Genomic DNA, 695724 nt, shown 5'->3' with positions numbered 1-695724 from the left:
TCAATTAATGGAAAACGGACATGTTGTTAAAATTTATACAACGTCTAAAGTGTTGCAGTAAAGAAAAAGGGAGGGAAGCTAGTGGCAGGGGATGTATTATCACAAAATGAAATTGACGCCCTATTATCCGCGTTATCAACCGGAGAGATGGATGCGGATGAGCTAAAAAAGGAAAATAAAAAACAGCGTATTCGTACATATGATTTTAAACGCGCCCTGCGTTTTTCAAAAGATCAGATTCGCAGTTTGACGCGAATTCATGAAAATTATGCGCGCATGTTAATCAACGTCTTTTCGGCGCAGCTTCGTAACGTTGTACAAGTGTCCGTTGTATCAGTGGATCAAATTCCATATGAGGAGTTCATTCGCTCTGTTCCGAAAGTAACCATCTTAAACGTGATAGCCGTCCCTCCTTTAGAAGGGCATATCATTATGGAAGTCAATCCGAACATTGCCTATGCGATGCTTGATCGCTTGCTTGGGGGACAAGGCGAGAGCGGTGGGAAAATTAGTAACTTAACGGAGATTGAAACGAGCTTGGTTCGAAACTTGTTAGAGAAAACGTTAGACAGTATGAGAGAAGCTTGGAGTTCTATTGCGGAAATTGAACCTGAAACATCAGAGTTTGAAGTGAATCCTCAGTTTTTGCAGGTAATTTCACCAAATGAAATTGTCATCGTCATTTCATTAAACGTACAAATTGGAGATGAAACGGGCATGATCAATCTATGTATTCCGCACGTGACGCTTGAGCCGATTGTGTCCAAACTGTCCGTTCATTACTGGATGCAATCTTCGAAAAAAGAACCTAACGTACAAGAGGTTGAGCAGCTAAAGGAACAAATCAATGATGCGGAATTGCAGGTTGTAGCCGAGCTAGGAAAAGCGGATATTTCAATTGAAGATTTCCTAGCATTAGATGCGGGAGATGTTATTCGACTGCAAACAAGCGTTCATAATCCGTTAACTATTTACGTCGGAGAACAACCTAAATTTATTGCACAGCCTGGAAAAGTCAGTCGGAAAGTCGCTGTGCAAATTCTAGATGATGTTAAGAGGAGGAACGAAAGGAATGAACGATGACATGCTTTCGCAAGATGAAATTGATGCGTTGTTAAAAGGAACTTCTTCACTTGACGGGTTTTCAGAGCCGAATAAGTCAAGTCAAGTAGATGATTACTTTACGGAAATGGAAAAAGACGCGCTTGGCGAAATTGGAAATATTTCGTTTGGCAGTTCAGCAACAGCGCTATCGGCTTTATTGAATCAAAAAGTCGATATTACCACACCGTTTGTATCGCTTGTATATAAAGAAGAGCTGACGGATGAATTTCCAAATCCTCATGTCGCTGTGCAAGTTCAGTATACAGAAGGCTTTTCTGGTACGAATTTGTTAGTTATTAAACATGAAGATGCAGCTGTTATTTCAGATTTGATGCTTGGTGGAACGGGTGAGAATCCGACGGAAATCATGGATGAAATTAAGCTGAGTGCAGTGCAGGAAGCGATGAATCAAATGATGGGTTCTGCAGCGACGTCTATGTCTACGGTATTTCAAAAGAAAATTGATATCTCTCCGCCGAGCTTAGATATTTTAAATATTCAAAAAGGGGAAGGCACAGAGTTGATTCCCCAAGATGACGTCTTTGTAAAGGTCTCTTTTAATTTGAAGGTAGGCACATTAATCGATTCGAATATTATGCAGCTTTTATCGATATCTTTTGCCAAAAGCTTGGTGGAAGAGCTCTTAGTTCCAAGCGCAGAAGATATGGCAGCTTCTATTGAAAAAGAATCAGACCTTAACGAAAAGCAAACAGAACCGCCGGCAGCTGAATACATACAGCATGAAGAAACACAGCAGGCAGAATCTGTTCATGTACCAGTTGATATTCAGCCCGCATCGTTTTCAGAGTTCGAGCACGTGTCTTCTCCTCAAGGAGATTCACGAAATTTAGACATGCTGCTTGATATCCCGCTTCAAGTTACCGTGGAGCTTGGAAGAACTAAGCGAACGGTTCAAGAGATTTTAGCATTATCTTCTGGTGCAATCATTGAACTTGATAAACTAGCAGGCGAACCAGTAGATATCTTGATTAATAGCAAATTAATTGCAAAAGGTGAAGTGGTCGTCATTGACGAGAATTTTGGCGTTCGCGTAACCGATATTATTAGTCAAAGAGACCGTATTAACAAACTAAAGTGATGATTTTTAGGAGGAGTAGAGATGGGAAACCGAATTTTAATTGTAGATGATGCTGCATTCATGCGCATGATGATCAAAGATATTTTAACGAAAAATGGATATGAAGTAGTAGCGGAAGCGGCAGACGGCCAGCAGGCTGTGGAGTTATTTAAAGAGCATGCACCAGATCTTGTCACAATGGATATTACGATGCCTGAAATGGATGGAATTACGGCCTTAAAAGAAATTAAAAGCATAAAAAGTGATGCTAAGGTGATTATGTGTTCAGCCATGGGCCAGCAGGCAATGGTAATTGATGCGATTCAAGCAGGGGCAAAAGATTTTATCGTTAAGCCTTTTCAAGCAGATCGAGTATTAGAGGCAATTTCAAAAGCAATTGGATAAACAACAGATTGGCGGGGCTTTCCCGCTAATCTTACACTATGTTGAAGTAAGAGGTGGCAGACATTGCTGCGAAAGTTCGTAATTGCTGCGCTGTTAATAAGCGTATTAGCAGGATCAAATCAAATCGTCTATGCAGAAAGTGGATCTGCATCGGTAAAAGAATGTTTGGAAAAAACGGAGAAGTGTTCAGAGAGTGAGAGTACTGATTCAAAAGAAAAAACTGCACTCCAGGGGACGCCTACGCTTTCAGCTGGAGATATTATGAAGATGATATTCGCGTTTTTACTTGTAATTGGGCTGCTTTTTGCACTCTTAAAATTTGTCAATAAAAAAGGAAGACTGCTGCAAAAAAATAAAATAGTACAAAACTTGGGGGGTACAAATGTTGGAAGCAGCAAATCTGTACAAGTAGTCAAAGTTGGAGATCAGCTTTTAATCATTGGAGTCGGTGAAAATGTGCAGCTTCTTTCAGAAATTACAGGGCAAGAGAAACAGCAGCTGCTCACGCAGTATGAGGAACAACAGAAAAACGAGAGCGAATATAAAGTCGTACTACCGTCTTTTTTAGAAAAATTGACTTCTAAAAAAGAAGAGAAATCCAGCCATTCTTTTCAACAGCTTTTTCAGCGAGAAATGAATGAAATGAAAATAAAAAGGAAAAACGTACTAAAAGAGTTAGAAAGGAACAAAAAGAACGATGAATGAAGTGATGAACCTCTTTAACTCGAGCAGTCCTACAAATATTTCCACGTCTGTCCAGCTTTTGTTGCTGCTGACGGTGTTTTCGGTAGCTCCTGGAATTTTAATTATGATGACCTGCTTTACACGCATTGTCATTGTGCTGTCATTTGTACGTACATCGCTCGGGACACAGCAAATGCCTCCTAATCAAATATTAGTTGGTTTATCGCTGTTTTTAACGTTTTTTATTATGGCGCCAACTTTTTCTCAGGTAAATGAACAGGCGCTTCAGCCGCTTTTAAAAGAAAAAATCACGCTGAATCAAGCCTATGAAAAAGCAGCTGAACCAATGAAAGAATTTATGAGTGCTCATACAAGACAAAAAGATTTAGCTCTTTTTTTAGAATATGCGGATATAGATAAGCCATCCTCTGTTCAAGATATTCCCTTAACTGCGCTCGTTCCGGCTTATGCAATCAGTGAGCTAAAGACAGCATTTCAAATTGGATTTATGATTTTTATTCCTTTTCTCATTATCGATATGATTATAGCAAGCGTGCTGATGTCTATGGGAATGATGATGCTTCCTCCCGTTATGATTTCGCTCCCGTTTAAAATTTTACTATTTGTACTGGTTGACGGCTGGAATTTAGTTGTTAAATCATTATTAATAAGTTTTCAATAGGTGATAGACAATGAATGGAGAATTTGTCATTTCGTTAGCAGAAAAAGGCGTGTATACAATCCTAATTGTATCTGGCCCTTTATTACTGCTGGCCCTTGTAGTTGGGCTCATTATTAGTATTTTTCAAGCAACTACCCAGATTCAAGAGCAAACTCTTGCTTTTGTTCCTAAGATTGTAGCGGTCTTAGTAGGTATTGTATTTTTTGGTCCGTGGATGTTATCAAAAATGATTTCCTTTACATATGAAATTTTTTCAAATCTGTATCGGTACGTAGGATAGCTATGAGTCAGTTGATCTTATCCTATCCCGCGTTTTTACTAGTGCTAGTGCGGGTAACGTCTTTTTTTATTACGGTTCCGCTATTTTCATACAAAACGATTCCCGCAGTTCATAAGGTAGGTTTGTCTGCCTCGCTATCCGTTATTATTGCGACAACAATTGATTTACCCGTCGTTTCGTTAGATGCACAGTTTGTACTTTTAGTAGTAAAAGAATGTGCTGTTGGGTTGTTTATTGGTTTGACTGCGTATGTATTTATTATGGCTATTCAAATTGCCGGAGGTCTCATCGATTTTCAAGTTGGGTTTGCGATTGCCAACGTAATAGATCCGCAGACAGGGGCGCAAAGTCCGATACTAGGTCAATATTTATATGTATTTGCTCTCCTATTTTTATTATCGACCAATGGACATCATTTATTAATAGACGGCATCTATAATAGTTATTTAATTATTCCGTTAGACAAAGTAGCTTTCCCTGTGGGAAGCCAAGCATTTGCTACACACATCATAACTGTTTTTTCATCGATGTTTTTAGTAGCTGTTCAAATGTCCTTGCCTTTAGTAGGTTCATTATTTTTAGTCGATATCGCGCTTGGAATTGTCGCGAGAACCGTTCCGCAGTTAAATATTTTCGTAGTGGGGTTTCCGGTAAAAATTATTGTTGCCTTTATTTTGCTGATTGTCGTGATGGGGAGCATGTTTTATATGATGCAAATCATATTTGAACAAATGATAGAAGCGATGCGCGCGATGATTCGCATATTAGGAGGGGTGTAGCTTTGTTTTTAGTAAAAGTTGATTTGCAATTTTTCGCGGGAGAAAAAACGGAAAAAGCTACACCTAAAAAAAAGCAAGACTCTAGAAAAAAAGGACAGGTAGCTAAAAGTCAAGACGTTACAACTGCGCTCATCCTTTTAATGGTTTTTCTTTATTTTTTGTTTGGAGCCAAACAGTTTTTACAGCAAATGATGAAGTTGTTAAGAGAAGCTTTTCAAACGTATATGCTTGAGGAAGTGACGGCAGAGCGCGTATTTGCAATGTTTAAGCACCTTCTTCCTTCAATAGCTCTTGCAGCAGGTCCTGTTATGCTCGCAGCTTTTATTGCTGCGCTCGGAGCGAATTATATGCAGGTTGGTATTCTTTTTTCCACGGAGGCTCTTCAGCCTAAGTTAGAAAAGATTAACCCTATTAGCGGAGCCAAACGGATTTTTGCCATGAGAGCGCTGGTAGAACTAATCAAGTCAACGCTGAAAATTATGTGTATCGGAGCCGTCACGTTTTTTATCTTATGGATTCACATAGAAGACGTATTAAATTTATCTCAAAAAAGTATAGGGGACTCGCTGATTGTTCTGTCTAAGCTTGTTTTTCAAATGGGACTTGCAGCCTCGCTTATGCTTTTATTTTTATCGCTGCTTGATTATTTGTACCAAAAGTTTGATTTCGAGAAAAATATTCGAATGTCAAAGCAAGATATCAAAGATGAGCATAAAAACATTGAAGGGGATCCTCTAATCAAATCAAAAATAAAGCAAAAGCAGCGGGAAATGGCAATGTCTCGCATGATGCAAGAAGTTCCAAAAGCGGATGTCATCATTACAAACCCCACTCATTATGCCATTGCTTTAAAATATGATGAAGAAAAAATGGATGCTCCCTATGTTGTAGCCAGCGGCGTAGATTTTATTGCTCAAAAGATTAAAGGAATTGCCAAAAGCCATGAAATCATTATGGTAGAGAACCGTCCGCTGGCAAGAGCACTTTTTGACCAAACCAAAGTAGGAGATGCAGTACCCGAAGAGTTTTTTAAAGCGGTGGCTGAAATATTAGCTTACGTATACCGCATTCAAAATAAAATGTAACGTTACGCTATTGTAAGGAGAGAAAAATTAATGTCTGCAAGAGAACTGCCAGTTGTTATAGGTGTTGTACTCATTATCGTTATGCTTGTTATTCCGTTGCCTTCATGGTTATTAAGTATTTTAATCATGATTAACATTTCTCTTGCGCTGCTTGTACTGCTCGTTTCCATGAATATGAAAGAACCTTTAGAGCTGTCGGTATTTCCGTCTTTGCTGCTGGTTCTTACGCTGTTTCGATTAGGTTTGAATGTATCGACGACACGTTCAATCTTAGGAACAGGAGAAGCAGGCGGAGTGGTGGAAACATTTGGCCACTTCGTTATTGGAGGCAATCCTTTAGTGGGCTTTGTTGTCTTCATTATTTTAATTATCATTCAGTTTCTCGTTATTACAAAAGGAGCGGAGCGTGTTTCTGAAGTAGCCGCCCGCTTTACCTTGGATGCGATGCCGGGTAAACAAATGAGTATTGATGCAGATTTAAATGCAGGTATGATTTCAGAAAAGCAAGCAATTGACCGCCGTGAAAAAATTCAGCGCGAAGCAGATTTTTACGGAGCAATGGATGGAGCCAGTAAATTCGTCAAAGGTGACGCCATTGCAGGGATTGTCATCACCCTTATTAATATCTTATTTGGGATTATTATCGGCATGCTGCAAATGGGAATGTCCATCACGGAAGCATCCCAAACCTTTACTTTGTTAACAGTAGGCGATGGGTTAGTGAGTCAAATTCCAGCCCTTATGATTTCAACAGCGACAGGTATTATCGTCACTAGAGCTGCTTCAACAGGTAATTTGAGCGAAGATATTACACAGCAGCTGTTTGCTTTTCCAGTTATGCTTTATGTCACTGGAGGAACGATTGCGGCTCTTGGTTTAATTACGCCAATTAATGATGTTATTACAATGCCTATTGCTATTTTGTTAGAAGTGGGAGGTTATTATTTGTCTCGGGCTAAGCATCAGGCGGTTCGTGAAGAAATGGCGCCTACTGAAGAAGAGATGGAAGACAATGAAATGAAAAGTCCGGAGAGTGTTGTCAATCTATTAAGCGTTGATCCAATTGAATTTGAATTTGGGTATGCATTAATTCCGCTTGCTGATACGAATCAAGGAGGCGATCTGCTCGATCGAATTGTGATGATTAGGCGACAGCTGGCACTTGAGCTAGGATTAGTCATTCCGGTTGTTCGCATCAGAGATAACATTCAGCTTCAGCCCAACGAATACTGTCTTAAAATAAAGGGCAATGAAGTGGCAAAAGGGGAGCTGCTGCTCGATCACTATTTAGCAATCAGTCCGGGAATGGATGATGATTTGATTGAAGGAATTGATACGTTAGAGCCAGCTTTTAAGATGCCTGCAAAATGGATTAGTGAGTCGGTGAAGGAGCAGGCTGAGATGTTCGGGTATACCGTTGTTGACCCGCCCTCGGTTGTGTCTACGCACATAACAGAAGTTATAAAATCGTATGCGCATGAGCTGATTGGAAGGCAGGAGACAAAGCAACTAATCGATCACACAAAAGAAACGTATCCTATTTTAATTGAGGAAGTAACGCCTAATCCTCTTTCCGTTGGAGACATTCAAAGGGTACTGGCAAAGCTTTTAAAAGAAAGCGTCTCAATTCGAAATTTACCCATTATTTTTGAGGTGCTGGCCGACTACGGAAAAATGACGTCAGACACCGATTTGTTAACTGAATATGTCCGGCAAGGGCTCGCAAGACAAATTACCAGTCAATATACGGTCCAAGAAGATCTGCTTCGAGTTCTTACCCTTTCAGGAAAAGTTGAAAAAACGATGGCGGAAGCTGTTCAACAAACGGAGCATGGGAATTATTTATCACTAGACCCTAACGTTTCACAAGCTATCGTAGAAAGTATAGCCAAGCAAACAGAAACACTTTCTTTTCAAGAACAGTCTCCAATTGTGTTATGTTCTCCTGCGGTGAGGATGTACGTGCGCCAAATCACTGAGCGGTATTTTCCCCATATGGCAGTTTTATCATATAACGAGCTAGAAGCAAATGTTGAAGTTCAAAGTGTTGGAGTGGTGGATATCTGATGAAAGTAAAAAAATACGTAGTAGCATCTATGCCGCAAGCTATGAAAGCCATTCGTTCAGATTTAGGTGAGGAAGCGGTTATTTTACATTCAAAACAAATTCGAACAGGAGGGTTTCTTGGCTTATTTACTAAGGCAAAAATAGAAGTATTGGCAGCTGTCGATTCCGTAGAAAAGCTGAGCGTAAAGAAGAATTCGTCGCCGCCAGAACCCAGTACGGAAGATAATCAATCTTTTATGAAGCAGCAGCTCAGTGAGTTAAATACTCTTGTTTCACAAATGAATCAAATGCCAAAGGTTTCTTCAGGTTCATATCCAAAAGCAGTGGAGGATGTGCTTGCCTATTTGCATTTGCAAGAAATAGACGAAGCTATTTTAAAAAGCATAGAGGCTCCTATGCTAGAGTACTACTACTTACATCGCCCTAACTCAAATCAACTTATGGAGTGGACGAAGAGCTGGTTTGTCAATCAGTTTAAAGCAAGTGAATGGAGCGGTCCTTTCAAAAAATATGTAAGTGTAGTAGGACCAACAGGTGTCGGTAAAACAACAACTCTTGCTAAATTGGCCGCAAAATGTGTCCTGGAACACAATCAAAAAATAGCATTTATTACAACTGACACGTATAGAATTTCAGCGATTGAGCAGCTCAAGACGTACGCTTCGATCTTAAATGCTCCTTTAACGATTTGTTATAACGGAGCAGATTTTAAAAAAGCTTTGCTAGAAACGGAAGCATACGATGTGATTTTTATTGACACAGCAGGCCGTAACTTTTTGGAACAGCAATATGTAAATGATTTAAAGAAAATTATTACGTTTCAAGAAAATTTGCAAACGTTTCTTGTTTTAGCCCTAACGTCAAAAGTATCAGATATGAAAGCTGTATATGAACGTTTTGCTAGTTTGCCTGTTGATCACTTGATTTTTACGAAGCAAGATGAAACCATCCGCAAAGGCTCACTTTTAAATATGTTATATCATTACGGCCAGCGAGCTGCTTTTACAACAAACGGGCAGGATGTACCAGAAGATGTTTCGGCATTTAAAATAAAAGAGTTTATTGACGATGTGTTTGGAGATTGGAAAGATGAATGATCAAGCAGCAGTTTTAAGAGAAAAAGTGTTAAAGAAGCATCAAAACTCTTTAAGGAATTGTAAAACACTAGCCGTGTTAAGCGGAAAAGGGGGAGTTGGAAAGTCGAATCTATCATTAAACTTATCTCTTGCGCTAACGAAGCAAAAGCAAAGAGTTCTTCTTTTTGACATGGATATAGGGATGGGAAATATTGATATTTTGATTGGGCAAACTGCTTCATATACGATGGTCGATTTGCTAGAAAAAAAGCTTTCCATCCAGCAAATTATTAAAAAAGGTCCTCAGAATTTAGCTTATGTGGCTGGTGGAACAGGAATTTCCTCTGTATTTGAATGGTCTCCATTAGACCTTGCTCATTTAATACAAGAATTGAATTCGTTAACAAATCAATATGATTATATGATTTTTGATATGGGAGCGGGCATGTCAGAGAGTGTGCTTAAGTTTTTAAAAGCTGTAGATGAAATGATCGTGGTCACAACACCAGAACCTACATCTATAACAGATGCCTACGCTGCTATTAAGCTAGCAGCTTCCTATTCTGTATCAGCACCGGTTCGTCTTATTATTAACAAAACGCTTTCTGACAAAGAAGGAAATGAGACGTATGAACGATTTAACCGAGCTGTTCAGCAGTTTTTGAACATATCTATTTCTCTATTAGGTATTGTCCCAAACGATCAAGCTGTTCAGAAAGCGGTCAATCGCCAAATACCTTTTTTGCTTCAAAATCCAGCATCTAAAGCGAGTATATCACTAATAGAAATGGTGAATATTCTTATTCCTCAAGACAATAGGATAACGGCTAAAAACGAGGGAATGTTTATTCGGCGCCTCAAACGATTTTTTCTTGAAAGGTAGGAAATTAGAGTGAATGAAATAAAGGTGCTTATTGTAGATGATTCTGCATTTATGCGAAAGCTAATCGGCGATTTTTTAGCATGTGACAGTCGTTTTCACGTTGTGGGTACCGCGCGTAACGGTGAAGAAGGGTTGAAAAAAGTGTTCGAGCTGTCGCCGGATATTGTGACACTGGATATTGAAATGCCCAAAATGAATGGCTTAGATATGTTAAAACAGCTCATGCGTGTGAAGCCCCTTCCTGTTGTCATGTTATCGAGTACAACAATAAAAGGTGCTGAAAATACGTTGGCCGCTATGCAGTACGGCGCAGTTGATTTTGTTGCTAAACCTTCGGGAGCTATTTCGCTGGACTTACATAAAGTGAAAGGTGAGCTTATCTCTAAACTTTTGCTTGCTAGCAAAGCCAACATATCTTCAAGCAGTCATCAGCACGTGCAAAACAGCAGTGTATATAACCTCCCAATGGGGACGAAAGTGAACAAAATGATTTGTATTGGTACTTCTACTGGAGGACCGCGTGCGCTGCAAGAAGTATTATCAACTGTTTCAAAAGACATAAACGCACCTATTTTTATTGTGCAGCATATGCCTCCAAATTTCACAAAATCATTAGCGGTTAGACTAAATCAGCTAGCTGATATTGAAGTGAAAGAAGCAAAAGACAATGAAATCGTTCGCTCAGGATGTGCTTATATTGCGCCTGGAGGTTTTCACATGACGGTTGTAGAGAAAAAAGGACAGCTCAGCATTTGTTTAGACACTTCTTCACCTGTAAAGGGACATCGCCCCTCAGTGGATCGTTTGTTTCAGTCGATTAGTAAAATTTCAGGTTATCAAAAACTTGCTATTGTGTTGACAGGAATGGGAGCGGATGGAACGGAAGGTGTTATTGATTTAAAGAAAAATAAAGACGCGCTTATATTAGCTGAATCTGAAGAAACAGCTGTCATTTATGGGATGCCCAAATCAGCCGTTTCTACAAAACTTGTTGATTATATTGAACCGCTGCGAAACGTTGGAAGCTTTATTTCTCGCTACGCACAGAAATAGGAGGGAAAGTTACGATGGATATGAATCAATATCTAGAAGTGTTTATTGAAGAAAGCAGGGAACATCTTCAAAACGTTAATGACCAGCTAATGCGTTTTGAAAAAAATACCGATGATCTTGGCTATGTAAATGAAATTTTTCGGTCTGCTCATACGTTAAAAGGTATGTCTGCAACAATGGGATTTGATGATTTAGCACAATTAACTCACAAAATGGAAAACGTGTTAGATGCTGTTCGAAATCACCAACTCGACGTTCATACGGAAGTTCTTGATGCTTTGTTTGAATCAGTCGATGCGCTAGAAATAATGGTTCAATCTATTTCTGAAGGCGGCGATGGTCAGCTTGATGTCAAATTGCTTGTTCAAAAGCTGCAGCGTATTGTGGCAGAGGAACCCGTAGCACATCATGCAGCTTCTTCGATAGAGTACGATGAATTAGTACAAACGCTGCTCAGCCAAACGGCAGACCAAGGATTTAACGCGTTTGAAATAACCGTACAGCTTGAACGCACCTGCTTATTAAAAGCTGCACGCGCTTATATGGTGTTTGATGTGTTAGAGCAAGCAGGAGACGTTATTAAGTCAGCGCCAACTGTTCAAGATATCGAACAAGAAAAATTCGAATCATCTTTTATCGTTATATTAGTAACAAACGAATCGCAAGAAAAGCTGCAGGCGAGCATTATGGAAGTCTCTGAAGTAGAAAGTGTGAAAATTGCGGCGGTCCCCGTAAAAAAGGAGACAGAAATGGAGGAGCTTGTCTCACCAGAAGTAGCAGCAGCCATACAGGAAGTTACTGTGTCAGCACCTTCTACATCGCCTGTTGAAGAGAAAAGACAGCCCTCAAATAACAAGACGATTCGAGTTAATATTGACCGTTTGGACAGTCTCATGAACTTGTTTGAAGAACTAGTTATTGATAGAGGCAGGTTAGAACAAATATCAAAAGAATTGAATAATAGCGAATTAGACGAAACGGTAGAGCGGATGTCTCGTATTTCTGGAGATTTGCAAACGATTATTTTAAATATGCGTATGGTGCCTGTAGAAACCGTTTTTAATCGTTTTCCCCGTATGGTGAGACAGCTTTCAAAAGATTTAGGGAAACAAATTGAACTTCAAATTGTCGGAGCTGATACAGAGCTGGACCGAACCGTCATTGATGAAATTGGAGATCCGCTTGTTCACTTATTAAGAAATGCCGTTGACCACGGAATTGAAATGCCTCAAGTACGCTTAGAGAACGGAAAGAATGAAAAGGGAACGATTCGCCTTAAAGCTTATCATAGCGGAAATCATGTCTTTATTGATTTAGAAGATGACGGGGCGGGCATCAATCGTGAAAAGGTACTGCAAAAAGCGTTAGATCGAGGAATTATTGATGGGAAAACAGCTGAAACGCTGACGGATAAACAAGTGTATGAGCTCATTTTCGCTTCGGGCTTTTCCACGGCTGAACAAATTTCAGATGTTTCCGGACGAGGAGTAGGTTTAGATGTTGTGAAAAACACGATTGAATCGCTAGGGGGTTCTGTAACGATCGATTCTAACGAAGGATACGGTTCGCGTTTTTCTATTCAACTGCCGCTCACTCTTTCTATCATTTCTGCTTTACTCGTGCAAATGAGTGAAGAGCGCTATGCCTTGCCGCTTTCTTCGATTATTGAAACAGCTATTGTTCAGCCCAAAGAGGTCATGCATGTACACGGTCAAAAGGTTATTGACTTTCGAGGAGCCATTATTCCTCTTATTGATTTAAAAGAACTATTCACTGTGCCTAACTCAGTACAAGGCGATCATTATTCAGTAGTCATCGTGAAAAAAGGAGAAAAGACTGCCGGGCTAATTGTTGATTCATTTATCGGTCAGCAGGAAATTGTTTTAAAATCTTTAGGGCATTATCTGCCGGGTGTGTTTGCTATTTCAGGAGCCACGATTTTAGGCGATGGACAAGTAGCACTTATCATTGATTGCAACGCTTTGATCAAATAACAAATGCTGTAAAAAGAAAGGGAGAAAGGCATGAAAATTATTGTGTTTCAATTGGGAGACGAGGAGTACGGAATCTCAGTAGAAGAAGTGCAGTCGATTGAAAAGATTCAGCACATAACACGCGTTCCTGGAGTGAAAGAATATGTAAAAGGTGTTATTAATCTTCGCGGTGTTATTACACCGATTATTGATTTGCGCACTCGTTTTAACTTGCAAGAACAGCTTAACCATGAGCTGACACGTATTATTATGGTTCGTCTTAATGATGTAGAAGCAGGTTTGATTGTCGATGCGGCAAATGATGTAGTGGATATTGATGAGAAAACGATTGCTTCAGTGCCTGAAACAGTTGAAGGAACAGCTGTAGAATATTTAAACGGAGTCGTTAAAGTAGATAGCCGTTTAATTGTTCTTCTAAATTTACCTAAAGTGCTCTCTTTAGAAGACCACCTCCAGTGAGCCAAACGAATAATGGATATCACGCTGAAGGTTCTAGGAGTTGAAGAATCGTGAGAAATGATAAACAAGTGATTAAGGTAGGAATTGCCGAGATGAATGTTACACATGCACCTGCAGTGCTTCGAACAGCGGGATTAGGGTCATGTGTAGGAGTTGTCGTTTATGACTCTGTTCACTCAGTAGCTGGGCTCGCTCATGTGATGCTTCCGGATTCAAGCGGGGCTAAATGTCCTTTTAATAGAGCTAAATATGTAGATACAGCCATTTTTGATTTGATAAAAATGTTGATTAAACAAGGCGCACATAGAAAATTGTTAAAAGCAAAAATAGCAGGAGGCGCGCAGATGTTTCAATTTGAACCAAGAAATGATGTCATGCGAATTGGTCTTCGAAATGTTCAAGCAGTAGAGAGAGAGCTGCATAGAAACAGTGTAGACATTGCAGCAAAAGCTACAGGAGGACACAACGGACGCACAATTGAATTTGATCCTCAGACGGCTATTTTAAAGGTTCGTACGATTAACGAAGGGATAAAAACGATATAAAGCGCGCTCTGACCGTTTAATAGCGCTATAAAAAGGAGTTGAAAGACCCTTGAAAAGTATACAAGAAGTTGAAGAACATAAAATTTGGCAGGAATGGATAGAGACGAGAGACTCACATGCAGGAAACATGCTTGTTAAAAAGTACATGTCGCTCGTTAACTATCACGTTCAGCGGATTAGCGTGGGGCTGCCGAAGAATATTCATAAAGAAGAGCTTCGTAGTTTAGGGTTAATCGGCCTTTACGATGCTTTGGAAAAGTTTGATTACGGTAGAGACTTAAAGTTTGATACATATGCGTCTTTTCGAATTCGAGGGGCGATAATAGACGGGCTTCGCAAAGAAGATTGGTTATCAAGAAGCGCAAGGGAAAAGACGAAAAGGATTGAGCAAGCAACAGAAGCACTTGAACAAAGATACTTGCGCAGAGTTGCACCAAGTGAGGTTGCAAAAGAAGTAGGTATGACAGAAGCAGACGTTGTTCATACAATGAACGAAGGCTTTTTAGCCAACGTGTTATCAATGGAAGAACAGCCGAAAGAGTATGAAGATGGAGAGCAAAAATATACGATTAAAGATGAAAAAACGCTCTCTCCTGAAGAGGAGCTAATTAACGACGAACGATATCAAGAGCTTGCTGAAGTTATCGAGCAGCTAAATGAAAAAGAGCAGCTCGTGGTTTCATTATTCTATAAAGAAGAGCTGACTTTCACAGAAATCGCACAGCTGTTAGGGCTATCTACTTCACGTATTTCTCAAATTCATTCGAAAGCGCTGTTTAAAATGCGTACGAGTTTAAGCAAAATAATTTAGCAAAGAGGTAGAAGGATGGGGTTTTTACTCACAGTTAGTTTTTTAATTCATGGTCTATCACTGTTTTGCATTATTCTTTTATATATGCAAGTGACCAAAGTGAAAAGGATTGAACGCTTGCACCAGCAAAATATAAATAAAATGGAAGCTGCAATGAGTTCGTATCTTGCTGAATTTCAGGAACAAAACGAGCAGTTTTTAAGTCAGCTTCGAGAGCGTTCCACTTCGCTTTCTTCGGAAGTGGAAAAAAGCAGCGTAAAATCACCTTTGGTAGATGAAGAAGACGTGCCTGTTCAAAGGGTGGATCTAAAAAGTGAGCCTTCCCAGTCGCTGCATGAACTTCTTTCTATAGAAGAAAATCAGAAGCGTATACGCACACCTTTTGATGAATTAACTACAGACCAAATTCAAGATTTGTCAGGTGAAGAGATAAAAGAATTTTCCGTTTATTTAAAGGGAAAAGGTTTAACAATCGAAGAAATTGCAAAACATTTACACAGAGGGAAAACTGAAATTGAATTATTATTGAAATTTCATCAATAAACTTAATGAAACGCTTGCTTGTGAAAAAGGAGTGTGCTATATTTGTTTTTGGTGTTATTACACACGCTTGTTGATTCGGTTGATGGTGCTACTTTTTGTAGTTTCGGCTGAAGATGAAATGAGCGGAGGAGACTTAAAACCATTAGGAGGAAAAACACATGTCAGTAATTTCAATGAAACAATTACTAGAAGCTGGTGTACATTTCGGTCACCAAACTCGCCGTTGGAACCCAAAGATGAAGAAATACATCTTCACTGAGCGTAACGGCATCTACATTATCGATCTTCAAAAAACAGTTAAGAAAGTAGAAGAAGCGTACAAATTCGTTAAAGAATTAGCTGCAGACGGCGGTACTGTTTTATTCGTAGGTACGAAAAAACAAGCTCAAGATTCTGTTAAAGAAGAAGCAGCTCGCGCTGGTATGTACTTTGTTAACCAACGTTGGTTAGGTGGTACATTAACTAACTTCTCAACTATCCAAAAACGTATCAAACGTTTAAAAGATATCGAAAAAATGCAAGAAGACGGTACTTTCGAAGTACTACCTAAGAAAGAAGTAGTTCAACTTAAAAAAGAGTTAGAGCGTCTTGAAAAATTCTTAGGCGGCATTAAAGATATGAAACAACTTCCAGATGCATTATTCATCATTGACCCTCGTAAAGAGCGTATTGCAGTAGCGGAAGCTAAAAAATTACACATTCCAATCGTTGGTATCGTAGACACTAACTGTGATCCAGACGAAATTGATTATGTAATCCCTGCAAACGATGATGCAATTCGTGCTGTTAAACTTTTAACTTCTAAAGTTGCTGATGCTATTCTAGAAGCTAAACAAGGTGAAGAAACAGCAGTTGAAACTGAAACAACTACTGCTTAATTCCGTGAAAGGTGATAAGAGGGAATAGCCTTTTATCACCTTTTTTTGAAAAGATTTAACCCATTTATATACATTAATTACATACCCAAACAAGGAGGCTACACATTATGGCAATTACTGCTCAAATGGTAAAAGAACTACGTGAAAAAACTGGCGCTGGTATGATGGATTGTAAAAAAGCGTTAACTGAAACTAACGGTGATATGGAGCAAGCAATCGATTTCTTACGTGAAAAAGGTATTGCAAAAGCTGCTAAAAAATCAGACCGTATTGCTGCTGAAGGTCTAACTTACATCGAAACTCAAGGTAACGAAGCTGTTATCTTAGAAGTTAACTCTGAAACTGATTTCGTTGCGAAAAACGAAGGTTTCCAAAAATTAACAAAAGAATTAGCTGCTCACATCTTAGCTAACAAACCAGCTGACGCTGCTGAAGCTGCTACTCAAAAAATGGAAAACGGTGCAACTGTTGAAGAACACATCAACTCTGCAATCGCTACAATCGGAGAAAAATTATCTCTACGTCGTTTCGCTGTAGCAACAAAAACTGATGCTGATGCATTCGGTGCTTACCTACATGCTGGCGGACGTATCGGTGTGTTAACAGTATTATCTGGTACAACTGAAGAAGCTGTTGCAAAAGACGTTGCTATGCACATCGCTGCAATCAACCCTAAATACATCTCTCGTGACCAAGTTTCTGCTGAAGAAGCTGAGCGTGAGCGCGAAGTATTAACTCAACAAGCATTAAACGAAGGCAAACCAGAAAAAATCGTTGCAAAAATGGTTGAAGGTCGCCTTGGCAAATTCTTTGAAGATATTTGCTTACTAGATCAAACATTTGTTAAAAATCCTGATCAAAAAGTACGTCAGTTCGTTGAGAGCAAAGGCGCTACTGTTGAAAGCTTCGTTCGTTTTGAAGTAGGAGAAGGTATTGAGAAACGTCAAGACAACTTCGCTGAAGAAGTAATGAACCAAGTTAAAAAGTAAGGGTTTGACCGTATAGGGAACACTGTGTGTTCCCTTTTTTACAAAAGAGATCTCACCGTTAACGATGGAGGTAAGCATGAGTCAAGCAAAATATAATCGTATCGTATTAAAGTTAAGTGGAGAAGCATTAGCTGGTGAAGAGGGTTTTGGTATTAACCCATCCATCATCAAATCTGTTGCTGAACAAGTAAAAGCCGTTTATGAATTAGGTGTGGAAATTGCTGTAGTCGTTGGTGGTGGAAACATTTGGCGTGGTAAAATTGGCAGTGAAATGGGTATGGATCGTGCCGCTGCTGATTATATGGGAATGCTAGCAACAGTAATGAACTCTTTGGCCCTTCAAGATAGCTTAGAGAACATCGGTGTGCAAACACGAGTTCAGACTTCTATCGAGATGAGACAAGTAGCAGAGCCTTATATTAGAAGAAAAGCTGTTCGTCATCTTGAGAAAAAACGCGTTGTTATTTTCGCCGCGGGTACAGGAAACCCTTATTTCTCTACAGATACAACAGCAGCTTTGCGTGCAGCTGAAATCGAAGCTGACGTGATCTTAATGGCTAAAAACAACGTAGATGGCGTTTATAATGCAGATCCTAAGCTTGTACCTGATGCTGTAAAATACGAAACATTAACGTATATTGATGTTTTAAAAGATGGACTAGCTGTTATGGATTCTACAGCTTCTTCATTATGTATGGACAATGATATTCCGCTAATTGTTTTTTCAATTACGGAAGAAGGTAATATTAAACGTGCCGTTACAGGCGAAAACATTGGAACAATTGTAAAGGGGAAATAAACATGCCAAAACAAGTGTTGCAAAACGCAAAAGAAAGAATGGAAAAAGCAATTCAATCATTTAGCCGCGAACTAGCATCAATTCGTGCTGGACGTGCAAGCGCGTCACTTCTTGACCGCGTAACGGTAGAATACTACGGTGCACCAACACCAATTAACCAATTGGCGCAAGTAAGCGTGCCTGAAGCTCGTATGCTTGTTATTCAGCCTTATGACAAATCACAAATTGGTGAAGTTGAAAAAGCTATTTTAAAATCTGACTTAGGGTTAACACCTACAAGCGATGGAACTATTATCCGTTTATCGATTCCTGCTTTAACGGAAGAGCGTCGTCGTGAGTTAGTGAAAATGGTGAAAAAATATGCTGAAGAAGCAAAAGTTGCGGTTCGTAACGTACGCCGTGATGCAAACGATGATTTCAAAAAGTTAGAGAAAAAAGGTGAAATTACTGAAGACGATTTACGCGGCTACAGTGATGACATTCAAAAACTAACAGATGATCATATCGTAAAAGTGGATAAAGTGGCGAAAGATAAAGAAGAAGAAATTATGGCAGTTTAAGTCATTTCAAGGTAAAATATATTGTAAAAGACCCTCTATTGTTTACAGGGGGTTTTTTTGTTAATAATGTGTAGTAAGAAAAAACTCACATAAGCCACACGTTTATGTGAGAGCGTACAACGGGGGACCTTTGCATGTTAAGAAAATTTCAAGCATGGAAGAAAAGTCAAGATTTAAATACACTGTCTTTGTCAGAACGAAAAGATCAAGTGAAACAGCACCCTGTTCCTGAACATATTGCAATTATTATGGATGGGAACGGTCGTTGGGCGCAAAAACGAGCTCTTCCTCGCATGATGGGCCATCATGAAGGAATGAAGGTAGTGCGTCATGTGACCAGATTGGCCAATGAATTAGGTGTTAAAGTATTAACTTTATATGCATTTTCCACTGAAAATTGGAAGCGCCCCAAAACTGAAGTCGAGTTTTTAATGAAACTGCCAGAGGAATTTTTAACAACCTTTCTGCCTGAGCTAATTGAAAAAAATGTGCAAGTTCGTATTATGGGGGATAAAAGTGAGCTCCCTGCCCATACGATTCGAGCCGTGGATAACGCAATTGAAAAAACAAAGCATAACACAGGGCTGATTTTAAACTTCGCGCTCAATTACGGTAGCCGTCACGAAATCATGGGCGCTATTCAGTCATTGGTAGAAGATGTAGAACAGGGAAAAGTAGCTTCCTCTTCTATTTCAGAAAATTTATTTTCTTCCTATTTAATGAGCAAAAGCCTTCCAGATCCGGATTTGCTTATTCGTACAAGCGGTGAGCTTCGCTTAAGTAATTTTATGCTTTGGCAGCTAGCTTACACAGAGTTTTGGTTTACAGAAGTATTATGGCCAGATTTTAAAGAAAATCATTTAATCGAAGCAGTCGAGGCGTTTCAAAAGCGCGGTCGCCGCTTTGGTGGTGTATAAGAAGGTGTGGAAAACAAGATGAAACAGCGCATTATCACCGCGATTGTAGCACTTGCGGTATTTGTGCCGATTGTTTTAATTGGAGGGTTACCTTTTACCCTTATTATGTATGTAATCGGAACAGTTGGTGTAATTGAGCTTTTAAAAATGAAACATTTGAAAGCAATGTCTTTTCCAAGTATCATTAGTTTATTGCTAACCTGGGTGTTTTTACTACCAAATGGAAGAGATGTTGCATTTCAATTCTTAAGTGAACATAAGATAGAAGTAGCGCTTGCTGCTGTCCTTCTTTTATTAATGTACACGGTTGTAGTTAAAAATAAATTTACCTTCGATGACGTTGGGTTTATTTTATTAACGACAGTATATGTTGGCTTTGGCTTTCATTATTTTATCGAGGTTCGTCAAGAGTTCGGGTTAGCTTATTTGTTCTTTGCTTTTCTTATTATTTGGGCGACGGATTCCGGAGCTTATTTTATTGGACGAGCAATGGGGAAACGAAAGCTATGGCCGGAAATCAGTCCCAATAAAACCATTGAAGGTTTTGTTGGTGGCGTCGTATGCGCTATTGTAGTAGCCATTGTATTTAAGCTGTTAGCAAATATTGATCAAACTATGATTGAACTACTCGTAATTGGTATTATCGTATCGTTATTTGGACAGATGGGTGATCTTGTACAATCAGCGTTCAAACGTCACTATGGCGTAAAAGATTCAGGAAAGATTTTACCGGGTCATGGTGGGATTTTAGACCGTTTTGACAGTTTGATGTTCATCATGCCAATTTTAGCTTTTTTATTATCTCTATAAAAAAGATGTCTTTGTTTTAATAGGAGTGAATATACTTGAAGAAAATTTCCTTGTTAGGAGCTACAGGTTCAATCGGTACTCAAACCGTGGATATTGTTCGAGCGCATCCGGAGCATTTTGAGCTCTCAGCAATCTCTGTAGGTCGAAATATTAATGAAGCAAGAAAGATTATTCAGCAGTGTAAGCCAGCCCTTGTTTCTGTGATGAAGCAAGAAGATTGTCTGTCACTGCAAGCAGAATTCCCTTCTATTCGATTTGTTTATGGAGAAGAAGGGCTTGTGGAAGTGGCAACTCATCCATCCACAGAAGTTTTAGTAAATGCGGTTCTTGGAAGTGTAGGGTTGACTCCTACGCTAGAAGCAATCAAAATGAGAAAAACGATTGCTATTGCAAATAAGGAGACACTTGTTACCGCTGGTCACCTTGTCATGGAAGCAGCCAAGGAATATGGAGCTGATATTTTACCGGTAGACAGTGAGCACTCAGCTATTTTTCAAAGTTTGCAAGGGCAAGACCAAAAAGCAATAGACCGTTTAATTTTAACGGCTTCTGGAGGGAGCTTTCGAGATAAAACGAGAGCAGAACTACAGGGAGTAACGGTTGAAGATGCGTTAAATCATCCAAACTGGTCGATGGGAGCTAAAATTACAATTGATTCGGCAACGATGATGAATAAGGGACTAGAAGTGATTGAAGCACATTGGCTTTTTGATCTTCCCTATGAGAAAATTGATGTATTGTTACATAAAGAAAGCATCATTCATTCTATGGTAGAGTATTCTGATACAAGCGTTATTGCTCAGCTTGGAACGCCTGATATGCGCGTGCCAATTCAATACGCGTTAACGTATCCAAAACGCATGTCTTTACCTAACACCAAGCGTTTAAGTTTGGCGGATATTGGTCAGCTTCACTTTGCTAAAATGGATGAAGAGCGTTTTCGCTGTTTAGCTTTTGCATTTGAGGCGGGCAAAGCGGGTGGAACACTTCCGACTGTTTTAAATGCAGCTAATGAAGAAGCTGTTCAAGCCTTTTTAGATGGTCACATTACATTTTTACAAATTGAAGATGTGATTGAAAAAGCAATGAATGAACATACTGTAATACAGAAACCTTGTTTATCTACTATTAAAGAAGTAGATTTAGAAGCAAGAGAGTTTGTTAGATCCGCCATCTCTCGATAATGTGCGTGCGAGAGAAGCCACTCACTTATTTCTGATGGGTGGAGGTTTGACTCTATTACATGAAGGGGGTAATACCCATTGAACACAGTCATTGCGTTTGTCGTCATTTTTGGAGCTCTTGTATTCTTTCATGAGCTTGGTCATTTAGTTTTTGCAAAGCGTGCAGGCATCTTATGCCGTGAGTTTGCCATTGGGTTTGGTCCCAAAATCTTTTCATTTAAACGAGATGAAACAGTTTATACCATTCGTTTGCTGCCTCTAGGTGGATTTGTTCGAATGGCTGGAGAAGACCCAGAAATGATCGAAGTTAAGCCTGGTCAAATGGTGGGCCTCATGTTTGATAAGGAAGACAAAGTAAATAAAGTCATTATTAACAACAAGGAACAGCATCCAAATGCAAAAGTTATTGAGGTAGAGCAAGCAGACTTAGAGCATAATCTATTTATTTCAGGTTATGAAGAAGGTGAAGATGAACGTCTGCAAAAATTTGAGGTAGCAGAAGAATCTTACTTCGTTATGGACGGAGAAGAAATTCAAATTGCACCTTACAGCCGTCAGTTTGCTTCCAAAACTCTTGGTCAGCGTGCGCTAGCCATTTTCGCTGGTCCGCTAATGAACTTTATATTAGCCTTTGTTATTTTTATCGTTCTTGGGATTTCTCAAGGATATGTTGTTGACAAACCTGTGATGGGCAAATTAACATCAGATGGAGTAGCCGTTGACGCGGGACTTAAACAAGGAGATAAAGTTCAAGCAATTGATGGACAAAGTGTTTCAACGTGGGATGATGTCGTAAAAGTAATTCAAAAACATCCTGAACAGCAAATTACATTCACGGTTCAGCGCGGCAGCAAAACGCTAGATATTCCGATTACACCTGAAAGTCGCAAAGTTGGGGAACAAACAATTGGACTAATTGGCGTATATGCACCGGTTGAAAAGTCATTCATTGGTTCGATCACGCACGGAGCTACTGAAACATATACGTGGATGAAAGAAATCTTAACGGGTCTAGGGAAGCTTGTGACAGGACAATTCAAACTGGATATGCTTTCTGGTCCTGTAGGTATTTACGCAGCAACCGATCAAGTAGCACAGTCAGGCATTTATTATCTAATGAAATGGGCAGCCGTTTTAAGTATTAACTTAGGGATTGTCAATTTGCTTCCACTTCCTGCTTTAGACGGAGGACGACTATTGTTCTTCGCTGTAGAAGGAATTCGCGGTAAGCCAATTGATCGTCAAAAAGAAGGCATTGTTCATTTTATCGGTTTTGCTTTATTAATGCTGCTGATGCTCGTTGTAACGTGGAACGATATTCAAAAGTTCTTTTTATAAGACATACGCTCAGCGAGGGATATTCCCTCGCTGATTATATGAAAATTGCGGCATGGTCCGCCTTAAAAAATAAGATAGAGAAGTAAGCGAAGAGGTGCGAGGTTATGAGACAAAGTTCTACATTGATTCCTACATTAAGAGAAGTGCCAGCTGATGCGGATATAAAAAGCCATCAGCTTCTATTGCGCGCAGGTTACATGCGTCAAAATGCAAGCGGTGTGTACAGCTTTTTACCGCTTGGTAAGCGCGTATTGCAAAAGGTTGAACAAATTGTTCGTGAAGAGATGGACCGTGCAGGTTCTGTCGAATTATTAATGCCTGCTTTACAACAAGCTGAATTGTGGCAAGAGTCTGGCCGCTGGTATTCATACGGACCTGAGTTAATGCGTATGAAAGATCGTCACGGCCGTGAATTTGCTTTGGGAGCAACACACGAAGAAGTTATCACAAGCTTGCTTCGTGACGAAGTGAAGTCATACAAACGTTTACCGCTAAATTTATATCAAATTCAAACGAAGTTCCGCGATGAAAAACGTCCACGCTTTGGCTTATTACGCGGTCGTGAATTTATTATGAAAGATGCATATTCGTTCCATGCTTCTCAAGAAAGTTTAGATGAAGTATATGACAAAATGTTTGCTGCCTACAGCCGCATCTTTGAGCGCTGCGGATTAAATTTCCGTGCGGTTATCGCTGATTCAGGTGCAATGGGCGGAAAAGATACGCATGAATTTATGGTTCTTTCTGAAATCGGGGAAGATACAATTGCTTATTCAGATACATCTTCTTATGCAGCAAATGTTGAAATGGCACCGGTTGTAAATACCTATGAAAAATCAACTGAAGCTGAAAAAGAATTAACAAAGGTAGAAACACCAAATCAGCATAGCATTGAAGACGTAGCTGCTTTCTTAAATGTTGAAGCGACTTCTTGTATCAAGTCACTTTTATTTAAAGTAGATGATCGTTTTGTGCTTGTACTTGTTCGCGGGGACCACGAAGTAAACGATATTAAAGTGAAAAATTATTTTGAAGCTTCCGTTGTTGAACTGGCAACTCCAGAAGAAACAAAAGAAGTATTAAAATGCGCAGTTGGTTCAGTAGGACCGATTGGAGTAAGTGATTCAGTAGAAGTGGTAGCTGACCATGCTGTAAAAGCAATTGCTAACGGTGTATGCGGAGCAAATGAAGAAGGTTATCACTACACAAATGTGAATGAACGTAACTTTAATGCAACTTACGAAGATTTCCGCTTCATCCAAGAAGGGGATCAGTCACCGGATGGACAAGGCGTTATCAAGTTCGCTAAAGGTATTGAAGTGGGCCACGTCTTTAAGCTAGGAACTCGTTACAGTGAAGCGATGGGAGCAACGTATCTAGATGAGAACGGACGCAGCCAGCCAATGATTATGGGCTGCTATGGTATCGGTGTTTCTCGTACAGTAGCTGCGATTGCAGAACAATTTAATGATGAAAACGGTCTTCTATGGCCAGAAGCTGTTACGCCTTATCAAGTGCACGTTATTCCAGTTAACGTGAAAAATGATGAACAGCGTGAACTAGGTGAGAAATTATATAATGAGTTATTAGATAATCGCTTTGAAGTGCTGTTAGATGACCGCCAAGAGCGTGCAGGAGTAAAATTTGCAGATTCAGATCTAATTGGTCTTCCTGTTCGAGTAACAGTTGGTAAACGTGCATCTGAAGGAATTGTAGAAGTAAAAGTACGCAAAACTGGGGAGTCATTAGAAGTGTCAGTTGACAATCTTGTTTCAACAGTGAAAGAACTGCTAGCGAAGTAATGAAGCAGCGGGGATTTGTATCCCTGCTGTTTTTATGTTTATAAACAGAACATATGACAGAATAGAAGTCATTTATGTTAAAATAGATTGCACTCATTTATAAAAGGAGGCAGAAAACTTGGAAGCACAAACGCTAGGAAAAAAAGAGCGTTTTAAGTTGCTGCTGCAGCAGTTAGAGCTGACGAGTGATCAAATTGTTCCTTACTTTGAAAACGCAGCGATTGAAAAGCTCGTCATTCAGAAAGAACAAAAAAAATGGCATTTCCATTTTTCTTTAGAAGGGTTATTACCTTTTGAGATTTATGAGTTATTCCATGCTCGCATGTCTTCAGCTTTTTCTCATATTGCGAGTGTTTCTTTTTCTATTCAAACCGTTAATAAACAATGTACGGAAGAGCATGTACAGTCATATTGGAAGCATTGTATTGGAGAAATGCAGGGCATATCTCCGCTTTTACAGTCGCTTTTACAAGATCAAATGCCGAGGTTGAACGGCGCCAAATTGATTGTGAACGCACGACATGATGCAGAAGGAACGGCTTTACGTAAAAAGTATAGTCAGTTAATTGCTGATCAGTATGCGTCCTATGGGTTTCCGAACCTTCAGCTAATGACGGAAGTTGTACATTCAGAAGAAGCATTTCAGCAGTTTGTAGAGCAACGAAAACAAGAAGATACAGAAAAAGTATTACAAGCCATCACAGAAATGCAAAATAAAGAAAATGAAAAAAGTGATGGACCAGACCTACCAAAAGGTCCGCTTACAATTGGATATATGATTAAAGACGAGACGGTTCGCCTGGATTCCATTGTGGATGAAGAAAAGCGAATTGCCGTTGAAGGCTACGTATTTGATGCAGAAACGAGAGAATTACGAAGCGGACGTACGCTTCTTATTTTTAAAGTGACAGATTATACAAACTCTATTATGGTTAAAATGTTTTCACGTGATAAAGAAGATATTCCTTTACTTCAAGCGATTAAAAAAGGAATGTGGGTAAAGGTTCGGGGAAGTGTACAAAACGATACATTTGTTCGTGATCTAGTTATGATTGGAAATGATGTTAACGAGATTACCGGTCCTGCTAGACAGGATACAGCGCCTGAAGATGAAAAGCGTGTGGAACTTCACTTGCATACGCCAATGAGTCAAATGGATGCCGTTTCATCTGTTGGAGCTTTAGTCGGACAAGCCAAAAAATGGGGACATCCGGCTGTAGCGATAACTGATCACGCGGTTGCACAGTCGTTTCCTGAAGCGTATGGAGCCGGGAAAAAGAACGGCATTAAAATACTGTACGGAGTGGAAGTCAATTTAGTAGACGACGGCGTGCCGATTGCCTATAATCCACAGCATGTGGATTTGACAGAAGCAACTTACGTCGTATTTGACGTCGAAACAACCGGTTTGTCAGCCGTATACGATACCATTATTGAACTTGCTGCCGTGAAGATGAAAGAAGGCGAAATCATCGATCGATTTGAACGGTTTGCAAATCCTCATCATCCTCTGTCTGCAACAACAATTGAGCTGACGGGTATTACAGATGATATGGTCCAAAATGCGCCTGAAATCTCAGAAGTACTTCGGGATTTTCACGAGTGGATGGGAGACAGTATTTTAGTCGCTCATAATGCAAGCTTTGATATGGGATTTTTAAATATGGGACTGCAAAAAATCGGATTAGAAAAAGCAGCTAACGGCGTTATTGATACGCTTGAACTCGGAAGATTTTTGTATCCGCATATGAAAAACCATCGTTTAAATACTCTTGCTAAAAAGTTTGATATTGAACTTGTGCAGCATCACCGCGCGATTTACGATGCGGAAACAACCGGCTATTTGTTAAATAAAATGCTGAAAGATGCATTTGAACGCGAAATTACGATGCACGATCGCTTAAATGATTATATGGGAGAAGGGAATGCATATCAGCGGGCCCGTCCTTATCATGCGACGCTTTTAGCACAAAACGACGTAGGTTTAAAAAATCTATTTAAACTCGTTTCTATTTCTCATTTAAATTACTTTTATCGAGTTCCGCGAATTCCGAGATCTCAGCTCGACAAATATCGAGAAGGTATCTTGATTGGAACCGCATGTGACCGAGGCGAAGTATTCGAAGGCATGATGCAAAAAGGAATTGATGAAGTAGAAGGAGCAGCTGAATTTTATGATTACATCGAAGTGCAGCCCCCTGACAACTACAAGCACTTAATTGAACTGGATTTAGTGCGGGATGAGAAAGCCTTAAAAGATATTATCAGCAATATTGTGAAGCTCGGTGAAAAGATTGGAAAGCCGGTTGTAGCAACAGGAAATGTGCACTATCTCAATCCGGAAGACAAAATTTACCGAAAAATTTTAATTGGTTCACAAGGCGGGGCTAACCCGTTAAACCGTCATCAGCTGCCGGATGTTCATTTTAGATCAACGGATGAGATGCTGAATTGTTTTTCATTTTTAGACGGGGACAAAGCGAAAGAAATTGTTGTTCATAATACGCAAAAAATAGCGGATATGATTGACGATATTAAACCAATTAAAGATGATTTATATACGCCTAAAATTGAAGGTGCAGACGAAGAAATGCGTGAAATGAGCTATGCGATGGCACGCAGCATCTACGGTGAAGAGCTGCCTGAAGTAGTAGAAGCTCGCCTAGAGAAAGAGTTGAAAAGTATTATCGGGCACGGGTTTGCCGTTATTTACTTGATCTCGCATAAACTCGTTAAAAAATCCTTGAATGATGGTTACTTAGTTGGTTCACGTGGTTCCGTAGGGTCTTCATTCGTTGCGACGATGACAGAAATTACAGAAGTAAACCCACTGCCGCCGCATTATGTTTGTCCAAAATGTAAGAAATCTGAGTTTTTTAATGACGGTTCCGTTGGTTCTGGATTCGACTTGCCGGATAAAAGCTGCGACGATTGTGGCGTACCATTTATTAAAGACGGACACGATATTCCGTTTGAAACGTTCTTAGGATTCAAAGGAGATAAAGTTCCCGATATCGATTTGAACTTCTCCGGAGAGTATCAGCCGCGAGCTCATAACTATACAAAAGTACTGTTTGGACAAGATAATGTATACCGCGCGGGAACAATCGGTACAGTAGCCGAAAAAACAGCTTATGGCTATGTAAAAGGCTATGCCGGTGACCGTGATTTACATTTGCGAAACGCAGAAGTGGATCGTTTAGTAGCAGGATGTACGGGCGTAAAACGTACAACGGGTCAGCATCCAGGGGGGATTATCGTTGTACCGGACTATATGGATATTTTCGATTTTTCACCGATCCAGTTTCCAGCTGATGACCGTAATTCCGAATGGAGAACAACTCATTTTGACTTCCATTCGATTCATGATAATTTATTAAAACTTGATATACTTGGACACGATGATCCGACCGTGATTCGCATGCTTCAAGATTTAAGTGGAATTGATCCAAAAACAATTCCGACAGATGATCCTGAAGTGATGAAAATTTTTAGCGGAACGGAATCACTTGGCGTAACAGAAGAGCAAATTATGTGTAAAACAGGAACGCTTGGCATACCTGAGTTTGGAACGCGCTTTGTGCGTCAAATGTTAGAAGATACGAAGCCAACGACGTTTTCAGAGCTTGTTCAAATCTCAGGACTGTCGCACGGTACGGACGTATGGCTTGGTAATGCGCAGGAGCTAATTCGCAATGATATTTGCAACTTAAGTGAAGTAATCGGCTGTCGTGATGACATCATGGTGTATCTGATTTATCAAGGTCTTGAACCTTCCCTTGCCTTTAAAATTATGGAGTCTGTACGTAAAGGGAAAGGGCTAACACCTGAATTTGAAGAGGAAATGATCAAAAATGGTGTTCCGGACTGGTATATTGATTCTTGTAAAAAGATTAAGTATATGTTCCCTAAAGCCCATGCGGCTGCTTATGTATTGATGGCCGTGCGTATTGCTTATTTCAAAGTGCACCACGCGCTTCTTTATTACGCAGCATACTTTACGGTTCGTGCAGATGACTTTGATATTGATACGATGATCAAAGGCTCAACTGCCATTCGAGCGAAGATGGAAGAAATCAATGCCAAAGGTTTAGATGCATCTCCTAAAGAGAAAAACTTATTAACGGTGCTTGAGCTTTCTTTAGAAATGTGCGAACGAGGCTATTCGTTTAAAAAAGTAGATTTATATGAATCTAGCGCAGACGAATTTTTAATTGACGGTACGTCTTTAGTTCCACCGTTTAATGCCATTCCCGGTCTTGGCACAAATGCAGCGCTGAACATTGTAAAAGCTCGTGAAACGGGAGAGTTTTTATCGAAAGAAGACTTGCAGCAGCGAGGCAAAGTATCGAAAACGATTTTAGAGTATCTAGACAACCATGGATGCCTTGAATCATTACCTGATCAGAACCAGCTTTCTCTTTTCTAACATTTGCATAAAATAAGCGGTTATGATATAGTAATTGTGGAAATGCTAAGGATACGGACGAGAAAGAGTGGGGAAACCCGCTCTTTCTTATTGATATGAACTTACTGACATAGTAAGTAGTATGGAGAACGAATCGGCTTCTAGCATGATTCGTTTTTTCTGTAGATTTTCAATCACCATGATTGATTTATTATGTGACGTTTAAAATCCTGCAACACAAATGACAACATTTCCACTCTAGTAGGTTAGACCTCTTATAGAGTGCAAAATAAAAATAGCAAATAAACCACTCTTTTTTGATATAAGAGACATAAAAAACGCGTAACCTAAACATACCATGCAATGTCTCGAAGGGAGGATTAGAATGAGTAAAAATGTAAAACAAACAGTGGAAGAAATGGTTTCCCCTATCTTAGAGGAAATGAATTTAGAGCTTGTTGAAATTGAATACGTAAAAGAAGGAAAAGATTGGTTTTTACGTGTGTTTATCGACTCTGATACCGGCGTGGATATCGAAGACTGCGGAGCAGTAAGTGAAAAATTGAGTGAGAAAATGGATGCAGTAGATCCAATCCCTCATAACTATTTTTTAGAAGTATCATCGCCTGGTGCGGAACGCCCATTAAAAAAAGATAAAGATTTTGAACGTGCAATTGGTAAGCATGTATACATAAAAACATATGAACCAATTGAAGACGCAAAAGAATTTGAAGGCGAATTACAATCATTTGACGGAGAAACTGTCACATTATCTATTCGTATCAAAACACGCACAAAAACGGTGGTTTTACCATATGACAAAGTCGCTTTTGCTCGATTAGCGATTGTATTTTAATGTGTAGGGGCCAATATTAAAGGGGGATTATCCAACGATGAGCAGTGAGTTATTTGATGCCTTAGTCATTCTTGAAAAAGAGAAAGGCATTAGCAAAGATATAATTATTGAAGCAATTGAAGCAGCGCTAATTTCTGCTTACAAACGCAACTTTAACCAAGCGCAAAACGTACGCGTTGATTTAAATTTAGAAAGAGGTTCAATGCGCGTGTTTGCTCGCAAAGATGTGGTTGATGAAGTATATGATCCACGCCTGGAAATTTCGGTTGAAGAAGCACAAACAATCAACCCTAACTTTCAGCTAGACGATGTGGTTGAAATCGAAGTAACGCCAAAAGACTTTGGACGCATCGCGGCTCAAACGGCAAAACAAGTTGTTACACAGCGTGTTCGTGAGGCGGAACGAGGCGTTATCTATTCAGAGTTCAGCGATCGCGAAGAAGATATTATGACAGGTATTGTTCAGCGTCAAGATTCTCGCTTCATCTATGTGAGCCTTGGCAAAATTGAAGCATTGCTTCCTCAAAGCGAGCAAATGCCAAATGAGCAGTATAAACCTCATGATCGTATTAAAGTGTATATTACGAAAGTAGAAAAAACAACAAAAGGCCCACAAATCTATGTTTCACGTACGCACCCAGGTCTTTTAAAACGTCTTTTCGAAAAAGAAGTACCGGAAATCTATGACGGTACAGTTGAATTAAAATCAGTAGCTCGCGAAGCTGGAGACCGTTCAAAAATCTCTGTTCATTCTGAGTATGCTGAAGTAGATCCGGTCGGTTCTTGCGTTGGGCCAAAAGGTCAGCGCGTACAGGCTGTTGTAAATGAACTAAAAGGTGAAAAAATTGACATCGTTCGCTGGTCAAATGATCCAGTTGAATTTGTTGCCAATGCTTTAAGTCCATCTAAGGTAGTAGATGTGATTGTAGATGAAAATGAAAAAGCAACAACTGTTATCGTTCCTGACTATCAGCTGTCACTTGCAATTGGTAAACGTGGACAAAATGCACGTCTAGCTGCTAAGCTGACAGGCTGGAAAATTGATATTAAAAGTCAATCAGAAGCTGAACAAGAAGGTATGGTTGTAAAAAACAGCGATGATATGCTAGTAAGTCAACATGCATTTGATTCAGATGAAGATATGGAATAAGAGGTGAGCCAAGGTGAACAATCGTAAAAAAGTCCCGATGCGAAAATGTGTGGCCACTGGAGAAATGAAGCCTAAAAAAGAGCTAGTACGCGTTGTACGCTCAAAAGAAGGCGACGTTTCAGTTGATGTAACGGGTAAAAAGTCCGGGCGCGGAGCTTATGTAAGCAAGGATAAAGAAGCAATTTTATTGGCAAAAAAGAAAAATGTGCTTTCGACACATTTAGGCGCGTCAATAGATGAAGCGGTTTATGAAGAGTTGCTAGCGCTTGTAGAAAAGGAGAAACAGTCACGCTAATGAATGAACAATGGATCTCCTTTTTAGGGCTTGCAAACCGTGCACGCAAATTGATTTCTGGAGAAGAACTTGTGGTTAGAGAAGTTCGGAAACAAAAAGCAAAGTTAGTACTTTTAGCAAGCGATGCGTCTGAAAACACAAAGAAAAAAGTAACGGATAAATGTTCTTACTATAACGTTTCGGTTAAAATCGTTCCCGATCGCTATACGCTAGGTCAAGCGATTGGTAAAGATGCTCGAGTCGTGGTAGCCGTTATGGACGAGGGGTTTGCTAAAAAGCTAGCAACGATGCTCGGTTAATTTTATGGGGGTGAAAGTATTGAATAAAAATACAAAATCAACAGCTAACAAAGGAAACAATAAAGGTAACAAAAAGCCACAGGCACAAAAGTCACAGGCACCAAAAGGTAGACCGGCTCCAGCAGCTGCAAAAGAGTTACCGGAAAAAGTAACGTTTGTCGGAAGCTTAACGGTTTCTGAGTTAGCAAAAGAATTAGGCAAAGAGCCTTCTGAAATTATTAAAAAATTATTTATGCTTGGTGTAATGGCAACAATTAACCAAGAGTTAGATAAAGATTCTATCGAACTAATTGCCGGAGAATACGGTGTAGAAGTTGAAGAAGAAGTAGTGGTAGATGACAATGCTTTTGAATCATTAGAAATCATTGATGACGAAAAAGACCTTCAAGTGCGTCCTCCAGTTGTTACAATCATGGGTCACGTTGACCACGGTAAAACGACGCTTCTTGACTCTATCCGTAACACAAAAGTAACGGCTGCAGAAGCAGGCGGTATCACGCAGCACATCGGTGCTTATCAAGTTGTGGTTGACGAAAAGAAAATTACATTCCTTGATACACCAGGGCATGCTGCATTTACAACGATGCGTGCTCGCGGTGCGCAAGTAACGGATATTACAATCCTTGTTGTGGCAGCAGACGATGGTGTAATGCCTCAAACAATTGAAGCGATTAACCATGCAAAAGCGGCAGAAGTGCCAATTATTGTTGCGGTTAACAAAATGGATAAAGAAGCAGCAAATCCAGATCGCGTTATGCAAGAACTAATGGAGCACGGCCTTGTAGCTGAAGAGTGGGGCGGAGAAACAATCTTCTGTAAGCTTTCAGCCATTTCGGGTGAAGGGATCGATCAATTGCTTGAAATGATTTTACTTGTAAGTGAAGTAGAAGAGTTAAAAGCAAATCCTAACCGTCGTGCAGCAGGTACAGTTGTAGAAGCACAGCTAGATAAAGGCCGTGGGTCTGTAGCAACGCTTCTTGTTCAAACTGGTACACTACGCGTAGGTGATCCAATCGTAGTCGGAAATACGTTTGGCCGCGTTCGCGCAATGGTAAATGATATCGGCCGCCGTGTGAAGGAAGTAGGACCATCTACTCCGGTTGAGATTACTGGCTTAAACGAAGTTCCGTTAGCTGGAGATCGTTTCTTAGTGTTTGAAGATGAGAAAACAGCTCGTCAAATCGGAGAAGCTCGTGCTCAAAAGCAGCTTGAACAACAGCGCGGTGAAAAATCTCGCGTAAGCTTAGATGATTTATTTGAAAAAATTAAACAAGGTGAAATGAAAGACTTAAACCTTATCGTAAAAGCAGACGTACAAGGTTCTGTAGAAGCATTGGCTGCTGCTCTTCAAAAGATTGATGTAGAGGGTGTAAATGTTCGTATTATCCATACGGGTGTAGGTGCGATTACAGAATCTGATATCATTCTTGCAACTGCTTCTAACGCAATCGTTATCGGCTTTAACGTGCGTCCGGATGCTGGAGCAAAACGTACAGCTGACGTAGAAAACGTAGATATTCGTCTTCACCGCATTATTTACAAAGTAATTGAAGAAATTGAATCTGCGATGAAAGGAATGCTTGATCCTGAGTTTGCTGAAAAAATCATCGGTCAAGTGGAAGTACGTCAAACATTCAAAGTATCAAAAGTTGGTACAATCGCAGGAAGTTACGTAACAGACGGTAAAATTACACGTAACAGTGGAATTCGTTTAATCCGTGACGGAATTGTTATCTTTGAAGGTGAAGTAGATGTGCTAAAACGCTTTAAAGACGATGCAAAAGAAGTCGCTCAAGGATATGAGTGTGGTATTACAATTAAAAACTTCAATGATATTAAAGAAGGAGATATTATTGAAGCGTATGTAATGGAGCAAATTGATCCTAAATGATTGGACTAGTGGAGTGTGAATGCTTAATTTACGATGCTGCTTCTCTTAAAGAAAAACGTGCCGTGCTTCAGCGCATCTTGATGCGCTTGAAGCAGCGGTTTAACGTATCAGTTTCTGAAACTGATTTTCAAGATATGTGGCAGCGAACAAAAATTAGCATTGTCGCAGTCTCATCTAGCCGTGTCACAACGGAACAAGAACTGCAAAAAGCGCTAAGCTTGATTGATTCTTTTCCAGAGATTGAACGTACCATTACAACTTTTGATTGGTTATAAAAGGGGTGACACAGATGAACATAAGAGCAACTAGAGTCGGAGAACAAATGAAAAAAGAGATGGGCGAGATTTTAAATCGTAAAATCAAGGATCCGCGCATTGGTTTTGTGACTGTAACAGATGTTCAAGTATCAGGCGATTTACAGCAAGCGAAAGTTTATATCTCTGTTTTAGGAGATGCTGAACAGCGTGAGAATACGTTAAAAGGCCTTGCGAAAGCAAAAGGATTTATCCGCTCAGAAATCGGTCAGCGCATTCGCTTACGTAAAACACCTGAAATTACGTTTGAATTTGATGAATCAATTGATTATGGTAATCGAATTGAATCATTGCTTCATGAAATTAAAAAAGAAAGCGATGACCATCAAGAGAACGAATAAGATCAGTGAATGTAGAAACAAAAAAGGGTGTCTCAAAAGTGGTTTTTGCTTCTGAGACGCCCTTTTTTAAATGAAAAGGAGATGAAGAATGAGTGGACGGTGTTTTAGTTTTACATAAACCAGCTGGCCTGACTTCGCACGACTGTGTGTTTAAAGTCCGAAAGCTGCTTCGCACTAAAAAAGTAGGGCATACAGGCACATTAGACCCAGACGTTACAGGGGTATTGCCTATTTGTATCGGTAGAGCTACCAAAATTGTAGAGTATCTAACAGGAGCTACTAAAACTTATGAGGGAGAAGTTACACTCGGATTTTCTACAACAACAGAAGATTCTTCCGGAGAGATTGTAGAAGAAAAGAAAGTAGCGGATTCTTTTTCGCGTGCTCAAATCGAAGAAGTGCTGTCTTCGATGACAGGAGAACTTCAGCAAGTGCCTCCAATGTACTCCGCGGTAAAAGTCAAAGGTAAAAAGCTATATGAATATGCAAGGCAAGGAATCGAAGTAGAGCGCCCTGTTAGAACCATTCATATTTATAGCTTTGAACTGCTGGACGATCGCGCTACATTTGAGGGAGAACAAATTTCCTTCAAATTCCGCGTAACGTGCAGCAAAGGTACATATGTGCGAACGCTTGCTGTGATGATTGGAGAAGCTCTTGGCTATCCGTCTCATATGTCTTATTTGCAGCGAACGGGTTCAGGGCAGTTTTCACTAGAAGATTGTGTGACATTTGAAGATATTGAACGGGCGGTAGAAGAAGAAACGATTAATGAGAAACTGCATTCGATCGAAGAAGCTCTTAATCATTTGCCGAAACTTCAAATTAGTGATACATTAGCAGAGAAAGTGAAAAATGGCGCGGTATTGCCGTGCACAGAAGATGAAGAGTTAAAAAAGGAACCATTCTTTTTAATGATAAATTCTGCAGGCAAGTGCTTAGCAATTTATGCTCAGCACCCAACGAAAAAACATTTAATGAAGCCGGTTAAAGTGTTGGCAATCGACTAGACCGGTTAGGGAAAAGGTGAACTGTGTTTTGGAAACGATTGAAATTCGACATCCACACCACTTTCAACGAGAAGCTGTTCAACAATCAGTGTTAGCGCTTGGTTATTTTGATGGTGTGCATTTAGGGCATCAGCAAGTGATAAATTCAGCAAAACGGTTAGCCGATGAAAAAGGCATAGCTAGTGCTGTGATGACGTTTACTCCTCACCCTTCTGTGGTGCTCGGGCGCAACGTGCAGCACATTGATATGATCACACCACTTCAAGAAAAAAAGAAACTCATTGAGGAAATGGGAATTGACTTTTTATATATCGTTCATTTTGATAAACAGTTTGCAGCACTATTGCCTCAAGAGTTTGTGGATCAGTATATTATTGGCCTGAATGTGCAGCATGTGGTAGCTGGATTTGACTATACGTATGGAAAGTTAGGTAAAGGAACAATGGAAATACTACCATTTCATTCTCGATCAAAATTCACTCAAACAACAATTGATAAGTTAACAAATGGCGAAGAAAAAATTAGTTCAACGCTTATTCGCGAAAATTTAGCAAATGGAGACATGCATCGAGTAAAAGAGCTGCTTGGGCGCTATTATGAAGTGTCAGGCACAGTAACTCACGGAGAAAAGCGAGGCAGGCAAATAGGTTTTCCAACTGCTAACATCGCCTTAGACGATGAGTATTTACTTCCGCGCATCGGCGTGTATGCTGTTGAGCTTCAGCTCCACGGCAAGTGGTATGCAGGAGTATGCAACGTGGGCTATAAGCCGACTTTTCACGAAAATTTAGAAAAGCCAACAATCGAAGTGCACTTATTATCATTTGACGAACAAATCTACGATCAGCACGTAACGGTGAAATGGCACCGAATGATTCGGTCAGAAAAAAAGTTCAGCGGCATCGAAGAGCTTGTCGGTCAGATCTCAAAGGACAAGGAAGAAGCCCTTGCTTATTTTGAAGGAATTCAAAAGCATAAGAAATAAAAAAATATATATAAATAGCTGCTACGACTTGCTTTTTGCTTCAATAAGTAGTAACATAACACTTGTATGTAAAACAACCATTGCTTGGCATTACGATTCACCAACGTTTTGCTCGGTAACTGGGGTTTAATAATAAGGAGGTGAATAGGATGGCTATCACACAAGAGCGTAAAAATGAAATCATTAGTGAGTACAAAACTCATGCGAACGACACTGGTTCTCCAGAAGTTCAAATCGCTGTCCTAACAGAGCAAATTAACAATCTAAACGGTCACTTACGTACTCATAAAAAGGATCACCATTCACGTCGTGGTCTTTTAAAAATGGTAGGTCGACGTCGTAACTTACTTAACTACCTACGTAACAAAGACGTTACTCGTTATCGTGAGTTAATCAACAAACTTGGTTTACGTCGATAATAAGAAGAAAGCGGGAGCATTCCCGCTTTTTTAGTATGTACATTTAAGAAACATTAAAGATGCTACATAATGTGAAAAAAGCTATTGTTTTTGGATATTTCGTTTATAATAAAACTATCACATTTGATTACATACATATTTTATATGTAGAGAGGGGTACTCGTCGATATGGAACAAGAAAAACGAGTGTTCTCCGTAGATCTAGCTGGACGAAAGCTAGAAGTTGAAGTTGGCCAGTTGGCAAAACAAGCAAATGGCGCAGCATTAATCCGCTATGGAGACACAGTTGTATTAAGTACAGCAACGGCTTCAAAAGAGCCTAAAAATGTAGATTTCTTCCCGTTAACAGTAAACTATGAAGAGCGTTTATATGCAGTCGGTAAAATCCCAGGTGGATTCATTAAGCGTGAAGGCAGACCAAGTGAAAAAGCAATCTTGGCTAGCCGTTTAATCGACCGTCCGATTCGTCCTTTATTCGCAGATGGTTTCCGAAACGAAGTTCAAGTTGTCAGCGTTGTAATGAGCGTAGATCAAAACTGTTCTTCAGAAATCGCGGCAATGTTCGGTTCTTCATTAGCATTATCAGTATCTGATATTCCATTTGAAGGTCCTATTGCAGGCGTAATCGTAGGCCGTGTAGACAATGAATTTGTTGTAAACCCAACGGTAGATGAGCTTGAAAAAAGCGATATTCATCTGACGGTTGCTGGTACAAAAGACGCGATCAACATGGTTGAAGCAGGCGCTGATGAAGTACCGGAAGAAGTAATGCTAGAAGCAATTATGTTTGGACACGAGCAAATTAAAAAATTAATTGCGTTCCAAGAAGAAATTGTAGCAGCAGTAGGCAAAGAAAAAGTAGAAGTTGCGCTTTATACTGTGGATGCTGACCTTGAGCGTCAAGTTCGCGAAATTGCAGAAGGTGACATGAACCGTGCGGTTCAAGTTCAAGAAAAGCATGCGCGCGAAAATGCGATTAAAGAAGTGAAAAGCGCCGTAGCTGCAAAATTTGAAGAGCAAGATGTAGAAGAAGAAGTACTAAATCAAGTGAATGAAATTTTATCAAAGCTTGTTAAAAGTGAAGTGCGTCGCTTGATCACAGAAGAAAAAGTGCGTCCTGATGGCCGTAGTATTGACGAAATTCGTCCACTTTCTTCTGAAACAAACTTGCTTCCTCGTACACACGGATCTGGATTATTTACGCGTGGACAAACTCAAGCGCTTAGCATCTGTACATTAGGTGCACTGGGCGATGTGCAAATTTTAGATGGTTTAAGTGTAGAAGAATCTAAACGCTTCATGCATCACTATAACTTCCCTTCATTTAGTGTTGGTGAAACTAGACCGATGCGCGGACCGGGTCGTCGTGAAATTGGACATGGTGCGCTAGGTGAACGTGCACTTGAGCCTGTTATTCCAAATGAAAAAGATTTCCCTTATACAATTCGTCTTGTATCTGAAGTATTAGAGTCAAACGGTTCTACTTCACAAGCGAGTATTTGTGCAAGTACGCTTGCAATGATGGATGCTGGGGTTCCAATTAAAGCACCTGTAGCAGGGATTGCCATGGGTCTGATCAAATCAGGTGAACACTATTCGATTCTAACGGACATTCAAGGAATGGAAGATCACCTAGGAGATATGGACTTTAAAGTAGCAGGTACGGAAAATGGCGTAACTGCGCTTCAAATGGATATTAAAATTGACGGGTTATCTCGTGAAATTTTAGACGAAGCCCTTCAACAAGCAAAAAAAGGCCGTATGCAGATCTTAAATCATATGATGTCAACGATTGCTACGCCTCGTCAAGAGCTTTCTCAATATGCGCCTAAGATCCTTACAATGGCGATTAACCCTGATAAAATTCGTGATGTTATTGGACCAAGCGGCAAGCAAATCAATAAAATCATCGAAGAAACAGGCGTTAAAATTGATATCGAACAAGATGGTACAATCTTCATTTCTTCTATTGATCAGCCAATGAATGAAAAAGCGAAGAAAATTATTGAAGATCTTGTACGCGAAGTTGAAGTCGGCCAAATGTACTTAGGAAAAGTAAAACGAATTGAAAAATTCGGTGCATTTGTAGAAATCTTCAGCGGAAAAGATGGGCTTGTTCATATTTCAGAGCTTGCAGAAGAGCGTATTGGAAAAGTGGAAGACGTTGTAGCGATTGGTGACGAGCTTTTAGTTAAGGTTATGGAAATTGATAAACAAGGCCGCGTTAACTTATCTCGTAAAGCAATTTTAAAAGAACAAAAAGAAAAAGAAGAAAAAGCAAAAGAAACAAAATAATCTTCTTTTACTACTATATAGATATTGTGAAATCGTCCATACATGAAGAAAATCCATGTGTAGGGCGATTTTATCGTTTGTAGATGTTTGTTCTACCTTGTCCTCTTTATACATATTTTAAATGGTAAAGGGGGAAGGATAAGTGAAGAGAACCATTGTGCAATTTACAGCATTTCTATTTTTACTGGCAATTACATATAAATCTATTTATAATCCTTTTGCTGAAGCATATATAGAAGCACTTAAATCCGATGTACAACTTGTATCAGCTCAGCATGATGCGTTATATCAAAAGATTGAAGAAAAAGCAAAAGATTTTGAAAAGCCGGCAGCGAATGCACGAATCGATCCCGTATGGAAACGGGTTCCTGGCTATAACGGCATAAAAGTTGATCTTGCTGCTTCTTATAAAAATATGAAACCTGCGGGTAAATTTGATGAAAAAAAACTAGTGTACAAACAGGTTAGACCAAAGGTTCACTTGAAGGATTTACCACAGGAACCTATCTACCGTGGACACGATGAAAAGCCTATGGTATCGTTTACAGTGAACGTAGCATGGGGGAACGAGTATTTGCCTAAAATGTTAGAAGTGCTAAAAAAGCACCATGCTAAAGCAACTTTCTTTTTAGAAGGAAAATGGGTTAAAAATAATCCAGATATGGCAAAAATGATTGTAGACGCAGGGCATGAAGTAGGAAACCACTCTTATTCTCATCCTGATATGGCCACTTTATCGGCTAGTCAAATCAATCAGCAGCTTAAAAAAACGAATGATATTATTACGTCTACTACGGGACAAAAAGTAAAATGGTTTGCTCCGCCGAGCGGCAGTTTTCGCCCCGAAGTAGTAACGCTTGCTTCTCAGTTAAAAATGAGTACCATCATGTGGACAGTTGATACAATCGATTGGCAAAAGCCAAGTTCAGAAGTGTTAATTAATCGAGTAATGAAAAAGATTCACCCAGGGGCTATTGTACTGATGCACCCGACTGAATCAACGGCCGAATCGCTTGACCAATTGTTAACCGATATTGAACGCAAAGGCCTGAAAGTTAGCGATGTGTCAACAATGCTAGATGAAGAACGAATGATGAAAATACCTTCTTCTACTAAGAAGTAAGTGAGATAAGCAAAAGGGAGGCACTAGCTTGATAAAACGATATACGTGCAAAAATGGTGTAAGAATTGTATTGGAAAATATCCCAACTGTTCGATCCGTGGCCATTGGGGTTTGGATCGGAACGGGTTCTCGAAGTGAACACCCTGAAATTAATGGTGTATCACATTTTCTTGAACATATGTTTTTTAAAGGAACAAAAACAAGATCTGCTCGTGAAATTGCAGAAAGCTTCGACCGCATTGGGGGACAAGTAAATGCATTCACTTCTAAAGAATACACGTGCTACTATGCAAAAGTATTAGACGAACACGCAGATCAAGCACTAGATGTGCTGGCAGATATGTTCTTTAATTCTTCATTTGATGAAGAGGAATTAGCTCGTGAAAAAAATGTTGTATATGAAGAAATTAAAATGTATGAAGATACACCTGATGATATTGTACACGATTTATTAGGCAAAGCCGTATATGGCAATCATCCATTAGGCTATCCAATTTTAGGAACGGAAGATACGTTAAAAACATTTAACGGTGATTCGCTTCGTCAGTATATGGAGCAAATGTATATTCCCGAAAACATTGTTATTTCAGTAGCTGGAAACATTGATGAAAGTTTTATTCAGCAGGTGGAAAACTATTTTGGTACATATACGTCAAGTCATTCCGCTCATCAATATGTTCAGCCAGAGTTTCATACAAATCATATTGCGCGCAAAAAGGAAACAGAACAAGCTCATCTTTGCCTTGGCTTTAAAGGTTTGCCAATCGGCGGAGAAGATGTATATAGCTTAATTGTATTAAATAACGTGCTTGGCGGAAGTATGAGCAGTCGTTTGTTCCAAGAAGTCCGCGAACAGCGCGGCTTGGCTTATTCTGTTTTCTCTTATCATTCTTCTTATCGAGACAGCGGTCTTGTCACGATTTATGGGGGGACGGGAAGCCATCAGCTCGACGTATTATATGATACGGTTCAAGAAACGCTTTATGATCTGAAAGACAAAGGGATTACAGATAAAGAACTTTCTAACAGCAAAGAGCAGCTGAAAGGAAACTTAATGCTGAGCCTTGAAAGTACAAATAGCCGTATGAGCAGAAACGGAAAAAATGAGTTAATGCTAGGCTATCACCGTTCATTAGATGAGATTCTAGACCTTGTTAATGCCGTGACTAAAGATAGTGTAAATGGTCTTGCACGAGATATTTTCAAAGATGAATTTGCTCTTTCGCTAATAAGCCCGAGTGGAGATTTACCTAAAGGTTTTAAAGGAAAGTAAACAGTAAAAGTAAGGTTGGCTAAAATAATTGAGCCAGCCTTATTTTTTTGTCATTTTTTGTATGGTTGTTCAATAAATTAGATGAAAGGAGGGATTCTATGAGATTAAGCGAACTGAGTGGAAAAGAAATTGTAGATGTTAAGCGAGCAGAACGTTTGGGTATTTTAGGGCAAACGGATCTTGAAATTAATGAACATACGGGACAAATTAATGCGCTGATTATTCCATCTGTGAAGTGGTTTGGGTTTCGAAAGCAAGGAGATGAAGTGCGAGTGCCGTGGGGAAATATCGAAAAAATTGGTACAGATATGGTGATTGTAAATGTCCAGCAGCTAGAAGACATAAACAATGAGTCAACAAAATAAGAAACGAGATGCTTCCTGCATCTCGTTTCTTTTATTTTCAGGGATAAAGATTCACCGATTCCTGTGTGTTTACATAGTATGTTGAAGAAAAGCAATAGGCATTCTAGGGCGTAATGATAGCACTTTACATCTCGATGGTTTAAGCGAAAGATACATCTATTTAATGTTAAAGAAGGTGAAAATGAAACATGTTAACGGATTTGCACATAGCTGTAATTGGCGGTGATGCTAGGCAGCTTGAAGTCATTCGAAAATTAATTCAATTAGATGCAAAAACCTCTCTTATTGGTTTTGATCAGCTAGATCATGGTTTTACAGGTGCGACGAAATATCAGATAGAGGAGCTGGATTTTTCAGATGTTGACGCCATCATCCTTCCAGTGCCTGGAACAAATCACGAAGGGCAAGTAGATACTATTTTTTCAAATGAAAAAGTAGTGCTGACTGAAGAAATACTTAAAAAAACGCCTGAGCACTGCATTATTTATTCTGGTATTAGCAATGGGTATTTAAACGAATTAGTCAAAACGACAAACCGTAAACTCGTTCAGCTATTTGAGCGTGATGATGTAGCAATTTATAACTCTATTCCTACTGTTGAAGGTACCATCATGCTTGTTATTCAACATACGGATTTTACCATTCACGGTTCAAATATTTCTGTCCTAGGTTTAGGAAGAGTAGGAATGAGCGTGGCGAGGTCCTTTGCTGCACTCGGTGCCAATGTAAAAGTAGGAGCTAGAAAATCTGAACATTTAGCACGTATTGCTGAAATGGGTTTGCAACCTTTCTATCTTTCTGAACTCGATAAAGAAATTGCTGATAGTGATATATGTATTAACACCATTCCATACCCCATCTTAACGGCTAAGACATTATCTAATGTCCCGACCCATGCACTCATTATTGATTTAGCTTCAAAGCCTGGAGGAACCGATTTCCGCTATGCGGAAAAACGAGGAATTAAAGCTATTTTAGCACCAGGTCTTCCAGGAATTGTGGCTCCAAAAACAGCAGGTCAGATTGTCGCTAATGTATTAGTGAATTTATTAAAAGAAGCTGCGGATGCGAGAGAGGAGAAAAAATAATGTCATTAAAAGGTAAAAGAATAGGGTTCGGCTTGACCGGGTCTCACTGTACGTATGATGCGGTTATGCCGGAAATTGAAAAGCTTGTTAATTTGGGAGCAGAAGTGTTACCGGTCGTTTCTTACACTGTACAATCCACAAATACTCGTTTTGGAGATGGAGAAGACTGGGTGAAGAAAATTGAGGAATTAACGGGTCACGCCGTCATCAATACAATTGTAAAAGCAGAGCCTTTAGGACCAAAGATTCCGCTTGATTGTATGGTGGTTGCCCCAATCACTGGGAATACGATGAGTAAGTTTGCAAATGCAATGACTGAATCTCCGGTACTCATGGCAGCTAAAGCAACGCTTCGTAATAATAAGCCGGTGGTACTGGGAATTTCGACTAATGACGCACTAGGGCTAAATGGTGTAAACTTAATGAGGCTAATGGCGACTAAAAATATTTATTTTATTCCATTTGGTCAAGATGACCCGGTGCTTAAGCCGAATTCAATGGTAGCGCGTATGACGATGTTATCAGACACGGTGTACGCAGCGCTTGAAGATAAACAGATTCAGCCTGTTATTGTCGAAAGGTTCCGCGACGGTCAAGAGTCATAGGACATATATGCCTCTTGCTGTTGCATGAATCTATTCAATACTGCGGCTGTAAGAGAACTCTCAATCTCAAAGAAGAGAAGATTTTAAAAATCTTCTCTTCTTTGACGCAATGAAGCATAATAATATGTTAAAATAGTCAGTATATGCAGATAAATGTTGAGTAGTTGAAAATTGTTGGAGGCGGTATTAAAATGACAAGAGAATTACATGTAGCAGTAGTAGGAGCAACAGGTGCAGTAGGACAACAAATGATTAAAACCCTACAGGAGCGTAATTTTCCAGTTGGTAAATTAACGTTATTATCTTCAGCTCGTTCAGCTGGTAAAAAAGTGTTGTTTAACGGAGAAGAAGTTGTTGTGCAAGAAGCAACTCCTGATAGCTTTGAAGGCGTAGATATTGCTTTATTCAGTGCAGGCGGGAGTATTTCAAAAGCACTTGCACCAGAGGCAGTAAAACGCGGAGCAATCGTTGTAGACAACACAAGCGCTTATCGAATGGATGAAAATGTCCCGTTAGTTGTGCCGGAAGTGAATGAAGACGCATTACACGCACATAACGGAATCATTGCTAATCCAAACTGCTCCACAATTCAAATGGTTGCAGCATTACAGCCGTTGCGTGAAACATATGGCTTATCTAAAGTACTAGTATCAACGTATCAAGCCGTTTCTGGAGCAGGCGCTGCTGCAATTAATGAATTAAAAGAACAAGCTAAAGCTATTTTAGAAGAAAAAGAGTTTACACCGGAAATTTTACCGGTTGGTGGAGATAAAAAACATTATCAAATTGCTTTTAATGCCATTCCGCAAATTGATAAATTTCAAGATAACGGTTTTACATTTGAAGAAATGAAAATGATTAATGAAACGAAGAAAATTATGAGCATGCCTGAATTGCCAGTAGCTGCTACTTGTGTTCGTCTACCGGTTGTAACAGGTCATTCAGAGTCAGTGTACATTGAAATTGAAAAAGACGGTGTAACGGTAGCTGATGTGAAAAATTTATTGGCTGATGCACCTGGTATCGTATTGCAAGATGATCCAGAAAATCAAGTATATCCAATGCCAGCAGATTGTGTAGGTAAACGAGATGTGTTTGTCGGCCGTATTCGTAAAGATTTAGATCGCGATAACGGTTTCCATATGTGGATCGTTTCTGATAACTTGTTAAAAGGTGCAGCTTGGAATTCTGTACAAATTGCAGAATCACTTATTAAGCTTAGCTTAGTAAAATAAGCGCAACCAGAGTGTCTCGGAACATGATGAGGTGTAAGTATGAAAATAATCGTCCAAAAATTTGGAGGAACTTCCGTTCGTAACGAAGAAGGAAGAGCGAGAGCAATCTATCATTTAAATAATGCATTAAGTGAGGGTTACAAAGTAGTCGTTGTTGTATCGGCAATGGGACGAAAAGGTGAGCCGTATGCAACGGATACATTGCTTTCACTTGTTGATGGAAATAAAGCGTCTCTTAATAAACGTGAGCTTGATATGCTTATGGCATGCGGAGAATTAATTTCATCGGTTGTGTTTACGAATTTATTAAACGAAAATGGTATTAAAGCTACAGCGTTAAACGGTGCACAGGCCGGGTTTGTGACGAATGATGATTTTACCAATGCCAAGATACTAGAAATGAAATGCGATCGTTTGTTAAAAGAATTAGAAGAATATGATGTCGTTGTTGTAACAGGCTTTCAAGGCGCAACTACTGAAGGTGATACAACAACGCTTGGACGCGGAGGCAGCGATACATCTGCTTCAGCTTTAGGTGCAGCCCTTATGGCTGATTACATTGACATTTTCACAGATGTAGAAGGTGTGATGACAGCGGACCCGCGTATTGTAGAAGATGCAAGACCGCTATCCGTTGTCACATATAACGAAATATGCAACATGGCTTATCAAGGTGCAAAAGTAGTTCACCCACGTGCCGTAGAAATTGCCATGCAAGCAAAAGTACCGATGCGCGTCCGTTCCACGTATGCTGATTCAACAGGTACGCTTGTTACATCTCAAGGTGAAGCACAGCAGCGTGGAAGCGATGTACAAGAACGCCTTGTAACAGGCATCGCGCACGTATCCAACGTCACTCAAATTAAAGTTTTTAGTAAAGAAGGCCATTATGATACGCAAGCAGAAGTATTCAAAGCAATGGCACAAGAAAAAATCAGCGTAGATTTTATCAATATTTCACCGAAGGGTGTTGTATATACGGTAACAGATGAAGCAACTGACAAAGCGATTGATGTGCTTCATGCGCTGGGGTATGAGCCGGCTGTTATTCGCAACTGTGCCAAAGTGTCAACGGTTGGAGCAGGAATTGCAGGGGTGCCTGGTGTTACATCTAAAATTGTTACAGCCCTTTCTGGCGAAGGTATTCAGATTTTACAATCTGCTGACAGCCATACGACGATTTGGGTGCTTGTAAAAGAAGAGGATTTAAAGAAAGCCGTTAATGCTCTTCATGGTGCCTTTGACTTGTCAAAAGCACCGCAAAAGAGATAAACTACATGTTCCGTTAGCTATAAGCTAACGGTTCATTACATGAATAGGGATAATGCAATTTCAAGGAGTGAAAACATGATTGATTTTGGGAAAGTCGCAACAGCGATGGTAACGCCTTTTGATCATAAAGGAAATATTGATTTTGAAAAAACAACGCAGCTTATTAACTATTTAATCAGCAACGGTTCGGATGCGTTGGTTATTGCAGGAACAACGGGTGAATCTCCTACGCTTTCAACAGAAGAAAAGCTGGCGCTGTTCCGCCACTCAGTAAAGGTAGTAGATGGCCGTGTACCTGTTGTGGCTGGTACAGGAAGCAACAATACGTATGCATCAATTGAATTAACAAAAAAGGCAGAAGAAATCGGCGTAGATGCGATTATGATTGTAGCACCTTATTACAACAAGCCGAATCAGGATGGCTTATATCAGCATTTTAAAACAATTGCTGAAAGTACAGAGCTGCCTGTCATGTTATACAATATTCCAGGGCGATCTGTGATCAATATGTCTGTTGATACAATTGTACGCCTAGCTGAACTGCCAAATGTTGTAGCGTTAAAAGATGCAAGCGGAGATCTTGACGCAATGACAGCTATTATCGCACAAACAAGCGATGATTTTGCTTTATACAGCGGTGATGATGGTTTAACACTACCGGTACTAGCAGTTGGAGGAACTGGTATTATTTCTGTTGCCTCTCACGTTATTGGGAATGAAATGCAAGAGATGGTTAAGCTGTATGAGTCGGGAAATCCGAAGGAAGCAGCAAAAATTCATCAGCGTATTGTACCTGTTATGAAATCTCTTTTTGCGGCTCCAAGTCCAACGCCTGTTAAAACAGCTTTACAGCTAAAAGGGTTAGACGTAGGATCGGTACGATTACCTTTAGTTCCGTTAACGGAAGAAGAACGCCAAACGTTAGTCAGCACATTAAATACGCTATAAGCTATAAGTATGTTTTTTAAACGTCTCTTCATTGACCGTATATACGAGTCGATGAAGAGACGTTTTTTTCTTATAAGATAATAGAAGAGCAGATGACGGAAATAGACGAATGAAATTTCTTGTATTCCAATTCTTACTTCAGTTATAATGTAAGCAAATGAAATTGAACGGGTGAAAGTAAGTAGGAGGAGCTTATGGTACTAGAAAAGACAGAAAATATTAAAATTTCAGCCTTGGGTGGAGTCGGAGAACTTGGAAAAAACATGTATGTGGTGGAAATCAATGAAAACATATATGTGTTAGATGCAGGATCAAAGTTTCCGGGAGGGGAAATGTTAGGAATTGATATTGTCATTCCGGACATTACATATTTAGTAGAAAATCAGCAGAACGTAAAAGGCATATTTGTTACTCATGGACACGAAGAACAAATTGGCGCTATTCCCTTTATACTTCAAAAATTGGATGTGCCTGTATATGGTACAGAATTAACGCTAGCACTTATCAAAGAAAAGTTAAAAGAATATGGAATTAAAAAATATGAAGCTTTACATCCTATCACTTCGTCAACGGTTTTATCGTTTGAAGGAGTAGATATTTCATTTTTCAGAACGCAGCACAGCATCCAAGATTCAGTCGGTATTTGTTTACAAACAAATCAAGGTGCGATTGTATATACAGGTGATTTTAAATTTGATCAAAATTCAGTCAGCATTCAAAGCGCTGATATTGGAAAAATGGCTGCCATTGGGGAACAAGGCGTTCTGTGTTTGCTTTCAGACAGTACAAATGCGGATAAGCCGGGCTATACAGTTTCCGAAGCGGTTATCGGACAAAATATTACCGACGCTTTTTATAAAAGCAAAGGTCGAATCATTGTGGCTGCATACAGTTCCAATCTGCACCGCATTCAGCAAATCATTCATGCCGCATATCAGCATGGCCGCAATCTGATCGTTATGGAAAAAAGTATGCTGAAAATCATTGATATTGCAGCAAAACTTGGACATTTGCAGCTGCCTGAGGATTTAATTGTTCCTGTGCAAAAGCTAAAAGATCTTTCAGAACATGAAACGGTTATTTTAACAACAGGTCATCACGGAGAGCCGATTTTAGGTCTTACTCGAATGGCTAAACAGTCCCATAAATTTATTCAAATCAAACAAGATGATACGGTCCTGCTGGCTGCTACACCTGTGGCGGGGCACGAAACGACCTTTTCAAAAACAATTGACGTCATCTTTCGTTTAGGAGCAAGCGTAGTGTTTGCTCAGAAGAAAGTGCAGGCTTCCGGACACGGCAGTCAAGAAGAATTAAAATTTATGATTAACTTAACAAAGCCGAAATATGTCATGCCTGTGAATGGAGAGTATCGAAAACAAAAAGCTTATGCAAAGCTGGCCGGTCAATTAGGAATATCAGAAGATCATATTTGTTTGCTTGAAAAAGGTGAGCGAGTTGAGTTTAAAGATGCTCGCATGTACCCTAGCGGTTCTATTCAAGCAGGAAATACACTTATTGATGGACTAGGCGTCGGTGATATTGGAAATATCGTTCTGAGAGACCGCAGGCTGCTGTCACAGGACGGAATCTTAACGGTAGTAGTTACGATTAATAAACGCCAAAAAACGGTAGTAGCGGGGCCAGAAATCATCTCCCGCGGATTCGTCTATGTAAGAGAATCAGAAAAGCTTTTAGAAGAAGCAACGAAGATTGTTCAGCAAATTTTAGAAAAGTGTATGGAAGACAAAGTGATCGAGTGGTCTTCATTAAAATTAAAAATGAGAGAAAGTTTAAATCAATTTCTATATGAAAAAACCCGTCGTAAACCGATGATTTTACCGATTATTATGGAAATCTAATGTGAAGCCTTCCCGCTGGGAAGGCTTTTTATTTGCAGCTGATGCGGATGTAATAACTATGAGAAGTTCATACTACTACTATCAATAAGTGAAAGGAGCTAGAATATGTTTGAAAATAACGAAAGATTACATTCTGATGAAGCGCCTCAGCAGCCTAATAAAAATGAAGAAAGCAAGGGCGGGATATTAGATAAAATTCAACAATTAGGACAGACCAACGTGGCTCAGCTTCCTCAGGATTCTAATATTCACTGTTTAACGATTGTAGGACAAATAGAAGGGCACATGCAGCTGCCTCCTCAAAACAAAACGACAAAATATGAGCATGTCATCCCGCAAATTGTGGCGATCGAACAAAATCCAAAAATTGAAGGATTGCTTATTATTTTGAATACAGTAGGTGGAGATGTAGAAGCGGGTCTTGCAATTGCTGAAATGATTGCTTCGTTATCCAAGCCTTCTGTGTCCATTGTGTTAGGAGGCGGACATTCAATCGGTGTTCCAATTGCGGTTTCAACTGATTATTCGTATATTGCCGGTACAGCGACCATGACCATTCACCCTATTCGCTTAACAGGTCTTGTTATTGGTGTACCGCAAACATTTGAATACTTAGATAAAATGCAAGAGCGCGTGATTAACTTTGTGAGAGAACACTCTCATATTTCAGAAGAAAAGTTTAAAGAACTAATGTTTTCAAAAGGGAACTTAACGCGTGATATCGGGACAAATGTAGTTGGCGGAGATGCTGTTTCATACGGGTTAATTAACGAAGTAGGCGGAGTTGCTCAAGCGATCAAAAAGTTGAATGAACTGATTGAGCAAGGACGTCAGAATGAGGAGCAGCTGCTGCAATGATTTTGTATACAATGATGCCGCAAGAACTAATCTTTCAGCAGTCTTATCAACAAGAACAATCTCAGCCAAAGCTTATTAGCCATAATGGAATCCCGGTTATTGTTGAAGAAAATGAACAAAAGCAACAGCAAATTGTGAGGATTTTAAGCACGAATCCTCAAGATTATTTGAATGAAAATTATTATCCTGGTCAAATTTTGTCGTAAGGATTTCAGTATAATTATGGTGAATATGGTATAATGAATATGACGAAGAAGGCAGCCGCTGTATTGGCTGCTTTTTTATTCAACTGATAAAAGAAACAAAATCAACATAGAGCGTTGGACGTTGATTGGAGTGGAAAAATGGCAAAGAAAAAACGAAGAGGTCAAATAAAAAAGGATGAATGGAAACGCATATTGCGCTTTGAGCTTATTGGCTTATTTTTATTAGCATTAACGTTAATTGCCATGGCAGGACTTGGTGCTGTAGGACAGGCCCTTGTACTAGTGGTCCGCTTATTTATTGGCGAATGGTATATGCTGTGTTTAATCGGAATGGCTATTCTATCTGTTTATATTATTTGGAAAAGGGAAATGCCTCCTTTAGTGACGCGGCAGCTTATCGGTACATATCTCATTATTTTATCTATTTTACTGTTTAGTCATGTTACGTTATTTGAAAATTTATCAAAAAACGGAACGTTTACAGATCCGTCTGTCATTATGAACACGTGGGATTTGTATATGCTCGAAGCAACGGGCCAATCGAATCACAGTGATTTAGGCGGAGGGATGATAGGAGCTATTATGTTTGCCATGTTCTACTATCTATTTGATAGCTTAGGAACAGAACTTATCGCTGCCTTGCTTATTGTGATTGGAGTACTGCTTATTACCGGACGTTCGCTTCACGAAACGGTATTAAAACTTTTGTCACCTCTAGTGAATTTTTTAACAACGGAGTTAAAAGAAGGCTGGCAAGATATTCAGACGTGGAAACATAAAAAGAAAAAAGCTCCCAAAACAACAAAAAAGAGACGCCAAGAAAAAGCTGTTCAAGAGCCTGAAGAAAGCATGGACATAGAAGTAGAAGCACCTTCGCCTCCAATTATTGAACACTTTGACTACGGAGAGGAAGAGTCTAGTCAACCTCCTGCTGCTCCTATAGCTCCGGTGCCGCCGGTTGTGGAATCGAAGCCTGTAGCTGCTGCACCGCAACAGCCAAGGCCGCAAAAGGAACAGGAAGAAGAAAAAGCTCCTATGATTACATTTACTGAAACGGAAAATAAAGAGTATGAGCTTCCTCCTATCAAGCTATTAACGATGCCAAAGAAAAGCAACCAGGCAAAAGAGCATAAAAACATTTATAAAAATGCCGAAAAACTTGAAAAAACGTTTCAAAGCTTCGGCGTAAAAGCAAAAGTGGCAAAAGTTCACCTTGGACCAGCTGTTACAAAATATGAAGTATATCCTGATGTAGGAGTAAAAGTAAGTAAGATTGTTAATTTAAGTGATGATCTAGCACTTGCATTAGCTGCCAAAGATATTCGGATTGAAGCTCCAATTCCCGGGAAATCAGCGGTAGGAATTGAAGTGCCGAATGAAGAAGTAGCGATGGTTTCACTTAGAGAAGTACTTGAAGCAACTGAAAATAACCGACCGGATAAAAAGCTATTAGTTGGTTTAGGAAGAGATATTTCAGGTGAAGCTGTGCTAGCAGAGCTTAATAAAATGCCTCATATGCTTGTAGCAGGGGCAACCGGAAGCGGAAAAAGTGTATGTATCAACGGTATTATTATTAGTATTTTAATGAGGACAAAGCCTCATGAAGTAAAATTAATGATGATTGACCCTAAAATGGTTGAGCTCAATATGTACAATGGTATTCCGCATTTATTGGCTCCTGTTGTAACGGATCCGAAAAAAGCTTCTCAAGCCTTAAAGAAAGTTGTAAATGAAATGGAGCGACGTTATGAGCTGTTTTCACACAGCGGAACGAGAAACATTGAAGGATATAACGATTTAGTAAAACGTATGAATGACGATGGAGACGCCGATGCAAAACAGCCGACTCTTCCTTATATTGTGGTGATTGTCGATGAGTTGGCTGACTTGATGATGGTTGCTTCATCTGATGTAGAAGATTCGATCACACGTCTTGCTCAAATGGCTCGTGCTGCCGGCATTCATTTGATTATTGCTACACAGCGACCATCAGTAGATGTTATTACGGGAGTTATTAAAGCTAACATTCCTTCCCGAATCGCTTTTAGTGTATCTTCACAAACTGACTCTCGTACGATCTTAGATATGGGAGGAGCTGAAAAGCTTCTAGGAAGAGGAGATATGCTGTTCATGCCTGTTGGAGCTTCAAAACCTGTGCGTGTGCAAGGTGCCTTTTTATCAGATGAAGAAGTAGAAGAGATTGTTGATTTTGTAATTGCACAGCAAAAAGCGCAGTATCAAGAAGAAATGATTCCAACCGATGCTCCTGAACAAGTTGATGATTTTGCAGATGAGCTATATGACGAAGCGGTACAGCTTGTAGCAGAAATGCAAACAGCTTCTGTTTCTATGCTGCAGCGACGCTTTCGAATTGGCTATAACCGGGCTGCGCGCTTAATCGATGCAATGGAAGAGCGTGGAGTGGTGGGACCTTATGAAGGAAGTAAGCCGCGTTCCGTCCTGATTTCTCAGCAGAATGAGGATGTTGGATCTTAATAATGTTACTAGAAAAGATGACTTGCATATGTGCAAGTCATCTTTTTTATGAAACGACAGAGAGGAAGAATAGTATCATACAAAAATATGTCATGCTAAATAAATGAAATAAAAACGAATATTAAAAAATTTAATGACTAAAATGTTTGGTTTTTATCTAATATTAGAAGAAAAGCAGGTTGTTAGGTATGCTGACATTAAAAAATAACAAAAATTCATTTTTTTTAAAAAATATTAAAAATTTTAATAAAAAATTAATATAACCTATTTATTTATCTGTCGAAAAATGATATATTATTTTCGATTAAGTAGTCGAACATCAGAGGTCTGATGACTTTTTAATATGGAGGAAGAGTGATGTCTATACGTGCGGATAATCGGCACTTGTATTTACAAGTGATTGATAAAATTAAACAAAATATAGAAAAAGGAATTTTTAAAGAAAAGGAAAGGCTCCCTTCAGAGTTTGATTTATCAAAGCAGCTAGGGGTTAGCCGCGCAACGCTACGTGAGGCACTTCGCATATTAGAAGAAGAGAATATTATTGTTCGCAGACACGGCGTGGGAACATTTGTCAACACGAAACCTACTTTTTTGTCAGGGATTGAGCAACTAAATAGTATAACACATATGATTGAACAAGCCGGTATGAAGGCTGGAACAATCTTCTTATCTTCTCAAATACAAGAGTTGTCTGAAAATGATTTAACACGTTTTGCATGCGGGGAAGACGAACAAATTTTATTTGTTGAACGGGTGAGAACGGCAAACGGAGAGCCGGTTGTATATTGCATGGACAAGGTTCCTCAAAGAATATTGCCTGAAAATTTTGAATATAAACAAGAGTCTTTGCTAGAAATTCTTGAAAAACAAGCAGGAAAGCACATTGCATACGCCGTGGCAAACATTGAGCCTCTAGGCTATCATGAAAAAGTTTCTCCTATTTTACAATGCGAGCCAGAAACCGCGTTGCTTGTACTGAAACAAATGCATTATGACCAGCATGATGACCCCATTTTATATTCCATCAATTATTTTAAAGCAGATCAATTTAGTTTCCAAGTACTGCGTAAACGCGTCTAGTTTTTTTTGTGGTTAAATGTCAGAAAATTTCCAACTGTTTAACATTGTCCTTTTAAGGAGGTGTCAAATGTAGGTCACAAGGACGAAATAGAAAATTGGCTTTATACTTTTAAAACTATTCAGGGGGTTAAAACATGTTAAAACGTAAAACGGGACTTGCATTATCACTAGTATTAGCGGCAGGAACACTTTTAAGTGCGTGTGGCTCAGACGACGCAGGTAAGAGCGGCGGAGATAAAAAAGCGGCAGATTTTAAAGTGGGAATGGTAACAGATACGGGCGGGGTAGACGATAAATCGTTTAACCAATCTGCTTGGGAAGGTCTGACAAAGTTTGGGAAAGATAACGGACTTGATGAAGGGACTGGATATAAGTATTTGCAGTCTACAAAAGCGTCTGAATACGAGAGCAATCTTTCTAAATTTGCTGAGAGTGGCTACAACTTGACGTATGGAATTGGCTTTTTGTTAAAAGAAGATATTAAAAAAGCAGCAAAGCAGTATCCAGACGCTAACTTTGCATTAGTAGACGATACGCTAAAGTCAGAGAACTTAGATAACGTGGCAAGCATTCTATTTAAAGAAGAGCAAGGCTCTTTCTTAGTAGGTGTAGTAGCAGCTAAACAAACGAAAACGAACAAAATCGGCTTTATCGGAGGTGTTGAATCTCCATTAATCAAGAAGTTTGAAAACGGATTTAAAGCAGGTGTTAAATCTGTAAACCCAGATGCTGAAGTTATCTCTCAATACGCAGAAAGTTTTAACTCTCCAGAAAAAGGTTCAGCTATTGCTTCTACTATTTACAGCAAAGGAGCCGATATTATTTATCAAGCGGCTGGCGGTACTGGAAACGGCGTATTTACAGAAGCTAAAAACCGTTCAAAAGGCGGTAAAGATAAAAAGGTTTGGGTAATTGGAGTTGACCGCGATCAGCATGAAGAAGGTATGCCTGAAAACGTAACGTTAACGTCGATGGTTAAACGCGTTGACTTGGCTGTAGAAGATGTTGCAAAAAAAGCAATGGACGATAAATTCCCAGGTGGTAAAGAAGTTGTGTTTGGCTTAAAAGAAGACGGAGTAGGAATTGCCCCATCACAAGATAATGTAAGTAAAGATGCGTTAAAAGCAGTTGATGAGTATAAGCAAAAGATTCTAGACGGTGACATTACAGTGCCTCAAACGGATAAAGAATTTAAAGAGTTTGAAAAAACGCTAAAAAAATAAGCTGACGTCTGTTAAGCAATGATTATATGAGTATAAAAGGCTAGTGAAAACTAGCCTTTTTCATAGCCAAAAAACCGAAGACAGAATCCTGTAGCAGGCAGGAATAGGGAGTGAAAGCAGTGGAATATGTTATTGAAATGCTAGATATTCGCAAAGAGTTTCCCGGTATTGTCGCTAATGACAATATTACACTCCAAGTGAAAAAGGGAGAAATTCATGCTTTGTTAGGGGAAAATGGTGCAGGTAAGTCAACGCTGATGAACGTTTTATTTGGACTTTATCAGCCTGAAAAAGGGCAGATTCGTGTAAACGGCCAAGAAGTCAAAATCACGGACCCTAACGTAGCGAACGACTTAGGAATTGGGATGGTTCATCAGCACTTCATGCTTGTTCAAAACTTTACAGTAACAGAAAATATTATTCTTGGGAACGAACCGACGCGAACGGGGAAAATCAACATTAAAAAAGCAGCTCAAGATATTCAAGAGCTTTCAAATCAATATGGATTATCGGTAGATCCATATGCGAAGATTCAAGATATCTCAGTTGGCATGCAGCAGCGAGTGGAAATTTTAAAAACGCTTTACAGAGGAGCCGATATTCTTATTTTTGATGAACCTACTGCCGCCTTAACACCTCAAGAAATTACGGAATTAATTCAAATTATGAAAAAGTTAATTCAAGAAGGAAAGTCAATTATTTTAATTACGCATAAATTAAAAGAAATTATGTCAGTGTGCGACCGCTGTACAATTATTCGAAAAGGTGTGGGAGTTGGCACGGTAAATGTGCAAGAAACGAACCCTGATGAACTTGCCGCTTTAATGGTAGGAAGAGAAGTTCATTTTAAAACTGAAAAGAAAACAGCGACTCCAAAAGAAGCTGTGTTAACAATAAAAGAATTAGTAGTAGAAGACAGCCGAGGAGTAGAGGCTGTAAGTTCACTTAATCTAAGCGTTCGAGCAGGCGAAATTGTAGGCATCGCGGGTGTAGATGGAAATGGTCAAACAGAGCTGATTGAGGCAATTACGGGTCTGAGAAAAATAAAGTCGGGTTCGATCACATTAAAAAATCAAGAGCTGTCTACGTTATCCACTCGTAAAATTACGGAGTCAGGAGTAGGACATATTCCGCAGGATCGCCATAAGCACGGACTGGTATTAGATTATACAATTGGTGAAAATATCGGTCTTCAAACGTATTATCAAAAGCCGATGTCTAAATCAGGTATTTTGAATTATAAAGAGCTGTATAAAAAAGCAAAAGAGTTAATTGCAGAATATGATGTGCGAACGCCTAGTGAATATACGCAAGCGCGGTCGCTATCGGGCGGAAATCAGCAAAAAGCCATTATTGCCCGTGAAGTAGACCGCAGTCCGGAACTATTAATTGCAGCTCAGCCAACGAGGGGGCTTGATGTAGGAGCCATTGAATTTATTCATAAAAAGCTGATTGAAGAACGAGATAAAGGACGGGCAGTGCTGCTCGTTTCGCTAGAACTAGATGAAGTAATGAATCTAAGCGATCGCATTGCGGTTATTTATGAAGGGGAAATAGTCGACATTGTAGATCCAAAAGAAACCAATGAACAAGAGTTAGGATTATTAATGGCAGGCGGTACGCGTGAGAAAGCGGGTGGAACAGCATGAATAAACTTGTGAAAAATGAACGTGTAATGATGATTTTGATTCCTGTTGTATCGGCCATATTAGGACTCATTGCCGGAGCGGTTATTATGTTACTAGGCGGCTATGATCCGATGCTTGGCTATCAATCTCTTTTTGACGGGATGTTTGGAACGCCAAAAGCCATTGGAGAAACGATTCGTGCCATGACTCCTCTTGCTCTGGCTGGTATTGCGGTTGCGTTTGCTTATAAAACCGGTCTCTTTAACATTGGAGTAGAAGGACAGCTTTTAGTTGGCTGGTTGGCTTCAGTATGGGTTGGGTATGCGTTTGATTTACCAGCAGTCATTCATATTCCTTTAGCTGTATTAGCAGCAGCTGCAGCTGGAGCAGTTTGGGCGTTTATTCCAGGGTTTTTAAAAGCAAAATTTCATGTTCATGAAGTAATTGTTTCCATCATGATGAACTATATTGCCCTTTATACAACGAGCAGCTTAATCCGTACGTATTTATACGCGGGTAATGAAAAATCGTATGATATTAAAGAATCGGCATCTTTAGCATCAAGCTTTTTAGCACAGTTAACCAATAACTCTCGCCTTCATTACGGCATTCTTATTACCATCGCTGCAGCCGTCGTAATGTGGTTTATTTTGAATAAAACAGCTAAGGGCTTCGAGCTAAGAGCTGTTGGTTTTAATCAACATGCTTCACAGTATGCAGGAATGAATGTAGGCCGAAACATTGTGTTATCCATGGCGATTTCAGGCGCTTTTGCCGGGCTTGCCGGGGCAATGGAAGGGCTTGGAACATTTCAGTATATGGGTACATTCACTGCGTTTACAGGTACGGGATTTGACGGTATCGCCGTAGCCCTTTTAGGAGCTAACAGTGCAATTGGAATTTTATTAGCTTCATTCTTTTTCGGAGGATTGCAAACTGCGGCTCCTCAAATGAACTTTATGACAGGCGTACCGTCTGAATTAATTCAAATTGTCATTGCGCTTATTATCTTTTTTGTTGCATCTAGTTATTTAATTCGCTGGGTGCTTGGCCGTGCAGGCAAGGGGGGAGCAAAATGAACTTCTTAGAGGTGTTAGCCATTATTATTCCAGCGGCGCTTTATTCAGCTGCACCGCTGATCTTTACCGCGCTCGGAGGGATATTTAGTGAACGTTCCGGGGTCGTGAACATCGGATTAGAAGGGCTGATGATGTTTGGCGCGTTCACAGGTATTGTTTCAACCCTTTTACTTCAGGATTCATTAGGTGCTTGGGCCCCGTGGGTAGCGATAGTAATTGCGGCTGTTGTTTGCGCTGTGTTCTCGCTGATTCATGCTGTTGCAAGTATTACATTAAAAGCAGATCAAACTGTAAGCGGGGTAGCGCTGAATTTTCTAGCTGCGGGTCTTTCAATCTTTTTAATCAAAAAGATTTTTGGGAAAGGACAAACAGATTTTATCCAATTCCGTATCGATAAAGTAAGTATTCCAGGTCTATCAGACATTCCAGTAATCGGTAAAATTCTGTTTTCGAATGTTCCTATTACGTCTTATATTGCAATTGTGCTAGCTTTTGCTGTATGGTACATCATTTATAAAACGCCGTTTGGTCTTCGTCTTCGTTCAGTTGGTGAACACCCAATGGCAGCAGACACAATGGGGATCAAAGTTGTGAGAATGCGTTACGTTGGGGTTATGATTTCTGGCATGTTCGCTGGAATCGGCGGAGCCGTGTATGCTACGTCTATCGCTACAAACTTTGCAGCAGGAACGATTGCTGGACAAGGGTTCCTTGCTATTGCAGCTATGATTTTTGGGAAATGGCATCCTATTGGTGCTTTAGGTGCAGCCATGTTTTTCGGATTAGCACAGTCTTTGAGTATCACGGGAGCTCAGATTCCGGTTATTCAAGATATCCCATCCGTCCTTTTAACTATTGCACCGTACGTATTAACAATCTTAGCACTTACTGGTTTTGTAGGACGTGCTGAGGCTCCTAAAGCGCTAGGCGTTCCTTACGAAAAAGGCCGCCGCTAATAAATCCACTATATAAGGTCTAACAATGACTAAAGTTGGATAAATATAAGAAGGTGGAGACAAAGAAATCATATTCTTTTCTCCGCCTTTTTTTCATTGAGAGAAAGAATATGAAAAGAAATGAGGAAGCGCGCGGCAAGTTACTTGAAAATGTTTCCTTGAATTCGATATAGTGGTTATAAGACTAAAATTAGCGTTAAAGATTCAAAATAGAAGTATTGTCTAGTTAATACATCAAAGTTTAAAAGGAGGTTTATATATGAAATTATTGACTGAACAAAAACATGAACTAGAAGGATTGACTGTTCATACCATTCAAACAGCTAAGTACAAAACAAACACGTTCATTTTAAAACTAAATGCCCCTTTAGATAAGAAAACGGTGACAATGCGTGCCCTTTTACCTTATGTACTTCAAAGCGCTACCGAGTCGCTGCCGTCTACGACAAAGCTTCGTACATATTTAGATGAGCTTTATGGTGCTACTTTACAAGTAGACTTAACAAAAAAAGGTGATAACCACGATATTACGATTCGCATTGATATAGCGAACGAAAAATATTTGAAAGATTCAACTCCGCTTTTGCAAAAAGCGTTAGCGCTTCTTGGCGATATTTTATTAAAGCCAGCAGTTGAAGGGGACTCTTTTTTAAAGGATATTATGACAAAAGAAAAGCGTTCGCTTCGTCAGAGAATTCAAGCCGTATTTGATGATAAAATGCGCTATGCTAATTTAAGACTAGTTGAAGAAATGTGTAAAGAAGAACCTTACTCTTTACATGTAAACGGTCAAATTGACGACGTGGAAGAAATTACAGGTGAAAGTTTGTACGCCTATTATCAGCAGGTGTTAAAAGAAGATGCCATTCACCTTTATGCTATTGGAGATTTGCAAGTCGAAGAGGTTTTACAAACAGTAAAAGAAACATTTACGTTACCAAAGCGCGAGCAAAAAGACATTGAAGATTCTATTACGTCTAAAGATATCTCAAAAGTAAATGAAGTAGTGGAAAAACAAGAAGTAAAACAAGGGAAATTAAATATTGGCTACCGCACAAATGTTGTATACGGAGATAGGCAGTATTTTGCTCTGCAAGTATTTAACGGTATATTCGGAGGTTTCTCACATTCTAAGCTATTTATCAATGTGCGTGAAAAAGCAAGCTTAGCCTATTATGCCGCTTCAAGGGTAGAAAGTCATAAGGGGTTACTGATGGTGATGTCGGGTATTGATGCTAAAAATTACGACCAAGCCGTGACCATTATTAAAGAACAAATGCAGGAGATGAAGCAAGGGTCGTTCACAGACGGCGAAATCGCTCAAACAAAAGCCGTCATTCACAATCAGCTGCTTGAAACGGTGGATACTCCACGAGGACTAGTAGAGGTTATGTATCATAATGAATTAACAGGCAAAGACATTTCAATTGACGAATACTTAAAGCATATTGATGCGGTATCTAAGCAGGAAATTATTAAAGTGGCTGAGAAAATTGAAATGGATACAATTTATTTCTTAACAGGAACGGGCGGTGAAGAAAATGGAGAAAATTGAATTTTCGCAGCTTCAGGAACAGCTGTATCATGAAAAAATGGATAACGGGCTACAGGTATATATTTTGCCAAAGCCGGAGTTTAACAAAACGTTTGCTACCTTTACAACGAACTACGGATCGATTGACAATCAATTCGTACCGCTAAATGAAAATGAAATGACAAAAGTTCCGGACGGAATCGCACACTTTTTAGAGCATAAATTATTTGAAAAAGAAGACGGGGATGTCTTTCAGCAGTTTAGTAAACAAGGCGCTTCGGCCAATGCATTTACTTCTTTTACCCGCACAGCTTACTTATTCAGCTGTACGTCAAATTTTGAAGAAAACCTTGAAACATTAGTGGACTTTGTACAAGAGCCGTACTTCTCAGAAAAAACGGTCGAAAAAGAAAAAGGCATTATCGGTCAAGAAATTACAATGTATGACGACAATCCGGACTGGCGCTTGTATTTTGGCACCATTCAAAATATGTACAAAAACCACCCTGTTAAAATTGATATTGCCGGCACGATTGAATCGATTTCACATATTAATAAAGATTTGCTGTATACATGCTATGAAACATTCTACCATCCAAGCAACATGCTGTTGTTCATTGTAGGTCCTGTTGATGCGGAAAAGGTAATGAAGCAAGTTCGAGACAATCAGCAGAAAAAAGATTATAAAGAAATCTCTGACATACAGCGTCATTTTGACGAAGAGCCTGAAACGGTGGATCAAGAAAAACAAGTACTAAAAATGCCGGTGCAGTCTTCTAAATGTATGGTGGGTCTAAAAGCGAAAAACCCGCAGCGTTCAGGTGGAGAAATGCTTAAATATGAGTTAGCAATGAATATTATTTTAGATTACGCATTTGGTAAAAGCTCTTCGTACTATGAGGAGTTATATGCAGACGGGCTCATTGATGAAACATTTGCTTATGATTATACGGAGGAAAGAGGATTTGGTTTTGCTCTTATCGGAGGAGATACGGACCAACCGGAGCAGCTGTATGATCGAGTTAAACAAATTTTACTTGAAATGAAAACAAAATCACTAACAGAAGAAGAACTTGAGCGTATCCGTAAAAAGAAAATCGGCGGGTTTTTACGTTCATTAAACTCACCTGAGTTTATCGCTAATCAGTTTACACGCTATGCATTTAATGATATGAATTTATTTGATATTGTTGAAACGCTGGAAAAACTGAAGGTGAACGAAATAAAAGATGTGCTAAACGAGATTATTGATGAAAAGAACTTTACGGTTTGTGAAGTAGTACCTAAATAAAGATGATTGTTGCCAAAAAAGCTGATGTTCATCAGCTTTTTTGCATGTAAAGGAGAGAAGGTTATGGAGAAATTTGCCCTTGTGACAGGTGCAAGCGGAGGAATTGGCACAGCGATTGCCAAGCAATTGGCTAAGGAAGGATATTCGCTTATTTTGCATTACCATCAACGAAGAGACAGAATAGAGGCGCTTGCACATGAGCTTGCGGAAAAGGTAAAAACCGTGTTTACGGTACAAGCGGATTTATCATGCAAAGAGGGAGTGGAGAAGTTTTTAGAGGAAATTATTGTTCCGGTAGAAGTTATTATTCATAACAGCGGACGAAGCGTTAGCGGGTTAATGACAGATACTTCGGCAAAAGAAACTGAAGAAATGATCTATCTTCACATCACGGCTCCCTTTGTTATTACCAAAGCTTTATTACCTAAAATGATTAGTGCTAAAAGCGGACAAATCATCATGATTTCTTCCATTTGGGGACTTACAGGAGCTTCATTTGAAGTCCTTTATTCCATGGTAAAAGGTGCACAAAATACGTTTGTAAAAGCTTTGGCAAAAGAGGTTGCACTAAGTGGGGTTCGAGTAAATGGAGTTGCCCCCGGAGCGATTGAAACGGATATGATGGCCAGCTATTCAAAAGAAGAGGTTAAAGAGCTGGCTGAAGAGATCCCTTTAGGAAGAATAGGATATCCAAAAGAAGTGGCAGATGCCGTTTCATATTTAATATCTTCACGAGCTTCCTACATAACGGGACAAATATTATCGGTTAATGGCGGTTGGTACATATAAAGTGTGCATAAAATCAAAAACACGGTACAAACTATGATATGAATAAACCTTAAGGAGGGCTACTCATGTCAGTATTAGAAAGCTGGGATAGCTGGAAAGATTTTTTAGGCGACCGTTTACATCATGCGCAAAACGAAGGAATGCAAGAAGAAGTTATTCATGATCTTGCTTATCAAATTGGTGGATATTTAGCAAACCAAGTTGATGCAAAAAATGATCAAGAGCGAATTTTAGCAGACCTTTGGAGCGTTGCTTCTAAAGAAGAGCAGCATGCGATTGCGAGCAGCATGGTGAAATTAGTTCAAAATAACGGATCAGTAAAATAAGTTATCGTTTCTAAAAAGGAGCTAATTCACCGCGTGTGAAAGCTCCTTTTTTCTTAGAATTAAATAGTACAAATAAATAAGCGCTTACATACATAACAAATGTAGAACTACTTGTCTTTAGGGTTTATAATATAATGGAAATCATTTATAGTTAAACTAGGTGAAAAAAAGGGGGCACCTCTCGAAGGCCAGCCAAGAAATGGGAGGGGTTTGATGGAGAAAATTGAGTGGTATTTAGAATATCAAATACAAAAAAATCGTCCGGGTCTTTTAGGTGATATTTCATCGCTTCTTGGAATGTTGTCAATTAACATTGTCACAATTAATGGAGTGGATGATATTCGCCGTGGATTATTGCTGCGCTGTGATTCACATGAGCAAATAGACAGGCTTGAATCTATTTTGAAAACAATGGATAATATCATTGTGACAAAAATGAGACCGCCTAAATTGCGTGATAAGTTAGCAGTGCGTCACGGTCGCTATATTCAGCGGGACGCAGATGATAAAAAGACGTTTCGTTTCGTAAGAGATGAATTAGGTTTGCTCGTAGATTTTATGGCGGAACTGTTTAAACAAGACGGTCATAAGCTTATCGGCATTCGAGGTATGCCGCGAGTAGGCAAAACCGAATCCATTGTAGCAGCTAGCGTATGTGCGAACAAAAGGTGGCTTTTTGTGTCTTCTACACTCTTAAAACAAACGATTCGCAGTCAGCTTATTGCTGACGAATACAACGCTGATAATATTTTTATTATTGACGGGATTGTATCGACAAAACGAGCGAATGAAAAGCACTGGCAGCTTGTTCGAGAAGTAATGAATGTACCCGCGACAAAAATTGTGGAGCATCCGGATGTATTTGTACAAAATACCGAGTATTCGTTAGATGATTTTGCCTACATTATTGAAATAAGAAACGACCCCAATGAGAAAATTACATATGAAATAATGGAAGGTCCTCAAATGTTTCAAGACGGTGGATTATCGATGTTTGATTTTTAGCATAATTGGTAGGTGTTAGCATTGACAGAGTTAGGACAAAGGTTAAGACAAGAACGAGAAAGCAAAGGATTGTCGTTAGAGGATTTACAAAAACTAACGAAAATTCAAAAACGCTATTTACTTGGCATTGAAGAAGGCAATTATGAGGTTATGCCTGGGAAATTTTACGTACGAGCGTTTATTAAGCAATACTGCGAAGCAATTGGGTTGGACACAGATGCTATTTTTGAAGAATACAAATCAGACATTCCTTCAACTCAAACAGAAGACATGCCGCAGCAGCTTTCGCGCGTTCGCAGCCGCAAAGAAATTCCTCAGCATACAAAAGGAGTTTCAAAAGCATATGACTACCTTCCAACTGTTCTAGTGGTGGCGGGAGTTGTAGTTGTTGGGATTATTATTTGGGTAATCGCTCAAAATATCGTCTCGGATAAAAACAAGGAGCAGGCTAACCAAGAAGCTCCAAACAGTGAAGTTCAGCAGTCTAACACGCAGGAAGAAACGAATGAAACTACTGCAAAAAATGACAATAGCAAGTCAGAAGATGAACAAAGTGCTGCTGATAAGAAAGAACAAGAAAAAGAAAAAGCTGAAAAAGAAAAAGCCGCAAAAGAAAAAGCTGAGAAAGAAAAAGCGGAAAAAGAAAAGAAAGACAGCGGTAAACAAGAATACAAGGAAGTTCAAAAAACAGGCAGAAGTGCTACGTATGCTCTTTCCGGTACAGATGCATTTAATCTAGAAGTAACATCCACTCAAGCAGATACTTGGTTAGATGTGAAAAATGGAAAAGGGAATGCTTTCTTTAGCTCCATTCTAAAAAAAGGTGAAACAAAAGAATTTGATTTAACGAAAGAAACTGAAGCTCGTGTCAACATCGGTTATTCACCTGGAGTAGAGTTAAAAGTAAATGGAAAAGCGGTTGACTTGCCGTTTGATTCATCCAAGCAAGTTCGACAAGTTGTAACGATTCAATATCAGCCGGCAGAAGCACAGTAAACAGCCTGTTTTAAAAAGTGATCAGGGTGTAAATAAAGATAATATGTGAATTAATTACTCATTCACGCTATAATAAAACCAAAGCCGTGCAAACAACTTCGTTTGCACGCTTTCAGTTTGTAACAGTAATTGGAGGCAGAAGAAGTGAATTTACCAAACAAGATTACCATTTCGCGAATTTTTCTAATTCCCGTATTCCTCATTTTTATGATGGTGCCGCTACCATTCGGTACAGTGGAGGCAGCAGGAAAAGAGATCCCGATCGCTCACCTATTAGGGGCAGCATTATTTATTATTGCATCTACAACAGACTGGATAGACGGATACTATGCTCGAAAGTACGATTTAGTCACGAACTTGGGCAAATTTTTAGATCCACTAGCAGACAAGCTATTGGTTTCAGCTGCGCTTGTAGCTATTGTTGACTTAGATTTAATTGCAGGTGCAGGATGGGCTGCTATCATCATTATTAGCCGTGAATTTGCTATCACAGGTTTAAGACTTGTACTAGCAGGGGAAGGGGAAGTTGTAGCAGCAAATATGTTAGGTAAAATTAAAACATGGACTCAAATTTTAGCTATTTCAGCTATTCTGTTGTATAACTTGCCTTTTGAATGGGTTTCCATTCCATTTGCTAGCGTAATGCTTTGGATCTCAGTGATTTTTACGGTTATTTCAGGCTGGGACTACTTTGCTAAAAACAAACAGGCTTTTGTTAACTCAAAATAAGTAAGATGGAGATGATATGATGAACGCTGAAATTATTGGAGTCGGCTCTGAGCTGCTGCTTGGACAAATTGCCAATACAAACGCTCAGTATTTATCGAAAAAATTAGCCGAACTTGGAATTAATGTTTACTATCATACGGTAGTAGGAGATAATGCACAGCGCTTAAAAGAAGTGATTGCTACAGCTCAAACGCGTGCGGAGTTAATTATTTTCACAGGCGGGCTTGGTCCTACAAAAGATGATTTAACAAAAGAAACAATTGCGAGTGTGCTAGGAGTAGAGCTGACAACAAATGCAGAAGCCCTTGAAAGTATTGAAGCCTATTTCAAACAGTCAAATCGTATCATGACACCTAACAATAAAAAACAGGCAATTGTGCTAGAAGGTTCGGCAGTGCTCCCTAACGATTACGGAATGGCTCCAGGTATGGGGCTTACAGTAGAGGGAAAACACTATATGCTATTTCCAGGGCCTCCAAAAGAGCTTTATCCAATGTATGAATCGTATGGCCAAGAATTTTTAGCTCAAAAGCTTGAATTAAAAGAAAGTATTGAATCACGCGTTCTTCGCTTTTTCGGAATAGGAGAATCACAGCTTGAGACGGAAATTGAAGATTTGCTTGATGCACAAACCAACCCGACGATTGCGCCGCTAGCAGGAGATGGAGAAGTGACGCTTCGCTTAACTGCTAAGCACGCTGATGCTGCTGAAGCACAGCGCATGTTAGACGAAGTGGAAAAAACCATTTCAGAGCGCGTAGGCGAGTATTTATATGGATACGAAGCAACTTCTTTACATAATGAATTGGTAAAAGAATTAACGGCACAAGGATTAACGATTGCTTCAGCCGAAAGTTTAACCGGCGGTTTATTCAGCGAACGTTTAACAACTGTTTCAGGTGCTGGAGAAGTTGTAAAAGGCAGCCTGGTCGCCTATCATTATGAAATCAAGCAAAATATTCTCGGAGTGAGCGAACACACGTTGAATCAGTACGGAGCCGTTAGCGAGCAGTGCGCGGCTGAAATGGCTCAGCGTATTCAACAGTTATACAAAACGGATATTGGCATCGGGTTTACAGGTGTAGCTGGACCCTCCAAACAAGAAGGACATCCTGTAGGAACAGTATATATAGGGGTAGCCTATAAAGATCAAGCTCCTCAAGTTTACAGCCTGCAGCTATCCGGAAGCCGCCAGGGGATTCGTTCACGAACGGTTAATTATGGCTGTCATTACGTATTAAAGATGATAAAGAAATAAAGAAAAAAGGCTGTTTGGTTTTTCAAAAACAGCCTTTTTTTTATAAAATAATAAACGAACATTTATTCGCTTTTTGCTTGTCAAACGACTCAAAAACTAGTATAGTAAGTTATAGAAAGTTGTTAATTCGACATTGCTACTACATCGTAGTAAGTTTGCAGTTTATAGATAATTTCAAAGAGATAGAGGAGGAAATTGAGTGAACGATCGTCAAGCAGCCCTTGATATGGCTTTAAAACAAATTGAAAAGCAATTTGGTAAAGGTTCAATTATGAAACTAGGTGAACAAACGGAAAAAAGAATTTCTACGATTCCAAGTGGTTCATTAGCGTTAGATATAGCTTTAGGTGTAGGTGGATATCCACGTGGACGTGTAGTTGAAGTATACGGTCCAGAAAGCTCAGGTAAAACAACAGTTGCTCTTCATGCCATTGCAGAAGTTCAACAGCAGGGCGGACAGGCTGCATTTATCGATGCGGAGCACGCGTTAGATCCTGTATATGCTCAAAAATTAGGTGTGAATATTGATGAGCTATTATTATCTCAGCCTGATACGGGAGAACAAGCTTTAGAAATCGCTGAAGCTTTAGTTCGAAGCGGTGCAGTAGATATTATTGTTGTTGACTCAGTAGCAGCATTAGTGCCAAAAGCGGAAATTGAAGGAGAAATGGGAGACTCTCACGTGGGTCTACAAGCTCGTTTAATGTCTCAAGCATTGCGTAAACTATCTGGAGCTATCAACAAGTCTAAAACAATCGCTATCTTTATTAACCAAATTCGTGAAAAAGTCGGCGTTATGTTTGGTAACCCTGAAACAACTCCTGGTGGACGTGCGCTTAAATTCTATTCTTCAGTGCGTCTAGAAGTGCGTCGTGCAGAGCAGTTAAAGCAAGGAAACGATATTGTAGGTAACAAAACAAGAATTAAAGTTGTGAAAAACAAAGTAGCTCCGCCTTTCCGTGCTGCTGAAGTAGATATTATGTACGGAGAAGGTATTTCAAAAGAGGGAGAAATTTTGGATATCGCTTCTGAACTAGATATTGTTCAAAAAAGTGGATCTTGGTATTCATATAATGACGAGCGTCTAGGTCAAGGTCGTGAAAATGCAAAACAATTCTTAAAAGAAAATACTGATATTCGTCAGGAAATTGCGGGACAAGTGCGTGAACATCATGGTTTAGATCAAGATGGAGAGCCAGCTCCTGAGGATGACGATCAAAGCGATTTAAATATTTAATTTGCTGCGAGATAAAAAAAGACTCCTCTATTTCAAAGAAGGGGTCTTTTTTTTGTAAAAATTGTTAATGCTAGAAAAGTAACATACGAAATTTCAATATATACTGTAGAGGCAGGCTTGACAATAAAAATGCACAGATTTACAATTAAGATGTATATTTTCCCTTTTTAAAACATTTTAGCGTTTAAAAGCCTTTGTGTGTATATTGAAAGGTGAATACGATGTACATGCCGACATGAAATTTAAAACTTACAAGTTTATAGCAAGGGGAGGTGAAATGATGGATACTAATACAATCATCTTCGCTTTGCTTGGCCTAATCGTCGGTGCAGTTGTTGGCTTTTTTGTTTGTAAATCGATTGCTGAAGCTAAAATTGCGGGAGCAAAGTCTAGTGCAGAACAAATTATTGATGAAGGAACCCGCGAGGCGGAAGCTTTGAAAAAAGAAGCTTTACTAGAAGCGAAGGATGAAATCCATCAGCTTCGTACAGAGGCAGAACAAGATATTCGTGATCGTCGAGCAGAACTTCAAAAACAAGAAAATCGATTAATGCAAAAAGAGGAAAATCTTGATCGTAAAGACGAATCACTTGATAAACGTGAAGCGTTACTTGAAAAGAAAGATGATTCTCTTACTGTTAAACAACAGCATATTGAAGAGATGGAAAGCAAAGTTGAAGAAGTAGTACGTGCACAGCAAACAGAGCTAGAGCGCATTTCAAGCTTAACAAGAGAAGATGCAAGAGCGATTATTTTAGATCGTGTTGAAAATGAACTTTCCCACGACATTGCAATAATGGTAAAAGAAACAGAAAACCGTGCAAAAGAAGACGCCGATAAAAAGGCGAAAGAAATTCTTTCACTTGCTATTCAGCGTTGCGCAGCAGATCATGTTGCTGAAACGACTGTCTCAGTTGTTAACTTGCCAAATGACGAAATGAAAGGCCGAATTATCGGTCGAGAAGGTCGAAACATCCGTACGCTTGAAACTTTGACAGGAATTGATCTTATTATTGATGATACGCCAGAAGCAGTTATTTTATCAGGATTTGACCCAATTCGTCGTGAAACAGCAAGAATTGCACTTGATAAACTCGTTCAAGATGGTCGTATCCATCCCGCGCGTATTGAAGAAATGGTTGAAAAATCTCGCCGTGAAGTGGACGAATATATTCGTGAAGTTGGTGAACAAACGACGTTTGAAGTCGGTGTTCACGGGTTGCACCCAGACTTGATGAAAATTCTTGGTCGCTTAAAATTCAGAACAAGCTATGGTCAAAATGTGCTGAAACATTCAATGGAAGTAGCGCATTTATCAGGACTTATGGCTGCTGAATTAGGTGAAGATGAAACGTTAGCCAAACGAGCAGGATTGTTACATGATATTGGTAAAGCGATTGATCATGAGGTAGAAGGAAGTCACGTAGAAATCGGTGTTGAATTAGCTACAAAGTATAAAGAACATCCGGTTGTTATTAACGCGATTGCTTCTCACCATGGAGATACAGAGCCAACATCAATCATTGCTGTACTAGTTGCAGCAGCGGATGCATTATCTGCTGCAAGACCAGGTGCTCGTAGTGAGACGTTAGAAAACTACATTCGTCGTCTTGAAAAGTTAGAAGAAATTTCAGAGTCTTATGAAGGCGTTGAAAAATCATTTGCGATTCAAGCAGGGCGTGAAGTTCGTATTATGGTGAAACCAGATACGATTGGTGATCTAGAAGCGCATCGACTTGCTCGAGATATCCGAAAACGAATTGAAGATGAGCTGGACTATCCTGGCCACATCAAAGTAACCGTTATTCGTGAAACAAGAGCAGTAGAGTATGCAAAATAAAAATGAAGTGGCGTTTCGCCACTTTATTTTTTTTCGTAGAGATGAAGATGCAGATTAAGAATGAAGTATAGGAGCTTTTACATGAGAATTTTATTTATTGGAGACGTAGTTGGTTCTCCAGGCCGTGAAATGGTTGAAGAATATTTACCAAGATTAAAAAGAAAATACTCTCCGGGACTTACAATTGTGAATGGAGAAAATGCAGCTTCAGGAAAAGGCATTACTGAAAAGATTTATCGTCAGTTCTTGCAAGCAGGAGCTAACATTATTACCCTTGGTAACCACGCGTGGGACAAACGTGAAATTTTTGATTTTATTGACGATGCAAAAAATCTTGTTCGTCCTGCTAATTTTCCTGAAGGTACACCGGGCAAGGGAATTACGTATTTTACGTATAATCAGCTTGAGGTAGCCGTGATTAATTTACAAGGGCGCACGTTTATGGCCCCGCTTGATTGTCCATTTCAAAAAGCAGATGAACTGATTGAAGAAGCACGTCAGCGCACTTCGCTTATTTTTATTGATTTTCATGCTGAAACAACAAGTGAAAAGCAAGCAATTAGCTGGTATGTGGACGGTCGTGTCAGCGCTGTTGTCGGCACTCATACGCACGTTCAAACAGCTGACAATCGTATATTGCCAAAAGGAACAGCTTACATCTCTGACGTAGGAATGACGGGACCATATGACGGCATTTTAGGAATGGAGCGCGAAGCTGTTATTAAGCGTTTTTTAACGTCTCTTCCTGTTCGATTTGAAGTGCCAAAAGAAGGAAGAACACAGCTTAGTGGAATCGTTATTGATATTGATCAAAAGACGGGGAAAGCAACAAAAACAGAGCGGATTTTAATTAACGAAGACCATCCGTTTTTTGAATAAAGGGAAAAAGTCAATGTGTCGAAAGACGATACGTTGGCTTTTTTATTTTGTCAAAAACGTAAAAAGAAAAAAGAAAGGTGTAGAAATATAAGTTTTTGAATATTTAGGAAAAACAAGCAGGAATACGTTTGACATATCGTGAATATAGTAACATTGAAATCAATTAAGTCATTGGTCTAATGATCTCTCATCATACATTGTAAAGAATAAGGAGGAGCTAGATATGGAAATATTAAAAGTTTCAGCAAAGTCTAATCCAAATTCAGTTGCTGGTGCCTTAGCAGGCGTACTGCGCGAACGCGGCGCAGCAGAAATTCAAGCCATTGGGGCCGGGGCGCTTAATCAAGCAGTAAAAGCTGTAGCAATCGCAAGAGGGTTCGTTGCACCAAGTGGGGTTGATTTAATCTGCATCCCAGCTTTTACAGATATTCAAATTGATGGAGAAGAGCGAACAGCCATTAAATTAATTGTAGAGCCGCGATAATTATAAAAAACCACGGACCTGTAAAGCATAGAAGCCAAACAGGTCCTTTTTGTATAGAGTTAAAGGGGTGTGGGTTGTGATATTTGATGCTCATTGTGATGTATTGATGAAGCTCTGGTTAAATAAACGTTTATCTTTTACATATGATTCAGCGCTGCATGTGACGTTAGAAGGAATAAAAAAAGCAAAAGGAAAAGTTCAGCTATTCGCTATTTATATTCCGGAAGCAGTTCCGGCAGCTCAGCGCTTTGATGTTGCGTTAGAAATGATCCAGCTGTTTCAGAGTCATATTTTATCGCTTCCCGGTATGAAATGGGTTCGTTCAAAGCGCGATATAGATAGTTTAAAAAAAGATGAAATAGGAGCAATGCTGACGCTTGAAGGGTGCGATGCCATTGATACAAGTTTAGTTCGCTTAAAGACGCTTTTTTCACTGGGTGTACGTTCAGTAGGTTTGACATGGAATTACAGCAATGCTGTGTGTGACGGGATTTTAGAACCTCGAGGCGCCGGATTATCTTCTTTTGGAAGAGAAGTTGTTGAATTGAATAATGAACATAAAGTGTGGACGGATGTCTCTCATTTATCGGTAAGAGGTTTTTGGGATGTGATTGAGCTAGCGCATTATGTAGTGGCTACTCATTCCAATTCACACGTATTGTGTTCTCATCCCCGGAATTTAAGAGACGATCAAATTCATGCTTTAATAAAGCGAAACGGCGTGATTGGCATTACGTTTGTCCCTGAATTTTTAACGAGTTCTGCCAAAGCGCAAATAGCGGATGTGATTCGTCATCTTGATTACATGTGTGAAAGAGGAGGCGAATACTCGGTTGGTTTTGGCTCTGACTTTGACGGCATTGACAAAACGGTTCATCGTCTCGGAAGCTATGAACAGTATACGAATTTAATCGAAGAACTTCTTAAGCATTACACTGAGGAGCAGGTAAAACGTTTTCTGTTTCAAAACTTTGCTGATCGTGTATGCAACTAATAAAAAAGAGCTTTTTCTTCTTGGAAAAGTTCTTTTTTATAGAAGTCATTTATATAATAATGCCTCATGTGAAGGCAGAAAAGATCATTAAAAAACTTCATCTTATTCATTAAATATAAATATAATTAAAACGATTGAGAATTCAATGGAAAGGGTTGCATTTTTCTGGCAATCGGAATAAAATTGAAAACGGATTATGGAGCTGTTCAAGTAGAAACGTATCCTGCACAGCGACAAGGTGCTGTGGGAGTTTTGCGGATGATTTTGGTTCGTGAAATGCAGAAGCAAATGAAATCGTTTGCTATTTTACTTTTTTCAGTTTTTATCAATAAAATAGATTTCTATATTAAGAGCAATTAAAGGAGTGGCGTTGATTTATGGTACAGCAACTTTCATGGAAAGTTGGCGGACAGCAGGGTGAGGGAATCGAAAGTACGGGAGAAATCTTTTCAACCGCTTTAAATCGATTAGGTTATTACTTATACGGCTATCGTCATTTTTCTTCTCGTATCAAAGGTGGACATACAAATAACAAGATCCGAGTGAGTACAACTCAGGTTCGATCTGTGTCAGATGATTTGGATATTTTAGTTGCGTTCGATCAGGAAACAATTGATGTAAACGTCCATGAGCTGCGCGTAGGAGGCGTTGTAATTGCAGATGCGAAATTCAATCCAAGTCTGCCTGAAACATGTACAACTGCTACGCTATATGCTGTTCCGTTTACGGAAATTGCAACGGAATTAGGAACGTCGCTAATGAAGAACATGGTTGCTGTAGGCGCTTCAAGTGCTGTGCTTCATATTGACACAGAAGTATTTGAAGAAGTAGTGCTTGAAATCTTCGGTAAAAAGGGCCAAAAAGTTGTACAAAAAAACATGGAAGCTATTAAAAAAGGTGCAGATTACATTCGTGAACAGCTAGGCGAACAATTAGAAACCATGAAACTAGATCCAGCGGATGGTAAAAAACGTATGTTTATGATTGGAAACGATGCGATTGCGCTAGGCGCTTTAGCCGGTGGAGCTCGTTTTATGCCAGCATATCCAATTACCCCTGCTTCGGAAATCATGGAATACTTAATTAAAAAGCTTCCTCAATTCGGTGGAACCGTTATTCAAACAGAAGATGAAATCGCGGCATGTACGATGGCTATCGGAGCTAACTATGCAGGCGTACGTGCGCTGACAGCATCAGCTGGACCTGGCCTATCATTAATGATGGAGTCGATTGGATTAGCGGGCATCACTGAGCAGCCTGTTGTGATTATCGATACGCAGCGCGGCGGTCCAAGTACAGGGCTTCCAACTAAGCAAGAACAGTCTGATTTAATGGCCATGATTTACGGTACGCACGGTGAAATTCCGAAGATCGTCATGGCGCCAAGTACGGTTGAAGAAGCATTCTACGATACGATTGAAGCGTTTAACTTAGCAGAAGAATATCAGTGTCCAGTTATTATGCTAACGGATTTACAGCTTTCACTTGGGAAGCAATCAGTAGAACCGCTTGACTATAACCGCGTTGAAATCCGCCGCGGTAAGCTTCAGCAAGGAGAGCTAGAAGAGCTGGAAGAAAAACAGTACTACAAGCGCTACCGCGTAACAGAAGATGGCGTATCACCACGCGTCATTCCAGGAATGAAGCATGGAATTCATCACGTAACGGGAGTAGAACATGATGAGACAGGAAAGCCATCTGAATCTCCAGTAAACCGCGATGATCAAATGAATAAGCGTCTTCGTAAAACAAAAGGAATTCGTTTTAATATGCCAATTCATGTTCACTCTCATGAAAAAGAGTCTGATATTTTATTTGTTGGATTTAATTCGACGCGTGGAGTTATTGAAGAGGCAATGGAACGTTTGGAACAGGACGGTATAAAAGTAAATCACGCTCACATTCGTTTAATTCATCCTTTCCCAGCTGACGAACTGCTTCCTTACGTACAAGGAGCTAAAAAAGTGGTCGTCGTTGAAAACAATGCTACTGGACAGCTTGCTAATATTTTAAAAATGAATATCGCAAGTCATGATAAAATTCAAAGCGTATTGAAGTACGATGGAAATCCATTTCTTCCGCAAGAAGTATACGCAAAAAGTAAGGAGATGTTTGTGTTAAATGGCAACGTTTAAAGATTTTCGTAACAGTGTAAAACCTAACTGGTGTCCGGGGTGTGGAGATTTCTCCGTACAAGCAGCCATTCAACGCGCATCTGCTAACGTAGGTTTAGAACCTCATGAGCTTGCTGTTATTTCAGGTATTGGATGTTCTGGACGTATCTCTGGTTATATTAATTCATATGGTTTTCATGGTATTCACGGGCGTGCGCTTCCAATCGCTCAAGGTGTAAAAATGGCTAATCGTGACTTAACCGTTATCGCATCTGGCGGTGATGGAGATGGGTTCGCTATCGGTATGGGACACACGGTACATGCGATTCGCCGAAACATCGATGTAACGTATATCGTAATGGATAACCAAATCTATGGTTTAACAAAAGGACAAACATCTCCTCGCAGTGAAGTAGGATTCAAGACAAAAAGTACGCCTGAAGGATCAATCGAGTCGTCTTTATCTGTCATGGAGCTTGCGTTAACTTCTGGAGCAACGTTTGTGGCGCAAAGCTTTTCAACGAATTTAAAAGAGTTAACAAGCTTAATTGAACAAGGCATCCAGCATAAAGGTTTTTCTTTAATTAACGTATTTAGCCCGTGCGTAACGTATAACAAAGTGAACACGTATGATTGGTTTAAAGAAAACCTAACTAGTCTTAGCACAATTGAAGGTTATGATGCAAACAATCGTATGCAAGCTATGCAGACGTTAATGGAGCATAACGGCTTAGTAACAGGGCTTATTTATCAAAATGCGCATCAGCCGTCGTATCAGCAGCTTGTTCACGGTTATAGTGAAGAGCCGCTGTCAAAAGCAGACTTAGGTATGACTGAGGAAAAATTTGATGAGCTAGTAGCTGAATTTATGTAAAAGAGGCTGCAATAAAAGCAGTTTAGTAGAGGGAAAATCCGAACGGTGAACTGAGATTCTTGATGGAGAATCCAACTCGTTCGGATTTTTTCATAGTGATAGCGAACGTAGGTTTCATATAGGTGGTGCCTTCTGGCTGTTGAGTGGAGAGTAAGGTGAAGGCCCTTGCGGGAAAAGGGAAATAGGTGAGAACTCGCGGGAGCGGAAGCGACAAGGAAGCTCATCGGCTGCTCGCGGAAAGCGAAGTCTTGCACGGAAATCAATAGGGGTGGAATAAGTGATTTACATGAACTCTTTTATACCATTTGTTCGTCTCTAAAATAGATTAATTTAGTTATGTATCAATCTCTTTTTGTGATTTAATAAATGTTTCGAAAGTCGAATGAAATTTTAACGAAACAGGTATAGAAAATAGGTATATGATTGTGTTCGCTACTTGAAAGTTATATACTATGTTAATGTGATGAGTTTTATGCATAAGCATATAGCTGTCACATTTTTTTGCGATTTACAGGTGCAACGTGACAATTGTCATGGCGAAAGGAGATTTTTTTATGAACGAAAAACAACGTTTAGAAAGCAACCAAGTTAATCCAGCGGACAAAAAATCCGAAAAGGATTACAGCAAATATTTTCAAACAGTATACATGCCACCTTCTTTAAAAGATGCGAAAAAACGAGGAAAAGAAGAAGTTTCCTATCACAATGATTTTGCAATCGATGAACAGTTTCACGGAATGGGACAAGGACGTAAGTTTTATATCCGTACGTACGGCTGTCAAATGAATGAGCACGATACAGAAGTAATGGCTGGTATTTTTCTAGGCCTTGGCTACGAGCCAACTGACTCTGTTGAAGATGCTCATGTTATTTTATTGAATACGTGTGCGATCCGTGAAAATGCGGAAAATAAAGTGTTTGGTGAATTAGGACACTTGAAGGCCTTAAAGCGCGAGCGCCCTGAGCTATTGATCGGCGTCTGCGGATGTATGTCTCAAGAAGAGTCAGTTGTAAATAAAATTTTACAAAAACATCAGCACGTGGATATGATTTTTGGTACACACAACATTCACCGTTTGCCTCACATTTTAAACGAAGCATACTTAGCAAAAGAAATGGTGATTGAAGTATGGTCTAAAGAAGGGGACGTTATTGAAAACCTTCCAAGAGCACGTAAAGGCAGCGTCAAAGCATGGGTTAACATCATGTACGGCTGTGACAAGTTCTGTACGTACTGTATCGTTCCGTATACGCGAGGAAAAGAACGAAGCCGCCGTCCAGAAGACATTATCCAAGAAGTACGTCATTTAGCTGCTCAAGGCTACAAAGAAATTACGCTTTTAGGTCAAAATGTTAATGCATACGGAAAAGATTTTGAAGACATCACATACGGCTTAGGCGACTTAATGGACGAAATCCGTAAAATTGACGTTGCTCGTATCCGTTTTACAACAAGTCATCCTCGCGACTTTGATGACCGTTTAATTGAAGTTCTTGCTAAAGGCGGAAATCTTGTCGACCACATTCACTTGCCTGTTCAATCAGGAAGCAGCGATATCTTAAAAATTATGGCACGAAAATATTCTCGTGAACATTATTTAGAGCTTGTTCGTAAAATTAAAGAAGCCATTCCAACAGCATCATTAACAACTGATATTATTGTGGGTTTCCCAAATGAAACGGATGAGCAGTTTGAAGAAACAATGTCACTATATCGTGAGGTTGAATTCGATAGTGCTTATACATTTATCTATTCACCTCGTGAAGGTACGCCAGCTGCTAAGATGCAAGACAACGTACCAATGGAAGTGAAAAAAGAGCGCCTTCAGCGCTTAAATGCTCTTGTAAATGAAATTTCTGCAAAGAAATTGAAGGAATATGAAGGTAAAGTTGTCGAAGTATTAGTAGAAGGTGAAAGTAAAAATAATCCGGAAGTATTAGCAGGCTACACGGAAAAAAGTAAGCTTGTAAACTTCAAAGCACCTAAGTCAGTGATTGGGCAACTTGTAAAAGTAAAAGTTACAAAAGCCAAAACATGGACGCTAAACGGGGAAATGGTAGAAGAAACAGCAGAGGTGAAGTAATATGGCGCAGTATAACAAGAGTGACGTAATTAAACGTGCTCAAGAGCTGGCAAAAATGATTGCTGAAACGGAAGAAGTAGATTTCTTCAAGCGTGCCGAAGCTCAGCTTAACGAAAATCAAAAAGTGCGTGAAACCATTGCAAGCATTAAAAGTTTGCAAAAACAAGCTGTTAATTTCCAACATTATGGTAAAACAGAAGCGTTAAAACAAGTGGAGGCAAAAATCGATCGCTTACAGGAAGAGCTGGACGAACTGCCGATTATTCAGCAGTTTCAAGAGTCTCAAATAAACGTGAATGATTTGCTTCAACTTGTTGCTAACACTATTTCAAACACAGTAACGGATGAAATTATTGTGTCAACAGATGGTGATTTACTGCGCGGTGAAACAGGTTCACAGGTGCGAAACAGCCCTGGATCTAGCTGCTCATAAAGAAAAAATGCCTCAGCAATTTGCTGAGGCATTTTTTTGTGCATCTCATGGCATGAAAATTGGGCAGATTTTCTCTCTAATAATTGTCACGTTTTTCTATATCCTTGCATACAATGGAACATAGGTTTTTTATGCCTTAAACCTAGTTTCTTAAAAATAATGTGCAAACAAGTGAATGAGCCTGCATAGGATGAAATGAAGATAGTTTGAGGAGGGTATGCTCACATGTCACAACACTATAGAGAAATTATTACAAAAGCAGTCGTAGGTAAAGGTCGCAAGTTTACACAATCGTCTCATACGCTTGCACCGAAAAATCGACCAACAAGCATCTTAGGGTGCTGGGTGATTAACCATGAGTACAAAGCAAAGAAAAGCGGCAGCAATGTAGAAGTTGACGGCAGATATGATATTAACATCTGGTATTCGTACAATAATAATACAAAAACCGAAGTTTGGACGGAAACCGTATCATACAAAGATAATATTAAGCTGCGCTATAAAGATGAAGATTCGATTGGAGACGATTACGAAGTAATTGTTCGCGTGTTGCAGCAGCCAAATTGCCTAGAGTGCACAATTTCACCAAATGGCAATAAAACGATTGTTCAAGTAGAGAGAGAATTGTTGGCGGAAGTGATTGGCGAAACCAAGGTTTGTGTTGCAGTAAATCCGAAAGGCTGCGATGATGAAGACGAATTTGATTTAGACGTAGATGACGATGAATTTGAAGATTTGGATCCTGATTTTATATTAGGGGACGATGAGTAACTAGGAAGAAGTTCTTCCTAGTTTTTTTATTTTTACTATTTTAAGAAAATTCTTATAAAAATAAAAAAATATATTGCTTTTTGTCGAATCCACAGTGTATAGTAAATCTAAAGAAAATAATGCATTAATTTTCAGAAAATTTAGTTATATCAGATAAGTATTTCTTGGGGGTTTACTATGAGCTTATTTCGTAAAAAATCAATTCAAACGTTAATTAGTGAAACCAACTCTAAAGGTGTTAAATTAAAAAAGGATTTAGGCGCTTTCGATTTAACAATGTTAGGAATTGGAGCTATTATCGGAACCGGAATTTTTGTATTAACGGGCGTAGCCGCCGCTGAACATGCCGGTCCAGCTTTAGTTATATCTTTCATTATGTCAGGACTTGCGTGTGTGTTTGCAGCTCTTTGTTATGCAGAGTTTGCCTCAACAGTTCCCGTTTCAGGAAGTGCATACACTTACAGTTATGCAACATTTGGTGAATTAATCGCTTGGATTTTAGGATGGGATCTTATCTTGGAATACGGTCTTGCTTCTTCTGCTGTAGCCAGCGGATGGTCCGGGTATTTCCAAGGATTACTAGCAGGGTTTGGCATACATTTTCCAAAAGCTTTAACGAGTGCATATAATCCTGCAAACGGCACGTATATTGATATTCCAGCAATTATGATCGTATTTTTAATCACATTACTTTTAACGCAAGGAGTAAAAAAATCTTCACGTTTTAATGCTATCATGGTTATTATTAAACTGGCTGTTGTACTTCTGTTTATCGGGGTAGGAGTTAGCTATGTTAAACCAGAAAACTGGACGCCGTTTATGCCGTTTGGTTTCTCGGGAGTAGCGACAGGAGCAGCAACTGTATTCTTCGCCTACATTGGGTTTGATGCTGTAGCAACAGCGGCCGAGGAAGTACGCAAGCCTCAGCGGGATATGCCAATCGGAATTATCGCATCTCTTGCGATTTGTACAGTCCTTTATATCGTCGTATCGCTTATCTTAACAGGAATCGTACCTTATACAGAATTAAATGTTAAAAACCCTGTAGCATTTGCTTTAAGCTACATTAACCAAGACTGGGTAGCAGGATTTATTTCATTAGGCGCAATTGTTGGTATTACAACGGTACTACTCGTTATGATGTATGGACAAACTCGTTTATTTTATGCGATCAGTCGAGATGGTCTATTGCCGAAGCCTTTTTCAAAAATCAGTGAGAAAAAACAAACGCCGGTAGTAAATACGTGGATTACATGTTTACTAGTATCCATCTTCTCTGGTTTAGTACCATTAGGAAGATTAGCAGAGTTAACAAACATCGGTACTCTTTTTGCTTTCATGACCGTATCAATTGGAATTTTATATTTACGTAAATCAAAACAAACTTCAGAATCGACTGGTTTCCGCGTACCGTTCGTGCCGGTGATTCCAATTTTAGCTTTTGTGTTCTGTTTATACTTAGCACTTCAGCTTCCAAAATTAACATGGATTAGTTTCGTAATTTGGCTTGTACTAGGGCTGGTGGTTTACTTCTTATACGGACGTAAGCATAGTCATTTGAACAGCAGTAAATAATGAAAAGCTTCGGACAAGCTTCTTCCTTCGTCCGAAGCTTTTTTATGTGTTTTATGAAAAGAAATTGAAGATTGTTCTATTTGAATAAATTAAGTTTAAGAAAGACTTATGTTATAATACGTGTAGCAAAAACGCACAACTAGATGTGGTATGGAGGAATAGTATGGCAGCGTATACGCCAATGATACAGCAATATTTGAGAATTAAGGCAGAGTATCAAGATGCCTTTTTGTTTTTTAGATTAGGTGATTTTTATGAAATGTTCTTTGAAGATGCTACGACAGCTTCTCAAGAACTTGAAATAACATTAACAAGCCGAGACGGAGGAGGACAAGAGAGAATTCCGATGTGCGGGGTTCCGTATCACTCTGCTCCTACGTATATCGAGCGTTTAATTGAAAAGGGATTTAAAGTAGCTATTTGTGAGCAAGTAGAAGACCCTAAGCATGCAAAAGGTGTTGTAAAGCGAGAAGTGGTGCAGGTGATTTCACCCGGAACACTGATGAACGAACGCGGACTGCATGACAAGGAAAATAACTATATTTGTTCTGTTACTGCGTTCGAGGATCAAACGTTTGGTCTTGCTCTTTCTGATTTGTCTACAGGAGAAAACAGCGTAACGATTGTTAGTGAGTTTCACGATATAGTCTCAGAGATTTATGCAAAAGAAGCAAAAGAAGTCGTTGTAAGCTCTGAGTTTCCTGCTGACTTATTACAAACACTAAAAGAGCGCATGACGATTACCGTTTCTTATGAGAATAGTACAGAGCAAGTAGAAGGACTAGATTATTTAGTAGAGTCGCTTCAGCAGCAAAAGCTTATCACAACGTTTGCGCGTATTCTTCAGTATTTAACTCGCACGCAGAAGCGTTCGCTTGAACACTTACAGCCCGTGCAGTTTTATCAAATCAATGAATATATGAAAATTGATTTGTTCTCTAAGCGAAACTTGGAGTTAACCGAAACGATTCGTTCAAAAGGAAAGAAAGGCTCGCTTCTATGGTTATTAGACCAGACCGTTACGGCAATGGGCGGCCGTTTATTAAAAAATTGGATTGACCGTCCGCTTTTAAAACAAGCGGATATTGATAATCGTTTGAATATGGTAGATGTCTTAATGAAACAGTTTTTTGAACGAGAAGAACTGCGTGAGTTGCTAAAAGACGTATATGATTTAGAACGCTTAGCTGGTCGAGTCGCTTTTGGTAATGTAAATGCTCGTGATTTAATTCAATTAAAAAAATCATTGCAAAATGTGCCTCATATCCAAGAGGTTGTGAATCGTTTGAATCATCCTTATGCGACAAAGCTTGTTGAAGACATTGATCCTTGTGAGCGATTAGCTAATCTTCTTGAAAGAGGATTAAAAGAGCACCCTCCTTTGTCAATTAAAGAAGGAGACATTATTAATGACGGCTATCATGAACAGCTTGATCAATACCGAGATGCAAGCCGAAACGGAAAAACGTGGATTGCGTCACTTGAACAGCAAGAGCGTGAGAAAACAGGGATTCGCTCACTGAAAATTGGTTATAATCGCGTGTTCGGCTATTATATAGAAGTAACGCGGGCAAATCTGCATCTTTTGCCTGAAGGAATGTATGAACGAAAACAGACGTTAACCAATGCAGAACGTTTTATTACTCCTGAGCTGAAAGAAAAAGAAGCGCTGATTTTAGAAGCGGAAGAGAAAATTGTAGAGCTGGAATATGAATTGTTTTTACAAATTCGTGAGGAAGTAAAAGCATATATCCCAAGGCTGCAAGAACTCGCTAAAAAAGTAAGTGAGCTTGACGTACTGCAGTGCTTTGCAAAAATCAGTGAAGAACGTCATTACACAAAGCCTATTTTTTCAAGTGAAGATATTTCGATTCAAAATGGACGCCATCCAGTAGTAGAAAAAGTAATGAATTCACAGGAATATGTGCCAAACGACTGTCAAATGACGGATGATAGTTCAATTTTACTGATTACAGGACCTAATATGTCTGGTAAAAGTACGTACATGCGTCAGGTCGCTTTAACGGCGATACTAGCTCAAATTGGCTGTTTTGTGCCAGCGGACGAAGCGGTTCTGCCGATTTTTGATCAAGTGTTTACACGTATCGGAGCAGCCGATGACTTAATTTCAGGGCAAAGTACGTTTATGGTCGAGATGCTAGAAACGAAAAATGCAGTGACAAATGCCACTCAGTCGAGTCTAATTCTGTTAGATGAAATTGGACGAGGTACGTCTACGTATGACGGAATGGCTCTTGCTCAAGCAATTATTGAATACGTTCATGAACATATTGGCTGTAAGACCCTATTTTCTACTCATTATCATGAATTAACCGTACTCGATGAGTCGCTTCCTGCGCTTAAAAATGTTCATGTAAGCGCGGTTGAAAAAAATGGAAAAGTCGTCTTTCTACACAAAATCAAAGATGGTGCCGCAGATAAAAGTTATGGTATTCACGTAGCGGAACTAGCAGAACTTCCAGATCCGCTTCTAGAGCGAGCTCGCGTCATCTTACACGACTTAGAACAATCTTCTGAGCGTGAACCTGTACGTCAGGCTCCAAAAAGAGAAGAGATGACACAGCAAGTTCCACAAGAAGGTGCTTCTTTGGTTCAAGAAGAACGTGCAGATGGTAAAAAAGCAGATGAAGCCAATCAGCTTTCGTTCTTTGAAATAGAAAAGAAAAAAGAAAAGCCTGCGCTTTCGAAACGTGAAAAAGCAATTATAGATCGTTTAAAAGAGCTGGATATTTTGGAAATGACGCCTTTAGACGCAATGAATGCGATGTATGAACTGCAAAAATCATTAAAGAAGAAATAGAGTGAGAGGAGTGAGTCTGTGGGTAAAATTGTGCAGCTTTCAGACGAACTTTCAAATAAAATTGCTGCCGGAGAGGTTGTTGAACGACCTGCTTCGGTGGTGAAAGAACTAGTCGAAAATGCTATTGATGCAAACAGTACAGTTATTGAAATTGAGCTAGAAGAAGCTGGGCTTTCAAAAATTCGTATATTGGATAATGGAGACGGCATTGCTTCTGAAGACTGCTTGACCGCTTTTAAAAGACATGCGACAAGTAAGATCAAAACAGAACAAGATTTATTTCGGATTCGAACGTTAGGATTTCGCGGTGAAGCTTTGCCAAGTATTGCTTCGGTTTCAATGCTTGAACTCAAAACGAGTACGGGAGAAGAAGCCGGCACTCATCTTAAACTTAGAGGCGGAGAAATCGTTCATCACGAATTAACGTCAAGCCGAAAAGGTACCGAACTTGTTATTGAAAACTTATTTTTCAATACACCTGCACGTTTAAAATATATGAAGACGGTAAACACGGAGCTTGGTAACGTAACGGATGTCGTCAATCGTCTTGCAATGTCTCATCCTGAAGTTTCAATTAGGCTGATGCATCAAGGAAGACAGCTTCTGTATACGAACGGAAGCGGAGATGTGCGCCAAGTGCTTGCCGCTATTTATGGAATGGCAGTAGCCAAAAAAATGATTCCGATTAACGTTCAGTCACTTGATTATGAAGTGAATGGTTACGTCGCTCTTCCTGAAATCACAAGAGCTTCTCGCAACTATATGTCCACCATTATTAACGGTCGGTTTGTTAAAAACTACGGGTTGTTAAAAGCGGTACAGCAGGGCTATCATACCCTTTTACCTATCGGTCGTTTTCCGATTGTGTTTTTAACCATTACAATGGACCCTTTATTAGTGGACGTGAATGTTCATCCAGCAAAATTAGAAGTGCGGTTGAGTAAAGAAGCGGAGCTGTTTGAGCTTATTGAACAAGGAGTGAAAGCTGCTTTTAAAAAGCAGCAGTTAATTCCAGATGCTGTAGTGCCAACTAAGTCAAAAGCAGCTGTGCAGCCAACTGAGCAGCAGACCTTTACATTTGATCATCAGTCTAAACCGTCTGGCTATCAGCCGTCTAATACGGTTCGTGAGCCTAGCTTTAAGGAGGCCCCCCCTCGTGTAGACGAGATCATGCCGCCTGTTAAAACAGAGGTCATACGTCAAGATGAAGAACTCCAACCAACGTTTCGAGAAATAGAACAATATGAAGAATCGGTGGAAGAGAAAGCTCCTATTCCAGAATCAAACCATTTAGCCAAAGAGCAGCCAGAACCGCGTGTTCCTGCGATGTACCCAATTGGCCAAATGCACGGAACGTATATTTTGGCACAAAATGAAAAAGGATTATTTATTATTGATCAGCACGCGGCGCAGGAGAGAATTAAGTACGAATATTTTAAGCGAAAGCTTGGAGAAGTAGATTCAGAAGTTCAAGAACTGCTTATGCCGCTTACGCTAGAGTTCTCGGGAAATGAAGCCTTGATTTTAGAAGAGTACAAAGACATGCTTGCTGAAGTAGGAGTCTTTTTAGAACCGTTTGGACAAAACTCCTATATAGTTCGTTCGCATCCGCAGTGGTTTCCAAAAGGAGAGGAACAGGAAACCATTGAAGAAATGATTCAGCAAATCTTTACGATGAAACGAGTCAATATCGAAAAGTTACGAGAAGAAGCGGCTATTATGATGAGCTGTAAAGGATCGATTAAAGCGAATCATCATTTGCGAAACGATGAGATTTTTGCTTTACTTGAGACGTTGAGAAAAACAACAGATCCATTTACGTGTCCGCACGGACGACCAATTATTATTCATCATTCGACGTATGAAATGGAAAAAATGTTTAAGCGAGTGATGTAGGCAATGCGGCTAGCTGCAGCTAGCCGTTTTGTTGAATAAATCATGGCCATTTGGATAAAATGGAATGATGTGAATGCCTATAGATGAAAGTAGTGTTGTTATGACGGGAGAGAAACCAAAACTTATTGTCATTATTGGACCAACTGCGGTTGGTAAAACAAAATTGAGCATTGAACTTGCCAAACAGTTAGACGGAGAAATTATTTCAGGTGATTCCATGCAAATTTATAAAGGGATGGATATCGGAACAGCAAAGGTATCAGAAGAAGAGATGCAGGGTATTCCCCATTACCTGATCGATATTAAGGAGCCGGATGAATCGTTTTCTGTGGCAGAATTTCAAGAGATTGTAAGAAAACAAATCGATGATATTCACGCTAGAGGAAAAATGCCGATGATTGTTGGAGGGACGGGTCTTTATATTCAATCCGTTATTTATGATTATCAGTTCACAGAAACTCCTAGTGATGAAAAAGTTCGTGAACGAATGGAAGTATTTATTAAAGCTCATGGCATTGATCCCCTGTATGAAAAGCTAAAAGAAATTGACCCGGACAGTGCAGCTGCTATCCATAAAAACAACCATCGCCGTGTAATCAGAGCGCTTGAAGTTTATGAAGTAACCGGCAAAAAATTCAGTGACTATACAAAAGAACAGTCGCAAGAGTTATTATATGACGTAAGCATTATTGGACTTACAATGGATAGAGACGTATTATATGAGAGAATTAATCACCGAGTCGATATGATGATGCAGGCTGGACTGCTTGATGAAGTCAAATCATTGTACGAAAGTGGTCTGCATGATGTACAATCAATTCAAGCTATCGGCTATAAAGAGCTGTATGCTTATTTTGAAGGACGCTGCACGCTCGAAGAAGCCGTTGAACAGTTGAAACAAAATTCACGCAGATATGCCAAGCGTCAGTTAACGTGGTTTCGAAATAAAATGCCTGTAAAATGGATAGAGATGGAAGTTGACAAATTTCCCGAAAAGTTTGCTGAAATTTTTACATATATTGCAGGAAAGCTGAAGAAAGAAGCGAATTAAGTAAACAGATAGAGAAACGAGGAGGCCGAATAATGAAACAATCAGTTAATATTCAAGACCAATTTTTAAATCAATTACGTAAAGAAAATATCTATGTGACGGTATTTCTTTTAAATGGTTTTCAATTAAGAGGACTAATTAAAGGATTTGATAACTTTACTGTGTTAATTGAATCTGAAGGAAAACAGCAGCTGATTTATAAACATGCGATTTCGACATTTGTACCAAATAAAAATATTACAGTAGAACTTGAATAGAGATTAAAGAGAAGCATCCGCATATTCGGATGCTTTTTTTATGCAAATAAAGGCTTAAAAAAGTTTCTTAACATTGTTTTTACTCATCGAACATAAACCTTATAATAGACGATTATTTCTTCGGTAATAAGAGATCATTGTCTTCGTATCGTTCATCGCATGCAGCTATGCGATACAGAGAAGTGGGATGAAACGAGAGGTGAACATGGTGGAGCAGCCGATAACTCTTAAAAATAATGGGCAAATTAATATCATTTTAAATAATGAAACAAAAAAGGAAAAATCGTATACGACATCAATTCCGCGTCCTGCCAAAAAAGCTGTCATAAATCATGAGCCGCTTCGGGAAATTGAACGAGAAATGAGCGGACTGGTTGGAATGGAAGAATTGAAAAAAATGATAAAAGAAATATATGCGTGGTTATATATTAACAAAAAAAGAGAGGAACAGGGCTTAAAAGCGGGAAAGCAGGCGCTGCATATGATGTTTAAAGGAAATCCAGGAACAGGGAAAACGACGGTAGCCCGCCTGCTAGGTAAATTATTTTTGAATATGAACATCTTGTCTAAAGGACATTTAATTGAAGCAGAGCGGGCTGATTTAGTTGGAGAATACATTGGCCATACCGCTCAGAAAACGAGAGATCTTGTAAAAAAAGCGCTTGGAGGTATTTTATTTATTGATGAGGCTTATTCCCTTGCAAGAGGGGGAGAAAAAGATTTTGGAAAAGAAGCGATTGATACATTGGTCAAACATATGGAAGATTCAAATGATAAGTTTGTATTGATTTTAGCTGGTTATCCAAGAGAAATGGAAAATTTTCTAAGTCTTAATCCAGGGCTGCGCTCTAGGTTTCCGTTTATTTTTGATTTTCCGGATTATGATGTAAATGAACTGATGGACATTGCCGGTCACATGATGAATGACAGGCAGTATCAGTTTAGTACAGAGGCCTATAAAAAGCTAAAAGATCATTTCATGGACGTGAAGTACAATCAGACGCCTAGGGATTTTAGTAACGGTCGATATGTGCGAAACATTATCGAACGTTCCATACGTACTCAATCCATGAGGCTTTTAGAAGAAGAAAGCTTTGAGCGCAACGAACTTCTAACTTTAACGTCAAGCGATATTCAGCTGTAGAAAAAAAGCCTTTCGTCACGAAAGGCTTTTTTTCTACATATTTGGTTGTCGAATCGTTTTGATCGGCAGGCGCCATTTGTAAATATATGAACACATCCGAAGACCTACAAGTAAGATAAATAACGTATAAAGTTCTATAGGCGTATTTGTAATATGCAGCCCTACGCTAAATCCTGCGATAATCGCCCATACCGCATAAATTTCATCTTTAAGAACAGTAGGCTTTCGGCGTGCTAATAAATCTCGGATAATCCCGCCGCCGCTTCCTGTTAAGACCGCAGCTACAATAACCGCGCTAAGCGGATGGTTCATATGAGTGGCATAAAGCGCTCCTTGAATCGCGAATGCTGCAAGGCCGATGGCGTCCGAAAAGTTTCCCCATCGCTTCCAATGTTTTAAGATATTGTTTGGAAATAAAAAAGTGGCAGTGATAGATAATAAAGCAATCTGAAAAAAGAGTCCTTGTTCCCAAAGGGCAGACACGGGTACACCGATAAGCAGGTTTCGAATGGCTCCTCCGCCAAAAGCCGTTACGATTCCCAATATGTAAACGCCTAAAATATCATATTCCTCTTCCATGGCAATGAAAGCTCCGCTGATTGCAAAAGCAATCGTTCCAATAATGCTAAGTACGTCCCAAGTCATGATGCTATCCCCTTTATTCTGTTTTCACCAAGTAGCGACTATTATTTTAAAATCAGGCAGCCTGATTCAAATTTCGATAAGTAAACCAACTCAAATTGTATACAGAATTTCGTGATATTTCAATGTTTTTTTAATCATCATTTTATAGATTTTAAAAAGGGTGTTAAACTAGTAAAAGACAATGTATTCTGTCTCTTTTGCAAAGATGGAGAAATGGGCATTTTTTTGATATGATATGAATGATTTGTCAATTTAATAGTAAGGGAAGGAAAAATCTTTGACAGCAGAAATGAATACTGAACTTGAACGCGTAATTTTAGTCGGATGTCAGCTTCATGACGATGACGAACGTTTTGAATATTCAATGGATGAGCTAGCATCTTTAACTGAGACTGCAAAAGGCGAAGTGCTGGTAAGGTTAACGCAAAAGCGCGATCGCATTCATCCAGCTACTTATATTGGAAAAGGGAAAGTAGAAGAACTTGTGGCTCTTGAAGAAGAGTTAGAGCCTGATTTAATTGTATTTAATGATGAATTGTCACCGAGTCAAATCCGCAATTTGTCAGCAGGGTTATCTGCGCGTGTTATTGACCGTACGCAGCTGATTTTGGATATCTTCGCACAGCGTGCTCAAACGCGAGAAGGAAAAATGCAGGTGGAACTTGCTCAATTAAATTATCTGCTACCTAGGTTAGTAGGACAAGGTACCGCTTTGTCACGTCTTGGAGGCGGAATTGGAACAAGAGGTCCTGGTGAAACGAAACTTGAAAGTGACCGCAGACATATTCGCCGTAAAATTGATGAAATTAAGCGTCAGCTAAAGACAGTGGTAAGTCACCGCGAACGTTATCGAGAAAGACGTAAGCGTAATCATGTCTATCAAATTGCAATTGTGGGCTATACGAACGCTGGTAAATCGACGATCTTTAACCGCTTAACAGAGGCGGGTATTTTTGAAGAAAATCAGCTGTTTGCAACTCTTGATCCAACGACAAGACAGTATACGCTTCCGTCAGGACTAACGGCTCTGTTAACGGATACGGTTGGATTTATTCAAGATCTTCCAACAACGTTAGTAGCCGCGTTCCGTTCAACACTTGAAGAAGTAACCGAAGCTGACCTTGTTCTGCACGTGGTAGATTCATCTAATCCAGATTACAACAACCACGAAAAAACAGTGCATCGCTTACTAGAAGAGCTGAACGTAACGGACATTCCGATGCTGACAGTTTACAATAAAGAAGATATGCAGCATGAACTATTTGTCCCATCCGCTTCGACATCTTTATCAATGAGCGCTTTTAAAGCTGCTGATTTAGTGAAGCTTGGGGAAAGAATTCAAGAAGAAATGAAAAAAGAAATGGCATTTTTTCATGTGCTGCTGCCGGCTTATGAAGGGAAAATGCTCGCTGAACTCAAAACGGTCTCTATTCTTGAGTCGTTAAAATTCAATGAAGAAACTGAGAAGTATCAGTGCAAAGGGTATATCGCAAAAGAGCATCCCCTTTACAAAAAGCTACAAACGCTTGAAGAAAGTTGAGGAACAAAGAAATGATGTTTGATCAGTTAAAAAACGGGGCACGCATTCGGGAACTTGCTGCAAAAGTAGAAAAACAAATTAAGCCCGTACATGAGAAAATTGACGAGCGCATTGAAGCAAATCAATTTCGGGTGCTGCAAAGCTTTCAGCAAAATCGAGTGAGTGATTCACATTTTAATCCGACAACGGGGTATGGATATGACGATCTAGGCCGCGATACGTTGGAGAAAGTATACGCGGATGTTTTTGGAACAGAAGCTTGCCTGGTGCGTCCGCAAATTATTTCAGGTACGCACGCAATTGGCATTTCGCTGTTTGGTGTACTGCGTCCTGGAGATGAACTATTATATATAACTGGAAAGCCTTATGACACTCTTGAAGAAATTGTTGGTATACGAGGAAGCGGCGTAGGCTCTTTAAAAGAATATAATATTAGCTATAAATCAGTAGATTTAACAGCGCAAGGTCAAGTGGATTTTGAAGAAGTGAAAGCGTCTATTCATGAGCACACAAAGATGATAGGCATTCAGCGCTCAAAAGGTTACGGCATTCGTCCTTCTTTTACAGTCGCGCAAATAAAAGAAATGATTTCTTTTGTAAAGAGTATTAAGCCTGACGTTATAGTATTTGTCGATAACTGCTACGGTGAATTTGTAGAAACAATCGAGCCAACGCATGTAGGAGCAGATTTGATGGCGGGGTCGCTTATTAAGAACCCTGGTGGAGGTCTTGCTAAAATCGGCGGCTATATTGCAGGACGAAAAGACCTAGTGGAAGCTTGTTCATACCGAATGACAACTCCTGGAATCGGTGCAGAAGCTGGAGCGACGCTGTATAGCTTGCAAGAAATGTATCAAGGTTTCTTTTTGGCTCCGCATGTAGTCGGTCAAGCATTAAAAGGAGCGGTTTTCTCATCCGCTATGTTCGAAGAGCTAGGGATGCAAAGTGAACCGAAGTGGAACAGTGAACGAACGGATTTAATTCAATCCGTGCAGTTCGATGACCGCGATAAAATGGTTTCTTTTTGTCAGGCTATTCAATTTGCTTCGCCAATTAATTCACACGTAACGGCCTATCCTGCTTATATGCCAGGGTACGAAGATGATGTGATTATGGCAGCTGGAACGTTTATACAAGGAGCAAGCCTTGAGCTGACGGCAGATGGACCTATCAGGCCTCCTTATGTCGCTTACGTGCAGGGCGGGTTAACGTATGCTCACGTAAAAGTAGCAATATGTATGGCAGTAGATCAAATGCTGACGAAAGAACTTTTATAAAATATAAGATAGAAAGACTATTTTCTCCCCGCTAAGAAAGAAAAGATAGGCTTATAAAAATAAACGAAATGCTATTTATTTGTATAGAAGAAATGTTCAGAAAAATTTATGTTAGAATTACTAACATTCGGTTGACAGGTGAACTAACATAGCATACAATGTAAATAGTTAATCCAAAGGAGGAACTGAAATGAGTGACAACATTCGAAGAAATACGCCACTTTTCCCAATTGGAATTGTGATGCAGTTAACTGAGTTGTCGGCTCGCCAAATTCGCTACTATGAAGAACATGAATTAGTTGCACCAGTAAGAACAGAGGGAAATCGACGATTATTCTCATTTAACGATGTTGATAAGCTGCTTGAAATCCGTGATCTTATTGAACAAGGTGTAAACTTAGCAGGTGTAAAACAGCTGTTTCATCTTCAAAAGGAGCAAAAAGGGCATAAGCAAGAAGAAAAAGTTGTGGCAGCAACAGCAAAGCCAGAATTAACGGACGATGAATTGCGAAAAATGCTTCGTGCAGAACTTATGCAAGCAGGCCGTTTTAATCGAGCAACTTTAAATCAAGGAGATATGTCCAGGTTCTTTCATTAATAAAGTTATCAATATTTATGCCGTTCGTATATGAGGGGTATAGATTATAAATATTATATAGAGATTTAGGGGAGGATCACACGATGGCAAAGTACACAAAAGAAGATATTTTCCGCAAAGTTCAAGAAGAGAATGTAAAGTATATTCGTCTTCAGTTCACTGACATTTTAGGAACAATTAAAAACGTTGAAATTCCAGTAAGTCAATTAGAAAAAGCGTTAGACAACAAAATGATGTTTGACGGTTCTTCTATTGAAGGGTTTGTACGTATTGAAGAATCAGATATGTACCTATTCCCGGACATTGATACATTTGTTATTTTCCCTTGGACATCTGAAAAAGGTAAAGTAGCACGTTTTATTTGTGACATCTACAATGCAGATAGAACTCCGTTTGATGGCGATCCACGTAATAACTTAAAACGTGTGTTAAAAGAGATGGAAGAGTTAGGATTTACTGATTTTAACCTTGGACCTGAGCCAGAGTTCTTCTTATTCAAATTAGACGAAAAAGGCGAACCTACATTAGAATTAAATGATAAAGGTGGCTACTTCGACTTAGCGCCAACTGACCTTGGTGAAAACTGCCGTCGTGACATCGTATTAGAGCTTGAAGAAATGGGCTTTGAAATTGAAGCATCTCACCATGAGGTAGCTCCTGGACAACACGAGATTGACTTCAAATATGCTGCTGCATTAAAAGCTTGTGATGATATCCAAACGTTCAAACTTGTTGTAAAAACAATTGCACGTAAACATGGCTTACATGCTACATTTATGCCAAAACCATTATTTGGTGTGAATGGTTCAGGTATGCACTGTAACGTTTCATTATTTAAAGATGGTCAAAACGCATTTTATGATGAAAACGGTAATCTAGAGCTAAGTGATACTGCTCGTCAATTTATCGCAGGTATCATCAAGCACGCACACAGCTTTACAGCAGTAACAAATCCTACTGTAAACTCTTATAAGCGTCTAGTGCCTGGATATGAGGCTCCTTGTTATGTTGCATGGTCTGCTCGTAACCGTAGCCCATTAATCCGTATCCCAGCTTCTCGCGGCGTAGGAACTCGTGTTGAGGTACGTAGCGTAGACCCAGCTGCTAATCCATATTTAGCAATGGCTGTTCTATTAAAAGCTGGTTTAGATGGAATCAAGAACAACCTTGAAGCTCCAAAACCTATCGATCGTAATATCTATGTAATGACAAAAGAAGAGCGTGTTGAAGAAGGTATCGTAGATTTACCTGCAACATTAGCTCAAGCTTTAGATAGCTTCCAATCAAACGAAGTTATGGTTTCTGCATTAGGTGAACACTTAGCAGAGCACTTCGTTGAAGCGAAAGAAATCGAATGGGATATGTTCCGTACACAAGTTCATCCTTGGGAACGTGACCAATACATGAGCCAATATTAATTCTTAAAAGTCCGAGAGATCGTTTATACGTTCTCTCGGACTTTTTTGTTTTCAAAATGAATAACATTGCGCATATTAAATATTGAACTAAACTGTTCATAAAATAAGTATAGCTGCCTGTCGTACAATTTACGGGAGGCTTTTTATTGTTTTGTTAGATACAGGAAAGAATTTAGTTATATGAATTAAAAAGGATAAGCTTTTTGTCTCATTGAATCTATATGTAAAAGTAGTGTATAACAGATAGAGAGATTGTTTATGTGTTCACTCTGCACTTCAGTATAACTTCAGAGAATTTTCAGCCAGTCGTAGTATCATTAGAAAATACTGTTGGAGAGGAATGGAATAAAAATGCAAGAAGGAAATTTTTTCAAAGGTTTAGTAATAGGCATATTAATAAGCATTCCAATTTGGATTATTCTCATTGTTATAGGCGTTCTGCTTTTTAAATAGGTCTTAACGTTATAAATAATAGACCCTCTTGATCTATACTTTAATCAACCAGAATAGAATCTGGACCAAAAATATGTTAGGGGGGAGAGAAGATCCGCACGATGAATTGTGCGGATTTTTTTATTGGTAGGGTGAACGTAGATTTCATCTATTTAGTTGCTTCTAGCAGTTGATTGGAGGGAAAGGCGAAGACTCCTGCGGGAAAAGCGGAATAGGTGAGACCCCGCAGGAGCGCACGCGACGAGGAGGCTCACCAGCCGCCCGCGAAAAGCGAAGCCTTGCACGGAAATCAACAGCGATGTAACAAGCCATCCATACTAGCGCATTTATCCCATTTGTTCGTTTTTAGGTTGAAGTGATTTCGTTATGTCTTAATCTCCTTTTTTAGTAATTTTTCACTAAGTAGGCTAGTATACGTAGCACTTTTTTCCCCCATGCATATGTTAAAAATAAGGAGGGACAAGTAATATGAAAAAAATCTATCTTGATGCAGGACATGGTGGGGCAGATGCAGGAGCGGTTGGAGCAAACGGACTGTATGAAAAAAACTTAGTTTTAAAAATCCAACAATATTTAATAAGCTATTTAAATAGCACGTACAGTGATTTTACAATTAAAACCACTCGTACCACAGATGTTTTTTTATCGTTATCTCAGCGCGCTTCTCAAGCTAATTCGTGGGGCGCAGATGCATTTATGTCTATTCACGTAAATGCCGGTGGAGGAACAGGGTACGAAGATTATGTTTATAGAAGCGCTAGCAATGCCAGTAAAACGTTTCAATCGATTGTCCACGGCCAAGTACAGCCAGCGCTGCTGTCGTATAATCACCCGAATCGCGGTCGGAAATCAGCCAATTACGCGGTGCTTCGCTTAACAAATATGCCCGCAGTACTCACTGAAATAGCTTTTATTGATAACAGTACAGATGCAGCACTTCTTCAAAATGAAGCTTTTTTAAAAAGCATGGGTGAATCGTATGCAAAAGGAATTGCCGTCTATTTAAATTTACCTCGTCGCGCAGTTCCAAACCCAAATCCAACACCAACACCAAATCCATCACCTTCTGAACCGGGTACAAAAACGTATACGATCAAGCAAGGAGATACGCTTTACAGTATTGCACAGAAGTACAGCATAACAGTACAGGCGCTTCAAGAAGCGAATACAGGGCTTTCTGATCCGTTAACACTGCAGGTTGGAAAAACAATCGTTATTCCTTCAGGAACTTCACCAACACCATCTCCAACACCACCTTCTGAACAATATCCACTTCCTAATGGAATTTTAAAACAAGGCGATTCTGGAGAAGCTGTGAAACAGCTTCAAAGAGCATTAAACGCGGTTAATTTTAAAGTAGGGTCATTAGACGGAATATATGGAGTTCAAACGAAAGATGCAGTCAGACGTTTTCAGCTTGTGTATCTTCCTTATGATGTAGATGGCATTTATGGTCCTCAAACGAAAAACAAGCTAGCAGCCGTTTTAAAAGCAAAAAGTTAACGCAAAAAGGTCTTCTGTAAGCGGGCAGAAGGCCTTTTGTTTTTCTGTTAAAAGCGCCTTAAGCACTATTTTATGGTTTACGTAAAATAATGCTTTACAAACCATTTGTACGGGAGTATATTATCTAAGAACAAAGGATAGTTATGAAAGAAACATGTTATCGATCATACTCTTTAACCGAAAATTATATTGACCTGTTATCGCTTAATTCGTCAGAAGTGGGGGACCCAAATTTGTGCATTGTCACTTGGGGTGAATCCTTTTAAAAGGTAGGGCTACTCTCATAGCCCGAATCCGACAGCTAACCCCATAAGCGTTTTGGAGAGGAGGTTTAAGCTGTGTAAAAACGCTGAGAACCCTTAGTGTTTTTTTTGTGCGCTTTTTTAACATAAAAAGGTATTTTTTAGGAATAATATCACTTATTCATGAACTTGTAACGGAGCTTAGCAACGGACGATCGATAGTAGCTAAGCAATCATCGGAGGGAAATTACGTGAACTATTCAGTTCTCAAAAGATTATTGATTGGAAAGCCGCTCAAAACAAAAGAGTTAGGCGATCAAAAGCTTAGTAAGCTTAAAGCACTGGCTATTTTATCATCAGATGCTTTATCTTCAGTAGCTTATGGAACAGAACAAATTTTGATTGTACTTGCAACAGTAGGCGTCCTTGCTTATTGGTATTCAATTCCAATTGCGATTGGGGTATTGGTGCTGCTGACGGCTTTAATTCTTTCATACCGTCAAATTATTTATGCGTATCCGCAAGGCGGAGGAGCTTATGTTGTTTCCAAAACCAATTTAGGAGAAAATCCTGGGCTTATCGCTGGAGGATCACTGTTGGTGGATTATATTTTAACAGTTGCTGTGAGTGTTTCAGCAGGAACCGATGCTTTAACTTCGGCTTTTCCAACGCTGCATCATTACAATGTAGTAATTGCGTGTTTGCTGGTGATTTTTATTACAGTCTTAAATTTACGCGGGGTAACAGAATCCGCTTCTGTATTAGCTTATCCGGTTTATTTATTTGTTATTGGTCTTATTTTGTTAATAGCGGTAGGCTTGTTTAAAATAGCGACAGGTCAAGTTTCACCTGAGCTTCATCCCTCTCTCGGTACAGTAGTGCCAGGTATTAGTTTGTTTTTATTATTAAAAGCTTTTTCGTCAGGCTGTTCGGCATTGACTGGTGTAGAAGCCATTTCAAATGCAGTGCCTAACTTCAAAGAGCCAGGTGCAAAAAATGCTGTTCATACACTAATGCTGATGGGCGGTATTTTAGCCGTTTTATTTTCTGGCATCACGTTTTTAGCTTATTGGCTTGGCATTTCTCCAAAAGCAGATGAAACGGTTGTATCACAAATTGCATCGAGTGTGTTTGGACGAAATGGATTTTATTATTTTATTCAAGGCACAACAGCTCTAATTCTAGTGCTAGCGGCGAACACGGGCTTTTCTGCTTTCCCTTTGCTGGCTGTCAACTTATCGTCTGATAAATACATGCCAAGAATGTTTCAAATTCGTGGCGATCGACTAGGCTATTCAAATGGAATTGTGACCCTTGGAATTGCTTCTATTGTCTTAATCGTAGCTTTTAAAGGAGCGACTGAACAATTAATTCCTCTTTATGCAGTCGGGGTGTTTATTCCATTTACGCTTTCTCAAACAGGAATGATTGTCAAATGGCTTAGAGAAAAGCCGGCCGGCTGGCAAGGGAAGCTAACCATTAACTTAATTGGTGCCCTCATTACTTTAACGGTGCTAATCATTTTGTTTACAACGAAGTTTTCACAAGTATGGTCCGTGCTCATTTTCTTGCCGGTTATTGTCTATATTTTTCATCGCATTCATACGCATTATGAAGCGGTAGGAGAACAGCTTCGCATTAAGCAAGGAGAAAAGATTGGAAAGCTTGAAGGAAGTGTGGTCATTGTTCCTGTAGCAGGAATGACAAAGGTAGTAGAAAATTCATTAAATTATGCAAGAACGATTGGTGATACCGTTATTGCAGTGCATGTGGCCTTTGATCGAGAAAGCGAAAAGAGAATGGAAGAGAAGTGGGAGAAGTGGCAGCCCGATATTCGTATTGTTACGTTTCATTCTCAATACCGCAGCTTAGTGCGGCCGCTGTTTCGATTCATCGATATGGCTGAGGAAAAAGCGCGGGAAAACAATATGGCTATTACGGTCGTTATTCCGCAATTCATTACGAAAAAAAGCTGGCAAAATATCCTTCACAATCAGTCCAGCCTACTGTTAAAAGCACATTTGCTTTACCGTAAAAACGTAATCGTTACAACTGTACCGTATCGTTTTAAAAAATAATGAAACATGACTAAAAACCTCCAACTTAGATGTTGGAGGTTTTTAATTTTTAAATTCACATACACTAACCGTAATCGAATCTCATCAAAGGCGCAAACGGAGGGATTGTATGAGTGAATTAATTAAATTGTTGCGAAAGGGAAATAAATCGGCCATCATGGCCGCTATAGTGAATACCATTATTTCCATTATTAAAGGGGTTGCATTCGCTTTAACAGGGAATGTAGCAATGTTTGCTGAAACGATGCACAGCTTAGGAGATGCAGCTAATCAGTTTTTTGTCTTTATAGGTTCGGCATTAAGTAAAAAAGCCCCGACCAAACGATTTCCAAATGGTTTCGGCCGATTGGTTAATCTTGTTCTATTAGGAGCGGTTCTTGTAGTAGGGATTATGGCGTTTGAAACGATTAAAGAAGGATATCACCATATTCTTCATCCAACGAAGTCTTCAGGCTTTATTTTAAATATTGCAGTACTTGGCATCTCGGTATTGCTTGAGATGTTTGTCTTATTTAAGGCAATGAAAGAAATTTTGCACGATGTCGGAATGAATACCGCAGAGGTCAATGTTTTTACGCACAGCTTTGTTCATTTAAAGAAAGCAAAGCCAGCAACCAAGCTGGTCTTTATGGAAGATCTGGTAGCTACTGGAGGAGGCGTATTGGCGTTAATAGCCGTTTTCATTTCACGGTTTACACCTTTTCACCAAGCTGAAGGAATTGCTTCTATTTTAATTGGGCTTATGATGTTTTTTGTAGTAGGACGAGTATTTTTAGATAATGCTGCGGGAGCCCTTGGTGAAGCAGATAAAGAAATGGAAATAAAAATTGGCTCGATTGTAATGCAAGATGTACAAGTGCGTGATATTCAAACGTTAATGGTGATGAAAGAAGGGGAAGAGCTTCACGTTGAATTAAAAGTAGAAATTGATCCTTCTTTAACAGTGGCAGAAGCTGATGATATTAAAGATCGTCTGGAAAATCGTATTTTACAGGAAAAAGGAGTAACGGATGTCATTATTGAATTTGATGAAGATAATGGAATTCCGGACTGGGCGCCAAGTGATTTACAGCTTCAAAAAGAATAAAAACAAGGAAGAAAACAACTGTTTTCTTCCTTGTTTTTTTAGCTATATACTTTTTCACGTACGTTTGGAGAATCTGTTGAAGCTTTCGAGAAGTTAATGGTTTCACGTACAACGTAAATAGGTCTATTTTTACTTTCATCGTAAATTCTTGCGATGTATTGTCCGACTAGACCTAAACCAAGTAGCTGAATACCGCTAAAGAAGGTGATAGCTACCATAATAGAAGTCCAGCCAGGCTGAATATTTTTACCTATCAGCCAAACAACAATCGAATAACTTAACACTAAAAATGATACAAAAACCGATAATAAGCCAATAACCATTACTAGACGCAAAGGCTTCGTTGAAAACCCAATAATTCCATCTGAAGCAAACTTGATCATCTTTTTTAAAGGATATTTTGTTTCACCAGCAAAGCGTTCATCACGCTCATATTCTACATATGTTTGCCTGAAGCCAATCCAAGACATCATTCCTCGTACAAAACGATTGCGTTCAGTCATTTTTTTGAATACATCCGCTACTTTTCGGTCGATAATACGAAAATCTCCCGTGTCTTTAGGGATTTCGATATCGGACATATAATTTAAAAAGCGATAAAAATATTTAGCCGTGGCTAATTTAAAAAAGGTCTCTCCGCTTCGTTTCTTGCGCTTTGCATATACAATTTCATAGCCTTGCTGCCATTTAGCAATTAATTCGGGAATCATTTCCGGCGGATCTTGTAAGTCCGCATCAATAATAACGATAGCATCACCCTGAGCATAATCAATGCCTGCTGTTACGGCAGTTTGGTGCCCGAAATTACGAGCAAAATCAATAACTTTTACGTTAGAATCCATAGCCGCTACGTCTTTCAAGATTTCAATTGTTCGGTCGGTGCTGCCGTCATTGACGAAAATGAATTCATAGTTAATGTGGTTTTTATGCATGACCGAAAGCAAGCGATTGTAGCATTCATTAGCTACTTCTTCTTCAAAATACATAGGTACCACGATTGAAATTAGTTCTTTCATGCTTTACCTCCTATCGAGCGATGGTTTGTGTGCTTAAACGTCCATATTTTATTAAGGAAAAAATTGATAAACATTCCTATACAAGTAGACAACAGTTGTCCGATTATTGGATTAGCAGGTGTATAGTGTACAAGAAGGAATAAGCAGCTTGTATTAATTGCTAAAGTAATAAGGTTTACGATGAAAAATTGAGCTAACATCCATTTATGTACAGTTGCTTGAAACACCCACGATTTGTTCCAATAGTAGCTGTTTATAACGCCAATAAAATAAGATAGTACGTTAGCCAATATATAATTCATATCAAAATGAATGAGTGCTAAGTAACTGATAATAGTGAGCAGGGTATTCATTATACCTACAAAACCGAATTTCAGGAATTTTATCACGGTTGTATAATCCCTTCCATTTAATTTATCTCTTCACATTTTGTCTTGGGCTTATTTTTAGTAAATCGTACTATTAAATAGGATAGAATCACTGAAATACCAAATCCTTCGAGCAGCATAAAGCTTGGAAAAATAAAGAATCGATAGCGAGTTTGAATTTCAATAAGCAAGTGAATAAGAACGTATCCTATGATTAGTAATAAAAACAGTGTATATGGATATTTATCCTGCTTCCTCACGAATAAACATATAAGGCCAATAATGGAAAGAATAGTAGTTGAAACGTAAATGATTCTTTCATAACTTTGAGCAGCACTAATTAATTTCTCTTTATTAAAAGGTACATCTTCTTGAGGAGTTAATGAAATGCTCCAAAATGTAGATGCATCCGTTCCTCCCCACATATTTAGGAATTTAATGTGAAAGAGATCTAAAAGCTGCTCTTTATCTGCTACCCGTTCTTTAATTACCTCTTTTTCTGCTTCAGCTCGTTTTTCTCCAATTGGCATACCCATAAAACGACTAGCATCCTCTGAAGAATAGGAACCGCTTGTTTCGTAATTAAAGCCAATGACGAATTTCCATAAAGGATCTCTGTTACTTAAAGGATATTTAGAAATGCCGCTAGCTACAAAAGAATAGTTGATCAGCGCATTTGCAATAAAAAAAGTAACCAGTATGCCTACGAGGTTTTTTCCTATTTTCTTTCGACGAGCTTTTAACTCAGCAGCATTCTTCGTTTTAATGTAAGGTTGAAGAATTTGCAAGATGAAATAAATGAAAACAGCGACGATAATAATGGGTCCTAGAGGACGCATTAAATTTCCTAACGACAATAGAAGGCCAATATAAAGCCAGCTAAACTTGTTATGAGCAAATCTTTTTATAATAAGGTAAAAAGCTGCATAAAATAAAAAAGTAGCTAAATGCTGATTAGTTAACACTGAGCTATAGAGAATGTTCGGAATGTAGAACGCATATAGAAAAGCTGCCATTCTCCCAGCAAGTTCGTTAAATACTTTCGCGCCAATTAAATAAATAAAAATAACGGTTCCAGTGGAATAAAAAATATTTAACAATTTTAATATGAAAATATTATCTCCAAAACAGCGAATAATAACAGATTCATAGAATGAAAAGCCTAGCTGATATACCCATGTAGTAAAATAAACGCTTTGGTTAAATTCATAATTTCCTTTTGCGATATTACGCGCGGCATCTAACATGACAAGAAAGTCAGATTTTACAGGCGTTTGAACAGAAAGCATCCATGCTAGTCGAATACCTAAGGTCAAAACGATCAGTGAAATAAAAAAAACAGTTTTGTTCATGTATCTACTTGCAATAGCTATTAGAAAAATGACAAGGAAAGTGATAAAGATTCCTTCAATAATAAATGAATTACTTAAAGCCAAGCCCTTTAATTCCAATGAATTTGTCATCGCATTATAACTGCCCCATAGAGACCATGTAAGAATAATGACACATAAAAAGATCAGGCTTTTGGATAAAAATGAGTTAAGCATATTACCTCCTGCAAATTATTTCAAAGATAAGGTACAAAATTCCTACCCTATGATACCATATTTTATTATTTTGTATATATTTTTCTTATAGAGTATAATGTTAGATTGTTCTGAAATTACGACAGCGGCATAACGTTTGATAAAAGGGTAAGCCGAGTAGGAAAACGATTTTGTAATAGAAAAAGCTGTTTGCATCCATACGTATGCGAACAGCTTTTATGTTTTAAACCGATCTTTTAATAAATTCCATAGGGAACTCACTCCGAGACTAATGCTGATCAGAATTCCTGACAGAGCTACTATTAAAGCGATATATTCAAAGATAGAAAACTGCTTCATGCTATCCCAATTGATGTTTCCCTTTAGTTTGCTAATAACTAAATTCATTCCGTAAATACCGGAAAGAACCGTATAAATCGTTAAAATTAATAATAAGTAATTGTGACGTTTGGCTGCGATTTTCTCTTGATTTTGGTACAAAGTACCAAGGGTTTCTTTGACTTCTTGATAAAGAGAATTGATGTGGAAGATTTTTTTAAAGAGCTCAGAAAACTCTTGACCTTCTGTGCGAGAGCTAATTTCTAAAAATAAATATTTACCTGAAAACACGGTAATAGAGCGGATTAGTCGTTCAATACCCTCTGAATTTTTATGAAACGTGAGCTGCGAATATTCATAAGATAATTTTAGCAACACGATTTTATAGAAAAAATGTAAAAATAAATTATAGTAATGCTGGCCAAATAGATGATTCATCAAAAGCTGATCCGTTTTAGAGTCTGTCGATTTAGAAATACACGAAAACACATGGTCTGTTATGACGTAATAGGTTTCAGGAGCCCACCTTTCATACACGTGTTTAGTATTATACGTTTTAATATACTCATGATTGTGTGCAGAAATAAACGCTTTCCCGTCAGGCGTATAGCTATTTAGCTGCCCAGTACGAAATAAAGTTGTGGAATTAATTTCTTGCTCTTGATTTACCGTTACATAACTTAACACAAACATCCGTTCATCGATAAAATAAGGAAGGCTCCCAACGTGCTGTTCACGCGTGGCTTCTTTCTTGATGTGTTCGTTCAAAAATGGCGCAAGCTGTGAAAAAATATAATCTTGCACTTTGCTATAGCGATGATGTTCATAGGTAATGGTGGATCCATGCTCTTCAGCAAGCTTCGGTTCTAGTACACGAAAATGATTCATGAATTCTAAAATATCATCATAGGTGTAATGATTATGGCTCATCTCAGTGCGAATGGTCATGACGCCAATTTCAAAAGGACATAAAAAAACATCCACAGACAGCACGTTGCTAGACACGGTGGTGGAGGAAGTGTGTAACGTAATAGTATGGTCTATTTTTTTGGAAAATCGAAGCAACCCTTCTTTTTCGCACGAGTCAGGGAATAGAATGCATTCAATGTAAGGAAGAAAATATTGATCCAGGCTATCATGAGATACGTAATACTGTTCTCCGTAGTATTCTTTTTCTAAATGTTTTTTTTGAATGGAAAAAAATTCGAACAAATTTTCTTTTAGTGCATGAACAAGCTGCTCTTTATTTCTTCGGTCAAAGGAAAAAGGAAAAAGAAACATGTTCATTGCTTTGGTAGGTACAATGGTTTGAAATGGTTCTGTTTTCCTTGGTGTATTGGTCATAAACTACATCCTTCTTATGGTCGGTTGTATTTCCTTGTAAGAGTCGAGGAACTGCAGATAGAAAGTAAAAGGTGAAACAAGCTTTACAAAAACCGTTCTACCTGCCTGCGGTGATTCAACGTATCATTTATAATATGCCAATTTTTTTAGAAAACAAACGTAAAAAAACCAACTAACATCATGATTAGTTGGTTTTACATACAGTGTCTGATTAGTGAATCGTGCGATATACACCAGTTACTTTTCCTAAAATCGTTACGTGGCGAAGAATAATAGGCGCCATCGTTGAATTTTCAGGCTGTAAACGAACGAAATTTTCTTCTTTAAAGAAACGTTTTACCGTTGCTTCGTTGTCCTCGGTCATAGCGACCACAATATCTCCATTATTAGCTGTTTGCTGCTGACGTACGATTACCATATCGCCATCTAGAATACCTGCTTCAATCATACTTTCTCCCATAATTTCAAGCATAAATACATGATCATCTGGAGAAACGAATTTATCTGGAAGAGGGAAATATTCTTCCACATTTTCAACGGCTGTTATAGGAAGACCCGCTGTTACTTTACCGATAACAGGAACATTAATGACATTGCTTTTAGGGATGTTTACTTCATCTAGTTGAAGAACTTCGATTGCTCTTGGTTTTGTTGGATCTCTGCGAATTAACCCTTTGCTTTCTAAACGAGCTAAATGCCCGTGTACAGTGGAGCTAGAGGCTAATCCTACCGCTTCCCCAATCTCGCGAACAGAAGGCGGATAACCTTTTAATTTTACTTCGTGCTTAATAAAATCTAGTATGTCTTGTTGACGTTTTGATAGCTTCATATTTTTCACCTCGATTTTAGCTATTCTTTAGGTGAATTATACCACGTGATGTGTCAATATACAAACATAAGTTCGAAGAATTCCATTGACAGAAACAAATGTTCTCAATAAAATAAGAACATATATTCTGATAGGGGGATCATAATATGCAACAATTCTTACATTCTATGAAACATTACGCTATTTTTTTTGCAGCAATCGCTGCACTTACATATGTATTGACGCTGGTTTTAGGAGCGGATAAAGTAGATTTAGACAAATATTCAACGGTTACTATTACAAAAGGAGATACGCTTTGGGACTTGTCCAACAAGTATCATAATCACCATCATTTGACCACCAATGAATTTGTCAAATGGGTTGAAGACGTCAATGATTTAAACTCAGACACTGCCCAGTCTTTATCTCCTGGAGATAAATTATATATTCCTGTTTTAAAACAAAAGTTACATAATCAAGTGGCAATTGAACAGTAGTGTGTAACGGCCGTTCCTGAATATTGTTAGAAGCCGAAAAGGTCGTGATAAAAGTGGACGCCATTATTTATTGCCGTGTCAGTACGGATAAAAAAACCCAAGAAACATCTTTACAGCGCCAGCAAGAAGAATTAAAAAAACTTGCTGGTCTTCACCATCTAGACGTAAAAAAAGTCGTGATGGAAAAAGCAAGCGGATATGACGTAGACAGAGAGGGTATTTTGGATGTTCTTCATACAATGAAAGAAGAGAAGATCTCTGTGCTGCTTATTCAAGACGAAACACGATTAGGCAGAGGAAATGCCCGAATTGCGCTGCTTCATGCTTTTCATAAAGAAAATGCTACCATCTATACGATTAGTCATCAAGGTCAGCTTCAGCTTTCAGAATCTGATTCAATGGTGTTAGATATTATTAGCTTAGTGGAAGAGCATCAGCGGAAATTACATAATGCTAAAATTAGAAGAGGAATGAAAAGAGCCGTAGAAAACGGTTATCGTCCGCAGAAAAATTTAAAAAATCAAGGAGTTAACTCGGGAAGGGAAAAAAAAGAAGCGCCTATTGAAGAAATTGTCCGCCTTCGTCATAACGGCTTAACCTTTGCTGAAATTTCAGTTACGCTAAAAGGTTTTGGCTATAATATTTCAAAAGCGACGGTACATCGCCGCTATCAAGAGTACCAAGAGAGTGCTCAATCTCTTGATAAAACGAAAGAGATTTAGTAAGATGACTACATGTTGCCGAAGCGGTTCGGTAATTTTAATTATTGATTATAAGGAGATAGGTTTTATATGCTATCAAAAGATAAACTTGCTCGTATTAATGCTCTTTCAAAAAAGGCAAAGGCTGAAGGTCTGACAGAATCTGAAGCGAAAGAACAGCAAGAGCTACGTCAGGAATATTTAAAAGTTTTCCGACAATCTATGACAAATCACCTTCATACGATTAAAGTTGTAGACGAAGAAGGTAAAGATGTTACGCCTAAGAAGTTAAAAGAGAGTAAAAAGAAGCGTCTTCACTAAGACGTTCTAGTAAAACTAGAGGGAGTGTTCCCTCTAGTTTTTTGTATATTTTTAATAAGGGGCACAAAAACTGTAAAAGTGGAAATTTTTTTGGTTCAAGTATTGTACAAATAAGCAAATCATTAGTATGATAACATATGTACATAGTTTTGAAAGGAATGAAGAGTATGACACAACGTATTGAAGATCTTTCGATTGCAACAATTCGTACTTTATCAATCGATGCGATTGAAAAAGCAAATTCAGGTCACCCAGGTATGCCAATGGGAGCTGCTCCAATGGCATATACATTGTGGACAAAATTTATGAACATCAATCCAAAGAATCCAAACTGGTTCAACCGTGACCGCTTTGTATTATCAGCAGGACACGGATCGGCACTATTATACAGCTTGCTTCATTTAGCTGGATATGACTTATCAATTGAAGACCTTAAAAACTTCCGTCAATGGGGAAGTAAAACACCAGGTCATCCAGAGTTCGGTCATACAGCAGGTGTTGATGCAACAACTGGTCCACTAGGACAAGGTATTGCAATGGCTGTTGGTAAAGCAATGGCAGAACGTCATTTAGCTGAAACATACAACAAAGAAGGTTTAGAAATTGTAGACCACTTTACGTATGGTATCTGTGGTGACGGAGACTTAATGGAAGGTGTATCTGCTGAAGCAGCTTCATTAGCGGCACACTTAAAATTAGGACGTTTAGTTGTTTTATACGATTCAAATGATATTTCTTTAGACGGAGATTTAGATCGCTCGTTCTCTGAGAACGTAGAAGATCGTTTCAAAGCTTACGGATGGCAAGTAATCCGCGTTGAAGACGGCAATGACTTGACAGCGATTGCAAACGCAATTGAAGAAGCAAAAGGCGATTTAACACGCCCAACGCTAATTGAAGTAAAAACAACAATCGGATTTGGTTCTCCAAACCACGCGGGTACTTCTGGCGTGCACGGTTCTCCATTAGGTTCCGATGAAACAAAATTAACAAAAGAAGCTTATGCATGGACATTTGAAGAAGATTTCTATGTGCCAGAAGAAGTGTATGCTCACTTCAAAGCTACAATTGCTGAAGATGGCCAAAAGAAAGAAAACGAATGGAACGATGTATTTGCACAGTATAAAGAAAAATATCCTGAACTAGGTCGTCAATTTGAACTAGCAGTAGAAGGAAAGTTACCGGAAGGCTGGGAAGAAACGCTTCCAGCATACGAAACGGGTTCAAGCTTAGCTAGCCGTGCTTCTTCTGGAGAAGTATTAAACGCAGTAGCACAAGCTGTACCTCAATTCTTCGGCGGTTCAGCTGACTTAGCTGGCTCAAATAAAACAATGATTAAAGGTTCAGAAGACTTCACTGCAGCTGATTACAGCGGACGTAATATCTGGTTCGGTGTACGTGAATTTGCAATGGGAGCTGCATTAAACGGTATGGCTCTACACGGCGGTGTAAAAGTATTTGGAGGAACATTCTTTGTATTCTCTGATTATCTTCGCCCAGCAATTCGCTTAGCAGCTTTAATGAAGCTTCCTGTAACATATGTATTCACACATGATAGTATCGCAGTTGGAGAAGACGGCCCAACACATGAGCCAATTGAACAATTGCCATCACTTCGTGCAATGCCAGGTCTTTCAGTGGTTCGTCCTGCAGATGCAAATGAAACAGCTGCTGCATGGCGCTTAGCATTAGAGTCAACTGACCGCCCAACGGCGCTTGTATTGACTCGTCAAAACTTGCCAACGCTTGAAGGTACAAAAGAAAATGCATACGAAGGCGTGTCTAAAGGTGCGTACGTTGTATCTAAAGCTGGTAAAGACCAAGCGGATGCATTAATACTTGCAACAGGCTCTGAAGTAAGCCTAGCAGTAGAAGCACAAAAAGCATTAGCTGCAGAAGGCATTGACGTATCTGTAGTAAGTATGCCTGCATGGGATCGTTTCGAAGAGCAATCTGCTGAGTACAAAGAAAGTGTTATCCCTAAATCAGTGAAAAAACGTTTAGGTATTGAAATGGCTTCTACACTTGGCTGGGAACGCTATGTTGGAGACGAGGGACAAGTTCTTGGTATTAATCACTTCGGTGCATCTGCTCCTGGTGAAACAATCATGAAAGAATTTGGTTTTACAGTTGAAAATGTAGTAGCAAAAGTGAAAAGCTTGCTTAATGCATAATTCTTTTTCATAAGAAAGAGCAGACTCCTGTGGTCTGCTCTTTTTTTTCGACAAAAAAACAAAGGAATTTTTTCATCGATAGACAAGCATTGCGTACACCATTCGGTATAATGGTACAAAAAAGAACGAGCCGAAAGGGAGGATGAATCGTGAGAACGTATGAAGTATATTTAATGGAGGAAGAAGTTGCATCATCCTATTTTCGAAGAGAAAAGCTCATTTATCAGCTGCTGATTGAATATAGAATGAAACGTCACTTGAAGGAAACGCACTTACAAAAACAAGTTCATTACATTACTCGTCAACTGCCCATTTCATTTATTCAACGAGAATTGCTTCAGGCGTTTTCTCATTATCCTCATTTTTTTACTCATCAAGAGACGTTTGTGCTGGAATATCCTCACAAAAAAAGTCGAGCATCTATAAAATTAACAAATCGCTGTATAACAATTGAAGGAGATGGCAATGTTGATGCTGAGACAGCTTTTTTTGAAGTATTACGCAAGCTAGATCCTTGTTTTTTAGCAGTGAATTATGGAACGGATGAATACGGCTGGCTGAGGCCTGTGAAAACAAGAAAATTTGTGTAATTATTTAAGGAAATTGGAACGGAAATATTGTATAATAGCGTATGGTCTAGTACACTGTAAGTTAGACAACACGAAGGAGGAAGTAATACCATGGGAATGTATATTCTAGTTGGTGTTCTAGCATTAATTGTTGGGATAGCGCTAGGATTTTTCATTGCTCGTAAATATATGATGAGCTATCTGAAGAAAAATCCACCAATTAATGAACAAATGTTAAAAATGATGATGATGCAAATGGGCATGAAACCATCGCAGAAAAAAATTAACCAAATGATGAAAGCAATGAACGGCCAAATTAAATAATGGTTAATTGGACAGACACTCTCTATTCAGAAGGGTGTCTTTTGTTTTATGATAGAGATAAGAAAATGGTTGTGGGGCTAGGGGGATACGATGAAAATTTTTCGAGAGTTATGGTGGTTTTTCAAACAGGAAAAAAAGTCTTACATAACGGGGGTAGCGCTGCTCATTATTGTCGCAGCATTAGAACTTCTCCCGCCTAAAATTATTGGTTTAACGGTAGATGGCATTAAAGAAGGGACGCTGAATGGAAAGCGCTTAATGCAGATGGTTGGCATTTTGCTAGGAGCTGCTGTTGTGGCCTATTTCACAAGATACATATGGCGTATTATGATATTTGGTTCATCTGTTAAACTAGCCAAGCAGCTGAGAAATACCCTCTACACTCATTTTACCAAGATGAATCAGGCCTTTTATCAAAGGCGGCGAATTGGGGATTTGATGGCCCATGCAACAAACGATATTCAAGCTATTCAACAAACTGCAGGTTCGGGCGTTTTGACACTCGTGGATTCCATTGTCACAGGAGGGCTTGTTCTATGCACAATGGCCCTCACAATCAGCTGGAAATTAACGCTTATTTGCCTTATTCCTATGCCGCTTATGGCCGTTTTAACAAGTTACTATGGTACATTACTTCATGCGCGGTTTCATCACGCACAAGCAGCATTTTCTACTTTAAATGATAAGGTTCAAGAAAGCATTAGCGGGATTAAAGTCATTAAGACGTTTGGGGAAGAAGCAGCTGATGTCGAAGAATTTCGCATCAAGTCTGCAGATGTTGTCCAAAAGAACATGAAAGTAGCCCGAATAGATGCATTGTTTGATCCGACCATTTCGATTATTGTAGCACTTTCTTTTTTACTTGCTCTTATTTTTGGCAGCAAGATGGTTATTAGTGAAGAGTTAACACTGGGGCAGCTTGTTACCTTTACAACTTATTTAGGCCTTCTTATTTGGCCGATGCTCGCATTTGGCTGGCTATTTAACATTATGGAACGTGGAAGAGCATCATATGACAGGGTATTTTCTTTATTAAAAGAAGAAAATTCGATTGAAGAAGCAGCGTATCCTAGTGTTGAAATGCCAACAGGAAATATTGAAGCTGTTATTCATAGGTTTTCGTATGGTAAAGAAGACGAATATACGTTAAACGAAATTTATTTTACACTTTCTCGCGGTCAAACGTTAGGTATTGTCGGAAAGACGGGTGCTGGGAAAACCACGCTTTTAAAGCTGCTGCTTCGTGAATTTGATGTAAGAGACGGAGCTGTTTTATGGGGAGGAAAAGATATTAAAGACTATGCTTTTGATTCATTGTACAAAAGCCTTGGATATGTTCCTCAAGATCACTTTTTGTTTTCAACAACAGTTGCTGATAATATCGCTTTTGGAAAAAGAGAAGCAAGCAATCATGAGATTGAAGAAGCGGCTAAAGTTGCCAATGTACATAGAGACATCCTTGATTTTACAGATGGCTATCAAACAATAGTAGGCGAAAAAGGCGTTTCGTTATCGGGTGGACAAAAACAGCGTATTTCGATTGCAAGAGCTCTTCTATTAGATCCTGAGCTTTTAATTTTAGACGACTCTCTATCAGCGGTAGATGGAAAAACGGAAGCGGGTATTTTACAAGCGCTGAAGCAGAAACGTCAAAATCGAACAACGATTATTACAGCGCATCGGCTGAGCTCGGTTACTCATGCAGACCTGATTCTTGTACTTGATAAAGGGAAAATTATTCAGCGAGGAACTCATGAGGAACTGCTTAGCGTGAGCGGCTGGTACCAGGATATGTACGATAGACAGCAGCTTGAACGTGCGGTAGAAGAAGGAGAGACGAAAAATGAAAATTGAGCATTCTTCGGTACATAAACGTCTGTTTCGCTATACAATTCCGCATAAAAACTCATTTTTTTTAGCGTTCACACTATTATTAATTGCTACGGCTGCGGATTTATTAGGGCCCATTTTGATTAAAATTTTCATTGACGATTATTTAACTCCTAAGTATTTGCCTCTTCAGCCTCTTGTGTGGCTTGCAAGCAGTTATTTGCTTTTACAGCTTTTAAAAATTGTCGTTCAATACTTTCAGCTTCTGCAGTTCCAAAAAATTGCGCTTCAAATTATTCAGCAGATTCGAATTGACGTTTTTTCTCATGTTCATCGCCTGGCTCTTCGCTTTTTTGACAACACGCCCACAGGAAGCCTGGTATCTCGAATTACAAATGACACGGAAGCCATGAAAGAAATGTTTGTGGAAGTCATCGCGGTTTTTATTCAAAATGGGGTGTTTTTGGTCGGTATTTTTATAGCCATGTTTATGCTAGATGTGAAACTGGCTTTTTATTGTTTAGTTCTTCTCCCGTTCATTTGGGGACTTATGAAGCTTTATCAGCATTTCAGCGCTATTTACTACGGACAGCTTCGAGAGAAACTAAGCCAATTAAATGCCAAGCTTCATGAGTCTTTGCAAGGCATGTCTATTATTCAGTTATTTCGTCAAGAAAAGCGGCTGCGCTCGGAATTTGAAGAAATCAATGATGAACATTACAAAGCGGGGATGCGCAATATTAAGTTGGATGGTTTGCTGCTAAGGCCGGCAGTCGAAATTCTTTACATTTTAGCCGTTATTCTTGTGCTCAGTTATTTTGGTATTTCCGTAGCTGACAGTCCTGTTAAAATTGGTGTTCTTTACGCATTTATCAACTACTTGGATCGTTTTTTTGAGCCTGTTAATGAAATGATGCAGCGTCTTTCTATGTATCAGCAAGCGATGGTATCAGCGTCTCGGGTATTTGACTTGATGGATGAAAAAGAAAAAAATCCAGTCATGACAGGAGAACAAAAGCAGGGGGTACAAAAAGGAACGGTAGAATTCAGAAACGTAACGTTTTCCTATGATGGTGTTCGAGATGTACTTTCTGATATATCGTTTACGGTAAATGAAGGAGAAATAGTGGCTTTAGTAGGCCATACGGGAAGCGGGAAAAGCTCCATCATTAATCTATTAATGCGTTTTTATGAGCAGCAAAAAGGAGACATTTTGATCGATAATAAACCGCTATCGTCTTTTTCAAATAAACAGCTTCGAGATGAGGTAGGGCTGGTGCTTCAAGATGCCTTTTTATTTGCAGATACCGTAAAACGAAATATTACGCTGCACGAAGACCATTTTTCTGATGAACAAGTAAAAGCAGCGGCGGAATTTGTGCAAGCTCATGCATTTATCGAAGCTCTTCCTAATAAGTATAATGAAGTGCTAGTCGAAAGAGGTTCCACTTTATCAAGCGGCCAGCGTCAGCTCTTAGCATTTGCAAGAACGGTCATCCGGAATCCTAAAATCCTTATTCTTGATGAAGCAACAGCACACATTGATACAGAAACAGAAGAAGCGATTCAAGAAGTGTTAAGAGATATGGGAAAAGGCCGTACAACAATTGCGATTGCTCATCGTTTATCCACTATTCAACACGCCGACTGTATTTTAGTACTGCATAAAGGAAAAATCGTCGAAAAAGGCACACATACTGAACTGCTAAACAAAGGCGGTTTGTACTATAATATGTATCAGCTTCAGCACAGTGAAAAAGAGGAGAATTTCAGCAAAGAAACAGGAGTAAAAGAGACTTATACAGAATTGATAGAGTGAAGGCAAAAAAAGAAACAACCTTCATGGAGAGGTTGTTTCTGTCGTTTGAGCAGGGAATTCATTGTAAACGTTTAATAAATGATCTAATTCTTGACTATGTTTAATAGCAGGTGGAGAGTTTAATCCACTTACTCGGACTATGCGGATGAGTTCTTCTCGTTTCTTTTCAATCGCTAATAGAATATCTTTTTTGGCCAATGCTATGTATCCCTTCTAACAAGTCGTTTACCTAATTATACAAGATAATGGTACTATTTGAAAGAAGTGAGATAAGACAATTTGGTTACAAAATGGTAACGAAAAAGAACAAAAAGAACAAAAAAGGGAAGTGTGAAATGTGGGAGATTTAAATTTGTTTTTGGCATTTGGCGCAGGTTTTTTATCGTTTATTTCACCTTGCTGTTTGCCTTTGTACCCAGCTTTTTTATCGTACATAACGGGAGTATCAGTTAGCGAGCTAAAGGAAGGAGCTAAGTCACATCAGCGAAAAGCTTTTATTCACACAGCTTTCTTTTTGCTTGGGTTTTCTGTCATTTTTATTATGATTGGTTTTGCGACGTCTTTTATTGGTCAGTGGTTTTTTAACTATAAGGATTTAATCCGGCAGATTGGCGCTATTCTTATTATTTTCTTTGGTCTAGTTGTACTAGGGATTTTTAAGCCTCGCATTCTTATGCAAGAACATAAGCTTAGATTCGCAAATAAGCCGGCTGGTCTCTTAGGTTCTTCTTTCATAGGCATGGCGTTTGCTGCGGGCTGGACTCCGTGCACGGGCCCTATTTTAGTATCGGTTATGGCGCTTGCAGCGACAAACCCAGGCTCTGGCCTTTTGTATATGATAGCTTATTCACTTGGATTTTCTATTCCATTTTTTATCATGACGTTTTTTATTGGGAAAATGAACTGGTTAAAAAAACATATGAATTCCATGATGAAAGTTGGCGGATACGCAATGATTGGCATGGGATTTATTTTGTATTTTGACTGGATGACAAAAATTATTATTTATACAACGAGCGTATTTGGAGGGTTTACGGGCTTTTAAAAAGGGAAAATGATACAAAAAGAATCTGAGAATTGGCAGATTCTTTTTATTTTTCAAAAGACAAAATAGTTACTTTCGCTCTTAGGAAATATACAAGAATATGGGGTGAAAAAATATATAGAAAAAATTTATTTTTACTATATCTTCTATAAATACGGAGTGATACAATGAAATCGTCATATTTTTAATTGTTAAAAAGAGGTGTATAAATTGAAAGATATTTTGTTAATCTTGCTTTTGCAACTGATCTATGTACCGATCTTGACGCTGCGCACAATTTTTTTAGTCAAAGGTATGAGTATGTATGCCTCGGTTTTTGGATTTGTTGAAGCGTTAATTTATGTATTCGGCTTATCTCTTGTATTTTCAGGAGATCAAAGCACGCTTGCTATGGTTGTATATGCAGTTGGGTTTGGAGTGGGAATTATCCTTGGAAGTTATATCGAATCTAGGCTTGCTATCGGATATACAACATTCTTAGTTAACCTTATGACCAAAAATGAAGAGTTGATTAACCGCCTTCGACAGGAAGGTTTTGGTGTTACTGTTTACCAAGGAGAAGGAAGAGACAGTGCACGCTATAGATTAGACATTTTAACAAAAAGAAGTAGAGAAGAAGAGCTATTAGCATTCATTGAAGAATATGAGCCTCGTGCTTTCATTATTTCATACGAGCCGCGTAAATTTAAAGGCGGGTTCTTACTAAAAGCAATGAAAAAGCAAAAACAAAAACAAAAAGCAAAAGCAGATATCACCTCTACTAAATAAAAACAGAAGAGATCCTCTTCTGTTTTTTTGTTGCACTTTTACTTCTGATGTTTTTTGGATTATAATATAAGTAAACACTAAACTATAGTAAAGGAAGGATTTCATTGGTTATTGCTTCAACACTTGTCGCAATTTTTATGGCTTCTTTCATATTAGTTGTTCGAATGAAAGCTGCTGATAAACCAACGAATGCAAAAAAAATTATACTTCCGCCTTTTTTTATGAGTACGGGAGCGTTAATGTTTATTTTTCCAATGTTTCGAGTAACGGGTGCAGAACTGCTTGAGGCGTTAATAGCAGGCATGATTTTCTCAATCCTGTTAATTAAAACGTCTAAATTTGAAATTCGTGACGATCATATTTACTTGAAGCGTTCAAAAGCTTTTGCATTCATTATTATTGGTTTGCTTATTATTCGAATTGCAATGAAAATATATTTAAGTTCTTCAATTGATGTTGGCCAGCTTGGCGGTATGTTCTGGATTTTAGCATTTGGTATGATTGTACCTTGGCGCATTGCGATGTACACATCGTACAAAAAGCTCGAACGAAAGCTGCATAATGATCGTCTTGCTAATACAACAATATTAAACTAAAAAAGGTGGCTACGCAGCCACCTTTTTTGATTTAAAATAAATGCTGATAGGGGAAGGCATCTATTTTTTGTTTTTTTAATGTTTTTAATAAAAATTTATGATCACGTTTAGGCGTAGCTAAAATGTATCCACGTACGATTAAGTCTTCCGTTATAGAGGCTGCTTGTTCCTCAATTGCGAGTTCCCCAATTTTCCCCGCGATTTTTTGTTTGGCTACATCGCGAAACAGTTCAGGTACTGGTTCAACAAGAACGTTTAATAGCTGCTTTTGATCAGCTGACCAAAGGTGGACGGTTTTGGAAAGATAGTGATCTTGCCAATCAAGCTCAGACATGCCGTCTTCTTTTGGTAAGCGCTTTAAAAACTTCCTGAACATAAAAAATCCGCCGATAGCAAACATGCTCATTAAAAAGACTACCCAAAATAAAATAACCCATAAAAACCAGCCCTCTAGCATATTTTTCACTCCTTTATAAAGAGGTCAATCCTGACATTACTATATTTATACATTTATTATAAAAGCCTTGTTCCTTTTATGGCAATATAAAATTCCTGTACTTTGTGCGAGAGGAAAGTCTTTTTTGACTCATCAATAAGTTTATATAGACTCATTAATGAGTGAATTATCGTTAGAATTGTCTAAAAATGCTTATTTTTCAGCTTTTTAAAAGTTGGCACGTTTTTTGCATATAAACTAATTGAAGAATTATTTAATATGAGAGGAAGATAAAAAATGAGTCAAACTTTTAGCAAAGTAGCAACAAATTTACCGGGAGAAAATGCAAAGCAATTATTAGATAGAAGACACCGTGCCATTCCGAAAGGTGTAAGTTATGGCATTCCGACATTTGCTGATACGGCTGAAGGGGCGATCGTTAAAGATGTCGATGGCAATACGTTTATTGATTTCGTAGGCGCAATTGGCACAATCAATGTAGGACACAGTCATCCAAAAGTAAAAGAAGCGCTTCACAAACAAGTAGACCGTTTTATTCACACAGGATTTAACGTAATGATGTATGAGTCATACGTAGAGCTTGCAGAAAGATTAGCAGCAATTGCGCCTGGTGAATTTGACAAGAAGGTATTACTTTTAAATAGCGGAGCAGAAGCTGTAGAAAACGCAGTGAAAATTGCTCGTAAATATACAAAGCGTCAAGGAATTATTTCCTTTAACCGCGGTTTCCATGGCCGTACATTAATGACAATGACAATGACAAGTAAAGTAAAACCATATAAATATGAATTTGGACCGTTTGCTCCTGAAGTATACAAAGCTCCATATCCTTATGAGTATCGCCGTCCACAAGGATTATCAGTTGAAGCATACGAAGATTTCATGATTACAGAATTTAAAAACTTCTTAAATACAGAAGTAGCACCGGAAACGATTGCAGCTGTTGTAATGGAGCCGATTCAAGGTGAAGGTGGCTTCATCGTTCCAGGTAAACGTTTTGTGCAAGAAGTGTATCAATTATGTAAAGAGCACGGAATTTTATTTGTATCAGATGAAATTCAAGCAGGATTTGCACGTACGGGCCGCTACTTCGGTATTGAACATTTTGACGTTGAGCCTGATTTAATTACGGTATCAAAATCACTAGGAGCTGGCGTACCAATCAGCGGTGTCATTGGCCGTGCTGAAATCATGGATGAATCTAATCCTGGTGAGCTTGGCGGAACGTACTGCGGAAGTCCTCTTGGATGTGAAGCAGCCTTAGCTGTACTTGATATCATTGAAGAAGAAAAGCTAAACGAACGCGGTGAGTACCTTGGAAAAGTAGTAACATCACGATTTGAAAAACTAGCAGAAAAATATGACTGTATCGGTGATATTCGCGGATTAGGTGCTATGTCTGCTATCGAGCTTGTAAAAGATCGTGAAACAAAAGAAGCGGACAAGGAGCTTACACAGCGTATCGTAAAAGAAGCAAACAAGCGTGGATTATTACTGCTTAGCGCAGGAGTATTTGGAAACGTTCTTCGTATCTTAATGCCAATTGTTATTACGGATGAGCAGCTGGAAGAAGGCTTAGCTATTTTTGAAGCAGCACTAGAAGCAAGCGTGCAGCAAACGGTTGAAGTATAAGAGAAATTGAGGCATGAGTGAAGAGAGGGCTCTTCACTCATTCTTCATGAATCACAAAGAATGGGTATGTTTGGACACTCTATTTATAGATTTTTCATTTTCTGATAAAATAAAATAATAATTATTTTTTGACGAAAAGGTGATTCAAATGACCATTCATAAAAAGCATATTCAGCAAATTAACGACGAACTTTACGATATATTTGAGTCATCATTTGATGAAATCTTTGTAACTGATGCGAATGGATATGTGTTAGTTGTAAATTCAGAGTGTGAAAAAAACTATGCTTTGAAAGTGGAAGATTTTATTGGAAAGCACGTAAAAGAACTGCAGGAAATGGGTATTTTTTATCCTTCGGCCACGTTAAAAGTGATTGAATCCAATCAAGCGATTGAATTGGTTCAAAAAACAAACTCCGGCAGGTATCTTCATGTGCGGACAAGGCCGGTATTTACAAACGACGGTCATTTAAAAAGCGTTATTAGCTATTCACGAGATCTCACAGACTTGATGGAATTAAAACGAAAAGTAGAAGAGATGGAAGAACAGCTTGAAAACTATAAAAAAGAGTTAAACGAAGCCGTCGATTTAGAAGGCATCGTGACAAAAAGCGAAGCGATGAAAAAAGTTTTTTCAACCATTCAACGAGTTGCTTCTGTAAATACAACCGTTCTTTTACTTGGAGAAACAGGAGTAGGAAAAAGCAGAGTAGCAAAACTGCTTCACCAGCTTAGTACAAGAAAACAGCAGCCGTATCATGAACTTAATTGTGCAGCGCTACCTGAACAGCTTATTGAATCAGAGCTATTTGGCTATGAAGGCGGCACGTTCACTGGAGCATTTCGAGAAGGCAAAAAAGGGATCATTGAGCTTTCCAACGAAGGCACGCTTTTTCTAGATGAGATTGGTGAACTTTCTCTTTCAGCACAAAGTAAGTTGCTCCACGTGCTGCAAGACCGTACAATTCGTCCCGTGGGCTCAACAAGAGCAGTATCAATAGACGTACGAATCATTGCTGCTACGAATCAAAATCTAGAACAAATGGTGGAAGAAGGAAAGTTTAGACGTGATTTGTACTATCGGCTGAACGTAGTGCCGATCACCATTCCTCCTTTACGAGAGCGAAAAGAAGATATTCTGCCGCTTGTCTATCAGTTTCTTCACCATTTTAATACAGTATACGAACGTAATGTACGTTTATCACCAAAGGCGTTAGATGCGTTTTTAGGACAAGAATGGAAAGGAAACGTTCGTGAAGTGGAAAATATCATTGAGCGTCTGGTTGTTACAGGGGAAGAAATGATTACGCTTAAAGATTTGCCTTTTGCAAAAGAGTTTGCTATCGATCCACCTGTCCATACGCTTCCTGAAATGATTGAACATGTGGAAAAAGAGATGGTCATAAAGGCGTTTGAACAACATAGGTCGTCTTACAAAGTAGCGGAACAGCTTGGTATTAGCCAATCACAAGCGAGTCGTAAAATTCGAAAGTACGTTTCGGACAGCACAGAACAGTGAGTAGATAAATTTAAGCAGGGAGTGAAGAAATATGAAGCAAGCAAACTTATATATTAACGGAGAATTTGTTTCAGCAAATGATACATACGAAGTGGTAAATCCAGCAACAAATGAAGTAGTGGCTACTGTTGCAAAAGGTGGAGAAAAAGAAGCGAAGCTAGCAGCAGATGCTGCCTATGAAGCGTTTCAAACATGGTCTAAAAAAACAGCAGAAGAGCGCGGTAAATTATTATTTAAATGGCATCAGCTGATCGAAGAACACACCGACGAACTTGCTGAAATAATGACAGTCGAGCAAGGCAAGCCTCTTAAAGAAGCAAAAGGTGAAATTGGCTATGCCAACGGATTCGTTTCATGGTACGCAGAAGAAGGAAAACGCATTTACGGAGAAACAATCCCAGCTTCTTCTCCTAATAAACGATTATTTGCTCATAAGCAGCCTGTGGGAGTCATGGCAGCTATTACACCTTGGAACTTCCCGGCAGCTATGATTACGCGTAAAGTAGCGCCAGCTTTAGCAGCAGGATGTACAGCGGTTATTAAACCGGCAGAACAAACGCCACTAACGGCTCTTCGACTAGCAGAGCTGGCACAGGAAGCGGGTATTCCAAAAGGCGTAATTAATGTAGTTACGGGAGATGCAAAAGCGATTGGAGAAGCGTGGCTTCAAGATGGACGCGTACGTAAACTATCGTTTACGGGCTCTACAGAAGTAGGTAAACTGCTAATGCGCGGAGCAGCTGATACGGTTAAAAAAGTGTCTTTAGAATTAGGCGGACACGCTCCGTTTATCGTAACAGCAAATGCTGATTTAGATAAAGCAGTAACAAATGCAATTGCTTCTAAATTCCGTAACGCTGGTCAAACATGCGTATGTACAAACCGCATCTACGTGCACGAATCTGTTGCTAAATCGTTCGCAGAGCAGTTTGCAGCGGCTGTTAGTCAGCTGAAAGTCGGAAACGGCTTAGAAGAAGGTACGGATATCGGACCTCTAATCGATGAAAAAGCGTTAGAAAAAGTAAAGCGCCACTTAGATGATGTTGTAGCAAAAGGAGGAAACGTCTTAACTGGAGGGGCTGTACGCGAAGAAGGAAGCGGACTTTTTGTTGAACCTACGGTTGTAGATGGTGCAACGGACGATATGCTTTGTATGTACGAAGAAACATTCGGGCCAATTGCTCCAATTGCGACGTATCAAACAGAAGAAGAAGTTATTCGCCGTGCAAATAACTCGCCTTATGGATTAGCAGCTTACGTGTTTACTGAAAATATTTCAGAAGCTATTCGTATTGCTGAAGCTCTAGAATATGGTATTGTAGGACTAAATGATGGACTACCTTCTACACCACAAGCGCCGTTTGGCGGCTTTAAAGAAAGTGGACTTGGACGTGAAGGCGGACATTACGGAATTGAAGAATATTTAGAAGTAAAATATATTTCTTTAGGCTTTTAACAAAAAGTGATTTCGCTTTCCTGCGAAATCACTTTTTTTAGTAATAGTACACGTGGGGAATTTGTGCATGGATTGATTGAAAATTCATGAATAAAAAACAAAATTCTTCTAGAGTACAGCATTCAAGATCTTCGCAATCGTGAGAGTTAAAAAAATCTTCAAGTATAGTTGCCTCAACGTCTTTAAATAACCAGTGGTGTTCAACATCCTCAAAATTGCCGCGATAAACCTCACTTAACCCATAGAAGTCGAATATATCTTCCAACTGCTTCTGTTGCATAGCCATCCCTCCTCTTCCTAGTATAAGAAAAAGAAAGAGATATTAAACAAGCCGTCATACTACTTTGTTTTTTTTATAAAATCTCGTATAGTTAATAGTAATGACAAGCAAAGGAGTTTCGGTATGTTTACATATATCACGTTATTTGGTTTTCTTGGATTCGCTGTGTATTCGAGTACGTGGATTTATTCTATTGTCAAAAAAGATGGAAGAGCAAAGAAAAATGGAAAGGGTACTCTTATTAGTTTTCTTGTGATGCTTATTGGGTTAGTCGGTCTGCAGCTTACGTAATCATAGATTATTTTGACATTTTTACCACCTTCACTTATAGTTAACGTTGGGCGAACATATGTGTGATTTTGTTCACAGTGCTTGCCTTAAGTTGAAAAAGAAAGAAGGTGGCATATTTGAGATATCACACACATATTGCAACATCGATTGCTGCCGGTGCCGGCGTGGCTATAACAGGAGACGCTTCGTTTACATTTCCTTATGTTGTAGGCATCGCGATTGGAGCACTGCTTCCTGATATTGATGAACCAAATTCATATATTGGTAGAAGATCTCTTGGTCTCGCAAAAATAATTAAATCTATTTTTGGACACCGAGGTATTACGCATTCTATTCTTGCAAGCGGACTTATTTTTTATTTACATACGATGTATGACAACGACTTTACATTAGGAATAGCCTATGGATACGCTTTTCATATTCTTGGAGATTTCTTTTCTAAACGAGGGGTACCTTTTTTCTCACCTCTTAGCAAGAAGAAGTTTAAGCCTCCTTTAACATATGAAACAGGTAGCGGAGCAGAGACGCTCATCTTTTACCTAGCAGTAATAGGAAGTTTCTATATGCTTTATAAGTATCAGCTGTACACTCAGCTGTTTTAAAGGAAGAAGAGGCTGGGACAACAGTATGTTAGCTGAGGTGAATGACGAACCATTGATCAAAATATTTGATCGGTGGTTCGTTTTTTATTGGAATGGTGAACGTAGGTCTTATCTGTTTAGTTGCTTCTAGCGGTTGATTGGAGGGCAAGGCGAAGACTCCTGCGGGAAAAGCAGACTAGATGAGACCCCGCAGGAGTCTAGCGGCGAGAAGGCTCATGGCCGCCCGCTGAAAGCGAAGCCTCGTACGGGTATCAGCAGTGGTGTAAAAAGCCATTTATACTAGAGCATTTATCTAATTTGTTTTAGACTTCCACTACGTAAAGTTCAGTCGTTTTTATAGGAAGGGTAATGGTAATACTTGTGCCGTCATTTTTTTCACTGGCTACATGAAAAAAACCATTATGTTCGTTAATAATTTTGTTGCAAATTGTTAGTCCTAGGCCTATTCCTCGTTCTTTTGTTGTATAAAAAGGCTCTCCTATATGAGGGATACGCTTTGAATCAATTCCACATCCATTGTCTTTTATCACAATACACAGCGTTTCTCTCGCTGATTTTTCAATCGATACCGCCAGCTTGCCGCCGCTTTCCATCGAATCAATGGCATTTTGTATAACATGAATAAATACTTGGGTTAGCTGTGTTTTTTGTCCACTAACGAGCAGGGGATGTTCTTTTGGATAATGACGAATGATGTGGATGTTTTTGACTCCAGTAGCCGGTTCAAATTGTTTTAATACCTCATCTAACAAGTCGGTAATAACAAGGTTGTCTGTATATACGTACTCTTGTTTAGCTAAACTCATAAACTCTGAGATGATATGTTCAATTTGTGAAAGCTCATGCTGAATGAGATCTCGATAAATCATTGTTTTTTTCGGCTGCTGTGTCTCACTGAACAGTTGTATAAACCCTTTAATGGTTGTTAAAGGATTTCTAACCTCGTGTGCGATACTTGCAGCAAGGTGACCAATGACAGAAAGTTTTTCTGAATTACGGATCTTTTTCTCTGCTTGTCTTTTTTCTGTTACGTCTCGTGAGACAAATACAAATCCTTCGATTTCTCCGGTGGATGTAATAATTGGAGCGCCTTTACATTCTAATAAAACGATTGTGCCGTTCACGTGAAACTTTCGATATTCAAATGTGGAAGCATCTTTTGTTTTGCTCATGTTAGCTAAAATAGTCGAGATTATGTGTTTATCTTCGGGATACGCATTGATAAGCACATGTTGTCCAATAAGCTCATCAGGATAAACGCCTAACGTTTTAGCGTAAGAAGGAGAAGCGTATTCATAAATGCCATCTTCAGTAATAGCACATACTAAATCATGGGTATGAGATAAAATAGCTTGATGCTTTGGTTCATTATCATCCGTAATGATTCGATCTTTTAATGGATAAAAAAGCTGATCTTCTTGGTTCGTGAAGGTGTGCCGAACTTGAGTGCCGCACATTCTGCAAAAATTATAATCTTCCTTATAGTTACAAGAAGGACAAACGGGCATCGAATCACTCCAATCAGATCTATGCAATGAGAGAGTTCTCAAGCATATATAATCATTATTATATATTCAAATTATAGGAAAAAATATGAAAAATCAAATGTGCTATATGGAGGGGAATAGGGCTTGAAAACCCTATAAAAAGATTTCAAATACATGTTTTTAGTTGTAAATAGATGAGAAAGGGAATTTTTTACACGTTTAAAAAATTCAGCACATCAAATAAGAGGCGTGATTTACCTCTTATTTGATATGCTGATAATGCTCTAGCGCTCGCTCTCTAGCTGCTTTATGATCGACAATTGGAGTCGGGTATGTTTTATTAAGTGTAACGTTTGCTTTTTCTAATACGTCTGCTGGGGCCTCCCAAGGTTTATGAATATAAGAAGAAGGAATATCCTTAAGCTCTGGAAGCCACTTTTTAATATATTCTCCTTCTTTATCAAATTTTTCTGATTGAGTAATTGGATTAAAAATACGAAAATATGGCGCGGCGTCTGCTCCTGAGCCTGCAACCCACTGCCAGCCCATTGTGTTATTAGCTAAATCTGCGTCTACTAAGGTATCAAAAAACCAATTGGCTCCGTGTTTCCAATGAATTAAAAGGTGCTTTACTAAAAAGGAAGCAGCTACCATTCGAACTCGATTGTGCATAAACCCTGTTTCCCACAGTTCCCGCATTCCGGCATCGACAAGGGGATAGCCGGTTTTTCCATTTTTCCAAGCTTGAAGCTCTTCATTGCCGTCAGCCCACTGAAATTGCTTGAATTTTTCATTAAGCGGTTCACTTATAGTGTGCGGGAAATGATAAAGCAGCTGATAAGCAAAATCTCTCCATATAAGTTGACGAATAAACATTTCAGCTTGCTGTTCAAAAGCATCGGAACCCACTTTTTCAGCTTTAGTTCTCAAATAATGATAAAGGACTCGAGCTGAGAGCTGTCCTGTAGCCAAATAAGGAGATAGAAACGAATTTAATGCTTCAGCAGGAAAATCTCGTCCTTTTTCATAATGAAGCATCTTATTCTTTAAAAACGTTTTGAACACATCAATAGCGCCTTTTTCCGTAGCTTCCCACGTCGACTTAATCGTTTCATCCCACGGTATACTTGGAAGCAAATCGAGATCTGAGACTGAAAGGGATTCAACCGGTTTAGAGGAGGCCTGTATGGAAGTAACTTTTTTTACAGAAGATGATACTGAATGTTTTTGAGAAGCTTTATAATAAGCTGTAAATACTTTATAAGGATCTCCATTTTCTTTTGTGATTTTCCAAGGTTCATGAAGGAGAAATCCCTCAAATGTGCGAATATTTATTTGTTGCTTTGAAAAAAAAGCTTGAAGCTCTTTATCTCTTTTTAGCGCATGTGGTTCATAGCGTCTATTCCAATAAATATCTTGTGCATTTGTTTCATGGAGTAATTTTTGCAACACATCTTTAGGGTTTCCTTTTTGTACAATCAGCGTTCCTTTTATTTTTTCGATCGAGGTTTTAAAGTCATTCAGCGCATGGTGAAGCCACCATTTACTTGCACTTCCCATTGAGCTTTCTTCATAGTCGTCATGGATATAAACAGGTACAACCATTCCTTCTTTAGCTGCTTGAAATAGAGCTGGGTTATCAACCAGCCGAAAATCTTTTCGAATCCATACGATAATGGTTTTATTCATCATGTGCCACCTTTCTATCTGCAATTTGCCTCGATTATAGCTTTTTTCTTATACGTTCTACAATTTTGAATGTGTAGAAGGCCTATTTTCTTATGGACGAATTTCAGATTGATGGTAAAAAGAATAACGTAAACAGAGTAAGAGAATGGGAAGGAGCCCTTAAAAATGAGAAATTCGTATGGAATGAAACAAACCGGACAACCGATATCCAATCCATATATGCAAGCAGCACCTAAACCTGCTAAAATGCCGCCTATGCCTTCTGCAAAAGAAATGCAGGCAATGCCAATGCCGGTGCAAGAAGGCGCAAATCAAATGCCAATGCACGGAGAAATGCCGCCGATGAAAGATGCAATGCCTTCGATGCATGGAGGAATGAATCAAATGCCAATGCAAGGCGGAATGCCGCCGATGCAAAAAGAAATGAATCAAATGCCAATGTACGGAGAGCTACCGCCAATGCATGAAGGAATGGGTCAAATGCCGATGCAAGGTGGAATGCCGCCAATGCATGGAGGAATGGGTCAAATGCCGATGCAAGATGGAATGCCGATGCATGGAGGAATGGGTCAAATGCCGATGCACGGAGGAATGCCGCCAATGCATGGAGGAATGGGTCAAATGCCGATGAAAGATGGAATGCCGATGCATGGAGGAATGGGTCAAATGCCGATGCAAGGAGGGATGCCGCCAATGCACGGAGGAATGTGCCAAATGCCGATGCACGGAGGAATGGGTCAAATGCCGATGCAAGGTGGAATGGCGCCAATGCACGGAGGAATGGGTCAAATGCCGATGCAAGGTGGAATGGCGCCAATGTACGGAGGAATGGGTCAAATGCCGATGCAAGGAGGAATGGCGCCAATGCACGGGGGAATGGGTCAGATGCCGATGCATGATTGCGGATGCCGCGATTTCTCAGCACCGGTTGGTCACCAGCCGCCTCATTCTTTAAATGATTGGATGTTCATGCAACAACCAAATCCACGTTCTTTTTAATAAACCCTTTACCCTAGATAAAAGGGATGTATTTTTGAATCTTTAGTATAAATATAGAATTTTATTAATTGAAACGTCATGAGAAAAAGAATAGTTCTTACTCTTTTTCCATGACATTCAATTTTTTGAAAATATTAATCACATCTTTTGGGTGTTTTCTTACATAAGAGAGTTTGGTAGAGTTTTTTAAGTATAAATACAGGGAAAAGAAGGCAAAAGCTCTATATTAAAGGGGAAAGGGTGTTTTTAGAATGATATTAGAAGTCACAGCTGCAACCTTACATGATGCTAAAGTTGCCCAGGAACATGGTGCCGATCGTATAAGCCTTGTAACTGGAATCGGTGAAGGCGGCTTAACCCCAAGCTACGGTTTGATGAAAAAAGTGAAAGAAACGATACATATTCCAATATTTGTGATGATTCGTCCACATAATCAATCTTTTCAATATGATGAAGACGATTTGCAAACAATGATTGAAGATATTCACTATGCAAGAGAAATTGGCATTGATGGAATTGAAATTGGCTGTTTAACGGAAGACAAAATTATTGATGAGCAAGCTTTAAAGCGACTGCTGGATGCGGCAGGAGAAATGAATGTAACGTTCCACTTGGCATTTGATGAAATCAGTGATCAAGAAAAGGCGCTTGAAACGCTTTTAAGCTATAAGCAAATTCAGCGTGTCATGACTTCAGGAGCGGATAAAAGTGCACTAAACGGTATTCCCCATATTAAAAAACTGTTACGAAGAATGAAAGATAAAGATATCATTTTAATCGGGACAAAAGGGCTGAAACCTGAAAATCTTCAAGCGTTCTTATCCGTTACTCCCGTGAAAGAAATTCGTATTGGTTCAGGGGTTCGAGTGAATTGTCAATATACGAAACCGCTTGATCCAAGGAGTGTAAAAGCTGCAAAAGAAACGATGAATAAGCAAAAGTAACAGAAGTGCTACAAGAAATTGTAGCACTTTTTTATTTGGAAATAGAAAGGGACTTATTACATAGTTTTCCCTAATTGGAAAACATCATAAAAACCTTTGAATCCTTGATACATAAGAGAAATGCTGTGTTTTCCCGACTTTAGAGTGAAGTAGGAATAATTTCATATTTTCAGAATAATCATTGACAGTGATAATCATTATCATTTATTGTTGTAATTGTTAATGAAAATCATTATCAATTGAAAAAACAGGAGGATATGATATGTCAACGTCAACGAAACAACTTACATCAAACGAAATGCTGCTTGCTATGCAAAATGAACGTGAATCCAATGCAAGGTCTTATCCTAGACGCCTTCCTATTGCAATTAAACAAGCAAAAGGCGCTGTGATTACGGATATGGATGGAAAAGAGTATATTGATTGTTTAGCCGGAGCCGGTACACTTGCTCTAGGTCATAACCATCCCGTAGTTCATGAAGCAATTCAAGACGTTTTAGCAAAATCTATTCCTTTACATACATTAGATTTAACAACGCCTGTGAAAGAAGCTTTTATCGATGAAGTATTCGCTAGTTTACCAGAAAACTTTGCAAATAAAGCGAAAATCCAATTTTGCGGTCCAACTGGAGGAGACGCGATTGAAGCGGCTTTGAAGCTTGTAAAAACAGCAACAGGCAACCGAACGATTTTATCTTTTCAAGGGGGATATCACGGCTCCACGCACGGCACGTTAAGCATCAGCGGTACAACGAGTCCCAAAAAACACATTCATGCGCTAGTACCCGATACACATTTTCTACCTTATCCATATGAATACCGCTGCCCATTTGGGGTAGGTGCTGAAGGTCACACGTACATTAGTACATACATTGAAAATATGCTGGATGATCCTGAAAGCGGAATTGTTACTCCGGCGGGTGTTGTAGTAGAAATTGTACAAGGAGAAGGAGGCTCTGTTCCGGCGCCGATTCCATGGTTAAAAGAGCTTCGCAGAATCACAAAAGAACGAAACATTCCGCTTATTGTAGATGAAGTTCAAACTGGAATTGGACGAACAGGAAAGCTGTATGCATTTGAGCACGCTGATATTGAACCGGATGTATTAGTACTATCTAAAGCAATTGGAGGCAGCCTTCCTTTATCAGTCGTTCTGTATGATAAAAGGCTGGATCAATGGGAAGCGGGTGCACATATCGGCACCTTTAGAGGAAATCAGCTTGCGATGGCTACAGGACAAGCCACTCTGCAATTTATAAAACAAGAAAACTTACCTGCACATGCTCATGAATTAGGAGCTTATATTCAGAGTCAGCTAAAACATATTCAAAAGCAAGTACTTTCAATTGGCGATGTACGCGGAAGAGGTTTAATGCTGGGCGTTGAAATCATAGACGCAACAAAGCCGGCTAATAAAATCGGCAGTCATCCTGCAAACGGTGAGTTAGCTAAGCTGATTCAAAAAGAATGTTTCGACAGAGGCGTCATTTTAGAAGTGGGCGGAAGACATGGTGCTGTTATTCGTCTGCTTCCTCCATTAATTTTAACGAAACAACAAACCGATGAAGTGTTAACGAGATTTGAAGAAGCGATAAAAGCAGCAGAAGAGAAGTGGGTGAATAAATAAAATGGCGCCGTTTGAAAAGTGGTTTTTATCATCATCCAAAGAAAGCCTCGAGAATTATGAAGCGATGATAGGGGGAATGACAGAGATGATTAAACGTCACTACCATACACTAAAAGCCCCTTATACTCACATAGACATTCACGAACTATCGAACTTAGTCAATCGCTCGGTCTATTTTAGCGAACACGAACAGCCGCTAGAAGATCTGTTTGATGACGTACAAGCTGTAGTGATGGATCATTCGCTTCATATTTCGCATCCCGGGGCAATGGCACACTTGCATTGCCCTCCGATTATACCGGCCCTTGCTGCGGAAGTGATGATTTCTGCTTTGAATCAATCTATGGACTCGTGGGATCAAAGTCCGGCAGCTACGTATATAGAAGATCAAGTGATTGATGAATTAACACAACAAATTGGTTATCCAAGCTCTGCTTCCGGCGCTTTTACAAGCGGAGGGACTCAGTCGAATTATATGGGACTTCTGCTTGCTCGTAATGAGTATTGTCATGCTGCATTTTCAATTGATGTTAGTGAAGAAGGTTTACCGCTCCAAGCTAAAAAACTGCGGATTTTCTGCTCGGAAAAAGCCCACTTTACGGTGCAGCAATCTGCAGCTCAGCTTGGACTGGGCATGAATGCAGTGGTGAGTGTAAAGTGCAATGAAAGGCACGAGATGGATATAGAAAATTTAGAAGAAGCAATACGGGAAGTCAAAGCACAGGGAAACCTTCCTTTTGCTGTTGTAGCAACGGCAGGTACGACGGATTTTGGAAGCATAGACCCTCTTTTTGAAATAAGTGCATTAGCTAAAAAAGAAGGGCTTTGGCTTCATGCTGACGCCGCTTATGGAGGAGCGCTGCTGTTTTCACATAAATATCGTAAACGCTTAAAAGCTCTTGAACGAGCAGATTCTATTACGATGGATTTTCATAAGTGGTTTTATCAGCCGGTAAGCTGCGGGGCATTTTTGCTGAAGAATTCAGCTATGTTCAAACACATTCAGCTTCATGCCGATTATCTAAATCCTGAAGAAGATGAGCATGTACATTTGGTAGATCGCAGTATTCAAACGACCAAACGATTTGACGCCTTGAAGCTATGGCTGACTTTCCGTGCAGTAGGTACAAATGAGTATGGAAAAATGGTTGATCATACGATTGAAACGGCTAAGCAAACAGCTGAACATTTACGAAAGCAAAGGAATATTGCGGTGTTAAATGATCCTTATCTGAACGCGGTTGTATTTCGCTATGTGCCAGATACTTTATATGGTGATTGTCAAAAACAGCAGCATTATGAAAATAAGTTGAATCAGCGTATTCAGCAGCACTTATACGAAAAAGGCACTTTTATCATGGCAAAAACAAAGCATAAAGAGCAGGCATATTTAAAGCTAACGATGTTAAATCCTATGATTACAGTTGATTCTGTTGCCACTCAGTTAGAGGAAGTCGTGGCTTTAGGAAAAGAGTTGGAGAAAAAGGAGGAACGATTACGTGAACGCTCAGTTATCGGCTAATTTTATTACGATGCAAAATATTATTAATTGCTATATTCGAGAAACAGGTAAGGGAGTATGGCAGTCCGTTTCAGAAATAAAAAGCGAGGAAACGCTCGTTCTTAGACTAGAAAAACAGCCGGTAACTCTTTACTTTCCAGTAAAGTACCGTTCAGCTACCGGACGTCACTTGTTCTTTCCGGTCTTTTATTATCGCATTCAGAAAGAGGAGCTCAAGGAGTTAGATGTCGTCACTCTTTTGGCCTTTCTTTTAAAAGAAGTAACAGATCATTTACTACAGGTAAATGAGCTAATTGTACGTGTGCTACTAAGCTATGAAAATATGAAATTGTTCATTGAAAAAAGACAGAAAGAGTTAGAAACGTGCTATAAATGGGACAAAACGTTCTTAGAATCTGAGCAGTCATTGCTTATTGGCCACCAGCTGCATCCGACACCTAAAAGCCGTCAAGGGATATTACCTGAAGAAGAAGAGGTGTTTGGGCCTGAAGTGAACGGCAAATTTCAGCTTCATTATTTTAAAGCACATAAATCGCTTGTTGCAGAACAGTCCGCCGGGAGTCAAACCACATCACAGCTTATTAAAGAGCAGTTGAAAAAAGATAAGAGGGTTTCTGAAGAATTTATACAGTCGCATTGCCAAGCGGACGACTATTCACTTATACCTATGCATCCGCTGCAAGCTCGTTATCTTTTAGGAAAAGAAGAAGTGTGTGAATGGATTCAAAAAGGCAGGCTTGCTTATCTAGGGCCACATGGTCAGCCGTTTTATCCGACTTCGTCTGTTCGAACCGTATACAGTGAAGATGCAGATGTAATGTACAAATTTTCTATTCCGGTGAAGATTACGAATTCACTGAGAGTGAATAAACGTAAAGAATTAAGCAGAGGTGTAGAAGTGAGTCGTTTATTGCAAAAGGGATTACAGGCTGAGCTTCAAGAAAATCATCCGGCTTTTCAAGTGATTGAAGACCCTGCTTACATCACGCTTGGAACAAAGGAGCTTGGGTTTGAAGTCATGGTTCGAAGCAACCCTTTTCAAGGTGAGCATGGGAACCGTACAACGCTCTTAGCAAGTTTGTGTCAAGATCACGTGTTTGGGAAAGCTTCTCAAATTGAAAATATTATTAATCATATTGTTTCAAATGAAAATAGCACGAATGAAGACATAAGCAAGCGCTGGTTTAAACGCTATTTAGATGTTTCTTTTCATCCTATGATGTGGCTTTACACTCAAAAAGGAATTGCGCTGGAAGCTCATCAGCAAAATTCCGTTATTAAACTTGATGAAAACGGATATCCATCGATGTTTTACTACCGTGACAACCAAGGCTATTACTTTATGAAATCAAAGGAACAAGAGCTTCGCAAGCTGCTTCCTTCCTTAAACGGAGAAAGCGATACGGTATGTGATGACGCTGTAGCAGAAGAAAGATTTCGTTATTACGTATTATTTAATCATATTTTAGGATTAGTTAATGCTTTTGGAGCAGCTGGCCTCGTTCAAGAGTCAGATCTGCTATTGATTCTGCGACAAGAAATCGAGATGTACACAGAAAAAGATCATACGGAGCTTGTTTCATCGATGTTAGAAGAGAAAGTGCTTCCTTGCAAAGCCAATTTCTTAACGCGCGTTCATGATATGGATGAGCTGGTAGGCTCTCTTGAAACGCAGTCTGTTTATGTAAATGTTGAAAATCCTCTGTACGAATCTGCAGGTGTACGGGTATGAAATCGGCATTACAAACGCAGTATCCTTTTATGATTCAGCAAAAGGAGCAGAGCATCACCTTTCGCTCTGTTTCTTTTGCAAAAGATTTCGAACGGCTGTACAAGTGGATGCATGAACCGCATGTTATTCCGTATTGGAATTTAAATATTTCAAAACAGGCGTATGAGCAGCATTTAAAAACATTTCTCGCTGATTCCCATCAAAAACTGCTAATTGGAGAAATTGACGGTGTACCTATGAGCTATTGGGAATCTTATACGGTTGAAGGCGATATTATCAGTAACTATTACCCTTATGAAAAAGGAGATCAAGGGATTCATTTATTAATTGGAGAACCTGATTTTTTAGGAAAAGGCTATATTTATCCGCTCCTTCTTAGTTTACTAAAGCACAAGTTCGAGGTAGCAGATACTGCTAAAGTAATAGCGGAACCAGATATACGTAATGAAAAGATGATTGCAGTATTTAAAAAATGCGGGTTTCAATTTATGAAAGAAGTGTCGCTTCCTGATAAAACAGGCGTACTGCTGAAATGTGAAAGAAAAGTATTGGAAAGAAGGTGGAGCGAATGGAACAACGGGACATTTTAGACGTAATTGGAGTAGGAGTTGGTCCATTTAATTTAGGATTAGCAGCTTTAATTGATAAAACAGATTGTACATATAAATGTTTTGAACAAAAAAATGAGTTTAATTGGCATCCAGGAATGCTTTTAGAAGGGACAACTCTTCAAGTTCCGTTTATGGCAGACGTGGTCACGATGGTGGATCCGAAAAGTCCATACACGTTCTTAAATTATTTGCATGAGCATGAGCGCTTATATCAGTTTTATTTCTTTGAGAAGTTTCATATCCCAAGAAACGAATACAATCACTATTGCCGCTGGGTAGCAAGCCAGCTGAGCGGGCTTGAATTTAACAGCACAGTAAAAGAAGTCAAAATGTATGAAGATGCTAAACCATACTACGAAGTAATAGTTGAAAAAGAAGGAAAGCTTCATACCTATTACAGCTATCATCTTGTAACCGGAGTAGGTACACAGCCCGTAGTGCCAAGAGACTTTCAATCAGTAGCCAGCGATACGTTCTATCACTCCGCTCATTATAAAATGAATCGTGAACAAACGCTGAAGGCTAAAAGTATAACCGTAATTGGCTCGGGTCAAAGCGCAGCTGAAATTGTCTATGAATTACTTCAACAGCAGCCTGAATTTGATTATAAGCTAAATTGGTATACGCGCTCAAAAGGGTTTTATCCGATGGAGTATTCAAAGCTTGGCCTTGAACATTTTTCACCGGATTATACCCGCTATTTTTATAGATTGCCTCAAGAGAAAAAAGAGAGCGTTTTACAAAATCAAGCTCTTCTGTATAAAGGAATAAGCTTTGAAACGATCGGTGATATTTATGAGTTGATTTACGAACGAACGATTGGCGGGAAAGAAGTGCCGCTAACAATGCGCGCGCTTACGGAACTTGCAGGCGTTGAAAAGACAAACGACACACATCTTCTTACTCTTCACCAATACGAGCAGGACTCGTTTGAAAAAGAAGAAAGTGAAATTGTCATTATGGCTACTGGCTATCATGCAAAAGAGCCTGCTTTTATGGAAGGTTTAAAAGAACATTTGCTATTCGATGAAAAAGGACAGCTGAAAATTAGTGAATCCTATCAAGTTGAGATGAAGAAAAAAGGCGCTCCGCTATTTGTTCAAAACGGAGAGCTTCATACACACGGGGTTGGAGCACCAGACTTAGGTTTAGGCGCTTATCGAAATGCTGTCTTGATTAATCAAATTGCAGGTGAAAACGTGTACAAAATATATAAAAATACTGTCTTCCAAAAGTTTGGATTTTAAGAGATGATTTCTCCGCGCTTTGTTTTTATCTGTTTGTTTATGACCATGACGTCGGAAGTGTTATTATCACCATTTTATCCACAATATTTTACAAATGCTTTCCATGTAGATGGAGTTGCAATGACGTCTTTTTTTATTATTTGCTGCCGGATTGTGGTCATTGTTATGACTCCTTTATGGGGAATGCTGCTTAAGAAGTGGAAAGTAAAACATATAACCGTAGCGTCACTTCTAATGACAGCCTTAATTAAAGTCATTCTGAGCGAAGTTTCTACTTTTTATGGATTTTTAGCCGCTTCGTTAGTATTACTTGTGTTTCAAAGCAGTTTATATCTTTTGTACCCATATTTAGTAGGCGGCATGAAAAATGGACAGAAAAAGGCAAGTGCTGCAACAACCTATGTATTTATTGTTCATACGGCTATTATTGTCGCTAGCTTGTTTGGAAGTACAATTATTGCTTGGGAAATGCCGCTTAAAGTATATCAGTACTTTGCTTTAGCTGATATGGTACTGGCCTTATGGCTTATAACAAGAAAAGCTTCATCTTTAAAAAAAGAAAAAACACCAGCATACATTCAAAGTATAAACGAGCCTATTTTTTTCTATTTGCTGGCTATTTTCTTTTTTCACCTTGGACACAATGTCATTCGCCCTTATTTTACATTGTTTACAAGTGACACATATGGCATGAGCAGTCAAGGCAGCGCTTTGTTATATGTGATGCCGAGCATTATGGCGATCATCTTAAAGCTTACGGTACCTACAAAGCTATTTAATGGCAAAGTTATACCGCTTTTTTATGGCGTAACGGGTGCTAGTGCTTTACTGCTATGTTTGCAAGCATATGCCGATCATCTCAGCATGTTTATTATAAGTCGAATTTTATATGGAGCCGGATTTTATCTCAGCATGGTTATACTTGATATCTATTTATTTCAAAAAAGCAAAGAAGGAGCTTCTTACTATTACAGCTGGCTTATTGCTGTTCAAAATATTGCCCTGCTGATTGCACCGCTTTTAGCACTAGAAATCAGCAAAGTGAATTTGGCGCTTCCTTTGGCAGCTGGTGCCGCTGCTTTGCTAGCTGCTAGCGCTGTAATGCCGCTGCGTAATAAAACAATCCCTATTCTAAGACAAGTAAAGGAGAATGAAGGATGAAAATCAAACAAACGAATCTTTCCGTATTTAATAAGCAATCATGGGAAAAAGCAAATCGACAGCTTTTAGCTAAAATGCTGCAGGAATTTATGTATGAACATATTATCGCACCGAAGGAACTGCAAAAGCAGGGGGAGATTTCCACCTACCAGTGGGAAGACCACCGGGGTGTTACGTATACATATCAAGCGAAACAGCGATTGTTTGACAGTTTTTCCGTACTGCCAGAAAGTATTAAGCTGACATCTAAAACGTCAACCCCTACATTTTCTGAGGCCTTGCAGCTGTTAATTAGCCTATCTGAAGACAAAGGAATGTCTAGCTCAACCGCAGGCCACTTAGCAAAAGAATATTTTCATACATTAATAGCAGACGTGCATTTGCAAAAACGAAAATCAGCTGATGAATTAGCAGATATGGATTATGCAGAGCTAGAAGGTGAAATGATGGGACATCCTTGGATTACATATAACAAAGGCCGCATCGGATTTGGCTATGATGATTATCTGCGGTTTGCACCTGAGCAAAAACAAAAAATTCAGCTTTCATGGATTGCTGTAGCGAAGCAAATTGCTTCGTTTCATTCATTAGATACCCTCGGCTTTGATGATGTTATGAAGCAGGAGCTAAGCGGTGAGAAGCTAGCTGAATTCGAAAAAGAATTAACAAGCCAAGACCTTTTAGCAGCCGACTATTACTATATTCCCGTCCATGAATGGCAGTGGATGAACGTGATTGTTCCTTTATTCGCTGAATACATTGCAAATAACTTAATTGTTCCGTTAGGAGAAGGTGAAGATCAATACTTGCCTCAGCAGTCGATTCGTACATTTGTGAATACAACAAATCGAGATAAATATCATGTAAAGCTTCCCATGAGTATATTAAATACGCTTGTGTACAGAGGCCTTCCAAGTGAGCGGACGGTAATTGCTCCTCAAGTAACTAAGCACATAAAAGGCATACGAGATCGCGATGCGTTTTTAAAAGATACGTGCAAAGTAGGACTTTTAGGTGAAGTGGCTACGTTAAACGTAACTCAGCCAACGTTTGCTTCTATTAAAAACGCGCCTTATCAGTATTTAGAAATGCTGGGAGTCGTTTGGCGTGAAAGCATCTATCAAGAGTTAGAAGAAGGAGAGCATGCGATTACGCTAGCTGCGCTTTTACATGTTGACAGTAAAGGGAAAGCTTTAGTTTCGTCGTATATAGAAAAGTCGGGCTTAACTCCTGCCGAGTGGATTGATGGGTTAACCAGCGCTGTATTGCCGCCGCTTCTTCATTATTTGTATCAATACGGTACTGTATTTTCCCCGCACGGTCAAAATACGGTACTGGTGCTTAAAAACAACAAGCCCGTTCGAATTATTATGAAAGATTTTGTAGACGACGTGAATATTAGCGATCAGCCGTTTGAAGAACTGCAGCAGCTATCTTTTGAATTGAAAGAAGTGCTGCGCAGCGAAGAGCCGGAAGGACTGACGCAGTTTATTTTAACAGGGTTATTTGTTTGTCACTTCCGCTATTTAGCGACTATTTTAGAAGAGCATGAAGGCGTAGAAGAAGCGGAATTTTGGAAAAGTGTACGAGCAGAAATTTTACATTATCAAGTATCGTTTCCACATTTGAAAAAACGATTTGAATTGTTTGATTTATTACGTCCAACCATTACGAAATTAACGTTAAATCGAAATCGAATGTTTGATTACGGATACGAAGATGACGGAGATCGTCCTCACGCAAGCGAATATGGCAAGGTACGGAATGCCTTGCATGAAGTTAGTGAAAAAGCTGTGCAATAATAAGGAAAAACCGCTGGTGTTGTGCTGGCGGCTTTTTTTATGTTTGATTCAAAAGCAGCAAGAGAATTGGATGAGCTGCAGCACTTTAGGAAACACTCATTTTAGGTATGTGTAGAACGTAAAGGTGAGTGAATAAACGATTTGATGGGAGTAGATGTTAGAACAACAAGTACACAAGCTGAAGCAAACGTTTCGGCTTTCTTTTGTCAAAGCCTTATTTCAATGTCGCATCGCTACAAGGATAATGGTACAATTGTCTGTATATTTAAAAAAAGAGAGGGAATTACATGAAATCGCATATTCAAAAACATTTAACTTCATATAAAGAGAAATATAAAAATCGCGGTCGGCTGCTAATTAGCTGCCCGGACAAACCCGGTATTGTAGCCGCTGTGTCTACGTTTTTACATGAGCACGGTGCAAATATTGTAGAATCAAGTCAGCATTCAACGAACCATGAAGGGGGTATGTTTTTTATCCGTTTCGAATTTGAATGTGAGGATTTATTAGCTAAAGAAGTAAAGCTAGAAGAAAGCTTCAAAAAAATTGCCGATACGTTTTCAATGAACTGGCAGTTTACATATGCTCATAATTTGAAAAAAACAGCTATTTTTGTGTCAAAAGAGCCTCATTGTCTACTAGAGCTGCTGTGGGCATGGGAAAGCGGAGATTTGATGACAGACATCGCTGTCGTTGTGAGCAATCACGAAGATGCGCGCGAAGTGGTTGAATCATTTGGTATACCGTTTAAGCATATACCGGCGACAAAAGACATTCGCCAAGAAGCAGAAGCCACACAGCTGCAGGTATTAAAAGATTATAATATTGACGTGATTATCTTGGCGCGTTATATGCAAATTTTAACGCCGACTTTTGTGGCTGAAAATCCGTATCGTATCATTAATATTCACCATTCATTCTTACCGGCATTCATTGGAGCACGTCCATATGAACGCGCATATCAACGAGGTGTAAAATTGATTGGTGCTACGTCTCACTATGTAACGGACGACTTGGATGAAGGACCAATTATTGAACAAGATATTGAACGCGTGAACCACCGTGATGATGCGGATGACTTAAAGAAAAAAGGCCGCTTAATTGAACGTACGGTGCTCGCACGTGCTGTGAAATGGCATTTAGAAGACCGCATTTTAGTGCATGAAAACCGCACAATCGTATTTAATTAACAAAGACTAGGCTATTAAAAAGTAGTTTAGCCGAAGGAAGATCCGAACGATGAATCGAGATTCTTGAAAGAGAATGAAATTCGTTCGGATTTTTTTATGGTCAGGGTAAACGTAGATTTAGTTGTTTACTTAGCTCGTGAACACTTATACAATAGAAAAGGACTTTTTAATAAAGGAAGTGTCGGAAGTGAAACAATATCTTGAACTTTGCGAGCATGTGTTAGCAAATGGAACAAAAAAAGAAGATCGGACAGGAACAGGTACAATTAGCACATTTGGCTATCAAATGCGTTTTAATTTACAAGAAGGTTTCCCGGTATTAACGACAAAAAAACTTCATTTGAAATCAATTATTCATGAACTGCTTTGGTTTTTACAAGGAGATACAAACGTTAAGTATTTACAAGATAACGGCGTGCGCATTTGGAATGAATGGGCGGATGAAAACGGCGAGCTTGGCCCTGTGTATGGTCATCAGTGGCGTTCATGGCCAACGCCGGACGGAGAAAAAATTGATCAAATTACAAATGTTATCAATCAAATTAAAAACAACCCTGATTCTCGCCGCTTAATGGTTAGCGCCTGGAATGTGTCTGATGTAGACAATATGGCTTTACCGCCGTGTCACTGCTTATTTCAGTTTTATGTAGCGGACGGCAAATTGTCTTGTCAATTGTATCAGCGCTCAGCTGATATTTTCCTAGGCGTACCGTTTAATATTGCTTCATATGCGCTGCTTACAATGATGGTGGCACAAGTGTGTGATTTAGAGCCAGGTGATTTTGTTCATACGTTTGGCGACGCGCATATTTACAGCAATCACATTGAACAAGTAAACCTGCAGTTAACGCGTGAGCCTCATGCTTTGCCAAAAATGAAAATTAATCCAGACGTAAAATCAATTTTTGACTTTAAATTTGAAGACTTTGAGCTAGTAGACTATAATGCGCATCCTCACATCAAAGGAGCTGTGAGCGTATGATTTCCCTCATTGTCGCAATGGATCAAAACAGGCTGATCGGTAAAGAGAATGATTTACCATGGCGTCTTCCGGAAGATTTAAAGTATTTCAAGCGCATCACAACGAGTCATACGATTGTAATGGGAAGAAAAACATTTGAATCAATTGGACGACCGCTCCCTAATCGCGAAAATGTGGTTCTTACGCGTCAAAAAGATTATCAGCAAGAAGGAGCAACCGTTATTCATTCAGTTGAGGAACTAGAAGCATTAGATGCTGAAAAAGAAGACGAGCTCTTCGTAATTGGCGGAGCTACTCTGTATGAGCAAACATTAGACGTTGCAAACCGACTTTATATTACGCATATTGAAGAATCCTTTGAAGGAGATACACATTTTCCTGCGATTGATTTGAGCGAATGGAAAGTTATTTCGAAGCAGCAAGGAATTAAAGATGAAAAAAATCCCTACACGTATTATTTTACCGTATACGAGCGAAGCTGATGGCTTTTGTTTATAAAAAACGCGAGTCTGGTACAAAAGTATGTTAGTTGAAGAAAGATCCGAACGTTGAATCGTTCGGATCTTTTCATTATGAGGGTGAAGGTAGATTTCATGTATGTAGGTGCTTTTAGCAGGTGATTGGAGGCTCACCGCCCACCCGCGGAAAGCGAAGCCTTGCATGGAAATCAACTGCGGTGTAACAAGCGCCCCCTACTAGCTAGCACCTATATTCCATTTATTCGTCTTTAGATTGATTTCGTTATGTTTCAATCTCTTTTTATATTGATTTTAATTGCTTCACCATTTCGTGGAAAGCCGCTGGGCTCACAAACTGTTCAGAGCTCCAGTTAGCTTCAATCCATTGAATCAGCTCGCTTGGTGTGTTAAAAACTTCTCCGCTCGTATCTGCTTTGCGAAGCATGTATCTACCGTTTTCTTCATCTGCAACTATTTCGCACGGAACGGCACTTTCATGACTTTGAAGCGAAAACTCCATTTATTCCACAACCTTTCTTGATTTATACCTGTTATCGCATCAGCTGCATGTAGAAAGTATGGGCAATTTTGTAAGTCTATTTAGCGTTTGCTAAACATATGTAAAGTATGTGGACAGTAAAATAGTTGGAAAAGTTTTTTTAGTTATTATTAATGAAAAATAATGATTTTTCTAAATTTTTTGTGATATAATGTACAAATTAATAATGGTAGAAGAGGAAGGAAGTTGGTTATGAAACAACAAGTAGATAATCGAACAAAACACGTACATTTAGAGGACATCATGATTGCAAATCAATTGATTAAAGATGTTGTTGTGCATACACCACTACAGCGTAATGACGTTTTGTCTGAACGATATGAATGTAATATCTATTTAAAACGTGAGGATTTACAGGTGGTGCGCTCATTTAAAATTCGTGGTGCGTACAATCGAATCAAAAAGTTATCCCCAGAAGAATTAGAAAATGGAATTGCCTGTGCAAGTGCAGGAAACCACGCACAAGGTGTAGCATATGCGTGCCGTCATTTAAATATCGATGGTAAAATCTTTATGCCGAGCACAACGCCGCGCCAAAAAATTAATCAAGTGAAATTTTTAGGCAAAGATAACGTAAAGGTCGTACTAATCGGAGATACGTTTGATGATTCTTATGAACAAGCTATTGCGTGCAGTGAAGAGGAACATCGAACATTTATTCACCCATTTAATGATGTAGACGTTATTGCAGGACAGGGTACAGTAGCCGTTGAAATGTTCAATGACTGTGAAGATGAAATTGACTACGTATTTGCGGGTATCGGCGGGGGCGGATTAATTTCCGGTGTCGGCACATACGTAAAAAGCATCTCGCCTCAAACAGCTGTGATTGGGGTAGAACCAGCAGGCGCGCCTGGCATGCAGACATCTTTAGCAAATGGAAATGTAGTGACGCTACCGGCAATCGATCCATTTGTAGACGGAGCAGCTGTTAAAACAGTTGGAACGCTTCCGTATGACATCAGTAAAGAACTTGTGGACGATATTGTAGTTGTTCCTGAAGGCAAGGTTTGTACAACCATTTTATCTCTATACAATGAAAATGCGATTGTAGCAGAACCAGCAGGAGCTCTTTCGATTGCTGCTCTTGACTCATACCGTGAGCAAATTAAAGGGAAAACGGTTGTTTGCGTCATCAGCGGAGGAAACAATGACATTGGACGCATGCAAGAAATCAAAGAACGTTCGATGATTTATGAAGGATTACAGCATTATTTTATCGTTAATTTTCCTCAGCGCGCAGGAGCTCTTCGTGAATTTCTAGACGAAGTGCTTGGACCGACAGACGATATTTCGCGCTTTGAGTATACGAAAAAGAATAACAAAGATAGCGGACCAGCACTCGTAGGAATCGAGCTTAAGCATAAAGAAGATTATTATCCACTGATTAATCGTATGGATAAAAAAGGATTCCCTTATACAGAAATTAATAAAGAAAGCAACTTGTTTCACTTATTTATTTAAATAGAAGGTCATTTTAAAAAGGAATGCTTCATCAACTGTCGAATAAGTTGATGAAGCATTTTTATTTTAAAAATATTTGTATTTTCTTTTTATTTTATCAAGACAGAAAGTGCCTCAAGCATTATAATAAAATAAACGGGTAAAAAGAGGGTTGATCGCCTTGCTATTAAAAAGCCTTGAATTTAAACATGTCAGTGGTCAAAAAGTAAAAATTACTGAAATTCCAGTTTTAGAGGAAAATAGCACGTTTCGGTTCATGTTATCTGCAAAACTTGATTTATTTATTAGACAAATCACGAACGAATCAGTTCCGAAGCAAACCTACTCGTTTCAAGAATATTTAAAACGCGTGTTGAAATGGAAAGATTACGAACAGCTCTTTAAGTCTCATGTATTAAAACATAATGCATAAACGTAAAAGTTGACTTTTCTGAATATTTCAGCAGAGTCAACTTTTTTTTGTTGATATAAAAGGTTGAAGATGCGTTTTATGAATTAGCAAAACTTGCATTCTATTATAACTATATTGTTGTAAGCGTTCATGTTATACTAGTCTGCAATGCATCTTATAGGGGTGAACACATGGCGAAAATTAAAGTGGTAACGGATTCAACAATTGATTTAACGTTGGAAGAAGCTGAAAAGTACGGTATTGAGATGATACCTTTATGTATTAACATTGATAATGAAACGTATTTAGATCGCGTGGAATTAACGCCGACAGATTTTATTGAAAAAATGAAAAATTCAAAAGAATTACCGAAAAGCTCTCAGCCAGCTATTGGTTCTTTTGTTGAAGTATATGAACGATTAGTTAGTGAAGGGTATGACGTCATTTCGATTCATATGACTGGGGGAATGAGTGGAACTGTTCGAGCAGCTGAAAGCGCGGCTCAAATGGTAGAAGGAAACATCACCGTTGTTGATTCTATGTACATTACAAAAGCTCTTTCGTTTCAAGTCTTTGAAGCGGTGAAAATGATTGAAGATGGGCATACAGTAGAAGAAATTGTCACGCGCTTGGAAGAGGTGCGTCAAAATACGAATCTTTTTGTCGTAGTTGATACGCTTGAAAATTTGGTTAAAGGTGGACGTATTGGACGAGGAAAAGGATTGATCGGTTCTCTTTTAAATATTAAGCCGATTGCTTCTCTAGCTGACGGAGTATATACTCCTGTTGCTAAAGTGCGCAGCCATTCTCAAGTTGTTAAGTTTTTAACAAAACAGTTCGAAGAGCATACAGAAGGAAAAAGTATTAAAGGAGTAGGGCTAGTACATGCAGATGGATTTGGACTCGCCTCTAAATTAAAAGAATCAATTGTGAAGGCAAGGGGCTATACGCAATTTTCAATTGAAGATACGACGCCTATTATCTCGACGCATACAGGTATTGGTGCAATTGGTTTTATGTATTTTGCTGAATAAAGTGGGTTGCTTTTTGCAAGTCACTTTTTTGGTTTTCTCTTTTTTGGAAAAAGGGGAAAGAGAAGTGGACGAACGTATGATATAATAGAATCAACTTTCTACCAGCGAATGCTGTGCTGGTTACTATTCTTTTGAATCCGGAGTATACCGATGAAAAAATATATTCGAAATTTGAGTGTGTTTAACAAAACGGTTTTATTTTCTACTTTAATTGTAGTTGCCCTTGGAGTCATTTCTTTAGCCATTAGCTATCAAGTTCAAAAAAAGATGGCAAAAGAGACACTAACGCAGCACGCGTTAATTATGGCTGATTTATGGAGGGAGTCTTTATCTAAACAAGACGTAATAGCAGCAGTGGATTCAAGGAACGGGACGATTCCTGAAAAAGACGAGCTAGAAAAGCAGTTTAGAAAGATTTATGAATTGCATCCGTCGTACTTGCAGGGATATATTATGACGACCGAAAAATTCAAGTCGCATGGAAATAAGATTATCGTAACAGCGAATAAGAAAATTAAGCAATCACTAGAGCCGTCCATGATTTATTATGGAGGAGAAGAATTTTACAAATCATTTAAGCAAGCAGAACAAGAAAAGAGGAATATAGTAACATCTACATACAAAGACGAATTCGGGACGTGGATAACCGTTTTATCGCCTATTACAAGCAGCTCTGGAAAAGTCGTGGCTATTCTTGGTGTAGATATAGATGCAAGCGCTATCTATATCTACCAAAAACGTTTAATTGTGGCTTTGATCGTTGCGTTTACGATTTTGTTTACCTTTATTATTGTTATTCAAGACTGGGGACTAAGGCGATTAATGTCGCCCCTAGGGGAATTAATAGAAGGAATTCAAGCAGTAAGTCAAGGGAAGTTTGATGTGAAGCTGACACATGAAAATGATTCTGAGTTAGGGAATGTACACACAAGATTTAATGAAATGACCGAGCGGCTTCAGCAGCTTTTTCAACAAGTGTCAGCAACAAAAGAACAGCTGAACGTAGAAACGAATTTCAGTCATTCAAAAGATGGAATTGCTAAAGCGATTGATGAATTAGAAGTTATTATGGAAAAAACGAGGATGCAAAAGGAATTGCAGCGAGCAGAGAAAATGAATGCAATTGGTCAATTAGCTGCTTCTGTAGCGCATGAAATTCGAAATCCTATGACGGTGGTAAAAGGGTTTTTGCAGCTGTTTCAAGATAACACAAAGCTTTCAAACACTGAATTAAGTTACATTCATCTTATGATTAACGAAATGGACAGAGCGGAAGCGATTATTCATGACTATTTATCTTTAGCCAAGCCGGATGTTCATCAGCATCGTTTTATTAACTGCTTAGAGTGTGTTACAAGCTTAGTAGACTTATTATCTTCTTATGCTTTGTTAACAAACAATATACTCATAGAATTAGACGCAAAAGAAGAGATGTATGTTCGCGGCAGCCGAAACGAATTGAATCAAGTTCTGCTTAATATTATGAAAAATGGGATTGAAGCTATGAGAGCTGGAGGAACGCTTCGAGTAGGACTTTACAAGCGAGAAGGGCATGTACATATTCAAATTGAAGATACTGGTATAGGCATGACCAGTGAACAAGTGAACCGGCTGGGAACAGCGTTTTATTCTTTAAAAGAAAAAGGAACAGGGATTGGTCTAATGGTTTCTTATCAGCTGGTCGAACAAATGAATGGAAGAATTGAAGTGGAAAGCATACCAGGAAAAGGTTCAACGTTTACCTTGATTTTCCCTAGCTATGACTAAACTTTAACCGTGCAGGAGGAACATATGAAAAGCTGGTCTTATAAATTGTTTTTTTTACTGTTCATTAGTTGTATGATGTTAGCAGCCTGTGGTTCCAAAATAGAAAATCCGCTTAATTGGAAGATGGACTCTTTTTCTTACGTTAACCAAGATCAAAAGAAAGTAGGGCTAAGTCAGCTGAAAGGGAGCGTTTGGATAGCTAACTTTATCTTCACAAGCTGCGAAACCGTATGTCCCCCAATGACGGCTCATATGGCTAAATTACAAAAAATGGCCAAGGATGAAGGGCTGAATGTTCGCTTTGTTTCATTTAGCGTAGACCCTGAAGTCGATACTCCACCAAAAATGAAGGACTATGCGACTAAATTTGGCGCTGATTTTTCGAATTGGGATTTCTTAACGGGGTATAAACAAGCAGAAATTGAGAAGTTTGCGCTGGACCAATTTAAAACGATTGTGAAAAAGCCGCAAGAAAATCCGCAGGTTATTCACGGTACAGATTTTTTTCTAATTGACAAAGATGGAGTCGTTCAAAAATCTTATCAGGGAGTGACTGACCCTCCTTATGAAGATATGTTAAAAGATATCAAAACCCTTCAGTAAGAGCTATAAATCCGTCAAAACTATCCGTCAAACACAGCTATCTTTATAGTGATGTGTTAGCGGATATTTTTATGAAAGAAACATGCTTATCCTTTTTTTTACATATACTATATATAAGAAACGTAGTAAAATATCAACTTGACATAGTATGATAAGATATAAAGATATAGTTATTCAGAGCGGTAAGCAGTATTGCTTGTGACAGCGAGAATACAGCATAGTTAGTAGGTGTTATGATGAGAAAATGGAAAAGTATAGTGATAAGCAGTATAAGTGCGGTGGTGTTAGCAAGCTGTTCGACGACGACTTTTTTGCCAACGGACAATAAAGAAGAAGCCGTTCAGAAAGAAGTGGATTTAACACCTAAAAAGCATATTCCGAAAGGATTTTTTCCTGTAGATTTAGATATTGTAGCCATTGGTGACTCATTAACAGAAGGAGTAGGAGATGAGTCTAAAAAAGGCGGTTATGTACCATACTTAACTAAATACCTTTCTAAACAAAATGAAGTGCAAAATGTACGAACAGAGAATCTAGGTAAAAGAGGAAATCGGACGGATCAGCTATTAGCGAGGTTAAATCAGCCGGGAGTAGCAGCTGAAGTATCAAGAGCAGACATCGTTTTCTTGACGATTGGCGGCAATGACGTGATGAAAGTGGTAAGAGATTACTTTTACAATATCTCAATTAAGACGTTTGAATCACAGCAGTCAAAATATGAAAAACGTCTAAATGACGTGTTTTCACGTATACGTAAGCTGAACCCTAATGCTCATATTTATTTAATCGGTTTTTATAATCCATTCTTTAAATCGTTAAGTGATGTGAAAGAAATTAATGTTGTTATTAATGAATGGAATGCGGCAAGCGAGAAAATTGCTTCTCAATATGATAATGTAAGTTATGTAAAAATTGATGACATTTTTTATGATTCTGACGTAAATTTATTAGGGAAAGACGAGTTTCACCCTAATAAAAAAGGGTACAAACTAATGGCTGAACGCATTAGTAAATCAATGGAGGAAGAAGATCCTCTCGTTGGAGACCAGAAAAAGGAAACAGCAGAAGAAGTTACATCTGATGAAAAAGAGAAAAACACGAAAGAGAGTGGGAACGAGTAAGGAGATTGTTATATGAAGAAGTGGAAAACCCTATTTATCGCGTTATTAGGGATTAATGTTCTAGGGGCTATCCTTATTATTGCGTTTATTTTTCAACCGGTTGACAAGGCCAATCCAACTCCCTCTGAAAAAGTAGAAGGAGACGCAGAACTAACAATTTTGGCTAAAAAAGCCGACTTAAATGTACTGATTGATAAATATTTAAAAAAAGAATTTAAGAATCAGCCGCTTAACTACAAAATTACTCTTACTGATGTAGTAAGAGTAGACGGTACGATTCAAGTATTCGGCGATGATATTAATATTCGAATGACATTTGATCCAATCGTACAAAAAAATGGAGATATTGTGCTTGAACAGCAGTCGCTTTCTGTTGGAAAGCTGCAGCTTCCTGTCCGCACAGTGCTTCGATACGTAAATAATAACTTTGCGCTACCAGAATGGGTAACGATCGATCCAAAGAATGAATCAGTATACGTAGCGTTACAGCAGATGAAGTTAGAGAGTGATTTTGCTGTAAAAGTACAAAAGTTTGATTTAAAAAATGATGATATTCGCGTACGTTTAATTTCGCGCAGTGAATAAAAAAACCTTCCAATTTGGAAGGTTTTTTTCGTTAACGATCTTGGGAAATCAGTGCTTCTAATGCAGGACGGTTCTTAGCAAATCCGACGGCATATACCGTATATGTTCGATTCGGACGAAGGTTCAGTGCCGGGATTTCGAGTACTACATTTTTGGTTCCTGCTATGCGCACACTAAGTTGAACATGCATGGGGGACAAAGGCAAATATTTTGTGACTTCTTTAAACTGAACTCCAGAAAAAATGACGTCTCCACCTCTAGCCGCAATATCCACAGCAGGAGCATCAGGAGAAAGGTGAACAAATCGAAGCTTTGTTTCTCCACTTGGCACATCCGTATTGTCATAGATAAATAATAAATCAAGCTTGTTTAGCTCATCTACCGCCGCTACCGTGTAATTCTGGTTTCCTTCAAATGTAAATGATTCCGTTAAAACAGGTCTTCCCGTTTCTCCAGCGGGATAAATAGAAATTGTATATCTTCCAGGTTCTTGTAATTCAATATAATCTGTTTCTTGTTTATAAGTTAAATTGCGAATCACTCGTTTGTTGTTAATATAAATATCTACAGATGGAGAATCTGGAGAAGCGTGAAGTATACGAATTTGCGGCGGATTTACGCGCAGATTCGTATTTTCAGAAGAAGTTAAGATGGCCTGCTGGATATAGTACAAATGCTTTTGATAATAATGAATATGCTTAGATGGATCACTATACTTATAGTAGTTAGCTAGAAAATCGTATTTCATTGCTTTTTTAATATATTGATCAAAGGAATAATTAGCCATATGTTCAGCTCCCTTATTGTCGGAGTATAAAAACATTTCCATACGTAACCAAACATATGCTCAAACTCATAATTTATGCCGATCACTGATCACTCCCGAGACCTCCAAGAAGAAACAATGAGCCAAATGCCCTCTATGTGCATATACTGAATCAAATTATTGACTGAAGGCTTATTGTACGACCGAATTTAGTATAGGAAAAAGGAGTGAGAGCATGGGCGATTTTTATGCTCGGATGCTACGGTTAATTATGTTAAGTTTTTTACTGCTGCTACTTTTAATTCAATTTACAGAGCGCTCTACTTCATTTAATCACATTACCCCCGTGCTAAATAAAGTAACCGAGCGAATTGAGCTGATTACCTATGATCAATAAATGTATGTTTTCCGCGTTTCGATATGTACTTGTTCTTTATGCAATTTGCTTTACATTTGTATTTGTTAGTACAGTTCCAAGCCTATTTGGTTTCACCGTGACCGTTCAAGAAACGGATTATCACCACCTGCATCGCGGAGATATAGTTGTCTTTAGAGACGAATCATCTTCTTCAAAAAATGAACTTGTACTGGCCCATAATCAAGAGCTTGATGTACTGGTTACAGCTCAAAGAGATTCTTTGCCTGCTTCTTTTAAAGTGATTGGAAGCTACGCATACCATCTCCCCTATATAGGGGTCATTATTGAGTTTATGAAAAATTTTACTACGTTACTGGTGATGGGAAGTATTTTACTTTTGTTGTTTTCGTATACGCTGCAGCCTAAAAGGCGAATATGGCGTAAGAGAAAGTGAAAAATGGGCGAATGCACATACAGGACAATCAACTAACGCATATAAAGTACAGTGTACGAAATGAAAAAAACAAGAGGAGAGATTGCTATGTATAACTACGATTGTTACGACCCATGCCATCACGGAGGCTATCACCACCTGTATGATACTTGCCATTATCCAATTAGCTATCCAATTGGCGGTTATCATCATTGTGGAACGGGCCAGTCATTTGCATTAATTGTTGTGCTATTTATTTTATTAATCATCATTGGCTGTACTTGTTTTTGCTGATTAGGCCTCATTTGCTCGCATGTGCGAGCTTTTTATAACAGATGGAAAAGGACAAACTTACATATAAATTGTTTAAATAATAAAAAAATTTTGCCAAATCAACATTTACCATATTATACTATAGCTAGTAACTCAATAAGCGAAGGTGAATATATGGAAAAGGAAAAAGTATTTCAACAGCTATTTTCAATGTCATTTACACCAATGCTCGTAATGAATATGGATGGAGATATCCAAATTTTAAATGAAGCGTGCTGCCACCTTTTTAAAACGACGGAGGAACGACTTCTTTCCTGTAATGTATTTGAAGAGCCAAATCGCTTTTTTATTGAAAAGCATGAAGTGGAACCGTTAAGAAAGCAAGAGGAAGAAGTTGTTTTACTTAAGAAAAAAGTAGATCAGCAGTTTCCGATGCACATCCATATTCAGCGCACGGAAGGGGATATTCCGCTCTTAGTTGTTCAGTGGAAAGAGTTTTCCTCAAGTATTGAAAAGCAAGAGGAAGTCATTCGGAAAATGAAGCAATATAAGCAGTTTGTCCAGCAAAGCCAAGATGCATTTATTGTAACAAGAGAAGGCAGAATTCAATATTTGAATCCCGCTGGTGTTAAACTTCTTGGCGGAGAGAAAAAAGAAGAGTATATCGGGCGTCCTTGGCTTCATTTTATTCATCCCGAACATTTAGAAATCGTAAAAGAACGAATGGTTCAGCTAATGAACGGAATGTCGGTGAGGCCGCGTGTTGATGTGAAACTATTGACTAAAAAAGGAGTCGTCATTATTGAATCTTCGGCAACCAAAATTAAGTTTGAAGGACAGGATGCCATTCAGTATATTATTCGCGACGTAACGGATCGAAAAAAATATGATGAAATGGCAAGCAAATCTGAAAAGCTTACAATGGTGAGCAAGTTAGCGGCAGGAGTAGCACATGAAATTCGTAATCCAATGACGGCGATTAAAGGGTTTATTCAGCTGTTAAAAGCATCAAAACAGTATAATGAAGAATACAATGATATTATGCTTGAAGAATTGAATCGCGTCGAATCCATTATTCAAGAATTTTTAACGCTGGCCAAGCCTAAAATTGAAAATTCATACCACCCAAAAAGTCTCAATCAAATCATCCGTCACGTGACATTACTATTAGATACACACGCCAATTATAAAAACTGTCGTATTATTAATGAAATTAGTGATGAGATTACAATCTTTTGTGAAGAAAATGCGCTTAAACAAGTTTTTATTAATTTAATTCAAAATGCGCTTGAGTCAATGAGCAAAGGTACAGTTAAAGTCACCGTTGAGAAAAGAAATGAATACGGCATGGTCATTATCGAGGATGAAGGCTGTGGAATTGATGAGCAATCTTTAGCCCGGCTAGGTGAACCGTTTTATTCTACGAAACAAACAGGAACGGGGCTAGGGTTAATGATTAGCTACCGAATAATCGAACAGCATCAAGGGCATATTTCATTTGCGAGTAAAGTAGGAGTAGGAACAAAAGTAGAAATTGCTCTTCCGTATATTAAAGAACCAGTGAACATTTCATAGCGCTTGCTATTCGTTCACTGGTTTTTATTTGATCGAAATAAAAGCGAATGTTTTTTTATTTTTTTATTTTAATGTTCGTGTATATTGTTGACTAAAGGGTTTGTTTTTGATATATTATCAAATGGCTAGAAAATAACCGAATGATAATAAAAAAAGAAAATTCGGTCAATAACTTTTATCTTTTACCCGAAGAAAAAAGATGATGGGAGAATGTACAATGAACTCAAATTATGATGTTATTGTGGTAGGGGCAGGACCCGCTGGGATTTTTACTTGCTATGAGTTAACGTTAAAATTACCGGAAGCAACTATTTTATTAATCGATAAAGGACACGATATCTATCGACGTAATTGTCCGATTCTTCAGAAAAAAATTGAAAAATGTCCGCCTGCGGTTGGCAAAAAAGAGTTTGCTGGCTGTTTGCCTGCTTGTTCTATCACAAATGGTTTCGGTGGAGCCGGCGCATATTCAGATGGAAAATTTAATATCACAAGTGAATTTGGAGGCTGGATGACGGATTATCTGTCTGAATCACAGGTGGTAGATTTAATTAAATACGTGGATGAAATTAATTTAAAACACGGAGCAACCGATACGATTACGGATCCGTTAACTGATAAAGTTCGTGAAATTGAAAAACGCGGATACGCAGCAGGATTAAAGCTATTGCGTGCCCAAGTGCGTCATTTAGGAACAGAGCAAAATTTAGAAATTTTAAAAAGCATTTATGAATATTTAAAAGAAAAAATTGATATGCAGTATAAAACGGAAGTAGCCGATTTAATAACAGAAAAAGAAGATGGTCAGCATATCGTGCGCGGTATTGAATTGAAAAATGGTGAAAGAATTACGGCTGATAAAGTGGTGGTTTCACCAGGTCGAGACGGCTCGAAGTGGATGAGCGACTTACTAAAAAAACGTCGTTTAAAAATGATTAACAATCAAGTGGACATCGGCGTTCGAGTAGAAACATCCAACGTTGTTATGGAAGAAATCAACAAGCACTTGTACGAAGGGAAATTCATTTACAATACGTCCGTAGGTACAAGAGTTAGAACGTTTTGCAGCAATCCTTCAGGACATGTGGTAGTAGAGAATCATTCAGGTATTATGTTAGCAAATGGACACGCATACAAAGATCCGAAGCTTGGAAGTCAAAATACGAACTTTGCGCTGCTTGTTTCTCATAAATTTTCGGATCCATTTGATCAGCCGAACGAATATGCGCACGAAGTATCAAGATTAGCTAATATGCTGTCAAACGGGGGCTTAGTTGTTCAAAAGTATGGAGATATTTTAAAGGGCCGTCGTTCAACAGCGACTCGAATTAAAGAGGGCTTTTTAGAACCAACGTTAAAAGAAGCTGTACCGGGTGACTTAGGCTTAGTGCTTCCTTACAATACGATGAAAAGCTTAATTGAAATGACAGAAGCACTGGATCATGTAACGCCTGGGTTAGCATCTGAACATACGCTGTTTTACGGTGTGGAAGCGAAATTTTACTCAGCCCGTCCGAAGTTAAATGATAAGTTTGAAACTGAAATTTCCGGTTTATACGTGGGAGGAGACGGAGCTGGTATTACGCGAGGACTCGCGCAGGCAAGTGCGTGCGGTGTGTGGGTAGCGCGTGACATTGTTGAAAAATTAAAGAATCGTAAAGCAAGTTCTGAACCTGTTACTGTATAAAAAAAGAGGCCGTCACGGCCTCTTTTTTTATATGTGTTAAATAACGAAAGCGAATAAGTAAAAAGTAAAGAACTTATACCCCTCCAACTCCGATAGTTTTATATGATAATTACTCGCTCTTTTTTAAAAGGTATTACGGCATCCATATTTCTATCGTGAGCAGAATTAAATAGAATAAGGCGAATTGACAATGTCCATTTATTTCTATCAACAAATTCAGTGAAATTTCAGAGAATTTATATCAAGCAATACAAGGATAAAATCAACAGTTGGAAAGAGTTATTTTTTGTTGAGTAAAATATTTATGAAAGCAGTAAAGTACGCGGATATTAGAATAATTATGCAAATTTATGAATGTGATTTAATGAAAAGAAAGTTCACTTTACAAACTATTTTTTGAATTAATTTTTTATCCATTAGATTTTAAGTCTTGTTAAATAACTGTTTGTGGTTTATTGGAATATGATGTAAATATTTTAAAATATAACAATGCTCAACTTTTTATGATAAAATCCTGCATTATTTTTGAATAAAAACTTGACAGAAACATATAAAATGAATTTTAATTAAAGTAAGAATTATTATCATGCAAAAATATTAAAGAAAATTATTTGCTTAATCTCTTTTGTTTTATAAGAGAACGGGGGACCCATATTTGTGCGTAGTGTACTTGGGGTGAATCTTGAATAAATCAAGTAGGGTAACTCACGTACCCGAATCCGACAGCTAACTCCGTAAGCATTCAGTGAGGGAATAACAGGTCTATGAAACCATGATATTCTCATGGTTTTTTGTATAGATAAAAATATTCTTAAACTATTAATCTGAAAATTTTTAATATATTGTATATTTTGAGTGTTACCGCTCTCAATGCATGGTAAAATAAGTATGGTAGTTAGAATCATTCTAATATAATTTATTTACGGGAGGTAAATCTATGAAGCTATCGACAAAGATTATTATCGCGCTAATTGCTGGTGCTGTTGTGGGAGTGTTGATCAATGCTTTTGCTCCAAGTGCTTTTGCTCCGCTGGACAAGTACTTGTTTACACCGCTTGGCCAAATTTTCTTAAGCTTAATTAAAATGCTTGTTGTACCAATTGTGTTTTTCTCTATCACGTTAGGTGTAGCAGGTTTAGGAGATCCTAAAAAACTAGGAAGAATCGGGGCTAAAACAGTTTCCTACTTCCTAGTTACAACAACCGTTGCTATTATTATTGGTTTAATTTTAGCGTATGCAATTAAACCGGGTACGTTTGGATCTTTTGATACAAAAAACGCTTCTTTTGAAGCCGAAAAAGCACCGCCGGTTGGAGAGACATTCTTAAATATGATTCCAGTCAACCCAATCCAAGCGATGGCTGAAGGGAATATGCTTCAACTTATCGTTTTCTCTATCTTTATCGGTTTTGGTATTACGATGCTTGGAAATAAAACAAAAGGGCTTTACAATTTACTTGAGCAAGGCAATGAATTGATGATGTATCTTGTAAATCTAGTGATGAAGTTTGCTCCTTACGGAACATTTGGACTTCTTGCAACCGCGGTTGGAAGTCAAGGCTGGGAGGCAATTAAAGCGATGGGGCTGTACATGATTGTAGTCGTGCTCGCACTGTTTATCCATTCGATTGTAACATATGGAGGATCAGTCGCTCTTATGGCGAGACGTAACCCTATTGAATTTTTTAAAGGTTTTGCTCCTGCGATGACAGTTGGATTCAGTACATCGAGCAGTAATGCAACGCTTCCGATTTCAATGAATGTGGCTCAAAAAAACCTTCGTGTCCCGGAGTCCATCAGCAGTTTTGTTCAGCCGTTAGGTGCTACCATTAACATGGACGGGACGGCAATTATGCAAGGTGTAGCGACTATTTTTATTGCACAAGTATACGGTGTTGACCTGTCGCTGGGTGCTCTTGTGACGGTTGTATTGACAGCGGTGCTTGCTAGTATTGGTACAGCAGGTGTGCCGGGAGTTGGTCTCATTATGCTAGCAATGGTATTGAGTTCGGTTGGCTTGCCTGTAGCAGGTATCGGATTGATTATTGGAATTGATCGCTTGCTTGACATGCTTCGTACATCTGTAAATATTACGGGAGACGCTGCGTGTGCCGTTATTGTGGCTGAGTCAGAAGCAAAGCGTATCGATAAATCTGTAACGCAATCAGCTTAATAAGCGTAAAAGCTCTAGCTATATGCTAGGGCTTTTTTTATTGGCAAGAAACTCTTCGTTTCAGCATACAGTTTAATAAGAGTGTATGTTTGAAAGGAGAGTGCGGAAATGAATAAAACTCATGTAATAAAGCCGCTGCTCGACGACGACTACCCGGTTATTTCATATGGAAAAGGAATTTATTTGTACGACCAAGATGGAAAAAGGTACATAGATGCTTCGTCGGGGGCAGTTACAGCAAGTATCGGACACGGCGTAAAAGAAATTATTGATGCGATGACCGATCAGGCACAGAAAGTTGCGTTTGTATATCGGTCGCAGTTTACAAGTGATCCAACAGAAGCCTTAGCTAAGAAACTATGTGAATTAAGCAGCAATCATTTCCAGTGGAGCTTTTTTGTTAACAGCGGGACAGAAGCGACTGAAACGGCTATGAAAACGGCCATTCAGCATTTTCAAGAGCAAGGAAAGCCAACCAAAACAAAGGTTTTGTCACGCTGGATGAGCTATCACGGTATTACAATAGGAGCTCTGTCTATGTCAGGGCACGTTGGAAGACGAAAACGCTTTTCGTCTTTGCTTGAAGATTATCCTTCGGTTTCGCCTCCTTATTGCTATCGATGTCCGTTTCATCAAACCTATCCATCCTGTAATCTTGCTTGTGCACACGAATTGGAAACAGTTATCAAACGAACCGGCCCTGAACATATTGCTGCTTTTATTACCGAGCCCATTGTAGGAGCAGCCGGAGCAGCCCTTACACCTCCTCCTGGCTATTATGAAGTGATAAGAGAAATTTGTGATAAATATGATGTGTTATGGATTGCGGATGAAGTCATGACGGGAGTTGGGCGTACAGGCGTGATGTTTGCATATGAGCACTGGGGAGTTAAACCAGACATTATGACGCTTGGAAAAGGAGTGGGAGCAGGATATACACCAATAGCCGTTACGTTAGCTAGCAGCAAAACGATTGAACCTATTATGAACGGATCCAAATTAATTATGAGCGGACATACGCTAAGCGCTAATCCGCTGTCATCCGCTGTAGGGATAGCTGTTTTAAGCTATATTGAAAAGCATGATCTTGTTCAAGAAGCAGCGCTGAAAGGAGACTATTTAGTAGGGAAATTGAAGAAACTTCAGCTTCTTTACCCTATCATTGGGGACATACGTGGTAAAGGCTTATTAGTTGGTCTTGAGCTTGTGCAAAATCCAAAAACGAAGGAGCCTTTTTCATCCTCTGAAAATATGACGGCGCGCGTAATAAGTAAAGCCCAAAAAAATGGTCTTCTCCTTTATCCTTCGCAAGCAGGAACAGACGGAGTCGAAGGAGACGGTATTATTATTGCGCCACCATTTACGATTACTCATCGTCAACTTGATGAAGCGGTCGATCTGCTTTCGAAAACATTGCATGAAGTGCAAAATGAAAAACAGGGAAATGAGGTGGAATGAGTGACAAAGGTCGAAAACTCATTTCAAAAGATTACAACTGTGGAACAAGCGATTGAATACGTGGATCATGCTGCTACGCTGATGATAGGAGGGTTTGGAGGAGTAGGCAGCCCGCCTTCTCTCATTGACGGTCTTATTGAAAGCGGAAAATCAAATTTTACATTGATATGTAATGATTCAGGCTTTCCTCATATTGGTGCGGGAAAATTGGTAAGCCAAGGAAGAATTCAAAAGCTGATCGCTTCTCATATTGGATCGAACCCAGTGGCTGGAACGCTGATGACAGAAGAAAAGCTGAAAGTTGAGTTTTCTCCTCAAGGAACGCTTGCTGAACGGATTCGAGCGGGAGGAGTTGGACTCGGAGGAGTACTGATTGATGTAGGAATTGAAAACGACATTATTCAATTTGGAAAAGAAAAAGTGGAAGTAGACGGCAAGACATTTTTAGTTGAAAAACCACTCACAGCCGATGTAGCTTTTGTATATGCAAAAAAAGCAGATCCATTCGGCAACTTGCTTTATGATAAAAGCGCTCGAAACACTAATCCATTAATGGCTATGGCAGGTCGTATCACTATTGCTGAAGTGGATGAAATTGTTCCTCTTGGGGACATTGACCCAGAGAACGTGATGACGTCAGGTGTATTTGTGGATTATATTGTCCCTTCAAAAGGAGTGAATTGGAAATGGGTTTGGGAATAGATATTCGTCATCGTATTGCAAAACGTGCTGCGGCTGAAATCAAAAACGGCATGATTGTTAATTTAGGGATTGGCATTCCTTCTCTTATTCCTAATTATGTACCAAGCGCTGTTCATGTGATGTTTCATGCTGAAAACGGAATTTTAGGGTTAGGATCTTCGCCTCCTTTGGGTGAAGAAGATGAGAATGTCTGCAATGCAGCAGGCTATCCAACAACTACCGTTCACGGGGCTTCATACTGTGATAGTGCTACAGCCTTCGCGATGATTCGAAAAGGATACGTCGATATGACCATTCTTGGCGCCTTAGAAGTGAGTGAAAAAGGGGATTTAGCTAATTGGATTGTGCCAGGTAAGCGAGTTCCTGGGATGGGAGGAGCGATGGAATTAGCTCAAAAAGCGAAAAAAGTCATTGTGCTAATGAATCATACGAGCAAGACAGGAGAACCGAAGCTGGTTAAGACGTGCTCTTTACCTCTGACTGCTTCGGGCTGCGTGGGATTAGTTATTACAGATAGGGCGGTTTTTAAAGTAGAAAAAGATGCGCTTCTTCTAACAGAGTTAATGTCTCCTTATACCGTAGAGGATATTTTGAGTTCAACAGAAGCGACAGTTCGCCTGAGTGATCAATTGATTACGATACCATAAGGAGGACCATTACATGAACATACAGCAATCTATTCATAACTGGATGACAGAGCATCGTCAAAGTGCAGTGCGTTTACTCAAGCGTTTCGTAGAAGAAGCAAGCGTACAAGGTTCTGAAAAGCATGCGCAGGCAATTGTCATTGAACGCCTTCGACAGCTGCAGTTAGATATTGATATATGGGAACCGGATGAAAAAATACTTCGCAGCCATGAAGCTTTTGCCTCCAACCGTTCTACTTTTCGAGATAGTCCAAATGTGGTAGGCGTGTTAAAAGGGAAAGGCGGAGGGAAATCCATCATTTTGAATGGGCACATTGATGTAGTACCACCCGGAGATCTTTCACAGTGGACGGAAGACCCTTATACGGCTGTTGTAAAAGATGGAAACTTATATGGACGCGGAGCAACGGATATGAAAGGAGGAAATGTGTCATTACTTTTAGCTATTCAAGCTTTGAAAGAGCTAGATATTTCACTAAAAGGAGATGTTATTTTTCAAAGCGTAGTAGAAGAGGAAAGCGGAGGTGCAGGAACACTTTCCTGTGTACTTAGAGGGTACAAAGCAGATGGTGCCATTATTCCAGAACCAACCAACATGAAGATCTTCCCTAAACAGCAAGGCTCCATGTGGTTTCGAGTCACCGTGCATGGAGTAGCAGCACATGGAGGGACTCGGTATGAAGGCGTGAGTGCGATTGAAAAAGCAGCTGTGGTGCTTAAACATATTGAGGGTCTTGAAAAAGAGAGAAACAGCCGAATTACCGATCCGCTCTATAATAAAATTCCCATTCCCGTGCCGATTAATATCGGAAATATACAAGGAGGAACGTGGCCTTCTTCAGTCGCTGATCAAGTAATATTAGAAGGCAGGATAGGAGTTGCTCCGCATGAAAAAATGAAAAATGTCAGAGCAGAAATGAAATCCTGGCTTGAACTTTTGCATCAGTGTGATGAGTGGTTTGCTGAGCACCCTGTCGACTTGGAATGGTTTGGGGCCCACTGGCTTCCCGGTGAAATTGAATTGGAGCATCCGCTTATGACCTCTCTTTCGTCCTCTTTTTATCAAGTGAAACAGAATCAGCCGATCATTGAAGCATCTCCTTGGGGAACGGACGGGGGGATACTGTCACAAGTAGGGGATATTCCAACAGTTGTTTTTGGACCGGGAGTAACAGAAGTGGCCCACTTTCCGAATGAGTATATTTGTATTCAAACGATGCTTGACGCAGCGGAAATTATTGCTCTCACTGTAGCAGACTGGTGCAGTATTGCAGACTAAGCTAAAAAGGGAGAGGATACAAACAAATGGGGAAACAAGAAAATGTTTGTCAGCCAACCTTTGCTATGACTCTTTTTTTAGATGAATATAACAAGCGTCTGAGAATAGATGATTACCGGGGAAATGTGAACGATATTTACAGCTATATATATAAAGAAATTGATAAGAAAACGTACGAAAAGTGGATTATAAAAGTACGTGCTGAACATCTGTTGGACTGGATAAGCTTGGGATTTTCTTTAGAAGCAACTGTTCCCTACTATTTTAACGGAAGCGACGCGTATCTTTTATGCTACTATACGTCTCAATCCCGCCGAGACAGCGGGAAGACGTTAAAAGAAACAGAGCTGCTTCAAGATGTGTTGAATTTGGCGACATCTGATTATTCTTCTTTATCGAATCAACTGATCATGCGCCAAGCCATTTCATCTGACGCTAAACAACTTTCTCAGCTCTACCGTCAAATCTTCACAGTGTATCCTACTCCCCTCTACGAAGAAGAGTATCTCTCTAATTTGCTTCAAGAAGATAGCTTGTTTTATATCATAGTTGACAAGAACGATATCGTTAGCGCTGCTTCTGCTGAAATTGACTATGTCTACCACAATGCTGAACTAACGGATTGTGCGACTCTCCCTGCTTATCGAAAGTATGGATTCATGAAGCATTTATTAAACGCACTAGAGGCGGAGCTAAAACAGCGGCATATTTTTTGTGCATACACAATAGCGAGAGCGCTTTCATTTGGAATGAATGCTGCTTTTCATCAGCTTGGGTATATCTATACGGGACGATTAACGAATAATTGTTACATTTATAAATCGTTAGAAGATATGAACGTATGGGTGAAGGATCTGTCAAAAAGTAAAGGGTGAGAAATAATTAACCAATTTATGGGCTGTAACATATAACAATAGTAAATCTTCATAAAGGAGCGATTGTATGTTATATGATTTATATAAGCCGTCCCGACATTGGAAAGACATTGAGTTATGGAAAGATGTTCCTGAAGAAAAATGGAATGACTGGATTTGGCAATTAACAAACACAATTCGAACGTTAGATGATTTAAAAAAGGTCATTAACTTAACTCCTGAAGAAGAAGAAGGAGTACGCATTTCAACCAAAACCATTCCGCTCAATATTACGCCTTATTATGCATCTTTGATGAATCCAGATGATCCTCGCTGCCCCGTCCGTATGCAGTCTGTTCCGGTTGGCAAAGAACTTCATAAAACAAAATATGATCTAGAAGATCCCCTAGATGAAGACGAAGATTCTCCAGTGCCAGGGTTGACTCATCGCTATCCTGATCGCGTTTTGTTCTTAGTCACCAATCAATGTTCCATGTACTGCAGGTACTGTACTCGAAGAAGGTTTTCAGGACAAATCGGAATGGGCGTTCCAAAAAAGCAGTTAGATGCTGCGATTGCTTATATCGCCAAAACACCTGAAGTACGAGATGTACTCATTTCAGGCGGTGATGGCTTGCTGATTAATGACAACATTTTAGAATATATTTTGAAGAATTTACGAGCTATTCCCCATGTGGAAATTATTCGGATTGGCACAAGAGCCCCCGTTGTGTTTCCGCAGCGAATAACAGAAAATTTATGTACCATTTTAAGGAAATATCATCCAGTATGGTTAAATACTCACTTTAATACATCCATTGAAATTACGGAAGAGACAAAAAAAGCATGTGAAATGCTTGTCGATGCAGGCGTTCCAGTTGGCAATCAAGCGGTTATTTTAGCTGGGATTAATGACAGCGTAGCTATCATGAAAAAGCTTATGCACGATTTAGTGAAAATACGCGTTCGTCCTTACTATATTTATCAATGTGATTTGTCAGAAGGAATTGGACATTTCCGCGCACCTGTTTCCAAAGGGCTTGAAATTATGGAAGGGCTGCGAGGTCATACGTCTGGCTATGCTGTTCCAACGTTTGTTATTGATGCGCCGGGAGGAGGAGGAAAGATTGCAGTTCAGCCAAACTATATTATTAGTCAAAGCGCAAGTAAAGTTGTTCTGCGAAACTTTGAAGGAGTGATTACGACGTATCCGGAGCCAGAAAGCTATGTGCCTGGGCGTGCAGATGATTATTTTCGCGCTGTTTATCCAGCATCGGATGCTAAAGATTCTTCCATCGGCATCTCGGGTCTTATGAATGATGCTCAATTCAACCTTGTACCGGAAGGGTTAGGGAGAGTAAAAAGACGTAAAACATATGAAAGTGACAGTGCTCACGAAAGTCTAAAAGATAAACGTGAAAAAAGAGATGAATTAAAAGATAAAAAGTTTAAAGCTCAATTGAAAAAAGACGTTAAAAGCGACGATGCTCCATCATCTTAAGGAGGTCCTGTAATATGACTGTTCAATGCGCATGGTGCGAAGAAGAAAAAGCGGTAGAAACAACCAATACCGCATACTGGGAATTGCCAGATGGAACGAGAAGTATTGAAATTACTCATATGCCATGTATCAGCTGTTCAGGTTGCGGGATGTCATATCAAGAAGAAGAGATCATAGAAGAAGTGGAAACACAGCTGCTTCTTGTCGATACAAAAAAACTTGATGAATCCATTCGGTATGATGAACTATTAAAAGTGCCAAGATTATTAAAGCGCAACTACTTTAAATTCTAAAAAGCCGCCCCTTATTTTGTAAGGGGCGGCTTTGCTTATTGATAAGCCTTTGTTCCAGCAGTGCGCAGGCTGTAGGCGTGTTTTAAAGCCACTGTAACAGGACGGAAAGTTGGAAGTTCGACTTCGTCTATTTTCGAAACGGGCAAGAGGCCAACAGACGTGCTCGTAATAAAAACTTCATCAGCGTCTTTTAAAAAGGAAGGAGTAATATTTTGTTCGCGGATTTGAATGGCTTGTTCCTGCGCACATTCCAGCACGTTAGCGCGCGTAATACCGGATAGAATTTTTCTTGTGGCAGGAGTCGTGAACAAGACGTTGTCTTTTATCGCAAATACATTGCTGCTCGACCCTTCGGTTATGTATCCGTCTTTTACTAAAATAGCTTCTTTACATCCTTTAGAAGCCGCAGCTTGTTTGGCCAGAAGGTTAGGAAGTAGGTTCAATGATTTGATATAGCAATTAGCCCATCGTTCGTCTTCCAAAAGAAGCGTGGAAATGCCTTTTTCATAGGCTTCTTCAGGTGTTTGGCGAGGGTGGCGTATTGTGAGTGCTAATTGTGCAGGTACATCGGGAAATAAATGATTTCGAGGAGCAATTCCGCGCGTAACTTGAATATAAATATCAGCGTCTTTTAACGTTGATTTTTCCATTGCTTGATGAATGATGTCCTTTAGCTCTTGTCTTGAAACCGGCAGCTCGATAAAGATTGCCTTTGCACTTCTTTCTAAGCGGTCTAAGTGACGTTCAATTGAAAACGGAACTCCTTTGTATACGCGAATAAATTCATAAACACCGTCTCCAAATTGGTGACCGCGTTCATCAATCGGAATAACAGCCTCATTAATATCTCTAAACTCTCCAGCATAATATGCTAATTCCATCTTGAAAAACTCCCTTCCTTTAGATATTAAAACGTTAACATAAAATTCAGCAAAATGAAATTATTTACTTGGTTTCTCCAAAGAAAATGAAAAAAGTCATACTCCTTTAGGAGTATGACTTTTATGAAAACGTACGTTTGAAAGCTAATGAAAATTTCTGAATGGCTTTTTTAGGTGTAACAAACTGAACGATGAGCTTAGTACCGGTGATGAACCAATCGACGATACGGCTGCCGAGAAGCATCGTTACTAAAATGGACAGGGCGATTAAGACGATAATTCCCCATGACGTTGGCTCCAGACTTTTTGAGAAGTCAGTTGTAAAGAACCATTTTAAAATGAAGCCGTGCAATAAATACACGTATAGGGATCGCTGTCCAATGCTTGTTAAAGCAAAACCGCGCGTTGGAATTAAAGCCATAAAGGCAAAAGATACAAGAAAAGCAATTCCATAGTGAGAAACGCGCATTAAAAATTCGGCCACATTGTCGTATGTGTTCGTTCCATACAGCATATCTGTGTAAGCCGTGTCGTCTAAGAAAGAATAGCTTCCAATTAATGTAACTAGTAATACGATGGATGCAATGATTCGATTTCGCGCTGTCAAAAGATTTGTAAAAGGCTCTTGTCGCTGTGACAAATAGTAGCCTAAAAGGAAAAACGGGAAGAAGACAAACATTCGGCTAATGCTTAGAATTTTATCAAATCCGTCAATATCAATGAAGCCCATTGCAAGTCCAAGCGAAATAGAGACAGTTAAGCTAATCCACATCGGGAATTTCGCAAAGAAAGGAAGCATTAATTTCCAAAAAATTAAGCTCAGTAGAAACCACATTGCCCATCTAGGAACCAAATATTGAAGCGTGTACGTTTCATCTGTATAAAGCACACTATAATATAGGGTATAGATAGTTTGGAAAGCTAAGTAAGGAAGAGCCACCTTTGTAAATATTTTTTTGTAATAGCCTTTTTTATGAAAATTTTTTGAGAAATAACCTGCTAGTAAAATAAAGACAGGCATATGGAAAATAAAGATAAAGTGATAAATGGACAGCATTCCGCTGCTATCTGTTCGGTACGGAGAAATCATGTGTCCAAATACAACCAAAAAAATTAATACAAATTTAGCATTATCAAAGTAAGCATTTCGAGTATTCATAGTATTATTTTTCCTCAACATATGCTGATGTAAACCTCCCACCAACAAGATTTATTTAAATGGCGATTATTGTTAGAATAACCTTTCACTACGGAATTAAAACATGAATTCTTCTTTTTTGCAATTACATAAAGGCTTGAGAAACCTGTCGAATCAATGTTTTTGTTATAAAAACGATGTGTTTTTGTTACAAATGTCTTTTTGAAAAAAGAAAAATATTGATATAACAATATTTATTCGTTACGCTAATAGTGAAATTTGTTTTGCAACTGTAACATGAATTTAATATTTTTTGTCCGGTAAACCACTTATATTGCAGTGTTCGACATCTACATATCGCAGAAGAAAGTTGTAGATTTCTTGAAAAAATGATAGAAAAGATACACATACCGCTGGAGGGGGAGTCCGATGAAATCCTTTTATCACTATATAATGAAATTCCGATCAAATAAAAAATATGATCGAATGGGAGAGTTTGCGCGAAGTGCTTATGATGATCATAGCTTCCCGAAATCTTCAACAGATTATGACGAACTGAGTTCTTATTTAGAACTCAACGGACATTATTTATCGAGTATGACCGTATTTGATGAAGCATGGGAGCTTTATCAAAATAATGCGTGAGAAATAAAAAAAGCAGGCTGATGGATATCCATCAGCCTGCTTTTTTTATTTCTTTAGCTCATGCACTAAGCAGGAGGGAAAATGATAGAAGGCAATAGATAATAAAGGCTTGGTTCTAAAGATGTTATACTTCCCCTTTTTTAGTTACTGCATATAATATTGTAACTTTTCAGTAGGTGTATGTTTACTAAGGAGGTGCGACGATGGCAGGGAAGAAAAAACCTAAATACGGAATTGGTGAAACAGTCGTTGTAACAATATACGGGACCGTTGGCACTATTACCGATATAAAAGTGATGGATGGGATTTTTGTATACGAAATCAACCATAGTGAAGGCCTTTTTTTAGAAGATACAATTGAGCTTCTAGAAGAATATGAAGGTCAAATATTAGTACAGGAAAGAGTAGAGCTTGAATATAAATTTTTCTTCGGCGATATCGTCCAGGTTTTTAATTATGGAAAAGAGTTATTTAAAATCATTGGTATTCGAACAGAAATATGGCGTTATAAAGAGGATTCATGGGAAGATATTGTCTATGAATTGTCACGTGTAACAGATGGAGAATGGCTTGAGGCTAGTGAAGAAGAACTCATTCTCGTAACTCCTCATGAGGAAACAGAAAATTACGCTCAAAGTGTTGATATGTTGTATTTAGGTAAAGAAATTAAAAAGACGGAGTTGCTACCAAAGATGAAAAAACAAAACGGTTCTGAAAAAGAAGAAGTGAGGTTAACTAAAGAAAAGCATGAGATTATAAACGGTCTTTTAGATGTGTACAATGATTATAAATTTTTGTATGAGCTTTTTGAAGATGAAGAATACGCTGAAGTCATGAACTTAGTGCTGAAACATTTAAAAAAGATAGCAAAATCCGAACAAGGAAAATAGCAGGTAGATGCCTAATAAATAAAAGATAGCCGAGATAGATCATTACATCTCTCTTAGCTATCTTTTATTGTGTATACGGCGATGGTAATGAAAAAAGAATGGGTATAATTACCTTTCTATTTAAACTGCTGAAATTTTAGACATACTATTGCCGAATTGTTCATAAATGTGTATAAGGTAAAACTTCAAGCAGAAGATGGAGTGAACCTATTTTTAAGAAAAATAAGGTACGCTAATCCGTTCAAACGGGATAAGGAGTGATATTGTGAAAGAAATCGAAGTGGTCATTGATACGGAAGAAATTGCGGAGTTCTTTTACAATGAACTAGTCAAGCGAGGCTATGTTCCCGCTGAAGAAGAGCTAGGCGAATTAGCGGATATAACTTTTGATTATCTCATTGATAAATGCATTATTGATGAGCAAGATGAAGAATAAAAAGATAGATACATCTGTAACGACGGGGAAACTCGTCGTTTTGTTTATGAGACAGCGGCTATGAAAAAGGGTTAGCAGCTTTAATAACAGATTGCACTTTTATATGATGCTGAAGAGGAATTTTTTTAACGGAAGAAGCGGGAATAGACTCAAGGAGAGAAAATATGCTTTCTTCTTCAAACCACTCATCTTTTCTTAAAAAAAGGTGTACGCGGTCTCCCCAGCTCATATTTAACGTCGGGCTATACAGCTTTTTGGAATGAGTTCTATTTTTTGTAAATATATCTGAATTATAATCGCTTCGAGACCCTGTGTGGGGGTGTTTAAGGCTAAATGTATAGATAGAATCATGCAAGTTTGAATAAAAAAGAAGAACGTATAAAGTTTTTCCCACTTCAATCCGTTTTAAGACAGACTCGAAATGATACACTTTTGTGCCACTTAAATCAATGTTATTACCTGAATAATAGGGAAAGACGATTTGAGTCATACCGAGAAAGTTTTGAGTGTGAAACTGCCAAGAGTGAAGAACATCCCGCTGAAACTCTTTTTTAAAGAGAACATTTTTTTCGATATGATACTGTTCGTTCACAATCAGAGCTATTGATAAGAGTGTTTTGTTTCTATGCTGCCAAAAGTCATTCCAAACAGTTTTCATAAAAGAAGATATGTGAAAAGCGGAGAGTAAATGAAACAGATTGCTGTTTTGTTCTTTGCTTTTTTCATAGAGTAACAGCTGAGCGTAAGCATCATGAAAAATGGCGGAATTGGAATGTTCTAAAAACAAGAAGTACGCGTGCTGTTTTTCTGGAGAAAGCAGGGATTTTATTAAGGTAGTGGAGAGATCTGTCATGTAATAGCCGCCGTTTCGTGAAACCAAGTGTGCTAAAAAAGCCCAGTGAATTTCGGGATGTTTTTGATAATAGTCTAAATAAGCTTGGGTACGTGTAACATTGTTTTGATTAGCTTTTTTTACTTTTTTTCGAATCTCTTTAATCAATTTTACGTCTTCTCCGATAAAAGACAGCGGGAGGGTAGCAGGAGGTTTGAGCTGCATCATCTGCTGCAGGCGAAGAATATCCTCCAATCTAATGAGGGGATTTGTGTTAGTAGAAGTCATGTTAAGCCTCCTTTGAAACGTTTAACTATATAAAAAAAGGGTAAGGGACTTTTTGAAACCTTTATAACATTTCGTACGTATAAAGGGTAACAAATGTTAAGAAAAGAGGTTTTCTTTATGTTCAGAAAAATTTTCGAATCGTTAACTGGATCTAAACATCGACGCTACAGCAGCAGCGATCGACACTATCGACGTCCTCGTCATTACAGCAGCAGTGATCATCATTACAGACGTCCTCGTCATCATAGCAGCAGTAGCGATTATAAGCGAAGCAAATATTATGACAGCCACAGTCATTCAAAATATGGACACCACCACTATAAGCGCAAACGTAAAAGCGGAAGTTTCTTCTCAAGCTTTTTCTCAAGTTGATTTATGGTGAAAAATCGAATGTTCAAACACCTTCATCGCTGGCTAATTGACCGTCCTTTTAAAAAAGGAAAAGTCATTTGCGGGCGCTATGAAATCATAGATGTACTGGGAATGGGAAGCTATGGTATAACATATGTTACTAACGACATTGTGCAACAAAAAAAGGTAGTCGTAAAGCAGCTCCGTAAAACGAAGCAGCGCACGTCCCAGGGGCTGAAGTCTTATCATTATGAAGCAAAATTGCTGTCTCAATTAAATCACCCTCAAATTCCTTCACTGTATGAAGCTATCGAAACAGATGAAGGCTGTTTCTTAGTGATGGAGTTGATTCAAGGGAAAACGTTTGAAGATTTAATTTTTGAAGAGAAGTGCGTGTATACGGAAGAACAAGCGCTTAACATTTTACTTAATATTCTAGACGTAGTTTCTGCTATTCATGAGCAAGGAATCGTTCACCGTGATCTTCGTATTCCAAATATTATTGATGTTAACGGAACCATCTGTGTTATTGACTTTGGTCTTGCTAGATTTTTAGGGGACCATGAAGAAACAAGCACCCTTATAGAAGAACAGCAGTTTATGAGACAAACATCCGCTGCAAGCGATATCTATGCACTTGGTCATTTTCTTTTATTTTTATTATATTCTGGTTATGAGCCGACGGAAAAACAAGAAAGAAGCTGGGAACAAGAGTTACATTTGTCGGCGCCTATTAAGACAATCATTCAAAAAATGCTGAGAGCAGATGAATCGTATGAAAGCATTAAAAGTTTACAAAAAGATATTTATGACTATATAAATAGTAAGAACTCAGGGAGGGGAAAGTATGGCGCTATTTAATAAAGCGTTAGCCCGCATTGGAATTGGTGCAGCGCGAGTGGACGCTAAGCTTGTCAATGATGAATTTCGTGCTGGTGAAAAGATTGAAGGGATTGTTGAAGTGTATGGAGGCAATGTTGAGCAGAAAATTGACAGCATCTATCTGCGTCTATTCACAACTTATGTAAAAGAAAGGGACGATAAAAAATACAAGCAGGATATTGAGCTCAATACGTTTAAGATTAACGACCCGTTCACGATTCAACCATCTGAAACGAAATCTATTCCTTTTACCTTTCAGCTGCCTGATGATACGCCTGTTACATTAGGGAGAACCCGGGTTTGGGTGGCGACGAGCCTCGATATTAAAGATGCCGTTGATCCGTCAGATATTGATCATGTAAAAGTGCTTCCTAACCTTATGGTAACAAGCGCAATTGAAGCTATGGAACAGCTTGGCTTTCGCTTGCGCCAAGTTGAGTGCGAAGAAGCCCCTCGCCGGATGAGAAAAAGACTTCCTTTTGTTCAAGAATTTGAATTTGTTCCAAGCGGTGGAGTGTACGCTGGGAAAGTAGATGAAATTGAAATCATCGTGCAGCCGAGCGGCTTGCATGACTACGATTTATTTATAGAAGTAGATCGACGTGCCAGAGGGTTTGGCGGCTTTCTATCTGAAATGCTGGATGCAGATGAGTCGCTCGTTCATGTTCATGTTTCTGAAAAAGAAATTCCTCAGTTGAAAAATAGATTAACCAATATTATTTCACGCTATAGCTAACGTGCATAGCTCTCCTTTATTTTTCGTATATTAAAGACAGTAAAAAGAAAGGAGAGAGGTATATGCCGCAATCAAAGCAAACGAAAAAAATAAACATAAAAGAGGAATTTTCGGCTGAATTTGTCGTTCATCAAGCTCCTAAGCCAGAAGACTATATTCAGCCAAAACGTGTGAATAAGTAAAGCATGTAGAACGCTACATGCTTTTTCTTTTAATAGGTTGGAGGAAATAAAAAATGGTAAATCGCACTACAAAATATTCTCTATTTATTGTATCGCTTTTAGCTTTCTTTTTACTCATTTTATTTACGTTTAATACACCTTGGGTGAAACAGCTTGACTTTAATGTACTTCATACCATTGAAGGGTGGAGGACGGACACGTTAACACCTATCATCATATTTATAACAACCGTAGGATCTTGGTATGTCACTGCGCCAATATGGTTTGCAATTATAGTATTTCTTCTTTATAAACGAAAAGGATTGCTCGCTTTATATATCACGCTCGTTTTTTGGGGAGTTCGCGCTTTAAATTGGGGATTGAAGGAGATTTTTGCAAGACCAAGACCTGATTGGAGTCAAGTCGTTCCCGCCTCTCACTATAGTTTTCCAAGCGGACATGCCATGAACTCAATGGCGTTTTACAGCGGAGTACTTTTGTTAATATGGATGTATACAAGAAGCAGAGCCGTTAAAACGGCAGCTGCATGCGTAATAGCTATTGTTATTTTATTAATTGGATTTAGCCGTTTGTATTTAGGCGTACACTTTTTAACGGATATACTAGCAGGATATTGTTTAGGACTTGCTTGGTCCTTAGGAGTCTATCTCTTTTCTAAACGCCTATATAACCAAAAATAGGAGCAATGGTTACATTTTTTTCGTTAATATTTCATTTTGTTTAAGTAGGCCTATTGATTCATCCATTCAAAAACAACTAATGATAAAATGGGAAACAAATATTTTATGTACATGTTTAATAAGAAAAAACTAGTAATTTCGACAAAAAACGTTTTGATTCGATAAAGGATTTTCGGATTTTATCACTAATTATATAAGAATACATGACGTAAAAGAGTAAATACTTGCTTTTGGGTGGAGGGAAGAATGTTGAGTGTGTGGACCACAATAAAAAAACAATTTAATATTAGCACAGAATATGATGTAACCATTATGCAAACAGAAGAAAAAGGCGAAAAGCGCGGATATAAGCCTGTCCATCGTCTAACGATTACAGCATTCGATCATCAAGACGCAGCAACACAAGTATTTCAGATGTTTAATATTGCTGATAATTTGCCAAAAGATTGTGATGCGAGGTTTATCAGCACAGGCGATATTTTATTAATTGATGAAGGTACTCGAGGAAAGTATTACTACAAGCTATGGACAGACGGCTGGCAAAAAGTGAACCGCCTGCACGTACGTTAAACATAAGGTAAAAGCGACCTATCTGGCCGCTTTTTATTTATATGTTGACCCTTAATAATCACGAGTATGATGGCCAGGGCCATTTTTTCGGTTTGTTGCTGAATATTCATCTCCATGGGCTTCATGTTCTGCTATAATTGCTTCTTTAGGAATATGATTATTCTTTTTAGGCGAATTAATTCGATTGCGATGCTTTTTCCCCATACATATCACCTCAGCTAACGTTAGTAAATCCCTTGCGCTATTAGCGTACCCTTATATAAAAAGACATACTACGCCATTTTTTGGGCCGTATGTCTTTTTATTTTTGACGCATAATGTTAGAAGTAAATAGACAAGCAAGGGATACAATATGGTATAGTGAAAGCGTAAGATTTTTTACATATAGGAGGTACGAAATGAGCGTACATATTGGGGCAAAACAAGGTGATATTGCAGAAACGATTTTACTTCCAGGTGATCCACTTCGTGCAAAATACATTGCAGAAACGTTTTTAGAAGATGTAACTTGCTATAACGAAGTGCGCGGTATGCTTGGATTTACAGGAACATATAAAGGAAAGCGCGTTTCTGTTCAAGGAACAGGAATGGGTGTACCATCAATTGCTATTTATGTAAATGAACTAATGAATGAATATGGTGTTCAAAACCTAATTCGCGTTGGTACATGCGGAGCAATTCAAAAAGATGTAAAAGTGCGTGACGTTATTTTAGCCATGTCTTCGTCAAGTGATTCACAAATGAACCGTGTTAAATTTGGTCCTATTGACTATGCACCGACAGCTAACTTTGATTTATTAAAGCGCGCTTACGATGCAGGTGTTGAAAAAGGCCTTCAGTTAAAAGTAGGAAGTGTATTTACATCTGATCAATTTTACAATGAAGACGGCCAGCTAGAAAAATTGGCAGCTCACGGCGTATTGGCAGTTGAAATGGAAACAACGGCTTTGTATACGCTAGCCGCTAAATACGGCCGTAATGCTTTATCGGTTTTAACAGTAAGTGATCACATTTTCACTGGTGAAGAAACAACGTCAGAAGAGCGTCAAACGACGTTTAACGATATGATTGTTGTTGCGCTTGAAGCAGCAATTAATGAATGAACATAATTTCATTTCGTTTATTTGCTGAATGGCAGCGAAAAGCTGCGGCATAACAAATGAAAAGACGAGAAGCAATCAAGCTTCTCGTCTTTTTATTTGTGAAAATTAATTGTTTCCAAACGGGAAATTGTATGGTACGATTTGATACGTTAAAAACGGCTTTGATTTTCGTGAAAGTCGAAAATCGTATAAAAAATTCATAAGAGGTGATAAACCATCATGATGGCAAGTATTAAACAGCAGTGGTTTTCAAACGTTCGAGCAGATATTTTGTCTGGGATGACAGTTGCTCTTGCGCTTATTCCAGAAGCCCTTGCTTTTTCCATTATCGCCGGTGTCGATCCCATGGTTGGCCTGTATGCATCTTTTTGTATGGCAATTGTGATTGCTTTTACAGGCGGAAGACCAGCTATGATTTCAGCTGCAACAGGAGCAATGTCTTTATTGATGATTAACTTAGTCAAAGATCACGGCATTGAGTATTTATTTGCAGCTACTGTTTTAACCGGAATTATTCAAATTTTACTTGGTGTTTTGAAAGTAGGAAGGTTTTTATCATTTCTTCCTCAAACAGTTATGATTGGATTTGTAAATGCGCTAGGTATTTTAATTTTTACAGCACAGCTTCCGCATTTTCAAGGAGCAAATTGGATGATGTACGCAATGGTAGCCGGAACGCTGCTCATCGTCTATTTGTTTCCGCTCATGACCAAAGCAATACCATCTCCGCTTGTTGCCATTGTCTTGATGACGATTGTAGCGATTGTCTTTCATTTAGATTTAAAAACGGTAGGAGATATGGGGAATATTACGCGTTCGCTGCCGGTTCTTCACTTTCCAAAGGTTGATTTATCAGTGGAGACACTGCTTATCATTTTACCTTATTCGCTTCCTTTGGCTATTGTAGGCCTACTTGAATCTATGCTAACGGCAACGGTACTGGACGAAATTACAGATACGCCTTCGAATAAAAATAAGGAAGCGCGCGGTCAAGGCATCGCTAATATTGTAACAGGATTCTTTGGAGGAATGGCTGGCTGTGCCATGATTGGACAATCTATGATTAATGTAAAATCAGGGGGACGTGGAAGGTTATCTACCTTAGTGGCCGGAGTCTTTTTATTGTTCTTAATTATGGTGCTTGGCGATGTTGTTAAACAAATTCCAATGGCTGCTCTTGTAGGCGTTATGTTTATGGTAGCCGCGGGTACATTTGATTGGCAGTCCCTTAAAGACTTAACGAAATATCCGCTATCGGATGCTATTGTAATGGTTGTTACGGTGGTTATCGTATTGTTTACACATAACTTAGCATTAGGAGTAATGGTAGGTATTGTTTTAAGCACCATTGTATTTGGCTGGAAGATGGCTAAAATCAAAACAACTTCACAAACACAAGGCAATATGAAGCAATACAGGGTTTCAGGGCAATTATTTTTTGCCACGATCAGCTTCTTCATGGATGAATTTCAGTATGAAACAGACCCGGATACCATCATTATTGATTTTAGTTCTTCTCATATATGGGATCAATCGGCCGTGATCGGCATCTCAAAAATTATCGATAAGTACGAGCGATTGAATAAAAAGGTTATTGTAAAAGGACTAAATGAAGACAGTAAAAAAATCGTAAGGCAAATTGGCATAACGTCGCTGTCGAACAAATAAAAGGTGTGCAGTAGCACACCTTTTTTACTTGTTTCGTTTTAGTAGCTGTACGAGCCAGGTGGAAAAAGAAGTTGTAGATGAAGGTACGGATGTCTGTTTTAACAAAATAGCATAGGCTTTGCGCCGATATTGGTAATCAAGCATGCATATCTACTCCTTTTAAAACAGGATTTGAAAGCGTTTTCTTTATTGTAGCATGCTTAATAGGGAGATAAAAGAAAAAAGAGAGACCATCGTCTCTCTTTAATCATTTCCAAACATATAGCGTTTGTGATGCCATGAGATTCCAAACATCAGACCCATTGCAAACATGTTCCCCATCAGTGAACTACCTCCATATGAAATAAAAGGAAGTGGAATTCCGGTAATAGGCAAGACTTGAATGGTCATACCGATATTTTGAAATACGTGGAACGTAAGCATTGAAATAACGCCTACACATAAGTAAGAATTGAATTCATTTTTTGTTTCAAGGCCTAGCTTGATCAAGTAATAAACGAGTACGAAGAAAAGACTAATAACAATGCTGGCGCCGATAAAGCCAAACTCTTCTCCAATAACCGCAAAAATAAAGTCGGTCTGTCCCTCTGGCAAATAGACAACTCCATTTCCGATTCCTTTACCGTTTACCATTCCTGATCCAATTGCATCTAACGATTTCTTTAAATGATAGCCCTCTCCCGAACTATATGACTCAGGATCAAGCCAAGAATAAATACGGCCAAATTGGTATTGCTTAACCCCTAGATACTTTTCTAATAGGCTAGGTGCATAAACAACAAGTCCCAAAATGACAGAACCAACCGCTGTAATACCTAAAAATGCAGGCGCGATGATTTTCCAGCTTACGCCTGAAACAAATACAAGTCCAACCGTGATTGCTAAGAACACAAGAGCGGTACCTAAGTCAGGCTGCTGCATGATTAATAATAAAGGTAAAGCAAGTACAGCACCCAGTTTACCAAGCAGTAAAAAGTCTTCTCTTACTGTCCGGATACGATATTTTTCATTGTGTTTAACAATGACCGTACTCAGTGTGATAATCAAAAACACTTTCATGAACTCTGATGGCTGTAACGAAAAGCCGGGAAGTGTGAACCAACTTTTTGCCCCGTTAATTTCTCTGGCAATGCTTGACGGAGCCACTAGTAAAAGAAGCAATAAAAAGTTCCCAAATCCATAAAAAACCCACGTTAGCTTTTGAAGCTGATCGGAGTCAAAACGCATGACAAACCCTATAATCACCATTCCGATTATATAAAAAACAACTTGTTGCGCTACGAAGTTCTTATCATACTGCCCAATTTTTTCAGCACTATGGATTGCCACAACGCTTACGCAAAACAATAGGAAGATTAGGAAAGCCAAGTTCCAGTCAAATCTACTAACATTTCTTTGATTTTCACCCATATTATTCACCTGTCACTATTAAATCTCATTCTTTCTTTATGATAAAAGAAAAATGCTGGTTTTTAATGCAAAGTCGATTAATGAAGAGTCGCACTAACCCCACTTTGCAGTTTTTGCTTTGAATATAGACTTGCTAAAAGTAAGAAAAGATATGTCGCAAGCTGCGTTACCATACAGCCTTTTATTATACATGAATTATTCTATAACATAAATAGGAGAAATGATAACAATTTCTTTTTTCTAAAAACTCTATTTGCAGGGATTTATTCAATTCATCTTCTTTATCTCCTTAAAGGTTAATATGAAAACATACTATAGGAATTTATCTTTTTTTGCACGTGAAAAGATAAAGAAACGTGTATATATATAACGAAAGAAAGGGCAAATAGTTTCATATGAACGACTGAAAAATTCTAAACTGCGAGGACTAAATCTAGCAAGCTATACATATGAATAATAGTAAAGATAAGAGAAAGTGTTCTACACTATCTTTTTCTACATGCAGACATTCAACTTCTTAGCACTCCCACAAGTAAACAGTTGAGACAAGAATATAATTATATTCGACTTTCTTGCTGATGAACGAACGTATGGAAGGTATATGGATAGATTACCGAATCAGAGACATAGGATATTAGAAAAATAATAGATAGAGATTAATAGAATCATAACGTAGAGAGGTGTGTTTATGATTATAGGGGCAAGTGTGACAGCATTTTTATTATTATGGTGGACAATTTTTTATAGCGGGCGCTACTATCATTATGTTTCAGAGCCTGTTGGCAAAAGAATTTCCCTTCACGTAGGAATACATGTCACCTTAGTGGTTGGAGTGAATGCATGTCTCTGGCTTGAGCAGCCGCTGCTTTTTTCTAGCATTTTAGCAGGGTGTGCAGGACTAGGAGCCGGATGGTTTGTAGGGATTCCTTTTTCGGTAAAAAGTATGTTAAGTGGAATAATGGGTGGCATAGGAACGGGTGTTAGTTTTTATATCTCTATGAGCATGTGGATGGAACAATTTAACTGGCTATCTTTTTTATTGATAGGAACGAGCGTTATTTTTAGCGGAAGTTCGTTATTTCAAGTGTTAAAATCGATTCCGTCATTTGAAAAGGTACTGGTAAAAATGTGGATTCAACATCCTTTTCTGATAGCTCCTATTTTGATTACCGTATTTTGGCTGTATAATTTTATTGAAAAATATTTTCCTCAAGCAGATCCAACACGCAAGTAGTTTCCGTGTTGGATTTATTATTTCCTCCGATAAGACTCCCCTTTAAGTTTACCAAGTTTAACATCGTTCAACTAGTCTATAGAAGGTAAAAGTAGACATTCACCTATCTTCATTATGATGCATATTGTAACGTACCAAGCATTATAAAGGGGGAGTGCGTATGTATCCATATCAATACGATCCACGTTTTCAAAATTTGTTTCCACCTGGAGGAGGCCAAGGGTTTCCATCGTTTCCACCTGGAGGAGGAGGCCAAGGGTTTCCATCGTTTCCACCTGGAGGAGGAGGCCAGGGGTTTCCATCGTTTCCACCTGGAGGAGGAGGTCAAGGATTTCCACCGCCGCCACCTGGAGGAGGGGGCCAAGGGTTTCCGCCACAGGGAGGGGCTCAGCCGCCTTCAAGTCCACCGCCAGCTTTTACACCTGCACCAAAGCTAGGTTCAGGAGGTCCATCACTTTATGCTGTTGACCCAGGCGCTATTTCAGGATGCTTATACCGATATACCTATATATGGCCGAGAAATGGTCGGCCTTACTGGTTTTACCCAACCTTTGTAGGCAGACGCTCAGTTGCAGGATATCGCTGGACAGGATCTTTCTGGGTGTATGCTGGGGTAGATGTAAATCAAATTCGAGAATTTCAATGTGTATAAAACTCCGCTTGCGGAGTTTTTTTTGTGCGAAAAGGTTGACGCATAAAAAATGACGTTATATAATAAATCTCGAATTAAAGATAATTTGTTTAGTAATATCTCGAATTAATAATAATATACACTTTTTAGGAGATGACATTTATGGCAAATGTATTATATGTAAAAGTAAATCCGCAGGTTGATGAAGCATCATTTTCAACTCGTTTAGCACAGGTTTTCTTAGATGAGTATAAAACAGCAAACCCTACTGATACAGTGACAACGCTTGATCTGTATAAAGAAACAGTTCCGTTCATTGATGGAGATGTTTTAGCAGCATGGGGAAAAGCTGGAGCTGGTGAAGAATTATCAGCTGTTGAATTAGAAAAAGTAACGCGTATGGGTGAATTAGTAGAGCAATTTTTACAAGCTGACAAAGTTATTTTCTCAGCTCCAATGTGGAACTTAAGCTTTCCTCCACTAATGAAAGCATATATTGATAACATTTTAATTGCAGGAAAAACGTTTAAATATACTGAAAATGGTCCAGTAGGATTAGCTTCAGATAAAAAAGTAGTGTTACTAGAAGCTCGTGGAGGGGTTTATTCAGAAGGCCCTGCAGCAGAGCTAGAATTTACTCAAAGCTATTTACGTACAGTGATGGGCTTCATTGGGGTTCAAGATTTCCAACTGGTTGTTGCAGAAGGTATGGCTTACACACCAGCAGAAGCAGACAATATTCTAGCAAAAGCATCTGAAAAAGCAAAAGAAGTTGCGTCAACGTTCTAATCTCAAAAGGCTGGGACAAAAGGATTTTAGACGAAGTGAAAAACGAACCACTGATCAAGATATTTGATTAGTGGTTCGTTTTTTTTGTTACGGTGAACGTAGGTTTCATGTTTGTAAGTCTTTCTAGCAGTTGATTGGAGGGCAAGCCGAAGACTCCTGCGGGAAAAGCGGAATAGGTGAGACCCCACAGGAGCGTATGCGGCGAGGAGGCTCAGCATCCCCCTCGGAAAGCGAAGTCTTGCACGGAAATCAAATGCGGTGTCAAAAGCGGTTCGGCCCATGTATACGAGTTGTTCGTCTTTAGATTGGATTCATTTGTTTATGTCTCAACCTCTTTTTTAGGTTTAAAATTCAATATCCACTCTTCAGAAGATGTATAAAGGGTTACATGAAGTGCGGCATAGAGAACGCACTTTTTATGAAAACGCTCATACATTTTTATTTACAAGACAAAAAAAGCATGGTTAAATAATGACCATGTTAACGTAACATCGGGATAGGGGAAGTTTTTCCGCAGAATCATTGGGGTATGCTACAAGTACAATCTAAAAAAGGGTGATTGAGATGTTTAAAAAATTATTTGGTAATAAGACAAAATCAAAAGAAACAACCGTTCTAGCTCCGCTTTCAGGTAATATCCTGCCAATCAGCGAAGTACCAGATCCAGTGTTCGCACAGAAGATGATGGGAGACGGTTTTGCAATCGAACCTTCAGAAGGACAAGTTGTTTCACCTGTTGCTGGGGAAGTTGTTCAGCTTTTCCATACAAAACACGCGGTAGGCTTAAAAACAGAAGCCGGTACGGAAGTATTAATACATATCGGCCTTGAAACAGTGGCAATGGAAGGCGAAGGATTCGAAGCTCACGTGGCACAAGGTGACAAAGTAAGCGTAGGAACACCTCTTATCACATTTGATTTAGCGCTTATTCAAGAAAAAGCGAAAAGCATTATCACACCAATCGTTATTACAAACAGTGATGCAAGTGAAAGTTTCGAAATTTTGGCTCAAGGGACAGTTCAAAAAGGCGAAACGGCTTGTGCAAAAGTAACGATGAAGTAATAAGCAAGGCCTTTTCCTTTAAGAAAGGAGAGCGCATTTGAAGATTTTAAAAGTATTAAATAACAATGCCGTTGTCTTTAAAGAAGGCGGAGTTGAAAAGATTGCGATGGGTCCCGGTATCGCTTTTCAAAAAGGCAAAAATGATCTTATTAATGCTGCGAAAGTGGAGAAAGTCTTTGTCATGAAAGAAGAACAGGAAAAGTTTCAAGAACTATTAAAAAACCTTCCTGAGGAGCATATTCAAGTGGCGGAAGAAATCATTTCGTATGCGGAGCAGCAGCTTTCTGCGACGCTAAGTCATCATGTGCATATTGCTTTGAGCGATCATTTGTCCTTTGCTGTCGAAAGGATAGCCCGCGGAATTTCCATACAAAATAAATTACTTAATGAAATTAAATCTCTCTATCAGCCTGAGTATGCAATAGGAGTATGGGCGCTTCAGCATATCAAAAAGAGACTAGATATCACGATGCCGATTGACGAAGCAGGGTATATTGCGCTTCATATTCATACGGCGAAACTGAATTCACCGGGCATGCAGCAGCTCATGATGAATACAACGATTATTAATGAAATGGTTACGATTATAAAAAAAGAGCTGAATATGGAGATTGATGAAAACAGCATGTCCTATCAGCGGCTGCTAACTCACTTGCGCTTTGCGTTAAACCGTTTAGCGCAAAATGAACCTTTTCATGAGATGGATGAAGAGATGCTTGACGTATTAAAAGTCAAATATAAAAAATCGTATCAGTGTGCTGAAACGATCAAGCAATTTGTCAAAGATGAGTACGAAATTAATTTTCCAGAAGCGGAGCTAGGATATATCACGCTTCACATTTGCCGAATAGAGCAAAGAATATAGAAAAAAACATTGACGAATATTGTTGCTTTGAGTACAATGAAAGCGTATTAATTGAATAATCGGGATTGTGACTGGTAAAGCAGGCAAGACCTAGAATGCGCATGAAGGACAACTATGTCTTTTATAAGCGTATTTTAGGTCTTGCTTTTTTTATGGTATACAACAAGGAGGAAGTAAGATGGACGTAAAAGAAATTGCTAAAAAGCTTGTTCCGCTTTTAGGAGGAAAAGAAAATATTGCTAGTGCTCAGCACTGTGCTACGCGTTTGCGCCTTGTTATTCGAGATGAAAGCAAAATCGATCAAAAAGGTTTAGATGAAATAGAAGATGTAAAAGGGGCTTTTTCAAATTCAGGGCAGTTTCAAATCATTTTTGGAACCGGTCTCGTTAATAAAATTCACGCTGCTTTTATGAAAGAACTAGGCGCTGAAGAAGCTGCTGTCCCAGCGGACCATCAAGAAGAAATGAAAAAGAAAATGAACCCATTTGCCCGTTTTGCCCGCATGCTTTCCAACATTTTTGTTCCGATTATTCCAGCCATTGTAGCCAGTGGTTTACTAATGGGGCTGCTCGGGATGATGAAAGCGTTCCACTGGGTCTCAGAAGATAGCGCGTTGTTTGTGTTGTTGGATATGTTCTCAGGCGCAGCATTTATCATTTTACCGATTTTAATCGGGTTTTCAGCTGCAAAAGAATTTGGTTCAAATCCTTATCTGGGAGCGGTTATCGGAGGGATCTTAACACATCCGATGTTATTAAATCCGTGGACATTAGCAGATGCTAAGCCAGAATATATGGATTTGTTTGGTTTAAGTATTCCGCTGATTGGCTATCAAGGTACGGTCGTTCCGATTTTATTGGCTATCTACGTTATGAGCAAAATTGAAAAGGGACTCCGGAAAATTGTGCCGAATTCGGTTGATTTACTTGTTACGCCTTTTTTAACTGTTATTATCACAGGCTTTGTGTCACTTGTGTTTATTGGTCCTTTCGGTCGCTATATTGGAGATTTAATTTCGATCAGCCTTCAGTCTCTATACGATGTAGCCGGAGTGTTTGCAGGAATTTTGTTTGGTGGCTTATATTCGACCATTGTATTAACAGGCTTGCAGCATAGTTTTCATGCTATTGAAGCAGGACTGCTTGCTAATCCGAAGATCGGCGTTAACTTCTTACTTCCTATTTGGGCCTGCGCGAATGTGGCGCAAGGAGGAGCAGGGCTGGCTGTTTACTTTAAGACGAAAAATGCCAAAACGAAAAAAATTGCGATTCCAGCGGCTATTTCTTCCTTCTTAGGAATTACAGAACCAATTATTTTCGGCGTCAATTTAAGACTTCGCAAGCCATTTATTGCTGCGGCTATAGGCGGAGCAGCCGGGGGAGGCTACGTTGTACTTATGCACGTAGTAGCCAACGCATACGGCCTCACAGGCATTCCAATGATGGCCATTGCTGCACCGCTTGGTATGAGTAATTTAATTCACTATATCATTGGTATGATTATTTCTGTAGGTGTAGCATTCGGCGTTACATGGTTCATGAAGCTAAAAGAAGACTGAGAACCATCGGTAAGCATAAGAGAATAGAGAACGGTATTAGATTTGCTCATCATATTTTATGGTGAGCAAATTTTGTGTCGTAAATATGAAACTTTTTAAAAAGTAATACGTAGAACAGTCAAAGAGATAAGTTGATGTTGTGTAACAGGAACGTAAATGCTACACTACATATATTGGATTGTACTATTATAGTCAGAAAGAGAGCTGGCACATGGAATTTTATCACGATCTTTTTCTATATGCGCCGTATTTATCTGCTTTCGTTTTATACATCCTTTGTTATTATATGCTTCGTGAAGCTAGGTTTACGGCTTTTCATGCGGAACCTGTCACCGACCATGTGAATGCAGGGATTGACCCTTCAGTATTAACAATATGGAAAAGACGAAATGTATTTATACATGTGTATAGAAAAACACCAGTTAAAGAGAAGAATAATGATGAAGAAGATCCTTTCCTTCTGAAAAACACTTCATACATTTAGTCATTATTAGGAGGAAAGAATATGAAAAGAAATAAAAAATTATTATTGCTTGGTTTAATGGGAGCGCTTCTTTTAGCTCTAGCCGGCTGTAGCAGCACGAAAACACCAGTAACCGCAACAAGCGGCGGGTTCTGGGATCATTATTTTGTTTACCCTTTATCTATGGCATTAACGAAAATTGCTGAATGGGCAGGCGGAAGCTATGGTCTTTCTATTATCATTGCGACGGTTATCATTCGTTTAGTTCTATTGCCGCTTATTTTAAAGCAGCAAAAGAGCACGATGGCTATGCAAGCACTTCGTCCAGAGATGGAAAAGATTCAAAAGAAATATGCTGGTAAAAAAGATCCTGAAACACAGCAAAAGCAGCAAAAAGAAATGATGCAGCTTTACCAAACGCATAAAATTAATCCGGTTGGCGGATGTTTGCCAATCTTTATTCAAATGCCTATTATTATCGCGTTTTATAATGCCATTGCAAGAACGCATGAAATTGCGCAGCATTCATTCTTATGGGTAAGTTTAGGGAAACCCGATCCTTACTTCATTTTACCGGTAGTTGCAGCGATTACGACATTCTTACAAATTCGTGTAAGTATGACGGATGAAATTCAACCTCCAATGAAAATGATGATGAACATTATGCCAATCTTCATCTTAGTAGCAGGGATTTCACTTCCATCTGCTCTTGCATTATACTGGGTAATCGGTAACTTATTCGGAATTGGACAAGGTTACTATTTGAAAAAACGTATGAGTTTATTGAAAGAAAAAGATGCGGCTAATAATACAGCACAAGCTAAAACAAAGCCATCACCAAAATCTAAGTCAAAATCATAATATACAAAAAGCGCAGCTATTCGCTGCGCTTTTTTATTTTTTAAAAAGAGGACGGGACAAAAGTAGTTTAGCCGAAGTGAAAAACAAACCAGTAATCAAAATATTTGATTACTGGTTTGTTTTTTTTATTATGGTGAACGGAGATTTCATCTATTTCGCTGCTTCGAGCAGTTGGTTGGAGGGCTAGACGAAGCCTTGCACGGAAATCAACTGTGGTGTCACAAGAGGTTCAGCTCATGTATCCCATTTGTTCGTCTTTCGATTAAATTCATTTCGTTATGTCTCAACCTCTTTTATTTTTTCAAAAATGTGATGAGATGAGGAGATTTGTGTAACGCTATAAAAAAAGACAGGAGTGAACATGGTGAAAAAAATAGCGTTATGTCTGCTTTTTCTTATGTTGTTCCCTATGCAAATAAATGCTGCCACTACAGTGAAGGTCAGTTTTATACGGCAAGGAAACCTATGGATATATGATAACGGTACCGAAAGGCAGTTATCCTATGCCCGTCATGCCTCTATGCCTCAATGGTCATCACATGGAGATATAGTTGCCTATTCAGAAAATGATTCTTTAATGATTGCACCGTTAAAAGGAAAACCGCTACTAGTTGAACATGATGTGACTCATTATCAATGGTCACCGGTTGCTGAGGAACTTGCGTATATTTCGAATGGAATCTTAGTATATTACAATGTTAAAACGCATGAAAAGAAGCGTGTAGCCGTAGGAGTTGATCAGTTTTCATGGTTTCCAGAAGGAGATCGATTTTTAATTACGTCAGCTGCTGCGCTGGCGCCCACGGGATGGGGACCGGTAAAGCTATATACAGTGAGCAAATATGCAGGGTTAGACGTAAAAAAAGTGGAGGCTTTTACGACGCTGCCAGCAGAAAATGATTCGTTTTTTGCGTATACAACAAGCAGCTTCAAATGGTCTCCTAACGGTCAATGGATTAGTTTTATCGCTATTCCAACGGCTTCGATGTCTGCAGATGCAAATAAGCTGTGCATCATTACAAAAGAAGGAAAAGCTTTTCAAGTAGTGGGAGATATGCTTAATGTATCTAATTGGTTTAAGTGGAGTAATGAAGAGCAAGTACTGGCATTTATTAATGGGGAAGGAAGATTTGCCACTGAAAATAAAAAGTTCACTTTAAAAGAGATGCCGGTTTTTAAAGAACATGTGTTTACTCCAAAAGGCTTCGCAGATTGGGATTTTACTTGGACAGAAAAAGATAACATCATCATTTCACGTGTGCCCGAAGCAGGGTGGTCGAATGATGAAAAAAAGAGGCCACTGCCTTTTTTGTATAGCATGAACGTAAAGACTAATAAGCAAAGTCAGTTCACATTTCCGCAAAAAGGCTTAGGAGATTATGCACCTGTTTATCATAAAGCAACGAATCAAACGATGTGGATTCGTACAAATCGAAAACAAGCAAATCTTTTAACACGCGTAAAAGATACGAAAAATGATAAGGTACTTATTTCAGGCTTAGACCTGCCGGGAAATTATTATGAGCTGTATCGGTGGAATGAAGTATTTAGCGTGTACAGCCCTTAATAGCTAATTAAAACATAAGAAACTAAGGTGAAAAAATGAATATACGTTTGTTGGTAAAAGAAGACGCTGACGTGTACTTTGAACTCCGTCTTCGTGCTTTAAAAGATCATCCCGAAAGTTTTATTTTAAGTTATGAAGAAGAATATGAAAAAGAAATTGCTGATATCCGAAATTATTTTCCAAGCAGCCAATCAGAATTTGTAGTAGGAGCTTTTATGGAAAAACAGCTTGTGGGGATCGTGGGGTTTCAGCAGCAAAAGCCTTTAAAAGTTCAGCATAAAGGAGATATTTGGGGGATGTACGTAGCCCCTGAAGCAAGGGGGAAAGGTCTTGGAAAGAAGCTGTTAAAAACCGCTGTTGAACAAGCTTTTTCCAAAACGAATGTTTTGCAAATCTACCTGGCCGTCGCTGCTAAAAATGAAGGAGCAAAAGCTCTATACAAAAGCCTCGGTTTTACTTCTTATGCGTATGAAAAAAGAGCTCTTCAAGTAGATGGTGAATTTATCGATGAAGAGCATATGGTATTGTCTATAAAAAGCCTTTGATCATATCAAAGGCTTTTTTGTACGGGAAAAATTTAGCTGAAACGTATAGAGATGGAAGCACATTCCCCATAAATATGCTATGATTTAACATATAGGATTATGGAGAGGCGAGGCAGCAGATGGAAAAACTGATTGAATTAAAAAATGTTGCAAAAGTATACAAAAAACATACCGTATTAGAAAACATTCACACGACCCTTTATAAAGGAGAGACTGTCGCGATTGTTGGGAAAAACGGTGCCGGAAAAAGTACGTTTTTAAAGTTAATTGGCGGATTATCGAAACCGACTAAAGGGACAATTCACCTTCATAAAGAAACCGGTACGCCTGGATTTGTGGTGGAACAATTTCCTCAGGAGCTCCGTTTTACGCTAGCAGGTTATTTGCAGCACATGGGACGAATTCAAGGATTGTCTAAGAAAAAGCGCACCTCTAGAATTGAAGAGCTGCTCGAAACTTTCGAAATGGTAGAGTTTAGGCATGAAGAAATCATTTCTTTTTCAAAAGGAATGAAGCAAAAAGTCAACATGATGCAAGCGCTGCTGAGTTCTTCTAAGCTGCTATTGCTTGATGAACCTCTATCAGGATTAGATGCTCGTGCTCAGCTAGAAGTAGAACGAATTTTTACAAAGCTCAAAGAACGAGGGATGACCATTGTATTTACGTGTCATGAAGAAAGGCTCATTCATGCTGTAGCGGATCGTGTTATCACCATTGGCTCACAGCGCATTTTAAAAAATGAGCGCGTTCAACTCATTGAGCATTTAACGGTCATTGAGGCAAATGTCATTCTCAATAAGCCGCTTCGTTTATTAAAAGAAAAGTGCACGAAAATTGAACAGCACGGAAACTACTGGATTTTTTATATAGATAAAAAATATGTAAATGAGTTTCTTGCAGAATTGCTTGCTGTTCAAGCTGAAGTTGTAAAGCTATATCATATGGAAAGGGAAGAAATTTAAGATGGGTGCATTGATTCGCTATCATTTTATTACATACATTAAATCGTATCGATATATTCCGCCGCTTGCACTTTATATTATTTCGCTGTGTATGAACTATACATATAGACCGAACCCGGTGCTTGATAGCTTTTTTAATACAGCACTTTTCCTCTTTTTTCTAACCACTTGGTTTACGATGTCTCTGTTTCACGCGGAAGATTCCAGTCAAGAAGTTATTACAAAACTTCATGTAGGGAAAAAGAACAAGTACTTTATAAGCAAGCTTATTAGCTGTATGCTGCTGTTTACATTTTTATCAGCGGTTTCCATTGCTTATCCCGTGCTGCTTGATATGTTTGAAGTGGATATATCCACTAAGCAAATGGTGTTCGGGTTTATTATTCACTGGACGTTTAGTTTGCTTGGTATGAGCATAGGCCTTGTTTTCACAAGAGATGTTGTAAGAGAAGGCAGCTTATCGTGGTTTGGACCTCTCTTTATTTTAATCGTTACGCTTGCAGCGGCAGGCGTTTCATTTCCGTATCAAGGAGGGGGACTGCTGCTGTATGTATTGCCGCCCGTATCTGCAATCATTCAATTTATTAACGAAGGATTAAACAAATTTTTGGTGTTTGGCTGGGCTTTGCTTTATGCCATAGCATTAATTAGCCTGTACTTGTGGAGAGCGAATAGAAGAGATGTATAAAGAATAAACACTTGCCGCGGCAAGTGTTTATTTATTATGAAGCACGTTATAAAGACGATCCGGGTAATTAGTAAACATGCCGGTTACGCCCCACTCGATAAGCATTCTCATTTGCTTTTCATCATTTACTGTATAAGGATGAACGTCTAAATCATATGAGCGAGCTTTTTGTACATATGACTTTGTCAGCGTGTTTGCATTAGGACCGATGCCGTCCGCGTACGTTTTGATTTGTCTGAACTGCTGATCTGTTAACATATTGGTTTGCTTAGAACGAATCAGTTGAATTAGTTTCATCGTAGGTCGGTATCGATGGACGGTTTTTAAGCTTTCAGGACTAAATGATTGTACAATGACGTGATTGGTATGAATGTTGTACTTAGCCATCAGCGTCAGCAATTCCTTTTCCATACCTGGATATTCATGAGGAGATTTTGTTTCAATATAATAGTTTGTTCGATTGCCAAACGTACGGAATATTTCTTCTAAAGTTGGAATGACGGCTTTTTTATTACCTTTTCCTGCGTTCAAACGCTGAAGCTGCTTCACTGTATACTGTTTTACATATCCTGTTCCATTTGTCGTTCGGTCAACTTTGTAGTCATGAATTGCTACCAGCTGCTGATCTTTAGACATATGAAGATCAAGTTCAATGTAATCCGCTTTTTGTTGAACGGCCGCGAGATAAGATTGCATCGTATGCTCTGGCTCATAACCTGATGCGCCTCGATGAGCAATAATGGCTACTTTTTCTGCTTGAGTAGAAGCTGCCTGCGTATGTATAAACATAAAAATACCGCATAAACAAAGAGTGAGTGAGCTTACAAACCACCATTTTCGTCTCATATCAAAACTCCTTTTTATTGAGGGGTCGTGCATTAGTTTACTAGTGAGATGTTGTGTTCATATTAAGGCTGTGTAAATATTTAAATAAAACGAACGAGTATGTAATTAAAAGTAATAAACGCCGATGTTTAGTGAGAAACATCGGCTGCTTTTTCCGGGCGAAGGCTTGTATAAATAACGAGCCTGCGCTCATGAGTTTTCTGTTTATGATCAAACGTTCCCGTACAGGTGATTAAATTAAGCTGGTGTTGAAAAGTTGGACCGAAAATCTCTCTGATAGGAGCAGAATCTCGGGGATAAGAAGCTTTATTGGTAACAACAAAGGTCAGCTGATCCCCTTGCTGATCGGTTACAAAAATTTCATCTCCTTTTGTGAGCTTGTCGAGATGATAGAAGATAGCGGGTCCTTTTTGATCATCAACATGTCCTGCAATGACCGCATTTCCTTCCTCTCCGGGTCTTGCTCCGAGCTTAAACCAAGCTACATCATGACCATTATCAGGAACGCTCATTTCACCTTGGTTAGTAAGGCCCATTCCTTTTATAAAAGCCTTGATATGAAGTTTCGGAATAATAAGCTGAGATGGAAGAGGCGTAGAAGCATTTCCTGAAGATTTCAAGGATTGAGCTGATTTTGTTTCAGCCATCTTCACAACAAAATCCGTCGAGCTGTTTGCAATTGCTGATTGGGCAAACCAGCTGCTCATGAATAGTATAAAAGAAAAGGTGAAAACCCCTCCTATCCATTTCATTCGCTTTCGTATCCTCTGTGACGACGAACAACAAATATAGCGACTGCTCCAATTCCTAATAAAGTAAGAACTGGCACAATTGAATTATAATTATTCTGTGAAGCACCGCCCATACCTGTTTTTGGCATTTCGGAAGGCATAGCCGTATTATCTTTTAATAAAAGCGTTTCAAGACTGTCGGCTTTGTTAATAGCGAGCACCGTGTAGACCGTGTTAGCTTCTAAATTAAGGTTTGGAATGTCCAGTACTTTTTTGTTGTCTTGACTAGTTGCAATGGTTAAATCATAGGTTCCGGCATCTACTTCAGAATAATTTGTCATTTGTTTAAAAGCAGTGTCTTTAAACAAAGTAGGGCCGTGATTAATACCTACATTAACAGCGGGAGCATCTGGAGAAAAGTGAGCAATTCGAATTTTACTCTTTCCTTTAGCTACGTTCATATCATCTTGAGCTACTTTTAATTCCAAGTGTGCAACTTGGTTAATAGCAGCAAGAGTATAGGCCTTGTTTGCTTCGACGGTTACATTAGTGGAAATGACAGGTTTTTCTTTTCCTTTTGTACCTATGGCATATACCTCTATTTTATGAGACCCCGCAGGTACTTTAAGGTAATCTGTCACATCTTTAAACGATGCGCCGACTACGATGCTTTGATTGTCCACATATATATCTACTTCAGGTGCATCAGGTGACGCATGCACAACTCGTATCATCGCCTCCTGCACAGCTGCAGAAGTGAAACTATCTGAAAAAGCTAGTAATAAAACTGCGAGTAAAGAAGCAGCAATAATCTTTACACGGTTCATAACGTTTTACTCTCCTTTTAATCTAAGTTTGTCCTGTTAGTCCCGTATGAAAAGTGGTGAGCATTCATTCACTTTTGAACGTACTCGGGCATTTATTCACTTGTTATCATCTACAATTTTATCCAATATATGCATAATTTATTTCATTAGATGAAATTTTTGTAAAAGGCCAGGTAAATAGTTTGAATTTTGTGATAATATTAAAAAAAGGGTTTGATTAGTAGTTGATGTCTCTATTACAAAAGGAGGGGAAGTTATGTGCTGCAAACGAATCATGAAATAAAAAAGGTTGTTCATCGTTCGCTATCAGCTAAAATGATTGTAAAGCGTATGCTGTTTATTTTAGTGGGAGCCCTTTTAATGGCCGTCGGGCTAGAATTTTTTCTTGTCCCTAATGAGGTTATTGACGGTGGAATTGTAGGTATATCTATTATTTTATCCCACTTAACGGATGTTCAAATCGGCTTTTATATCTTCGTATTAAATCTTCCATTCTTTTTTATTGGATACAAGCAAATTGGGAAAACATTTGCGCTATCTACGCTTTTAGGTGTTATCATTCTATCCATTGCTACCTCTATTTTTCACGACTTGCCGGTCTTAACAGGTGATCCTCTTTTAGCCACTGTGTTTGGCGGAATTGTTCTAGGTGTGGGAGTAGGAATTGTTATTCGGTACGGAGGTTCGCTAGACGGCACCGAGATATTAGCTATTTTATTTAATAAACGTACGCCTTTCTCCGTAGGTGAGACGATTATGTTTTTTAATTTATTTATTTTGGGAAGTGCCGGTTTTGTATTTGGCTGGGATCGCGCTATGTATTCTTTAATGGCTTATTTCATTGCTTTTAAAACAATTGATATTGTGATTCAAGGGTTAGATGAGTCTAAGTCAGCTTGGATTATCAGCGAACAATATGAACAAATTGGCGAAGCGATTCTTGCTCGTTTAGGGAGAGGCGTCACGTATTTAAATGGGGAAGGGGCGTATACGGGAGATGATAAAAAAGTCATTTTTTGTGTAATTACCAGGCTTGAAGAAGCAAAGCTAAAAGCGATTATCGATGAGATAGATCCATCTGCTTTTTTTGCCGTAGCAGCTATTGCTGAAGTTAGAGGAGGGAGATTTAAGAAACGAGATATTCATTAGTGAAGGTTGTCTGCTAATAAGGCTGTCCCGTTATTACATGCAGCAGCCTTTTTAATTTTCTCTTTTTGTTTCGAGTATATGGAGTGGTTTATGTCACTTCTGCTGCGTCCTGCTTTGGGCATATCGAACCTCTCTTTTTTCTTGTATATCTTTAAAACAAACATGTAAAATGTCTAAAAGATATAAAAAGAGTACATAGTAAAAAAACAGAAAGAGGGAGTGACATGAAAAAAACGTTAAAAATAGTAGGAGTCGGTCTTGCCGTTCTTGTTGCGGTAACCGTGGCTTTTTTTGTCATATGGTCAGGTTTTGATTATGAACCTTCAAAGCAGCTTCACTCACTAGTAGATGAGAAAAAAGTAGTGAAGAAAGACAATTATTACGTATTCAAGCCTCAAACGAACAAAGAGATAAAAGCCGGCTATATTATTTATCAAGGTGCTAAAGTAGAACCGTTAGCATATGGCTATTATGCTCAGCAAATTGCAAATGAAGGATATCTTGTTGCTGTTGTAGATTCTCCGTTTAATATGAGTTTTTTTAGTCAAAACAAAGCGACGGATATTGTGAAGAGCTATCCGAAGATTTCCGCATGGTTTATCGGAGGGCATTCCCTTGGAGGAGTGAGTGCAGCCTCTTATGCGTATGATCATCAAAACTCAATAAAAGGCTTAGTTCTTTTAGCATCGTATCCGATGAATAAAAATAATTTTTCAACTTCCACTTATCCTATTTTGTCTTTAACCGGTGAAAAAGATGGTTTGTCGACGCCTGAAAAAATTAAAGAAACCAAGCATTTACTTTCAAAAAATACGGAGCTGGTTCAAGTAAAAGGAGCTAATCACGCACAGTTTGGAATGTACGGAAAACAAAAAGGCGACAACAAAGCCAGTATTTCCCCTAAAGAGCAGCAGGATGAGCTAGTAAAAAGAACGGTCAAGTGGTTAAACAGTCAAATAAAAAAGTCCGCCAGTAACTAACTGACGGACTTTTTTATTTTTTTTGGAAATAAAACTTGAAAAAATAACCAGTTAGTTATATAGTTAGTTACATGAGTAATGAACCACTTAAGCGAGGTAGTCAAAATGAAACAATCATTAGATCATCAGCGACCAATTTTTCAACAAATCAAAGAAACCATCGAAGAGAATATTTTGAATGATGCTTTTCCAGAAGAAGAAAGAGTACCGTCTACGAATGAATTTGCCAAAATGTATCGCATTAACCCTGCAACAGCAGCTAAAGGGATTAATCAGCTAGTTGACCACGGAATATTGTATAAAAAGAGAGGGATAGGGATGTTTGTATGTGCGGGCGCCAAAGAAGTATTGCTTACACAAAGAAAAGAAGAATTTTATAACCGTTTTATCGTTCCCCTGAAAAAAGAAGCACAGCATTTGGGGATTACGGTAAACGAGTTAAAAGAGCTGTTAGATAAGGGGGAAATAAAATGAATATAGAAGCGCAGCTGTTAAATAAATGCTATGGATCTAAACAAGTGTTAAAAGACATTTCACTTACGCTAGCACAAAATAAAATATACGGGTTGCTAGGTAGAAACGGAGCGGGCAAAACGACTCTGATGCAAATTGTAGCCGGGCATATTCCAGTTACGACAGGAGAAGTAAAAGTAGGAAATCAATCTCCATTTGAAAACCGCTCTGTTTTGCAAAACATCTGCTTAATTAACGAAAGCGGAAATTTCAAAAAAACATTAAAAGTCAAAGACGTGCTAAAAATTGCGTCACTTTTTTATCCTTATTGGAGCCAAGAAGCTGCTGAGAGGCTGATGGAAGAGTTCGATTTAGATTGTAATATGAAAGTGAAAGCATTATCTAAAGGTATGGAATCAGCATTAGGAATTATTGTTGGGCTATCTTCTCGAACGAGCATCACAATCTTTGATGAACCTTATATTGGGCTTGATGCTGCGATGCGAGCGCGTTTTTATGAGCTTTTATTGGATGAATATGAAGAATATCCACGCACGTTCATTATCTCAACGCATTTAATTGATGAGGTAAGTAATTTATTTGAAGAAGTACTTATTATGCAAAAAGGAAAGCTGATTCTTCAAGATACGGCAGAAAATTTGCAGCAGCGCTGTGTAAGTGTGAAAGGACCTAAAAGTCAAATTGAAGAATATGAAAAAGGAAAGCAAGTAATCCATGAACAAGTATTCGGAGGAGAGAAAAAAATAGTGCTTTTTAACGAAGATATTTATGCTGAGGAGCTTATCGACAGTTCATTTCATGTAGAAGCTGTTCACATACAGGATATTATGATTTATCTTACAGCAAATCGTGGAGGTGTAGCGTAATGAAAGGACAGTTTGCCGCCATTAGTTATTCGCTCTACGTTGAACTAAAGTATTTAATGATTCGCTTTTGGACGATTCTGTTAGCTTTTGTTGTAGTAGATATTTTAGTTTTCAGTCAGGTGAATGAGCATCTCCTATTAGTAACAAGCATGCCGCAGTACATCTTTTCAGGTATTGTAAGTTTTATTATCATTCGAAAAAGTTTCTCCTTTTGCTTAAAGTTAGGAGCTACTCGTAAAGCATATCTTTTAACGATGACCTGTGTTTTTGCTTTATTTGCAATTGTAATGTCACTTATCAATGTTGTCATCATGAGCATTTCAATAAAGGTGATTAATAGTTTGAATTTAATGAATGTTCAGCTTTATTATGCGAGTGACTTTATCTTTCATGATCCTACTGTCGCTATTCATTTTTTAACGGACGCTGTATTTATCTTTTTTATTACAGCAGCAGCATGTTTGCTCGGCAGCATCGTTTACAAATTCGGGCAAACAGGAGGGATGATCACCGGTGCTGTTTTAATCTTACTATTTACCATTCCAGTGACAAAAGAACCGGTTATTCATTTTATAAAAAGCTTTTCGAACGGGTCGTTGTTACTTACATTCGGAACAATGGTTATCACAAGCTGCCTATTCTTTCTTATCAACTGGCTGTTTTTAAAAAAAGCGTCTCCTGTCCATCAAGCCTAATAAAAAAGCAATCATTCCTTTACTGAATGATTGCTTTTTTATTGTACTTTTTTTGAACAAGCTGCATCAATATCTAGAATCCAGTCGTGAAACTTTTGCTGAAGAAGTTGAAGAGAAGACTGATTGTTCGATACAATGTCCAGTCCGCGCTCGTCGTATAGGTGGAAGATGGTTTCTTTATTCAAATTCACAATGTAACACTCTTCTTCAATAGCCGGATGAATATGAAGATCACGGTTAGCAATTGATTGCAAAAGAAGCTTTTCTTTCACATCATTTGTTTTGCAGGCAATAATATACTCAGCGTTATTTAATAATGCTACGGATTGAACTTCTTGTTTCTTCAGGCGAGAGCGAATGAATTTTTTAATAGCTGTTTCTTTTTTCTTTTTTAAAAGTAAATCATCCTGTGCAGCATTCGCTTTGAAAACAAGTAACAGCTCATCATTTTTTTCATGGAGTGTCTCAAAAATTTCATAAGCGCGTGCGTACACATTTTTCATGTATTCTCGTTCCCATACGCCTTTTTGATTGGTAAGCGTAAAGCGGATGCCTGCCGGCGCGTTATAAAAAAGAGGTCTTTTCATTTGAACATTTGGAAACATTGTTGTTAAGTATGATTGAAGCCGCATTGTAGTCATACGCAACACCTCATTTAGTTTAGTCCTGACTTAATATGTTGAGTTTAGTCTATCACGTGATTAGCTAAATTTGTAAAGAAGTAATGTTATTTAATCAAAAGGTAACCAAACTGTTATATTTTGTTGATTTTGCATTATTTCTTTACACAACCTTTGCGGATGAACAGGTTTTTTCATACGCCTGTCGTATTACTTAACGTAGTAACGACGTGAAGAAAGGATGATAATACGGTGAAAAAACAGCTTGTTCTTATTTCAATTATTACAGCTGCTTTCTTTGTGCTCATTTTTCACAAAACGATCTTTCAAGAAGGTAATCCTCTTCCTATTGCATGGAGTATTGTAAAATTAAAATCTTCGGGTGAAGATGTTGTTCAAATATCCGATAAACCTAAAAGGTATCTCATTCATTCAAATGACTACTTAACGTTTATTAAGCAAATGAAAAAGAAGAAAGTGAATTTTCAATATCAAGATGATAAAAAATTTTATTTTAATAACGACAATGAACGCCAGCTGTTCGTCAGCAAAAACTATACCGATAAGTTCACGATTATGGAACTAAAGAAAAAAGAGCTGACTGAAGCTGGCGTTGAGTAATAAGAGCTAATCTCTGCCCTGTGTTCCAAAATCTTTAATTTGAACATGAACATGATAGTCGATTGTCGACTGGCTAAATATTTCATCCCATTCATGCTGATGTTTTTTCCAAAAATGAGGGTGATGAATTCGTACGTAATCATGCAGGTCAATCACATCAGCTTTGTAGTTGTTTTGCAATAAGCGGAGTGTTTTTTCTGCGTCTTTTCGAATAATTTTTTCTATTTTTTTTTCGGTGTTCTTTACATTAGAGGCGGCAAGAGCCTGTTTTGAAGTCTCCCAATCTTCTGATAGCCTGCCGCTTGTTTGAACGTTGATGTCAAAATGAACGGAGTGATTTGAATCAATGCGGGCCTTCACATCTTGCTGAACATCTCCAATTTCATAGGAAAAGGGGTATGGACCGTGTTTGCCGTAAATAATTCCGCCTTTAATATTCCCCGTTAACCACGTTAAAGCCTCCACTTGGTGCTGAGTTAAGGTGAATTTTGCTTTTTTATCTTTTATGATTGCCGCGCCGTCTATTTCAACGCTGTTTTTAATTTTAGAAAGCCGCTGTATTAAAAAGCTTTGATCTGTTTTTAACTTAGCCGATAGCTCTCCCATCGTTAGGGGATTTAGAATTTTATTCGTTTTGAATTTATTGTAAACAAGCTCGTAAATTAAGTTTACAGGCGGTACAGACATTCCTTGAATCGTTAAAACGTTTTTAGCATCGCCTTTTGTAACAAAGGCAAGGCTGCTGCGCCGTATTTCATTATCACGTACAAACTGATTGATAAGCGCATCAAGAGGGATGGTCTTGCTCGCTTTTTCTCCTATTAAAAGTGCTCGCTGATGCTGGCTGTATATAGGATCAGATTTCAGCGAAATATTTCGCGTGATTTCATGAATTGTAGGGCCAGCGGTTGTAATGTTTTTGTATGGAATGGAAGAGGACATATTTCCGGATTCCGTCTCGGTTAACGTTTGATGAGTCAGCACAAGCTGATTTTTTCCTGTTTTTGGTTCGATTTTCGATGTAATATCCATTGCCACTCCTATAACAAGAGCAAGTTGTTCAATGTTTCGATGATTTGTACAGCCGCACAATAAAAAAATGGTCATTATGACAGGAAGACATTTTTTCGTCATTTGAACACAACCTTTTTTATTTTCATTAACATGCTGAAAAAAAGAGGGATAACCAAAAATGTCACTAAAAATGCCCAGCCTAGAACAGTTGAATAATTCGACACGTCGCTTGCTGTTTTGGGCGCTAAAGAGCTCATAAATAAAACAGGCACAAGAAAGATAATATTAGTAGTTGATCGGTTTTTGAAAATCTTTTTAAATCCTGAAACAGCTAAAAAGAAATACATTACAAAGGTTAAAAAAAACTGAAGAAGCCAGACAATAAGTAAAAATAATTCAAGCCTCTCAAAGAAAATTCCTTTTACTTCATGCGTCTGAACAAATTCAATCGTAGGCCAGACGGTCGTTTTTACCTCCGGAACGGATAACGCGCCGACAACTAATACGTAAGTGATAATATATAAAAGTAAAGGAATAGAAAATCCGATGATAGAAACTTTTCGTAAATGATTTTTGTTTTTCATATGCTTTGGAAGAAATACAATCGTTTCAATCCCTAAAAAGGAAACAGAGACGGTTGTAAAAGCAGCAAGAAGCGGGCTGAATCCATCGGCTAACACGGGCTGTAAGTTTTTTAAATCGACCATTCCGATACTAAGAAGATATAAGATAAGAAGAATGATGACCGTGACAGGAAAACATAGGGCCATTACTTTTCCAATAGAATTAATACCGCCAGTGATTAAATAGACGCCTGTCAAAATAAACGAAAGGATAATTAACTCAATGGGCATCGTTTCCAGTAAATAGAAATGGATCATTTCTGCCATAGCTCTTACTTCAAAACTTGCTACAGATGTGAAATAAACGACTATAGCGAAGTTGAAGATATTTCCAATCAGCTTGCCGGTTACTTCTTGCGTGAAGTCAAACATACAGCTGATCGTAAAATATTTAACCATCCAGACTAAAAAAAGAACAATTCCAATAAACAAAAGGCCGTCCATAATAAGTACAATCCATCCGTCTGCATTATTTGTCTGGTTTGTAATGCTGCTTGGCAGTGTTAATAAACCGACGCCCAGCATGGTTGAAGAGATAATTGAAATGGCATAAAAGTCTGAAAGAAGCTTGCTTGATTGTGACTGTGATTGTTCCATATGGTCCTCCTTTTGTCAGTTTTATTTGGCTTTATTTTTAGACTGTTTTAGACTTTTGTTTGGGAGACGAATATAAGAATCTTTCCACGCTTTTTTATTTAACGCAAAAAACGGTTTGAAGTAAGCCATACCAAAACTTTCGAGCTTGGTTAGATGAATGACGAGAACAAGAAAAAACATGGTAACTCCGTATAATCCAAAGATTGCTGCAATCATCATAGATACGAAACGCAAAATTCGAAACGAAAGGCCAATTCCGTACTGAGGAACGGTAAAGGACGCAATTGCCGATACAGATACAACAATAATCATAACGGAGCTAACGATATGAGCTTCCACCGCTGCTTGACCAATCACAACCCCGCCTACAAGTCCAACTGTTTGTCCGACAGGAGTAGGGAGACGCAGCCCGGCTTCGCGTAATAATTCAAGCGTCACTTCCATGACCACTGCTTCGATAAAAGGAGAAAAAGGAACGTTTTCTCGTGTGGCAGCAATAGTAATAGCTAGTTCAGTCGGAAGCAGCCCTTGGTTAAACGAAACCAGTGAAATATAAATAGCTGAAAAGAATAGGGTAATAAAAATAGACAAGTACCTTAGTAGTCTTAGCAATGAACCAGCTATCCATCTTTCGTAATAATCATCGGGTGATTTCATAATCATATCGAAAGTTGTAGGCACTAAAAGAGCAAAAGGAGAGCCATCTACTAAAATGGCTACTCGCCCTTCATTCACCGCAGCGAGAACACGATCCGGTCTTTCTGTATTTTGTACTTGAGGGAACGGTGAGTAAGGTGCTTCTTCTAAAAATTCTTCAATCATTCCTGAATCTTGAATGTTATCTAAAGGAATGTCTAATAATTTCTCTCGGACTTGATTCACGATGTGAGTTTGACAGTGTTTATTATGAAAAACGATACTTGTTCGATGTTCCTTTGTATTTCCAATATAAATGTCTTCAATAACCATTTCTTCTTCGGTAGAACGCTGCCTTAAAAGACCAAGGTTTTCATCTAAGTTTTCGATAAGAGCAATTTTAGGGCCGCGCACTACTTTTTCTGTTGTAGGTTCACTTAAAGAGCGCTGTTTGGTCATAGACATATTCAGCGAGTATGCCGTGGTGCTTTCGCTAATGAACAGCAAGGGCTGACCTTTAAAAAAACACGAGATTGCTTGCTTGTATGTATAAACTTCTTTGTCTTTAATGACAGAAATAAACGAATCGATGTCATCGAGTGTTTGCGTTTCACTTTTTGCTTTTGTCTCAACAACATGCTGAGTAAGATTATCAAGTTTTTCTCCGTCTACTAATCCTTGGAGATAAATAATACATATATATTTTGTGGGAGACAGCCATAATTTTTTGGAACCAACATCTGTATTTTGACCCACCAAATCTAGAAACGTTTGAACGGTGTAGTCTGCATTGGGCTGAAATTTTGAATCGAGCATAAATAAACTCACCGCCTGTTGTGTTAATGAGCTTAGTGTTTACGATGTGAAAACGAGTTATGCGAAAAATGTGGAAGAATAGAAAAGATATGTTATGGTAAAGAAAAGAGGTGATGGTATGCTACATTCATTTACGTTAAAAACGAATAAGCGTGACGAAATGATTGACGTGACGAGTCAGGTACAAGAATTAATAAGAACAGAAGGATTAAAAGAAGGGGCTGTAGTTGTTTACTGTCCTCATACAACCGCTGGTATAACAATTAATGAAAATGCGGATCCGGATGTAAAAACCGATATGATCCGACGTTTCGATGAAGTATATCCTTGGGAACATAAGTTAGATCTTCATATGGAAGGAAATACGGCTGCGCATCTCAAAGCGAGCACCGTCGGCTCCTCTCAGCATATAATCATTCACGATGGGCAGCTGCTGCTAGGAACGTGGCAAGGAATTTATTTTTGCGAGTTTGATGGACCAAGGACTCGTACGTATTATGTGAAAATTTTATCCCTACAATAACTTTTTTTCATACTCATTGTCCAACTTTCTTTTTAAAGTTGTTATAAAACAAAGTTTAGTTAATATAAATGTTATATAACAGTTAAAGGGAGAGATTGAACAATGGAAAAGATCGGTGCAGAACAAGAAACAGTGAAAAAAGAAAACGAAAAAACAAATTTTACATGGGTGGAAGAATACCCAACTATTTTAGACATTGTCAATGAGTATTACAGTACGTGTCGATAAATAAAGTGAAGAGACAAAATTATTTTAATTGAAAGAAAATCCGAATGAGTTTGATTCTTGCTTGAGAATTTAACGCGTTCGGATTTTTTCATTGGTAGGGTGGACGTAGGTTTCGTGTAGGTAGACGAGCAGGCTCATCGGCCGCTGACGGAAAACGAAGTCTTACACTGAGATCAACAGCGATGCAACAAGCAGTCGAGATCATTTATCTCACTTGTTCGTCTTTAGGTTGGATTGATTTAGTTATGTCTTACTATCTTTTTTTATAAAAAAAGATATAATAGTAGCAATTTTCCTAAAAGGTTTAATATAATAAATATTAGGGTACTAAATTGTATGAAATAAAGATAAAACGCATCGTTTCATACTATTTCCTTTTTTACCGCTAGTATAGCCTTGAAGAAAAAGTTTCATTTGATATACTAACTATACGCTTAGTCTTTAAAAGAAAGATGAAGATTCATTGTCATTGTTACACGCAGTGAATGAGCTGCCTTTGCTTGGCGAAAACGTCGTACAAACAAAGACAGATAGCGAATTGTTTTGGGTGCGTTCATTTAGTTCAAAACAGGGAGGCGATTAGTCTATGTTACTTGTACGTATGGCCATGATTGGTTTCTTTTCATTAACAGCCATATCATTGTTTTCTTTTCAGTCCGTTGAAATTATCCATGCCATTATGGACTTTTTCTCATCAGCTGATAAGTACTAAAAAACTATATTTTTTTAAATAAAAAGCGGATAACCCTTAGGGGCTATCCGTCAAAAACCGCCCAAAAGGCGGTTTTTTTATGCTTATAGCTGTGCTAACAAACGCACTGCATTCATTCTCTGATGACAAAGTCCACGTGTTTTTTAGCTTAACATTCGTTAAAATAAGTATTTACGTACTGTTCAAACTGAAGCCAATCGTCCACGCGTGGGACATTTACTTCTTGGTTATACGGGTAGCTCATGGCAACAGCATGGCGACCTGTAGCTTGAAAAGCCTTCAAATTATGCGGTGCATCATCAAATAGCAAGTCTCCGTATATTTTATCTTTTTGGTGTGTAAACACGATATTATATTTTCCGATAAACGGAAGGTGTTTCTCAACCCACTGTTCTTTTTCTGTATAAGCATAGGTACGGCTGCTTGTGACAATTAAAATGGAAAACCTCTCATAAAGTCGTTTAAGAACCTCAACAGCATGAGGGAGAGGTTGTAAATGTAAAAAAAGCCCCGGCTGATCGAGGTAGTCATAAATTTTCGTGCCGCATTCCGGCTTTACATACTTTTCTGATTCCCAGCATTTTAACTTTTCAACCGATAAGCTGTCGCAATAATCTTGGTTATATTGGTTATGCCAATCCGTCATAAGATCACAAATGACAGAATCCATGTCAATTAAAAGGGTGTGCATTTATTCAACTTCCTTTACAGTATTCATCTACACGCTTGGTTTTGCAATGTAATGTGCTGTTTCTACTATACCAAATCTTTTACATGCATAAAAAGAGCAAGCCGCATCAAAATCGCACAGCTTGCCCTTTTTATAGAAACTACATTCTTTTAGCACCTAAATAGCGTTTGCTCCAATAGCTCTCTTTTAGAGAAGAGATGCTCACACCTTTAGATGAAGAGCAGTGAAGAAATTGGTTATTTCCTAAATAAATTCCTGCATGAGAAGGCCCTTTTGTATAAGTTTGGAAGAACACAATATCTCCAGCTTTTGGACTTGAGACGCGCGTTCCTTTTTGATAAATTTGAGCTACTGTTCGAGGAAGCTGAACCCCGCCGCCATGTTTGAACGCATAGCCAATAAAACCGCTGCAGTCAAAGCCGCTTGGCGTTGTTCCACCCCAGCGATATCGAACGCCCATATACTGTTTTCCTTTGTTAATCACTGCGTTAGGGTTATAGCGCGCTGAGCTAGAAGGCGATTTGCCCTTTGCTGAAACGCCTAGTTTAGCATACGTTCCTTTTCCGACAATACCATCTGCTGCTAGTCCATTTTTGCGCTGAAATGATTTTACAGCAGAAGTTGTAACAGTCCCAAAGTATGTAGTCGTATTTCCTTTAAAATAACCTTTATTTTTCAACGTTTGTTGTAGTTGTTTAACATCTTGGTGATTCATGCCTTGGCGAAGCGTTTGGTCGCCTAGAGCCGCTTGGCTGACAATCGGGCTAGTAGAAACAATAACGCCAGCAAGCGTAAGAGCTGCTATTACTTTTTTCATAAAACTAGTACCCCCTGAAAATTTTTCCTGATTTGAGTAAATTCATCATATCATCTTTCGACAGTGTTCTACGTTACAATTTCATTACATATATGAAAAAAATGAAATATAAAGGTGAATATAGTCTTATAAAAGCTGTAACTAAAAGGGTTCTTTAGATGTACAATATTGCTAGAAAAACTTTGAATATTTGACGGTAAATAACTAAAAGATATGAAAAAGTATGTACATTTAAAATTTAACAAAGAAATATGTTGTGAATTACTACACAAAAAGTTCGAACTCGGGTAAAATGTAGAACTATAATATAGTAGTCATGTATGTGACTTTGATGAGGTGAAAGTAATGAAAAGAATAGGTGTATTAACAAGCGGCGGAGATTCTCCAGGTATGAATCCTGCGGTTCGTGCTGTTGTGCGTAAAGCAATTCATGAAGGTATGGAAGTTTACGGTATCTATCAAGGATATCAAGGGTTAATAGAAGGAAATATTAAAAAGCTAGAAGTTGGAGATGTTGGTGACATCATTCAACGCGGTGGAACTATGCTTTATTCTGCAAGATGTCCAGAATTCAAAACAGAAGAAGGGCGTTTAAAAGGTATTGAAAACCTTAAGAAGCACGGTATTGAAGGCTTAGTAGTTATTGGTGGAGACGGATCATACATGGGAGCTGTAAAACTAACAGAGCTTGGTTTCCCTTGTATTGGTATTCCAGGAACAATTGATAACGACATTCCAGGAACAGATTTTACATTAGGATTTGATACGGCTCTTCATACGGTTATCGATGCAATTGATAAAATCCGTGACACGGCGACTTCTCATGAACGTACGTTTATTATTGAAGTTATGGGTCGTAATGCAGGAGACATTGCTCTTTGGTCAGGTCTTGCTGGCGGTGCGGAAACAATCCTTATTCCAGAAGCAAAAGATGAGTTCCAAGAAATGGTTGACCGTTTGAGAAAAGGACAAGAGCGCGGTAAAAAGCACAGCATTATCGTAGTAGCTGAAGGCGTAGCCAATGGTAATGAAGTAGCGAAGCAGCTGCATGAAGCTGCAGGTATTGAAACGCGTGTAACAGTATTAGGACACATTCAGCGCGGTGGTTCCCCAACTGCTCAAGATCGTGTGCTAGGAAGCCGTTTCGGCGGTCGTGCAGTCGAGCTTTTGCTAGAAGGTAAAGGCGGCCGTGCAATCGGTATCCGTAAAAATGAAATTGTAGATTATGATATTATGGAAATTTTAGGTGAACCTCACCATATCAATGCTGATATGTACCGTTTATCTAAAGAGCTTTCAATCTAATCACAGTATGGCTGAGGCGAAACTTCTTATATCGAAGGAGTTTCGTCTTTTTTTGATTGCATCCCTGTTCCTTCGCAGTGTTTGCATGTTTTCATGTAACCGATACCAGGAATAACGGCTAGCTTTCCGAGTCCTTTGCAAAAGGTGCAAATTAATTCAAAACCAAACATCGTTCCATCCCCTCTGTACAAGTTTTCTTTCAGTTTATCATAAAAGTAGACAAATAATTTTAAAAATTATAGAAATAATCAAAAAAATGATTACATTTGAACAGCGAGTGATATAGTAAAGAAAGAAGACCATTTTACAAAAGAGGAGAGGAAGCGTGATGTTTAAACGAATTTTACTTGCCTCAGATGGCTCAGAGCATGCAGCTAAAGCAACAGAAAAAGCTGTTCAGCTGGCTCAGCTGACGGAAAACAGTTTTATTCAGGTCATTTATGCAGTAGAGGGTGATTCAAGATTAAAATCACTTAGCCGCGATGAGGAACGTGAAAGCCGGATACATACAACAGATGAAATTTTAAAGCAAGGAAACGTGGAGTATGAGATTACGTTTATGCACGGAGACGCGGCTAAAACAGTGATTCAATTTGCTAATCAAAATTCATTTGACCTTGTAGTAATAGGAAGCAGAGGGTTAAATCCTGTAAAAGGCATGCTGCTTGGAAGCGTGAGTTCTAAGATTGCACAGCAAGTAACGATTCCTGTGCTAATTGTTAAATAGGAGAGAAATGCAATGGTAAAACAGTACAAAGAGTTAAAACAGCTCATTGATGATGCTAAACACATTTGTTTTTTTACGGGAGCAGGAATGAGCACAGAGTCGGGTATACCTGACTTTCGCTCTCAAAACGGCTTATATCGCCAAAACAAAAGCTTTGTGGACGTAGTAGCTGCTGACTTCTATGAACAGTATCCTCATGAATTTTGGCCGCTGTTTAAAGAAATTTTTCATGTTAAAATGCTGCATCAGTATAAAGCAAATACGGGCCATCGCTTTATTGCTGAACTAGAAGAAGCCAAAACCGTGCATGTAATTACGCAAAATATTGATGGCTTGCACCAAGATGCAGGAAGCACGAACGTTTTTGAAATTCATGGGTCCATTAAGAGAGCTCATTGTCCGAGCTGTAAAAAAGAGTATGACTTAGCGTATTTAAATCAGTCAGCTCTCCCGCAATGTACAGCGTGTGAGCGCCTTTTAAAGCCAAATGTTGTTCTCTTTGGAGATGCCATTCATCAGTTCGATGAAGCAGTTACAGCAGCGCTGTCATCTGATTTATTCATCGTGCTTGGTTCATCGCTTGAAGTAGCACCGATTAATCAGATTCCGCTGCTTGTGAGCCGGTACAATCGTACAAACATGGTGATGATTAATAAAGAACCTACGCATTATGATTATTTGTTTGATTTGGTTATCTATGATTCCATTGGACAAGTGGTCGCAAATTTATAAGCGTCTATGCATGGACATAGCGCTTTTTTAGCATTTAGTGATAAAGTGTAGGGATGTATCATATGGTGTAGTACATCATCCATTCGCTAATGGATAGAAGGGATGTTTGCGCATATGAGTGGAGGCTTGAGAGTTTGTCTCTTCATTGTTGGTATTGCACTCAAAGTGACGGCTGTTTTGACTTTGATTTTTGAAATGAATCTTGTCCCTATTCACGGAAGGAGTCTCACTTATTATGCTGAAGCGATAGGTATGAAACTTCCAATTATCTGTTTTGTCTTTGGTTTTTTTTGTGTAGCAGCAAGCTTTTATTTACCTGCTAAAAATCGCCGAACCAGTAAATAGCAAGGGCAGGAGACTAACTAAAACGTTTGACTGCAAAGTTTTTAACATTTAAAATAAAGTCAATAAGTCTAAAAAGAAATAGGATAATTATTCCTTAATCTTTTTAGATATACGGAAATAGAGGTGATTGGATGGGGCAGTGTACCACGTTGGCGAAGTAGCATTATATGCACCAGTGTCAAAGCGTACAATACAGTATTATACAAACCAACATTTGCTTCACGCATATCGCTCTTTATCACATAATCGCTCTTTTAAGACGTTAACAGACTTTAACTTTATAAAGATTGGAAACTACTAAATTTTTTATAAATGAATGGAAGAGAGAATCAGCGCTGAAGCAACATCATGAAATGAAGCGATGTGAGCCATTGCTTCACATCTAGAACAGCTGAATAAAGAATGACCTGCTACATTAACGAGTGAAACGTGAGATAAGGAAGAAAGACTGGCAGTTTTGCTCCATATAAAAATGTTTATACATTTATCATGTGATTCCTCCTTATATACACTTTTCCAAGTGATCAGTACAGGGATAGAGTTCTTTATCCAAATTTTTTATTTTTTAGGAGGTGAGTCCTTACTCGTTTTTAAACGAGCTAAGGAACTTGATTGGACATATTTAACTTGATTTTACTAGCGGTACTGATTGCATTAACTGCTTTTTTCGTTGCTACCGAGTTTGCGATTATTCGCGTGAGGAGTTCCAAAGTGGATCAGCTTATAGCAGAAGGGAGCAGCAATGCAAAAGCTGCGAAGCAAGTTATTTCAAATTTAGATGAATACTTATCTGCGTGTCAGCTTGGTATTACGATTACTGCGCTGGGAATTGGTTGGTTAGGAGAGCCTACACTTTCGCATCTCCTCTCCCCATTACTTGATCAACTAGGGATAAGCGGAGCTTTAACAAAAGTACTATCTGTTGCGATTTCTTTTGCGGTTGTTACATTTATAAATGTTGTGGTCGGAGAGCTTGCTCCGAAAACATTTGCAATTCAAAAAGCAGAGAAAGTCACTTTATTATTTGTTCGTCCGCTTATACTCTTTTATAAAGTAACCTATCCTTTCATTTGGCTATTAAACAGTTCTTCTCGTTTAATAACAGGGTTATTTGGTCTAAAGCCTGCTTCAGAAAATGAGCTTGCACACAGTGAAGAAGAGCTTCGCATCTTGTTATCAGAAAGCTATAAAAGCGGTGAAATCAATCAATCGGAGTTTAAATATGTAAGTAAAATTTTTGACTTTGATGATCGCGTTGCCAAGGAGATTATGGTGCCGCGTACGGAAGTCGTTTCGATTGACCAGGAAGATACGGTCGAATACATCCTTGAGATGGTCCAAGAAGAACGGTTTACCCGCTATCCGGTCATCGATGGAGATAAAGACCATATTATTGGAATGGTCAATATGAAAGAGATTTTAACCGAGATTGTCATGAACAACAGCAAGGAAAAAATAGATTTAAAACAGTATATCCGTCCCGTTATTGAAGTAATTGAATCGATTCCTATTCATGATTTATTGCTTAAGATGCAGCGTGAACGCATCCATATGGCTATTTTAATTGATGAATACGGTGGAACAGCAGGGATTGTAACAGTAGAGGATATTTTAGAGGAAATTGTCGGTGAAATTCGTGATGAATTTGATGCGGATGAACTTCCATTAATTCAGAAAGTCAAACCCGATCATTATATTGTAGATGGAAAATTATTAGTAAGTGAGCTTAACGAGCTGCTTGGCACAACAATTGATGATACGGATGTTGATACAATTGGAGGCTGGGTCTTGACGGAAAAATATGACGTCAAGCAAGGAGAAAGCCTTAGCTTTGATCAGTATGACTTTACCGTTACAAAAATGGAAGGCCATCACATTCAATATATTGATGTGATCAAAAAACGTCAGGTGCATCAAAGCACAGATGAAGCGGTTAATGTGGCGGACATGAACCAGTCACAGGCTTTATCTTCATAATAAGAAGGCGCATTGCGAAAGAGCAGTGCGTCTTTTTGTTATAGAAAAGTGTGCGGAGAAGATGACAAAGTCATATGATGGAACTATGGGATAATATTACCGCTATGAATCTTGAAATCAATTTGCTTTAATAAAAGTATGAAAACTCTATCAAAACTTTTATTAGTAACATTGTTGTCTGTCACTCTAGCTTTTGGTCTTAATAACACTGCGCAAGCAGCAACCGTACATACCGTTCAATCGGGAGATACGATGTGGAAAATAGCAGTAAAATATCAGGTTGGCGTTTCCGAGCTGATTGAAGCGAATTCTGCTATTAAAAATCCTAATTCAATCTACCCGGGACAAAAAATTACCATACCAACAGATAAAGCGGGAAGTTCATACGAAGAGCAAGTGGTTCAGCTAGTGAATCAAGAACGCGCTAAAGTAGGGCTTAAGCCTTTAAAATCTAATTGGGAAGTAGCTCGCGTTGCTCGCTATAAATCGCAGGATATGATTGATAAAAACTATTTCAGTCATACATCGCCTACATATGGAAGTCCGTTCGACATGATGAAGAAATTTGGTATTACATACAGTACAGCAGGTGAAAATATCGCTGCTGGACAAGCAACTCCAAAAGAAGTGGTTAACGCATGGATGAATAGCGAAGGTCACCGTAAAAACATACTATCGAGTCAATTTACCGAAATCGGAGTAGGTTACGCTAAAGGCGGAAGCTACGGCCATTACTGGACTCAAATGTTCATTTCAAACTAAAAAAGAAAGGAAAAAAAGCTGACTACTAAGTCAGCTTTTTTTAGCTTCGAGCACTTTCTAGAAATTCTTTTGGATTGCCAGAAAGCTTTCCATCCTGCTCAACGATGAGTGTGCGCGTAGGGAAAGCGAATTCTACGCCTTCTTCTTCAAGAATGTCCATAATTTCGAAGTTTATATTTTCTTTTACATCTAAATAATCAGCAAAAACGGTTGTATTTGTAAAGAAATACAGATAGATATTTAGACTAGATTCATAGAAGCCGTCAAAATTTACAAGAATCGTTTCATTGTGAATTTCTTCGTGTTCAGTCAGCATCTTTTTAATTCTTGCCACTACGGTTTCTAACTTTTCTTTTGGTGTATTATAATTCAAATTTAAATGAAAGGCAATTTGACGTTTCCCCATTTTAGCCCAGTTAATAATAGGTTCATTAGAAAGAGTAGCATTTGGAACCGTTACGACTGCTTGAGCGAACGTTCGAACTTTGGTGCTTCGAAACGTAATATCTTCTACAACGCCTTCAACACTAGGTGTTTTAATCCAATCTCCAATGGTAAAAGGCTTTTCGGTAATAATTACAATTCCGCCGAATAAATTACTAACGGTGTCTTTTGCGGCTAGGGCAAAAGCAAGACCACCTAATCCAAGACCCGCTACAAAGCCGTTTACGTTAAAACCCCATTCTTCTGCGATGATGGAGATAGAAAGCATAACCACAACGATGCGGATGAACTTTTCAATAAAAGGAATAATGATTCGATCCACTTGGATATCAAAATTTTTGGCAAACGTTGCAAAAAATAAATTGGTAGAAGCAGCTAAATTATACAAGCCCCATCCTGCAAGGCCAACAGAAGCTGAACGAACTAAATGTCTTTCCGTGTCGGCTGTTAAAACATCAAAGGGAAGATAGGGAAGAGCAAGCTTGAAACCAATAATCACAAAAATCCAGCGCAGCGGCTTTTCAAAAGCTTCTAAAACGCTCGTAATTAAATTGATTTTTTTATTTTTGACAAAACCAATAATAAACTTAAACAAATAAGTCGTGAAAAGCTTGCGAAGAATTAAAAAGATCAAAAAGATCCCAATCGCAATCACGATTTTTTTCCAATCATCTAACGATGACAGAGACTTCAAAAAATCCATACAATCCTCCTAGTTACCAAAACTGTGCTACAGTCCATTTATATCCGTCAATTGAAAGCATTTCTATGTAGAGTGTTCTTTACCCTAAATTCATGCTTTTTAAAAGCTTCTTCCCTATTAAAATAGCACAAAAATACCTGTAAATCTATTTAAGTGATAATTATGAATATATCTCTTTTTAGTAAAAGAGACAGGCAATAGTCTGAAAATAAGTTGTATAATAAATAGGTGATATTATAAACGTTAATTTATCTTATTATTTATTTAAAACGTGCGTTGGAGGGAGAAGCTTTGTTAAGTCAATTAAATAGAGTGCTAGAAAAATTGATGCCGTTTATTACGCCTGTCAGCTTGCTCATAGGAGTTCTTATCGGTTCGTCCTTAAGTCAGTATACCTTCTTAATTCCATGGCTTTTCGCATTAATGACGTTTGCCGGAAGTTTGAATTCAAACTTTCACCAGTTAAATGCCACGATACACCGTCCATTTCCAATCATTATGGCCCTGTTTGTTTTACATATTTTTATGCCAGCGTGGGCTTGGAGCGTTGGCCAAGTGATTTTTCCACATGATGTATTTACAAGCACGGGTCTTTTGCTAGCAGCGATTATTCCAACAGGAGTGACTAGTTTTATATGGGTCTCGATTTACAAAGGAAGCATTCCTCTTGCGCTATCCATTATTTTAATTGATACTCTTTTAGCCCCGCTTATCGTTCCTTATACGCTTTTATTGGTGGTTGGAGACACCGTGCATTTGGAAGCGCTAAAGTTAGTCAAAGATTTATGTTTTATGATTGTCCTTCCATCTTTGTTAGGCATGTGCTTAAATCAATATACAAAAGGAACAATTAAGCAGACATTAGGACCAAAGCTGGCGCCTGTTTCGAAAATAGGGCTAAGTGTGATGGTTATGATAAATGGAGGAGTGATTGCACCTTATTTAAAACATATTGATAAAAAACTGCTGTTTATTATCGTGATCGTCTTTTTAATGAGTTCAGCTGGTTATTTCTTCAGCTGGATGATTGGCAAATGGCTAAGATGGGACCGAGCAAAAGTTGTGACGCTTACGTTTTGTGGAGGCATGAGAAATATTAGCGCCGGAGCCGTGTTAGCCGTATCTTATTTTCCAGCTCCCGTTGCTGTACCGGTTGTGCTGGGGATGTTATTTCAGCAGGTATTAGCTGCTTTATCGGGGCGTTTAGTTCAAAACTATTACGAGAAAAAAGATGCTGAATTTGTTTCATTAAAATGAAGAAGCAAGAGACGAACCTAAAGTAAGCACTCTGTTTTAATGATAGGAGATAAGGTGCTTGTACGCTTGCTGCGTTCAAGATAACGAGATGATTAGAAAAAGGAACGGTGTGGCATACTAGAAACAAAAAGGTCGGATATTTTTGCTTATCAATATAGCGCTGGCGTTTGTTTTACCTTGGATTTTTGGAACACTCTATTTACATCCTAAAAATCGTCGTTTACTGCCTTTAGTAGGAACTGCTTTTTGCGTTTTAGCAATCGTTATTAATGAATTAGGGAGCTATTATGGTTTTTGGAAACTCGGCACTTCTTTAGAAAATGAAGCATTAGAAGCGCTGCCTTTTAATTTAGGCGTCTATCCTGTATTGGCCAGCTATATGATTTTTTTAATCCAGCGAATTGGAAAGCCTCATTTTTTTGTTTTTCTTATTGCGCTGTTTACAACATTTTTGGAAGGAACGTATGTGCATATGGAAAGAGTTACATACGGAAACGGATGGAATCTCGGCTGGACATTTTTTTCCTACTGGATTCCGTACGGCGTGATTTATTTATACTATAGGTATTTGGTTAGTCTTAGACTGCTTCACTAGAAGAAAGAAAAAGAAGTAAATTTGCACAATAAAAAAAGCCGTGAATATTCACGGCTTTTTTTATTAGATCGCTTCTTTCGAGCTAGATTTATCTTTTGAATGATCCCATGCATCAATATTATCAAGTCCAGAAATGCTGTCTTGGTAGAAGACAGGGTCTTTTCCAGCTTTCTTTTGAGCAAGATAATCTTTCAGTGCTGCAAAAGAAATTTTCGAGAGCAAGAGAATCGCGATTAAGTTGACCACTACCATCAAGCCCATAAACAGGTCTGCTAAATCCCATACAAGCTGAATTTGAGAAATAGAACCGAACACAATCATTGCAAGTACAGCAACACGATAAGTCATCAGCCAAGCTTTATTTGTGTTCAAGAACTCAATATTTGTTTCTCCGTAGTAGTAGTTACCAATTAATGTACTAAAAGCAAATAGGAAAATCATAATTGCAAGAGCACCTGTTGCCCAAGAACCAATGTGAGTGCTTAAAGCAGCTTGTGTTAACTCAATACCGCTTAAATTTTTATTTGTATAAGTACCTGAAAGCAAAATGATAAAGGCAGTACTACTACAAATAATAAGCGTATCTGTTAATACACCAAATGCTTGAATCAACCCTTGCTTTACCGGGTGGCTTGTTGTTGCAGCTGCGGCTGCATTCGGCGCACTACCCATACCCGCTTCGTTTGAGAATAATCCGCGTTTAATTCCTTGCATAAGAGCTGCTCCAAGAGAACCGCCGGCAATTTGATCGAAACCAAATGCATTTTTAACGATTAACGCAATAAGAGAAGGCATTTCTTGAATGTTCATGATAATAATGAAAAGTGCTACTGCAATATAGGCAACAGCTAGTACCACAACAATGTATTCTGACATTTTTGCAATACGCTTAACTCCGCCAAAAATAATGGCAGCGAAAGCCACTGTCATAATAATTCCTAACACTAAACGATTTGTTCCGAACGCATTTTCAAACGCAAGAGTAATCGTGTTTGATTGTACAGCATTAAAAATTAAGCCGAATGATAAAGTGATTAAGACAGCAAACAGTCCGCCCATCCAGCGCTTCTTTAACCCTTTTTCCATATAGTAAGCCGGTCCGCCTCGGAAGCCGCCGTCTTTGTCTTTTACTTTGTATATTTGTGCTAATGTACTTTCGATAAATGCTGAAGCTGAACCGATAACGGCAAGCACCCACATCCAAAATACAGCACCAGGTCCCCCTAAAGCGATCGCAATCGCAATACCTGTAATGTTCCCCGTACCAACGCGGGCTGCCATACTGATACAAAACGCTTGGAATGGCGAAATTCCGTCTTTAGAAGAGCTATCCGCACCTTCTTTTAATACACGAACCATTTCTTTTAATAACCGAATTTGTAAAAACTTTGACCTGAATGTAAAAAACAAACCAAATGCAATCAGCATCGCAATCAGTAAGTAGGACCAAAGAAATTCGTTGATTGAACTAACAAAACCTTGAACTACTTCTTGCATAGTTTCACCTCTTCATGAATTATAGTAGAATAATAATAAAAAACGTGAATTTATAGAATTTTCCCTCTATTTAGATAGATCTCCCTATTTCCCCGCTGTTTTTCTTCATTATCCTTGTCGAATCTTGTTGCTAAATCTGAACCTTATATATATATAAAATAATAATTTTGGTCTTTTGTCAACTAACCTCACATGGAAAAATAGGGTGATATGACAAATGAAGCGGGTATGAAAAGGCGATAACAGCAGGGATGAAAGAAATTTCAGTTTGTTTTACTTAATTGTTGCTAGAAAATAAAAGTTTTAGGCCAAGTACGCCAAAAACCGTTCCTTTTACATATTTTAATGTGTGCTGAAAGATACGGCTTTTTTTGACTTTTTTCCCAAGTCCAGAAGCAAATAGCGCAATAAGTGAAAAGATGATGAGCGTTTCGGCGATAAAGATGATACCAAACAAAATCATTTGCAAACTTACATGTCCAAGAGACGAATTAACAAACTGCGGTAAGAACGTAATGAAGAAAATGGCTACTTTTGGATTGGTTAAGTTGCTAACAAATCCTTTTCTAAAGTGATGGTGCTGCTGAACGTTTTCTGTTAATTCCAACGGACCGCTTTTCTCGCGAAACGATTGGTAGGCTAAAAACAGCAGGTACAGAACACCTACAACCTTTAGAATCGTAAAGGCAATAATTGATTTTTGAAAGATGATTGATAGCCCCACTGCGGCTAAAAGAGTATGTACAAATGTTCCCGTAATAGATCCTAATACGGTTTTGATGCCTGCTTTGACGCCTGAAGCAATACTTTGTGTCATTACGAAAATCATGTCTTGTCCTGGTATTAAGACAATGATAAGTGACACGGCTATGTAAGGTATAAGCCAAGAAAATGTCATGATGATTCCCTCCCAACAGAATTTTAACCATTTCGACAAAAAGTTCTCAAGAGTGTGTGCTAATGAATTAATAGATTAATGGAGTAAAGTTAAGAAGGTGTAAAAGCGTAAAAAGAGGTTATTCTCCTTAATAAAAATCAATAAAAGGTGTAGGAAAAAAATGGGTGGTTTTGTATAATAATTCGATATACTTAATTTTTATAGAAAGAGGGTAAAAATTTATGAAGTACTGTTTAGCACAGCCGGAGGACGCTGCTACAGTTCACGATCTTATGCTACAAGCCTTCTCCGTCTATCGCGATTCTGTCCCACCATCTAGTGCTCTTGATGAAACAATCGAATCTATTATGCAATCGTTAAAGCACGAAAAAGAAGCTGTCATTTTATACGTCGAAAATAAGCCGGTAGCGATGGCGCGTTTTACGCTAGAAGAAACGAGCTTATATTTTTACCGGTTGTCTGTTATTCCTGCTTTTCAAGGAAAAGGAATGGCTAAACAGCTTATTCAATGGTTAGAGATATATGCCAAAGAGTGTGGCAAGGAAAGTTTATCATGCAAGGTGAGAATGAGCGTTTCTCGTAATATAGCTTTGTATGAATCAATCGGCTTTTACATAGAGGAAAAAGAAATCGTACATAGAGACGGAGTGAATATTCCCGTAGTAAATATGAAAAAAGAGATTTTAAAAGGAGTCATGGCATGAATAAATCAACTCTTCCTTTACCGCCTCCTGTCTTTCTTTTAATCGGTGTATTAGCCGTTTCTTTTTCTTCTATTTTAATTAAATGGTCGGACGCGCCTGCTTCTATTTTAGGAATGTATAGACTGCTGTTTACGGTCCTTTTATTTTTACCGTTTTTACCATGGAGGAAAATGAAAATTCTTTTTAAAAACAGCACGGTAAAAGAATGGCTAATGCTAGCTGTATCAGGCGTGTTTTTAGGGCTTCACTTTCTGTTTTGGATGGAGTCTTTTTCACATACAACAGTTGCTAGTGCTATGATTTTGACTGCGCTTGAGCCGGTCTTCGTAGTGATAGGAGCTTATTTTTTATTTAAAGAAAAAACAAGCAAAGTAGGAATCATCAGCATTTTAATTGCTGTTAGCGGCTCGGTAATTATTGCATCGGAAGATATCGGAGTATCTAAAACGGCTCTTTACGGAGACTTACTTTCTATTTTAGGTACAGTAGCTGTTTCTGTTCATATGCTTGCGGGGCAAGAATTATGCAGGAAAATGCCTTCACTCATCTATAGCTTCGCCGTTTTTTTAATCGGTGGCCTGGTTCTATTTGTCTACAATATTTGTACAAATGTATCGCTGACTCAGTATGACCCAAAAGATTGGTGGATTTTTTTGCTTTTAGCGCTTATTCCTAATATTTTTGGTCATGCCTTATTTAACTGGCTTTTAAAGTACGTAGGTGCTACGACAATTTCAATGGCTATTTTAGGAGAGCCAATTGGTGCCATCATTCTCGCTTATTTCTTGCTTGGAGAAATGACAACTGTTTCTCAGCTAGTGGGAGGGATGATTGTGATGATTAGTGTGATGATCTTCTTAAAGTACAAAGCAGAAGAGCCAGAAAAAGTCATGGCTCTTCAAGAAAAGTCCAATATCAGCTAATTGGATAGGCAAGCAGCACCGAGTATGATACAGTTTATTTATCATTATTTACCATTTGATAAAGAGGCTTTTATTAAACTACATAAAGCGGGTGTAAATATGCTGAAAAAACTAACGGACCATGTTTATTACTTTCCTCATTCTCAAGAAACGGATCGGCCGGTGCTCGGGCTTATATGCGGGGAGAAGTATAGTTTCATCGTAGATGCCGGGAATTCTCCTGGTCATGCATCATTATTTTTAGAAGAAGTTGGAAAAATGGGCGTCCCTCCAATCAAAGGAGTAGCTATTACGCATTGGCACTGGGATCATACATTTGGCATTCATGCCATGAACAAGTATACAATCAGCCATCATCTAACGAAGAAAAAGCTGGCTTATTTAAAGACACTGCGCTGGGACGATGATGCCTTGGATAAACGTGTTCGGGAAGGTGAAGAAATCGAATTTTGCCGGGACATGATCAAGAAAGAAATGCCTAGTCGAGAGACGTTAATTTTACAGGAGCCGGACGTAACGTTTCATCATCATATGGAAGTTGACCTAGGTGGAATCACTTGTTGCATTCAGCATATTGGCGGAGTACACGCGCAGGACTCGTCCATTGTCTACATACCCCAAGAAAAAGTCCTGTTTTTAGGTGATTGTCTATGTCCAGATTTTTATAGCGGTGACTGGAGTTATGATAAAGAAGACTTTGAGCGGATTCAAAGAGAGCTTAAAAAATATGATGCGCAGTATTATCTCTCATCTCATTTTGACCCTGAAACTCCTGAGGAACTTTGGCGAGATTTAAACCAATTGAGTGCGATTGGAGAAATTGTAGGAAATGAAGTCGATTTAGAAAAAGCATGTTTTCAGTTTGAATGTGAAACGTACAAGAAGCCAACAAATGAGCAAAAAGAGAGAATACAGTATTTTGTTAATGGAAATGTCAAACGCAAAAGCAGAGAACTGTTTTGATAGTTTATGCCTAATGATAAATAAGCCCACCTGTTCATACTATGTTATGAGCAGGCGGGCTTATTCAATTGGTTGTGCAGTGATATAAGTTTTAAGTTATGATAGTAAAATAAATAACTTGACGAAATAAAGTTATAAAAATATAATAAGTTACATAAAGTAAGTTGATTAAAAAATGATATATTCAAAAGGAGAAATAATCATGAACTTTCACCGTGCACCTCATGTATTTGTTGGGAAAGTAAATTTAAAAGTAGAAAATTTAGAGCGTTCACTTGCTTTTTATCAGCAAATAATCGGGTTTAAACTTTTAGGGAGAAAAGAGAACAAAGCTCTGTTAACAGCTGATGGACGCACGGCGCTGTTATCGATTGAACAGCCGGAAAACGTTACAGCAAAACAGCCTCGTACAACAGGCTTATATCATTTTGCTCTATTGTTGCCCACTCGTTCTGATTTAGGAAGTATACTGCAGCATTTGTTAAATAGCGGTTATCCGCTTCAAGGGGCGTCTGATCATCTAGTGAGCGAAGCGCTGTACTTGGCAGATCCAGATGGAAACGGCATAGAGATTTATCGAGATCGTCCGTCAAGTACATGGGAATGGAATGACAGTGAAGTAGTAATGGCTACAAAACCTTTAGATGCAGAAGCGATATTAGCTGAAGGAAACGGTAAACCATGGACAGGATTACCTTCTGCTACCTTAATGGGACATATTCATCTTCACGTTTCTGAATTAGAGCAAACGGAAAACTTTTATCGAAATGGATTAGGTTTTGAGGTTGTGAGCAATTACCATAATCAAGCATTGTTTATTTCAACTGGGCGCTATCATCACCACATCGGACTAAACGTTTGGAATGGAATTGGAGCGCCTAGTCCTCTTGAAAGCAGCGTTGGTTTAGCGTCATTTACACTTGTTTTTCCAGCTGAAGAAGAAAGGGAGCAGGCAATAAATAAGCTTCGTGAAATCGGAGCAGCTGTGTCTAAAGAAAACCAAGATTTCATCACAAAAGATCCATCAGGCAATATAATTAGATTAGTCCTTTAACATAAAAGCTGCCGCAATTGGCAGCTTTTATTTATCGCAATGTTCGTCAAAATAGGAAAGAAATGTACACTTTTTTCTCAAATAGTAAGATGATAATGGCGAAAACGGTGTTATTTTCAGGGAAATAAACGAAGAGTCTTACGTTTAAAAAAGTTTGTAAACAAGCGGGCGTGGGAATAAAATACATATCAAGCATCATTTCTTATCGTTATTGAATTTTTATATAAAGTCTTTTCATATAAAACCTTGAAAGAAGGGAGCGGAAACCTGTGAGATATAAAGTGAAACATTGGCTTAGATTAACTTCAGACGAGCGCTATCTTGTATTGTTTGCTACTGCTGCTTTGCAAAAAGAAAAGCGATAAAAGAGTTGTTAATAGTAAGGAAAGTAGCTTTATATGCTAACGAAAAGGTAATAAAAGGCCTGAAAATAATATATTTATTTTCAGGCCTTTTATTGTTTTCAAACCTTTTTTAAGTCAACTGTTGAGAGATAGCTTCAGCCGTTTGTTTGCCGTTTGTTATACACGCTGCAATGCCTACTCCATAGTAAGAACAGCCAGCTAATATAATAGCGGGGTGCTTGTCATGGAATTTTTGAGTCAAGCTGCGTACAAGTTCACCGTGTTTAAGGTGATAGGTAGGCATCAATTTATCCCAATTGGTTACGTCGCTTTCAATAGGCTCCTCTTTGATTCCTAAGCTGTTTTCAATGTCCTTTTGTGCCACTGCTAGCAGCTCTTCTTTTGACATCGTCCGCAGGCTGTCAAAGTGGTGACTCGTACTTTTATAAAACAGGCGAACTAACAAATTCCCTCGCTTAGAAGTGTGAGCCCATTTTTTGCTCGTCCACGTGCAGGCATTGGCGATTAAGTTGCTTGATTGAGAGGCAATAAACCCGGTGCCTTCAGCGGGAAGGTATTCGTCTGGAACGTCATAGCCGATATATACGCTAATGAGAGAAGAATCTTTTAACTGCTCAAAGTCTTCGTTTAATTCGGGATCGTTCAACAGGTGCTGAGCAGCCGTGTGCGGTGTAGCTAACACCACATAATCTGCTGAATAGGCTTGCCCCGGCGTACTGATTTGGTAACGTTCACCGTTCCGTTTTATGCTGGTGGTTGGCGTATCTTTTAAAATTGTTACATCAGAAAGCTCTTCTTCTAAGCGGTGAATAATCGTTGATAAACCTTGTTTAAACGAAATGAATTTTTTATTTCCTGCCGTTTTAAATTTTTTTTCATTGGCTCCCATTCCCTTGATGATGCTGCCGTACGTGTTTTTATAGTCGAGCAGATACGGGAGAGTCGAAGAAATCGTGAGTTTGTCTAAATCGCCAGAGTAGACGCCCGATAAAATAGGTGCAATTTGCTTTTCTACTAGCTCTTCTCCTAAAAAATGTTTTAAAAAGAGTCCGATTGAGCTGTCTTTCGTAAACGTTGTATTTTTAGTAATTAAGTCTTTTAAAGCTGTAATTTTAGCTTTTGAAGAAATCAGCTCGCTTTTAAAAAGAGATTCCACGCTTGTTGGAATACCGAACATGGTATCTTCAGGAATTGGAAGCAGCTCATTAGCAGAGTAAATAAACGATTTGCCCGTTTCGTTATAGACTAAATCGTTTGTTAAGTACAGCTCTTCTAGCAGGGGCATAACGTTTTCTTTTCGAGCTACAATAGAATCCGCCCCTGTTTCCATAATAAATTCCCCAGCTTCACGCGTATTGATTTTCCCTCCTAGATGGGCATGTTTCTCTAGTAATAATAACTTAAGCGGGAGATTACGTTCTCGTTTTAGTTTCTGCAAATAGTACAGAGTGGTTAAGCCCGTAATTCCTCCTCCAATAACAGCGACCGTTTTCAAAATATTCACTCCTACATTTTCAACAATTAGTCTGTAATATACGAAAATCATACCACTATGACTAGGAAAAGTGTAATGAATTGATTGTGAACATAGTGTGTGCAAACACGAAAAGAAATATTGAAACTATACGATTAGATATTTTGAAATTACATAAAATAAAAGCTCATACACGTAGAGAAAATGACTGAGACGCAGCAGTGAAGAAAGGAGGAAGCATCATGCTCGGCGGTTTTATGGAAACGCTGAAAAAAGACTGGCTCGCTTTAGTATTAATAAGTGTTCTTATATGCGGTATTACCTTAAACGTACGAGCCGAAGAGAAGAGCGGACGAAGCGGATACATCGAACCAAAGCTAGTTTTTCCTGTGATCAGTGATGTTCATATTAAGGAAACAGGAACGCTTGATTTGCGTACTTTTCAACATGCATTAACGCAGTTAAATGAACAGGCACCGAAACAAGATGCATTTGTAGTAGTAGGAGATTTGGCTGATACCGGCGCGTTAAAAGAATACGACCGCTTTTTTTCTATTTATAATCAAAATAAACAGCCGCAGGCCGTATCTCTTTTTACGATTGGTAATCATGAATACCGGGACAGTGTAACCAATCAGCAAGCGCAGCAGCGTTTTTTATCTAAAACCAAAATGAAAGCTCTTTATTTTCATCAAGTGATAAAAGGATATCATTTTATCATGCTTGGAACAGAAAGCCGTCTGACCGCCGGTGATTATTCAGTCAAACAAATTAACTGGCTTGCTGAACAGCTGAAGATAGCAAAGCGAGATGATCCTAAAAAACCGATTTTTGTCTTTATTCATCAGCCTATTAACAATACACTGTACGGGAAAAACAGATGGGGGATAGAAGTGAATGAACAGCTTCTTTACAATACGTTAAAACCTTATCCGCAAGTCATTACATTTTCTGGTCATACCCACCATCCGTTGGACGATCCTCGTACTATTTTTCAAAGAGATTTTACATCTCTTGCAACGTCTTCTGTTCGGTATATATGGCCTGGTGCCGGATATTTACAAGGTGAACTTCCTCCTGGCTACCGAGATGTGAGTCAATGTCTTCTTGTAGAGGTTTATAATCGAAAAGTAGTCGTTAAAAGGCGGGATTTTCACGCAAATAAGTGGACGGGAGAAGCGTGGGAAATTAACATACCTGCAGATGCAAAAAAGTTTCACTACACGAATGAACGAGATTTAGTAAAACCGATTTTTCTTCCAAGCTCTACTATTTCTGTTATACAAGAAAAAGCTTCATCAAATCAGCTTTATATCCAGTTTACGCAAGCTGTGGATAATCTGATGGTTCACTCTTATCGCATTACCGTCAAAAATAAAGAAACTGGAGAAGTGGTCAAAACATATAATGCATTTTCTCAATATTACAGCGATCCTGTTCCGGATGTTCTAAGTCTTCCATTATCGGGTTTGGAGCCCCATACTGCGTATCAAATAGAAGTAGCGGCAGTGGATGCGTTTGACAATCAAAGCGACCAAAAATTAATCATTGAAGGCTCTACTAAATAGCTAAAAGAATCCCGATTTTTATTGATTCTTTTAGCTTTTTTTCATCTGTTTTTAATGTTATTTTCATTAGATTTTTAAGTGGAGTTGCTACACTGAAACTGTATTTAAAGTCATAATATGTAATTTTCATGAAAGTATTAAAATCAAAAGGAGTTTGTATGAAAGGATCTTTTGTACGTTTTTTAGTAGTAGGGCTGGTCAATACAGCAGTAGGTCTTTCCATTATGTATGTGCTGCTTCATATTTTTCATCACTACTGGGCAGCAACGTTTATCGGAAACGCAGCAGGAGCAGTCGTCAGCTACGTGTTAAATCGAATATTTACGTTTAAAAGCGGAGTTCATTTATCTACAAGCATACTGCGTTTTATTTTGGTTATTGGCGTTTGCTACGGCTTGTCTTACTATATTGGACTGCAGTTCTCCAGCTGGTTGTTGCATCAACTTCCTGCTGCTGTGCATCCGTTCAAAAAAGATGTCGGTATATTAATCGGAACAGGTCTGTATACGCTTTTAAATTATACGGGTCAAAAATACTTTGTATTTAATGCAAAAAGAGAAGCAGTCGTTGTACACGATTAGCTTTTAGTAATTATGAAATGGAAATAGGTGTTAACAGATGAAGAAAGAAACAGCTATGAATAAAGAAAAAACATTGCTTATTATCGCTTTCCTTTTACTGCTTGCGTATGTATCCCCTATGTTTTTGCTCGGGGAAAACTCACATATACGCGTGCATGATAATTTAGACTCAAATATTACGTGGTATAAAGTTCTGCATCGAAGCGGAGAGCTGTTTGGCTCCAGTCATGCCGTATTGCCTCAAATCATTAACGGATTGCCGAGGAATACGTTTGGAACAGAATTCAGCGGTATTCAGTGGCTGTATGGTTTGTTTCCTACCATGCTGGCGTACAGCCTCAGCCAAACGATTACGCGTGTATTTGCTTTAATTGGAATGTATTTATTATTAAAAAAGCACTTCATTAAAAGCGAGGATGCTTATGCGATTCGAGTGCTTGTATCACTTGCTTTTGCACTTACGCCTTTTTGGCCTTCGGGCATGCTGAGTACATTAGGACAGCCGCTGGCGCTGTGGGCATTTTTAACCATTCGAAACCGCGAAGGAACGTGGAAGGAATGGCTTACACTTTTACTGCTTCCGTTTTACTCGAGCTTTGTGCTAGGATTTTTCTTCTTTTTAACGGCGATGGGGCTGCTATGGCTAAGAGATGCGGTGAAAAAACGAACGTGGAATATTCCTTTTTTAAACAGTATTGCAGCGATGACCGCTGTCTTTCTGCTCATTGAATACCGGCTTGTTGATTCTCTTTTATTTCCAGAGGCCCCGACGAGTCGAAATGAATTTTTAAGCTCTACTCTAAGCTTTGGACATTCCGTTCGCCTTGCTTTTAAGAACTACACGCTTGGGCATACGCATGTAATGACGCTTCATACTTTTGTCATTTTGCCGCTTTCTTTTATTGTACTGTGGATTGTTGCTCGGAATCAGAAAGGAAAGCTTGAAAAAACGTTTTTGCAGTTATTTATTCTTAATCTACTACTGTCGATTTGGTATGCGTTTTGGTTTTATAAAGGATGGGAGCCGCTAAAAGAAAAATATCAGCTTTTTAATACATTTAACTTTGCTAGATTTCATTTTTTACGCCCGCTCATTATTTATTTGATGTTTGCCGTTGGCGGCTATGTTTTATGGAAAAGGGGCAAGGCGTGGAAAAAGTTTGTGTGGGTGTGTTTGATTTTACAGCTGCTTGTGTTGTTTATAGCGAATCCTGAACTTTATTATCGCTACAATCACGAGCCGTCAGTCAAAGAATTTTATGCTGTCCATCAATTCGATGAAATCAGCAGATATATAGGGAAACCTCAATCATCTTATCGGGTAGCAAGCATTGGGCTTCATCCATCAATTGCTCAGTATAACGGCTTTTATACGCTAGATACGTATAACAACTTCTATCCGTTAACGTATAAACATGAGTTTCGCAAAATCATTGCCAAAGAGCTTGATAAAAATAAAAAGTTAGAAAGTTACTATGATCACTGGGGCAACCGCTGCTATGTGTTTGTTAGCGAGCTAGGGAAAAAATATGATTACCGAAAAGACTCAACGAAAAAAATCCGTCATTTGCAGCTTAATATCAGCCAATTTAAAAAAATGGGCGGTCGCTATATCTTTTCAGCTGTGCCAATCGAAAATGCTGAAAGTGACGGTTTGCACTTTTTAAAAGCGTTTAACGATAAACAGTCCGCTTGGAAAGTGTATGTATATGAAGCAAAGTAAGGGGGCAATAACATGAACAGACCTATTTTAACAATTGTTGTTCCATGTTACAACGAAGAAGAAGTATTCACAGAAACATCTTTTCAATTAACTACTGTAATAAAAGAACTGATAAATGAACGTCTTGTATCAAGTGAAAGTACCATTTTATTTGTAGACGATGGAAGCAAAGACAGCACGTGGTCGCTTATTGAAAAAGAAAGCTGCAGCAATTTGTTTGTAAAAGGGTTAAAGCTAGCGCGGAATGTAGGACATCAAAATGCTTTGCTGGCAGGACTAGAAGCAGCCCATAAGCAATCTGACTGCGTCATTTCCATTGACGCAGATTTGCAAGATGATATCAGCGTTATTCGTACTTTTGTAGAGAAATATTGGCTCGGGTATGAAGTCGTATATGGTGTTCGAGACAGCAGAGAAACCGATACATTTTTTAAACGAACCACGGCAGTAGGGTTTTACCGTTTTATGAATAGGCTAGGAATTCAGCTCGTTCAAAATCACGCCGATTTTCGTCTCATGAGCAAACGTGCTCTTGGTGAACTTATGAAATATAAAGAAGGCAACGTCTTTTTACGAGGCCTTGTACCATTAGTAGGATTTCGCTCCACGGAAGTCACATATGACCGCAAAGAACGGACAGCGGGCGAATCAAAATATCCCCTAAAGAAAATGCTTGCTTTTGCATTCGACGGGATTACATCTTTTAGCGTAGCGCCGATACGCTTATTGACGCTGCTTGGAGGAGCTTCTTTTCTCTTTAGTATTGCGTTTGGTATTTATGCGCTGATTCAAAAATATTTAGATCATACGCAAATCGGCTGGACGTCTCTTATTTTATCGATTTGGCTTGTAGGCGGCCTGCAGCTAATGGGAATGGGTCTTGTCGGAGAATATATTGGCAAGATTTTTAACGAAGTGAAACAGCGTCCTAAATATGCGATTGAAAGAGATTTATATACAAAACACTCATTAGACAAACAAAAAGATTTGCTTATGCATTAATTTAAGAAGCTTCTCCTAAATGGAGAGGCTTTTTTGTTAAAGCGTTTATCATAATTTTTAAGTGAACAGGAAATGCTACTACTAAAATTTCTAAGGAGATCAGAATCTATGAAAAGACTATTTTATACAGTCAGCACTTTTTGTTTTGTTTGGCTTGCTTTTGCAGCCATTCATGTCAGCGCTCTTTCGATTGAGAAGCTTCCAATGAAGAAATCATCTGAACAATGGTCGGTTGAACTCACAAAAGCGAGCATGGCGGGAGATAATCAGCTAAAGTGGAAAAATAACGTCTATCATACATATGGATTAACCGTTGAAAACATTGGAAAAGACGTAGAGCGCGTGCAGGTCCAAGCTTTTCGGCACGAAGGAAAAAATAAGGCGAAATACAGCTTGTTTTCTCCTATTGAACGGTCTAACTTAAGCAAAAGCGGTCAGCGTTTTCGCTATGCGAATTTTGCTGTTCCTGGAAAAGCGGCAGGTTTAGATATTATGATTAACTGGACGGACGAACAAGGTAGTCATCAAGAACATTTTGAATTTAAATAAAAGTCTTCGCTTAGGCGAAGACTTTTTTTGCAGGAATTTATCCTCGTATGTGGAAAACGAACACGAAAGGAGAGATCGTAATGATTGCAAAAGCTACTGAAGAAGAAATACAAGAAATTCGGAAAAAATCTGCTGATGCGCTGTTTGAAGGAACAATGAAGCAGTTTCATCCGTCAGCAGAACGCGTAAATGAACTAGTTGGTAGTGCCCTTGAAAAAGGCTGTTATTATTTAGTTTCGAGACAAGAAAATAAACTCGCAGGCTGGGTTCTTATCGGCCCATCTGCCGACTTCTTTTCAAAAGAAGAAATGGGCTTTATCTACGAATTATATGTTGTACCGGAATACCGCGGGCAAGGTCTAGCCAAGCCGTTAATGCAAAAAGCAATTGATGAATTGTCTATCAAAGGATACCCTGAAATCAGACTCAGCGTTCATGCTGGGAATTTTGCACAGCATGTGTATCGTGAACTTGGCTTTGTAGATAAACAAATATCAATGAGCTTCCAAGTGGCAAAACGTCCGTAACGTTGATGAATGTCAGCGAGTCCATAAAACATAAGATGTTATACATGCGATGAGGTTCGGTAATGAAAGTAAAAGTAAATAAGTAGCCCAAACGGAACCTTTATCTAGTACTTCAACGGCTCCTCCACCTGTATTGTCTGAGGAGGGGGGATCTTCAAGCGCGTTCATAATCAAAGCCGCCGCTGCTAAAATAATCCCTCCAATACTTCCGGTTGTTTTGACAATTGCAATATGGAAAGTAGATGAAAAAGCAATAGTAAGAAGCAGCAGCAGGCTTCCCAAAAAAGCAGATAACAGATATCGTTTCATGTGCTCACCATCCTTTATGAAAGCATACCATATTTTACTTCTTTTTTCTTTTTATTGAAAAGCTATTGACGTAACCTACAAAACATATTAGAATAGTCAGAAATAATTTAAAAACGAAATATTCTTATCTAGAGAGGTGGAGGGACTGGCCCTTTGAAGCCTCAGCAACCACAATTATTGAATGGTGCTAATTCCAGCATAGCCTAGCTCTGACAGATAAGGAGAGGAATCTTTTTCTATGATGAAACCCTCTTCTTAGGAAGAAAAATTTCGTGTAGAAAAGGTGATGACATTGAACAATAGACAAACAGCGTTAAGCACTGATGATTATTTAGATTTATACTTATTAGCCAAAGAAATAAAAGACGAAACGTGGCAGCAGGAAATTTTAGCTGCGCTAAAAACGCAGCAAAATCGTTCATTTGAAGACAAACAATCCGCCCTCGTTCAAGAGATATGGGAAGATTTTAAACAGTTAAATGAAGATATTTCTTTTACGTATCGCTTGATTCAAGAAGAGCCAACTAACGAACAATTTCAGGCTAAATTAAGCCGCTTGAGAGAACGGCGGATCACGCTGAGCCGTGAGTTATATTTAGCTAAAAAACAGTATGTTGAACACACGCAATAAAAAGATCCGCTTGAGAAACAAGCGGTTTTTTTGCGTGTGAATGTTAGAAGCGCTATATTTCGGGTAGTAAATAGATAAGACAAGCAAAGGAGGGATAACAGTGGCCCAAGGTGTATTATGTGAAGTGAATGAGTGCATGTATTGGAAATCGGGAAACAAATGCAGTGCAGAGTCCATTTACGTTGTGAGTCCTGAAAGTAGTCACCATGTTTCTGATATGGAAGAACCTGGCTGTAAAACTTTTGAACCCGCGAGATAAATGCTAGTTTTTATAAAAAAGCATAAAATGAACGATGCGCTGACGGAGTTGAGTCGGCGTTTTTCTATTTTTTGAAAATACTATTACTTAAGTGCAATAATAAATACATAGTAAAAAAGCAGTGCCTATGTCTAATTGTGCGTTTAAACAAAATGATAAGATAATTTTTTTGTTTTTCGACAAAAGAAAAGTGAGAGAAAGGTGATAGAATACAAATATACAGCCTAGCTGTCTTTTAGCACAAACTTATATGAAAGCGCTAACAAAAAGGCTGTGTTCATCTCGTTTTGACAGATTGGAAAAAGGGGAGACGTTTATGCAGGGGAAAACTCAGGGGAAAGAATTGAAACGCGGGTTAGAAGAAAGGCATGTGACGCTGATGTCCTTAGGAGCAGCCATAGGGGTAGGGCTGTTTCTTGGATCTGCATCTGCTATTAAATTAGCAGGGCCAGGAATATTATTAGCGTACGGATTTAGCGGAATGATTATGTTTTTTATTATGAGAGCACTTGGAGAAATGGCGATTCAAAAACCTGTTGCAGGTTCATTCAGCAAGTACGCACGCGACTATTTAGGGCCGCTTGCTGGTTATTTAACAGGTTGGAACTACTGGTTTTTATGGGTTGTAACATGTATGGCTGAAATTACAGCCGTTGGTATTTATATGGGATATTGGTATCCGGATGTACCAAACTGGATTTGGGCGTTATCGGCGCTTGTCATCATGACAACGGTTAACTTCTTAGCTGTTAAGGCATATGGTGAACTGGAATTTTGGTTTGCACTTATTAAAATTTTAGCGATTGTGTTAATGATTGCCGTTGGATTATTAATGATTGTGTTTGGAATCGGCAACGGCGGCGTTGCGACTGGTATTAAAAATTTGTGGGACAACGGCGGACTGTTCCCGAACGGATTCAAAGGTATTTTGCTGTCGCTGCAAATGGTCATGTTTGCGTATTTAGGAATTGAAATGATCGGCGTTACCGCGGGAGAAGTGAAAAATCCGGAAAAATCTCTAGCAAGAGCGATTGATTCTGTCTTTTGGCGTATTCTGATTTTCTACGTCGGTGCGTTATTTGTCATTATGTCGATTTATCCGTGGCAAGAGATTGGTTCACAGGGAAGCCCGTTTGTATTAACATTTGAAAAAATCGGCATTCCAGCGGCGGCTGGTATCATTAACTTTGTTGTACTAACAGCAGCTCTTTCTTCTTGTAACAGCGGTATTTTTAGTACAGGCCGTATGCTGTTTAACTTAGCAGAACACGGAGAAGCGCCAAAAGGATACGGCCAGCTTACAAAAGGCGGCGTACCGGGAAAAGCTGTTTTAGCATCAGCCGGTGCGCTATTAGTCGGAGTAGCGTTAAACTACATTGTGCCTGCCAAGGTATTTACGTGGGTAACAAGCATTGCAACATTCGGTGCGATTTGGACATGGGGAATTATTTTGCTTTCTCAAATTAAGTATCGCAAAACGTTAAAAACAGGTGAAGAGGCAAAGCTGAAATATAAAATGCCTTTATTTCCGTTAACATCTTATGTGTCACTTGCGTTCCTAGCGCTGGTGGTGGTTCTTATGGCATATAATCCAGATACAAGAATTGCAGTTGTCATCGGACCATTATGGTTTATCGGTCTTATTATCGCGTACTACGCAAAAGGATTTCATAAACGAAGTCAAGGTTCAGCTGGGACTGAGCAAAAGCTAGTGAAATAAAAGAAAAGACCTCTTTCTTGGAAAGAGGTCTTTTTTCATTAGTTTATGTGCGAATGATTAGTTTATTTTAAGGGATCATTGGTACGGATAAATAATGTAGAAAATATTCTATTTATTCTGTACTATTTAGTTAGAGAATTCGTTAATGATTAAACGGTAATTGAAAGTGGATGAGTATGTTAGTTTTATGCTTTTTAACGCCACACAGAGCATCGAAAAGTTGGGAGGACATATGCAGAAATGATTGAAACATTTAGTGAAAAAGACATAAAAGGTTTGCTGCTGTTATCGCAGCTGGAAAAATGGGATTATAGTGAAGCAGATTTACATACGATTTTTTCATCTGGAGACGTATTTGGCCATAGAAATGAGAACGGAGACATCGTATCAAGTGTGGCCGTAATTTCGTACAAAAATCAGTCAGCTTTTATAGGAATGGTGATTGTGAGAAAAGATTACCGAAAACAAGGGTTAGCCGGGCAGCTCATGAAGCACTGTCTGCAAGTTCTTTCCCCTGAGATGAATGCCTACTTAATTGCGACAAAAGAAGGTAAGCACTTATATCAAACAGCAGGGTTTAAAACCGTGGACTATGTAAGTAAATACATAAGCAGTGAATACACACCAAGAGCCTTTAAAGTTTCAGGATTTTATACACGATCCTTAAAGAGAAGTGACTTCAAAGGGATTGTCAAGCTTGATGAAGCAGCATTTGGAGATAATAGAAAGCTATTTTTAAAAAGTAGAATTCAGCAAGCTGAAAAAGCAGTTGTTTTACAAAACGAACAAAATAAAATGACGGGCTATGGTTTAGCGGTTCGTACGCCGAGCAATATCGTGATTGGTCCCGTAGTTGCTCCAAACGCTGAAGCAGCGATGCTAGTCATTTATGAACTAGCGAAGAATTACAAAGAAAAGCTGAGAATTGACCTGTCTTCTCATGAGGAAACGTTAAAGAAACTTGTGGAAAATCACGGATTTCAGCTTCAAAATGAGCCTCCTGTTATGGCGTATGGTGTCAATCCTCTCCCTGCTAGACAGGGCAATCTTTTTGCTATAGCAGCTCAGGCGTTTGGATAAAAAGAAAGGAGAAGCTCCTTTCTTCGCCTCTACCGAATTCTCCCAATTTTAAACCCATTATCAATTTGATGAAAGCCGACTTTTGGATAGTAGTTCATAGCAGAAGGAGCTGAAAGTAAAATCAGCGCGGTCTCTTCGCCGATTTCTGATTGAACATGTTTGATGAGCTGTGTACCGATTCCTTGCTTTTGATAGTCTTTTACAACAGCTAAATCCGATAAATAGCAGCAGTAGCTAAAATCTGTTAACGCTCTGGCTATGCCAATGAGTTCGCTGTCGTTCCAAGCGGTAATAGTAAGAGAAGCGTGATCAAGCATTCTTTGAATACGATCAAGATTTTGTGCAGGACGTTCAATACCGGAATGTACAAATACTTCAGCAGCTTGTTCCGCACGGATTGAGACGTTGGTTTTATAAGTGATAGTCATTGCGTCATCTCCTTAATTTATAAGATATAGTCCAGTATATGAAGAATCTGAACTGAGAGTAAGTGTCAGAAACAGCGAATTTAATAGTATCAGTTAGAAAGGAAAGAACACTATGTTAGAGCTAACGCCTTTGCTTGATAAAAGAAAAGCAGATCCCTTGTACATGCAACTTTATATCTACATAAAACAACAAATTCAAAAAGGTACCATTCCGCCTCATGAAAAACTGCCTTCTAAACGAAAGCTAGCTCTTCATTTAAGCATTAGCCAAAATACGGTTGAAGCGGCTTATGTACAGTTAGAAGCTGAAGGCTATATCGAGATACTAGCCAGGAAAGGAGTATTTGTAAAAGAGATAAAAAATGAAGTTGTGCTTCAAGAACTGCCTCCAGCCTATGTCTCTTTACCGCAAGAAGACCGGAAATCAACTGTCATTGACTTTAGCCATGGAAAGGTAGACGTAGAAAAATTTCCGTATAACACGTGGAAAAAGCTAACGGTTCAAACTATTTATCATGATGAAAGCCAGCTTTTTTATAGCGGACATCCACAGGGCGAACATCTTCTTCGTCAAGAAATTGCAGCGTATCTTTATCATTCAAGAGGAGTGCGCTGTACGGCGGAGCAAATTGTGATAGGTGCAGGTACGCAGTATCTTATGTGGCTGCTTTCTGTCACGCTGGGGAAAGAAAAAATAATTGGGTTTGAAAATCCGGGTTTTCACCGAACGAGGCACGTTTTTCAAGAACAAGGCATGTCAGTTATCCCTATTTCTCTCGATAATTCTGGCTTGAAAGTGAAGGAACTGAAAGAAAGCGGAGCGGATGCGGTGTACATTACGCCGTCTCATCAATTTCCTATTGGGATGGTCATGCCGATTGCAAGAAGACTTGAACTACTAGAGTGGGCGGAAGAAACGAATGGCTATATTGTAGAAGATGACTATGACGGGGAATTTCGCTATAAAGGAAAACCGATTCCGGCGCTTCAAGGATTAGATCAAGACGATCGCGTTATTTATACGGGTACGTTTTCAAAATCGTTGATGCCTTCTCTTCGAATAAGCTATGCCGTGCTGCCACACCGGCTTCGCACAAGCTATATGAAGCACTGTGGACTTTTTAAACAGCCTGTTTCAAGACTTCATCAGCATACGCTTTTTCTGTTTATGAAAGAAGGCCACTGGGAACGTCACTTGAATAAAATGAGAACAGCATACCGCAAGAAACAAGCGCTGCTGCTAGATTGCTTAACTGCTACTATGGGAGAACGTATAAATGTTATTGGAGAACATTCTGGATTGCATATTCTTCTTAAGGTAAAAAACGGAATGAGTGAGCAGAAGCTAATTGAAGCAGCTGCCAAGCAAGAAGTAACGATTTATCCAACGTCTATTTATTATCATAGTGCCGGTGACAACAACACGCCTTATGTATTGCTTGGGTTTGCCGGACTGTCTGATGAAGAAATAAAAACAGGTGTAAACCTGCTGTTTAAAGCTTGGTTTGAACAGCAGGATTGAGAGATATGCTAGGGGGGTTTTTATGAAAGTAAAGCGAAAATTATTTGGTTTATGGACAGGAGAGCTTACGGCAGCTTTAGTGTTTGCTGCGCTGTGGGTAGGGTACTTAAATGAGTTTTCTTATCTAAGTTTTTATTTAACAACATTTTCTAGTGTGTATGCTTTTATCATACTTGAGTTTATCTTGTTTCAAGGAAGCTTGTACTGGTTTATGAAATGGAAGCGAGTGAGGCGAAAAGAAGATTCTCATTTGCCCTCTAGCTATATTCAATTGTTTCTGCTTTTTAAAAAAATGAATAAAATTCTTCTTGCGTTAGGTTTAGGTGTACTCATTTATCACTGTGTGCAGTTAGGGATTAACGGGCTTGCTTTTTTCTGGGCCTTTACGCGTTTGCTTGGCTTGAATATATTAACTACTATGTGATTAGGCTTTCTTATCAAAGTCCAAGTGAAATCAAGGAGTTTTTTGAGCTGAAAAGATTTAAACGGTCTATTTTAGCAAGAGAAATAGATAAGAACCAGCGCGTTTGATTACACAGACTGCGCTGGCTTTTTTGTCTGGAAATCAAGGAATAGGCAAGAGTTGATAAGTTAGTGAACTTGAAAGTAAAGGAAAGTTTGATAGGAAGAAGATGCTTCTTGTAAGGAAGATACGAATGTATAAAAAAGCGGCGTGACATTCATACGGTTGTTTCTGGACCAGTCATGGTTTGCGAAAAATGATTTCCTTAGTTCTGCTGTGAGTTCAAGCTGTACGCCGGCTTTTAGCAAATTATCATTCACAATATTTTGCTCGCTTGTTCCGGCTATATCAGAAGGGGCGTCACGGATGGTAAAGCCGCGTTTGCGCAGCGATTGCTTCACCAGCTCTTTATAAAGCTGATTTTTTCCGCCTACATATACGATAGGCTGGCTGCCGCTGTATCCGTGAATCGTCAAAACGGACATGCTTTGTTGAGCCATTCCTCTAGCAGTCGGTTCGTCAAAGTTTTCTGAGGTTATGTGCAGAACTCCGTTGTTAGTGGACTTGATGCCTTCGAATAAATAATAAGAAGCGGAAAAGCGATCAGCGAGTTCTTTGGCGACTTCTGATGTGCCCGGTTCAATTCCTCCGCCGTGAATGGCTATAATGGATAGGTAGCTAAAGCGCTGTTCGTAGCGAATATCGTAGTCTTGATGGAGAATCTCGTGCTGCTGCAGTTCTGCATAAGAGGAATAATAGTCACCGCTTGCATAAGAGGGAGGGAGAATCAAAAAGCAGCACATCAAAGGCAACAAAATGCTTGTACTCCATTTGAATAAACGGTTCATTAATAATCACCTCTATTTATCCTATGATAAATAGAGGTGATTATTAATATTTTCGCTTTTTGATAAAGTGCCAGTTTGTTTGAAATTCAATGGGCTCGCGTTCTAATCGTCCTCACTCAAGAAATATGCTGTAATAACTGATAATTTTATCTAATTTGATTAGCCTCCACTTCAAAAATTGGTTATAGTAAATTATAACAAAAATAGAAATAGTTAATAGGTCCATTTATAAAAAAGTGAAGAGAAAGGAGGGGGGAAATGACCGCAGCTTTTATTAGTCGTCTCGCGCTATCAGGTTTGTTAGGAGCTTTGGTTGGTTTAGAAAGAGAGTTTAGAGCAAAAGAAGCGGGTTTTCGCACTCATTTTTTAGTTGCTGTCGGTAGTACGCTCATTATGTTAATTTCCAAATATGGCTTTTCAGATGTGCTTCATCAAGATCATATGGCTCTTGATCCGAGCCGAGTTGCCGCACAAGTAGTAAGCGGTATTGGTTTTTTAGGAGCAGGTATGATTATTATTCAAAAGCAGCATGTTAGAGGGCTCACAACAGCCGCAGGCGTATGGGCAACGTCGGGAATTGGTTTAACCATTGGGGCGGGTATGTATACAGTCGGCATTAGCGCAACTATACTGGTGCTGATTGGCTTAGAAATATTGAACGTAATGTTTACATCTCTTTCTACTCATTCCCTTTTAATTAAGTTTCGTGCAGCGAATCAAGAGGATATTTATGAGCTCCTTGATAAGATTGAAAGGGGAAATATTATGATTTCATCCTATGAAATTCACCAGGATCATCATCAAGGTGAACTGCTTTATTTTGTTGAAATAAAAGGAAAAGCAAAAAAGAAAGGGAATAAAGTAGAATTGATTAAATCGATTCACTCTATGGCTCACGTGTTATTTATTGAAATTGAATAAGCACTTATTTATTTTTTGTCAAAGAGATTAAGACATAACTAAATTAATCTAAAATCGAACAAATGGATAAAGGGGCCAGTATGATCGTTTAGTACACCACGGCTGATTTCCGTGCAAGGCTTCGCTTTCCGCGGGCGGCCGGTGAGCCTCCTCGTCGCTTGCGCTCCTGCGGGGTCTCACTTATTCTGCTTTTCCCGCAGGACCTCCAATCAACCGCTAGAAGTACCTCCATATATGAAACCTACGTTTGGATCTTTCTTCAGCTAAAAAACTTTCGTTTCAGCCTCTTTATTCGTTCTCTATCTTGCTTAAATCGTTTCGCAGTGTTTTAGCATAGCAAAAAAAGGCTATTACCTAAATATAGAGAATTTTACTGGAGGTTATAAAATGAAAATTGGAGTCGTAGGTGCTACAGGAAAAGCAGGAAGTTTTATCGTGAAAGAAGCTTTAAATCGCGGCCATGATGTAACGGCAATCGTACGTGATGCGAGCAAAGTAGACGAACGAGATGTTCGTACACTGGAAAAAGACATCTTTGATATCACGGCAAAAGATATCGAAGGCTTGGATGCAGTAGTGAATGCGTTTGGAGCTCCTGAAGGAAAAGAACATCTGCATGTAGAAGCGGGACAGTCGTTAATTCGTGTATTTAAACAAGCTCCGGACGTTCGTCTTCTTGTTGTAGGAGGAGCAGGCAGTTTGTTTGTCGATGAAGAGAAAACGACGCGTCTAGCAGATACGCCTGATTTTCCAAAAGAGTATAAAGCGACAGCTGACAATCAAGCTCAAAATTTAAAAGATTTAGAAAGTACAAGCGATATTAATTGGACGTTTATTAGCCCAGCAGCATTTTTTAATCCTTCAGGAAAACGAACGGATGCTTATAAAACTGGGAAAGATCATGTTATTTTAAACTCAGAAGGAAACAGCCATGTCAGCTATGCTGATTATGCCATTGCTGTCATTGATGAAATTGAGCGAGGAGAGCATGTAAACGAACGCTTTACCGTTGTATCCGACGCTAGATAAAGGAAAAGCCGCTTTATGCGGCTTTTTTTGTGCATGTTATACTATGGGAAAAGGAGTAAGGTATAGAATGGATAATAAAGTAAACGTAGAACTAGCGTTTTATAGTGAAGCCTACGAGTCATCTATACATAGCTATACGCTGCCTGAAGCGCAGCTCATTTATACGGCACTTCCCGCTGAAGCCTTAGCTAAGTGTGAGCGGGAAAAGGACAGAACGCCTGTTTTGATTTTGGCAGAAAACAAACTAGCCGGCTTTTTCGTGCTCGACGCAGGGAAAGCTGTTAAAGAATATACTAAAAGCTCCGGCGCGCTTTTAATACGGTCGTATTCCATTCATCCTGATTATCAAGGAAAGGGAGTTGGCAAAAAGTCATTGAAACTTCTTCTTTCTTTTATCAACCAGCACTTTCCGACTAAAAATGAAGTGGTGCTAGGCGTGAACTATAAAAACACGGCCGCGCAGCAACTGTACAAAAGAAGCGGCTTTATCGACACAGGCGGGCATATTTTTGGAAGCCAAGGAAAGCAGTTTGTTTATGAGATGGACATAAAAAAAGCTTGAACAAGAGTTCAAGCTTTTTTCTTATATAACAAGTAGGAAGCTAGAGCAAATAGGCAGTGCTACAAGGGACGTTTTTAATACGGGAGCAGGGACGCGATTTGTGAATTTTGCTCCAATATATGAACCGACCATTGTGCCGACTACTACTTGGATCAACAGTGGAATATCTAAAAAGCCCTGCTGATAATAGCCCATTCCTCCGCCGATGGCAATCGGAATAATAACGAGCATTGTCGTTCCGGCTGACTGACGAATAGACAAGCCTAACACCATCATAAGGCCAAGCTGGATAAATGGAGTTGATCCAATTCCAAACATTCCTGATAGAGCGCCGGTTATTAAGCCAATTAGTAAAGAATAGACGACAAATTTAGCTCCTGTTGGAACAGTACGTTCTTTTTGCTGACGGGAAAATAAAAACATACGCAGCCAAAGTAAAACACCAGATAATAAAAGCATACCGGCTGTTAGCCATTTTAGCTCGCCTTCTGGGATAAAGGATGAAAGGTTAGACCCAATCCAAGCGCCTAATGCACCGAGGATACCAACAGAGATACCGGATTTTAAAGATACGTTACCTTCGCGGTAATGACTGACTGCGCCAGATAAAGAAGAGAAAATCATTGCGGTAAGAGCCGTTGCGAGTGCAACGTGTACAGATACGCCGTACAGCAGCGTTAAAATCGAAATAATAAAACCTGATCCGCCTGCTCCGACAAATCCTAAGATTAGTCCGACGGCTAACATTGTTAAAACAATTGAAACATCCATAAACTAATTCCTTCTTTCAACACTTATTCTATGCAGACACATAACATTTTTAGCAAGTGCTACGTTCTTCATTTAAACATGAATTTTTTATGACGTCCAATGTATAATTTATATAAAATTGATAGTATTATGTAATAAGTAAAGGATGTGAAAAAATGGAATGGCAGCAGCTCGAATATTTTAATATTGTAGCTCAAACGGAACATTTCACAAAGGCAGCGGAAAAATTATCAATCGCACAGCCTACGCTCAGCCGCTCAATTTCTAAATTAGAATCAGAGCTTGGCGTGCCGCTATTTGAACGAAAAGGAAGGCAAGTTATTTTAAATCGATATGGACGGCTTTTTTATGAACGAACGGTTAAAGTATTAAACGAAATGGAAGAAGCTAAACGTGAGCTTTCAGATTTGATTCATCCTCACCGCGGCAGTATTTCGTTTGCTTTTTTAAAATCATTAGGCGCTTCGTCCGTCCCAAAACTAGTTCATGCTTTTTTACAAGAGTATCCGAACGTTCAATTTCAAATTTTTGAGAACGCCACGAACATCATGCTTGATCAGCTTCAAACGGGTGAAATTGATTTTTGTATGTCTTCTGTAACGGAATCTAGGTCAGGCATTCAGTGGGAATATTTATGGAAAGACGAGCTGTACGCGTATGTCCCTGATACGCATTCTTTTGCCTCAAGGCAAGTGCTTTCGATTTCAGAGTTGGCTCATGAATCGTTTATCGCGTTAAAAAAAGGATACGGAAGTCGAACAATTTTTGATCAGCTGTTTGAAGAAGCGGAGATTGTCCCAAATATTACGTTTGAAGGAGAAGAATTTTTGACGGTGATTGGTTTTGTAGCGGCTCATTTAGGAGTTGCCTTGCTTCCTGAAATAAAGGGAGTGGACTTACGAGGCATTAAAAAAATAAAGCTCAAAGAAGACACAGCTTCAAGAGTAATTGGGATTGCGTGGAACAAGGATAAATATTTAACTCCTGTTGCGAAAAAGTTCCAGGAATTTTTAATTCAGTATTTCAAAGACCATCATACAGGAGGAAAACGATGAAGAAAATTGCTTGCCTGCACGCTCATCATTCGAACATCTCTTATATAGAAAAAGCGCTGCCGTTTGCGAACTGTATGCATTTCGTAGACCCCGGACTTGTACATCGAGTAACAACCGACCCTAAGTTTGCAGCGGAGTCAGCAGCTGCAGAAGTAGAAAAGCAGTTAAAGTGGATGGAAGAATGTTCAGCGGATGCCATTTTACTTACGTGTACGAATTACATTGCTCTTTTACCAGAAGCATTTACAAGCGATATTCCAATTATTAAAATCGATGAGCCTTATTTTCACCGAATATGTGAAATAGAAGAACCGCAGCTTATCGTGTTTACAAATCCGGAAACCGTAGAAGGAACAATGAAGCGTCTAGACGAATTTGCATTTTATCAAAATGTAAAGATAAAGGTTCGCCCTGTTGTGATAGAAGGTGCTTTTGAACTAGTAATGACTGGAAACCTAGAGAAGTATAAACAGAAGGTAAAACATGTCTTACATGAGCTAATAAAAGAGCATAATACCGTTGTTTCAGTAGCGCAGCTCTCGATGGTAGAAGCGGCGGAGGAGGTAAGCGACCGTATTATTACGCCTCTTCAACCGTTAGCGGAAGAAGTAAGAAAAACAATTATTAGGTCATAAGAAACGAAAAAAAGAAAAAATAAATGGTAAAATATTCACTTTATTTTGACAAAAATTTCATTTCCTTATATGATAAGTAGTGTTATAGAAACCACTTATTATATAGGGGAGGCATCGTTTTGTGAAGAAAGCAAATGCACGCGATAAGATTTTAGAAACAGCATCGCGGCTTTTTCAGCTGCAAGGCTATCATGCAACAGGATTAAATCAAATTATTAAAGAGAGTGGCTCGCCAAAAGGGTCTCTTTATTATTATTTTCCAAAAGGGAAAGAAGAACTGGCGATTCACGCTGTTCAATATACGAATAAATACGTCCAAATCCAAATTAAAGAAAGTTTAAATAAATCTTCTGACGCAGCCCAGGCTATTCAGTATTTTATTGAAGAATTGTCCAAGCAGTTTGAACACGAAGAAAGTATTGCTGGTATGCCTGTTGGACTGCTGGCTGGAGAAACGGCGCTTATTAATGAACCGCTGCGAGAAGTCTGCTACGCAGCGTTTCAAGATTGGGAAAAACTTTTTAGAGAAAAAATGATAGAGAGCGGATTTCAAGAAAAGCAGGCAGGAGAGCTTGCAGTTGTGATTAACTGTATGATCGAAGGAGGAATCTTGCGTTCGTTAACAGAGAAAACAAGCGCTCCTTTGCAGCAGATTCAGCAGCAGGTTCCAGTTCTTGTTCGTAAATAAAAAGTGAGGCTGGGACATCGCAAAATGAATCTAAAGACTAACAATCGGGATACATGAGCTGGACTGCTTGTGACCCTGCTGTTGATTTCCGTGCAAGGCTTTGCTTTCGGCGGGAGGCCGCTGAGCCTCCTCGTCGCTTGTGCTATTGCGGCGTCTCATCTGTGCCGTTTTTCCCACAGGAGTCTTCGCCTTGTCCTCCAATCAACAGCTAGAAGTAGCTACCTACATAAAACCTACGTTCACCATAATCATAAAAAACACGAACTATTCATCCTTTTTGATAGATAGTTCGTGTTTCACTTTAACTAGACTACTTTGTCCTCGACTCTTTTTTATAGATTGACGGAATTTGGCATATATTGATAAAATTTAAAGTATATTTTCTGAAAATTCCATTTCTTGCAAAGAGAAAGAAAGGAGTAGCTTGTGATTTTTACTATTATTCAAGCTGATGATACGTGGGCACTATGGGGAATTCTAGCGATTTGGGCTTCTGTTAGTATTTTTCTCGAACAAAAGTATAAGTGGGCTTCTTTTCTGTCAGGAGCTATTATTGCGCTAGCAGGAGCGCTTATCCTATCAAATTTAAAAATCATTCCAACAGAGTCTCCGGTTTATGATGCGGTTTGGGCGTATCTAGTACCGCTTGCCATTCCATTATTGTTATTTCAAGTCAATATGAAAGAATTATTTCAAGAAAGCCGGAAACTGCTTTTTATTTTCTTAATCTGTGCAGTAGGAACGGTTATAGGGAGCACGGCAGGCTTCTTGTTATTAAAAGATTATATTCCTGAACTAGCAAAAATTGCAGCAGCTATCGGCGCTTCTTATGTAGGCGGAGGGGTTAACTTTGCTACCGTTACGGCTAAATTTGAACCATCAAGTCAAATGGTTTCGGCGACGGTAGTTGCTGATAATATGGTCATGGCTTTACTGTTTGCCGTGTATATGTTCGTTCCTTCTATGAAGTTTTTTAGAAAACATTTTAAGACGCCTCATATTCAAGAAGTAGAGGCTGGGCAATATGGAGAAAATGATCGTCATACGCTTGCAGAAAAATATTGGGCAAAAAAAGAAATTTCGTTAAAAGACGTTGCGGCTTCAATTGGTACATCATTTTTTCTAGTGGTTGCATCGTTTAAATTAGCCGAATGGTTTGGAACAATCATTCCAACCGGTCCAAATGTTTCGGTAGTTCAAACATTATTACATACTATTTTGAGCGAAAAATACTTATTGCTTTCCACACTTACGTTTCTTGTTATTTATCTGTTCCCTTCTTATTTTAAAAACATTAGCGGAAGCCAAGAAATCGGCACGTACTTCATTTATATTTTCTTTGTTGTCATTGGAGTACCGGCGTCTATTCCATTAATTGTTGAAAAAGCACCTCTTTTGATTCTATTTGTGCTCATTGTGGGAATGAGTAATTTAATAGTGGGACTTATTCTAGGAAAAGTATTTAAAATTGATTTAGAACATATTTTACTAGCGAGCAATGCAACGGTAGGAGGGCCTACGACAGCAAGTGCAATGGCGATTGCTAAAGGATGGGGAAGTTTGGTTGGTCCTATCTTGGTAGTAGGAACGCTTGGCTATATTATTGGTAACTATATCGGTTTTGCACTTGGCTATTGGTACTTAACATTTTAAATAAAAAAGCGCCTCCTCTGATGACTGGGAGGAGGCGTTTTTTTATTTAGCATGCTTGGCTGCTGAAGATTGATAAAAGCGGCCTTTAAAGATATACGTAGCTGTAATAAATAAATAGATAGCTAGTGTAATAGTCGTAATAACAACGGAGGTTGTGCAGATAACGCCAATTAAAATAGCGCTTAGTGCAATTAGGGCAGCCCACGTCGTATAAGGAAACCATTTAACAGAGTAGCTGCTCGATGCTTCTGGCTGAACTTTGCGGGACTTTAAGTGTGCGATCGCAATAATCAACCAAATAAACAACACGGTATATCCTAAGGAGCCCATCAAATAATCAAATGTTTTACTTCCTGCAAATAAGGAAATCAACACGCCCACATAAAGAGATGATGTACACATTAAGATTGCATAGACAGGAACTCTGTTAACAGAAAGTTTCGAAAATATCTTCGGCACTCGACCGTCTACTGCTTGCGTATACAAAATACGTGATGAACCGTAAAGCCCTGAGTTCATTGAAGAAATGACGGCTAACAAGATCACGGCATTCATAATATGATCTGCTCCGGGAATTCCAATCATTTTAAATACCATTACAAAAGGGCTTTGAGAAACGCCGTTCACTTCATTCCAAGGAATCAAGCTCACGATGATAAAAAACGGGAACAGATAAAAAGCAATGATGCGCGTTAATGTGCTGCGCACGGCTTTTGGCACTACTTTTTCAGGGTTTTTTGTTTCAGCTAGCGTTACCCCGATGATTTCAGTTCCACCGTAAGAGTAGATGACAACTAGCATCGCTGTAATTAACCCAGTTGGTCCTTTAGGGAAGAAACCGCCGTGATCGCTCAAGTTTGAAAAGCCCGCTGCGGTATGGTGACCAAATGATACAAATAGTAACAGAAGTCCAGCGATGATAAAGATTACAATGACCGTAATTTTAATTAATGCTAGCCAGTATTCCGTTTCAGCAAATGCTTTGACCGAAAGCAAGTTAATAACTGTGACAATAACGGATACGCCTAAAGCAAGCATCCAAATTGGATAATCAGGAAGCCAGTACTGAATAAAAATAGCTGCTACAACAGCTTCAGCTGCAATGTTTAACACCCACATTTTCCAGTAAATCCAGTCTAAAAAATAAGCGGGGTAGCTTCCTAAAATTGACTGAACTAAATCACGAAACGTTCGTGCGTCACTGTTTCGAACCGCCATTTCAGCAAGACCTTGCATAATGAATAGTAAAATAATTCCGCCAATTAAATAAGCAATGATAACTGATGGTCCTGCCATATCAATAGCTGAGCTGCTTCCTTTAAATAAACCAGCGCCAATTGCTCCACCTAGCGCCATCATCATAATGTGACGTGAAGTCATTGTTCGCTGCAAACCTTGGTTGTCCTTCTTCATGACTTTTCCCTCCACTTTTTTATAAAATAAAAAAAGCTTATCGTCTCCTACCTCATTATCAAATGAGAGAAGAGACGATAAGCTTTAGCTAACCGCGGTACCACTCTTGTTGGCTCTTAAAGAACCCTGCTTAAAACCTGATAACGAAGGTTAGACGTTAAAACTTAAAGAATACTTCTGCATTCTTTCTGAATTACCACTCCTGGGCGAGTTCAAAGTATTATTGGACTACGTTACACCAACCCGTAGCTCTCTTGACCGAATAATAAGCTTCTACTACTCCCAATCGCTGTGTTTTTGATTAAAATCTGAAAGTTCTTGATGAATAACCATTACTATACGTGCTTCTTTTTTCTTTGTCAACAGCTATTTTCTAAAAAATAAAATGATGGAACTTTGTTTTTTATAGAACTCAGGACTGGTTATTTTGGTAAAAAAACCAGTCGTTTCACCTAATTTTCACCAACTCTGCTTACATTAAGAAATATGAAAAAGAGGTTGTTTTGACAAATACATAGCTGAGGAGAATGAATAGAGTGAAAAAGATGATGTACGTCCGATTCGGACTGGATCTTTTAATGGCCGTTACGTTTGTTTTATTTTTTAACAAACAAGTATTGGGAGGGTTAACGTTTCATGAAATTGCGGGGCTAGCGATTGCCGTCGCGTTTTTTACCCACGTGCTGCTAAACTGGCAGTGGGTAAAGAAAGTTACGGTTAAATTATTTGACCGCAAGCTTCCGCGCAGAACAAAGTTCGGTTACTTTTTAAATATCATGCTGTTGATTGCGATGTCATTTATTATGATTAGCGGTATTTTTATTTCAAGAGTAGTATTTCCGAATATTAATGTTGGCAATGAACAATGGTTTAAGGTTTCACATATTTCGGTATCGTTTTTAGTGTTAATTTTAGTAGCCGCTCACATAGGCCTTCATTGGCAATGGGTTATAAATGTATGCAAAAATATGACGAAATTCAAAAAAACAAAGAAAAGCTTGAGCATAGCTGCTAAGCTTGCAACCGTTGCCCTGTTAGTCGTTGGCATATACGAAATAAATGAGACGAGTTTTCTTGGAAAGCTTGGAGGAATAGTGAGAGTGCTGAATTTAAGTTCCTCAGATATACCGCAAAAAGGCAGTGGGAAGCCGGATTTTGATCGCCATTCATTTAGCGAAAACAAATCTCCTGCGACGGCATCTGCTGGTCACAAACGCCCGAACTTTGATCATGATGGCGAAGGTTTTGAAAGAGGGATGAAAGGAAAAGAAGGCGGTTTTGAAAGTCCGAATCCTTTTATTGTAATCGGTACTTATTTTGCTATTATGTCGGTTTTTATTATTGCTATTTATTATATTGAAAAAATATTGTCAGGAGTAAAAAGACGTAAAAAAATGGCGGGTCCGGCTGCGGAAATTTAAAATAAAAAAACTCTCTATTTCACTGTTTTTTCATCGTACAGAAGTAAAATCATTTATGTAAAAGCGAATGCTTTGCAAAATTGATATGAGATAAACTTAGGTGGTGGAAATGGTGAAACAACACACACAGCCTGAAACGGAACATAAGAGAAATTGGTTTATTAATGCGCTATTGAATTTTGGTATTTATAAAAAAGGAAATCGGCACCTATACGAACTGACACTTCAAGAGTTAGAAGCTCAATATGTAAAAGTAAAAGCATTCATGTATAATCAGGGACCTCTTTCGCAATGATAAAAAAGCACTCAGTATATGAGTGCTTTTTTATATGAGAAAGTCTTATTCTTTGACAGGCGAAACTGTACAGATTAAAATCACAGTATATTTTAAAGTTACAGTTTTAAATGACACATATTATAAGAAGGAAAAACAGTTTCTACCTATAATATGCCAATATTTTTGACCGTATCATTTTTGGAGGGAAACAAAATGACAAATAAAAAGTATGAGCCGCTTTTACAGCCGTTTACTTTTTCAAATGGCATCAAATTAGATAACCGCGTTATTCTTGCGCCTATGACAAATTTTTCATCAAATGAAGATGGAACAGTATCAAATGCAGAAGTAGACTACTATGTACGACGTTCAAACGGTGTTAGCATGGTCATTACAGCATGTACATACGGAACGCCGAACGGCAAAGGATTTCACGGAGAGTTTGCTGCAGACAGCGATGAAATGATTCCTAGCCTGCGCCGTTTAGCAACAGCCATTAAAGATCAAGGAGCAAAAGCAGTTCTTCAAATCTTTCACGGAGGCCGCATGTGTCCGCCTGAGCTTGTTCCAAATGGAGAGGTTGTTAGCGCAAGTGCTGTTGCTGCAGAACAAGAAGGAGCACCGGTGCCTCGAGAGTTAACAAATGAAGAAATCGACGGCATTATTCATGATTTTGGTGAGATGACGCGCCGTGCCATTGAAGCAGGATTTGACGGGGTTGAAATCCACGGAGCAAATAACTATTTAATTCAGCAGTTCTTTTCTCCGCATTCTAATCGCCGCGAAGATAAATGGGGCGGCAGCGTAGAAAAACGATTAACATTCCCGCTAGCAATCGTAGAAGAAGTAAAGCAAGCCGTTTCTAAACATGCAAAAGAGCCATTTTTAGTAGGCTATCGCTTCTCGCCAGAAGAGCCTGAAACGCCTGGAATTACAATGGCTGATACGTTGAAGTTAGTTGATGCACTAGCAGAAAAAGACCTTGATTACCTTCACGTATCGCTAATGGAATTCTGGTCAAAACCTCGCCGAGGCGTGGAAGATACTCGTTCACGTATTGAGATTATTCAAGAGCGCGTAGGAAGCCGCGTACCTGTGATGGGCGTAGGTTCTATTCATACAGCAGACGAAGCAGCAGCAGCTCTTGAAACCGGCATTCCACTGCTTGCGATTGGCCGTGAATTAATTATGGACCCAGACTGGGTTCAAAAAGTCAAAGAAGGCCGTGAAAATGAAATTGTGACAACATTAAGCAAAAAAGATCAGGAAAAGCTTGTGATTCCTGACCCGCTCTGGCAAGCCGTTATTAACACACCAGGCTGGTTTCCGGTTGAAGATTAAAAGAAAGACAGAAAAGCGCAAAGACGATGGGACTGACCCCGTGTCTTTGCGCTTTTTGCTTTTTCATGGAACAGAGCTTATGAACCATTAATTTACAAATAGACTTCTTTATGTTTGAATAATAATAGTTTTCTGAAAGTGAGGTGGAAAAATGAAAGCAGGCCCAATGGTAAAAATGATGGTTTCAATGAGTATTTTTGGTTCAATTGGCTTTTTCTCCACACAAACTGGACTTCCTTCTTTTGATTTAGTATTTGTTCGCTGTATTTGTGCAACGCTTTTTCTCGGAATGTGCTGGTTTGTAACCGGTGAATATAAAAGGGAGAAATGGAATGCCAAAGAAATAAAGCAGATTTTACTGTGCGGCATATTCCTTGTGTTTAACTGGGTGTTTCTATTTAAAGCATTTGAAATGATGTCCGTTACGGTAGCTATTTCTATTTATCATCTTGCACCCGTCTTAGTATTGCTTCTGGGAAGCTTTATCTTTAAGGAGAAATTAACAGTTCTTGGCGTTATGTCTATTTTCACTTGTTTTGTGGGAACACTTCTGATTATTGGGGTGAAGGAACTTACGATTGATGGCTTCATGTCTTCAGGAATACTGTGGGCGCTTTTAGCCGCTTTGTTTTATGCATGCACAACGCTGCTTGGCAAAGGAATTATTCATACGAGTGCTTACGCTGTTACATTTATTCAGACTTTTTTAGGGATTTTTTTATTATTGCCGTTTGTTCATTTTAGTGATTTTCATTTCTTAACAGCGGCCAATTGGACAGCTATTTTGGTAACGGGCTTTGTACATACTGGTTTAGTGTATTATTTGTTTTTCGACAGCTTGCGTTACTTAAAAACTCAGGTGATTTCGGCTCTAGTGTTTTTAGATCCAGCCGTTGCTATTTTATTAGATACAGCATTCACGGGATTTCGCCCGACGCTTTTTCAGCTGGCAGGCATTGTTTTGATCTTTTTAGGAATGCTTTTTACTTTGAAGCCAAAACCTTCATCTAAAAAAAGTATTTCCAATAGCAAGATTAAAAAAATCACATAGAATTTCTATTTCATCTGCAGGTCTTCATTTATTAGAAAAAGGGGAGCTAGTCATGAAAGTCAGTAAGCAAAACGCAGAACACTACGTGTGGGGAGGGAAATGCGATGGGTGGCACCTAGTGAAAAATAAAGACGTAAGTATTATTCATGAGCGCATGCCTCCTCATACGAAAGAGGTAAGGCATTATCACACGAGAGCACAGCAATTTTTCTTTGTGCTAAAAGGAACAGCTGCTCTAGAAGTAGACGGAATTATTTATGATGTAAAAGCACATGAAGGAATAGAAGTGCTTCCGTCCATTCTTCATCAAATGATGAATCGTTCGAGCGAAGAGATTGAGTTTCTAGTTATTTCACAGCCCTTTGCACACGGAGACCGCATAGCTGTTGATGAAGATAAAGACTAAGCATAGATCAGTCTATTTTTACTAGTCCTAACAGCAAGCGAAGAATAACGTCCAGTACAATAGTACCTTTTCATTCAGTATGTGAAATATTATGCCTAATAAAATAAAAATACTTTTATTGCAGAGCAGAAATGTGGTAAATTAATATGTATGCAATATAGGGAGAACAAAATTTACAAATTAACAATTGTGTAATATTAACATCACGATAAAAAATAAGAGATTACAAGTTGAAATGTAAATTTTGTAGATGACTAAAAAAAGAGATGAAGATGATATTGTTTGACAAATTGAATCATTTTCAGGTAATCTTTTGCAGGACGTAACCGTTACGATTTAATGTAGGGGACTTTCCTGAGGTTAGCTGAACATGAAATCTCTACTTTTTAGTGAAAGGAATTTGAAAATGAAAAAACTATTTTCAAAGCCGTTGTTTTACTTTTTTATAGCGGTTTTATTCATGTGGATCAAGTCTTACATGTCTTACAAAGTGGAGTTCAACTTAGATATAAGTGACTCAATGCAAAAAACGTTATTGTTTATTAATCCAATTAGTTCAACTTTGATCTTTTTAGGGTTAGCATTGTTTGCAAAAGGGAAAAGAGCCATCGTTTGGACGCTTATCCTTAGTACAATCATGACGGTCATTTTGTACAGCAATATTTTATATTATCGATTCTTCAATGACTTTGTGACATTGCCTACTTTAACGCAAACAAGCAATGCGGGTCATTTAGGAGGCAGTATCGCTGATTTAGTAAAAGCTCACGATATTTTTTACTTTGTAGATATCGTTTTACTGATTGCGCTATTGTTTGTTAGAAAAATCGAATGGCCAAAAGCACGCCTTAAATTCCGCTATACGTTCATGGTACTAGCGGCAGGAGCTATCGCTTTTGCAATTAACTTGCACTATGCTGAAAAAGATCGCCCTGAATTACTAACAAGAACATTTGATCGCAACTACCTAGTGAAATATTTAGGAGCATACAACTATACGGTGTATGATGCAGTTCAAACGTTTAAAAACTCAAAGCAGCGAGCATTCGCAAGCAGTGATGACTTAACAACAGTGAAAAACTTCAGTACAAGTCACTATGCAGCTCCAAATATTGAGTATGCCGGTAAAGCAAAAGGAAAAAACATTATTAAAATTCATCTAGAATCATTTCAGTCATTCCTGATTAACTACAAGTTAAACGGGCAAGAAGTAACGCCGTTTTTAAACTCATTAGCAAATGGAAATGAATTTATGTATTTTGATAACTTCTTCCATCAAACAGGACAAGGTAAAACAGCTGATGCAGAGCTTATGATGGATACATCATTATACGGCTTGCCTCAAGGATCAGCATTTAGCTTAAAAGGCCGCAACACGTACCAAGCAGCACCAGCGATCTTAGATCAAGAGGGCGGCTATACAAGTGCCGTTTTACACGGAGACTATAAAACGTTCTGGAACCGTAATGAAATTTATAAACAGTTCGGTGTGGATAAATTCTTTGACGCAAGTTATTACAATATGACTGGTGATAACAAAGTAAACTATGGATTAAAAGATAAGCCATTCTTCAAAGAATCTATGCCAATGCTACAGTCATTGAAGCAGCCTTTCTATGCGCATATGATTACATTAACAAACCATTTTCCATTTGTCCTTGATAAAGGCGATGCTAGCATTGAGCCGGCAAACACAGGAGATGGAACGGTAGACCGTTATTTCCAAACGGCTCGTTATTTGGATGAATCACTGCAAGAATTCTTTACAGAGCTAAAAGCTTCAGGCTTATATGACAACTCAGTTATTATGATTTACGGTGACCACTACGGTATTTCTGAAAATCATAACAAAGCAATGGAAAAAGTTCTTGGCGAGAAAATTACGCCATATAAAAACGCTCAGCTTCAACGCGTACCGTTCTTCCTTCACGTACCAGGCGTAAAAGGTGGAGTGAACCATACGTACGGCGGTGAAATTGACGTAGTACCTACGCTTCTTCACTTAGTGGGAATTGATAGTAAAGAGTATGTTCAATTCGGTACAGATTTATTATCAAAAGACCATGATCAGGTAGTAGCATTTAGAAACGGTGATTATGTTTCTCCGAAATACACGTCAATTGACGGCAAGTATTACGATACAAACACGGGAGAAAGAATCACAGCAACAGATGAAGCGAAGGCTTATAAAAAGAAAGTTGGAAGAGAGCTAGAACTTTCTGATAAAGTGTTATACGGTGATTTATTACGATTTAATAAATTAGATGACTTTAAACCGGTCGATCCATCAAAATACATGTATGGAAAAGACCAAGAAACAGAAAAGTAATGTAAGCTTTCACACCATACAATCCAAACAAGCAAGTAGAGGAGCTTTTTAAAAGCTTAGCTACTTGCTTGTTTTATGAGAACTTCATTGAAAAAGAAAGCTGGTGACAGAAACGTGGAGCGAACAAGACGCAAAAGAAGAAGAAGAGTTCGATGGGGCAGAGTGTTCTTTGCTTTGTTGTTTCTTTTTCTTATCATTGGAGGCATATACAGCTATTTCCAATATAAGCAAGGGCTATCGATGGCAAGCGATGGTAAATTTGCGGATGACGGCACGACATTTGAACAGTTTCAAGGCAGTCTCCCAAATAACGGAGAAGTAAATATGCTGCTGTTAGGAAGTGACTCGCGCGGGGAAAAGCATTCTCGTACAGACTCTATTTTAATTGCTCACTACGATTCTAAAAGCAAACACCCGAAAATTGTTTCCCTTATGAGGGATATGTACGTGGATATTCCAGGACACGGCAAGCAAAAGCTGAATGCTGCTTACGCGTTCGGAGGTCCTGAGCTGCTGCGTCAAACGATCAAACAAAATTTTGATATCGATATTAACTATTATGCAGTTGTGGACTTCGAAGGGTTTTCAAAAATTGTAGATACGATTGCACCTGATGGCATTAAAGTAACCGTGCCTCACGATATGTCTTCAGGAATTGGTATGACACTTCACAAAGGTACCCAAGTTTTACACGGTGAACAACTGCTTGGCTACGTGCGTTTTCGTCATGATAACATGAGTGATTTTGGACGCGTTCAACGTCAGCAAGAAGTCGTTTTAAAGCTTAAAGAAGAAGTAGCAAGCCTAAACAGCGTGTTTAAAATACCGAAGCTTCTCGGCGTAATGGATCCTTATATCGATACAAATTTAGATACAAAAAGCATGATGCTTCTGGCTAAAGATGTGGTAACAGGAAACATGAAAGATGTTCAAAGCCTGCGACTGCCGTTAGATGGATCGTTTGAAAACAAAACGTATAGCGGTGTGGGTATGGTGCTTGATATTGATTTAGACAAAAATAAAGAAGCGCTGCAAGAATTCTTAAATGACAAATAAAGAAAAGCCTCGAGATGCATTTCTCGAGGCTTTTTCCTTATACATAGACGATGATGCGTTTGAATGACGTAATTAAACTGGTCACTATACCGGAGCATACAACAATGAATAATGAATAAATAGCTGTATCGTTTTGAAGCAGTAAAATACCTGAAATAATAATAGATGCGTCAATCACTAAAATAATGATGCCGGGGTTTAAAGATAACCATTTCGCAAGTATCAGAGAAAATAAGTCGACCCCGCCTTGACTTGCGTGCTGCCGGAGCATGATGCCGGTTCCAATTCCGTTAAAAACACCTCCAAGGCAAGCGCTTAAGATAATGGGAAGGTGAAAAATCCCGTGAAGCGGAAACAACAAATCAATCATAACGGCTGAGAGAACCATGCCATAGATAGCATTTAAAAAATAAGAGCGGTTAAAACCTAGGGCGAGAAGGTAAATCGGCAAGTTCAAGCAAAAAATCATCACACCTACTTTATAGCCGAGTAAATAATTAATGATTAAACTAATTCCCGTAATGCCTCCTGTTACAAGCTGAAGCGGAAGAATAAAAACGTTAATTCCAATACTAACAAACACACTGCCAATTCCAATTGCAATCAATTTTTTATACATGCTGTCTCATCCTTGTCTATGAATCTCTTTATATGTATATGAAGACAAGCCGAGTTTCAGCACAAGGAACGCTTTAGAAACCATAATGAACGGATTAAATATATGCAAAGGAAGCTGTTTGAAAATGCAAATGTGTTGCATAAACATGGTTCACCATAGACAATAAGAACTAACGAAGAAGGTAAATGGAGGAGAAAAAATTGATCGTTCGAAAAGCTAGAGAAGAAGAAACATCATTTATTGAAACAGTGACGCTTGCTGCTTATGAGCAGTATGCAGCTGTAAAATCAGAAGCACACTGGAAAAGATATCGAAAGGGAATTTTACATACCCTGAGTGAAGAAAAGAAATTTGAGTGCATTGTAGCTGAAATCGATGGAGAAATGGCAGGAAGCGTTTTGTTTTATCCGCCGAATACGGATGTATACGGCGGATTGTTAAAGCCATTTCCATGGGCCGAAATTCGTCTGCTGGCAGTTGCTCCGTCTCATCGCCGAAAAGGAGTCGCCAACGCGCTTCTTGAAGCGTGTGAAAAAAAATCTCGGGAGCTAGGGTGTTCTTATTTAGGTTTACATACAGATCATTCAATGGAACATGCCATTAAGCTGTACACTAAAAGAGGTTACGTTCGCTTTCCTGATAACGATTTTTATCCGGTAAAAGATTTGCATGTTATGGCATTTAGAAAATCCGTTTAATAAAAAAGCCTTTGAAATCATTGATTTCAAAGGCTTTTTTGAGATTCTGAATTTAAAATGACAAAAGCGAGAAAAAGAATAGCAGAAGCTAGCCAAACTGCTTTTGTCCCCAGGGTAAAAGTAGAAATAGAACCTAACAATGCACCGCTCAAAAAAGAGAGGATAATGGCGGTAAAACGAAGGCACTGATAAGCAGCGTTTTCATCGCGTTTGAATATAGCATAGTATGCTGCTTGAGAAGCAGTACGAAGGTTTCCGGTTGTCATGGTTGTATTATATGACCATTTTATCAAAGTTCTAAATGAAGAAACTTGAAGAGCAGCAACAAATGAAATTGTTACTGTAACCAACATATTAGAAACACTAGACGGTAAAAAACCAACGATAATGAGTACGACAATTTCTAAAAGCAATACGATACGAGAAGTATCAGGGAGTACAGATACAAATCGCGGCTGCTTAAATGTTTCGGTTACAGCAACACCTAGGATAAAGGCTACAATAGGGGGGATATGAAGAAAAGCTTCTGTCCATTGACCTTGCGCTGCCTTTACACCTAATAAGACGATATTTCCACTTTGTGCATTTGCGAATACTCCGTTTCTGCTTATATACGTATAAGCATCAAGAAAACCTCCCACAATAGCTAACAAAATTCCAAGGATAACTGAATTTGCCGTTGCAGCTTTTTTGAATCGTTTCGTTAATTGTAAAAAGTAAGATGATTTATTTGTGAGCATGTCTTCTTTCTGCCTCCTGAAAATCTAAGGTGCATTATCTAGTATAAGCAAAAGAAAAGCTTTTCTTCAATTACTGCGATTTCATAGAAAAAAGATAGGGTAGGTCCCTATCTTTTTTGTTATTTATATAACGTGACGATTCCAGTGGCGGTGAGCTGAAATAGCTTCAATAAATTCATCTGTAAAGCGTGTAGTTTCTCCAGTTACGACACCGGGACTGCTATCTAAACCAGCAGCTTTTAGCCACTTAACACCTTCATCCGTCGCGCCAATTGGTTTAAAATGCTCGAATGCTTCTTGAGCAAACGTCAGTGCTTCTTTACGAAACTTCTCATCAGCCGAGGCGCTTCCGACAACATAAACCGCATCGAATAAAACAGAATCACTTGTTAAGAACGTGTGCTGTACTTCAAGTTCTGACCCGTCTGTTCCTTTTACGTTTTGGAGGGTCGTGCTTACAATTTCAGGCTGAATGCCCTGTTGTTTTAAACTGTTTAACACTTGTGGTAGGTCACTGCTAAAGTCATTCGCTACAATGACAGCTACTTTACGCGTATTCGGCTTTTTAATCGTCTGTTCCTGACTAAGAGCCGGAGATGACTTGGTCACTGGCGCGTCTGTTCCTGATGGAGGCGTTGCACCAATCGCTTGTGCTACTTGTTTAGCTAGCACTGTACTGACGTTGGCAAACATATCAACAACTTGCTGCTGAACAGACTTGCTTTTCACTTTTCCAAGCTCAAAGCTAAAAGCACTGATAATATGCTCTTTTTCAGTGTCGCTCATGCTATTCCAAAATAGCGTTGCCTGTGAAAAGTGGTCTTTAAAACTTTCGCTTCGGCTTCGAACTTTTCTTCCTTCCACTTTTTCTTGATAGTGAGCATAACCGCCCTCTGACTCTGGTACAGGAGCCGGGGTATTGGCTGCTAGAGAGTTTCTGTGATAGCTGACAGGCCCTTTGTTAATCGTTTGACGTCCGTAACCGTCTCGTTGATTGTTATGAAACGGGCATACTGGACGGTTGATTGGAAGTTCGTGAAAATTCGGACCGCCAAGACGAATAAGCTGGGTATCCGTGTATGAAAACAATCTTCCTTGTAAGAGAGGGTCATTGGAAAAATCAATTCCCGGTACCACATGCCCCGGATGGAATGCGACTTGTTCCGTTTCGGCAAATACGTTGTCTACATTTCGATTTAAGGTCATTTTTCCAACCAATTTGACGGGAATGTCTTCTTCTGGCCAAAGCTTAGTTGGATCGAGAATGTCAAAGTCGAACTTAAATTCATCTTCTTCATCTATGATTTGAATGCCTAGCTCATATTCAGGATAGTCTCCGTTTTCAATCGATTCCCATAAATCGCGGCGATGAAAATCAGGGTCTTTCCCAGAAATTGTTTGAGCCTCGTCCCAAACAAGGGAATGCGTTCCGAGCACAGGCTTCCAGTGGAATTTGACAAAATGAGCTTTTCCTTCTGCATTAACTAAGCGAAAAGTATGTACGCCGAAGCCTTCCATCATACGCAAACTGCGTGGAATTGCACGGTCTGACATTGACCACATGACCATGTGAGCAGACTCTTGGTTATTGGCGACAAAATCCCAAAACGTATCATGTGCTGAAGCTGCCTGCGGCATTTCATTGTGTGGCTCAGGCTTAACAGCGTGAATTAAATCTGGGAATTTGATCGCATCTTGGATAAAGAACACGGGAATGTTATTTCCAACTAAGTCATAGTTTCCTTCTTCTGTATAAAATTTTGTTGCAAAACCACGGGCGTCGCGCACCGTTTCAGCTGAACCTTTAGAACCTGCTACAGTAGAAAAACGGACAAATACAGGTGTTTTTACAGACGGATTCTGTAAAAATTTAGCTTTTGTATATTCACTGAGCGAGTCATACAGTTCAAATTCTCCGTGAGCAGCAAAGCCTCGTGCATGAACGATGCGTTCAGGAATGCGCTCGTGGTCAAAATGCGTCATTTTTTCACGGAAATGAAAGTCTTCCATAAGGGTTGGACCGCGTTCACCTGCTGTCAAAGAAAATTCATCTTCGGAAAGCTTTAACCCTTGATTGGTTGTGAGCGCTTGGTTTCGATCATCTGTTTTAAACTGCTCGAGCTGTTCTTGCTTGCTTTTTTCATTTACAGGGTGCTTTTTTGTCATACATGTCTTCCTCCTTGATCTTCAGTTAATAATCATTACAAAATGTGTACCCTATCAAAAGTTGAAGCAAACAGAAATGTTGGAATTTTTTCGTAGGAAATCCGTTATTTTCTTGTTATGATTATGAATAAGTATTCATAAATACAAAAATAAAAGGAGAGGGGATACATAGATGAAAACACGGGTAACAGATTTATTAGGGATTCAATATCCAATTGTACAAGGAGGTCTTGCGTATTTAGCGTACGCAGAACTTGCGGCTGCTGTCTCAAATGCAGGCGGGCTTGGACAAATTACGGCTATGACGCTCCGAACACCTGAGAAACTTCGAGCTGAAATTAAAAAAGTACGTTCTTTAACTTCGCGTCCTTTTGGCGTTAATTTTGCTGTTGGAGGTCAAACAGAAGGTTCTTATAAAGAACTTCTCGACGTAGCAGTAGGAGAAAGTGTGCCGGTTGTTTCCATAACAGGAGCAAATCCCGCACCTATTTTTGAGAGAATAAAAGGAACGGGAATTAAAACGCTCGTACTGGTAGCCAACGTGCGTCAAGCTCAAAAAGCTGAGAAGCTGGGAGCAGATGCTGTCATGGCAGTGGGGCAAGAAGCAGGAGGACATATCGGACGTGAGGATCTAGGCACAATGGTATTAATTCCTCGAGTAGCTGCGGCTGTGTCAATTCCGGTCCTAGCAAGCGGAGGGATTGGAAACGGACAAGGATTATTGGCAGCGCTATCATTAGGCGCTGAAGGGATAGAAATGGGAACACGTTTTATTGCGACAAAAGAATGTGTAGATGCCCATGATGCGTATAAACAAGCCATTATAGAAGCGAAAGAAACCGATACTGTGGTTATTAAACGTTCGTTCGGAGCACCTGGACGCGTATTGAAGTCCCACTACACTCTTGACATTATTAAGCGTGAGGAGCAAGGAGAGAGGTACGAAGAGTTAAAAGACGTCATTAGCGGAGGGGCAAACTGCAGGTATATTTATGAAAATAAAATTGATGAAGGCTATGGATGGGCAGGCCAAGTCGTTGGACTGATTGATAGTATCCCAACGGTGCAAGAGCTTTTTGACAGTATGAGAGAAGAAGTAGAAGCCGGTTCTGAACGACTGCTGAGTATCGTAGAAAAGAAGTAGAGATACAAGCCGTCATACTGCAGCAATTATTCGCATATTTATAATCTATATCTCTAAATGAGGTGAGAGAATGAAAAGGATGCGAGCATTTGCTATTATGACGTTTTTAGTAGTAGGTTCAGGGTATGCAGTTTTCACTAAAAAAGAAGAAGTTTTCAAGACTCAGCAAGCACAAGTGTACGAAGAAGCAAAGCCTGTTATTAAACAAATGGACAAACTGGATATTTGGCATAAAATCAGCAGCGGTTTAACTGAAGCGGGCTATGAATCAAGGGGCGTGAATTCTTCCCTTTATTCAAAAGACAGAGTAGAGCTGGATGTGTATATGGAGCCTTCCGTTTCAGCTGATGCCAAAACGCAAGAAACGATTAAACAAATGGTATATAAAATACTCGAAGAAAATAAGTTTCAGCAAAAGGCCTTTCATGTAACAATTAAATTCCTGCCCGAAAAACAAGCAAAATAGACTTGTCTCGGCCAGGAAATTTTTTTGTTAAATTGCTTTTTCATTGGCGGCTGGAATACTCTCTGGGAGAGAAATTTCAGCATTTTTGGGCTGATACGCAATTTTTCCGTCCAGCACATCATTTGCTTTTTGTAGATCTAATAAATTTTCCCATTGTGCGATAATAAAAGCAGCTACTGCATAACCAATAATATTAACTGTGGTCCGGTAATTACCCATAAAGCGATCAGGAGCGAGCATCAGAGCAACGGCTGCTACGGGAATGGATCCGGTTGCTGCTGCAGTAGCAGAGAGAGCAACAAAGGCTGAGCCTGGAATGCCAGCCATTCCTTTAGATGTAAGAAGAAGAACACCAAGCATTAAAAGCTGATCAGTGAGGCTCAAATCCACGCCCGTTGCTTGTGCTAAAAAGACGAGGGCAAGAGACAAGTAAATGGAAGCACCGTCTAGATTAAACGAATAGCCCGTAGGTACAACAAGGCCAACGACTGCTTTGTTGCATCCTGCTTGTTCGAATTTATCCATGAGCTGCGGCATAACGGCTTCAGTGGAACCCGTAGCAAATGCCAGCATAATTTCTTCTCGTATATATAGAATGACTTTCCACAAACTTAATTTTAAATAGATTCGTAAAATAACAGCTAAAACGAGAACAAATGCGAGACAAGCAATTGTCATAGCGATAAATAGCTTTCCGAATGCAGCAAGTGTTCCAAGACCGTACTGACTAACTGCAAATGCCATGGCACTAAACGTGGCAAGAGCCGTTAATTTCATAATGTATCCCATAATTTTAAACAACACATCATTTACTTTTTCCAATACATTTAAAAGGGTCTCTGCTGTTTTTCCACCTATATGGACAAGCGCGATGCCAAACAAACAAGAAATTAAAAGTACTTGAAGCATGGAGTTGCTTGAAAAAGCACCAACTGCACTGTCTGGAATCATATTAAGAAAAAAATCACCTTCACTCGGAAGTTCGGAGCCGTTAGTCTTCGCGTCTACTTCGCTTGTGCTTAAGCTTGAAGGATCAACATTCATACCGGTGCCGGGATTCATTACGTTTGCTACTAATAGACCGATCAATAGAGCGAATGTTGTGACAATTTCGAAGTAAAGAATGGTTTTTCCGCCGATACGCCCAACTGTTTTAATGTTTCCAACCTTGGCAATTCCAACAACGACTACTCCAAAAATAAGAGGAGCAATCAGCATTTTGATAAGCTTAATAAAACCGTCTCCAATCGGTTTCACAGCATTTCCAAAGCTTGGCCACAGATATCCTACAGCTATTCCAAGTACAATTGCCATCATAATTTGAAAGAAAAGACCTTTATAAAAAGGTTTTTGCTTACTTTTTGCCGCTGCTTGTGTCATGTGTTCTCCCTTCGTCGTACAATTTTTAAAATATCACAATAGATGTAATGTTTTTTTACATTTTAACGTAAGGTTGTTTGGAGTGTCATTGGTCTCTTTGACTAAAATTCAATAAAAATATTAGTTGAAGTGTATAAGAAGGGAAAGGAAGTGGTTTAAAACATTATTATTTTTAATGCAGATCTTTAAAAAAACTAATAAAAAGCACATGCAAAGGCATGTGCTTTTTATTAGTTAAATTAATTTAATTCCGCTAATTAGAATGATGGTTGCCATAATGGCTTGAAGCGGTCTTGAAGGCACTTTCGTTGATAAACGGCTTCCGATTAACACACCTGGAATAGATCCAGTTAATAGGTTAGCAGTCAACATGTAATCCACGCTTCCAAAGCTTGCATTTAAAATACCAGCCACCGTAACGAGAAGAAACGCGTGTGCAATATCAGTTCCAACCAGCTCAGATGTTTTGAGCTTAAATAAGTACAGCATCGCAATCGCAAATAATGAGCCCGAACCAATCGATGTTAGTCCGACAATGAATCCAAAGACTACGCCAATTCCGATTGTTAATCCTTTTTTCTGATTTAAGTCCATTTCCTGAAATCGATTTGGACGAATTAATTTATCGAAAAAGACGCGAAAGATAATTGAAATGGCAACCAGTGTCATGACGTATCCAAGAGCGTGCTTAATAATCGTTTCTTGATGCTCGTGAAAAGATGGAAATGCATGAAGTGTGACAATAGCCAGCACAGCGCTCGGAATACTTCCGAAGGCTAAATATTTTGCTAATTTAAAGTTAATGGTTCGCTGTTTGTAGTGCTGAGCGACTCCGAATAATTTTGTGATAGAATTGTAGACAAGATCTGTTCCTACGGCAATGGAAGGGTTAATGCCGAGAACAATCAGTAAAGGTGTTAATAAAGCGGCACCTCCAACCCCCGTTAAGCCTACAAGGGTTCCAACGAATAATCCCATTAAGGTAATTGATAGTTCCATATTTCGTCCTCCTACTCTCAAAACCAAGTACATTGATCTGATTATAGAGCATTGTAGCTCATATGTAAATAAAATTCTGAATATTTTTAGTGAAGTTGAAAAGGTTTTCTTAGCCTTCACTATTTTAGGGAACGGACGATAAAGTGATAGGAAGTTGTAAAAAAGTAAATAGAATACGTTTATTTATCTATGATTACGCTCTAATTTGTGTTACAAATGTAAATGCAATAAAAGAGTTTATTTTTATCTCATTTGAAAGACCGGTGAATGCATGAGTTTTGTCACGAAAGATTTGTTAATTAATTTTTTATTTATTTTATTGGCGCTGTTTTTAGTACAGATGTTTTATTTAATCAAGTATGCTAAAAAAATTCATTGGTGGAAAGATCGTTATATCGCGGTATTTCCGATTTTAGCTATTACCTTCTGCCTTTTGTTTCCGGTTAACGGAGCTTATGTCCCGGATGACTATCGAATGGATCTTCGAAGAATTCCTTATATTTTAGGAACGTTATATGGAGGCTGGCCGCTAGGAAGCTTGCTTTTTGTCTTTATTTTACTGCTGCGCTTGCTAATTGGCGGGTATGATGTAGGGTTTTTATCAACATTAATTGCTCTTCCGATTTTATCCATTCCTTTATTTTTCCTAACAAAATACTTTTTACATTTCTCATTAAAAAATAGAATTATCGTGAGCACCTGTCTTAGTATAATCGGTTCTTTATTAGCTATGCTTGTATCTATTTTTGTCTTGCACGTCACAAGCATTCCTATTAGCGTGTGGGTTCAATTCGCGATTTTAGATGTAGCAGGCATGTTTGTAATTACCATACTGTGGGAAGCGATACGGGCAAATTTACTAGTGCTGCAGCGCCTGATGAAAGCAGAGAAACTAGAAATTGTCAGTCATTTAGCTGCCAGCATCTCTCATGAAGTACGAAATCCTCTAACGGCAAGCAGAGGATTTATGCAAATGCTGCAAGAAGATGAAAAAGAACCTGCTAAAAAACGCTACATTTCCATTGCGATTAATGAACTAGACCGCGCAAAAGAAATCATTGATGATTACTTGCTGTTTGCCAATTCTGCACCAGAACGAAATGAAAAAATGAATATTTCAGAAGAGATTCATCACGTCACCCATATTATGACTCCTCTTGCTAATATGAATGGAGTCGCGATTGATTTTACATTTGATGAAGAAGTGAAGTGCTTCGTAATGGGAGAAAGAAGAAAGCTTCAGCAGTGTTTAATCAATTTATTTAAAAATAGTATTGAAGCGATGCAAGACGGAGGCACGTTAACTATTAAAGTAGGAAAAGAAGGCGGAGCTGTTATTGTGGATATTATTGATACGGGCTGCGGCATGACGCAAGAACAAATCAACCGGCTAGGTGAACCGTATTTTACAACAAAAGAAAAAGGTACGGGACTTGGAACGATGGTATCTTTCAGCATTATTCATTATATGAAGGGAAAAGTGAGTGTGTCTAGCGTAAAAGGAAAAGAAACGTGCTTTTCACTTGAGTTTCCACTTTGTGAATAAAAAGGTCGGGACAAAAGTTATTTAGTTGAAGGAAGATCCGAATGCGTTTGATTCTTGAGGGAGAATCAAACGCATTCGGATTTTTTCATTGGCAGGGTAAATGTAGGTTTCATCTATTTAGTCGCTTCTAGCGGTTGATGGGAGGGCAAGGCGAAGACTCTTGCAGGAAAAGCGGCACAGGTGAGAGCCCACAGGAGCGTACGCGACGAGGAGGCTTACCGGCCGCCCGCAGAAAGCGAAGTCTTGCACGGAAATTAACTGCGATTTCTCAAGCGATTCAGCTCATGTATCCCATTTATTCGACTTTAAATTGGAATGATTTAGTTACGTCTTAACCTCTTTTTAATGAAGTTCACTCACATACTGATCAATCATCGTCTGTAAATCCTCTAGCGTTGTCTTACTTTCGTCGACAGACAGCTGCTTTAACGATTGAAGGGCACTATCAACAACAAACTTGCGGGGATTTGATTGTTTAAACAGCTCTTCTTCAATAAAACTAATAAGCTCTGTGCATTTTTGACGTTCGAATTCATCCGTAAATTGTTTGTGAACCTGTTTTTTTAAATCGATAAGTGCTGCGGAAATGTCCTGTTCTATTTGATTTTTAGTATTGGGGCAAGATGGAAGCCATTCTTTAATCGTTTGCGGATCGAGCAAAATGTCTCTTGAATTTGCTACTTCGTCTACAAGAGGAAGCAGGCGCTTGACACTGTAGCTTATGATCTCATGTGGGTCAGTATTTGTGCCGTTAACCATAAAATTATAGTGAAAGTTGCGATGAAGCATGCCAAGAAACATAATTGCACAATCTAGCAGGTACGGTTTCTTTTCTTGTCCAAATAAATCAATGAACCGCTTGTAAAACCAGTTTACTTCAACAAACTGGGTTCTTTTTATGTATGCTTTTAAATCGGGATCATTGGAAACAAATACTTCTTCAAGTAATGTGAAAAATTTATGTTTATGATGGTTTTTCATCTGTGCATCAATCTGTTTAACAAATACATCTACATCGGTCAGGCTTTTACCAACCAGCAGCTGATTCCGCTCTTGTTCAATTGTTGTATGAAGCCAGGTAAAAACAGCGATTAATAATTCATTTTTTGAAGAAAAATAGTTGTAGAATGTTCCTTTCGAAATGCCGCTATAATCAATGATGTCTTGAATAGATGTAGCTTGAAATCCTTTTTCAACGAAGAGATGGTGTGCATTTTTTACAACTTGCTCTTTTCGGTTATTCATTATTATCACCTGAATGTAAAATTAGACTCATGGTCCAACTTTATGATACATGATTTAAAACGTTTACACAAATGTTCTTTTCAAAAAATGGACGATATCACGACAATATATTGATATAAAAGGATTATAGAACTGAAAAAGTCGATAAAATAAAGGACATGAACGCAAGATTTTTCGCTTGCATAAATTGAACTCACAGTATAATATACTCTATGTAGAACATATGTCTAAAAAAATGAACTTATAGTATAAGGAGGTACAATAATGAGTCAATCGATAAATCAAATGGAAAAGCCGCCTTATGGCATAATTGCTATTTTGTTAATTGGCGCTTTTATCTCATTGTTGAATGAAACGTTATTAAATGTGGCGCTTCCGTCTATTATGAAAGACTTAGATGTGACAACGTCAACTGTCCAGTGGCTTTCTACTGGTTATATGTTAGTGAATGGTATTATGATTCCAACTACCGCTTTTTTAATTCAGCGCTATTCTGTCAGAGGCTTATTTTTAACGGCGATGACTTTATTTACAGCAGGAACAATACTTGCCGGTGCTTCGCCCGTATTTTCGGTCTTGTTAACCGCTCGTATTATCCAAGCATCAGGCGCAGCCATTATGATGCCGCTTTTAATGAACGTATTGCTCACAAGTTTTCCGTTAGAAAAACGCGGAGCTGCGATGGGGATTTTCGGTTTAGTTATGATTTTTGCTCCGGCAATTGGCCCTACCTTATCAGGGTGGCTAATTGAACACTATGAATGGAGAATGCTGTTCCACCTTGTTACGCCAATCGCTGCAATTGTATTAATAGGGGCTTTCTTTCTATTAAAAGACAAAAAAGAAAAAGTGGAAATCAATTTGGATTTTTTATCTCTTTTGTTATCTACAATTGGATTTGGAGGACTTCTATACGGATTTAGCTCAGCAGGGGATAAAGGCTGGGATTCTGTGGAAGTGTACGGCACGATTATCGTAGGAGCTGTGGCTCTGATTTTATTTATTACGCGTCAGTTCAAGCTTAAAACACCTATGCTTGAATTCCGCATTTTTAAATATCCAATGTTTGCTTTATCATCAACGATTTCAATGGTGATCACAATGGCATTATTCTCAGCCATGCTGCTAATGCCAATTTATGTTCAAACGGTACGAGGCATTTCTCCGCTTCATTCAGGATTACTAATGCTTCCAGGTGCGCTGCTAATGGGCGTGATGTCACCGATAACCGGGAAATTATTTGATAAATTCGGAGCGCGTGCACTAGCTGTAACGGGTCTAACGATTACAGCCGTTACGACGTATTTCTTCAGTAACTTAGAGCTTGATACGACGTATACAACGCTTATTACGCTTTACACGCTTCGCATGTTCGGAATGTCTATGGTGATGATGCCGGTTATGACAAACGGATTAAATCAGCTGCCGCAGCGCTTTAATCCTCATGGTACTGCGATGAATAACACGCTTCAACAAGTATCGGGAGCTATTGGTTCGGCTCTTTTAGTAACGGTGATGTCAAACCGTACAGCTACGCATGCAAAAGAGCTCGCTCAAGATGCAATGAGCGGAGCGGGAGCAGCGAATGCAACCGCAGCCGGGGCAGCTCAAATGAAAGAACAGATTGGGATGCAGGCAATGGTACAAGGGATTAACGATGCGTTTGCCGTCTCAGTAGTACTAGTGGTGGTTGCCTTAATTCTTTCATTGTTTATGAAACGCGCAATGCCGGCAAGTGAAGATGAAGTGGTAAAGGAAAAAGCAGGACGCGAGCAGTTTGCTAAATGAAAAAGAAATCCCCGCTGAGACAGCGGGGATTTCTTTAGCTTGTATATCTAAAGCTTAAGCCCATTTTCTTTAATAATTTCCGGTAGCCGATGGACGTTTGATCAGCCATAATATGCGCTTCCATCTGCAGGTCTAAAGGCAAGTCCTCAGGTTTTTGGTTTTCAACCATTTCACGGTCTTCGTCAAAGACCCGAAGGTTAAAGTCATACACACCTTCAACGGGAGAATCTTTGTCAAAGTTTCGAGCGATTGGTGCGAATAAACGTGTTTCGCGGGCTGAAATAGGAGAGACTGCATTCATAATCCACAGCTCTGCGCCTTCTGGGAAGTATACTTTTAGCGTAGCTGTAAACGGCGGATAAACATCAAAGACGCGAAGCCATTTAAAATCAGGTGGATTTAAATGCTGCTGTTCTTTGGAATAATTGCTCACGGTGCTTGTATATTCTACATGAAGCCCATAATCTGTATCGCTTACTTTATATTTAGGCACAAAGGCGTTGTTTCGATCACCAAATGTGTCCGTGTGAACCCAGGCAAAATGAGCTACGTCTAAAAAGCCTTCCATTTGACGACCGGCCGAACCCATGATATCAAAGCTCGGACAAACAATCTGCTGAAAATCAGGATCCTCCCACGCATCGAAGTAAGGCAGGTTATCTTGTTCTCCTGTCAGGGAAGTCCACACTAATCCAAATCGTTCAATAACTGGATAGACGGCCATACACAAGCGGGGAGAAATGTTGGCATCAGGGTGAGCTGGAATCGACGTGCATGCGCCGTCCGTTGCATAGCGGAAGCCGTGGTAAGGACAGACAATTTCATCATCTTCCACCCAGCCCATGCTAAGCGGGGTGCCTCGGTGAACGCATAAATCACGAGCTGCTACTACTTTGCGTGTGGTACGGTATAGAACTAGATTTACATCTAGCAGTTTTACGGACGTTGGTTTCTCTGTTACATCACTGCAGCGTGCGACGGGGTACCAATACTTAGCGAGCGTCGTCCAATCTTCCAGGCTGAACGTGCAGTCTCTTGGGTAGGGAGTTGCCGTTTTTGATTTTGTCATGGTTGGTTGTTGTTCCATCTATTTTCTTCCCTTCTTTTGTAAGCTCTTTTACTAAGGGTAATATAAAAAAAGAAAATTCACACAATTTATGTAAGGAGTTCTAACATAAAATATGGAACTTTGTAGAAAGTGAGAATTTCAGAAGACGCAAATTAGAGAATATATCAATAAAAAAAATTAAAAAAGCGCTTCCTAAATGAATTTAAACGTGATATAATTTTCCAAGACGCTGGTGTAGCTCAGTAGGTAGAGCACTTGCATGGTAAGCAAGAGGTCGCAGGTTCGATCCCTGTCGCTAGCATACTAAAAAACCTTCTTTCTTGTTGAAAGAAGGTTTTTTTATTTGTGTCGGCTTTAAAATTATTCTCCAAATTATTCTTTCCTGCCTTGTGAAAACTTTAACAGTTTGATAGCCTTACTAGGAGGCTGTGAGAAAATATGTGTATCTTTCCCACTATGTCTTATGAATCATATTTAGAAATATTCTTAAAAGAATGTTTATTGCCTCTAAGTATTGGGTACACGAAACTAGGGCTTAAATTTCAACAGGGAGTGTGAACGATAATTTGATTACGTTTAAGAATGTGTCAAAGCAATATCCAGACGGTACGACCGCCGTGAAAAATATTAATCTAGAAATTAAAGAAGGAGAGTTTTTCGTTTTAATTGGTCCGAGTGGATGTGGGAAAACAACCACCTTAAAAATGATTAACCGTCTCCATGATATTACCGAAGGAGAACTATACATAAAAGATAAGCTCGTATCGGACCACAACATACATGAGCTGCGCTGGAACATTGGCTATGTCCTGCAGCAGATTGCTCTTTTTCCTCATATGACCATTGCTGAAAATATAGCCATTGTACCCGAGATGAAGCATTGGAAGAAAAACAAAATCAAAACGCGTATTGATGAACTGCTTACCTTGGTAGGACTAGACCCGAAGCAGTATCGAAACCGAAAGCCGTCTGAGCTCTCAGGTGGCCAGCAGCAACGTGTAGGTGTAGCACGTGCCCTCGCAGCTGATCCCCCCGTTATTTTAATGGACGAACCCTTTAGTGCCCTCGATCCGTTAAGCCGCGAACAGCTTCAGCAAGATGTTATTAGCTTAAAAGAAAAAATCAAAAAAACATTTGTGTTTGTTACGCACGATATGAGCGAAGCCATGACGCTTGGAGATCGTATCTGCCTAATGAAAGATGGGGAAATTGTTCAAGTTGGAACCCCTGAGGAATTCATTCAAAAGCCTAAAAATGAATTTGTAAAAACATTTATTGGGAATCAAGGAAATACTTTATTTGAGACATTGGATATGTTTGTCAAAGAAAGTGAACAGCCAGACGTAGAACCTACTGAAGAGCTAGCTTCAACCGCTACTGTTCAGCAGGCAATGGACGCCCTTTACGACCATGAAGCAATAGCCGTGAAAAAAGGGAGCAAACGTATTGGCGTTGTAACGCGCAAAACTCTATTAGCGTTTCTTTCTGATAAAACGAAAGAAGGAGGAACGCTGTAATGAATGCACTAAGCACATTATTAGATCAACGAGGAGATGCACTGTTTCAAGCTCTTCTTGAACACATTCAAATTTCAGTACTGGCTCTTGTTATCGCCGTATTAATTTCAGTGCCGCTCGGACTGTACTTAACGAGGCATGACCGCATTGCTGAACCGATCATTGGTGTAACAGCCGTACTGCAAACCATTCCTTCACTCGCTTTATTAGGATTACTGATTCCTCTTGTCGGAATTGGAACCTTTCCCGCGGTTATTGCACTGTTTTTATATTCGCTTCTTCCTATTGTACGAAATACATATACCGGAATTAAAGAAGTGGACCCATCTTTAATTGAAGCATCCAAAGCCATGGGGATGAACTCATGGAGACGATTAATTAAAGTAGAACTTCCTCTAGCGCTTCCTGTCATTATGGCCGGAATTCGCACAGCGATGGTACTCATTATTGGTACAGCAACAATCGTGGCTCTTATCGGAGCGGGCGGACTCGGAAGCTTAATTTTGCTTGGTATTGACCGAAGCGATAATAGTTTGATTTTATTAGGAGCCATTCCAGCAGCATTATTAGCGCTTATTTTTGATGGAATTCTGCGAACGATTGAACACTCAGCTAAAAAAGGGTCCAAAAAACGCTCGTTTATTATGATCCTCGTATTAATACTCATTCTTGTTTCTCCGTTTGCAGCGATGAGCGCAACAAAACCAGACCTTGTTATCGGAGGGAAAATTGGTGCAGAACAAGATATTTTAATTAATATGTACAAAGAATTAATTGAAGATCAAACCGATATGAAAGTAAATCTTCGTTCGTCGCTTGGGAAAACGGTATTTGTATTTGAGGCTCTGCGTAACAAGGAAATTGATTTGTACCCTGAATATACGGGTACAGCCATTGTGACGCATCTAAAGGAACAGCCGGACAGCAAAGATGAAACAGAGGTGTACAAGCAGGCAAAAGAAGGATTTCAAAAGAAATTCGGCCTTGTCTATTTAGATCCAATGAAGTTTAATAATACGTACACATTGACCGTGACAAAAGAATTTGCCAAAGAAAACAATCTAACGACTGTTTCAGATTTGGCAAATGCAACAGATAAAGTAAAAGCAGGATTTACGCTTGAGTTTAAAGATCGTGAAGACGGCTATGTAGGCATTCAAAAAGAATATGGTCTTACCTTCCCGAATATTAAAACGATGGAGCCGAAGCTTCGCTATCGCGCTGTAGAAAAAGGCGATATTAACATGCTTGATGCTTACGCAACGGACCCTGAAATCAAACAGTTTGGTTTAAAAGTCTTAAAAGACGATCAGCAGTTCTTCCCTCCGTATCAAGGAGCGCCTGTGCTTCGTGAAGATACGCTAAAAGAGCACCCTGAACTGAAAAAAATCTTAAATCAACTGGGCGGTAAAATCAGTGATGACGAAATGCGTGAAATGAACTATCAAGTAAATGCGAAAGGAAAAACGGCTGAAGAAGTTGCTCATCAATTCTTAGTGAAAAAAGGATTAATTAAAGAGTGAAAACGAAGAAAAAAGCTAGGACAACAGTATGTTAGTTGAAAGAAGATCCGAATGATGAATCGTTCGGATCTTTTTAGTTTAGTTGTTTGTAGCAGTTGATTCATATTCGATCATTTACACCATTGGTCCATCTTTAGATTGACGTGATTTCGTTATGTCTCAATCTCTTTTTAATGCGAGAGAAGCATTAATGAAAATGAGGTCTTATGAACAAGCTAAAGGTACCAAATTTGTTTTCTGATGGAAGGAAGGTGCTTTTATGAATTCATTTTTTAGGTGTCATCCTGTACAACATTCCTTTCAGCTTTTTTCAGTTGAACACCTTGTAACTTTAGCTATTATCGTGATCATAGGAGCATTTATTTTTTTGTGTCGAAAGCAGCTGCGAAAAAAGAGGTTTGTGTTTATTTTGCTTTCACTTATTCTAATTGCTTCAGAAACATCCTACCAGGCTTGGGAAATCGGATGTCATCGGTGGTCTGCTGAAACTTCCTTGCCTCTTCAGCTCAGTGATATAGTCGTGCTGCTGGCTGCTGTTATGCTGATAACCAAAAGCAGGTTTCTTTTTTATTTTGTGTACTTCGCCGGAATCAGCAGCTCTGTTCAAGCGATGATTACCCCAGACCTTGGCGGCTATGCGTATGCCCAGTTTTGCTATGTGCAGTTTTATGTATCGCATGGCGGTGTGGTACTTGCTTGCTGTATGCTAATTGCTGTCTGCAAATATGAGCCAACGTTTCGTTCTTTATGGGTAAGCGTAGTAGTTGTTAATCTGTACGGAGGTTTTATCTATGTCATGAATCGTTTACTCGGGGCGAATTATTTATACATGATGAAAAAGCCAGAGCACGCTTCCTTGCTGGATGTTCTTGGACCTCATCCTTGGTATTTAGTATGGATTGAAGGAATTATGATTCTTAGCTTTCTTGTCCTTTATCTGCCGTTTTGGGTACATAAAAAAATTAAAGGTGATAAAAGCAAAGTCAATTTTGTTGAAGCAAAATGATAATACTGGTAGTTTATAAGTGTAAACTAACTCGGATTTCCTGAAGTAAAAGGAAAGAATGACTGAATGAGCCGTGAGAGGCAAGCGTAAAAAATAGAAAAGAACAAAGCAAGCACAGACATCAGAAGGAGAGTATCAAAATGAAAACACTGGTTATTTTAGCGCATCCAAACTTAGCATCTTCTCGCATTAATAAAGCGTGGGCAGAGCGAGTAAAAAAAGAAGAGAATGTGTACGTTCATGATTTATACGCAAACTATCCCGATTTTAAAATTGATGTAGAAAAAGAGCAGGAGTTAGCTGTTCAATTCGATCGTATTGTTTTTCAATTTCCATTTTACTGGTACAGCTCACCAGCACTCTTAAAAGAGTGGCAAGATGTTGTCTTAACATACGGATGGGCTTATGGAAGCAAAGGTACTAAACTTCAGGGAAAAGAGTTTGTCGTAGCTACTTCGACAGGAGGACCTGCGGAAGCTTATCAAGAAGGGGGATACAACCGCTACCCAATGAATCATCTGCTTCTTCCGTTTCAAGCTACGGCAAATTTAACAGGTATGAAGTTCCAAACACCATTTCTATTTCAAGGAGCAGGCGGTGAGCTGAGCGAAAAAGTCATTCAAGATAGTGCTGAAAGCTACGCTCAATTACTAAGGTAATAAAAAAAGCCGCGTTAACGCGGCTTTTAATTTACATTTGTTCGTGAAAAAGAAGTAAGCAGCTTTTGAGGAGCGATATCTAATCCTTCAATTAGTAATCCTGTCATAGCCGTTAGACTCCCGACTTCAAATGATTCCCCCGCTCTCCAAAATGCGGATTCACCTTGTTTGATATAAATTTTCAGTCCGTTATCGCCAGCTACCCAGCCTTCCCCGTGAACGACTAGTAGAAGCTGTGGAATCGTAGCTTCTTGACGGGGGGTATAATCATTTTCTTGAAAAGATAAAAAGCTGATTTTGACATCTCCAGTATGAGAAAGCAATGGGTTTACTTTATAGGTAGAATGAAGAAAGGAACGCTCTTCTTCAGATTGAAAACCATATAATTTCATACGTTCATCTCCTTGAATCAAAAATATAAAAAAGAAGTCCTTCTCTTTTCATATACGCCTGTAACAGCAAAAATAGAACTTCAAAGAAATAGCTGTTTCCTGGAAAATGACTTCATTTTTTGTCGAAGCTGAAAATTTTTTGAAGGATAGGGAGGAAAAACAGAAGTTTTTTTGAATAGTATAAAAAAAGGTGTCCGCTAATGGACACCTTTTCCTAATTTAAAAATGACTGTAACGCTTGTTTGTTTTCTTCAAGGTCGATGCTTAAAACAGCACCAATACCGGATACTCGTTCATTTGAATAGGAACCTTCGACCGGTAAACGAAGAGATTTTAAATCTGGCTGATTCCCAACTAAGAAATCTTTTCCTATCACGATAAATGTTTTTGGCGGAATATTTGTATCCACATATGGATCAATGACGCCCCATAGCTTAGGAGCTTTCGCCAGCGTCTTTACTTGAAGAGCTTCATCCATTAATTTACCTATTACTTCTTGTTGACGCTTCACGCGCCCGAAATCACTTTGGCTATCATGTCGGAATCGCACGTATCCTAGTAATTTATCTCCGTGAAGAGTTTGTTTTCCAGGTTTTAGCGTCATGCCAATTCCTGATGACATTTCGTGCGGCACGGTAACCGTAATTCCCTCAGGGGCAATCGTATCGGCAACTTTAGAAAAACCTTTAAAATCAACAACGGCATAATAGTTTACATCTACGCCGAAATTTTCTTTAATTGTCTTACGCATTAATTCAGGCCCGCCAAATGCATAGGCTGAATTTAATTTGTTTTTGCCATGTCCAGGAATATCCACATATGAATCACGCATCAAAGAAATAATTTTAGGCTGATTGCTGTCTTTGTCATAATGAGCAATCATGATTGTATCGGCACGCGAATGTTCTTCACCTCGAGAGTCAATTCCAAGAAGCAGTACATTCATGCTATCTAAATTGGCACTTGCACCATTAAAATCAAATTGTCCATCTTTCCCAAAAGCTCCGTCTGCTTCTGCTAACCCTTGTTGGTATTGATAATACACATACGCACCAGCGGCGATTACAAGAATGAGAAAGAAAAGAAGTAGCTTTCTAAAGCGTTTCTTTTTTCTTTGCTTTTTTCTTTTATGTTGTTTACGTTCTGTACGTTCTTCCAAATGTCTCACCATCGCATTCAAAAATATTAATACTTTTTTGTTTGAAACCAATTATGCAAAAAATTATAAAACGACATAATAAAATTACCACTAAGGAATTAGATTAGCAAGTACGTTCACTAGTAAATCTGCGAAGACAGCTAAAATGAGAGAAGTGTACAAATAGAAGAAAGAGGAAATAAAGGTTATTTTTTTCAAGAATCTTTGTTATAATCTATCATAGTTAGGGGAAAAGTTCTGTCTTTTAAGAATGGAATAAGAGGAAAGTCTCTATTTGGGGAGAATCAAATATAGGTCTAAATGTAGAAAAAAGGAGTGAAGCGAATGAGTATATATGTGTCATCTTCGAACCTTGTGCTGATTCCAGAAACGGCGTTAAGTCATTGGAAACCTTATGGCGCGGGGGAATTGACCGGAGCTATTATTTCAGGTAAAGATAGTGCTGAAATAATTAAAGAGCTTAATCAATCGTCTATTCTGCCTTTTACAAGTTTTTTCTATCGAAAGCATTTTGTTATTCTGTTTGATAAAGAACAAGTAAAAAATCATTTTGAACAGCTGCTTTTATTATATAAATCTCAGGGTTATATTTTTTATTCTTCTACTTTATACGATGATCACTGGTCCCAGGTCCTTGAAGGAACGAAGCAGCTTCTAACGGTAAATGGACAAGTGGTGCCGGTGCTCGAGCTTGAACAAAACGGTGAATTTGATGTTGTGCGTGACGAATGCGGTCTGCACATTGTGATAGATGAGGACGAAGACGAAGAGAAGCAGCTAGAAAAAAAAGTTCATGAGCTTCCGCTTGAAGAAGGTACCTATTTTATTGGCGATCCGGGATTTGTTGAAAACCGGGACATGCTGGTAAAAGAATATTTTTCTAAAGGTACGTACGAATTTATTTATAGATACGGAGAAAATGGCTGGCTGATGAAAGTAAGTATTCAGCGAAAAGCGGTTAAAGAGCAGCTTACTACTCTTCACGCGGCTTTGTCTTAACCTCTATTCATTGTACAATATTGCTAAATAACTATGTTATAATAGTAATATTGCACAATGAAAGGGGTTTTTTTAATGGAAGCACGTTTAGAAAAAGTTGTATCGTGGCTGGAAGAAAAGAATGTAGAAACGGCCTTTATTTCGTCAACCGAAAACGTATTTTATTTAACTGGATTTCATACGGATCCGCATGAGCGTTTACTTGGCTTATTTGTGTTTAACGAAGCAGAGCCGATGCTTATTTGTCCATCAATGGAAGTGGGACAAGCAAAAGAAGCCGGCTGGAAGTTTGATGTGATTGGATATGAAGATCATCAAAATCCTTGGGAACTGATTAAAGAAGCTTTACATAAACGAAACGTAATAGATGTGAAAAAGGTTGCTGTAGAGAAAGAGCAGCTGCTGTATGCGAGAGCCGAAGAACTGCTTAGCCTATATCCAAACGCTGAGCTAGTCGGAGCAGAAGAGAAATTAAATCAGCTGCGTTTAATTAAAGATGAGCGTGAAGTTGAGATTCTGCAAAAGGCAGCTGATTTAGCTGATTTTGGTGTAGAAGTAGGCGTAGCGGCTTTAAAAGAAGGCGTTACGGAAATGGATGTTCTGGCTAAAATTGAATACGAGTTAAAGCGAAAAGGAATTCGTGAGATGTCGTTTTCAACGATGGTTTTATTTGGTGAAAAAACGGGAGAAGCGCACGGGAACCCAGGTCTTCGCACGTTAAAGCCAGGAGATATGGTTCTGTTCGATTTAGGTGTAGTGCTAGACGGATACTGTTCAGATATTACGCGTACAGTCGCTTACAAGTCTATTAATGATAAGCAAAAAGAAATTTATGAAACGGTACAGCGCGCTGAGCAGGCAGCTCTTGAAGCTTCCAAGCCCGGCACTCGCATTGGCGACTTGGACATGGTAGCACGCAATATTATTACAGAAGCAGGGTATGGAGAGTATTTCTTGCATCGTCTTGGTCATGGTCTTGGTATTAGCGTGCATGAGTTTCCTTCGATGAGCCGCAACAATGATGATGTGCTTCAAGAAGGCATGGTATATACAATTGAACCGGGTATCTATATTCCAGGACTTGGAGGCGTGCGTATCGAAGATGATGTAATCATTACAAAAGATGGATACGAAACGTTAACGAAGTACCCAAAAGAATTACAAATTATTTCATAATAATGTCATAAAAAATAGAGGCTGCCATGGTGCAGGCTCTATTTTTATGGGAAAAGAAAAAATTGGCCAAGGTTTCTTGTTTGCTTCTTGATACAATTTCATAGTATGTTACGAAACGATAACATTTCTATCACATTTTCTAAAAACTATATCGTAAGCGAGTGCAGTAGTATATGCTGTACAGTAGGGAGCTTTTTAAGGTCGCAAGCAAGGAGGTTTTTTATGAGTAATTTTACAAAAGATGAAGAATTAATTATACATAAAGCAATAGATGTATTTGGTCAAAAGGATCGAATTGAAGATTATTCAGATGAAAGAAAAAAGCATGGTATTCACGTTGTGGCGTGTGAAAATCATCCGCGTCAAGACGTAACCGCGTATGCAACGCTCGGTGGTCATCAATGTCCGACAGGCTATACAGTTGGGGGGATCCCGCTTCGAATTGAAATCGTTGGGGCTTGTCATGAGGAATTCGGTATTTATTCTGCTATTTTAGCAAACTGTATTTTCCATATGATGAAATCTCATGTGTCCATCTTCCCAGGAGCTATTTATAAAGACGTTATTGCAGTGCTTGATGACAGCTTTCATATGCAGCACATTTTGCTGATTCCGCCGTTTTTATGGGATAATTTTTCAACGATTGAACTATCTGATAAAAAAGTAACGTTCCTGCAGGCCGTTCCGATTTCAGAAAATGAACGTGCTTTTGCACTTGAGTATGGAGTAGATTCGTTGCTAAGCCGCTTTGATGCTGAGCAGGTGAATGTCTTCAATTTAGAAAGAAGATCTGTTGTATAAACAAAAAGAGCGCCGACTAAGACGCTCTTTTTTGTTATTAATTAGTAGGTCAATTCTTTTTGCGGTATAGCTTTTTTATGACTTGTTTGGTAGCTGTGAAGTACCATGCCTGCTATGATAACTCCCATTCCAACCCAAGAAAGAATCGATGGCAAAGGACTTGATAGAAGGAAGACCTCTCCTAGCAGGGCAAATAAAACTTCCATCGATTGTGTAGCTTCAACTGCACCTAGCTTTTGAGAATCTTTTTTAACAAGGTCGGTTGCTGCAAAAAATAGAACTGTTGCACATACTCCTGAAAGTAAAGCAACTAAACTGCTTTGATAAATCTGAGTTGTTTTTGGTAGTCCATCGGTCACGCAGGCATAGAAAGAAAGAATAATCCAAAACGGCAGGCTTGAAAGCGTCATTCCAAGCACGCGCTGAAACGTATTAAGTGACGACACTTCCATCATTTTACGGTTGCCAAGCGGGTACGCAAAAGAGGCAATTAAAATGGGAATGGTACAAAGCAAGGCAGTAGCGGCTGACAGTTCAGTCGCATGCTCAAGCTGCATGAGTACAACTCCTATTAAAATAATAAACGAAAAACCTAGCTGCTTGAAGGGAATGCCTCCTCGCTTCTTTCCTTCCTTGTAAAACAAAGGAGCTAGGAGAGACCCTGATAAAATTGTGATTTGCCAAGTTCCTGCAATAAGCCAGCCGGGACCGTAGGCTGAAGCAAAACAAAGAGGAGCGTAAAATAACCCAAATCCAACCGTGCTCCAAAGCAGCCATTTTTGAGGCTGGGCTTTTATTTCTGCCACCACAGGTTTAATACCACCCCAAAAATAAACGAGCACAAGTAAAAGAGGTACCATAAAAAAATAGCGCAGCGACGCGCTCCACGCCCAGCTGCCTCCGGATAAATCCATCGCTCTATTTAAAACGAATGTAAAAGCAAAAAAGAATGAGGCAGCAATGCCTAATAAAAGAGGCTTCACTTGAATTCCTCCTCACTTGTCAGCGCTTCACCTAACGTCAGCCAGTTCGTTTCGGCAAGCTGCGATGTCAGGGCGGAATCTTTTTGACCGCAAGCGTTTATGATTTCTTTGTGCTGATCAACAGAAGCTAGGCTAGCAAGAGACGAAAAGCGAGCGATTTCCAGACGCTGAATTTTGGCGCTTGTTTGTTTTACAACACGTTCTAGCTCTATATTGTTCGCCCGTTTTAAAAAGACGGAATGAAATGCTTCATCTGCTTCGATCGCTTTAAGGACATTTCTTGTTTTGATTGCATGTTCTAGAGATTGATTGTGTTTGATTAGTTCGCCCATATCTTCTTCTTGTAACGAAGTACAAGCCAGCTTAGCAGCAAGTGCATGAAGAGCTGCGACGACAATAAAAGATTGTTTTGCCTCCTCAAGGTTTAATGGAGCCACTTTTGTAGAAGAGCCAGGTGTCGTTTGGACAAGGCCTTCATCTTCAAGCCTTTTTAATGCTTCTCGAACAGGAGTGCGGCTAACTCCAAACTGCTCAGCCAGTTCTTTATCCTGAAGCTTTTGTTCGGGCTGAAATTCAAGCATGACAATATTGTGTTTAAGTGTTTGATAGACTTCTTCCCTTAAAGAAAGTCGTTTGAGAGGTTGAATGTTATTTTTCATAAAACCAATATATCGCATATTACATTAAATAACAATGTGAAAACTAAAAAAACTTCGTCTAAAAAGCAGACAGCTGCTTTTTAGATGAAGAGCTTAATTACTGCTGCGCAAAGATTTAGATAAAATGCTCGCAATCGCTTTGCTGTGCTCAACCTGCGTTTTTTTGGATTCTTTTCGTTCAAGAGCTACTTTTTGAAGGCTTTTTTCTTCTTCAGTTTGAGCAATAACTTGAGGAACGGAGGCAGGTTTCCCGTTTTCTAATGCAACAAAGGTGAGAAAAGAAGTAGCTGCGATACGCTTAATGCCCGTTAATAAATTTTCGGCAATCACTTTAACAAAAATAATCATGGAGCTTTTTCCTGTAACAACAACGAATGCTTCATATGAAATAAAATCTTCTTCGGTGACGGGTTCGATAAAATCAACGTGATCAATGGAAGCCGTAACACACGTCTTTCGTGAATGTTTAGCTGCTGAAAGAGAAGCCGTCATGTCCATGTCAGCGACAATTTTTCCTCCAAAAAGGGTGTGGTGATTGTTTAGGTCATTTGGAAAAATGTGCTGTGATTTGACTACTCGTGAGACGCTGCAAAGTACTGCTTTTTCACTCATTGAAAACACTCCTTCAAACTGTTTATATGGTTTAATGTATGTTGACTACTTGTTCTTATGTATACAAGTTATAGAGAGCCCTTTCGTAAAAAGCTCTTCAAAAGCTTCTATATGGTAAAATAGAACAAATATGAAAGAGAGGATGAGAGCATGAACTTAACTCAATTTTCTAGAAGAAAATATACAGATTCCCCTACACCTTTAGAAAAGCTATCGGTTTTATCTCAGCAGTTAAATGGACCTTCAATTTATATGAAGCGAGATGATATGCTTGGACTGACAGGTGGCGGAAATAAGACACGCAAGCTTGAATATTTAGTAGCTGATGCAAAGGCGCAAGGAGCAGACGTGCTTGTAACGTGCGGTGCGATACAATCCAATCACTGTCGTTTGACGCTCGCTGCGGCTGTAAAAGAACAAATGAAATGCGTGCTCGTATTAGAAGAAGGGGAAAATAAAGCAAGTGATCAGCCGACAGGGAACTATTTTCTTTATCATTTATTAGGCGCTCATGACATGCGGTTTGTCGCTGAAGGTTCTGATTTGACAGCCGAAATGAAAACAGTAGAGCGAGAGCTAATTGAAAAAGGTCATAAACCGTATTTAATTCCAGTAGGAGGTTCGAATGTTATCGGTGCAACCGGATACGCTGCCTGTGCACAAGAGCTGCTTATGCAAAGCTATGAGCAGCAAATAAAGCTTAGCCACGTGGTTTGCACAAGCGGCAGCGGAGGCATGCACGCAGGATTAGTGGCAGGCTTTCAAGGTCTTCAAAGTGACGTATCCGTTATTGGAATGAATGTTAGTCGTGCTAAAGAAGAACAAGAAGTAAAAGTTGCTAAGCTGACGAGTGAACTTTATGATCATTTACATAGTAAAACGCCTTTTAAAGAAGAAGAGATTGTGTGTATGGATGAATACGTAGGTCCAGGGTATGCTGTTCCGACAGAAGAGATGGTGGAAGCAGTCAAACTTGTGGCCAGTACGGAAGGGATTTTATTGGATCCTGTGTATACGGGAAAAGCGATGGCTGGTCTGATTGATTTAATTCGAAAAGGTTACTTTAATAAGGATGAAAATGTGGTGTTCGTCCACTCAGGCGGTTCACCGGCTCTTTATGCCTATACCTCAATTTTTTCATAAAAAAGCAAGGGATTCGGCTCCCTTGCTTTTTTAGTTTATATAGGGATAGTAAGTGAAAACGTTACTCCGGTGTCTGTATTTTCGGCCGTAATTGCTCCGTCGTGCATTGTAACAATACGCTTTACGATACTTAAGCCGATACCGAATTCACCGTTTGCGCCTTTTTTAAACGGTTCAAACAAGTGTTGAAGCACGCTTTGATCAATCGGCGGACCATCGTTGCTGATTGTACATTGAACGTTCGTTTGGTGTTTAGCAAGTGAAAGTGAAACCTTCGTCTCGGCATAGCGCAGCTGGTTGTCGAGTACATTTTCAAGAACTTTTGTCCACAGCTCTTTGTCTCCTTTAATCGTTGCGTTTGCGTCGTCAAATTCCCACTGTATTTCAGGGCGCCTCCACCGCAAGCGATCCACTACTTCATGAAGTAGTGCAGTAAAATCAAAGTCATCTTGTGCAAGCTGATGAGTGGACATATAGTCAAGCTTGGTTAAGTAAAGCAAATCGCGGATTTTTTTCTCGAGATTTTTGGATTCATCTTCAATAACTTTTACCGTTTGCGATAAATCACCTTTTGGATAAATGCCGTCTTGAATCGACTGAGCGTAGCTTTGAATCACCATAACCGGTGTTTTTAAATCATGTGAAATATTTTGAAGCAGCGTTTGCTGTGCTTCATCTTTAGATACGAGCCTTTTGCGCATTTGCTCAATGGACGCGCCTAGCTTGCCAATTTCATCTGAACGGTTCACTGTAACGGGCTCATGCCAATTTTGTTCGGCAATTTTTTTCACATCTTTTTCAAGCGATACAAGCGGCTTGCTTAAATATCTTGATAGCCAAATAGATGGAAGCCAGCTGAATAGAAATACAATTGAAATTACAAGAAGCAGCTGTTTAAACAGAGTAGAAGTGAGCGCGTTGCGATACGTATCCCACGAAAATGAAAGCAAAAAAGCAGGCTGTCCGTTTACACTTACTTTTCGTATTACATAAAAAAGCGTCCGGTTGCCAAGATCTTTTTCATAGCGAGCGACGATTTTTCGCTGATTGATTGCATCTTCCTGTGCTTTTCTCAAAAAGTCTTGAGGCAACACCCGTGATGAAAAATAAGAGATATCCGCATGTTCAGGCAATAAAATATGATCCACGGTTCGATTGCCAAGTGTTGGTTCACTGTCTTCATTGCTAAAGTAGTATTCACCTGAGCGGCTTGGCAGGCCGTATTCTTTTAAAATATGCTGTTCATTTTCAATAGTGGTATAAATTTCATTCGTGAAAAACTGCCTGAGCGTCGTTGGGAATAAAATAGCGAGCAAAATTGAAATAAGCAGTAAAATACCGGAGATGACGAGCCAAATTTGAAATGCAAGCGACTTGTTTTTCATGCTTTCATCATCCGGTATCCATATCCGTAAATCGTTTCAATTCGTGCTTGCGGCATTTTTTTACGCACGCGCCTTACTAAATCATCCACCACTCGGTCTGTGCCAAAATAATCTTCTCCCCAAATGAGATTCAGCAGCTGCTCCCGTGAAAAAGCCTGTCCAAGGTCTTTTGAGATAGTGACAAGAAAATCAAATTCTTTAGACGTTAAATCAATTGGCTTTCCATCTTCACTGACTGTACGGGTATGTAAATCGATCTCATAAGGAGTCAGCGTAATGGTATCGGTTTTCTTTTGATTGGAACCATATACGCGGTTTAGCAGTTTGTTTGCTCGAATAACTAGTTCACGAGGCAAAAAAGGCTTTGATAAATAGTCGTCGCTGCCCATTTCAAGCCCAAGAACCCGGTCAATATCGGCATCGCGGGCTGAGATAAAAATAACAGGCACTTGCGGCGTTTGCTGCTTGATTTCGCGAATGAGCTGATACCCGTCAATGTCAGGCAGCATAATATCTAAAATCCACAGATGCGGAGGAGTTGCAATCATTTCTTTGGCTTCCGTGCCGTTAAAAAATGAGCGAACGTCCCAGCCTTCTTTTTGAAGGTAAAGGGTTAAAACTTCGTTTAAATTTTGTTCATCCTCTACTAAATATAGTGTAAAGCTCAAATTTGACACCTTCCTCTGAATATATGAAAATTAAGGTAAATAAAGCATATTGCGCCATCTATGCGCGTGTCTTTAAAGGTCTATGTACCCGCTATTATACTACGTGTTTGCTGTTATAAAGAAATTTTTCACAATTTCACACATTGTTTTGATACTTATCCCAAACTTTTATTTTATAGTATAGATAACATAAAATTTGCTACGTTAAAAGGAGTGTTTTTCATGGATCCACGTGATTATGAAAGAGAGCAAGAACGAAAAGAAGAATACGAAAATCGCCAGCAGCGCTACGATCAGTATCAGCCTGCGTCATCATCACAGCCTCCAAGAAGACGCTTATTTCCAGTGATTGCATCTTCTATCGCCGGAGCAGTACTTGGAGGAGGAATTGTGTTATACGGTGCTCCCCAGCTGGGGTTAATGGATTCAGCTGATACGCAAACAGCGAATCAAACAACGCAGACTCAAACGGCAACAACAACGAGCACAACGCCTCGAACAGTAAGCACAACCGTCAATCAGTCAGATCTTGTTTCAGTTGTAAATAAAGTATCAGCTGCTGTTGTAGGCGTGAACAATATTCAGCAACAAACAAATCCATTTTCTGGAGATACCCAAACGCAAGAAGCAGGAACGGGTTCCGGTGTTATTTTCAAAAAAGAAAATGGAAAAGCATACGTTGTGACCAATAACCACGTTATTGACGGCGCAAGCGAAGTAGAAGTGTCACTTTCAAATGGACAAAAAGAAAAAGCTAAAATTGTCGGAGCTGACGCGCTAACGGATTTAGCGGTGCTTGAGATGTCTGACAAAAATGTTGAACAAGTGGCGAAGTTCGGGAAATCATCGGATTTAGTAGCGGGTGAAACGGTGCTTGCAATCGGAAATCCTCTTGGTGAACAATTTTCTCGTACGGTCACACAAGGTATTGTGAGCGCAGCAAAACGCTCTGTCCCTATTTCAGAAAATTGGAACGTAGATGCAATTCAAACGGATGCGGCGATTAATCCAGGGAACAGCGGCGGTGCCTTGATCAATTCTTCCGGTGAAGTAGTCGGCATCAACAGTATGAAAATTTCAGAAGACAATGTAGAAGGCATCGGCTTTGCTCTTCCAAGTGATGAAGTGCAGCCGACGATTGAACAGCTTATGAAAAATGGGAAAATAACGCGTCCATATATGGGGGTAGGTCTTCAAGATGTAGGTCAGCTTTCAGCTGCAACAAAACAAAACCAGCTAGGCCTAACAAGCGATACGTCTGAAGGAGTTGTCGTAACGACGGTTGAACCATTCTCTTCTGCTTCTGATGCAGGTTTACAATCAAAAGACGTGATTGTTGCCATCGATGGAAACGAAGTCAAAACATCCAGTGATTTACGTCAATATCTATACACAAAACGCAAAGTAGGAGACACGGTAAAATTAGACGTGTATCGAAATGGAAAAAAACAAACTATTTCTCTGAAGCTTTCAGAACAGCAGGATAACAATGGATGAGTTCAACACCGTTAAAGCTGCTGCTAGCAGTATTAACAGCGTTCGGATTTTTAACCGGCTGCGGAGGGAAGCATTCAAACACGATGTTTCCTTCTGTAGAAATTAGTCAGCTATCTTCTGCCAAAGAACTGGCAGCGTATGAGGGAGGCAAGGTGACAGGAGCTGAATTCAACCGTTTTTTAGCCGTTGAAGGGTTCTTAAATCCAGATGCTCCCCTAAATGATACAAGCTACCGCAAAGAGTTATTGCGGCAGCTTGTTATGCAAAAAATCTTAATTTCACATCTAAAGACAAGCGATAAAGTACAAAAACAAGTCGAGGATATGTGGAAGCAAATTAAACGCTCATATGACGAGGATACAAGAAAACAAGGTTATGAAGTGTTAAATATTCGTTCCAGTGATGTAACCAACCAGCTAACGAATGAGTTTAAATTAGAAGAATATTTCCGCAAACAAATTACGTCTGATGAACTAACTGCTTACTATAAACGTATTGAAAACGATCTGACGCGCGTATCTTTTACGCAGCTGGCTTTTTCCACTTTACATGATGCCGACGCCGCTGCGGCTGAACTGCAAAAGGGAACATCTCTTCAAGGCGTTCAAAAAAAATATGCTGAATTCCAGACAGTGAGCAAAATAGAGAATGCTGATAATCTAAAGCTTTCAAGTTTATCTCCTTCTTTTATAGATGTTTTAAAAAAACAGCACATCGGAGAGAGTAGTGAGCCCATTAAAATGGGTAAAGTCTATTATATTCTTATTTTAAAACAAAAAGATAAAAAAACGGAATTAGAAGTCAGAGAAGAAATGATGAAAGAACTTGTTTTGAATCATATCAACCGGTATATCCAGGATCAACTGCCAAGGTTTCACGTGACGTTCAGCCTTAGGTAGTTTCCTTTTATATAGATTGATTGTTTTCAAAAAACAAGCAGGTAAAAGAGCTTTCTATTAATAGAGAGCTCTTTTACATTTTTAAGTAGACAGAAATGTCGGCACCTGATAAAATGAAGTTGTAAAACTTTCATTATTCGGAAAATTTATACCCTCCAGCTTTGGAGGGTTATTTTTTATGCTGTTGGACGAATAAAAGAGGCTGGGACAAAAGTAGTTTAGTGGAAAGAAAATCCGAACGATCAATCCAATCGTTCGGATTTTTTCGTTACGTTTCAATCACTTTTCGTCTTTTAAATGACTTAATAATGCAGGAACCATCTCTACGTGAGAAAGGGCGATGTGTGAAATCGTTTTGGCATAAGGTGTAATTTCGTTAATAAATTGTTCGAGTACGTGCAGGTGAGGAAGCTGAAGCTTTGTAATAAAGCAGGCTTGCCCGGCGATGCGTTCACAGAATAAAGCGTAGGGATACTGAGAAATAAATCGTTTAAAACGCTCGTGCTCTCCGTTTTTCATCGTTACTTCAATAAAACACGACACGGGCAAATGCAGCTTTTCATAATCAATATCAATCGTATACCCTTTTATAACACCAAAGCTCTCTAGCTGCCTTACTCGCTCTGCCACCGAAGGAGGGGACAAGTTAATTTGTTTTCCTAGCTCTCGTAAGGAAAGGCGGCTGTTTTGCTGCAGCGCCTGCAAAATCGATAAATCAATTTCATCAATTTTCAATTGAAAACCTTCTTTCTCATTAACGTTTCATTTGATTAGTAATAGTAGATAAGATGTTTTATATGTAATCTGAAATTTCCATTTTTCTTACTATAATAATTAAAAAGGAGTGAGTAAAAAATGGCAAGAGTTTTGTTAGCAAACGAAGAGGGAACAAATTTTGAAAAAGCATTGAATTTAATTCCGCATGTAAAAAGATTATACGATGAGCTTTACGACACGCTTTGGAACAGCGATATAGTAGAAAAAGAGACTAAGGAAAAAATAAGGCTTTATCTAGCAGGTGTTAACGGCTGTGAGACGTGTATGAGCATGTCATATGTAGGCGATGAGACGCTTAATCAAAAAGTGTTAAGAGAAAAAGAGCTGGAAGAAAAAGATCGACTGCTGTTTCGATTTATTGATGTATACCGGGTGCGTCCAAGGGAGTTAACGGATGCTGATATGGATCAATTAAAGAAATTTTACAGTGATACGCAGCTGTTAGAGCTTTTAGCTGTTATTAATTTATTTGATCAATTTCACAAAATGATTGTCAGTTTAGATTTATATGATTTTTGCAGCTTGCAGCGCAAGTGAGGTCTTTGCTAAAAATATCTTGACAGACAAAATTCACAGGAGTAAGATAGCTTTCGTGAAGTGAAACGTATCATGAATCGAATCGATTATTCTAAAAAATAGATCATAGATATTTGAATAAAAATCGCTTAATCCATTACGGAGCGGAGGACCCATTATTTACGCACATATTGTGCTCTGGGGTGAATCCTTAAAAAGGTAGGGTTACTCTTAAAACCCGAACCCGACAGCTAACTTCGCAAGCGTTTTGAGGGGGAAGAGTGTGAAAAAACACAGGAGCCTTCCTGTGTTTTTTTGCGCTTTTTTTAAGAAAAAGATGTAATTTTTTAGAAAAAGTATAAGCTAAGAGAACACACAGCAGTTGAAGAAAGGAATAAATACATTATGAAAAAACAGTTTGCTGTATTGGGATTAGGTCGTTTTGGAGGCAGTTTGGTTGAAGAGTTTGCTAATCTGGATGTGGATGTGCTCGCTATTGACCGCAATCAGGAGGTAGTAAATAAATTTAGCAATTCAGCTACATATGTTGTGCAAGCAAACGCGATTGATGAAGCTAGCTTAAAGGGGCTAGGTATCCGCAATGTTGATCATGCTCTTATTTCGTTTGGGGATGATATCGAAGCAAGCGTTCTCGCAACGATGCTTTTAAAAGATATGGGCGTTAAGCAAGTATGGGTAAAAGCAGTGAATATGTATCATCAAAAAGTGCTGGAGAAAATAGGAGCAGACAAAGTCATTCATCCTGAGCGTGATATTGCTAAACGTATTGCTCATCACGTAGTGTCAGAAAAAATCATTGATTACATTGAATTATCAAAGGATTATAGTATTGTCGAAATTGTCGCCTCTAAGAAACTTCATAATAAAACGCTGTTTGATTTAAACATTCGTGCCAAGTACGGCTGCAACATTATTGGCTTTCAGCGAAAAGACGGGGAAATGGTGATTTCGCCTACCGCGCATGAAATAATTGAACAAGGAGATATGCTGATTGTTATCGGACATAACCGCGATTTGAACCGTTTTGAAGAAGAAGGAGTTTAACTCATGAAAAAACAAATCATTAAACTCACCCCTCCGCAGCTGCTTGTCTCCATTTTTGGCGGAGGAATTATTATGGGTGCTCTTCTATTGATGATGCCTTTTTCTACTACTGAGCCAATCCGATGGGTAGACGCCCTTTTTACATCTACTTCCGCTATGACAGTGACCGGCTTAGCCGTCGTAGATACAGGTACGCGTTTTACCGTCATCGGTCAAACGATCATTATGCTGTTAATTCAAATAGGCGGTCTTGGCATTATGTCATTTGCCGTGTTGATTTTTATGATGCTAGGTAAAAAAATTGGATTTAAAGAGCGTATGCTCGTTCAGCAGGCATTAAATCAAACAAGCGTCGGCGGAGTTGTCCTGCTAGTTAAAAGGCTGTTTATCTTTTCATTTTTAATTGAGTTTATTGCACTTGTTTTTTTAGCGATACGCTGGGTTCCGGAATTCGGATGGTCTAAGGGGCTGTTCTTTAGCTTGTTTCATTCAATTTCAGCTTTTAATAACGCAGGGTTTGGACTACTGTCTGATAACTTAGTACAGTATGTTGGAGATCCTATTATTAACATAACGATTTCTTTTTTATTCATCATTGGCGGGTTAGGGTTTACCGTTCTTGCTGATATGTGGGTGAAAAAATCGTATAAAAAACTAACGTTGCATTCAAAAATTATGATTATCAGCACGTTTGCGATTAATGTGATTGCCATGCTTTTTATTTTTTTCTTAGAGTACAGCAATTCGCATACGCTCGGAAATTTATCATTAGGAGACAAAGTATGGGCTTCTTATTTTCAAGCAGTAACGACAAGAACCGCTGGATTTAATACAATTGATTTAGCTCACCTGCATGATGCAACGGTCTTTTTAATGGTCTTATTAATGTTTATTGGTGCAGGAAGTGCGTCAACAGGAGGCGGTATTAAACTAACAACGTTTGTGGTGATTGTTTTTTCTGTATGGGCATTTTTACGAAGCCGGGAAGATATTGTGCTGTTAAAGAGACGACTTCTTCCTCTTCACGTGTTTAAGGCACTAGCCATCACGATGATTTCAATTATGTTTGTATTTGGGGCTATTTTCCTGTTAAATATTTCGGAAAACCTTCCGTTTGTAAAAATTATGTTTGAAGTTGTTTCAGCGTTTGGAACAGTAGGTTTATCAATGGGAGCAACTCCTGAACTTTCGTACTTTGGACGCGTAATTATTATCTTTATCATGTTTTTAGGAAAAGTGGGGCCATTAACGCTTGCGTTTTCATTATCTAAGCAAAAGCGCGAAGCTGTTCGTTATCCAAATGAAGATATAATGCTAGGGTAGAAAAATCGCCTTCGATAAGGCGATTTTTTTATATTATTTATACGTTCAAGACATATAAGAGGTTACGCACAAAACAGTTGCGATGAATAAAAAGAAGGCAAAGACAAGAACAATGGGCAATTTGGAATGTCGGCGCATTAAAGGTCCCCCTTTTTTATAGTAGAAAATCTCTTACTATATATAACGAAAGAAACAAAAATATGATTCACTTTTTTTGGCGAAATTTGAAGGTTTTTCTCATTAGAAAAATCCGCACCCCTGTCCTAAACATTTTGCCAAGCTGTTGCATACACTAAAAGCAGATAATAGGAAGTGAGGGATGGTACGTGGGAAAACAAAATTTTGCGTTAATCGTTGTGTTATTTGTTTTACTTGTTATTGTAGGTGCGTCTGGCTTTCGCTTTTAAACGTTAACTTTATTTGCGCATAGCCCCCGTCAAAAAGGGCATACTAGGCGGAAGTAAAAACCAAAAATTTTTTCAATATTGCCGAACAATGAGTTCCTCTACTCATTCATCTAATCGGTATGTAGCCATGCGAAAGCATGGTTTTTTTTTGAAATAGGAGAGGATGAATGATGTTCATCCCCTCTAAAAATTAGTAGTAGCAAGAACATCCTACGATTACTAATAGAATAAATAAAACAACGATAAATGAAAAACCAAAACCGCCTTTTGCGCCCATATGTGTACCCCCCTTTACTAAAATTCTCTATATCCTATGTACTAATTGGGTTAAGTGATTGAGAAATTTGCCTATTTTTGACGGTAACGATCTTTTGAGAAAAATGAAGAACACTTACTTTTTTCATTTTTGCAGAAATCCTTTATGATAAAGAGGAAAAGGAGGGCAAAGTGGTGGGAATACATGTAGAATACGTCATAAATCAGCTAGAAGAGGGTAAGTGGAAAGAGATCAAACGCGAAATTCAACAAGAAATGAAGAAAAAACCTCAAGCATCTGATTTGTACTGTTACTTAGCGGTTTGTTTAGCAAAGCAAATCGAAGAATCAATTATTTTCGAAAAAATGGTATTGAATTTAGAAATGGACCGAGCTCTTCATCAGGCACTAACATTAAATCCATCTTCAAGCTTGGCGCACTTCGTTCGAGGAATAAAATACCGGGAAACTCCGCTTATGTTTGGAGGGAATTACGAAAAATCGCTGTCTTATTTGCAGCGGGCGCAAGATCTTGGTTTTGAAGGGATTATGCTGCCGCTCGAACTCGCCAAAACCTATATTCAATTAAAAGAAATGGAAAAAGCGAAAGAACAAATCGCCTATGCCCGGGAAATCAATCCTACTCACGGAGATATTAAAAAAGTCGAAAACATGCTGCAAACAGGACGGTGAATCAAAAGTCCTGTTTTATTTTTGGTTTTGAGGAAACATATGCTGATTTTCATAAAGAATTGCTTTTTATATAACAATAAGAATATTTATAGAAATTTTAAGAAGTGCATGTAAGTCCAACGACTTCTTAACTGCTAGATTTTCTACATTATTAGAGCGTTCAGTCTACATAATTCCAAAAATAGTAAGAAACTATCAGCCTATGGATAAATTGTTGGAAAATATAGATAATTGTAAATGAATAGAGAAAAAGGTAAACATGCAATTAACTAAAAAAGCAAAGGTCTGATTTACTTTGCTTTTTATTTATACACATATGTAAAAAATATCATAATAAACCAATTTATTCTTTGTGAAATCCATCGTTTCAGACGATGTGAAATAATGTATTTGAAGGAGGAGACCCAGATGAAGGTTATGAAGATGTTGGTTATTGCATTATTTAGTTTAAGTTTAGTTGTCACACCAGCTGCTGCTGAAGTTCCGGGTGTCGACCATTCAATGAAACGAGGTGCTACACAAGGAATTGTAGCGGCATCTCACCCGCTGGCTGCTGAAGCGGGCAGGAAAGTTTTAGCTGGAGGCGGAAATGCTGTGGACGCGGCAGCTGCCATTCAATTATCTCTCAACGTTGTGGAACCGATGATGTCAGGTATCGGCGGCGGCGGCTTTATGATGATTTATGAAAAAAAGAAAGATAAAATTACGATGCTAGACAGCCGTGAAATGGCACCAGCTGATGTCACGCCTAAGCTGTTTTTAGATTCAAAAGGAAAAGTCATCCCTTTCAGCAAGCGTCACATAACAGGAAAGGCAGTTGGAGTTCCTGGTACGCTAAAAGGAGTAGAAACAGCCCTTGAAGATTATGGAACAATGGACTTATCAGATGTTATTAAACCAGCTATTACTCAAGCAGAACAAGGAATCAAAGTAAATTGGTCGATGGCTCAGTACATTGATGAAAATGTGGACAAGCTTGAAAGATACCAAACGGCCGGTAATGTATTCGTGCCGAATGGCAAGCCGTTAAAAGAAGGAGATAAGCTTGTTCAGCCGGATCTTGCTAAAACATTAAAGCTTATTCAAAAAGAAGGATCAGACGCTCTTTATAAAGGAGAAATTGGAAAAGCGCTTGTTAAAGAAGTTCAAAAACGCGATGGAAGCATGACCATGGATGATTTGAAAAATTACGTTGTAAAAGAACGTGAGCCGGTTAAAACAACTTACCGAGGCTACGATGTGGTTAGTGCGGCTCCTCCTAGCTCCGGCGGATTAACCGTTCAGCAGATTTTAAAGCTAATGGAAGGTTATGATGTAGAAAAAATGGGTTCCAATACGCCTCAGTATTTGCAGCATTTAACGGAAGCGATGCACTTAGCTTTCGCGGATCGCGCGGCGTATATGGCAGATGAAGACTTTTACGAAGTGCCGAAAAAAGGACTGTTAGATGAAGATTATATTAAAGAACGTCGTAAATTAATTAATCCAAACAAAGCAACGCCTAATGTCAAAGAAGGAGACCCTTGGAAATATGAAGGAAAAGAAAATCCAAATAAAGCAACAGTAAAGGAAGAAAATCCAATCGGCCAAACGACTCATTTCTCTGTTGTAGACAAATGGGGAAACATGGTTTCTTACACGACTACCATTGAACAAGTTTTTGGTTCAGGAATTATGGTTCCTGACTACGGATTTATGCTCAACAATGAAATGACGGATTTTGATGCCACTCCGGGAGGTGTGAACCAGGTTGAGCCTAAAAAACGTCCTCGAAGCAGCATGTCTCCAACGATGCTGTTAAAAGACGGAAAGCCGTTCATGGCAATTGGTTCACCGGGAGGCCCAACCATTATTGCGTCTGTAGCAGAAACGATTATAAATGTTATTGACCATAAGATGCCGATTCAAAAAGCGATTTTAACACCTCGTATTTATTCAGGCGGCTATCCAACCGTAAGATGGGAACCTGGCTTTAGCCAAGATACACTTCTTGAAATGATGGCTAAAGGACATGCGTTTGAAGAAAAGCCTGAGCATATTGGAAACGTTCAAGCGGTTATCTATGATTATGAAACGGGGAAAATGTACGGAGGCGCTGATAATACGCGCCAAGGCACGGTATTAGGAGTAGACGCAATTAAATATGTATCCAAACAGCCAAAACCAATTAAAGAAGAGAAAAAAGGAGAGTTTACAGTTGAAGTCAACCGTGCCGTTTATCCATTTACTGATAAGCAAGTGAAGCTGATTGATGGAAAGCCTTACGTTCAATCCGATCGCCTGCTGTTAGGCTTAGGCGTCATTGATTCGAGTGACTTAAAGCTGTATAAACCAAATCATCACTCGTATTTATCAGTTATCAAAGTAGCCAAATCACTTGGCTACAAAGTGAAATGGGATGAAGAAAAGAAAGTGGTCTCATTAGAAAAAGATCCTGGTGAAGACGATGCCGGCGATGATGAAGACGGAGACGTTATTACAAATTAAAAAAGAGACTGGGACAAAAGTATTTTAGGTGAAGAAAAATCCGAACGATGAATTGAGATTCTTGATGGAGAATCCAACTCGTTCGGATTTTTTTATTGGTATGGCAAACGTAGGTTTTCAGTGTGTAGTTACTTCTAGCTGTTGCACGTAAATCAACAGCGGTGTAACGAGCGATCCATACTCGCTCCTTTATTCCATTTGTTCATCTTTAAATTGAATGAATTTTGTTATGTCGCAATCTCTTTTTTATGAAAGCAAATAAAATTGGCGATTTTAAACCAAACGACAAAAAAATTTGCATAGTTTGCCAAAAAGTTGTAGAAATCGACAGTTTTTTTTGCATGTGTAAGAAAACCCGTGATAGAAAGACTGATAGAATGCTACAAACGAAGTTGGCATCATTTTTGCATAAGAAATAGATGAGGGGCTGTATCAATGAAAAAAATACATAGTTACATAAACACCTATGTTTACTTCACACAGAATAAAATGCAACGGAGGTATAGAAAATGAAAAAAGACATTTCAATTATCGGTGTACCAATGGATTACGGACAAACAAGAAGGGGTGTAGACATGGGGCCGAGCGCGATCCGCTATGCAGGCATGAATACACGCTTAGAAGCTCTTGGCTATACCGTACACGATGAAGGCGATATTAAAGTAGAAATTAAAGAGCGGGCAGACGTAGATAAAAATACGAATTTGAAAAACTTAGCGGCTGTAGCCAGCGGAAATGAACAGCTTGCTGCACGAGTTGAAGAAGTGAGAGAGCAAGACCGTTTTCCGTTAATATTAGGCGGAGACCACAGCATTGCAATTGGAACGCTTGCAGGAGTCGCAAAAGGTTCAGAAAATTTAGGCGTTATTTGGTATGATGCTCACGGTGATTTAAACACCGCTGAAACATCTCCATCAGGCAATATTCACGGCATGCCGTTAGCGGTGAGCCTTGGTATTGGACATCCTGTACTTTTAAATATTGGAGGGTATACCCCAAAAATTAAACCTGAAAATCTAGTTATTATCGGTGCACGCTCATTGGATGATGGTGAAAAAGAGTTAATTAAAGAAAAAGGAATTAAAGTGTATACCATGCATGAAATTGATCGTTTAGGTATGACGCAAGTGATGAAAGAAACGATTGATTATTTAAGCGGTACAGACGGCGTGCACCTGTCGCTGGACTTAGACGGCTTAGATCCGGATGATGCACCAGGCGTAGGTACACCTGTAAAAGGCGGCATCAGCTACCGAGAAAGTCATTTAGCAATGGAAATGCTAGCGGAAGCAGATATGGTGACATCTGCTGAATTTGTAGAAGTGAACCCTATTTTAGATCAGCATAACAAAACTGCAGAAGTAGCGGTTGCGTTAATGAGTTCATTGTTTGGCGATAAGCTTTTATAAGAAAGAGCTACTTAATAGGTATCGTGTAGAAGAAAATCTGTTATGATCCAATAAACGTTCATGCAGGGCTAAGCGGCTGCCATCCTCGCTACGGGGCTGGCGCCATTTGAAAAACATCCGGCATTAATGGACTTGAGCCATGAAGAGCTACCTAGTAAGCGGCTATAAAAACAAAATAAACCTAAAAAAATGAAAGCGATTTCATTTTTTGTGCAGCAAAGGGAGGAAATGGGATGAATATTCCACAGGGACAGCCAGGAGAATTAAAAAGAACGATGAAAACAAGGCATCTTTTTATGATATCACTAGGAGGATGTATTGGTACCGGTTTTTTTCTGGGTTCAGGTTATACCATCAATGAAGCAGGTCCGATGGGAGCAATGATTTCCTACTTAGTAGGAGGGATCATTATGTATCTAACGATGCTGTGTCTTGGAGAATTATCTGTTGCTATGCCAGTTGCAGGATCGTTTCAAACGTACTCCACTAAATTTATCGGCCCTGCAACCGGTTTTGCGATTGGATGGCTGTACTGGCTAGGATGGGCAGTAACGGTGGCGCTTGAGTTCTTAGCTGCCGGACAATTAATGCAAAGATGGTTCCCAGACTCGCCCGTTTGGTTATGGTGCGCCATTTTTGGAGCGTTAATTTTTTCACTAAATGCACTTTCAGCTAAAGCATTTGGTGAAACAGAATTTTGGTTTTCAAGCATTAAAATTTTCGCCATCATTATGTTTATTGTTGTAGGCGGAGCGGCGATGTTTGGACTCATTGATATGAAAAGCGGACAGGAAGCACCGCTTCTATCAAACTTCTTTGCCGAAGGGCTGTTTCCAAATGGCGTAACGGCTTTGCTGATTACAATGATTACGGTGAACTTTTCGTTTCAAGGAACAGAATTGATTGGAATTGCGGCAGGGGAAAGTGAAAATCCAGAAAAAACAATTCCAAAAGCGATTAAGCAAACGGTTTGGCGTACGCTTTTCTTTTTCGTCTTATCCGTGTTTGTCCTAGCAAGCATGATTCCTCGTGAAAAAGCAGGCGTCGTAGAAAGCCCATTTGTTGTTGTGTTAGACAGTGTAGGTGTACCTTACGCGGCGGATATTATGAACTTTATCATTTTAACAGCTCTTCTTTCAGTCGCAAACTCTGGATTTTACGCGGCTACACGTATGCTTTATTCTCTTTCAAGAGAAGGAATGGCAAGTCCTGCGCTTGGAAAAGTTAACAAAAGAGGAGTTCCGTTTAATGCACTATTAATTACGCTTGTGATTTCATGTTTTTCGCTGCTTTCAAGCGTAGTGGCAGCTAAAACCGTTTTTGTATGGCTGATTTCACTCGCTGGACTCGGTGCTCAAATTGGCTGGATTGCGATTACCGCTTCACTGCTTGCATTTCGTCGTGCTTACGTGGCTAAAGGTGGAAAAGTGGAAGATCTGAAATTTAGAACACCTCTTTATCCGGTTCTTCCTATCGTAGCGCTTATTACGAACTGTATCGTTATGATCAGTCTTGCGTTTGATCCCGAGCAGCGAATGGCGTTATACTGCGGAGGTATTTTCTTTATAGGCTGCTATGTTTATTATTATTTGAAAATTCGAAAACAAAATCAGTCAAAACAAGAGCAAGAAGTTCAGCTTGCGGAAAATAAACGAATGATTATTTAACATAAAAAACCCGGAAAATCGTGATTTTCCGGGTTTTTTATGTACTCGTTTTTAGCTATCTAGTGTTGTGTCTTCATTTTTACGGCGGCGGAGCCTCCATAGCGTGATAAGAGCAACCAGTGTAAGAACAATACCGCTGCCGAGCAGGATATGACTCACTGTTTTATCCTGCTTTTTTTGGCCTTGCTCAAAATATTTCTTGTACATTGCCACCGCAGCTTTATTTTGCTTGTATTTTCTGGGAACGCTCACTTCTTTTCCGAGTTTCCAGCCGTCTTTATAAGCTTTTTGCTGTAAAGATTTCACATCTTTATTCGAATAAAAACCTGCTTTGTACCATTTTTCTAGCTCGGGCTTGTCCTGAAGACTTTTAGGCGCTCTATAGGTCTGATAAGTGAAAGCTGAGTCGTATCCGTCTGCTTTTACGTCTTTTTGCTTTTGTTTCTGTCCTTTTTCATATCCTTGCTCAAAGGCTGTTTGCAATTCGCCTTCTGCTTCTGCGGGTACCTCGAGTGGAAGGTCGTGATAGCCTTGTACGTAGCCCTGCTTTTCAAACTGCTTTTTTTGGTGCTTCAGCACTTCGGCTTGAGCGGTTTCAAAGCCTTCTGTAAAAGCCTGACGTGTGACATCCTCATCATCATACATGCTCGGAACACTCATTGAATCATTTTCAAGACCTTGGTCATAGCCTTCTTTTTTTGCTTTAACAGATAAGTCCATTAAAGAAATAGCTTTTTTGTAGCCTTGAACATACCCTTTATTCCAGTCGGATGACTTAGAAGGAAAAGGGTCGATTTCTGACTGAACAGTAGCATGTTTGTAATCAAGGACGCCTTGCTGATAGCCTTCCTCTTCGCCGGCAGCCATTTCATTTTCTTGTTCAGTCTTGAGTTCTTCCTCTTTTTGCTGCTGTCCTTTTTTATATCCTACCGTATACCCCATCATAAACCACGTGAATTCTTCAGAAGATTTGTCCAGTCCTGTTGTTTGATCAAACTGTTCGAATTTTTTCTGTGCGTATCCATCTTCTTCTCCAAGCGAATAGCCTTCTTGATAGAGGGAGTCAAAAATTGCTTTTACATCTTCAGTTGTATCCACGTCTGTTGACTGGTCCAAAACGTCGGAAGAGGAGTCCGGGGAATCGGGAGTAGCATAAGAAGGGATGGGATCACTTGCAAGAATAAGTAAGCAAGCTGTACTGATAACGGCTAATTTTTTTTTCATCATTTCTTCACCTTTTAGTTCAAAGTCAATGTTTATTTTGTAGTTTAAGCGTACAGCTTTCCATGTAGAAAGGCGTGTAAAAGTTTTTCCAATTATGAAAATTATAACATTTAAATGAGAAGGAGAATAGGTGGTAAAAAGGAGAAATATGTGTTTTTTACAGAGTTTTATTTTTGTCGCTGTTTTGCTTTTTTCACTTTAAATGAACGATAAAATACTTCAGCTACAAAACAGAACAAAAGGAAAAAAAGGACAAATAGTTCAGCGAACTCCATAACCCGAAACGGACTGTAGGCATTTTGCAAGGCCATGGAAAAACTAAATCCTTGTATCATATCCACTCCGATAGAAAATCCCATTAAGCATCCTAACAGCAAAGCTGATATCCAAACGATTTTCATACGTCTCACTCTCCGGTTTTGTTTTTTTTCTTGAAAACATTCTACCGATAGTTTTTGTTATTTTTTTGTCTTACGCTTTGATTGCTCTATTAAAAATTGCATACAAAGCATTTATTTGGAAAAAGCTAAAAAAGAAAAGAAAGGTGTTTTTAATCGTGCCTTCTTTATTTAAAAATAAAAAAAACAAAGACAATAAAAAGGAAACAGAAGGTTCGGCGTCAGAGGAACAAGCGACAGTCCTTTATTTGTAATGAATGTGATGCTGATGCTGTTAATTATTTATACGGTGCACAAAGGATTTGAAGTAATAGCTAGAACGGCTGGACGTGTTTTTTATGATTGCATTAGTCATCGGAGGATTTGTTAAAATCAGCGTCTTTTTTTACGCTGTCATTGTTGGACTTTCCACATTGTTTAAGGTGAAACGACCTTCTGCGCTGACATATCCTGTGGGCACGGTGATTTTATTTTTTTCTTTGACGATTGCAAGTAATTTTCAAGAGCATTTAAAAGAAGGGCTAACGATTATGCCGGTATTGCTTTTTATCCCTTTTCACGTAGTGATTCCGTTTACGCTGCTCTGTATAGCATTTATTAAGCATCGTATGAAAAAAACAAACGCGCTGCAGCCATCCTAACGGCTGCAGCGCGTTCGTCTGCTATCTGCTACTGCACATGCAGCTGCTCCCGCTCTTTTTTTACCTGTTCTAGCTGTGAAATCGTAACAAGCTGATACCCTTGTGCGTGAAGCTGCTTCATAATTTCAACCGCTGCTTCGGCACTTGTTTGATAAATATCATGCATTAAAATAACTTTTCCGTCTCCGACTTGGCTCATAACTGCTTGAACGGAGTGAGGAACGTTTCTATATTTCCAGTCTTCGGGATCGATATCCCATAGAGTCACGCCAACATTTCCGATATAACGTCTTACATTTGCGTTCACGGCTCCATAAGGAGGGCGTACGTGCAGCGGTTCATAGCCGCTCACTTGTTTAATGAGCGCTTGGGTATCGCCTATTTGATGTTTGACCTGCGCTTCGTTCAACCGTGTGAGCTGAGGATGATCCCAAGAGTGATTTCCGACTTCGTTGCCTTCCTTGACCATACGTTCGATTGTTTCAGGATAATATTGAACGCGGCTTCCTAACACAAAAAAGGTAGCGTGCCCGTTCACTTCTTTTAATCCATCTAAAATCACATTGGTAGATGCAGGGTTAGGTCCATCATCAAAGGTCATCGCAACGACTTTTTTAGTTGGATCAATAGGCGCTCCTTGCTGCGGCATTTCGTTAACGATATGTTTTGGAGGCGTTTCTTTGACTTTATTTTTATTTGCTACTTCGTCTTTGTAAGCATCGCTCAGCATGTCTTTAAATAAATCTTTTTGGATAGCGATTGTTTTGGTTTTCGTTTGTTCAGCACCTAGCTGATAAGGTTTAAAATAGATCACAATACTGTTTTCAAGCAGCGCAAACTGACTGAAATTTTGATCAGCTGCCTGAGTTCCTTTTTGAAGGTCTGGGTCAAAATCAGCTGTTTTCATTTGTTTTTTTAATTCAGCATATGAAATAGCCGAAAGGCGATCTAAATAGTTTGCATCTTCTTTAAATAAATTCTTTAACGTCATTTGTTTTTGAGCAGGCAGGTCGAAGGTAAAGGTTTTGAGAGAAGACGTTCCTTTCTCTCCATTTACAGATTCATATTCATCAAAGACAACGCTTAGCGTTTGCTTGCTGTAATGAACAATTTTATATGTAATCGTTAATTCAGATTTTTTCTTTTTTGACTGCTTCTTCAGCTTTTTCTCATAGTGTGCGACTTGATCTGTTACGTAAGCTTGAATGGATTGATCGATTTCTTTTTTACCAAAGGAAGGGTAGCTAATGGCATAGCCTCCGTCGGTAAGGTCTTTAACTAGCGTTTGAATTTCAACGTTTGGATAGGTTTGATCTGTTTGAATGTTTGCCGTTTTTTTCTCTGTACTGTTTGCTTTGACGATATACCCTGCTGTACCAAGAAACAAAATACAGCATCCAAGCAGTGTCAAAATACGTTTGTAGCCCATGGTTTTCATGTGGTAATATTCCCCTTTTTGTATATATCTACCTAATAGACGCATGAGACGATCATTTAGTTTTACTTTTTTTAAAAAAACCAAACTATTTTTCTACTTATTCCGTCTACCTTATAGATGTACTTCAGCAAGAGAAAATAGAAGGGTATGAAAGATGATGAAAAAACATGATGCACATCAGATGCTCGTAGCGTGCATAACCGAGCACAAAGCGGATTTTTACCGGCTTGCTTTTAGCTATGTAAAAAATCAAGAAGATGCGCTTGATATTGTGCAAGAATCAATTAAAAAAGCACTCATTTCAATGGACAGTATCAAGGATATTCAATCGATTAAAAGCTGGCTTTATAAAATTGTTGTACGAACAGCAATCGATTTCCTGCGCAAGCATAAACGTTTAACGCTTATGGACGATGAAGCGCTTGAGTACTTGAGCAGCGGACGTGAAGATCAGTATGAAGATATCGATTTAAACCAAGCAATGGATCAGCTGCCGGTTAAATATAAAACCATTATTATTCTGCGTTTTTTCGAAGATTTAAAAATGGACGAAATTGCGGAAATTATTGAGGAAAATGTAAATACGGTCAAGACAAGGCTATACAGAGCGTTGAACCTGTTGCGGATTACGATGACGGAGGAGGACTTAGAACAATGAATGAAAAAATAGAAAAGTTAAAGAAGCAGTATCATGACATTCCTATTCCAGAGGAATTAGATGATGTTGTTGCAAAGGCACTTTCTTCATATTCTCGTAAAAAGAAATCCTATATTTGGCCGAGCGCAATTGCCGCAGCAGCGGTTGTTTTTATCACAACGGTGAATGTGAGTCCAGACGCGGCAAATGCAATGGCAAAAATTCCTGTGCTTGGAAAAGTAGTAGAAGTGATCACATTTGATGAACTAAAGCAAGAAGAAAAGCATTCTCGTATTGACGTGAAAACACCATCGATTTCAGGCTTGGAAAACAAAGGTCTCCAAACAAGCTTGAATGAAAAGTATATAAAAGAAAACGAGCAGCTGTATGAACAGTTTAAAAAAGAGATGAAAACATTACAAAAAGGAGAGAAAGGAAACGTGGCTGTCAGCAGCGGCTATGATATTATGACGGATACCGATGATTTGCTTGTGGTTCATCGATATGTGGAAGAATCGAGAGCTTCAACGTCGAGCGTCAATCAGTACGACACGATTGATAAAAAACACGAAGTGCTCGTTACGCTTCCAAGTTTGTTCAAAGATAAAAGCTATATAAAGGTCATTAGTGAAAATATTAAACAGCAAATGAAAGATCAAATGAAACATGAAGAAGGCAAAATCTACTGGCTGACTGAAGAAGATATGGATCCTTTTAAAGAGATTGATGAAAATCAAAGCTTCTACATTACGAAAGATCATAAGCTTAGAATTGTATTTGATAAATACAAAGTCGCCCCAGGATATATGGGAAACGTTGAGTTTGAAATTCCAACGGATGTTATTTCAAACCTTCTGGTTGGTAAACGGTATATTCATTAAAAAACAGGCGTGAACGCTGAACGTTCACGCCTGTTTTTTTACATAAAGAAACGTTTAAATTTATTTTTATGCAAAATAAGTTGAAATATATAAGCAATCATGTATAATGTTTTGTATATATTTTCATTCTTTTTGTTTATAAAGTCTTAGGGGAAAATGATGTGAACGGTTGCATTTCTAGAGAGGAAGTGAAGAGGTGAAACGCACGTTAAATCAAGATACAATTAAAGATGCCATGCTGTTTAATCAGCTTGTGATGCAAGTAAGTAAAGCTCTTTGGAAGTCTACTGAAAAGGATTGGGAGCAGTGGGTTAAGCCGTACGATCTGAGCATTAATGAGCATCACATTTTGGGGATTGCTTATCAGCTGGAAATCGCGTCGATGACCGACATTTCAAAGCTAGGCGTCATGCATTTATCCACAGCTTTTAACTTTGCAAAAAAATTGCACTTGCGGGGCTATCTTACCCTTTCTAAAAATGAGAAAGATAAGCGGAATACATACGTACAGCTCACAGAAGAAGGAAAAAAGATGTTTTTAAAAACGCTTGAGGATTATAACCCTCTTGAAAATCCTTTGTTTCAAGGAGCGATGCCGCTTCGAGATGTTTACGGAGAGCTGCCTGACTTTGTGGAGCTGACGGCTCTGATTCGAAGCATATACGGAGAGGATTTTGTCCAGTTTATCGAACGTTCTTCTCAAGAGCCCGCTAGCTTTAAAAAATAAAAAAAGCCTTCTTGTGCAAGCTGAGAAGGCTTTTTTGCATATCAACTTTTTTCAGTTAACCGTTCAAGTTCTTCTGAGGAATGGGCCATCTTCTCAATACGCAGAGACAGCTGCTTCATTACATCGGCTATTTTTTCAAGTTCTTTTTTTGTTAGAACGGTTTGCTGTTTGTTCTCGGTTGTTATGCTAAGAACGTTCGTGAAAAAAGAAGTAATGTTGTTCATATTGTCAGCCGTATCTTTTGTTAATGTAGCGACTTCTCCGCCTAGCGCCGAGACGCTTTCGATTTGTTTTTGAATGTCTCCGATAAAAGTGGAAATATTAGCAATCGATTTCTTCGTTTCTTCTGCAAGCTTCCGTACTTCCTGTGCCACCACTGCAAATCCTTTTCCATGCTCGCCCGCTCGAGCAGACTCAATTGAAGCGTTTAGTGCTAATAAATTCGTTTGCTCCGCAATAGAAGTAACAATTGAAACGATTTGATGAATTTGCTGTGATGTGTGTTCGAGCGTTTTCATTTTGTTTTGAATGAGCGACGTATTTTTTTGTATGCTTCCCAGCATGTTTTGTTCTTCTTTTAATTTTGCTTGACTTGTAACAGATTCTTTCTCAATGACTTCTGCTAGTTCAGAGCTTTTGTTTGCATAGGAAACGACGTCAGAAGACTGACTGTGCATTTGATTCATAAACGTTTTCGTTTCTTCAGATAACGAAGAAAGGATAGAGGATGTACGCGAGATTTCTAGCTGAATTTTCTCTTTTTGAGTCTGAAGTCCAGCGCGCCGCTCGTCATATTCAAGCTCATAGGCTTTTAACACAATTTGCTGTTCTAGACTAATAAGCTTTGTCATACTTGCAATAAAAGCCAGACATTCTTCTTTTGATTCCATCGTACGTTCACATACTGAAAGAAGCGAAGTAAATAAATTTTGAAATGCGCACAAATACCAGTTTGGCTCAAGTCCAATTTTGACGTGCATCTTGGAAATTTTTTGACGTTTTACCACAAAAGCATCGTCTATTTGTCCATCAAACATTTCTAAAATATGCCGTTTTAACGTTTGCTTTAATGCATGGACGCTGCTGTGCTTTTCGATAATCGCAACCAAATGAGGCTGTTCGCCAATAGCTTTGTAAAAATCGTTCACGATCTCTTCGATGGCATTCAGCGCGTGAACTTGAAATCTGGCAATCCGTTCGAGATCCTCTGCTGTTAAGGAAATCATGTTAATCTGCTTTTTTATCATCGGGTCCGATACATGAAGCTTTACAGTGATGGATTCGACAGCCGCTGCTTCGGCGTGCGCTTTGTTTCGTTTAAACCAATTCATGTTTATCACCTTTATTTGCTAGAATAGTTGTTTTTCTCTTCTTCTTATATTTCGGCGTTTTACATCCAAGAGTTGAGGCTGTTTAAGAAGATTGTTATCAAATTGTTATCTTCTATTAATTGAATTGTTATCCGCAGATGGTATGGTTGTACGGTGCTTAAAACATGATTCGGGAGGAAACGAAATGAAAAAAATGCTATCGGCGCTTCTTGTAGGAGGAGCTTTATTTGCAAGTCCGGCAATGGGACACGCTGCGTTTGGCGACACGGTTTTAAAACAAGGGATGACAAATGATGATGTTGAACAAGTTAAAACGGTGTTAAAAGATAAAGGATTTTTAAAAGGCGAAGTATCGCGTTATTTTAATTATGAAACAAAAAAAGCGGTTATGGCTTTTCAAGAGAAACATAACCTAGAAGCAGATGGAATTGTTGGAGAGAATACATACAATGCATTAGGTAAAGGCGGCGTTGTAGAAGGCGAATCAGAAGTGAATACGGATAAAGTAATCAGCAAAGCAAAATCTTTAATGGGCACGCCGTACAAATGGGGCGGCACTACACCTTCAGGATTTGACTGTAGCGGATATCTTCAATATGTATATAAAGAAAGTGTAGGCGTTGATATTCCCAGAACGGTTGAAGATATCTATAAAGCAGGTGAAAATGTAAGTGAACCGCAGGTAGGAGATCTTGTGTTTTTTGAAACGTACAAAGAAGGGCCTTCTCATGCAGGTATTTATCTTGGAGACGGAAAATTTATTAACGCATCGTCTTCTAAAGGCGTGACAATTAGCGATAAAAATTCAAGCTATTGGAAAGAGCGCTATATAGGAGCAAAGCGTATTGCAGCTAACTGATTTATCATTTAATAGATACAAAAAGGCAAAGTCTAAGGGCTTTGTCTTTTTTGTATTGGTTTCAGTAGTAGGTAGGAGGTAGGTAGGGGATTCCCCTATACAAAATGGACTAGTCAAGTGCGTATTTGTATGGAAATACGACAAAAGTTCTGTCACCTTTATGATACAGCTTGTATATATTGATAAAGTAATCTCTCAGGTTACGTCAATTGTTATAGGTAATTTGAAGGGATAACAGTATAAAAAGGAGGAACAAAATTTATGTTTTTTTGTTGTTACCGTCGCTATGTAGAAAAGATAAAACACCTTTTGTTTTCAAATCGATTTGCTGAATTTATTCAGGAAAACACAAAGAAAGCAGTAGAAGAAGTCGTTTATTCTGACACGTTCAAAGAGTACGTAATAAGTATTATTAAAGAATCTCAAGAATCACCTTTTAAAGAAATTGCCGAGCAGTATATCGGACAGGAAGTTGTGATCGAAACGACAGCTGGTCCACTTGAAGGTGTGGTCACGTTTGTGGGAGATGATTATTTGGAATTAGTAGAGTCTCCAACGTCAACGGTATTACTGCCATTTACAAGCATTGTGACTATTCAAAGCGCTTAAACGAAAGGAGGAAAAAAATATGTTTCAAGATGCATTACGAGAAAATGTAGGTTCATTTGTGCAAATCATCACAGCTATTGAGGTTATTAATGGAACACTGCTTGCTGTTACGGACGCAGCGGCTGTTGTACGTACATCAAGCTCATATGGCGAGCCTGCAGATGTAACCATTCCATTAGTATCCATTACGTATGTTCGAATTTTCAGCGGAGTTGAGTGAGTTTGAAAGTATCAGTGATTATTCCAGCCTGTAACGAAGCTGATTCTTTGTTACCTGTCATTAAAGAAGTTCAAAAAATGAAGCCGTTTGAGATTATGGTCGTCGTAAATGGATCCAGTGATACAACACAGGAAATCGCCGAGGGTGCAGGATGCCACGTTGTTTATTATGAAGAAGCTCTTGGTATTAATATTGGAAGGGCCATTGGGGCTAAAAAAGCAAAAGGAGATATTTTGCTTTTTTTGGACGGAGATATAGCGGTTCCTCATGAGGAGCTGATGAAATATACGAAGGCTATAGAAACCGGTCATGATATAGCGTTGAACAACCTTTCATGGACTATGAAGCGGAAAGTGCGTCCGCATCCGGTTTCCATTGCGAAATACATGCTGAACTTATGCTTGCAGCGTGAAGATTTATCCATTCAAGCATTAACAGCTATTCCCCATGCTATCAAGAAAACATCGGCAGCTAAAATTGGATACGAGAAATTAGCTCACCCGCCTCTTGCTCATACGATTGCTCTTTTAAAAGGAATGTCAATCGTTGCACCGTGTTCTTCAGACGTTATTTATACCAATAAGATTAGAACTACCCACAAAACCATTCCTACCAATTCTCCTTTCCCTATTTCCACTAACTATATTATTGGAGATCATATTAAAGCGTTAGCTCATCTTATCGAAGAAAAAGGAATAAGAGGCGGGCTCACAGATGGTAATCGAAACCGAGAAGTTGTTTCCGCTTATACACCGAATGTAAAACGGAAAACAGGAGTTAAGTACAGTGCTGTTATTCCAGCAGGTGAAGAAAAAGAGACGATTGCAAACGTGATTAAAGAAGTAAGAAAAGCCGGAGTGGAGGAAATCATTGTGGTTGCCAACGGAGCCGATGAAGTAACGGTCAAACGAGCGATTGAAGCCGGAGCTACTGTTCTTCATTATAAGCAGCGCCTTGGACACAATGTACCTCGAGCAATTGGTGCGATGTACAGCAGCGGTGAAGTTTGCTTGTTCGTAGATGGAGATATTGTGATTTCCGCGGAACATTTGCGTCCATATTTAGAAGCGGCTGACCAAGGAGTTGATGTAGCGCTTAATAATTTAGAGTGTCTGCTTGACGAAGTGCATCCCATCCACTCTGTAAGCGCGGCGAAATATTTTCTTAATATTGTTTGCAAACGTCCGGATTTAACCATTAATACGACGACGGCGATTCCGCATGCAATTAAACGGGGTGTAATGGAGAAAGTAGGCTACGAATCTCTTATTATTCCGCCTTTATTCCAATTACAAAGTATTATGTACGGCTTTAATGTCCAGCCTGTTCATTTTGTGGATGTCGCGCGAACAAACCGGATTCGAAAAGAGCATATGAAAGTCAAGGGTTTGGCAGCATCAACGCAGCGAATCCTAGGTGATTATGTAGAAGCCATGGCGTACTATATCAGCCAAACCAGCGAAAGAGGCGAATTTCTCCCGGACATACGAAGACATGATATTTTGTTTGAGGTGTTGAAGAATGAATAAAAAAGTTGCCGTTATTGGTCTTGGGTATGTGGGGCTGCCTCTTGCTCTTTTGTTTGCTAAGAAAAACTATACCGTGATTGGACTTGATATTGACAAGCGGAAAATTGAAGCGCTAGGACAAGGGAAAAGCTATATTCCAGACGTAAGTAATGATGTGATTCAAAAGGAGAAAAATTTTCAAGCATATGAATTAAAAAAAGGTATTTCGGCATTTCAAGCCTGCGAGTATGTAGTGGTGACCGTACCAACCCCAATTACAGAAACGCACAATCCAGATTTAGGACCAGTTATTAGCGCATCTACTTTCTTAAAAGAATACATGGTAAAAGGGCAAACGATTATTTATGAAAGCTCTACCTACCCAGGTACGCTTGAAGAAATTGTTTTGCCTATTTTGAAAGATTCTAACTTGCAAGCAGGAATAGATTTTTATTTAGCTTATTCTCCAGAGCGAGTTGATCCGGCAAACAAGTCGTATGACATTGAGCATATTCCAAAAGTGATCAGCGGCTACAGCAAAGAGTGCCTTCATCATATACAGACATTTTACGGAAGTATTTTCCATAAGGTTGTACCTGTTTCTTCTCCAAAAGTAGCGGAAATGTGCAAGCTGTTTGAAAATATTCAGCGTCTGGTCAATATTTCATTGGTGAATGAAACAAATGAACTGTGCGAGGAATTAGGAATAGATTTTTATGAGGTCTTACAAGCGGCATCTACCAAGCCGTTTGGGTTTACTCCTTATTATCCAGGTCCCGGAATAGGGGGGCACTGCATACCTGTTGATCCGCTTTATTTCTTATGGAAACTAAAGCAAAATGGATTAACGAGCGAACTTATTGAAGCGGCTCATCATATTAATGAAGAAATGCCAAATAAAGTGATTAAACGGGTTGAAAAGCAGCTTAACGCAAATGAAAAGCGCGTGCTCGTGGTGGGCGTTGCGTATAAAAAAGACGTAAATGACATACGTGAATCGCCAGCGCTAACCGTGTGTGAAGGTCTTTTAGAAAAAGGGTATGAATTAAAGTATCATGACCCGTATATTGACTCTGCCGTCTTTAATAAGCAAACGTACTTTTCTGTCCCGCTCACAAAAGAGGAAATCGAAAAAAGCGATGTTGTACTGGTATTAACTGACCATAGTCAGGTGGATTGGTCAATCGTAAAAAATGCAAAAAAAGTTGTAGATACAAGAGGTATTTTAAATGAATGAAGCCGCTGAGTTATTCAGTGGTTCTTTTTTTAGGGGTGATATTAATGAAAACTCTTTCTGTCGTGCTGCCTGTTTACAACGAAGAAGACACGCTAAAGACCGTGCTTAAACAAATTAAGAAAGTGAATGTGCTTGAGATTATTGTAATCGCAAATGGCTGTACCGATGCTTCAGTAAAAATAGCAAAAGAAGAAGGGTGCATAGTAAAAGTAGTGGAAAAACGCCTTTCTCCCCATGAAGCAAGAATGGAAGGAGCCAAAGCCGCCAAAGGAGAGGTCGTCTTATTTGTAGACGGAGACATTATTCTTTCGGCTTCTGAGATTGAACGTTTTGTGCAGGCGCTGTTATTCGGACATAGTGATGTTGTACTAAACAAGTGGGAAAAAACAAAGATGAATACTTTTAATCGCAGTGAACTGACGTGGAGTACGGTCCTGCATCATGCGCTTGGAAAGCCTCATCGTGCCAACGCTTATTTAAAAGCACCTTACGGCGTGCTGCTGAGCGTATTAAAGAACTACTGGGAGATGCCGCCTCTTTCTTTATTTGTGACGTTTTTAACACAGTATCGTGTAAGCACGCATATTACGATTGAGACAGAGGGAAAGGGAAGCTTTCGCCCGTTTGATCGTCCGCTGCGCAGAAAAGAGCGAATTCAATCTTATCAGCAGCTTCTTCAAACATACTATACGCTGTCGTCGAATCGTAAAAGGCGAGTGGATATGCTTGCGCAGCCCATTCCAGTTGTGGAGCACGGCTGGGGGAAACTATCTTCTTTTTATGGAGGAAAACAGCTCTCTGTTATTATTCCGGTTTGCAACGAAGAACAAACAATCAAACAAGTAATTGCAGAAGCAAGAAAACTTGAACCGTTGGAAATTATTGTTGTGATTAACGGCTCTACGGATCAGTCAGAGAAGTACGCCAAAGAACAGGGCGTCAAAACTATCGTCTACGATGAGCGGTTAGGGCATGACTGCGGAAGAGCTGCGGGGGCACTTGCAGCAACGGGAGATATTCTTCTCTTTATAGACGGGGATTTTGCTCTTTCAGCTCAAGAGTTGTATCCGTTTGCTTCAGCGGTAGCGAGCGGTGTTGATGTAGCTTTAAACGTATGTGAAGATGAAGCGAAGCTCACGCATGTTGTGCAGGGGTGGAAGTACGTATTGAACGAGACAATAGGAAGAAAAGATTTATTAATGAGCTCCATGACTGCTGTTCCTCATGCCATAAGTAGAGAGTGCCTGGAGAAAATTAGGCCCGAATCTCTTGCTGTACCGCCTTTTGCCCAAATAAAAGCCATCATAGAAGGTTGTCATGTGCAGGCCGTTCACCATGTTGATGTAAATAAATTTAACCGATTTCGATATTCTGAACACCTATTATTAAAGAGCCATTCTGCTACGGCAGAACTTATTATTCAGGATCATATTTTTGCATTTCTCTCGTATCTTCAGCGCGACTGAGTAGGGAGTGTGGGTGGGGGCTCATTTACAAAAGAAACGTTTAAGATAAGGAAAGAAATTTGCTGATATCTTGTTTTTCTGTTCTAACCCCTTGAATTTGTTCACAGTTGTAACTAAAATTGTTACATGTGCAGACAAAAGTAAAAAAGGAGGAAAAGAAATGAAAAGCTATCAGCTTGGAACGTTTTTACTTCGTCTTATGTTAGGGCTAACGTTTTTTATTCATGGCCTTGGCAAATTCCAAAGCGGTATTGATAATACGGTCGGTTTTTTCCACAGCATGGGCATTCCTGCGTTTTTCGCTTATGCGGTTGCGGTTATTGAATTCGTAGGGGGAGCCGCTATGATTCTTGGATTTCAAACGCGTTTAATCGGTGTCTTGTTTGCAATTGTGATGATTGGCGCTATTTTTACAGCGAAAAGCGGTGCTGGTTTTACAGGCGGCTATGAGCTTGAGGTTGCCCTTTTTGTCGTTTCGCTTCATATGATTCTAGCAGGAAGCGGCGCGTACGCGTTAGACAACCGGTTACACAAACCAGAAGAACATTATTCTTAAAAAGGTAGGCGCTATGCGCCTACCCTTTTTTGTAAAAAATATCCTTCTATCGATTCATTTTTACTAAAATATACAGCTATCATTTTTAAGAAAATTCGTATATATGGTACTATTTGGTCATAGATGACTGCACAGTCATTCTATTTGAACGATACGGGGAGGTTTTAACATGAAAACCGAAAGAGAAAACGGAATTGTCCGTCAGGTGAATACAATTCAAACAAAAGAAGAGCGCTTTAATCCTTTTTCATGGTATGAAGAGATGAGAAACACCGCGCCTGTGCAATGGGATGAAGAAAGGCAGGTATGGGATGTTTTTCACTATGACGGGGTCAAAGAAGTGCTGGAACAAAAGAATATTTTTTCTTCTGATCGAAGACCTCCACAAAACCAAAGACAAACTGCTCTGGGAACGAGTCTAATTAATATTGATCCGCCTAAGCATGCTGAAATGAGAGCGCTTGTTAATAAAGCTTTTACGCCTAAAGCAATGAAAGCATGGGAGCCTAAAATTGCGCGTATTACAGCTGAATTATTACAAGAAGTTGAGCATCTTGAAGATATTGATATAGTCGAGCATCTGTCCTATCCGCTTCCGGTTATGGTAATTGCCGATATTTTAGGCGTGCCGATAGAAGATCAGCGTCAGTTTAAAGATTGGTCGGATATTATCGTAGCCGGTCCTTCTAATAACGAACGTGAAACGCTCGAAAAATTGCAGCAAGAGAAAATGAAAGCAAATGATGAGCTAGAAACTTATTTTTATCGAATCATTGAAGAAAAACGCACGCGTCCAGGAGATGATATTATCTCCGTGCTTCTTCAGGCAAAAGAAGAAGGGAAACAGCTAACGGATGAAGAGATCGTCGGTTTTTCTATTTTGCTGCTGATTGCTGGAAACGAAACAACCACAAATTTAATTTCAAATACGATTTATTGTTTAATGGAAGATAAAGCTTCTTTTGAACGACTCAAACGAGAGAAAGAACTTTTGCCTTCTGCGATTGAAGAAGTTCTTCGCTATCGTTCACCCGTTCAGGCTCTTCACCGAATCGTAAAAGAAGATGTGACTCTTGCAGGCAAGAAACTAAAAGCGGGCGAACACGTGGTTCCATGGATGGGATCTGCGCATCGAGACGCGGAGTATTTTGAAGACCCGGATGTATTTAAAATCGATCGAAAGCCAAATGTGCACATGGCATTTGGAAGAGGCATTCATTTTTGCTTAGGAGCACCCCTTGCTCGAATAGAAGCAAAAATTATGCTGGCCGAGCTGATTGACCGCTATCCGCAGATGGACTGGAGCCCGTCATTTGAGTTAAAGCCGATTGAAAGCACGTTTGTGTACGGATTAAAAGAATTATTGATTCGTAAACATGTATAAAAAAAGCACGCTTTGCGTGCTTTTTACTCTTTCACTGCTTGAATTCTCGCTTCAGCAATTTTATCCGTATGATCATATCCCCATTTAAACATCAGCTCGATAATAGGGATGAGCGTTTCTCCAAAAGGTGTTAAATAATATTCTACTTTAGGCGGAACTTGTTTATAGACTTCGCGGTGGATAATTCCGTCGCGCTCGAGTTCGCGAAGCTGCAGTGTGAGCATTCGCTGCGTCACGCCGGGAATGAGTCTGCGCAGTTCATTAAAGCGCCGGCGTTCCTTTGATAATTGATATAAAATGACGCTTTTCCATTTGCCTCCGACTACATCAACGGCTGCTTCCACAGGGCAAGAATAGCCGTGAGGCTCCCATTTTGTTAAGTCGTATTTCATAGTGATTACTCCTTTTATCAGTGAGTTCAGCTGCATTTGTGCTGTTTATACTATAGCACGTCTTATTTGATAAAAACATGGAAATGATTCATGGAATTATTGACGGAAAATTAAAAAAGTAATGGAAATAATTATGAGTTTGTTGTATGATGAAACTATGAAAATAACTTTTCTATTAAAAAGCGAAATATTTTGAAAGCGCTTTATTTATAAAGGACGACAGGGGAAAGGGCGGAGGAATGATGAAAAGATTTATCAAAGTAGAAAAAAGAAATCACGTGGCGGTTGTACGAATGAATCAGTCAATGCTCAATCGTTTGAACAGTGAAGTCATGTATGAGCTGCAAGAAACGATGAATGAGCTTCAGCACGATGCGTCGGTTGGATCTATTGTATTTATGGGAGAGTACTATAAAATGAACGGAGATCATAGAACAACTTCTTTCCTACGTGAAGAAACAGGAAGGCTTTATCAGCCGATTCATGCAGTAGCAGCTCGGGCGATTTTTCAGCGTATTTCATGCAGCTCCAAACAAACGATTGCGCTTCTTACAAACTTTACATTTGGCGGAGGGTATGAGTTAGCTTTAGCGTGCGACGTACGAATTGCAGAAGAACCTGTACAGCTCAAGTTAACAAACGGCATGACCGTTAGTGCGCAAGAAGCATGTAATATGGGCAAAGTGCAGCACGTTGTGCAAAAAGGAAAAGGATTAGAATATTCACTTGCGCTGAACGCATTAGAAAAGGAAGCTTAAAAAACGCTTTCACTTTATTTTTATAAAGTGAAAGCGTTTTATTTTATTTTGTTGATAAAAAGGTATTGAAAATTCTGAAAAAAGGAGTAGAATGATAACAAATCTACTTATTTTAAATAAGCAAAGGAGCTGGTATCAATGCCATTCATTTTTAAAGAAGCGGTAGTCGGATTGTTTACAGCGGCAGCAGCAGGTTTACTGGCGTTTCAAGGGGTAGAAGTGGTGTCAGCCATCATTCATCTGCTAACTTTTTGGAAACAGTAGTAGCTAATAAGTAGAGGAACGACCTATAAAGATAAGGGGCTTGAGACTTTCTCAGCCCTTTTTGTTGTGGAGTTCATTATTTTTCAGTATACTAACGGTGGAAATTAAGACATAATATGGTTACATAGCAGGGATTTACGAACTCAGTAGGGAAGTATGTAGACTCTGAAAAAAATAAACAACGATCGCTTTTACCCGGTAACAAGTTTTGTTATCGGGTAACGTGTGTAAGGGGTGTGGATAAGTGAAAGACAAAAATTTAACAGAAGAACAGCAGCGAGTTGATTGGGTAGTAGAAGAAATTAGCCAAAAAGCTGAAAAAATAGGTAAAAGCGTAGGAAACGTAAAAGGCGAAATTGTCGATTTGCGAAGCACGTTTTGGGACGATGTTACGGTTAATATGGATGAGCCAGATGACGTGATTGAGACATTTACGAGCATTAAGCAGCAGGCAGAACTTTTAGCTGAGCGTGAAATTACCCATAGACAAGCGTATGATCAATTAAAAACATTGAAAAAATTAACGCAATCCCCTTATTTTGGACGTTTTGATTTTATAGAAAATGGTGAAAAAGAAGCAGAAGCTATTTATGTGGGCGTGGGCTCTTTAATGGATCAAAAAGATGAAGAGTTTTTAATTTATGATTGGCGGGCGCCTATTTCGAGTCTTTATTATGATTATTCACCGGGAAAAGCGCAGTACGAAACGCCAGGTGAAGCGATTAAAGGCGAGATGAAGCTAAAGCGTCAGTTTATTATCGAAAATAGCGTAATTAAAAGCATGTTTGATACAGGGATTACCATTCGCGACGAGCTGCTTCAAGAAGTGCTCGGACACAATGCAAGCAGTCAAATGAAAAGTATTGTAGCGACCATTCAAAAAGAACAAAACCAAATTATTCGAAATGAAAAAAATAAAGTGCTGATCGTTCAAGGAGTAGCAGGGAGCGGTAAAACGTCTGCGGCTCTTCAGCGCGTGGCTTATCTTCTCTATCATCACCGAAAGCAGCTGACTGCAGAAAACATGATGCTGTTTTCACCAAATCCGCTTTTTAACAGCTACGTCTCAACCGTTCTTCCAGAGCTTGGAGAAGACAATATGAAACAAACAACGTTTCAGCAATATGCCGATGGCCGGTTAGGAAACGAGTTTGAAGTGGAGGACTTGTTCGTTCAAATCGAATATTTGCTAACGGAAAAAGATGCTGCGGCAAAAAAGCAAAAAATGCAGGAAATTCGCTACAAGGCAAGCCGTGAATTTAAAAAGCAGGTAGATGCGTATATCAAAGAACTGTCTACTAAAGACATCATTTTTAAAAACATTAAGTTTCGCGGCGAAATCGTGTTATCTGCTCGGCGTTTGCTGTCTTATTTCTATTCGCTTGATACGGGAATTTCCATTCCTAACAGGATGCAGCTCGTAGCCGAGTGGGCGCTTAAACTCATTAATCAGCTTGAAAAACTTGAACGCAAAAAAGATTGGGTTCAAGAAGAAATTCAGCTCTTAGAAAAAGAAGATTATGTAGAGGCCTATCAGCATCTGCAGAAAAAGGAAGGCTATACGGAAAGCTCATTTGATGATTTCGACCGGGAACAAGCGTATTTAGCAAAGGCCGTTGTAGCTAAGAAAATGAAATTTATTAAGCAGGCGATCAAGCAGCTTAAATTTATCGACATTCGACGTATCTATATGCAGCTGTTTGAAAGGAGGCACCTTTTTCTACATGTAGAAGGATGGGAAGACACTGCTAAAAATACGGTGCAAAGAGTCATGAACATGAAGCTGTCTTATGAAGACGTAACGCCTTACTTATATATAAAAGATCAAATTGAAGGGCGCAAAGCTAATCCTGTCATTCGCTATTTGTTTATTGATGAAGCACAGGACTATTCACCGTTTCAGCTGGCGTTTTTAAAAGAGCTGTTTCCGCATGCCAGAATGACGCTGCTTGGAGACTTGAATCAAGCGATCTATGCGCACGCCTTGAACGCACCGACTATTCTTTCAAGCGAACTGTACGAAGAGAAAGAAGCAGAAACGCTGACTCTTACGAGAAGCTACCGATCAACACGTCAAATTGTCGAGTTTTCAAGGGATATGGTAGCAAACGGTCATTTAATCGAGCCGTTTAATCGAGACGGTGCGAAGCCAACCGTTACGGCTGCAGATAACGTCCAAGACCTTCATGAGGCAATCATACACAAAATTAATGAATTGAAGCAGCAAAACTATAAAACGATTGCCGTTATTGCCAAAACAGCTGAGGAAAGTCTTCAGGCATTCCAAGCACTTCCTGAAGCGATGTCTGCAAGGCTGCTGACAAAAGAAACAAGTTCATTTGAAAAAGGCATGCTTGTTCTGCCAGCTTACTTAGCAAAAGGAATTGAATTTGATGCTGTCATCATTTACAATGCGTCGAGTGAATGTTACCAAGATGAATACGAGCGTAATTTATTTTATACGGCATGCACAAGAGCGATGCATGAGCTGCACCTGTTCTCGCTTGGTGAAATCAGCCCGTTTATATCAAATAAAGAAACTTATGAATACCAAGCACAATAAAAAGAAGACGGCCGGTGTTCTGATTATCTGAGAAAGTAACAGTAGGATTAGTAAAGGAAATCGAGGATGAAATCGCAAAGGTTTTGTCCTCGTTTTTTTATTTAAACGGATTCAGCTTATTTTCATTGCTTAATTAAAAATTGTTTGGTTAAATTTCCGCTACTATAAAACGAATCAGAAGGACAGTAAAAGGAGGAGTTTTATATCCAATATTTACGAATAAATGTATTACTCATCCTTATAATAAGTTTATTTTTCTTCGGGATTGTTCTTTTTTCTTATAAGTTATTTGCTGCGGGAATGTTGCCCATCATAGGCATGCTTTTTATCTATGCTTTAACCTCTAAATATCGTTCAACAGTTTCTCTTTTTCTATTCTTCTTAATAGGAACATGTATGTTTCAAATAGGAAGCAATTATTTCATTGAATGGGATCTATCTAAAGAGATGAAAATCATTGTAAACAGAATTTTACTTCTGTTCATCATAGGTGGACTATTGCTTTCCATTTTGTTGTCCAAACAGAAGGTATTTCTTTTTGCCTCATTACCAGACTGGCAGAAACGTATAGTGATGCCATATCATTCGATTAAGCTAACGTACTTTTTAATGTTTGGTCTGATTGGTTCGGCTACAATCCTTGTACCGTTACTGTTCGTTGAAGATATAAGCTATACAAAATCATTCGTCATATACGGTATAGTATTCTCCGTTATAAACGCTATTTTAGAAGAGTTTCTTTGGAGAGGGATCATGTTATCTCATTTAAAGAGTAATCTTTCCACTTTTTATGCTGTTTTCATTACGAGTATTGGATTCGGTCTTTTGCACATATCAATAGGAATTCCTGTAATCATGAGTTTACTTTTTTCTTTTGGTGGACTTTTCTATGCATTTGTCGTTTTAAAGACGAAAAGCATATACCCGGCCATAGTTTTTCATTTTATTATTAATTTAGGTATGGTCTTTAACGGATGGATATTTTAGCATCTTGCACCAAGAAGCTCAGAGCTATATATCGCTCTGAGCTTTTTATGAGCTATTACTGTTGTATATTGCCTGAACTGTTTACAGTAGGCCGCCTTCTTTTTATTGACTTTCAAAATGCAGTAAATACTTCACTAAATAAAGGCCTGAGTTTGTTTTTTCTTGAAGAGGAATGGTCAGGCATGTGACGTAATAATACCCGTTTGGAATATCGTAGCTTAAAGTTTCAGATAAGACACTTTTGATTTCAATCCCGTCGCTTTCGACGTGAAAAGGAAGGCGAGTGGTCTTTTCAGCCCGTGATGCGTCTGGAGTTTCGTTTACCCACACTTCAATAATGGCTTTTGTGTTCGATACGGCTTCAAATGAAATAGCTTTATCGTCTGCGACATATCCTTTTTGAATATCTTCATCACTCCAGTCGTGATGGGGCTTTGGCTGTCCTTTTTGAAACAGCGTAAACTGATGATAAGACATGGTTAGCTCTTGTTCTTTCCATTTTGTTTTCATGATTTCACCTCTTCAAAGTAAAGCTTGTTCTGCTATTATTGAACGATAAATTGTACGCGTGTGCCATCTGGATACTGTTCTAACTGATTTCCAACCCATGAGCCGGCTCCGCGGTTATCAGAAGGTGAAATATAGCGAATGTCAGCTCCTGCTCCGCCTTCTTCGCACATAGCCATTGGCCATTCATCACGGTCATAGCCTGTTTTTGTTGGATATCCTTTCAGGGATTCTTCTCGGTTCGCTTCAGCACCTTCGCGATCAATTGTGCAAACGGCAGAGTGCCCAGCGGCAATTGCGTCACGAATATGATTACCCGTTTCAGGATATCGGTCTAACGGAAAATAAAGCGTCGCATCATAGTTTACTTCAGCTTCCGTTTTTTCAGGAGCTAAAAAAGCCGCATGTCCCATAAACCCTAAAATACATGCCATGATAATGAATAGACTTGCCATTAATTTTTTCCCGTATGCAGCCATCTCAAACCTCCAGTGTAAGTCGTTTTTACAGCTTAACTATACTCTCAGATTGCTAAGTTTAGATTACAGGACAATAAATACGGTGTAAACAAGTATTAACATTTATGTGAAAATGATCTTTTTTTCTTATCTGTAAGGAGTAGAAAAGCTCCTTAATATTCCGGGAATTATACTTTTTATTGTGAACCTGCTTACCAGTCAGGTTAAATGTAGTGTGAAGAGGTAGGTAACGAAAAGAAATCTCAGCAGTGCAAAAAAGAGTAAACTTCCTTTACTTGACATCATACCCTAATAGGTATAAAGTTGTGTATACATTTACTTCTTGCGTACAGCTTAAAAGCAAGAAACGCAATCATGTATGAGCGGAGGTAGTAGTATGATGGAATATGATAAGCAAGTTAAAAATCGTTTGAAACGTATTGAAGGTCAGTTAAAAGGTGTCTTAAATATGATGGAACAAGGAAAAGACTGCCGTGACATTGTGACACAGCTCTCAGCAGCCAGAAGCGCAATTGATCGCACGATGGGTGTTATTGTCAGCACCAATCTTGAACAATGTGTAAGAGAAAGCATTGAAAAAGGCGAGAATACCGAAAACTTAGTAAAAGAAGCAGTAGAGCTGTTAGTAAAAAGCAGATGAGACATTCGTTTCATCTGCTTTTTGTTTTTATTGTACGCTGCTCATAAGGATAAAAACCGCTGTTCCTAAACACAATACGGATAGGAACAGCGGTTTTTTAGGTTTATCTCGTTTTAAGAACAGGAAAGATATATGGAGAGAAAGGAGGAGGTCAAGGTGAGTGATGACAAAAAGTCACCAGCATATAATCATACGGAAATTCATCATAAAATTGAGGCTTCTCCAAAAGCGCCGGGAATCAAAGCTGCTTTTCGCTTTAACCACGCTTCTTCTCCTTGGGTAAGAGGAATTAGCTCAGGCTTGTCTTCAAGTTTACCGATTTTAATAGGGATTTTGTTTGATCATTTGCAGTACGGACTCATTGCAAGCATTGGCGGCTTTACATATTTATATACAAAAGATGAGCCTTATGCGCAGCGTGCCGTTAAGTTATTTTTAGCTTTGCTTGGCGTTACACTGTGCTTTACACTCGGCTCGTTATTTGCTGACATAGCTTGGATGAAAACTATTTTATTTGGTCTTATTGGAGCTGTATCGGTTTATGTTTTCGGAGCGTTAAAAATTCCAGGGCCTTCTGCCATGTTTTTTGTCCTTTCATTTGCTGTGAGTACGAGCATTCCAGCGCCGAATTTGCAGGCTGTTTTTTTGCACGCAGGACTCGTTTTTTTAGGAGGAGCACTATCTTGGTGTATTAGCATGAGCGGCTGGCTTATTAATCCGCGCGGACCTGAAACCGCTGCTGTGGCGAAAGCGTACAGGCAGCTAGCTTCATTTGTCGGGTCTCTTGGTACGGAATCGTTTCACGCCGAGCAGCATAAAACGGTTGTGGAGCTTCGGGCAGCGGAAACGGCGATGAAACAAGCGAAAATTAATCGGAAAAAATCATCGTTTGCGCATCGCCTGTTTTTATTAAATCAAAAAGCCGAAGGGCTGTTTATCTTTGTAATGGCCGCTGCGAACGATTTTAATCCGGCTGTTTCTAAAAAGGCACAAGCGGTGATTGAAACGTTCGCATCCGAAATGGCCACGTTAAAAAAACATAAAAAAATCCGAGACGTGCGTGAAGAAATTGAAGAGCTGTCCATCAAAGAAGAGCTGCGCACATTATTATTGGATGTAAATGACGTTCTTCAAATGAAGGAATTAAAAGAAACGGAGTACATTCAATTTTCACAAGGCAGCGTAAAAACACGGTTAAAAGCTGCTTTTCACAAACGTTCGTATGTGCTTAAAAACGCTTTGCGCTATGGAATTATTATGATCATTGCCGCAGCCGTTGCCTACACGACAAATATTCCTAGGTCTTACTGGATTCCGCTTACGTGCGCGGGAGTGATGCTTGGAGCAACCGTTCGTGCAACGGTTCAGCGAGGTATTCAGCGTTCGGTCGGAACGATTTTAGGTATTTTAATTGGGACCGGAATTTTAATGCTTGAGCCCACAGGAATCGTGATTGCACTCATTGTCTTTGTGCTTCAATCGACAATCGAGATTGTAATTGTTAAAAACTACGCTCTCGGCACGCTCTTTATCACGCCAAATGCTCTTTTAATCGCTGAAAGCGGTCATCCGGATAAAGCGATTAGCTACTTTACGTCTGCTCGGGTGATTGATATTGTTATTGGTTCTATTATCGGAGTGGTCGGTACGGTATTAGTTTTTAAACGAGCTTCTTCGCTTCGTTTGCCGTATTTGCTCGGAGATGTGATACGAAAAGAAGGACAGTTTTTAGAAATGCTAAGCACCGAACAAGATGAAGAAAGAATTAAACGAGAAAGAAATAAGCTTCAAGGGGAACTCGTTAATCTTCGGGCCCTGTACGATAATGTGATTGGAGAATATTCTAAAACGGCCGTCAAACTAGAAGGATTGTGGCCTGCCGTTGTCGCTACCCAGCAGTTAGGTTATATGCTTCTTGCGTCGTTTGAAGGATATGAGCTGTCAGAAACGGAGAAACGAGAGCTTAAGGAAACATTTGCTCAGCTAGCTGCAGCAGCTGAGCAAAAACGAGCGCCAAAGCTTTCAAGTGTTCCAGCCCTGAAACGATACCCAATTATTCAAGGAGAAATAGTCGCTTTATATGAAAGTCTGCAGGTGGAGATATAAAAAGCACGGAACCCAGGGGCTCCGTGCTTTTGTTTTTACATATCCACAACTTCATTTACCGTTTTATTTACATCGTCACGCGTCATTTTTTCTTTTCCTTTCATCAAGGCGTTTAATGTTCCATCAGCAAGCGCTAACGGAATTTTACAGAAATGAAGGATCGGAAGCGATTTGACATCTTCTAAATATTTCTTTCCTAGTGAAAGATTGCGGCGAGCGTAGGCAAACATATCTTCTCTGCTCCAATTGTTAGGAAAGAAGCTGACTCCGCGCTCTGAATCTTCCGAGGTATTACGCAGGATATTAACAGACTGCAAGCCGCGTCCGAACGCAATAGCTAATTCTTTGTCTGTCTCTGTGCCGTCATACCATTTCCAAATGTCATTAAGCATCACACCTACTAGACCAGCTACGTAGAACGTATAGTCATCTAAATCCGCTTCATTTTGAATATGCCAGTCTTTTTCTACCCAATCGGCCATTCCTTTGGCCATAATAGAAGTTGCATCTAATACTTGATCTGCAACTCCAGTCGGACAAAGCGCAATCCAGTTGCCGAGCTGAAGCGTTACGTCAGGTAAATCAGCTTGATAAGGACCTACTAATGCCATGTACTCGTCTTCGTTAAAAGACTTTTTTAACAGGTCACTAATGTCGTAAAGCAAGCGGCTTTTTACACCGGCTTCTAGCTCAGGGTGATCTTCAATTTCATCAATTGCCCTCATACATAAGTAAGCAGATCCTACTGCATCCTGCAATTCTGCCGGTAAGTGGCTAATTGGAATAAAAAATGTTCGGCTTGTCTCTTTTAACATCACCATTGCGTTGTCGCGTAATTTGTTGGGTACACTCATTGATAACTAGCTCCTTTTTACATATCCACATGTCAAATTAGTTTAAGTTTTCATCTTATATACTATAGTAACAAAAAATGAGCATTTAATGGAGTTTAAAGATTACTTATTAACGATATTGTCATTATTTTGTAGTATTTGAACAGAGAAACTTGTAACATATACAAGTTTACACTACGATAATACTCGTTCCTTCTTCGTTTTACAGAAATAAATGGTTTATTTTTAAGAAAATTGCTGTCATGCTAATGAATTAGATGAGCTTTTAAGAGAGTATTCAACAGTAGGTTATACATAATATATAGGACAATACAGAGGTGAATGTATGAAAATTTTAATTGTAGAAGACGATGATAAAATATATGAATTAGTGAAAGAGAAATTTGAACAGTGGTCATTTGAAGTGGCTGGAGTAGAAGACTTTCAAAAGGTAATGGAAGTATTTATTGCAGAAAGCCCAGAGCTTGTTATTTTAGACGTGAATTTGCCTGTATATGACGGGTTTTACTGGTGTCAGCAAATACGTGCAGTTTCAAAAACTCCTATCGTCTTTCTTTCCTCTCGTGAACATCCAATGGATATTGTTATGGCAATGAATGTTGGGGCAGATGACTATATTCAAAAGCCGTTTAACTTGGATGTTCTTGTTGCTAAAGTGCAGGCGCTTCTGCGCAGAACGTATTCATATGGAGATACGATTTCGGACGTTATCGAGTGGAACGGCGCGGTGCTAGACTTAAAAAAAGGAAGTTTGCATTACAACGACCAAGAAATTCATTTAACGAAAAATGAATTTTTTATTTTGCGGCTTCTTTTGGAAGAACGAGGCAAGATTGTATCGCGAGAAGAGCTTATGCGAAGGTTATGGGAAGATGAGAAATTTGTAAGTGACAATACGCTTTCTGTCAACATCACACGCATTCGCACCAAGCTGGAAGAAATCGGGCTGAATGATAAAATTGTGACTAAAAAAGGCCAAGGATATTTGGTGAATTAAGATGTGGAAAAGTTTTTTAAGAGAAAGACTAAGCTGGATTTTATTTGTTCTTATATGGCTGAGTGTAATCGATGCTCTGCTGCTGCTTGAGTATGATATTAAGGTGTCGTCCACTTCGTTTTGGTATTTAAATCTATTAACGCTGTGTCTGCTGATTCTGTTTCTTTTATGGAGAGGAATAAAAGAAAGAAGATTTCTAAAAAAGTTGAGCTTAATGATGCGGAATGATGCGTACGATTTGCAAGAAATGCAGCCATATGTTCGAACAAAAGCAGATGAAGACATGCTGAGTTTGCTGCAGCATATAGATCGTGTGTATCGCAGACAAACTCATGGTCTTCACGTACAGCAGAGAGAGCAGCAGGAATATGTAATGACTTGGGTTCATGAGATCAAGACGCCGCTTACTGCGATGAAGCTGCTTATTAATGCTCATCGTACAGAGCTTTATAAATGGCCTTGGCTAAAGGATATTGAAGATGAGTGGATGAAAATTGACGGATTAGTAGATCAGAATTTATATTCTGCACGCCTGCAGTACTTAGAAAAAGATTATCAGGTGCAGGCAGTGTCGCTAAGCGAACTTGTTTTTCCAAACGTTGCGTACTTCTCAAAATGGTGTATTGAAAAGAAACTGCATATTGATGAAAAAAAACTAGACATACTGGTACACACTGATTCAAAGTGGATGCAGTTTGTTGTGAGGCAAGTGCTGTCTAACGCCATTAAATATAGTCCTCTAGAAGGAAAGCTTTCTTTTTTTAGTGAAGAAACTCCAAAGTACGTAAAGCTATTTATCGCTGATCAAGGAAAAGGGATTCCAACTCAAGATCTTCCCCGGGTTTTTGAAAAAGGATTCACAGGAAATGCGGGAAGAAAAACGAAGGGAGCTACGGGGCTAGGGCTGTATTTTTCAAAAAAAATTACAGATGCTCTTGGCCATCGAATAGAAGTGAATTCACTTTTACACGAAGGCACCACGGTGATCTTGACCTTCTACAAACCGAATTCTTTTGATAACCTTTCAAAAATGTAAGATTGCACGCTGAGATTGTCATCTGCTTCAAACGAATCTTTCCTTGTTTCAAAGTAAGATAGAGCTATACACAAGGAGGGAACGTACATGAAGCGAAAGTGGATTAGCCTCTTAGCTCTGCTTTTGGTTGTAGGAGCAGGTATAGGAGGAATAAAGATTTATCAAAAAGCCGCAACGGAGCATCAATACGGGATTATCCCAAAAGAAGCAAAAAAAGTGGATGAGTATGGACGAGTTCAATATACCATTTCAGTGATAAACGAAAAAGGACAAACAACGTTTCAAACATTTACAACGATTAAACAGTTAAACGAAGGAACGGTTATTGACCTTTTTGTTCGAGGCAATGAAGTTCGAAAATATGACATTATAACAAAGAATGAGCTGCCGCAGCGAGTGAAAAGCGTGTGGCCTACAAAAGAACGAAAGGAGGAGGAAAAGTGAGCGTTGTTCTTGAAGGAAAAAATGTAACCAAAACGTTTGGATCAAGAGGAAATGTATACGAAGCGCTGAAAGGCATTGATTTTACAATCGAAGAAGGAGAGTTTGTCGGTATTATGGGACCATCTGGAGCGGGAAAAACGACGCTGATGAACATTCTTTCAACGATTGACCGTCCCACCGACGGCGAGATATGGATTCAAGGAGAAAACGTGGCGCTCATGAAAGATAAGAAGCTGTCTGCTTTCAGACGCAATCATTTAGGGTTTATTTTCCAAGATTATAATTTATTGGATACGTTAACGGTAAAAGAAAATATTCTTCTGCCGCTTACGGTTACAAAAATGTCTAAGAAAGAGATGGAAGCGAAGCTTAAAGACACCGCAACGCGACTAGGCATTTATGAGCTGGCGGATAAGTATCCGTATGAGATTTCTGGCGGACAAAAACAGCGCGTTGCAGCAGCGAGAGCAATGATTACGAATCCAGCTGTTATTTTCGCCGATGAACCTACCGGAGCTCTTGATTCCAAAGCTGCTTCAAGCCTGCTTGAAAAGCTGTCGCAATTAAATCAAGAAGACCGTGCCACGATTATTATGGTGACGCATGATCCGCTGGCTTCAAGCTACTGCAGCCGCGTGCTGTTTATTAAAGACGGACAAATTTACACGGAGCTGTTTAAAGGCGAACAAACGAGACAAGCATTTTTTAAACGAATTATGAACATTCAAGGCGCATTAGGCGGTGAAGGCTATGATCGTATTTGATCTTGTTAAAAAGAATATGCGCAAAAATATTAGCCGGTACAGCCTTTATTTCTTTTCAATGATTTTTAGTATTATTGTGTACTATGTGTTTGCTACGCTTCAGTACGACCAATCGATTTCAAAGGTTATTGGAGAAGAGCTGAGGCTGCAGGGCATTTTTAATGCTTCAAACTACGTTTTGCTTACCTTTATTGTTGTCTTTATTTGGTACACAAACTCATTTTTTATCAGGCAGCGTAAGAGAGAGCTCGGGCTGTATCATTTAGTCGGCATTGAAAAACGTACGATTGGAAAAATGATTTTTTATGAGAATATGCTGCTGGGGATTTTTTCTTTGGTGGTCGGTATTTTACTAGGTACCGTGTTTTCAAGGCTATTTGTGCTGTTTTTACTAAAGCTTATGGGACTGTCGCTTTCTATTACGCTCACATTTTCTTTTCAAGCGGTTTTAAAAACAGCCGTAGTGTTTTTGCTTGTTACCATTTTTATATCGTTTCAAGGCTATTTTATTATGTACCGCTATACGCTATTAGATCTGTTTCAAGCAGAAAGTAAAAGTGAACGCGTAAATAAAATGAATTCGAAACGCTCAATTGCAGTGGGAGGACTGGGTATCTTACTCGTTGGCTACGGATACTACCTTTCATCGGGAAACATTGTGACGCCTAAGTTTTTTCTAATTGTAGCCGTTGTACTGTTCTCGGTCATTTTTGGTACATTTTTACTTTTTAAAGCCACAATTGAGTGGCTGATGGGGCTTTACCGAGAGCATGCAAGCCGATATTATTCGTTTGCAAATATGCTAAGCGTTTCTACCATGATGTATCGAATTAAAGCAAATGCACGAGTGTTAACCCTAATTACGATTTTGTCGGCTACTACACTTGTAGCAGTTGGTGTGACGTATTCCTCGTACTATAATACAAAAGCCGACGCCAGAAGCATGCAGCCTTATGACTATACGCTGCACAGCAAAAAAGCAGCGCAAGAATTTATGGATGTACTGGATGAGCTAGATATCCAATCAAGTCGGTATGTCTATCATATCGTGAAGCACTCTGCTGATTTATCGGATTTTCGATTTATTACATCGGGCTACTATAAAGATAGGGAACAAATCAGTTTTTTAGATGAAGAAGAAGTGCGGAAAAATGGCGTTTCGGTTCCTGCGCTAAGCGCAAACGAAACTGTTATTTTTGATTCAATGGCAAAAGGAAAAGTGTTTAAGCCTAGTACAGGTAAAACCGCAGCTGTGCAGCTGAACAAATCAGAAGAGCTTACTTTAAAAGTCGTTAAATCCGAGCCTTTGCTCATTCTTGATTCTGACAGTGCCGGCTATCAGTTTGTAGTCCACCACGATACATTTAACAAGCTTTTAAAAGCTGGACAAAAGCAAGCGGTGTACGTATTTAATACCGATGATGGAAACAAACAGAATGAACTTGCTAAGAACTATCATCAAATCGCAAAAGAAGCTGGCGAAAGCCGTACTTCATACTATGATGTGTTTCAGGCAGGCTTAATGAGTAAAGGATTGTTTATTTTTATTGGAGGGTTTTTAGGGCTCGTCTTTTTGATGGCAACGGGCAGTATTATTTATTTTAAGCAAATCTCTGAAGCGGAACAAGAGCGCAAAAGATTTGAAGTTCTGCGTAAGCTTGGGTTTTCAGTGTCTCAAATGATGAGCGCCGTTCGAAAGCAGCAGCTGTTTACGTTTGGTTTGCCTTTAGTGATTGGCATCTTGCACAGTCTATTTGCGCTGAAGGTCATTACGAACCTAACCGGTGAAAGTCTGATAGTCCCTGTTTTAATAGCGGATGCAGTATACGGGATTATTTATTTCTTTTTCTACTGGCTGACAATGAATTACTACCGAATGGTAATAAAGCGACTATAAAGAAAAGACTGTTTCGATCAAAGAAACAGTCTTTTTTGGGTTGGGAAAATAAAAGGTATGGAGTAATGAAATCCTGAATATAAAAAAAGGGTATATAAAAAGTAGAGAGTTGTATTGGAGGGGAAAATGTGAAAGCAGATGCTGTATTTGAAGGGGGAGGCGTTCGAGCAATTGCATTCACGGGTGCGATTGAAGCGATGGAAGAAAGCAATGTAGAATGGCAGCGTCTAGCAGGTACGTCAGCGGGAGCGTTAATTGCGGCACTTTTAGCGAGCGGCTATAAAAGCGGTGAAATTCGCAGAGAGCTTCAAAACATGGACTATGCTAAGTTTCGCGGGAAAACGATCATTAACCGAATTCCTCTGATTGGAAACTTGATTGAACTGATGGTTCATTTAGGTTTTTATAAAAATGATTATTTGGAAAAATGGGTGTATGGTTTGCTGCGTGAAAAAGGAATCGAAACGTTTGCGGATTTGCCGGCAGATAGGCTGAAAATTATTGCCTCAGACATTTCGAACGGGCAGATGCTTGTGCTGCCTGACGACTTGCCTCGCTACGGAATGCAGCCAAGCGATATGAAGATTTCACAAGCCGTGATGATGAGTGCGTCCATTCCTTTTTTCTTTCGTCCGGTCATCTGGAAGTCCAAAGGGTTCAAGAGATCATACATTGTCGATGGAGCGCTTTTAAGCAATTTTCCGATTTGGCTGTTTGATACGGAGCATCCGCGTTTCCCGACATTTGGTTTTCGATTTGTCAAAGAAGAAATTGATACAGCCGCTATTATTCCGACGCCGGTCCATTTATTTAAAAGTATGTTTACGACGATGCTGCAAGCTCATGATTTGCGGTATTTGAACGCGGAGACAAAAGAACGAACGGTGCAAATTCCAACCGGTGTGATTACGGCAACGGATTTTGCCTTAAAGGAAGAAGAAATCGAATTTTTATATGAATCTGGTTATATATCAGCAAAGCGCTTTTTAGAAAAGTGGGATTTTGAACAGCATAAGATGAATCGGACCGGACGGCAGCTGACACGAAGAAAGCTCCCGTAACAGGAGCTTTTCTACGGCTGTTTTAAAATGTTGACTTCAACAGATTCGCCTTTTGCCGGAACGGAATACTGAACGCTTTTGTCTTTTTTGAGCCATGCTTTAACGAGCTGTCCTTTTTTGTACGTTTGATCATCCGAAACTTTTACATAAATAGGCTGTACATCGCTAGAACCAAGTATTTCTTTTGTTGTATAGTCAAGCGCGGTATCTCGCGGAATGACGTTTGCAATAAGAATTTCATCCTGTTTCACTTCTAAAATGCGCCCTTGAACTAAATAGCCGGCCGGCTTTTTTGACTGCTCGGCGTTATCAGAACAGCCGCTTAAACAAATAAAAAAGAGAAGAAAAAGTGCAGTTGATTGAACGGTAAACTTCATAAAATCTCCTTTCCGTTTCAACATGACTACCATTATAACGCGTTTGACCATTTCTTTTCCAGTTTTCGGAGAAAGCAAGAGGTAATCGTTGACGTTATTTCAGCACGCATGATATGTTTTAACTCATAAACGCTATTTTTACTAGAAGTCACGCTTAGTACGGGAGGTCCTTATATGGATGTTACCTTTTTAACCAATGTTATTCGACATATATTAGAACGAGATAATTTTGTCATTGACTTTGAAGAATCAGATGAACAAAATATTCACTTTTGGCATCGAGACGAGCCGTTTCGCCTTTTTATTTCAGAGCAAACGGAAAGTTATTTAGTATGGACCGTTTTTGAAGATGAAAAGGAACAGTGGAGCGGAAAAACATTTCTCCAAGAAGTGACGAATACGTGTAAAGACTGCAGTGAGCCAATTGCGCACTGGATTTATAAAGATGGAGGCAAAGCAGGTTATTGCGATCATTGTCTTCAAACGTTTGGAAATGCGTATTTTACAAATGCTGACGATATCAAGCAAAACCTTCATTTAATTGACGGTTCTATTTGTTTTATTACCGATGAAACCGGAAGCGATTGGTGGATTGCATATGAAGGATTCAAACGAGTAATTGCAAGATTAGAAGAAAATCCCGATCAGAAAGTCGAAATGTACAAGCCCGAATATCCGGTCTTTAAATGGGAAATACATTTTCTAACGGAAAACAATTCTGCTAGCTTTAAGTTCAAAGATGACTTTGCATCTGGAATTTTACCGAAGGGAAGAATACTCTAACATCCTTGTTATAAGGGTGTTTTTTCTTATAATGGGAAGTTTTTTTGAAAAAAATAATTAATTTAGGTTAAAAAGAAGGAATTAAAGGGTAAAGAGTAGAAGATATATCACTATAGGAAGAATGGGGGAAATAATTATGACAACTACAACAAATTTAACACTGGGGTACAAAATGTACACGATTGATTTTAGCCGTCCAACGCAGTCTAACGAGGCACTGCTTGATTTCTTTAAAGATGTGCAGCATAGACAGGGAAATAATGCAGGAAGCTTTTCTAAAACATTAATGGAAATCGAAGAAATCAAAACAAAATATGTAGATCATGAAATCGTACTGCTGGCTAAATCGCTTGAACAGCAAATAAGCCGCTCAAATGCAGAAAAACTTGAGGTCTGATAATCACCAGAAATGGTCGATTTATCAGACCTTTTTTATTTCTATCGATGCAGCATTTTGGGGTGAAGTCAAGGGGACAGGATATCTGGTAGTATAGGTTTTTGGTCGAAGATAAAATTCTGTACATGTCAACGGATGTTTGATTTCATCAAAAGTTGTAGATGAATAGACTATCAAGTCGTTGGAGGCGTTGTATGGTTGGAATTTGCAGCTGGAAGTGTGCAGTGAGTGGAATAAGTATTGCCAGTGTCTACAGTAAGCAGCCGTCATGGCAGCGGGAGTGTTATTTGGTGACACCTGGTAAAGTTTATTATGAGTCGTGCTATCAGGGGTACGGAGAGTTTGCGGGAATGGATATTTTTTGTATGATAAGAGAAAGCAGAGCGGGGAAAGAAGACAGTGAAGAGGTAGTGGCTTTTAAGCCTAAGATTGTGCTGGCGAAATATTACAGCGGACAGCGTTATGAAGAACTGCCGGAATCAGAGCCGTGTCCGTACGGAGGCTATTTTTTTGAAGGGTGGAAGGAAGGGTAGCGAATATACATAAAAGCTGTAGAGATATCTCTACAGCTTGTTATTAACGTCTTGTTTCATCGACAGATTGTTCTAAGTCACTTACTTCTTGCGTAATTGTATTTAATTCTTCTTGCACCGCTTCAGCTTCAAGAACAGGATCTTGAACGATTTCTGTCGTTTCAAGCTCTTCTGCTGCAGCCGTTTCTGCAAGCGGCTGTTCTTTAGCAGTGCGCAGAGATTTCACTTTGTTGACAACTTGCGAAGACTGTTCGGAGACTTTTTGTGAAAGACGAGCCGTGCGCTGTTTGAGATCTTGGCCTTTTGCATATACCGTTTCTTTCACTTGACCTGTTTTAGCAAGTGCTTGATTCGCTCCATCTTGAATAGAAGCACGCAGCTCTTTTCCTGACTTTGGCGCTACTAGTAAAGCTGTTGTTACACCCACTACGCTACCTACTAACGTGCCGACTAATAACTCTTTGCTTCCACCTTTTGTTTCTTTACCCACTGTTTCTTTTACGTTTTCTTTTGTCATGACATTTCCTCCTTTTATAATATGTAATATGAAGGGTTTACCATTTTGTTGAATACTTCCTGCAAAACGCAAATGATTCGCTAAAAAAATCTGCAAGTGCCGTCGGACGCTCGTACAGGCTGGTGAAATTTGATTGTATATAGTATTCAACCACCTGACAGAAAAACCTTCTTTTCTGCTATAAAAACAAAAAAAAACTTATCTATAAAATCCGACACAAGAAAACGACAACATTCGTTCTTTGGTAGCATTTTCACTTGAAATTTTATATCATAGAGGGCAAGGAGAATACGTTCTCTTTTTTTAGATGCTGGAGGGATTGAAGAAATGGCTGAATCGAAGTACAGAACGATTTTAGAAGCAAAATCTGGAGAGTTAGAAGCATTAAAAGACAAAGCAATCAAAGACAGCTGGCAGCCGATTTATCATATTCATCCACAGTACGGGCTGATGAATGATCCAAACGGATTGGTTCAATTAAACGGTGAATATCACGTGTTTTATCAGTGGTATCCGTACGGCGCGATGCATGGAATGAAGCACTGGGCTCATGTGAAATCTACGGATTTAGTAACGTGGGAACGCCTTCCGGTTGCGTTAACGCCAACGGAAGAATATGAATCGCACGGCGCATACTCAGGCGGCGCGATTGAAAAAGATGGTCAAGGGCTGCTGTTTTATACGGGGAATGTAAAATACGAAGACGGCTCACGTTCAGCTAATCAGTGTATCGCGATGCTAAACAGGGATGGAAGTGTAGAAAAATACACGAATAATCCAGCGGTACGAGGCGTTCCTGACGGGTATACAGGACATGTGCGCGATCCGAAAGTATGGAAAGAAAATGATACATATTATATGCTGCTAGGCGCTCAGCGTGAAAACGAAACGGGCGCGTTAATTGTGTATGAATCAAGCGATGCGCTTCAGTGGTCATTTAAAGGTGAAGTTAAAACATCGCTTCCTGACTTTGGCTATATGTGGGAGTGCCCGGATTACTTTAAACTGGACGGAAAAGATGTGTTTGTCTTTTCGCCGCAAGGAATCAAAGCGGATGGCCACGATTTTCATAATATTTATAATGTGATTTACGCGGTGGGAACATTTGATATGGAAAGTTTAACGTTTGAAATGGAGTATTACCGTGAAATTGATAAGGGGTTTGACTTTTATGCACCGCAAACGTTCCAAGATGAAAGCGGACGTCGCTTGCTGTTTGCATGGATTGGAAACCCGGACGTTGACTATCCGTCAGACGAATACGGATGGGCCCATGCCTTAACGCTTCCTCGTGAGCTTTCGCTTGAAGGAAATGAACTTGTTCAAAAGCCTGTAGAAGAGTTAAATAAGCTTCGAGATCAAGCGGTTCATTTTAGAGGAACGCTAAAAAATGAAGAAGTGATCATTGATGAAGCAACAAACAATGCATATGAAATCAATATGACGTTCCGCGAGATAGAGGCCAAACAGTTTGGTTTAGAGCTGTTTAATAGTAAAGAAGAAGAGCTTCGCCTCGTGTTTGATACAGGAAAGCAAGAAGTGCGACTCGACCGTTCTTCATTCCACCATCAATATGCAACGGAATACGGTGTGGTTCGCTCTGAAAAATGGACAGCGTCAAATGAAGTCGATGTTCGCGTATTTGTCGACAAAAGCATCGTCGAAATTTATATAAACGGCGGCAAAATTGTCTTCACTTCCCGGGTATTCCCGAAAAAAGATTCCAAATCAGCTGTAAATGTATTTGCAGAAGGGGCCGTGGACTACCGTATTGATTATTACGGCATGTCCCGCGGTATTTAATATAATAAATGAGAAAAGCCAATGAATATCATTCATTGGCTTTTTGGTTTCTATAAAAATAAAATACAAATACATGAAGCAACTAAGTGAGGAACAGCTGCAATAATAAAACGTTTCATCCACTCTGTATCCTCTCGCTGCCGGACGGGTGTAAAGTAAGGACCTCTCGTTTCAAATCGAAATGCGTCGAGAAGCGTAACGAGTGCAATCGCTGTAAGTAATATGCCAAGAGGACCTGAAATATAGTAAATATACTGCCAGTTGCCTGCTGTAATAGAAATGATAATCACAATAATTAAAGATATAATGCCAGATATTAATCCTGTTTTCAAACTCAAAATCTCCTTACATCCAGTTTTTGCTTATCTATTTTACCATAACCGAATGAAGGTTTGTATATACGGCTCGGGGCGGATATTTACTTCTTAATTGACCTTCTATGTAAGTATCTTCTCGTATAAAATGAGTTTCCTAGCAAAAGCAGTGTCCCTAGAATCCAGCCAGCTGCAGGGGAATAAGGAAAGATACTTTTTAAAGCCATCCCAAAAGAAATAGAGGCTGCTCCGAGTATAAATAAAAGCAGCGTGATTCCTTGACGTTTTTTCATATGTACCACCTCTCTTACTAATTTTACCATAAAATGTGAGTGTAGTAGAATAAAATGTAAGGTGTCATACAAAAAAAAGAAGTATATGGTAAAATTTAAGGAGTAGGAAGGGAAGAGGAATGCAGTGATTAAAAAAGGATTGATAGCAGGTATCGTGATGGTCGGGATTGTTCTTGCTCTTGCTGCTTTTACAGGGAAGTGGAGCTATCTCTATTTTGTGTCAGGCACAATGGGAGCAGTGTCACTGGTTTTAGCTTTGGCATACCTTATTGACAGTATCGTGCTAGGAAGTACAGGCACATTCTTTTCAGTCAAAAAGACGCGCAGGGTGAGCCGAGTTGAAGATGCAAAACGATTTGGAGCTATTGCAGTACCGAACGTATTAGCTGCTTTGATTTATGTAGCCGCTGGTTGATGAACAGAAGTCTATAAAAGCAGCTTGAGGTGTAACCTCAAGCTGTTTTTTATGCGTCAATCTGAACGTTTCTTTCCAGTTTATCACGCAGAGGCATCAGCATACTCACAAATCCAACGCTTACAATGATGATTGCCGCCGTTAAAAAAGTTGTCTGAGCACCTGCAAGCTTTACAACCATGCCTCCAAGAAGAGGAGCAGTAAGTAAAACGGCACTCGTTAAGGTGTTGATGAATCCGTACACTTTTCCGAGGTGTTCCTTGTCGCTGTATGTTTGAACGATATAGTTAAACAGCAGTAAATTAAGCCCAACTCCGGCTCCTCCAATAGGTGCAGCAATCAAAATGAAATAGCGTGACATAACGGCTGGATTAAAGCAGCTAATGAAAAATAAAGCCCCTCCAAATAGAAGCAGTCCAAGTGATAACAGTCTAAATGGATGGTGAACCTGTTTTTTTCTATTAAGATACATTCCTGTTGCTAGCGCCCCCAGTCCGATTCCAGAAAGCAGCCAGCCGAGCATTTCCGGATGATGAGGCAGCACATCTCGTAGGAAGATGCTGATTTGAGCGTCAACAAGCATCACTACAAAATACGAAAGGTGAAACAAAATAACGGCGCGTAAAAGGATTGAGTGCTGAAAAACGATTTTCCAGCCGTTTGAGTACGTTTCTTTCAGTTGATGGGAAGAACGAGCAGCTTGCCCTTGAATGTTTTTACGTGCTTTTTTAAGTGAAAACAGCACGCCAATAGAAATCATACAAGCTGCGGCATTAGCTAAAATGCATGCTTTTGGCGTTGTAATCGTCAGCGCGGCGGCTCCGAGAAACGGCCCCACAACTTTGGCAATTTGAAACATAATGTTTTGTAAAGTAGAGGCCTGCAGCAGCTGATCTTCTTTGACCACTTCTCGAACGTAAGAGAGCTGTGCGGGCACTTTCATAACAGAACTCATAGAGCGCAGCATCAGCACCCCAAGTGCCAAAAGCGGTTCATTTGTAAAAAATAACAGACATGTGAACAGAAGACGGACTAGTTCAGACAGAAACATCAGCTGTACTTTATCATAGCGGTCGGCTAAACTTCCTGCTGCTTGACTTAGCAGGATGCTAGGTAAAGCGTACGCGACAGGAATAAGCGTAATCCAGAGGGAATTTGCGTGCCACACGTATGTAAAAAGCGTCATCACCGCAAACATATCAAATAAATCTCCGAAGCTTGCTGCAGTGCTTGAAATAAATAATTTTTTATAAGAAGAATTAGCAAACAGCTTTTCTTTTTTCAATACCTTCATTCCTTTATGTGTTGTTCGTAAAAAATAATCGCATCTTCAATAAATTGAAGGACTTCGCTGTCAATAGGGTAGAGATTAAGTGAACTTGATGCCTCAGGAGATTTGCGAACATCCCAAAAGGCTTTTTCTAAAGCCGCATGAGGGCCAAATAGCTCACTCGATAAAAACAGTATATCAGCTGCAATCAGCTGTCCATCTTCAGATTGAGGTGCACGCTGGTGCTTTAAGCAAAGCTGAACTCGTTTTATGATGTTAATCCATTTATCGGCACTCGCATTCTCCATTTTAGGCAAATCATGCTGCAGAATCTCACTTTCTTCTATTGAAAGCGAAAGGAGATCCGTCCAGCTGCTCTTGGCATTAGTTTCATTGTCAACTAAAGGAAGGAGCTGCTTCCAGTTTAATTCACCTTCTATTTTTATACTGTTGCGAAGCGTGTGAGTATGTTCTAAAGCTTGTTGAATTTCCATCGCTTTTTGCTGAAGCTTTTGCTGATGAATCGCTAGAAGTTCATCGATACTCACTTTGTGAAGAATAAGTTCAATATCTCGCAAAGGAACGGCTAAGTTTTTTAAAAGAGTAATTTTCTCTAGTGTGACTAAATCCGTTTCTGAGTAGGACCGCTTTCCGCTTTCGGCTTTTGACGATGGATGAAGCAAGCCGATTTGATCGTAGTAACGAAGCGTACGCACCGTAAGGCCTAGTTTTTTAGCGGCTTGCCCAGTAGAAAAATAAATCATTTTTAACCCCTCCAAAAAAATGCTTGCAGGTAACGTTACGTCACCTTTTACACTGAATATATGTAAAAGGGAGGCGAAGTAAATTGAAACAAAAAAATCAAGGATTATGGACAATAAAATCATTCGTAATTATGCTGGGCGTCACGTTTGTTGGTGTGCCTATCTTAATTGAAGGCATATTGCAGGATGCTTTACATTCCCTGTTTAAAAATGACCTTTATGCTGGAACAGCTACTGGATTTGTTATGGCAGCTGTGTTTTTATCAGCTCTGTATGTGCTGATGGTTCAGGCTGGTGATAGAAAAATTGGTTTTCAATCGTTTTCAAAACGGCACTGGCCGCTCATTCTTTTTTGGCTTTTTGTGCTGATCTTAGGAAGTGTGGGGATTGTTGTACTCATGGAATGGCTTGGTATAACACATGAAAATAAAAAAACAGCTAGTTTGCAACAAGATCTGTCGCTGTTTTCATTTATACTTGCTTTTGTTTCAGCCGCTGTAATCTCACCTTTTTATGAAGAGATTATCTACCGAGGATTTTTTTATACGTGGCTGAAACGTAAAGGAGGAATTGTGTTTGGATTAGTGGGAAGTTCGTTTATTTTTATGCTGGTGCATATTCCAACGTACAATACCTTGCCCGTTAACTTTTTATCAGGTCTCGTGGTTGCGTGGGTGTACGAAAAAACAAAGTCGCTGCTTCCAAGTATGATCATTCACGCTTGTTTTAATGGAATCGCCGTTATTTTAACAGCGGCAGCTTAATGTAGTTTCGGTGACAAGTAAGCTATGATTTATCTTACCATATTATGTCTACTGGAGAAGCGAATTGCAAAAAAATAAGTGGAAAATGAACCCGGAAACTGCTAGAAGCACTGCTTGTTCCTAGCCGTTTTTTGTATATGCATGCACGCTTAAGGCTTGTCTTAAAGTGGACGTTAAGGTGTATGATAAGAGAGAGTAGAGACAGCTATAAAAAGGAGAGGGTATCGATGCAATATCGAAAGCTTGGAACAACAGGTCTGGAAGTATCAAATTTATGTCTAGGTACCATGGCGTTTGGACGATGGATTGACGAAAAAGCGTCCGCAGCTATTTTACATAGCGCCATTGAAAACGGAATTAACTTCATTGACACAGCCAACTATTACGGAAAAGGGCAGGATGAAGAGTTTAGATATGGCACAGGGGAATCTGAAGAAATTATTGGACGTGCGTTAAAAGGAAAACGGGATGATGTTGTACTTGCAACAAAAGTCGGCATTGCCGTAGGAAAAGGCAAAAATGATAAAGGCCTTTCACGCACACACATTATGAGAGAAGTGGATAATCAGCTGCGACGACTGCAGACAGACTACATTGATCTTTATCAAGTTCATCTTTTTGACCACCATACACCTATGGAAGAAACGCTTCGCACGCTAGATGATTTAGTTCGTCAAGGTAAAGTTCGTTATATTGGCTGCTCTAATTATGCTGCGTGGCAAATCGCAAAGTCTCATCATATTAGTGACAAAATGAATCTTGAAAAATTCATTTCCGTTCAGCCCCAGTATAATCTTCTCTCTCGTGAAATTGAACAAGAGCTGCTGCCGTTTAGTCAATCTGAAGGTGTAGGCGTCATGGTATACAGTCCGTTAGCGCGCGGCATGCTTTCAGGCAAATATAAAACACCAAATGACGTGCCGCCAGAAAGTCGCGCTGCGCATGGTGAAAAGCTGCTGCGAAACTACTTTACAGACCAAAATTTTCAGCTGGTGGAGCAGTATCGCAAGTTAGCAGAACAAAATGAAGTAAGCTTGTCTCAGTTTGCTCTTTCATGGGTATTGAATCAGCCCGCTGTAACGTCAAGCATTATTGGAGCTAGTAAATTGCACCACGTAACAGATGCAGTTGAAATCAGCGATTGGACATGGTCAGAAGAGCTGTTGAATACCGTGAATTCACTGTATTAATAAAAAATCCGCAGGTGAACCTGCGGATTTTTGTGTTTAAATTTTAATTTCCTTTTGCGTTAATTTTGCTTCTAGTGAGTCGTACAAAGCGAGCTTATAGTTGATTTGTTCAAGGTATTTAAAAGTTTTGGCCATTTCTTCTTCTACCGCTTCTTTGTGCTGAAGCATCATGTTTTTTCGTTCTTTAATCGTGTTTTCGCCTTGTTTATAGAGCTCTACATAGCGCTTGATTTCTGCAAGCGGCATGCCTGTTGAGCGCAGAGCTAAGATAAAACGGATCCATTCAATATTCGTCTCATTATAGAGGCGTTTTCCATGTTCATCACGCTCTACAAAAGGAAGGATTCCTTCTTTTTCATAGTAGCGTAAAGTCGGTGCGGAAAGCCCGGTTTTTTCATTCATTTCTTTCATGCTATAAGACAAGATTGTTCACTCCCACTTATGAATCGTATAGCTTACTTTAAGGTATATGATAATCGATAGTTGAACGTTTTATCAAATTCTTTTTCGTTTTTTGAAAAAAATGGAACTTTTATACAGTTTGTCCGTAATAACAAGTAGACAATAAGAAACTTACTGTAAAAGGTTAAGTAAAGGGGATAGAGTAATGAAAAAAGTAAAATGGATTAGTTTTATCCTGCTGCTGATTTCAAGCGGAGTGTTTTTTATCAATCATCAGTACGCCATTTTACTAGCGGCTTGGACTGTGTACGGAATGGCTTTATCAATCCTGGTTTATTTCTTTTCATACGATATGAGTGATTCAAACAAAGAGTAAAAAGCGTATACGCGTTTCTTATTGTCTTCAACATAAAAGCAGAAAATGAAAGGGTGGAAGAAATGGGAGAACTTTTTTGGATGATTTTGTTCGGAGCGTGTATTTGGGTGCCGCTAATTTGGAATAAAATTGCGATTGGCAAGCGCATCGCACACGAAGAAAAGAAAGCAGGACGTGATTTAACAGGGGAAATCAATCCGTTTACCGGAGGAAGAATGTAAATAGAGATTAAGACATATCTAAATTAATCCCATTGAAAGACGAACAAATAGGATAAATGAGCTCATATGAATTGCTTGTGACACCGCTGTTGATTTCCGTGCAAGGCTTCGCTTTCCGCGGGCGGCCGGTGAGCCTCCTCGTCGCTTACGCTTCTGCGGGGTCTCACCTGTTCCGCTTTTCCCGCAGGAGTCTTCGCCTTGCCCTCCAATCAACCGATAGAAGCAGCTACCTACATAAAACTTACATTCAGCCTATCCATAAAAAATCCAAACGAATATAATTTTCTACCAAGAATCTCAATGCATCGTTCAAATTTCCCTACCACTAAAATACGTTTGTCTCAGCCTCTTCATTAGTAAAGAAAACAATAGTTTAATTTTGTTATTAATAGTATAATTAACCATATTTCTTTTAGATAGAAAGGCTGATGAAAAGGTGTTCATATTCTTTTTAGCCGGCATGGTACTTGTGCTGGCGATGATTATTTTTTCGCGTACGCTGTGGGTGCCCGGCGGAATGGTAGAACGTCTTAGCAAGAAAAAGTGGTTTCAAAACCATTGGCTGAGCGGAGGCTATTTGTTTGGCATTAATGCTTTATATTTTGGTACTACAATATTTTTACTCTATCTTCTTATGTTTACAGATATCCCTTATCTACATATTGTTCTTATGTTTTTAGCGACGATTGTAAGTGTTTTCACGTGGAGCGCCTTTAGTGCCGCATGGACAGGGTCATTTAAAAACCGTCTTAAAATGGCTTTAACGGGAAGCAGCTTTTATTTAATATTGGCATTGATTATGGTGATCCAGTGGTTAAACGTTAAGCCTCTGTATCCCAATGAAGATACGTTTATGCGAGCTTTAGGGTGGATGCTTGGCTTTTTCGTTTCAGCCGTCGCTTTTAGTGTATGTTTTATCTTCACGGCGTTTCTTGGAAAACGTTCAGCACGTGTGTAAGGATATCATCCGTTTTTTTCTAGTTAACTACTATTCACGAAAGCAGGGATAAACGTGATTCGAGAAATTTTAGCTTCCGATGCAGCCGCTTTTTTAGCGTTAAATAAAGAGCTTGATCGAGAAACAGCATATATGCTGTACGAGGAAAATGAGCGTGCGACTACGCTTGAACAGCAGAAAAAAATGATTACAACTTTTTTAAAGATGCCGAACTCGACCATTTTAGTGGCGGAACAAGACGGACAGCTCGTCGGACATCTATCTGTGATTGGCGGAAGCGTTAACCGAAAAAAACACAGCGCATACTTAGCTGTTGGCGTGCTTCAATCTTACGGAAACCGAGGTATCGGCACTTCGTTGTTTAAAGAAATGGAGAGATGGGCAGCACAGAGCGGCATTAAACGAGTGGAGCTAACGGTGATGACCCACAATGAACCGGCCATTTCGCTGTATAAAAAGATGGGTTTTGAAATAGAAGGGAAAAAAGTATGTTCGCTCGTTGTAGATGAAAAATCAGTCGATGAATATTATATGGGGAAAGTTTTTGAAAAAACGTGCTTAAAGGAGAAATGAACATGGAAACGACGATTGCTCAGTTAGATGAATGGGTGATAAAGCTCCCTAAAAAGCTTGAAGTATTCTCTGAAGCAGCGGCGTCAAACCGTCCTGCTCCTAAGAAGTGGTCACCGAAAGAAATTGTAGGGCACTTATGTGACTCAGCCATTCACAATTTGCAGCGGTTTATCAATGTGCAGCATGAAAAAACACCTTTGGCCCTGACGCCTTACAAACAAGATGAATGGGTAGAACTGCAGCACTATCAAGATACGTCGATGGAAGAAATAGTTGCCCTATGGCGCAGTTTAAATAAGCAAATTGCTTCCGTTCTTTCGCATATACCAACAGAAAAGCATATGTATCAATTCGAATTAGAAGATGGAAAATTCGTTTCGCTCCATTGGTTGGCTAAAGATTATATTGCTCATTTAGAGCATCATATTAAGCAAATTGACGCTCAACTGCCGCTAGGAGGCAAAGAGGATGAAAAAAGAACATAAAAAAGAAAAATCTCAGGTGAAAGTCGATTTTAGAACAGGCCGCGCCTATGGTGATCATGAATACATAGGAAGTTCAAAAAAAGGCGTGCTTCTTGCTTTATTACCAGTTCTAATCATTGCCGGAGGTATACTGTTTCTGATGGTAAAATGACAAAAGCCGCATTATAGCGGCTTTTTTTCATAGAGATGCTGAGTTTTGCTTTCTTCGGGATTGTTGCGGCTTTCTAGGGTGGAAAAGCCTGCGTGCTCTGCGACAATTTTAGCTGCGGAAGGAAGCGTTTCGACTCTTTCCCAAGATGCTGGATCCCACAGCTTTGATCGCTTGAACGCTTTGTTGCAGTGGAGAAAGCATTCTTGTACTTCAACGCCGATAGCGAGCAGCGGAGTTTTATTGTGAACCGCCATTGTTTCAAGCAGCGCTTTTTCTTTTACAATGCAAGCTTTGCCATTAATCCGCAGCGTTTCTTCTATGCCTGGAATTAAAAAAAGCAGCCCTATTTGAGGATTAGATAAAATATTTTCCAATGAATCTACTTTTTGATTGCCGCGCCTCTCTGGAATCAATAGTCTTTTCTCATCGACGACTTGTACAAAACCAGGGTGATCCCCCCGCGGAGAACTGTCGCAAATTCCTTTATAATCAGCTGTAGCGATGATAACAAAAGGGGAATGTTTAATAAATTCCCGGCAGTGTCGATCTAAATAAGAAATTATTTTTTGATGCGCCAATTTGTTAGGCGCTCCGACTATACGGCGAAGCTCTTCCTTCGTTTTTACTTGTTCTTTAAAGTGACTGTTTTCCATTCCTTTTTTCACTCCTACTTTTTGCGTATACTGAAAATACCATTTTTACATGTGAAATACTATGTTTTTATATTTAAAAAACAGAAAAATCAGTATATTAAAAAGAAGTAGAAGCATTGTAACGCTAATTTCGGTCTTTTTTTAAGTTTTTGATTGCGTTATCAAATATGTCATTAACCGTTTTCATATGTTCACTGACAAGATGGTCGGAGTCTTTTTCTCTCTGGCGCATGTCTTTTAACAAATCATCCATATCATCTAGCAAACTTTGAAAATACTCATCTTTTTGTTCTTCTTTCATTGTGGAATCGTCCATTTCATCAAGCTTATCGAGCTTATCTTCAATTTTTTTGAAGTATTCATCTCTCAAGAATCTCACCTCATTTATAAAGTAGCTTTCTGCTTATTGTATGCACAATGTTTGTTTGCATGAGTAAGAAGTAGAAAGTACATAAATAAAAGAAGAGTCTGAAAAGCTCATTTACTCCTTAGTAGGTTACTTTTTAGTTCCCATATTACTTTGAAGTGCGTACTTTTTTTTATTGTGTATATGCTTCATAATAAATTTTGTCAGGGGATAATAATCACATTTAATGAATAGATCAGTCATTGAGTTTACCTTCATACTGATCAATTTCTAAAATAGAGTTGTAAAAATTTCAGGAGGTTTTATGAATATGAGAGAAATACTGCAGGGAAAACTAGGGTTTGGAACAGCACCACTGGGCAATATGTATCGTAATATTCCAGAAGAAGAGGCCATCGCAACGGTCGATGCTGCTTGGGAAAGCGGAATTCGCTACTTTGACGCAGCCCCTCTTTACGGAGCTGGTTTAGCCGAGATGCGCCTTGGTGAAGCCCTGTCAAAAAGAAATCGCGATGAGTATGTGCTAAGTACGAAAGTAGGTCGCGTTATTTCAGATGAACTAGAAGACACATCTTCACGTGATATGGGAGAAAAAGGCGGACTTTTTGAATTTGGCCGTAAAAATAAAATTATTAATGACTATAGCGCGGATGCAACTCTTCGTTCGATCGAGCAAAGCTTAAACCGTTTAAAAACAGATCGCTTGGACTTTGTGTATATTCATGATGTTGCGCAAGATTTTTATGGAGATGAGTGGGTAGGACAATTTGAGTCTGCTCGAACGGGCGCATTTCGTGTGCTTACACGTTTGCGTGAAGAAGGAGTTATTAAAGGATGGGGACTTGGAGTAAACCGAGTAGAGCCAATTGAAATCATGCTGGAGCTGGAAGAAGCAAAGCCGGATGTCTCGTTGCTAGCTGGCCGTTACACGTTATTAGATCATGAGCGTGCGCTGCAGCGAGTAATGCCCGAAGCCGTAAAGCATAATATGGACATTGTGGTCGGCGGACCATATAGCTCAGGCGTTCTTGCTGGAGGTACGCACTTTGAATATCAAAAAGCATCTTCAGACATTATGGCAAAAGTAGAAAAAATCAAAGCTATTGCAGATCGTCATCAGATCAGCATTAAGGCTGCTGCTGTCCAATTTTCACTGGCTAATCCAGCGGTTGCTGCTGTTATTCCAGGCGCTAGTCGTCCAGAGCGTATTGCCGAAGACAAAGCAGCATTAAACACCGCAATTCCAGCAGCCTTCTGGGAAGAAATGGGTGAACAGAAGCTTGTAGCTCCTCATGCACCGCTGCCAATTAACGTGAAGTGAAAGTAGAACGATAAATATAGGCTTTCAGTAAGCATAAAAAGTGTCTCGAAGTTTCGGTTTTGAGACACTTTTTTTGTATTGAGATAAAAATTAACAAAAGATTCAGTAGGTTTCAATCATAAAAACGAACGTTTGAACAATTTTTTAATTAAAATATTCGTCTATGTATTGAATAACCATTTTGTATTTGATACATTTAGAAAGTGAAAAATATTGCTCGTATATGCTTGGAAATATGGTCTGAGTGTCTCTACCTGGTTCCCATTCAAAGAACTGGACTACGAGTTAAAGTGTAAAAACGTTCGGTTTATCAATATATAAATGTTATTCCGTGCTTAACTTCTTATACTTTGACTCTAAAAAGCTTAGAAAATCAAAAGTGTTCTAGGTTTTTTCTTTTGTCCAATCATCGAGTGTATGAAACAACAAAACGAAATGGAGTGAAAGTAACAATCTATGAAAAACAAGGTGTTAAAATCAGGAATTTTATTGGGTATTAGTATGATTCTATTACTATCTGTACTTGCCGGGTGTAATTCAGCTTCAAAAAAGGAAGCCGGAGATAAACAGAAGCAGAAGCCTGTTATTGTTCAAGGGCCGATGCCGATAGAAGCGCAGAAATTCGCTAAAAAATTAGAAAATGTAAAAGAAGAAAAGTCAGGGAATTTTGTTTTTTACAAAGGAACTGTCGATAATTATCCGGTTATTGTAGTTAAAACGGGAAAAGGAATGGAAAACACGGCAGCTGCTACAGCGGTAGCTATAGAAAAATACCATCCTAGAGCAATTATCAATCAAGGAACATCAGGCGGACATGATGAAAATCTGAACGTGTTTGATATTGTATTAGGAAAGAGAACAACAAATATAGGCTCTTTAAAAACAGAAGATAAAAAAGAAGGCGAAGGAATGGATCCTGCTGCGTGGAAGCCGATGGATTTAATGGCTTCTGAAGGAAGCGCTGGTGAAGATCCTGATGCTGAAAAAGCTCGCTATTATGAAGGAGATAAGAAGTTACTGGCGGCTGCAAACGCAGTAAAAGATACATATAAAAAAGGAAAAGTGGTGGAAGGAACGATAGGATCAGCGGACACGTGGAATAACGAAGTGGATCGAATTAAGTGGTTCCATACTAAGTACGGGACGTCTGTAGAAGAAATGGAAGGCGCAGCGGCAGCATAAATTGCAGGAAGCTATGACGTTCCATTCTTAGGTATTAGAGTGCTATCTAACAACAAAGTAAACGGTGGAAAATATAATCCAAACACAGCAGCAGCTTGCCAAGACTATGTTTATGAAGTAATTAAACATTATATTAGCACAAACGCTAAGTAAATCTTTCTTTAAAAAAGCATCAAAGATTTTGTTTCTCTAACAAAAGGCTTTGATGCTTTTTTTGATGGCAAATTTAAAGTTTGTATAACCCTTCATATTTTTTCGTCAAATAATTAATTAACGGCTGAGCATCAATTCTAGCTATAGAAAGGCTCGTTAAGATCTCTTTTGGCGTTTTTAGTTTTCCATACTGGTGGATATGCTGTTTTTGCCAGTCTGCTATAAGCGATAGATTTTGACTCGAAATGATTTCATCAAAGTCAGGATGGTCTTTGATCATGGATTCTCTTAGCTGAGCTGCATAAATAAAGCCTAAATTGTAGGAAGGGAAGTAGCCAAACGCTCCACCGTACCAGTGGCCGTCCTGCAATACCCCGTCACGGTCTGTTTCCGGTTTGATCCCCAAGTACGCTTCATATTTTGTATTCCATGCCGAAGGAAGATCCGAAACGCGAAGCTTGTCAGCGAATAAATCTCTTTCTAGTTCGTAGCGAATGATAATATGGAGCAGATAGGTAAGGTCATCTGCTTGCAAACGAATGAGAGAAGGTGTGACTTCATTTAAGGCAAAGTAAAGAGTTTCAAATGAAATATCACCGTAGATCGCAGGTTCTAACTCTTTGAATAAGTGAGCGTGATTTCTCCAGAAGCCTTCGTGTTTTCCAATGATACGTTCCCAAAAAAGAGACTGAGATTCATGCAGTCCCATAGACGTGTACGCGCCTAACCCTGTGTCAAGTAAGTCAGAGCTAATTTGTTGGTTATAGATAGAATGTCCGCCTTCATGTAAAAACATAAAAGCTGCCAGTTTTACATTGTGTTCGTCGTATCTTACTGCAAGCCGTGCGTCTTGCGAGTGAATGCCTGCACTGAACGGGTGGGTCGTGATACCGATTTGGCCAGACTTAAAGTTATAGCCAATAGCAGTGAGAAGGTGTTTTCCGAGCTTCTGCTGATTTTCGATTGAAAACGGCTTGCTGATAAATGATGTATCATGTGTAATCGAAGAGCGTTTAATTTTTGTCAGTAAAGGAAGAATAGCATCTTTAATTTGTTGAAAAAGCGAATCGATGGTTTCACTAGAAACGTCGGGCTCATATTCTTCTAAAAGCTGTTCGTAAGGAGCGAGGTGAGGATTACGGTACTCCGCAAATCTTTTATGCATATGAATCATCTGCTGCAGGTTGTCTTTGACGAGTTTAAATTCATTTTGCTCTCTAGCCTGTGACCAAAGAGCATGAGTAGCAGCTTTTAAAACGGAAAATTGATGATAGTCTTCCAGTGGTACAGCGGAAAGTTTTTGATAGATGTTCCAATAGTGCTGTACTTGTTTTTGCTGTAGTTGATTTAGATTGTGTTCTTGAAGATACTGCAATTCTTTTGCAAAGGCTGGATCTGTTTGCAGCAGGTAAAGCTCTTTTGAAAGCGTGCCTTGAATGGTTGCATGCTGCTTTTGGCTATTAAGAGGGGCGGATGTTTTTGCGTCCCACGATAGAAGAGATAAAGCTTGTTTGTAGTGTTCGATCGTTGCAATATATTCTTTAATATGAAGACGGATGGCAGAGTTCATAATATCCTCCTTTAGATAAAATACTTTACTTATAAACATACTAAGAATTAAGAATTGGAACAAGATAAATTGAATCAGTAATTGCAAATAAATAGTTTAATTTTTCTAATTTCACAAACAAATGGAAAGGTGGTAGGATGGTTTATATTCCTACTAACCTTACAAAAATAGTAGGTTTTTAAGAAGCGATTTTAACTATTGGGGGAATGACGTTGAAAAAGGTTAAGGTGAAATGGTTATTATTTATTGTGATTGCTTTATTTGCTGCCGGGTGCAGTAATAATCAAGCAAGCTCAGGCGATCAAAGCACCAGTGCCGCTTCAAAAGACGGAGGTACGCTAAACATTGCGTTTCAAAGCGAGCCAACAACTTTAGATCCTCAGATTACTGGGAATTCTTCGGTTAAAGATGCGGCGCGAAATATTTACGAAGGACTCGTTATTTTTGATAGTAAAGGTAATGTAGAACCTGATTTAGCAGAAAAAATTGATATCAGCGATGATAAAAAAGTCTATACGTTTCAGCTGCGAAAAGGCGTAAAGTTTCATAATGGAAAGGAAATGACAGCAGACGATGTAGAAGCTTCGATTAACCGCTGGATTAAGCTGTCTTCACTTGGCAAAACAAACTTTGTTGGTGCACAAGTCAAAAAAACAGGAGACTACACGGTTGAGCTTCATTTGAAAACACCAAATGTGAATACGCTGGCCTTGCTAGCAGACCCAATTCCAGCGGCCGCTATTTTTCCAAAAGAAATCATCGAAAAAGCACCTGCTGAAGGAGCTACTGAGTTCGTTGGCACAGGTCCATTTAAAGTGAAGGAATGGAAAAAGAATCAATATATCACGCTAGAGAGGTTTAAAGATTATTCTTCAAAAGGACGAAAAATTAAAAAGACTCCTCACGTAGATGAAATTAAAATTAGCTTTTTAAGCGATGAATCTACTAGAATTTCAGGTATTACAGCCGGACAGTTTGATATTGCCTTAGGTGTTTCAAGCGACAACGCGGCTCAAATTGAAAGTACGCAAAACGTTAAGAACAAGCTGGCTCCAGGCGGATTTATTGGTTTATTTTATAATACGCAAGAAGGGTTCTTTAGCGATTTAAATGCTAGAAAAGCCGTAAATGCCGCGATTAATGCAAAAGATATTTTATCAAGTTCATACGGGGGTTCTGATTATTATGAACTGACTTCATCGATTGTGAATAAAAAGTTTCCGAACTATTACAGTGAAGCAGGAAAAGAAGAGTACAATCAGCATGATGAAAAGAAAGCAAAAAGCTATTTAAAAAAGGCTGGATACAGCGGGCAGGAACTGCGCCTTTTAACGTCACGCGATTATCAAGATCAGTACAATACGGCTGTTATCGTGCAGCAAGAGCTTGAAAAAATCGGTGTGAAAGTAAAGCTGGAAGTGTATGACTGGGCAACGTTTACAGATAAAGTAAGTGACCCTAAAGCATGGGATATTTACCCCGTAGACTGGGCGGCGCGTTCAACCATTTTCCAAGGCTTTTGGACGTCAGGAGGAGCTCCGGTTGAAAAGTCAACGAAATACTTAGATAAAATCAAAGCCGCTGCTTCTGTAGAAGATGCACGACCAGCTATTGATGCTACGCAAAAATACGTATGGGATGAGCTTCCGTTTACGTTAATTGGCCATAAAGTCAATATTAACGCCGTGTCTACACATGTAAAAGGCTATGATTTTAACTTAGGTCCTGTATTTTATAACGTGAGCGTGAATAAATAAAATACGCTAAGTTTAAACAAAAAGCGGTTTTATACGAAGAAAGTTAGGAAAGAAGCTGGGACAAAGGTAGTTTAGTTGAAGGAAGATCCGAACGATGAATTGAGATTCTTAATGGGGAATCCAACGCGTTCGGATTTTTTTATGGTTACGGTGAAAATAGGTTTCATTTATCTATTCCTCACGCCGCTCATCAGTAAAAACAAAGGAATACGCATTCGACGCTCGTAAGTTTCAGCGCTGTCGAAACGTTCTTTTTGAGGACAAGCTTCTTTTAAATTTGTAACGGTGAATCCGCTTTGCTGCATCAAAGAAAAGTACTCTTCAAGCGTGCGATGATACTTTTGAACGTATCCGCCCATCCAGTGCTGCTGACGGAATCCCATTGAGAAGTAGTTATCCACGGTCCAGTTTGTGCGCAGAGCAGAAGGCTGCAAAGTGGAAGTAATGACTGGGTGTTCAACGGAAAAAATAAATCTTCCTTCAGGTTTGAGTGCTTGATTCACTTTAGTGAAAATGGAGGCTAAGGCTTCCACGTAGTGGAGGGACAGTCTTGCAGTAACCAAATCGTATTCGGTGCGTGGTGGAGTATAATGCTCCATCGATTCATGAAGCACTCTTGCATTTGGATAATTTAAAAGCTGTTGCTGAGCCGCGTTTATCATATTGATCGAGCCGTCTACTCCGGTATAAGAGAAACATCCTTGTTCAAGAAGCTCCACGCCAAATCGGGCGTTTCCGCACCCTAAGTCTAAAACGGTTGCATCTGTAACATCACCTAGAAGCTGTAAAATGGCCGGTTTTTCAATCGTATCGTTAGCATTTTCTTTTTGCTGCCGGCGTTTTGTATAGGCCAAAAACGTCTCGTCATTATCGTAAAATTCAGCTCCTGTTGGGATCTTCAACTAAATCAGCCTCCTCCATGCAAAGTACCTTATTATAATCATATATTCAAATTATTTACAATAATTTTGATGGATATGGAAATTTTGTTTTATTTTGGAGATGGTGCTATCATGTGGAGTAAAAGGCTTGTAAACGTTTATGGAAGATAAGTCTAAAAGCTAAGAGTTGAGTATAGAAAGGGTCAGTCTATGCGTAACTCTTAGCTTTTGCTTTGAAGCCGTAGGAAACCATTTGTTTTTGGCGTCGTTCTTATTTCGGTAATTTCTCAATAATTGCTGCATCTATTTGCTGAGATAATACGCTGCTAATCTCTTTTTCATTCTCCACTTTTTCTAAAATGAGCTGCTTATTACCTGTCTTGACTTTTAACATCGTACCTGAGTGGATGGAGAAATCATCTCGCAGCTTTTTAGGAATAGTAAGTCGAAAACGGTCATCAATTTTTCGAGATTGAGCCGTAAATGTTAAAGTCGTTTTCTTACCAAAATTCATTTCATATTTTTGAATTACAATGTTATTTTCTTTGTTAATAAAAAATTGAACCTCCATGTTTGCATCCAATTCGACGGACGTTAAAAGTTCAGAAGTGAGCTGAATCTGCCGGCCGGTTAATGTTGCATAATAAAGAGGAGCCACCGCAGGTTTTTGTGAAAGCGCTATCGATTTTTCGTCTCTTTTTTTCATAACAATTTGCTGTTCTACCATGTATAGTTCTACATAATCAAAGGGCTTAAGTTCATAGTCATCTCGCAGGGATCTTGGAATGACTATTCTACCCATATGGTCAATTGTTCGAATGAAGATATGAGAAGGAACCGGGACATTTTCATCATGATGATCGATAATAATCCAATCATCACAGCTCCGCAAAAAAACTTTGTCGTTTGTCTCGAGTTTTGTTAGTTGCATAAACAAAGAAGGAAGGGATACTCTTCCCATTTCGTCAATTATACACTCTTCTTTTTTTGTACGCATCTTGCTACTTAATCCTTTCTAAAAACATTTTAGATGGGGTATGTTACTTAAATTACACAGCATTTATTTCTTTGTCAAATGAAGCAAATGAGTATTTATTCATCCTACAGATTGAGAAATACAGGAAGTTTGACCTCATTCAGTAGATGCACAGCTGTCCCATGTAAAAGGTCATCATCTGAAGAAAACAGTTAATCTGTTAATTAGAAAAGCATAGAATAAAAGCGTTTTTCTTTCTTTTGATTTTATTGTCAGAAACAAAGGTTTAAAAAGGAGCTTCCTTCCTTTTCTAAAGAGTAGGTTTTTTATTAACAAAATGCAGCCGGATTTACGCTGAATGATGAATAGATTTATGCATATTAAGTCGAGAAAAAAATTTCAAGCGGAGCTTTTTTTACTTGTTTTGAAGAGCAGTTATAGTCGAAGGATAAAGAAAAAAGCTCAAAGCAATGAGCTTTGAGCTTTTTTCTTTATCGTTTTTCAACCAGTAGTAAGATGAAGGTAGCAAGCGGTCCTAAAGCAAGAGATAATAAGAACCAGTTCAGACCCGTTCGATTTTTACCTTGCGCTAATCCGGCATTAATTAAAGCCAGCGTTCCCCATCCTACAACGTATTGATTATCCATATGACACCCCGCTAATAATTGTTTCTTTATTTGATTAACAAAACCTATATTAGCATAAATATCCATATTTTTGATTGGGATTCCTGAATTAGGGTAGAGAAACGGTGAATTTCTTCAAGAAGCAAAATGTTTATTCTCCTCAACTTAGTGAAGGTAGTAGTGAATAAGAGAAGGGTGCACGTAGTAGACGTGAACATATTGAGGCCGATGATAGTGAAGCTGATGCATATATTGATTCATAAGCCTTTGAATGGCGTCATACACATTGGGCGGATAGCCATAATAGCCGTGATGAATACCAACTCGAAACAAGGAAACGGGCGTCGTGTTATTGGCTCTGCACATTGTTCTACACTCTTCTGCGCTTTTAACCTTGCGTAGCTGCTCCACCCGCTGGTGCAGCTTTTCGCTGTCCTAGTTCTTGATCGAGTATAAAAATAGCTGCAGGGTTATTTTGGGCAATTTTTAGACGGTCTACAATCGTTTGAGCTTGGGCTTCTTCGTCGACTTGCTCTCGTAAAAAGTCCTGCACGATGACTAATGTTTGAGGGTCATTCGCTTGGCTTATAAATTGAAACGCTTGACGATAAGAATTCGTGACGAACTTCTCATGCTCCAATACTTTTTGAAACGTTTCTAACGGTGTCCCAAACTCACTTGGCTGAGCAGGCAAAGAGCTTAATTCTACCGTTCCGCCGCGGTCAACTAAGTAGTCAATAAGTTTTAGCATATGAGTGCGCTCTTCTTCAGACTGCAGACGCAGCCAGCTGCCCATTCCTTTATAGTTTAATCGGTTCATGTAGTTAGACATAGCTAGGTATAAAGTCGAAGAGACGTGTTCAAGTTGAATTAAGTTATTGAGCAGCTTTTGAATTTGTTCGTTCATATTCGTTATTCCTCCTTAGGGAAAGGTATACTACCTATCACGCTTTTAATCTACACAGATACTATATGTTACTTCTTTAAGTAGGTAACTTGCCCATCCTTTATTGGTGCTTCTTACTTACATATAAGGTTTGTATAATATAGGAATAAAAGTAGTTTAAAAGTATCTTTTTTTAGATGGTTAAAATTACTATGTTCTATTTAACCAATTTAGTGATAAAATTGTCACTCTGTGCAATTTTAATTGGTGTGAAGGAGTCAGAAAAATGAATATGCAACACGTATTAATACCTGGATTTGAAAAGCTTGCGAGCTTTGTTTTCTGGTATCCATTTATCATGTCCTTATTTTGGATTGCGGGCACGCTTATTTACATACGCTATCGCGACCGAGATCCTAAAGTTGATTTTTCAACAGTGGACTGGCCGTTAGTTAGCTTTTTAGTGCCTTGCTATAATGAAGAAGAGACGATTGAAGAAACGCTTAAGCACCTTTTGGCGTTAGATTATCCGTCTAAAGAAATTATTCTTATTAACGATGGAAGCACGGATGGAACAGCTGATATATTAAAGAACATCAGCAGAAATCACCCTGAAGTTCGTGTGATTCAGCTTTATGAAAATAAAGGAAAAGCCAACGCGTTACATTTAGGTGCGCACGCATCTAAAGCAGAGTTTTTAATCTGCTTAGATTCCGACGCTATTTTAGATCAAAACGCTCCGTATTATCTAATCCATCATTTTCTTCATAAAGGGGAACGGCTGGGAGCCGTTACCGGAAATCCGCGTATTCGAAACCGTAACACACTGCTGAGTCGCATTCAGCTAGTTGAGTATTCTTCTATTATCGGTTCTATCAAACGAACACAGCGAATTTTAGGAAAAGTAATGACGGTCTCAGGCGTAGTGGTGGCTTTTCGAAAGAAAGCACTTGTGGACGTCGGACTGTGGGATCGTGACATGATTACGGAAGATATCGCCGTGAGCTGGAAGCTGCAGCAGCGCTTTTGGGATATCCGCTATGAACCGCGCGCATTGTGCTGGATGCTTGTGCCCGAAACCTTAAAAGGAATTTGGAAGCAACGAGTACGCTGGGCTCAAGGCGGACAAGAGGTAATGCTTCGCCACTGGAAAGTGTTATTAAAATGGAAGCAGCGCAGAATTTGGATTGTATACCTAGAGCAGTGGATCAGTACCCTTTGGTCATTTGCATGGCTATTTGTGACTATCATGCTGCTTGTTACGGCGAGCAGCCCTCAAGACTTGCTGTTTTGGTTTACGTTTACTTCATTTTCCCTTGTATTTATGAGCTTAATTCAGCTGTTTATTGCGCTGAAAATTGATTCAAAATACGACAACGTGAAGCGGTATTACGTATGGGCTGCATGGTACCCAGCGCTTTACTGGATTATGAATACGATTGTGGTAGTGGGCGCATTTCCTCGTGCTATCAGATCTAGAGTGAAAGGAGGCTATGCTACATGGAGCAGTCCAGACCGCGGCTTAACGAAGAGCAAATCATGATTCAAGCCAAACAGCCTCTTGCCCGATTAGTGATAAGCATCATTATTTCATCTGTTTTTTGGCTGTATTGTGCCCTTGTTCTTTGGTTTTTCCTTTCAGCTGTTATCGGCGTAAATGACCGTTACAGCGGGGTATTAAAAATTGCGTTCAAAACGACGAACGGCGAAATTCGAACATTTTTAGTAATTGGACTCGCTATTTTTTGCTTCTTTTTCCTGGCTCTGTTTTTATGGAGATCCTACAACAAAAAGAGATTTGGAAGCTTAAACCGACGAAAAGAGCCGGCGTATACGAGTATTAAAGATTTAGAGCGTCTTGAGCTTTTATCCAAGGATCAAATTCAAGAGCTTCAGCGTGCACAGTACATCGAGTTTGATGTTAATCCGTTAAAACATACTGAAGAGAGGAAGCACGCATGAAGAAATATGTATTCTTTCTTTTGATTGCGGCATCGGTAGTTGGTTTTGTTTTTTTTAAAGTAGTGAACTGGGAAGACAAGGCGAAAGCAACAACAACCGTGGAGCCAGCGCTTGAGACGAACGGATGCTTAGGCTTAAATTATCATCGCGTGCGCAAGCATAATTGGTTTAACCGAATTGTCAGCTCAGTTACAAAGTCTGACGAACTAACAGAGTACAGCGTCTACAGCAATGATTTTGAACATCAGTTAAAAAAGCTGAAGGAAATTGACGCTACGTTTGTTACGCCAAAAGATATTGAAACGTATCAGCAAAAAGGTACGTTTCCAAAACGCTGCGTATGGATTTCATTTGATGATATCGACCGTACTGTTTATCAAAACGCGTTTCCAATTTTGAAAAAGGAAAACATTCCGTTTACGCTATATGTAATCGCAGGACAAGTGGGAGCAGAGGACTTTCAAAATTTAAACATGGCTTCGTGGAGTCAGCTAAAAGAAATGAAAGACAGCGGCCTTGCGACAGTCGGTTCGCATACATATGATATGCACCGTTTAGAAGAAGACAAGTCTTTATTTCTGACGCCTGCTAAATACAGCGCGTTTGCTGAAGATTTACGAAAAAGCAAAGAAACGATTAAGCAACATTTAGGAGTAGACCCTGTTTACTTTGCGTATCCATACGGCAATACAAATGATGACGTAGCTAAAATTGTAAAAAATGCTGGTTTTCACCAAGCAGCTATCCTAGCGCCGCACCTTATTACAAAAGATAACGATCCGTATTATCTTAATCGAATTGTTGTATACAATAAAACCTTTCAAGACCTTATTCTTCCGTGGCTGAACCGTACAAGCTCGTAAGAAGAAAGTGAAAAAAGCCTCTGTTTAAAGCAGGGGCTTTTTTCTTTTTACCATCAAAATGTATGTCAATTACGTGAAGAAAGTACACTTTCATTTCTATAAAAATCATTTTAATGGTACCATAGAAAAGTTGTGATAACAGATATGGATAAACGAAACTATCTATCAATCCTTTTACAAACTGCGTGTAAGAAGTTTGTAAAGGTGTAAAGAGGAAAAGCGGCAATTGTACGCTTACTATTTTACGAATGTAAGGCAATCGGACAAACTAATTCGCTGTCCATTGCTAATTAAATTGTATTCATTATTCACGATTCCTCTCTATCATTTCGTCATGGGTTTTGTTTTATCGTTAAAATTTTGATAAAGGTGTATAGGATATGGAAAACAGGCATTTTGAATATAAATTTAAAGAGGCGCTGAAAAAACTAAATGATATTGAACTTGCGTTAAATGAATCATCAATCGTAGCGATTACGGATAGTCGTGGATTCATCAATCACGTGAACGATAAATTCTGTGAAATTTCTAAGTATGAAAGACATGAGCTTCTCGGGCAGGACCATCGTATTATTAATTCGAAACATCATTCAAGCTTGTTTTTTAAAGAGTTATGGAGCACGATCAGATCCGGTAAGGTATGGCACGGAGAAATAAAAAACAAGGCAAAAGACGGCTCGTACTACTGGGTGGATACAACCATCGTTCCTTTTTTAGATGAGCGGGGTAAGCCGTATCAGTACGTATCGATTCGTAATGATATTACAAAACGAAAAGCATATGAAGAAAAAATTAAGCAAATGGCTTATTATGATCCGTTAACCAATTTGCCTAACCGCTATTGGTTAAACAAGCAGCTGAAAAAACTGTTTATAGATGAGGAATCTCCAGAACTGCTGGCTATTTTATTTTTAGATTTAGACCGCTTTAAATCAATAAATGATACGCTTGGCCATCATCACGGCGATGTGCTGCTGAGGCGCGTAGCAGAAAGGTTAAAAAAATGTATTCCGTCCTCTGATTTTATCTCGCGGCACGGGGGCGATGAGTTTATTTTAGTGCTGCATACACTAAAAACTGTTGAGGAAATTGAAGAAATGACCGAGCAGATTGTAAAAGAAATGTCTCTTCCTTTTTATATAGACGGTGATAAAGTGCTAACCTCTACAAGCGTTGGCATCAGCTTGTTTTCAAAGGAATGTCAGCAGCAAATTGTCCCAAAAGACGCAGATGAACTAATTGATCGGCTGATCAAGCAAGCAGATATTGCGATGTATGTAGCAAAACGAAATGGACGAAACACATATGAAATGAGTTCGTCTTCATCAAATGAACGAATAATTAAAACCATCAGCATGGAGAATGAGTTAAAGTATGCGTTAGAAAGACATGAGTTTCAGCTTGTTTATCAGCCGTTAATCGATTTGAAAACGTCTGATGTGATAGGGGCAGAAGCGCTTATCCGCTGGAATAGCGCAAAATTTGGTACCGTCTATCCAAATGAATTTTTGCCTATTTTAGAAGAAGTGGGTCTGATTGTGCCGGTTGGCAAGTGGGTGTTAGAAGAAGCGTGTAAGCAAATGAAAGCATGGACAGAGCTGAATTCAAAAGCGAGCAAAATAGGAGTGAACGTATCACCTATTCAGCTGAAGTCCTCACGATTCGTAGCGGAGATTGAACAAATCTTGCAAAAAACAGGCCTTGAGCCGCACTTTCTGGAACTTGAAATCACCGAAAGCGTTATTCAAAACAGTCAAGAATCGAAAAAAGTGCTAAACCGCCTGCGGAGTCTAGGGATAAAAGTGGCGATGGATGATTTCGGAACGTGCTATTCTTCTCTTAGCTATCTGAAACACTTGCCGATTAATACGTTAAAAATTGATAAATCATTTATTGACGACTTAGACGAAGTTGGAAAAGTGCTGGTTGAAACGATTATTCAAATGGGAAAGAAACTTAACTTTGATCTCACTGCAGAAGGAATCGAAAACGAAGAACAGCTGCAGTTTGTGACAGAACAAGGCTGTCATATCGGTCAAGGCTATCTATTTGATAAGCCGCTTTCTCCCGAGGAAATGAGCCGTTTGTTGAAATGAAGGAAAATCCTATGTACGGAAAGAAGCTCTTTAATAGAGCTTTTTTTTTATGGTTTTTAATCGTATGTAAGGAGTGAGAAAGTCGTGAAAGAGTACGTTGGAATCTGCACAGTATGTCAAAAGAACGTATACTGTTTAGAGGGATTTTTAAATGGTGTGGTTGTTGAAGGGAAGCTGGTGTGCTTTGCGTGTGAAGAAGAGGAGAAGCGTGACTCTCATAAAAACAAAAACTAGCTACCTGGGGTAGCTAGTTTTTGTTTACTGCGCATTCACTTTTTCAGCTTGCCAGTAATACTCGCTGAACACATCAGAAAAAGCTTTGACGGTATTTGTGAGTTCTTCCATATTGTTATCGACGCCCCCTACTTCGATTAAAATGGAGCGGTCGGATAAGTCTTGATTATATAGCCCGTTATTGCCGCTTGTTTTCTTTTTGCTTAACACTCCGCGGCTAAGGCCTGGATATTTTTCTTCTAGTTTTTCATGAATCGCTTTAGCCATTTTCACGTTTTCATCAAATTTCGGATTCGCTTCACCTAATACAATCATCATTTTAGCGTATGATTTGCCGTTAATAGCAGCCGTTGTTTTTTCTTGGCGCAGTGAATCACGATGAATATCAATTAAATAATCGACGTCTTTGTTTTGCTGAAGAGCTGTTTCCACTACGCTGCGAGACATCATATAGGCTCGTCCTGTACCCCAGCCTTTTTCATTCAGCTTTTGCGTCATATTGGTTGTATCTACTTCCGAACCGATTCCGTCTGCTTTTAATTCCATTCCTAGCATTTGACCAACGAGCGTGATGTTGGTTTTGTTATCAACTGCTTTATTTTCGTTCGCTTCACCTTGCATACCAAGTAAAGGGAAATAAGATTCCCAGCTGTGCGTGTGGTAGATGTACACAACTTTTCTGTCTCCCGTACTTTGCTTGGCCTGTGTTTGAGACTGTTTTTTGCTTTCTTCGTACGTTTTGCTTTCAGCAGGATCCAAATCACGCTCGCCTGAAATGCTTTCGAGCGGAGGAGCCGATTCATGAGGAATCGTGGTATAATCCGTTCCTTCACCGGCTAATAGAATATGGGAATCAAAAATAGAAAAGCCGGGCAGTTCTGATCCAAATAGACTTCTTGTATCTGCCACGCGAATATTCGTCGCCAGCTGAAGGGCGACAGAAGAGAGAGGAGGCGGAGAGAAATCTTCTTCAAAGGCATGAGAGAAATGATGGTTTTCCGTATGCATGAAGTAGAACAAGCTTTGTGCTTTATAATTTGATAGTGCTTGATAGACAACGTTCGAGCGCAGCGTATGCTGAAGAGTTGAATACGTGACGGTAAAAATAGCGGCTGATGTTAAAAGAACAAATAGTATAGCGATAATTAATGATTTATAAGAAAGGATCCAAAAAAGCTTTTTAGGCTTTTCAGTAAACTTGTTTTTCATAGAGTAAACCTCCTCTAATAAAATTTTGAAATCAGCGGATGAGAACTCTAAGAGGAGAATGTTATGTATCTACTATTTACTCTATTAAAAAGAAATAGAAATATGATAGAAACTATGATATTTAACACAACATAAAAAAGTTTATATTAGGGCATACTGTAAAAAAACGGTGCGTATTGGAGCTGGTTAGATGAACGACTCATGGGTTTATCATCATTTTATTAATACATTTTTATTTCCTTTAACAATGTTTGGCGTGGCATTTTGTGTGCTGGGACTGTTGCTGTACATGCCGTGGAAAGAAAAGCAAAAAGAAGGACCAAAAGAAAACAAGAGCTCTTAAATAAGAGCTCTTGTTTTGTCTAATATTCAGTTAGAAAAAGGGAGATTCACTCTCTCTAAGAACTCCATTCGGTTGCCGAAAGGATCAGCCACGTAAATTCTTTCGACACCGGGAATGTTTTTGTCTTCCATAAAAGAAATACCGAAGCTAGTCAAATGATCTTTGAACTCAGGGAGATTTTTGACGTGAAAGCCTGGATGCGCTTTTTTTGCGGGTGAAAAGGCAGGTTCAACACCAATATGCAGCTGATAACAACCAAATTCAAACCACACGCCGCCGCGCTTTTTTAGACTTTCCGGTTTTTCGACTTCTGTTAATCCAAGAACAGTTCCGAAAAAGTGCCGTGCTTTGCTTTCTGAATTCGGTGGTGCAGCTAGCTGAATATGATCAATATGCGTCAGTGTAAAAGTCATAAACATTCCTCCTTAAACAGTAGAGTACTAGTTAAGTTTACGTGATGTATACGTGTAAATAAATGTAAAAAATATGATACTTTTCATAAGAAAAACTTATTATTCTATATACATATAACACCAAATGAGGTATATTTTATTTTGTTGTTATTTAGGAGAATTGGAGATTAATATGGAATATCACTATACGTTAACAAAAGAGGATTACGTAGCTTTTAACATGCATCACGCTCAACATTCGGAAAGAGTACAAAAAGTGCTGAGAGTTCAGCGATGGATGTCGCTTATTTTTCTTCTTATTCCTTTGCTTGTTTCGTGGGTTGAAGGAGAATTTTTACTCGGCATGTTCGTAGCGTTTGCACTGCTTGCGGTGCTGTGGTTTTTATTTTATCCGAAGTACTTTTACGGAAGTATTAAAAAGAACATTGTAAAGGTAATAAATGAAGGAGATAACAGCAGTCTGACGGGTGAGCATACTATGATGGTTACGGAAGATGGCTTGGTAGAGAAAAGCTCAAAAGGAGAAGTGAAGACTCCTTGGTCAAGCATCATTCAAATTAGAGAAACCGATGAACATATCTTTATCCTTGTTAGTGCAATGAGCGGATATGTTATTCCTACAAGCGCATTTACAGATGTAAAAGCGCTACAGCAGTTTAAAGAAACGCTGAATGCTGCAAGAGACGCAAAAACAGGCTGAGTAGTAAATAATAATAATGTAAAAAACGCCCTCCTAGACACTTTTCTAAGAGGGCGTTTTTTTAACAGCAGTCCCAGTTGTATAAAACATCTCTAAAGTTACGGTGGCGAAGGTCTTCTTCTTTAATAAAGAAATTGGCCACTCCCGCATCACCAAACATAATATCCGCTTCGTCGTCCATGGCGAATTGAAGAAGCAGAACATCGTATGCTCGCAGCGCTTCATCGTAGTCTCGAGGATCGCTTTGAGTGAAAAAAGCGTATCCGCCCATTTTATGATACTCGCCCGTAAGCTCATCCCAGTAGATTTCTTCCGTTTCTTCATCTTCAAATAAATCTGATTCTATATCATTATATCGATAGTCAGTAGGGGAAACGGGTTCAATTTTTATTTCAAACTGTAAGCCTACTTCTTGAGGAATAGGGAACATATCCCGGTCAATGTCTTCAAGATACGTAAAATCGGTTGTTAACTTTTTTTCATCTGTGGTTACGTCTTCATAAAAAACGATGCGAAAGTCTTTTTGAGCCGTAGGATGGTCAAAATCAAGACCGTACATATCGCCGGTGCTTTCGTTATCAGCTCCGCAAATGAAAAATTGAAGCATGCCTTGAAAGGGCATATTTTCATAGGAAGGAACTTCAGAAAAATTGATTTGTGCCATCAGGAGCATCGGCTTGCCCTGAGAATCAAGAGGATGACTTGCTTCTAAAGGAAGATAAGGGTTGCCGCCGAACTTGCTTTCATATAATTTTGGAATGTTCATGACCGTATGGAGGTGGATATAAGGCTTACATGTTTGTTCGATTTCTTTTCGGTAAGGTTCTAGCTTAGGAGGCAGTTCTAATTTTGATAGAGGATTCATATGTATTCTCCTTTTTGTTTGGAATAAAAAGAACGTTTGTTCGTATTTATATTTTAGCGTAATACACACGAAAAGGGAAGAGAAATCGTATAAAAAATCCCTTTGCAGAAGCATCCGCAAAGGGCACAAAGAGATGATAGCGTTTTCATTATGGAACTTACTAAATCAATGCTTATTTAGAAAAGAAACCTTTTAAAGCAAATGCGACGTTTTGCGGTCTTTCCGCTAAGCGGCGCATAAAGTAGCCAAACCAGTCGTTGCCAAAGGGAACGTATACGCGCATTGTATAGCCTTCTTTTGCAAGGCTAAGCTGCATATCTGTGCGGAATCCGTACAGCATTTGAAATTCAAACTGCGTGCGCGGGATGTTGTTTTTGTGAGCGAACTCTTTTACTTTTGCAATAATATTGTGGTCGTGAGATGCGATAGCCGTGTATGTCCCGCTCAGCAGATGCTCTTCAATAATTCGCATATAGTTCTCGTCAATTTGGGCTTTATCTTGAAACGCCACGGTTGGTGATTCTTGATACGCGCCTTTTACCAATCGAAGAGGAATGCCTTTTAGCTCTTTTACGTCTTGTTCAGCGCGGAACAGGTAAGCTTGAATAACCGTTCCAACATTATCAAACGTCTCGCGAAGCTCTCGTAAAATATCCAGCGTCATTTGACAGTGAGCATAGTCTTCCATGTCGATTCGGACGAAGTTATCGTATTTTTTCGCTGTTTCAAGAATGCGGCGCATGTTCTCAACGCAAAAACTGCGGTCAATATCCAAACCAAGCTGCGTCATTTTGACAGATAAGTTGCACGTTACACCGGCTTGCCCCATAGCTTCCAGCGTTCTGACATTATATTGAGTCGCTTCGATAGCTTCTTCTCTGCTTGAAACAAATTCCCCTAAATGATCAAGCGTACAAACAAGTCCTTTTTCATTCAGTTCCCGTACTTTTTTGATCGCATGTTCAATCGTGTCGCCAGCTACCACTTGAGCTGCCCCAAAGCGAAGACCCCATTTTTTCGCCGCTTTGTTTAGCGCTTTATTTTGGGAAGCGTGAAGAAACACATTTTTAGATACCTCTGCTAACATAAATATCTCCCCCTATAGAAAAAATCCCTTGTTGTTTTAAGATAGAGCAGCCTAAGGCTGCTCTACTGAGTATTAAAGCGTCGTGCTTGTTGTTTTTGCTTGTAGGTGCAGAATCAAGTAATCAGGACCGCCAGCTTTTGAATCTGTTCCTGACATATTAAATCCGCCAAACGGCTGGTACCCAACGATGGCACCTGTACAACCGCGGTTGAAGTAAAGGTTTCCGACGTGGAACTCTTCTTTTGCACGCTCGATGTGCTCAGGCGTATTTGAAAGAAGGGCACCTGTTAAGCCGTAGTCTGTGTTGTTCGCAATTTCCATCATATGATCGAAGTCGCGCGCTTTGCAGAATGCTACGACTGGGCCGAAGATTTCTTCTTGCATTAAACGTGCTTTTTCATCTACATCTGCAATGATCGTAGGCTGAATGAAGTAGCCTTTTGAATCATCTGCTTCTCCGCCCGTCATTAAACGGCCTTCTTCTTTACCGATTTCAATGTACTTTGTAATTTTGTTGAAAGAAGCCTGATCAATAACAGGTCCCATATACGTGTTCACATCTTCAGGGCTGCCCATTGTTAATGTTTTTGTCAGCGCAACTGCTTTTTGAAGAACGATATCGTACACGTCTTGGTGAACAACCGCACGAGAGCCTGCTGAACACTTTTGTCCAGAGAAGCCAAACGCTGAATACACGATAGAAGAAGCAGCTAAATCTAAATCAGCATCTTTGTCTACAACGACCGTGTCTTTACCGCCCATTTCAGCAATAACGCGTTTTAGCCAGATTTGACCAGGCTGTACTTTTGCTGCGCGTTCATAGATGCGGCAGCCTACTTCACGAGAGCCTGTAAATGAAACAAAGCGTGTTTTTGGATGATCTACTAAATAGTCACCAATTTCGCTTCCGCTTCCCGGCACGTAGTTCAGTACGCCGTCTGGAAGGCCGGCTTCTTTCATTACTTCTACAAATTTTGCTGCGATAACCGGTGTGTTATTAGCCGGTTTTAATAGAACCGTATTTCCTGCTACGATTGCTGCTGCAGCTGTTCCTGCCATGATCGCTAACGGGAAGTTAAACGGTGAAATAATAACGCCGACACCAAGCGGAATGTAGTTGAATTTATTTTCTTCACCTTCGCGGCTCTCAACAGGCGCGCCGTCTTTTAGCTGCACCATTTGGCGAGCGTAGTATTCAAGGAAGTCAATTGCTTCTGCTGTATCAGCATCTGCTTCATTCCAAGGCTTTCCTGCTTCTTTTACAAGATAAGCTGAAAATTCATGCTTGCGGCGGCGAATGATGTCCGCTGCGCGGAAAAGAATATCTGCTCGTGCTTCCGGCGCTTCTTTTTTCCACGTATTAAAGGTAGAAAGTGCTGCTTGCATAGCTTTTTCAGCCAAGTCTTGATCTGCTTTTGACACGCGGCCGATAACTTCTGTTTTATTTGCTGGGTTAATGGACTGAATTTGATCTTCTGTTGTAATTAATTCTCCGCCAATTACAAGAGGATAGTCCTTGCCAAGCTCTGATTGTACAAGTTCCAATGCAGATTCAAATGCATCTTTGTTTTGTGCAATCGTAAAGTCCGTGAAAGGCTCGTGTTTGTATTGTTTGATTTCGTTGATATTCATTGTGTTCATTTTCATTACCCCTTTTTTTAGAAAATTTTAAACATAATTAATATTCCAACACCCTATACCTGTATTATAATCACCTTATTATCGTTTTGTACATAGTTTTTTAACAAAAATGTTCAATAATTTTTATAAATAAACACTTTTGTTTAAATAAACAATCAATTCTTCGTTTTTATAGTGATTTTGAACAAAAAGCACAATAAAGGACAGAGGTAAGCAGAAGTAAAGATGTTTTGAACTAAAGAATTACGATAAAAGAAAGAGTTTATCGTTAGTAAATGAAAATGATCTTCCTTTCAAAAAAACAATAGACAAAGTTGTTCAAAATAAATTATCATATAATTCGAAAAGTAATTTTTGTCGAATGAAGCTGTCTTTTTCGTCAAGTGAAGGCTTCATTTGAATGTACAGATAGAGGGAGGGTAGGAAAACGGCAGTTAGTTGTCCACAGTATTGAAAGGGCTTACATATTTAACGCGCGATGCGAAGAACGTGTAATTCTTTAAATGACGGTTTTTATGAGGAGGATTTTAACATGAGTCATCAACCGCCTGAGTTAAAAAAAGAATTAAAAATTCGACACATAACCATGATTTCTTTAGGAGGAATCATTGGTGCCGGTTTGTTCATTGGAAGCGGATCACTCATTAACGCAGCAGGTCCTGGTTCCATTTTTTCGTACGCGTTTGCCGGTTTGCTGGTGATTTTAGTGATGCGAATGCTGGGGGAAATGTCTACGGCTAATCCTTCAAGCGGCTCGTTCGCGACCTATGCCAGAGAAGCACTTGGACCGTGGGCTGGCTACACAATCGGCTGGCTATACTGGTTTTTCTGGGTAATTGTTATTGCTGTTGAAGCGATTGCCGGGTCAACAATTATTCAATATTGGTTTCCGTCCTTACCGTCTTGGGGCGTTAGTCTCATCCTGACGTTTTTATTAACGTTAACGAACTTATACTCTGTTAAATCATTTGGTGAATTTGAATACTGGTTTTCACTTATTAAAGTAGTTAGTTTAGTGCTGTTTTTACTTTTAGGAGGAGCGATCATCCTCGGTTTAATACCGGGAGTAGAGTCTCCGGGAGCATCGAACCTTCTTCATAGAGGCGGATTTCTTCCAAATGGAATCAGCTCCGTCTTTTTAGGAGTGGCGATTGTCATGTTTTCTTTTATGGGAACAGAAATTGTCGCAACAGCCGCTGGAGAATCGGCTCAGCCTGAGCGAGCAATCACCATCGCAACAAATACCGTTATTTATCGTATTTTATTTTTTTATCTTGGGTCTATTTTAATCTTAGTAACGATCCTTCCGTGGGATTCTTCAAGCTTGATGAAAAGTCCGTTTGTTTCGATATTAGAGCTGGTAAACGTTCCGGCAGCGGCTCAAATTATGAACTTTATCGTACTGACTGCTGTTTTGTCTTGCTTAAATTCAGGTCTATACACGAGTTCTCGTATGCTGTACTCAATGGCGCAAAAAGGAGACGCGCCGCGCATGTTTTTGAAGGTGAGTAAAAAAGGCATTCCGTTTAATGCCATTGTAGGATGTACCGTGATCTCTTACATCAGCGTTGGTTTTAACTATCTTTCACCTGATAAAATCTTTTTATTTTTAGTAAACGCATCGGGAGGCGTAGCGCTTCTTGTGTACCTTGTTATTGCTTTTTCACAGCTTCGCATGAGAAAGAAATACGAAAAAGAAAAGCCGGAAGCATTAAAAATCAGAATGTGGCTGTATCCTTATTTAACGTATGGAACGATTGCGGCAATCACAAGTATCTTTATTGCGATGGCATTTATTGATTCACTTCGCACTCAGTTTTATCTCACGCTGCTGATTGCTGTATTTGTGGTATGTTCATACTTCTTTGTGAAAAAGAAAAAAGATGATAGTTCCCTATCAGGACAGGGGAATAAAAGAATTTCTTAATAGAAGAGAAAATCATCACGAGGGGCTAGGGGGAAGTAAATTGGCAAACAAAGAGTTAAAAAGAGGGCTTGAATCTCGTCATATCCAAATGATTGCTCTTGGAGGAACGATTGGGGTAGGGTTATTCATGGGTTCAGCAAGCACTATTAAATGGACGGGGCCATCCGTCCTGCTTGCATATGCTATTTGCGGCGTTTTTATTTTCTTTATTATGCGTGCAATGGGTGAGATGCTTTATTTAGAGCCAAGTACGGGTTCGTTTGCGACATTCGGTCATAAATATATTCATCCGTTAGCGGGTTATATCACGGCTTGGAGCAACTGGTTTCAATGGGTGATTGTGGGCATGGCAGAGATTATTGCAGTCGGAGCTTATATGCAGTACTGGTTCCCGCATTTACCGGCGTGGGTTCCGGGAATTGTCGCCATGGTCATTCTTGGTGGGGCCAATTTAATTTCGGTGAAATCGTTTGGAGAGTTTGAATTTTGGTTTGCAATGATTAAAATTGTCACGATTGTTCTCATGATTATTGCCGGTCTTGGCCTTATTTTTTTCGGTCTTGGAAACGGCGGCGAAGCGCTTGGCCTGTCGAATTTGTGGGCAAACGGCGGTTTCTTTACAGGCGGATGGTCCGGCTTTTTCTTTGCCTTGTCGCTTGTTATTGCTGCCTATCAAGGAGTAGAGCTTATTGGAATTACAGCAGGAGAAGCAAAAGATCCTAAAAAAACGTTAACAAGTGCAATTCAAAGCTTAATTTGGCGTATTTTAATTTTTTATATCGGCGCCATCTTTGTGATTGTAACGGTGTATCCGTGGAACGAGCTGGATTCACTCGGCAGTCCGTTTGTTTCTACGTTCGCTAAAGTAGGAATTACAGCAGCGGCGGGCATTATCAACTTTGTTGTCATCACAGCGGCCATGTCTGGGTGCAACAGCGGAATTTTCAGTGCGGGACGTATGCTTTACACGCTAGGTGTAAACGGTCAGGCTCCGGCTTTTTTTACAAAGGTTTCTCGAAACGGTGTGCCTATTTATAGTACCGTGGCGGTGATGCTTGGCTTAGCTGCGGGCGTTGTCTTAAATTATATTGCACCGCCAAACGTTTTTGTGTATGTGTACAGTGCGAGCGTGCTTCCAGGTATGATTCCGTGGTTTGTGATTCTTATCAGTCAAATTCGTTTTCGAAAAGCAAAAGGAGCGGCGATGGACCAACATCCATTTAAAATGCCTTTTGCTCCCGTGACGAACTACGTAACAATCGCGTTTTTATTGATGGTGCTTGTAGGCATGTGGTTTAATGATGAAACGCGCATATCGCTGATTGTCGGCATTATCTTTTTAGCTATTGTTGTGCTGAGCTACTATGTACTAGGTATCGGTAAACGTACGGAAGTACGGTCTTCTGAAAGACGTAAGCTAGTGAAATAAATGATTTTGTAAGAGAGCTGAAAAGCACTTTAGTTTAAGGAGAAGATCCGAACGATGAATGAAACGCGTTCGGATTTTTTTATTGATATGGTGAACGTAAGTTTCAGCTTATGTATCTCATTTGTTCGTCTTTAGATTGAATTGATTTCGTTATGCCTTAATCTCTTTTGGACAGAGGAGAAGAACCGAAGTCAGCGCTTTTCTTAGGCTGTTTTCTTCTTTTATTAATGAGGTGCATGGCAAGAAAGAAAAAGAAAAAAGAAAAAACCAGAGTCAAAAGGGCGCGTTTAGGCATAAGATAATCCAACTCAAGTGAAATGCAAGCGGCGTTTTTCTTGAGGAAAGAGTATTTAAAGAAAAGGAAGTGTTCGTATGTCTGGAAACCCTGGATATGGTCATGGATCTGGTTTTGCTTTATTAGTTGTATTGTTTATTTTATTAGTGATCATCGGCTGCAGCTGCTACGGCGGAGGCTTTGGCTGGTAATTCACTCATTTCAAAAGCCCTATAAGGGCTTTTTCTATGCTTATAAATAACGCTTTTTTCCGTTTTGATAAATGTTGACGTGAAAGCCGTTTACTTCACCCATAAAGATTTTAGAAGGAAATCCTGCTGCTTTGACAGATGAAGTGATTTCGACAGTTTGATACGTTTTTGGTTCCAACGTAACAGTATGAAGCTTAGGTTTATTCATCATCACTAAAAAAGGGGTATCTTCTTTAAAATAGGAGCGTTCATCCAGTGCTACTTCAAACGTAACGGGTTTTGAGCTGTGATTTTCAAATGAAAGGTCACAGGTGCCTGTTAATACGGTTTCTTTTTTATTTCTCTCAAATGTACAAATGCTGTTTTCCACATCGTAAGAAACGGCATACATACCTGGTAATACGGTCTTTTGCATCGCTTCAACCATATGACCAGGACCCGATATGACAATAAACGCAGCAAACATCGTTAGTTTCAAACGATGCCTATTTAAACTTTTGTAAAGGGCAAAAAGACCAAGTAAAAGTATAATTCCCCACGCATTGCTAGCATATTGAATTCCCGTCATTGTTTCTTCATCTCCATAGAGGGGAAGACCTAAAAAAGAAAAGACAGAATGACTGAGCGGCGTTGAGTTAGGAAAAGGGATGTTTAAAATAAAAACGGCTAGTAAAAAGGTGAGTCCTTTTATCAAAAGTGATCGTTCACGAATCATGTTGTTCCTCCTTAGCTATAAATCACGTATCATTATATACTATTATTATCTTATTTTGTAATTAATGGTTATTTTACTACGCCTGGAGGGAAGATGAATGAAAACTTTTTTATTAGTTAGGCATTGTGAAGCAGAAGGGCAAGAAGCAAAAGCATCACTGACGGAACAAGGCATACAGCAAGCCCAGCAGTTAATGTATTATTTGAACAAGCTGAGTTATCCCATTGATAAAATTATTTCAAGCCCGTACAAACGAGCCGTTCAAACAATTGAACCTTATGCAAAAGATACCGGTCTGTCTCTTCATATAGATAAAAGGCTAGAAGAAAGGCGTTTAAGCGGACAGCCTCTTTTCAACTGGATAGAAGTATTGAAAAGAACTTTTGATGACATAGACTTTAAGGTAGACGGAGGAGAATCGACCAAAGAAGCCACGGTACGTGTTTTAGAGCTGTTTAAAGAAGTAATGAATGAAAAACAGAAAACAACTCTGTTTGTTACGCACGGCAATTTGATGACGTTAATCCTCAGATATTTTGATCCGAAATTTGGGTTTGGTGAATGGTCGCGTTTAACAAATCCTGATGTATATCAAATCGATCTTCAAAAGAAGAACGTTTCCATTACAAGGCTTTGGAGTGAGCAGAAAACAAATTAATGAAATAAAAGATTTTTTGTACATTTGTGCAGATGATAAGTTTAGCTCAATACAAGAACCTCATGCCCCATCTCAATCCAGAAATGTTGGTAGCCTCAAAGCTGTCCTGTAGGCTTTTAGCAGATACATAATTAGGTTGAAGTCTGTCTTAGAACAGGAGCTTGCTATTTCTAAATTGATATGTTACACTAAGGTTAATTATTTTTGTTCGGTATGAAATTGAAAGAAGAGAAATATTCTTCAATAGAAATTTTTATCTGGAAATAGTACGATTGAGCAAGGGTAGTAATATATGCGTGGAGTAATTCCACCACTGGAGGAAATAGTATGACTGAAGGTACAGTAAAATGGTTTAATGCAGAAAAAGGTTTCGGTTTCATCGAAATTGAAGGCGGAGAAGATGTATTCGTACATTTCAGCGCAATTCAAGGCGACGGATTCAAATCTTTAGATGAAGGTCAAAAAGTGACTTTCGACATCGAGCAAGGTCAACGCGGTGCACAAGCTGCTAACGTTGTAAAAGCATAATTTTATGCAATCCAAAAAAGACTCCGACTTTGGACGGGGTCTTTTTTTATTGTAACAAACACGCAGGTAACGGAGGAATACGTATGAGTAAAGCAAAAGGTAAAGGCGGCACGGGGCGAGGCACCGGCAAAAAAGGGTGGAACCGCTGGCAGGCGAGTGCAAAAAAGAAGAAAAATGCAAAGCCTTATAAAAGCAAGGGAACAAAAAATGCTGATAAGCCGGAAGGCAACTAATCCTATATGCGCAGTATCATCTGCAACTTCGACTTACTCTGCTTGAGTAAGTTTATTTCATATGGAATTATTTTTTTATTGCTTTTTTGACAGATTGCTGTCACTATATGAAATAATAAAGTGATTTGTGTGAATTTTCTATAAAAATTGATTTTTTTTGCAAACACTTTCATATTTCGACAACCTTTTTGATTTTTATCGGTTATACTTCTTTATAATAGATTATAGAAAGATGCAGGGGAGCATAAAGTGAGAGAGGAAAGCGACAGTTTACCTGTACGCTTTTTACGTTTCTGGACCGTATTGCAGTAGCGTCGTAACAAGTAGATCATGCATCAGTTTAGAACACATCAAAACTCAACTAAGTGTAACGGGGGGATATGAGTGAGCGTAGGCATCGTAATTGAAAAAGTTCAAAATTATGCTATGTTAGAAGATCATGTTTTGGTTGAAATGGTTCACAGCGGAGATGAAAAATCATTGGAGTATTTAATCAATAAGTATCAAAATCTTGTGAGGGGTAAAGCAAGAAAATACTTTTTGATTGGTGCTGAAAAAGAAGATATCGTCCAAGAAGGAATGATTGGACTGTACAAAGCAATTCGCGACTTTAACGAAGACAAGCTAACATCTTTTAAAGGGTTTGCGGAGTTATGTATCACAAGACAAATCATTACGGCGATTAAAACGGCTACTCGTCAAAAGCACGGTCCGTTAAATTCGTACATTTCATTGGACAAGCCTCTGTATGATGAAGAATCAAACTATACGCTGATGGATATGATTCCTGGCGATCAAATTGCTAATCCGGAAGCGGTGCTGATTCATCAAGAAAAAGTGGAAGACCGCGAGTTAAAAATTGCGGAAACACTTAGTGAATTGGAAAGAAAAGCATTGACGCTGTATATGGACGGCCATTCATACGCTGAAATTTCGAAAGAATTAAATACGCACGTCAAGTCAATTGACAACGCGCTGCAGCGTATCAAAAGAAAGTTAGGTCGAGACGTAGAAAGCAGACAAGCTATTTCATAATAGGTAAAAAACAGCCGGACCTCAAAGGGGTTTCGGCTCTTTTTCACGGTCTTTTAAAATGTCTTGAATAATTTCAATATGAACAGAAGCCCACGATTGTTCACGGAAATGAAGAAACACGCTTGGAATGAGAATAAAAACATACAGCACCACAAAAATAATCCAAAGCCAGCTGCCGTCTTTAAATAAAAATTGCTGCAGCCGCTGCGAAAATAAAAAAAAGAGCCAAGGCAAAGCAGAAACAAGGATGGGAATGACGCCGGAGCCGTTTTTTTCTTTAGTCATTCGGTAATACACTTTTCGCAAAGTAGCGCTTTCGAGCGTAAGGTAAAGCTGCCGGATTTCTTCCATTTCCGCTAATTCATCAATTTCTTCTGCGTTTTGGTTTTGATGAGCTGCTTTTTTCAGTTTAAGGTAGACTTTATGAGCATCGCCGCGCAGTGAAAACATATACCAGCCTCCCGCATAGTGTTTCGTCTTCTTTAACAGAGTTTGCAGGTGCATGTAAATATATACAAAAAATTTCGTGATACGAAAGAATAAGAAAACAGAAGTGAAAGCGTAAATCATTAGTAGAAAAAGAAAGAAAACAGCTGATTTTCGCCCTTTTTAGCCGCCTTTACACATCAAGTAGCAGCACATATACTAATAAAAGAACAATTAGTTACCTAGGTAAATAAAATGAAAAGGTGAGGTGGGAAAAAGTGAATAACTTGGTGTTTCATGAGCTTCATCAAAAGTCGAGATTGTCTATTAAAGAAGTAAATGAAGTGTTAAAAGCGTACGGGCTATACAGCTCACAGTATTCAATTTTATTTTGTTTAAAGCGATTCGGCTCGATGACGCAAACGGAGATTTGGCAGTATTTAAATGTCGAAGCGCCAACGGTTACCCGCACGTTAACAAGGCTTGAAAAAAGCGGATGGATCGTTCGAAAAGCAGGCAGTGATAAACGAGAGCGCATCGTTTATTTATCTCCTCAAGCGAAGAAAAAACTTCCGGAAATTCAGCAAGAAATTGAACGTTTAGAAGAAAATTTGCTGATTGCTTTATCCGACAGCGAACAAGATCAGCTTATTTCGTTATTAAAGAAAATTTGTAAATCTACAGAAAAGGGTGAAATGAATGACGAACCAGCAGGAGCCAATCTGGACTAAAAGTTTTATCAGCATTGCGATTACCAACTTTTTTATTTTTGTTGTGTTTTATGCATTGCTGACGCTGCTGCCGATTTATGTATTAGACGCCTTAGAAGGCACGAGTACGCAGGCAGGGCTTGTTGTTACCATCTTTTTATTATCTGCGATTATTGTTAGACCGTTTTCAGGGAAAGTCATTGAAAACATTGGAAAGAAAAAAACGCTTGTATTTAGTACCCTCATTTTTGCGCTTTCTTCCTTCTTATATATGTTTATCCACCATTTTAACGTGCTTTTATTATTGCGCTTCTTTCAAGGGATTTCATTCAGCTTAGCGACAACCGTCACCGGAGCGATCGCAGCGGATTTAGTTCCCGCTAAACGACGAGGAGAAGGGCTTGGCTACTTCGGAATGTCAATGAACTTAGCCGTTGTTGCAGGGCCGTTTTTAGCACTAACGCTTCATCAATACATGGCATACAACATTATTTTCTTTGTATTTGGCGTGATTATGCTCGTTGGCTGGCTCTGCGGAATGATGGTCAAAAATCTTCAAGAAAACGCTGCTCCGTCAGTAAAGAAATCATTTTCACTGAGCGATTTATTTGAAAAGAAATCCATGCCGATTTCATCTGTAGGTATTCTCGTTTCTTTTTCGTATGCAAGTATTATTTCTTTTATTTCTGTGTACGCACAGTCGCTTGGATTGATTAAAACAGCAAGCTTTTTCTTTGTCGTGTTCGCAGCTGCGATGCTGATTTCACGACCGTTTACAGGAAGATTATTTGATAAATCTGGCCCAAACATTGTGATTATTCCATCATGTATTGTTTTTGCGATTGGTCTATTTAGCTTAAGCCTTACACATTCTTCTTGGATGCTGCTGTTTTCAGGTGCATTAGTAGGACTAGGCTACGGAACGCTGCTTCCTAGCTTCCAAACGCTTGCTATCCAAGCGGCGCCTGCTCACCGAAGCGCGTATGCAACTGCCACGTTCTTTACGTTTTATGATAGCGGCATTGCGGTTGGTTCATTTGTATTAGGAATTGCAGCAGGTGCTTTAGGATATTCAAAACTGTACTTTGCGCTTGGTATTTTTGTTCTTTTGATTACACTTTACTACAAGTGGATTGCAAATTTACGTCAAAAACAAAAAGCAGCAAATATCCAGGTGGGCATGAAATAAAAAAGCTCGGCGTAATATGCGCCGAGTTTTTTCTGGATTTTTTACAGGACTTTGGAAGGGAAGCATATTTAAGTCAAAAGGTACTAGCCAATTCCTATCCATCTGCACCATACTTTAACAGAGGAACCATTTACATATAAAACTTCTTGGATGAAATAAAAAACAAAGGAGAACAAAGATGAAAGTAATGAAACCTCTTATTGTCACAGCGCTAGGGCTTAGTCTTGCCACTTTTTATGAAGGCGCTTTTCCTGTAGAAAAAGCTGTGCAAGTACAGGCTGCTACAGATGAAAATGTGATTGCTGACAAAGCAAAAACGTATGAAGGAGCGGATTATACGTCTGGAGGAGAGACGCTAAGCGAAGGGTTTGACAGCTCTGGCTTCGTTCAATATGTGTTTAAGCAAGCGCTCGATACAACGCTGCCTCGTTCCGTGAAAGAACAGTCAGAGCTTGGAACAGCCGTCGATAAAAACGAGCTGCAAGCGGGCGATGTATTGTTTTTTGACACCAATGAAAACGGTGAAGTGAACGTAGCTGCTATTTATATCGGAGACGATGAGATGATTTATGCATCTTCTTCAGACGGAAAAGTTGTGGTGAAAAACATTTCAAGCAGCGCGTATTGGTCATCACATTTCGCCAAAGCAAAGCGCATTACAGGAGCACCGGAAATTGCAAAAGATAATGAAGTTATTGCAGAAGCGCTAAAACATCTCGGCACACCATATGTATTTGGAGGCGAGTCGCCAACGGACGGTTTTGATTGTTCCGCATTTGTTGCATATGTATTTCAACACGCATCGGACGTCTATCTTCCGAGATCAACGGATCAGCAGTGGCAAGTTGGAGAAGAAGTTGCTCGCGCAGATTTAAAGCCAGGAGACGTTATCTTTTTTAAAGACACGTATCGTGAAGGGATTTCACACGTCGGTATCTATGCAGGCGGCAATCAGTTTATTCATGCCAAGCGCAGCGAAAATGTGACGGTGGATTACCTGACAAGCAGCTACTGGACGTCTAAGTACGCAGGAGCAAGGCGCTACGATGACTTATCGCTGTCAAAAGACAACCCATTTGTGACCGAATCTCTTAAATATGTAGGAGAAGTACCTTATGCACAAGGTGGGACAAGTCCTTCTACAGGCTTTGATACGGCTGGTTTTGTTCAATATATTTATAAAGAAGCAGCTGGAAAAGACATTCCGCGCTATGCGAGTCAGCAGTGGGAAGCAGGAGAAACCATTTCACAATCTGACTTGAAGCCGGGAGATCTCGTCTTTTTTGAAGGAAGTTCACTTATTCCATCTATCTATATTGGAAATGACTATGTCGTTCACGTATCCACATCTGAGGGCGTGAAAATTACAAACTATAAAGTAGACAGCTACTGGGCTCCTAAATACTACGGAGCAAAGCGCATGCCATAAAGGTAAAAACCAAGACAGTCTGGGGCTGTCTTGGTTTTTTAATAGGTAGTCAATTGTTTTTGTATGTCTTTAATTCGCTCTAGCGTTACCCCTTCCCGCTGCTCGACGGCTAAAGGGTGATTCGTTGGCTCTAACTCGATGAGTGGTCTTGTTCCAACAGATCTTGTATGCACATTTGTTTTTAAATTTAACGTTTCCGGATAGCCTGGAATTGAAACTGAAAACCAGCCGAAATAAGGCGGTTCATTTTCTCTTTTGTCACTTTCCCATAAATCGATCATTCGGCGGAAATTTTCTTCGCTTAAAGAAACCCATATGTTCCAAGTGAAAAATTCTTCTTCATTAAAAACAGGAATTTCAACACAGCCTCTTACGAAAAAATGTTCTTGATTCATGATACAAATCTCTGAATATAGTTCAAAGTCGTTTTGTCTTTCATCGTCTGACGCGTCATAATAGTAAAAAGGAGCTTCACTTGTATAGCTCATAGGCAAAGCAGGCTGAGGGTGTTCACAGGTTAAGTCTTTAAAGTGAAGTTTGTTCGTTTTCTTCTTGCCATATAATCTTCTTCTTCGCATATTATTTTAGACTCCTCAGATAAAGGTATCTTCATTATAATACAAAAAAATGGCTGCTTAAGCGTATAATGTGTAAAAAGTTTGATCCCCCGTATCTTTTGAACTTCCTTTAATCGTTTAGTAAATAGAGAGTGCAAAAGGAGTGAAAATCATGTCACATTCAAAAAAAATCGAAACACAAACAGAAAGCTTTGACGATGCATGCTGGAACGAGCATTACCCAAAATTGCAGCAGTACTGCCGTTTTTTAGCGCAAAATGCGTGGGACGGAGACGATATTGCCCAAGAAACGTTTTTAAAAGCTCAGCGATATAAAGGTGAAGAGCACAAGCTGTCTTCCGCGCTGTTAAATAAAATTGCGTATCATCACTGGATTGATCTGCTGAGAAAACGAAAGCGTGAAGTAATAGCTGAAGAAAAGGGTTTGGAGCAGCAAGCCGACAAGCAGGCGTTTGATAGTAAGGAACACTCGGTCGAGCTGCTGCTTAGTCAGTTTACGCCGAAGCAAGCGGTTATCTTTTTCTTAAAAGAAGGATTCCGCTATCAGCTGAAAGAAATCGCTTCGATTTTACAAACGTCAGAAACAGCGGTGAAAAGCAATTTACATCGTGCTAAGCAGCGGTTAGAAAAAGGCGGTGAGCCGTTTTCTACAGATTCTTTTTGGGATGAAAAAGAACGAAAAGAGCTGTCAGAACTGTTTTATAAAACGTTAGAAGCGCAGGATCCAGCACTTTTGATTCAGGCTTTGCCTTCCTTAAAAAGCGTCATTCAAAAACCAACGTATACTCCGACGTGCACTCTCTGCATGGCTGCATAGCCATATTACATGTGATAAGGAGGATATATATGAGTACGATTCCATATGTAATTGAACAAAGCAACCGCGGTGAACGTTCGTATGATATTTATTCGAGACTTTTAAAAGACCGAATTATTTTAATTGGTGATGAAATCAATGATCATATTGCTAACAGCGTGGTCGCGCAGCTGCTGTTTCTTGCGGCAGATGATCCTAAAAAAGATATTTCACTTTATATTAACAGCCCCGGAGGTTCGACTTCAGCAGGGTTTGCGATTTATGATACGATGCAGTATATCAAGCCAGATGTTCAAACGATTTGCACGGGCATGGCCGCTTCTTTTGGCGCACTGCTTCTCCTAGCAGGAGCAAAAGGAAAGCGCTATGCACTTCCGAACAGTGAAGTTATGATTCATCAGCCGCTAGGAGGGGCTAGAGGGCAGGCGACTGAAATTGAAATTAGCGCCCGGCGAATTTTAAAATTGAAGCAGCATATTAATGAAATCATATCAACACGAACGGGGCAGCCGGTTGAAAAAGTGGCACATGATACGGAACGAGATTATTTTATGAGTGCTGAAGAAGCAAAAACTTACGGAATTATTGACGGTATTCTGTTGCCGAAATAAAGGTATAATAAGGAAGCATAGACAGCAGTGTCTATGCTTCCTTTCTATAAAAATAAGAAAAAAGACCTTATTATTATCTTTATTTTTCTTGAAAAGGTAGGTAATATATAAAATATAACAGATTTTAGAAAGAAGGTTTTACACATGCAAGAAGTGATTGGAGTAGAGCAGCGGTCTCTGTTTCAAAAAGTATTAGTAACATTTATTTTTTCGTTATTTATTTCAACAGTTGGCTTATATGTAGGTCAATATGTGCCTCCGGCTTATTTCCTTCCGTTAGCGATTGCTGAGCTTGTGATGCTGGTTGCGGCATTTATGTTACGAAAGAAAAAAAGCGTAGGATACGGTTTTACATATGCGTTTTCATTTATATCAGGCATCACGCTCTTTCCAATTGTTAGCCACTATGCGTCAGTAGCGGGAGCACAAGTCGTTCTTTATGCGTTTGGAAGCACGTTCGTTATTTTTACGGTGATGGGTGTAATTGGCGCAAAAACGAAAAAAGATTTAGGGTTTTTAGGCAGCTTTTTATTAGTAGCGCTGTTAGCATTAGTCTGTATCAGCATTTTCTCGTTGTTTAGTCCATTAACAACGCCTGGACTCATGGCATTCTCAGTGATTGGTACCATCGTTTTCTCACTTTACGTGCTGTATGATTTTAACAAAATGAAGCACGGTGAAATCACAGAAGAGCTTGTTCCACTGCTGGCACTATCTCTTTATTTAGACTTTATTAATCTATTCATCAACTTGCTTCGCTTTTTTGGTATTTTAGGCAGCGATGATTAATAAGAAAGAGGCTGGGACAAAAGTGTTTTAGCTGAAGGAAGATCCGAACGATGAAGATTCTTGATGGAGAATCAACTTCGTTCGGATTTTTTATTGGTAGGATGAGCGTAGATTTCATCTATTTAGCTGCTTCTAGCTGTTGAGTGGAGGGCAAGGCGGAGACTCCTGCGGAGAAAGCGGAACAGGTGAGACCCCGCAGAAGCGGAAGCGACGAGGAGGCTTACCGGCCGCCCGCGGAAAGCGAAGCCTTGCACGGAAATCAGCAGCGGTGTAATAAGTAGTACAGCTCATGTATCCAACCTGTTGATCTTTAGATGGGATTGATGTAGTTATGTTACAATCTCTTTTTTGTTTTAGTTATTCTCCGCCGTCCCCATCTCCATCTCCATCCTCTGTTTTTTCATAGTTTGGTCCGGTAGCGTAAGGATCTTTAAAAAACTTTTCAAGCCACGTGGAACTTGTAGCGACCGCGCCGTTTTTAGCGTGAATAAATTCACTGATTGTATATATTTCAACGACTTGCTTTCGATATTTCCGAAATAAAAATGCGCTGGCAACGACGCCAATGCTGATGATTATATACGTATTCATGAAATCCTCCTTATAAAAGGGTTAGTGTTATGTATGCCAGATAAGAAAAGGATATGCGAATCTAAAACAAGTTCGTTTAGTGGTGCGGGTCTTTGGAAAAGTGGTAGTATAGAGCTGGTACATAGAGAACGTAAACTTTTTTGGAAGGATGCATGTTAGTGGTGAATTTTAAAGAGTTTTTTACTATTTCTTCGTATGAAGTAATGGAGCATTTGAGTCGAAAAGAAAACGGAAAGAATATAGATGAATACGAAGTGATGTTATATAACGAAAACGTTAGTCAAACAGAAAATGTGATGATTAAGTTTAAAAAGGTGAGCGATGAAATAGCAGTGGAAAAGGTCCAAACGTTCTCTTACTTTGATCAACAGAGTCCCAAACATCCCTGTAAGATTTGCGGCAGTGAAGTGATGGTAAAAGAGAACAGCACTGAAGAACTAAATGTTTACGCACATAATTGTTCATTTAACTATGAAGAAATAGAGTGCTGTTTAGAAGAACTAGTACAAAATGAACTTTTACAGGATAGATTTACTCAAGAAGAATTTGACCGGAACTATGGAGTTAACTATCGTGATGACGCTAACCAGCAATATAGCTTTTACGATGCCCAGCAAAGAGATACTTTCTACACCATCTTTAACGATAGTGTTTATCACACCTCTTACGCAGGACCACAAGAGCTCCGCTGCAAGTTTTGCGGGATGGATGAAGAGCTGCTTGTTGTAGACGGAGCCTTCTACCAAAAGTGCACAGTGCTAACTCCACATACAAATCAAATTATTAATATGATTGAAGCAAGAAAACAAAACGAACCAGACGTAACAAAACGTTGAGGAGAGAAAAGGGGACGAAGTCTCAGAAGAACATAAAAAAAGAAGCTTCCTTTTGAGCGAAAGGAAGCTTATCAAGTTTGTACCTATAGGGTTGAGTGGTGCATAATTAAATAGCTACCGGAATAACCGATGAATCATTAAAGTAAACAACTTCTGAAAGAATGGTGCAGCCTTTCAGGTTTTTGAGCTGAGAAAGGGCTTCTTCTTTGCTATCAAACTCGTACATTCTCATTTCACCTTTTCCTACATAACACGTAATTACATACATTTTAGAAGTACCTCCACCTATCATTTATCAATTTATTAATAAAGAGCCATAACGGCTTTTATTCCTATTAAAATAGCGATAGTGCGCCTGTGACAATAGCAAGGACAATGAGAACAAGAGACGTTAAAATGGCCCATTTAAATGCAAATCGCTGATGTTCACCAAGATCAACACCTACCATACCTACAAGTAAGAAAGTAGACGCAACGAGCGGGCTTAACAGATGAACAGGTTGTCCGAGCACTGAAGCTCGCGCAATTTCCATCGGATCAATTCCGTAAGAAGCAGCTGTTTCAGCGAATATTGGTAAAACACCGAAGTAATAAGCGTCGTTACTCATCACGAATGTAAACGGCATGCTTGTTAAAGCAACGATCGTCGGTAAAAATGAACCGAGTGAATCAGGAACTAAATGAATTAACAGGCTTGCCATTTCATCAACCATTTTAGTGCCGGATAGTATTCCTGTAAAAATACCGGCTGCAAAAACAAGTGCTGCCACGGTCAGTGCGTTGCCTGCATGAGCCATTAAACGTTCTTTTTGATCCTCAAGTTTTGGATAGTTAATCATAAGAGCAAGCGCAAAGCCAATCATAAATAAAACAGAAACTGACCAAATGCCTGAAACCAATACGACCATGAGTGCAATGGTTAAAGCTAAGTTGATCCAGATTTTTTTAGGCTGTGTAATATCTTCTTGAGAAGTTAAAGATGCGTCTTCAGCAAACGCAAGCGAGCTTTTTAATTCAAACTGCTCGATGTCAATAGCACCAAGTCGTCTGCGCTCTTTTTTTCCAAGAATATAGCCTGTAAAAACAACCCACAAAGCTCCGCCAATTAGCGTTGGAAGAAGTGGAATAAAGAACTCTGATGCATCAAGGTGAAGGGCGACAATCGCACGAGTAGCCGGGCCTCCCCAAGGCGTCATGCTGCTCATAATACTAAGAGAAAGCATCGCAACTGTCGTTAACACTAACGGACTCATATTCAGGCGTTTATAAAGTGGAAGAAGAGCAGAAACCGTAATCATATAAGTGGTTGTACCGTCTCCGTCTAGTGCAACTAAAAGCGATAGAAGAGCCGTTCCGATGACGATTTTAAGCGGATCGCCTTTTACGATTTTTAACAGCTGCTTAATTAATGGATTAAACAGTCCGGCATCAATCATAACCCCAAAATATAAGATGGCGAACAGCAGCATCGCAGCTGACGGAGCTACTTGTTTTAGACCTTCTAGCATCATGTCTCCGACGCCTTTGCCAAACCCTCCAATCACTGCAAAAAGAAGTGGAATGACCATTAAAGCTACGATAGGAGACATCCTTTTTGACATAATGAGATACGTAAAGACAATAATCATTGTAAAACCTAGTAGTGCTAGCATTCAAACAACCTCCTTTATTTTCCCTCTTTTCTCTGAAAGCGTTTTCTTTTAGAGTAAAAAAACGTGACTAACACCTCTCATCCCCATGTATGAGTCGTAGTTTGATTATTAAGAATTTTTAAAGCCGCTCTTTACTCCCGCTGATGTTTCTTGTTTTCATGTTAGTACATTTTTAAAAATAAAGGAAATATAGGTTTTTTTAGAAAGTTCATAAAAAATTTTTATAATGGTAGTCTAGAAAAAAGCTTGGTCTAAAAGAGAGATTCTTCCAAGACGCAAACTTTTTAGCTTTGGCTTTATTTTTCACTTAGCTTTAAAAAGTCAATAAACGCTTTCACGACCGATAGATTCAAGTAAGAAGGATCATACATGAGCCACGTGTTTCGAAGCAAAGGTGATTCATCTCGGTACGAAAGTCCGTATGTATATAAGTTGTCGCTGGAGTGAAGGCAAATTTCAGGTAAAATGGCAAAGCCTAAATCATTTTTGACCATTTCTTTGGCTGTTTCTTGCCGGTCAACTTCCATTGCCACAAACGGAGGTTCTGAAAACTTGTCATGCCACCAGTCTTGAATGAGATCTTTTAGCGACGTATCGGTTTTATAGTTAATATAAGGCAGGTTCGGCAAGTCATCGATCGCAATTTCTTTTTTCGAAATTAAGCATAGCCGTTCTTTCGTCAGCAGTGATTTCTCTCCGTTCCACGGGTAATTGCCTCGTAAAATGCCAACGTGCACACGCGAAGAGTCTAATAGATTCATAACTTGCGTACTCCAGCCCGTATTGACGCTGAACTGTACATTTGGGTAGTGAAGAGAGAACTGTTTTAAAATTTTAGGAAGCTTATGCTGTGCAAAGTTACTCGATACCCCTAAGCGAAGCGTTCCCGTAACGGTTTCGCTCATATTACGCATGCTGTCTTTTGTTTCCTGCAGCTGCTTCCACATATTTTCCGCATAGCGAACAAGATGCTCACCTTCAGATGTAAACTCAATTCCTTTTTTCGTTTTGAAAAAAAGCGACACGCCAAATTCTTCCTCAAGATTTTTAAGGCGGTAGCTTAAAGAAGGCTGCGATACGTAGAGCCTTTCAGCCGTTCGCGTAATGTTCTTTTCTTCGTGAAGAGTTTTAATTAATATCCAATCTTTTTGATCCATCCCGATTCCCCCTTGTATTTAGATTATAAAAAAATTTTTAAAAAGACAATAAATTTTATGTATTTTACTTATGACCACCTCTATTATACGATAAATGGCAAATGAACCGGTTCTAAATAGTAAAAAAATAAAATGGTTTGATGAACGCCTCGGCGTTTGTTAGTAGGGGAGAAAGGTGATTAATATGACGCGTATTCCTGTAACGGTTATGAGAGGTGGAACAAGTAAAGGGGTTTTTATCAATCATGAAGAAATGCCTGTGAACAAATCGGATTGGGAACCGTTTTTGCTAGATATAATGGGAAGTCCGGATCAACGTCAAATTGACGGACTCGGCGGAGCTAATTCGCTGACAAGTAAAATCGCGATTATAAAAAAATCAGATTTAGAGAAAGCTGACGTAGATTACACGTTTGCGCAGGTTAGCATCAGCGAATCTCTCGTTGATTTTAAAGGAAACTGCGGCAATATCTCTTCAGCGGTCGGACCTTATGCAATCGAACAAGGACTTGTACAAGCTGTGGAACCGGTGACTAAAGTGCGGATCTATAATACAAATACCAAAAAAGTAATCGTAGCGGAAGTAGAAGTAGAAAACGGGAAAGTGAAAACAGAAGGATCCTGTATGATTCCTGGAGTGCCAGGTACGGGTTCACCCATTTATCTTTCGTTTGAAAACGGAGAAGGAGCCGTTACTGGAAAACTGCTTCCAACCGGGAACGCTATCGATCTTCTGCAAACATCCATTGGGACGATAAAAGCATCAATTGTTGATGTAGGAAATCCGCTTGTATTTGTTAAAGCAGAGGATATTGGCCTAAAGGGAGCAGAACTTCCGCATGAATACACGGACAAACAGCTGAAGCTATTTGAAGAAATTCGCTCCATTGCAGCGGAAAAAGCGGGGCTCGCACCTCAAGACAAAGCAACTAAACTATCACCAGCGGTTCCAAAAATGACGATTATTTCTCCTCCTATGGACCATCGCGACGGGACTGGCAGAGAAAAAGCTGCTTCTCAAATGGACGTATTAATCCGTATGATGTCGATGCAAAAACCACATCAAACGCTTGCGATTACAGGAGCAATTTGTACAACGGCGGCTATCTATACAAAAGGCACACTTCCGTCAGAAATGGTTCAATTAAAAGGCGATACCGTTCGACTTGCTCATCCAATGGGAATTATGGAAACCAGTGTGGATCTAAAAGGTGGACAGGTTAACGGAATCAAAGTAGTGCGTACAGCCCGTCTTATTTTTGAAGGATTTGTTTATACAAAGCATACGTATGATGTATGTTTATCAAGTTAATAATGTTCTCTAAAAAAAGCTCTTTCTAGGAAACTAGGAAGAGCTTTTTTATGTTAGAATATTTTTACTGAATATTGAAAAAGTTGGTGGAGGTATGAAAAAAAGAACGTATATTGATCTAAGCCACATCATTGAAGACGGAGTTATCACACATAAAGGCTTGCCGGCACCGATCATTTGCGACTATTTAAGCCGAGAAGAGTCTAGAAAGCTTTATGAATCAGGCACTGAATTTCAAATCGGTAAAATTGAAATGGTCACGAATACCGGTACGTATATTGATGTGCCGTTTCACAGATACAAAGACGGAGCGGATTTAGCTCAAACGGCTATTGATAAAACAGCCGGGTTAGAAGGAATAGTCGTTTCAGTTGATCCGACTTTAAAAGCGATTGATGAATCTCATTTTCAACATGTAGATGTAAAAGACAAAGCGGTATTAATTCATACAGGATGGGATCGCTACTGGAATACAGACGATTATTTAGAAAATCATCCATACTTAACAGAAAGCGCGGCAGCTTATTTAGTGTCTCAACAGCCCGCTCTTGTTGGAATTGATTCGATGAATATTGATGATACAAAAGGAAAAGCAAGACCAGCTCATACGCTGCTGTTAGGGGCGGACATTGTGATTGCTGAGCACTTATGTCACTTAGATCAACTAACGGCGAAGTCCTTTTTATTTTACGCCGTGCCTCCTAAAATAAAAGGAGTTGGAACGTTTCCGGTAAGAGCATTTGCGGAGGTAGAAAGAAAATGATCCAGTTACATAGATATAGAGAAGTGCAGGAATTTAAAAACCAAGTAGAGCCGCTTTTATCAAAGAATGAAGTTCTTCATAACTTAGCGCTCGGCATTTTACACAGCTTGCAGGAAAACAGCAAACCAAATTTTATGGGTGTTATTTTAAAAGACAGCCGTGCTGCGCTTGTGTTGCTGCAAACCCATCCTAAGCAAATCATACTGTCTCACATACAGAAGCTAACGGAGGGTGAACTAAGCGAAGCGGCAGAGCTGCTACAAGAAATCGATATACCGGGCTTAGTTGGAGAAAGACAAATGGTTTTATATCTTTCTCAAAAGCTAGCAGATTTAAAAAATCAAGAAGCTTCTTTAAAAATGGATCAGCGCATTTATCGGTTAGACAAAGTAAAAAAAGCAGCGGATGCTGACGGAGTGCTGGTAAAAGCAAGCTTGGAGCATCTTCCGCTCGTGACAGAATGGATTTGGGAGTTTATGGGCGTCATTGGAGAGCCTGTATCAAAAGAACAAGCTGCCAAAACAGGAGAAGCTTTTATTAAAGCAGGAAGGTTATTCCTATGGGAAGTGAATGGCAAGTATGTGTCGATTGCCAATGCTACGCGTCCAACGGCCCATAACATTACGATTAACTATGTGTACACACCTCTTGAAGAACGTAAAAAAGGCTATGCCTCAAGCTGTGTATCCACGCTTTCTCAGCTTATGCTAGACGAAGGATTTCAAACAACAAGTTTATACACAGATATGACAAATCCTACGTCTAACAAGATTTATATGGAGATTGGGTATGAACACGTAGCGGATTCAGCATTGGTTTTATTTCATGAAAAAAAGTAGCAGACAGCCTGCTACTTTTTCTATTACTTAAGGTTTTTTAACTAAATTAACGTGATTTAACGTTTTGCTATCATCAAAAATGAATTCAAGATCATAGGCGCCGGCGTGATAGGTGTACTTCGTTTGAGTAGTACCATCACCTTTTACTTTGCCTATAAAGTTCGGCTGACCTAATTCTTTCTTTAAGTTAGCTTGGGTGATGGAGCCTAGATTTGTTTGACGCTCTACATTTGTACCAAAATAGCGGATTTCGTTAATGATGTTATTTTGATCATAGCCAAATGCGTATCCAGGGTGACCCATTTCCGCGTGATAGTAGTCAAAGTTGTTTGATGAACCTTCAGGCGGGGGACCGAACTGATCGCGAACGTCTTGACGCAGTGTTTTGCCAATTTTGAAGTCTGCCGTTAAGCGTGGCACTTCACCTTTTACTGCGGCGTTGTAAATTTCATTAATGTTTTTTACAGCTGTTTGACTTTGACTGCTTGTTTCTTGAGATGTAGCTGCATGTGCTGGTGTATCAAGCTGAGCGACAGGAGCAAATCCAAACGCAGCAATTCCTGTAATCGTTGCAGCCGCCGCTGCTTTTGATAGTCGTTGTTTCATTTTCATGATTTTTTCCTCCTATATATAACGATTTAGCAACCTCAGTCTACCTAAAAGAGCAGGTAGGCCAGAATAGTCAAGGAGTCTTAGTTGAGTTGGTAACTGATATATATAATGTAACACGTCTTTTAAAATGTAAACGTCAGGTAAAGTAAAAAGCAAAAAACGATTCATTTATCATAGGTTAAAAGATTGGTTTATATTCCTTTATTAGGTAAAAAACGTAATATAGAGAGGGTTCTAATGTTTTATAAAAAACTAGATAATAATTGTAAGTATGATACAATAAATCAAGTATTTGTTAAAAATACAATATTTATTTCTGGGGTTTTGATGTATGGAAAAAAATTTGATGAGAGGTACGCTTTTGTTAACAGCGTCTTCTTTGCTAACAAAAATTTTAGGTTTTATTTATATTATTCCGTTTACGGCCTTGGTGGGAACGTCAGGATACGCGCTTTATAAGTATGCATACGGTCCATACACCTTGATGCTAAGCTTGTCGACGATGGGTCTTCCGCTTGCTGTTTCAAAGTATATATCAAAATATAACGGTCTTGGAAACTACCGTGCTGGACAAGATCTATTAAAAGCAGGACTTCTATTAATGACGATAACGGGCATCATAGGCTTCTTAGTCCTCTATACGATGGCGCCGTGGCTTTCTGAGCTAGTGATTAACGGAAAAGATTCCTCAGGAAATAGTCAAAAAGACGTAGTATACGTGATTCGAATGGTGAGCTTTGCTTTAATTATTATCCCGCCTATGAGTCTACTACGAGGCTACTTTCAAGGTAACCAGTCCATGGGACCATCCGCGCTAAGTACAATTATTGAACAAATAGTGCGCGTGCTGTTTATTTTAGCAGGAGCATACGCTGTTATTCACCTTTTTCATAGCACGATGACAAAAGCTGTTGGAATCGGTACGTTTGGAGCGTTTATTGGAGGCGTAGGGGGTATAGGAATTCTCGGTGCGACTTATCTAAAACGCAAGCGGCTGATTATGAAGGAAGTAAACAGCGGAAAGAATAATAAATTCATTTCGTTCTCTTCAATGTTCAAAGAGCTTGTGACGTACGCTGTTCCGTTTGTCTTAGTTGGTTTAGCGATTCCAATCTATCAAAATATTGATACGTTTACGATTAACATCCTTTTTCAATCAATAGGGTATGGACAAGCTAAAGCCGAAATAATCAACTCTGTCATTGGATTAGCTCAGATTTTAGTGATGGTGCCGATATCGCTAGCCACCGCCTTCAGCATGTCGCTGATTCCCGGCATTACATCTTCTTTTGTGCAGGGAAATTTACGAGAAGTAAAAGGAAAGATTACAAAAACGCTGCAACTGCTGTTATTTTTTACTCTTCCTGCTGCTGTGGGGCTTTGTTTATTAGGCAAGCCGGTATATATGATGATTTTTGGAGCAAAAAACAGTCCTGAAATCGGTGGAGTTGTTTTACAATGGTACGCGCCTGCTGCCGTTTTATTTGCTCTTTTTACAGTAACAGCCGCAATTCTCCAAGGAATTAATCAGCAAAAGAAGCTAATTTTAGGCTTGGGCTTAGGAATTGTTGTGAAGCTAGTATTAAACGTACTGTTGGTTTCAAGCTTAAAAGAAATTGGACCGGTTGTCGCGACTTACGGAGGGTATGGTGTATCGGTTATATATAACTTTTATTTAATTGAAAAATCCATTTCTTACCGAGTTCAATCACTGGGACAAGCTGCGTTGACACCTGTTTTATTAGTAAGTGTGATGTCAGCCGCTGTGATTATCGGCAATTATACTTCTCACTATTTTTTAGAAAATAAGCTGTCTGCATCTTCACTTGCAATTAGTACATCTTGTATTTCAATTGCTTTAGGTGCTGCCGTGTATCTAGGACTTGGCGTAAAAACAAGTTTAGGGCAATCCATTGTATTAAATAGAAGAAAAAGAATGTAAAGGAGAGAAAGTAGTGTCAAAACGATTTGTACTAACCGTAGCGGCTGGAGGATGTATAATAATTTCCGGCGCGCTGCTGCTATTAAATTGGGAAAGAGTGTTTGGAGATTATCGTCCCATTCAAACAGCAACAGCTGTATTCAAGTTAGAAGTGGGAAGTCAAGATGTAGCAAACACTACGGATTCAGATGATGCTCTTCACTATATGGTTAAAAAAGGGCATTTAGATGAATATATTCAACTGATGAATGAAAAAGGCTATGTGTTAAAAGAAAAAGATATTAATCATAACCGACTTGTTTTTAACGATGGACAAGAGGATGAGCAAATTTACTACAAGCGCTTTGCTAGGAAGTATACGATGATTGATAGAGAAGGGTAAAAGCATTCACTGAGAATAACTACATACTAAAATCATTAAAAGAAAACACCACCTTGCGAATAAAAGGTGGTGTTTTTTAGTTAGGTTATCTTATCTTAGTTTCGCTCTTGTTATACCTGTTACGACCATACTAGTAATAAAAATAACTACAATTCCAATATTGGTCGGGGTATCAAAAAAGATTTTTGAAACCGCCAAAGCGATAATGAGTCCAATAGCTACTCCAGATAATTCTTTCATCAATTTCAACGTTAACACCTCTTAAAAAATATCGCTCAGGAAAAGTCTAACATTCTTGGTAAAGTGTTTTCAATCGATAGTGGATTAACAAAAGAGATGTAATAAAAGTGCTCTGCTACACATGATCCTTCTAGAAGACTAGCAGACTTACCATAAGCGCTTTGCTAGGAGGCATACGATGATTAATTTAGAAGGTTGATCTGTATTTTAGTAGACTAAAACCGTATAATCCTATCTGTTTTTAAAGTTTTTTTGCGTAAAAAAGAAAAATAATATTGACAATTGTTAAAAAACTATTAATATTGACTATATTACATAAAACAAATAGCTATTGTTTTCCTTATCAAGAGAGGTGGAGGGACTGGCCCTGTGAAACCCGGCAACCGCTGTCTATGACAGAATGGTGCCAAATCCTTAAGAACAGTATGTTCTTGAAGATGAGGAAGAGACGTTTGGTTAACGAGCTCTTCCTTTATATAAAGGAAGAGCTTTTTTTATATTATAGGGGGAGTAAGTTAAATGAAGAAGTTTCTTATTTTAGCCGTTGCGCTTGTACTACTCGTAACTGGCTGTCAGTCAAAAAGCACAAAAAGCAGCGGAAGTGAAGAGAAAGGAAAGAAGCGAATTGCTCTTGTTTTACCTGAAAAGATTGGAGTTAACCCGTTTTTTCAACAAATGGATGATGGAGCAAAACGCGCTGGAAAGAAGTATAACATTGATATAAAGACAATTGAATCCACGGACCAAGCAGCCATTGAAAGTAATTTGCGTGCTGCCGTAGCAGAAAATTATGATTTGATTATTACATCTTCTTTTGAATCCGAAGATGCGTTGAAAAAAGTAGCTCAAGAAAACCCGCAGCGTCAATTTGCGATTATTGATACAGTGGTCGATTTACCAAATGTAAGAAGCGTTGTATTCCGTGAACAAGAAGCTTCATATTTATTAGGAGCAGCAGCAGGATTGGTTACAAAAACGAATAAAGTAGGAATGGTTGCAGCAGATGATATTCCATTATTAAAAAAATGGACGGTAAGCTTTAAAGAAGGGTTACAATCAACAAATCCAAAAGCAGAGTTTCTAGTAAACTATGTTGGAAGCTTCTCTGATCCAGCTAAAGCAAAAGAGCTTGCTATTTTACAGGCTTCAAAAGGAGCTGACTTTATTGCCGGAGCTTCAGCGGTAGGCGACTTGGGTGTATTTGAAGCAGCAAAAGAAAAAGGTTTTTATACGGCTGGCCAAGATATTGACCGTACGGAAGTAGATCCTGAGCATATCGTTTTATCGCAGTTAAAAGGATCTGATGCGGCTGCTTATGAAACGGTAGAAGCACTCGCAAATGACAAATTTAAATCGGGCGTAGTAACATACGGCTTAAAAGAAAAAGGTGTTGGGTTAACGTATGTGACTCAAGACAGCAAGACACCTCTTAATGACTTTGTAGGGCAAGATGTAATTGATCAATTAAAAGAAATTAAAGATTCGATTATTGATGGAAAAACCGTAGTAAAAGATCCGTTAGCCAAGTGAGTTGAAAAGAGAAGTCGAGTAAGGCTGGCTTCTCTTTCTTATTTTTGAAAAAATCCTAAAGTGGAAAGGAGCAATGAATGGAATGAGTGAGCTGCTGCAGTTAACGAATTTGACGAAAAAATACGGTTCGTTTTTAGCGAATGATAACGTGTCTTTTACACTGAAAAAAGGCGAGGTTCACGCGCTGGTTGGAGAAAATGGCGCTGGAAAAACGACGTTAATGAGGATGCTTTACGGAATGGAAAAGCCGAGTTCAGGAAGTATTCAGCTACATGGGAAAACCGTCTCGTTTTCATCTCCTGCAGATGCCATTAAAAACGGAATAGGCATGGTGCATCAGCATTTTATGGTTTTTCCTCATTTTACAGTGGCTGAAAACATTGTCTTGGGGCATGAGCCAAAGAAAGGCCTCTTTTTTAATAGAAGGCAGGCGAAAGCAGATGTACAGAAATTAACCGAAACGTATCAAATTTCAGTAGATGTTCATAAAAAAGTAAAGCATTGCTCGATTGGAGAACAGCAAAAAATTGAAATTTTAAAAGTGCTGTATCAAGGAGCAGAAATCATTATTTTAGACGAGCCTACCGCCGTTCTTACTCCTCATGAAGTGAAGGAACTATTAAAAACAATCCGTTTTTTAGCTTCTCAAGGTAAAAGTATCGTTATTATTACACATAAGCTGCAAGAAGTGATGGAAGTAGCGGACCGCATTACGGTTCTTCGAAATGGTAAAGTAGTCGGCGTCACAAGTAAAGAAGATACCAATGCTCACCACCTAGCCAGGCTGATGGTAGGGCGAGAATTAAAAGAGCGTCCTGCAAGAATACCATCACAAGGTACCTCTCATTTAAACGTACAAAATCTCTTTTTAAAAGGAAAAGGACAAAAAAACGTATTGCAAAATGTGTCTCTTCACGTTTCTGCAGGCGAAATTGTCGGTATTGCAGGCGTGTCGGGAAATGGACAATCAGAGCTGCTTCAAGCCATTGCTGGATTAATAGAAACAGATAGTGGCAGTATCAAACTTGGCGATGAGCACCTTACAGGGCGATCTGTGCGTGAAAGAAGAGAAGCAGGCATCGCTCATATTCCAGAAGACCGCTATATGTGGGGAGCCTCCAAAGACGATACGATTGAAGAAAATGCACTGATGGGCTATCAGTATAAACCTTCATTTTCAAAAATGGGCTGGTTAAAAAGAAAGATATTCAGTTCTAGTGTGAATGAATGGATAAACGAATTTTCGATTAAAGCCACTTCATCTAAGCAAAAAGCAGGAGAGCTGTCAGGGGGAAATCTGCAAAAATTGATTGTTGCCAGAGAGCTTGGGCAAAACACTTCTTTTCTACTTGCTGCTGAACCAACGCGAGGAGTAGATATTGGGGCAATGGAACGTATTCATGATGCCTTGATTCAAAAACGGAATAATGGCTCCGCTATTTTACTTGTGTCTTCCGAACTGTCGGAGATTATCTCCCTATCAGATCGAATTTTAGTTATGTACGAAGGCAGCGTTGTCGGAGAGCTTACAAGGGAAGAAGCAACGGAAGAGAAACTAAGCATATTAATGGCAGGAGGAACGGTAGAAGGTGATACAGTTGCAGAAACTTCTTAAATCATTAATCCAGCCGGTTATTGCAGTCATTTTTGGCTTAGCAGTAGGAGGCATTATTATTTCCTTAACTGGTGGTTCGGTTCTTCAAACATATACAGAGCTCTGGAATGGAGCGTTTGGTAATTTTTATTTCTTCACCACTACGCTGGCTCGCGCTACGCCTATTCTTTTAATTGCGTTAGGTGTCGGGTTTGCTTTTAGAGCAGGTGTGTTTAATTTAGGGGGAGAAGGACAGATGGTCGTTGGAGCGATTAGCGCAGCGATTGTCGCTTATTACCTGCCGGCTCCGGGGATAGTCAAGCTTATAGCGGCTATTGCAGCTGCCGTTGTGGCAGGAGGTTTGCTTTCTGTTTTAGCAGGCTGGATGGAAGCTGCGTTTAAAATTCAGCTCGTCATTTCAACACTTTTGTTAAATTATATCGCTGTTTTATTTGCAAGCTATTTAGCAGGCCATCCGTTTCAAGACAAAACAGGCTCAGCAGCTCTCGCTCAAACGCCTATGATTGAGCAATCGGCGTGGCTTGGAAAAGTGTTTCAAGGAATGCCTCTTCATATCGGGTTTATCATTGCTCTAGTAGGTGCGCTTCTGCTGTGGACGGTGCTTCGCTACTCTGTGTTTGGATACGAAGTGAACGCATCCGGAAAAAATTCGTTGTTCGGGGCGTATGGAGGTATTCATCAAGTAAAAGTCATGCTGCTTAGTATGTTTATTAGCGGGAGCTTGGCTGGATTAGCTGGAGGATTTGAAGTTCTTGGTTCACAGTACCGTTTTGTAGACGGTGCGCTCACTGTTCCTGGATATGCGTGGACTGGAGTGATGGCTGCCTTGTTAGCAAACTCGAATCCGATCGGCATTGTTTTTACGTCTCTGTTACTTGCCGCTTTGCAAACAGGAGCGATGGGGCTGGAGCGTAATACAGAAATTCCGTTAGAAATTGCGAGTATTATGCAAGCTGTGCTTATTCTATTTATCTCAGCAAAATTCACAAAGCAGTGGTGGAGAGCAAAAAAGAAAGGAGCTGATATTCGTGGAGCTGCTTGATTGGTCACTGTTAAATGCAACGTTGCGAATGGTTGCACCGATTTTATTAGCGGCGCTGGGCGGAATGCTTTGCGCGCGCGTAGGCATATTTAATGTAGGGCTAGAAGGTCTGATTTTGATTGGAGCTTTTAGCGGGATTGCCGGTAACTATTATACTCATAATGTCTTTTTTGCGATCATGATTGCAGCTGGAGCAAGCTTACTTTTTGCTTTGCTGTTTGGAATGATGATCGTGGTGTTTAAAGCGAACGAAATTGTTGTTGGGGTCTCCATTAATTTTTTAGCACTAGGCTTAACGACCTTTTTACTCCGGACAATTTTTCATACAAAAGGTGCTTATTACGATAAAAACATGCACGGAATAGGCACATGGGATATTCCTTTGATCAAAGACATACCTGTAATCGGCGACATTATTTCAGGACAGTCGCCGCTTGTCTATTTTGCTTTTATAGCAGCTATTGCTTTTTATATCTTCTTTTATCGAACGATTTTCGGTTTTCGGCTCCTAGCAGTAGGCTACAATCAAGTAGCAGCAAGTACGCTTGGCTTAAAAGCAATCAGATATCAGCTGTTTGCGATTGCAGCATGCGGAATTCTGTGTGGGATTGCCGGAGCACAGCTTTCATTAGGACAAGTGACGATGTTCTCAGAAGGTATGACTTCAGGGCGTGGATTTATTGCACTTGTTGCGATGATGCTCGGTCAGTCTCATCCGCTCGGTATTTTAGCATCAAGTATACTTTTTGGCTTAATGGATGCGGTGAGCACACGACTGCAAGGTTTTTCAATACCGACCGAGTTTACGATGATGGTCCCTTACGTGCTGACATTAGCGGCGATGTTTTTCTTGCGGGATAAAGGCGTCGAAACGAATCAAACAAGTCAGCAAAGTGCACGCTGATAAAAAAATAAAGAGGTGGTACCTATGAACAAAGCAGACCGTATCAAACGAATGAAAACACCAGAAATTGACCCAAAGTATGAAGGACGAGTGCCTCCGGGGCAAGTAGTAACGGAGCGCTTTCCGATTTTACATGAAGGCGACGTGCCGGAGTATAACCTAGAGGAGTGGACGCTTCGAGTGTTTGGATTAGTAAACAAGGAAGTAACGCTTTCGTACCAAGATATATTGGATATGCCGCAAACAACGGTGAAATGCGATATTCACTGCGTTACGAGATGGACAAGGCTTGATAATGAATTTACAGGCGTGCTGTTTACAGACTTCTTAAAAGCAATCGGCGTGGAGTTAAAAAGTAAATACATCATGCTGCACGGAGATAATGACTATACGTCAAATATTGAAGTGAAAGATTTACTGAAAGACGATATTCTTCTCGCTCATTCCTTTAACGGAGAGCCGCTTACAGCTAAGCACGGATATCCGCTGCGATTGGTTGTTCCGCATTTGTACTTTTGGAAAAGTGTTAAATGGCTTCGAGGCTTTGAAGCCATTGATGAAAACCATCCTGGCTTTTGGGAGCAAAACGGCTTTCATCTTAGAGGAGATCCGTTTAAAGAAGAGCGTTTTTCTGGAGAAGATTTAGGCATTCCAGAAGATGAGTGGGTACATAAAGACTATGATTAATGAAAATGCCTATGCGTGTGCATAGGCATTTTGTCAGCGCTGGCGGTTTAATTCCCACACAACGTGGCGAAGTTCAGGCAAAATCAGCTTGGTCATCGCTAGACGAACAGCACCGCTTGATCCTGGTGTAGAAAAAACGGCTTTTTCGTTAATCGTCCCGGCAATTGCCCGGCTCATAATCGCTGCGCTGCCAATGTCTTCGGTGTAGCTCAGCATGCGAAACAGCTCGCCGAATCCAACGATTTCTTTATGAATCAGCGCTTGAACGGCTTCAATCGTAACGTCTCGTTTTGTAATGCCGGTCCCGCCGTTTGTGAGAACAACGTCAATGTCCTCATCACTGCATCCGGCAAGTATCGCTTGTTGAATCGACGTTTGGTCGTCTTTTACAATTTCATAGGAAGCGACCTGCACGTCGTGTTCTTTTAGAAGTTGGATCATTAGCGCGCCGCTTTTATCGGTTTCTTTTGTACGTGTATCGGATACCGTAATGATTTTGCAGCGAACGGGCTGCGTTGCTTTGGATTTATGTTCATGTACGCTCATTATGTACCTCCTTTACGCTTCCGTGCGCTTGTAGTCACCATTTTTGCCGCCAGATTTTTCAAGCAGATACGTTTCGCCGATAATCATGCCTTTATCAATGGCTTTGCACATATCATAAACAGTTAGAGCGCAGGCAGAAGCGGCAGTTAAAGCTTCCATTTCAACGCCCGTTGAGCCTTCGGTTTTAACAGTTGCTTCTATTAATAAACGGTACTGATCATTGCTTGTATCCCAGTCAAATGAAAGGTTTACGCCTTTTAATAAAAGAGGGTGACACATCGGAATAATGTCAGACGTGCGTTTTGCTGCCATGATTCCCGCTACTTGGGCGACAGCAAGGACGTCGCCTTTTCCGATTTTATGTTCTACAATGGCTTCGTGAATTTCTTTGTTAACAAGTATGCTTGAACGAGCCGTTGCAACGCGGCGAGTGATAGATTTTTCGCTAATATCGACCATGTTGGCACGGCCTTGGTCATTAAAATGTGTAAAAGAAGACATCGGTGTTTTCATCCTTTTTCAGTAAATTTTGTTGTATGATAGAAATAGTGAGATATGCTATGATTTTACACCATAGCATAAAAAGTGAACAGACATAAAGGAAGTGAAGAATGTATGTTAGAAAGCAGAACACCTATTTCAATTCCTGAAGCAATTGAAATAGTTATGACATATAAAAGAAAAGGCAGCATCGAACGCGTATCGATCACAGAAAGCTACGGGCGCTATTTAGGAGAAGATATTATCGCCGACCAAAACGTTCCTCATTTTAATAAATCTCTTTATGACGGCTTTGCGGTTCGAGCGCAAGACTGCGTAGAAGTCTCAAATGAACATCCTGTGGAGTTCGAAGTTGTGGGTGAAATCGGTGCAGGCTCTGTTTTTGAAGGAGAAGTAAAGCCGTTTCAAGCGGTGCGTATTATGACAGGAGCGCAGGTCCCTCATTCGTGTGATGCGGTTGTGATGCTTGAAGTCACAACTTCGTATGAAAAAGACGGGAAAACATATATGGCGTTAAGCAGGCGGGCTTCAAAGTGGGAACACATTGCGTTAAAAGGAGAAGAAACAAAAAAAGGAGACGTGCTTGTTTCCAAAGGGACGCGAATCAATCCGGGCGTCACGGCTTTTTTAGCTACGTTTGGCTATGCGGACGTCGCTGTCGTGAAGCAGCCGGTTGTTGGCGTGTTAACAACAGGAAGCGAACTGCTTGATGTGAACGAGCCGTTAGAGCCAGGAAAAATCCGCAACAGTAACTCCTATATGGCACTTGCACAAATCGTAAGAAGCGGGGGAGTTCCGAAATATTTAGGGAAACTTGAAGATGATTTTGACCGTTGCTATGAAGCGGTAGAAAAAGCGCTTGAAGAAGTGGACATTCTACTAACGACCGGCGGGGTATCCGTTGGCGACTATGATTATTTGCCGGCTATTTATGAAAAGCTTGGTGCGAACGTGCTGTTTAACAAAATTGCGATGCGCCCAGGAAGCGTCACAACAGTTGCAGAACGAAATGGGCAGCTGCTGTTTGGACTATCAGGAAATCCATCTGCTTGCTATGTCGGGTTTGAACTGTTTGTTCGTCCGATTGTTCGCAGCTTTTTGTATTCACCAGCGCCTCATTTACATAAAACAAAAGCGATGTTAAACGGCCGTTTCAAAGAACCGAACGCTTTTACGCGAATGGTGCGAGGAGAGATTTCAGATGAAGGCGGAAAGCTTGTCGTGACGCCTGTTGGCATGGACAAGTCAGGTGCTATTTCATCATTAGCTGCAGCAAACGCGCTGATTGTTCTTCCAGGAGGAGAGCATGGATATGACAAAGGAACAGAAGTGAACGTACTGCATCTTGAAAACGAAGGCACGAGCTCGCTTTGGGTATAAAAATAGCAGTCTGCTTATTGCTTGTCCTTTTTTTCAATAAGAACTTGAAGCAGCCTCGGCATTGGCAAGCGAGGCTGCTTTTTTGTAAGGATTCATTTATACGTATCTCAGCATAAATGACTACTAGATTTTAACATGTTTTTAAATGTAAATACTACTTTTGATGTGCTTTAACGGGTGTATAAAAGGTTTTCTTTTTATACAGGAGTTCTTCATTCCTATCGAAATGAAATATTGTTAAATCAGGGGTGTATAAAAAAGCCCATAAAACGAATAACACCCTATCGAAAACCTCTTGTGCGCCAAGGGTTCTTTTTTTGATGTGTACCGGAAAGAGTGTTTATGTAAACCAGGAATGAATATAATATACATTTTTATCCTTAATTTACATTGGATGTGTTAACATAAAACTAGATATTATTAGGAGGATTTAAATTTGAACTTTAGACAACTCAGTTTAGTCATCGTATTTAGTTGTATATTGATTCTTCTTGCTAGCTGTAGTGAAGAAGATAAGAGTTTACGCTTTGAAGGGGAAAGTGAGAATTGGAAGTCTCAGTATTTTTTAACTCAAGATAAAGATAAGGAAAATGGTGAAGGAAGCATTATTTATAAAGGACCCAATAAAGATAATATTGGAGAAGTTACATATAAAATTGAAGGTAGTTATGGCAGTATCCATGTGAATTCAACACCAGTGGATGGCAAAATGGGTATCAATGATGCTTGTGAAGGGTGTGCAAAACAAGATAGTTCTGATCCCTTTCATGTAACTATCAACTGGGACGGTAAAACAGAAGAATTTGATTTAAAAGCAAAATAAAAGGTGGTGAAAGAGAAACTTCTTTCACCACCTTTTATTTTTACTACCTAGAATGGTAATTACGGTAACTACTGGAAATGAGACGTTAGATTATTTACTATTTAGAAGTATTGAATATCTTGAGGATGAAGCGTATAAAGATATGTAAAAAAAGTTCAAGATAAAATTAATCATCACTTTTTTTAATGCAGAAAAAGCTCCCTATTTCCGTAGGGAGCTTTTCTGCTAGGAGAATTATTCTCACATAGTCGATACGTTGCGGTATCTTGAGTAGTTTAAACAAAAAGTGGAATATTATTCGTTCTTTAACTAACAGCTTTTAGTTTTGATTTAGAGTTCAAGCTCCATAAGCTAAATAGTACGGTTATTAACCCAAGTATGATGCTAGATTGAGGTGTGTTGAATATCCTTCAACGCCTGTTGAGATTTTTTCAACTTTTAATATAGGAACAAGCACTTCTGTTGATGAGTTCTCATAAGATGTTTCAAAATCAAATATAAGAAAGAGAGTGGAAAACGAATGTACTATTGCGTTACTTGCTGCAGATTGCAAAATGAAAATGTTATTAAGAGTACGCTGTTTGAAAATGGATTTTATATAGATCCATTTTTAGGAGAGAAAATTCCTTTAGGTATGTGCGCGCATAGATGTAAATATGAGTCATGCAAGCCATGTGAAAAAGAAAAAATCATCAAAAAGATTGTGCCAAAGGAATTATTTAAATTAAAGAAAGCAATAGAGTATTTACCTGCTCATCGTTCAGAAAAAGTTCCGTTTTCACAATAAATAAGGGCATACGGCGTTCAGTTCCCTTAATAAAACTCAGTTTTTATTCCGTAAGTTGATTCATTACCAGTTGTACAGCTATTGCATCGTCTAAATAGCCGATTGGAAAGACATAGTCTGGGATAATATCGGTAGGCAAAATAAAATACAGTAGCGCACTTCCCAATATCGAGCGCTTGGCAGCTGATGTTTTTTCATCACAATATTCAAGATACATTTGCTTTAATTGATCAATAAAGGTTCCGACGCTGCCGACTTGCTCTATTTTGGTTTGAAAGTTATTACAAATCATGCTGTGTCCTTCGTCTGTCTGTGCATATTGTTTGTATTTTGTTAGTTCTTGTTCGACACGCTCAATCGTAAAGTTTGTATCTACTATATTAAAAGATTTAAGTATTTCTTGAATTTTATCAATGGAGTAATGAATGCCTGTTTCTACTTCATTTTCTGTATTGTTTGAAGCAGCTCCAGCAGGATCAATCAATGCTTCAAGAGGAGTATTTAAATAGTGCGCAAATTGTTTTAAATGATGTAGATTTGCTTGCTGTTTTCCATTTATAATCCGTGAGATAGTTGCCGTATCAATCCCCGTAAGTGAGCTAAGTTTCCGCATAGATAAAGCATTTTCCTTTAATAAAGACCTCAATAACAAACCAAGGCTTTGATCATTTTGGATGTTAGACATAGCGGTTCACCTCTTTCTATTTTTCAACGTGCAGTAATCATTTTATTGAAGGTTTATCAACAATATATGCAACAAGGAAGCAAATCTCCTCAATATTATGAACAAAAGGAGAATACAAAATGGAATGGTTATTCATAGTAGGTTTTGCATTATCATCGAGTATAGATAACTTCGGTGTAGGAATATCATACGGAGTTCGAAAGGTAAGGATAAAATGGCTTTCTAATTTACTGATAGCGGCTATTTGTTTCCTCTTTAGCATGGTGGGGATTACGTTTGGCAGGTGGATTTCAACCATCTTGCCGGGGGTGTTCCATGTTATTGTAGCCGTCGTATTATTAACGCTAATTGGGATTCGCATTATTTTATTAGTTGGATCTCAAAGAAATAACGGAAGTGATGAATTAGATAGTAGTGGTCAAGAAAACGTACGATATATTGGGTGGATCGAAAGCAGTGTCCTAGGTGTTGCACTTTCAGCAAATGCACTCACAAACGGTCTGGGAGCAGGCTTACTGGGTTTATCGCCTTTAGCTATTTCGCTTACATCAGCCTTTGGCAGTTTTATAACAGTATGGCTAGGAGTAATGGTGGGGAAAAAAGCCGCAAATGTGCAAATCGGGAAATTTACATTGAGTCAATTTGGAACGTTAATAAGCGGGATTACAATTTTAATTGTAGCTTTTACTCAAATATTTTAAAAGAAAAGGCGCCACTTACTAAAGCAAGTGGTGTTTTTTCTTTGTGTTTTGTAGTAACTAGTTTTCCATAGGTTATACAAAGTGAAAAACAGATGTCTAATGCTCTTATCAATGCTACATAAGAATTTATCGAATAAACGGATAAATGAACTTAATTCTTTCATTCTTTCTTATTAAGTTTTAATCGCATTTGAGAAGGGTAAAGTATTCTTTAGTCAAATCGCCAGAATAACTGTCGCAACTGTTATCTCGTTTGCAATTAACTTAGAGATACTATTCTAAAGACTAGCTTTACACCCTAAAACAAAGAGGAAAATATCTAGTTTTGACAGACAAGAATGCAAAGCGTAGAATTGTTCTAATGAATAGACAATTTACTATTTTAAGAGTCTTAAAATTTAGGTTGATTTTATATAAGGGAGCGTACACACTTGAAAAATCAGTTTGCTCAATTGATAGAGAATAATGAAAGCGTTCATATTTACTATAATATTGACGATATGAGAAGTTACTTAGATAACCTTGTGTCTTATATTGTGTCGGGGATTGAACAGGAGAGACATACTTTAGTTATAGAAAGTGAAAGACTAATTCCGCTGATTTTCAAAAGGTTAGAAGGGATTTTAACTAAAGATCAATTAACATATATACATACCATTAATAATTTTGATTATTACTGTTCAAGTGGCAGTTTTCAGCCTGCCATAATTTTTGAGCATCTTTCTAAACATTTAGATCCTTTCTATAAAAACAATATGTCTTTTCAAATATGGGCTCATGTAGAATGGGGACAGCAAGAAGGAATAGTCCCTATTTTAGAGGAGTTTGAAAATGAAGCAGACACATTAGTAACGGAAGGCGGATTATATTTAGTATGCGCGTATGATGAAGAGAGAGTACCAGAAGCTCTGAAACTCGCTTTAATGAAATGTCATCCATACTTAATTTTAGAAAACAAAATTACTCCATCTAATTTATATGTAATGACAGATGCTGTGTAATTAGTAGTGTGCTTGGGCTTTTATTCTTAAAAGACAAAGGTAAATAGAGAACAAATAAGGAGCCTTATTTAAGGCTCTTTATTTGTTGTTTCCACAGAGTATGGATACCATATACCGAATCTTCAATTAAAATCTCTATCCCTTAAAATGAAGTTTTTTCGTATCTGCTCTGTTTCATTTTCCATAACTTCTGGATAGTGCCTAGATAAGACATTAGCTAAACTTTCTTCTTTAGGTATATGCAAAAAACGTGAATATACTTCCGTACCACTTGGTAACTCATCTTCTTCACACAAGAGAAAGGCATCTAAACTCTCAATCAATTGGAAGTTCACAGTCTGGTCATAAACGTTGGTATAGCTGTCTTCACATTCTTTTGCTTTCTTTTCTGCAATTTCATAGGCTTGATCAAATGATTGGGCTTTAATTAATAAAATACTTTCTTCAAATATCTGATGTTCTTCATAATTTTCGTCAATCTTTTCTGTATTAGGTTTACCCACTATTAAGTACTTATAAAGAACCTTTACGCCATACCACTGGACGTCTAACTCTTCGCTATTAGTTGTTTTCATCTCAACTCTCCATTCTTACTAAAGGAATCGCCATACTTAATTTTATCATTCTATTTTTTATTGTCTTTCTTACTTGTATAACCCGATTTGTATATCGTGTCTATTTACTAATATGTGATAAAATGGAAATATAATCAAGGTGTTTCTATATATTAGGGGGATGTAAAATGGAATATATTGATCAAATAACAAATGCTGCAGTGAATGGAGAAAGTGAAGAGATAAAAGCTTTATTAAATAAAGAGCCATCTTTACTTAACGCTTTTAATTCAGATGGGTGGACGCCTTTACATTTAGCTTGTTATTTTGGGCAAGTGGATAGCGCCAAGTTATTGTTGTCGTTAGGGGCTGATATTCATATTAAGGCTAAAAATTCGAATGAGAACATGCCTCTTCATGCAGCAGTAGCAAATAAGCAAATTCGAGCTGCAGACTTGCTGCTTACAAAAGGCGCAGATGTAAATGCAAAACAAAGCGGTGGATGGACGAGCCTTCATGAAGCCTCGTTGCTAGGAGATGCAAATATGATTAAACTTCTCATCGAAAAAGGTGCAGATATTGAGATACAAAAAGATGACGGGAAAACACCTTTAGAGGTTGCAGTAGAGAAAAAACAAGAGAGCGCAGTTCATTTGCTTACTCAGTATTTAAATAATAAAGCTTAATATAGAGTAGGAAATTCTATATTAAATAAATTAGCGGAAGTTTACATGAAGGAGAGGAAACGCCTATCATCATTTGGTTTCGCCACTTGCCACAAATAAGCATGAACTTTTCTGAATGGACGCCTTTTATCCAGAATACGTGGTATCGAAAACACTATATGAAGTTTGTATATTTACTTCAAATTATTATTCTATTGATACCTTATTTCTTTGGAGCAGGCTTTACTCACACAAATCTATTTTATCTCATCATAATAGGTATCGTTGTCTTTGTTATTCACGAAGGGCTACACGTGTTAGTCATCCATCAAAAAGGTGATATTAGCTTAACATTTAGCGGAATATTTTTCTGGCTCAATACAAATGCCGTTCTATCCAAAACGAGATATTGGATCTTTATGAGCTTGCCTTTTCTTGTATTATCGGTAGTTCCAGCTGTTACGTCGTTCTATGTATCAGGAAACATCAAATCCATCCTATTATGTGTATGCTGGATAAATGCATTCATTTCTGGCTCGGATATCTATAATTCATTTTTAATTGCGATTAAACCGAAGAACTCCGTTTTTTGCAGAGGTTATTATCACGTGAAATAGTAGTAGATTGGTTTATTTGTATTCACATCTAGAAAAGGAGCACCTGTAGTAATTAGGTGCTTTTTTTGTGCTGATAAAACGAGCCGGTATTCCAAAATAAAAGTAAGGATTGTAGTGTTTACTGTAATAGGTAAACTAGACGATGTTTTCTAAAGGTGCTGTCTTTGGAGTTACTAATACCATAAAGTAATTCAATAATTTTGTAAAAGGTGTTTGACATTATGAAATTTTTACCATAAACTATATATGTAAAAGATGTTTTACATTAATCATTTTTCTGAATACTTGTTAAGTCTTCAGAAAAATGATTAATGTTGTTGAGATTATTAAGTATGACTTCAGTTAAGTTCTAGCTTTTTTATTGACAGAGAACTTTTATGTAAGTGTTGACGAAGTATTTTTTATGGAAACGGGAGGGATTCATGGTGAATAAGGGGAGAAGAAACAATGTAGTTGGAGGTATTATATTAGGGATTATTACTTTAGGGCTGCTTACTTTATACATAACGGATTTTATAAATGACAAGAAATTAAATCTAAATAGTATTCTAGGAATTGTCCTTTTATTAATTGCTTGGTTGCAATTTAGTACATGGGGATCTGATAAAAAAGTACAAAAAGATGAAATGGGAAAGAAAGTTGCTGCTATCAGTGCAAAGACAAGCTATCATATCCTAACAATAGCTCTTTTTATTCTTTGGGTACTAGATCGAATTATTTTCGTCAGAAGAAATGATTTTGGCAACATATCTTTATTTGTAGCGATATGTCTTTCTTTAATTATTTTTCCGATTGTCCAATTCTTTTCAGCAAGGCGATATAGATAAAAATCAAAAAGTTTAGAACCACTGTGGTTCTAAACTTTTTGATTTTTATAAGAAGCTAGAAGGATGTACACTATTTATTTACTAAAAAAATTCTTTTTTACTCTAACTTTCAACAAGATAGAGCAAATTCCAAACGGCACTGAGCAACTAAGAGAAAAAAAGAGGAATGGTTTAAATAAACTCAAGTTTATAAAAAACTTGTTATCATCTATTGAGATAAGTAGTGAAATAAGTATGGAGCTAATGGCTGCAGTTATAACACCGAACACAACATACCATGCTAGTTCAACTGTATGCTTATGCCTCTCTTGATTCTTTATAATGGCATCAATTATGAAAGAAGAAGGAATTCCTAATATAATTACAAACGGTGCAATATACATAAACCCAAACATTATTTGGTCTAGAAAATGGTTTAAGCTCATTTGCTCGTAACCATCAGAAAAAGATAGTCTAGAAAGAACTAAGCTACCGCACAAGGTAGAAATCAAAAACGATATAACTTTTTTCATGATTCTATAATCTCCCTGCTTATTAATAAGTATATTTTAACATTTAAAAGTAAAACAAGTGTAATTATGTTAAAATATAACTATATTTACTTTTTTGGTGGTGAAATAGATGGATAATCGAAACTTGGGATTAGTTCTAGTCGGTACAGGAACAGTCTTTTTGATTTTGACTTTAACATTACATATTACGGGATTACTATATGGTTTTATTTTAGGTAGCAGCATCGTATTAAATGTTTCAGGTGCAGGTATACTTATGAAGTTTATAGCTGATAAAAAGCTGGCTAATCTGTAGAGGCCTTATAAAGTAAGGTCTCTTTTTTATGAATTTTATGATGGGATTTATTTTATGGGAATGTTTGGGGGTATCCTACTTTGGAAATGAACTTTTTTTGGTTAGCGTTAGGATTAGCTGCCCTTGGTTATTTTATAGGCGATGGTTTAAAGAATTTCAGCAAACCTCAAAGAAAATCAAAATATCCTTATTTGATTAAAGAAAAAGATCTACACTATCATTTTCACTTAAGCAAAGGTGAAATTGAAGAACTGTTAACTAAATATCCCGGAGCTCCAAAGATAGAGCTGAAAGGGACTACCTATTATCCGTATCATCAATTCGTTGACTGGCTGTCGTCTAATGAAATTTATAAGGTGTAAAGGAGAGGAAGCATTTAGTCTTTAAAGGCTAGATGCTTCTTTTTTGAAGGTTGGATTCTAATGACATCGTCACTAAAAATAAACGCTATATCAATAAAAACACTAATAAAGAGAAACTTTGTTTTATTAGTGTTTTTAATTTTATTAAAAAATACTTTAACTTTATTAAAGTCCATGGTATATTAAAAAAGGAAGAGGTGGTTATATATGGATAATAAAGATGTTCCTTCGTGGATACTGTCGTTAGAAAGTGATGATGTAGAATTCATAAGAAAATTTGTATTAAATTCAGGTTCTTTAAAACAGCTTGCAAAAGACTACGAAGTGTCCTATCCAACTGTTCGTATACGTTTGGATCGTTTAATACAAAAGATCGAGATAAATGAAGAACATGATAAAGAAGAATTAATTAGCCTTGTTAAAAAGCTTGCTATTGAAGAGCGCATTAGCTTAGAAGATGCCAAGCTGATCATAGAGAAATATAAAGGTGAAATGGGGATTAAGTAATGTCTAATTGGATTACTATTGCAGTTATTGCCATTGCAATTTTAAGCCCTCATTTTTTATTTACTAGAGCAGGTGTTTATGGGGGATCATTACAGCAAAATGAAATAAATAAGATGAAAACTCAGCATATATAAAATAACCTTTGAAAGGGAGACTCAATTATGCCTCATGTTTTAATTTTTGCACTCATATTTGCAGTTCATTATTTTTTATCTACTAGAACGAGCGTATACTGGGGAGCTATTATTCCGGTAGCTTATCTAGCATATTGCGGGTGGATATTTACAGCTCATCAAGTGAAACACCCCATAAAATTAACTTTATTACTTTTGTTTGGTCTAGGTATGTTTCTTATCGAATGGGAAGAAGGAAGAAAGATATTTAAAAAGAAGCAGCAAAATGAATTAAACAAAATGAAAACTCAAGATATATAAATTAGCATAAAGACAAAAAAAGCAAAGAGAACATTCTCTCTGCTTTTTTTCTTTATCAAGGTTCACCACTATAAAATGCAACAGTAGAACCGTTTAGAAATATACGTATGTCATCCTTAGCTGGTTTATCTTTGCTTGAAATTATTGCAGCATTACATAAACTTTCAATTTTAGGTAATAATATTTCCGAAACTATAGTTTGAGGAGAAAATTCATGCGTAAGTACAAAAGAAAATTGATCATTTCTTTAAGCGTGCTAATCATTCCATGGTTAACCGCGCCTTTTATAGGAACAAAATCCTTTGTCCGCTTTTTGCCTGTAGCTACTTTCGCTAATTTATTCATCATTGTGTTTACCGTCATTGCCAATCAGAAAAAATGGTTTAGAAACAACAATCCTTTATTTCCTAAAGCTCCGATAGATTTCACTTATATTTTAGGTCCGCACTTAATAGGAACGCTTTGGATATTTAAGCTAACGTACGGCTCTTTTCTAAAATACATACTTGCCAATACGGTGTTAGACTGGTTTAATATTTTTCCTTTTGGCGGTGCCTTGAAAAAAGCGGGTATATTTAAAATGAAAAGGATGTCGCCAAGCATGTACTGGGGAATGACTACGGTTTTAGCCGTTGTTTTATATGGATATCAGTACATCGTGGAAAAAGTAATTAGACAAACCAACGATTCTCAATCAAGATTACAAGCGCTTAAAGCAAATATCCAAAAAAGACCTTCCAATAGCTGAAGGTCTTCTTTTATTTCTGTGGGGGGTTATGATGTATTTATTTAGCTCTTTTTATTTTCCATAATAAGTTTGCAAGGAAGGCACTAAAAAAGCCAATAGAAATTAAACAAAAACCAATTTGATACAAGATAAAATTCCAGCTGTCTTCAAAAGAAAAAAGTGTAATTCTTCCTGATTCTATAATATCAACACTAATAAATAAGGAAACGGTAATAAAATATATTAAAAAGAACTTTTTGTAGAAATAGCTTTTATAATCACTGCTCAATTTACTCACCTCAACTTAATTTTACGGCAAGTTTATCTATATGTTTATTGTTTTAATTAAAAGCGGCCTAATTTAGGGGGAAATTATCATAAATTATAGCAAAGGCAGGTCTTTGTGTTGCGGAGAATGTACATGATGGTAACTGAAAGTACACAGCGTATTTATAAATTATAATTTTTTATCTATATTTAATTCTGAATATTTAAATTTTTTACATTTAAAATTGCTATAATAGATAGTAATAAAAATAGAAAGAGAGGACAAAATATGTTTAATCAATATCCTATTGGGAAATTTACTGTGAAAGAAAATATTCAGAAAGAAGATATTCAAGGGTGGATTCATGACATTGGAGATGCCCCAAAGCAGTTAGCTGATGCTGTAGAAGGGCTGACAAAAGAACAATTAGCCACGCCTTACCGAGAAGGCGGTTGGACATTAAGTCAAGTTGTCCATCATTTAGCTGACTCACATATGAATGCTTATACTCGTTTTAAACTAGGCTTAACAGAGCAAGCGCCTACTATTAAGGCTTATGATGAAGTGGCTTGGTCAACTCTGCCTGATAATGATTTACCGATAGAAGTTTCTCTTCAACTTTTTTCAGCTTTACATAAGCGGCTTCATAAAGTGTTGAACTCACTTGATGAAATAGATCTAAAGAAAACGATCCACCACCCTGAAAACGGGGAAGTGACGATTGAGCAATTAATAGCTACTTACGCTTGGCATGGAAAGCATCATATTGCTCATATTACGACATTAAGAAATCAAAGAGGTTGGTAGAATGGGATTTAATTAACATATGTTAGAACCAAAAAAGCTCTTTTTAAAAGCTTTTTTGGTTCTAATAAATGACATTATATTAACTAAAGATATACAGCTTAAAAACAGAAAAACTCCCTCAATGCGTTAAGGAAGTTATCTCTAATCCTGAATAGTAATTTATTCATCCTGTATCTGGTCATTATATTGTACGATGATGACTTATTTTTATAAGCCATCAGATCGGACTTTTGAAACACCTAAGGCAAGGTTTTTCCACAAAGTTTGTTCAACAACTCCGGCGTCCACCGTACGACAATCAACAATGAGTATGACTTCCGAATGTTTGCCGCGTAAAAGCCGTTGGTTTTTCCTGATTACTTTAAACATAAATAGTTTAATTCCTAGTCCTAAGATAAATCCGATAAAAGCACTAATTATTCCCCAGTAGATAGGGCCCCAGCTTAGTTTAAACCCAATGCTTGCACCGATGACTGAAAAGGCTGTGGCTAGAGCCATTCCTAGATCAATAAGAGAAACTCCATCGGCTCGATGGAGGCTATCAAAAATCCGTCGATCTTCCGTTCGATTATTAAGCGGGACAATAAATATATCTTCTTTTTTTATCCCTTTTTTTTCTAGCTCTGAAACAGCTAATTCTATGTAACTGGAGTATTCAAATGTAGAAAAGACCTGCATGTTTTCACTCCACCTTTTTTCCTTTCGCAATACAAAAGCTTGGATGTTGATATGTTTTTTCAAAGAAGTTTTTCTGCACTCTTTCAGCAAGTTTATTATTCTCAACCGTATTTATATAGGAATCGAAGGTAGCAAAACCATATAGGGAAGGGAAAAATAACAGCCATTCTTTATTTAAAACGGAAGTAGCCTGTTTTATTTCTCCTAAAAATAGAAGAGAAATTCCTTCAAGCAAGTGAGAATAATAAAAGAAAACAACTGCCCAAATGATGACAAAGAAAGCACCAATGATGCGATGAATATAGAGTTGTCCTAGACCTGGCATCACCAAGGACCAGAAAACGGACAGGATGGGATTCCGTTTATCTAAATAGTTTATTTCCATGGCTCCTATACTAAAGGTGTTGAACCGATGATTTTCTCGTTCAGCTAACACGTATATTCTATTTAAATCAACGGTTGTTCGGTAACTATCCCATATAGCAAAAATATAAACGGGAATATAAATAAGAAGCCACCTTGTATTAAGCACGTCTTTGGCCATATCAATGTTTCCTTGAAAAGAATAAATCATAGCTAAATTTACATGAGATTTAAGGTTTATGACGACTTCCCATACAAATAAAACAAAGCCGCGAAGGTATTTAGAAAGTAGTAGGTGCCCAAAGCCTGGAAAAGCTGCTGACCACCAAGCGATAATATAGGGGTTTCTTAAATGGATTTGAGTCGTTCCAAATATACTGACATGAGCAATATAGCGTCTTGCAGTATTGTCATTTTTATAATTATTCATCTACGATCTCCTATGGATTCGAAAAAAATATACTTTTCATACCTATCACCGATATTTAATATGGTCTTGTTCATTTATTTTATGCAGTTCATTGATATACACCTAATCTTTATCAAAATGAAGAGTTCTGTGACAAAAAAAGCTCTTTATTTTTCCATAAAGAGGTGGTTAGATGCTTCACGGCGTCTTGACTCATTTGTTCAAGGTATAGAAATATCTTCAACTTAGTTTTTATTTCATGAATCAAGAACTCTTTTCTGCTTTTTCATCTAATGCTCTTATAGCTCCGATCATTAACCTGTTTAATACTGATTTGACTGTAAGACTAAGTAAAGTATGATACCATTTCCAAGGTCTTCTCCATCTAATTAAATTTGTCTTTTTTTCTGCCCAGAGTTCGATTAAAAACATTGGAAAGATGAATAAAATAATTTTATATATGATAACTAAGGGTTTATCGTTTTTTGTTAGTTTGTTGATGATAACGGAGACAGTTGGATATAGCAAAAAGTCAAATAGAACATGTATCTTAAACTCTTTTCGAAAATAGCGTACAGGATATTTAATCAGCTTATGAGTAATAACAAATCTGTCAACTATGCCGTTGGTATACCCATTAAGTAGAAAAGTCAATATTGAGTCTTTCACAGGAGGCTTTCTTAATAAAAAAGGCAAACCCGATAGAGTTAAAATAAAGAGAACCCTCAAAAAACGCTTTTCAAATTTATTATTCAATTGGTTTTATCTCCTTAACTATACTGGAAGTATCTTTTTGTACATTGTTAGTAGTTTCTCTTAAAAGATTATTGTGTATTCCAGAATTAATTTGGTACTGCTTATAAACGTAGATTATGTTCGCGATCTTTTTCTATTCTCTACAGTATCAAAATGGAAAAAACTACTGCTTCTGTGCAGTAGTTTTCCTAGTCGTTGAAATATAGATGTTATTATATTGATAATGCTCTACTGCATCTTGAGTAGTTTGCTCTCATTAGTGCTCTTTATTCGAGAAAGAATTACTAATGTGGAATGAATCAGCAGTTCTTTCTTATAGCGTGCTGTGGGGTTGACTTAATGTGAAATCTTCACGTTTTATACGAATTTTACGATTAACAATCCGTGTTTTTTGACTTGTGAAGAGGTGGTGGAACTAACCAGCCTTTTTCTTTGTTAAGTCGCAAAAACTTTCCACCAAGAGCTACTTTTTGCATGTGAATTTGACCAAACATTGCTGCAATATCTTCGCGAATAGATTGGCCAATCAGTTGACTGCAAGCAACTAGACCAGCAGCTATATCCAGTGAAATAGCCGCAGCAACTTCGGGGTCTTGAACACGTGCACCTACTGGAATATCATCTAAACAAGCTTCTGGACGTTCAGGCGGAGTTGGAGGTAAAGCCACTCCATTTTCTTTTAATAGCTTTTCTACACCTTTCATTTCCTGCTGACATTGTTCAATCGTTTCTTGTACCAACTTATGTAGATCCTTGTCTCCTACATGATTTAGAAACGTTTGATAACCAGCTACTAATCCTTTTGAAGCAGAAAGAAACGACCATGTTCCAAACACTTCACCGTAATGCATCGGTTCATCTGTAGGATTTCCACTTAAAATACCCATTGTTAGCCTCCTTAACATATTCATAGCAATGTGCCACCTTTCTTACTATGCACACACTTAACGTCTCCATATCATGTTTGATTATTCTTCTAGATATAAAAAAGGAATTTTATCAGTGAATACAATCTACTATTTTACACATACTATTCAAGATGCCTATAAGGGCATCAGTCACAATACCCTTGTTATAAAGAGAGCTGCCTTCTTTGGCAGTTTTTTGTTTTGTCGTGCTTTATGTGGTTTTCTGCTTGTGATGTTCAATAGAAAATGTCCATAATAAAAGGAAGAGTGGATAACCACTCTTCCTTCAGCCATCAATTATAAAGTTGTCTTAGAAGCGTCCGCCGCCAAGTTGTTGCTCAGCTAATTGCACAAGACGTTTTGTGATTTCGCCACCTACTGATCCGTTTGCACGTGCAGTTGTATCAGCACCAAGGTTTACACCAAACTCGCTCGCGATTTCATATTTCATTTGATCGATTGCTTGTTCAGCCCCGTATACTAATAATTCATTGTTGTTGCTGCTTTTGTTGTTTGCCATGTTGTGTCACCTCCTTGTTTTTCTTAAGTTTCCTAGAGGCCAAGAGGTATATGCGTGGTAAATGATGGATGTTTATTTTGTTTTCAGGATGACATACTAGTTTTTAGAAACAATCGACACTGTAAAAAGTGGAATTAGATGTTTCATTTCCTTGTGACTAAAAATTAAACGCTTGCCATGTGTAGGAGAAAGAATGACATTTCGTTTGTCATTCTTTTTTCATGTTCATGTGTATACCATTTAAATGACAAATGACTAACATCTTTTGGTGATCCATGAGATGTCCTCCTCGTCATGTAAAAGGATAAAGTGATCAAGCTTATTTATTTTCTCTTCCTTCTTGCTGATTCTGTCCTTTTTCAATTCCAGTGTTTGACTGAAATCCGACTCGATAAGTTCCTGATTTTTGTTGCTTTACTGACTCTGGCATTTGATACTGCTTTAAATCATCCTGAAACTATCTTGTGTTTGGATTTCTTTCCACTTATATTCCTTCTCAGTAAAGTGAGTTTTGACGTTTTAGTTTCCCCAGTTCGTAAAACAATTAAGTATGTTGTACATGTCTCTTAGCAACCCGTATCTAATTAATTCTCGGGAAATAAAAATATAACTTAACCTTCCACTTATTTTATCTTCAAATTTTCAAACAATAGGGCTAGGAGGTGTTTTTATGCCAAAGAAAGACTTTACAGGCGTTGATAATTCAGGAATTGCAGAAAGAGTTGATTATAACAACTATAAAAATAAAGATAGCAATAATGATCCTACGCTTAACCGTATTGTCGAAGAAGATGGGCGTGCTCTCGACCCGAGGGAAACCTTAGAAAATTTCTTTACTGACCTTGAAGGTGAAGAGCCACAAGAAATTACAACTTAATAAAAAAAGTAGAAAATGACGGATCTTTTTTAGCGAAAAGACCTATGAAACGCAGATATTTTCATTAAAGAACCTGCTGTAAACGAGTTAACAGGATTTGAAAAAATGAGGGCTATTAATAGAGGTGAAGTTAATGTCGCACACAGAAACTGAACAAAAAACGTATATGTATGATCCTTTCACTATACAAGGTCTTGAAATGAATATACCTAAAGAAGGCGAAGGCAGCCAACCGCTAATAAATCGTTCAGGACTGAGTACCTCTACGTTCAAAACAAACATGAATAGAAAACATTTTGAACGTTATATGTATTAGCAGGAATATCCTGCAGCTTTTTATCTTATAAAAAGATCCTTCTATTTTATACGCTAGAAGGGTCTTTCCACTAAATATTCTCATTTCAGTATAGTAATCAATTGCTTGTGCCTAACGTATTGGGAAATTCACCTTCGTGTTAGGTTTGGAGAGGTAATAAAAGTGGTTAGTGTTTTTTTATATATTGTCTGTACATCCATTGTAGAAAGGATTTAACGAAATGCAGAAGCAAACCTTACTTTTTAATTTAGACGATACGCTTGTTCACTGTAATAAATATTTTAGAGACACCATAAATGCTTTTGTGGCTCAATTGCAGGAGTGGTTTGAGAATCTGACTAAGGAAGAAATAAAACAAAAGCAGTTAGAGATAGATTTAAAAAGTATTGAAAAGTATGGCCTTCATTCTTCCCGTTTTCCAGAATCATTAGTAGCTACTTATTTATTTTTTAGTGAACAAAATTATCAAGATATCCATGAAGATAGAGTCGAACGAGTGAAAAAAATTGGTCAAAGTGTATTTGAAGTACCGATAGAGCCTTTGCCAAATATGTATGAAGTATTAGATAAGCTAAAAGAACAAGGACATAATCTCTACTTACATACAGGTGGAGACGAGGAAAATCAAGGTAGAAAAATTGTTCAGCTAGAGCTAGCTAAATACTTTGAAAAAAGAGTGTTCATTTCTGAACAGAAAGATACATCTGCATTAAAAGAGATACTAAACCAAATTAAGTACGATCCAAAAAAGACTTGGATGATTGGCAATTCATTAAAAACCGATATAAGACCGGCAGTAGAAGCTGGAATACATGCGATTCACGTGCCTTCTGAACTGGAGTGGAGCTACAACGAAGTTAAAATTGATATTGCGCCAAAAGGTAAATTGATAACCGTTAATTCGTTGCTGGAAGTTCCAGAAATCATCCAAAAGCATGTTCAAGAAACGGTTGTGTCCACCTAATATTAGGTGGACACAATATACAGAAACAGCCAACCGTTGATTAAACCTTACCCAACAGTAGCCAGATAAAGTTCTTATGTTTTTTCTAATCAACTCACATACTATACAGAGGAGGTGACTGATATGGCGGATCAATCCAAAGAATCAGAAAAAATGATATGTGAAGATCATAATTCTCCAGTTGATGAAAGAAGCTACGATTTATACAAAGCGACGCGTAATTCACTTTTACGTAATGAATTAGATGATAAAAACAAAACCATTTTAAATAATATTGATAACGCAGCGATGGATGTTAATCTTGAGGAATAATGGACATTAAAAAACCTTCTATTTCTTAGTCTCATAGCTATGTTACTAAGGATACACGTTTCTTTTTCTCTTGGTAAAGAAGACCCTAAATCATTAGGGTCTTTTTTAGGTATTTGTCCAAACATTCTATGATTGTTTCACATACAGTAATAGGAGTCTACTAACAGAAAGGAGAAGATTTTTAATATGAGAAACAACTATCCTTATCAGCACTCTAATTACGGTGGTTATCAAGGGGCTATGTATCCTCAGCAAAGTAATTGCGGTTATCCTCCAGCTAAACCATGTGGTCAATTGCCTCCTCAAACCATGCCTGCTCAGTATGACCCAGTTAAACAAAATACATCTTTTACTGGTCAAAATGTGTTTGTACCAGTGGTGCATCCTAGTCATACCACAAATGTTTATCAAAAAAATTATAAATATATGCACTCATTCCCGCATACAGAATCCGTTGTATGTCAGGAAACGCATCAACATTTTTGTGCTCCAAGCTGTCCTCCTAGACCTCGTCCTTGGTGCTGATAGCAAAAAAAGCCCCTTCATTTTAGCAATGAAGGGTTTTTACTATGTGAAATTTAGGATGTTATTTAGCTATTGTTAAACAAAGTAGCCTATTTTTGACCAAAATCCAATCGATATGAGCTATGTCTACATATAATACCTTAACCCATGTATATTTAAAGTTTTTTCCTTTAGTTAAATACCACGAAAAGAGGTGTTTGTATGTCTAGTTATGGTGGAGCTGGTTCTGGTTTTGCTTTATTAGTTGTCTTGTTTATTCTTCTTGTCATTATTGGATGCAGCTGTTACGGCCGCGGATTTGGCTATTAATAACAATAAAAAAGTCTTTCTCTAATGTGAGAAAGACTTTTTTATTCTAGGTTGTGCGGGGGTGCTTTTATATGCAATAGAACTGATCGGGCGGAATTCAAGCAATCTATTGCAGAGGGAGTCAAGCTCATATATGGGATCTGAGGATGCTTCATTGTATGTAAAAGAAACTAAAAGGTTATTATTTTTTTATTTATAGTGATATAAAACGTAGTCTATCCACTTCGTGGAGCAAATTTCGTTTTTCATCATATGCTAAATGTATGAACGAGAAGGAGGTGAAGTTTATGTTCTTTGGCGGTTATGGCGGAGGTTGTGGCTATGGTTATGGCGGAGGCTGCGGTTACGGCGGTGGCAGTGGTTTTGCTTTAATTATCGTGCTGTTTATCTTATTAATCATTATTGGCTGTGCTTGTTGGGGAGGATTTGGCGGTTGCTAATTATTAGCCTGCCTTTCTCTCTAACTTAAAAAAGTTAGCTTTATGCTAGCTTTTTTTATTTGTTAAATGAGGACATGTATAGTGATTAGTACTAATACCTGCTGTGTTAACCAATGGTTTACAGCTTGTTACTAAGCGTTTATGGAATTTTTTACATATTTATTGTAAGCTGAGCCTTAGAGGTGATGAAGGTGAATTTAGGGGAACAGCTGCAGAAGTTAAGAGAAGAGAAAAAGATGTCCAGGGAAGAATTAGCTGGGGAAATGAATGTATCTAGACAAGCTGTATACAAGTGGGAGAACAACAAAGGGTATCCGGATATTGAAAACCTTATTAAGTTAAGTGAGTTATATGATGTGACGTTGGATGAATTGATTAAAGGGGATCAGAAGTTTCAAAAGAAAATTGCAATAGATGAAGAGGAAGAGGAGCCATCTACTCCAGGGTTTGTCATAGGGATTATCATTGTATTTATAGGAATATTTTTTGACTGGGGTAAATTTTCATTTTGTGTTTCGATACTAGGGTTTGCAATTATGCTTTTTTATAACGAATTAAAACAAACGTTTTGGAATATAAAAAAGGATTTTAAGGAAGAAAGGTAAGTAAACAGGCTTTAAGTTCTCTTAAAGCCTGTTTTTGTAACTTCAGTTTTCATTAAGAATCCTGCCAAGATAATAAAGGCAGCAGATAAAAGTAATGCGGTTAATCCCTGTTTTAAAATAAATCCAAAAATCGTTATAGAAAATGATCCTAAAAAGAACGTTAATTTGACCAAAATATTTCTCTTACTCATTTATAACATCTCAATTCTACATACAGATCATCTATAAAGTTACTGATATTGCCTTCTTTGTCCAACGCTCCAAGCCAAACCTAGTACAGAAACAGTTACAACTATCGCGGTCAACATGACTATATTCACCTCTTCTTCCTTATAATTACATTGTAACATAGCCTCAGCATGCTGTTTTAAAAGAGATGTGAGAATGACCAATATATTATACTCAGCATAAGAACCATGAATATTTGAAATAAGTTTAATTAAAAATTCACCTCTTTGTTTTGGGGAAATCATGTAAAATGATGATAAGAGGAGGGATGGAAATGAATGGAACAGATGCAATAGTATTAAATATAAAAGAGATTAGAAGAAGAAGTATAAAGGTTTGGCAAGCAATTCCTGATGATAAACTCGATTGGAAGCCAGATAAAGAAGCTATGACATGTATAGAAATGGTTCGTCATGTCTTGGAGTCAGAATACTATTATCATCTAGCTATCAAAAATGTAGGCAGCTTAAAGGAATTTGATTCTCCTTTTGAAAAAAGACCCTTACAATCTATAAAGGATGAATTGGAGTTTGCAGCATCATACCACCAACAATTTTTAGACATGATTACTGCTTTTTCTGAAGAAGATTTAACTAACATTCAAATAGACCGTTCAGATGTTGGTTATATTCGTTCTTTAGGGGATATGTTGATGCGGATAGGCTATCATGAATCCGTACACGCTGGACAACTCTTGCAGTATTTGAGAATCATGGAGGTTGATCGACCTAGAATATGGGATTAAATCAATTAACTATGGATCTATTGTTAATAAGGGGAGAGTAGCGGGTACATAAAAAGTAAGGAGAAAAGATCTTAATGAAGGAGGAAAGCTCCATGAGTAAAAGTATTATAGGCGTATATGAGTCACCGGAAGAAACATTAACTAGAATTGAGAAATTAAGAATGATAGGGTATGAGGATAATGAAATTACAGTTTTAACTAATCAAGAGACCGCAGCGGGCAATCTAGCTTATCGAACGAATGTAAACGTGGATAAGCTATCTGCTGTTGACCAAGATAAAGTCACTCAGGAAGATATGACTGGAGGGGCCCAGCCGGATTCTTTTTTAGATAAATTAAAGAAATTTTTTGTGGTGCAAAATTACTCAAATGAAGAAGATCGTGCAACAAATTTAGGTATTCCCACAGAGGAGCTAACCTCTCATAAAAAAGATTTGGATGATGGAAAGTTTGTAATTGCTGTGACTTCTCATAAATTGAATGAAAAAGGGTTAGACCTAGAGTGATATATTTGATTTAAAAATCGAACCAAAAGGGGGTGTACGCGTTAGCGTACACCCCCTTTTGATATATAGAATTCAAAATAAAAATATTTAAAGGAAGATTATTTATTACGATAACCTTCCTTTAAATATTTTCGTAGGTGGAAATCATGCACTAATTTAATCGTTGGACGAATGAGCAATTGCACGCTCCCAAGAATAAATAACCAAATCCCTATATTTTTTAAGGAATCATAGAAGAATAAAATACTGCCAATTAGGAACCAGATGCCTATCAAGAAGTCATTAATCGTATTTATAACTTTATAACTCTTTTTAAAGAACAATTCGTATTTACCTATTTCAATCTCCCCGTAGTCTTCTTTTCTTCCCATTTCTGACATTGTAACTCCCTCTTTTTCTTGAATTACTTTTTTAATTCCCTTAGCAAGTCATAAAAAAACGTCTTTTGTGATAGGTATATGATAGTAAGGGAATAAGCGTAACTTTAGTGTATTTTTCCATCTTAAATCTCCATTTTTTATCTATTATGTAAGCATTGACTAGAATAGATTTCTGCTCTTCATAGATGTAATAAAAGAAAACAAAGGGATCCTGCATAGGGACCCAAAAAGAAAGCTGCGTTGATGTGTTATTTTGAAAGTCGACTTACAGGACGGTGCATGTAGCTTCTTGGTAAAATAAATAATACGCTCAATACTAACGACAAGATCCCCACTAGTACGACGTATTCTGTACCCATTCCTGATATAAATAGTCCACCTACAGCTGTACCAATCGTTGTTCCTAAGTTAACGGATGCTAAAAATAGTCCGTTTGCGAAATCAGGAGCTTCTGGAGCTGCTGATGAAATCCAATATTGATTAATATTCGTTCCTATACCAGCGAATATTCCCCAAACTAAAGTCGTGAGAGCCATAGGCCAAGTGAACTGTCCGGTGAAGAATAAAATAATGTAAACGACTCCCAATGCGAAAGGGAAAACTACTACCGTTTTGATGGCATTTTTCGTAAGCAGCTTCCCTGCGATAATGTTTCCAATAATATTGGCCGCACCGAATAGAATCAACATGAAGCTAATTAATTTTCCAGAGATGTTCGTAACGCTTTTAAGATACTCAGCAAGATAGCTGTATACCCCAAATACTGCTGAATTCAGTAAAAGGACGGCCATAATAGAAAGCCAAGTAACGGGGTTTTTTAATACGCTGAGCTGCGCTCCGTAGGAAAGTCTTTCTTTAACAGGCATAGAAGGGAAGAATGTCCATGTAGCAATAAATACTATAGCGTTAATGACAGCGAAAAATGTCATTGATAGTTGAAACGAAACTGTGCTTGCAAGAAAGCTTGCGATTGGTACACCAAGTACCATACCTGCAGATACGCCAATAAAGACTTTTGAAACAGCTTTTGGAGCGTCTTCCTTGCTGACTAAGTTTGCAGCCATTGTAAAAGCTGCTGAAAAATAAATTGGATGAAAGATAGCTGGAATCACACGCGCAATTATGGCAACAGCAAAGTTAGTGGTGAATATAGAGATAATGTTACCTAAAACGAAAATACCAAGTACAAGCAACATCGCTTTCTTACGATTGACTCGTGAAAATAATAACGGCATAGTTGGACCGGATATTGATACAGTAAGAGCAAAGAGACTCACCAGCCACCCGGCCTTTGATACACTGATATGAAAGTGATCCGCAATGTAGGGCAGTATCCCTATAACTCCCATTTCGGTATTTATAATCCCGAAAGCTCCTAAGGTTAAGACAAATATAAGTAGCTTATGTTGTTTAGACATAAAATCAAATTCCTTCTTTCTAAAAAGCGTTCTGTTCTAGCTGCTTCAAAGCGGGCTGTTTAACGAGCAACCGTCATGTTTTTACTTAGTCACTTTTTTAATGGTAACTGTAAAATCACCATGAATATTTTCAACGTTTTCTTTTCCAGACTCAATTTGACCTAGCATGATAAGGTCATTTGTGGCATCCTCAAAACCTTTATAAAAAATCGCTATATTTCCCCAAGGAGCGTAATAAGCAAAGTCGCCTTTCTTTGATGGATCTCCAGCTTGTCCATCATCTGCTGATAATCTTTTTTGTAAAATACTAATTTTCTCTTTACCTATATAATCTTCAAAAGTGACTTTTAAAGGCAATTGAGCTAGAAAAGCCATACTTGCTGAGTTATCGTACATCCTAATCAAGACTTCTTTATCGTTAAACGTTAATTTGATTCTTGTAGCTGAAATAGAATCTTCTTTTAGCTGTTCTGATGCTTGCTTTAAAGGGTTATTTGTATTACGATCTCTGTCCGCTGCAGATGAATTATTGTTGCTGCAAGCAGCGAGGCCAAAGCTTGTTACTAAGATAGAAGACAGACATAAGAATTTTTTCATTTTAAGCTCCTTTCAATTTTGAATATTTAAAAGTGTTGTTTTCGTGATATGAACTTTGTTGCTATTTATTTTAATGGCTCCTTTTAAATATAGAAAATACTTATATCTTATATCGTGGTATGCTTGATAAGCATTTCTGAGACGTATACACTAAAAATTGTGAAAGGAGGAGCGGTATATGGAATTTCGAGTTTTACGCTATTTTCTTACGGTTGCAAGAGAAGGAAACATCACGAGAGCTGCTGATTTTTTGCATGTGACACAACCAACTTTGTCGAGACAATTAAAAGATCTTGAACAAGAGTTAGGTAAAAAACTATTTATTCGCAGCAGTCACAGTGTCATTCTGACAGATGAAGGAATGCTTCTGCGAAACAGGGCAGAGGAAATCGTTAATATGATGGATAAATTAGAGGCAGAATTTAGTTCGATGGAAGAAACAATAGGTGGTGATGTCTATATAGGCGGCGGGGAAACTGAAGCGATGAAACACATTGCACGAGTAGCAAAAGATGTACAGGTACGTTATCCCAATATACGATATCACCTCTACAGCGGAAACGAAGAAGATATAACGGAACGGCTAGACAAGGGTCTGCTTGATTTTGGTATTTTAATTCAGCCAGCCGATATTTCAAAATACAATTATCTTAATATGCCTGCCAAAGATGTCTGGGGCGTCGTTATGAAAAAAGACAGCTCTCTTGCCGTCAAAGAAAGCATTCAAGCTGCGGATTTAGTAAACGTTCCACTGATTTGTTCACGACAGGCCGTGAAACAGACTTTTTCAAAAAATGAATTTGCGGATTGGTTTGGCGAAGATTTTCATAAATTGAACATTGTCACTACATACAATCTTGCCTATAATGCGGGCATTATGGTTGAAGAAGGCGTTGGATATGCCATAACACTTGATAAAATCGTCAACACGTCTACGACTAGCCGTCTTTGTTTCAAGCCGTTACAGCCAAGGCTTGAATCAGATTTAAATATCGTGTGGAAAAAGCATCATGTTCTTTCAGCTGCGGCGGCTGCGTTTTTAAAAGAACTACAGGAGGAATTTTCACACATTCGAAACTAACAGGGTATCGGTCTAGCTCAAACAAGTGGAGTAAAACAGCTGTAATTGCCCGGGACATGTTAAATAGAGTGAAAGTTGAAAAACGAGGATAGTAAAAGGGCGTATCTATGCGGTATGATAGATACGCCTTTTTGCTGCTGATATAGAGGTGATGTTAAGATCCTTGGAATGGTTTATTATATAGCAGCTCCCATTCGCCAGGATTCGTATCATCTGGAGATAAACCGTTCATAATGTCAAGATAGTGATTTGCTTTCTCTTCCATATATTTTACAGTTTTTTTCGCTTTCTCTAACTGAGCTTGAGCGATCTCTTTTTGCTTTAAAATGATCTCATAGCGCTCACGGATGGTACTTCCACCTTCTAAACACAAATTTACATAGGTTTTAATGTCTTCTACTGTCATTCCACATTGTTTTAAAAATTTTACACCTGTAAGATTTGCAGAAGGCCAGAATAATATCTTTCAAAATGAATTACTTTCCGGTATTGGGGCGAAATACGGAAAAACAGTCGCACAAGTTATTTTGCGCTGGCATATTCAACGCGGTGTTGCGACCATTCCAAAATCTGTTCGCAAAGAACGTATTGCGGAAAACTTTGACTTCTGGGATTTCACTTTAAGTGAGGAAGACATAGCCGCAATTACTGCTATGGACAGCGGGAAAAGTGAAATCATTGATCATTTTACCGCGGATACGGCTAAAGCCTTGAATGGATGGAAGATTCATCGATAACTAATAATGAGAAATTTGCATAGCTGCATATCTAATACGGGTAGCTATTGAAAATAAAAGAGACGAAGCGAAAAAGAGCGGGATTGAACGAGTAAGCGATGATTAGAGACCGGTTAACTTTCATATATCTTAATGGAATATAGATGTATAAAAGCGTGGACTGTCACGAGTTCATGCTTTTATAGTGAGAGCTTAAAACGTAGATTTCATTTTTAAAAGAAGAAATTTTTGAAAGATAAGTGTGACGAACATTTTACCAATTTTTCACTATTAGATGCTAGTATATATATCAGTAATGCAATACCACATTTTCTATAAAACTCCCCTATTTAGGCTGACCTTTTAAGGTGAGCTTTTTTTGTGTCTGCAATCTCCATAGAATATTGTACATACAGGAAATAAAACAAACGACTAACATTCATATTAGTCGTTTGTTTTAGGAGAGGAGCCTACTTGTTTGGGTTTAATATATAGTATATCTTTCTGCTATTTATTTATTTATTCATATAGAGCAACAGTCATTAAGGAATATGCTACTTTTGTTGACTAGAGTAGACAAAATCACTAATAACTTTGATGAACAATCCAATGGGGTAGACGGTTATAAATGCCTTCCATGTATTCCAATGATTCAAATCATACAAATGGAAAAAAGTAAATATAGGAACTCCAATAAAAGCAATAAAAGCGGAAGCAATAAGAGAAGCGATCCAATAGAACTTCCATTTGCTAAAGAATTGGTATAATAATGTAAGAATAATCGGGATAACTGCAAAATCAACGGAATTAAACCGATGGGTAAAGATTAAGAATTGGTGAGGGTAGCTCCACTTCCCAAAGAACTTCCCGAATTCATCCACAGTACCGACTAAAACAAAGCTAATGAAAAATACTAAGAGAATAAATACCATTCGCTGTCGGTCAATGAGCAGATAAAAAACGAATAGAAAGAGCGCACTTAGAATTACAATTAGCCACCATTGAATACTAAATAAATCGTGATGAAGCCAGTAATCGTATTGTTTATCATTGACATGCTGGCTAAGAATTTCTAATTGATTAACCATAAACACCACCTCGCTACGAGTATGTGCGAAAAAGAGGGAATTCATGCAATCAGTCACTTCATTAGATTATTTCTTTTTATGAATTTTATAATGTATTAAATAAAAAAGAAAACCTACAGCGCTTGTTCTGAGCTTACGTTATTTTGTGTAAATGTCGTATAAATCATAAAGGCAATAAGAATAGAAGCTAGGACTAGAGAAGAGCCTGTCGTACCCAAGTCTAAACCACCTTTTTCATGTGGCTTTGTCAAAAGATCTCCAAATGTTGCTCCGAAAGGGCGAGTCAAAACGAATGCTATCCAAAATAAAAATACACGAGAAATCTTTGTATAGTAGATACATATAACGATGAATGCTAGTAAGCTGCCGATTAAAATAGCTCCACCTATATATCCAAGGCCAGACGTATCAGACAAAAAATCTCCTAAAGCTGTACCTAATGTGTTTGAGAAAAGGATGGCAATCCAATAAAGTACTTCAGCCTTGCGGCTTCTAATATAATTGATATTTAATGAACGCTCGCTAAAATACCAATATGCAAATATCGACAACAATATAGTGATTAATATCATCGAGCCTTTTGCGTAACCTAATGCCAGTGTACGATCCATAAAATCAGACATAGTTGTGCCAGCTACGCTAGTTGACAGAATAACAGTCCAATAAAGGGCCGGAATATACCTCTTAGAGCTTAGTTGAGCTCCAAGTGTAATTAAAAATATGCTAAAAAAGATCAGCGTACTAACTGCATATCCAACCCCTAATGTTTGTGCTAATAAGTCACCTGCGGTTTCACCCAATGTCGTAGCAGAAATCTTCATAATCCAAAAAACAAGTGTAATTTGTGCAATTTTATTCATTGGCGAAGATGCTTGCATTTTTAATTTTTCTCTCCTTCTTGTGCTAACTGTTTATTCTCTTAAATAAACGGCACACTTGCCTAACGTTTTTCTTAAAGAAATTCTTTAAAAGCTTCATCGCTGCAATTCAAACTGTACAGTCTTTTTCTAAAATCAAAATGAAAAATAAATAAGAATTTAATGAGATTTTTATAAAAAACTTTTTATTAATGTTTTAATTAAATGTTTTATCAACTCTGTTGCACCATGATGTTTTTATAAAAATAAAATATTTATTTTTTATCGAATTCTCGTTTTAATTTCATTTAAATTTCATTACACAGTATTAAATTTAAATTATGTGAGCCAAGTTTTTTAAACATAACGTTATGCCTTCAGCTTTTGAAACTAGAAAATAAGTACAATTCATTAAAAGAAGGAGAACGTTGAACAGTTGTTAAGAGGTCAAAGATGATGATACTTAAGAAATTTTTAAGAAACAGCTAGTAATATTATAAATAGCATGACTATTGGTAGGAAGGTGCCATTTTGATACGTTTTCAAAGAAAGAAGAAAAGACATACATATATTTTGATAGGAGGGATTCTTACTGTAGGAGGACTTATTTTTGTTGGAACCTTGTACAAAGGTAGCTTACCTTCTTTAGACAAGCTTTCTTGGAGTGTACCTCAACAAGTGAGTCAATTATTTTCCACTTACAAAGAAAACTCTATCTTAAAGAATAAGCTAGCCACTGAAAACCAGGAGGAAGCAAATACTTATAAGTGGGAATATGAAAATAAAGTATTGAAAGAAATTTTAAAAGCAGAAGATAAGGTGAAAGCCTATAACCCTTTAACAGCTACTGTAATTGGCCGCTCAACGAATAATTGGAACAATGAAATAACAATTGACAAGGGAAAGAAGCAGGGGATGAAAGTAGACATGAATGTGCTTGGAACAAATGGAGTTATTGGGAAGGTATCGAAAGTTTTTTCGTCAACCTCTATTGTAGAACTAATTAGCTCAAACCTTAGGACAAATCGTATGGCGGTAATGTTAAAGGATAGGAAAAGCGTGAATGGAACATTAGAAGGCTACGATGATAAAAAAGGTAATTTAATTATTAGAAACATCCCTAGTGAGGCTGAGGTTAATGTAGGGGATAAAGTTCAAACCTCTCCTATCAGCTCGATCTTTCAAGGGAAATTAGCCTTAGGAAAAGTCATCAAAGTAAAGCCTGATGAATATGGACTAACGCAATTGGCCGTTGTGAAACCCTCATCCAATTTTAATGATATTAGTGAAGTAATTGTTATTAAAGCACGGAACAATGGGTAGGGAATTTAATATCATACCTTAATAGAAATAGAAGTCTTTTACCTTATATTTTTATGTCCAGCACTTAAAATTTCTTATTGTCCACTGAGATGTTGGTTTGTGATAGCTATACACTTCTCTTTATTATTGGAAAGAGCGATCGATATGGAAAGCAAAAATATAGAGATTGAAAAAAGGGGTTAGTTAGATGAAAGAAAGTATTTTAATTGTGGAAGATGAAGTAGAAATAGGCAATATATTAAAAATGGAACTTGAACATGAAGGTTACCAAGTGAAGATTAAAAACAATGGAAGAGATGGTCTCGAAATGGCCTTATCAAATATGTTTGATTTAATTTTACTTGACATTATGCTACCGGAAATGAGTGGTATAGAGGTCTTGCGTAAAGTAAGAAAGAGAGAAAATTACGTGCCTATTATTCTTTTGACAGCTCGCAATTCAACTCTAGACAAAATACTGGGGTTAGATCAGGGCGCAAATGATTATATAACTAAACCATTTAAAACTGAAGAATTGCTGGCTCGAATACGTTCTTTACTACGTTATAAGCACCTTGTTATTAGGAATAAGGTAGAAAAAGACTCGTTATTATTAATTAAAGATATGGTTATAAATACTGAATCAAGAGAAGTAACTAGAGCTGGGCAAAAAATCAGCTTAACCCCTAAAGAGTATGATTTATTAATTTACTTAGTCATCCATAAAAATAAGACGGTTACTCGTGAAGGAATCTTACTAAATGTATGGGGATATGAATACGAAGGAGATACAAATATACTTGATGTTTATATAAGTTATTTGAGAAAGAAAATTGAAGAAGGATTTAGTCCCTCACTTATTGAGACTGTTCGAGGTATAGGATACAGTATTAAAGAAAGTTAAAGGAACAAGGAAAGCAATTTTATATGATTCATTAAAGAAGATTAAGAAATAAATTCATTTATTCTTAATCTCTTTTTTATTCAAATCTAATTTTTATTTGATAAATTGAAGAAAAGCCTATAAAGAAGAAAGTCATAGAAAACTTATTTCATATTTTTTCTTATTATCTTTCGAAATTGAGGGATATAGTATTAGTATTCATATTCATTTGTAGAAGAAGTTTCTACGTTTTTAATTTTTAAACAAAGGAGAGTACTTTATATGCAAAAGGTACTAATTGTAGAGGATGAAGAAGGATTAGTAGAATTTTTAGAATTAGAACTAAAATATGAAGGATATTTAGTTGACGTAGCTTACGATGGTCGTACTGGTTTAGATAAAGCAACCAAGCAGGATTATGACATTATATTACTTGATTTAATGATGCCCGGACTAAATGGAATCGAAGTATGTAGAAGGCTAAGAACAACTAAGAATACCCCTGTTATTATGTTAACGGCCAAGGATAGTGTTATGGACAGAGTAATGGGTCTTGATAATGGCGCTGATGATTATTTGTCTAAGCCATTTGCGATCGAAGAGTTATTTGCAAGGATGCGAGTCATTTTTAGACGCCAAGAGAACAACAAGGTACTGGATCAAAAACGAATATTAGCATTTAAAGAGATTGAGCTTGATATGGAATCAAGAATAGTGATAAAAGAAAAAAATCTGATTGAACTCACGAATAAGGAATTTGAACTTCTAGCCATTTTTATGCGTAACATTAATAAAGTATTGACAAGAGATATACTCCTAGAGAAAGTATGGGGGTACGATTCAGTTGTTGAAACGAATGTTGTAGATGTATATGTCAGATATTTAAGAAATAAATTAAGTGCAGAGGACAAAGAGTTATATATTCAAACTATCAGAGGGGTTGGGTACGTGATGCGTGATGTTTAAATGAGAAAATGGATAAAATATATGAAAGATTTACCTATAAGGTGGAAGATAACTTTATGGTCTTCCATGTTTTTATTTTTTCTTTTTCTCTCTTATAACTTCTTTCAATATATTGTGATTGATAACGGTATTTTAAATTATGAGAAGCAAAATGGTATTCATCAATTAAAAGAAGTTCTCGCTTTTATTCAATCTGATGATGAGCCTTTATCTTTAAAACAAATTGAAAATAGTGAAGGATATTTATCAAAAATTAATGAAAAGAATCAGTTGATTCGTATTCTTGATAGGAAAGGGAACATCATAACCAGTACTTCAAATAATGTTTCACCAAACTGGCAGCAACCGAAAACAGTGAAGCACCAAGAGTATAAAGTGATTCGAAACCACGATGAACGTCTACTCGTTCTTCGTTCTCCAATTGTCACCGACAACTTCACTGGAACTGTTGAAATTGTTAGAAATATGGAGATGTCGGATGCTTTTATGGACAAGGTTTTTTTGTTAATGCTTGTTGCAGGAGTAGGCTCACTAATCTTTAGTATTCTAGGTGGAACCATTCTAGCAAAAAAAATACTATCCAACATTCAAGCGTTAACATTAACGATGAAAAAAATAAAAACAAATGGGCTTGAGGAACGGGTTCCAGTTAATGAAAAAAACGATGAGTTTGCTCAATTAGGCAGTTTATTTAATGAGTTAATGGATAGCCTAGAAGACTCCTTTTTACAGCAAAAACAGTTTGTAGAGGATGCTTCACATGAATTAAGGACTCCGTTAGCCATTATCCAAGGACATTTAATGCTGTTAAACCGCTGGGGGAAAAATGATGCGGCAGTACTGGATAAATCCTTGAAATCTAGTCTGAAAGAAGTAGAGCGTTTAACGAATCTTGTGCAAGAATTATTAGAGCTATCCCGAGCTGAAAATAGTCTGATAAACCCTGTAGATGCTGAACCTATCAACGTATGGACGACTGTCCAACATGTTGTAAGAAATTTTGAAGTAGTGTATAGCGATTATGAGTTTAAAATAAAACATTTCCATGAAAATCTTTATGTGAATATTTCTTCTCGCCATCTAGAACAAATATTAATCATTTTGTTAGATAATGCAGTCAAATATTCTAAGAAGGAAGAGAAAGAGGTAGTTATAGACTGTTCTCTAATTAATGAAAAGGTATCTCTTAAAGTAATGGATAAAGGAATTGGAATTCCAAAAGAAGATATACCCTATATTTTAAATAGATTTTACCGAGTAGATAAGGCAAGGAGCAGAAAGCAAGGGGGACTTGGCTTAGGACTGGCTATAGCCAAACGATGGGTTGAAAAGTACCACGGCACCATTAACATCGAAAGTAAAGAAGGCGAAGGAACAAATGTAACAATTGTACTCCCTCTGTTTGATAACTCTTTGTAAATGTGGGTATAAAACAAGCTCTTTATTTTTAATGCTCCTAAGTTTAAAAGCAAAGAAGCATCAAAATCTAAAAATAAAAAAACTTTATCACACTTCATCAAAGTTAGCTTGATAAAGGACAGAAATTAGAGGTATCTAGTATGAAGTTGAAATTTCAATTTACACTTGCTTTTATGTTAAGCGTGTTGTCTCTGGTTTGTTTTAGTGGGATGGCTATTTTAATTAATGGATCAAAAATTGCGGCATTTGATCATTCTATTATAATGTTTATTCAAGGATTCGAATCTCCTGGCTTAACGACTATTATGAAGTGCTTTACTTTCATTGGCTCTACACCATCCGTTGCAGTTATCTCTCTCTTTAGTTTATTTTTTCTTTATAAAGTATTAAAACATCGAACGGAGCTTATTTTATTTATCGCGATTATTGTAGGGTCTCCAATCCTCAATAAGCTGCTAAAACTAATTTTTCATCGTGCACGTCCTGATTTCCATCGATTAATCCAAATCAATGGTTATAGTTTTCCAAGTGGACATGCCATGAGTGCCTTTGCTGTTTACGGCGTCCTTTCATTCTTGATCTGGCGTCATATCCCGGCTCGCTGGGGACGGACACTTTTAATGGTTATTAGCATTACAATGATTCTAGCAATAGGTATTAGTCGTATTTACTTAGGTGTACATTATCCTAGCGACGTTATTGGAGGATATTTTGCTAGTGGTTGCTGGCTAGCTATTGCTATTTGGTTCTATCAACGCTATCAGGAGAAGAAGTTTGAACAAAGAAGATCTACTCAAAGTAAAGAATGAATACGATGATATATCAACGCGGAAATAATCATATAGGCTAAGGATGCAAGTGACTGGCTTCATAATTAAGTGTGGATTATCAAAAGTACTGATATGAACAGCCAGCATTGATTTATGGACGTTTTTTCAGTAGGGGGAATAAAAAACGAATCTATAAAAACTGCATTTTTTATAAAGATGATACACCACCTAGGAAATTAAATTTTTGATAGCATTCTACTTAAAACAGTCATAAAATTGACTGTTTTTATTATTAGAAAATGTAAAATAACGGTTACTTTTTTCTTGAATTTATTACAAAAAAATCAAATAAAACTGATCCATTTCTATCAATTGTAGCGGAAACTGTTAAATTTTATCTTTAAAAAGTGATATTGTTACAGGAATTCAATAAATATACTTTCAAAGCTATTTGTGGATTTAATTTTTACAGTATAAAAAATATTGAGAGTCATGATTACTGTATTACTCTGAGAGTAAGGATGAGCAACGTATGAACAAACTTACGATACCAGCCATATTAGTTATCTTCGCTTTATGGATCTTATTACAATTGGTTTTAGGCGGTAATATCTTTAAAAACCCGCTAAATTATTTTATCTTAATTACGGTTTTCTTTTTATTTATCAAGCAAGCAAAAGAAAAATAGCCTAGAATGTTCGCTACTGAGTAGTCTATAGCTATAGGCGCTTTTTCTTTTGGGTACGTTTAAATAATTTTATCTACAAGCTAATTAGAAAAGAAGGTTGAACCTTGCTTTATAAAAAACACCTTACGACTGTAAAAATGCTTAAAATTTGAAAAAATATTAAACAGTACCTTGCAATAAACAATAGTTGGTGATATATTGTAATTATTAGGAAATCATTGTGAATCAGTACTATACAATAAACAGTAGTGAACTGTGAAAAGAAAAGGGTGAAGAACAGTGAACGTACAATTTAAAAAAGGAGTTTTAGAGCTTTGTGTCCTTGTGTTGCTTGATAAAAAAGACCGCTATGGATATGAACTAGTTCAAAAAATCTCCGATCAAATTGAAATATCAGAAGGGTCCGTATATCCTTTGCTGCGCCGGTTAACCAAAGAAGAATACTTTACAACGTATTTAAAAGAATCTACAGAAGGTCCTTCAAGAAAGTATTATCAGCTCACAGATAAAGGAAGAGATTATTTATATGAACTTGTCGATGAGTGGAACGAGTTTTCAAGAGGTGTTAATCAATTAATTAAAGAAGGTGTGAACAATGTCAAAGAGTAGCTTTTTACAGCAATTAAATGAATCCTTAAAACCATTGTCTTCAAAAGAACGAGCAGATATTTTACAAGATTATGAAGAACATTTTTCCATCGGCTTAGAAGAAGGAAAAACGGAAGAAGAAATTGTAACGTCGCTAGGTTCTCCGAATCAAATAGCTAAAGAACTGCTGGCAGATTATCATGTTGAGCAAGCAACAGCTAAGGCAACAACTCAAAATATCTTAAGAGCCACGTGGGCCGTAATTGGTTTAGCTTTTTTTAATGTAGTGATTGTTCTTGGACCCGCCGTCGCATTAGCTGGCTTTATTTTGTCAGCTTGGGCCATAGGTCTATGTTTCTTGCTATCTCCGATTCTAGTTCTTGGTGAGGCTATTGTACATTCGAGCGGCTTTTTTCTCTTTAATCTTTTTATGTCTTTAGCATTTTGCGGAATTGGATATTTTATTATGTTAGGTATGTTAGTTGTAACGAAGCTAGCTATAAAAGGCTTTGTACGTTATCTAAAATACAATGTATCACTCGTGAAAGGCGGTTTAAAACGTGCTGAATAAAAAGAAACTCTCCATTCTTGCAGGTATTCTCATCCTTGTTGGGATTATAGGAGGCCTCCTTACGTATCGTGCTATTGATCCTGAACCTATTTCAAAAGAAAAAACGATCAACAGCAATCAAGTATCAAAGGTAAACATCGATACGGATAATACTCGTGTTCATGTATACCCTAGTAAAGGCAATGATATCAAAGTAACATTAAAAGGCGAAACATCTCCTAATATAAAAAGAGACTTCACTACTGCCGTTAGAAATTCAACGCTTTTTATCTCTTATAGTGAACGACAGCGCAGCTGGGTCAATTTTGACATTGTTAGTGTATTAAAACCGCTATCCATCAACGTTTATCTGCCTGAAAAACAGTATAATTCATTGGGGATTTCCAGCAACAATGGGTATGTGTCTGTTAAAAAATTAAGCGCAGCAGATGTTTCCATTCGCGCAAACAACGGACGTGTAGAATTAGAGAACATTGATTCACAAAACTTGAACACCAGCGTACACAATGGACTTACAAGCATAAAAAATACTGCAGCAAAAGCGGTTCAAGTAAAAGGAAATAATGGAAAAATAACGCTGAGTAACGTGGAAGGTAGTTTAGAAGGCGAAACGCATAACGGAAGCATCGCTCTTGAAACAGAAGAACTTGATCGAGATATTGACTTTAAAACGCACAATGGAAAGATTAAGATTACGACGGAAAAAGAACCAAGTAACGTTCAATTTAATGTTTCTGTCGACAACGGGAAAGTAGATATCTTGAATAAATATGATGGGGACGCTGTTATTGGAAAAGGAAAGAATATCATTAAACTAGCTACTCATAACGGCAGTATTTCAGTAATAAAGTAGCCTGTTAGCTATACGGCACAAAGCTCACCTGCAAAAAAACAGAGGCACAGCTAGCCGCAGATACTCAAAAAAGGGTTTCACTCATTGAACGTTGATGAGTGGAACCTTTTTTAATTTAGTTTATGGTGAAGTAATAGTGGCAGCTAAAAATGAGCCGTATACAAATCTCTTTTGGTTCTTGTAATTTGAGCATGGAAGGTCTACAAAAAATATATCTTCTTTTATCTTTTCTTCAAAAAAGGAATATTTCTGTAAATAAAACGATACTATTTTCTGATACAACCTATTCCTGCGAAAGGAGCAAAAATAAATGAAACGATATATTGCATACGGTTTGTTACTCACAGTGTCTTTAGTATTTGCGGTTTTTTTAATTGTTGATTGGCGCCAATACGAAACTGGGTTAGAACACGCTATTAAGCCTGCTGCTAATAACTATGAGAACAGCGAAAGCTATGTTTCTGACAAACGTATGATAGATGTCATTGTGAAGCTAACGGCAGAAAGTCCTGCAACATTTGGAACAAGATTAAAAAGTGCGCAAAGAATAGATGAGAAACGTGTCCATGTGAATACCAATAAGCTAGAAGGCATTATCGAGTTAAAAGATATAGAAGGTAAGACCTTGGTATGGCGTGTGCTAGACATCACATCAACTCATTTAATTATAGAAAGCAAGAACTGGGGAAATGAATAAGGGACCTGGTGATGGTTTCTTTCTCAATTAAAAGAGGCTGAGATAAAAATATGTTAGTGATGTCTCAACCTCTTTATGTCTTTCTTATAAGCTGTCGTTACCGATTGTTCTTAAAAAATTTAGTCAAAACAGAGGATGAAAGATATTTTTGATTTAATACTCATTAAAACATTCTTGAATCTTTTTAGGGTCCTTTGTTTTTGTTAAAGCAAGCATTAAAAGAATACGGGCTTTTTGTGGGTTTAGCGAATCGGATGTCACAAACGTATCTTTATCATCTGATTTTTCATGTGTCACAACTCCGCTTCCTACCCGGCTAGATCTCACAATAACTACGCCTTTTTTTACCGCATCTCTAGCACCTGTTAGGGCAGCATCAGATAGCAGTCCATTTCCTGCTCCTGCAACGACGATTCCTTTTGCTCCAGCTTTTACGGCTGTGTCATAAAAATTCCTAGAATCGTTTTGATACCCGTATATGATGTCTACTTGAGGAAGCTTATCTAATTTTGATACGTCGAATATTGATTGTGTTGTATGTTTGCGAGTTGGTTTGTTATAAAATATTACCTTATCTCCAGCTATTTCCCCTACATATCCTTGTTCAGGGGATTTAAACGTATCTACTGCCGTTGTATGTGTTTTTGTTATATAACGAGCTGCACCAATTCGATCGTTGAGCGCTACTAAAACACCGGTATTTCGTGCTTCTTTTGTAGAAGCAATTTTCACTGCATTATACAAGTTTAGCGGTCCATCTGCACTTATAGCGGTAGCTGGTCTCATTGAACCAACCACAACCACAGGTTTGTCACTCTTTACTACTAAATTTAGAAAATAAGCCGTTTCCTCCATCGTATCAGATCCGTGCGTCACGACAATTCCGTCAACATTCTTAGAAGCTAATAGTGTATTAATTCGCTTCGCTAACTTTAACAAAATGCTGTTATCTATATTTTGACTTCCGATATTTACGACCTGTTCTCCGCTTACATTCGCTACTTTTTTTAACTCAGGAACAGCTTTAATGATGGCTTTAACATCAAGAGCTCCTGATTCATATCCAGTTGTGTCTGTGCTGCTTTCAGAAGAGCCTGCAATCGTACCTCCAGTGGCCAAAATTTTTATATTGGGCAGCTCTTCTTTCACTGAATGTTTTACAGTCATTTTAGAATCATTTACCGATGCATTGACCAATGATAAAGGTCCCGAAAATAAGATAACGCTTGATAAAAAGGTAAGGCCTACTATTCTTTTCAGTTCCATCATTACTTAGCTCCTTTTAGGCAAAAGACATGTAACGGTATTATTGGTAATTTGAATTTAAAATATCCAATCATTTGTCCGCACGAAGAATAAATGGATAAACGCATTATTCTTATGAGATCCTTCTTGTTTTTTCTGCTTTTTAAGATACATGATATAAACGTAAAACGGATTTCAGAAAGGGGTAAAGCAGTCTAGTAGCATCCTCTTCCTGTCGGAATATTAGGTATTGGAGAACCACTTGGTTATGGAATTATTCTTCCATTAGAGCGCCCGTTCATTACGGCTTGTATCGGTGGAGGAATTGGAGGAGCCGTAATTGGAATGTTCGGAAACGTTGATTCCATCGCTATCGGTCCATCTGGTTTCGCTTTAATTCCATTAATTGCTCACGGTTTATGGCTGAAATATATCATTGCCTTACTTGCAGGATATGCTGGAGGGTTCATCTGCACATATTTATTTGGCATACCAAAAGAGGCTATTACAGAAGGCTCTAATAACAAAGAAGTACCTGAAGCGAAGACAAAAACTAAAGTTGCTGCAACAGGTGAGCAAAAAGAAATGAACGATACAACTTTAGGAAGCGCATTCAAACTTCCGTTTGACGGATATATTGTGCCTCTAGAAGACGTCCCTGATGCTGTTTTTTTCTTCAAAGATGATGGGAGACGGTTTTGTCATCGAACCAACTAATAATATTCTTGTTTCTTCTATCAATGGGGAGGTTGTTAGCATCTTTCCTACAAAACATGCCATAGGTCTAAAAACAGATCAAGATCTAGAGTTATTAATTCACGTAGGGTTAGAAACAGTGAACTTGAACGGGAAAGAGTTTACATGTCTAATTAAAGAGGGAGAAAAGGTTACACAAGGAACCCCGCTTTTAAAAATAGACCTAAACTACATTAAAGAAAATGCTAAATCACTTGTTACACCAATCATCTTTACAAATTTATCTGAACATAATCAAATACAGTTATTAAAAACAGGGTACAATGAGCAAGGTATAACAAATATTATTGAGCTAGTTTCTAAAAAACAGTAAGTTAATTAAATCTAATTGATTATTTAAGGGTACTTTTCTAAATAGAAGAGTACCCTTTTTTACTGGCGGCAATTCATCACCTCTAGAGAGTAACCAGGGCTGGATTGGCTATTGGTTCGTTTTTGTAATATTAAACATTAAGCAATGATAGGTTACTTTTACGCCATTTTCGTCACGATGATTATTTTCATATAAATTGATCAACTGACGAAAAAAGGAAGGGCGCTGACAGTAGCTTTCCTCGTTACTGTTACTTGCTCCAATCTTTTTTATTGATGTAAAAAATGCCTGGACCGTCGGAAAGTATTGAATCTCTAGGTTCTCCATTTTTAATAGTTTAAATGGATGCTCCCCCAATGAAAGTAATGCTTGTTCACAAATTTGAGACAACTCTTCAAGAGAAAAAAACAATTGGCCAGGTGAACTGTTACTGAAAAGACCAAGCTTTTGTTTCGCATGACTGTAGCATGAATGAAGCTCTTGAAATGTACGATTTCCAAAGGTTGAAAATAGCAAGCTGCCTGTAGGCTTGAGTTGTTTATACAATTTTTTGATTGTCGTATGAAGACTATTAAACCACTGAAATGTTGCATTCGAAATAATAAGGTCATAACCTCTTTCTATACTTATCTCCTCGATATCTCCGCATATAAAAGAAACTCGATTTTCCCTTATTTTTTTCTTTGCTAACCCAATCATTCCTGATGACAAATCAATTGCTGTAATAGCGGCCTTAGGAAATTTTTTGCACAATAATTGTGTTAAATAACCCGTGCCGCACCCAACTTCAAGAATAGCTATTTTCTGGTTAAAGAAATTAGTGGGAAGCTGATCTATTAACTGGTTTGCCATGCTTTTTTGTACATCGGCATAAGCATCATAAGTTTTAGCATGATTATTGAACCTTTTCTTTAAAAGTTGCTTATTAATCATAAATGAGCTCCTTTTCGAGAAATTTTTCTATAAGTTGCGTACAGTGCTGAGGCTTTGTAAAAAAAGGAATATGGCCAGCTTTTTCTAAAATACACAGCTGCGCTTTTCCACCAATTCTTTCAGCTATGAAAGAAGAAGACTCAGGTAAACATATTTGATCATCTTTTCCATGGATCAACAAACAAGGAGTTTGAATTTGGTTAAGTTGCATTCTAACATCTTTTTGGAGTAAATAATCCAGCCCTGTAAGGAGGGAGTACATACTGTCTCCTTGATAATCACGCTGAACAACTTCCATAAATTGATGATGAAATTCTTCTTCTTTTTCAGATTTAGTGAACATAGCGTTATAAAATGAAGTAAGGGTTTTTTCTTTATTACGCTGTAGCTGTTTTTTCATACGTTCAACGATACGTTGTTCCCATCCAAATGTATTATGCATGCCGTTTGTAAAGCGACTAGTTCCGCCGATTAATATGAGTCCTTCTATCTTGCTAGGGTATAAACTAGCAAGTTCAAGCGTTACAAGGGAACCTAATGACCAACCCATTAAATAAACAGTACCTGGAGTAGAAGTAAGCAATTGGATTGCTCGTTCTCTAAAGTCACTTAGTTCTTTTACGCTTCGCCAGTCTCTAAACAAAACGTTACATATAGCAGACAATGATTTTATGATTGGGTGAAACGCTGCTTTTTCCATTCCCCATCCGGGAAATATTATAATAGTGGATGGTTTCATTGAATCACGCTCATTTCTTTTCCAATTATAGAAATTCTCTTTATGGCCCAATCTAAATCTTCTCGAGTATGATCGGCTGTTACAGTAAAACGAATTCTTGCTTTATTTTCAGGAACAGTAGGGGGCCTAACTGCAATAGCAGCAATTCCTTCTTTCTGTAAACGCTCTGCAAACTGCATTGTTCTTTTGTTTTCTCCCGTTAAAATTGGAATGATTTGAGATTGACTATTGCATGTGTTAAATCCTTCGTATGTAAGTGCCTTCCTAAAAAATAGTGCATGTTGTTGAAGAAGTGCGCGACGCTCTGTGTCTTGTTGCACCTTTTCAATCGCAGCCGTTATTGCACCGAGTATAGCAGGGGGAAGAGCAGTTGAATAAATGAATCCTCGCATTCTATTTTTTAAATAATCTATGACCCACTGTTTTCCGGTAACATAAGCTCCAAATGACCCTAGCGCTTTACTAAACGTTCCCATTTGAATATCAATTTTATCTTGCAGATTAAGAAAATGCGCATATCCTTCACCATTTTTTCCGTATACACCGCTTGCGTGAGCTTCATCAACCATTAACATTGCGTTATATTGCTCTTTTAATTTAACAAGATCCTCGAGCTTGGCAAAATCACCATCCATGCTGAAAACAGTATCTGTTACAATTAACTTCCGTGACTCCATGGGAACTTTTTTTAATGAATTTTCTAGGTGGTTCATATCGTTATGGCGATAGCGTTGAAGTGTTGCGCGGCTCAGTAGGGCGCCATCAATGATACTTGCATGATTTAACTTATCGCTGAAGATGAAGCCGTTACGCGGAACCAAGGCTGAGATGATTCCTAGGTTTGCATTATAACCACTATTGATAATAAGTCCTGCCTCAGCTTTTTTCCAATTAACAAGTGCTTTTTCTGCTTTCTCGTAAAGAGAGTGATTTCCTATTATTAAGCGTGAAGCTGTTGCTCCTATTCCATATGTCATCACAGCATCACTCATTGTTTTCTTCAGGCCATTATCTCCTGCGTAGCCTAAATAGTTATTAGAGGCAAGGTTTAACATCCTATGTCCATTGACTATAAGCCATGGTTGTTCAGCAAATTCTGTAGTAACAAGGTGCCGATTTTGAAAAATTTCATCTAAATAGGCAAGTTCTCTTTTAATATCTTCTTCCCAATCCAATACGCTTTCACCACCGACAATAAGATTAGTTAACTTTAATTTTAATATAGTTAACATATATATCTAATCACTCCTTTAGAAGAGTGTCAAGATAAAATGGTTAAGTGTCATGTTAAATCAGGAGAAGTAGTTTATAGCTTATTACTTCATAAATCTCAACACTACATGAGATGAAAGAGGTTATAAAAACAACTCTTAAATAAAAGAAACAAACTCCTAATGGTAGGGAGTTTGCTTCTTTTTGTTTTTTAAATACTGCTGTTTAATAACAAACGTCTTTTCCAACATGTTTTCGATTTATTTACACGCATCATATTAATCTAGCAATTTTATTTGCTTTACTAAACACTTCATATTGATTATCCTCTTTTTCTTAGTTATAATGTAATTGTTACATTTGTAATAATAATGTAATATTTTTGTAACTTATATCATTTTTGCGATGTTAGATAGAATGGTAGCTAATTTTAAAAAATGAAAAGCTCTTTATGGATAAGCCCTTAGCGGTTGTGGTAGTAGCTGTGAGGGGAAAACTTTAGATAAAAAGGTGAGGACGATGTTGAAAAAAATATTTATTTTAGTTGTTCTAGGATATATATTCTTGAGTAGCAAGTATTTTCTTCAAAATTATGTGTATGCGGGCACGTATGAGCAAGATATAAAGATTAACGATGACTTGGTGTCGAGTCTTCTTTTAGAAAAAGCTGTGTTTTAACGGCTTTTAAGACGCTAAATTTTATATAAAGAGGTAATGGGTAGAGTTGTAATTTCTGAATATTGTCAGTCTCTTTCCTTATCTTCAAAGGTAAAAAGCAGGCGGTAGTTAAAATGATTGCAGGACTTCGGTTCCTAATAGATTTTTACATTGCCTAGACAATAACAAAGTAGAGAAGAAAGATGTAATTGAGAAGAGAAGGCTGAGGGAGTAAGAATAAAATGAAAAACTATTTAAATGTGGAAGAAGGAAAAAATAGCTGGAAGCGTTATGTAAGTACAACAATCCTTGCTTCTATGTTTATGCTGTTAGGATCAGTTATTTATATTATTGCTGAAATGATAATGGTTGCAGCTGATGAAAGTGGAAAATCATATGTTGATTTTGATAGCGGAGTAGCTGTAGGAATCAATGCTAATCTTGATTTTCTGTTGTCTCATATTATGTACATATGCTGGATTTTTGGTTTATGGATCGGGATTCGTTTTATTCACAAACGAAAAATGAAATCATTAATCACTGCTAACAAACGTGTGAATTGGAAGAAAGTAATATGGGCTTTTGGAGCTTTTAGCCTGTTACTAATCATTTCACAATTAATTGATGTTGTGTTTAACCATTCGGATTATTCATGGAACCATGTAAGTGTAAAAGAGTATGTACTATTAATACTTATTACATTTTTATTAGTACCTATTCAAACAACAACGGAGGAGCTTTTCTTTAGAGGACTTCTTCTTCAATGGGTGAGTAAGAAAGTGAAGCGTCCAATTTTACTTGCGATTATTGTGGGACTAATGTTTTCAATAGGTCATTTTGCTAATCCTGAAATGAATAAATCCATTATATTGGTGGGACTAGATTATATTGTAGCTGGTTTTGCTCTTACATATATCGCGATTAAAACAAAAAGCTTAGAAATTACCATTGGCGCACACGCAGCCAACAACATGTTTCTCGCTCTGTTCCTTACAACGGACGATTCTGTTTTCGGATCTATACCGAGTTTGTTTAAGGTAGCTGACACTGAGCCAGGAGCTAATCTTATTTGGTCGATTGTTATGTTTAGTGTTTTCTATATCTTATGTAGAGGGAAGATAAAAAAGGAAGAAGCAGCTGAAAAAGATCAGCTTATTGCTTAAATTGGCAGAACCAATAACTAAACAGGATAGGAGATGTAACAGAGTGAGTGGAAATCACGATGAAAATAAACCATTGACTCGCGCAGAAATGAAGCGGGGCCACTTAGCTACTCAACATCGCATTTTGAATGTACTTATCGTTCTTGCATCGATTGCTGCAGTGTATCTAGCAATAAAAACCATACTTTAAAAGAGCAGCATTAAATGCTGCTCTTTTTGTTTTGTAAAAACACGCGCACGCAACTACCAATTGAAAAAAGCTTTTAACGAAATCATTGTAGCCGCGTAGATAAGAGATGAGATTAAAAAGGTAGGCAAATGCGCATGTTTTTCAAAAGGAAGCTCTTTACTGATCACGTTAAATAACATTGCACCTGAACTAAAAGCAATCATCGACTCAATGAGCAGTCCTGATGAAGGGCCGAAAACGCCCAGAATGGACCCAAGAAAAGTTGCTCCGGCCAGCATATAGCGACCTCTAGTTTTGTGTAGGCGCGGATGTTTTTTTCCTAGATGGTAAGACCACCCGATAAAATGAAGGCTGATAGCCAGTCCGTAAAATACTGATTCAACTCGCTTAACATCGGTTGAAAATACGACGTAAGAAATGATAAAAGAATAAACCATAAAAAAACTAGCCTGTACCATGTACACGGTCAGTTCCGTTAGGTGTGTGGCTGCTTTTGTCTGAGCAAATGAATACACAGAAAAATAGACGAGTAAGCCGAGAAGACCAAGAAAATATAGTTCAGTATCAAGGGCTAGCGACCCTCCAAACTCTTCTTGTTTCTTGTGAAGCGTCGGTAAGATATAAATAAATACATAGGCAATAGCTACACCGCCTGATAATGAGAGCAGCTTTTGCTCCCCGATTGGAGAACGTTCGACAATCGTTAATGCGTATAGTTGAATGAGGATAAAAACAATACCTATTATGATTGATTCAATTGTAACCATGATGGTCTCCTTTTAAGGTTCACTTTTATGGTTTAATTCCCTTTAATAGAAGAAGAGAAACCATACTTTAAGTGGATACTTCTTAAAGAGGCGCGTTCATTAAGGGGATATTGTACCTTAATTATTTCTTAAAACGTATTATTAAAAAGATTTGCTTTTGGTTACCACAAACATGAAAAAACCTTGTTTGGTATACTCTGTTCAATAACCTGTTTGTTTTGACTTTATGTTACAATAAATTGATATCTAAATGAGAAAGAGTGATAACTGCCGTTTATCGGATATGAATGTGTATCAACTTTATTGAGAAATTTAGAATTTTAAACAGAAGCACTAATGAACCACGGGTGTGCAAAAGTTTTTTACGATAAAATGAGTGGAGAAACAAAATAACGACCTGGTCTAGAATTAGTAAAAATATCAATACAAAATAATACCATTTTTTACGAAAGTAGCAGGCACTACTCTTGGCTCGGTTTAGTAGAAGATGATCCATATAGCTAGCTCTCAATTACAGTAATAGATAGTGTTAACTAACTAGACTTTATACGTTAACATCATGGGACTGAACAAGAAGAAAAAGGGAAAGTTTAAAAGTGATTAAAGAACGATTGTGAAAATCACGCGGGAATGAATTGAAAAGAGGTTATAACATGGCTAGAGGTCGGAAATTTGATACAATTGACTTATTCCGTTCTACCAAAAAGCTTATTATCCAAACTGGATATGAAGGGTTTACAATTGGTCAATTAGCGAAAGAATTAAATGTTACACGAGCAGCAATTTATAAATATTATCAAAATAAAGATGAATTGCTATTAGACTTTATGTTAGATGAAATAACAAATACATTAACAAGCTTTTCCTCTATTCCAAAGGAATTACCTTTCTTAGAAAAGATAGACTTACTCTTGGAAAAAATATTCATGTACAAGGATTTACATTTAATTCTTGGAATTGGAATACCTACAAAAAATATCCCTTTGCTAGAAGCTAAGAAAGAAAAGCTTTCTCATATGCACCATGAGCTATACAAGCCTCTTATACATATAGTGCAGCAAGGAAAAGAAGAGGGCTTCATTGAAATGGATATGCCAAATGAAATGTTGTTAGGGTTTATATTTCAAAGTATTTCTATTCCTAACCATTCTGGAATGGACGCTGAACAAGTACTCATCTATACGAAAAAGTTAATTTTAGACGGTATTATAAAAAGAAAGTGACAAATGTGTAACTTATGTATATAATAACCTTTGTACGACACATAGGTTATTTTCGTTCAAAAGTAACAAATATGTAACTTATAGATGCAGTGAGTGGTGCGAAAATCACATCTGTTATTTTTTTTGTTTGAAAGTAACAGGTGTGTAACTAATTTTAAAGGGAGAGTTTAAATTTATTTTTAGAAACTAAGTAATTAACTTACACATACTGACCTGCATATATAGTAATTTTTTTAAAAGTATATAAGTTATTTTTTTGTTTGAAAGTGACAAATGTGTAACTATTTTTGAAGGGAGAGGTTAAAGTTGTTTTTAGCAATTAAAGAATTAAAACATGCTAAATTTCGTTATGTAATGATGAGTATTATCATCGTTTTAATTGCTTGGCTAGTGTTTATTTTATCGGGACTGGGAAATGGCCTTTCGACATTAAGTGCTGCCACAATTAAAAACTTAGATGCAGATTATGTAGTTTATGAGAAAAGTGCTGGTACTACGTTTAGCAAATCTATCATGTCTGGTAATTTAATTAACGATATTAGAAAAAACACAGATGTAAAAGATGCCGCTGTTTTCGGATCATCAATGGGAGCAATTTCTAAAGAAAAAACTGATGATAGCAGCAAGAAAACAGATGTAGCAGTAGTTGGAATTACTGCAGGATCCTTCATTGAGCCAAACGTTATAGAAGGGAAGCAACTTTCAATTAACAAGAAATTTGGCGTGCTAGCCAATAGTAATTTGAAAGATGAAGGGTATAAAGTTGGGGATGAAATTCTTGTTTCTAATTCTAAATTGAAATTAACTATTATTGGTTTTGTCGAGAATGAAACATTCAACCATTTACCGGCGTTATTTACGAATATGGACACTTGGAGAGAGTATCAGTATGCAGCACCAGGGGCTGACAACGGCATTAAAAATCCAGTGCAATCTATTATTTTAAAAGCTCCTCAATTAGATGCAGCTAAGCTGGATAAACAGGTGGAAGGAATTAAAACTGTTACAAAATCGACCGCTGTAAAAGGAATGCCTGGTTATAAAGAGGAAAATGGAACCATTTTAATGATGCTTTCATTTTTGATTGTTATTTCAGCTTTTATCATCTCAGTTTTCTTTTATGTTATAACAATTCAAAAAACTCCTCAATTTGGTGTAATGAAAGCAATTGGAGCTTCAAATCGATTTATTTCTAAAGCTATTGTTGCACAGGTATTTATTCTGTCTTTCTTTGGAATTTTGGCAGGGATAGGCATAACATATGTAACCGCTCTTTTCTTCCCTAAAAATATGCCTTTTGATTTAGATGTTAAATTAGTAATTTTATATGCAATTACGTTATTAGTTATCAGTCTATTAAGTTCTATTGTTTCAGTCCGACAAATTACAAAAATTGATCCATTAACAGCTTTAGGGAGGGTGGAATAAATGAGCAGTATTCAGTTGCACCAAGTTACAAAACAATATACGGAGGGAACTTCTACTCTAACAGTTTTAAAAGAAGCTTCTTTAAAGGTTAATCCTGGAGAGCTGGCAGCGATTGTAGGACCATCTGGTTCAGGAAAGAGTACTTTACTATCTATTATCGGTGCATTAATGAAGTCAACATCTGGAAAAGTAATTGTAAATGGAAAAGATGTAGGGCTATTAAATGAGGAGCAGCTAGCCAAATTTCGTTTAAACGAAATAGGTTTTATTTTACAATCATCTAATTTAATTCCTTACTTATCTGTAATGGATCAGTTAATTTTAATTAAAGTAATGGCTGGTAAAGCAAGTAATGTGGATCGTCAGCTTGCCAAAAAAATATTGAATGAACTTGGGTTAGGAGATAAGATAAACAAAATGCCTAATGAATTATCTGGCGGTGAGCGACAGCGCGTAGCAATTGCCAGGGCCTTTTTTAACCAGCCAAGCGTTATTCTAGCTGATGAGCCAACAGCAAGCTTAGATTCAGAACGTGCTCATGAAGTAGTGCAATTAATTGCGGGTGAAGTGAAAAAACGAAAAAAAGCAGCAATCATGGTCACGCACGATGAACGTATGTTAGCTTACTGCGATCATGTATATCATATGGAGGATGGAAAACTAATAGTAAATAACGTTATGAACTAAGAAATAGAGATAACGACGCTTGATACTACTAACCTTATTATTCTTTCTTTTATAAGGTGAATAACTAAACTAGTAGCTAACTAATTGCTTTGCATGGTGATTTTGCGACAGTTGGCGAATAAGAAATATTGGTATTTGTATGTGAATCTACAAACCTAACTAGACTTATAAAATATTCCCTCTGTGTCTAATAAATAAAAAACCTTTGCCCAGAAGGGCAAAGGTTTTTTATTTAACTATTTCTTAAGGAAGAAAACGAAATCCTTGAAAACAGAATTCCTTTAATTATAATTAATGGTAAAATAATCAATATAAAAAGAAATAAGATAACTGATTTAATATCTCAAACTAATGAATTAACTCTAATTAAGGATAAAGATTGAATATACGTACAAAGGAGTAGATAAATAAATGAGTACAAAAAAAATATACCTTACGCCGTTTGAAACAGCTCATATTCAATACTTACATAAATGGTTAAATGATGAACGGGCAATACGAATGGTAGGCAGAACACCTTTAACTTATGAAGAGGTAGTGCAAGAAGTAGAAAAGAAAAGAATGAACAACGATTTAATTTTAGGAATTGAAAGCGAGGAAAAAGAATTAGTTGGATGGGTATTTCTAAAAGATATAGAATACGCACATGGAAGAGCTAGTATAGGAATTCTTTTATCTTCAGAATCTAGAGGGCAAGGATACGGTCAAATGGCCATGGAGCAAATGATTGATCTAGGGTTTAAACAGCTCCGTCTAAATAAAATCTATTTAACTACAAGAGGAATAAACGAACAGGCAATTGCATTGTATGAAAAAATCGGTTTTGTTACCGAAGGGAAATTAAGAAATCATGCCTATGTGGATGGGAAGTACGTAGATACATACTTTATGGGTATACTGGCATCAGAATGGAAAAAGTAAACTTACTTCTTCACCATAAAAAGCTAAGCTTACAGACTATCATGAAAGTAAAAAAGCTAGTGCTTGTATTGTACAAAAGTCACGATTTCATATATCATTTATTTGCCGCCCGTAAGCGCAAATGATAAAACTGTAATAATATACGAAGTACTTTAGTATTTACTAAATAAACTATGAATCTCAGGTAAGAGAGAATTAGAGTGATTATAACATTTTTAAACTTTGTATGTATATGAAACTACAAATCTGGCCACACTAATAACATATTCTCCCTATTACAATAAAGTTAAAAATCCTTTGCCTGCATGAGGGAAGGATTATTTTTTTATAAATCCTGCTTTTATTGGTTGTTAATCTAAATAAAGGGGAATCACATATATTAAGAGCACACAAAGGGGATAAATAGTAGTGACAAATTATAGGTACTATACGGGATCCCTGTTCACCAGGGAATTAGAACGTTTAAAAGAAGAATATATTCAACTTGATTTCGACGATGTGAAAAAAATGGTTGAAGAAGATATTTTACTGTTAGAAAAAGCGGTGAATATGTTGTCTACGAATACAGTTTATTAAATTAGGCAAACTGCTCAAGGTGCAATAAAGCATTATTTAACGACCGCTGTTAATTCAACTTAAAAAAATGGCTACCTCTTTTGATTGGGAAGAGGTGGTCTTTTTCAATTTACAGACTGGATAAGATATACTAAGTAAAAAAAGCGTTTGAAAGCACTTTATAACATTTACTAGTTTCTAAGAAATGTTGCCCAAACAAAAAAGGACATTTCTTCTATGTCCTGTTCCCTCGTATCAGCCCCGCCTACGCTAAATACTATGACAGCCACTCATGCCATCCAACCTATACTTAGTATAAACGAAAGCGTTTACAAAGTAAAGATATTGATGAAATATTCTGTCTATTTTTTATATGAAACTTATCTATTTCGAATAATATCAAATATGATAGGTGACATTTTTAATGTCTGGAGATTAATTCACTCATTAATCTGTTTAAAGCAATGTGTAATATATCATGCTCTGTATACTCTTGTTCAAAAGCTAGACTTCTTTTTTCTTTTTTCTTCAACAACTTTTTAATTTCATCACATAAATAAATTTGAGAATCCAAAAGCTTTATTTCTTTTCTATCTTTTGTTTGTTTAGACATGAAATCAACTCCTTTATGATTCTTTAAGGAACTATTCTATCTTGAAAAGTAAAATCCTTCTTCTATTACATCGGAATAACGTAATGGGGTTTATTTATCAGAAGGAATCATCTTAGATTAGAGAAAAATGGATCCTGTTTTTAAGAAACACTGTGTAAACAATACTACAAGATGTTTCATTTTTTGGCTGGAAAGAGGTAGGTCTTTTCTGTTTTCACTCTGTATATCGTGTTCAATCTTAGTTACTATAATCATTTTTAAAGGAACCAATCAAGTAGAAGAACCCTTGGATCAGTCCTATTCACTGTCCAGGGTTCTTTTTCCGAAATAAGCAGCTTTACGTCATACATTCTTGGTATGCAAACGTTTCTCTGAGAAGCGAGCAGTGAAAGACATTACGCTTACAAGCAGCACGAGTGAAATGATATATTTAGAATAATATTATTATTGGTGAAAATGATTTAGGAGAGAAAACTATGGAACTCAAACAGTTAAAAATTTTTCAAATTGCTGCCAGAGAACTAAACTTTACTCGAACAGCTGAAATTCTTCACTATGCTCAATCAAGTGTAACAGCTCAGATTAAATCTCTTGAGGAAGAACTTGCTGTCCAACTTTTTGATCGGTTGGGGAAGCGAGTTATCTTAACTGACGCTGGAAAGCGCTTTAAGCTATATACGGACAAGGTGCTTGATTTAACCGAAGAGGCAAAGGAAACTGTAGGTGGGAATGAAGAGCCTAGCGGGACGTTAACAATATGTGCTTCAGAAACCCAATGCACCTATCGCTTACCAGCTTTGCTGAAACTATTTCAAGCTCGTTTTCCTAAAGTGAAACTGATTTTTCGACCTGGAATTTCTGAAAATGATTTTGAGGATTTACTTGCTCAAGGTCTCATAGATGCTGTTTTAATATCGATGACTTGCATTAACTCGGATAAGCTGATTGCCGAGCAGCTTGTCGCGGAACCTATTGTTATAGTAAGTCCGCCGAATCATCCTTTAGCCGATAAATCTGAAGTAAGACCCGTGGATCTAGACGGTCAGTCGCTGCTTTTTACTGAGAAGTGCGATTATCGAAATATATTTGAAGCATCACTTGTTGATGCAGCCGTTCAACCGTTATGTGATCTTGAACTTGGTGATGTAGAAGCTATCAAAAAATGTGTAATAGCTGGAATTGGAATAGCAGCACTGCCTAAGCTAGCAGTGGAGAAGGAAATAGAGGAAGGGAGTATGAGTGTATTAAGATGGAAAGGTCCGGAGTTTCCAATCGTAACTCAGCTGGTCTGGCATAAAGACAAATGGGTGTCTCCAGCTTTGAGTGCTTTTTTAGATGTAACTAGAGAAGTAATACTGGATCATTAAGGGGATTAGTATTTGAATCTATTTTTATTGAACAACAAGATTGGGCTGCATAAATAAATTGATTACATAGTATAGAGGTTACTAATCGGTTTTTTAGATAGTAACAATCTAAATATTCATCTGTAATGATTGGGGCCGGGCTTGTATTATATATGATAAGAAGTTTGTTGGATATACATATAGTTTATTTATGTTCTCTACTACATTACTATTCTGTATGTGTATTGCCTAAACCACCATAAGTATAAGTTACCTGCAGCGTAACAGTTGAATCTGCTAATGGTAGAGAAGGTTAAAATTCAGTTAAGAGATGTATTTGATTTTAGATAATGGGAGGGGTATAAATGAAATCCTATAACTATTTTTGTTCTACTCAAATTGAGGTAGGGACGGGAAAAGCTAAAGAATTACCAGAAATGCTAAAATCTCTAAATATTGGTTCATCCATTTTAATTGTGAGTGATCCAGGTGTGGTCCGTACAGGACTAGTTTCACCAATTATAACGGCCCTGGAGGCTTCTGGTTATCGCGTATTATTATTCGACTCCATTGAGCAAAATCCTCGAGATGCAAATTGCTTGGAGGGTGCAAAATTATTTCGTGAATTTGGTGCAGATGCAGTTGTTGCCGTTGGTGGCGGAAGTGCAATGGATACAGGAAAAGCTATTGCACTGTGCGGTCCAAACGGCGGGGAACCATCTGACTATGCAGACGGCCGACTTTTGTATTCAAACATTGCACCAGTTATTTGTATTCCAACTACTTCAGGTACGGGCTCAGAAGTTACTCGTTCTGCTGTTATTACGGAAGCATCTACACACCGAAAGATGACACTCAAACATAGTTTGTTAAGACCCGTCTTAGCGATTCTTGATCCTGAACTAACATTAAGTCTTCCGCCTTCTGTTACTGCTGCTACTGGAATTGATGCACTCGTTCATGCGATTGAAGGTTATACGTGTAAAGTAACAAATCCTATTTCACAAGCGCTCGGAGCTCAAGCAATGAGAACCATTGTGTCGGCACTGCCTATCGTTTTCCGCGATGGCAAAAATGAAGCAGCTCGTCAAGATATGCTGGAAGGAAGTCTCTTAGCAGGCCTTTGTTTTGGATCTGCAGATGTTGCTTCAGTACACTGCTTAGCAGAAGCGCTTGGAGGACTTTATGATACCCCGCATGGAGTTGCTAATGCTGTATTTTTGCCATATGTATTAAGATTCAATTCTATGGAGAATAAGCAATTGCATGCGACATTAGCACGGTATATGAACTTTGCCAAGGATTCAGATTCAGATGAAATAGCTGTTAAAAAATTAATTCAAGGGATTATAGAGTTAACCGAATCATTAAATATTCCTAAATTAAAAGATTTAGAGGGTGTAAAGAAAGAAGACTTTCCGAGCATTGTAAGGTTGGCCATGCAAAACAACTCAACATCAAGTAACGTCTGTTTAATTACGGAGACTGATTATATGCAAATTCTTGAACAAGCTTACTTTAACTCTGTAGATCGAAATTGGAATTCTGGAGTAGAGAGCTTGAATTAAAAGATAAAGAGTAAATATAGAAGACACTCATCAAAAAGAAGCCCTTGATACAATTAGCAAGGGCTTTCAAAAATATGAGAATCACAGTTAATACATATTTTTCCTGGTTCTAAGCAGTAAGCTTTGAATCATTATTATCTTTAGATGCTTGATTCTTGTTTCTTAAAAGAAATGCACCAAATAGAGTAAAGATAGTAACAATAACCCCCATGATTAAGTATGTTTGACGAAAGCCAATGGAATCGTATAGATTTCCTACGATAGGAGAGAGTATAACAGCCCCTAGCTGCATTGCGAACTGGTATCCAACCAAATATAAAATTGAAGAGAATTTTGTATCAAAATGTGTAGCAAGATATTTAAACACAGAAACGATGATAATGGCAAACTCTGGTGCGTTAAGAAGCTTAATAAATGAAATGCTGTATGGATCTGATACTAACCCTGAACCTATCACGCGCAAAATCATAATGATTCCCGCTAAAATTAAACCTCCTTTAGGACCGACTTTACGGACAATGAATGGAGCAACTAATAACATACCGGACTCTAAAAAGACCTGACCTGCGTTCAAGTAACCGAATATTTGGTTACCTAATTGTTCGGTTGGGAACAAAGAGGCATAATATACAGGGAATTGCTGATCAAACACATTATAAATACAGCCCGTCCCGAGCATAAAAATCATAAAAACCCAGAAATCTTTTCGTTTAAATAAACTGCCCAAATCTTGAATAGAAAGGGACTTTGCCTTTTTTTCTTCGATAGTGGATACTTCTACTTTTGTAAGAAAAATAACAAGTAATAAGAGAATGCCTGATCCCGATGCAATCCAAAAGTTGATATCAGGGTTAATATTAAGCATTCGTCCCCCGATGGCAGCTGCAACGGCAGCTCCTATTGATCCCCAAAGTCTTGCACGACCGAATTCAAACTCGTACTTTCTTCCAACTTTTTCAATATATGACTCGATAGCTGAGATACCAGCTAAAAAAGTGATGGCAAGATAAGACCCACCTGTCAGAGCTCCTAACCAAAAATTCCAGTTTAAAAGTGGTTGATAGATAAAAATGAGAAATGGTCCAGATAAAATAACTAAAATTGAAATGAAGTATAATAAATTCTTTCGTAAGCCCAATTTGTCAGAGATATATCCATAAAGCGGTTGGAAAAGCATAGTAAAGATAGCGTTTACAGAAAAAACAATACCTGTTTGTGCTCCGGAAAGGTTAAGGCTTTGCCCCAACCAGATAGCAAAAAAAGTGAAAATAGAGGCAATAGATAAGAAGAACAAGAAAAAGAAACTGCTTAGCTTCCAGTAAAGTTTATTGTTTTGCATATTTAAATCCCCTTTGCTGTTTATGTATCTAAATTTTATTTAGAAAGCGTTTTCGATTTGATTGTATTATATATGGTACCGATTTCATATGTCAATAAGAAATTAATTAACAAAAACACCCTTTAAAAAAGGTTTATTTAAGTATAATGTGTTTTTTTGAGTATGGTACTGATTTCTTACTTGTGAAACAAACACTTTTAAGTACGCTGATTTATTAAGCATGAAACATTTTATATAAAAAGGTTCTGTTTTAAATAGTCACAGTGATTTTACTGGTAATCTTATTGAACGCATGATATAGAGATGCAAACGAATTCATTCATTGCATTGTGGCTCTTTCTTAACGTAAAATAAGTATGAAACTGATTTCAGTTAGTGATGGAGTGATAAATAAATGCCTACCATATATGACGTAGCAAAATTATCGGGGTTATCAAAAACAACCGTTTCCCGTGTTATAAACAATCATTCGTATGTTTCAGAGGAGAAAAAAAATCTGGTGCTAAAAGCAATGAAAGAGCTTAATTATACCCCGAACCCTTCAGCAAGAAAGTTAAGGGGACAGGTAACGACTACAATTGGTGTCATTGTACCAAGAATCGTAAATCCTTTTTTCTCTTATTTAGTCGATTCAATTGAACAAATTGCTTATAAAAACGGCTATCATGTATTAATTTTTCAAAGTAATGAAGACAAAGAGAAAGAATTGGCCTTTTTAAATTTACTAAAAACAAAGCAAGTTGACGGAATTATTATGACCTCTATTGAGAATGACTGGAGTATCATAGAACCGTTTACTGAATCTGGTCCTATTTTGTTATGCAATGAATATGTAAACAACGCAAGTGTCCCAATCGTTCGATTAGATCAATACAAGGGTGCGTATATAGGCGTAAAGCATTTACTTGAAAAAGGCCACCGGAAAATTGGGTACTGTACAGGTGGATTGTTTGCTGAGGAAGGTAAGGACAAGGACCGTAATCAAGGTTACCAAAAAGCACTTCAAGAGGCAGGGATCGAGCCAGATCCAAAATGGATCTTTGTTAATCAACACAGTATTGAAGATGGAAAACAAGTAGTTAAAAAAATCCTGTCAATGGAGGATCGTCCAACAGCTATATTTACAGGAAGTGATGAAATTGCCGGGGGAATGATGATTGAAGCCAAAGAGTGTGGTCTAAAAATACCTAATGATTTGGCGATTATTGGCTTTGATGATCAACCTCTTGCACAAATGTTAGATCCAAAGCTAACGACTATACGACAACCTATTGATCAGATGGGGATTAAAGCAATGGAAACCCTTATTGATATGTTGAATGATTCGGAAGTAAAAGTGGAAACTTTTGAACTTCCAATCGAGCTGGTTATCCGAAGTTCAACGTAATAGGAGGTCACATATGAAGGTGAGGACTGAACTTATTCGTTCTCACCTTTTTTGAAAAATTTTCAGAAAAATCATTGAAACCGTTCCCATGATGTAATACAATAAATTTATCTTAAAGAAGAAGGGTCATATCAGACTTTTTAATAGCATAAATTTTTTTAATCATATATGGTATCGATACCATATAAACGAAGGTAAGTACATAATCTTAATACAAAAATACGGGAGCTGATAAGAAATGGTTCAACTAAGTGAAAGAAAGAATGAAGAAAGCGCTACAATAAAGAATAGACAATGGTGGAAGGAAGCTGTTGTATATCAAATTTATCCGAAAAGTTTTTATGATTCTAATGGTGACGGAATTGGTGACTTAAAAGGAGTTATTCAAAAATTAGATTACTTAAAAGAGTTAGGTATCGACGTTATTTGGTTAAGCCCAGTTTATCAATCACCAATGGACGATAACGGATATGACATCTCTGATTATCAAGCAATTGCAGAGGAATTTGGATCTATGGAAGATATGGATCTATTAATTCATGAAGCTAAAAAAAGAGATATAAAGATTATTATGGACTTAGTCGTTAACCATACTTCGGATGAACATGAATGGTTCATAGAATCAAAAAGTGATGTAAATCATCCTAAAAGAGATTGGTATATTTGGAGAAACGGAAGCGAAGAAGGGACTCCGCCTAACAATTGGAAATCTATTTTTGGCGGTTCGTGCTGGGAGTATGATGAGCAAACCGGACAGTATTATCTTCATGCATTTTCTAAAAAACAGCCTGATCTTAACTGGGAAAACCCTGATCTTCGAAATGCCGTTTATAAAATGGTTACATGGTGGTTAGATAAAGGAATTAGCGGCTTTAGAGTAGATGCCATTACATTTATAAAAAAACGACAGGACTTTGCTGATTCGCAGGATGGAATGAATGTAATTGAAACCAATCAACAAGGCATTCATAAATTTTTAAGTGAACTAAGTAAAGAAGCTTTTACTTCACATGATATTTTAACCGTGGCAGAAGCACCTGGGGTATCACACAAAGAACTGCCTATTTATGCGGGAGAAGACGGGCACTTTAGTATGCTTTTTGAGTTCGATCATGTCGATCTAGATGTAGGAAAAGAAGGAAAATGGTATAAACCGTATAATTGGAATCTACTTGATTTCAAAAAAGCCATTTCTGACAGTCAAACGTTCTATAACAACACAGGGTGGGGAGCGCTTTATTTAGAAAACCATGACCAGCCTCGTTCTTTAAACAAATTTATTAAACCAGAAGATATAGGACCTATTCCAGCTAAAATGTTAGCTACCGTCTATTTCTTCTTAAAAGGGACGCCATTTATCTATCAAGGGCAAGAAATTGGAATGACAAATGTAGAGTATCCATCAATTGAGCATTACAATGACCTGGCTTCAATCGATCAATATTACTCTGCGCTGAAAGAAGGATTCTCAAAAGAGGAAGCATTAGCAGCGATTTGGAGACGCAGTCGTGATAATTCTCGAACACCTATGCAGTGGAATCATTCTGAATATGCAGGATTTAGCCAAGGTACACCGTGGCTAGAGATAAATTCTAATTACTCTTCTATTAATGTCGAGAATGCTTTAAAAGATCGTAATTCTTTATTTTATTTCTATAAAAAGTTAATTAGTTTAAGAAAAAGCAGTCCATATTCAGATGTTATTGCTTTTGGTAAATATGAAGACATGTTTAAAGATAGCCTACAAATTATGGCCTACACGAGAGAGTTGAACGATAAAAAAATAGCGGTGATTGCTAACTTTGATAATAAAGAGTTAACTCTAAACTTAGATTGTAATATAAAAAATGTTATTTTATCGAATTATGATCATTTAGAATTACACCTAAATCAGATAAATTTACGACCTTACGAGTCCATTGTTTGTGAAATCGATTCATCATTTTAATCTCTTTTTATCACAATTGACTCATTCACGTATAGAAAGGCAGGGGGAAATCTTTTGAGAACATTAAGAAATCAACATGAAGAAAAAATCTCAAAGGCAATGGAATCTGTGTTACACGAGCAGGAGTCTGTTGATCAGAATCATTGGCGACTACAATACCATGTGTCTACACCAGCATTCTGGATGAATGATCCAAACGGATTCAGCTTTTATAAAGGTGAGTATCATTTGTTTTATCAACATCATCCTTACTCTCCCGAGTGGGGGCCCATGTATTGGGGGCATATAAAAAGTAGAGATCTTACTTACTGGGAACACCTTCCTATCGCTCTTGCTCCGAGTGAAGAATACGATCAAGACGGATGTTTTTCAGGAAGTGCAATTGAAAAAGACGGAAAACTTTATGCAATGTATACAGGGAATGTGTGGACAGGGGATAACTATGATACGGACTTAAGACAGGTTCAGTGCCTTGCTGTAAGCGAAGACGGCGTTCATTTTAATAAAGTGCCTCAAAATCCAGTTATTGGTCCAGTGCCTGAAGGGGATATTCATCCTCATCATTTCAGAGATCCAAAAGTATGGAAGAAAGACGACTATTATTATTGTGTTCTTGGGTCACGCACGAAAGATCATGAAGGCCAAGTTCTTTTGCACCGTTCAAGAGATCTGTTGAAATGGGAGTTTATAAATGTAATGGCCAAAAGTCAAGGGGATCTTGGTTTTATGTGGGAGTGCCCGGATCTTTTTAGTCTCGAAGGACAAGACGTGCTTGTTATATCGCCTCAAGGAGTAAAACCAGAAGGAGATCTTTATCATAACTTACATCAAGCTGGATATATAAAAGGGAAATTAGACTATCAAACAGGGCTGCTTCAACATAAAGACTTTCAGCTTTTGGACTACGGGTTTGATTTTTATGCTCCTCAAACAACAGAAGATGAACACGGCAGACGCATTATGATAGCGTGGATGGCTATGTGGGAAAGCAGCATGCCCGAACAAAAACACAATTGGGCAGGCGCAATGACTATTCCGCGTGAGCTTTCTATTAAACAAGGGAATATAATTAGTAAACCAATTCCAGAGCTTAAGCAGCTTCGTCAAAATCAGGTGCAATATGAAAATATTATCGTTAATGGAGAACAGGAACTTGCAGGTATTTCAGGTGATTGTTACGAACTTGAAGTGAAAATAAACGCAAAAGCTTCTTCAAAATTTGGCATAAAAGTGAGAACACATAACGGAACTCATCAAGAAACGCTTTTAACCTACGATAAATTAGAAAGTTTGTTTATCTTTAATCGTGATAACTCAGGCAAAGGCGACGGAGGAGTAAGAAAAGCACCTGTTGGATTAAATGATAATCACTTACATCTTCATCTGTTTGTCGATAAATCGTCCATTGAAGTTTTTATTAATGAAGGCGAGAAAGTGATGACGAGCAGAATCTATCCTGGAGACAACGCGAAAGGTATTTGTTTCTTTGCAGATCAAGAAATTGAATTGGTTACCTTAAATAAATGGAACCTAAGCAAGGGCGTTTCCCCATTGGTTTTTAAAGGGTAATTAGATTTACTTGAAGAACAGACTTCCTAGAGAGGAGCTGTTCTTTTTTATGGAGTCAAAACTCCAATTCGTTTTCAAGCTTTATTATTTATTAAATGTTTATACTCATTAAGAACAGGTAAATCAGTAGTAAACGATGTTTTCAAGGAGGAACACGATTATGCCCTACAATTCGTTAAAAGAATTGCCTGATGGAGTAAAAGATAACCTTCCTCATCATGCTCAGGAAATTTATAAAGAAGCATTTAATTCAGCTAGTGACGAATACAAAGAAGAAGCTACGGCTCATAAAGTAGCTTGGAATGCAGTGAAAACAAAGTACAAAAAAGATGATGATGACAACTGGGTGAAAAAGTAGCGAGAAAAGAGCTTAAGAGTAGTTTAGTGGAATGGAGATCCGAACGATAAAATGTTCGGATCTTTTTATTGTGATTGTGAACGTAGGTTTCCTGTATGCAGGTGCTTCTAGCTGGTGCATACTCAACCAAGTGATTGATTTCACCATTACCGTTTCTTTTGAACGTTTCTACAAAAGATTTTGTTCTTGCGTTCACGCCATCCATACCTAACAACCAAATGATTCGTTCTTAATCAGTTTTTGATATTGACAGATTGGTTATATTTTGTGAGACTTAATATACATAATGTTCATTAGTTTACATCGTGTGCAGAATGTATGTTGATGATACAGGGCAGTTTAAATAGTTAATCACCAGAAAAGGTCTAAATGGCTGCACCTATACAAGTCATAATCATATGCCTGAGACTCAATAAAAGTTATACAAGGAGACGAACGATGTCTAAAAAAACAAAAGTAGATCCTAGGATAAAAAGAACAAATAAATACTTAAGAGACGCTTTAGTCGAACTTCTTAAAGAGAAAGACGTTACATCTATTACGATTCAAGAAATTACGGAAAAAGCGGAATTAACGCGAGGAACATTTTATTTGCATTACCAAGATAAGCAAGACTTTCTCATGCAGAGTATGAATGAAGTTCTAGAAGAGCTAATAGAGAAAGTAAAGCCTAAACAAAATAATGAGGATTTCGCAGCAGTAGAAGAAAATGATGAATCCGTTTCTTTCTTAAAGCTTTTTGAATTCATCTATGACCATGCCGATTATTTTAAAGTTATGCTAAGCGACCGAGGATTACCTCAATTTAGAAGTCATATGACGGAAATTGTAAAGAAAAGAGTGTATGGAGAGTTAATTTCTTCGATTGGAGAAGCAGAGGATGGACTTAATATCCCTAAAGATATCCTGATTAGTTATATCACATCAGCTCATATAGGTGTCATCTGCTCTTGGTTAGAAAGTGATATGAAATTCAGCCCTGCATTTATGGCTGAAAAATTAACCAGGCTAACACTTTTAGGGCCAATTCGAGTAGCAGGTTTAGAAAATAAAATAAAGCTTCCTTACTGAAGCTTTATTTTTTAGTTTGTTCAAATGCGGATAAACATCTTTCTTCTTTACCCTAGCTACTGTGATGGTTGGAAGAAACATGAACGCCGCATTTTTAGTTTTTTACAATCATGAAAGGCAGAAAGGAATTGTAGTATGAAAATAGAAAAACACTGGGGGATTTCCTTACTGGCAGTTTTAGCTATTGGTCCTGGTTTAATGTTAAACACGTCATTAAATTCTATACGTGAAATTCTCCAACAAACGTTTAACGATCAATCTTATATTTCGATAACACCGGTTTTAATAGGGGTGATAAGCTTTGCATTTTGTATTCCGTTTGGACCTATCCTTCGACATAAGCTAGGGGAGAGAAGGACGTATGTTCTTTCGATGTGTTTATTTCTTATAGGAGCTATCGTAAGTATTGCGTCTAACAGCTTCTTAGGAATGGGCATTGGTCGTTTTTTACAAGGAACAGGAACGGGTTTAGCACTTATGATGATGATTCCAATGCTGGTTCTTTCTTTTCCGATTCAGAAACGGAACTTGGCATTATTGATTCTTATTGGCGGATTTTATGGATCTAGCGTTGTGGGCATTTTTCTCGGAATGTTAGTGAACAGCTACGGACACTGGAGAGGGTTATTCTATATAGCGGCCGTACTTTCCTTACTGGGAATATGCTTCAGCTACAAATTTTTAACAAATGATCACGCCAAGCAACAGCACAAACACCATGAACCATTTGACATCATCGGTGTAGCGTTAATGTTTATGGTTACTGCATTTATTACCTTTACATTACTTAATCTCCAAAAATCAGGATGGGCATCTACTTATGTATGGATAGGCATAGTGGGAAGCATCACTTTTCTATGCTTTTTATTCGCAGCAGAATGGCATATTAAAAATCCGTTAATTCCCTTTAGGTTAGTGGCTTCTCGAAAACCAGCTCTTGCTATCTTAATTGCTGTTATAGGCAATATTAGTATGAGTTTAACTCTTTTATCTCTACAAGGATTGCTTAAAAGTGGATCTAGTTTTGATAAAGGAGACACTTCACTGATCTATATCGGGCTTTTTGCTGGAATAGTAATTGCCGCCATATTAAGTGCCGTATTATATGATAAAGTTGGACCGGGCGTATTAGGTATTATAGGAGCGGTTATTATTACGGGAGTGAACATACAGTGGATGTATGTAGACGGTCATGCTTCTGCATTTCTCTTTGTTAGCAGCTTTGCCGCTTTAATCGCAGGAGTAGGGTTCACAGTTGCTGCAGGTCTTATGGGTGCAGCTTTAGGCGGACCGCTACCAAGTTTAGTCCCTCGGATGGTCACCGTTCAATTTATAAGAGTTACTGTATCTGCGGTCATCCCTGTAATCAGCAGTATCGTCTTTGCAAAGGTGTATAAAGATCACCTTGCAACAGTAAGCGCAGAGAGCCAGGTGGCTAGTAAAGAAAATTTCACGCAATCTCTACATGTAAAATCTGAAATCATTACGTATCATACATTTTCTACGTTTTCCTGTGTATTGAGCATGGTGGTATTAATTCTTTCGTTTTTGATGTTCCTAACAGGTAAAGGACATAAGCTGGCTCACAAGCCGCATGACAAAGAAACACATAAAGAAAAGCAGAGTACCGAAGAGCTTCCCAATAAAAAAGCTACTCCCGTTGTTGAACGTTCATCTAAAGAGGTTATTTCGAATCGAGTCATTGGTGACAGCGAGTATAGAGCAGCTTTGAAAAAGTTTGGTCAATCTAAACCTTCTGCTGATAAAATGCTGCATATGAGAGATCAAGAATATAGAAAAGCTCTTAAGAGAATGAAGGATATAGGACAATAAGTTAAACTGAAGAAATTTGAATAAAGAACAGAAAGAGCAAACTCACGTGTCAGGGAGTTTGCTCTTTTCATTTCTACACGTGCGCTTTGCAGATATGTTGTTAATAAATTAATAACTAATACAAAAATACAGTGCAAATATGTGTTGAATTATGTATAATTATTTATAATATAGAATAAAAATACAAAAGGAGAAACTAGATGAATCCCTTCATAAAAGAAAGCATTGAATCCCTTGATACACAATTAGATATAATCCAAACCTGTATTAGTAGATTAGCAGATGATGATATTTGGAAAAAGTTCCGCCAAGAAACGAATAGTATTGGAAACTTATGTTTACATCTTGCTGGCAGCGAATATGCATTTATCGTCAGCATAATTGGTGGTAAGCCTTTTATTAGACAGAGATCCAAAGAATTTACTGATAACAGAGTAATGGATTCCGAGCAGCTAATAGAAAATTTAATCTTTACACGACAACAAAGTAAAGAAGTTATCGCAAATTTTGATTTTAACGATTTAGAAAAATCCATACAAATGCCTTCTACAACAAGTACATTAATTCCAGAACCAGGCAAAAAACAGTCCTGTTTAAGTGTTATCTTATATGCCGTTGAACATTATGCTTATCATACGGGACAAATCGTTTATATGACAAAGCTGCTTCAAATGGAAAATGAAAATATCTTAAAATGGAGACATTGAATTTAATAATCCTGTTCAGAAATACTAATTATCCATATAAAATTCAACTAATGCTGCAGGTTAATTTTTAATGTAATAAAAATATTGTGTGTGTTGGACCGCCGTGTAGGGAAAAGAATTTTACGTAAAATGAAAGAATTCATTTTAGAAGAAAATACATTAGTTCAGGATTTTTATAAATTACGTTTTGACGCGGAAAATATACATAATAGTGAATAAACAAAACAGAGCTTTCATAAAATAGGGAGTTCTGTTTTTACGCTTAATATCAATATTAAAATTTGATGGAGCCTTTTGTTTAGATGAATTCGAGTTGTTTGTCTCAAAAAACAATTTCCTCAGAGAGCGTTTGTCTGCACATTAAATGCATGTATTTAGCTTGTTTCTTACTTTATCTAAAAAGTATGAAATAATGAGTTTTATCCAAAAAAGAAAAATTAGTAGACTAAATTAAAGGTACGCTTAGAGGGCGCAAAATCTATTTTGGCTTCAAGTCGGAGAAAAATTTTAGTGACTAGAATAGGAAAAAAGAGACTACCCTATAAGATATTATATGGATAGAAAAGGACATTACTTTTGTAGATAACGTCCTTTTATATAACTAATTATTCTTTTTCAACTACTGTAAAATATTGGACGTTCCTTTTAACAATGACCAACTCATTTGATAAATCCAATATTTTACTTTTGTCTTCAAACCTATACTGTATGTAGTTCTTTGCACGAATAAGTGATTTAGCTTCAACTAAATGACTTATTTCACCGTTAATTAGATGAAATGTTACTTCATAATTTTTCATAAGAAAACACCTCCATAGTATCAATTTTTACTATTACTTCATTTCTGATACTATTTCTTTTGGCTGATGATTAAAAAGTTAGTGTATTCTGTTAGGACAAACGGAACAAAAAGCATCTAACAGAACCAAATTTTAATTGTCACAGAGCACTAAGTTAGGTATATAGCTGTTGTTATTTAGTATATTTTAGATAGAAACAGTACTTATAGCTGTGTTACAATATTCCTGTTATGTAGAGTGAAATTCATTTTATAGTTCTATTTCGTTTTAACTTGCTTATTAAAAATTTCATATTAGGAATAGAAATTAGTTTACATAGGAAGGTTTCTAAAGCTGATTTAGAAATGAAATGGAGAGGGATCTGTGGAAAGAAACGAATTTAGAAGACAAAAAGCACTTCGGTCAAAAGAGAAGAGAAAGAAAAAGCTTAGTCAACATAATGCCTTAAATCTATCTTTAATCTTTATATCAATATGCATTGTTTGTCTGCTAATCAACTTATCATTGAGATAGAAAAAACGTTCACCAAAAAGAGTACGTAAAAGAGAGGAAGACAATTTAATATGAGTAATCAACAAACAGCAGCCGAAAGCTCTAACATCAAAGTGCTGCCGATTATTACGTCGTTTCTTATTGCTGGATTTATCGGTTTATTTAGTGAAACAGCTCTGAATATGGCGTTAAAGGAGCTAATTTCTGGCTTTGGCATTCACGAAACAACCGCACAGTGGCTGACAACAGGGTATCTGTTAACGTTAGGAATTTTGGTACCTATTTCGGGTTTTATTCTTCAGCGCTTTACAACCAGACAGCTTTTTATAGCATCTCTAATTTGCTCCATTATTGGAACATTTATTGCCGCTATTGCACCAACGTTCGGGGTACTCATGATTGCCCGTGTCGTGCAAGCCGTTGGAACTGCTTTACTTTTACCGCTTATGTTTAACACGATTCTTGTTATTATCCCGCCGCATAAACGTGGAAAGTCAATGGGGATTATCGGCCTTGTTATTATGTTTGCGCCAGCTGTTGGCCCAACCGTATCAGGATTAATCTTAAAAACATTAACGTGGCACTGGATTTTCTGGATTTCGCTTCCGCTGTTATTTGTTGCCTTAGTGTTTGGAGCTTTCTTTATGCAGAACGTTACCACACCAACAAAGCCAAAAATCGATATGATTTCTGTTGTTCTTTCAACAATCGGTTTTGGAGGAATCGTGTTTGGATTTAGCAGCGCTGGAGAAGGCGGAGGCTGGGGAAGTCTACAGGTTGTTCTAACTCTTGTGGTTGGAGCTATTGCATTAGTGGCATTTTCTATTCGTCAAACGAAGATGAAAGAGCCAATGTTAGATCTTAAAGCCTTTAAGTATCCAATGTTTACAATTGGCCTTTTATTAATTCTAGTCTGCATGATGGTACTATTGTCTGCGATGATGATTTTACCTTTATACTTACAAACATCACTAGCTTTATCAACCTTTGCCGCTGGCCTAATGCTTCTTCCTGGAGGAGTGATTAACGGAATTCTCTCACCGGTTATGGGCGGATTATTTGACCGCTTTGGTCCCAAATGGTTAGTTATCCCTGGCCTTGTGATTGTAGCCGGCGCCATGTATGGTTTTTCAACCGTAACGCTGGAAACGTCAACAGGATTTATCGTTGCTCTGCACATTGCGCTTATGATAGCCATTTCGATGATTATGATGCCGGCTCAAACAAATGGATTAAACCAGCTTCCACCTGAGCTGTACCCGCATGGAACAGCGATTATGAACACTTTACAGCAGGTTTCTGGTGCAATTGGAACAGCTGTTGGAATTTCCATTCTTTCATCGGGCTCAAGAAGCTTTCTTGAGACGGTATCAAATAAAATGGATCCATTAAACCAAGTTCTTGCCTTTACCAACGGTGTTCAACACGCGTTTGTCTTTGCGATTATTGTTTCCATTGTTGGATTGGTTATCTCGTTCTTTATTAAGAGAGTCCATGTTGAACAAAAAGCACATTAATAAAAAACACAGACCATTGGATGGTCTGTGTTTTTTTTGTAATAGGCGGACACTATAAGAAGAACTAGATAAAGTACATTGAGGTGAGTTCGCTTATGATATCAAGAAAACACTTAGGATTTAACCTATCTATAATAGCGATTCCATGGTTGTCGTTGTTATTTATAGGGAAACGCAGCATAAGACGTTATTCGTTAGCAGGGGTTTTTATTATTATCTTAGAAATTATTAATCATTTGTATGGGCATCAGAGGAAGTGGTGGAGATTTTATGACAAAAAAGATTCGTTCATAAAAGATGAACTTCCTTTTAGCATTGGGCCTTATATGCCACTTTCAATGTGGCTGCTTAAATCTTCGTATGGCAACTTTAAAAAGTTTATATTAATGAATATTATAGTTGATGGAATCTTTGCTTTTTACTTTATTGATGTTCTTAAAAGGTTGAAAATTGTAAGTCTAAACCGATTAAGTCATTTTCAATTTTTTATCTACCTTCATTACAAAGCATATTTGTTATATGGAGTGCAGTATTTATTTGAAAAGGTGAAAAGATTTAGTTGATCTTACCTTTTTCTTTTAAATCCGAAACTTACTATATAAGCTATTACTAACGAAAAATAGTAAGTAACGGCAGGAAGTGACTGTAAGTTGACTTACATACACAGGTGTAGAAGAGCACTTTTTAAATAAAGGAGTTTTTATGGATATAAATAAGGGAAAGCAAAAGCTCGAACTAATAAAAGGATTAATACTTATAGCCAAAATATCTATAGCTTCGGGTGTATCGTGGGAGCTGGCAAAAATGTTAGGCTCTAAACATCCTTATTTAGCGCCTTTAACCGTGATTCTTTCTATTCAAGAAACCATCCAGCATTCTGCTGTGTATGCTTTTTATCGAATTATCGGCACTCTTTTTGGAATTGCTGCTACGATTTTTATCATTAAACATTTAGAAGTAAACGGGTGGACAATAGGATTATTATTAATAATGGGAATGGTGCTTCCTGTTGTACTAAGGCTACATAAGACGATCATTCATCAAATTGCTCTTACCATTTTATTAGTTTTTGTATTCGTTCATAAAACAAATTATTATGTTTCTGATCGAATAAGAGACACGATTATAGGAGCTCTTGTCGCTATTATAATCCATATCATAATTGTTCCTCCAAATTACGTAAAAGAAGCTCGCAGAACCTTGACCCAATTTGGAATAGACCTTGGACAATTATTTAAAAAGGCGGCTTATTGGGTAAACAATAACTGCGAATTCATTGAGGGAGAAAACTTAATAGATGATACGACTGACCTGCTTCAGGAACTTCATCAGGTCGAAAAGGAATTCGAAAAAGCAGAGAAGAGTTTAAAGTTGAACCCATTTGGCAGAAATAAAAAGCAGCAGTTAAAACAAAACGAACAATTCCTTTTTCACCTGAAGCATGGCTACACCTATATTTCAGGTGTGGTCACTACATTTAATGACTGGTCCGAAACGAATTCTCTACCCACAGTTGATCGGCAAAAATGGGCTGTTCAACTACAAGTATTAGGAGAATATGTCACAAAACAAGCTAATCAAAACTTAGAAAATCACGCTATAAACAAATCATCTCTGGATTTACTGGATCTGTCTTCAATTCCTTTACAAATCCGTATCCCACCTGAATTAGAGTCCCACCGACATCAATTAAGTCTATATAATGATACGCTTAAATTAATTGATAAATTAGGAACAAAATGATACTAATTCAAGTGATGTAGATATCCCTTTTATAAACGGGGTGATAACTGCAGTATCTGCTTATTGAACGATACATCCATAGCAGAAGAGGAAAAGAAGTTACCAAGGGGTGACTTTTTTTTTATTCAATAAATAATACAATTTAGCTTTTATATTTTCCGTTCCCGTGCTCATATCCATATAAAATCATGAATATGTTTTTAATACGTCGTTAAGCGTTTCAGCTAACTACAAAAAAATATAAAAATTTATGTTGACAGGGGAACCATATGATTTTATAATTATCCTTAATTCAATATGTTTTAATTCAAGATGTTTTAATTCGAGATTTTAAAGTGATGAAAAAATAGGAGGAATAAAAAATGGTGAGCATTGGTTTATTGTTAATACGTTTAGTTATTGGATTATCTTTTATGGCACATGGAACTCAGAAATTATTTGGATGGTTTGGCGGCCACGGCTTAAAAGGAACGGGAGGCTGGTTTGAATCCATCGGAATGAAGCCAGGTGTTAGAATGGCGTTAATGGCTGGATTATCCGAGCTGGTAGGCGGAGCTTTATTTGCTGCAGGACTTCTTACACCGCTAGGAGCGCTTTTGATTGCGGGAACAATGGTCATGGCAATTGTGAAAGTACACGGTCCGAATGGATACTGGGCAACACAAAATGGGTATGAATATAACCTTACGCTTTTAGTTGTAGCAATCGGTGTAGCAATTGCAGGACCAGGTTATTATGCACTAGATACGTTTATTTTCTAAAAGAGAAAATGGGTTGAATAAGAAAGACGCTTTTATTTTTTGACTAATATCTCGAATTCAAGATATTTGCGATAAATAGTTGTAATTGTAAAAGGGATCACGAAACATATGACGAAAAATGTATCGAAGGAGATGGTAGTAATGAGTAAAAAAACAGCGGGTATTCATCATATCACGGCGATTGTAGGTCATCCTCAAGAAAATGTTGATTTCTATGCGGGCGTGCTAGGATTACGCTTGGTCAAACAAACGGTAAACTTTGATGATCCAGGAACGTATCACCTTTACTTTGGGAATGAAGGCGGAAAACCTGGAACGATTATTACATTCTTCCCGTGGGCAAATGCACGACAAGGAAAAATAGGTGACGGGCAAGTTGGCGTAACTTCCTATGTGGTTCCAAAAGGTGCGATGGACTTTTGGGAACAGCGATTAGCAAAGTTTGGGGTTCCAGCTACAAAGATGGAGCGATTCGGAGAACAGTATTTAGAGTTTGACGACCCTCATGGTTTACATCTAGAGATTGTGGAAAGAGAAGAAGGAGAAAAGAATACGTGGCAAGTCGGTGAAATTAAACCTGAAGTGGCTATTAAAGGATTCGGAGGCGCTACGTTATTATCTGTTAAGCCTCATGAAACAGCTCAGTTATTAGAAAACGTAATGGGTCTACAAAAAGTAGGGCAAGAAGGAGATTTTATACGTTTTCAATCATCAGCTGACATTGGAAATGTGATTGATTTAAAATTAACAACCATTGGACGCGGGCAAATGGGCGTTGGAACGGTTCACCATATTGCATGGCGAGCAAAAGATGATGAAGATCAATTAGAATGGCAGAAATACGTAGCCGACAGCGGATACGGAGTAACGGCTGTTCGAGATCGAAATTACTTTAATGCGATTTACTTTAAAGAACACGGAGAAATTCTATTTGAAATTGCAACAGATCCTCCAGGCTTTGCTCATGATGAGTCACTTGAAACAATGGGAGAAAAACTCATGCTGCCTGAACAGTACGAAACCCATCGAGATCAAATTGAAAGAGCTTTGATTCCTTTTGAAGTGAGAGAATTAGACTAAATTTTAATGAAAGAATTCTTTTAGTAATAGTAAAACGCTAGTTCAATCCTACATTAGGTACAAAGAAGGAATTAATTTATCTATATATAAAACTAATATCTATATTTGAAACACCGTGGTAATATGAAATTAATTCCAAGTAAGGAGGTGAATAGATGACGAAAACTATTGGTCTTATTTGTGGAAGCTTACGAAAGAATTCGTATAACCGAATGATTGCTGAGTCATTGACTACATTAGATGACTCAGCTCAATATCGCTGGATTGAAATAAGCAGCCTGCCTTTTTTTAATGAAGACCTAGAAGCTGACGGATCACCAGAATCTGTCGCATCCTTTAGAGCTGCGATTCAAGATGTTGACGGCGTTATTATAGTTAGTCCAGAGTACAATTCAGGAATTCCAGGAGTGTTGAAAAATGCCTTAGACTGGGCCTCAAGACCTCGGACCTCTTCTGTTTTAAACAGAAAACCAGTTGGCCTAATCGGAGCAACTCCAGGAGGCTTCGGTACGGCTTTTGCTCAAATGCAAACGAGAGAAGTACTGGAAGCTATGCAAGTCAACGTTTTACCATTTCAAAAAATGCTGATTTCGCAAGTTCATGAAAAAGTTGATGCTCAACAAAAAGTACTAACCGATGAATCAACAAAACGTTATCTTCAGCGCTACCTACAGCAGTTCATTCATTGGGTTGATCAAGCGCCTGTTCCTGTTCTAGATTAAGAGAGAGAACACACCTCACGAACCTTCACCTCAGAAATAGCTTTTCTTTCTATACATGTTTTACCTAACAGATCATAAATGAAATCCAAAAAACCGTTCAAATTATAGACCGCTTGTAAGGAATGGAAGAGGTACGTGTATCCTTACTTGCCTTAATTTAAGGAGGATTATAAAATGTCTGATCTTTACTCTCGCCTTTCAAAAGATGATGCTGCCGTGCTTTTAGTTGACCACCAAACGGGGCTTATTTCCGGTCTTGTACGCGACTATGGTGTTGATGAATTTAAAAACAACGTATTAGCTCTTGGTGATACAGCTAAATTCTTTGATTTACCGGTTATTTTAACAACTAGCTTTGAAAATGGACCCAACGGCCCGCTCATGCAAGAACTCGTTGATCTGTTTCCTAATGCGCCCAAAATAGCTCGTCCTGGACAAATTAACGCGTGGGACAACGAAGAGTTTGTTAAAGCCATTAAAGCGACCGGGAAAAAACAGCTGATTATCGCCGGTGTAGTGACGGATGTCTGCGTTGCTTTTCCTGCACTTTCTGCCATTAAAGCAGGCTACGAAGTGTTTGTTGTGACGGATGCTTCCGGAACGTTTAATAAGCAAGTCGCAGATGCAGCATTAACGCGTATGGCTCACGGGGGCGCACAGCTCATGAACTGGTTTAGCGTAGCGTGCGAGCTGCAGCGTGACTGGCGCAACGACGTTGAAGGTTTTGGCAATTTAATTTCTAGTCATCTTCCTGGTTATCAAAACTTAATGGGCAGCTATAGAGGAGCTCAGCGCGATTTCAGCAAGCAGAGTGTCTAATAACATAGCATGCTAAAGGTCGTTCTCTTTACATATAAGACATGAAAGTAGAATGGCATCTGTGGATCATTTATGTGACGGAGAAAACGTAACGACATAAAAGTAATTGTTAGATAGGTGAGCCGACTGATAAACAGCTGGCTCACCTATCTTTTACTACGCTACCTGTCATGAAATATGCGTCTCTTGTATATAAAATAAAGTATATTAACGACAGCCTGATAAATGATAGGAAGGGATGCGGAGTAGTGGAAGAAAAAAAAGTTACGTGGCTGGAGCTTTTTTATGATTTGTTATTTGTGGCAGCCGTTGCGACTGCTACGCATGTTTTGCTTCACGTTGAACAAGGGTATATTCATGGAGAGTATTTGTTAAAGTTTGTACTGATCTTTATTCCGATATGGTGGGCGTGGACGGGACAAACGATGTTTATCAATCGATTTGGACAAGATTTTTTGCACCAGCGCATCTTTATGATTTTTCAAATGCTGTTTGTTCTTATCATGATCTCAAGCCTGTCCGTAGATTTTGATCAATATTACGTGTCTTTTTTGATTGGCTATATCGGGCTAAGAGCGTTAACCTCGATTCAATATCTTATTGTCCAAAAATTTGAACAGAGTGAGAGAAAAAAAGTTGCTGTGTTTTTAGGAACATGCTTTGGAATTGGGATTGTTATCTCGCTTCTGTCGCTCTTTTTTGATTCATGGGTCCGCTACGCCGTGTTATATACAGGAATTGCAGTGGACATGATTTTACCTATTTTAGGACATAAGCGACTGGCGAAATTACCGACCAACACGGCTCATTTGTTAGAACGCTTTGCGTTACTGACATTAATTTTGTTTGGAGAATCCGTTGTCAGCATTCTTGCTGTGATACAGCCACAAAAAGGGGACTGGAATACCATTTTATTTTCGGTTATTTCATTTGTCCTGATCATCGCCATGTGGTGGCAGTACTTTGAGAACGTAGAAAAGAAAGTGAACAAGTCTATTCAAAGAGCCGGACAAACGATTATTTACGGACACTTACTTATCCTCATGTCTCTAAGCATGATTGCAGCATCGATTAAGCTCATGTTTTTACATGAAGTTCAGTACACATTCAGCTTATATTTTGTATTCGGATCCGTGCTGCTTTACTTCATGGCAACCACTCTTGTTTTTCACCAGTATAGATTCGAAGAACATCGTTTGAAAGTGTATCATTTAGGCTTGTTTTTAGGGATTTTAGCTGTGTTTTTTATTATTAACTTACTTTTAGTCGTCCCGAACACCCTCATCATAGGAGAGTTAGCCATCTTTTTTATTATCTACGCTAGGTTTACGACCACTTAACCAAATAAAGAACGACTATATACTGGAGGTAGCGAAATGGCAAAAATTAATGTAGGAACAGAAAATGAAGCACCTATTGAACTATACTACGAGGATCAAGGGACAGGAAAGCCGGTTGTCTTAATTCACGGCTGGCCGCTAAGCGGACGGTCTTGGGAATATCAAGTTCCGGCTCTTGTTGAGGCTGGATACAGAGTTATAACGTATGACCGCCGAGGGTTCGGAAAGTCTTCTCAGCCATGGGACGGCTACGATTATGAAACATTTGCTGCTGATTTACATCAGCTGCTAGAACATTTGGATTTAACAAATGTGACGCTAGTCGGGTTTTCAATGGGCGGCGGAGAAGTAGCTCGTTATGTAGGAACTTACGGAACAGATAGAGTAGAAAAAGCTGTATTTGCAGGAGCTGTACCACCATTTCTTTATAAATCAGAAGATCATCCTGAAGGAGCATTAGATGATGCAGGAATCCAAGAATTTGAAAACGGCGTAAAAAATGATCGCTTAGCTTTCCTTGATGATTTTACAAAAACATTTTTTGGGGTTGAAGACGGAAATGACTTAGTCAGCGAACCATTTCGACTTTACAACCGCGATATTGCAGCAGCCGCATCGCCTAAAGGGACGCTAGACTGTATAGCTGCTTTCAGCAAAACAGATTTCAGAGACGATCTAGCCAAGTTTACAATACCTACTCTTATTATTCACGGTGATGCAGACGAGATCGTTCCATTTGAATATAGCGGAAAGCGAACGCATGAAGCCATTTCTGGTTCCAAGTTAGCTTTAATAAAAGGCGGTCCGCACGGCTTAAATGCAACGCATGCACACGAATTTAACGAAGCGCTGCTGTCATTTTTAAGAGACTAAATATAAATGATTATTTTGTAAGTGGAAATCTGACGTATGAATAGGAAAAGCGAAAAGAAGTTGCCGGAGGGCGCTTCTTTTTTATCAGTTCATGCAATTAACAAAGGCATCTGATCGCTCCAAGGATTCTTTAGGGTGACGCATCTGATTACAAATAAAATCCCTAAATAGCTATAATAACTTTTACTTTATTTTTTCTGCTTACCATAATAACTAAAATGAGTGGTGAAAACAAAGAGCAACCCTTTAATTAAAGGCTGCTCTTTGTTTTATACATCTTATTTTGCTTTTCTAACTAAAACAAAATGTCTTAATAGTTAAGTGTGGTAATGAAATACTATTTACGTAATTCTTCTAATTCCGCAAGAAGGGTTTCAATCATTTCATCGCTTCTTCGAAGTTCTTGATTAAGCATATGAATTGTTTCCTCTTCCCAATTGAAAGGATTACCATAAGAAGGCGTAATAGGAAGATCTTCATACACATCTCCATTTTCTTCACTGTGTTTTGTAAAATATATAGCAACTTCACACATTGGATGACCAAGAGCAATACGCTGGCGCAAGCTCACTTTTCCATAGCCAAATTTCCGAGCTGCAATTCCTCCAAACACACTAGACGTCATCTTACATAAATGAGGAGCATCCTGTACGACGTCACCAAATGGACATTGGGTAGCGCTTACAACCACATGGTCTGGATAAACCGACACAATTTCAAAGTGACCTCCAATTGAATTTTTAAGGTCAATTATAACTTCTGCATATTCCTCTACCGTCCACTTTTCATGCTTATCGCTATAAAAGTCTTCCATCCATTCTCCAGTACGAATACCAATTTGTTTAATATATTCTTCAGCTACGGGGCCTACCGTTTTTTCATGAATCATTGCGTACTGTGTAATAAGTTTAGACAAAAATATATGTCCGCTTAGCTGACCTTTTTTTAAAGCCATATTGTAAATCCCCCTTTTGTTTTGTAAAAGAGTAAAAATATCAATTCAATAAGCAGCACTTTTTCTATATATCTCTATTTCTTAATTATTACAGATTAACAAGATCATATGTTATCTTTTTTGAATTTAAAAATATTTATTTGTAAATGCTGGCTGCTTTTTAAAAAGAAAGAAGGAGACTAGCATAATGGGCCTTATAGGAAATAAAAATCCCTTAGAAGCTCATCAGTTTCTAAGAGGTTTTAACTTCTCTTTCTAGATATAATTGCTTCAAAAGAAAAGGTGGTACAACTGACTAATCTGTTAAAAAGAATGTAATAAAAAGTTCAATATAGTGTTTTGCAGGTCCTCATGAAACTCCTTGCGATTAAAGCCTACCGGGTCCTGAGAAGGGGGGAAAGAAGGAGATTTCATAAAGTCGGGAAATGGGCTGAGAAATGAAAAATGCCCTCCATTTTCTACAACGATATGCTGAACTTTTTCCTTATCAGAAACGCCATTTAACACAAATTCCCCGTGAAAAGAAGGAGTAATCGTATCTTTTTCGCCTGTAATCATTAAAATAGGTATATTCACGTCTTCAAGAGCTCCTCTTTCTCTGAACCATCCGGCGGCTGGCGCTAAAAGAATAAGTGATTGAACCCGCTTATCATGATCAACAGATAAACAATAAGGCTTTTGGTCAGGAGATTCAGAAGGAAAAGAAGTGGGAACTCCACCTGCTACAGCAAGAGCCGTATATCCTCCCATTGAATGGCCAATAAGAGAAATATTATTTGATTTAATGGATGGAGAAAAGGAACTTTCTTTTAAAAACCAATCGATTACAGTACGTATATGGGTAGGCCGATTTTTTAGGTTATCTATTGTTCCAGACAGCGTATTATCCTCTCGATTATTAAAGAGATGCTGGGGTATTCCTACAATAAAACCATTACGTGCTAAAAACTGGGCAATGGTTCGATAAACAAAAGGCGTGCTTCCATCTCCATGAGAAATAATGACTAAAGGAAATGATCCATTTGAAAGCGGAGCATCTTGTGCAGCGCTTATCGTGTAAGGTCCTATCTTTTCAACTTGTTCTTCTTTATATGTAGGATACATAATAAGGAGAGGCAAGGCGTGTTCATTTGCTTGATCTTCTATATCTACGAATTGACATCCGGCATAAAATGACTGTCTTTCAAGTTTTCTTATTTGCACTTATATACTCCTCCTTGCTTTTAACAATCTTTATTATAACAAACTTATATATGAAATTTTTTTGATTTAGCTCTCTTGAAAAAGAGTAATTAACCTTTATTTTAATTATTCGTCGGGCTGTTTTTGTATCGATAAAGCACATTATGATAACTAAATTTATGCATGCACTTATATAATGAAAACAGTGATATTTATTAAGGGGGAAATAAAATGCATTGTTTGGAACCGAAAGATTATTACAAGATAAACAACATGTTAGAAGCGTCATTTAAGACTCCTACATTTGCTTTTTCTGTCGTTAATCATGTTATTCCAGGAGCTGTGTACGTAAATGATATGATAAGACCTTCATCAGGATTTCTTAGAATACGTGCAGGTGACTATTATGTATTTGGACAAGGGAATGACGAGGTATTTAATAACTTTCTCTATCGTTATTTTGTTGAAAACGTGTATGGTAAGGAGAAACGGTTTACAGTTTTTACTCCATCCACTGACTGGGAAACTGTTTTTGACGAAACTTTCAAAACGTATGTAAAGAAAATGACGCGTTCTAAGTATAGGTTTCTTCCTTCAAAAGTGCATTCTACATACAGCTTGTCCAATCCCTATAAGTTACAAGATTTTAACGCTGATTCTTTAAGGAAAAGTGAGAATTTCAATGAATCATATATAGTGGAGTACTGGGGATCAGAAAATAATTTTCTGAAAAACGGATTAGGAGTTTGTCTAATCCATAAAGAAAAGATTATCGCTGAATGTGTGTCTATTTTTCATAGTGGAACCATAGCTGAAATCGATATTGTGACTAATCCTAACTATAGAGGACAAGGATTGGGAAAGATAGTGGGCCAGGCGTTTATAAATAAATGTTTAGAAAAGAATGTTATGCCTGCTTGGGATTGCGATAAGAACAATAAAGCCTCGAAAGCACTAGCCAATAAACTTGGGTTTTCGAATGAAGAGGATTACGCTTTATATGTATTAAAATGAAAAGAGAATGAGACATAAATAAATCAATACAATCTACAGACGAACGAATGGAATGCATGAGCGAATGGCTTGTTACACCGCGGTTGATTTCCGTGCAAGACGTTGCTTTCCGCAGGCGGCCGATAAGCCTTGCCCTCTAATTACCAGCACACAAGATGATTTTACTGTAAACTGAATCCTATGCTCGTTAGGTTTAACAGTATCTACTTTATTAAAATATCCTAAATTAATATTTAAGCAGGGGGAAATTATGATATCGCTTCATAGAGTGTTAAAATTACGTGATTTAGAAATTTTCCAAGTAGAAAGAGAGGGAACTATCTTTTCTTATGTAGTCATAGAAGACACGAGAAAGCCATTTACAGAAGAAGATAAAAAACTAGATCCATTATGTTATATGGAGGAAGAAGATATTAACGCGATTTTAAATGTGTTTAGGATTTCATTAATCAATGATGAAAAATTAAGTGAAGAAGATTCACTTTTTCTAAAATCGTTCTTTTCAGATTTTGTTAATAATACAAATTTAACAAATTTTATTATTACGGAATATATTCAAGAAGATTTGTATGATCATGACGTTAATATAAAATTTTTTAATAAAATTTTAAAGGATATAGGTTCAAATTATATTATTGAAGAATTTGATGAAATGAACTGGATTTATTTATCTCAAGATTAAAATATAACGATGTGTACTATATATAAAGCTAGTTTACATAAATACTTTTCTAAGAAGGCATATATTATAATTTAGAAGATACTAAGATTTTTGCAATCAATTTATCCTTTAATATATTGTCCATGTGATCAAGGATTAAGGGGGAGAAAAATGAATATTACAGTAGTTGCACATAATCCAAATTGGAAGTACGAATATCTAAACGAAGAATACTCAATTAAGGAAATGCTTCAAAAAGAATTGGTAAATATTTTTCACATTGGAAGTACTTCTATTCAAAACTTAAAAGCAAAACCTATTATTGATATTCTATTGGTAGTTAATGACATTAGAAGGTTAGATAATTACTCAGACCAATTTGAGAAGCTCGGATATGAAGTAATGGGGGAGTTTGGAATTAAAAGAAGAAGGTATTACCGTAAAGGTGGGGATAATCGCACCCATCAAATTCACGCTTTTCAGTATGATAATATTCAAGAGATTGAAAGACACCTATCTTTTAGAGACTATCTTCGTCAAAATCAAATGATAAGCAATGAATATGGAGCATTAAAAGCTGAGTTAGCTCATAGATTTCCCAATGATATCCAGGGCTATAGTGATGGTAAGGATGCATTTGTTAAAAGAATCGAAAAAGAAGCGCTTAAATGGCATTGGCTTAATCGTTGAAATTAAAGAAAAAGAGTTAAACTAGTTAATATAATATTGTGTCTCAATACATTGTATACTCCATCAAAGTTAGTTACCATGATCATTCTTTCCCTAATTTATAAAAGAACGATCCCTTAATACACAGGGGATCGTTCACTTTTTGACTCTCTCATTTATACACGACTTTATACATTGTTAAATTATCAACATTTCTATCACTCGTGAAACTGGAAGACTTGCATGAAAAACACTCTTTTTTATAAATATGGTAGTATTTTATATCTCGTCTTATATCTACCCTCAAATTTTCTAACCTAATTTTTGTGTAGAAATGGGCTGCTGTAGCTAAATATTAAATAACTATTGAAATTTCATAACAAATTAATATTGATCATATTTTATAAAATTAAAAAGATAAGCAAATCAATAGATACATAAGAGTATCCTTCTCGAATTATGCATAACTGGTCAATTTATATTTTTAAGCAAAATAGTGATATAAAGTACAATATGTACGTTATAACGTTCGATAAGGGGTTAATATTTCGCATAAGAGAAGTACTGACTCTTCAATAAAACGAATATTTCTAACGTTAAAATGGATCCTTAATCAAATAAGCAAGTTATTTGATAAGAATGGAGACTGCACTATACATTAATAATAAAGCCATCACTATATTAAACTGGCTTTTATACTTTGAGAGGAATTTTTGAAAAACCGAACCAAATAAACTCCAACAGAAAGTACTTACAAAGCCCACAAAAGCTAGAAATAAAGAATACATTATTAAACTAAAATTCGAGTTGTGATATGGAAGAATAAAGGTTGCTATAGCCGTTATACCATACAGAATACCTTTTGGATTTATAAATTGTAAAAGCATCCCCATGAAAAAACTGTTATTCCTGTTTTCATCGTTATTTTTATCATCATCTTTACTCAAAATAATTTTTATAGCTAGATAGACCATATAGATTGCTCCTAAGACCGTCATGAAAAACTCAATTTTCGGGATGGAATTTTGGAGTAAAACATTAAAATAACTACATAACAACATTACTACGAGAAAGCCTGCACCTACTCCTAAACAAAATTTTGTAGTCTTTCTCAAACCGTATTTGTTAGCAAATAACATGGCCATAATATTGTTAGGACCAGGGGTAAAACTGGTGACAAAAATATATAGCAAAAATGATAATAATGGCATATTTGTACCTCCTCTAATATGTATATTATAATGTTCAAAAAGGACGATATAACGTCGTGCTTTTTATTTTACATTACGGTCGTTATATTGTACATAGTGATAGGAGTGTATTTATGGAGGAAATAAATCTTATTATCGCCAAAAACCTAAAAAATTTTAGAGAAAGTAAGAAATTAAGTCTCGAAAAAGTTGCAGAATTAACTGGGGTAAGCAAGACAATGATAGGGCAAATTGAAAGAGGAGAATCGAGTCCTACAATTACAACTATTTGGAAAATAGCTAATGGATTAAAAATTTCTTTTACTTCATTAATAAATAATCCTCAGCCAGACACCAAAGTCATTTCAAAAACCGACATTCAAATATTATCTGAAGACAACGGAAAATATCAAGTCTACCCTTATTTTCCCTTCGAGGATGATAGACGCTTTGAAGTTTATTCTGTAGAAATAGAAGAAGGTGGATCTCTAGACGCTGATTCGCATAGGGAAGGGACTGAAGAGTTCATCACTGTCTTTGAAGGCGAACTCACTATAAGTGTAAATAGCAATGAATATACGATAAAGAGTGGGAATGCTATCAGGTTCAAAGCTGATAGAGCTCATTCTTATTATAATCGCGGAAAAACATTAGCTAAATTAAGTATGATCATATATTATCCAGTTTAAATAGCGTTCTTCAAGAACGCTATTTTATTTTTGTATTAAACCGGTACAACTAATGAAAGATTTAATGGCCAACCAATAAAGCATTGAATCGTTAGATACTATGTAGAGCGGTTAACCAGTAGCGGCATAGAAAGTGGAAAGACTACTTCCTATGATTCTTAGACTTTTGTATTATATAGGTTTTTATGTTAGGTTATGGATATCCTTCTGTTGTGTTAGAAAGGAGTGAATTCATATCTTAAAAATAGCAATTGCTTCAATCATTGCAGGCGTTTTGTTTAGTCTTTGTACAAAATTAGTGATGTATACAAGATGGTCCAAGCTGTTTGTAAAGGCTAATGAAGATACTCATAGGCCACTTAACTTTGCTCTTCTGGGGGCTTTATTTACGGTTATTATGTTCATCATGTTTTTAATTGTAAAACCTTTTACATAAGAATAACGTTATAGCTGGAGTGATCAATTATTAATCTTTCATATTTAGGAATAGGTTTTGTAGCTATTTTTCTTTCTGTATTTTAGGTGAAGATGTTTGTTGCCAATGATACGCTATCTACTATTTTTTTAATTTTGATTGCTGCTGTAGGAGCAGCAGCAATTTCTCACTTTCGCGGAAAATATAAGGAAAAGTGAATTTAAACAGGGGCTGCAGTTAGTGTGGGACTTAAAGCAACAATGCTTCATTTCATGTGACGGACTGGCAAAGAAATAGAAAAAGCTCCCTTTCATAAGGGAGCTTTAAAAGATTTTACTTAATCCATTCAAATTCTTTTAAAGGCCAATAAGCTAATTTAGCTTTTCCTACGATTTTGTCTACGGAGATTGTTCCTACTTCAGGTGATCTGCTATCTAAGCTGTACATTCTATTATCTCCCATGACAAATAATTGACCCTTTGGAACGGTTTTGCTGCCTGTATAATCTTCAAGTTTAAAATCCTCAGTTAATGGGCCTGTTCCTATTTCTTTTTTATATTGATCTAAATAAGGCTCTTCATATCTTTTACCGTTTACATATAGCGTGTCATTGCGATATTCTACATGATCACCAGGTAAACCAATGACTCTTTTAATATAGTCTTTTTCCTTTGTAGCATGAAAAACGATAATATCAAATCTTTTTATATTATCTGGGTTATTTTTACCCACTTCATTAAGAATGATATGTTCACTGTCTTTTAAAGTCGGCATCATCGATTCGCCGTCTACTACTATAGGTGTAAATAGGTACTCTCTTACCACAAAAGCCAGAATACAGGCAATGATAATGGATTTAATCCACGAAAAAAGCTCTTTCTGTTTCAATTGAAAACTCCTCTACAAGCGTAATACATGTTTAAAAGTATAACATAATATATAGAAATAAACCTTTAATTTAACAATTAAAGGTTATATATGCTAGCATTTACAGCGGAAAAGAAGTAATTAATTCTGAGTATATTGGAAACTATAATTATGCATATACAGGAGAATTAGTATTTAGTAAAAAATCCATACTTATGGGTGGCGGTGGAGTAGGGGTTGGACGACCAGAAGATTCTAAAGATAAAGATACAATAAAAAAGGATTATAATGCTGCTTCGTACTCGGATAAGTATGAATGAACACTTATAAAGAGCAACCTCGTCATTGGCAAACGAGGCTGCTCTTAAATTTTTTTGGTACTTGTCATACAAATTTTATTTTTCGTCTTCACACGCAGAAAAGTTTGTGATACAATTCACATGTGGAGATATCCATAAGGATCTAACACACTCTTGAATGTAAAGTAGAAAAAGCTATTTCACTCCGATGCCAATACGATTGAAATAGCTTTTTTTGCGTTCAGATTATAGATACGAAAAAATTGTTAGCATAATAAGGGAAGTTTATTTTTTGATTGTAACTAATGTTTTTTCAGGCATTTCAATAGCATCTATATCAAAATAATGGATGTTTAAAGTTAGTGCTCCTTCTCGCTGTTCAGCTTCTTCTCCTATCCAACAGCTATACAATTCAAAAAAATCTCCTGATTTAAGATAGTGATCCATCAATCGACATAGTGCAAGTAGTTTCTCTTTTGATTCTTTCAGTCTGCTTTTATTCATATATTCCGTAATTTCAATTCCCCAGTCACTTGACACTTCATAAACATAAGAAGTAGTAAAATGATGCTTTTTTATGTTTAATCGATGCATTTCATCTGAAAAGCAGCTTCCAATAGTAACTATATCATCCATTTCGTCATTAATAGCTAATTCTACATTCGAACCTATATAGGTGGCTAAACTCATTTGTATTCACTCCTTTTTCCTTCTGAATAATCTATTACATTTCATAGAATGAACCTAATAAAAATCTACATAGTATGATCAAAAAGGTTTTTCCTTAAATTTTATTATAGATAATCAGGTTTTATTCGAGCTTGACTATTATTCTATTTAATATAAAGGGTAAAATTCTAATTTTTATAAAAAGAAAATGAAGAAAAACGTAAGATTTAAGTAATAGAAAAGAAAATTTCAATTTATATAATAACAATATAAATTGAAAAGGGGAAAATAGCAGTATTTTTTCAGATATCTACGACTTGTTTGACGAGATTGAAATGTATAGTATACCTGTTGACAAAGAAGATGGATTTTGGGCGTTCTATAAAACTTCCGCACGGGAAATATAGGAAGGTGAAACAAAAGCCATTGTAGAATGGTTTGAAGAGTTTCGGAATAAGGCAGACAGAAAGAGTAGTACGTTATCTACCTATTTTAGTTTTCATGATTATGATACATGCTATGATTTGCAAAATGATAAGTGGATTACGGATGGAGATAAATGGGAGGGTTAAACTCTAGCATTTGTTCACTCTTATGTATGGTCATTTAATAAGAGGTAGAGCACCAAGGAATAGGTCTTGATGATATGCTTTATACCGAGATGAGGCACCAGCTTTTTCATATGAGAAGGCTGCCAACAACAATTATAAAAAGGAGAGACTTAAATGAAATTTGATGTAGCTGAATTAGATGAAGCAAAGCGTCAAATCGATTCAACTTTACATAAACTCAGACAGACAGTAAAAACGTTTGAAGCTAAAGAAAATGCTGGTAGATATAAATCTCAAATCACCTTAGCTAAAAGACGGATACAAGCATTTGAGCTTTCAGTGGCTCTTATTGAAAGAGAAATAAATAATCCTGAGAAACAAAGCTAGGTATCAGATTTTAAAAAGTGCGTATTTGACGACGTTATTTACTGTATGAATTACAAAACGCCGGAAACTGCTATATCGCGGTAACAGCATTTTAATTCATCTTCAATTGTCGCTTAGAGTGGAATATTTTTAAAAAAGAAACCTTGAAAATACTAGGGTTTCTTTTTTTGTAATTAGTACTCTGCAGACGCCAGTATACCTTTTGGATTTTGGCTAAACCTGTTTCCAAAGCGGGCAGTCTTTGCACTTCTCAAAACGTATCCACGCTTTCTTTATCTCACTAAAAATAATTCATTCATTTATTTAAAATATTTAAAAATAAGGGTTGAAGGTGACGCAACGTAATCTAATATAGTTGAACTATGACATACCAAGAAGGAGAGTAACAAAAATAAACAATCCTTTTTAGGAACGTTATTAGAGTAAATGTAACGGATGGAGAGATGAGAAGTGAAGAATAAAGAACGAATTCGCTCTTTAGATATATTAAGAGGACTAGCGATTCTTGGAACATTAGGAACGAACATTTGGCTGTTTGCCTATCTGGGAGATATAAATTATATATTTACTTTTACCCATAACAAATGGTGGTTATCAGGAGATGATTTTTTAAGAATTCTTTTTCTATCCTTAATTAACGGGAAATTACTCGGCCTCTTAGCTATTATGTTTGGTGTTGGTTTAGAACTGAAATATCAGCAATCAAAACGATTAAATCAGGCTTGGCCGGGAAGGTACATATGGCTGTCTTTAATCTTATTAACGGAAGGGCTTTTGCACTTTATTTTTGTCTTAGAGTACGACATTTTAATGTCTTATGCAGTAACTGCCATTGTCGTATCGTTTATCGTGAAAATGCGGAAGACGATGATACGAATAATAATGATTAGTGCAGCAGCGATTCATCTTTTCTTTATAGTACTTGTGTTCTTAGGTGTGCTAACTAACTCAATAGGAGATGAGCTAGTTGCTGTCCCAAAAGAAGTGGTGAACCTTTATCAACATGGATCGTGGATGAACCAAATGCAGTATCGACTTTTTCATTTTTGGGAGCTGCGCACAGAAGCAATTTTCGTCATTCCATTTAATATATGCATGTTTTTAATTGGTGTTTTACTAGTGAGAACAGGGGCTTTTGACAATAATTCCAATGGTATTAATATCAGAAAGAGGATGATGAAGGCGGGACTTTTAGTTGGGCTACCTCTGAACCTATTATTATTTGTTCCTGGAGGATACTTTGATTTTCCAGTGAGGTATGTATTTGCCCCTATTTTATCGCTTGGATACATGGGAGCCATTAGTTTCCTAATTGAAAAATTTCAGGACTTTTCATTATGGAGCGTTTTAGAAAAAGTAGGTAAGATGTCTTTAAGTTGCTATGTGTTACAGAATGTTTTAAGCTCAATTTTATTTTATGGATGGGGACTTGGGTGGGGTGGACACCCTCGTTCATTCTTCGTCATTTTTGTGTGGATACTAATCTGTTTGTTTCAAATGTTATTTGCTGCTTTGTGGCTTCGCTATTTTAAAATGGGTCCTATGGAATCAGCGCGTAAACGCTTAGCCAGTTTAGGTATAAAGAAAAATATAAAGAAAGATCTTAAATTGTAAGTCAGCTTCTTTTTGATGAATATAAAACATGTTATAAGAAGCAAAACTTTCACATAGAATGTTATGTTAAAGTTATATTAGATATTGATAATTTTAAGCAATTAATAGTCCGTAGAGGAGAATTAAAGAAAATGGCTAACTTTTTCTTAATACTTATCGGATTCTTTATTATCATTTCAAATATCGTTGGATTTATATCCTACAAAAAAAAGAAAAGTTTATACGCTGCTGCTTTTACAATATTGATACTGGCGGCTTTATTTGGGGCAATAGGCGGTATATTAGCACTGTTGATTATTAGAGACGCGTTTGCCATATTTTATGGTTTGCAAGTTGGATACTACTTACTTATAAATAGCGCAATTGTTCTGTTACTGGCAGTTACAATTACAGTTATAAAACAATATAACAATAAATAAAAAATTTGCTTAGTAAGACTTATACTTCGTAAGTTTATAGTTGTCATAACCAGCATTACAGCAAACTATAAATTAAAAAAAGGGAGGTTACATTTGTGGACTCCCTTTTTCTTATATTAAAATAGTTATTATTGAATCAGCGTTATTTTTTTGATACTGGTATCCAAATCTCACTTTTAAAAGTCGGTGAGGTTACATCCTTATGTTCATTCCATAAAATTTCTGGTCCCTCTACTTGTTCGTAATTTGAGGATGGAAACCATTCGGAATAAATCCGTCCCCATACATCTTGTAAAGTATCAGGAAATGGCCCAACGGCTTCAAATACAGCCCATGTCAAAGCAGGTACTTCAAGCTTTATTAAATTATGGGGGCAATTCTTGGTTGTTGCTACCCCGATGTAATGATCAAGCTCTCCCTTTTCCTCCATTCGTTTCTCAGAAAAATTTACAGACGCACTAAGCAGCCCTAATGGTTTAACATTAGAAAGTTTTTTTAGTGTATCTATTGTTTCATCCTGTAAACTTTCCCACATAGCAGCAATCTTTGGGTTAACTCCGTGAAAAATTATAGGAACTCTTTCTTTAATGCCGACTATACGAAATGCCTCTTTCTCTTCAATTCGATAGTTCATTTCATCTCCTCCTTTAATCGATAGCTGGAAGGTCATGGGTGGATAAGCCTTAAGTGAACGGCCATCCTTTTTGGCTTCTGAAGGGCTTATACCATGCAAGTTTTGAAAAGCTCGTGCAAAAGAATCCGGTGAGTTGTATCTGTATTTAATCGCAATATCAATAACCTTCACGTTCTTATCTTTAAGTTCGAATGCTGCAAGAGTAAGTCTTCTTCTGCGAATGTATTCTGACAAAGTGATACCTGCAAGAAAAGAAAACATTCTCTTAAAGTGATACTCCGAGCAAAGAGCTAGCTTTACTACTTCTCTAAAATTTATATCGTTAGTTAGATTCTCTTCAATGTAATGCAAAGCTCTGTTCATATTTTTAAGCAAATCCATTTTTATGACCTCCCTTATTGTCAGAATAGCAGGATTCAAACAATGCTATCCGACATTTTATGCACAATTATGTAGGTTTTTTCTCTATTCTAAGCTATATAGGATATCCAAAACTAGTATACATAAACCGTTCTTTCCGGCACACAGCCAAAAAGAATCCTTGGTAGGGAATGGGTTCAATGAAGCTACAATTTTTGTTTTATACAGTTCTTTATCCATCCTCGATATAACGAATTTTTTCTCTTTATCGAATAGCCCAAAGGTAGATGTTGAAACACTCTCTACGTGCCGCTCAAAATTGTTAACGAGCGGTTTATAAGAATAGGGTAGCCTTACTCCTCAAGGGATAGCTATAGAATTCTAGTATTATTTTTTCTCTTTTTTAAAAAATAAAATAAAAAAACACTTGATAATTTGTATGCGTTTTCATATTATAAGTAAAAAGGTAGTAACTTTTTTTAAAAACGTTGTGATGTTATGAAGGAGGAGGGTGATTTTAGTATCAACCTAGAGGAGATTATAAGTTTGGAAGTGTATCAAAATTGTAATCTCCTATGTGATGCATCTTTAATGCGAAGTCTTAAAATGTGTTAAACAAAGGGGGAGAACTTATGGGACAGCCATTGGTTCAAAATGTAGAACATTCAATTAATACACCTAAGAAACTAAGACTTAAAGAGAAGGTTGCTTATGGATTGGGAGATGTAGGAAATAACTTTATGTTAGACTTGGGTCAAATTTATTTGCTGAAGTTTTATACCGACGCGTTAGGCTTGCCTTCTGCAACAGCAGGTTTAGTATTTTTAATTACGAAAATATGGGATGCGTTCGCTGATATTACAGTAGGTACCTGGATTGATAATCGAAAGAAGATAGGTCCTAAAGGCAAATTTAGACCATTCTTTCTTTATGCTGCAATACCGCTTGCTTTGATAACAATAGTCAGCTTTACTAATCCTGATTTTTCAATAACCGGAAAGATTATATGGGCATATGTAACGTATATGGCATTTGGAACGATTTATAGCATTTCAAATATTCCTTATGGATCAATGGTACCTGCGATGACAAAAGATCCTGTTGAAAGAGCAGAAATGGCATCATTTAGACAAGCAGGCTCAAATTTAGGACTTCTTATTACAACTGTAGGGTTTATGCCGATTGTCTTAATGTTTAACAATCAATCTACTGGTTATTTAGTGGCTGTATCTATTTTTGCATTTTTGGGTGTTTTGTTACAAGTCTATTGTTATGCCAATGTAAAAGAAAGATATGTGTATGAAAAACCCCAGAATACAAATGTAAAGCTGACCGACAGCTATAAAGGGCTTTTTAAGAATACGCCTTTACTCATTCTTTGTTTAGTTAATTTGTTTACCTTTTCAGCTTTTAACGTCAAGCTTGCTGTACAAGTTTATTTTTGTCAGTACGTATTAAAAAACGTAGCAATCGTTCCTTATATGGGCTTTTTCAGTATTGGCTGTGTATTTATCGGCGTGGCAATGGTTCCTTTCATGGTTAAAAAAATTGGGAAAAAGTCTACGTACATATTGGGGTGCGCGATTTGGGCTGTAGGAGATATTTTAGCTTATGTTTTTGCAGATAACGCAGTGATCTTTATTACATTAGCCTGCTTTGCTTTCTTCGGAAGCTCATTTGTAAACAGTTTGAACTGGGCATTAGTTTCTGATGCTGTAGAGTATGGCGAATGGAAAACGGGCAATCGATCGGAAGGTGTTGTGTATTCTTTCTTTACGTTCTTCCGTAAACTTTCTCAAGCGCTTGCAGGCTTTATTCCTGGCGTTGTATTAGGGATAGTGGGTTACGTTCCGAATGCGGTGCAGAATGCAAATGTGCTGCAAGGAATTAGAGGATTAATGTTTATTTATCCAAGTGCATTAGCCATTGCAACGATTATTGTCATGTTTTTCTTTTATAAACTTTCAGATGATAAATACAATAAAATCGTAGCGGATCTTGCTAAAAGTAAAAATAGAATACCAATGTAAGATGATAGGTAAATTGGACGAAATACAAAATTAATTTAATAATCTAGCAAAAAGTACTTGAAATATTGGTGGCGTTTTCATATTATAAATACAAAGGTTATTACAAATTATATAAAGGTTATTATCTTTTAAGGGTGATAATCACTTACTGGAGGTATAAAGATGAAGTATTTTTTAGATAGTGCAATTTTAGAGGAAATTCGTTACGCGTATGAAAACTGGGCAATTGATGGAGTTACAACCAACCCTCGTCATATTATGAACAGCGGTAAGCCATTCTTAACGGTTCTAGATGAATTTGCAAGTGAGTTTAAAGGAGTCGAAAATTTCCCAATTTCAGTGGAAATCAATCCTCATTTAGATAATGCTAAAGCTATGGTAGAAGAAGGGACAAAGATTGCTAAGTTATCTTCAAACTTTGTTATTAAAATTCCATGCACAGAACCTGGTTTAATTGCAGCAAAGGAATTTGAAAAAGAAGGTATTTCTACTAACGTCACTCTTGTCTTCTCGCCATCACAAGCACTTCAGCCTGCAAGAATTGGTGCTAAATTTGTATCTCCATTTGTAGGTTGGAAAGAAAATAGCGGGGACGATACAACTCAATATATTCAGGATATTGTGAATATTTATAAAAACTACGATTACAACACAGAAATCATTGTTGCTGCTTTACGTAATGGTAAACAAATTGTAGATGCGGCAAAAGCTGGTGCGCATATTGTGACCTGCGGATTTGATGTATATAAAGAAAGCTTCCAGCATGCGTTCACAGACTATGGATTAAACAAATTCCGTAATGCTTGGGATAATACAGTCACAGAAGCTCCTGTCTTAAAATAAACATATATATTTTATAAAAGGCGCCTCTTAGAATCTTATTATCTTCTTTGAGGGGTTTTTTACATAGAAAAGGAGAGAAGAAAACGTTGAGCAGCTTTGAATACATGAAAGACTTAAACAAACATGTGCCTTTCTATCATATAGAGGACAGTAAATTTAAACCTTATGGAAAGGCAGTAAACGAATATGACTTCAGTGAACTAGAAACATATATGGATAATTTAGCTATTCCTCAAGATCAGAATGTATATGTAGCATCCGTCAGGGAGATGGAAAATACCATTATTAAGAACCAACTTCAAGAAGCTTTTTATGGTGATATGCCTATTCAAATTGGATATTGTAATGGTCCTAATTCAACCTTAAATGGCCTTGAGTATCATAAAAGCAGTGAAATCAACATCGCTATAACAGATATGGTTCTTTTATTAGGAAAGGTACAGGACGTTGAGGATAACTTTTTTAATTCAAATGATGTAATCGCTTTCTTCATACCTAAAGGAACAGCAGTTGAGTTATATAGTACGACCTTACATTTTGCTCCTTGTAAGGTAAATGATGAAGGATTTAAAACAATCGTTATTTTACCTAAAGGAACAAATGATCCGTTATCAACTAATATTCAAAAAAGAACAAAAGAAGATGAGTTATTGTTCATGAAAAATAAATGGTTAATTGCTCATCCTGAAAGAGAGCAATTAATCAATAAAGGTGCACATCCAGGTATAAAAGGAGAAAATATTAAAGTTTATCAATAGAGCGTATGAATGTTAAACAAAAGACTAAGCTCTATTAATTGATGGGAGAGATAAAAATGTCAGGTACCTTAAACGTAACTAAAGGGGTAAATGTGGAGATCTTACAAGATGGATTTGAAGTGGCTCTTAACGGTGTAGCTCTACTTCAGCATACCATACAAAAACCAATGCTGTTTGTTGGTTATGGAGAAGAAACGATTGAAATGTATAGAGGTAACTTTGATATTAAAGATTACGTTACTGAACGTGCAGCTCTTCGCTACGCAGCTGTTGAAGAAGTAGAAGGCGCATATAAAATAGATTTTTCTAACTATAAAAATGGAGATAACATGCTGTCTCTTATAGTTAAAGAAGAAGAGAATCGTCTAAAAGTAGAATACCAAAAACACGATGCGAACATTAACCGCTTTTGGTTACGAGTAGCTGCAGATAAACAAGAGAAAGTATATGGATGCGGAGAACAACTTTCTCATTTTAATATGAGAGGAAAAAACTTTCCTTTATGGACATCTGAGCCGGGCGTAGGAAGAAACAAACAGACATATGTAACATGGCAAGCTGATGTAGTTGATAAGGCTGGAGGAGATTATTATAATACCAACTTTCCTCAGCCTACATATGTATCTAGTAAAAAGTACTATTGTCATGTTGAAACAACGGCATACGCGGACTTTGACTTTCGCAATGAGACATTCCATGAACTGCAGGTTTGGGAAGTACCTGAATATATGCTGTTTGAAACGGCGGAGACGTACCTTGAATTAGTTGAAAAAATTACGGGTTTATTCGGAAGACAGCCCGAGCTACCAGACTGGGTATATAACGGCGTAGTTTTAGGTATTCAAGGTGGTACAGATGTTGTTGAACAAAAGTTAGAAAAAGTTTTAGCGAAAGGTATGAAAGTATCCGGAGTATGGTGCCAAGATTGGCAGGGCAAACGTATTACTTCTTTTGGTAAACGTTTAATGTGGAATTGGAAATGGAACGAGAATGAATACCCAGAGTTAGATAAAAAAATTGCAGAGTGGAAAGAAAATGATATTCGTTTTCTAGGTTACATTAATCCATATGTAGCCATTGAAGGTGATTTATATAAGGAAGCTGAAGATAAAGGATACTTAGCATTAAATGCGGAAGGAAATACGTATTTAGTGGATTTCGGTGAATTTTATTGCGGAGTTGTGGATTTTACCAACGAAGAGGCTACTGAATGGTATAAACAAGTTATTAAAGAGAACATGATTGATTTTGGATTAGATGGATGGATGGCCGACTTTGGCGAATATTTGCCAACGGATGTTGTGCTCAAAAATGGAGTCGACGCTAAGATGATGCACAATGCTTGGCCGACAATGTGGGCAAAAGCAAACTATGAAGCGGTATCAGAAGCAGGGAAACTTGGTGAGATTGTATACTTTATGCGTGCCGGATATACGGGCATACAAAAATACTGTACGCTTCTTTGGGGCGGAGATCAAAGCGTAGATTGGTCGCTAGATGATGGTTTGGCTTCCGTTATTCCTGCAGCTTTATCCTCAGGAATGAGTGGTTGCGGCTTACACCATAGTGATATTGGCGGGTACACAAGCCTACATGGTAATAAACGTTCAAAAGAGCTGCTGATGAGATGGGCAGAAATGGGAGCCTTCACGCCTATGATGAGAACACATGAAGGAAATCGTCCGGATGATTGTTTCCAGTTTGACGGTGATGAAGAAACATTAGAACATTTAGCAAGAATGTCTAATGTTTATGTAACGATGGCACCTTATATTAAATCGCTTGTAGAAGAAAATGCCCGACGAGGAATTCCTGTTCAGCGACCTTTGTTTATGCACTATGAAAAAGATGAAAAAACATATGATATTCAATACCAATATTTATTTGGTGAAGATGTGCTTGTTGCGCCGGTTCATCAAGAAAACCAAACAGAGTGGGAAGTATATTTACCAGAAGATCAGTGGGTCCATGTATGGAGTGGTGAAGAGTACACAGGAGGATCGGTTACTGTTCATGCGCCATTAGGTTATCCACCTGTATTTTACCGTAAAAAATCGATTTGGAGTGAGTTGTTTTCTAAACTAATTCACATCTAATTTAAAAGCTATTTATATAAGAAATGTAGTCAAACGGAAAAATAGTGTTGATAAAGGTAATGATGTATTTTAAAATGGTTATAACAAATAGTTTTATGACAAGGGGAACTCTATATGCAAAACACGACAGTTTTATATGTGCCTATAGGTAGAAAAACATTTGATATTGAAGCAGCTGAAATTTATCGTCAAAAAAGCATGGAGTGGCTGAAAGGTAACTGCAGTACTGTGATTGCGCCGGAGCAAATTATAACTTCGGTTGAAGAACTACAGGGGTTTCTTGATTCAATTAAAGGGGATAAGATTGATACCGTTTTATATCAAAGCGTTACGTTTGCCGATGGTGAATTTATGGTTAAGATATTGGAGTATTTTAAACAGCCTGTAATTGTTTGGTCCGTACGTGAGCCAAGCGTAGGCGGACGTTTACGTTTAAACTCGCTAACAGGTGGAAATAGCACCAGTAATGTACTGCGCAACCATCAGCATCCGTTTGCATTTGTATTTGGAAATCCAGATGAGAAAGCTTTACAGGATCGTCTATTAAGACAAATTAACGTTATGCGCGTGCTAAAAGCATTAAATGAATTAAAAATTGGGGTAGTGGGAGATTATCCACCAGGATTCTTTTTCTCAGCAGCTAACGAAGAAGAATTAAAAAACGCACTTGGCGTAACCCTTCATAAGATGGATTTACAAGAAGCGTTTAAAGAGTGTGTAAAGCTTCCAGAACAAGAATGGATAGGTGAAGTTGAGCGGGCAGAAAAGCAGGTGATTGGTTTAAATCGAAATGATGAAACGGTTACTAAATTTGCTCAATTTTCCACATATATTAAAAAGCACATTCAACGTGAAGAGTTAGATGCACTAGCTATGCGATGCTGGCCGGATTTCTTTAATGATTTAGGAGCTGCTCCGTGCTCAACGCTGTCTCAGTTTACGGAAGACGGAATGGTGACATCCTGTGAGTCTGATATTCACGGATCAATCTCCATGTTTATCCTGCGCGAGTTAGCAGGCGGAAATGCACCTTACCTTGGAGATTTGGTTCACATAGACGAAGAAAAAAACTCGGTTGTTTTTTGGCACTGCGGTGCAGGAGCATATTCACTTGCCAATCCTTCTACCGGAGCAACAGCAGGGGTGCATCCTAACAGAAAAATTGGTTTTGCAATGGATTTTGGATTAAAAGCAGGAGAAGTAACGATCTTTAGGGTAAGTCATACGCCTGATGGATATCGCCTTCTAGTGATGAAAGGAGATGCATTAGATGTAGAGCAGCCTTTTACAGGTACATCTGTAGAAGTGGAACTGGCGACAAATGCATCAGACACACTTTATGAACTTATGCACGCGGGGTATGAGCCTCACTTTGCACTAGTGTATGGTGATGTGACAGAACATCTAATTGAACTAGGGCGTATGCTTAATTTAGAAACAAAGGTGTATGTCTAAGAAGATCCTACTTCTCTGCTACAGTAAAAGTTAGCCAATACTATATAATAATACCAAACGCTAACTTAAAAGGAGTTTGAGAAAATGAAAGATACAATAGGTTCTAATAAAAATATTGCGCTTTATCTTCAAGTAAAAGATGTCTTAATTAAACGTATACAAGAAAAAGTTTGGAAGCCCAATACGTTAATTCCAACGGAACAAGAATTAATGCAAGAGTTTGACGTAAGCCGTACTACCTTAAGACAAGCTATTTCTATGTTAGTACAGGACGGGCTGCTGGAAAAAAAACAAGGCAGGGGAACAATTGTAAAGCCTCAGCCACTTATCGGCGGGAGCTTAGGCAAGCTTAAAGGGCTAGCAGAGGAAGTAGCGGAAAAAGGATTAACGCCGAACTCAAAGCTCATTCGTACTGATTTTAAAAAAGATTTGTATCATGAAACTTCCATGCTGGAATTGGATGCTGGAGAAGAGGTTTTAGTTATTGAACGAATTCGTTTTGCTGATGAAGTGCCTATTGCGATTGAACGTTCTTGCTGGCCTCTGCATATTGGGAAAATACTAGTTGAACAAGATTTAAATCGTGCAAAATTTTATGAAGTACTAGAAGAGAATGAAATCTTCTTAAAACGAGCTAAAGAGAAGGTATCCGCCATTAATGCAACGATTTATGAAGCAGATCTCTTAGGCATACGGGGCGGAGAAGCTTTACTTGAAATGACAAGAGTAAGTTACGGTTTTGATGATAAGCCACTTGAATTTACGGTAACAAAATATCGCAGTGACAAATATCATTACAATATCGAACTTACAAGATAAAATGCTAATACAATTGGGGATGTGGAGATAATGACGAGTTTAACTCAAGTCAAACAATATGGTTTATATGTAAACGGGGAATGGGAAACAACAGCAGAAAAAATGGAAGTCTTAAATAAATATACACAGCAGCCTGCAGCTGAAATCTCAGTAGCAACAAAAAACGATGTAAATAAAGCTGTGGCCAGCGCGAAAGATGCATTAAAAAATACTTTTTCACCGTATGAACGCTACGAGGTATTAATGAAAGCAGCAGATTTATTACTAAGCCGTCAAGAAGAATTTGCTGAAATTTTGGCTACTGAAGTTGGCAAGTCTATTCGTGAATCTCGCGGAGAAGTTGAGCGTGCGGCTACAACTTTACAAATTTCAGCGGAAGAGGCAAAGCGTATTCATGGAGAAGGTGTACCTGTTGAATCGGCTCAAGGCTCGGAGAATCGCATGGCTTTTACAGTAAAAGTCCCAGTTGGTGTTGTTGCAGCTATCACACCGTTTAATGTGCCTATTAATCTAGTTTGTCATAAACTCGGACCAGCAATCGCAGCTGGGAACAGTGTAGTATTAAAACCTGCTGAAGTCACTCCAATTTGTGCCCTCAAGCTCGCTGAATTAATGGAAGAAGCAGGACTGCCAAAGGGGCGCCTTCAAGTATTGACTGGAGATGGGGCAGAAATTGGTGAATGGTTATTAGAAAACCAGGATGTTAATATGTTTACTTTTACAGGAAGCCCAAGAGTAGGAGAGCTCATTCGATCTAAGGCAGGTTTGCGTAAAGTTTCACTTGAACTAGGAAATAATTCGGCCACTATCGTACATAAAGACGCTGATTTAGAAAAAGCTGCATCTTTAATTTCTCAAAAAAGCTTTAATAATGCGGGACAGGTTTGTATTTCCGTTCAACGAATTTATGTTCATACGAATATTTATACTGCATTTGTTAATAAGCTAAAAGAAAAAACAGAAAAGCTAGTAGTCGGTAATCCAATGGATGAGCAAACGGATATTGGACCTATGATTCGTCTCAAAGAAGCAGAGCGAGTGGAAGAATGGGTAAAAGAAGCGGTGGAAGAAGGGGCGAAAATTGAACTAGGAGGAAAGCGTGATGGTGCTTTCTATCTTCCTACAATTTTGACCAATGTAAATGACGATATGAAAGTTTGTCGTCAAGAAGTATTCGGGCCAGTAGTAGCTATTGCTCGATATGATGAGATTGATGAAGTGATTTCAAAGGTAAATGATTCTGACTATGGGTTGCAGGCAGGCCTTTTTACAAACGACTTACAGTTTGCTATGAAGGCAGCTCGTGAAATCGAAGTAGGCGGATTAATTGTAAATGATGCTTCAGCGTATCGTGTCGATCATATGCCATATGGCGGTGTGAAAAAGAGCGGTAACGGAAAAGAAGGACCGAAATATGCAATTGAAGAAATGACTGAAGAACGTATCATTGTTCTAAATTTATAATTTATTAGTTTAAATGAAAGACCTAGATTTTTAATTTTCTAGGTCTTTCATTTGGAAAATAACAAAGAAAAAATGACGAAGGTGAACAAACATGGAGTTCCTAACAATCCTTCTTCCTATTTTCGGGATTTTTGCACTTGGATTTATTGGACAAAAGAAAATAGGATTTGATACAAAAACGATTTCAACAATGGCACTTTATTTGATGTCTCCAGTTCTCGTGTTCAAAACATTTTACACAACCAAATTTACGATTGATTACTTATATCTTACGTTATATACATTTGCACTTTGCTTTGCATTAATTGCTGTCGTCTATATTATTGCTTATTTTCAGCGATATTCTACTTCAGAAACCTGTGGAATGATATTAGCGTCTTCATTTATGAATAATGGAAACTACGGTACACCTGTTGTTTTATTACTTTTCGGCGTTACAGGCTTAGACTCTGCCATCATTCTAATGGTGATACAGCAACTGGTCATGTGTACAGTTGGAGTTTATTATGCCGCTAAAGGGAGTCCACAAGGAAATGGTATAAAATCAGCCATTGACGCAGTTCGACGAATACCAATTGTGTATGGGGGACTTTTAGGAGCTATATTTCAGTTTCTTCATATTCCATTAAGCAACTCTGTAAAAGAAGCGGTTGATTTAGTAGCGGGTGCAGCTATTCCTACCATCATGATTGTACTTGGAATGCAGCTAGCTAAAATATCAATTAGAAATTTAGCCAAAGCAAAAGTTTCATGGTCATTAGCTATCAAACTTGTGATCTCGCCATTTATCGCTTATATACTAACACTTCTGTTACCGGTGGATGAGATGGTGAAACAAATCATGATTATTATGGCTGCTATGCCCACAGCTGCGAATACAACTATGTACGCGCTTCAATTCAATACAGAGCCGGAGTTTGTATCAAGTGCAACGTTAATTAGTACCTCTCTAAGCCTTGCTACATTACCTATCATTTTTCTAATTGTTTTATAAAATGACAAAGAAACACGTTCGAATATAGGTTGAAAAATAATTTTATTATATGACTTTAAAAGGAGTAGTCAACGTGAATTCTCCTCATAACGCAGTTTTAAAAAGATATTTAAAATTTATTTTCTATTTTAGCTTTGTGTTCTTCTTATACTTCTACTTCACATATAGTTTTCAACACTACCTGACGAAATATTTGTTTCTTAATTGTTTACTGACAGGGATATCTTTTCTCATTCGAAATTTAAGAGGTTATACGGAAAAACTGTAAAAGAAAAAAGCTATTTCACTGCGATGCAAATATCATTGAAGTAGCTTTTTTACGTTCAGATTATATGCGAAGAAAATCGATGTTACCAGTATTTAAAAGGAAAAGGAGCTTAATTTAAGCTCCTTTTCCTAATTTCTATCATAATCTTCAAAAACTTATCCAATATAGATTCGCACTAGCAACCAACCCAAAAGATGTAAATCCCACAATTTTTACAGGGTGAGTAATTTTATATGCAATAAAGGGATTAACTCTTCTTATTACCTCTGCGAAGAGCAGAGTACCTATGGATGCAAGTGCTAGTCCAAGCAACAAAGCATTCTCCTTTAACTGAACAAAATCAAAAATTAAATAAATGAGAAAGACCCATAAATAAGCTAAAAAGATATTTAAAACAATAGATAATAAAAAATCTTTATTTTTCATGATTAGCTCCCATTACAATTTTTTCTAGTTTCTATGATTTTATCATAGAAACTTTTTTTATTGCTATTTATTAATCATTTCTCAGAAACTATCATAAATATTTTTATTTAATTTGTAAAAATATTTTGAATTAATGATCGGTCTATGATAATATTTAAAACAGTAAATCATATATAAAATTTAAAATCACATATGTGATTCAGAAAGGATTTCTTCATGTCAGTAAAATCAGCAGAACGTGTATTAAGGGTATTTGAATTAATTGCTCAACATCCCGAGGGCCTAACAGTAAAAGAAGTTAGTGATTTACTTTCGCTTCCGCAAAGCAGTACGTTTAACCTTGTGGGAACACTTCATAATGAAGGGTATTTAAATCAGGACTCATTAAAGAGGTACAAGCTAGGGCCAAAGCTAATTCAAATTGGGACAGCGGCTATGGAATCATTGGATATTTCTTCTGAAGGAAAACCGTATTTAAAGAAGCTGATGGAGGATGTTCAGGAAACGGTGTTTATGGCCTTGCTGTCAGATGGAGAATTAGTCTATGTTGTTAAGATTGACAATAATCGCTCGATTAGAACAACAGCTCAGCCTGGTAACCGTAAGCCGCTCTATTGTACAGGGTTAGGAAAAACCTTTTTAGCTTTTCTTCCTAAGGATCAGCGAGAACAGCTGCTTGAACATATAGAGCTGTTGCCTATTACGGATTATACAATTACAGATAAAAAAGTTCTTAATGACAATCTAGACTCTTTTATTCAAATGGGCTATGCAATTGATGATGAAGAAAATGAGGAAGGGTTATTTTGCCTTGCTGCACCTGTATTTGGAGCAAAGGGAAGCATTCAAGCTGCTATTAGCGTAGCTGGACCTAAGGAAAGAATGCTGAAGCATAAGGACTTTATAGTAGAAAGGCTGCTTCAAACATCAGCTAATATATCTTTTATTGCTGGATATGAAGAGGCGAAGAGATAAATGAAAAGAGGGGTAAAATGGATGTGATAAGCATGGGGGAAACAATGATTCTGTTTACCCCACACTCGAATGGGAAGATGAGATATGCTAAAGATTTTTCTTCGAAAATTGCAGGAGCAGAAAGCAACACGTTGATTGCCCTGTCAAAACTCGGTTATCAAACGGGATGGGTTAGCCGATTAGGAAAAGACGAGCTAGGAGAGCGGATTCTTTCAAGTATTAAAGGAGAAGGAATAGATGTAAGACATGTGATATTTGATGATCATGCTCCTACAGGTCTGTTTTTAAAGCAAAAAACAAATGAAATGAACAGTAAAGTCTTTTATTACAGACAAGGTTCAGCAGCAAGCTTTATGAATCCGCGTGATATGAATGAAGAGTATATCTCTTCTGCAAAATACTTATATGTGACAGGAATTACACCTGCGCTGAGCGATTCCTGCCACGAAGCTATTTTTCAAGCGATGAAAGCTGCTAAAAAAAATGGTGTGAAAATAGTGTTTGATCCAAATTTGCGAAAGACGCTTTGGGATGAATCAGCTGCGCGCCAAACACTCATTAAAATGGCTACATATGCGGATATTGTCTTACCAGGAATGAATGAAGGTCAGTTTTTATTTGAGAAGGATAATCCTGAAGATATTGCATCAGCGTTTCATCAATTAGGTGCAGAACTAGTTGTTATTAAGCTAGGTGAAGAAGGAGCTTATTATTCAACTAAAAATGAATCCGCTTACGTAGAAGGTTTTAAAGTTGCTAGAGTGATAGATCCAGTAGGAGCTGGTGATGGGTTCGCCGCGGGGATACTATCGGGACTAATAGATAAATCCTCTTTAAAAGAAACGGTCAGAAGAGGGTGTGCTATAGGAGCTATGGTCGTAACCGTAGAGGGTGACATTGAAGGCTTGCCGGATAAAAAAGAGCTTTACGAATTTATGAATGCGATTACAAAAGAAGACGTTATACGATAAAAGAAAGGGGCTTACCAATGACGGATAGTTTATCACATTTACTAGAGCATAAAATCGTTGCGATTATTAGAGGAGCCAAACCGCAGGATGTAGTGAAAATTGCTTCTGCGCTTAATGACGGCGGTGTAAAAAATATAGAAATTACTCTAAATTCGCCGGACGCACTTTCAGCCATTAAAGAGGTTTCTACAGAGCTGGGTGATCAAGTGTTAGTAGGAGCAGGTACAGTGCTTGATCCTGAAACAGCACGTTCAGCTATTTTAGCAGGAGCAAAGTTTATCCTTTCTCCAACTGTTAACACGGAAACGATTAAACTAACGAAAAGATACGGTGCGGTGAGTATTCCAGGGGCTTTTTCACCTACTGAAATTCTAACGGCATATGAAAATGGGGGAGATATTATAAAAGTATTTCCTGCTAGGCTGGGTGCTAGCTATATTAAAGATATTCGAGGGCCGCTTCCCCATATTCCACTTCTTCCAACAGGAGGAGTGAGCTTAGACAATATTCAAGAATTTGAAGAAGCAGGTGCTGTAGGGTTTGGTATTGGAAGTTCTTTAGTTGATACAAAACGTGAAATTACTCATGCATACCTGCAGGAGTTAACACAAAAGGCTAAAGCGTACGTAGCCGCAGTAAATCGTATAACGAAAGGGGAAAAAGTACATGAAAATTACTAATTATGAATTATTCCAAGTGCCGCCACGCTGGTTGTTTTTAAAAATAGAAACGGACGAAGGAATTGTTGGATGGGGAGAACCTGTTATTGAAGGAAGAGCCTCTACCGTTAAAGCTGCAGTAGATGAGCTGATGGAGTATCTTATTGGCAAAGATCCATTAAATATTGAAGATCATTGGAACGTTATGTACCGAGGCGGCTTCTATCGAGGTGGACCTATTTTAATGAGTGCCATATCAGGGATTGACCAAGCTCTGTGGGACATAAAAGGAAAATATTACGATGCTCCTGTACATCAACTATTAGGCGGAAAAGCAAGAGAATCCATTAAAGTATATTCTTGGATTGGAGGAGACCGGCCTTCAGATGTAGGTGAAGCAGCAAGAGAAGTGGTTTCACAAGGATTTACAGCAGTAAAAATGAATGGAACTGAAGAGCTTCAATATGTGGATTCATACGAAAAAATTGATCAAGTAGTAGAACGTATTGCTGCTGTCAGAGAAGCAGTGGGACCTTATGTAGGAATAGGTATTGATTTTCACGGACGTGTACATAAGCCAATGGCAAAGATTTTAGCTAAAGAACTAGAGGTCTATCGCCCAATGTTTATCGAAGAACCGGTTTTGCCGGAAAACAATGAGGCGTTAAGAGAAATTGCCAATCACGTATCCATTCCTATCGCTACAGGAGAAAGAATGTTTTCAAAATGGGAGTTTAAAAAGCTCTTAACGGACGGATACGTCGATATTATTCAGCCTGATTTATCACATGCAGGAGGAATTACAGAGTGTAAGAAAATTATTTCAATGGCTGAAGCCTTTGATGTAGCAGCTGCACCTCATTGCCCGTTAGGCCCAATTGCATTAGCTGCGTGTCTTCAAGTAGATGCAACGTGTCACAACGCATTTATTCAAGAGCAAAGCTTAGGCATTCATTACAACCAAGGCAGTGATTTACTAGATTATATTGTTGATAACCACGTATTTAAATACGAAGAAGGCTTCGTGAAAATTCCTGATGGACCTGGTTTAGGTATTGAAATTAATGAAGACCATGTTAGAAAAATGGCTGATATCGGTCATAATTGGCGTAATCCAGTATGGCGTCATAAAGACGGTTCTGTAGCGGAATGGTAATGGGGAAACCATTTTAGTACGGGAGATCTGATTGACAAATGACTGTCAGTCAGATCTTCTTCTTAAATTAGTCATATACAGGGGGATAAGGGAATGAAGGGGTATAGCGAAAAGCCGACTCGCGTTAGATTTCGTGTTTTAGCATTTATTTTCATAAGCGTTGTCATCAACTATATGGATCGAAGTAATATTTCTGTAGCTGCCACAGCCATGTCCAAAGATTTAAAGCTATCATCAGTAGAACTGGGTCTCATATTTTCAGCCTTTGGATGGGCTTATGCTGCTTTACAAATACCAGGAGGGGTAATGGCTGACCGCTTTGGCGCTCGTGCTACGTATGCCTTTAGCTTAATTACCTGGTCTATTGTTACGCTACTGCAAGGATTTACTAAGGGATTTGTGAGTCTTTTTGGTCTGCGTTTAGCGACAGGAGCATTCGAAGCACCGGCTTTTCCGACCAATAATAAAGTAGTCACCAGCTGGTTTCCAAATCAGGAAAGAGCATCAGCTATTGCTTTTTATACTTCAGGACAGTTTGCAGGGCTAGCATTTTTAACACCTACACTAGTTACCATTCAGCACTTTTTAGGGTGGAGAGGTCTGTTTATTACTACAGGGATTATTGGTATAGCGTGGGGCATTATGTGGTATATCTTTTATCGTGATCCTTCTCAGCATAGCAAAGTAAACAAAGCAGAGTTACAGCATATCGAAGAAGGTGGAGGCTTAGTTAAAGCTGCTGATACGAAAGGAGAAAGGGCAAAGTTCGAATGGGGAAATCTTAAAGAAGCCTTTTCTCACAGAAAGCTATGGGGCATCTACTTAGGACAGTTTGCCGTCAACTCTACTTTATGGTTCTTCCTTACCTGGTTTCCAACGTACCTTGTGGAGTACAGAGGGTTAGATTTCTTAAAATCAGGATTCTTAGCATCAGCTCCGTTTTTAGCAGCATTTGTAGGGGTATTATTATCTGGCTTTGTATCGGACGCCTTAGTGAAAAAAGGAGTATCACTAGGTATTGCAAGAAAAACACCTATTATCGTAGGACTGCTTTTATCAACTTCAATCATTGGAGCCAATTATGTAAATAGCACATCTCTCATTATCATGTTTATGGCTATTGCGTTTTTTGGAAATGGCCTAGCTTCTATTACATGGGTCTTTGTCTCAACGCTAGCGCCTAAACATTTAGTTGGTTTGACAGGCGGAGTCTTTAACTTTATCGGAGGTTTAGCTTCTATCATCGTTCCAATTGTTATTGGTTTCTTAGCTAAAGGAGGAAACTTTGCTCCAGCGCTAGTATTCATAGCGGCATTGGCCCTTTTAGGAGCACTTTCGTATATCTTCCTTGTAGGAAAAGTAGAAAGAATTAAAGTGGTTACAGATGAAGAATTGAATCGAGATATTGTGTAAGGTTGTTTATAGTTCTATAGTTTTTATAGAAATCATTTGTGGCTGGATTAAAAGAGAATTCGTAAAAGTCTTATTAAAGATAGAGCATAAATTTTGTTGGAGACCAACGGGTTTATGCTTTTTTTTACCTATAAAAGAGGATTTTAGGCCGTATAAGAATAAGATTATTAGGTTAGGCAGTTGTGAGGTTCATGAATAAAAAAAGCGTGATAAAAGATATAAAGTTTCTACCTTTTATTAACAATAGTCAAAGAATAATAGATAGAAAATGGTTATTAGACAATGGAAGGTGTATTTATGAAAAAGGTTCTAACAACTTCTGCTGTATTAGTACTAGCATTGTCAGCTTGCAGCAGTAATCAAAACCAGTAAATAAGAGCAGACCCTTCATTATAAGTAAAGCTTGTTTTTTCTTTCTCTAAAAAGGGTCGGTGTTGTTTCTCAGCATGTTAAAGTTGATGATATAAGCAGTCTTTATTCATAGATGATTATTACAATACTAACAGTGCAGGTTCGATTAAAAGCCTAAGAAAGAAATAAAATCGGAGGTAGTAAAATGGAGAAGAGTGGAATGTTTAAAGATTTTAATTTTAAATTAGTGGTTATTGAAGCTTTATTAGATCAAGATCCGCTATTTATAGAAGAATTAACCGATTTAAAAGATAAGTATACCAATAATTTTGAATGGTATTCTGGAGCTGGACCCATTGTTGAAATCAGAGATTATTTAGAAGAGTTAACGTTGGAAATGAGTGATTTGGAAAAGATTGAATCCCTTTGTTTTGATGGAGGTAATGAAATTTATCGTATTCTAAAGCCAGACTGGGATGGAGAAGACAGTTCATTTGACGTACTATCTGTTGAAGGATTTCAGAACTTAAAGAATCTAAAAGCAGTGGACTATATTTCAATGTGCGATCCAGAAGTATTAGAACCATTCAAGGAAGCCGGAATTACGATTGAGGATTAATGAGAAGGACGTATTGTAGTAAGGGAAGCAATTCGTCTTTATGAAGAATAAAGGGAGAACCAGTAATGAAATATAATGTTCAAATCTATGAAGATAACCAAGGAATGCTTATGGTAGATGTGCCTGATGAAAATTTTTTAGTTATAGATTTATTATTAAGTGATGTACAAGAAGATGGATCAAAATTATGGCTAGATTTAATTGATAAAGTACTTTCAAAGAAATCTTCTTATGAAGAATTAACTGGAAATGCCTGTACTATAGAAATTAAATATGATGTAACAAAAATTATGAATGAATATGCTGAAGAAGAACAAAATGCGAATTGTCTAATTGAAACAGCTGAGCTAAAACAGATTCTGCTTAAATGGGATGATGCTGTTAGAAATAAATACGCAGAATAGAAATTAATTAATTTAAAAGTATGGTGGAGCCTTTATACGAGATGAAGAAAAAATAAATCTCGTATAAAGGCTTCTTTTTGTTTCTTTCTAGTCAACATAAAACAGACTATAGGTATCTACAAAAATAAAAAAGAAAATTATTGTAATCGACCTTGTATATAATCAGGAATCTATATTGAGTTCATTAACTGAAAAAAGTATTCGGACTTCTGAGTTTTATTTAAGCTATACCATGAATCTAATGTATTTGATGCAAATACATCTAATTTTTTTAATACGTCCCTCGCGAATTCTAGAGGTGCTACTCCTGAAGCAGTAATCATGTTATTATCGGATACTACAGGTCCAATCTCATACAACTTCTCTCCTTTATAATTAGGACAGACCATTTTTGTATATTCTAAGTTATTCAGCGTATGCTTTCTAGAATCTAAGTATCCACTATTTGCAAGGGCATCAGTAGCACCACAAATTGCAGCTACAATAGTACCAAGCTCTAAAACTTCCCCAACTTTTTTCAATATAGGTTGATGAATCTCCTCACTCCATGTAGTTCCTCCCGGTAGAATTAAAAGATCTTTATCCAGAAGAGTGCACTCATCAAGAGAAATATCGGGCTGTATACTCAGCCCACCCATTGTTTTAATAATTTCTTTATTAACTCCTACCGTCATTACTTTTAAAGGGGCTAAACCTTGCCTGAAATATCTTCCTGAATTTAGTTCAGCAATTAAATATCCATACTCCCAATCTGACATTGTATTAAATACATAAATATAAACTTTTTTTGTTTGCATAGTAAGCCTCCCGAACTGACGTTCTCTATATTATACCATTTTAAAGGCATATATCTATAGAAATGTTAAAATATTCAGAAAAAAATAAGGAGATTGAGAATCATTTGAAAGAAAACAAAATAGAAAAAGTCGTAATAGTAGGATTAACAACTCCACACTTAGAGTATTTATATTTTGGATCTATTTGAGTTGTTATTTCCTCAACATTACAAGGTTCATATAAATGAATTAAAAACAAATCTCACCACACTCCCAATAAATAGAAAACACATTATTATTATAGGTTTCATAAGTGATAATAACATCTTTTTCATACTTTAGAAGATTACGTGAGATCAAATTAGCTTCTCCTTTTAAAAAAGAGAGCATCAAACGCGCGCTTTAATACAACAACTGTTTGTTAATAATTTTAGGTAAAATATCTTTATCATTTGACAAAGGATAAGTCTTCCATTATCATCAACTCAAACTTATTTACGGGGAGAGTTAAAGATGAAAATTTATGTTGATGCAGATGCTTGTCCGGTAAAAGATATCATTATCTCTGAAGGTACGAATGCTGAAATTCCTGTTATCCTTGTTACTAGCTTTTCTCATTTTTCTAATGTGGAACAACCATCAGGAGTGGAAACCATTTATGTTGATTCTGGGGCAGATGCTGCGGATTATCGGATTATGGGGTTAGTAGAAAAAGGGGATATAATCGTTACGCAAGATTATGGTCTTGCTTCGCTAGGTTTAGCAAAAGGGTGTGTGGTACTTCACCATAATGGGTCTAGCTATACAAATGAAAACATTGACCAATTATTACAAACACGTTATTTGAGTGCAATGGCTCGAAAAAGTGGAAAGCGTACAAAGGGGCCAAAACCATTTACACCCGAAGATAGAGAGAAATTTAAGGGGCTTTTTAAAAGAGCAATTTCACGTTAAAAAAGAACCATCCATTTTCAAAAAAAAACCAGAAAAACAAATTGTCCAAATATTAAACTAAACTTATTGGTTCCAGTACGAAAATGCTCGGAAGTCTCATGTCAAAATCAATTACTAATTACTTAATACTTGAATAGATGCAGTAAATCTATTCTTTTCCGAAAAAGATAAATTAACTTGTAGATGATTCGCGACTAACTGGTGATAGTCCTGTAAATATACTGCAACAGCATCAATAATGTCTTGTTCATGCAATCGCGCTGTACGTCCTAATGCTAAGGTGGAAGCAGTAATCCCAAGGGAAGGATGAAGCTCCAAATCTACTTCTACCTGTTCAGGTTCAATTCTTTCTTTTAGAGCAATATAAATACAAACGCTATCCACAATATCTTGTTCGTTAAATAGTACTTCCATTCTAAATTTCTCCTTAATATCTTCTTCTTGTAAAGATGTTTTTAACTACCCAAATGATGACTAAAATCACAAGTATATCTACAAGAATTCCTAAAAAAGAAAATCCATGTGAAGGGTTATTTCCATATGCACCGTTATAATTCCCACCAAATGGATGAAGCATATGCCCTAAAAACGCACCTGTTCCAAAAGCTGCAGCATGAGTCAGTATACTTTTTGCTCGTGAAGGCGGGGTCTGGTTATATGTCGTGTGAGACCTAGTATATGATGGTGTTCTTGTAACGTTGCTTGACGGAGACTTATATCCAGAATGATAAGTGCCACTTGAATATGTGCCCCTATCTGAATGAGAACTGAACGAAGAACTGTGACTGAAAGAACTATGACCACTAAATCCTTTTGCCTGAGCAACATTTGGTAAAGCTATTGCAAATATTAATACAAATATTAAGGTCAATTTTTTCATTACAATTACTCCTGTCTTTATTAATCTAATATAGCTAATTTATAATAAAGTTTCTTTCTTAGAGAGCTTATGTAGCTGTTACTATACCACTAAATTTATAAATTTCTACTATTTTCATCTATTTTTAATGTGATTTTAAGATGGATTTTAGAGTGACTATCATGATTGGAAAAAGTAGAGTATATTCGATTACCCTACGGTTCCCAAATGGGTAGTATGGAGGGAGGAAAGTGAAAATAGTAGAGGTACAAAAAGATAAAAATACTTATAATCATGCTAAAGAGCACTCCTGTTTTTTGAATACAGGGGTGTTCTTCTACAATAAATTTTGTATGACAACCTATCAATTTATGTGTTATGATGACTATAGACCTAATCTTTCTTATACTTTAGTATAGAAAACTTAAATTCTCAAGAAGTGCCCTTATTCTCCAATACCATTAACGATGAGGGTGCTTTTTTTTATGCGAAAAATTCATAAGTGCTTGCCAACTGTATGATACGAATATGTTTTGATAAAAATACATAGCGAACAGGTGTAATTAACATGACAGAAAGGAAGGAGGCTGCTCAGGCTTCTGGCTGCAACTTTAATCAAAACTTCATATACTAAAGAGATTATTTTTTTCCTAGTTTATATAAGATAAATAGAAACCAATTGAATAAGTAGAAAGCTACAACTAAAAATGAATCAAACAAAGACCCTCAAGTTCTCTATACTGTTGAATTTGAGGGTGTTATGTCATATTTAAATTATTAACTATTTTTCATTAATAGTAGAGACATTAATAGAAAACTCCTCAATAACTTAACCTCTATAAACACTAGCACATGTATCTGGTTTTGGCTCATAATAACAATGATTTTTAAATTGACCAGATGCAGGTTGACCGTACCATGTTGGAGGGCACGGAGCATGGGGATTAAAATACCAAAGAGCAAATTTCGCTGGGTGTTGTCTCCAATAATCCAAATTCTGCTTTGCTAATCTTTTTTCAACACCTCTTGCTCTTTGATAAAATACATTGCCTTTTTGAACAGCTTCAAACGAATAATTCCCCCCCCTGGACTTGATAAATGACTTGTGAAACGGTTCTTAAATTTTTAAAGTCTATACAATTTGCTGCAAGACGATTAACAATTACATTTCCCACATATAACATTCCTTGTCTTCCTTCACCCTCAGCTTCTGCTCGCATCATCCTTGCCATTAAGTTAATGTCTGAATTACTGTACTTTACTCTTGCCATTTATTCACCCCCCAAAACATAGTATGAAAAAAAGCCTATATTGATGTCATTGTTTATAAGCTAGCAATGCTTAGTTTTCACATATCATCGCGCATATTTAATCATTACCATTAAATAAATTGATAATAATTAGTTACCGCAGTAGGTGATCGTTAGATGCTTATCGAATACGTTATAGGCAGTAACATTGTAAATCGAATGCCTCAAGTTTTAAAAATATGCCTTCGCAATAAATATCATCTCTCAGCCTGTACTAGTTACAAATCTGGCACTGATTCATTTGTGCAATTTACTAATATTAAACTTTTAAGGAGAGAGGAAATGGGAACATTATTTAATCAAACAACACGAAAAGATTATTTTGATAATGATGCTGTTAAATTTCTTGATACAGTAAAAACTCTTGCAAGAGATCATGGCCTGACAGTTGAAGAGACCTGTCGTGTTTTAGAACTATCTATGAAAATTGATGATTATGACCGCAAAGATGAACACATAGTAGCATTAGGACGATTAATAAAAGATTTAATTAATGAAATTTCTATGTTAAGAGAAAAGTTATAACCTAATAAAGTAGAAAAAACATCTAGAGAGTAAGATATTTCTTCTACTTTAAGATGGCTAAAACACAGTTAAACTAAAAAAGAGAAGGTTTTTAACCTTCTCTTTTTCTATATCATCGATGTTTAAATACTCTTTTTCATCCCGCATTCTCGACATTCACGTAAGAATACGCCACCCTTTACAGAACTTTTGAAGTAAGATGAATTGCAGTTGTTACATCTGCCACTCACCTTATCGGGAAATGCAGCATAGTCATACACTTTATCTAGATCGATTTCTTGCTCTTTTATTTCTTCCAGGTTGATCACTCTTTTCTATTTGGCTTTTATTAGACTACCACAATTACATCTATATAGAAGGGGTATGTTAAAATTACTCTGGTTTTTCCACTAGTTGCATCTGAAAAATTTGCGTTTCTTGAATATTGGCTCTTTGAAGTTCCTGTTTAAGGGATTTTCCTTCTTTTAGTTTAATGATTTTCTTTGAACCGTCACGTAACGTGTATACTTTAAAATTGTACATAAATGTACCTCCACCAAAATAAATGCTTCCTGTACACGATTTCTTCAGGAACTAAGCCAAGCGAACAAGGTTAATATTTAAATAACAGTTCGTCGTTATTTAAATATTCTTCACTTCTATGAGGCTTGTCTAAATAAAATGTACGCGAAATGAATAATATTCTTCTTGATTTATCTGTTGTATATAAATATAATGTAACTGAAGTACGCAAAAAGAGAACATGAAATTTAAAATATCCTTTTCGTTATTATCATTTTTTTGATTCCGTTCATTATCTATATACAAGAAACGCATGTTTATTATAATGAGATTACAGTATGAAGAGGTTGAAGGAGATACCCCAACTTAATGCTGTAGTTTCGTTAATTAAGTTACACCTGGAATAAATACTAAATTCCTTTAGCTTTCGGAGAGATATGTGTAGTTACTACGATTGAGACTTTTTGAAAGCGATATCATTTTATTTAAAGAAAAACATTTTAAGAGATTTAATTATTTTAACAAGTTATAGAGATATCTAGTGTTATTGCTACCTTATCTCTAGACACTAGATAAAAAAGAAGATATTTCTTTATCTGAAATGAGGGAATAATAGATTAGGATATTGTTGTCTAACATTCATATAAATCTAGAAGTGACTGTCACTAGATTTATATGAATGTTAGACAATAAACAGGATTTCAAAAAGGTTAAAAGGATAATAGAAAATCTCTTTATAAACGATACTATATGCTCAGGTATATAAGATGAGCCGAAAAAGTGTATTTTACATTAAAGGTTTTGAAAACGCTTTACTGAAGGGGGGAGTTAATTTCAAATCATATGGTTACCATTTATTTTAAAGGTTATTCACACATTGGACTTATTTTTAATTATTGTCTTTTTTTATAGACGCTAGCCTAAGCATAGGCTCTCTTTAAGTGTTTTAATGAACCGCAAATTGAAAGGGGTTACAACTATGAAGAAATTGGGATTAGCTACACAAATATTTATTGGACTTGCGTTCGGGATTGCTATAGGCGCTATTTTTTATGGAAACAATACAGCGATGGCAATTCTTCAACCTTTAGGGGATATTTTTCTTCACCTAATTAAAATGATTGTTATTCCTATCGTTGTATCCGCCCTCATCGTATCTATAGCTGGTGTAGGTGATATTAAAAAGTTAGGAAGACTAGGTGGAAAAACCATTCTTTATTTTGAAATTGTTACTACCATTGCATTAGCAGTGGGCTTATTGGCCGCAAATTTATTCCATCCAGGTACTGGTATAGATATGGGGAACCTTGAGAAAGGTGATATATCCAAATATGAAGAAACATCTAAAACAACTGAAAGTGCAGGTGTAGCAGCTCAAATCGTTCATATCATCCCAACTAATATATTCCAATCATTGACTGAAGGAAATTTATTAGCAATTATCTTTTTCTCAGTCTTATTTGGTCTAGGAGTTGCAGCAATTGGAGAAAAAGGCAAACCAGTTTTAAACTTTTTTGAAGGTGTACTAGAATCCATGTTTTGGATGACAAACTTAGTTATGAAATTTGCTCCATTTGGCGTATTTGCTTTAATTGGTTTGAATGTGGCGAAGTTTGGAATTGGTTCATTAATCCCTTTAGGAAAGTTAGTACTCGTTATATATCTGACCATGATTTTCTTTGTTTTTGTAGTATTAGGTATTATTGCAAAAATGGCTGGAACTAATGTTTTAGTCCTTATAAAAATATTAAAAGATGAGTTGATTTTAGCGTTTACAACCGCAAGCTCTGAAGCAGTATTGCCAAGGTTAATGACTAAAATGGAGAATTTTGGTTGTCCGAAAGCTGTTACATCATTTGTTATTCCGACAGGATATACCTTTAACCTTGATGGATCATCCATTTACCAAGCCATTGCTGCCCTTTTTATTGCACAAATGTATGGCATTCATTTATCTTTCGTAGAACAAATTACACTTTTACTTGTATTGATGTTGACTTCCAAGGGAATGGCAGGAGTTGCAGGAGCATCATTTGTTGTTGTATTAACAACACTGGGATCAATGGGATTACCTCTAGAAGGCATGGCATTCATTGCTGGTATTGATCGTATTTTAGATATGCTTCGTACATCTGTCAACGTAGTAGGTAACGCATTAGCTGCTATTGTGATGTCTAAGTGGGAAGGCGGATTCGATAAAGAAAAAGCAAAGCATTATACAGATTCTATTAAAAAATCAGATGTAGCTTAAAATAATTTATTTGTTTATAAAGAAGGAGATCAATATTATGACAGATATGGGAACGCTTGAAAAACAAGATGTAAGAATTGAAAAAGATTTCTTAGGAACGAAAGAAGTGCCTGTCAGCGCTTATTATGGAATTCAAACATTACGTGCAGTTGAAAATTTTCCAATAACAGGTTACCAGATTCACCCGGAACTCATTAAAGCATTAGGAATCGTTAAAAAGGCTGCTGCTCTTGCTAATATGGAAACAAAAAGGTTATATGATGGGTTGGGTAATGCAATTATTGAAGCAGCAGACGAGGTTATTGAAGGGAAAAGAAATAATCAATTTATTGTTGATCCAATACAGGGTGGTGCGGGGACCTCAATGAATATGAATGCAAATGAGGTTATCGCAAATAGAGCTTTAGAGTTACTTGGTCATAAGAAAGGTTCTTATTCCGATTTAAGCCCTAATAGTCATGTAAACATGTCACAGTCAACAAATGACGTATTCCCAACTGCTATCCATATTGCAACGCTTAATCTGTTAAATAAGTTACTGAAAACAATGAATTATATGCACAGTGTATTTCAGCAAAAGGCAGAACAATTTGATTCTATTATAAAGATGGGACGTACTCACCTACAGGATGCGGTTCCAATCCGTCTTGGTCAAGAATTTGAATCATATAGTCGTGTTCTTGAGCGCGATATGAAACGTATTAAGCAATCCTATGGACATTTATATGAGGTTAATATGGGAGCAACTGCAGTTGGAACTGGTTTAAATGCAGATCCACGTTATATCGAAAATGTTGTAAGATATCTAGCAAATATCAGTGGTTTACCACTTAAGAAAGCCAATCATCTTGTAGACGCGACTCAAAATACAGATGCTTATACAGAAGTCTCTGCTAGCTTAAAAGTTTGCATGATTAATATGTCTAAAATTGCGAATGATATCCGATTAATGGCATCGGGTCCTCGTGCAGGATTAGCTGAACTTATATTACCAGCTCGTCAACCTGGTTCATCTATTATGCCTGGAAAGGTCAATCCTGTCATGCCTGAAATGATTAATCAAGTAGCTTTTCAAGTTATAGGTAATGATCATACAATTTGCCTGGCATCGGAAGCAGGTCAACTTGAACTAAATGTGATGGAGCCTGTTCTTGTGTTTAACTTGCTTCAGTCGATCAGTATTATGAATAACGCATTCCAAGTCTTCACAGACCATTGCCTAAGAGGCATTGAAGCAAATGAGGGACGTTTAAAAGAATATGTAGAAAAAAGTGTAGGGATTATTACAGCCGTAAATCCACATATCGGATATGAAGTAGCAGCACGAATTGCTAGAGAGGCTATTTTAAATGGAAAGTCGGTACGAGAACTATGTTTGCAATATGACGTATTGACTGAGGAGGAGCTTGAGTTAATTTTAAATCCCTATGAAATGACGAACCCAGGTATATCTGGCAGCTCTCTTTTTGACAGAAATTAATTTTTAAAGCGTGCTCCATATTAAGTTTATCGTATAAGCCACCTACTTTGGATATCCCTAGGTGGCTTATTTTCTATATACACGTCAAAAAATACCAACTACCATTCAAACCATGCTATTTTTTATAGTCTAAGTACCACCTAAATGCTTTTCTTCATGCCAAACTCTCGACATTCACGTAGAAAAATGCCCCCTTTTATAGAACTTTTGAAGTAAGATGAATTGCAGTTATCCCATCGGACACTAACTTTATTCGGAAATTCAGCATAGTCGTAAACTTTATCAAGGATGATTTTTTGCTACTCTTTCTCTTCTATAAGGAAAAGAGGTATCAGAGAGAGCAATTAAAAATACTTCATCATATAAAGCCATGGCAAAAGCATTAGAAAATCTTTCAAAGGAAGATATTGCTTCATCGTTAAACATGCATAAAAGTTTATTGACTTCTTTAAAAGAAATGCACTTCTAACAAGTAAAGAGCCTAATTGGATATTCGATTTGCTTTCTTATTTTCCTACCGATAACACTTTTTATATTAACTAAAGGCGTATATCATATACAACTTAAACACAGAAAAAACTACTGCTCCTGTTGAACTGAACCCAAAAAGTTAGACACGTTATTTAGGCAGCTAATGAGGATTGAATTCTGTATTCTACAGGGGTTAATCCTTTTAATTTTTCTTTTATTCGTAGATGGTTGTAATAGAGGATATAGGCCTCTAATTCCTGTTTGAACTGTTCTATACTTTCAAATTCTTGTAGATAGAGTAACTCTGATTTTAATAGACCAAAGAAGTTTTCAATAACCGCATTATCTAAACAGTTACCCTTACGGGACATGCTTTGAGTAATGTTATTTTCCTTCAATAAATGCTGATATTTGGTCATTTGGTAGTGCCATCCTTGATCAGAATGAAGAATAGGGCAGTCTCCCTCATTTAAACAGTCAAATGCTTTATGTAACATCGTAGTGACCAGTGAAAATACAGGTCTCTTGTCGATATGGTAGGAGATAATTTCCCCATTAAAAAGGTCCAAAATAGGTGATAAGTAAAGCTTCTCTCCGAATAGGTGAAACTCTGTGATACCGGTTACCCATTTTTCATTTGGTTTAGATGCTTTAAAATCACGTTTAAGGATATTTGGAGCGATTCTTCCTGTTCTCCCACGATAAGAACGATACTTTTTGAGCCGAACGAGGCACTTTAAGCCTAGCTCTTTCATCAATCGACAGACCGTCTTATGATTAATAAGATAGCCTAGACGATGTAATTCTAGCGTAATACGACGATAACCATACCTCCCTTTGTGTTTATGAAAGATATGATGAATGGTTTCTTTAACTTCTTTATACTTGTCAGGGCGCTTAAAGGCTTTTATCCAATAATAATACGTACTACGAGCGATTCTAGCTACTTTGATAAGGTCGACGACCTTATACTCATGCCTTAATTCAAACACTACTTGGGCTTTTTCTCGCTCTTTAATTCCCTTGATGTTTGTACTAAGGCGTTCAACTTTTTTAAGTACGCATTTTCCATTCGTAAATATTCAAGTTCCTTTACTAGCTCTTCATTTGTTTTCTGTGAATCATTATTTTTAATCGAATTCTTCTTCACTTTTGGCGGCCTCCTGGTCTTGGCATACAGACCGTCCATGCCCTGTTCTTCAAAGATCCTTCTCCATTTTATAACCGTTGAATATGAAGGGATATTAAATACAGAAGATGCTTCACGAATAGACGCTCCCGTTTTTTCAATATACGTTAATACGTCCATTTTAAACTCGGCAGAGTACTTTGTATACGTTGATTCTAAACCTTCTTTCCCATGTTTTTTAAATAATGCCACCCATTGAATAACATCTGATGTATTCGCACCATATAACTCAGCTGTTTCTTTATATGAATATTGCTTATTGATGTAGAAATCTACAGCTTTTAACTTTGTTTCAAGTGTGTGTTTTGACATAAAAAACTGCACCTCCAATTATTAGTTTTTGTCTAACAATTGGGGTGCAGTTCACTGTACAGTAGTTTTTTCTGTTACTTGAATTTTATTTAAAAGGGTCTATGAGAGAATGCTTCACAGCATCTTAAGCAGTTTGTTCAATTCACTATTTATTATTCATTTTATAAATTTAAATAAAAAAGAAGATATTCAATTTTTATTGAGGTTGGGTCTTTTGTTATTCAAATTCATACGAGATTTTTTATTGTCTAGTAGATGCTTAATTTCTTTGAAGCTTACAAAACTTTTATTTTGTTGATCTAAAAGTCGAAAACGAAGGGACTTCAAGCTTGTACTTAGTGTAATTGTTGTTGCTTTCTGTAATGGTGGCGTAGACTCATGCGCCTTTTCTAAATTATAGTTTGGAACTCTTGGAGCCAAATGATGTACATGATGGAAACCAATATTACCTGTTACCCATTGTAAAACTTTAGGAAGCTTGTAATAGGAGCTGCCATCAACCGCAGCTTTCACGTAATCCCACTCCTTTTCGTTTTCAAAGTAGGAATCCTCAAATTGATGCTGTACGTAAAATAGCCAAATTCCTAGTGATCCTGCTACAAAAAGGATGGGAGCTTGAACAAGCAGAAAAGCTTGCCAACCAATACCCCAACATAAAAGTGCATACACTGCAACAATTGAGAAATTGGTTAAATATGTGTTCAAACGTTCCTTTCGTTTCGCGTCTTTTCGATTCAATCGGTTAGAAACTAAGAAAAGATAGATGGGACCTAATCCAAACATAACAAGTGGATTGCGGTACATTCGGTAAGCTAACCGCCCCCAGTAGGAAGCTGCAACATACTCGTCAACTGTCATGACCCACACATCACCAGTTCCTCGTTTATCTAAGTTGCTGCTCGTGGCATGATGAATCGAGTGGCTTCGTTTCCACTGTTCATACGGAAACATGGTGATAACCCCACTGATTGTGCCAAGGATATTATTCGCTTTTCGGTTTTTGAAAAATGATTGATGACAACAATCATGGAAAATAATGAAGGTTCGGACGACGAACCCGGCTGTAACAATAGCTATTGGCAGTGTTAGCCAATAAGAAACGGACAAACTTTTATAAGCTAGAAACCAAAGTAGTAAAAACGGAAGAAATGTGTTTATTAATTGCTTTATACTCGATTTCGTATTGGATTTTTCAAAAGGTGCTACATTTTTTCTTAATTCAGTCGTTTTTTGTTTGCTCATGTGTTCCTCCTTACATCTTTCTTTACATTGATTAGTATTCAACTCTTCTTTATATTTATAGTAGAACATAGTAGCTGGTAATAAAAGATATAAACGTCAAGTAGTTAGTATGACAATTGTCATACATGTGTGAATGTATTTTCTTAATAAAAGGAAAAGGGTATGAAAAAATTCAGTTTCATTAAAGCATTAGCATTATTTCAGTCCTAGCTATTTAAAAGCACTCATCAGTGTGTACCTTTCCAACAGGTTTTGTGCCACTATTTTTAAAATATAATGCGAACAAGTAACTACTTCTACTATAATGTCTAGGATTGGAGGTAGCTTTTCAGAGCTATGAAGTTTCAACTGTCGTGCACTTTGTTATAAAACAGAAAAACCTATTGGTTCATCTGGCACCAGTAGGTTTTTCTATTTAAAACAACAAGGATTTTAAAGTATTGGATAGATGCCTCACGGCGTCTTGTTTAGTTTGCTCGTTATAGTAGATATTATTCAACGTAGGCAATCTAAATATAATAAAATGAAAAATAATATTAGATTGTTTTTGTCAGAAATCATAACAAAGTCATAGCTTGCTTATATCGGTTTATATGTAATGTATTAAATCCAAAAGCTGCTCTTTTCTTTTTGAGTATTTTTTCTCAGTTTATTTCAGCTGATACAGCTAGCTGGGTATGTTGGGCTTATGGAACGGAGATCGTTATCGCAGTAGGTTTGTGGTTTATCTTTATTTCGACAGTGATTTTCAGTCAAATTTAACTTTTTGATCAATTCTTCAGTTGTTAAAACTTTGGCAAACTCATTATCTAAAGTTGCTAATGATACAGCATGTATTTGTTCAGCTGGATAATATGCATTATCTGCTCCTTTTATTGCAAATGCAGCTGTGGCATCTGATATGAGATACGTTTCAAATCCTAAATTATTACTCATTCGAGTAACAGTTGATACACAATGTGGAGTCGTTAATCCTACTATTACGACTTTTTCTATTTTGTTTTCTTTCAAATGATTCTCAATCTCCTTATTTTTTCTGAATATTTTAACATTTCTATAGATATATGCCTTTAAAATGGTATAATATAGAGAACGTCAGTTCGGGAGGCTTACTATGCAAACAAAAAAAGTTTATATTTATGTATTTAATACAATGTCAGATTGGGAGTATGGATATTTAATTGCTGAACTAAATTCAGGAAGATATTTCAGGCAAGGTTTAGCCCCTTTAAAAGTAATGACGGTAGGAGTTAATAAAGAAATTATTAAAACAATGGGGGGACTGAGTATACAGCCGGATATTTCTCTTGATGAGTGCACTCTTGTGGATAAAGATCTTTTAATTCTACCGGGAGGAACTACATGGAGTGAGGAGATTCATCAACCTATATTGAAAAAAGTTGGGGAAGTTTTAGAGCTTGGTACTATTGTAGCTGCAATTTGTGGTGCTACTGATGCCCTTGCAAATAATGGATACTTAGATTCTAGAAAGCATACGCTGAATAACTTAGAATATACAAAAATGGTCTGTCCTAATTATAAAGGAGAGAAGTTGTATGAGATTGGACCTGTAGTATCCGATAATAACATGATTACTGCTTCAGGAGTAGCACCTCTAGAATTCGCGAGGGACGTATTAAAAAAATTAGATGTATTTGCATCAAATACATTAGATTCATGGTATAGCTTAAATAAAACTCAGAAGTCCGAATACTTTTTTCAGTTAATGAACTCAATATAGATTCCTGATTATATACAAGGTCGATTACAATAATTTTCTTTTTTATTTTTGTAGATACCTATAATCCATTTTATGTAAACTAGCATTCTAGTGTGAATTTACTTGGTACTTGAAGCAAGAGGTAACCCAATATTATGTCGGGTTACCTTTTGGTGAAATTAAACAATTGTAATTATGTTTTGTCATTATATACGACTTATTCCTTTAGAAATGTATCCTACTATGTAATTCATAAGCTTCTTAATTTCTCTTTTGTAGATATTCTAGAAGACCCGCGTTATAAAATCTACCTAACTAATTTTCTTTGTTTTTAACAAGAGCAACATTTGGAGTTTTACCTTTTGATTTCCTAGATGAAAGATAAACGCCAGCAAAGATAACAAGTAGTCCAACGATTACGTTTGGAGTAATTGTCTCTCCCAGTAGTAAATAACCCCATACCATGGCCGAGGCAGGGATCAGGTATGTAACCGTCGCTGCTAATTCAGGACCACCATTTTTATTAATATAAAAATAGATCAACTGACCCAATCCTGAACCAAAACAGCCGAGACCCACAATCGCCAGAATCGGAAGTGGATGAATCAACAAATCTGATTTGAATGGTTCGGTAATCAACATCCCAAATAAACCAATGATAGCACCTGTTAGTAAGGTGAAGGTTGTTATAGTTAGCACGCTCACCTCAGACAGAAACCGTTTTGTTAACTGCCCAGCAAGCCCATAGCAGATACAAGCAACAAGCATTGTTCTAATCCCAACAAACCCTTTCCCGAAAATCTGACCAAATTGAAAATCCATAAGGACGAGTATCCCGAAAAAACCGATAAGAATACCGATCCACTGACGTCGGGTAAGTCGATAAGAAAAAAGAATAAATCCGATAAGACCTGTCCAGATTGGAGTGGTTGCATTCAGAATGGAGGCAGTCGTACTGTTTATCTCAGTTTCACTTAAGGAAATTAATCCCCAAGCCAAACCACAGTTAAATATACCAACAACAATCAATGCCTTCCAGGGCAGTTTCTCTTTAACTTTTCTGCGCTTCCACCATAAAAACGGAAGCAAGATGATAGCACCTGCTAAACAACGAAAAAATACAATTCCCCATATTCCAGCTGAGGGAAGCAGCCACTTCATAAATACAAAAGATAAACCCCAAATTAAACTAAGCCCAATTAAGGCTCCATACAATCGAAACATAATACACCTCCTTACTTCACTTATTATGGCAAATTTTGTTGATTATTTCATTCCGAAATTTTGCTTTGTAGAACATTTTCTCATGTTTTTTTTTTTCGTTATCTTGATATCTTTCTCTAGGTACATAAGGTATTTTTTTATAAAATAATAGATTCGACGTTATTCATAGGAATAATTCGGAAAGGTTTAGAGCTTTTATTGAAAGGGAACGTTTGCTCTTATATAATATAGGGAACGACTGTTCTTTTTTTGAAGGTTCTTTTGATCGATTATGAGCAGCTACTAAACAGATTCATTATATGTATCGACATGAAGGCATTCTTTGCTTTGTTTTTTTCTATATTAAATGCAAACGTTGAAGAAGGGCATTTCCTATATTTGAAGAATAGTAACACCATTAAATGAATTAAAGGTTGCCTGTATGGCTGCTAGAGCCACAGATTAAAAAATTGAATAGGAGTGTTCCTTGATGACAAATAACAAAATGAATCCTAAGGTTGATGAATTTTTAACTAAAGCTAAAAAGTGGAAAGAAGAATATGAGACGTTGAGAAAGATTGTTCTTGACTGTGAGTTGACCGAAGATTTTAAGTGGATGAATCCTTGTTACACGTTCGAGAAAAAAAACATTGTTTTAATGCATGGATTTAAAGAATACTGTGCGCTGCTGTTTCCTAAAGGTTCTCTGTTACAAGATTCTCATGGTATTCTAATCCAACAAACGGAGAATGTACAAGGCGCGCGACAAATTCGGTTTACCAATGTGCAAGAAATAGCTGAAAAGGAAGCCATCTTAAAAGCTTATATTTATGAGGCCATCGAGGTGGAAAAAGCGGGATTAAAAGTCAAAGCTAAAAAGCCTAAAGAACTCATTATTCCTGAAGAGCTACAACATAAATTTGATGAAATGCCTGCTTTAAAAACGGCTTTTACTACATTGACTCCAGGACGACAAAGAGCGTACATTCTGCATTTTTCTGCGGCCAAACAATCTAAGACTCGGGAATCAAGGATTGAAAAATGCGTTCCGAACATTCTTAATGGAAAAGGATTAAATGATTAATACATTTTATTTAAAACATGGCGAATACAAATTGTTAATGTATTTGAGTCAAAAGTGAAACAAGGTTAAGTGAACTGACTGGTGTTCCATTTGTATAAAAGTAGAGTAAATTAAAAAAAATTTATTTGAGGAGAAAATGCTATGGAAGTTTTTGCAGAATATTTAGCGCGTATAGATAGTCCTGACCACCGTAATCGAATAGAGGAGGTTTTGGCGTGGATTGCTGATACTTTCCCAAATTTGGAACCACAAATCAAATGGAATACGCCAATGTTTACTGATCATGGCACATTCATCATCGGCTTTGCCTCAGCGAAACATCATTTGAGCGTTTCACCTGAAGAAACAGGAATCGTGCACTTTAAGCATGACATTGCCGAGGCTGGATACAGCGCTACTAAAGGCCTGTTTCGAATTCTATGGACTGAGCCAGTAAACTATGAATTACTTAAAAAAATAATTGAGTTTAATATGTTAGATAAGAAAGACTGTTCAACTTTTTGGCGGAAATAAAAAGCAGATTATGAACGGAGAAGAAGGAGGGTACAGAACGGTGGATTTTGAAATGGTTATGAAAGAACTTGAAGCGCTTGGCACGGAACGAATTAAAAAGACTTACATAAACAATGGTGCACACGATCCACTTTTTGGAGTGGCAACAGGAAAAATGAAGCCGATTGCAAAGAAAATCAAGAAAGATCAGGCTTTAGCCGAGCAGCTTTATGCGTCTGGCAATTATGACGCTATGTATTTTGCTGGTATCATTGCAGACCCAACAGAGATGACTGCGGAGGGTTTTGAGCGTTGGATCGATAAAGCGTATTTTTACATGCTGTCCGATTATGTAGTTGCAGTAACTTTGTCAGAAACCGATTTTGCGCATGTTGTTGCTGATAGATGGGTGGCAAGCGATGAAGAACTTAAAATGTCGGCAGGTTGGAGTTGTTACTGCTGGCTTTTGGGTAATCGTCCTGACGAGGAATTTAGCACAAGCAAGATTGCCGATATGCTTAATCAAGTGGAAAATACGATTCACGATTCTCCAGATCGGACGAAATCGGCTATGAATAATTTTATCTATACAGTCGGTGTTTCATATTTGCCACTTCATGAGAAGGCGCTTGAAACGGCAAAGGCAGTAGGTCCAGTCGAAGTTAAGAAGAATAAGAAAAAAAGTAGTATTCTTCTTGCTTCCGAAAACATTCAAAAGGATATAGATAGAGGAAGGCTTGGGTTCAAACGCAAACATGTAAGGTGTTAGCATGATTTGTAATGGAGCTGCGCTACCTGAAACGAGACTCATAAGTATTTAATGGTAATTAGCTTACTATACGTAGGAGGTTTTGTTCCTTCATAAACGATCCATTGAAGAAGTGGCAGAGGATGAAAGCAAAAAAATTCTTGGGAAAAGGGGAGATTAAAGATGAACATCCGAAAGGAAAATCTAAGGATCTGTCATAAAGGACACAAATATTATAAAAGCAGTAACTGTTCGACCTGCCCAACCTGTGAGCAAGAACGCAAACCTGACAATGGATTTCTTTCCATGCTATCAGCACCAGCAAGACGAGCATTGGAAAGCAACGGGATAGCTTCTTTGCAGCAGCTATCAACATTTAGTGAAAAAGAGATATTACAATTTCATGGCATGGGGCCGGCTTCTTTACCTAAACTTAGAACAGCTTTGCAGGCCAATGGGTTAGCCTTTAAAAATTAAACATTAAGGATAGTTAAAACAAGAAATAGTTCTGGATAAAGTGTACGAATACGCTGAATTTCTGGATATGTAAGGATGTTAAGAGATAAGTAGTGGGAAAAAGAAGGGTTGGAGATTTAAGTTGAATAACAAACTAAATAAAGCATTAGCGTTACGAAAGAATGGAAATCACAAAGAATCTAACGAATTGCTAAGTGAATTAGTTAAGGAATTTCCAGACGATGCTTTATATAACTATCAATGTGCGTGGAGCTTTGACATATTAGGAGAAGAAGAAAAGGCAGTGCCCTTTTACAAAAATGCCATAAAGATAGGATTACCTTCTAAGGATATGGAAGGTGCAATATTGGGATTGGGCAGCACATATAGAGCCTTGGGGGAATATGAAAAATCAAAAGATATATTTTTAAAAGGGATGGAATTATTCCCAGATAATCATGTAATTAAAGTGTTTTATTCCATGACCTTGTACAATTTAAAAGAACATAGTCAAGCGATGGAACTGTTATTGAAGTGCTTACTACATACGACAAATGACAATGAAATACTATGTTATAAAAAAGCCTTACATTTTTATTCAGATAAACTGGATCAGACTTGGAAGTAGCTTGTGAAATTCACTGAATATAAGTTCGTTTTCTGAAACGAGGAGAGGACTTTTTTTGTAACATTATTGGCAGAGTTCCTTTGATCAAATGATAGATTGTGAAGAAATACATTTAAACTATAGGAGGCTTTGATAAATAAGAAAGCCCTTACATATTATATATGTCTAATATGTAAGGAGCCCTATACGAATTACATTTGAAATAGGAGATTCCTGCTTTGGATCTTGCGCTTCTTTTTTTGTTGAAGCACTTATGTTTGTACAACCCTATCCTTACTAAACTCTTCTTCAATTAGCTTATCCATGAGAAAATGATAAAAAACGTGATAATTCGTTTTAGTTAGTTTGTCCAGTTCCTGGTGAGTGATGATATTATGTTGGATGAGTAAACCTATAGCAGCTGATATACAATTTACTTTTAAATCTTCTTCCCCTAACATATAAATCACCTTCCCTTAGTTACTAAGTAACCCATTCTATATAATAGGCATACTTAAGACACGGACTTATATAAGCTCTTTTCTCAATATTGCTCTCGTGCTGATATAAAATGATAATAAAATGTTCTTAACACTTTTTAATGCATACTGTTATTTTTATATACTTCGCTTTCTTTTCCTGCAAAAAAAACTAAATGATTTAAAATTTCCCTTATTATGGAATTTTACGTTTATTTTTAACAGTTAGGGAAGCTTTTGAACACTCAGTATGTATCTGAATGTCAATACCAAGAACTTATGAACGCCATCCAAAGAAAGTGAATAATGGAATTTATTTTAATGGGTTCTTATTATTCATCTTATGTAAATGCGAAATAAATGTGGTTTTCCTGTAAGTAAAAAAGGCAGCTTTAACTATGTCATAAACCTCCCTATAGGTAATTATTAAATTATATAGGGAAATTTACATCTCAATAAAATACTGTTATTACAAGTTAGGGAGGTAGAAGTATGAAAGAAACCAATAGTAAGAATTTAAAATCTGAAATTATAAAAAAGCATCAGGTATTATTTGCAAAGAGACTAGAACTTGAGAGTGAAGCAAGCCGTTTGATGTTAGAAATTAATTTATTAGATGCACAGAATACTCTTGATAAAGTAAATCAGTTAAACCAACAGATAGATGATATAACCTCTGAAATGGATTATTTGAAACAAGCCCTTGAAGCTATCAATTAAGCTATATATCAAAGTGTAACTAATTCTATAAGTATAACCACGAGTAATTTAGAAAAAAGTAATCAACATGGAAGAGAAAGAAGGTATTTCTATGAAATCTGTATTGTTAATTGGACAATCAAATATGGCAGGCAGAGGATTTATTGAGGATGTACCGCCGATTTACAATGAGCATATACATATGTTGAGAAACGGTAGATGGCAAACGATGGCAGAACCACTTAATTTTGATCGTCACATATCTGGTGTTGGGCCGGCAGCCTCTTTTGCTCAAGCTTGGACAGAGGATCATCCTGGCGAGTCCATTGGGTTAATACCATGTGCCGAGGGAGGAAGCTCAATTGATGAGTGGACAATTGACGGACTATTAACAAGACACGCGATTTCTGAAGCGAAATTCGCAATGGAAACAAGTGAGTTAGTGGGAATTCTGTGGCATCAGGGAGAAAGCGACAGTTACGGAGAACGTTATAAGACGTATGAAGACAAAGTGCTTTCGTTATTTAAACATGTGAGAGAAGAATTGAATGCACCAGATATCCCGATTATTATCGGTGAGTTGGGACATTACCTTGGAGACGTCGGATTTGGAAAAAGCGCTGTAGAATATAAACAAATTAACGAGATATTATCTAAAGTCGCCCACACTGAAAAAAATTGTTATTTTGTAACCTCAAAAGGCTTAACAGCAAATCCAGATGGCATTCATATTGATGCTGTCTCTCAAAGAAAATTTGGATTAAGATACTATGAGGCTTTTTCAAAACAAAAGCATGTTTTAGATGTTTTAGACGTTGAGCATGAATGGATTGAAAAGGAAGCAAAGCGTGAACTAACTAAAAATGAACGTATATTTGTTGAAAGTATGAAGTTTGCCTTGGGACAAGTAAGTTTTGAGGAGTTTTCTATTAATATCTCTACTATTAATGAAAGTAAGTAAAGCAAAATTAATCCCATTCTCTTTAGCTTGGTGCCTATTTTCCATATAAGTCTTCTTCACTCTATAAAAGAAACCTCCGTTCAAGTCATAAATTTGAACGGAGGTTTTTTATTATCCTCGAAAGGTTAAATTTATTTTTTATTTACTTGGCGTCCACTTTTTTTCTGGCTCTGGGAACTTGTGTTGCCAGTTTGAAATTCATTGCCTAATTCAACATCATTTCTTTTATCTTGCTTCTCTACTTGCTCTCTTGTTTGATTCTTTTTCTGTGTCCCTTGTTTTGACATTACTTATCTCATCTCGCTTTCATTTAGTATTGTTTTTAATATGTGCAACTATAAGAAAAAACATATAAATTAAATAATTTGTTAGTTGCTTCTGAATCAAAACCCTATTGATCACCAAGCTAACCCCGGCATATAAACAACCGAGCACACCTTACATTACTACTTACACCTCACCTAATGCAGTAATTACTCTTTTTTAGTTTTAGGGTGGACGGACAAGCTTTATGGGATTAATTTGATTTTGGAATAAGTGAGAATAGTATCGTAAAAAGGACACATAATTAGTAAAACAATTATTGTTGTTTAATGTGTCAAGAGATGAAGATTTTACTCATTTTTGGAGGAAGTTGTAATGGAGAAAGATCAAACGTTGAAAAATGCGATGAATGAATGGGCACGTGTAACTGAGGATCCACAAATGTTAATGACTTATGAAGTAAAACAGGAATTCCAAGTAGATGAAACATTGACATTAAAAAAAGCTGAAAAGCAAGGAGAAAAAAGAGCTATTAAGAGAGTAGCATTAAGAATGCTGCAAAAAGGTATGGATAATCAAACAATATCTGAATTAACGGAGCTTACAGAAGAAAAGATTGAACAGATTCGTAAATAACGAATGTAAACCGAAGGTAGGAAGAAATAGATCCAAAACAACATTTTATTTTATCACGATAAAAAAAGAGCTACCCCAAAATAGGAAAGAGGTAGCTTGCTCTATTCAAGCAAAAAGTTGAATACGTTGGTTGAGTTAAAACAACTACATTATTTTAACATGTATAAAATTTTTAGTAAAACGCTATCATTTCCAGTTTTATTACCTAATTTCCTCTGCTAAAATGGAATCATAGGGATGAAGAGAGAAGGGTAGATGAGGCATATGAGTACGAGTCTATTGCTAACTTTAGGGGTTATATTTTTGGCAACAATAGCTATAGCCATTTTAATTAAGATTCCAGAAGAAGATTAAACTGAATAATAAAATGAAAAGCTATCTCAAATTATGAATGAGATAGCTTTTTTACTGCTTCATGTCTCAGTTGAAAAGTTTAAGTTGGTTTTATATAGAGGAATTAAATGCATAAAAATTAATTAAAAACAAATACTTTCACTGTCATAAATAAAAAGGAGGCTAGATAAAGATGGATGCACAAAGAGCACAAGAAATTGCCGATTCAGTGGACATGGCCAATGTCATACATAACGGGAAAAGCATTTACATTGAGCATGTAGACCAACAAAATGGGGTAGCTACAATTCATAACCTGGATGAACCAAATAGTAAGCGAAGTGTTTCTATAACTGAACTAACAGAACAATAATTTACTCTTAGAATAAAAAAGCCGTTTTATGTAGGCTTTTTTATTTTTCTCCCATAGGATAAGAAGAAAAATAACCGCATCAGAAAAGTGTTGTCAGATCAAGGAGGTATAAAAATCTAATCGTAATGAACTTCACTTTTAAGTGGAGGACTCAATATAATGAAACACCACTCCTTATAACTTCCACCTTTCAAAGGACTCCCTTCCCAACAACAGAAAATCAAGCAAATAAGAAAACATTGAGGGTTAGGAGTTATTTTTTCGTTTATGTTGACTTCTACGAAATTTTATTGTAGGATAATCTATATCATCAATAAACACATTAAATACTTATCCTACGATGCACGTTATGCCCTATTTGTTTTGAACCGTACTGTTTATTTGGGATTCCTACATTTGTTGACTGATGCCATGCCTGTCTTTGACACAGGATCGCTGGAACGTTAATATGCGGAAACCCACCTGCGAGATCGCGGGTTCACAAAACAGATTGGGAGGACGACATAGGTGGGAATCCCTTAACTATACATACCGTGCTAGACGGGGAGATGGCGGTGCCCTGTAACCTGCAATCCGCCTTAGCAGGGTTTAATTCCTAACAGAGGTATGAGTCAGGTAAGGTCTGACTTGGACAAGTGGTGTTGACAACTAGGTCCTGCACAACAGAAACCTATGAACATGGTCAGGTCCGGAAGGAAGCAGCCATAAGTAGATTCTTCTGTGTGTTGCAGCACAGCCCGGTCGAGCTAACTGTACAAGTAACGCTTATTTGATCATGTCAATGACGGGTGCACGGTGTTTTTTACTTAGCAATTTTTATTTAGTGTTAAGAAAACTATCTTTAATAGGTCTGGTGGCGATAGCAGAGAGGTCACACCCGTTCCCATATCGAACACGGAAGTTAAGTTCTCTAGCGCCAATGGTAGTGGGGACTTTGTCCTCGTGAGAGTAGGACGTTGTCAGGCAAAAAAACAGCCCATCATATCAATGATGGGCTGTTTTTTTGTATATTAATTTCGTTTAAATTGATTTCTACGAAATTAAATGTTATGTTTTATGTAATTTATTAGTACATGTAGGAGGATTTAGAGTGAACAAAAATAGCCTAGAAGTTATTCCGTTGATTGATGACTTTAGCCAATGGTTAATAGAATCAGGCAAATCTGATAATACGATTAAAACCTATCGAGCAGTGCTAAACCAATTTCATGAATGGCTTCTAAGTGAAGGTAGACATTTAGAGCAAGTAACAAGAAATAATGTCCAAACTTATATGATTAACCTTGAATCTAATAATAAAAGTGCGTCGACTATAGAAAAAGCTTTTGTCACAATTAGCGTTTTTGCACGCTTTCTTGAAAAACCAGAAATTGTTCAAAATATTGAACGTAAACAAAAAGAGAAAAATAACGAGGTTGTACCAGAGTCATTAGAAGCAAGTGAGCGTGAGCGCCTTTTATCTGAAGTAAAGCAACAGGGAAACCTTCGTGATATTGCTATTGTATATACTTTATTACATACAGGGATTCGAGTATCAGAGATTTGTGCTTTGAATCATAAAGACGTAAAGATTAACAAATCTGACGGTTTTTTAATTATCCGTAATGCTAAAGGATCTAAAAAGCGACTTGTTCCTCTTTCTACAGAAGCAAGAAATAGTTTAAAGAAATATATTGATTCACTTGATTCTAATCATGAAGCTTTATTTGTCTCTAATTTTGATAGAAGAATGTCTGCACGTACGGTTCAGTACATGTTAAAAAAATATAATGTAAATCCTCATAAATTACGCCATACTTTCTGTCATGAGTTAGTTAAGGAAGGGATAGATATTGCAACAGTTGCCGAATTAGCAGGCCATTCTGATGTGAATGTTACAAAACGATACCTAAAATCTTCTACAAGAGATTTAGAAAATGCGATTACGCAAACCTTTTTATAAAAATAAGCTCTGTAACAAGAATCATGATTCTTGTTACAGAGTTTTTTTATTTAGGTGTATGTTCCTACTTAATAATTGCAAAATTAAGTATTAAAACACAATTTACATAGATGTTGACTTCTGCGAAATTATAAGGTAAAATAATTTTTGTTGGTAGCGAAACAGATATTAATTATTAAATTACTAGTCCACATTCTAAGAGAGAACTTAGAAAGGACCTTTAGCTCAGCTGGTTAGAGCAGACGGCTCATAACCGTCCGGTCGTAGGTTCGAGTCCTACAAGGTCCACCATTGAATCTGAAATATGGAGGAATACCCAAGTCTGGCTGAAGGGATCGGTCTTGAAAACCGACAGGGGTGTCAAAGCCCGCGGGGGTTCGAATCCCTCTTCCTCTTCCATTGTCTCTTTATTATTATCGCGGGGTGGAGCAGTTCGGTAGCTCGTCGGGCTCATAACCCGAAGGTCGCAGGTTCAAATCCTGTCCCCGCAACCATTTTTCACATGCGGATGTGGCGGAATTGGCAGACGCGCTAGACTTAGGATCTAGTGTCTTATGACGTGGGGGTTCAAGTCCCTTCATCCGCACCATTTTAGGAAGCGCCCGTAGCTCAATTGGATAGAGCGTTTGACTACGGATCAAAAGGTTAGGGGTTCGACTCCTCTCGGGCGCGCCATAAACGGGAAGCAGCTCATTTTGGTAGAGCCCAAGTCTGATAAGCGTAAGGTCGGTGTCAAGCCCACTTAGGCCTGCTATTATTCCATAGTATCTCAGTGGGAGATCCATACAGAGAAGTACCCAAGTGGCTCAAGGGGCTCCCCTGCTAAGGGAGTAGATCGTTAACACGGTGCGAGGGTTCGAATCCCTTCTTCTCTGCCATTTTATAATTTTATCTGGTCCGTTGATCGAGTGGTCGAGAAATTGTCCTTTTAAAAAGGTAACACGGGTTCGAATCCCGGACGGGTCATTACAAAAAAAGACAGTTTGCTGATAAAGCAAGCTGTCTTTTTATTGGATAAGAAATATTGCTTTAATCCATTATGTAAAACTAATTTAAATGTTATTAGAATGAAGATAAAAAGCATTTGATAATAGTGCCGATAACTCGGAGTATGTCAACAGAGATATTTAATGAATTTCAACATTGTAGAAACGCTCCAGCTATAACCCCAAAAGAACCAGCCCCAACAAAAAAGCACTCACCGCAAGTGAGTGCTTTTCCATTAAATAAACAATCCAACCATAATACCTGTTAAAATCGAGCCCATTGTAGCGACTAACAGCATCTTCAAGCCGAACTTCGCAACGCGTGAAGCTTGTTCACCGTTGATTGCTTGGATCGTACCAAGAACGATACCGATTGAGCTGAAGTTGGCAAATGAGATTAAGTAAGCTGATACGATCCCGACTGTTTTTTCAGAAAGGTGAGGCATCATTTTTTGGAAGTCAAGCATAGCAACGAATTCGTTTGCTACTACTTTTGTTCCCATTACGCCGCCGGCTTTCATTAGTTCATCTGCCGGAATACCCATGATAAAGGCAATTGGGTAGAAGATATAGCCTAAAATGTCTTGAACCGTTAATCCGATGACGCCGTTTAATACATAGTTCACTAATGCTAAAAGACCAACGTACGTTACAAGCATCGCTGCTACGATTAACGCAACCCGTCCGCCGTCTAGTGCTCCGTCGCCGATTGCTTCAAACAGCGTGCCTTGCTTAGCAGGTGCTTTGATATCCACTTCGTTTTCATCTTCTACTTTTACTGGTGCAACGATAGAAGAAACGATTAAGCCAGAGAATACGTTTAGCGGAAGGGCAATTAAGACGTATTCCGCCGGAATCATCTGCATGTACGCGCCTAGAATCGAACAAGAAACGGATACTAAAGACGTTGTTGTAACGATAAATAAACGGTTTGGTGTTAAACCCCCGATGTGGTTTTTCACCGCAATTAGCGCCGTTGTATCACCGAAAATCATTGCGTTCACGGCTGTGAAGCTTTCAATTTGAGGAAGTCCGGTAATTTTTGAAACAAGTCCTCCGATATATTTGATCCCAAAGGGTAAAATACGAGAGTAGTTTAAAATACTTAATAATGCTGAAACGAATACAATCATAACTAACGTTTGGATAAAGAAAATGCCTTTTCCTGCAAGATCTCCAAACACGAACGAAATTCCGTCGTTACCAAATGATAAGATCTTTGTAAATACACTTGTGATAAAGTCAAGCACCTTGCGACCAATCGATGTATTCATCATAAAAGCAGAGATAGCAAGCTGGATAACCAGCATAACTGCGATGCCTTTATAGTTGATAAGTTTCCTGTCGTTCGACATGAGGAATGCAACTGCTAAGATAATTACAATCCCGATAATTCCCATTAAAATTGACATTTACTTTTCTCCTTACATGTATTCTATATTTATAAAAGAGGGACGTGCATAGAAATGACTATGTAAATCGGCCTCTATTTTATACAAAAACGGAACTTTTACGCCAATTTTGTTAAAAATGGGCAAAATTTTTTAGGCCATTGTAAAAAATGACGTGTTTGTAAAATAATATTTACTATGTGCTATTATGTAAAGAAACATGCAGAGCTGACATAATAACTTATATTTCGACAGCCTCTACTATCTTAAATCATTTCGAACAAAAGAAAAAGAGGAAATGAAGATATTTTTAATATAATTGTGAAATATTTTTTAAACTTTCATGATATTGCCAAGATTTTAGTGGGATACACAAAAGATAAGAACGCCATCTTTAAAATGTGGTAAAATATGACGTAATTAGTAAGGGAAAAAGGGGAAGGGAGAGGTACAAATGAATGAACGTAAAATAATTCATTTAGCAACCGGAATGCCTGAACAAATGGCTTACAGTCCTGATAAAGAAATGCGTACAGGCATATGCAAGAAGCAAGTAGACGAAACGTTTTTAGCAAAAGAAGGGTTTCAAGGTGACGGCGTAGCGAACTTAAAGTATCACGGCGGTCCGGATCGTGCGGTGTGCGTATATCCGTATGAGCACTATAAGAAATGGAACGAAGAGTTTGATACGGAGCTCCCCATGTCTGCGTTTGGAGAAAATCTTGTTGTTGCAGGCATGCTTGAAAAAGAAGTATGCATTGGAGACGTTTATCAAGTAGGAGACGCCGTTATTCAAGTGACGCAAGGTCGAAATCCATGCGACACAATTACAAAGAGAACGGGAGTTAAAGGGATTTTAAAACGAATGATTGAGACAAGCTATACCGGCTATCTTTGCCGCGTGCTGAAAGAAGGTACGATTACGCAAGATGCGGAAGTGAAATTGATTGAAGCTCATCCAAACCAAGTATCCGTTTGGTTTACGCTTGATTTATATTTCCATCGCTCAAAAGATGTAGAAGGAATGCAGCGGGCTTTAGAAGTGGCTGAGCTGGCTGAAGACTGGAAGCATAAATTTCAAACGCGCATTGAAAAGGCGCTTTCCGTCGCGCAGCGATAAAAAGTAAATGCCCTCTAATCGTTAGAACGTATCTAACGATTAGAGGGCATTTTTTTCTTAGAAGCGTCCGTATCCTAAGAAATGATCTTGATAATAAGAAACATCTAGGTCAGCTACAGCTACACCATGTGAACCAGCATGAATCATTTGGCCGTTTCCGATGTAGATTCCCATGTGAGATGGGCCGCTTGTGTATGTGTTTTGGAAGAATACTAGATCGCCTGGTTGTGGAGACGAAATTTTTGTCGCCATGTTCCAGTAGTTGGCTACGCTTGTACGTGAAATGCTGTGACCGCTATGGTTGAACACGTATGCGATAAAGCCTGAGCAATCAAAACCGCTTGGTGTGTTTCCTGCCCATTGGTAAGGTGATCCTACTAAACTACGTGCAACATTTACTGTGCTTCCAGAAGCCGTGCTTGTTGTTGGAGCAGGTGCTGGTGTGCTAGTTTCTTGTGCTGCAGATGTAGATGCAGATGCTGTAGAAGTAGAAGGAGTTGATGTGCTTACACCTTTTACTTGGCTTGCGCTTGGTTTACCTGATGCAATTGTTACGTAGCTTGAGCTTTTTGAAATCCATTTGTTTGGTGCAATTTCAACTAAGCCGTTTGCTTCTTTTAAAATAGCAAACTCTTGACCTTGTGTTGCAGTTCCAACGACTGGAGATGAAAAGCTAGCTCCTTGACGAATATTTAACGCACTCACGTTTACGATGACTTTTTGATTAGTAGTAGTAGTTGCTTGTTGTTGAGGTACGCTTGGCGTTACCTTTTCTTGTACGGGTGCTGGTGCAGCGCCTCCGTCATTAGCACTTGCTGAAGTTGTGCTAAATGTTAGGGCAGCGGGAACAAGTAATGCTGCTAACCCCATATTCATAACTGTACGATTTGCTTTCTTTAGCATGTTCTTTCTCCCTTTCCATAACTTGTTTTATTCACAAGTGTGAGTCTATCAATCCTGACAGGAAAAGTAAACATCTAATTCCAAATTACGACATTTTGTAACATAGTTTTAATATTAAAGGGCGATATAAGTAGAATTGTCACCTTCTCTGTAATAATTCTGACAATTTATCTAGGTAGAAATGTTTAGGAGATTCATAGATTTATTAGAAAATATGTAAGCTAAATGAAAAAGGGGAGCAGAAACCCAGCAGCTGAATGGCTTCAAGGCTTTTAGGATGTATAAAAGCTATAGATAAAAAGTGATATCTTCACTAGCGATGCACTTTATTTTTTCTGGATGAGCACATAGAGAAGAAAGATAAGCTGTCATAGTAGAAACTCAGTTACTATAACTGCTATACATGAAGTACATTAAGAGCGTGCAATTGAAGTGAGCAAAAAAGAAGCGTAGTATACAAGGAGGAATGAACGCGTGAGTCATTTACATTCATATAGGTAGGAGTGGTTGTTGTATGAAACAGTCATCATCTTTTATTAATGGAATTCTTTTAGCTGCTCTCGTATTGATTTGGGGATTAACGTGGCCGATGTCGAAGCTGGCACTTGGCTATTCATCGCCTATTTTGTTATCTGGACTGCGGTCATTAAGTGCGGGAATCATCTTATTAGCAGTCGCACTGCCAAGATACAAACAGCTTCACTGGAAGCAGAACTGGCGTAAATATATGGTGTCAGGTCTATTTAATTCAATCTTATTCTACGGTCTGCAAACGATTGGACTTATGTTTATGCCAGCAGGGGTCTTCAGCGTGATTGTCTACTTGCAGCCGGTGCTCATCGGCATCATTGCATGGACGTGGATTGGCGAAAGCATGAACGCTGTGAAGATAGGGGGTTTGCTTCTTGGCTTTGTAGGTGTAGCTACCATCAGCACGGGAGAATTATCTGCTAATGCTTCAGCCGTTGGAATTCTTTTAGCTGTCCTTACGGCACTGAGCTGGGCGATTGGAACCGTTTATATCAAGCGTATTAGCGACAGTGTAGATGGCATTTGGCTTATTACCGTTCAAAGTCTTGTCGGCGGAGTGGTTATGACAGCAGCCGGAAGCGGAGTGGAAGGATGGTCTCATATGGTGTGGAATTCATCATCTATGCTGCTGCTTTTATTTTTAGCACTGTTTTCCGTTGCCGTTGCGTGGCTCATTTATTTTTATTTAATCAGTAGAGGAGAGGCCAGCAAAGTGGCGTCCTTTAATTTTCTTGTTCCGATTATTTCAATTGTCATCGGCACACTCTTTTTAGACGAACCGTTTACGTCGTCACTTCTTGTAGGTCTGGTGCTTATTATTATCAGTATTTATTTAGTGAATAAAAAAGCGAAGAATCAAAAGTTAAAGCCCTCTGATGGAGGAGACCAGGCAGCGTAAAGCTATCCATAAAAAAACCGTATTCGCAACTCGAATACGGTTTTTCGTTTATTCAGCAACTTCAGTTTCGTTTGCTTTTAGCTTTTCATAAAATACGCCAAGCGAAGTCGTTACATACGGAACGAGCCATAATAACCCAATGCCAAGCGTGATGATACTTAAAATTCCCCAGCCGATAAAGCTTAAAACAAGTAAAAAGTAGGTCCACTTGTAGCCGTTCATTAATCGTCTGCTTTCAGTAATAGACTGGTTGACTGAATAATCGGGGTTATCGCGGAATACGTAGTAAGCCTGTGAATAGGCAAGACTTTTGATGATGCCGGGAATGATTAATAAAATGCTCCATAGCACGGTATAAATAATCGTTAGCAAGTAAAGTCCGAGTGTTCTAAAATATAATCCTGCAGATGAAAATGAATCAAACACGTTTCCTACACGTACACTTTCTCCTCGCACCAGACGCAGTAGTACCCAGTAGTAAGAGAAAAAGAGCGGTACGAGCAGCAGGGATACAATATTAGCTAAGGTAGACTGAGAGTATTCGGTTTCAGACCCGCTTGGAAATCCGTTGATTAAAAAGTCAATAAGTCCTGGAATCCCGGCAGCAATTAGATACGTAACGAACGTAAGCAGTACGGCAAATCCCCAGCGGTTTTTCAGCGCTGCGAGTGCACCTTGCTTCACTTCTTTTATTCTCATAACTTGATGTCCCCCTCTAGGTGAGTTTATACAGAGAATTCAACCTGTACATTAGTCAATATATTAGCGATTTTTGAATATATGAATGCTTGCACTAATAAGTTGTGTAAAGATTTTTTAGACGCTTGAAATTTGTGGAAAGTTCTTTAAGATGGAAGTATAAGGATATTTTCGATCGGAAGGAGGAATGAAAATGACGCTTGTGTATTTGCTCATTCTGGCAGTTGTTTATATCTTTCTGGATCTTGTCATGCGAAAAAAGCTCCATACAAAGATGAAAAAAAGCTATTGGAGAAGTTTTAAAGGAAGGAGTCCGCTGTTTGTCACAATTGAAATGGTGATGCTTGCTTCGTTTTTAGTGCTCGTCTTCGTTATACCTCCAGCCTACACCTCGGTTTTTATGTTTCTTTTCTTTTTTCTCCTCTACGTAATTCGAGGTTTCGAAGAATGGAAGTTTGCAAGAAAGCAAAAAGAGCACTACCACTCGTGGTTTGGTGCAACTTTTTTCTTATTTGGGACGTTTATATTACTGATGACAGATATGTAAAATAAGATTTAGACATAACGAAATAAACCGCTGTTGATTTCCGTGCAAGACTTCGCTTTCCGCGGGCGGGCGGTGAGCCTCCTCGTCGCGTGTGCTCCTGCGGGGTCTCACCTGTCCCGCTTTTCCCGCAGGAGTCTTCGTCTTGCCCTCCAATCAACCACTAGAAACACCTGCATATATGAAACAAGCCTACGTTCACCATACCCATAAAAAAAACCGAACGAATTTGATTCTCCATCAAAAATCAAGTTCGTTCGGATCTTCCTTTAATCAAACTACTTTTATACAAGCTTCTTTTTTTACGTAAAGTATTGAACGACTGTGCCTTTATTTTTCTTTACGTTAACACGAGCATACGCGCCGTTAATAAGCGTGAGCTGAGGAGGGAGGTGGCCGCAGTCGATGTCATAGATAACTGGAATATGTAAATCAGAGGCAAGGTCATGATACACGTCTTCAGCGGTGTAGGAATCAACGGGCTTATTAGCGCTGCTTCTGCCGAATAAAATACCTGAGCAGTTATCAAACCAGCCCGCTAGCTTAAGCTGAAAAAGTGAACGGCGAAGGTCAGCGGTCGTGAGTTCACAGTTGTCAAAGTACCAAATCACCGGTTCTGAAGGAATATGTTTTTCTCGAAACGTTTTTACATCTCCAAAAGGAGTTCCCGCTAAGTGCCTGATCACGTCAATACATCCTCCGAGAAGACGCCCTTTGATGTGCACGTCGCTTGACTCCGTATGCTTCCAAGCGGTTTGTTCGGTTAAATGAAACACGCATGGTGACGGGTTGTCATGCTGCCATTCTTTTTGATAGTGATCAGAAGAAACTTGAGCCACGCTTTCTCCTTTTTGGGTCGTCAGCACCTGCTGCCACATGGCAGTCGTTGGATCCCAGTATTCTCCTCGCAAGTCCACAAAGTTGGTTCCATGAGCCGTTGCAATCCCGGTGTTAAGTGTAATAGCCAGCAAAAGAACGCTGGTGTCAGAATAGCCAAGCACCCATTTTGCTGTCCATTTTGTAAAGTCTAGATGTTCAAGAATTTCAATTAGCAGCTCGCCTCCCCAAGGAGGAATAATGATATCGATGTTTTCATCAGCAATCATGGCTTGAAGCTCATTTGCACGTTTTTTAGGAGAAGCGGATTTTGCTTTATGCTGCGTCCACACGGTTTCGCCCGGTATAACAGAAAAGCCTTTTTCTTTCATGCGTTCACACGATAAAGAAAACATGGAATGAAGAGCTTGAGGTACACCAGAAGAAGGTGCGGTTATGCCGATGGTTGGGTTGGATGTAAGAAAAGGATAGGTGATCATAGCGGCCTCCTTCAAAGGTTTTAGCTTATTTTACCAGCGAGAGAAATACTGAACAAGCTTATTTTTCATTTAATTTAGGAAGATTGATAGGTTTTGTAAAAAGAATCCGTATTAATAGATGTAAAAGCAAGCGGAAAGGAGCAACGTCATGGAAGATGACTGGATTGTTGCGAGTATAATGCGTAAAAAAGAAAAAGGGCTGGAGCTGTTAATTGATCAGTACGGAGGGTTAATTACGGCCATTGTACGCAAACATTTAGGCACGTTAAAAAGCTATGAAGAAGAGTGTATAAACGACGTATTATTAGCGGTATGGCATCATATTCACCGCTTTGATTCGGAGAAAAATACGTTTAAAAACTGGGTTGCGGCTATTGCAAAGTACAAAGCCATTGACTATCAGCGCAAATACATAAAAACGCAGCACGAATCGCTTGGCGAAGCGGGAGTGGGTGAAACGTCAGAAGTTCATAACATTCAAACAGACGACGTGAAAGAACTTTTAGATCACTTAAGTGAAGGAGACCGCGAGCTGTTTAAAGCGTATTACTTACAGGAAGTTGAGCTGAAGCAAATTGCTGAAAAACAGCAGACCACTATCAGCAATTTATATAACCGGCTGTCGCGCGGACGAAAAAAATTAAAAGCCATTTTTAAATGAGAAATAAGGAGGGACAAAGATGAAAAATCAATACGACTTATTAAACGGATCTTCTGTAGATTTTGATGAATATGAAGAAATTGAGCTAACGGCAAGTGAGAAAAAACGAATGAAAAAGCGCTTAAAACGTGAAATAAAGCCGGCGCGGAAAAAAGGGCGTCCGCTGATTGCCGCTGCGGTGCTGCTGCTTGCTGTGACGCCTGTGATGATGCAAAACGAAACGGTACGGGCATCGGCTGTGCGAATCAGTCAGCAACTTGGCCAGCAAATTGAGCTGCTTATGAACAAGCCTGAAGGCAGCTTGAGCGGCTATAAAAAAACGGTAAATGAAACGGCAACGGACCAAGGCATTCAAGTAAAAGTAAATGAGCTGATGCTTGATGACGGACAGGTGCTGCTTGGATTGACGATTAGCGCAGATGAATTTAGGCGAACCGCACTAGGACTTAACCGAGACGCGCCAATTCGACCGGGAGCGCTGCGTGTGAAAATCGGAAATATGTCGTTTTTTGATTCAGCTTCCAGTATTAGAGAGGAACCAATCAAAAACAAAGACGGAAGCTGGAACTATCTGTATGCTTTAAAATTAACGCAAGCGGACACGGACGGAGACGGGAAAATCGATGTGGAAGGCTACAATGTGCTGGATCATATTGATCGAAATAAAAATTATCAAATCAGCGCGCAGTTCACAAGTCTAGAATTTGAAAAGAATCCTGACCAGACGAAAAGCGGGAACTACCGGGATTCCTACGGAGAAATTAAAGGGAATTGGATGGTACACACTAGCGTAAACGGCTCAAAAATTATTGCTGATACAAAAGTGTATCCGTTGAATAAAGAAATTCCGATTAACGAAAAAGGAATAGAAGGCGTATTGTCGATCAAAGAAGTTCGGGTATCACCTGTTTCGATTAAGCTGCACTATACGTTTACATCGTCAACAGGAAGCATCAATGATGGAACGAACGTGGGCGTAAAAATAAAAGACCAAAATGGAAGAGATCTTTCTGAAAGCGGCAGTGGAGGCGGAACAGACAGAGTGATAGAAATGGACGGAGAGTACCGAAATGACAAAGGAGTGGTTATGCTGCGATTTGTTCCGTATGTAAGTGATTACGAAAACGACAGTTCAAAAGATTTAACCTCGGACGCCTTTAATTTGAAGGTGAATGACAAATAACAAAATAAAAACCAGATGCGCTTAGCGAGCATCTGGTTTTTTATTAGATATCCATTTTATTTAACAAGCGAAGAAACGTCTGTAATTCTTCATCCGTAAAATGGCTAAGCTTTTCACCATATTCTTTGGTGAGTACTTTTTCCATTTCTTCTGCAAACGCTTTTCCTTTATCCGTAATCGATAAGTAGACAACGCGGCGGTCTTTTTGACTGCGTACGCGCGTAACAAATTCTCTTTCCATGAGGCGGTCGCTGATGCACGTCATGCTGCTGTTTGAGATGTGCATATGCTCGGCAATCTCAGAAACGATATGATTCCCTTCTTTATATAGCATGTGAAGCGCTAAAAATTCATTTAAAGGAATATATGATTTTAAAGTGGGGATAACTGACATCTGCATTTTTTTAGTTTGGTTTCGCATCGTTGAAACCACATCTTGGATAATTTCATCTCGTGTATTCATTGAGGTTGTGTGCTCCTTTTTCCGTTCAAACAATTTCTTTTCTTTTCTATTGTACCATATTGTACATAAAGAGAAGCGGCAGGTTTTTTAGAGAGAAAAAGAGAAGTAGTAGATATCTATTGCGATAGAAAGGGGCTTGAGTGATGGAAAAAGTAATTGAGTTTAAAACGACGCTGCTTCCTTTTGATGGAGCAAAAAAGCTTGTGAACGCAAATAATTCGGAAAGTGACTTATTATACAAAGAATATTATGATCTCGGAGACGGTAAGCAGATGTGTACGCTTGTGTTTGAACGCTATTTTTTTCGCACCGGCGGCAGAGGATCATTAACGATTATTTTAGAAAATGTGTCGGGTCCAAACAAAGTAAAGTGTATTCCTTCTGGAAGCGCAGAAGGGATATTAAATATTGATTGGGGAGCAAGCAAAGATTTTGTAAGATGGGTAGAAAACGCACTCTCATCGTACACGTTAGAAGAACCGCAGAGATAAAGGCAAAGCTGGAGAAGGCAATAAGCTTCTTCAGCTTTTTTTGTGGAGCGAAGGGCGAGTAGAGAAATGAAAAGATGCAAAAGCTACTGTAGAAATAAGAACTTTATGTGGACAATAAGCATTTTTTCTCTTTTTACCGGATAAATGAGTATAATATGAAATTGCAGGAAGACTTCACATTTACATAACAAAGGAGAACAACATAATGAAAAAACTCAGCATCGTATTATTCGTTTTAATGATAGCTATAGTAGGCTGTTCAAAAGGAAATGATTCAAGTTCAAAAGAAGTAAAAGGAACGATTGAAGTACCGGAATCAATTCAAGCAAATGAACAAGTCAAGCTTAAAGTCCTTGTGACGCAAGGAGATAAAAAAGTGGAAAACGCCGATGACGTGCAGTTCCAAGTTGAAAAAGAAGGCTACATCAATCAAGAAATGACAAAAGCTCCGCACGAAGGAAAAGGTGTATACAGCACGGACTATACGTTTAAAGAAGACGGTGAATACATGATTACCGCTCACGTTACGGTAGACGGTGACATGAAAATGTTTACGAAAAAAGTAGAGATAGGCAAGTCTAAAGAGTAAAGTTTATAGCTGAAGAAGGGGCTTATATAGCCATGTAAAAGAGAATGCCTCGTGCATTCTCTTTTTTAGTAAGATGTCTTTAATCTAAGTAGTTCGATAGCTCAATCAAATTGTAATCAGGATCTCTAATATAAACAGAAACAATAGGGCCTACAGCACCTGTTCGTTTGACGGGTCCTTCTTCAATTTCTACATCATGTTTTTGTAAATGACTAATTACGCTTTCGATTTTTTCTTCTGTAATAAAACATAAATCAGCAGAGCCGGGAAGAGGGTGCTTTGCTTTTGGCTCAAATTCATGTCCCGCTTGATGTAAGTTTATTTTTTGTTCACCAAAACGAAGCGCTATTCTTCCTTCTCCGAATGTCTCTTTCTGCATGCCTAAAATAATCGTATAAAAGTGAATGGTTTTTTCAACGTCTTTTACCGTTAGTACAAAATGGTCCAACTTTTTAATCATGTCGTTTCCTCCTAACAATGTGAGCTTTCTTCGAAGATAGAGTAAGTATTTGATGAGATCTGAGAGGCTTTTCTATAAGCAAGTATATCATTTGTAAAGTGGAGAATAGACAAAGACAGCTGTATGTCTATTTTCAGTTCAAAAGAGTGTTTTATAAAGGGCCTGTTTTTTAAAATATTGTAGTTTTACACAATGCATTAAAGGGTTATGGGATTTTATGTTAATATTGGATCAGAAGTGGCATTTATTTTAGTAACTTGGTCTGGAAAGTTTGTTGATTAGATGTGTTGAAAATCTAAATACATATATGAATGGAGAGGCTCGTATGTCTATGGGGATACTTTCTTTAATCACTTTTGTTGTCTGGTTTGCAGCAATTCAAGAGTTTTTAAAGCCTGAAAAGAATCAGAGTAACCGAAAAATAATGATGTTAACATCCGCAGGCTCCTTGCTGACGTTAGTTCTGACCATTTCTCTTTTTTAAACACTATAAAAATACCTCGAAAAGCAGTTCTCCTCGGCTATCAGCAGCGTAATGTAGGCAGCCCTGAGTTCTTCCATGGCTGTATAATTTGATTTTCTGCAATATCCGAAAAAATGATGGTAAAAGGGAAGGGGATTAGGAATAACCTTTCTTTTTTGCTCCGCTTATTTTGCAGAAAAACAAAAAAGAAGCTTATGAACTGATGATTCGTAAGCTTCTTTTTTGTTTTATACGATTATCTTATTTATAAACGCTGGACGGGATTTTAAACGTATGAATGCCGTTAGAATACGGGCCGTACTCATACTCACCAAATATAATGGCAATGCCGCTACTTGTGTAGTAAAACTGATCTTCTTTTAAGTTTACAGACTTAAATTCATTAACCCAGAACTGAGCACCTTTTTTATTGCGAGCAATCATTTCATTGCGAATATAGTTATTAACTTTATTCAACTTAGTGTTGTTGTTAATAATATCTTTTAAGCTAATTTGTCGAGCTTTCAACAAATCGTAATTATAAGTATCAATCCAAGCGTTGCCGTGAGCGCCGCCAGCGTACGCATCATTCGTAATAGCAACACTTAAAATATTATCTTGGTTGTAAGGTACAGAGTATGTCATATTACGAGAATAAGGACCTGGTGCCCAGCCGTTTTTGCGGTCTTCCTTTTCTTGTTCTTTTAGCTCGTTGTGTTCTTTTTGTGCTTCTTTCGCAATGTTTAAAAACTTTCGATTATAGCTAGCCTCAAATGGTTTATTGATAAGGCCGGATACCTGCGGATAGCTAATGTTGCTTGCTAAAGATTTCTTCGTAACCGTTACTCCTAGTGCTTGAATTTTGTCACTAGGTGCTTTTTCATACTTAATACTTGATGACTTCTGAGCATAGGTACCCTTTGATACCCCATACAGACCACCAAATTTGCTGGACTCAGAATACACGCGGAATACTTGCCCTTTTGTCACTTTTCTAGCCGCTACTAACTTGTTGTTTTTAATGTTGTAAAGATTCGTGTTCTTTAAAACGGTAACGCGTCCTATTTGCCCTTTAACCAGTTCCTGATTCCCCCACACGTCTTTTGCTTCTGCAACTGTTTGCGGAGCAAGCGGTGAGAATAACAAAGCCAAACCTAAAACAACTGCGCTAACTCTTTTGAACCTTTTCATAAAAGCCCCCTAAAGTGATTTTTTGAGGTTTTAAAGCTAATCAATACTTTATTTTCAAAAAAACCCATTCACTAGTATAGCATATTTTTACAGTTTTTTACTTTTGTTAATTTGTGTTTACTAAATTATTTTTCGACTTGATTCCTCTTATTAAATGATTAAATAAAATAGCGGGCGCACTTTATGCCTTCAGTAGAAATAAGAAAAAACACAGTATTTTACCCTAGACTAAAAAAGTTTCCTGTGGTAAACTTTCGGTATCATGACAAGTAAAAACTGAAAATTTTAAATAAATGATGCTGACATGTTCATTTTTCTGCACCAGCAGAATACCCTATTAAAAATCAACGAGCATATTTTTTTTACCTTAAAAGTTGGTCTGGTGAAAAAAACATAACCTTAGGTAAAAAATGAGAAGGGACGAAAAATAGATGGCTAGTGTAAATAATTATCCATTGTCTACATTTACGACAGGTGAAACGGTACAGCTAGAGCGAATCGAAATCGAAGGTGCCTTGAAGCGACGCTTGTTAGATTTAGGATTTATTCCAGGAGCAATTATCAAAGTGCTTCAAAAAAGCCCGTTAGGAGATCCTGTTGCCTATCAAGTCAGTCATACAACGATTGGTCTCAGAAAAGAAGAGAGCTCAAAAATTTATGTAAAAAAAGTAGGTGACGACGATGAGTAAGTATCGTATTGCATTAGCAGGAAATCCGAACACAGGAAAAAGTACGTTATTTAATAGCTTAACCGGTCTTAAGCAGCATACGGGAAACTGGACGGGAAAAACCGTAGCCAAAGCAGAAGGGACATTTGAACATCACCAGCAGCTCTACACAATCGTTGATTTACCTGGAACGTATTCACTTTATTCAAACTCAGCGGACGAAGAAGTAGCGCGTGACTATATTTTATTTGAAAGACCTGACGTTACGGTTGTTGTGGTGGATGCAACGGCGATGGAACGAAATCTTAATTTAGCCCTGCAGGTAATGGAAATGACGGAAAACGTCGTGATTTGCGTGAACTTAATGGATGAAGCAAAGAAAAAAGGAATTGTAATTAACGAAAAAAAGCTCGCTGAATCGTTAGGCGTACCGGTTGTGACTATATCAGCTCGCAATAAAAAAGGAATTACGAATTTGCTGGATGCGATTGAGCAAGTCGTGCGAGGGCAAGTAAATCTTAATCCTTACCAGGTGCAGTACACAAAAGAAATTGAAGCATCACTAAAGGAGCTAGAACCTCAAGTCGCTTCTATTGTGGGAAATCAATTTCCTCTACGCTGGATTGCTTTACGGGTTCTTGATGGAGACACGTCATTTTTAGAAACCATTCAGCAGCGTCAGCAGCAAGATATCAGTCACACAGAAAGGAGGAACAGCGCATATGGGAAATCCGTCAACTCCTGAAAACTCATTAGCCATGGAACAGCTAACGCGCTATGCCCAGCAGGCAAAAGAAAAAGATCATCGTTCCAATATGGTCGCAAGTATTTACAAGTCATCGCAGCAAATATGTAAAAAATCAGTTGTGTACGAAGACCGCTCAAAGCTTCAGCGCACAGAAAAGCTAGATAAAGTCTTTACCTCGCCAATTTGGGGCTTTCCAATTATGCTTGGCATTTTATCGGTCATCTTTTATATCACCATAGCCGGCGCAAACGTTCCTTCTGGATTAATCGCACAAGGTTTTGGCTGGGCGGAAGGGTACTTAACAGCTTTCTTTCAAGCGATGCATGCACCAGAATGGCTGCACGGAATTCTTGTACTAGGACTGTTTCGAGGTACGGGATGGGTTATTAGCGTGATGCTGCCTCCGATGGCCATCTTTTTCCCGGTGTTTGCGCTTTTAGAAAACTACGGCTACTTGCCTCGCGTAGCGTTTAATATGGATCGTTTGTTCAAACGAGCAGGCGCACACGGCAAGCAGTCACTAACCATGGCGATGGGGTTTGGATGTAACGCCGCAGCGATTATGTCGACTCGTATTATTGAATCGCCGCGTGAACGTATGATGGCGATTTTAACAAATAACTTTGTTCCGTGTAACGGCAGATGGCCTACGCTGATTTTGTTAGCTTCTTTATTTATGGCGACCGGTTTTACAGGAAGTGCTAAAACTTTCGTAACGGCTCTTGTTGTAGTGGGAACGGTGTTATTTGGAATTGTGGTGACGCTGTTCGTATCGTGGGCACTGTCTAAAACGGCGCTGCGCGGAGTACCAACACACTATACGCTAGAGCTTCCGCCTTACCGCAAGCCGAAATTTGTTGATACGATTGTGCGCGCGACGCTGGATAAATCGCTGTTTGTGTTAAAACGCGCGATTATTGTTGCAGCACCCGCAGCGGTGTTAACGTGGGTATTGGCTAATATCTATATCGGTGACACAAGTATTTTAATGCACTTCGTTCAGTTTCTTGATCCGTTTGCCAAGACGCTGGGGCTAGACGGGTATATACTAGCTGCTTTTATTATTGGCTTGCCGGCTAATGAAATTGTTGTACCGGTTCTACTGATGGCGTATTTATCAACGGGTTCATTAATTGAAATTGAAGATGCAACAAGACTCAAACAAATTTTCCTTGATCACCACTGGACGTGGCTAACGGCTCTTAATATGATGCTGTTTTCGCTCCTGCATTTTCCATGCGGAACGACGCTTGTGAATATTTATAAAGAAACCAAAAATGTCAAGTGGACGTTTCTTGCCTTTGCGATTCCAACAGTGATTGCGATTGGGGTTACGTTTGCGGTTGCTCAAGTGGTAAAAGCGTTTAACCTTATTTAAATATGAAATAAAAGTGCAGGGCTTTGAAAAGAGCCCTGCTTTTTTTATGAGTTGTTAATTAACTAGATATTCAGTTTTATAATGTAAGATTAATTGATATTTTTTAGGGGAAATGGTAATTTGTATGATGTGTATTTGTTTTATGATACGCACACATGTAACTTCTGGGGGAGAACAACTATGGCGAAAAACAAGGCAGCAGAAACCATCTGCTGGCTGGCAATCCTTGCTCTCCTTGCTCTCCTTATTCTCAGTATCGTAAATGTCGTTTATAAAGGTACAAAACAAACGCTTCTATTTACGAGAGATGAGCTGAAGTCTGGAGAAGTAAGCAAAAGCTGGGAATCATTTCGAAAAGAACAGCAGCTGTCACAGAACAATGCAAGAATAGAAAGTTTTCGTTTAACGCTCGATAGGAATCAAAACATATCTTCTATGCGGTTTACATTAATAGATCCTTCTGATCATAACTCCTATAAAATGCTAGATTACAGCTCTTGTTTTTCATGTGAAGACAAAGGAGAGGATCGGTTGACGGTTACAAGTGACAAAGTTGATGGAAAGCCTGCTCAATATGACCGATTAATGACCGCAGATGAGTTTTTTTCGAAGGTAGAGGTTCTTAATAACCAGCATTTCTTTACAACTAGTCGCTATGCGTACACGCACCTTTATTCTTCCGGTGAGTACGAGAATACGAGTTATGACGGCCCTTACTTTATTTTAGAAGGAACGGAGTTAAAACAACTACAAACCTCTCATGTTTCGGACGAAGATTATCGTAATTACGGCAGCATACAAGTGATTGGCAGCAACAGTTCAGGAAGCTATCAGACAAGCGAGGGTACGACCAAAAGCGTCATCGTCAGGTAAAAAGAAGCTGCAGTTTACACTAAGAGAGATTAGTAGAAAAAAGCGCGGATAACGTGTTAAAAGGGGACTGACTGTGGGGATATTTTCTAATAAAATAGATTCAAAAAAAGCTAATAAGTATCAAACAAGGCTATACTCTTGTTTCACCATTCTCATCGTAGTGAATGTGATTAACAGCTGGTTTCTCGATTGGCTTTGGCTTTATATCACCACAAGCAGCGTTCTTGTTATACTCGTGATATTCCTGCTCAAAACACCTAAACGTGATTTAGATGAAGAGTGGAAGCAGCTAGAAATAGAGAAAGACGAGGCTTTTGAAAACAGAGTCAATTTGATGATGATGAATGGGCGAAGTGATGTGCAGGCTATTAAATACATACGAAAAGAAAAAAATCTTGGTCTGCTTCATGCGAAGCAGTATCTTGACCGTATTAAACAATCAAAGAAATAATAAAAGCGACCTTTGACAAGCAGAGGTCGCTTTTTGATAGGCTATTTACTTTTTCTCGCCAACCGTCACTTTTTTCGTAAACAATAAAAAGTTTTATAGACCTCTAAGGAAGCCTTCTTTTAACGAACTTCGTCGCGCTTCGCATTTAACTCTTTAATCGTTTCACCTTCAACTAACACAGGCTGATAGTAGGTTTCGTTTGGCAACTCTTTTTTGCCCTGCAGCTTTTTAATAATCCAATCCGCCGCGTCGTGTCCCATTTGTTCCTGCGGGTGGGTTAACGTTGTTAAATTAATCGTTGCATTTTTAGCGATGTACGAATTATCTTGACCAATAATTGACAACTTGTCCGGAATGGAAATGCCGAGCTGTCTGCATACATTTACGACTTCTAATCCCACTTCATCGTTATAGCAGACAAGAGCGGTCATTTCGTCTTGATTTTCAGCAAGAAACGTCTTCAAATTAGCGTACAAATCAAGCTTTGTTTCCGTGTTAAAAGACAAAATATGCTCAGGCTGAAAGCGGAGTTTTGCATCACCGAGCGCTTTTATGTAGCCTTTCATTCGGTGCTTCCCTTGCAGGTCATCCATTTTTGCGATGAGTCCAATTTGCGTATGTCCTTTTGAAATTAATTCATTTGTAGCAAGGTAGCTTGACTGAACGTCGTCTAGACAAAAAAACGGAACGTCCAATTCTTCGTAGTAGGCGTTAATCATTGTAAACGGAACGTCTTGTTCTTTGAATGATAAATAATACGAGATGTTTGGATTGTACAAATTGCTTTTTGTAGGCTCAACAATTAGACCGTCTACTCCGTAGGAAAGCATCATTTCCAACGCTTTTTTTTCTTGTTCTACATCGTTATTCGTGCTCGCCAGCAGCAGCGAATAATTATCTTTATTTAATCTGCTTTCAATTCCGCGAATAATAGAAGGGAAAATATAGTCGGAAATATACGTGGTAATTACACCGATTGTTTTGTTGGCAGAAGTCCCGCTAGATTTGGATTGATACTGATTGCTTACATAGGTGCCAGATCCTTTTTCGCTTCTTAAAAATCCTTCATTTGACAGCTCTAAAATGGCTTTTCGAACCGTATGTCTGCTGACACCATACGTTTCTTGCATGACCGATTCAGTCGGGATTTGTTCGCCCATGCTGTAATCGCCTGAAAGAATTTTGCTTTTTATATCCTCAATAATCACCTGATATTTTGGCTTCATGTTTTCACTTCTTTCGTAGTTGTATACATTCAACTTTTTTTATGCGTAAAATTTGTATGGACATATTTTATCATGAACATGAATAAATGAAAAGATTTCCTTGGTTTTTAATCGAAAGGGAAATGATTTAAGGATTGGATACCGACTTTTTAAAAGTTTAAGAAGGGAAGAGTAGGGTGTTTTGAGTATTTGTGTGCATATATAATTTTTATATTGACAAATGTACGTACAAATAAATATACTTAGGTTGTTAACAAATTCAAACAGCGTTACATAAAACGGAAAGCGCTTCCTTACTGCTATAGGTATATTTATAGCTATCAGAAAGGAGAATAAACGTGAAAACAACTCAAGAAAGCATCAAACAAGCAATTGCTAAAGGGAAAACGTCCCTTGGAATTGAACTTGGATCTACTCGTATTAAAGCGGTGCTGATTAATGAAAACTTTGAAACGATCGCATCGGGCAGTTATGAATGGGAAAATCTCTTAGAAGACGGTTTTTGGACGTACAACTTACTCGATATTATTACAGGTCTGCAAAGTGCTTACCGTGAAATGAAGCAAGAAGTGGAACGAAGCTACGGAATCACCATTCGAACAGTTGGCTCCATCGGCGTTTCAGCTATGATGCACGGATATATGGCGTTTGATAAAACGGGTGAGCTGCTTGTTCCGTTTCGAACGTGGCGTAATGCAACAACAAGCGCAGCAGCAAAAGAATTAACTGAACATTTCCAATTTAATATCCCTGAACGATGGAGCATTGCGCATCTCTATCAGGCAATCATCAATCAAGAAAAACATCTGCCGCGCATTGATTACATGACAACGCTAGCCGGCTATATTCACTGGCTGCTGACGGGCAGTAAGGCGCTTGGCATTGGAGACGCTTCGGGGATGTTTCCAATTGATGAACGCACGCAAAATTACAGTGAAGATATGATGAAGCAGTTTGATGAGCTTATTTCTTACAAAGGATATCTGTGGCAACTATCAGATATTCTGCCTACAGTTTATACTTCAGGTGAGCAAGCAGGTACGTTAACAGCCATTGGGGCTAGTATTTTAGATCAGTCTAAAAATTTGCAGCCAGGCATTCCATTTTGTCCTCCAGAAGGAGATGCGGGAACGGGAATGGTGGCGACAAACAGCGTAAGAAAACGCACGGGAAATGTTTCAGTAGGAACGTCCGTTTTTGCAATGATTGTACTAGATAAAAAGCTTTCAAACGTTTATCCGGAAATTGATTTGGTTACTACGCCAAACGGCAGTCCAGTTGGAATGGTTCATGCGAATAACTGCTCAAGCGACTTAAACGCCTGGCTCGGATTGTTTCGCGAATTTTTGGAGGCGATGGGGCAAAAAGTAGAGTCGGATAAATTATTCGAAGTGATGTTAAATAAAGCGTTAGAAGCTGATCCTGATGGAGGGGGCTTGCTTAGCTACGGCTATTTCTCAGGTGAAAATATTACCGGAGTAGAAAGTGGCCGTCCGCTATTTGTCCGTTCAGCAAAAAGCAATTTTAATCTAGCAAACTTTATGCGTACACATCTTTTTACAGCTTTTGGCGCTTTAAAAATAGGAATGGATCTTTTAGTCAAAGAAGAAAACGTAAAGATTCACAGTATTTTAGCGCACGGAGGATTATTTAAAACGCCGGTAGTTGGTCAAAAAATGATGGCAGCGGCAATTAATACCCCGGTTTCCGTCATGGCCACAGCTGGAGAAGGAGGAGCGTGGGGAATGGCTATTCTTTCTTCTTATATGCTCAATAAAAGTGAGAATGAAAGTTTAGAAGATTTCTTGGATAATAGAGTCTTTAAAGAAGTGACCGCACAAGAAATTTATCCTGACGAACTGGACGTAAAAGGGTTTGAAGCATTTATTAAAAGATATAAAAAAGGGCTAGTGATTGAAAAAGCAGCTGCAGAGCACCACAGCGAAGAACGGGAGGAGTTAGTGTGCTAGATAAATTAAAAGAAGAAGTATTTCAAGCAAACGTCGATTTGCCAAAACACGGACTGGTCAAGTATACGTGGGGAAATGTAAGTGCCATTGATCGAGACAGCGGTTTGTTTGTAATTAAACCAAGCGGCGTTACGTATGAAAAAATGACGGCTAAAGACATGGTAGTCGTTGATCTAGATGGTCACGTGGTAGAAGGTGAGCTTAATCCGTCATCTGATACGCTGACGCATGCCGTACTCTATAAACATTACCCCCAAATTGGCGGTATTGCCCATACGCATTCAACGTGGGCTACCATTTGGGCTCAAGCAGGACTTGATGTGCAGGCAATGGGAACGACTCATGCCGATACCTTTTATGGTTCCGTACCGTGCGCACGCTTTTTGACCGAAAAAGAAGTGAATGACGGATATGAAGTGGAAACGGGCAAGGTGATTATCGAAACATTTGAAGAGCGCGGCTTAGATGTGTTAGCGGTTCCTGGTATTTTACTTCAAGGGCACGGGCCGTTTACGTGGGGAAAAGATGCCAAATCGGCGGTAATGAACAGCGTCGTATTAGACGAAGTATCCAAAATGAACTTCTTTACACAAAAATTAAACGGGCTGGCTGAAGAGCTGCCGCAGCGTATATTAGACAAACATTATTTACGAAAACACGGACAAAACGCGTATTACGGGCAAGGACAATAAAAGACTTACATACAGAAAAGGGGATTATCATGTTAAAAACAGCTCAAAAAGAATTTTGGTTTATTGTTGGTTCACAGCATCTTTACGGAAAAGAAGCGCTAGCAGAAGTAAAAGCACACGCGCAAACAATGACTGATGCTTTAAATGAAAGCGGTGTCTTGCCTTATCCGATTGTTCTGCAAGATTTAGCAGTGAGTGCTGATACAATTACAAAGGTGATGAAAGAAGTGAATTACCGAGATGAAGTTGCCGGCGTAATCACGTGGATGCATACGTTCTCGCCTGCAAAAATGTGGATTCGCGGCACCAAGCTACTGCAAAAACCGCTGCTTCATTTGGCAACACAATTTAACGAAAGCATTCCTTGGGAAACGATTGATATGGACTTTATGAACTTGAATCAGTCCGCTCACGGTGATCGTGAATACGGTTTTATCAACGCGCGTTTGAACAAGCAAAATAAAATCGTAGTAGGCTACTGGGAGCGCCCCGAAGTACAGCAGCAAATTGCACAGTGGATGGACGTAGCCGCTGCTTACAACGAAAGCTTCAACATTAAAGTTGCGCGTTTTGGTGACAATATGCGCAACGTCGGCGTAACGGAAGGAGACAAAATTGAAGCGCAAATTCAATTTGGCTGGACGGTTGACTACTTTGGAATCGGCGACCTTGTTCAATATGTAAATGCCGTTACGGAAGAAGAAATCAATGATTTATTTGCTGAATATGCAGACGCGTATGAATTTGTCTACGGTGATTATTCTGCAGAAGACTGGGAATCTAGCGTAAAAGTACAGGCAAGCTATGAAATTGCGATTAAACGTTTTCTAGATGAAGGCGGCTACAGCGCTTTTACGACTAACTTTGAAGATCTATACGGCATGAAGCAGCTTCCTGGTCTAGCGGTACAACGCTTGATGGCACAGGGATACGGCTTTGCTGGTGAAGGAGACTGGAAAACAGCGGCGCTTGACCGTTTGCTTAAAGTAATGAGTCATAATCAGTCAACGGGCTTTATGGAAGACTACACGTATGAATTGGCTCCCGGACGTGAGTCAGTGCTTCAATCACACATGCTTGAAGTAGACCCGACGCTAGCGGTAAACAAACCAAAACTAATCGTTTCTCCGCTAGGTATCGGTAACCGCGAAGACCCGGCCCGCTTAGTGTTTGATGGTAAACAAGGAGAAGGCGTAGTCGTTTCCATGGCTGACTTCGGCACGCATTACAAGCTGTTAATTAACGAAGTATCGGCATTTGAGCCGGAAGTTCCAGCTCCAAATCTTCCGGTAGCGCGCGTGCTTTGGAACATTAAGCCGAACTTCCAAGACGGCCTTAAAGCGTGGATTGAAAACGGAGGAGGCCATCATACGGTTTTTTCACTAAATTTAACGACGGATCAAATCGTCAGCTATGCAAAGCTTGTGGATCTAGAGTACGTCATTATTAAGTAAGCATTCACATTTCCGAGGGAGCGCTGCTTCCTTGGAAGTGAAAATATAGCGTTAGTAAAAGAACGCCGTTTTTAGAAATAAATGAAAGCGTTTTAAATTTGTGTGATAGGAAGCAAAACTAAGACAATACAAAGGGGATATAATCATGAGTAAAGTATCAAGTAAGTTTATCTTCTTCTTCGGCTCATTTGCCGGTATTTTATTCGGTTATGATATTGGGATTATTGCTGGTGCAGAAGGTCATATCCGTGAAGCGTTTCATTTGAGTCCGCTCTGGCTGGGAATTGTAGTTTCGTCGCTAATGGGCGGAGCCATTATCGGTTCCATTTTAAGCGGATTATTAGGCGATAAGTTTGGGCGAAGAAAATTAATTTTAATTTCGTCTATCATCTTTCTTTTAGGCTCCATAGGTTCCGCGATTGCACCGGAGGAAATTACGTTAACGATTGCGCGCATTTTTTTAGGTACAGCAGTAGGAACGGCTTCTTCGTTAGTTCCTGCCTATATGTCAGAAATCGCACCTGCTCATATTCGCGGAAAGCTTTCAGGTTTAAATCAGCTAATGATTGTAATTGGATTATTATTAAGCTATATCGTAGCCTTTATTTTTGAGCCGGTTCCAAACAGCTGGCGATTAATGCTTGGCAGCGCCGGTATTTTTGCAATTGTCTTATGCATCGGTATGATCAAGCTTCCAGAGTCGCCTCGCTACTTAATTAAAAATGGAATGCCAGATAAAGCGCGTGAAGTGCTGCGTACGCTTCGCCGCTCAACAGCTGAAGTGGAAGCAGAAGTGTCTGAAATTGAAAGCGTAGCTGTGCATGAGAAATCAGGCATTAAACAGCTGTTTCATAAAAAGTTTCGTCTAGCTTTAATTATCGGTGTCGGAATGGCAACTTTTCAGCAGGTTCAAGGCTCAAACTCAATTGTTTATTATGCAACAAGCATTGCTCGTCAAGTTGGTTTAGCCCCGCAGGTAGCTGCTGGCTTTACGGTTATTGTTGGGGTAATCTTCGTGGTGACAACACTTATCTTCCTGCAGTTTGTTGATAAATTCAACCGCCGTACCATTCTTACGATTGGCGGGGCGGGTATGGCTCTTTCATTTTTTACACCGGCTATTCTAGGAGCGTTAGGGGTTAATGAAGTTGTTGTTAACTGGGTTACGTTAATTGCTCTTTGCTGCTTTATCCTTTGCTATGCGTTTTCTTGGGCGCCGCTTACGTGGATCATTGTAGGAGAAATTTTCCCGCTTTCTGTACGCGGAATCGGTGCTGGGATTTCATCTGCTTTTAACTGGACGGGATCGCTGGCAGTAGGGCTTGTGTTCCCAATTTTAGCTGATCAGTTTAGTTTGGGCGTTATCTTTTCAACGTTCGGGATCATTTGTATTCTCGGATTATTCTTCATACGTTTTGTAGTTGTTGAAACAAAAGGACGCAGCCTAGAGCAAATTGAAACGGACATGGCAGCTCGGTCTGCAAGCAAGTCTTTAAGTCCGGTTGAGCGTAATAAGTACGTTTGATTATAGTGAACGCTCAACTTGTAAGAACCCTTTGCTATCCCAGCAAGGGGTTCTTTTTTAGATTAGTAGGATTCTAGCTTTTATGTGGTCCTATCAGTGCTTTACAAAATAAAAGGATAGATAGGCTATGGAAACTAATTTAAATGTGCGTTCTGCTTACAAGAAGGTAGTGACCTTCATCAACAATTTCTCATATAAATAAGTAAGCTTGTTTACTTTTAACTAAATTTATTTATTAATAGGGGGATTAACTAGTTGATGAATTTGACGCTTCATGAACGTTCTGAAAAGTTATTAAAGCAAAGAATTAAACAATTAAACCCGAGAGATCCATTTAACTTTGTTTTTATGGGCGACAGCAGAGGTGACGGACCAAACGATAATTGTTACACGATGAGCGGTGAATTTGAGCTTGTGTTAAAAAAGGCGGTAGAATTGAACCCGCTGTTTATTATTCATGGGGGAGACACCGTCTATACAGGGAAAAAAGAGTATTTGGAGCATTTTGTTAAAGTTGTTGAAAAAATCGCACCAAACATTCCTATGTTTGTATGCGTAGGGAATCATGATGAATTAAACCTTGAGGAAAGCAACCTAGAAAACTTCAGAGCTACTATCGGAAAAGTACACTGGGTCATCGATATTCCTGTCTTCAACTTCCGATGCATCGCACTAAATAATATTATCAGTCCCAAGAATAAAATATATGGATTTACAGATAGAGAGCTGAATTATTTAGAGCAGCAGCTGGAGGATGCTCCTCGTAATACCGTTTTAGCTATGCATGCCCAGCCAAATATTGGCCGGTGGACAAACCTTGAAGGGTTTCCTGTAACGACTACTCAAAGTCAAGAATTTTTTGATTTAATTCAAGAACACCGCGTGAAAAAAGTGTTAGTCAGCCACGTGCATGCGTATGACGAGCAGTTTATTAGAAAAAACAGAAACGGGTCGTTTACGCTTGGAAGAGGCACTGATTTTGTATTGTCAGGAGGCGCCGGTGCTCCCCTTGATTTTGAGCCGCCTTTAATTTTAAACAATTATAATTTTACGGAGTTTTTTGTAAGCAGGTACGACATTTTAGGACCTCTTCTTTGGAAGGATTTTGGACGACCTCGAAGAAATTGTTTGTAAAAACAAGAAAGTAGAAAGCTAGGTTCAAAAAAAGAGGCTGGAACAAAAGGGTTTTAGACGAAGTGAAACGAATCATCGATCAAGATGTGTGATTAGTGGTTCGTTTTTTGGTTAGGGTAAACGTAGGTTTCATGTGTATAGGTCTTTCTAGCAGGTGATTGGAGGACAAGACGAAGACTCCCGCAAAAATCGAAATCTCGTACGGAAATCAACTGCGGTGTCACAAGGGATTCAGCTCATGTATCCCATTTGCCTTTAGATTGAATTCATTTCGTTATGTCTCAACCTCTTTTGGAAAAATGTGCATAACTCTTAACGAAACCTTGTAGCAGAAGGCTAAGTCAAACGTTATAATAGATAATGAATGATGATATATTCTCTATATTTGTCATATATTTGTATTACATATGTAATTAAAGAAAAACATTCACTTGATATACTGCTTAATGACTTAACTTTATCTTAAAATTTACAGTGAAATGCCTGCTTATAGAGGCTTAGAACATACACAGCAAATGGAGGAGCAATCATGGCAAACGAAAAGATGCAAGAAGGACTTGATCGTTTTATCAAGGAAGATTTAAATGACCTTTTAGGTAGACTGTTCCCCTTAATGGACCGGGAGTGTGCCGAAGAAAAAAGAAAGCTTATCGAAACAGCGGTAGAGTATATCTATTCGTCAGGATATCACCAGGGAGCAAAAGATTTAATTGAAACACATCGAAAAGATGATTACAAATTGTTAAGGCAAAAATTAGCGTCAGCACCTCCTAAAAACTGATTTTTTAAAAAAATTTTTTGACAACATAAATCTAAGGTGTTAAGATGACTCTACATTCAAAATATTATAAACAATTAAAACTCTTATTGAGAGAGGCGGAGGGACTGGCCCTGTGAAGCCCGGCAACCATTTAACATTCTTGTTGAAAAGGTGCTACATCCTGCAAAGCGTACAGCTTTGAAAAATAAGAGAGGATTTCATAGATACTATGCCTCTCTATTCGTGATAGAGAGGCTTTTTATTTTATGTGAATATGTTTTGAATGAACAATTTTATAAAAATGCATCAGGTGCTGTGTAACGAATGTACGCAGCTTAAAAGGGAAGACCGGTGAAAAGCCGGCGCGGTCCCGCCACTGTAATGGGGAGCAACTTATTAACCACTGTTTCATGTTGAAATGGGAAGGGATAGGAAGCGATGAACCTAAGTCAGGAGACCTGCCTGTTGTATGCACTTAAGCTCTACGGGATATAGAGAGGAGTGAGGAATACGTGTTGAGAAAAACAGGCTATCTCAACTTTAGTTAAGTATGCGTATCATCTCTCTTTTCATTTCGAAAAGAGAGATTTTTTAGTTTACCGATAAAAAATATACAGGGAGTGGAAAAAATGAGCAGTGTAAAAAGTTCAAACTTAGGTTATCCAAGAATTGGTGAAAAACGAGAATGGAAAAAAGCGCTTGAACAGTTTTGGGCAGGAAAACTAGAGAAAGATATCTTTTTGCAGGAAATTGAGTCTCTTCGTCTAGGGCATTTAAAAAAACAGCGTGACTCAGGAATTGAATTGATTCCAGTCGGCGATTTTAGCTTATACGATCACGTGTTAGATACAGCCGCTATGTTTGGTCTAGTGCCAAAGCGCTTTGATTATGACGGAGGACCGGTATCGCTTGAAACGTATTTTGACATCGCGCGAGGAACAAAAGGTGCGGTAGCCTCTACGATGACAAAATGGTTTAACACAAATTATCACTACATCGTACCAGAGCTTGAGGAATGTACGCCGTCTCTTGTAGAAAATCGCCCGCTTCAGTTTTACAAAGAAGCAAAACAGAAGCTGAATATTGAAGGCAAGCCCGTGATTTTAGGTCCAGTAACATTTGTAAAGCTGTCAAAAGGATATAAAAAAAATGAGTTTAAAGAAATAGTTGAACAATTTGTTCCTCTGTATGCGACTATTTTAGCTGAGCTTCAGGCAGAAGGAGTAGAGTGGGTACAGATAGATGAGCCGATTTTATCTACAACGCTATCAAAAGAAGACCTGGCACTTTACACAGAAGTCTATCAAACTTTGAAGGAAGCGGCACCGAATGTAAAAAACATTTTGCAAACGTATTTTGACAGCGTTGATCACTACAAAGAAGTTGTGTCTCTTCCTGTTGAAGGAATCGGTTTAGACTTTGTGCATGACCGAGGCGAAAATCTCACGGCTCTTAATAAATATGGTTTTCCGAGTGATAAAGTGCTGGCAGCAGGAGTGATTGACGGACGAAACATTTGGCGTGAAAATTTGGACGAACAGCTTTTAACAATCAGTGAAATTGAAGAAGCCGTATCAAAAGACCGTTTGATTCTGCAGCCTTCATCAAGTTTATTACATGTTCCTGTCACGGTGAAAAATGAAGAGACGATTGATCCAGTATTGAAAAATGCGCTCTCTTTTGCAGATGAAAAGCTAAAGGAAATCACGCTTTTAGCAAAAGCAGTGCAGCAAGGAAAAGAAGCAATAGAAGAAGAAATAAGCGTAAACAAACAGGCAATTCAAGCATTAAATGGATCATCTTTTCGAAATCATCAAGACGTGCAAAAAGAGCTGAAGCAGCTGCACAGTTATAAAGCAGAGCGACAAGCGCCGTTTGACGTACGTCAGCGCGTTCAGCAAGAAGCTTTTCAACTGCCGCTTCTTCCAACGACAACGATTGGAAGCTTTCCGCAAACAAAAGAAGTGCGAAAAGAGCGTCTAAAATGGCGTAAAGGCGAGTTAAGCGATGAAGCATATGAAGCGTACATTAACGAGGAAATAAAAAAATGGATTGAAATTCAAGAAAACATCGGCTTAGATGTCCTTGTGCACGGAGAGTTTGAGCGTACGGACATGGTCGAATACTTCGGTGAGAAATTAGGAGGCTTTCAGTTTACAAAGTTTGGCTGGGTGCAATCTTACGGTTCTCGCTGCGTGAAGCCGCCGCTTATTTACGGAGATGTATCGTACGAGCAGGCGATGACGATCAAAGAAACGGTCTACGCACAGTCTTTAACCAATAAGCCAGTTAAAGGAATGCTGACGGGTCCGATTACGATTTTAAACTGGTCGTTTGTGCGTGATGATATCCCGCGCTACGACGTGGCAAATCAAATTGCGCTTGCTCTTAGAAAAGAAGTAGAAGCACTTGAAAGTCAGGGCATTTCAATGATTCAAGTAGATGAACCGGCGCTGCGTGAAGGATTGCCGTTAAAACGAGAAAACTGGAACAGTTACTTGAACGCTGCGGTGTATGCGTTCAAGCTAGCGACGGTATCGGTGCAAAACGAGACGCAAATTCACACGCATATGTGCTATTCGGAATTCGAAGAAATTATTGATGCGATTAAAGCGCTGGATGCCGACGTGATTTCTATTGAAACATCTAAAAGCCACGGCGAATTAATTTATGCGTTTGAAAAACATACGTATAATCAAGGAATTGGACTTGGCGTATATGATATCCACAGCCCGCGTGTACCGAAGCTTGAAGAGCTTCAGCGAAACATTGACCGTGCTCTAAAGGTGCTTGATCCTGCATTATTTTGGATTAATCCCGACTGCGGCCTTAAAACAAGAGGAATCAGCGAGACGGTTGAAGCTTTAAAAGTGATGGTTGAGTCTGCAAAACAAACCAGAAAAAATTTATTACAAAACGTTTAATAATAAGAAAGTAAAGGACAAGCAGTGTAACCGCTACACTGCTTGGTCTTATGGGATTTTAAAAGGCCAAAAATATCCATTGACACTTCCCGTACATTTTTGTATCTTTTTAAAGGTGTTTTTAAAATCAGGGAGGTACAACATGAGTAACAACAGCACGCAGCACGTTAAAATTGTAACAGCGGATCCATCAGCGCTAGGTCTATTCGGACTTGCCATGGTAACACTTGTTGCATCGTTTCAAAAGCTTGGGGTAACCGATGGTGTTTCATTGGTATTGCCATGGGCGATTTTTTTAGGCGGAATAGGACAGTTAATCGCGTCTATGCAAGATTTCAAACATAATAATACCTTCGGCGCAACTGCTTTTGGTGCCTTCGGATTATTTTGGCTAGGTGTAGCTATGACATGGCTTATTCAGCTTGGAGCATTTGGGGAAGCGCTCGCAAAAGAAGCGGATCCGAAGCAGCTCGCATTTGCTTTTGTCGGCTACTTGATTTTCAGCGTTTTTATGACAGTTGGAGCAATGGGCACTCATAAAGTATTATTTATTATTTTTGTGTTAATTGATTTCTTATTCATTGGATTATCGCTAAGTACATTTGGTGTGGCATATGAATACACGCACTTACTAGCAGCAGTGTCAGAGCTATTAATTGCTCTGTTTTCTTTCTATGGATCTGCAGCGGCTGTATTAAATACTCACTACGGTCGAGTTGTGCTTCCGGTGGGCAAGCCGTTTGGTGCATTTATCAAATAATCAAGACGTTAATTAAAAAGCGAAGTAGGGTTGAATTCTGTGTGATGCAGAGGTCAATCCTTTTTTGTTTGGGCATTTTTATATATAGTAGAAAGAGATAGTTATATGTAATAGAAGCTTTTAGAGAAAAAAGAGAAATACATAATGAAAGGAAACGTTTCAATGATTATAAGACAAGTGGATGAAAAAGATTTAAACCAATTAATTACGTTAGAAAACAAAGGCTTTACACCTGAAGAAGCTGCCTCAAAAGATGCATTTATCACGCGGATCAACACCATTCCTGATACGTTTATCATCGCCCAAGAAAATGAAGAAATAATCGGATATGTGAACGGTCCCGTCATTTCAGCTCCGTTTATTACGGATGATTTGTTTGAAAAAACGATTTCGAACCCTGAGACAGGCGGTCATCAAAGCATTTTAGGGATTGTTGTAAATCCCAAGCATCATCACAAAGGAATTGCCAGTATGCTGCTAAGAGAGTTTGAAAAACAAGCGCGGAACAAACAGCGTTTAACGATTACTTTAACATGTAAAGAAGAATTGATTCCGTTTTACGAAAAAAACGGATATATCAATCAAGGCGTTGCCGAATCTCAGCATGCAGGCGTGCAGTGGTTTAATATGAGTAAGAAGCTTTAACAAACAACGAAATAGAAAAGCACAAGCTTCCTTTAAGGAGTTTGTGCTTTTTTATATTAATTTCTGTGTAGTTATTATAAATATGTAAAAGTAAAGGTGGTATTGACATGAATAAGTACGGCTTTTTTTATTGAGAGGGTGCACAGGTGTTTAATCTATTTCGTTGCTTCTAGCGGTTGATTGAAGGGCAAGGCGAAGACTCCTGCGGGAAAAGCGGCACAGGTGAGACCCCGCAGGAGCGAAAGCGACGAGGAGGCTCAGCGCCCGCTGAAAGCGAGACCTTGCACGGAAATCAACAGCGGTGTAACAAGCGATTTATACTCAATCATTTCTCTCATTTTTTCGTCTTTAGACTGGCTCACTCTCGTTATGTTTCAATCTCTTTTTTAGGTAGGTAAGAGACATTGACTTGTCAAACATATTTGACAGTAACAAGAAAAATAATATAAGATATGGATGTAAAAAGTTTTTTACATTTTAGAGATGAGTGATGAATGGTGGAAAATCGAATTAAAGAACTGCGTAAAAGCAAACGGATGTCTCAAGACGAACTGGCAAAAGTATGCGGCGTATCGAGACAAACGATTAATGCAATTGAAAACAATAAGTATGATCCAAGCTTAACGCTAGCTTTTCAACTTGCTACAGAGCTTGGAGCAACAGTAGATGAGCTGTTTTTATTTCATAAATCATGATGAGTTAGTTAAAAAGAGAAGGTAATGTGAAGTAGTGATCTTACTAGTAGAAGTTTTAACATGGCTGTAAGCTAAAAGCACCTAAGTAAACAGTAGATCAATATTACTTCTATCATTTTATAAAAAAGAGATTTACAGAGCAACGGTGGTGAAAGGAATGAAAAATCGAGCTGCCGGAGTAGCTCTTACAAGTATCGGCATGTTACTGTTGATGGTAACGTTAGTACTTCCTGTTCCGGGATTAACGTATAGTTTACTTGTAGGAAGCAGCATTCTACTAAAAGGCTGCGGGACAGGAGGAATAAAAAGGTGTATCACGTGAATGCAGCGTGATATAGAAAAGGAGGTTCCTTTTGAAAAAAAGAACGATTATTATAGCTGCACTTTTATTTATTGTCGTATTTTATTTTACATATACCGGGAAAGCCTATCAGTTAAAAGACGTCATAAAAGTAGATGAAGCAAACGTTACGCGTATTGAAATAGATACGGACGAAGGAAAGCGTGTAGTAGATGATAAAAAGAATACGAAAGAGATCGTACACTCTTTGTCACAGATAGAAGTAAAAAAAAGCAAGGAGCTCGACCCAAAGTTTGACCAAGCTTACTGGGTAAAAATCGTTGAAAACGGAAAAGATGCGTACGGTTTAACGATTTACGATAATGATTACATAAAAGCGTTTAGCTTTGAAGATAAAAAACAGGCGACATATACGATTGTTAAAGATCAAAAAGTAGATGTGAAAAAGCTGTTTTCAACTAAATAAACAAACCTACTAAAAAAGACAGCCAGCGCTGTCTTTTTTTATGAAAATAATAGATTGAAAATTACGACTATTTAAAACGGAATTAATCCTTGCCTATATAATTAATAAATGATTGAATTAGGTCAATATCAGGGTTAACTAATAGTGCTGGAAGAAGGCCAAATGTTAATAATACAAGAACGTTTGATCCAATAAAGATGCGAAGTGCTTTTTTGATTTTCATGATATTTCCTCCCTTTTTTATATTTTCGTATAAAAAGAGAAAAAAATCAATAGAAATGTGACGAATTTGTGAACTTTTTGTCTAATAGTCCCTGATAGATGATAAAAATTCCCTCTCTATACTAGATAAAGAGGGGATATAGCACGTCATAAAATATGTAGAAACATTAAAAATACAGGCGCAGATTCTCAATAAATCGGTAGAGGAAATAGCATGAAAAGCCAATTAAGATACATCCAGCTGCAATAGAAACCCATTTGATATAAAGCTGATTCAGCACTTTTCTAGTTCCAGAGACAATCGTCATTAAGCCTAGGTCATGAATTAAAATCCCTGTTAATATTCCGGCAGCAATCACTAGGAAATGAAACGAGTGAGAGGATTGAAGCGAATTGGTCAGCACCGTTCCAAACACGCTGAGCCAAAAAATGAGATTGCTAGGAGAAATCGCAACAAAGATCCCGTTCACATAAGAAGAGGAAAACGACTTTTTTACGTGTTCTCCAGGAGCCGTTATATCATGGTCGGCATGTTTAATACTGTCATAGCCAATATAAAGTAAAAAAAGCGCTCCTATAAGCCACATGATAAGCTGTATAAAAGGAGCCGATAAAACAGAAGCCAGTCCAGAGTAAAGAAGCACAATTAGTAATAAATCAACCGTTATTCCTCCGAGTCCAACAACCCATCCGTGAAGAAACCCGTTTTTTAAACCTTGTTTTGTCATTTCAATCGTCACCGTACCAACGGGAAGGGCAATCGAAAGACCGAGCAGTACATTTGTCAAAAATAACGTCACCAAAAACAAAACCTCTTTCAATCTTGTATCTACTATCGTTTTCCGTTTAAGTGGTCTTTCATTATATAAAAATATGTAATAAAATTCAATATTATGTATAAAAAAACATATGGTGAATATAAGAGGAGGAAAAAGTAAATGAAATTGATTTGTGAATCGTTGGAAAAAGAAGACTACACGCAAGAACTTCCAGAAGTGAACTTTACACATCCTTTGATTCAACAAAAGGTACGTGAACTCAAAAGCAGCTTGCCTCATTCTTCCCTAGCGTACATAAAAAAAGCCTATGAGTTTGTGAGAGATGAAGTATCTCATTCCTGGGATATTCAAAGCAAAATCATCACGAAAACCGCTTCAGAGGCTTTAAAAGAAAAGGAAGGAATTTGTTACAGCAAGTGTAATCTATTAGCCGCTTTGCTGCGTGCAGAAGGGATTCCTGCAGGCTTTTGTTATCAAAGGCTGATACTTGGAGATACGATAGACACAGGCTACTGTATTCATGCCTTAAATGCAGTTTACATTAAATGTGAAGAGAGATGGATTCGATTAGATGCGAGAGGAAATAAAGAAGGAGTGCAGGCCGACTTTTCGCTAAAAAAAGAAAAACTGGCTTTTCCAGCGAATTCTATACGGGGTGAAATTGACTACCCAGTTATTTATACAAAACCTCATAAAAAAACAATGGACGTGTTGTCGCAGTACGAAGACTGCTTAGATATGTATTTACACTACTTGCCTACCGAGCTATAAAAAGAGGTTGCGACAAAAGTATGTTAGTTGAAGCAAAATTAGAACGATGAATTGAGATTCTTGGTAGAGAATCCAACTCGTTGGAATTTTTTATTGGAAGGTTTTATGTATATGGCTGCTTCTATCTGATGATTGGAGGGCAAGACGAAGACTCCTGCGGGGAAAGCGGAACAGGTGAGACCCCGCAGAAGCGGAAGCTACGAGGAGGCTCACCTGCCGCCCGCGGAAAGAGAAGTCTTGCACGGAATCAAAAGCGGTGCAACAAGCGGTTCAGCTCATCTCTCCAATTTGTTCGTATTTAGGCAAAATGGACTTAGATGCCTCAACCTCTTCATCATTTTAAACGCTTTCCTGCACGGTGGCCGACGGTCTTTTAAACGCAGCAACAAACCACACAATATTCGTGATCAGCAAGCCTAAACAAGAAATCATTATTCCTATAATTGAAGATAAGCTTCCTGAAAAATCTTCTAATCCGAATAAAAACAGAGCCGGCATCAGTAATAGAGTACTAGCAGCGATTAAAAGGCCAATGCTGCAAAAAGCGGCCATCACAAATTTTAAGAAATGCATTCCCAACATATAAAAAGCTAAGGGCAATAGGTATAAAAATAGAACCATGCCAAGAGATAACCACAGCCCAGTTGAGCCGAACGTATTAACGTTGGGACCTGAATCTGCTAGAGGAGAAAGCGAACCAAGAACCAAAATGAAGCAGAAAAATAGGGCGGAAAGCAAAGTGGTGACTATCACACTATTTTTTGCTGTAGAATTACGCACTGTTTTTAACCTCCTTTCCAAAAAACAAGTATATGGATTAATTTTACAATAAAAAAGTTTATAAATCACCAATTTTTTACAAAAATAGTTTAGTAGGTTTGATAATAATGAAGAGAAGCCGGGTTAAGATAATACACGTGTACATATTTTTTGTGTGGACCTGGATAGTGGGTTTCATGCCAGTATTGCGCCAGTATTGTTTGAATAGGATGCGAATGAGGGGCTTCGCCGTAATGTCCGTAGTAGAGGCCGCTGCCTGAATAAGGAGAATACATAAAATCACCTGCCTGTTTAAATGAATGTGTTACACGGTATGTTTTTGTATTGAATAACGTTCTTGTAGAATGTAAAAAGGGCACAAATAGGTCGTTTGCTGTATAAATGCCTCATTTCAGTAAAAAAGACCTCTAAAAGCAAGAGGTCATAACCTAGGCATCTGTATGTTCTTCACTTGGATGTCTTTGAAAATCCAAAAAACGAGTTCCTTGAAACGTCAGCATTCCTTCATCGCCTTCTGCTAGCATGCCGTATTCGCGGCCTGAAACAGTCAATTCAGAGCGGTCGGTGCTTTCAAACTGAAAGGTTACGTAGTAAGTTGTAGACGTGTGAGAGTGGTGATGTTCGTGAGCGTGACCCCCATGGCGATGAACGTTTGTACGTTTGCCCGTAATTTTTGCTTTTACGGAAAGACGGGGAGACTGCTCATTTTTACTCCATGTGCCGATCCCTTTAAAAATAGAAAATAGAAAAATACCAATAACAATAACAAAAAATAGCATCACAAACGCAGGCATTCCATTAAATAACGCGTCGTCTGGAAAAAAAGCGCCTCCGCTTACGTCGTCGGGCTCATCACCTTCAAAAACAATGTCATCTCCGGACGGATCATCTTCAAATATCATTTCATCTTCAAACATTCGTATTCCCCCTTACTATAAATACGCTTACTGAATGGAAAAAGTTTCATCTTTATAGTAGGCTTATGATAGGATAGCTAGTTACTATTCATACATATGAGTGAACAAGGAAAAGGAGAGATACACATGGGGAAATACAAAGTTGTTATGTCTGGAAAAACGTGGCCAAACGCTTATGAGAAGCTAGCGGAGTACTGCGATATTCAAATGTGGGAAGGAGAAGGAAAGATTCCACAAGAAACGCTACGCGACTGGCTTCGTGATGCCGACGGCTTTTTTAATATCGGCCACATCACAGTGGACGAAGAGCTGTTAGAAGCAGCGCCGAATTTGCGCGTTATTTCTCAATCGGGCGTCGGGTATGACAGTGTAGATGTCGAAGCATGCACCAAAAAAGGGGTGCCGTTTAGCAATACGCCAGGCGTGCTAGTAGAAGCAACGGCAGACTTAACGTTTGGTCTCTTGCTGTCAGCAGCTCGCCGCATTCATGAAGGCTATGAAAAAGTGAAACAAGGAAACTGGGAAACGGTATTTGGCGTTGATTTATTTGGAAAAACGCTTGGTATTGTTGGAATGGGCGATATCGGAAGCGCCGTTGCCAGACGAGCAAAGGCATCGGGTATGAACATCGTTTACCACAACCGAAGCCGCAAGCATGAAGCCGAAAAAGAGCTTGATGCCGTATACCTTTCATTTGAAGAGCTGCTTCAAACAGCTGACTGTATCGTATGCTTAGTGCCGCTTTCAAATGAAAGCAAAGGCATGTTCGGAGAAGCTGAATTTAAAGCCATGAAAAACAGCGCGTATTTTGTGAACGCAGCGCGCGGAGGATTAGTGGATACTGAAGCACTGTATAATGCGCTAGAAAATGAAGAAATTGCGTATGCCGCACTGGACGTAACAGACCCAGAGCCGCTTCCCGCAGATCATAAACTGCTGCAGCTTTCAAACGTACTGGTGACGCCGCATATCGGAAGTGCTACGTACGAAACGCGCAATCGCATGGCAGATTTAGCCGTCCAGAACCTGCTTTTAGGTCTTGAAAAAAAGCCTTTAGTGACGTGTGTGAATGAAGACGTGAATTACAAGTAAGGAGAGATTTTTTGTTAAAAGCATTACAGCTTATTCTTTCAATTATTACTGTTGGACTGGCTCTTTATATTATGCTCACTCACAGCTACCAGTTCCTTTCATTTTTAAATATACTGCTCGGGTTTACCATGCTAGTTTTAGGAGCAATCGAGTGGCAAAAAAGAAAGAAAACCAGCGCATGGCTGTTGTTTCTAGTTGCGCTGTTTAGCTGGTTTGTTGGTATTTATCGCATGACCATTTAAAAACGCTTGGCAAATGCCAAGCGTTTTTTTTAATGTGCTTCCAGCTGTGCTTCTAACACTTTTTCAATAACGGAAGCTACTCCGTTTTCATCGTTTGTTAATGTAACGTCATCAGCTAGTGCTTTAATTTCCGCGTGCGCATTTGCCATAGCGATTCCTTTTCCAGCCGTTTGCAGCATGGATACGTCGTTAAAGCTGTCTCCAATAGCAATAGTATCAGGAAGAGAGCCGCCAAGCTCTTTTACCACGTATGTTAATGCGTTTCCTTTTGACGCGTCTTTGTGTTCAAGTTCGAAGTTATGATCAGCCGAAGAGACAAGCGTCATATCATGCTGCTTGCTAAAGTGATCCCAGCCTTTTTTTCGTTTTTCATCATCAAATGAAAAAGCTAGTACGTTATAAAGCTCAGCGTTTGTATTTAAAATATCTTCATACGATGCAACAAAGGCAAACCCCGTTTGGCTGTATTGCTTAGCCGCTGCGTGATGAAGTCTTTCTTCATCCACGTTTTTATTGGCGCTTTTTACTCGGTCAATTTCAATAGCCAGCAGCTCACGGCCTGAGTTTGGCGTATAAATCGCATGTTCAGCAAACACTTCATAGTAAAATTCGTTTGCATCCAGCCACTGAAGCGCTTCTTTTACGTGATGTGCATCAATCGGAACAGAATGTCTGAGCTGTCCGTTTGGGTCATGAATAGTCGCTCCGTTTGCGGCAATCACCCAAAGGTTTGAAAGCTCAGCTTTTTTTAAAATTTCCTGCACGTCGAAATAAGCGCGCCCCGTAGCAACCACGACTTCAACTCCGTGTTTTTGCGCTTTTTTAATTGCTTCTGCATTAATTGTGCTAATTTCACTGCTGCTATTTAAAAGAGTTCCATCTAAGTCTGTAAAAATCATCTTCATAAACTATCTCTCCCTTTGGCTATTATTACTTGTTTTTGCTTGTTTTATCTTGTTTATCATACAATAAACGAAAAAACACTGATAATCAAGCGTTTTTACATTGTTTTTACAAAAGAAACAAGTATAATAAAGTAAAAAGCAGAAAGAAAACAGGTGAACAAGCAATGTTAAAACAAGAAAGACGCAAACAAATTATGAATTTGCTTGAAAAAGAAGGGCGAATTGTGGCTACGACGCTTAGCCAAACGCTGAATGTTTCAGAAGATACAATCCGCAGAGATCTGCGGGAAATGGACGCGCTTGGTCTGCTGCAGCGCGTACACGGAGGAGCGCTTCCGCGTTCCACGTCTGCGGTTGATTACAAAGAGCGAAAACGTGAATTGATGGATGTTAAGCATTCACTTGCCGTTGCGGCGCTTCCGTTAATTAAAGACGGGCAGGTGCTCTTGATGGACGGAAGTACAACAAATATTCAGCTTGTCAAAGCTTTTCCAAAGAATTTGAAGGTTACCGTCATTACAAACAGTCCGTTAATTACCGTTGCACTAGCGGAACATGACTTTGTAGAAGTTGTTTCTCTTGGAGGAACGTTTCGAAAAGAGTCGATGGTCACGGTAGGACAAAGCGTGGTTGATACGCTTAAACAAATTCGAGCGGATCTTTGTTTTTTAGGCGTATACGCAATCGATCCTAAAATCGGCATGAGCATTCCTTTGCTTGAGGAAATGCACATTAAAAGCCAAATGATTAAAAGTGCGAGTGAAGTAGCGGCTATTGTAACAGCTAAAAAACTCAATACATCGTCAACGTACACCTTCAGTTCAGCAAACTCATTAGATTGGCTCATTACAGAAGAACATGTGAACGAAACCGTGTTAAATGCTTACCGCGAAATCGGCATTGAAGTAATCACAAATAAATAGTAGTTTTAGTAAGGAAGTATATGGTAATGTAGAGTAAAAAGGAGCTTGAGCGATGAGCGAACAAATAGATGTTACGCAGGAATTAGCGAAGCTTCAGCAAAGAGTCGAACACCTAGAGGAAAGAGTGGAAAAAGCAGAGTCTAAGCAAGGTCCTTTGCGGTTATTATGGGAAGCCATGCGATCAATTTTAATTGGACTATTCATTGTAGGGCCTGTAGCAGCAATCATTTTTGGCGTTTTAGCGGCACTGTCAGGGAAATAAAAGACCCGTTTCTTTATCGAAACGGGTCTTTATCATTATTATTTTTTTTCTGAATCAGAACGAAACTTCGTGCTGACAAAAATGATAATGGCTAACAAAATCACAATGGGCAGCCAAATAATTTCAAATTTATAAGCAGGCTCTGCAAGCGCGGCGATAACAGCGCCAAAGCAGTAAAGCACAAGAGACAGCGCGCGAAGAATAGCATCGGTGTTAAACGTTTTGCGGTAGCGAGAACTGCGAAAACGTGCCGTTACGTCTTCAAAAAAGTTAGCAAGCGTCCCTGTCAATACAGTTGTGGAAATGCCGGCTACGCCAAGCTTTCGAGCAGCCGTTGTTTGAAGTCCCATCGCTGAGCTTAATAAGAAAATAAACAAGTAAGTTAAGTGTAAAGAAGGAGAAAACGAAGATAAAAGTGCAAAAACAAGCAAAAGTAATCCTTCTATTCCAAGTGCGATCGTTACGGCTTTAGGCCAAAACGTTTTTTCTTTATTTCCAACTAAAATTGCAGCTCCTACAACTCCTATAATGAAGCCTCCTAAAGCTGTCAGAGAGTGAAAAACAGTTGTTTCAAGCGAGTTTCCGATTGCTAACCCGAGCAACACGATGTTTCCGGTCATGTTTGCAGTAAAGATATGGCCAAGGCTTAAGTAGCCAATCACATCGACGATACCCGCTGTGACACAAAGAACCAGCAAAATAATGTTTCGATAAGTAGAATTCGTCACGGTAAGTCATCCTTTCTTTTTATACCAACTAAACAGTTTACCGTGAAGAAAAAAATCTGTCCAGAGAGTTGTCTTACAAATTTTTAAGCGTGTCCCATCCAAAAGCCACCTCAGGTAGGGATGTCCCCTCAATAACAACCTCAGCACGATCGATTCTTTTTCCGCCAAGCGCTTCGTAAAACTGACAGGCGCCGTTTTGTTCAAAAGCCCATGTGAGCATCGTATGTATATGTTGGTTTGCCAACTCTTGCGCTATTTTATGCATAAGCGCTTTTCCGATTCCTTTTCGCTGATGCTCTGCGAGTAAATACATGGCATACAGTTCTCCTTTATAGAAAGGATGCTTGCTGGTTCTTTCTTTGCCATAAGAAGCAAAGCCTACGATTTGACCGTTTTCTTCTGCAACGAAAATAGAATTTGACTCCAGCTGTTTTCTCCAAACAGGTTTTCGCTTTTCAGCGCTCAAAGAATCTAAAAAAGAATCTGGTACAAGTCCTTTATAAGTTGATTTCCAGCTTTCTACGTGTACATTCGCAATGCCTGATTCATCGCCAATTCTGCCTTGACGTATCATATGCTCACCTCGTTTTTTTCTATATTTTAACATGATTTTAAAGCCGCCATCCCCGTTTTTTCGTTTTCTTTGTATATATATAGTAGCTATTTTACATAACAAAGGAGATGACGTAATGAGTAAATTATTATTAAAAGATCAGCCGTTAATTGTACTGCCGGCGCTGGCAGTCAAAGTAGGAGTGAACGGAGCGCTGTTTCTTCAGCAGCTTCACTACTGGCTTGAAAAAAGCGTAAACGTGCAGGACGGATATACATGGGTATACAACACCAATCAGCAGTGGCTGCAGCAGTTTCCATTTTGGTCGCTTTCAACGATTCAACGCATCATTTCAAAGCTTGAAAAAGAAGGCCTGATTGTAAAAGGAAAGTACAACCGCTCTAAATTTAACAACACGGTCTGGTACCGGATTGATTATAAGAAACTAGAAGAGCTTATGCCAAGCGATGAATTTGAAGAGCTCGAAGATGTCAATTTGACAGAAGGGGAGAGTCAAATTGAAGCAGCGGATTCACTCACTGTGACGGCGTCATTAACAGAGACTACAGCAGAAAATACAAATCAAATAAAAAGAGAAGAAGACGCGCATGACGCTTACGTACAAACGTTAGAAGCCGCTTTTATTGCTAGAAGAAACCGAGGAGTGTATCCTTCAGCTAGTGACTTGAAGCATATGTACGAAGTCGCCAAAAGCGAAATACCTATAAAAGAGGCGCTCTCTGGACTGCATGAAGCATTTGATCTCTACAAGCCTAAATACAGCGGGGATACAATTCGGGCATTTGCCTATATCAAACAACATCTTTTTCATAAGCATTATGTAACGTCACAGCGCGCGCTTGCGAGTCAACAGGCTGAAAAGCCTGTTTCCTACGCCAATAAAAAGCGGGTGATTCGCAAGGAAATGACGCCGGATTGGCTAAGAGAAAATGAAGAGCTAGAACCTTCAGCCCCTGCTTTTAAAAACGATGCCCACTTTGAAGAAGAAAAGAAAAAGCTTGCTGAAAGTCTTCGTGAGCTGGAGCAGGAATTAAAAAATAATTGAAAATACCCCCGGACTTTTATAAGATAAAAGATAGTAAACCTTTTGAATACGAAAGGTTTACTAGGTAAAAGAAAAGCGGCTCTTAAAGAAGGTGCGCCATAAACGTGATAAAATTTTTGTTTTTGCTGTTTATGCCTACAATCTTTGTTTTTTTCGGTTTGTGGCTTATCCAAAATGTGTTGGTAACATTTGTTTGCTTTTACGGCTGGATGTTTATGATTTTATATGCGAATAATAAAATTAACTTTAAGGTAGCGCTTACAAAAAAATCTCTGTATGTGGGAACTCTGAGCGGAGTTCTATGTGCCGCTGTGATAATTGGAAGCAGCCTGTTTTTTTCTGGTAAAATCTTTCATGTAGAAGATATGCAAGCGGTTTTGCAAATATGGGGATTTAGCGGATGGAAAGTGATCATTTTAGCCGTCATTTTGATTTTTATTAACCCTTATTTAGAAGAAATGTATTGGCGAGTATATATACAGAATAAAGTGAAGAAGCATCTGTCCTTATCCGCTTCAACCATTGTTACATCAAGCTTTTATACGCTTTATCACCTGTTTATTATTCTGCCCGTTTTTGCGTTTCCTTTTAATTGGATCTCGGCTGCAGGCGTTTTTTTAGCAGGTATAACGTGGGCGTGTATAAGGGAGCGATATGGTGCCGAAGCGGCAATTATTAGTCATGCGTTAGCGGACGCGGCGATTATGATTGTATACGGATTATATGTAAGATAGTGGTATTATGTCAAAAAACCATGAATCGTTATTCATTTATAACTTGTTTTCATGGTATAATAACAATAATAGTAAAATTTTATCAACACATTTGAATTGAAATAATGTATACTTGTAATACAAAGATTGAAGCGTTTACATAAATCGGAATACACATAGTTAATCTGGGTCCGATGAAAACTAAAAAAAAAGAGAGAGATAATTACTTGGAGGAGGAATAGAAGTATGTTTGTACCTATTGAGCGTAAAAAAGTATCTAGTCAAGTGCTTGATCAATTAAAAAAGATGATTAAAGAGAAAACGTTCCCGCCAGAGTCTCGTTTGCCGTCGGAACATGAGTTATCCAAAATGTTTGGAGTGAGCCGCGCACCAATTCGTGAAGCGCTAAGCGTTCTTTCTGCCAGCGGATTAATTGAATCACGACAAGGCGGAGGAAGCTACGTAAAACGTGTAAACTTAGTGGGGATGCTTGATCCAATGACGTTTGAAATGGTTGAAGCAGATCAGGTTCTTGAACTAATTGAAATGCGTATTATCATCGAGTCGCAGGCAGCAAGCTTAGCCGCACTGCGCCGTACAGATGAAGAACTGATTGAAATTAAAGAATCGTTAGAAGCATTTAAAAAGACGGTTCACAACAGTGAAGAAATTGGACATGAAGCGGACTATCGCTTTCACCATGATATCGTGAAAGCAGCTCATAACTCATTCCTTCTTCATGCTGTAGAAGATTTAGGCCATTTGTATCGAAAAGCGCTTGCTTATTCGTTAAATAAAAGCCAAAAAGAAAATCGCAAGCAGACGGATGCCGACCATGAGCGTATTTTTGAAGCGATTAAAAATGGTGAGCCAGAAGAAGCAGCAGAAGCGGTTCGTGATCACTTAGAGCACGTTCGCCAAAAAGTAATGGTATCTCAATAATAAAAAACGATAGCCCTTGTGGCTATCGTTTTTTTATATGTGTTAGTTATAAAAAAAATCACAAATCATATTCTAGTGAATATGGTTTGTGATTTTTTTGTAAAGATATTTAAATTTATGTTAATTTTTGGTAAACTGAACTTAGTTCCATAAAATTACATTATGGTTTTAAATGGATTTTCCTATTTTATTTGATTGTCTTTTGACATAAATGAAAGGAGGTTAAGTGATTGCACATCGTCTCTTTAGAAAAAGCATGTTATGCAGAACTTCAAGCAGTAGGTTCAAAAGCTTACAATCTCTCAAAAATGATTCAGCACGTTTCTCATATCCCTACAGGATTTGTTTTAACATCTCACGCATTACATTCCTTTTTAACGTTTAACCAAATAGAAATAAAAGCAAAAGATAGCAGCGTCATAGAAAAGAAGATTCAAAGCGGCACGTTTCCTTTAGCTTTGCAAAAAGAAATTGTTTCTTCGTATGCCAATATTCAAGGTGCTGGTGTAAAAGCCGTAGCCGTAAGATCTTCTTCCGCACTTGAAGATTTGGAGAATGCGTCTTTTGCCGGACAGTATGAAACGATATTAAACGTAAGAAACAGAGAAGAACTTTTGACAAGTATAAAAAAATGCTGGGCTTCTTATTTTTCATCCGTTGTTCAAGCGTACGCCGAAGATAAAGAAATTTCGCTTTCTAATCCCCAGATGGGTGTCCTTGTACAAGGAATGGTTGAAGCCGATGTATCCGGAGTGATTTTTAGCGTAAATCCTATTACAGAAAGTGAAGATGAAGTAGTCATTAACGTGGCGTACGGCTTAGGAGAGGGAATTGTGTCAGGTGGTGTGACCCCGGATTTATTTATTATTCATAAACAGACAAAAAATATAATGAAAGAACTAGGATTAAAAGAGTATAAGGTAGTGTCAGGTTTTACAGGAATAACAAAAGCTGTGACAACAGATAAAGAAAAAAAAGAATTTTCTATATCAGATGAAACAGCACTACAGCTGCTTCGTTTAACGAATCAAGTAGAGCAGTATTGTCAGTACGCTGTAGACATTGAATTTGCCATAAAAAATGAACATATTTATTTGCTTCAAGTGAGACCTGTTACTACATAATGAAAAGGAAAGGGGAAATCAAATGAACGTATTATCTGCATTTCAAAACGACCTATTTTTAAGTGAGGAAGAAAAACAAACAGGATTTTGGGTGCAAGACAACCTACATATCGCTCATGCACTAAGTCCTTTATACGCTTCCTTTCAGCTTCCGGCAATGACTTATGGGACGAAGCAAGGTTTTGAAACGTTAAAATTGCCTATTGCTCAATTTGTAGTGAAATTAGCTGATGGAAAAATGTATCAGCAAAATATCCCGTTTCCCGGTGACGTAAACGATCGCTTAAAGGAGCACCAAGAAGCAGTGAAGCCGTTGTTACCTCGACTTAAACCTAGATTATATGAGTACGTTAATGAGGTGTTTTTACCTTTTTATACGGAAGTCAAAAGAAATGCAGAACGTCCCTTATCTTTAAAAGAAGCAGAAGAAAAAGTAAAAGAACTGCATGGTTTTTATAAAAAAGCTTGGCAGCTTCACTTTGAAATTGTCATGCCAAGAAGTGATTTAGGAATGATTTTAGAAGAGCTATATGGAGCCTTGACGGGAGATGAGAATACCGCTTACGTATATGATCTGCTGGAAGGCGTAATGAACAAGTCACTTGAAACGGATCAAGCACTTTGGGAACTAACTGACAAGGTAAAGCGTTCTGGCCCGTTAAAACAAGCTTTTACGGACCAGAAGTCAGAAGACATAGAAGCAAATCTATTAGGCACAGCTGAAGGCAGAGAATTTTTAAAGAATCTGCAAAACTTTTTGGATGAGTATGGCTATCGTTCTGCAAATTCGCACGAGTTTATTGATGAGACGTGGGTAGAGAATCCTTTACATGCGCTATCGATTATTGCTGGCTATGTGCGTAAAGATTACGACTTCAAGAAAAATTATGAAGATGTCGTAAAAAAAAGAGAAGAAAGCTATCATGATGTACTTGCAAAAATGCCAGAGTGCCAAGAAAAAAAGCAGTTTAAGCTGTTTTATGGATGGGCCCTAGACGCGTGGGGGTTGGATGAAGATCATCATTTTTATATCGATGCGATGCTGCCTGCTACAGCAAGACTGTTTTTACTGAATGTAGGAACTCTTTTAGCTGATCACCAAATGATTCATCAGCCTCAAGATATTTTTCATTTTTATTACGATGAATTGCTGGAAGTATTAAAAACGCCCGTGGCGTCTCATGAACTGATCGTTAATAGAAAGCAGGAGTTTGAAGAAAATCGTCATAAAAAAACACCGCCTGCTTATGGCACGCCTCCTCAAACAGGAGAAGATCCTTTATTAGAGCGTATATTCGGGAAAATGGGGCCTCCAGAAGTAGATGAAACGCAAAAAATCTTTAAAGGAAGTGCCGCTTCAAGAGGCGTTTATACGGGAGTAGTAAAAATCATTTCAGATCCAAGTCAATTTTCTAAACTTAAACAAGGAGAGGTTCTTGTGTGTGAAACAACAGCACCGGCTTGGACCACGTTATTTTCGCTTGCAGGCGCAATTGTAACCAATGCAGGAGGGATTTTATCTCATGCAGGAACAGTGGCTCGTGAATATAAACTTCCAGCGGTTCTTGGCACAAAAGTAGCCGTGGATCTACTAAAAGACGGAGATGTCGTTACCGTAGACGGAACTAACGGAGTGGTGACGATTGAACAGCAGTAAGCCGTCTTTGATTATCTTTTCTATTTTAACGGGAACTTTTTTAATTCCCGTTAATTCCACTATGATTGCAGTAGGCTTACCGTCTATTGCCAAAGCGCTTCATCTTTCCATCGTACATGTATCAGTAGTGGTAACTATCTACTTAATTGTGATGGCAGTTGCTCAGCCCATCGCGGGGAAACTTGGCGATTTATATGGAAATAAAACGATGTTCGTAGCTGGAATGATTATTTTTTTAGTGGGATCTGCCGCCTGTGTGTTTTCATATAACTTACTTTCGCTCACCGTTTTTCGAACGCTGCAAGCATTAGGAGGCGCACTAGCTACGCCTAACGCAACAGCCATTATGAGACACAGTTTGCCAAAAGAAAAGCTTGGAAGAACGCTTGGGTTATTTGGCTTATCAATGGGGCTGGGAGCAGCTGTAGGTCCTGTATTAGGTGCCTTTTTAATTAAGTATCTTGGGTGGACGTCGATTTTTTGGTTTAACGTTCCTTTTGCTGTTTTATCGTTGATTTGTTCATTTATATACGTGCCGTCTAACGTAAAACAAAAAGCAAAAATGCTGGATATAGGGGGCGCTTTTTTACTTGGAGTAAGCATGACGAGCTTTACCCTAATGCTGACGCACCGTGATTTGTTTAATGCTTGGACTATTTTTATATGTATAGCGTCTATCGTTCTTTTCATTGTGCAAGAACGCAAAGTCCAAGAGCCGCTGATTGATTTTAAGCTTTTTAAGGTTCGTCCTTTTTTTTCTTCAAATCTTTCCATTTTATGCAGTAATTTTATGATGTATAGTACCATTTTGTTTGTTCCGCTTTTGCTAGAGAAGCAGTATGATATTCGGTTAATTGGTTTGCTTCTTTTCTTTTTTTCATTAGCCATGTCTATTTCTTCTTGGCTGGGAGGATTGTTAGCAGAAAAGGTAGGGAAAGAACATCCGATACGATTATCGTTTCTTATTTCGCTGCTTGCGGCGATGCTTTATTTCCACTTAGCGAATGCCTCCATTTCTTATACCATTGTATCTTTATTAGTAGGAGGAGTGGGAGCGGGAATCGGTGTTTCATCTATGCAGGCTATGAATATTCAATCCGTCAAAAAAGAGCAATCAGGCACTGCATCGGGCATTTATTCCACTTTTCGTTATATTGGAGGAATGTTAGCGTCAGCTGCGGTGAGCTTGTTAGTAGGCACTACTGGTCTATTGGTGGTTCTATGTATAGCTGGAGTAGCAGGATTCCTTGTGTCGTTAGTTGGAAAAGAAAAAGGAAAGCAAGTTTCCTTGTCCAAAGACGTTTTTAAATAAAAAAGAATAGCCAGCGGAGAAGCAGACATTCATTTTATTGCAGGTCCTGAAAATGATGATGTGCGGATCCAAAGGCTATTCTATTTTTAAGTGATCGCTCTTTTTTCAATTTTACACACCCACCGGTAATACTGCACTACCATCCAAAACAACAGCGGATTTAGCAGAAGCGAATACCACCATGTCCACCATCCGTAGTGAAAATAACCCCAAGGGGCAGGGAGAAGGGCTACTACTTCATAAAGTAAAACAGCAACCGACCAAAGTAAAATATAGGCGGCTTTTTTTGTGAGCTTTCCGGCAAAAGGATAGTAGGTAAGAAAAAGCATGTTCACAGGCGGAATGAGAACAGTATAGGCAAAAATACCTTGCCAGTCTGTCTCCTGTGTAAAATACCAGTAGCCGTGAAATTTGAAATTAATGAAGACGTCAAAGATATGCTGAGCAGCAATGGTGAACATCCAAATGTGAACAATTTGATTTGCTGTGAAGCGCTTGTTTGTTTTAAAAGCAAGAATGTTAAATATTAAAATAGAAAGAATTAATCCAATCATATTGGTTCTCCTTTTTGCTTCTTGACTATATTGTATAATTTTAGGAGGTTAAATCCAATAGAGAAATGGACATACTACGAATTTTCTGCGGTCTTTTTCACAGTGACGGACTGTATTTTTTTTCGATTTCTTAAAAATGCGATCACGAGTAAAAGAGCAGGAATGACAATTTGAAACGGAAGATGTAAAGTGAACGGAATGGTTTTTAACCCTTCATATACGTGTTCGAAATAGTTTTGAGCAAGAGACAATGAATAAAATAAAACGACTAAGCCGATTGGAAATACAAACGGTGACGGGTTTTTAAGCTTAAACACGTGGGAAAGGTCCAGCACAGTGGCATAGAAAAACAAACCGATTTTAAAGAAGCCGCCCGTGATTAAAGCCACTATAAAAAACACATCAAGCCGTTCTAAAAAACCTGCGAATTGAATGCTTTGAACCGTGCTTAAAAGCGGAAAAGCAGACCTCGATGTTAAGGTAACGCCCAGCACACCTATATTGACGATCATTGTAATCATAAGGTTAATACCGTTTAACGTAACTGCGCTGAAGACAATCAGAGCGGTCTTTTTCACATTTTTTGTGTATGGAAAGATCATTGCAAATACAATCACTTCACCAAAAGGAAAATAGAGCGTTTGGCTGTACGCAACGTGCAGAACCGGAGCGATGCCTTTTTCAAGAATCGGCCGCAGGTTTGTAAAATCAATAAGGCCGGAAACAAAGATAAGAATAAAGCCGGCAACGGCGAGAACATAGATGAAAATAAAGAGCAGTTCTGCTGAACGTGCCATCACTTCAATTCCTTGACGAACGGTATAAATAATCCCAAGCATAAGCAAAGCGTTCACCATAAAAAGCGGCGTATCAGGATAGACGAAGGTGAGAAGCATTGCTCCGAAATCACGCAGCACCCGCGCGGCTCCGTTAGCAAAATATAAGACATAAAGAAAAGCAAGTATGCGTCCCGGTACTTTTCCAATGATTTTTTCAATATACTCCGTCAGCGCTAAATGCGGATAATAGCGGTGCAAGCGATAATATATATAAATGAGTGCCTAGCTGCTGATCATACCAACTAAAATGGCAATCCAAGCATCTTGCTTAGCGTCCATCGCTAAGCCGATTAAAAAGGCGCTGCCAATCTCAAAGAGCGTAATTAACACAAACAGCTGCCATCCGCTAATTCGAGCATTTTCCACTGTCTATCCGCCTCCTTTTCTAAAGCTAGTATGCGCTTTTTAACGTTGAGCATATGCATCATGTAAGTAAAGAGTTGGAAAGGAAATAGGGATATTTTGTTAAAAAATAAGTGCGCTAGCCGAAGATATAAGAGAAAAGTGCATAAAAGGAGAGAGCGCGTTGGATTTATTTGAAGTTATACTAAGTATCCATATTGGACTCGGCATGATTTGCTTGCTTTCAGGAATGGTGTCTATGCTAGCGGCTAAGAAAAAAGGACAGCATACCATATGGGGAGAAGTGTATCACGGTGCTTATGCAGCACTAGCTGCCACAGCTATCATGTTAGCGATTTGGAAATGGAATGAAATTGCTTATTTATTTTATATTGCCGTGTTTTCATACGGATTAGCGATTTACGGCTATGCAGCACGCAAGCAAAAATGGAAGAGCTGGCTTCAACACCATATTCGCGGTATGCTGGGGTCTTGTATCGGAGCTGTTACCGCACTGCTTGTGAATATTGGAGACAGTGTTCCGCTGTTAAACAAGCTTCCGGCACTTTCTTATTGGTTTTTGCCGACGATTATTGGCAGTCCGCTTATTTACATAGTCGCAAGACGCTATAGAAAAAATGCTTCTGTTTCTAAAAAAATATCATACTAAGCAAAAAAGCCTTTTACCGAAAAGGCTTTTTTCTGTTGCGAACATTTGTGCTATGATAGAGAGGCAAGGAGGATGCAGCATGAAAGAAAATCATCAGTTTACCATACATACGAATAAAGAAAAGCTTGATATAGATGTCATCTACTCGTACCTTCATCATGAATCATACTGGGCAAAAGGAATTCCGCTTCACCTTGTTCAAACGTCCATTGAACACTCCGTTTGTTTTGGCGTGTATGATGAGTGCGATAAACAAGTAGGATTCGGACGGATTATTTCAGATTTTGCGACGTTTGCTTATTTGGCGGATGTGTTTATTCTGCCGCACGCCCGAGGCAACGGGCTTGGAAAAGCGCTGGTACAAGAAATGATTCGCTATCAGCCGATTCAACACGTACGAAAAATTTTATTGGCAACAAAAGATGCTCACGGTTTGTACAGTCAGTACGGATTTAAAGAAGTTAAAAATAAGCAGCTGTTTATGCAAATTTTTAAAAAAGGCATGTACGAGCGGGCGATTTATTCAAAAGAAAATAAAATACTGCCTGGAAAAGAGGGATAAGTATGGCTGAAGAGTTACGTAAAAGCGTATTTAATGAAGAGTTGATTACGCACTTAAGCGACGCTTTTTCACGTGAAATGAGTTCATTTGATAAAAAAGTATTTCATGAGCTGGTTTTTCAACAAGACTGGGAAGACTTTGGGCTGAAAGAGCGCATGAGAAGAATTACGCTTTCCATGCATGAAGTGCTGCCGGGGGATTATGAAGAAGCGCTTCATATTCTCTATAAAGTGGCTCCAACGGTAGGGGGACTTCAAGGCACGATTTTTCCAGATTACGTGGAACTGTACGGATTGAACGATTGGGAAGCTTCAATAAAAGCACTTGCGTTTTTTACGCCGTTTTCCACATCAGAATTTGGAGTGCGTCCATTTTTAATTCAAGATAAAAATCGAATGCTCCAGCAAATGATTGAGTGGGCGGGAGATGAAAACCATCATATTCGCAGATTAGCAAGCGAAGGAAGCCGGCCTAGACTTCCGTGGGGACAATCAGTACCTGAGTTAAAGCAAGATCCAAAACAAACGCTGCCGATCTTAGAACAGTTAAAACGAGATGAATCGCTTTATGTCCGCAAAAGCGTAGCCAATCATTTAAATGATATTTCTTACATAGAAAAAGACTGGATGCTTGATGTGATGAAAAAATGGCACGGTGAAGACGTTAAAACCGACTGGATCGTTAAACATGCGTGCCGTTCACTGCTGAAAAAAGGAGACCCTGAAGCTCTGTCTCTTTTTGGCTATGGAGATGACCCAGGAGTGAGTGTCACAGAGCTTAGCTTACAGCCGCATACTATTACAATCGGTGATAGCATTGACTTTTCATTTGAACTATCCGTGGAAAAAACCATGCCGCTTCGCATAGAGTACGGAATTCATTACGTAAAAGCAAAAGGAAACCGCACTAAAAAAGTGTTTATGCTAAAAAATGTTCAAGCAAAAGCAGGCCAAACGCTGACAGTCACAAAAAAGCATGCGTTTAAAGATTTAAGTACAAGAAAACATTACAGCGGTACGCATACGCTTTCTGTTATTGTAAATGGAGTGGTAAAAGCAGAAGCGGACTTTGTGATAGAGTAGCTCTTTCCTCATGGAGAGAGCTTTTTATGTTTTTATAGAGCTGGTGAGGAAACTTAAGTTCAATAGGTTGCTGACTCTGTACTTATTTACAAAATCGACTGAGAAACATCCATTTAAATTCCTTTTATGGTATATTAATCCTTAGGGAGTGGTGAAGTGAAGAAATTTATTGTGGGCACATTGAGTGCTTTTTTGGCAATGTCATTGGTAGCGTGCTCAAACTCTGCTAGCAAAGAAGAGAGCGGCTATAGCATTCAAAAAGTGAAAGTCAAGATAACAGATGCTGCTGATTTAATTGGAAAAGTTGGTATACAAGATAGCAAAGGAAAAATGGTCGACGTAAAACCAAAAGCGCTGTATTACGAGTTTAAAATGAAGCAACAAGGCGAGCGTAAATTCTATCAAAATGATAAAGACGAAATAGAAGCTAAAATTATACCGAATGAAGATTTAAAGAAAGCATCTATCAATACAGTAGGTGTTAATGTATTTGATGAAGGGCATGAGCATTTCGGTACAGGTATAGGAATTGAAGAGTTTAACTATATGAAAAAAGGAAAAGTCGATGTGCACTACGATCTGGGCGCGACTGTTAAAAACAAAGAAATGCCTATGGCTCCATCCGATCAGAAATTAAAAAAACTCCAAAAGGTGGCGAGGCATGGAACACTCGTCATTACGAGAAATAACAAAGAAATTGGCCGATATGATTTAGAAACGCTAGAATCCGTAAAGAAATGAACATAGGAGAGATAGCTGCATGGACTATGAAACAGCTAGACTAGCACAATACAAGCTCAAGGAAGTTCTGAGTTTTATAGCAGTTCATACATAAAAAAAGGCTGGGACAAACGTATGTTAGCTGAAGTTAAAAATGAACCATTGATCAACATGTTTGATTAGTGGTTCATTTTTTTGTTAGGGAGAACGTATATTTCATTTGTTTAGTTGCTTCTAGCTGTTGATTGAAGGGGAAGGCTCCTGCGGGGAAAATGGTTTAGGTCATTTACCTTGATTGGTCGTCTTCATATTGAGTTGGTTTTACTATGTCCTAATCTCTTTGTTATAAAATCGCACTCGTCTCCTACATTAAAATAGTCAAAAAGGTTCAGCTCCCTTATCTTGAAGTTATTTCCTTAAACGGTATAATTAATTATGTAACATTTCAAATATTTAAAATATTTGAAATGTCTAACCAAGGGGATGGGGAGGAGTAAATGAATGGAAAAAACTGTAAAACGAACGGCCGTGCCGGCTCTTTTGTCGATTGGATTATTGCTGTCGCCGCTTGCGGTACAAGCTGAGATGCCTTATTACGGAAAAGACTATAGCCAGCCGGAAAAAATTAAAGCACTTTATCCGGAAATAAAGGTGAATGAAGCCACGCCGGCGTTTCTGAAAGGACAAGACGCCTTTACGACTCAAGAAGAAATGATGAGCTATGTTCAAAAGCTTGCTCATAAAAGTCCGTACGTAAAGCTGAAGATTATCGGAAAGTCACAGCAAGGGCGTGACATTCCAGCTCTGTATTTTTCAAAGGAAAAGAAATTTGCGGATGGAAAAACATCGAAAAAGCCAACGATTTGGCTTCAAAGTCAAATTCATGGTAATGAACCGGCAAGCGGTGAATCCGTACTCGCCGTTGCGACGCGTTTGACAGAAGACTTTGGAAAAGATGTGCTAAATAAAGTCAACATCGTTATTGTGCCGCGCATTAATCCAGACGGATCTTATGCATTCAAGCGTCAGCTAGCAAATAATTTAGATGGAAACCGTGACTACATAAAGCTTGAAAGCCCTGAAGTACAGAGCGTACGAGCTGAATTTAACCGTTTTTCACCGGAAGTCGTCATTGACGCTCATGAATATACGCCTTACAGCAGCGGATTTAAAAATATCGGTAAAGAAGGCGTGTGGAAGTATCACGACATTTTACTGCAGTCCGGTCGAAACTTAAATATTCCGCAGCGCATTCGAGACGTGTCTGATGAGCTGTTTGTGAACAGTACGCTTACAGCCATTGAAAAGCAAGGATATTCTGGAGAAGTATACTATACGTCTCAAGTGAATAAACAAGGGCAGCTTGAAGTAGAAGAAGGCTCAGTTGAACCGCGAATCGGCCGAAACTCATTAGGTTTGTATCCATCGTTTTCATTTTTAGTCGAAAGCAGGGGAATCGGTATTGGCCGAGAAGATTTTCCGCGGCGAGTGAGTGCCCAAATTGCTACGCAAGAAAAGCTGATTACGCAAACAGCCGCTCATGCCAAACAAATTAAAGCGCTGATTGCAAAAGAAAAAGCGGCGCTTGTCAAAAAAGGAAAAAATGCAAATGATCATGATCTAATTGTTGTGAACAGTGAAAATAAAAAAATACCAAACTCTACGTTAGAAATGGTTGATGTGGAAAGCGCGTCTGTTAAAGAAATTCCTGTGACGTACTACAGTGCAAAGAAAGCAACGCCGACGCTTGTCCGCGAACGTCCGACTGCTTATCTTTTAAAGCCAGGACATGAAGAGTTAGCAGCAAAACTGCAGGGACAAGGAGTAAAAGGTTTCAAGTTAACGAAAGAAACGGCTCTTTCAGTAGAAGCGTATAGCGTTAGCAGCCGGATTGAAAATGGAGCCTACGAAAACAAACCAAATGTAGACGTGCAAACAATCGTGAAACCAAAAACGGTGACGTTCCCAAAAGGAAGCTACGTCTTTTTAACATCTCAGCCGCAAAACAATTTATTGTCTCTATCACTTGAGCCAGAATCAGTGGACAGCTTCACCACGTTTGGGTATTTGCCTTCAGAGGTAGGACAAGAGCTTGATGTTTACCGCTTTACGCGTTCTATTGAAAAATCGCCTTTGCAAAAAGAATCTCGTAAATAATGAAAAAGCGTGGAGCTTGGCTTCACGCTTTTTATATTGAGATTTTTAAGAAGAGACCCACTCTCCGCCGTTTACGCGAATGCCGTCTTTAATCACGCTATTGGAAAGCGCACGAGTGAAACCGACAATGGCTTCTTTGGTTGCCGTATAGTCAATTAACTGGTCATAGTATTTATACGTCACAATTGAAGCAGTATTAATAATGGAGCGGCCGCTTTTAGGACCTCGTCCTCCTTTTTATATAAACCCTCGCTATGAAAAGTATCTGCCTGTTTTATAGTACAAAGAGCCCTTCTGCGTGAAGGGCTTTTAAATTGGCATTCTCTTTTATTTTCCTCGTGATTGCTCACGTGATTCATGGCGGTTTTTTCTTCTTCTAGAGAGGAAATAAATAAAAAAGCCGATTAATACAAGAAACGTGATAAGCAAAATACTAGTAGGAAAGTAAAGAGAGCCTATCTGAATTCCCAAATAATTTAACATCGTTATAACTTCCTTTCTTGATAAACAATGGTTTATTTTACTAAATACCCTTATAAGCTGATAAAAAACGTTTCCGCTATTTTAGTAGGGAATGGATTGACTCTGTGTGCCAATAACCACGATATGTCCTTGTTTCATTTCTTCTTTATACCGGTTTGCTTCTTGATTGGATAAGCCGAGCGAAGCCATCTTTGAAAGAAGCTCATCTTCTCTTGAAAGAAGTTTATTTACCGCCGTTTCAAACATACCTTGCTCTGCCATTCTGTACTTTTTTGTATGTGTTGCCTCTGTTAAATTCTGAGCCCATTCTTTATCGTAGGCCAGCAGATAAATATCTTTGCTTGTAAATCCTTTCTTTAAAAAAGAACGGATGACGCAGGCTGCCTCCTCTTGGTTTTCTGCTACTTGAATGTGTTTCATACACGAACCAAACCTCCTGATAAAAGATATTTCTGAAATACATCTTCTACTCATTCTGTAGCCTTTGTTTCCAACTTTAAACTTGTTTTCTATGAATTTTCTAAGATAGTAAAAGAGAATAGAAACATCATAAATTTTTAAAAAAAGATGTTTGAACTTCAAAACAGAAGGCTAAACCTAGACTATACTAAAAAGTTCCATCAAAAATAGGAGGAGATTAAAATGAATTTACAAGATCAACAAACACAAGGCCAGCCCCAACAAACGCAAGACCGCCAGCCGGGTATCGAAAGTGAGATGAATCCTCTCCCTATTTATGAGGATGACAATTACATTGGTACAGGAAAATTAAAAGGAAAGGTAGCGCTAGTTACCGGGGGAGACAGCGGAATTGGACGAGCTGTATCCATTGCTTATGCGAAAGAAGGAGCGGACGTAGCCATCGTTTACTTAAACGAACATAGCGACGCCGAGGAAACAAAAGCCCGTATTGAAGAAGAAGGTGTAAGATGCTTGCTGATTGCAGGAGACGTAGGAGACGAATCGTTCTGTAACGAAGCGGTAGAAAAAACAGTAAGTGAGCTTGGAAAGCTTGATATCCTTGTGAACAATGCAGGAGAGCAGCATCCAAAAGAAAGCATTAAAGAAATTACAAGTGAACAGCTTGAACGAACGTTCAAAACGAACTTTTATTCATACTTTTATTTTACGAAAAAAGCGCTTGATTATTTAGGAAAAGGCAGTGCGATTATTAATACAACGTCAATTAATCCTTACCGCGGAAATCCTCAGCTGATTGATTATACGGCGACAAAAGGTGCAATCAATGGCTTTACGCGCAGTATGGCGCAAGCGCTTGTCAAAGATGGCATTCGCGTTAACGCTGTAGCGCCGGGCCCGATCTGGACACCGCTTATCCCGTCTACTTTCTCAGGTGATAAAGTAGGAGAATTTGGTACAGACACGCCGATGGGCAGACCTGGGCATCCTGTGGAGCACGTGGGCTGCTATGTGCTGCTAGCTTCAAATGATTCATCTTATATGACGGGTCAAACGCTTCATGTCAACGGCGGAGATTTCATGAACACATAATTGCTTCACCTATATAAAGGAGGAGAAAAAGATGGGAGAACGCCAGAAAAGATCTATTTCAAATACACCAAAAAAAAGAGATGAAACGGAACAGCGTGTAACAGATCAAGACGAAACGTTATTTGAACGTTTCAAAGAAGAAGAAACGGTCGATCCTATGCCGTTGGAAGACATAAGACTTGAACAAAAAGAAGAGAAAAATAAAACGAAAACGAAAGATGAATCAGGTTCTGAAAACATTCATCATAGAAAATAAAAAACAGCCTTTCGGGGCTGTTTTTTGTTTGTATCCCTATATTAATGAGTGCTAGAAGCAATTACAATTTTTGAATCATCTTCTAATGCTTGAGCAAGGTTCGATTTAATTCGTATATGGTCAAAAGTTAAACCAAGCTGCATCGCAGTAGTGGCTAATTCAGGGCGAATGCCCGATAAAATCGATTTAACGCCGATTAAATCAAGCGCATTTATCAGCTGAAACAGCTCGTGCGCGACCATTGTATCGATCATCACAACTCCTGACAAATCAATATACAAATGAGCGATTTGTTTTTCTGCACACTGTTTTAACGTGCTTTCTAGGATCATTTTGGCTCTTGCCGTATCAATATCGCCGACTAACGGTAAAAGAGCAACGTCTTTTTTAATCACAATAACAGGTGAACTTAATTCATGAATCATTTCCTGCTGAGAGCGGAGGCGGTTTGAGGCATATTCCTGCGCTTCTGTGATGAATTTCAAAATAATAATATCAAATACCCTTATTACTTTTTCATTCCATACATCGAGGTGGTGCTGAGTAATGTCATCATGAAGTTCTGCAAACCGGCGAATATACTCACAGTATTGTTTGCGGACGTTCATAAATTCTTTAATAATACTTTGAATGGGGGTTCTGAGATGCTGTTGGTCTTTGGCAACTTTATTTAGCCACGTGTTAAAAGATTCAAAAAAGCTTTTTTCATCTTCTATAAAGACGTTGCTAATATATAATTGAAATTCATAGTTTTGCGCTTTTAAGCGTTGAATGACGTCGGGATCATTAGAGGTATATACGCCTTCAGAAGATTTTTTGTCCAAAGATTCATACCATTCTTCCGTCATAGTTGGTGCACTTTCTAGCAGATAAGAACGTAAAGCGATATCTTTCTTCACTGTTATTCTCCTCTCAAACTGATAAAGCATGGCGCAGGTGCGCAACGTATTTATTATAGCACCTTTTTTATAAAGATGGATATGAAATGTATGTTTATTTTGCCTGTTAGGTTTTAAATGATTGTATATAGGGAAAAATTCTAATAAAAGGGGAAAGAGGGAAAGTATGAATACCGTGACGAACGATCAGTGGAAATGGTATCAGTTTGATTTAGAAGAAGCAGACGGAATAGCTGATATAATCAAAGAATATCAGTATCCAAGAGATGAATGGTTTTGCCAGCAGCTTCAAAAGAAAAATTCTAATCATATTCAAGTAGATGTAATAGGAGAAAGTGAGCTCATTTATGGTTCACTGATTTATCATAAGGAGTCGTTTGATCAAAAAAATTACGATTCGTTTCATTTTTATATTACCGAGGAGTTTATTATAACGGCAGGAATTGATTTGAAAATCCTCGAGAACACCAATCATGAACGAATGATTGAACGCATGAAGCAGTCTGCTAACACGGCGGAAAGTTTTTTTATTCTTTTAGGCGAAATTATGAAAAAACATTTAAATGGGTTTGATCAGTTTGAAAGTCATTTCAGAGAGCTTCTGTGGGAAGTGCGCCATAATAATAACATCGACGTGTTAGATGAAATTCACAAAGCGCGGTATGACCTGCTTATATGGACAAATTTAATCAGTTCTGTTCGAGAAGTCACCATGGGAATAGAAGAAGCGTTTCATAAAAAAATTAACCAAACGGTCGAATATCAGCGAATGTGTAAAAAAATTGAAATTGGCTTAACGCTGATTGAACAATATCAAAAAGAATTTGATGCGTTAATTAAATTAGAAGAAGTTGTGTCTACTCATCGAGGAAATGAGATTATGAAAGCTTTAACGCTGCTGACAGCAATCAGTACGCCTTTAACGGCTTTTGGAGCTCTTTGGGGAATGAACTTTAAAGGGATGCCGGAGCTTGATTTGAAGTTTGGCTATATCTATGCACTCATTTTAATTGTCCTTTCGACCGTTGCCATTTATCTCTATCTACGAATGAAAGGGTGGACGGGCGATCTGTTAAAAGGAAGAAAAAAGAATTCATTTTTTAAATAAGCTTTAATAAAAGCAGCCGCTTAATAAGCGGCTGCTTTGTTGTCTGTTATCCTCGCCTCCACGTCGTAGGCTCACCTGAACGAAGGCATCTTGGAAATAGATCGTTTTCTTTTAGCTTTACTTGATTGCCGTTTTCGTCGGTATAGCGACCGGTTTGCGGAACCAATTCTCCGGTTGAAAAGGCGTCATCTACAGGCTTCCACGTCGTTGATTCACGTGTGTGCGGGCAAGGTGTAAAAAGATCATCTTTTTGAAAGAGTTTAATTTCACCTTCTGCACAAACGTAAGCGCCCGATTCTGGTACAGCTTCACTCGTTCGATAAATGTTCTGTACGGTCTTCACACGCATCCAACCTTTCTTTTTGATTAGTTGTATTTTAGTGTTCCGGTCGTGGCATCCATGTACGTACGGTCTTCTATAATATCTGAGTCGTCTAGCTTTCTAAAAGGAGCGCAGTAGCATACAACACCCGTCTCGATTTCAATTTCTTGAAATCCGTACGCACGGCAAAGGTATTCACCAACAGCGCTTGGAGATGGATGCGTATCCAACTCATCTAATGCTTCATTAAACATCTCTAAAAATTCTTTTTTCGAAAATTGCTTCTCATGATGCAGTGTTACTGGGTCTCCCGAATCTGTTCCTTGTGCTAACGCGTAAAAATACATCATCTTCACTCCTTACATATATATAGTCGTGCTTTTTATGAAATATAGAAACAATGATTGTTAGTAAGTAAATTCCCTTAAATAAACAAAATAAACGCATTTGGAAGAAAACGGTTTCTTTATGATTATTATTTTAGAGAGAATTCAGTGCTATCAGCGTTTGATAGCAAGCTGCCACAGGGTGATAATCGGCTTTAGGAGCCGGGCTTTTTTTCGAGCTGTAGCGTTCGTTTTGCTGATTTAACAGCTGATACCAGCCTCCATGTGTGTGATCGATAAAGTGTTTCTGACAGTAGGAGAACATGGCATCGTATGCTTTCCAATATCCGCTGTCTGTGGTTTTTACCCCGAGCAGTGAAGCCGCAGAAATGGCTTCAGCCATCACCCAGTAGTTTTTGTCCCGGTCAATGACCTCTTCTTGAGGCGACAGCGCAAAGTAAAGACCTCCGTACTTAGCATCCCAGCCTCGGTTCCAGCCCTTATCAAACAAATCTTTTGCACGTTCTGTCATCCAGTTTTCCGAACGGTGCCGATCAAGCCATAAAAGCAGCTTGCTCCATTCAAACTGATGTCCTGGTATAAAGCCGTACGGCCGAAATTCATCTTTTGTATTGTTTTTATTGTAGTCCCAATCCGGCTGCCAGTCTGTATCATAGTGCTCCCAAACCATGCCGCCGGATCGTTCAGCAAGCTGCTGCGTAACGCCTTTTGCAAGCGTGTACGCTCGGTCCAAGTATTTTTTATCTCTTGTTGCTTCAAAGGCAGAAAGCATCGCTTCACACATGTGCATATTTGCATTTTGGCCGCGATATAAAGAAGAAGCCGACCACGATGCGTCCCATTCGTCTCGATAAAAGCCGTGCGCATCTTCCCAAAAGTACTTTTCCATCACGTCATATACCTGTTCAATCGTTTCTTTTGCTTCTGAAATGCCGGCTTGATATGCGACGGAGGAAGCTAAAAGAGCAAAAGCGTGCCCATATGCTTGTTTAGAATCATCTTTTACTTCTCCGTCATCGGCTATTTCAAAAAAATATCCGCCGTGCTCTCTATCATAATGGTTGTTTTGTAGAAAACGAATGCCGTGCTGAGCTGCTTCTTTGCACCAATCCGGTCCGTCTAAAAGAGCCCCTACACTGAAGATATAAATAAAGCGGGCCGTACTTACCAAATGCTTTGAATGCGTGTTGTTGACGGTGCCGTCGTCGTAGTATTCATGGATATACCCGCCGTTTTTGTTGTCAATACAAGCGGGATAGTAGAAATGAAGCGTATCAAAAATATGCTGTTTTAATGTGTGAGGTTCTCGAAACGCAGTTGGGGAAAAATCCGTTGCCGTGTTCATTTTATCACCATCTCAATCTTTGTTTTTAGTTGTTTTTACCCTAAGCAGTTGGGAGTAAACGTAAGGGTTTTTTTGCTGTTTCTGCTCTATTATTCTATTTTTGTTGAAAATGTATCAGTTTGGAAACAAGTTTGAAATATTTTGATATACTTTTGACACGATTATCCGGTATTCTAAAAGTACGTGCTAGCTGGAACGAAGTAAGTGTAAGCCTCTAGACGTCGAATAATTTTACTTAATGCTGTTTATTTAAGGTTGAGCTTAAACATCGGATCCTGTTTTCATTTAACCTATTAAACTAGCAGCATATATTTCTATTATATTTTGCAAATGAGGTATAAAAAATGACAGAAGTGAACAAACAAAGATTTTACAAAAAATTAGCGGTAACAGGTCTTGCTTTTACACTTGTAGGGGCAGGAACTCTAGGTCTTCATTCTTTACATTTTACGGGTGAGCCGACTGTAGCAAGCGCAGCGGCAGAAACATATACAACAACGGCGAATTTAAATATTCGAAGCGGCCCATCGACGTCCAACGCGATTATTGCAACGGTGAAACAAGGCACGCAGCTAACGGTAGTTGGACAAGCAGCAAGCGGCTGGCTGAAAGTAAGCTATCAAGGCAAAACGGGTTACGTAAGCAGTGAGTATGTGAAAAAGTCAGCGAGTTCAACGACCAAAACCTATGTAACAACAGCAAATTTAAATATTCGAAGCGCTCCCTCAACGTCAAGCGCGATTGTGGTAACGGTGAAACAAGGCACGCAGCTAACGTCGACAGCACAAGCAGCGAACGGCTGGCTAAAAGTAAGCTATCAAGGCAAAACGGGCTATGTGAGCACACAGTACGTAAAAGAATCAACGGGTTCTTCTGAACCGGCTCCAGCTCCAGCTCCGGAGGCTTCTGTCTATGTGGCAACGGCGAATTTAAATGTTCGAACAACTGCTTCAACTTCTGGTGCGGTTATCGCAACACTTAAAGCAGGCACACAGATAGACGTAACGGCTAAAGCAGCAAACGGCTGGCTGAAAATTACGTATCAAGGTAAAGTTGGCTATGTAAGCGGTCAATACGTACGAGCATTAGCTGGCATGAAAGTGGTCTCGACCCCTGAAAGCATCCAAGTTGTTGTGAATAAACAAAACAAGCTTCCGGAAAACTATGTTCCAAAAGATTTAGTATATACAACGATTCCATTTACATTCAAAGAACAAACGGAAAAGAAAAAAATGCGAAGTGAAGCAGCCGCTGCTATTGCACAGCTGTTTGCGGGTGCGAAAAAACAAGGCGTTACGCTTCTTGGCGTATCGGCTTACCGTTCACATGCAACGCAAAGCGCGCTTTTTAGTTCGTATGTTCAAAGAGACGGTTATGATAAAGCGGCAACTTATAGCGCATTGCCAGGCACGAGTGAACATGAAACGGGTCTTGGAATTGATGTAACAAAAGGAGACGGCACATGTGCTGCTCAAGACTGCTTTGGCGGAACAAAAGAAGCAGCTTGGCTCGATGCCCACGCAGCAGAATATGGATTTATTATTCGTTATCCAAAAGGGAAAGACGCGGTAACCGGCTATAAATATGAGCCGTGGCATTTGCGATATGTAGGCAAACCAGTGGCGCAAGCGATTAAGAGTAAAGGAATTACGGTTGAAGAATATTACGGAATTAAGTAGTTTAAAAAAGAAGCTAGAATAAAAGCAGCTTAGTTGAAGGAAGATCCGAAAGCGTTTGATTCTTGATAGAGAATCAAACGCGTTCGGATTTTTTATTGTTTTGATGAAGGTAGGTTTCATATATGCAGGGACTTCTAGTGCTTGAGTGGAGGGGAAGGTGAAGAATCCTGCGAAAAGCAAAGACTTGCACCGAAATCAACCGCCGTGTAACAAATAACCTCTACGAGCTTCTTTGTCCCGTTTGTTCGTCTTTAATTTAGCCATGCTTCAATCTCTTTTATTTTTGTTCATCATGTTTACCCTTCTTGTTAAGGAGGGTAGGTAATGATACAAAAGAACTACTGTTTGTACATTTAAAGTTGTGTTTGTGTGTGAAAAGATCTAGTGTATATTTCATACAGAAGTGTAAAGTACAGGGGGCGTTCATCTGTGAAAAAACGAAGGAGATGCATCCTACCATGTTGAAAGATCATATGTTTGAATTTTATTTTGATCAAATGAATGAGCTGGTTTTTTTAGCGGAAGTAAAGAACCAACATCTTTATTATAAAAAAATGAATAAAGCGGCTGCTAAGCTTGTACGGTGCCAAGGAGAAGCGGGCATGCGGCTAGAAAGCGTACTCTCTGAGCGGGCGTATCGCTCCCTTTACCCTTACTATATGAAAGCGATGGAAACAAAAAAGTCAGTTACCTACCATGACATAAATACCTTCTCAGATGAAGCTGAAGCGTTTGAAACAACGCTTACTCCAATTTTTGATGATGCCGACAATAGTACGCACCTATTAGTGATGAGTAAAAATATCCAGAAGTTTAAAAAAGAATTAGCCCAAAGCATGGAGCAGTATAAGTCGCTTTTTATGAACCATGAAAACGCCATATGATGGATTGGTATTTACTTGATTGCTCAGGACGTGACAAAGGAAAAGACAGCTGAAATAAAGTTGGAAAACACGGTGAAAGATTTAGCAAACATGAAGTATGCCCTTGATGAGTCCGCTATCGTAAGCGTCTTGGATCCGTATGGAACGATTAGGTATGTCAATGATATGTTCTGTACGATATTTGGCTATGAAAAAGAAGAGCTAATTGGACAATCATATGAGTTATTCGATGTAAGCTATGACCTTCGGGTTCTTGAAAGTATTGGACAAGGAAAGGTTTGGAGAGGGCAAGTCAAAAGCATAACCAAAGAAGGCGTCATCGTCTGGAGCCATAAGACCATTGTTCCGCTGACAGATATTCATCATCGAATCTCAAGCTACGTGCTGATTCAAACCGATATTACTGCGCAAAAAAACCTAGAAAATCAGCTGAAGTTTAAGGCGTTTCATGACAGTTTGACGGGGGTGCCGAATCGAATGATGCTGCAAAAACAAGTACAGGCTGACATCGAGCAAAACGAAAGGTTTGGCCTGCTGTTTTTAGACTGTGATAATTTTAAAGAAGTGAACGATCAATTTGGTCATGATATTGGCGATGCATTTTTAATTCAGTACGCGCATCGTTTAACGTCTTGCATTCGCGCATGTGACGAAGTTTATCGCCTTGGAGGTGATGAATTTGTTATCTTGCTTCGGCAGATTGAAAGGCGCGAGGAAATACAGCAAATTATGGAACGAATTCACCGAGAGCTTCAAAAAGAATGGAGTATTGAATCCTGCATCTTTACAGCTACATCGACCATTGGAGCCGCTTATTATCCAGAAAACGGAGAATCGTTTCAAGAGCTGTTAAAACAGGCGGATCAAGCGCTGTACGAAGGAAAACGACAGGGGAAAAATAACGTGAATTTTTATAAAAAAAACCAATCTGCAGCCGATTCTATAGATAAAGAAAGTCTTGTCTAATATAGAAAGGGATAAATATGAATAAACATAAATTAATGGTTGTTTTATCAAGCGGAGCAGTGATACTTTCTCTGCTCGTACATATCATTCATCGTATTTGGCCGATGGGCATGTCCGGCATGTCCATGGAACATCATTCAACGCCAGGAGAAGTGTCATTGATCTTTTTGATGCTTCCTATTCTTTTTCTTGGCGTGCTGCTTGTGCTGTACGTTAAAAAACACGACCTAGTACCTGCGTTTGTAACGCTAACGCTGACGTTTTCAAGTATCAGCACGGTTGTAGGCGGAGGAGGAATGGTCGAGTATCATTTTTCAATTTTTATGGTGATAGCTATTCTTTCCTACTATGAAAATGTAAAGCTGTTATTGTTAATGACGGGTATTTTTGTCATCGAGCATCTAGCTGGATTTTTCGTACCATTTTTTACGACGATTATTTTCGGAACGTCTTCTTATTCTTTTTCGATGCTTTGCCTTCACGCGGCTTATCTGCTTTTTACATCAGGGGCAACTGCTTGGCAAATTATTTCAAAGAAAAAATACACAGAACAGCTTCAGCGGGAAAATGAGCAAAAGCAGCATATCATTTATGACATGATGAAAAAACTGCATGAAACGAATGGGGAGGTAAGACAAACGGTTCACGACTTAAAGGGGAATTTAGAAGAATCACAAACGGCTAGTCATCATACGTCTGCTTCCATGCAAGAGCTAGCGGCAGGAGCTGAGCAGCAGGTAATAATGGCTCAAAAAAGCAGCGAGTTTCTAGAAGAGATGGCGCAAGGCGTAACCAAAATAGCCGAGGCCTCAGCGGCAGTCAGCGAAGCTTCTGATCAAACAGCAAATGAAGCCGTGCAGGGAAAAGAAAAAATTCAAGAAGCAATTCAGCAAATTCATACAATCGATTCTTCTGTTCAGCATGCAGCTAGCGTTATTCATCAGTTAAAAGAACGTTCTGCGGAAATCAACGATATTATGAGTGTGATGTCAGGCATTGCTGCACAAACAAATCTACTGGCGCTAAATGCTGCAATTGAAGCAGCGCGCGCAGGCGAACATGGGAAAGGGTTTGCGGTCGTAGCATCGGAAGTTCGCAAACTTGCCGAACAATCCAATCAGTCAGCCGAACAAGTAGCAAGGCTCATTCAGCATATTCAGCAAGAAACGTCTCAAGCCGTAGCCTTCATTCAATCAGGAACAGCCGATGTAAAAAACGGTATTTTACTAGCCAACGAAGCGGAAAATGTTTTTAATCGAATCGCCGATGCATCTGCGTACGTTCACGAACAAATTCAGCAAACGGCTGCTTCTGCTCAGCAAATAGCAGCCGGATCTACGCAGGTGCTCCATGCCGTCAGCGATATGACCGCTTTTGCTAGCCAATCGGCTGCAAGCAGCAGCAACATTTCTTCTGCTTCCGTGCGTCAGCTGCAATCGCTGCAGATCATTGACCAGACGGCGGAATTTTTAAGTGGATTAGTTGAAGAGCTTGGCAGCGTAACGGAAAAGTTAGCGAAGCAAGCGTGAGTGAGGCAGCAAACTACATAGAAGTACATGATTTGATACACTGAATTAATGTTATAAATCGACTAAAAAATTATGTACATACAAACGCTTAAAAAGTTCCTATGGACCTTTAGACCACTAATGTTCATATCAATCCCCTCCCTTAGAAAAATGAAGCCATCTAAAAAGAGGGGATTGATGTTTTTGGCTAAAAGCTAGTGTTAGTTATTTGTTGGAGAAGGAAATCTGGCTGCTTCAAAGTGTGAGCCATCTTCGGATGTGACGATTGTGCCAGCTATGCTGCTTTGAACAAAAACTTCAACGCGATCTCCAGCTTCTAAATTGTAAATAGTAGACACGGATACCGCATTAACAAACGGTGTGTTCCCGCCAAAGAAATCGTTATCGATAGCGATAGCGGTTGTCCCATTTACACGTATTTCTATACGAGTTCTATAATCTAGCATCTGGTCGTTAGGAGAGAATCCAATTGTAGCAATGATGGAATATACGCCATCTTTTTTGGGGCGGAAGGTAGAAGTAATCGGGTTATATTCATTTGCTAAATCAAATTGTTCAGTTGGGAAAACTGCTTTTACAAACGTATTGGCAGGAACATTTTAAGGCATCGTTAAATTGAGCGCTCTAAATGCTGACTCCCGCGTGCTGCCTTTTTTGCCTTTATCTTCTTTATATCTAGAAGCCAAATCATGTGATTCCTCATAGAAATCTTCTTGGCGTTCATAAATCCAAACTTGTGATTCTTCAGAGCTATCTTCTTCACGTCCATAAGCCCAGCCGCGTGTTTCCTCAGGGGCATCTTCTTGAAGTTGCTCTTTCTTATTGTTAAGGGAAGCCTCGCGAGATTTCTTCTTGTAAGGATAAGATTTTTCTACATAATATTTGTCATCTTTATCATTGTAATTGAAATAATACTTTTTTATAATAATTACCCTTTCTTTGCAGTACTCTATACTATATTCACTCATAGAGGAAATGTTTGGATACTTATCCGATAACTTTAGAACGGTTATTTTAATAGCTAATAGTAACTAATTTTGAATGTAGAATTAGTTGCAGCATATAAAAAAACACCTTTTTCGAACAAAAGTCGAAGAGGTGTTTTTGGATTCGAAGAGTATATGATTCGATAGTCTACCCATAACCTGTATGTAAATGTCACTCTATCAGTCAACTGGGTGTACTTTTATAGCGCTGGGTCCTTTAGCTCCTTCTTGGATTTCAAACTCTACTTTTTGTCCTTCTGCCAGGTTTTTATATTCCTCACGGTCAATCGCATTGGAGTGAACGAACACTTCTTTTGATCCGTCTTCGGGTGTAATAAATCCAGATCCTTTTGATTCGTTGAAAGATTTAACGGTTCCTTTATGTTTGTTCATTGAAAAAGCCCCCTTATAAGTATAGAAATAAATTCATAGTAGTTTTTTACCCAAACGCTGAAATTTCAATCCTATTATGGCAGGTATACCGATTAGAAGTAAAAGTAAATAGGGAGGGCCTAACAATTTTTTTATTTCGGTTATATTTTTATATTGTATGTGATATAACTATTGTTATAAAATGTAATCGTTAATTCTGCTAACTAAAGGAGATAAAGAAAAAAATGAGGGATGAGTTATTATATATAGGGAAGAAAATTATCGATAATAAGCAGGAATTAGCGATACAATTTTCTGATCTGATGGACTCTGAATATAAGCGGAAGCTGGTTTACCACGAAGAAAGCGAAGTTTTAAAATGGAGAGCGGAACTCATTGAGTATTTAGGCGAGTCGTTATTCGAGGAGCGCTCAGTCGTTTTAAAGAAAATCGTTCAGTGGGGTACAGATATAGGAAAAGTGGCTGTGGAAAACGGACTTTCTTTGAGTCAAGCGTTAAAATCGCTTGCGCTGTTTCGAACAGTGATATGGGGTGTTTTTACAGAAGAACTGCAGCAGAAGCAGTTTGCTCCTATTACGATGCTTGATGTAAGTAAAAAAATTGATCCGATGCTTGATGAGCTTAATCATATATTTGTCGAAATCTATGAAGAACATAATACAGACACCATAAAACGCGCGTATGCAGCGCTAGAAGAATTATCAGTTCCCATCGTTCCTCTTTCTGAAGGAATCGCTGTGATGCCAATCGTTGGACAAATTGATACGCATCGTTCCCAGCTTATTATGGAAACGGCTTTAGAAAAAAGCGCTCAGCTGCAGCTGAGTTATTTAATATTTGATATTTCAGGTGTTCTTATCGTCGATACGATGGTAGCGGACAATATTTTTCAAATTGTAAAAGCCTTACAGCTTATCGGAACTAAAACGATGATTACCGGAATACGTCCGGAAATCGCGCAAACCGTTGTGGATTTAGGCGTGGATTTTGGAACAATCAAAACAAGAGCGACGTTAGAAAAAGGCCTTGAAGAAATAGGCTTTAGCAAACTGCCAGAAAATCCGCAAAGAAAACCAAACAAATGGCCTTTTCAATGAATAAAAAAAGGAAGAGGCTCAGACAAAGTATGTTAGTTGAAGTTAAACTCAAACCGTTAATCTGATTGATGGTTTGGGTTTTTTGTTGTTATGGTGAACGTAGGTTTCATGTATGTAACTGCTTCTAGCTGGTGATTGGAGGGCAAGACGAAGACTCCTGCGGGAAAAGCGGAACAGGTGAGACCCCGCAGGAGCATAAGCGACGAGGAGGCTCACCGGCCGCCCGCGGAAAGCGAAGTCCTGCACGGAAATCACCAGCGGTGTAAAAAGCAGTCCAACTCATTTATCTCATTTGTTCGTCTTTCGATTGGGTTGATTTAATTATGTTTCCATCTCTTAGTTTTCTCGTGTCTCTAAAAAATAAAAGAAAGGCTTATATTACGAAAAATTTAAGAGGAAGTCACAGCGTCACATGTTATATTCCTTGTAAAAATGGGTACTGGTAAAAAGAAGCATTTCAAGTGCTTTTCAATTACAGTAGCCGTCTAAAATTAATTAATTGTCAATTTCGAATAACATAAATTATTTAAATACTTAGACAAACAAATGAGGAAAATATATACTTATTAGTGTTGTCACGAAAAGATAAAGGGGAGAAACAAGGATGGATATCAAACGTCAAAACGTTGATTTTGGTAACTCAATTTTTCAAACGCTAGTGGATGGTTATTACTATGAAATTCCTACAAACGTAGTAGAAATCACAAAAGATCAGGCAGAGGGTCATTTTCCTTCAAGCGTAAATGAACCGGAATTACTTCTTCAAAATTTACTGATTTCTACAACAATCGAAGGAGTAGAAAAGTATTATTTAGTAGGAGACGCAGCAGAGAAACATGTGCTAGGCAATATCCATATTAATAAGTTACATAATAAAACTGAATCTGATATTCCTTATGTGATGTTTTTAGCTTCAGTTGCTTATTACAACATACTTAAAGGAAAAGACAAAGAGGATAATCATGTGACGATTAATTATTTCTCGACTATGCTTCCGATTTGGCTGCTTAAGAAAACAAATAAATTCAGTGAAATGCAGCAGAAGATGGCCGAACGTTTTCAAGGAGAGCACACGGTTACGGTATTGACTCCTGGGTTAGAAAAAACGCTCACTGTGAACATTGGAACGAGCAAATGCCGTATTGAAAGCGAAGTAGCTCGCTGGGCGATTAAAAAAGATTTTGAATTACAAGATAGAGAAGAAGCAAATGCATTCAAACATTTTGAAACACTAATTGTAGATTTGGGCGGAGGCACAGTTGACCTTGCGCTGCTTCCTGCAGGACTTCAAGCTCCTAAAAGCAGAAATTCGCTGAAGTGTCTTACGGATATTTCATATTTGAAGCATATTGAAAAGCTAAGAAATGAAAAACTGCTTGAGTATTTTGATGATGTTCGTTCATTAGAAGAGTTTATTATTGCCAATATTCATAAAGCAAAAATGGAGCAAAGAGACGGAAATAGCGGAAAAAAAGTAGATCTCACGGAGCCTATTCACGCTTCGCTTAGAGAATACACGCAAATTTTATTAACAAAAGTTGAAAATCTATTTCCATCGCCAAAAGATAAAGTCTATAAATATATTTATATTGGAGGACTGGCTCCTATCCTTCAACAGTTTATTGCAGAGCAGATTGATAACATGTACGGGGAAGAAATCAGAGAAGAAAATCATCTTTTCTTGCCGGAGACTCGCAAATTAAACTTATACGGTCTTGAAATTTTAAGCAGACATGAAACAAACGCAGCGGTTCATGCTTAAAAAGGGGGAGCATATATGAGTCATCAACACACTCGCCTTAAGGAAGCGCTAGATGATTGGTACGGTCAGCTAAGCTCCCAAATGGCTGCACCGTTTTACTTACTATCAAATGCGTTTCTGACAGCTGGCAATCTATCAGCAGATATGATGGGAGCAAGGGAAAAGACCGTAAGTAATAGAGATGAAGGTGAAAATTTCACAATCGACACTGCTGACATTCCGTCAGAAGTGTCATCATTTCTGAAAGAAAAACAGCAGGCAAACGAGCTGCAGGACTATATAGTAAGACTCATACAGCAAGATTTGCAAAAAAAGAGCAAAGAAAATGAAGTGGAGACGCTCGTTCATTCACTTCGAAAAGAGCTGTTGGGCGAAATTGACTTACTAAAAAAAGAAATGAATTCACGTCTTGCTGCAAATCGTGAGCAGTATGAGTCCTCGCAGGCAAAAGAACTTCAGGGTTATGTAGCGAAGCTTGTGGAACAAAACGGGCAGAAAGACAGCCGGGAAGAAGATTTTCAATCGTTAGTTCATTCATTGAGAACTGAGCTGTTAGGCGAAATTCATTTGCTTAAAAAAGAGCTTGGCTCTGCGTCAGCTCCTTCCTATAAGCAGCTGAAACCCGTTAAAAATGAGGAAGAAGAAACATTTAAAGAAGGTCAATTAATTAAAAGTGAAAAAGTGACCGGAACCATTCAAGAAGATATCGATGTAGATTTCTAAATAGAAAGTAGAGGCGTGATATGCCTCTACTTTTATTATTTTTCTATTAAAAATGAGGCTGGGGCAAAAGTATTTTTGCTAAAGGAAGATCCGAACGAGTTTGATTCTTGAGTGTGAATCCAACTTGTTCGGTTTTTATTGGTACGGTGAACGCAGGTTTCATATGTTTAGATGCTTCTAGCTGTTGATTGGAGGGCAAGGCAAAGACTCCTGCGGGAAAAGCGGAAGGGGTGAGACCCCGCAGGAGCGCAAGCGACGAGGAAGCTCATCGACCGCCCGCGGAAAGCGCAGCCTTGCACGGAAATTAACAGCGGTCCAATGTAAAAGCTTTAGGGTATAAATCATAAAGCTCTTTTGTTTCTTTTTAGCATTTTTCGAACGTATAAGTAAAGATCGAATGTAACAATGGTGAAGATACTGCACTTTATCATAAACCAAAATAATGATTCGTTTATGCCAAATCCGCCAATGGAAGCTTTTAGTTCATTTAGCTGCCTGAGAATTAAATTTGTGTCGTTTTCATAAGCCACAGTAAAAGATTTAATCACAAGCATGGTCATAATGACTGCTTCTACAGATATATATAGAATTTTTCTTGCTAGTTTAAGAGAAGGATGTACGTTTGATTTGGGAATTTTATAAAATAATTTCATCGCCTGTTTGCCTTTCAGTTATTTTGAGCTGTTTAAAAAGATTAGTTAATTCTATAATTCTTTCCTTGGCTATAAAATCCTGTATGTATAGCAAGTTTAAAAAAAGCCCGCTAGAAAAGGTCATACACCGATTTTCTAGTGGGCTTCTTTAGTCAACATCCGTCTATTCACTTAGTATTAATCCTGAAAAAGCGTTCCAATCCTTCATAACGCTCTGCTCATCTTTAATGTTCTTCAGCCAGGGCATTTGCTTTTGTCACATGAACCGTACCAAATGGGTGGTTTGGCGGAGCGTATATGGAGTAAAGCTTTAGCGGAGTGGTACCCGTATTGGTGACATCATGCCACGTTCCGGCAGGGATAAATATCGCATCATCATCGTAGACTTTTCGTTTAAAGGTTAGGTTGTTTTTACTTTTGCCCATTTGAACAACGCCTTGCCCTTGTTCAATACGCAGGAATTGATCAACGTTAGGGTGGATTTCTAAGCCGATATCTTCACCGGGCTTAAGGCTCATTAACGTCACTTGTAAATGTGTTCCCGTCCATAAAGCAGTGCGGTACGTATTGTTTTGCTTTGACGCTTCATTAATGTTAATAACAAACGGTCTTGGTCCGTAGTCCTTTAATTTACCGTTTCTTTGCTGAAACTGTTCGCTGGTGTGATAGTGATTCGGCACATAATAACTATATGGCTGCCAACCGTAATACACTGGAGTCTGCCACTGATGATAATAAGGTGTATAGTGCATACTCATTCTCCTTTTCTCGTTTAATTTTTCTTTTCATCCTATGCTTTTGTCAAAACGGTTGATACCATTTGCCTTTTTGTCCGCGGTCTTTATCCACTTATTTTTTGCTGAAATCATGTGATTCATGATTTATCTGAGCTTCTTGTCTGTTTTTTCGGTCGTTAAAAAATACTTTCATCACTTTAATACGATAATTCAGTAAAAAATATATCGTATGAAAACGTTTTATTTGATATAATTTTAGAAGATGAAAATTATTTTAAAGGGTGACGTTCATTGAAAGAAAAAAAACTTCAAGAATTAACTGAACATATTAATAATTTATTCAACAATTTAATTCATGGATCTATCACAGAAGGTGAATTTAATGAGCTGTCCGAAGAGCTTTACAGAAAGCAAACTAGGCTGCGCTATGAGATAGAGTGTGAGAAAGGTTCGTATTATAGAGAATATTTTAGAGGCTAAGGCTTTGTATGAGACTGTTTTATAAGAAATAAGAAAAGGCCTCCATTTAGGAGGCCTTTTTCTTAATTTCGAGCAGAGAGTGGAGTGATACTTTCTATTTCAATAAGTATATTAGTATATTTACTTTATAAAAAATACAACTGTTTAAGCTATAAAACTCGCTATTCACCCCCAAAAACCTGTATGATAGGTTTAAGATTACCGCATATGAGATATATGTATAGTAAAAAGGGGTGATGAGCTGTGAAGTGGTATAAAGGAGTTGTCATGCAAGTCTTAATGACAGAAATCGAAACAGCAAGAGAGAACATGGTTATGTTAGGACTTACAGAAGGTCTTACAAGTCGTAATACAGTTCGAATCAGTCAAACCCTTGATTATTTATTAAATGAACTAAGTAAAGTGATGGCCGCAGATTAATCGTATTTTATATAAAAATGAAAAGAGCTGCTGACTTCACGGCAGCTCTTTATAAGTTGCCTTAACGTTTACTTTAATGTTTATAATACTATTTATACAGTTACCTCATAGTAAAGAAAATAGCGGAATCTACTATATATATCGTATAGTAGAAACCTAGAAGATGAGTTGAAAGCACCCGTAAAAAGGGAAGCTTGGATACATAAAGCAAACGCCGTACTAAGAATGGCGATGGAGGGTATAGTGGAATGGAATATCATATTAAAGAGGCCGCTGCAAAGGTAGGGCTGCCTACGCATACGCTTCGATACTACGAACAGCAAGGGCTTTTACCTTTTATAAAAAGAGATGAGAACGGAAATCGTATTTTTAGCGAGTCCGATATCGAGTGGCTAGAATTTATTATTTGCTTACGGAAAACGGATATCGCTCTTTTAGAATTACGTAAAATTGTTGAATTAACACAAGAAGGAGATGATACAATCGGTTTGCGCAAGCAGATATTTGAAAAGCATAGAGAGAAAATGATGGAAAAACAAAGAGAGCTGGACGCAGCTTTTAGAAAAGTGGAAACAAAAATTGATTACTATGATAAATTAGAACAAAAGTATCAGGAACAGCTTTCATCTAAAGCCTAATTTACCGGTTGTTTTTCTTATTTTATAAAGAAATAAAAAGCGGGCAGCTCATTGGATGAGCTGCCCGCTTTTCTCTAAATTTACAGTGTGGAAATGTCAATAACAAATCGATAGCGAACGTCGCTGCGAAGAACGCGCTCGTACGCTTCGTCTACTTGCTTCGCATCGATAACTTCAATCATAGGAGCAACTCCGTGTTCAGCCGCAAAATCAAGCATTTCTTGTGTTTCACGAATGCCGCCTACAAGTGAACCAGCAATGCTGCGACGTCCCGTGATAAGTGAGAATACGCTGTATTGATCTGGGTTAGCGGGTGCGCCAACGTTAACAAGCGTTCCATCTACGCGAAGTAAAGATAAATATTGATCCACGTTCAAGTTAGCCGATACCGTGTTTAAGATAAGGTCAAAGCGACCCGCTAATTCAGTAAATGTCGCTTCATCACTTGTTGCAAAATAATGGTCTGCGCCAAAGCTTAGAGCTTCTTCTTTTTTATTGTTAGAACGGCTCAATACCGTCACTTCAGCACCCATTGCATGTGCAAATTGAATCGCTACATGTCCAAGGCCGCCCATTCCTACGATCGCCACTTTTTTGCCAGGGCCAGCATTCCAGTGCTTTAACGGAGAAAATGTTGTAATCCCTGCACATAGAAGCGGACTTGCTGCATCCATACTTAACTTATCAGGAATACGAACAACGAATCCTTCTTTTACGACGATTTTTTGGCTATAGCCGCCGTATGTAGGATTTCCGTCATAATCCAACGAATTATACGTTTGAACAACGCCTTTTGTACAATATTGCTCGTCACCGTTCACACAGTATTCGCACTCTCCGCAAGAGTCAACAAAACATCCAACGCCAACGCGATCGCCAACCTTGTATTTTGTTACGTTTTCTCCAACTGCTTCAACTACTCCCGCGATTTCGTGACCAGGAACCATCGGGAACATCCCGCCGCCCCATTCATCAAATGCACTATGAATATCAGAGTGACAGATACCGCTAAACTTAATATCAATTAAAACGTCGTCTGCTCGCAGTTCTCTGCGTTCAATTGTCGTGTTCTCGAATTTTGCCTTTGCATGCGGCGCACTTAGAACACGTGATGTTGTTGTATGTTGATTACACATAAGTAAAAACACAATCCTTTCGTCATTTGATGTATTTAAAACTACAACCCTAGCTTAAACGTTAAAGTCGACTTTAAAGCAAGAGTTTTTTTAAAAAAAATTTGTTTTCTATGATTTTATGAAAAAAGGAGAGTAAGAGATAGCATAGCAGCTTTTTATCTCTATTTAGTTAAAAGAAATTCTTCAAGGGTGCGAGCGGCGGCGTGTTCATCCACTCCATTTGTCAGCAGTGTTATTTCATCTCCTTTTTTAACAGCTAAAGCCATGACCTTCATGATGCTTTTTCCATTTACACATTTTCCATCTTTCGAAAGAAAAATATCACTTTGAAACGAACAAGCTTCACTTACAAATAAAGCTGTATGTCTAGCTTGAAGTCCTCCAGAAAGCTGCACCGTTATTCTTTTAATCAGCATTGTATTTCCCCTTTTTTGTAGTTTGAAAACTATAAAACTAGCTTAAACGTTAAAGTTAACTTTAAGGCAAGAGGTAATTTGGATAAAAAATGGAAAGGGGACAAAAGGTAAGGTTAATGTCAATGCACATAGTAATCCTGCTGTTAGTACGAGGGAATGTAAACGAAGTGATTATAAAAGAAAGTTCTCATAAATTCTTTTAGTGGATGACCAAAACACGTAAGAAGAGACCCTAAAAAAGAAAGAAAAATGATGAAATACTAAGCAAATAAGAAGATTTGCCTCTTTTAACAGATATGTGTACGTTTTCATGCGGAATGTTTCCGTTTCCACTGACTTTGTCAAACAGCAGACAATTGTTGATAATAGAGTTAGATAAGAGGCAAAGGGGACGATGAAATGAAAAAATCTATTTCAAAAGTAGAGAAGTTCATAACTGAATTTAAAACGTCAATGACAAGCTACGGAGAAGCTATTATAAAAGTAAAAGGAAACTGATTATAAAAAGGTGCAGGTCATTTTTTCATAAATCCATTCCATAAATTCATACTAAATAATCATACTATTAAAATAAGAAATATAACTTTTCTCATAAAAGCTTTATCTATTGTTGAAATAACAGTAGATAAAGCTTTTTTATGTGGTTATATAAGTGGATACGATATCTTTTATAACTAGCATTTTTAGAAGGCATAAGCTTTTAGGCAATTGTAGTGTATAAAAAATTCTGAAATTTTATTATTGACTGAAAGCGTTTTTAATATTAATATTAATTCAAACTTAACCAATATTTAACCAACACATAACAAATGAATTTTTTTATCTACAAATGAAATCGATTTCATTTGTAGAATTATAGGATTGGTAAGTTTTATCACTATCTATTTCTAGTGAGGCAGCATTACACAATAAGGGGAAAAGAGGAATCAAAATGGGAAACGAAAATATTTTGTGGGGAATTGCTCCAATCGGCTGGAGAAATGACGATATTCCTGAGATTGGTGCAGAAAACACACTGCAGCATCTGTTAAGCGATATCGTCGTAGCGGGCTTTCAAGGAACGGAAGTGGGAGGTTTTTTTCCTGAACCAAGCATATTAAACAAAGAGCTTGAGCTTCGAAACTTAAAAATTGCAGGTCAATGGTTTAGCAGTTTTATCATTCGTGATGGGATAGAGGAAACGTCAAATTTATTTCACAAACATTGTCAGTATCTGCAGGAAGTGCATGCTGATGTGGCGGTCGTATCTGAGCAAACTTATAGTGTTCAAGGGATTGAAAGAAATGTTTTTGCTGAAAAACCTTATTTCAGTAATCAAGAATGGGAAGCATTATGTGCAGGATTAAATGAGCTGGGAAAAATCGCAGCAGAATACGGTTTACGTCTTGTCTATCATCATCATATGGGGACAGGTGTACAAACATTAGCTGAAATTGATCGATTAATGGAAGGAACCGACGCAAATCATGTTCATCTTTTATATGATACGGGACATATTTACGTTTCTGACGGAGACTATATGGAGCTACTACATAAACATATAGATCGTATTAAACACGTTCATTTTAAGGATGCAAGAAGAAACGTGCTGGAGCAGTGCAAAAAAGAAGGAAAGTCATTTTTACAGTCGTTTCTAGCCGGCATGTTTACAGTGCCAGGTGATGGGTGTGTAGATTTTACAAACGTGTATAAAGCGTTAGTTGATTACAATTACAAAGGATGGATTGTAGTGGAGGCGGAACAGGACCCTTCTATTGCGCATCCATTGGAATATGCTTTAATGGCCCGAAAGTACATTAACGAAAAGTTAGTTATTCATTCTTAAAATAAGACGGGGGAATTAGCATGGATAAACAGGGAAATCAACATTCATTTTTACGTACGATCATTTTAGTTTCTACGTTTGGTGGACTGCTTTTTGGATATGATACAGGAGTTATTAACGGGGCCCTGCCTTATATGTCTGAATCTGATCAATTGAATCTCAACTCTTTTACTCAAGGTCTTGTAACGAGCGCTCTGTTATTTGGTGCTGCGTTTGGTGCGGTAGTAGGCGGCAGGCTAGCAGATTATAACGGGCGGCGTAAAACGATTCTGTATCTTGCCATTCTATTTTTTGTTTCCACAATTGGATGTACAATTTCGCCAAACGCAGCCGTTATGATTCTTTGCCGTTTCCTATTAGGGCTTGCTGTAGGGGGCGCATCTGTTACCGTACCGACATATTTAGCAGAAATGTCACCAGCTGAAAGCCGGGGGAAAATGGTAACTCAAAATGAACTTATGATTGTTACTGGTCAACTTCTTGCCTTTACGTTTAACGCGATTATCGGAAATATGCTAGGAGAAAACCCTCACGTTTGGCGATATATGCTGCCAATCGCTGCCATTCCAGCTGTCTTTTTATTCTTTGGCATGCTTAGAGTACCAGAAAGTCCGCGCTGGCTTGTGTCAAAAGGGAAAAATAACGAAGCGCTAACGGTTCTTCAAAAGATACGGGAAAGTAAAAGAGCCAAATCAGAGCTGCAGGAGATTGAGAGCGCTTACGAGCAAGAAGCAAAAATGGAAAAAGCAACGTTTAAAGACTTAACAACTCCGTGGGTTCGAAGAGTCGTTTTCCTTGGTATTGGAATTGCTGTCGTACAGCAAATTACCGGCGTAAACTCCATCATGTATTACGGCACTGAAATTTTAAAAGACGCAGGTTTTCAAACAGAAGCTGCCCTTATTGGAAATATCGGAAATGGGGTCATCTCCGTTTTAGCCACGTTTGTAGGCATTTGGCTGCTAGGTAAAGTTGGGCGCAGACCAATGCTTATAACAGGATTGGTAGGAACGACTACTGCCCTGCTGCTAATTGGTATATTTTCTCTTGTATTTGAAGGGTCCGCGGCACTCCCATATATCGTATTAGCACTAACGATTACGTTCCTCGCGTTTCAGCAAGGAGCTATATCTCCGGTAACGTGGCTAATGCTTTCAGAAATTTTTCCATTACGATTAAGAGGCTTAGGGATGGGTGTTACCGTATTTTGTCTGTGGGGAATTAACTTCCTTGTAGGTTTAACGTTTCCTGTTTTACTGGCCAGCATTGGCTTATCCACTACGTTTTTTGTCTTTGTTGTATTCGGAATCGGAGCCATTTTATTTGTTAAAAAGTTTTTACCGGAAACAAAAGGGCTTACGCTTGAAGAACTGGAGCAAAGGTTCCGCAGCTATGATAATGAAGACGCTGACGTCATGAATGACAATAAAATTATTTAAGTAAAGAATGGAGAGAATCATTATGAAACTATGTTTTAACGAAGCAACAACATTAGAAAATTCAAATCTTGTAAAGGACCTTGAATATTGCAGCAAGCACGGATATGATTATATCGAAATTCGCACAATGGATAAACTCCCTGAGTATTTAGAAAGTCACTCAATGGATGATTTAGCACAGTTTTTTGATACAAATCATATTAAACCACTAGCGCTGAACGCTTTAGTTTTCTTTAATAACCGCAGTGAAAAAGAGTACCAGGAAGTGATAGAAGAGTTTAAGAGTATGCTAGAAACTGCTCAAAAGATAGGCGCTCAGTATATCGTAGCCGTTCCTTTAGTAACAGAACAAAAAATCGTAAAAGCAGAGATTAAAAATAGCTGCGTACAAGTGCTGAATGAATTATCGGAATTGGCTGAACCTTACGGAGTTAAAATCGCCGTTGAGTTTGTAGGACACCCTCAGTGTACGGTTAATACGTTTGATCAAGCGTATGACATTGTGCAAACGGTGAACCGAGATAACGTAGGATTAGTACTTGACTGCTTCCACTTCCATGCGATGGGATCAAAGTTGGAAGACTTAAAACAAGCGGATATTTCTAAAATATTTATCGTTCATATTGATGACACGGAAGATTTTCCTATTGGCTTCTTAACAGATGAAGACCGAGTATGGCCAGGTCTAGGAGCGATTGATTTAGATGCTATTTTCTCAACATTAAAAGAAAAAGGCTATAATGACGCGGTATCTGTAGAGCTATTCCGACCTGAATATTATCAATTAAACGCGGAAGAAGCAATTAAGACGGCTAAAGAGACAACCGTTAAGGCTATCTCGGAATACTACAGCTTTCAAACAACAAAATTATATTCATGATAAGGAGTGTCAGTCAGTGACGTTAGTATCTTCAAAACTAGTATCAATGAAAGATATGCTTCATGCCGCTAAAAAAGGAAACTATGCGGTTGGTCAGTATAATATTAACAGCCTGCAGTGGGCACAGGCTATTTTACAAGCTGCCGAAGAGGAAAAAGCGCCTGTCATTGCAGCCGTTTCAGACAGGCTTGTGGACTATTTAGGCGGATTTAAAACCATTGTAGGCATGATCGAAGGTTTGTTAGAAGAAATGAATATTACTGTTCCTGTCGCGCTTCACTTAGATCACGGTATGAGTGTAGAAAGATGTAAAAAAGCTATCGACGCTGGATTTAGCTCAGTCATGTTTGACGGTTCTCATTACCCAATTGATGAAAATATTGCCATGACTAAGCAAGTAGTAGACTATGCTGCTGCTCAGTATGTCTCCGTTGAAGCTGAAGTTGGAACAGTCGGAGGCATGGAAGACGGGCTTATTGGCAACATCGTGTACGCTGATCCCGCTGAATGTCTGCGTCTTGTAAAAGAAACGGGAGTCGATGCTTTGGCGGCCGCTTTAGGATCAGTTCACGGACAGTACCAAGGTGAACCGCAGCTGGGCTTTGATGAAATGAAGGAAATAGCTGACTTAACAGATGTACCGCTGGTGTTACACGGAGGTTCTGGTATACCAAACTACCAAATTCAAAAAGCAATAGCTCTTGGGCATGCAAAAATTAATGTGAACACTGAGTGCCTTCAGGCTTGGGCGCGCGCTGTCCGTCACACGTTGGAAAGTGACAGTGACGTGTATGATCCGCGAACCATTCTTACACCGGGAAAAGAAGCGGTGATGGCGACTGTAAAAGAGAAAATGAGAGAGTTTCATACAAGTCATAAAGCTTAATAAAAAAGAGGCTGAGACAAAAGAATTACAGTTGAAGCAAGATCCGAACGATGAATGGAGATTCTTGAAGGAGAATCCAGCTCGTTCGGATTTTTTCTTTAATAGGATTTTATTCTATTGAGTTGCTTCTAGCTGATGATTGGAGGGCAAGGCGAAGACTCCTGCGGGAAAAGCGGAATAGGTGAGACCCCGCAGGAGCGTACGCGACGAGGAGGCTCAGCGGCCGCCCGCGGAAAGCGAAGCCTTGCACGGAAATCATCAGCGGTGAAACAAGCGATCCCTACTAGCTTATGTATCTAACTTGTTTGTCTTTAGCTGGAAATAATGGAGTTATGTCTCAATCTCTCTTTGTTTTAGCAGTTACTCTTCTAGAAAATGCCTTTTGTAAAGGTTATAATAGTAAGTAACAAAAAAGCGAAAAGAAAGGTAAACGGGGAGGTAAAAATGTTAAAAACGAAGCGGATTCAACAAATTCAAGAGTATGTTTTTGAACATGAATCTGTCTCATTAGATGATTTGGTTTCAGTGTTTGAAGTCTCCAAAAACACGATTCGACGCGACGTTCAAAAGTTAGTGGATGAAGGGCATATTAAAAAAGTATATGGCGGAGTAGCCGTTAATCACGTGAAGCTTGAATCATTTAATGAAAGACAAACAAGAAATCAGTTTCAAAAGCGTTTAATTGCCAAAACGGCAGCTCAGTATGTAGAAGACGGAGACGTCATCTTTATTGATTCAGGAACTACCACGTTAGAAATGATCGAATTTCTAAAAGACAAATCGATCACGATTGTTACCAATAGTTTAGATGTTATAGTAAAAGCCTTGCCTTTTGATGCGTTAAAAGTAATTTCTACAGGCGGCTACCTTGAACGTGAAACTCAATCATTTTCAAGTTTTAACCATGCCAACCCTGTAAAGAACTACAACTTTGATAAAGTATTTATGGCTTCTACGGGTATTTCCATATCAAATGGAGTTACCAATTCATCGCCCGTTGAAAGTGAAATTAAAGAAACCGTCATAAAAAGAAGTACAAAAGTGTTTTTATTAGCAGATCATACAAAATTTGATAAGTATGCAATGGTTACGTATTGTCAGTTGCATGAAATTGATTATTTAATTACAGATAAAGTGGACGTCAGCTATCAGCACTATGCAAAAGAAAATGAGATTACGTTTGTCCTTGCGGAAGAATAAATGTTTTTGAGTGATTATACATACGCTTAGACTAAGAGCCAGTAGGCATACAAAAGAAGTATGCCTTTTCTTTTTTCTTCACATCGGGCTTATCTAGAAAGCGATTACAGTGGATAAAAAGATAAACTAACAAAATTTTTAAAAAAGTGTTTACAAAGTAAACTGAATATTATAAACTAGGTTCATAGATAAGAAAGCGCTTTTAAAATTAGATGAAATCGATTTCATCAAACGGAGCTACATGTATAATAAAATTGGTTTTACAAGTAAGACAAAGCATAAAAAAATGATGGAAAAGTTAAGGATGAAGTTTGAAAAATATTTTTTTAACACCAAATGAAATCGATTTCATTTTAAAGTGGAATTTATGATGAATTTTCGAGCTTTTCTCCATCTTCAAGCGTTAAAAAGTACAGAGGAGGAAAGTGTTTGTCTCATCGCTAAATAGTAGCTGAAACAAAGGAAAGAGCTAGGAAGTAAAAGGATAAAACCTCATTTATCACACCAAATGAAATCGATTTCATTTAAAATGTGAAAAAAGGGTAGAAAAATCAATCTGATGGTGATCAATTTCAGAAGATAAGGTAGGAAGGTATATGAAAACGATAAGATTAACAACGAGTCAAGCTTTAGTGAAATTTCTAAATCAGCAATATGTAGAGTTTGATGGAAAAAAAGAGCGTTTTATCAAAGGAGTATTCACCATTTTTGGACATGGAAATGTAGTGGGGATTGGGCAAGCGCTGCAGGAAAACCCAGGCGACCTTGAAGTATATCAAGGCAGAAACGAGCAGGGAATGGCTCATGCTGCAGTAGCCTTTGCCAAACAAAAACATCGAAAGCAAATCATGGCCTGCTCTTCTTCCGTTGGTCCAGGCTCAGCGAATATGGTTACATCGGCTGCGACAGCTAATGCAAACAATATTCCGGTGCTGCTTTTGCCAAGCGATGTGTTTGCCACTCGCCAGCCGGACCCGGTTCTTCAACAAATTGAACAGACGCATGATTTATCTCTTTCTACAAATGATGCTTTCCGGTCCGTCAGCAAGTACTGGGATCGAGTCAGCCGTCCGGAACAGCTGATGTCGGCTATGATCAATGCGATGCGTGTATTAACAGATCCGGCAGATACAGGAGCCGTTACAATCGCGCTGCCGCAGGATGTACAAGGTGAAGCGTGGGATTTTCCAGAAAGTTTCTTCCGTGAGCGTACCCATCTTATTGAACGCCGCGAGCCTTCGCAAGAAAGTATCAGAAATGCAGTGGAGCTAATTAAATCAAAGAAAAAGCCTCTTCTTATTTTAGGCGGCGGCGTTCGTTATTCAGAGGCTGCGGATACATTTGCTGCATTTGCTGAAAAGTTTCATATTCCATTTAGCGAAACGCAAGCTGGAAAAAGCGGTCTTGAAAGCAATCATCCTTTAAATCTAGGAGGAGTTGGCGTAACGGGGAATAGCGCTGCTAATAAAATAGCGCAATCAGCGGATTTAATTATTGGCGTGGGTACACGTTTTACAGATTTCACAACTTCTTCAAAGCTGTTTTACGCTGAGACGGATGTGTTAACCATTAACATTTCTGAATTTCACGCATCAAAATTGGAGGCTACTAAAATTGTCGCGGATGCCAAAGTGGGTCTTGAAGCTCTTTCGTCTGCATTAGAAGGCTATAAATCAGACTATGAAACTGAAATTGAAGAAGCCAAATCAGAGTGGAATCAAGAGCTGGCTCGACTAAAAAATATTGCATACACAGGCGAAGAATTTATTCCGGAAATTAAAGGGCATTTTGATCAAAGCCTGTCGGAGTATAAAGATAGCCTAAGCACCGAACTTGTCCAAACCACTGTGCTTGGTAAAGTAAACGAACTCATTGCACCTGATTCTATTATTACATGTGCAGCGGGAAGCCTCCCGGGTGACCTTCAGCGCATGTGGATCTCAAATGAACGTAATACGTATCACCTTGAATATGGATATTCATGCATGGGCTATGAAATTGCTTCTGCCTTGGGCGCTAAGATGGCTGAGCCGGATAAAGAAGTGTATGCAATGGTAGGAGACGGAAGCTACTTAATGCTTCATAGTGAGCTGGTAACGAGCATTCAAGAAGGAATTAAAATAAATATTGTTCTTTTTGATAATTCCGGCTTTGGCTGCATCAACAACTTGCAGATGGATAATGGAATTGAAAGCTTCGGCACAGAGTTCCGCGTTCGTAACCCGCGGACGGGGCAGCTTGATGGAGAAATTATGCGCATCAACTTTGCTCAATCTGGAGCTGCGTACGGAGCCAAAACATACGAAGTGTATACGATGGAAGAACTTGAATATGCCATTGAAGATTCAAAAAAACAAAGTGTTAGTACACTTATTGACATTAAAGTTCTTCCAAAAACAATGACGGACGGCTACGATTCTTGGTGGCATGTAGGAGTAGCAGCCGTATCTGAAAGTTCAAACGTTCAAACGGCGTTTGAAGGCAAAGAAAGCCAGTTACAAAAAGCAAGAAAATATTAATCTTTTAAAAAGCTAGAATATCCAATTTGCTTGATTAAAGAGTGTCCCTAGCATAAACACGTTAAAAAACAAGAAATAGAAAGGTGTGGAAAGGAATGGCTGATTTAATCGTACCAACACAAACAGCTGACAATGATGGAAACGTACTAAGCATCACCCCACAATCTGCAGGATGGGAGTACATTGGCTTTGACGTTTACTCATTAAAAAAAGGCCAAAAGCTTAAAAAAAATACGGAAAATCAAGAGATTTGTATTGTGATTTTAACCGGTAAGTCCAACATTTCTACAAAAGAAGAGAAATGGGAAAACATCGGACAGCGAATGAATATCTTTGAAAAAATCCCTCCGTACTCCGTATATGTATCGAATGATGATCACTATGAAGTAGAAGCTGTAACCGACTTAGAAATTGCGGTTTGCGCAGCACCTGGAAAAGGTACATACCCTGCTCGTTTAATTACGCCGCAAGATGTAGGCGTAGAGCATCGCGGCGCAGGAAATATCGCGAGACAAGTCCATAATATTCTTCCTGAACAAAAGCCGGCCGATAGTCTGCTGGTAGTGGAAGTGTTTACGCCGGAAGGAAACTGGTCAAGCTATCCTCCTCATAAGCACGATCAAGACAACTTGCCGCATGAATCGTATTTAGAGGAAACGTATTATCATAAAGTCAACCCAGGACATGGATTTGCGATTCAACGAGTATATACGGACGATCAATCTCTAGATGAAACAATGGTCATTAAAGATGGAGATGCAGTCTTGGTTCCTAAAGGGTATCACCCGGTATCTGCGCCTCCAGGTTATGAAGTTTATTATTTAAACGTCATGGCTGGTCCTGTGCGAACATGGAAATTTAATAATAGTAAAGATCATGAATGGATTATGGAAGAAAAATTAGCATTAAAGTAAGGAGACGACGCGAGTATGAGTTATTTAACATTTGATTCACAAAAGCGATTTGACCTTCTTGCAGTAGGAAGGCTTTGCATCGACTTAAATGCAAATGAATTTAATCGCCCAATGGAAGAAACGATGACGTTTACAAAATACGTAGGAGGATCTCCTGCTAACATCGCCATTGGTCTTTCAAGGCTTGGAATGAAGACAGGCTTTATTGGAAAAGTGTCAGATGATCAAATGGGGCGGTTCAGCACTAGATATTTAAATCAAAATAACATTAACACTGAAGGCATTGTAGTTGATCAAACAGGAGCCGTAACGGGACTTGCCTTTACTGAAATTAAAAGTCCTGAAGAGTGCAGCATCCTGATGTACCGTGATAACGTGGCAGACTTAAAGCTCCATCCAACAGAAGTTTCTGAAGAGTATATTAAGCAATCAAAAGCGCTGCTTATCTCTGGAACTGCTCTTGCTAAAAGTCCTTCAAGAGAAGCCGTGTTTCTTGCTCTTGAATATGCGAGAAAACATAGCGTAGTTGTATTCTTTGATGTGGACTACCGTCCGTATACGTGGGAATCAGAAGCTGAGACTGCCGTCTACTATAATTTAGCGGCAGAAAAATCAGACGTAATAATCGGTACGCGAGAAGAATTCGATATGATGGAAAAGCTTTTAAATTATGAAGAATCAAATGATCAAGTTACAGCTGAACGATGGTTTTCCCATCATGCTAAGATTGTCGTAATCAAGCATGGAGGAGAAGGGTCGATTGCTTATACAAAAGACGGCCAGTCTCATCGAGGCGGCATCTTTAAAACGAAAGTGCTTAAAACATTTGGAGCTGGCGACTCTTACGCATCTGCTTTTATCTACGGGTTAATGCAAGGGTTTACAATTCCTGAAGCGATGAGATTTGGCGGTGCTTCTGCTTCCATCGTTATTTCAAAACACAGTTCTTCAGATGCAATGCCAACTGTAGAAGAAATTAAGCAGTTTATGGATACAGCCGAAGAAGTTCTGCAACAAGCGTAATCAAAAATTGAGAGGAGAATGAACATGACACAAACAACAGTAAAAACAGTAAAAAACTATATTGGCGGCGAATGGGTGGATTCATCTACAAGTCTGACAGAACCAGTTTATAATCCTGCAACGGGTGAAGTCATTGCAGAGGTACCTCTTTCCACAAAAGCAGATGTAGATCAAGCGGTACAGGCTGCAAATGAAGCCTTCAAAGGATGGGCAAAAACTGCGGTGCCAAAACGTGCACGTATTCTATTTAAATATCAGCAGCTATTAGTAGATAACTGGGACGAGTTAGCGAAGCTTGTGACGCTTGAAAACGGAAAGAGCTTTAATGAAGCGCGCGGAGAAGTACAGCGCGGAATTGAATGTGTAGAATTCGCAGCAGGTGCTCCTACGTTAATGATGGGAAAACAGCTTCCTGATATTGCAACGGGCATTGAGTCTGGCATGTATCGCTATCCAATCGGTGTTATTGGCGGGATCACCCCGTTCAACTTCCCGATGATGGTTCCTTGCTGGATGTTCCCTCTTGCAATTGCTTGCGGTAATACATTTGTATTAAAGCCGTCTGAGCGCACGCCGCTTTTAGCAGCAAGATTAGTAGAATTATTTGAAGAAGCTGGATTGCCAAAAGGCGTATTAAACATTGTAAACGGCGCGCATGATGTGGTAAACGGCCTTCTTGAACATAAATTAGTGAAAGCAATTTCGTTTGTAGGTTCACAGCCAGTAGCTGAATATGTGTATAAAAAAGGTACAGAAAACTTAAAGCGTGTTCAAGCATTAGCGGGTGCTAAAAACCACTCAATCGTATTAAACGATGCAGATTTAAACGTAGCAACAAAACAAATTATCGGAGCTGCTTTCGGTTCAGCAGGTGAACGCTGCATGGCAGCATCTGTCGTAACGGTGCAAGAAGGAGTGGCAGATGAATTAATTTCACGACTTGTTCAAGAGTCAAACAATATTGTCATTGGAAACGGATTAGAAAAAGATGTTTTCTTAGGGCCGGTTATTCGTGAAAACCATAAAGAACGTACGCTTAGCTATATTGAAGCTGGCGTAGAAGAAGGAGCTCGCTTAGTTCGTGACGGCCGTGAAGATCACGCGGTAAAAGAGAACGGCTATTTTGTTGGACCCACTATTTTTGATAACGTTACACAAGAAATGAAAATCTGGCAAGACGAAATCTTTGCACCGGTGCTTTCTATCGTGCGTGTAAAAACATTAGAAGAAGCAATTGATGTTGCCAACAACTCCCGATTCGCAAACGGTGCTTGTATCTATACAGACAGCGGCGCAAGCGTACGTGAGTTCCGTGAAAATATTGAGTCAGGCATGCTAGGAGTGAACGTAGGGGTGCCGGCACCTATGGCGTTCTTCCCATTCTCAGGCTGGAAAGACTCTTTCTATGGCGATCTTCATGCCAACGGTACGGACGGCGTAGAGTTTTATACAAGAAAAAAAATGGTTACGGCACGCTACTAAGAATTTACTTATCGTACGATGGGATACTAGCGACATTTGCTAGTACCCCGTAGTACAATCGTATAAAAAAATAAAAGTCGTTTTTTTCGCAGTAACAAAATGGAAGTGATTAGTTGAGTGCTATAAGTACCGTCAAAGATAAGTATCTTTTTGCAGCCGTTTCATTTATCTTTTGGTTCTCGCAGTTTATTTACGTACCTATTTTGTCTCCTTATATGGAAGGGCTGGGAGGCAAGTATGCCTTTATTGGTGTAGTGTTAAGCAGCTATGGACTCATGCAGCTATTATGTCGCTTGCCGCTCGGGATCTTTTCAGACTTTGTGAAAGTGAGAAAACCGTTTGTTATCTTCGGCATGATAGCCAGCATGTCAAGCTGCCTGCTATTTTCGTTGACCGATAGCTTAACAGGCGTGTTTATATCACGCTGCTTGGCTGGATTGGCAGCTGCAACGTGGGTTGCCTTTACGATTTTATATTCAAGCTACTTTGAACGTGAAAAAACGACTTGTGCTATGAATATCATTTCGTTTATAGTGGTTTTGGCTCAGCTTTTTGGTATGAGTTTAAGCGGTTACATTGTAAGTGAGTGGGGATGGCATGCTCCGTTTTGGATAGGAACAATCTTGAGTGTAATAGGCACTATTCTTTCTCTTTTCATTTACGAGCCCAAAGAGAACGTAAAGAGATCGCCTATAAAGCTTAAAGAATTAATGAGCGTAATAAAAGAGCCGTCGCTATTAAAAATTTCGCTGCTGTCTATTCTAGCACACAGCCTTATTTTCACGACCATGTTTGGTTTTACTCCTGCGTACGCATTAAGCGCAGGATTTAAAGAGAGCGAGCTGAGTTTGATTGTCTTTTCCTTTATGATCCCTCATGCGGCTGCTCCTCTTATTATGGAAAAGCTATTTGTTTGGCGCTTTGGAAAATGGAGCATCTTGAAGGCCGCCTTTTTTCTGGCTGCATTCTTTACCTGTATGATTCCTATGACGGAAAATAAACTTTTGCTTTGTATCATTCAAAGCGTGAACGGGTTTTCATTAGGATTAGTGTTTCCTCTTATGCTAGGAATGTCTATTGAAAGAATAGCTGCAGAAAAGAGAGCTACGGCGATGGGAAGCTACCAAGCGCTGTATGCGTTAGGAATATTCGGAGGTCCTTTTGCTGCAGGAATATTAAATTCTTGGACGGGACTTAAAACAGGCTTCTTTTTTGCAGCAGCCTTAGGGTTAACCGCTACTGGTTTTGCAGCGGCATGGGATAAGAAAGAAGCGTCATATAAAGTTTTTAAAGCAAAATAAAACGTGGAACCAAGCATTTATTTCTATTTTTAAAGCTCACATATTGAAGGAGGCCATAGATTATGGTGTTGAAAATTGGTGTTATTGGAACAGGAGCAATCGGACAAGATCATATTAGAAGAATTACAAATACGTTATCAGGCGGAAAAATCGTTGCGGTTACGGATGTAAACCAAGAACAAGCAAAAGCTGTTGTAAAAAATCAAAGCTTGGATGCCGTTATTTACGATGATGGACGTGAGTTAATTAAATCAGAAGAAGTAGATGCAGTTGTTGTGACTTCTTGGGGGCCGACGCACGAAGAGTTTGTGCTGGCGGCCATTCAAGCTGGAAAACCTGTATTTTGCGAAAAGCCGCTTGCTACAACGGCAGAAGGCTGTAAAAGAATCGTTGACGCTGAAATTACACACGGCAAGCCGTTGGTGCAAGTTGGTTATATGCGCCGCTACGATACAGGGTATCGCGCTTTAAAGAAAGTGATTGAAAGCGGGCAAATTGGTGAAGCATTAATGGTTCACTGCGCACACAGAAATCCTACGGTACCTGATACATACACGGGCGATATGTCAATTGTTGATACGTTCATCCATGAAATTGACGTTTTGCGCTGGTTATTAAATGACGATTATGTATCTGTTCAAATCGTGGCACCGCGAAAAACGAGCAAGGCACTTGAACATCTGCAAGATCCAATTATGGTGCTGCTTGAAACAAAGCAAGGCGTTCGAATTGATGCTGAGGTTTTTGTAAACTGCCAGTACGGCTATGATATTCAATGTCAAGTAGTAGGAGAAACAGGAATCGCTAATTTACCTGAGCCTTCAAGCGTCGTGTTGCGCAGTGAAGCAAAAAAATCTACTGAGATTTTAGTAGATTGGAAAGATCGATTCATTGACTCTTATGATACAGAGCTGCAAGACTGGATTAACTCAACGCTTAAAGGCGAAGTGAATGGACCTACTGCTTGGGACGGTTACGTTGCGGCCGTTACTTCAGATGCTTGCTTAGAAGCGAAAAAATCAGGAAACATTGTTCCTATTTCGTTAGGTGAACGCCCTGATTTCTACCATAAAACGTTAACTGCAGCAGGCAAACTGTAATTGTAAAAACGGTTTGCTTACAAAACAGCTTAATTAAAACTTAGGGGATGGACACGTCTGGTGTGCATAAAAGAAAGGGGAGCCTTACATTGCGTTTAGCATATGATCCGTCACATTACCGTGACAATACAAGTTTAAAAGATACGATTGATACAGTTGCAAGATTAGGCTATGAATACGTAGAGTTATCTCCGCGCAAAGATTTTATTTGGTTTTATGAATATCCAAAAGTTGATAGACAGCGTATAAAAGACTTAAAAAGATACTGTGCCGATGCGGGGGTAAAGATTTCGTCTGTGCTTCCGGTACAGCAGTGGTCTTCACCAAATGAGCAGGAACGTGAAGCGGCAGTAAGGAACTGGAAGCGTACAATCGAAATTACTTCTGAGCTGGAAGTAGATTTAATGAACAGTGAGTTCAGCGGCGACAAGAGCCGCCCTGTTGAAAGCGAAGCGGCTTTTGTTAAATCGATGGAAGAGCTGATGCCGATTTTTGAAAAAGAAGGAATTAAGCTTAACCTTCAATCGCATCCAAATGATTTTATTGAGTTAAACACAGAAGCTATTGCAATGATTCGTGCGCTGGACAAAGACTGGATTAAATTAGTTTATTCTGTCCCTCATGCTTTCTTTTATGACGATGGCATTGGCGATGTAGCAAAGCATATTGATGAAGCAGGTGATTTGCTTGCACACGTTCTGATTGCCGATACTCTTAACCATAAAGCAGCGTTTGGGCTGCGCTATATTGTAAATCCACCTGATGCGAAAGTAACGATTCACCAGCATTTAAATCCTGGTGAAGGAGAAATTGATTTTGACGCACTGTATCGCAAATTAAGAGAAATTAAATTTGACGGCATCGTAACAAACTCTGTATTTGCTTACCCTGATCGACCGGAATGGTCAAACGAAGTAACGTTAAAGTCAATTAGAGAAGGATTAAATATTAAAGAAGGCCTAAACATTTAACGTGATTGACTGAAGTGATGCAAAGCATAACGAGATATGTTTTGCATCACTTTTCATGGTTTATGCTTGAAAGAAGATCAGAACTTGTGGGCATAGCTAGTTTAAAATAGCCTTAATTGTTCTATCCGGACTCCATCATGATGATAAAGAGAGGCTTTATTATGCTAGTAATGTATAATAAAGATAGATGCAAAACGGATAGAACTTTTTATTATAAAATGTTAATTACTACAGATAAAGGTGAGTGAACGTATGTCAGTTAAAATGAGTGATGTGGCCAAACTAGCTAATGTAGCTCCAGCTACTGTCTCGCGAGTTCTTAGTCAGCCCCACCTAGTAAGCAAAGAAACGCAGGAAAAAGTTTTAAAAGCCATTGAAGAATTAAATTATCAGCCCCATATCATCGCAAGACAGTTTAGAAAAAAAGAAACAAAAACCATTTTAGTAGTTGTTCCTGATATTACTCATCCGTTTTTTTCTGAAGTTCTTAAAGGAATTCAGCATACGGCGATTAACAGCGGTTACCGAGTAATTTTAGGAGATACAGAAAATGACATTGAGCGAGAAGGAGAGTTTGTTGATTTATTATTCCAAAAGCAAGCGGACGGCATGATCCTTCTAACAGCCCGTATGGATAAAGACAGAATTGAACAAGTCTCCAGACAGTTCCCTACGGTTCTTGCGTGTGAGTACATTGATGGCTTAGATATTTCTACCGTATCTATTGATAATATTAGCGGGGCGCGAAAAATAACGGAGCATTTAATAAGCCTTGGGCATACCAAAATTGCGCATATCACTGGTCCTATGAATGTTATCTTAAGCCGTGATCGATTAAAAGGATACCGCCAAGCGATGATTAGCCACGATTTACCCGTGGATTCCGCTTTTATTCAAGAAGGAGATTTTAGCCTAGAGTCCGGTTATCATCAAATGATTCGCTTATTATCGTTAGAACAACGGCCAACTTCCGTATTTGTTTTTAACGATGAAATGGCGATCGGAGCGATAAAAGCCGCAAAAGACAGCGGGTTAAAAGTGCCTGAAGATATAGCTGTAGTCGGATTTGATAACTCAAAAATGTCGGATATCATTGAACCGCATATTACAACAATTGAGCAGCCTAAATATGAAATTGGAAAAAAAGCGATGGAATTACTGCTTGGATTAATGAGCGGAAAAGCCTTAGAACAAAAAAAGTTTGTATTAAAAGATGAACTAATCGTACGCGAGTCTTGCGGAAGTAAAGCTACAGTGAAAAATTTTATCCAGCTTGAAGGCTCAGCTAAGAAAATTAACTAGTGCTGTTTACATGCTATGATGTTTTTTGCTGAGAAGTAAACAAGAGAGACCATCACCTTTGTCTTCTCTTGTTTACAGCAAAGCGGAAGGAATACTCTGATAAAAAAGAGAAGGTGACTTTAGTGAGGATTAAGGGAACAGTATTCAAAAAAAGAACATATCCAAAGCATCACTATAAAAGAATGGATCATCTTTCTTTTTTAGAGGTGAAAGATAACATCTCCTTTGATGGCGATGCACTGAAAATTCTTCCTGTTCTTAGCCAAAAATCAATGGAATGCTGGAGTATCGGAGATGAAATTGATGTGGAAGGTGAAATGAAGTATATTCGCATCATTACTTCATTAGGAAAACTCAGCTTGCTGCCTGTTCCGGTGTTTATCGTCAAAACAATTAAAGAAATAAAACCATCTTCTGTAACTAGTTAAGCTGTCAGACATAAAACGGATAATCATCGTCATCAATCATGTTCACATTTTAACGGAATTTAAATTCTGAAATTTCTTATAAATTACAGATTCCTTCAGATAAGAAGGGGGTGAAGCATATGACAGCTAATCTTATCGCGGGGAAAATTTCTTTAAATGAATGTGTTCATCGTACACAAGGAAACGGAGCGTCTTTTCACGTTCATTATTGGGGAGTTATGCCCAAGCACTATGATAATGTCTCTCATAAACATTCTTTCTTTGAGGTGTGTTACGTGCTTGAAGGGAAAGGAATTTATATAGACGACGGGCATCCCTATCCGGTAAAAGAAAATACACTATTTCTTTCAAAGCCCGGCGTATTACACCACATAAAAAGCGATAGGGGGCTTTTTCTCTTGTATGTAGGCTTTGAACTGGTTGAATCAGAATCAACTGAAAAGTGCATCAAGCTAATAGAAGAAGCTAAACGATGTTCTAAAGTAGTAATAGATGTAAAAGAAGATGGAACGGCTCCGTTCATTTGGAAGTTTCTTTTGAACCATGCCGCAAAAGGAGAAGATGTCTTTTTTGAAGAAATACTGACAAATTTAGCTCATTCTCTTATTCTTTCGCTCATAAATACTTTTGTTTTGCCTTTAAATTACCATTATCAGAAAGCTGTTCAAAAGACATCTTCTTTAACCCTTAATCTAGCAAAATTATACATTAAAGATAATCTAGCCAATTCTATTAAACTTACGGATACAGCGACTCATTTACACCTATCTAGCCGGCATCTGTCTCGTCTCTTTAAAACTGAATTAGGTGTCAGCTACTCGGAATATGTACAAAATGAAAGAATTAAAAGAGCTGTGATACTGCTCAAAACAACTGATTTATCGATTAGAGATATTGCTCAAGAAACAGGATTTCCAGATGTTCACTACTTTACGCGGGTTTTTACAGCTTCAATGCGCAGTTCACCAGGACGTTTTCGTAATCTATATACAAAATTAAAAACAACTGCATATAAAGATTAGCCAACTCTTCTTTGCTTACATGTGTCCCAAGCAGAGGAGAGTTATTTTTATGGAATAAAACTAATAAGGTTCAAAAATGTCCTGAAAAGATAAAAAGTAGTCTTCTTAAAGCAAAGACGATTAAGATTCGGAATTATATAATAATAGCTATACTTTATTAAAATTAAATAAAAACGTTTACAATCAGTGTTTTTAGCTTATTGAGATTAAAAGCTGCAGACGAAATTTTTAGGAGGAGAAGACAATGAAATTATCTTATGTAACAGACAGTTTGGGACATTTACCTTTTGAAGAAATGTTAGATGTAATCACAGAGATGGGAATCAATACAATCGAAATGACCACAGGGGGTTGGTCTCCGGCACCTCATTTAAAACTAAATGAATTAGTAGAAAGTGATGATAAGAGAAGTGAATTTTTACATGCATTAGAAAAGCGTAACATCAAGCTTTGTGCGTTAAACTGTTCTGGAAATCCTTTAGATCCAGGTGAACTGGGAAGAGAACATCGGGAAGTAACGGATAAAACGTTTGAACTGGCAAAGTTATTAGGTGTAAAGAAAGTGATCATGATGAGCGGATTACCAGCCGGAAGTCCTGAAGACAAGATTCCAAACTGGATTACGTATACAGTAAGTTGGCCTCCAGTGTTAAAAGAGATTTTAGATTACCAGTGGAATGAAGTAGCCATCCCCTACTGGAAAGAGCTCGTTAAGAAAGCTGAAGCCTGCGATATTGAAAAAATCGCTCTTGAAAACTTCAGCTCTCAACTAGTCTATAACCCTGAAACGTTATTTAAACTTCGTAATGCGGTAGGACCTATCGTAGGATTAAATTTAGATCCAAGCCACTTAATCTGGATGGGCGCAGATCCTATTTTGTCAGCTAGAGAATTAGGAGCAGCCATTCACCATGTTCATGGAAAAGACGTGCGCCTTGAGAGACATCTATCAGGAGTGAACGGAGTGATGGAAACAAAAGAAGTGACGGATGTAGCAAATAGAGCCTGGAATTACGTGGCCGTAGGCTGTGGTCAAGATTTACAGTGGTGGAAAGAGTTTTTCTCTGTTGTTAAGATGATGGGCTATGATGAAGAAGTTTCTTTAGAAATGGAAGATTTAACAATGTCAGTTGAAGCAGGGGTTCGAACTTCTATTCAGGCATTAAAACAAACGCTTAGCTTTTAATTTAAAGGAATTTCCACGTTCTAACCAGAAAAACAATATATATTGTTTTTCTGGAGGAATACGATGAAAGAGCTAAAAAGGTTAGAACCGCTGCAGGCAGCTACACAATTCATTTTTAAACATTACCCTAACTGTCAAGGCGCATTACTCGCCGGGAGCGTGGTGAGAGGAGAAGCTACCCACACGTCTGACCTTGATCTTGTTATTTTTGATAATAATTTTACTTCTTCTTTTAGAGAGTCCCTCATTGAATTTGAATGGGCAATTGAAGTTTTTGCTTATAATCTGACTTCATACCAAGCCTTTTTTAAAAGCGACTGTAAGAGGGCTAGACCGTCACTGCCGAGAATGATTTCCGAGGGAATTATTTTAGTGGATAATGGAATTGTTAAGTCTATAAAAAAAGAAGCAAAACACTTACTTGAAAAAGGCCCCGAAAAATGGCCGGAAGAGACGATTAGATTAAAAAGATATTTTATAAGTGATGCCTTAGATGATTTAATTGGTTCTTCAAATAAAGGTGAATCACTTTTTATTGCTAACGCGCTCGCTTACATAACGCATGAATTTGTTTTAAGAACGAATGGTCATTGGATCGGGGATTCTAAATGGATTGTCCGGTCTTTGAATGATTATAATGAACGCTTTAGTAAAGAGTTTGTAGAGGCATTTGATACCTTTTATAAAACAGGAAATAAAGATAAAGTAATTCAACTGGTGGATAAAGTGTTAGCGCCACATGGAGGCCGGCTGTTTGAAGGGTTTTCACTGGGGAAGTAGAGGTTGAATCAGTAGCCTTGTTAGAACCCTGCTACTATTTCTTGCTAGTAGTGGGGTTCTTTTTTAGGAATATTCACGTATGCTTAAAGAGTTTGCCCGTTATCAATCGTAAACACTTGGCCCGTTACGGACTCTTGCTTTAACTGAAACAAAATAGCATCTGAGATATCTTCAGGAGAAGAAATGCGCTGAAGAGGTAGGTTTCCTGCCAGCTGATACATTTTATCTTCGTTGCCAGACCACCATTTTGTGTCGACTGCACCAGGAGAGATACAGTTTACTCGAATATGTGGTGCTAAGGCAATGGCTAACGACTTAGTCATCGTATGAATTGCTGCTTTTGTTGCTGCATAGGGAATAGAAGAGCCGATGCCAGTTGTACCGGCAACGCTTCCTACATTAACAATGGCTCCTGCCTTTTGTTTTTTTATATGTGGAACGGCTGCTTTTACACAGTGAAACATGCCTTTTACGTTTACATCATATAAAGAGTCCCATACGTCATCAGTTACAGACTCTAAGTCATTCATCGGGATTTGAGCTGTAATACTAGCGTTATTCACTAAACCATCTAACCGCCCGAATTGTGCAATGGTTTGATGAATCATTGCATTTACTTCTTGCTCGTTGGCTACATTCGCTTTAAAAGCAAACGCTATGCCTCCTTTTTCAGCAATCTCCTCTACAACTTTTTTCGCTTCTGTTTCTGAGCTGCTGTAGTTTATCACAAGTTTCGCGCCCATGTCAGCTAACTTTAAAGCCGTTGTTTTGCCTATACCAGTGCCGCCGCCCGTAATAATAAATACTTTATTTTTAAAATCGATCATTTCTATAAACCTTCCTTTCTCTTAACATCTTTTATTATATCTTCGATGAAAAAAAGGATATAATAGGTAATACTAAGAGAGGTATCATTTAAAGTGATATCAACGGAGGAATTAAAAATGGAAAGCCAAGACTTACGAATATTCAAATGCGTGGCAGAAGCAAAGTCACTATCAAAAGCTGCGGGGGTATTAGGATATGTGCAGCCGCATATCAGCCAGCGGATTAAAAATCTAGAGGAAGAATTAGACACCAAATTATTGATACGCACGAATCGAGGAGTCACGTTAACAAATGAAGGGGAAGCTTTGTTTAACTATGCTCAGCGTATTTTACGTTTAATGGAGGAAGCTAAAGCAGAAGTTAATCCGAATAAGTTTAAAAGATCCTTGATCATTGGTGCCCCGCAGACGGTTTCTGCTACTAAAGTTCCTTCTTTATTCTCATCTTTTCTGAAAGAACACCAAAGTATTGAAGTTAAAATAAAAACAGATAGAAAACAAGTCTTACAAGAAATGCTTTCGTACGGAGAAATCGACGGACTGTTTCTTAGCGGTGCCTATAATGAGGCTCAGTTTGAAACGGTTTATCACTATGCAGAAAAAATGGTGCTTATCTCACCTCGATATGAAGCTAGAGAAGGAAAAGACCAACCAACGCTACTCATCAATAGTGATGGAAACTGCATCTATAGAAACAGACTATTAGAGTTTTCAAAGAAACATCATATACATAAAGCCAATATTATGGAATTTGATTCATTAGAAGCTATTTTACAAGGCGTCCGTGATGGACTAGGCATGAGTGTAGTACCCGCTAGCGTAGTAAATTCTCGTGGTGATATGAAAAGCATTCAATATCAAGAGCTTTCAGAAGACGTTCATATTGATTTTGTAGTAAAGAAAGGGAAGCAGCGCTCGCAAAGCCTTAAAAAGTTTATTCATTTTTTAGAGAGTCTATAGATCTTCTCTTCCCATATCACTAAAAAGAACCCTTAATGCCTGAAATGCGCTTCAAGGGTTCTAGCTTTTTTATGTTCTAAAGATTATGCAGCTAATTTTCTACACTCATCCGCGCATTTCAAGCAAGCTTCCGCACATTTTTGACAGTGGTCATGATCGTGTTTCTTACACTCATTTCCGCACTTTTCGCAAATTTCGGCGCAAACTCCAGCCAGTTCAGCAACGAAAGGCGTTCCTCTTTCTAGAGCTTGTTCCAAATATCCGCAAATATCTGCACATTCTCGATCAAAACGGATACAGTCCACCATCATACCCACATTTTCTTCTTTTAGACAAGCATCAAAACAATGGTTGCAGGCACTCATACAGTCATGCAGCGTTTGAATAACGGTTTGATAATTTTCGTGAGACATTGTAAAATTCCTCCTTATTTTTCTTCTCTCTATTACATTAAACTATCGTTTGGTTTATTAAACATAATAAAAATGAGCAAGTGGTCTTTTATGTTTGAATATAGGGGTGGAGGGTATGTAGTTGGTAGATAAATCTTAAAGGAGTGTAGCACATGAGCTGGCTAGAAATACTTTCGTATATAGCTATTACAATTGGACTTATTCAATTTTTAGTTATTGCAATTGACGTGATCAAGCATCCGCAGATGATGTTTGTGATGAATATTGTGTGGCCTATCACAGGGCTATATTCTCCTGTCGCCGGAATATGGTTTTACTTTAAATTAGGACGTAAAGATCGAAAAAAACACAATCACGCTCATCATTCCTCTGAGCATATGCATGATAACCATGAAGGTCATCATGAGCATCATCATAGTGAAAAGCCTTTTTGGCAAAGTGTTTTTGTATCGACTACGCACTGCAGCAGTGGGTGCTCGGTCGGAGATTTAATTGGTGCACCGATTGTATTTTTAACAGGATGGACGATTGCTGGAAGCGTACTTTTTGCGGATTACGTAGCGGAATTTATTCTTGCTTATATAGCGGGAATTGCTTTTCAATACTACGGTATGAGTATGAAAGATAATAGCTCAAAAGATGAGTTGAAAAACGCGGTAAAAGCCGATACATGGTCGCTTATTGTGTTTGAAATCGGCATGTTTGGCTGGATGGCTTTATCACATTATGTCTTTTTTGCACAGGCACCCAAACCAGACAGCGCGGTCTTTTGGTTCATGATGCAAATCGCCATGATTATTGGCTTTTGTACAAGCTATCCAGCGAACTGGGTACTTGTTAAAAAAGGTGTAAAACATGCGATGTAATTTTACTTGGGGCTGCTGCCGCTGATATCAGGTTTAAAGCTACAGGATGGGGCAGAATAGTATCAACTCCGAGTTTCGTCTAAAAAAGGAAATCATTTTAATTTAACAGGAGGAGATTTGATGTTTGATTACACGGTAAAAACACCGAAAAGCTTAGAAGAAGCGATTAGTTCTCTAGAAGAAAACTTAAAAAGCGAAGGGTTCGGTGTATTGTGGAATTTCGATTTAACTGCAAAGCTACAGGAAAAAGGGCAGGACTTTCATATACCGTTTACAGTATTAGAAGTATGCAATCCGAAAGAAGCTCAGCGAGTTCTATCGCAAAATCTCTTAGTAGGATACTTTCTGCCTTGTAAAATGGTTGTATATCAAGATGAAAGTGAAACAAAGATTGGCATGCCTAGACCTACGGCTATGATTAATATGCTTCATAATGAAGAGCTTCAACGACTGGCAGAAGATATTGAAACAAGGTTAATCCGCTGTATTGATCAATCGGTGTAAATGTCACTCAGAGAAAAAATATCAAAACAAAAAGATACCTGAGGGGTATCTTTTTGTTTTTTAAACTTATTAAGATATGAGAAGTGGAAACGAAATTTTTAATACATGAATAATTTGCTTTCAGTTGCCTACTCTAAAAGCAAACTGTAGTAAAAAGGATGATATTATGAATTTTATCTGGCAATCTGCAATCTTAATTTTATCGGGAATATTATTACTAAGAATAGCGGGGAGAAAATCAATTGCTCAAATGACGCTCGCTCAAACGGTCGTTATGCTTTCTCTAGGTACCATCATCGTGCAGCCCATTGTTGAAAAAAGTATGTTAAAAGCGATTGGCGGGGCAGCTATCTTTGTTCTTGCTATTTTAGTTTTAGAGTATTTACAATTAAAATTTAATGGGTTTGAAAAATTTCTGACAGGTAAGTCTAAAATCGTTATAAATAATGGTCAATTAGATACTAAGCAGCTTAAAAAATTACGTTTAACCGCCGATCAATTAGAAATGAGATTACGAAATGCAGGCATATCAACTATAAAAGATGTTAAAACCGCAACAATTGAACCAAATGGACAGCTAGGGTACGAACTTCAAGAAGATGCAAAACCGTTGACTGTAGGTGACTTTAAACAGTTAATGGCATTATATATGCCATCCTTTTCTCAAACAAATGGACCTTCGCAAGATTTACATAACGAGGTATCGTCTAACCCTTCTTCAGATATATTTGAAGAAATTAATCACCATTCTAAACCCAATCCTAAATACCTTCAGTGATATAGTCACTAAAAAAGACGTCTTTTTCGTATAATAATTATTAAGTAAATGAGCATAGTTGTTTTAGGTTCAAATCGCAGATGATTTGAACCTTTTTTGGGATTAAACTCAGAAGCTAACGTTTATAAATCATTACCACTATGTAGGATGGTTTTTATCGTATACATACTTGTAACGATTTACCAAGGACTTTTGTTTTTGAAAACAGAAATAGTTTGTATAAAAATAAAAGGAGTAGGTTCCATGAAGATTTTCCTTTCAAATTGTATAGAAAATGTTGAGTGGTCGAGAATGAAAGAAATTTATCACTCGGTAGGATGGACGAACCATAATGAAGAAAAAATTAAAAAAGTATTTCAATCAAGCAACGTAGTAGCGATTGCTTATGATGAAGATAACATAGCAGGATTTGGCAGAGCTCTTTCAGACGGTGTGTTTAATGCTGCGATTTATGATGTTGTGGTTGACGAGCAGTATCAGAACAAAGGAATTGGCGAGCAAATTATAGAAAACCTGCTGGCTCAGCTTAATGATATTTCCTGCGTTCATCTTGTTTCCACATCAGGAAACGAAGAGTTTTATAGAAAAGCAGGATTTCGGAAAATGAAAACCGGAATGGCTCGTTATTTAAACCCTTCTTTAGCGGAAGAATATTTGGAATGAGCTATGCCTAAGATTGTCAATCGGCTGACATTTTAGAGTATGTACTAAATGAATAATAAAGAGGACGTAGAAAAATCTAACGTGTTCCCTTTTGAGGGGCAAACAGTTCAAATCGCATCACACTTTTTGTTACCAATATTAATATAATTCTCAGTCGAGTTCTCTAATTAAATAAATCAATAAAAGCAGAGAAGGGACAGCAATTAAGCTGCCCCTTCATTTTAATTTCACTACCTCATCATTATGGTTGAAAAAATTTGATGTCTTTTATTATGAATTGTCTTCGTCGCTTTTGTACTCCAAAATATCACCTGGCTGACAATCCAAAGTCTTACATATTGCTTCTAATGTTGAAAAACGAACCGCTTTTGCTTTTCCATTTTTCAGGATGGAAAGATTCGCCATAGTAATTCCAACCCTCTCTGAAAGCTCCGTTACGCTCATTTTTCGTTTTGCTAACATCACATCAATATTAATAATAATTGCCATATCCTACACCTCAGACCGTTAAATCATTTTCTGATTTTATGTTAATTGCTTCTTGCAAAAGCCTTTGGAGAACAGCAGCAAAAACCGCGATAACCAACGAAGCAAAAGGAATAACCATTCCAACAAAAATGAGACCTGGGGCATCGTCTTTATCTGCCACGAGATAATAAATGGGCAAACCTAAGACGTGCAAACTACAGATAGAAATGGCGCAGTATTTGATGCTCATTAAAATTCGAACAGACAATTCGGAGAAAGCAATGTTCTTATCAATATAACTCAACAGTTTAACAGTTCGATAAAGGGCGAAGTAAAAAGGTAATGTTCCTCCATATAAAAGGATGAAAATGATATATTTTATGGAATGAATACCTAAGAACTCCGCTACCGCATTTGCCAGTTCAGGAACTAGAAATATGCACAAAGTGAGAACTAGAATTCCAATGAGAATAACTGCTATCTTCAAAAATAATGTGGTTGCTATCTTCATAAAAACACCTCTTCTATATTTCAAAATATTAATTGTTTTTTGTCTGTAGATCCAGGAGATTCTTTATAGGTTTTTGAAACACGTCCACAATGGCTGCGATGATGCTTGTTGCCAAGATGCCCATTAGACCTAGAGATATTGGACCTGCTGCATCATCACCCGTGAATTGAGCATGCGCCCTTAAATAAACTATTGCTAACAAAATAAACAAAATGACAGTAAAAGTGCATTTTTTTATTACCTTCAAAGATTGAAGAGATAACTCAGAGAAAGCGTTATTCTTCTCGATATAGGTTAAAAGTTTAAAAGCTTGATAACAGGCCAAAGAAAATGTAATACATATTCCATATGTACATATCAACAGTGGATATAACGAATAATCACCAGGACGCTCTATAGCATCTCTTCTGGCTGCTTCAGGCAACAAAAATATGCATGCGGCAAGCACTGCAATTCCAATCAGAAAAATTATTACCTTTAAGAAAGTGGTAGAGCCTCGTTTAACATTCATAAAAAACACCTCACTTATTTAATAATAATACGAATTTAACATATGATTTATCGTTTTACAATAAAATATTATCGTTTTGTATTATATTATTATTGTTGTTGAAATATCCTTTTAATATTAAATAAAATAAAAAGCATTTCTCATTACAAAGAAATGCTCTTACTTTAGAATGTTACATTTACAACTTTTTCAACAAAACTCCCTAAAAATTTAATAAAGTGAATCAACAACGAAAGATATCAGAACCTACTTGAAATAAATAATATTCTTAAAACTCAATAAATAATTCGCTTAAATTCGAATAATTATTTCCATATTGGAGAATTTTCATGCGAATTCCTGCTTGGATTTAAGAGGAAATAGCAAATATAGAAGTAATACCAAGCAAATGGGAAACGTGAATTTATGTATCAATTCACGATAAAAATGCATGATGAAATTAAGTTTTTCACCCCAGAAAAGAACCCGTTAGTAAAAATCTATGTCCTTTTTTCTTTTTGATGTTGAGACTATGGAATCTGTATATTTCTATTTAATAATATATGGTATTATTTTCTTTAGTTAGGAGGTATTTGAAATAAGTATATCAAAAGAAAGTAAGCCGATTTTATTAACGATCATGTTACTGGCGGCTGCGTTTGTTGTATTTTTTGCAAATCGGCTGCTTCCCCAAAATTCAATTTTCCCAAGTGAAACCGGTGATTTGACTATTTTGCTGTGGCTGTTTTTTGCGATAGATATTGGCTTTATTGTAGCGTTAGTTTTAGGAGTTCGAACGAAGAAGCCGAGCGTTGTGTGGTTTAGCATTATCGCAAACAGCATCTTTTTTGTGTTGCTTTCTGTTTTGATTTTTTTATTAGCAATTGCGAATGGCATTTCTGAACCGTAAGCTTATTATTTTTATTATAGGTGAATGATGAGGATTTAGAGAGGTTGATAGATTATGATGATAGGCGGTCCTTTATTGATTGCGCTGCTGCCAGGTATACTTGTAATCCTTGTAACTTGGCTGTTCAGAAAGATGAAGTGGAACAAGTTCATTAGAATGATTCCTTCAATGCTAACCGTTATGGCTGCCGCCGTTCTTTTTTACATTGGCTATGTAGAAATAAGAGGCTTTGAAGGTGCGGGCTATTTGTTTTTATCTGTGTTTTTGCTTTTATTCGCGCTTGTATCCTATATTGTAGCTAAAAAGCCTGTACAATAATTTTTATAAACTTTATAAATTCTTTATAAATCCCTCCTATACTACGTGTAGGGGGGATTTAATATGAAAAATATCATTTTAGATGTAAAAAGCGTTTCGAAAAAAGTAAGACGTCGTCACTTAGTAAAAGAAGTATCGTTTCAAATTAACCAAGGGGAAATATGCGGACTGCTAGGGCCAAACGGTGCTGGTAAAACGACCTTAATTCGTTTGTTGACGGGGTTGATTAAACCAACCGGGGGAGAAGTTTTTATTAATAACAAACATATTTTTTCACAAAGAAAAGAAGCGCTGCAAAGCGTTGGCGCAATTGTGGAGTCACCCATCTTTTTTCCGTATATGACGGGAAAGGAAAACCTGACAAATTTAGCTCGACTGCATCCATTTTCGACAAAACAAGAAAGGCAGCAAAAAGTAAAAGAAGTGCTTCATATTGTGGGATTAACCGGCAGAGAAAATGATAAAGTTCGAACGTATTCTCTTGGGATGAAGCAAAGGCTTGGCATTGCTCAAGCGCTTTTAGGCGACCCGGACTTGTTGATACTAGATGAGCCAGCCAACGGCTTAGATCCAATGGGCGTACGTGAACTGCGCGAGCTTCTTTTCACCTTAAAACGCCACTATAACAAAACGATTTTGATTTCTAGTCATTTGCTGGATGAATTACAGCGAGTATGTGATCAAATTGTCGTGATGCGAGAAGGAGAGCTAATATGGGACGGCGCTTTAGACCAGTTAGCATCCGGTAAAAATCTTGAAGATGCGTTTGTAGAGCTGGTGTCGCAATGAAGGATCTCTTAGTAGCGGAGTGGGAAAGACTTTGGAAACGAAAATTGGCGTGGCTGACCTTTCTATTAGTGCCGGTGGTGCTGTTAGTTGCTTCTTCCTATCTCCAAAAAGAAAACGGAGCACTCACAGTCGATTTACCACAGTATACGTTTGCGGGAAACTTTCCTGTACTGAGCTTAGCCGAAATGTTATTTACCGTTTTTAATGCTATGTTCTTAGTTTTTATTACGCTCGTTGTTACCGGCGAATACCGGTCAGGACAGCTGCGAATGGTCATGATACGATCATATTCGTTTAAAGAAATCATCCTAGCAAAAGCCGCAGTGATACTGCTGTTTAATGCACTGTTTTTTATTACGTATTTTTGTATGAGCTATGTGATAGGCTTTCTAATGTTTGAACACGCGCAAAGCTACTTTGTGTTTTATCACAGTCATGCTTTTAACATAAAAGAAGCGTTAGTATATAATCTTTCATTCTATGGATATGCCTACTTAACGACGATTGCGATATGCTGTGTGCTGTTTTTTATCTCTGTTATCAGCAAAACGACCACTACGGCTGTTGGAATCGGTGTTGCTTTTATACTAATCTCGTTTTCGTATCCGACTTTATTAACGGGATTTAAGCAGTGGATGAGTGAAGAGCTTTTTGGACAGCTTTTCTTTACTTCTGTACCGATGATTCAATGGCAGGGGATTACAGTCATGATGGCAGAAAAACCGCAGTTTGTAGGCTGGAATTTCGGTGTGTTAGGTTTTTATGTTCTGTTTTTTAGCGGTTTAACGTATATAGCGATTCGAAAAAAAGAATCATTTTTATAAAAGGAGAGAAGACATGATGACAGGACTTTTTATCAGTGAACTCGAGCGAACGTTTAAACGAAAAAAAACGGCGGTAGTACTAGGTGTGTACATAGGGTTACTTGCTTTTATTTGGTTCTTTTTATTTCGAATGGGAGGCACTTCGTTTTTCGATGCAGATCATGACGTGAAAATTGATTCTTTAAATTCCGCGCCTTTGTTTCTTCGAGAACTGTCGTTTGTTATTACGTTTATTGTCATTCCTATGTTTGTTGCAGATAGTTTTAACGGCGAGTACACGTCCGGAGCTTTGCGCATGGTATTGATTCGACCGCATCATCGTGTAAAACTGTTTTTTGTAAAATGGGCCGTTCAATGTTTGTTAGTTTTTCTTATTCTTTGTATTACTTGGGTAGTGGGCACATGTGTTGGGAAGCTAGCTATGCCTCACGTAAACGAAACAACGTTTTTAGGCGGACATACGCTAGGGACTTTAGGGGCGTTCCTATATTCGCTAAAATTTTACGGCATTTGTTTTTGCATCTTTATAGCGGTTATTAGTATCGGGAGTATCCTGAGTGTTCTTATGCCTAATTCCATTTTATCTTACGTCGCAACTATTGGTGCTTTAATTGGAAGTGTGTATGTGTCAGATAAACTAAGCTTCTTTTTCTCCGTAACCGATTCTGTTTTTCATGAATTAAGCAGGCCAAACTCTGAATTTTTAGTGAACCTATTATTTCCAATTTTGCTTGTTAGCCTTATAATAAACCTATTCGTATGGAAAAAGAAAGAATGGGTAGGGTGAGCTGGAGATGAAGCAAACAATTTTACTAGTAGACGACGAAAAAGACATTATTTCGTTTATGAAAGATGCGCTGCAAGATGAAGGATATGAGGTGATGTTCGCTTACGAAGGTCAAGAAGCGTTAAAGAAGCTAAAAGTAAATCCAGACTTAATTGTGCTGGATGTGATGATGCCAGGCATGGACGGCTTTGCTCTTTGTGAAATGATCCGAAAAAGCATATCATGTCCCATCATTTTTTTAAGCGCCAAGCAAACGGAGCAGGACCGAGTAAAAGGACTATTAGTGGGTGGAGATGATTATTTAGTTAAACCTTTCAGCATGAAAGAACTAAAAGCCCGGATTTATGCCCATCTGCGCCGGGAGCAAAGAATTAATAGTAACTCCTATAACAGGCTTCATTTTGGAGAGTTAACCATTGATTTAAACGGCTATCAAATTTTACATAACAATGAAGTGATTCCGTTTACTTCAAGAGAATTTGAGATTATTCATTTCCTCGCTCTTCATCCAGGTCAGGTGTTTACACGTGAGCAGCTGTATGAAAAAGTTTGGGGCTACGACGCGGAAGGCGATTCGTCTACGATTACAGAACACGTGAAAAAAATTAGAGCAAAACTATTAAAATATGACGAAACACCTTACATTTCAACGGTTTGGGGAATTGGCTACAAATGGGTAAAATAAAAAAATGGATGAACCGGGCGACGTTAAAAGCGCAGTTTGTTTTATCTTTTCATTTAATTTTGCTGTATAGCCTGCTTGCGACGCTTTTAACGTGGGGAATTGTCATCTTAGTGAACTGGTTTCTTATGCCCGGAGCACTGAATCCAGCAAATTATTATGAACAACAAATTCCTGATATTTTGCAGTTTGTGAATAAAAAAGATGATGAGCTTCTTTCGAAAGATGTTCAAAGCCAAGTAGAAGCGGTTATTCCGCTAGAAGGAATGGATTATCAAATTATAAATAAAGAAGGAAAAATCGTGTATGGATCCACGTCCACTTCATACATAAAAAATAAACGGGATCTTTATTCTCAGGTCAATACAAATATCCATTCAGGTAAATATATTATAAAAGTGTATCCGCTTTTTAATTCAAAAGACGAAGTAAACGGGGCCATTGCGCTAAGATATCAATTAAACATGGCTTCGACTAACCCAAATATTAAATGGATCGTTGCGCTTGTCACATTTGTATCGCTAGCCAGCCCGTTTCTTTACTTTTATTTGTTTGCTTATTTGTTTGGAAGACGATTTAGCAAAAAAATTGAACGGCCTTTTAATGAGCTGATGACCGCAGCTAAAAATATTCAGCATAATAATTTAGATTTTTCGCTGTCCGTCACTCAAGACGCAAAAGAATTAAGCCAGCTGCTTCATGCCTTTGAAGAAATGCGAAAAGAATTAAAGCAATCGCTAGCTAAACAGTGGCAGCTAGAAGAAGACCGCAAAGATATGACGGCTGCGATTGCACATGATTTACGAACGCCTCTTACGATTATTCACGGTCATACCGAAATTTTAGTAGAAGGAAGCAAAAAGGACCCGGAGAGGCTTAATCGATATTTACATACGATCTACACGAATACACTTCGTTCTATTCAACTATTAAATCAGCTGCAAGAAGTATCAGTCATAGAAAATCCAGGCTTTTCCGTAAAGAGTGAGCCTATGGATATCAACACATTTGTTCATGAGAAAGCAGACGAATTTCAGCTTTTATGTCAAAAAAAAGAGATTGCATTTGTATCTTCAATTAGTGTAGAAGATGCATCAAACCAATTTTACGGAGATCCCCAGCGCATTTCTCAAGTGTTAGATAATATCATCACAAACTGTATTCGCTACACGCTTGAACGAGGAGAGATAGCTTGGAATACCGTGATTCATCACAACGAAGTAATCTTTGAAATACATGATACGGGGCCTGGGTTTACACTATCCAACAAAGAACAGCTGTTTAAAAAGTTTTACAGAGAAGATGCGTCGAGAACAAGCGGCCACGGAAACTTAGGGCTAGGTCTTTATATTGCTCATTCTATTGTGAAAAACCATGGGGGAAGCATCACGGCCGATAATAAAGAGACGGGAGGAGCATTGTTTAAGATTGTTCTTCCAATGGGAAAGAAGTAAACGCGTAAAAAAAGAACCCTCAAAAAAGAGAGTTCAAAAAAGGGTAAGTAAGAAAGAAATGTACATGTTCCTTTGGGGGACTGCATCTGTACAGTAAAATTTGTACCCGGTATGCACTTGTTGAAACGTTGAAAAATAGTCCAATAATAGAAATGAATAGTTGATAATATGCTTTATAATTTATGAAAAAGACTGCAAAGCGGCTGTATCCTGTGCTTTGCAGTCTTTTTCGATTTTATTTGCGTAAGAAGTCTCTCATAAATTCATTCACCTTTTGGGGCTGCTCATGCTGAGGCGCATGTCCTACACCGTCTAAGCGGTGAATCGTTACGTTTGGAACGTACTCTTCAATACCATCTAAATTACTGTTTTCAAACGCTTCGTCCGCATTTCCCCATACAATTAAAGTCGGAGACTGAAATACTTTATGCGGCAGTGCAACAGGTTGATGCACACGCTCTTCAAATGGGTAAAGAGAAGACGCACGATAGTAGTTAAGCATGGATTTCATTGCATTTGGCTGGTTCCACGCCTCTACATATTTCGCTTCTTCTTCTTTAGTTAAATAGCCTTTTTTAATGCCTGGTTCTGTCAGCATGTTTCTTAGCTTTTCACTATTATTTGCGAGCAGCTCATCTTGAGAGTTTGGCCGTTGGAAAAAGCTCATATAGCTGCTTGCTTCTCGCTGAGCAGGGTTTTCAGCAAGCTCTCTTATAAATGTGTAAGGGTGCGGTGCATCAAACATCACTAACTTTTTGACATACTGCGGATATGTATAAGCAAATGCCCATGCAACAGCGCCGCCCCAATCATGTGCCACTAACACACATTCTTTTTCACCAAACTCTTCAATCAACTGCTTTACATCTTCCATTAAAAGGGGCATGCTGTAAGAAGAAATTTCTTCTGGCTTATCTGATAAGTTATAGCCTCGCATATCTACAGCTACCACGCGATAATCTTTCGAAAACTCTTCTAACTGATGGTGCCACGTATACCAAAAGTAAGGGAAGCCGTGTAAAAACAGCATAAGCTCGCCTTCACCTTTTGTTACGTAATGAAGGTTTACATCATTCACTTTTACATAACCGTCTTTAAACATGTTACTCATCCTTTCGCCTTTAATCTTTATTATAGAAAAACTTTACTCTTTATTAGTTGATGTATCAAATAATAAGGTTTCTTTACGCGATAAATGAGCTATAAAGCTCTTTTAAAACCCTTATTTTGGTTATTGTTTGTGAAAAATAACACCGATATCCCCAGGTTATATGTGATGCTTCGCTTGACTTAGAAAAAGCGAATATGTACAAAACGTAAGGAGTAAAAACTTGAGCTTGTAATGAATACAGAAAAAAAGCTCTCTAAAAGTACTTTTAGAGAGCTTTTTTAAAAATCACCGGCCTTGGCGATTCCTAAATTAGATTCAAAGTCGGTAATGTACACACAGGCATTGGTATACTTTTCAGATGCTTTATAGCTGAATTCTCTACTTACACTATAATCTTCACCTATAGGTTTATAAGATTGAATAGATTTAATTTGGTCGTCTAAAGACAAATCAAAATTATGAGTGGCTTTTTTTAATTGTTCGAGCTGCAGCTTGGTGAAACTATCGCGATGTTTTTGGATTTCATCTTGCATGAGTTCTATTTTATATTTAGATAGGGTGTTAATATGATCAATCGCAGGCCCCATATCTTTTTTTATTTGTGCTTCAGAAGAATGGAAGTGTTTATCATCAAATGAATCTGACACGTTATTGCTTTTTTCTGAAATTTTTGTTGCATCTATAACGTCATGAACATTGTTCATGAGCGTAACTTCATAGATAGTCTTGCTTGAATTAAATCTTTTATAGGATTTTACATATTCTTTTTCTGTTAATGCATCTACATCTCTTTTTAATTGCGCTATGCTTTCTTTTAGCTCACTATCACTTTGTGTTTCTACTTTTGACGTACTATTGATAGACGCAGACAGAAGATTAAAATCGTTTTTATAGCTTTGAAACGTTTTATCTTCTATCTTTCCGTCTTTATTGATTAAGCGTTCACACTCGTTTTGCAGGAATTTCAGCTCTATGGCCAGCTCTTTTTTTGCCTCGCTTCCATCTATGCTCTCATTATTTGAACTTGTGTGACTGCACCCTATTAATCCAAGCGCCAAAGCTATCGTAATGGTCCCAGTTGTTATCTTGCTTATGTTCCTCATGTTGAAACTCCGTTTCTATTTGTTTATTACTTGCATATAGAAACTATATCACATAAATGGAATATTTATCTAATTAGGTGTGAAATCTCCTTTAGATAAATCCAAAAAAGTATTATAATGGAATATGTGAAAAAAATAGTATTAAACGGAGGAATCATCATGAAAGTAAGACTACTGCTAGGAGTACTATTAACATTCTTGTTCATTCTGGCTGGATGCAACAAGGAAACGGACACTACTCAGCATAAGAAAGAGAAAACAAAGGATGAAAAAATAAAAATAGTAGAAGAAAAAAGTTATACACTTGCAGATTCGATCACTCATGATCACGTACTGAGCTATTCTGCGGTTATAAAAAATGAAAGTGACAAAACGCTTAATGTGAATGATACCACTATAAAATATGTAAACAAAACTGGAAAAGTCCTTGATCCGCATATTATTCCAAGTGACCCCGACGTTCATCTTGCTCCCTATGTACTAAAGCCGGGCGAGGAAGGGTACATTTCAGCGGAAGGAATTATTAATAAAGAACCAGATACATATAATGTAAAGGTCAAGATTAATCCGATAAAACCTGCAAGTAATGTACAGAGCTTGAAAATTAAAGGCGACGCAATGAGTCAGGAAAAAGAGAATCACATCTTACATATCAAAGGAACAGCTACAAACAATACCAAAGAATCTACTGAATATATCCTGGTTGGTGGAGCCTTATATGGAAAACAAAATGAGTTTATAGGAACTATATTTCAATCCGAAGAAGCGCAGCTGACTCCTGGAAAATCCATTCCTTTTGACGCTACTTCATCGGAAATCCCCGATAAAGAACTAGCAAAAGTGAAAAAATATAAAGTAGTAGCTTCTACGTATCAAGAGTAAAAGAGTCTTCACATTAGACTCTTTTTGTTATTAATTTGACTTTATTTAAAGGAGGAAATCAATATGTCTGGAATTGCTAAAACCCCCGAACCGCCTTATTATGCCGTTATTTTTGCTTCTGAAAGAACGGAAGGTGAGAAGGGTTATGGAATCATGGCAGACAAAATGGTAGAGCTTGCATCTAATCAAAAAGGCTTTTTAGGAATAGAAAGTGCTAGGGACAAAGATTTAGGCATTACCATTTCATACTGGGATTCTTTAGAATCAATCAAAATGTGGAAAGAAAACTCAGCCCATCGTGCAGCACAGTACAAAGGGAAAACAGAATGGTATCAAAAGTTTTCGCTTAGGATTTGTAAAGTGGAAAGACATAGCTTTTTTGAGATGTAAGGCGTATATGCTTAATTGTTTTAAAAAGGGGAGAAGCTGTTATGTTTTTAGCTATTGTAGGATTTATAGCCGTTTTTATCACTTTGTGTTCATTAGAAGCAAAGCTAAGAACGATTGTTAAACAAAATGATCGAGTGATTGAATTACTTGAGAAACAGAATAGAGAGTAAGAAAGCGCTAATGAACTCAACGTTTATGATATCATCTCCTGACTTTAGCTAAGGGAGATGTTTTATTTTAAGAGTGCATAAAAAAAACCTCAGTAGGAGGTCTAGTTATTACTTTTAAAAGCACTTATAACCAACTCATTTACTGTCGGATGCCATCTAGAGGCTGTATTAAAAGCTAATTATAAAGTGAGGTTATATTTATCGTTTCACCAGAAAATATGAGCTCAATTTCTTTATTTCTTACTTGTGATCGTTCATTTAATCACCGTATTTTTTTCTGTACGTGAGAAACGTTATTAAATATATAACTGAAATCATCGTCAGAAATATTAGTGGCGAAATACCAATGCCATCATAGGAACTTTTCCCTTGAACAGTCCGATAAATGGACTCTACAACATCCAAAATTAGTACACCAATAACGATCATAAATGAATATGATTGAGCCTTCGTGCTGATAAACTTCTTTCTTTCGTCACCTTTTCGCGAAGATGATGAAACAAAAATCAAAATTCCGCAAACTAACAGGATGAATGAATACACAATTTTAACCCAATCCATTTTACTCCTCCTTATAATAAATGTAAAAAGTATTTTACATTTATTATTGTAGCATCAGTTCCAAAAATGTCAAACTCTTTTTACATTGTAAATTATTTGTATGGAAGAATCGCTATAAAAAAGTAGATATCTTTAAAATGGTTTTATAAAACAAAGTCACGTTACAAAGTGACTTAAATCAACTTCACTGCTAAAATGGAAGTAACAGGAATTTACGCGTTTCACCAACTAAAAGTGAGGTGGGTTGTTTGGTTCTTCATAAAAAAACAGTTTCTTTTGTTGCTCTTTTCTTGTTGTTATTAGTGATAAGCTCGAATTATGTGTTATATCATTCTTCTTTTGGACTTCAGTCGTTGCCTGGTGATTTCAACGGAGTAGTAGTAGGTTCTATTTTAGACTTAAGCCTTGTGGCTCCGCTTTTATTTCTAGCTTGGCAGCGTAAGTTCAGTCTAAAGTACTTTATTGTATTAATGGCTACAGGCCTTGTGGCTGCACGTTTTATCATTCCGAGTGAATACTTGGCTTCTTTTCAGTCGGTTATGTGGCTAGGTGTTGGAATAGAAGGAGTACTCATTTTATTTGAACTTTCACTGCTGTTTATGCTAGTTAAAAACGTACCGCCTATTTTAAGAAGGATCAGATCAAGCTCTTTACCGCTTTTATTTTCTTTTTCGCGGGCTGTAAACGAAAAGTTCCCCAAACAAACGTTTATACACATCCTTTGTTCAGAAATGCTGATGTTTTACTATGCGTTTGGAACGTGGAAGAAGCAGCCGAGTACTGAAGGGGATACGTTTACTCTGTATAAACGCTCAAGTTTTATCACGTTTCAAATTATGATTATTCACGCGATTGTCATTGAAACGTTAGGGCTTCACTGGCTCCTGCACAACACGTCAATCGTTCTTTCAGTTGTTTTACTGTTCCTTAATATTTACAGCATTGTTTTTTTTATAGGAGACATTCAAGCATTAAGGCTTAATCCTTTACGAGTCGACAATGATCGTCTATACGTTTCTTTTGGCTTAGCCAAGCGTATGGAAATCAGGTTTCAAGATATTGAAGAAATAATAGAAGACACTCACATCCTCGAACAAAAAATACCTAACACTACGATTGAATTTATCGCACGTGATTTTGAAACCGTGCACCCTGATCTCTTACTAACATTAAAGTCTCCAGTTGAAGCAACACTTTTTATGGGAATCAAAAAGAAATACAAGCAGGTAGCCATTCGGGTAGATGATCCTCATGCGTTTAAAAAAATAGTTAAAGAGCATTTGGAGAAAGCTCAGAAGGGCTTAATCTAGGATTCTAGAAAGCCAGGACCTTATAGATATATAAGGTCTTTTTGTTGCTGATCAGCTATTGGACATAAATAGTGAAGTGTTAGCTGTATTTTAGTAAAATGGAATTAATAAGTAACGTGGTGAAGGAGGATAGAATATGGGGATTTTTTCAAAAGGAAAAGAGAGGTATTTAAACTCTGTGGAGTGGCTATCTAAAAACTCAATCCATTTAAGCGAACCGGCTGAATGTACGCCTCAAGAGTTTGAATTTCTCCGTCATATAGTAAAAGATAAGAGAATTGTGTGGTTAGGAGAAAACGGTCACAACATAAGAGAACATAATATGATGAAGTCAAAAATAATAGAATTTCTACATAAAGAAATGAATTTTACCGTACTGACATTTGAAAGCGGCTTAGCCGAATGCTTCAGCGCTAATGAGTTAAAGAAGGAGTTTACAGATGAAGACTTTTTAAAAAACGCGATTTATTCTTTATGGGCAACAAAAGAAAATCTGTCTTTGTTTCAGCTAATGAAAAAATCAGATTTAAGTTTAATAGGAATAGATATTAATCCCTCTTCTAATCCTGACCTTTTCCTAAAATTCGTTCAGCAGCTGAGTTCCGTAGTGTCTGAAGACATGATAGAAAAGATAGAATACATTGAAGCAGGCGTGTATAAATGGTATTACCAGCTAGGGCAATATAAAGCGAGAAGAAAAAAAGTTCCAGCAGAAATGCTACGTGAGTTTGCAGAGTTTAAAGAAAAAGCAAGCGTAGTAATAGGAGATTTAGAAGCTTATCTACTTGAAGAATACGTTTTGCATCTTGAAAATCAAGAGCTTGTATGTAAAGTTAAAATAATTATTCGATGCCTGCAAAACCGTTTGTATTTTATCAATTATATTCACCATAATCACCGGACGTATAAAAAACTAAGAGAAAAACGAATGAAGGAAAATTTAGAATGGATTTGTCAAGAACTGTACCCTAATGAAAAGATTATTATCTGGGCACATAACCTTCGTATTTTTAAACAATATAAAACGTTTACAGGCTTTGAACCACTAGGAGCAATCGTTTCTAATGAAATAAAAGAACAGTCTTATTACTTAGGGTTATTTATGTATGAAGGTGAAATACATACGGACACGGGACAGCCATATAAAATAGAGAAGCCGCCTAAAAAAAGTCTAGAGGACTATATGCATCAAGTGCAGTCACCAGCTTTATTTACAGATTTTTCACAGCTTGAAAAAACTTCAGGAAACAAGTGGATATTCACTAAAACGATCTTTTTAGAAAGTGGTACCATGCCAACTTTATTTGTACCGCGTGACCAGCTAGACGGTGCTTTACTTGTTGAGTCTGTTTCTCCGCCCGAGTATCTTAAACGCAATAAAAATAAATAAGAAAACGTAATAAACAAAGAGGGTATGTATATTGAAAATCTACAAATTCAGTAAAGAAGATGGCAAAAAAGTAGAAAAATATCAGTCGCATTTAGCCACTTACGTAAAAATGAGTCAAACAAATGAAGCAGCTATCATTGGTTTTATGTATATAGACGGAGAAGGAACGGTAGGGTATCATCAAGCTCCTATCTCTCAGCTATTTATCGTAGTCGAAGGTGAAGGGTGGGTAACAGGAGAGAATCAAAAACGAATACCCATTAAACGTGGAGAAGCAGCACTGTGGGAAAAAGGAGAGTGGCATACGTCGGGAAGTGAAACCGGTATGACGGCCATTGTCATTCAATCGGAGGAGCTACATCCTGAAACATTTATGGAAAGAAAAAAGCACGCTTAGATAAGTTGTCTAGGCGTGCCACTTTTCTATAGGACTTTAAATTTTTTAAGGGCAAACTCAATCCCATCTTCACCCGATTTCTTCGTGACAAAATCAGCGGCGTTTTTTAACTTATCAGATCCGTTGCCCATCGCAATTCCAAGGCCGGCTAATTCTATCATATCGATGTCATTTTCTCCGTCTCCGAATGCGATAGCCTCGGATTGATCGATGTTAAAATAGTCTAAGACCTTCAGGATAGCTACCGATTTTGTAATTTCTTCTTGAAGAACACTTACGGTAAAAGGGTGCCATCTTTTAAATAGTAACTGAGGAAATCGCTGCGTATACTGCTCAACGGTTTTATCATCACCATACAGACACATTAAATAAATATCTTCGTCATAAATACGCTCATTAATTTGAGGATATTCACTGAGCGATAATGTTTCCTTCAGGGCTTTTAAGATGTTATCATCTTTGACACCGTTCATGCTGAGCTCTTTTGTGTAAAATGAAAGTCCGTGCTTTTCTGATGCCGCGTATTCAAAGACTTCGCGCGCGACGTGCTTATCCATGGACAGCTTATGAATGACTTCTTCATTATGTACAGTAAACGCTCCGTTTGCTGTAATGAGGGTATCTATACCTAATTCTTTAACTTCTTCACACAGAGATAAAGGCCTTCCGGTAGCGGCTACGATTTTTAATCCTTTGTGCTTTAAACTTTTTACAATCTCTCGAGTTTTGGTGGAAATAATCCCGTTTTCGTGATGAGTAAGAGTTCCGTCCACGTCAAAGAATAAAATTTTATAGTTCATAGTAATCTCCTTGCTTAAACAGCTCTATCTTTTTTTACATTTACAAGTAATAGCGCACAGATTAAAATAGCACCCACGTATAAAAACGTAGAAACAACCGGTTTATGTAAAAAAGCAGTATGATTGTATGAAGAGTCATACAAATAAAGAACGGCTAAAAATAGAAAAGGCAGTAGTTTCTTCATGTTGTCACCTCCTGGTTTTATTATACATATTTTTCTTGTATTTGTATGTAATCTTAATAAGAGTGATAGAATAATAGTATTTTACATAAGCAAAGAGAAAGCGAAGTGACCAATATGACGATACATCATTATATAGGTTCTCCTTATGAATTGCCTACAGGAAGCTTTGGCACAAAAGAAACGCCGGTGCCTTTATCCGAAGTTTCTCCTTTTAATCAAAATCAAAAGAAAGATAAGCTAATTACAATCTACGAGAAAGAAGAAGATGCGTACGGTATTAGTATCAATCACTTAACCGACGGGTACAGTGACATAGAGCACGCATTCACCTTGCCATATATCTACGAAGTATCTTGTGATGCACATTCTAAATCAATAAGAGAGTTGTTTACTTATATTGAAGAACACCTGATAGAGGGCTGTCACATTGAATTATATTCTTGCTTGGACGGTGATGAAGCGGAAGAAAAAGATTCAAGTCTAGATACGTGTATTAACTTAAAAACGCTTTATTTTGGAAAGCATTATAAATTAGATAAAAAGAAGTACATCTATGAATTAGGAGAAATGTTTACATTTGAAGATAAACAATTCGTAGTGGTGGTGAAGTGAGTTGGTTAGCCTGTAACTTCTGGGTAAGAATTACAGGCTAACCAGTTTAAGCAGACTGATATTTATAAAAAAGGCTTGATATATGGAAGGCTTAAACCAACGTAAATAACAAATGACATAAGCAAGTAGCAGCCGATAACACTTCTTCTAACTGGTTTAGAAGCTTTTTTTAGCCAGCCCCAGTGCTTATCATCATAGTCAAAGATGAAGTAATCCAAAATGACGGATAACGTGATAATAGCAGCAATCATTAGTAGGACCATATGTATCCTCACTTTCAGTTTATAAAATAATTTCCTATTTATAACAATATACCTTGTTATCCAATTAATTACAAATAGATAAAAGTACTATGAAATCTAGGGGGAGTTTTTATAGGAGGTAGTTCACGGTTTAGTTTTAACTACCTTATTATGGTAGAATCCATAGCGTATAGTATAGCTTTTTTTTAAAGACAGCTATGAAAGTATTGGATTATGTTTATTTTATAGATAAGGGAGATTAGTTAAAGTGGCACGAATTATCAACTTTTGGTCATTTATCTGTGCATTACTATGCGTTGTGTTCTTTTTCATCGCATTTTATCATTCATCATTATTAAATATAAATTTATGTTTAGCAATTATTCTATTTTTCATTGGCATCGCAGGATTTTTTGGAATAAATAATTGGACATCGGCTCTGAGAAGTATTCTAACAGTGGTAATTAGTGCTGGGTTAATTCTAGTTACAGGATTTATTATCTTCATCGGCAATCTTTTTTCATAGCAGGTACATAAAAGGTACGACTAAAGGTTCTCGTTTAGAGAACCTTTTTTAGTGCACACGTAATTATCCAGAAAATAAAAATGAAAATATAAAAACCTTTTGACAACATGCTTCGTCTAAAAAAAAGAAAGGAGAGGCAGAAGTGAAAGAACTGACCGTAGAATGGATACAAGTACAAGACAAAGAACTAGTTATAGATGAAATTATGGATCGATATGGACAAGAAATCTTGCAGCTGGCTTACTCATATGTAAACAGCGTAGCGGTTGCGGAGGATTTGACGCAGGAGATTTTTATTAAATGCTACAAAAATCTTTACAAGTACAGCGGTAGATCCAAGTTTCGGACGTGGTTATGGCAAATCGCAATTAACCACTGTAAAGACTTTTTAAAAAGCTGGTACAACAAAAATATTATACCGGCGACAGACTATTTTCCAAATCATATAAGTGAAAAAGAAAACATAGAGGCAGCTGTTATTCAACACGAAGAAGACCACGAGCTGATGTCAGCTGTTATGAAGCTGCCGACTAAATATAAAGAAGTGATTTATCTTTTTTATTATGAAGAGTTATTGATTAAAGATATTGCGCTCGTAACCAAAACTGGCACGAATACCGTAAAAACGAGATTGAGACGAGCCAAATCACTTTTAAAAGAAATGCTGGAGGAATGAGTCATGGATAAACGTCTTAAAAATCTTAGAAAAACAATGAATCGTGAAGTGTTTGCTCAGCTAACATTTACGGAAAGTCATAAGAAAAGCATTCGAGAAAAAATAAAGCAAGAGACTCATAGCGACGAAGAAATTCTGATTGCTATGATGCAGCTGCTTGTGCAGGAGAAAACGGGCTATGAGTTAGTCAGCTTATTGCAAAACCGAGGAATTTTAAATTTCAAAGAAAACGAAGGGTCTTTATATGTCATCCTGCATCGACTAGAGCTAAAAGGTGTATTGACGAGCAGCTGGCAAGAAGACGGAGCAAAGTTTTATCAATTAAATCAAAAGGGGCGCAAACTGCTCAAAAAAGTGGAAGAGCAGCCGTTATCTAACCACATAAGTTTTAAAGAAATACTAGAGGGGTGAAGGAGTATATGGGTGAACAAAGAAAGTCATTTTTAGAACAAGTGCAATCGCAAATTAAATCAAAAGAAGCCAAGGCATTTGTTTCTGCGGAATTGCATCATCATTTAAACGAAGTGAAAAACTATTGGCTGCAAAAAGGGATAAGCGAAGAGCAAGCAGACGAAAAGGCCGTTACTCAAATGGGAAACCCTATCAGCATTGGTCGAAACCTTAACCGTATTCATCGTCCAAAAGTAGATTGGCTTACACTAGCTTTATTTGTTGCCGCTCTACTTTTAGGATTTCTGCCACTATTGTCTCAAGGGTACATGACTGGCAATCATTTTTCTATGTATAAGGTTATTTTTGTTGTTTTGGGCGGAATTTTAGCTTTTGGCATGATGTTTATAGACTATAGAAAGATGGCCAACAAGGGATGGATATTCTATTTACTAGGTACTTTACTCTTACTATTTTTGACAAGATATTTTAACACGCTCGTAGAAGGACAAGCCGTTTTAAAGATAGGTTCTTTGAAGATAGAAGGTTTGATGGCCATTCCTTTTTTCCTTATGGCATGGGCGGGATTCTTTCAAAGCAATCGTTTTAAGATGTGGCAATTCTTGCTTTTATTTTTTCTGTCATCGTATTTCTTTTTACAATTTAGCCTTACAACGCTCCTTATATATGTAGCCATGACGTTTACGATGATCTGGTGGAGTAAGCTAAATAAAAAGAAAATAGCCATTGTCCTAGGAGTTGGCTTTGCGTTAGTCACTGCTTGGGGCATAATCGGATGGATGACCGTTGCTTATTATCAAAAGCAAAGACTACTCTCATTTATAAACCCTTATAATTCAGAAGAGTACTTTGGTCTTTCAAAGGTTCATCATTTATTTATGGATGCAGGATGGTTTGGAAAACATTCATTTGTTGATCAAATGATTCCTCAAGCGAATACGAACTTTGTATTCCTAAGCTTTACTTATTATTACGGGTGGCTGTTTGCAACAATTCTTTTTCTAGTTCTTTCTTTAGTTGTTGTTAGAATTACGTTTATTGCTAAAAAAATTGGTGATTCGTATACTAAACTGCTGCTAGTGGGGGTTATGATAATTTATACGATACAACTTGTTGGACATGTAGGAATGATTGTCGGATTCTTTCCTATGACAAACATGTCGTTACCGTTTATTAGCTACGGATTGATGCCGGTTTTGTTAAATGCATTCTTAATAGGAATTGTGTTAAGCATCTATAGACGCAAAGATCTATTTGCTACAAACACCTTACAGGGTAATCAGCAATAGATTATAGATTGTGAGACTTTAAAATCTGTTGGTGTTATGAACTGATGGTGAATGATTGATTTCATAAAGACAAGTAAAACACACGCTGGAAAATGAATGCCAGCGTGTGTTTTATGCCTAGAGTGGTTATAGGTCTCTTACTTAACCCTTTGGTGTAGCTGCTCTGTTCCCGTATCTCTTTTCAATAATTTTATACGTAACTCCAGTTAAAACGGACAGTATTAGCATCTTTCCTATAAGGTTAAGACCATAGTTATATTTTAGATATTCTAATAGTACTGCATATACAAAGACGCAGATACCTAATATGACATGTTTCATAAATAACTCCTTTGTCATTGACTTCATACAGCTATATTTTAACGTATAAAAGAGGGCTAAATCGTTAGCCCTCTTTTAAGTAAGCTTGTTAAGTGAACAGCTGTTTTTTAACTCAGTTATTTACATTCAAAAGAATAGTGATTGGTAATTGGATCATGTATCTCTACTATGGCTTCTCCGCCGTTATCATAACATCTTGAGGTCAAAGTTTGTATCTCTGTACTATTAAAATAGCTAGAACAGTTAAGCAACACAGAGATTACTAGTAGTAAAGTAAGTAAAACAATTATGATTTCTTTTATTTTGGATTCAACGCTAGATTTAATTTTGTATTCTCCTTTGCAATTTACATGAAAAGCTATAGGTCTAGTAACAATGAGTCATAGTTAATGTTTAAATTTTAAGAGCTTGATCTTCGGATAGTGGAAAATCAAGCTTTTATTCTTTTATATAGAAACTCCAATAACTTTATCTAAACCACGATTTTCCTACATTTTTTAATTTACCTGTTTTATTCATAGTCTACAGTCGTTCCCCCAAATACAAACGTAATAATCCCCAATACAAAGAACAGCTGAGAAATTACGCCTACTATACTGCAAATCAGCCCGGCAATTGCGAGTCCTTTACCGCCTTGATTGGTAGCAGCTATTTGATTTGATGCTTTTTTGTAGAAGATAATGCCAATAATACCTGTAATAAACCCGATGATTGGAATAAAGATGGATACGATACCTAGAGTTAGAGAAACAATAGAGTTGGTGTTTACTTGAGGTTTTGTATTAGTTTCCAATAGATTCACTCCCTATAAATGATTTTTTTGATTATAACATAAAAAGGAATAATATCCTTTTTAATAATAAAAATAGAAATTTTTAGAATTATATGTGTCCCAGTATATTGTCTATACGTCATTTCATTAACCGTATAATGACAGCTACAAAAAGAAACCTATTTTTTTGACTCCTATAAGGAAATCGATTTTGCGGGCTACCTTAGATTAAATCTGCTTCATAAAAAAATTTAACCTAAATTAAGGAAAATATGATACAATAATCCATAAGGATGTGAATAAATGGAATTATTTATACCGGATGCTTTAGTGTATTTATCACTTGCGATTATGACGGCATTCTTTGTGCATGCTGCTATTAAACTAGCTACATTTCAAACAATACATAAGCATGTTTGTCTGCAGCAAAAGGATATGTATCTTATACAAAACGTGAATCTTTTACGCGCTCAGGATCTCATATGCTGCGTGTATTACAAATTTAAATTTATATATTCTGTTCACAGACAAGAAGCAATAGGTGAACAAGATGATGAAGGTCCGCATTCGCCAGTATTTTTTTAACCGATTAAAAAAATACTGGAGGAATTTAGATGTTAAAACATAAAAAGAAGATTTTCTTTATTGTCGTTTCCATTTTTCTACTTGCCGGCTGTGATTCATCAAACATGATTCAAAGTTCGCACACTCACTTTTTTGATCACTATTTTATTTATCCTTTTTCGCTACTCATTTTGTTTATAGGAAATACGTGGCTTCATCAAAGTATTGGTTTTTCAATTATGCTTGTGACGGTTGGCGTACGTATGCTGCTGGCGCCTTTAAACATTCTTCAATATAAAAATCAGCTGAACAATAAACGTATACAGCCTCAGCTTCAAGAGCTAAAAGAGAAGTACAAAGATAAAGATCCTGAGAGTCAGCAGCAATATCAGCGTGAAATGATGGAACTTCTTAAAGAAAATGGAGCCAACCCTCTTATGGGATGCCTTCCTTTACTTGTTCAGCTTCCTGTCTTTTCAATCGTGTACTATGCGATTAGACGAATAGATGAAATTAGCGCATCATCTTTTTTATGGCTTGACTTAGGACATGCAGATCCGTATTTTATTCTTCCAATCGCGGCGGCAGTTGCTACGTACTTACAGTCAAAAGTTATGCAAAGTGATGTAGAAGGAGTGAATCAATCGCAAGCAGTGTTATCTCGAATTCTTTCGCCTCTCATGGTGCTTTCATTTGGAATCTTTTCACCATCTGGTCTTGTTTTATACTGGATGACGGGCAGTTTGTTTATGATTTTTCAGTCTGTTGTATTAAAGAAGGTTGTTCAAGAAAAAGTAGCGCTTGAAGCAAAATAAAGAGATTAAAAGGTTGCTCTGTTAGGAGCAGCCTTTTAGTGAAAGGAGGGAGCATTATGAAGAAATATATTCTTTCATTCGGCGTAACAATTGGCACCATAGCACTTTTGTTTTTTATCGGAAATACATTTCATATTTCGTTACTGTCAGTTCAGTGGATTTATGTAAATGAACCAGAAAATTTTCAAATGGAAGCAAAAGGCGGTTTAATACCGGTAGCCCTTGGGCTTATTCTTGGTTTTATAACCGACTACGTATTAAGTGAAAAAGAAAAAAAGCAGGGTCAACAATTATAGTGAAGAAAAAGGATCTTTTATAGCAGATCCTTTTTTTATTTGTGATTTCGCTAAATAGGTCAGGCAAGAATAGTACAGGCAGATGTTGTCATACATATTACGGTCATCAAAAACAAATGAAGAGGCAGCAAACCTTTATGTTATCATCGACTTTTTATAGTTTACTAGCTATAATTGGTATTAAATAGTCATTTTTGTAAATAAAAGGTGATTCTGTGTGCCGTCAAAATGACTAAATCAGTTACTTTCTATGACTACAACTAACTCTACTAATAGAGAAAGTGAAGTGAGCAAATGACAAATCTTTTAGAAGTTAGAAACATGGCAAAATCGTTTGGCCAAAATGAGGTTTTAAAAGATGTTTCCTTTCATGTACCTCCTGGATCGATTGTGGGATTTATTGGTGATAACGGAGCGGGTAAATCTACGACGTTTAAAGCAGTACTAGAATTAATTTCGAGAGATAGCGGTACTGTCGAAATATTTGGTGAAGACAATTTGAATACAGATGCGACGATTAAAGAAGATATTGGAGTCGTGTTTGATGCGATTAATCTGCCGGTTTCTTTGACCATAAAACAGTTAAACAACGTTTTTAAGAAACTATTTAATTCTTGGGAAGAAGCTGGTTTTCACCGGTTGATTCGTTCGTTTTCGTTGCCGGAAGATAAAAAAATACATATGTTTTCGCGCGGCATGTCGATGAAATTATCTCTAGCGGTAGCGCTGTCTCACCGTGCTAAATTATTACTGTTAGATGAAGCGACAGGAGGACTGGATCCTTCGTCTAGAGAGCAAATACTAGATGAATTAAAAGCATTTGTCAGCGATGGCAGCAGCGGAATTTTGCTTTCGTCTCACATTATGAGCGACGTCGAAAAAATCGCGAGCCACCTTGTTGTGATTAAAAACGGTGAGGTTTTATTAAATGAAGAAAAAGAGAAAGTTTTTCAGGAGTATGCAATTGCCGTTATGAATGAAGAACAGCTGAACTTACTTCCTGAAGATGTAGTAGTGGCAAAAAGAACGTATGATACGTCTGTCCGTGTACTCGTATCAGATAAGCATCAGCTGCCAGATGAAACTATAACTGAACCGATGTCGATGGAAGAACTAAGCGTGCTTTTAACAAGGAGTGAAACGTAAATGAGAGGTCTATTGTTAACGAACTACTACCTCATTCACCGAAGCTTTTTGACTTACACAGCGCTCGCCATAGTTATTTCTGCGGTCATCTTTTATTTTGCGGATCCTTCATTTTACCGTATTATAGCGATGTTAATTATTTTATTAATGGCAATGCCAGCGCTTGAAGTGATCAAATTAGAAAGTAAGACCGGCTATGACAAATACGTGCTTACTCTTCCAATTAGCCGAAAAAATGTGGTGCAAAGCCACTATGTTTTCTATTTTTTAATTGTCGTCAGCGGAACCATCCTATCCTATGGTGTTTTTTCAATGTATTCGCTTATTTCTAAGAGTGCAGTAGAGAATATAGTAAATATCGTTTCATTTGGTACATTTATCGTCCTTTTTGCCGGTGCACTTGCTTATCCGCTTCTTTATGTATTCGGAGCAGAGAAATCTGACGGAATAGTACTTGGAGGAGGCATGGGGGGCCTTTTCGTTGCGATTGCTTTACAGGGAGCTGTTGGCTATTTCGTCGAGATATTAGTGGCATCAAGCTTACCGATTGCTTCTTCTTTGTATGTTCCTATCTTATATACTCTTGTGGGAATGGTAATGTATATTGCTTCTTACTTTATTGCGCTGTCTATCTACCGGAAGAGAGAATTTTAGTATGAATTGGTTTTGAAGTAAAGACTACAAAGCGTTCTTTAAGGCTATTTATCAACAAATAATTCAAACAAAAAAACAGCCACAACATTTGATAAACTAAGCAAACAAGATCTCAAAAATATAGCCGATATGATTGGTGATCAAGCTTGAGGGATAAGCACTTTTACAAAAGTTAATTGTGTCCTCTATACACATGTATTATAGTAAAAGATGCAGTTTTAAAATGAGAAAGGAGATTATATGGGGAATTCGTTTAAACAGGCTTCAAATGTATCAAAAATCGCTTTTATTGCTACACTGATTTTGTATATTATTATTGTAGCATCTTTTATTCCGTCAATTGTATTTGCGGGAGCTTTCTTTGCTATAGTAATTAAAATAGCAGCAGCACTTTTAATCTTAGTAACAATCCTAGGAATGATTTATTCGCTCTTCATTAAAGGCGGTCAAAAATTTCTTTTTTTACTGTTACATGCCGCTTCTTTATTTATTGTGTTGTTTAGTATCTCTGCTTTTATGCTCGCTAAAAGCGCTGAGTTGACATAGTGAAGAGGAATTACATATGCAAAAAAGGCAGGAGAAACCCTGCCTTTTTTATTTTTGTATGATTTCAAGAGGACTCGTATGTTCTGGAGAGGCACTGCTGACTATTTGGCTAAACTTGTTTAACAAGAAGAAAAGAAGGAAAAGGAAGAAAAAGGAGATGTGATAATTTGGAAATAGTCATAACTGTGACAGCGGGTATGGGTTTTCTTCTCTCTTTTTATCTTTTTTATTTTTACCCTGTTATAAGTGAAAGCAAGGGGAAACCCTTGAGTGAAAGGCAAATCTATATGATGAGAGGGCTAGCCGTAATTGTTCTTTTAGCCAGCGCTATAACGGGAAGTCATTTTGCCTAAACAGGATTGTGCTATTGATCAGCGATCTCTTTATCTAAAATGCTAATGAATAAATCGTATGCTGCCACTATCAAGATAGGTGGGGTAAAAAAGAGAGGAAGTTAATACAATGAAATGGTACAAACATGCGCTCATTCCTTTCGCCATAGGATTTTTAAGCTTCGTATGTTTTATGATTTATAGTAAAGCAGCAGGAAATACGAGTCTTCAGCTAAACCAGGCGCTGTTTATTTCAATAGGTATAGGTATTGGAGCAGTCCCGGTCTCGTTTTTTGTAGAATATCAAAAGAACAAAGAAAATAAAAAGTTTCATAGCTAAGTTATTTACGGAATGGCCCCTAGTTCTTTATTTTGTTGGAAAAGGTGGCGTATTTTATATCTATCTAGTCCTCATGAACTAACCTATTGATATGTTAGGATTAGATGAAACAACTTTTTTAGGCGTTAAAGTCTGTAATCTATGAAATTCATGTAACTAAGCATCCCATGGATTCGAATGTAATTAAATCAACGGGGATAGTCCTGGAGTTCACTCGTTAATTCTTCTACACTGTTAAATTATGTTGATGGAACTCTGCACACATCTCGGCTGAATCCTATTAAAGAGCTGAAAAGCCACTAATTACTATCAGTGGCCTAGAGAAATCCTTATTATCGCTGTTCTGATTCAACCAAAATTTTAACTTGGTTTTTTTCCTTAATCAGGCTTTCGAATCCTTCTTCAATTACATCGTCTAGAGCTATCTTTTTCGTTACTAACTTTTCGGCTGAGAAGTAGCCTTTTTGCATAAGAGATAATACCGCTGGGAACACGTTACGATAGCCAATGATTCCTTTAACAGTTCGTTCTTTAATTACAATATCATTTGGTAGAATTTCTGCTCCTTTTTCCCATATGCTAACGATAATAGTTTCTCCACCAATTCCTGTAGATTGGATTGCTTGGCGTAATACAATAGGTACGCCTGTTACTTCAAAAGATACATTTACGCCACCGTCAGTTAATCTACCAATTTCAGCTACCGTATCTTCAACTTCAGCAGGATTGATGATGATTGCTCCTAATTCTTCTGCTTTCGCTTGTCTTTCTGGAGATAATTCAACTGCATAAATATCGGTTGCACCTGCTGCTTTCAACGCTTCAATGACAAGAAGTCCAATGGGGCCACATCCAAATACAGCAACTTTGTCTCCTGCTTTCACTTTACTTGAACGTACTGCATAAAGAGCTACTGCCGCTGGTTCTACTAGAGCACCTTGTTCATAAGATAAATCATCTGGAAGTTTGAATAAAAGTTCTTCGTCTACAGCAACATATTCACTAAGACCTCCACCGCCTCCGGCTAAACCTAAGAATCCCATTTGTTCATCTAGGTTATAAGCACCTTGGTGTCCATGTGTAGCAAAGATTGGCTCAACTACCACACGATCACCCACTTTATAACGAGTTACACCTTCTCCAATCTCTACTACTTCACCTGAGAATTCATGTCCAAGCGTCACTGGAGCAACCTCATTAGTGAGAGGGTGCGGTCTATCAACTGGAATAAAGATGGGACCGCCTAAGTATTCATGCAAATCACTACCGCAAATTCCACACCATTTAACTTTCATTTTTACCTGACCAGCCTGTACAACCGGTTCATTTATTTCTTCAAGACGAATATCTTTTTGATTATGCCATCTTAGCGCCTTCATATACTACATCTCCTTGTGTCATTTCTTTTACTATACCTATAAGTATACAATCAGATATGCTTATGGTAAATTTAGTTAATATTAACGATTGTTAAGTAATACTTAACTAAAAGAAAAAGAGGGCATTATGAATATTGAACAGTTAAAACATATGGTGGAAATAGATAAAACGGGTTCACTAAAAGAAGCAGCTAATAATCTGCATATTACGTTACCTGCACTAAGCCAATCTATAAAAAATTTAGAGAAAGAACTAAATATAATGATTTTTCATCGTTCTAGAAGAGGATCTATTCCAACTGAAGAAGGTCATAGGTTAATTGAAAAGGCCAATTCTGCTTTATTGAAAATTCAAGAATTTATGGATGAAGCAGAAGCGTATACAAATACAATGAATGGTGAAATAAAGATTGCAACCTACCCAGGACCAATGGAGATTCTCGTTCACTTAATAACAGAAATTAAAAGAGAATATCCGAACATAAAGGCTTCTGTCTATGAAAATAGCACCGAGTATATTATAGATAAAGTTCTAGAGGGGGAGGTAGATGTAGGTTTTATTACTTATACAGAAAAAGAAGAAACAAAGTATCGGAACTTGGTATTTAAAAAGTTATTAGATGGCCATATGGTAGCTGCAGTAAATAAGAAGTCGCCATTAGCCAAACAAAGACTCATTACTGAAGAGATGTTGCTCAACCAGCCAATTGTTTTATATAACGATAAATATATTCAGGAATTTATGAAAGGTTTTAGTTCATTACCATTTGATATCTTGTTTACTACCAATAATGTAGATACAATTCGTAATACATTGGAAAATAATACGGCAATAAATATAGGATTTGACTACGCATTTAAAACAGATGCCGGCTTATCTAGAAGTGATCAATATGTAGTCGTTAACTTTGCTCCTCCGCATTACAAAACTTATTCTTTTGGCTACTTTTATAACGCTAATAATGGTCTTTCTAGAATAATAAGAGAATTCTTAAAACGGATTCATAGAACTATAGTAAATAACGAATTATAAAGAATAAAGGTTAAAAAAGAATTATTTCAGAGAGAGGGAAATGTGTGAAACGTCATTTAACCTTAATTTTATCGTTATGTAGTAGTTTACTTGTTTTTTTATTGTCACTGTTTCAATGGGATTTAGATGATCGGATAGGGAAATACGTAAGTCCGTATATATGGTTATTCTTTGTCATTCCTTTCTTTTTACTACTAACGCTGTGGACAGGAATTTATCTGTTTAGCAGTAGAAAGTGGCTGCCTTTAGTCATTCAAGTGATAACCGTTGTGCTGTGGTTCTTCATTCCGTTTGAGCAGCTTAATTTAGACATAAACTTTAAACTCCATCAGCAGAAGAGAGAAGAAGTGGCAGCTAAAATACAAAAAGGTGTTCTGAAACCCGATGAAGCCAACTATCCATCGTTCCATTTTTTACCCAATGAACCCGACCTCTCATCACTAATTGATCTGCCGAAAGAGTATGTGAGCGTATCTAGAGGTCGAGATGATGTCGCAGTAGAAACCAAAGGAAAGGCAACCTCCGTACTTTTCTTTACAAACCTTGGGATCTTAGGTCATTTCTCAGGCTTTGTGTATGACCCAAACAACCGTAAACCTTCATCGGGCGATTTTGGTCTGAAGTTTGAAGAAATAAAAAAGTTACAAAGGAATTGGTATTATATATCTTATTAGTAAAAAAACGAGCCTGGGACAAACGTATGTTAGCTCAAGTGAAAAACGGACCCTTGATCAACATGTTTGATGGGTGGTTCGTTTTTTTTGTTAGGATGAACGTAGATTTCACCTGTTTAGATTTCTTGCTTTATTCATTACTAAGAAGCGCAGTTTAGTTGAAAAATAACTAAAAGAATAAAAAGTGAGAATTTTTAAGAAAATTTTAATAACTGTCTAAGAAACTTCTAATTTCTCCTTTATTTTTTTGTAAGTTGTCTCCTTTAAAATAAAAGTAATCGAGTAGCCCACCTTATTTTGAATGGTTGAAAGCTCAATAAGGTTGTATGACGAAAATACGAATGGGTAACCTCACTACTTAAAATGGAGGCTGATGTACACTTATGAATCTAGAGGTTTTTCGAAATTACTCCTTGCAGCATTTGAAGAAAGATATACTATCGGGTATTGTTGTTGGCATTATAGCTATACCTTTAGGGTTAGGATTTGCGATAGCTTCTGGAATATCGCCTGTTACAGGACTTTATACAACGATTGTAGCGGGCTTGCTAATTGCTATTTTAGGTGGATGTAGGTTTCAAATCGCGGGACCTACCGGTGCATTTGTTCCTGTTTTATTAGGGATTGTGTTGCAATATGGTTATGAAAACTTATTAATTGCCGGCTTTATGTCTGGCATTCTCCTCATTATCTTTGCGCTATGTAAAGTAGGAGCTTTAATCAAGTATTTTCCGTCCTCTATTATTATAGGATTTCAGTCGGGAATTGCGCTGATTATCTTTAGCGGGCAGATACCAAACTTCCTTGGGCTGCACGCGATTGATAAATTTCAGTTTTTTCATTTGAATATAAAAGAGATCTTTGGTAATTTACACTTCATCAACATCTATAGTATCGCTACAGCAGGATTGTGCTTAGCTACGATTTTAATTGTTCTTTACTTTTCGCCTAAGTCGCTGGGAATGTCTTATTTACTCGGAATTATTGTATCAACGGGCTTGGCATCTTTTTTCTTTGCAAATCAGTTTGAAACCATTGGTTCCATTTACGGAGAGATACCTCGTCATTTTCCGGCGCCAGCGTTTCCAGATATAACAGTGGAGAGGGTGGTCACTCTTTTACCTTCTGCATTTGTCATTGCTATACTTGTAGGGTTACAATCTTTACTGACAGCTCGCGTTGCAGATGAAATGACAAAATCAAAGCACAGCAGCAAAAAAGAGCTGATTGGCCAGGGAATCGTAAACATGGTAACGCCGATATTTTCAGGTATTCCCGCGGCAGGAGAGATTGCAAGAACCGTTACCAATATTAAAAACGGCGCTTCATCTCCAATTGCAGGAATCACGCACGCTATCTTTGTGTTGATTGTGCTCTTGGTGCTCGCTCCGTACGCTTCATACGTGGCGCTTGCCAGTCTCGCTCCAGTTTTGATGGTCGTAGCGTGGAATATAAGTAAAAAAGAACAGTTTGCAAAAGTGATAAAAGAAAGATCATTTCATTCGCTGGTTTTACTCACGACCTTTTTGTTAACGGTATTTACAAACTTGACAGTAGGAATAGCCGTTGGATTATGCCTGTGTGGTGTACGCTTTATGGTGAAAAAGAGTCAAGAAAAACAAAAGCTATTAAGAAAAACTGGTTAATGTAAACATATAAAATAATAAGCGTAAAAACCCCCGCTGTAGGCTTAGACAGTGGGGGTTTTAGTAGTAATGAAAAAGACTATCTCAATTACTTTCCTTCAAACCAACAGCGGGCGTTATCAAAAAGCATGTGTTGAATCTGCTGTTCGGTTACGCCTTTTCTTTTTAATTCCGGCACGACTTCTTCTAACACAAAGCTCATTGACCATTTTGGAAAACGTTCTTCAATTACGCCTTCTGGAAACCAGTCCATTGTACAGCAGTAGTCTTGTGAGAGAAACATGCGGTTTGAGTATCCTTGTTTGGCTAACTCAATGACCGTGTTATTTCTATTTTCAGTTGAACATTCTCTTGTCAAACCGTAGCGGTCCATACCGATAAAGGCACCTTGCTTTAAAATATTTGAAATATACTCGAGGTTATCCGTATCTCCCGTATGTCCAATCAGAATTTGATTTGGATTAGCGCCTTCATCTAGTAAGATGTCCAGCTGCTTTAAGCCTGTGCCGCTTGCAGGATGTGAATGGGTCATAATCGGGACGCCCGTTTTTTTATGAGCTCGTGCGACAGCGCGCATTACTTTTTCTACATCGGCGGTTATGCCAGGTGCATCCGTAGCGCATTTTAGAAAGCCTGCTTTAATCGACGTGTTTTGAATACCGACTTCGATATCTCGAACAAACAGATCTGCCATATAGTCAATGCTACGAGTTTGAAAATGGGTAGGGATGTAGTTATACGTATAAATTCCCGTAGCTGCGATGATTTGAGTGTCCGTTTCACGGGCAATTTTTTCAATAAAACGAATATCTCGCCCTTGTTCCATCACCGTAGGATCACAGATGGTTTTGACTCCGAGCTTCTTTGCACGATTTACTTGTTCGACTGCTTTTGCGATTTCTTGTTTTTCATCATATAAATGAGGAAACTGTGCGTGAACAGATTCAGAACGAACGCGCATATGCTCATGAATTAACGTTAGCCCTAGTTCTGACGCGTTGACTGGGCCTGTTACAGAATTGATAAATGTCATAGTATGATTCCTTTCATAATCTACTTGTAAATTAAAAAGCGGGTGACCAGGTACATTTTTAATTTAATGTGTTTTTTATATATGGACTACCGTTATAAAAAACACATATTGCATTATACAACATATTTATTGTCTTACACAACAGGCGGTATTTTTACTCCCTATGACAAAAAATCCTTCTTTCAAAGTGGAAAGAAGGACCATTCATATTGATGATTACCCAGCATTTACGCTGTAATGATCACCGTTTAATTTACGAAATTTTAGATAGCTGCCAACTCTCCAAATAACAATATATATAAAGGCTAGCGTCATCGTTAAGACCGCGAAGTCTATCGAATCTAAACCTTTAAAGTACTGGCTCAAAGCCATTCTTATGAAGATAATAGCAATAATCACATATTTAAAATTTTTATTTGGCTTTGAGTAAATGAAGCCGTCTTCTCTTACTTCATAGTCCGTTTGGCTAAGCATAATGAGCCCGAATATAACACCTAATACACCAGCAATAAGCATTTCCCAGTAGGGTGGTAAGTGAAAGGGCTGGCCCGGTATGTGCATCAGCTGACTTAGACTAAGTGAAAATGCAATCAATATGAAAAAAATAGGTGCTAATATACCAAGTCCATTCTTTTTAATGGGCTTATTTTTCTTTTTCATCTTTCTCCAAATAATGAGTCCAATAAGAGCGATAACAACTATATAAATAAGCAGCATTTCCATCGTTATTTTGCCTCCTTTTTTATTTCTACGTTCGTACAATCCACTATTTAGTATAAACAATAAAAGGATGAAGATAAAAGTGCATTCTTTCATTTTTTACACATGAGAATTCTCACTATTTTTTATCACTGCCCTTGTAGGTTTTGGTATACGCCACATTAACTGTTTCTTTTTTTTTTACCACAATATGTTAGAATTGTAGAAAACGAGAAAACATAGTGCAAGCAGGTTCCGTTTACACGCTGCCATAGTTATAGAGGTGAATGAGTTGAGGTTAGGAAATCAGCTAGAAAAATTAAGAGAAGAACAAAAAATGTCTCAAGAAGAGGTTGCTAAGCAAGTGGGTGTATCTGTACAAAACATACATAAGTGGGAAAATAATCAGAGCTACCCTGGAATTCAGCATCTTTTGAAGCTAGGGGACATCTATGGAACAACCATTGATGAATTTATTAAAAGTGATGCTGCGTTACAAAACAAAATAAACATTAGCGAAGAAGAAAAAGAAGACGACGATGAACTGCTTCACCCAGGTTTTTATATCGGAATTGGTATTATGTTTCTTGGTACTTTTCTTAGCTTGATTATCGGCAATCTTACAATCACGATGGTGACCAACATCGCTGGAATGTTAATTATTTGTTTTTATAAAGAGATTTTAAAACTTTTGAAAGATATCAAAAAGGATTTTTACGAACAAGGATAAAAGAGCAAGCTACGTAAGCCATCCGATGAAATAGCAGAAAAATAATGAGGTGTACCGGGTGAAAGAGTTAAATTTAAATTTTATGATCATATCTTTTTTATGTTTAGTAAGCTATTACTTATTGCGAGTAGGAACATACGCTTTAGCCAGTAGGTATATAGACAAAACGCCTGAAGGAAGTGTTTCCAATTGGGCGCTTAGTGTACTTATTAGAGGCGGTAAAAAAATGGAGTTCAGTGATTATGTCACGTGGGCAGGGTTTTGTATGTTTTTGTACCTTGTGTAGTTACATTAAAAAGTAAGGAACTATCTTCTTATTTTAAAAGGAAAAAGCGCTGTCTCACATGGTCTTTGAGCTCAAATGATAAAAGGGTGAAAACATATAAAACCCTTAAAACGAATAGTATAGGTTATCAATGAAACCTAAAGCAAAAAGGTGGCGTAGTGATGATCAAGTCAAAGCTTTTGTGGAAAGTTATTGGCCTAGAAATCTTAGTTATCTTTTGGTTTGTGGTAAACGGTGCATACGTGAGCATGACGCATCCTACTGCACATTATCTTCAGTTTTTAGGAATCGTCCCTTTGGCGATTGGAATAGCATTTTATCTAACAAAAACAAAAAAGTGGCCGCATTTTTTCTCCTTTCAACAAAACATGTCGTTTAGAACGAGAATCCTGTTTCTTTCTCCGCTTCTTTTGTATTTGCTTATTATCCTCATTGGCAACAAAGGTGTACACGGCAATTCCATTACTGATCTTGTTCTTATTTTGCTTACCCAAACTCTAGTCATAGCATTTGTAGAAGAGATGGTATTTAGAGGATTTATCCTTAATCTGCTGTTATCAAAAAGCTATAAAGTGGCGGTTCTTCTATCATCGTTTCTATTTGCCTTTACGCACAGTTTGAATATACTAAGCGGTCAATCGGTAGCAAATACAATTTTTCAAATTTTATTTGCATTTGTTATTGGGATGGTACTGGCTTTGCTGATCGTTAACGGTCAATCGATTGGAATTACGATTGCATTCCACGGCTTAAACAATTTTCTCCAGTTTACAAGCCCTGTCGACGCTAACGATTCTTTCCTTGTTAATTACGCGCTGCTTTTATTTTTAAGCGGATATGCCTTTTATTTATGGAATCGAAAATCTACTTTACTTGTTTCTCAACATCAGATTAGTAGCTAATCAAAAGAGACTGCAACAACAGTATTTTAGTTAAAGAAAAATCTGAACGATGAATGGAGATTCTTGATGGAGAATCAAACTCGTTCGGATTTTTTGTTGTTGTGATGAACGTAGGTTTCGTTTATGTGGGTGGGTGCTTCTAGCGGTTGATTGGAGGGCAGGGCGAAGACTCCTGCGGGAAAAGTGGAATAGGTGAGACCCCGCAGGAACGTAAGTGACGAGGAGGCTCACCGGCCGCCCGCGGAAATCAACAGCGGTGTAGCAAGTGACCTATACTAGCTCTTTTCTCCAATTTGCTCGCCTGTAGATTGAATTGCTTTAGTTATGTCTCACTCTCTTTTTAGAGTTCCGAAGCAGGTATTAATCTCTCCAAAGCTGAATAACTCTTGTGACTAATAATGCTGCTAAATTTAATTGGTTGAGATCTTATTAAACGCAAAAGGGGAGAAAGATATGTTTGAAGAAAAGGTAGGTATTATTACGGGTGGAACGTCGGGGATTGGTTTAGCAACAGCGGAATTACTCGCAAAAGAGGGCATGCATGTTGTGATCGCTTCTAGAAATAGTGAAAAAGGAGAAGAAGCTCTTTCTAGATTAAAAAAGTGGTCTCCTCGATCTCTTTTTATCAAAACCGATGTGACGAATAGTTAAGATGTTAAAAACCTTGTTAACCAAACATACTCTACATTTGGAAAAATTGACGTGGGCTTTAACAATGCGGCTAACACAGAGGCGTCCTCTAGTGCTACGCATGAATTCAAAGAAGAAGACTTTGACCATTTGATCAACGTTACGTTAAAAAGTGTATGGCTTTGTATGAAGTATCAGCTGCAGGTAATGACCAAACAAAACAGCGGTGTAATTGTAAATACATCATCAATGGATGCGATTTTATGCTCAGCGGGGACTGGCGTATATGCGGCTGGAAAAAGCGGTGTGATCGCTTTAACGAAATCAGTTGCTCAAGAATATGGCCATCAACATATAAGAATTAACTCTTTTTGTCCAGGCGCATTTCGTACGCCTATGTTAGAAGAAAGATTTTCAGATCTAACTTCAGAGGAAAAAGCAAAGCTCAATGAATCCTATCAAAAGCTAAACGCGCTAGGCAGAATTGGTGATCCCCTTGAAGCGGCAAAAGCAGTAAAGTGGCTTCTCTCGGATGACGCTTCTTTTGTTACGGGTCAAAACATTATTGTAGATGGTGGAATTGGGTTTAGGTTTGAGTAAGATTAATGAAATAAAAAGGTATTTAAGGGGGTGTGTATGTCTTTTATTCTAACTAATTGTATGGCCATTAGTATAATGTTTGTGATACTACTTTTTGTAAGTATCGTATGTAACAAAAGAATAGCTGCTCTTTTTAGTTCCTTAGTTACTGTATTATTCGGTTTATTTTTACTTTTTTACGCTTTTGCCAACGTAAGCGGATTTGATGCTCTAGACATTCAAATAAAAGGTTTGATGATTATCGGAGAAGGTTTGATCTTACTCGTGATTACAAGTGTATTCATTTCCGCCCAAGAGGCAAAAAAGAAAACTCTCTAAAGTCAGAAATAAAATAGCTGCTAAAGGCGGTGGTGAAATGGCAATTGGAGTTGCATTACTTGTTTTAGTATTAGGTCTGATGCTTGCAAGCGGACTAAGCCAAGGAAAATCGGCTAAAAGAAAATATATAGTGTGGGGAACAACAACCATAGTGATCATAGCTCCGTTCTTTTCATGGGCTGTTTCAATTTTGTTTGCAATTAGCCAGGAAGAAGGTTTTGCAGGAGTTGCCTTAATGATGTTATTGTTTCCGTTTTTCTTTTTAGTAGGACTTGTTACGCTGTTAATAGGAGTCTTTAAGAAAGAGAGTGCGAATAAATCTATTTAAGAAAAAGAAAGAACAATCAAGAGTAAAGCTGATAGTAATATGACTCCGAAATAACTAAAGTAAAATCTTTAATCTATTAATAAAAAAAGCCAATTCGAGTTAAATTCGAATTGGCTTTTTCATTTTTGGGAACCATCGTTGTACAAATAAACTTTTGACTAAAGTATGAATCTCTTTTATTCCTCTTCTGGTTTTGAAGATAGCACTTCTTTTTTTAGAAAGAAGCATAAAACAAAGGAAATGATCGTAAGCACAAACGCGTAAGTATAGATATGCTGAAATGATTCAATAAATAAAACTTTGATTTTTATAAATAATTCTGGAGTAAGGCCGTTTGGAATTCCTCCTGCTACCAGGCTATTCATATTATCTGCCATACTTTTTGGTAATTCATCACCTAAACTACTTAGCTTTGAAGTAAGTGTGGAAGATAATAGTGTACCAAACATACTTACTCCCACAGTTGCGCCAATAGACTGAAACAATGGAACGGTTGCTAATGCAATCCCTTTGTGTTCTTTTTCTACGGATTCTTGAACAATTAAGTTATCTCCCCCAAACATGACGCCTAAGCCAAGCCCTGTGATGAAAAAGAAAACGATAACCTGCAGGGTAGTGGTACTAATATTTAACTTAGAAAATAAATAAAAGCCGATAACAGGCATAATGAAAGAAATCACGAATAATTCGCGGTACCGAACTTTTGTTAATAGAAATCCAGAAACGATTGAGGTTGCAACAGCACCTATCATCATGGGCAAAGTTAAATACCCAGATTCCGTAGGGGTAAGGCCTAATACGTTTTGTGCAAAGTAAGGGAACGATGAGAATGATCCCATTAATCCACAACCTACAGTAAAAACAAGCAGCGATAATACTAAAATATTACGATTTTTAAATAGATGCAGCGGTACGATAGGTTCAACCACTTTTGATTCTACCCAAATGAAAAATCCAATTAAAAGTACGCCTACGCATAGTAGCGAAATGATGAATGGAGAGCTCCACGCATATCCTTCGTTCTCGACCAAAACAGGCGTAATTAATAACGAAATGATCGCAGCTACCAGAAGAACGGCTCCAGCCCAATCAATCTTTACTTTTTTTCTTTCATGTGTTTCTTTTAACCCACTTGCTAAAAAAATGACTGCTATTAATCCTACAGGAATATTTACGAAGAAAATCCAGTGCCAGCTTGCTTGATCTACAAAAAAGCCGCCCATTAACGGACCTAAAAGCATAGGGATAAACATAACTGGACCCATAAACGCTTGAACTTTTGCTCGTTGTTCAACAGGGAATAAATCACTCGAAATCGTCATGGCTAATGGCATTAAGCCACCCGCGCCAAGTCCTTGAATTCCTCGTCCAATTAAAAGCATAATCATAGAATGAGAAAGGCCGCATATAATAGATCCTCCAATAAAGAAGGCCATAGAAGCGAAGTAGACTTTTTTTTGACTAAATAAATCGGCTAATTTTCCTAGTATAGGCATAAAAGCAGATAGCGCTAGCATATAGATTCCTGCAACCCAGCCATACATAGATAATCCGCCAAGATCACGTATAATCGTTGGCATGGCTGTATTTACCACCGTTTCATCAAGCTCAGAAAAAATGATTCCAATCATCAATCCAGCCATTACTAATACTTTATTGTTTTTATTATTTGAAACTTGTTCTCCAACATTTGAGATGTTTTCCATATTGCGTTTCCTCTCGTGAAATTAGTAGAAATAGTCACTAAACAACATGTGAATCATTTCTCGTTATTATCTCTATTAGTCTCTCGGGGATTTGGGTTTCTAAATCTCGGTGTTCTAAATTCAGCACCATCTCCCCAAGGTCCGCGCCCAAAACTTCTTGGACCATGCTCTGGATCACCACCAAAAAATCTGTGGTGAGGTCCAAATCCTCGTAGGTCATTATGGCGTCGAAATTCTTGATTTTCATCATGACCTTGTTTTAACATTTCTTCATCTAAATAAGTATTTAACTTTTGCATTAAATGTGAAAGAGTATCCTGCTCTTCTTCTGAAAGAACATCAAAGATGCCTGAGTTATTGTCTTGTTCCTCCGTAGCCTCGATAGCTTCTAGTCCGGATTCTGTTAGCTCAACGGAAAGTACTCGCCGATCTTTCTCAGATGGCGTACGAACAATGTAACCTTTTCTTTCTAACTTACTAAGTAATTCACCTATTGACTGAGGTCTCATATCCAGTAAGTACGACAGCTCTTTTTGTGTAGTTTTAGGCTGCAATTTTAATAATTTTAATATCCGTCCTTGCCCCCGGTGCTGATCACCTAGTGCTCCAGCATCTCTTCGATTAACAAAGTAGTGTCGCTGGTATCTTGCCAGCTGTCTCTGGAACCTGAAAAATTGATCAATCAAATCTTGCTCGTGTAAATATTCGTTATCTCTTTCATTCATGGTAAAAACCTCCTTGCTAATTAACGTTATCCTTATCTGCACAAAAAATTTTATCTTCTCAAAAAGATAAGGTACCTTATCAAATAGTAAAGGTACCTTACTAAAATGTCAATATCTTATAAAAAATATACTTTGACAAAGTTAAACATATAGATAAAAACTGAATAGTTGAAGAAAAGTCTTGCTAAGTAAATTTTGTTTTGAATAGCAGTAAACGTTTCTGTGGTGAAACTCGAAGAGCAGTTACTCCTTCTTAAATGATTATTCCTATAGATAAAGTGCAAATTACATTTCTTTTCGCGTGTTTATTTAAATTCACTGATGTTGACTTTTAAAAAAGAATATAAACAAAGTGGAAAGAAGCATAAAAACCCTACTATAACAGGGGTTTTTATGCTTTTATTACTATTCAAAAAATGATGGGTAAATCATACCTTACAATTCTGATAAAAATACTATAATATTTTATATAAGATATTATGTTTAATGTTTACCAACCTTAAAGGAGTGTGTATGATGCCGTTCAGTTATGTTTCTCACTTATATTGTCCTAAATGTAAAAAAGAATATAGTCCAAAAGAAAAATATCAATTATGTGAATGTGGCTCACCTTTATTAGTAGCGTATGATTTAGAGAGACTGAAAGAGAATCTAAGTCCAGAAGATGTCCAAAGCAGAGAACCGAATCTATGGAGATATCATGAATTGCTTCCAGTAGAAGATTCTAAAAATGTCGTTTCCTTAGGAGAAGGGATGACTCCGCTTATAAAAATGCCTAAGCTGGGTAAAGAAATGGACATTCCAAACTTATATATGAAAGATGAAGGCATTATTCCAACGGGATCATTTAAAGCTAGAGGCGCCGCTGTAGGGGTGTCAAAAGCAAAAGAACTGGGCGTTGAACAGTTAGCGATGCCTACAAATGGGAATGCCGGAGCCGCTTGGTCGCTTTATTCGTCACGCGCTGACATAAAAGCAACCGTCGTGATGCCAAAAGATGCGCCTGTTATTACACGAAATGAGTGTGCTGTCGCTGGAGCTGACCTTTACTTAGTAGATGGACTTATTAGCGATGCGGGTAAAATTGTCGGTGAAGCTATTAAAGCCTGGGGTCTATATGATGCTTCTACGCTTAAAGAGCCGTACCGAATCGAAGGTAAAAAAACAATGGGCCTGGAAATTGCTGAACAGTTTTCTTGGAATCTCCCTGATGTGATTTTATATCCAACAGGAGGAGGGGTTGGTTTAATCGGCATCTATAAAGCGTTAAATGAATTAAAAGAGCTTGGCTGGATTAAAGGTGATCTTCCTCGTTTAGTTGCGGTACAAGCTGAAAACTGTGCGCCTATTGTAAAAGCATGGAATGAAAGAAAACAAGAATCTGAATTTTGGCCGGATTCTTCAACCATTGCCTTTGGGATTAACGTACCAAAAGCAATCGGAGACTTTCTTGTTTTAGAAGCTGTATACAATACAAATGGATGCGCGATTGCGGTCGACGAAGATAAAATTGTGGAAGAACAAAAAAAGGTTGCACAGCTTGAAGGTTCGTTCATTTGTCGGGAAGGCGCGGCTACATTTCTAGCTGCACGCCGTTTACGAGAAGAAGGATGGATCAAAGAAAACGAAACGGTTGTGGCTTTAAATACAGGGCTTGGAGTTAAATATCCAAACACAGTAGATATTGAAGTCCCTGTTTTAGAGCGAAATGGCAGCCTTACTAAAAAATAAAGCAAGTAAAAAAATAGATCTTCTTCTAAGCGAAGGTCTATTTTTTTATTTTATCGCAGATAAAACGCTTATTTAATGTAAATAAATGTAATAAGTCTGAATCTTTATGTTCAAAACTATATGGGTGTATTTAGGTTTAAAGTTCGTCTTATGGGGTATCTAAGAGAAGAAAGAGAGTATCTTTCTATCCGGAAAAACAGCGTGGTGAGGGAGTGGAGCTGGCATATTACGCAAATTGAAGAATATTCCAAAAGTAGCACTATAAACCAGCCTGCTTTTACAGTAGAAAACTTACTTGAAGCCACGAATGATTATACGGAGAAAGGAGTTGAATTTTTATCCCTCGAATCCCAGCCAACTCTTAAAGTTTTATTCTATGGACCGAATCATCCATTGCTGCACTTGTTAGAACGAGCTTTATATTTATTTTAAGGCTACATAATTTTTGTAATAGAAACAGGGTATCTATTACAAAAATAAAGCTTATATCTAATGGGTTGTAACAATAATTGTCAGATAACCTGAGTGGAAATTGCTACCAATAACATTATGAATGCGCTATCTTTAACAACATTCAGCGACTGTAATTCCATCGAAAACGATCCCTATTTTAGGTGAAAATCGTTTTTTAAATAGCAATAAATTGTACGTTGAAATAAAAAAAGTTTATTTTGGTTTTAATTCATTTATTTGTTAGCGTTCCTTCCTCAGCATTTTTTGGCTTCAATCCCTTTAGCCATAACCTTTTTTAATATTTAACATCACATGAATAGTTTTTGTTTTTTACTTAAAAATAAAGAGAGTTACAACACATTTAAGTGTGAAATACAGTAAGTCAAATTTGACTTTACTACTCAGTCTTGTATAATCGTATACCGCGGAGGTGACGTAATGAAATGAAGTTTAATAAGAAAAAAATTAACGTCGTAGATATTGACAAAGCTAAAAAAAGCGTCTTTGCTACAGGAGTAGGAAACGCGATGGAATGGTTTGACTTTGGCTTGTACTCATATTTAGCCGTAATTATTAGTCAAAACTTTTTTAGCGCAGTTGAAAATGATCAGCTCAAATTAGTGTTCACATTTGCTACATTTGCGATTGCCTTTTTAATGCGTCCATTAGGCGGTGTTATATTCGGCAGAATTGGGGACAAGTTAGGAAGGAAAGTCGTTTTAACCACCACCATTATTTTAATGGCCTTTTCCACGTTACTCATTGGGTTATTACCTACATATGATCAAATCGGTATATGGGCACCCATCCTTTTATTAATTGCACGAATCATTCAAGGTTTTTCAACTGGTGGTGAATATGCTGGTGCGATGGTGTATATTGCAGAATCGTCTCCAGATAATAAGCGAAATGTGCTTGGAAGTGGACTAGAAATCGGTACACTTGTTGGTTATATTCTTGCTTCACTGCTAGCTAGCTTACTATTTTTTATTCTGTCGGATAAACAAATGGCCTCATGGGGCTGGAGAATTCCCTTCTTATTAGGATTGCCTTTAGGACTTATTGGTTTTTATTTACGAAGAAGTTTAGGGGAAACACCTATTTTTGAAAATGAACTTTCCAATGAAGACGAAGTTGAAGAAGAAAGCTTCCTCTCTATTTTAAAAAATCACAAAAAAGATGTGTTTGTTTGTTTCGTAGCCGTGGCTTTCTTTAACATCACAAACTACATGCTATTATCGTACATGCCTTCTTATTTGAATGAAATTATTGGTTTATCAAACACAGTTGGTACGGTATTAATTACGGCAGTTATGATTTTAATGGTGCCGCTTGCTCTTATGTTTGGAAAACTGAGCGACAAAATCGGAAACAAGAAAGTTTTCTTAATCGGTTTAGGCGGATTGAGCTTACTGTCAGCCTTTTCGTTCTATTTAATCAACTTAAATGGTTTAGTATTTGTTTCAATCGGTATTCTTATTCTAGGTGTTTTACTTGCTACGTATGAAGGAACAATGCCAGGAACGCTGCCAACAATGTTCTACACAGATATTCGCTACCGTACATTAGCGATCACGTTTAATGTTTCAGTTTCTATCTTTGGTGGAACGACGCCATTGGTTGCGACATGGTTAGTTCACGCAACGGGCAATCACTTGGCTCCAGCGTTCTATTTAACGATTGTGAGCATCATTGGATTCTTCGTAATCTTGTTCCTGTTTGCGAACACGGCAGGAAAATCACTCAAAGGTTCATACCCAACGGTTGCTTCTAAATCTGAATACAATGAAGCCGTTGAAAATCCAAAAGATTCATTATGGTGGCACACAGAGCAAACAGAAAAATAAAGTAAATAAACAGCAGCTGCATTAACTGCTGCGCAAAATATGAACACTTAAAAAGAGCCTTCTCCTTGTATCGCATAGAGAAGGCTCTTTTTATCATTCAATCATTTATCCCATTCCCTGTATTTGCTATCTTTGATTCTGTATGTTACGATTAAGTTAATTATTTTTGTTCGGTATAAGATTGAGAGAAGAGAAATGTCTTCCATAGAATTTTTTATCTTAAGATAGTATGGTTGGACAAGGGTAGTAATACAAGCGTGGAGTATTCCACACCAGGAGGCAACAATTATGGAACAAGGTACAGTGAAATGGTTTAATGCAGACAAAGGCTTCGGCTTTATCGAAATTGAAGGAGGAGACGATGTATTCGTACATTTCAGCTCTATTCAAGGTGAAGGCTTTAAATCATTAGAAGAAGGTCAAAAAGTAACGTTTGACATCGAACAAGGTCAACGCGGAGCACAAGCTGCTAACGTTCATAAAGTAGCATAATTAAAACTAAAAAAGACTCCACATAGGGGTCTTTTTGCTTTGGATTTTAATAATTTAAAAAGATTACGTAAAAAATAAGTAGAGACATTGGAGACAGAATGCTATCAAAGCAGAGCTACCTATATGTAAAATCCCGTGTCCTAAAAAATAGAAAAAACCCCCTTATGGTTATAAAACTGTATACTTTAGGAGTACATATACGCCTGAAGGTCTCAAAAATAACTATCCTTCGCTGGATTAACACATTATATTTCCCGATAAATAAAGTTAAAAATTTGATTATTTTTGATACGAGAGAGGATGAGGAATATGAGTATAAGCTTATTTTCCAATGGAGAAATTGTAAATATAAAAGCATCTAATGAAAAAGTGATCATCTTAAAAAGCCATTACGTAAAAAATATGAAAAGATACTCTTATACAGTGGATAAATATCCAAGTACGTTTTTCTTTGAAGAAGAATTAATGAAACATGAATAAATATTGATTTATAGTTTGGATTTTGCCTATACTGTGCTATACTGAATTTACCATTTGTATTGCGATTACTATTTTTGTATTAATAAGCCCTATTCCTCGGTGGATAGGGTTTTATTATGACATTTTCAAGGAAATGAAAAAGACAGACTCCATGGAGTCTGTCTTTTATATTTATGATGGATTACGCTTTTTGAACGTTAGAAGCTTGAGGGCCGCGTTGACCTTGTTCTACGTCAAATGTAACTGCTTGACCTTCGTCTAAAGATTTGAAGCCTTCGCTTTGGATTGCTGAGAAATGTACAAATACATCGTCTCCGTTTTCGCGTTCGATGAATCCAAAACCTTTTTCTGCGTTAAACCATTTTACTTTACCTTGTTCCATAATTGTTGCCTCCTAGTGTGACACGCACACATTGTATTACTATCCTTGCTCAAATCTATAGACGAAAGTTATGTAACTTATCAATCTTTGCCGAACAAAAATAATTCTTCTTAAACTTAACAGAAATAGGGACTTATTGCAAGGGTAGAGTCTGTACAGCTACAATTTCTCTTTTATCTATGTTTGCACTATGTGAGCTAAAAAACGATACGTAAGCCTCCTTAGTTCAAATAAAGAGAATGTTTGTGGTACACTTAAATAGTAAAAAACATTTAAAAGTGAGGAATTATATGAACACAACTAAAAAACATCACAGGCCTAAGCGGCTAAAAATTGCTTTCCGAGCATTAATGGTCATTATCGGAGGAATTATTGCAGCTTACGGCTTAGAAACTGTCTTAATTCCAAACCATGTTTCAGATGGAGGGGTAACAGGCATTAGCATCGTTGCTTCAAACCTATTTGGCTTGCCACTTGGGGTTCTCATCGCCGTTATCAACATTCCTTTTGTATGGTTAGGATATCAACAAATCGGTAAAAGTTTTGCCATCTTTTCAATCCTCGGAATCGTTTCATTAGCTGTCGGTACAAGCCTCATGCATCACACTCCAGCGATTATTGAAGGAGATACACTACTCGTAACCGTTGTCGGCGGTATTATCCTTGGGTTTGGAATGGGAATTGCACTTCGTAACGGCGGGGCCTTAGATGGCATCGATATGCTGGCCGTGCTGCTTTCTCGAAAACTGCCGTTTGGAACAAGTGATCTTATTTTGTTCTTAAATGCATTTGTATTTATTTTCGTTTCATTAGTATTTGGTCTGCAAGGCGCGATTCTTTCTGCAATTGCTTACTTTATTGCATCCAAAGTTATTCACATCGTAGAGGTAGGGCTAAGCGGATCGAAAACCTTCCAGATTATCACTTCTCAGCCTGCGTTAATGGTAGAGACAATACGTGATCGTTTAGGTCGAAGCGCTACATACAAAGAAGCTTACGGCGGTTATTCTCATGAAAAATTTAAGGAAATCACATGCGTAATCAACCGTTTGGAAGAAAGTAAAATGAAAGAAATTATCAATGAAATTGACCCAACGGCTTTTGTTACAGTATATGACGTAGCGGAAGTTAAAGGCGGTAATTTCAGAAAGAATAATATTCATTAAGTTCACCAATCACTACATTTGTACGAACACTCTGCAATAATCCACTTTTAGGTTGGGGTGTATAGATAAGAAAAGCAGCGTGATGTTTTACATCCGCTGCTTTTTTATATCGCAAAATCCGCTTGCGTAGCGGAGGGCTTTAAAACCGGATATGCTAAAAAAGTGAAACGGTCAGAATTAAGGTGGATAAGGTATCAGCAGACATTAATGTGATAATTTTTCTCTTCATCCAACAAATCCAACAGAAAAAATCTCTGAACATAAAAGAACAGAGATTCAACAGAATGATGATTCTTATATAATACAAAGGATGACTTTTCCTGTCTCAGAAAGGTCATTTTTATTGTAACACCAGCAAGGTCTTAACGCTGTGAGATATCTCACAGCTAGGAAGGAAAAAATCTGTTATTGTGTAGAAGTCGGAGTAAACTTTCTTGATTATGTGCGCTTCTTTCATATGTATCGAACCTGCTGACTGAGATCAGCAGGTTTTTTTTATAGTATCACTTTCTCTATGAGGTAAGGGAAAAGACCGGGAAATCTTTATAGACAAATAGACTTTATACCATTTTACCTATACGTAAAATAGGTTAAAATAAAGAGGTGAGGCATGGAGAGAAAAGAGTTAAATAAGAGGTGCGTAACATTATAATCACAATTTATCTTAAAGGGTTATAACGGTGATTATACTAAATGGTGAACGTTGAAAGGGGATACATAGTTTTGAACACAAAATATCTAGATTTACTTGCACAAAAGTATGATACGGAAGAAAAAGTGGTAACCGAAATTATTAACCTTGAAGCTATTCTTCATCTGCCAAAGGGGACCGAGCATTTTGTCAGTGATTTACACGGCGAATATCAAGCCTTTCAGCACGTGCTGCGAAATGGTTCAGGAAATGTAAAAGAGAAAATCAAAGACCTTTTTAAAGATGTATTATCTGACAAAGAAATCAATGAATTTGCGACATTAGTGTATTACCCTGAAGAAAAATTACCGTTGATTAAAGCACAGTTTCGAAACAAAAAGGAACTCTATCAATGGTATACAGAAATCATTGATCGTATGCTTAATCTCATTTCGTACGCTTCTTCTAAATACACGCGTTCTAAACTGCGTAAAGCATTGCCGGATCAATTTGTGTACATTATTGAAGAACTGCTATATAAAACGGATGAATTTACAAATAAAGAACAGTACTATACAAAGATTGTTCAGCAGATTATTTCTCTAGGACAAGCCGATAAGCTTATTATAGGCCTTGCTTATACGACGCAAAGGTTGGTTGTGGACCATCTGCACGTAGTAGGGGACATTTATGACCGTGGACCTGAGCCGGATAAAATTATGGATACGCTCATTAATTATCATTCTGTTGATATTCAGTGGGGAAATCACGATGTGCTGTGGCTAGGCGCTTTTGCGGGTTCAAAAGTGTGCTTAGCTAATATTATTCGTATCTGCGCGAGATACGACAATCTAGATATTATTGAAGATGTATATGGCATTAACCTGAGACCGCTGCTTAACTTGGCGGAGAAATATTATGATGACAATCCTGCTTTTAGACCAAAAGTAAGCTCGAGTGACAAACTATCCGATCACGAGCGACTGCAAATTACGAAAATTCATCAGGCCATTGCGATGATTCAGTTCAAGCTTGAAAGTCCGATTATAAAAAGACGTCCTTTCTTTAATATGTCAGAAAGGCTGTTGCTTGAAAAAATTGATTATGATAAAAATGAAATTACGATATACGGAAACACGTATCCGCTAGAAAACAGCTGCTTTGCAACGGTTAATCCGGCGCAGCCTGATCAGCTATTAGAAGAAGAAGAGCAGGTAATGGAAAGACTGCTGCTTTCCGTGCAGCATTCGGAAAAACTGGCGAGACATATGAAGTTTCTGATGAAAAAAGGCAGCCTTTATTTAAAATACAACGGAAACTTATTAATACACGGCTGCATTCCTTTAGATGAAGAAGGAAACATGGAGAAAATGACGATAGAAGATAAAACGTATGCAGGCCGCAACTTGCTTGATGTGTTTGAACATTATTTGCAAGAGGCTTTTGCACATCCTGAAGAAACGGATGATTTGGCCACAGATATGGTCTGGTACCTATGGACAGGAGAATATTCATCACTCTTTGGGAAACGCGCAATGACGACGTTTGAACGATATTTTATCAGTGATAAAACAACGCATAAAGAGAAGAAGAATCCATACTACTATTTACGGGAAAATGAGGAAGTCTGCCAAAACATCCTCGCAGAATTTAATCTGAATCCTGATCACGGTCATATTATTAATGGTCATACGCCTGTCAAAGAAATTGAAGGAGAAAACCCGGTCAAAGCAAATGGAAAGATGATTGTTATTGACGGCGGTTTTTCAAAAGCGTATCAGTCTACAACAGGGATTGCTGGATATACATTATTATATAATTCTTACGGCATGCAGCTAGTCGCTCACAAACACTTTAATTCAAAAGAAGAGATTTTATTAGAAGGAACGGACGTCTTATCCGTAAAGCGATTGGTTGACAAAGAGCTAGAAAGAAAAATGGTTTTAGAAACAAACGTCGGAGAAGAATTGTTAAAAGAAATTTCTATTTTAAAAGATTTAAGAAAATATCGCTATAGTTAAAGATAAAAAAAGAGCAGTATGCCCCTGGGCGTCTGCTCTTTTTTATTTAGCGGTGCTACACCGTCATTTCCCAGTTCGACATTTCCAGCCAGTGCTCTTGTTCACGATAATCGGGCATGATTTTCCCGACAAGGCGCCAAAAAGACCGGTCATGGTTCATGTGAACCATATGGCACATTTCATGAACGACTACGTAATCAATGACGTGCTGAGGTGCCATTGCCAGCCGCCAGTTAAAAGTTAGCTGACGCTTGGAATCACACGTGCCCCACGCTTTTTTGCTATTGGAAATCGAAATGGAGCGCGGCTTTGTTTTAAAATGTTTTTGATAGGAGGAGATACTCTTGGTTACTAGCGCTTTACATTGCTGATAGTAAAAGCGTTTGAGCGCTTGTTTTATCGCTTCATCGTCGTGCTGATTGACATAAATCTGAAGCGTGTTGGCTTCAAACACTACAGAATCCTTTGTAATGGTCGAATCGTGATGAATCTGTATGGGATAGTTTTTTCCTACATACAAAAAGCGTTCTCCGTGTTCATAGACTTTTTTCTTTGGTCCATGCGTTCTATCTTTCATTTCGTTTATCTTTTGCTGAATCAATGCCCAGTTGTTCTCTAATAACATACGTACTTGTTCAGTAGAGGTTCCTTTAGGAGCAAGGACTTCGACCGTTCCGTATCCGTCTACTTTAATCGCAAAAGAACTTCGGTTTTTATATCGTATTTCATAATGGATACTCTGATTTGAAAAAGTGTGTATCATTTTATCCTCTATATTGTACGGTTAAGCCTCTTAGAAATTTTCGTGCGAAATTCTCTTTGCACGGTTTGTAATTTTTGTGGCCTTTTTTTCGTAATAAAGCACCTAATTCTGCTTTGGATACACGTATGCCACCGTCATCAAATACTTCTAACATCTCTTCACTGGTTAGGGACAAAGCAATTTTCACTTTCTTTAATAAGACGTTATACATATTTTGATTGCTCTGAACCGGCGCTGGAGGTGCTTGCCCCGGTTTAGGGTCTTGCTTTCCTCTTTTAAAGGTAATAAAACCGTTTAAAAAAGAATCTAGCATACTGTTACTGCACGTGATGTGTTCGTCCTCATGAACTGCATCCTCGTCTTCTTCGTCCGGCGTTCTCGTAAGGATCTTTAATACGTCTTCTTTTGTTACGTCTACTCCGCCAAGATTAAAGATCTCTACCATTTCTGTATTTTTTAAATCCAAGGCATATCGTAATCTAATTAAAATATCGTTATTATCCATTCTTGCTCCTCCTATAACTTGCTTGCTGTATGTAAAAATCATGACTGCCACAATCTGAACGAACTTGGTCAATATCAGTACAATTATAGTAACAGGTTCCGCTGGAATTCTAGGTTATTCCATTCATTTCTACAAACATATAACTTCTCATATTTATCAGCCTTCGTCAACTCTTGAAAAAGAACGATTTGCTCATATTATGCCCGAACAGACTCTTTACCATAACAAAAATTAGGCTCCGCAGTCTGCTAAAGGAAGCTGAGGAAGCTTTATTTTTTTAAGAACGGATAGGACAATTTTTGAAGTTGGCCGATCCCTTTGTGCTGCTAGAATGATATATCTTACTAAATAAATAGTTTTACGTATTTATTAAGTATGTAATTAGGAGTATGATAGTAGTAAAAAAGAAAGAGGCCAACAAATGAATTCAACATACTCACCAAGAGAATCAACCAAAATCAAAGCTTTATCCATGCATGCACTTTTTATCGCACTGACGTTTGTAGCGACAATGTTTATCAACATCAAGCTTCCAATCATGGGTAACGGAGGCCTCATCCATTTAGGCAACGTTCCTCTTTTTATAGCAGCCTTTCTTTACGGCAAAAAAACAGGAGCCATCGCCGGGGCTTTTGGAATGGGTTTATTCGACCTCATCTCCGGCTGGACAGCATGGGCGCCGTTTACGTTTATTATCGTAGGGGCAATGGGCTTTTTAGCAGGTCTTATCTCAGAAAAAGCACCTGGTAAAAGAGCACTTGTGAACACACTGGCAGTTGCTGCTGCGCTGATTGTAAAAATCGTAGGCTACTATTTTGCCGAAGTGATTCTTTATCATAACTGGATCCTTCCGCTTGGCTCTATACCGGGGAATGTGATGCAAGTTGTTATTGCCGGTATCATCGTCGTTCCGCTTGTAGGACGTTTAAAGAACAGAGCGGTAGAGATTTAATTGGTCAATCGTAAGTCGTTTTACCATTATCCTATCCTTAAGTGATATACTTGATAGATATTCATCAAGTGAAAGGAGCGGAAAACACCATGAAATATTTAAAATCACAGATGAAGCAGCTCATTAAAGACAATCAGGAACTGCAAGGTAAGCTGAATGGACTGATGAAAGAGCACAGCCTTGAAAAAAACTTTGCTCTTAAAGCTCTGTACCATGCAGAAGTAGCTGAAGGCGGGAAATACCAGCTTGCCTATCAAGCGTTAGACGCACCGAAAAAGTAATGGCCTTGTTGCTCATTCGTATATTTCTTCACTATAAAAAGGCAGCCAAATCGCGTATTTGGCTGTCTTTTTTAGCAAGTAGAATGACATAGCATTATGTTGGCTTTTGCACAACTTCTTTCTAACTGCTTAAATCTTGATAAATAGGGTATTAAAAAATAAATGCTAGCGATCGTTCTAATTATATAAGAAAAGAGGAAAATAGCGATGACCGTATCTGCTTTAGAACAAGCAAAAGTAGAATTATCAAATGGAGAAACAGTCAATTACCGAATGAAAAAAGGCGGAAAAGAGGTACTTTTGTTAATTCACGGAAACATGAATTCTTCCCTTAACTGGGATGTGTTAATGAACGAACTTCCAGAACATATCACAGCTTATGCGATCGACTTAAGAGGATTTGGAGACTCCACTTATCATACACCTATTCACACAATCAAAGACTTATCAGATGATGTCAAACTGTTTGCAGATGCTTTAAAGTTGTCTGCTTTTACAATAAGCGGGTGGTCATTAGGAGGAGCAGTTGCTATGCAATATGTGATTGATCATCCTGATGATGCCAAAAAATTAATTTTATTAAGCTCCGTCAACATCAAAGGCTATCCGATCCCAAGAAGAACGTTTCTAGAACTGCCGATTCCTAACAACTTTATACAAACCAAAGAAGAAGTAAAAGAAGCATTTAGAATGGTAGAAAACGCAAAAGAAACAAAAAACACATGGTTTTTAAAAATGATGCTGCGTCAATTTTTATATACAAAAAATAAGCCGTCTGCTGATCAATTTGAAACATATTTAGAAGGAACGATCAAGCAGCGAAATTTAATTGATATCAATTACGCACTCATGAGATTTAATATTTCAAACGATTTTAATGGTGTTGTGGAAGGAACAGGAGAGGTGGAAAAAATTACGATTCCTACTATGGTTATTCAAGGCGATGAAGATAAGATGGTTTCCACAAGAGATGCATCTGACATCGCAAAAGGCATAGGGGAAAACGCGACGTTAAAAATTATGAAAGGCGTAGGCCACTGCCCGTTGCTGGATGATTTAAGCAGTTTAATGGACTTATACAACGCTAATTTAAGCAGGGCTTAGTTTGCTGCTAACAGAAGTTTTATTATTGCTAGATGCAGCATGTTCTAAATTAACAATGAGAAAAGCCTTCTATTTTTTGAGAAGGCAGACAACTAGTAAGAAAACAATCAAAAAAACGTAAGGTCTTTTGAAGATGCTTACGTTTTTTATTGATGACGCTTATCAAATTTAATGCTGTTTTTCAAAATAAAGAAACAGATTGGTAATCCATTTTGATAGCAGTATCACACCGAGATAAAATACAAATAAATAACCGTAAGTAGCCCATTCATGCAGCTGGAAAAAGCCAATCCCTGTTAATAGAGGTTTGAAAATAAAAGCAAAAAACAAACAAAGAACAGTTGCATATACATAGTAATTTTTATGATGGTTAATTGTCCATTGATAAAGAAGCATAAAAGAGACAGGAATAAGCGAAGCATCTAGGCTAAAGCTTACGGGTATGATTGTGTTGATTTGGTAAGGATACGTCCACAGCCCGTTATAAACTCCAGCGGTGTCACTATAGTGAAACCAAACGTGCACGTTAAATCCATAAAACCCTAAGTGAAAGGCTTTTTTTCGGTCAATTAAAAAATAGAGAATGACTAAAGGTAAAATGAAAGCGCCCAAGGTAACCCAAAACTGCCAAGAGCCTGGAGTGGAGTAGTGTTGCCAATATTCAGCCCACGTTTTGGCTAGATTTTCTTGTATGCTATGTATCTTTTTTAGATATTCCTGTTGGTTTGGTGTCAATGTAATCCATCCTTTTAAGTAAGAAAAATTTCGTTATTTTTAAAATGCCCTTTTCTTAAGTTTTGGATACCTTTCCCTGTTGAGTTGTTTGTATTTTTCTGCACGTAAAACGATGTACGTATTTGGAGTGTCTGCATGCTTACGTGGTTCTTGCTGCTCGGAGAGGCCATTTATCAGCTCATCATTTAAAAAGCAGTTACAGCGACTGCTTTTTTCCATTTTTATGAAACTTTTAGCGCGGTTTTTACGTATAAAAGGTATCAATAAAATAGTAGAAAAAGGAGAGGTTTTTTTGTCTGAAGAAAAGAAAAAGACAAATTATCTAGGACTGGGACTAGGTCTGGGCGTTGCGATGGGGGCTTCTCTTGGGATGCTGATGGATAATATTGGCTTTGGTATTGCGATCGGAACGTCCTTAGGTGTTGCTTTTGGAACGGCAATGAATCAAAAACATAAAAAGGAATAAAATTCTGAAAGAAGGAGTGCAGAATGAAATATTTTGATGAAGCAAAAGAACTATGGTTAAACTACGTCCCGAGAAATGGGCAGTCGGATATCGTAGAAGGAGAAGTCATCCGGGCCATTGAAAAGCTTCGCTGTGAAGCTCAAGGCAACGGGAATGCCAATTGGGACGGCGGATTTGAGATGCTGGTGTTATATATACTAGACGTATTAAATGAACCTGCGGTATTTAGCTCAGCTGCTTTAGCTGAAATAAAAGCCGATGTTCACACCTTGCTCACTTCGGCAGAAGATCCGTATTTAGAAGACGACGTATACGATCGTTTGACGGATCGCGTCATTGAGTGGCATATAGCTAAAGGCGGCCCTATCAAACGAGAAAAAAATCCTCAATTGTATAGATAAACGTGAGAAAGGAGCTGTTTTAAACAAGCTCTTCTTTTTTTGAGTTCCTGAAGCTTTTTTTAACTAACAGGTATCTAATTGCATCATGTGCTAAATAAATACATATAGAAAATCAGCGGTTTACGTCACAGCAGTATAGCATAAGCTTCTTAAAAAATCGATTCATAAATGGTTAAATGCTTGCTGACCTCCATAAAAAGTTCATAACTGACGCTGTTGCAAACACGTATAGTATTATATCTTTTACTAAATAAGAGATAAAGGAGAAGCGTCGATGTATATTCCAAAGTATTTCAAAGTGAATGATGAACAAATAATGTATGATTTTATTGAAGACAATGGGTTCGCCACTTTGTTTTCGTATCATAATGAAAAGCCTTATGCTACTCATTTGCCCCTGATGTTAAACCGGAAAGAAAAAGCTTTATACGGACATTTTGCTCGTCCGAATCAGCAGTGGAAAGATGCTGAAAATCAAGAAATTTTGGTTGTGTTTCAAGGGCCTCACTGTTATATTTCACCGTCTTGGTATGAAACGAATCAAGCTGTACCAACATGGAATTATGAAGCTGTTCACGTGTATGGCACCATGAAAATGATTGAAGAACCAACAGAACTGCTTGGGCTGCTGAGGAAGATGGTGGAGAAATATGAAAGCCCGAGCAGTACATATACACTAAATGACGTTGATCCTGCTTATATGAATAGTTTAAGCAAAGGAATCATTGGGTTTAAAATCGACATCAGCAAAATGGAAGGCAAGCAAAAGCTAAGTCAAAATCATTCAGTAGAAAGACAGCAGCTAGTCATCGAAAAGTTAGAGCAGACGTCCCGTGAAAATGAAACGAAAATTGCGGAGCTGATGAAGCAAAATGTGGAGCGCGTGTTTAAGAAGTAACCGCTGTTGGAAAAGATCAGCAGTTTGTTAAAGGGAAGATAAAAAGAAACTAACTATGTGTTTAGTTTCTTTTTATGTTCACAACATTTTCTTGTTATTGACAAAGGGGCTGTATATCCTTTAAAATTATCTTTAATTAAAGATAATTAAATTAAAGATAATTTTAGTGGAAGTTAAAAAATTTATATATTATGAAAAGAGGCGGAACAGATGGAATTGTTAGGGTTGCATCATGTATCTATTTTGACGGGGAAAGCTGAGAAAAACTATCAGTTTTTCACCAAAGTGTTAGGCATGCGATTAGTAAAAAAAACGGTGAATCAAGATAACACTCAGTCTTACCACTTGTTTTATGCAGATGGAGAAGGGACGCCAGGAACGGAAGTAACGTTTTTTGATATCCCAGGGCTTGCAAGAACACATGAAGGTGCATCTGACATTTCAACCGTGTCGCTTCGTGTTAAAAGTACGGATTCTTTATACTTTTGGAAAGAGCGCTTTGAGCAGTACGGAGTAGAGTATGAAGAAATAGCTAAAAGAGCTAATCGTGACACGTTAGCATTTAAAGATTATGAAGGCACACGCTTGCTTCTTGTTGCGGACAACGGTGAAAAAGGGGTAAGAGCAGGCGTGCCGTGGAAGCGCGAAGACATTCCGTTAGAACATGCGATTATAGGCTTAGGACCGGTCACCCTAACGGTGGGTACGCCAGAACCAACGGTTGACGTACTGACAAATATTATGGGATTTCGCTACGTGGGTTCTTATCCATCTCTTGCAGGAGATCATAGAGATATTTTGGTTTATGCAACTGGTGAAGGCGGAAGCGGAGCCGAAGTTCATATTGAAACGAGACCTGATTTGCCAAAAGTTCGCTTAGGGCGCGGTGGTGTTCATCACGTTGCCTTCCGTGTTCCAAATGAAGAAGAATACAATAAGTGGGCAGCTCGATTAAATGAAAACAGTCTGCCGAATTCCGGTAAAGTAGAACGATACTATTTCAAAGCACTTTATTTCAGAGAACCAAACGGCATTTTATTTGAATTATCAACGGACACACCTGGATTTGCAACCGATGAACCGCTTGAAACGATGGGCCAAACATTAGCCCTGCCGCCATTTTTAGAGCCGAAGCGCAAAGAAATCGAAGAGAAGCTGAGACCGCTAGATTTGGATGAAACGCTATAGAATTCTGAAGGTGCCTGCCGCCTATTAAGACATGAAAAAACTCCAGTATTTATACTGGAGTTTTTTAGGTTAACACTCATCGTGCCAGAAACCGCAACCACATGCACCAATAATAATGAGTAAAATAAACAGTACGATGATAATGGCAAAACCATTACATCCGTGGTGAGGAACGCCATATCCACATTCAGGAACCATATATCCATAGTCCGGCATTGAATACCCGCAGTGTGGAATCATGTGCTCATAAGCAGGAGCTGTATAGGCGTGGTGAGCCATAGCAGGTGAGAACGGCATATTTTCATTAGAACTAAAAGGTGCGTTTACGTTATTATGCATTTTAATATCTTCCCTTCATTTATAAAACTTTTATAAAGCTTTGATAACTTATTCATATGTTCCAAGGTCCTTATATGAAGCTTATTCACAGCCCAATTATGGTTAATTAACTATATTTTATGGTGAGTGGAAATGAAGCAGTGAGTTTTACGGTGCTTGGGGCTTTATAAGTTATATCAGAAGGGAAGAGGTTTATCTGTTTTTGATTGCATACCGCTGTTTCTAGAACGGGTTATGATGAACGTTTTGATTTTCTTAATTCTATATCGTATACGTACCCAAGCTTTCGATGGTTCATCACGTCTTCAGGAGTTGTATTCCAAGGATACATCGGATCTCTAAAGTTTTGACCAAATGGCCCGTTTTTCATTGGCTGATAGTTTTGATTGCGATGAACAATTTGCCATACAGCCCAAATACGATCCACATTTGCGTGGTGTAAAAAGAAGACAGGATCATTCGGAGCAGTAGGGACAACGCCCATCTGTCCGCCAACCCAACGGTGTACGCGATTGTGAAGCTGCGGCCCGTTAATAAATCCTTCAAGCTGATTACGGAAGCTGTTTTGGCTGGTCATATCCCAAGGCGGCGTATCATACTGAGTTATTTTTAAAGCATTGAGAACATCATCTCGAGTAGGGAGTGTAGGTGCCTCTTTCGTTGCGCCAAAATTACGTTTTAGCCCGCCGGAAGGATTTCCTTGTTCATCAATCGTCGTCCAGCGCCCAGCTGCAAACGGACCGGTGTCGACGATAAAATCTTTTTTAGGATTTCCGTTTCCTCCCATAAAATCTGCACTCCAAATTTGTGATTGTGAGGGATCCTGCATCTGTGCGTCCGTTTCCCATTCCCAATAAGGAAGGGTTACTTCTGGATTGATTGACTGAAGGTCACGCTCAAATCGTAAAAGGTATTCACGATGCCATGGCAAAAAAGCAGAACTCATATGTGCTGCATTTCGATCGCTGCCCGGAGGCGTATGAAATTTACCTGCCGCACCATGCCACGCTATATAGCGGTCGTATATTCCTTTTTCCTTTAGTATTAGCACGGTACGAACAAAATCTCTTTTTTCCGTGTCTGTAAGAGATAATACGTTTTTTCTAACTTTGTACTTGTTACTCATTTTTTAACCTCTTTCTTAAAAAAGAAGCAAGGGGCTGTTTCTTTTTTATATTTAGAATATGTCCAAGAGGTAAAAGTGCTACTGTCATATCTCCAAAATTTCATAGTCTAAAGTTGGATTTTTTACATATTAAATAGACTTTAAATCAATTATTAACTTTCTAGAGCTGTAGATGTAGATAATGAAATGAAAAAAAAAGCAGGCTTGAGCCTGCTTTTTTCATTTCATATATTTATATTAGGGTTAATGACCGATTGGATACATGGTGGTTACGCTGTAGTCGTAGTCTTTGCCTCTGTAGTCGGTATACACAACTCTAACTTCTTGGTTCAAAGAACTAATATACTTTTCTTTCACGTAGTTGCCAGATTTATTGTTGGTGCCGTCTTCGCCTTCGTTGATAACTTCTTCAGCAACAGACATCGCTTGTTTTTCATTTAAATACTTACTGAATTGGCTTTTACCTTGATAGTTGTCAACGCCTGGTTTTTGCATATGCGCGATAATGTGGCAATATCCGTATTTATCATTTCCTTCTTGTAAGACAAGTTCTTTGCCGGTAAATAACCTGTCGCTTTGAGTCTCTGCAGAGCATTGGTTGCTTGGTGTAGTGTCCGATGTGCTACTCGATGTACTGCTTGAATTTTCATGCTGCTGAATGAGAGAAATGGGCGAATTGTTGGTAAATACAGCGATGAGGGCAATAACAAGTGCCACAATAGTGTATAGTATTTTGCTGTTTTTAAAAAAATCCATTCCTTTATGCGTCTCCTTTTTGAATCAACGTTAAAATCAAATCGACTTTCTTTTCTAGCTGATCAATTAAGTTTTGTTTTACTTGTTCTGATTGTAATAAAGCGCTTCTTAGTTCGTCCATATCTTTTTGCATATACGCACGGTTTTCTTTTTCTTGCTGCAGCTCTTTTTGAAGAGCTTGTATCGTGGACAGCAATTCTTTATCTTGGTTCATTTCTGCGTTCACCGCCTCTGTGTTGATAAAAAGCAACTTATGCCCACTATATAAAATACCACTATCTCCGCTGTAAATCGACTATTTGGATAGGAAATGAGTCCTCCCGGGTAAGGTTTTAGCAGGATGTTGCTAGTTGAGAGGAGAATAGTATGGTTTACCGTAGATAGATAAGCTGCGCAGAAAAGAGGGAAGAAAATGTTTCCGGAATTAGAGACAAAACGGCTGATATTAAGAAAAATTGTAGAAGATGATGCCGGTGAGATTTTAGAATGCTTTTCTGATGAAGAGGTGCTGCGCTATTACGGGCAAAAACCTTTAGAATCGATCAACCAAGTGAAGGAGATCATTAAAAATTTTTCCAAAGGCTACGAAGAAAAACAATTAATTAAATGGGGGATTCAGCTAAAAGGAAAAGAGAAGCTGATTGGAACAATAGGGTTTCAAGAGTGGTCTCCTGGGCATAAGAAAGCAAACGTAAGCTATGCTCTTTTTCCGGAGTATTGGAACAAAGGATACGCAACAGAAGCCGTTCATGAAGCGATTTCTTATGGCTTCAACGAACTTCAATACAATCGTATAGGAGCGATTGTATTTACGCAAAATAGTGGATCTATCGCCTTGTTGAGCAAATTAGGATTTAAAAAAGAAGGGACCCTAAGAGAGTACCTGCTCCAAAACGGCATCCCGTTTGATACATATGTTTATTCGCTGCTGCGCGAGGAAGCAAAGATATAATTGCAAGCATAAAAAAAGGAACACGGGGAGATGTTCCTTTTTTTATGCTTATATTTGTTATTAGAACGTACGTGCAGCTTCTTTAGCGCGAGCAATGCCGTCTTCTTTAATTTCTTGTGCTTTATCTGGCATTGCAGCCTGTCCTTCTACAAATAGGCTTCCGATAGAAGGAACGCCGAAGAAGTTCATCATAATGCGCATATAGCGGTGACCCATTTCTAATTCACCAGCAGGGCCGCGAGAGTAGATACCGCCGTTTGCTTGAATATGGAACGCTTTTTTATCTGTTAATAGACCAACAGAACCCTCTGCTGTATATTTAAATGATTTTCCAGCTACTGCTACAGAATCTAAGTATGCCTTCATTACCGGTGGGAATGAGAAGTTCCACATTGGTGTAACAAATACGTATTTATCCGCTTGAGCAAATTGATCACTTAATTCGTTTAAACGAGCAACTTTGCGCTGTTCTTCCGGAGTAAGCGCGTCAAATTCTGCGCCGCTTCCAAGTTTACCCCATCCGCTGAATACATCGCCGTCTATGTGAGGGATATGTTCTTGATATAAATTAACGTGAACAATCTCATCCGTTGGGTTTACTTCTTTATACTCGCTAATGAATGCGTCTCCCGCAGCCATACTGAATGATTGCGTAGCATCGTTAGGGTTTGCTGTAATATATAATACTTTTGCCATAATTCTTTTCACCTTTCCGTCTTCAATATATAAATGTTGTTTCATGAATTAAAGATAATATGTTCGAAAACATCTACTACGTTATTAATAGTAACTTACGTAACAAATTTAGTCAAAGGTTTTTTATTGGGTTTTATCATGTTCAAAAACGTTTTTAAGAGTATTACGCTTTTGGGTTTAGTAGCTAAACCCTTTAAAATAAAAGGTTTATTTCTATTTAAAGCGTGGTTTTAAATCTTATTCATTTAAAGGAACTATTTTTTTTGAACGTAGATAATTAAAAAACGAAAAAGAAAAAACGTGTATTTTTGTTTCGTACGTTATTAATAGTAACAAAGAATAACAACGTTTCATCTTTCCTTTAAATCTATTTTTAGCGTAAAACGAGCAGGAAGATGATCATTATTTCAAGGGAAATATAAGGGAGGGAAGAGTAAAGAAAAAGACCTCGATCTGCTTCGAGGTCTTTTTAATTTTTATTGAATTTAAAACGTCTTGGCCATTGAATGGGCTTTTTGGAGTGCTTTTTCTTTGATTTGCGGAATTTGATCCGGGAATTTTACTTGCCCTTCAATAATAATGCTTTCAAACGCTTCAATTCCAAAGAAGTCCATCATGATTTCTAAATAGCGGTGTCCCATTTCTCTTGCCATTTCAGGGCCTTCTGAATACACGTCTCCGCGGGATTGAATGTGAATTGCTTTTTTTCCTTTAAGCAATCCCTGAGCGCCTTCTTTTGTATATGTAAAGGTTTTACCTGACACGGTAATCGCATCAATGTACGTTTTCATAATCGCAGGAACAGAGAAATTCCACATTGGCGTGACAAAAATATATTTGTCAGCGAGTACGAACTGTCCGCCTAGTTCAGCTAATCGTCCCACTTTTAATCGTTCATCCGTTGATAAATCCTGGATGGAAGAGTGAGAACGAAGCTTTTTCCAGCCGTTAAATACGTCTGCATCTAAGTATGGAATATCTGCTTGATATAAATCTAAATGAACCACATCATCTTCTGGATGTGTTTGTTTATACACGTCAATAAATTCTTTCCCAACAGCCATGCTAAGTGATTCGTCTTCAGCTAAAGGGTGTGCAGTAATATAGAGAACATTTGCCATGATGCTCATCCTTTCTATGGAGTAGTTTTATTAATCTTGGACCCAGCTTTCTGCCCACTGGCTAATCGGCCCTAATATTTTGCCTAGCTCTGTTCCTTTTTGAGTCAGCGAATATTCAGAACGAATAGGGCGGTCCGGAATGACATTTCGGACAACAATTCCGTGGTCTTCAAGCTCTTTAATTCGTTCTGTCAAAAGCCTTCTGCTTAAGGCTGGTATACTTTCATTTAATTCACTAAAGCGTTTAGGACCGCTCATAAGTACATAAATGATTAATCCTGTCCATTTCTTGCCAATCAGTTCAAAACTTTTTTCTACTTTAGGTTGAATATCTTTTGGTTCGTCCATATTACGTATCCTCCTTCAAACAATATGGATGAAAAATAACTTATGCATTTATTGTAACAGAAAAAGCATAAAAACATGTGGAAACTTTGGGTGAAGCAGGGTGAAATGAATAATTTCACTAGTATTTGTACCTTGCTTTTCACTTCTTGAAAACTTTTCACACATAGGCTTGTCACAGCATACGATGTACGAATTCATTTTAAGAAAAGGTGGTATGGTCATGGCAGGAGTTATTAACATCTGTAACACGAGAATTAATGGTATGGCGAGAAACGGATCGATGAATTTTGGAGAAGTTCTTCACAACGGACACACAGCGGATGTTAAATCTGTTGGAATCAACTCAACGTATGGAGACATTTCAGCTGCTTGTGCGCGAATGAAAAATACAAATATGGATGCAGATATATTTGATCAAACTGCTGTTGCGAATATTGATGGGGTATATGGAAATCAGCTATAAAAGGGAGCTGCTTATAACGTATGAAGTTGTAAGCAGCTTTTTTATGCTGAGAAGTAGAACACTTATTTATGATAAGAGAATGTGTTTCTACTTCAATAGAACGATCTATCAGAGTTCGCGAATCTATTATATACGCCTTTTCTAAAAAAATTTATATATTGTACAAGCACCCGGTCATTTATTGAATAGTATATAGAGGAAAAACAAAGAAAGGATGATTAAAATAGAATTATATGATTCCTATTACAACCGTTCCGATGGAAAATACTATATTAAAAAGAAAAAAAAGAGTCCAAATCCCTTAAAAGAGACCAAAAATAAAATAAATAAAGCAGACCATTCATTATATAGTATGAGCATAAAAAATAATCACAAACAACCTATTAAAGTTAGTATCATTATGCCTACGTATAATAAGTATCATCAAACCTCTCTTTCGCTTTATAGTTTATCAAAACAAACGTTTCCTCAAGCTGAGTATGAAGTCATTCTAGTGGATGACGCTTCTTCTGATAATACGCCCGACATTTTAAAAGAAGCGGATGTCCCGTTCAAATTTAAGTATATCCGTATGAAACAAAATAAAGGGCGTTCCTCAGTACGTAATATAGGAATTAATCATGCTGAAGGAGATCTTTTAATCTTTTTAGACGGAGAAATGCTGGCTCCTCCTGCTTTTATTGAAAATCATTATAAACATCATGTGCATGAATCCAATCTTGTGGTTACCGGAGCTATGCATTATGAAGGAGTCTACACGTTTATTATGCCAGACTATAATGAAGATCAAATGGCCCACTTGAAAGAACTAGTCGTCAGGGATCCTGAGTATAGAAGATTATATGAAAACTATGAACAAACGAAGCGGCATTCAAACGTTCCTTGTCCTCTTGTAACAAAAGAAGATATTGATACAAACCGTTTTCAACGTTTATCATTTCCCAATCGTTATTTCCTTAACAGCGGGCTAAAACATTTCGGAGAGCGACTTGAGGGATTTACGCTACCGTACATCGCATTTTTAAGTGGAAATGTATCCGTAAGAAAAACGCAATTAAAGAAATCCGGCTATTTTGATGAAACGTTTGTTGGCTACGGGGCAGAAGACTGGGAGCTTGGATACCGTTTATATAAGAATGGTGCACAATTTGTTTTAGATTCCTCTACGGTTGCTTATCACCAAGAACACGGTATGTCCAAGCGAAAAGTAAAAGAACAGTGGGGAAATCACTATCGTTTTGTTAAAAAACATCCCAATATAGACGTTCTTATCCTCTCTCTTGAATGGAAAGAGCTTCCGTTTATGCATATGCATAAAACATTAGTTGAATATAAAGCGCTGGAGAAGCGTTTTCCTGATGAATATAAGGAATTTAAACATGCTTTTCGCGTCATGCTGTTTAGAATCATTGAATATTTAAATAGTGGACAGCCCGTGACGAAACTTTACGATCTCCCAGGAGGATCAGAGGAAAGAATAAAAATTATTCAGCAGTTCGAAACACTGCGCCCTCGTGGATTTGACTACTTGGCGAGTTCTTTTGAACAAATCTATTACCTATAGCGCTATTACATGCAGAAAAAGATATAACATCATTTCTTAAAAATTGTCTCGCCGTAAAAGCCCCTCAGCTTACACCCACAAATTGAGGGGTTTATTTCTATATCTATTTTATATAAGGAGAGAATACATGAATCAAAATTCACCAAAGTACGTTGCTTTGACGTTTGATGATGGCCCCTCAGCCTACACGGCTGCTATTTTAAAAATTCTAAAAAGATATAATGTACGTGCGACCTTTTTTGTCGTAGGTGCAGAAGCGGAAAAATTTCCGAAGCTGATCCGACGTATTCATAGAGCAAAGCACGTAATTGGCAATCATACGTGGAGTCATCCTGATATTACAACTCTTTCTAAACGTGAATTATGGAAAGAAATCACTTCTACAAATGCTCAAATAGAGAAAATAATAGGTTATTCGCCCAAGCTGTTTCGTGCACCTTACAGTTCGATAAATGATACAGCTCTTGCTGCTATTAAGGAATTGGGAATGACGTCTGTTCTATGGAATGTAGATAGTCAGGATTGGCGTGAAGAAGATCCACTGGCCATATGCAAATATACGATTAAAAATTTACAAGAAAAGAATCTTATTGTTATGCACGACGGGGATCGATACGGCAGCGGAGCGCGGGATCAAATTGTTGCTTCATTGCCGAAACTTATTAAGTATTTAATAAAAAACGACTATCAGTTTGTAACGGTTCCTGAATTTCACCGAGTCGCATACAAGATTGAAGGATGGTCTTAAGCAGAAAAAGGAATAGCCAAGAGGTATTCCTTTTTTTCTATTGTGAAACAAGATAAAATCGAGAAGGGTTACATGTGTGAATGGATAGAAAGACTAGGTAGAGAAAAGTATTTCACCTTATCGAGAAATTGATTGTTAGGAGAGATCTTACTTAGACGTGCAATCTAAAAAAATTGGTAAAAAATGAATCTTTTTAGAGCGTGGTTCGTACTAGTAAATAGATACATAATTTTGATGAAGAAAAGAGGTAGTACATTGAAAAACAAAGGTTTGATCGCTACGATTGTCGTGTTAGTGCTCATTGTCATTTACGGAGTAAGCTCTTACAATGGCCTCGTTAGCGCAGAGGAAGATGTAGATAATAAATTTTCCCAAGTGGATAACCAACTAAAAAGACGATCTGATTTAATTCCTAACTTAGTGGAAACGGTAAAAGGCTACGCTAAGCATGAGCAGGAAGCCATTGATTCAGTCACTCAGGCAAGAGCGCAGCTAGCGGGAGCGAAAACGCCTGAAGATAAAGCTGATGCTAATCAACAGTTAAGCGGCGCATTAAACCGCCTGCTCGTAGTGGTTGAAAAATATCCGGATTTAAAAGCGAATGAAAACTTCAGAAGCTTAATGGACAGTTTAGAAGGAACGGAAAATCGACTCGCTGTAGCGCGTAAAGACTATAACGATGAAGTTGCAAAATACAATAAATCGGTTAAGAGATTTCCTAAAAGCATGTTAGCGGGTACGTTCGGCTTTGAAAAAAAGCCATATTTTGAAGTAACAAATGAAGAAAAACAAGCGCCGAAAGTTGATTTTGGGAGCGATAAATGATGAAATTCCTAGCTTCGTTTACTTTATTATTGTCTCTTTTATGTAATACGGTAAGCGTTGCTTTTGCTGCACCTGATATTCCAAATCCGGTAGGCGATATTTACGTTCAAGATTTTGCTCATCTGTTAAATGACCAGGAAAAAGCGGATATCAATCAAATGAGTAGAAAGTTAGATGATGAAACGAAAGCTCAAGTAGCGATTCTTACCGTGAATTCATTAGGTGATTCGGATTTAGAAGAGTATACAAATGAAGCTTTTCGAAAGTACAAACTCGGTGATAAAAAGCTGAACAATGGCGTTCTTATTTTGCTTGCTAAAAAGGAGCGAAAAATTCGTATTGAAGTAGGATACGGTCTAGAAGGCGCCATCACTGATATCAAATCTGGAGAAATTATCGACTCTTATGCTATTCCTAACTTAAAAAATGGAAAATACGATACGGCGCTAGAAAGCACATACAAAGCTGTTTATAACCAAGTCGTGAAAGAGTATGATTTAGGAACAGATTTTGAACAAAAAGTGCCAAAAGCATCTCCGCCCTCTGATAGCGGTGTTCATTTCTCAACCCTTCAAACGCTGCTGATTGCAGCTGTTATTGTGGGCTTGCTTATTCTCGACTTCGTCTTTTTTAAAGGAGCGATTACACAATTTCTGCTAAACTTCCTTGTCATGTTTGGAGGAAGAGGCGGAGGAGGTGGCGGCAGTGGAAGCGGTCCTCGCGGAGGGGGAGGCGGCAGCTCTGGAGGCGGCGGAGCGAGCCGAGGCTGGTAGAAAGATAAGAGTCAAAAGAGGCTGGAATAAAATTAGGTTAGTTGAAAGAAAATCCGAACGAGATGGATTCTTGATTGAGAATCCAACGCGTTCGGATTTTTTGTTTGTATGGTGAACATAGCTTTCATATATTCATTCAGTTACTTCAAGCAGTTAATTGGAGGGCAAGGCGAAGACTCCTGCGGGAACAGCGGAACAGGTGAGACCCCGCAGGAGCGCAAGCGACGAGGAGGCTCACCTGCCGCCCGCGGAAAGCGAAGCCTTGCGCGGAAATCAATGGCGGCGTCACGAGCGGTTCAGCTCCTGTATCCTATTTGTATGTATTTAGATGGAATAATTAGGGGTATTCCAACCTCTTTTTTGCTTTGTGTGTCTATATCTTAAAAAAAAGATTTTTTTCCATTGTATAAGCATAATCAAAAAAAATTAGGGAACTAAGAAAAAAGTTAGAGATTTACAAATGAAAAGGAAGGTTTTACATGAATACATTTAGATGGATAGCGGCAAGGAAACAGCTTTCTCCTCGTGCGTTTAAAGATGAGTTAACTAGTCAAATCTGGTTTAGTCCCTTAATTTATGCTTTCTTTTCTGTTCTTTTAGCTGCACTGACGCTGTTTCTTGACTATTATTGCAAAGTAGGAGAGAAGGTCCCTTCATTTTTTTCGATCAACATGGATTTAACGAATACGTTAGTGAGTACGATTATGCCCGGGATTCTATCGATTACCACATTTACCTTTAATTTAATGCTTGTTGTGTTTACATCATTTGCAGCTCAGTTTTCTCCTCGCGTGTTAAAAAACTTTGCTTCTTCTAAGTCCACTCAGCGAATTTTAGGTATTTTTATAGGGAGTTTTTTGTATACACTTTTTGTCTTTCTTTTTTTAAACAGCTCTCAAGTAGACGGATATTTTGCGATTCCGTTTGTGACGACAGCCCTTTCTGTTTTTAGTGCGGGCACGTTTGTCTACTTCATTAATCATTCTGTTAAGTGGCTGCAAGTAAATCATATGACTCAATCGATGAAAACAGCGTCCATAAAAGCGATTAAAACAACGATTCGCGAGGAACTGGAGATTCATAGAACGCAGTCTAGTCATAGCGAACAATTTTCCTTTCCACAAGGAGAGAAAAAGCCGGTATGTATTCAAACATCTGGCTATATTCAAACGTTGAACTACAGCCAATTGATTCACTGTGCCAAAGAGCATAATTTGGTGATAAAAATGGAGCGTGAAGTAGGGGATTATGTGCTCAGCGGAACCGTATTGTTTTATTATTGGCACAGAGATTCGACAGAGCACGATGAAATGGACTGTACCGTCTTTCACCAATATATCCATGTAGGGAAATCTCAGACTGATATTCAGGATACTACGTATATCATTACGAAGTTTGTAGAGATGGCAGTTAAATCACTAGGGAATGATGATTTCAAGACGGCGGTTAACTCCATTCATCAAATTAGCGATATTCTTCGGGAAATTTGTGAAGCTAGTCAATTTTCTTCTTATTTAGTGGATGACAGCGGCGTGATACGAATGGTGATTCCTGATAAAAAATTTGAGGACTTTTTATATGATGGATTCGCTAATATCCGGCACTATGCGAGGCGGAATATTATCATTACGATGGAGCTGCTCAAAACGCTTGGAAATCTCGCTGAGGCCATTGGGCCAGCTTATTACGACGATATTTGGGAGTTTGCCGTATACATTTCTAAAGGCTTTGAAGAAGAGTATTTATTTGTTCAAGATAAAAAGTACTTTTTACATATTCTTTGTGATTTAGCGGTTTCTACAAAAAAAGAAGAGCAATATGACCAAATCGTCAAACAGATGAAGGAATAAAAAAGCCGAAGTCAGACGTTGACTTTGGCTTTTCTTTTTTATTATTTATTTGAACGTTTTAAGATGCTTTTAGCATGTGAAAATGTATCAAAGCTTGCTTTTCCGTGATACGCACCCATTCCGCTGTCACCAACGCCGCCAAATGGAAGGTAGTGAGATGTCATATGGTTAATCGTATCATTGATAGAACCGCCGCCGAATGACACGCTGTTTAAGATGTGATCTTGGATTGCTTCATCTTCAGAGAAAAGATAAAGTGCCAATGGTTTTGGACGTTTTACGATTGCTTCAATTACTTCTGAGATTTCATCGTATACGATGACTGGAAGAATTGGTCCAAAGATTTCATCTTGCATCACATTGTCTTTCCATGAGATGTTGTCAAGAACAGTTGGTTCAATAAACAGACGAGAACGATCCGTTTTGCCTCCAAAAACGATATCTCCGTTTGTTAAGAAGCTGTTAAGACGATCAAAATGCTTTTCGCTCACTACGTGAGGGAAGTCTAGATTTTGTGAAACATCTTCGCCGTACGTGTTTGTTACGACTTGTTTTAGGTTAGCTAGCAGCTCGTCTTTTACATTTCGTTGAACAAGAATGTAGTCTGGCGCTACGCAAGTTTGGCCAGCATTTGCAAATTTACCGCGCGCAATACGTTTAGCTGCTTCTTCAATATTAGCATCTTCGTGTACAATTGTAGGACTTTTTCCGCCTAGTTCTAGCGTAACAGGCGTTAAATGTTTAGCTGCAGCTTCTGCCACGATTTTGCCGACCATTGTACTTCCTGTAAAGAAGATGTAATCAAAGTTTTCTTTTAGTAAAGCCGTGCTTGTTTCCACTTCACCTTCGACTACCGTTAAGTATTCTTCAGGGAAGTTTTCATTAAACATCTTAGCAAGAAGGCTTGACGTATGAGGTGTTAATTCAGAAGGCTTTAACACCACGCAGTTACCTGCAGCAATCGCGCCTACTACTGGTGATACAGCAAGTTGGAACGGATAGTTCCAAGGTGCAATCACTAGAGCTAAACCGTATGGATCTTGATAAATGTAGCTTTTTGCTCCAGCGTGAGTAGATGGTGTTTCTACTTCTTTTGGAGCTGCCCATTCTGCAAGATTTTCAACTGCAAAGTCGATTTCACTTAGCACAAGACCAACTTCTGCACGTTTTGCTTCCATTTCTGGTTTGTTAAGGTCAGCTTTTACTGCTTTTAAAATGTCGTCTTCATGACGCACAACAAGGTCTCTTAATTTCTTTAACGTTTCGATACGGAACGCAACGTCTTTTGTTTTACCGCTATTAAAGAATGAAAGCTGTTTTTTTGTAAGTTCTTGATAGTTATTCATCAGAAAATCTCCTTTTACTTCACATTTTTAACTCTTTGTTCAATGAACAGAACTAGCTGCTGCTTATTTCCAAGTTGTAACCGTATTGACCGGTAAACGGTAAGAAGCATGGCCTTCGCTTGCTGCTTTCCCGATTGAGATAAGCATAATTGGAAGGTAACGTTCTTTATCTAAACCGAATTCTTCTGCGATTAAGTGTTTTTCGTATCCGCCGATTGGATTTGTATCATATCCGTGAGCGCGGGCAACAAGCATAAGCTGCATAGATACAAGACCTGAATCAATTAGCACGATGTCTTTCATATCTGCTTTTGGCATGTTTTCGTAAATCGGCTTAAAGAAATTTAGCTGCTGTTCTTTAATATCCTGAGGCATATAGCCAAGCTCTACTGCTTTCCCGAAAATTTCGTCTGCATATTCGACGTTGTTCATGTCACCAAACACGGCAATAACAGCTGAAGATGTATGAACTTGTTCACTGTTAAATTTCGCAAGTTTAGCTAATTTTTCTTTTCCTTCAGGCGTTTCAATTACAACAAAGCGCCACGGCTGCATATTAACAGAAGAAGGAGCGCGCATAGCTTCTGTAAGGATTTCCTCCATTTCCTCACGGCTGATTTTTACTGAAGGATCATATTTTTTAATTGAACGACGTTTTAAAGTAATTTCGTTAAAATCTTTTATAGTCATAGTCATTATTCCTTTCTTTTTAGGCGTTAAACATATTTATTGTCATTTCCATATTTTTGATTGTGGACAATTGTTTGACATATCAATAATTGATACATCAACAATATAATACATTGATTTAAGAATTGCAAGGGAAAAAGTTTAAACTTTTGAAGTGGTGTTAATTGGAAGTGTGAAACCACATCCTGCGGGGAACAGAGATGAAGAAAGTAAGTGGTGAAAATAAATAATAAGAATGATAAAACAAAAAGTTTGACTACTTTATTTCTCTTGGTTACGATAAGTAACGAAAAGAAACAAAAGTGAATTTGTTACTTTTTAAATGAATGACAGTTTGAGAAAGAAGAGATAGAGAAATGTTTATTCTCTTTTTAAAACCTAAACTGTATTTGTAATTAGTACAGTATAACAAGACATATCACGCAGGAAAAGTAGGAGGACTTCAAGATGTATACAGATTTAAAAGATAAAGTAGTAGTTGTAACAGGCGGATCAAAAGGAATAGGCCGAGCAATGGCCGTTCGTTTTGGTCAAGAGCAGTCAAAAGTGGTTGTAAACTACCGCAGCAATGAGGATGAAGCGCTAGAAGTAAAAAAAGAAATTGAACAAGCTGGGGGTCAAGCAATTGTTGTTCGAGGCGACGTAACAAAAGAAGAAGACGTTGTGAACCTTGTAGAGACAGCTGTTAAAGAATTTGGCACATTGGACGTTATGATTAATAATGCAGGTGTTGAAAACCCGGTTCCTTCTCACGAATTATCATTAGAAAACTGGAATCAAGTAATCGATACAAACTTAACAGGCGCGTTTTTAGGAAGCCGCGAAGCGATTAAATATTTTGTTGAAAATGACATTAAAGGAAACGTTATTAACATGTCCAGCGTTCACGAAATGATTCCTTGGCCACTATTTGTTCACTATGCAGCAAGTAAAGGCGGTATGAAGCTAATGACGGAAACATTGGCTCTTGAATATGCGCCAAAAGGTATCCGCGTAAATAACATTGGACCAGGCGCAATCGATACGCCAATCAACGCTGAAAAATTCGCAGATCCGGAACAGCGTGCAGACGTAGAAAGCATGATTCCAATGGGCTACATCGGCAATCCGGAAGAAATTGCATCAGTTGCAGCATTCTTAGCATCGTCACAAGCAAGCTACGTAACAGGTATTACACTATTTGCTGATGGCGGTATGACAAAATATCCTTCTTTCCAAGCGGGAAGAGGTTAATAAATAAAGCTGAAAGAAAAAAAGACCTTGGGATATCCCGAGGTCTTTTTCGTATTGTCATAAATGCACGGCTTATTTACCGAATATTGAAACTTTTATTAAAGTGTTACGTATATAAGCTAACGACAAATAAAGGACGTGTTGATATGCTACCGGAAACGATTCAACAAAAAGTAGATCAGTATAGAGGTTTTTATATCAGCTTAAAAAATGAGCTCAAATGGAAAGTGACAGATCCGAAGCAGCTTATGGCTATCGCTTCTATGTATGCAGTGAAAGGCAAATCGCTTCAGCTTCAGCCTTATATTGAGTTAAGTGACTATATTAAAAATCAAGTAGGAATGTTTTCTACATTAAAATCATCGCAGAGGTTTACGATCGCAGCCATGCTAGATACCCGCTATGAGAATCCAAAAGAAACGTTTCATGAATTTCTGGATGTATATGATCAATTGGTACAAGGCGGATTTACCAGAGGCGCATTTACGTATATCGCAGCTTCCGCTATGCTGTCGAATGAGTCAAGTCGAAGTCATAAAGAAATGGTTCGAAGGTCAGTAGAAATTTATCAAGGCATGAAAAAAAAGCATCTCTTTCTCACAACAAGCGGTGATGTACCTCTTGCCGTTTTATTAGCTGAAACGAGCGAGTCTGTTGATGATTTGATGCATGAAATTGAACACTTTTATACCACATTGGGGCAGCATGGATTTAAAAGAGGGAATGACCTTCAATTTTTAAGTCATATTCTCGCAATCGATAAAAACTTACATGGGGATACCGTTATTGAAAGGTGTCTAGCAGTAAAAGAAACCTGTGAATCGGCAGGTATGAAAGTAAAAGCAATGCATTACCCGGTTCTTGGCTTATTAGCACTGTTTGAAAATCCGGAAGCTGAAATTGAAATTATCCATGAAGCGGTAAAGCAGCTGAATGCAGATAAACTTTTTAAGTGGCATAAAGACATCAATGTTATGCTGGCGGTTAATCTGGTTATCAGTGAAAAGCTAAAGGATTCTAGACTGGTCGAAACAGGTATCTATACAACGATTGAAACGATTATTCAAGCCCAGCAGGCAGCTATGCTAGCTGTTATTGCGAGCACTTCAGCAGTTGCTACTACGACTACTACTTGATAAATGAAACGGTTATAAAAAGAGGCTGGGACATAACTACATGAATCTAATCTAAAGATGAACCAATGGAATAAATGAGCTGAACCGCTTATAATACCGCGGTTGATTTCCGTGCAAGGCTTCGCTTTCCGCCGGCGGCCGCTTAGCCTCCTTGTCACTTACGCTTCTGCGGGGTCTCACCTGTTCCGCTTTTCCCGCAGGAGTCTTCGCCTTGTCCTCCAATCAACAGCTAGAAGTACCCGTATACATGAAACCTACGTTCACATACCGATAAAAAAATCCGAACGAAGTTGATTCTCCATCAAGAATCTTGATTTCTCGTTCGGATTTACATTCAACTAGAATACTTTTATCTCAGCTTTTCTCTTAAAAAGTATAAACCTCGCCATCATCTGGAACAAAGACGTTGGACGCCATATCTTTTTCGTTGATAAAGCCTTTTAATTCTTCTCTTGATAGCGTCCAGTGATTTACAGCTTCCATATGGACAGAAACAATCTTAGCATGAGGAGCCGCTTTAAAAACTTGGTAAATATCTTCTTTCCCCATCACAAGAGAACCGCCTTCTAAAAACTGATTATCGCCGCCGTTTACGACAATAACGTCGGGTTTATGTGTATTGATTTCTTCTTCAACAGCGGAATACCATACCGTATCTCCAGCTACATAGAGGGTTTTTTCACTCTTATCTTTAAAAACAACGCCGCACACTAAACCAGTACGCTTTAAAATTTCTCCTCTTCCGTGCTCGCCTTTTGTTTTGATTAATTCAACGCCTTCAAAAACCGTGTTTTGCGTAAGTACTTCTACATTTTTAAAACCAGCTTCTTTTACTGCTGCGGCATCTTCTTCATTTTGAACGAACATTTTGATGTCTTTTGGCAAAGCCTGCTTAGCCGCATCGTCAAAATGGTCTAAATGGAGGTGAGTGACAATAACCGCATCTACACCATCAATAATCTCTTCAACGGATATCGGTAAGTTCACTAAAGGATTGTTTTGATCTTGTCTGATCGAATTTGGGAAAGGAGGGTACGTGCCTTTTTCCGCTAACATAGGATCAATTAAAAACGTTTTTCCTCCGTATTCAACAATTAGAGTAGCGTTACGAATATGTGTAATCTTCATCTGTATCTCTCCTTTTTTTGATCTACGTATAGTTTATAGGATAATCTACTCGCAAATACATAGATAAAATCAAGTCTTTTAACACTTTCACTTGATAAACGAAAGAATAGTAGTCAAAAGCAAAAAGAACCGAAACAGTGCTGTTTAGGTTCTTTTTAGGATTTCTTTTATCTCTTTATATATACGTACTTGATTGCGTCCATGTTGTTTGGCATCGTACAGGGCGATATCTGCTTTATTCAACAGCTCATCTAACGTTTCATTTTCTTGTTTTTCCGCTTGTGCTACTCCAAGACTTAACGTAACAGAAATGGTTTCTTCGTTAATCAGTAAGGGCTGAGTCTCGACGTGACGGCGAATTTGGTCGGCAAGCGTTTCGCCTTCGGATAAAGTATAGCCCTTTAGCGCGAGTACAAATTCTTCACCGCCGTACCGAGCAAAAAGCGCTCCTTGCGGTAATACGGACTGACAGGCTTTTACGACATGTACAAGCACCTGATCGCCGGCATAATGACCATACGTGTCGTTCACTTTTTTAAAATAATCAATATCAAGTAAAAGAAGCGTAAAAGAAGCTGCGGACTGTTTTGCTTCTTTGAACGCTTGCTTACTGTGCTGAAAAAATGCCCGACGATTATAGATTTGCGTCAGCTCATCGTAATAAGCTTGATTTTCAAGCTTTAGCTGAAGTCTTTTGAGCTCCGTAATATCCGTAAAAATAAGCAGCAAGCCGTGACTATTGTTAGCATACTGCAAAGGAGAGGTGCGAACTTGATACGTATACTGAGATTGATCCGCAGAAAAAAGCTGCAGCTCTTGACTGCTGTTTTTATTTTCGAATGTAAAAGGAAATGAACTGTCCGATAGCGTGAACCAAATATCAGCAAACCGTTTTCCAAACATCGCTTTTTTCAGCTGGGGAAACATGTTCTTCGACGCTAAGTTAAATTCAATTAATCTGTAAGCTTCATCAAGCACGATAACACCGTCATTGATGCTGTTAAATATCGCATCTTTTGCAACGGGCATGACTGTAAACATACGCGATGAGTTAATGGACCATAAATATAAAAAAGAAGAAACCCATAAAACCGTCGGAACTGGATCAATTCCCTGCGGCGTAAAGCCCATTAAATAGACAAAAGCTGTGACGATAGGGACTAGTTGCCCGACCATTAATGCAATTAACTGCAGGCGGTAAGCTTTGGCTGTTTCTTTCCAGCGGTAAACGGCGAGCAAAAAAGCAACGAACATAGACGAAAAGATGAACATGCCGTGAATCGTGTACCATGGTCCAATTTCTTGATGAATGTAAGGAGCACCTAAAACTGGGTCAATTTCAAACACGCGATAATGAAGGTGATGCCAGTCGTTTGTTGCAACCATAATCAAACTGATAAACGGAATGATAAAAAGCGCAAAAATATGTTTTTTCCTTACCTTTATGCCGACATACTGCATAACAAACAGCAGTCCTGCAGGAGGTGAAAAAGGCATGCCCACGTATTGAATAACGGTCCAAAATTTCATTTCCTCAAGATTAACGGATAGCAAGCTGAATGCCGCACCTATACAATAAACGGCGGTGAAACCCGTATGAAGAATAAATAAATGCGCAATATTGCTGTAGTGGTGACGTTTAATAAATACGTAAAAACACAAGTATAAATTAAGAACACCAGACGTACAGATAAGCGTTATATAAGCGGTTAAATCTAAATTCACAATCGTGTCCCTCATTAAGAAAGCATTTTTAATTAAATGTAGCACAGTTCAAATGAAATGTGGATATTTTATGTAGGAAATTAGTAACAGTGAAGGAAGTAGCTGGCTAGTCTATAAGAATTATCTCTCTTTCACTAGCAGATTATTAAAAATTCAGTATTTTATGTGTTGACATCGCTTTCATAGTAGAATATAATTTCGGTAATAACTTAAAACTGGATTGTTACTGATTCGATCAGGCATTACCTGTGTTAAAAATACGTGGTGTGTTCACGTGTTTTTAAGATGGGATTTTCATGTTTGTTCTGATGTGGGGGAAGCATCTATGAAATTTGTTAAAGTATTTAATAATAACGTAGCTTTGGTGAAAGACTCTTCTAATGTAGAATGGGTCATCATGGGAACAGGCGTCGGTTTCCAAAAGAAAAAAGGTGATCCCGTTGATAAAGCTGTCATTCGACGAAAGTTTGTGGCCGAGTCGTCCAACATTCGTCGACCGCTGGCTCAAATGTTAGAGAGCATCAAACCAGAAATTCTTGAGGTTTCTGTAGAGCTAATCAAACAAGCAGAAAAAGAAATAGGTGAGCCTTTTCGCACCAATATTCACTTAACTCTTGCGGATCACTTAAATTTTGCGATTGAACGAAGCCATAGTGGCCTTGAATACGCGCAGCCGAGCCGCTGGGAAGTCAAGAAGCTTTATCCGAAAGAGTATAATGCTGCGGTTAACGCAATTCGACTAGTGTATGACCGGCTTGATGTGCTGCTTCCTAAAAGTGAAGAAACGTTTCTTACCTATCATTTTGTAAATGCACAGAATGTACAAGCAAAAGTGGAAGAAACGATGAAGATGACTGAAGTGATTAATCGAATTATCGATATTGTTCAATATCATTTTCAGCTAAAACTTGATGAAGAATCGATGAATTATTCCCGCTTTGTCACGCATCTACGATTTTTTGTCTTACGTCAGCTAGATCAGAACCCACATGTTTCTCCTGAAGTTGATGCTACGCTGCTGGATGTTGTAAAAACAAAGTATGAGAAAGCGTACAAAGCTGTTGAAAAAGTGACAAATCTGCTTCATAAACAGTACGGTTGGTCTTTAACGTCAGATGAAAAGCTTTACTTAACGCTACACATTTGGCGCGTGACCAATCTCGTAGAAACTGAATAATTGTTCTTCATTGGAGGATTGTTACTGACTCGATCAGGCATTACCCAAGCAGACATTGACATGTTCCAAACATGTAGTGATCTGTTTGGGTTTTTTTATTGAAAAAAGGAGGGATATAAATGACTTCATATAAAGAAACAGCTAAACAAGTAGTAGATAAAATCGGTGGAGTACAGAACGTTAACCAGGCTTGGCACTGCGTGACGAGACTTCGCTTTAATCTTCACGATAAGAATAAAGTCCAGGTTGAGGAAATTAAGCAAATAAAAGGAGTGATGGGCGCTCAATTTTCCGGTGATCAGTTTCAAGTCATTATTGGAAACAGAGTTGCTGAAGTGTTTGAAGAAGTTGAACCTTTAGTAGGAAGCGGAAGCGCTGCTGAGGAGAAAAGCGGTACAAAACAAGACGTTGTTTCACTTGTAATGGACAGTATTTCGGGAATTTTTACTCCTATCTTACCAGCGCTTATTGGTGCGGGTATGCTAAAGGCTTTTGTCGCTTTATTTGCTACTCTCGGATGGCTGAGCATAGAAAGCGATACGTACGCCGTGCTAAACGCAATTGGAGACGGAGTCTTTTACTTTTTACCCTTTTTCTTAGCAGTTTCAGCAGCTCGTAAGTTTAAAACAAACGAATACTTAGCGCTTGCTTTAGCAGCTGCCATGCTGTATCCGACCTTTGTAGATGCAGCACGAGGCATTACGAAAATAAAAGAATTCACGTTATTTGGAATCAATTTTATATCCATTCCAGTTGTGAACTATACGTCTAGCGTTATACCGATTATTTTAGGTGTACTTTTATTAAAGTATGTATATAAATTTGTTCGCTCATGGATGCCGGCTACTCTTACGGTCATGTTTTCACCACTGCTTACCCTTTTAATTGCTGCACCTATCACGTTATGGGTAATCGGTCCGCTTGGAACGTATATGGGAGACGGAGTAGCCATTATGTTCTCTTGGATGTTTGAAACAGCCGGTCCGCTGGCAGGGCTTTTACTAGCAGGTCTTATGCCTCTTATTATCATGACCGGCATGCACTATGCAATAGGTCCGATTGCGATTCAAAATCTAAAAGTATACGGATTTGACAATGTTTTGATGCCAATGATGTATATCAGCAACCTTGCTCAAGGTGGAGCAGCTTTTGGAGTAGCCTTGAAGACAAAAAATAAAGATTTAAAGCAAGTGGCATTTTCATCGGCCATTTCAGCTGTTATCGGAATTACAGAGCCCGCTATGTACGGAGTAAACATGAAGTTAAAAAAACCTTTTTATTACGCTATGGCATCTAGTGCACTGCTCGGTGGCTTTGCTGGTTGGTATGGTTTTAAAGCTTTTACACTAGGAGGATTAGTCGGAATCTTTGCTATCCCTACGTTTGCAGATCCAAGCGGAGCAGCAGGCAATTTAATTGTCGCTGTGGCGCTGCTGGCAGCGGCAGTTATTTTACCAGCTGTTTTGGTACTCACTCTTGGATTTAAAGATATTGCTTCAGAAGAAACAGAAAAAAATACAATCAAACTTGAAGAACATCCTGTCACAGAAAAAGCGCCATTACAAAATGTTTCTCTAGCAGTAGAGGCGAAAAAAAACGGTAAAACAGCAAGCGTCTTCTCTCCGTTGCACGGTGAGCTTGTACCGCTGCATCAAGTGTCAGATGCAACATTTGCTCAAGAAATTATGGGGAAAGGAATTGCAATTAAACCGAACGAAAACCGCGTAGTTTCGCCTATTGCTGGCACGGTTATGGTGCTGCCTGATTCTCAACATGCAATCGGCATTAAAGGAGAAGAGGGCGAAGAAATTTTAATTCATATTGGAATTGATACCGTTTCTTTAAAAGGAGAGCATTTTAAAGCACTGGTAAAAGAAAAAGAGTATGTAAATGCAGGGCAGCCGCTCATTGAATTTGACCGGCATGCGATTGCAGAATCTGGATTCGAAACCGTTACGATGGTTATTATCACAAACACCGCAGAGTATTTAGATGTGCTGCCGGTCAATGAAATAGGTCTGATTTTTGAAGGGGAACAGCTACTTTCTGTAGTAAAATAAATGCTATTTTTAATAAAAATATGAAAAAAGGACGTGGGGGCTATGTTAACAAATGATACTGTATTTAAAAAAGGATTTTTATGGGGAGGAGCGACGGCTGCTAACCAAATTGAAGGAGCTTACGACGTTGATGGAAAAGGGCTGTCTACTGCAGACATGATCCGATTTGTCCCAAAAGACGAACGAACTGGTTATTCAATGGATGTAAAAGCAGATTACATTGAAGATGTGCTTAACAACAAAGTAAACGATCGTTTTCCAAAGCGTACGGCTATTGACTTTTATCATCGCTATAAAGAAGATATCGCACTGTTCGCGGAAATGGGATTTAAAACGCTTCGCATTTCGATCAATTGGGCGAGAATTTTTCCAAATGGAGATGATGTGAATCCAAACGAAGCAGGGTTGCAATTTTACGATAATTTGTTTGATGAAATGTTAAAGTACGGCATTGAACCATTGGTGACGCTTTCGCATTATGAAACGCCGCTTGAGCTTACCCGTAAATACAACGGCTGGTACAGCCGCAAGCTAATTGGCTTTTATACACGCTACGCGGAAACGGTATTTACACGCTATAAAAACAAAGTAAAATACTGGCTGACGTTTAATGAAATTAATGTGATTACACATAGTCCTTATACAGGCGGCGGTATTTTAGTTGAAAACGTTCCAAATCAGTCAGCGGAGCAAATTGCGTATCAAGGGGCGCATCATCAGTTTGTTGCGAGTGCACTTGCCACTAAGTTAGCTCATGAAATTATTCCTGATGTAAAAGTAGGATGTATGCTTGCGCGTATGACAACGTATCCTGTGACGAATCATCCGGATGATATTTTACTAGCTCAGCATAAAAATGACTTGAACTTATTTTTTACAGATGTTCAAGTTCGCGGAGAATATCCAAAGGTAATGGAGCGTTACTTTAAAGAAAACAACATTCAAATCGTAAAAGAAGTAGGGGACGATGAGATTATCAAACAATACCCCGTTGACTTTATTTCGTTTAGCTACTATATGTCTCTTTCTGTCACAACTCAAAGCGAAGAAGACAATGTCCTAGGAAATATGATTGCAGGAAGTGTAAAAAATCCTCATCTTCAAACGTCCGACTGGGGATGGCAAATCGATCCGAAAGGACTGCGCTATACGCTACAAGATTTTCATAACCGCTACGGCAAACCGCTGTTTATCGTTGAAAATGGTTTAGGAGCTCATGACAAAGTAGAAGAAGACGGCTCTATTCATGATCCGTACCGCGTAGATTACTTAAAGCAGCATATTGAACAAATGAAAGAAGCGGTTAAAGATGGTGTGGACTTAATGGGCTATACGGCGTGGGGACCTATTGATTTAATCAGTGTGTCAACAAACGAAATGTCAAAACGATACGGCTTTATTTACGTAGATCAAGACGATGAAGGAAATGGTACGCTTGAACGATCTAAAAAAGATTCTTTTTACTGGTATAAACAAGTGATTCAGACAAATGGAGAAGATTTATCTTCATCTACAAAAGTCAAAGTTTCTCAGTAAAAAACACATGCCTGAAAACACGAGATGTCCTTCATCTCCTTGTCTTCAGGCATATTTTTATTATGAGTCTATTTACGTTTTATAAAGGTGTCATCTGCATTTTTTTCTGTCTAAAAAAGACCCAATCTGTAAAGCCGATTTCTTTAAGACGCTTTTTTACTAGTTCAAAGTCGTCGCCAATGCGTTCCGGATCATGAGCATCGGAACCAAAGGTAATGTGTACCCCGTAGTGCAGGGCTCTTTCTAAAATATCATCTGCAGGATACCAGCCTCCGCAGTCTTTGGTTTTGCCTGATGTATTCACTTCTATGGCAATGTCATGTGCTGAAATCACTTTTAGCGTTTGATCAATGACAGCTGTCTCGATAGAAGAAAACGAGGGATAGAATCCTTTCATGGCATCAATATGGCCAAGGATTTGAAACATTCTGCTGCAGGCGGAGTCTTCAATCAATTGATAATACGTTTCTTTCGTGCGCTGCTTTTCTTGCTGAGAAAGACCTTCCCAGCGCGTTTTATGAAAGATGCTGACTTCATCAACTAGATGGACAGAGCCAATTATGTAGTCAAACGGATATTTTTCATAGTGGCTTTGGTATACTTTTGCATGCTCGGGAAAGAAATCAGACTCCACGCCTAACAGTACTTCAATTTTCTCTTTATATTCTTCTTTTAGTTTCAAAATCTCAGCTACATATCCGGAAAATGCGCTTTTTCCCATCGCAATATGAGGATAAGGCTGGTCTTCTTCGCTCGCAAAATAAGGAGAATGATCCGAAATTCCAATGATATCAAGCCCTTTATTAATGGATGCCTCTATATAATCTCGAATCGTTCCGCGAGCATGTCCGCATCGGTCGTGATGGGTATGAAAATCAAATTTTAACTCAGCGTTCATTTTTCATCACCTCTGTTATCTTTTTGTGTGGTGTATAGAATATTCTACAAAGAAACAAAGTATCCCCCTTAGAAATGGATGAAGAGAATATTTCTTGGCTTGCTGGTGAGTCATCTACTAAAAAAATTGTACAGAAAGAGGTTATTTTATTTAATTTGCCGCAAAAATTGAAATGGAATCCATACCAAAAGTTACATTTGATTCGGCAAGCTAAAACGCATATACTACTCATACACGATCTGAAATAACGTTCAGGTAATCGCTGCATCATTTGATGTAGAGGAAAGTCCATGCTCGCACGGTGCTGAGATGCCCGTAGTGTTCGTGCCTAGTGAAAAAATAAGCTAGGGCAGCTTGGCTTATAGCTTAGCTGACGGCGGGAAAAACCACCTAAGTCTTCGGATATGGTCGAGTATCCCTGAAAGTGCCACAGTGACGAAGCTTTGCTGGAAACAGCAAAGGTGGAACGCGGTAAACCCCACGAGCGAGAAACCCAAACAATGGTAGGGGAACTGTCTCTAAGGAATCAAACGGAGAGACGGACGGTTACATGTGTAATCGTAGATAGATGATTACCGCCTGAGTACGAGAGTAAAATCGTTTGCAGTACAAAGGTACAAAACATGGCTTATCGAACGTTGTTGAAACAGAGACTGACTATAAAATACGTAACCAAAACAAACCAATGAGGTTTGTTTTTTTATTTGTTATTTTTCAAATCATAGCCGACTCATTGATAGAGTGCTTGAATTTTCCTAACTATAGTATGAGAATTCAAGGTATATGGAAATACATATTGGCTAAATTGCGGTATAGTTTACTTGTACTTACTAAATACGGGGAAAGGGAGAATATTCATGATTAAAAAAATGGAGCATACAGCAATTATTGTTGGAAATATGGAGGAGACGATTCACTACTACGGAGATATGTTTGGCTTTAAAGTTCGCCTTCAAGGATCTAACGAGAAAAGAGAGATGGCTTTTTTGTATCTTGAAGAACAGCCGGGTATGGAAATTGAGCTCATTCGAGATATTGATCCGATTGGCGAGTATAACAAAAGCGGGATTGTTAACCACCTTGCCTTTACGGTAGAGGATATAAATAAGGCGATTCAACATTATAAGAGCAAAGGAATTGAATTTTTATCATCTGAGCCTCAGCCAACGCTTGAAGGCGGCCGTATGATTTTATTTCACGGACCTAATGATGAGTTGCTGCAGTTAGTAGAACGGGTTAAACTTTAAAAAGTTTATTTTAAGAGGTACATACAAGAAAAAATGTGTTTTGCAGTCAGGTTTTTAATGAAAATTGCCTTGCCATAATATATCTATAGCTAATACGAACACTATTGATAGCAAGTATACAGTAAACTTAGGTAATGGGTTGGCATCAGTTCGTTCCGCGGTATCATTATATAAAAACTGTATTCATCTAGAAATTTACCACGTTTAACTTGGTTTCGAGTATGTGCTGTGATAAAAAACCGGCCCCTCTAATTAAAATGACTGATAACTGGAGGGGCAGTTTTGTATGCAAAAAAGTTTATTAATTTTTATCAAGGCCGTGTTTATACGGATTCTAGAGTTAACTCAATAAATTTTTCAACAGCAGGAGATTGCCATTTTTTTGACTTGACGAGTAGATGCGAGTAAAAGGGCTCAAATTGTTCATTGTGTTCAAGGATGTTTAATAATCCTTTTTCAACCTCATTTTTTACGGTGATATAAGGAAGTACAGAAAACCCTAATCCGCTCATTACCGACTGTTTGATTGCTTCTAAACTCCATAGCTCCATTGTTTGAAACTTAGGTAGTTTATGAGCAGCCAGATACTTTTCAAACATCGAACGATAACTGCATCCCTCTTCGTTTGTTATAAAGAAGTCAGTAGTTCCAGCGGTTTTATAATCATCAAAGTGCTGATTTTTATCCGGGCTTGTAATTAAAACAATTTCTTCTTTATGCAACTCATGATGAATGTAATTATCTGCTTCTAATTTTGGCCAAACCATAAATGCAACATCAACATCCCCGCTCATAAGATCTGTTTGATTTTGCCCGCAAGTTCCATTGCTTAATATAACCTTAACCTCCGGATATTTAGTTGAATACTTTTTCAGAATAGGCCCCAATCTCGAAATAGTCAGCGACTCAGGGGCAGCAATTTTTAACTCTCCGCTTACCTTATTGTGAGTTTTCAAGTGTGATATACGTTTATACGTATGTAACAATTCATCGGCTAAAGGTATTAACTCTCTTCCTAAAGAAGTTAACTTTAACTCTCGTTTAGTATAAGTGAATAACTCACCGCCAACCTCGCGTTCTAAAGCCTTAATATGAGAAGTGATAGTTGACTGAGTATAGCCCAGTTTCAGAGCCGCATTTGTGTAGCTTCCTACATCGATAATCGTTCGAAACGTAGTAAATTGTCGTATCTCCATTCGTCATAAACTCCTCTTATCTATTAAAAAAAACGATAGTAGTTATTTTTTATTTCAATTTTACCGATAGATAGGCTTATATTACAATGAAGCACGTAACTCATTCAACAATTTTTTAGTAAAAGGAGAAATTAACTATATGAATTTTACAGCATTTCTTTCATATTTAATCATTACATCTTTTACTCCAGGCCCAAGTAATATCTTGGTAATGAACGAAGGAAGAAGGTTTGGATTCAGAAGGTCACTGCGCTTCAGCGGTGGAATTATGTTGGGGTTTATTATTCTAGGTATAGTAACTGCATTATTAGCCACAAGTCTGTATCAGTGGATGCCAACGGTAGAACCTTACTTTAAGGTCGTTGGTGCGGCATATTTAGTTTACTTAGCATGGAAAATGGCTTTTCCTAAGAAGAAAAAAGGTGATGACCTCTGTACAAACTCTTCTTTTTTTTCGGGGCTGTTTTTTCAAATTCTCAATATAAAAAGTATTTTGTACTTTTTAACGGCCATGACAACTTTTGTACTACCTTATAATAATTCCAAATCAGCTATCCTTTTTTGGATGTGTCTCACGATACTAATAGGGTGCACCGCATTGCTACTGTGGACTGCATTTGGTTCTGTATTCAAAAAACTATTTGCAAAATATGATAAAAGAATAAATGTAATAATGTGTGTGCTGCTTATTTATTCGGCAATTGTTATTTTCTAAAACTGGCCGAATAAGAAAGGCTGTTTTTACTGAAATATTCTCAAGTACGTTTCCGTATTTTATAGTAGCATCTTCTATTTATAGTATATAATTTATTATAATTATATTTTTCATACATCTATGTAATGAATAGAACGGTTAATAAGGAGATGGTACAAAGTGGAGTGGCAGCAGTTTAAATATTTTCAAACGCTTGCACGTACGCAGCATATGACGCGCGCTGCAGAAGAGCTGTTAATTACCCAGCCTGCGCTCAGTCGTTCAATTGCTCGTTTTGAAGAGGAAGTAGGAGCGCCGCTATTTGACCGGCAAGGACGTTCCATTCGATTGAATCAATACGGTAAACTTTTTTTGAAGCGTGTAGATAATATGATGAAAGAATTTGATAAAGGACAGGAGGAAATTCAAGCGCTGCTAGATCCGGAAAAAGGGCAGGTCTCACTTGGATTTTTACATACGCTCAGCACAGATTTGATTCCAGATTTAATCGCGTCGTTTCGCAGCTCATATCCTAAGGTGAATTTTCAGCTGAGGCAAAGTCCTTCTCACGTTCTTCTTGAGCAGCTGGAGCTCGGTGAACTGGATCTTTGTTTGATTGCGCCTATGGAAGAAAAATCGTTCATTAAGTGGCATCATCTTTGGAGTGAAGAGCTGTTTGTGATCGTACCGAAAAATCATCGGTATGCTGATCGTGAAAGTATTGCACTAGAAGAAATTGCTGAGGAATCCTTTATTCACTTAAAAGAAGGTTTTTCTCTTCGTCTTACGTTTGAGCAGTTATTTGAAGAGACAGGGGAAAAGCCTCACATCATGTTTGAAGGAGAGGAAGCTGACACCGTAGCAGGACTTGTAGGAGCCGGCTTAGGAATTTCTATCCTTCCAGATTTACACGGAATCGATCAAAGTAAAATAGTGAAAATCCCATTAGCTAAAGCCAACTGCCACCGAGTAATTGGACTAGCATGGATTGAAGGAAGATATCTATCACCGGCTGTTAAACAGTTTAGAAACTTTGTTTTACATAAATTTAATGACCAGAAATAACGGTATTTCGTAGCCTAAACTTGTTTGCAAACTCAGTCCTTTTTTCGTTGGAATAATCGTTTTAAAATCGATCTTTTTTTACCTACTACGCTGCTTTCTTTTGAAGCTTCTACTAATTCTGAAATGGCCTGCTGTTCACGCAGGCTTTTGCGCAAAGATTGAATAAGCTGCTTATCTTTTTCCTGAAGAATTTGTTTTGTATCAGGCTCTTGTTGGGGTGAAGTCTGTACCGGCTGTTCGGGAGGTGTCGGCTGCTGGTCGTCGGCCTTGGGCTGGTCAGCTGCTTCTGCTGTGTTCTCTGTGTCCTCTTTGTCCTCTTTGTCTTCGGCTTCTTCTAGAGACACGGCAGCTTGATCCTCGCTTGTAGTCAAAGAGAATTCTTTTTGCAGCTCTTCATTGATTTCTTCTGCTTGGCAGCCCTCATCATAAAGCTGCTTAATTTTCAGTAAAACGGTCGCAGCCGCAGCTTCATATTGTTTTGGTCGATGATCTTCTTTTTGTATAAAGAAATATTGGAATTTATCTATATATCTTCTAATCGTTGAAGTAGGAATACTCGTTTCTTCAGATAACTCTTTTACACTAAGCCAATTTGTCATTTTCTCACCACTTTTTAAATGATTACTTATTCGTCAGCATCAATTTGAAATTGTACTAGTATCTCTACTGTTTATCTTATCATGTAACGCTTCTACGTACCTTGCTGTGTTGGTTTCTGTAACGTTTTTATAATCACAGTGTCATAAATGAGGTATAAGCTGCCACTCGCACAAAGATTTGTTAGTTGAAGAATGGGAAATAATCAGTAAGCATTTGTTTGGAGTATGTTGAACAATGATGAGCGTACTTCTTATTATTATCTTATAATGTTGCTGAAGAAAAATCGAGTGATTACTTCACTGTTTATTTAATATGGTAATGTTGTACTAAAGAAGAAACGAAAGGAGGAGCGACTTGAGTTTTACAGAACGAGCAGTAGCACTTATTAAACAAATACCATCCGGGAAAGTAATGACATACGGACAAATCGCCCGTCTGGCTGGGAGTCCGCGAGGTGCAAGGCAAGTTGTACGAGTCCTGCATTCGATGAGTAAGAAACATAATCTCCCCTGGCACAGAGTCATTAATTCTAAAGGAGAAATTGGGTTTAAAGATGAAGAAATGTACGTTGTTCAAAAACTTTCACTCGAAGCGGAAGGAATAATCGTTTCTTCGGATGGAAAGCTTGATCTTAAAGTCTATCTCTATGAACCTGACGTGTATAAATAACAAAAGAAATTGAGACATAACGAAATCAATTCCATCTAAAGATGAACAAACGAGATAAAGGAGCTGAACCGCTTGTGACACCGCCATTAATTTCCGTGCAAGACTTCGCTTTCCGCGAGCGGCCGCTGAGCCTCCTCGTCGCTTGTGCTCCTGCGGGGTCTCACCATTTCCGCTTTTCCCGCAGGAGTCTTCGTCTTGCCCTCCAATTAATGGCTAGAAGCACCTGATTAGACCTACGTTCATCATCACAATAAAAAAATCCGAATGAGTTTGATTCTCCATCAAGAATCAAACTCATTCGGAACTTTCTTCAACTAACATACTTTTGTTATTTATGTTTTTCAAAAGCCAGCTTTAATCCAAACCCGATTAAAACGACGCCCGTTGCTTTATCCATAAAGCGCTGAACGCTAGGTGTTGTGAGCCATTTTCGTAAATAGTTAATAAAAAAGACGAATACGAAAAACCACGTGATAGCAAGGATCGTATATGTTATTCCCATCAGAAGTAATTGAAGTGTTACGTTTTGATCACTTTGAACAAATTGAGGTAAAAAAGTTAAGAAAAACACGGCTACTTTTGGGTTAAGGACGTTTGAGACAAGACCTTGACGAAAAGCGGACGTTTCTTTTGACTGCTCCTCTTTTTCAGAAGAAGGTATATTGCTTTTTTTAGAAAGGAAGGCAGAGATTCCTAAGTACATTAAGTAAAGGGCTCCTGCGTATTTTACGATTTCAAATGCCAGAGCTGACTGAAGGAGAAGAGCCGATAAACCAAACGTAGCGGCGAGTGTATGAACTAAAGAGCCGCTCGCTAAGCCTAATGCCATTTTATAGCCGCCCGTTTGTCCATCTGCCATCGTTCGTTTGGTAATGAGAGCGGTATCAATACCAGGACTCATAATAACAAATAATGTGAGAATCAAAAAGGTGAAGATGTCGTTCATTTTTTTCTTCCTCCTTACTGTGATAGTATTAAATTGTAATTTATTTATTAAATATAATTTAACATAAGTAACGCCGTTTATTAAGTTTAATTTAATAAAATTAAGTATAATTAAACATCTTTTACGGAGGAATCATCATGGAAAACATAGATATTGGAAAAAAAGTAGAGAAATTTCGAAAAGAAAAGGGGCTAAGCAGTCGAGAATTAGCCAAATTAGCGGAGATTACGCCGTCTATGTTAAGTCAAATTGAGCGAGGATTAGCTAATCCTTCCATTTCAACGCTTAAAATTTTAGCTAAATGCCTCGATGTTCCTACTTTCAGTTTTTTACTTGAAGAAATAAACACCTCTCATTTAGTCGTAAGGTCGAATGAGCGTAAAACAATGAAGGTAAAAGAGCTAACGTATTCGCTGCTATCACCCGATTTCACAGGGAATCTAGCTACGGCAATTATGGAAGTACCGCCGATGATGGCTTCATCAGAAACTCCTTTAGCGCATAAAGGGGAGGAAGTGGCATACGTCTTAGAAGGGAAAATTAAAGTGTATTTGGAAGAGGAAGTATACGTGCTAGAAAAAGGAGATAGTGTCAAAATCCCTTCGCATCTGAATCATAAATGGGAGAATATATTTGAAGAGAAAGCCATTATTTTATTTTCCGTTACGCCGCCTGTTTTTTAAAGTACTTACGGTTTTTATACTGCTCACCTTCAGTGTGAGGCACTTTTATTATATAAATGTGATAAAACTATCATGTTTGTGAGAGTGAACAATTGATAAAATAGCATTGTTGGTAATCTCTACCTAAGAGAATACATACTAAATACTTTTTTGAAAGGTGATGAAGTGTAATGAAGACATGGAAAGAGATATTTCGTACTTCAAAGCTTAAAAAAATGATGCCTGTACTCGCTCTATCGTGCGCGGCGGCTGTAAGCTTTTCAAGCAGCGAGGTACATGCTGAAACGGTAAAATGTCAAAGACAAGAAACTAAGAGTGATCGAGAGTTTGCTAAGCTTGAAGACAAATATGATGCGAATCTTGGCATTTATGCATTAGATACCGGTACAAATAAAACGGTAACGTATCACCCGGACGAGCGTTTTGCCTATACGTCTACTCATAAGGCTCTTGCTGTCGGCGCACTTTTACAGCAGAAGTCAATCGAAGATCTCAACGAGCGTATCTTTTATACGCGCGATGACCTTGTAAACTATAATCCAATTACAGAGAAGCACGTGGATACAGGCATGACTCTTCGAGAACTCGCGGATGCATCACTTCGCTACAGCGACAATACGGCAGGGAACTTAATTCTGCAGCAGCTGGGCGGACCGGATGGATTTAAAGAAGCTTTAGAAAAAATAGGAGACGATGTGACGCTGCCTGAGCGCTTTGAACCGGATTTAAATGAAGTGAATCCAGGAGAAACTCACGATACAAGTACACCAAGAGCACTCGCTTCAAGTCTTCAAACGTATGTACTTGGACAGGCACTTCCTGAAGACAAGCGTGCACTTTTAACAGATTGGATGAAGCGAAACACAACAGGGGATGCGTTAATACGAGCGGGCGTGCCGAAAAGTTGGGAAGTAGCTGATAAGACAGGCGCAGGCTCATACGCGACGCGAAATGATATTGCTATCCTTTGGCCGCCGAAAGGAGATCCAATTGTTCTTGC

Annotated in this window: 741 protein-coding genes, 7 tRNA genes, 1 rRNA gene, 3 other RNA genes, 11 pseudogenes, 8 riboswitches and 1 other annotated feature (1 of these 772 only partly in view); of the genes and pseudogenes, 560 read left to right on the top strand and 203 right to left on the bottom strand. The window is 38.2% G+C overall.

Annotation, left to right across the window (positions count from 1 at the left end; translation table 11 throughout):
* Positions 1-81 precede the first annotated feature (81 nt).
* From fliM to spoVK, 80 genes and pseudogenes are all read left to right on the top strand, one after another.
* The gene (gene fliM, locus AC3WJG_RS04925) at positions 82-1083 is read left to right on the top strand and encodes a flagellar motor switch protein FliM (RefSeq protein WP_028410819.1); all 1002 of its coding nucleotides are present in this window, start codon (positions 82-84) and stop codon (positions 1081-1083) included.
* The gene (gene fliY, locus AC3WJG_RS04920) at positions 1073-2203 is read left to right on the top strand and encodes a flagellar motor switch phosphatase FliY (protein WP_028410820.1); all 1131 of its coding nucleotides are present in this window, start codon (positions 1073-1075) and stop codon (positions 2201-2203) included. The genes fliM and fliY overlap by 11 nt, the downstream gene beginning before the upstream one ends.
* Before the next feature lie 21 nt (positions 2204-2224).
* Positions 2225-2587: a response regulator gene (locus AC3WJG_RS04915; protein ID WP_028410821.1), complete on the top strand. Its 363-nt coding sequence runs from the start codon at positions 2225-2227 to the stop codon at positions 2585-2587.
* A gap of 63 nt (positions 2588-2650) precedes the next feature.
* Positions 2651-3292: a flagellar biosynthetic protein FliO gene (locus AC3WJG_RS04910; RefSeq protein ID WP_102812607.1), complete on the top strand. Its 642-nt coding sequence runs from the start codon at positions 2651-2653 to the stop codon at positions 3290-3292.
* Positions 3285-3953 carry a flagellar type III secretion system pore protein FliP gene (gene fliP, locus AC3WJG_RS04905; RefSeq protein WP_013084783.1) on the top strand — a complete coding sequence of 223 codons (669 nt, stop codon included), beginning with the start codon at positions 3285-3287 and terminating at the stop codon, positions 3951-3953. Before AC3WJG_RS04910 ends, fliP begins: the two co-directional genes overlap by 8 nt.
* 10 nt (positions 3954-3963) lie before the next feature.
* Complete coding sequence (gene fliQ / locus AC3WJG_RS04900) at positions 3964-4233, top strand: flagellar biosynthesis protein FliQ (protein WP_016765390.1); 270 nt, start codon at positions 3964-3966, stop codon at positions 4231-4233.
* A gap of 2 nt (positions 4234-4235) precedes the next feature.
* Positions 4236-5012: a flagellar biosynthetic protein FliR gene (gene fliR, locus AC3WJG_RS04895; protein WP_025750309.1), complete on the top strand. Its 777-nt coding sequence runs from the start codon at positions 4236-4238 to the stop codon at positions 5010-5012.
* Between the two features lie 2 nt (positions 5013-5014).
* Positions 5015-6097, top strand: a complete 1083-nt coding sequence (gene flhB, locus AC3WJG_RS04890; RefSeq protein WP_050689634.1) for a flagellar biosynthesis protein FlhB — start codon at positions 5015-5017, stop codon at positions 6095-6097.
* Between the two features lie 30 nt (positions 6098-6127).
* On the top strand, positions 6128-8164 hold the full coding sequence (flhA, locus tag AC3WJG_RS04885; RefSeq protein ID WP_337133940.1) for a flagellar biosynthesis protein FlhA: 2037 nt from the start codon (positions 6128-6130) through the stop codon (positions 8162-8164).
* A complete protein-coding gene (gene flhF, locus AC3WJG_RS04880; protein ID WP_328240082.1) occupies positions 8164-9261 on the top strand; it encodes a flagellar biosynthesis GTPase FlhF in 1098 nt (365 codons plus the stop codon). Before flhA ends, flhF begins: the two co-directional genes overlap by 1 nt.
* Positions 9254-10123 (top strand): MinD/ParA family protein, encoded by an 870-nt coding sequence (locus AC3WJG_RS04875; RefSeq protein WP_337133942.1) that lies wholly within the window; start codon positions 9254-9256, stop codon positions 10121-10123. Before flhF ends, AC3WJG_RS04875 begins: the two co-directional genes overlap by 8 nt.
* Positions 10124-10132: 9 nt before the next feature.
* Entirely contained in the window at positions 10133-11176 is a 1044-nt protein-coding gene (locus tag AC3WJG_RS04870; RefSeq protein WP_102812603.1) for a protein-glutamate methylesterase/protein-glutamine glutaminase, read from the top strand.
* A gap of 14 nt (positions 11177-11190) precedes the next feature.
* Complete coding sequence (locus tag AC3WJG_RS04865) at positions 11191-13170, top strand: chemotaxis protein CheA (RefSeq protein WP_102812602.1); 1980 nt, start codon at positions 11191-11193, stop codon at positions 13168-13170.
* Between the two features lie 30 nt (positions 13171-13200).
* The gene (locus AC3WJG_RS04860; RefSeq protein ID WP_014458457.1) at positions 13201-13629 is read left to right on the top strand and encodes a chemotaxis protein CheW; all 429 of its coding nucleotides are present in this window, start codon (positions 13201-13203) and stop codon (positions 13627-13629) included.
* A 50-nt stretch (positions 13630-13679) separates the two neighbouring features.
* On the top strand, positions 13680-14174 hold the full coding sequence (locus AC3WJG_RS04855; protein ID WP_337133943.1) for a chemotaxis protein CheD: 495 nt from the start codon (positions 13680-13682) through the stop codon (positions 14172-14174).
* 49 nt (positions 14175-14223) lie between these two features.
* Positions 14224-14985: a FliA/WhiG family RNA polymerase sigma factor gene (locus AC3WJG_RS04850; RefSeq protein WP_102812600.1), complete on the top strand. Its 762-nt coding sequence runs from the start codon at positions 14224-14226 to the stop codon at positions 14983-14985.
* A gap of 15 nt (positions 14986-15000) precedes the next feature.
* The gene (locus AC3WJG_RS04845) at positions 15001-15528 is read left to right on the top strand and encodes a hypothetical protein (protein WP_098331910.1); all 528 of its coding nucleotides are present in this window, start codon (positions 15001-15003) and stop codon (positions 15526-15528) included.
* 158 nt (positions 15529-15686) lie between these two features.
* On the top strand, positions 15687-16406 hold the full coding sequence (gene rpsB / locus AC3WJG_RS04840; RefSeq protein WP_013058850.1) for a 30S ribosomal protein S2: 720 nt from the start codon (positions 15687-15689) through the stop codon (positions 16404-16406).
* Positions 16407-16513: 107 nt separating this feature from the next.
* The gene (gene tsf / locus AC3WJG_RS04835) at positions 16514-17395 is read left to right on the top strand and encodes a translation elongation factor Ts (RefSeq protein WP_102812599.1); all 882 of its coding nucleotides are present in this window, start codon (positions 16514-16516) and stop codon (positions 17393-17395) included.
* Positions 17396-17471: 76 nt separating this feature from the next.
* Positions 17472-18194, top strand: coding sequence for a UMP kinase (gene pyrH, locus AC3WJG_RS04830; protein ID WP_013058848.1), 723 nt, complete (start codon positions 17472-17474; stop codon positions 18192-18194).
* Between the two features lie 2 nt (positions 18195-18196).
* Positions 18197-18754, top strand: coding sequence for a ribosome recycling factor (gene frr, locus AC3WJG_RS04825; RefSeq protein ID WP_013058847.1), 558 nt, complete (start codon positions 18197-18199; stop codon positions 18752-18754).
* A 134-nt stretch (positions 18755-18888) separates the two neighbouring features.
* Positions 18889-19671 (top strand): undecaprenyl pyrophosphate synthase, encoded by a 783-nt coding sequence (gene uppS, locus AC3WJG_RS04820; RefSeq protein WP_028410833.1) that lies wholly within the window; start codon positions 18889-18891, stop codon positions 19669-19671.
* Positions 19672-19689: 18 nt separating this feature from the next.
* Complete coding sequence (locus AC3WJG_RS04815) at positions 19690-20481, top strand: phosphatidate cytidylyltransferase (protein WP_014458463.1); 792 nt, start codon at positions 19690-19692, stop codon at positions 20479-20481.
* Positions 20482-20516: 35 nt separating this feature from the next.
* The gene (dxr, locus tag AC3WJG_RS04810; protein ID WP_028410835.1) at positions 20517-21665 is read left to right on the top strand and encodes a 1-deoxy-D-xylulose-5-phosphate reductoisomerase; all 1149 of its coding nucleotides are present in this window, start codon (positions 20517-20519) and stop codon (positions 21663-21665) included.
* Positions 21666-21743: 78 nt separating this feature from the next.
* A complete protein-coding gene (gene rseP, locus AC3WJG_RS04805) occupies positions 21744-23003 on the top strand; it encodes an RIP metalloprotease RseP (RefSeq protein ID WP_028410836.1) in 1260 nt (419 codons plus the stop codon).
* 104 nt (positions 23004-23107) lie between these two features.
* Complete coding sequence (locus AC3WJG_RS04800; RefSeq protein WP_025750291.1) at positions 23108-24805, top strand: proline--tRNA ligase; 1698 nt, start codon at positions 23108-23110, stop codon at positions 24803-24805.
* 118 nt (positions 24806-24923) lie between these two features.
* Positions 24924-29234, top strand: coding sequence for a PolC-type DNA polymerase III (locus tag AC3WJG_RS04795; protein ID WP_102812598.1), 4311 nt, complete (start codon positions 24924-24926; stop codon positions 29232-29234).
* Positions 29235-29598: 364 nt separating this feature from the next.
* Positions 29599-30069: a ribosome maturation factor RimP gene (gene rimP / locus AC3WJG_RS04790; protein ID WP_102812597.1), complete on the top strand. Its 471-nt coding sequence runs from the start codon at positions 29599-29601 to the stop codon at positions 30067-30069.
* 37 nt (positions 30070-30106) lie between these two features.
* Complete coding sequence (gene nusA / locus AC3WJG_RS04785; RefSeq protein ID WP_028410839.1) at positions 30107-31219, top strand: transcription termination factor NusA; 1113 nt, start codon at positions 30107-30109, stop codon at positions 31217-31219.
* Between the two features lie 13 nt (positions 31220-31232).
* A complete protein-coding gene (gene rnpM, locus AC3WJG_RS04780; RefSeq protein ID WP_013058838.1) occupies positions 31233-31514 on the top strand; it encodes an RNase P modulator RnpM in 282 nt (93 codons plus the stop codon).
* Positions 31514-31813, top strand: coding sequence for a YlxQ family RNA-binding protein (locus AC3WJG_RS04775; protein ID WP_013058837.1), 300 nt, complete (start codon positions 31514-31516; stop codon positions 31811-31813). Before rnpM ends, AC3WJG_RS04775 begins: the two co-directional genes overlap by 1 nt.
* A 22-nt stretch (positions 31814-31835) precedes the next feature.
* Positions 31836-33704: pseudogene (infB, locus tag AC3WJG_RS04770) on the top strand (translation initiation factor IF-2); the annotation flags it as partial.
* The gene (locus tag AC3WJG_RS04765) at positions 33701-33979 is read left to right on the top strand and encodes a DUF503 domain-containing protein (protein WP_028410841.1); all 279 of its coding nucleotides are present in this window, start codon (positions 33701-33703) and stop codon (positions 33977-33979) included. The pseudogene infB and the gene AC3WJG_RS04765, both read left to right, overlap by 4 nt.
* A 14-nt stretch (positions 33980-33993) precedes the next feature.
* Positions 33994-34359 (top strand): 30S ribosome-binding factor RbfA, encoded by a 366-nt coding sequence (rbfA, locus tag AC3WJG_RS04760; protein WP_013058834.1) that lies wholly within the window; start codon positions 33994-33996, stop codon positions 34357-34359.
* Between the two features lie 92 nt (positions 34360-34451).
* Positions 34452-35369, top strand: coding sequence for a tRNA pseudouridine(55) synthase TruB (truB, locus tag AC3WJG_RS04755; RefSeq protein WP_098331911.1), 918 nt, complete (start codon positions 34452-34454; stop codon positions 35367-35369).
* Positions 35370-35397: 28 nt separating this feature from the next.
* Positions 35398-36354: a bifunctional riboflavin kinase/FAD synthetase gene (gene ribF, locus AC3WJG_RS04750; RefSeq protein ID WP_060745988.1), complete on the top strand. Its 957-nt coding sequence runs from the start codon at positions 35398-35400 to the stop codon at positions 36352-36354.
* Between the two features lie 149 nt (positions 36355-36503).
* Complete coding sequence (rpsO, locus tag AC3WJG_RS04745; protein ID WP_013058831.1) at positions 36504-36773, top strand: 30S ribosomal protein S15; 270 nt, start codon at positions 36504-36506, stop codon at positions 36771-36773.
* Between the two features lie 168 nt (positions 36774-36941).
* Positions 36942-39068, top strand: a complete 2127-nt coding sequence (gene pnp / locus AC3WJG_RS04740) for a polyribonucleotide nucleotidyltransferase (RefSeq protein WP_028410844.1) — start codon at positions 36942-36944, stop codon at positions 39066-39068.
* A gap of 142 nt (positions 39069-39210) precedes the next feature.
* Positions 39211-40191 (top strand): polysaccharide deacetylase family protein, encoded by a 981-nt coding sequence (locus AC3WJG_RS04735; protein WP_098331913.1) that lies wholly within the window; start codon positions 39211-39213, stop codon positions 40189-40191.
* Positions 40192-40219: 28 nt separating this feature from the next.
* Positions 40220-41464, top strand: a complete 1245-nt coding sequence (locus AC3WJG_RS04730; RefSeq protein WP_028410845.1) for a M16 family metallopeptidase — start codon at positions 40220-40222, stop codon at positions 41462-41464.
* A gap of 98 nt (positions 41465-41562) precedes the next feature.
* Complete coding sequence (locus AC3WJG_RS04725) at positions 41563-41829, top strand: YlmC/YmxH family sporulation protein (protein WP_028410846.1); 267 nt, start codon at positions 41563-41565, stop codon at positions 41827-41829.
* Between the two features lie 188 nt (positions 41830-42017).
* Entirely contained in the window at positions 42018-42917 is a 900-nt protein-coding gene (gene dpaA, locus AC3WJG_RS04720; RefSeq protein WP_102813782.1) for a dipicolinic acid synthetase subunit A, read from the top strand.
* Positions 42917-43522, top strand: coding sequence for a dipicolinate synthase subunit B (locus tag AC3WJG_RS04715; RefSeq protein WP_013058825.1), 606 nt, complete (start codon positions 42917-42919; stop codon positions 43520-43522). Before dpaA ends, AC3WJG_RS04715 begins: the two co-directional genes overlap by 1 nt.
* 191 nt (positions 43523-43713) lie before the next feature.
* Positions 43714-44757: an aspartate-semialdehyde dehydrogenase gene (gene asd, locus AC3WJG_RS04710; protein ID WP_013058824.1), complete on the top strand. Its 1044-nt coding sequence runs from the start codon at positions 43714-43716 to the stop codon at positions 44755-44757.
* Positions 44758-44796: 39 nt separating this feature from the next.
* Complete coding sequence (gene dapG / locus AC3WJG_RS04705) at positions 44797-46029, top strand: aspartate kinase (protein ID WP_013084757.1); 1233 nt, start codon at positions 44797-44799, stop codon at positions 46027-46029.
* 75 nt (positions 46030-46104) lie between these two features.
* Positions 46105-46977: a 4-hydroxy-tetrahydrodipicolinate synthase gene (dapA, locus tag AC3WJG_RS04700; protein ID WP_102813780.1), complete on the top strand. Its 873-nt coding sequence runs from the start codon at positions 46105-46107 to the stop codon at positions 46975-46977.
* A 194-nt stretch (positions 46978-47171) separates the two neighbouring features.
* The gene (locus AC3WJG_RS04695) at positions 47172-48839 is read left to right on the top strand and encodes a ribonuclease J (RefSeq protein WP_102813779.1); all 1668 of its coding nucleotides are present in this window, start codon (positions 47172-47174) and stop codon (positions 48837-48839) included.
* Positions 48840-48944: 105 nt separating this feature from the next.
* On the top strand, positions 48945-49697 hold the full coding sequence (locus AC3WJG_RS04690) for a ClpP family protease (protein ID WP_013058820.1): 753 nt from the start codon (positions 48945-48947) through the stop codon (positions 49695-49697).
* Positions 49694-49903: a YlzJ-like family protein gene (locus AC3WJG_RS04685; protein ID WP_025750284.1), complete on the top strand. Its 210-nt coding sequence runs from the start codon at positions 49694-49696 to the stop codon at positions 49901-49903. The genes AC3WJG_RS04690 and AC3WJG_RS04685 overlap by 4 nt, the downstream gene beginning before the upstream one ends.
* 138 nt (positions 49904-50041) lie before the next feature.
* Complete coding sequence (locus AC3WJG_RS04680) at positions 50042-52399, top strand: FtsK/SpoIIIE family DNA translocase (RefSeq protein ID WP_098249191.1); 2358 nt, start codon at positions 50042-50044, stop codon at positions 52397-52399.
* A gap of 357 nt (positions 52400-52756) precedes the next feature.
* Entirely contained in the window at positions 52757-53482 is a 726-nt protein-coding gene (locus AC3WJG_RS04675; RefSeq protein ID WP_102813778.1) for a GntR family transcriptional regulator, read from the top strand.
* 134 nt (positions 53483-53616) lie between these two features.
* Complete coding sequence (locus tag AC3WJG_RS04670) at positions 53617-54705, top strand: BMP family lipoprotein (protein ID WP_013058816.1); 1089 nt, start codon at positions 53617-53619, stop codon at positions 54703-54705.
* A 119-nt stretch (positions 54706-54824) separates the two neighbouring features.
* Positions 54825-56354 (top strand): ABC transporter ATP-binding protein, encoded by a 1530-nt coding sequence (locus AC3WJG_RS04665; protein WP_028410852.1) that lies wholly within the window; start codon positions 54825-54827, stop codon positions 56352-56354.
* Entirely contained in the window at positions 56351-57412 is a 1062-nt protein-coding gene (locus AC3WJG_RS04660; RefSeq protein WP_014458483.1) for an ABC transporter permease, read from the top strand. The genes AC3WJG_RS04665 and AC3WJG_RS04660 overlap by 4 nt, the downstream gene beginning before the upstream one ends.
* Entirely contained in the window at positions 57409-58368 is a 960-nt protein-coding gene (locus AC3WJG_RS04655; RefSeq protein ID WP_028410853.1) for an ABC transporter permease, read from the top strand. Before AC3WJG_RS04660 ends, AC3WJG_RS04655 begins: the two co-directional genes overlap by 4 nt.
* Positions 58369-58627: 259 nt before the next feature.
* On the top strand, positions 58628-59923 hold the full coding sequence (gene yfmF / locus AC3WJG_RS04650; protein WP_013058812.1) for an EF-P 5-aminopentanol modification-associated protein YfmF: 1296 nt from the start codon (positions 58628-58630) through the stop codon (positions 59921-59923).
* Positions 59910-61193, top strand: a complete 1284-nt coding sequence (gene yfmH, locus AC3WJG_RS04645) for an EF-P 5-aminopentanol modification-associated protein YfmH (protein ID WP_025750276.1) — start codon at positions 59910-59912, stop codon at positions 61191-61193. The genes yfmF and yfmH overlap by 14 nt, the downstream gene beginning before the upstream one ends.
* A 63-nt stretch (positions 61194-61256) precedes the next feature.
* On the top strand, positions 61257-61982 hold the full coding sequence (ymfI, locus tag AC3WJG_RS04640) for an elongation factor P 5-aminopentanone reductase (RefSeq protein WP_337133945.1): 726 nt from the start codon (positions 61257-61259) through the stop codon (positions 61980-61982).
* Between the two features lie 65 nt (positions 61983-62047).
* Entirely contained in the window at positions 62048-62308 is a 261-nt protein-coding gene (locus AC3WJG_RS04635) for a DUF3243 domain-containing protein (protein ID WP_028410855.1), read from the top strand.
* Between the two features lie 213 nt (positions 62309-62521).
* Positions 62522-63313: a DUF3388 domain-containing protein gene (locus tag AC3WJG_RS04630; protein WP_013058808.1), complete on the top strand. Its 792-nt coding sequence runs from the start codon at positions 62522-62524 to the stop codon at positions 63311-63313.
* Positions 63314-63325: 12 nt separating this feature from the next.
* Positions 63326-64309, top strand: a complete 984-nt coding sequence (locus tag AC3WJG_RS04625; protein ID WP_223546233.1) for a helix-turn-helix domain-containing protein — start codon at positions 63326-63328, stop codon at positions 64307-64309.
* 144 nt (positions 64310-64453) lie between these two features.
* Positions 64454-65038, top strand: a complete 585-nt coding sequence (gene pgsA, locus AC3WJG_RS04620; RefSeq protein ID WP_013058806.1) for a CDP-diacylglycerol--glycerol-3-phosphate 3-phosphatidyltransferase — start codon at positions 64454-64456, stop codon at positions 65036-65038.
* 16 nt (positions 65039-65054) lie between these two features.
* Positions 65055-66296: a competence/damage-inducible protein A gene (locus tag AC3WJG_RS04615; protein ID WP_028410856.1), complete on the top strand. Its 1242-nt coding sequence runs from the start codon at positions 65055-65057 to the stop codon at positions 66294-66296.
* Between the two features lie 199 nt (positions 66297-66495).
* A complete protein-coding gene (recA, locus tag AC3WJG_RS04610; RefSeq protein ID WP_028410857.1) occupies positions 66496-67533 on the top strand; it encodes a recombinase RecA in 1038 nt (345 codons plus the stop codon).
* A 280-nt stretch (positions 67534-67813) separates the two neighbouring features.
* Entirely contained in the window at positions 67814-69373 is a 1560-nt protein-coding gene (gene rny / locus AC3WJG_RS04605) for a ribonuclease Y (protein WP_013058803.1), read from the top strand.
* A gap of 81 nt (positions 69374-69454) precedes the next feature.
* The gene (locus tag AC3WJG_RS04600) at positions 69455-70252 is read left to right on the top strand and encodes a TIGR00282 family metallophosphoesterase (protein ID WP_025750269.1); all 798 of its coding nucleotides are present in this window, start codon (positions 69455-69457) and stop codon (positions 70250-70252) included.
* 223 nt (positions 70253-70475) lie between these two features.
* Entirely contained in the window at positions 70476-70736 is a 261-nt protein-coding gene (gene spoVS / locus AC3WJG_RS04595) for a stage V sporulation protein SpoVS (RefSeq protein WP_003181955.1), read from the top strand.
* Positions 70737-70812: 76 nt separating this feature from the next.
* Complete coding sequence (locus tag AC3WJG_RS04590; RefSeq protein ID WP_060745996.1) at positions 70813-71730, top strand: dipeptidase; 918 nt, start codon at positions 70813-70815, stop codon at positions 71728-71730.
* Positions 71731-71913: 183 nt separating this feature from the next.
* Positions 71914-72090: a hypothetical protein gene (locus AC3WJG_RS04585; protein WP_337133946.1), complete on the top strand. Its 177-nt coding sequence runs from the start codon at positions 71914-71916 to the stop codon at positions 72088-72090.
* A gap of 17 nt (positions 72091-72107) precedes the next feature.
* Positions 72108-73865 carry a 2-oxoacid:acceptor oxidoreductase subunit alpha gene (locus AC3WJG_RS04580; protein ID WP_098331917.1) on the top strand — a complete coding sequence of 586 codons (1758 nt, stop codon included), beginning with the start codon at positions 72108-72110 and terminating at the stop codon, positions 73863-73865.
* Positions 73852-74718, top strand: coding sequence for a 2-oxoacid:ferredoxin oxidoreductase subunit beta (locus AC3WJG_RS04575; RefSeq protein ID WP_013058799.1), 867 nt, complete (start codon positions 73852-73854; stop codon positions 74716-74718). Before AC3WJG_RS04580 ends, AC3WJG_RS04575 begins: the two co-directional genes overlap by 14 nt.
* A gap of 554 nt (positions 74719-75272) precedes the next feature.
* Entirely contained in the window at positions 75273-76802 is a 1530-nt protein-coding gene (gene miaB / locus AC3WJG_RS04570) for a tRNA (N6-isopentenyl adenosine(37)-C2)-methylthiotransferase MiaB (protein WP_013084741.1), read from the top strand.
* 1 nt (position 76803) lies between these two features.
* On the top strand, positions 76804-77235 hold the full coding sequence (locus AC3WJG_RS04565) for a YlbF/YmcA family competence regulator (RefSeq protein ID WP_013058797.1): 432 nt from the start codon (positions 76804-76806) through the stop codon (positions 77233-77235).
* Positions 77236-77460: 225 nt separating this feature from the next.
* On the top strand, positions 77461-78006 hold the full coding sequence (locus tag AC3WJG_RS04560; protein ID WP_013058796.1) for an outer spore coat protein CotE: 546 nt from the start codon (positions 77461-77463) through the stop codon (positions 78004-78006).
* 177 nt (positions 78007-78183) lie between these two features.
* Complete coding sequence (bcaP, locus tag AC3WJG_RS04555) at positions 78184-79581, top strand: branched-chain amino acid transporter BcaP (RefSeq protein ID WP_013084740.1); 1398 nt, start codon at positions 78184-78186, stop codon at positions 79579-79581.
* Between the two features lie 163 nt (positions 79582-79744).
* Positions 79745-82402 (top strand): DNA mismatch repair protein MutS, encoded by a 2658-nt coding sequence (mutS, locus tag AC3WJG_RS04550; protein WP_337133947.1) that lies wholly within the window; start codon positions 79745-79747, stop codon positions 82400-82402.
* Between the two features lie 18 nt (positions 82403-82420).
* Positions 82421-84298: a DNA mismatch repair endonuclease MutL gene (gene mutL / locus AC3WJG_RS04545; protein ID WP_221840828.1), complete on the top strand. Its 1878-nt coding sequence runs from the start codon at positions 82421-82423 to the stop codon at positions 84296-84298.
* A 100-nt stretch (positions 84299-84398) separates the two neighbouring features.
* Positions 84399-85349, top strand: coding sequence for a tRNA (adenosine(37)-N6)-dimethylallyltransferase MiaA (gene miaA / locus AC3WJG_RS04540; protein WP_050689712.1), 951 nt, complete (start codon positions 84399-84401; stop codon positions 85347-85349).
* A gap of 32 nt (positions 85350-85381) precedes the next feature.
* Positions 85382-85606, top strand: a complete 225-nt coding sequence (gene hfq, locus AC3WJG_RS04535) for an RNA chaperone Hfq (RefSeq protein WP_013058791.1) — start codon at positions 85382-85384, stop codon at positions 85604-85606.
* A gap of 187 nt (positions 85607-85793) precedes the next feature.
* Positions 85794-86750 (top strand): stage V sporulation protein K, encoded by a 957-nt coding sequence (gene spoVK / locus AC3WJG_RS04530; protein ID WP_016765353.1) that lies wholly within the window; start codon positions 85794-85796, stop codon positions 86748-86750.
* A 33-nt stretch (positions 86751-86783) separates the two neighbouring features.
* Here spoVK and AC3WJG_RS04525 read toward each other — a convergent pair whose 3' ends face one another.
* Entirely contained in the window at positions 86784-87395 is a 612-nt protein-coding gene (locus AC3WJG_RS04525; RefSeq protein WP_013084735.1) for a trimeric intracellular cation channel family protein, read from the bottom strand.
* 277 nt (positions 87396-87672) lie between these two features.
* Here AC3WJG_RS04525 and hflX point away from each other — a divergent pair, with 277 nt between their 5' ends.
* From hflX to AC3WJG_RS04485, 8 genes are all read left to right on the top strand, one after another.
* Positions 87673-88935, top strand: coding sequence for a GTPase HflX (gene hflX, locus AC3WJG_RS04520; protein ID WP_081085247.1), 1263 nt, complete (start codon positions 87673-87675; stop codon positions 88933-88935).
* 14 nt (positions 88936-88949) lie between these two features.
* Positions 88950-90212, top strand: a complete 1263-nt coding sequence (locus AC3WJG_RS04515) for a methionine gamma-lyase family protein (protein WP_025750257.1) — start codon at positions 88950-88952, stop codon at positions 90210-90212.
* Positions 90213-90402: 190 nt separating this feature from the next.
* A complete protein-coding gene (locus AC3WJG_RS04510) occupies positions 90403-90810 on the top strand; it encodes a MerR family transcriptional regulator (protein WP_013058786.1) in 408 nt (135 codons plus the stop codon).
* 83 nt (positions 90811-90893) lie between these two features.
* Positions 90894-92228 (top strand): type I glutamate--ammonia ligase, encoded by a 1335-nt coding sequence (gene glnA / locus AC3WJG_RS04505; RefSeq protein ID WP_013084732.1) that lies wholly within the window; start codon positions 90894-90896, stop codon positions 92226-92228.
* 622 nt (positions 92229-92850) lie between these two features.
* Positions 92851-92985, top strand: coding sequence for a hypothetical protein (locus tag AC3WJG_RS04500; protein WP_257152343.1), 135 nt, complete (start codon positions 92851-92853; stop codon positions 92983-92985).
* Positions 92986-93149: 164 nt separating this feature from the next.
* Complete coding sequence (locus AC3WJG_RS04495) at positions 93150-94184, top strand: N-acetylmuramoyl-L-alanine amidase (RefSeq protein WP_337133948.1); 1035 nt, start codon at positions 93150-93152, stop codon at positions 94182-94184.
* A 191-nt stretch (positions 94185-94375) separates the two neighbouring features.
* Positions 94376-94515: riboswitch (cyclic di-AMP (ydaO/yuaA leader) on the top strand.
* Positions 94516-94677: 162 nt separating this feature from the next.
* Positions 94678-96504 (top strand): APC family permease, encoded by a 1827-nt coding sequence (locus AC3WJG_RS04490; protein WP_337133949.1) that lies wholly within the window; start codon positions 94678-94680, stop codon positions 96502-96504.
* Between the two features lie 109 nt (positions 96505-96613).
* Positions 96614-97591, top strand: a complete 978-nt coding sequence (locus AC3WJG_RS04485) for a cation diffusion facilitator family transporter (protein ID WP_098334004.1) — start codon at positions 96614-96616, stop codon at positions 97589-97591.
* 38 nt (positions 97592-97629) lie between these two features.
* On the opposite strand, the gene AC3WJG_RS04480 is transcribed toward AC3WJG_RS04485, so the two are convergent.
* The 5 genes from AC3WJG_RS04480 to lexA form a co-directional block, all read right to left on the bottom strand.
* A complete protein-coding gene (locus AC3WJG_RS04480) occupies positions 97630-98607 on the bottom strand; it encodes a glycosyltransferase family 2 protein (RefSeq protein ID WP_098334005.1) in 978 nt (325 codons plus the stop codon).
* Positions 98604-98996, bottom strand: coding sequence for a GtrA family protein (locus AC3WJG_RS04475; protein ID WP_060746004.1), 393 nt, complete (start codon positions 98994-98996; stop codon positions 98604-98606). Before AC3WJG_RS04475 ends, AC3WJG_RS04480 begins: the two co-directional genes overlap by 4 nt.
* A 20-nt stretch (positions 98997-99016) precedes the next feature.
* Positions 99017-100522, bottom strand: a complete 1506-nt coding sequence (locus AC3WJG_RS04470) for an ArnT family glycosyltransferase (RefSeq protein ID WP_337133950.1) — start codon at positions 100520-100522, stop codon at positions 99017-99019.
* Between the two features lie 216 nt (positions 100523-100738).
* Positions 100739-102184, bottom strand: coding sequence for a hypothetical protein (locus AC3WJG_RS04465; RefSeq protein ID WP_492587998.1), 1446 nt, complete (start codon positions 102182-102184; stop codon positions 100739-100741).
* A gap of 211 nt (positions 102185-102395) precedes the next feature.
* On the bottom strand, positions 102396-103013 hold the full coding sequence (gene lexA, locus AC3WJG_RS04460; protein WP_013058778.1) for a transcriptional repressor LexA: 618 nt from the start codon (positions 103011-103013) through the stop codon (positions 102396-102398).
* A gap of 146 nt (positions 103014-103159) precedes the next feature.
* Here lexA and yneA point away from each other — a divergent pair, with 146 nt between their 5' ends.
* From yneA to AC3WJG_RS04420, 8 genes are all read left to right on the top strand, one after another.
* Complete coding sequence (yneA, locus tag AC3WJG_RS04455) at positions 103160-103489, top strand: cell division suppressor protein YneA (protein WP_337133951.1); 330 nt, start codon at positions 103160-103162, stop codon at positions 103487-103489.
* 53 nt (positions 103490-103542) lie between these two features.
* Positions 103543-104211 (top strand): YneB family resolvase-like protein, encoded by a 669-nt coding sequence (locus AC3WJG_RS04450; protein WP_028410872.1) that lies wholly within the window; start codon positions 103543-103545, stop codon positions 104209-104211.
* Between the two features lie 69 nt (positions 104212-104280).
* Positions 104281-104511: a DUF896 domain-containing protein gene (locus AC3WJG_RS04445; RefSeq protein WP_013058775.1), complete on the top strand. Its 231-nt coding sequence runs from the start codon at positions 104281-104283 to the stop codon at positions 104509-104511.
* A 167-nt stretch (positions 104512-104678) separates the two neighbouring features.
* Positions 104679-106685, top strand: coding sequence for a transketolase (tkt, locus tag AC3WJG_RS04440; RefSeq protein ID WP_013058774.1), 2007 nt, complete (start codon positions 104679-104681; stop codon positions 106683-106685).
* A 149-nt stretch (positions 106686-106834) separates the two neighbouring features.
* The gene (gene sirA / locus AC3WJG_RS04435; RefSeq protein WP_029320661.1) at positions 106835-107275 is read left to right on the top strand and encodes a sporulation inhibitor of replication protein SirA; all 441 of its coding nucleotides are present in this window, start codon (positions 106835-106837) and stop codon (positions 107273-107275) included.
* A 90-nt stretch (positions 107276-107365) separates the two neighbouring features.
* Positions 107366-107578, top strand: a complete 213-nt coding sequence (locus AC3WJG_RS04430; protein ID WP_013058772.1) for a YneF family protein — start codon at positions 107366-107368, stop codon at positions 107576-107578.
* Between the two features lie 90 nt (positions 107579-107668).
* Positions 107669-109432 (top strand): ABC transporter transmembrane domain-containing protein, encoded by a 1764-nt coding sequence (locus AC3WJG_RS04425; protein WP_102813774.1) that lies wholly within the window; start codon positions 107669-107671, stop codon positions 109430-109432.
* A complete protein-coding gene (locus tag AC3WJG_RS04420) occupies positions 109422-111227 on the top strand; it encodes an ABC transporter ATP-binding protein (RefSeq protein ID WP_337133952.1) in 1806 nt (601 codons plus the stop codon). The genes AC3WJG_RS04425 and AC3WJG_RS04420 overlap by 11 nt, the downstream gene beginning before the upstream one ends.
* 21 nt (positions 111228-111248) lie before the next feature.
* Here AC3WJG_RS04420 and AC3WJG_RS04415 read toward each other — a convergent pair whose 3' ends face one another.
* A complete protein-coding gene (locus tag AC3WJG_RS04415) occupies positions 111249-111425 on the bottom strand; it encodes an aspartyl-phosphate phosphatase Spo0E family protein (protein WP_014458520.1) in 177 nt (58 codons plus the stop codon).
* 139 nt (positions 111426-111564) lie between these two features.
* Here AC3WJG_RS04415 and AC3WJG_RS04410 point away from each other — a divergent pair, with 139 nt between their 5' ends.
* The 3 genes from AC3WJG_RS04410 to AC3WJG_RS04400 all read left to right on the top strand — a co-directional run bounded on the left by AC3WJG_RS04410 (position 111565) and on the right by AC3WJG_RS04400 (position 113636).
* A complete protein-coding gene (locus AC3WJG_RS04410; RefSeq protein WP_028410875.1) occupies positions 111565-112272 on the top strand; it encodes a cytochrome c biogenesis CcdA family protein in 708 nt (235 codons plus the stop codon).
* A gap of 210 nt (positions 112273-112482) precedes the next feature.
* A complete protein-coding gene (locus tag AC3WJG_RS04405) occupies positions 112483-113040 on the top strand; it encodes a DUF2179 domain-containing protein (RefSeq protein WP_013058767.1) in 558 nt (185 codons plus the stop codon).
* Positions 113041-113144: 104 nt separating this feature from the next.
* The gene (locus AC3WJG_RS04400) at positions 113145-113636 is read left to right on the top strand and encodes a CcdC family protein (protein ID WP_013058766.1); all 492 of its coding nucleotides are present in this window, start codon (positions 113145-113147) and stop codon (positions 113634-113636) included.
* A 31-nt stretch (positions 113637-113667) separates the two neighbouring features.
* On the opposite strand, the gene AC3WJG_RS04395 is transcribed toward AC3WJG_RS04400, so the two are convergent.
* Positions 113668-114093: a DUF2621 domain-containing protein gene (locus AC3WJG_RS04395; RefSeq protein WP_337133953.1), complete on the bottom strand. Its 426-nt coding sequence runs from the start codon at positions 114091-114093 to the stop codon at positions 113668-113670.
* A gap of 276 nt (positions 114094-114369) precedes the next feature.
* Between AC3WJG_RS04395 and gabT the strand changes: the two genes are divergently transcribed.
* The 3 genes from gabT (at position 114370) to AC3WJG_RS04380 (ending at position 118700) form a co-directional block, all read left to right on the top strand.
* Positions 114370-115725 (top strand): 4-aminobutyrate--2-oxoglutarate transaminase, encoded by a 1356-nt coding sequence (gene gabT, locus AC3WJG_RS04390; RefSeq protein WP_014458523.1) that lies wholly within the window; start codon positions 114370-114372, stop codon positions 115723-115725.
* A gap of 148 nt (positions 115726-115873) precedes the next feature.
* On the top strand, positions 115874-117244 hold the full coding sequence (locus tag AC3WJG_RS04385; RefSeq protein ID WP_028410876.1) for a sigma-54 interaction domain-containing protein: 1371 nt from the start codon (positions 115874-115876) through the stop codon (positions 117242-117244).
* Between the two features lie 31 nt (positions 117245-117275).
* Positions 117276-118700: an NAD-dependent succinate-semialdehyde dehydrogenase gene (locus tag AC3WJG_RS04380; RefSeq protein ID WP_060746013.1), complete on the top strand. Its 1425-nt coding sequence runs from the start codon at positions 117276-117278 to the stop codon at positions 118698-118700.
* Between the two features lie 37 nt (positions 118701-118737).
* Here AC3WJG_RS04380 and AC3WJG_RS04375 read toward each other — a convergent pair whose 3' ends face one another.
* Positions 118738-118980 carry a hypothetical protein gene (locus AC3WJG_RS04375; RefSeq protein ID WP_028410878.1) on the bottom strand — a complete coding sequence of 81 codons (243 nt, stop codon included), beginning with the start codon at positions 118978-118980 and terminating at the stop codon, positions 118738-118740.
* A gap of 123 nt (positions 118981-119103) precedes the next feature.
* Here AC3WJG_RS04375 and AC3WJG_RS04370 point away from each other — a divergent pair, with 123 nt between their 5' ends.
* From AC3WJG_RS04370 to AC3WJG_RS04360, 3 genes are all read left to right on the top strand, one after another.
* On the top strand, positions 119104-119271 hold the full coding sequence (locus AC3WJG_RS04370) for a hypothetical protein (RefSeq protein ID WP_014458527.1): 168 nt from the start codon (positions 119104-119106) through the stop codon (positions 119269-119271).
* A 116-nt stretch (positions 119272-119387) separates the two neighbouring features.
* Entirely contained in the window at positions 119388-119873 is a 486-nt protein-coding gene (locus AC3WJG_RS04365) for a metal-dependent hydrolase (RefSeq protein WP_025750238.1), read from the top strand.
* A gap of 133 nt (positions 119874-120006) precedes the next feature.
* Entirely contained in the window at positions 120007-120156 is a 150-nt protein-coding gene (locus AC3WJG_RS04360; protein ID WP_162531885.1) for a hypothetical protein, read from the top strand.
* Positions 120157-120175: 19 nt separating this feature from the next.
* On the opposite strand, the gene AC3WJG_RS04355 is transcribed toward AC3WJG_RS04360, so the two are convergent.
* Together AC3WJG_RS04355 and AC3WJG_RS04350 are read right to left on the bottom strand one after the other, a co-directional pair.
* A complete protein-coding gene (locus AC3WJG_RS04355) occupies positions 120176-121381 on the bottom strand; it encodes an ATP-binding protein (RefSeq protein WP_028410879.1) in 1206 nt (401 codons plus the stop codon).
* Between the two features lie 240 nt (positions 121382-121621).
* Positions 121622-123049: a cryptochrome/photolyase family protein gene (locus AC3WJG_RS04350; RefSeq protein WP_419789176.1), complete on the bottom strand. Its 1428-nt coding sequence runs from the start codon at positions 123047-123049 to the stop codon at positions 121622-121624.
* 165 nt (positions 123050-123214) lie between these two features.
* On the opposite strand from AC3WJG_RS04350, the gene AC3WJG_RS04345 reads away from it, so the two are divergent.
* From AC3WJG_RS04345 to AC3WJG_RS04290, 12 genes are all read left to right on the top strand, one after another.
* Positions 123215-124048, top strand: coding sequence for a mediator complex subunit 15 domain-containing protein (locus AC3WJG_RS04345; RefSeq protein ID WP_337133955.1), 834 nt, complete (start codon positions 123215-123217; stop codon positions 124046-124048).
* A gap of 251 nt (positions 124049-124299) precedes the next feature.
* Positions 124300-124992: a copper homeostasis protein CutC gene (locus AC3WJG_RS04340; protein WP_014458532.1), complete on the top strand. Its 693-nt coding sequence runs from the start codon at positions 124300-124302 to the stop codon at positions 124990-124992.
* Between the two features lie 262 nt (positions 124993-125254).
* Positions 125255-126619, top strand: coding sequence for an aspartate aminotransferase family protein (locus AC3WJG_RS04335; protein ID WP_028410883.1), 1365 nt, complete (start codon positions 125255-125257; stop codon positions 126617-126619).
* 1 nt (position 126620) lies between these two features.
* Positions 126621-128141 carry a pyridoxal phosphate-dependent decarboxylase family protein gene (locus AC3WJG_RS04330; RefSeq protein WP_337133957.1) on the top strand — a complete coding sequence of 507 codons (1521 nt, stop codon included), beginning with the start codon at positions 126621-126623 and terminating at the stop codon, positions 128139-128141.
* Positions 128119-129873, top strand: coding sequence for an IucA/IucC family protein (locus AC3WJG_RS04325; protein WP_337133958.1), 1755 nt, complete (start codon positions 128119-128121; stop codon positions 129871-129873). The genes AC3WJG_RS04330 and AC3WJG_RS04325 overlap by 23 nt, the downstream gene beginning before the upstream one ends.
* Entirely contained in the window at positions 129870-130463 is a 594-nt protein-coding gene (locus tag AC3WJG_RS04320) for a GNAT family N-acetyltransferase (RefSeq protein WP_337133959.1), read from the top strand. Before AC3WJG_RS04325 ends, AC3WJG_RS04320 begins: the two co-directional genes overlap by 4 nt.
* Complete coding sequence (locus AC3WJG_RS04315; protein ID WP_337133960.1) at positions 130442-131731, top strand: lysine N(6)-hydroxylase/L-ornithine N(5)-oxygenase family protein; 1290 nt, start codon at positions 130442-130444, stop codon at positions 131729-131731. Before AC3WJG_RS04320 ends, AC3WJG_RS04315 begins: the two co-directional genes overlap by 22 nt.
* A 3-nt stretch (positions 131732-131734) precedes the next feature.
* A complete protein-coding gene (locus AC3WJG_RS04310; RefSeq protein ID WP_337133961.1) occupies positions 131735-132892 on the top strand; it encodes an MFS transporter in 1158 nt (385 codons plus the stop codon).
* Positions 132889-134694 carry an IucA/IucC family protein gene (locus tag AC3WJG_RS04305; protein ID WP_337133962.1) on the top strand — a complete coding sequence of 602 codons (1806 nt, stop codon included), beginning with the start codon at positions 132889-132891 and terminating at the stop codon, positions 134692-134694. The genes AC3WJG_RS04310 and AC3WJG_RS04305 overlap by 4 nt, the downstream gene beginning before the upstream one ends.
* A gap of 287 nt (positions 134695-134981) precedes the next feature.
* Positions 134982-135884 (top strand): formyltetrahydrofolate deformylase, encoded by a 903-nt coding sequence (gene purU, locus AC3WJG_RS04300; RefSeq protein WP_098331934.1) that lies wholly within the window; start codon positions 134982-134984, stop codon positions 135882-135884.
* A gap of 187 nt (positions 135885-136071) precedes the next feature.
* Positions 136072-136866, top strand: coding sequence for a thymidylate synthase (locus AC3WJG_RS04295; protein WP_013058746.1), 795 nt, complete (start codon positions 136072-136074; stop codon positions 136864-136866).
* Positions 136863-137348, top strand: coding sequence for a dihydrofolate reductase (locus tag AC3WJG_RS04290; RefSeq protein ID WP_016765324.1), 486 nt, complete (start codon positions 136863-136865; stop codon positions 137346-137348). Before AC3WJG_RS04295 ends, AC3WJG_RS04290 begins: the two co-directional genes overlap by 4 nt.
* Positions 137349-137625: 277 nt before the next feature.
* Here the strand turns inward: AC3WJG_RS04290 and AC3WJG_RS04285 are convergent, their stop codons facing one another.
* Positions 137626-137844, bottom strand: a complete 219-nt coding sequence (locus AC3WJG_RS04285; RefSeq protein WP_337133963.1) for a hypothetical protein — start codon at positions 137842-137844, stop codon at positions 137626-137628.
* A 231-nt stretch (positions 137845-138075) separates the two neighbouring features.
* On the opposite strand from AC3WJG_RS04285, the gene ilvA reads away from it, so the two are divergent.
* From ilvA to AC3WJG_RS04250, 7 genes are all read left to right on the top strand, one after another.
* Positions 138076-139347 (top strand): threonine ammonia-lyase IlvA, encoded by a 1272-nt coding sequence (gene ilvA / locus AC3WJG_RS04280; RefSeq protein WP_013084697.1) that lies wholly within the window; start codon positions 138076-138078, stop codon positions 139345-139347.
* A gap of 160 nt (positions 139348-139507) precedes the next feature.
* The gene (locus tag AC3WJG_RS04275) at positions 139508-139759 is read left to right on the top strand and encodes a YpmP family protein (RefSeq protein ID WP_013058743.1); all 252 of its coding nucleotides are present in this window, start codon (positions 139508-139510) and stop codon (positions 139757-139759) included.
* A gap of 170 nt (positions 139760-139929) precedes the next feature.
* Positions 139930-140772, top strand: coding sequence for a DegV family protein (locus AC3WJG_RS04270; RefSeq protein WP_098249163.1), 843 nt, complete (start codon positions 139930-139932; stop codon positions 140770-140772).
* 150 nt (positions 140773-140922) lie between these two features.
* The gene (locus AC3WJG_RS04265; protein WP_328240100.1) at positions 140923-142539 is read left to right on the top strand and encodes an ATP-binding protein; all 1617 of its coding nucleotides are present in this window, start codon (positions 140923-140925) and stop codon (positions 142537-142539) included.
* Between the two features lie 24 nt (positions 142540-142563).
* Positions 142564-143142: an SCO family protein gene (locus AC3WJG_RS04260; RefSeq protein WP_028410894.1), complete on the top strand. Its 579-nt coding sequence runs from the start codon at positions 142564-142566 to the stop codon at positions 143140-143142.
* 233 nt (positions 143143-143375) lie between these two features.
* On the top strand, positions 143376-144263 hold the full coding sequence (locus AC3WJG_RS04255; protein ID WP_240717336.1) for an SGNH/GDSL hydrolase family protein: 888 nt from the start codon (positions 143376-143378) through the stop codon (positions 144261-144263).
* Between the two features lie 12 nt (positions 144264-144275).
* Positions 144276-144848, top strand: a complete 573-nt coding sequence (locus AC3WJG_RS04250; protein ID WP_013058738.1) for a YpmS family protein — start codon at positions 144276-144278, stop codon at positions 144846-144848.
* A gap of 31 nt (positions 144849-144879) precedes the next feature.
* On the opposite strand, the gene AC3WJG_RS04245 is transcribed toward AC3WJG_RS04250, so the two are convergent.
* Complete coding sequence (locus tag AC3WJG_RS04245; RefSeq protein ID WP_014458542.1) at positions 144880-145635, bottom strand: DUF4397 domain-containing protein; 756 nt, start codon at positions 145633-145635, stop codon at positions 144880-144882.
* Positions 145636-145849: 214 nt separating this feature from the next.
* Between AC3WJG_RS04245 and AC3WJG_RS04240 the strand changes: the two genes are divergently transcribed.
* From AC3WJG_RS04240 to AC3WJG_RS04180, 13 genes are all read left to right on the top strand, one after another.
* Positions 145850-146011: a hypothetical protein gene (locus tag AC3WJG_RS04240; protein ID WP_337133964.1), complete on the top strand. Its 162-nt coding sequence runs from the start codon at positions 145850-145852 to the stop codon at positions 146009-146011.
* Complete coding sequence (locus AC3WJG_RS04235; RefSeq protein ID WP_251626428.1) at positions 146001-146426, top strand: hypothetical protein; 426 nt, start codon at positions 146001-146003, stop codon at positions 146424-146426. Before AC3WJG_RS04240 ends, AC3WJG_RS04235 begins: the two co-directional genes overlap by 11 nt.
* Positions 146427-146513: 87 nt before the next feature.
* On the top strand, positions 146514-146699 hold the full coding sequence (locus AC3WJG_RS04230; protein ID WP_075419415.1) for a YjcZ family sporulation protein: 186 nt from the start codon (positions 146514-146516) through the stop codon (positions 146697-146699).
* A gap of 153 nt (positions 146700-146852) precedes the next feature.
* The gene (locus AC3WJG_RS04225; RefSeq protein ID WP_013058734.1) at positions 146853-148253 is read left to right on the top strand and encodes an ATP-binding protein; all 1401 of its coding nucleotides are present in this window, start codon (positions 146853-146855) and stop codon (positions 148251-148253) included.
* A gap of 217 nt (positions 148254-148470) precedes the next feature.
* A complete protein-coding gene (locus tag AC3WJG_RS04220; RefSeq protein ID WP_013084690.1) occupies positions 148471-149940 on the top strand; it encodes an NAD(P)/FAD-dependent oxidoreductase in 1470 nt (489 codons plus the stop codon).
* A gap of 602 nt (positions 149941-150542) precedes the next feature.
* Positions 150543-150697: riboswitch (cyclic di-AMP (ydaO/yuaA leader) on the top strand.
* Positions 150698-150877: 180 nt separating this feature from the next.
* On the top strand, positions 150878-152113 hold the full coding sequence (locus tag AC3WJG_RS04215) for a dicarboxylate/amino acid:cation symporter (RefSeq protein ID WP_028410897.1): 1236 nt from the start codon (positions 150878-150880) through the stop codon (positions 152111-152113).
* 108 nt (positions 152114-152221) lie between these two features.
* Positions 152222-153571: an aspartate aminotransferase family protein gene (locus AC3WJG_RS04210; protein ID WP_028410898.1), complete on the top strand. Its 1350-nt coding sequence runs from the start codon at positions 152222-152224 to the stop codon at positions 153569-153571.
* Positions 153572-154273 (top strand): CoA transferase subunit A, encoded by a 702-nt coding sequence (locus AC3WJG_RS04205; RefSeq protein ID WP_014458548.1) that lies wholly within the window; start codon positions 153572-153574, stop codon positions 154271-154273. It abuts the gene before it with no gap.
* Positions 154258-154920: a 3-oxoacid CoA-transferase subunit B gene (locus AC3WJG_RS04200; RefSeq protein ID WP_028410899.1), complete on the top strand. Its 663-nt coding sequence runs from the start codon at positions 154258-154260 to the stop codon at positions 154918-154920. Before AC3WJG_RS04205 ends, AC3WJG_RS04200 begins: the two co-directional genes overlap by 16 nt.
* Positions 154921-154933: 13 nt before the next feature.
* Positions 154934-156199: a peptidase gene (locus tag AC3WJG_RS04195; protein ID WP_337133965.1), complete on the top strand. Its 1266-nt coding sequence runs from the start codon at positions 154934-154936 to the stop codon at positions 156197-156199.
* A 26-nt stretch (positions 156200-156225) separates the two neighbouring features.
* Complete coding sequence (gene ablB, locus AC3WJG_RS04190) at positions 156226-157074, top strand: putative beta-lysine N-acetyltransferase (RefSeq protein ID WP_337133966.1); 849 nt, start codon at positions 156226-156228, stop codon at positions 157072-157074.
* 67 nt (positions 157075-157141) lie between these two features.
* Positions 157142-158554, top strand: a complete 1413-nt coding sequence (gene kamA / locus AC3WJG_RS04185; protein ID WP_028410902.1) for a lysine 2,3-aminomutase — start codon at positions 157142-157144, stop codon at positions 158552-158554.
* Between the two features lie 14 nt (positions 158555-158568).
* Positions 158569-158847 (top strand): YokU family protein, encoded by a 279-nt coding sequence (locus AC3WJG_RS04180; RefSeq protein WP_013058725.1) that lies wholly within the window; start codon positions 158569-158571, stop codon positions 158845-158847.
* Positions 158848-158882: 35 nt separating this feature from the next.
* On the opposite strand, the gene dat is transcribed toward AC3WJG_RS04180, so the two are convergent.
* Positions 158883-159728 carry a D-amino-acid transaminase gene (gene dat / locus AC3WJG_RS04175; protein ID WP_337133967.1) on the bottom strand — a complete coding sequence of 282 codons (846 nt, stop codon included), beginning with the start codon at positions 159726-159728 and terminating at the stop codon, positions 158883-158885.
* A gap of 121 nt (positions 159729-159849) precedes the next feature.
* Complete coding sequence (locus AC3WJG_RS04170; protein WP_013058723.1) at positions 159850-160887, bottom strand: acyltransferase family protein; 1038 nt, start codon at positions 160885-160887, stop codon at positions 159850-159852.
* Positions 160888-161295: 408 nt separating this feature from the next.
* Between AC3WJG_RS04170 and AC3WJG_RS04165 the strand changes: the two genes are divergently transcribed.
* From AC3WJG_RS04165 to AC3WJG_RS04155, 3 genes are all read left to right on the top strand, one after another.
* Complete coding sequence (locus tag AC3WJG_RS04165; protein WP_098579844.1) at positions 161296-161511, top strand: YozE family protein; 216 nt, start codon at positions 161296-161298, stop codon at positions 161509-161511.
* A 203-nt stretch (positions 161512-161714) separates the two neighbouring features.
* Positions 161715-162401, top strand: coding sequence for a germination protein YodN (gene yodN, locus AC3WJG_RS04160; protein WP_013058721.1), 687 nt, complete (start codon positions 161715-161717; stop codon positions 162399-162401).
* Between the two features lie 265 nt (positions 162402-162666).
* The gene (locus tag AC3WJG_RS04155; protein ID WP_013058720.1) at positions 162667-162837 is read left to right on the top strand and encodes a YozD family protein; all 171 of its coding nucleotides are present in this window, start codon (positions 162667-162669) and stop codon (positions 162835-162837) included.
* Positions 162838-162895: 58 nt separating this feature from the next.
* Here AC3WJG_RS04155 and AC3WJG_RS04150 read toward each other — a convergent pair whose 3' ends face one another.
* The gene (locus tag AC3WJG_RS04150; RefSeq protein WP_337133968.1) at positions 162896-163957 is read right to left on the bottom strand and encodes a DUF2515 family protein; all 1062 of its coding nucleotides are present in this window, start codon (positions 163955-163957) and stop codon (positions 162896-162898) included.
* Between the two features lie 117 nt (positions 163958-164074).
* Between AC3WJG_RS04150 and AC3WJG_RS04145 the strand changes: the two genes are divergently transcribed.
* From AC3WJG_RS04145 to AC3WJG_RS04125, 5 genes are all read left to right on the top strand, one after another.
* Positions 164075-164329 (top strand): hypothetical protein, encoded by a 255-nt coding sequence (locus AC3WJG_RS04145; RefSeq protein ID WP_114324454.1) that lies wholly within the window; start codon positions 164075-164077, stop codon positions 164327-164329.
* An 18-nt stretch (positions 164330-164347) separates the two neighbouring features.
* A complete protein-coding gene (locus AC3WJG_RS04140) occupies positions 164348-165169 on the top strand; it encodes a serine/threonine protein kinase (protein ID WP_231504556.1) in 822 nt (273 codons plus the stop codon).
* Positions 165156-165926: a sporulation protein gene (locus AC3WJG_RS04135; protein WP_337133969.1), complete on the top strand. Its 771-nt coding sequence runs from the start codon at positions 165156-165158 to the stop codon at positions 165924-165926. Before AC3WJG_RS04140 ends, AC3WJG_RS04135 begins: the two co-directional genes overlap by 14 nt.
* A gap of 235 nt (positions 165927-166161) precedes the next feature.
* Complete coding sequence (locus tag AC3WJG_RS04130; RefSeq protein ID WP_028410907.1) at positions 166162-166788, top strand: phosphatase PAP2 family protein; 627 nt, start codon at positions 166162-166164, stop codon at positions 166786-166788.
* A 246-nt stretch (positions 166789-167034) separates the two neighbouring features.
* On the top strand, positions 167035-167358 hold the full coding sequence (locus AC3WJG_RS04125; RefSeq protein ID WP_013058713.1) for a hypothetical protein: 324 nt from the start codon (positions 167035-167037) through the stop codon (positions 167356-167358).
* 51 nt (positions 167359-167409) lie between these two features.
* Here AC3WJG_RS04125 and AC3WJG_RS04120 read toward each other — a convergent pair whose 3' ends face one another.
* Positions 167410-167562 (bottom strand): hypothetical protein, encoded by a 153-nt coding sequence (locus AC3WJG_RS04120; RefSeq protein ID WP_013058712.1) that lies wholly within the window; start codon positions 167560-167562, stop codon positions 167410-167412.
* Between the two features lie 194 nt (positions 167563-167756).
* On the opposite strand from AC3WJG_RS04120, the gene deoD reads away from it, so the two are divergent.
* Both deoD and AC3WJG_RS04110 read left to right on the top strand, forming a co-directional pair.
* Positions 167757-168461, top strand: coding sequence for a purine-nucleoside phosphorylase (gene deoD / locus AC3WJG_RS04115; protein ID WP_013058711.1), 705 nt, complete (start codon positions 167757-167759; stop codon positions 168459-168461).
* 219 nt (positions 168462-168680) lie between these two features.
* Positions 168681-170129, top strand: coding sequence for a SulP family inorganic anion transporter (locus AC3WJG_RS04110; RefSeq protein ID WP_098334022.1), 1449 nt, complete (start codon positions 168681-168683; stop codon positions 170127-170129).
* Between the two features lie 243 nt (positions 170130-170372).
* Here the strand turns inward: AC3WJG_RS04110 and AC3WJG_RS04105 are convergent, their stop codons facing one another.
* Entirely contained in the window at positions 170373-171539 is a 1167-nt protein-coding gene (locus AC3WJG_RS04105; RefSeq protein ID WP_013084672.1) for an FtsW/RodA/SpoVE family cell cycle protein, read from the bottom strand.
* A gap of 688 nt (positions 171540-172227) precedes the next feature.
* On the opposite strand from AC3WJG_RS04105, the gene AC3WJG_RS04100 reads away from it, so the two are divergent.
* From AC3WJG_RS04100 to AC3WJG_RS04050, 11 genes are all read left to right on the top strand, one after another.
* Positions 172228-172773, top strand: a complete 546-nt coding sequence (locus AC3WJG_RS04100) for a hypothetical protein (RefSeq protein ID WP_028410909.1) — start codon at positions 172228-172230, stop codon at positions 172771-172773.
* Between the two features lie 160 nt (positions 172774-172933).
* Positions 172934-173425, top strand: coding sequence for a hypothetical protein (locus AC3WJG_RS04095; protein WP_060746805.1), 492 nt, complete (start codon positions 172934-172936; stop codon positions 173423-173425).
* A gap of 141 nt (positions 173426-173566) precedes the next feature.
* Positions 173567-174193, top strand: a complete 627-nt coding sequence (locus tag AC3WJG_RS04090; RefSeq protein WP_014458563.1) for an FMN-dependent NADH-azoreductase — start codon at positions 173567-173569, stop codon at positions 174191-174193.
* A gap of 564 nt (positions 174194-174757) precedes the next feature.
* A complete protein-coding gene (locus AC3WJG_RS04085) occupies positions 174758-175255 on the top strand; it encodes a PTS sugar transporter subunit IIA (protein ID WP_013084668.1) in 498 nt (165 codons plus the stop codon).
* 37 nt (positions 175256-175292) lie between these two features.
* The gene (locus AC3WJG_RS04080) at positions 175293-176120 is read left to right on the top strand and encodes a PRD domain-containing protein (RefSeq protein ID WP_028410911.1); all 828 of its coding nucleotides are present in this window, start codon (positions 175293-175295) and stop codon (positions 176118-176120) included.
* Between the two features lie 178 nt (positions 176121-176298).
* Positions 176299-177678, top strand: coding sequence for a sucrose-specific PTS transporter subunit IIBC (locus tag AC3WJG_RS04075; RefSeq protein WP_028410912.1), 1380 nt, complete (start codon positions 176299-176301; stop codon positions 177676-177678).
* A gap of 505 nt (positions 177679-178183) precedes the next feature.
* A complete protein-coding gene (yidC, locus tag AC3WJG_RS04070; RefSeq protein ID WP_013058701.1) occupies positions 178184-179002 on the top strand; it encodes a membrane protein insertase YidC in 819 nt (272 codons plus the stop codon).
* Positions 179003-179363: 361 nt separating this feature from the next.
* Positions 179364-180569 (top strand): TolB family protein, encoded by a 1206-nt coding sequence (locus AC3WJG_RS04065; RefSeq protein ID WP_098331943.1) that lies wholly within the window; start codon positions 179364-179366, stop codon positions 180567-180569.
* A gap of 35 nt (positions 180570-180604) precedes the next feature.
* A complete protein-coding gene (locus tag AC3WJG_RS04060) occupies positions 180605-181114 on the top strand; it encodes a GNAT family N-acetyltransferase (RefSeq protein WP_028410914.1) in 510 nt (169 codons plus the stop codon).
* 119 nt (positions 181115-181233) lie between these two features.
* On the top strand, positions 181234-182076 hold the full coding sequence (locus tag AC3WJG_RS04055; protein WP_028410915.1) for an ATP-binding cassette domain-containing protein: 843 nt from the start codon (positions 181234-181236) through the stop codon (positions 182074-182076).
* Between the two features lies 1 nt (position 182077).
* Positions 182078-182764 carry a hypothetical protein gene (locus tag AC3WJG_RS04050; RefSeq protein WP_014458572.1) on the top strand — a complete coding sequence of 229 codons (687 nt, stop codon included), beginning with the start codon at positions 182078-182080 and terminating at the stop codon, positions 182762-182764.
* Between the two features lie 27 nt (positions 182765-182791).
* On the opposite strand, the gene AC3WJG_RS04045 is transcribed toward AC3WJG_RS04050, so the two are convergent.
* The 3 genes from AC3WJG_RS04045 to AC3WJG_RS04035 all read right to left on the bottom strand — a co-directional run bounded on the left by AC3WJG_RS04045 (position 182792) and on the right by AC3WJG_RS04035 (position 185168).
* Entirely contained in the window at positions 182792-183610 is an 819-nt protein-coding gene (locus AC3WJG_RS04045; RefSeq protein ID WP_221840860.1) for a glycerophosphodiester phosphodiesterase family protein, read from the bottom strand.
* A gap of 128 nt (positions 183611-183738) precedes the next feature.
* Positions 183739-184362, bottom strand: coding sequence for a class F sortase (locus tag AC3WJG_RS04040; protein ID WP_337133970.1), 624 nt, complete (start codon positions 184360-184362; stop codon positions 183739-183741).
* Complete coding sequence (locus AC3WJG_RS04035; protein ID WP_492587987.1) at positions 184359-185168, bottom strand: DUF4397 domain-containing protein; 810 nt, start codon at positions 185166-185168, stop codon at positions 184359-184361. Before AC3WJG_RS04035 ends, AC3WJG_RS04040 begins: the two co-directional genes overlap by 4 nt.
* Positions 185169-185426: 258 nt before the next feature.
* On the opposite strand from AC3WJG_RS04035, the gene AC3WJG_RS04030 reads away from it, so the two are divergent.
* The 5 genes from AC3WJG_RS04030 to AC3WJG_RS04010 all read left to right on the top strand — a co-directional run bounded on the left by AC3WJG_RS04030 (position 185427) and on the right by AC3WJG_RS04010 (position 189332).
* A complete protein-coding gene (locus tag AC3WJG_RS04030) occupies positions 185427-186317 on the top strand; it encodes a YitT family protein (RefSeq protein ID WP_013058693.1) in 891 nt (296 codons plus the stop codon).
* A gap of 224 nt (positions 186318-186541) precedes the next feature.
* Complete coding sequence (locus AC3WJG_RS04025) at positions 186542-187297, top strand: alpha/beta family hydrolase (RefSeq protein ID WP_098331947.1); 756 nt, start codon at positions 186542-186544, stop codon at positions 187295-187297.
* Between the two features lie 105 nt (positions 187298-187402).
* Complete coding sequence (locus AC3WJG_RS04020) at positions 187403-187771, top strand: GntR family transcriptional regulator (protein WP_013058691.1); 369 nt, start codon at positions 187403-187405, stop codon at positions 187769-187771.
* The gene (locus AC3WJG_RS04015) at positions 187768-188637 is read left to right on the top strand and encodes an ABC transporter ATP-binding protein (RefSeq protein WP_028410923.1); all 870 of its coding nucleotides are present in this window, start codon (positions 187768-187770) and stop codon (positions 188635-188637) included. The genes AC3WJG_RS04020 and AC3WJG_RS04015 overlap by 4 nt, the downstream gene beginning before the upstream one ends.
* Entirely contained in the window at positions 188637-189332 is a 696-nt protein-coding gene (locus AC3WJG_RS04010) for a hypothetical protein (RefSeq protein ID WP_337133971.1), read from the top strand. Before AC3WJG_RS04015 ends, AC3WJG_RS04010 begins: the two co-directional genes overlap by 1 nt.
* A gap of 38 nt (positions 189333-189370) precedes the next feature.
* On the opposite strand, the gene AC3WJG_RS04005 is transcribed toward AC3WJG_RS04010, so the two are convergent.
* On the bottom strand, positions 189371-189973 hold the full coding sequence (locus tag AC3WJG_RS04005) for a DUF3885 domain-containing protein (RefSeq protein WP_013058688.1): 603 nt from the start codon (positions 189971-189973) through the stop codon (positions 189371-189373).
* Positions 189974-190204: 231 nt separating this feature from the next.
* On the opposite strand from AC3WJG_RS04005, the gene AC3WJG_RS04000 reads away from it, so the two are divergent.
* Positions 190205-190573: a hypothetical protein gene (locus tag AC3WJG_RS04000; protein WP_028410925.1), complete on the top strand. Its 369-nt coding sequence runs from the start codon at positions 190205-190207 to the stop codon at positions 190571-190573.
* Positions 190574-190579: 6 nt separating this feature from the next.
* Here AC3WJG_RS04000 and AC3WJG_RS03995 read toward each other — a convergent pair whose 3' ends face one another.
* From AC3WJG_RS03995 to AC3WJG_RS03985, 3 genes are read right to left on the bottom strand one after another with little or no spacing between them, the layout of a single operon-like run.
* Positions 190580-191707, bottom strand: coding sequence for a Ger(x)C family spore germination protein (locus AC3WJG_RS03995; protein WP_028410926.1), 1128 nt, complete (start codon positions 191705-191707; stop codon positions 190580-190582).
* On the bottom strand, positions 191704-192807 hold the full coding sequence (locus AC3WJG_RS03990) for a GerAB/ArcD/ProY family transporter (protein ID WP_028410927.1): 1104 nt from the start codon (positions 192805-192807) through the stop codon (positions 191704-191706). Before AC3WJG_RS03990 ends, AC3WJG_RS03995 begins: the two co-directional genes overlap by 4 nt.
* 21 nt (positions 192808-192828) lie before the next feature.
* Positions 192829-194259 carry a spore germination protein gene (locus AC3WJG_RS03985; protein WP_016765285.1) on the bottom strand — a complete coding sequence of 477 codons (1431 nt, stop codon included), beginning with the start codon at positions 194257-194259 and terminating at the stop codon, positions 192829-192831.
* Between the two features lie 118 nt (positions 194260-194377).
* Between AC3WJG_RS03985 and AC3WJG_RS03980 the strand changes: the two genes are divergently transcribed.
* From AC3WJG_RS03980 to AC3WJG_RS03970, 3 genes are all read left to right on the top strand, one after another.
* On the top strand, positions 194378-194782 hold the full coding sequence (locus AC3WJG_RS03980) for a secondary thiamine-phosphate synthase enzyme YjbQ (RefSeq protein WP_337133972.1): 405 nt from the start codon (positions 194378-194380) through the stop codon (positions 194780-194782).
* A gap of 102 nt (positions 194783-194884) precedes the next feature.
* Complete coding sequence (locus AC3WJG_RS03975; RefSeq protein WP_016765283.1) at positions 194885-195010, top strand: hypothetical protein; 126 nt, start codon at positions 194885-194887, stop codon at positions 195008-195010.
* Positions 195011-195596: 586 nt separating this feature from the next.
* Positions 195597-195722 carry a hypothetical protein gene (locus tag AC3WJG_RS03970; RefSeq protein ID WP_013058681.1) on the top strand — a complete coding sequence of 42 codons (126 nt, stop codon included), beginning with the start codon at positions 195597-195599 and terminating at the stop codon, positions 195720-195722.
* A gap of 148 nt (positions 195723-195870) precedes the next feature.
* On the opposite strand, the gene AC3WJG_RS03965 is transcribed toward AC3WJG_RS03970, so the two are convergent.
* Positions 195871-196413 (bottom strand): 5' nucleotidase, NT5C type, encoded by a 543-nt coding sequence (locus AC3WJG_RS03965; RefSeq protein ID WP_028410929.1) that lies wholly within the window; start codon positions 196411-196413, stop codon positions 195871-195873.
* Between the two features lie 139 nt (positions 196414-196552).
* Complete coding sequence (locus AC3WJG_RS03960; protein ID WP_016765281.1) at positions 196553-197230, bottom strand: C40 family peptidase; 678 nt, start codon at positions 197228-197230, stop codon at positions 196553-196555.
* Between the two features lie 345 nt (positions 197231-197575).
* On the opposite strand from AC3WJG_RS03960, the gene pfkA reads away from it, so the two are divergent.
* Positions 197576-198535, top strand: coding sequence for a 6-phosphofructokinase (pfkA, locus tag AC3WJG_RS03955; RefSeq protein ID WP_013058678.1), 960 nt, complete (start codon positions 197576-197578; stop codon positions 198533-198535).
* Between the two features lie 26 nt (positions 198536-198561).
* Here pfkA and AC3WJG_RS03950 read toward each other — a convergent pair whose 3' ends face one another.
* Positions 198562-198705, bottom strand: coding sequence for a hypothetical protein (locus AC3WJG_RS03950; RefSeq protein WP_013058677.1), 144 nt, complete (start codon positions 198703-198705; stop codon positions 198562-198564).
* Positions 198706-198863: 158 nt separating this feature from the next.
* Here AC3WJG_RS03950 and AC3WJG_RS03945 point away from each other — a divergent pair, with 158 nt between their 5' ends.
* The 5 genes from AC3WJG_RS03945 (at position 198864) to safA (ending at position 203078) form a co-directional block, all read left to right on the top strand.
* Positions 198864-199262 carry a universal stress protein gene (locus AC3WJG_RS03945; protein ID WP_013058676.1) on the top strand — a complete coding sequence of 133 codons (399 nt, stop codon included), beginning with the start codon at positions 198864-198866 and terminating at the stop codon, positions 199260-199262.
* 12 nt (positions 199263-199274) lie between these two features.
* Positions 199275-199994, top strand: coding sequence for an NAD-dependent protein deacylase (locus tag AC3WJG_RS03940; protein ID WP_098331950.1), 720 nt, complete (start codon positions 199275-199277; stop codon positions 199992-199994).
* Between the two features lie 114 nt (positions 199995-200108).
* Complete coding sequence (locus AC3WJG_RS03935; protein WP_098965831.1) at positions 200109-200339, top strand: YuzI family membrane protein; 231 nt, start codon at positions 200109-200111, stop codon at positions 200337-200339.
* 612 nt (positions 200340-200951) lie between these two features.
* A complete protein-coding gene (locus tag AC3WJG_RS03930; RefSeq protein ID WP_028410931.1) occupies positions 200952-202316 on the top strand; it encodes a hemolysin family protein in 1365 nt (454 codons plus the stop codon).
* Positions 202317-202454: 138 nt separating this feature from the next.
* A complete protein-coding gene (gene safA, locus AC3WJG_RS03925) occupies positions 202455-203078 on the top strand; it encodes a SafA/ExsA family spore coat assembly protein (RefSeq protein WP_074677042.1) in 624 nt (207 codons plus the stop codon).
* Positions 203079-203118: 40 nt separating this feature from the next.
* On the opposite strand, the gene AC3WJG_RS03920 is transcribed toward safA, so the two are convergent.
* Positions 203119-204225 carry a mechanosensitive ion channel family protein gene (locus AC3WJG_RS03920; RefSeq protein WP_025750169.1) on the bottom strand — a complete coding sequence of 369 codons (1107 nt, stop codon included), beginning with the start codon at positions 204223-204225 and terminating at the stop codon, positions 203119-203121.
* A 291-nt stretch (positions 204226-204516) separates the two neighbouring features.
* On the opposite strand from AC3WJG_RS03920, the gene AC3WJG_RS03915 reads away from it, so the two are divergent.
* Positions 204517-205482 (top strand): bile acid:sodium symporter family protein, encoded by a 966-nt coding sequence (locus tag AC3WJG_RS03915; RefSeq protein ID WP_337133973.1) that lies wholly within the window; start codon positions 204517-204519, stop codon positions 205480-205482.
* Positions 205483-205624: 142 nt separating this feature from the next.
* Positions 205625-206077: a CBO0543 family protein gene (locus AC3WJG_RS03910; RefSeq protein WP_098334028.1), complete on the top strand. Its 453-nt coding sequence runs from the start codon at positions 205625-205627 to the stop codon at positions 206075-206077.
* Between the two features lie 63 nt (positions 206078-206140).
* On the opposite strand, the gene AC3WJG_RS03905 is transcribed toward AC3WJG_RS03910, so the two are convergent.
* Both AC3WJG_RS03905 and AC3WJG_RS03900 read right to left on the bottom strand, forming a co-directional pair.
* Positions 206141-207574: an alanine/glycine:cation symporter family protein gene (locus tag AC3WJG_RS03905; RefSeq protein WP_060747121.1), complete on the bottom strand. Its 1434-nt coding sequence runs from the start codon at positions 207572-207574 to the stop codon at positions 206141-206143.
* A 277-nt stretch (positions 207575-207851) separates the two neighbouring features.
* Positions 207852-208472, bottom strand: coding sequence for a LysE family translocator (locus AC3WJG_RS03900; protein WP_013058667.1), 621 nt, complete (start codon positions 208470-208472; stop codon positions 207852-207854).
* 221 nt (positions 208473-208693) lie between these two features.
* Here AC3WJG_RS03900 and AC3WJG_RS03895 point away from each other — a divergent pair, with 221 nt between their 5' ends.
* The 4 genes from AC3WJG_RS03895 (at position 208694) to AC3WJG_RS03880 (ending at position 212116) form a co-directional block, all read left to right on the top strand.
* The gene (locus AC3WJG_RS03895) at positions 208694-209176 is read left to right on the top strand and encodes a GNAT family N-acetyltransferase (RefSeq protein WP_028410936.1); all 483 of its coding nucleotides are present in this window, start codon (positions 208694-208696) and stop codon (positions 209174-209176) included.
* Entirely contained in the window at positions 209173-210099 is a 927-nt protein-coding gene (locus tag AC3WJG_RS03890; protein ID WP_337133974.1) for a DMT family transporter, read from the top strand. Before AC3WJG_RS03895 ends, AC3WJG_RS03890 begins: the two co-directional genes overlap by 4 nt.
* A gap of 24 nt (positions 210100-210123) precedes the next feature.
* The gene (locus AC3WJG_RS03885) at positions 210124-211062 is read left to right on the top strand and encodes an MBL fold metallo-hydrolase (RefSeq protein ID WP_098792043.1); all 939 of its coding nucleotides are present in this window, start codon (positions 210124-210126) and stop codon (positions 211060-211062) included.
* Positions 211063-211264: 202 nt separating this feature from the next.
* Positions 211265-212116: a VOC family protein gene (locus AC3WJG_RS03880; protein WP_098334032.1), complete on the top strand. Its 852-nt coding sequence runs from the start codon at positions 211265-211267 to the stop codon at positions 212114-212116.
* Between the two features lie 474 nt (positions 212117-212590).
* On the opposite strand, the gene AC3WJG_RS03875 is transcribed toward AC3WJG_RS03880, so the two are convergent.
* Complete coding sequence (locus AC3WJG_RS03875; RefSeq protein WP_286127688.1) at positions 212591-213976, bottom strand: protoporphyrinogen oxidase; 1386 nt, start codon at positions 213974-213976, stop codon at positions 212591-212593.
* Positions 213977-214197: 221 nt separating this feature from the next.
* On the opposite strand from AC3WJG_RS03875, the gene AC3WJG_RS03870 reads away from it, so the two are divergent.
* From AC3WJG_RS03870 to AC3WJG_RS03845, 6 genes are all read left to right on the top strand, one after another.
* Positions 214198-215523, top strand: coding sequence for a metallophosphoesterase (locus AC3WJG_RS03870; protein ID WP_337133976.1), 1326 nt, complete (start codon positions 214198-214200; stop codon positions 215521-215523).
* A gap of 158 nt (positions 215524-215681) precedes the next feature.
* Positions 215682-216104 carry a GtrA family protein gene (locus AC3WJG_RS03865; RefSeq protein ID WP_337133977.1) on the top strand — a complete coding sequence of 141 codons (423 nt, stop codon included), beginning with the start codon at positions 215682-215684 and terminating at the stop codon, positions 216102-216104.
* A gap of 37 nt (positions 216105-216141) precedes the next feature.
* Entirely contained in the window at positions 216142-217827 is a 1686-nt protein-coding gene (locus tag AC3WJG_RS03860; RefSeq protein ID WP_337133978.1) for a DUF6044 family protein, read from the top strand.
* 12 nt (positions 217828-217839) lie between these two features.
* A complete protein-coding gene (locus tag AC3WJG_RS03855; protein WP_028410943.1) occupies positions 217840-218829 on the top strand; it encodes a glycosyltransferase family 2 protein in 990 nt (329 codons plus the stop codon).
* 108 nt (positions 218830-218937) lie between these two features.
* A complete protein-coding gene (locus tag AC3WJG_RS03850; protein WP_028410944.1) occupies positions 218938-219378 on the top strand; it encodes a YozF family protein in 441 nt (146 codons plus the stop codon).
* Between the two features lie 80 nt (positions 219379-219458).
* Entirely contained in the window at positions 219459-219905 is a 447-nt protein-coding gene (locus AC3WJG_RS03845; RefSeq protein WP_028410945.1) for a GNAT family N-acetyltransferase, read from the top strand.
* A gap of 12 nt (positions 219906-219917) precedes the next feature.
* Here AC3WJG_RS03845 and AC3WJG_RS03840 read toward each other — a convergent pair whose 3' ends face one another.
* Positions 219918-220214 carry a hypothetical protein gene (locus AC3WJG_RS03840; protein ID WP_028410946.1) on the bottom strand — a complete coding sequence of 99 codons (297 nt, stop codon included), beginning with the start codon at positions 220212-220214 and terminating at the stop codon, positions 219918-219920.
* Positions 220215-220335: 121 nt separating this feature from the next.
* Positions 220336-220437, top strand: a riboswitch (SAM riboswitch).
* A 69-nt stretch (positions 220438-220506) separates the two neighbouring features.
* Here AC3WJG_RS03840 and AC3WJG_RS03835 point away from each other — a divergent pair.
* From AC3WJG_RS03835 to AC3WJG_RS03820, 4 genes are all read left to right on the top strand, one after another.
* A complete protein-coding gene (locus tag AC3WJG_RS03835) occupies positions 220507-220845 on the top strand; it encodes a hypothetical protein (RefSeq protein WP_028410947.1) in 339 nt (112 codons plus the stop codon).
* A gap of 100 nt (positions 220846-220945) precedes the next feature.
* Positions 220946-221104, top strand: a complete 159-nt coding sequence (locus AC3WJG_RS03830; RefSeq protein WP_081085322.1) for a DUF1540 domain-containing protein — start codon at positions 220946-220948, stop codon at positions 221102-221104.
* Between the two features lie 316 nt (positions 221105-221420).
* The gene (gene alaP, locus AC3WJG_RS03825) at positions 221421-222824 is read left to right on the top strand and encodes an alanine permease AlaP (RefSeq protein ID WP_025750149.1); all 1404 of its coding nucleotides are present in this window, start codon (positions 221421-221423) and stop codon (positions 222822-222824) included.
* A 240-nt stretch (positions 222825-223064) separates the two neighbouring features.
* On the top strand, positions 223065-223904 hold the full coding sequence (locus AC3WJG_RS03820; RefSeq protein WP_098334036.1) for a GNAT family N-acetyltransferase: 840 nt from the start codon (positions 223065-223067) through the stop codon (positions 223902-223904).
* Between the two features lie 29 nt (positions 223905-223933).
* On the opposite strand, the gene AC3WJG_RS03815 is transcribed toward AC3WJG_RS03820, so the two are convergent.
* Positions 223934-224332 (bottom strand): GNAT family N-acetyltransferase, encoded by a 399-nt coding sequence (locus AC3WJG_RS03815; RefSeq protein WP_221840870.1) that lies wholly within the window; start codon positions 224330-224332, stop codon positions 223934-223936.
* Positions 224333-224444: 112 nt separating this feature from the next.
* Between AC3WJG_RS03815 and pdxR the strand changes: the two genes are divergently transcribed.
* Together pdxR and AC3WJG_RS03805 are read left to right on the top strand one after the other, a co-directional pair.
* On the top strand, positions 224445-225854 hold the full coding sequence (gene pdxR / locus AC3WJG_RS03810) for a MocR-like pyridoxine biosynthesis transcription factor PdxR (RefSeq protein WP_337133979.1): 1410 nt from the start codon (positions 224445-224447) through the stop codon (positions 225852-225854).
* Positions 225855-225876: 22 nt separating this feature from the next.
* Entirely contained in the window at positions 225877-226278 is a 402-nt protein-coding gene (locus tag AC3WJG_RS03805; RefSeq protein ID WP_258006053.1) for a hypothetical protein, read from the top strand.
* A 167-nt stretch (positions 226279-226445) separates the two neighbouring features.
* Here AC3WJG_RS03805 and AC3WJG_RS03800 read toward each other — a convergent pair whose 3' ends face one another.
* On the bottom strand, positions 226446-227165 hold the full coding sequence (locus AC3WJG_RS03800) for a poly-gamma-glutamate hydrolase family protein (RefSeq protein WP_102812934.1): 720 nt from the start codon (positions 227163-227165) through the stop codon (positions 226446-226448).
* Between the two features lie 258 nt (positions 227166-227423).
* Here AC3WJG_RS03800 and AC3WJG_RS03795 point away from each other — a divergent pair, with 258 nt between their 5' ends.
* Entirely contained in the window at positions 227424-228086 is a 663-nt protein-coding gene (locus AC3WJG_RS03795) for an MgtC/SapB family protein (protein ID WP_028410954.1), read from the top strand.
* Positions 228087-228174: 88 nt separating this feature from the next.
* Here the strand turns inward: AC3WJG_RS03795 and AC3WJG_RS03790 are convergent, their stop codons facing one another.
* A complete protein-coding gene (locus AC3WJG_RS03790; RefSeq protein ID WP_176526448.1) occupies positions 228175-228318 on the bottom strand; it encodes a hypothetical protein in 144 nt (47 codons plus the stop codon).
* A gap of 155 nt (positions 228319-228473) precedes the next feature.
* Here AC3WJG_RS03790 and AC3WJG_RS03785 point away from each other — a divergent pair, with 155 nt between their 5' ends.
* Both AC3WJG_RS03785 and AC3WJG_RS03780 read left to right on the top strand, forming a co-directional pair.
* Complete coding sequence (locus tag AC3WJG_RS03785; RefSeq protein WP_060747138.1) at positions 228474-229115, top strand: NAD(P)-dependent oxidoreductase; 642 nt, start codon at positions 228474-228476, stop codon at positions 229113-229115.
* A 67-nt stretch (positions 229116-229182) separates the two neighbouring features.
* A complete protein-coding gene (locus AC3WJG_RS03780) occupies positions 229183-229677 on the top strand; it encodes a GNAT family N-acetyltransferase (protein WP_028410956.1) in 495 nt (164 codons plus the stop codon).
* A 21-nt stretch (positions 229678-229698) separates the two neighbouring features.
* On the opposite strand, the gene AC3WJG_RS03775 is transcribed toward AC3WJG_RS03780, so the two are convergent.
* Positions 229699-230448, bottom strand: coding sequence for a sulfite exporter TauE/SafE family protein (locus AC3WJG_RS03775; protein ID WP_016765247.1), 750 nt, complete (start codon positions 230446-230448; stop codon positions 229699-229701).
* A 155-nt stretch (positions 230449-230603) separates the two neighbouring features.
* Here AC3WJG_RS03775 and AC3WJG_RS03770 point away from each other — a divergent pair, with 155 nt between their 5' ends.
* From AC3WJG_RS03770 to AC3WJG_RS03755, 4 genes are all read left to right on the top strand, one after another.
* Complete coding sequence (locus AC3WJG_RS03770) at positions 230604-231503, top strand: LysR family transcriptional regulator (protein ID WP_098334038.1); 900 nt, start codon at positions 230604-230606, stop codon at positions 231501-231503.
* A complete protein-coding gene (locus AC3WJG_RS03765; RefSeq protein WP_098334039.1) occupies positions 231500-232138 on the top strand; it encodes a hypothetical protein in 639 nt (212 codons plus the stop codon). The genes AC3WJG_RS03770 and AC3WJG_RS03765 overlap by 4 nt, the downstream gene beginning before the upstream one ends.
* Positions 232139-232259: 121 nt before the next feature.
* Positions 232260-232826 (top strand): TetR/AcrR family transcriptional regulator, encoded by a 567-nt coding sequence (locus AC3WJG_RS03760; RefSeq protein WP_098331967.1) that lies wholly within the window; start codon positions 232260-232262, stop codon positions 232824-232826.
* A gap of 426 nt (positions 232827-233252) precedes the next feature.
* Complete coding sequence (locus AC3WJG_RS03755; protein ID WP_060747143.1) at positions 233253-234479, top strand: DUF819 family protein; 1227 nt, start codon at positions 233253-233255, stop codon at positions 234477-234479.
* A 42-nt stretch (positions 234480-234521) separates the two neighbouring features.
* Here AC3WJG_RS03755 and AC3WJG_RS03750 read toward each other — a convergent pair whose 3' ends face one another.
* Positions 234522-235892, bottom strand: coding sequence for an amino acid permease (locus tag AC3WJG_RS03750; RefSeq protein ID WP_337133981.1), 1371 nt, complete (start codon positions 235890-235892; stop codon positions 234522-234524).
* A gap of 67 nt (positions 235893-235959) precedes the next feature.
* Positions 235960-236191: a binding site (T-box leader), on the bottom strand.
* Positions 236192-236428: 237 nt separating this feature from the next.
* Here AC3WJG_RS03750 and AC3WJG_RS03745 point away from each other — a divergent pair.
* From AC3WJG_RS03745 to AC3WJG_RS03715, 7 genes are all read left to right on the top strand, one after another.
* Positions 236429-237313, top strand: a complete 885-nt coding sequence (locus AC3WJG_RS03745; RefSeq protein ID WP_102812932.1) for a DUF4405 domain-containing protein — start codon at positions 236429-236431, stop codon at positions 237311-237313.
* A 109-nt stretch (positions 237314-237422) separates the two neighbouring features.
* The gene (locus AC3WJG_RS03740) at positions 237423-237608 is read left to right on the top strand and encodes a Fur-regulated basic protein FbpA (RefSeq protein WP_034649488.1); all 186 of its coding nucleotides are present in this window, start codon (positions 237423-237425) and stop codon (positions 237606-237608) included.
* 195 nt (positions 237609-237803) lie between these two features.
* Positions 237804-238931, top strand: coding sequence for an NADH-dependent flavin oxidoreductase (locus AC3WJG_RS03735; RefSeq protein WP_102812931.1), 1128 nt, complete (start codon positions 237804-237806; stop codon positions 238929-238931).
* A gap of 151 nt (positions 238932-239082) precedes the next feature.
* Positions 239083-239982, top strand: a complete 900-nt coding sequence (locus AC3WJG_RS03730) for a DMT family transporter (protein ID WP_102812930.1) — start codon at positions 239083-239085, stop codon at positions 239980-239982.
* Positions 239983-240034: 52 nt separating this feature from the next.
* The gene (locus tag AC3WJG_RS03725) at positions 240035-240388 is read left to right on the top strand and encodes a cupin domain-containing protein (protein ID WP_028410967.1); all 354 of its coding nucleotides are present in this window, start codon (positions 240035-240037) and stop codon (positions 240386-240388) included.
* Positions 240389-240794: 406 nt separating this feature from the next.
* A complete protein-coding gene (gene ltaS, locus AC3WJG_RS03720; RefSeq protein WP_028410968.1) occupies positions 240795-242717 on the top strand; it encodes a lipoteichoic acid synthase in 1923 nt (640 codons plus the stop codon).
* Between the two features lie 75 nt (positions 242718-242792).
* Positions 242793-243773 carry an LCP family protein gene (locus tag AC3WJG_RS03715; RefSeq protein ID WP_176524065.1) on the top strand — a complete coding sequence of 327 codons (981 nt, stop codon included), beginning with the start codon at positions 242793-242795 and terminating at the stop codon, positions 243771-243773.
* A gap of 37 nt (positions 243774-243810) precedes the next feature.
* On the opposite strand, the gene AC3WJG_RS03710 is transcribed toward AC3WJG_RS03715, so the two are convergent.
* On the bottom strand, positions 243811-244392 hold the full coding sequence (locus AC3WJG_RS03710) for a YitT family protein (protein WP_013058630.1): 582 nt from the start codon (positions 244390-244392) through the stop codon (positions 243811-243813).
* A 200-nt stretch (positions 244393-244592) separates the two neighbouring features.
* Between AC3WJG_RS03710 and AC3WJG_RS03705 the strand changes: the two genes are divergently transcribed.
* Entirely contained in the window at positions 244593-245090 is a 498-nt protein-coding gene (locus AC3WJG_RS03705) for a GNAT family N-acetyltransferase (RefSeq protein WP_028410970.1), read from the top strand.
* Between the two features lie 26 nt (positions 245091-245116).
* Here AC3WJG_RS03705 and AC3WJG_RS03700 read toward each other — a convergent pair whose 3' ends face one another.
* Positions 245117-245830, bottom strand: a complete 714-nt coding sequence (locus AC3WJG_RS03700) for a YoaK family protein (protein ID WP_028410971.1) — start codon at positions 245828-245830, stop codon at positions 245117-245119.
* A 123-nt stretch (positions 245831-245953) separates the two neighbouring features.
* Positions 245954-247996 (bottom strand): catalase, encoded by a 2043-nt coding sequence (locus tag AC3WJG_RS03695; protein ID WP_102812929.1) that lies wholly within the window; start codon positions 247994-247996, stop codon positions 245954-245956.
* 172 nt (positions 247997-248168) lie between these two features.
* Between AC3WJG_RS03695 and AC3WJG_RS03690 the strand changes: the two genes are divergently transcribed.
* Together AC3WJG_RS03690 and AC3WJG_RS03685 are read left to right on the top strand one after the other, a co-directional pair.
* On the top strand, positions 248169-249140 hold the full coding sequence (locus AC3WJG_RS03690) for an NAD(P)H-dependent flavin oxidoreductase (protein WP_102812928.1): 972 nt from the start codon (positions 248169-248171) through the stop codon (positions 249138-249140).
* Between the two features lie 70 nt (positions 249141-249210).
* The gene (locus AC3WJG_RS03685) at positions 249211-249606 is read left to right on the top strand and encodes a hypothetical protein (protein WP_013058625.1); all 396 of its coding nucleotides are present in this window, start codon (positions 249211-249213) and stop codon (positions 249604-249606) included.
* A 27-nt stretch (positions 249607-249633) separates the two neighbouring features.
* Here the strand turns inward: AC3WJG_RS03685 and AC3WJG_RS03680 are convergent, their stop codons facing one another.
* Together AC3WJG_RS03680 and AC3WJG_RS03675 are read right to left on the bottom strand one after the other, a co-directional pair.
* Complete coding sequence (locus AC3WJG_RS03680; protein ID WP_028410974.1) at positions 249634-250986, bottom strand: cation:dicarboxylate symporter family transporter; 1353 nt, start codon at positions 250984-250986, stop codon at positions 249634-249636.
* A 234-nt stretch (positions 250987-251220) separates the two neighbouring features.
* On the bottom strand, positions 251221-251985 hold the full coding sequence (locus AC3WJG_RS03675; protein ID WP_025750122.1) for a sulfite exporter TauE/SafE family protein: 765 nt from the start codon (positions 251983-251985) through the stop codon (positions 251221-251223).
* A 271-nt stretch (positions 251986-252256) separates the two neighbouring features.
* On the opposite strand from AC3WJG_RS03675, the gene AC3WJG_RS03670 reads away from it, so the two are divergent.
* Together AC3WJG_RS03670 and AC3WJG_RS03665 are read left to right on the top strand one after the other, a co-directional pair.
* Entirely contained in the window at positions 252257-253531 is a 1275-nt protein-coding gene (locus AC3WJG_RS03670) for an ATP-binding protein (RefSeq protein ID WP_028410975.1), read from the top strand.
* A 137-nt stretch (positions 253532-253668) separates the two neighbouring features.
* Positions 253669-253866, top strand: a complete 198-nt coding sequence (locus AC3WJG_RS03665) for a hypothetical protein (protein WP_098526134.1) — start codon at positions 253669-253671, stop codon at positions 253864-253866.
* A 7-nt stretch (positions 253867-253873) separates the two neighbouring features.
* Here AC3WJG_RS03665 and AC3WJG_RS03660 read toward each other — a convergent pair whose 3' ends face one another.
* Positions 253874-254776, bottom strand: coding sequence for a TetR/AcrR family transcriptional regulator (locus tag AC3WJG_RS03660; protein ID WP_098526135.1), 903 nt, complete (start codon positions 254774-254776; stop codon positions 253874-253876).
* A 264-nt stretch (positions 254777-255040) separates the two neighbouring features.
* Between AC3WJG_RS03660 and AC3WJG_RS03655 the strand changes: the two genes are divergently transcribed.
* A complete protein-coding gene (locus tag AC3WJG_RS03655) occupies positions 255041-256564 on the top strand; it encodes a DHA2 family efflux MFS transporter permease subunit (RefSeq protein WP_098331977.1) in 1524 nt (507 codons plus the stop codon).
* Positions 256565-256598: 34 nt separating this feature from the next.
* On the opposite strand, the gene AC3WJG_RS03650 is transcribed toward AC3WJG_RS03655, so the two are convergent.
* On the bottom strand, positions 256599-257651 hold the full coding sequence (locus AC3WJG_RS03650; RefSeq protein WP_098526137.1) for a Rieske 2Fe-2S domain-containing protein: 1053 nt from the start codon (positions 257649-257651) through the stop codon (positions 256599-256601).
* 210 nt (positions 257652-257861) lie between these two features.
* On the opposite strand from AC3WJG_RS03650, the gene AC3WJG_RS03645 reads away from it, so the two are divergent.
* The 5 genes from AC3WJG_RS03645 to AC3WJG_RS03625 all read left to right on the top strand — a co-directional run bounded on the left by AC3WJG_RS03645 (position 257862) and on the right by AC3WJG_RS03625 (position 262338).
* Positions 257862-257934: transfer RNA gene (locus AC3WJG_RS03645), tRNA-Thr, on the top strand.
* A 265-nt stretch (positions 257935-258199) separates the two neighbouring features.
* Complete coding sequence (locus AC3WJG_RS03640; protein ID WP_028410979.1) at positions 258200-259150, top strand: ABC transporter ATP-binding protein; 951 nt, start codon at positions 258200-258202, stop codon at positions 259148-259150.
* Positions 259150-260673: an ABC transporter permease/substrate-binding protein gene (locus AC3WJG_RS03635; protein ID WP_028410980.1), complete on the top strand. Its 1524-nt coding sequence runs from the start codon at positions 259150-259152 to the stop codon at positions 260671-260673. The genes AC3WJG_RS03640 and AC3WJG_RS03635 overlap by 1 nt, the downstream gene beginning before the upstream one ends.
* Before the next feature lie 259 nt (positions 260674-260932).
* Positions 260933-261679 carry a YwaF family protein gene (locus AC3WJG_RS03630; protein WP_337133983.1) on the top strand — a complete coding sequence of 249 codons (747 nt, stop codon included), beginning with the start codon at positions 260933-260935 and terminating at the stop codon, positions 261677-261679.
* Between the two features lie 140 nt (positions 261680-261819).
* On the top strand, positions 261820-262338 hold the full coding sequence (locus tag AC3WJG_RS03625; RefSeq protein WP_060747166.1) for an NAD(P)H-dependent oxidoreductase: 519 nt from the start codon (positions 261820-261822) through the stop codon (positions 262336-262338).
* A 26-nt stretch (positions 262339-262364) separates the two neighbouring features.
* Here the strand turns inward: AC3WJG_RS03625 and AC3WJG_RS03620 are convergent, their stop codons facing one another.
* Together AC3WJG_RS03620 and AC3WJG_RS03615 are read right to left on the bottom strand one after the other, a co-directional pair.
* On the bottom strand, positions 262365-262730 hold the full coding sequence (locus AC3WJG_RS03620) for a hypothetical protein (protein WP_014458652.1): 366 nt from the start codon (positions 262728-262730) through the stop codon (positions 262365-262367).
* A gap of 214 nt (positions 262731-262944) precedes the next feature.
* Positions 262945-263901, bottom strand: coding sequence for an LCP family protein (locus tag AC3WJG_RS03615; RefSeq protein WP_371264487.1), 957 nt, complete (start codon positions 263899-263901; stop codon positions 262945-262947).
* Positions 263902-264213: 312 nt separating this feature from the next.
* Here AC3WJG_RS03615 and AC3WJG_RS03610 point away from each other — a divergent pair, with 312 nt between their 5' ends.
* The 3 genes from AC3WJG_RS03610 (at position 264214) to AC3WJG_RS03600 (ending at position 266865) form a co-directional block, all read left to right on the top strand.
* Positions 264214-264888, top strand: a complete 675-nt coding sequence (locus AC3WJG_RS03610) for a hypothetical protein (RefSeq protein WP_098526139.1) — start codon at positions 264214-264216, stop codon at positions 264886-264888.
* Positions 264889-264963: 75 nt separating this feature from the next.
* Positions 264964-266064 (top strand): M24 family metallopeptidase, encoded by a 1101-nt coding sequence (locus AC3WJG_RS03605; protein ID WP_060747168.1) that lies wholly within the window; start codon positions 264964-264966, stop codon positions 266062-266064.
* 222 nt (positions 266065-266286) lie between these two features.
* Positions 266287-266865, top strand: coding sequence for a suppressor of fused domain protein (locus AC3WJG_RS03600; RefSeq protein WP_013084584.1), 579 nt, complete (start codon positions 266287-266289; stop codon positions 266863-266865).
* Between the two features lie 41 nt (positions 266866-266906).
* Here AC3WJG_RS03600 and AC3WJG_RS03595 read toward each other — a convergent pair whose 3' ends face one another.
* From AC3WJG_RS03595 to AC3WJG_RS03585, 3 genes are all read right to left on the bottom strand, one after another.
* Positions 266907-267848: a DMT family transporter gene (locus AC3WJG_RS03595; RefSeq protein WP_028410985.1), complete on the bottom strand. Its 942-nt coding sequence runs from the start codon at positions 267846-267848 to the stop codon at positions 266907-266909.
* On the bottom strand, positions 267845-268525 hold the full coding sequence (locus tag AC3WJG_RS03590) for a GntR family transcriptional regulator (protein WP_098526140.1): 681 nt from the start codon (positions 268523-268525) through the stop codon (positions 267845-267847). Before AC3WJG_RS03590 ends, AC3WJG_RS03595 begins: the two co-directional genes overlap by 4 nt.
* Before the next feature lie 75 nt (positions 268526-268600).
* On the bottom strand, positions 268601-269119 hold the full coding sequence (locus AC3WJG_RS03585) for an acyl-CoA thioesterase (protein ID WP_034649541.1): 519 nt from the start codon (positions 269117-269119) through the stop codon (positions 268601-268603).
* Positions 269120-269269: 150 nt separating this feature from the next.
* On the opposite strand from AC3WJG_RS03585, the gene cuyA reads away from it, so the two are divergent.
* Entirely contained in the window at positions 269270-270262 is a 993-nt protein-coding gene (gene cuyA, locus AC3WJG_RS03580) for a D-cysteate sulfo-lyase (protein ID WP_028410988.1), read from the top strand.
* A gap of 35 nt (positions 270263-270297) precedes the next feature.
* Here the strand turns inward: cuyA and AC3WJG_RS03575 are convergent, their stop codons facing one another.
* Both AC3WJG_RS03575 and AC3WJG_RS03570 read right to left on the bottom strand, forming a co-directional pair.
* The gene (locus AC3WJG_RS03575) at positions 270298-271647 is read right to left on the bottom strand and encodes a sensor histidine kinase (RefSeq protein ID WP_028410989.1); all 1350 of its coding nucleotides are present in this window, start codon (positions 271645-271647) and stop codon (positions 270298-270300) included.
* Complete coding sequence (locus AC3WJG_RS03570; protein ID WP_028410990.1) at positions 271644-272315, bottom strand: response regulator transcription factor; 672 nt, start codon at positions 272313-272315, stop codon at positions 271644-271646. Before AC3WJG_RS03570 ends, AC3WJG_RS03575 begins: the two co-directional genes overlap by 4 nt.
* 222 nt (positions 272316-272537) lie before the next feature.
* Between AC3WJG_RS03570 and AC3WJG_RS03565 the strand changes: the two genes are divergently transcribed.
* Positions 272538-273812 (top strand): S1C family serine protease, encoded by a 1275-nt coding sequence (locus tag AC3WJG_RS03565; RefSeq protein ID WP_013084577.1) that lies wholly within the window; start codon positions 272538-272540, stop codon positions 273810-273812.
* On the top strand, positions 273809-274711 hold the full coding sequence (locus tag AC3WJG_RS03560) for a peptidyl-prolyl cis-trans isomerase (RefSeq protein WP_098526141.1): 903 nt from the start codon (positions 273809-273811) through the stop codon (positions 274709-274711). The genes AC3WJG_RS03565 and AC3WJG_RS03560 overlap by 4 nt, the downstream gene beginning before the upstream one ends.
* A 279-nt stretch (positions 274712-274990) precedes the next feature.
* On the opposite strand, the gene AC3WJG_RS03555 is transcribed toward AC3WJG_RS03560, so the two are convergent.
* Complete coding sequence (locus AC3WJG_RS03555) at positions 274991-275446, bottom strand: Lrp/AsnC family transcriptional regulator (RefSeq protein ID WP_337133984.1); 456 nt, start codon at positions 275444-275446, stop codon at positions 274991-274993.
* Positions 275447-275566: 120 nt separating this feature from the next.
* On the opposite strand from AC3WJG_RS03555, the gene AC3WJG_RS03550 reads away from it, so the two are divergent.
* From AC3WJG_RS03550 to AC3WJG_RS03535, 4 genes are all read left to right on the top strand, one after another.
* Positions 275567-276025, top strand: coding sequence for a carboxymuconolactone decarboxylase family protein (locus AC3WJG_RS03550; RefSeq protein WP_057234101.1), 459 nt, complete (start codon positions 275567-275569; stop codon positions 276023-276025).
* A 115-nt stretch (positions 276026-276140) separates the two neighbouring features.
* Positions 276141-276285: riboswitch (cyclic di-AMP (ydaO/yuaA leader) on the top strand.
* A 124-nt stretch (positions 276286-276409) separates the two neighbouring features.
* A complete protein-coding gene (locus AC3WJG_RS03545) occupies positions 276410-277069 on the top strand; it encodes a potassium channel family protein (RefSeq protein WP_013058591.1) in 660 nt (219 codons plus the stop codon).
* 3 nt (positions 277070-277072) lie between these two features.
* Positions 277073-278392 carry a TrkH family potassium uptake protein gene (locus AC3WJG_RS03540; protein WP_098331987.1) on the top strand — a complete coding sequence of 440 codons (1320 nt, stop codon included), beginning with the start codon at positions 277073-277075 and terminating at the stop codon, positions 278390-278392.
* A 326-nt stretch (positions 278393-278718) separates the two neighbouring features.
* A complete protein-coding gene (locus AC3WJG_RS03535) occupies positions 278719-278799 on the top strand; it encodes a YjcZ family sporulation protein (RefSeq protein WP_016765202.1) in 81 nt (26 codons plus the stop codon).
* Positions 278800-278989: 190 nt separating this feature from the next.
* Here AC3WJG_RS03535 and AC3WJG_RS03530 read toward each other — a convergent pair whose 3' ends face one another.
* Positions 278990-279076, bottom strand: coding sequence for a YjcZ family sporulation protein (locus tag AC3WJG_RS03530; protein WP_016765201.1), 87 nt, complete (start codon positions 279074-279076; stop codon positions 278990-278992).
* A 173-nt stretch (positions 279077-279249) separates the two neighbouring features.
* Here AC3WJG_RS03530 and AC3WJG_RS03525 point away from each other — a divergent pair, with 173 nt between their 5' ends.
* The 4 genes from AC3WJG_RS03525 (at position 279250) to AC3WJG_RS03510 (ending at position 285310) form a co-directional block, all read left to right on the top strand.
* Positions 279250-279747, top strand: coding sequence for a tetratricopeptide repeat protein (locus AC3WJG_RS03525; RefSeq protein ID WP_225049486.1), 498 nt, complete (start codon positions 279250-279252; stop codon positions 279745-279747).
* Positions 279748-280155: 408 nt separating this feature from the next.
* Complete coding sequence (gene ggt, locus AC3WJG_RS03520) at positions 280156-282234, top strand: gamma-glutamyltransferase (RefSeq protein ID WP_337133985.1); 2079 nt, start codon at positions 280156-280158, stop codon at positions 282232-282234.
* A 509-nt stretch (positions 282235-282743) separates the two neighbouring features.
* Complete coding sequence (gene rocF, locus AC3WJG_RS03515; protein ID WP_013058586.1) at positions 282744-283643, top strand: arginase; 900 nt, start codon at positions 282744-282746, stop codon at positions 283641-283643.
* A gap of 233 nt (positions 283644-283876) precedes the next feature.
* Positions 283877-285310 (top strand): amino acid permease, encoded by a 1434-nt coding sequence (locus AC3WJG_RS03510; protein WP_029323791.1) that lies wholly within the window; start codon positions 283877-283879, stop codon positions 285308-285310.
* 51 nt (positions 285311-285361) lie between these two features.
* On the opposite strand, the gene AC3WJG_RS03505 is transcribed toward AC3WJG_RS03510, so the two are convergent.
* On the bottom strand, positions 285362-286534 hold the full coding sequence (locus AC3WJG_RS03505) for a hypothetical protein (protein ID WP_257146776.1): 1173 nt from the start codon (positions 286532-286534) through the stop codon (positions 285362-285364).
* Between the two features lie 167 nt (positions 286535-286701).
* Positions 286702-286935: a YczF family membrane protein gene (locus tag AC3WJG_RS03500; RefSeq protein ID WP_028411001.1), complete on the bottom strand. Its 234-nt coding sequence runs from the start codon at positions 286933-286935 to the stop codon at positions 286702-286704.
* 311 nt (positions 286936-287246) lie between these two features.
* Here AC3WJG_RS03500 and AC3WJG_RS03495 point away from each other — a divergent pair.
* Positions 287247-287573: pseudogene (locus tag AC3WJG_RS03495) on the top strand (GerAB/ArcD/ProY family transporter); the annotation flags it as partial.
* A gap of 28 nt (positions 287574-287601) precedes the next feature.
* On the opposite strand, the gene AC3WJG_RS03490 reads toward AC3WJG_RS03495, so the two are convergent.
* A complete protein-coding gene (locus AC3WJG_RS03490; protein WP_098658722.1) occupies positions 287602-289011 on the bottom strand; it encodes a polysaccharide deacetylase family protein in 1410 nt (469 codons plus the stop codon).
* Positions 289012-289165: 154 nt separating this feature from the next.
* On the opposite strand from AC3WJG_RS03490, the gene sigV reads away from it, so the two are divergent.
* The 3 genes from sigV (at position 289166) to AC3WJG_RS03475 (ending at position 291256) form a co-directional block, all read left to right on the top strand.
* Positions 289166-289669, top strand: coding sequence for an RNA polymerase sigma factor SigV (gene sigV, locus AC3WJG_RS03485; RefSeq protein WP_098249092.1), 504 nt, complete (start codon positions 289166-289168; stop codon positions 289667-289669).
* A complete protein-coding gene (gene rsiV, locus AC3WJG_RS03480) occupies positions 289666-290529 on the top strand; it encodes an anti-sigma-V factor RsiV (protein WP_102812922.1) in 864 nt (287 codons plus the stop codon). Before sigV ends, rsiV begins: the two co-directional genes overlap by 4 nt.
* 196 nt (positions 290530-290725) lie before the next feature.
* Positions 290726-291256, top strand: coding sequence for an HTH-type transcriptional regulator Hpr (locus tag AC3WJG_RS03475; RefSeq protein WP_028411008.1), 531 nt, complete (start codon positions 290726-290728; stop codon positions 291254-291256).
* Positions 291257-291297: 41 nt separating this feature from the next.
* Here the strand turns inward: AC3WJG_RS03475 and AC3WJG_RS03470 are convergent, their stop codons facing one another.
* Positions 291298-292587, bottom strand: coding sequence for a globin-coupled sensor protein (locus AC3WJG_RS03470; protein WP_098249090.1), 1290 nt, complete (start codon positions 292585-292587; stop codon positions 291298-291300).
* A gap of 184 nt (positions 292588-292771) precedes the next feature.
* Between AC3WJG_RS03470 and AC3WJG_RS03465 the strand changes: the two genes are divergently transcribed.
* From AC3WJG_RS03465 to AC3WJG_RS03430, 8 genes are all read left to right on the top strand, one after another.
* The gene (locus AC3WJG_RS03465) at positions 292772-293446 is read left to right on the top strand and encodes a C40 family peptidase (RefSeq protein WP_014458683.1); all 675 of its coding nucleotides are present in this window, start codon (positions 292772-292774) and stop codon (positions 293444-293446) included.
* Positions 293447-293707: 261 nt separating this feature from the next.
* Positions 293708-294055, top strand: coding sequence for a DUF2642 domain-containing protein (locus AC3WJG_RS03460; protein ID WP_043978439.1), 348 nt, complete (start codon positions 293708-293710; stop codon positions 294053-294055).
* A 19-nt stretch (positions 294056-294074) separates the two neighbouring features.
* Entirely contained in the window at positions 294075-294275 is a 201-nt protein-coding gene (locus tag AC3WJG_RS03455; RefSeq protein WP_098526149.1) for a hypothetical protein, read from the top strand.
* A 2-nt stretch (positions 294276-294277) separates the two neighbouring features.
* The gene (locus tag AC3WJG_RS03450) at positions 294278-295804 is read left to right on the top strand and encodes a glycosyltransferase family 2 protein (protein ID WP_492587973.1); all 1527 of its coding nucleotides are present in this window, start codon (positions 294278-294280) and stop codon (positions 295802-295804) included.
* A complete protein-coding gene (locus AC3WJG_RS03445) occupies positions 295797-297020 on the top strand; it encodes a nucleotide sugar dehydrogenase (protein WP_336075345.1) in 1224 nt (407 codons plus the stop codon). The genes AC3WJG_RS03450 and AC3WJG_RS03445 overlap by 8 nt, the downstream gene beginning before the upstream one ends.
* A 44-nt stretch (positions 297021-297064) precedes the next feature.
* Complete coding sequence (locus tag AC3WJG_RS03440; protein WP_337133986.1) at positions 297065-298486, top strand: glycosyltransferase family 2 protein; 1422 nt, start codon at positions 297065-297067, stop codon at positions 298484-298486.
* Positions 298487-298646: 160 nt separating this feature from the next.
* Complete coding sequence (locus AC3WJG_RS03435; RefSeq protein ID WP_098526152.1) at positions 298647-299042, top strand: DoxX family protein; 396 nt, start codon at positions 298647-298649, stop codon at positions 299040-299042.
* 169 nt (positions 299043-299211) lie between these two features.
* Positions 299212-300426: a cytochrome P450 gene (locus tag AC3WJG_RS03430; RefSeq protein ID WP_043978453.1), complete on the top strand. Its 1215-nt coding sequence runs from the start codon at positions 299212-299214 to the stop codon at positions 300424-300426.
* A 23-nt stretch (positions 300427-300449) separates the two neighbouring features.
* Here the strand turns inward: AC3WJG_RS03430 and AC3WJG_RS03425 are convergent, their stop codons facing one another.
* A complete protein-coding gene (locus AC3WJG_RS03425) occupies positions 300450-300818 on the bottom strand; it encodes a winged helix-turn-helix transcriptional regulator (RefSeq protein WP_102812918.1) in 369 nt (122 codons plus the stop codon).
* A gap of 239 nt (positions 300819-301057) precedes the next feature.
* Here AC3WJG_RS03425 and AC3WJG_RS03420 point away from each other — a divergent pair, with 239 nt between their 5' ends.
* The 4 genes from AC3WJG_RS03420 to AC3WJG_RS03405 all read left to right on the top strand — a co-directional run bounded on the left by AC3WJG_RS03420 (position 301058) and on the right by AC3WJG_RS03405 (position 305390).
* Positions 301058-301576, top strand: a complete 519-nt coding sequence (locus tag AC3WJG_RS03420) for an enoyl-CoA hydratase/isomerase family protein (RefSeq protein ID WP_223272391.1) — start codon at positions 301058-301060, stop codon at positions 301574-301576.
* A gap of 138 nt (positions 301577-301714) precedes the next feature.
* Positions 301715-301840, top strand: a complete 126-nt coding sequence (locus AC3WJG_RS03415; RefSeq protein ID WP_016765178.1) for a hypothetical protein — start codon at positions 301715-301717, stop codon at positions 301838-301840.
* A 244-nt stretch (positions 301841-302084) separates the two neighbouring features.
* Positions 302085-304403 carry an RNA polymerase recycling motor HelD gene (helD, locus tag AC3WJG_RS03410; protein WP_060747185.1) on the top strand — a complete coding sequence of 773 codons (2319 nt, stop codon included), beginning with the start codon at positions 302085-302087 and terminating at the stop codon, positions 304401-304403.
* 396 nt (positions 304404-304799) lie between these two features.
* Positions 304800-305390 (top strand): CPBP family intramembrane glutamic endopeptidase, encoded by a 591-nt coding sequence (locus tag AC3WJG_RS03405; RefSeq protein WP_102812917.1) that lies wholly within the window; start codon positions 304800-304802, stop codon positions 305388-305390.
* A 102-nt stretch (positions 305391-305492) separates the two neighbouring features.
* Here the strand turns inward: AC3WJG_RS03405 and comJ are convergent, their stop codons facing one another.
* The gene (gene comJ, locus AC3WJG_RS03400; RefSeq protein ID WP_028411020.1) at positions 305493-305900 is read right to left on the bottom strand and encodes a competence protein ComJ; all 408 of its coding nucleotides are present in this window, start codon (positions 305898-305900) and stop codon (positions 305493-305495) included.
* A 35-nt stretch (positions 305901-305935) separates the two neighbouring features.
* Complete coding sequence (locus tag AC3WJG_RS03395; protein WP_225049535.1) at positions 305936-306310, bottom strand: NucA/NucB deoxyribonuclease domain-containing protein; 375 nt, start codon at positions 306308-306310, stop codon at positions 305936-305938.
* A gap of 445 nt (positions 306311-306755) precedes the next feature.
* Between AC3WJG_RS03395 and AC3WJG_RS03390 the strand changes: the two genes are divergently transcribed.
* Positions 306756-307016 (top strand): metal-sensitive transcriptional regulator, encoded by a 261-nt coding sequence (locus AC3WJG_RS03390; protein WP_013058561.1) that lies wholly within the window; start codon positions 306756-306758, stop codon positions 307014-307016.
* 156 nt (positions 307017-307172) lie between these two features.
* Positions 307173-309122, top strand: coding sequence for an FUSC family protein (locus AC3WJG_RS03385; RefSeq protein ID WP_098526154.1), 1950 nt, complete (start codon positions 307173-307175; stop codon positions 309120-309122).
* 35 nt (positions 309123-309157) lie between these two features.
* On the opposite strand, the gene AC3WJG_RS03380 is transcribed toward AC3WJG_RS03385, so the two are convergent.
* Positions 309158-309976 (bottom strand): squalene/phytoene synthase family protein, encoded by an 819-nt coding sequence (locus tag AC3WJG_RS03380; RefSeq protein ID WP_028411023.1) that lies wholly within the window; start codon positions 309974-309976, stop codon positions 309158-309160.
* Positions 309977-310301: 325 nt separating this feature from the next.
* Here AC3WJG_RS03380 and AC3WJG_RS03375 point away from each other — a divergent pair, with 325 nt between their 5' ends.
* The 6 genes from AC3WJG_RS03375 (at position 310302) to AC3WJG_RS03350 (ending at position 316175) form a co-directional block, all read left to right on the top strand.
* Positions 310302-310973: a response regulator transcription factor gene (locus tag AC3WJG_RS03375; protein ID WP_028411024.1), complete on the top strand. Its 672-nt coding sequence runs from the start codon at positions 310302-310304 to the stop codon at positions 310971-310973.
* Position 310974: 1 nt separating this feature from the next.
* Positions 310975-312009, top strand: coding sequence for a sensor histidine kinase (locus AC3WJG_RS03370; protein WP_337133987.1), 1035 nt, complete (start codon positions 310975-310977; stop codon positions 312007-312009).
* 87 nt (positions 312010-312096) lie between these two features.
* A complete protein-coding gene (locus AC3WJG_RS03365) occupies positions 312097-312453 on the top strand; it encodes a DUF1093 domain-containing protein (RefSeq protein ID WP_337133988.1) in 357 nt (118 codons plus the stop codon).
* Complete coding sequence (locus AC3WJG_RS03360) at positions 312450-313217, top strand: ABC transporter ATP-binding protein (protein WP_028411027.1); 768 nt, start codon at positions 312450-312452, stop codon at positions 313215-313217. The genes AC3WJG_RS03365 and AC3WJG_RS03360 overlap by 4 nt, the downstream gene beginning before the upstream one ends.
* Positions 313204-315114, top strand: coding sequence for an ABC transporter permease (locus tag AC3WJG_RS03355; protein WP_492587970.1), 1911 nt, complete (start codon positions 313204-313206; stop codon positions 315112-315114). The genes AC3WJG_RS03360 and AC3WJG_RS03355 overlap by 14 nt, the downstream gene beginning before the upstream one ends.
* A gap of 128 nt (positions 315115-315242) precedes the next feature.
* Complete coding sequence (locus AC3WJG_RS03350) at positions 315243-316175, top strand: patatin-like phospholipase family protein (protein ID WP_492587968.1); 933 nt, start codon at positions 315243-315245, stop codon at positions 316173-316175.
* Between the two features lie 11 nt (positions 316176-316186).
* On the opposite strand, the gene AC3WJG_RS03345 is transcribed toward AC3WJG_RS03350, so the two are convergent.
* A complete protein-coding gene (locus AC3WJG_RS03345; RefSeq protein WP_028411030.1) occupies positions 316187-316552 on the bottom strand; it encodes a DUF3221 domain-containing protein in 366 nt (121 codons plus the stop codon).
* Positions 316553-316726: 174 nt separating this feature from the next.
* On the opposite strand from AC3WJG_RS03345, the gene AC3WJG_RS03340 reads away from it, so the two are divergent.
* The 3 genes from AC3WJG_RS03340 to AC3WJG_RS03330 all read left to right on the top strand — a co-directional run bounded on the left by AC3WJG_RS03340 (position 316727) and on the right by AC3WJG_RS03330 (position 318265).
* Entirely contained in the window at positions 316727-317335 is a 609-nt protein-coding gene (locus AC3WJG_RS03340) for a hypothetical protein (RefSeq protein ID WP_028411031.1), read from the top strand.
* A 136-nt stretch (positions 317336-317471) separates the two neighbouring features.
* Positions 317472-317732, top strand: a complete 261-nt coding sequence (locus tag AC3WJG_RS03335; RefSeq protein ID WP_492587966.1) for a hypothetical protein — start codon at positions 317472-317474, stop codon at positions 317730-317732.
* Between the two features lie 194 nt (positions 317733-317926).
* Positions 317927-318265 carry a hypothetical protein gene (locus AC3WJG_RS03330; protein WP_337133990.1) on the top strand — a complete coding sequence of 113 codons (339 nt, stop codon included), beginning with the start codon at positions 317927-317929 and terminating at the stop codon, positions 318263-318265.
* A gap of 43 nt (positions 318266-318308) precedes the next feature.
* Here the strand turns inward: AC3WJG_RS03330 and AC3WJG_RS03325 are convergent, their stop codons facing one another.
* Positions 318309-318782 (bottom strand): YtxH domain-containing protein, encoded by a 474-nt coding sequence (locus AC3WJG_RS03325; RefSeq protein WP_013058548.1) that lies wholly within the window; start codon positions 318780-318782, stop codon positions 318309-318311.
* 327 nt (positions 318783-319109) lie between these two features.
* Between AC3WJG_RS03325 and AC3WJG_RS03320 the strand changes: the two genes are divergently transcribed.
* Positions 319110-320585, top strand: a complete 1476-nt coding sequence (locus AC3WJG_RS03320) for a glycoside hydrolase family 32 protein (RefSeq protein WP_336116857.1) — start codon at positions 319110-319112, stop codon at positions 320583-320585.
* Between the two features lie 50 nt (positions 320586-320635).
* On the opposite strand, the gene AC3WJG_RS03315 is transcribed toward AC3WJG_RS03320, so the two are convergent.
* Both AC3WJG_RS03315 and AC3WJG_RS03310 read right to left on the bottom strand, forming a co-directional pair.
* The gene (locus AC3WJG_RS03315) at positions 320636-320917 is read right to left on the bottom strand and encodes a hypothetical protein (RefSeq protein WP_013058546.1); all 282 of its coding nucleotides are present in this window, start codon (positions 320915-320917) and stop codon (positions 320636-320638) included.
* Positions 320918-321003: 86 nt separating this feature from the next.
* Positions 321004-321192 carry a hypothetical protein gene (locus tag AC3WJG_RS03310; RefSeq protein ID WP_028411034.1) on the bottom strand — a complete coding sequence of 63 codons (189 nt, stop codon included), beginning with the start codon at positions 321190-321192 and terminating at the stop codon, positions 321004-321006.
* 124 nt (positions 321193-321316) lie between these two features.
* On the opposite strand from AC3WJG_RS03310, the gene AC3WJG_RS03305 reads away from it, so the two are divergent.
* Complete coding sequence (locus tag AC3WJG_RS03305) at positions 321317-321607, top strand: P-loop NTPase family protein (RefSeq protein WP_098249075.1); 291 nt, start codon at positions 321317-321319, stop codon at positions 321605-321607.
* A gap of 49 nt (positions 321608-321656) precedes the next feature.
* Here AC3WJG_RS03305 and AC3WJG_RS03300 read toward each other — a convergent pair whose 3' ends face one another.
* Both AC3WJG_RS03300 and AC3WJG_RS03295 read right to left on the bottom strand, forming a co-directional pair.
* Positions 321657-322901 carry an MFS transporter gene (locus AC3WJG_RS03300; protein ID WP_337133991.1) on the bottom strand — a complete coding sequence of 415 codons (1245 nt, stop codon included), beginning with the start codon at positions 322899-322901 and terminating at the stop codon, positions 321657-321659.
* On the bottom strand, positions 322898-323641 hold the full coding sequence (locus AC3WJG_RS03295; protein ID WP_028411037.1) for a MerR family transcriptional regulator: 744 nt from the start codon (positions 323639-323641) through the stop codon (positions 322898-322900). Before AC3WJG_RS03295 ends, AC3WJG_RS03300 begins: the two co-directional genes overlap by 4 nt.
* Before the next feature lie 83 nt (positions 323642-323724).
* On the opposite strand from AC3WJG_RS03295, the gene AC3WJG_RS03290 reads away from it, so the two are divergent.
* Positions 323725-324405 carry a CPBP family intramembrane glutamic endopeptidase gene (locus AC3WJG_RS03290; RefSeq protein ID WP_102812907.1) on the top strand — a complete coding sequence of 227 codons (681 nt, stop codon included), beginning with the start codon at positions 323725-323727 and terminating at the stop codon, positions 324403-324405.
* 227 nt (positions 324406-324632) lie between these two features.
* Positions 324633-325595, top strand: coding sequence for an aldo/keto reductase (locus AC3WJG_RS03285; protein WP_098249071.1), 963 nt, complete (start codon positions 324633-324635; stop codon positions 325593-325595).
* Between the two features lie 36 nt (positions 325596-325631).
* On the opposite strand, the gene AC3WJG_RS03280 is transcribed toward AC3WJG_RS03285, so the two are convergent.
* Positions 325632-326018, bottom strand: a complete 387-nt coding sequence (locus AC3WJG_RS03280; RefSeq protein ID WP_060747197.1) for a MerR family transcriptional regulator — start codon at positions 326016-326018, stop codon at positions 325632-325634.
* A gap of 184 nt (positions 326019-326202) precedes the next feature.
* On the opposite strand from AC3WJG_RS03280, the gene AC3WJG_RS03275 reads away from it, so the two are divergent.
* A complete protein-coding gene (locus AC3WJG_RS03275; protein ID WP_162871439.1) occupies positions 326203-326373 on the top strand; it encodes a hypothetical protein in 171 nt (56 codons plus the stop codon).
* Positions 326374-326435: 62 nt separating this feature from the next.
* The gene (locus AC3WJG_RS03270; RefSeq protein WP_162213596.1) at positions 326436-326594 is read left to right on the top strand and encodes a hypothetical protein; all 159 of its coding nucleotides are present in this window, start codon (positions 326436-326438) and stop codon (positions 326592-326594) included.
* Positions 326595-326612: 18 nt separating this feature from the next.
* On the opposite strand, the gene AC3WJG_RS03265 is transcribed toward AC3WJG_RS03270, so the two are convergent.
* Positions 326613-326807 carry a hypothetical protein gene (locus tag AC3WJG_RS03265; protein WP_181869417.1) on the bottom strand — a complete coding sequence of 65 codons (195 nt, stop codon included), beginning with the start codon at positions 326805-326807 and terminating at the stop codon, positions 326613-326615.
* A 223-nt stretch (positions 326808-327030) separates the two neighbouring features.
* Here AC3WJG_RS03265 and AC3WJG_RS03260 point away from each other — a divergent pair, with 223 nt between their 5' ends.
* The 4 genes from AC3WJG_RS03260 to AC3WJG_RS03245 are packed head-to-tail and all read left to right on the top strand — an operon-like array spanning position 327031 to position 328761.
* The gene (locus AC3WJG_RS03260) at positions 327031-327552 is read left to right on the top strand and encodes a hypothetical protein (protein WP_337133992.1); all 522 of its coding nucleotides are present in this window, start codon (positions 327031-327033) and stop codon (positions 327550-327552) included.
* Positions 327553-327606: 54 nt separating this feature from the next.
* Positions 327607-328125 (top strand): GNAT family N-acetyltransferase, encoded by a 519-nt coding sequence (locus AC3WJG_RS03255; RefSeq protein ID WP_028409776.1) that lies wholly within the window; start codon positions 327607-327609, stop codon positions 328123-328125.
* A 2-nt stretch (positions 328126-328127) separates the two neighbouring features.
* On the top strand, positions 328128-328610 hold the full coding sequence (locus AC3WJG_RS03250; RefSeq protein WP_060747199.1) for a DinB family protein: 483 nt from the start codon (positions 328128-328130) through the stop codon (positions 328608-328610).
* A complete protein-coding gene (locus tag AC3WJG_RS03245; RefSeq protein ID WP_169305186.1) occupies positions 328594-328761 on the top strand; it encodes a hypothetical protein in 168 nt (55 codons plus the stop codon). The genes AC3WJG_RS03250 and AC3WJG_RS03245 overlap by 17 nt, the downstream gene beginning before the upstream one ends.
* Positions 328762-328772: 11 nt before the next feature.
* On the opposite strand, the gene AC3WJG_RS03240 is transcribed toward AC3WJG_RS03245, so the two are convergent.
* Together AC3WJG_RS03240 and AC3WJG_RS03235 are read right to left on the bottom strand one after the other, a co-directional pair.
* Complete coding sequence (locus AC3WJG_RS03240; protein ID WP_060747200.1) at positions 328773-329414, bottom strand: pyridoxamine 5'-phosphate oxidase family protein; 642 nt, start codon at positions 329412-329414, stop codon at positions 328773-328775.
* Between the two features lie 124 nt (positions 329415-329538).
* Positions 329539-329793 carry a hypothetical protein gene (locus AC3WJG_RS03235; protein WP_225049480.1) on the bottom strand — a complete coding sequence of 85 codons (255 nt, stop codon included), beginning with the start codon at positions 329791-329793 and terminating at the stop codon, positions 329539-329541.
* A 298-nt stretch (positions 329794-330091) separates the two neighbouring features.
* Between AC3WJG_RS03235 and AC3WJG_RS03230 the strand changes: the two genes are divergently transcribed.
* Both AC3WJG_RS03230 and AC3WJG_RS03225 read left to right on the top strand, forming a co-directional pair.
* On the top strand, positions 330092-331102 hold the full coding sequence (locus AC3WJG_RS03230; protein WP_337133995.1) for an aldo/keto reductase: 1011 nt from the start codon (positions 330092-330094) through the stop codon (positions 331100-331102).
* A gap of 197 nt (positions 331103-331299) precedes the next feature.
* Positions 331300-331403, top strand: a riboswitch (purine riboswitch).
* 155 nt (positions 331404-331558) lie between these two features.
* Positions 331559-332437 (top strand): annotated as a pseudogene (locus AC3WJG_RS03225) (5'-methylthioadenosine/S-adenosylhomocysteine nucleosidase).
* 73 nt (positions 332438-332510) lie between these two features.
* Here the strand turns inward: AC3WJG_RS03225 and AC3WJG_RS03220 are convergent.
* The gene (locus AC3WJG_RS03220; RefSeq protein ID WP_337133993.1) at positions 332511-334007 is read right to left on the bottom strand and encodes a gluzincin family metallopeptidase; all 1497 of its coding nucleotides are present in this window, start codon (positions 334005-334007) and stop codon (positions 332511-332513) included.
* 206 nt (positions 334008-334213) lie between these two features.
* On the opposite strand from AC3WJG_RS03220, the gene AC3WJG_RS03215 reads away from it, so the two are divergent.
* On the top strand, positions 334214-335764 hold the full coding sequence (locus tag AC3WJG_RS03215; RefSeq protein ID WP_337133994.1) for an ABC transporter substrate-binding protein: 1551 nt from the start codon (positions 334214-334216) through the stop codon (positions 335762-335764).
* 167 nt (positions 335765-335931) lie between these two features.
* Here AC3WJG_RS03215 and AC3WJG_RS03210 read toward each other — a convergent pair whose 3' ends face one another.
* The 5 genes from AC3WJG_RS03210 to AC3WJG_RS03190 form a co-directional block, all read right to left on the bottom strand.
* A complete protein-coding gene (locus AC3WJG_RS03210; RefSeq protein ID WP_098526169.1) occupies positions 335932-336666 on the bottom strand; it encodes a class I SAM-dependent DNA methyltransferase in 735 nt (244 codons plus the stop codon).
* Between the two features lie 250 nt (positions 336667-336916).
* Positions 336917-337642, bottom strand: coding sequence for an AbrB/MazE/SpoVT family DNA-binding domain-containing protein (locus AC3WJG_RS03205; RefSeq protein ID WP_098332806.1), 726 nt, complete (start codon positions 337640-337642; stop codon positions 336917-336919).
* 470 nt (positions 337643-338112) lie between these two features.
* Positions 338113-338268 carry a hypothetical protein gene (locus AC3WJG_RS03200; protein WP_014458731.1) on the bottom strand — a complete coding sequence of 52 codons (156 nt, stop codon included), beginning with the start codon at positions 338266-338268 and terminating at the stop codon, positions 338113-338115.
* Positions 338269-338412: 144 nt separating this feature from the next.
* A complete protein-coding gene (locus AC3WJG_RS03195; protein WP_142328714.1) occupies positions 338413-338613 on the bottom strand; it encodes a hypothetical protein in 201 nt (66 codons plus the stop codon).
* 22 nt (positions 338614-338635) lie between these two features.
* Positions 338636-339154: a ferritin gene (locus tag AC3WJG_RS03190; protein ID WP_102812901.1), complete on the bottom strand. Its 519-nt coding sequence runs from the start codon at positions 339152-339154 to the stop codon at positions 338636-338638.
* A 265-nt stretch (positions 339155-339419) separates the two neighbouring features.
* Here AC3WJG_RS03190 and pgaC point away from each other — a divergent pair, with 265 nt between their 5' ends.
* From pgaC to AC3WJG_RS03170, 4 genes are all read left to right on the top strand, one after another.
* Positions 339420-340676: a poly-beta-1,6-N-acetyl-D-glucosamine synthase gene (pgaC, locus tag AC3WJG_RS03185; RefSeq protein ID WP_102812900.1), complete on the top strand. Its 1257-nt coding sequence runs from the start codon at positions 339420-339422 to the stop codon at positions 340674-340676.
* Complete coding sequence (pgaD, locus tag AC3WJG_RS03180) at positions 340634-341095, top strand: poly-beta-1,6-N-acetyl-D-glucosamine biosynthesis protein PgaD (protein WP_028409789.1); 462 nt, start codon at positions 340634-340636, stop codon at positions 341093-341095. The genes pgaC and pgaD overlap by 43 nt, the downstream gene beginning before the upstream one ends.
* Complete coding sequence (gene icaB / locus AC3WJG_RS03175) at positions 341092-341958, top strand: intercellular adhesin biosynthesis polysaccharide N-deacetylase (RefSeq protein WP_337134572.1); 867 nt, start codon at positions 341092-341094, stop codon at positions 341956-341958. Before pgaD ends, icaB begins: the two co-directional genes overlap by 4 nt.
* Before the next feature lie 380 nt (positions 341959-342338).
* A complete protein-coding gene (locus tag AC3WJG_RS03170) occupies positions 342339-344054 on the top strand; it encodes a putative bifunctional diguanylate cyclase/phosphodiesterase (protein WP_337134573.1) in 1716 nt (571 codons plus the stop codon).
* A gap of 258 nt (positions 344055-344312) precedes the next feature.
* Here AC3WJG_RS03170 and spoIIP read toward each other — a convergent pair whose 3' ends face one another.
* Positions 344313-345497 carry a stage II sporulation protein P gene (gene spoIIP / locus AC3WJG_RS03165; protein ID WP_025750039.1) on the bottom strand — a complete coding sequence of 395 codons (1185 nt, stop codon included), beginning with the start codon at positions 345495-345497 and terminating at the stop codon, positions 344313-344315.
* A gap of 190 nt (positions 345498-345687) precedes the next feature.
* Between spoIIP and AC3WJG_RS03160 the strand changes: the two genes are divergently transcribed.
* The gene (locus AC3WJG_RS03160; protein WP_337134574.1) at positions 345688-345840 is read left to right on the top strand and encodes a hypothetical protein; all 153 of its coding nucleotides are present in this window, start codon (positions 345688-345690) and stop codon (positions 345838-345840) included.
* Positions 345841-345866: 26 nt separating this feature from the next.
* On the opposite strand, the gene AC3WJG_RS03155 is transcribed toward AC3WJG_RS03160, so the two are convergent.
* The gene (locus AC3WJG_RS03155; protein WP_060747213.1) at positions 345867-346253 is read right to left on the bottom strand and encodes a VOC family protein; all 387 of its coding nucleotides are present in this window, start codon (positions 346251-346253) and stop codon (positions 345867-345869) included.
* 172 nt (positions 346254-346425) lie between these two features.
* On the opposite strand from AC3WJG_RS03155, the gene AC3WJG_RS03150 reads away from it, so the two are divergent.
* Positions 346426-346953 (top strand): YcxB family protein, encoded by a 528-nt coding sequence (locus tag AC3WJG_RS03150; RefSeq protein WP_337134575.1) that lies wholly within the window; start codon positions 346426-346428, stop codon positions 346951-346953.
* Between the two features lie 61 nt (positions 346954-347014).
* Here AC3WJG_RS03150 and AC3WJG_RS03145 read toward each other — a convergent pair whose 3' ends face one another.
* The 3 genes from AC3WJG_RS03145 to pruA form a co-directional block, all read right to left on the bottom strand.
* The gene (locus AC3WJG_RS03145) at positions 347015-347818 is read right to left on the bottom strand and encodes a YwqG family protein (RefSeq protein WP_337134576.1); all 804 of its coding nucleotides are present in this window, start codon (positions 347816-347818) and stop codon (positions 347015-347017) included.
* 172 nt (positions 347819-347990) lie between these two features.
* Positions 347991-348905, bottom strand: coding sequence for a proline dehydrogenase family protein (locus AC3WJG_RS03140; RefSeq protein ID WP_025750035.1), 915 nt, complete (start codon positions 348903-348905; stop codon positions 347991-347993).
* A 72-nt stretch (positions 348906-348977) separates the two neighbouring features.
* A complete protein-coding gene (gene pruA / locus AC3WJG_RS03135; protein ID WP_060747216.1) occupies positions 348978-350546 on the bottom strand; it encodes an L-glutamate gamma-semialdehyde dehydrogenase in 1569 nt (522 codons plus the stop codon).
* 532 nt (positions 350547-351078) lie between these two features.
* Here pruA and AC3WJG_RS03130 point away from each other — a divergent pair.
* The 3 genes from AC3WJG_RS03130 (at position 351079) to AC3WJG_RS03120 (ending at position 354388) form a co-directional block, all read left to right on the top strand.
* Positions 351079-352473: an amino acid permease gene (locus AC3WJG_RS03130; protein WP_060747217.1), complete on the top strand. Its 1395-nt coding sequence runs from the start codon at positions 351079-351081 to the stop codon at positions 352471-352473.
* A gap of 40 nt (positions 352474-352513) precedes the next feature.
* A complete protein-coding gene (locus AC3WJG_RS03125; protein WP_028409797.1) occupies positions 352514-353902 on the top strand; it encodes an amino acid permease in 1389 nt (462 codons plus the stop codon).
* A gap of 372 nt (positions 353903-354274) precedes the next feature.
* Positions 354275-354388, top strand: coding sequence for a YjcZ family sporulation protein (locus tag AC3WJG_RS03120; protein WP_075419294.1), 114 nt, complete (start codon positions 354275-354277; stop codon positions 354386-354388).
* 40 nt (positions 354389-354428) lie between these two features.
* On the opposite strand, the gene AC3WJG_RS03115 is transcribed toward AC3WJG_RS03120, so the two are convergent.
* On the bottom strand, positions 354429-355103 hold the full coding sequence (locus AC3WJG_RS03115) for a hypothetical protein (RefSeq protein WP_028409798.1): 675 nt from the start codon (positions 355101-355103) through the stop codon (positions 354429-354431).
* 97 nt (positions 355104-355200) lie between these two features.
* On the opposite strand from AC3WJG_RS03115, the gene AC3WJG_RS03110 reads away from it, so the two are divergent.
* The 4 genes from AC3WJG_RS03110 to sigH all read left to right on the top strand — a co-directional run bounded on the left by AC3WJG_RS03110 (position 355201) and on the right by sigH (position 357557).
* A complete protein-coding gene (locus tag AC3WJG_RS03110; protein WP_028409799.1) occupies positions 355201-355761 on the top strand; it encodes a histidine phosphatase family protein in 561 nt (186 codons plus the stop codon).
* Positions 355762-356088: 327 nt separating this feature from the next.
* Complete coding sequence (locus AC3WJG_RS03105) at positions 356089-356289, top strand: cold-shock protein (protein WP_013058502.1); 201 nt, start codon at positions 356089-356091, stop codon at positions 356287-356289.
* A 77-nt stretch (positions 356290-356366) separates the two neighbouring features.
* Positions 356367-356522, top strand: coding sequence for a DUF3934 family protein (locus AC3WJG_RS03100; RefSeq protein WP_162837669.1), 156 nt, complete (start codon positions 356367-356369; stop codon positions 356520-356522).
* A 384-nt stretch (positions 356523-356906) separates the two neighbouring features.
* Entirely contained in the window at positions 356907-357557 is a 651-nt protein-coding gene (gene sigH, locus AC3WJG_RS03095) for an RNA polymerase sporulation sigma factor SigH (protein WP_013058500.1), read from the top strand.
* A gap of 21 nt (positions 357558-357578) precedes the next feature.
* On the opposite strand, the gene AC3WJG_RS03090 is transcribed toward sigH, so the two are convergent.
* Positions 357579-358007 carry a hypothetical protein gene (locus tag AC3WJG_RS03090; RefSeq protein ID WP_025750030.1) on the bottom strand — a complete coding sequence of 143 codons (429 nt, stop codon included), beginning with the start codon at positions 358005-358007 and terminating at the stop codon, positions 357579-357581.
* A 254-nt stretch (positions 358008-358261) separates the two neighbouring features.
* On the opposite strand from AC3WJG_RS03090, the gene AC3WJG_RS03085 reads away from it, so the two are divergent.
* The 3 genes from AC3WJG_RS03085 (at position 358262) to AC3WJG_RS03075 (ending at position 361311) form a co-directional block, all read left to right on the top strand.
* Complete coding sequence (locus AC3WJG_RS03085) at positions 358262-358714, top strand: MarR family winged helix-turn-helix transcriptional regulator (protein WP_013058498.1); 453 nt, start codon at positions 358262-358264, stop codon at positions 358712-358714.
* Positions 358683-359882, top strand: a complete 1200-nt coding sequence (locus tag AC3WJG_RS03080) for an MFS transporter (protein ID WP_098579927.1) — start codon at positions 358683-358685, stop codon at positions 359880-359882. The genes AC3WJG_RS03085 and AC3WJG_RS03080 overlap by 32 nt, the downstream gene beginning before the upstream one ends.
* Positions 359883-360060: 178 nt before the next feature.
* Positions 360061-361311: a C40 family peptidase gene (locus AC3WJG_RS03075; RefSeq protein WP_337134577.1), complete on the top strand. Its 1251-nt coding sequence runs from the start codon at positions 360061-360063 to the stop codon at positions 361309-361311.
* 38 nt (positions 361312-361349) lie between these two features.
* Here AC3WJG_RS03075 and AC3WJG_RS03070 read toward each other — a convergent pair whose 3' ends face one another.
* A complete protein-coding gene (locus AC3WJG_RS03070) occupies positions 361350-361889 on the bottom strand; it encodes a DUF2199 domain-containing protein (RefSeq protein WP_043978564.1) in 540 nt (179 codons plus the stop codon).
* Positions 361890-362040: 151 nt separating this feature from the next.
* Here AC3WJG_RS03070 and AC3WJG_RS03065 point away from each other — a divergent pair, with 151 nt between their 5' ends.
* The 4 genes from AC3WJG_RS03065 to AC3WJG_RS03050 all read left to right on the top strand — a co-directional run bounded on the left by AC3WJG_RS03065 (position 362041) and on the right by AC3WJG_RS03050 (position 364380).
* Positions 362041-362706: a sigma-70 family RNA polymerase sigma factor gene (locus AC3WJG_RS03065; RefSeq protein WP_337134578.1), complete on the top strand. Its 666-nt coding sequence runs from the start codon at positions 362041-362043 to the stop codon at positions 362704-362706.
* A gap of 29 nt (positions 362707-362735) precedes the next feature.
* Complete coding sequence (gene clpP, locus AC3WJG_RS03060) at positions 362736-363317, top strand: ATP-dependent Clp endopeptidase proteolytic subunit ClpP (RefSeq protein WP_043978569.1); 582 nt, start codon at positions 362736-362738, stop codon at positions 363315-363317.
* A 144-nt stretch (positions 363318-363461) separates the two neighbouring features.
* Positions 363462-364106, top strand: coding sequence for a Bax inhibitor-1/YccA family protein (locus AC3WJG_RS03055; RefSeq protein WP_337134579.1), 645 nt, complete (start codon positions 363462-363464; stop codon positions 364104-364106).
* 139 nt (positions 364107-364245) lie between these two features.
* The gene (locus AC3WJG_RS03050; RefSeq protein ID WP_337134580.1) at positions 364246-364380 is read left to right on the top strand and encodes a hypothetical protein; all 135 of its coding nucleotides are present in this window, start codon (positions 364246-364248) and stop codon (positions 364378-364380) included.
* An 83-nt stretch (positions 364381-364463) separates the two neighbouring features.
* Here AC3WJG_RS03050 and AC3WJG_RS03045 read toward each other — a convergent pair whose 3' ends face one another.
* Positions 364464-364697, bottom strand: coding sequence for a hypothetical protein (locus AC3WJG_RS03045; protein WP_337134581.1), 234 nt, complete (start codon positions 364695-364697; stop codon positions 364464-364466).
* Positions 364698-364849: 152 nt separating this feature from the next.
* Between AC3WJG_RS03045 and AC3WJG_RS03040 the strand changes: the two genes are divergently transcribed.
* Positions 364850-365533, top strand: a complete 684-nt coding sequence (locus AC3WJG_RS03040) for a hypothetical protein (RefSeq protein ID WP_492587958.1) — start codon at positions 364850-364852, stop codon at positions 365531-365533.
* A 106-nt stretch (positions 365534-365639) separates the two neighbouring features.
* Here AC3WJG_RS03040 and AC3WJG_RS03035 read toward each other — a convergent pair whose 3' ends face one another.
* The 3 genes from AC3WJG_RS03035 to AC3WJG_RS03025 all read right to left on the bottom strand — a co-directional run bounded on the left by AC3WJG_RS03035 (position 365640) and on the right by AC3WJG_RS03025 (position 368342).
* Entirely contained in the window at positions 365640-365801 is a 162-nt protein-coding gene (locus AC3WJG_RS03035; protein ID WP_165575905.1) for a hypothetical protein, read from the bottom strand.
* A gap of 67 nt (positions 365802-365868) precedes the next feature.
* Positions 365869-367185: a CitMHS family transporter gene (locus AC3WJG_RS03030; protein WP_337134583.1), complete on the bottom strand. Its 1317-nt coding sequence runs from the start codon at positions 367183-367185 to the stop codon at positions 365869-365871.
* Between the two features lie 296 nt (positions 367186-367481).
* The gene (locus AC3WJG_RS03025; protein ID WP_025750019.1) at positions 367482-368342 is read right to left on the bottom strand and encodes a LysR family transcriptional regulator; all 861 of its coding nucleotides are present in this window, start codon (positions 368340-368342) and stop codon (positions 367482-367484) included.
* Between the two features lie 184 nt (positions 368343-368526).
* On the opposite strand from AC3WJG_RS03025, the gene AC3WJG_RS03020 reads away from it, so the two are divergent.
* The 3 genes from AC3WJG_RS03020 to AC3WJG_RS03010 all read left to right on the top strand — a co-directional run bounded on the left by AC3WJG_RS03020 (position 368527) and on the right by AC3WJG_RS03010 (position 371256).
* Positions 368527-369654 (top strand): 2-methylaconitate cis-trans isomerase PrpF family protein, encoded by a 1128-nt coding sequence (locus AC3WJG_RS03020; protein ID WP_098526185.1) that lies wholly within the window; start codon positions 368527-368529, stop codon positions 369652-369654.
* Positions 369655-369748: 94 nt separating this feature from the next.
* Positions 369749-370417 (top strand): cyclase family protein, encoded by a 669-nt coding sequence (locus AC3WJG_RS03015; RefSeq protein WP_098966649.1) that lies wholly within the window; start codon positions 369749-369751, stop codon positions 370415-370417.
* Positions 370414-371256: a GNAT family N-acetyltransferase gene (locus tag AC3WJG_RS03010; protein WP_337134584.1), complete on the top strand. Its 843-nt coding sequence runs from the start codon at positions 370414-370416 to the stop codon at positions 371254-371256. Before AC3WJG_RS03015 ends, AC3WJG_RS03010 begins: the two co-directional genes overlap by 4 nt.
* Positions 371257-371283: 27 nt before the next feature.
* Here AC3WJG_RS03010 and AC3WJG_RS03005 read toward each other — a convergent pair whose 3' ends face one another.
* Positions 371284-371868: a YjgB family protein gene (locus AC3WJG_RS03005; RefSeq protein WP_217598248.1), complete on the bottom strand. Its 585-nt coding sequence runs from the start codon at positions 371866-371868 to the stop codon at positions 371284-371286.
* Between the two features lie 331 nt (positions 371869-372199).
* On the opposite strand from AC3WJG_RS03005, the gene AC3WJG_RS03000 reads away from it, so the two are divergent.
* Together AC3WJG_RS03000 and AC3WJG_RS02995 are read left to right on the top strand one after the other, a co-directional pair.
* The gene (locus tag AC3WJG_RS03000) at positions 372200-373810 is read left to right on the top strand and encodes a putative polysaccharide biosynthesis protein (protein ID WP_492587956.1); all 1611 of its coding nucleotides are present in this window, start codon (positions 372200-372202) and stop codon (positions 373808-373810) included.
* Between the two features lie 13 nt (positions 373811-373823).
* Positions 373824-374192, top strand: coding sequence for a hypothetical protein (locus AC3WJG_RS02995; protein ID WP_337134585.1), 369 nt, complete (start codon positions 373824-373826; stop codon positions 374190-374192).
* A gap of 90 nt (positions 374193-374282) precedes the next feature.
* Here the strand turns inward: AC3WJG_RS02995 and AC3WJG_RS02990 are convergent, their stop codons facing one another.
* Positions 374283-374441 carry a hypothetical protein gene (locus AC3WJG_RS02990; RefSeq protein WP_337134586.1) on the bottom strand — a complete coding sequence of 53 codons (159 nt, stop codon included), beginning with the start codon at positions 374439-374441 and terminating at the stop codon, positions 374283-374285.
* 328 nt (positions 374442-374769) lie between these two features.
* Positions 374770-374876: riboswitch (SAM riboswitch) on the top strand.
* Positions 374877-374951: 75 nt separating this feature from the next.
* Between AC3WJG_RS02990 and AC3WJG_RS02985 the strand changes: the two genes are divergently transcribed.
* The 5 genes from AC3WJG_RS02985 to AC3WJG_RS02965 all read left to right on the top strand — a co-directional run bounded on the left by AC3WJG_RS02985 (position 374952) and on the right by AC3WJG_RS02965 (position 380210).
* On the top strand, positions 374952-375962 hold the full coding sequence (locus AC3WJG_RS02985; RefSeq protein ID WP_028409815.1) for a BMP family lipoprotein: 1011 nt from the start codon (positions 374952-374954) through the stop codon (positions 375960-375962).
* A gap of 82 nt (positions 375963-376044) precedes the next feature.
* Positions 376045-377577, top strand: a complete 1533-nt coding sequence (locus AC3WJG_RS02980; protein ID WP_098526190.1) for an ABC transporter ATP-binding protein — start codon at positions 376045-376047, stop codon at positions 377575-377577.
* Positions 377552-378619: an ABC transporter permease gene (locus AC3WJG_RS02975; RefSeq protein WP_328240125.1), complete on the top strand. Its 1068-nt coding sequence runs from the start codon at positions 377552-377554 to the stop codon at positions 378617-378619. The genes AC3WJG_RS02980 and AC3WJG_RS02975 overlap by 26 nt, the downstream gene beginning before the upstream one ends.
* Positions 378606-379523, top strand: a complete 918-nt coding sequence (locus AC3WJG_RS02970; protein WP_328240126.1) for an ABC transporter permease — start codon at positions 378606-378608, stop codon at positions 379521-379523. The genes AC3WJG_RS02975 and AC3WJG_RS02970 overlap by 14 nt, the downstream gene beginning before the upstream one ends.
* A gap of 24 nt (positions 379524-379547) precedes the next feature.
* Positions 379548-380210 (top strand): sulfite oxidase-like oxidoreductase, encoded by a 663-nt coding sequence (locus tag AC3WJG_RS02965; RefSeq protein WP_328240127.1) that lies wholly within the window; start codon positions 379548-379550, stop codon positions 380208-380210.
* A gap of 33 nt (positions 380211-380243) precedes the next feature.
* Here AC3WJG_RS02965 and AC3WJG_RS02960 read toward each other — a convergent pair whose 3' ends face one another.
* Both AC3WJG_RS02960 and moaC read right to left on the bottom strand, forming a co-directional pair.
* Positions 380244-380756, bottom strand: coding sequence for a MogA/MoaB family molybdenum cofactor biosynthesis protein (locus AC3WJG_RS02960; protein WP_098249034.1), 513 nt, complete (start codon positions 380754-380756; stop codon positions 380244-380246).
* A 12-nt stretch (positions 380757-380768) separates the two neighbouring features.
* On the bottom strand, positions 380769-381257 hold the full coding sequence (moaC, locus tag AC3WJG_RS02955; RefSeq protein WP_013058475.1) for a cyclic pyranopterin monophosphate synthase MoaC: 489 nt from the start codon (positions 381255-381257) through the stop codon (positions 380769-380771).
* 114 nt (positions 381258-381371) lie between these two features.
* On the opposite strand from moaC, the gene AC3WJG_RS02950 reads away from it, so the two are divergent.
* From AC3WJG_RS02950 to AC3WJG_RS02940, 3 genes are all read left to right on the top strand, one after another.
* Entirely contained in the window at positions 381372-382637 is a 1266-nt protein-coding gene (locus tag AC3WJG_RS02950; RefSeq protein ID WP_337134587.1) for a molybdopterin molybdotransferase MoeA, read from the top strand.
* A gap of 436 nt (positions 382638-383073) precedes the next feature.
* Positions 383074-383460 carry a hypothetical protein gene (locus AC3WJG_RS02945; RefSeq protein ID WP_102812887.1) on the top strand — a complete coding sequence of 129 codons (387 nt, stop codon included), beginning with the start codon at positions 383074-383076 and terminating at the stop codon, positions 383458-383460.
* Between the two features lie 520 nt (positions 383461-383980).
* A complete protein-coding gene (locus AC3WJG_RS02940; RefSeq protein ID WP_252123718.1) occupies positions 383981-384247 on the top strand; it encodes a DUF3973 domain-containing protein in 267 nt (88 codons plus the stop codon).
* A 43-nt stretch (positions 384248-384290) separates the two neighbouring features.
* On the opposite strand, the gene AC3WJG_RS02935 is transcribed toward AC3WJG_RS02940, so the two are convergent.
* Positions 384291-384932: a DUF1232 domain-containing protein gene (locus tag AC3WJG_RS02935; protein WP_102812884.1), complete on the bottom strand. Its 642-nt coding sequence runs from the start codon at positions 384930-384932 to the stop codon at positions 384291-384293.
* A 119-nt stretch (positions 384933-385051) separates the two neighbouring features.
* Here AC3WJG_RS02935 and AC3WJG_RS02930 point away from each other — a divergent pair, with 119 nt between their 5' ends.
* Together AC3WJG_RS02930 and AC3WJG_RS02925 are read left to right on the top strand one after the other, a co-directional pair.
* Positions 385052-385633, top strand: a complete 582-nt coding sequence (locus AC3WJG_RS02930; RefSeq protein ID WP_098526194.1) for a manganese efflux pump — start codon at positions 385052-385054, stop codon at positions 385631-385633.
* Positions 385634-386064: 431 nt separating this feature from the next.
* A complete protein-coding gene (locus AC3WJG_RS02925) occupies positions 386065-386634 on the top strand; it encodes an MEDS domain-containing protein (RefSeq protein WP_098249029.1) in 570 nt (189 codons plus the stop codon).
* 122 nt (positions 386635-386756) lie between these two features.
* Here AC3WJG_RS02925 and AC3WJG_RS02920 read toward each other — a convergent pair whose 3' ends face one another.
* Positions 386757-387209: a DUF4288 domain-containing protein gene (locus AC3WJG_RS02920; protein WP_051421120.1), complete on the bottom strand. Its 453-nt coding sequence runs from the start codon at positions 387207-387209 to the stop codon at positions 386757-386759.
* Positions 387210-387376: 167 nt separating this feature from the next.
* Between AC3WJG_RS02920 and AC3WJG_RS02915 the strand changes: the two genes are divergently transcribed.
* The 3 genes from AC3WJG_RS02915 to AC3WJG_RS02905 all read left to right on the top strand — a co-directional run bounded on the left by AC3WJG_RS02915 (position 387377) and on the right by AC3WJG_RS02905 (position 389297).
* Positions 387377-387874 carry an ankyrin repeat domain-containing protein gene (locus AC3WJG_RS02915; RefSeq protein WP_337134588.1) on the top strand — a complete coding sequence of 166 codons (498 nt, stop codon included), beginning with the start codon at positions 387377-387379 and terminating at the stop codon, positions 387872-387874.
* A 101-nt stretch (positions 387875-387975) separates the two neighbouring features.
* Entirely contained in the window at positions 387976-388470 is a 495-nt protein-coding gene (locus AC3WJG_RS02910; protein ID WP_102812985.1) for a DUF3267 domain-containing protein, read from the top strand.
* Between the two features lie 422 nt (positions 388471-388892).
* Complete coding sequence (locus tag AC3WJG_RS02905; RefSeq protein WP_098658697.1) at positions 388893-389297, top strand: hypothetical protein; 405 nt, start codon at positions 388893-388895, stop codon at positions 389295-389297.
* A gap of 74 nt (positions 389298-389371) precedes the next feature.
* Here AC3WJG_RS02905 and AC3WJG_RS02900 read toward each other — a convergent pair whose 3' ends face one another.
* A complete protein-coding gene (locus AC3WJG_RS02900; RefSeq protein ID WP_492587953.1) occupies positions 389372-389809 on the bottom strand; it encodes a hypothetical protein in 438 nt (145 codons plus the stop codon).
* 109 nt (positions 389810-389918) lie between these two features.
* Between AC3WJG_RS02900 and AC3WJG_RS02895 the strand changes: the two genes are divergently transcribed.
* The 6 genes from AC3WJG_RS02895 to AC3WJG_RS02870 all read left to right on the top strand — a co-directional run bounded on the left by AC3WJG_RS02895 (position 389919) and on the right by AC3WJG_RS02870 (position 392155).
* Positions 389919-390104, top strand: a complete 186-nt coding sequence (locus tag AC3WJG_RS02895) for a hypothetical protein (RefSeq protein WP_337134589.1) — start codon at positions 389919-389921, stop codon at positions 390102-390104.
* An 80-nt stretch (positions 390105-390184) separates the two neighbouring features.
* Positions 390185-390466, top strand: coding sequence for a hypothetical protein (locus tag AC3WJG_RS02890; RefSeq protein ID WP_025749994.1), 282 nt, complete (start codon positions 390185-390187; stop codon positions 390464-390466).
* 207 nt (positions 390467-390673) lie between these two features.
* Entirely contained in the window at positions 390674-390973 is a 300-nt protein-coding gene (locus tag AC3WJG_RS02885) for a DUF2089 family protein (protein WP_337134591.1), read from the top strand.
* Positions 390973-391107, top strand: coding sequence for a hypothetical protein (locus AC3WJG_RS02880; RefSeq protein ID WP_328240131.1), 135 nt, complete (start codon positions 390973-390975; stop codon positions 391105-391107). Before AC3WJG_RS02885 ends, AC3WJG_RS02880 begins: the two co-directional genes overlap by 1 nt.
* Before the next feature lie 27 nt (positions 391108-391134).
* Positions 391135-391407: a hypothetical protein gene (locus AC3WJG_RS02875; protein WP_337134592.1), complete on the top strand. Its 273-nt coding sequence runs from the start codon at positions 391135-391137 to the stop codon at positions 391405-391407.
* A 214-nt stretch (positions 391408-391621) separates the two neighbouring features.
* Positions 391622-392155 (top strand): hypothetical protein, encoded by a 534-nt coding sequence (locus AC3WJG_RS02870; RefSeq protein ID WP_272801177.1) that lies wholly within the window; start codon positions 391622-391624, stop codon positions 392153-392155.
* Between the two features lie 37 nt (positions 392156-392192).
* Here AC3WJG_RS02870 and AC3WJG_RS02865 read toward each other — a convergent pair whose 3' ends face one another.
* A complete protein-coding gene (locus AC3WJG_RS02865; protein WP_337134593.1) occupies positions 392193-392432 on the bottom strand; it encodes a hypothetical protein in 240 nt (79 codons plus the stop codon).
* A gap of 258 nt (positions 392433-392690) precedes the next feature.
* On the opposite strand from AC3WJG_RS02865, the gene AC3WJG_RS02860 reads away from it, so the two are divergent.
* Positions 392691-393209 (top strand): YfiT family bacillithiol transferase, encoded by a 519-nt coding sequence (locus AC3WJG_RS02860; RefSeq protein WP_336128570.1) that lies wholly within the window; start codon positions 392691-392693, stop codon positions 393207-393209.
* 207 nt (positions 393210-393416) lie between these two features.
* On the opposite strand, the gene AC3WJG_RS02855 is transcribed toward AC3WJG_RS02860, so the two are convergent.
* The 5 genes from AC3WJG_RS02855 to AC3WJG_RS02835 all read right to left on the bottom strand — a co-directional run bounded on the left by AC3WJG_RS02855 (position 393417) and on the right by AC3WJG_RS02835 (position 396843).
* Entirely contained in the window at positions 393417-393887 is a 471-nt protein-coding gene (locus tag AC3WJG_RS02855) for a hypothetical protein (protein WP_098966680.1), read from the bottom strand.
* A gap of 4 nt (positions 393888-393891) precedes the next feature.
* A complete protein-coding gene (locus AC3WJG_RS02850; RefSeq protein ID WP_336064586.1) occupies positions 393892-394680 on the bottom strand; it encodes a hypothetical protein in 789 nt (262 codons plus the stop codon).
* Positions 394681-394923: 243 nt separating this feature from the next.
* Positions 394924-395415 (bottom strand): CBO0543 family protein, encoded by a 492-nt coding sequence (locus AC3WJG_RS02845; protein WP_195696199.1) that lies wholly within the window; start codon positions 395413-395415, stop codon positions 394924-394926.
* A gap of 374 nt (positions 395416-395789) precedes the next feature.
* A complete protein-coding gene (locus AC3WJG_RS02840) occupies positions 395790-396302 on the bottom strand; it encodes a DUF3231 family protein (protein ID WP_013058453.1) in 513 nt (170 codons plus the stop codon).
* 331 nt (positions 396303-396633) lie between these two features.
* Entirely contained in the window at positions 396634-396843 is a 210-nt protein-coding gene (locus AC3WJG_RS02835) for an alpha/beta-type small acid-soluble spore protein (protein WP_013058452.1), read from the bottom strand.
* A gap of 670 nt (positions 396844-397513) precedes the next feature.
* Here AC3WJG_RS02835 and AC3WJG_RS02830 point away from each other — a divergent pair.
* The 10 genes from AC3WJG_RS02830 to AC3WJG_RS02785 all read left to right on the top strand — a co-directional run bounded on the left by AC3WJG_RS02830 (position 397514) and on the right by AC3WJG_RS02785 (position 402670).
* A complete protein-coding gene (locus tag AC3WJG_RS02830; RefSeq protein ID WP_013084439.1) occupies positions 397514-397720 on the top strand; it encodes a hypothetical protein in 207 nt (68 codons plus the stop codon).
* A 133-nt stretch (positions 397721-397853) separates the two neighbouring features.
* Entirely contained in the window at positions 397854-398036 is a 183-nt protein-coding gene (locus AC3WJG_RS02825) for a hypothetical protein (protein WP_098791978.1), read from the top strand.
* Positions 398037-398256: 220 nt separating this feature from the next.
* Positions 398257-399000 carry an HAD family hydrolase gene (locus AC3WJG_RS02820; RefSeq protein WP_337134594.1) on the top strand — a complete coding sequence of 248 codons (744 nt, stop codon included), beginning with the start codon at positions 398257-398259 and terminating at the stop codon, positions 398998-399000.
* A 123-nt stretch (positions 399001-399123) separates the two neighbouring features.
* Positions 399124-399312 carry a hypothetical protein gene (locus AC3WJG_RS02815; RefSeq protein ID WP_028409840.1) on the top strand — a complete coding sequence of 63 codons (189 nt, stop codon included), beginning with the start codon at positions 399124-399126 and terminating at the stop codon, positions 399310-399312.
* A gap of 186 nt (positions 399313-399498) precedes the next feature.
* The gene (locus AC3WJG_RS02810) at positions 399499-399837 is read left to right on the top strand and encodes a CotD family spore coat protein (protein WP_028409841.1); all 339 of its coding nucleotides are present in this window, start codon (positions 399499-399501) and stop codon (positions 399835-399837) included.
* A 201-nt stretch (positions 399838-400038) separates the two neighbouring features.
* Positions 400039-400146, top strand: a complete 108-nt coding sequence (locus tag AC3WJG_RS02805) for a YjcZ family sporulation protein (RefSeq protein ID WP_016766356.1) — start codon at positions 400039-400041, stop codon at positions 400144-400146.
* 287 nt (positions 400147-400433) lie between these two features.
* Positions 400434-400586, top strand: coding sequence for a YjcZ family sporulation protein (locus AC3WJG_RS02800; RefSeq protein WP_013058439.1), 153 nt, complete (start codon positions 400434-400436; stop codon positions 400584-400586).
* A 191-nt stretch (positions 400587-400777) separates the two neighbouring features.
* The gene (locus AC3WJG_RS02795) at positions 400778-401191 is read left to right on the top strand and encodes a helix-turn-helix domain-containing protein (protein ID WP_098334117.1); all 414 of its coding nucleotides are present in this window, start codon (positions 400778-400780) and stop codon (positions 401189-401191) included.
* A 502-nt stretch (positions 401192-401693) separates the two neighbouring features.
* Positions 401694-402164, top strand: a complete 471-nt coding sequence (locus AC3WJG_RS02790; protein ID WP_337134595.1) for a DinB family protein — start codon at positions 401694-401696, stop codon at positions 402162-402164.
* 92 nt (positions 402165-402256) lie between these two features.
* Complete coding sequence (locus AC3WJG_RS02785; protein ID WP_028409844.1) at positions 402257-402670, top strand: general stress protein; 414 nt, start codon at positions 402257-402259, stop codon at positions 402668-402670.
* A gap of 98 nt (positions 402671-402768) precedes the next feature.
* Here the strand turns inward: AC3WJG_RS02785 and AC3WJG_RS02780 are convergent, their stop codons facing one another.
* The 3 genes from AC3WJG_RS02780 to AC3WJG_RS02770 all read right to left on the bottom strand — a co-directional run bounded on the left by AC3WJG_RS02780 (position 402769) and on the right by AC3WJG_RS02770 (position 405065).
* On the bottom strand, positions 402769-403050 hold the full coding sequence (locus AC3WJG_RS02780; protein WP_013084430.1) for a YrhK family protein: 282 nt from the start codon (positions 403048-403050) through the stop codon (positions 402769-402771).
* A gap of 248 nt (positions 403051-403298) precedes the next feature.
* Positions 403299-404468 (bottom strand): MFS transporter, encoded by a 1170-nt coding sequence (locus AC3WJG_RS02775; RefSeq protein WP_337134596.1) that lies wholly within the window; start codon positions 404466-404468, stop codon positions 403299-403301.
* Between the two features lie 81 nt (positions 404469-404549).
* On the bottom strand, positions 404550-405065 hold the full coding sequence (locus tag AC3WJG_RS02770; protein ID WP_337134597.1) for a cyclophilin-like fold protein: 516 nt from the start codon (positions 405063-405065) through the stop codon (positions 404550-404552).
* 178 nt (positions 405066-405243) lie between these two features.
* Between AC3WJG_RS02770 and AC3WJG_RS02765 the strand changes: the two genes are divergently transcribed.
* Complete coding sequence (locus AC3WJG_RS02765) at positions 405244-406146, top strand: LysR family transcriptional regulator (RefSeq protein WP_102812874.1); 903 nt, start codon at positions 405244-405246, stop codon at positions 406144-406146.
* Positions 406147-406300: 154 nt separating this feature from the next.
* Here AC3WJG_RS02765 and AC3WJG_RS02760 read toward each other — a convergent pair whose 3' ends face one another.
* The gene (locus tag AC3WJG_RS02760; RefSeq protein ID WP_142382960.1) at positions 406301-406552 is read right to left on the bottom strand and encodes a MerR family transcriptional regulator; all 252 of its coding nucleotides are present in this window, start codon (positions 406550-406552) and stop codon (positions 406301-406303) included.
* Here AC3WJG_RS02760 and AC3WJG_RS02755 point away from each other — a divergent pair.
* Positions 406536-406883: an aldo/keto reductase gene (locus AC3WJG_RS02755; RefSeq protein WP_337134598.1), complete on the top strand. Its 348-nt coding sequence runs from the start codon at positions 406536-406538 to the stop codon at positions 406881-406883. The genes AC3WJG_RS02760 and AC3WJG_RS02755 overlap by 17 nt on opposite strands.
* 533 nt (positions 406884-407416) lie before the next feature.
* Here AC3WJG_RS02755 and AC3WJG_RS02750 read toward each other — a convergent pair.
* Positions 407417-407950 (bottom strand): hypothetical protein, encoded by a 534-nt coding sequence (locus tag AC3WJG_RS02750; RefSeq protein ID WP_102812871.1) that lies wholly within the window; start codon positions 407948-407950, stop codon positions 407417-407419.
* 113 nt (positions 407951-408063) lie between these two features.
* Positions 408064-408828 carry a COG4705 family protein gene (locus tag AC3WJG_RS02745; RefSeq protein ID WP_337134599.1) on the bottom strand — a complete coding sequence of 255 codons (765 nt, stop codon included), beginning with the start codon at positions 408826-408828 and terminating at the stop codon, positions 408064-408066.
* A gap of 510 nt (positions 408829-409338) precedes the next feature.
* Here AC3WJG_RS02745 and mreC point away from each other — a divergent pair.
* The 10 genes from mreC to AC3WJG_RS02695 all read left to right on the top strand — a co-directional run bounded on the left by mreC (position 409339) and on the right by AC3WJG_RS02695 (position 417544).
* Entirely contained in the window at positions 409339-410130 is a 792-nt protein-coding gene (mreC, locus tag AC3WJG_RS02740; protein ID WP_180976319.1) for a rod shape-determining protein MreC, read from the top strand.
* A 187-nt stretch (positions 410131-410317) separates the two neighbouring features.
* Positions 410318-411013 (top strand): response regulator transcription factor, encoded by a 696-nt coding sequence (locus AC3WJG_RS02735; protein WP_095378548.1) that lies wholly within the window; start codon positions 410318-410320, stop codon positions 411011-411013.
* 261 nt (positions 411014-411274) lie between these two features.
* Entirely contained in the window at positions 411275-411958 is a 684-nt protein-coding gene (locus tag AC3WJG_RS02730) for a response regulator transcription factor (protein ID WP_102812869.1), read from the top strand.
* Positions 411959-413377, top strand: coding sequence for a HAMP domain-containing sensor histidine kinase (locus AC3WJG_RS02725; protein WP_253351689.1), 1419 nt, complete (start codon positions 411959-411961; stop codon positions 413375-413377).
* A gap of 140 nt (positions 413378-413517) precedes the next feature.
* Positions 413518-414186, top strand: a complete 669-nt coding sequence (locus tag AC3WJG_RS02720) for a phosphatase PAP2 family protein (protein ID WP_102812867.1) — start codon at positions 413518-413520, stop codon at positions 414184-414186.
* Positions 414187-414679: 493 nt separating this feature from the next.
* Positions 414680-414835 (top strand): hypothetical protein, encoded by a 156-nt coding sequence (locus AC3WJG_RS02715; RefSeq protein ID WP_337134600.1) that lies wholly within the window; start codon positions 414680-414682, stop codon positions 414833-414835.
* A 279-nt stretch (positions 414836-415114) separates the two neighbouring features.
* A complete protein-coding gene (locus AC3WJG_RS02710; protein WP_028409849.1) occupies positions 415115-415444 on the top strand; it encodes a PadR family transcriptional regulator in 330 nt (109 codons plus the stop codon).
* A complete protein-coding gene (locus AC3WJG_RS02705) occupies positions 415431-415994 on the top strand; it encodes an HAAS signaling domain-containing protein (RefSeq protein ID WP_028409939.1) in 564 nt (187 codons plus the stop codon). The genes AC3WJG_RS02710 and AC3WJG_RS02705 overlap by 14 nt, the downstream gene beginning before the upstream one ends.
* Positions 415984-416847, top strand: a complete 864-nt coding sequence (locus tag AC3WJG_RS02700; RefSeq protein WP_102812866.1) for a DUF4097 family beta strand repeat-containing protein — start codon at positions 415984-415986, stop codon at positions 416845-416847. The genes AC3WJG_RS02705 and AC3WJG_RS02700 overlap by 11 nt, the downstream gene beginning before the upstream one ends.
* Positions 416848-417157: 310 nt before the next feature.
* Positions 417158-417544 carry a hypothetical protein gene (locus AC3WJG_RS02695; RefSeq protein WP_102812865.1) on the top strand — a complete coding sequence of 129 codons (387 nt, stop codon included), beginning with the start codon at positions 417158-417160 and terminating at the stop codon, positions 417542-417544.
* A 153-nt stretch (positions 417545-417697) separates the two neighbouring features.
* Here the strand turns inward: AC3WJG_RS02695 and AC3WJG_RS02690 are convergent, their stop codons facing one another.
* Entirely contained in the window at positions 417698-418810 is a 1113-nt protein-coding gene (locus AC3WJG_RS02690) for a type II asparaginase (protein WP_337134612.1), read from the bottom strand.
* Between the two features lie 207 nt (positions 418811-419017).
* Here AC3WJG_RS02690 and AC3WJG_RS02685 point away from each other — a divergent pair.
* Both AC3WJG_RS02685 and AC3WJG_RS02680 read left to right on the top strand, forming a co-directional pair.
* Positions 419018-419296 (top strand): annotated as a pseudogene (locus tag AC3WJG_RS02685) (glucose PTS transporter subunit IIA); the annotation flags it as partial.
* 154 nt (positions 419297-419450) lie between these two features.
* Positions 419451-419858, top strand: coding sequence for a PTS sugar transporter subunit IIA (locus AC3WJG_RS02680; protein WP_258006046.1), 408 nt, complete (start codon positions 419451-419453; stop codon positions 419856-419858).
* Positions 419859-419966: 108 nt separating this feature from the next.
* Here the strand turns inward: AC3WJG_RS02680 and bioC are convergent, their stop codons facing one another.
* The 3 genes from bioC to bioF are packed head-to-tail and all read right to left on the bottom strand — an operon-like array spanning position 419967 to position 422705.
* Positions 419967-420791 (bottom strand): malonyl-ACP O-methyltransferase BioC, encoded by an 825-nt coding sequence (bioC, locus tag AC3WJG_RS02675; RefSeq protein ID WP_102812863.1) that lies wholly within the window; start codon positions 420789-420791, stop codon positions 419967-419969.
* Positions 420784-421530, bottom strand: a complete 747-nt coding sequence (locus tag AC3WJG_RS02670) for an alpha/beta fold hydrolase (protein ID WP_102812862.1) — start codon at positions 421528-421530, stop codon at positions 420784-420786. Before AC3WJG_RS02670 ends, bioC begins: the two co-directional genes overlap by 8 nt.
* Positions 421527-422705 carry an 8-amino-7-oxononanoate synthase gene (bioF, locus tag AC3WJG_RS02665; protein ID WP_102812983.1) on the bottom strand — a complete coding sequence of 393 codons (1179 nt, stop codon included), beginning with the start codon at positions 422703-422705 and terminating at the stop codon, positions 421527-421529. Before bioF ends, AC3WJG_RS02670 begins: the two co-directional genes overlap by 4 nt.
* A 936-nt stretch (positions 422706-423641) precedes the next feature.
* Here bioF and AC3WJG_RS02660 point away from each other — a divergent pair.
* The gene (locus AC3WJG_RS02660; protein WP_102812861.1) at positions 423642-424562 is read left to right on the top strand and encodes a CPBP family intramembrane glutamic endopeptidase; all 921 of its coding nucleotides are present in this window, start codon (positions 423642-423644) and stop codon (positions 424560-424562) included.
* A gap of 43 nt (positions 424563-424605) precedes the next feature.
* Complete coding sequence (locus AC3WJG_RS02655; protein ID WP_169305188.1) at positions 424606-424752, top strand: hypothetical protein; 147 nt, start codon at positions 424606-424608, stop codon at positions 424750-424752.
* Between the two features lie 53 nt (positions 424753-424805).
* Here AC3WJG_RS02655 and AC3WJG_RS02650 read toward each other — a convergent pair whose 3' ends face one another.
* Positions 424806-425519: a hypothetical protein gene (locus tag AC3WJG_RS02650; RefSeq protein ID WP_025749947.1), complete on the bottom strand. Its 714-nt coding sequence runs from the start codon at positions 425517-425519 to the stop codon at positions 424806-424808.
* Positions 425520-426172: 653 nt separating this feature from the next.
* Here AC3WJG_RS02650 and AC3WJG_RS02645 point away from each other — a divergent pair.
* From AC3WJG_RS02645 to AC3WJG_RS02625, 5 genes are all read left to right on the top strand, one after another.
* Positions 426173-426742, top strand: a complete 570-nt coding sequence (locus AC3WJG_RS02645) for a TetR/AcrR family transcriptional regulator (RefSeq protein ID WP_098249003.1) — start codon at positions 426173-426175, stop codon at positions 426740-426742.
* A gap of 306 nt (positions 426743-427048) precedes the next feature.
* Positions 427049-428170 (top strand): ABC transporter permease, encoded by a 1122-nt coding sequence (locus AC3WJG_RS02640; protein WP_028409861.1) that lies wholly within the window; start codon positions 427049-427051, stop codon positions 428168-428170.
* The gene (locus tag AC3WJG_RS02635; RefSeq protein WP_102812860.1) at positions 428171-428857 is read left to right on the top strand and encodes an ABC transporter ATP-binding protein; all 687 of its coding nucleotides are present in this window, start codon (positions 428171-428173) and stop codon (positions 428855-428857) included.
* 411 nt (positions 428858-429268) lie between these two features.
* Positions 429269-429778 carry a GNAT family N-acetyltransferase gene (locus AC3WJG_RS02630; protein ID WP_028409863.1) on the top strand — a complete coding sequence of 170 codons (510 nt, stop codon included), beginning with the start codon at positions 429269-429271 and terminating at the stop codon, positions 429776-429778.
* A gap of 408 nt (positions 429779-430186) precedes the next feature.
* Positions 430187-430354: a hypothetical protein gene (locus AC3WJG_RS02625; RefSeq protein ID WP_169305189.1), complete on the top strand. Its 168-nt coding sequence runs from the start codon at positions 430187-430189 to the stop codon at positions 430352-430354.
* 400 nt (positions 430355-430754) lie between these two features.
* Here AC3WJG_RS02625 and AC3WJG_RS02620 read toward each other — a convergent pair whose 3' ends face one another.
* Positions 430755-430946 carry a hypothetical protein gene (locus AC3WJG_RS02620; RefSeq protein WP_098248999.1) on the bottom strand — a complete coding sequence of 64 codons (192 nt, stop codon included), beginning with the start codon at positions 430944-430946 and terminating at the stop codon, positions 430755-430757.
* Positions 430947-431422: 476 nt separating this feature from the next.
* Between AC3WJG_RS02620 and AC3WJG_RS02615 the strand changes: the two genes are divergently transcribed.
* Positions 431423-432313, top strand: coding sequence for a LysR family transcriptional regulator (locus tag AC3WJG_RS02615; RefSeq protein ID WP_098526208.1), 891 nt, complete (start codon positions 431423-431425; stop codon positions 432311-432313).
* A 344-nt stretch (positions 432314-432657) separates the two neighbouring features.
* Positions 432658-433860 (top strand): iron-containing alcohol dehydrogenase, encoded by a 1203-nt coding sequence (locus AC3WJG_RS02610; RefSeq protein ID WP_337134601.1) that lies wholly within the window; start codon positions 432658-432660, stop codon positions 433858-433860.
* Positions 433861-433969: 109 nt separating this feature from the next.
* Here AC3WJG_RS02610 and AC3WJG_RS02605 read toward each other — a convergent pair whose 3' ends face one another.
* Positions 433970-435199 (bottom strand): MFS transporter, encoded by a 1230-nt coding sequence (locus tag AC3WJG_RS02605; protein WP_102812858.1) that lies wholly within the window; start codon positions 435197-435199, stop codon positions 433970-433972.
* Between the two features lie 394 nt (positions 435200-435593).
* Here AC3WJG_RS02605 and AC3WJG_RS02600 point away from each other — a divergent pair, with 394 nt between their 5' ends.
* From AC3WJG_RS02600 to AC3WJG_RS02565, 8 genes and pseudogenes are all read left to right on the top strand, one after another.
* Positions 435594-436586 carry a LacI family DNA-binding transcriptional regulator gene (locus AC3WJG_RS02600; RefSeq protein ID WP_098334131.1) on the top strand — a complete coding sequence of 331 codons (993 nt, stop codon included), beginning with the start codon at positions 435594-435596 and terminating at the stop codon, positions 436584-436586.
* Between the two features lie 238 nt (positions 436587-436824).
* Complete coding sequence (locus tag AC3WJG_RS02595) at positions 436825-438534, top strand: alpha-glucosidase (protein WP_102812857.1); 1710 nt, start codon at positions 436825-436827, stop codon at positions 438532-438534.
* A 54-nt stretch (positions 438535-438588) separates the two neighbouring features.
* A complete protein-coding gene (locus tag AC3WJG_RS02590) occupies positions 438589-440103 on the top strand; it encodes a glycoside hydrolase family 32 protein (protein ID WP_102812856.1) in 1515 nt (504 codons plus the stop codon).
* A 160-nt stretch (positions 440104-440263) separates the two neighbouring features.
* The gene (locus AC3WJG_RS02585; RefSeq protein WP_028409873.1) at positions 440264-440461 is read left to right on the top strand and encodes a ChaB family protein; all 198 of its coding nucleotides are present in this window, start codon (positions 440264-440266) and stop codon (positions 440459-440461) included.
* Positions 440462-440899: 438 nt separating this feature from the next.
* On the top strand, positions 440900-441532 hold the full coding sequence (locus AC3WJG_RS02580) for a TetR/AcrR family transcriptional regulator (protein WP_102812855.1): 633 nt from the start codon (positions 440900-440902) through the stop codon (positions 441530-441532).
* A 135-nt stretch (positions 441533-441667) separates the two neighbouring features.
* Positions 441668-443365 carry an MFS transporter gene (locus tag AC3WJG_RS02575; protein ID WP_102812854.1) on the top strand — a complete coding sequence of 566 codons (1698 nt, stop codon included), beginning with the start codon at positions 441668-441670 and terminating at the stop codon, positions 443363-443365.
* Between the two features lie 200 nt (positions 443366-443565).
* Complete coding sequence (locus AC3WJG_RS02570; RefSeq protein ID WP_102812853.1) at positions 443566-444072, top strand: DinB family protein; 507 nt, start codon at positions 443566-443568, stop codon at positions 444070-444072.
* A gap of 72 nt (positions 444073-444144) precedes the next feature.
* Positions 444145-444291: pseudogene (locus tag AC3WJG_RS02565) on the top strand (SF0329 family protein); the annotation flags it as partial.
* Positions 444292-444677: 386 nt separating this feature from the next.
* On the opposite strand, the gene AC3WJG_RS02560 reads toward AC3WJG_RS02565, so the two are convergent.
* Positions 444678-444872, bottom strand: coding sequence for a hypothetical protein (locus tag AC3WJG_RS02560; protein ID WP_098658692.1), 195 nt, complete (start codon positions 444870-444872; stop codon positions 444678-444680).
* 563 nt (positions 444873-445435) lie between these two features.
* On the opposite strand from AC3WJG_RS02560, the gene AC3WJG_RS02555 reads away from it, so the two are divergent.
* The 9 genes from AC3WJG_RS02555 (at position 445436) to AC3WJG_RS02515 (ending at position 454219) form a co-directional block, all read left to right on the top strand.
* Positions 445436-446881 (top strand): DHA2 family efflux MFS transporter permease subunit, encoded by a 1446-nt coding sequence (locus AC3WJG_RS02555; RefSeq protein ID WP_098248977.1) that lies wholly within the window; start codon positions 445436-445438, stop codon positions 446879-446881.
* A 95-nt stretch (positions 446882-446976) separates the two neighbouring features.
* Positions 446977-447444 (top strand): hypothetical protein, encoded by a 468-nt coding sequence (locus AC3WJG_RS02550; protein WP_328250073.1) that lies wholly within the window; start codon positions 446977-446979, stop codon positions 447442-447444.
* Positions 447445-447583: 139 nt separating this feature from the next.
* A complete protein-coding gene (locus tag AC3WJG_RS02545; RefSeq protein WP_328250074.1) occupies positions 447584-448624 on the top strand; it encodes an FUSC family protein in 1041 nt (346 codons plus the stop codon).
* A gap of 362 nt (positions 448625-448986) precedes the next feature.
* Positions 448987-449385 (top strand): DoxX family protein, encoded by a 399-nt coding sequence (locus tag AC3WJG_RS02540; RefSeq protein ID WP_013084346.1) that lies wholly within the window; start codon positions 448987-448989, stop codon positions 449383-449385.
* Positions 449386-449526: 141 nt separating this feature from the next.
* On the top strand, positions 449527-450465 hold the full coding sequence (locus AC3WJG_RS02535; protein ID WP_217598716.1) for a ring-cleaving dioxygenase: 939 nt from the start codon (positions 449527-449529) through the stop codon (positions 450463-450465).
* Positions 450466-450620: 155 nt separating this feature from the next.
* Positions 450621-451187 (top strand): NADPH-dependent FMN reductase, encoded by a 567-nt coding sequence (locus AC3WJG_RS02530; protein ID WP_028409904.1) that lies wholly within the window; start codon positions 450621-450623, stop codon positions 451185-451187.
* A 174-nt stretch (positions 451188-451361) separates the two neighbouring features.
* Positions 451362-452006, top strand: a complete 645-nt coding sequence (gene ycaC, locus AC3WJG_RS02525; protein ID WP_025753100.1) for an isochorismate family cysteine hydrolase YcaC — start codon at positions 451362-451364, stop codon at positions 452004-452006.
* A gap of 248 nt (positions 452007-452254) precedes the next feature.
* A complete protein-coding gene (locus AC3WJG_RS02520) occupies positions 452255-453346 on the top strand; it encodes a low temperature requirement protein A (RefSeq protein ID WP_337134602.1) in 1092 nt (363 codons plus the stop codon).
* 36 nt (positions 453347-453382) lie between these two features.
* Positions 453383-454219: an alpha/beta fold hydrolase gene (locus tag AC3WJG_RS02515; RefSeq protein ID WP_337134603.1), complete on the top strand. Its 837-nt coding sequence runs from the start codon at positions 453383-453385 to the stop codon at positions 454217-454219.
* Positions 454220-454556: 337 nt separating this feature from the next.
* On the opposite strand, the gene AC3WJG_RS02510 is transcribed toward AC3WJG_RS02515, so the two are convergent.
* On the bottom strand, positions 454557-455174 hold the full coding sequence (locus AC3WJG_RS02510; RefSeq protein WP_028409907.1) for a methanogen output domain 1-containing protein: 618 nt from the start codon (positions 455172-455174) through the stop codon (positions 454557-454559).
* A gap of 303 nt (positions 455175-455477) precedes the next feature.
* Positions 455478-456377, bottom strand: coding sequence for an alpha/beta hydrolase family protein (locus AC3WJG_RS02505; protein WP_098248962.1), 900 nt, complete (start codon positions 456375-456377; stop codon positions 455478-455480).
* 210 nt (positions 456378-456587) lie between these two features.
* Between AC3WJG_RS02505 and AC3WJG_RS02500 the strand changes: the two genes are divergently transcribed.
* The 3 genes from AC3WJG_RS02500 (at position 456588) to AC3WJG_RS02490 (ending at position 458721) form a co-directional block, all read left to right on the top strand.
* Complete coding sequence (locus tag AC3WJG_RS02500; protein WP_102812848.1) at positions 456588-457370, top strand: GNAT family N-acetyltransferase; 783 nt, start codon at positions 456588-456590, stop codon at positions 457368-457370.
* A gap of 250 nt (positions 457371-457620) precedes the next feature.
* The gene (locus tag AC3WJG_RS02495) at positions 457621-458052 is read left to right on the top strand and encodes a hypothetical protein (RefSeq protein WP_028409910.1); all 432 of its coding nucleotides are present in this window, start codon (positions 457621-457623) and stop codon (positions 458050-458052) included.
* Between the two features lie 150 nt (positions 458053-458202).
* Positions 458203-458721, top strand: a complete 519-nt coding sequence (locus tag AC3WJG_RS02490; protein ID WP_337134604.1) for a GrpB family protein — start codon at positions 458203-458205, stop codon at positions 458719-458721.
* Between the two features lie 605 nt (positions 458722-459326).
* On the opposite strand, the gene AC3WJG_RS02485 is transcribed toward AC3WJG_RS02490, so the two are convergent.
* Positions 459327-459911, bottom strand: coding sequence for a LysE family transporter (locus tag AC3WJG_RS02485; RefSeq protein WP_034649876.1), 585 nt, complete (start codon positions 459909-459911; stop codon positions 459327-459329).
* 113 nt (positions 459912-460024) lie between these two features.
* On the opposite strand from AC3WJG_RS02485, the gene AC3WJG_RS02480 reads away from it, so the two are divergent.
* On the top strand, positions 460025-460579 hold the full coding sequence (locus AC3WJG_RS02480) for a helix-turn-helix domain-containing protein (protein ID WP_028409913.1): 555 nt from the start codon (positions 460025-460027) through the stop codon (positions 460577-460579).
* 748 nt (positions 460580-461327) lie between these two features.
* Here AC3WJG_RS02480 and lepB read toward each other — a convergent pair.
* Together lepB and AC3WJG_RS02470 are read right to left on the bottom strand one after the other, a co-directional pair.
* Positions 461328-461882, bottom strand: a complete 555-nt coding sequence (lepB, locus tag AC3WJG_RS02475; RefSeq protein WP_060746383.1) for a signal peptidase I — start codon at positions 461880-461882, stop codon at positions 461328-461330.
* A gap of 563 nt (positions 461883-462445) precedes the next feature.
* Positions 462446-462850 (bottom strand): hypothetical protein, encoded by a 405-nt coding sequence (locus tag AC3WJG_RS02470; protein WP_337134605.1) that lies wholly within the window; start codon positions 462848-462850, stop codon positions 462446-462448.
* Between the two features lie 704 nt (positions 462851-463554).
* On the opposite strand from AC3WJG_RS02470, the gene AC3WJG_RS02465 reads away from it, so the two are divergent.
* The 3 genes from AC3WJG_RS02465 to AC3WJG_RS02455 all read left to right on the top strand — a co-directional run bounded on the left by AC3WJG_RS02465 (position 463555) and on the right by AC3WJG_RS02455 (position 465800).
* On the top strand, positions 463555-463767 hold the full coding sequence (locus tag AC3WJG_RS02465) for a hypothetical protein (RefSeq protein WP_102812845.1): 213 nt from the start codon (positions 463555-463557) through the stop codon (positions 463765-463767).
* A 450-nt stretch (positions 463768-464217) separates the two neighbouring features.
* A complete protein-coding gene (locus tag AC3WJG_RS02460; protein WP_337134606.1) occupies positions 464218-465381 on the top strand; it encodes a DUF418 domain-containing protein in 1164 nt (387 codons plus the stop codon).
* Between the two features lie 131 nt (positions 465382-465512).
* On the top strand, positions 465513-465800 hold the full coding sequence (locus tag AC3WJG_RS02455) for a 3-isopropylmalate dehydrogenase (protein WP_102812844.1): 288 nt from the start codon (positions 465513-465515) through the stop codon (positions 465798-465800).
* Between the two features lie 142 nt (positions 465801-465942).
* Here the strand turns inward: AC3WJG_RS02455 and AC3WJG_RS02450 are convergent, their stop codons facing one another.
* Entirely contained in the window at positions 465943-466815 is an 873-nt protein-coding gene (locus tag AC3WJG_RS02450) for an AraC family transcriptional regulator (RefSeq protein WP_102812843.1), read from the bottom strand.
* 611 nt (positions 466816-467426) lie between these two features.
* Between AC3WJG_RS02450 and AC3WJG_RS02445 the strand changes: the two genes are divergently transcribed.
* From AC3WJG_RS02445 to AC3WJG_RS02410, 8 genes are all read left to right on the top strand, one after another.
* On the top strand, positions 467427-468824 hold the full coding sequence (locus AC3WJG_RS02445; RefSeq protein ID WP_050690311.1) for a glycoside-pentoside-hexuronide (GPH):cation symporter: 1398 nt from the start codon (positions 467427-467429) through the stop codon (positions 468822-468824).
* Positions 468825-468986: 162 nt separating this feature from the next.
* The gene (locus tag AC3WJG_RS02440) at positions 468987-469667 is read left to right on the top strand and encodes a transaldolase family protein (protein WP_221781121.1); all 681 of its coding nucleotides are present in this window, start codon (positions 468987-468989) and stop codon (positions 469665-469667) included.
* Positions 469668-469753: 86 nt separating this feature from the next.
* Positions 469754-470425 carry a DUF4867 family protein gene (locus AC3WJG_RS02435; protein ID WP_337134607.1) on the top strand — a complete coding sequence of 224 codons (672 nt, stop codon included), beginning with the start codon at positions 469754-469756 and terminating at the stop codon, positions 470423-470425.
* A gap of 56 nt (positions 470426-470481) precedes the next feature.
* Positions 470482-472521 carry an alpha-glucosidase gene (locus AC3WJG_RS02430; RefSeq protein ID WP_060746391.1) on the top strand — a complete coding sequence of 680 codons (2040 nt, stop codon included), beginning with the start codon at positions 470482-470484 and terminating at the stop codon, positions 472519-472521.
* A gap of 114 nt (positions 472522-472635) precedes the next feature.
* Positions 472636-473976: a sulfoquinovose isomerase gene (gene sftI, locus AC3WJG_RS02425; RefSeq protein WP_060746392.1), complete on the top strand. Its 1341-nt coding sequence runs from the start codon at positions 472636-472638 to the stop codon at positions 473974-473976.
* An 84-nt stretch (positions 473977-474060) separates the two neighbouring features.
* A complete protein-coding gene (locus tag AC3WJG_RS02420) occupies positions 474061-474795 on the top strand; it encodes a GntR family transcriptional regulator (protein ID WP_050690316.1) in 735 nt (244 codons plus the stop codon).
* Between the two features lie 30 nt (positions 474796-474825).
* Positions 474826-476259, top strand: coding sequence for an aldehyde dehydrogenase family protein (locus AC3WJG_RS02415; protein ID WP_286127630.1), 1434 nt, complete (start codon positions 474826-474828; stop codon positions 476257-476259).
* Between the two features lie 91 nt (positions 476260-476350).
* Complete coding sequence (locus AC3WJG_RS02410) at positions 476351-477253, top strand: AEC family transporter (RefSeq protein ID WP_016766289.1); 903 nt, start codon at positions 476351-476353, stop codon at positions 477251-477253.
* A gap of 415 nt (positions 477254-477668) precedes the next feature.
* Here the strand turns inward: AC3WJG_RS02410 and AC3WJG_RS02405 are convergent, their stop codons facing one another.
* Complete coding sequence (locus AC3WJG_RS02405) at positions 477669-477947, bottom strand: hypothetical protein (protein WP_337134608.1); 279 nt, start codon at positions 477945-477947, stop codon at positions 477669-477671.
* A 216-nt stretch (positions 477948-478163) separates the two neighbouring features.
* On the opposite strand from AC3WJG_RS02405, the gene AC3WJG_RS02400 reads away from it, so the two are divergent.
* The 7 genes from AC3WJG_RS02400 to AC3WJG_RS02370 all read left to right on the top strand — a co-directional run bounded on the left by AC3WJG_RS02400 (position 478164) and on the right by AC3WJG_RS02370 (position 484495).
* On the top strand, positions 478164-478922 hold the full coding sequence (locus AC3WJG_RS02400; protein ID WP_028414814.1) for an IclR family transcriptional regulator: 759 nt from the start codon (positions 478164-478166) through the stop codon (positions 478920-478922).
* A gap of 17 nt (positions 478923-478939) precedes the next feature.
* Complete coding sequence (locus tag AC3WJG_RS02395) at positions 478940-479893, top strand: sugar kinase (protein ID WP_337134609.1); 954 nt, start codon at positions 478940-478942, stop codon at positions 479891-479893.
* 17 nt (positions 479894-479910) lie between these two features.
* Entirely contained in the window at positions 479911-480573 is a 663-nt protein-coding gene (locus AC3WJG_RS02390; protein ID WP_043980959.1) for a bifunctional 4-hydroxy-2-oxoglutarate aldolase/2-dehydro-3-deoxy-phosphogluconate aldolase, read from the top strand.
* Positions 480560-481708 carry a galactonate dehydratase gene (gene dgoD / locus AC3WJG_RS02385; protein WP_028409932.1) on the top strand — a complete coding sequence of 383 codons (1149 nt, stop codon included), beginning with the start codon at positions 480560-480562 and terminating at the stop codon, positions 481706-481708. The genes AC3WJG_RS02390 and dgoD overlap by 14 nt, the downstream gene beginning before the upstream one ends.
* A gap of 93 nt (positions 481709-481801) precedes the next feature.
* Positions 481802-483121, top strand: coding sequence for an MFS transporter (locus AC3WJG_RS02380; protein WP_337134610.1), 1320 nt, complete (start codon positions 481802-481804; stop codon positions 483119-483121).
* A gap of 556 nt (positions 483122-483677) precedes the next feature.
* Positions 483678-484091, top strand: a complete 414-nt coding sequence (locus AC3WJG_RS02375) for a DUF6892 domain-containing protein (protein WP_337134611.1) — start codon at positions 483678-483680, stop codon at positions 484089-484091.
* Positions 484092-484156: 65 nt separating this feature from the next.
* Positions 484157-484495, top strand: coding sequence for a hypothetical protein (locus tag AC3WJG_RS02370; protein WP_060746400.1), 339 nt, complete (start codon positions 484157-484159; stop codon positions 484493-484495).
* Positions 484496-484665: 170 nt separating this feature from the next.
* Here the strand turns inward: AC3WJG_RS02370 and AC3WJG_RS02365 are convergent, their stop codons facing one another.
* The gene (locus AC3WJG_RS02365; RefSeq protein ID WP_098334178.1) at positions 484666-485292 is read right to left on the bottom strand and encodes a type 1 glutamine amidotransferase family protein; all 627 of its coding nucleotides are present in this window, start codon (positions 485290-485292) and stop codon (positions 484666-484668) included.
* A 492-nt stretch (positions 485293-485784) separates the two neighbouring features.
* Here AC3WJG_RS02365 and AC3WJG_RS02360 point away from each other — a divergent pair, with 492 nt between their 5' ends.
* Positions 485785-486225, top strand: a complete 441-nt coding sequence (locus AC3WJG_RS02360; protein WP_028409936.1) for a YaiI/YqxD family protein — start codon at positions 485785-485787, stop codon at positions 486223-486225.
* A 114-nt stretch (positions 486226-486339) separates the two neighbouring features.
* Here AC3WJG_RS02360 and AC3WJG_RS02355 read toward each other — a convergent pair whose 3' ends face one another.
* The 3 genes and pseudogenes from AC3WJG_RS02355 to AC3WJG_RS02345 all read right to left on the bottom strand — a co-directional run bounded on the left by AC3WJG_RS02355 (position 486340) and on the right by AC3WJG_RS02345 (position 488355).
* Entirely contained in the window at positions 486340-486639 is a 300-nt protein-coding gene (locus AC3WJG_RS02355; RefSeq protein ID WP_028409937.1) for a DUF2653 family protein, read from the bottom strand.
* A 13-nt stretch (positions 486640-486652) separates the two neighbouring features.
* Positions 486653-487105 carry a hypothetical protein gene (locus AC3WJG_RS02350; RefSeq protein ID WP_060746403.1) on the bottom strand — a complete coding sequence of 151 codons (453 nt, stop codon included), beginning with the start codon at positions 487103-487105 and terminating at the stop codon, positions 486653-486655.
* A gap of 808 nt (positions 487106-487913) precedes the next feature.
* Positions 487914-488355: pseudogene (locus tag AC3WJG_RS02345) on the bottom strand (cell wall hydrolase).
* Positions 488356-488511: 156 nt separating this feature from the next.
* Here AC3WJG_RS02345 and AC3WJG_RS02340 point away from each other — a divergent pair.
* Entirely contained in the window at positions 488512-488919 is a 408-nt protein-coding gene (locus tag AC3WJG_RS02340; protein ID WP_235593595.1) for a hypothetical protein, read from the top strand.
* A gap of 122 nt (positions 488920-489041) precedes the next feature.
* On the opposite strand, the gene AC3WJG_RS02335 is transcribed toward AC3WJG_RS02340, so the two are convergent.
* Both AC3WJG_RS02335 and AC3WJG_RS02330 read right to left on the bottom strand, forming a co-directional pair.
* Positions 489042-489218 carry a DUF8096 family protein gene (locus AC3WJG_RS02335; protein ID WP_097823078.1) on the bottom strand — a complete coding sequence of 59 codons (177 nt, stop codon included), beginning with the start codon at positions 489216-489218 and terminating at the stop codon, positions 489042-489044.
* 73 nt (positions 489219-489291) lie between these two features.
* Positions 489292-489441, bottom strand: a complete 150-nt coding sequence (locus tag AC3WJG_RS02330; RefSeq protein ID WP_253351640.1) for a hypothetical protein — start codon at positions 489439-489441, stop codon at positions 489292-489294.
* 958 nt (positions 489442-490399) lie between these two features.
* On the opposite strand from AC3WJG_RS02330, the gene AC3WJG_RS02325 reads away from it, so the two are divergent.
* Both AC3WJG_RS02325 and aspA read left to right on the top strand, forming a co-directional pair.
* On the top strand, positions 490400-491671 hold the full coding sequence (locus AC3WJG_RS02325; RefSeq protein WP_136789752.1) for a cation:dicarboxylate symporter family transporter: 1272 nt from the start codon (positions 490400-490402) through the stop codon (positions 491669-491671).
* Positions 491672-491717: 46 nt separating this feature from the next.
* Positions 491718-493151, top strand: a complete 1434-nt coding sequence (gene aspA, locus AC3WJG_RS02320) for an aspartate ammonia-lyase (protein WP_337134708.1) — start codon at positions 491718-491720, stop codon at positions 493149-493151.
* Between the two features lie 140 nt (positions 493152-493291).
* On the opposite strand, the gene AC3WJG_RS02315 is transcribed toward aspA, so the two are convergent.
* From AC3WJG_RS02315 to desA, 3 genes are all read right to left on the bottom strand, one after another.
* Positions 493292-493444: a DUF8096 family protein gene (locus AC3WJG_RS02315; RefSeq protein ID WP_473829177.1), complete on the bottom strand. Its 153-nt coding sequence runs from the start codon at positions 493442-493444 to the stop codon at positions 493292-493294.
* Positions 493445-493774: 330 nt separating this feature from the next.
* Positions 493775-495123, bottom strand: a protein-coding gene (locus tag AC3WJG_RS02310) for an IS3 family transposase (protein WP_102814123.1) whose coding sequence is annotated in 2 segments (ribosomal slippage) — positions 493775-494679 and positions 494679-495123 — 1350 coding nt in all. Because the reading frame shifts where the segments join, the coding sequence is not laid out codon by codon here.
* A 189-nt stretch (positions 495124-495312) separates the two neighbouring features.
* Positions 495313-496365 (bottom strand): Delta(5) desaturase DesA, encoded by a 1053-nt coding sequence (desA, locus tag AC3WJG_RS02305; protein ID WP_098332641.1) that lies wholly within the window; start codon positions 496363-496365, stop codon positions 495313-495315.
* Positions 496366-496995: 630 nt separating this feature from the next.
* On the opposite strand from desA, the gene AC3WJG_RS02300 reads away from it, so the two are divergent.
* Positions 496996-497127 (top strand): hypothetical protein, encoded by a 132-nt coding sequence (locus tag AC3WJG_RS02300; RefSeq protein ID WP_230185485.1) that lies wholly within the window; start codon positions 496996-496998, stop codon positions 497125-497127.
* A gap of 6 nt (positions 497128-497133) precedes the next feature.
* On the opposite strand, the pseudogene AC3WJG_RS02295 reads toward AC3WJG_RS02300, so the two are convergent.
* Positions 497134-497388 (bottom strand): annotated as a pseudogene (locus tag AC3WJG_RS02295) (isochorismatase family protein); the annotation flags it as partial.
* Between the two features lie 91 nt (positions 497389-497479).
* Here AC3WJG_RS02295 and AC3WJG_RS02290 point away from each other — a divergent pair.
* Positions 497480-498106: a type 1 glutamine amidotransferase family protein gene (locus tag AC3WJG_RS02290; RefSeq protein WP_337134304.1), complete on the top strand. Its 627-nt coding sequence runs from the start codon at positions 497480-497482 to the stop codon at positions 498104-498106.
* A 294-nt stretch (positions 498107-498400) separates the two neighbouring features.
* Here the strand turns inward: AC3WJG_RS02290 and AC3WJG_RS02285 are convergent, their stop codons facing one another.
* Positions 498401-499309, bottom strand: coding sequence for a DMT family transporter (locus AC3WJG_RS02285; protein WP_337134303.1), 909 nt, complete (start codon positions 499307-499309; stop codon positions 498401-498403).
* Between the two features lie 469 nt (positions 499310-499778).
* Here AC3WJG_RS02285 and AC3WJG_RS02280 point away from each other — a divergent pair, with 469 nt between their 5' ends.
* From AC3WJG_RS02280 to AC3WJG_RS02260, 5 genes are all read left to right on the top strand, one after another.
* Positions 499779-500372: a YdeI/OmpD-associated family protein gene (locus AC3WJG_RS02280; protein WP_337134302.1), complete on the top strand. Its 594-nt coding sequence runs from the start codon at positions 499779-499781 to the stop codon at positions 500370-500372.
* A 141-nt stretch (positions 500373-500513) separates the two neighbouring features.
* Positions 500514-500885: an iron chaperone gene (locus tag AC3WJG_RS02275; protein WP_060745101.1), complete on the top strand. Its 372-nt coding sequence runs from the start codon at positions 500514-500516 to the stop codon at positions 500883-500885.
* Between the two features lie 40 nt (positions 500886-500925).
* Positions 500926-501633, top strand: a complete 708-nt coding sequence (locus AC3WJG_RS02270; protein ID WP_337134301.1) for a DNA alkylation repair protein — start codon at positions 500926-500928, stop codon at positions 501631-501633.
* A 162-nt stretch (positions 501634-501795) separates the two neighbouring features.
* A complete protein-coding gene (locus AC3WJG_RS02265) occupies positions 501796-502089 on the top strand; it encodes an RNA polymerase alpha subunit C-terminal domain-containing protein (RefSeq protein ID WP_337134300.1) in 294 nt (97 codons plus the stop codon).
* A 121-nt stretch (positions 502090-502210) separates the two neighbouring features.
* On the top strand, positions 502211-502696 hold the full coding sequence (locus tag AC3WJG_RS02260) for a tetratricopeptide repeat protein (protein ID WP_337134299.1): 486 nt from the start codon (positions 502211-502213) through the stop codon (positions 502694-502696).
* A gap of 251 nt (positions 502697-502947) precedes the next feature.
* On the opposite strand, the gene AC3WJG_RS02255 is transcribed toward AC3WJG_RS02260, so the two are convergent.
* Complete coding sequence (locus AC3WJG_RS02255) at positions 502948-503136, bottom strand: hypothetical protein (RefSeq protein WP_014458940.1); 189 nt, start codon at positions 503134-503136, stop codon at positions 502948-502950.
* 510 nt (positions 503137-503646) lie between these two features.
* On the opposite strand from AC3WJG_RS02255, the gene AC3WJG_RS02250 reads away from it, so the two are divergent.
* Together AC3WJG_RS02250 and AC3WJG_RS02245 are read left to right on the top strand one after the other, a co-directional pair.
* Positions 503647-503874 carry a hypothetical protein gene (locus AC3WJG_RS02250; RefSeq protein WP_217598699.1) on the top strand — a complete coding sequence of 76 codons (228 nt, stop codon included), beginning with the start codon at positions 503647-503649 and terminating at the stop codon, positions 503872-503874.
* Between the two features lie 91 nt (positions 503875-503965).
* Positions 503966-504814 (top strand): sialate O-acetylesterase, encoded by an 849-nt coding sequence (locus AC3WJG_RS02245; protein WP_337134310.1) that lies wholly within the window; start codon positions 503966-503968, stop codon positions 504812-504814.
* 131 nt (positions 504815-504945) lie between these two features.
* Here AC3WJG_RS02245 and AC3WJG_RS02240 read toward each other — a convergent pair whose 3' ends face one another.
* Positions 504946-505101, bottom strand: a complete 156-nt coding sequence (locus AC3WJG_RS02240) for a hypothetical protein (RefSeq protein ID WP_176524009.1) — start codon at positions 505099-505101, stop codon at positions 504946-504948.
* 352 nt (positions 505102-505453) lie between these two features.
* Here AC3WJG_RS02240 and AC3WJG_RS02235 point away from each other — a divergent pair, with 352 nt between their 5' ends.
* From AC3WJG_RS02235 to AC3WJG_RS02180, 12 genes are all read left to right on the top strand, one after another.
* Positions 505454-505714 carry an Rpn/YhgA-type helix-turn-helix domain-containing protein gene (locus AC3WJG_RS02235; protein WP_337134298.1) on the top strand — a complete coding sequence of 87 codons (261 nt, stop codon included), beginning with the start codon at positions 505454-505456 and terminating at the stop codon, positions 505712-505714.
* Positions 505715-506240: 526 nt separating this feature from the next.
* Positions 506241-506420, top strand: coding sequence for a small acid-soluble spore protein H (locus AC3WJG_RS02230; RefSeq protein ID WP_337134297.1), 180 nt, complete (start codon positions 506241-506243; stop codon positions 506418-506420).
* 329 nt (positions 506421-506749) lie between these two features.
* Positions 506750-506938: non-coding RNA, 6S RNA (gene ssrS, locus AC3WJG_RS02225), on the top strand.
* A gap of 13 nt (positions 506939-506951) precedes the next feature.
* Positions 506952-507216, top strand: an RNA gene (gene ffs, locus AC3WJG_RS02220) — signal recognition particle sRNA large type.
* A gap of 53 nt (positions 507217-507269) precedes the next feature.
* Positions 507270-507385 (top strand): 5S ribosomal RNA (gene rrf, locus AC3WJG_RS02215).
* Between the two features lie 125 nt (positions 507386-507510).
* On the top strand, positions 507511-508362 hold the full coding sequence (locus AC3WJG_RS02210) for a tyrosine-type recombinase/integrase (protein ID WP_337134296.1): 852 nt from the start codon (positions 507511-507513) through the stop codon (positions 508360-508362).
* 214 nt (positions 508363-508576) lie between these two features.
* Positions 508577-508653 (top strand) — tRNA-Ile (locus AC3WJG_RS02205).
* A gap of 15 nt (positions 508654-508668) precedes the next feature.
* Positions 508669-508761 (top strand) — tRNA-Ser (locus tag AC3WJG_RS02200).
* A gap of 18 nt (positions 508762-508779) precedes the next feature.
* Positions 508780-508856: transfer RNA gene (locus AC3WJG_RS02195), tRNA-Met, on the top strand.
* A 10-nt stretch (positions 508857-508866) separates the two neighbouring features.
* Positions 508867-508951, top strand: a tRNA-Leu gene (locus tag AC3WJG_RS02190).
* Between the two features lie 9 nt (positions 508952-508960).
* A tRNA-Arg gene (locus AC3WJG_RS02185) sits at positions 508961-509037 on the top strand.
* 112 nt (positions 509038-509149) lie between these two features.
* A tRNA-Ser gene (locus AC3WJG_RS02180) sits at positions 509150-509240 on the top strand.
* Between the two features lie 344 nt (positions 509241-509584).
* On the opposite strand, the gene AC3WJG_RS02175 is transcribed toward AC3WJG_RS02180, so the two are convergent.
* Positions 509585-510760 carry a NupC/NupG family nucleoside CNT transporter gene (locus AC3WJG_RS02175; protein ID WP_028409543.1) on the bottom strand — a complete coding sequence of 392 codons (1176 nt, stop codon included), beginning with the start codon at positions 510758-510760 and terminating at the stop codon, positions 509585-509587.
* A 433-nt stretch (positions 510761-511193) separates the two neighbouring features.
* On the opposite strand from AC3WJG_RS02175, the gene AC3WJG_RS02170 reads away from it, so the two are divergent.
* Positions 511194-511859 carry an MOSC domain-containing protein gene (locus AC3WJG_RS02170; protein ID WP_098432485.1) on the top strand — a complete coding sequence of 222 codons (666 nt, stop codon included), beginning with the start codon at positions 511194-511196 and terminating at the stop codon, positions 511857-511859.
* A gap of 57 nt (positions 511860-511916) precedes the next feature.
* Here AC3WJG_RS02170 and AC3WJG_RS02165 read toward each other — a convergent pair whose 3' ends face one another.
* Positions 511917-512762: a C40 family peptidase gene (locus tag AC3WJG_RS02165; protein WP_043981056.1), complete on the bottom strand. Its 846-nt coding sequence runs from the start codon at positions 512760-512762 to the stop codon at positions 511917-511919.
* Between the two features lie 514 nt (positions 512763-513276).
* On the opposite strand from AC3WJG_RS02165, the gene AC3WJG_RS02160 reads away from it, so the two are divergent.
* On the top strand, positions 513277-514191 hold the full coding sequence (locus AC3WJG_RS02160) for a DMT family transporter (RefSeq protein WP_102813859.1): 915 nt from the start codon (positions 513277-513279) through the stop codon (positions 514189-514191).
* A gap of 48 nt (positions 514192-514239) precedes the next feature.
* Here AC3WJG_RS02160 and AC3WJG_RS02155 read toward each other — a convergent pair whose 3' ends face one another.
* Positions 514240-514890, bottom strand: a complete 651-nt coding sequence (locus AC3WJG_RS02155; RefSeq protein ID WP_013058258.1) for a DUF975 family protein — start codon at positions 514888-514890, stop codon at positions 514240-514242.
* 193 nt (positions 514891-515083) lie between these two features.
* On the opposite strand from AC3WJG_RS02155, the gene AC3WJG_RS02150 reads away from it, so the two are divergent.
* Complete coding sequence (locus tag AC3WJG_RS02150) at positions 515084-515437, top strand: DUF4181 domain-containing protein (RefSeq protein ID WP_102813860.1); 354 nt, start codon at positions 515084-515086, stop codon at positions 515435-515437.
* On the opposite strand, the gene AC3WJG_RS02145 is transcribed toward AC3WJG_RS02150, so the two are convergent.
* Positions 515412-515594 (bottom strand): hypothetical protein, encoded by a 183-nt coding sequence (locus AC3WJG_RS02145; protein ID WP_102813861.1) that lies wholly within the window; start codon positions 515592-515594, stop codon positions 515412-515414. The genes AC3WJG_RS02150 and AC3WJG_RS02145 overlap by 26 nt on opposite strands.
* A 142-nt stretch (positions 515595-515736) precedes the next feature.
* Complete coding sequence (locus AC3WJG_RS02140; RefSeq protein ID WP_337134295.1) at positions 515737-516750, bottom strand: S66 family peptidase; 1014 nt, start codon at positions 516748-516750, stop codon at positions 515737-515739.
* Positions 516751-516898: 148 nt separating this feature from the next.
* Here AC3WJG_RS02140 and AC3WJG_RS02135 point away from each other — a divergent pair, with 148 nt between their 5' ends.
* Both AC3WJG_RS02135 and AC3WJG_RS02130 read left to right on the top strand, forming a co-directional pair.
* The gene (locus AC3WJG_RS02135; protein WP_337134294.1) at positions 516899-517411 is read left to right on the top strand and encodes a sigma-70 family RNA polymerase sigma factor; all 513 of its coding nucleotides are present in this window, start codon (positions 516899-516901) and stop codon (positions 517409-517411) included.
* Between the two features lie 19 nt (positions 517412-517430).
* A complete protein-coding gene (locus tag AC3WJG_RS02130) occupies positions 517431-518594 on the top strand; it encodes a DUF4179 domain-containing protein (protein ID WP_337134293.1) in 1164 nt (387 codons plus the stop codon).
* Positions 518595-518637: 43 nt separating this feature from the next.
* On the opposite strand, the gene AC3WJG_RS02125 is transcribed toward AC3WJG_RS02130, so the two are convergent.
* The gene (locus AC3WJG_RS02125) at positions 518638-519057 is read right to left on the bottom strand and encodes a MarR family winged helix-turn-helix transcriptional regulator (RefSeq protein ID WP_060745124.1); all 420 of its coding nucleotides are present in this window, start codon (positions 519055-519057) and stop codon (positions 518638-518640) included.
* A 143-nt stretch (positions 519058-519200) separates the two neighbouring features.
* Here AC3WJG_RS02125 and AC3WJG_RS02120 point away from each other — a divergent pair, with 143 nt between their 5' ends.
* Positions 519201-519548 (top strand): DUF6054 family protein, encoded by a 348-nt coding sequence (locus tag AC3WJG_RS02120; protein ID WP_028409537.1) that lies wholly within the window; start codon positions 519201-519203, stop codon positions 519546-519548.
* A gap of 205 nt (positions 519549-519753) precedes the next feature.
* Positions 519754-520137, top strand: a complete 384-nt coding sequence (locus tag AC3WJG_RS02115; RefSeq protein WP_043981069.1) for a FixH family protein — start codon at positions 519754-519756, stop codon at positions 520135-520137.
* Between the two features lie 79 nt (positions 520138-520216).
* On the opposite strand, the gene AC3WJG_RS02110 is transcribed toward AC3WJG_RS02115, so the two are convergent.
* Positions 520217-520597, bottom strand: coding sequence for a VOC family protein (locus tag AC3WJG_RS02110; RefSeq protein WP_098332654.1), 381 nt, complete (start codon positions 520595-520597; stop codon positions 520217-520219).
* 325 nt (positions 520598-520922) lie between these two features.
* On the opposite strand from AC3WJG_RS02110, the gene AC3WJG_RS02105 reads away from it, so the two are divergent.
* Entirely contained in the window at positions 520923-521081 is a 159-nt protein-coding gene (locus tag AC3WJG_RS02105) for a hypothetical protein (protein ID WP_221840954.1), read from the top strand.
* A gap of 240 nt (positions 521082-521321) precedes the next feature.
* Here AC3WJG_RS02105 and AC3WJG_RS02100 read toward each other — a convergent pair whose 3' ends face one another.
* On the bottom strand, positions 521322-522251 hold the full coding sequence (locus AC3WJG_RS02100; protein WP_337134292.1) for a DUF3298 and DUF4163 domain-containing protein: 930 nt from the start codon (positions 522249-522251) through the stop codon (positions 521322-521324).
* A 431-nt stretch (positions 522252-522682) separates the two neighbouring features.
* Here AC3WJG_RS02100 and AC3WJG_RS02095 point away from each other — a divergent pair, with 431 nt between their 5' ends.
* From AC3WJG_RS02095 to AC3WJG_RS02075, 5 genes are all read left to right on the top strand, one after another.
* Entirely contained in the window at positions 522683-522940 is a 258-nt protein-coding gene (locus AC3WJG_RS02095) for a FeoA family protein (protein ID WP_013084241.1), read from the top strand.
* Positions 522933-523664 carry a FeoB small GTPase domain-containing protein gene (locus AC3WJG_RS02090; protein ID WP_102813867.1) on the top strand — a complete coding sequence of 244 codons (732 nt, stop codon included), beginning with the start codon at positions 522933-522935 and terminating at the stop codon, positions 523662-523664. Before AC3WJG_RS02095 ends, AC3WJG_RS02090 begins: the two co-directional genes overlap by 8 nt.
* Before the next feature lie 13 nt (positions 523665-523677).
* Positions 523678-525045 carry a nucleoside recognition domain-containing protein gene (locus AC3WJG_RS02085; RefSeq protein WP_028409533.1) on the top strand — a complete coding sequence of 456 codons (1368 nt, stop codon included), beginning with the start codon at positions 523678-523680 and terminating at the stop codon, positions 525043-525045.
* 180 nt (positions 525046-525225) lie between these two features.
* Positions 525226-525918: a hypothetical protein gene (locus tag AC3WJG_RS02080; RefSeq protein ID WP_102813869.1), complete on the top strand. Its 693-nt coding sequence runs from the start codon at positions 525226-525228 to the stop codon at positions 525916-525918.
* Between the two features lie 73 nt (positions 525919-525991).
* Positions 525992-526369 (top strand): hypothetical protein, encoded by a 378-nt coding sequence (locus AC3WJG_RS02075; RefSeq protein WP_102813870.1) that lies wholly within the window; start codon positions 525992-525994, stop codon positions 526367-526369.
* A gap of 119 nt (positions 526370-526488) precedes the next feature.
* Here AC3WJG_RS02075 and AC3WJG_RS02070 read toward each other — a convergent pair whose 3' ends face one another.
* Entirely contained in the window at positions 526489-527595 is a 1107-nt protein-coding gene (locus AC3WJG_RS02070) for a GntR family transcriptional regulator (protein ID WP_337134291.1), read from the bottom strand.
* A 338-nt stretch (positions 527596-527933) separates the two neighbouring features.
* Here AC3WJG_RS02070 and AC3WJG_RS02065 point away from each other — a divergent pair, with 338 nt between their 5' ends.
* The 13 genes from AC3WJG_RS02065 (at position 527934) to AC3WJG_RS02005 (ending at position 540921) form a co-directional block, all read left to right on the top strand.
* Positions 527934-529565 carry a xylulokinase gene (locus AC3WJG_RS02065; RefSeq protein WP_337134290.1) on the top strand — a complete coding sequence of 544 codons (1632 nt, stop codon included), beginning with the start codon at positions 527934-527936 and terminating at the stop codon, positions 529563-529565.
* Positions 529559-530257, top strand: a complete 699-nt coding sequence (locus tag AC3WJG_RS02060; RefSeq protein ID WP_337134289.1) for an L-ribulose-5-phosphate 4-epimerase — start codon at positions 529559-529561, stop codon at positions 530255-530257. The genes AC3WJG_RS02065 and AC3WJG_RS02060 overlap by 7 nt, the downstream gene beginning before the upstream one ends.
* 29 nt (positions 530258-530286) lie before the next feature.
* Complete coding sequence (araA, locus tag AC3WJG_RS02055) at positions 530287-531711, top strand: L-arabinose isomerase (RefSeq protein WP_337134288.1); 1425 nt, start codon at positions 530287-530289, stop codon at positions 531709-531711.
* Between the two features lie 145 nt (positions 531712-531856).
* Positions 531857-533236 (top strand): sugar porter family MFS transporter, encoded by a 1380-nt coding sequence (locus tag AC3WJG_RS02050; protein WP_337134287.1) that lies wholly within the window; start codon positions 531857-531859, stop codon positions 533234-533236.
* Between the two features lie 258 nt (positions 533237-533494).
* Complete coding sequence (locus tag AC3WJG_RS02045; protein ID WP_337134309.1) at positions 533495-534370, top strand: metallophosphoesterase family protein; 876 nt, start codon at positions 533495-533497, stop codon at positions 534368-534370.
* Positions 534371-534899: 529 nt separating this feature from the next.
* On the top strand, positions 534900-535151 hold the full coding sequence (locus tag AC3WJG_RS02040; RefSeq protein WP_013058233.1) for a hypothetical protein: 252 nt from the start codon (positions 534900-534902) through the stop codon (positions 535149-535151).
* An 80-nt stretch (positions 535152-535231) separates the two neighbouring features.
* Positions 535232-535342, top strand: a riboswitch (SAM riboswitch).
* 79 nt (positions 535343-535421) lie between these two features.
* A riboswitch (cobalamin riboswitch) is annotated at positions 535422-535610 on the top strand.
* A gap of 149 nt (positions 535611-535759) precedes the next feature.
* Positions 535760-538054 carry a 5-methyltetrahydropteroyltriglutamate--homocysteine S-methyltransferase gene (gene metE / locus AC3WJG_RS02035; protein ID WP_492587927.1) on the top strand — a complete coding sequence of 765 codons (2295 nt, stop codon included), beginning with the start codon at positions 535760-535762 and terminating at the stop codon, positions 538052-538054.
* A 142-nt stretch (positions 538055-538196) separates the two neighbouring features.
* Positions 538197-538814 (top strand): acetate uptake transporter, encoded by a 618-nt coding sequence (locus AC3WJG_RS02030; protein WP_013058231.1) that lies wholly within the window; start codon positions 538197-538199, stop codon positions 538812-538814.
* A gap of 144 nt (positions 538815-538958) precedes the next feature.
* Positions 538959-539459, top strand: a complete 501-nt coding sequence (locus AC3WJG_RS02025) for a GNAT family N-acetyltransferase (protein WP_337134284.1) — start codon at positions 538959-538961, stop codon at positions 539457-539459.
* Positions 539460-539635: 176 nt separating this feature from the next.
* The gene (locus AC3WJG_RS02020) at positions 539636-539857 is read left to right on the top strand and encodes a hypothetical protein (protein WP_272801203.1); all 222 of its coding nucleotides are present in this window, start codon (positions 539636-539638) and stop codon (positions 539855-539857) included.
* Positions 539858-539953: 96 nt separating this feature from the next.
* Positions 539954-540154, top strand: a complete 201-nt coding sequence (locus tag AC3WJG_RS02015; RefSeq protein ID WP_098247882.1) for a helix-turn-helix transcriptional regulator — start codon at positions 539954-539956, stop codon at positions 540152-540154.
* A gap of 157 nt (positions 540155-540311) precedes the next feature.
* On the top strand, positions 540312-540476 hold the full coding sequence (locus tag AC3WJG_RS02010) for a hypothetical protein (protein ID WP_195696297.1): 165 nt from the start codon (positions 540312-540314) through the stop codon (positions 540474-540476).
* A gap of 31 nt (positions 540477-540507) precedes the next feature.
* Complete coding sequence (locus AC3WJG_RS02005) at positions 540508-540921, top strand: DUF5301 domain-containing protein (RefSeq protein WP_060745141.1); 414 nt, start codon at positions 540508-540510, stop codon at positions 540919-540921.
* A gap of 82 nt (positions 540922-541003) precedes the next feature.
* Here AC3WJG_RS02005 and AC3WJG_RS02000 read toward each other — a convergent pair whose 3' ends face one another.
* Together AC3WJG_RS02000 and AC3WJG_RS01995 are read right to left on the bottom strand one after the other, a co-directional pair.
* Complete coding sequence (locus AC3WJG_RS02000; RefSeq protein ID WP_013058226.1) at positions 541004-541144, bottom strand: hypothetical protein; 141 nt, start codon at positions 541142-541144, stop codon at positions 541004-541006.
* A 166-nt stretch (positions 541145-541310) separates the two neighbouring features.
* Positions 541311-541943: a LysE family translocator gene (locus AC3WJG_RS01995; protein WP_337134308.1), complete on the bottom strand. Its 633-nt coding sequence runs from the start codon at positions 541941-541943 to the stop codon at positions 541311-541313.
* Positions 541944-542081: 138 nt separating this feature from the next.
* Between AC3WJG_RS01995 and AC3WJG_RS01990 the strand changes: the two genes are divergently transcribed.
* Complete coding sequence (locus AC3WJG_RS01990; protein ID WP_098580000.1) at positions 542082-542693, top strand: transglutaminase-like domain-containing protein; 612 nt, start codon at positions 542082-542084, stop codon at positions 542691-542693.
* Between the two features lie 128 nt (positions 542694-542821).
* A complete protein-coding gene (locus tag AC3WJG_RS01985) occupies positions 542822-542995 on the top strand; it encodes a hypothetical protein (RefSeq protein WP_169305193.1) in 174 nt (57 codons plus the stop codon).
* A 37-nt stretch (positions 542996-543032) separates the two neighbouring features.
* Here the strand turns inward: AC3WJG_RS01985 and AC3WJG_RS01980 are convergent, their stop codons facing one another.
* Positions 543033-543473: a DUF5391 family protein gene (locus tag AC3WJG_RS01980; RefSeq protein WP_098791775.1), complete on the bottom strand. Its 441-nt coding sequence runs from the start codon at positions 543471-543473 to the stop codon at positions 543033-543035.
* A gap of 428 nt (positions 543474-543901) precedes the next feature.
* Positions 543902-544390 carry a DUF2500 domain-containing protein gene (locus AC3WJG_RS01975; protein WP_337134282.1) on the bottom strand — a complete coding sequence of 163 codons (489 nt, stop codon included), beginning with the start codon at positions 544388-544390 and terminating at the stop codon, positions 543902-543904.
* A 126-nt stretch (positions 544391-544516) separates the two neighbouring features.
* On the opposite strand from AC3WJG_RS01975, the gene AC3WJG_RS01970 reads away from it, so the two are divergent.
* Positions 544517-545482 (top strand): 2-hydroxyacid dehydrogenase, encoded by a 966-nt coding sequence (locus AC3WJG_RS01970; protein WP_060745145.1) that lies wholly within the window; start codon positions 544517-544519, stop codon positions 545480-545482.
* An 11-nt stretch (positions 545483-545493) separates the two neighbouring features.
* A complete protein-coding gene (locus AC3WJG_RS01965; RefSeq protein WP_034650134.1) occupies positions 545494-545724 on the top strand; it encodes a YczI family protein in 231 nt (76 codons plus the stop codon).
* Positions 545725-545753: 29 nt separating this feature from the next.
* On the opposite strand, the gene AC3WJG_RS01960 is transcribed toward AC3WJG_RS01965, so the two are convergent.
* A complete protein-coding gene (locus tag AC3WJG_RS01960) occupies positions 545754-546629 on the bottom strand; it encodes a Cof-type HAD-IIB family hydrolase (RefSeq protein WP_028409513.1) in 876 nt (291 codons plus the stop codon).
* Positions 546630-546793: 164 nt separating this feature from the next.
* On the opposite strand from AC3WJG_RS01960, the gene AC3WJG_RS01955 reads away from it, so the two are divergent.
* Both AC3WJG_RS01955 and AC3WJG_RS01950 read left to right on the top strand, forming a co-directional pair.
* A complete protein-coding gene (locus AC3WJG_RS01955; protein WP_013084219.1) occupies positions 546794-547552 on the top strand; it encodes a DeoR/GlpR family DNA-binding transcription regulator in 759 nt (252 codons plus the stop codon).
* A 52-nt stretch (positions 547553-547604) separates the two neighbouring features.
* A complete protein-coding gene (locus AC3WJG_RS01950) occupies positions 547605-547814 on the top strand; it encodes a hypothetical protein (RefSeq protein ID WP_098332671.1) in 210 nt (69 codons plus the stop codon).
* A gap of 38 nt (positions 547815-547852) precedes the next feature.
* Here AC3WJG_RS01950 and AC3WJG_RS01945 read toward each other — a convergent pair whose 3' ends face one another.
* Both AC3WJG_RS01945 and AC3WJG_RS01940 read right to left on the bottom strand, forming a co-directional pair.
* Positions 547853-548542 carry a YoaK family protein gene (locus tag AC3WJG_RS01945; RefSeq protein WP_028409512.1) on the bottom strand — a complete coding sequence of 230 codons (690 nt, stop codon included), beginning with the start codon at positions 548540-548542 and terminating at the stop codon, positions 547853-547855.
* 73 nt (positions 548543-548615) lie between these two features.
* Entirely contained in the window at positions 548616-549116 is a 501-nt protein-coding gene (locus tag AC3WJG_RS01940) for a GNAT family N-acetyltransferase (RefSeq protein WP_337134281.1), read from the bottom strand.
* Between the two features lie 115 nt (positions 549117-549231).
* On the opposite strand from AC3WJG_RS01940, the gene AC3WJG_RS01935 reads away from it, so the two are divergent.
* From AC3WJG_RS01935 to AC3WJG_RS01910, 6 genes are all read left to right on the top strand, one after another.
* Positions 549232-550161, top strand: a complete 930-nt coding sequence (locus AC3WJG_RS01935) for a hypothetical protein (RefSeq protein ID WP_098432442.1) — start codon at positions 549232-549234, stop codon at positions 550159-550161.
* Between the two features lie 104 nt (positions 550162-550265).
* Complete coding sequence (locus tag AC3WJG_RS01930) at positions 550266-550895, top strand: CPBP family intramembrane glutamic endopeptidase (RefSeq protein ID WP_098334242.1); 630 nt, start codon at positions 550266-550268, stop codon at positions 550893-550895.
* A gap of 225 nt (positions 550896-551120) precedes the next feature.
* Positions 551121-551816, top strand: coding sequence for a FadR/GntR family transcriptional regulator (locus tag AC3WJG_RS01925; RefSeq protein ID WP_013058211.1), 696 nt, complete (start codon positions 551121-551123; stop codon positions 551814-551816).
* A gap of 230 nt (positions 551817-552046) precedes the next feature.
* Positions 552047-552940, top strand: a complete 894-nt coding sequence (locus AC3WJG_RS01920; protein ID WP_060745152.1) for a PEP/pyruvate-binding domain-containing protein — start codon at positions 552047-552049, stop codon at positions 552938-552940.
* Positions 552941-552962: 22 nt separating this feature from the next.
* Entirely contained in the window at positions 552963-554597 is a 1635-nt protein-coding gene (locus tag AC3WJG_RS01915) for a PEP-utilizing enzyme (RefSeq protein WP_102813883.1), read from the top strand.
* Positions 554584-555909: an MFS transporter gene (locus AC3WJG_RS01910; RefSeq protein WP_337134280.1), complete on the top strand. Its 1326-nt coding sequence runs from the start codon at positions 554584-554586 to the stop codon at positions 555907-555909. The genes AC3WJG_RS01915 and AC3WJG_RS01910 overlap by 14 nt, the downstream gene beginning before the upstream one ends.
* Before the next feature lie 86 nt (positions 555910-555995).
* On the opposite strand, the gene AC3WJG_RS01905 is transcribed toward AC3WJG_RS01910, so the two are convergent.
* Positions 555996-556463 carry a hypothetical protein gene (locus tag AC3WJG_RS01905; protein WP_221840965.1) on the bottom strand — a complete coding sequence of 156 codons (468 nt, stop codon included), beginning with the start codon at positions 556461-556463 and terminating at the stop codon, positions 555996-555998.
* A gap of 74 nt (positions 556464-556537) precedes the next feature.
* Positions 556538-557668 (bottom strand): annotated as a pseudogene (locus tag AC3WJG_RS01900) (GerAB/ArcD/ProY family transporter).
* Between the two features lie 160 nt (positions 557669-557828).
* On the opposite strand from AC3WJG_RS01900, the gene AC3WJG_RS01895 reads away from it, so the two are divergent.
* The 5 genes from AC3WJG_RS01895 to AC3WJG_RS01875 all read left to right on the top strand — a co-directional run bounded on the left by AC3WJG_RS01895 (position 557829) and on the right by AC3WJG_RS01875 (position 562835).
* Positions 557829-558314: a DUF2306 domain-containing protein gene (locus AC3WJG_RS01895; protein ID WP_337134279.1), complete on the top strand. Its 486-nt coding sequence runs from the start codon at positions 557829-557831 to the stop codon at positions 558312-558314.
* Between the two features lie 79 nt (positions 558315-558393).
* Positions 558394-558876, top strand: coding sequence for a GNAT family N-acetyltransferase (locus AC3WJG_RS01890; protein ID WP_013084205.1), 483 nt, complete (start codon positions 558394-558396; stop codon positions 558874-558876).
* A gap of 2 nt (positions 558877-558878) precedes the next feature.
* Positions 558879-559958, top strand: coding sequence for a DNA alkylation repair protein (locus tag AC3WJG_RS01885; protein WP_098247902.1), 1080 nt, complete (start codon positions 558879-558881; stop codon positions 559956-559958).
* Positions 559959-560114: 156 nt separating this feature from the next.
* Complete coding sequence (locus AC3WJG_RS01880) at positions 560115-560699, top strand: hypothetical protein (protein ID WP_337134278.1); 585 nt, start codon at positions 560115-560117, stop codon at positions 560697-560699.
* 480 nt (positions 560700-561179) lie between these two features.
* Positions 561180-562835: a M14 family metallopeptidase gene (locus AC3WJG_RS01875; protein ID WP_337134277.1), complete on the top strand. Its 1656-nt coding sequence runs from the start codon at positions 561180-561182 to the stop codon at positions 562833-562835.
* A gap of 69 nt (positions 562836-562904) precedes the next feature.
* Here AC3WJG_RS01875 and AC3WJG_RS01870 read toward each other — a convergent pair.
* Both AC3WJG_RS01870 and AC3WJG_RS01865 read right to left on the bottom strand, forming a co-directional pair.
* Positions 562905-563054: pseudogene (locus AC3WJG_RS01870) on the bottom strand (SDR family NAD(P)-dependent oxidoreductase); the annotation flags it as partial.
* A gap of 345 nt (positions 563055-563399) precedes the next feature.
* A complete protein-coding gene (locus tag AC3WJG_RS01865) occupies positions 563400-563738 on the bottom strand; it encodes a YflT domain-containing protein (RefSeq protein ID WP_028409499.1) in 339 nt (112 codons plus the stop codon).
* A gap of 222 nt (positions 563739-563960) precedes the next feature.
* Between AC3WJG_RS01865 and AC3WJG_RS01860 the strand changes: the two genes are divergently transcribed.
* Together AC3WJG_RS01860 and AC3WJG_RS01855 are read left to right on the top strand one after the other, a co-directional pair.
* Positions 563961-564830: an SDR family oxidoreductase gene (locus tag AC3WJG_RS01860; protein WP_013058194.1), complete on the top strand. Its 870-nt coding sequence runs from the start codon at positions 563961-563963 to the stop codon at positions 564828-564830.
* A gap of 31 nt (positions 564831-564861) precedes the next feature.
* Positions 564862-565086, top strand: a complete 225-nt coding sequence (locus AC3WJG_RS01855) for a YczO family protein (protein ID WP_028409498.1) — start codon at positions 564862-564864, stop codon at positions 565084-565086.
* Positions 565087-565127: 41 nt separating this feature from the next.
* On the opposite strand, the gene AC3WJG_RS01850 is transcribed toward AC3WJG_RS01855, so the two are convergent.
* Positions 565128-565985 (bottom strand): STAS domain-containing protein, encoded by an 858-nt coding sequence (locus AC3WJG_RS01850; RefSeq protein ID WP_492587920.1) that lies wholly within the window; start codon positions 565983-565985, stop codon positions 565128-565130.
* Positions 565986-566151: 166 nt separating this feature from the next.
* Between AC3WJG_RS01850 and AC3WJG_RS01845 the strand changes: the two genes are divergently transcribed.
* Positions 566152-567093, top strand: a complete 942-nt coding sequence (locus AC3WJG_RS01845) for a magnesium transporter CorA family protein (protein WP_025750842.1) — start codon at positions 566152-566154, stop codon at positions 567091-567093.
* 46 nt (positions 567094-567139) lie between these two features.
* Here AC3WJG_RS01845 and AC3WJG_RS01840 read toward each other — a convergent pair whose 3' ends face one another.
* The 3 genes from AC3WJG_RS01840 to AC3WJG_RS01830 form a co-directional block, all read right to left on the bottom strand.
* A complete protein-coding gene (locus tag AC3WJG_RS01840; RefSeq protein ID WP_155660409.1) occupies positions 567140-567442 on the bottom strand; it encodes a hypothetical protein in 303 nt (100 codons plus the stop codon).
* Between the two features lie 17 nt (positions 567443-567459).
* Positions 567460-567765 (bottom strand): hypothetical protein, encoded by a 306-nt coding sequence (locus AC3WJG_RS01835; protein ID WP_223260222.1) that lies wholly within the window; start codon positions 567763-567765, stop codon positions 567460-567462.
* Positions 567766-567895: 130 nt separating this feature from the next.
* Positions 567896-569107 (bottom strand): AGE family epimerase/isomerase, encoded by a 1212-nt coding sequence (locus AC3WJG_RS01830; protein WP_060745162.1) that lies wholly within the window; start codon positions 569105-569107, stop codon positions 567896-567898.
* 344 nt (positions 569108-569451) lie between these two features.
* Here AC3WJG_RS01830 and AC3WJG_RS01825 point away from each other — a divergent pair, with 344 nt between their 5' ends.
* The 4 genes from AC3WJG_RS01825 (at position 569452) to AC3WJG_RS01810 (ending at position 574165) form a co-directional block, all read left to right on the top strand.
* Positions 569452-570786: an SH3 domain-containing protein gene (locus AC3WJG_RS01825; RefSeq protein ID WP_337134275.1), complete on the top strand. Its 1335-nt coding sequence runs from the start codon at positions 569452-569454 to the stop codon at positions 570784-570786.
* 458 nt (positions 570787-571244) lie between these two features.
* Positions 571245-571670, top strand: a complete 426-nt coding sequence (locus AC3WJG_RS01820) for a PAS domain-containing protein (RefSeq protein ID WP_492587918.1) — start codon at positions 571245-571247, stop codon at positions 571668-571670.
* Between the two features lie 72 nt (positions 571671-571742).
* Positions 571743-572636, top strand: coding sequence for a diguanylate cyclase domain-containing protein (locus AC3WJG_RS01815; RefSeq protein WP_492587916.1), 894 nt, complete (start codon positions 571743-571745; stop codon positions 572634-572636).
* 17 nt (positions 572637-572653) lie between these two features.
* Positions 572654-574165 carry a methyl-accepting chemotaxis protein gene (locus AC3WJG_RS01810; RefSeq protein ID WP_337134273.1) on the top strand — a complete coding sequence of 504 codons (1512 nt, stop codon included), beginning with the start codon at positions 572654-572656 and terminating at the stop codon, positions 574163-574165.
* Positions 574166-574365: 200 nt separating this feature from the next.
* Here AC3WJG_RS01810 and AC3WJG_RS01805 read toward each other — a convergent pair.
* Positions 574366-574806: pseudogene (locus AC3WJG_RS01805) on the bottom strand (hypothetical protein); the annotation flags it as partial.
* 525 nt (positions 574807-575331) lie between these two features.
* Positions 575332-575544: a cold-shock protein gene (locus tag AC3WJG_RS01800; protein WP_034650169.1), complete on the bottom strand. Its 213-nt coding sequence runs from the start codon at positions 575542-575544 to the stop codon at positions 575332-575334.
* A 224-nt stretch (positions 575545-575768) separates the two neighbouring features.
* On the opposite strand from AC3WJG_RS01800, the gene AC3WJG_RS01795 reads away from it, so the two are divergent.
* From AC3WJG_RS01795 to AC3WJG_RS01775, 5 genes are all read left to right on the top strand, one after another.
* Positions 575769-576641 (top strand): STAS domain-containing protein, encoded by an 873-nt coding sequence (locus AC3WJG_RS01795; protein ID WP_060745166.1) that lies wholly within the window; start codon positions 575769-575771, stop codon positions 576639-576641.
* Positions 576642-576772: 131 nt separating this feature from the next.
* Positions 576773-576907, top strand: coding sequence for a hypothetical protein (locus tag AC3WJG_RS01790; protein WP_255256570.1), 135 nt, complete (start codon positions 576773-576775; stop codon positions 576905-576907).
* A gap of 338 nt (positions 576908-577245) precedes the next feature.
* Entirely contained in the window at positions 577246-578403 is a 1158-nt protein-coding gene (locus AC3WJG_RS01785; RefSeq protein WP_098247915.1) for a ParM/StbA family protein, read from the top strand.
* A 15-nt stretch (positions 578404-578418) separates the two neighbouring features.
* Entirely contained in the window at positions 578419-579126 is a 708-nt protein-coding gene (locus tag AC3WJG_RS01780) for a hypothetical protein (RefSeq protein ID WP_337134272.1), read from the top strand.
* A gap of 184 nt (positions 579127-579310) precedes the next feature.
* The gene (locus AC3WJG_RS01775) at positions 579311-579466 is read left to right on the top strand and encodes a hypothetical protein (RefSeq protein WP_337134271.1); all 156 of its coding nucleotides are present in this window, start codon (positions 579311-579313) and stop codon (positions 579464-579466) included.
* A gap of 1 nt (position 579467) precedes the next feature.
* Here AC3WJG_RS01775 and AC3WJG_RS01770 read toward each other — a convergent pair whose 3' ends face one another.
* Together AC3WJG_RS01770 and AC3WJG_RS01765 are read right to left on the bottom strand one after the other, a co-directional pair.
* Positions 579468-579779 (bottom strand): hypothetical protein, encoded by a 312-nt coding sequence (locus AC3WJG_RS01770; RefSeq protein ID WP_337134270.1) that lies wholly within the window; start codon positions 579777-579779, stop codon positions 579468-579470.
* A 224-nt stretch (positions 579780-580003) separates the two neighbouring features.
* On the bottom strand, positions 580004-580531 hold the full coding sequence (locus AC3WJG_RS01765) for a cupin domain-containing protein (protein ID WP_016764982.1): 528 nt from the start codon (positions 580529-580531) through the stop codon (positions 580004-580006).
* A 276-nt stretch (positions 580532-580807) separates the two neighbouring features.
* Between AC3WJG_RS01765 and AC3WJG_RS01760 the strand changes: the two genes are divergently transcribed.
* The 3 genes from AC3WJG_RS01760 (at position 580808) to AC3WJG_RS01750 (ending at position 582054) form a co-directional block, all read left to right on the top strand.
* The gene (locus AC3WJG_RS01760) at positions 580808-580996 is read left to right on the top strand and encodes a hypothetical protein (RefSeq protein ID WP_060745170.1); all 189 of its coding nucleotides are present in this window, start codon (positions 580808-580810) and stop codon (positions 580994-580996) included.
* A 243-nt stretch (positions 580997-581239) separates the two neighbouring features.
* Entirely contained in the window at positions 581240-581416 is a 177-nt protein-coding gene (locus tag AC3WJG_RS01755) for an aspartyl-phosphate phosphatase Spo0E family protein (protein ID WP_230683488.1), read from the top strand.
* A gap of 248 nt (positions 581417-581664) precedes the next feature.
* Positions 581665-582054: a MerR family transcriptional regulator gene (locus tag AC3WJG_RS01750; RefSeq protein WP_060745171.1), complete on the top strand. Its 390-nt coding sequence runs from the start codon at positions 581665-581667 to the stop codon at positions 582052-582054.
* 80 nt (positions 582055-582134) lie between these two features.
* Here the strand turns inward: AC3WJG_RS01750 and AC3WJG_RS01745 are convergent, their stop codons facing one another.
* Together AC3WJG_RS01745 and AC3WJG_RS01740 are read right to left on the bottom strand one after the other, a co-directional pair.
* Positions 582135-583190, bottom strand: a complete 1056-nt coding sequence (locus AC3WJG_RS01745) for an NAD(P)-dependent alcohol dehydrogenase (RefSeq protein ID WP_328240856.1) — start codon at positions 583188-583190, stop codon at positions 582135-582137.
* Between the two features lie 161 nt (positions 583191-583351).
* Positions 583352-583606 (bottom strand): HPr family phosphocarrier protein, encoded by a 255-nt coding sequence (locus AC3WJG_RS01740; protein WP_337134269.1) that lies wholly within the window; start codon positions 583604-583606, stop codon positions 583352-583354.
* Between the two features lie 931 nt (positions 583607-584537).
* On the opposite strand from AC3WJG_RS01740, the gene iolE reads away from it, so the two are divergent.
* The 18 genes from iolE (at position 584538) to AC3WJG_RS01650 (ending at position 603864) form a co-directional block, all read left to right on the top strand.
* Positions 584538-585431, top strand: coding sequence for a myo-inosose-2 dehydratase (iolE, locus tag AC3WJG_RS01735; RefSeq protein WP_060745174.1), 894 nt, complete (start codon positions 584538-584540; stop codon positions 585429-585431).
* A 20-nt stretch (positions 585432-585451) separates the two neighbouring features.
* On the top strand, positions 585452-586870 hold the full coding sequence (locus AC3WJG_RS01730; protein ID WP_286127599.1) for a sugar porter family MFS transporter: 1419 nt from the start codon (positions 585452-585454) through the stop codon (positions 586868-586870).
* 22 nt (positions 586871-586892) lie between these two features.
* A complete protein-coding gene (gene iolI / locus AC3WJG_RS01725; RefSeq protein WP_221840976.1) occupies positions 586893-587750 on the top strand; it encodes a 2-keto-myo-inositol isomerase in 858 nt (285 codons plus the stop codon).
* A gap of 46 nt (positions 587751-587796) precedes the next feature.
* Positions 587797-588636: a class II fructose-1,6-bisphosphate aldolase gene (gene fba / locus AC3WJG_RS01720; protein ID WP_221841093.1), complete on the top strand. Its 840-nt coding sequence runs from the start codon at positions 587797-587799 to the stop codon at positions 588634-588636.
* A 135-nt stretch (positions 588637-588771) separates the two neighbouring features.
* The gene (locus AC3WJG_RS01715) at positions 588772-588936 is read left to right on the top strand and encodes a hypothetical protein (protein ID WP_176524012.1); all 165 of its coding nucleotides are present in this window, start codon (positions 588772-588774) and stop codon (positions 588934-588936) included.
* A gap of 144 nt (positions 588937-589080) precedes the next feature.
* Positions 589081-589836 carry a DeoR/GlpR family DNA-binding transcription regulator gene (locus tag AC3WJG_RS01710; RefSeq protein ID WP_048019446.1) on the top strand — a complete coding sequence of 252 codons (756 nt, stop codon included), beginning with the start codon at positions 589081-589083 and terminating at the stop codon, positions 589834-589836.
* A gap of 596 nt (positions 589837-590432) precedes the next feature.
* Positions 590433-592355: a 3D-(3,5/4)-trihydroxycyclohexane-1,2-dione acylhydrolase (decyclizing) gene (gene iolD, locus AC3WJG_RS01705; RefSeq protein ID WP_492587912.1), complete on the top strand. Its 1923-nt coding sequence runs from the start codon at positions 590433-590435 to the stop codon at positions 592353-592355.
* 95 nt (positions 592356-592450) lie between these two features.
* Positions 592451-593269, top strand: a complete 819-nt coding sequence (gene iolB, locus AC3WJG_RS01700) for a 5-deoxy-glucuronate isomerase (protein ID WP_253351585.1) — start codon at positions 592451-592453, stop codon at positions 593267-593269.
* 15 nt (positions 593270-593284) lie between these two features.
* Positions 593285-594292 (top strand): 5-dehydro-2-deoxygluconokinase, encoded by a 1008-nt coding sequence (gene iolC, locus AC3WJG_RS01695; RefSeq protein ID WP_050690422.1) that lies wholly within the window; start codon positions 593285-593287, stop codon positions 594290-594292.
* 24 nt (positions 594293-594316) lie between these two features.
* A complete protein-coding gene (locus AC3WJG_RS01690; RefSeq protein ID WP_098247926.1) occupies positions 594317-595774 on the top strand; it encodes a CoA-acylating methylmalonate-semialdehyde dehydrogenase in 1458 nt (485 codons plus the stop codon).
* A gap of 113 nt (positions 595775-595887) precedes the next feature.
* Positions 595888-597075, top strand: a complete 1188-nt coding sequence (locus AC3WJG_RS01685) for an MFS transporter (protein ID WP_337134267.1) — start codon at positions 595888-595890, stop codon at positions 597073-597075.
* 62 nt (positions 597076-597137) lie between these two features.
* Positions 597138-598175 carry a bifunctional inositol 2-dehydrogenase/D-chiro-inositol 1-dehydrogenase gene (gene iolG, locus AC3WJG_RS01680; RefSeq protein ID WP_334036889.1) on the top strand — a complete coding sequence of 346 codons (1038 nt, stop codon included), beginning with the start codon at positions 597138-597140 and terminating at the stop codon, positions 598173-598175.
* 89 nt (positions 598176-598264) lie between these two features.
* Positions 598265-599146, top strand: a complete 882-nt coding sequence (locus tag AC3WJG_RS01675) for a sugar phosphate isomerase/epimerase family protein (RefSeq protein WP_043981194.1) — start codon at positions 598265-598267, stop codon at positions 599144-599146.
* 252 nt (positions 599147-599398) lie between these two features.
* Complete coding sequence (locus AC3WJG_RS01670; RefSeq protein WP_048019454.1) at positions 599399-600448, top strand: LacI family DNA-binding transcriptional regulator; 1050 nt, start codon at positions 599399-599401, stop codon at positions 600446-600448.
* 122 nt (positions 600449-600570) lie between these two features.
* Positions 600571-600876, top strand: coding sequence for a hypothetical protein (locus AC3WJG_RS01665; RefSeq protein WP_043981198.1), 306 nt, complete (start codon positions 600571-600573; stop codon positions 600874-600876).
* A 119-nt stretch (positions 600877-600995) separates the two neighbouring features.
* Positions 600996-601898: an AraC family transcriptional regulator gene (locus AC3WJG_RS01660; RefSeq protein WP_492587910.1), complete on the top strand. Its 903-nt coding sequence runs from the start codon at positions 600996-600998 to the stop codon at positions 601896-601898.
* A 244-nt stretch (positions 601899-602142) separates the two neighbouring features.
* Complete coding sequence (locus tag AC3WJG_RS01655; protein WP_098965374.1) at positions 602143-603084, top strand: sugar phosphate isomerase/epimerase family protein; 942 nt, start codon at positions 602143-602145, stop codon at positions 603082-603084.
* Between the two features lie 63 nt (positions 603085-603147).
* Positions 603148-603864: a nucleotidyltransferase domain-containing protein gene (locus tag AC3WJG_RS01650; RefSeq protein ID WP_337134265.1), complete on the top strand. Its 717-nt coding sequence runs from the start codon at positions 603148-603150 to the stop codon at positions 603862-603864.
* Between the two features lie 83 nt (positions 603865-603947).
* Here the strand turns inward: AC3WJG_RS01650 and AC3WJG_RS01645 are convergent, their stop codons facing one another.
* Complete coding sequence (locus AC3WJG_RS01645; RefSeq protein WP_337134264.1) at positions 603948-604691, bottom strand: SDR family NAD(P)-dependent oxidoreductase; 744 nt, start codon at positions 604689-604691, stop codon at positions 603948-603950.
* A gap of 117 nt (positions 604692-604808) precedes the next feature.
* Between AC3WJG_RS01645 and AC3WJG_RS01640 the strand changes: the two genes are divergently transcribed.
* The gene (locus AC3WJG_RS01640) at positions 604809-605651 is read left to right on the top strand and encodes a LysR family transcriptional regulator (RefSeq protein ID WP_253351573.1); all 843 of its coding nucleotides are present in this window, start codon (positions 604809-604811) and stop codon (positions 605649-605651) included.
* Positions 605652-605734: 83 nt separating this feature from the next.
* Here AC3WJG_RS01640 and AC3WJG_RS01635 read toward each other — a convergent pair whose 3' ends face one another.
* On the bottom strand, positions 605735-606064 hold the full coding sequence (locus tag AC3WJG_RS01635) for a four-helix bundle copper-binding protein (protein ID WP_098791714.1): 330 nt from the start codon (positions 606062-606064) through the stop codon (positions 605735-605737).
* 152 nt (positions 606065-606216) lie between these two features.
* Here AC3WJG_RS01635 and AC3WJG_RS01630 point away from each other — a divergent pair, with 152 nt between their 5' ends.
* The 4 genes from AC3WJG_RS01630 to AC3WJG_RS01615 all read left to right on the top strand — a co-directional run bounded on the left by AC3WJG_RS01630 (position 606217) and on the right by AC3WJG_RS01615 (position 608875).
* Positions 606217-606930, top strand: a complete 714-nt coding sequence (locus AC3WJG_RS01630) for a DUF4396 domain-containing protein (RefSeq protein WP_337134263.1) — start codon at positions 606217-606219, stop codon at positions 606928-606930.
* A gap of 120 nt (positions 606931-607050) precedes the next feature.
* Complete coding sequence (locus AC3WJG_RS01625; RefSeq protein ID WP_337134262.1) at positions 607051-607434, top strand: DUF302 domain-containing protein; 384 nt, start codon at positions 607051-607053, stop codon at positions 607432-607434.
* A 166-nt stretch (positions 607435-607600) separates the two neighbouring features.
* The gene (locus AC3WJG_RS01620; RefSeq protein ID WP_328147009.1) at positions 607601-608212 is read left to right on the top strand and encodes a DUF421 domain-containing protein; all 612 of its coding nucleotides are present in this window, start codon (positions 607601-607603) and stop codon (positions 608210-608212) included.
* A gap of 243 nt (positions 608213-608455) precedes the next feature.
* The gene (locus AC3WJG_RS01615) at positions 608456-608875 is read left to right on the top strand and encodes a GNAT family N-acetyltransferase (RefSeq protein ID WP_221840986.1); all 420 of its coding nucleotides are present in this window, start codon (positions 608456-608458) and stop codon (positions 608873-608875) included.
* Positions 608876-609145: 270 nt separating this feature from the next.
* On the opposite strand, the gene AC3WJG_RS01610 is transcribed toward AC3WJG_RS01615, so the two are convergent.
* Genes AC3WJG_RS01610 through AC3WJG_RS01600 form a run of 3 tightly spaced genes read right to left on the bottom strand, consistent with a single transcriptional unit; the run spans position 609146 to position 610365 of the window.
* Positions 609146-609364, bottom strand: coding sequence for a helix-turn-helix domain-containing protein (locus AC3WJG_RS01610; protein WP_013084157.1), 219 nt, complete (start codon positions 609362-609364; stop codon positions 609146-609148).
* Between the two features lie 10 nt (positions 609365-609374).
* Positions 609375-609854 carry a DUF2975 domain-containing protein gene (locus AC3WJG_RS01605; RefSeq protein WP_098334275.1) on the bottom strand — a complete coding sequence of 160 codons (480 nt, stop codon included), beginning with the start codon at positions 609852-609854 and terminating at the stop codon, positions 609375-609377.
* Positions 609855-609882: 28 nt separating this feature from the next.
* Complete coding sequence (locus tag AC3WJG_RS01600; protein ID WP_336091956.1) at positions 609883-610365, bottom strand: DUF2975 domain-containing protein; 483 nt, start codon at positions 610363-610365, stop codon at positions 609883-609885.
* Positions 610366-610984: 619 nt separating this feature from the next.
* Here AC3WJG_RS01600 and AC3WJG_RS01595 point away from each other — a divergent pair.
* From AC3WJG_RS01595 to AC3WJG_RS01565, 7 genes are all read left to right on the top strand, one after another.
* Entirely contained in the window at positions 610985-611254 is a 270-nt protein-coding gene (locus AC3WJG_RS01595) for a hypothetical protein (RefSeq protein ID WP_336092050.1), read from the top strand.
* Between the two features lie 54 nt (positions 611255-611308).
* Positions 611309-611572, top strand: coding sequence for a YesK family protein (locus tag AC3WJG_RS01590; protein ID WP_337134261.1), 264 nt, complete (start codon positions 611309-611311; stop codon positions 611570-611572).
* Positions 611573-611635: 63 nt separating this feature from the next.
* A complete protein-coding gene (locus AC3WJG_RS01585; protein ID WP_328240851.1) occupies positions 611636-612361 on the top strand; it encodes an ABC transporter ATP-binding protein in 726 nt (241 codons plus the stop codon).
* Positions 612358-613185 carry a DUF2705 family protein gene (locus AC3WJG_RS01580; RefSeq protein WP_102813532.1) on the top strand — a complete coding sequence of 276 codons (828 nt, stop codon included), beginning with the start codon at positions 612358-612360 and terminating at the stop codon, positions 613183-613185. The genes AC3WJG_RS01585 and AC3WJG_RS01580 overlap by 4 nt, the downstream gene beginning before the upstream one ends.
* A gap of 13 nt (positions 613186-613198) precedes the next feature.
* On the top strand, positions 613199-613972 hold the full coding sequence (locus AC3WJG_RS01575) for an ABC transporter permease (protein ID WP_102813533.1): 774 nt from the start codon (positions 613199-613201) through the stop codon (positions 613970-613972).
* Between the two features lie 7 nt (positions 613973-613979).
* Positions 613980-614657, top strand: coding sequence for a response regulator transcription factor (locus tag AC3WJG_RS01570; RefSeq protein WP_098659064.1), 678 nt, complete (start codon positions 613980-613982; stop codon positions 614655-614657).
* Complete coding sequence (locus AC3WJG_RS01565) at positions 614645-616108, top strand: sensor histidine kinase (RefSeq protein ID WP_102813534.1); 1464 nt, start codon at positions 614645-614647, stop codon at positions 616106-616108. The genes AC3WJG_RS01570 and AC3WJG_RS01565 overlap by 13 nt, the downstream gene beginning before the upstream one ends.
* 235 nt (positions 616109-616343) lie before the next feature.
* On the opposite strand, the gene AC3WJG_RS01560 is transcribed toward AC3WJG_RS01565, so the two are convergent.
* Together AC3WJG_RS01560 and AC3WJG_RS01555 are read right to left on the bottom strand one after the other, a co-directional pair.
* Positions 616344-617210, bottom strand: coding sequence for an alpha/beta fold hydrolase (locus tag AC3WJG_RS01560; RefSeq protein WP_337134260.1), 867 nt, complete (start codon positions 617208-617210; stop codon positions 616344-616346).
* 287 nt (positions 617211-617497) lie between these two features.
* Positions 617498-618322 carry a hypothetical protein gene (locus tag AC3WJG_RS01555; protein ID WP_337134259.1) on the bottom strand — a complete coding sequence of 275 codons (825 nt, stop codon included), beginning with the start codon at positions 618320-618322 and terminating at the stop codon, positions 617498-617500.
* 159 nt (positions 618323-618481) lie between these two features.
* Here AC3WJG_RS01555 and AC3WJG_RS01550 point away from each other — a divergent pair, with 159 nt between their 5' ends.
* The 3 genes from AC3WJG_RS01550 (at position 618482) to AC3WJG_RS01540 (ending at position 619764) form a co-directional block, all read left to right on the top strand.
* Entirely contained in the window at positions 618482-619204 is a 723-nt protein-coding gene (locus AC3WJG_RS01550) for an FxLYD domain-containing protein (protein WP_098247949.1), read from the top strand.
* 63 nt (positions 619205-619267) lie between these two features.
* Positions 619268-619594 carry an antibiotic biosynthesis monooxygenase family protein gene (locus tag AC3WJG_RS01545; RefSeq protein WP_060745199.1) on the top strand — a complete coding sequence of 109 codons (327 nt, stop codon included), beginning with the start codon at positions 619268-619270 and terminating at the stop codon, positions 619592-619594.
* 41 nt (positions 619595-619635) lie between these two features.
* On the top strand, positions 619636-619764 hold the full coding sequence (locus AC3WJG_RS01540) for a hypothetical protein (RefSeq protein WP_255257705.1): 129 nt from the start codon (positions 619636-619638) through the stop codon (positions 619762-619764).
* Positions 619765-620022: 258 nt separating this feature from the next.
* Here AC3WJG_RS01540 and AC3WJG_RS01535 read toward each other — a convergent pair whose 3' ends face one another.
* Positions 620023-620325: a hypothetical protein gene (locus AC3WJG_RS01535; RefSeq protein WP_337134258.1), complete on the bottom strand. Its 303-nt coding sequence runs from the start codon at positions 620323-620325 to the stop codon at positions 620023-620025.
* Between the two features lie 248 nt (positions 620326-620573).
* On the opposite strand from AC3WJG_RS01535, the gene AC3WJG_RS01530 reads away from it, so the two are divergent.
* The 3 genes from AC3WJG_RS01530 to AC3WJG_RS01520 all read left to right on the top strand — a co-directional run bounded on the left by AC3WJG_RS01530 (position 620574) and on the right by AC3WJG_RS01520 (position 623422).
* Positions 620574-621635: a beta-carotene 15,15'-monooxygenase gene (locus AC3WJG_RS01530; protein WP_337134257.1), complete on the top strand. Its 1062-nt coding sequence runs from the start codon at positions 620574-620576 to the stop codon at positions 621633-621635.
* A gap of 136 nt (positions 621636-621771) precedes the next feature.
* The gene (locus AC3WJG_RS01525) at positions 621772-623025 is read left to right on the top strand and encodes an erythromycin esterase family protein (RefSeq protein WP_337134256.1); all 1254 of its coding nucleotides are present in this window, start codon (positions 621772-621774) and stop codon (positions 623023-623025) included.
* A gap of 31 nt (positions 623026-623056) precedes the next feature.
* Positions 623057-623422, top strand: coding sequence for a cupin domain-containing protein (locus AC3WJG_RS01520; protein WP_102813538.1), 366 nt, complete (start codon positions 623057-623059; stop codon positions 623420-623422).
* Positions 623423-623448: 26 nt separating this feature from the next.
* Here the strand turns inward: AC3WJG_RS01520 and AC3WJG_RS01515 are convergent, their stop codons facing one another.
* Both AC3WJG_RS01515 and AC3WJG_RS01510 read right to left on the bottom strand, forming a co-directional pair.
* Positions 623449-624222: a Cof-type HAD-IIB family hydrolase gene (locus AC3WJG_RS01515; protein ID WP_330533980.1), complete on the bottom strand. Its 774-nt coding sequence runs from the start codon at positions 624220-624222 to the stop codon at positions 623449-623451.
* A 14-nt stretch (positions 624223-624236) separates the two neighbouring features.
* The gene (locus tag AC3WJG_RS01510) at positions 624237-624407 is read right to left on the bottom strand and encodes a hypothetical protein (protein ID WP_165574875.1); all 171 of its coding nucleotides are present in this window, start codon (positions 624405-624407) and stop codon (positions 624237-624239) included.
* A 114-nt stretch (positions 624408-624521) separates the two neighbouring features.
* On the opposite strand from AC3WJG_RS01510, the gene AC3WJG_RS01505 reads away from it, so the two are divergent.
* Complete coding sequence (locus AC3WJG_RS01505; RefSeq protein WP_043981633.1) at positions 624522-625019, top strand: hypothetical protein; 498 nt, start codon at positions 624522-624524, stop codon at positions 625017-625019.
* 62 nt (positions 625020-625081) lie between these two features.
* Here the strand turns inward: AC3WJG_RS01505 and AC3WJG_RS01500 are convergent, their stop codons facing one another.
* Positions 625082-625282, bottom strand: coding sequence for a hypothetical protein (locus tag AC3WJG_RS01500; protein ID WP_263033953.1), 201 nt, complete (start codon positions 625280-625282; stop codon positions 625082-625084).
* A 647-nt stretch (positions 625283-625929) separates the two neighbouring features.
* On the opposite strand from AC3WJG_RS01500, the gene AC3WJG_RS01495 reads away from it, so the two are divergent.
* The 3 genes from AC3WJG_RS01495 to AC3WJG_RS01485 are packed head-to-tail and all read left to right on the top strand — an operon-like array spanning position 625930 to position 628163.
* Complete coding sequence (locus AC3WJG_RS01495; RefSeq protein ID WP_221841002.1) at positions 625930-626463, top strand: sigma-70 family RNA polymerase sigma factor; 534 nt, start codon at positions 625930-625932, stop codon at positions 626461-626463.
* A gap of 3 nt (positions 626464-626466) precedes the next feature.
* Positions 626467-626874 (top strand): PadR family transcriptional regulator, encoded by a 408-nt coding sequence (locus AC3WJG_RS01490; protein ID WP_221841003.1) that lies wholly within the window; start codon positions 626467-626469, stop codon positions 626872-626874.
* Positions 626875-626882: 8 nt separating this feature from the next.
* Entirely contained in the window at positions 626883-628163 is a 1281-nt protein-coding gene (locus AC3WJG_RS01485; RefSeq protein WP_221841004.1) for an FtsW/RodA/SpoVE family cell cycle protein, read from the top strand.
* An 832-nt stretch (positions 628164-628995) separates the two neighbouring features.
* Here AC3WJG_RS01485 and AC3WJG_RS01480 read toward each other — a convergent pair.
* Positions 628996-629277, bottom strand: a complete 282-nt coding sequence (locus tag AC3WJG_RS01480; protein ID WP_221841006.1) for a DUF4190 domain-containing protein — start codon at positions 629275-629277, stop codon at positions 628996-628998.
* A 282-nt stretch (positions 629278-629559) separates the two neighbouring features.
* On the opposite strand from AC3WJG_RS01480, the gene AC3WJG_RS01475 reads away from it, so the two are divergent.
* The 7 genes from AC3WJG_RS01475 to AC3WJG_RS01445 all read left to right on the top strand — a co-directional run bounded on the left by AC3WJG_RS01475 (position 629560) and on the right by AC3WJG_RS01445 (position 633949).
* The gene (locus AC3WJG_RS01475) at positions 629560-629841 is read left to right on the top strand and encodes a hypothetical protein (RefSeq protein WP_221841007.1); all 282 of its coding nucleotides are present in this window, start codon (positions 629560-629562) and stop codon (positions 629839-629841) included.
* A gap of 29 nt (positions 629842-629870) precedes the next feature.
* A complete protein-coding gene (gene yidC / locus AC3WJG_RS01470; protein ID WP_221841008.1) occupies positions 629871-630635 on the top strand; it encodes a membrane protein insertase YidC in 765 nt (254 codons plus the stop codon).
* Positions 630636-630691: 56 nt separating this feature from the next.
* Positions 630692-630931: a hypothetical protein gene (locus tag AC3WJG_RS01465; protein ID WP_221841009.1), complete on the top strand. Its 240-nt coding sequence runs from the start codon at positions 630692-630694 to the stop codon at positions 630929-630931.
* Positions 630932-631225: 294 nt separating this feature from the next.
* Complete coding sequence (locus AC3WJG_RS01460) at positions 631226-632077, top strand: ABC transporter ATP-binding protein (protein WP_492587905.1); 852 nt, start codon at positions 631226-631228, stop codon at positions 632075-632077.
* The gene (locus tag AC3WJG_RS01455; protein ID WP_337134254.1) at positions 632078-632731 is read left to right on the top strand and encodes an ABC-2 transporter permease; all 654 of its coding nucleotides are present in this window, start codon (positions 632078-632080) and stop codon (positions 632729-632731) included. It abuts the gene before it with no gap.
* Positions 632732-632971: 240 nt separating this feature from the next.
* Positions 632972-633277 carry a hypothetical protein gene (locus tag AC3WJG_RS01450; RefSeq protein ID WP_337134253.1) on the top strand — a complete coding sequence of 102 codons (306 nt, stop codon included), beginning with the start codon at positions 632972-632974 and terminating at the stop codon, positions 633275-633277.
* Positions 633278-633739: 462 nt separating this feature from the next.
* On the top strand, positions 633740-633949 hold the full coding sequence (locus AC3WJG_RS01445) for a hypothetical protein (protein WP_102813546.1): 210 nt from the start codon (positions 633740-633742) through the stop codon (positions 633947-633949).
* A gap of 332 nt (positions 633950-634281) precedes the next feature.
* Here the strand turns inward: AC3WJG_RS01445 and AC3WJG_RS01440 are convergent, their stop codons facing one another.
* On the bottom strand, positions 634282-635328 hold the full coding sequence (locus AC3WJG_RS01440; protein ID WP_102813547.1) for a 2,3-butanediol dehydrogenase: 1047 nt from the start codon (positions 635326-635328) through the stop codon (positions 634282-634284).
* A 127-nt stretch (positions 635329-635455) separates the two neighbouring features.
* Here AC3WJG_RS01440 and AC3WJG_RS01435 point away from each other — a divergent pair, with 127 nt between their 5' ends.
* From AC3WJG_RS01435 to AC3WJG_RS01425, 3 genes are all read left to right on the top strand, one after another.
* Positions 635456-636361, top strand: coding sequence for a LysR family transcriptional regulator (locus AC3WJG_RS01435; protein ID WP_098334296.1), 906 nt, complete (start codon positions 635456-635458; stop codon positions 636359-636361).
* A gap of 44 nt (positions 636362-636405) precedes the next feature.
* Entirely contained in the window at positions 636406-637035 is a 630-nt protein-coding gene (locus AC3WJG_RS01430; protein ID WP_028409433.1) for a hypothetical protein, read from the top strand.
* 383 nt (positions 637036-637418) lie between these two features.
* On the top strand, positions 637419-638681 hold the full coding sequence (locus AC3WJG_RS01425; protein ID WP_337134252.1) for a SulP family inorganic anion transporter: 1263 nt from the start codon (positions 637419-637421) through the stop codon (positions 638679-638681).
* An 88-nt stretch (positions 638682-638769) separates the two neighbouring features.
* Here the strand turns inward: AC3WJG_RS01425 and AC3WJG_RS01420 are convergent, their stop codons facing one another.
* Both AC3WJG_RS01420 and AC3WJG_RS01415 read right to left on the bottom strand, forming a co-directional pair.
* Positions 638770-639714, bottom strand: a complete 945-nt coding sequence (locus AC3WJG_RS01420; protein WP_337134251.1) for a phosphotriesterase family protein — start codon at positions 639712-639714, stop codon at positions 638770-638772.
* A 216-nt stretch (positions 639715-639930) separates the two neighbouring features.
* Positions 639931-640437 carry a CcdC protein domain-containing protein gene (locus tag AC3WJG_RS01415; RefSeq protein ID WP_028409430.1) on the bottom strand — a complete coding sequence of 169 codons (507 nt, stop codon included), beginning with the start codon at positions 640435-640437 and terminating at the stop codon, positions 639931-639933.
* 268 nt (positions 640438-640705) lie between these two features.
* Between AC3WJG_RS01415 and AC3WJG_RS01410 the strand changes: the two genes are divergently transcribed.
* The 5 genes and pseudogenes from AC3WJG_RS01410 (at position 640706) to AC3WJG_RS01390 (ending at position 644207) form a co-directional block, all read left to right on the top strand.
* Positions 640706-641143, top strand: a complete 438-nt coding sequence (locus AC3WJG_RS01410) for a helix-turn-helix domain-containing protein (RefSeq protein WP_337134250.1) — start codon at positions 640706-640708, stop codon at positions 641141-641143.
* Positions 641144-641590: 447 nt separating this feature from the next.
* The gene (locus AC3WJG_RS01405; RefSeq protein WP_337134249.1) at positions 641591-642331 is read left to right on the top strand and encodes a CPBP family intramembrane glutamic endopeptidase; all 741 of its coding nucleotides are present in this window, start codon (positions 641591-641593) and stop codon (positions 642329-642331) included.
* A gap of 453 nt (positions 642332-642784) precedes the next feature.
* Positions 642785-643561 (top strand): annotated as a pseudogene (locus AC3WJG_RS01400) (SDR family NAD(P)-dependent oxidoreductase).
* A gap of 36 nt (positions 643562-643597) precedes the next feature.
* On the top strand, positions 643598-643879 hold the full coding sequence (locus AC3WJG_RS01395; protein ID WP_225049459.1) for a hypothetical protein: 282 nt from the start codon (positions 643598-643600) through the stop codon (positions 643877-643879).
* A gap of 37 nt (positions 643880-643916) precedes the next feature.
* Entirely contained in the window at positions 643917-644207 is a 291-nt protein-coding gene (locus AC3WJG_RS01390; RefSeq protein WP_098659057.1) for a hypothetical protein, read from the top strand.
* Between the two features lie 176 nt (positions 644208-644383).
* On the opposite strand, the gene AC3WJG_RS01385 is transcribed toward AC3WJG_RS01390, so the two are convergent.
* Positions 644384-645913: an MDR family MFS transporter gene (locus AC3WJG_RS01385; protein WP_221841014.1), complete on the bottom strand. Its 1530-nt coding sequence runs from the start codon at positions 645911-645913 to the stop codon at positions 644384-644386.
* Between the two features lie 53 nt (positions 645914-645966).
* Entirely contained in the window at positions 645967-646638 is a 672-nt protein-coding gene (locus AC3WJG_RS01380; RefSeq protein ID WP_060745223.1) for a MarR family winged helix-turn-helix transcriptional regulator, read from the bottom strand.
* Between the two features lie 516 nt (positions 646639-647154).
* Here AC3WJG_RS01380 and AC3WJG_RS01375 point away from each other — a divergent pair.
* The 5 genes from AC3WJG_RS01375 to AC3WJG_RS01355 all read left to right on the top strand — a co-directional run bounded on the left by AC3WJG_RS01375 (position 647155) and on the right by AC3WJG_RS01355 (position 651641).
* Positions 647155-648369: a threonine synthase gene (locus AC3WJG_RS01375; RefSeq protein ID WP_492588118.1), complete on the top strand. Its 1215-nt coding sequence runs from the start codon at positions 647155-647157 to the stop codon at positions 648367-648369.
* A gap of 150 nt (positions 648370-648519) precedes the next feature.
* Complete coding sequence (locus AC3WJG_RS01370; protein WP_337134248.1) at positions 648520-648801, top strand: hypothetical protein; 282 nt, start codon at positions 648520-648522, stop codon at positions 648799-648801.
* A gap of 464 nt (positions 648802-649265) precedes the next feature.
* On the top strand, positions 649266-650669 hold the full coding sequence (locus AC3WJG_RS01365; protein ID WP_013084113.1) for an MFS transporter: 1404 nt from the start codon (positions 649266-649268) through the stop codon (positions 650667-650669).
* Between the two features lie 288 nt (positions 650670-650957).
* Complete coding sequence (locus AC3WJG_RS01360) at positions 650958-651161, top strand: cold-shock protein (protein WP_013056405.1); 204 nt, start codon at positions 650958-650960, stop codon at positions 651159-651161.
* A gap of 309 nt (positions 651162-651470) precedes the next feature.
* Complete coding sequence (locus tag AC3WJG_RS01355) at positions 651471-651641, top strand: hypothetical protein (protein ID WP_169305199.1); 171 nt, start codon at positions 651471-651473, stop codon at positions 651639-651641.
* Between the two features lie 181 nt (positions 651642-651822).
* Here the strand turns inward: AC3WJG_RS01355 and AC3WJG_RS01350 are convergent, their stop codons facing one another.
* Complete coding sequence (locus AC3WJG_RS01350) at positions 651823-652023, bottom strand: cold-shock protein (protein ID WP_013058096.1); 201 nt, start codon at positions 652021-652023, stop codon at positions 651823-651825.
* 290 nt (positions 652024-652313) lie between these two features.
* On the opposite strand from AC3WJG_RS01350, the gene AC3WJG_RS01345 reads away from it, so the two are divergent.
* Positions 652314-653189 carry a YitT family protein gene (locus AC3WJG_RS01345; protein WP_013058095.1) on the top strand — a complete coding sequence of 292 codons (876 nt, stop codon included), beginning with the start codon at positions 652314-652316 and terminating at the stop codon, positions 653187-653189.
* A gap of 723 nt (positions 653190-653912) precedes the next feature.
* Complete coding sequence (gene fbp / locus AC3WJG_RS01340; RefSeq protein ID WP_060745226.1) at positions 653913-655841, top strand: fructose-1,6-bisphosphatase; 1929 nt, start codon at positions 653913-653915, stop codon at positions 655839-655841.
* 55 nt (positions 655842-655896) lie between these two features.
* Here the strand turns inward: fbp and AC3WJG_RS01335 are convergent, their stop codons facing one another.
* Both AC3WJG_RS01335 and AC3WJG_RS01330 read right to left on the bottom strand, forming a co-directional pair.
* Complete coding sequence (locus AC3WJG_RS01335; RefSeq protein WP_098524806.1) at positions 655897-656604, bottom strand: M48 family metallopeptidase; 708 nt, start codon at positions 656602-656604, stop codon at positions 655897-655899.
* Between the two features lies 1 nt (position 656605).
* Positions 656606-657109, bottom strand: a complete 504-nt coding sequence (locus AC3WJG_RS01330) for a YehS family protein (RefSeq protein ID WP_028409417.1) — start codon at positions 657107-657109, stop codon at positions 656606-656608.
* A gap of 421 nt (positions 657110-657530) precedes the next feature.
* On the opposite strand from AC3WJG_RS01330, the gene AC3WJG_RS01325 reads away from it, so the two are divergent.
* From AC3WJG_RS01325 to phaZ, 3 genes are all read left to right on the top strand, one after another.
* Positions 657531-658061, top strand: a complete 531-nt coding sequence (locus tag AC3WJG_RS01325) for an ECF transporter S component (RefSeq protein WP_102813554.1) — start codon at positions 657531-657533, stop codon at positions 658059-658061.
* Between the two features lie 89 nt (positions 658062-658150).
* Positions 658151-658342, top strand: coding sequence for a hypothetical protein (locus tag AC3WJG_RS01320; protein WP_013058089.1), 192 nt, complete (start codon positions 658151-658153; stop codon positions 658340-658342).
* Between the two features lie 207 nt (positions 658343-658549).
* On the top strand, positions 658550-659446 hold the full coding sequence (gene phaZ, locus AC3WJG_RS01315; RefSeq protein ID WP_098580053.1) for an intracellular short-chain-length polyhydroxyalkanoate depolymerase: 897 nt from the start codon (positions 658550-658552) through the stop codon (positions 659444-659446).
* Positions 659447-659614: 168 nt separating this feature from the next.
* On the opposite strand, the gene AC3WJG_RS01310 is transcribed toward phaZ, so the two are convergent.
* Positions 659615-660181, bottom strand: a complete 567-nt coding sequence (locus AC3WJG_RS01310) for a CBO0543 family protein (protein ID WP_028409414.1) — start codon at positions 660179-660181, stop codon at positions 659615-659617.
* Between the two features lie 292 nt (positions 660182-660473).
* On the opposite strand from AC3WJG_RS01310, the gene AC3WJG_RS01305 reads away from it, so the two are divergent.
* The 4 genes from AC3WJG_RS01305 (at position 660474) to AC3WJG_RS01290 (ending at position 663134) form a co-directional block, all read left to right on the top strand.
* Positions 660474-660647 (top strand): glycine zipper domain-containing protein, encoded by a 174-nt coding sequence (locus AC3WJG_RS01305; RefSeq protein ID WP_180976346.1) that lies wholly within the window; start codon positions 660474-660476, stop codon positions 660645-660647.
* A gap of 23 nt (positions 660648-660670) precedes the next feature.
* A complete protein-coding gene (locus tag AC3WJG_RS01300; RefSeq protein WP_028409412.1) occupies positions 660671-661048 on the top strand; it encodes a hypothetical protein in 378 nt (125 codons plus the stop codon).
* Between the two features lie 274 nt (positions 661049-661322).
* Positions 661323-661946, top strand: coding sequence for an FMN-binding negative transcriptional regulator (locus tag AC3WJG_RS01295; RefSeq protein WP_102813555.1), 624 nt, complete (start codon positions 661323-661325; stop codon positions 661944-661946).
* Positions 661947-662156: 210 nt separating this feature from the next.
* The gene (locus tag AC3WJG_RS01290; RefSeq protein ID WP_102813556.1) at positions 662157-663134 is read left to right on the top strand and encodes a ring-cleaving dioxygenase; all 978 of its coding nucleotides are present in this window, start codon (positions 662157-662159) and stop codon (positions 663132-663134) included.
* Between the two features lie 69 nt (positions 663135-663203).
* On the opposite strand, the gene AC3WJG_RS01285 is transcribed toward AC3WJG_RS01290, so the two are convergent.
* The 4 genes from AC3WJG_RS01285 to AC3WJG_RS01270 all read right to left on the bottom strand — a co-directional run bounded on the left by AC3WJG_RS01285 (position 663204) and on the right by AC3WJG_RS01270 (position 665569).
* On the bottom strand, positions 663204-663473 hold the full coding sequence (locus tag AC3WJG_RS01285; protein WP_034276228.1) for a YjcZ family sporulation protein: 270 nt from the start codon (positions 663471-663473) through the stop codon (positions 663204-663206).
* 232 nt (positions 663474-663705) lie between these two features.
* Complete coding sequence (locus tag AC3WJG_RS01280; RefSeq protein ID WP_028409409.1) at positions 663706-664599, bottom strand: tyrosinase family protein; 894 nt, start codon at positions 664597-664599, stop codon at positions 663706-663708.
* Between the two features lie 243 nt (positions 664600-664842).
* A complete protein-coding gene (locus tag AC3WJG_RS01275) occupies positions 664843-665355 on the bottom strand; it encodes a hypothetical protein (RefSeq protein ID WP_098247982.1) in 513 nt (170 codons plus the stop codon).
* A 4-nt stretch (positions 665356-665359) separates the two neighbouring features.
* Positions 665360-665569 (bottom strand): hypothetical protein, encoded by a 210-nt coding sequence (locus tag AC3WJG_RS01270; protein ID WP_028409407.1) that lies wholly within the window; start codon positions 665567-665569, stop codon positions 665360-665362.
* 198 nt (positions 665570-665767) lie between these two features.
* Here AC3WJG_RS01270 and AC3WJG_RS01265 point away from each other — a divergent pair, with 198 nt between their 5' ends.
* Positions 665768-666307: a GNAT family N-acetyltransferase gene (locus AC3WJG_RS01265; RefSeq protein WP_098332740.1), complete on the top strand. Its 540-nt coding sequence runs from the start codon at positions 665768-665770 to the stop codon at positions 666305-666307.
* 60 nt (positions 666308-666367) lie between these two features.
* Here the strand turns inward: AC3WJG_RS01265 and AC3WJG_RS01260 are convergent, their stop codons facing one another.
* The 3 genes from AC3WJG_RS01260 to AC3WJG_RS01250 all read right to left on the bottom strand — a co-directional run bounded on the left by AC3WJG_RS01260 (position 666368) and on the right by AC3WJG_RS01250 (position 668472).
* On the bottom strand, positions 666368-667003 hold the full coding sequence (locus AC3WJG_RS01260) for an FMN-dependent NADH-azoreductase (protein WP_028409405.1): 636 nt from the start codon (positions 667001-667003) through the stop codon (positions 666368-666370).
* Between the two features lie 485 nt (positions 667004-667488).
* Positions 667489-668124, bottom strand: a complete 636-nt coding sequence (locus tag AC3WJG_RS01255) for an FMN-dependent NADH-azoreductase (protein WP_028414603.1) — start codon at positions 668122-668124, stop codon at positions 667489-667491.
* 30 nt (positions 668125-668154) lie between these two features.
* The gene (locus AC3WJG_RS01250; RefSeq protein ID WP_013058076.1) at positions 668155-668472 is read right to left on the bottom strand and encodes a winged helix-turn-helix transcriptional regulator; all 318 of its coding nucleotides are present in this window, start codon (positions 668470-668472) and stop codon (positions 668155-668157) included.
* Positions 668473-668692: 220 nt separating this feature from the next.
* On the opposite strand from AC3WJG_RS01250, the gene AC3WJG_RS01245 reads away from it, so the two are divergent.
* From AC3WJG_RS01245 to AC3WJG_RS01215, 7 genes are all read left to right on the top strand, one after another.
* Positions 668693-668935, top strand: coding sequence for a spore germination protein (locus tag AC3WJG_RS01245; RefSeq protein WP_013084095.1), 243 nt, complete (start codon positions 668693-668695; stop codon positions 668933-668935).
* A gap of 214 nt (positions 668936-669149) precedes the next feature.
* Positions 669150-670499 carry a glycosyltransferase family 2 protein gene (locus AC3WJG_RS01240; RefSeq protein WP_217598635.1) on the top strand — a complete coding sequence of 450 codons (1350 nt, stop codon included), beginning with the start codon at positions 669150-669152 and terminating at the stop codon, positions 670497-670499.
* Positions 670500-670626: 127 nt separating this feature from the next.
* On the top strand, positions 670627-671247 hold the full coding sequence (locus AC3WJG_RS01235) for a polysaccharide deacetylase family protein (RefSeq protein WP_028409402.1): 621 nt from the start codon (positions 670627-670629) through the stop codon (positions 671245-671247).
* Positions 671248-671502: 255 nt separating this feature from the next.
* Complete coding sequence (locus tag AC3WJG_RS01230) at positions 671503-672072, top strand: LemA family protein (RefSeq protein ID WP_221841020.1); 570 nt, start codon at positions 671503-671505, stop codon at positions 672070-672072.
* Positions 672072-672845: a TPM domain-containing protein gene (locus AC3WJG_RS01225; RefSeq protein ID WP_419789177.1), complete on the top strand. Its 774-nt coding sequence runs from the start codon at positions 672072-672074 to the stop codon at positions 672843-672845. The genes AC3WJG_RS01230 and AC3WJG_RS01225 overlap by 1 nt, the downstream gene beginning before the upstream one ends.
* A 108-nt stretch (positions 672846-672953) precedes the next feature.
* Entirely contained in the window at positions 672954-673229 is a 276-nt protein-coding gene (locus AC3WJG_RS01220) for a hypothetical protein (protein WP_102813563.1), read from the top strand.
* A 95-nt stretch (positions 673230-673324) separates the two neighbouring features.
* On the top strand, positions 673325-674695 hold the full coding sequence (locus AC3WJG_RS01215; RefSeq protein WP_060745240.1) for a DUF2254 domain-containing protein: 1371 nt from the start codon (positions 673325-673327) through the stop codon (positions 674693-674695).
* A 41-nt stretch (positions 674696-674736) separates the two neighbouring features.
* On the opposite strand, the gene AC3WJG_RS01210 is transcribed toward AC3WJG_RS01215, so the two are convergent.
* Both AC3WJG_RS01210 and AC3WJG_RS01205 read right to left on the bottom strand, forming a co-directional pair.
* The gene (locus tag AC3WJG_RS01210; RefSeq protein ID WP_098332745.1) at positions 674737-676041 is read right to left on the bottom strand and encodes an aldehyde dehydrogenase; all 1305 of its coding nucleotides are present in this window, start codon (positions 676039-676041) and stop codon (positions 674737-674739) included.
* A 63-nt stretch (positions 676042-676104) separates the two neighbouring features.
* Positions 676105-676731: a nitroreductase family protein gene (locus AC3WJG_RS01205; protein ID WP_136789840.1), complete on the bottom strand. Its 627-nt coding sequence runs from the start codon at positions 676729-676731 to the stop codon at positions 676105-676107.
* A 447-nt stretch (positions 676732-677178) separates the two neighbouring features.
* Between AC3WJG_RS01205 and gdh the strand changes: the two genes are divergently transcribed.
* Entirely contained in the window at positions 677179-677964 is a 786-nt protein-coding gene (gdh, locus tag AC3WJG_RS01200) for a glucose 1-dehydrogenase (protein WP_028409396.1), read from the top strand.
* 146 nt (positions 677965-678110) lie between these two features.
* Positions 678111-679100 carry a DUF4003 family protein gene (locus tag AC3WJG_RS01195; RefSeq protein ID WP_253351513.1) on the top strand — a complete coding sequence of 330 codons (990 nt, stop codon included), beginning with the start codon at positions 678111-678113 and terminating at the stop codon, positions 679098-679100.
* Between the two features lie 366 nt (positions 679101-679466).
* Here the strand turns inward: AC3WJG_RS01195 and AC3WJG_RS01190 are convergent, their stop codons facing one another.
* Both AC3WJG_RS01190 and AC3WJG_RS01185 read right to left on the bottom strand, forming a co-directional pair.
* Positions 679467-680228, bottom strand: a complete 762-nt coding sequence (locus tag AC3WJG_RS01190) for an MBL fold metallo-hydrolase (RefSeq protein ID WP_253351511.1) — start codon at positions 680226-680228, stop codon at positions 679467-679469.
* A gap of 144 nt (positions 680229-680372) precedes the next feature.
* Positions 680373-681953, bottom strand: coding sequence for a sensor domain-containing diguanylate cyclase (locus tag AC3WJG_RS01185; RefSeq protein ID WP_136789843.1), 1581 nt, complete (start codon positions 681951-681953; stop codon positions 680373-680375).
* A gap of 325 nt (positions 681954-682278) precedes the next feature.
* Between AC3WJG_RS01185 and AC3WJG_RS01180 the strand changes: the two genes are divergently transcribed.
* From AC3WJG_RS01180 to AC3WJG_RS01170, 3 genes are all read left to right on the top strand, one after another.
* On the top strand, positions 682279-683130 hold the full coding sequence (locus AC3WJG_RS01180; RefSeq protein ID WP_060745247.1) for a PRD domain-containing protein: 852 nt from the start codon (positions 682279-682281) through the stop codon (positions 683128-683130).
* 119 nt (positions 683131-683249) lie between these two features.
* On the top strand, positions 683250-685190 hold the full coding sequence (locus AC3WJG_RS01175; protein ID WP_337134246.1) for a beta-glucoside-specific PTS transporter subunit IIABC: 1941 nt from the start codon (positions 683250-683252) through the stop codon (positions 685188-685190).
* 42 nt (positions 685191-685232) lie between these two features.
* Positions 685233-686726: a glycoside hydrolase family 1 protein gene (locus tag AC3WJG_RS01170; RefSeq protein ID WP_098334320.1), complete on the top strand. Its 1494-nt coding sequence runs from the start codon at positions 685233-685235 to the stop codon at positions 686724-686726.
* A gap of 79 nt (positions 686727-686805) precedes the next feature.
* On the opposite strand, the gene AC3WJG_RS01165 is transcribed toward AC3WJG_RS01170, so the two are convergent.
* A complete protein-coding gene (locus AC3WJG_RS01165; RefSeq protein WP_102813570.1) occupies positions 686806-687624 on the bottom strand; it encodes a histidinol-phosphatase in 819 nt (272 codons plus the stop codon).
* A 247-nt stretch (positions 687625-687871) separates the two neighbouring features.
* Between AC3WJG_RS01165 and rnpB the strand changes: the two genes are divergently transcribed.
* Both rnpB and AC3WJG_RS01155 read left to right on the top strand, forming a co-directional pair.
* An RNA gene (gene rnpB / locus AC3WJG_RS01160) (RNase P RNA component class B) lies at positions 687872-688260 on the top strand.
* Positions 688261-688481: 221 nt separating this feature from the next.
* On the top strand, positions 688482-688871 hold the full coding sequence (locus AC3WJG_RS01155; RefSeq protein WP_098334322.1) for a VOC family protein: 390 nt from the start codon (positions 688482-688484) through the stop codon (positions 688869-688871).
* A 323-nt stretch (positions 688872-689194) separates the two neighbouring features.
* Here AC3WJG_RS01155 and AC3WJG_RS01150 read toward each other — a convergent pair whose 3' ends face one another.
* Positions 689195-690067: a LysR family transcriptional regulator gene (locus tag AC3WJG_RS01150; protein WP_060745251.1), complete on the bottom strand. Its 873-nt coding sequence runs from the start codon at positions 690065-690067 to the stop codon at positions 689195-689197.
* A gap of 139 nt (positions 690068-690206) precedes the next feature.
* Between AC3WJG_RS01150 and AC3WJG_RS01145 the strand changes: the two genes are divergently transcribed.
* Together AC3WJG_RS01145 and AC3WJG_RS01140 are read left to right on the top strand one after the other, a co-directional pair.
* Entirely contained in the window at positions 690207-690782 is a 576-nt protein-coding gene (locus tag AC3WJG_RS01145; protein ID WP_253351507.1) for a LysE family transporter, read from the top strand.
* A 159-nt stretch (positions 690783-690941) separates the two neighbouring features.
* The gene (locus tag AC3WJG_RS01140; RefSeq protein ID WP_337134244.1) at positions 690942-691826 is read left to right on the top strand and encodes a LysR family transcriptional regulator; all 885 of its coding nucleotides are present in this window, start codon (positions 690942-690944) and stop codon (positions 691824-691826) included.
* 32 nt (positions 691827-691858) lie between these two features.
* On the opposite strand, the gene AC3WJG_RS01135 is transcribed toward AC3WJG_RS01140, so the two are convergent.
* Positions 691859-692425 (bottom strand): MerR family transcriptional regulator, encoded by a 567-nt coding sequence (locus AC3WJG_RS01135; protein WP_337134243.1) that lies wholly within the window; start codon positions 692423-692425, stop codon positions 691859-691861.
* Positions 692426-692780: 355 nt separating this feature from the next.
* Between AC3WJG_RS01135 and AC3WJG_RS01130 the strand changes: the two genes are divergently transcribed.
* Positions 692781-693095, top strand: a complete 315-nt coding sequence (locus AC3WJG_RS01130) for an MGMT family protein (protein ID WP_028409384.1) — start codon at positions 692781-692783, stop codon at positions 693093-693095.
* A 328-nt stretch (positions 693096-693423) separates the two neighbouring features.
* On the opposite strand, the gene AC3WJG_RS01125 is transcribed toward AC3WJG_RS01130, so the two are convergent.
* Entirely contained in the window at positions 693424-694041 is a 618-nt protein-coding gene (locus tag AC3WJG_RS01125; protein ID WP_028409383.1) for a LysE family translocator, read from the bottom strand.
* A gap of 137 nt (positions 694042-694178) precedes the next feature.
* Here AC3WJG_RS01125 and AC3WJG_RS01120 point away from each other — a divergent pair, with 137 nt between their 5' ends.
* Both AC3WJG_RS01120 and bla read left to right on the top strand, forming a co-directional pair.
* Complete coding sequence (locus AC3WJG_RS01120) at positions 694179-694724, top strand: helix-turn-helix domain-containing protein (protein WP_060745256.1); 546 nt, start codon at positions 694179-694181, stop codon at positions 694722-694724.
* Between the two features lie 170 nt (positions 694725-694894).
* On the top strand, positions 694895-695724 hold the 5' portion of the coding sequence (gene bla, locus AC3WJG_RS01115; protein WP_060745257.1) for a class A beta-lactamase. 103 nt of this gene lie beyond the right edge of the window; 830 of the gene's 933 nt are visible here — the first part of the coding sequence; its start codon is at positions 694895-694897; the stop codon falls past the right edge of the window.

The organism is Priestia sp. FW507-14D1A, assembly GCF_058781295.1.
The sequence above is the reverse complement of the archived record's forward strand: the minus strand, read 5'-3'. Positions and strand labels throughout refer to the sequence as shown.

Excerpts from the sequence above, each read along its gene's own strand:
- fliY (WP_028410820.1), top strand. The coding sequence starts at position 1,073 with ATGAACGATGACATGCTTTCGCAAGATGAAATTGATGCGTTGTTAAAA.
- AC3WJG_RS04915 (WP_028410821.1), top strand. The coding sequence starts at position 2,225 with ATGGGAAACCGAATTTTAATTGTAGATGATGCTGCATTCATGCGCATG.
- fliP (WP_013084783.1), top strand. The coding sequence starts at position 3,285 with ATGAATGAAGTGATGAACCTCTTTAACTCGAGCAGTCCTACAAATATT.
- fliQ (WP_016765390.1), top strand. The coding sequence starts at position 3,964 with ATGAATGGAGAATTTGTCATTTCGTTAGCAGAAAAAGGCGTGTATACA.
- fliR (WP_025750309.1), top strand. The coding sequence starts at position 4,236 with ATGAGTCAGTTGATCTTATCCTATCCCGCGTTTTTACTAGTGCTAGTG.
- flhA (WP_337133940.1), top strand. The coding sequence starts at position 6,128 with ATGTCTGCAAGAGAACTGCCAGTTGTTATAGGTGTTGTACTCATTATC.
- flhF (WP_328240082.1), top strand. The coding sequence starts at position 8,164 with ATGAAAGTAAAAAAATACGTAGTAGCATCTATGCCGCAAGCTATGAAA.
- AC3WJG_RS04875 (WP_337133942.1), top strand. The coding sequence starts at position 9,254 with ATGAATGATCAAGCAGCAGTTTTAAGAGAAAAAGTGTTAAAGAAGCAT.
- AC3WJG_RS04865 (WP_102812602.1), top strand. The coding sequence starts at position 11,191 with ATGGATATGAATCAATATCTAGAAGTGTTTATTGAAGAAAGCAGGGAA.
- AC3WJG_RS04860 (WP_014458457.1), top strand. The coding sequence starts at position 13,201 with ATGAAAATTATTGTGTTTCAATTGGGAGACGAGGAGTACGGAATCTCA.
- AC3WJG_RS04845 (WP_098331910.1), top strand. The coding sequence starts at position 15,001 with ATGGGGTTTTTACTCACAGTTAGTTTTTTAATTCATGGTCTATCACTG.
- rpsB (WP_013058850.1), top strand. The coding sequence starts at position 15,687 with ATGTCAGTAATTTCAATGAAACAATTACTAGAAGCTGGTGTACATTTC.
- tsf (WP_102812599.1), top strand. The coding sequence starts at position 16,514 with ATGGCAATTACTGCTCAAATGGTAAAAGAACTACGTGAAAAAACTGGC.
- pyrH (WP_013058848.1), top strand. The coding sequence starts at position 17,472 with ATGAGTCAAGCAAAATATAATCGTATCGTATTAAAGTTAAGTGGAGAA.
- frr (WP_013058847.1), top strand. The coding sequence starts at position 18,197 with ATGCCAAAACAAGTGTTGCAAAACGCAAAAGAAAGAATGGAAAAAGCA.
- uppS (WP_028410833.1), top strand. The coding sequence starts at position 18,889 with ATGTTAAGAAAATTTCAAGCATGGAAGAAAAGTCAAGATTTAAATACA.
- AC3WJG_RS04815 (WP_014458463.1), top strand. The coding sequence starts at position 19,690 with ATGAAACAGCGCATTATCACCGCGATTGTAGCACTTGCGGTATTTGTG.
- AC3WJG_RS04800 (WP_025750291.1), top strand. The coding sequence starts at position 23,108 with ATGAGACAAAGTTCTACATTGATTCCTACATTAAGAGAAGTGCCAGCT.
- rimP (WP_102812597.1), top strand. The coding sequence starts at position 29,599 with ATGAGTAAAAATGTAAAACAAACAGTGGAAGAAATGGTTTCCCCTATC.
- nusA (WP_028410839.1), top strand. The coding sequence starts at position 30,107 with ATGAGCAGTGAGTTATTTGATGCCTTAGTCATTCTTGAAAAAGAGAAA.
- AC3WJG_RS04775 (WP_013058837.1), top strand. The coding sequence starts at position 31,514 with ATGAATGAACAATGGATCTCCTTTTTAGGGCTTGCAAACCGTGCACGC.
- AC3WJG_RS04765 (WP_028410841.1), top strand. The coding sequence starts at position 33,701 with ATGATTGGACTAGTGGAGTGTGAATGCTTAATTTACGATGCTGCTTCT.
- rbfA (WP_013058834.1), top strand. The coding sequence starts at position 33,994 with ATGAACATAAGAGCAACTAGAGTCGGAGAACAAATGAAAAAAGAGATG.
- rpsO (WP_013058831.1), top strand. The coding sequence starts at position 36,504 with ATGGCTATCACACAAGAGCGTAAAAATGAAATCATTAGTGAGTACAAA.
- pnp (WP_028410844.1), top strand. The coding sequence starts at position 36,942 with ATGGAACAAGAAAAACGAGTGTTCTCCGTAGATCTAGCTGGACGAAAG.
- AC3WJG_RS04725 (WP_028410846.1), top strand. The coding sequence starts at position 41,563 with ATGAGATTAAGCGAACTGAGTGGAAAAGAAATTGTAGATGTTAAGCGA.
- dpaA (WP_102813782.1), top strand. The coding sequence starts at position 42,018 with ATGTTAACGGATTTGCACATAGCTGTAATTGGCGGTGATGCTAGGCAG.
- AC3WJG_RS04715 (WP_013058825.1), top strand. The coding sequence starts at position 42,917 with ATGTCATTAAAAGGTAAAAGAATAGGGTTCGGCTTGACCGGGTCTCAC.
- asd (WP_013058824.1), top strand. The coding sequence starts at position 43,714 with ATGACAAGAGAATTACATGTAGCAGTAGTAGGAGCAACAGGTGCAGTA.
- dapG (WP_013084757.1), top strand. The coding sequence starts at position 44,797 with ATGAAAATAATCGTCCAAAAATTTGGAGGAACTTCCGTTCGTAACGAA.
- dapA (WP_102813780.1), top strand. The coding sequence starts at position 46,105 with ATGATTGATTTTGGGAAAGTCGCAACAGCGATGGTAACGCCTTTTGAT.
- AC3WJG_RS04695 (WP_102813779.1), top strand. The coding sequence starts at position 47,172 with ATGGTACTAGAAAAGACAGAAAATATTAAAATTTCAGCCTTGGGTGGA.
- AC3WJG_RS04690 (WP_013058820.1), top strand. The coding sequence starts at position 48,945 with ATGTTTGAAAATAACGAAAGATTACATTCTGATGAAGCGCCTCAGCAG.
- AC3WJG_RS04685 (WP_025750284.1), top strand. The coding sequence starts at position 49,694 with ATGATTTTGTATACAATGATGCCGCAAGAACTAATCTTTCAGCAGTCT.
- AC3WJG_RS04680 (WP_098249191.1), top strand. The coding sequence starts at position 50,042 with ATGGCAAAGAAAAAACGAAGAGGTCAAATAAAAAAGGATGAATGGAAA.
- AC3WJG_RS04675 (WP_102813778.1), top strand. The coding sequence starts at position 52,757 with ATGTCTATACGTGCGGATAATCGGCACTTGTATTTACAAGTGATTGAT.
- AC3WJG_RS04670 (WP_013058816.1), top strand. The coding sequence starts at position 53,617 with ATGTTAAAACGTAAAACGGGACTTGCATTATCACTAGTATTAGCGGCA.
- AC3WJG_RS04660 (WP_014458483.1), top strand. The coding sequence starts at position 56,351 with ATGAATAAACTTGTGAAAAATGAACGTGTAATGATGATTTTGATTCCT.
- AC3WJG_RS04655 (WP_028410853.1), top strand. The coding sequence starts at position 57,409 with ATGAACTTCTTAGAGGTGTTAGCCATTATTATTCCAGCGGCGCTTTAT.
- yfmF (WP_013058812.1), top strand. The coding sequence starts at position 58,628 with ATGAAATTATTGACTGAACAAAAACATGAACTAGAAGGATTGACTGTT.
- yfmH (WP_025750276.1), top strand. The coding sequence starts at position 59,910 with ATGGAGAAAATTGAATTTTCGCAGCTTCAGGAACAGCTGTATCATGAA.
- ymfI (WP_337133945.1), top strand. The coding sequence starts at position 61,257 with ATGGAGAAATTTGCCCTTGTGACAGGTGCAAGCGGAGGAATTGGCACA.
- AC3WJG_RS04635 (WP_028410855.1), top strand. The coding sequence starts at position 62,048 with ATGTCAGTATTAGAAAGCTGGGATAGCTGGAAAGATTTTTTAGGCGAC.
- AC3WJG_RS04630 (WP_013058808.1), top strand. The coding sequence starts at position 62,522 with ATGGAGAAAATTGAGTGGTATTTAGAATATCAAATACAAAAAAATCGT.
- AC3WJG_RS04615 (WP_028410856.1), top strand. The coding sequence starts at position 65,055 with ATGATGAACGCTGAAATTATTGGAGTCGGCTCTGAGCTGCTGCTTGGA.
- rny (WP_013058803.1), top strand. The coding sequence starts at position 67,814 with ATGGATACTAATACAATCATCTTCGCTTTGCTTGGCCTAATCGTCGGT.
- AC3WJG_RS04600 (WP_025750269.1), top strand. The coding sequence starts at position 69,455 with ATGAGAATTTTATTTATTGGAGACGTAGTTGGTTCTCCAGGCCGTGAA.
- spoVS (WP_003181955.1), top strand. The coding sequence starts at position 70,476 with ATGGAAATATTAAAAGTTTCAGCAAAGTCTAATCCAAATTCAGTTGCT.
- AC3WJG_RS04580 (WP_098331917.1), top strand. The coding sequence starts at position 72,108 with ATGGTACAGCAACTTTCATGGAAAGTTGGCGGACAGCAGGGTGAGGGA.
- AC3WJG_RS04575 (WP_013058799.1), top strand. The coding sequence starts at position 73,852 with ATGGCAACGTTTAAAGATTTTCGTAACAGTGTAAAACCTAACTGGTGT.
- miaB (WP_013084741.1), top strand. The coding sequence starts at position 75,273 with ATGAACGAAAAACAACGTTTAGAAAGCAACCAAGTTAATCCAGCGGAC.
- AC3WJG_RS04565 (WP_013058797.1), top strand. The coding sequence starts at position 76,804 with ATGGCGCAGTATAACAAGAGTGACGTAATTAAACGTGCTCAAGAGCTG.
- AC3WJG_RS04560 (WP_013058796.1), top strand. The coding sequence starts at position 77,461 with ATGTCACAACACTATAGAGAAATTATTACAAAAGCAGTCGTAGGTAAA.
- bcaP (WP_013084740.1), top strand. The coding sequence starts at position 78,184 with ATGAGCTTATTTCGTAAAAAATCAATTCAAACGTTAATTAGTGAAACC.
- mutS (WP_337133947.1), top strand. The coding sequence starts at position 79,745 with ATGGCAGCGTATACGCCAATGATACAGCAATATTTGAGAATTAAGGCA.
- miaA (WP_050689712.1), top strand. The coding sequence starts at position 84,399 with ATGACGGGAGAGAAACCAAAACTTATTGTCATTATTGGACCAACTGCG.
- hfq (WP_013058791.1), top strand. The coding sequence starts at position 85,382 with ATGAAACAATCAGTTAATATTCAAGACCAATTTTTAAATCAATTACGT.
- spoVK (WP_016765353.1), top strand. The coding sequence starts at position 85,794 with ATGAAACGAGAGGTGAACATGGTGGAGCAGCCGATAACTCTTAAAAAT.
- AC3WJG_RS04525 (WP_013084735.1), bottom strand. The coding sequence starts at position 87,395 with ATGACTTGGGACGTACTTAGCATTATTGGAACGATTGCTTTTGCAATC.
- AC3WJG_RS04515 (WP_025750257.1), top strand. The coding sequence starts at position 88,950 with ATGTTTGATCAGTTAAAAAACGGGGCACGCATTCGGGAACTTGCTGCA.
- AC3WJG_RS04510 (WP_013058786.1), top strand. The coding sequence starts at position 90,403 with ATGAGTGACAACATTCGAAGAAATACGCCACTTTTCCCAATTGGAATT.
- glnA (WP_013084732.1), top strand. The coding sequence starts at position 90,894 with ATGGCAAAGTACACAAAAGAAGATATTTTCCGCAAAGTTCAAGAAGAG.
- AC3WJG_RS04495 (WP_337133948.1), top strand. The coding sequence starts at position 93,150 with ATGAAAAAAATCTATCTTGATGCAGGACATGGTGGGGCAGATGCAGGA.
- AC3WJG_RS04485 (WP_098334004.1), top strand. The coding sequence starts at position 96,614 with ATGAGTGAATTAATTAAATTGTTGCGAAAGGGAAATAAATCGGCCATC.
- AC3WJG_RS04480 (WP_098334005.1), bottom strand. The coding sequence starts at position 98,607 with ATGAAAGAACTAATTTCAATCGTGGTACCTATGTATTTTGAAGAAGAA.
- AC3WJG_RS04470 (WP_337133950.1), bottom strand. The coding sequence starts at position 100,522 with ATGCTTAACTCATTTTTATCCAAAAGCCTGATCTTTTTATGTGTCATT.
- AC3WJG_RS04465 (WP_492587998.1), bottom strand. The coding sequence starts at position 102,184 with ATGACCAATACACCAAGGAAAACAGAACCATTTCAAACCATTGTACCT.
- lexA (WP_013058778.1), bottom strand. The coding sequence starts at position 103,013 with ATGAAGCTATCAAAACGTCAACAAGACATACTAGATTTTATTAAGCAC.
- yneA (WP_337133951.1), top strand. The coding sequence starts at position 103,160 with ATGCAACAATTCTTACATTCTATGAAACATTACGCTATTTTTTTTGCA.
- AC3WJG_RS04445 (WP_013058775.1), top strand. The coding sequence starts at position 104,281 with ATGCTATCAAAAGATAAACTTGCTCGTATTAATGCTCTTTCAAAAAAG.
- tkt (WP_013058774.1), top strand. The coding sequence starts at position 104,679 with ATGACACAACGTATTGAAGATCTTTCGATTGCAACAATTCGTACTTTA.
- AC3WJG_RS04430 (WP_013058772.1), top strand. The coding sequence starts at position 107,366 with ATGGGAATGTATATTCTAGTTGGTGTTCTAGCATTAATTGTTGGGATA.
- AC3WJG_RS04425 (WP_102813774.1), top strand. The coding sequence starts at position 107,669 with ATGAAAATTTTTCGAGAGTTATGGTGGTTTTTCAAACAGGAAAAAAAG.
- AC3WJG_RS04420 (WP_337133952.1), top strand. The coding sequence starts at position 109,422 with ATGAAAATTGAGCATTCTTCGGTACATAAACGTCTGTTTCGCTATACA.
- AC3WJG_RS04395 (WP_337133953.1), bottom strand. The coding sequence starts at position 114,093 with ATGCTAGAGGGCTGGTTTTTATGGGTTATTTTATTTTGGGTAGTCTTT.
- gabT (WP_014458523.1), top strand. The coding sequence starts at position 114,370 with ATGAGTCAAACTTTTAGCAAAGTAGCAACAAATTTACCGGGAGAAAAT.
- AC3WJG_RS04385 (WP_028410876.1), top strand. The coding sequence starts at position 115,874 with ATGACCATTCATAAAAAGCATATTCAGCAAATTAACGACGAACTTTAC.
- AC3WJG_RS04380 (WP_060746013.1), top strand. The coding sequence starts at position 117,276 with ATGAAGCAAGCAAACTTATATATTAACGGAGAATTTGTTTCAGCAAAT.
- AC3WJG_RS04375 (WP_028410878.1), bottom strand. The coding sequence starts at position 118,980 with ATGCAACAGAAGCAGTTGGAAGATATATTCGACTTCTATGGGTTAAGT.
- AC3WJG_RS04370 (WP_014458527.1), top strand. The coding sequence starts at position 119,104 with ATGTTTACATATATCACGTTATTTGGTTTTCTTGGATTCGCTGTGTAT.
- AC3WJG_RS04355 (WP_028410879.1), bottom strand. The coding sequence starts at position 121,381 with ATGCCCGTTTGTCCTTCTTGTAACTATAAGGAAGATTATAATTTTTGC.
- AC3WJG_RS04350 (WP_419789176.1), bottom strand. The coding sequence starts at position 123,049 with ATGAATAAAACCATTATCGTATGGATTCGAAAAGATTTTCGGCTGGTT.
- AC3WJG_RS04345 (WP_337133955.1), top strand. The coding sequence starts at position 123,215 with ATGAGAAATTCGTATGGAATGAAACAAACCGGACAACCGATATCCAAT.
- AC3WJG_RS04340 (WP_014458532.1), top strand. The coding sequence starts at position 124,300 with ATGATATTAGAAGTCACAGCTGCAACCTTACATGATGCTAAAGTTGCC.
- AC3WJG_RS04335 (WP_028410883.1), top strand. The coding sequence starts at position 125,255 with ATGTCAACGTCAACGAAACAACTTACATCAAACGAAATGCTGCTTGCT.
- AC3WJG_RS04330 (WP_337133957.1), top strand. The coding sequence starts at position 126,621 with ATGGCGCCGTTTGAAAAGTGGTTTTTATCATCATCCAAAGAAAGCCTC.
- AC3WJG_RS04320 (WP_337133959.1), top strand. The coding sequence starts at position 129,870 with ATGAAATCGGCATTACAAACGCAGTATCCTTTTATGATTCAGCAAAAG.
- AC3WJG_RS04315 (WP_337133960.1), top strand. The coding sequence starts at position 130,442 with ATGGAACAACGGGACATTTTAGACGTAATTGGAGTAGGAGTTGGTCCA.
- AC3WJG_RS04310 (WP_337133961.1), top strand. The coding sequence starts at position 131,735 with ATGATTTCTCCGCGCTTTGTTTTTATCTGTTTGTTTATGACCATGACG.
- AC3WJG_RS04305 (WP_337133962.1), top strand. The coding sequence starts at position 132,889 with ATGAAAATCAAACAAACGAATCTTTCCGTATTTAATAAGCAATCATGG.
- purU (WP_098331934.1), top strand. The coding sequence starts at position 134,982 with ATGAAATCGCATATTCAAAAACATTTAACTTCATATAAAGAGAAATAT.
- AC3WJG_RS04290 (WP_016765324.1), top strand. The coding sequence starts at position 136,863 with ATGATTTCCCTCATTGTCGCAATGGATCAAAACAGGCTGATCGGTAAA.
- AC3WJG_RS04285 (WP_337133963.1), bottom strand. The coding sequence starts at position 137,844 with ATGGAGTTTTCGCTTCAAAGTCATGAAAGTGCCGTTCCGTGCGAAATA.
- ilvA (WP_013084697.1), top strand. The coding sequence starts at position 138,076 with ATGAAACAACAAGTAGATAATCGAACAAAACACGTACATTTAGAGGAC.
- AC3WJG_RS04270 (WP_098249163.1), top strand. The coding sequence starts at position 139,930 with ATGGCGAAAATTAAAGTGGTAACGGATTCAACAATTGATTTAACGTTG.
- AC3WJG_RS04265 (WP_328240100.1), top strand. The coding sequence starts at position 140,923 with ATGAAAAAATATATTCGAAATTTGAGTGTGTTTAACAAAACGGTTTTA.
- AC3WJG_RS04260 (WP_028410894.1), top strand. The coding sequence starts at position 142,564 with ATGAAAAGCTGGTCTTATAAATTGTTTTTTTTACTGTTCATTAGTTGT.
- AC3WJG_RS04255 (WP_240717336.1), top strand. The coding sequence starts at position 143,376 with ATGATGAGAAAATGGAAAAGTATAGTGATAAGCAGTATAAGTGCGGTG.
- AC3WJG_RS04250 (WP_013058738.1), top strand. The coding sequence starts at position 144,276 with ATGAAGAAGTGGAAAACCCTATTTATCGCGTTATTAGGGATTAATGTT.
- AC3WJG_RS04245 (WP_014458542.1), bottom strand. The coding sequence starts at position 145,635 with ATGGCTAATTATTCCTTTGATCAATATATTAAAAAAGCAATGAAATAC.
- AC3WJG_RS04240 (WP_337133964.1), top strand. The coding sequence starts at position 145,850 with ATGGGCGATTTTTATGCTCGGATGCTACGGTTAATTATGTTAAGTTTT.
- AC3WJG_RS04235 (WP_251626428.1), top strand. The coding sequence starts at position 146,001 with ATGATCAATAAATGTATGTTTTCCGCGTTTCGATATGTACTTGTTCTT.
- AC3WJG_RS04230 (WP_075419415.1), top strand. The coding sequence starts at position 146,514 with ATGTATAACTACGATTGTTACGACCCATGCCATCACGGAGGCTATCAC.
- AC3WJG_RS04225 (WP_013058734.1), top strand. The coding sequence starts at position 146,853 with ATGGAAAAGGAAAAAGTATTTCAACAGCTATTTTCAATGTCATTTACA.
- AC3WJG_RS04220 (WP_013084690.1), top strand. The coding sequence starts at position 148,471 with ATGAACTCAAATTATGATGTTATTGTGGTAGGGGCAGGACCCGCTGGG.
- AC3WJG_RS04215 (WP_028410897.1), top strand. The coding sequence starts at position 150,878 with ATGAAGCTATCGACAAAGATTATTATCGCGCTAATTGCTGGTGCTGTT.
- AC3WJG_RS04210 (WP_028410898.1), top strand. The coding sequence starts at position 152,222 with ATGAATAAAACTCATGTAATAAAGCCGCTGCTCGACGACGACTACCCG.
- AC3WJG_RS04200 (WP_028410899.1), top strand. The coding sequence starts at position 154,258 with ATGGGTTTGGGAATAGATATTCGTCATCGTATTGCAAAACGTGCTGCG.
- AC3WJG_RS04195 (WP_337133965.1), top strand. The coding sequence starts at position 154,934 with ATGAACATACAGCAATCTATTCATAACTGGATGACAGAGCATCGTCAA.
- ablB (WP_337133966.1), top strand. The coding sequence starts at position 156,226 with ATGGGGAAACAAGAAAATGTTTGTCAGCCAACCTTTGCTATGACTCTT.
- kamA (WP_028410902.1), top strand. The coding sequence starts at position 157,142 with ATGTTATATGATTTATATAAGCCGTCCCGACATTGGAAAGACATTGAG.
- AC3WJG_RS04180 (WP_013058725.1), top strand. The coding sequence starts at position 158,569 with ATGACTGTTCAATGCGCATGGTGCGAAGAAGAAAAAGCGGTAGAAACA.
- dat (WP_337133967.1), bottom strand. The coding sequence starts at position 159,728 with ATGGAATTAGCATATTATGCTGGAGAGTTTAGAGATATTAATGAGGCT.
- AC3WJG_RS04170 (WP_013058723.1), bottom strand. The coding sequence starts at position 160,887 with ATGAATACTCGAAATGCTTACTTTGATAATGCTAAATTTGTATTAATT.
- AC3WJG_RS04165 (WP_098579844.1), top strand. The coding sequence starts at position 161,296 with ATGAAATCCTTTTATCACTATATAATGAAATTCCGATCAAATAAAAAA.
- yodN (WP_013058721.1), top strand. The coding sequence starts at position 161,715 with ATGGCAGGGAAGAAAAAACCTAAATACGGAATTGGTGAAACAGTCGTT.
- AC3WJG_RS04150 (WP_337133968.1), bottom strand. The coding sequence starts at position 163,957 with ATGACTTCTACTAACACAAATCCCCTCATTAGATTGGAGGATATTCTT.
- AC3WJG_RS04145 (WP_114324454.1), top strand. The coding sequence starts at position 164,075 with ATGTTCAGAAAAATTTTCGAATCGTTAACTGGATCTAAACATCGACGC.
- AC3WJG_RS04140 (WP_231504556.1), top strand. The coding sequence starts at position 164,348 with ATGTTCAAACACCTTCATCGCTGGCTAATTGACCGTCCTTTTAAAAAA.
- AC3WJG_RS04135 (WP_337133969.1), top strand. The coding sequence starts at position 165,156 with ATGGCGCTATTTAATAAAGCGTTAGCCCGCATTGGAATTGGTGCAGCG.
- AC3WJG_RS04130 (WP_028410907.1), top strand. The coding sequence starts at position 166,162 with ATGGTAAATCGCACTACAAAATATTCTCTATTTATTGTATCGCTTTTA.
- AC3WJG_RS04125 (WP_013058713.1), top strand. The coding sequence starts at position 167,035 with ATGTTGAGTGTGTGGACCACAATAAAAAAACAATTTAATATTAGCACA.
- AC3WJG_RS04120 (WP_013058712.1), bottom strand. The coding sequence starts at position 167,562 with ATGGGGAAAAAGCATCGCAATCGAATTAATTCGCCTAAAAAGAATAAT.
- deoD (WP_013058711.1), top strand. The coding sequence starts at position 167,757 with ATGAGCGTACATATTGGGGCAAAACAAGGTGATATTGCAGAAACGATT.
- AC3WJG_RS04110 (WP_098334022.1), top strand. The coding sequence starts at position 168,681 with ATGATGGCAAGTATTAAACAGCAGTGGTTTTCAAACGTTCGAGCAGAT.
- AC3WJG_RS04105 (WP_013084672.1), bottom strand. The coding sequence starts at position 171,539 with ATGGGTGAAAATCAAAGAAATGTTAGTAGATTTGACTGGAACTTGGCT.
- AC3WJG_RS04100 (WP_028410909.1), top strand. The coding sequence starts at position 172,228 with ATGATTATAGGGGCAAGTGTGACAGCATTTTTATTATTATGGTGGACA.
- AC3WJG_RS04095 (WP_060746805.1), top strand. The coding sequence starts at position 172,934 with ATGTATCCATATCAATACGATCCACGTTTTCAAAATTTGTTTCCACCT.
- AC3WJG_RS04090 (WP_014458563.1), top strand. The coding sequence starts at position 173,567 with ATGGCAAATGTATTATATGTAAAAGTAAATCCGCAGGTTGATGAAGCA.
- AC3WJG_RS04085 (WP_013084668.1), top strand. The coding sequence starts at position 174,758 with ATGTTTAAAAAATTATTTGGTAATAAGACAAAATCAAAAGAAACAACC.
- AC3WJG_RS04075 (WP_028410912.1), top strand. The coding sequence starts at position 176,299 with ATGGACGTAAAAGAAATTGCTAAAAAGCTTGTTCCGCTTTTAGGAGGA.
- yidC (WP_013058701.1), top strand. The coding sequence starts at position 178,184 with ATGAAAAGAAATAAAAAATTATTATTGCTTGGTTTAATGGGAGCGCTT.
- AC3WJG_RS04065 (WP_098331943.1), top strand. The coding sequence starts at position 179,364 with ATGGTGAAAAAAATAGCGTTATGTCTGCTTTTTCTTATGTTGTTCCCT.
- AC3WJG_RS04060 (WP_028410914.1), top strand. The coding sequence starts at position 180,605 with ATGAATATACGTTTGTTGGTAAAAGAAGACGCTGACGTGTACTTTGAA.
- AC3WJG_RS04055 (WP_028410915.1), top strand. The coding sequence starts at position 181,234 with ATGGAAAAACTGATTGAATTAAAAAATGTTGCAAAAGTATACAAAAAA.
- AC3WJG_RS04050 (WP_014458572.1), top strand. The coding sequence starts at position 182,078 with ATGGGTGCATTGATTCGCTATCATTTTATTACATACATTAAATCGTAT.
- AC3WJG_RS04045 (WP_221840860.1), bottom strand. The coding sequence starts at position 183,610 with ATGAGACGAAAATGGTGGTTTGTAAGCTCACTCACTCTTTGTTTATGC.
- AC3WJG_RS04040 (WP_337133970.1), bottom strand. The coding sequence starts at position 184,362 with ATGAAATGGATAGGAGGGGTTTTCACCTTTTCTTTTATACTATTCATG.
- AC3WJG_RS04035 (WP_492587987.1), bottom strand. The coding sequence starts at position 185,168 with ATGAACCGTGTAAAGATTATTGCTGCTTCTTTACTCGCAGTTTTATTA.
- AC3WJG_RS04025 (WP_098331947.1), top strand. The coding sequence starts at position 186,542 with ATGAAAAAAACGTTAAAAATAGTAGGAGTCGGTCTTGCCGTTCTTGTT.
- AC3WJG_RS04020 (WP_013058691.1), top strand. The coding sequence starts at position 187,403 with ATGAAACAATCATTAGATCATCAGCGACCAATTTTTCAACAAATCAAA.
- AC3WJG_RS04015 (WP_028410923.1), top strand. The coding sequence starts at position 187,768 with ATGAATATAGAAGCGCAGCTGTTAAATAAATGCTATGGATCTAAACAA.
- AC3WJG_RS04010 (WP_337133971.1), top strand. The coding sequence starts at position 188,637 with ATGAAAGGACAGTTTGCCGCCATTAGTTATTCGCTCTACGTTGAACTA.
- AC3WJG_RS04005 (WP_013058688.1), bottom strand. The coding sequence starts at position 189,973 with ATGACTACAATGCGGCTTCAATCATACTTAACAACAATGTTTCCAAAT.
- AC3WJG_RS03995 (WP_028410926.1), bottom strand. The coding sequence starts at position 191,707 with ATGACGAAAAAATGTCTTCCTGTCATAATGACCATTTTTTTATTGTGC.
- AC3WJG_RS03990 (WP_028410927.1), bottom strand. The coding sequence starts at position 192,807 with ATGGAACAATCACAGTCACAATCAAGCAAGCTTCTTTCAGACTTTTAT.
- AC3WJG_RS03985 (WP_016765285.1), bottom strand. The coding sequence starts at position 194,259 with ATGCTCGATTCAAAATTTCAGCCCAATGCAGACTACACCGTTCAAACG.
- AC3WJG_RS03980 (WP_337133972.1), top strand. The coding sequence starts at position 194,378 with ATGCTACATTCATTTACGTTAAAAACGAATAAGCGTGACGAAATGATT.
- AC3WJG_RS03975 (WP_016765283.1), top strand. The coding sequence starts at position 194,885 with ATGGAAAAGATCGGTGCAGAACAAGAAACAGTGAAAAAAGAAAACGAA.
- AC3WJG_RS03970 (WP_013058681.1), top strand. The coding sequence starts at position 195,597 with ATGTTACTTGTACGTATGGCCATGATTGGTTTCTTTTCATTAACAGCC.
- AC3WJG_RS03965 (WP_028410929.1), bottom strand. The coding sequence starts at position 196,413 with ATGCACACCCTTTTAATTGACATGGATTCTGTCATTTGTGATCTTATG.
- AC3WJG_RS03960 (WP_016765281.1), bottom strand. The coding sequence starts at position 197,230 with ATGAAAAAAGTAATAGCAGCTCTTACGCTTGCTGGCGTTATTGTTTCT.
- pfkA (WP_013058678.1), top strand. The coding sequence starts at position 197,576 with ATGAAAAGAATAGGTGTATTAACAAGCGGCGGAGATTCTCCAGGTATG.
- AC3WJG_RS03950 (WP_013058677.1), bottom strand. The coding sequence starts at position 198,705 with ATGTTTGGTTTTGAATTAATTTGCACCTTTTGCAAAGGACTCGGAAAG.
- AC3WJG_RS03945 (WP_013058676.1), top strand. The coding sequence starts at position 198,864 with ATGTTTAAACGAATTTTACTTGCCTCAGATGGCTCAGAGCATGCAGCT.
- AC3WJG_RS03940 (WP_098331950.1), top strand. The coding sequence starts at position 199,275 with ATGGTAAAACAGTACAAAGAGTTAAAACAGCTCATTGATGATGCTAAA.
- AC3WJG_RS03935 (WP_098965831.1), top strand. The coding sequence starts at position 200,109 with ATGAGTGGAGGCTTGAGAGTTTGTCTCTTCATTGTTGGTATTGCACTC.
- safA (WP_074677042.1), top strand. The coding sequence starts at position 202,455 with ATGAAAACTCTATCAAAACTTTTATTAGTAACATTGTTGTCTGTCACT.
- AC3WJG_RS03920 (WP_025750169.1), bottom strand. The coding sequence starts at position 204,225 with ATGGATTTTTTGAAGTCTCTGTCATCGTTAGATGATTGGAAAAAAATC.
- AC3WJG_RS03905 (WP_060747121.1), bottom strand. The coding sequence starts at position 207,574 with ATGCAAGAAGTAGTTCAAGGTTTTGTTAGTTCAATCAACGAATTTCTT.
- AC3WJG_RS03900 (WP_013058667.1), bottom strand. The coding sequence starts at position 208,472 with ATGACATTTTCTTGGCTTATACCTTACATAGCCGTGTCACTTATCATT.
- AC3WJG_RS03895 (WP_028410936.1), top strand. The coding sequence starts at position 208,694 with ATGAAGTACTGTTTAGCACAGCCGGAGGACGCTGCTACAGTTCACGAT.
- AC3WJG_RS03890 (WP_337133974.1), top strand. The coding sequence starts at position 209,173 with ATGAATAAATCAACTCTTCCTTTACCGCCTCCTGTCTTTCTTTTAATC.
- AC3WJG_RS03885 (WP_098792043.1), top strand. The coding sequence starts at position 210,124 with ATGATACAGTTTATTTATCATTATTTACCATTTGATAAAGAGGCTTTT.
- AC3WJG_RS03880 (WP_098334032.1), top strand. The coding sequence starts at position 211,265 with ATGAACTTTCACCGTGCACCTCATGTATTTGTTGGGAAAGTAAATTTA.
- AC3WJG_RS03870 (WP_337133976.1), top strand. The coding sequence starts at position 214,198 with ATGCTCGGCGGTTTTATGGAAACGCTGAAAAAAGACTGGCTCGCTTTA.
- AC3WJG_RS03865 (WP_337133977.1), top strand. The coding sequence starts at position 215,682 with ATGAAAGGATCTTTTGTACGTTTTTTAGTAGTAGGGCTGGTCAATACA.
- AC3WJG_RS03860 (WP_337133978.1), top strand. The coding sequence starts at position 216,142 with ATGAAGAAAGAAACAGCTATGAATAAAGAAAAAACATTGCTTATTATC.
- AC3WJG_RS03855 (WP_028410943.1), top strand. The coding sequence starts at position 217,840 with ATGAACAGACCTATTTTAACAATTGTTGTTCCATGTTACAACGAAGAA.
- AC3WJG_RS03850 (WP_028410944.1), top strand. The coding sequence starts at position 218,938 with ATGAAAAGACTATTTTATACAGTCAGCACTTTTTGTTTTGTTTGGCTT.
- AC3WJG_RS03845 (WP_028410945.1), top strand. The coding sequence starts at position 219,459 with ATGATTGCAAAAGCTACTGAAGAAGAAATACAAGAAATTCGGAAAAAA.
- AC3WJG_RS03840 (WP_028410946.1), bottom strand. The coding sequence starts at position 220,214 with ATGAAACGATATCTGTTATCTGCTTTTTTGGGAAGCCTGCTGCTGCTT.
- alaP (WP_025750149.1), top strand. The coding sequence starts at position 221,421 with ATGCAGGGGAAAACTCAGGGGAAAGAATTGAAACGCGGGTTAGAAGAA.
- AC3WJG_RS03820 (WP_098334036.1), top strand. The coding sequence starts at position 223,065 with ATGATTGAAACATTTAGTGAAAAAGACATAAAAGGTTTGCTGCTGTTA.
- AC3WJG_RS03815 (WP_221840870.1), bottom strand. The coding sequence starts at position 224,332 with ATGACTATCACTTATAAAACCAACGTCTCAATCCGTGCGGAACAAGCT.
- pdxR (WP_337133979.1), top strand. The coding sequence starts at position 224,445 with ATGTTAGAGCTAACGCCTTTGCTTGATAAAAGAAAAGCAGATCCCTTG.
- AC3WJG_RS03805 (WP_258006053.1), top strand. The coding sequence starts at position 225,877 with ATGAAAGTAAAGCGAAAATTATTTGGTTTATGGACAGGAGAGCTTACG.
- AC3WJG_RS03800 (WP_102812934.1), bottom strand. The coding sequence starts at position 227,165 with ATGAACCGTTTATTCAAATGGAGTACAAGCATTTTGTTGCCTTTGATG.
- AC3WJG_RS03795 (WP_028410954.1), top strand. The coding sequence starts at position 227,424 with ATGACCGCAGCTTTTATTAGTCGTCTCGCGCTATCAGGTTTGTTAGGA.
- AC3WJG_RS03790 (WP_176526448.1), bottom strand. The coding sequence starts at position 228,318 with ATGGAGGTACTTCTAGCGGTTGATTGGAGGTCCTGCGGGAAAAGCAGA.
- AC3WJG_RS03785 (WP_060747138.1), top strand. The coding sequence starts at position 228,474 with ATGAAAATTGGAGTCGTAGGTGCTACAGGAAAAGCAGGAAGTTTTATC.
- AC3WJG_RS03780 (WP_028410956.1), top strand. The coding sequence starts at position 229,183 with ATGGATAATAAAGTAAACGTAGAACTAGCGTTTTATAGTGAAGCCTAC.
- AC3WJG_RS03775 (WP_016765247.1), bottom strand. The coding sequence starts at position 230,448 with ATGGATGTTTCAATTGTTTTAACAATGTTAGCCGTCGGACTAATCTTA.
- AC3WJG_RS03770 (WP_098334038.1), top strand. The coding sequence starts at position 230,604 with ATGGAATGGCAGCAGCTCGAATATTTTAATATTGTAGCTCAAACGGAA.
- AC3WJG_RS03765 (WP_098334039.1), top strand. The coding sequence starts at position 231,500 with ATGAAGAAAATTGCTTGCCTGCACGCTCATCATTCGAACATCTCTTAT.
- AC3WJG_RS03750 (WP_337133981.1), bottom strand. The coding sequence starts at position 235,892 with ATGAAGAAGGACAACCAAGGTTTGCAGCGAACAATGACTTCACGTCAC.
- AC3WJG_RS03740 (WP_034649488.1), top strand. The coding sequence starts at position 237,423 with ATGGTGAAACAACACACACAGCCTGAAACGGAACATAAGAGAAATTGG.
- AC3WJG_RS03735 (WP_102812931.1), top strand. The coding sequence starts at position 237,804 with ATGACAAATAAAAAGTATGAGCCGCTTTTACAGCCGTTTACTTTTTCA.
- AC3WJG_RS03730 (WP_102812930.1), top strand. The coding sequence starts at position 239,083 with ATGAAAGCAGGCCCAATGGTAAAAATGATGGTTTCAATGAGTATTTTT.
- AC3WJG_RS03725 (WP_028410967.1), top strand. The coding sequence starts at position 240,035 with ATGAAAGTCAGTAAGCAAAACGCAGAACACTACGTGTGGGGAGGGAAA.
- ltaS (WP_028410968.1), top strand. The coding sequence starts at position 240,795 with ATGAAAAAACTATTTTCAAAGCCGTTGTTTTACTTTTTTATAGCGGTT.
- AC3WJG_RS03715 (WP_176524065.1), top strand. The coding sequence starts at position 242,793 with ATGAGAACTTCATTGAAAAAGAAAGCTGGTGACAGAAACGTGGAGCGA.
- AC3WJG_RS03710 (WP_013058630.1), bottom strand. The coding sequence starts at position 244,392 with ATGTATAAAAAATTGATTGCAATTGGAATTGGCAGTGTGTTTGTTAGT.
- AC3WJG_RS03700 (WP_028410971.1), bottom strand. The coding sequence starts at position 245,830 with ATGCTCACAAATAAATCATCTTACTTTTTACAATTAACGAAACGATTC.
- AC3WJG_RS03695 (WP_102812929.1), bottom strand. The coding sequence starts at position 247,996 with ATGACAAAAAAGCACCCTGTAAATGAAAAAAGCAAGCAAGAACAGCTC.
- AC3WJG_RS03690 (WP_102812928.1), top strand. The coding sequence starts at position 248,169 with ATGAAAACACGGGTAACAGATTTATTAGGGATTCAATATCCAATTGTA.
- AC3WJG_RS03685 (WP_013058625.1), top strand. The coding sequence starts at position 249,211 with ATGAAAAGGATGCGAGCATTTGCTATTATGACGTTTTTAGTAGTAGGT.
- AC3WJG_RS03680 (WP_028410974.1), bottom strand. The coding sequence starts at position 250,986 with ATGACACAAGCAGCGGCAAAAAGTAAGCAAAAACCTTTTTATAAAGGT.
- AC3WJG_RS03675 (WP_025750122.1), bottom strand. The coding sequence starts at position 251,985 with ATGGAACTATCAATTACCTTAATGGGATTATTCGTTGGAACCCTTGTA.
- AC3WJG_RS03670 (WP_028410975.1), top strand. The coding sequence starts at position 252,257 with ATGAGTTTTGTCACGAAAGATTTGTTAATTAATTTTTTATTTATTTTA.
- AC3WJG_RS03665 (WP_098526134.1), top strand. The coding sequence starts at position 253,669 with ATGGGAGGGCAAGGCGAAGACTCTTGCAGGAAAAGCGGCACAGGTGAG.
- AC3WJG_RS03660 (WP_098526135.1), bottom strand. The coding sequence starts at position 254,776 with ATGAATAACCGAAAAGAGCAAGTTGTAAAAAATGCACACCATCTCTTC.
- AC3WJG_RS03655 (WP_098331977.1), top strand. The coding sequence starts at position 255,041 with ATGAGTCAATCGATAAATCAAATGGAAAAGCCGCCTTATGGCATAATT.
- AC3WJG_RS03650 (WP_098526137.1), bottom strand. The coding sequence starts at position 257,651 with ATGGAACAACAACCAACCATGACAAAATCAAAAACGGCAACTCCCTAC.
- AC3WJG_RS03635 (WP_028410980.1), top strand. The coding sequence starts at position 259,150 with ATGAATGCACTAAGCACATTATTAGATCAACGAGGAGATGCACTGTTT.
- AC3WJG_RS03630 (WP_337133983.1), top strand. The coding sequence starts at position 260,933 with ATGAATTCATTTTTTAGGTGTCATCCTGTACAACATTCCTTTCAGCTT.
- AC3WJG_RS03625 (WP_060747166.1), top strand. The coding sequence starts at position 261,820 with ATGAAAACACTGGTTATTTTAGCGCATCCAAACTTAGCATCTTCTCGC.
- AC3WJG_RS03620 (WP_014458652.1), bottom strand. The coding sequence starts at position 262,730 with ATGAAATTATATGGTTTTCAATCTGAAGAAGAGCGTTCCTTTCTTCAT.
- AC3WJG_RS03615 (WP_371264487.1), bottom strand. The coding sequence starts at position 263,901 with ATGGTGAGACATTTGGAAGAACGTACAGAACGTAAACAACATAAAAGA.
- AC3WJG_RS03610 (WP_098526139.1), top strand. The coding sequence starts at position 264,214 with ATGAGTATATATGTGTCATCTTCGAACCTTGTGCTGATTCCAGAAACG.
- AC3WJG_RS03605 (WP_060747168.1), top strand. The coding sequence starts at position 264,964 with ATGGAAGCACGTTTAGAAAAAGTTGTATCGTGGCTGGAAGAAAAGAAT.
- AC3WJG_RS03600 (WP_013084584.1), top strand. The coding sequence starts at position 266,287 with ATGAGTAATTTTACAAAAGATGAAGAATTAATTATACATAAAGCAATA.
- AC3WJG_RS03590 (WP_098526140.1), bottom strand. The coding sequence starts at position 268,525 with ATGCGATATATTGGTTTTATGAAAAATAACATTCAACCTCTCAAACGA.
- AC3WJG_RS03585 (WP_034649541.1), bottom strand. The coding sequence starts at position 269,119 with ATGAGTGAAAAAGCAGTACTTTGCAGCGTCTCACGAGTAGTCAAATCA.
- cuyA (WP_028410988.1), top strand. The coding sequence starts at position 269,270 with ATGAACTTAACTCAATTTTCTAGAAGAAAATATACAGATTCCCCTACA.
- AC3WJG_RS03575 (WP_028410989.1), bottom strand. The coding sequence starts at position 271,647 with ATGAAAAACAAGTCGCTTGCATTTCAAATTTGGCTCGTCATCTCCGGT.
- AC3WJG_RS03565 (WP_013084577.1), top strand. The coding sequence starts at position 272,538 with ATGGATCCACGTGATTATGAAAGAGAGCAAGAACGAAAAGAAGAATAC.
- AC3WJG_RS03560 (WP_098526141.1), top strand. The coding sequence starts at position 273,809 with ATGAGTTCAACACCGTTAAAGCTGCTGCTAGCAGTATTAACAGCGTTC.
- AC3WJG_RS03550 (WP_057234101.1), top strand. The coding sequence starts at position 275,567 with ATGGCAAGAGTTTTGTTAGCAAACGAAGAGGGAACAAATTTTGAAAAA.
- AC3WJG_RS03545 (WP_013058591.1), top strand. The coding sequence starts at position 276,410 with ATGAAAAAACAGTTTGCTGTATTGGGATTAGGTCGTTTTGGAGGCAGT.
- AC3WJG_RS03540 (WP_098331987.1), top strand. The coding sequence starts at position 277,073 with ATGAAAAAACAAATCATTAAACTCACCCCTCCGCAGCTGCTTGTCTCC.
- AC3WJG_RS03530 (WP_016765201.1), bottom strand. The coding sequence starts at position 279,076 with ATGGGCGCAAAAGGCGGTTTTGGTTTTTCATTTATCGTTGTTTTATTT.
- ggt (WP_337133985.1), top strand. The coding sequence starts at position 280,156 with ATGAAGGTTATGAAGATGTTGGTTATTGCATTATTTAGTTTAAGTTTA.
- rocF (WP_013058586.1), top strand. The coding sequence starts at position 282,744 with ATGAAAAAAGACATTTCAATTATCGGTGTACCAATGGATTACGGACAA.
- AC3WJG_RS03510 (WP_029323791.1), top strand. The coding sequence starts at position 283,877 with ATGAATATTCCACAGGGACAGCCAGGAGAATTAAAAAGAACGATGAAA.
- AC3WJG_RS03505 (WP_257146776.1), bottom strand. The coding sequence starts at position 286,534 with ATGAAAAAAAAATTAGCCGTTATCAGTACAGCTTGCTTACTTATTCTT.
- AC3WJG_RS03500 (WP_028411001.1), bottom strand. The coding sequence starts at position 286,935 with ATGAAAATCGTTTGGATATCAGCTTTGCTGTTAGGATGCTTAATGGGA.
- AC3WJG_RS03490 (WP_098658722.1), bottom strand. The coding sequence starts at position 289,011 with ATGAAAACCATGGGCTACAAACGTATTTTGACACTGCTTGGATGCTGT.
- sigV (WP_098249092.1), top strand. The coding sequence starts at position 289,166 with ATGATGAAAAAACATGATGCACATCAGATGCTCGTAGCGTGCATAACC.
- rsiV (WP_102812922.1), top strand. The coding sequence starts at position 289,666 with ATGAATGAAAAAATAGAAAAGTTAAAGAAGCAGTATCATGACATTCCT.
- AC3WJG_RS03470 (WP_098249090.1), bottom strand. The coding sequence starts at position 292,587 with ATGAATTGGTTTAAACGAAACAAAGCGCACGCCGAAGCAGCGGCTGTC.
- AC3WJG_RS03465 (WP_014458683.1), top strand. The coding sequence starts at position 292,772 with ATGAAAAAAATGCTATCGGCGCTTCTTGTAGGAGGAGCTTTATTTGCA.
- AC3WJG_RS03460 (WP_043978439.1), top strand. The coding sequence starts at position 293,708 with ATGTTTTTTTGTTGTTACCGTCGCTATGTAGAAAAGATAAAACACCTT.
- AC3WJG_RS03455 (WP_098526149.1), top strand. The coding sequence starts at position 294,075 with ATGTTTCAAGATGCATTACGAGAAAATGTAGGTTCATTTGTGCAAATC.
- AC3WJG_RS03445 (WP_336075345.1), top strand. The coding sequence starts at position 295,797 with ATGAATAAAAAAGTTGCCGTTATTGGTCTTGGGTATGTGGGGCTGCCT.
- AC3WJG_RS03440 (WP_337133986.1), top strand. The coding sequence starts at position 297,065 with ATGAAAACTCTTTCTGTCGTGCTGCCTGTTTACAACGAAGAAGACACG.
- AC3WJG_RS03435 (WP_098526152.1), top strand. The coding sequence starts at position 298,647 with ATGAAAAGCTATCAGCTTGGAACGTTTTTACTTCGTCTTATGTTAGGG.
- AC3WJG_RS03430 (WP_043978453.1), top strand. The coding sequence starts at position 299,212 with ATGAAAACCGAAAGAGAAAACGGAATTGTCCGTCAGGTGAATACAATT.
- AC3WJG_RS03425 (WP_102812918.1), bottom strand. The coding sequence starts at position 300,818 with ATGAAATACGACTTAACAAAATGGGAGCCTCACGGCTATTCTTGCCCT.
- AC3WJG_RS03420 (WP_223272391.1), top strand. The coding sequence starts at position 301,058 with ATGATGAAAAGATTTATCAAAGTAGAAAAAAGAAATCACGTGGCGGTT.
- AC3WJG_RS03415 (WP_016765178.1), top strand. The coding sequence starts at position 301,715 with ATGCCATTCATTTTTAAAGAAGCGGTAGTCGGATTGTTTACAGCGGCA.
- AC3WJG_RS03405 (WP_102812917.1), top strand. The coding sequence starts at position 304,800 with ATGTTTCAAATAGGAAGCAATTATTTCATTGAATGGGATCTATCTAAA.
- comJ (WP_028411020.1), bottom strand. The coding sequence starts at position 305,900 with ATGAAAACAAAATGGAAAGAACAAGAGCTAACCATGTCTTATCATCAG.
- AC3WJG_RS03395 (WP_225049535.1), bottom strand. The coding sequence starts at position 306,310 with ATGGGACATGCGGCTTTTTTAGCTCCTGAAAAAACGGAAGCTGAAGTA.
- AC3WJG_RS03390 (WP_013058561.1), top strand. The coding sequence starts at position 306,756 with ATGGAATATGATAAGCAAGTTAAAAATCGTTTGAAACGTATTGAAGGT.
- AC3WJG_RS03380 (WP_028411023.1), bottom strand. The coding sequence starts at position 309,976 with ATGAGTGTACCCAACAAATTACGCGACAACGCAATGGTGATGTTAAAA.
- AC3WJG_RS03375 (WP_028411024.1), top strand. The coding sequence starts at position 310,302 with ATGAAAATTTTAATTGTAGAAGACGATGATAAAATATATGAATTAGTG.
- AC3WJG_RS03370 (WP_337133987.1), top strand. The coding sequence starts at position 310,975 with ATGTGGAAAAGTTTTTTAAGAGAAAGACTAAGCTGGATTTTATTTGTT.
- AC3WJG_RS03365 (WP_337133988.1), top strand. The coding sequence starts at position 312,097 with ATGAAGCGAAAGTGGATTAGCCTCTTAGCTCTGCTTTTGGTTGTAGGA.
- AC3WJG_RS03355 (WP_492587970.1), top strand. The coding sequence starts at position 313,204 with ATGATCGTATTTGATCTTGTTAAAAAGAATATGCGCAAAAATATTAGC.
- AC3WJG_RS03345 (WP_028411030.1), bottom strand. The coding sequence starts at position 316,552 with ATGAAGTTTACCGTTCAATCAACTGCACTTTTTCTTCTCTTTTTTATT.
- AC3WJG_RS03340 (WP_028411031.1), top strand. The coding sequence starts at position 316,727 with ATGGATGTTACCTTTTTAACCAATGTTATTCGACATATATTAGAACGA.
- AC3WJG_RS03335 (WP_492587966.1), top strand. The coding sequence starts at position 317,472 with ATGACAACTACAACAAATTTAACACTGGGGTACAAAATGTACACGATT.
- AC3WJG_RS03330 (WP_337133990.1), top strand. The coding sequence starts at position 317,927 with ATGGTTGGAATTTGCAGCTGGAAGTGTGCAGTGAGTGGAATAAGTATT.
- AC3WJG_RS03325 (WP_013058548.1), bottom strand. The coding sequence starts at position 318,782 with ATGACAAAAGAAAACGTAAAAGAAACAGTGGGTAAAGAAACAAAAGGT.
- AC3WJG_RS03320 (WP_336116857.1), top strand. The coding sequence starts at position 319,110 with ATGGCTGAATCGAAGTACAGAACGATTTTAGAAGCAAAATCTGGAGAG.
- AC3WJG_RS03310 (WP_028411034.1), bottom strand. The coding sequence starts at position 321,192 with ATGAAAAAACGTCAAGGAATCACGCTGCTTTTATTTATACTCGGAGCA.
- AC3WJG_RS03300 (WP_337133991.1), bottom strand. The coding sequence starts at position 322,901 with ATGAAGGTATTGAAAAAAGAAAAGCTGTTTGCTAATTCTTCTTATAAA.
- AC3WJG_RS03295 (WP_028411037.1), bottom strand. The coding sequence starts at position 323,641 with ATGATTTATTTTTCTACTGGGCAAGCCGCTAAAAAACTAGGCCTTACG.
- AC3WJG_RS03285 (WP_098249071.1), top strand. The coding sequence starts at position 324,633 with ATGCAATATCGAAAGCTTGGAACAACAGGTCTGGAAGTATCAAATTTA.
- AC3WJG_RS03275 (WP_162871439.1), top strand. The coding sequence starts at position 326,203 with ATGAAAAAAGTAAAATGGATTAGTTTTATCCTGCTGCTGATTTCAAGC.
- AC3WJG_RS03270 (WP_162213596.1), top strand. The coding sequence starts at position 326,436 with ATGGGAGAACTTTTTTGGATGATTTTGTTCGGAGCGTGTATTTGGGTG.
- AC3WJG_RS03250 (WP_060747199.1), top strand. The coding sequence starts at position 328,128 with ATGGAAACGACGATTGCTCAGTTAGATGAATGGGTGATAAAGCTCCCT.
- AC3WJG_RS03245 (WP_169305186.1), top strand. The coding sequence starts at position 328,594 with ATGAAAAAAGAACATAAAAAAGAAAAATCTCAGGTGAAAGTCGATTTT.
- AC3WJG_RS03240 (WP_060747200.1), bottom strand. The coding sequence starts at position 329,414 with ATGGAAAACAGTCACTTTAAAGAACAAGTAAAAACGAAGGAAGAGCTT.
- AC3WJG_RS03230 (WP_337133995.1), top strand. The coding sequence starts at position 330,092 with ATGAGAGAAATACTGCAGGGAAAACTAGGGTTTGGAACAGCACCACTG.
- AC3WJG_RS03220 (WP_337133993.1), bottom strand. The coding sequence starts at position 334,007 with ATGAACTCTGCCATCCGTCTTCATATTAAAGAATATATTGCAACGATC.
- AC3WJG_RS03215 (WP_337133994.1), top strand. The coding sequence starts at position 334,214 with ATGACGTTGAAAAAGGTTAAGGTGAAATGGTTATTATTTATTGTGATT.
- AC3WJG_RS03205 (WP_098332806.1), bottom strand. The coding sequence starts at position 337,642 with ATGCGTACAAAAAAAGAAGAGTGTATAATTGACGAAATGGGAAGAGTA.
- AC3WJG_RS03200 (WP_014458731.1), bottom strand. The coding sequence starts at position 338,268 with ATGGATAATCAATACGTTGTAGGATGGGGAACGCTGGCTTTAATTAAT.
- AC3WJG_RS03195 (WP_142328714.1), bottom strand. The coding sequence starts at position 338,613 with ATGTGCAGAGCCAATAACACGACGCCCGTTTCCTTGTTTCGAGTTGGT.
- AC3WJG_RS03190 (WP_102812901.1), bottom strand. The coding sequence starts at position 339,154 with ATGAACGAACAAATTCAAAAGCTGCTCAATAACTTAATTCAACTTGAA.
- pgaC (WP_102812900.1), top strand. The coding sequence starts at position 339,420 with ATGAATATGCAACACGTATTAATACCTGGATTTGAAAAGCTTGCGAGC.
- pgaD (WP_028409789.1), top strand. The coding sequence starts at position 340,634 with ATGGAGCAGTCCAGACCGCGGCTTAACGAAGAGCAAATCATGATTCAA.
- icaB (WP_337134572.1), top strand. The coding sequence starts at position 341,092 with ATGAAGAAATATGTATTCTTTCTTTTGATTGCGGCATCGGTAGTTGGT.
- AC3WJG_RS03170 (WP_337134573.1), top strand. The coding sequence starts at position 342,339 with ATGGAAAACAGGCATTTTGAATATAAATTTAAAGAGGCGCTGAAAAAA.
- spoIIP (WP_025750039.1), bottom strand. The coding sequence starts at position 345,497 with ATGAAAAACAAGTTTACTGAAAAGCCTAAAAAGCTTTTTTGGATCCTT.
- AC3WJG_RS03160 (WP_337134574.1), top strand. The coding sequence starts at position 345,688 with ATGAACGACTCATGGGTTTATCATCATTTTATTAATACATTTTTATTT.
- AC3WJG_RS03155 (WP_060747213.1), bottom strand. The coding sequence starts at position 346,253 with ATGACTTTTACACTGACGCATATTGATCATATTCAGCTAGCTGCACCA.
- AC3WJG_RS03150 (WP_337134575.1), top strand. The coding sequence starts at position 346,426 with ATGGAATATCACTATACGTTAACAAAAGAGGATTACGTAGCTTTTAAC.
- AC3WJG_RS03145 (WP_337134576.1), bottom strand. The coding sequence starts at position 347,818 with ATGAATCCTCTATCAAAATTAGAACTGCCTCCTAAGCTAGAACCTTAC.
- AC3WJG_RS03140 (WP_025750035.1), bottom strand. The coding sequence starts at position 348,905 with ATGTTAGCAGAGGTATCTAAAAATGTGTTTCTTCACGCTTCCCAAAAT.
- pruA (WP_060747216.1), bottom strand. The coding sequence starts at position 350,546 with ATGAACACAATGAATATCAACGAAATCAAACAATACAAACACGAGCCT.
- AC3WJG_RS03130 (WP_060747217.1), top strand. The coding sequence starts at position 351,079 with ATGAGTCATCAACCGCCTGAGTTAAAAAAAGAATTAAAAATTCGACAC.
- AC3WJG_RS03120 (WP_075419294.1), top strand. The coding sequence starts at position 354,275 with ATGTCTGGAAACCCTGGATATGGTCATGGATCTGGTTTTGCTTTATTA.
- AC3WJG_RS03115 (WP_028409798.1), bottom strand. The coding sequence starts at position 355,103 with ATGATTCGTGAACGATCACTTTTGATAAAAGGACTCACCTTTTTACTA.
- AC3WJG_RS03110 (WP_028409799.1), top strand. The coding sequence starts at position 355,201 with ATGAAAACTTTTTTATTAGTTAGGCATTGTGAAGCAGAAGGGCAAGAA.
- AC3WJG_RS03105 (WP_013058502.1), top strand. The coding sequence starts at position 356,089 with ATGACTGAAGGTACAGTAAAATGGTTTAATGCAGAAAAAGGTTTCGGT.
- AC3WJG_RS03090 (WP_025750030.1), bottom strand. The coding sequence starts at position 358,007 with ATGTTTTCACTGCGCGGCGATGCTCATAAAGTCTACCTTAAACTGAAA.
- AC3WJG_RS03080 (WP_098579927.1), top strand. The coding sequence starts at position 358,683 with ATGACGAACCAGCAGGAGCCAATCTGGACTAAAAGTTTTATCAGCATT.
- AC3WJG_RS03075 (WP_337134577.1), top strand. The coding sequence starts at position 360,061 with ATGAAAGTAATGAAACCTCTTATTGTCACAGCGCTAGGGCTTAGTCTT.
- AC3WJG_RS03070 (WP_043978564.1), bottom strand. The coding sequence starts at position 361,889 with ATGCGAAGAAGAAGATTATATGGCAAGAAGAAAACGAACAAACTTCAC.
- AC3WJG_RS03065 (WP_337134578.1), top strand. The coding sequence starts at position 362,041 with ATGTCACATTCAAAAAAAATCGAAACACAAACAGAAAGCTTTGACGAT.
- clpP (WP_043978569.1), top strand. The coding sequence starts at position 362,736 with ATGAGTACGATTCCATATGTAATTGAACAAAGCAACCGCGGTGAACGT.
- AC3WJG_RS03055 (WP_337134579.1), top strand. The coding sequence starts at position 363,462 with ATGCAAGAAGTGATTGGAGTAGAGCAGCGGTCTCTGTTTCAAAAAGTA.
- AC3WJG_RS03045 (WP_337134581.1), bottom strand. The coding sequence starts at position 364,697 with ATGAATACGTATATAATCATCAGCATTGGCGTCGTTGCCAGCGCATTT.
- AC3WJG_RS03040 (WP_492587958.1), top strand. The coding sequence starts at position 364,850 with ATGTTAGTGGTGAATTTTAAAGAGTTTTTTACTATTTCTTCGTATGAA.
- AC3WJG_RS03035 (WP_165575905.1), bottom strand. The coding sequence starts at position 365,801 with ATGTATGTAATTACGTGTTATGTAGGAAAAGGTGAAATGAGAATGTAC.
- AC3WJG_RS03030 (WP_337134583.1), bottom strand. The coding sequence starts at position 367,185 with ATGCTAGCACTACTAGGTTTTACAATGATTATTGTCTTTACGTATCTC.
- AC3WJG_RS03025 (WP_025750019.1), bottom strand. The coding sequence starts at position 368,342 with ATGGATCAAAAAGATTGGATATTAATTAAAACTCTTCACGAAGAAAAG.
- AC3WJG_RS03020 (WP_098526185.1), top strand. The coding sequence starts at position 368,527 with ATGACGCGTATTCCTGTAACGGTTATGAGAGGTGGAACAAGTAAAGGG.
- AC3WJG_RS03015 (WP_098966649.1), top strand. The coding sequence starts at position 369,749 with ATGAAAAAAAGAACGTATATTGATCTAAGCCACATCATTGAAGACGGA.
- AC3WJG_RS03010 (WP_337134584.1), top strand. The coding sequence starts at position 370,414 with ATGATCCAGTTACATAGATATAGAGAAGTGCAGGAATTTAAAAACCAA.
- AC3WJG_RS03005 (WP_217598248.1), bottom strand. The coding sequence starts at position 371,868 with ATGAAAATGAAACAACGACTATCAAAAGCAGCGGCGGCTGCAACGATT.
- AC3WJG_RS03000 (WP_492587956.1), top strand. The coding sequence starts at position 372,200 with ATGGAAAAAAATTTGATGAGAGGTACGCTTTTGTTAACAGCGTCTTCT.
- AC3WJG_RS02985 (WP_028409815.1), top strand. The coding sequence starts at position 374,952 with ATGAAGAAGTTTCTTATTTTAGCCGTTGCGCTTGTACTACTCGTAACT.
- AC3WJG_RS02980 (WP_098526190.1), top strand. The coding sequence starts at position 376,045 with ATGAGTGAGCTGCTGCAGTTAACGAATTTGACGAAAAAATACGGTTCG.
- AC3WJG_RS02965 (WP_328240127.1), top strand. The coding sequence starts at position 379,548 with ATGAACAAAGCAGACCGTATCAAACGAATGAAAACACCAGAAATTGAC.
- AC3WJG_RS02960 (WP_098249034.1), bottom strand. The coding sequence starts at position 380,756 with ATGAGCGTACATGAACATAAATCCAAAGCAACGCAGCCCGTTCGCTGC.
- moaC (WP_013058475.1), bottom strand. The coding sequence starts at position 381,257 with ATGTCTTCTTTTACACATTTTAATGACCAAGGCCGTGCCAACATGGTC.
- AC3WJG_RS02950 (WP_337134587.1), top strand. The coding sequence starts at position 381,372 with ATGTTAGAAAGCAGAACACCTATTTCAATTCCTGAAGCAATTGAAATA.
- AC3WJG_RS02940 (WP_252123718.1), top strand. The coding sequence starts at position 383,981 with ATGTACTATTGCGTTACTTGCTGCAGATTGCAAAATGAAAATGTTATT.
- AC3WJG_RS02935 (WP_102812884.1), bottom strand. The coding sequence starts at position 384,932 with ATGTCTAACATCCAAAATGATCAAAGCCTTGGTTTGTTATTGAGGTCT.
- AC3WJG_RS02930 (WP_098526194.1), top strand. The coding sequence starts at position 385,052 with ATGGAATGGTTATTCATAGTAGGTTTTGCATTATCATCGAGTATAGAT.
- AC3WJG_RS02920 (WP_051421120.1), bottom strand. The coding sequence starts at position 387,209 with ATGAAAACAACTAATAGCGAAGAGTTAGACGTCCAGTGGTATGGCGTA.
- AC3WJG_RS02915 (WP_337134588.1), top strand. The coding sequence starts at position 387,377 with ATGGAATATATTGATCAAATAACAAATGCTGCAGTGAATGGAGAAAGT.
- AC3WJG_RS02910 (WP_102812985.1), top strand. The coding sequence starts at position 387,976 with ATGAACTTTTCTGAATGGACGCCTTTTATCCAGAATACGTGGTATCGA.
- AC3WJG_RS02905 (WP_098658697.1), top strand. The coding sequence starts at position 388,893 with ATGGTGAATAAGGGGAGAAGAAACAATGTAGTTGGAGGTATTATATTA.
- AC3WJG_RS02900 (WP_492587953.1), bottom strand. The coding sequence starts at position 389,809 with ATGAAAAAAGTTATATCGTTTTTGATTTCTACCTTGTGCGGTAGCTTA.
- AC3WJG_RS02895 (WP_337134589.1), top strand. The coding sequence starts at position 389,919 with ATGGATAATCGAAACTTGGGATTAGTTCTAGTCGGTACAGGAACAGTC.
- AC3WJG_RS02885 (WP_337134591.1), top strand. The coding sequence starts at position 390,674 with ATGGATAATAAAGATGTTCCTTCGTGGATACTGTCGTTAGAAAGTGAT.
- AC3WJG_RS02880 (WP_328240131.1), top strand. The coding sequence starts at position 390,973 with ATGTCTAATTGGATTACTATTGCAGTTATTGCCATTGCAATTTTAAGC.
- AC3WJG_RS02875 (WP_337134592.1), top strand. The coding sequence starts at position 391,135 with ATGCCTCATGTTTTAATTTTTGCACTCATATTTGCAGTTCATTATTTT.
- AC3WJG_RS02870 (WP_272801177.1), top strand. The coding sequence starts at position 391,622 with ATGCGTAAGTACAAAAGAAAATTGATCATTTCTTTAAGCGTGCTAATC.
- AC3WJG_RS02860 (WP_336128570.1), top strand. The coding sequence starts at position 392,691 with ATGTTTAATCAATATCCTATTGGGAAATTTACTGTGAAAGAAAATATT.
- AC3WJG_RS02855 (WP_098966680.1), bottom strand. The coding sequence starts at position 393,887 with ATGCAGGTCTTTTCTACATTTGAATACTCCAGTTACATAGAATTAGCT.
- AC3WJG_RS02850 (WP_336064586.1), bottom strand. The coding sequence starts at position 394,680 with ATGAATAATTATAAAAATGACAATACTGCAAGACGCTATATTGCTCAT.
- AC3WJG_RS02840 (WP_013058453.1), bottom strand. The coding sequence starts at position 396,302 with ATGGGTATTTTAAGTGGAAATCCTACAGATGAACCGATGCATTACGGT.
- AC3WJG_RS02835 (WP_013058452.1), bottom strand. The coding sequence starts at position 396,843 with ATGGCAAACAACAAAAGCAGCAACAACAATGAATTATTAGTATACGGG.
- AC3WJG_RS02830 (WP_013084439.1), top strand. The coding sequence starts at position 397,514 with ATGCCAAAGAAAGACTTTACAGGCGTTGATAATTCAGGAATTGCAGAA.
- AC3WJG_RS02825 (WP_098791978.1), top strand. The coding sequence starts at position 397,854 with ATGTCGCACACAGAAACTGAACAAAAAACGTATATGTATGATCCTTTC.
- AC3WJG_RS02820 (WP_337134594.1), top strand. The coding sequence starts at position 398,257 with ATGCAGAAGCAAACCTTACTTTTTAATTTAGACGATACGCTTGTTCAC.
- AC3WJG_RS02815 (WP_028409840.1), top strand. The coding sequence starts at position 399,124 with ATGGCGGATCAATCCAAAGAATCAGAAAAAATGATATGTGAAGATCAT.
- AC3WJG_RS02810 (WP_028409841.1), top strand. The coding sequence starts at position 399,499 with ATGAGAAACAACTATCCTTATCAGCACTCTAATTACGGTGGTTATCAA.
- AC3WJG_RS02805 (WP_016766356.1), top strand. The coding sequence starts at position 400,039 with ATGTCTAGTTATGGTGGAGCTGGTTCTGGTTTTGCTTTATTAGTTGTC.
- AC3WJG_RS02800 (WP_013058439.1), top strand. The coding sequence starts at position 400,434 with ATGTTCTTTGGCGGTTATGGCGGAGGTTGTGGCTATGGTTATGGCGGA.
- AC3WJG_RS02790 (WP_337134595.1), top strand. The coding sequence starts at position 401,694 with ATGAATGGAACAGATGCAATAGTATTAAATATAAAAGAGATTAGAAGA.
- AC3WJG_RS02785 (WP_028409844.1), top strand. The coding sequence starts at position 402,257 with ATGAGTAAAAGTATTATAGGCGTATATGAGTCACCGGAAGAAACATTA.
- AC3WJG_RS02780 (WP_013084430.1), bottom strand. The coding sequence starts at position 403,050 with ATGTCAGAAATGGGAAGAAAAGAAGACTACGGGGAGATTGAAATAGGT.
- AC3WJG_RS02775 (WP_337134596.1), bottom strand. The coding sequence starts at position 404,468 with ATGTCTAAACAACATAAGCTACTTATATTTGTCTTAACCTTAGGAGCT.
- AC3WJG_RS02770 (WP_337134597.1), bottom strand. The coding sequence starts at position 405,065 with ATGAAAAAATTCTTATGTCTGTCTTCTATCTTAGTAACAAGCTTTGGC.
- AC3WJG_RS02765 (WP_102812874.1), top strand. The coding sequence starts at position 405,244 with ATGGAATTTCGAGTTTTACGCTATTTTCTTACGGTTGCAAGAGAAGGA.
- AC3WJG_RS02755 (WP_337134598.1), top strand. The coding sequence starts at position 406,536 with ATGTCTTCTACTGTCATTCCACATTGTTTTAAAAATTTTACACCTGTA.
- AC3WJG_RS02760 (WP_142382960.1), bottom strand. The coding sequence starts at position 406,552 with ATGACAGTAGAAGACATTAAAACCTATGTAAATTTGTGTTTAGAAGGT.
- AC3WJG_RS02750 (WP_102812871.1), bottom strand. The coding sequence starts at position 407,950 with ATGGTTAATCAATTAGAAATTCTTAGCCAGCATGTCAATGATAAACAA.
- AC3WJG_RS02745 (WP_337134599.1), bottom strand. The coding sequence starts at position 408,828 with ATGCAAGCATCTTCGCCAATGAATAAAATTGCACAAATTACACTTGTT.
- AC3WJG_RS02735 (WP_095378548.1), top strand. The coding sequence starts at position 410,318 with ATGAAAGAAAGTATTTTAATTGTGGAAGATGAAGTAGAAATAGGCAAT.
- AC3WJG_RS02730 (WP_102812869.1), top strand. The coding sequence starts at position 411,275 with ATGCAAAAGGTACTAATTGTAGAGGATGAAGAAGGATTAGTAGAATTT.
- AC3WJG_RS02725 (WP_253351689.1), top strand. The coding sequence starts at position 411,959 with ATGAGAAAATGGATAAAATATATGAAAGATTTACCTATAAGGTGGAAG.
- AC3WJG_RS02720 (WP_102812867.1), top strand. The coding sequence starts at position 413,518 with ATGAAGTTGAAATTTCAATTTACACTTGCTTTTATGTTAAGCGTGTTG.
- AC3WJG_RS02715 (WP_337134600.1), top strand. The coding sequence starts at position 414,680 with ATGAACAAACTTACGATACCAGCCATATTAGTTATCTTCGCTTTATGG.
- AC3WJG_RS02705 (WP_028409939.1), top strand. The coding sequence starts at position 415,431 with ATGTCAAAGAGTAGCTTTTTACAGCAATTAAATGAATCCTTAAAACCA.
- AC3WJG_RS02695 (WP_102812865.1), top strand. The coding sequence starts at position 417,158 with ATGAAACGATATATTGCATACGGTTTGTTACTCACAGTGTCTTTAGTA.
- AC3WJG_RS02690 (WP_337134612.1), bottom strand. The coding sequence starts at position 418,810 with ATGGAACTGAAAAGAATAGTAGGCCTTACCTTTTTATCAAGCGTTATC.
- AC3WJG_RS02680 (WP_258006046.1), top strand. The coding sequence starts at position 419,451 with ATGCTGTTTTTTTCTTCAAAGATGATGGGAGACGGTTTTGTCATCGAA.
- bioC (WP_102812863.1), bottom strand. The coding sequence starts at position 420,791 with ATGATTAATAAGCAACTTTTAAAGAAAAGGTTCAATAATCATGCTAAA.
- AC3WJG_RS02670 (WP_102812862.1), bottom strand. The coding sequence starts at position 421,530 with ATGAAACCATCCACTATTATAATATTTCCCGGATGGGGAATGGAAAAA.
- AC3WJG_RS02660 (WP_102812861.1), top strand. The coding sequence starts at position 423,642 with ATGAAAAACTATTTAAATGTGGAAGAAGGAAAAAATAGCTGGAAGCGT.
- AC3WJG_RS02650 (WP_025749947.1), bottom strand. The coding sequence starts at position 425,519 with ATGGTTACAATTGAATCAATCATAATAGGTATTGTTTTTATCCTCATT.
- AC3WJG_RS02645 (WP_098249003.1), top strand. The coding sequence starts at position 426,173 with ATGGCTAGAGGTCGGAAATTTGATACAATTGACTTATTCCGTTCTACC.
- AC3WJG_RS02635 (WP_102812860.1), top strand. The coding sequence starts at position 428,171 with ATGAGCAGTATTCAGTTGCACCAAGTTACAAAACAATATACGGAGGGA.
- AC3WJG_RS02630 (WP_028409863.1), top strand. The coding sequence starts at position 429,269 with ATGAGTACAAAAAAAATATACCTTACGCCGTTTGAAACAGCTCATATT.
- AC3WJG_RS02620 (WP_098248999.1), bottom strand. The coding sequence starts at position 430,946 with ATGTCTAAACAAACAAAAGATAGAAAAGAAATAAAGCTTTTGGATTCT.
- AC3WJG_RS02615 (WP_098526208.1), top strand. The coding sequence starts at position 431,423 with ATGGAACTCAAACAGTTAAAAATTTTTCAAATTGCTGCCAGAGAACTA.
- AC3WJG_RS02610 (WP_337134601.1), top strand. The coding sequence starts at position 432,658 with ATGAAATCCTATAACTATTTTTGTTCTACTCAAATTGAGGTAGGGACG.
- AC3WJG_RS02605 (WP_102812858.1), bottom strand. The coding sequence starts at position 435,199 with ATGCAAAACAATAAACTTTACTGGAAGCTAAGCAGTTTCTTTTTCTTG.
- AC3WJG_RS02600 (WP_098334131.1), top strand. The coding sequence starts at position 435,594 with ATGCCTACCATATATGACGTAGCAAAATTATCGGGGTTATCAAAAACA.
- AC3WJG_RS02595 (WP_102812857.1), top strand. The coding sequence starts at position 436,825 with ATGGTTCAACTAAGTGAAAGAAAGAATGAAGAAAGCGCTACAATAAAG.
- AC3WJG_RS02585 (WP_028409873.1), top strand. The coding sequence starts at position 440,264 with ATGCCCTACAATTCGTTAAAAGAATTGCCTGATGGAGTAAAAGATAAC.
- AC3WJG_RS02580 (WP_102812855.1), top strand. The coding sequence starts at position 440,900 with ATGTCTAAAAAAACAAAAGTAGATCCTAGGATAAAAAGAACAAATAAA.
- AC3WJG_RS02575 (WP_102812854.1), top strand. The coding sequence starts at position 441,668 with ATGAAAATAGAAAAACACTGGGGGATTTCCTTACTGGCAGTTTTAGCT.
- AC3WJG_RS02570 (WP_102812853.1), top strand. The coding sequence starts at position 443,566 with ATGAATCCCTTCATAAAAGAAAGCATTGAATCCCTTGATACACAATTA.
- AC3WJG_RS02560 (WP_098658692.1), bottom strand. The coding sequence starts at position 444,872 with ATGAAAAATTATGAAGTAACATTTCATCTAATTAACGGTGAAATAAGT.
- AC3WJG_RS02555 (WP_098248977.1), top strand. The coding sequence starts at position 445,436 with ATGAGTAATCAACAAACAGCAGCCGAAAGCTCTAACATCAAAGTGCTG.
- AC3WJG_RS02550 (WP_328250073.1), top strand. The coding sequence starts at position 446,977 with ATGATATCAAGAAAACACTTAGGATTTAACCTATCTATAATAGCGATT.
- AC3WJG_RS02545 (WP_328250074.1), top strand. The coding sequence starts at position 447,584 with ATGGATATAAATAAGGGAAAGCAAAAGCTCGAACTAATAAAAGGATTA.
- AC3WJG_RS02540 (WP_013084346.1), top strand. The coding sequence starts at position 448,987 with ATGGTGAGCATTGGTTTATTGTTAATACGTTTAGTTATTGGATTATCT.
- AC3WJG_RS02535 (WP_217598716.1), top strand. The coding sequence starts at position 449,527 with ATGAGTAAAAAAACAGCGGGTATTCATCATATCACGGCGATTGTAGGT.
- AC3WJG_RS02530 (WP_028409904.1), top strand. The coding sequence starts at position 450,621 with ATGACGAAAACTATTGGTCTTATTTGTGGAAGCTTACGAAAGAATTCG.
- ycaC (WP_025753100.1), top strand. The coding sequence starts at position 451,362 with ATGTCTGATCTTTACTCTCGCCTTTCAAAAGATGATGCTGCCGTGCTT.
- AC3WJG_RS02515 (WP_337134603.1), top strand. The coding sequence starts at position 453,383 with ATGGCAAAAATTAATGTAGGAACAGAAAATGAAGCACCTATTGAACTA.
- AC3WJG_RS02510 (WP_028409907.1), bottom strand. The coding sequence starts at position 455,174 with ATGGCTTTAAAAAAAGGTCAGCTAAGCGGACATATATTTTTGTCTAAA.
- AC3WJG_RS02500 (WP_102812848.1), top strand. The coding sequence starts at position 456,588 with ATGCATTGTTTGGAACCGAAAGATTATTACAAGATAAACAACATGTTA.
- AC3WJG_RS02495 (WP_028409910.1), top strand. The coding sequence starts at position 457,621 with ATGATATCGCTTCATAGAGTGTTAAAATTACGTGATTTAGAAATTTTC.
- AC3WJG_RS02490 (WP_337134604.1), top strand. The coding sequence starts at position 458,203 with ATGAATATTACAGTAGTTGCACATAATCCAAATTGGAAGTACGAATAT.
- AC3WJG_RS02485 (WP_034649876.1), bottom strand. The coding sequence starts at position 459,911 with ATGCCATTATTATCATTTTTGCTATATATTTTTGTCACCAGTTTTACC.
- AC3WJG_RS02480 (WP_028409913.1), top strand. The coding sequence starts at position 460,025 with ATGGAGGAAATAAATCTTATTATCGCCAAAAACCTAAAAAATTTTAGA.
- AC3WJG_RS02470 (WP_337134605.1), bottom strand. The coding sequence starts at position 462,850 with ATGAGTTTAGCCACCTATATAGGTTCGAATGTAGAATTAGCTATTAAT.
- AC3WJG_RS02465 (WP_102812845.1), top strand. The coding sequence starts at position 463,555 with ATGAAATTTGATGTAGCTGAATTAGATGAAGCAAAGCGTCAAATCGAT.
- AC3WJG_RS02455 (WP_102812844.1), top strand. The coding sequence starts at position 465,513 with ATGGCTAACTTTTTCTTAATACTTATCGGATTCTTTATTATCATTTCA.
- AC3WJG_RS02450 (WP_102812843.1), bottom strand. The coding sequence starts at position 466,815 with ATGGATTTGCTTAAAAATATGAACAGAGCTTTGCATTACATTGAAGAG.
- AC3WJG_RS02445 (WP_050690311.1), top strand. The coding sequence starts at position 467,427 with ATGGGACAGCCATTGGTTCAAAATGTAGAACATTCAATTAATACACCT.
- AC3WJG_RS02440 (WP_221781121.1), top strand. The coding sequence starts at position 468,987 with ATGAAGTATTTTTTAGATAGTGCAATTTTAGAGGAAATTCGTTACGCG.
- AC3WJG_RS02430 (WP_060746391.1), top strand. The coding sequence starts at position 470,482 with ATGTCAGGTACCTTAAACGTAACTAAAGGGGTAAATGTGGAGATCTTA.
- sftI (WP_060746392.1), top strand. The coding sequence starts at position 472,636 with ATGCAAAACACGACAGTTTTATATGTGCCTATAGGTAGAAAAACATTT.
- AC3WJG_RS02420 (WP_050690316.1), top strand. The coding sequence starts at position 474,061 with ATGAAAGATACAATAGGTTCTAATAAAAATATTGCGCTTTATCTTCAA.
- AC3WJG_RS02415 (WP_286127630.1), top strand. The coding sequence starts at position 474,826 with ATGACGAGTTTAACTCAAGTCAAACAATATGGTTTATATGTAAACGGG.
- AC3WJG_RS02410 (WP_016766289.1), top strand. The coding sequence starts at position 476,351 with ATGGAGTTCCTAACAATCCTTCTTCCTATTTTCGGGATTTTTGCACTT.
- AC3WJG_RS02405 (WP_337134608.1), bottom strand. The coding sequence starts at position 477,947 with ATGAAAAATAAAGATTTTTTATTATCTATTGTTTTAAATATCTTTTTA.
- AC3WJG_RS02400 (WP_028414814.1), top strand. The coding sequence starts at position 478,164 with ATGTCAGTAAAATCAGCAGAACGTGTATTAAGGGTATTTGAATTAATT.
- AC3WJG_RS02395 (WP_337134609.1), top strand. The coding sequence starts at position 478,940 with ATGGATGTGATAAGCATGGGGGAAACAATGATTCTGTTTACCCCACAC.
- AC3WJG_RS02390 (WP_043980959.1), top strand. The coding sequence starts at position 479,911 with ATGACGGATAGTTTATCACATTTACTAGAGCATAAAATCGTTGCGATT.
- dgoD (WP_028409932.1), top strand. The coding sequence starts at position 480,560 with ATGAAAATTACTAATTATGAATTATTCCAAGTGCCGCCACGCTGGTTG.
- AC3WJG_RS02380 (WP_337134610.1), top strand. The coding sequence starts at position 481,802 with ATGAAGGGGTATAGCGAAAAGCCGACTCGCGTTAGATTTCGTGTTTTA.
- AC3WJG_RS02375 (WP_337134611.1), top strand. The coding sequence starts at position 483,678 with ATGGAGAAGAGTGGAATGTTTAAAGATTTTAATTTTAAATTAGTGGTT.
- AC3WJG_RS02370 (WP_060746400.1), top strand. The coding sequence starts at position 484,157 with ATGAAATATAATGTTCAAATCTATGAAGATAACCAAGGAATGCTTATG.
- AC3WJG_RS02365 (WP_098334178.1), bottom strand. The coding sequence starts at position 485,292 with ATGCAAACAAAAAAAGTTTATATTTATGTATTTAATACAATGTCAGAT.
- AC3WJG_RS02360 (WP_028409936.1), top strand. The coding sequence starts at position 485,785 with ATGAAAATTTATGTTGATGCAGATGCTTGTCCGGTAAAAGATATCATT.
- AC3WJG_RS02355 (WP_028409937.1), bottom strand. The coding sequence starts at position 486,639 with ATGGAAGTACTATTTAACGAACAAGATATTGTGGATAGCGTTTGTATT.
- AC3WJG_RS02350 (WP_060746403.1), bottom strand. The coding sequence starts at position 487,105 with ATGAAAAAATTGACCTTAATATTTGTATTAATATTTGCAATAGCTTTA.
- AC3WJG_RS02340 (WP_235593595.1), top strand. The coding sequence starts at position 488,512 with ATGCTTATCGAATACGTTATAGGCAGTAACATTGTAAATCGAATGCCT.
- AC3WJG_RS02330 (WP_253351640.1), bottom strand. The coding sequence starts at position 489,441 with ATGTACAATTTTAAAGTATACACGTTACGTGACGGTTCAAAGAAAATC.
- AC3WJG_RS02325 (WP_136789752.1), top strand. The coding sequence starts at position 490,400 with ATGAAGAAATTGGGATTAGCTACACAAATATTTATTGGACTTGCGTTC.
- aspA (WP_337134708.1), top strand. The coding sequence starts at position 491,718 with ATGGGAACGCTTGAAAAACAAGATGTAAGAATTGAAAAAGATTTCTTA.
- desA (WP_098332641.1), bottom strand. The coding sequence starts at position 496,365 with ATGAGCAAACAAAAAACGACTGAATTAAGAAAAAATGTAGCACCTTTT.
- AC3WJG_RS02290 (WP_337134304.1), top strand. The coding sequence starts at position 497,480 with ATGCAAACAAAAAAAGTTTATATTTATGTATTTAATACAATGTCAGAT.
- AC3WJG_RS02285 (WP_337134303.1), bottom strand. The coding sequence starts at position 499,309 with ATGTTTCGATTGTATGGAGCCTTAATTGGGCTTAGTTTAATTTGGGGT.
- AC3WJG_RS02280 (WP_337134302.1), top strand. The coding sequence starts at position 499,779 with ATGACAAATAACAAAATGAATCCTAAGGTTGATGAATTTTTAACTAAA.
- AC3WJG_RS02275 (WP_060745101.1), top strand. The coding sequence starts at position 500,514 with ATGGAAGTTTTTGCAGAATATTTAGCGCGTATAGATAGTCCTGACCAC.
- AC3WJG_RS02265 (WP_337134300.1), top strand. The coding sequence starts at position 501,796 with ATGAACATCCGAAAGGAAAATCTAAGGATCTGTCATAAAGGACACAAA.
- AC3WJG_RS02255 (WP_014458940.1), bottom strand. The coding sequence starts at position 503,136 with ATGTTAGGGGAAGAAGATTTAAAAGTAAATTGTATATCAGCTGCTATA.
- AC3WJG_RS02250 (WP_217598699.1), top strand. The coding sequence starts at position 503,647 with ATGAAAGAAACCAATAGTAAGAATTTAAAATCTGAAATTATAAAAAAG.
- AC3WJG_RS02245 (WP_337134310.1), top strand. The coding sequence starts at position 503,966 with ATGAAATCTGTATTGTTAATTGGACAATCAAATATGGCAGGCAGAGGA.
- AC3WJG_RS02240 (WP_176524009.1), bottom strand. The coding sequence starts at position 505,101 with ATGTCAAAACAAGGGACACAGAAAAAGAATCAAACAAGAGAGCAAGTA.
- AC3WJG_RS02235 (WP_337134298.1), top strand. The coding sequence starts at position 505,454 with ATGGAGAAAGATCAAACGTTGAAAAATGCGATGAATGAATGGGCACGT.
- AC3WJG_RS02230 (WP_337134297.1), top strand. The coding sequence starts at position 506,241 with ATGGATGCACAAAGAGCACAAGAAATTGCCGATTCAGTGGACATGGCC.
- AC3WJG_RS02175 (WP_028409543.1), bottom strand. The coding sequence starts at position 510,760 with ATGTCAATTTTAATGGGAATTATCGGGATTGTAATTATCTTAGCAGTT.
- AC3WJG_RS02170 (WP_098432485.1), top strand. The coding sequence starts at position 511,194 with ATGAATGAACGTAAAATAATTCATTTAGCAACCGGAATGCCTGAACAA.
- AC3WJG_RS02165 (WP_043981056.1), bottom strand. The coding sequence starts at position 512,762 with ATGCTAAAGAAAGCAAATCGTACAGTTATGAATATGGGGTTAGCAGCA.
- AC3WJG_RS02160 (WP_102813859.1), top strand. The coding sequence starts at position 513,277 with ATGAAACAGTCATCATCTTTTATTAATGGAATTCTTTTAGCTGCTCTC.
- AC3WJG_RS02155 (WP_013058258.1), bottom strand. The coding sequence starts at position 514,890 with ATGAGAATAAAAGAAGTGAAGCAAGGTGCACTCGCAGCGCTGAAAAAC.
- AC3WJG_RS02150 (WP_102813860.1), top strand. The coding sequence starts at position 515,084 with ATGACGCTTGTGTATTTGCTCATTCTGGCAGTTGTTTATATCTTTCTG.
- AC3WJG_RS02140 (WP_337134295.1), bottom strand. The coding sequence starts at position 516,750 with ATGATCACCTATCCTTTTCTTACATCCAACCCAACCATCGGCATAACC.
- AC3WJG_RS02135 (WP_337134294.1), top strand. The coding sequence starts at position 516,899 with ATGGAAGATGACTGGATTGTTGCGAGTATAATGCGTAAAAAAGAAAAA.
- AC3WJG_RS02130 (WP_337134293.1), top strand. The coding sequence starts at position 517,431 with ATGAAAAATCAATACGACTTATTAAACGGATCTTCTGTAGATTTTGAT.
- AC3WJG_RS02125 (WP_060745124.1), bottom strand. The coding sequence starts at position 519,057 with ATGAATACACGAGATGAAATTATCCAAGATGTGGTTTCAACGATGCGA.
- AC3WJG_RS02120 (WP_028409537.1), top strand. The coding sequence starts at position 519,201 with ATGGAAAAAGTAATTGAGTTTAAAACGACGCTGCTTCCTTTTGATGGA.
- AC3WJG_RS02115 (WP_043981069.1), top strand. The coding sequence starts at position 519,754 with ATGAAAAAACTCAGCATCGTATTATTCGTTTTAATGATAGCTATAGTA.
- AC3WJG_RS02110 (WP_098332654.1), bottom strand. The coding sequence starts at position 520,597 with ATGATTAAAAAGTTGGACCATTTTGTACTAACGGTAAAAGACGTTGAA.
- AC3WJG_RS02105 (WP_221840954.1), top strand. The coding sequence starts at position 520,923 with ATGTCTATGGGGATACTTTCTTTAATCACTTTTGTTGTCTGGTTTGCA.
- AC3WJG_RS02100 (WP_337134292.1), bottom strand. The coding sequence starts at position 522,251 with ATGAAAAGGTTCAAAAGAGTTAGCGCAGTTGTTTTAGGTTTGGCTTTG.
- AC3WJG_RS02095 (WP_013084241.1), top strand. The coding sequence starts at position 522,683 with ATGGCTAGTGTAAATAATTATCCATTGTCTACATTTACGACAGGTGAA.
- AC3WJG_RS02090 (WP_102813867.1), top strand. The coding sequence starts at position 522,933 with ATGAGTAAGTATCGTATTGCATTAGCAGGAAATCCGAACACAGGAAAA.
- AC3WJG_RS02085 (WP_028409533.1), top strand. The coding sequence starts at position 523,678 with ATGGAACAGCTAACGCGCTATGCCCAGCAGGCAAAAGAAAAAGATCAT.
- AC3WJG_RS02080 (WP_102813869.1), top strand. The coding sequence starts at position 525,226 with ATGGCGAAAAACAAGGCAGCAGAAACCATCTGCTGGCTGGCAATCCTT.
- AC3WJG_RS02070 (WP_337134291.1), bottom strand. The coding sequence starts at position 527,595 with ATGAAGCCAAAATATCAGGTGATTATTGAGGATATAAAAAGCAAAATT.
- araA (WP_337134288.1), top strand. The coding sequence starts at position 530,287 with ATGTTAAAAACAGCTCAAAAAGAATTTTGGTTTATTGTTGGTTCACAG.
- AC3WJG_RS02050 (WP_337134287.1), top strand. The coding sequence starts at position 531,857 with ATGAGTAAAGTATCAAGTAAGTTTATCTTCTTCTTCGGCTCATTTGCC.
- AC3WJG_RS02045 (WP_337134309.1), top strand. The coding sequence starts at position 533,495 with ATGAATTTGACGCTTCATGAACGTTCTGAAAAGTTATTAAAGCAAAGA.
- AC3WJG_RS02040 (WP_013058233.1), top strand. The coding sequence starts at position 534,900 with ATGGCAAACGAAAAGATGCAAGAAGGACTTGATCGTTTTATCAAGGAA.
- metE (WP_492587927.1), top strand. The coding sequence starts at position 535,760 with ATGAGCAGTGTAAAAAGTTCAAACTTAGGTTATCCAAGAATTGGTGAA.
- AC3WJG_RS02030 (WP_013058231.1), top strand. The coding sequence starts at position 538,197 with ATGAGTAACAACAGCACGCAGCACGTTAAAATTGTAACAGCGGATCCA.
- AC3WJG_RS02025 (WP_337134284.1), top strand. The coding sequence starts at position 538,959 with ATGAAAGGAAACGTTTCAATGATTATAAGACAAGTGGATGAAAAAGAT.
- AC3WJG_RS02015 (WP_098247882.1), top strand. The coding sequence starts at position 539,954 with ATGGTGGAAAATCGAATTAAAGAACTGCGTAAAAGCAAACGGATGTCT.
- AC3WJG_RS02010 (WP_195696297.1), top strand. The coding sequence starts at position 540,312 with ATGAAAAATCGAGCTGCCGGAGTAGCTCTTACAAGTATCGGCATGTTA.
- AC3WJG_RS02000 (WP_013058226.1), bottom strand. The coding sequence starts at position 541,144 with ATGAAAATCAAAAAAGCACTTCGCATCTTTATTGGATCAAACGTTCTT.
- AC3WJG_RS01990 (WP_098580000.1), top strand. The coding sequence starts at position 542,082 with ATGAAATTGATTTGTGAATCGTTGGAAAAAGAAGACTACACGCAAGAA.
- AC3WJG_RS01985 (WP_169305193.1), top strand. The coding sequence starts at position 542,822 with ATGATTGGAGGGCAAGACGAAGACTCCTGCGGGGAAAGCGGAACAGGT.
- AC3WJG_RS01975 (WP_337134282.1), bottom strand. The coding sequence starts at position 544,390 with ATGTTTGAAGATGAAATGATATTTGAAGATGATCCGTCCGGAGATGAC.
- AC3WJG_RS01970 (WP_060745145.1), top strand. The coding sequence starts at position 544,517 with ATGGGGAAATACAAAGTTGTTATGTCTGGAAAAACGTGGCCAAACGCT.
- AC3WJG_RS01960 (WP_028409513.1), bottom strand. The coding sequence starts at position 546,629 with ATGAAGATGATTTTTACAGACTTAGATGGAACTCTTTTAAATAGCAGC.
- AC3WJG_RS01955 (WP_013084219.1), top strand. The coding sequence starts at position 546,794 with ATGTTAAAACAAGAAAGACGCAAACAAATTATGAATTTGCTTGAAAAA.
- AC3WJG_RS01950 (WP_098332671.1), top strand. The coding sequence starts at position 547,605 with ATGAGCGAACAAATAGATGTTACGCAGGAATTAGCGAAGCTTCAGCAA.
- AC3WJG_RS01940 (WP_337134281.1), bottom strand. The coding sequence starts at position 549,116 with ATGATACGTCAAGGCAGAATTGGCGATGAATCAGGCATTGCGAATGTA.
- AC3WJG_RS01935 (WP_098432442.1), top strand. The coding sequence starts at position 549,232 with ATGAGTAAATTATTATTAAAAGATCAGCCGTTAATTGTACTGCCGGCG.
- AC3WJG_RS01925 (WP_013058211.1), top strand. The coding sequence starts at position 551,121 with ATGTTTGTACCTATTGAGCGTAAAAAAGTATCTAGTCAAGTGCTTGAT.
- AC3WJG_RS01915 (WP_102813883.1), top strand. The coding sequence starts at position 552,963 with ATGAACGTATTATCTGCATTTCAAAACGACCTATTTTTAAGTGAGGAA.
- AC3WJG_RS01905 (WP_221840965.1), bottom strand. The coding sequence starts at position 556,463 with ATGATTGGATTAATTCTTTCTATTTTAATATTTAACATTCTTGCTTTT.
- AC3WJG_RS01890 (WP_013084205.1), top strand. The coding sequence starts at position 558,394 with ATGAAAGAAAATCATCAGTTTACCATACATACGAATAAAGAAAAGCTT.
- AC3WJG_RS01885 (WP_098247902.1), top strand. The coding sequence starts at position 558,879 with ATGGCTGAAGAGTTACGTAAAAGCGTATTTAATGAAGAGTTGATTACG.
- AC3WJG_RS01875 (WP_337134277.1), top strand. The coding sequence starts at position 561,180 with ATGGAAAAAACTGTAAAACGAACGGCCGTGCCGGCTCTTTTGTCGATT.
- AC3WJG_RS01865 (WP_028409499.1), bottom strand. The coding sequence starts at position 563,738 with ATGAAACACATTCAAGTAGCAGAAAACCAAGAGGAGGCAGCCTGCGTC.
- AC3WJG_RS01860 (WP_013058194.1), top strand. The coding sequence starts at position 563,961 with ATGAATTTACAAGATCAACAAACACAAGGCCAGCCCCAACAAACGCAA.
- AC3WJG_RS01855 (WP_028409498.1), top strand. The coding sequence starts at position 564,862 with ATGGGAGAACGCCAGAAAAGATCTATTTCAAATACACCAAAAAAAAGA.
- AC3WJG_RS01845 (WP_025750842.1), top strand. The coding sequence starts at position 566,152 with ATGAATACCGTGACGAACGATCAGTGGAAATGGTATCAGTTTGATTTA.
- AC3WJG_RS01840 (WP_155660409.1), bottom strand. The coding sequence starts at position 567,442 with ATGCGTGTGAAGACCGTACAGAACATTTATCGAACGAGTGAAGCTGTA.
- AC3WJG_RS01835 (WP_223260222.1), bottom strand. The coding sequence starts at position 567,765 with ATGATGTATTTTTACGCGTTAGCACAAGGAACAGATTCGGGAGACCCA.
- AC3WJG_RS01830 (WP_060745162.1), bottom strand. The coding sequence starts at position 569,107 with ATGAACACGGCAACGGATTTTTCCCCAACTGCGTTTCGAGAACCTCAC.
- AC3WJG_RS01825 (WP_337134275.1), top strand. The coding sequence starts at position 569,452 with ATGACAGAAGTGAACAAACAAAGATTTTACAAAAAATTAGCGGTAACA.
- AC3WJG_RS01820 (WP_492587918.1), top strand. The coding sequence starts at position 571,245 with ATGTTGAAAGATCATATGTTTGAATTTTATTTTGATCAAATGAATGAG.
- AC3WJG_RS01810 (WP_337134273.1), top strand. The coding sequence starts at position 572,654 with ATGAATAAACATAAATTAATGGTTGTTTTATCAAGCGGAGCAGTGATA.
- AC3WJG_RS01800 (WP_034650169.1), bottom strand. The coding sequence starts at position 575,544 with ATGAACAAACATAAAGGAACCGTTAAATCTTTCAACGAATCAAAAGGA.
- AC3WJG_RS01795 (WP_060745166.1), top strand. The coding sequence starts at position 575,769 with ATGAGGGATGAGTTATTATATATAGGGAAGAAAATTATCGATAATAAG.
- AC3WJG_RS01785 (WP_098247915.1), top strand. The coding sequence starts at position 577,246 with ATGGATATCAAACGTCAAAACGTTGATTTTGGTAACTCAATTTTTCAA.
- AC3WJG_RS01780 (WP_337134272.1), top strand. The coding sequence starts at position 578,419 with ATGAGTCATCAACACACTCGCCTTAAGGAAGCGCTAGATGATTGGTAC.
- AC3WJG_RS01770 (WP_337134270.1), bottom strand. The coding sequence starts at position 579,779 with ATGAAATTATTTTATAAAATTCCCAAATCAAACGTACATCCTTCTCTT.
- AC3WJG_RS01765 (WP_016764982.1), bottom strand. The coding sequence starts at position 580,531 with ATGCACTATACACCTTATTATCATCAGTGGCAGACTCCAGTGTATTAC.
- AC3WJG_RS01750 (WP_060745171.1), top strand. The coding sequence starts at position 581,665 with ATGGAATATCATATTAAAGAGGCCGCTGCAAAGGTAGGGCTGCCTACG.
- AC3WJG_RS01745 (WP_328240856.1), bottom strand. The coding sequence starts at position 583,190 with ATGTGTAATCAACATACAACAACATCACGTGTTCTAAGTGCGCCGCAT.
- AC3WJG_RS01740 (WP_337134269.1), bottom strand. The coding sequence starts at position 583,606 with ATGCTGATTAAAAGAATAACGGTGCAGCTTTCTGGAGGACTTCAAGCT.
- iolE (WP_060745174.1), top strand. The coding sequence starts at position 584,538 with ATGGGAAACGAAAATATTTTGTGGGGAATTGCTCCAATCGGCTGGAGA.
- AC3WJG_RS01730 (WP_286127599.1), top strand. The coding sequence starts at position 585,452 with ATGGATAAACAGGGAAATCAACATTCATTTTTACGTACGATCATTTTA.
- iolI (WP_221840976.1), top strand. The coding sequence starts at position 586,893 with ATGAAACTATGTTTTAACGAAGCAACAACATTAGAAAATTCAAATCTT.
- fba (WP_221841093.1), top strand. The coding sequence starts at position 587,797 with ATGAAAGATATGCTTCATGCCGCTAAAAAAGGAAACTATGCGGTTGGT.
- AC3WJG_RS01715 (WP_176524012.1), top strand. The coding sequence starts at position 588,772 with ATGATTGGAGGGCAAGGCGAAGACTCCTGCGGGAAAAGCGGAATAGGT.
- AC3WJG_RS01710 (WP_048019446.1), top strand. The coding sequence starts at position 589,081 with ATGTTAAAAACGAAGCGGATTCAACAAATTCAAGAGTATGTTTTTGAA.
- iolD (WP_492587912.1), top strand. The coding sequence starts at position 590,433 with ATGAAAACGATAAGATTAACAACGAGTCAAGCTTTAGTGAAATTTCTA.
- iolB (WP_253351585.1), top strand. The coding sequence starts at position 592,451 with ATGGCTGATTTAATCGTACCAACACAAACAGCTGACAATGATGGAAAC.
- iolC (WP_050690422.1), top strand. The coding sequence starts at position 593,285 with ATGAGTTATTTAACATTTGATTCACAAAAGCGATTTGACCTTCTTGCA.
- AC3WJG_RS01690 (WP_098247926.1), top strand. The coding sequence starts at position 594,317 with ATGACACAAACAACAGTAAAAACAGTAAAAAACTATATTGGCGGCGAA.
- iolG (WP_334036889.1), top strand. The coding sequence starts at position 597,138 with ATGGTGTTGAAAATTGGTGTTATTGGAACAGGAGCAATCGGACAAGAT.
- AC3WJG_RS01670 (WP_048019454.1), top strand. The coding sequence starts at position 599,399 with ATGTCAGTTAAAATGAGTGATGTGGCCAAACTAGCTAATGTAGCTCCA.
- AC3WJG_RS01660 (WP_492587910.1), top strand. The coding sequence starts at position 600,996 with ATGACAGCTAATCTTATCGCGGGGAAAATTTCTTTAAATGAATGTGTT.
- AC3WJG_RS01655 (WP_098965374.1), top strand. The coding sequence starts at position 602,143 with ATGAAATTATCTTATGTAACAGACAGTTTGGGACATTTACCTTTTGAA.
- AC3WJG_RS01650 (WP_337134265.1), top strand. The coding sequence starts at position 603,148 with ATGAAAGAGCTAAAAAGGTTAGAACCGCTGCAGGCAGCTACACAATTC.
- AC3WJG_RS01645 (WP_337134264.1), bottom strand. The coding sequence starts at position 604,691 with ATGATCGATTTTAAAAATAAAGTATTTATTATTACGGGCGGCGGCACT.
- AC3WJG_RS01640 (WP_253351573.1), top strand. The coding sequence starts at position 604,809 with ATGGAAAGCCAAGACTTACGAATATTCAAATGCGTGGCAGAAGCAAAG.
- AC3WJG_RS01635 (WP_098791714.1), bottom strand. The coding sequence starts at position 606,064 with ATGTCTCACGAAAATTATCAAACCGTTATTCAAACGCTGCATGACTGT.
- AC3WJG_RS01630 (WP_337134263.1), top strand. The coding sequence starts at position 606,217 with ATGAGCTGGCTAGAAATACTTTCGTATATAGCTATTACAATTGGACTT.
- AC3WJG_RS01625 (WP_337134262.1), top strand. The coding sequence starts at position 607,051 with ATGTTTGATTACACGGTAAAAACACCGAAAAGCTTAGAAGAAGCGATT.
- AC3WJG_RS01620 (WP_328147009.1), top strand. The coding sequence starts at position 607,601 with ATGAATTTTATCTGGCAATCTGCAATCTTAATTTTATCGGGAATATTA.
- AC3WJG_RS01615 (WP_221840986.1), top strand. The coding sequence starts at position 608,456 with ATGAAGATTTTCCTTTCAAATTGTATAGAAAATGTTGAGTGGTCGAGA.
- AC3WJG_RS01610 (WP_013084157.1), bottom strand. The coding sequence starts at position 609,364 with ATGGCAATTATTATTAATATTGATGTGATGTTAGCAAAACGAAAAATG.
- AC3WJG_RS01605 (WP_098334275.1), bottom strand. The coding sequence starts at position 609,854 with ATGAAGATAGCAACCACATTATTTTTGAAGATAGCAGTTATTCTCATT.
- AC3WJG_RS01600 (WP_336091956.1), bottom strand. The coding sequence starts at position 610,365 with ATGAATGTTAAACGAGGCTCTACCACTTTCTTAAAGGTAATAATTTTT.
- AC3WJG_RS01595 (WP_336092050.1), top strand. The coding sequence starts at position 610,985 with ATGTTACTGGCGGCTGCGTTTGTTGTATTTTTTGCAAATCGGCTGCTT.
- AC3WJG_RS01590 (WP_337134261.1), top strand. The coding sequence starts at position 611,309 with ATGATGATAGGCGGTCCTTTATTGATTGCGCTGCTGCCAGGTATACTT.
- AC3WJG_RS01585 (WP_328240851.1), top strand. The coding sequence starts at position 611,636 with ATGAAAAATATCATTTTAGATGTAAAAAGCGTTTCGAAAAAAGTAAGA.
- AC3WJG_RS01580 (WP_102813532.1), top strand. The coding sequence starts at position 612,358 with ATGAAGGATCTCTTAGTAGCGGAGTGGGAAAGACTTTGGAAACGAAAA.
- AC3WJG_RS01575 (WP_102813533.1), top strand. The coding sequence starts at position 613,199 with ATGATGACAGGACTTTTTATCAGTGAACTCGAGCGAACGTTTAAACGA.
- AC3WJG_RS01570 (WP_098659064.1), top strand. The coding sequence starts at position 613,980 with ATGAAGCAAACAATTTTACTAGTAGACGACGAAAAAGACATTATTTCG.
- AC3WJG_RS01565 (WP_102813534.1), top strand. The coding sequence starts at position 614,645 with ATGGGTAAAATAAAAAAATGGATGAACCGGGCGACGTTAAAAGCGCAG.
- AC3WJG_RS01560 (WP_337134260.1), bottom strand. The coding sequence starts at position 617,210 with ATGTTTAAAGACGGTTATGTAAAAGTGAATGATGTAAACCTTCATTAC.
- AC3WJG_RS01555 (WP_337134259.1), bottom strand. The coding sequence starts at position 618,322 with ATGAGGAACATAAGCAAGATAACAACTGGGACCATTACGATAGCTTTG.
- AC3WJG_RS01550 (WP_098247949.1), top strand. The coding sequence starts at position 618,482 with ATGAAAGTAAGACTACTGCTAGGAGTACTATTAACATTCTTGTTCATT.
- AC3WJG_RS01545 (WP_060745199.1), top strand. The coding sequence starts at position 619,268 with ATGTCTGGAATTGCTAAAACCCCCGAACCGCCTTATTATGCCGTTATT.
- AC3WJG_RS01540 (WP_255257705.1), top strand. The coding sequence starts at position 619,636 with ATGTTTTTAGCTATTGTAGGATTTATAGCCGTTTTTATCACTTTGTGT.
- AC3WJG_RS01535 (WP_337134258.1), bottom strand. The coding sequence starts at position 620,325 with ATGGATTGGGTTAAAATTGTGTATTCATTCATCCTGTTAGTTTGCGGA.
- AC3WJG_RS01525 (WP_337134256.1), top strand. The coding sequence starts at position 621,772 with ATGGGGATTTTTTCAAAAGGAAAAGAGAGGTATTTAAACTCTGTGGAG.
- AC3WJG_RS01515 (WP_330533980.1), bottom strand. The coding sequence starts at position 624,222 with ATGAACTATAAAATTTTATTCTTTGACGTGGACGGAACTCTTACTCAT.
- AC3WJG_RS01510 (WP_165574875.1), bottom strand. The coding sequence starts at position 624,407 with ATGAAGAAACTACTGCCTTTTCTATTTTTAGCCGTTCTTTATTTGTAT.
- AC3WJG_RS01505 (WP_043981633.1), top strand. The coding sequence starts at position 624,522 with ATGACGATACATCATTATATAGGTTCTCCTTATGAATTGCCTACAGGA.
- AC3WJG_RS01500 (WP_263033953.1), bottom strand. The coding sequence starts at position 625,282 with ATGGTCCTACTAATGATTGCTGCTATTATCACGTTATCCGTCATTTTG.
- AC3WJG_RS01490 (WP_221841003.1), top strand. The coding sequence starts at position 626,467 with ATGGATAAACGTCTTAAAAATCTTAGAAAAACAATGAATCGTGAAGTG.
- AC3WJG_RS01485 (WP_221841004.1), top strand. The coding sequence starts at position 626,883 with ATGGGTGAACAAAGAAAGTCATTTTTAGAACAAGTGCAATCGCAAATT.
- AC3WJG_RS01475 (WP_221841007.1), top strand. The coding sequence starts at position 629,560 with ATGGAATTATTTATACCGGATGCTTTAGTGTATTTATCACTTGCGATT.
- yidC (WP_221841008.1), top strand. The coding sequence starts at position 629,871 with ATGTTAAAACATAAAAAGAAGATTTTCTTTATTGTCGTTTCCATTTTT.
- AC3WJG_RS01465 (WP_221841009.1), top strand. The coding sequence starts at position 630,692 with ATGAAGAAATATATTCTTTCATTCGGCGTAACAATTGGCACCATAGCA.
- AC3WJG_RS01460 (WP_492587905.1), top strand. The coding sequence starts at position 631,226 with ATGACAAATCTTTTAGAAGTTAGAAACATGGCAAAATCGTTTGGCCAA.
- AC3WJG_RS01455 (WP_337134254.1), top strand. The coding sequence starts at position 632,078 with ATGAGAGGTCTATTGTTAACGAACTACTACCTCATTCACCGAAGCTTT.
- AC3WJG_RS01450 (WP_337134253.1), top strand. The coding sequence starts at position 632,972 with ATGGGGAATTCGTTTAAACAGGCTTCAAATGTATCAAAAATCGCTTTT.
- AC3WJG_RS01445 (WP_102813546.1), top strand. The coding sequence starts at position 633,740 with ATGAAATGGTACAAACATGCGCTCATTCCTTTCGCCATAGGATTTTTA.
- AC3WJG_RS01440 (WP_102813547.1), bottom strand. The coding sequence starts at position 635,328 with ATGAAGGCGCTAAGATGGCATAATCAAAAAGATATTCGTCTTGAAGAA.
- AC3WJG_RS01435 (WP_098334296.1), top strand. The coding sequence starts at position 635,456 with ATGAATATTGAACAGTTAAAACATATGGTGGAAATAGATAAAACGGGT.
- AC3WJG_RS01425 (WP_337134252.1), top strand. The coding sequence starts at position 637,419 with ATGAATCTAGAGGTTTTTCGAAATTACTCCTTGCAGCATTTGAAGAAA.
- AC3WJG_RS01420 (WP_337134251.1), bottom strand. The coding sequence starts at position 639,714 with ATGACATTTATCAATTCTGTAACAGGCCCAGTCAACGCGTCAGAACTA.
- AC3WJG_RS01415 (WP_028409430.1), bottom strand. The coding sequence starts at position 640,437 with ATGGAAATGCTGCTTATTTATATAGTTGTTATCGCTCTTATTGGACTC.
- AC3WJG_RS01405 (WP_337134249.1), top strand. The coding sequence starts at position 641,591 with ATGATCAAGTCAAAGCTTTTGTGGAAAGTTATTGGCCTAGAAATCTTA.
- AC3WJG_RS01395 (WP_225049459.1), top strand. The coding sequence starts at position 643,598 with ATGTCTTTTATTCTAACTAATTGTATGGCCATTAGTATAATGTTTGTG.
- AC3WJG_RS01390 (WP_098659057.1), top strand. The coding sequence starts at position 643,917 with ATGGCAATTGGAGTTGCATTACTTGTTTTAGTATTAGGTCTGATGCTT.
- AC3WJG_RS01385 (WP_221841014.1), bottom strand. The coding sequence starts at position 645,913 with ATGGAAAACATCTCAAATGTTGGAGAACAAGTTTCAAATAATAAAAAC.
- AC3WJG_RS01380 (WP_060745223.1), bottom strand. The coding sequence starts at position 646,638 with ATGAATGAAAGAGATAACGAATATTTACACGAGCAAGATTTGATTGAT.
- AC3WJG_RS01375 (WP_492588118.1), top strand. The coding sequence starts at position 647,155 with ATGCCGTTCAGTTATGTTTCTCACTTATATTGTCCTAAATGTAAAAAA.
- AC3WJG_RS01370 (WP_337134248.1), top strand. The coding sequence starts at position 648,520 with ATGGGGTATCTAAGAGAAGAAAGAGAGTATCTTTCTATCCGGAAAAAC.
- AC3WJG_RS01365 (WP_013084113.1), top strand. The coding sequence starts at position 649,266 with ATGAAGTTTAATAAGAAAAAAATTAACGTCGTAGATATTGACAAAGCT.
- AC3WJG_RS01360 (WP_013056405.1), top strand. The coding sequence starts at position 650,958 with ATGGAACAAGGTACAGTGAAATGGTTTAATGCAGACAAAGGCTTCGGC.
- AC3WJG_RS01355 (WP_169305199.1), top strand. The coding sequence starts at position 651,471 with ATGAGTATAAGCTTATTTTCCAATGGAGAAATTGTAAATATAAAAGCA.
- AC3WJG_RS01350 (WP_013058096.1), bottom strand. The coding sequence starts at position 652,023 with ATGGAACAAGGTAAAGTAAAATGGTTTAACGCAGAAAAAGGTTTTGGA.
- AC3WJG_RS01345 (WP_013058095.1), top strand. The coding sequence starts at position 652,314 with ATGAACACAACTAAAAAACATCACAGGCCTAAGCGGCTAAAAATTGCT.
- AC3WJG_RS01335 (WP_098524806.1), bottom strand. The coding sequence starts at position 656,604 with ATGATACACACTTTTTCAAATCAGAGTATCCATTATGAAATACGATAT.
- AC3WJG_RS01330 (WP_028409417.1), bottom strand. The coding sequence starts at position 657,109 with ATGGATAATAACGATATTTTAATTAGATTACGATATGCCTTGGATTTA.
- AC3WJG_RS01325 (WP_102813554.1), top strand. The coding sequence starts at position 657,531 with ATGAATTCAACATACTCACCAAGAGAATCAACCAAAATCAAAGCTTTA.
- AC3WJG_RS01320 (WP_013058089.1), top strand. The coding sequence starts at position 658,151 with ATGAAATATTTAAAATCACAGATGAAGCAGCTCATTAAAGACAATCAG.
- phaZ (WP_098580053.1), top strand. The coding sequence starts at position 658,550 with ATGACCGTATCTGCTTTAGAACAAGCAAAAGTAGAATTATCAAATGGA.
- AC3WJG_RS01300 (WP_028409412.1), top strand. The coding sequence starts at position 660,671 with ATGAAATATTTTGATGAAGCAAAAGAACTATGGTTAAACTACGTCCCG.
- AC3WJG_RS01295 (WP_102813555.1), top strand. The coding sequence starts at position 661,323 with ATGTATATTCCAAAGTATTTCAAAGTGAATGATGAACAAATAATGTAT.
- AC3WJG_RS01290 (WP_102813556.1), top strand. The coding sequence starts at position 662,157 with ATGGAATTGTTAGGGTTGCATCATGTATCTATTTTGACGGGGAAAGCT.
- AC3WJG_RS01285 (WP_034276228.1), bottom strand. The coding sequence starts at position 663,473 with ATGCATAATAACGTAAACGCACCTTTTAGTTCTAATGAAAATATGCCG.
- AC3WJG_RS01280 (WP_028409409.1), bottom strand. The coding sequence starts at position 664,599 with ATGAGTAACAAGTACAAAGTTAGAAAAAACGTATTATCTCTTACAGAC.
- AC3WJG_RS01275 (WP_098247982.1), bottom strand. The coding sequence starts at position 665,355 with ATGGATTTTTTTAAAAACAGCAAAATACTATACACTATTGTGGCACTT.
- AC3WJG_RS01270 (WP_028409407.1), bottom strand. The coding sequence starts at position 665,569 with ATGAACCAAGATAAAGAATTGCTGTCCACGATACAAGCTCTTCAAAAA.
- AC3WJG_RS01265 (WP_098332740.1), top strand. The coding sequence starts at position 665,768 with ATGTTTCCGGAATTAGAGACAAAACGGCTGATATTAAGAAAAATTGTA.
- AC3WJG_RS01260 (WP_028409405.1), bottom strand. The coding sequence starts at position 667,003 with ATGGCAAAAGTATTATATATTACAGCAAACCCTAACGATGCTACGCAA.
- AC3WJG_RS01255 (WP_028414603.1), bottom strand. The coding sequence starts at position 668,124 with ATGGCAAATGTTCTCTATATTACTGCACACCCTTTAGCTGAAGACGAA.
- AC3WJG_RS01250 (WP_013058076.1), bottom strand. The coding sequence starts at position 668,472 with ATGGACGAACCAAAAGATATTCAACCTAAAGTAGAAAAAAGTTTTGAA.
- AC3WJG_RS01245 (WP_013084095.1), top strand. The coding sequence starts at position 668,693 with ATGGCAGGAGTTATTAACATCTGTAACACGAGAATTAATGGTATGGCG.
- AC3WJG_RS01240 (WP_217598635.1), top strand. The coding sequence starts at position 669,150 with ATGATTAAAATAGAATTATATGATTCCTATTACAACCGTTCCGATGGA.
- AC3WJG_RS01235 (WP_028409402.1), top strand. The coding sequence starts at position 670,627 with ATGAATCAAAATTCACCAAAGTACGTTGCTTTGACGTTTGATGATGGC.
- AC3WJG_RS01225 (WP_419789177.1), top strand. The coding sequence starts at position 672,072 with ATGAAATTCCTAGCTTCGTTTACTTTATTATTGTCTCTTTTATGTAAT.
- AC3WJG_RS01220 (WP_102813563.1), top strand. The coding sequence starts at position 672,954 with ATGGTGAACATAGCTTTCATATATTCATTCAGTTACTTCAAGCAGTTA.
- AC3WJG_RS01215 (WP_060745240.1), top strand. The coding sequence starts at position 673,325 with ATGAATACATTTAGATGGATAGCGGCAAGGAAACAGCTTTCTCCTCGT.
- AC3WJG_RS01210 (WP_098332745.1), bottom strand. The coding sequence starts at position 676,041 with ATGAATAACTATCAAGAACTTACAAAAAAACAGCTTTCATTCTTTAAT.
- AC3WJG_RS01205 (WP_136789840.1), bottom strand. The coding sequence starts at position 676,731 with ATGACTATAAAAGATTTTAACGAAATTACTTTAAAACGTCGTTCAATT.
- gdh (WP_028409396.1), top strand. The coding sequence starts at position 677,179 with ATGTATACAGATTTAAAAGATAAAGTAGTAGTTGTAACAGGCGGATCA.
- AC3WJG_RS01195 (WP_253351513.1), top strand. The coding sequence starts at position 678,111 with ATGCTACCGGAAACGATTCAACAAAAAGTAGATCAGTATAGAGGTTTT.
- AC3WJG_RS01190 (WP_253351511.1), bottom strand. The coding sequence starts at position 680,228 with ATGAAGATTACACATATTCGTAACGCTACTCTAATTGTTGAATACGGA.
- AC3WJG_RS01180 (WP_060745247.1), top strand. The coding sequence starts at position 682,279 with ATGAAATTTGTTAAAGTATTTAATAATAACGTAGCTTTGGTGAAAGAC.
- AC3WJG_RS01175 (WP_337134246.1), top strand. The coding sequence starts at position 683,250 with ATGACTTCATATAAAGAAACAGCTAAACAAGTAGTAGATAAAATCGGT.
- AC3WJG_RS01170 (WP_098334320.1), top strand. The coding sequence starts at position 685,233 with ATGTTAACAAATGATACTGTATTTAAAAAAGGATTTTTATGGGGAGGA.
- AC3WJG_RS01165 (WP_102813570.1), bottom strand. The coding sequence starts at position 687,624 with ATGAACGCTGAGTTAAAATTTGATTTTCATACCCATCACGACCGATGC.
- AC3WJG_RS01155 (WP_098334322.1), top strand. The coding sequence starts at position 688,482 with ATGATTAAAAAAATGGAGCATACAGCAATTATTGTTGGAAATATGGAG.
- AC3WJG_RS01150 (WP_060745251.1), bottom strand. The coding sequence starts at position 690,067 with ATGGAGATACGACAATTTACTACGTTTCGAACGATTATCGATGTAGGA.
- AC3WJG_RS01145 (WP_253351507.1), top strand. The coding sequence starts at position 690,207 with ATGAATTTTACAGCATTTCTTTCATATTTAATCATTACATCTTTTACT.
- AC3WJG_RS01135 (WP_337134243.1), bottom strand. The coding sequence starts at position 692,425 with ATGACAAATTGGCTTAGTGTAAAAGAGTTATCTGAAGAAACGAGTATT.
- AC3WJG_RS01125 (WP_028409383.1), bottom strand. The coding sequence starts at position 694,041 with ATGAACGACATCTTCACCTTTTTGATTCTCACATTATTTGTTATTATG.
- AC3WJG_RS01120 (WP_060745256.1), top strand. The coding sequence starts at position 694,179 with ATGGAAAACATAGATATTGGAAAAAAAGTAGAGAAATTTCGAAAAGAA.